This is a genomic window from uncultured Luteimonas sp., assembly GCF_947492465.1.
Lineage (GTDB): Bacteria > Pseudomonadota > Gammaproteobacteria > Xanthomonadales > Xanthomonadaceae > Luteimonas.
Genome location: NZ_CANLNF010000001.1, coordinates 453,589 through 1,142,112 on the forward strand (window position 1 = coordinate 453,589; position 688,524 = coordinate 1,142,112).

The 688,524-nt window shown below is 69.9% G+C and carries 577 protein-coding genes, 11 tRNA genes, 1 other RNA gene, 15 pseudogenes and 2 riboswitches (1 of these 606 only partly in view); of the genes and pseudogenes, 326 read left to right on the forward strand and 278 right to left on the reverse strand.

Going from position 1 to position 688,524, the window contains the following annotated elements; translation table 11 throughout:
• From Q0863_RS02035 to Q0863_RS02070, 8 genes are all read left to right on the forward strand, one after another.
• Positions 1–533, forward strand: the 3' portion of a protein-coding gene (locus Q0863_RS02035; protein WP_298574394.1) for a glycosyltransferase. It extends 124 nt beyond the left edge of the window; the window shows 533 of its 657 coding nt (coding positions 125–657); the start codon falls outside the window, past its left edge; the stop codon is at positions 531–533.
• Between the two features lie 235 nt (positions 534–768).
• On the forward strand, positions 769–1,389 hold the full coding sequence (locus Q0863_RS02040) for a sulfur transferase domain-containing protein (protein ID WP_298574402.1): 621 nt from the start codon (positions 769–771) through the stop codon (positions 1,387–1,389).
• Positions 1,390–1,616: 227 nt separating this feature from the next.
• Positions 1,617–1,892: a YlcI/YnfO family protein gene (locus Q0863_RS02045; RefSeq protein ID WP_298574410.1), complete on the forward strand. Its 276-nt coding sequence runs from the start codon at positions 1,617–1,619 to the stop codon at positions 1,890–1,892.
• Positions 1,889–2,197: a type II toxin-antitoxin system RelE/ParE family toxin gene (locus Q0863_RS02050; RefSeq protein ID WP_298574426.1), complete on the forward strand. Its 309-nt coding sequence runs from the start codon at positions 1,889–1,891 to the stop codon at positions 2,195–2,197. Before Q0863_RS02045 ends, Q0863_RS02050 begins: the two co-directional genes overlap by 4 nt.
• Before the next feature lie 70 nt (positions 2,198–2,267).
• Positions 2,268–4,124 carry a class I SAM-dependent DNA methyltransferase gene (locus Q0863_RS02055; RefSeq protein ID WP_298574433.1) on the forward strand — a complete coding sequence of 619 codons (1,857 nt, stop codon included), beginning with the start codon at positions 2,268–2,270 and terminating at the stop codon, positions 4,122–4,124.
• On the forward strand, positions 4,121–5,458 hold the full coding sequence (locus tag Q0863_RS02060; protein WP_298574440.1) for a restriction endonuclease subunit S: 1,338 nt from the start codon (positions 4,121–4,123) through the stop codon (positions 5,456–5,458). Before Q0863_RS02055 ends, Q0863_RS02060 begins: the two co-directional genes overlap by 4 nt.
• A gap of 30 nt (positions 5,459–5,488) precedes the next feature.
• On the forward strand, positions 5,489–6,223 hold the full coding sequence (locus Q0863_RS02065) for a DUF3800 domain-containing protein (RefSeq protein ID WP_298574448.1): 735 nt from the start codon (positions 5,489–5,491) through the stop codon (positions 6,221–6,223).
• A gap of 196 nt (positions 6,224–6,419) precedes the next feature.
• Entirely contained in the window at positions 6,420–8,951 is a 2,532-nt protein-coding gene (locus tag Q0863_RS02070) for a DUF4268 domain-containing protein (protein ID WP_298574456.1), read from the forward strand.
• A gap of 155 nt (positions 8,952–9,106) precedes the next feature.
• Here Q0863_RS02070 and Q0863_RS02075 read toward each other — a convergent pair whose 3' ends face one another.
• Positions 9,107–9,883, reverse strand: a complete 777-nt coding sequence (locus Q0863_RS02075; protein ID WP_298574463.1) for a hypothetical protein — start codon at positions 9,881–9,883, stop codon at positions 9,107–9,109.
• A gap of 752 nt (positions 9,884–10,635) precedes the next feature.
• Between Q0863_RS02075 and Q0863_RS02080 the strand changes: the two genes are divergently transcribed.
• The 7 genes and pseudogenes from Q0863_RS02080 to Q0863_RS02110 all read left to right on the forward strand — a co-directional run bounded on the left by Q0863_RS02080 (position 10,636) and on the right by Q0863_RS02110 (position 19,264).
• On the forward strand, positions 10,636–11,166 hold the full coding sequence (locus tag Q0863_RS02080) for a MarR family transcriptional regulator (RefSeq protein WP_298574473.1): 531 nt from the start codon (positions 10,636–10,638) through the stop codon (positions 11,164–11,166).
• On the forward strand, positions 11,156–11,839 hold the full coding sequence (locus Q0863_RS02085) for a hypothetical protein (RefSeq protein WP_298574480.1): 684 nt from the start codon (positions 11,156–11,158) through the stop codon (positions 11,837–11,839). The genes Q0863_RS02080 and Q0863_RS02085 overlap by 11 nt, the downstream gene beginning before the upstream one ends.
• Positions 11,836–14,949 (forward strand): DEAD/DEAH box helicase family protein, encoded by a 3,114-nt coding sequence (locus Q0863_RS02090; RefSeq protein WP_298574488.1) that lies wholly within the window; start codon positions 11,836–11,838, stop codon positions 14,947–14,949. The genes Q0863_RS02085 and Q0863_RS02090 overlap by 4 nt, the downstream gene beginning before the upstream one ends.
• A gap of 190 nt (positions 14,950–15,139) precedes the next feature.
• A pseudogene (locus tag Q0863_RS02095) lies at positions 15,140–17,473 on the forward strand (DEAD/DEAH box helicase); the annotation flags it as partial.
• Between the two features lie 239 nt (positions 17,474–17,712).
• Positions 17,713–18,471: pseudogene (locus Q0863_RS02100) on the forward strand (ribonuclease H-like domain-containing protein); the annotation flags it as partial.
• A gap of 210 nt (positions 18,472–18,681) precedes the next feature.
• Positions 18,682–18,966 carry a DUF1778 domain-containing protein gene (locus tag Q0863_RS02105; protein WP_298574501.1) on the forward strand — a complete coding sequence of 95 codons (285 nt, stop codon included), beginning with the start codon at positions 18,682–18,684 and terminating at the stop codon, positions 18,964–18,966.
• A 1-nt stretch (position 18,967) separates the two neighbouring features.
• The gene (locus Q0863_RS02110) at positions 18,968–19,264 is read left to right on the forward strand and encodes a type II toxin-antitoxin system RelE/ParE family toxin (RefSeq protein WP_298574517.1); all 297 of its coding nucleotides are present in this window, start codon (positions 18,968–18,970) and stop codon (positions 19,262–19,264) included.
• A gap of 12 nt (positions 19,265–19,276) precedes the next feature.
• Here the strand turns inward: Q0863_RS02110 and Q0863_RS02115 are convergent, their stop codons facing one another.
• Positions 19,277–20,137, reverse strand: coding sequence for a PhzF family phenazine biosynthesis protein (locus Q0863_RS02115; protein WP_298574525.1), 861 nt, complete (start codon positions 20,135–20,137; stop codon positions 19,277–19,279).
• A 303-nt stretch (positions 20,138–20,440) separates the two neighbouring features.
• On the opposite strand from Q0863_RS02115, the gene betT reads away from it, so the two are divergent.
• Complete coding sequence (betT, locus tag Q0863_RS02120) at positions 20,441–22,447, forward strand: choline BCCT transporter BetT (protein WP_298574532.1); 2,007 nt, start codon at positions 20,441–20,443, stop codon at positions 22,445–22,447.
• A gap of 319 nt (positions 22,448–22,766) precedes the next feature.
• Here betT and Q0863_RS02125 read toward each other — a convergent pair whose 3' ends face one another.
• Both Q0863_RS02125 and Q0863_RS02130 read right to left on the reverse strand, forming a co-directional pair.
• The gene (locus Q0863_RS02125; RefSeq protein WP_298574534.1) at positions 22,767–23,252 is read right to left on the reverse strand and encodes a glutamine cyclotransferase; all 486 of its coding nucleotides are present in this window, start codon (positions 23,250–23,252) and stop codon (positions 22,767–22,769) included.
• 47 nt (positions 23,253–23,299) lie between these two features.
• Positions 23,300–24,520: a helix-turn-helix domain-containing protein gene (locus Q0863_RS02130; RefSeq protein ID WP_298574536.1), complete on the reverse strand. Its 1,221-nt coding sequence runs from the start codon at positions 24,518–24,520 to the stop codon at positions 23,300–23,302.
• Between the two features lie 392 nt (positions 24,521–24,912).
• Here Q0863_RS02130 and Q0863_RS02135 point away from each other — a divergent pair, with 392 nt between their 5' ends.
• Entirely contained in the window at positions 24,913–25,230 is a 318-nt protein-coding gene (locus Q0863_RS02135; RefSeq protein WP_298574538.1) for a hypothetical protein, read from the forward strand.
• A 63-nt stretch (positions 25,231–25,293) separates the two neighbouring features.
• Here the strand turns inward: Q0863_RS02135 and Q0863_RS02140 are convergent, their stop codons facing one another.
• Positions 25,294–25,767: a universal stress protein gene (locus Q0863_RS02140; RefSeq protein WP_298574540.1), complete on the reverse strand. Its 474-nt coding sequence runs from the start codon at positions 25,765–25,767 to the stop codon at positions 25,294–25,296.
• Positions 25,768–26,043: 276 nt separating this feature from the next.
• Here Q0863_RS02140 and Q0863_RS02145 point away from each other — a divergent pair, with 276 nt between their 5' ends.
• Both Q0863_RS02145 and Q0863_RS02150 read left to right on the forward strand, forming a co-directional pair.
• On the forward strand, positions 26,044–27,345 hold the full coding sequence (locus Q0863_RS02145) for a ferredoxin reductase family protein (RefSeq protein ID WP_298574542.1): 1,302 nt from the start codon (positions 26,044–26,046) through the stop codon (positions 27,343–27,345).
• A gap of 121 nt (positions 27,346–27,466) precedes the next feature.
• Positions 27,467–28,018: a DUF2058 domain-containing protein gene (locus Q0863_RS02150; RefSeq protein WP_298574544.1), complete on the forward strand. Its 552-nt coding sequence runs from the start codon at positions 27,467–27,469 to the stop codon at positions 28,016–28,018.
• 6 nt (positions 28,019–28,024) lie between these two features.
• On the opposite strand, the gene Q0863_RS02155 is transcribed toward Q0863_RS02150, so the two are convergent.
• The 3 genes from Q0863_RS02155 to Q0863_RS02165 form a co-directional block, all read right to left on the reverse strand.
• Complete coding sequence (locus Q0863_RS02155) at positions 28,025–29,818, reverse strand: sensor domain-containing diguanylate cyclase (protein WP_298574546.1); 1,794 nt, start codon at positions 29,816–29,818, stop codon at positions 28,025–28,027.
• Positions 29,819–29,900: 82 nt separating this feature from the next.
• Positions 29,901–30,854, reverse strand: a complete 954-nt coding sequence (locus tag Q0863_RS02160) for a cation transporter (RefSeq protein ID WP_298574555.1) — start codon at positions 30,852–30,854, stop codon at positions 29,901–29,903.
• Positions 30,851–31,330, reverse strand: a complete 480-nt coding sequence (locus tag Q0863_RS02165) for an ABC transporter substrate-binding protein (RefSeq protein WP_298574566.1) — start codon at positions 31,328–31,330, stop codon at positions 30,851–30,853. Before Q0863_RS02165 ends, Q0863_RS02160 begins: the two co-directional genes overlap by 4 nt.
• Positions 31,331–31,508: 178 nt before the next feature.
• Between Q0863_RS02165 and Q0863_RS02170 the strand changes: the two genes are divergently transcribed.
• The 4 genes from Q0863_RS02170 to Q0863_RS02185 all read left to right on the forward strand — a co-directional run bounded on the left by Q0863_RS02170 (position 31,509) and on the right by Q0863_RS02185 (position 36,602).
• Positions 31,509–31,817: a hypothetical protein gene (locus tag Q0863_RS02170; RefSeq protein ID WP_298574574.1), complete on the forward strand. Its 309-nt coding sequence runs from the start codon at positions 31,509–31,511 to the stop codon at positions 31,815–31,817.
• A gap of 198 nt (positions 31,818–32,015) precedes the next feature.
• On the forward strand, positions 32,016–33,524 hold the full coding sequence (locus Q0863_RS02175; RefSeq protein WP_298574583.1) for an ATPase domain-containing protein: 1,509 nt from the start codon (positions 32,016–32,018) through the stop codon (positions 33,522–33,524).
• Positions 33,511–35,187, forward strand: a complete 1,677-nt coding sequence (locus Q0863_RS02180) for an ATP-binding protein (protein WP_298574587.1) — start codon at positions 33,511–33,513, stop codon at positions 35,185–35,187. The genes Q0863_RS02175 and Q0863_RS02180 overlap by 14 nt, the downstream gene beginning before the upstream one ends.
• A gap of 65 nt (positions 35,188–35,252) precedes the next feature.
• Positions 35,253–36,602: an MATE family efflux transporter gene (locus tag Q0863_RS02185; RefSeq protein WP_298574596.1), complete on the forward strand. Its 1,350-nt coding sequence runs from the start codon at positions 35,253–35,255 to the stop codon at positions 36,600–36,602.
• Positions 36,603–36,629: 27 nt separating this feature from the next.
• On the opposite strand, the gene Q0863_RS02190 is transcribed toward Q0863_RS02185, so the two are convergent.
• A complete protein-coding gene (locus Q0863_RS02190) occupies positions 36,630–36,821 on the reverse strand; it encodes a hypothetical protein (RefSeq protein ID WP_298574604.1) in 192 nt (63 codons plus the stop codon).
• 152 nt (positions 36,822–36,973) lie between these two features.
• On the opposite strand from Q0863_RS02190, the gene Q0863_RS02195 reads away from it, so the two are divergent.
• Both Q0863_RS02195 and Q0863_RS02200 read left to right on the forward strand, forming a co-directional pair.
• Entirely contained in the window at positions 36,974–37,180 is a 207-nt protein-coding gene (locus tag Q0863_RS02195; protein WP_298574609.1) for a hypothetical protein, read from the forward strand.
• Positions 37,181–37,244: 64 nt separating this feature from the next.
• A complete protein-coding gene (locus Q0863_RS02200; RefSeq protein ID WP_298574611.1) occupies positions 37,245–38,135 on the forward strand; it encodes a DUF72 domain-containing protein in 891 nt (296 codons plus the stop codon).
• A 69-nt stretch (positions 38,136–38,204) separates the two neighbouring features.
• Here the strand turns inward: Q0863_RS02200 and Q0863_RS02205 are convergent, their stop codons facing one another.
• The 3 genes and pseudogenes from Q0863_RS02205 to Q0863_RS02215 form a co-directional block, all read right to left on the reverse strand.
• Positions 38,205–38,570: a response regulator gene (locus Q0863_RS02205; RefSeq protein ID WP_298574613.1), complete on the reverse strand. Its 366-nt coding sequence runs from the start codon at positions 38,568–38,570 to the stop codon at positions 38,205–38,207.
• Positions 38,567–39,406 carry an HWE histidine kinase domain-containing protein gene (locus tag Q0863_RS02210; RefSeq protein ID WP_298575852.1) on the reverse strand — a complete coding sequence of 280 codons (840 nt, stop codon included), beginning with the start codon at positions 39,404–39,406 and terminating at the stop codon, positions 38,567–38,569. Before Q0863_RS02210 ends, Q0863_RS02205 begins: the two co-directional genes overlap by 4 nt.
• Before the next feature lie 129 nt (positions 39,407–39,535).
• A pseudogene (locus Q0863_RS02215) lies at positions 39,536–39,946 on the reverse strand (PAS domain-containing protein); the annotation flags it as partial.
• A 196-nt stretch (positions 39,947–40,142) separates the two neighbouring features.
• Between Q0863_RS02215 and Q0863_RS02220 the strand changes: the two are divergent.
• From Q0863_RS02220 to Q0863_RS02240, 5 genes are all read left to right on the forward strand, one after another.
• Entirely contained in the window at positions 40,143–41,573 is a 1,431-nt protein-coding gene (locus tag Q0863_RS02220; RefSeq protein ID WP_298574615.1) for an MFS transporter, read from the forward strand.
• 71 nt (positions 41,574–41,644) lie between these two features.
• On the forward strand, positions 41,645–41,821 hold the full coding sequence (locus tag Q0863_RS02225; protein WP_298574617.1) for a hypothetical protein: 177 nt from the start codon (positions 41,645–41,647) through the stop codon (positions 41,819–41,821).
• 40 nt (positions 41,822–41,861) lie between these two features.
• On the forward strand, positions 41,862–42,071 hold the full coding sequence (locus tag Q0863_RS02230) for a hypothetical protein (protein ID WP_298574619.1): 210 nt from the start codon (positions 41,862–41,864) through the stop codon (positions 42,069–42,071).
• Between the two features lie 70 nt (positions 42,072–42,141).
• Complete coding sequence (locus Q0863_RS02235) at positions 42,142–42,546, forward strand: host attachment family protein (protein ID WP_298574621.1); 405 nt, start codon at positions 42,142–42,144, stop codon at positions 42,544–42,546.
• Complete coding sequence (locus Q0863_RS02240) at positions 42,543–42,869, forward strand: thioredoxin family protein (protein WP_298574623.1); 327 nt, start codon at positions 42,543–42,545, stop codon at positions 42,867–42,869. The genes Q0863_RS02235 and Q0863_RS02240 overlap by 4 nt, the downstream gene beginning before the upstream one ends.
• 46 nt (positions 42,870–42,915) lie before the next feature.
• On the opposite strand, the gene Q0863_RS02245 is transcribed toward Q0863_RS02240, so the two are convergent.
• The 3 genes from Q0863_RS02245 to Q0863_RS02255 form a co-directional block, all read right to left on the reverse strand.
• Entirely contained in the window at positions 42,916–44,304 is a 1,389-nt protein-coding gene (locus Q0863_RS02245; RefSeq protein WP_298574625.1) for an MBL fold metallo-hydrolase, read from the reverse strand.
• Between the two features lie 14 nt (positions 44,305–44,318).
• Positions 44,319–46,490 (reverse strand): catalase, encoded by a 2,172-nt coding sequence (locus Q0863_RS02250; RefSeq protein ID WP_298574627.1) that lies wholly within the window; start codon positions 46,488–46,490, stop codon positions 44,319–44,321.
• Between the two features lie 142 nt (positions 46,491–46,632).
• Entirely contained in the window at positions 46,633–47,364 is a 732-nt protein-coding gene (locus tag Q0863_RS02255) for a TorF family putative porin (RefSeq protein WP_298574629.1), read from the reverse strand.
• Between the two features lie 141 nt (positions 47,365–47,505).
• Between Q0863_RS02255 and Q0863_RS02260 the strand changes: the two genes are divergently transcribed.
• The 5 genes from Q0863_RS02260 (at position 47,506) to Q0863_RS02280 (ending at position 52,236) form a co-directional block, all read left to right on the forward strand.
• Entirely contained in the window at positions 47,506–48,648 is a 1,143-nt protein-coding gene (locus Q0863_RS02260) for a polyamine ABC transporter substrate-binding protein (protein ID WP_298574631.1), read from the forward strand.
• A gap of 4 nt (positions 48,649–48,652) precedes the next feature.
• Positions 48,653–49,798, forward strand: coding sequence for a polyamine ABC transporter ATP-binding protein (gene potA, locus Q0863_RS02265; RefSeq protein ID WP_298574633.1), 1,146 nt, complete (start codon positions 48,653–48,655; stop codon positions 49,796–49,798).
• A gap of 128 nt (positions 49,799–49,926) precedes the next feature.
• The gene (locus Q0863_RS02270; protein ID WP_298575855.1) at positions 49,927–50,784 is read left to right on the forward strand and encodes an ABC transporter permease subunit; all 858 of its coding nucleotides are present in this window, start codon (positions 49,927–49,929) and stop codon (positions 50,782–50,784) included.
• The gene (locus Q0863_RS02275; protein WP_298574635.1) at positions 50,781–51,590 is read left to right on the forward strand and encodes an ABC transporter permease subunit; all 810 of its coding nucleotides are present in this window, start codon (positions 50,781–50,783) and stop codon (positions 51,588–51,590) included. Before Q0863_RS02270 ends, Q0863_RS02275 begins: the two co-directional genes overlap by 4 nt.
• A gap of 85 nt (positions 51,591–51,675) precedes the next feature.
• Positions 51,676–52,236 carry a cupin domain-containing protein gene (locus Q0863_RS02280; RefSeq protein WP_298574637.1) on the forward strand — a complete coding sequence of 187 codons (561 nt, stop codon included), beginning with the start codon at positions 51,676–51,678 and terminating at the stop codon, positions 52,234–52,236.
• A gap of 71 nt (positions 52,237–52,307) precedes the next feature.
• Here Q0863_RS02280 and Q0863_RS02285 read toward each other — a convergent pair whose 3' ends face one another.
• Entirely contained in the window at positions 52,308–52,736 is a 429-nt protein-coding gene (locus tag Q0863_RS02285; protein ID WP_298574639.1) for a type II toxin-antitoxin system death-on-curing family toxin, read from the reverse strand.
• 8 nt (positions 52,737–52,744) lie between these two features.
• Entirely contained in the window at positions 52,745–52,966 is a 222-nt protein-coding gene (locus tag Q0863_RS02290) for an AbrB/MazE/SpoVT family DNA-binding domain-containing protein (protein ID WP_298574641.1), read from the reverse strand.
• A 131-nt stretch (positions 52,967–53,097) separates the two neighbouring features.
• Here Q0863_RS02290 and lexA point away from each other — a divergent pair, with 131 nt between their 5' ends.
• From lexA to Q0863_RS02315, 5 genes and pseudogenes are all read left to right on the forward strand, one after another.
• A complete protein-coding gene (gene lexA, locus Q0863_RS02295; RefSeq protein WP_298575858.1) occupies positions 53,098–53,694 on the forward strand; it encodes a transcriptional repressor LexA in 597 nt (198 codons plus the stop codon).
• Positions 53,695–53,696: 2 nt separating this feature from the next.
• Positions 53,697–54,293, forward strand: a pseudogene (gene imuA / locus Q0863_RS02300) (translesion DNA synthesis-associated protein ImuA); the annotation flags it as partial.
• Positions 54,294–54,652: 359 nt separating this feature from the next.
• On the forward strand, positions 54,653–56,071 hold the full coding sequence (locus Q0863_RS02305) for a DNA polymerase Y family protein (RefSeq protein ID WP_298574643.1): 1,419 nt from the start codon (positions 54,653–54,655) through the stop codon (positions 56,069–56,071).
• A gap of 496 nt (positions 56,072–56,567) precedes the next feature.
• Positions 56,568–59,831: an error-prone DNA polymerase gene (locus Q0863_RS02310; RefSeq protein WP_298574645.1), complete on the forward strand. Its 3,264-nt coding sequence runs from the start codon at positions 56,568–56,570 to the stop codon at positions 59,829–59,831.
• Positions 59,831–60,427 carry an alpha-ketoglutarate-dependent dioxygenase AlkB gene (locus tag Q0863_RS02315; protein WP_298574647.1) on the forward strand — a complete coding sequence of 199 codons (597 nt, stop codon included), beginning with the start codon at positions 59,831–59,833 and terminating at the stop codon, positions 60,425–60,427. Before Q0863_RS02310 ends, Q0863_RS02315 begins: the two co-directional genes overlap by 1 nt.
• Before the next feature lie 157 nt (positions 60,428–60,584).
• On the opposite strand, the gene Q0863_RS02320 is transcribed toward Q0863_RS02315, so the two are convergent.
• Positions 60,585–61,220 carry a glutathione S-transferase family protein gene (locus Q0863_RS02320; RefSeq protein WP_298574649.1) on the reverse strand — a complete coding sequence of 212 codons (636 nt, stop codon included), beginning with the start codon at positions 61,218–61,220 and terminating at the stop codon, positions 60,585–60,587.
• A 116-nt stretch (positions 61,221–61,336) separates the two neighbouring features.
• Here Q0863_RS02320 and Q0863_RS02325 point away from each other — a divergent pair, with 116 nt between their 5' ends.
• Positions 61,337–62,329 carry a YafY family protein gene (locus Q0863_RS02325; protein ID WP_298574651.1) on the forward strand — a complete coding sequence of 331 codons (993 nt, stop codon included), beginning with the start codon at positions 61,337–61,339 and terminating at the stop codon, positions 62,327–62,329.
• Between the two features lie 9 nt (positions 62,330–62,338).
• Here Q0863_RS02325 and Q0863_RS02330 read toward each other — a convergent pair whose 3' ends face one another.
• Positions 62,339–62,881 carry an NAD(P)H-dependent oxidoreductase gene (locus tag Q0863_RS02330; protein WP_298574653.1) on the reverse strand — a complete coding sequence of 181 codons (543 nt, stop codon included), beginning with the start codon at positions 62,879–62,881 and terminating at the stop codon, positions 62,339–62,341.
• A gap of 165 nt (positions 62,882–63,046) precedes the next feature.
• Here Q0863_RS02330 and Q0863_RS02335 point away from each other — a divergent pair, with 165 nt between their 5' ends.
• Complete coding sequence (locus tag Q0863_RS02335) at positions 63,047–63,412, forward strand: cupin domain-containing protein (RefSeq protein WP_298574655.1); 366 nt, start codon at positions 63,047–63,049, stop codon at positions 63,410–63,412.
• Positions 63,413–63,600: 188 nt separating this feature from the next.
• Entirely contained in the window at positions 63,601–66,573 is a 2,973-nt protein-coding gene (locus Q0863_RS02340; protein ID WP_298574657.1) for an EAL domain-containing protein, read from the forward strand.
• A 274-nt stretch (positions 66,574–66,847) separates the two neighbouring features.
• On the opposite strand, the gene gcvP is transcribed toward Q0863_RS02340, so the two are convergent.
• The gene (gene gcvP, locus Q0863_RS02345) at positions 66,848–69,745 is read right to left on the reverse strand and encodes an aminomethyl-transferring glycine dehydrogenase (RefSeq protein ID WP_298574659.1); all 2,898 of its coding nucleotides are present in this window, start codon (positions 69,743–69,745) and stop codon (positions 66,848–66,850) included.
• A 146-nt stretch (positions 69,746–69,891) separates the two neighbouring features.
• A riboswitch (glycine riboswitch) is annotated at positions 69,892–70,009 on the reverse strand.
• Positions 70,010–70,284: 275 nt separating this feature from the next.
• Between gcvP and Q0863_RS02350 the strand changes: the two genes are divergently transcribed.
• Both Q0863_RS02350 and Q0863_RS02355 read left to right on the forward strand, forming a co-directional pair.
• On the forward strand, positions 70,285–70,971 hold the full coding sequence (locus Q0863_RS02350) for a hypothetical protein (protein ID WP_298574661.1): 687 nt from the start codon (positions 70,285–70,287) through the stop codon (positions 70,969–70,971).
• Positions 70,972–70,984: 13 nt separating this feature from the next.
• Positions 70,985–72,232, forward strand: coding sequence for a multidrug effflux MFS transporter (locus Q0863_RS02355; protein WP_298574663.1), 1,248 nt, complete (start codon positions 70,985–70,987; stop codon positions 72,230–72,232).
• A 142-nt stretch (positions 72,233–72,374) separates the two neighbouring features.
• On the opposite strand, the gene Q0863_RS02360 is transcribed toward Q0863_RS02355, so the two are convergent.
• The 7 genes from Q0863_RS02360 to Q0863_RS02390 all read right to left on the reverse strand — a co-directional run bounded on the left by Q0863_RS02360 (position 72,375) and on the right by Q0863_RS02390 (position 79,124).
• Positions 72,375–73,706, reverse strand: coding sequence for a serine protease (locus Q0863_RS02360; protein ID WP_298574665.1), 1,332 nt, complete (start codon positions 73,704–73,706; stop codon positions 72,375–72,377).
• A gap of 177 nt (positions 73,707–73,883) precedes the next feature.
• Positions 73,884–75,911 (reverse strand): M2 family metallopeptidase, encoded by a 2,028-nt coding sequence (locus Q0863_RS02365; RefSeq protein WP_298574667.1) that lies wholly within the window; start codon positions 75,909–75,911, stop codon positions 73,884–73,886.
• An 80-nt stretch (positions 75,912–75,991) separates the two neighbouring features.
• Positions 75,992–76,498 carry a hypothetical protein gene (locus Q0863_RS02370; protein ID WP_298574669.1) on the reverse strand — a complete coding sequence of 169 codons (507 nt, stop codon included), beginning with the start codon at positions 76,496–76,498 and terminating at the stop codon, positions 75,992–75,994.
• A 163-nt stretch (positions 76,499–76,661) separates the two neighbouring features.
• A complete protein-coding gene (gene minE / locus Q0863_RS02375) occupies positions 76,662–76,925 on the reverse strand; it encodes a cell division topological specificity factor MinE (RefSeq protein ID WP_298574671.1) in 264 nt (87 codons plus the stop codon).
• Between the two features lie 3 nt (positions 76,926–76,928).
• Positions 76,929–77,738, reverse strand: coding sequence for a septum site-determining protein MinD (minD, locus tag Q0863_RS02380; protein ID WP_298574672.1), 810 nt, complete (start codon positions 77,736–77,738; stop codon positions 76,929–76,931).
• Between the two features lie 25 nt (positions 77,739–77,763).
• The gene (minC, locus tag Q0863_RS02385; RefSeq protein WP_298574674.1) at positions 77,764–78,540 is read right to left on the reverse strand and encodes a septum site-determining protein MinC; all 777 of its coding nucleotides are present in this window, start codon (positions 78,538–78,540) and stop codon (positions 77,764–77,766) included.
• The gene (locus Q0863_RS02390) at positions 78,537–79,124 is read right to left on the reverse strand and encodes a GNAT family N-acetyltransferase (protein WP_298574676.1); all 588 of its coding nucleotides are present in this window, start codon (positions 79,122–79,124) and stop codon (positions 78,537–78,539) included. Before Q0863_RS02390 ends, minC begins: the two co-directional genes overlap by 4 nt.
• Positions 79,125–79,301: 177 nt before the next feature.
• Between Q0863_RS02390 and Q0863_RS02395 the strand changes: the two genes are divergently transcribed.
• The 5 genes from Q0863_RS02395 (at position 79,302) to Q0863_RS02415 (ending at position 83,986) form a co-directional block, all read left to right on the forward strand.
• The gene (locus Q0863_RS02395) at positions 79,302–80,543 is read left to right on the forward strand and encodes a sensor histidine kinase (protein ID WP_298574678.1); all 1,242 of its coding nucleotides are present in this window, start codon (positions 79,302–79,304) and stop codon (positions 80,541–80,543) included.
• Positions 80,540–81,181: a response regulator transcription factor gene (locus tag Q0863_RS02400; protein ID WP_298574680.1), complete on the forward strand. Its 642-nt coding sequence runs from the start codon at positions 80,540–80,542 to the stop codon at positions 81,179–81,181. Before Q0863_RS02395 ends, Q0863_RS02400 begins: the two co-directional genes overlap by 4 nt.
• 520 nt (positions 81,182–81,701) lie before the next feature.
• Positions 81,702–82,862: an SRPBCC family protein gene (locus Q0863_RS02405; RefSeq protein WP_298574682.1), complete on the forward strand. Its 1,161-nt coding sequence runs from the start codon at positions 81,702–81,704 to the stop codon at positions 82,860–82,862.
• A gap of 78 nt (positions 82,863–82,940) precedes the next feature.
• On the forward strand, positions 82,941–83,306 hold the full coding sequence (locus Q0863_RS02410) for a DUF423 domain-containing protein (RefSeq protein ID WP_298574684.1): 366 nt from the start codon (positions 82,941–82,943) through the stop codon (positions 83,304–83,306).
• A 5-nt stretch (positions 83,307–83,311) separates the two neighbouring features.
• Positions 83,312–83,986, forward strand: coding sequence for a DNA-3-methyladenine glycosylase (locus Q0863_RS02415; RefSeq protein ID WP_298574686.1), 675 nt, complete (start codon positions 83,312–83,314; stop codon positions 83,984–83,986).
• 13 nt (positions 83,987–83,999) lie between these two features.
• On the opposite strand, the gene Q0863_RS02420 is transcribed toward Q0863_RS02415, so the two are convergent.
• The 6 genes from Q0863_RS02420 to Q0863_RS02445 all read right to left on the reverse strand — a co-directional run bounded on the left by Q0863_RS02420 (position 84,000) and on the right by Q0863_RS02445 (position 86,613).
• Entirely contained in the window at positions 84,000–84,800 is an 801-nt protein-coding gene (locus tag Q0863_RS02420) for a M15 family metallopeptidase (RefSeq protein WP_298574688.1), read from the reverse strand.
• 161 nt (positions 84,801–84,961) lie between these two features.
• Entirely contained in the window at positions 84,962–85,141 is a 180-nt protein-coding gene (locus tag Q0863_RS02425) for a DUF4177 domain-containing protein (protein WP_298574690.1), read from the reverse strand.
• On the reverse strand, positions 85,138–85,326 hold the full coding sequence (locus Q0863_RS02430) for an Arc family DNA binding domain-containing protein (RefSeq protein ID WP_298574692.1): 189 nt from the start codon (positions 85,324–85,326) through the stop codon (positions 85,138–85,140). Before Q0863_RS02430 ends, Q0863_RS02425 begins: the two co-directional genes overlap by 4 nt.
• Positions 85,326–85,604 (reverse strand): hypothetical protein, encoded by a 279-nt coding sequence (locus Q0863_RS02435; protein WP_298574694.1) that lies wholly within the window; start codon positions 85,602–85,604, stop codon positions 85,326–85,328. The genes Q0863_RS02430 and Q0863_RS02435 overlap by 1 nt, the downstream gene beginning before the upstream one ends.
• A 5-nt stretch (positions 85,605–85,609) precedes the next feature.
• Entirely contained in the window at positions 85,610–86,467 is an 858-nt protein-coding gene (locus Q0863_RS02440) for an SPFH domain-containing protein (protein ID WP_298574696.1), read from the reverse strand.
• A gap of 17 nt (positions 86,468–86,484) precedes the next feature.
• Positions 86,485–86,613, reverse strand: a complete 129-nt coding sequence (locus tag Q0863_RS02445; protein ID WP_298574698.1) for a hypothetical protein — start codon at positions 86,611–86,613, stop codon at positions 86,485–86,487.
• 148 nt (positions 86,614–86,761) lie between these two features.
• On the opposite strand from Q0863_RS02445, the gene purT reads away from it, so the two are divergent.
• Both purT and Q0863_RS02455 read left to right on the forward strand, forming a co-directional pair.
• Positions 86,762–87,961, forward strand: a complete 1,200-nt coding sequence (gene purT / locus Q0863_RS02450) for a formate-dependent phosphoribosylglycinamide formyltransferase (protein ID WP_298574700.1) — start codon at positions 86,762–86,764, stop codon at positions 87,959–87,961.
• Between the two features lie 40 nt (positions 87,962–88,001).
• On the forward strand, positions 88,002–88,343 hold the full coding sequence (locus Q0863_RS02455; protein WP_298574702.1) for a hypothetical protein: 342 nt from the start codon (positions 88,002–88,004) through the stop codon (positions 88,341–88,343).
• A gap of 87 nt (positions 88,344–88,430) precedes the next feature.
• On the opposite strand, the gene Q0863_RS02460 is transcribed toward Q0863_RS02455, so the two are convergent.
• Both Q0863_RS02460 and Q0863_RS02465 read right to left on the reverse strand, forming a co-directional pair.
• Complete coding sequence (locus tag Q0863_RS02460) at positions 88,431–89,669, reverse strand: endonuclease/exonuclease/phosphatase family protein (protein ID WP_298574704.1); 1,239 nt, start codon at positions 89,667–89,669, stop codon at positions 88,431–88,433.
• Entirely contained in the window at positions 89,666–90,388 is a 723-nt protein-coding gene (locus Q0863_RS02465; RefSeq protein WP_298574706.1) for an arginyltransferase, read from the reverse strand. The genes Q0863_RS02460 and Q0863_RS02465 overlap by 4 nt, the downstream gene beginning before the upstream one ends.
• A 153-nt stretch (positions 90,389–90,541) precedes the next feature.
• Here Q0863_RS02465 and Q0863_RS02470 point away from each other — a divergent pair, with 153 nt between their 5' ends.
• On the forward strand, positions 90,542–91,204 hold the full coding sequence (locus Q0863_RS02470) for a hypothetical protein (protein ID WP_298574708.1): 663 nt from the start codon (positions 90,542–90,544) through the stop codon (positions 91,202–91,204).
• 199 nt (positions 91,205–91,403) lie between these two features.
• On the opposite strand, the gene Q0863_RS02475 is transcribed toward Q0863_RS02470, so the two are convergent.
• The 4 genes from Q0863_RS02475 to Q0863_RS02490 are packed head-to-tail and all read right to left on the reverse strand — an operon-like array spanning position 91,404 to position 94,973.
• Positions 91,404–92,540 carry an RNA polymerase sigma factor gene (locus Q0863_RS02475; RefSeq protein WP_298574710.1) on the reverse strand — a complete coding sequence of 379 codons (1,137 nt, stop codon included), beginning with the start codon at positions 92,538–92,540 and terminating at the stop codon, positions 91,404–91,406.
• Positions 92,541–92,595: 55 nt separating this feature from the next.
• Positions 92,596–93,414: a hypothetical protein gene (locus tag Q0863_RS02480; protein WP_298574712.1), complete on the reverse strand. Its 819-nt coding sequence runs from the start codon at positions 93,412–93,414 to the stop codon at positions 92,596–92,598.
• A gap of 45 nt (positions 93,415–93,459) precedes the next feature.
• The gene (gene tesB, locus Q0863_RS02485) at positions 93,460–94,359 is read right to left on the reverse strand and encodes an acyl-CoA thioesterase II (RefSeq protein WP_298574715.1); all 900 of its coding nucleotides are present in this window, start codon (positions 94,357–94,359) and stop codon (positions 93,460–93,462) included.
• Positions 94,360–94,403: 44 nt separating this feature from the next.
• Complete coding sequence (locus tag Q0863_RS02490) at positions 94,404–94,973, reverse strand: N-acetylmuramoyl-L-alanine amidase (protein WP_298574717.1); 570 nt, start codon at positions 94,971–94,973, stop codon at positions 94,404–94,406.
• Between the two features lie 22 nt (positions 94,974–94,995).
• Here Q0863_RS02490 and Q0863_RS02495 point away from each other — a divergent pair, with 22 nt between their 5' ends.
• The 6 genes from Q0863_RS02495 to Q0863_RS02520 all read left to right on the forward strand — a co-directional run bounded on the left by Q0863_RS02495 (position 94,996) and on the right by Q0863_RS02520 (position 101,731).
• Positions 94,996–95,496: an MOSC domain-containing protein gene (locus Q0863_RS02495; RefSeq protein WP_298574719.1), complete on the forward strand. Its 501-nt coding sequence runs from the start codon at positions 94,996–94,998 to the stop codon at positions 95,494–95,496.
• Positions 95,481–96,023 carry a hypothetical protein gene (locus Q0863_RS02500; RefSeq protein ID WP_298574721.1) on the forward strand — a complete coding sequence of 181 codons (543 nt, stop codon included), beginning with the start codon at positions 95,481–95,483 and terminating at the stop codon, positions 96,021–96,023. The genes Q0863_RS02495 and Q0863_RS02500 overlap by 16 nt, the downstream gene beginning before the upstream one ends.
• 167 nt (positions 96,024–96,190) lie before the next feature.
• A complete protein-coding gene (locus tag Q0863_RS02505) occupies positions 96,191–97,801 on the forward strand; it encodes an ABC-F family ATP-binding cassette domain-containing protein (protein ID WP_298574723.1) in 1,611 nt (536 codons plus the stop codon).
• 85 nt (positions 97,802–97,886) lie between these two features.
• Complete coding sequence (gene rlmKL / locus Q0863_RS02510) at positions 97,887–100,025, forward strand: bifunctional 23S rRNA (guanine(2069)-N(7))-methyltransferase RlmK/23S rRNA (guanine(2445)-N(2))-methyltransferase RlmL (protein ID WP_298574725.1); 2,139 nt, start codon at positions 97,887–97,889, stop codon at positions 100,023–100,025.
• Positions 100,026–100,145: 120 nt separating this feature from the next.
• Positions 100,146–100,994 (forward strand): pirin family protein, encoded by an 849-nt coding sequence (locus tag Q0863_RS02515; RefSeq protein ID WP_298574727.1) that lies wholly within the window; start codon positions 100,146–100,148, stop codon positions 100,992–100,994.
• 290 nt (positions 100,995–101,284) lie between these two features.
• On the forward strand, positions 101,285–101,731 hold the full coding sequence (locus tag Q0863_RS02520; RefSeq protein WP_298574729.1) for a hypothetical protein: 447 nt from the start codon (positions 101,285–101,287) through the stop codon (positions 101,729–101,731).
• Between the two features lie 68 nt (positions 101,732–101,799).
• Here the strand turns inward: Q0863_RS02520 and Q0863_RS02525 are convergent, their stop codons facing one another.
• From Q0863_RS02525 to rlmJ, 4 genes are all read right to left on the reverse strand, one after another.
• On the reverse strand, positions 101,800–102,249 hold the full coding sequence (locus Q0863_RS02525) for a hypothetical protein (protein ID WP_298574731.1): 450 nt from the start codon (positions 102,247–102,249) through the stop codon (positions 101,800–101,802).
• A 124-nt stretch (positions 102,250–102,373) separates the two neighbouring features.
• Positions 102,374–102,943, reverse strand: a complete 570-nt coding sequence (locus Q0863_RS02530; protein WP_298574733.1) for a phosphoglycerate mutase family protein — start codon at positions 102,941–102,943, stop codon at positions 102,374–102,376.
• Complete coding sequence (gene mfd / locus Q0863_RS02535) at positions 102,940–106,473, reverse strand: transcription-repair coupling factor (RefSeq protein WP_298574735.1); 3,534 nt, start codon at positions 106,471–106,473, stop codon at positions 102,940–102,942. The genes Q0863_RS02530 and mfd overlap by 4 nt, the downstream gene beginning before the upstream one ends.
• Positions 106,474–106,731: 258 nt before the next feature.
• Positions 106,732–107,589 (reverse strand): 23S rRNA (adenine(2030)-N(6))-methyltransferase RlmJ, encoded by an 858-nt coding sequence (gene rlmJ / locus Q0863_RS02540; protein WP_298574737.1) that lies wholly within the window; start codon positions 107,587–107,589, stop codon positions 106,732–106,734.
• Positions 107,590–107,743: 154 nt separating this feature from the next.
• On the opposite strand from rlmJ, the gene creB reads away from it, so the two are divergent.
• From creB to Q0863_RS02565, 5 genes are all read left to right on the forward strand, one after another.
• Positions 107,744–108,427 carry a two-component system response regulator CreB gene (creB, locus tag Q0863_RS02545; RefSeq protein ID WP_298574740.1) on the forward strand — a complete coding sequence of 228 codons (684 nt, stop codon included), beginning with the start codon at positions 107,744–107,746 and terminating at the stop codon, positions 108,425–108,427.
• A 10-nt stretch (positions 108,428–108,437) separates the two neighbouring features.
• Positions 108,438–109,865: a two-component system sensor histidine kinase CreC gene (gene creC / locus Q0863_RS02550; RefSeq protein ID WP_298574742.1), complete on the forward strand. Its 1,428-nt coding sequence runs from the start codon at positions 108,438–108,440 to the stop codon at positions 109,863–109,865.
• A 179-nt stretch (positions 109,866–110,044) separates the two neighbouring features.
• On the forward strand, positions 110,045–111,394 hold the full coding sequence (creD, locus tag Q0863_RS02555; RefSeq protein ID WP_298574744.1) for a cell envelope integrity protein CreD: 1,350 nt from the start codon (positions 110,045–110,047) through the stop codon (positions 111,392–111,394).
• Positions 111,395–111,415: 21 nt separating this feature from the next.
• The gene (locus tag Q0863_RS02560; RefSeq protein WP_298574746.1) at positions 111,416–112,027 is read left to right on the forward strand and encodes a GNAT family N-acetyltransferase; all 612 of its coding nucleotides are present in this window, start codon (positions 111,416–111,418) and stop codon (positions 112,025–112,027) included.
• A complete protein-coding gene (locus tag Q0863_RS02565; RefSeq protein WP_298574748.1) occupies positions 112,024–112,908 on the forward strand; it encodes a carbon-nitrogen hydrolase family protein in 885 nt (294 codons plus the stop codon). The genes Q0863_RS02560 and Q0863_RS02565 overlap by 4 nt, the downstream gene beginning before the upstream one ends.
• Positions 112,909–112,938: 30 nt before the next feature.
• Here Q0863_RS02565 and Q0863_RS02570 read toward each other — a convergent pair whose 3' ends face one another.
• The 7 genes from Q0863_RS02570 to Q0863_RS02600 form a co-directional block, all read right to left on the reverse strand.
• Positions 112,939–113,478, reverse strand: a complete 540-nt coding sequence (locus tag Q0863_RS02570; protein WP_298574749.1) for a phosphatase PAP2 family protein — start codon at positions 113,476–113,478, stop codon at positions 112,939–112,941.
• Positions 113,456–114,604: a glycosyltransferase family 1 protein gene (locus Q0863_RS02575; RefSeq protein ID WP_298574751.1), complete on the reverse strand. Its 1,149-nt coding sequence runs from the start codon at positions 114,602–114,604 to the stop codon at positions 113,456–113,458. Before Q0863_RS02575 ends, Q0863_RS02570 begins: the two co-directional genes overlap by 23 nt.
• Before the next feature lie 234 nt (positions 114,605–114,838).
• Positions 114,839–116,374, reverse strand: coding sequence for an exopolyphosphatase (gene ppx / locus Q0863_RS02580; protein ID WP_298574753.1), 1,536 nt, complete (start codon positions 116,372–116,374; stop codon positions 114,839–114,841).
• Positions 116,374–118,455: a polyphosphate kinase 1 gene (gene ppk1, locus Q0863_RS02585; protein WP_298575861.1), complete on the reverse strand. Its 2,082-nt coding sequence runs from the start codon at positions 118,453–118,455 to the stop codon at positions 116,374–116,376. Before ppk1 ends, ppx begins: the two co-directional genes overlap by 1 nt.
• A gap of 59 nt (positions 118,456–118,514) precedes the next feature.
• Positions 118,515–119,840 carry a phosphate regulon sensor histidine kinase PhoR gene (phoR, locus tag Q0863_RS02590; protein ID WP_298574755.1) on the reverse strand — a complete coding sequence of 442 codons (1,326 nt, stop codon included), beginning with the start codon at positions 119,838–119,840 and terminating at the stop codon, positions 118,515–118,517.
• A 200-nt stretch (positions 119,841–120,040) separates the two neighbouring features.
• Positions 120,041–120,730: a phosphate regulon transcriptional regulator PhoB gene (phoB, locus tag Q0863_RS02595; RefSeq protein ID WP_298574757.1), complete on the reverse strand. Its 690-nt coding sequence runs from the start codon at positions 120,728–120,730 to the stop codon at positions 120,041–120,043.
• Between the two features lie 100 nt (positions 120,731–120,830).
• Positions 120,831–122,486, reverse strand: a complete 1,656-nt coding sequence (locus tag Q0863_RS02600; protein ID WP_298574759.1) for a M48 family metalloprotease — start codon at positions 122,484–122,486, stop codon at positions 120,831–120,833.
• 173 nt (positions 122,487–122,659) lie between these two features.
• Here Q0863_RS02600 and grxC point away from each other — a divergent pair, with 173 nt between their 5' ends.
• The 4 genes from grxC to Q0863_RS02620 all read left to right on the forward strand — a co-directional run bounded on the left by grxC (position 122,660) and on the right by Q0863_RS02620 (position 126,258).
• Complete coding sequence (grxC, locus tag Q0863_RS02605) at positions 122,660–122,944, forward strand: glutaredoxin 3 (RefSeq protein ID WP_298574761.1); 285 nt, start codon at positions 122,660–122,662, stop codon at positions 122,942–122,944.
• A gap of 123 nt (positions 122,945–123,067) precedes the next feature.
• The gene (locus tag Q0863_RS02610; RefSeq protein WP_298574763.1) at positions 123,068–123,457 is read left to right on the forward strand and encodes a carboxymuconolactone decarboxylase family protein; all 390 of its coding nucleotides are present in this window, start codon (positions 123,068–123,070) and stop codon (positions 123,455–123,457) included.
• A gap of 129 nt (positions 123,458–123,586) precedes the next feature.
• The gene (locus tag Q0863_RS02615) at positions 123,587–124,594 is read left to right on the forward strand and encodes an isocitrate dehydrogenase (protein ID WP_298574765.1); all 1,008 of its coding nucleotides are present in this window, start codon (positions 123,587–123,589) and stop codon (positions 124,592–124,594) included.
• Positions 124,595–124,899: 305 nt separating this feature from the next.
• Positions 124,900–126,258, forward strand: a complete 1,359-nt coding sequence (locus tag Q0863_RS02620) for a Na+/H+ antiporter NhaC family protein (protein WP_298574767.1) — start codon at positions 124,900–124,902, stop codon at positions 126,256–126,258.
• Between the two features lie 46 nt (positions 126,259–126,304).
• Here Q0863_RS02620 and Q0863_RS02625 read toward each other — a convergent pair whose 3' ends face one another.
• A complete protein-coding gene (locus tag Q0863_RS02625; protein ID WP_298574769.1) occupies positions 126,305–127,066 on the reverse strand; it encodes a Bax inhibitor-1/YccA family protein in 762 nt (253 codons plus the stop codon).
• Positions 127,067–127,218: 152 nt separating this feature from the next.
• On the opposite strand from Q0863_RS02625, the gene Q0863_RS02630 reads away from it, so the two are divergent.
• The 13 genes from Q0863_RS02630 (at position 127,219) to Q0863_RS02690 (ending at position 137,508) form a co-directional block, all read left to right on the forward strand.
• A tRNA-Pro gene (locus Q0863_RS02630) sits at positions 127,219–127,295 on the forward strand.
• 34 nt (positions 127,296–127,329) lie between these two features.
• A tRNA-Arg gene (locus tag Q0863_RS02635) sits at positions 127,330–127,406 on the forward strand.
• Positions 127,407–127,551: 145 nt separating this feature from the next.
• A tRNA-His gene (locus Q0863_RS02640) sits at positions 127,552–127,628 on the forward strand.
• A gap of 69 nt (positions 127,629–127,697) precedes the next feature.
• Positions 127,698–127,773: transfer RNA gene (locus Q0863_RS02645), tRNA-Lys, on the forward strand.
• A gap of 73 nt (positions 127,774–127,846) precedes the next feature.
• Positions 127,847–127,931 (forward strand) — tRNA-Leu (locus Q0863_RS02650).
• A 352-nt stretch (positions 127,932–128,283) separates the two neighbouring features.
• Positions 128,284–129,588 (forward strand): trigger factor, encoded by a 1,305-nt coding sequence (gene tig / locus Q0863_RS02655; RefSeq protein WP_298574771.1) that lies wholly within the window; start codon positions 128,284–128,286, stop codon positions 129,586–129,588.
• A gap of 88 nt (positions 129,589–129,676) precedes the next feature.
• On the forward strand, positions 129,677–130,306 hold the full coding sequence (gene clpP, locus Q0863_RS02660) for an ATP-dependent Clp endopeptidase proteolytic subunit ClpP (protein WP_298574773.1): 630 nt from the start codon (positions 129,677–129,679) through the stop codon (positions 130,304–130,306).
• A 105-nt stretch (positions 130,307–130,411) separates the two neighbouring features.
• Positions 130,412–131,698: an ATP-dependent Clp protease ATP-binding subunit ClpX gene (gene clpX, locus Q0863_RS02665; protein ID WP_298574775.1), complete on the forward strand. Its 1,287-nt coding sequence runs from the start codon at positions 130,412–130,414 to the stop codon at positions 131,696–131,698.
• 309 nt (positions 131,699–132,007) lie between these two features.
• Entirely contained in the window at positions 132,008–134,446 is a 2,439-nt protein-coding gene (lon, locus tag Q0863_RS02670; protein ID WP_298574777.1) for an endopeptidase La, read from the forward strand.
• 275 nt (positions 134,447–134,721) lie between these two features.
• Positions 134,722–135,000, forward strand: a complete 279-nt coding sequence (locus tag Q0863_RS02675) for an HU family DNA-binding protein (protein ID WP_298574779.1) — start codon at positions 134,722–134,724, stop codon at positions 134,998–135,000.
• 35 nt (positions 135,001–135,035) lie between these two features.
• Positions 135,036–135,110: transfer RNA gene (locus Q0863_RS02680), tRNA-Val, on the forward strand.
• Positions 135,111–135,156: 46 nt separating this feature from the next.
• Positions 135,157–135,233 (forward strand) — tRNA-Asp (locus Q0863_RS02685).
• A gap of 298 nt (positions 135,234–135,531) precedes the next feature.
• Entirely contained in the window at positions 135,532–137,508 is a 1,977-nt protein-coding gene (locus Q0863_RS02690) for a SurA N-terminal domain-containing protein (RefSeq protein ID WP_298574780.1), read from the forward strand.
• 178 nt (positions 137,509–137,686) lie between these two features.
• Here Q0863_RS02690 and Q0863_RS02695 read toward each other — a convergent pair whose 3' ends face one another.
• From Q0863_RS02695 to gloB, 3 genes are read right to left on the reverse strand one after another with little or no spacing between them, the layout of a single operon-like run.
• On the reverse strand, positions 137,687–138,484 hold the full coding sequence (locus tag Q0863_RS02695; protein ID WP_298574782.1) for an enoyl-ACP reductase: 798 nt from the start codon (positions 138,482–138,484) through the stop codon (positions 137,687–137,689).
• A 26-nt stretch (positions 138,485–138,510) separates the two neighbouring features.
• Entirely contained in the window at positions 138,511–139,794 is a 1,284-nt protein-coding gene (locus Q0863_RS02700; protein ID WP_298574784.1) for a lytic transglycosylase domain-containing protein, read from the reverse strand.
• Complete coding sequence (gene gloB, locus Q0863_RS02705) at positions 139,791–140,558, reverse strand: hydroxyacylglutathione hydrolase (protein ID WP_298574786.1); 768 nt, start codon at positions 140,556–140,558, stop codon at positions 139,791–139,793. The genes Q0863_RS02700 and gloB overlap by 4 nt, the downstream gene beginning before the upstream one ends.
• A 38-nt stretch (positions 140,559–140,596) precedes the next feature.
• On the opposite strand from gloB, the gene Q0863_RS02710 reads away from it, so the two are divergent.
• The 3 genes from Q0863_RS02710 to dnaQ are packed head-to-tail and all read left to right on the forward strand — an operon-like array spanning position 140,597 to position 142,538.
• Positions 140,597–141,262, forward strand: coding sequence for a hypothetical protein (locus tag Q0863_RS02710; protein WP_298574788.1), 666 nt, complete (start codon positions 140,597–140,599; stop codon positions 141,260–141,262).
• Positions 141,259–141,738 carry a ribonuclease HI gene (rnhA, locus tag Q0863_RS02715; protein WP_298574790.1) on the forward strand — a complete coding sequence of 160 codons (480 nt, stop codon included), beginning with the start codon at positions 141,259–141,261 and terminating at the stop codon, positions 141,736–141,738. The genes Q0863_RS02710 and rnhA overlap by 4 nt, the downstream gene beginning before the upstream one ends.
• Positions 141,739–141,797: 59 nt before the next feature.
• Entirely contained in the window at positions 141,798–142,538 is a 741-nt protein-coding gene (gene dnaQ / locus Q0863_RS02720) for a DNA polymerase III subunit epsilon (RefSeq protein ID WP_298574792.1), read from the forward strand.
• A gap of 87 nt (positions 142,539–142,625) precedes the next feature.
• Here dnaQ and Q0863_RS02725 read toward each other — a convergent pair whose 3' ends face one another.
• Positions 142,626–143,330, reverse strand: a complete 705-nt coding sequence (locus tag Q0863_RS02725) for a PP2C family serine/threonine-protein phosphatase (RefSeq protein WP_298574794.1) — start codon at positions 143,328–143,330, stop codon at positions 142,626–142,628.
• Between the two features lie 150 nt (positions 143,331–143,480).
• Positions 143,481–145,958 carry a penicillin acylase family protein gene (locus tag Q0863_RS02730; protein WP_298574796.1) on the reverse strand — a complete coding sequence of 826 codons (2,478 nt, stop codon included), beginning with the start codon at positions 145,956–145,958 and terminating at the stop codon, positions 143,481–143,483.
• 123 nt (positions 145,959–146,081) lie between these two features.
• Here Q0863_RS02730 and Q0863_RS02735 point away from each other — a divergent pair, with 123 nt between their 5' ends.
• Together Q0863_RS02735 and bfr are read left to right on the forward strand one after the other, a co-directional pair.
• Positions 146,082–147,935, forward strand: coding sequence for a Na/Pi symporter (locus Q0863_RS02735; protein WP_298574797.1), 1,854 nt, complete (start codon positions 146,082–146,084; stop codon positions 147,933–147,935).
• A 74-nt stretch (positions 147,936–148,009) separates the two neighbouring features.
• Positions 148,010–148,495 (forward strand): bacterioferritin, encoded by a 486-nt coding sequence (gene bfr, locus Q0863_RS02740; RefSeq protein ID WP_298574799.1) that lies wholly within the window; start codon positions 148,010–148,012, stop codon positions 148,493–148,495.
• Positions 148,496–148,519: 24 nt separating this feature from the next.
• Here bfr and Q0863_RS02745 read toward each other — a convergent pair whose 3' ends face one another.
• Both Q0863_RS02745 and parC read right to left on the reverse strand, forming a co-directional pair.
• Positions 148,520–149,179 (reverse strand): thiopurine S-methyltransferase, encoded by a 660-nt coding sequence (locus Q0863_RS02745; RefSeq protein WP_298574801.1) that lies wholly within the window; start codon positions 149,177–149,179, stop codon positions 148,520–148,522.
• A gap of 75 nt (positions 149,180–149,254) precedes the next feature.
• The gene (parC, locus tag Q0863_RS02750; protein WP_298574803.1) at positions 149,255–151,498 is read right to left on the reverse strand and encodes a DNA topoisomerase IV subunit A; all 2,244 of its coding nucleotides are present in this window, start codon (positions 151,496–151,498) and stop codon (positions 149,255–149,257) included.
• A 117-nt stretch (positions 151,499–151,615) separates the two neighbouring features.
• Between parC and cho the strand changes: the two genes are divergently transcribed.
• From cho to xylA, 3 genes are all read left to right on the forward strand, one after another.
• Positions 151,616–152,467 (forward strand): excinuclease Cho, encoded by an 852-nt coding sequence (gene cho, locus Q0863_RS02755; protein ID WP_298574805.1) that lies wholly within the window; start codon positions 151,616–151,618, stop codon positions 152,465–152,467.
• A 361-nt stretch (positions 152,468–152,828) separates the two neighbouring features.
• Positions 152,829–154,325: a xylulokinase gene (gene xylB / locus Q0863_RS02760; protein WP_298574807.1), complete on the forward strand. Its 1,497-nt coding sequence runs from the start codon at positions 152,829–152,831 to the stop codon at positions 154,323–154,325.
• Positions 154,326–154,362: 37 nt separating this feature from the next.
• Positions 154,363–155,694: a xylose isomerase gene (gene xylA, locus Q0863_RS02765; RefSeq protein WP_298574809.1), complete on the forward strand. Its 1,332-nt coding sequence runs from the start codon at positions 154,363–154,365 to the stop codon at positions 155,692–155,694.
• A gap of 99 nt (positions 155,695–155,793) precedes the next feature.
• Here xylA and Q0863_RS02770 read toward each other — a convergent pair whose 3' ends face one another.
• Entirely contained in the window at positions 155,794–156,813 is a 1,020-nt protein-coding gene (locus Q0863_RS02770; protein WP_298575863.1) for a LacI family DNA-binding transcriptional regulator, read from the reverse strand.
• Between the two features lie 242 nt (positions 156,814–157,055).
• Between Q0863_RS02770 and Q0863_RS02775 the strand changes: the two genes are divergently transcribed.
• From Q0863_RS02775 to Q0863_RS02800, 6 genes are all read left to right on the forward strand, one after another.
• Complete coding sequence (locus Q0863_RS02775) at positions 157,056–159,200, forward strand: alpha-glucuronidase family glycosyl hydrolase (protein WP_298575865.1); 2,145 nt, start codon at positions 157,056–157,058, stop codon at positions 159,198–159,200.
• A gap of 32 nt (positions 159,201–159,232) precedes the next feature.
• Positions 159,233–161,200 carry a sialate O-acetylesterase gene (locus tag Q0863_RS02780; RefSeq protein ID WP_298575869.1) on the forward strand — a complete coding sequence of 656 codons (1,968 nt, stop codon included), beginning with the start codon at positions 159,233–159,235 and terminating at the stop codon, positions 161,198–161,200.
• Entirely contained in the window at positions 161,197–162,450 is a 1,254-nt protein-coding gene (manD, locus tag Q0863_RS02785) for a D-mannonate dehydratase ManD (RefSeq protein WP_298574811.1), read from the forward strand. The genes Q0863_RS02780 and manD overlap by 4 nt, the downstream gene beginning before the upstream one ends.
• 89 nt (positions 162,451–162,539) lie before the next feature.
• The gene (locus Q0863_RS02790; RefSeq protein ID WP_298575872.1) at positions 162,540–164,228 is read left to right on the forward strand and encodes a glycoside hydrolase family 43 protein; all 1,689 of its coding nucleotides are present in this window, start codon (positions 162,540–162,542) and stop codon (positions 164,226–164,228) included.
• Between the two features lie 161 nt (positions 164,229–164,389).
• Entirely contained in the window at positions 164,390–166,999 is a 2,610-nt protein-coding gene (locus Q0863_RS02795; RefSeq protein ID WP_298575875.1) for a glycoside hydrolase family 3 protein, read from the forward strand.
• Positions 166,996–168,507 (forward strand): mannitol dehydrogenase family protein, encoded by a 1,512-nt coding sequence (locus tag Q0863_RS02800; protein WP_298574813.1) that lies wholly within the window; start codon positions 166,996–166,998, stop codon positions 168,505–168,507. Before Q0863_RS02795 ends, Q0863_RS02800 begins: the two co-directional genes overlap by 4 nt.
• Here the strand turns inward: Q0863_RS02800 and Q0863_RS02805 are convergent.
• Positions 168,498–169,583: an SMP-30/gluconolactonase/LRE family protein gene (locus Q0863_RS02805; protein ID WP_298574815.1), complete on the reverse strand. Its 1,086-nt coding sequence runs from the start codon at positions 169,581–169,583 to the stop codon at positions 168,498–168,500. The genes Q0863_RS02800 and Q0863_RS02805 overlap by 10 nt on opposite strands.
• A 279-nt stretch (positions 169,584–169,862) precedes the next feature.
• Between Q0863_RS02805 and Q0863_RS02810 the strand changes: the two genes are divergently transcribed.
• The 3 genes from Q0863_RS02810 to Q0863_RS02820 all read left to right on the forward strand — a co-directional run bounded on the left by Q0863_RS02810 (position 169,863) and on the right by Q0863_RS02820 (position 174,167).
• Positions 169,863–170,675: a fumarylacetoacetate hydrolase family protein gene (locus tag Q0863_RS02810; protein ID WP_298574817.1), complete on the forward strand. Its 813-nt coding sequence runs from the start codon at positions 169,863–169,865 to the stop codon at positions 170,673–170,675.
• A gap of 145 nt (positions 170,676–170,820) precedes the next feature.
• Positions 170,821–172,863, forward strand: a complete 2,043-nt coding sequence (locus tag Q0863_RS02815) for a YjhG/YagF family D-xylonate dehydratase (protein ID WP_298574820.1) — start codon at positions 170,821–170,823, stop codon at positions 172,861–172,863.
• On the forward strand, positions 172,860–174,167 hold the full coding sequence (locus Q0863_RS02820) for a gluconate:H+ symporter (RefSeq protein WP_298574822.1): 1,308 nt from the start codon (positions 172,860–172,862) through the stop codon (positions 174,165–174,167). Before Q0863_RS02815 ends, Q0863_RS02820 begins: the two co-directional genes overlap by 4 nt.
• A 45-nt stretch (positions 174,168–174,212) precedes the next feature.
• Here the strand turns inward: Q0863_RS02820 and Q0863_RS02825 are convergent, their stop codons facing one another.
• From Q0863_RS02825 to Q0863_RS02855, 7 genes are all read right to left on the reverse strand, one after another.
• A complete protein-coding gene (locus Q0863_RS02825; protein ID WP_298574824.1) occupies positions 174,213–174,773 on the reverse strand; it encodes a manganese efflux pump MntP family protein in 561 nt (186 codons plus the stop codon).
• A gap of 17 nt (positions 174,774–174,790) precedes the next feature.
• Positions 174,791–174,950, reverse strand: a riboswitch (yybP-ykoY riboswitch).
• Positions 174,951–175,068: 118 nt separating this feature from the next.
• On the reverse strand, positions 175,069–176,661 hold the full coding sequence (locus Q0863_RS02830; RefSeq protein ID WP_298574826.1) for a glycoside hydrolase family 43 protein: 1,593 nt from the start codon (positions 176,659–176,661) through the stop codon (positions 175,069–175,071).
• Positions 176,662–176,695: 34 nt separating this feature from the next.
• Positions 176,696–177,850: an endo-1,4-beta-xylanase gene (locus tag Q0863_RS02835; RefSeq protein WP_298574828.1), complete on the reverse strand. Its 1,155-nt coding sequence runs from the start codon at positions 177,848–177,850 to the stop codon at positions 176,696–176,698.
• An 85-nt stretch (positions 177,851–177,935) separates the two neighbouring features.
• The gene (gene galB / locus Q0863_RS02840; protein WP_298574830.1) at positions 177,936–180,701 is read right to left on the reverse strand and encodes a beta-galactosidase GalB; all 2,766 of its coding nucleotides are present in this window, start codon (positions 180,699–180,701) and stop codon (positions 177,936–177,938) included.
• A gap of 39 nt (positions 180,702–180,740) precedes the next feature.
• On the reverse strand, positions 180,741–182,165 hold the full coding sequence (uxaC, locus tag Q0863_RS02845; RefSeq protein WP_298574832.1) for a glucuronate isomerase: 1,425 nt from the start codon (positions 182,163–182,165) through the stop codon (positions 180,741–180,743).
• 164 nt (positions 182,166–182,329) lie between these two features.
• Positions 182,330–185,203, reverse strand: a complete 2,874-nt coding sequence (locus Q0863_RS02850) for a glycosyl hydrolase 115 family protein (RefSeq protein ID WP_298574834.1) — start codon at positions 185,201–185,203, stop codon at positions 182,330–182,332.
• 68 nt (positions 185,204–185,271) lie between these two features.
• Positions 185,272–186,573 (reverse strand): MFS transporter, encoded by a 1,302-nt coding sequence (locus Q0863_RS02855; protein WP_298574836.1) that lies wholly within the window; start codon positions 186,571–186,573, stop codon positions 185,272–185,274.
• Positions 186,574–186,949: 376 nt separating this feature from the next.
• On the opposite strand from Q0863_RS02855, the gene Q0863_RS02860 reads away from it, so the two are divergent.
• The 4 genes from Q0863_RS02860 to Q0863_RS02875 all read left to right on the forward strand — a co-directional run bounded on the left by Q0863_RS02860 (position 186,950) and on the right by Q0863_RS02875 (position 193,578).
• Positions 186,950–189,865: a TonB-dependent receptor gene (locus tag Q0863_RS02860; protein WP_298574838.1), complete on the forward strand. Its 2,916-nt coding sequence runs from the start codon at positions 186,950–186,952 to the stop codon at positions 189,863–189,865.
• Positions 189,866–190,223: 358 nt separating this feature from the next.
• Complete coding sequence (locus Q0863_RS02865) at positions 190,224–191,702, forward strand: glycoside-pentoside-hexuronide (GPH):cation symporter (protein ID WP_298574840.1); 1,479 nt, start codon at positions 190,224–190,226, stop codon at positions 191,700–191,702.
• Between the two features lie 27 nt (positions 191,703–191,729).
• On the forward strand, positions 191,730–192,749 hold the full coding sequence (locus tag Q0863_RS02870) for a glycoside hydrolase family 43 protein (RefSeq protein ID WP_298574841.1): 1,020 nt from the start codon (positions 191,730–191,732) through the stop codon (positions 192,747–192,749).
• 10 nt (positions 192,750–192,759) lie between these two features.
• The gene (locus Q0863_RS02875; RefSeq protein ID WP_298574843.1) at positions 192,760–193,578 is read left to right on the forward strand and encodes an aldose epimerase; all 819 of its coding nucleotides are present in this window, start codon (positions 192,760–192,762) and stop codon (positions 193,576–193,578) included.
• Positions 193,579–193,704: 126 nt separating this feature from the next.
• On the opposite strand, the gene Q0863_RS02880 is transcribed toward Q0863_RS02875, so the two are convergent.
• Positions 193,705–194,205, reverse strand: coding sequence for a ferritin-like domain-containing protein (locus tag Q0863_RS02880; protein ID WP_298574844.1), 501 nt, complete (start codon positions 194,203–194,205; stop codon positions 193,705–193,707).
• A 274-nt stretch (positions 194,206–194,479) separates the two neighbouring features.
• On the opposite strand from Q0863_RS02880, the gene Q0863_RS02885 reads away from it, so the two are divergent.
• Positions 194,480–195,082, forward strand: a complete 603-nt coding sequence (locus Q0863_RS02885; protein ID WP_298574846.1) for a GIY-YIG nuclease family protein — start codon at positions 194,480–194,482, stop codon at positions 195,080–195,082.
• A 243-nt stretch (positions 195,083–195,325) separates the two neighbouring features.
• On the opposite strand, the gene Q0863_RS02890 is transcribed toward Q0863_RS02885, so the two are convergent.
• Together Q0863_RS02890 and Q0863_RS02895 are read right to left on the reverse strand one after the other, a co-directional pair.
• Positions 195,326–195,880 carry a hypothetical protein gene (locus Q0863_RS02890; protein ID WP_298574848.1) on the reverse strand — a complete coding sequence of 185 codons (555 nt, stop codon included), beginning with the start codon at positions 195,878–195,880 and terminating at the stop codon, positions 195,326–195,328.
• Positions 195,881–196,157: 277 nt separating this feature from the next.
• Positions 196,158–196,242 (reverse strand) — tRNA-Leu (locus tag Q0863_RS02895).
• Between the two features lie 80 nt (positions 196,243–196,322).
• Here Q0863_RS02895 and rnr point away from each other — a divergent pair.
• The 4 genes from rnr (at position 196,323) to sugE (ending at position 200,275) form a co-directional block, all read left to right on the forward strand.
• Positions 196,323–198,719 (forward strand): ribonuclease R, encoded by a 2,397-nt coding sequence (rnr, locus tag Q0863_RS02900; protein WP_298574850.1) that lies wholly within the window; start codon positions 196,323–196,325, stop codon positions 198,717–198,719.
• A gap of 85 nt (positions 198,720–198,804) precedes the next feature.
• Complete coding sequence (gene rlmB, locus Q0863_RS02905) at positions 198,805–199,566, forward strand: 23S rRNA (guanosine(2251)-2'-O)-methyltransferase RlmB (protein ID WP_298574852.1); 762 nt, start codon at positions 198,805–198,807, stop codon at positions 199,564–199,566.
• Positions 199,567–199,585: 19 nt separating this feature from the next.
• Entirely contained in the window at positions 199,586–199,837 is a 252-nt protein-coding gene (locus Q0863_RS02910) for a hypothetical protein (protein ID WP_298574854.1), read from the forward strand.
• A gap of 117 nt (positions 199,838–199,954) precedes the next feature.
• Entirely contained in the window at positions 199,955–200,275 is a 321-nt protein-coding gene (gene sugE / locus Q0863_RS02915; RefSeq protein ID WP_298574856.1) for a quaternary ammonium compound efflux SMR transporter SugE, read from the forward strand.
• Between the two features lie 118 nt (positions 200,276–200,393).
• Here the strand turns inward: sugE and Q0863_RS02920 are convergent, their stop codons facing one another.
• The 10 genes from Q0863_RS02920 to pstS form a co-directional block, all read right to left on the reverse strand.
• Complete coding sequence (locus Q0863_RS02920; RefSeq protein WP_298574858.1) at positions 200,394–201,506, reverse strand: hypothetical protein; 1,113 nt, start codon at positions 201,504–201,506, stop codon at positions 200,394–200,396.
• Positions 201,507–201,594: 88 nt separating this feature from the next.
• Positions 201,595–202,230: a ribonuclease T gene (gene rnt / locus Q0863_RS02925; protein WP_298574860.1), complete on the reverse strand. Its 636-nt coding sequence runs from the start codon at positions 202,228–202,230 to the stop codon at positions 201,595–201,597.
• Positions 202,231–202,478: 248 nt separating this feature from the next.
• Complete coding sequence (locus Q0863_RS02930; protein WP_298574862.1) at positions 202,479–203,249, reverse strand: putative DNA-binding domain-containing protein; 771 nt, start codon at positions 203,247–203,249, stop codon at positions 202,479–202,481.
• Entirely contained in the window at positions 203,242–204,114 is an 873-nt protein-coding gene (locus Q0863_RS02935) for a DUF692 domain-containing protein (protein WP_298574864.1), read from the reverse strand. The genes Q0863_RS02930 and Q0863_RS02935 overlap by 8 nt, the downstream gene beginning before the upstream one ends.
• Positions 204,115–204,132: 18 nt before the next feature.
• Positions 204,133–204,555 carry an EF-hand domain-containing protein gene (locus Q0863_RS02940; RefSeq protein WP_298574866.1) on the reverse strand — a complete coding sequence of 141 codons (423 nt, stop codon included), beginning with the start codon at positions 204,553–204,555 and terminating at the stop codon, positions 204,133–204,135.
• A gap of 257 nt (positions 204,556–204,812) precedes the next feature.
• Positions 204,813–205,517: a phosphate signaling complex protein PhoU gene (gene phoU / locus Q0863_RS02945; protein WP_298574868.1), complete on the reverse strand. Its 705-nt coding sequence runs from the start codon at positions 205,515–205,517 to the stop codon at positions 204,813–204,815.
• A gap of 115 nt (positions 205,518–205,632) precedes the next feature.
• Complete coding sequence (pstB, locus tag Q0863_RS02950; RefSeq protein ID WP_298575878.1) at positions 205,633–206,463, reverse strand: phosphate ABC transporter ATP-binding protein PstB; 831 nt, start codon at positions 206,461–206,463, stop codon at positions 205,633–205,635.
• Between the two features lie 19 nt (positions 206,464–206,482).
• Entirely contained in the window at positions 206,483–207,367 is an 885-nt protein-coding gene (gene pstA / locus Q0863_RS02955) for a phosphate ABC transporter permease PstA (RefSeq protein ID WP_298574870.1), read from the reverse strand.
• Positions 207,367–208,335, reverse strand: coding sequence for a phosphate ABC transporter permease subunit PstC (gene pstC / locus Q0863_RS02960; RefSeq protein ID WP_298574872.1), 969 nt, complete (start codon positions 208,333–208,335; stop codon positions 207,367–207,369). The genes pstA and pstC overlap by 1 nt, the downstream gene beginning before the upstream one ends.
• Positions 208,336–208,486: 151 nt before the next feature.
• Positions 208,487–209,575: a phosphate ABC transporter substrate-binding protein PstS gene (pstS, locus tag Q0863_RS02965; protein WP_298574874.1), complete on the reverse strand. Its 1,089-nt coding sequence runs from the start codon at positions 209,573–209,575 to the stop codon at positions 208,487–208,489.
• Positions 209,576–210,121: 546 nt separating this feature from the next.
• On the opposite strand from pstS, the gene Q0863_RS02970 reads away from it, so the two are divergent.
• Positions 210,122–211,423, forward strand: a complete 1,302-nt coding sequence (locus Q0863_RS02970; RefSeq protein WP_298574876.1) for a porin — start codon at positions 210,122–210,124, stop codon at positions 211,421–211,423.
• Positions 211,424–211,513: 90 nt separating this feature from the next.
• Here the strand turns inward: Q0863_RS02970 and gspN are convergent, their stop codons facing one another.
• The 14 genes from gspN to Q0863_RS03040 form a co-directional block, all read right to left on the reverse strand.
• Positions 211,514–212,212, reverse strand: a complete 699-nt coding sequence (gspN, locus tag Q0863_RS02975) for a type II secretion system protein N (protein WP_298574878.1) — start codon at positions 212,210–212,212, stop codon at positions 211,514–211,516.
• Positions 212,209–212,697, reverse strand: coding sequence for a type II secretion system protein GspM (gene gspM, locus Q0863_RS02980; RefSeq protein WP_298574880.1), 489 nt, complete (start codon positions 212,695–212,697; stop codon positions 212,209–212,211). Before gspM ends, gspN begins: the two co-directional genes overlap by 4 nt.
• Positions 212,694–213,815, reverse strand: a complete 1,122-nt coding sequence (gene gspL, locus Q0863_RS02985) for a type II secretion system protein GspL (RefSeq protein ID WP_298574882.1) — start codon at positions 213,813–213,815, stop codon at positions 212,694–212,696. The genes gspM and gspL overlap by 4 nt, the downstream gene beginning before the upstream one ends.
• Positions 213,812–214,810 carry a type II secretion system minor pseudopilin GspK gene (gspK, locus tag Q0863_RS02990; RefSeq protein ID WP_298574883.1) on the reverse strand — a complete coding sequence of 333 codons (999 nt, stop codon included), beginning with the start codon at positions 214,808–214,810 and terminating at the stop codon, positions 213,812–213,814. Before gspK ends, gspL begins: the two co-directional genes overlap by 4 nt.
• A gap of 20 nt (positions 214,811–214,830) precedes the next feature.
• Complete coding sequence (gspJ, locus tag Q0863_RS02995) at positions 214,831–215,475, reverse strand: type II secretion system minor pseudopilin GspJ (protein ID WP_298574885.1); 645 nt, start codon at positions 215,473–215,475, stop codon at positions 214,831–214,833.
• The gene (gspI, locus tag Q0863_RS03000; RefSeq protein WP_298574887.1) at positions 215,472–215,870 is read right to left on the reverse strand and encodes a type II secretion system minor pseudopilin GspI; all 399 of its coding nucleotides are present in this window, start codon (positions 215,868–215,870) and stop codon (positions 215,472–215,474) included. The genes gspJ and gspI overlap by 4 nt, the downstream gene beginning before the upstream one ends.
• Positions 215,871–215,877: 7 nt before the next feature.
• Positions 215,878–216,330 (reverse strand): GspH/FimT family pseudopilin, encoded by a 453-nt coding sequence (locus Q0863_RS03005; protein WP_298574889.1) that lies wholly within the window; start codon positions 216,328–216,330, stop codon positions 215,878–215,880.
• Between the two features lie 9 nt (positions 216,331–216,339).
• Entirely contained in the window at positions 216,340–216,786 is a 447-nt protein-coding gene (gene gspG / locus Q0863_RS03010) for a type II secretion system major pseudopilin GspG (RefSeq protein ID WP_298574891.1), read from the reverse strand.
• 13 nt (positions 216,787–216,799) lie between these two features.
• On the reverse strand, positions 216,800–218,005 hold the full coding sequence (gene gspF, locus Q0863_RS03015) for a type II secretion system inner membrane protein GspF (protein ID WP_298574893.1): 1,206 nt from the start codon (positions 218,003–218,005) through the stop codon (positions 216,800–216,802).
• A complete protein-coding gene (gspE, locus tag Q0863_RS03020; RefSeq protein WP_298574896.1) occupies positions 217,992–219,479 on the reverse strand; it encodes a type II secretion system ATPase GspE in 1,488 nt (495 codons plus the stop codon). Before gspE ends, gspF begins: the two co-directional genes overlap by 14 nt.
• Positions 219,476–221,512 carry a type II secretion system secretin GspD gene (gspD, locus tag Q0863_RS03025; protein ID WP_345780512.1) on the reverse strand — a complete coding sequence of 679 codons (2,037 nt, stop codon included), beginning with the start codon at positions 221,510–221,512 and terminating at the stop codon, positions 219,476–219,478. Before gspD ends, gspE begins: the two co-directional genes overlap by 4 nt.
• A 35-nt stretch (positions 221,513–221,547) precedes the next feature.
• Positions 221,548–222,375, reverse strand: a complete 828-nt coding sequence (locus Q0863_RS03030; protein WP_298574898.1) for a type II secretion system protein N — start codon at positions 222,373–222,375, stop codon at positions 221,548–221,550.
• A gap of 437 nt (positions 222,376–222,812) precedes the next feature.
• Positions 222,813–225,509, reverse strand: a complete 2,697-nt coding sequence (locus Q0863_RS03035) for a TonB-dependent receptor (protein WP_298574901.1) — start codon at positions 225,507–225,509, stop codon at positions 222,813–222,815.
• Between the two features lie 91 nt (positions 225,510–225,600).
• Positions 225,601–227,067: a hypothetical protein gene (locus Q0863_RS03040; protein ID WP_298574903.1), complete on the reverse strand. Its 1,467-nt coding sequence runs from the start codon at positions 227,065–227,067 to the stop codon at positions 225,601–225,603.
• A 352-nt stretch (positions 227,068–227,419) separates the two neighbouring features.
• Between Q0863_RS03040 and Q0863_RS03045 the strand changes: the two genes are divergently transcribed.
• Positions 227,420–228,181, forward strand: a complete 762-nt coding sequence (locus Q0863_RS03045) for a 2OG-Fe(II) oxygenase (protein ID WP_345780513.1) — start codon at positions 227,420–227,422, stop codon at positions 228,179–228,181.
• Between the two features lie 136 nt (positions 228,182–228,317).
• Entirely contained in the window at positions 228,318–229,007 is a 690-nt protein-coding gene (locus Q0863_RS03050) for a TonB family protein (protein ID WP_298574907.1), read from the forward strand.
• Between the two features lie 486 nt (positions 229,008–229,493).
• Here Q0863_RS03050 and nth read toward each other — a convergent pair whose 3' ends face one another.
• Genes nth through Q0863_RS03065 form a run of 3 tightly spaced genes read right to left on the reverse strand, consistent with a single transcriptional unit; the run spans position 229,494 to position 231,338 of the window.
• Positions 229,494–230,177 (reverse strand): endonuclease III, encoded by a 684-nt coding sequence (gene nth, locus Q0863_RS03055; RefSeq protein ID WP_298574909.1) that lies wholly within the window; start codon positions 230,175–230,177, stop codon positions 229,494–229,496.
• Positions 230,174–230,545, reverse strand: coding sequence for a hypothetical protein (locus tag Q0863_RS03060; protein ID WP_298574911.1), 372 nt, complete (start codon positions 230,543–230,545; stop codon positions 230,174–230,176). The genes nth and Q0863_RS03060 overlap by 4 nt, the downstream gene beginning before the upstream one ends.
• 10 nt (positions 230,546–230,555) lie before the next feature.
• The gene (locus Q0863_RS03065; RefSeq protein WP_298574913.1) at positions 230,556–231,338 is read right to left on the reverse strand and encodes an enoyl-CoA hydratase-related protein; all 783 of its coding nucleotides are present in this window, start codon (positions 231,336–231,338) and stop codon (positions 230,556–230,558) included.
• A 191-nt stretch (positions 231,339–231,529) separates the two neighbouring features.
• Between Q0863_RS03065 and Q0863_RS03070 the strand changes: the two genes are divergently transcribed.
• The 3 genes and pseudogenes from Q0863_RS03070 to Q0863_RS03080 all read left to right on the forward strand — a co-directional run bounded on the left by Q0863_RS03070 (position 231,530) and on the right by Q0863_RS03080 (position 234,059).
• On the forward strand, positions 231,530–232,243 hold the full coding sequence (locus tag Q0863_RS03070) for an FKBP-type peptidyl-prolyl cis-trans isomerase N-terminal domain-containing protein (RefSeq protein ID WP_298574915.1): 714 nt from the start codon (positions 231,530–231,532) through the stop codon (positions 232,241–232,243).
• A 150-nt stretch (positions 232,244–232,393) separates the two neighbouring features.
• Positions 232,394–233,208: pseudogene (locus Q0863_RS03075) on the forward strand (DUF1289 domain-containing protein).
• Positions 233,205–234,059: a sulfurtransferase gene (locus Q0863_RS03080; protein WP_298574916.1), complete on the forward strand. Its 855-nt coding sequence runs from the start codon at positions 233,205–233,207 to the stop codon at positions 234,057–234,059. Before Q0863_RS03075 ends, Q0863_RS03080 begins: the two are co-directional and overlap by 4 nt.
• Before the next feature lie 39 nt (positions 234,060–234,098).
• On the opposite strand, the gene Q0863_RS03085 is transcribed toward Q0863_RS03080, so the two are convergent.
• Positions 234,099–234,845, reverse strand: a complete 747-nt coding sequence (locus Q0863_RS03085; RefSeq protein WP_298574918.1) for an enoyl-CoA hydratase/isomerase family protein — start codon at positions 234,843–234,845, stop codon at positions 234,099–234,101.
• A 39-nt stretch (positions 234,846–234,884) separates the two neighbouring features.
• On the opposite strand from Q0863_RS03085, the gene Q0863_RS03090 reads away from it, so the two are divergent.
• Positions 234,885–235,328 carry a copper chaperone PCu(A)C gene (locus tag Q0863_RS03090; RefSeq protein WP_298574920.1) on the forward strand — a complete coding sequence of 148 codons (444 nt, stop codon included), beginning with the start codon at positions 234,885–234,887 and terminating at the stop codon, positions 235,326–235,328.
• A gap of 488 nt (positions 235,329–235,816) precedes the next feature.
• A complete protein-coding gene (locus Q0863_RS03095) occupies positions 235,817–236,305 on the forward strand; it encodes a helix-turn-helix domain-containing protein (RefSeq protein ID WP_298574922.1) in 489 nt (162 codons plus the stop codon).
• Positions 236,306–236,311: 6 nt separating this feature from the next.
• Here Q0863_RS03095 and Q0863_RS03100 read toward each other — a convergent pair whose 3' ends face one another.
• Both Q0863_RS03100 and uvrA read right to left on the reverse strand, forming a co-directional pair.
• Positions 236,312–236,722: a thioesterase family protein gene (locus tag Q0863_RS03100; protein ID WP_298574924.1), complete on the reverse strand. Its 411-nt coding sequence runs from the start codon at positions 236,720–236,722 to the stop codon at positions 236,312–236,314.
• Between the two features lie 52 nt (positions 236,723–236,774).
• On the reverse strand, positions 236,775–239,681 hold the full coding sequence (gene uvrA / locus Q0863_RS03105; RefSeq protein ID WP_298574926.1) for an excinuclease ABC subunit UvrA: 2,907 nt from the start codon (positions 239,679–239,681) through the stop codon (positions 236,775–236,777).
• Between the two features lie 392 nt (positions 239,682–240,073).
• On the opposite strand from uvrA, the pseudogene Q0863_RS03110 reads away from it, so the two are divergent.
• The 3 genes and pseudogenes from Q0863_RS03110 to Q0863_RS03120 form a co-directional block, all read left to right on the forward strand.
• Positions 240,074–241,051: pseudogene (locus Q0863_RS03110) on the forward strand (OmpA family protein); the annotation flags it as partial.
• Positions 241,052–241,319: 268 nt separating this feature from the next.
• On the forward strand, positions 241,320–242,363 hold the full coding sequence (locus Q0863_RS03115) for an OmpA family protein (protein ID WP_345780502.1): 1,044 nt from the start codon (positions 241,320–241,322) through the stop codon (positions 242,361–242,363).
• 152 nt (positions 242,364–242,515) lie between these two features.
• Positions 242,516–243,001, forward strand: coding sequence for a hypothetical protein (locus Q0863_RS03120; protein ID WP_298574928.1), 486 nt, complete (start codon positions 242,516–242,518; stop codon positions 242,999–243,001).
• Between the two features lie 81 nt (positions 243,002–243,082).
• Here Q0863_RS03120 and kbl read toward each other — a convergent pair whose 3' ends face one another.
• The 3 genes from kbl to tdh all read right to left on the reverse strand — a co-directional run bounded on the left by kbl (position 243,083) and on the right by tdh (position 246,395).
• Positions 243,083–244,276, reverse strand: coding sequence for a glycine C-acetyltransferase (gene kbl / locus Q0863_RS03125; RefSeq protein WP_298574930.1), 1,194 nt, complete (start codon positions 244,274–244,276; stop codon positions 243,083–243,085).
• A 31-nt stretch (positions 244,277–244,307) separates the two neighbouring features.
• Entirely contained in the window at positions 244,308–245,288 is a 981-nt protein-coding gene (locus Q0863_RS03130; RefSeq protein WP_298574931.1) for a hypothetical protein, read from the reverse strand.
• 72 nt (positions 245,289–245,360) lie between these two features.
• Positions 245,361–246,395, reverse strand: coding sequence for an L-threonine 3-dehydrogenase (tdh, locus tag Q0863_RS03135; RefSeq protein WP_298574933.1), 1,035 nt, complete (start codon positions 246,393–246,395; stop codon positions 245,361–245,363).
• Positions 246,396–246,518: 123 nt separating this feature from the next.
• Between tdh and Q0863_RS03140 the strand changes: the two genes are divergently transcribed.
• The 6 genes from Q0863_RS03140 to Q0863_RS03165 all read left to right on the forward strand — a co-directional run bounded on the left by Q0863_RS03140 (position 246,519) and on the right by Q0863_RS03165 (position 254,361).
• A complete protein-coding gene (locus tag Q0863_RS03140; RefSeq protein ID WP_298574935.1) occupies positions 246,519–248,684 on the forward strand; it encodes a S46 family peptidase in 2,166 nt (721 codons plus the stop codon).
• Between the two features lie 108 nt (positions 248,685–248,792).
• Positions 248,793–249,437, forward strand: coding sequence for a histidine phosphatase family protein (locus Q0863_RS03145; RefSeq protein WP_298574937.1), 645 nt, complete (start codon positions 248,793–248,795; stop codon positions 249,435–249,437).
• Positions 249,438–249,618: 181 nt separating this feature from the next.
• Positions 249,619–250,914 carry a bifunctional tetrahydrofolate synthase/dihydrofolate synthase gene (folC, locus tag Q0863_RS03150; protein WP_298574939.1) on the forward strand — a complete coding sequence of 432 codons (1,296 nt, stop codon included), beginning with the start codon at positions 249,619–249,621 and terminating at the stop codon, positions 250,912–250,914.
• A 31-nt stretch (positions 250,915–250,945) separates the two neighbouring features.
• Positions 250,946–252,013, forward strand: coding sequence for an SPOR domain-containing protein (locus tag Q0863_RS03155; RefSeq protein WP_298574941.1), 1,068 nt, complete (start codon positions 250,946–250,948; stop codon positions 252,011–252,013).
• Positions 252,014–252,068: 55 nt separating this feature from the next.
• Entirely contained in the window at positions 252,069–253,541 is a 1,473-nt protein-coding gene (gene purF, locus Q0863_RS03160) for an amidophosphoribosyltransferase (RefSeq protein ID WP_298574944.1), read from the forward strand.
• A gap of 10 nt (positions 253,542–253,551) precedes the next feature.
• A complete protein-coding gene (locus Q0863_RS03165) occupies positions 253,552–254,361 on the forward strand; it encodes a ferritin-like domain-containing protein (RefSeq protein WP_298574946.1) in 810 nt (269 codons plus the stop codon).
• A 5-nt stretch (positions 254,362–254,366) separates the two neighbouring features.
• Here Q0863_RS03165 and lpxH read toward each other — a convergent pair whose 3' ends face one another.
• On the reverse strand, positions 254,367–255,101 hold the full coding sequence (lpxH, locus tag Q0863_RS03170) for a UDP-2,3-diacylglucosamine diphosphatase (RefSeq protein WP_298574948.1): 735 nt from the start codon (positions 255,099–255,101) through the stop codon (positions 254,367–254,369).
• A 103-nt stretch (positions 255,102–255,204) separates the two neighbouring features.
• On the opposite strand from lpxH, the gene gltX reads away from it, so the two are divergent.
• Positions 255,205–256,629, forward strand: a complete 1,425-nt coding sequence (gltX, locus tag Q0863_RS03175) for a glutamate--tRNA ligase (protein WP_298574950.1) — start codon at positions 255,205–255,207, stop codon at positions 256,627–256,629.
• Between the two features lie 31 nt (positions 256,630–256,660).
• Complete coding sequence (locus Q0863_RS03180; protein WP_298574952.1) at positions 256,661–257,173, forward strand: transcriptional repressor; 513 nt, start codon at positions 256,661–256,663, stop codon at positions 257,171–257,173.
• A 53-nt stretch (positions 257,174–257,226) separates the two neighbouring features.
• Here Q0863_RS03180 and Q0863_RS03185 read toward each other — a convergent pair whose 3' ends face one another.
• Both Q0863_RS03185 and Q0863_RS03190 read right to left on the reverse strand, forming a co-directional pair.
• Positions 257,227–257,361, reverse strand: coding sequence for a hypothetical protein (locus Q0863_RS03185; protein ID WP_298574954.1), 135 nt, complete (start codon positions 257,359–257,361; stop codon positions 257,227–257,229).
• A gap of 165 nt (positions 257,362–257,526) precedes the next feature.
• Positions 257,527–259,731 (reverse strand): TonB-dependent receptor, encoded by a 2,205-nt coding sequence (locus tag Q0863_RS03190; protein WP_298574956.1) that lies wholly within the window; start codon positions 259,729–259,731, stop codon positions 257,527–257,529.
• An 80-nt stretch (positions 259,732–259,811) separates the two neighbouring features.
• Here Q0863_RS03190 and Q0863_RS03195 point away from each other — a divergent pair, with 80 nt between their 5' ends.
• Complete coding sequence (locus tag Q0863_RS03195) at positions 259,812–260,222, forward strand: MerC family mercury resistance protein (RefSeq protein ID WP_298574958.1); 411 nt, start codon at positions 259,812–259,814, stop codon at positions 260,220–260,222.
• Positions 260,223–260,329: 107 nt separating this feature from the next.
• Positions 260,330–260,515, forward strand: coding sequence for a 30S ribosomal protein THX (locus Q0863_RS03200; RefSeq protein ID WP_298574960.1), 186 nt, complete (start codon positions 260,330–260,332; stop codon positions 260,513–260,515).
• 126 nt (positions 260,516–260,641) lie between these two features.
• Here Q0863_RS03200 and Q0863_RS03205 read toward each other — a convergent pair whose 3' ends face one another.
• From Q0863_RS03205 to Q0863_RS03215, 3 genes are read right to left on the reverse strand one after another with little or no spacing between them, the layout of a single operon-like run.
• On the reverse strand, positions 260,642–261,850 hold the full coding sequence (locus Q0863_RS03205) for a dipeptidase (protein WP_298574962.1): 1,209 nt from the start codon (positions 261,848–261,850) through the stop codon (positions 260,642–260,644).
• 17 nt (positions 261,851–261,867) lie between these two features.
• Complete coding sequence (gene hutI / locus Q0863_RS03210; protein ID WP_298575880.1) at positions 261,868–263,103, reverse strand: imidazolonepropionase; 1,236 nt, start codon at positions 263,101–263,103, stop codon at positions 261,868–261,870.
• Positions 263,081–263,269 (reverse strand): hypothetical protein, encoded by a 189-nt coding sequence (locus Q0863_RS03215; RefSeq protein ID WP_298574965.1) that lies wholly within the window; start codon positions 263,267–263,269, stop codon positions 263,081–263,083. The genes hutI and Q0863_RS03215 overlap by 23 nt, the downstream gene beginning before the upstream one ends.
• A 68-nt stretch (positions 263,270–263,337) precedes the next feature.
• On the opposite strand from Q0863_RS03215, the gene Q0863_RS03220 reads away from it, so the two are divergent.
• Together Q0863_RS03220 and ubiM are read left to right on the forward strand one after the other, a co-directional pair.
• Positions 263,338–264,585: a formimidoylglutamate deiminase gene (locus tag Q0863_RS03220; protein WP_298574967.1), complete on the forward strand. Its 1,248-nt coding sequence runs from the start codon at positions 263,338–263,340 to the stop codon at positions 264,583–264,585.
• Between the two features lie 115 nt (positions 264,586–264,700).
• Positions 264,701–265,870 (forward strand): 5-demethoxyubiquinol-8 5-hydroxylase UbiM, encoded by a 1,170-nt coding sequence (gene ubiM, locus Q0863_RS03225; protein ID WP_298574969.1) that lies wholly within the window; start codon positions 264,701–264,703, stop codon positions 265,868–265,870.
• Here ubiM and Q0863_RS03230 read toward each other — a convergent pair.
• The 3 genes from Q0863_RS03230 to Q0863_RS03240 form a co-directional block, all read right to left on the reverse strand.
• Positions 265,867–266,406 (reverse strand): methylated-DNA--[protein]-cysteine S-methyltransferase, encoded by a 540-nt coding sequence (locus Q0863_RS03230; protein ID WP_298574971.1) that lies wholly within the window; start codon positions 266,404–266,406, stop codon positions 265,867–265,869. The genes ubiM and Q0863_RS03230 overlap by 4 nt on opposite strands.
• Positions 266,403–267,941, reverse strand: coding sequence for an AlkA N-terminal domain-containing protein (locus Q0863_RS03235; protein ID WP_298574973.1), 1,539 nt, complete (start codon positions 267,939–267,941; stop codon positions 266,403–266,405). Before Q0863_RS03235 ends, Q0863_RS03230 begins: the two co-directional genes overlap by 4 nt.
• Before the next feature lie 153 nt (positions 267,942–268,094).
• Positions 268,095–269,345, reverse strand: a complete 1,251-nt coding sequence (locus Q0863_RS03240; RefSeq protein ID WP_298574975.1) for an ectonucleotide pyrophosphatase/phosphodiesterase — start codon at positions 269,343–269,345, stop codon at positions 268,095–268,097.
• A 171-nt stretch (positions 269,346–269,516) separates the two neighbouring features.
• On the opposite strand from Q0863_RS03240, the gene Q0863_RS03245 reads away from it, so the two are divergent.
• Positions 269,517–269,828, forward strand: coding sequence for a hypothetical protein (locus tag Q0863_RS03245; protein WP_298574977.1), 312 nt, complete (start codon positions 269,517–269,519; stop codon positions 269,826–269,828).
• A 213-nt stretch (positions 269,829–270,041) separates the two neighbouring features.
• Here Q0863_RS03245 and Q0863_RS03250 read toward each other — a convergent pair whose 3' ends face one another.
• On the reverse strand, positions 270,042–270,623 hold the full coding sequence (locus Q0863_RS03250) for a TetR/AcrR family transcriptional regulator (RefSeq protein WP_298574979.1): 582 nt from the start codon (positions 270,621–270,623) through the stop codon (positions 270,042–270,044).
• A gap of 146 nt (positions 270,624–270,769) precedes the next feature.
• Between Q0863_RS03250 and hutU the strand changes: the two genes are divergently transcribed.
• Together hutU and Q0863_RS03260 are read left to right on the forward strand one after the other, a co-directional pair.
• On the forward strand, positions 270,770–272,437 hold the full coding sequence (hutU, locus tag Q0863_RS03255; RefSeq protein WP_298574981.1) for a urocanate hydratase: 1,668 nt from the start codon (positions 270,770–270,772) through the stop codon (positions 272,435–272,437).
• A gap of 128 nt (positions 272,438–272,565) precedes the next feature.
• Entirely contained in the window at positions 272,566–273,078 is a 513-nt protein-coding gene (locus Q0863_RS03260; RefSeq protein WP_298574983.1) for an MgtC/SapB family protein, read from the forward strand.
• 96 nt (positions 273,079–273,174) lie between these two features.
• Here Q0863_RS03260 and Q0863_RS03265 read toward each other — a convergent pair whose 3' ends face one another.
• Both Q0863_RS03265 and Q0863_RS03270 read right to left on the reverse strand, forming a co-directional pair.
• Entirely contained in the window at positions 273,175–274,239 is a 1,065-nt protein-coding gene (locus Q0863_RS03265; protein WP_298574985.1) for a DUF1615 domain-containing protein, read from the reverse strand.
• Positions 274,240–274,458: 219 nt separating this feature from the next.
• Positions 274,459–274,875 carry a DnrO protein gene (locus tag Q0863_RS03270; protein ID WP_298574987.1) on the reverse strand — a complete coding sequence of 139 codons (417 nt, stop codon included), beginning with the start codon at positions 274,873–274,875 and terminating at the stop codon, positions 274,459–274,461.
• A 348-nt stretch (positions 274,876–275,223) separates the two neighbouring features.
• Here Q0863_RS03270 and Q0863_RS03275 point away from each other — a divergent pair, with 348 nt between their 5' ends.
• Entirely contained in the window at positions 275,224–275,508 is a 285-nt protein-coding gene (locus tag Q0863_RS03275) for a hypothetical protein (protein WP_298574989.1), read from the forward strand.
• Positions 275,509–275,539: 31 nt separating this feature from the next.
• Here Q0863_RS03275 and Q0863_RS03280 read toward each other — a convergent pair whose 3' ends face one another.
• Together Q0863_RS03280 and Q0863_RS03285 are read right to left on the reverse strand one after the other, a co-directional pair.
• Complete coding sequence (locus tag Q0863_RS03280; protein WP_298574991.1) at positions 275,540–275,860, reverse strand: hypothetical protein; 321 nt, start codon at positions 275,858–275,860, stop codon at positions 275,540–275,542.
• 150 nt (positions 275,861–276,010) lie between these two features.
• Positions 276,011–276,367 carry a DUF1428 domain-containing protein gene (locus tag Q0863_RS03285; protein ID WP_298574993.1) on the reverse strand — a complete coding sequence of 119 codons (357 nt, stop codon included), beginning with the start codon at positions 276,365–276,367 and terminating at the stop codon, positions 276,011–276,013.
• Positions 276,368–276,625: 258 nt separating this feature from the next.
• Here Q0863_RS03285 and Q0863_RS03290 point away from each other — a divergent pair, with 258 nt between their 5' ends.
• Positions 276,626–277,810 (forward strand): hypothetical protein, encoded by a 1,185-nt coding sequence (locus Q0863_RS03290; protein WP_298574995.1) that lies wholly within the window; start codon positions 276,626–276,628, stop codon positions 277,808–277,810.
• 15 nt (positions 277,811–277,825) lie between these two features.
• On the opposite strand, the gene Q0863_RS03295 is transcribed toward Q0863_RS03290, so the two are convergent.
• The 3 genes from Q0863_RS03295 to Q0863_RS03305 form a co-directional block, all read right to left on the reverse strand.
• Complete coding sequence (locus Q0863_RS03295; RefSeq protein ID WP_345780514.1) at positions 277,826–279,688, reverse strand: ABC transporter ATP-binding protein; 1,863 nt, start codon at positions 279,686–279,688, stop codon at positions 277,826–277,828.
• Positions 279,689–279,809: 121 nt separating this feature from the next.
• Positions 279,810–281,567, reverse strand: a complete 1,758-nt coding sequence (locus Q0863_RS03300) for a DUF2207 domain-containing protein (protein WP_298574998.1) — start codon at positions 281,565–281,567, stop codon at positions 279,810–279,812.
• Complete coding sequence (locus Q0863_RS03305) at positions 281,564–282,121, reverse strand: LemA family protein (RefSeq protein ID WP_298574999.1); 558 nt, start codon at positions 282,119–282,121, stop codon at positions 281,564–281,566. The genes Q0863_RS03300 and Q0863_RS03305 overlap by 4 nt, the downstream gene beginning before the upstream one ends.
• 176 nt (positions 282,122–282,297) lie before the next feature.
• Here Q0863_RS03305 and Q0863_RS03310 point away from each other — a divergent pair, with 176 nt between their 5' ends.
• Positions 282,298–282,816: a DUF4019 domain-containing protein gene (locus Q0863_RS03310; protein ID WP_298575001.1), complete on the forward strand. Its 519-nt coding sequence runs from the start codon at positions 282,298–282,300 to the stop codon at positions 282,814–282,816.
• Between the two features lie 110 nt (positions 282,817–282,926).
• Here the strand turns inward: Q0863_RS03310 and Q0863_RS03315 are convergent, their stop codons facing one another.
• The 5 genes from Q0863_RS03315 to Q0863_RS03335 all read right to left on the reverse strand — a co-directional run bounded on the left by Q0863_RS03315 (position 282,927) and on the right by Q0863_RS03335 (position 286,964).
• Positions 282,927–283,637 carry a hypothetical protein gene (locus tag Q0863_RS03315; RefSeq protein ID WP_298575003.1) on the reverse strand — a complete coding sequence of 237 codons (711 nt, stop codon included), beginning with the start codon at positions 283,635–283,637 and terminating at the stop codon, positions 282,927–282,929.
• A gap of 69 nt (positions 283,638–283,706) precedes the next feature.
• A complete protein-coding gene (locus Q0863_RS03320; RefSeq protein WP_298575005.1) occupies positions 283,707–284,381 on the reverse strand; it encodes a hypothetical protein in 675 nt (224 codons plus the stop codon).
• 14 nt (positions 284,382–284,395) lie between these two features.
• On the reverse strand, positions 284,396–284,917 hold the full coding sequence (locus tag Q0863_RS03325; protein ID WP_298575006.1) for a sigma-70 family RNA polymerase sigma factor: 522 nt from the start codon (positions 284,915–284,917) through the stop codon (positions 284,396–284,398).
• Positions 284,918–285,022: 105 nt separating this feature from the next.
• Positions 285,023–285,964, reverse strand: coding sequence for a DMT family transporter (locus Q0863_RS03330; RefSeq protein ID WP_298575009.1), 942 nt, complete (start codon positions 285,962–285,964; stop codon positions 285,023–285,025).
• Between the two features lie 118 nt (positions 285,965–286,082).
• Positions 286,083–286,964, reverse strand: coding sequence for a LysR substrate-binding domain-containing protein (locus Q0863_RS03335; protein ID WP_298575011.1), 882 nt, complete (start codon positions 286,962–286,964; stop codon positions 286,083–286,085).
• A gap of 101 nt (positions 286,965–287,065) precedes the next feature.
• Here Q0863_RS03335 and Q0863_RS03340 point away from each other — a divergent pair, with 101 nt between their 5' ends.
• The 4 genes from Q0863_RS03340 (at position 287,066) to Q0863_RS03355 (ending at position 290,215) form a co-directional block, all read left to right on the forward strand.
• Complete coding sequence (locus Q0863_RS03340; protein ID WP_298575013.1) at positions 287,066–287,962, forward strand: DMT family transporter; 897 nt, start codon at positions 287,066–287,068, stop codon at positions 287,960–287,962.
• A complete protein-coding gene (locus Q0863_RS03345) occupies positions 287,959–288,450 on the forward strand; it encodes a hypothetical protein (protein ID WP_298575015.1) in 492 nt (163 codons plus the stop codon). Before Q0863_RS03340 ends, Q0863_RS03345 begins: the two co-directional genes overlap by 4 nt.
• Positions 288,339–288,851, forward strand: coding sequence for a cyclase family protein (locus Q0863_RS03350; RefSeq protein WP_298575017.1), 513 nt, complete (start codon positions 288,339–288,341; stop codon positions 288,849–288,851). Before Q0863_RS03345 ends, Q0863_RS03350 begins: the two co-directional genes overlap by 112 nt.
• Before the next feature lie 104 nt (positions 288,852–288,955).
• On the forward strand, positions 288,956–290,215 hold the full coding sequence (locus Q0863_RS03355; protein ID WP_298575019.1) for an amidohydrolase family protein: 1,260 nt from the start codon (positions 288,956–288,958) through the stop codon (positions 290,213–290,215).
• A gap of 59 nt (positions 290,216–290,274) precedes the next feature.
• Here Q0863_RS03355 and Q0863_RS03360 read toward each other — a convergent pair whose 3' ends face one another.
• From Q0863_RS03360 to Q0863_RS03385, 6 genes are all read right to left on the reverse strand, one after another.
• Positions 290,275–291,603, reverse strand: a complete 1,329-nt coding sequence (locus tag Q0863_RS03360; RefSeq protein ID WP_298575021.1) for an MFS transporter — start codon at positions 291,601–291,603, stop codon at positions 290,275–290,277.
• A gap of 11 nt (positions 291,604–291,614) precedes the next feature.
• Positions 291,615–292,598 (reverse strand): aldo/keto reductase, encoded by a 984-nt coding sequence (locus tag Q0863_RS03365; RefSeq protein ID WP_298575023.1) that lies wholly within the window; start codon positions 292,596–292,598, stop codon positions 291,615–291,617.
• Positions 292,599–292,789: 191 nt separating this feature from the next.
• Entirely contained in the window at positions 292,790–293,644 is an 855-nt protein-coding gene (locus tag Q0863_RS03370; protein WP_298575025.1) for a DUF72 domain-containing protein, read from the reverse strand.
• Positions 293,632–294,057: a VOC family protein gene (locus tag Q0863_RS03375; protein WP_298575027.1), complete on the reverse strand. Its 426-nt coding sequence runs from the start codon at positions 294,055–294,057 to the stop codon at positions 293,632–293,634. Before Q0863_RS03375 ends, Q0863_RS03370 begins: the two co-directional genes overlap by 13 nt.
• Positions 294,058–294,129: 72 nt before the next feature.
• The gene (locus tag Q0863_RS03380) at positions 294,130–294,945 is read right to left on the reverse strand and encodes a helix-turn-helix domain-containing protein (protein WP_298575029.1); all 816 of its coding nucleotides are present in this window, start codon (positions 294,943–294,945) and stop codon (positions 294,130–294,132) included.
• A 55-nt stretch (positions 294,946–295,000) separates the two neighbouring features.
• On the reverse strand, positions 295,001–296,815 hold the full coding sequence (locus Q0863_RS03385) for a DUF885 domain-containing protein (protein ID WP_298575031.1): 1,815 nt from the start codon (positions 296,813–296,815) through the stop codon (positions 295,001–295,003).
• A 162-nt stretch (positions 296,816–296,977) separates the two neighbouring features.
• On the opposite strand from Q0863_RS03385, the gene Q0863_RS03390 reads away from it, so the two are divergent.
• The 10 genes from Q0863_RS03390 (at position 296,978) to Q0863_RS03435 (ending at position 310,817) form a co-directional block, all read left to right on the forward strand.
• Positions 296,978–298,612, forward strand: a complete 1,635-nt coding sequence (locus tag Q0863_RS03390) for a TldD/PmbA family protein (protein WP_298575033.1) — start codon at positions 296,978–296,980, stop codon at positions 298,610–298,612.
• A 175-nt stretch (positions 298,613–298,787) separates the two neighbouring features.
• Positions 298,788–300,422: a TldD/PmbA family protein gene (locus Q0863_RS03395; protein WP_298575035.1), complete on the forward strand. Its 1,635-nt coding sequence runs from the start codon at positions 298,788–298,790 to the stop codon at positions 300,420–300,422.
• A gap of 18 nt (positions 300,423–300,440) precedes the next feature.
• Positions 300,441–301,775 (forward strand): TldD/PmbA family protein, encoded by a 1,335-nt coding sequence (locus tag Q0863_RS03400; protein WP_298575038.1) that lies wholly within the window; start codon positions 300,441–300,443, stop codon positions 301,773–301,775.
• 175 nt (positions 301,776–301,950) lie between these two features.
• Positions 301,951–302,640 (forward strand): DUF4159 domain-containing protein, encoded by a 690-nt coding sequence (locus Q0863_RS03405; RefSeq protein WP_298575882.1) that lies wholly within the window; start codon positions 301,951–301,953, stop codon positions 302,638–302,640.
• Positions 302,641–303,237: 597 nt separating this feature from the next.
• A complete protein-coding gene (locus tag Q0863_RS03410; protein WP_298575040.1) occupies positions 303,238–304,233 on the forward strand; it encodes a MoxR family ATPase in 996 nt (331 codons plus the stop codon).
• 14 nt (positions 304,234–304,247) lie between these two features.
• Positions 304,248–305,144: a DUF58 domain-containing protein gene (locus Q0863_RS03415; RefSeq protein WP_298575042.1), complete on the forward strand. Its 897-nt coding sequence runs from the start codon at positions 304,248–304,250 to the stop codon at positions 305,142–305,144.
• Positions 305,141–306,292 carry a BatA domain-containing protein gene (locus Q0863_RS03420; protein ID WP_298575044.1) on the forward strand — a complete coding sequence of 384 codons (1,152 nt, stop codon included), beginning with the start codon at positions 305,141–305,143 and terminating at the stop codon, positions 306,290–306,292. The genes Q0863_RS03415 and Q0863_RS03420 overlap by 4 nt, the downstream gene beginning before the upstream one ends.
• On the forward strand, positions 306,289–308,469 hold the full coding sequence (locus Q0863_RS03425; protein ID WP_298575046.1) for a hypothetical protein: 2,181 nt from the start codon (positions 306,289–306,291) through the stop codon (positions 308,467–308,469). Before Q0863_RS03420 ends, Q0863_RS03425 begins: the two co-directional genes overlap by 4 nt.
• Positions 308,466–310,343 carry a carboxypeptidase regulatory-like domain-containing protein gene (locus Q0863_RS03430; RefSeq protein ID WP_298575048.1) on the forward strand — a complete coding sequence of 626 codons (1,878 nt, stop codon included), beginning with the start codon at positions 308,466–308,468 and terminating at the stop codon, positions 310,341–310,343. The genes Q0863_RS03425 and Q0863_RS03430 overlap by 4 nt, the downstream gene beginning before the upstream one ends.
• A gap of 123 nt (positions 310,344–310,466) precedes the next feature.
• Positions 310,467–310,817, forward strand: a complete 351-nt coding sequence (locus tag Q0863_RS03435) for a GFA family protein (protein ID WP_298575050.1) — start codon at positions 310,467–310,469, stop codon at positions 310,815–310,817.
• An 18-nt stretch (positions 310,818–310,835) separates the two neighbouring features.
• Here Q0863_RS03435 and Q0863_RS03440 read toward each other — a convergent pair whose 3' ends face one another.
• A complete protein-coding gene (locus Q0863_RS03440; RefSeq protein ID WP_298575052.1) occupies positions 310,836–312,254 on the reverse strand; it encodes a protein kinase in 1,419 nt (472 codons plus the stop codon).
• Position 312,255: 1 nt separating this feature from the next.
• Positions 312,256–312,996 carry a metallophosphoesterase gene (locus Q0863_RS03445; protein ID WP_298575054.1) on the reverse strand — a complete coding sequence of 247 codons (741 nt, stop codon included), beginning with the start codon at positions 312,994–312,996 and terminating at the stop codon, positions 312,256–312,258.
• A 284-nt stretch (positions 312,997–313,280) separates the two neighbouring features.
• Between Q0863_RS03445 and Q0863_RS03450 the strand changes: the two genes are divergently transcribed.
• Entirely contained in the window at positions 313,281–314,237 is a 957-nt protein-coding gene (locus tag Q0863_RS03450) for an aldo/keto reductase (RefSeq protein ID WP_298575056.1), read from the forward strand.
• Positions 314,238–314,264: 27 nt separating this feature from the next.
• On the opposite strand, the gene Q0863_RS03455 is transcribed toward Q0863_RS03450, so the two are convergent.
• Both Q0863_RS03455 and Q0863_RS03460 read right to left on the reverse strand, forming a co-directional pair.
• The gene (locus Q0863_RS03455; protein WP_298575057.1) at positions 314,265–314,561 is read right to left on the reverse strand and encodes a hypothetical protein; all 297 of its coding nucleotides are present in this window, start codon (positions 314,559–314,561) and stop codon (positions 314,265–314,267) included.
• 77 nt (positions 314,562–314,638) lie between these two features.
• Complete coding sequence (locus Q0863_RS03460) at positions 314,639–315,568, reverse strand: peptidylprolyl isomerase (protein WP_298575059.1); 930 nt, start codon at positions 315,566–315,568, stop codon at positions 314,639–314,641.
• Between the two features lie 117 nt (positions 315,569–315,685).
• On the opposite strand from Q0863_RS03460, the gene Q0863_RS03465 reads away from it, so the two are divergent.
• The 3 genes from Q0863_RS03465 to Q0863_RS03475 all read left to right on the forward strand — a co-directional run bounded on the left by Q0863_RS03465 (position 315,686) and on the right by Q0863_RS03475 (position 319,349).
• Complete coding sequence (locus Q0863_RS03465) at positions 315,686–316,063, forward strand: PadR family transcriptional regulator (RefSeq protein WP_298575061.1); 378 nt, start codon at positions 315,686–315,688, stop codon at positions 316,061–316,063.
• The gene (locus Q0863_RS03470) at positions 316,060–316,998 is read left to right on the forward strand and encodes a sensor domain-containing protein (RefSeq protein WP_298575063.1); all 939 of its coding nucleotides are present in this window, start codon (positions 316,060–316,062) and stop codon (positions 316,996–316,998) included. Before Q0863_RS03465 ends, Q0863_RS03470 begins: the two co-directional genes overlap by 4 nt.
• Positions 316,999–317,081: 83 nt before the next feature.
• Positions 317,082–319,349: a CocE/NonD family hydrolase gene (locus tag Q0863_RS03475; RefSeq protein WP_298575065.1), complete on the forward strand. Its 2,268-nt coding sequence runs from the start codon at positions 317,082–317,084 to the stop codon at positions 319,347–319,349.
• Between the two features lie 23 nt (positions 319,350–319,372).
• On the opposite strand, the gene phaZ is transcribed toward Q0863_RS03475, so the two are convergent.
• Positions 319,373–320,701: a polyhydroxyalkanoate depolymerase gene (gene phaZ / locus Q0863_RS03480; protein ID WP_298575067.1), complete on the reverse strand. Its 1,329-nt coding sequence runs from the start codon at positions 320,699–320,701 to the stop codon at positions 319,373–319,375.
• A gap of 99 nt (positions 320,702–320,800) precedes the next feature.
• A complete protein-coding gene (locus Q0863_RS03485; protein WP_298575069.1) occupies positions 320,801–321,403 on the reverse strand; it encodes a class I SAM-dependent methyltransferase in 603 nt (200 codons plus the stop codon).
• A gap of 81 nt (positions 321,404–321,484) precedes the next feature.
• Between Q0863_RS03485 and Q0863_RS03490 the strand changes: the two genes are divergently transcribed.
• Complete coding sequence (locus Q0863_RS03490; protein WP_298575071.1) at positions 321,485–321,937, forward strand: CopD family protein; 453 nt, start codon at positions 321,485–321,487, stop codon at positions 321,935–321,937.
• Positions 321,938–321,959: 22 nt separating this feature from the next.
• Here the strand turns inward: Q0863_RS03490 and Q0863_RS03495 are convergent, their stop codons facing one another.
• The gene (locus Q0863_RS03495) at positions 321,960–323,570 is read right to left on the reverse strand and encodes a GGDEF domain-containing protein (protein WP_298575074.1); all 1,611 of its coding nucleotides are present in this window, start codon (positions 323,568–323,570) and stop codon (positions 321,960–321,962) included.
• 120 nt (positions 323,571–323,690) lie between these two features.
• Complete coding sequence (locus Q0863_RS03500) at positions 323,691–325,379, reverse strand: alkaline phosphatase (RefSeq protein WP_298575076.1); 1,689 nt, start codon at positions 325,377–325,379, stop codon at positions 323,691–323,693.
• A gap of 264 nt (positions 325,380–325,643) precedes the next feature.
• Between Q0863_RS03500 and Q0863_RS03505 the strand changes: the two genes are divergently transcribed.
• From Q0863_RS03505 to Q0863_RS03515, 3 genes are all read left to right on the forward strand, one after another.
• A complete protein-coding gene (locus tag Q0863_RS03505; RefSeq protein ID WP_298575078.1) occupies positions 325,644–326,972 on the forward strand; it encodes a dicarboxylate/amino acid:cation symporter in 1,329 nt (442 codons plus the stop codon).
• 91 nt (positions 326,973–327,063) lie between these two features.
• Positions 327,064–328,449 carry a pitrilysin family protein gene (locus Q0863_RS03510; RefSeq protein ID WP_298575080.1) on the forward strand — a complete coding sequence of 462 codons (1,386 nt, stop codon included), beginning with the start codon at positions 327,064–327,066 and terminating at the stop codon, positions 328,447–328,449.
• Positions 328,450–328,459: 10 nt separating this feature from the next.
• The gene (locus Q0863_RS03515; RefSeq protein ID WP_298575082.1) at positions 328,460–329,878 is read left to right on the forward strand and encodes a pitrilysin family protein; all 1,419 of its coding nucleotides are present in this window, start codon (positions 328,460–328,462) and stop codon (positions 329,876–329,878) included.
• Positions 329,879–329,959: 81 nt separating this feature from the next.
• On the opposite strand, the gene Q0863_RS03520 is transcribed toward Q0863_RS03515, so the two are convergent.
• The 5 genes from Q0863_RS03520 to Q0863_RS03540 all read right to left on the reverse strand — a co-directional run bounded on the left by Q0863_RS03520 (position 329,960) and on the right by Q0863_RS03540 (position 333,494).
• On the reverse strand, positions 329,960–330,823 hold the full coding sequence (locus tag Q0863_RS03520; RefSeq protein ID WP_298575084.1) for a bile acid:sodium symporter family protein: 864 nt from the start codon (positions 330,821–330,823) through the stop codon (positions 329,960–329,962).
• Positions 330,824–330,850: 27 nt separating this feature from the next.
• Positions 330,851–331,261: a hypothetical protein gene (locus Q0863_RS03525; RefSeq protein WP_298575086.1), complete on the reverse strand. Its 411-nt coding sequence runs from the start codon at positions 331,259–331,261 to the stop codon at positions 330,851–330,853.
• A gap of 214 nt (positions 331,262–331,475) precedes the next feature.
• A complete protein-coding gene (locus tag Q0863_RS03530) occupies positions 331,476–332,363 on the reverse strand; it encodes a DUF4097 family beta strand repeat-containing protein (RefSeq protein ID WP_298575088.1) in 888 nt (295 codons plus the stop codon).
• A gap of 31 nt (positions 332,364–332,394) precedes the next feature.
• Entirely contained in the window at positions 332,395–332,928 is a 534-nt protein-coding gene (locus tag Q0863_RS03535; protein WP_298575090.1) for a hypothetical protein, read from the reverse strand.
• A complete protein-coding gene (locus Q0863_RS03540; RefSeq protein WP_298575092.1) occupies positions 332,925–333,494 on the reverse strand; it encodes a sigma-70 family RNA polymerase sigma factor in 570 nt (189 codons plus the stop codon). The genes Q0863_RS03535 and Q0863_RS03540 overlap by 4 nt, the downstream gene beginning before the upstream one ends.
• A gap of 544 nt (positions 333,495–334,038) precedes the next feature.
• On the opposite strand from Q0863_RS03540, the gene Q0863_RS03545 reads away from it, so the two are divergent.
• Genes Q0863_RS03545 through Q0863_RS03560 form a run of 4 tightly spaced genes read left to right on the forward strand, consistent with a single transcriptional unit; the run spans position 334,039 to position 337,932 of the window.
• A complete protein-coding gene (locus Q0863_RS03545) occupies positions 334,039–334,869 on the forward strand; it encodes a TIM barrel protein (protein ID WP_298575885.1) in 831 nt (276 codons plus the stop codon).
• Positions 334,870–334,898: 29 nt separating this feature from the next.
• Complete coding sequence (locus tag Q0863_RS03550; protein ID WP_298575094.1) at positions 334,899–336,584, forward strand: GMC family oxidoreductase; 1,686 nt, start codon at positions 334,899–334,901, stop codon at positions 336,582–336,584.
• The gene (locus tag Q0863_RS03555) at positions 336,584–337,159 is read left to right on the forward strand and encodes a gluconate 2-dehydrogenase subunit 3 family protein (protein ID WP_298575096.1); all 576 of its coding nucleotides are present in this window, start codon (positions 336,584–336,586) and stop codon (positions 337,157–337,159) included. Before Q0863_RS03550 ends, Q0863_RS03555 begins: the two co-directional genes overlap by 1 nt.
• Positions 337,160–337,206: 47 nt before the next feature.
• Positions 337,207–337,932: a DUF1080 domain-containing protein gene (locus Q0863_RS03560; RefSeq protein WP_298575888.1), complete on the forward strand. Its 726-nt coding sequence runs from the start codon at positions 337,207–337,209 to the stop codon at positions 337,930–337,932.
• Between the two features lie 80 nt (positions 337,933–338,012).
• Here the strand turns inward: Q0863_RS03560 and Q0863_RS03565 are convergent, their stop codons facing one another.
• The 7 genes and pseudogenes from Q0863_RS03565 to Q0863_RS03595 all read right to left on the reverse strand — a co-directional run bounded on the left by Q0863_RS03565 (position 338,013) and on the right by Q0863_RS03595 (position 345,519).
• Positions 338,013–338,801 carry a gluconate 2-dehydrogenase subunit 3 family protein gene (locus Q0863_RS03565; RefSeq protein ID WP_298575098.1) on the reverse strand — a complete coding sequence of 263 codons (789 nt, stop codon included), beginning with the start codon at positions 338,799–338,801 and terminating at the stop codon, positions 338,013–338,015.
• The gene (locus tag Q0863_RS03570; protein ID WP_298575100.1) at positions 338,801–340,480 is read right to left on the reverse strand and encodes a GMC family oxidoreductase; all 1,680 of its coding nucleotides are present in this window, start codon (positions 340,478–340,480) and stop codon (positions 338,801–338,803) included. The genes Q0863_RS03565 and Q0863_RS03570 overlap by 1 nt, the downstream gene beginning before the upstream one ends.
• The gene (locus Q0863_RS03575; RefSeq protein WP_298575891.1) at positions 340,477–341,067 is read right to left on the reverse strand and encodes a DUF1080 domain-containing protein; all 591 of its coding nucleotides are present in this window, start codon (positions 341,065–341,067) and stop codon (positions 340,477–340,479) included. Before Q0863_RS03575 ends, Q0863_RS03570 begins: the two co-directional genes overlap by 4 nt.
• Positions 341,068–341,109: 42 nt before the next feature.
• A pseudogene (locus tag Q0863_RS03580) lies at positions 341,110–341,952 on the reverse strand (sugar phosphate isomerase/epimerase); the annotation flags it as partial.
• Between the two features lie 112 nt (positions 341,953–342,064).
• On the reverse strand, positions 342,065–343,189 hold the full coding sequence (locus tag Q0863_RS03585) for a Gfo/Idh/MocA family oxidoreductase (protein ID WP_298575102.1): 1,125 nt from the start codon (positions 343,187–343,189) through the stop codon (positions 342,065–342,067).
• A 10-nt stretch (positions 343,190–343,199) separates the two neighbouring features.
• The gene (locus tag Q0863_RS03590; RefSeq protein WP_298575105.1) at positions 343,200–344,423 is read right to left on the reverse strand and encodes an MFS transporter; all 1,224 of its coding nucleotides are present in this window, start codon (positions 344,421–344,423) and stop codon (positions 343,200–343,202) included.
• Positions 344,424–344,466: 43 nt separating this feature from the next.
• Positions 344,467–345,519 (reverse strand): sugar phosphate isomerase/epimerase family protein, encoded by a 1,053-nt coding sequence (locus Q0863_RS03595; RefSeq protein WP_298575107.1) that lies wholly within the window; start codon positions 345,517–345,519, stop codon positions 344,467–344,469.
• 96 nt (positions 345,520–345,615) lie between these two features.
• Here Q0863_RS03595 and Q0863_RS03600 point away from each other — a divergent pair, with 96 nt between their 5' ends.
• From Q0863_RS03600 to Q0863_RS03610, 3 genes are all read left to right on the forward strand, one after another.
• Positions 345,616–346,629: a LacI family DNA-binding transcriptional regulator gene (locus tag Q0863_RS03600; RefSeq protein WP_298575109.1), complete on the forward strand. Its 1,014-nt coding sequence runs from the start codon at positions 345,616–345,618 to the stop codon at positions 346,627–346,629.
• Between the two features lie 207 nt (positions 346,630–346,836).
• The gene (locus Q0863_RS03605) at positions 346,837–348,372 is read left to right on the forward strand and encodes a fumarate hydratase (protein ID WP_298575111.1); all 1,536 of its coding nucleotides are present in this window, start codon (positions 346,837–346,839) and stop codon (positions 348,370–348,372) included.
• Between the two features lie 122 nt (positions 348,373–348,494).
• Entirely contained in the window at positions 348,495–349,130 is a 636-nt protein-coding gene (locus Q0863_RS03610; RefSeq protein WP_298575113.1) for a glutathione S-transferase family protein, read from the forward strand.
• 10 nt (positions 349,131–349,140) lie between these two features.
• On the opposite strand, the gene Q0863_RS03615 is transcribed toward Q0863_RS03610, so the two are convergent.
• The 6 genes from Q0863_RS03615 to Q0863_RS03640 all read right to left on the reverse strand — a co-directional run bounded on the left by Q0863_RS03615 (position 349,141) and on the right by Q0863_RS03640 (position 354,621).
• A complete protein-coding gene (locus Q0863_RS03615) occupies positions 349,141–350,406 on the reverse strand; it encodes a phospholipase D-like domain-containing protein (protein WP_298575115.1) in 1,266 nt (421 codons plus the stop codon).
• An 82-nt stretch (positions 350,407–350,488) separates the two neighbouring features.
• Positions 350,489–351,616, reverse strand: coding sequence for a phospholipase A (locus Q0863_RS03620; RefSeq protein WP_298575117.1), 1,128 nt, complete (start codon positions 351,614–351,616; stop codon positions 350,489–350,491).
• On the reverse strand, positions 351,613–352,812 hold the full coding sequence (locus Q0863_RS03625; protein ID WP_298575119.1) for a mechanosensitive ion channel family protein: 1,200 nt from the start codon (positions 352,810–352,812) through the stop codon (positions 351,613–351,615). The genes Q0863_RS03620 and Q0863_RS03625 overlap by 4 nt, the downstream gene beginning before the upstream one ends.
• A 53-nt stretch (positions 352,813–352,865) precedes the next feature.
• Positions 352,866–353,369, reverse strand: a complete 504-nt coding sequence (locus tag Q0863_RS03630) for a DUF456 domain-containing protein (RefSeq protein WP_298575122.1) — start codon at positions 353,367–353,369, stop codon at positions 352,866–352,868.
• A gap of 153 nt (positions 353,370–353,522) precedes the next feature.
• Entirely contained in the window at positions 353,523–354,002 is a 480-nt protein-coding gene (locus Q0863_RS03635; RefSeq protein ID WP_298575124.1) for a peptidoglycan-associated outer membrane lipoprotein precursor, read from the reverse strand.
• Positions 354,003–354,159: 157 nt separating this feature from the next.
• Positions 354,160–354,621, reverse strand: a complete 462-nt coding sequence (locus Q0863_RS03640; RefSeq protein WP_298575127.1) for a hypothetical protein — start codon at positions 354,619–354,621, stop codon at positions 354,160–354,162.
• Between the two features lie 66 nt (positions 354,622–354,687).
• On the opposite strand from Q0863_RS03640, the gene Q0863_RS03645 reads away from it, so the two are divergent.
• Entirely contained in the window at positions 354,688–355,485 is a 798-nt protein-coding gene (locus tag Q0863_RS03645; RefSeq protein WP_298575129.1) for a tRNA threonylcarbamoyladenosine dehydratase, read from the forward strand.
• Between the two features lie 27 nt (positions 355,486–355,512).
• Here the strand turns inward: Q0863_RS03645 and Q0863_RS03650 are convergent, their stop codons facing one another.
• Positions 355,513–356,307 carry a TatD family hydrolase gene (locus tag Q0863_RS03650; protein ID WP_298575131.1) on the reverse strand — a complete coding sequence of 265 codons (795 nt, stop codon included), beginning with the start codon at positions 356,305–356,307 and terminating at the stop codon, positions 355,513–355,515.
• Positions 356,308–356,331: 24 nt separating this feature from the next.
• Positions 356,332–356,562, reverse strand: coding sequence for a DUF6116 family protein (locus tag Q0863_RS03655; protein ID WP_298575133.1), 231 nt, complete (start codon positions 356,560–356,562; stop codon positions 356,332–356,334).
• Between the two features lie 167 nt (positions 356,563–356,729).
• On the opposite strand from Q0863_RS03655, the gene Q0863_RS03660 reads away from it, so the two are divergent.
• From Q0863_RS03660 to Q0863_RS03680, 5 genes are all read left to right on the forward strand, one after another.
• The gene (locus Q0863_RS03660) at positions 356,730–357,500 is read left to right on the forward strand and encodes a glycine zipper 2TM domain-containing protein (RefSeq protein ID WP_298575135.1); all 771 of its coding nucleotides are present in this window, start codon (positions 356,730–356,732) and stop codon (positions 357,498–357,500) included.
• Between the two features lie 114 nt (positions 357,501–357,614).
• Positions 357,615–358,778, forward strand: a complete 1,164-nt coding sequence (locus tag Q0863_RS03665; protein ID WP_298575136.1) for an acyl-CoA dehydrogenase family protein — start codon at positions 357,615–357,617, stop codon at positions 358,776–358,778.
• Between the two features lie 77 nt (positions 358,779–358,855).
• The gene (locus tag Q0863_RS03670) at positions 358,856–359,392 is read left to right on the forward strand and encodes a GNAT family N-acetyltransferase (RefSeq protein ID WP_298575138.1); all 537 of its coding nucleotides are present in this window, start codon (positions 358,856–358,858) and stop codon (positions 359,390–359,392) included.
• Complete coding sequence (locus tag Q0863_RS03675; protein WP_298575140.1) at positions 359,389–360,030, forward strand: glutathione S-transferase family protein; 642 nt, start codon at positions 359,389–359,391, stop codon at positions 360,028–360,030. Before Q0863_RS03670 ends, Q0863_RS03675 begins: the two co-directional genes overlap by 4 nt.
• A 59-nt stretch (positions 360,031–360,089) precedes the next feature.
• Entirely contained in the window at positions 360,090–362,363 is a 2,274-nt protein-coding gene (locus Q0863_RS03680) for a thiamine pyrophosphate-dependent enzyme (protein ID WP_298575142.1), read from the forward strand.
• Between the two features lie 55 nt (positions 362,364–362,418).
• Here the strand turns inward: Q0863_RS03680 and Q0863_RS03685 are convergent, their stop codons facing one another.
• Entirely contained in the window at positions 362,419–363,228 is an 810-nt protein-coding gene (locus tag Q0863_RS03685) for a folate-binding protein (protein WP_298575144.1), read from the reverse strand.
• 13 nt (positions 363,229–363,241) lie between these two features.
• Here Q0863_RS03685 and Q0863_RS03690 point away from each other — a divergent pair, with 13 nt between their 5' ends.
• The 9 genes from Q0863_RS03690 to lolD all read left to right on the forward strand — a co-directional run bounded on the left by Q0863_RS03690 (position 363,242) and on the right by lolD (position 369,866).
• Positions 363,242–363,499: a DUF1674 domain-containing protein gene (locus tag Q0863_RS03690; RefSeq protein WP_298575145.1), complete on the forward strand. Its 258-nt coding sequence runs from the start codon at positions 363,242–363,244 to the stop codon at positions 363,497–363,499.
• 79 nt (positions 363,500–363,578) lie between these two features.
• Positions 363,579–363,974 carry a succinate dehydrogenase, cytochrome b556 subunit gene (sdhC, locus tag Q0863_RS03695; protein WP_298575147.1) on the forward strand — a complete coding sequence of 132 codons (396 nt, stop codon included), beginning with the start codon at positions 363,579–363,581 and terminating at the stop codon, positions 363,972–363,974.
• On the forward strand, positions 363,971–364,381 hold the full coding sequence (sdhD, locus tag Q0863_RS03700; RefSeq protein ID WP_298575149.1) for a succinate dehydrogenase, hydrophobic membrane anchor protein: 411 nt from the start codon (positions 363,971–363,973) through the stop codon (positions 364,379–364,381). Before sdhC ends, sdhD begins: the two co-directional genes overlap by 4 nt.
• Before the next feature lie 7 nt (positions 364,382–364,388).
• Positions 364,389–366,179: a succinate dehydrogenase flavoprotein subunit gene (sdhA, locus tag Q0863_RS03705; protein WP_298575151.1), complete on the forward strand. Its 1,791-nt coding sequence runs from the start codon at positions 364,389–364,391 to the stop codon at positions 366,177–366,179.
• A 15-nt stretch (positions 366,180–366,194) separates the two neighbouring features.
• A complete protein-coding gene (locus Q0863_RS03710) occupies positions 366,195–366,980 on the forward strand; it encodes a succinate dehydrogenase iron-sulfur subunit (protein WP_298575153.1) in 786 nt (261 codons plus the stop codon).
• A gap of 103 nt (positions 366,981–367,083) precedes the next feature.
• Positions 367,084–367,347, forward strand: coding sequence for a succinate dehydrogenase assembly factor 2 (locus Q0863_RS03715; protein ID WP_298575155.1), 264 nt, complete (start codon positions 367,084–367,086; stop codon positions 367,345–367,347).
• Positions 367,295–367,780, forward strand: a complete 486-nt coding sequence (locus Q0863_RS03720; protein WP_298575158.1) for a hypothetical protein — start codon at positions 367,295–367,297, stop codon at positions 367,778–367,780. The genes Q0863_RS03715 and Q0863_RS03720 overlap by 53 nt, the downstream gene beginning before the upstream one ends.
• 108 nt (positions 367,781–367,888) lie before the next feature.
• The gene (locus Q0863_RS03725; RefSeq protein ID WP_298575160.1) at positions 367,889–369,142 is read left to right on the forward strand and encodes a lipoprotein-releasing ABC transporter permease subunit; all 1,254 of its coding nucleotides are present in this window, start codon (positions 367,889–367,891) and stop codon (positions 369,140–369,142) included.
• Positions 369,135–369,866, forward strand: a complete 732-nt coding sequence (gene lolD / locus Q0863_RS03730) for a lipoprotein-releasing ABC transporter ATP-binding protein LolD (RefSeq protein ID WP_298575162.1) — start codon at positions 369,135–369,137, stop codon at positions 369,864–369,866. The genes Q0863_RS03725 and lolD overlap by 8 nt, the downstream gene beginning before the upstream one ends.
• A gap of 384 nt (positions 369,867–370,250) precedes the next feature.
• On the opposite strand, the gene Q0863_RS03735 is transcribed toward lolD, so the two are convergent.
• The 3 genes and pseudogenes from Q0863_RS03735 to Q0863_RS03745 all read right to left on the reverse strand — a co-directional run bounded on the left by Q0863_RS03735 (position 370,251) and on the right by Q0863_RS03745 (position 373,676).
• Positions 370,251–371,762, reverse strand: coding sequence for a pseudouridine synthase (locus Q0863_RS03735; protein ID WP_298575164.1), 1,512 nt, complete (start codon positions 371,760–371,762; stop codon positions 370,251–370,253).
• Positions 371,763–371,889: 127 nt separating this feature from the next.
• Positions 371,890–372,669: pseudogene (gene scpB, locus Q0863_RS03740) on the reverse strand (SMC-Scp complex subunit ScpB); the annotation flags it as partial.
• Positions 372,670–372,773: 104 nt separating this feature from the next.
• Positions 372,774–373,676, reverse strand: a complete 903-nt coding sequence (locus Q0863_RS03745; protein WP_298575166.1) for a ScpA family protein — start codon at positions 373,674–373,676, stop codon at positions 372,774–372,776.
• 343 nt (positions 373,677–374,019) lie between these two features.
• Between Q0863_RS03745 and Q0863_RS03750 the strand changes: the two genes are divergently transcribed.
• From Q0863_RS03750 to Q0863_RS03795, 10 genes are all read left to right on the forward strand, one after another.
• Positions 374,020–374,331 (forward strand): YciI family protein, encoded by a 312-nt coding sequence (locus tag Q0863_RS03750; RefSeq protein WP_298575168.1) that lies wholly within the window; start codon positions 374,020–374,022, stop codon positions 374,329–374,331.
• An 87-nt stretch (positions 374,332–374,418) separates the two neighbouring features.
• A complete protein-coding gene (bglX, locus tag Q0863_RS03755; RefSeq protein ID WP_298575170.1) occupies positions 374,419–376,701 on the forward strand; it encodes a beta-glucosidase BglX in 2,283 nt (760 codons plus the stop codon).
• A 115-nt stretch (positions 376,702–376,816) separates the two neighbouring features.
• Positions 376,817–377,824 (forward strand): LacI family DNA-binding transcriptional regulator, encoded by a 1,008-nt coding sequence (locus Q0863_RS03760; protein ID WP_298575171.1) that lies wholly within the window; start codon positions 376,817–376,819, stop codon positions 377,822–377,824.
• 112 nt (positions 377,825–377,936) lie between these two features.
• Entirely contained in the window at positions 377,937–380,981 is a 3,045-nt protein-coding gene (locus Q0863_RS03765; RefSeq protein ID WP_298575173.1) for a TonB-dependent receptor, read from the forward strand.
• A 73-nt stretch (positions 380,982–381,054) separates the two neighbouring features.
• A complete protein-coding gene (locus Q0863_RS03770; protein WP_298575175.1) occupies positions 381,055–382,698 on the forward strand; it encodes a glucoamylase family protein in 1,644 nt (547 codons plus the stop codon).
• Positions 382,699–382,785: 87 nt separating this feature from the next.
• Positions 382,786–384,057 carry a sugar ABC transporter substrate-binding protein gene (locus Q0863_RS03775; RefSeq protein ID WP_298575894.1) on the forward strand — a complete coding sequence of 424 codons (1,272 nt, stop codon included), beginning with the start codon at positions 382,786–382,788 and terminating at the stop codon, positions 384,055–384,057.
• 30 nt (positions 384,058–384,087) lie between these two features.
• Entirely contained in the window at positions 384,088–384,966 is an 879-nt protein-coding gene (locus tag Q0863_RS03780; protein WP_298575177.1) for a sugar ABC transporter permease, read from the forward strand.
• The gene (locus tag Q0863_RS03785) at positions 384,963–385,796 is read left to right on the forward strand and encodes a carbohydrate ABC transporter permease (protein WP_298575179.1); all 834 of its coding nucleotides are present in this window, start codon (positions 384,963–384,965) and stop codon (positions 385,794–385,796) included. The genes Q0863_RS03780 and Q0863_RS03785 overlap by 4 nt, the downstream gene beginning before the upstream one ends.
• 181 nt (positions 385,797–385,977) lie before the next feature.
• On the forward strand, positions 385,978–389,127 hold the full coding sequence (locus Q0863_RS03790; RefSeq protein WP_298575897.1) for a discoidin domain-containing protein: 3,150 nt from the start codon (positions 385,978–385,980) through the stop codon (positions 389,125–389,127).
• Between the two features lie 232 nt (positions 389,128–389,359).
• Entirely contained in the window at positions 389,360–390,025 is a 666-nt protein-coding gene (locus Q0863_RS03795; protein WP_298575181.1) for a hypothetical protein, read from the forward strand.
• Between the two features lie 72 nt (positions 390,026–390,097).
• On the opposite strand, the gene Q0863_RS03800 is transcribed toward Q0863_RS03795, so the two are convergent.
• The 6 genes from Q0863_RS03800 to Q0863_RS03825 all read right to left on the reverse strand — a co-directional run bounded on the left by Q0863_RS03800 (position 390,098) and on the right by Q0863_RS03825 (position 397,349).
• Positions 390,098–390,754 carry a bifunctional 4-hydroxy-2-oxoglutarate aldolase/2-dehydro-3-deoxy-phosphogluconate aldolase gene (locus tag Q0863_RS03800; protein WP_298575183.1) on the reverse strand — a complete coding sequence of 219 codons (657 nt, stop codon included), beginning with the start codon at positions 390,752–390,754 and terminating at the stop codon, positions 390,098–390,100.
• 85 nt (positions 390,755–390,839) lie between these two features.
• Positions 390,840–392,756, reverse strand: coding sequence for a phosphogluconate dehydratase (gene edd / locus Q0863_RS03805; RefSeq protein ID WP_298575185.1), 1,917 nt, complete (start codon positions 392,754–392,756; stop codon positions 390,840–390,842).
• Positions 392,757–392,798: 42 nt separating this feature from the next.
• On the reverse strand, positions 392,799–393,545 hold the full coding sequence (gene pgl / locus Q0863_RS03810) for a 6-phosphogluconolactonase (protein WP_298575187.1): 747 nt from the start codon (positions 393,543–393,545) through the stop codon (positions 392,799–392,801).
• Complete coding sequence (glk, locus tag Q0863_RS03815) at positions 393,542–394,546, reverse strand: glucokinase (protein WP_298575189.1); 1,005 nt, start codon at positions 394,544–394,546, stop codon at positions 393,542–393,544. The genes pgl and glk overlap by 4 nt, the downstream gene beginning before the upstream one ends.
• The gene (gene zwf, locus Q0863_RS03820; RefSeq protein WP_298575190.1) at positions 394,543–395,958 is read right to left on the reverse strand and encodes a glucose-6-phosphate dehydrogenase; all 1,416 of its coding nucleotides are present in this window, start codon (positions 395,956–395,958) and stop codon (positions 394,543–394,545) included. Before zwf ends, glk begins: the two co-directional genes overlap by 4 nt.
• Before the next feature lie 17 nt (positions 395,959–395,975).
• Complete coding sequence (locus tag Q0863_RS03825) at positions 395,976–397,349, reverse strand: GH1 family beta-glucosidase (RefSeq protein ID WP_298575192.1); 1,374 nt, start codon at positions 397,347–397,349, stop codon at positions 395,976–395,978.
• A 159-nt stretch (positions 397,350–397,508) separates the two neighbouring features.
• On the opposite strand from Q0863_RS03825, the gene ugpC reads away from it, so the two are divergent.
• From ugpC to pbpC, 13 genes are all read left to right on the forward strand, one after another.
• On the forward strand, positions 397,509–398,600 hold the full coding sequence (gene ugpC, locus Q0863_RS03830) for a sn-glycerol-3-phosphate ABC transporter ATP-binding protein UgpC (protein ID WP_298575194.1): 1,092 nt from the start codon (positions 397,509–397,511) through the stop codon (positions 398,598–398,600).
• 49 nt (positions 398,601–398,649) lie between these two features.
• Complete coding sequence (gene otsB, locus Q0863_RS03835) at positions 398,650–399,393, forward strand: trehalose-phosphatase (RefSeq protein WP_298575196.1); 744 nt, start codon at positions 398,650–398,652, stop codon at positions 399,391–399,393.
• A 14-nt stretch (positions 399,394–399,407) separates the two neighbouring features.
• Entirely contained in the window at positions 399,408–401,186 is a 1,779-nt protein-coding gene (locus Q0863_RS03840; RefSeq protein WP_298575198.1) for a glycoside hydrolase family 15 protein, read from the forward strand.
• On the forward strand, positions 401,183–402,556 hold the full coding sequence (gene otsA, locus Q0863_RS03845; RefSeq protein ID WP_298575200.1) for an alpha,alpha-trehalose-phosphate synthase (UDP-forming): 1,374 nt from the start codon (positions 401,183–401,185) through the stop codon (positions 402,554–402,556). The genes Q0863_RS03840 and otsA overlap by 4 nt, the downstream gene beginning before the upstream one ends.
• A gap of 180 nt (positions 402,557–402,736) precedes the next feature.
• Entirely contained in the window at positions 402,737–406,240 is a 3,504-nt protein-coding gene (smc, locus tag Q0863_RS03850) for a chromosome segregation protein SMC (protein WP_298575202.1), read from the forward strand.
• Positions 406,241–406,268: 28 nt separating this feature from the next.
• Positions 406,269–407,015 carry a cell division protein ZipA gene (gene zipA / locus Q0863_RS03855; RefSeq protein WP_298575204.1) on the forward strand — a complete coding sequence of 249 codons (747 nt, stop codon included), beginning with the start codon at positions 406,269–406,271 and terminating at the stop codon, positions 407,013–407,015.
• Positions 407,016–407,437: 422 nt separating this feature from the next.
• A complete protein-coding gene (ligA, locus tag Q0863_RS03860; RefSeq protein WP_298575206.1) occupies positions 407,438–409,942 on the forward strand; it encodes an NAD-dependent DNA ligase LigA in 2,505 nt (834 codons plus the stop codon).
• Positions 409,939–410,415: a GNAT family N-acetyltransferase gene (locus Q0863_RS03865; RefSeq protein WP_298575208.1), complete on the forward strand. Its 477-nt coding sequence runs from the start codon at positions 409,939–409,941 to the stop codon at positions 410,413–410,415. Before ligA ends, Q0863_RS03865 begins: the two co-directional genes overlap by 4 nt.
• The gene (gene epmA / locus Q0863_RS03870; protein ID WP_298575210.1) at positions 410,412–411,362 is read left to right on the forward strand and encodes an EF-P lysine aminoacylase EpmA; all 951 of its coding nucleotides are present in this window, start codon (positions 410,412–410,414) and stop codon (positions 411,360–411,362) included. The genes Q0863_RS03865 and epmA overlap by 4 nt, the downstream gene beginning before the upstream one ends.
• 34 nt (positions 411,363–411,396) lie before the next feature.
• On the forward strand, positions 411,397–412,467 hold the full coding sequence (gene mtnA, locus Q0863_RS03875; protein WP_298575211.1) for an S-methyl-5-thioribose-1-phosphate isomerase: 1,071 nt from the start codon (positions 411,397–411,399) through the stop codon (positions 412,465–412,467).
• A 349-nt stretch (positions 412,468–412,816) separates the two neighbouring features.
• Positions 412,817–415,408 (forward strand): DNA gyrase subunit A, encoded by a 2,592-nt coding sequence (gene gyrA, locus Q0863_RS03880; RefSeq protein ID WP_298575213.1) that lies wholly within the window; start codon positions 412,817–412,819, stop codon positions 415,406–415,408.
• A gap of 357 nt (positions 415,409–415,765) precedes the next feature.
• Entirely contained in the window at positions 415,766–420,679 is a 4,914-nt protein-coding gene (locus tag Q0863_RS03885; RefSeq protein ID WP_298575214.1) for an alpha-2-macroglobulin, read from the forward strand.
• A 316-nt stretch (positions 420,680–420,995) separates the two neighbouring features.
• Entirely contained in the window at positions 420,996–423,371 is a 2,376-nt protein-coding gene (pbpC, locus tag Q0863_RS03890) for a penicillin-binding protein 1C (protein ID WP_298575215.1), read from the forward strand.
• A 70-nt stretch (positions 423,372–423,441) separates the two neighbouring features.
• On the opposite strand, the gene Q0863_RS03895 is transcribed toward pbpC, so the two are convergent.
• On the reverse strand, positions 423,442–423,924 hold the full coding sequence (locus tag Q0863_RS03895; RefSeq protein ID WP_298575217.1) for a peroxiredoxin: 483 nt from the start codon (positions 423,922–423,924) through the stop codon (positions 423,442–423,444).
• Between the two features lie 138 nt (positions 423,925–424,062).
• Here Q0863_RS03895 and Q0863_RS03900 point away from each other — a divergent pair, with 138 nt between their 5' ends.
• Together Q0863_RS03900 and Q0863_RS03905 are read left to right on the forward strand one after the other, a co-directional pair.
• Positions 424,063–424,521 (forward strand): Hsp20/alpha crystallin family protein, encoded by a 459-nt coding sequence (locus Q0863_RS03900; protein WP_298575219.1) that lies wholly within the window; start codon positions 424,063–424,065, stop codon positions 424,519–424,521.
• Positions 424,522–424,582: 61 nt separating this feature from the next.
• A complete protein-coding gene (locus Q0863_RS03905; protein WP_298575221.1) occupies positions 424,583–425,494 on the forward strand; it encodes a DnaJ C-terminal domain-containing protein in 912 nt (303 codons plus the stop codon).
• Positions 425,495–425,518: 24 nt separating this feature from the next.
• On the opposite strand, the gene pilH is transcribed toward Q0863_RS03905, so the two are convergent.
• The 12 genes from pilH to purB form a co-directional block, all read right to left on the reverse strand.
• Entirely contained in the window at positions 425,519–425,917 is a 399-nt protein-coding gene (pilH, locus tag Q0863_RS03910) for a twitching motility response regulator PilH (protein WP_298575223.1), read from the reverse strand.
• Positions 425,918–425,978: 61 nt separating this feature from the next.
• Entirely contained in the window at positions 425,979–426,974 is a 996-nt protein-coding gene (locus Q0863_RS03915) for a YhdH/YhfP family quinone oxidoreductase (protein WP_298575225.1), read from the reverse strand.
• Between the two features lie 162 nt (positions 426,975–427,136).
• A complete protein-coding gene (locus tag Q0863_RS03920; protein ID WP_298575228.1) occupies positions 427,137–427,730 on the reverse strand; it encodes a TIGR00730 family Rossman fold protein in 594 nt (197 codons plus the stop codon).
• 118 nt (positions 427,731–427,848) lie between these two features.
• On the reverse strand, positions 427,849–429,285 hold the full coding sequence (gene lpdA, locus Q0863_RS03925) for a dihydrolipoyl dehydrogenase (protein ID WP_298575230.1): 1,437 nt from the start codon (positions 429,283–429,285) through the stop codon (positions 427,849–427,851).
• Between the two features lie 134 nt (positions 429,286–429,419).
• The gene (sucB, locus tag Q0863_RS03930; RefSeq protein ID WP_298575232.1) at positions 429,420–430,646 is read right to left on the reverse strand and encodes a dihydrolipoyllysine-residue succinyltransferase; all 1,227 of its coding nucleotides are present in this window, start codon (positions 430,644–430,646) and stop codon (positions 429,420–429,422) included.
• A gap of 37 nt (positions 430,647–430,683) precedes the next feature.
• Positions 430,684–433,515, reverse strand: coding sequence for a 2-oxoglutarate dehydrogenase E1 component (locus Q0863_RS03935; protein WP_298575234.1), 2,832 nt, complete (start codon positions 433,513–433,515; stop codon positions 430,684–430,686).
• 196 nt (positions 433,516–433,711) lie between these two features.
• Entirely contained in the window at positions 433,712–434,623 is a 912-nt protein-coding gene (locus Q0863_RS03940) for a GNAT family N-acetyltransferase (RefSeq protein ID WP_298575236.1), read from the reverse strand.
• Positions 434,620–435,816: a cupin domain-containing protein gene (locus Q0863_RS03945; RefSeq protein ID WP_298575238.1), complete on the reverse strand. Its 1,197-nt coding sequence runs from the start codon at positions 435,814–435,816 to the stop codon at positions 434,620–434,622. Before Q0863_RS03945 ends, Q0863_RS03940 begins: the two co-directional genes overlap by 4 nt.
• Positions 435,813–436,754: a subclass B3 metallo-beta-lactamase gene (bla, locus tag Q0863_RS03950; RefSeq protein ID WP_298575240.1), complete on the reverse strand. Its 942-nt coding sequence runs from the start codon at positions 436,752–436,754 to the stop codon at positions 435,813–435,815. The genes Q0863_RS03945 and bla overlap by 4 nt, the downstream gene beginning before the upstream one ends.
• A complete protein-coding gene (locus Q0863_RS03955) occupies positions 436,751–437,164 on the reverse strand; it encodes a VOC family protein (RefSeq protein ID WP_298575242.1) in 414 nt (137 codons plus the stop codon). The genes bla and Q0863_RS03955 overlap by 4 nt, the downstream gene beginning before the upstream one ends.
• A gap of 21 nt (positions 437,165–437,185) precedes the next feature.
• On the reverse strand, positions 437,186–437,704 hold the full coding sequence (locus tag Q0863_RS03960) for a DUF3060 domain-containing protein (protein WP_298575244.1): 519 nt from the start codon (positions 437,702–437,704) through the stop codon (positions 437,186–437,188).
• Positions 437,705–437,733: 29 nt separating this feature from the next.
• Positions 437,734–439,116 carry an adenylosuccinate lyase gene (purB, locus tag Q0863_RS03965; protein WP_298575246.1) on the reverse strand — a complete coding sequence of 461 codons (1,383 nt, stop codon included), beginning with the start codon at positions 439,114–439,116 and terminating at the stop codon, positions 437,734–437,736.
• Between the two features lie 325 nt (positions 439,117–439,441).
• On the opposite strand from purB, the gene Q0863_RS03970 reads away from it, so the two are divergent.
• Positions 439,442–440,866, forward strand: a complete 1,425-nt coding sequence (locus tag Q0863_RS03970; protein ID WP_298575248.1) for a class II fumarate hydratase — start codon at positions 439,442–439,444, stop codon at positions 440,864–440,866.
• A 104-nt stretch (positions 440,867–440,970) separates the two neighbouring features.
• Here Q0863_RS03970 and Q0863_RS03975 read toward each other — a convergent pair whose 3' ends face one another.
• From Q0863_RS03975 to Q0863_RS04005, 7 genes are all read right to left on the reverse strand, one after another.
• Positions 440,971–441,648: a hypothetical protein gene (locus tag Q0863_RS03975; protein WP_298575250.1), complete on the reverse strand. Its 678-nt coding sequence runs from the start codon at positions 441,646–441,648 to the stop codon at positions 440,971–440,973.
• Positions 441,649–441,673: 25 nt separating this feature from the next.
• Positions 441,674–442,519: a hypothetical protein gene (locus Q0863_RS03980; RefSeq protein WP_298575252.1), complete on the reverse strand. Its 846-nt coding sequence runs from the start codon at positions 442,517–442,519 to the stop codon at positions 441,674–441,676.
• A 67-nt stretch (positions 442,520–442,586) separates the two neighbouring features.
• Positions 442,587–443,336, reverse strand: a complete 750-nt coding sequence (locus Q0863_RS03985) for a hypothetical protein (protein ID WP_298575254.1) — start codon at positions 443,334–443,336, stop codon at positions 442,587–442,589.
• A gap of 442 nt (positions 443,337–443,778) precedes the next feature.
• Positions 443,779–444,843: a hypothetical protein gene (locus Q0863_RS03990; protein WP_298575257.1), complete on the reverse strand. Its 1,065-nt coding sequence runs from the start codon at positions 444,841–444,843 to the stop codon at positions 443,779–443,781.
• Positions 444,840–445,718: an ABC transporter ATP-binding protein gene (locus Q0863_RS03995; protein ID WP_298575259.1), complete on the reverse strand. Its 879-nt coding sequence runs from the start codon at positions 445,716–445,718 to the stop codon at positions 444,840–444,842. The genes Q0863_RS03990 and Q0863_RS03995 overlap by 4 nt, the downstream gene beginning before the upstream one ends.
• Positions 445,715–446,089: a GntR family transcriptional regulator gene (locus tag Q0863_RS04000; protein ID WP_298575261.1), complete on the reverse strand. Its 375-nt coding sequence runs from the start codon at positions 446,087–446,089 to the stop codon at positions 445,715–445,717. The genes Q0863_RS03995 and Q0863_RS04000 overlap by 4 nt, the downstream gene beginning before the upstream one ends.
• A gap of 4 nt (positions 446,090–446,093) precedes the next feature.
• Positions 446,094–446,603, reverse strand: a complete 510-nt coding sequence (locus Q0863_RS04005) for a hypothetical protein (protein ID WP_298575263.1) — start codon at positions 446,601–446,603, stop codon at positions 446,094–446,096.
• A 150-nt stretch (positions 446,604–446,753) separates the two neighbouring features.
• Between Q0863_RS04005 and Q0863_RS04010 the strand changes: the two genes are divergently transcribed.
• The 7 genes from Q0863_RS04010 (at position 446,754) to Q0863_RS04040 (ending at position 452,290) form a co-directional block, all read left to right on the forward strand.
• Positions 446,754–447,302 carry a glutathione peroxidase gene (locus Q0863_RS04010; protein ID WP_298575900.1) on the forward strand — a complete coding sequence of 183 codons (549 nt, stop codon included), beginning with the start codon at positions 446,754–446,756 and terminating at the stop codon, positions 447,300–447,302.
• A 114-nt stretch (positions 447,303–447,416) separates the two neighbouring features.
• Entirely contained in the window at positions 447,417–448,355 is a 939-nt protein-coding gene (locus tag Q0863_RS04015; RefSeq protein WP_298575265.1) for an FKBP-type peptidyl-prolyl cis-trans isomerase, read from the forward strand.
• Positions 448,356–448,415: 60 nt separating this feature from the next.
• Entirely contained in the window at positions 448,416–449,198 is a 783-nt protein-coding gene (locus Q0863_RS04020; protein WP_298575267.1) for an FKBP-type peptidyl-prolyl cis-trans isomerase, read from the forward strand.
• A 33-nt stretch (positions 449,199–449,231) separates the two neighbouring features.
• Positions 449,232–450,578: a UDP-glucose/GDP-mannose dehydrogenase family protein gene (locus tag Q0863_RS04025; protein ID WP_298575269.1), complete on the forward strand. Its 1,347-nt coding sequence runs from the start codon at positions 449,232–449,234 to the stop codon at positions 450,576–450,578.
• 5 nt (positions 450,579–450,583) lie between these two features.
• Positions 450,584–450,799: a SlyX family protein gene (locus Q0863_RS04030; RefSeq protein WP_298575271.1), complete on the forward strand. Its 216-nt coding sequence runs from the start codon at positions 450,584–450,586 to the stop codon at positions 450,797–450,799.
• Between the two features lie 13 nt (positions 450,800–450,812).
• Positions 450,813–451,436, forward strand: coding sequence for a DUF2058 family protein (locus Q0863_RS04035; protein WP_298575273.1), 624 nt, complete (start codon positions 450,813–450,815; stop codon positions 451,434–451,436).
• A gap of 11 nt (positions 451,437–451,447) precedes the next feature.
• Complete coding sequence (locus Q0863_RS04040; RefSeq protein ID WP_298575275.1) at positions 451,448–452,290, forward strand: alpha/beta hydrolase; 843 nt, start codon at positions 451,448–451,450, stop codon at positions 452,288–452,290.
• A 205-nt stretch (positions 452,291–452,495) separates the two neighbouring features.
• On the opposite strand, the pseudogene metH reads toward Q0863_RS04040, so the two are convergent.
• From metH to Q0863_RS04055, 3 genes and pseudogenes are all read right to left on the reverse strand, one after another.
• A pseudogene (metH, locus tag Q0863_RS04045) lies at positions 452,496–455,186 on the reverse strand (methionine synthase); the annotation flags it as partial.
• Between the two features lie 154 nt (positions 455,187–455,340).
• Positions 455,341–456,420 (reverse strand): homocysteine S-methyltransferase family protein, encoded by a 1,080-nt coding sequence (locus Q0863_RS04050; RefSeq protein ID WP_298575277.1) that lies wholly within the window; start codon positions 456,418–456,420, stop codon positions 455,341–455,343.
• A gap of 25 nt (positions 456,421–456,445) precedes the next feature.
• The gene (locus Q0863_RS04055; RefSeq protein ID WP_298575280.1) at positions 456,446–457,375 is read right to left on the reverse strand and encodes a metalloregulator ArsR/SmtB family transcription factor; all 930 of its coding nucleotides are present in this window, start codon (positions 457,373–457,375) and stop codon (positions 456,446–456,448) included.
• 103 nt (positions 457,376–457,478) lie between these two features.
• Between Q0863_RS04055 and Q0863_RS04060 the strand changes: the two genes are divergently transcribed.
• The 4 genes from Q0863_RS04060 (at position 457,479) to Q0863_RS04075 (ending at position 465,894) form a co-directional block, all read left to right on the forward strand.
• Positions 457,479–458,687, forward strand: a complete 1,209-nt coding sequence (locus Q0863_RS04060) for an acyl-CoA dehydrogenase family protein (RefSeq protein ID WP_345780503.1) — start codon at positions 457,479–457,481, stop codon at positions 458,685–458,687.
• 154 nt (positions 458,688–458,841) lie between these two features.
• The gene (locus tag Q0863_RS04065) at positions 458,842–463,821 is read left to right on the forward strand and encodes an NAD-glutamate dehydrogenase domain-containing protein (RefSeq protein ID WP_298575284.1); all 4,980 of its coding nucleotides are present in this window, start codon (positions 458,842–458,844) and stop codon (positions 463,819–463,821) included.
• 216 nt (positions 463,822–464,037) lie between these two features.
• Entirely contained in the window at positions 464,038–464,808 is a 771-nt protein-coding gene (locus Q0863_RS04070) for an NAD kinase (protein WP_298575286.1), read from the forward strand.
• 171 nt (positions 464,809–464,979) lie between these two features.
• Positions 464,980–465,894, forward strand: coding sequence for a 5'-nucleotidase (locus Q0863_RS04075; RefSeq protein ID WP_298575288.1), 915 nt, complete (start codon positions 464,980–464,982; stop codon positions 465,892–465,894).
• Between the two features lie 98 nt (positions 465,895–465,992).
• On the opposite strand, the pseudogene Q0863_RS04080 reads toward Q0863_RS04075, so the two are convergent.
• The 4 genes and pseudogenes from Q0863_RS04080 to Q0863_RS04095 form a co-directional block, all read right to left on the reverse strand.
• Positions 465,993–466,292: pseudogene (locus Q0863_RS04080) on the reverse strand (lipid-A-disaccharide synthase N-terminal domain-containing protein); the annotation flags it as partial.
• A 40-nt stretch (positions 466,293–466,332) separates the two neighbouring features.
• Positions 466,333–467,034, reverse strand: a pseudogene (locus Q0863_RS04085) (glycosyltransferase family 2 protein); the annotation flags it as partial.
• The gene (locus tag Q0863_RS04090; protein ID WP_298575290.1) at positions 467,031–468,812 is read right to left on the reverse strand and encodes a phosphoethanolamine--lipid A transferase; all 1,782 of its coding nucleotides are present in this window, start codon (positions 468,810–468,812) and stop codon (positions 467,031–467,033) included. The pseudogene Q0863_RS04085 and the gene Q0863_RS04090, both read right to left, overlap by 4 nt.
• A 125-nt stretch (positions 468,813–468,937) precedes the next feature.
• Entirely contained in the window at positions 468,938–470,632 is a 1,695-nt protein-coding gene (locus Q0863_RS04095) for a glycosyltransferase family 39 protein (RefSeq protein ID WP_298575293.1), read from the reverse strand.
• Between the two features lie 140 nt (positions 470,633–470,772).
• Here Q0863_RS04095 and Q0863_RS04100 point away from each other — a divergent pair, with 140 nt between their 5' ends.
• The 3 genes from Q0863_RS04100 to Q0863_RS04110 all read left to right on the forward strand — a co-directional run bounded on the left by Q0863_RS04100 (position 470,773) and on the right by Q0863_RS04110 (position 473,960).
• Positions 470,773–471,471 (forward strand): response regulator transcription factor, encoded by a 699-nt coding sequence (locus Q0863_RS04100; protein ID WP_298575296.1) that lies wholly within the window; start codon positions 470,773–470,775, stop codon positions 471,469–471,471.
• Entirely contained in the window at positions 471,461–472,726 is a 1,266-nt protein-coding gene (locus tag Q0863_RS04105) for a HAMP domain-containing sensor histidine kinase (protein WP_298575298.1), read from the forward strand. The genes Q0863_RS04100 and Q0863_RS04105 overlap by 11 nt, the downstream gene beginning before the upstream one ends.
• Before the next feature lie 823 nt (positions 472,727–473,549).
• Complete coding sequence (locus Q0863_RS04110; RefSeq protein WP_280940883.1) at positions 473,550–473,960, forward strand: hemerythrin domain-containing protein; 411 nt, start codon at positions 473,550–473,552, stop codon at positions 473,958–473,960.
• Positions 473,961–474,060: 100 nt separating this feature from the next.
• Here the strand turns inward: Q0863_RS04110 and Q0863_RS04115 are convergent, their stop codons facing one another.
• Entirely contained in the window at positions 474,061–475,119 is a 1,059-nt protein-coding gene (locus tag Q0863_RS04115) for a radical SAM protein (RefSeq protein WP_298575305.1), read from the reverse strand.
• Positions 475,120–475,128: 9 nt separating this feature from the next.
• Positions 475,129–475,482 (reverse strand): hypothetical protein, encoded by a 354-nt coding sequence (locus Q0863_RS04120; protein WP_298575308.1) that lies wholly within the window; start codon positions 475,480–475,482, stop codon positions 475,129–475,131.
• Between the two features lie 424 nt (positions 475,483–475,906).
• Here Q0863_RS04120 and Q0863_RS04125 point away from each other — a divergent pair, with 424 nt between their 5' ends.
• Entirely contained in the window at positions 475,907–477,181 is a 1,275-nt protein-coding gene (locus tag Q0863_RS04125) for an acyltransferase (RefSeq protein ID WP_298575311.1), read from the forward strand.
• 60 nt (positions 477,182–477,241) lie between these two features.
• Here the strand turns inward: Q0863_RS04125 and Q0863_RS04130 are convergent, their stop codons facing one another.
• From Q0863_RS04130 to asnS, 18 genes are all read right to left on the reverse strand, one after another.
• Positions 477,242–477,781: a DUF2939 domain-containing protein gene (locus tag Q0863_RS04130; protein WP_298575314.1), complete on the reverse strand. Its 540-nt coding sequence runs from the start codon at positions 477,779–477,781 to the stop codon at positions 477,242–477,244.
• Positions 477,781–478,467, reverse strand: coding sequence for a DUF2461 domain-containing protein (locus Q0863_RS04135; protein ID WP_298575317.1), 687 nt, complete (start codon positions 478,465–478,467; stop codon positions 477,781–477,783). The genes Q0863_RS04130 and Q0863_RS04135 overlap by 1 nt, the downstream gene beginning before the upstream one ends.
• Positions 478,464–479,909: an exodeoxyribonuclease I gene (gene sbcB, locus Q0863_RS04140; RefSeq protein ID WP_298575320.1), complete on the reverse strand. Its 1,446-nt coding sequence runs from the start codon at positions 479,907–479,909 to the stop codon at positions 478,464–478,466. The genes Q0863_RS04135 and sbcB overlap by 4 nt, the downstream gene beginning before the upstream one ends.
• A gap of 140 nt (positions 479,910–480,049) precedes the next feature.
• Positions 480,050–481,414 (reverse strand): NAD(P)/FAD-dependent oxidoreductase, encoded by a 1,365-nt coding sequence (locus Q0863_RS04145; RefSeq protein WP_298575902.1) that lies wholly within the window; start codon positions 481,412–481,414, stop codon positions 480,050–480,052.
• A gap of 75 nt (positions 481,415–481,489) precedes the next feature.
• Positions 481,490–481,819: a GIY-YIG nuclease family protein gene (locus tag Q0863_RS04150; RefSeq protein ID WP_298575323.1), complete on the reverse strand. Its 330-nt coding sequence runs from the start codon at positions 481,817–481,819 to the stop codon at positions 481,490–481,492.
• A 187-nt stretch (positions 481,820–482,006) separates the two neighbouring features.
• On the reverse strand, positions 482,007–483,293 hold the full coding sequence (gene kynU, locus Q0863_RS04155; RefSeq protein ID WP_298575327.1) for a kynureninase: 1,287 nt from the start codon (positions 483,291–483,293) through the stop codon (positions 482,007–482,009).
• Positions 483,294–483,348: 55 nt separating this feature from the next.
• Positions 483,349–484,374, reverse strand: coding sequence for an amidohydrolase family protein (locus Q0863_RS04160; RefSeq protein ID WP_298575330.1), 1,026 nt, complete (start codon positions 484,372–484,374; stop codon positions 483,349–483,351).
• An 88-nt stretch (positions 484,375–484,462) separates the two neighbouring features.
• Positions 484,463–484,924 (reverse strand): bacteriohemerythrin, encoded by a 462-nt coding sequence (locus Q0863_RS04165; protein WP_298575332.1) that lies wholly within the window; start codon positions 484,922–484,924, stop codon positions 484,463–484,465.
• Between the two features lie 118 nt (positions 484,925–485,042).
• The gene (locus tag Q0863_RS04170; RefSeq protein ID WP_298575335.1) at positions 485,043–485,591 is read right to left on the reverse strand and encodes a 3-hydroxyanthranilate 3,4-dioxygenase; all 549 of its coding nucleotides are present in this window, start codon (positions 485,589–485,591) and stop codon (positions 485,043–485,045) included.
• Positions 485,588–486,025, reverse strand: coding sequence for a RidA family protein (locus Q0863_RS04175; RefSeq protein WP_298575337.1), 438 nt, complete (start codon positions 486,023–486,025; stop codon positions 485,588–485,590). The genes Q0863_RS04170 and Q0863_RS04175 overlap by 4 nt, the downstream gene beginning before the upstream one ends.
• Positions 486,025–486,687, reverse strand: a complete 663-nt coding sequence (gene can, locus Q0863_RS04180; protein ID WP_298575339.1) for a carbonate dehydratase — start codon at positions 486,685–486,687, stop codon at positions 486,025–486,027. Before can ends, Q0863_RS04175 begins: the two co-directional genes overlap by 1 nt.
• 28 nt (positions 486,688–486,715) lie before the next feature.
• A complete protein-coding gene (locus tag Q0863_RS04185; RefSeq protein ID WP_298575342.1) occupies positions 486,716–488,143 on the reverse strand; it encodes an aldehyde dehydrogenase in 1,428 nt (475 codons plus the stop codon).
• 130 nt (positions 488,144–488,273) lie between these two features.
• Complete coding sequence (gene nei / locus Q0863_RS04190; protein ID WP_298575345.1) at positions 488,274–489,086, reverse strand: endonuclease VIII; 813 nt, start codon at positions 489,084–489,086, stop codon at positions 488,274–488,276.
• A gap of 218 nt (positions 489,087–489,304) precedes the next feature.
• Positions 489,305–490,090 carry an SDR family oxidoreductase gene (locus tag Q0863_RS04195; RefSeq protein ID WP_298575348.1) on the reverse strand — a complete coding sequence of 262 codons (786 nt, stop codon included), beginning with the start codon at positions 490,088–490,090 and terminating at the stop codon, positions 489,305–489,307.
• Between the two features lie 12 nt (positions 490,091–490,102).
• Positions 490,103–490,723 (reverse strand): FMN-binding negative transcriptional regulator, encoded by a 621-nt coding sequence (locus Q0863_RS04200; protein ID WP_298575351.1) that lies wholly within the window; start codon positions 490,721–490,723, stop codon positions 490,103–490,105.
• 167 nt (positions 490,724–490,890) lie between these two features.
• The gene (locus Q0863_RS04205) at positions 490,891–491,208 is read right to left on the reverse strand and encodes a hypothetical protein (RefSeq protein WP_298575354.1); all 318 of its coding nucleotides are present in this window, start codon (positions 491,206–491,208) and stop codon (positions 490,891–490,893) included.
• Positions 491,205–491,510, reverse strand: a complete 306-nt coding sequence (locus tag Q0863_RS04210; protein WP_298575357.1) for a hypothetical protein — start codon at positions 491,508–491,510, stop codon at positions 491,205–491,207. The genes Q0863_RS04205 and Q0863_RS04210 overlap by 4 nt, the downstream gene beginning before the upstream one ends.
• On the reverse strand, positions 491,510–492,910 hold the full coding sequence (asnS, locus tag Q0863_RS04215) for an asparagine--tRNA ligase (RefSeq protein ID WP_298575360.1): 1,401 nt from the start codon (positions 492,908–492,910) through the stop codon (positions 491,510–491,512). The genes Q0863_RS04210 and asnS overlap by 1 nt, the downstream gene beginning before the upstream one ends.
• A 104-nt stretch (positions 492,911–493,014) precedes the next feature.
• Between asnS and Q0863_RS04220 the strand changes: the two genes are divergently transcribed.
• The 5 genes from Q0863_RS04220 (at position 493,015) to Q0863_RS04240 (ending at position 496,665) form a co-directional block, all read left to right on the forward strand.
• Positions 493,015–493,356, forward strand: a complete 342-nt coding sequence (locus tag Q0863_RS04220; RefSeq protein ID WP_298575363.1) for an iron-sulfur cluster assembly accessory protein — start codon at positions 493,015–493,017, stop codon at positions 493,354–493,356.
• A gap of 287 nt (positions 493,357–493,643) precedes the next feature.
• Positions 493,644–494,099: a 30S ribosomal protein S6 gene (gene rpsF, locus Q0863_RS04225; protein ID WP_298575365.1), complete on the forward strand. Its 456-nt coding sequence runs from the start codon at positions 493,644–493,646 to the stop codon at positions 494,097–494,099.
• A gap of 11 nt (positions 494,100–494,110) precedes the next feature.
• Positions 494,111–494,341 carry a 30S ribosomal protein S18 gene (gene rpsR / locus Q0863_RS04230; RefSeq protein WP_146385085.1) on the forward strand — a complete coding sequence of 77 codons (231 nt, stop codon included), beginning with the start codon at positions 494,111–494,113 and terminating at the stop codon, positions 494,339–494,341.
• A 106-nt stretch (positions 494,342–494,447) separates the two neighbouring features.
• Positions 494,448–494,900, forward strand: a complete 453-nt coding sequence (rplI, locus tag Q0863_RS04235) for a 50S ribosomal protein L9 (protein WP_298575372.1) — start codon at positions 494,448–494,450, stop codon at positions 494,898–494,900.
• A 352-nt stretch (positions 494,901–495,252) separates the two neighbouring features.
• A complete protein-coding gene (locus Q0863_RS04240; protein WP_298575374.1) occupies positions 495,253–496,665 on the forward strand; it encodes a replicative DNA helicase in 1,413 nt (470 codons plus the stop codon).
• A 16-nt stretch (positions 496,666–496,681) separates the two neighbouring features.
• Here the strand turns inward: Q0863_RS04240 and Q0863_RS04245 are convergent, their stop codons facing one another.
• Both Q0863_RS04245 and Q0863_RS04250 read right to left on the reverse strand, forming a co-directional pair.
• Positions 496,682–497,305: a hypothetical protein gene (locus Q0863_RS04245; RefSeq protein WP_298575377.1), complete on the reverse strand. Its 624-nt coding sequence runs from the start codon at positions 497,303–497,305 to the stop codon at positions 496,682–496,684.
• A 272-nt stretch (positions 497,306–497,577) separates the two neighbouring features.
• A complete protein-coding gene (locus Q0863_RS04250; RefSeq protein ID WP_298575380.1) occupies positions 497,578–498,423 on the reverse strand; it encodes a hypothetical protein in 846 nt (281 codons plus the stop codon).
• Positions 498,424–498,526: 103 nt separating this feature from the next.
• Between Q0863_RS04250 and alr the strand changes: the two genes are divergently transcribed.
• The 3 genes from alr to Q0863_RS04265 all read left to right on the forward strand — a co-directional run bounded on the left by alr (position 498,527) and on the right by Q0863_RS04265 (position 502,025).
• Positions 498,527–499,723 (forward strand): alanine racemase, encoded by a 1,197-nt coding sequence (gene alr, locus Q0863_RS04255; protein WP_298575383.1) that lies wholly within the window; start codon positions 498,527–498,529, stop codon positions 499,721–499,723.
• 25 nt (positions 499,724–499,748) lie between these two features.
• Positions 499,749–501,179 carry a deoxyribodipyrimidine photo-lyase gene (locus Q0863_RS04260; protein ID WP_298575386.1) on the forward strand — a complete coding sequence of 477 codons (1,431 nt, stop codon included), beginning with the start codon at positions 499,749–499,751 and terminating at the stop codon, positions 501,177–501,179.
• A gap of 219 nt (positions 501,180–501,398) precedes the next feature.
• On the forward strand, positions 501,399–502,025 hold the full coding sequence (locus Q0863_RS04265; protein WP_298575905.1) for an OmpA family protein: 627 nt from the start codon (positions 501,399–501,401) through the stop codon (positions 502,023–502,025).
• Positions 502,026–502,179: 154 nt separating this feature from the next.
• On the opposite strand, the gene ssrA is transcribed toward Q0863_RS04265, so the two are convergent.
• Positions 502,180–502,532: a transfer-messenger RNA gene (gene ssrA, locus Q0863_RS04270) on the reverse strand.
• A 122-nt stretch (positions 502,533–502,654) separates the two neighbouring features.
• Here ssrA and Q0863_RS04275 point away from each other — a divergent pair.
• The gene (locus Q0863_RS04275) at positions 502,655–504,865 is read left to right on the forward strand and encodes a CHASE domain-containing protein (RefSeq protein WP_298575388.1); all 2,211 of its coding nucleotides are present in this window, start codon (positions 502,655–502,657) and stop codon (positions 504,863–504,865) included.
• A 156-nt stretch (positions 504,866–505,021) separates the two neighbouring features.
• Here Q0863_RS04275 and smpB read toward each other — a convergent pair whose 3' ends face one another.
• Entirely contained in the window at positions 505,022–505,516 is a 495-nt protein-coding gene (smpB, locus tag Q0863_RS04280; RefSeq protein ID WP_298575391.1) for an SsrA-binding protein SmpB, read from the reverse strand.
• Between the two features lie 38 nt (positions 505,517–505,554).
• Here smpB and Q0863_RS04285 point away from each other — a divergent pair, with 38 nt between their 5' ends.
• Both Q0863_RS04285 and Q0863_RS04290 read left to right on the forward strand, forming a co-directional pair.
• Positions 505,555–505,983, forward strand: a complete 429-nt coding sequence (locus Q0863_RS04285) for a type II toxin-antitoxin system RatA family toxin (protein ID WP_298575394.1) — start codon at positions 505,555–505,557, stop codon at positions 505,981–505,983.
• Positions 505,984–505,985: 2 nt separating this feature from the next.
• Complete coding sequence (locus Q0863_RS04290) at positions 505,986–506,258, forward strand: RnfH family protein (RefSeq protein WP_298575397.1); 273 nt, start codon at positions 505,986–505,988, stop codon at positions 506,256–506,258.
• 117 nt (positions 506,259–506,375) lie between these two features.
• On the opposite strand, the gene bamE is transcribed toward Q0863_RS04290, so the two are convergent.
• Entirely contained in the window at positions 506,376–506,765 is a 390-nt protein-coding gene (gene bamE, locus Q0863_RS04295; protein ID WP_298575908.1) for an outer membrane protein assembly factor BamE, read from the reverse strand.
• 117 nt (positions 506,766–506,882) lie between these two features.
• Here bamE and fur point away from each other — a divergent pair, with 117 nt between their 5' ends.
• Entirely contained in the window at positions 506,883–507,287 is a 405-nt protein-coding gene (gene fur, locus Q0863_RS04300) for a ferric iron uptake transcriptional regulator (protein WP_298575401.1), read from the forward strand.
• Positions 507,288–507,321: 34 nt separating this feature from the next.
• Here fur and Q0863_RS04305 read toward each other — a convergent pair whose 3' ends face one another.
• From Q0863_RS04305 to recN, 4 genes are all read right to left on the reverse strand, one after another.
• Positions 507,322–508,008, reverse strand: a complete 687-nt coding sequence (locus Q0863_RS04305) for a histidine kinase dimerization/phospho-acceptor domain-containing protein (protein ID WP_298575404.1) — start codon at positions 508,006–508,008, stop codon at positions 507,322–507,324.
• Positions 508,005–509,765, reverse strand: a complete 1,761-nt coding sequence (locus Q0863_RS04310) for a response regulator (protein WP_298575407.1) — start codon at positions 509,763–509,765, stop codon at positions 508,005–508,007. Before Q0863_RS04310 ends, Q0863_RS04305 begins: the two co-directional genes overlap by 4 nt.
• Entirely contained in the window at positions 509,750–515,197 is a 5,448-nt protein-coding gene (locus tag Q0863_RS04315; RefSeq protein ID WP_298575410.1) for a HAMP domain-containing protein, read from the reverse strand. Before Q0863_RS04315 ends, Q0863_RS04310 begins: the two co-directional genes overlap by 16 nt.
• Before the next feature lie 227 nt (positions 515,198–515,424).
• Positions 515,425–517,095: a DNA repair protein RecN gene (gene recN, locus Q0863_RS04320; protein WP_298575413.1), complete on the reverse strand. Its 1,671-nt coding sequence runs from the start codon at positions 517,093–517,095 to the stop codon at positions 515,425–515,427.
• Between the two features lie 270 nt (positions 517,096–517,365).
• Here recN and hrcA point away from each other — a divergent pair, with 270 nt between their 5' ends.
• The 29 genes and pseudogenes from hrcA to Q0863_RS04465 all read left to right on the forward strand — a co-directional run.
• On the forward strand, positions 517,366–518,424 hold the full coding sequence (gene hrcA, locus Q0863_RS04325) for a heat-inducible transcriptional repressor HrcA (RefSeq protein WP_298575416.1): 1,059 nt from the start codon (positions 517,366–517,368) through the stop codon (positions 518,422–518,424).
• A 44-nt stretch (positions 518,425–518,468) separates the two neighbouring features.
• The gene (gene grpE, locus Q0863_RS04330; protein ID WP_298575418.1) at positions 518,469–518,975 is read left to right on the forward strand and encodes a nucleotide exchange factor GrpE; all 507 of its coding nucleotides are present in this window, start codon (positions 518,469–518,471) and stop codon (positions 518,973–518,975) included.
• 176 nt (positions 518,976–519,151) lie between these two features.
• Positions 519,152–521,065 carry a molecular chaperone DnaK gene (gene dnaK / locus Q0863_RS04335; RefSeq protein ID WP_298575421.1) on the forward strand — a complete coding sequence of 638 codons (1,914 nt, stop codon included), beginning with the start codon at positions 519,152–519,154 and terminating at the stop codon, positions 521,063–521,065.
• Positions 521,066–521,199: 134 nt separating this feature from the next.
• Positions 521,200–522,330: a molecular chaperone DnaJ gene (dnaJ, locus tag Q0863_RS04340; protein ID WP_298575423.1), complete on the forward strand. Its 1,131-nt coding sequence runs from the start codon at positions 521,200–521,202 to the stop codon at positions 522,328–522,330.
• A gap of 46 nt (positions 522,331–522,376) precedes the next feature.
• Entirely contained in the window at positions 522,377–523,087 is a 711-nt protein-coding gene (gene dapB, locus Q0863_RS04345; RefSeq protein ID WP_298575425.1) for a 4-hydroxy-tetrahydrodipicolinate reductase, read from the forward strand.
• 277 nt (positions 523,088–523,364) lie between these two features.
• A complete protein-coding gene (gene carA, locus Q0863_RS04350; protein WP_298575427.1) occupies positions 523,365–524,501 on the forward strand; it encodes a glutamine-hydrolyzing carbamoyl-phosphate synthase small subunit in 1,137 nt (378 codons plus the stop codon).
• Complete coding sequence (gene carB / locus Q0863_RS04355; RefSeq protein ID WP_298575429.1) at positions 524,501–527,752, forward strand: carbamoyl-phosphate synthase large subunit; 3,252 nt, start codon at positions 524,501–524,503, stop codon at positions 527,750–527,752. Before carA ends, carB begins: the two co-directional genes overlap by 1 nt.
• A gap of 27 nt (positions 527,753–527,779) precedes the next feature.
• Positions 527,780–528,244 (forward strand): transcription elongation factor GreA, encoded by a 465-nt coding sequence (greA, locus tag Q0863_RS04360; protein ID WP_298575912.1) that lies wholly within the window; start codon positions 527,780–527,782, stop codon positions 528,242–528,244.
• A gap of 7 nt (positions 528,245–528,251) precedes the next feature.
• Positions 528,252–529,184, forward strand: a complete 933-nt coding sequence (locus Q0863_RS04365) for a phosphoglycerate mutase (RefSeq protein WP_298575431.1) — start codon at positions 528,252–528,254, stop codon at positions 529,182–529,184.
• Positions 529,184–529,423, forward strand: a pseudogene (locus Q0863_RS04370) (single-stranded-DNA-specific exonuclease RecJ); the annotation flags it as partial. The gene Q0863_RS04365 and the pseudogene Q0863_RS04370, both read left to right, overlap by 1 nt.
• Positions 529,424–529,599: 176 nt before the next feature.
• Entirely contained in the window at positions 529,600–530,847 is a 1,248-nt protein-coding gene (locus Q0863_RS04375) for a site-specific integrase (RefSeq protein WP_298575434.1), read from the forward strand.
• Between the two features lie 172 nt (positions 530,848–531,019).
• The gene (locus Q0863_RS04380; RefSeq protein ID WP_298575437.1) at positions 531,020–532,822 is read left to right on the forward strand and encodes a hypothetical protein; all 1,803 of its coding nucleotides are present in this window, start codon (positions 531,020–531,022) and stop codon (positions 532,820–532,822) included.
• Positions 532,823–532,830: 8 nt separating this feature from the next.
• Positions 532,831–534,984 (forward strand): hypothetical protein, encoded by a 2,154-nt coding sequence (locus Q0863_RS04385; protein ID WP_298575441.1) that lies wholly within the window; start codon positions 532,831–532,833, stop codon positions 534,982–534,984.
• Positions 534,971–535,444 (forward strand): hypothetical protein, encoded by a 474-nt coding sequence (locus Q0863_RS04390; protein ID WP_298575444.1) that lies wholly within the window; start codon positions 534,971–534,973, stop codon positions 535,442–535,444. The genes Q0863_RS04385 and Q0863_RS04390 overlap by 14 nt, the downstream gene beginning before the upstream one ends.
• Positions 535,444–537,210, forward strand: coding sequence for a DHHA1 domain-containing protein (locus Q0863_RS04395; RefSeq protein ID WP_298575446.1), 1,767 nt, complete (start codon positions 535,444–535,446; stop codon positions 537,208–537,210). The genes Q0863_RS04390 and Q0863_RS04395 overlap by 1 nt, the downstream gene beginning before the upstream one ends.
• 12 nt (positions 537,211–537,222) lie before the next feature.
• Complete coding sequence (locus tag Q0863_RS04400) at positions 537,223–537,708, forward strand: hypothetical protein (protein WP_298575449.1); 486 nt, start codon at positions 537,223–537,225, stop codon at positions 537,706–537,708.
• Positions 537,709–538,067: 359 nt separating this feature from the next.
• Positions 538,068–538,763, forward strand: a pseudogene (gene istA, locus Q0863_RS04405) (IS21 family transposase); the annotation flags it as partial.
• An 888-nt stretch (positions 538,764–539,651) separates the two neighbouring features.
• Positions 539,652–540,005: a helix-turn-helix transcriptional regulator gene (locus Q0863_RS04410; protein WP_298575451.1), complete on the forward strand. Its 354-nt coding sequence runs from the start codon at positions 539,652–539,654 to the stop codon at positions 540,003–540,005.
• Between the two features lie 72 nt (positions 540,006–540,077).
• Complete coding sequence (locus Q0863_RS04415) at positions 540,078–540,704, forward strand: HD domain-containing protein (protein WP_298575453.1); 627 nt, start codon at positions 540,078–540,080, stop codon at positions 540,702–540,704.
• Positions 540,701–541,330, forward strand: a complete 630-nt coding sequence (locus tag Q0863_RS04420) for a hypothetical protein (RefSeq protein ID WP_298575455.1) — start codon at positions 540,701–540,703, stop codon at positions 541,328–541,330. Before Q0863_RS04415 ends, Q0863_RS04420 begins: the two co-directional genes overlap by 4 nt.
• Positions 541,331–541,609: 279 nt before the next feature.
• Positions 541,610–543,589: a class I SAM-dependent DNA methyltransferase gene (locus tag Q0863_RS04425; RefSeq protein WP_298575457.1), complete on the forward strand. Its 1,980-nt coding sequence runs from the start codon at positions 541,610–541,612 to the stop codon at positions 543,587–543,589.
• Positions 543,586–545,811: a DUF262 domain-containing protein gene (locus tag Q0863_RS04430; RefSeq protein WP_298575460.1), complete on the forward strand. Its 2,226-nt coding sequence runs from the start codon at positions 543,586–543,588 to the stop codon at positions 545,809–545,811. Before Q0863_RS04425 ends, Q0863_RS04430 begins: the two co-directional genes overlap by 4 nt.
• Positions 545,808–547,217: a restriction endonuclease subunit S gene (locus Q0863_RS04435; protein ID WP_298575463.1), complete on the forward strand. Its 1,410-nt coding sequence runs from the start codon at positions 545,808–545,810 to the stop codon at positions 547,215–547,217. The genes Q0863_RS04430 and Q0863_RS04435 overlap by 4 nt, the downstream gene beginning before the upstream one ends.
• A gap of 22 nt (positions 547,218–547,239) precedes the next feature.
• Positions 547,240–550,260, forward strand: a complete 3,021-nt coding sequence (locus tag Q0863_RS04440; RefSeq protein WP_298575466.1) for a type I restriction endonuclease subunit R — start codon at positions 547,240–547,242, stop codon at positions 550,258–550,260.
• Positions 550,261–550,344: 84 nt separating this feature from the next.
• Positions 550,345–555,300: an AAA domain-containing protein gene (locus Q0863_RS04445; protein WP_298575469.1), complete on the forward strand. Its 4,956-nt coding sequence runs from the start codon at positions 550,345–550,347 to the stop codon at positions 555,298–555,300.
• Positions 555,297–556,811 carry a hypothetical protein gene (locus Q0863_RS04450; RefSeq protein WP_298575471.1) on the forward strand — a complete coding sequence of 505 codons (1,515 nt, stop codon included), beginning with the start codon at positions 555,297–555,299 and terminating at the stop codon, positions 556,809–556,811. The genes Q0863_RS04445 and Q0863_RS04450 overlap by 4 nt, the downstream gene beginning before the upstream one ends.
• A gap of 173 nt (positions 556,812–556,984) precedes the next feature.
• Positions 556,985–557,707, forward strand: a complete 723-nt coding sequence (locus tag Q0863_RS04455) for an enhanced serine sensitivity protein SseB C-terminal domain-containing protein (RefSeq protein WP_298575474.1) — start codon at positions 556,985–556,987, stop codon at positions 557,705–557,707.
• Between the two features lies 1 nt (position 557,708).
• Positions 557,709–558,200 (forward strand): hypothetical protein, encoded by a 492-nt coding sequence (locus tag Q0863_RS04460; protein WP_298575476.1) that lies wholly within the window; start codon positions 557,709–557,711, stop codon positions 558,198–558,200.
• Positions 558,201–558,358: 158 nt separating this feature from the next.
• Positions 558,359–559,837: pseudogene (locus Q0863_RS04465) on the forward strand (DHHA1 domain-containing protein); the annotation flags it as partial.
• Positions 559,838–559,900: 63 nt separating this feature from the next.
• Here Q0863_RS04465 and Q0863_RS04470 read toward each other — a convergent pair.
• Positions 559,901–561,124, reverse strand: a complete 1,224-nt coding sequence (locus Q0863_RS04470) for an acyltransferase family protein (RefSeq protein WP_298575479.1) — start codon at positions 561,122–561,124, stop codon at positions 559,901–559,903.
• Positions 561,125–561,270: 146 nt separating this feature from the next.
• Here Q0863_RS04470 and Q0863_RS04475 point away from each other — a divergent pair, with 146 nt between their 5' ends.
• From Q0863_RS04475 to Q0863_RS04490, 4 genes are all read left to right on the forward strand, one after another.
• The gene (locus Q0863_RS04475) at positions 561,271–562,146 is read left to right on the forward strand and encodes a LytTR family DNA-binding domain-containing protein (protein ID WP_298575481.1); all 876 of its coding nucleotides are present in this window, start codon (positions 561,271–561,273) and stop codon (positions 562,144–562,146) included.
• Positions 562,147–562,231: 85 nt separating this feature from the next.
• A protein-coding gene (gene prfB / locus Q0863_RS04480) for a peptide chain release factor 2 (RefSeq protein WP_298575483.1) occupies positions 562,232–563,360 on the forward strand; the annotation gives its coding sequence in 2 pieces (ribosomal slippage) (positions 562,232–562,306 and positions 562,308–563,360; 1,128 coding nt in all).
• A gap of 73 nt (positions 563,361–563,433) precedes the next feature.
• Entirely contained in the window at positions 563,434–564,966 is a 1,533-nt protein-coding gene (gene lysS / locus Q0863_RS04485; RefSeq protein ID WP_298575485.1) for a lysine--tRNA ligase, read from the forward strand.
• A 173-nt stretch (positions 564,967–565,139) separates the two neighbouring features.
• A complete protein-coding gene (locus Q0863_RS04490) occupies positions 565,140–566,201 on the forward strand; it encodes an HD domain-containing phosphohydrolase (protein WP_298575487.1) in 1,062 nt (353 codons plus the stop codon).
• Positions 566,202–566,354: 153 nt separating this feature from the next.
• Here Q0863_RS04490 and Q0863_RS04495 read toward each other — a convergent pair whose 3' ends face one another.
• Positions 566,355–568,028, reverse strand: a complete 1,674-nt coding sequence (locus tag Q0863_RS04495) for a long-chain fatty acid--CoA ligase (protein ID WP_298575491.1) — start codon at positions 568,026–568,028, stop codon at positions 566,355–566,357.
• A 148-nt stretch (positions 568,029–568,176) separates the two neighbouring features.
• On the opposite strand from Q0863_RS04495, the gene Q0863_RS04500 reads away from it, so the two are divergent.
• Positions 568,177–568,665 (forward strand): nuclear transport factor 2 family protein, encoded by a 489-nt coding sequence (locus tag Q0863_RS04500; RefSeq protein ID WP_298575493.1) that lies wholly within the window; start codon positions 568,177–568,179, stop codon positions 568,663–568,665.
• A gap of 267 nt (positions 568,666–568,932) precedes the next feature.
• Here Q0863_RS04500 and acnA read toward each other — a convergent pair whose 3' ends face one another.
• The gene (acnA, locus tag Q0863_RS04505) at positions 568,933–571,698 is read right to left on the reverse strand and encodes an aconitate hydratase AcnA (protein ID WP_298575495.1); all 2,766 of its coding nucleotides are present in this window, start codon (positions 571,696–571,698) and stop codon (positions 568,933–568,935) included.
• Between the two features lie 167 nt (positions 571,699–571,865).
• Here acnA and Q0863_RS04510 point away from each other — a divergent pair, with 167 nt between their 5' ends.
• The 4 genes from Q0863_RS04510 to Q0863_RS04525 all read left to right on the forward strand — a co-directional run bounded on the left by Q0863_RS04510 (position 571,866) and on the right by Q0863_RS04525 (position 575,558).
• Positions 571,866–572,063 carry an AbrB/MazE/SpoVT family DNA-binding domain-containing protein gene (locus Q0863_RS04510; protein ID WP_298575498.1) on the forward strand — a complete coding sequence of 66 codons (198 nt, stop codon included), beginning with the start codon at positions 571,866–571,868 and terminating at the stop codon, positions 572,061–572,063.
• The gene (locus Q0863_RS04515; protein WP_298575500.1) at positions 572,060–572,458 is read left to right on the forward strand and encodes a type II toxin-antitoxin system VapC family toxin; all 399 of its coding nucleotides are present in this window, start codon (positions 572,060–572,062) and stop codon (positions 572,456–572,458) included. The genes Q0863_RS04510 and Q0863_RS04515 overlap by 4 nt, the downstream gene beginning before the upstream one ends.
• Before the next feature lie 35 nt (positions 572,459–572,493).
• Positions 572,494–575,088, forward strand: a complete 2,595-nt coding sequence (acnB, locus tag Q0863_RS04520; RefSeq protein WP_298575503.1) for a bifunctional aconitate hydratase 2/2-methylisocitrate dehydratase — start codon at positions 572,494–572,496, stop codon at positions 575,086–575,088.
• A 113-nt stretch (positions 575,089–575,201) separates the two neighbouring features.
• Complete coding sequence (locus Q0863_RS04525; RefSeq protein WP_298575506.1) at positions 575,202–575,558, forward strand: DUF3817 domain-containing protein; 357 nt, start codon at positions 575,202–575,204, stop codon at positions 575,556–575,558.
• 209 nt (positions 575,559–575,767) lie between these two features.
• Here Q0863_RS04525 and hflD read toward each other — a convergent pair whose 3' ends face one another.
• The 4 genes from hflD to Q0863_RS04545 are packed head-to-tail and all read right to left on the reverse strand — an operon-like array spanning position 575,768 to position 578,429.
• A complete protein-coding gene (gene hflD, locus Q0863_RS04530; RefSeq protein WP_298575915.1) occupies positions 575,768–576,367 on the reverse strand; it encodes a high frequency lysogenization protein HflD in 600 nt (199 codons plus the stop codon).
• Positions 576,367–577,488, reverse strand: a complete 1,122-nt coding sequence (mnmA, locus tag Q0863_RS04535; RefSeq protein WP_298575508.1) for a tRNA 2-thiouridine(34) synthase MnmA — start codon at positions 577,486–577,488, stop codon at positions 576,367–576,369. Before mnmA ends, hflD begins: the two co-directional genes overlap by 1 nt.
• Positions 577,485–577,949 (reverse strand): NUDIX hydrolase, encoded by a 465-nt coding sequence (locus tag Q0863_RS04540; protein ID WP_298575511.1) that lies wholly within the window; start codon positions 577,947–577,949, stop codon positions 577,485–577,487. Before Q0863_RS04540 ends, mnmA begins: the two co-directional genes overlap by 4 nt.
• A gap of 3 nt (positions 577,950–577,952) precedes the next feature.
• Positions 577,953–578,429, reverse strand: a complete 477-nt coding sequence (locus Q0863_RS04545; protein ID WP_298575514.1) for a hypothetical protein — start codon at positions 578,427–578,429, stop codon at positions 577,953–577,955.
• A gap of 106 nt (positions 578,430–578,535) precedes the next feature.
• Here Q0863_RS04545 and clpS point away from each other — a divergent pair, with 106 nt between their 5' ends.
• Both clpS and clpA read left to right on the forward strand, forming a co-directional pair.
• Entirely contained in the window at positions 578,536–578,853 is a 318-nt protein-coding gene (gene clpS, locus Q0863_RS04550; RefSeq protein ID WP_298575516.1) for an ATP-dependent Clp protease adapter ClpS, read from the forward strand.
• 78 nt (positions 578,854–578,931) lie between these two features.
• A complete protein-coding gene (gene clpA / locus Q0863_RS04555; protein WP_298575518.1) occupies positions 578,932–581,214 on the forward strand; it encodes an ATP-dependent Clp protease ATP-binding subunit ClpA in 2,283 nt (760 codons plus the stop codon).
• 93 nt (positions 581,215–581,307) lie between these two features.
• On the opposite strand, the gene Q0863_RS04560 is transcribed toward clpA, so the two are convergent.
• The 6 genes from Q0863_RS04560 to trxB all read right to left on the reverse strand — a co-directional run bounded on the left by Q0863_RS04560 (position 581,308) and on the right by trxB (position 587,936).
• Entirely contained in the window at positions 581,308–583,164 is a 1,857-nt protein-coding gene (locus Q0863_RS04560) for a DUF885 domain-containing protein (protein WP_298575521.1), read from the reverse strand.
• Positions 583,165–583,316: 152 nt separating this feature from the next.
• Positions 583,317–583,535: a translation initiation factor IF-1 gene (gene infA / locus Q0863_RS04565; protein WP_112926214.1), complete on the reverse strand. Its 219-nt coding sequence runs from the start codon at positions 583,533–583,535 to the stop codon at positions 583,317–583,319.
• A gap of 101 nt (positions 583,536–583,636) precedes the next feature.
• Complete coding sequence (gene aat / locus Q0863_RS04570; RefSeq protein WP_298575531.1) at positions 583,637–584,383, reverse strand: leucyl/phenylalanyl-tRNA--protein transferase; 747 nt, start codon at positions 584,381–584,383, stop codon at positions 583,637–583,639.
• 139 nt (positions 584,384–584,522) lie between these two features.
• Positions 584,523–585,671: a GNAT family N-acetyltransferase gene (locus Q0863_RS04575; protein WP_298575534.1), complete on the reverse strand. Its 1,149-nt coding sequence runs from the start codon at positions 585,669–585,671 to the stop codon at positions 584,523–584,525.
• Positions 585,668–586,933 carry a DUF2254 domain-containing protein gene (locus tag Q0863_RS04580; protein ID WP_298575538.1) on the reverse strand — a complete coding sequence of 422 codons (1,266 nt, stop codon included), beginning with the start codon at positions 586,931–586,933 and terminating at the stop codon, positions 585,668–585,670. Before Q0863_RS04580 ends, Q0863_RS04575 begins: the two co-directional genes overlap by 4 nt.
• Before the next feature lie 43 nt (positions 586,934–586,976).
• Complete coding sequence (gene trxB, locus Q0863_RS04585) at positions 586,977–587,936, reverse strand: thioredoxin-disulfide reductase (protein ID WP_298575541.1); 960 nt, start codon at positions 587,934–587,936, stop codon at positions 586,977–586,979.
• A gap of 197 nt (positions 587,937–588,133) precedes the next feature.
• On the opposite strand from trxB, the gene Q0863_RS04590 reads away from it, so the two are divergent.
• From Q0863_RS04590 to Q0863_RS04690, 20 genes are all read left to right on the forward strand, one after another.
• Entirely contained in the window at positions 588,134–589,201 is a 1,068-nt protein-coding gene (locus tag Q0863_RS04590) for an alanine dehydrogenase (RefSeq protein ID WP_298575544.1), read from the forward strand.
• A gap of 46 nt (positions 589,202–589,247) precedes the next feature.
• Positions 589,248–591,605: a DNA translocase FtsK gene (locus Q0863_RS04595; protein WP_298575919.1), complete on the forward strand. Its 2,358-nt coding sequence runs from the start codon at positions 589,248–589,250 to the stop codon at positions 591,603–591,605.
• A gap of 281 nt (positions 591,606–591,886) precedes the next feature.
• A complete protein-coding gene (gene lolA, locus Q0863_RS04600; RefSeq protein ID WP_298575546.1) occupies positions 591,887–592,513 on the forward strand; it encodes an outer membrane lipoprotein chaperone LolA in 627 nt (208 codons plus the stop codon).
• Positions 592,514–592,568: 55 nt separating this feature from the next.
• Positions 592,569–593,249 carry a hypothetical protein gene (locus Q0863_RS04605; RefSeq protein WP_298575548.1) on the forward strand — a complete coding sequence of 227 codons (681 nt, stop codon included), beginning with the start codon at positions 592,569–592,571 and terminating at the stop codon, positions 593,247–593,249.
• Between the two features lie 485 nt (positions 593,250–593,734).
• Positions 593,735–595,018, forward strand: a complete 1,284-nt coding sequence (locus tag Q0863_RS04610) for a replication-associated recombination protein A (RefSeq protein WP_298575920.1) — start codon at positions 593,735–593,737, stop codon at positions 595,016–595,018.
• Positions 595,019–595,108: 90 nt separating this feature from the next.
• Positions 595,109–596,350 carry an efflux RND transporter periplasmic adaptor subunit gene (locus Q0863_RS04615; protein WP_298575550.1) on the forward strand — a complete coding sequence of 414 codons (1,242 nt, stop codon included), beginning with the start codon at positions 595,109–595,111 and terminating at the stop codon, positions 596,348–596,350.
• Positions 596,351–596,354: 4 nt separating this feature from the next.
• Complete coding sequence (locus Q0863_RS04620; RefSeq protein ID WP_298575553.1) at positions 596,355–597,554, forward strand: ABC transporter permease; 1,200 nt, start codon at positions 596,355–596,357, stop codon at positions 597,552–597,554.
• The gene (locus Q0863_RS04625) at positions 597,547–598,293 is read left to right on the forward strand and encodes an ABC transporter ATP-binding protein (protein ID WP_298575556.1); all 747 of its coding nucleotides are present in this window, start codon (positions 597,547–597,549) and stop codon (positions 598,291–598,293) included. Before Q0863_RS04620 ends, Q0863_RS04625 begins: the two co-directional genes overlap by 8 nt.
• Before the next feature lie 260 nt (positions 598,294–598,553).
• On the forward strand, positions 598,554–599,711 hold the full coding sequence (locus Q0863_RS04630) for an integrase family protein (RefSeq protein WP_298575559.1): 1,158 nt from the start codon (positions 598,554–598,556) through the stop codon (positions 599,709–599,711).
• Positions 599,708–600,052, forward strand: coding sequence for a hypothetical protein (locus Q0863_RS04635; RefSeq protein ID WP_298575562.1), 345 nt, complete (start codon positions 599,708–599,710; stop codon positions 600,050–600,052). The genes Q0863_RS04630 and Q0863_RS04635 overlap by 4 nt, the downstream gene beginning before the upstream one ends.
• Before the next feature lie 90 nt (positions 600,053–600,142).
• The gene (locus Q0863_RS04640) at positions 600,143–600,370 is read left to right on the forward strand and encodes a helix-turn-helix domain-containing protein (protein WP_298575565.1); all 228 of its coding nucleotides are present in this window, start codon (positions 600,143–600,145) and stop codon (positions 600,368–600,370) included.
• Between the two features lies 1 nt (position 600,371).
• Positions 600,372–600,836, forward strand: coding sequence for a hypothetical protein (locus Q0863_RS04645; protein WP_298575568.1), 465 nt, complete (start codon positions 600,372–600,374; stop codon positions 600,834–600,836).
• Entirely contained in the window at positions 600,833–601,126 is a 294-nt protein-coding gene (locus Q0863_RS04650; protein ID WP_298575570.1) for a hypothetical protein, read from the forward strand. The genes Q0863_RS04645 and Q0863_RS04650 overlap by 4 nt, the downstream gene beginning before the upstream one ends.
• Positions 601,111–601,437 (forward strand): hypothetical protein, encoded by a 327-nt coding sequence (locus tag Q0863_RS04655; RefSeq protein WP_298575572.1) that lies wholly within the window; start codon positions 601,111–601,113, stop codon positions 601,435–601,437. Before Q0863_RS04650 ends, Q0863_RS04655 begins: the two co-directional genes overlap by 16 nt.
• Positions 601,430–603,325: an AAA family ATPase gene (locus Q0863_RS04660; protein ID WP_298575575.1), complete on the forward strand. Its 1,896-nt coding sequence runs from the start codon at positions 601,430–601,432 to the stop codon at positions 603,323–603,325. The genes Q0863_RS04655 and Q0863_RS04660 overlap by 8 nt, the downstream gene beginning before the upstream one ends.
• A gap of 238 nt (positions 603,326–603,563) precedes the next feature.
• The gene (locus Q0863_RS04665; RefSeq protein WP_298575578.1) at positions 603,564–604,790 is read left to right on the forward strand and encodes a phage major capsid protein; all 1,227 of its coding nucleotides are present in this window, start codon (positions 603,564–603,566) and stop codon (positions 604,788–604,790) included.
• A complete protein-coding gene (locus Q0863_RS04670) occupies positions 604,790–605,317 on the forward strand; it encodes an HK97 family phage prohead protease (protein ID WP_298575579.1) in 528 nt (175 codons plus the stop codon). The genes Q0863_RS04665 and Q0863_RS04670 overlap by 1 nt, the downstream gene beginning before the upstream one ends.
• On the forward strand, positions 605,314–606,474 hold the full coding sequence (locus Q0863_RS04675; protein WP_298575582.1) for a phage portal protein: 1,161 nt from the start codon (positions 605,314–605,316) through the stop codon (positions 606,472–606,474). The genes Q0863_RS04670 and Q0863_RS04675 overlap by 4 nt, the downstream gene beginning before the upstream one ends.
• 732 nt (positions 606,475–607,206) lie before the next feature.
• The gene (locus Q0863_RS04685; protein ID WP_298575584.1) at positions 607,207–607,665 is read left to right on the forward strand and encodes a hypothetical protein; all 459 of its coding nucleotides are present in this window, start codon (positions 607,207–607,209) and stop codon (positions 607,663–607,665) included.
• Positions 607,662–609,152 carry a terminase TerL endonuclease subunit gene (locus Q0863_RS04690; protein WP_298575587.1) on the forward strand — a complete coding sequence of 497 codons (1,491 nt, stop codon included), beginning with the start codon at positions 607,662–607,664 and terminating at the stop codon, positions 609,150–609,152. Before Q0863_RS04685 ends, Q0863_RS04690 begins: the two co-directional genes overlap by 4 nt.
• Here Q0863_RS04690 and Q0863_RS04695 read toward each other — a convergent pair.
• The 5 genes from Q0863_RS04695 to Q0863_RS04715 all read right to left on the reverse strand — a co-directional run bounded on the left by Q0863_RS04695 (position 609,149) and on the right by Q0863_RS04715 (position 612,307).
• A complete protein-coding gene (locus tag Q0863_RS04695; RefSeq protein WP_298575589.1) occupies positions 609,149–609,775 on the reverse strand; it encodes a hypothetical protein in 627 nt (208 codons plus the stop codon). The genes Q0863_RS04690 and Q0863_RS04695 overlap by 4 nt on opposite strands.
• A gap of 259 nt (positions 609,776–610,034) precedes the next feature.
• Positions 610,035–610,109, reverse strand: a tRNA-Val gene (locus Q0863_RS04700).
• Between the two features lie 201 nt (positions 610,110–610,310).
• Complete coding sequence (locus tag Q0863_RS04705) at positions 610,311–610,937, reverse strand: TetR/AcrR family transcriptional regulator (protein ID WP_298575592.1); 627 nt, start codon at positions 610,935–610,937, stop codon at positions 610,311–610,313.
• A 15-nt stretch (positions 610,938–610,952) separates the two neighbouring features.
• Positions 610,953–611,210: an acyl-CoA-binding protein gene (locus Q0863_RS04710; RefSeq protein WP_298575924.1), complete on the reverse strand. Its 258-nt coding sequence runs from the start codon at positions 611,208–611,210 to the stop codon at positions 610,953–610,955.
• A 101-nt stretch (positions 611,211–611,311) separates the two neighbouring features.
• Positions 611,312–612,307: a restriction endonuclease gene (locus tag Q0863_RS04715; RefSeq protein WP_298575594.1), complete on the reverse strand. Its 996-nt coding sequence runs from the start codon at positions 612,305–612,307 to the stop codon at positions 611,312–611,314.
• Between the two features lie 222 nt (positions 612,308–612,529).
• Between Q0863_RS04715 and Q0863_RS04720 the strand changes: the two genes are divergently transcribed.
• Positions 612,530–613,246 (forward strand): hypothetical protein, encoded by a 717-nt coding sequence (locus tag Q0863_RS04720; protein ID WP_298575596.1) that lies wholly within the window; start codon positions 612,530–612,532, stop codon positions 613,244–613,246.
• A 33-nt stretch (positions 613,247–613,279) separates the two neighbouring features.
• Here the strand turns inward: Q0863_RS04720 and Q0863_RS04725 are convergent, their stop codons facing one another.
• Complete coding sequence (locus Q0863_RS04725; protein ID WP_298575598.1) at positions 613,280–613,570, reverse strand: polyhydroxyalkanoic acid system family protein; 291 nt, start codon at positions 613,568–613,570, stop codon at positions 613,280–613,282.
• A gap of 97 nt (positions 613,571–613,667) precedes the next feature.
• Here Q0863_RS04725 and Q0863_RS04730 point away from each other — a divergent pair, with 97 nt between their 5' ends.
• Positions 613,668–614,465, forward strand: a complete 798-nt coding sequence (locus tag Q0863_RS04730) for an FHA domain-containing protein (RefSeq protein ID WP_298575600.1) — start codon at positions 613,668–613,670, stop codon at positions 614,463–614,465.
• A 48-nt stretch (positions 614,466–614,513) separates the two neighbouring features.
• On the opposite strand, the gene msrQ is transcribed toward Q0863_RS04730, so the two are convergent.
• Complete coding sequence (gene msrQ / locus Q0863_RS04735; RefSeq protein ID WP_298575602.1) at positions 614,514–615,158, reverse strand: protein-methionine-sulfoxide reductase heme-binding subunit MsrQ; 645 nt, start codon at positions 615,156–615,158, stop codon at positions 614,514–614,516.
• Between the two features lie 79 nt (positions 615,159–615,237).
• Positions 615,238–616,203 carry a protein-methionine-sulfoxide reductase catalytic subunit MsrP gene (gene msrP, locus Q0863_RS04740; RefSeq protein ID WP_298575605.1) on the reverse strand — a complete coding sequence of 322 codons (966 nt, stop codon included), beginning with the start codon at positions 616,201–616,203 and terminating at the stop codon, positions 615,238–615,240.
• A 126-nt stretch (positions 616,204–616,329) separates the two neighbouring features.
• On the opposite strand from msrP, the gene serC reads away from it, so the two are divergent.
• The 3 genes from serC (at position 616,330) to aroA (ending at position 620,125) form a co-directional block, all read left to right on the forward strand.
• Positions 616,330–617,427: a phosphoserine transaminase gene (serC, locus tag Q0863_RS04745; RefSeq protein ID WP_298575608.1), complete on the forward strand. Its 1,098-nt coding sequence runs from the start codon at positions 616,330–616,332 to the stop codon at positions 617,425–617,427.
• Positions 617,420–618,697 (forward strand): prephenate dehydratase, encoded by a 1,278-nt coding sequence (gene pheA, locus Q0863_RS04750; RefSeq protein WP_298575611.1) that lies wholly within the window; start codon positions 617,420–617,422, stop codon positions 618,695–618,697. The genes serC and pheA overlap by 8 nt, the downstream gene beginning before the upstream one ends.
• Positions 618,698–618,805: 108 nt before the next feature.
• Positions 618,806–620,125, forward strand: a complete 1,320-nt coding sequence (gene aroA / locus Q0863_RS04755) for a 3-phosphoshikimate 1-carboxyvinyltransferase (RefSeq protein WP_298575613.1) — start codon at positions 618,806–618,808, stop codon at positions 620,123–620,125.
• Between the two features lie 257 nt (positions 620,126–620,382).
• Here the strand turns inward: aroA and Q0863_RS04760 are convergent, their stop codons facing one another.
• Complete coding sequence (locus tag Q0863_RS04760) at positions 620,383–620,934, reverse strand: TonB family protein (RefSeq protein ID WP_298575616.1); 552 nt, start codon at positions 620,932–620,934, stop codon at positions 620,383–620,385.
• Between the two features lie 85 nt (positions 620,935–621,019).
• Positions 621,020–621,655 (reverse strand): energy transducer TonB, encoded by a 636-nt coding sequence (locus Q0863_RS04765; RefSeq protein ID WP_298575619.1) that lies wholly within the window; start codon positions 621,653–621,655, stop codon positions 621,020–621,022.
• A gap of 124 nt (positions 621,656–621,779) precedes the next feature.
• Between Q0863_RS04765 and serS the strand changes: the two genes are divergently transcribed.
• Positions 621,780–623,060 carry a serine--tRNA ligase gene (gene serS, locus Q0863_RS04770; protein WP_298575621.1) on the forward strand — a complete coding sequence of 427 codons (1,281 nt, stop codon included), beginning with the start codon at positions 621,780–621,782 and terminating at the stop codon, positions 623,058–623,060.
• A 57-nt stretch (positions 623,061–623,117) separates the two neighbouring features.
• Here the strand turns inward: serS and Q0863_RS04775 are convergent, their stop codons facing one another.
• The gene (locus Q0863_RS04775; RefSeq protein WP_298575624.1) at positions 623,118–623,696 is read right to left on the reverse strand and encodes an NAD(P)H-dependent oxidoreductase; all 579 of its coding nucleotides are present in this window, start codon (positions 623,694–623,696) and stop codon (positions 623,118–623,120) included.
• Between the two features lie 86 nt (positions 623,697–623,782).
• Between Q0863_RS04775 and Q0863_RS04780 the strand changes: the two genes are divergently transcribed.
• Entirely contained in the window at positions 623,783–624,808 is a 1,026-nt protein-coding gene (locus Q0863_RS04780) for a LysR family transcriptional regulator (protein ID WP_298575926.1), read from the forward strand.
• Between the two features lie 333 nt (positions 624,809–625,141).
• Positions 625,142–625,231: transfer RNA gene (locus Q0863_RS04785), tRNA-Ser, on the forward strand.
• On the opposite strand, the gene Q0863_RS04790 is transcribed toward Q0863_RS04785, so the two are convergent.
• Positions 625,232–625,693, reverse strand: coding sequence for an AAC(3)-I family aminoglycoside N-acetyltransferase (locus Q0863_RS04790; RefSeq protein ID WP_298575627.1), 462 nt, complete (start codon positions 625,691–625,693; stop codon positions 625,232–625,234).
• Between the two features lie 135 nt (positions 625,694–625,828).
• On the opposite strand from Q0863_RS04790, the gene Q0863_RS04795 reads away from it, so the two are divergent.
• Positions 625,829–626,473 carry a response regulator gene (locus Q0863_RS04795; RefSeq protein ID WP_298575631.1) on the forward strand — a complete coding sequence of 215 codons (645 nt, stop codon included), beginning with the start codon at positions 625,829–625,831 and terminating at the stop codon, positions 626,471–626,473.
• A gap of 33 nt (positions 626,474–626,506) precedes the next feature.
• On the opposite strand, the gene Q0863_RS04800 is transcribed toward Q0863_RS04795, so the two are convergent.
• A complete protein-coding gene (locus tag Q0863_RS04800; protein WP_298575633.1) occupies positions 626,507–629,581 on the reverse strand; it encodes an Rne/Rng family ribonuclease in 3,075 nt (1,024 codons plus the stop codon).
• Positions 629,582–630,015: 434 nt separating this feature from the next.
• On the opposite strand from Q0863_RS04800, the gene Q0863_RS04805 reads away from it, so the two are divergent.
• Positions 630,016–630,987, forward strand: a complete 972-nt coding sequence (locus tag Q0863_RS04805; protein ID WP_298575636.1) for an RluA family pseudouridine synthase — start codon at positions 630,016–630,018, stop codon at positions 630,985–630,987.
• Between the two features lie 114 nt (positions 630,988–631,101).
• Positions 631,102–631,683 carry a DUF488 domain-containing protein gene (locus Q0863_RS04810; protein WP_345780504.1) on the forward strand — a complete coding sequence of 194 codons (582 nt, stop codon included), beginning with the start codon at positions 631,102–631,104 and terminating at the stop codon, positions 631,681–631,683.
• Positions 631,684–631,717: 34 nt separating this feature from the next.
• On the opposite strand, the gene Q0863_RS04815 is transcribed toward Q0863_RS04810, so the two are convergent.
• Positions 631,718–632,353 (reverse strand): DNA-3-methyladenine glycosylase, encoded by a 636-nt coding sequence (locus Q0863_RS04815; protein WP_298575928.1) that lies wholly within the window; start codon positions 632,351–632,353, stop codon positions 631,718–631,720.
• Between the two features lie 352 nt (positions 632,354–632,705).
• Here Q0863_RS04815 and Q0863_RS04820 point away from each other — a divergent pair.
• The 3 genes from Q0863_RS04820 (at position 632,706) to cydC (ending at position 636,309) form a co-directional block, all read left to right on the forward strand.
• A tRNA-Pro gene (locus tag Q0863_RS04820) sits at positions 632,706–632,782 on the forward strand.
• Positions 632,783–632,941: 159 nt separating this feature from the next.
• Positions 632,942–634,654 (forward strand): thiol reductant ABC exporter subunit CydD, encoded by a 1,713-nt coding sequence (cydD, locus tag Q0863_RS04825; RefSeq protein WP_298575638.1) that lies wholly within the window; start codon positions 632,942–632,944, stop codon positions 634,652–634,654.
• On the forward strand, positions 634,651–636,309 hold the full coding sequence (gene cydC / locus Q0863_RS04830) for a thiol reductant ABC exporter subunit CydC (protein WP_345780505.1): 1,659 nt from the start codon (positions 634,651–634,653) through the stop codon (positions 636,307–636,309). The genes cydD and cydC overlap by 4 nt, the downstream gene beginning before the upstream one ends.
• A gap of 11 nt (positions 636,310–636,320) precedes the next feature.
• Here the strand turns inward: cydC and Q0863_RS04835 are convergent, their stop codons facing one another.
• Positions 636,321–636,983, reverse strand: coding sequence for a helix-turn-helix domain-containing protein (locus Q0863_RS04835; RefSeq protein ID WP_298575641.1), 663 nt, complete (start codon positions 636,981–636,983; stop codon positions 636,321–636,323).
• A gap of 259 nt (positions 636,984–637,242) precedes the next feature.
• On the opposite strand from Q0863_RS04835, the gene hisS reads away from it, so the two are divergent.
• From hisS to Q0863_RS04850, 3 genes are all read left to right on the forward strand, one after another.
• Entirely contained in the window at positions 637,243–638,625 is a 1,383-nt protein-coding gene (gene hisS, locus Q0863_RS04840) for a histidine--tRNA ligase (protein ID WP_298575644.1), read from the forward strand.
• A gap of 288 nt (positions 638,626–638,913) precedes the next feature.
• Positions 638,914–640,797 carry an aromatic amino acid lyase gene (locus Q0863_RS04845; protein WP_298575647.1) on the forward strand — a complete coding sequence of 628 codons (1,884 nt, stop codon included), beginning with the start codon at positions 638,914–638,916 and terminating at the stop codon, positions 640,795–640,797.
• Complete coding sequence (locus Q0863_RS04850) at positions 640,794–641,159, forward strand: hypothetical protein (protein WP_298575650.1); 366 nt, start codon at positions 640,794–640,796, stop codon at positions 641,157–641,159. Before Q0863_RS04845 ends, Q0863_RS04850 begins: the two co-directional genes overlap by 4 nt.
• 5 nt (positions 641,160–641,164) lie before the next feature.
• Here the strand turns inward: Q0863_RS04850 and Q0863_RS04855 are convergent, their stop codons facing one another.
• Entirely contained in the window at positions 641,165–642,430 is a 1,266-nt protein-coding gene (locus Q0863_RS04855; RefSeq protein WP_298575652.1) for a hypothetical protein, read from the reverse strand.
• A gap of 125 nt (positions 642,431–642,555) precedes the next feature.
• On the opposite strand from Q0863_RS04855, the gene Q0863_RS04860 reads away from it, so the two are divergent.
• Genes Q0863_RS04860 through hisIE form a run of 9 tightly spaced genes read left to right on the forward strand, consistent with a single transcriptional unit; the run spans position 642,556 to position 650,107 of the window.
• Positions 642,556–642,882, forward strand: a complete 327-nt coding sequence (locus Q0863_RS04860; protein ID WP_298575654.1) for a YerC/YecD family TrpR-related protein — start codon at positions 642,556–642,558, stop codon at positions 642,880–642,882.
• Positions 642,883–642,892: 10 nt separating this feature from the next.
• Positions 642,893–643,807, forward strand: coding sequence for an ATP phosphoribosyltransferase (gene hisG / locus Q0863_RS04865; protein WP_298575657.1), 915 nt, complete (start codon positions 642,893–642,895; stop codon positions 643,805–643,807).
• Positions 643,804–645,129 carry a histidinol dehydrogenase gene (gene hisD, locus Q0863_RS04870; protein WP_298575659.1) on the forward strand — a complete coding sequence of 442 codons (1,326 nt, stop codon included), beginning with the start codon at positions 643,804–643,806 and terminating at the stop codon, positions 645,127–645,129. Before hisG ends, hisD begins: the two co-directional genes overlap by 4 nt.
• On the forward strand, positions 645,126–646,268 hold the full coding sequence (gene hisC, locus Q0863_RS04875) for a histidinol-phosphate transaminase (RefSeq protein WP_298575662.1): 1,143 nt from the start codon (positions 645,126–645,128) through the stop codon (positions 646,266–646,268). The genes hisD and hisC overlap by 4 nt, the downstream gene beginning before the upstream one ends.
• Complete coding sequence (gene hisB, locus Q0863_RS04880; RefSeq protein ID WP_298575665.1) at positions 646,268–647,344, forward strand: bifunctional histidinol-phosphatase/imidazoleglycerol-phosphate dehydratase HisB; 1,077 nt, start codon at positions 646,268–646,270, stop codon at positions 647,342–647,344. The genes hisC and hisB overlap by 1 nt, the downstream gene beginning before the upstream one ends.
• Positions 647,345–647,360: 16 nt before the next feature.
• Positions 647,361–647,960 carry an imidazole glycerol phosphate synthase subunit HisH gene (gene hisH, locus Q0863_RS04885; protein ID WP_298575668.1) on the forward strand — a complete coding sequence of 200 codons (600 nt, stop codon included), beginning with the start codon at positions 647,361–647,363 and terminating at the stop codon, positions 647,958–647,960.
• On the forward strand, positions 647,957–648,718 hold the full coding sequence (gene hisA, locus Q0863_RS04890; RefSeq protein WP_298575671.1) for a 1-(5-phosphoribosyl)-5-[(5-phosphoribosylamino)methylideneamino]imidazole-4-carboxamide isomerase: 762 nt from the start codon (positions 647,957–647,959) through the stop codon (positions 648,716–648,718). The genes hisH and hisA overlap by 4 nt, the downstream gene beginning before the upstream one ends.
• Entirely contained in the window at positions 648,718–649,491 is a 774-nt protein-coding gene (gene hisF, locus Q0863_RS04895; RefSeq protein ID WP_298575674.1) for an imidazole glycerol phosphate synthase subunit HisF, read from the forward strand. Before hisA ends, hisF begins: the two co-directional genes overlap by 1 nt.
• Positions 649,484–650,107, forward strand: a complete 624-nt coding sequence (hisIE, locus tag Q0863_RS04900) for a bifunctional phosphoribosyl-AMP cyclohydrolase/phosphoribosyl-ATP diphosphatase HisIE (protein ID WP_298575677.1) — start codon at positions 649,484–649,486, stop codon at positions 650,105–650,107. Before hisF ends, hisIE begins: the two co-directional genes overlap by 8 nt.
• Positions 650,108–650,230: 123 nt before the next feature.
• Here hisIE and Q0863_RS04905 read toward each other — a convergent pair whose 3' ends face one another.
• A complete protein-coding gene (locus Q0863_RS04905) occupies positions 650,231–652,045 on the reverse strand; it encodes a diguanylate cyclase (RefSeq protein WP_298575680.1) in 1,815 nt (604 codons plus the stop codon).
• A 110-nt stretch (positions 652,046–652,155) separates the two neighbouring features.
• Between Q0863_RS04905 and Q0863_RS04910 the strand changes: the two genes are divergently transcribed.
• Entirely contained in the window at positions 652,156–653,706 is a 1,551-nt protein-coding gene (locus tag Q0863_RS04910) for a calcineurin-like phosphoesterase family protein (protein WP_298575683.1), read from the forward strand.
• Between the two features lie 35 nt (positions 653,707–653,741).
• Here Q0863_RS04910 and Q0863_RS04915 read toward each other — a convergent pair whose 3' ends face one another.
• From Q0863_RS04915 to Q0863_RS04940, 6 genes are all read right to left on the reverse strand, one after another.
• Positions 653,742–654,647, reverse strand: a complete 906-nt coding sequence (locus Q0863_RS04915; RefSeq protein WP_298575686.1) for a C13 family peptidase — start codon at positions 654,645–654,647, stop codon at positions 653,742–653,744.
• 5 nt (positions 654,648–654,652) lie between these two features.
• Positions 654,653–655,348: an acireductone synthase gene (gene mtnC / locus Q0863_RS04920; protein WP_298575689.1), complete on the reverse strand. Its 696-nt coding sequence runs from the start codon at positions 655,346–655,348 to the stop codon at positions 654,653–654,655.
• A gap of 103 nt (positions 655,349–655,451) precedes the next feature.
• Positions 655,452–656,006: an acireductone dioxygenase gene (locus tag Q0863_RS04925; protein ID WP_298575693.1), complete on the reverse strand. Its 555-nt coding sequence runs from the start codon at positions 656,004–656,006 to the stop codon at positions 655,452–655,454.
• A 104-nt stretch (positions 656,007–656,110) separates the two neighbouring features.
• Positions 656,111–656,752, reverse strand: a complete 642-nt coding sequence (locus Q0863_RS04930) for a methylthioribulose 1-phosphate dehydratase (RefSeq protein WP_298575696.1) — start codon at positions 656,750–656,752, stop codon at positions 656,111–656,113.
• Between the two features lie 26 nt (positions 656,753–656,778).
• Positions 656,779–658,299, reverse strand: a complete 1,521-nt coding sequence (nhaC, locus tag Q0863_RS04935; protein ID WP_298575699.1) for a Na+/H+ antiporter NhaC — start codon at positions 658,297–658,299, stop codon at positions 656,779–656,781.
• Positions 658,300–658,375: 76 nt separating this feature from the next.
• Positions 658,376–659,881: an amino acid permease gene (locus Q0863_RS04940; RefSeq protein ID WP_298575702.1), complete on the reverse strand. Its 1,506-nt coding sequence runs from the start codon at positions 659,879–659,881 to the stop codon at positions 658,376–658,378.
• Positions 659,882–660,036: 155 nt separating this feature from the next.
• On the opposite strand from Q0863_RS04940, the gene Q0863_RS04945 reads away from it, so the two are divergent.
• Positions 660,037–660,612 (forward strand): NUDIX hydrolase, encoded by a 576-nt coding sequence (locus Q0863_RS04945; protein ID WP_298575704.1) that lies wholly within the window; start codon positions 660,037–660,039, stop codon positions 660,610–660,612.
• Positions 660,613–660,720: 108 nt separating this feature from the next.
• Here the strand turns inward: Q0863_RS04945 and Q0863_RS04950 are convergent, their stop codons facing one another.
• Complete coding sequence (locus Q0863_RS04950) at positions 660,721–661,404, reverse strand: HAD family hydrolase (protein WP_298575707.1); 684 nt, start codon at positions 661,402–661,404, stop codon at positions 660,721–660,723.
• 162 nt (positions 661,405–661,566) lie between these two features.
• Entirely contained in the window at positions 661,567–662,808 is a 1,242-nt protein-coding gene (gene serA, locus Q0863_RS04955) for a phosphoglycerate dehydrogenase (RefSeq protein WP_298575710.1), read from the reverse strand.
• Positions 662,809–663,124: 316 nt separating this feature from the next.
• Here serA and Q0863_RS04960 point away from each other — a divergent pair, with 316 nt between their 5' ends.
• From Q0863_RS04960 to Q0863_RS04970, 3 genes are all read left to right on the forward strand, one after another.
• Positions 663,125–664,510 carry an FAD-binding oxidoreductase gene (locus tag Q0863_RS04960; RefSeq protein ID WP_298575713.1) on the forward strand — a complete coding sequence of 462 codons (1,386 nt, stop codon included), beginning with the start codon at positions 663,125–663,127 and terminating at the stop codon, positions 664,508–664,510.
• Positions 664,511–664,602: 92 nt separating this feature from the next.
• Positions 664,603–664,905, forward strand: a complete 303-nt coding sequence (locus tag Q0863_RS04965; RefSeq protein WP_298575716.1) for a DUF2388 domain-containing protein — start codon at positions 664,603–664,605, stop codon at positions 664,903–664,905.
• Between the two features lie 8 nt (positions 664,906–664,913).
• Positions 664,914–666,746: a DUF4105 domain-containing protein gene (locus Q0863_RS04970; protein WP_298575719.1), complete on the forward strand. Its 1,833-nt coding sequence runs from the start codon at positions 664,914–664,916 to the stop codon at positions 666,744–666,746.
• A gap of 77 nt (positions 666,747–666,823) precedes the next feature.
• Here Q0863_RS04970 and yeiP read toward each other — a convergent pair whose 3' ends face one another.
• The 7 genes from yeiP to Q0863_RS05005 all read right to left on the reverse strand — a co-directional run bounded on the left by yeiP (position 666,824) and on the right by Q0863_RS05005 (position 675,065).
• Positions 666,824–667,390: an elongation factor P-like protein YeiP gene (yeiP, locus tag Q0863_RS04975; RefSeq protein WP_298575722.1), complete on the reverse strand. Its 567-nt coding sequence runs from the start codon at positions 667,388–667,390 to the stop codon at positions 666,824–666,826.
• A gap of 42 nt (positions 667,391–667,432) precedes the next feature.
• Positions 667,433–668,203: an SDR family NAD(P)-dependent oxidoreductase gene (locus Q0863_RS04980; RefSeq protein WP_298575726.1), complete on the reverse strand. Its 771-nt coding sequence runs from the start codon at positions 668,201–668,203 to the stop codon at positions 667,433–667,435.
• Between the two features lie 100 nt (positions 668,204–668,303).
• Positions 668,304–670,889, reverse strand: a complete 2,586-nt coding sequence (locus Q0863_RS04985) for an EAL domain-containing protein (RefSeq protein ID WP_298575729.1) — start codon at positions 670,887–670,889, stop codon at positions 668,304–668,306.
• Positions 670,886–671,779 (reverse strand): hydroxymethylglutaryl-CoA lyase, encoded by an 894-nt coding sequence (locus Q0863_RS04990; RefSeq protein WP_298575732.1) that lies wholly within the window; start codon positions 671,777–671,779, stop codon positions 670,886–670,888. Before Q0863_RS04990 ends, Q0863_RS04985 begins: the two co-directional genes overlap by 4 nt.
• Positions 671,780–671,862: 83 nt before the next feature.
• Positions 671,863–673,863: an acetyl/propionyl/methylcrotonyl-CoA carboxylase subunit alpha gene (locus Q0863_RS04995; RefSeq protein ID WP_298575735.1), complete on the reverse strand. Its 2,001-nt coding sequence runs from the start codon at positions 673,861–673,863 to the stop codon at positions 671,863–671,865.
• Entirely contained in the window at positions 673,863–674,273 is a 411-nt protein-coding gene (locus tag Q0863_RS05000; protein WP_298575738.1) for a VOC family protein, read from the reverse strand. The genes Q0863_RS04995 and Q0863_RS05000 overlap by 1 nt, the downstream gene beginning before the upstream one ends.
• A gap of 3 nt (positions 674,274–674,276) precedes the next feature.
• Positions 674,277–675,065 carry an enoyl-CoA hydratase-related protein gene (locus tag Q0863_RS05005; protein WP_298575740.1) on the reverse strand — a complete coding sequence of 263 codons (789 nt, stop codon included), beginning with the start codon at positions 675,063–675,065 and terminating at the stop codon, positions 674,277–674,279.
• A 193-nt stretch (positions 675,066–675,258) separates the two neighbouring features.
• On the opposite strand from Q0863_RS05005, the gene Q0863_RS05010 reads away from it, so the two are divergent.
• Positions 675,259–677,202, forward strand: a complete 1,944-nt coding sequence (locus tag Q0863_RS05010) for a cytochrome c/FTR1 family iron permease (protein WP_298575743.1) — start codon at positions 675,259–675,261, stop codon at positions 677,200–677,202.
• A gap of 239 nt (positions 677,203–677,441) precedes the next feature.
• Here Q0863_RS05010 and Q0863_RS05015 read toward each other — a convergent pair whose 3' ends face one another.
• The 7 genes and pseudogenes from Q0863_RS05015 to Q0863_RS05045 all read right to left on the reverse strand — a co-directional run bounded on the left by Q0863_RS05015 (position 677,442) and on the right by Q0863_RS05045 (position 683,848).
• Positions 677,442–677,831: a hypothetical protein gene (locus Q0863_RS05015; RefSeq protein WP_298575746.1), complete on the reverse strand. Its 390-nt coding sequence runs from the start codon at positions 677,829–677,831 to the stop codon at positions 677,442–677,444.
• 106 nt (positions 677,832–677,937) lie between these two features.
• Positions 677,938–678,231: pseudogene (locus tag Q0863_RS05020) on the reverse strand (polymer-forming cytoskeletal protein); the annotation flags it as partial.
• A gap of 334 nt (positions 678,232–678,565) precedes the next feature.
• Positions 678,566–679,864, reverse strand: coding sequence for a glycosyl hydrolase family 8 (locus tag Q0863_RS05025; RefSeq protein WP_298575749.1), 1,299 nt, complete (start codon positions 679,862–679,864; stop codon positions 678,566–678,568).
• Between the two features lie 123 nt (positions 679,865–679,987).
• Positions 679,988–681,595, reverse strand: a complete 1,608-nt coding sequence (locus Q0863_RS05030) for a carboxyl transferase domain-containing protein (RefSeq protein WP_298575752.1) — start codon at positions 681,593–681,595, stop codon at positions 679,988–679,990.
• Between the two features lie 126 nt (positions 681,596–681,721).
• Entirely contained in the window at positions 681,722–682,060 is a 339-nt protein-coding gene (locus Q0863_RS05035; protein WP_298575755.1) for a hypothetical protein, read from the reverse strand.
• A gap of 147 nt (positions 682,061–682,207) precedes the next feature.
• Positions 682,208–682,543 (reverse strand): hypothetical protein, encoded by a 336-nt coding sequence (locus Q0863_RS05040; protein WP_298575758.1) that lies wholly within the window; start codon positions 682,541–682,543, stop codon positions 682,208–682,210.
• 132 nt (positions 682,544–682,675) lie between these two features.
• Positions 682,676–683,848, reverse strand: coding sequence for an acetyl-CoA C-acyltransferase (locus Q0863_RS05045; RefSeq protein WP_298575761.1), 1,173 nt, complete (start codon positions 683,846–683,848; stop codon positions 682,676–682,678).
• A 150-nt stretch (positions 683,849–683,998) separates the two neighbouring features.
• On the opposite strand from Q0863_RS05045, the gene Q0863_RS05050 reads away from it, so the two are divergent.
• Positions 683,999–686,833, forward strand: coding sequence for an autotransporter serine protease (locus Q0863_RS05050; protein WP_298575764.1), 2,835 nt, complete (start codon positions 683,999–684,001; stop codon positions 686,831–686,833).
• Positions 686,834–687,050: 217 nt separating this feature from the next.
• On the opposite strand, the gene Q0863_RS05055 is transcribed toward Q0863_RS05050, so the two are convergent.
• Positions 687,051–688,208 carry an isovaleryl-CoA dehydrogenase gene (locus Q0863_RS05055; protein ID WP_298575767.1) on the reverse strand — a complete coding sequence of 386 codons (1,158 nt, stop codon included), beginning with the start codon at positions 688,206–688,208 and terminating at the stop codon, positions 687,051–687,053.
• Between the last annotated feature and the right edge of the window lie 316 nt (positions 688,209–688,524).

A 688,524-nucleotide genomic window follows, 5' to 3' on the forward strand; every position in this document is an offset into this window, starting at 1 on the left:
TGGACAGCTGCAGCGACGCCACCTTCGATGCCTGCGACGCACTGGGCGTGCGCACCCTCGCACTGGAAGCACGCTGCGTGGGCCGCGCCCGCGCCGCCGCGGCCGACCTGCTGCTGCATGAAGGCGCGCGCTGGCTGGCCTCCACCGATGCCGACAGCCGCGTGCCCGTCGACTGGCTCGCCGCGCAGCTCGCCTGCAACGCCGACGCCTTCTGCGGCACCGTGCGCGTCGCCGACTGGCGCGGCTTTGCTCCGCGCGTGCGCGCCGCCTTCCTCGCCGGCGAGCACTACGTCGACGACCATCCGCATGTGCATGGCGCCAATCTCGGCGTCTCGGCCACGGCCTATCGCGCCGCAGGCGGATTCCCCGCACTCACCGCCCACGAAGACCGCGCCCTGCTGGACGCCCTGGAACGCAGCGGCCACACCATCGCCCGCCGCGCCCATCCCGCCGTCATCACCAGCGCCCGCCGCGACGCCCGCGCCCGGCATGGATTCGGGGATTACCTGCTGGGCCTCGAAGCAGCGGCCTGAATCGCGCGCGCACTCGCGCCGTGGCGCGCCTTTGATCACCCGCTCGTGGGACATGCGCCCTTCACCGGTGGAAGGCGGGAGCAGGGGACCAAGCCCCGGAATGCTTCTTCGCGACGCGCCCTCGCTCGCTTCCCCGCGCGCGGGGGCATTGCGCCCTTCACGGATGGAGGCTTGGGGTGAAGGCCCCCGAAGCCCCAATATCCGTCCCACCACCGCCCATCCCGAAGGCGCCGCCATGCGCAGCCCCAACCTCGCCTCCATCCAGGCCGCACTGCTCACGGCCACCCTGATCCTCCTCACCAGCTGCGCGGCCACGCCCGAGACCGCAGACGCCCCGAAGCCCGGCCCCGGCATCGCCGCCGCCCCCGAATCGCCACTCACCCGCTTCCACACCCCCAGCCCCGGCCTCCACACCGGCGGCCGCATCACCGCCGACGACCTGCCCGCCCTGCGCGCCGCCGGCATCACCCGCGTGATCGACCTCACCCGCGACGCCGAAACCCCCGCCTTCGACGAAGCCACCGCCGTCCGCGCCGCCGGCCTGGCCTACGACAACCTCCCCATCAGCGGCGCCACCGATCTCAACCGCCAATCCGTCGCTGCCTTCGACCAGCTGCTGCGCGGCACCCAAGGCCCGACCCTGGTCCACTGCGCCAGCGGCAACCGCGTCGGCGCACTGGCCGCGCTGCGCGCCGCGTGGCTGCAGGGTGCCGATGAGGAAGCGGCCATTGCAGAAGGCCAGCGCTGGGGGCTGCGCAGCCTGGAAGGCGAAGTCCGCACCAGGCTGGCGCGCGAGCGCTGCGTGGCGGCGGCGCAAGGGCAACAGGCAGTCGAAGCCTGCGCAGCAGGCGGCTGAGTCACGCATCACATCATCAGAGCTGGCTGCCCCTCCCTCGATCCGGTCGTGACTGTCCTGCGTTCCAGGACAGAGGACGCGGTGTCACGGCCCTCGACGAAAGGGCAAGATCCCCGCTGCCCAGGTGATGCAGTGCCGCGTTCCAACACGCGCAGTGACCTGGGCTTTACCCGCCAGGCCAGTTCCGCCATCATGCGTTGCAATTGCAACGCATACCCGGAGCCGTCATGAAAAGCGCTTCTCTGCCATCCCTGCGTGTCGACCCGGCGCTGCGTGAAGCCGCCGAGGCCGTGTTGCAGGAGGGCGAAACGCTCTCCAGCTTCGTCGAACAGTCCGTTCGGGCCCAGGTTGAGCAAAGACGCCAACAGGAAGCCTTCATCGCGCGCGGCCTCAGCTCCCGTGACCGCACCCGCGAGCACGGACGGTACGTGGAAGCCGCCGACGTACTCGACGGCCTCGCAAAGCGGCTGCAGAAGGCCCGCAGCAAGACCCGGCCAGCGTGAGCTTCCGCGTCCGCTTCACGGAAGAAGCGCGGGAGGACCTGGACCGGCTCTATGACTGGCTGCTCGACCGCAGCGAAGGGGACTTCGCACTGGCCGAGCGTGCGCTCCAGTCCATCCGCGACGCGGTGACGGTGCTCGAAGTCGCGCCCTTGAGCTGCCGCAAGGCCACGCCAGGCAATCCATTCTTGCGGGAACTGGTCATCGGCTTCGGCGCCAGCGGCTACGTGCTGCTGTTCGAGGTCGAGGACGCCGGGACGGTTACAGTCCTGGCGGCCAGGCACCAGCGCGAAGGCGACTACCATTGATCGACTGCGGCTTCGCGCCGCATGCGACGGCTGCGCGTAAGGCTGTCGCGGCAACAGCAGGGGACAAACATTGAACCAACAGGCTCTTTCCGCCTTCATCTGGTCCGTCGCCGACCTGCTGCGTGGCGACTACAAGCAATCCGAATACGGCAAGGTCATCCTGCCGTTCACCGTGCTGCGCCGCCTGGATTGCGTGCTGGCACCGACCAAGGCCAAGGTGCTGGCCGAGCACGACAAGAAGACCAAGGCCGGCATCAACCCGGACCCGTTCCTCAAGCGCATCGTCGGCAGCGCAGGCTTCTACAACACCAGTCCGCTGGACCTGCCCACCCTGCTCGGCGACCAGGACCACATCCGCCAGAACCTGTACCAGTACGTGCAGGGCTTCTCGCCCGAGGCGCGCGACATCTTCGAGCGCTTCGAGTTCCATACCCAGGTCGAGCGGCTGGCCAAGGCCAACCTGCTGTATCTGGTGACCGAAAAGTTCGCCGGCATCGACCTGCACCCCGACCGCGTGGACAACGCGCAGATGGGGCACGTGTTCGAGGAGCTGATCCGCCGCTTCTCCGAGCTGTCAAACGAGACCGCCGGTGAGCACTTCACCCCGCGCGAGGTGATCCGGCTGATGGTCAACCTCGTGTTCGTCGAAGACGATGCCGAACTCACCCCCGGCAATGCCGTGGTCCGCACCGTGTACGACCCCACGGCCGGCACCGGCGGCATGCTCTCGGTGGCTGCCGAGCACCTGCTGGAACACAACCCGGCCGCGCGCCTCACCCTGTATGGGCAGGAGCTCAACCCCGAGTCCTACGCCATCTGCAAAGCCGACATGCTGATCCGCGGCCAGGACGTGGCCAACATCGCCTTCGGCAATACCCTGAGCGACGACGGCTTTCCCACCCGCAAGTTCGACTACATGCTCTCCAACCCGCCCTTCGGCGTGGAGTGGAAGAAGGTCGAGAAGGCGATCCGCGCCGAGCATGAACAGCAGGGGTTTGCCGGCCGCTTCGGTCCCGGCCTGCCGCGCGTGTCAGACGGCTCCATGCTGTTCCTGCTGCACCTGGTGGCGAAGATGGCGCCAGTGGTGAACGGCCAGGGCGGCAGCCGCTTCGGCATCGTGCTCAACGGCTCGCCGCTGTTCACCGGTGGTGCCGGAAGTGGCGAGAGCGAGATCCGCCGCTACCTGCTGGAGAACGACCTGGTGGAGGCCATCATCGGCCTGCCCACCGACATGTTCTATAACACCGGCATCGCCACGTATGTCTGGATCGTCTCCAACAAGAAGGACGAGGACCGCCGCGGCCACGTGCAGCTGATAGACGCCAGCGGCTTCTGGCGCAAGATGCGCAAGAGCCTGGGCTCCAAGCGCAAGGAGCTGGGCGAGGAGCACATCGCCACCGTCACCCGCCTGTTCGGCGAGTTCACCGAGGCCGAGCTCATCACCGCGCTGGATGCCAAGGGCCAGCCTGTGGGCGAGCCGGTGCTGGTCACCGCCACCGGCGCCGAGCCATTGCCGGTGGCGCCGGAAGGCGGGCGCCTGAAGCGCGTTCCGATCAGCCGTGTTTTCGCCAACGAGGAGTTCGGCTACACCACCATCACCGTCGAGCGCCCGCTGCGCGACGAGGCCGGGAAAGTCATCCTGGGCCAGAAGGGCAAGCAGAAGGGCAGGCCGCAGCCGGACAGCGCCCTGCGCGACACCGAGAACGTGCCGCTGGGGCAGGACATCCAGGCCTACTTCGCGCGCGAGGTGCTGCCGCATGCGCCGGATGCGTGGATCGACGAGGCCAAGACGAAGGTCGGCTACGAGGTCCCGTTCAACCGTCACTTCTACGTGTTCGAGCCGCCGCGTCCGTTGGAGGCGATCGACGCGGAGCTGAAGGAGGTCGCCGCCAACATCATGCGGATGCTGGGGGAGATGGCGGAATGAGTCTGCCGAGGTATCCGGAGTACAAGGACAGTGGGGTGGAATGGCTGGGCGCTATCCCTGGTCACTGGGAAGTGCGCAAGTTCCGACACTCTTTCTCGGAAAGCTCCGAGAAGATTGAGGGTGAAGTTGTCGGTCCGATGCTCTCTGTTTCGGGCTACCGTGGGATCGAAGTCAAGGACTACGACGACGAGAATCGGCGCAGAACAGATCAGGAGCTGCAAGGGTATCGGATCGTTCGCCACGGCCAGCTCGTCGTGAATACGATGTGGCTCAACTATGCAGGCCTCGGGGTGTCGGCGCACGAAGGGCACGTCAGTCCGGCATATCGCGCCTACTGGATCTGTGCAGACCTTGAGCCTCGTTTCGTGCATCACATGATGCGTTGCGGCGAGTTCGTGAAGGGCTACTCGAAGTTTCTGACAGGTGTTCGACCCAATTCGCTGCAGATGAGCCGCGAAGACCTGATGGAATTTCGCTTGGCTGAGCCATCAAGGCCCGAGCAAGTCGCTATCGCCAAATTCCTCGACCGCGAAACCGCCAGGATCGACGCGCTGATCGCCGAGCAGGAAAAGCTGCTGGCGCTGCTGGCCGAGAAGCGCCTGGCCACCATCTCCCACGCCGTCACCCGCGGCCTGGACCCCAACGTCCCGATGAAGGACTCCGGCATCCCGTGGCTGGGCGAGGTGCCGGCGCATTGGGAGGTCATGCAACTTCGAAACATTGCGCGAATCGTACGTGGTGCTTCCCCCCGACCTGCGGGTGATCCGAAATTCTTCGCAAATGACGATGGACAAGGCAGTGTTCCATGGCTCACGGTTGCCGAGATTACGAAGGACGAGTCCTTGTATGTAGACGAAGTCCGTGAGTACCTCACTGCGCTTGGCGCAGAGCACAGTCAGCGTTTTGAGAAGGGAACGGTTGTGTTCAGTAACAGTGGGGCAACTCTCGGTGTACCCAAGATCCTCGGGATTGACTGCTGCGCGAACGACGGCGTCTTGGCATTTCGCGAACTGTCGCCCCACGTTGATCCGGAGTACCTGTACTGCTTTCTCCTCACGACTACCCAGCGGCTCAGAACAGAAATGAAACAAGGTGGCGGTCAGCCGAACTTGAACACCGACATAGTGAAGGGGATTGGCTTCGCTTGCCCGCCGACGGATGAGCAAAGCGAGATCGTTGCGTTTCTCCATGGAAAGTTCAGGCAATTTGAAAGCCTCAAACATGCAGCTGAGCAGAGCGTCGCGTTACTTTCAGAACGCCGCAGCGCCCTGATCTCCGCCGCCGTCACCGGCAAGGTCGACGTGCGTGGGATGGTCGAGGTTGAGGCCATGTGACCCGCGGAAGACACCATGCATGGAGGCGAAATGGCGTTCTCGGACTACGTTGTCTATGTCGATGAAAGCGGTGACCACAGCCTGGACGTGATCAATCCGGACTGGCCGCTGTTCGTGCTTTGCTTCTGCATCTTTCCCGTCGAGGCCTACGCCGCTGCGGTGGCGCCTGCGATCCGGCAGCTGAAGTTCGAGATGTTTGGCCACGACCTGGTGATTCTCCACGAACACGATATCCGCAAGAAGCGCGGCGCGTTTTCCCTGTTCAACCAGCCGGCCCGGGAATCGTTCATGGAGCGATTGACCGACATCATCGCGAACGCCGACATGACCATTGTCGCAGTGGTCGTCGACAAGGTGCGACTGAAGGAGCGCTACCAGACTCCGTTTCATCCCTATCACCTGGCCATGCAATTTGGCCTCGAACGGATCGACCAGTTCCTGAGGTTGCAGGGGCAGGGGGACCGCGAGACCTGCGTCGTATTCGAGGCGCGGGGTGCGAAGGAAGACAGGGAGCTTGAGCTGGAGTTCCGCCGGGTCTGCGACGGAAGCAACCGCGACCGACGTCCCTTGCCGCTCAGGATCCACGTGGCGGACAAGAAGACCAATTCGGAAGGTCTGCAGCTTGCGGACCTGACCGCACGGCCTCTGGGCTTGAGCCTGCTCCGGCCGGATCAGTCGAACCGGGCTGCCGCGATTCTTCGCGACAAACTCTTCCGCGGCGCACGTGACTGCGTGATCGGAAACGGCCTGAAGGTGTTCCCCTGAAAAGCAGAAGGGCCCCCGGGAAGTCCCAGGAGCCCAGCGCCGGTCGGGTGGTCCCAACCCATTTCATGGGCGACCATAAGCGGCATGGCCGGGCCGGTCAAGCAGGCTCTGACGGGCGGTCAGCCTGCGTTGCCGGTCGGACCGGGAGAGCCGCTTTGCGGCGCCTGCACACACGCACACAGGGGAACATGACGCCATGACGCACACCTTGACGGCCAAGGAACAACCGCTGGCCAAGATCTTCAGCGACGAGTACATGTTCTCGATCCCCGCCTACCAGCGGCCCTACTCCTGGGGCGTGGACCAGGCGCAGGAACTGCTTGATGACCTCATCGGCTACATGCGCGTCGGCGGAGCGGGGCTGGAGGATATTCCGCCGTACTTCCTCGGCAGCCTGGTGTTGATCAAATCCGAGGTATCGCCCAAGGCCGAGGTGGTGGATGGGCAGCAGCGATTGACCACCCTGACCCTTCTGCTCGCCTGTATCCGGGCGGTGACGCAGAGCGAGGAGGTCCGGCACGGGATTACTGCGTGCATCTACCAGAAGGGCAATATCGTTGCGGCCACCCGGAACCACTACCGGCTGACGCTGCGCGAGAGGGACATGCAGTTCTTCCGGGATCGGGTGCAGCACGAGGGTGGAATCGAGCAGCTCGTGGCCGGCAAGGAGGCGCTGCCGGACAGCCAGGCGCGGTTGCGCGACAACGCGCGTCATTTCATCGCGGTGCTGCGTGATCTGGATCCGCCCACCCTGGTCCGGCTGGTGCAGTTCATCGTCACGCGATGCTACCTGGTGGCCGTGGCGACGCCGGATCTGGATTCGGCCTACAGGATCTTCGGGGTGATGAACAGTCGCGGGCTGGACCTGACCGCGACGGACATCCTCAAGGCGGAGATCATTGGCGCGGTCAACGAAGCATCCCGCAAGGCATACACGCAGAAGTGGGAAGAACTCGAAGCCGACCTCGGCCGCGACGGGTTCGGCGAGCTCTTCAGCCACATCCGCATGGTGTACCGGAAGGCCAAGCCGCAGGGGACGTTGCTCAAAGAGTTCCGCGAGCACGTGGCACCGACCGATCCCGCGACGTTCGTGGACCAGGTGTTGGCGCCGATGGCGCAGGCCTACCGCGAGATCAGCGACGCGGACCACGCCAGCACGCGGAACGCCGAGGCGATCAACGACGCGCTGCGCTGGCTCAACCGGCTGGAGTTCAAGGACTGGATGCCACCCGCGCTGGCCTTCTTCACCCGTCACAAGGGCGACCCGGATGCCCTGCTGGGGTTCGTGACCGGCCTGGAGCGGCTTGCCTATTCGATGCTGGTGCGCAAGGCGGGGGTCAACGAGCGTATCGAGCGATTCTCGCGCCTGACGGCGGCGGTGGAGGCTGGCGACGATCTGGCGCAGCCCGCTTCGGCGCTGCAGCTGTCGCCGCTGGAGCAGCACGAGATGTACACGATGCTGGACGGTCCGCTGTACCGGACGCACTCGGCGCGCGCGCTGGGCGTGATCCTGCTGCGGCTGGACGCGCTGGCCTCCGATGGCAGTAAGACCATGCAGCATGACCAGGTCACGGTGGAGCACGTGCTCCCGCAGACCCCGCGCGCGGACAGCATCTGGGTGAAATGGATGCCGAGCGAGCAGGAGCGCCAGGGTTGGGTGCACCGACTGGGCAACCTGGCGCTGCTCAATCGCAAGAAGAACAGTAGCGCGAGCAACTACGACTTCGACCGGAAGAAGCACACGTACTTCAGCAAGGGCGGCGCATGTGCGTTCCCGTTGACGACCCAGGTGCTGCAGCAGGCCGAGTGGAACGGGCCGGTACTGCAGGCGCGGCAGGCGTCGCTGCTCAAGCTTGCCGAGGATCACTGGCAACTGGCCGCGCGCGCAGCGGCTGCCAAGCCTGCAGTGACCGCCACCGCGGCGCAGGCGGTGTCGCCCATGTTCGTGCTGGGCGGCCTCAACCACCAGCTCCAGGCGACGGGCCGGCAGGTGGATGGCCAGTTCGTGGTGTTTGCCGGGTCACGCGCGCGGGCGGACTGGGTGGGCGCCGACGGCGGCTACAAGTTCCTGCACCAGGACCTGGTCGACAACGGCACCCTGGCGCCGCCAGTGGGTGAAGCCCGCGAGTTCCTGCGTGATACCTGGTTCAGCAGCCCGAGCGCAGCCGCGGCGGTGGTATGGGGTCGTTCGGCGAACGGGCGCATGAGCTGGCGCGTGCAGGACACCGGGCAGACGTTCGCCGAGTGGGAGGAGGGCGTTCCCGCAGGCGAGTCCGATGAGGACGAGGGCGAAGACGACGCCAGGGAGGACCTGTACCGCCGCTTCTGGGACCAGTTCCTGGCCAAGGCCAATGCGCGTGGCACGCTGTTCCAGCGGCGCACCCGCAGTTCGAACCCCTGGCTCGGCGTCGGCATGGGACGCAACGGTTTCCGTCTGAATGTGGCCATGACCCGGGGCGAGGCGCGGGTGACCTGTCTGATCCATCAGGAGGAGGGGTGTACCGCGTTGTTCGATGTGCTGCATGCCCAGCGCGCAGCGATCGAAGCCGAGTTCGGCGCACCGCTTGATTGGGCGGCGTTGTCGGAGCGGAAGCGTTCGCGGATCCGCGCGACCACCGATGGCGGCTGGCTGGTCCCGGAAGCCGAATGGTCCGAGGTCCAGGGTCGATTGGTCGAGCTGGCGTACCGGTTGAACGACGTGCTGCGACCGCGCATCGAGAGTTTGTAGGTGCAGCGGCTATCCGTCACTGCCGTGGCGACGTTGCTGCGGGACCCGATCCAAGGGCTGGTCAGCACTCGGCTAGCACACGGCTATGCTTGGGTGGCTCCCAATGTGGAACTTCTGCACCGCCCGGAGAGTGAGCCGAGCGTTGGCATTCAAGCTCAACCAAATCCAAGGATCAGCGCCGCCAAAGCTGCCGCCCCAGCAACTAGTTCTGCCTTGTTACGCCCCTCTTTGACGGCCTCAGCTGGCTTGGCGCGTTGCTCTGCGGCAATGGTTTGGGCAGTCCTGACAAAACGCCCTCCTGCCTTCTTGTGTCCGGTGTCGGCTAGCTCGGCGATGGCATTGGCCCCAAGCAGTGCTTGGTGGCCAATCATAGGCATCTCAAATGGCAAGTCGTGGTACGCGCCTGGCTGGATGACGCTGTCCACGCCCAAGTGATAAGCGAGTCCTAGGCTCGTGCCCTTGGCGCCGGACACCGCAGCTTCTTCGAAACGCTCGTGGATCAGTGTCCAGCGAGGGTCATGGCCATCAGGAAGATGACGATGAGCAATTACTACAAAATCGACGAGAGAGTACAGGGTGGTCTCCACCACCGCGCCCGCGAGTATCGAGTGGGTAAAGATGGATCGATGCGCGCCTATGCCAAGGAACGTGATGTCAGAGTCCGGGATGCCGCCATCGCCGTCGAATCCACCTCCTGCCAAGTAGAAGGAAAGACCAACAATCAGCAGGTCTGGGGCGAACTTCTTGGGGTCGTTTTGTAGTTCTCTGATAAGGGGCGGTACCTGTTTCCTGAACTGACGAACGAAGGCCGTCGCCTTTCGCTCTCCGGCCCCCAGTCGCACGTTGACGTGGTCCCCGAAGCGATTCTCCAGAATTGCACGGGTAGCTTCGATAATTTCCCTTCCGGTTCCCTCCACCAGGTCAAGCGCCATTCCTCCGTAGTTTCCCACGCGCCGAGCGAGGACTAAGGCAAAGCGGCCGACAGTCCTACGGGACCATCCGGACGCGTCATCCAAACTCAACCTGTCGAATGCAAACTTGAGCTCGCGGGCAAGTTTGTGCGCATCAGAGGCACTCATTGACCACTTGCCTGCAGATGCTTGGTCCGGCAGGGGACGTACCGGCGTCCTGCGAGGCGCTGAGGGCGAAGTTGGGCGCTGCTTCGGCGTCGACCTCGGAGCCTGCTTTGGCTTTGCCGGAAACTTTGTCCTTTTCGGTTGAGTCGTCAAGGTGCGGCGACCCGCTGCCCCAGTCGGCAGTGGATGCTCTGGAGGTTCTGGTGGTGGGGACGTTCCACCTGCTGTCTTTGCCGTAAACAGACCCCAACCGCGCCCCTCCCTACGCAGTATCGGGGATCGTCCGCCATCCACCACGATAGCCAAGGCTCTCTCCTTGGCTTGTGCAAGGGTCGGAAACTCAGCCACCAAGACCAGCTCAGCCATGGCTCCCCCAAAGGGCTGAAGATGAACCAGCGACTCTTATAACCCACGTTCCGAAACGCAGGGGAGCCTTTGTCAATGGGCAGGTAGTAGACGACCTTGGCGTTGGGGATGGCCGAGTCGTCCGTTGCGATAGCGGGCCGCTTGACGGACTTGAACGATCGGTTGTGTGGCGTCCGGCCTCTTGAAATGACCTGTCGTTGGTGTAAATTCGCAATTCGCGAATTGCGAATGCGAGTAGCGCCATGGAACTCAAGCCTCAGGACATGCTGGTGCTGCTCAAGGCGGTGGCCCATCCGGGCCGGCGCTGGACGTATGCAGCCTTGGCCGAGGCGCTGTCCATGAGCGTGTCCGAGGTCCACGCGAGCGTGAAGCGGTCCACAGCGTCGGGACTGGCGGTGATGCGCGGGCGCGGTGACTGGGCGCCGGTGGTGCCGGCCCTGCTGGAATTCGCGGTGCATGGGGTGCGCTATGTCTGGCCCGCCGCTGCAGGAGCGGTGAAGCGGGGGGTGCCGACGTCCTTCGGAGTCGAACCACTCGCGTCCCGGCTGGCTGCCGCGGCTGGCGAAGCGCCGGTTTGGCCGCATCCGGCTGGCAGTGCCAAAGGGCCCGGACTGGCGCCGATCTACCGCACGGCCCCGGAAGCGGCGCTGGCAGACCCCGCGCTGCATCGCCTGCTGGCCTTGCTGGACGCGCTGCGCACCGGCCGCGCGCGCGAGCGCGCCCTGGCCACGGAGCTGCTGAGGCAGGAACTCGAGGTCGCCGATGCGGCCTGATGATCCCAACCTGCCCAACCTCCGCACCATTGCGGAAGCGCTGGGTGGGCTGCGGGAACGGATGGTCTTTGTCGGCGGTGCGGTGGCGGGGCTGCTGGTCAGTGACCCCTTGGCAGAGACAGTCCGGGCAACGGTGGATGTGGACGCGGTGGTCCGGGCCACGCTGGGTGGCTTCCACCGGATCGAGGAAGACGTTGCGTCGTGCGGGTTCGTGCGGGACATCCATAGCGGCGTGATGTGCCGCTGGGTGCATCGCGAGTCCGGCGTGGTGTTCGACCTGATGCCGGTGGAGCCGGACGTGCTCGGCTTCTCCAACCGGTGGTACGCCTACGCCGTGGACACCGCTGTGCCAGTCGAACTGGCGCCGGGCTTGTGCATCCGCTGCGTGTCGGCGGTGGCGTTCGTGGCGACCAAGCTGGAGGCGTTCGCGGCGCGCGGCGCGGGCGACATCCTCGGCAGCCATGACCTGGAAGACGTGCTCAACATCGTGGACGGCCGCGAAGAACTGGCGGACGAACTGGCCGCCGCACCCGTGGAGGTACGATCGGCCGTGGCATCGGCGTTCGCCGGCCTGCTGCAACACCGGGATTTTGCCAATGCGCTGCCCGGAATGATTGCCGAGCCGGCACGTGCCGGCATCGTGCTGCAGCGACTCAGGGGGATGTCGCAATGAACCTGCACCAGGAACACCACTTCGAGCGCGAGATCTGCGAGCGCCTGGCGGCCAACGGCTGGCTGTACGCGGATGGCGACGCATCCCACTACGATCGCCAGCATGCGCTGTACCTGCCGGACCTGACGGCCTGGCTGCAGGCGACGCAACCCGACAGCTGGGAAGCGCTGACAAAGGCCCACGGTGCGCAGGTGCAGGCGGTGCTGGCGCAGCGCATCCGCAAGAACCTGGATGAGCGCGGCACGCTGGAGGTGCTGCGCCGCGGCGTGGAGATGGTGGGGCTCAAGCGTCCGCTGTCGCTGGTGCAGTTCCGCCCGGCGCTGGCGCTGAACCCGGTGATCGAGCAGCACTACGCCGCCAACCGGCTGCGCGTGGTGCGGCAGGTCAGACACTCGCCCAACCGGCCCAATGACTGCGTCGACCTGGCGCTGTTCGTCAACGGCATCGCGGTGGCGACGGTGGAGCTGAAGTCCGACTTCACACAGTCGGTGGGCGATGCAGTGGACCAGTACCGGTTCGATCGCGATCCGCATCCCAGGGGCGGACTGGCCGAACCGCTGCTGGCGTTTCCCGGTGGGGCGCTGGTGCATTTCGCGGTCAGCCAGGCCGAGGTGATGATGAGCACCCGCCTGGCGGTGACCGATACATTTTTCCTGCCGTTCAACCGGGGCAACGCCGGTGGCGCGGGCAACGCCCCCGATCCGGAAGGCGCAGCAACCCGTTACCTGTGGGAACAGGTGTGGGCGCGCGACAGCTGGCTGGAGATCCTGGGCCGGTACCTGATCGGCAAGCGCGACAACAAAAAGCAGCTGACTGCGGTCATTTTTCCCCGCTACCACCAACTGGATGCGACGCGGAAGCTGGTGGCCGACGTGCGTGCGAACGGACCAGGCCAGCGCTACCTGATCCAGCACTCGGCGGGCTCCGGCAAGACCAACTCGATTGCCTGGTCCGCGCATTTCCTGGCCGACCTGCATGGTGCGGACAACACGAAGATGTTCGACAGCGTGCTGGTGGTGTCCGACCGCACGGTGCTGGACACGCAACTGCAGGAGGCGATCTTCGACTTCGAGCGCACGACCGGCGTGGTGGAGACCATCACCGGCGAGCAGGGCAGCAAGAGCGCGCAGCTGGGCGAGGCGCTGAAAGCGGGCAAGAAGATCATCGTCTGCACCATCCAGACCTTCCCCTTTGCACTGAAGCTGGTGCAGGAACTCGCCGCCACCGAGGGCAAGCGCTTCGCGGTGATCGCCGACGAGGCGCACAGCTCGCAGACCGGGCAGGCGGCGGCGAAGCTCAAGGAGCTGCTGAGCGCGAAGGAGTGGGAGGAGCTGCAGGACGGCGGCGAGATCGACACCGAGACGCTGCTGGCCGCGCAGATGGAGGCCCGCAGTGCACAGTCCGGCCTGACATATGTCGCATTCACCGCCACGCCCAAGGCCAAGACGCTGGAACTTTTCGGCCGGCCCGGGCCGGACGGCCTGCCGCAGCCGTTCCACGTGTACTCGATGCGCCAGGCGATCGAGGAGGGCTTCATCCTCGATGTGCTGAAGAACTACACGCCGTACAGCCTGGCCTTCCGCCTGGCGCACAACGGGCAGGAGTTCGACAACACCGAGGTCGAGCGCAGCACGGCGATGAAGGGGATCATGCAGTGGGTGCGGCTGCATCCCTACAACATCGCGGCCAAGGTGCAGATCGTGGTGGAGCACTACCGCGAGAACGTGCAGCCGCTGCTGGAAGGACGCGCCAAGGCGATGGTGGTGGTCGCGTCCCGGCGCGAAGCGGTGCGCTGGCAGAAGGCGATCCGGGCCTATATCGAGCGGCAGGGATATCCGCTGGACGTGCTGGTGGCGTTCTCTGGCGAGGTGGACGACCCGGAAAGCTTTCCGGAACCGGTCACCGAAGGCAGCGCGCTGCTCAACCCCGGACTCAAGGGACGCGGAATCCGCGAAGCCTTCGTCCGGCCGGAGTACCACCTGCTGCTGGTGGCCAACAAGTTCCAGACCGGGTTTGACCAGCCGCTGCTGTGCGGCATGTACGTCGACAAGAAGCTGGGCGGCATCCAGGCCGTGCAGACGCTGTCGCGCCTCAACCGGGCGCACCCCGGCAAGGACACCACCTATATCCTCGACTTCCAGAACGATACCGACGAGATCCTCCAGGCATTCCGCACCTACTACGAGACAGCGGAGCTGGAAGCGACGACGGATCCGAACCTGGTCCTGGACCTGCGCGCCAAGCTGGACGCCGCCGGCCACTACGACGATTACGAGGTCGAGCGGGTCGCGAAGGTGGAACTGGATCCGCAGGCGAAGCAGTCGCAGCTGGTCACCGCCATCCAGCCAGTGGCGGACCGCCTGCTCAAGCGCTACAAGGCCGCAGCCCAAGCGCTGGCCGTGGCCGAGGCGGCTGGACAAACGCAGGCTGTCGCGGAAGCGAAGGACGCACTCGACGCGCTGGTGCTGTTCAAGGGCGACATGGACGCGTTCAACAGGCTCTATGCCTTCCTGTCGCAGATGTTCGATTACGGCAACACCGATATCGAAAAACGCTTCCTGTTCTACCGCCGCCTGCTACCGCTACTGGAGTTCGGGCGCGAGCGCGACACTGTCGACCTGTCGAAAGTGGTGCTGACGCACCACACCTTGCGCAGCGCGGGCAAGCAGGCGCTTGCCCTCGCCGGGAGTGGAAGTTACGCGCTCCCGCCGATGGACGCCGTGGGCAGCGGCCGGATCCAGGAAAAGGAGCAGGCGTACCTGGCCGAAATTATCGAGCGGGTGAACGGACTGTTTGAGGGACAGATCCGCGACGAGGACCAGCTGCAGTACGTCGATGGCGCACTCAAGGGCAAGCTGCTGCAGAACGACACGCTTGCCAAGCAGGCTGCGGACAATTCGAAAGAGCAGTTCGCGAACTCGCCCGATCTCAACCAGGCGCTTGTCAACGCCATCATCGATGCCCTGGACGTGCACAACACGTTGAGCAGCCAGGCCCTCGCCTCGAATCGCGTACAACAGGGCCTCAAGGACATCCTGCTTGGACCCGGGCAACTGTATGAGCTGCTTCGTTCGGGACGCGGAAGGGGTGGGGCGGCTGCATCCCCGTAGCCCGAGGAAGTCAATCCGGTGGGGTGGCGCACACTTCGTGGCACCACCGCGGTCTGGCCGCCCCAGACTCACCCCGTGAGACTGCCCCCCACAACACTGGCCCGCCCCAACCAGGGCAGGCCCCATGAACGCCATCCTCCATGCCAGGCCGCTGCCGGCGCCCGTCCCGTCCGGCGGGCAGCTGGCGCGCCGCCTGGCCGATCGCTATGCCGACCGGGTCACCGGCCAGTTCACCATCGAGGGCCAGGCGGCCGACCTGCGGCCGCTGCCGCGTGACCTGCCGCCGGCGCTGGCCGAGGCGCTGCAGGCGCGCGGCATCCGCTCGCTGTATTCGCACCAGGCACAGGCCTGGGAGGCGGCGCGGGCGGGGCGGCATGTGGTGGTGGCCACGCCCACGGCGTCGGGCAAGTCGCTGTGCTACACGCTGCCGGTGGTCAGTGCGGCGCTGGAGCAGGGGGCCAAGGCGCTGTACCTGTTCCCGACCAAGGCGCTGGCGCAGGACCAGGTGGCCGAGCTGCTGGAACTCAATGCCGCGGGCCAGCTGGGCTTGCGCGCGGCGACCTTCGATGGCGACACGCCCGGGGACGCGCGCCAGGCGATCCGCCTCAACGGCGACATCGTGGTCAGCAATCCCGACATGCTCCACCAGGCGATCCTGCCGCACCACACCAAGTGGGCGCAGTTCTTCGAGAACCTGCGCTATGTGGTGATCGACGAGGTGCACACCTATCGCGGCGTGTTCGGCTCGCACGTGGCCAACGTGATCCGCCGGCTCAAGCGCGTGTGCGCGTTCTACGGGGTCAAGCCGCAGTTCGTGCTGTGCTCGGCGACGATCGGCAACGCCGCGCAGCACGCCAGCGCGCTGATCGAGGATGCGGTGGAGGCGATCACCGACAGCGGCGCGCCCACCGGCGACAAGCACATCCTGCTGTGGAACCCGCCGGTGGTGAACCCGGACCTGGGGATTCGCGCCTCGGCCCGCTCGCAGGCCAACCGCATCGCGCGCATGGCGATCAAGTCGGGCCTGAAGACGATGGTGTTCTGCCAGTCGCGGCTGATGGTCGAGGTGCTCACCAAGTACCTCAAGGAAGTGTTCGACCACGACCCGCGCAAGCCGCGCCGCATCCGCGCCTACCGCGGCGGCTACCTGCCCACCGAGCGGCGCGAGGTGGAGCGCGAGATGCGCTCGGGCAAGATCGACGGCATCGTCAGCACCTCCGCGCTCGAACTGGGCGTGGATATCGGCAGCCTGGACGTGGTGGTGCTCAACGGCTATCCGGGCTCGATCGCGCAGACCTGGCAGCGCTTCGGCCGCGCGGGCCGGCGCCAGCAGCCCTCGATCGGCGTGCTGGTCGCCAGCAGCCTGCCGCTGGACCAGTACGTGGTGCGCCATCCGGAGTTCTTCGCCAGCGCCACGCCCGAGCAGGCGCGCATCGAGCCCGACCAGCCGCTGATCCTGATGGACCACATCCGCTGCGCGGCCTTCGAGCTGCCGTTCCTGGCAGGCGATGCGTTCGGGCCGGTGGATCCGGGCCCGTGGCTGGACGTACTGGTCGAAAGCGGCGTGCTGCACCAGGAGGGCGAGCGCTGGGAGTGGATCGCCGACAGCTATCCGGCCCAGGCGGTGAACCTGCGCTCGGTGGCCGATGGCAACTTCGTGGTGGTCGACCGCACCAACGGGCGCCAGACCATCATCGCCGAGGTCGACTACTCGGCCGCGGCGCTCACGTTGTACGAGGGCGCGATCCACATGGTGCAGTCCGAGCCCTACCAGGTCGAACGCCTGGACTGGGAGGGGCGCAAGGCCTACGTGCAGCAGACCAACGTCGACTACTACACCGACGCCATCGACTACACCAAGCTCAAAGTCCTCGACGAGGCCGATGGCGCGCTTACCGGGCAGGGCAGTGCCCACCACGGCGAGGTGCACGTGCTGCGGCGCGTGTCGGGCTACAAGAAGATCCGCTTCCACACCCACGAGAACATCGGCTACGGCCCGGTGACCTTGCCCGACCAGGAGCTGCACACCACCGCGTGCTGGTGGCAGCTGCCGCAGCGGGTGCTCGATGCGAACTTCGACAGCCGCCAGGATGCGCTCGATGGCTTCCTGTCCGCGGCCTATGCGCTGCACCTGGTCGCCATGGTCTGCGTGATGGCCGAAGGCCGCGACCTGCAGAAGGCGGTGGGCAGTGGCGATGGCGCGTGGTTCGCCACGGCGGATCAGTCCGGGCGCGGGCAGATCCGCTCGGGCGAGAGCGGCGAGGCGATGGTCGAGGCCGCGCGCGGATTCACGCCCACGCTGTTCCTCTACGACAACTATCCGGGCGGGGTGGGGCTGTCGCTGCCGCTGTTCGAGCGCAGGGAAGATCTGCGCCAGCAGGCGCTGGGCCTGATCCGTTCGTGTCCCTGCGCGCATGGCTGTCCCGCATGCGTGGGGCCGATCCTGGCCAGCAGCGAAGCGGCGGGCAAGTCGGTCAAGGCGGCGGGCATGCAGGTGCTGGAACTGCTGGGAGATCTGGCTTGAGCGTGCTGGCCAAACGCCTGGCGGGATTGCGGCAGCAGGCGGGTGCGGCGGTCCCACCCACAGCGACGCCCGTTGCGCCGCGCGTGTCACCACGCGGCAAGACCACTGACGGATCGTTGGCTCCGCCCGCTGCGCTGCGCGGCAAGCCAGGCGAACAGATGGCATCTGTAGCACTGCATGGGCAGACGACTGCTGAGCAGGCGTCGTTGCCTGCTGCGCTGCGCGGGAAGACCGCCGGCGAGCAGGTCGCGCAGCTGCGCAAACTGCTCGGCCTGCGCCCGCGTGCGCTCGCGCCGGTGCGCAGCTTCGACCGCAGCCTGGAGGGCGACGAGATCGCGCCGGGCCTGCGCTACATCGAGAAGTGGGTCCCGTTCGAGCGCCTGCCCGATCGCCTGGACCTGAGCGCGCTCAATCTCACGGCGTTCGATCACGACGACATCGAAACCCACCGCATCCTCGCCTTCGACACCGAGACCACCGGCCTGGCTGGCGGCACCGGCACGCGCGCCTTCATGATCGGTGCCGGCGACTGGCGCGACGGCGGCCTGCGCATCCGCCAGCTGCTGATGACCACCATGGGCGCCGAGCAGGCGATGCTGCAGGAGTTCACCCGCTGGCTGGAACCGCACACGGTGCTGCTGTCCTACAACGGCAAGTGCTACGACCGCCCGCTGCTGAGCACGCGCTACACCCTGGCGCGCCTGGCCGACCCGGTGCTCGGCCGCGACCACATCGACCTGCTGCATCCCGTGCGCCGCCGCTACCGCGGGGTCTGGGAGAACTGCCGCCTCGCCACCATCGAACGCCAGCTGCTCGGCGTGGTGCGCGAAGACGACCTGCCCGGATCCGAAGCCCCCGCCGCCTGGCTCGACTACCTGCGCGGCGGCAGCGCCGACAAGCTGCGCCGCGTCGGCGACCACAACGCCCAGGATCTGCGCAGCCTCGCCGGCCTGCTGGTGCATTTCCATGCGCAGGCGCAGCTGCCACGGCAGGCCTGAAGTAGTGGCTCGTCCACGCTCCTGGCGACCGCAGCCTGGCCGGCGGATCAAGCGACTGCGGGAGCGCGGGTTCTGCAGGGGCCGGCGCTGATGGCGCTGGGCGGTTGCAATGGACTTCTCCGTGAAACTGGAGAGGCAGGGAGCAAGTTCCCGACTCGTTGTGCCACATATGTGCTACATTTCGGAGGGCGCAGCGCACCGGGAGCCGACATGAGCACCACCACCATCCGCCTGTCCGATGATCTCAAGGCCCGTATTGCCCGCGCGGCGGAAGCAGCCGGCACGACCTCGCACAGTTTCATCCTCGAGGCGATCGCCGAGAAGGCCCAGCGGACCGAGCAGCGCGCCGACTTCCACGACGAAGCGGCGCAGCGCTACGCACGCATCGTGGACACGGGCGAGACGATCGACTGGGATGAGTACCGGGCCTACATGATGGGTCGCATCCAGGGTAAGCCGGGCACGCGGCCCGTGGCACGCAAGCTCGGCAAATAGCGTGGCGGTCATCAAGCTCGCGCCCGAGTTCGCCGAAGATCTGGACCGGATCACCGATTTCCTGCTGGGCCATGAGGCCGCCGATATCGAGGTTCGGTTGGGCGGCATTGCCGATGCCCTCGATGTGCTGCGGTCCAATCCCCTGATCGGCCGCGCAGACGGCGAGACCTTGCGTGAACTGGTCATCGGTCGGGGCAGCCGCGGTTACGTCGTGCTGTACCGGTATGAGGCGCTGGTGGATACGGTGTTCGTGCTGGCGATTCGCGCGCAGCGCGAGGCGGGCTACGCAAGACCCTGATCAGGGCCAGGTCTAACCTGCGCCTGGCGCCGGCATATCCACCGCGTTCCCCGCCACGATGATCCCGCCGCCTGCCGGCACGGTGACCTGCAGCAGGCTGGGCCGACCCATCGTTGCGCCCTGGATGATCTGGAAGCCGCCGGGCACCGGCATCAGGCCGGCATCGCGCAGGTAGCCACCCAGCGCCGCGGCGGCGGCGCCCGTGGCCGGATCCTCGACCACGCCGCCGACGGGAAAGGGATTGCGCGCGTGGAACCGGGTCGGCGATTCGCGCCATACCAGCTGCAGCGTGGTGAGGTCGTGCGCCAGCATCAGCGTCTTCAGGCGCTCGAAGTCGTAGTGCAGCCGTTCGAGTCGCGGGCGACTCGATACCGCGAGGACCAGGTGCCAGGCGCCGGCGTACGCGAGCATGGGCGGCAGCTGCGGGTCGAGTTCTGCCGCGCGCCAGTCGAGTGCGGCGAGGGCTTCGTCGAGCACGGTCGCCGGCACGGCGCGCTGTCGCGTCGGCACCGACTGCAGGCTGGCTTGCCACGCGTCGCCTTCGCGGTCGACCTGGACGCGCACGTCGCCCGCGCGGGTGGCAAGCCGGTAGTTGCCGCTGCCGTACCTGCGTCCCAGCACGACGCCGCCGGCGATCGTGGCGTGCCCGCAGAACGGTACTTCGGCCAGCGGGCTGAAGTAGCGGACCTCCCACGCGTCGCCGGAAGCAGGTGCCAGGAAGGCGGTCTCCGAGTACCCCACCTCGGCGGCGATCCGCTGCATGCGATCGGCGGGCGGCAAGGCATCGCCGAGCCACACGCCGGCTGGATTGCCGCCGCGCGGATCGTCGGTGAACGCGGCCAGGCGATGCAGTTCATGCAAGGTGGTGGTCATGCCATGCGGGCCTGTTGCTGCGGTGGCGCAAGTCTCCGAAGACGCACGCGCCTGCGCAAGCGGATCCTCCGCTCCCCGATCCTTGTGCCAGTCCCGGCGTCGGGGCGGTTCTCCGCTGCGACCAGACGCCTGCGTGTGCGGTCGGCGCGACTGGCGCAATCCGCGGCGCCATACTGGACCGGCATCGCGTCTCCGACACCGGCACCTTCACGCGATGGTCGCGGCGCCGCTTCCAGGTTGGGCAGCGCCCGACGCCGACGTCCTGCATGGACGCAGTCCGCGACCGATCCACTGGAGCCCGACATGGCACAGCCGCGAGTCCCGCCACCCACCCACGACACGACGCCACCGCGACGCTGGGACGCGGCCATCCTCGGCCCGGTGTTCTATCCCACGGCGTTGCTGGTCCTGCTGCTGGTCGCGGCCTCGTTCGTGGCGCCCGAAGCGTCGGCGACCCTGTTTGGCCGCGCCAAGACCTGGGTGGCCGAGGACGCCGGCTGGTTCACCATCCTGGCCGTCGCGGGATTCCTCGTCTTCATCGTGGGGCTTGGCGTCAGCGGCCTGGGGCGGATCCGCCTGGGGCCCGATCACAGCCGTCCCGACTACAGCTACCCCACCTGGTTCGCGATGCTGTTCGCCGCGGGCATGGGCATCGGCCTGATGTTCTTCGGCGTGGCCGAACCGGTCATGCACTTCGCCGATCCGCCGGTGGGCGATCCGGGTACGGTGGCGGCGGCGCGCCAGGCCATGCGCATCACCTTCTTCCACTGGGGCATCCATGCCTGGGCGATCTATGCGGTGGTCGCGCTCTCGCTGGCGTATTTCGCCTACCGGCATGGGCTGCCGCTGCGCATCCGATCCTCGCTCTACCCGCTGATCGGCGACCGCATCCATGGGCCGATCGGGCATGCGGTGGATACCTTCGCGGTGCTCGGCACCATCTTCGGCCTGGCCACTTCCCTGGGCCTGGGCGTGATCCAGATCAATTCCGGCCTGCGCTACCTGTTCGACGCGCCCGTCGGCGTCGGGGTGCAGGTGGGCCTGATCGCGGCGATCACCATGGTGGCCACCGTGTCGGTGTTCACCGGGCTCGACCGGGGCGTGCGCAGGCTCTCGGAGTTCAACATGATCATGGCGGTGGCCCTGCTGGCCTTCGTGCTGGTGATGGGGCCCACCGTGCACCTGCTGCAGGCCTTCGTGCAGAACACCGGCATGTACGTGTCGAACGTCTTCTCGATGACGTTCAACCTGTATGCCTACGAGCCCACCGGCTGGCTGGGCGGCTGGACCTTGTTCTACTGGGGCTGGTGGATCGCGTGGTCGCCGTTCGTGGGCATGTTCATCGCGCGCATCTCGCGCGGGCGGACCGTGCGCGAGTTCGTGGTCGGCGTGCTGCTGGTGCCGCTGGGGTTCACCTTCCTGTGGATGACGATCTACGGCAACAGCGCGCTGTACCAGGTCATGTCCGGGCAATCGCCCGGTCTGGTCGCGGCGGTGAGCGCCGACACTTCCGTGGCCCTGTTCCAGTTCCTGGAGGCGTATCCGTTGCCGCTGCTCACCTCTGCGGTCGCCACCCTGCTGGTGGTGGTCTTCTTCGTGACCTCGGCCGATTCAGGCGCGCTGGTGATCGACATGCTCTCGTCCAGGGGCGAGGAACAGTCGCCGGTGTGGCAGCGCATCTTCTGGGCGCTGATGGTCGGCGCGATCGCGATCGCGCTGCTGATCGCGGGCGGGCTGGAAGCGTTGCAGGCCGGCACGATCGCCAGCGCGTTCCCGTTTACCTTCGTCATGCTGCTGATGGCATGGGGCCTGCTGCGGGCAATGCAGCTGGACGTGGCCAAGCGCCAGACGACCCGCGCCGCGCGGCTGACGCCCCTGGCCGGCGCCGCGGTCGACTGGAAGGCGCGGCTGCGCGGGCTGATGCAGAGCCCGACCCGCGCTGAGGTGCTGCGCTATCTGCAGGGCACGGTGCGCCCCGCGCTCGACGCGGTGGCGGCCGAACTGGGCAGGCAGGGCCTGGAGGTCAAAGTGGACAGCGGCGACGATGGCCGCGCCTGGCTCGAGGTGGGCCATGGGGCGGAAATGGACTTCTTTTACTCGGTGCGCCCGGTGCCGTATGAGCCGGCCGAGTTCATGCTCCAGGATCCGCGCCGCCGTTCCAGCGACGAGGACCGGTTCTTCCGCGCCGAGGTCCACCTGCGCGAAGGCGGACAGGATTACGACGTGATGGGCTGGGGCCGCGACGAGCTGCTGCACGACGTGCTGGACCAGTACGAGCGGCACATCCATTTCCTCAACGTCGTGCGTTGAGTGGCGTGGGGCGGGTCGTCGCGTCTGCGCGCGGCGCAGCGGGCCGGCACGCCCTGCGGGACGGCTGCGCGATCGCGTACCGCGCGCCGGAGCGCCGGGGCGCTGTTGCCCCGCGCCCCTTGCGCCGGGCGCGTCAGCCCATGGCGTGTTGCGGCCGGCGCACGGCACGCACGACCTTGCCCGAGCCGCCGCCGCAATAGAACAGGTCGCCACCGTCGGATTCCAGGCCGCTCACGCCGATGCCGTCGGGCAGGCGCAGGCGTTCGAGTACGGTGCCGTCGCCGGGATCGATGCGGCGCAGTTCGCTCTCGTCGTTCTCTCAGGTGCCGTGCCACAGCGCATCGCCCACCCAGCTGACCCCGGTGACGTAGCGGTCCGAATCCAGGCTGCGCAGGATCTTGCCGGTCTCCGGATCGATCTGGTGGATGCGGCGGCCCTGGTACTCGCCCACCCAGAGGTGGCCGTCGGCCCAGGCCAGGCCCGAGTCGCAGCCTTCCGATGGCGCGGGAATGCTGTGCAGCACGGTGCCGGTGGCAGGGTCGATCTTCTCGATGCGCTTTTCGGCGATCTGGTAGAGGTGGGTGCCGTCGAAGGCGGTGCCGGCGTCGCAGTTGCGTTCGATCGCGCGGGTGGTCTCGCCGGTGTGCGGATCGATGGCGAGCAGGCGCGGGCCGGTCGCGGCCCAGACGTGGCGGCCATCGAAGCTCACGCCGCGCACGGCCTCGGCGCCGTCGAAGGGGCCGTACTCGCGCACGATCTCGGCGGGGCGGGTGGGAGCGGGCGGGGCAGTGGTCCGGATGTCCATGGGAACCTCGTGGGATGCGCGCCGGGACTGGCGCCGTGGATCCGACTCTAGGCAGCCGGCGCCACGACCGGGAGTAACAATGTCGTCGCGAAACCGGCCAGCGGCGGCGCCAGCCAGCGGCGCGCGCGGCCGCGTCCCACCGCGCGCGCGTGGCCGGTCTCGGCCAGCGTGGCGAGTGCGCGCTGCACGCTGCGCGGGCTGGCGTCGAGCGCCAGTGCGAGCGCGGCGGTGGACCAGGCTTCGCCATCGGCCAGCAGGGCGCGCAGCGCGGCCTGTGCGCCGTCGATGGGCGGTTCGAGCACCACCACGCGGCGCGCGTCCTGCGGGTGCAGCACGAATCCGCGGGCGCTGGCCTCGATGGCGGCCCAGGGGGCGAGCAGGGCGCGAAGACGTCCGATTTCCACGCGCAGTCGCGCGCGATGGGTTTCGTCGAACTGTTTCGCGCGGAACGCCGCGGCGATCAGCGCATCGCGGGGCGCCTCGCCCGGCCACGCCGCGGCCAGCGTGCGGACCAGCGCGAACAGCACCGGGCGCGCGGCAAGCGGCAGCCAGGCGCTGCCCACGCGCACGCGCCGGCGGCAGCCATCCAGCACCAGCGCGTTGGAGGCGAACAGTGCTTCGACTTCGTGCAGCTGCAGCGTACGCAGTCCATCGGCCTCGTGCCGGCGTGCCACCGGCTGTTGCAGTTGCGCCTGCAGCGCGGCGACCTCCGCCTGCAGGGCGGGGATGCGCGCGCGTGCAGCGGCGGCCTGCGCCTGCGCCAGGGCCTCGCGCGCCGGCTGCGTGCGCACCGCGCGCAGCGCCAGCTCGGCGGCGGCGAGGTTGGCCACCGCGGCCAGCGCGGCGGGCAGCGCGGTGCCGTCGAGGCGGGCGAGGGCGGCGCGCGCCTCGTCCAGTCGGCCGAGCAGCAGCAGGCGGCGCACGGCCACCACCCGCGCATGCGCGGCATTGGCGTGGTCGCCGCCTTGCTCCAGCGTGGCCGTGGCCCGGACCAGCGACTGCTGCGGGCGGTCGAGTTCGCGCAGGGCCAGCGCGATTTCCGCGTCGGCCACCACGCAACGCGCCTGCGCCAGGCAGTGGCGCGGGCCGAAGCCGCGCGCGGCTTGACCCAGCAGCTCGCGCGCCCGCGCCAGCTCGCCCAGCCGCGCCATCGCGGTGCCGCGCAGGGCCAGTGCCGGCGGATCGTCGCGCAGCGACACGCGCTTGAGCGCGCCGAGCGCATCGCCGGCGGCGAGCGCGCGCGCGGCGGCGGCGATCAGGGCGTCCATGCGGCGAGCCTAGCGCGGCGGCGCCGGGCCAGCCTGCTTCTGCGCCGCGGTGGCGCGCAATGACAGGACGCGGCCACGCAGCGCCACCGCGTGCGGGCAGGCGTCCCCTGGCGCGTCAAATTTCCGCCGTGGGAGCGGTGGTTGCGAAGGGCTTGTCCCCTGCGCCGGCGGCGGGGCCCACGGTTTGTCGTCGTCCCGACCGGCCCGTGGCTCGACATCCTCTCCACATCCCTGCATCCGGAATGAACAAATCCATGAATTCGTTGGGGTTTCACGCATCTGGCCCCACCTCGGCACGTACCTTGCTTCATTCCATGCGCCGACGTATGTCTGCAGCCCCCGGCGGGGTGTGCAGACGGGTCCGGCGCCCCCGAAAGCAGTCTGGAGTTGCCATGTCCCGCCACCACAACCACGCCACCGTGATCGACGGCCCCTGGCAGGCTGCGGCCCCCGCCGCAAAGCCCGTCACCCGCGAGCGCCGCAAGCGCGCGACGCCGGCCGAATCCGATGCCCTGCGTGAAGGTCTGACGCCGGAGCAGCTGGTCACGCTCGAGGCGATGGAAATCTTCCGCTGGCGGCTGGCCTTCGTGCGCCGGCCGCTGTTCCAGGCGCCGATCCCGGTGCTGTTCGACAAGGACGAAACGCGCCACGTCGTGATCCGCGAGGACGGCACGCTCGACGAGCAGCCGACCCTGCGCCTGCGGTCCTGACGCAGCCCCCGGCGCGCCTCCCGCGCCGGGACGATTCAACACGCGCCCGCGGCGCGCCGCGTCTCAGCCGGCGTTCGCCGCCTGCACGTTCCCGGGCCTGCGCACCAGCAGCACCGGCACCGGTGCGATCCGCACCACCTGTTCGGCATCGCTGCCCAGCAGCAGCCGGTCCATGCCGCGGCGGCCGTGCGTGCCCAGCAGCACCAGGTCGCAGTGCGATTCGCCGGCCAGGCGGACGATGGCCTCCGACACGCGTTCGGTGGTGTGCTCCAGCAGGATGGTCTCCACCTCGATGCCCTCGCCGCGCAGCCGCGCGGCCGCCTTGTCGAGGATGGCGCGCCCGGATTCGCGCATGCGCGGCAGCACGTCGTGGACGTAGATCTCGGCTGGCTCGAAGCCGCTGATGTGCCTGAAGGTTTCCAGCACGTGCAGCAGCACCACGCTGGCGCCGGCCAGCCGCGCGAGGCAGGCGGCGTGGTCGAGGGCGAGCTGTGAGGTTTCGGTGCCGTCGAGGGCGACCAGCAGTCGGGAATACATGGGAGCGCTCCTTGGGCCGGAGGTGAGTGGAAGCCGCCTGCCGCAACGCGGCAGCGATGCGGCGTCCTGCGATGACGGCACCTGGCAGAGGCTACGCGTTCTGACGGTGACCGGGCACGACGCCGAGATCCCGCGTGGTGGCCGTGGCCGTCCGTCCAATGGCGCACGTGGACGCGCTGCGACATCTGGTCCACCCCTGCCAGCACTCCGCGGGGGGATACTGCGGGCATGGCTGGTGCGCGACGCCAGCGTTGCCCGCGCACGGAGGAGTCCGGCATGAACAGCGTTCTGCAGTCTGCGTTGGCGCGTCCCCCGCGGCTGGGCGCGGCCACCCTGGTGGGCCTGCTGGTGCTGGCGAGCTTCGCCTCGCTGCTGGCCGGGCTGCCACCGGGCAGCCGCCTGGTGATGGGGTCGCTGGGGCTGGGGTCCGGCGTCACCGCGGTGGCGCTGATGGGCGCAGCGGCGGTGCTGGCCGCACGCTGGCCGTGGGTGGAGTCGCTGTTCGGGGGACTCGACCGCGTCTACGAGGCGCACAAGTGGCTGGGCGTATGGGCGCTGGTGTTCGCCAGCGTGCACCTGGTGCTGCAGAGCGGCCACGAGGGCTGGGAGGTGGCGCCCATCCTGCAGCTGCCGCGCCCGGCGACGCGCATGGTGCGGCAGCTGAGTTTCGTGGCGGTGATGGTGATCGTGCTGCTGGCGCTCAACCGCAGTATTCCGTATCGCGTGTGGCGCTGGTGGCACAAGCTGTCGGGACCGCTGTTCCTCATCGTGGTGCTGCACTGGCTGAGCTTCCGCTCGCCCATCGCGCTGGCCAGCCCGGCGGGGGCATGGCTTGCCACGGTTTCGGCGCTCGCCGTGGTGGCCGCCGCCTACAAGTTGCTGCTGTATCCGGCGCTGGCGCGCCACGCCGAGTACAGGCTCGAATCGGTGTCGTCCAACGACACGGCGGTGTACCTGCAGTTCGTGCCGACGGGCAAGGCGATCCCGTTCGTCGCCGGGCAGTTCGCGTTCGTCGCGTTCAAGCACGATGGCCTGCGCGAGCCGCATCCCTACACCATCGCCAGCGCGGCCGGCGCCGACGGACGCATCGCCTTCATGGTGCGCGCGCTGGGCGACTACACCGCGCGCATGGTGAAACAGGTGCAGCCGGGACTGCTGGCCGACGTGTACGCGCCGTTCGGCCGCTTCCGGCGCAAGCCCGACGGCCGCACCGAGATCTGGATCGCCGGCGGCGTGGGCATCACCCCGTTCCTGGCCTGGCTGCAGGACCCGGTCCATGCGCCGTCCGCCCCCGTCACCCTGTTCGACTTCACCACGCCCGGGCGCGAGCTGCCCGGCGCCATCGACCTGCCGGCGCTGGCGCAGGCGCGCGGGGTGGAACTGATGGAGGTGACGACCGGCCCGGCGACGCCGGCCTTCCGCGAGCGCTTTGCCGCCATCGTGGCGCAGGCCGGCAAGGAGGGGGTGCAGGTCAATGTCTGCGGCCCGAAGGGTCTGCTGGACGCGGTGCGTTCGCTGATGCGCCAACACGGCGTGGACGAGCGCAACCTGCGGCACGAGCTGTTCGCGTTCCGCTGAGCGGGCGCGGCCCGGCGCGGTGGCCTGACAAACGGGCCTCAGCGCCCGCGCCCGTCGTGGAACCGGAGGCAGCCAGGCGCTGCGCCGGTATCATGGCGGCCACGTCGTACGGGAGATCGCCATGGCCAAGGGCAATCCGCTCCAGGAACAGCTGCTCAAGGCCGGCCTGGTCAAGAAATCGAAGGTCTCGCAGGTGGCCCGCGAGCAGCACCAGGCGCGCATCGGCAAGGCGGCGTCCACCGCGGCGGAGATCGAGCGCGAGGCGCAGCGTGCGCGCGAACAGAAGGTCGAGCGCGACCGCGCGCTGGAGGCAGGGCGCAAGGCGCAGGCGCGCCAGCGCGAGCTGCAGGCGCAGGCGCGGCAGATCATCCGCGACAAGCGCGTGCCGCGCAGCGGCGAGAGCGAGTACCGATTCAGCGCCGACGGCGCCATCCGCACCCTGCTGGTGAACGAGGACCTGCGCAGGAAACTGGCCGATGGCGTGCTGGTGATCGCAAATGGCGGCGATGGCTACGAACTGCTGCCGCGGATGGCCGCCGAGCAGGTGCGCGAACGCGACGCGGCGATGATCGTGCTCGACCACGGCCGGGCGTCTGATGCGCCGCAGGAATCCACCAGCGAGGACGACGCGTACTACGCGCAGTTCAAGGTGCCCGACGACCTGGTCTGGTAGCGCGCGTCACCCGGCCGCGGCCATGCGGTAGCGGTTGCGCCCGGCCTTCTTGGCCGCGTACAGCGCGGCATCGGCGCGGGCCAACAGGGTGGGCGCGTCGGTGGGCGCGTCGGTGCAGGCGATGCCAATGCTGGTGCTGGCCAGCAGGCGGTTGCCGGCGGCATCGATGGGCTCAGCCATCGTCGCGACCACCTTGCGCGCGACGGTCTCGGCCCCGCCCGGCGCAACGTCCTCGAGCAGGATCACGAATTCGTCGCCGCCCAGGCGCGCCACCAGGTCGGTGTCGCGCACGCTGTCGCACAGGCGTCGCGCGAAGGCCTGCAATACCGCGTCGCCCACGGCGTGGCCGTAACCGTCGTTGATGCTCTTGAACCTGTCCACGTCCAGGCACAGCACGGCGATCGGCGTGCGGTGGCGCTGCAGCCGCTTGAGCGCCAGTGCCAGCCGTTCCTCGAACTGGCGGCGGTTGGGCAGGTCGGTGAGGGCGTCCACGCGCGACTGGCGCTCGAGTTCGCGGCGGCTTTCGGCCAGCGCCTGCTCGGCGGCCACGCGCTTGTCGATGTTGCGAGCGGTGACCATCAGCTCGGCCCGGTCGCTGCCGTCATCGGCCGGGATCCGGCGCGACACCGCCTCGACCCAGACGTAGTGGCCGTCGCGATGCCGCAGCCGGTAGATGTCGGTGCGCGGCTCGCCGGTGGCGAGCGCCTCCGCGGTGGCCTGGCGCTGCAGGTCGCGGTCTTCGGGATGGACGATGTCCCAGCGCGATCCCAGCATCTGCTCCGGCGGCCAGCCCAGCATCTCGGTGGCGGAGGGTGAGACGTAGACGCGTTGGCCGTCCTCGCGCACGCGCGAGATGGCGTCATGCGAATGGTCGGCGAGCATGCGGTAGCGGCGCTCGCTGTCGCGCAGGCTGGCGGCCAGCCGGTCGCGCTCGGCCAGCACCAGGCAGACCGGGATCGTCATCAGGCAGCCGCCGGCGACGTAGAGCTGCAGCAGGACGATGCGGCCCGCGCGGTCGAGGTGCTCGCTCCACAGCGGGCCATGCCCGAGCGCGGTGGCGATGGCGGCGACCAGCGCCAGCGCGATGACCCCGAGCGCCACGCCGGCGAAGCGGTGGCGCACCGCCACCAGCAGCAGCGGCGGATAGGTGAGGAACAGCACCGAGTAGTGGTTGGCGAACACGCCGATGGCCACGATCACCAGCAGCGCGAGCGTGGACGCCAGGCTCCAGGTGCGGCCGCGCGCGACGAACATGCCCCAGCCTTCGCGATGCGCCACCAGCGTGGCCGTGGCCACCAGGGTCATGCCCACCACGTGGGCGGCGAACCAGGCGCCGAAGGCCCGCACGAAGGGCTGGTCGTTGAGCGCGTGGGCAATGCCGGCGGCCAGCAGGCCGGCCAGGGCGCAGGCGAAGAACGTGGCCGAGGTGGCGATGCTGCCCAGCCGCATCCAGCTGCGCGGGTCGCGGGTGTCCGGCACCAGGTAGCGCACGATGCCGGCCACCAGCAGCGCCTCCAGCAGGTTGACGAAGGCGATCGCCAGCGCGTAGCCGGGAGCATCGCCGGCCAGCATGCGCGACGGCAGTTCGGCCAGGTAGGCGACCAGCACGTAGCCCGGCCAGCTGCTGGTGCGGCGCATCAGCAGCCAGCCGGCCAGCAGGCCGTTGCCCACCCAGATCGCGGCCAGCTCGCCCGGGCCTCGCGCCAGGGTGAGCGACAGCCACGCGTTAATGGCGATCAGCACGGCCAGCACGCTGCGGTCGAACCACAGGGTGCGGGGCAGTCTCAGGCGAATGGGCATGACTCCGCGGCTCCGGTGAGGCCTCCACTGTAGTCCGTGCACGGCAGGCCCACTACCCGCCGGGGGTCGAGACGCGCGGCGCTCAAGGCTGGTCGGACGTGCGGATGGAGACGTCGATCTGGTCCAGGCGCCAGTCCAGCGCCTGCGCGATCGCGCGCACTTCCTCAACCTGCGCGGCGGTGAGCGTGCGGTTGTGCAGCAGCACGATGCCCGACAGGTGGAAGCCCTCCTCGTGCAGGCGCACCGCGCAGCCGTCCATCCACGGCAGCGCCGAGATCTCGGCGCACAGCCGGTCGGGCAGGGGGTCGGGCGCGTCGCGTTCGAGTTCCTGCGGGCGTGCGTCGTGCAGGTCCCGCACCGCGCCGCGCAGGTTGCTGGCGCCGTCGTGCAGGATGCTGCCGGCGATCACCAGCGCGGCCACGGCGTCGGCCCACCACAGGCCGAAGCCGATGCCGGCCACGCCGGCAATGCCGGCGAGGGCGGTCATCCAGTCGGCCTTGCCCATGTCGGCGTCGGTGTGCAGCGGCTTGAGCGACAGCTGCCTGGCCAGCTTCAGCTTCTTGCGCCCGAGGATGATCGGCGGCACGGCGGAGACCGCCAGTGCCGCGATCATCACCCAGCCCTGCCAGATCACGTGGCCGGCGACCACTATCGATCCGACCACCGGGCGGGTGGCGGTGAGCAGGGTGTGCAGGCCGTCGTAGACCAGCGCCAGGCCGACGCCGGCGAGCGCCACCGCCGAGATCAGGAAGTTGATGTCGAAGGCGCGTTCGCGACCGGTGATGTACTCGGCATCCACGCCCTTGCGGCGGAAACGGCTGGCGACGAGGAACGCGATCGCCGGCACCAGGCTCAGCAGGTCCTCGACCAGGGCGGTCTTCATCGCCTGCGAGCCGCCCATCGCCGCGAACATCAGCGCCGAGACCAGCGACATCCACAGCAGGGTCCACCAGCACAGGCGCTCGGCCCGGTGCAGGGCCTGGCGCTGCCGCTCGGGCAGCTCGCGCGGTGGCGGACGCAGGGCGTCGTCGCTCATTGCGCGCCCTCGCGCCCGACCAGGTGGCGGTCGAACGCCAGGTGCCAGGCCGGCTGGCCCGGCGGGAGCGCGACGCGGCGTTCGGGCATCGGCCCGTCCGCGGAGGCGCGCAGCCCGAGCGGACGCGACCAGCCCACCTTCGGCTTCCACGGCGAATCGGGATGGTGGCCCCCGACCACGGCGTGCAGCCGCGCGCGCTCCAGGTCGCCCATCAGCGCGTCGTGGCTGCCCGGCAGCCAGGTGATGCGGTAGCCGTGCGCATCGGCGAAGCGGCGCACCAGGTCGGCCTCCGGTCCGCCGACCGAACCGTCGGCGGCCACCAGCAGCCAGGGCGGATCGTGGCTGGCGCCCACGCGCATGCCCTGCGCCTCGGCCTGGGCGCGCATGTCGTCGGCATCGCGCGGGTATTCGCCGCAGCCGGACAGGGTGAGCAGGGCGGCGAGGGCGCAGGCGGGGGCGATGAACGAGTGGACCATGGCGGCCTTATGGACGCAGTCGGGTGAACGGGCTGTCACCTCGCCCCTGTGTGCGTGCATCCGGGCCGTCGATCGCGCTGCAAGCGCACCCGGTGCGCGTCGCGATCCGCGCAGACGCGCCGCGAACGCCCGGCATGCGATCGTGCCCGGCAGTCCACGCCTTCGCGGGTCGCCGAGCATGCATCTGGTCCAGTTGTTCCTGCCGCTGCGAGACAACGCGGGCCACGCGTTTCCCCGCAGCCACTACGACACGGTCCGCACCGAGCTTACCGACCTGTTCGGCGGCGTCACCGCGTTCGTGCGCGCGCCCGCGGCCGGCGCCTGGCAGGACGAGGACGGCACCGTCCAGCGAGACGAGGTGGTGCTGGTGGAAGTGATGGCGGCGCAGGTCGATCACGGCTGGTGGGCGGCCTATCGGGAGCAGCTGCAGCGCCGTTTCGACCAGGACGAAGTGCTGGTGCGGGCCATGGCGGTGGAACGGCTGTAGGCCGCGCGGGACCCGGGTCGCCTGCGGTTGGCAGTCCGCACCGCGGCGCCGGCACGGTCGCGGACGCAATGCCGCTTTCACGGCGGCCTGTTCATAGTCGTCTGCACAAACCTGTATCGGCGTCCGTTCCCGGCGGCCGCGTGCAGGGTTCCACCCCACCTCCACAGCGGTCCCGCGCGGACCGGAAGGTCAGGAGATATGCCAGTCGATCCAAACGACGGGGACCTGCGGGTTTCCACCGGCAACCCCGGCCTGGACGACATCCTCGGCGGCGGCCTCGACGCCGACCGCATGTACCTGTACGAAGGCCGGCCAGGCGCCGGCAAGACCACGCTCGCACTGCAGTTCCTGCTTGACGGCGCGCGCCGCGGCGAGCGCGTGCTCTACATCACCCTGTCGGAAACCGAACGCGAACTGCAGCTGGTCGCGCGGCGCCATGGCTGGAGCCTGGAAGGCGTGGAGATCGCCGAACTGGTGCCGCCCGAGACCCTGCTCGACCAGAGCCAGGAGATCACCCTGCTGCATCCGGCCGAACTGGAACTGGGCGAGACCACGCGCCTGATCCTGGAGCGCGTGCGGTCTTCCAATCCCAGCCGCCTGGTCATCGACAGCCTGTCGGAGCTGCGCCTGCTGGCGCAGAACCCGCTGCGCTACCGCCGCCAGGTGCTGTCGCTCAAGCAGTTCTTCGCCAGCCGCAACTGCACCGTGGTGCTGCTGGACGACAAGACCTCGCAGCAGAACGACCTGCAGCTGCACTCGATCTCGCATGGCGTGGTGCTGCTCGAGCAGCTGGCCATCGACTACGGCGCCGAGCGCCGGCGGCTGCGCGTGATCAAGATGCGCGGGATCGATTTCCGCGGTGGCTTCCACGACATGAGGATCGTCAGGGGCGGGATCGAGGTGTACCCGAGGCTGGTGGCGTCCGAGCACCACGCCGACTTTTCCGGCGACTTCACCCCCAGCGGCAATGCCGGGCTGGACGCGCTGCTGGGCGGCGGCCTTGAGCGCGGCACCAATGCGCTGCTGATCGGCGCGGCCGGCGTGGGCAAGTCCTCGCTGGCGCTGACCTACACGCTGTCGGCGGCGGACCGCGGCGAGCGCAGCGCGATCTTCGCCTTCGACGAGGGCCGCGGCACCATCGAGGCGCGTTCGAAGGCGCTGGGCCTGGACCTCGCGCCCCGGATCGATGCGGGCATGGTCCTGTTCCAGCAGGTCGACCCGGCCGAGATGTCGCCCGGCGAGTTCGCCGCCATCGTGCGCAGGCGCGTCGAGGACGACGGCGTGCGCATGGTGGTGATCGACAGCCTCAACGGCTACCTCAACGCGATGCCGGACGAGCGCTTCCTGATCCTGCAGATGCACGAGCTGCTCACCTACCTGGCGCAACAGGGCGTGGTGACGATCCTGGTGCTGGCCCAGCACGGCATGGTGGGCGCGATGGAAACGCCGCTGGACATCAGTTACCTCAGCGACGCGGTGGTGATGCTGCGCTACTTCGAACATTCCGGCATGGTGCGGCGGGCGCTGTCGGTGGTGAAGAAGCGCAGCGGCTACCACGAGCAGAGCATCCGCGAGTTCCAGCTCGGCCCGCGCGGCCTGGTGGTCGGACCGCCGTTGACCGAATTCAGTGGCCTGCTGGCCGGAACGCCCGTGTATACCGGCAAGCCGGGACCGCTGCTGCCGGACGCGGCACGTGAGGGGGGCTGAACCGCAGGGCGGGATCGTCCTGATCCTCGCACCCACGGGCCGCGACGCGGGCGCCGCATCCGACCTGCTGCGGCGCGCGGGCATCGGTTCGCGGGTGTGCAGCGACTTCGCCGCCTTCACCGCCAGCCTCGACGAGGCCGACACCGCCTTCGTCGCCGAGGAGGGGCTGATCGGCCAGCGGCTCGACCTGCTGGCCGACTGGGTCCGGCGCCAGCCGCCCTGGTCGGACCTGCCGTTCGTGATGCTCACCAGCCGGCGCGAGCATCCGCGGGTGGCCGCCTGGCGCCAGCAGCAGGTTGAACGGCTCGGCAACGTCGCGCTGCTCGAACGCCCGGTGCAGCCGATCACCCTGGTCAGCGTGCTGCAGTCGGCGCTGCGCGCGCGCAGGCGCCAGCACGAGGTCCGTGCGCTGCTGGAAGCGCGCGAGGCCGCCGCGGCCGACCTCGAGGAGCAGGTGCAGAACCGGACGGTCAGGCTGCGCGAGCTCAACGCGCGACTGCGCGACGAGATCGCCGAGCGCGAGCGGGTGGAGGAATCGCTGCGCCATGCGCAGAAGATGGAGGCGCTGGGCCAGCTGACCGGCGGCGTCGCGCACGATTTCAACAACCTGCTGATGGTGATCAGCGCCGGCGTGGACATGCTGGAACGGCACGACGATCCGGCGCGCCGTAAGCGCTACCTGATCGCGATGCGGCATGCCTCCGAGCGCGGCGCCACGCTCACCCGCCAGCTGCTCACCTTCTCGCGCAGCCACGCGCTGCGTGCCGAGACGGTGTCGCTGCCGCGGCTGATCGGCGCCATGGGCGAACTGCTCGACCGCAGCCTGCGCGGCGACGTCGAGGTGGACGTGCAGCTGGCGCCGGAGCTGTGGCCGGTATTCGTCGACGCCGGCGAGTTCGAGCTGGCGATCCTCAACCTCGCGGTCAACGCGCGCGACGCGATGGACGGCAGCGGCCGCATCACCATCGCCGCCGACAATGTGGTGGATCCGGCCGCCACGGGCGCGCGCGAACTGGTGCGCCTGGTCGTGCGCGACACCGGCTCGGGCATGTCCGACGAGGTCAAGGCGCGCGTGTTCGAACCCTTCTTCACCACCAAGGACGTCGGCAAGGGCTCCGGCCTGGGGCTGGCCCAGGTGTACGGCTTCGCCAAGCAGTCCGGCGGCCAGGTGCTGATCGATTCGGCGGTGGGCGAGGGCACCGCGATCACCCTGCTGCTGCCCCGCTCGCGCCAGGCGCCGGCATCCGAACTGCCGGGTCCGCGGCGGAGCGAGGTGCCGGAGCCGGTACCGGGGCACTGCGTGCTGCTGGTGGAGGACGACGCCGAAGTCGCGACCCTGGTCGAGGAGATGCTGCGCACCATCGGCTACGACGTGGTCCACGCCAGGAGCGCGAAGGCGGCACTGGGCGCGCTGGCCGACGGGCGCAGGATCGACCTGGTGTTCTCCGACGTGATGATGCCCGGCGGCACCAACGGCATCGAGCTGGCCAGGGAAGTGCGGCGGCGCCGTCCAGGGCTGCCAGTGCTGCTCAGCAGCGGTTTCGCCGAATCGGTCGGCAGCGAAGCGCATGCCCTGGGCATCCCGCTGCTGCGCAAGCCCTACGCGATCGAGGAGCTGCGGCTGGCGATGCAGCAGCAGCTGGCGCCGGCGCGCGAGGACTAGGCCGGCGCCGCGTCGCGCCCGGGCGCACGGCGCGCGCGATTGCCGGGCTGCGGCATCATGCCGCGATGCAGACGCCGCTTCCTTCCCTGCCCGCACTTTCGCGCCCGGCCATCGCGCGCATGGCCTGGCCGATCATCCTGGCCAATGCCTCGGTGCCGCTGCTGGGTCTGGTGGATACCGCCGTCATCGGCCATTACGGCAGCACCGCCGGACTCGGCGGCCTCGCGCTGGGCGCGCTGCTGTTCAACTTCATCTACTGGAGCTTCGGCTTCCTGCGCATGGCCACCACCGGCTTCATCGCGCAGGCCGATGGCGCAGGCGACGAGCCCGAGGTGCGCACCACGCTGGCGCGCTCGCTGCTGCTGGGCCTGGGCCTGGGCGTCGGACTGGTGCTGCTGCAGTGGCCGCTGCTGCAAGCCTACTTCGCGGTGATGGATGCCAGCGCGGCGGTGGAAGCCGCGGGCAGCGCGTACTTCGGCGCGCGGATCTGGGGCGCCCCCGCGGCGCTGGCGCTGTATGCGTTCAGCGGCGCCCTGGTCGGGCTGGGCCGGACCCGCACCCTGCTGCTGGTGCAGCTGCTCCTCAACGGCCTCAACGCCGCGCTCGACATGTACTTCGCCGGGGTGCTGGACCTGGGCGTGCGCGGCATCGGCCTGGGCACCGCGGTCGCCGAATGGACCACCTGCGCGGTGGCGGCGCTGGTGCTGTGGCGCATCCTGCGCGCGCGCCATCGCGACGGAGAGCGGTTCGTGCCGGTCGCCCGCCTGCGCGATGCCGCGCGACTGCGCAGGATGATGGCGGCCAACGGCGACATCATGCTGCGCACGCTGTGCCTGCTGGCCGGCTTCGGCTGGTTCGCCAGCCAGGGCGCGCGCTTTGGCGACGTGACGCTCGCGGCCAACCACCTGCTGCTGCAGCTGGTGTCGTTCAGCGCGTTCTTCCTCGACGGCTATGCGTTCGTGGCCGAGGCGCTGGTGGGCGCCGCGGTAGGTGCGCGCGACCTGCCGCGGCTGCGGCGTGCGGTCCGGCTGTCCAGCGAGCTGGCGCTGGTCACCGCCGCGGTCCTGGCACTCTCGATCTGGCTGCTGGGCGGATCCGTGGTGGCGCTGCTGGTGCCGCAGCCGGAGGTGGTCGCGTCCGCGCGTGCGCACCTGCCCTGGGCCGGGCTGTACGTGCTGCTGTCGGTGGCAGCGTTCCAGCTCGACGGGGTGTTCATCGGCGCCACCCGCACGCGCGAGATGCGCAACGCCGCCGTGGCGTCGCTGGCCGCGTTCGGCCTGTGCGCATGGCCGGCCGCGGCGGCCTGGGGCAACCACGGGCTGTGGGCGGCGTTCGTGCTGTTCGTGGTGGCGCGGGCGCTGGCGCTGCTGCCGTACTACCGCGCGCTGCAGCGCTCGCTTGCGGTGGCGGCGTGAGCGCAGCGCGGTGGTGCTGCCGCGACCTCAGTCCTCGAGCGAGGCCTGCAGGGCGGCGGCCAGCGCCGCGTCGCCGCTGACCAGCTCGCTCCAGCGCAGTTCCAGGCCCTTGCGCTTGCCCTTCGGCACCAGCTTCAGCCCGTCCGGGTCGATGGTGAGCGTGTACGGCGCGTCGTCGATCAGGACCTCGCGGCGCAGCGGCTTGTCGAGTGGCGTCATGCGGGTCGCCTCCTGGCGTTGGCGGGACGCCCATCTTCCCATCGGCGTCGTCGCGTCGGCGTTCCGTGCGTCGGACCGCCGGACTGGCGGCGTGCATCGCCCGCTCACGCGCGCGGCGCTAGCCTCGGGCGTCCCGCATGCAGGAGCGCGAGATGACAGCACGCAACGACAGCCAGCCGCGGCACCGCCAGGGCGGCGCGCCTGGCACCGACGATCTGGCGGAAGGCGCGACGCGCAAGCCGCACGCACCCGATCCGCAGGCGGGCCTGGACCGCGAAGTGGGCGACCTGGAGGATCCCGATGCCGAAGACGACGGCGCCTTGCCCGGGCGTGCGGGCGGTGGCCTGGCCGGGGCCTGACGCCGGCAGCATGCGCCGGCCCGGTAGCGGTCTGCATCGCCGCCGCTGAAGGCTCGCGCCGTCGATGGCCAGTGGACGCATCCGCATCGGCATTTCCGGCTGGCGCTACCCGCGCTGGCGTGGCCGTTTCTACCCGAAGGGCCTGGCGCAGCGGCGCGAGCTGGAACACGCCTCGCGCTGCTTCTCCACGGTCGAGCTCAACGGCAGCTTCTACTCGCTGCAGCATCCCGACAGCTACCGTCGCTGGTACGACGAGACGCCGGACGACTTCGTGTTCGCGGTCAAGGGCAGCCGCTACATCACCCACATGCTGCGGCTGCGCGGAGTGGAGCAGGCGCTGGCGACGTTCTACGCGCAGGGCCTGCTGGCGCTGGGGTCGAAGCTGGGGCCGTTCCTGTGGCAGTTCCCGGAACGGATGCGGTTCGACGCGGCCCGCATGGAAGCCTTCATCGAGCTGCTGCCGGCCGATACCGAAGCGGCATCGCGCCTGGCGGGCCGTCGCGACGCCTCGCGACTGAAGGGCCGCGCAGTCCTGACGCCGCGCGAGCACGGACCGCTGCGCCATGCCTTCGAGGTGCGCCACGAGAGCTTCGTCGATCCTCTGTTCGTCGACATGCTGCGCGCGCGCGGCATGGCGCTGGTGGTGGCCGATACCGCGGGCCGCTGGCCGTGGGTGGAGGAGGTGACCGGCGACTTCATGTACCTCCGCCTGCACGGCGACGCCGAACTGTATGTCAGCGGCTATGGCGAGGCGGCACTGGCGGACTGGGCGCGCCGGATCCGCGCATGGCAGCGCGGCGGGCAGCCGCGCGGCGCGCATCGCGCGACGGCTGCCGCGGTGCCGCGCATGCCGCGCGACGTGTACTGCTATTTCGACAACGACGCCAAGGTGCATGCCCCGTTCGACGCACTGGCGCTGGCGCAGCGGCTGGGCGAGGGGCCGGCGGGCGCCTGAGGCACGGCACTGCCCGTCCCGCGCAGCGGCCGACCATGTGTTGGCTACCACCGCAGAACTGCCCCCGGATCAGGGTGACACGGCGCGCCTGGGCGGCAGCTTCGCCAGCGCCGCCTCCAGTTCCTGCCGGCCGTAGGGCTTGGGCACCAGCAGCGCGCTGGCGTGGCGGTCGGGCAGGATGGATTCGCCGTAGCCGGACGCGAACACGAACGGGATGCCGCGGATGGCGAGCGCGTCGGCCACCGGGAAGGAGCGGGCGCCGCCGAGGTTGACGTCGAGGATCGCCAGGTCCGGCTCGTGGGCTTCCAGCGTCCGCAGCGCGGAATCCACCGAGTACGCGGACGCGACCACCTCGTAGCCCAGCTCGGGCAGCATGTCTTCGAGCACCATCACGAGCAGCGATTCGTCTTCGACGAGGAATACCTGGCGCATCATGGCGTGGCCTGCAGTTCGGGGAGGGGTGCTTCGACGCGGCAGCGCACGCCCTCGGGAAGGAAGGCCAGGTCCACCTTGCCGGCCATGTCGTGCTGCAGTCCACGCTGCAGCAGGCGGGTGCCGAACCCGACGCGCGCGGGCGGATGCACGACCGGGCCGCCGGACTCCTGCCAGTCCAGCACCAGACGCGCGCCGTCGCCGTCGCGTTCCAGCCACCAGTGGATGCGGACCCGACCCTGGGGGACGGACAGCGCGCCGTGCCGGGTCGCATTGCTGCACAGTTCGTGCAGCGCCATCGACAGCGCCACCGCGCGCCGGGGGTCCAGGCTCACCGCCGGACCCTGCATGTCCAGCCGCGTGCTGTCCCCGTCGAGGCAGTCGCCCATGGCCAGACGCACGATCTGCGCGAGCGGCGCCCCGGTCCATTTCTCGTGCGTGAGCATGTCGTGGGTGGCCGCCACCGTGCGCAGGCGCGACTCGATCATCGCGACGGCCTGGTCGTGGTCGCTGCAGGTGCGCAGCGTCTGCGACACCATCGACTGCACGATCGCCAGCGTGTTCTTCACCCGGTGGTTGAGCTCGTCGACCATCAGGCGCAGGTGCTCCTCGTGGCGGACGCGCTCGGTGATGTCGGTGGCCGCGCCGAACCATTCGGAGACGCTTCCGTCGCGCGCGTGCACCGGCACCGCGCGCGACTCGATCCAGGTCCATTCGCCGCTGCGCAGCGCCACGCGATGCTGCGACCGGTACGGCGTCAGGGTGTCGCGGGCCCGCTGCATGGCTTCCAGCGCCTGGGTCCGGTCCTCGGGGTGGATGCGTTCGGGCGACCAGCCCATGCGTTGGCCGCGCGGCAGGTCGGTGACGGCGTCCCCGCCCACCAGCTCGAGCTCGCGCCAGTCCGGGCAGAGCCGGAAGATCAGGTCGGAGCTGGCGTTGACGATCGCGCTCAGGCGCTGCTCGCTGCGGCGCAGCGCGTCTTCCTGTTGCTTGCGTTCGGTGACGTCGCGGGTGGTGCCGGCCACCGCTTCGACCTGCCCGTCGGGACCGAAGACGGGAATGAAGATGTAGTCGTAGACGCGCCAGCCCAGCGTGCTGTGATGGAAGGGCACGTCGTTGCGGATCGGGGCACGGGTGGCGACGACACGTTCGATCTCGTCGTCGTGCATCGCGGCGTGCCAGGGTTCGTAACCCAGTTCCAGGCAGGTCCTGCCCTGCGCCTGCTCCCACTCCAGGCCCCACATGGCCAGAAGCGCCGGGTTGGCATAGATGAAGCGGTGCTGCAGGTCGAAGACGTACACCAGGTCCGGGACGGCCGCCAGGATCGTCTCGTACAGGCGCAGCCTTGCATTTGCCTCGATGTGGTCCTGGGGCTCCAGCGGAGTGTCCAAGCGCTCTCCGCGCAGTTGTGCTTCCGCGCAAATCTACGAATCCGGCGTGGGGGTGCCGTGAATGCGGCCGTCGCGGCGGGCTGCGGCGCATCGGCGCAGCGGAATCTGCGCACGCGCGTGCGCTCACGCCGCGCCTCGCCCCCGCAGGGGCACAATGGCCGGCATTTTCCCGCCCCCGCAGCTCTTGTCCCCACAACGCCTGCTCCCGCTGATCATCGCCACCGCCCTGTTCATCGAGAACATGGATTCCACGGCGATTTCCACCTCGCTGCCGCAGATCGCGGCCGACCTGGGCGTGGAGCCGGTGGCGCTGAAGCTGGCGCTGACCACGTACATGCTGGCATTGGCGATCTTCATCCCGGTCAGCGGCTGGGTGGCCGACCGCTTTGGCGCCAAGCCGGTATTCATGGGCGCGATCGGCGTATTCCTGCTCGGTTCGCTCGGCTGCGCGGCGAGCGACGGACTGGGCGAACTGGTCGCGGGCCGCTTCGTGCAGGGCGTGGGCGGGGCGATGATGGTGCCGGTCGGGCGGCTGGTGCTGCTGCGCAGCGTGGAGAAGTCGGAACTGGTGCGCGCGCTCAGCTGGCTCACCGTGCCGGCGATGCTGGGGCCGATGCTGGGCCCGGTGCTCGGCGGAGCGATCACCACCTACGCGCACTGGCGCTTCATCTTCCTGATCAACCTGCCGATGGGCCTGCTCGGGATGTGGCTGGCGTGGCGCCACATCCCCATGCTGCGGCAGCCGGTCGGGCCGCTGGACTGGCGCGGCTTCCTGCTGTCGGCCGGTGGCCTGGCGCTGGCGATGTTCGGCCTGTCGGCGATCGGACGCGGCCTGGTGCCCGGTGTCGCGCTCGCAGGCGCCATGCTCCTGGGAACCGCGCTGCTCGCCGCCTACGTGCGCCATGCCGCTCGCCATCCGCACCCGCTGCTGCGGCTGGACCTGCTGCGCGTCCCGACTTACCGCGCCGGCGTGCTCGGCGGTTCGCTGTTCCGCATCGGCATCGGCGCCACGCCATTCCTGCTGCCGCTGATGCTGCAGCTGGGTTTCGGGCTCGATCCGCTCGAGTCGGGCCTGGTCACCTTCACCTCCACCGCCGGCGCGATGGTGATGAAGGTGGTGGCGCCGCGCATCTTGCGCATCTTCGGCTTCCGCCCGGTGCTGGTCTGGAATGGGCTGCTGGCGTCGCTGCTGCTGTGCGGCTTCGGCCTGTTCCGCGCCGACACGCCCTACGCGCTGATGGTGGGCGTGCTGCTGGCCAGCGGTTTCCTGCGCTCGCTGCAGTTCACCAGCATCAACGCCATCGCCTATGCCGAGATCGACCAGGCGCGCCTGAGCCAGGCCAGCAGCCTGGCCGCGATGGTGCAGCAGCTCTCGCTGGCGCTGGGCGTGACCCTGGGCGGCTTTGCACTGAGCATCGCCGGCCGGCTCACCGGTGCCGGCGACGACGCGCCGATCAACTTCACGTTCGCGTTCCTGACGGTGGGCCTGGTGTCGCTGGTGTCGGTGCTGCAGATGCGCAAGCTCGCGCCGGACGCGGGCGCGGAGATGGCGGGCCGCGCCGAGGCCGGTCGCGAAGTGAGCGAACCCAAGGCCGAGGGCCGGCCGCAGGCCTGAATGCGCGGCTCGCCCTCACGTGTCCTGCATCGGGGCCGGAGCAACGTGTGCCGCACCGCAGGAGCACGCAGATGACGAACAGACCGGACGACAACGGCATCGAACCGGAACCGCTGCCCCCCAGGCAGGAACCGCATCCGGCCAACCCGGAAAAACAGGCGCCCGGGCAGCGGCCGGGTGAGCAGCCGCGACAGGATCCGGGTTCCGGCCCGGATCGCGCACCGGACCGGCGGCCGCGCCAGGACTGAGCCTGGCGATCACGCAACCTCGAGCAATCAGGAGACCGCGATGACCGACAAGCACGACGACAGGCGCGCATCCACGCCCGCGCCGGACCAGCCCGACCGCGAGCCGCGCGCCTATCCGCACGGCAGTGGCGACCGCAACAGCTTCTCGCCGTTCGGCAAGGACCGCATGCCCCGTCACGAAGGCGGCGCGCAGCGGCACGCACCGCCGGATCCCGAAGCCGAAGGCGGACCGGACAAGGACCCGGCGTAAGGCGCGGGTCACGCCGCGTTGATGCGGCCTCGCCGAAGGTGGTGGCCCGATTCCCGATGACGGAGACAGCATGACCCTGGTTCCTTCCAATACCCTGGTGGTCGTTGCCGATGGCACCGGCGCGCGCCTGTTCCGCAACCGCGGCGACGAACGCGCGGTGGCGCTGCACCAGGTGGAACTGCGCGAACTGATGAACATGGACGACGACGGTCCTGCCGGGAGCATGCCCGGCGAGTCGACGGGCCAGCAGATCGACGAGGCCACCTTCGCCAAGCAGCTGGCGCTCGCGCTCAACGACGGCGCGCTCAAGCACCAGTACGAACACCTGGTGCTGGCGGCCGATCCCACCACGCTCGGGCGGATGCGTCCGCTGCTGCACAAGGAAGTGCAGGCGCGCCTGATCGTCGAGGTGCCCAAGACTCTCACCAATGCGCCGCTGGAGGACATCGAGCGCGCGCTGCGGGCGCCGCTTTGAGCTATCGCAACGAATACGAGGTGGTGGAGCCGGCGCGCGCGGACATCGATGCCGCGCCGGACCTGGTGCTGCTCGAGTTCGGCGCGCCGTGGTGCGGACACTGTCGCGCGGCGCAGCCGGCCCTGCGCGGGCTGCTCGAGGGCAGGGAAGGCGTGATCCATCTCAAGATCGAGGACGGGCGCGGCAAGCCACTGGGCCGCGCCTTCGGCGTGAAGCTGTGGCCGACGCTGGTGCTGCTGCGTTCGGGCGAGGAACTCGCGCGGGCGGTGCGTCCCGTCTCGCGGGCGGACCTGGAACCGCTGGAGCGCGTGCTGGAGGACTGAGCCGGTCGCCGGGACCGGCCCGATCCGGCGGACCGCTGCGCGGTCCTCATTCCGCCGTTGTTTCGCCCGATTCCAGCGTCCTGCAGCCGATGGCCTCGCAGGCGGCCATCGAGCCGAACGCGTTCTCCACGTGCGCGATGCCCGCGGCCCGCAGCAGCGATGCGGCCACGATGGCGCGCTGGCCGCTTCCGCAGAAGGTGACGATGGGGCGGTCGCGCGGCAGCTCGCAGATGCGCGCGGGCAGGTGGCCGAGGAAGACGTGCGTGGCACCGCGCAGGCGCTTGTCCCGGTACTCGGTGATCTTGCGCACGTCGAGCAGCAGCGGAGGTTCGGGAGACTGCAGGCGTGCATCGAGATCCGCGGCATGCACCGCATCGATGCTGCCGAACTCGCGGCCGCTGCTCTCCCACTCGCCCAGGCCGCCCTTGAGGTAGCCGGCGACGCGCGTGTAGTCCATGCGCGCCAGGCGTGCCACCGCCTCCCGCGCCGCGTCCGCGTCCTCGGCCACCAGCAGCAGGTCCTCGTCGTAGCCGAGCAGGTAGCCGGCATAGGCCGGAAGCAGCGGCAGCGGCAGCGCCAGGCTGCCCGGTACGTGGGTTCCGGCGAAGGCCTGCGCGCTGCGCAGGTCCACCACGCGCGCGCCACCCTTGCGGCGCGCTTCGAACGCGTCGGGCGGGAGCGGGGCAGGCGGTGGCAGGTGGTGCAGCACCGGTGCGCCGCACTGGTTGAGGCGTTCCATCTGCCGGAAGTAGGGCGGGACGTAGTGGTGTTCGTCCAGCTTGCGACGCACGAAGGCCTCTCGGTCGGCGACCTGCAGCAGCGGGTTGTGCGCGCGCTCGTGTCCCAGCGTGGAGAATTCGCGGTCGGCCATGTTCTCGCCGCACACCGAACCGGCGCCGTGGGCCGGGTAGAGCAGGGCCTGGTCGCCCAGCGGCAGCAGCTTGTCGAACAGCGAGCGGTGCAGCGCCTCGGCCATCTCCCGCTCGCGGCCCTCGATGAGGTCGGTGCGGCCGACATCGCCCACGAACAGCGCATCGCCGGTGAACACCCCCACGGGCGTGTCGCCCTGATTGCCGTCGGTGAGCACCAGCGAGATGCTCTCGGGCGTGTGTCCGGGGGTTTCCAGCACGCGCAGGCGCAGCGCGCCGCATTCGAAGCAGTCGCCTTCGCGTACATCCTCGCCATAGCCGAAGTCCAGCGCATGGCCGTGGTGGATGCTGGCGCCGGTACGCGTGGCCAGTTCCACCGAGCCGATCACGTAATCCTCGTTGCGGTGGGTTTCGAAGATGCGGGTGATGCGCACGCCTTCGCGCGCGCCGATGTCGATGTAGCAGTCGACGTCGCGGCGCGGATCGATGACGACGGCCTCGTCGCCGTCGCCCAGGATGTAGGACAGGTGGGCCAGTCCTTCGGACTTGATCTTGTGCAGGAACATGGACCTGACTCCGGTCAGGCCAGGGTGCGCAGCTTCGGCTCGCGCGACCACTGTCGCGTCCTGGCGGCCGAGACGAACGCGGCGCTGTCGGCGGCATCGACGATCGCGGCATCGCGACCCACGTTGGCGGCCTCCAGGACCGGCGCGGCCCCCGCATCGAAGGCGATGGCCTTCAGGTGCGCCCAGGCGAAGGCGGCGAAGTCCACCGCAGCGGATTCCTTCGCCAGCCTGGCCCCGGCCTCGGCGGCGAGCACGATGGCGACGGCGTCGAAGACCACCGACGGTGCGCCGGCCAGCTGCGCATCGGCCGGCTGCCTGCGGCCGTCGGAGAGCGTCGCACCTCCCAGTCGGGGAGCGACGAGCTTCACGCTGGCGCCCTCGGCAAGGCAGGCCTCCACCAGCGCATCGAGTGCGGCTGCATCGCTGCCCTCGTCGAACAGGATGCCGACGCAACGGCCTTCGAGCGTCTGCTTCATCCGCCCGATGGTCCGCACCTCCGGCGCCGGCGGCATGTCGCGCGCGGGCACCGCGGCCGGCGGCGCTTCGGGCAGCACGTCCAGCCCCAGCCCGTCGGCCACTCTCTGCGCCAGCGAGGCGTCGATGTTGCGCAGCTGGCCGACCATGCGTTCGCGCACCTTCGGCGTTTCCACCTTCGACAGTTCGAACACCAGGGCCGAAGCCAGGTGCGCCTGCTCGGGCGCCTCCAGGCTGCGGAAGAACATGCGCGCCTGGCTGTAGTGGTCGGCGAAGCTCTCCGGGCGCAGGCGCCCCTTGGCGCCGTCGTCGGCGCGCGAGGCGTGGCTGCGGAAACCGGCACGCGCGTCCGCGCGCGGGCTGTCCTCCTGCAGCGAGCTGGGTTCGTAGTTCACCCGCCCCTTCGGGATCTGCATCTGCATGTGGCCGTCGCGCTGGTGGTTGGCGAAGGGGCAGCGCGGCTGGTTGACCGGGATCTGGTGGAAGTTGGGTCCGCCCAGGCGGATCAGCTGGGTGTCGAGGTAGGAAAAGATGCGACCGTGCAGCAGCGGGTCGTTGGAGAAGTCGATGCCGGGGACCAGGTTGGCGGGGCAGAACGCCACCTGTTCGGTCTCGGCGAAGAAGTTGTCCGGCCAGCGGTCGAGCACCATGCGGCCGACGATCCGCACCGGCACCAGCGCTTCGGGGACGATCTTGGTGGGGTCCAGGTGGTCGAAGGGGAACGCCTCGGCTTCCTCCTCGGTGAACAGCTGCACGCCCAGTTCCCATTCCGGGTAGTTGCCCGCCTGGATCGCCTCGAACAGGTCGCGGCGGTGGTAGTCGTTGTCGGCGGCCTGCAGCTTGGCCGCCTCGTCCCACACCGTGGACTGCAGCCCCAGTTTCGGCCGCCAGTGGAACTTGACGAAGGTGCTGGTGCCGTCTTCCGTGAGGAAGCGGAAGCTGTGCACGCCGAAACCCTCCATCATCCGCAGCGAGCGCGGGATGGCGCGGTCGCTCATCGCCCACATCACCATGTGCATGGATTCGGGCGTGAGCGAGATGAAGTCCCAGAACGTGTCGTGGGCGGCGGTGGCCTGCGGGAAGCCGCGGTCGGGTTCGGGCTTGACCGCATGCACCAGGTCGGGGAACTTCATCGCGTCCTGGATGAAGAACACCGGGATGTTGTTGCCGACCAGGTCGTAGTTGCCCTCGTCGGTATAGAACTTGACCGCGAAGCCGCGCGCGTCGCGCGGCGTGTCCACGGAGCCCTTGCTGCCGGCCACGGTGGAGAAGCGCGCGAATACCGGTGTGCGCTTGCCGACTTCGGTGAACAGCCCGGCGCGCGTGTATTGCGCCAGCGAATCGGTGAGCTCGAACCAGCCGTGCGCCGCGGAACCGCGCGCGTGGACGATGCGCTCGGGGATGCGCTCGTGGTCGAAGTGGGTGAGCTTCTCGCGAAGGATGAAATCCTCCAGCAGGGTGGGGCCGCCCGGGCCCTGCCGCAGCGAATTCTGGTTGTCGGCGATCACCACGCCCTGGTTGGTGGTCAGCTGCGGCCGTGGGCCGCCGGCCGGCTGCTGGTACTCGCCACCGTTGCCGCGCGGCGCGTCGGCCTCCGGGTCGCCGTCGGCGCGGCGGCCGACGGTGCCGGGCGCGTTGTCGACGGGTGGGCGGGCGTCGCGTCCGGGCTGGGTGCCGGGCGCCGTGGAGGTGGGGGTGCGGTCGTTGGCCATGCGGGCGGTTCCGTCTCGGGATCCGCCCCATCGTGCAGGCCGCGGCGTGATCGCCGCGCATGGGGCGCCGGGCACCGCCGCAGATGCGTTCCCGGCGCTGGCCGCTCCTGGTCGCCTTCCGCGGAGGCGGAGGCGACCGGCCTCAGAATCCCCAGGTCAGCTGCAGCGCCAGGCGGCCATCGGCCTTGTCCGCGTCGTCGAGGTTCTCGGCCAGCGCTTCGCCGTAGCTGACGGTGTCGGTGTAATGCAGTTCGGCGTCGATCGGGCCGAAGCTGCGGGTCAGTCCCACCAGCCAATCGCCGTAGCTGTCGCCGGCGGCATCGTCCAGGTCGTACCAGCCGGTGGAAAGCTTGAGGCCGAGGCCGCTGTCGCCGAGCGGATACTCGGCCGCGGCGCTGTAGTAGATGCCCTTGTCGCCGAGCTGGAAGATGTCGGGCGAGTAGGCGACGCCGACGGTGTAGTAATCGGCGAACGACAGGGTCGCGGCGAATTCGGTGTAGTCGAGTTCGTAGCCTTCGTTCACGCCCGGGTAGCGGACACGCGTGACCGACAGGTCCAGTTCGGTGCCTTCGCCCAGTTCGCCCGCCCAGCCGGCGTAGAGGTCGATCTCGTGGTCGATTCCGTCGTCGGGGTCGCCGAAGTCCACCGTCGATGCCCATGCGCCGGCGTAGAAGCCGCTGGCGTGCGAGACGGTGACCTCGCCCTGCAGGGCCGGATCGCCGTCGGTCTGGGTGACGCCGCGCCAGACGAAGTCGCTGACGGCGGTCACGCCGCCTTCCACCGACCAGACGCCGTCGTCCGCTGCCTCCTGGGCGAGGGCGAGGCCGGGCGTGGCGGCGAGGGCGAGCAGCAGGCAGCTGGGAGCGAGGCGCATGGGCGTGTCGGGAGGCGTAGGGGGCGCATACGATACACGCGCGCGGCCCACCGTCCCATGCGCGCCCGGGGCGCAGGGCTTACCATGCGCCCCTGCGGCGGGCGCGCCCGCCGGCCCCCAATCCGTACAGGAACCGCCCCGATGCGCCCAGCCCCGATCCGCCTTGCCCCGCTTGCCTGCGCCCTGCTGCTCGCCGCCTGTGGCGGTGGTTCCGGTGACGGCGCTGCGGGTGGCGAGGCCGGCAAGGAGCTCAATGTCTACAACTGGTCCGACTATGTGGCCGAGGACACCATCGAAGGCTTCGAGCAGGCGACCGGGATCAAGGTCAACTACGACGTTTATTCGGAGAACGAGACGCTCGAGACCAAGCTGACCACCGGCAGCTCCGGCTACGACGTGGTGTTTCCGTCGGCGCGCCCGTTCGCCCAGCGCCAGATCGGGGCGGGGCTGTACGCGCCGCTGGACAAGGCCAGGCTGCCGCACTGGAGCCACCTGGACGAGGACGTGCTGGCCGGCCTGACCGACATCGATCCGGACAACGCCCACGTCGTGCCGTACATGTGGGGCACTACCGGCCTGGGCATCAACGTGGACAAGGTGCAGGCCGCGCTGGGTCCGGATGCGCCGCTGGATTCGTGGGCGCTGCTGTTCGATCCGGCCAATGCGGAAAAGCTCGCCTCGTGCGGCATCCACGTGCTCGACGACGACCAGGAGACGTTCGGCGCCGCGCTGATCTGGCTGGGCAGGGATCCCAACGCCGGCGCCGTGGAGGACATCGAGCGGGTGAAGCAGGCCTACGCGGCGATCCGCCCGCACGTGCGCACCTTCAACAACGCCGCCTACAAGGATGCGCTGGCCAACGGCGACGCCTGCCTGGTGATGGGCTATTCGGGCGACATCGGCCAGGCGCGCGACGTCGCTGCCGAAGCGGCCGAAGCCACCGGCCAGCCGGCGCCGGACATCCGCTACGTGATTCCGAAGGAGGGCGCGATCCGCTGGATGGACGTGATCGCGATCCCGAAGGACGCGCCGCACGCCGACAACGCGCACGCCTTCATCGACTACCTGCTGCAGCCCGAGGTGATCGCCAAGGTCACCGACTACGTGGCCTACGCCAACGCCAACAAGGATGCGACCGCGCTGGTCGATGCCGATATCGCCTCCGACCAGGGCGTGTACCCGTCCGCTGAGGTGCGCGCGAAGCTGGTCGATCCGGTGTCGCTGCCCGAGGACGTGCAGCGCCAGCGCGTGCGCGCCTGGACGGCGATCAAGAGCGGACGCTAGACCCGTGGCCGCGCCCGCCCGCGCCACCGCGCCAGTCGAGCCGTGGCGCGACGCCACGGCGCAGCCTTTCGTGCGCATCGAAGAGGTCACCAAGACCTTCGGCAAGTTCTACGCCTGCGACGACATCTCGCTGGATGTCTATCGCGGCGAGTTCTTCGCCCTGCTCGGCGGCTCGGGCTCGGGCAAGAGCACCCTGCTGCGGGTGCTGGCCGGCTTCGAGACGCCCGACAGGGGGCGGGTGCTGATCGACGGCGTGGACGTGACCGCGCTGCCGCCGTACCAGCGGCCGGTCAACATGATGTTCCAGAGCTACGCGCTGTTCCCGCACATGACCGTGGCGCAGAACATCGCCTTCGGCCTCAAGCAGGACCGCCTGCCGGCCGGCGAGATCCGCGACCGCGTGCAGGCGATGCTGGAACTGGTGCAGATGCCGCAGCTGGGCAACCGCAAGCCCGACCAGCTCTCCGGCGGCCAGCGCCAGCGCGCCGCACTGGCCCGCGCACTGGCGCGGCAGCCCAAGCTGCTGCTGCTCGACGAACCGCTGGGCGCGCTCGACAAGCGCCTGCGCGAGCGCACCCAGTTCCAGCTGGTCAACATCCAGGAGCAGGTCGGCACCACCTTCATCATGGTCACCCACGACCAGGAAGAGGCGATGACGATGTCCTCGCGCATCGCGGTGATGGATGCCGGCCGCATCGTGCAGGTGTCCACGCCGGCGGCGCTGTACGAGTTCCCGGCCACGCGCTTCGTGGCCGAGTTCATCGGCGGCATCAACCTGTTCGAGGGTCGCGTGCTCTCGCACGACCCCGACGCGGGCCTGGTGCGCGTGCAGTGCGACAGCCTGGCCGAACCGGTGCTCGCGCGGCACACCGACTTCCTCCCCGAGGGCACCGCGGTGAGCGTGGCGGTGCGGCCGGAGAAGATCGACGTGCACGAGCAGCGCCCGGACGCGGACAACGTGGCGGTGGGCAAGGTGCGCGACATCGCCTACCTCGGCGACGTGTCGATCTACCACGTGCAGACGGAAACCGGCGCGACCCTGCGCGTGCAGGAAACCCACGTCGAACGCAGCTCCGAGCCGCACTACGACTGGGGCGACACGCTGTGGCTGAGCTGGCCGGCCACCGGCGCGGTGGTGCTGGCCTCGTGAGCGCGCAGCGCCCCGACCAGGCCTGGAACTTCTGGGCCGACGTGGTCCGCAACCTGTTCGGCTTCTTCCGCGTGGTGCGCGACGAGTTCCGCACCCGCCGCGGGCGGCTGCTGGTCAAGCTCGTCCCGATGCTGTGGCTGGGCCTGTTCTTCGCCGTGCCGTTCCTGATCGTGGCCCGGATCAGCTTCGCCGAGGCGGTGTTCGGCCAGGTGCCGCCGTACACGCCGCTGCTCGAACAGGCCGGCGACGGCGCGATGTCGCTGCGCGTGCACATCTCGAGTTATGCGCTGCTGCTGCAGGATCCGCTCTACGTGGCGGCCTACCTGCGGTCGCTGCTGTTCGCCGGCGTCTCGACCCTGTTCTGCCTGCTGATCGGCTATCCCATGGCCTACGGCATCGCACGCGCCAGGCCGGTGATGCGGCTGGTGCTGATGATGCTGGTGATCCTGCCGTTCTGGACCAGCTCGCTGCTGCGCACCTACGCGATGATCGGCATCTTCAAGGCGAACGGCTGGCTGTCCACGGCGCTGGTGGCGGTCGGCGTGCTGGATCCGGGCGAGGCGGTGCTGCACAGCAACCTCGCGGTGTACATCGGCATCGTCTACAACTACCTGCCGTTCATGGTGCTGCCGCTGGCGGCGACGCTCATGCGGCTCGACTTCACCCTGCTCGAGGCGGCCGCGGACCTCGGCGCGAAGCCGGTGCATGCGTTCCTGCGCATCACCCTGCCGCTGTCGTTGCCCGGCATCATCGCCGGCTGCCTGCTGGTGTTCATTCCGGCGGTGGGCGAGTTCGTGATCCCCGACCTGCTCGGCGGCCCGGACGCGCTGACCATCGGCCGGGTGCTGTGGACCGAGTTCTTCACCAACCGCGACTGGCCCCTGGCCTCGGCGGTGGCGGTGGCCATGCTGCTGCTGATCGTGATCCCGACCCTGGTGTTCGAGTACATCGAGAACCGGCGCGAACAGCGCGAGGCCGGGGCATGAAGCGGCAGTCGTGGTGGCTGTGGGCGGTGATCGCCGCCGGCTACGCCTTCCTCTACATCCCGATCATCTCGGTGATCGTGTATTCGTTCAGCGCCTCGCGGCTGGCGACGGTGTGGGGCGGGTTCTCTTTGCGCTGGTATGGCGAACTGTTCGGCAACCAGCAGATCCTCGATGCGCTCGGGCGCAGCCTGGTGATCTCGGCCACGGCCGCCACCGCCGCGGTGTTCCTGGGCACGGCCAGCGGCATGGCGCTGTCGCGCTTCGGGCGCTTTCCGGGGCGCGGCGTGCTGAGCCTGATGAACTCCGCGCCGATGGTGATGCCCGACGTGATGCTGGGCCTGTCGTCGCTGCTGCTGTTCGTGTCGCTGCAGCAGATGACCGGCTGGCCGCAGCGCGGCATGACCACGATCATGCTGGCGCACATCACCCTGACCACCTGCTACGTCACCGTGGTGGTGCGCTCCCGCCTGACCTCGCTCGACCGCAGCCTGGAAGAGGCGGCGATGGACCTGGGCGCACGCCCGTGGCGGGTGTTCTTCCTGATCACCCTGCCATTGATCGCGCCGGCCTTGCTGGCCGGCTGGCTGCTGGCCTTCACCCTGTCGCTGGACGACCTGGTGATCGCCAGCTTCACCTCGGGACCGGGCGCGAGCACGCTGCCGATGCTGATCTACTCCAAGGTCAAGCTCGGGGTGACCCCGGAGATCAACGCGCTGGCGACGCTGATCATCAGCGTGGTGGCGGTGGGCGTGGCGGTGGCGGGGGGCGTGATGCACCGGCTGGACGCCAGGCGCAACCGCGGCTGATCGCGGCAGGCCGGAGTGACCGGCGCCGGCGGCGGGAGCCGTTGTGCTGGACAGCGGCGAGCTGCCGCGTCCCCGAGTGCTGCCGATGCCATTCCACGTCCTGCGTGGTGCCTGCCTGGCGGGCCTGCTTTTGACCTGCGTGCCGGTGGTGGCCGCGGAGACCGGGTCGCCTTCGCGGGCAATCGTCGCCACCGAGGTGGGGGAACAGCGCTACGACGCCGGCAGCCTGCGGCTGCTGGTACCGTCGGCCAGCACCGCCGGTGCATATGCGCTGCTCGAGCTGCACGAGCAGGCGCCGTATCGCACGCCCGCGCACGTGCATCCGGAACTGGACGAGAGCTTCTACGTGCTCGAGGGCACGCTGTCGCTGGAGATGGAAGGACGTACGCACGTGCTGCCGGCCGGATCCTATGTGCACATCCCGCGCGGCACGGTGCACGCGCAGGGCAGCGCCGACGAGCAGCCGGTGCGCCTGCTGACGCGGCTGTCGCCGGGCGGATTCGAGCGGTTCTTCCTCGACCGGGTGGAACTGGCGCGCACGGTCGGACGCGGCGATCCCGCCTTCCAGGAGCGGATGATGGAACTCGTGCGGCGCTATCCGCAGTGGCTGGGGCCGCCGCCGGAAGCGTCCGTGCCGGCGAGGTGAGAGAGGGACCGGCGAGGGAAGAGCGAGTCGGCCCCCGCCGGCTTATGCGAATGGATGCATCGCGCCCGGCATCAGGGGCGGCTGCCCGTGCGCGGCTCCTGCACGCGGCTGCCGTGCCGGACGGTGAGGTGCGTGCGCAGCCAGGCGGCGAATTCCGTTTCGCTGATGGAGCCATCGGCCAATCCCAGGTATTGCGGGTAGAGGGCGTGGTCTTCCGCGTCCAGGGAGCCGCCGTTGAGCATCACGAAAACTTCGCATGCCACGGCAGCAGTGCGCTTGTTGCCGTCGACGAACGGATGGTTGCGTGCCAGGCCATGGGCCAGGCTGGCGGCGAGGGCGGCCAGGTCCGGCGGCGGGTCGCCATAGGCCTGCAGCTGTTGCGGGCGGGCGAGGGCGGAATCGAGCAGGCCGTCGTCGCGCACGCCGCTGCCGCCGCCATGTTCGGCGAGCTGGCGATCATGGATGGCCAGAGCCAGCGTCCTGCTGATCCAGATGATCATGGCCGGCGTCACTGCGCCAGCTTGTTGAGCAGGGTGCGGCGCTTGCGCATCACTTCTTCGGCCACCTCCATCTGCGCGGCCAGTTCCGGGTCGAAGGCGGTCAGGCGGATGCCGTCGGGCGTCTCCAGCGCGTAGACCTCGTCGCCCTTGCCCAGGCGCAGGCGGGCGAGCAGGTCCTTGGGCAGGATGATCCCGGCGGAGTTGCCGATGGCGGTGATCCGTAGCTTCATGGCGTGGCCTGGCTGTTATAACGAACGTAATACTGCGCCGCCCGTAGGCAGGCTGGCAAGCGCGGCCGGGCGGTTTTGTCCAGTCTCGCGCGCTGCGCCGGGAAGGTGTACAAATGTACACCATGAGCCCGATCGACACCCTTCCGCCGCAGCGCGCCGCCGTGCTGGCCTTCCTGCGCCAGGAGCTGGCCGCGGGCCGGGCCCCCAGCCTGGCCGAGATCGCCCACGCCTTCGGTTTCGCCTCGCGCAATGCCGCGCAGAAGCACGTGCAGGCGCTGGTGGCCGACGGGCTGCTGGAACTCCAGGCCGGGCGCAAGCGTGGGCTGCGCCTGCCCGGGCGGCCCGACCAGCTGCCGCTGCCGGTGCTGGGCCAGGTGGCGGCGGGCAGCCCGATCGGCGCCGACATCGGCAGCGATGAACTGCTGCTGCTCGACCGCGCGCTGTTTTCCGAGAAACCCGACTACCTGCTGAAGGTGAAGGGCGAATCGATGCGCGACGACGGCATCTTCGACGGCGACCTGGTCGCGGTGAAGCGCGCCAGCGACGCGCGCAACGGCCAGGTGGTGGTGGCGCGCATCGATGGCGAGATCACCATCAAGCGGCTGGAGCGCGGGCGCACGCGCATCCGCCTGCTGCCGCGCAACCCCGAGCACCAGCCGATCGAGGTCGGCCCCGGCCAGGATTTCGCCATCGAAGGCGTGTACTGCGGCCTGGTGCGGCGGAGCTAGGCATGAGCGCCGTGGTTGCCCTCGAGACCCTGCTGGCCGCGCGCACGCTGTGGCATGCCGGCCGCAGCGCGGCGATCGCCAGCGATGGCGAGTCCACCGGGCATGCCGCGCTCGATGCGCTGCTGCCGCAGGGCGGCTGGCCTCGGCGCGCGCTGACCGAACTGTTGCTGCCGGCCGATGGCGTGGGCGAACTGTCGCTGCTGCTGCCGACCCTGGCGCGCTGTACCCAGGACGGGGCGCGGGTGGTGCTGGTGGCGCCGCCGTACCTGCCGTATGCGCCGGCCTGGCAGGCGGCCGGCGTGGACCTGTCGCAGCTGCGCATCGTCGAGGCCTCGCCGCGCGATGCGCTGTGGGCGTTCGAACAATGCCTGCGCAGCGGCGCCTGCGCCGCCGTGCTGGGCTGGCCACAACAGGCCGATGCGCGCGCACTGCGGCGCCTGCAGGTGGCCGCCGACAGCGGCCAGTGCCTGGGCTTCGCCCTGCGCGACCGTCGCCACCTGGCCAATCCCTCGCCTGCGGCGCTGCGCCTGGAAGCGGTGCGCAGCGGGCGCGACATCGCCTGGCAGGTGCGCAAGTGCCGCGGCGGCCCGCTGCCGGCGACGGCGTTCGTGCCCGCGCGTGACGCACGGGGCCTGCAGGGTCCTGCCTCCGCCGCACCCGTCGAATCCGCCGTTTCGATGCCGGCGCAGGCGGCAGGCCTGCGTGGGCTGACGCCACCGGATGCGACGCCGGCAGCGAAGGTGGCGTGCCTGCGCGAGGCGCGCGAAGCGGCCAGAACTGGTGCTGGCCAAGCATCGAGCGCTTCCGCACCGGTGCGGGACACCGGACCGTCCGGAGCACGGGTGGTCCATGGCACGGTGCGTGCGCTGCCGCACATCGACATGCAGCCGCCGCCTGCGCTGCAGCACGAACTCCTGCTCGTTCCGGGCCCAGCGCCGCTTGCGCGTGACTGACCGCGATGCTCTGGGCCTGCGTATTGCTGCCGCAACTGGCGCTGGATGGCGTCCTCCGCCGTTTGCCTGATCCCGGCGCGCCGCTGGCGCTGGTGGAAGGGCCGGCGCAGCTACGCAGCCTGCATGCGGTGAACGCCGCGGCCGCGGACGCCGGCCTGCGTCCGGGCATGCGCCTGACCGCCGCGCATGCGCTGCAGCCGGACGTGGCACTGGTCGAACACGATCCGCAGGCCGAGGCGCGCTGGCAGCGCTTCCTCGCCGCCTGGGCCTATCGCCACAGTTCGCTGGTCAGCGCGCAGTGGCCGGGCTGCATCGTGCTGGAGGTGCGCGGCAGTTTCCGCCTGCTCGGTCCGTGGCCGCGGATCGAGCGGCGCCTGCGCGAGGAACTCGACGCGCTCGGCTTCAGCCATCGCATCGCCCTGGCGCCGACGCCGCGCGCGGCGCATGTCTTCGCCGGCCTGCGCGATGGCCTGGCGCTGATGCACGGCGATGCGATGGCGACCACGCTCGACCGCGTGCCGGTGCGGCGCGCGCGGCTGCCCGGCGACAGCGGCGAGCGGCTGCAGCGCATGGGCGTGCGCGACCTGCGCGCGCTGCGCGCCCTGCCGCGCGATGCGCTGCGCCGGCGCTTCGGGCCCGCGCTGCTGGAGCATCTCGACCGCCTCTACGGCCAGGCCGACGATCCGCTGGCCTGCTACGCGCCACCGGACCATTTCGACGCGCGGGTGGAGCTGGGCTACGAGGTGGAAAGCTACATGGCGCTGCTGTTCCCGCTGCGGCGCCTGATCGGCGACCTGTGCACCTTCCTGTCGATGCGCGATGGCGGCGTGCAACGTTTCGTGCTGCGGCTCGAACACGAGTCGGGGCAGACCGATGTCGAGGTGGGCCTGCTGTCGGCCGAGCGCGATGCGGCGATGCTGTTCGAAGTGACGCGCAGCCGGCTCGAACGCGTGCGCATCGACCGGCCGGTGGTCGGCGTGCGCCTGCTGGCGCGTGAGCTGCCGCCGTTCGCGCCGGCCTCGCGCGACCTGTTCGATACGCGCAACCAGCAGCAGCTGCCCTGGCCACAGCTGCGCGAGCGGCTGCGTGCGCGTCTGGGCGACGAGGCGGTGTATGCGGTGGCTCCGTCGGGCGATCCGCGTCCAGAACGCGCCTGGCGACGGATCCAGGAAGACGCCGCCTGCATCGACGAAGCGCCGATCCGGCCGCCGCGTCCCTGCTGGCTGCTGCCGCGGCCGGTCCCACTGCGCGAACCGCGGCCACGCATCGTCTCCGGCCCCGAACGCCTCGAAAGCGGCTGGTGGGATGGCGCCGACGCCCGCCGCGACTACTACATCATCGAAACCTCGCAGGGCCAGCACGCCTGGGCCTTCGCCCCCACGGGCGAGCAGGGCGGCTGGATGCTGCAGGGCTGGTTCGCATGAGCGCCCTGCGTCTTCCTTACCGGATCGTTCTCCCTGCCCCGCACGCGGGGAAGGAGCACAGAGCGCAGTGCAAAGAGCGCGGAGCAAGGAAGCGCGACTTCCTTGCTCCCTCCCCCGCGTGCGGGGGAGGGTTGGGGAGGGGGCATGCCGGAGCCTCGAACCATACCGGCAACGACGGCATCGGCCGCGGCATCTTGGCGTCCAGTCGTCGCGCCCTCACCGCGCCGTCGGCGCGCCCCCATCCCGGCCTTCCCCCGCACGCGGGGGAAGGAGCAAAAAGGTGCGCGTCGCTTCTCTTCTCCCTCCCGCGCGCGGGGGAAGGAGCACAGAGCGCAGTGCAAAGAGCGCGGAGCAAGGAGGCGCGACTTCCTTTCTCCCTCCCCCGCGTGCGGGGAGGGTTGGGGAGGGGGGGGCATGCCGGAGCCTCGAATCATGACCGGCAACGCCGGCATCGACCGCGACACTCCTCAACGTCCAGCCGTCGCGTCCTCGCACCATGAGTGACCACGACGACATCGCCCCCGACACCCCCGGCGGCCGCCCGCCGCGCGCCTGGCAAACCGCCCAGCGCCTGCGCCTGTCCGGCGCGGCCAACGACGATGCGCCGCTCGAGGATGGCCTGCCGGCCTATGCCGAACTGCACTGCCTGTCCGACTTTTCCTTCCTGCGCGGCGCGGCCAGCGCGGAGGAACTGTTCGAGCGCGCCGTGCACGTGGGCTACGAGGCGCTTGCGATCACCGACGAATGTTCGCTGGCCGGCATCGTGCGGGCGCTGGAAGCCGCGCGCGTCACCGGCATCAAGCTGATCGTCGGCAGCGAGTTCGTCCTCGATTGCGGCCTCAAGTGCGTGCTGCTGGTGGACATGCCGGCCGGCTACACGCGCCTGTGCGAGCTGATCACCACCGCGCGTCGTGCCGTCGAGGGCAAGGGCTATCGGCTCACGCGCCAGGACATCGAACGCCGGCTGTCGGACGTGGATGCCTCGCTGTGCGGCCTGTTCGCGCTGTGGATCCCCGGGCGCGAACCGGACCACGCGCAGGGCCGCTGGCTGCGCGCCGTATTCGCCGAACGCGCGTTCCTGGCGGTGGAGCTGCATCGCGAGCAGGACGACGTGGCGCGCCTGTCGCAGCTGCTCGAACTCGCCAGGGCCTTGCGCATGACGCCCGTCGCCGCCGGCGACGTGCACATGGACGTGCGCCGGCGCCGTGCGCTGCAGGACACCATGACCGCGATCCGCCACAACACGCCCCTGGCCGAGTGCGGCGCGCGGCTGTTCCGCAACGGCGAGCGCCACCTGCGCACGCGTCGCGCGCTGGGCAACATCTACGGCGCGGTCGAGGGCGGGGCGGCGCTGCTGGACAATGCGGTGCAGCTGGCGCGGCGCTGCCGATTCGACCTCGAGCACGACCTGCGCTACGACTATCCGGTCGAACTGGTGCCCGAGGGACACACTCCCGCCACCTGGCTGCGCGAACTCACGTATCGCGGCATGCGCGAACGCTGGCCGGACGGCGCACCCGCGGACGTGGCCGTCCAGATCGAGGACGAACTCGCCCTCATCGCGAAGCTCGGCTACGAGGCCTTCTTCCTCACCGTGGAAGACATCGTCCGCTTCGCGAAGTCGCAGCGAATCCTCTGCCAGGGCCGCGGCTCCTCGGCCAACTCGGCCGTGTGCTTCGCGCTGGGGATCACCGTGGTGAACCCGGCCGAGAGCCGGCTGCTGATGGCCCGCTTCCTGTCGGAGGAGCGCAACGAACCGCCCGACATCGACGTCGATTTCGAGCACGAGCGGCGCGAGGAGGTGCTGCAGTACGTCTATGCCAAGTACGGCCGCCACCGCGCCGCGCTGGCCGCGACCGTGATCCGCTATCGCGGCAAGAGCGCGGTGCGCGACGTGGCCAAGGCCTTCGGCCTGCCGCCGGACCAGATCGCGCTGCTGGCCGAATGCTTCGGCTGGGGCAATGGCGAGACGCCGATGGAGCAGCGCCTGCACGAAGCCGGCTTCGACCCGGACAACCCGCTGGTCGCGCGCGTACTGATGGTGGCGACGCAGCTGCGCGGGCATCCGCGCCACCTCTCCCAGCATGTCGGCGGCTTCGTGATCTGCGATGCGCCGCTGGCCACCGTGGTGCCGGTGGAAAACGCCTCGATGCCCGATCGCACCATCATCCAGTGGGACAAGGACGACCTGGAAACGATGAAGATGCTCAAGGTCGACTGCCTGGCGCTGGGCATGCTGACCTGCATCCGCAAGGCGGTGGAACTGGTGGAGCGCCATCGCGGCCATCATGTCGACCTGGCGCGGCTGGGCAACGACGACGCGTCCACCTACCGGATGATCCAGGCCGCCGACACCGTGGGCGTGTTCCAGATCGAATCGCGTGCGCAGATGAGCATGCTGCCGCGGCTCAAGCCCAGGGAGTACTACGACCTGGTGGTGGAGGTGGCGATCGTGCGCCCAGGCCCGATCCAGGGCGACATGGTGCATCCCTACCTGCGGCGGCGGCAGGGCAGGGAGGCGGTGAGCTATCCCTCCGAAGGGGTGCGCGAGATCCTCGAGAAGACCCTCGGCATCCCGCTGTTCCAGGAGCAGGTGATGGAGCTGGTGATCCACGCCGGCTATTCGCCGAGCGAGGCCGACAACTTGCGTCGCTCGATGGCGGCCTGGCGGCGCGGCGGCGACATGGAGCCGCATCGCGTGCGCATTCGCCAGCTGATGGAGGGCAAGGGCTACGCCACGGAGTTCATCGACCAGATCTTCGACCAGATCAAGGGTTTCGGCTCCTACGGATTCCCGCAGAGCCATGCCGCCTCGTTCGCCAAGCTGGTCTACATCAGCTGCTGGCTCAAGCGCCACGAGCCGGCGGCGTTCGCCTGCGCGCTGCTCAATGCGCAGCCGATGGGCTTCTATTCGCCCAGCGAGATCGTGCAGGACGCGCGCCGCAGCCGCAGCGAACGCGCCAGCGTGGAGGTGCGCCCGGTGGACGTGACCTGCAGCGACCGCGACTGCACGCTCGAGGGTGGGCACGCGCGCCGCGGCGTCGATGATGGCGGCCAGCCCGCGATCCGGCTCGGCCTGCGCCAGGTCGCCGGCCTGTCGGCCACGGCCGCCGATGCCATCGTCGCCGCGCGCGCGCAGCGTCCGTTCTCCGACGTGCGCGACCTGTGCCTGCGCGCGAATCTCGATGCGAAGGCCCGCAGCGCCCTGGCCGAGGCTGGCGCGCTGGCTTCGCTGGCGGGGCATCGGCATGCCGCGCGCTGGGCGGTGGCGGGGGTCGAGCAGCGGCGCCCGCTGCTGCCCGGCAGCCCGGACGAGGACGACATCGTGCTGCCGGCGCCGTCGGCCGGCGAGGACGTGGTGTCGGACTACCGCAGCACCGGGCTGACCCTCGGCGAGCATCCGCTGTCGCTGCTGCGCGAACGCCTGCAGCGCGAACGCCTGCTCGATACGCGGCAGCTGCAGGCGCTGCCGCACGGGCGCGGCGCGCACGTCGCCGGCATCGTCACCCAGCGCCAGCGCCCGGCCACGGCCAAGGGCACGATCTTCGTCACGCTCGAGGACGAGCATGGCATGGTCAACGTGGTGGTCTGGCCGCAGGTGGCGCTGCGCCGGCGCAAGGCCCTGCTCGGCGCGCGACTGCTGGCGGTGCGCGGGCGCTGGGAGCAGGTCGACGGCGTGCGCCACCTGATCGCGCGCGACCTGCGGGACATGACCGCACTGCTCGGCGAGCTGCACACCAGTTCGCGGGATTTCCGCTGATGAGGGCGCTGCGCACCGCATCGCTCGCCGGCGACCTGTTCGCGCCGGCCATGCTGCAGCTGGTGGACGACGCCCAGGGCGGTGCGCGCTACTGGCCGGGCGTGGTCGATCCGGACACGGCCCGGCGCTGGTTCGAGCAGCTGGTGGCGCGCGCCGACTGGCGCCACCTGCGCCGCCCGATGTACGACCGCGTGGTCGACGTGCCGCGCCTGCTCGCCTCGCACGCCGTGGATGCCTTGCCACCGGACCTGCCGCTGGCCGACATGCTGGACTGCGTGCGCCGGCACGTGCCGGCGCCGTTCACCTCGATCGGCATGAACTTCTATCGCGACGGCCACGACAGCGTGGCCATGCACGGCGACAAGCTGCACCTGCTGGGCGAAGGCCATCCGGTGGTGGTGTTCTCGCTGGGCGCGCCGCGGCGCATGCTGATCCGCTCCGTGCGCGACCACGCCGACCGGATCGCCATCGACCTGATGCCCGGCAGCCTGCTGGCGATGAGCCATGCGATGCAGACCACGCATGAGCACGGTGTCCCGAAGGTGCGCGATGCGGAGCCCAGGATCAGCGTGGTGTTCCGGGCCAAGGGGCAGTAGGGGCGCGCTTCTGCCGTCCCTTGCTTCTTGCCGTTGCGTCGCCGTTGCCGTCCGTCCTTGATCTTCGAGCCGTCAAGCGAGCCGGGCGTCGCAGGGTGGGGGGACCGCTCTCCGCCCGTTCCCGGCCGCGGTTCAAGGCTCGCTACCCTTGCGCCGGTCAATCCACCTGCGACTCGCCCATCCACACCTGGCGGAAAGCCGGACGCGCCTGGAACGCCTGCAGCCAGCGCATCACGTTGGCATGGGCGTCCGGCTTCACCCCGCAGTAGGTGCTGTAGGTGACGACGCTCGCCACGATCAGATCGGCCAGCGAGAACGCATCGCCCAGCAGCCACTGCGTGTCCGCCAGTTGCGCGTCGAGGCGGCCGAGTGCGGCATCGAGCCGGGACAGGGCTTCGGCGGCGAGCGGCGGATGGTGCAGGCGTGCATCGGCCTGCGGGCTCTGGGCGAAGTTCAGCACGCTGACCAGTGCGCCGTAGCTGACGTAGGCCCAGGTGCTCCATGACAGCGCGGCCAGCCGGTGCGGCGTTCCGGCGGCCGGCCACAGGCCGCGCTCCACGCCGTGGTGTTCGCCCAGCCACTGCAGGATCGAGAGCGCCTCGAACAGCGGGGTGCCCTCGACCACCAGCGTGGGGACGACACCATGTGGATTGATCGCGAGGTAGGCGGGGGATTTCTGCTGCCCCGAGGACAGGTCGAACAGGACCGTGTCGCATTCGATGCCGAGTTCGGCGATGGCGTGCATCACCGGGGTGGCGCTGGACATGGGGGCGGCGAAGAGTTTGAGGGACATGGGGATCGCTCCTGGCGATGGGACGGAAGGGCGGGCGGTGGCACGAAGCCCGGCCCGATCAGGCTAGCGATCCTTGCGGACAGTTTCGGTCCGCAGGCCGTGGCATCCTGCCGTCCGTGATCAATACCTCCGCCCGCCTGCTGCGCCTGCTGGCCCTGCTGCAGTCCCGTCCGTTCTGGCGCGGACGCGAGCTGGCCGCGCGCATGGAAGTCACCGGGCGCACCGTGCGCCGCGACGTGGACCGCCTGCGCAGCCTGGGCTATCCGGTGGAAGCGAGCGCGGGGACGGCCGGCGGCTACCAGCTGGCGGCGGGCAGCAACCTGCCGCCGCTGCTGCTGGAGGACGACGAAGCGCTGGCGGTGTCGCTGGGCCTGCGCATGGCCACCGCCGGCACGGTGGTGGGCATGGAGGAGTCGGCGCTGCGCGCACTGGCCAAGCTCGAACAGCTGATGCCGGCACGGCTGCGTGCGCGGGTGCGCAACCTGCACGCCGCCGTGCTGCCGCTGGGGTCGGGCGGCCCCGGCGTGCCGCACGACCGGCTGGTGGCGCTGGCCCAAGCCTGCCGCGCGCTGCAGCGCCTGGAGTTCGACTACGATGACCAGTCGGGCCGGGCCAGCGTGCGCGCGGTCGAGCCGCACGCCCTGGTGTCCACCGAGGCGCGCTGGTACCTGCTGGCCTGGGACCTGGGCCGCGGCGACTGGCGCACCTTCCGCGTCGATCGCATCGGCGGCATGCCGCGTGGCGGCGAACGGTTCCTTCCGCGCAAGGTGCCGGGCGGCGATGCGGCCGCGTTCGTGTCGCGCGCGATCTCGGTCCAGCCCTATGCGCTCAAGGCCCGCATCGAACTGCATGCGCCGCTGGCGCGGATGCGCGCACGCATTCCACCCTCGGCCGGGCGGCTGACCCGGCTCGACGAGACACGCTGCGAACTGGAAACGGGCGCGCAGCGGCCGGACATGCTGGCCTATCACCTGGCGATGCTGGACGTGCCCTTTATCGTGATCGAGCCGGTCGAGCTCGAGCAGCACCTGCGCATGCTTTCCACGCGCCTGTCGCAGGCCGCACGCGCTTCCGGCGAAAGGCGGAAGCGGACGTCTCGCGAACGCTGAGGTGCCGGTTCAGGCGTGGCGCCGGACCCAGTCCAGGTAGGCGTCCATCCAGCCCTGCAGGAACTTGCGGCTGCCTTCGGCGATGCCGCCGTTGTCGTCCAGCACGTCGTCGGCCTTGAGGAAGGCTTCGGGCTGGCCGAGCGTGGGCATGTCGAGGTAGGCCAGGATGGTGCGCAGGTGCTGCTGCGCGGCGGCGGTGCCGATCGCGCCGATCGACACGCCGATGATGCCCGCGGGCTTGTCGGGGAACGCGCTGTCGCCGTAGGGGCGCGAGGCGTGGTCCAGCGCATTCTTCAGCACGCCCGGGATGGAGCGGTTGTATTCGGGCGTCACGAACAGCAGCCCATCGGCCTGGCGGATGCCTTCCTTGAGGCGCGTCACCGGCGCGGGTGGGGAATCGTCGTCGTCCTGGTTGTAGAGCGGCAGGTCGTCGATGCGCAGGCGGCGGAACTCGACGTCCGCGGGCGCGAGCCTGGCAAGCGCATCGGCGAGTTTCGCGTTGAACGAATCCTTGCGCAGGCTGCCGACAATCACGGCGATGGTGAGTGACATGGGAACTCCTGTTGGCCGCCTCTGGGACTCACGAGGGTGAGGGCCGCGCGGCCGGACAAAGATGGAGGCTGCGGCGTGAAAACCCTGTCTGGACGCACCCGATCCGTTCGCGGTGCCTTGACGCCGCCCGGGAGAAGGTGGGGGCCGCTCAGGAAGGGGGGTGGCATGCAGTCCAAGTACCTTCGTTTCGGCAAGGGATTCCGTCCGGCGTTCAGCGTGCGCGGCGTGCAGGCGGCGGAAATGGTGATCGCGCCTGGAGACTGCGAGGGCGGCCCCGACAACTTCCACCGCGGCGCCGAGCAGTGGGTCTTCGTGGTGGGTGGCACCGGGCTCGCCATCGTCGACGGCGCGCGTCGCAAGCTGCGCGAAGGCAGCCTGCTGGTGATCGAGCGCGGCGAGCGCCACGAAATCCGCAACACCGGCCGCGTCCCGCTGAAGACGCTGAACTTCTATTCGCCGCCTGCCTACGCGGCCGACGGCACTCCGCTACCGGCTGGCCGGCGGGTGGGACGTGGTCCGGCGCGGCGTTGAGCGAACGTGCAGGCACCGGAGCCATCGCCCGGATGGCGTGGCGCGGTCTGCGACGGGTTCCGGGCGCGGCCGCATTTCCCTTCCGCGAACCGTGACCGTCGCCGACTCCACGCCCCGGGACACGGCTTGCACGTGCTCCGGCCAGTTGGCATGGTGACCGGGCACTAGGGGGGAGCGCGATCGGTCCAATGCCTCGAACGCACCGCACACGGCTGCCCGGACCGGTCAGGAACGTGCTGATCGGCGGGATCGTGGCCGGCCTGCTGGTGATGCTGGGGCTGGCCGTGCTGCTGAAGCAGGACCGCGAAGCCCGGCTCGGCTCCGCGCAGCGCCAGGCGCTGGCGTTGTCGACAGGCGTGGACAGGCTGCTGCGCCAGGAGTTCGGCAGCCTGGAACGGGCCATGTCCGGCGTGGCCGCTGATGCCGGTACCTACCGGGGCGCCGCGCCGGAACAGGCCGGGGCGCTCCTGCGCAGCACCATCCAGGGGGTCGTCGCGCGACGCGCGGAACTGGATTCGCTGGTGCTGGTGGACCGGGACGGCCGTGTGCTGGCGGGTGAGGGGCGGGGCGACGCCACGTTGCGGCAATGGCTCGAAGGCGCGCGGGGCGACGGGCTGGTGGTCGGTCCACTGGAATCGCGCGACGCGGGCTGGTGGCTTCGCGTCGCATGGCCTTTCGACGGGGAGCGCTGGCTGCTGGCCCGACTGCGCACCGCGGCGCTGGAAGGCATGATCCGCGACCTCGACATCGGGGTGGAAGGCAGCGTCGCCGTGCTCGATCGCGGTGGCGTGGTGCTTGCCCGGCAACCGGAACCGGCGAACGGCAGCCATGCGGGCCGGCAGACGCGCCTGCCGCCTTCCCTCGCACAGTCGCAGGGCACCGCGGTGGGAGTGCGCACCAGCCAGATCGACGGCGTCGAGCGGATCACCGCGTTCAGCGCGATGAGTGGCTACGACGTCGTCGTAGTCGCCGGGCTGGGCCTGCGCGAGGCCCTGGCCCCCTGGTACCGCGCCGCCTGGATCGCGGCCGGCTTCGCCCTGCTCTACTGGATCTGCCTGGCGTTCTTCATCCATCGCCTCGTGGCCGGCGAACGCGTGCGCGCGGCCCTGCTGGAGGACCTGGAAGAACAGGCCGAATGGCTCGACCAGGCGCAGCGCGCGTCACGCACCGGGGTGTGGCGGGTGGAGGCCGGCGAGGGGCAGGTCAAGGTCTCGCCGCATACCGCGGCCATGTTCGGGTTCGAACCCAGGGCGGCCACCCTGCCGGTGCAGCCGTTCTTCGATCGCATCCATCCGGCCGAGCGCGACGAGGTGCGGCGCCTGTTCGCGCGCGCGATGTCCAGCGGAGAGCCGTACAGCACCGAATACCGGGTCCTGCCGCGCCCGGATGTCGAGCGCTGGATCCGGGCCAACGGCGGCGTGGCGGAAGACAGCCAGGGCCGCCGCTGGGTGACCGGGACGGTCGCCGATGTCACCGGCGAACACGAGGCGCAGGCCCGCGTCGAGCGGGCCGAAGGACACTTCAGGGCGCTGTTCGAGCGCAATCCGCTGCCGTTCTGGGTCTTCGACACGGAGACCTTGCATTTCCTGGCGGTCAACGATGCGGCGATCGCTTCGTACGGCTACAGCCAGGACGAGTTCCGCTCGATGACGATCCTGGACATCCGCCCCCCATCCGACCGCGACAGGGTGGTCGCGTCGATGGACGCGCGTGGCCGCGATCAGGACATGGACGGCATCTGGACGCACGTCCGGCGTGATGGCAGCCGCCTGGACGTGCGCGTGTTCAGCAGCAGCATCGAGTTCGGTGGACGGCCGGCGCGGCTGGTGCTGGCCGAGGACGTGAGCGATCGCGTGGCGTACGAGCGCCAGCTGGCCTGGCGCGCAGCGCACGACGACCTGACAGGCCTGCTGCGGCTGTCCGCCATCGTCGAATGGATCAACGACAGGCACGCGCCCGGGACGCGCTACGCCGTCGCGTTCGTGCGCTTGCGGGATGTCGAACTGGTGACCTCGACCTTGGGGGCGATGACCGGGGAAGTACTGCTTCGCGAGGTCGCCGCGCGCGTCGCCGCCATCGGACGGAAGTTCGGCGCGGCCGGCTTCTGGCCCGGCGAATCGTTCGTGCTGGTGGCGCTTGACGCATCCCGGGGGCAGGCCATGCTCGACGCCCTGGAAATGGCGTTCGCCGCCCCGGTGCAGACCGAAGGTGGCGCCCACCCGGTCGAAGCCTGCATCGGCGTCGCCGAAGGACCGACGCACGGGGAAACCCCCGAGCAGGTGGTGGGACACGCGGCGCTGGCGGCGCTGCACGCGGCGCGCGAGATGGTGACGGTCATGCCCTACGACGGCACCATGGCCGAACAGGCGTCCGAACACATTGCGATGGCGCGGCGCCTGCGCAATGCGCTGCGCGCGGAAGAGTTCGAGCTGCACTACCAGCCGATCCACCGCCTCTCCGACGGCAAGGTGGTGGCCTTGGAGGCGTTGCTGCGCTGGCGCAGGGATGGCGCGATGGTCCCGCCCGCGGTGTTCATTCCGCTCGCCGAGACCTCCGGACTGATCGTGCCGATCGGGCGCTGGGTGCTCGAGCAGGCCGTGCGCTGCCATGCCCGCCTGGCCGAAAGCGGCTTTGGCGACGTCTCGATCGCCGTCAACGTGTCCGCCATCCAACTGCTCGGGGAGAGCCTTGCCGAGACGGTGATCGAACTCCGGCGCCGGCACCGGCTGCCTGCCGGTGCGCTCCACGTCGAGCTGACCGAGAGCGTGGTGCTGCGCCAGCCACAGCTGGCGCGCGCCCGCATGCTGGAGCTGCGCGAGGCCGGCGTGCCGATCTCGATCGACGACTTCGGCACGGGCTTCTCCAGCATGGCCTACCTGCGGGACCTGCCGCTCGACTACCTCAAGATCGACCGCAGCTTCGTGCAGGACGTGCATGCGGACGAGCGCAAGGCGTCGATCTGCAGGGCCATGATCTCGCTGGCCGCGGGTCTGGGGCTTGACGCGATCGCCGAGGGCGTGGAGCAGCCGGCCGAACGCGACTGGCTGCGCGCCCACGGCTGCGGCCAGGCCCAGGGATACCTGTTCGGGCGTCCCGCGCCTCTGGAGCAGACGCTCCAGGCGCTGGCCGCCGCTGCGCCGCGCCCGGTGCAGGAGGAATGAGCCGGGCCACGCGCGCGCAGGGTGGGCCGTCGACCCGGCCAGGGCGCGAAGGGCTTGCATTGCGCAGCGATTGCCGAACCGTGCCCGGCGATGCCCCGGGACTTATCCACGCCGCTTGTGGACAACGTTGTGGAGGAGCGATTGAACAATCGTCGCCAGCCCGCGTGGCGCCACGGCCGACGACTGTTTGGCCAAAACAGCGCCAATGCCGCAAACGCGAACCGCCCCTTGCGGGGCGGTTGCGTGTGTGCTTGTTGCGGTGGCGAAGAATTGATCAGGCTTCCGCGTCTTCCTCCTTGAACGCGTCCACCGGAATGCACGCGCAGAACACGTTCTTGTCGCCGTGCACGTTGTCCACGCGCGCGACCGGCGGCCAGTATTTCTGCTGGCGCAGGCTCGAAAGCGGGAACGCGGCCAGTTCGCGCGGATAGGCGTGCGTCCACTCGCTCGCCGCGACCACGTCGGCGGTGTGCGGCGCGTTCTTCAGCGGGTTGTCCTCCCGATCGAGCTTGCCTTCCTCGATGGCGCGGATCTCGTCGCGGATCTGGATCATCGCGTCGATGAAGCGGTCGAGTTCGTGCAGCGATTCGCTCTCGGTCGGCTCCACCATCAGCGTGCCGGCCACCGGGAAGCTCAGCGTCGGCGCGTGGAAGCCGAAATCGATCAGGCGCTTGGCCACGTCCTCTGCGGTGACGCCGGTAGCCTTCTCCAGTGGACGCAGGTCGAGGATGCACTCGTGCGCGACAAGGCCGTTGCGACCGGTGTAGAGCGTGCGGTAGTGCGGCGCGAGCCGCTTCGACACGTAGTTCGCGGTGAGCAGCGCGACCTGGGTGGCGCGGCGCAGCCCGCCGGCGCCCATCATCGCGATGTACATCCAGCTGATCGGCAGGATCGAGGCGCTGCCGTGCGCGGCGGCCGACACCATGCCGACCGCGCCGCTCGCGTCCTTGTGCCCGCGCGGCAGGAACGGCGCCAGGTGCGACTTGACCGCGCACGGCCCCACGCCGGGTCCGCCGCCGCCGTGCGGGATGCAGAAGGTCTTGTGCAGGTTGAGGTGGCTCACGTCCGAGCCCCACTTGCCCGGCTTGGCCAGGCCGACCAGCGCATTCATGTTGGCGCCGTCGGTGTACACCTGGCCGCCATGGCGATGGACGGTCTCGCAGATCTCGACCACGTCCTCCTCGAACACGCCATGCGTGGACGGATAGGTCATCATGATCGCCGCCAGGTTGGCCGAATGCTTCTCCGCCTGGGCGCGGATGTCGGCGACGTCGACGTTGCCGTTGGCGTCGCAGCGCGTCACCACCACCTTCATCCCGCACATCTGCGCCGAGGCCGGGTTGGTGCCGTGCGCGGATTCGGGGATCAGGCAGATATTGCGATGGCCTTCGCCACGCGAGGCGTGCCAGGCGCGGATCGCCAGCAGCCCGGCGTACTCGCCCTGTGCGCCGGAGTTGGGCTGGAAGCTGACCGCGTCGTAGCCGGTGATCTCGGCGAGCATCGCCTCCAGCGAGGCGACCAGCTCCTGGTAGCCGCGGGTCTGCGAGGACGGCGCCAGCGGATGGATGTCGGCGAACTCCGGCCAGGTGATCGGGATCATCTCGGCCGTGGCATTGAGCTTCATGGTGCACGAGCCCAGCGGGATCATCGTGCGGTCCATCGCCAGGTCCTTGTCGGCCAGGGCGCGCAGGTAGCGCAGCAACTCGTGCTCGCTGTGGTGGGTGTTGAACACCGGGTGCTGCAGGAACGCCGATTCGCGCAGCAGCGGGGGCGGCAGCGCATCGGCTACCTCGGCATCGAGCGCGTCGATGGCGCTGTCGCCCAGGTCCGCGCCGAAGATCTTCGCCAGCGCCGCCAGGTCGGTGCGGGTGACGGTCTCGTCCAGGCTGATGCCGACGCTGCCGGCGTCGATCTTGCGCAGGTTGATGCGCTGGTGGCTGGCGTAGTTGTGGATCTGCTCGGCATCCACGCCGGTGACGTGCAGCGTGTCGAAGAATCCGTCGCCCACCTGCACGCCGGCCTGGCGCAGTGCGGCGGCCAGGATGGCGGCCTGCCGATGCACGCGGCGCGCGATGCGCACCAGGCCCTCGGGGCCGTGGTAGACGGCATACATCGAAGCCATCACCGCCAGCAGCACCTGCGCGGTGCAGATGTTGCTGGTCGCCTTCTCGCGGCGGATGTGCTGCTCGCGCGTCTGCAGCGTCAGCCGGTAGGCCGGCTTGCCCTGCGCATCGACCGAGACGCCGATCAGGCGACCGGGCATGGAGCGCTTGAACGCGTCGCGGCAGGCCATGAAGCCCGCGTGCGGGCCGCCGAAACCGAACGGCACGCCGAAGCGCTGGGTATTGCCGACCACGATGTCGGCGCCCCATTCGCCCGGCGCCCGGATCAGGGTGAGCGCGAGCAGGTCGCTGGCCACCGCGACCAGGCCGCCGCGCGCGTGCACGGCCTCGGCCAGCGCGGCGTGGTCGGCGATATGGCCGTAGGTGTCGGGATACTGCAGCAGCACGCCGAAACTGTCGGCTTCGGCAGCGCCGGCGGCCGGGCCGACCTGCAGGTCGATGCCGAGGCCGTCGGCGCGCGTGCGCACCACTTCCAGCGTCTGCGGATGCACGTTGTCGGCGACGTAGAACAGGTTGGACTTCGACTTCGCCGAACGCTTGGCCAGGGTCATGGCCTCGGCCGCGGCGGTGGCCTCGTCCAGCAGCGAGGCGTTGGCGATGTCCATGCCGGTGAGGTCGGCGCACATCTGCTGGAAGTTGATCAGCGCTTCCATGCGCCCCTGCGAAATCTCCGCCTGGTAGGGCGTGTAGGCCGTGTACCACGCCGGATTCTCGAGGATGTTGCGCAGGATGACGTTGGGCGTGTGCGTGCCGTAGTAGCCCTGGCCGATGAAGCTGCGGAACACGTCGTTGCGCGCGGCGATCGCGCGGATCCTGGCGAGCGCCTCGACCTCGGTCAGCGAGCCGGGCAGGGCCAGGCCTGGGCTGGAGGCCGGGTCGAGGCGGGCGGTGGGCTTGATGCTGGCCGGGACGATGGCGTCGGTCATCGACTCCAGCGAGTCGTGTCCGACTTCGCGCAGCATGTGCGCGACCTCGGCGTCGTTGGGGCCGATGTGGCGTTCGACGAAGGCGTCGTGGTGTTCGAGTTCGCGCAGGCTGGGCTTGGACATGGCGGTGCACCGGGAAGTGGAGGGCGCCGCTGGAGGGCCGTCGTTCCGGTGGACCGGGTCCGGTCTGCTCCCGCCGCTGGACCGGAAGGGCAAACGCGAAACACGCAGCAGCTTGCGCTGCGATGGCGACGGGCATTCCGTGGCAGTGGTGCCCCTCTGTCCTTTTGCCTGAGAGTTTGGAAGCGCGCGGACGAGGATCGCGTGCTTCGTGCCCCTTCGGCGCCGGTTCCGGCTGGGCCGGTCGGTCTCTCCAGAGTGTTTGCCGCGTCCGGTGGTATCGGGCCTGAGCGATTACGGGCGTTTGCGCCTTCGGCAGCACGGGCATGGACCCTGTGCTTCTCCCACCATTGCCGGGCGATTATAGCGCCGGCGGTGCTCCGCGACCTGCGCGACCGGTCCGCATGCCGGTCCAAGTTGTTAACCTGAACGTCCGTCCCGTCCAGCGCCCATTCGTGAGTTCCCCACCGATCCCGCCCGCGCCCGAATCCGCTGCCGCCGTCCCGCCCGATCGGGTCGCGTCGACGCCGCCCGATGAGGACATGTCGCTCGTCCGCCGCATCCGGCAGGTGTTCCGGCGCGAACCGGTGCTGCTGGTGACCTGCAGCTACCTGTTCATCTCGGTCTACGGCCTGTGGGACAGCTACTGGTTCTACCGCCGCTTCGACATTCCCATCCTGGAGTTCATGCAGAGCAGCGACTACTTCGTGGCGGGCCTGCGCCGGCCCGAGTACCTGTGGCTGCTGGCATGGACGCTGCTGACCTCGTGGCTGGCCCTGATCCCCGAGCGCTGGCGCCAGCGCCATCCCGGGCGCGTGGCCGGGATCGAGCGGCGCTGGTGGGGCCGGGTGCTGCTGCCCCGGCGCAGCGACTGGTGGATGTACATGGGCCTGCACCCGGAAACCGCGGCGGTGCTGACGGCGCTGCTGGCCATGACGGTGGGCCTGTACGCGCTGGGCGATACCAGGGGGCAGCGGATCTACGCCGGCAGCGGCTATGCGGTCTCCGTGCGGCTGTCCGACCAGGCGCAGGCATTGCCGGGCGACTGGCGCATGCTCGGTACCAGCAGCGCCTTCGTGTTCGTCTGGAATCCGGTCGAGAAGCGCGCCGAGGTGCTGCCGATCGATGGCGTCGCCGCGGTCCGCCTGCTCGGGTGGCGCAAGCGCGGTCGAACCGTAGATGCGGCCGCGACGCCTGCAGTGCCTGCAGGGCCGGGACCCGCGCAATGACGCGGCCATGGCCATGAGCGCGAACGGCCCCAACCTGCGCCGACTGGCGCTGCTGCTTGCCGGCCTGGCGATGTTCGGGCCGTTTTCGATCGACACCATCTTCCCGGCGTTCCCGTCGATGGGTGCGGACCTGCGCGCCGACAAGCTGGCGATGCAGCAGACGATCAGCGTGTACCTGGTCGCCTACGCGCTGATGAGCCTGGTGCACGGGCCGCTGTCGGACATGCTGGGGCGCCGGCGGGTGATCCTGGGCGGGCTGGTGGTGTTCGTCGCCGCCTCGGTCGGCTGCGCGCTGGCCGACGACCTGTCCACCTTGCTGGTCTTCCGCGCGATCCAGGGCCTGTCGGCGGGCGTGGGCCTGATCGTGGGCCGGGCGGTGATCCGCGATGTGCTGCACGGCGACGACGCGCAGCGGCTGATGAGCCAGGTGTCGATGATCTTCGGCGTGGCGCCGGCCATCGCACCCGTGGTGGGCGGCTGGCTGCTGGGCTGGGGCCGCTGGCCGCTGATCTTCTGGTTCCTGGTGGCGTTCTCGACGCTGCTGCTGCTGGCGACGTGGCGCTGGCTGCCCGAGACGCTGCCGCCACAGTCGCGTCTGGCGCCGTCGCCGCGGCGGCTGCTGCGCGACTACGCCTGGATCGCGCTCAATCCCAGGTTCCTGCGGCTGGCGCTGGCGGGCGCGCTCAACTTCGCCGCGCTGTTCCTGTACATCGCCTCCGCGCCTGCCTTCGTGCTCGACCTGCTGCGCCTGGACGAGCGCCAGTTCGGCTGGTTCTTCATCCCCATGATCAGCGGCATGATGCTGGGCGCGTTCGTGTCCGGCCGCGCGGCCGGTCGCATCAGCGGCACCCGCCTGGCCAACATCGGTTTCGCGGTCAGCGCCGTGGCGATGCTCGCCAATCTCGCCTACAGCGCGCTGGTGGATGCGCCGAGCGTGCCCTGGGCGGTGCTGCCGATGGTGTTCAACGCCTTCGGCATCGCCCTGGTGTTCCCGATCGTCACCCTGGCCATCCTCGACATGTACCCGCGCCAGCGCGGCTCGGCCTCGTCGCTGCAGGCCTTCGTCGGGCTGGTGCTCAACGCCGTGCTCGCGGGCGTGGTGTCACCGCTGGTGAGTGGGCACGCGCTGCACCTGGCGGCGCTGGCCGCGGCCTTCATGCTGTCCGGCTGGGCGTTCTGGCGCTGGGAGGCCCGCCGCGGCCGTACGCCGCCGGCCTGCCCACCGGCGCCGGAAGCGATGGAGCCGACCGGGCAGCTGTAGCCCCGTGCGGGGTCGAAGAACGGGGCCAGGTTCTCGCCGGCCTGGACGGGCGCGCCCAGCCGCGCGTGCGCGCTGTCGAAGCTCGTACCCGGCGCCTCGCGACATGCCTGCTCGCGAAGCGGTGGCGATGTGCGTCCCCGCCTCAGCGCGGACGCAGTGGCTGCGAGCCGTTGCGGCGGCGCGGGCCGGCGGGCTGCTCGGGGGCGAGGTACTGGCGGATGCTCGGAAAGTCCACGTCGAAGCGCGAGTACCAGTCGACGTTGTCCGCATCCGTCGTGCCGGAGGTGGCGCAGGATGCATCGCCGCCGTACAGCCCGCCGCGGAGGTAGTAGTCGCCGGCCTCCAGGGTGAACAACCCGGAACCGCTGCTGCCGCGTTCGGTGGTGCCCTCCAGCCAGCGCGCGGCATGGTTCGTGGCGTCGCTGCGCGCGGGCAGGTGCTGGCCTGCCGAGACCTTCTTGAGATCGCCGGCCGGATGATGGATGGCCAGCACGCTGATTCCCGAGGGAAGCGCGCTCGCGTCCCAGCCCGCGAACACCGCGCCCGCCGGTGCGGCGTCGCGCAGTCGCAGGAGGGCGCCATCGGTGCCGCCGCCGTCGCTGTCGCTGGAATAGAGGTAATCGGCGCCGCCACTGAGCTGCACGTACTCACCCAGCGAGTTGGTGCTGCAGGCGGTGGATTCGTACTTCCAGTAGGTGTTGAGCGTCGCCGCCAGCGCTGCTGAACTGATGCAGTGGTGCGCCGTATGGAACCAGGGCACCTGGGTCGTATTGTCGGTGTCGTTGAGCAGGGTGCCGGTACACAGGTAGGTGCCGCCGTCCTCCACGAAGGTCAAGCGCGCCACGGCATCCTTGGTCAATGTGTAGCCCTGGCCCAGCGTACCGACCCGGCACACCGCGTTGATGTTGCAGCTGCCCGAGCCGCCGACGTTCTTGAGGATGCGGAAATCGTCGACCGCATTGGTCATCAGGTGGCTCAGGCGCGGCGCGTCCAGCCGGACCCCGGTGGGCGATACGCCGGCCGGCAGCCAGACTTCCACGACCTGGCGCTCGCCCTCGGTGGAGGGCGTCCAGTACAGCCCGTCATCGCCAGCCAGTCCGGCCACCTGCGCGCCGCGGACGACGGCCACGACCTGCGCAGGCCGCGCCGAGCCGGCAAAACGCAGTTCCGCGCGTGGATCGAGCCCCTCGATCCGCAGCCCGGCGCGCACGCCATAAGCCAGTGGCGACACGAACTCGATCCTCGTCACCGAGCTTCCGTCCGCGAGACGGTTCCAGATCGGCGCAGGCAGCATCCCGGCGGCGGTCTCGACGGCGGCCTCGCGGGCGATGCCGATCTGGATCGGCTTGTCGGCGCGCGCGGCATTGTCCTGCTGCAGCCGATGGATGCGTTGTGCCGACAGCTCGCCATAGCGCAGCTGCGTCGCCGGCGCCTCGGCAGCGCGCCAGCCGGCGGCCGACTTGGTCGCCGGCATGCGGCTGGATTCGCTGCCAACCCGGAGGGTGTCGGCGGCCGCGGTCGAAGCGGCTGCGGAAAGGCACAGCAAAAGCATGGTCCTGCGCATGGTGGCGTCCTGTCGTCCCCTGTTCTGCGCGCATCATAAGGCGAGCCGGGGCCCCGGCGCAGGGTGGCCCGGCTCGGCTTGGCGCGCTCAGCCGTTGCCGGGCGGTGGGGTCTGCTGCGGGGCCGGGCTGGCCGCCGTGGCCGGCACCTGCCAGCCGCAGGTCTTGCCTTCGTTCTGCTGCTTCAGCCAGTCCTGCAGCGGCGAGAAGTACTCGAGCACCGCCGAGGCGTCCATCTGTTCAGTGCCGGTCAGCTCCTTCATGGTCTGCTGCCAGGGCTGGCTGTTGCCGCGAGAGAGCATCGCCCAGAACTTGCCGCCGCCGGCCTTGTTGCCGGCGAAGGTGCATTCGTACAGCGGGCCCTGGTGGCCGGCGGCGTCGCACAGCGCCTTGTAGAACTGGAACTGCAGCACGTGCGAGAGGAAATACCGCGTGTACGGCGTGTTGCCCGGCACGTGGTACTTGGCACCGGCGTCGAAGAACTCCTCGCCGCGCGGCGTCACCGGCGCCACGCCCTGGTACTTCGCCTTCAGCTCCCACCAGGCGCTGTTGTAGTTCTCCGGCGTGATCGAGCCATCGAACACGCCCCAGCGCCAGCGGTCGATCATCAGCCCGAACGGCATGAACGCGACCTTGGCCAGCGCCATGCGCATCTGCGCGTTGATCAGCGCCTCCTGGCTCGGCTGCTGCTCGCCGACCAGTCCGATCGACTTGAGGTAGGTCGGCGTCATCGCCAGTTCGATGGTGTCGCCGATGGCTTCGTGGAAGCCGTCGTGCGCGCCGCCCTGGAACAGCGGCGGCAGCTTGTTGTAGGCCAGGTAGTAATAGACGTGGCCCAGCTCGTGGTAGATGGTGAAAAAATCCTCCTCGCTGGGCTTGATGCACATCTTGGTGCGCACGTCCGGCGAATTGCCGTCCTCGCCGCCCATGTTCATGTCCCAGGCGCTGGCGTGGCAGACCACGTCGCGGTCGCGGGGCTTGATGAACTGGGTCTTCTGCCAGTAGCTCTCCGGCAGCGCCGGCATGCCGAGCGAGGTGTAGAACTCTTCCGCCTGGCGGGTCATCTGCTGCGCATGCTCGAGTTGCGCCTTGCGCACCACCTCGACCCGGCTGTCGGTGTCGATCAGCGCGTTCTCGCGCGACAGGCGCTCGTTGAGCAGGGCCTGGTACTGGCGCTGCAGCGCAGCGTTGACGTCGAGGCTGCCGGCCTGCTGGCCGCTGTACGGCGCCAGCACGTCCCACAGGTTGCCCCAGTCCTGCTGCCACATGTTGCCCATCAGGTGCGCAGGCAGCAGCCCGTCCACCGAGCCCTGACCCGGGTACTGCGCGTCCAGGCGGGTGCGCGCATAGCAGTGCAGCTGTTCGTACAGCGGCTTGACCTGGCCCCAGAGGCGGTCGGTCTCGGCCGACAGTTCCACCGGCGACATGTCGTAGCCGGCGCGCCACATCTCGCCGGCGTCGGCGTAGCCGAGCTCGCGCGAGCCTTCGTTCACCAGCTCGACGAAGCGCGTGTAGTCGTCGCGCATCGGCTGGGCGATCGTGTGCCAGCCGCGCCAGGCATCGAGCTGGGCGTCGTAGTCGCGGCTCTTGGCCAGCACCTCTTCCAGTTCGCCCAGCTGGCGGCAATCCTGGCTGTCGCCGGCGGCCTTGCAGTACGTGCCCGAGCCGTACATGCCTTCCATCTTCGTGGCGATGCGGGTCAGTTCGGCCAGCCGCACCGGATCCTTTGGCGCCGGCATCGCGGTGCCCAGCTTCAGCAGCGTGATCGCGCGCGCGGTCTCGGGCGACATCTGCTGGCCCTCGAACTTCCTGGACTGCTCGATCCAGCCGTTGAGCGAGGTCAGGAACTTCTCGTTGGCCTTGGCCGCCAGCAGCTGGCTGTCGTCGTTGATGTAGGTGCTCGAGAGCCACTGCGCCGCGGTCAGCTCGGGGTACATGGCCTTGAGCTCGGCATTGACGCGGGCGACGAAGGCGTCGGCGGTCTCGTCGCCGGAGGCGGCACCGGCAGTGGCGCCCGGTGCGTCCGCGCCTGCGGCTGGCGTGGGTTCGCGCTTGCAGGCGGACAGGGCGAGGCTGGCGCCGATGGCCAGGACGAGCAGGGCGTGGCGATGGTTCACGATGGGATCCGGTGCTGCGCAGGATGCGGTGCCGGCAGGCTAGAGCGCCGCCCGCCGCCGGGCAAGTGCGGACAGCCGGATCAGGGCGCGATCAGGCCGCGCTGCGCGTCGACCAGGCCGCGTTCGCGCAACCAGTCCCACGCCGCATCCGCATCACGCTCGAAATAGGCGCGGGCGCTGCCGAGCCGGAAGGTGTAACCCCAGGCATCCATGTCGGCGAACACCCGGTCGCGGCCGACGCCCGGCAGCGCGTCGCCCAGCAGCACCTGCAGCAGGCAGACCGCGTCCTCTTCCGCGACCGAGTCGGTGGCATCGGTGTGCACGGCCTGGCGGCGTTCCGCGGGCAGCACGATCAGGTGGCAGGCCTCGTGCAGCATCGAGTGCACCGGGGTGTCGGCGCGGACGTACACGTCGCTGCCGATGATCCCGGCTTCGGATTCGCCCCAGTAGCTGCCGGGGATCGAAGCATCATCATCGACCCGGTGCAGCTGCAGGCCGTAGCGTCGCAGCAGCGCGGCCGCGTCGGCGAACGCGATCTCGCGCAACAGCAGTACGGCGTGCGGGGCTGGCGTGTGTGGCTGGTGCATGCGGGAGCAGTCTGCCTGGCCGCCGCGTCGCGCCACCAGGGGCCGGTTCGCACTGCGCCCGTGGATCCGGGAAAACAGCGCGGACGCAGTCGGCGGCTGCTTCCCCCGGCCCCGCGACGGGGACACCGAAGGTCGGTGGCACGCCGGGCCGACGCGTGCGGGATCAGACGGTCGCGGACCGGCCTTCGGGCAGGGCGACGGAGATGTCGAGCACGTCGTGCCCGCCGTCCTTGACCAGGTCGACCTTGACCGCATCCACGTCCACGCTCACGTACTTGCGGATCACCTCCAGCAGTTCGCGCTGCAGCAGCGGCAGGTAGTCCGGGGCGCCGCGGCCGGTGCGCTCCTGCGCGACGATGATGCGCAGGCGGTCCTTGGCGATCGCGGCGGTGTTCTGCTTCGGCTTGAGGAAATCGAACAATCCCATGGCTCAGCTCCCGAAGAGCTTGCTGAAGAAGCCCTTCTTCTCCGCCAGGGTGAAGCGCATCGGCCGGTCTTCGCCGAGCAGGCGGGCAACGGCGTCGTCATAGGCCTGGCCGGCCGAGGATTCGCTGGCCAGGATCACGGGCTCGCCCTTGTTGGACGCGTCGAGCACGTCGTTGGATTCGGGGATCACACCGAGCGTCTTGATGCCCAGCACTTCCTCCACGTCGGCGATGGACAGCATCTCGCCCTTTTCGACGCGCAGCGGGTTGTAGCGGGTCAGCAGCAGATATTCCTGTACGCGCTCGCCGGCCTCGGCCTTGCGGGTCTTGGACGACAGCAGGCCCAGGATGCGGTCGGAGTCGCGCACCGAGGACACTTCCGGGTTGACCACCACCACGGCGCGGTCGGCGAAGTACATCGCCAGGAACGCGCCCTTCTCGATGCCGGCAGGCGAATCGCACAGGATGTAGTCGAAGCCGTCGTCGGACAGGTCCTTGAGCACCTTCTCCACGCCTTCGAGCGTCAGCGCGTCCTTGTCGCGCGTCTGCGAGGCGGCCAGCACGAACAGGTTGTCGAAACGCTTGTCCTTGATCAGCGCCTGCTTGAGCGAGGCCTCGCCCTGGACGACGTTGACGAAGTCGTACACCACGCGGCGCTCGCAGCCCATGATCAGGTCGAGGTTGCGCAGGCCGACGTCGAAGTCGATGACGGCGACCTTCTTGCCGCGACGCGCCAGGCCGTTGGCGAGGCTGGCGCTGCTGGTGGTCTTGCCGACGCCTCCCTTGCCCGAGGTGACCACGATGATTTCTGCCAAAACACGTCTCCTGTGTGTGTCGCCGTCAATCGAGTGCGGCGATCTTGAGTTCTTCGTTGTCGAGCCAGACCTGCACCGCCTTGCCGTGCAGTTCCTTCGGGATATCTTCCAGCACTTTGTAGTGACCGGCCACGGCGACCAGCTCGGCGTGGAAGGCGCGGCAGAAGATCCGCGCCTTCGCGTTGCCCTGGGCGCCGGCCAGCGCACGGCCGCGCAGGGGCCCGTAGATGTGGATGGAGCCATCGGCGATGACTTCGGCGCCGGCCCCGACCTGCGACAGCACGGTCAGGTCGCGGTTCTCGGCGTAGAGCTGCTGGCCGGAACGCACCGGCGCAGTCTGCACCAGGCCGGGCCCCGCGGGATCCTGGCGCGCGGCCGCGGCCGGCGCGGGCGCGCGATGGGCAGGGGCCGGGGGCGGGGCCGGTTCCGCCGCAAGTGCTGTCTCAGCCCCGCCTGCGACGGACTCGTACTGGGCGCGGAACCGTGCCAGGACCGGCAGCCCGATCTCCACCGCCAGCTTCTCGTTGTCGCCGCTGCCCCAGGCCAGCGCGACCGGCAGCACGCCGGCCTCGCGCAGGGCCTCGACCAGGGCGCGCGCGGTGGCGGCGTCGGGCGTGGCGGCCAGCCCGCCGAAATCGACGATGACCGCGGCGCGCGCGAACAGCTTGGGCGCGCGCGCCACGCGGCTGCGCATCTCGTCGGCCAGGCGCGCGATGTCCAGGGTGCGCACGCGCAGGTTGGCGATGCCGACCTGGCCGATCTTCAGTTCGCCGGCCTGTTCGAAATCCATGGCCGCGCTCATGCGGCGGACGACTCGGCCAGGGCCACGCGCGGGCGCAGCAGCCAGGGCTGGTCGGGGAGCTCCTCGGCGTAGGTCTCGCGGACCCACTCGTAGCTGCACATGTCCTTGGCCATCATCGAGGCGCGGATGCCGTTCTCGGGCATCACGTGCTGGCCGATCTCGCGGAACCCGAAGCTGCCGTGGAACAGGCGCACCGGATCGGCGTCGTGCTCCAGGAACACCTCGCAGGTCAGCTGCGGATAGCGCAGTTCGGCATAGCTCTGGGCGTCGGCGTAGAACGCGCGGCCCACGCCGCCGCCGCGACGGCGGCTGGCGACCACGATCCGGTCGATATAGAAGAACCGCTCGCAGTGCGCGCGGAACCAGTGGAAGTTGCTGCTGTCGTGCTCGGCGTCCGAGCCCAGGCCGACGAGGAAGCCGGCCAGCGCACCATCGCGTTCGGCGACGCGGAAGTACTCGGCGGTATCGTGGAACCTGCGGATGCGGGCCGCATCCAGCGGCAGGATCGTCGGGCCAGCGGCATTGTTGAGGGCGAGGATGGAATCCAGCTCGTGCTCGCGCACGTCGCGGATGACGATCGACATTCCTGACTCCAGAAGACTTCGGGTGCTGCCCGGCCGCAGGTCGGCAAACGGCGGACGCGCCTTGCGACGGCCACCGCGGATTATCGCATGGCCTCCGGCCCCGGGGCGAACGCGGACCGCGTCGCCGCATGACTTCCGAGGGGGTCGCGGCGCGTGGATTGCGCCTACCATGGCGGCATGCTGTCCCGCCTCGACCATGCCCGCCTGCTGCGCTATGCCGGCCTGTTCACATGGGCGGTGATGGTGCTGCCGCTGTGGGCGCTGTCGGGGCCGGTGGACGAGGCCGAACCGCTGTCCTCGATCGGCGCCGGCTGGAACGCCTGGTTCGCCTGGGGTCTGTTCGGGTTCAGCTTCGCATGGCTCACCCGGGCCCTCGACGAGCGCCGGGTCACCCTGGCCGACCACGTGCTGCTGGTGGCGATGATCGGCAGCGCGGTGGCGCTGAGCTACTACAGCAACAGCGGCCTGGGCGTGCTGCTGCTGATGGTGGCCGCCTGCGTGCTGCCCTGGCTGCTGCCGCTTCCCATGAGCATCGCCGCGCTGGTGATCAGCGCGCTGCTGGTGGTTCCGGTGTACGTGCGCGCGATCGGCTTCTCGCTGCTCGAGGCGGTGATGCAGTCGGTGCTCTACATGGGTTTCAACTGCTTCGTGTTCGCGACCGGTTACGTCGCCCGCCAGCAGGTGCTGGCGCGCGACGAGCAACGCCGGCTGAACGCCGAGCTGCGCGCCACCCGCGCGCTGCTGGCCGAAAGCGTCCGCGTGAACGAGCGCACCCGCATCTCGCGCGAACTGCACGACCTGCTCGGCCACCACCTGACCGCCCTGAGCCTGAACCTGGAGGTGGCCAACCACCTCGTCAGCGGCCAGGCGCAGGAGCACGTGGGCCAGGCGCATACGCTGGCCAAGCTGCTGCTGAGCGACGTGCGCGAGGCGGTGAGCCGGCTGCGCGACGACGACGCCATCGACATGCGCGCCACCCTGCTGCCGCTGGCCGACAACGTGCCCGGCCTGCGCATCGACCTGGACATGCCGCGGACCTTCCTGGTCGACGATCCCGAGCGCGCGCATGTGCTGCTGCGCTGCACCCAGGAAATCATCACCAATGCCGTGCGCCATGCCGAAGCCAGCCTGCTGCGGCTGCGCTACCGGCTCGATGGCGACGCGGTGCTGCTGGAGGCCCGCGACGACGGCCGCGGTGCCGAAGGCGCGACCGCCGGCAACGGCCTGCTGGGCATGCGCGAACGCCTGGCCGCGCACGGCGGCAGCCTGCAGGTGGAGACTTCGCCCGGCAGCGGCTTCACCGTGCGCCTGCGCCTGCCCATGGACGGCGGCGTGGTGGTCATCGATACCATCCGGCCCGCGGCCATCGCCGCGGACGACGATCCATCCACCCAGATCCGACCCCTGGAGGTCCCATGATCCGCGTCTGCCTGGTCGACGACCAGACCCTTGTAAGGCAGGGCATCCGCTCGCTGCTGGCGCTGGACGGGGGCATCGAGGTGATTGCCGAGGCCGGCGACGGCAAGCAGGCGGTCGAGATGATCCCCGAGGTCAAGCCCGACGTGGTGCTGATGGACATGCGCATGCCGGCGATGTCGGGCTTGGAGGCGCTGCAGGCGCTTTCGCGCGCCGGCCAGCTGCCGCCGACCATCATCCTGACCACCTTCGACGACGATCAGCTGGTGCTGGCCGGGATGAAGGCCGGCGCCAAGGGCTACCTGCTCAAGGACGTGTCGCTGGAGCAGCTGGTCGGCGCGATCCGCACCGTCGCCGGCGGTGGCTCGCTGGTGCAGCCGGCGGTGACCCAGCGCCTGCTCTCGGGCCTGGAGCACATGCGCAACGATTTCGTCAGCCTCGACCGGCCGGACCCGCTGACCGATCGCGAGACCGAGATCCTGCGCCTGATGGCGGGCGGCTTCTCCAACAAGGAGATCGCCAACTCGCTGGGCGTGGCCGAAGGTACGATCAAGAACCACGTGTCGAACATCCTCAGCAAGCTCGGCGTCCGCGACCGCACCCGGGCAGTGCTGAAGGCCTTCGAGCTGCAGCTGGTCTGACCGACAGGCTGATCCGGGCCGGTGCAGCGCACCGGCCGTTCGTCAGCGCGCGCGGCTTGCCGCGCGGGCAGCGCTTCCTCACCCGGCCCGCCGCAGCGCGGCGGGCGTTCGCCGGCAGCACGAGGCGCTGCCTCGTGAACGCTGCCCGCTCACCCTGTCCAAGCTCGGTGTCCGCGACCGCACCTGGGCAGTCCTCAAGGCCTTCGAGCTGCAGCTGGCCTGGGGCACGCCGGGCGGTCCTGCCTTGGGAGGTGGCCCGCGTGACGGTGCAGGGGGCGGCCTCGCCATGGACCGGGCGGAGGCCTGTTGCGCAGGCGGTGCCACGCGGTCGCGCGCTCCTCCGTGAAGATCGCGCGGCCAGCGCCGGACTTCCCGCCTGCCAGCGTGGCGTCGGTTGCGTGGGCAACCGTGGCCCGACCCTCGCGCCGGTCGCATTTTTGACTCGCCGTGCGCGGGAGGTTCTTGATAGGATTGGCCACTTGCGCCTGCCACGGCAGGAATTGGTCCCGGAGAACCCTGAATGACCCGTTTGCTCGAGATCCTGATTTCAACGGCGATCGTCGCCGCGCTGTTCGTGCTCGTCGCTCTGTTCCTCCCGTCGAGCCGCACGATCACCGAAAAGGTCGAGACCAACCGGCGCCAGGCCATCGTGTTCGACACGCTCAACAGCTTCAAGCGCTTCAAGGACTGGAACGCGCTGACCATGCGCGATCCGGCCGCCAAGCTGGAACTGTCGGGTCCCGAGTCGGGCGTCGGCGCGCGCCTGGATTACAGCTCCGAAGCGCGCGCGCTGGGCGAGGGCAGCTGGGAAATCGTCGAGAGCGACGCCGACAGCCGCATCGCCTACCGCATCGAGAACCCGGACCGCGGCGACAACAAGCGCATGGAGTTCACCCTCAAGCCGACCGGCCGTGGTGGACGCAACATCGAGATCACCCAGCGCTACGACGTCGACTACGGCTGGAACCTCCTCGGCCGCTATGCCGGCCTGTACGTGCGGGGCCACGTCGGCGAGGACATGAAGCTCGGCCTGGCCAAGCTGTCGAGCATGCTGGCCGGCGTGCCCAACGTCGACTACCGCGCCGACGGCGTGCGCCTGAGCGACCTGGGCGTGGTCGACCTGCCGGCCGAGAACCTGCTGTCGGTCTCCGCGGGCGCGGTCGAGCGCAACAACGAGAAGATCAAGCAGTCGATGAAGTCCAACAGCGAGTGGATCAAGCGCACCATGGAGGCGAATGATCTGGTGCCGGCCGGCCCGCTGCGCATCGTGTCCACCGAGCTGGGTCGCGAGAACTACACCTTCGACGTGGTCCAGCCGGTGCGCCGCAAGGGCGCGGGTTCCGACGCGCAGGAAGCGGCCGAGGGTGAAGGCGAGGGCGACGAGGCGGAGGCCCAGCCGGTCGCGCAGGCGCCGGCCGTCGACGAGGGCCCGCTGGAGGTCGAGATTCCGGACGGCGCACCGGTCGAGTACATCCGTGCCGAGGCCGGCAAGGCGGCCCGCGGCAACTACGTCGGCTACATGGCCGAGCTTGAGAACGTGCGCAACGCGGTGCGTGCCTGGGCGATGACGCACGGCTACGAGGTCACCGACCGTCCGTACGAGATCTACAAGAACGGCATCGACGAGGCGTTCACCGAGAACGGCGAGTTCGAGGTGTTCTGGAAGCTCAAGCAGCAGTAAGGCACCGGGTTTCATGCCGATGCCCGTCGCGCGCCGCATCCCCGGATGCGGCGCGCTGCGTTTGGGGATCCCGATTCCATGACGACGACCGCCACCTTGACCTCGGCGCGCTGGCTGCGCGCGGCCGGCGCCTTACTGGCCGGGCTCGGCGTGGCGCTGGCGGCCTACGCCTCGCATGGCGCCGGCGAGGATGCGCGCGGCAACCTGCTGACTGCCGCGCTGTTCGCCTTCGGCCATGGCGTCGCGCTTGCTGCGCTGGCCCGGGCCGTGGCGTCGCGACTGTCGCTGGCGGCGCTGGCGATGTTGCTGCTCGGAACCCTGGTGTTCGCCGGAACACTGGTGGCCAGGTCGCTGTGGGGGACGTCCTCGGCACCTGCGCCGTTCGGCGGCATGGTGCTGATGCTGGGATGGCTGCTGTACGCGGCCAGCGCGCTGCGGGACTGAGCGTCATGCCGCGCTACGCCCGGGGGTTCGATACCGCGGCCGCCTGGGACCACCTGCGGCGGCGCGACCGGCGCCTGGGATCGTGGATGAAACGCATCGGCACGATCGCGCCCGAGCCGCGCTGGCGCGCGCGTTTCGATCCGGTCGATGCGCTGGCGCGCGCGATCCTGTTCCAGCAGCTCAGCGGCAAGGCCGCCTCGACCATCGTCGGGCGCGTGGAGGCCGCGATCGGCAGCCGGCGGCTGCATGCGGACACGCTGGGTCGGATCGACGATGCCACGCTTCGCGCCTGCGGCGTGTCGGGCAACAAGGCGTTGGCGCTGCGCGACCTGGCGATGCGCGAGGCGCGGGGCGAGATCCCGACCCTGCGTCAGATGTCGACCATGCACCACGACGAGATCGTCGCGGCGCTGGTGCCTGTGCGCGGCATCGGACGCTGGACGGTGGAGATGATGTTGATGTTCCGGCTCGGCCGCCCGGACGTACTCCCGGTCGACGATCTCGGCATCCGCAAGGGCGTCCAGCGCGTGGACGGACTCGAGGACATGCCGTCGCCGAAGCAGCTGGCCGCGCGCGGCGAGCAGTGGGGTCCCTACCGCACCTATGCGGGCCTGTACCTGTGGCGCATCGCCGACCTGGCGACCGCGGCGGAGGCGCCGACCAACCGCTCGCAGGACTAGCCGGGCCGGCGCGCTATCCGTCGGCCCGCAGGTACCGCCAGTGCCAGGGTTCGTAGACGATGCCGTGCGGATTGCCGCGCGGATAGCTCATCGCGAAGCCGGACGCGCCGGCGTGGCGCTGCAGCCAGTCGAATGCCGGCGTGGCCTCGAACGATTCCTCCGCCGGCGGCTCGCCCGGGGTCCCGATGTCGAGCGCGTCGCCCGAATGGTGTTCGCTGAAGCCCGGCGCCGCGTTGACCTCGAGGATCTGCGCCAGCCCGAGTCCGCGCGCACGCTTGCGCTCGAAGATGCCCAGCTGGTAGTCGTGGCTGCGGTAACCGGAGATCGCCTCGAGCGCCACGCCGTCGCGTCCCGCGGTCTCGCGCATGCGCTGCCAGGCGCGTGCGGCGTCGGCCGACAGCCACAGCGGCCGGCGGTAGCGGTCGAAGCCGGCCAGGGTCAGCGCGACCGGCTCGGCGACCAGTTCCAGGCCGCAGTCGTTCGCATAGGCTTCGGCTTCCAGCCCGAGCGCATCCAGCCGTTCGGCCAGCCGGTGCAGCGGCAGCGTGCCGGCGTCGAGCGCATTGGCGGCGGGCGCGCCGTCGAGCAGGTCGAGCGCCTCGTCCACGCCGGCTTCGCGCGCCAGCCGCGGGACCAGTGGCATCAGCCCTTCGGGCAGGACCGCGGCCAGGTAGCGGCCGTCGCACTTGCGTCGCAGCACCCGGCTGGCGCGCGACAGGATCCGCGCATCGCCGTTGGCGCGCGCGCGCAACAGCCAGGCCGGCCACAGTTCGATCTCGGCGGTGTTGAGCAGGGTGCGGGCAGGGATACGCATCGGCCCAGCTTATCGATGCGCTGGCGGCGTCGCCAGTTCGCGCCACCTGTCCCACTTCGAGACAGCACGACTGGCCCGTCGCGATCGCAGCGGAGGACGTCCGTCGATCCAGGGCGGAACAGCGGATGTGGGGGCGATCGGGCGCGCTGCTCTCGGCCCCGTCACACCGCCTTCTTCATGTACAGGCGCACCGAGTCCACCGCATTGGTGTGGCTGACTGCGACCAGTTCCCAGCCCTGGCGCGCATGCCGGTCGAGTTCTTCCTGGATCTTCTCTGTCAGCTTGCGGTTGAACAGGGTGGTGGTGACTTCAACGACCTTGTGTTCCCAGCGTTGGCTCATGATTGCTCCTCGCGTTCACCCGGTTCCGGCGGCGGGTGCGGCAGCCGCCCGGCCTTGCGCAGCGCATCGCGCAGCACGTATTCGATCTGCGCGTTGAGGCTGCGCAGTTCGTCGTCGGACCACTTCTGCGCGGCCGCCAGTACCTCGGCGCTGATCCGCAGCGGGTAGGCCTTGCGCTCGGCCATCAGCGCCGCCCCCCGCCGCGCAGGTGCAGCAGCATCGAGACCAGCAGTGCGTTGACCGCGATGACCATGAGGACCGCCACCGTGATCGTGTGGCCCCGGTCGCCGCCGGCAAAGTACAGGCCCAGCGCCCCGCAGAACATGGCCAGGGCGATGCCCGCCCAGCGCAGCGCCAGTCCGCGCGCCTTGGGATCGACCGCGGCGGCGCGTGCCTGCCAGGCGGCGATGGCCAGCGCCGGCAGCGCGGTGAGGGCGACCAGCAGGGAGGACAGGGCTTGCACGATGCTCAGTACAGCGAGCCGGTATTGACGATCGGCTGGGTGCTGCGGTCGCCGCACAGCACCACCAGCAGGTTGCTCACCATTGCCGCGCGCCGCTCCTCGTCGAGCTTGACCGTGCCGTTCTTCTCCAGCTCGGCCAGTGCCATCTCCACCATGCCGACGGCGCCGGCGACGATGCGTGTCCGCGCCGCGATCACCGCGTTGGCCTGCTGCCGCTGCAGCATCGCCTGGGCGATCTCGGGGGCGTAGGCGAGGTGGCTGATGCGGGCATCGACCACGTCGACCCCGGCCGCGGTCAGGCGCTCGTCGAGCTGCTCCTTGAGCCGGTCGGAAATCTCGGTGGGATGGCTGCGCAGCGAGATGTCGCCTTCCTCGTGCTGGTCGTAGGGATAGCTGGTGGCCATCGCGCGCAGCGCCGCCTCGGACTGGATGTGCACGAAGCTCTCGTAGTCGTCGACGTTGAACACCGCCTCGGCCGAGTCCACCACGCGCCAGACGATCACCGCGGCGATCTCGATCGGCGAGCCGTCCAGCTCGTTGACCTTGAGCTTGCCGCTTTCGAAGTTGCGCACCCGCAGCGACACCTTCTTCTTGCTGTAGAAGGGACTGTTCCAGCGCAGGCCGCTCTCCTTCGCCGTTCCCACGTACTTGCCGAACAGGCTCAGCACCGCCGCCTGGTTGGGTTCGACCATGTACAGGCCCAGCAGGCAGAGCAGCGCGACCAGGCCCGCGAGCGCTGCGAGGACGAACTGCGCCGGCGCACCGCCCGAATTGAGGGCGATCCATGCGGCCGCGAGCACGGCGGCGAGGAGGGCGAGCAGCATCGGGATGCCGGGCAGCGAACGGATCGGGTTCTCTTTCATGGCGGTCTCCGGAAGACTCAATGACGGACGGGCAGGACGGCGATCCCGGCGAGCAAGGCGCAGGCGGACAGCGCGACGGGCAGCGGCACGGCCCAGCCCGCATGGCGCGGATGGCCGCGTTCGATCAGGCGGACGATGGGCGGCATGCGGCGGCTCCGGCGGATGCGACGTGCTGATTGATATCAATTTGATATCATCATGTCAACGGTGACGCCGAGGGACAAGGCGATCGCGGACCCCGGGCGACCCATGTCCGCTGGCTAGAATGGGCGCCCCTTTCGCCCAGGCCCACCCATGCCCAGCCTCGGTACTCCGCTCACGGCCTCGGCCACCCGTGTCCTGCTGCTGGGGTCAGGTGAACTGGGCAAGGAAGTCGCGATCGAGCTGCAGCGGCTGGGCGTGGAGGTGATCGCCGCCGACCGCTATGCCGACGCGCCGGCGATGCAGGTCGCGCACCGCAGCCATGTGCTGGACATGCTGGATCCGGCCGCGCTGGCGGGCCTGATCGAGCGCGAGCGGCCGGACCTGGTGGTGCCCGAGATCGAGGCCATCCACACGCCGACGCTGGTGGCGCTGGAGCGCGACCGCGGCCAGCGCGTGGTGCCGACCGCGCGCGCGGCCTGGCTGACCATGGATCGCGAAGGCATCCGCCGGCTCGCGGCCGAAACCCTGGGTCTGCCGGCCTCGCCCTACCGCTTCGTCGACAACGAGGCCGAATACCGCGACGCGATCGCCGCGATCGGACTGCCCTGCGTGGTCAAGCCGGTGATGTCGTCCTCGGGCAAGGGCCAGAGCGCGCTGCGCGCCGACGCGGACATCGGCCCCGCGTGGGACTACGCGCAGACCGGCGGACGCACCGGCGCGGGCCGCTGCATCGTCGAGGGTTTCGTCGATTTCGACTACGAGATCACCCTGCTCACCGTGCGCCACGCAGGCGGCACCTCGTTCTGCGCGCCGATCGGCCACCTGCAGAGAGACGGCGACTACCGCGAAAGCTGGCAGCCGCAGCCGATGTCGCCGCGCGCGCTGGAGCGCTCGATGGAAATTGCGCGCGCGATCACCGACGACCTCGGCGGCTGGGGCGTGTTCGGCGTGGAACTGTTCGTGAAGGGCGACGAGGTGTGGTTCAGCGAAGTCTCGCCGCGCCCGCACGACACCGGCCTGGTCACCCTGGTCTCGCAGGACCTGAGCCAGTTCGCGCTGCACGCGCGCGCCATCCTTGGCCTGCCCGTGGGCGCCGGCGATGGCGGCTTCATCGCGCAGCGCGGACCGTCGGCGTCCAGCGCCATGCTGGCGCAGGGCAGCGGAATCCCGGTGTTCGGCAACCTGGAGGCCGCGCTGCACGCGCCGGACACGGCGCTGCGCCTGTTCGGAAAGCCGCGCGTGGAGGGGACGCGCCGGGTCGGCGTGACGCTGGCGCGGGCCGATTCGATCGACGCGGCGCGCTCGGTCGCACGCGACGCGACCGCGGCCATTACCATCGAACTGGCGTAGCGCCTGACCGGCGCGCGCGCCTTCCCCCACTGGAGCAAACATGAAAGGCAGCAACGGCTACGCCGTGTTCTTCTACCCGCAGGCACTGGAAGCCCTGGGCGATGCGATCAAGCCCTACCTGCAGGACAACCCGGGTGGTCCGCACGTTGTCTGTCGCGAGATCGATACCGCTGGCGCCTTCGTCGAGATGACGATGTCGGCGGTGACCGCGGAAGCCGAGGAGGTCACGCTCGACCTGCTGGTGCCCACCAGCATGGTACGCATGATCGTTTCGAGCCAGCAGTCCGGAAGCTTCGGCTTCCGACCGCATCTGCCTGTGGCGCCCGAACCGGCCGACGCGCCGGCGAAGGACGCGGGCGAGGCCGACGCGCCGGCGACCTGAGCCGGCGCTGCCGGGCCAGTCTGGGCCGATCGGGGGCCGTCCTGAGTGCGGTCGCCTCGCGCGGCCGCTGGAACGGAGTCCTGACGCTCAGTCCAGCAGGTCCACCCACACCAGGTGATGGTCGCTGGCCGCGGCGATGTCCTCGTCGGGGTGTCCGGCGGGCGGCCAGAACACGCCCGATCCGGCGAGGCGGAATCCGGCCGAGGGTAGGACGTAGTCCAGGCGCAGGTTGCCCACCCGCGGTCCGAAGCGGCCGGTGTCGTGCGCATGCGCGCCGCGGTGCCCGGCGTTGCCGCCGTCGGTGGCCGCAGCCTGCGCAGCGCCCTGGCTGGCCGGCGGCGCGTGCCGCAGGACGCGCGGGTGCTCGATCAGCGACACGATCGCCGCATGGTCCCCGGCACCGTCGACCGGGTCGTTGTTGAGGTCGCCCAGGATCACGAAGCGCGCGTCCGGATCCAGGCCACCGCAGCGACCCGCGTCGTCGCACAGCCACGCCGCCTGGCCGGCCGCTGGCGTGAGGTACTCGTGCCAGAGCCGGATCTCGTCGTGGTTGCGCAGCACGTTGCGCTTTTCCGGCCCGTCGAAGGCCGGCGGCGTGGGATGCGAGGCCAGCAGGTGCACCACGCCCAGCGGCGTGCGCACCGGCACGTCCCAGTGCGACTTGGACGACAGCCGCAGCCGGCGCCAGACCCCGTCGCTGTGGAACGGACGGCCGGTGGCCGGATCGACCGGCCGGCGCGCGCCGGGCATCGCGCTCCATTCCAGCCGCTGGAAACTGCGTGCCTGCGCCGCATCGATCGGGTACTTCGACAGCAGCAGCATGCCGTACTGGCCCGGGTGCAGGCCGTAGCCCCAGGCATCGTTGCCGCGATCGCGCCCCTCGCCGCCGACGCGGCCGCTATTGTCCAGGTCGAGGCCGCTGGGCACGCCGGTATTGACCGGCGCCAGGTAGCGGTACGGGTACTGCAGCGCATCGCCGCCGCCGGGCTGCGGTTGCTCGAGGTAGCGGCGCTGGAACAGGTCGGCCGCGCGGCCGTCGGCGTCGTGGTCGAACTCGTTGAGCAGGACGATGTCCGGCCGCACCTTCTGCAGCACCGCGGCGATGCGCCGCGCCTGCGCGTTGCCCAGCTCCAGCCGGCGCACGAGTCCGCCCGTGTCCTCGTCGTAGAGCGAAACGTTGTAGCTGGCGACGCGGAGCGGGGCGGGATCGGGCATCGGGGAACCGGACTGCGGCGGGGTACCGTGGACGTTGACGCGCAGGCAGCCAGCCAGCGCCAGCGCGGACAGGACGATCGCGGCCAGCGCGGGAGCGTGGCGGCGACTCATGCCGGCGCGATCGCGTCGAACGGGCGCCACTGCCGCCCGTCGAAGCCTTCCAGCGGGTGGAACCTGCGCTTGTAGTCCATCTTGTCGTGTCCCGCGATCCAGTAGCCGAGGTAGAGGTGGCGGCGCCGCTCGCGCAGCGCCCAGTCGATCTGGCGCAGGATCGCCAGCGTGCCCAGGCCGCGCGCCGCCAGGTCGGGATCATAGAAGGTGTACACGGCCGACATGGCCGTCGCGTCGATGTCGGTCACCGCCACGGCCAGCAGACGTCCGTGCTCGCGCAGCTCCATGAACCGCGTGTTGGCCCAGCTGCCGACCAGGAACTGGTCGAACTCGTGCGCGCCGTGGCCGTCCATGCCGCCGCCGCGATGGCGCGCGGCGAGGTAGCGCTGGTACAGCGCGAGTCCTTCGTCGCTGCGCTGCGCGGGCAGGATGCGTGCCTCGATCGCTGCGTTGCGCGCCAGGCAGCGGCGCTGGCTGCGATCGGGACGGAATTCCTCGACCGGAATCCGGACCGCGACACAGGCGCGGCAACCGACGCAGTGCGGGCGATAGACGATGTCGCCCGAGCGGCGGAACCCCCACTGCAGCGCCTGCGGATAGAACGCGGCCAGGCGCCCGTCGTGGGGATCGAACACCAGGTCGCGCGCCACCCGCTCGGGCCAGTACCCGCAGGCGTGCTCGCCGGTGTGGAACAGCCGGAGGTTGTCGTTCTCGCCCATGGCGCGGGCAGCATACTGCGCCGCCGTCGCAGGCGCCGCGAACCGGCGGGTGTCCGCCAGCTGAACCGGGACGGCGCGGAGTCAACGGCGGGCGCGATCGGGGCGTTGACGGATGCACGGCGGCGCTGGTGCCGCATCCCGAGGAACCCTCCCATGAAGCACAGGATCCTGTTCACCGCGCTGGCGCTTGCCGTTCTGGCCGCCACCGCCACCGCCGCGGAACCGGCGGACACCGCGCAGCGCGGCCCCAAGGCCACGCTCGACGCCAACGGCGACGGCGCGATCGACCGGGCCGAAGCAGCCGCGTTCCCGCGCCTGGCGCAGCGCTTCGACCGCCTCGACCGCAACGGAGACGGCCGCCTCGACGCCAGCGAGCGTCCGCAGCACCGCCACGGCCGCCATGGCGGGAAGGGCGCGCAGCATCGCGGCCAGCGTGGCCACCATGACGCCGCCCGCCTGGATACCGACGGCGACGGCCGCCTGAGCCGGGCCGAAGTCGATGCCGCGGGCACCATGCGCGGACAGCGCACGAACCTCCTGGCCCAGGACTTCGCGCAGATCGACGGCAACAGCGACGGCTACCTCGTCCGCGGCGAGATCCGTGCCTGGCACGAACGCCAGCGCCCGCAGCGCGAAGCGCAGATGCGCAAGCGCTTCGACGAGCGTTTCGCCGCCGCCGACCTCAACGGCGACGGCAAGCTCAGCCGGGTCGAGGTCGAAGAGAAGATGCAGCGGCTGTCGAGCCGGTTCGCCTGGATGGACGACAACCGTGACGGCTTCCTGAGCCGCGACGAGCTGCAGCCGAAGAAGCGCTGATTCCGTTCGCCACATGGTTTCGAGGCCCGCGTCCCTGACGCGGGCCTTTTTTGTTGTCCGCCAGACCGTTGGCCGGCGGTCTGGGTCGTTACCGGTCCGGATTCCTCTCCTCGGCGATGCGCTGCTCCGGCAACCGTGCCCGCCTTCTCCCCCGGACGTGCGGATGCCCTTGTCTGCGGTCAGCCGCGTGGCCGCCGCGTCACGCGAAATGCAGGTGCGCGATGACCAGCGAACCGATCACCACGATGTTGCTCATCAGCACGCCGGTGCGGCCCCAGGTCAGCCTGTACGCCAGCAGCCGCTGGCGCGCGCCGATCGGATCGCGGCGGGCGTCGCGCGCCAGCAGCGGGTTCATCAGTCTTGGCAGGATCACCAGCAACTGCCAGTTCATGGCCAGCAGGGCGACGGCGATGGCGATGAAGGTGTTGCCCGGATCGCGGAAGGCGAGGTGGGTGCCGATGATCGCCGCGATCATCACCAGCGACAGTCCGATGTACCGGCGCGAGAACTGCAGCAGCGCGCCGCGCTCGGCGTCGTCGTCGGCATAGTCGAGCACGATGCTGCGCGCGAACCAGGCCGCGACCAGGCCGCCGAGCAGCCCGCCCGCGGCGGCGCCGGCAAAGCCCAGTGCAAAGCGCGCGAACAGGCTGCCGGCGAGCGACTTGGTGACCATGCCGACGCCAGCGGCGGCGGCGGGCTTGGTGATGCCGAGCGTGGCGGTGACGCCCACGGCGAAGGCGGCCGACGGCGCGCTGCTGCGCGCGAACTCGGCGAAGCGGGTGAGCAGGTCCTCGCGCACGCTCTGGCGCGCGCGCGACAGGCGCTTGCGCACGGCGGCGTCGGACAGGCCGAGCAGCATCGCCACCTGCTTGGAGCTCTGCCCCTCGCGGTAGTAGAGCAGCAGCGCCTCGCGGCTCTCGGCCGGCAGTTCGGAGATCAGGTCGGCGGCCACCGCATCGCGTTCGGCATCGAGCGCCTGCTGCAGCGGGCAGCCTTCGGGGTCGGCGGCGTGCTGGATGGCCAGGTCGGCCGCCTCGCCGTCGAGCATCCGGTTGCGGCGCCCGCGCAGGTGGTCGTGCGCGAGGTTGCGGGTGATCTGCCGCAGCCAGGGCAGGAAGCTGGACGGGTTCTTCAGCCGCGGCAGGTGGTGCCAGGCGGAGAGGAAGGCTTCCTGGGCGATGTCCTCGCTGGTGTGCACGTCGCGGGTGATGGCCAGGGCCACCGCGGTGACCGCGTTCTGGCTGGCCACGATGATGCGCCCGTAGGCGTCGCGGTCGCCGCGCACGGCGGCCGGCAGTTCACGCTTGATCAGCAGGTCGATGGCGTCGTTGGACATGCGGCTTCGTCGGATGGCTTCGTGACGGGACGCGCGCTGGCGGCCGATGTGACCGTCAGAGTGTATCTGGCAACTGCCAGCGGTCGCCTTCGCGACGCACGTCCAGCCGGCGGACCACGGGCGCGGCATCGCCTGCGGCGGTGGCCAGCTCGATCGTGCCGGCGCCCGAGCCGTCGGTGCGGTAGTCCGAGACCGACACGCGCAGCGCCTGGTTGCCGGCCGGGCACGCCGGGGTTGCCACCGCATCCAGGCCAGCCGCAGCGGCCATCGCCAGCGTCGCTGCGTCCGGCTCCTGGCCGTCGATCGACAGGCACAGCGCGGCGCCGGGCGCCCGCGCCTGCACGGCCGCGGCCAGGCTCACGGCCAGCGCCGGCGGGGTGGGGATGCGGTACACGGCATCGGTGGTGCTGATCGCCTGCAGCGAGGGATCCAGCGCCGGAACGGCCTCGCCGGATGTCGCTTGGCGTGGCGCCGGCAGGTCCCAGCCGGGATTGCGGAACTGGTTGAGCCACATCGCCAGCGCCACCGCGGCGACGACGAGCAGGCCGAGCCCGAACCGCGCGCGCCGGTTCGGCGATCCGGAACGCGCGGCATGCCCGGTCGCCGGCAGGAAGCTGGAGGGATTGGCGGGCGTGGCCTCGAGCAGGCCGGCTTCGTGCAGCAGCTGGCGGGCACGCGGCTGGTCGTCCGAGCGCACCACCCACACCGAGGCGCGCGAGGAGACGTCGCCGCTGTCGCGGTAGCTGAAACCGCCGCGGATCGAGCGCCGGTAGCGCTGGCCATCCTCGACCCGCACCTCGATGCCTTCGCCGGCGAGCAGCTTCGCCACCGCCTGCACGTTCTCGATCCGCGCGCTGCTGAAGACCTGGCGCATGTCAGGACACTCGCCCGTGGCGGCGCATCGGCTGCGGCCGCAGCGTCACCTGGCGTCTCCGGTCGCGGCCGGATCGCGGGCGGCCTCGGGCACCACCCGGATCAGCCCTTCCTGCGCGGTGCTGGCCACCAGCCGTCCGTCGCGCGAGAAGATCTGTCCGCGCGCCAGTCCGCGCGACCCCTGCGCGCTGGGGCTGTCGATCGCGTACAACAGCCATTCGTCGGCGCGGAACGGGCGATGGAACCACAGCGCGTGGTCGAGCGAGGCCATCTGCACGTTGGGCTGGTAGTAGCTGATGCCGTGCGGGAACGTGGCGGTGCCGAGCAGGTGGAAGTCCGAGGCGTAGGCCAGCAGCGCACGGTGCAGCTCGGGTCCGTCGCCGACGCGCTCGGACAGCCGGAACCAGACGTGGTTGAACGGCGGCTGGCGCGCGGGTTCCAGGTCGTTGCGCGGATGCACCTGGCGGAACTCGAACGGGCCGGAGCGGTCGAGCCAGCGGCGCACCTTGCTCGGCAGCGTGGCCAGCACCTCGGGCGGCGGCGGCTCGGGCGGACGGATGTCGTCCGGCCCCGGCACTTGCGGCATCGGCGGCTGGTGTTCGGCGCCGCCCTCGGCTTCCTGGAAGGAGGCCGCGCAGAAGAAGATCACCTTGCCGTGCTGGATCGCGGTGACGCGGCGCACCGAAAAGCTGCCGCCATCGCGGGTGCGGTCGACGTGGTAGACGATGGGATGCTCGACGTCGCCGGCGCGCAGGAAGTAGGCGTGCAGCGAATGCGCGGGGCGCGGTTCGGGCATCGTCGCCTGGGCCGCCGACAGCGCCTGTCCCAGCACCTGCCCGCCGAAGACGTAGCGGGTGCCGATGTCGCGGCTCTGGCCGCGGAACAGGTCGTCCTCCAGCCGCTCCAGCGATAGCAGTTCGATCAGTTCGGACACGGTGGAAGTCATGGCGCGGGATTATACGGGCCGCCACCGCGGCGCCGGCGGGGCGGTTACGGGATCCGGCGCAGCCCGCACGCGGCCAGCACCCGCGGCCAGGGAAACAGCGGCCCGGGGTCGCGCTTGCGCGGCACCAGCACGCTCGCATCGTCGCTCGCCGGCACGCGCGCGGTGTCGAGGTCCTCGTGCCCGGCGATGGTGTCGAGCGCGGGCAGGGTGGCGCGCAACCGGGCGAGCAGCGCCAGCAGCGCTTCGAGCTGCGCTTCGGGATAGGGTTCATCCATGGCCTGGTGGCCGGCGTGGAGCCAGTGCGGCCAGCGGCCGCGATTGACCAGTTCGATGCCCACCGAGTCGGCGTTGTGCCCGCGCACGTGGTGGGCGATGCGCGTGGCGGGAACGTACTCGACGATGCGTCCGTCGCGATCGATGTACCAGTGGCCGCTGTTGCCGGTGCCTGCGTCGTAGAGCGCGCGCTCGCCGTACTCGCGTGCAGTGGCGAGGTCGGGCAGTTCGGTGCAGTGGATCACCACCAGCTCCACCGCCTCGAGGGCACGCGATTGCAGGCGGTCGACATAGGGCAGGTGCTGGATGTCGATGCCGGTGTCGCGCGGGAGTGGACGCATCGGCCGATGCTAGCATTGCGCAATGAAACTGCCGCCGCCTGGAACCGAACTGCACCAGCTGATGACGCGGTTCCCGCGTGCAGGTACGGTCGAGTGGATCGGCCTGCGGCCTGCGCGCGACGTGCCCATGCGCGAGGTCGATGCGGCCGCGGCGACCGCCGGCGGCGGGCTGTCGGGCGATCGCTACGGCGGCGGCAGCGGCAAACGCGGCATCACCCTGATCCAGGCCGAACACCTGCCTGCGATCGCGGCGCTGGCGGGGCATGCGGCGATCGCGCCGGCAACCCTGCGGCGCAACCTGGTGGTGTCGGGCATCGCGCTGGCCGCGCTCAGGGGCCAGCGGTTCCGCATCGGCGAGGTGCTGCTGGAAGGCACCGACAGCTGCGATCCGTGTTCGCGGATGGAGGCCGCGCTGGGGCCGGGCGGCTACAACGCCATGCGCGGCATGGGCGGCCTGTGCGCGCGCATCCTCGAAGGCGGCCGCCTGCGCCTGGGCGACCGCGTCGAATGGGTGGACGCGTGAGCCTGCGCGGGCACTGCATCCTCTCGCACGGTTTCGAGAGCGGCCCCGATGCCACCAAGGTCACCGCCCTGGCCGAGGTCGCCGAGCGCCTGGGCTGGAGTCACGAGCGGCCCGACTACACCGACCTGGACGCCAGGCTCGAACTGAGTCGCGTCGGCGACGTGCTGGCGCGCGTGGAGCGCCTGGCCGGGCTTGCCACCGCGGCCGCGGCGCGCGGGCCGCTGGTGCTGGCCGGATCGAGCCTGGGCGCGTGGATCTCGGGCCAGGTCTCGCTGCGCGTGCCGGTACGCGCGCTGTTCCTGATGGCGCCGCCGGTGCGGATGGGCGAGGCGCCGCCGCTGCAGGGCGCCGAGGTGCCGACCAGCATCGTCCACGGCTGGCACGACGAGCTGATCGACGCCGCCGACGTGGTCCGCTGGGCCGGCGCGCGCAGCGCCACCCTGCTGCTGGTCGACGATGGCCACCGGCTCGCGGCCAACGTCGAAACCTCCGCCGACGCCTTCCGCACGCTGCTGTCGCGTCTCTGACCGGCGTCCCGGCCCGGTGCGCGACTCCCGGGCACGCTGCGCTAGCATGCGCGCCTGATCCCGCGAGGAGTTCCACGCCCATGCGCCACTGATTGCCGCCGTCGCCAGACGGCCAGGTTCCCGCCGTCCCCGGACTGCGGGCGTCAGGCATTCCAGTGGAGATGCGCATGGCCGATCCCAGGCTTGCATTGAGCGCGGTGTCGTTCGTCCTGCCCGATGGCAGGACGCTGTTCCCGCCGATCGATTTCGAACTCGACGCCGTGCCGACCGGCCTGGTCGGCGGCAACGGCGTTGGCAAGAGCGTGCTTGCGCGGATCGTCGCCGGCATCCTGGCGCCCACGACCGGGCGTCGCGAAGGCGATGCGCGGGTGCATTACCTGCCGCAGCTGGTGCGGATCGAGCCGGACCAGCGCGTGGCCGGGCTGATGGGCGTCGCGGACCCGCTCGCCGCGCTGGAGCGGATCGAGGCGGGCAGCGCCGATCCGCTGGATTTCGAACGCCTGGGCGATCGCTGGACCCTGCGCGGGCAACTCGCGCAGGCACTGGCGCAGGCAGGCCTGCCGGGCCTGGATCCGTGGCGCCCGGCCGGCACGCTCAGCGGCGGCGAAGCCATGCGCGTGGCGCTGGCAGGCGCGTGGCTGGCGGACGCCGACGTGCTGGTGCTCGACGAGCCGGGCAACCATCTCGACCGGCAACAGCGCACCAGCCTCGTCGAACGGCTGCAGGGCTGGCGCAAGGGCCTGCTGCTGGTCAGCCACGATCGCGACCTGCTCGACGGCATGCAGCGGATCGTCGAGCTCTCGCCGGCGGGCCTGCGCAGCTACGGCGGCAACCACGCCTTCTACGTGCGGCAGCGCGCGGAGGAGCGCGCAGCGGCCATGGCGACGCTGGAGCAGGCGCGCCTGGACCACCAACGCCTGCAGGCGGCGCAACGCGAGCAGCACGAGCGCCAGCAGCGGCGCCAGGCCCGTGGCAACCGCTCGGCGAAGCGGGCCAACCAGGCGCCGATCCTGCTGGGCATGGCCCGGGCGCGCAGCGAGGCGAGCGCTGGACGGCTCGGGGCGCGGCAGGCCGAGGCGCTGGCGCAGTCCGCATCGGCGCAGCACGAGGCCGCGGCGGCAGTCGACGCCGTGCCGCAACTGGCGCTGTGCATGGCAGGCGGGAGCGGTCCGGAACGCATGGTCGTGCGGCTCGAACGGGCGGTGCTGGCGCATGTGCCCGCCACCGCGGCTGGACTGGACCTCGCACTGACCGCGCGCCAGCGGATCGGCGTGGTCGGTCCCAACGGCAGCGGCAAGTCCAGCCTGCTGCGGGTGCTGGCGGGCCGCCAGGCGCCGCTGTCCGGGCGCCGGCTCGCGTATGCCCCGATCGCCTGTTTCGACCAGCAGCTGGACGGCCTCGATCCGCTGCGGTCGACCCTGGACAACCTGCGTCGCGCCAACCCGGTCGCGGCGGAGGCCGACCTGCGCGGCCGGCTGGCCCTGCTGGGGATGGATGCCGACCTGGTGCGGACGCCGTGCGGCCGCCTGAGCGGCGGCGAACGGGTCAGGGCCGCGCTGGCCTGCGTGCTGTATGCGCAGACGCCGCCGTCACTGCTGCTGCTCGACGAACCGGGCAACCATCTGGAGCTGGCTGCGCTGGACACGCTGGAGCGGATGCTCGCGCAGTACCGGGGCGGCCTCGTCCTCGTGTCCCACGACCGGCGCCTGCTCGACGCCGCGGGCCTGAGTCACCGGATCGATGCCGGCGCCGATGCCTGGCATCTCGCACCGTGGTGAGCGCAACGGGTGCGGGATGTGGTGGCCGGGCGCTTGCGGCAAAATGGCGTGGACGGCGACCGCGCCGGTTTCGCAGGCAGTTCCCTTGAAATTCTTTGTTTCGTGCGCCAAAGGCCTCGAGTACCTGCTCGTGGACGAGCTGCTGGCGCTCGGTTGCGCACAGGCCACCGCCACCGTCGCCGGCGCCAATGTCGAGGGCACGCCCGAGGACGCGCAGCGCGCCGTGCTCTGGTCGCGCCTGGCCAGCCGGGTGCTGTGGCCGCTGGCCGATTACGAGTGCGCCGACGAACATGCGCTGTACGCCGGCGCGCGCGCGCTGCCCTGGCAGGAACACCTCGACCCGGGCATGACCCTGGCGGTGGATGCGCACGTGTCGGGGAGCGCGATCACGCACGCGCGCTATGCCGCGCAGCGGCTCAAGGATGCGGTGGTGGATGCGCTGCGCGACGCGACCGGCGCGCGCCCCGACGTGGATGTCGAAGCGCCGGACCTGCGCCTGGGCCTGGTGGTGCGCAAGGGGCGCGCGATCGTCTCGGTCGACCTGGGCGGCGGCCCGATGCATCGACGCGGCTGGCGTCGCGCGCAGGGCGATGCGCCGCTGAAGGAGAACCTGGCCGCGGCGCTGCTGCTGCGTGGCGGCTGGCCGGCGCTGTATGCCGAGGGCGGCGGCCTGCTCGATCCGATGTGCGGCAGCGGCACGCTGCTGATCGAAGGCGCGCTGATGGCGGCCGACGTGGCGCCGGGCCTGCTGCGGCACGGCGAGCGCGCGCCCAGCCGCTGGCGTGGTTTCGATGTCGGGGTGTGGGAGCGGCTGGTCGTCGAGGCCATGGCGCGCGAGCGCGCCGGGCGCGCCTCGCTGCGTCCGGTCTTCGAAGGTCGCGACCTGGACCCGGAGGCGATCGGCAACGCCCGCGAGAACGCCACGGCCGCCGGACTGCGCGATGCGATCCGCTTCGAGGTTGGCGATATCGGGGCGCTGCCTGCGCAGGCCACGCCGCGCGGCCTGGTGGTCTGCAATCCCCCCTACGACGCGCGGCTCGCGGCCGATCCCGGGCTGTATCGCGCGTTGGGCAACGCGCTGGCGCGGGCGGTACCGGACTGGCGCGCCAGCCTGCTGTGCGGCGACCGCGAGCTGGCCTTCGCCAGCGGCCTGCGCGCGAAGAAGAGCTACCAGATGTTCAACGGTGCGCTCGAGTGCACGCTCATCGTCTGCGATCCGGTGCGTCCGCCCGTGCGCGCCCAGGCCGAGCCGCGCGAGCTGTCCGAGGGCGCGCGCATGGTCGCCAACCGGCTGCGCAAGACGCTCAAGGCCTCGAAGACCTGGCGCACGCGCGAAGGCGTGGACTGCTTCCGCGCCTACGACGCCGACATCCCCGAATACGCCGCGGCGATCGATGTCTACACCGAGGCCGACGCGGGCACGCGCTGGCTGCACGTGCAGGAATACGCCGCGCCTGCCGAGATTCCGGATGCGGTGACCCGCAAGCGGTTCGGCGAACTGCTGGCCGGCGCCGCCGATGCGCTGGAGGTGCCGCGCGAGCGCATCGCGGTGAAGACCCGCGCCAAGGGCAAGGGTGGCAGCAAGTACGGCCACTTCGCCCGGCGCGGCGAGTTCCTGTCCGTCCGCGAGGGCCAGGCGCGGCTGCGCGTGAACCTGTTCGACTATCTCGATACCGGCCTGTTCCTCGACCACCGGCCGCTGCGCCTGGAGATCGCCGCCGAGGCGCGCGACAAGCGTTTCCTCAACCTGTTCTGCTACACCGGCGCGGCCACGGTGCAGGCGGCGGTCGGCGCTGCGGCGCAGACCACCAGCGTCGACCTGTCGGCCACCTACCTCGAGTGGCTGGCCGACAACCTGCGCGAGAACGACATCGGCGGCACCCGCCACCGCATCACCCAGGCAGACGCCATGGCCTGGCTGCGCGCCGATCGCGGCGAGTACGACCTGGTGTTCTGCGATCCGCCCACCTTCTCCAACTCCGCGCGTGCCGACGATTTCGACGTGCAGCGCTCGCATGTGGAGCTGCTGCGGCTGGCGGTGGCGCGGCTGTCCTACGGCGGTGTGCTGTATTTCTCCAACAATTTCCGCCGCTTCCGGCTCGACGGCGAGGCCGTGTCCGCGTTCGCCGAGGTCGAGGACGTCAGCCCGGCCACGATCCCGCCGGACTTCGCGCGCAATCCGCGGATCCACCGCACCTGGCGGCTGCGGGCCCGCGGCAGCTGACGGTGTCGCCGAAAGATGTTGGAAGGATGCACAGGTTTTGACATTTATCGTTCTATTGATGCTGGTAATAGTCGCGCGGCGCCGGTGCATAGTGGCCCCAGTCCACAGAGGGCCCGGCCCATGAGCACCATCGATCCCATCCGTTACGCCCGCATCGCCCGCACGATCCGCGGCACGCCCGCGTCCGACGGGGCCGGGGTCAAGCTGACGCGTGTCATCGGCGGCGCCGAGCTGCCGGATCTCGATCCGTTCCTGCTGCTCGACGAGTTCGGCACCGATCGCCCGGAGGACTACCTGGCCGGGTTCCCGAGCCATCCGCACCGCGGCTTCGAGACCGTGACCTACATGCTCGACGGCCGCATGCGGCACAAGGACAACCACGGCAACGAGGGCCTGCTGGTTCCCGGCTCGGTGCAGTGGATGACCGCCGGCCGCGGCCTGGTGCATTCGGAGATGCCCGAGCAGGAGGCCGGCCGCATGCGCGGTTTCCAGCTCTGGGTGAACCTGCCGGCGAAGGAGAAGATGACCGATCCGCGCTACCAGGAATTCCCGCCCGCCGAGTTGCCGGTGGTGACGCCGGCGCCCGGTGTGACGGTGAAGCTGATCGCCGGCGAAGTCGACGGTGTGCGCGGCCCGATCTCGCAGCCGGCGACCGAGCCGCTGTACCTCGACATCGCGCTGGAGGCGGATGCGCAGTGGCTGCATGCCCTGCCTGCCGGCCACAACGCCTTCGAGGGGCAGGTGCTGCTGGGCAGCGACGACGATGCCCGGCCACTGGCGGCGCAGGAGATGGCTGTCCTGGGCGGCGGCGACGTGCTCAGCCTGCGCGCCGGCGCGCAGGGCGCACGCCTGATCCTGGTCGCAGGGCGTCCGCTGCGCGAGCCGGTGGCCCGCCATGGTCCGTTCGTGATGAACACCCGGCAGGAGATCATGCAGGCCTTCGTCGATTACCAGGAAGGCCGCTTCTGACAGGGCGCGCCAGCGTTGCGTCGACATGGAAGCCGGGCATTGCCCGGCTTCTTCGCGATGCGGGTCGCGCCCATCAGCCGGACTGCCGCGATCCCTGCCGTCACCGTGGCCCCGAAAGGGCGATGCGGCGCTGCAGCAGGCGCCTGCGCGAGCCGTGGGTATAGTGGTCCCCGGAAACGGACTTCGCCCCCCAAGGCAGACGGCGCCATCCACGGAGCTGTTGCGGTGCGGCACCTCCCCCATGCAGGACTGTGACCTCGTGGTCCCTTCGCTACATGGAGCTATTTCCGATGAGAACGATGATCCTGCTGTTGGCCGGCCTGCTGTGGTCGGGCCACGCGACCGCGCAGGCGGCCGAAGAGAATTGCCCCGAACTGCCGGCGGGCGCGGCCCTGGGCTGGGAGGTGGTGCATGGACCGGACTTCGTGTTCTGCAAGGCCATCAGCGAGGCCGACGGCAACCAGGCGTTTTCGGTGCTGCTGGGACCCGATCCCGCGTTCCGGCCCGAGCGTGCGCTGCGCGAGGACGGTGGCGTGATCGACGGCCACAAGGTGCGCTGGTATCGCGGTGACGTGGCTACGCGCCGCGACGTGCATGTGCGCGAGACGCTGGTGGAACTGGGGCGAAGCAGCAATGCCCATATCGTGGTGCGCGCCGATTCCGAGGAACTGCTGGCGCGCAACCAGCAACTGGCCGAGGCCATGCGCTTCCGCGCAACCGCGGTCGGCGGCGACTGAGCCGCCCGGGCGCCGAGGCCCGGAAAGGATTGTACGTAGCCGGCGGATGCCGGCTGCGCGACCGCGGGCTAGTGGCTGCCCAGCCTGGTATCGGCGAAGCGCAGGCCTTCGGCCAGGCGCCGGCTCTCGGCCAGCTGCTCTTCGCTGACGGCGCGCAGCACGATGTGGGCGACCAGGTCGTCGTCCAGTTCGATGGCGGTTTCGCGCACGATCGCGTTCGTGGTCGCTACATCGCCGCGATACCAGCGGATTTCGTGGCCGTCGATCGCGCCGCGCTCCTCGCGCAGCGACATGCGCTCGCGCATCGGCGACTCTTCGCGCAGCATCACCGAGAACGCCTGGGCGCCGTCGGCCTGGTGCACGGCGCGGCAGTAGAGGAAATCCCCGCCTTCGGAAACCTCCCACGCCAGCCCGCTGGCCGGCGGCAGCTCCGGGCACGCGCCCGACTGTGCCAGGGCCTGCAGGGGCAGGAGCAGGGCGGCGAACGGAATCCAGCGCTTGATCATCGAGCGGTCCATGCAAGGGGGACGTCCCGACCATGCCACGGCCAGTCCCATGATGCAATGCACCAAAAGTGACGGCCGTCTCCATTTGCATGTGGCCGCCCGGCGGGAGCAGCCGTCTGTCCGGCCGCGGCGGCTGTCAGTAGCGGGCCACTTCCAGGCGCGCATCGCCATGCGCGTCGATGCGCACGGTGCTGATGCGGTCGAATTCGTGCTCGGGCATCGGTTCGACGTCGCAGGCGCAAAGCATGGCGACGAGATCGGGGACGGTATTGCTGTGCCCGGCCACCAGCACCGTGCCCCCGGGGTGCGCTGCCCTGAGCCGCGCGATGAAGCTGGCGGCGGGTTCGCGCGGATCGTAGAGCACCGGCTGCAGCCTCTGCGCCGCCGCCACGGGCGCGACGGTCTGACGGGTGCGGTGCAGGTCGGTGGTGTAGATCGCGACCAGCGGTTCGCCTGCCAGCCGGGTGGCCAGCTTCCGGGCGCGCGCGTGGCCGGCGGCGCTCAGTTCGGGATCAGCGCTGGCGTCCGCCTTTTCCGCATGCCGCACGACCACGAACACGACGCCCCCGGCAGCGGCGCGCTCCGGTGGCGGACTGGCGCAGGCCAGCAGCATGACCACGGCCAGCAGCGCCGGCAGCGCGTGCCGCCACGCGGTACAGCTGCCGCGGGACGGGCCAGGCCTGCGGTGCGCAACATCGGAGTTCATCGGCGTCCTCCGGTTGGCGCGCCGGAAGGCGCGAGCGCCAGCAGCAGGCCGCGCGCGGCCTTGGAGCGCGTGTCGAAGTCGGGCAGGTCCAGGCTGATGCGCAGCTTGTCCGGCCCGTCCATCCGGTAGTGTTTCGGCTGTCCCTGGATCAGGCGGATCACGCCCATCGGGTCGATCGCGGGCTGTTCGGTGAACTGCAGGCGCCCGCCGGCCTCGCCCAGGTCGAGCTTGCGGATGCCCAGCGCGGTGGCCTGCTGCTTGAGTTCGGCAATCGCGAACAGATGCCGGGCCGGATCCGGCAGCAGCCCGAAGCGGTCGATCATCTCCACCTGCAGTTCGCGCAGCGCGTCGGCATCGCGCGCCGAGCTGATGCGCTTGTACAGGGTCAGGCGCGTGTGCACATCGGGCAGGTAATCCTCGGGGATCAGCGCCGGGACGTGCAGTTCCACCTCCGCGCCGCGGTACGCGGGTTCGTCCGCGTCGGGCAGCTTGCCCTGGCGGATGCTGCGCACCGCGCGCTCGAGCAGTTCGGTGTAGAGGCTGAAGCCGACCTCGGCCATCTGCCCACTCTGGTCCTCGCCCAGCAGTTCGCCGGCGCCGCGGATCTCCAGGTCGTGCGTGGCCAGGGTGAAGCCCGCGCCCAGCTCGTCCATCGAGGCGATCGCATCCAGCCGCTTCTGCGCATCGCCGGTGATCGAGCGCGCGTCCGGCACCACCAGGTAGGCGTAGGCGCGGTGGTGGGAGCGGCCGACGCGGCCGCGCAGCTGGTGCAGCTGGGCCAGGCCGAACTTGTCGGCGCGGTTGATGATGATGGTGTTGGCGTTGGGGATGTCGATGCCCGATTCGATGATGGTCGAGCACAGCAGCACGTTGAAGCGCTGCTTGTGGAAGTCGAGCATCACCCGTTCCAGCTCGCGCTCGGGCATCTGGCCGTGGGCGATGCCGATGCGGGCGTCAGGCACCAGCTCCTGCAGCTGGCGCTGCATGCGGCCGATGCTTTCCACGTCGTTGTGCAGGAAGTAGACCTGGCCACCGCGCGCGAGCTCGCGCTGGAAGGCTTCGCGCAGCATCGCATCGTCCCAGGCGTGGACGAAGGTCTGCACCGCCAGGCGGTGCGCCGGCGGGGTGGCGATGATCGACAGGTCGCGCAGCCCGGCCATGGCCATGTTGAGCGTGCGCGGGATCGGCGTGGCGGTGAGCGTGAGCAGGTGCACGTTGGCGCGCAGCGCCTTGAGCGCCTCCTTCTGGCGCACGCCGAAGCGCTGCTCCTCGTCGACGATGACCAGGCCCAGGTCCTTGAACTTCACGTCCTTCTGCAGCAGCCGGTGGGTGCCGACAATGACGTCGAGCGTGCCTTCGGCGATCTTGTCGATCTCGGCCTTGATCTCCTTGCTGCTCTTGAAGCGCGACAGCACCTCCACCTTGAGCGGCCAGTCGGCGAAGCGGTCGCGGAAGTTGCGGTAGTGCTGCTCGGCCAGCAGCGTGGTGGGCACCAGCACCGCGACCTGCTTGCCGGCCGCGGCGGCGACGAAGGCCGCGCGCACCGCGACCTCGGTCTTGCCGAAGCCGACGTCGCCGCAGACCACGCGGTCCATCGGCTGGCTGGAGCCGAGGTCGCCGATCACCGCCTCGATCGCGGCATGCTGGTCGGGCGTCTCCTCGAACGGGAACGCCGCGGCGAAGGGTTCGTACATGGCGCGGTCGACCTGCAGCGCCAATCCGGCGCGGGCCTGGCGCTTGGCCTGGATCTCCAGCAGTTCGGCGGCGACGTCGCGCACCTTCTCCTGCGCCTTGCGCTTGGCGCGGGTCCACTGCTCGCCGCCGAGGTTGTGCAGCGGCGCGGTTTCCGGCGAGGCGCCCGAATAGCGGCTCACCAGGTGCAGCTGCGCGACCGGCACGTACAGGCGATCGCCCTTGGCGTACTCGATGTCGAGGTACTCGCCCGGCTGTCCGCCGGCCTCCAGCGTCACCAGGCCACGGTAGCGGCCCACGCCGTGGTCCTCGTGCACGATCGGCGCGCCTTCGCTCAGCTCGCCCAGGTCGCGGATGATCGCCTCGGGCTCGCGTCCGGCGCGCTTGCGGCGGCGCGGCTGCGCGGCGCGCTCGGGGAACAGCTGGCGCTCGGTGAGGACCGCGATTTGCCCGTCGCCGGCGGCCCCGGGGTCCAGGGCGAAACCGTCCTCGAGCGGCGCCACCGCGATCGCGAACCGCGCGCCGTCGGCGGCGGCCTCGGCGCGGGCGGCCGGATGCGGATGGAACGCGGTGAAGCCCGGCAGCACCGCCGGCTTCAGGTCGGCCGCGTCCAGCATTTCCATCAGCGCCTCGCGGCGGCCCGCCGAGTCGGCGGCCACCAGCACCCGGCCGCCATAGCTGGACAGGAAGTGCTTGAGCGCGGCGCCCGGCTCGCTGTCGCGCAGGGCCAGCGGCAGCGAAGGCGCGGGCTGGTCGCCCAGCGCGGCGGCCTGCGCATGGCGCGGGTGCGAGGCCGGGCACAGTTCGATGCGCTGGCCGGCGTTGAGCCGCTCGCGCAGCGCCTCGGGCGACATCCACAGCTCGGACGGCGGCAGGATCGGACGCTCGATGTCGTGGCGCAGCTGCTCGTAGCGGTCGCCGGCCTGCTTCCAGAAATGGTCGGCCGCTTCCAGCGCGCCCTCGTCGACTAGCGGCAGGAAGCCCGGCGCCAGGTAGTCGAACAGGGTGGCGGTCGCATCGAAGAACAGCGGCAGGTAGTACTCGATGCCGGCCGGCGCGATGCCGGCGCGCAGGTCCTGCATCAGCGCGCTGCGGCGCGCGTCGACGTCGAAACGGTCGCGCAGCGCGTCGAGCGCGGCGCCCAGCGCGTCGGCATCGGTGGGCACTTCGCGGCCGGGCAGCATGCGGACCGCCTCGACCCTGTCGAGCGAGCGCTGCGTTTCCGGATCGAAGGCGCGGATCGTCTCGATGCTGTCGTCCAGCAGCTCGACGCGGTAGGGTTCGGCCGCGCCCATCGGGTAGACGTCGAGCAGCCCGCCGCGAACGGCGAAATCGCCCGGATCGAACACCTGGGGCACGTTGCGGTAGCCGGCGCCGTCGAGACGGCGCTTCTCCGCCTCCAGGTCGAGCGTCTGCCCGACGCGCACGTCGAATGCGCTGCCCACGGCGTAGCGCAGTGGCGGCAGGCGCTGCAGCAGCGTCTGCACCGGCACGATCACGATCGCCTGGCGGCGCAGCGAGGGCAGCCGCAACAGGGTGGACAGGCGCTGCGAGATGATGTCCGGGTGCGGGCTGAAGCGGTCCCAGGGCAGGGTTTCCCAGTCCGGGAACGGCACCACCGGCAGGTCGCCGGCCTCGCCCAGCAGGGTGTGCAGGTCAGATTCGAGCTGGTGCGCGGCCTGGTTGTCGCGCGCGATCAGCAGCAGCGGGGCCGGTTGCGCGCGCGCGGCCCGGGCGGCGTGCCAGGCCAGGGCGCTGCGGCTGGCGGGCACGCGCCACCAGGCGCGGGGCTGGCCGGGGCGCGGCAGGAGGGTGGGGAGATTGTCCTGTGCGGGCATCGAATCTGGATCCGGAAAAGCACGACCGCGCCGGCAACGGCGTTGCCAGCGTACGAAGGCGCGATTTTACCCCGGCTGGCGCGAGCGGCCGGCGTCCGCCAGGCGGCAGGGTCCGCAGGACCGCGAACTGCGGTCCGGGCAGTAGCGACGCCCCGGCAGCGTCGGGGCCTTGGCGTGCGCGGTGCGGAGGAATGGTGGCGGAACCGGCGCAGGCGGCGGCCCTGGCCAGTCAGGATCCTTCTTCGTGTTCCGCGTCGCTCAGGACGCTTCCTGCCGCAGCCACTGCAGCCGATGCGCGCCGCCGGCCGGCGCCAGCGCGTCCTGCAGCGCGGGCAGCAGCCGCTGCAGCGCCTGTTCGAAGCGCCACGGCGGGTTGCACAGGAGCATGCCGCTGCCATTCATGCGCAGCGCCGATTCCTCCGGCCGCACCATCAGTTCGGCCACGAGCACCGACTTGGCGGGCAGGTGCGCCGCGCGACGCAGGAACGGCTGCAGCGTGGCGCGCTGCTTGACCGGATACCACAGCGCGAACACGCCCTGCGGCCAGCGCTGCAGTCCCGAGCGCAGCGCCGACAGGATCGGATCGAACTCCGCGCGCTGCGCCTCGTAGGGCGGATCGACCAGGACCAGGCCGCGGCCGATGCGGCTGTCGCCCGACCTGGGCGGCAGCAGGCCATCGATGGCCGAATAGCCGTCGCGCTGGTGCACGCCCACGCGCGCATCGCCGGCGAAACAGCGGCGTAGTTCGGCCGCTTCGTCCGGCTGCAGCTCGCAGCAGGCGATGCGGTCCTGCTCACGCAGCGCATGCGCGAGCAGCCAGGGCGAACCCGGATAGGCAGCGGCGCCGTGCTGCGCGCGGCAAGCCTCCACCGCCGCGCGGTACGGCGCCAGCGCCGCTGCGGTGCCGCGCGCGAACAGGGCCTCGACGCCGGTGGCGGCTTCGCCGGTGCGACGCGCCTCGCCGGCATCGAGCCGGTACAGGCCGCGTCCGGCGTGGGTATCGAGCGCGAAGCATGCCGCGGGCTTGGCCACCAGCGCTTCGCACAGCGCAAGCAGCACGGTGTGCTTGAGCACGTCGGCGTGGTTGCCGGCGTGGAAGGCGTGGCGATAGTTCATGGCAGGCAGCCGGATGCGGGACCGGACAGCCTAAATGTTTGTCGCTCCGGGCGCAGCGGCAACCGCGCCGGGCGCGCCGGCGGCATGCGCTGGCCGCTGCGCGGCGGACGACAAGTCGCTACGCTTCTCCTGCTTCTCCGCCTAGCGATCCCCCATGCCGCGCATCCTCCTGGTCGAAGACGAAGCCGCCATTGCCGGCACGGTGCTGTATGCCCTGCGCGAGGAGGGCCATGCGGCCACGCACTGCCTGACCGCCGGCGATGCGCTGGAGCAGGCGGCAGCGGAGGCCTTCGACCTGGCGATCCTCGATGTCGGCCTGCCCGACCTGGGCGGCTTCGCGCTGTGCCGCCGGCTGCGCGAGCAGCGCGACCTGCCGGTGATCTTCCTGACCGCGCGCCAGGACGAGGCCGACCGGATCCTGGGCTTCGAGCTGGGCGCCGACGATTACGTGCCCAAGCCGTTCTCCCCGCGCGAACTGGTGGCGCGCGTGCGCGCGGTGCTGCGGCGCGTGCAGCCGACCATGCCCGGCGACGCGGCCGCGCCGCCCGCGGCAGGCTTCGACCACGACGCCGAAGGCATGCGCATCCGCTACCGCGGACGGCTGCTCGATCTGACCCGCTACGAATACGGACTGCTGGCGGCGCTGCTGGCGCGCCCCGGCGCGGTACTCAGTCGCGCCCAGCTGATGGACCGGGTCTGGGGCGATGCGCTCGAGAGCGGCGACCGCACCATCGACACCCACGTCAAGACGCTGCGCGCCAAGCTGCATGCGGTGTCCCCCGACGCCGACCCGATCCGCACCCATCGCGGGCTGGGCTATTCGCTGGCCGTGGACTGAGTTCGCGTCAGTGAAGATCGGCCTGCGCATCCTGCTCGGCTATTTCGTGATCGTCGCGATCGCCGGCTTCCTGCTGATGCGCGTGTTCGTGCAGGAGGTCAAGCCGGGCGTGCGCCAGGCGATGGAGGACACGCTGGCCGATACCGCCAACGTGCTCGCCGAACTGGCCACCGACGACATGCTCGCCGGGCGCATGGCCGACGGCCGTTTTGCCGCGCGCATCGCCAAGCTGCGCGAACGCGAGCTGGGCGCGCGCATCTGGGATTTCGACAAGTCCGGCGTGAGCTATCGCATCACCGTCACCGATGCCGCCGGCATCGTCGTGTTCGACTCGGCCGGACGCGACCTGGGCCGCGACAATTCGCGCTGGAACGATGTCTACCGCACCCTGCGCGGAGAGTACGGCGCGCGTTCCACGCGCAGCGATCCGGCCGACGAGTCGTCCTCGGTGATGCACGTGGCCGCGCCGATCCGCGATGGCGAGCGCGTGATCGGGGTGCTGACCGTATCCAAGCCCAACCGCACGATCGAACCGTTCATCCAGCGCAGCGAACGCATCGTGCGGCGCTGGGGGCTGGTGCTGCTCGGTGCGGCCCTGACCATCGGCCTGTTCGCGGCCTGGTGGCTGTCGCGCCAGCTGGGCGGACTGCAGCGCTATGCGCGCGCCGTGACCGAGGGCGAACGCGCCACGCTGCCGCGCTCGGCCGGGGAGTTCCGCGACCTGGGCCTGGCGCTGGAAACCATGCGCGACCGGCTCGAGGGCAAGCAGTACGTGGAGCACTACGTGCACAGCCTCACCCATGAGCTGAAATCGCCGCTGACCGCGATCCGCGGTGCGGCCGAGCTGCTCGAGCGGCCGCTGCCCGAGGCAGACCGCGCCCACTTCGCCGCCACGATCCGCGAGCAGGGCGAACGCATGACCCGCACCATCGACATGCTGCTGGCGCTTGCGGCGGTCGAACACCGCCAGAGGATCGAGGATCCCGAGCCCGTGGACATGGGCGCGCTGCTGGCCGATGCGCATGCGGATGCGTCCCTGCGCGCCAGCGACGCGGGCGTGGACCTTGCGATTGCGACAGCGGGTGCGCTGCCGCCGCTGCCGGGCGATCGCTTCCTGCTGCGGCAGATGCTCGGCAACCTGCTCGACAACGCCATCGACTTCTCGCCGCGCGGCGGGCGGGTCACCCTGGCCGCGCGCATGGACGGTGCGCGCCTGCGCGTCGAGGTGTCGGACCAGGGGGCGGGCATCCCCGACTATGCGGCCGGCCGGGTGTTCGAGCGCTTCTATTCGCTGCCGCGCCCCGGCAGCGGCGCGCGCAGCAGTGGCCTGGGGCTGGGCTTCGTGCGCGAGGTCGCGTCGCTCCACGGCGGCGAGGCCGACCTGCGCAACGGCCCGGGCGGCGGCGCGATCGCCAGCGTGCTCCTGCCGCTGGGCTGAGGGTTGGCAGGCGCGCATCGGCCGCGTCGTCGCACGGCGCCAGCTGGCCCCGGGTCTCGCGCCCGACCCGGAACAGTCGTGCGCGCCGCGCCGCTTCACCCACGCTTCACCGTCCCGCCATCGTCGCCCCGCATCGGATGCGCATCGTGCCGGCTGTATCCGGACGAGGAGCAAGTGCGATGCGACTGTGGCTGAAGATCCTGATGGTGGCGGGCATGACCCTGGCGATCCTGGTGCCGTTGCTGCTGATCCGCGGCACGATCCAGGAGCGCCAGGCCTATCGGCACGAGGCGGTGCGCGACATCGCGGCCAACTTCGGCGGGCATCAGGTCTTCGGCGGGCCGGTGCTGGTGGTGCCCTACACCGAGACGGTGGAGGCAGAGGTGGTGCAGGACGACGGCGAATCGCGACGCGTGGTGCAGCGCAGGACGGGCAGCTGGACGTTCTTCCCCGAATCGCTGTCGATCGACGGCACGCTGCTGCCGGACACGCGGCGCCGCGGACTGCACGAGGTGCGCGTCTACCAGTGGGACGGTGCGGCCGTGGCCAGGTTCGACGTGCAGCTGCCGCCACCGGAGGACGCGGCGGCCAGCCGCGAGCTCGGGCGGCCCTGGCTGAGCTACGGCATCGCCGACGTGCGCGGGCTGCGCGGCACGCCGCGGCTGCTGGCCGGCGGCGTCGCGATGACCCCGCTGCAGGGCATCGGCCACGCCGATGGTCCCGGCCTGCACGTGCGCCTCGACGCGCCTGGCGACGGCGGCCGCATCGTGCTGGACACGCGCATCGAACTGCAGCTGCGCGGGACCGAGGCCTTCGCGATGATGCCCTACGGGCGCAACAACGACCTGCGCCTGGCCTCGTCCTGGCCGCATCCGAAGTTCGAGGGCGTTTCGCCGCAGCACGACATGGACGGCAGCGGCTTCCGCGCGCGCTGGCAGCTCGCGTCGGTGGCGAGCAACGCGCAGCGCCGTTACCTGCAGCAGCCCTCGCTAGGCCTGTCGGAGGTGGCCGCGGGCCAGGCCTGGGCGCCGCAGCCCGACGCCGTCAGCGTGTCCCTGGTCGATCCGGTCAATCCCTACCTGCAGGCCGAGCGCGCGACCAAGTACGGCCTGCTGTTCGTGCTGCTGACCTTCGTCGGCTTCTTCATGTTCGAACTGCTCAAGCGGCTGCCGATCCATCCGATCCAGTACGCGCTGGTGGGACTGGCAATCGCGATCTTCTTCCTGCTGCTGGTCAGCCTCAGCGAACACGTCGCCTTCGGCCTGGCCTACCTGGGCGCGGCGGTGGCCTGCATCGGGCTGATCGCGTTCTACCTGTCTGCGGTGCTGCGCAGCACCGCGCGCGGACTCGGCTTCGCCGCGATCCTGGCGGCGCTGTACGCGGCGCTCTACGGCCTGCTCGTGTCCGAGGACAACGCGCTGGTGCTCGGCGCCGGCCTGCTGTTCCTGATCCTGTCCGCGATCATGGTGGCCACGCGCAAGGTGGACTGGTACCAGCTCTCGGCGCGCACGGCTGCGGCCCGGGACTGAGGCCGGCGCTAGAATCGGCGGATGCGCGAGGACTCCCCACTCACCATCCGCAGCCTGACCGGCAGCGACGCGCGGCGGCATCTGGACGATGTCGCCGCGCTGCGTATCGAGGTGTTCCGCGACTGGCCCTACCTCTATGCCGGCGATATGGACTACGAACGCGACTACCTCGCCGCCTACGCGGCCTCGCCGCGCAGCGTGTTCGTGCTGGCCTTCGCTGGCGGACGCGTGGTCGGTGCGTCCACCGGACTGCCGCTGGTCGACGATGCGCCGGCGTTCCGCGCGCCGTTCGCGGGCCGCGACCCAGATCCGGCGCAGGTGTTCTATTTCGGCGAATCGGTGCTGCTGCCGGCGTATCGCGGGCAGGGCGCCGGCCACGCATTCTTCGATCATCGCGAGGCGCATGCGCGCAGGCTGGGCGGTTTCGGCTGGACCGCGTTCGCCGCCATCGACCGCGACCCGCGCGATCCCCGGCGTCCCGGCGACCATCGTGGCCACGAGGCACTGTGGCGCGGCCGCGGCTATACGCGCCAGCCCGGGCTTTCGATGCAGCTGGACTGGGCCGAGCCCGGCGTCGGCGAGTGCAGCCACGCACTGACCTTCTGGACGCGGCCGCTGGAGTCGGCGGCATGAAGGTCGCCGCCGCGAAATATGCGATCCAGGCGCCCGCCAGCTTCGATGCGTTCGCGCAACGCCAGCGGCGCCTGCTCGAGGGCGTCGCGGCGCAGGGCGCCGGCATCGCCGTCCTGCCGGAATACCTGTCGCTGGAGCTGGCCTCGACGCTGGCCCCGGACATTGCCGGCGACCTGCACGCCTCGCTGGCGGCGATCCAGCGCTATCGCGAACCGTGGCTGGCGCTGTTCTCGGCGATCGCGCGCGACACCGGCATGATCGTCGCCGCAGGCACGTTCCTGGTCGACTCCGGAACCGGACGCTACCGCAACCGCGCCGACCTGCTGCTGCCCGGCGGCGCCCATGCCTGGCAGGACAAGCTGCAGCTCACCGGCTTCGAGAAGGCGACCGGCCTGATCGATGGCGGCGACGCGCTGAAGGTGTTCGACGTGGGCGGGCTGCGGCTGGGCCTGGCGGTGTGCTACGACATCGAGTTCCCGCTGCCGGTGCGCGCGCAGTACGAGGCTGGCGCGCGGCTGCTGCTGGTGCCCAGCTGCACCGACACCGCGGCCGGCGCGACCCGCGTCCGCGTGGGCTGCCTGGCGCGCGCGCTGGAGAACCGCTGCTTCGTGGCACGGGCGGTGACCGCGGGTGAGGCGCCCTGGAACCCTGCGCTGGACGTGAATACCGGCGAGGCGGCCCTCCATGCGCCGATGGACGCCGGCTGGCCGGCCGATGGCGTGGTTGCAGCCACCGTGGGCGACGCGCAATGGGCAGTGGCCGAACTCGATTTCGCGGCGCTGGAGGATTCGCGCGCACACGCCCAGGTGGCCAACGATCGCGACTGGCGCGGCCAGTCGCTCCCGGGGGTCGCCAGCGCCCGGGTCGAACGACTGGACTGAAGCGCGCAGCGGCAGGCCGTGACGCGCTGCCTACAGCAGCGTGCCGATCCACAGCGAGAGGCTGGCCAGCGCGCCGCCGATGGCGGTGGCGGCGAGTACGTCGCTGGGGTAGTGCAGGCCCAGCACCACGCGCGAGGCGGCCACCGCCATGGTGAACGGCAGGAGCGGCCAGGCCAGCGCCGGATAGTAGGCCAGCGCCACGACGGTGAAGGCCACCGCGTGCAGGGTGTGGCCGGAGGGGAAGCTGAACTCGTCCAGAGGCGCCACCCAGGCATGGATGCGGCAGTCGGCGGCGAACGGGCGCGGCCGCCGCGTCCAGCGCTTGAGGAACTTGTACAGGCTGAGCGCCACCACGCCGGTCGCCGCCAGGTGCGCGCTGGCGGCGAGGCCGTCCAGGCCGTCGGCGAGGATCATCGTCGCCATCAGCAGGTACCAGAACACCCCGTCGCCCAGGCGGCTGACCAGGGCGAAGCCGCTGCGGATCCCGCGCCGCGCGCCGGCGCGGTTGGCGCGCAGGCACCAGCCCGAATCGTTCTGCACCCACCAGCTAGGCTGCGGCGTCGTCGACATGTGTGTGCTCCGGTTCGCGAAGTCCTGCCAGCAGCCGGTCGAAGTCCGCCGCCACCTGCTGTTGCGAGAGCCCAAGCACGGCCTCGCGCGCCGCGAATCCCTGGGCCCGCAGCCGGTCGGGGTCGCGACCCAGGGCCACCGCGGCAGCGAGGAACGCGCCTTCGTCGTCGCAGGGCACAGCGGCGCCATGGATGCCGTCGCGCAGGTGTTCGCGCGCCGCGCCGTAGTCGTAGGCGATGACCGGGACGCCGCTGGCCATTGACTCGAGGGTCACGTTGCCGAAAGTCTCGCTCCGGCTCGGAAACAGGAACAGGTCGGCGCTCGCGAACATGCGCGCCAGCGCCTCGCCGCGCAGCACGCCGGTGAAGGCGCAATCGGGATTCTCGCGCTGCAGGCGCTCGCGCAGCGGCCCGTTGCCCACCATGACCATCCGTGCGTCGGGACGCTGTGCCTGCAGCCGGCGGAATGCGCGCAACGCCAGCGGCAGGTTTTTCTCCGGCGCCAGCCGCCCGACATGGATCACCAGCGGCGCACCGGCCGCGATCCCCAGCGCGGCACGCACCGCGGCGCTGCGGCGGGACGGGTCGAACAGGGCGGTATCGACCGCCCGCGGCAGCCGGCGCACGTGGCGGAAGCCGCTGCTGCGGAGGGTGGTTTCCAGTTCGCGCGTCGGTACCAGGGTCGCATCGGCCCGGTTGTGGAAGCGGCGCATCCACTCCAGTGCGACCGGCTCGAGCCAGGGCATGCGGTAGTCGCGCATGTACTCGTCGAAGCGGGTGTGGAAGCCGGTGGCGATCGGGATCCCGAGCCTGCGGGCGGCGCGCAGGGCGGACCAGCCCAGCGGGCCTTCCGTGGCGATGTAGATCGCGTCGGGTCGAGCGCTGCGCCAGGTGCGGCCCAGCAACCGCGCAGCCGGCAGGCCCGCGCGCAGGCCCGGATAGCGGGGCAGCGCGAAGCCGGGCACGAGCGTCTGTTCCGGATCGGCTGGGCCTGCCTCCTGCTGGCGCGGCCGCACCAGCGAGACCCGGTGGCCGCGCGCCCGCAAGCCGGTGACCAGCGACTGCACGGTCAACGCCACGCCGTTGACCTCGGGCGGGTACGTCTCGGTGACGATGGCGTAGTGCATGCGGCCTCCGCGTTTGGCCCATGCTGCCCCTGGCGGATGAAACCCCGATGGCGGGCGGATGACCGCGCGGTGACGGAGGCGACGCGGGGTGGACGCGGGGTGGGCAGGCCGCTTCGCGCAGCGGATCGGTTCGCAAGCGCGTCACCCCGCGCTCTGGTCGGAGCCGGTGTTCACAGTGCAACCGCCGCTTCGCGCAGGCCTTGCGGTGCGCGTCGATCCGCTGCAGGTGGTGTTTCAGTCTGCCGCGATCTCGAGCTGGAGCCCGAGCGAGGCGATGTCCGCGGGTTCGCTTTCGAGGTCGGCGCGCAGCAGCGGCCGCATCTCCAGCCAGCGGCGATCCATCCGCAGGATGAGCCTGGATCCGGCCACCTCCAGGTCCAGGCGCGGGATCTCGTCGGCATCGCGCGCGCGGTGCAGCAGGGCGGAAATCCGCAGCAGCGCCGCGCTGCGCCGCGCCGAGTCGAGCAGGCGGTCGGGCAGCGCATCGAAGGCGGACTTGGGTACGCGGCGCCGGTGGGTGCGCACCAGCGCGCCGAGGAACTGCTGCTCCTGGCGGGAGAAGCCGGCGATGTCGGAATGCTCGATGACGTAGGCGCCGTGCACCTGGTACTGGCTGTGCGCGATGACCAGGCCCACCTCGTGCAGCCGTGCTGCCCAGGCCAGCATCAGCAGGTCGTCCGAATCGAGTTTCCAGGCGGGGGCGGCCTGTTCGAACAGGCGGATCGCCGTGGTTTCCACGCGCGCGGCCTGGGCCACGTCGATGCCGTAGCGCTGGGTGAGGGCGAGGATCGAGGCCTCGCGCGGGTCGTGTTCGCCGCCGCGGCCCAGCATGTCGTACAGCACGCCTTCGCGCATGGCGGCCTTGCTCACCGCCATGCGGGTCAGCCCAAGCGCGGCGAAGGCCGCTTCCAGGACCACGATGCCGCCGGCGATGATCGGTCGCCGGTCGGCCGACAGGCCGGGCAGGTCGATGTCGTCGATGTGGCCGGCCTGCAGCAGCCGGTCGCGCACCTGCGGCAGTGCCTCGGCGGTGACGGCACCCTTGGTCAGCTTCATCGCGGCGCAGATCTCGCCGATCGCCTTGTTGGTGCCGGACGCCCCGATCGCCTCGTTCCAGCCCAGCGCGCGATAGGTGTTGGCGAACTGCTGGAACTCGGCGCCGACTTCGATCACCGCTTCGCGCCACTTCTTCTTCGACAGCTTGCCGTTGCCGAAGAAGCGGCGTGTTGTCGCGATGCAGCCGACCTGCAGGCTTTCGCGTTCGACCGCCTGGAAGCCGCGGCCGATGATGCATTCGGTCGAACCGCCGCCGATGTCGACCACCAGGCGCAGGCTGCCGGGGCGGGGCCGCTGCGCGTGGGCGACGCCAAGGTAGATCAGGCGCGCCTCCTCGCGGCCGGAGATCACTTCGATGCCGTGGCCGAGCGCGGTCTCGGCCGGGACCAGGAACGATTGCGGCGCGGCCAGCAGGCGCACGGTGTTGGTCGCCAGCGCGCGCACGCGCTGCGGCGGGATTTCGCGGATCCGCTGTCCGAAGCGTGCCAGGCAGGTCAGCGCGCGCTGGCGCACTTCCGCCGACAACGCGCCCTTGCCGTCCAGGCCTTCGGCCAGGCGCACGGTCTCGCGCAGCCGGTCGACGATGCGCAGCTGGCCCAGCGTGTAGGTGGCCACCACCATGTGGAAGCTGTTGGACCCCAGGTCGATCGCGGCCAGCATGTCGCCGTCGCGCAGTGGCGAGGTCAGCGTTCCGGCACGGGCAAGCGCATCCATCATCCGCAGAGTCTGGCCAGCAGGAAGGTTTGCGCCGAATGCGGCAGGGAATCCTCGTCCGGCGCAAGCTTGCGGTAAACGCCGTCCTCGTGCAATTCCCAGGCGTTGAGGTTGTCGGCCAGGTAGTTGTCGAGGGCCTCTTCCTTGACCCGTGCGGCGAGCACTGGATCGAGAATGGGGAAACAGGTCTCCACCCGCCGCAAAAGATTGCGCTCGAGCCAGTCGGCGCTGGAGCACAGCAGGTCGGGCTGGCCGTCGTTGCCGAACCAGTAGACGCGATGGTGTTCGAGAAAGCGGCCGACGATCGAGCGCACGCGGATGTTCTCGGACACCCCGGGGACGCCGGGTCGCAGCGAGCAGGCGCCGCGCACGATCAGGTCGATCGACACGCCCGCCTGCGAGGCCGCGTACAGCGCGCGCATCACCTGCGGCTCGTTGAGCGCGTTCATCTTGGCGATGATCCGCGCCGGGCGGCCGGCGCGCGCATGCGCGGCCTCGCGCTCGATGCGTTCGAGGATGCCCGCGTGCAGCGTGAATGGCGACTGCAGCAGGCGCTTGAGCGAGATCGCCGGCGCCAGGCCGGACAGCTGCTGGAAGATCAGGTGCACGTCGTTGCCGATGTCCGGATCGGCGCTGATCAGGCCGATGTCGGTGTACACGCGGGCCGTGCCGGAATGGTAGTTGCCGGTGCCCAGGTGCACGTAGCGGCGCAGCTTGCGGCCTTCGCGCCTCACCACCAGCAGCATCTTGGCGTGGGTCTTGAAGCCGACCACGCCGTACACCACCTGCACGCCGGCCTCCTGCAGCCGGTCGGCCAGGCCGAGGTTGGCTTCCTCGTCGAAGCGCGCGCGCAGCTCGACCACCACGGTCACGTCCTTGCCGTTGCGCGCGGCCTGGACCAGGTGCTCGACGATCGGCGAGTCGGCCCCGGTGCGGTACAGCGTCTGCTTGATCGCCAGGACGTTGGGGTCCTCGGCCGCCTGCTTGATCAGTTCCAGGACCGGGGAGAACGCATCGAAGGGGTGGTGCAGCAGCACGTCGCCGGTGGCGAGCAGGTCGAACATCGCGTCGCCGTGCTTGAGCGCGCGCGGCTGGAACGGCGGGAACTTCAGGTCCGGCCGCTGCACCAGGTCGTAGACCTGGATCACCCGGTTGAGGTTGACCGGACCGTCGATGCGGTAGACCGCGTTCTCGGGCAGCTCGAAGTTGCGCAGCAGGGTGCGCACGATCGACTGCGGGCAGTTGGCGGCGATCTCCAGCCGCATCGCGCGCAGGTAGCCGCGCCCGCGCAGCTCGTCGCGCAGCGCCAGGGCCAGGTTCTCGACCTCGTCCTCGTCGACGATGAGCTCGGAGTTGCGGGTGACGCGGAACTGGTAGGCGCCCTTGACCTCCATGCCCGGGAACAGTTCGTGCACGAATTCCGACAGCACCGCCGACAGGAACACGAAGTCGTTCTCGCCGCCGGACGCCTTCTCCGGCAGCTGGATGATGCGGGGCAAAGAGCGCGGGGCGCGGACGATGGCGAGGTTGCCGACGCGTCCGAACGCGTCCCGGCCTTTCAGCACCACCACGATGTTGAGCGACTTGTTGAGGATCTTCGGGAACGGATGCGCCGGATCCAGGCCCAGCGGAGAGAGCACCGGCATGATCTCGTCGCGGAAGTATGCGCGCAGCCAGCGGGTCTGGCGCGCGCTCCACTGGCCGCGGCCGATCACGCGCACGCCGTTGTCGGTCAGCGCCGGGCGCAGCACCTCGTTCCAGCACCGGTACTGGGCATCGACCAGTTCGGCGGCACGATCGTGGATGCGCTTGAGCACCGTCGCCGGCGCCAGGCCGTCGGGCGGCGTGGGCACCGTGCCGAAATCCTGGGCGTGGCGCACGGTGGCCGCGCGGATCTCGAAGAACTCGTCGAGGTTGGTGCAGGAGATGCACAGGTAGCGCAGCCGCTCCAGCAGCGGCACGGACTCGTCCAGCGCCTGGGCCAGCACGCGGAAGTTGAAGTCCAGCTGCGACAGCTCGCGGTTGAAGTACAGCGAGGGTTCGTACAGCGGATCGGGGGTCGTCGCGTCCGGCGGCGGCAGCGGCGCGGCTGGAGCGGTCTTGCGTGGCTTGCGCGGCGTCGCCGCCTTGCCGGATCGGTTCACGGAACAGCTCCAGGACAGTCGCCGTCGCGCGGCAGGATGCGGTCGGCGCCGAAATGACAGGAAAACACGCTGCCGCGCCCGACCTCGCTGGCGATCTCCAGCCGCGCCTGGTGCAGGTTGAGCACGTGCTTGACGATGGCCAGGCCCAGGCCGGTGCCGCCCGATTCGCGCGAGCGGCTGGTCGAAACGCGGTAGAAGCGCTCGGTCAGGCGCGGCAGGTGCGCCGGCGGGATGCCGTAGCCGCTGTCGCGCACCGACAGCACCGCGCCGTCGCCGTCGCGGGCGAAATCGATCGCGATGGTGCCGCCGGCCGGGGTGTAGCGCACCGCGTTGCTCACCAGGTTGGAGAACGCGCTGTGCAACTCGCGGGTGGAGCCGTCCAGGTCGACGCCGGCGCTGTCCTCGATGGTCACCAGGTGGCGCCCCTGGCTCAGCGCCATGGCCTCGCGGCGCAGCGTGCCCAGCATCGAGGACATGGCCACCGGCTCGCTTTCCACGCCGTCCTGGGCTTCGAGCCGCGACAGCGTGAGCAGGTCTTCCACCAGCTGCGTCATGCGCTGCGACTGCACCTGCATCTCGCCCAGCATCGGCGCCCATTCGGGGTGCTCCTCGGCATCGAGCATGTCGAGGTAGCCATGCACCACGGTCAGCGGCGTGCGCAGTTCATGGGAGACGTTGGCGACGAAATCGCGGCGCATCTGCTCGAGCCGCATCATCTTGGTCACGTCGCGCGCGACCACCAGCCACAGGTCGTCCGAATACGGGATCAGGCGCAGGGTCAGGCGGATCTCGGGCGCCACCGGCGAGGGCGCGTCGAGCAGCGGTTCGGCATTGCGGCCTGCCGCGAGCCAGTGCGAGATCCGCAGCGGCTGCAGCCGGTCGCCCAGCGGCTGGCCGACGTCGGCCGGGTAGCGCAGCCCGAGCAGGCGCGTGGCGGCGTCGTTGAACCACTGCACGCGCTGGCTGTTGCGTTCCACCACCACCACCGCATCGGGCAGCGCCGCGGCGACCGCGCGATAGGCGCGCAGCATCGCGATCAGGCGGCGCTTGCGCGCGCGCATGCCGTCCTGGTTGGCGCGCAGCTGGCGTTCGAGTTCGTTCCACACGCCGTTGCCGAACACCTCCGGCTGGCGCTGCCGCGCGCCGAGCCGGGCGAGCAGGCGGCGCAGGCGCCAGTAGTGCCACGCCAGCACGCACAGCGCGCCAATCGCGAGCGCCAGTCCGGTCTGGCCCAGCAGCAGTCCGACCACGAGCGCGGCCGCCAGCACCAGGCCGAGCTGGCACAGGGTGCGGATCCACGCGGAACGGGCGCTGGGCGGCATGGGAATCAAGTGGCGGGACGGGCGGATTCGGGTGGGTGGCGTGGAGGCGGGCGCTGGCCCGGGTCAGACCGGGCCGGTGTGGCGGCCCGTCCCCCGCGGCATCACGACCAGGGGCAGGCTGTCGTCGACCATGCCCGTCCGCGCCGCGCGGGACAAGCCCGCCGGGCCCGGCCGCGGCTGTCCCGGCCGGGACGGCCTGCTCACACCGCGGCCGAGAAGCGGTAGCCGGCGCCGCGCACCGTCTGCACCATGCCGTCGAAGCCGGACGGCTCCAGGGTCTTGCGCAGGCGCCGGATGTGCACGTCGACCGTCCGCTCCTCGACATAGACGCTGCCACCCCAGACGTGGTCGAGCAGCTGGGTGCGGCTGTAGACGCGCTCGGGATGGGTCATGAAGAAGTGCAGCAGCCGGTATTCGGTTGGCCCGATGCTGACCGGCTGGTCGTTGGCGAACACGCGGTGCGCGGCGCCGTCGATGCGCAGTCCGCCGACGCTGACGCTGCCGTCCTCGTCGTCCTCGCGCGAGCGGCGCATCACCGCGCGGATCCGCGCCAGCAGTTCGCGCGCCGAGAACGGCTTGACCACGTAGTCGTCGACGCCGGCCTCCAGCCCGCCGACGCGATCGTTCTCCTCGCCGCGGGCGGTGAGCATGATGATCGGCACGTCGCGGGTCAGGGTGTCCTTGCGCCAGCGCCGGGCCAGCTCCAGGCCGCTGGTGCCGGGCAGCATCCAGTCGAGCAGGATCAGGTCCGGCACCCGGTCGGCGATGGCCGATTGCGCCTCGCGCGCGTCGCCGGCGTGGGCCGGCTCGAAATCGCCCTTGCGCAGGGCGAAGGCGACCATTTCGCGGATCGCGGGTTCATCGTCGACGATCAGGATGCGTTTCTGCACGTCCGGTCCTGCCAGGCCAGCCACTGTGGCCGATGCGGGGCATTAGACGACAGTTTTGTGACGCAATGATGACCGCGTACGGCCGCGCCGCAGCACGCGATCAGTGGCGGCGCAGGTCCGGATCGCGCAGGCCCTGGCGGCGCAGTTCCAGCACCACCGGCGTGATCCGGGCGATGCGCGCGTCGATCCGCGCCCGTGCGTAGTAGTCCAGGTCCTCGCGCTTGCGGAGCGTGGTCAGCTGGACCAGCGCCTGCTCCTCGCGGCCGCTGAGGAAGGCCGCCTCGGCCCAGGATTCGCCGGCCCGGACCGGATCGCCGGCGATCTCGCTGGCGCGGGCGAAGGTGCGCTGGAAAGCCGGGTCGTCGCTGCTGGAGTTGAGCAGCGGACGCAGGACCTCCTGGGCCCGGCGCCCTGCCTCGGGCGTGTTGCGCGCCACCAGGACGTCGGCGTAAGTCAGCGCCACCGCCGGGTTGCGCGGCATGCGCTCCAGCAGCCCCTCGAAGCGCCGGTCGGCGGCGGCCGCGCGACCGGCATGGGCCTCGGCTTCGGCCAGCGCCAGGGTGATCCACAGGTCGCCCGGATGGCGGTCCAGCAGCCCGGCCAGGCCGGCCACCGCCTGTTCGCCGCGGCCGGCGCGCAGCTGCGCCACGGCCAGACCGTAGCGCTGCGCATCGTCGAGCGGCGCGGCGCGGGCGATCAGTTCGTACTCGCGCATGGCGGCGTCCGGGGTGTTGGCCGACAGCACCCGCAGGCGCTCGCGCGCCCAGCCGAACTCACGGCTCTCGCCGCTCTCCAGGCCCGCCAGCAGGGTGAGGGTCGAGGGCAGCAGCGGGTTGTCGCTCACGCGCAGGCTGTCGGGCACGGTGGCGCCGTCGATCCGCACCCGTTGCGTGCGCGTGGCGTCGGGCGTGGACACCGAGCCGGTCACGGTGCTCCCGCCCAGCCGCGAGGCGCGGTCCTTGGCCTCGCTGATTCTCGTGGTGGTGACCGGGTGGGTCTTGAGGTAGTCCGGCAGGCGTTCGCGCTCGCCGCCCTGGTTGGTCCGCGAGACCGCCTGCATGCGCTCGAACATGCTGGCCATCGCCTCGGGTTCGTAACCGCCGCGGGCCAGGGTGCGGATGCCGATGCGGTCGGCTTCCGATTCGTTGGAGCGGGTGTAGTTGATCTGGCGCTGCGCCGCCAGGCCCTGGGCGCTGGCGATCGCCGCCATGGCCGCGTCGTCTGAGGAATTGCCGCCGGCAGACTGCGCGATCGCGATCGCGCCGAGCATGGCGAGCAGGATCGGAATGCTGTCGCGCTGGGCGCGCTCGACGCTGCGCAGTACGTGCGCCTGGGTGACGTGGGCGATCTCGTGCCCGAGCACCGCGGCCACCTCGTCTTCCTGTTCGGCCGCCAGCACCAGGCCCGCGTTCATGCCGATGTAGCCGCCCAGCGTGGCGAAGGCGTTGATGCTCCGGTCCTTCATCATGAAGAAGGTGAAGCGCTGCTCGGGATCGTCGCTGACCGCCGCCAGGCGATTGCCGGTGGACTGCAGCCAGGCCTCGGTGAGCGGATCCTCGAGCACGTAGCCGTAGTGGCGCAGCTGCGCGAGCATCATCCGGCCATATTCGGCCTGCTGCACCGGACCGAGCACGCTGCCGGCCGAAGAGCCGATGTCGGGCAGGCGGTTTTCCTGCGCGTGCGCGCCGGCGGCCGCCACCAGGACCAGCAGGGCGGTGGTCAGCAGCGTGCGGAGGCGGGAGTAGCTGGGGCGCATGGCGGTCCGGAGCGGGCGGGGCGAGCGGGCGTCGCCCGCGGCAAGCATGCCGGTGCCACGCGCGCAAGGAGTGAATCCGATGTTAATCGTTTGCAGCGTTCCGCCGGCGGAGGTGGAAATGCGCGGCGGCGGGATCCACCATTCGACCCATCTCCGCGAAACAGGTTCCCGCCATGGCTGACGATTCCGCCCCGGCGACGGCGCAGCCGCCGATCATCATGTACACCAGTGCGATCTGCGGCTACTGCGTGGCCGCCAAGAATTTCCTGCGCAGCCGCGGGCTGGAGTGGCAGGAGGTGCGGATCGACCTGGATCCGGTGGAGCGCGAACGCATGGTGGCGCGCACGCGGCGGACCTCGGTGCCGCAGATCTTCATCGGCGACGTCCATGTGGGCGGCTACGACGACATGATGGCGCTGCACCGCGCCGGCCGGCTCGAGGCGCTGCTCGGCGCCTGAGCAGGCGCCTGCGGCACGTCTTGCCGGTGCCCGCATGCCGCGTCCCGCGCATGGCGCCGGGCGGCGTGCGGCATGTGGTGGCGAGACACTTCCTTCCAGCACGACAAACCAGGAACAGGGCAGATGAGCGAGTCAGACCGGGTCGGCGAATTCACCGCGTTCCGCCAGCGCATGAACGAACGCATCCTGGCCGAACCCAACCAGGTGGTCCGGCGCTTCTTCGCGCTGGATACCCAGACCTACCAGGCCGGCGCGCTGGACGTGAAGACCAAGGAGCTGCTGGGCCTGGTCGCTTCGCTGGTGCTGCGCTGCGACGACTGCATCAGCTACCACGTCGCCCAATGCCACGAGGCGGGGGCGAGCCGGGAGGAGCTGTTCGAGACCTTCTCCGTCGGGCTGGTGGTCGGCGGCAGCATCGTCATTCCGCACCTGCGCAGGGCGGTGGATTTCCTCGACCGGCTCGAGCAGGGCGGGGCGGACGCGCCCACGGCGCACGACCACGCGCCGGCTTGAGACGGCCGATCCGGCCCGCGCGACTTTGGTCGAGTTGGGGGCGGGGCCGGCTTTCGGGCATAATTTCAGATTGAACCAATTTCCACGCTGCGCCTTCCGCGCGGCGTCTTTCGCATGGACATCCCCCACATGACCCAGACAATCACGGTCATCCGCGGCGACGGCATCGGCCCGGAGATCATGGACGCCACCCTGCACGTGCTCGACGCGATGGACGTCGGCCTGCGCTACGAGGAGGCCGACGCCGGCCTGGTGGCGCTCGAGAAGCACGGCGAGCTGCTGCCGCAGGCGACCATGGACTCGATCCGTCGCAACCGCATCGCGCTCAAGAGCCCGTTGACCACGCCGGTGGGCGAGGGCTTCTCCTCGATCAACGTCGAGCTGCGCAAGCGCTTCGACCTGTATGCCAACGTGCGCCCGGCCAAGTCGTTCCCGAACACCAAGTCGCGCTTCCCCACGGGCGTGGACCTGATCACGGTGCGGGAGAACACCGAGGGCGCCTACATCGGCGAGGGCCAGTCGATCACCGAGGACGGCGAAACCGCGACGCTGATGCAGAAGATCACCCGCAAGGGCTCCGAGCGCATCGTCCGTTACGCCTTCGAGCTGGCGCAGAACACCGGCCGCAAGAAGATCACCGTGGTGCACAAGGCCAACATCCTCAAGACCACCTCGGGCCTGTTCCTGAAGGTGGCGCGCGAGGTGGCGGCGCAGTACCCGCAGATCGAATGCAACGAGATGATCGTCGACAACACCTGCATGCAGCTGGTGATGCGGCCGGAGCAGTTCGACATCATCGTGACCACCAACCTGTTCGGAGACATCATCTCCGACCTGTGCGCCGGCCTGGTCGGTGGCCTCGGCCTGGCGCCGGGCGCCAACATCGGCAAGGACGCTGCCATCTTCGAGGCCGTGCACGGCACCGCGCCCGACATCGCCGGCCAGGGCAAGGCCAATCCCTGCGCGCTGCTGCTGGGCGCGGCGCAGATGCTCGACCATCTCGGCAAGCCCGATGATGCGGCCCGCCTGCGCAAGGCCGTGGTCGCCACGCTGGAAGCGCAGGACAACCTGACCCCGGACCTGGGCGGCAGCGGCAACACCATGTCGTTCGCCAGGGCGATCGCCAGCCGGATCTGATCGGCTGTTGCGGGGCTGCGGGTGAAGGGAACGGGACGCCGATGCGTCCCGTTTTTCTTTGTCCGGCCCTGACCCAAGGCCTGAGGTCCGCACGGGCCCGGCCCGATGGCGGGGGCGCGGAGCCCGCGATATGCGTTGGCTGGGCGGCAGGCCGGTCGCGCCGTCGCCCTGTCCGGCACTTGGGGGCGAGTCGTGGGCGCGGTTGCAGGCCGGCGAGTCGCGAGGCCGGATTCAGCGTTCGGCCCGCGGGCCTGACGAACCCGGCCAAAGACCGCACAATCGTCGTTTTCCCACCGGCTGCCGCGATGACGACCCGCCCCAGCGCGCTTGCGCTGACCCCGTTGCTGCTGTTCCTGGCGATCTTTTTCGGCGCGGGCCTGTACTACTCGATCCAGGGCGAGCCGATGGGCTTCTACCAGCTGCGCGCCCCGGTCGCGATCCTGCCGGCGCTGGCGCTCGGCGCGCTGGTCGCGTGGCGACGCGGACTGCCTCCGGGCGCGACGCTGCTGCAGGGGATGGGCGACCCCAACATCGTCCTGATGTGCCTGATCTTCCTGCTCGCCGGCGCCTTCGCCTATGTGTCCAAGGCGATCGGTGCGGTCGATGCGGTGGTGTCGCTGGGCATCGGCGCGCTGCATCCGGCGCTGCTGCTGCCGGGCATGTTCCTGGTCGCCGGCGCGGTGTCGCTGGCGATCGGCACCTCGATGGGCACGATTGCCGCGGTCGTGCCGATCGCGATCGGGGTGGCCGACGCATCGGGCCTGGACCGGGTGCTGGTGACCGGGGCGGTCGTGGGCGGCGCGATGTTCGGCGACAACCTGTCGGTGATTTCCGACACCACCATCGCCGCCACCCGGACCCAGGGCGCGCAGATGCGCGACAAGTTCCGCGAGAACTTCCGGATCGCGCTGCCGGCGGCGCTGGCAACGATGGCGCTGCTGGGCTTTGCCGGCGAGCCGGCGCCGGTGCAGGCGGAGGTCCTGGCGCCGGCGTGGCTCGCGCTGCCCTATGTGCTGGTGCTGGCGCTGGCGCTGGCGGGGCTGGACGTGCTGCTCGTCCTGTCGCTGGGCCTGGCGGTGGCCGGCGCCTTCGGCCTGGTGCTGGTCGAGGACTACGACCTGCCGCAGTACGCCGGCGACATCTGGACCGGCTTCGAGGGCATGGTCGAGATCCTGCTGCTGTCGCTGCTGATCGGCGGCCTGGCCGGACTGATGAAGGCGAGCGGCGGCCTGGCCTGGCTGGCGCAGGCGATCTCGCGCTTCGCCCGCGGCCATCGGGGGCGGCGGACGGGCGAATTCAGCATCGCGGCGCTGGCGACCACGGCCGACGTGTTCACCGCCAACAACACGGTCGCGATCCTGGTCGGCGGCAGCGTCGCGCGCGATATCGCGCAGCAGCACGGCATCAGCCCGCGCCGCGCCGCCAGCGTGCTCGACATCTTCGCCTGCGTGCCGCAGGGGCTGCTGCCCTACGGGGCCCAGCTGCTGCTCGCCGCATCGCTGGCGGCGGTGTCTCCGTTCGCCCTCGCCGCCAGCGTCTGGTACTGCTGGCTGCTGGCGCTGGCGGCCATCGGCTTCATGGCGTGGCCGCGGCGGCCCGACCCGGCGGCCGCGCATCCGACCGGGACCGGCGCGCCGCCAGCGCCGCCGCCGCGCCAGGCATGAAAAAGGCGCCCGCGGGCGCCTTTCCCGATGCGATTGCAGCCGCGCTTCAGTCGCGCGACTGCAGTTTGGCCAGCAGGCGCAGGAACTCGATGTACAGCCACACCAGGGTGACCATCAGTCCGAACGCGCCATACCACTCCATGTACTTCGGCGCGCCCTGCTCGACGCCGCTCTCGATGAAGTCGAAGTCCAGCACCAGGTTCAGCGCCGCGATCACGATCACGAACAGGCTGAAGCCGATGCCGACGATGCCGCTCTCGTGGATCATCGGGATGTCCTTGCCGAACATCCGCAGCACGATGGTGGCCAGGTAGACCAGCGCGATGCCGCCGGTGGCGGCGACCACGCCGAGCTTGAAGTTCTCGGTCGCCCGGATCAGGCCGGTGCGATAGGCGAACAGCAGCGCGAACAGGGTGCCGAAGGTCAGCATCACCGCCTGCATCACGATGCCTTCGTACATGTGGTTGTACAGCGCCGAGATGGCGCCGAGGAAGAAGCCTTCCACCAGCGCGTACAGCGGCGCGGTGACCGGCGACCACTCCTTCTTGAAGGCGGTGACCAGGGCGATCACCAGGCCGCCGATCGCGCCGCCCCAGACGTAGACGCCGAAGCCGGGTGCCGGCGTGCCGTCGGCGCCGAGCGCCTGGTTCCAGGCGAACGCGGCGGTCAGCACCGTGAGCAGCAGCAGGAAGCCGGTCTTGTTGACCGTGCCGTTGAGGCTCATCGTGTCGCCGTCGCGGGACACCACCGCGCCGCTGCCGAGGTCGAGGAAAGTCGATTCTTTGAGTACGGGATTGCCGCTGCGCATGGGTGCGTGTCCGCTGTCTGGAGCCGGCGTTCAGGATACACGGACCGGGCGCGGCGCCGCTGCGTGGTTTGACACTGGCAGGCGCGCTCCGGACAATGTCCGGCTCCTCCGGGCCAGCCCGGCGGAGATCGGTTCGACCGCCCGTCACCGGCCGGGGTATAGCGCAGTCTGGTAGCGCGCCTGCTTTGGGAGCAGGATGTCGGGGGTTCGAATCCCTCTACCCCGACCATCCGTCCTGTCCGGGACAGCTATCATGCGCACAGGCGCCCGTAGCTCAACCGGATAGAGCACCGGCCTTCTAAGCCGGTGGTTGCAGGTTCGAGTCCTGCCGGGCGCGCCACGCAGGACCTGGTCAGGCGAGGGCGGGGAAGGATCGATGCAGGACAGGCGGGGCGGGGGAGGCAGTGAGGGTCGCAGCCTTGTCCGCATCGCGACGGGGAATCCGGGTCGAGCTCGGGTATCCTGTGCAGGTTCCAGTTCCAGTGGTGGCTGTAGCTCAGTTGGTTAGAGTCCTGGATTGTGATTCCAGATGTCGGGGGTTCGAGTCCCCTCAGCCACCCCACTTCAGTTTCATTGCGGCAAGACCATTGCCGTACGGCGCGCATCTGGTACACTGCGCGCCCGCTTTTCGGGGCCGTTAGCTCAGTTGGTAGAGCAGCTGACTCTTAATCAGTAGGTCCAAGGTTCGAATCCTTGACGGCCCACCATTCGACGGATCGCCCGGCTTCGGCCGGGCGTTTTCGTTTGGCGAAGGCGCCGGGCGGGTAAGCTGCGCCCAGCGCGAAAGTGGCGGAATTGGTAGACGCCCTGGATTTAGGTTCCAGTGCCGCAAGGCGTGGGGGTTCGAGTCCCCCCTTTCGCACCAACCCTCGCAAGAGCATCGGCTGCAACGTCAGTTCGCGAGCGTTGGGGAGGGCAGGGCGTTCAGCCTCCGCCAGGCGTTGGCATCGTCGCCCCAAGCGGTCCCGGCAGGACGTCACGTCTGTCCCTCGGTAACGCACCAACCGGATCGAACTCTCGGTCTCCCCGCCCGGAGCGAAAGCGTGAGTCCCCCACGCCCATCCCGTTCCCATCCCCGCCACTGGCGGCCAACCCCCGATTCCGCCAAAATATCCCGTTCCGCCGGCCGTCGCCGGCCTGCCCAGGCAGGTCCGACGCCCCCGGCCCCCATCCGATCCAAACAGCGGCGGCGATGGCCGCGCGGCAGGAGTGAGTCAATGCAAGTGTCGGTCGAAACCCTGGGCAGCCTCGAGCGCCGCCTGACGTTCCGTCTGCCGTCGGAACGGCTGGAAAGCCAGGTCGGTGGTCGCCTGCGCGAAATCGCGCGCACCGCCAGGATCAAGGGCTTCCGCCCGGGCAAGGTGCCGGCGAAAGTGATCGAGCAGCGCTATGGCGAGCAGGTCCGCGCCGAGGTGCTCGACGGCCTGCTGCGCGAGGGCTTCGACGAGGCCGTGCGCAGCAACGAGCTGCGCCTGGCCGGCCAGCCGAAGATCGAACCCAGCCGGGAGACCGCCGAGGGCGAACTGGCCTACGTCGCCACCTTCGAAGTGGTGCCGGACTTCGGCGAGATCGACGTCTCGACGCTGAGCGTCGTGCGCCACACCGCGGAGGTGACCGAAGAGGACATCGACCGCATGATCGAGAACCTGCGCCAGCAGCGCCGCAGCTGGAGCGTGGTCACGCGTCCGGTGCAGGCCGGCGACGCGGTCGAGGTCGAGACCTGGTCGCAGGCGGGCGACGAGCGCCTGCCGGCCGAGGGCGTGGAGCGCGGCGTGACCGTGATCGGCTCCGGCGGCATGTTCAAGGACGTCGAGGATGCGCTGGTCGGCATGGCGGCGGGCGAGGAGAAGACGGTCGAGGTGACGTTCCCGGCCGACTGGCGCGTACCGTCGCAGGCCGGCAAGTCGGCGAGCGTCCACCTCAAGGCGGTGCAGGTTTCCGAACAGCAGCTGCCCGAGGCCGATGCGGCCTTCATCAAGAGCTTCGGCGTGAAGAGCGGACAGCTCGAGCAGTTCCGCGGCGACATCCGCACCAACCTGGAGCGCGAGCTCAAGGGCGCGCTGATGAACCGCCTGCGTCGCGAGGTCGGCGAGCAGCTGGTCGCGGCCTATGCGCAGGTCGAACTGCCGCCGCGGTTGGTCGAGGCCGAAGCGCGCTCGATGCTGGCGCAGCAGGTCGAGCAGGTCCGCCGCAGCGGCCGCGATCCGGGCCAGGTGCCGGCAGATGCGCACGAAGGGTTCATGGACGCCGCGCGCAAGCGCGTGCTGGTCGGCCTGCTGGTCGGCGAGGTGGCGCGCCGCAATACGCTGCGCCTGGATCCCAAGCGCCTGAACGAGCACCTGCGCCTGATCGCCTCCACCTACGAAGAACCGCAGCAGGTCATTGACTTGTACCGCAACGACCCCCAGTTGATGTCGGGACTGCAGAACCGCGTGATGGAAGAGCAGGTGATCGACTGGATCGCCGAGCGCGCCCAGCACACCGAACAGCAGCTTTCGTTCCAGGAAGCCATCACGCCCTGAGCCGGGTTCCGCCGGCCTCCGCGGCCAGGCGAAACTCCCGGGCCGGCGCCCCGCGCCGGTCCACTTCACCGCAAGCGAGAACCGATCCATGAGCAGCTACGAGACCAAGGCACTGAACCTCGTCCCGATGGTGGTCGAACAGACCAGCCGCGGCGAGCGCGCCTACGACATCTACTCGCGGCTGCTGAAGGAGCGGGTGATCTTCCTGGTCGGCGGCATCGACGACTACATGGCGAACGTGATCGTCGCCCAGTTGCTGTTCCTCGAGGCCGAAAACCCCGAGAAGGACATCAACCTGTACATCAATTCGCCCGGCGGCATCGTGACCGCCGGCATGGCGATCTATGACACCATGCAGTTCATCAAGCCCGACGTGAGCACGATCTGCGTCGGCCAGGCCGCCAGCATGGGCGCCCTGCTGCTGGCCTCCGGCGCGGCGGGCAAGCGCTATGCGCTGCCCAATTCGCGGGTGATGATCCACCAGCCGCTGGGCGGCTTCCAGGGCCAGGCCACGGACATCGACATCCACGCCCGCGAGATCCTGTCGATGAAGCAGCGCCTGAACGAGATCCTGGCGCGCCATACCGGCCAGTCGATCGAGACCATCGCCAGCGACACCGAGCGCGACAACTTCAAGAGCGCGGAGGCCGCCCGCGAGTACGGGCTGGTCGACCAGGTGCTCGAGCGGCGTCCGGAAGAGTCGATCCAGCCCGCTTAACTCGTTGATAGAAAACGGAAATGGCATTCCGGTGGCGCGCGCATTGCGCCGCCGGGCGCTGTGCTATTCTCGCCCCGTGACCGCATCAGCAAGACAGATCCATTCATGACCGAAGACCGTCAGGGCCGTACCGGCGACAGCAACAAGATCCTCTACTGCTCCTTCTGCGGAAAGAGCCAGCATGAGGTGCGGAAGCTGATCGCGGGCCCGAGCGTGTACATCTGCGACGAATGCGTCGAGCTGTGCAACGACATCATCCGCGAAGAGCTCGAGGAAAAGGCCCAGTCGGCGCGCAGCTCGCTGCCCAAGCCGAAGGAAATCCTCGAGGTCCTGGACCAGTACGTGATCGGCCAGAACCGGGCCAAGCGCACGCTGGCCGTCGCCGTGTACAACCACTACAAGCGCATCGAGAGCCGCAGCAAGAACGACGAGGTCGAACTGGCCAAGTCCAACATCCTGCTGGTCGGGCCGACCGGCTCGGGCAAGACGCTGCTGGCCGAGACGCTGGCGCGCCTGCTCAACGTGCCGTTCACGATCGCCGACGCCACCACGCTGACCGAAGCCGGCTACGTGGGCGAGGACGTCGAGAACATCATCCAGAAGCTCCTGCAGAAGTGCGACTACGACGTCGAGAAGGCGCAGCAGGGCATCGTCTACATCGACGAGATCGACAAGATCTCGCGCAAGTCCGAGAACCCGTCGATCACCCGCGACGTCTCCGGCGAGGGCGTGCAGCAGGCGCTGCTCAAGCTGATCGAAGGCACCACCGCCAGCGTGCCGCCGCAGGGCGGGCGCAAGCATCCGCAGCAGGAATTCCTGCAGGTGGAGACGAAGAACATCCTGTTCATCGTCGGTGGCGCGTTCGCCGGTCTGGACAAGATCATCCAGCAGCGCAGTACCGAGGCCGGCGGCATCGGTTTCGGCGCCAAGCTCAAGAGCAGCGAACGCAAGACCGACACCGGCAAGGTACTGGCCGACGTCGAGCCCGAGGACCTGATCAAGTTCGGCCTGATCCCCGAGTTCGTCGGCCGCCTGCCGGTGGTCGCGACCCTCGAGGAACTGGACGAGGCGGCGCTGATCAAGATCCTCACCGAACCCAAGAACGCGATCAGCAAGCAGTTCCGCAAGCTGTTCGAGATGGAAGGGGTAGAGCTGGAGTTCCGCCAGGACGCGCTCAGCGCGATCGCGAAGAAGGCGATCAAGCGCAAGACCGGCGCCCGCGGCCTGCGCACCATCGTCGAGTCGGTGCTGCTCGACACCATGTACGAGCTGCCGTCGCTGGAGAACGTGAGCAAGGTGGTGGTCGACGAGTCGGTGATCGAGCACAAGTCCGAGCCTTACCTGATCTACCAGACCCCGCCGGCCGCGCCCAAGGTGGCCTCCGCCGAGTAAGCGTCCCGCCCGGCCAGGCCGGGCGGACCACCGCGACGCGGGCCGGCCGCGTCTGGGTTGCTTCCGGCGCAGCCGGGCAGTCGCGGCGAAAACTGCGCGGGGGCCGCGGCGTTCCGCGCCTGGACCCGCCCTCGCTCCTGACGCACCGCCGCAATCTGCGGCTGCACGGCCTTGTCCCGTCCCAGCGCCCCTGTCGGCGCTCCGCATCGATCCGGTGCGCCCGCGGCGCTTGCATCGCCCCCCGCCGGGCCCCATAAACCCACGGTGGGCGGTCGCGCCGCCCGTCCCGTCGTTTCCTGGAATCCCGCAATGACCGATCGACCCCGTAGCGACTCGCTGGAACTGCCCGTGCTGCCCCTGCGCGACGTGGTGGTGTTCCCGCACATGGTGATCCCGCTGTTCGTCGGCCGGGACAAGTCGATCCGCGCGCTCGACATCGCGATGGAGGGCGACAAGCGGATCCTGCTGGTCGCGCAGAAGTCCGCCGAAACCGACGATCCGGACGGCGACGACCTGCATCCGATCGGCACGCTGGCCCAGGTGTTGCAGCTGCTCAAGCTGCCGGACGGCACCATCAAGGTGCTGGTCGAGGGCGTGTCGCGCGTGCGCGTGTCGCAGGTGCGCGAGGTCGACGGCACGCTGGCGGGCGTGGGCGACGTGATCGAACCGGTCGAGAGCCGAGACGAGCGCGAGGTCGAGGCGATCGCGCGTTCGCTGGTCTCCCTGTTCGAGCAGTACGTCAAGACCAATCGCAAGCTGCCGCCGGAACTGATGCAGACCCTGGCCGGCATCGACGAGCCCGGCCGCCTGGCCGACATCGTCGCCGCGCACCTGGGCGTGCGCCTGGCCGAGAAGCAGCGCCTGCTTGAAAGCGTGGACACGGCCGAACGGCTGGAGCTGCTGGTGGGCCTGGTCGACGGCGAGATCGACGTGCAGCAGATGGAGAAGCGCATCCGCGGCCGGGTGAAGTCGCAGATGGAGAAGTCGCAGCGCGAGTACTACCTCAACGAACAGATGAAGGCGATCCAGAAGGAGCTGGGCGAGATCGACGAGGCGCCCAACGACCTGGAGGAAATCGCCCGCAAGATCGCCCAGGCCGGCATGCCCAAGCCGGTCGAGACCAAGGCGAAGAACGAGTTCAACAAGCTCAAGCAGATGTCGCCGATGTCGGCCGAGGCCGCGGTGGTGCGCAACTACCTGGACTGGCTGCTGGGCGTGCCGTGGAAGAAGCGCAGCAAGGTGCGCAAGGACCTCAAGAGCGCGCAGGAAACCCTCGACGCCGACCATTACGGCCTTGAGAAGGTGAAGGAGCGCATCCTCGAGTACCTCGCCGTGCAGGGGCGCGTGCAGAAGATGAAGGGTCCGATCCTGTGCCTGGTCGGCCCGCCCGGCGTGGGCAAGACCTCGCTCGGCCAGTCCATCGCCAAGGCCACCAACCGCAAGTTCGTGCGCATGGCGCTGGGCGGCGTGCGCGACGAGGCCGAGATCCGCGGCCATCGCCGCACCTACGTCGGTTCGATGCCGGGCCGCATCGTGCAGAACCTCAACAAGGCGGGCACGAAGAATCCGCTGTTCGTGCTCGACGAGATCGACAAGATGTCGATGGACTTCCGCGGCGATCCGTCCTCGGCGCTGCTCGAGGTGCTCGACCCCGAGCAGAACCACACCTTCAACGACCATTACCTGGAGGTCGACCTCGACCTGTCCGAGGTGATGTTCATCGCCACGTCCAACTCGCTCAACATCCCCGGCCCGCTGCTCGACCGCATGGAGGTGATCCGCATCCCGGGTTACACCGAGGAAGAGAAGATCAGCATCGCCACGCGCTACCTCGTGCCCAAGCAGATGAAGGCCAATGGCCTCAAGCCCGAGGAGATCGCCATCGCGACCGACGCGATCCAGGACATCGTGCGCTACTACACGCGCGAGTCCGGCGTGCGCAACCTCGAGCGCGAGATCGCCAAGATCTGCCGCAAGGTGGTCAAGCAGATCGCGCTGGCCGGCCCGAAGAAGGGCAAGGCCAAGGCGGTGAAGGTCGGCGCGGACAACCTCGACAGCTACCTGGGCGTGCGCCGCTTCGACTTCGGCCGTGCCGAGCAGGACAACGAGATCGGCATGGTCACCGGGCTGGCCTGGACCGAGGTCGGCGGCGACCTGCTGCAGATCGAGTCCACCCTGGTTCCGGGCAAGGGCAACCTGATCCTGACCGGCCAGCTCGGCGACGTGATGAAGGAATCGGCCTCGGCTGCGCTGAGCGTGGTGCGTGCGCGTACCGAACGCCTTGGCATCGACGTGGATTTCCTGCAGAAGCAGGACGTGCACGTGCACGTGCCCGATGGCGCCACGCCGAAGGACGGACCGAGCGCCGGCATCGCGATGACGACCGCGCTGGTCTCCACGCTGACCAGGATCCCGGTGCGCGCCGAAGTGGCGATGACCGGCGAGATCACCCTGCGCGGCAAGGTCACCGCGATCGGCGGCCTGAAGGAGAAGCTGCTGGCGGCGCTGCGCGGAGGCATCAGCACGGTGATCATCCCCGAGGAAAACCGCAAGGACCTGGCCGACATCCCGGCCAACGTCACCGACCACATCAACATCGTGCCGGTGAAGTGGATCGACGAGGTGCTCGACCTGGCCCTGGAACGTCCGCTGACGGCGGCAGCCCAGCAGCCGGCCGCGGCGCCTGCACCTGCGCCGGCGGTTCGCCGGCGCAAGGACAAGGCGCCGCGCGCGGACGTCAAGCACTGAGTCCTGGCTGCGCCGCTTCTTCCGGGAGGCGGCGCCGCCGGACGTGCCTGCTCGCGGTCCGAAGGTGGCGACCGGCTTCACGCAGGACTCACGAACTGCAATCGAGCACGATATGGTCCGATCCGGCATCCGCCTGCTGTCGTATTTGGCGGAGCCACCGCGTAAAATGCCGCGGATTCTCAAGCATCCTCATGGCCAGGCGGCGTCGCGGGATTCCCCGTCGACAAACCTGGTCCCCAGCAAGGCGGGCCGCGGTCCGCAATGGAGTGTCCAACATGCCAGTGAACAAGAGTGAATTGATCGACCAGGTCGCCGACAAGGCGGGGCTGTCCAAGGCCGACGCCGGCCGCGCGCTCGACGCGGTGCTCGAAGCGGTGACCGCGGCGCTCAAGCGTGGCGACGCCGTCAACCTGGTCGGCTTCGGTTCCTTCTCGGTCAAGGCCCGGGCTGCGCGCACCGGTCTGAACCCGCGCACCAAGGAGCCGATCGAAATTCCGGCTTCCAACAATCCTGCATTCAAGGCTGGCAAAGCGCTGAAGGATGCAGTAAACTGAGCGGCTCCTGAGTTCCCCAAGTCACCAAGTGCCAAGGGTGCTTAGCTCAGCGGTAGAGCGTCTCCTTTACACGGAGAGGGTCGGGGGTTCGAAACCCTCAGCACCCACCAGGCAAACGGGACGCTGACCGGGGGAAAGGTTTCAAGATCAAAGCGCGGAGCGGTAGTTCAGCTGGTTAGAATGCTGGCCTGTCACGCCGGAGGTCGCGGGTTCGAGTCCCGTCCGCTCCGCCATTCGATACGACGGGCCCTGCAGGAATGCAGGGCCCGTTTTTTTTTGCGCGTGCATTTCGGAGCATCCGTTGCGGTGCGCGGTGGCGGGTACGCCGCACGCGTCGGACAGCAGGGACGCCCGCGCGCCTTTCCATCCGCCCGGCGTTGCCAGAGCAGGGCGAATCCGGGCCGAGGAGCGCTCCACTGGCATCGTCCGGCAGGGTCGGGTGCCCACCCGCCGCGATCTCCGGCGCGGGTACGCTCGCCCACGCCGGCAAGCGGTTAGACTGTGCGGCTACGTCCCGGCTCCGCTTGCCCAATGCTGCAGACTCTCAGAGACAAGATGTCCGGCTGGATCGCGATCGTCATCGTCGCGCTCCTGGCCATTCCGTTCGCGTTCTTCGGCATGGAGCAGTACCTGTTCCAGAGCGGCGCCAACTATGCCGCCAAGGTCGAAGTGCAGCCGTCGTGGTGGCGCAGCGCGCCCGACTGGTGGCTGGTACGTCGGCTGGCCTGGGAATCGGAGGAGGTCAGCCCCGAGGAATTCCGCGAGGCCTTCGAGGCCGAACGCCAGCGCCGCCGCCAGGTCGAGGGCGAAGCCTTCGACGCACGCGCGTTCGAATCGCCCGAGACCAAGCGCGAGGTGCTCGAGGCACTGATCGACCGCAAGGTGCTCCAGCTCGCCGCGGTGCGCGACGGCATGGCGGTCGGCGATTCGCGCGTGCGCGAAGCCATCGAGGGCATCCAGGCGTTCCAGGTCGATGGCCGCTTCGACGAGCAGCGCTACCTGCTGACGCTGCAGTCGCAGGGCTATTCGCCACGCGCTTTCCAGGAGATGGTGCGCGAGGACCTGCAGGCCGGGCTGCTGGCCGGCCAGGTCGCCCGATCCGCGTTCACCACGCCGTCCGAGACCGATCGCGTCATGGCCCTGCTGGGCGAGCGCCGCGACGTGGCCTTCGTCGTGCTGCCTGCGCCCGAGCCGGATACCGGCGCGGTGGCGGCGGCGGAAATCCAGGCCTGGTACGACGCCCATCGCGACGAATACCGCGCGCCGGAACAGGTGACGCTGGAGTACGTGGAACTCGACTCGAGTTCGCTGCCAGCCGCGCCCGAACCCGACGAAGCCACCCTGCGCCAGCGCTACGAGCAGGAGAAGGCGCGTTTCGTCGAACCCGAGCAGCGCCTGGTGTCGCACATCCTGGTGCCGGTGGAAGAGGGTGCGGACGAATCCGCGCAGCAGGCGGCCGAAGCGAAGGCGCGACAGATCGCCGAACAGGCGCGCGCAGCGGGCGCGGACTTCGCCGAGCTGGCGCGCGCCAATCCGGGCGACCCGGGCTCGGCCGCCAACGGTGGCGACCTGGGCTGGGTGCGCCGCGACGGCGGCATGGTCAAACCGTTCGAGGACGCGGTGTTCGCCGCCGAGGCCGGCAGCGTCAGCGATCCGGTCCGCAGCGAGTTCGGTTGGCACGTGATCCAGCTGCGCGAGGTGCGGACCGGACACCAGGTGCCGTTCGAGCAGGTGCGCGAGACGCTGGCGCAGGAACAGGCGCAGGCCGATCGCGAGCGCGCGTTCAACGACCTGGTCGGCGGCTTCGTCGACGAGGTCTACCGCAATCCCACCGAGCTCACCGCGGCGGCGAAGAAGGCCGGCCTGCAGGTGCAGACCGCAGGTCCGATCGCGCGGGGCGAGGGCGAAGGCGTGCTTGCGGTGCCCGCGGTGCAGCGTGCGGCGTTCTCCGAGAGCCTGGTGCAGGACAACACTGCCAGCGATCCGATCGAAGTCGGCCCGGACCGCAGCGTGATCATCCGCGTGACCAAGCACGAACCCGAGCGCGCGCTGGCCGTGGGCGAGGCGCGCGAGCGAATCGTCGCCGCCATCCGCGCGGACCGCGCGTCCAGGCGCGTACAGGCGCAGGCCGAGGCGATGGTGGAGAAGCTGAAGGCCGGCGAGACGCTGCAGTCGCTGGCGGACGCCGCCTCGTTGCAGCTGCGCGACCTGCAGGGCATGCCGCGCGGTACCCCGGTACCGGACGAGGCGGCCGCCGAAGCCTATTTCCGCGCGCCTGCGCCCGAGGAAGGCAAGGTCTCGCCCGGACAGGTGGCGCTGTCCGACGGCAGCGTGGTGGTGTTCGCGATCTCCAAGGTGACCCCGGGCGATGGCTCCGAGGCCAGCGACGCCGAGCGCGACATGTTCGTCCAGCAGATGGCGGCCATGGTCGGCAGCGAAGACGCGCAGACGCTGCAGCGTGCGCTGCGCCGGCAGATGAAGGTGACGGTGGTGGAGTCGAAGCTGTAGGCCCACGCTCCCGGACGCAGAAAAGGCCCGGTTCGACCGGGCCTTTTTTGCTTCCGAAACCCGGGGGACCCGGGCGACCGGGGATCCCGCGCATGACCGGGTGGTCCGGCAATGCGAAGGATCGTCTGGACTCGCGCCGCGTGCGGGCTGTCGTGCCCGGACGCGACCTGGCCCCGCCTTACTCGCTGGCGTCCAGCCCGGTCATGCCGACGATGCTGTAGCCGCCGTCGACGTAGGTGACCTCGCCGGTGATGCCCGAGGCCAGGTCCGAACACAGGAAGGCGGCGGCGTTGCCGACATCCTCGATGGTGACCGTGCGGCGGATGGGGGCATTGGCCTCGACGTGGCCCAGGATCTTGCGGAAGCCGCCGATGCCGGCCGCGGCCAGGGTCTTGATCGGGCCGGCGGAGATCGCGTTGACGCGGATGCCCTCCGGGCCGAGGTTGAGCGCGAGGTAGCGCACGCTGGCTTCCAGCGCCGCCTTGGCCACGCCCATCACGTTGTAGCTGGGCAGGGTGCGCACCGCGCCCAGATAGCTCAGGGTGAGGATCGCACCCTGCCGGCCCTGCATCAGCGGACGCGCGCCCTTGGCCAGCGCCGACAGCGAGTACGCCGAGATGTCGTGCGCCATCGCGAAGTTCTCGCGGGTCAGGCCGTCGAGGAACTCGCCGGCGATCGCTTCGCGTGGCGCGTAGGCGATGGCGTGGACGAGGATGTCGAAGCCGTCGCTCCAGTGCTTGCCGAGATCGTCGAACAGCGCGGCGATCTGCGCATCGTCGGTGACGTCGAGCGGGAACACCGGGCCGCCGCCGAGCTTGCCGGCCGCATCCTCGACGCGGGATTTCAGCTTCTCGTTCTGGTAGGTGAAGGCCAGTTCCGCGCCTTCGCGGTGCATCGCCTCGGCAATGCCGTTGGCGATCGAACGCTGGCTGGCGATGCCGGTGATGAGTGCGCGCTTGCCCTGCAGGAAACCCATGGATGACTCGCGATATGGACCGGCCGCTATTCTGCCATGACCGCTGCGGCCGCCCCGGCGGCCCCGGTGGGATCCAGCGAGAGCACCATGCCCGGGCGCAGCACGCTGCGCGCATCCAGGCCGTTGCGCGCCAGCAGGTCGGCCACGCGCAGCCCATGGCGGCGGGCGATGCTCCACGGCGATTCGCCGCGCGCCACCACATGGGTACGTGCCGGCGCGGGTTCGAGCAGAGCCGATGCGTCGGCCATTGCGTCGGAGATGTCGGTGTCGCTGGCCGGGGCCGGCCTCGAGGCCATCGCCGTCGCCTGCGTGGCCGGCAGCAGGACCCGCGGGTTGCCGCCCGTGCGGGCGATGCGGCCGTGGCCGTGGACGGGATTCAGGCGGCGCAGCAGGACCGGGTCGGCGCCGTGCTCGCGCGCCAGCGCGTCGAGCGAGGCCACCTGCGCGGGGACCGTGGCCGCGGTCAGCACCGGCACCGGCCGGTCCAGCGCCTGCAGCCAGTCCTGGCCGTCGCCAGCCTCGGCGAGAATGCACGACAGCGCCTGCAGCTTGCGCACGTAGGCCTGGGTGATCTGCGGCATCGGCAGGGCGCCCGGGTCGGCGGCGGCCGGACGCTGTCCCGCCTTTCGCAGGGCTCCCAGCACGCGGTATTCGCCAGCGTTGTAGGCCATCACCGCCAGGCGCCAGTCGCCGGCGAACATCCCGTGCAGGGTACGCAGGTAGCGCACCGCGGCCTCGGTCGAATCCACCGGCGAGAGGCGGCCGTCATAGCCTGCGCGCACCGGCACCTTGTGGTTGCGCGCGGTCAGCGCGATGAACTGCCACAAGCCGGCCGGCCCCTGCGGCGAACGCGCGCCGGGCCGGTAGCCGCTTTCCACGAACGGGATCAGCGCGTATTCGGTGGGCAGGTGCACTTCGCGCAGCCGGTCCACCACGTAGCCGAACAGCGGCAGGACGTCGCTGCCCGGAGCGACGAACTGGCCGGGCGCATGGGCGAAGTGGCGCCGCCAGCGGTCGCTGGCATCGGCCGCGCAGGCCTGGTCGGACAGGCCCTCGCGGAACCTGCGGTAGATGTCCAGGCCGCTGCGCGTCCCGGACGGCAGGGCGAGGAGCCCGGCGCCGGGCGGGGTGGACGTCGCGGCCTGGGCGACTGCCGTGTCGGCGGGATCCGTGGAGACCTCGATCCCGGCTGGCGTCCGGGCGATGGCTGGCGCACCTTCAGGCTGCAGCGCCGCGTCGTCCCCCGCGCGCGCCGGGCCAGCCAGCGCGCACAGCAGCGCGAGGCCCCCGGCCAGGGTCCGCGCCCTCATGCGCGGAAGCCGTCCTTCCAGCGCCGCAGCGCGGCGAAGGCGTCTGGCCGGTCGTGCCCCGCGGCCGGTTCGCGCGCGGCCAGCGCGGTGCGCACGGCGGGCGCATCGATCCGCAGGAACGGGTTGCAGGCCAGCTCCTGGGCCAGGGTCGAGGGAACGGTGGGCTGTGCGGCGTGGCGCATGGCGATGGCCTCTTCGTGGCGACGCCGGAGCGCCGCGTTGTCGGGATCGACCACGCGCGCGAAGGCGGCGTTGGCCAGGGTGTATTCGTGCCCGCAGCAGACCAGGGTCGCGGCAGGCAGGGCGGAGAGCCGGTCCATGGCGCCGAGCATCTCGCGGGGCGTACCTTCGAACAGGCGCCCACAGCCGAGGCTGAACAGGGTATCACCGCAGAACAGCAGCCCCTGGCCGTGGAAGGCGACATGGCTGGCCGTATGGCCCGGCACGGCGAGCACGTCGAAGGCCCACGGCCCGGCCTGGAGGCGGTCGCCGTCGCCGACGGGATGGTCGACGATCCCGGCGATGCGCGGGTCCGCGGGGCCGTACACGGGCACCCAGGGCCAGCGCCGACGCAGTTCGGCGACGCCCGCCACGTGGTCGCCATGGTGGTGGGTCAGCAGGATCGCCTCCGGCGCAAGGCTGCCGCCGGCAACCGCCAGGACCGGGCCGGCGTCGCCGGGATCGACCACCAGCCAGCGGCCGTCCGGGGCTGCCAGGTGCCAGATGTAGTTGTCGTCCAGCGCGGGGAGCGCGGTGAGCTTCATCGGCGGGTCGGGGTCCGGCTGCCTTTAGAATGGCGACCATGCCCGCCCAGCTCCCGGTCCGTCAAACGGACGCCACCCCCGTCCACGACTGGTTCCTGACCGATGCCGGCCGCGCCGTGCTCGCCAGCGAGGACGACACGGTCGACCTGGCGCTGTCCGACCGCCCCGGGCTGCCCTGGCTGTGGTGCGGCCCGGTGGCGCGCACCCCCGAAGGTCCGGGCCGCGGCCTCTACCTGGCGGCGCAGGGCGGGGACCGCTGGCAGGGCCGGATCGCCTGCGGGCTGCCCCTGCCGCTGCCCAGCGAGGCCTTCGCCACGGTGGTCCTGCAGCACGTGACGCGGCCGGAAGGGGCCTGCGGCGCCGCCCTGCTGGACGAGGCGGCGCGGCTGCTGGTGAACGGCGGGCGGCTGTGGCTGTTCGTGCTCAACCCGCTGGCGCCGTACCGCTGGCGCTGGCGCGGCTGCGGGATCGGCGCCTCCGAGCCGCTGGCCTGGCGCAGGCGCCTGCGCCGTGCCGGCCTGGTGCCCGACGCGGTGTCGCAGGGCATCGGCCCGAACTGGACCATGCAGGTCTCGCCGGTGCCGCAGCAGGGGCCGGGCCTGCGCGCGGCCTACCTGCTGCGCGCCGAGAAGCGCGCCATCCCGCTGACCCCGGTGCGCTCGCGACGGGTCATGCCGCTCGCGCACGGAGCGCCGGCCGCATGACCGTGGGCATCCATACCGACGGCGCCTGCCTGGGCAATCCCGGCCCCGGCGGCTGGGCGGCGCTGCTGCGCTACGGCGAGAAGGAGCGCGAGGTGGTGGGCGGCGAGCCGCTGACCACCAACAACCGCATGGAGCTGATGGCCGCGATCGCCGCGCTGGAAACGCTCAGCCGCCCATGCGAGGTGGTGCTGCACACCGACTCCCAGTACGTGCGCCAGGGCATCACCCTGTGGATGCCGAACTGGGTCCGGCGCGGCTGGAAGACCTCCGGTGGCGACCCGGTCAAGAACCGCGACCTGTGGGAGCGCCTGCACGAGGCCTGCCGCCGCCACAGCATCGACTGGCGCTGGGTGAAGGGACATTCCGGCGACCCCGACAACGAACGCGTCGACGTGCTGGCGCGCGACGAGGCGATCCGCCAGCGCGCCGCCGGCCAGCTGGCGCCGCTGCGCGAACCCGTGCGCCGCCCCGGCTGAGTTCGACCGCCCGCAACTTCCTTCCGTCCATCCAGTCCAGATCCCGAGCCTGCCTGCACATGCGCCACATCATCCTCGACACCGAAACCACCGGCCTGGAATGGAAGAAGGGCAACCGGGTGGTGGAAATCGGCTGCGTCGAGCTGATCGAACGGCGCCCGACCGGCCGCACGTTCCACAAGTACCTCAACCCCGACCGCGAGTTCGAGATGGGCGCGCAGGAGGTGACGGGACTGACCCTGGAGTTCCTGGCCGACAAGCCGCGCTTCGCTGAGATCGTCGACGAGTTCCTCGCCTTCGTCGATGGCGCGGAACTGGTGATCCATAACGCCGCCTTCGACATGGGCTTCCTGGAATACGAACTGTCGCGGCTGGGCGCGGACTACCGGCCGCTGCGCGAACGGGTCACCGTGCTCGATTCGCTGGAACTGGCGCGGCAGCGTTACCCGGGCCAGCGCAACTCACTCGACGCGCTGTGCCGGCGCCTGGGCGTGGACAACTCGCACCGCCAGCTGCACGGCGCGCTGCTCGACGCCCAGCTGCTGGCCGAAGCCTGGCTGGCGCTCACCTCGGGCCAGGGTGAGATCGGCTTCGCCGCCGCCGAACCGGCGGCCGGGGCGCGGTCGGGCCGCTTCGCGCTGCCCGCGTCGGCCACCGGGCCGCGGCCCTTGATCAAGGTGTCCGCGCAGGAACTCGCGCTGCACGAAGCGCGGGTCGAGGCGATCCGGCGCAAGGCCGGCAGCAGCGTGTGGGACCTGGCGGAGGCGGTCGAACCCGAGGCGATCGCCGCGGTCGGCTGACGTCGGTCGGCCGGCGCATCCCCGGGCGGAACGCGTCCATCGCGGACGCGGCACGTCGACGGCGGACGCACTCGGCGCCCGCGCCGCTCAGTGGCTGCGCACCAGCACCACGGTAACGTTGTCCGAACCGCCGCCGTCGAGCGCGGCCGCGACCAGGCCGTCCACGCATTCCTGCGCGCTGCACTCGGTGTGGCCGAGCACGCGCGAGATGGCGCGGTCGTCCACCTCTTCGGTCAGCCCGTCGCTGCACAGCAGCAGCTGCGAGCCGGGGGCGAGTTCGCCGGACAGGGTTTCGACGTTGAGCGCCTGCGGATCGGTGACCCCCAGCGCCTGGGTGACCACATTGCGATGCGGGTGGCTGCGCGCCTGGTCGATGCTGATCGCGCCCTGGGCGATGAGCTCCTGCACGTAGCTGTGGTCGTGCGAGAGCTGGGCCAGCTTGCCCTCGCGCCACAGGTAGGCGCGGCTGTCGCCTACCCAGGCCACTTCGAAGCGGCGCCCGGTGACGCGGGCGGCGACCACGGTGGTGCCCATCGGCAGGGCGTCGCTGCGCTGGCGCGAGGCGCGGATGATCTCCTCGTCGGCGATGCGGATCGCCTGCTGCAGCGGGGTGCCCTGGCGGGTTTCGCGGACGATCGTCTCGCGCGCCAGCGCGCTGGCGACCTCGCCGTACTCGTGGCCACCCATGCCGTCGGCCACCAGCCACAGCCCCAGCTCGCTGTCGCCGTAGTAGGTGTCCTCGTTCAGTTCCCGCCGCAGGCCGACGTGGGTGAGGTGTCCGAATTCAATCATGCGTTGCGCGTCGGCGGGGCGGACTGGCGGGGGATTGTGCTTGGGAACGGCGAAAGCGGCAGCGGCAGGTCAGCCGCCTTCACATCGCTGGCGGGAACTGGCGGCCGGTACGCTAGCAAGCCGCGGGTGAACGCCCCATGGCGACTGCGCTCAACCCTGCCCGGGCCGCAACTGCAGCGTGTGGGTGGCCGGCCCCGGCAGGAACGGCGTTGGCCGGCCGTGGACCCAGTCGTCGTGCCCCGCGCCCCAGAACGGCGAGAGCGGATGGCCGCTCTGCCCGCCGGGCATGTGCATCAGCCCGGCCTCCTCATGCCCGGGGGCGACTACCATGCGCTGCGAGGCGCCAAAGGCCGGCCCCTGCACCCGCGGCATCATCGCGTCGCCCGGCAGCGGCTCGGCGGGCATGCACAGCAGCCGCCGCCCCAGCGGCAGGGAGCCGGCCAGTGGATGGCAGATCGCGGCGGTATTGCGTTCGCCCCAGCTGCGTTCGTGCAGTGGACCCTGGCGGGCGAGTTCGTCGCGGACCTGCCGGGCGGCGTCCTCGAACAGCGCCTGCCAGGATTCGAACCGCCTGGGCAGCAGGTGCGGCGGCCGCTGCTGCACCAGTGGCCAGGCCACGCCCTCGAACTGGGGAAAGCCCGGTGCCTCGAATTCCTCGCCCATGGCGGCCTTGGCGGGCGCCAGCAGGCCGTCGAGCAGACGCTCGTGCACCGCCAGGCGCCAGGCGCGGACGATGCGGTAGCTGGCCGACTCGACGCTGGCGCGGCCTTCCCAGTGTTCCGCCGCACCGGCCAGCGCGTGCAGCGCCGGCTGCGCGTCGTCGTCCAGCGAGCGCAGCAGTTGCCACCAGCGGGCCATGAGCACGGCGCGGTCGTCGAGCTGGATGGCCAGCAGGTCGGCTTCGGTGAAGCGGTCGCGCGCCTGCAGTGCATCGCGGATCTGCGCGGCGCGGGCGCCGAGCGCGTAGCCGCCGTTGCCGACCCGGGCCAGGTCCTCGCCGCCCAGGGTGCGGGCATTGGCGGTCCACAGCCGGTCGAACGCGGGGGAGGCGGCGAGTGGCGAGGCATCGGTGGCCAGGGACCACGGCGGGCAGGCCGTGGGGCCGCCGGACCCGGCGGCGGGTGCGAGCGGCTGGCTGTCCTCGCCGGTAATCGCCACCGGCGCCGGCGCCGCGGGATCGCAGACGGATGCGCGCGCCGGCAGCGGCCCCAGCAGGCGCCAGGCGATCCGCCCCCGGCGATCGCCGATCACCAGGTTCTGGGTCGGCACGCCGGCGCGGTCGGCCAGCGCGAGCGCCGCGTCCAGATCGGCCGCGCGCGCGAAGTCGGCCAGCGCCAGGTTCACCGAGCCGGGCAGGTGCGCGGTCCAGCGCAGGCTCAGCAGCCGGCCGTCGGGCAGGTCGTGCAGGACCGGTCCCCAGCGCGTTTCCCGCACATCGAGCGCCACCGGTGCGGCGCCGGCGACCCGGATGCGCTCGCGCTGCACCCGCACCGCGGCGCAGGCGGTGGCGTCCTCGCGCAGCACAGTGCCGCCGTCGACACAGGGCGTTTCCAGCGCCCAGTCCAGGTAGTCGCCATAGCTGTTGGTATAGCCCCAGGCCACGTGCCCGTTGCTGCCGACGATCACCGCCGGCAGGCCGGGCAGGGTGACGCCCTGCACGTCGACGCGGCCGCCGGGCGCATCCGCGTCGGGCCAGCGCAGGCGCGCGCGGAACCACAGGTTGGGCGCGCGCAGGCCCAGGTGCATGTCGTCGGCCACGATCGCGCGGCCGTCGCCGGTCAGCGCGCCGGACACGGCGAAATTGTTGCTGCCCGGGCGCAGGTCGGTCGCGTGGCGCGAGGCGCGTGCCGGGCCGTACGGACGGGGCGGGCCCACTGTGGCGACCGCGTCCGCCGCGGCGGTGCCGGGCATCGCCAGAGCACGCAGGTCCACCTCGCTGGCCGGGGGCAGCGCCGCGTCGCCGAAGGCGTCGCCGGCCAGCGGCGCATCCCAGCTGCTGCCCGGATGGGTGAGCAGGGCCAGGAGCGGCGCCGGCAGGTGCGGCCTGAGCTTCCACAGCGCGAGCTCATCGGCGTTCGACGCGTCCTGCAGGTCGAAGTACATGGCGTATCCCGCCAGGGCGGTGTCGGCAGGGCGCCAGGGCTGTGGCTGCTGGCGCAGCAACAGGTACGGCCAGGGGCGCGTACGCAGTGCTGCCAGTCCGGCGTTGACGCCATCGGCATAGGCCTGGAGCTGCGGCATCCGGGTGCCGGCAATGGCGTCCAGATTGGCCTCGACGCGCGCACGCATGCGGTGCACGCGATGGCGGCGGTCGAGATCGAGGGCGACCTCGCCGAACAGCTCCGCCAGTTCCCCCGCGGAGGTGCGCCGCAACAGGTCCATCTCGAAATAGCGCTCCTGCGCGTGCACGTAGCCGAGCGCGCGCAGGGCATCGGCTTCGCTGCGCGCGTCGATGGTGACCACGCCCAGTGCGTCGCGCTGCACGCTGACCGGCGCCGACAGCCCCGCCAGCGCCAGTTCGCCGTCGAGCGTCGGCAGGCTGCCGCGCAGCAGCCACCACGCCAGCCCGGCCAGCAGCAGCGCCAGCGCAAGCGCCAGCAGCCCGATCCGCGTCAGCCATCGCACCATCGTCGTCCGTCCCCCGCGCATGAGCCGCGACTCTAGCGGATCGGGTCGCGCTCGCGCCGCGCACCCGGATAGGCGCGTGGCGGCGGGCGGGGTCTAATGGCGGGCGCCGTCGGGAGGAGTGGAGTGGGTTCGAAACTGCGGGGGATGCTGCTGGCCATCGTCGTGGCGGTGCTGGCCTGGTCGTTCTGGCGCGACGCCGGCTGGCTGCAGCTCTGCGCCGGGCTGGCGATCTTCCTGTTCGGCATGCAGTGCCTGGAGGAAGGCTTGCGCCAGCTGGCCGGGGGCCGCCTCGAGCAGCTGCTCGCGCGCAGCACCGGCACCCCGGCGCGGGGCCTGCTGTTCGGCATCGGCGGGACGGTGGTGCTGCAGTCGAGCACGCTGGTGTCGCTGCTCACCATCGCGTTCATCAGCTCCGGGCTGATCGGACTCGGCGGCGGGCTGGCGATCATCTTCGGCGCGAACCTGGGCGCGACCAGCGGCATCTGGCTGCTGGCGCTGGCCGGGCACGACTTCAGCCTGTCGCCCCTGGCGCTGCCGCTGCTGGTGTTCGGGGTGCTGGCCGGATTCACCGGCCCGCGCGGCCGCGCGGCCGGACGCGTGGTGCTGGGCATCGCGTTCGTGTTCCTGGGCATCGACCAGGTCAAGTCCGGCTTCGCCGCCTTTGGCGGACACCTCGACCTGGCCGCAATGCCGGTCGAGGGCGTCCGCGGGGTACTGCTGTTCGCCCTGGCCGGCTTGGCCGCCACGGTGGTGCTGCAGTCCAGCCACGCGACCCTGATGCTGATCCTGGCTGCGCTGGCGGCCGGCCAGCTCGAGCTGGGGCCGGCGCTGGCGCTGGCCATCGGCTCAAACGTGGGCAGCAGCGTGAGCACCGGCGTGGTCGGCGCGCTCGGCGGCAACCGCAGCGGCCAGCGCCTGGCGCTGGCGCACGTGCTGTTCAATGTCGCGACCGCGCTGCTGGCGCTGGCGCTGCTGTCGCCCCTGACCTGGCTGGTGCTCGCGGCCTCCGGCCTCGCCGGCTTCGGCGCCAATACGCTGCTGCAGCTGGCGCTGTTCCATACCTTGTTCAACGCGATCGGCGTGGCGCTGTTTTGGCCCTGGCAGGGGCGGCTGGCGCACTGGCTGCAGCGTTGGCTGCCCGAGCGCGCCGAACCGGTGCCGGTGGCCGCCAACAGGCCCGCCAGCGACGGCCCGCTCCGCGCCCGCCACCTCAGCGGCCAGGCGCTGGACTCGGCCGACGCCGCGGCCGCGGCGGTGGCGCTGGAACTTCGCCACCTCGGCGCGCTCAGCCTGGAGGTGATCTGCCGCGCGCTCGGCCTGCCGCTCGCCGGCCCGTCGTCGCCGGTGCCGGACGACGCCCGGCTCTCGGAACGACCGCCGGACGACTGCCCCGATGCCGAGGCGCTGTACCGGCAGCGCGTCAAGGGCGTGTACGCCGACCTGCTCGCCTTCATGGGTCGCATCGAGGTGCCGATGGACGAGGAGCACCAGCGCTTCTGGACCCAGGGCCAGATGGCGGCGGCGCAGATGGTCGAGGCGGTGAAGGACGCCAAGCACCTGCAGAAGAACCTGCTGCCGCGCCTGCGCGGCGAGGACGCGCCGCTGCGCCAGGCCTACGTGGCGCTGCGCCGCCACCTGTTCGGACAGATGCGCGCCCTGTACGGCTCCGGCGACGACCCCACGAGGCGGGCACGGACCGCGCGACGCGATGCGCTGGAGGCGCAGGCCGTCCGCTTCGAAACCGGCTTCCGTCACCGGATCCTGGCGATGGTGGGGCACGGCGAGCTGGACGGACTGCAGGCTGCCTCGCTGCTCAACGACCTGGGCTACGTCGAGCGCATCGACCGCAACCTGCGCGGGCTCGTGCTCGCCGAAGAGCCCGGCTCGCTGCGCGCGCTGCGGCGGCTGGCGCGCGCGGCCGGGGCCGCGAAGGGAGGACACGATGTCGCAGGGGAGGTGGCCGAGAATGGGAACTGATCTTGCTCTCATCCCTCATCGTGCGCAGCGCTTGGGCATACTGGCCGGCATTCCTTCCCCCGGAGCCCCGCGCCATGAAAGGCCAGCCTGAAGTCGTCGACTACCTGAAGTTCCTGCTGCGCGGGGAACTGGCCGCGCGCGACCAGTATTTCCTGCATTCGCGCCGCTACGAGGACCTGGGGCTGCACGCGCTCCACGCGCGGATCAACCACGAGATGGAAGAGGAAACCCAGCACGCCGACGCGCTGCTGCGCAGGATCCTGTTCCTGGAAGGCGAGCCGGACATGCGCCCGGATGCGTTCGAGCCCGGGCGCACGGTCGAGGAGATGCTGCGCAAGGATCTGGAACTCGAATACAAGGTGCGCGACCACCTGGCCAAGGGCATCGCGCTGTGCGAACAGCATGGCGACTACGTCAGCCGGCAGATGCTGGTGGCGCAGCTGCAGGACACCGAGGAAGACCACACACGCTGGCTCGAGCAGCAGCTGCGCCTGATCGCGATGGTGGGCCTGCAGAACTACCAGCAGTCGCGCATGGGCGGCGACGCGCCGCATGCGTGAGCGACGGCGGGTCCGGCGGATCCGCTAGGGCCTGCGCGCGACCCGGTACACGGCGGTGGAGAGCGCCGACACGCCCTCGGCCTGGAACGAGGGTTCGTTGGCCAGGATGTCGCGGCGCTCCAGCAGCGCCACGGTCCAGTCCGGATCCAGGCGGGCGTGGACTTCGGCCTCCTCGACCGGGAACGGCGGTCCGGCCTTCTCCGCCTGCGGATACTCGAGCGTGACCAGCAGCCCGCGGCAGCCGCCGGGCAGGCGCCGCCAGGTCGTGGTGGCGTACACCGCGCGCAGCTCCGGCGGCAGCGCGATCAGCGCGGCGCGGTCGTAGACGCCCGCGCAGTCGGCCAGCAGTTCGCCGGGAATGGCGAAGGCATCGCCGGCGACCAGTTCCCAGGGGCCGGCCACGTAGTGGGTGCCGGCCGGGCTGCTGCGGGTTTCCGGCGTGAGCCCGCGCTCCTCGAAGAACTGCGCGATGGCCAGTTCCGACAGTTCGATGCCGAGCACCCGGTGTCCCTGTCCGGCCAGCCAGACCATGTCCAGCGACTTGCCGCACAGCGGCACGAACACCCGGCTGCCGTGCGCGAGTTCGAGCGATGGCCAGTGCCGGACCAGCAGCGGCAGGGGCACGTCGCGGTGGAATCCGATGCGCCGGCTCCGCCAGCGCTCATGCCAGAAATCGGGTTGCATGGTGGCCTCCGTCGTGTGCCGCATCGACACGGGTGGCGACGCGACCGGTCGCGCCGCACCTGCCGCGCACGCCCATCATTCCACGAGCAGCCCGTCGACCTTCTGCCAGCCCCGCGGCAGCAGTCCACCGCGGCTGGCGCGCGCGCCCAGGTAGTCGCCAAGATCCTTGAACGACAGGCTCATCGAGCGCGCGCCGGACTTCACCGACAGGGTGCCGCCCGGCGGCACCACCGCCACCGCGACCACGCGCTCGGTGCCGCGCTTGGCCTTCGGGATCTCGATCAGCTTGTTGCCCTTGCCCTTGTCCAGCTCGGGCAGCTCGGCCACCGGGAACGCCAGCAGATGGCCGGCGCTGGTGACCGCGACGATGCGGTCGGCCTCGACGCTGCCGACCGGCGCGGGCTGCAGCACCAGCGCGCCCTCCGACAGCGACAGCAGGGCCTTGCCGGCCTTGTTGCGTCCGGTCAGGTTCTCGAAGCGGGTGACGAAGCCATAGCCGTGCGAGGACGCCAGCACGAAGCGCTCGTCGTTGCCGGCGCTGGCCAGCGCTACGAACGAGGCGCCCGGGGCCGGCGAGAAGCGTCCGGTGAGCGGCTCGCCGTTGCCGCGCGCCGAGGGCAGCGAGTGCGCCAGGGTCGAGTAGCTGCGCCCGCTGCTGTCGAGGAAGGCCACCTGCTGGCTGGTGCGGCTCTTCACCGCCGCCAGCAGCGCATCGCCATCGCGGTAGGACAGCGCCGCGGCATCGACGTCGTGGCCCTTGGCCGCGCGCACCCAGCCCTTCTGGCTGACCACCACGGTCACCGGCTCGCTGGGCACCAGGTCGGTCTCGTCCAGCGCCTGCGCGGCGCCGCGCGCGACCAACGGCGAGCGGCGCGCGTCGCCGTGCTTCTTCGCGTCGGCCAGCAGTTCGTCCTTGATCAGCTTCTTCAGCTTGCTCTTGCTGTCGAGCGTCGCCTGGATACCGGCGCGTTCCTTCGCCAGTTCGTCCTGCTCGCCGCGGATCTTCATCTCCTCCAGGCGCGCGAGCTGCCGCAACCGGGTTTCGAGGATGTAGTCGGCCTGGTCCTCGGACAACGCGAAGCGCGCGATCAGCGCCGCCTTCGGTTCGTCCTCGGTGCGGATGATGCGGATCACCTCATCGAGGTTGAGGAAGGCGACCAGCAGGCCCTCGAGCAGGTGCAGGCGGCGCTCGACCTTGTCCAACCGATGGTGGAGGCGGCGGGTGACGGTACTGGTGCGGAACGCCAGCCACTCGGTCAGCAGCATGCGCAGGTTCTTCACCTGCGGCCGGCCGTCCAGGCCGATCACGTTGATGTTGACCCGGTAGCTCTTCTCCAGGTCGGTGGTGGCGAACAGGTGGCCCATCAGCTGTTCGGCATCGACCCGGTTCGAACGCGGGATCAGCGCGATGCGCACCGGATTGGCGTGGTCGGACTCGTCGCGGATGTCCTCCAGCCAGGGCAGCTTCTTGGCCCGCATCTGCGCGGCGATCTGTTCGATCACCTTCGACGGCGAGACCTGGTAGGGCAGGGCGGTGACGATGATGTTGGCGCCTTCCCGGGCGAACGTGGCGCGGGCGCGCACACTGCCGGTGCCGGTCTCGTAGATCGCGCGCAGGTCGGCGGCGGGGGTGATGATCTCGGCCGCGGTCGGATAGTCCGGGCCGCGCACGTGCTCGCACAGGTCGGCCACGCTCGCATCGGGGTCGTCGAGCAGGCGCACGCAGGCGCTGACGATCTCGCCCACGTTGTGCGGCGGGACGTCGGTGGCCATGCCCACCGCGATGCCGGTGGTGCCGTTGAGCAGCAGGTGTGGCAGGCGCGCGGGCAGCCAGCTGGGTTCCTCGAGCGTGCCGTCGAAGTTGGGCACCCAGTCGGCAGTGCCGTGGGCGAGTTCGCCCAGCAGCATCTCCGCGATCGGGGTGAGCCGCGATTCGGTGTAGCGCATCGCCGCGAACGACTTGGGATCGTCGGAGGAGCCGAAGTTGCCCTGGCCGTCCACCAGCGGATAGCGGTACGAGAACGGCTGCGCCATCAGCACCATCGCCTCGTAGCAGGCGCTGTCGCCGTGCGGGTGGAACTTGCCGATCACGTCGCCGATCGTGCGCGCGGACTTCTTGGGCTTGGAGGCCGCGCCCAGCCCCAGCTCGCTCATCGCGTAGATGATCCGGCGCTGCACCGGCTTGAGGCCGTCGCCGATGAACGGCAGGGCGCGGTCGAGCACCACGTACATCGAATAGTCGAGGTAGGCGCGCTCGGCGTACTCGCGCAGCGGGATCTGCTCGAAACCGTGGAAGACGGGGCGGACGGACTCGGTCATTTGAAAACTGCGTAGGGGAGCCGGAGAATTCTACCCGCGCAGGGAAGCGCGCCGCGGTCTCGCGGCCTGAGACCGCGCCGGCCGAGCATCCGGCTCCCCGCCCTCCCGTACCTGTCCATGTACGTCCCCCTGCCTGCGCGCCGCACCGAGGCCTCGCACTACGCCTATCCCGAGCACCTGCGCCCGCAGATCGCGCTGCTGCCGCGGGCGCCGGGCGTGTACGTGTTCCTGGGCGAATCCGGCCCGGTGCCGCTGTACATCGGCAAGAGCGTGGACATCCGCCAGCGGGTCATGGAGCACATGCGCACGCCCCGGGAAGCGCGGCTGCTGAGGCAGGCGCGCCGGATCGAGTTCACCCGCACCGCCGGCGACCTGGGCGCGCAGCTGCTGGAGGCGCAGCAGATCAAGCTGCGGCAGCCGGTGCACAACAAGCTGCTGCGGCGGCGGCGCGACCTGTACTCGATCCGGCTGCTGCGCGGGCGGCCGGAAGTGGTGCATTCGGCCAGCCTCCCGTTCGCCTCGGCATCGCGGCTGTACGGCCTGTACGCCAGCCGCCAGGCGGCGCTGCAGGCGCTGCGGGAGCTCGCCGACGAGAACCGGCTGTGCTACGGCCTGCTCGGGATCGAAGGCGTGCAGGCGGGCCGGCCCTGTTTCCGCGCCACCATCGCGCGCTGCGCCGGCGCCTGCGCAGGACACGAGCCGCTGGCCGAGCACGAGGCCCGGCTGGAAGCGGCGCTGCAGGAACGCCAGGTGGCGGCGTGGCCCTATGCCGGCGCGGTGGGCCTGATGGAGGAGGGCGCGGACATGACCCAGATCCACGTCGTCCGCGACTGGCACTACCTGGGCAGCGCGACCACCCGGGCGCAGGCGCGACGACTGGTGGCGGACGTGCCGGGCTTCGACAACGACGGTTACCGGATCCTGTCCGGCCCGGTGCTCGCGGGGCAGTGCCGGATCATGCTGCTCTGACGGCCAGGGAAGCCGTCAGCTGCCGCCGGCTACCCGCCCGCGCGGTAATGGGCGGAACCGGTCGGCTTGGCTCCGACAGCGTTTCGGGATCGGGGAGCCCCGCTGCGTGACCACCGTCACGCGGCGGCCCTGGAAACCGCGCGGTGAGGGGGTTTACGCAACAGAATGTTAACGCTAACTCTCCTGCTGTCCCTTCCGGGACAGCGGGTTGCGCACTGCAGCAAGGCTTTTTCCGTCGGGATGTGTAGAGTTCACCCTCGCCGCCATGCCGGGGATGGGCGTCTGGGCCAATCGGTGCCGGCGCCGGGTTCGGGTTTTCTGCATTCCGGTTGTGGTAGCGCTAACTTTCTGGGGACCTTCGATGGGGCTGTTTGCTGGACTGGATGTGGGCACGCAGAGCGTGAAGCTCGTGGTCTACGACCCCGACTTGCGCCAGATCGTGGCCAATGCCGGCCAGCCGCTGGATCTGGCGGCGGGCGACGACGGCAGCCGCGAGCAGCGCGCGGACTGGTGGGTGGATGCGGTGCGCGCCTGCTTCGCGCGGATCGATCCGGCGCTGCGCGCACGGGTCGCGGCGATCGGCGTGTCGGGCCAGCAGCACGGCTTCGTGCCGCTGGATCGCGGCGGCAACGTGCTGGCGCCCGCCAAGCTCTGGAACGACACCAGCACCACCGCCGAGTGCGACGAGATCATGGACGCTGCCGGCGGCGCGGCGCGCTGCATCGAGCTGGCCGGCAACCCGATCCTGGCCGGCTACACCGCCTCCAAGCTGCCGTGGACGCGCAAGCACCGCTCGCAGGCCTACGCGCGCCTGGCCACGATCCTGCTGCCGCACGACTACATCAACTACTGGCTGACCGGCGAGCTGTGGATGGAGCACGGCGATGCGTCCGGGACCGGCTGGCTCGACGTGCGCACGCGCGAATGGTCGGCCGAGATGCTGGCTGCGACCGATCCCGACCGCGACCTTCGCGCGTGCCTGCCGCCGCTGGTCGGCGCCGACAGCCTGGTCAAGATCCGCCCGGCGCTGGCCGACGAACTGGGCCTGCCGCATGCGGTGCAGGTCTCCGCAGGCGGCGGCGACAACATGATGGCCGCGATCGGTACCGGCAACGTCGTGCCGGGCGTGCTCAGCATGAGCCTGGGCACCTCGGGCACGCTGTTCACCTATGCCGCCGATCCGGTGGTCGACGCGCAGGGCCGCTGGGCCGCGTTCTGCGACTCCACCGGCGGCTGGCTGCCGCTGATCTGCACCATGAACTGCACCGTCGCCACCGAGGCGGTCGCGCGCCTGTGCGGCTTCTCCTCGCGCGACGGCGATGCGCTGCTGGCCGGCACCGTGCCGGGCGCCGACGGGCTGCTGATGCTGCCTTTCCTCAATGGCGAACGCACGCCCGACCTGCCGCACGGCCGCGGCAACCTGTTCGGCATGACCGCCACCAACCTGACGCCGGCCAACCTCTACCGTTCGGCGATGGAAGGCGCGCTCTACAGCCTGATGAACGGCTACGACGGGCTGGTCGATGCGGGCCTGCGCTTCGAGGCGATCCGCCTGACCGGCGGCGGCAGCCAGAGCGCGGTGTGGCGGCAGATGGTGGCCGACATGTTCGGCCTGCCCGTGGACGTGCCCGAGCAGTCCGAGGGCGCGGCCTTCGGCGCCGCCCTGCAGGCGCTGTGGGCGGTCCGCCGCGCAGAGGGCGGCAGCGACAACGAACTCAGCGCGCTCGCCGCCTCGCACGTGCGCCTGGACCCACGCCTGGCCGCGCAGCCGCACGCCGGCGCCACCGCCGCCTACGCCGCGCAGTACCGGCATTTCCTTTCCCACCTCGACGCGATCCGGCTGCTCTACGCCGACTGACCGCCCGATTCCCACCACGTCACGCACGGATACACACATGAGCAAGGCATTCATCGGCGCGAAGGAATACTTCCCCGGCATCGGCACGATCTCCTACGAAGGTCCGGGTTCGGACAACCCGCTCGCGTTCAAGGTCTACGACGCGGAGAAGAAGATCGGCGGCAAGACCATGCGCGAGCACCTGCGCTTCGCGGTCTGCTACTGGCACACCTTCTGCAACGCCGGCGCCGATCCATTCGGCCCGGGCACCCGCCGCTTCCCCTGGGAGAAGGGCGATGCGATGGCCACGGCCGAGGCCAAGGTCGATGCCGCGTTCGAGTTCTTCACCAAGATCGGCGTGCCGTACTGGTGCTTCCACGATGTGGACATGGCGCCGGACGCCGACGACATCGGCACCTACGAGAAGAACCTCAAGCACCTGGTCGGCCTGGCCAAGGAGCGCCAGCAGGCCACCGGCATGAAGCTGCTGTGGGGCACGGCCAACCTGTTCTCGCACCCGCGCTACATGAACGGTGCCTCGACCAACCCCGACTTCAACGTGGTCGCCCGCGCGGCGGTGCAGGTCAAGGCGGTGCTGGATTCGGTGGTCGAACTGGGTGGCGAACACTACGTGTTCTGGGGTGGCCGCGAAGGCTATGCCTCGCTGCACAACACCGACATGAAGCGCGAGCTCGAGCACTTCGCGCGCTTCCTCACCGCTGCCCGCGACTACGGCCGCAGCATCGGCTTCAAGGGCCAGTTCTTCATCGAACCCAAGCCGATGGAGCCGATGAAGCACCAGTACGACTTCGACAGCGCCACCGTTGCCGGCTTCCTCAAGCAGCACGGCCTGGAGAAGGACTTCTCGCTCAACATCGAGGCCAACCATGCCACGCTGTCGGGCCACACCTTCGAGCACGACCTGCAGGTGGCGGCCGACCACGGCCTGCTCGGCAGCATCGACGCCAACCGCGGCAACGCGCAGAACGGCTGGGATACCGACCAGTTCCCGACCGACCTGTACGACACGGTCGGCGCGATGATGGTGGTGCTGCGCCAGGGCGGCCTGGTCGGCGGGCTGAACTTCGACGCCAAGCCGCGCCGCGAGTCCACCGACATGGAGGACCTGTTCATCGCCCACATCGGCGGCATGGACGCGTTCGCGCGCGGCCTGGAAGTGGCGCACGCGCTGCTCAACGACTCGCCCTGGGAAAGCTGGCGCAAGCAGCGCTATGCGAGCTTCGACAGCGGCGCCGGCGCCGACTTCGCCGCCGGCAAGCTGGGCCTGGCCGACCTGGCGGGCCTGGCGGCAAAGCTCGGCGAGCCCGAGCAGATCAGCGGCAAGCAGGAGCGCTACGAGAACCTGCTCAACCAGTACCTGCTGCGCTGAGCGGTCGGGCGGCCGGTCGACATGGGAGCGCATACGCCCCTGCCAGCCGAGCCGCCGCGCCGTCGCCGCGATGTTCCTGCCCGCGCGCGGGCGGGGACATCAGCGTTTGGGCGGTGCCACCGAATCGCGTTCGATCAGTTCGTGCGGCACGACGTGGTCGACGACCGTGCGCGTGCTCTTGTCCTTGCGCCGGATGTTGCGCAGCAGGATGTCGACCGCCGAATCGGCCATCGCCGAGATCGGCTGGCGGATCGTGGTCAGCTCGGGCCAGACCGTGGTCGCGGCCGAGGTGTCGTCGAAGCCGACGATGGACAGGTCGCGCGGGACGTCCAGTCCGCGCCGGTGCGCGACCGATACGGCCGCGGCCGCCATGTCGTCGTTGGCCGCGCAGATCGCGGTGGGCGGCTGCGGATGCGCGAGCAGCTTCTCGGTCGCCTCCAGCCCGGAGCGGTAGGTGAAGAAGCCCGATTCGACCAGGCTCGGATCGAGTTCGATGCCGGCGCCGGCCAGCGCCGCCTGGAAGCCCTCGTAGCGGCGGGTGCTGGCGGTCTGGTTGGGATTGCCCTTGATGTAGCCGATGCGGCGGTGGCCGGCGGCGATCAGGTGGGCGGTGATTTCCCGGCTGGCGCGGTAGTCGTCGATGCGTACGCAGGAAATGTCGTGGTGGAAGCGGCCGGAGGCGATCGCGACCACCGGCACCTCGGCCTCGACGAACTCCGACACCAGCGCCTTGGATTCGCACAGCGGCGGCGGCAGGATCACGCCGGCCACGCGCTTGGCGAGCGCGGCCGCGGCCTGGCGCTGTGCGCTGGGGCCGAGGTTGTCCCAGGTGTCGATCACCAGCTGCGCGGCCGTGCGCGTGGCGCCGCGCAGCGCGCCGGCGAGCAGCTCGCGCAGGTAGGCGTTGCTGGGGTTGGTGTAGATCATCGCCACCCGCGTGTCCTGCGCGGTGGCCAGCGCGCTGGCGGCGAGGTTGGGCGTGTAGCCCAGTTCGCGCACCGCCCGCATCACCCGTTCGCGGGTGGTCTCGCGCACCTTGCCGTGCCCGTTGACCACGCGCGACACCGTCATCGGGGACACCTTGGCGAGCGCGGCGACCTCGTCGAGCGTCACCGCCATGCCCTTGCGGCGCGCGGCTTTCCTTGGCTGTTTCTGCAATTCCTGTCCCCTTGCCGCGCCGCGGCGATATGCCTGTGGCCGGCACGCCACGCACGGCGCAAACCGGCGATCGCCGCCGGGACGCGTACTCCATGACCAACATGAGGGCTGAACGAATGGTACACATCGACAGGCGTCCACGACATCCCGGCGTCATGTCCGCACAGGACAGGACGGTGCGCGGCGGTGGCCGGTTCCTGGCGATGCTGGCCTGCCTGCTGGCCGCGCTGGCGTGCCTGCCGGCCGTGGCCGTGGCCGAGGACGGCTACGAGCTGTGGCTGCGCTACCGCCCGGTCGATGCCGCCCGGGCCGGCGACTACCGCGCGCGGTTCACCCAACTGGTGGCGCCCACCGCCACCGCGACCCAGCGGGCCACCCGCGACGAACTGCTGCGCGGGCTGGAAGGCCTGCTCGGCCATGCCCCGGCGCAGGGGGAGGACCTCGGGCGCGCGGGCGCGCTGCTGGTCGGCACCCCCGGGTCGCTGCCGCAAATCGCGCGCCTGCAGCTTGCGCTCGACGGGCTGGGCGACGAGGGCTACCTGATCCGCAGCACTGAGATCGACGGCCGCGCGGCGACGGTGGTGGCGGCGAACTCCGACACCGGCGCACTGTATGGCGCCTTCCACCTGCTGCGGCTGCTGCAGACCGGGCAGGCGGTGGACGCGCTGGACCTGCGCGAGGCGCCGAAGGTCAAGCTGCGCGTGCTCAACCACTGGGACGATCTGAGCCGGCATGTCGAACGCGGCTACTCGGGGCAGTCGATCTGGGACTGGCACCGCCTGCCGGGCTGGCTGGACCCGCGCTACACCGACTACGCCCGCGCCAATGCCTCGATCGGCATCAACGGTACCGTGCTCAACAACGTCAACGCCAATGCGCAGATCCTGACACCGATGTACCTGGACAAGGTGGCGGCGCTGGCCGGGGTGATGCGCGCCTACGGCATCCGCGTCTACCTGAGCGCGCGCTTCAGCGCGCCGATGGAGATCGGCGGCCTCGAGACCGCCGATCCCAAGGACCCGGCGGTGCAGCGCTGGTGGCGCGCCAAGACCGAGGAGATCTACGCGAAGATCCCGGACTTCGGTGGCTTCCTGGTCAAGGCCAATTCGGAAGGACAGCCCGGTCCGCAGGACTTCGGTCGCACCCACGCCGACGGCGCCAACATGCTCGCCGACGCGGTCGCGCCGCATGGCGGCGTGGTGATGTGGCGTGCCTTCGTCTATTCGGACGAGGAACCCGATGATCGCCACAAGCAGGCCTATACCGAGTTCGTGCCGCACGACGGCGAGTTCCGCGACAACGTGCTGGTCCAGGTCAAGAACGGAGCGATCGACTTCCAGCCGCGCGAACCCTTCCATCCGCTGTTCGGCGCGATGCCGAAGACGCCGCTGATGATGGAGTTCCAGATCACCAAGGAGTACCTCGGTTTTGCCACCCACCTGGCGTACCTGGGGCCGATGTACGAGGAGGTGCTGCGCGCCGACACGCATGCAAGGGGCGAAGGTTCGACCGTGGCGAAGGTGGTCGACGGCTCGCTCGAAGGGCACGCGCTCAGCGGCATCGCCGGCGTGGCCAACATCGGCAGCGACCGCAACTGGAGCGGCTCGCATTTCGACCAGGCCAACTGGTACGCGTTCGGGCGCATGGCCTGGGATCCGGAGGCCGGCGCGCGCCCGATCGCGCAGGACTGGGTGCGGATGACGTTCTCCCGCGATGAGGCCGTCTCAGCGCCCATCGTCGGGATGATGATGGCCTCGCACCAGGCCGTGGTCGATTACATGACGCCGCTGGGCCTGCACCACCTGATGGGCCGCGGCCACCACTACGGCCCGGCGCCCTGGGTGGAGGGCGGGCCGCGCGCGGACTGGACTTCGGTGTACTTCCACCGCGCGACGAAGGACGGGATCGGCTTCGACCGCACCACCGGAGGCAGCGATGCGGTGTCGCAATACGCGCCGCCGGTGGCCGAGGTGTTCAACGATCCGTCGCGCGTGCCCGAGGAGTTCCTGCTCTGGTTCCACCATCGGCCGTGGACCAGTCGCGTCGCCTCGGGGCGCACGCTGTGGGACGAACTGGTGCATCGCTACTCGCGCGGCGTGGCGGAGGTGGAGCGGATGCAGGCGACGTGGGCCGGCCTGGCAGGCCGGGTCGATGCCGAGCGCCACCACCAGGTGGACCGGTTCCTCGCCATCCAGCGCGACGAGGCGCAATGGTGGCGCGATGCCAGCATCGCCTACTTCCAGACCTTCTCGGGCCTGCCGCTGCCGCCGGGCGAGGCGCCGCCCGCACAGTCGCTGGAGTACTACAAGGCGCTCGAGTTCCCGCATGCGCCGGGGGACACGCAGTGAGCCGGGCCTCGGATCGCTCCGCGCGCGGCGCGGTGCTGGGCCTTCTGCTGTCGACGTGCCTGCTGGCGCCGGCCGCCGCGGCAGCGGACGGCGAGCCGCTGCTGCACGCGATGTTCCAGGACCATGCGGTGGTCCAGCGCGACCAGCCGCTGCGGCTCTGGGGGCAGGCCGATCCCGGCACCCAGGTGCGGGTCTCGTTGGCCGGCAAGCGCGCTATCGCGCGTGCGGACGCGGACGGGCACTGGGAGGCGCGGCTGCCAGCGCTGAAGGCGGGTGGACCGCACGTGATGGAAGTCGTGGCGGGCGCGCGCAGCCAGCGCGTGTCGGACGTGCTGGTAGGAGATGTGTGGCTGTGTTCGGGCCAGTCGAACATGGAGCTGCAGGTCTGGCGCGCGCTGGACGCGCGCTCGGAGATTGCCGGCGCCGGCAACGACCGCATCCGCCTGCTGACGGTGCCGCAGGTTTCGGATGTCACGCCGCAGCAGACCTTTTCCGAGGACGTGCGCTGGGAGCCGGTGAATCCGGAATCGGTGCGCGAGTTCTCCGCCGCCTGCTACTTCTTCGCGCGCGAGCTGCAGAAGACGGTCGACGTGCCGATGGGCCTGATCGACGCCTCCTGGGGCGGATCGCGCATCCAGGCCTGGACCAGCGGCGAGGCCCTGCGCACGCTCGAGACCTACAACGGCGAGCTCGACGTGCTCGCGCGCTACGCCGACGACCCGGTCGCGGCCGTGGGCGAGTGGGGCGCGCTGTGGCAGCGCTGGTGGTTGCAGCAGCCGGCCAACGGGGCGGGCGATCGTCCCTGGGAAGGCGGTGCGGCGGGCAACTGGCGCGACGCGCCCGCGCAGCTTGGTGCCTGGGAGCGTTGGGGCGTGCCGGCGCTGGCCGATTTCAACGGCATGGTCTGGTACCGCACGGACGTGCAACTGACCGCGGCGCAGGCGGCGCAGGAAGCCGTGCTGCTGCTCGGTCCGGCCGACGAAATCGACATGACCTGGGTCAACGGCCGTGGCGTCGGCAGCACTTATGGCGCCGGTGCGGGACGCGAGTACGTGCTGCCGCCGGGCCTGTTGCGGGCGGGCGGGAACAGCATCGTGGTGAACGTGCTCGACACGTATCGCGAAGGCGGACTGGCTGGCCCGGCCAGCGCGCATTCGCTGCGCCTGGCCGACGGCAGCAGCGTGCCGCTGGACGGCGGCTGGGAGTACCGCATCGTGCCAGCGGAAGCGGGCACGCCGCCGCGGGCGCCCTGGCAGAGTGCGGCGGGCCTGTCCACGCTCTACAACGGCATGATCGCGCCGATCGGCCGCTACGGCCTGCGCGGCGCGCTGTGGTACCAGGGCGAGTCCAACACCTTCGAGCACGACCGCTACGGCGACCTCCTGCGCGCGCTGCGCAAGGACTGGCGCGCGCGCTTCGGCGAGCGGCTGCCGCTGCTGGTGGCGCAGCTGGCCAACTATGGCGCGGCCCCGATCCGTCCGACCGAGAGCGACTGGGCGGCGCTGCGCGAGGCACAACGTGCGGTTGCCGCGGAAGACGCCTCCACCGGGCTGGTGGTGGCGATCGACATCGGCGACCGCTACGACATCCATCCGACCAACAAGCAGGAGCTTGGACGCCGCTTCGCGCGCGCCGCGCGCCACGTGGTGTACGGCGAAACACTGCCCGCGTCCGGCCCGGTCCCCACGGCCGCCCGTCGCAACGGCGAGTCGGTCGTGGTCGAGTTCGGCGACGTAACCGATGGCCTGGTGGCCTACGGCGCCGACGGCCCGATCGGCTTCGAACTGTGCGGCGCCGATGCAGGCTCCTGCCGCTACGCACGGGCACAGATCCGGACCAACCGCGTCACCTTGGACGCGCCTGCCGCCCACGCGGCCACGCGCGTGCGCTACTGCTGGGCCGACAGCCCGGTCTGCACCCTGTTCGACGGCGCCGGCCTGCCGGCAGGTCCGTTCGAATTGCCCATCACCTCGATGATCGACGACGACCACGCACGATGAACATCAACGCCACAGACACCACCACCCACGGCTCGAAGAACGATCGCGAGATCGTCGACGCCAGGGTCATCGTCACCTGCCCGGGGCGCAATTTCGTCACCCTGAAAATCACCACGCGCTCGGGCGTGTACGGACTGGGCGACGCCACCCTCAACGGCCGCGAGCTGGCCGTGGCCTCGTACCTGTCGGACCACGTGGTGCCCAACCTGGTCGGCCGCGATGCCGGCCGCATCGAGGACATCTGGCAGTTCCTGTATCGCGGTGCCTACTGGCGGCGTGGCCCGGTGACGATGAGTGCGATCGCCGCGGTCGACGTGGCGCTGTGGGACATCCTCGGCAAGATGGCCGGCATGCCGGTGTACCAGCTGCTGGGTGGCCGCTCGCGCGAGGGCGCGCTGGTCTACGGCCACGCCAACGGCCGCGACATCGCCGAAGCTTCCGATGCGGTGGGTCGATTCATCGAACAGGGCTTCCTGGCGGTGCGCGCGCAGTGCGGCGTGCCCGGCGTCAAGAAGGCCTACGGCATCTCCAGCGCCAAGGGGTATGAGCCGGCCGAGAGCGAACTGCCGCTGGAAACCACCTGGAATACACCGCGCTACCTGGACACCGCGCCGAAGCTGTTCGAACAGCTGCGCGCCGACCACGGGCCGGACGTCGAACTGCTGCACGACGTGCACCACCGGCTGACCCCGATCGAGGCGGCGCGACTGGCGAAGTCGCTGGAACCGTACCGGCTGTTCTGGCTGGAGGACGCGACCCCGGCCGAGAACCAGAAATCCTTCGAGCTGATCCGCCAGCATTCGGTCACTGCGCTGGCGGTGGGCGAGGTGTTCAACTCGATCTGGGACTGCAAGCACCTGATCGAGAACCAGCTGATCGACTACATCCGCACCACGATCGTGCACGGCGGCGGCATCAGCCACGTGCGACGCATCGCCGACTTCGCCGCCCTGCACCAGGTGCGCACCGGCTTCCACGGCGCGACCGACCTGTCGCCGGTGACGATGGGCGCCGCGCTGCACTTCGACACATGGGTGCCGAACTTCGGCATCCAGGAATACATGTTCCACACCGAGGAAACCGACGCGGTGTTCCCGCACGACTACGTGCTGCGCAACGGCCGCCTGCACGTGGGCGACACGCCGGGCATCGGCGTGGACATCGACGAGGCTCTGGCGGCGAAGTATCCGTACGCGCCGAAGCAACTGCCGATCGCGCGCTTGGAAGACGGCGCGATGTGGGACTGGTGAAGCACGTTCTTGAAAGGGGAATTAAGATGAGCAACCGCAACACGCGCCGCGTCCGGCTGGGCACCAGCACCCGCGTCCTCGCCGCCGGCATGGCCGCGCTGCTGCTGGCCGCCTGCGGCAACGAGCCCGCGGCCCACGCCGCCGCCGTCGAGGCCTCCGACGCCGCCGCGCCCGTCCACTTCGACTGGTTCGAGTACACCGGGCGCGATGCCGCATTCGAAGCGCCGGTGCCTGAAGGCAGCTTCCGCAACCCGGTGTTGGCCGGCTTCCATTCCGACCCGAGCGTGGTGGCGGCCAACGGCAAGTTCTACCTGGTCGCCTCGACCTTCACCTTCTTCCCCGGCATCCCCGTGTTCGAGAGCGAGGACCTGGTCCACTGGAAGCAGGTGGGCAACGCCATCCATCGCCCGGAACAGCTGGACTTCGACGGACTGGGCGTGTCGCGCGGCGTGTTCGCGCCGGCCATCGAGTACCACGACGGCACCTTCTACGTGGTCAATACCTCGGTCGATGCCGGCGGCAACTTCATCGTCACCGCCACCGATCCGGCGGGGCCGTGGTCGGATCCGATCTGGCTGCCGACCATCGGCGGCATCGATCCGTCGCTGTTCTTCGATGACGACGGCAAGGTCTACATCCTCAACAACGACGAGCCCGCGGTGCCGGTGCGCTACGACGGCCACCGCGCGATCTGGCTGCAGGAGATCGACCTCGCCAACGGCAAGCCGTTCGGTCCGCGCAAGGTGCTGATCGATGGCGGCGTGAAGCCCGAGGACAACCCGATCTGGATCGAAGGCCCGCACATCTACAAGGTCGATGGCTGGTACTACCTCAACAACGCCGAGGGTGGCACCGGCCCGCAGCATTCGCAGGTGATCCTGCGCAGCCGCGACGTCTGGGGTCCCTACCAGCCCTACGAACACAATCCGATCCTGACCCAGCGCGATCTCGATCCCAAGCGGCCGCTGCCGGTCACCAACGCCGGCCATGCCGACCTGGTGCAGGGCCCGGACGGCAGCTGGTGGGCGACTTTCCTGGCCAGCCGCAACTACGGCGTGGACCACTACAACACCGGCCGCGAGGCCTTCCTGCTGCCGGTGACCTGGAAGGATGGCTGGCCGGTGATCCTGCCCGATGGCGAGAAGATTCCGTATGTGCTGCCCGGGCCGTCGTTCATGAAGACGCCAGCGGACCAGGCGCCGATGACCGGCAACTTCACCTGGCGCGACGAGTTCGACACGGTCGAGCTGGGCAAGGGCTGGATGACGCCGCGCGTGCCGAAGACGCAGTGGTACGACGGCAGCTCGCGGCCCGGTTGGCTTGCGATCCGGCCGCTGGCCGAGCGGCTCGATACGCTGGTGAACCCGTCCTTCTACGCGCGCCGCCAGCAGCACCAGGTGTTCGAGGCGAGCACCGCGATGGAACTGCCCGCCGCGGGTGTGGCGGCGGGCCTGGCCGCGTTCCAGGGCGAGACGCACTGGTACTTCCTCGGCGTGCGCCGCAACGGCGATGGCGTCGAGGTGTTCCTGGAGAAGAAGGCAGGCGAGGGTGCGGTCGAAGTGGTGGCGACGCAGGCGGCCGGCGAGGCTGACCTGTTCACGCTGCACATCGAAGGCAACGAGGGCCGCTACGGCTTCGGCTTCGACGCCGGCGACGGCCGTGGCGTGCAGTGGCTGGTGCGCGATGCCGACGGCACGATCCTGAGCACCGACGTGGCCGGCGGCTTCGTCGGCGCGACCATCGGACCGCATGCGCGCATCGAACGCGCGGCGCAATGACACGACCTGGGAGGGACGGCGACATGGGAACACAGCAGGCACACGCCCCGGCACGGCGTACCCATCCGGCGCGACGCGCGCTGGTCCGCGGCTGCGCGATCGCGCTGCTGGCCGCGCTGCCCGCGTTCGGCCTGCAGGCCGATGACGGCGAACGTGCGTGGATGGACACCTCGCGGCCGTTCGAAGAGCGCGCAGCTGCGCTGGTGTCGCAGATGACGCTGGAGGAAAAGGCCGCGCAGATGCAGAACGACTCGCCGGCGATCGAGCGGCTCGGCCTGCCCGAATACGAATGGTGGAACGAGGCCCTGCACGGCGTCGCCCGCGCCGGCGCGGCGACCGTGTTCCCGCAGGCGATCGGCATGGCCGCGACCTTCGACGTGCCGCTGATGGACGAGGTCTCGCGCACCATCAGCGACGAGGCCCGCGCCAAGCACCACGAGTTCTTCCGCAACGGCCAGCACGGCCGCTACCAGGGCCTGACCTTCTGGTCGCCCAACATCAACATCTTCCGCGACCCGCGCTGGGGCCGTGGCCAGGAAACCTACGGCGAGGATCCGTTCCTCACCGCGCGCATGGGCGTGTCGTTCGTGCGCGGCCTGCAGGGCGTCGCCCCCGACGGCGCGCTGCTGCCGGAATCGCAGGGCGGCAGGTACCGCAAGCTCGACGCCACCGCCAAGCACTTCGCGGTGCACAGCGGCCCCGAGGCCGACCGCCACACCTTCGACGTGCATCCCTCGTCGCGCGACCTCTGGGAAACCTACCTGCCGGCCTTCGAGGCACTGGTGAAGGAGGGTGAGGTCAAGGCGGTGATGGGTGCCTACAACCGCGTCTATGGCGAGTCGGCCAGCGGCAGCAAGCTGCTGCTGCGCGACATCCTGCGCGAGCAGTGGGGCTTCGACGGCTACGTGATGTCCGACTGCTGGGCGATCGTCGACATCTGGGAGAACCACAAGATCGTGGCCACGCCCGAGGAGGCGGCTGCGCTGGCGGTGAGGAACGGCACCGAACTCAACTGCGGCAGCACCTATGCCGAACACCTGCCGGTGGCTGTGCGCAAGGGCCTGATCACCGAGGCCGAGCTCGACGATGCGCTGACCCGGCTGATGACCACGCGCATGGAGCTGGGCATGTTCGACCCGGCCGCCAAGGTGCCCTGGGCGCAGACGCCGTACTCGGTCAACCAGGCGCCCGCGCACGATGCGCTGGCGCGGCGCGCGGCGCAGGAGTCGATCGTGCTGCTGAAGAACGAGGGCGTGCTGCCGCTGTCGAAGGACATCCGTCGCCTTGCGGTGATCGGCCCGACCGCGGATGACACCATGGCGCTGCTGGGCAACTACTACGGCACGCCGTCCGATCCGGTGACCGTGCTGCGCGGCATCCGCGAGGCGTTGCCAAATACCGAAGTGGTGTATGCGCGCGGCGCGGACCTTGTCGAAGGACGCGAGGATCCGGCAGCCACGCCGCTGGTCGAGCCGCAGTACCTGCGGCCGGAAGCGGGTTCCAACGAGCGCGGCCTGCGCGGCGAATACTTCCGCAACCCCGACCTGTCCGGCGAGCCGGTGCTGGTGCGCGTCGATGCGCAGATCGGCTTCCGCTGGGACCGTGGCTCGCCCACCGACAACCTGATGGCGCGCGGCGAGGCCGGTCCAGACAACGCCGTGCCCAACGAGAACTTCAGCATCCGCTGGAGCGGGCAGCTGTTGCCGCCGGTGGACGGGCGCTATCGCCTGGAAGCCGGCGCCAACGACGGCTTCCGCCTGTACCTGGACGGCAAGCTCGTGCTCGACCACTGGGAAGACGCCGAGCGCCTGCGCGCGGAAAGCGTCGAGCTCGATCTGGAAGGCGGCCGCGCCTACGACATCCGCCTCGAATACTACGAGCGCGAGCGCGACGCGGGCGTGCGCCTGGCCTGGGACCTGCCCGGCGCGAAGCCTGCGTTCGAAGAAGCGGTCGCAGCCGCGCAGGGCGCCGATGCCGTGGTCTTCGTCGGCGGCCTGACCGGTGACGTCGAAGGCGAGGAGATGAGGGTCGACTATCCCGGCTTCGCCGGCGGCGACCGCACCGACATCCGCCTGCCCGCCACCCAGCAGAAGCTGCTCGAAGCCCTGCACGCGACCGGCAAGCCGGTGGTGCTGGTGCTGACCGCCGGGTCGGCGCTGGGCGTGGACTGGGCCAAGGCCCATCTCCCGGCGATCCTGGTCGCGTGGTACCCGGGCCAGCGCGGCGGCAATGCCGTGGCCGACGTGCTGTTCGGCGACGTCAGCCCGGCCGGGCGCTTGCCGGTGACGTTCTACAGCGCCGATGAAAAGCTGCCCGCGTTCGACGACTACGACATGACCGGCCGCACCTACCGCTACTTCGCCGGCAAGCCGCTGTATCCGTTCGGCCACGGGCTGTCGTACACCACCTTCGATTACCGCGACCTGCGACTGGATCACGACCGGGCCGGCGTCGACGACACGCTCACCGCCACGGTGACCGTGCGCAACAGTGGCCAGCGCGCCAGCGACGAGGTCGTGCAGCTGTACCTGCGGCCGCTTGCGCCGGTGCGCGAGCGTGCGCGGCGCGAGCTGCGTGGATTCCAGCGCGTGCACCTGGCGCCGGGCGAGTCGCGCCAGCTGCGGTTCGAGTTCGTGCCGTCGCGCGACCTGCGCCATTACGACGAGGCCGCCGGCGGCTACGCCGTCGATCCGGGCCGCTACGCGGTGGAGATCGGAGCGTCCAGCGGGGACCTGCGGATCGGCAGCCAGTTCGAGGTGGAAGCACCGTGAATCCCGTGCCCGACGCGCAGTTGCAGGCCGATGCCGGCCGGCTCGACGCGACCACGCTGGCATCGCTGCCGGCGCAGGTGCGGCGCCCGGCCTACGATCGGGCGGCCACGCGCATCGGCGTCGTACATTTTGGCCCGGGCGCCTTCCATCGCGCCCACCAGGCCGTATACCTCGACGATCTGCTGGCCGCCGAGCCGGACTGGGCGATCAGTGCGGTCTCGCTGCACAACCCGGGCGTGCGCGACGCGCTGCAGCCGCAGGATGGCCTGTACACGCTGGCGCTGCTCGGCGAGCGGCCGTCGCTGCGCGTGATCGGCTCGATCCGCGAGGTGCTGTGCGCGCCGCAGCAACGCAAGGCGGTGATGTCGCGCCTGGTCGATCCGCAGGTGCGGCTGGTGACGCTGACCATCACCGAGAAGGGCTACTGCCTCTCGCGCGATGGCATCGATGCCGCGCACCCCGACATCGCCCGCGACCTGGCCTCCCCCGAACAGCCGATCAGCGCCATCGGCTGGCTGGTGGCAGGCCTGCGCGAACGCCGCGAGCGCAGGCTGGCGCCCTATACCGTGCTCAGCTGCGACAACCTCGCCGACAACGGCGGGCGCCTGCGCCGCGCGGTGCTGGACTACGCGCGCCGCATCGATCGCGGCCTAGCGGCCTGGATCGAGGCGGAAGTCGCGTTCCCGCGCTCGATGGTCGATAGCATCACCCCGGCCAGCGACGAGGCGCTGCGCGCGCGCGTGTCCGCCGAACTCGGCGTCGAGGACGCCTGGCCGGTGCAGCGCGAGGCCTACACGCAGTGGGTGGTGGAGGATGATTTCCGCAGCGGCCGGCCTAGGTTCGAGGATGCCGGCGTGGTGATGAGCGGCGACATCGCCGGCTACGACCGCGCCAAGCTGCGCCTGCTCAACGCGCCGCACTCGGCGCTGGCCTACCTGGGCTCGCTGATGCGCATCGAGACTGTCGCCGACGCGATGCGCGAGCCGGCGCTGGCCGGTTTCATCGAACGCCTGATGCGCGAGGACATCGCGCCGACGCTGGCGCTGCCGGCCGGGTTCGATCCGGATTCGTACGTGGCCGCGATCCTGCAGCGCTTCCGCAATCCCGCCATCCGACACCTGCTGGCCCAGATCGCCTGGGATGGCTCGCAGAAGATCCCGGTGCGCCTGCTCGGCACCATTGCCGATGCGCTGTCGGCCGGGCGCCGCATCGACCGGCTATGCCTGCCGGTGGCCGGCTGGCTGCGCTTCGTCGTGCGTCAGGCGCAGGCGGGAGGAGCTTTGGTCGATCCGATGGACGCGCTGCTTTCGGATATCGGCCGCGACGCCACCGGCGATGCGCAGCGCGACGTGGCTGGCTTCCTGCGGATCGAACCGGTGTTCGGTGCGCTGGCGGCCGATGCGCGCTTCGCCGGAGCGCTGCGCGACGCCTACGCCGCGCTCGGGAATGGCGAGCCGGCGACGGTGGCGCATGCGCTCACCGTCGCCGCGGGGGCGCCTCAGTCTTGAAAACCCAGGCCCGCCACCTTCAGCGGCACGCGGGCCAGGAACCTGTGCGAGGTCATGTACAGCGTGCGGCCATCGTCGCCGAAGGCGGCATTGGCGATCGCGCTGCCGGTCTCGATGCGGCCCAGGCGCTTGCCCTGCGCGTCGAACACCAGCACGCCGCCGGGGCCGGTGGCGAAGACCAGGCCATCGGCCGATACGGCCAGTCCGTCCGGCAGACCCTGGCCGCCGTCGCGGGCCAGGTCGGATGCATCGGCGAACTGACGCTTGTCGACGACGTCGCCGGTCGCATCGAGGGTGTAGGCCATCCAGATCGGGCGCTGCTCGTCGGAGTTGGCCACATACAGCGTGTTGCCGTCGGGCGAGAACGCGATGCCGTTGGGGCGGCTGAGCGAATCGTCGAGCAGGTGCACGCTGCCGTCCGCGTCGATGCGGTAAATGCCGTTGACCGGCTGCTCCTTGGCCGGGGACTCGTCGCCGTCCTTCAGCCCGTAGGGCGGGTCGGTGAAGAACACCGTGCCGTCGCCGCGCGCGACCACGTCGTTGGGGCTGTTGAAACGCTTGTCCTCGAAGCTCTCGGCCAGGGTGACGCGGGACTTGTCGGCCGCGTTGAATCGGGCGATCAGGCGGTTGCCCGAATCGGCCAGCAGCACGGCGCCGTCCGCTTCGGTGAACAGGCCATTGGCGCCGCCTTCGCGCAGCGTGTCGAGCGGCGGACCGGCGTAGCCGGAAGGTTCGAGGAAGAGCGACAGCCCGTCGGCCTGCGACCAGCGGTACATGCGGTTTTCCGGCGGATCGTTGAACAGCAGGTAGCCGCCTCCCTCGCGCACCCAGGTGGGGCCTTCGGACCAGGTGAACGTGTCTTCGGTGAGCTTCTCGATGCGCGCGCCGGGATCGACGACCTCGGCGAAGGCCGCGTCATAGCTGGTGAGCTGGCCGACGGTGTCGAATCCGGCGGCTGCAGGCTGCTCGGCGGCTGCGGTATCGCTGGCCGCGTCGGCGCCGCTGTCGCCCACGGCCGTGCAGGCGGCGAGCCCGAGGGTGAGGGCGGCGGTCAGCAGCGAAGGAAGAGGTCGCATCGGCATGTCCTGTCTGGAGGTGTCGGAGGCGGCGCCGGTCCGCATGCGCGGACCGGTCGCCATCGCGTGGCGTGTGCGCCGCAGGCTGCGGGCGCGGGCGGTGTCTGTCGCAGGCCGCTTTCGCATCATAAGCGCAGCATGCCGGCGCGATGCGCCAGGTTGCACACGCAACCTTGGTCGCGCTCGTGTTCGCATGGCGGGCTGGCGTGTCCTCGTCCCATTCCCCGGCACGCGTGATCCCGCGACGCGTCCATCCACTGCCGCACGGAGCCGACACCGATGCATCCATTGCTGACCCGACACGCCACCCCGGACGGCCCGCGCTGGGCGCTCGACGGACGCTACCTGCCGCGCGCGTTCTCGCTCTCGCGCTGGCTGTCGCTTGCACCCGGCGAGGCAGCCGCTGCGCTCGTTCCAGGCGATGGCGCGGCCGACGCCCCGCTGCTCGCGCCGGTCGACGACGCGCAGGAGATCTGGGCGAGCGGCGTGACCTATCTCAGCAGCCGCATGGCGCGCGAGGCCGAGTCGCAGAGCGCGGACGTCTACCAGAAGGTCTATGGCGCCGAGCGTCCGGAGCTGTTCTTCAAGGCCACCGGCTGGCGCGCCTGCGGTCCGGGCGCGCCGATCCGCGTACGCGCGGACAGCAGCTGGAACGTGCCCGAGCCGGAACTGGTGCTGGTGCTGGATACCACCGGACGCATCGTCGGCTACACCACCGGCAACGACGTGTCCTCGCGCAGCATCGAGGGCGAGAACCCGCTGTACCTGCCGCAGGCCAAGGTGTACGACGGCGCCTGCGCGATCGGCCCGGGCATCCGCCTGTGCGATGCGGACGCGCTGCGCGACCTGCCGATCTCGCTGCAGATCCTGCGGGGCGGTACTTCCGTGTTCGCCGGCGACACGCGCACCTCGCAGATCAAACGCGGGCTGGAGGAACTGGCCGCCTGGCTGTTCCGCGAACTGCGCCAGCCGGCGGGCGCGTTGCTGTTTACCGGCACCGGCATCGTGCCCGGCGAGGACTTCAGCCTGCGCAGCGGCGACCTGGTGCGTATCGACATCGACGGCCTGCTACTGGAAAACCCGGTCGGATGATCGCTGGCGGCCCGACCTCCCGTTCTGCTCCCTCCCCCGCCTGCGGAGGAGGACCGGGGTGGGGGCACACCGGAGCATCGCACCCGATCCCACGCGCGCTGCCCGACGCGAACAATCGCCACTGCATCGACCAGAAGGGGTCGCCATGACCACCATTCCCCTCGACGCCATCCTCGGCGACGGCACCGCGCTGCTGAACACCCGCACCAGCGGCGAAGGCCCCACCGGCAGCCTGCCGATCGACGCCGACACGCTGCGAGACGCGCCCAGCGGCCACCTGTTCGGCATGACCCAGAACGCCGGCATGGGCTGGCGCGCGGCGGAGGTGGCGCGCGATCCTTACCTCATCGTCAGCACCCAGGGCGGATTGCGCGCGGAGGACGGCCAGCCGGTCGCGCTCGGCCTGCATACCGGGCACTGGGAGCTCGACCAGATGGTGCGTACCGCGGCGAACACATTCGCCGCCCATGGGGGCCTGCCGTTCTCGGTTGCCTGCTCCGACCCCTGCGACGGCCGCACCCAGGGCACCGTGGGCATGTTCGACAGCCTGCCGTACCGCAACGATGCGGCAGTGGTGATGCGCCGCCTGGTGCGCTCGCTGCCCACGCGGCGCGGCGTGCTGGGCGTGGCCACCTGCGACAAGGGCCTGCCGGCTATGATGCTGGCCCTGGCCGGCTGCGGCGACCTGCCCGGCGTGGTCGTGCCGGGCGGGGTGACGCTGCCGGCGCGCGGCGCCGAGGACACGGCGGTGGTGCAGACCATCGGTGCGCGCTTCGCCCACGGCCTGATCGATCTCGAGCATGCCGCGGCCATGGGCTGCCGCGCCTGCGGTTCGCCCGGCGGCGGCTGCCAGTTCCTCGGGACCGCGGCGACCTCGCAGGTGATCGCCGAGGCGCTCGGCATCGCCCTGCCGCACAGCGCGCTGGCGCCGTCGGGCGAACCGGTCTGGCACGCGATCGCGCATCGCTCCGCGCTCGCGCTGATGCAGCTGGCTGCGCAGGACACGCCGCTGTCCGCGATCCTGTCGAGACAGGCATTCGACAATGCGCTGGTGGTGCATGCCGCGTTCGGCGGCTCGACCAACCTGCTGCTGCACGTACCCGCCATCGCGCACGCGGCCGGCATCGAGCGCCCCACGGTGGACGACTGGATCCGCGCCAACCGCGCCACGCCGCGCCTGGTCGACGCGCTTCCCAACGGGCCGCGCCACCATCCCACGGTGCAGGTGTTCATGGCCGGCGGCGTGCCCGAGGTGATGCTGCACCTGCGCGGCATGGGGCTGTTGCACCTGGACGTGCTGACCGTCAGCGGGCGGACGCTGGGCGACAACCTCGAATGGTGGGAGCACAGCGATGCGCGGCGGATCGCGCGCGAGCGGTTGCGCGAACTGGACGGCATCGATCCGGCGCAGGTGATCATGGGTCCGGACGCGGCGCGCGCGGCGGGCATGTCCAGCGCGCTGGTGTTCCCGCGCGGCAACCTCGCGCCGGACGGGTCGGTGATCAAGGCGACCGCGATCGATGCCTCGGTGGTCGATGCCGACGATGTCTACCGCCACACCGGCCCTGCGCGCGTGTTCGCCAGCGAGCGCGACGCGATCCGCGCGATCAAGTCGAGGGCGGACGACGCGGTGCGCGCCGGCGACATCATCGTGCTGGCCGGCTGCGGCCCCGCGGGGACCGGCATGGAGGAGACCTACCAGCTCACCTCCGCGCTCAAGCACCTGCCCTGGGGCAAACACGTCGCAGTGATCACCGATGCGCGGTTCTCGGGTGTCTCGACCGGCGCCTGCATCGGACACGTCGGTCCCGAGGCGCTGGCCGGCGGTCCGCTCGGCCGCCTGCGCGACGGCGACATCGTGCGCATCGAGATCGACCGCAGGCGGCTCGAAGGCCGGCTCGACTTCCTCGGCGACGATCCCGATGCGCCGCTCGCAGCGGACACGGCGGCGGCGCTGCTGGCCACGCGCGAGCTGCATCCGGCGATCGCCGCGCACCCGCGCCTGCCGGCCGATACCCGCCTGTGGGCGGCGCTGCAGGAAGCGAGCGGCGGCACCTGGGGCGGCTGCGTCTACGACGTCGACGCCATCGTCGAAACGTTGCGCGCGGGTCGCGCCGCAAGGCAGGCGGACACGCGCGCAGGCGCGGCCGAGCTCCAACATCCGACGCCGGGAGGGCGCGCCGAATGACCATGTTCCTGATCATCGCCGTGGCCATCGCGCTGCAGATCTTCCTGACCGCGCGCAAGCTCAGCCCGTTCCTGTCGCTGCTGGTCGTGGCGATCCCGATGGGCCTGGCGCTGGGCATGTCGCCGCAGGAACTGCTCAAGACCATCGACAACGGCGTCGGCAGCACGCTCGCCGGCCTGGCGCTGGTGATCGTGCTGGGCGCCATCCTGGGCAAGGTGCTGGAGGAAAGCGGCGCGGCCGAGAAGATCGCCAACACCCTGATCGCGCGCTTCGGCGAGAAGAAAATCCAGTGGGCGCTGCTGCTGACCGGCTTCCTGGTCGGCATCCCGCTGTACTTCAACGCCGGCTTCATCATCCTGCTGCCGCTGATCTTCTCGCTGGCGCGCAGGACCGGCCTGCCGATCCTGTATCTCGCCATACCCACCGTCGCCTCGCTCAGCACCACCCACTGCTTCCTGCCGCCGCACCCCGGTCCGGTGATCCTGGTCAACGCCTTCGGCGCCGACATGGGACTCACCCTGGTCTACGGCATCCTCATGGCGATTCCGGCGGTCGTGATCGCCGGCCCGTTCCTCGGCCGGCGCATGCAGCACATCAACCCGCCGCTGCTGGACCTGTTCGCTTCCAGCACCGACCACAAGGAACTGCCGGGCACGTGGAGCTCGTTCCTGATCGCGCTCGCGCCGGTGCTGCTGATCGGGGTGTCGGTCTTTGCCGACAGCCTGCTGCCCGAAGGTCCGGTCCGGTCCGCGCTGCTGTTCCTCGGCAATCCCACCGTGGCCCTGCTGCTGTCCACCCTGCTGGCGTTCTGGTGGCTGGGCCATCGCCGCGGCGCGAGCCTGGAGACGCAGACGAAGTGGCTCAATGCCGCGATCGCCGGCATCGCCGTGATCGTGCTGATCATCACCGCCGGCGGTGTGTTCAAGCAGGTGCTGGTCGACAGCGGCGTCGGCGCGCAGATCGCCGCGCTCAGCGAAGCCTGGCAGATGCCCCCGCTGATCTTCGCCTGGCTGGCGACCGCGCTGCTGCGGGTGATGATCGGCTCGGCCACGGTGGCGGTGATCACGGCCGCCGGCATCGTCGGTCCACTGATCGCCACCACCGGCGCCTCGCCCGAGCTGATGGTGCTGGCCGTCGGCGCCGGCAGCGTGTTCGGCTCCCACGTCAACGACTCGGCGTTCTGGATGTTCAAGGAGTTCTTCAACCTGTCCATGAAGCAGACCTTCGCTTCGTGGACGCTGATGGAGACGACGATCTCGATCGTCGGCCTGGGCGGGGTGCTGCTGCTCGACCAGGTGGTCTGAGCGCGGCGACCACAGGACATCGCGTCGCCCGCGCGTGCGCAGCGTCTACGCGAACACGTGTTCGTACACGATGGTGGCGCCGACCAGGATCAGGATCGCGCCGCCGGCGATCTCGGCGCGCCGGCCTACCAACTGCCCGACCGCGCGCCCGGCCATCACGCCGCCGCTGACCATCACGAAGGTGCACAGGCCGATGACGGACGCGACCACGAGGATGTTGACCTCGACGAAGGCCAGGCCGACGCCGACCGCCAGCGCATCGATGCTGGTCGCCAGGCCAGCCAGCGCAAGCGCCCACAGGCCGTGCCGCTGCGGCGTATCGTGCGGCGCATCGGACCGCAGCGCCTTGTGGATCATGTGCAGGCCCAGGCCGGCCAGCAGCGCGAAGGCGATCCAGTGATCCCAGGCCTCGATCAGGTGCGAGGCGCTGGCGCCGAGGAACCAGCCGACCAGCGGCGTCAGGCTCTCGATCACCCCGAACACCAGCCCGGTGCGCAGCGCATCGCGCCAGCGCGGCCTGCGCATCGCGGCGCCCTTGCCGATGGCCGCGGCGAAGGCGTCGGTGGACATGGCCAGGCCGAGCAGCAGGATTGAAAGGGGATGCATGGCAGTACCGGGACGGCGAGGCTTGGGCACAACGGACCGCGCACGCGCCCGACCGCAATGGCGTGCGTGGTCCGCTGGTCTCGCCAACCCTCGGGTCGCGACCGCCACGGCCGATGCAGGCCAAGCATGTTGACGGTCGCGCTTCCGACAACCGGAAGCCGGCTACTCCCCAGATGGGATGGCGGCCGCATACGCGACCGCCTGCGTATTGTACCGGTTGCGGTTCGCGGCAACCGTGCGCGGGGCGCGGGGCCGCGAGAATCCGGGCCGCGCCTTCGCGCTCCGGTCCGGCGGTTCAGCCGGCGGCGGCCGGCCCGGGCAGTTCCCGGTAGTCGAACCAGTCGAAATCCGCGTGCAGCCGGCGTCCCGACAGATCCTGGCAGGCGATGCCGACGAAGTTGCCGGTGAAGCCGCAGGGCAGGGCATGTTCGTCCGACAGGATCGAGGCGTCCTGCTCCCAGGCCACCGCCTGCCAGCGCTCGCCGTCGCGCGAACAGGCAAAGCGGATGCGGTCGTGGTCGATGACCAGCTTCAGGTACACGCGCGCGCAGTCCTCGAACGGGTATTCCTTCTCCACCGGATAGCTGATCTGGCCGCGCTCGCAGCGCATCAGGCCGAGGCAGCGCGTCGAGTGGGCCGCGTGCGTCAGGAACAGGTAGTAGAAGCTGTCGGTGCTGTAGAACGCGACCAGCCCCGCGCTCTGCTGGAAATCCTCCGGCGAGAATTCCAGACAGGTCGTGGCTTCGATGCGAAACGCCTGCTGGCGGCGCGCGACCAGGCTCTGCTCGAAGCGCGACACCAGGCTCTCGCGCCCGTACAGGCGCAGGAAGCCGGGCCGTGCGTCGAGGCTGGCCATCCGCGCATCGACCGGCACGCGCGGCGCCTGCCAGTGCGGGCCCAGCGTGGGCGCGTCGAAGTCGTCGCGCACCGGCGGTTGCGGCCAGGGCTGCGCGGGCAGTTCGGGCCCGTTGAACCCGCCAGCCGGAGCATGGCCGCCGCTGGCCAGGCGCGGCCAGCCGTCGCGCCAGACGATGTCCTGCAGCGCGGTTTCGCGGCCCAGGATCGAGCGCCCGTTGGCCAGCGGCCGGCGGCACAGATGGGCCAGGCTCCAGCTGCCGTCGCGGTGCTGCACGAGCGATCCGTGGCCCGCCGACTGCAGCCGCAGCGCGGGATCGTGCGCGCTGCCGAGCAACGGCCCCAGCGGGTCGGTCTCGTACGGCCCTTCGATGTGGCGCGACCGCGCGACCGTGGCCGCATGCGTGGCGAAGGTGCCGCCCTCGGCCACCAGCAGGTAGTACCAGCCGTCGACGCGGTACAGGTGCGGGCCTTCGACCAGGCCCAGCGCGCTGCCGCGGAAGATGTTGCGGACCGAGCCGACGAGTCGCTGCGCCACCGGATCGTATTCCTGGAGCAGGATGCCGCCGAAGCTGTCGTGGCCGGGGCGATGGTCCCAGACCATGTTGACCAGCCACTTGCGGCCGTCGATATCGTGGAACAGCGAGGGATCGAAGCCGGAGTTGTTGAGGTGCACCGGGTCGGACCAGGGGCCTTCGATCGCCGGCGCGGTCACCAGGAAGTTGCGCACGTCCTTGAAGTCGCCGGCCCAGCCGCGCACGTCGGTGTAGATCAGGTGGAACAGGCCATCAGCGTGGCTCAGCTCCGGCGCCCAGACGCCGCCGGAGTTCGGCCGGCCGCGCAGGTCGAGCTGCGATGGGCGGCTCAGCGGGGGCGCAAGGCTGCGCCAGTGCGCCAGGTCGCGCGAATGCGAGATCGCCACGCCCGGATACCACTCGAAGGTGGAGGTGGCGATGTAGTAGTCGTCGCCGACGCGCAGGATCGAGGGGTCGGGATGGAAGCCTTGCAGAACCGGATTGCGGATGCGGGCCATGGCGCGACGCCTCGGGTAACAGTGGGACCTGCCGTCAGCGCTCGCCCGGCACCGCCAGCACCGCGCCGAGCGCCTGCTTGGGCTGGCCCTGGCGATCGAACAGCAGGGTGTAGTTGGTGCGGTCCGGGATCGGGTAGCCGTTCTTCCACGACATGCCATCCTCCACGCCCCAGACCGCCACGCGATGCAGCTTGTCGCGTCGCGCGTGGAAGATGCGGAACAGCTCGGCATAGCGATCGGCGAGCTGCGCCTGCACGGCGTCGGGCAGGCCGTTGCGATAGGGGTCGAGGAAGGCCTTGAACTCGGGCAGCTGGAACTGCGGATGCATCATGCCCTGGCCGATGATCTGGCCTTCCTTCGTCAGCGGCAGCACGTCGACGTCCAGTTCGGTGACCATCACCTTCACCCCGAGCGCGGCGTAGGCATCGATGGCGGCCTCGATGTGCGCGGTGGACGGGTAGTCGAGGCCCCAGTGGCCCTGGATGCCGACGCCGTCGATGCGGATGCCGGCGGCCTGCAGCATCCGGACCATGCGCACGATGCCGTCCCGCTTTTCGGGGCGCCAGGCGTTGAAGTCGTTGTAGTAGAGCGCCGCGTCGGGCGCGGCCTCGCTGGCGAAGCGGAAGGCGTCGCGCACCAGCGCATCGCCATCGCCGCCGTAGGCGCGGGTCCACAGCGTGTCGCGGTACTGGCCGTCCTCGCCGATCACCTCGTTGACCACGTCCCAGGCGTCGAGCCGTCCGGCATAGCGTCCGGCGACGGTGTGGATGTAGTTGCGCATCCGCTCGCGCATGGTCTCCACGTCGGCCTGTGCGCCATTCCCGTCCTGGAAGAACCAGGCAGGCGTCTGGTTGTGCCAGACCAGGGTGTGGCCGACCATGAACAGGTCGTGGCGTTCGCCGAATTCCACGAACGCATCGGCAGCGTCGAAGTCCCAGCGGTCCGGTTCGGGATGCAGCACCTCGGCCTTCATCACGTTCTCGGCGGTGATGGCGTTGAAATGCAGCGATACCAGCGCCTGCGCGCGCGCGTCGCGGCCGGACACCATGTCCTCGTTCATCGCCGTGCCGACGAGGAACGCGCCGGCGTAGGCGTCCTTGAGCGTGGCCGCTGGCGGCGCCGCGAGCGCGGCCGAACAGGCGAGGCCCAGCGCGAGGGCGGCGAGCGGGACGAAGCGGTGGCGGGTCATGTCGGGCCTCCGGAGGCGATGGTGCGGGCGGGCCCGGCGGGCCGCAATGGTTTCAGTCGAGCAGGATCGCGGGTGCGCCCGCGCGTCACGGCGCATCGTCCGTGACCGTGATGGTGATGGCGGCAGCCTCGAGGCCGTCCGACTCGGCGACCACGCGCGCGCGGCCGGTCTGTCCCGGCAGTCCGCGCACGATCGCCAGCGCCAGTCCGCTGAAGGTGTCGCGTTCGGGCGAGGGGAAGGCGGTGAGGTCGCGCGGATCGCCGTTGTCAGTGGCCACCAGTCCGGCCGGCCCTTCGACCCGGAACCGCACGCGGCTGGTCGCATCGCGGATCGCGCGGCCGTTGGCGTCGAGCACGCGCAGGGTGAGAAAGGACAGGTCGCGTCCATCGTTGCCGATGCGGGCGCGATCGGCTTCGAGCGAGAGCCGTGCGGGCGCGCCGGTGGTCTGTTCGCGGGCCTCGGCCCACGGTTCGCCCTTGCGCCAGACGCGCACCCGCAGCTCGCCGGGCTGGTAGCGCACCTCGTCCCAGCGCAGGCGGTACTCGAGCGGGCCCTTCTTCCTGCGCCCCTGCGACACGCCATTGAGGAACAGTTCGCCTTCGTCGCCGCTGGTGAACACGTGCACCGGCGTCACTTCGCCTTCGCGGCCGGGCCAGTTCCAGTGCGGCAGGATGTGTGCCATCGGCAGGTCCGGACGCCAGCGCGCCTGGTAGAGGTAGTAGCGGTCCTTGGGGAAGCCGGCCAGGTCGATCATGCCGCTGTAGGAGGAGCGCGCGCTGTAGTAGGGCGTCGGTTCGCCGAGGTAGTCGAAGCCGTTCCAGACGAACTCGCCGGCCACGTAGGGATGGCGGTCCAGGGTGGCGAAGACCCGGTCGGCGCTCGAGCCGAAGTCCACCGCGTACAGCTCGTAGGCGCTGACGTGCTGGCGCCCCGAATCGCCGCCGCCGTTGTGGTCGCGCACCGGCGCGCTCTGCCGCGGCGTCACCGGGAACAGGTAGACGCCGCGGCTGCTCAGGGCCGACGCGGTCTCGCTGCCGAAGATCACCTTGTTCGGGAAGGCCTGGCGGAAGGCGGGGTACGAGGGCGGCGTGCGGATCCGCTCGGTGCCCTCGAACTCCGGCTCCTGGCGGATCCCTTCGCCCTGGTAGTTGAGGTTGATCACGTCGAACGCGGCGGGGAAGGGCATGTCGGCCTTGGCCCAGTTCATCGACGCGGTGGCCGGGCGGGTCGGGTCCTCCTCGCGCACGATCTCCACCAGGCGCCGGCCGATCGCCGCGCCGGCCTCGCCGTCGTACTGCTCACCGACCTCGTTGCCCACGCTCCACAGGATGATCGAGGGGTGGTTGCGGTCGCGGCGCAGCATCGCGCGCAGGTCGGCCTCGTGCCACTCCGGGAACAGCAGGTGGAAATCGAGCGGGGTCTTCTTCTTTTCCCAGGAATCGAAGACCTCGTCGATTACCAGGAAGCCCATGCGGTCGGTGAGTTCGAGCAGCTGCGGATCGGGCGGGTTGTGCGCCATGCGGATGGCGTTGGCGCCCATTTCGCGCAGGATCTCCAGCTGGCGCTCGGCGGCGCGGCGGTTGAAGGCGGCGCCCAGCGCGCCGACGTCGTGGTGCTGGTTCACGCCCTGCAGCACGATGTGCTCGCCGTTGACGAAGACGCCGCGATCCGGATCCCACTGCACGTCGCGGATGCCGAAGCGCGTCTCGTAGCGGTCCACCACGCGCCCGTCCTGCCGCAGCGTGGTGACGGCGAGATAGCGATGCGGATGCTGGGTCGGCGGCGGACCCCACAGCCGCGGCGCGTCGATGCGGGTGCCCGATCTCACCCGGGTGCTGCCGCCGGCCACCACGTCCACGCCGATGGCGGGAATCCGCGCGACCGCGTCGCCGATGGGCGCGCCGTCTGCGTCCGCCTCGAAGAATGCGGTCTCGACCTGGACCCGCACCGGGGCGTTGGTCGTGTTGTCGATCTCCACGCGCAGGTGCACGTCGGCGGCCGTCTCCGACACCGCCGGCGTGGTCACGGTCGTGCCCCACTGCGCGACATGCACCGGCGCGGTGCTGGTCAGCCAGACGTCGCGGTAGAGCCCGCCGCCGGGATACCAGCGGGCGGATTCGGGCGGATTGTCGAGCCGGATCGCGAGCTGGTTGCGGCCACCGAAGGCGACATGCGGCGTGAGGTCCACGCGCCAGCTGTTGTAGCCATACGGCCAGCCGCCGACCAGCTGGCCATTGAGCCAGACGGTGGCATGGGACATGGCGCCGTCCAGGTCGAGATGGATGCGGCGTCCCTGCTGCGAGGCCGGGATGTCGAGCGCGCGCCGGTACCAGCCGATGCCCCAGCTCGGCAGCCGGCCCATGCCGCCGTAGGGACCTTCGGCGATGAAGGGGCCGGCGATGGCCCAGTCGTGCGGGAGTGTGACCGGCTGCCAGGCGCTGTCGTTGAAATCGGCGTGCAGGTAGGGCACGTCGCCGATCCGCGGCGGCTCCGCGGGGCGCGCATGGCGGCGCGCCGGATCGGCGATGAAGCGGTTGGCCGTGGGCAGGATCCACGGCTTGAGCACCGGCCGTCCGGCAGCGATGCGCACCGCCTCGTCCGGGCGCGCATCGGCGACCTTGCCGTCCGCGCTCTGCGTGACCTGCGGGCGCACGTCGTAGTCGAGCCGTCCGTCCATGCCGGGCGGGTCGCCACGGTGGAAGCGCCAGCCGCCGTCTAGCCGGATGCGCTCGCGCGGCGCGCTGTCGTTCGTCGTGGCCGAGGCGTGGGTGGGCGCCAGTCCACAGGCCGCTGCGAGCAGAAGCGGCGCGGCTGCGATGGCGGACAGGCGGACGAAGGATCGCAGGCTCATCGGACGGACTTCTCCATGCGCAGGTCGTGCGGACGCCGGCTACAGCCGGTAGGCGGCCTTGGGGAGGCGGTAGGCGAGGTCGATGGCGACTTCCGCCGCCTCGTCCTCGTCCAGGCGGTGTTCGGCGACCAGCCTGGACAGCACCGCGCAGTCGATGCGGCGTGCGACATCGTGCCGCGCCGGGATCGACAGGAACGCGCGCGTGTCGTCGTTGAAGCCCACGGTGTTGTAGAACCCCGCGGTCCCCAGCGTCTGTTCGCGGAAGCGCCACATGCCTTCCGGCGAATCGTGGAACCACCAGGCCGGACCGAGGAACAGGCTGGGGTAGTGCCCCGCCATCGGCGCGAGTTCGCGCGAGTAGGTGCTCTCGTCGAGGGTGAACAGGATGAAGCGGAACTGCGGCTCGTTGCCGAAGCGGTCGAGCAGCGGCTTGAGCGCGCGCACGTATTCGGTGGCGAGTGGCATGTCGGCGCCGATGTTGCGGCCATGGCGTGCGAACAGATGCGGGTTGTGGTTCCGGCAGCAGCCCGGATGCAGCTGCATCACCAGCCCGTCGTCCAGGCTCATCGCCGCCATCTCGGTCAGTACCTGGCCGCGGAACAGCGCCGCATCGGCCGCACTGGCACCGCCCTTGAGGATCCGCGCGAACAGGTGCTCGGCCTCGGCACGCGACAGGTCCGCGGTCTGCGCCGTCTCGTGGCCGTGGTCGGTGGAGGTGGCGCCCATCGTCGCGAAGAACGCGCGCCGGTTGCGGTGCGCGCGCAGGTAGCCGTCCCAGCTGTGCACATCCTCGCCGGTGATCTCGCCGAAACGCTGCAGCGCCCCGGCGAACGCCTCGTGCTCCGGGTCGACCACTTCGTCCGGGCGGTAGGCCGTGACCACGCGGCCGGACCAGCCGCTGTCGCGGATCGCCCGGTGATGGTCGAGCGGGTCCAGCGGCCCTTCGGTGGTGGCGATCAGTTCGATGTTGAATCGCTCGAACAGCGCGCGCGGGCGGAACGCGGGCGTCTGCAGCGCGTCGGTGATGGTGTCGTAGTACAGGTCCGCGGTCTGCGCGCCCAGGCGCACGCGCAGGCCGAACACCTCGTGGAAGACGTGGTTGAGCCACAGCGACGAGGGCGTGCCGCGGAACAGGTGGGCGTGTTCGGCGAACACCCGCCAGGCGGCGCGCGGATCGACCGGTGCGCGGCTGCCGTCCGCGCGCGGAATGCCGAGGGCATCGAGCCCGATGCCCTGGCTGTAGAGCATGCGGAACACGTAGTGGTCGGGCACCAGCAGCAGCTCGGTGGCATTGGCGAAGGGCGCGTTGCCGGCCCACCAGGACGGATCGGTGTGCCCGTGCGGCGAGATGATGGGCAGCCCGCCGACCTCGGCATACAGCCGCCTTGCGATCGCGCGCTGGCTCGCGTCCGATGGAAACAGACGGTCTTCGTGCAGGGACAGCGGGGTGCTCGAGGTGTTCATGGGTCGGTGACGGTGTCCATTGGTGTGCTGTGGGGCCGGCGCATCGTCATGCGCATGGCGGTTGCTTGCGGGCAGGCGACGGCCCGGATCCAGGGCCGCGCCGTTCCTTCGTTCGGCCGCGGGCCAATGCGGTCCATGCGACCGGGGCAGGCAGGCCTCACGTCTCAGCGCCGCCCGCTTTCGACCGGCCCGAGCGTGCCGCGCGGCCGCGGCCGGGTCACCACCTCGACGCGCTCGAATACCAGGCCCGGATCGACCAGCCACAGCCTGAGCGTATTGGCGCCGGCCGCCACGCGGTGGCGCGATGTCGCCACGTGCACGTTGTCGATCACCGCGCGCTCCCAGCTGCGGAAGTCCGGATCGCCCGGCGTCGGGTCCAGGCGCATGGTCACGACCTGCGGCGACTCTTCGCCGATCGACACGCCGTAGCGCAGGCCGCCGCGATTGCGCAGGTCGAGCGTGGGCGCCAGCGCCACCCGGACTTCGACCTCGCCCCCGGCATCCACCACCAGCGGATACTCCAGCCGTGCGCCGTCCCCGCCAGGCGTCAGCGATGCGCCGGTCGCCGGCCACGCGGTCACGCCGGAGCGCGTGCGTCCCAGGTTCGGGATCACCTGCCACTGGCCACCGGCCGGCGCCACCGCGCGCGCATGGTGCGCCGCCTCGATCGCGATCACGCCGTCGCCTTTGACGAAGCCGCGCGCGCCGGGGTGCGCCGGCGGCTTGCGCACCGGCACCTGCACGTATACCTCGGTGCGGTCGGCGCCGCGGATGGCGATCACCGCCTCGTGCTCGCCTTCGGGCAGGCTGTCCCAGTCGACGGCGAGTTCCAGCGGCTGGGCATCCTCGACCTCCGCCTGCGCCGGTGTCACCCGCAGCCAGGGCTGCGACGACTTCGCGGTGAAGCCGACCGGCTGCGCGCCGCGGTTGTACACCACGACCGCGCGCGACGGTGCGCCGACCGGATCGAGCGGCGGCAGGCGCGGCGAATCCGCAGGTTGCGGCCAGCCGCGCGCGTCGCCCTCGACCGCCACGCCGGTCACGCCCCGGCCGGGGACGTCGACCCTCGACAGCGCCGGCATCACGTTGCGTTCGGGCTGCTGCCAGTGGGTGTAGCCGATGCGCACCTGCGACATCATGTGCCGCCACTTGCCGTCGGCCACTTCGTGTTCGTAGCGGCGCTGCAGTCCGGCATCGTGCGCAAACAGGCGCCGGGCCTCGTCCGCCCAGCGGTTGGCCGACGCGCGCCCCTGCGCCGCGTACAGGCGGTTGCGTGCCGCGGCCACGTACAGCCGGTTGAGGTTGGCGCTGGCCAGCACCGGATATTCGACCAGCTGCACCCAGGCATCGCGATGGCTGGCCGCGATGCGCGGCGCCAGCGCCAGGACGCGCTGCTCCAGCGCGTCCCACTCGCCGATGACCCGGTCGGCTTCATCGTCGTGCAGCAGGCTCCAGGTGGCGGCGTCGAGCAGTTCCGGCTTGCGCCGGGCGTTGTACTGCGTATAGCGGGTGAGGATGTCGCCGATCTCCCGTGCATGGGCGGCGCCGAACTGCTCGCGCGCCCAGCTCTCGGGGTAGCGCGCGATCCAGTCCAGGTCGGCGGCCTCGGGGTCCCAGGCCTGGTCGAGGAAGGCGCTGATCGGCAGTTCCATCGGCTTGATGTCGCCGACGTTGACCACCCACACGCGCTCCACGCCATGCGCCCAGGCCAGGCGCATCTGCTCCCATGCGCGCTCGACCTGGGTGGTGTTGAGCCATTTGTAGTTGCGTGGACCGCCGACGTAGTCGAAGTGGTAGTACACGCCGTAGCCACCAGCGCGCCGGGCCAAGGGATCGGGCAGGCGGCGGATGTTGCCCCAGTTGTCGTCGGCGAACAGCAGGGTCACGTCGTCTGGGACGCGCATGCCCTTGTCGTAGTAGTCCTGCACTTCCTTGTACAGCGCCCACACCTGCGGCGTCCGCTCCACCGGCTGGCCGGTGACCTCGCCGATGATGCGGCGCTGGTCGGCCACGATGCGCTCGAGCAGGGCGGTGGCGGTCTCCTCGCTCATCGGTTCGTCGCCGTCGCCGCGCATCCCGAGCGTCACCACCGCCTCGCGACCCTGCAGGCGTTCGATGCCGCCGCGCCAGAACCGCTGCAGCGTGTCGGCGTTCTTCGCGTAGTCCCACGGTCCGCTGCCGTGGCGCGACCATTCGTCGTGCGCGCGCATCATCGGTTCGTGGTGGCTGGTGGCGATCACCACGCCATACTCGTCGGCCAGTTCGGCATTGCGCGGATCGTCGTCGTAGAACGCGCGCGGAAGCCACATCGCCGGCCACAGGTAGTTGGCCTTGTGGCGCAGGATCAGCTGGAACACGCGCTCGTAGAAGCGGTGGTTGGTCCCGCCGAAGGTGGCCTTGCTCCAGTTGCCGAGCGCCGGGTCCTCGTCGTTGATGAAGATGCCGCGATAGCGCACCTTCGGCGCGTCCACGAAGCGGCCGGGCGCGACGTGCAGTTCGGTGCGACGCGGTGGCGGGACGTCGGCCCACCACGTCCAGGGCGAGACGCCGATGCGGCGCGAGAGTTCGTACAAGCCGAAGGCGGTGCCGCGGCGATCGGCCCCGACCACGAGCAGGGCGCGGTCGATGCCCGGTTCCGGGTGCTCGACCACCTGCAGCAGGTAGGCTTCCCAGACGCCCGCTACGCCACCGGTGTCAATGCCCTGCTCACGCACGATGCGATCGATGCGCGCGCTGTGGCCCAGGGTGCCCGCGATGATCGCCTGCTTCGGTGGCGCGCCGGCAGGTGCCTCGGCGCCGCCCACCGCGGCCAGGTCGTCGCGCAGGGCCTTCGCGGCCAGCGCTACCGCGGCGAAATCGTCCTGCTCCACCAGCACCGGCAGCGGCGTGCCGCGCTCGATCAAGGCCAGCGTGCCCTGGCTCCGGGATTCGCACACCGCGGCAGGCGCGCGGCAGTCGCGTGCGGCAATGGCGGCGTCCGGCAGCAGGGCGAACAGGCACAACAGCGGTGCGATCAGGGCGGGGAGGGAGCGTCTCATGCAGGGTCCTCATGTCGGCGCGAGGCGCCGCGTTCACGTTGTCCACGCCCGGGGGCGCGGCGCGACACTCAGGCCGGTGCGTCGGCCCGATCCAGTCGCGCAGGTTCCAGTCGCGGCGCGAGCAGGTGGATCGCCAGCAGTGCCGCCAGGTAGGCGCCACCGGCCATGGTGAACATCGCCGCGTAGCTGCCGGTGCTCTCGCGCAACCAGCCGGCGCCGAGGTTCATGAAGAATCCGCCCATCGCGCCGGCGAAGCCGCCGATGCCGACCACCGACGCGACTGCCGCGCGCGGGAACATGTCCGAGGTCAGGGTGAACAGGTTGGCCGAGAAGCCCTGGTGCGCGGCCGCGGCCAATCCGATCAGCCACACCGCGACCCACTGTCCTTCGACATGCGGTGCGAAGACCACCGGCAGGATGCACAGCGCGCAGATCAGCATTGCGGTCTTGCGCGCGCGGTTTGCGCTCCAGCCGCGCTTCATCAGCGACGAGCTGAACCAGCCGCCGCTGACCGATCCCACGTCGGCCAGCAGGAACACGGTGACCATCGGCAGTCCGATGGTGCGCAGGTCCACGCCGAAGCGGTCGGCCATGAACATCGGGAACCAGAACAGATAGAACCACCAGACCGAGTCGCTGAGGAACTTGCCTGCCGTGAACGCCCAGGTCTGGCGGAACCGCAGCAGTTGCAGCCACGAGGCCCTGACCGGCGGGTCGGGCGGATCGCTGTGGATCAATGCGAGCTCGCCCGGCGACACCTTCGGATGCTCGGCGGGGCGGCGATACACGGGCAGCCAGAACGCGAGCCACACCAGCCCGGCCAGTCCGGTGGCCACGAACGCGGTGCGCCAGCCCCAGGTCAACGCCAGCCACGGCACCAGCAGCGGCGCGACGATCGCGCCGATGTTGGACCCGGCGTTGAAGACACCGGTAGCAAGCGCCCGCTCACGCTTGGGAAACCACTCGGCAACCGTCTTGACCGCGGCGGGGAAGTTGCCCGACTCGCCGAGTCCCAGCGCGAAGCGCGCGATGCTGAAGCCGACTACCGACTTCGCCAACGCGTGCGCTGCTGCCGCGACCGACCACACGGCAAGGTACACGCTGTAGCCCACGCGCGTTCCCACGCGGTCGATGAACCAGCCCGCGACCAGGAAACCGATCGCGTAGGCCAGGGTGAACGATGCGCTGATGACGCCGTAGTCCTGCTCGCTCCATCCGAACTCCGTCGACAGCGTCGGCGCGAGCACGCCCAGCACCGCGCGGTCGACGTAGTTGATCGTGGTGGCGAAGAACAGCAGCGCGCAGATGATCCAGCGATACCTGCTGGCAACCGGCGCGTGCGCGCCGGGGGAAGAGGGGATCGCACTCATGTGGATGCCGGCCTCGCTGCGGTGCGTGCCGCCATCGCGCAGACGTCTGCAGGTTGCATGTCCCTTCCCCGTTGCGATGCTGATAGCGCTATCAGTACCACAGCACGAAAGGGCGGGCCACTGGCATCGTCCGACCGCCGTGCATGCACGCCAACCGCGCAGCAGACGGCGCAATGCATCAGGCGTGGCCCTCTGCAACGTGCCCCGTCGCGATGCTGCGACGCAGCGTGTGCGCGTCAGTTTGATAGCGCTACCATCCGGCCGCCACTCCCACAGGGCGTGTCGTGCAAACGTCCCTGCGGGGGCACGAGGCACAACAGTCCACCGGTGTCACGGCGCAAAGAGCGTCGGCGCCAACAAGCGGGAGGGGAGTTTCGTGCAAGTCAGAATTGCAAGAACAGCGTTGTGCCATGCCCTGGGGCTGGCGTTGGCCGGCATCGCCGGAACCGCCATGGCCCAGGATCCATCGCCTGCCCAGCAGAGTCCCGCGCCGGTGCCTGCCGGCCCCGCGGCCACCGATCTCGACTCCGTGGTGGTAACCGGTTACCGGCAGAGCCTGCAGTACTCGACCGATGCCAAGCGCGAGTCGACCGGCTTCACCGATTCGATCTTCTCCGAGGACATCGGCAAGTTCCCCGATACCAACATCGCCGAGTCGCTGGCCCGTATCCCCGGCATCCAGATTGACCGCGACGTCAACGGCGAAGGCCTGAACGTCGGCATCCGCGGCCTGCCGCAGAGCTTCACCAAGACCATCATCAATGGCGGCGAGGCGGCGACCGCCTCGATCGGCCTCAACCGCGGCAACCAGAACCGCGAGGTCGACCTCAACCTGTTCCCGACCGAGTTCTTCAACAAGCTCACGGTCTACAAGTCGCCGCAGGCCAGCCTGCCCGAGGGCGGCATCTCCGGCGTGGTCGACATGCGCAGCATGCGTCCGTTCGACATCCCGGGCCGCCATTTCAACTACTCCGGCCAGTTCGACTACAACACGATCGGCGAGAAGTTCAATCCGCGCGGCTCGGCGATGTACAGCTGGACCAACGATGAGGGCACGTTCGGCGCCCTGGTCGGTGCGTCGGTCGTGCGCAGCCGCATTTCGGTGCGCGGCTGGGAGTCGGTGGGCTGGATGAACCCGGGCCTGAACTACCAGCAGTGCGGACTGACCCCGCCCGAGGGCGTGGACCCGCTCACCAACCGCCCGGCCGAATGCAATCCCGGCGGCGGCGGCAGCCTGCAGATGCCCAATACGGTGCCGGACAATGCATCCACCCGCGGGGCCGGGATGACACCGGGAGACATCGTGGATGCCGAGTGGCTGCTTGCGCAGAATCCCGGCCTCACCATCGACCAGATCACCGAGGCGCTGTTCCCGCGCCTGGCGCGTCCCGTCGACATGTCCGGCGACCGCGAGCGCGACGCCGTGGTCGCTTCGCTGGAATGGCGTCCCAGCGACCGGATGCACTTCTACGTCGACGCGCTGTACTCGCGCGCCAACTACGAGAACGACCGCATCGACGTGAACCTGGTCGGCCGCACCTTCGGCCCGTCGGGCTTCCTGCCGACCAACATGCAGCTCGATGCCAACAACGTGGTGACCAGCGCCACCCTGGTGAACTCGCAGTTCCTGCTCGAAGCGCGTCCCTACCGCGACGAGGTGCAGTACTGGAACATCAACCCGGGCGCGACCTTCTGGTTCGGCGAAGACGACAGCGTCAAGCTGGACGTGCAGGCCAACTGGAGCCGCAGCTGGTTCTTCCGCGAGTCGCCGACGATCATGCCGACCTCGCCGTTCACCACGGTCGAGTACACCAACAACGGCACGCCGTCGTTCACCGCGGGCGGGCTCGACCTCAACGACCCGAATGCCGGGTGGGGCTGGACGGGCGGGCGCGTCAACCTCAACAACGAAAAGCGCGTGACCGAGGCCGGACGCCTGCGCGCCGACCTGCAGTTCGGCGAGGACGACCGCAACATCAAGGTCGGCGTCTCGCATGACCGGTCGCGCCGGACCATGGTCGCGTTCGACAACAGCGCCGCCTGGCAGGCCAACGTGTTCAACACCGTAGCGCCGGGAGACCTGCCGAACTTCCTGCGGCCCGGGCCCTATGGCTTCGTCACCGTCGACTTCGACGCGTTCATGGACGCCACCGATTACCAGCGCTTCTTCGACGAGGCCCCGGAAGTCGGTACCTCGCAGTCGGTGGGCGCCGCGGCAGGCGGATTCGACGAGAAGAGCATGGCGGCCTACGTCGAGTTCAACGGCGAGGCCGAGGTATGGAACCGCAACCTGCGCTTCAACGGCGGCGTGCGCTACATCGACACCGACCAGGACATCACCGGCCCGGTCGTGCTGGGTGCGACCCGCGTCTGGCAGACGCTGAGCAGCACCTACGACGAATGGCTGCCGTCGTTCAACGTCGCGTGGGACGTGGCCGACAGCTGGGTGGTGCGCATGTCCAGCTCGCGCACCATGACCCGTCCCAACCCCCGCTCGATGCTGCCGGCGACGACATTCTCCGACCCGTCCGCCGAGATCGCCGACCAGGGCAACCCGAACCTGTCGCCCTACCTGTCGACCAATTTCGATCTCGGCCTCGAGTGGTACACGGGCGACGAAGGCATGGTGGCGCTGACCATGTTCAACAAGCGCGTGTCGGGCTACACCTACCAGGGCATCAACGTGCGCCCGTTCCGCGAGCTGGGCATCCCGCTCGATTCGCTGACCGAGAACCAGCTGGCGGCGCTGAACGCCAACGGCGGGCTCGATGCCCCGATCAACGTGCGCCAGCAGGTCAACGCCGACGCCACGCTCGACATCCAGGGCTGGGAACTGATCTGGGTGCAGCCGCTGGACTTCGTGTTCCAGGGGCTGGGCTTCATGGCCAACTACACCGACATCGACCTGGAGCCGACCGGGCAGGAAGCCGACCAGCTGGCCGGCAACCTGTTCGGCATCTCGCCGGTGATGTGGAACGCCACGACGTACTGGGAGAACGACGTCGCCTCGGTGCGCCTGTCCTACAACTGGGTCGAAGGCTCGGCCCAGCGGGCGCGCGGCAACAACGAGGGCGGCCTCAACTACGGCCAGTACTTCGGTGAGGACCGCGGGCAGTTCGACCTGTCGGCGAGCTACACGCTGGCGTCACTGCCGTCCAAGCCGCAGATCACCTTCAACGTGCTGAACATCACCAACGAAGAAACGCGCAACTACATCACCTATCCGAACGTGCCGGGCGAGATCTACCAGCCTGGCCGGACCTTCCTGATCGGCCTGCGCGGAACGTTCTGACCTTTTGTCCGTTTACTCCCCACGACCCTCCCGGCAGCGCGACTGTGCCGGGCGGGTCGTGATTTTTTTCCTGCGCCGAAGTCGCGCAGGGCAAGCAGGGAGTCTGCTGGTACGACCGGCCGGGTGCCGGTCCTGACCGCGCGGCCACGCGTCGCCGTCTTGCCGCATGTGCCTGCGATCTCGATGAGAGGTTGCGGCTACAACCATTTTTCCGTCATTCCGGTTCCGGATCGCGCCATGCCAAAGTTCGAATAGGTATGGAGAACAATCGGCAGTCGCGGGCCGCCAACGCGTCGTCGTCGCGGGTACGATAGCCGCGACCGGCGATCGTCACGCCCATGAGCAGCAGGGGAATTCCTTGAGTACACGCACTGACCGGCTTTCGGTCACCGAGAAGGTCGGCTACAGCCTCGGTGACCTCGCGGCGAACCTCATCTTCCAGACGTTGATGACGTTCCTGGCCTTCTTCTACACCGACATCTACCGCATCCCGGCAGGGACGGCGGCCACCATCATCTTCGTGGTCGGCCTGCTCGGCGCCTTCGTTTTCACCCCGCTGGTGGCGGTGCTGGCCGACCGCACCAACTCGCGCTGGGGCAAGTTCCGGCCGTGGATCCTGTGGACGGCGGTGCCGTTCGGCGTGCTTGCGCTGCTGGCCTTCAGCACGCCCGATTTCGGCATGCAGGGCAAGATCTTCTACGCCGCCGCGACCTACACCCTGCTGGTGCTGGTGTACGCGGCCAACAACCTGCCGTACTCGGCGCTCAGCGGCGTGCTGACCGGGAGCATGGCGGAGCGCAACAGCCTGTCGGCCTACCGCTTCGTCGCGGTGATGGTCGCCCAGCTGGTGGTGCAGTCGCTGCTGCTGCCGCTGGTGTTGATCCTGGGCGACGGCGACCGCGTGCAGGGCTTCCAGAACACCATGCTGCTGTTCGCGGTGGTGGGCACGGTGTTCTTCCTGATCACCTTCTTCACCACGCGCGAACGCGTGCTGCCGACGGCGGGCCAGAAGTCGAGCATCGGCCAGGACGTGGCCGACCTGACGACCAACCGGCCCTGGCTGGTGCTGCTGCTGGTGACGATCCTGGTGTTCACCACGCTGGCGCTCAAGGGCGGTACCTACGTCTACTACTTCCAGTACTACCTCGACGAGGCCGCCATGGCGGCGTTCCTCGAAGGAATCGGCTTCAACGGCTTCATCGCCGGGCTCAATGCGACCCTGACCAGCATGGGCCTGGCCGGGTTCCAGTGGCCGGAGGATGCTTCGACCTCGGCCTTCAGCCTGTTCAACGCCGGCGGCATCATCTTCATGGTCGTGGGCATCGGCTTTTCCAAGAAGCTGGCCGACCGCTTCGGCAAGCGCGACGTCTACGGCATCTTCCTGTTCATCGCCACGCTGTTCATGCTGGCCTTCTACCTGTTCCCGCCGGACCGCATCGCGCTGGTGTTCACCGCGCAGATCCTGCATGGCTTCTTCTACGGCATCACCATCCCGCTGCTGTGGGCGATGGTGGCGGACGTGGCGGACTACTCGGAGTGGAAGAACAACCGCCGCGCCACGGCCATCATCTTCTCCGCGATCCTGTGCGGGCTGAAGGTTGGCCTGGCGGTGGGCGGCGCGCTGGTCGCGGGCCTGCTGGCGCGCTATGGCTACAACGCCGACCTGGCCGTGCAGGCACCGCAGACCGTGGACGGCATCCGCCTGTCGGTCAGCCTGTACTGCTCGATCCCGTTCCTCGCGGCCGCGGCCCTGCTGTTCTTCTATCGCATCGACAAGTCGGCCGAATCGCGTATCGAACGCGAACTGGCAGAACGTCGCGCCGCACAGCCGGCATGAGCCTGCATTACTGAAGGAGACGCCGTCATGGCAGACCAGGAATACACCGACGCCGAACTCAAGGCACTGGCCGACCGGGCGCTCTCGCAGCCGCTGGTCAGCCATATCTACACCGCCGACCCGTCGGCGCATGTGTTCGAGGGCAGGATCTACATCTATCCATCGCACGATATCGAGGTGGGCGCCGCGTTCGACGACGACGGCGGCCACTTCCAGATGCGCGACTACCACGTGCTGCGCCAGGATGCGCCCGACGGTCCCGCCACCGATTGCGGACTGGCGCTGGACGTGAAGGACGTGCCCTGGGCGGACCGCCAGATGTGGGCGCCGGATGCGGCGACGAAGGACGGGAAGTACTACCTCTACTTCCCGGCCAAGCGCCCGGACGGCATCTTCCAGATCGGCGTGGCCGTGGGCGATCGCCCGGAAGGCCCGTTCCGCGCCGAAGCCGAGCCGATCGCCGGCACCTATTCGATCGATCCTGCGGTGTACGCGAACGACGACGGTGCGCACTACCTCTACTTCGGCGGGATCTGGGGCGGCCAACTGCAGAAGTACCGCGACAACGCCTACGACGCGGCCAACGAGGAGCCGGTCGGCGACGTCCCCGCGCTCGGGCCGCGCGTCGCGCGCCTGTCGGCGGACATGAAGCAGCTCGCCGAACCGGCGCGCGAGATCGTGATCCTCGACGAGACCGGGCAGCCGCTGCGTGCCGACGACCACGACCGTCGCTATTTCGAAGGGCCGTGGATGCATCGCCACGGCGGCAGGTACTACCTGTCGTATTCCACCGGCAACACGCATTACCTGTGCTACGCGATCGGCGACAGCCCGTATGGGCCGTTCACCTATGCCGGCCGCATCCTCGAGCCGGTGGTGGGCTGGACCACGCACCATTCGATCCTCGAGGTCGGCGGGCGCTGGTGGTTGTACTACCACGACTCGCTGCTCTCGGGCGGCGTGACCCACCTGCGTTCGGTCAAGGTGACCGAACTCGAACACGACGCCGACGGCCGGATCCGCACGCTGCAGCCCTATGGCCGATGACGGATTGACGATGCCGCCCGGCCCGCTGGTTCCGCTGTCGCCGGGGCCGCTGCTGACGATTGCGGACGGGGCGCTGTCGGTGGACGTCGCGCCGCGGGCCGGCGGGCGCATCGCGCAGATCCGCTGCGACGGGGTCGAACAGCTGGTCGGCCACGGCGAGCACGACAGCGAAGCCGCCATCGCCTGGGGGTGCTACCCGATGGTGCCGTGGTGCGGGCGCGTGCGCGACGGTGGGTTCGAGTTCGAGGGCCGGCGCTACCAGCTGCCGCGCAACCTCGACGGGCACGCCATCCATGGCCTGGGATTCCTGCTGCCCTGGCAGGTGGTCGTGCAGTCCGTGCGCCATGTCGAGATGGAGCTGGCGCTGCCGTCGGACGGACGCTGGCCGTTCGGTGGACTGGCGGCGCAGCGCATCGAGATCGCGGGGCGGCAGCTGACCCTGTCGCTGTCGGTCACCGCGGTCGAGCAGGCCCTCCCGGCGTCGCTGGGATGGCATCCCTGGTTCCGCAAACCCGAGCGCCTGGAGTTCAGGGCCGAGGCAATGTATCCCCGCGACGCCGACGGCATCGCGACACTGCCGGCAGGCGAGGTGCGGCCGGGTCCCTGGGACGACTGCTTCGTGAACCGCCACGACGTGGTCCTGCACCGTGCCGGGCAGCGGCTGGTGGTCTCTTCGGAATGTCGCGACTGGGTCGTCTACGACGGCACCGGCCACGCCACCTGCGTGGAGCCGCAGACCGCACCGCCGGATGCGTTCAACCTGATGCCCGACCTCGCACTGCAGCCGGGGGAAACCCTGGCCATGCAGTGCACGCTGCGCTGGGACTGAGGGCGGTTGCGTCTGGCCGGAAGGCTGCGCTGCGACGTCCGCGATTGCGGGATCCCACAACGGCAAACGCCCCGGCTCCACAGGGCCGGGGCGTTCGCGTGCGACGTGGGGGGTGTCATGCGGGGATCAGGCAGCTTCGCGGGCCGCCCGCTGGTTGCCACCGCCCTCGGCCAGCATGGTGAGCTTCTCGTCGGTCGCCTTCTCTTCCTGAAGCGTTTCCTTGAGCAGGGTGAGCGCCTCCTTGTAGCCGAGCTGTTTGGCCAGCGCGCACAGCGTGCCGTAGGCGGCAATCTCGTAGTGCTCGACCTTCTGTGCGCCGCCGATCAGGGCCGCGTCGCGCAGGGGACCGGCATCGATCGAGTCGATGACTTCCTTGCCTTCCTCGACCAGGCCTTCCATCGCCGCGCACTTGATGCGCTTGAGCTTGATGCCCAGCACCTCGACCACCTGGTCGATGCGTTCGATCTGGCCCTGGGTTTCCTCCAGGTGCAATTCGAACGCGCTGCGCAGTTCGGCCGCGTCGGCGGCCCTGGCCAGGCGCGGCAGCGCCTTGGTCAGCTGCTTTTCCGCGCTGTAGATGTCGGAAAGTTCGTGGATGAAGAGTTCCTCGATGGTCTTGACTGCCATGTACTTGCCCTCGCGGCGGGTTGGGGGAGCGCCGACTCTACGGACGCGCGAACGAAGGGCGAGTGAAAGATCGGGGCGATTCCGTTCACGAAGGCCGAACCCGTCCCGGCCGCCTGGTTCGACACGCGCCGGTGCCCGGGGTGGAACGGAAAGGGTGGGGCGCCCGGGGGGCGACCGCACCTCGTCCCGCGAACGGCCAGGCGCCGGATTTCGCACCCGCTGCGACGGCGCGCGGGCATGCTCGGGCATCGCCGCACCGCTGCCGCCGCCCGCCATGCCGGCCTGCTATCTCTACATCCTCCCGCTGCTGAACGAGGACGTCGCCAAGGTCGGCATTTCGGTCGATCCGCTGGCGCGCGTTCGGGCGTTCGCCACGCGCTATTACGAATGTTTCGACCTGGAGCGCAGCGGCCTGGTCGGCTTCGACAGCGTGGCCGAGGCGCGGCGGCGGGAGACGGCGCTGCACCGCCAGCTGCGCCCGTGGAATGCCGCGCGGCCTCTGACCGTGCCGCTGCGCGCCGGTGGACATACCGAGTGGTATCGCGGCGCGGCCGCGCTGTTGCGCGAGGAGGCCGAGGCCGATCGCGGGCGCGGGCTGGTCGTGCACCAGCCCGCCGGGGACTGGTGGCGCGAGCGGCTGCTGCAGGAGCGGCCGCTCCTGTTCGAATGGGCCGAGCAGTACCTGCTCGAGTTGTCGGCCGAAGCGCTTGCGCAGAGCCCGCTCTGGCAGGGGATGGTGGACGTCCTGGATGCGTGGCCGACCCTGGGCCTGGGCGTGGACGACGCCTTGCCCGAATCCCTCGCGCGATCCTACCGACGGTATCGCGACGCCTGGCGTGCCTCGATTGGCGACGTCGCGTGCGGCGCAGAGGAGTGAAGTTTCCGCGTCGACGCCAATGCGGCATGAACCTGCACGGGGTGCCTACGCAGAATGCGGGTTGTCCCGTCCGGTTCCTGGTCTCGCCCGTCGGGGCGTACAGGTGCGCGCCTGGCACCCGGGAGCACATGCACACCAACGTGCCCTGGCTGCGTGATGGCATCCGACGGCAAGACCGGAAAGGCGAACAGGAGCGCTCGCTAGCGCTCGCTTAAGCACTCCCGCTTTGGTGGATAGAAGCAGCTACTCCGACGGAGAGGCCGAAGGCTCGGCCGGTTGACCGTCCACCCCCACCAGCCGCCAATGGCCCCAGTCGTCCTGCACGTCATGGCCGGTGGTGGTGCGCGCGCCGCGGTCGCCCGCGTAGCGGTACAGCGGATGCCCGTGATAGGTCAGGTGATGGTCTCCGGCCGGCGTCTGCAGCGTGCCGACGGCGGGCTGCTGCAGGCCGGCCCCCGCGACCGGCGCATCGCCGCTGCGCAACATCACCGGTGGCCACACCTGCTGGCACGCGGCATCGCACTTGCTGCCGTCGGTATTGCCGTCGAGGTAATACAGCGCTGCGCCGCTCGCGTCGGCCACGTAGCCCTGTTCGCCGCCTTCGCGCACCAGGGTGGCGGGCGTGCCCGGCGGCGCGTCGATCCGGGCCGGGTCGACGCCTTGCGCCTCGTCCTGGGTCGGGACGGGGGCGCGTGCGGCTTCGCCGCCGGTGGCGCCTCCATCGGGGGGCGTGACGTCCTGCCCGCATGCGACGAGCAGTCCGAGCGCGAGGGCGGAAAGGGCTGGCTTGAGCATCATGCGCGGTCTCCCGGAAAGGTCGTCCACGATGTTGCGCGGCGCGCCGTGACCGCATGATCAAGGGGCGAACCCGGATTGCGCGGCCGCTGGTGCCGGCGGGCAGCGCATCGTCGCGACGGATGAGTGGGGGCGAGCGCCCCGATGTGGCTGTTGGCACCACGCCAACGAAGCGCATGCCAGGCGATGCGGGACCGGCGACGGGAAGCGCCAACAAAAAACCCCGCACATGGCGGGGTTCTTCATTCGGCCGGTCGCGTTGCGCGACGGCCGGACCAACTGGTGCCCAGGAGAGGACTCGAACCTCCACGGTTTTACCCGCTAGTACCTGAAACTAGTGCGTCTACCAATTCCGCCACCTGGGCAGGTGGCCGCGTATGTTGCGGCGCGGCGCGGACAAAGTCAACGGTGTTTTGCACCGGAACGACACGCCGGCCCGTGTACCATGCCGCCGATGGCGAAAACACCAAGCAAGCGCGGCCCTGGCCGCGGTACAGGACGGGGCGACGGCTCCGCATCGGGCCAGGGCCCGCAACGCAAGCGTGGCGCCCGCAGCGCCCAGCCGGGCTGGCTCCCGACGGTCCCTCCGCCGCCCCGGGGAGAAGCGCGATCTGCGGGTGGCCGCTTCGTCGATCCGCACGCCGGACGCGAGGCCGAACGCTATGCCGAGCCGATCGCCAGCCGCGAGGCGATCCTGGCCCTGCTGGGCGAGGCCGAAGGCCCGCTGACCATGGAGGTGCTGGCGCAGCGGCTCGAGCTGACCGCGCCCGACCGTGCCGCCGCCCTGGGCAAGCGCCTGGGGGCGATGGTCCGCGACGGCCAGCTGCTGCAGAACCGCCGCGGCGGCTTCGTGCCGGCCAGTGCGATGGACCTGATCGCCGGCACCATCATCGCCAATCCCGACGGCTTCGGCTTCCTGCGTCCGGACAAGGGCGTGGGCGACGACCTGTTCCTGCCGCCCGCGGAAATGCGCAAGGTCATGCACGGCGACCGCGCGATGGCCAGCGTCACCGGCCTGGACCGCCGCGGCCGTCGCGAGGGCGTGATCGTCGAGGTGCTCGAGCGCCGCCTCAACCGGCTGATCGGGCGCTTCACGGTGGAGTCGGGCATCAGCTTCGTGGTGCCGGACGACCGCCGGATCCAGCGCAACGTGCAGGTGCCGTCCGATGCGCGCCTGGGTGCGCAGCACGGCCAGCTGGTGGTGTGCGAGATCACCACGCCGGCCGACGAGCGCCGCCCGCCCATCGGCAAGGTGCTGGCGGTGCTGGGCGATGCACTCACCCCTTCGCTGGTGGTGGAAGCGGCGATCCACGGCCATGAGCTGCCGCATGAGTTTCCCGCCGCGGTACTGGCCGAGGCCGCCGCGGTGCCGCTGGAGGTGGATGCCAACGCCGCGTCCGGACGCCTGGACCTGCGTGGCCTGCCGCTGGTGACCATCGACGGCGAGGACGCCAAGGACTTCGACGACGCGGTGTACTGCGAACCCAATGCCCGCGGCTTCCGCCTGGTGGTGGCGATCGCCGACGTGTCGAGCTACGTGCGTCCGGGCCAGCCGCTGGACGACGAGGCGCAGCTGCGCGCGACCAGCGTGTACTTCCCCGGTTTCGTGGTGCCGATGCTGCCCGAGACGCTGTCCAACGGGATCTGCTCGCTCAACCCCGACGTCGATCGCCTGTGCTTCGTGTGCGACATGCAGGTCGACCGCGAGGGCGAGGTGGTGCAGTCGGAGTTCCACGAGGCGGTGATGCGCTCGCACGCGCGCCTGACCTATACCCAGGTCTGGCAGGCGGTGGGCGAGGGCGACCCGGAGGCGCGCGAGCAGGTCGGTTCGCTGATGCCCCAGGTCGAGCGGTTGCACCAGCTGTACAAGGTGCTGGCCAAGGCCCGCGCCAGGCGCGGCGCGATCGAGTTCGAGTCGTCGGAAGTGCGCTTCGTGCTCGACAACCGCGGCGAGGTCGTCCAGGCCGGGATGCTCCAGCGCAACGACGCGCACAAGCTGATCGAGGAGTGCATGATCGCCGCCAACGTTGAGGCGGCCAAGTTCCTGCTGCAGGCGGAGATGCCGGCGCCGTACCGCATCCACGACAAGCCGCCGGAATCCAAGTACGCCGACCTGCTCGAGTTCCTCAAGGAGTTCGCGCTGCGGATGCCGGGCTGGGCCCGGCTGCAGCCGAAGGATTTCGCCAGCCTGCTCAAGAAGGTGCGCGACCGCCCGGACGCGACCCTGCTCGAGTCGGTGATCCTGCGCAGCCAGAGCCAGGCGGTGTACTCTCCCGACAACATCGGCCACTTCGGCCTGGCACTGCAGGCGTATGCGCACTTCACGTCGCCGATCCGCCGCTATCCCGACCTGCTGGTGCACCGCGCGATCAAGCACGTGCTCAAGCGCGGGCGCCGCGAAGCCTTCCACAGCCCCAGCCAGATGGCCTCGCTGGCCCTGCAGTGTTCCGAGCGCGAGCGCCGCGCCGACGAGGCCGAACGCGAGGTCGATGAACGCTACCGCGCCGCGTGGATGGAACAGCACGTGGGCGGCGAGTTCGACGGCACCATCAGCGGGGTGACCAGCTTCGGGCTGTTCGTGGAACTCGACCAGTCGAAGGTCAACGGCCTGGTCCACGTGACCCAGCTGCCCAACGACTTCTACCATTTCGACCCGGTGCGCAAGACCCTGACCGGCGAGCGTGCGGGCCGCGAATTCCGGCTCGGCGACCGGGTGCGCATCGTCGTGCTCAAGGCCAGCCTGGAGGAGCGCAAGATTGATTTCCGCCTGGCCGGGGAGCGCGGCGCGCAGCCGCCGCCGCCGCGCGGCCAGCCGGCCAGGCGCCGGAAGCAGAAGTACTGAGCGACGACGGCATCGGGATCCGGGCGCGGGATCCGTACAATCCGCCCCCCGGTCCCGGTTTCCGGCCATTCCAGTCCAGCCCAGCATGTCCAAACAGAACCAGTGGATCGTCGGCATCAATGCGGTCGCTTCGGCGGTCGAGCACGACGCCGAGCACGTGCGCGAGGTGCTCATCGAGGCCGGCGCGAAGAATCCGCGCCTGGCCGAGATCGAATCGGGCGCGCGCCGCCGCGACATCGAGGTGCGCCGCGTGGCCCAGCAGGCGCTGGACGGCGTCGCCGGCGGCGTCCGCCACCAGGGCGTGGCCGCGCGCTATGCGGCCGCGAAGACCTGGGACGAGCACGACCTGTCCGGGCTGGTGGAGCAGGCCGCCGGCCGCGCGCTGCTGCTGGTGCTCGACGGCGTGCAGGATCCGCACAACCTCGGCGCCTGCCTGCGCAGCGCGGCCGCCGCCGGGGTGACCGCGGTGGTCATCCCCAAGGACAAGGCGGTGCAGGTCAACGCCACGGTGCGCAAGACCTCGGCGGGCGCGGCCGACAGCATTCCGGTGGTGCGGGTCACCAACCTGTCGCGCACGCTGGCCGAACTGCAGAAGCTCGGCGTGTGGATCTACGGGCTGGTCGGGGACGCGCAGACCTCCCTGTACGCGCTCGACCTGACCGGCAGCGTGGCGCTGGTGCTGGGCGGCGAGGCGGACGGCCTGCGCCGCCTGACCCGCGAGCACTGCGACGGGCTGGTATCGATTCCCATGCCGGGGCTGGAAACTTCGCCCGGCGTGGAGAGTCTGAACGTGTCGGTGGCCGCTGGCGTCACGCTGTTCGAGGCGGTGCGCCAGCGCAAGGCTTGAACCCACGGGAGGAAGGTCGATGATCGCGGCGCTGGCGTGGCAGGACTGGCTTGGATTCGCCGGCGCGGCGCTGATGCTGCTGGCCCTGTTCCTGCACCTGTTCGCGCCGGGCGATGGCCGCGGCCGGACGCGCGCCGTCCTCGGCCTGCTGGGTGCGTCCGCACTGCTGCCGGCCGCGCTGGCGCGGTTCAATCCGGCGCTGTTCTTCCTGCTGGTGGCCTGGATCCTGCTGAACGCCTATCGCCTGTTCCGCGCGCCGGGCAGACCCTGAGCCACGCGGCCACCGGCCCGGCCTGCGGCCTCAGCGTGCGAAAATGCGCACGCGTGGGGACGACCCCGCGCCTTTGCCTGCTGCGGGGACGACCCCATCGACGATGGAGGTTGCGAGATGCCCTGGATCATCCTGCTGCTGGCCGGCGTGTTCGAGATCGGCTGGGCGATCGGACTCAAGTACACCGAAGGCTTCACCCGCCCGTGGCCGACCCTGGGCACGGTGGCGGCGATGGCGATCAGCCTGGGGCTGCTCGGTGTGGCCATGAAATCGCTGCCGGTCGGCACCGCCTACGCGGTGTGGGTCGGGGTGGGCGCCGTGGGCACGGCGATCCTTGGCATCGTGCTGCTGGGCGAACCGTCCAATCCGGGGCGTCTGGTCAGCTTGGGCCTGATCGTCCTCGGCATCATCGGGCTGAAGCTGGCGTCGCCGGCATAGGCCGGCGAGGCCACACTTTCCGGTAGCTGGCGGGAGTTCGCCAGCCTTGCCGGGTTGTCGCCGGACCTTGCGCGACCCGCGGGGTTCGCGGTGGGAAGCTGCAGGATCCGGCCCTGCCTCAGTCGGTGCTGCCGCGGTGGTCACGCTTGCCCTGGTTGATGCGGTCGCGGGTGCTCACGCTGCCCTGGTTGGCAGGCAGTCGCACCTCGGCCGCGTGCAGGCGCTTGGCACGGCGCGCGGCGCTGTCGGACTGGTAGCCGGGCGCGCCCGGATCGCCGCCTTCGCCGCCGATCTCGGTCCAGGGCTTGGGTTCGCTGTCGCGGGCCTGCTTGGCTTCCAGCAACGCCTGGGTCTGGGCGAGCGCCTGCTCGGGCGTGATGCGGCGCTTGCGCGTGCGGCGGGGCGGTGCGGATGCGCCGTCCGTACGAGTGCGACCCGCGCTGGCCTGGGTCCGGCCGTCGCCATCGCCGCGCTTCGCCGCGCCGTCGGCGGTCTTGCGCGCGCTGCTGGCGCCACCGCGTGCGGTGGCGGGCTTCGTGTCCGGTGTGTGGTCGGTCAGCGCGTCCGCGGTTCTGGCGGGGAACTTCGAGGCCGTCCTGCCGGCGACCCGACTGGCGGACTTCGCCGTGGCGTTTCCGCCGGCGTGCGTCGCGACCCGCGTGGTCGTGGTGGCGTTCGTCGCAGTTTTCGTCGACGCAGTCTTCTTCGTTGCCGACTTCTTCGCGGTCTTCTTCGTCGAAGCCTTCTTCGCAGTGGCGCTCTTCGACCCGGTCTTGTTCGCCGCAGCCTTCCCGGTCGTGGCCCGCTTGGTGCCGCTGGCCGCCGCCTTGCGGGCCGGGGCCTTCGTCGCCTGTTTCGAGGCGCGCCCGGCGCCGGTGGATTTCTTCGCCGCCTTCGCCGCAGACCTGCGCGCCGCGGCGTCGTCCCGCTCGACCTCGCGCAGCCGGGTCTCGAAGCGGTCCAGGATGTCGGCCATCAGATCGGCCTTGTCCTTGCTGCGCTGGTTGGCGGCGCCACTGCTGCCGCGCTTGCTGCCGGTGCTCGACCGGGAGGCCAGCTTCTGCCGGCGGACCAGGTCGCGCGCGCGGTCACGTGCGGCACGGGCGCGGGTGACGCGGGCGGCCAGTGCCCGGCCGTCGAGCTGGCGCAGGCCGTTGATCCGGCTCTCGTCGTAGAGCGCCATCTCCTTCTGGTTGAGCAGCTGGCTGGCCTTGGCGCGGGTGATCGGCATCGTGCGACTCCTCTCGTGCGGACGTGCACGAGTGGATCACAGCCGATGTGCAGTCCAGGTCGAGGGTGGCGCGCGCGGACGCGCCGGCTCAGGCGCGCTGCGGCGAAGGCCAGGCGTTGACGATGGTGCAGAACAGCCTGGCGGTCTGCTGGGCGTCGTAGAGGGCCGAGTGCGCGTCCTCGCTGCTCCAGCCGAAGCCGGCGGCCTGCACCGCCCGCGCCAGCACGGTCTGCCCGTAGGCCACGCCGGCCAGGGTGACCGTGTCGAACACGCTGAAGGGATGGAACGGATTGCGCTTGTGGCCGGTGCGCGCGACCGCCGCATTGAGGAAGTTCAGGTCGAAGTGCGCGTTGTGCCCCACCAGGATCGCGCGCTGGCAGCCGTGCTTGCGTACCGCCGCGCGGACGCCCGCGAACACGTGGTCCAGCGCTTCGCGCTCGGGCTTGGCGAAGCGGAACGGATGGTCGATGTCGATCCCGGTGACTTCCAGCGACTGCGGGTCGATGTCGGTGCCGGGGGCGGGCACGACGTGTGCGCTGGTGGCCTCGCCGAGCACCAGCGCGCCGTGTTCGTCCACGTCCAGTGGGACCGCGGCGATCTCGAGCAGGGCGTGCCGGTTCCAGTCGAAGCCGCCGGTTTCCACGTCCACCACCACGGGCAGGTAGCCGCGGAATCGGCGGGTGAGCAGGCTGACGTTCGCGGCGGGCGCTGTGGCTTGGTCCATGCGCAAAGCCTAGCAGAGCGCGCTGACGTGCCGTGCCTGGCGTGGCTGCGATCCTGCGGGCAACCGCGCGCGTTTGCCCGACATGACGGCGATGGACGGCTGTCATACGCAGCGGCAGCTCGATGTGCGCGATGCAGCGGAACGGTGCAGGCCGGACGCGTCGGCTGGAACCCGATACCGCGTGCGCAGCGATCGCGCAGCGGGTTGGCGCTCGACGCGCCGCGACCGCAACCGCAACCCCAACCGGGTCAGGCCGGACGCGAGCCGCAGATCGTGCCTTCGGCCGCCATCCGTGCAAGCAGGGCCGCGCCCTCGGCGAGCAGGGCGTCGGGGTCGTCGGCCCCGGCTTCGTCCGCCAGCGCCAGCAGGCAGTCGCGGCCGGCCCGGTTGCCTGGGGCCAACAGTTCGAGCAGACGGAACGCGAGCGGCGACAGCACGGCAAAGCGCACCTCGCCGTCGACATCGCGGCGCACCAGCAGCAGGGTCGGCGCGTCGGGCGGTTGCGCCGGCTGGTAGTCGGGGCCGAGCCGATGCACCGGCCAGCGGTAGGCGAGCGCCCAGGCCAGCGGCGAGAGCACCGGTGCGGCGTCGAGCAGCGCGGGGCCGTCGATGTCGCGCTGCTCCGCGCCCGGCGGAACCGCGGCATCGGAGATCTGCAGGGCCAGTTCGACCCATTCGTAGTGCGCGAGCTCCGCCAGCCAAGGCGGCAGGTCCGGATCCGGCGCGTCCTCCAGCCAGCGCACGAACTCGCGACCGATCTCGGTGAACAGCGGCGTGCGGCAGCGGTGGCCGGCGTAGAAGGCGCGGACCAGTCCGTGCCAGCGGTCGTCGGGCAGGGTGGCGCGGATCACCGGGAAGTTGCCGGCCAGCAGCGACTGCAGGTTGTTGTAGAGCAGTCGCCCGTACAGCGCCAGGCGCTCGGCCCGGATGCCCTCGGGTGGCGCGGCGCGCGGGTCGCGCAGATGTCGCGACAGCGCCATCTGCTGCGCGCGCAGCGACGGGGCCACGGCCTCAGCCATGTGCGGGCACTGCGGCGGGCAGGGCGGCGCCGCGCTGGAGCGCGCGGATGGTCGCCACTTCGTCGAGCAGTTCGTCGAACGGCGGGAAGTCGAAGTCGCGCTCGAGCAGGGTCGGCCGCACGCCGTGCAGGCGGTAGGCGTCGGCCAGCAGCGTCCAAACGTCGGGGAGTACCGCCGCGCCGTGGGTGTCGACCTTGAGGTCGGGTGCCTCGTCATGGTGGCCGGCGACGTGGTAGCACACGATCCGCTCCGAGGGCATGCGCGCGAGGAACGTGGCGGCGTCGTAACGGTGGTTGACCGCGTTGACCAGAACGTTGTTGACGTCCAGCAACAGGTCGCAGCCGGCGCGGTCGAGGACCGCATTGATGAACTCCGCCTCGTCCAGCGCCTGCGAGGCGGTGGTGGGCAGGGCGGCGTAGTAGCTCACGTTCTCGATGGCGATCCTGCGCCCCAGGATGTCCTGCGACCGGCAGATGCGCCCGGCGACGTAGTCCACCGCCTCCTCGGTGAACGGCAGCGGCAGCAGGTCGTAGAGCTGGCCGTCGTCGCTGCACCAGCTCAGGTGCTCGCTGTACAGCGGCACGCGATGGCGTTCGAGGAAACGGCCGACCCGCGCGAGGAAGGTCTCGTCCAGCGGCGCGGGACCGCCCAGCGACAGCGACAGCCCATGGCAGGTGAGCGGGTGCCGCTCGGCCAGCGCCTCGAAGGCCGCGCCGAGCCGGCCGCCGACCCCGATCCAGTTTTCCGGCGCGCATTCCAGGAAGTCGAAAGCCGACGGTTCCGCGGCCTGCAGCGCGGACAGCAGTCCACGCCGCAGGCCCAGGCCCGCGCTCCGGTCAGCCAGCGGTTGCGGCGGAAGCGGCATGCCCGGACGGGTGGCAGGTCAGGCCATGCCGCCGCACTTGCCCTCGCCGCACTTGCCTTCCATGTCGGCCTTGCCGGCCGCGGTGTGCGCCTCGTGCTCGGCCTTGTCGACGAAGCCGTCGGCATTGGTGTCCATCGCCACGAAGTCCTCGCCGTCCTCGGGATGCAGGGCCTCGAACTCGGCGCGGGAGACCCGGCCGTCCTTGTCGGTATCGACCCGGTCGATGCCGCACTTGCCCTCGCCGGCCTTGGCGTCGGTCTTGGCCTTGTCGCCGCCGCAGCTGCCCTCGGCCGCCTTGGCGGAGTCGGTGGCCTGCGGCCCGCCGGCCATGTAGCCCTGTGCGAGCGGGGTGATCGCGAAGCTGGAGCCGGACAGCAGCAGGCCGCCGGCGAGGGCGGTGCCGAGGCTGACCAGGGCGGGCTTCTTGCTGGAATGCGTCATGGTGGAGCTCCTCTGGGGACGGATGCGCCCGCCCTGCGACTGGCGGGAGTCGGGAGGGAGGGTCGATCGCGTCGGCCATCGGCGCCATGGTGCAACCGCGTCATGGGTCCCGCGTCCGGCGGCCCGGTCGGCCCCTCTCCGGTCGGGGAGTGTGGGCGCGCCCGCATTAAGCGCGGGTTAGCCGCCGCGCCGGGGGACTGCGCCGGCCGGGCGGGAGGCTGGGCTGGGAACTGGACGGCAGGCGATCCGGCCGCGGCTCAGGTGGCCACGCTGGTCTCGTCGCGCTTCTCGCGCGGCGGAAGGGCGTCGTCGCCGTGGACCAGGAACCAGATGTTCTCGGCGATGTTGGTGGCGTGGTCGCCGACCCGCTCGAGGTTCTTGGCCATGAACAGCAGGTGGGTGCACGGCGTGATCGCGCGCGCATCCTCCATCATGTAGGTCAGCAGTTCGCGGAACAGGCCGGTGTGCAGGCTGTCGACCTCCGCATCCTGCGCACGCACGCGCTGCGCGGCCTCCGCGTCGTTGGCGACGAACGCCGCCAGCACGTCGCGCACCTGTCGGACCACGCGCTGGCCGAGCACGTTGAGGCCCCGCGTATGCGGCAGCGGCGGCGCGGCGTTGAGCGCGGTCGAGCGCTTGGCCACGTTGGCCGCGTAGTCGCCGATGCGTTCGATGTCCGAGGCGATGCGCAGCGCCGACAGGATCTCGCGCAGGTCGCGCGCCATCGGCCCGCGCAGCGCGAGGCGCATGACATCGTGGCTGATTTCCTGCTCCAGCACGTCGATGGCCTCGTCGTTGGCGACGATGCGCGCGGCGGCCTTGTCGTCGCGGCGTTCGACGACGTCCAGCGCCGCCTCCAGCTGCGCCACAGACATCTCGCCCATGCGCAGGATCTCGCCGATCAGCCGCTGGCGCTCTTCGTCGTAGCTGCGGACGATGTGGTCGTGGGGATGGGTGCTCATGGTGGTGTCGGTTCCGGTAGGCGGCCTGGACGCACTCGTCCGTGGCGCAGCAGGGGAGGTTCGGGATCGGCCCGAAGCGGCAGTCCGCGCGGCGGCGCCGCGCAGCCTGCCGGCCTCAGCCGAAGCGCCCGGTGATGTAGTCCTCGGTCTGCTGCTTCGAGGGATTGGAGAAGATCGTCTCGGTTGTGTCGTGCTCGATCAGGTCGCCCAGGTACATGAAGGCGGTGTAGTCGGACACGCGCGCGGCCTGCTGCATGTTGTGGGTGACGATGACGATGGTGTAGTCGAGCTTGAGTTCCTCGATCAGCTGCTCGATGCGGCTGGTCGAGATCGGATCCAGCGCCGAGGTCGGCTCGTCGAGCAGCAGCACGTCGGGGCGCAACGCCACCGCGCGGGCGATGCACAGGCGCTGCTGCTGGCCACCGGACAGGCCCAGCGCGCTCTGGCCCAGCTTGTCCTTGACCTCGTCCCACAGCGCGCCCTGGCGCAGCGCCTGCTCGACGCGCTCGTCGAGCTGCTTCTTCGAGAGCTTCTCATGATGGCGGATGGCGTAGGCGACGTTCTCGTAGATCGTCATCGGGAACGGCACCGGCTTCTGGAACACCATGCCGACCTTGCTGCGCAGGCGGTTCATCGGGTACTTGGGCGAGAGGATGTCCTCGCCGTCGAGCAGGATCTGGCCGCTGGCGCGCAGCTTCGGGTACAGCGAGTAGATGCGGTTGAAGATGCGCAGCAGGGTGGACTTGCCGCAGCCCGAGGGGCCGATCAGCGCGGTCACGCGCTTTTCGGGGATCTCCAGGTCGATGTTCTTGAGCGCATGGAACTTGTCGTAGTGGAAGTCCAGGCCCTTGACCGCGATCTTGGTCGGCATCGGCGCCAGCGCCCCGCGCTGGGGGGCGGCGAGGTGGATGCGCTGCGGGGACGCGGCGGAAGCGAGCTCGTTCATGGACGGGTCCAGGGAAAGGTCAGTCATTGGAGATCCTGTTGCGCAGCAGGAGCGCGCGCGCGGACAGGCTGACCAGCAGCACGAACACGGTCAGCACGAAGGCGCCGGCCCAGGCCAGCTGTTGCCAGGATTCGTAGGGGCTGCCGGCGTACTGGTACATCACCACCGGCACGCTGGCCATCGGCTGCAGCACGTTGGAGTTCCAGTACTGGTTGCCGAAGGCGGTGAACAGCAGCGGCGCGGTTTCGCCGGAGATGCGCGCGAGCGACAGCAGGATGCCGGTGACGATGCCCGCCGACGCGCTGCGGTAGAGCACCTGCACGATCACCTTCCACTGCGGGACGCCCAGCGACAGCGCCGCCTCGCGCATCTGCACGGGCACCAGCTGCAGCATCTCGTCGGTGGTACGCACCACCACCGGCAGCACGATGAAGGCCAGTGCGATGGCGCCGGCCAGGGCCGAGAACCGCCCGCCGGTCTGCATCACCACCAGGGTGTAGACGAACAGGCCGAGCACGATCGACGGCGCCGACAGCAGGATGTCGTTGACGAAGCGCACCACGGTGCCGGTCTTGCGCGCCCTGCCGTACTCCGACAGCCAGGTGCCGGCGGCCACGCCCAGCGGCGTGCCGATGCCGATTGCCAGCGCGCACATCACCGCGCTGCCGAAGAAGGCGTTGAGCAGGCCGCCTTCCTGCATCGGCGGCGGGGTCATCTGGGTGAACAGCGCCCAGTTGATGCCGCCGATGGCCTTGCTGGCCAGGGTCCACAGGATCCAGCCGAGGAAGAACAGGCCGAAGCAGGCGGTGAGGATGCCCAGCGCGATCGCCAGGGCGTTGGTGAGGCGACGCCGGGTGTACAGGCGGTCGGCGACGGCGAGCTCGCGGGCGGTCACGGTGGACATCAGCTGCCCTCCCTGCGCGCCAGCTGCATCAGCATGAAGCGCGCGATCGCCAGCACCACGAAGGTGACCACGAACAGCACGAAGCCAAGCAGCAGCAGGGCGGAGCGGTAGGTCTCGGTGGCTTCGCCGAAGTCGTTGGCGATGAGCGCGGCGATGGTGGTGCCGGGTTCGAGCAGCGAGGCCGACAGGCGCACCGAGTTGCCGACCACGAAGGCCACGGCCATGGTCTCGCCGAGCGCGCGGCCGAGGCCGAGGAAGATGCCGCCGATCACCGCCGAGCGGGTATAGGGCAGGACGATGTCCCAGCTGACTTCCCACTTGGTGGAGCCCAGCGCGTAGGCCGACTCCTTCAGCCGGGTCGGTACGGTGAGGAACACCTCGCGCATCACCGAGGAGATGAACGGGATCACCATGATCGCCAGCACGAAGCCGGCGGTGAGCATGCCGATGCCAAGCGGCGGGCCGCGGAACAGCACGCCGATGCCCGGCAGCGTGCCGAGGTGCTCGTTGAGCCAGGGCGTGACGTGCTCGGTCATCACCGGCACCAGCACGAACAGGCCCCACATGCCGTAGATGATCGAGGGAATGCCGGCCAGCAGCTCGATGGCCGTGCCGACGGGTCCGCGCAGCCAGCGCGGCGCGACCTCGGTGAGGAAAAACGCGATGCCGAAGCTCACCGGCACCGCGATGATCATGGCGATGACCGCGGTGACGATGGTGCCGTAGATCGGCACCAGCGCGCCGTACTTGTTCTCGACCGGATTCCACTCGGCCGAGAAGAAGAAGCTCAATCCCTGCGAAGCCAGTGCGTCGCGCCCGCCCCACAGCATCGACAGCGCGGCGCCGGCCAGCGCCACCAGCACGAACGCCACCGTACCGGCCAGCAGCCATCGGAAGACGCGATCGTTGCGCGCGTCCCGGAGGTCTCGAGCGGTGCCGGCGGAGGCGGGGAGTGCGATGGCGTTCATGTGCATCCGGGAGAAGATGTGTCGTCATGCCCGCGTAGACGGGGCTCCAGGATCCTGGCGGGCCCGGGGAGGGTCGGGGGCCAGGACGCTGGATCCCCGCCTGCGCGAGGACGTTGCGACGTCGGCCGCGCGCGCTGCGCGGCCTGCCGCGTCACTTGAATTCGGACGCCCAGTACGCCTCGATCTGCTGCACCAGTTCCGGCGGCAGCGGCACGTAGTGCAGTTCGGTGGCCTGCGCCTGGCCATGCTCGAAGGCCCACTTGAAGAAGTCGCGTGCGGCCTGGCTGCGCGCGGGATCTTTCGGCTGCTTGTGCATCAGCATGAAGTTGGTGGCGGTGATCGGCCAGGCCTCGGCGCCGGGGGCGTTGGTGATCACCAGGTTGAAATCGGTGGCGCTGGCCCAGTCGGCGGTGGCGGCCGCGGCGGCGAAGGTCTTGTCGTTCGGTTCGACCCAGTTGCCGGCCGCGTTCTGCAGCGACGCGTAGGGCATGTTGTTCTGCAGCGCATAGGCCAGCTCGACGTAGCCGATCGAACCCTTGATCTGCTGCACGTAGGAGGCCACGCCCTCGTTGCCCTTGCCGCCGACGCCGGTCGGCCACTGCAGCGAGGTGCCTTCGCCGACCTTGGTCTTCCAGTCGTCGTTGACCTTGGACAGGTAGTTGGAGAAGTTGAAGGTGGTGCCCGAACCGTCCGAGCGGTGGACGATGCTGATCTTGCCGTCGGGCAGCGGCACGCCCGGGTTGAGCGCGGCGATGGCCGGGTCGTTCCAGGTGGCGATCTTGCCGAGGAAGATGTCGCCCAGCAGCGCACCGGTCAGCTTCAGCTGGCCCGGCTGCAGGCCTTCGACGTTGAGCACCGGCACGACGCCGCCGATGGCCGACGGGAACTGGCCGAGGCCGGCCTCCGCAAGCTCATCGCTCGACAGGGGCTTGTCGCTCGAACCGAAGTCGACGGTGCCGGCCTTGATCTGGGCGATGCCGCCGCCCGAGCCGATCGACTGGTAGTTGACCTTGGCGCCGGTGGCGGCGTTGTAGTCGGCCGACCACTTCGACACCAGCGGATAGATGAAGGACGCGCCGGCGCCGGAGATCTCGGCGCTGATGCGGTCGCCGGCCGCGGCCGGGGCGGATGCGTCGGCGGTGGGCGCCTGGCCGGTGGCCGGGCCCTCCGGCGAACAGGCGGTGGCGAACAGGGCGGTCGAGAGCGCCAGCAGGGTCAGGCGGGCGAGCGGGGTATTCATGCGAGGGCTCCTGGAGCGGGCCAGGACAACACCTGGCGGGATAGCCACATGAAATGATGTTTTTGTTACAGGCGTATGACGAACCCGTCGCCGGTCCCGAAACCGCGGAGCGACCGGGGGTCTCGCGGCAAAAAAAAGCGGGCCAGAGGCCCGCGCAATAGGAAGTCGTCGCCGGGAGGAGAGAGACGCGAGCTTGATCTGGAGCGGCCTGCGGAGCCATCCGCAGCGCCGAAGCCGTCATGCCCGTTGCTGTATTCCAACCCCCTGCCATGACAGCGCCATGCCCCAGGCATGACGATTGCGTGACATCGCGTTCCGGCCGGCTCCGCCCCGTTGCACGGGTTCTCGGGGGACGGCGGGCATGCCCGGCGACCGGCCGACCGCGCTCGACGGCCATATGACAGGACTGTCATCAAACTGACACGGGAAAGTCCCACTCTCGTCGCACGGCCGACTCACAAGCGTGCTTGCGTGCCCCCGCGCGCAGCCCGCGATGCGTTGGCTGCCCCCGCAGTCCCTGCTTCCACGAACCCCGGGAATCCCTCGATGCGCTCTTTGCTCCCCGTCGCCACGCTGGCTTCCGCGCTCGCCATCGCCAGCACCCCTGCTTTGGCGCAGTCCACGCAGGCCCAGGAAATCGCCGAACTCAAGGCCCAGATCGCCGCACTGGCGGCCAGGGTCCAGGAACTCGAAGGCCGGACCGGTCCGCCGCCCGCCGCGGCCGTCGCGCCATCGGCCGATCCGGACCGCAGCCCGTCCGCGCAGCCCGTGGTGACCACCAAGGGTGGCATCAAGGTCGCCTCGGCCGACAAGGCGTTCGAGGCCTCGCTGGGTGGCCGCATCCACTTCGACGCCTACGCCTTCGACCGCGACCAGGCCGGCAGCACCGGCACCACCGAGTTCCGCCGCGCGCGGCTGACCCTGCAGGGCAAGGCCCATGGCTGGGACTACAAGCTCGAGCAGGACTTCGCGGCCGGCAGCAACCTCGACGGCCTGCGCGATGCCTACATCGCCAGGTCCGCGCTGGGCGGCAAGTTCACCATCGGTCACTTCAAGCCCTACCGGTCGATGGAGGAGCTCACCAGCTCCAACGACCTGCTGATGATGGAACGCCCCTTCGCCTCGGCCACGGGGCTGTTCGGCGGCCGCCAGTTCCAGCAGGGCGTCGGCTATCTGCGTGCCGGCGGCAACTACACCGCCGGATTCAGCGCCTTCAACCTGCGCGGTGCCAGCGGCCCGCGCAACGAGGGCATGGGCTATGCCGGGCGCGTCACCTTCGCGCCGGTCAACCGCGACGACAGCACGCTGCACTTCGGCGGCTGGGCCAGCCAGGAAAATGCGAACCAGGGCTCGGCCGACCTGGTCGCCTCCGTCAACTACGCCGGCCGTCGCGGTCCGCCGCAGGCGATCGCGGCGGTCAGCGGCGCCAGCGGCGACGAGGTCACCGCGTACGGGCTGGAGGCGGCCGGGTCGTTCGGCCCGGTGTTCTTCCAGGGCGAGTACGCCAATGCATCGTTCGGCCAGCCGATCGGGCCCGACCAGGACGTGGCCACGTGGTACCTGCAGGGCAGCTGGCACCTCAACGGCGGCCACAAGCCGTACAAGGCCGCGACCGGCGTGTTCGGTTCGGCTCCGGTCGCCGGCAGGGGACTCTGGGAGCTGACCGCGCGCTACGACGCGATCGAGAACAAGGATGTCGCCGGTCTCGACGTGACCAGCTGGCTGCTGGGCGTGAACTATTACGCCAATCCGGCGCTGCGCTTCATGTTCAACTACACCCGCGGCGACAACGGCTTCACTGGCGACGAGACCGGGCAGTACGCCTTGCGTACGCAGTTCGCGTTCTGACGGCGTCGCCGACGCACCTCCGGGCGCGGCCGGCGGTTCGCGGCGCGGGCCTCGCCGCCCGCCGGCATCGTGCAGGCGGCAGGCGCCCGCTCAGTCGCCGAAGCTGCCGGAGTCGACGCGGCTGAAGCCGCCCGGCGCCTGCTGGAAGCCGGCGGCGAGCAGCGACGCGCGCAGCGCGGGATCGTCGCTGCGCGCAAGCGACTGCAGGCGATAGCGTCCGTCGCTGTCGACCTCGAAGCTCGCTTCCACCTGCAAGGCGCCGCTCGCCTGCTCGGGCACGAGGGCGAGCACGCCCTTGCGCCCTGCGCATTCGGGACTCCCCGCGAGGATCACCGCTGGCAGGGCCTCGTCGGCGACGGCCAGTTCCACCCGCACGCGACCGCCGGCTTCGCGGCAGCCTTCGTCGTCGAACAGCAGGCCGGCGTTCTCCAGCGATGCGCGCAGCGACAGTCCTGACGGGGCCGGGAGCGGCACCACCCCGCTGGCGCGTTCGATGCCTCGCAGGCGTCCGCTGTGCAGGAAGAGCGCCGCGTCCTGCCCTTGCAGCCACAGTTGCCGGCGCCCGGCCAGCAGCGGCAGTGGCGACAGTCCCAGTCGCACATCTCCCAGCGGTGCCGACTGCCAGCGGGCCTGCCGCAGGCGTCCGCGCCACAGGTGGCCATCGACGCCGGTGGCGGCAAGTGCGGATGGCAGCGACAGCCGTGGCAGCACCAGTTGCAGGGGCACGAACAGCAGCAGGCCCGAGGCCAGCGCAGCCACGAACCACAGGCCCAGGCGACGCCTGCTCATGGCGCCGCTCCGGCGAAGCCGACCTCGGCGCGCAGCCGGCCATCGACGGGTTCCACCCGCAGCGACGACGGCGCCAGGCCACCGCCTGCCAGTTCGCCCAGCCAGCCGAACAGCGCCGGCGAGGCCACCCGCTCGAAGTCGAGCACGAAGCTGCCATCGGCCGCGGTGCGCTGGCGGCTGGGCGCCAGGCCGGCAACGCGCGCACTGTCCAGCACGTGGCGCTGCAGCGCCTCGCCTCGGGGCGTCGCCCTGAGGCGGCGGCCGGTGCCGGTCGCGAGTGTCGCCGCCTCTGCCCGGGCGGCCTGCAACGTGGCGACCGCGCGGTCGTAGCGTTCGCCGGCGGCGTCGCCAAGGACGCGCAGCGGCCACAGCAGGCCGTACCACCAGGCGAAGGCCGCGAGCATGGCGCCCATCACGGCCAGCATCGCGCGTTCACGTGGCGCCCGGGCGTGCCACCAGGCGAAGAATCGGGGGGCGGGGGTCATGCGTCCGGCTCCAGGGAGATGGCGGTGCGCAGGCCGCCGGGCGCGTCGCGGCTGCCGCCCTCGACCAGTCGCCAGCCCTCGCCGGCGAGGGCGGCGCGCACCGCTTCAAGGTCATCGGCGCCGGGATGGGCGAGGATCGCCCGCAGGCGGTCGCCGCGCTGGTATTCGAGTTCGACCAGGTGCAGCCCGGGCCGCGCAGCGACCGCGGCGAACAGCGCGCCGGTGGCGGCGGCGAAGGCGCGCGGTTCACGTGCGGCCTGCAACCGCTGCTGGAGCGGAGCGGCCTGCTCCGCCTGCGCGGCGCCTGCGACCGGAAGCGCATCCGCGATCACGGCGGCGGCCCGCGCTTCCAGTGCGCGCGCCGCCAGCCCCAGCCGCAGCGCCTGCGCCGCGACCAGCAGCAGCGGCGAGGCCAGCAGCACGATCCCCAGCCACGCCAGCCGTCGCCGGCTGGCCGGCCGCGCGCGTTTGGAATCTGGCAGGAATTCGCCCTGCAACAGGTCGACCACGGGCTGCCGGGCGGCGGCGGCGCAGCGTTCCAGGTCGCCCTCGAGCGGCGCGCGTGGGCGATCTCCGAGCACCTGCGCCGCCAGCGGCGGTTCGGCGACGAAGGCCAGGCCATCGCCGCGCACCAGCCAGCGATCGCTCGCATCGAGTACGTGCACGACGCCGGGGTCGTCGGGAAGCGGCAGCAGCAACTGTTCAGGGACCGCGGCGTCGACCACCAGGCCGAAGGCCGCGGCGCGCTCGAGCCACGCGCGCAAGCAGCCCGCATCGACCGCGGCCACCGTGCGCAGGTGATCCGCACCGGCAGCCGCAGTCGCAGTCGCACCGTCGAGCGCCACGTGCGGCTGCTCGACGCGCGCCAGCCGCGCGGCCAGCAGGGTGCGGGCGGCGGCCTGTGCCTGCGCCGCGCTGTGCGCGGGCAGTTCGAGGCGGTCGATGCGCACCGCCGTGCCCGGCACCACCAGCACGGTGCGCGTCGCGTCTGGACGCGGGGGCGCCGGCGTCCCCGGCGGAAGGACGATGCGTGCCAGCACGCCGCCGTTCCCGTCGAGGTCGAGCAGCGTGGCCGCTGCGGTGTCGTCGGCCGGGAGCAGGAGGATGCGGTGGCTCATTCGTCGTGTGTCCATCGCCGTGCGACCAGGCGCACGTCACCAGTGGAATCGCTGTCCAGCAGCGCGCTCAGGATGACCTCGGCGCCTTCGTATTCGACTTCCGTACGCAGCGCGAAGTAGCGCGTCCGCAGCCGCAACTGCTGCAGCACGTGATCGGGCAGGGGCACGGCAACCGCCCGGGAGAATGCGGCGAGATCGGTCCAGCCGCCGGCAGGCCGGCTCGCGATCACCCGCCGTGCGGCGGCCAGGTCGAACGCGTTGTCGCCGAGCATCGCCAGCATCGGCGCGTCTTCCGGCTCGAGCGTGTTGACGTTGAGCGGCGAGAGCGCGTTGTCCGGCTGCGCGCAGACGTGCGGCCGCAGGCGCGCGTAGGCGGCGGCGTCGTGGCCGGCGATCGCGCGCAGTTCGCTCGCTTCCGCCAGCAACACGCCGGAGGTGCGATAGCCCGGATCGCGACTGGCATATCGGGCATCCTCCGCGCCGTCCGGCGAGGGCAACTGGTCGCTGTCGATCCAGTCGACCAGCGCGCTGGCCATCGCATCGGCCTGCACGGGCGTGAATTCCAGCGCACGCAGGAGCGCCACGTACTGGTGCACGCCTGCCTCCCGCCGCGACCACTGGCCGACGGCGCCCTCGACCACGCTGTTGAGGTTGAAGCAGGCGCTCGCGTCGTCCAGGCGGACGCGCATCACGCCGCCGTCGATCGGGAACACGAACGGGCGGCTGTTCCAGCCACCGTCGAGCGTGGTGCGTCCGTCGCCGCGGTCGAGCTGGCGGATCCGCGCGCGAGCCAGCTCTTCGCTGCCCAGTGCATACCACTGTGCCTGGGTCATGGCCTGCGCGTTGCCGGTGCGACGCAGGCCGAAGCGGATGTCGTCGAGCACGCCGACCAGCAGCACGCTCATCACCGCCACCAGCAGCAGCACGGTCAGCAGCGCGGCGCCGGCCTGCGTCCACAGCGCGCCGCGGGGCGGTCGCGCGCGGGCGATGCGCATGCCGGGAGTGTCTCCGCCGCTCACCGCGTGGCCCCCGGCAGGAGGAAGCGCTGGCGCACGCGACCGATCGCCTCCAGGTCCAGCTCCAGTTCCACGGCTTCCGGCAGCGCCGTTGCGCCGCCCTGCCAGCCGTCGTTCCAGGCACCCCGTTCGAGGTAGGCCACGCGCGCGCGGGTGACGCCGTCGAGCAGCACACGTGCGGGTGGTGGCGTGGCGCCGTCGACCGCTGCGCGCGCGCTGCGCTCCAGGCGGCCGTCGACGATGCGGTATTCGACGTATTCCAGCGATGCGCGCGCGGCGGCCTCGGGGTTCTCGCGGCCGCGGCGCACGAACGCGAACAGCGGCCCGGATTCGCCGGGGCGGCCGCCGACGAATGCGTCGCGACTGCTGCTGCCGTCGGCGCGACGTACCAGGCGTACGGCCGCCTGCGACAGGTCGGTGCGGAGCAGGGCGCGCGCGCGCTGGAACTCGCCCAGCCGCGCCATGCGTTCGCGCAGGATCTGCTGGCTGTCGGCGGCGTAGGCCATCACGGCGACGCCCGCGGCGGCGACCAGGCCGAACAGCGCCAGCGCGACCATGACCTCGAGCAGGGTGAAGCCGCCGCCGTGTGCGTGCGGCGCGGCCGCCCGGCGGTCGAGGCGGGCACGGCGGCGCGCCGGGATCATCGGGGCACGCTCCGGAACAGCGCGACCTCGGCCGCCACGCGCGTTTCCCCCGGCGGCGACACCCGGATGTCCACGCGCAGCAGGGACGGATCGGCGGTGGGGACGACCGCGCGTGTCCAGTGCCACTCGCGGCCTCCTGCTTGCTCGCTGCCGCCGGTGGCGTCGCCGAGCGCATGCACGTCCAGGACCGCGGCTTCGACCGCGATGTTGTCGGCGACGACCGCAGCCAGCATGCGCTCCTCGATCGCCATCGCGGTGCGCGTGCTCTCGCCAGCGAGGTTCAGCAGCCCGAGCACGGCGAGCGCGAACACGGCCAGCGCCACCAGCATCTCGATCAGCGTGAAGCCGGCAGGTCGGCGGCGGGCGCGCCTGCGGACGCCACGGTGCTCGGCCATTCCCCGGTCAGCGCACGGGCGCATCGATCGCCACCCTGCCGCCGCCATCGACCGACACGCGCGCACTGCGCCCCTCGCGCAGCAGCACCAGCGTCGCGGGCTCCGTCGCCCCGGTCGGATCGAAACGGAACGCCAGCCGTGCGTCGCTGCGGGGCAGCCGCGGCCTGGTGCCGGCCTGCCACTCGATGCTGGCGAAGTCGCGGCCGTCCAGCGGCTGCCATCCCTCGAAGCGCCGGCGGGAGAAGCCGTAGCCGGACGCCGTCACCGCGACTTCCACCGTGCGCATCCCCAGGATCGACTCGTCGCGCGCGTGGGCCAGGCGCGCGGCGAAGACTTCCGCTTCCCTCGCCAGCACGTCGTCGCCGGACGGCAGGGTCAGCGCGACCGTGGCGCCGGCCAGGCCGATGACGGCCAGCGCCACCATCAGCTCGACCAGGGTGAATCCGCGCGTGCGGCGCATCGCCGGAGCTCAGCGCCAGTTGCCGATGTCGGCGTCGTCGCCGTCGCCGCCCTCGGCGCCGTCGGCACCGAAGGAGTAGACGTCGAAGCCGCCGCTGCGGCCGGGCTGGCGGTACTGGTAGGCGTTGCCCCACGGATCCTCCGGCAGGCGGCGGATGTAGCCGCCCTTGCGGTAGCGCTCCGGGCGCGCGAGGCCGGACGGCGCCTCGAGGAGTGCGTCGAGACCCTGCGCGGTGGCCGGGTAGGCCAGGTTGTCGAGGCGGTAGGTCTCCAGCGCCTGCTCCAGCACGGCGATGTCGGCGCGGGCCTTCTCGACCATGGCGCGGTCCTGGCTGGGCATGACGTTGATCATCACCACCGTCGACAGCAGGCCGATGATGACGATCGCCACCATCAGCTCGACCAGGGTGAAGCCGGCGGCGTCGCGGCGGGGGAACGAGCGGGGGTTGCGGTGCATGGGCGACTCCGGGTCATCCGGCCACGAGGGCGTTGAACTGCAGGATGGGCAGCAGGATGGCGAGCACGATCACCGCCACCATCGCGCCCAGCACGATGATGATCAGGGGTTCGAGCAGGCTCATCGCCGCGGTGGTGAAGGTGTTGAACTCGCGTTCGAGGTAGTCGGCGGCGCGGTCGAGCATCGGTGCCAGCCGGCCGCTGTCCTCGCCGCTGGTGGCCATATACAGCAGCGTCGGCGGGAAGACCGCAGCGCGCTTCATCGCGCTCGACAGGCTGCCGCCCTCGCGGATCACCCCGACCATCGTCTCCGTGGCCTCGCGCAGGACCGTGTTGCCGACCGTGCGTGCGGTGATCGCCAGGCCTTCGATCAGGGGCAGGCCGCTGTCGGACATCGTGGCCAGGGTGCGTGCCATGCGCGCGGCGTGCACGTCGCGCAGCAGGCGGCCGAGCAGCGGCAATCGCAGCAGTGCCGCGTCGACGCCGCGGCGCACGCCCGGCCGATGCAGCAGGCGCTTGGCGGCGAACGCGGCCGCGGCCAGCAGCGCCAGCACCGGCAGCCACCAGGTCGCCAGCGCCTCGGACACGCCAATGACGATGCGGGTCAGCAGCGGCAGTTCGCGCCCCATCGACTCGAACTGTTCGACCACCTTCGGCACCACGAACATCATCAGGGCGATCACCACCAGCACCGCGGTGCCGGCCAGCGCGGCCGGGTACACCAGCGCGGAGACCAGCTTGGCGCGGACCTGCTGGTCGCGTTCGTGCAGGTCGGCCAGGCGCTCGAGGATCGCCGGCAGCGCGCCGGTGCCTTCGCCGGCCGCCACCATGGCGCGGTACAGCGGCGGGAACGCGCGCGGCTCGCAGGCCATGGCGTCGGACAGGCGGAAGCCCTCGACCAGGCGCGCGTGGATCGCCATCACCACGCGCCGCACCGGCGCGCGCTCGGACTGGCTCCCGATGGTGCGCAGCGCTTCCTCCAGCGGCGCCACCGCCACCAGCGTGGCGAGCTGGCGGGTGAGCAGGGTCAGGTCCTTGGCGCCGAAGCGGCCGCGGCCGCGCGAGGCCTGTCCGGAGCGGGCGGTCGCAGGCTCGACCCTTACCGGCAGCAGCCTGCGGCCCTGCAGCAGGCGTCGCGCGTCCGCCGCGTTGCCGGCATCGAGCACGCCCTCGCGGCTGCGCCCGTGGACATCGAGCGCAGAATACTCAAACGCCGCCATGGTCCTGCAGCTCCTGGCGGGTGATGCGCATGGCTTCCTCGAGCGTGGTCTGCCCGCGCAGCACGGCCGCGCGCGCGGCATCGCCGAGGCGGCCACGGCGCGCGAACGCTGCCTCGGCCAGCGCGTCCTCGTCCGCGCCGGCGCCGATCAGCTGGCGCATCCGCTCGTCCACTTCCAGCGCCTCGTGGATGCCCATGCGGCCGGCATAGCCGGTGTGGTTGCACAGCGCGCAGCCTGTGGCGCGGTACAGCGAGGCGCCCGCGGCGCCCTCGCCGAGCAGCGCGATCGCGGCCGGATCGGCGGCCATCGGCTGGCGGCAACCCGTGCACAGCCGCCGCAGCAGGCGTTGCGCCAGCACCAGGCGCAGGCTCGACGCCAGCAGGAACGGTTCGATGCCCATGTCGCGCAACCTCGTCACCGCGCCGGGGGCGTCGTTGGTGTGCACGGTCGACAGCACCAGGTGGCCGGTGAGGCTGGCCTGGACCGCGATCTGCGCGGTTTCCGGATCGCGTACCTCGCCGACCATCACCACGTCCGGATCCTGGCGCAGGATCGCCCGCAGGCCGGCGGCGAAGCTCATGCCCACGCGCGCGTTGACCTGGGTCTGGCCGACCCCGTCGATGGCGTACTCGACCGGATCCTCGACGGTGAGGATGTTGCGCCGGCCATCGTTGAGCGAGGCCAGCGCGGCGTACAGGGTTGTCGTCTTGCCGGCACCGGTGGGGCCGGTGACCAGGACGATGCCGTTGGGCACCCGCAACGCGCGCCGCAGCGCATCGAGCACGTCCGGCTGCATGCCCAGGGCCTCGAGCGTCAGCGTGCCTTGGTCCTTGTCGAGGATGCGCAGCACCACGCGTTCGCCACCGCGCGCGGGCAGTGTCGACACGCGCACGTCGAGCGCCTTGTTGCCCATCGAGACGCCGATGCGGCCATCCTGCGGCAGCCGCTTCTCGGCGATGTCCAGGCGCGCCATCACCTTGACCCGCGAGACCAGCAGCGGCGCGATGCGTCCGGGAAGGCGCAGCGCCTCGCGCATCACGCCGTCCACGCGCATGCGCACCACCAGCGCCGAATCGAACGGTTCGATGTGGACGTCAGAGGCGCCGATACGCGCGGCTTCCGCGATCAGGCCGTTGATCAGGCGGATGACCGGCGCGTCGTCGCGGGCATCGAGCAGGTCGGCGGTGGCGGGGATGTCGCTGGCCAGCGCGTCGAGATCGCCGGCGAGGTCCAGCTCGCTCGCGCCGCCGGCCAGTGTCGCGTCGGCATAGAGTTCGGACAGGCGACGGTCGAACACCGCGCGCGGCAGCACCTCCACGTCGAGCTCGACGCCGAGGCTGCGCCGCGCCTCCAGCAGCGCGACCGGATCCGCATCCTCGCGCAATCCGACGCGCGCCCGTGCGCCGAGCGCCAGCAGCACCACGCCCTGGTGCCTGGCGAAGGCGTAGGCGAAGGCGGGCAGGGGCGCGCTCATCGTGTCGCGCCGCTGCCGGTCGCTGCCGGCGCGGGGAAGATGGCCTGCGGCACCGTTGGGCTGCCTGCCGGGGCACGCACGGGGGGCGCCGGTGGCGTGGTGCGCAGGTAGCTGCGCACCAGTTCGTCCAGCGCGTTCTCGCGCTCGCCCATCACCGGAAGCTGGCTGCGCATGTAGCCGTAGCGATCGGCGCTCATGGCCTGGGCGTCCGCGGCGCTGCGCACGATGGTGGGACGGATGAACACCATCAGGTTGGTCTTGTCGCGCGATCGCGACCGGTGACGGAACAGGTGGCCGACGATCGGGATGTCGCCGAGCAGCGGCACCTTGGAGACGGTGTTGCGGTCGTTCTGGTCCAGCAGGCCGCCGAGGGCGACGATCTCGCCGTCGTCCACGAGGACCCGGGTCTCGACCTCGCGCTTGTTGAGCACCAGTTCGGCGAAGTCGTCGCTGACCGGCCCGGCGATCGACGACACTTCCTGGCGCAGGGTCAGGGTGATGCCGCCGCCGGCGTTGATCTGCGGCGTCACCTCGAGCTGGATGCCGACGTCCTGGCGCTGGATGGTGCGGAACGGATTGCTGTTGCTGTCGCCGAGCACCTCGCCGGTGGTGGTGGGCACCTCCTGGCCGACCAGGAGCCGCGCTTCCTCGTTGTCCAGGGTCAGGATCGAGGGCGTGGACAGCAGGTTGGACGCCGTGTCGCTGTTCACCGCATCGATGATCAGGCCGAAGGTCGCGTTGTCGTTGCTGCCGGCGATGCCGGCAAGCGCACCGTTGATGCCCAGCAGCGACTGCATCGCCGCGCGGCGGGCGAGCCCCAGCGCGCTGTCCGCGTCGGCCTCTTCGCCATTGCGCCGCTGCTGTTCGGCGTACCAGGCGCCGGCCAGCGGCATGATGCCGGTGCCGGCGCCCGGATGCTGGGTGGCGAGGAAGGGGATGTTGCTGCCTTCCTTGCCTGCGACCAGCAGCTGCGCACCGAGGCGACGCGCGGCGTTGTCGGAGATCTCGACCACGATCGCTTCGACCAGCACCTGTTCGCGCCGGGTGTCGAGCTGGGTGATCACGTCCACCAGCAGGCGCTGGGTCTCGGGATCTGCGTTGATGATCAGCGAGTTCGAGCCGGGATAGCGGACGATGGTCGGCCGCTTGCCGGGCACGGCGGTGATCAGCTGCGCGGCCGCGGCATCGGGGGCGACCGCGCTCGCGGCGACCGTGCCCGCGCCGTCGTCGCCGTCGGGTGACTGCCCGACCAGTTGCTGCAGCACCGGCAGCAGCTGCTCGGCGCTGGCGTGCTGCAGCCGCACCACGCGCACTCCGCCGGTGCGCTCGGCGCGACGGTCGAGTTCGAGGATGGTCTGCACGACGCGCTGCACCGCCGTGGGCGCCCCGCGGACCACGATCGAGTTGCTGCCCTCCACCGGCTGGATCGAGAGCTGGCCGCCGCGGCCTTCGCCGCCACCGAACAGCTGGTTGACGGTGGCCGCGACCTCGCGCGCCGAACTGTTGCGCAGGGTGACCGTGTCGATGCCCGCGGTGTCGCTGTCGATCTGCGACACCAGGCCGCGGATGCGGCGGAGGTTGTCGGCGTAGTCGGCGATCAGCAGCGCGTTGCCCTGTGGCGTCGGCACCACGACGCCACCGCGGCCCACCAGCGGCTTGAGCGTCTCGGCGGCGACGCGCGCGTCGACGCTCGACAGCGGCAGCACCTGGGTCGTGAAGCCGGAGCCGCCGAGGCCGCCGCCGGGCAGCTGCGCGGCAGAGGTGTCGGGCACGACGCGGTAGGCGCCGGGGCCGGCCGGCACGGCCACCAGTGCGTTGGCGCGCAGCACCGCCAGCAGCACGCCCAGCAGCTCGGCCTCGTCCATCGCCACGTCGCGGGTGATGTTGACGCTGCCCTGGACGGACTGGTCGATGATGAAGGTGGTGCCGGTGGCGCGGGCGACGTCCTGGATGAAGGCGCGGATGTCGGCATCGCGCGCCGTCACCCCGGCGCCGGCCTGGGCGAAGGCGAAGGGCGCTGGCTGCAGCAGCAGGGCGAACGCGAGTGCGGCGGAGAGGAATCGCTGGTTCACGGTGTGGTTGCCTGCAGGGTCGCGGTCCGGACCTGGCCGTCGCGCCGGTAGGTGAGGGTGATGGTGGCGGCGCCGGCGAGGCTGTCGCCGAGTTCCGCGTAGCGCTCGGGAGTCAGTTCCTGGCCGTTGACCGACAGCAGCACGTCGCCCGCCTGCAGGCCGGCCTGGCGCAGCACTGCGCCGTCGCCGCGCGGGACCACGGTGTAGCCGGAGACACGGCCACCGGATTCGACCGGCGTCAGCCCGGTCTGGGCAAGCAGGCGGGCCGGATCGATCGGCGCGGTCGCCGTGCCGGACGGAGTTGGCGGTGGCGGGAGATCCGCGCCTTGCGGTGGCGCTGCGACGGAGCGGGTTCCCGGGTTCCCCTGCGCGGGGAAGGAGAGCCGGCTGCGGCGTCCGCCTGCGTTCAGGACCGCGTGATCGGCGTGCACCTCGGCCAGGACCACGCCCGGTGCGACCTCGTCGCCCACGGAATGGGAACGCTGCGGGCCCCCTTCGCCGGCGATGATGGCGCTGCCGCCCGCGCGGTCGGTACGCAGTGCGAACAGGCGCAGGCCGGAGGCATCGGCGGTGGCCGCCATCGTGCCGCTGCCCGGATGGAAGGCATCGATGACGAGACGGTCGGGACGCGATGCGGCCGCACCGGCATCCACGGATGGCGTCGTTCCGAGGGCGACAGGCGGCAACAACAGCCAGGCCAGCCGGGCCGTCTGGAACGCCAGCAGCACCACGATCGCGACTTCCGCGGCGCGGACCAGCGTGTCCGCGCCGCCAAGCCTGGCCAGCACTGCATGCGGATCACGGGGGAAGGGGAATGCGGGCACGTGTCGGGCGTCATGGCGCGGGTGCGGCGCCGTTGCGACAGCATGCGAAAGTTTTGTTGCAGCAGAATTTCAGTTGACACATTTGTGTCGGACTGCTGCAAAGCGGATGCGAATTCCCGCTGCTTTGCGGCGTTACGGTTGTTCGCTTCCCGCCCAGCGAGGTGTCGCACGACGCGTGTTGACGTCAGGGGGCGACCGTAGGGAGGTCGCTCCGTGGCGTGGACGACCGGGGGTTCATCCCTCGACTGCGGACGTCGTAGGCGCGGCAAGGCCGGAGGGCGCTTGCGTGGCCCAGGGATGACCTCGGGCCGGACCTCTTTCCCGGACGGGCGATGCGACACCGGAGTCCCTGTTCGGGGCGAACCCCCGTACGGTGCGCGCAGCTGGCGCAGCTTCCGCCTCCCCCACCCGCTGCGGCGGGAGGGGGAGGCGGTCCCTCAGAACTCGGTCGACAGGCTCACCGAGTAGGACACGCCGGGCTCGTAGCGCCGGATGTGGACCTGCTGGCCGGCGCGTTCCTGGTATTCGTGGAACTCGGTGTCCAGGAGGTTGCGGGCGGCAAAACCGATCGTCACCGGACGCTCGCCGAAGCGCATGGTCTTGCGCAGCACGAAGTCCAGGGTTGCGCCGGGTTCTTCCATGTAGTCCGGCTGTCCCGGACGTCCGCGCGCGGAGACGCGCTCGCTGACGTAGTTGGCGATCAGCGTGGCCTGCAGGCCCTGGCCCTCGTTCTCGACCCCCAGCTGGAGATTGGCGATGTGCTCGGACTGGCCCTGCAGCACGCTGCCGTCGCGCACGAACAGGCGCGCATCCACCGGAGTGGCGAAGCCGTACGGCTGTACCGTGTCGTCGTCGTCCGCGTTCACCTCGGACCGGGTCCAGGTGTAGTTGCTGGCCAGGTACAGACGGTTGCCCGCCCACCAGTCGGCGCCGATGTCGGTGTCGAAGTACTTCTTGAACTCCAGCTCGGCGCCGTAGACCGTGGCCTCGGGTGCGTTGAGGAAGCTCTGGAAGGTGGTGCCGCCGGCGAAATTGACGTTCGATTCGATCGGCTTGTCGATCAGCTTGTAGAACAGTCCCGCGGTGAAGTATTCGCCCGAGCCGAAGAACCATTCGTAGCGCGCGTCGAAGTTGGTCAACTCGCTGTCGACCAGCCACGGGTTGCCGGTGAACAGGCGGTCGCTGTCGGGATCGGTGTACTGCTGCGGCGCCATTTCGCGAAACTGCGGACGTGCGATCGTCTGCGAGGCGCCCAGGCGCAACTGCCGGTTCTCGGCGAGGTTCCAGGTCAGGGTGAGCGCGGGCAGGAAATAGTCGTTGCGCAGCGGTGCAGGACCCGGCTGGCGGACACCGGTGAAGATGTCGTACGGATGCACGGCCTGGGTCGCCTCCTCGTAACGCACGCCCAGCGTGGCACGGAGGTTCGGTCCGATCTCGCCCTCCAGCTGTGCGTAGGCGCCGAGCACCTTGAGCGTGGCGTCGTAAGCCGCAGCGCCGAAGCTGCCCGTGGTCTCGCGCACGCGGAGCAGGTCCTGGCTCAGGTTGTAGTCGGAGAACAGGAAATCAGGACGCTGGTAGCGGTTGTAGAACGGCAGCGGGCCGTCGAGCGCAAGGAACCTGAACTCGCGCGACCATGCGCCGCGGTCGTTGTCCATGTACGAGGCGCCGGTGCTGAGCGTGAGGTCGCGCTCGATGGGCAGGCGCCAGGTGATGTCGACGCCGCCGCTGGCGACCTCGTCCTCGACCGCGCTGAAGCGGGTGTAGTTCTGCACGCGGGAGGCGTCGTGCGACCAGTAGCCGTCGACGTTCTCGTAGCGGATCCCCTTCTCGTAGGGCACGTCACGCGTGGCGCGGGCCACGGCGGCGCGCCACTCGATCTTCAGGTCGTCGTACTCACCGAACGCATGCGAACCGCTGAGCTGGTGGTTGAGCATCTCGCGCTCGAACCATTCGGTGTAGTCGTCGCGCACCCCGAACCCGGCCAGGTTGTCGACGCCGGAACGGCTGCGCGCTTCCTTGATCGTGTCGTGCACGTACAGGGTGTTCAGGCCGATCCGGTGGCGGCCCCACTCGTAGCCGATTCCCAGCAGGGCGTTGGTCCGCGCATTGTTCTGGGTGGAGAGGAACTCGTAGTCCGAGTCGTATTCCAGCACGTCGCCGACGAAGAAGCCCTGCTCCTGGTCGCCGAACTGGGTGCGCCATTCGTTCTCGAAACCGGCGACCGCGATCACGCCCATGCGCGCGTCGTCGCCCATCCCGGCCGAGTAGCCTGCGCTGAAGCCGACGTTGGCGTCCGGATCGATGCTGTTCTTTTCCTGCAGCAGGTTGAGGTTGGCGTTCTGGAAGCTGCGTCCGATCCGGCGGATGTCCTCGCGGCTGAAGTTGCCGAGGTCGACCCGCCGGCCGGTGGCGATGGCATCCTGCAGCTCGCGCGGCATCTTGCGCGTGCCGTCGTCGTAGCCCGACCAGTCGTCTTCGGAGCCGTAGTAGGTCAGGCCCTTCTCGCCGGTGGTCGCACTGTTGCCGCCGCCGCCCACGCTGAGCTTGAAGAACGGCTCGTCGGGGATGGTCAGCGACTGCAGGTCGACGACGCCGCCGCCGAACTCGCCCGGGTACTTCACCGAATAGGTCTTCTGCACGGTCATGCCCTGCAGGACCTCGGCCGGGAACAGGTCCAGCGGCACCACGCGCTGCATCGGTTCCGGACTCGGCAGCGGCGAGCCGTTGAGCAGCGCCGAGGAGTAGCGTTCGCCCAGGCCGCGGACGTAGACGAACTTGTCGCCCACGATGCTCACTCCGGACACGCGCTGCAGCGCCGCAGCCGCGTCGTCGTCGCCGGTGCGCTCGAAGTCCTCGCGGGTGATGAATGAGGCGACCTCCGCCGTCTGCAGCATCGGCTCGGGGATGTACTCGCCGCGCACTTCCACCGCATCGAGCTGCGCCGGCTGGGCGGCGGCCTGCTGGGCGGCAGAGGCGGGCGCGGCCTGCGCGATGGTGGCGTAGACGATGGTCGCCTGCGGCGGGACGCTGGCGTGCCCGCCCGGCGACTCGGGTTGCTGGGCCCACGCGCCTTGGCAGGTGAGGAGGGCGGTGATCGCGACGGACAGGCCGCTGCGTGTCGGATAGCGTGTCATGGTTGGACCTTCGGCTGCGGGGGCGATGCGGGGCTTCATGCAGGAAGGGGCGGCCGCGATGGCCGCCCCCCGTTGCGAGGCGTCAGCCCGCTCAGCAGGGCGTGTCGGCCGACAGGCCGCAGGTCCAGCCCTGCCACCAGGTGTCGGAGGCGTTGCGCACGCCGCCGATGTAGTCCACCTGCTGGAAGAAGCTGTCGACGCCCACGAGACCCTGGAAGGCCGCGACCGCGGTTTCGTTGGCGCCGTTGACGAACACGTTGGCGAGCGTCGAGGTGCCGGTCGAGTTGCCGGTGCCGGCCTCGAAGGCAGCCTGTGCGCGCTGGTCCGCGAACGCGGTCGGGCAGGAGAAGAACACCGAGCCGAACGTGCCGGTGGTGTTTTCGTCGGAGATGCTCAGGCACTGGGTGCCCGCGTCCGTGCCGCCGGCCGTGCGCGTGACCACCGTGTTGTAGAACTCGGCCTGGGTGCCCTGGTTGAGGGTGATCGCGGCGCCGCCGCCGGCGCGGCCGACGTAGGTGAAGTTGGCGACCTTGGGGTTGGAGTACGGCTCGCGGCGGATGGACGACCACTCGTTCATGCGGTCGCCGCCACCGGCGCGCTGGATGACGACACCGAACTGCAGCGCGCCCTCCCAGCCGGTGTCGGTGTCGAGGCTGTCGTCGTCGGCGCCGGTGACCACGATGTAGCGGCCGTTGACCGTGCCACCGAAGAACTCGATGCCGTCGTCGGAGCTGTTGTGCACCTGCACGTACTCGAACAGGGTGCCGTCGCCGACGCCGCCCAGGGTGATGCCGTTGAGTTCGTTGTTGGCGGTGACCTCGAAGCCCGAATGCTTCACCCGCAGGTACTTCACCACGCCGGAGTTGTCGCGTGGCGCGTTGCCGCCGTAGAAGCCGTCGGTACCTTCGATCTGCTCCTGGCACTGCGGGGTGCCGGAGACGGTTTCACCCGGGCAGGCGTTGATCGGCGCGCGGCCGAGCAGCACCAGGCCACCCCACAGGCCGATCGAGTCCTGGCCGGTTTCGCCCTCGATGTCGGCGCGCGCGGTGAGCGTGATCGGGTTGTCGGCCGTGCCTTCGGCGTAGATCTGCGAACCGCGGTTGATGACCAGCAGGTCGGCGCCGGCGGAGCCGTACAGGGTCACGCCCGGCTCGATCGTGAGGATGCCCTGCTGGGCGCCGGCCACCGGCGCATTCGCGTCGCCGCCACGGTCGTCGCCGACGGCGACGCGGCCGCTGATCGCGTAGACCGTGCCGTCGCGCTGCGGGATCACGAAGTTGCCGACCACGCGCTCGGGCAGGCGGCAGGCACGCAGGCTGCCGTCGGCCACGGTGCCGATGTTGGCAAAACCCTCGGGGCAGTCGGCTGCCGGACCGTCGCTCGGCGGCGGCGGGGGCGGCGGCGTGGTCGGCGGCGGCGGAGGAGGCGTGGTGGGCGGCGGCGGGAAGGCGCCTTCGCCAGGCGACGCGACGCGATCGGCGCCGCCACCGCAGGCGGTGAGGGCGAGCACCGCGCCGAACGTCATGAGCAGGGCCTTGGAACTGTGGCGCATGGACATCTGTGGGTCTCCGGAAGGAATGGACTGCAGACGCAGCAGTGGAACCGCGGCCCCAGTTCCGTCGCACGGGACGGCACCGCTGCGTTCCGGTGAATCGGGCGTGAAGATAGGTCCGTTCGGTGACAGCTTTCTTGCAGCCATGCGACGGCTTGTCGCAGACCGTCATGCGCGCGCCGGATTGCAGGTGTGCGACGCGTGTCATCGCGCTGTCATGTTGTGCGGGCCTGCTTGCGCGATGGACGTACAGAAGAGTGATCGGAACGACGATGCGCTGCGGATCGACGCGGCGGCGCTGCAGTGGGTGCTGGGCCAAGTGCAGTCCGGTGCCTCGCCCGGGGACGTCGTGGCCGCGATGGTCGGGCGCGGCTGGGAGGAGGACGATGCGGTCGCCGCACTCGAACAGGCGATGCGCGCCCATCTGGCCGAACACGCCCGCAGCCACGACCTGCCGCCGCCGGAGAAGGTCCCGTGTCCGGTGGAGATGAACGGCCCGTCGCTGATCGACGCCGGCGACCGCCAGGTCGTGGTGCTGGCCAACATGCTGCACCCGCGGGTGGTGGTGTTCGGCAACGTGCTGTCGGAGGAGGAGTGCGACGCGCTGGTCGCCATGGGTCGCGAACGGCTGCGGCCCTCGTCGGTGTTCAATCCCGATAGCGGGGCGGACGAGCCGCACGAGGCGCGCACCAGCCAGGGCACGTTCTTCCGCAGGGGCGAGAACGCGCTATGCGGGCGGATCGAGCAGCGCCTGGCGAGCCTGGTGGACTGGCCGCTGGAAAACGGCGAGGGGCTGCAGCTGCTGCGCTACGGCCCCGGCGCGCAGTACAGGCCGCATTACGACTACTTCGACCCCGGGCGCCCGGGCGCTCACGTCGCGCTGTCGCGCGGCGGTCAGCGCGTGGCGTCGATCGTGATGTACCTCAACACCCCGGCGCGCGGCGGCGCCACGACGTTCCCGGATGCGCGCTTCGAAGTGGCGGCGGTGAAGGGCAATGCGGTGTTCTTCGCCTACGATCGCCCGCACCCGATGACCGCGAGCCTGCACGGCGGCGCGCCGGTGATGGAAGGCGAAAAATGGGTCGCCACCAAGTGGCTCCGGGTCGGCCGACACCTCTAGCGACCGTCTGTCGCCAAAACGCTACCGCTCATCAAGCGCGGCAGCGTTTGTCATCATGGTGTAACCCACTGGGGCTGCGCGCGTAGTGTGATCCCCGCATCGCCTACTGCAGCGCCGTGTGCGCGGGAGACACACCATGCGGACCACCATTGCCCTGATTCTGTCGCTCGCCCTGCCTGTCGCGGCTGCCGCGTCGGGTCCGGCGGAGTCGACCCAGCATGTCTACACCTTCGCCGTCGACCTCGGTGCGGATGGACGCCTGGACCGTCTCGAACCCTATGGCACGGCGTCCGGTACAGCGGGTGACGCGCTGGCGGCCGAGATCCGCGACTGGGTGTTCGCGCCCGACGCCAGCGCGCGCGACGGCGAGAACACGCGGACCTATCTCAGGGTGGTGGTCGACGAACCCGCGCTGGGCGGGCACCGCGTGGTGTCGGCCACCACCGGACCGGCGCTCGCGACGATGACCGCACCGCAGTACCCGATGCGCGACCAGCTCGCCGGCAAGGAGGGCATGGTGGTGCTGAGACTGCAGGTGTCCGCCGACGGCAGCGTGCGCGATGCCGATATCCACGCCGCGACCGGCGGCGTGACCCGCGCGATGGCGGGTGCGGCGGCCACGGCATCGCGCCAGTGGCGGTTCGCGCCCGAGCAGGTCGCCGGCCAGCCGGTCGCTTCCACGCTGCTGTGGCCGGTGTGCTACCTCGGTCCGCAATCGGCACCATCGACCTGCAACTGGACCGGTCCGGACGACCAGCGCTTCTCGAGCAAGACCGTGTTGCCGCTCGATCCCAAGGTCACGGTCTCCTACGCGGCCGCGGACTGAGCCGTCGGCGACGTCCGGCCCGCCTGGCGGGAGGCGGTGCCTGGTCGATGAGGCGCAGGGCCTTGCGATGTGCACGCCCAAGCCTGCAGGCGTCGCGGGTGTCGATGGATGAAGGCCTGGGAAAAACCCGGGCCCTTTTCTCTATCCCGGCTCAAGGGACCCCCGGTCCGCGGCGACCGGTCGGACAATGGGCCTTGGCGGGCGACCGTCCGCGCGGCATGTCAAAGATGCCTGGCGTGCATCCCGGGCCTCCGCCGGTCGCGCATGACCCTGGCATGGCCGCGCGCGGCACGCTGCGTCAAGGTCGGGCTCGGCCTGCGACTATGTGTTGCAGAAGGATCTGAAGCAGGCCACCACGATCATCGCTTCGTTCGCCTGGCCTGCCGCCAACCGCGACGCGCGCGTGCCGCGCAAGCCGCCACCGAGCGCGGAGAAGAATGATCCGCTGGCGGACCGTCCGGGTCCACGCGGACCCGCGAGCCGCCGTCATGCCGGCGGCGTCTTGTCCCTGAAGCGGCACAGGTCGCGGATCACGCAGTGCGGGCAGTCTGGCTTGCGCGCCTTGCAGACATAGCGGCCGTGCAGGATCAGCCAGTGGTGGGCGCCGAGCAGGAATTCCTGCGGCACCACCTTCATCAGTCCATCCTCCACGGCGCGCACGTCCTTGCCCGGCGCCAGGCCGGTGCGGTTGGCGACCCGGAAGATGTGGGTGTCCACGGCGATCGTGCCCTCGCCGAACATGGTGTTGAGCACCACGTTCGCGGTCTTGCGTCCCACGCCCGGCAATGCCTCCAGCGCCTCGCGGGTGCGCGGCACCTCGCCACCGTGCTGGTCGACCAGGATCCGGCACAGCGCCATCACGTTGCGCGCCTTCGCGTTGAACAGGCCGATGGTCGAGATGTGCTTGCGCAATGCTTCCTCACCCAGGTCGAGGATCGCCTGCGGCGTGTTGGCCACCGGATACAGCCGCCGCGTGGCCTTGTTCACGCCCACGTCGGTGGCCTGCGCCGACAGCACCACGGCCACCAGCAGCTCGAACGCGCTGCCGTATTCGAGCTCGGTGGTGGGCTCGGGATCGATCTCGGCCATGCGCGCGAACAGTTCGTGCACCTCGGCCTTCGACAGGCGGCTGCGCACGCGCGTGGTCCTGCGCGCGGCCGGCAGGGTCATGCGCCGCCGGCCCGCGCCCGGGCACGGGCCAGTGCGGCGGCGGCCGCCGGCGGTAGTGCCCGCGGCGTGCCGGCAGGTGCGGCGGTCGCGGGATTGCGCCGGGCCTCGCGCGCCTGCGCGCGCGTCGCCAGGCGCACCTCGCGGGCACGGTAGCGCTCGCGCGCGTCCCAGGCCTGGCGCAGGCGCAGGCGTACGTCCTGGATGAGCGCGCGCGCGACCAGATCCAGCGCGGGATCGTCGCGGAATTCCATCAGCCCGGCGTCGATGGCGGCATCGATGTCGCCGGCCTGCAGCAGGGCGGCCAGGTGCGCACCATCCACGGCAGCAGTGGGCGTACCGGTCGTGGCGGGAGCGGGCGTCGGGTCCATCTGCTCCGGCTCAGCGCCCGCGGAAGTCGGGCTTGCGCTTGTCGAGGAAGGCGGACGTGCCTTCGCGCATGTCGTCGGTGGAGAACACCAGGCCGAACTGCGCCGCTTCGTAGGCCAGGCCTTCCTCGATGCCGCATTCGCCGCCGGTGTTGACGCAGTCCAGGATGCCGCGCAGCGCCAGCGGCGCGGCCGCGGCCAGCTGCGTGGCCAGCGCCATCGTGGCCGCTTCCAGTTCGGCGGCCGGCACCACCCGGTTGACGATGCCCAGCTGCAGGGCGCGCGCGGCATCGACCGGCGCGCCCGCCAGGCACAGCTCCAGGGTCGCGGCGCGGCCGGCCAGGCGCAGCAGGCGCTGGGTGCCGCCGAAGCCCGGGATCAGGCCCAGGTTGATCTCGGGCTGGCCGACCTTGGCCGTCTCGCTCGCGATGCGCAGGTGGCAGCACATCGCCAGCTCCAGCCCACCGCCCAGGGCGAAACCGTTCACCATCGCGATCACCGGCTTGGGCAGGGTCTCCAGCCGCCGCATCATGCGCTGGCCGCGCAGGGCGAAGTCGCGGCCCTGGCTGGGCGTGAGGCCGGACATCTCGGAGATGTCGGCCCCGGCCACGAAGGCCTTCGGGCCCGCTCCGGTCAGCACGACCACGCGCACCGAGGGATCCTCGGCGGCCGCGTCGGCGGCTGCGTGCAGGGCGGCGATGGTCGCCGAATCCAGCGCGTTCAGGCGTTCCGGGCGGTGGAGGGTGATGACGCGGACAGCGCCGCGGTCGTCGATCAGCAGGGGAGAGTCGTTCATCGGGTCCGGCTACGTGAGGACGGCGGGCCGGCAGTGAACTTGTCGGGCCCGGGCGGGTCGGAGGGGAGGCGTCAGTGGCGGTTAAGCCCAGCGGCCGCTATCCTAGCGCGTCCACTGGGGGCGGTTCGACCGCCCCCTGTCGTGTCCGGGCCGGTCCACCGGCCGACCGTATTTTCCTGGAGAGTGACCGAATGAAATTGCGTCTGCTTGCTGCCTCCCTCGCGGCAATCACCCTGGTCTCCGCGGCGGCTTCCGCCCAGGACACCACTTCCGAAAAAGGCAAGCTGAGCTATGCGATCGGTTTCAACACCGGTGTCGAGCTGGCCGAACTGACCGCGCGCGGCGAGGCGGTCGACGTGAACACCGTGATCAAGGCGATCCAGGACGCGTACGCCAAGAAGCAGCCGGCGGTGCCGGTGGATCAGCTCAAGGCTGCGGTCGAGAACATGCAGAAGCGGCAGCAGGCCAAGATGGAGGCCGAGTTCGCCCAGCTGTCCACGCAGAACAAGACCCAGAGCGACGCCTTTCTCGCGCAGAACCGCGCCAAGGCCGGCGTGAAGACCCTGGCCGGCAGCACCGTGCAGTACCGCGTGATCGAGAACGGCAACGGCGCCAAGCCGACCCAGACCAGCGACGTGCAGCTGAACTACAAGGGTTCGCTGCCCGACGGCACCGTGTTCGTCGATACGGCGCAGGCGCCGCAGGGCCAGCAGGCGGGCCCGGTGACGATGAAGGTCAGCCAGATCCCGCTGGCCGGGCTGCGCGAGGCGCTGCTGCAGATGCCCGCTGGCGCACGCTGGGAAGTGGTGCTGCCGGGCGACAAGGCCTACGGCACCGACATGCGTGCCGGCCGCATGGCCAACCAGGCCGTGGTGTTCGACGTCAAGCTGGTCAGCGTCAAGTGATCGAGGGCCGCGCGCCGCGCGGCCGCCGATCCTCCTCCGCCGCGGCGGGGGTTCCCGTCCCGGTCTCCCGCAGGCCGGAGCGGCTCCAGCCACAACGACAGCGCCGGCTTGCAGCCGGCGTTTTCGTTTCTCCATCTACCCGTTCCCGCGATGAGTGCTGACATGCGCGCCATCCCCAGTCCCTGCACCGGCGTCTGCACCCTCGACGGGGAAGGCCTGTGCCTGGGCTGCCACCGCAGCGTCGCCGAGATCACCCGGTGGACCCAGCTCGGAGACGAGGAGCGCCAGCGCCTGATGGAGCAGGAGCTGCCGCGGCGCGAGGCGCAGCGCACGGCGTGAGCACGGAGACGATGCATTTCGACCGGATCGTGCGCGCGCTGCATCCGCTCGATGCGGTGCCGGCGGGTCCGGAATGGAACCTCGCCGAACTCGACGGCCTGCTCGAGGCGATGCCGCCGCTCGACGCCGCCGTGTTGCTCGGCCTGGTGGAGCGCGACGCGGGTCTCCATGTGCTGCTGACGCGCCGCAACGAAGGGCTGCGCCTGCATGCCGGCCAAGTCAGCCTGCCCGGCGGACGCGTCGATCCGGAGGACACCGGTGTGCTCGAGGCCGCACTGCGCGAGGCCGACGAGGAGATCGGCCTGCCGCCCGCGCAGGCCAGGCCGCTGGGCTACCTCGATCCGGTCCGCACCGTCACCGGTTTCCGGGTGGTGCCGCTGATCGCGCGGCTGGACCCGTCCTTTGTCGCGCGCCCCGATCCGGCCGAAGTGGCGGCGGTGTTCGAAGTGCCGCTGGATTTCCTGCTGGCGCGCCAGCACCTGCGCGAACTGTCGATCGAGTTCGCAGGGCGACCACGCCGGGTGCTCGAATATGCGCCCTGGCCCGGCGCGCCCGGGCAGCGCATCTGGGGCGTGACCGCCTCGATCCTGTTCAACCTGCGCCAGCGACTGGAGGCCCTGCGATGACTGCGATCGGATGGAACACGCTGGTGCAGCCAGAGGCGGTGGCTGCGGCGCTGGGCGACGCGCAGGTGGTGCTGGTCGACTGCCGCTTCTCGCTGGCGGATCCCGAGGCGGGCGAGCGCGCATATCGCCAGTCGCATGTTCCCGGCGCGCGCCATGCGCACCTGGACCGGGACCTGTCCGGCCCGCCCGGCCTGGGCCGGGGGCGACATCCCTGGCCGGACGCTGCCGACTTCAGCCGACGGCTGTCGGCGTGGGGCATTACGCCGCGCAGCCGGGTGGTGGCCTATGACGCCGGCGATGGCGCATTCGCGGCGCGCATGTGGTGCCTGCTGCGGATGCTCGGCCACGACGCGGTGGCCGTCCTCGATGGAGGCTGGGCGCGCTGGACCGCGCTCGGCCTGCCGGTGGAGGCCGACCTGCCGTCGCCCGCGCCAGCGCCCTACGAGGCACGGTTCGACGACTCCAGGCTGCTGGACGTCGAGGCGGTGCAGGGGCATCTCGCGCATGGCGGGCTGCTGGTCGATGCGCGGGCGCCGGAACGCTTCCGCGGCGAGGTCGAACCGCTCGACGCCGTGGCCGGCCACGTGCCCGGCGCCATCAACCGTCCCTATGCGGCCAATCTCGAAGACGGCCGCTTCAAGCCGGCCGGGCAGCTCCGGGCCGAGTTCATGGCCCTGCTGGACGGGCGCGCCGCGCACGACCTGGTGGCCATGTGCGGGTCGGGCGTCACCGCCTGCCACCACCTGCTCGCGCTCGAACATGCGGGCCTGCACGGCGCCGGGCTGTTCACCGGCTCGTGGAGCGGCTGGATCGGTGATCCGTCGCGACCGGTCGCCACCGGCGACGCCTGAGCGGCGACCACGTGCCGGCCGCGTGCCGGCGCCGGTCGCCTACTTGCCGAGCTTCGCGAGCAGGGCGCGCAGGGCCGACTGGGTGTCCGGGTCGGTCCAGGACGCGACGAAGCGGTCGAGATCCAGCCATTCCGGCCGCAGCGCCTCGATCACCTCGGCGCGCGCGATCGCACGCGTCGCCAGCATCGGCTTGCGTGGCAGTGCCAGCAGCTGCGCCAGCCAGGCATGCGCGCGCTGCGGCACGTCCGCGATCGGGGCGAGTTCGTCGACCAGGCCGATGGCGAGCGCCTGCTGCGCATCGACCATGGCGCCGGCCACCAGCAGGCGTTCGGCGCGATGCGGCCCGACCACGCGGCGCATCAGGCGCTGGATGCCTTCCGGCGCCACCAGTCCGACCTGGGTTTCGTTGAGGCCGATGCGGTAGTCGCCCGCCGCCATCACCCGGTAGTCGCAGCACAGCGCCAGCACGCAGCCGCCGGCCGGCGCGTGGCCGTCGAGCGCGGCCACCACCGGCACCGGCGACTGCGCCAGCACCCGCGCCGCATCGATGAAGCCCGACCACGCATCGCGCAGCGCGTCGGCCTCCAGGCTCAGCAGGTGCGGCACGTCCAACCCGGCGGAAAAGACGCCCGGGCCTCCGCTCAGCACGATGCCGCGCGCGCCGTCGGCGACGGCGCCAATCACCGCCTCACGCAGCAACCTGCACAGTTCCGGGTTGAGCGCGTTCACCGGCGGCCGCGCCAGGCGCAGTGCGTGGATGCCGTCGTGCTGGCTGTGTTCGATCATCGAGCGGGTCCGTGGGTGGAAGCGGCTATCATAGGGGCCATGCGAATTCCGGCCATCCTGCTGCTGTCCGCGCTGCTGCCTGCGCTGTCCACCACCGCGCGCGCCGACGATTGCGTGCCGCTGGTGGAGGCGGGCTGGGTCCGCCAGCCGCCGATGCCCATGCCGATGATGGCGGGCTTCGCGACGATCCGGAATCCGTGCGCGACCCCGGTGGCCATCGTCTCGGCCAGCAGTCCCGCATTCGGCTCGGTGGAACTGCACGAAACCACGCGGGTCGACGGCGTGAGCCGCATGCGCCACGTCGAATCGCTCGAGGTGCCGGCCGGCGGCAGGGCCACGCTGGCGCCCGGCGGCCTGCACCTGATGCTGATGCAGCCGCGCGCAACGCCCGCCCTGGGCGATTCGGTCGAGATCGAACTGCAACTGGCCGACGGACGCCGCGTGCGCGCCGGCTTCGAGGTGCGCGCGGCCAACGCGCTCTAGGTCACGGCAGCACGGGCGCTCCCCGCCGCGTCGCGTATCGCCTTGTTGCATCGTTGAATCTTCCGCGAAGGGCCGGTCGAGCAGCACCGGTCGCGCTGCAGGCCGCCTGCTGTCCCGCGCGTGTCCGCGACCGTTGCGCGGACAGGCCGGAACACGGCCCGCGCGCGTTGCAGCGATGAAACTTTTCTCGATGAAAAGCGTGCACGGCGCCGCAGGCTGCGTCCGCGTCCGCGAATAACTCCCGGACATTCAGTGGTTTGTCGATCGCCCGCGCGGTTGGCATCGCATTTGCGGGGAAGCAGCAGCGCAAGCGCCAGTCATGACGACGGGCCTTGGCGCAATGCAACCTTGAAGGAGTCTTTCAATGCGCATTCGATACAGCATCCTCACCGCGGCCGTCCTGGTCGTGCTGGGCGCTTCGGGCCAGCTCATGGCCCAGGACCAGAACGAAGGGCCGCTTCCGCGCCGACCTCTACCACCGGCTGCGGGTGATCGAGCTGCGGATGCCGGCGCTGCGCGAGCGCGGCAGCGACATCGCACTGATCGCGCACCACGCGCTGCAGCGGCATGCCGGCGAGGTCCAGTGCCGCCTCAAGGGCTTCAAGGCCTGCGCCCTGCGCGCGATGCAGACCTACGCCTGGCCAGGAAACGTGCGCGAGCTGATCAACCGCGTGCGCGAGGCTATGGTGATGGCCGAAGGCTGCTACATCTCCGCGCGCGACCTGCAGCTGGAGGTCACGGATCCGCTGCAGCCGGCCGGGGTCACGATCGAACTGGCGCGACGCGAAGGCGAGCGCGCGGCGATCGAGCGCGCGCTTGCACGCAACGGCCAGCGCGTCGCCCAGGCCGCCGACGAACTCGGGATCTCGCGCGTGACGCTCTATCGGCTGATGCTGCGCCACGGCCTGCACGAGGCCCGGCCGGAAGCGCAGTGGAACCGCCTGGCGCTGGTGAAGGGCGGCAGGGACGAGGCCTGAGTCGCGTCAACCGCCGGCGACGCGCCGCACCGCCTCCGGCAGCGGCGTGGGCCGGCCGTTCGCGCGATCGATCCAGACCATCACTACGTGCCCGTCGGCATACAGCACGGTGCCGTCCTCGCCGGCGATGCGGTGGCCGAGGGTGATGCTGGTGGTGCCGATGCGGTCGGCGAACAGCTCGACCACCACCCGTGCCGGATACGGGATCGGTACCCGGTAGTTCATCTGCACCGCGGCCAGCAGCGGCGCGAACGTCTCGGTCAGCCAGGCCTCGCCCAGCGAGTCGAACCAGCGGATCCGCGCCTCCTCCAGGTAGGTCATGAAGTTGGAGTTGTTGACGTGGTTGAACGCGTCGAGGTCGCGCCAGCGCAGTTCGATCGGCAGGCGGAACAGGGCGGTGCGGTTGTCCAGGCTCATGCTGCGTGACTCGGGGAACGGACGGGACGCAAATTGGTGGACGGCGACGGGTTCACGCCGCCGACTTGCGGCGTGACGGCTTGGCGTCGCGGCGTGACGGCTCGGCGTCCAGGCCCAGCGTGCGCGCCAGGAAGCGGCCGGTGTGCGAGGCGGGCAGGCGCGCGATCTGCTCGGGCGTGCCCTGGCCGATGATGCTGCCACCGCGGTGCCCGCCCTCGGGGCCGAGGTCGACCACCCAGTCGGCGGTCTTGATCACGTCCAGGTTGTGCTCGATCACCACGACCGTGTTGCCGTCGTCGCGCAACTTGTGCAGCACGGCGAGCAGGTGCTCGATGTCGTGGAAATGCAGTCCGGTGGTCGGTTCGTCGAGGATGTACAAGGTGCGGCCGGTATCGCGCCGCGACAGTTCCTTCGACAGCTTGACCCGCTGCGCCTCGCCGCCCGACAGCGTGGTCGCCGGCTGCCCGAGCTTGATGTAGCTCAGGCCGACGTCGAGCAGCGTCTCGAGCTTGCGGGAGATCGACGGCACCGGCTCGAACAGCGCGAGCGCGTCCTCCACGGTCATTTCCAGCACGTCGTGGATGTTGTAGCCCTTGTAGAGGATCTCCAGCGTCTCGCGGTTGTAGCGCTTGCCGCCGCAGACGTCGCAGGGCACGTAGACGTCGGGGAGGAAGTGCATCTCGACCTTGATCAGGCCATCGCCCTGGCAGGCTTCGCAGCGGCCGCCGCGGACGTTGAAACTGAAGCGACCGGGCGAGTAGCCGCGCGCGCGCGCTTCGGGCACCTGCGCGAACAGCTCGCGCAGCGGCGTGAACAGGCCGGTGTAGGTGGCCGGGTTGCTGCGCGGCGTGCGGCCGATGGGCGACTGGTCGATGTCGACCACCTTGTCGAACAGGTCCAGACCCTGGATCTCGCGGTACGGCGCAGGACTGTGCGAGGCGCCGTTGATCTCGTTGGCGGCCAGCGCATACAGGGTGTCGTTGATCAGGGTCGACTTGCCCGAACCGGAGACGCCGGTGACGGCAGTGAACAGGCCCGAGGGAATCGACAGGTCCACGTCCTTGAGGTTGTTGCCCGAGGCGCCCAGCAGCTTGAGCTGCATCTTCGGGTTGGACTTGTGGCGTGTCTTCGGGATCTCGATCCGGCGCTTGCCGGACAGGTACTGCCCGGTGAGCGAGCGCGGCGCCTTCAGCACGTCCTCGAACGATCCCTGGGCCACGATTTCCCCGCCATGCACGCCGGCGGCAGGGCCGATGTCGACGATGTGGTCGGCCAGCCGGATCGCGTCCTCGTCGTGTTCCACCACGATCACCGTATTGCCGAGGTCGCGCAGGCGGGTGAGGGTACCGAGCAGGCGTTCGTTGTCGCGCTGGTGCAGGCCGATGCTGGGTTCGTCGAGCACGTACATGACCCCGACCAGGCCCGCACCGATCTGCGAGGCCAGCCGGATGCGCTGCGCCTCGCCGCCGGACAGGGTGTCGGCCTTGCGTTCTAGGGTGAGGTAATCCAGGCCGACGTCGACCAGGAAGCCGAGGCGTTCGTTGATTTCCTTGACGATCTTGGCCGCGATCTCGCCGCGCCAGCCGGCCAGCTGCAGGCTGACGAAGAACGCGCGCGCCTCGTCGATTGGCAGCACCACCAGGTCCGACAGCGGGCGATCGGCGACGAAGACGTTGCGCGCGGCACGGTTCAGGCGCGCGCCGCCGCATTCGGTGCAGGCCCGTTCGCTGATGTACTTGGCGAGTTCCTCGCGCACCGCCGCCGATTCGGTCTCGCGGTAGCGGCGCTCGAGGTTGGGTACGATGCCCTCGAACCGGTGCTTGCGCTGGGTGCGGCCACCGGCATCGGTGACGTAGCTGAAGGTGATCGTGGTCGTGCCGCTGCCGAACAGCACCGCTTCCCGCGAGGCCTCCGGCAGGTCCTGCCAGGGCGTATCGACGCTGAAGCCATAGTGCTTGGCCAGCGACTGGATCAGCTGGAAGTAATAGGCGTTGCGACGGTCCCAGCCGCGCACCGCGCCGGCCGCCATCGACAGTTCCGGATGCACCACCACGCGCGCCGGGTCAAAGAACTGCGACACGCCCAGCCCGTCGCAGGTCGGGCAGGCGCCCTGTGGCGAGTTGAACGAGAACAGGCGCGGTTCCAGCTCCGGCAGCGCGTACTCGCAGACCGGGCAGGAGTACTTGGAGGAGAACAGCAGCGGCGCGGCGCCATCCCCGTCCATGGCCTGCACCGAGGCCATGCCCTCGCCGAGCTTGAGCGCGGTCTCGAAGGACTCGGTCAGGCGCTGCCGGAACCCCGCGGCCGATTCCTCGTCGGCGCTGCGCACCTTGAACCGGTCGATCACCGCTTCGATCGTGTGCTTCTGGCGCAGGGCCAGGGGCGGCACGGCATCGATCTCGTGCAGCGCACCGTCCACGCGGACCCGCACGTAGCCCTGCGCGCGCAGTTGCTCGAACACCTGTGCGTGCTCGCCCTTGCGCTCGCGCACCACCGGGGCCAGCAGCATCCAGCGCTGTTCCGGATCCAGCCCGAGCACCTGGTCGACCATCTGGCTGACGGTCTGCGCTTCCAGCGGATAGCCGTGGTCCGGGCAGCGCGGCAGCCCCACGCGCGCGTACAGCAGGCGCAGGTAGTCGTAGATCTCGGTGATGGTGCCCACGGTCGAACGCGGGTTGTGGCTGGTCGACTTCTGCTCGATCGAGATCGCCGGCGAGAGGCCCTCGATGTGGTCCACGTCCGGCTTCTCCATCACGCTGAGGAACTGCCGGGCATAGGCCGACAGCGACTCGACGTAGCGGCGCTGCCCTTCGGCGTAGATGGTGTCGAAGGCCAGCGAGGACTTGCCCGAGCCGGACAGGCCGGTGAACACGATCAGCCGATCGCGCGGCAGGTCGAGGTCGACGTTCTTGAGGTTGTGGGTACGGGCACCGCGAATGCGGATGGTGTCCATCGCCATCGGACAGGGTTTCCGGTTGGGGCTGGGGGAGGGGCAGCCGGGGAGGAACCGGTCAGCCTAGCGAGCCGCGGATATGGGGGCAAATGCGGCGGATGCCAGTTTCATCGGCTTGCGTCTCAGCTTGTGCGACAAAGGGCAGGGCGCCCATGCCATTGAGTACTGCCGACGCGCGTCTGTGCCGGAGGACAGCTGGAAACCCCCGCTTCACGTCAAGACAGCTTGGGCCGGAAAGTTATACGGTTGTTAACATGCCCTTCACGGCGATAAACCTAAGCTGCCGCCGTGCGTTCAGTCTGCAGCCTCGGGACTGGGCAGAACCTGGCACCGGACGTCGCACCAGTGGGACACGGGGTCGCAATTCGATTGGCAAAAGTCCTTTCAAGGAACCGGAAATGACGAAGACGAAACTCCTCACCCTCGCGCTGCTCGGCGGCCTCGGTCTGACCCAGGTCGCGTCCGCGCAGGAATTCGACGACCGCTGGTACCTGACCGGTTCGGTCGGCTTCAACCTCCAGGACGAGGACCGTCGTACGGACGACGCCTATGCGCTGGGCCTGGGCCTGGGCAAGTTCATCAGCCCCGAGTGGTCGGTGGAAGGCGCGCTGAACTACCAGAACCCGTCCTTCGAGCACAACAAGGACCTGCTGTGGAGCCAGTACGGGGTGTCGCTGGACTTCCGTCGCCACTTCATCTCCGAAGAGCGCAACTGGTCGCCGTACGTGCTGTTCGGCCTGGGCTACCAGCGTTCGGAGGAAGAGTACGCGGTGCTGTCGTCGGATTCGCCGCTGCAGCGTGAGGACGGCAACCTGGCCGCCAAGCTGGGCGTGGGCCTGCAGAGCGACTTCAGCCGCCGCGTGGCGGTGCGTGCCGAACTGGCGACCCGCTTCGACTTCGACGATTCGAGCTTCGCGGCCGAGTCGGGGACGGATGGCTCGGGCTATCCGCACCAGCAGGAAGAGAGCTACTTCGGCGACGTGATCGCCTCGGTGGGCGTCGTGATCCCGCTGGGTCCGGAGCCGACCGCGCCGGTGGCCCCGCCGCCGCCGCCGCCGCCGGCCGAAGCTGCCCCGCCGCCGCCGCCGGCCCCGATCACGATCGACCTGAACGGGGTGAACTTCGACTTCGACCGTTCGACGCTGCGTCCTGACGCGGTGCAGATCCTGAACGAGGCGGTGGAGATCCTGAAGCGCTATCCCGACCTGCGCGTGGAAGTGGCTGGCCATACCGACCTGTGCGGTACGGACGCCTACAACCAGAGCCTGTCGGAGCGTCGCGCCCGTGCGGTGTACGACTACATGACCAGCAACGGCATCGACGCCGGCCGCCTGATGGGTCCGACCGGTTACGGCGAGAGCCGTCCGCTGGAGCCGACCGCGCAGACGCTGCCGGGCTGCAAGAGCGAGGTCAACCGCCGCACCGAGCTCAACGTCCAGAACTGACCGGGTCGGCGGCCGCCCTTGACGGGCGGCCGCCGGATTCCGCGAGTTGCTTGTTAAGAATCCGTTCGACGCATGCTATCCTCCGCGGCGCAAGCCAAGGAACAATGGCTTGGGCCGGCCTCTTCGACCGGGGCACGAGCAGGATTCAGATGCGTGAACCCGTTTCATTTTCCCGGACAATCCCCCTAAGGAGTTTTCAATGAAAATCCGCTTGCTGAGCGCCGCCCTCCTGGCGGGCATGGCCGTGACGACCGTCGCGTCCGCGCAGGAATTCGACGACCGCTGGTACCTGACCGGTTCGGTCGGCTTCAACCTCCAGGACGAGGACCGTCGTACGGACGACGCCTATGCGCTGGGCCTGGGCCTGGGCAAGTTCATCAGCCCCGAGTGGTCGGTGGAAGGCGCGCTGAACTACCAGAACCCGTCCTTCGAGCACAACAAGGACCTGCTGTGGAGCCAGTACGGGGTGTCGCTGGACTTCCGTCGCCACTTCATCTCCGAAGAGCGCAACTGGTCGCCGTACGTGCTGTTCGGCCTGGGCTACCAGCGTTCGGAGGAAGAGTACGCGGTGCTGTCGTCGGATTCGCCGCTGCAGCGTGAGGACGGCAACCTGGCCGCCAAGCTGGGCGTGGGCCTGCAGAGCGACTTCAGCCGCCGCGTGGCGGTGCGTGCCGAACTGGCGACCCGCTTCGACTTCGACGATTCGAGCTTCGCGGCCGAGTCGGGGACGGATGGCTCGGGCTATCCGCACCAGCAGGAAGAGAGCTACTTCGGCGACGTGATCGCCTCGGTGGGCGTCGTGATCCCGCTGGGTCCGGAGCCGACCGCGCCGGTGGCCCCGCCGCCGCCGCCGCCGCCGGCCGAAGCTGCCCCGCCGCCGCCGCCGGCCCCGATCACGATCGACCTGAACGGGGTGAACTTCGACTTCGACCGTTCGACGCTGCGTCCTGACGCGGTGCAGATCCTGAACGAGGCGGTGGAGATCCTGAAGCGCTATCCCGACCTGCGCGTGGAAGTGGCTGGCCATACCGACCTGTGCGGTACGGACGCCTACAACCAGAGCCTGTCGGAGCGTCGCGCCCGTGCGGTGTACGACTACATGACCAGCAACGGCATCGACGCCGGCCGCCTGATGGGTCCGACCGGTTACGGCGAGAGCCGTCCGCTGGAGCCGACCGCGCAGACGCTGCCGGGCTGCAAGAGCGAGGTCAATCGCCGCACCGAGCTCAACGTCCAGAACTGATCTGGATTCGAGCAGATGGACCCAGGAAGCCCGGCCTCGTGCCGGGCTTCCTGCGTTGTGGGGCAGAGGTCGGACGCGCGCGAGGCGATCCGCTTGCCTGGCGGTCGTGCGCTGCTACACTCGCGCCCAGATTTTCGAGGCGGAGAGGGACGATGCGTGGATGGGCCGTGTTGCTGTTGTCGCTGGGCGCGATGTCCGCCCACGCTTCCACCCAGTGTCCCAGCGCGAGCGCGCAGCCACTGGCCGTGCGTCCGACCGTGCTGCTGCCTGTGGCGAGCGGATTTGCCAGCGTGAACCCCCAGCTGGGAGCGCAGCGCGGCGTGCTTGCCCCCGATTTCGACGAGTCGCAATCGGTCGACAATGTGCTGTGGCGACTGCGGGTGGAGGGCTGCCAGCAGCTGGCCGCGGCCACGCCGGCCTCGGCGCTGGCCGCGCCGAATCCCGGCACCTATGTCAAGCGTACCGAGCACGACAACACGCCGTACCGGTTCAACATGACCCAGAACGGCAAGCGCATGACCGCCGATGATTTCGACGCCTGGCTGCAGGCCAACGGCTACAGCGCCGGACGGCGCGCGGCTCCCGCGGTCGAAACTCCCGCGGCAGCCGAGGTTCCGGCCGAAGGCCAGGCCCAGTAACGGCAGGCGCCGCCTTCCGGACGGCCGCGGCGCATCCGCAGGCGCCGGTTTCCACGGCGAAAGCGCAACGCGAAGGGCCTGTCAGCCCTTCAGTACGCCCAGTTCATGCCCGATGCGGGTGAATGCGTCGATGGCGCGATCGATGTGCTCGCGCGTGTGCGCGGCCGACATCTGCGTGCGGATCCGCGCCTGCCCCTTGGGCACGACCGGAAAGAAGAACCCGATCGCATAGATGCCTTCCTCGAGCAGCCGTTCGGCGAAGCGCTGCGCCAGCGGCGCGTCGTACAGCATCACCGGGCAGATCGGATGCGTGCCGGGGCGCAGGTCGAAACCGGCCGCGGTCATCCGTTCGCGGAAGTACGCGGTGTTGGCAGCCAGGCGCTCGCGCAGGTCGCCGGCGGCGTCTAGCATCTCGAACGCCCTGGTGCCTGCTGCCACGACATGCGGCGGCAGCGAGTTGGAGAACAGATAGGGGCGCGAGCGCTGGCGCAGCAGTTCGACGACTTCCGCCTTGGCCGTGGTGAACCCGCCCAGTGCGCCGCCCATCGCCTTGCCGAGCGTGCCGGTGATGATGTCGATGCGGTCCAGTACGCCCTTGACCTCGGCGGAGCCGCGTCCGCTCCTGCCCAGGAAGCCGGTGGCGTGGCATTCGTCGATGTGCACCAGGGCGCCGTACTTCGCCGCCAGCGCGGTGATCTCGTCGAGCGGCGCAATGAACCCGTCCATCGAGAACACGCCATCGGTGGTGATCAGCTTGGTGCGGCAGCCGGCGGCATCGGCGGCCTGCAGCTGCCGCTCCAGGTCGGCCATGTCGCAGTTGGCGTAACGGAATCGCTGCGCCTTGCACAGTCGAACGCCATCAATGATGGACGCATGGTTGAGCGCATCGGAGATGATCGCGTCGTGCTCGTCGAGCAGTGGCTCGAACAGGCCGCCATTGGCATCGAAACAGGCCGCGTAGAGGATCGTGTCGTCCTTGCCGAAGAAGTCCGCGATGGTCTTCTCCAGCTGCTTGTGCAGGTCCTGGGTGCCGCAGATGAAGCGCACCGACGCCATGCCGAAGCCGTGCGTGTCCAGCGCCTCCCGGGCGGCCGCGATGATGTCCGGATGGTCCGCCAGCCCCAGGTAGTTGTTGGCGCAGAAGTTCAGCACCGTGCGGCCATCGGCCAGGGTGATTTCCGCCGACTGCGGACTGGTGATGATGCGCTCGGCCTTGAACAGGCCCGCGTCGCGGATCTCGTCGAGGGTGGCGGCGTAGCGGTCGGTCAGGGACATGGCGGTATCCGACGGAATACAGTCCGACAGTCTAGCCGCTAGTCGCAGGGTCTTTCCTCTCCGACATGCGCTGGAGCCATTCGTCCCAACGGGCCTGCAGTAGCGGCAGGGTCGATGGGAGGGAGGATGCTTCCCCGCGTCGTGCGAGCCAGCCCTCGAAATCGACTCCGGCCGCCGTGGCGTCGCTGATGTCGCGCAGAACCCGCACGTCGCCGCTTGCCTCGATCAGGAATGCGGCAAACACAAGCGCCTGTCCGTAGAACATGTCCAGCGTCAGAGCGGTGCGGTCCCCGGGTGACAGTTCCAGCGATGCCACGCCCGAACGGCTGATCTGCCCGTTCCTGCGCATCGTCTGCTGCAGGGCGAGTGCGGGATGCGGCATGGACAGGAACGTGGCGAGCGGCGGAACGCCGTTGGGCGATGAACGCTGCGTCGCGAGGAAACGGGCGCCACGCTGCTGCTGGGATTCGGGCGACTCCATCAGCTCGGCGACGCTCTCGTCCAGCCAGTCGGGCGCCGGACTGCCGTAGGCAGGCGTTTCGCTGGCCGCGCCGGGCCAGAACATGGCGGCGTACATGGCGTGACCGAGCTCGTGGCGGAGGACATCCTCGTGAAGTGCCGGATCGCGCCGGCCGGCACCGGGGCGCCGCCTGGAACTGGGGTCGGGACGCGACCACGGACTCGCGGAGGCGGGTAGCCAGGACAGACCGTATGCCAGTGAATGGGCTGCGGCGAGCGCGGTGGCGGCCTCCGTGGTGTAGGTCCTGCTGAGGACCAGCATCCCCGCCGGCGGCTCTGTTCCGAAGTACAGCGCGAACTGCCCGGCAGCGCTTTCGAGTGCGCGCGACCCCATCTCGGCGTCGCTGCGTGTCCGTCCATAGGCCACGCCATGGGCGCTGGCAATGCATACATCCGCCGGCGGGTCGTCCAGTTTCGGACATTCCGGCGCGGCAGAGGCGGCCGAGGTGGCCGTGAGAAGCGTCAGAATCGACAGGATGCGCGGCAGTTTCATGTTCACCCTCCCTGGTGTCGTCGCATGGATGATCGTCCTGGTCTCGTCGCGGCGTGGCGTCGGCGGCAGGGCTCAATGCCAGTCGAGCACCACCTTGCCCGACTTGCCCGACTCCATCAGGTCGAAGCCCTTCTGGAAGTCGTCGGCCTGCAGCTGGTGGCTGAGCACCTTGCCGAGCGGGAAGCCCGAGAGCACCAGCTGGGTCATCTTGTACCAGGTCTCGTACATCTTGCGGCCGTAGATGCCCTGCACGGTGAGGCCCTTGAAGATGATGCGGTCCCAGTCCACGCCGGCGCCCTTGGGGAGGAGGCCGAGCAGGGCGACCTTGCCGCCGTGGTACATGCAGTCGAGCATGTCGTTGAAGGCGCGCGGATTGCCGCTCATCTCCAGGCCCACGTCGAAGCCTTCCAGGTGCAGGTCGGCCATCACCTCGCGCAGCGAGGCGTTGGCGATGTTGACCACGCGCGTGGCGCCCATGTCCGCGGCGAGCTTGAGGCGGTAGTCGTTGACGTCGGTGACCACGACGTTGCGCGCGCCGATGTGCTTGCAGATGCCGGCGGCCATCACCCCGATCGGGCCGGCGCCGGTGATCAGCACGTCCTCGCCGACCACGTCGAACTCCAGCGCGCAGTGCGCGGCGTTGCCGTAGGGGTCGAAGAACGCGGCCAGTTCGCTCGGGACCTGGTCGGGCACCGGCCACAGGTTGCTGGCGGGCATCACGATGTACTCGGCGAAGGCGCCGTCGCGGTTGACGCCGATGCCCACGGTGTTGGGGCACAGGTGCTGCTTGCCGGCGCGGCAGTTGCGGCAGTGGCCGCAGACGATGTGGCCCTCGGCGGACACGCGCTGGCCGACGGTATAGCCGGAGACGCCTGGACCCAGTTCGGCCACGCGGCCGACGAACTCGTGGCCGATCACCAGGCCCTGGCGGATCGTGCGCTGCGCCCACTCGTCCCACAGGTAGATGTGCAGGTCGGTGCCGCAGATCGCGGTCTTCTCGACCCGGATCAGCACCTCGTTGGACCCCGGTACCGGCACCGGCACCTGCTCCATCCACAGGCCCTTGGTGGTCTCGCGCTTGACCAGCGCCTTCATGGTTGCGGACATCGGGGAAGCCGTCGGGAATGGGCGGCCATTATAGGTTGCAGGGGAAACGGCAGGCGCGAAGGCCGGCCTCCCGGCCGGGAAGGGCGGCTACAATCCGGCAGTCCTTTCAGGTGGAACCGTTGCATGCGCCTCTCCCTGCTGAGCCTCTCCGCCGCGGTCGCCGTTGCCGCCATCCCCGCCGCGCACGCCACCGAGGGCATGTGGGTGCCGCAGCAGCTGCCGGAGATCGCCGGGCCGCTGAAGAAGGCCGGACTGAAGCTCGACCCGGCGCAACTGGCCGACCTGACCGGCGATCCGCTCGGCGCGGTGGTCTCGCTTGGCGGCTGCACCGCGAGTTTCATCTCGCCGCAGGGCCTGGTGGTCACCAACCACCACTGCGCCTATGGCGCGATCCAGCTCAATTCCACGCCCGAGAACAACCTGATGCGCGACGGCTTCAACGCCGCCGCGCCGGCCAACGAGATCACCGCCGGCCCGAATGCGCGCATCTACGTGCTCGACGCGATCACCGACGTCACCGCCCAGGTGCGCGGCGCGATCGAGGCGGCCGCCGATCCGCTCGCCCGCACCCAGGCGCTGGATGCGATCGAGAAGCGGCTGGTCGCCGACTGCGAAGCCGAAGCGGGCTACCGCTGCCGCCTGTACAGCTTTCTCGGCGGCAACGACTACCGCCTGTTCCGCAACCTGGAGATCCGCGACGTGCGCCTGGCCTATGCGCCGCCGGGCAGCATCGGCAACTACGGCGGCGAGGTGGACAACTGGATGTGGCCGCGCCACACCGGCGACTTCGCCTTCTACCGCGCCTACGTCGGTCCGGACGGCAAGCCCGCCGCGCATTCGCCCGACAACGTGCCCTATCAGCCGCGCCACTGGTTGAAGATCGCCGACCGGCCGCTGCGCGAGGGGGACTTCGTGATGGTGGCCGGCTATCCGGGCCGCACCAGCCGCTACGCGCTGGCCGGGGAGTTCGAGGAAACCGAACAGTGGTCGTATCCGACCATCGGCCGCCATTACCGCGCGCTGATCGACCTGGTCGATGCGCGTGGCAAGGCGGATCCGGACATCGAGGTGAAGTACGCCAGCACCGTGCGCGGCTGGGAGAACGTGACCAAGAACTACGAAGGCCAGCTGACCGGCTTCGCGCGCACGCAGGCGGCCGAGACCAAGCGCGCCCAGGAAGCTGCGGTGCTCGAATGGCTGCGCAGTCGCGGCGAAGAGGGCGCCGACGCGCTCGCCGCGCACGAACGCCTGGTCGCGCTCGACCAGGCCGAGCGGGCGACCCGCGAGCGCGACCTGGTGCTGCGCATGTTCAACGGCACCGGGGCGATCTCGGCCGCGACCACCCTCTACCGCCTGGCGATCGAGCGCGACAAGCCCGATGCCGAGCGCGAGCAGGGCTACCAGGACCGCGACCTGCCCACCATCGAGGGCGGCCTGCGGCAGATGGATCGCCGCTACGTGGCGGCGATGGACCGCGAGCTGCAGGCCTACTGGCTGGCCGAGTACGTCAAGCTGCCGGCCGCGCAGCGGATCGAGGCGATCGACAAGTGGCTGGGCGGCAGCGACGGCAAGGCGATCGAGCGCGCGCTCGACCGCCTGGCCCGGACCACCGTGGGCGATACCGCGCGCCGCATGGAATGGCTGCAGGCCGATCGCAAGGCGTTCGAGTCCAGCAAGGATCCGGCGATCCGCTACGCCGTGGCGATCATGCCGACGCTGCTGGAACTCGAGCGCGAGGGCAAGACCCGGGCCGGCGAACGCCTGTCGGCACGCGCCACCTACCTGCAGGCCGTCGCCGAGCATCGCCGCAGCCAGGGCGGATACGTCTATCCCGACGCCAACTCCTCGTTGCGCATCACGTTCGGCAACGTCCGCCCGTACACCAAGCTCGACGGCACCCGCCAGCAGGCATTCACCCGGCTGGAGGAGGTCGCGGCCAAGGCGACCGGCGAGGAGCCGTTCGACGCGCCGCAGGCGCTGCTCGATGCCATCGAGGCCAGGCGTCACGGCGGCCTGGCCGACCGTCGCCTGCGCTCGGTACCGGTCAACTTCCTGTCCGACCTGGACGTGACCGGCGGCAACTCCGGTTCGCCCGTGCTCGATGCGCGCGGCCGGCTGACCGGATTGCTGTTCGACATGAACTGGGAGGCGGTGGTGTCGAACTGGGTGTTCGACGAGGAGATGACCCGCACCATCTCGGTCGACCAGCGCTACATGCGCTGGATCATGCAGGAGGTCTATCCGGCGCCGGCGCTGCTGCAGGAAATGGGCGTGGCGCCCGGGCGATAGTTGCGGCCGGCAAGCATCGGCCAACGGGCGCACCGCATCGCTTAGACTAGGCGGTGCGCCCCGGGGAGTCGCGGGCGTCCCCCGACCCGTACCGGAATCCCCAGCCGCATGAGAATCCTGCTTGCCCGCCACGGCGAGACGCCGTGGAATGCCGAAGGCCGTTACCAGGGACAGGAAGACATCCCCCTGTCGCCGGTAGGAGAAGAACAGGCGCGCCTGCTTGGCGAGCGCCTGCGCGACGTGCGCATCGACAAGGCCGTCAGCTCGCCGCTGACCCGTGCCTACCACACGGCGCAGTTCGCCCTGGGCGAGGCGCGCGCGCCGATGCTGACCACCGAGATGGGCTTCATGGAAATCGCCCACGGCACCTGGGAAGGGCTGCTGGCCAGCGAGATCGGCGCCACCGATCCCGAGCGCCTGCGCGCCTGGCGCGATGCGCCGGACACCGTGCAGATGCCGGGCGGCGAGTCGCTCAAGCAGGTGTTCCGCCGCTCCTGGGAAGCGCTGCAGTGGTCGACCGAGGGCCTCGGCGGCAACGACACCCTGCTGGTGGTCGCGCACGACGCGGTCAACCGCGTGCTGCTGTGCCACGTGCTCGGCATTCCGCTGTCGCGGCTGTGGACGTTCCGCCAGGCGCCGACCACGCTCAACCTGCTCGAGGGCGAGACCCTGGACAGCCTCGAGGTGGTGCGCCTGAACGACTGCTCACACCACACTGCGTTCTTCGGCGAGGCCGTGCACCGGGCCCTGTAGGCAGCCGCTCGCGCGGCCTGCGGCTCGCATGCGCCGCCGAGGGCTGGCGCCCGCAGCCTGTGTCCGCCCGCTCCAGTCCACTTGCCGTCGCCCGCGCAGCGGGCGATCTTCCGTCTCCGCCGTGCGTCGCCGTGGCGGTCGTCCACGTGCCGCGTCCGCGAAGGCAGCTCCCGGTATTCCCATGCGCAACACTCTCCAGGACTGGCTCGGCCACATCGAGCGCCAGCACCCCCAGGCCATCGAGATGGGACTCGAGCGCGTGCGCGAGGTGGCCGCGCGGCTGGCGCTCGGGCGGCCGGCCACCCACGTGGTCACCGTCGGCGGCACCAACGGCAAGGGATCGACGGTCGCCTTCCTCGAGTCGATCGCGCGCGAGGCGGGGCTGCGCGTGGGCGCCTACACCTCGCCGCACCTGCTGGCCTACGGCGAGCGGGTCCGCATCGACGGCGTCGAGGCCGGGGAGGCCGCGCTGGCGGAGGCCTTCGCCGCGGTCGATGCCGCCCGCGGCGCCACGCCGTTGACCTATTTCGAGTTCGGCACCCTGGCGGCCCTGTGGCTGTTCGCGCGCGCCGGGCTGGATCTGGCGATCCTGGAGGTCGGGCTGGGCGGACGGCTCGACGCCACCAACCTGGTCGATGCCGATGTCGCGGTGATCACCACCGTCGACCTGGACCACCAGGACTGGCTGGGCGACGATCGCGAGGCGATCGGCGCCGAGAAGGCCGGCATCGCCCGCGCCTGGAAGCCGCTGGTGCTGGGCGACGACGATCCTCCGGCGAGCGTGCTGCGCCACGCCTACGCGATTGGCGCTTCGGCCCTGCGGATCGGCTGCGATTTCTTCTTCGAGCCGGTCGATGCGACGCGCTGGCGCTGGCGCGAGGTCGGATGCGCGCTGGACCTGCCGATGCCCGCACTGGCCGCGCCCGTGCAGCTGCGCAACGCGGCGGTCGCGATCGCCGCGTTGCGCGCGCTGGAGATCGACCTGCCGGCAACGGCCATCGCCGGCGGCGTCGCCGCGGCGCGGCTGGCCGGGCGGCTGCAGCCCTTCGACCGCGGTGGCGTCGCGGTCTTCGTCGATGTCGGCCACAACCCGCAGGCCGCGCGCGAACTTGCCGCCTGGCTGCGCGCGACGCCTATCAAGGGGCGCACGCACGCGGTCTACGCCGCGCTGGCCGACAAGGACGCGGCCGCCGTGGTGGCTGCGTTCGACGGCCTGGTCGACGCCTGGTGGCTGGGCGGATCGCTGGGCGCAGGCGTGCGAGGGCTGCAGGTCGACCTGCTGGCGCAGCGGCTGGCCGGATGCGCCGCTTGCGTCGCGGGCACGCGGTCCGATCCCGCCGCGGCGCTGTCCGCCGCGCTGCAGGCGGCCGCTCCAGGCGACCGCGTGCTGGTGTTCGGGTCGTTCCATGCGGCGGAGGAAGCGTCGCGGATGTTGCGTGGCCCGGGTTCAGAAGCCGGCGCGCCGCGCGGCGTATAATTCGCGCGCCCCGCCGCTCTTGCCGAACCCGATGGATGCCGGATTGAAACAGCGCCTGATCGGTGCCGCCGTGCTCGTGGCGCTGGCCGTGATCTTCCTCCCGATGCTGGTCAAGGGACCCGCCCCGGACAGCGGCGTGTCCGACCTGTCCATGCGCGTGCCCGACGCGCCGGAAAGCGGCTATCGGACCGTCGACCTGCCGCTGGTCGTGCCGGCCGGCGCGCCCGAGGGCGGCGTGCTGGGGACGCCGGAGCCGCTCGACGACGGCCAGCTGGCCACGGTCGATACCGCCACCGCGCAGCCGCCCGGCGAGCGCCCGGGCGCCGACGCGCTGCCGGCGGACGACATCGTCCAGACCCATCCGGATGCGGCCGAGCTTGCCGAAGACGCCGCGACTCCCGCGCCGGCGCCGGCTGCCGCCGCGACGCCGGTCGAGCCGCCCGCACGCACCGAACCTGCGCCCGCCCGCGCGCAACCGGCGGCGCAACCGCTGCCGCCGACCTCGGCCGGAGGCGACTACGCCGTGCACTTCGGCGCCTTCGGCAGCGAGCGCGACGCGCAGCTGATCGTGCGCCAGCTCTCGCAGGCCGGACTGAAGGCCTACAGCGAACCGTTCACCCTCGACGGTCGTGCGGCGCAGCGCGTCCGGCTGGGGCCGTTCGCCACCCGCGAGGCCGCCGAAGCCACGCGCGTGCGTGCCGCGCAGGTGCGCAACGACGTCACCCCGCGCGTGGTCGCGCTGGATGCGGCACCTTCGCGGCCGGCCGCCACGCCGCCCCGCGCGCCCGCCGGCGAGCGCGTCGCGCAGGCACCGGCGGCAGCGACGCCGGCCCCCGCCGCGCCCGCCGCGCCCGCCGCCAGCGGAGTGGGCTTTGCCGTCCAGGTCGGCGCCTTCAGCAACGCCGCCGAAGCCACGCGCCTGCGCGATCGCCTGCGCGGCATGGGCATCGATGCATTCACCGACACCGTCGCCACCGATCGCGGCCGCCTGACCCGGGTCAAGGCCGGCCCGGTCCCGGGTCGCGACGACGCCGAGCGCCTCAAGGCGCAGGTGAAGTCGAAGGTCGGCATCGACGGCATGGTCCGTCCGCATCCCTGACCGGCGGCCACGGCCACCCGTTCCACTCCCGCAACACGCAACGGAAACCACTGCCATGTGCGGCATCATCGGCATCGTCGCCACCACCGAGGTCGCGACCGCGCTGTACGACGGCCTGACCGTCCTCCAGCACCGCGGCCAGGACGCAGCGGGCATCGCGACCTCCACCGGCACCCAGATGCGCGTGCACAAGGGCAACGGCCTGGTGCGCGACGTGTTCCACCCCAAGGCCATGGCCCTGCTGGAAGGGCGCGTGGGCATCGCCCACTGCCGCTATCCCACCGCCGGCAGCGAAGGCAGCGACGAGGCGCAGCCGTTCTACGTCAACTCGCCCTACGGGATCGCGCTGGCGCACAACGGCAACCTGATCAACACCGACACGCTGCGGCGCGAGGTGTTCGAGCAGGACCGGCGCAACATCAACACCCAGTCCGATTCGGAAGTGCTGCTCAACGTGTTCGCGCACGAGCTCGACCGCAGCCGCACGCTGACGCCGGAGGCTGCGTTCCGCGCCATCGAAGGCGTGAACCGGCGTGCCCGCGGCGGCTACGCCGGCGTGGCCACGGTGCTGGGGCTGGGACTGGTCGCGTTCCGCGATCCGCACGGCATCCGGCCGCTGGTGCTGGGCAAGCGGGAGACCGAGGCCGGCAACGAATACGCGATCGCGTCGGAGTCGGTGGCGCTCGACATCCTCGGCTTCGAGCTGGTCCGCGACGTCGCCCCGGGCGAGGGTGTGGTGGTGACTCCGCGCGGCGAACTGCATACCCGGCAGTGCGCCGAAGAGGTGGCCAGCGCCCCGTGCATCTTCGAGTACGTGTATTTCGCGCGGCCCGACTCGATGATCGAGAACATCTCGGTGCACAAGGCGCGCATGCGCATGGGCACGGTGCTGGGCGAGAAGATCCTGCGCCTGCGGCCGGACCACGACATCGACACGGTGATCCCGATCCCCGACACCTCGCGCGATGCCGCGCTGGAGATCGCCCATGTGCTCGGGGTGAAGTACCGCGAGGGTTTCGTCAAGAACCGTTACGTCGGCCGCACCTTCATCATGCCGGGGCAGGGCGAGCGGGTGAAATCGGTCAAGCGCAAGCTCAACCCGATCAAGCTCGAGTTCCGCAACCGGGTGGTGCTGCTGGTGGACGATTCGATCGTGCGCGGCACCACCTCGCAGCAGATCGTGCAGATGGCCCGCGATGCCGGCGCGCGCAAGGTGTACCTGGCGTCCGCCGCGCCGCCGGTCCGCCATCCCAACATCTACGGCATCGACATGCCCACGCCCGAGGAACTCATCGCGCACGGCCGCAGCGAAGCGGAAATCGAGCGCATGATCGGCTGCGACTGGCTGGTCTACCAGGACCTCGCGGACCTGGAGAAGGCGGTGGCCGGGCCGAAGTTCGAAGGCATGAAGTTCGACAGCTCCTGCTTCAGCGGCGAGTACGCCACCGGCGTGGAGCCGGGCTACTTCGAAGGCCTGCGCCAGCTGCGCTCGGACGACGCCAAGCGGCAACGCCGGCTCGCGCTCTGAGCGGCGCGCGATGCGGACGCTGTTCGACGCCGCGCGCGAGTGCCTCGATGCGGCGGATGTCGACGACAAGATCGCGCTGACCCGGCGCCATGCCGCGTCCTTCGCACGCGGCGAACTCGCCGTGCCGGGGGACGCGGCCGGTCCCGCGCCGATCCGGATGCCGGGCCGTCCGCCGCGCCCGGCGCTGGTGCATCCGCGCGAACTGCCGCGCCGCGGCTTCGGCACGGTGCAGGGCCGCGCCGCGTTCATCCATTCGATCGCGCATATCGAACTCAACGCCGTCGACCTGGCCTGGGATGCGGCCTATCGCTTCCGCGGCCTGCCCGCCGACTACTACGTCGACTGGGTGCGCATCGCCGACGACGAGGCCCGGCATTTCATGATGCTGCGCGAGCGGCTGCGGGCGCTGGGCCACGACTACGGCGATTTCGACGCCCATAACGGCCTGTGGGAGATGTGCGAGAAGACCGCGCACGACGGGCTGGCGCGCATGGCCCTGGTACCACGCGTGCTCGAGGCGCGCGGGCTGGACGTGACCCCGGGCATGATCGTGAAGCTGCGCGGGCTCGACGACGACGCCACCGCCGACGTGCTGGAGGTGATCCTGCGCGAGGAGGTGGCTCACGTCGCCGCGGGCAGCCGCTGGTTCCGCTGGTTCTGCGAACGGCGCGGGATCGCGCCGGAGCCGGAGTTCCGCAGGCTGCTGGCGCAGTACGCACGCGCGGTGCTGCACGGGCCGTTCAACGTCGAGGCGCGCAGCGCCGCGGGCTTCAGTGCCGACGAACTCGAAGCGCTGGTGCAGGCGGCCGGATCCGCCTGATCCGCTCAGGCGAGCCGATCGAGCTCGAAACGGCCGTTGTCCACGCGCAGCACCGAGCCCTGCTCGTACCAGTCGCCGAGCACGATGCGCCGCCGCGCGCGACCGGCCACGTCCAGCGCGTGGATCGCGGGACGGTGGGTGTGGCCGTGGATCAGGGTCTCCACGCCGTAACGGGTGAACAGCTCCTCGACCGCTGCGGGCGCCACGTCGGTGATGGTCTCCATCGTGCCGGCCCGCTTCAGTTCGCCCTGCCGCGCCTGGCTGGCCGTGCGCGCCTGCCGGGCGAAGGCGAGCCGCGCCGGCAGGGGCTGCGAGAGGAAGCGCGCCTGCCACGCGGGATCACGCGTCTGCGCCCGGAACGCCTGGTAGGCGGCGTCGTCGACGCAGAGCTGGTCGCCGTGGCTCAGCAGCACCGCGCTGCCGTCGAGCATGACAACGGCCGGATCGGGCAGGATCGCGAAGCCCGCGCGCGCCGCGTAGCCATCGCCGACCAGGAAATCGCGATTGCCACGCTGGAAGGAGACCGGCACGCCGCGCTCGGACAAAGCCCGCAGTTTCGTCGCCACGAAGGCGCCGGCCTCCGACGGATCGTCGTCGCCCACCCAGGCCTCGAACAGGTCGCCGAGGATGTAGAGCGCAGCCGCCGTGCGGGCTTCCCCGTCGAGGAACTCGCCGAACAGGCGCGTGATGTCGGGTCGTTCCGGGTCGAGATGCAGGTCGGAGATGAAGAGCGTGGCCATGCGGCATTGTAGGGCGACGTCCCGGCCTCCCGTCACGGCCGGGGCGCGGTGGCGCGAGGTGCGCAAGCTACAATGCCCGGCTTCCGCACACGCTCCGCTCGCCATGACCTGCCGCACCCGCTTCGCCCCCAGTCCCACCGGCTACCTGCACATCGGCGGCGCGCGCACCGCGCTGTACTGCTGGCTGGAGTCGCGCCATCGCGGCGGCGAGTTCATCCTGCGCATCGAGGACACCGATCGCGAGCGCAGCACCCAGGGCGCGATCGACGCGATTCTCGAGGCCATGGCCTGGCTGGGCCTGGATTACGACGAAGGCCCGATCTACCAGACCCAGCGCCTGGACCGCTATCGCGAGGTGGCCGAACAGCTGGTGGCGCAGGGCAAGGCCTACTACGCCTACGAGTCGAAGGAAGAGCTCGACGCGATGCGCGAAGCGGCGATGGCGGCCGGCGCCAAGCCGCGCTACAGCGGCGTCTGGCGCGATCGCCGGGAATCGGCCGAATACCATGCCACGCGCCGCGACGATCCCAACCGCGTGATCCGCTTCCGCAACCCGCTCGAGGGCGTGGTCGCGTGGGACGACAAGGTCAAGGGCCGCATCGAGATCGCCAACAGCGAACTCGACGACCTGGTGATCTTCCGCCCCGACGGCTACGCCACCTACAACTTCGCGGTGGTGGTGGACGACATCGACATGCGCATCACCGACGTGGTGCGCGGCGACGACCACGTCAACAACACCCCGCGCCAGATCAACCTGTACCAGGCGCTGGCCGCGCCGGTGCCGGCGTTCTCGCACCTGCCGATGATTCTCGACGAGCACGGCGCCAAGCTGTCCAAGCGCACCGGCGCGGCCGACGTGATGCAGTACCGCGACGCCGGCTACCTGCCGCATGCGCTGCTGAACTACCTGGTGCGGCTGGGCTGGTCGCATGGCGACCAGGAGATCTTCTCGATCGCGCAGATGCAGCGGCTGTTCGAACTCAAGGACGTCAACGCCAAGGCCGCGCGCCTTGATCCGGCCAAGCTGGGCTGGCTCAACCAGCAGTACCTGAAAAACGACGATCCGGCCCAGGTCGCGACGCACCTGCAGTGGCACCTGCGGCAGTGCGGCTTCGACCTGGCCCGTGGCCCGGCGCCAGCCGACATCGTGGTCGCGATGCGCGATCGCGTGCAGACCCTGCGCGAGATGGCCGAGCGCGCCGCGGTGTGGTTCCTGCCGCTGGAGCACTACGACGATGCGGCCGTGGCCAAGCACCTCAAGGCGGGCGCGGACGCGCCCCTGCGCGATGCGCAGGCGCGCATCGCCGCGTTGCCGGCGTGGACGGTCGAGGCCATCGGCGAAGCCCTGCACGCGACTGCCGAGGCCCTGGGCCTGGGCATGGGCAAGGTCGCGCAGCCGCTGCGGGTGGCGATCACCGGCACCCAGGTCAGCCCCGACATCGCGCACACGGTCTACCTGGCCGGACGCGAGGAAGCGTTGCGCCGCATCGAGGCCGCGATCGCGCGGGTCCCGGTCGCCGGTTGAGAACCCGGCGCCGCGACGCCATCATCCGCTCATGGCCAGGCACGACCCCGAGCACGACTGCATCGATCCGCACCACCACGTGCATGACGCGCAGGCGTTCGTGCGCGCGGTCGAACTCGCCTGCCAGGAACGCGGGCTGCGACTGACCCCGATCCGCGCGCGGGTGTTGCGGCTGATCGCCGGCGCCGGCCGCCCGGTCAAGGCCTACGACCTGCTCGACATGGTGCGTTCGGGCGAGGGCGCCGGTGCCGATGCGCCGCCGACGGTGTACCGGGCGCTGGATTTCCTGCTCGCCAACGGCTTCATCCACAAGCTGCAGTCGGTCAATGCCTTCGTCGCCTGCCACCATCCCGACAGCGATCAGCATTCGGTGCCGTTCCTGATCTGCAACCGCTGCCACAACGCCGTGGAACTCGAGGACGCGGACGTCGTCGCCTCGCTCGACGAGCGCGCGCGTGCGCTGGGCTTCGTGCCGCAGGCGCAGACGCTGGAAGTGCACGGACTGTGCGCACAGTGCGCGCAGCTGGACGGCGAGACCGGCTGACGAGGCTTTTTTCCTCGGTGTGCCGACGCCGGATGCGGTGCCGAAGACCGTCGCTATTCGCCCTTGCGCCTGTCGTCGGCCGCTTCGTCGCGCATGCGCCGCCGGATGAACAGGGCCGTGGCCAGGGGCATGCCCAGGATGATCAGTCCGCCGGCGATGGTCAGCCAGCCGACCGGTTCTGTCAGCATTTCCCGCAGTATCGGATGCATCTCCGGATTCCCCGCTGTGTCGAGACGCGGCCAGTCTGCGACGTGGCCGCGCGGCGGGCATTGCGCCGGATCAAGGCATCGTGGGCAGGCGCGGCGGACACTCGATGGTTCCGCCGCGCCTGGTCTCCTTCGCGAGCGCCCGGCTCAGAAGAACAGGCGCACGCCCGCCGCCACGCTGCGGCCCGGCAGCGGGGCCAGGTCCTTGAGGAACGAGGTGTGCGGCCTGGCTTCCTCGTCGAGCAGGTTGGTTCCGTCGACGAACAGCTCCAGCGCCTGGCCGCTGGCGGTGTCGTGGTGCCAGGCCAGGTTGGCGTTGACCAGGGTGTAACCCGGCGTCGCCGTTTCGTGGGCGGCGACGCGATCCTGGCGCGCATGGCGGATCGCGCCGAGTCCCGCGCGCCAGGCGCCGCCCTCCCAGCGCAGTTCGGCGCCGGCGCGCCAGGGCGCGATCCGCGGCAGGTCGCCCGACAGGGGAAGTTCCGCCGTGTAGTGGTGGGCGTGGTCGCCATGCGGCACCGCGAACGCCACTTCCTGCGTGCCCTCGCCGGTGAGGCGGCCGCGCACCACGTCGCCGAATCCGCGCAGGGTCCAGCGGCCGCTGTCGTTGTCGAGCAGGGTCCAGCGCAGGTCGAGTTCGCCGCCGCTGAAGCGTGAGTCGGCCTGGTTCCAGAGGCGGGCGGTGACGCCCCCGTCCTCGATGCCGGTGTCGGCCAGGTAGATGAAGTCGCGGTAGTCCAGCGCGTACAGCGATGCGCCCAGGGTCAGCGGGCCACGGTGCCAGTGCAGACCCAGCTCGACCCGGTTGGCGGTCTCGTGGCGCAGCTGCGGATTGCCGAACTCGTGGCTGCGGGTGGCCACGTGCAGGCCGTTGGAATACAGCTCCTCCGCGGTGGGCGAGCGCTGCGCGCGGTCGAGGCCGAAGGACAGGTGCAGGTCCTCGCCGAAATGCCAGCGCGCCGCGGCCGAGAGGCTGGTGGCGTCGAAATCGCGGGACGGGCCGATCGCCGTCGCCGCGTCCACTTCGATCCGGTTGCGGTCGTGGCGCGCGCCGATCTCCAGGTCCAGCGTGTCGAACGTGCGCCGGCCGATCCAGAACAGGCCGACGTCGCGCGAGCGCGAATCCGGGACGAAGGCTTCGTCGCCGACCGCGCGGAAGTCGCGGCGCGAGCCCTGCAGGCCGAACGCGCCGTCCCATCCGGCCCAGTCGCGGTGCACCAGTTCGGCCCGCAGCTCGGTGCTGTCGTTGTCGAACACCGTGCCGACTACCTGGCCTTCGTATTCGGTGTGCGTGTAGCTGGTGTTTGCCAGTTTCACCCGCAGGGTATCGAACGCGCCCAGCGCGTCCAGGCCGGCGCGCAGTTCGTGGCGGCGCTGGTCCATGACGATGTGGACCGCGTCCTCGTGGCCGTCCTCGTCGCCGTGGTCTTCCTCGCCGTGGTCCTCGTCCTCGTCGCCGTGCCCGTGCTCGTCATGGGCATGGCCGGGCACGCCGTAGCGGCTGTTGTACAGGCTGCTGCCGACGCCGAGGAAACCGCGCTCGCCGATCCAGGACAGGCCGAATGCGGCGCTGTCGGTGCGCATCGCGCTGTTGGCCAGGGTGCCGCCGGCGTCCGCGTCGTGGTCGTCCGCGTCGTGGTCGTCGCCATCATCGTCGTCGTGCGGCGCTTCGATCCCGGCATGGCCGGGGATGTCGTAGTCGCCGGTCTCGCGGTGCAGCGCGTCGACATGGAAGACCAGGTTGCCGGAGGACGAGGTGCCGTCCAGGCGCAGCATGCCGGTGCGTTCGTCGTTGCCGCTGGCCGCGCGCAGTTCGGCGCGGCCCTGCAGCGGCGTCGCGGTCGCCTGCTCGGGGATGCGGCCTTCGACCACGTTGACCGCACCGCCGATCGCGCCGCTGCCGTACAGCAGCGTGGACGGGCCCTTCAGTACCTCCACCTGGTCGGCGAGGAAGGGTTCGATCGACACCGCGTGGTCGACGCTCACGGTGGAGACGTCGCCCGCGGCCAGGCCGTCGCTCAGCACCTGCACGCGCGCGCCGTCCAGTCCGCGGATGATCGGCCGGCCGACGCCGGGACCGAAGTACGAGGACTGCACGCCGGGCAGGCGATTGACCGTCTCGCCCAGGGTGGCGGCGCGGACTTCGTCGAGGCGGCTGCCGGCCAGCACTTCCACCGGCCGGGTCAGCGACTCGGCGGTCTGCGGAAGGGGCGTGGCGCGCACCATGACCTCGTCCAGGTCCTTGATTTCAGCGTGGCGCGGATCGTCCTGGGCGGCGAACGCGGGCAGGGTGCACAGGGCAAGGGCGAGGGCGGAGGCGAGACGCCGGGGGATGGGGGCGGGGGACGACATGGGGCGGGGCTGGTCCGTGGAGTGGTGATGTTATACTATTACGTATCGGCCATCGCCCACCTGTCAACCTCCCGAACGTCATGACCCCACGAGAACGGCACCACCTGCTCGACCGTTTCGGCGCCGCCGGTTCGCTGGCCTGCGCCGCCCACTGCGCGCTGCTGCCCTTGCTGCTCGCGGCCCTGCCGTCGCTGGGCGTCGCGGTCTGGCTGGGCGACAGCCTGGAGTTCGGCTTCGTGGTGTTCGCCAGCCTGCTGGGCGCCTTCAGCCTGGTCTGGGGCTACCGTCGGCATCGCGCGCTGCGCGCGCTGGGGCTGCTGCTGCCGGGCCTGGCCGTGCTGTGGACGGGTGTGCTCTATGCGCCGCTGCACGAGTCGGTGGTGCCTCACGCGGTGGCGATGACCCTCGGCGGCACCCTGGTCGCGGTCGGGCACCTGGTCAACCTGCGCCTCAACCACAGCCACGTGCACGACGCCAGCTGCGCGCACTGAGCGGCGGCGGCATGTGCCGCCAAGCTGCGTGGTAGACTGCGCCCCCTCGCGCGACCGCGCGGCGGCCGGACACCCCGCGCCGATTTTCCAGATTCAGGAGCAACACGATGGGCAAGGGCGACCGCAAGACCGCCAAGGGCAAGCGCTATTCCTCCAGCTACGGCAACGCGCGCCCCAAGGCCGTGGCCAAGGCCACGGGCAGCGCAGCCGCGCCGGTGGCGAAGACCGCGAAGACCGCGACCAAGGCTCCCGCCCGCAAGGCGGTGAAGAAGGTGGTCGCGAAGGGCGAATGAGCCTTTCCGTCGCGTGATCGAAAAAGCCCCGCATCGCGGGGCTTTTTCGTTGTGGGCGTGCCTCGGCGCCTCCTGCACCCGCGCGGATGCGCAGTGCCGGTGCGGCCGTGGACGGCGCGTCCGGGCTCAGTGGCGCTGCGCGCCGGCTTCGACCTCGTGCCAGACCCGCAGCAGGTTGCCGCCGAGGATCTTGCGGATGTCGTCCTCGCCGTATCCGCGCGCCAGCAGGCCCTCGACCAGGTTGGGGAAGTCGGCCACGGAGCGCAGGCCATCGGCCAGTTCGCCGCCGACGCCGTCGAAGTCCGAGCCGATGCCCACATGGTCCACGCCCAGCAGGCGCACGCCGTGGTCGATCTGGTCGAGCACGGCCGACAGCGGCGTCGAGGGCGTCGGGTGCTCGCGATCCCAGTCCGCCTCGAAGCTTGCCGCGTCCTGCGTGGGCTGTCCGGCCGCGGCCAGTTCCGCGTTGCGCGCGTCGAACGCGGCGCGCGCCCGGAACCGCGCCTGCATGTCGGCCGCCGCCTGCGCGTTGACGAAGGCGGTCCCGAACGGCACCTGCACCACGCCGCCGCGCTCGGCGATCGCGCGCGCCAGCGCATCGCTGATGTTGCGTTCGAAGCCCGGGGTGAAGTGCCGGAACGCCGAATGGCTGGCGATCACCGGCACCTTGCTCAACTCGATCGCCTGCGCGGCCGCGGCATCGGACACGTGCGAGACGTCGACCATGATGCCGAGCCGGTTCATCTCCGCGACGACCTCGCGCCCGAACGGACTCAAGCCGCCCAGCGGGCGCTCGAGGCCGTAGGAGGAATCGGCCAGGCGGTTGGAGGCGCTGTGCGCCAGGGTGATGTAGCGGATGCCGCGCTCGAAGAAGCGCTGCAGCTGCGAGAGGTCGTCGCCCAGCGGCGCGCCGTTCTCCATGCCCAGCGGCAGCAGCACGCGTCCGCCGGCGCGCAGCCGTTCCACGTCGGCCGGCGAGGTCAGGATCACGAAGCGGTCGGGATGGCGCTGGACCAGGGCCTCGATCGAATCGATCTGCGCATGCGCCAGCTGCCGGGCGCGTCCCTCGCGGTCTTCGCTCGCGGAGGTGTAGATCGACATGAAGGCGATATCCAGCCCGCCCTGGCGCGCACGCGGCCAGTCGAACTCGCGGTCGGGCGCGTCCTGGCCCAGGTCGGCCCAGGTCTCGGCGAGGATCCCGGGCGCATCGATGTGGGTGTCGACAATGACCGCGTCCTGCGCCAGCGCGGTCGCGCGCGGCGTGGCGGGCTCGGCGGCGAAGGCGGCCGGGCAGGACAGCGCGAGCGCGCAGGCGAGGGTGGTGCGCAGGATCATGCGTGGTCTCCGGAGTGTCAGCAAAGTCGATGTCCGCCCGCGTAGACGGCGCGCGCCAGCGGGCCGCCCAGCCAGTAGCACAGCTCCGCCGGACGGGCGATGTCCCAAAGGATGAAGTCCGCGCGCAGGCCGGCGCACAGCACGCCGCGATCGTCCAGGCCCAGCGCACGCGCGCCGTTGACCGTGGCGCCGCGCAGCGCTTCCTCGGGGGTGAGGCGGAAGTGGGTGCACGCCAGCTGCATGGCCTGGCGCAGCGAAAGCAGGGGCGAGGTGCCGGGATTGCAGTCGGTGGCGACCGCCATCGGCACGCCCTGCGCGCGGAACTCCGCGATGGGCGGCAGCCGGGTCTCGCGCAGCACGTGGAACGCGCCGGGCAGCAGCACCGCGACGGTGCCGGTGCGCGCCATCGCCGCCACGCCGGCGGCCGAGGTGTGCTCGACGTGGTCGGCCGAGAGACCGCCGAATTCCGCGACCAGCGCCGCGCCGCCGCCGTCGCTGAGCTGGTCGGCATGCAGCTTCACCGGCAGGCCGAGCGCGCGCGCCGCTTCGAACACGCGCCGGGTCTGCGCGGCGCTGAAGCCGATGCGCTCGGCGAAGGCGTCGACCGCGTCGACCAGCCCTTCGCCATGCAGGCGCGGCAACCAGTCGCAGACCGCTTCGATATAGTCGTCGGCGCGACCGGCGAACTCGGGCGGCAGCGCGTGCGCGCCGAGGAAGGTGGTGCGCACCTCGACGCCCAGCGACTGGCCGATGCGTCGCGCGACGCGCAGCATCCGGCGCTCGCCGTCCAGGTCCAGGCCGTAGCCGGACTTGATCTCGAGCGTGGTCGCGCCGTCGCCCAGCAGCGCGCGCGCGCGCGGCAGCGACTGCGCCAGCAGCGTGTCCTCGTCGGCGGCGCGCGTGGCGCGCACGGTGGAGACGATGCCGCCACCGCTGCGCGCGATCTCCTCGTAGCTGGCCCCCTGCAGGCGCTGCTCGAATTCGGCGGCGCGGTCGCCGGCGAACACCAGGTGGGTATGGCAATCCACCAGTCCGGGCGTGATCCAGCCGCCGCCAGCCTCGATCACGCAATCGGCCAGCCGTTCCGGCTCGCCCGGCAGCTCGGCGCGGCGGCCGGCGAACACGATCCGGCCCTCGCGCCATCCCAGCGCACCGTCCTCGATCGTCCCGTATCCCGCATCGCCCTGCAGCGTTGCAAGGCTGGCGCCGACCAGGACGCCGTCCCAGGCCTCAGTCACCGCCGCCTCCGCCATCGCCATCGCCGCTCGCTTCATCGCTGCGTGCCGGGCTGCCGCTGGCGGCGCCCGTATCGCGCCGGCTGCGCCTGGCCCCGGGCGTGCGCAGGCGATCGCGTCCCTTGAGCAGCACCAGGACCGCCGCCAGCAGCGCCACGCCGAGAACCGCCAGACTTTCCAGCATCGCACCGCCAGTGAAAGGAACACGCCAGCACGGTAGCCTAACCCACTCCCGCCGCCCGCCGCCCGCCGATGTCCAGCCTGTCCCCGCTGCCGATCCAGTCCGTTGCCGCTGGCTGGCGCCTGCCCGGCATCGCCAACCTGCATTCGCATGCCTTCCAGCGCGCGATGGCGGGGCTGGCGGAGCGTCAGACGCATCCGTCCGATTCGTTCTGGACCTGGCGCGACACCATGTACCGCATGGCCGCGCGCTTCGATCCCGACACGCTGCACGCGGTGGCCACACAGCTGTACGTGGAGATGCTCGAAGCCGGCTACACCACGGTGTGCGAGTTCCACTACCTGCACCACGCGCCGGACGGCAGCGCCTATGCCACGCCCACGGCGATGTCCGATGCGCTGGCCGCGGCGGCGCGCGAGGCCGGGATCCGCCTGACCCTGCTGCCGGTGCTGTACATGACCGGCGGCTTCGACGGGCGCGAGCTCAACCCGCGCCAGCGCCGCTTCGGGCACGACGTCGAGGGTTACCTGCGCCTGTTCCATGCCCTGCATGCGCGTCAGGACGACATGCTGCGTGTGGGCTGCGCGCTGCACAGCCTGCGCGCGGTGCCGGCCGTGGCCATGCGCAGCGTGCTCGATGCGCTGCCGGCGGAGGCCCGCATCCACATCCACATCGCCGAGCAGGTGGGCGAGGTCCAGGACTGCCTGGCGGTGCGCGACTTGCGTCCCGTCGAATGGCTGCTGCGCAACGCCGACCTCGACCCGCGCTGGACCCTGGTGCACGCGACCCACCTCAACGACGGCGAGGTGCAGGGCATCGCGCGTTCCGGCGCGACGGTGGCGATCTGCCCGACCACCGAGGCCAACCTCGGCGATGGACTGTTCCGCCTGCGCGACCATCTCGACGCCGGCGGTGCCTGGGGCATCGGCTCGGACTCGCATATCTCGGTGTCGCCGGTGGAGGAGCTGCGCTGGCTCGAGTACGGCCAGCGGCTGGGCACGCGTCGTCGCAACATCGCCATCGGCCCTGGATCGCCCGGCGTGGGTGCGACCCTGCTGCGGGGCGCGCTGGCCAGCGCGGCGCAGGCCACCGGCTTCGATGGCGTCGACGACAGCCTCGTGCTCGATGCCGATGCGCCGGTGCTCGCCGCCGCCAGCGCCGACGACGTGGCCGAACGCTGGATCTTCAGCGGCAACCGGCCGCTGGTGCGTGAGGTACACGTTGGTGGCCGCCAGCTGGTCGCGGAGGGACGCCATCCGCAGCGCGGGACGATCGCGGCGCGCTACGCGGACGCGCTGCGCAAACTGCTGCGCGACTGAGTCGCGCGGACCGGGCGCATGCCCGGGCGTGCGCGGCGGCGCATGACCTGGATCAATGCAGGGGCGGGCCATGGCGCGGCAGGCTTGCCGGCCTCGCCGCATGGAGCCGGACAGCATGAACGTCGACATCGCCATCGTCGGTGCGGGCCCGGCGGGCCTGTGCTTCGCGCGCTCGCTGGCGGGCAGTGGCCTGTCGGTCGCGATCATCGAGAAGCAGCCGCTGGCGCAGATCGCCGAGCCCGCCTTCGACGGCCGCGAGATCGCGCTCACCCACGCCTCGCGCGCAATCCTCGTCCGACTTGGGCTGTGGGCAGGCTTCGACGCGGACGACGTGTCCGAACTTCGCGACGCCAGGGTGCTCAACGGCGAGGCCGAGACCGGCCTGCGGGTGAGCGCGGACGATGGCCGCAGTCCCCAGCTGGGCTGGCTGGTGCCCAACCACCGCATCCGCAGCGCCGCCTATGCGCTGGTCGCGCAGCAGCCCGGCACGCAGCTGCTCACGGGGCAGGGCGTGACCGCCGCCGCGCGCGAGGGCGACACGGTCGCGCTGACCCTGGAGGACGGGCAGACCATCCGTGCACGCCTGCTGGTGGCGGCCGACAGCCGCTTCTCGCAGGTGCGGCGGATGCTGGGCATCGGCGCGCGTTCCTACGATCACGGCAAGCGCATGCTGGTGGCCCGCGTCGCGATCGAACGGCCGCACCGGCACGTGGCCTGGGAATGGTTCGGCTACGGCCAGACCCTGGCGCTGCTGCCGCTCAACGGCGATCTTGCCTCGGTGGTGCTGACCCTCGCGCCGCAGGACATGGCGAAGGTCGAGGCGATGGACGATGCGGACTTCGGCGCCGACCTGGCGCGGCGCTTCCGCGGCCGGCTGGGCGCCATGCGCCCGATCGGCACGCGCCACGTCTATCCCCTGGTCTCGGTCTTCGCCGACCGCTTCACCGCGCCACGCGCGGCGCTGGTGGGCGACGCGGCAGTGGGCATGCATCCGGTCACCGCGCATGGCTTCAACCTCGGGCTGCAGGGGCAGGACACGCTGGCCAGCGTGGTGCTGCAGGCACATCGGCGCGGCGAGGATATCGGCTCGCCCGCGGTGCTGGCGCGATACGGGCGCCACCACCAGCTGGCCGCCTGGCCGATGTACGCCGCCACCCGCCTGGTCGTGCGCGTGTTCACCGACGATCGCGCGCCGGTGCGCGGCGTGCGCGATGCGATCCTGCGCCTGTCCAACCGCGTGCCGCCGCTGCGCCGCGCGATCGCCGCGCGGCTGACCCAGGCCTAGCCCGGCGCTGCCTGGACCGGCATGGCTGAGGGCTGCGGGAACAGGTCGAACCCGGCAGGCAGCGCGCCCTCGAGCTTGAGCAGGAACTGCTTCGTCGGCAGCCCGCCGCCGAAGCCGGTGAGCGAGCCATCGGCGCCGATCACGCGATGGCAGGGCAGCACGATCGGCAGGGGGTTGCGGCCATTGGCCGCGCCTACCGCGCGCATTGCCGTCGGCCGCCCGACGCGCGCCGCCAGGCCGGCGTAGCTGGTGGTCTGGCCGTAGGGGATCGTCGCCAGCGCCATCCACACCGACTGCTGGAACGGCGTGCCCTGCGGCGCCAGCGGCAGGTCGAACCCGCGCCGGCGGCCGGCGAAATACTCCCCGAGCTGCGCGCGTGCCTGCCGCAGCAGCGGGCTGTCGCCTTCGCGCCAGCCGTCGCCGCGGCGGACCGGGTGGCGGTTGTCGCGGAACTCGATCGCGCGCAGCCCCTGAGCGTCGGCGGCCAGGAACAGGGGGCCGACCGGGCTGTCGATGGTGGTGGTCAGGACGTTCATGCCGCTTTCCTCCGTGCGCCCGTGGCGCGGCTGGTGGTGGCCGCCTGCTGCGCCAGCGCGGCCTCGCGCCAGACGTGGATGACGGCGTAGGCGCGCCAGGGACGCCAGTCCTCGGCGCGCCGCGAAAGGGTCGCCGCGCGCAGGCGCGGGCTGCCGGCCGCGTCGCCGGCCAGGTGCTTCTGCACGACCAGGTCGCCGGCGGGAAAGGCGTCGGGGTGGCCCAGTGCGCGCATCGCGATGTAGTGCGCCGTCCACGGCCCGATGCCGGGCAGGGTGGTCCAGCGTGCGACGAAGTCCTCGAGCGCGTGCCCGGCATCGAAATCGACGCGGCCTTCGACCAGCGCCTGCGCGATCGCGCGCACCGTGGCCGCGCGTGCGGTCGGCAGGCCGATGCCCGACAGGTCGGCGTCGGCCAGCTGCTCCGGACCTGGAAACAGCAGGCGCAGGCCCGCGGTCGCGAGGCCGTCCGGCAGGGGCGTGCCGTGGCGCTGGGCGAGGCGCGCGGTGATGGTGCGCGCCGCGGTGACGCTGACCTGCTGGCCGATCACCGCGCGCACCGCGATCTCGAACCCGTCCCAGCCGCTGGGCAGGCGCAGTCCCGGCCGCGCGTGCAGCAGCGGGTGCAGCTGCACGTCGGTGGAGAGCACGCCGGCGATGGCCTGCGGATCGGCGTCCAGGTCGAACATCCGGCGCACGCGTTCGACCACCGGCAGCAGCCGCGACGGCGGGCAACCGTGCAGTTCGAGCTTCAGCGCATGGCCGTCGCCCCCGCTGCCGCGTGGCCAGGGGCCGACCCGCAGCCAACCCGGCGCCGCGGCGTCGCCCAGCACGCGCCGGTAGGTCGTGGCATCGACCTCCTCCACGCCGGGCAATGCGCGCCCGCGCAGGAAGTCGAGCATGGCCGCGAAATCGTAGGGCGGCCGGTAGTTCAGGCGCAGCGCCAGCACGTCATCCTGCCCCGCGCCGGGACGCTGCCGCAGCGCGCGAGGCGCCAGTCCGTAGGCGTCGCGGAAACAGGTGTTGAAGCGGCGCAGGCTGCCGAAGCCGGCCGCCAGCGCGACCTCGGTGACCGGCAGCGCGGTCTCGGTCAGCAGCTGCTTGGCGAACAGCAGGCGGCGGGTGCCGTGCACGCCGATCGGCGGCGCGCCCAGGCGTGCGGTGAACAGGCGACGCAGCTGGCGTTCGCCCAGGTGCACGCGCTCGGCCAGGGTCGCCAGCGGGGCTTCCGCCAGGAACCCCTCGTCGATCAGCTTGAGCGCGCGCGCCAGCGCGCCGTCGCCGCGGCGCCAGCTGCCGTCGGCAGGCGACAGTTCCGGCCGGCAGCGCAGGCAGGGACGGAAGCCTGCCGCTTCGGCGGCCGCGGCGTTGGCGTAATAGCGCACGTTGCGCGACCTGGCCGGCGGGGCCGGGCAGGTCGGCCGGCAGTAGATCCCGGTGCTGGACACCGCGGTGAAGAACAGGCCGTCGAAGCGGGCATCGCGGCTGAGGCGTGCCTGTTCGCAGATGGCGGGATCGGGCAGGGGGGTACCGGGCATGGGGGCAGTCTAGCGCCGCACCCCGACGCCGACTGGCCGTTTTCGGACATCAATGCGCGACGCCGTCGGCAAGCCGGCAGGTCGCGCCGGCCGCGGCGACGCGGTTCTTCGGGCGGGAGCGCAGGCCGCCCCGGAACACCCTGCGTACGCCCGTTACGGCGCCCGCACCTCGTCGCGCAGTGCCGGCAGCAGCGCATCGATGCTGCCGTCGTGGGCGACGGGCGCGATGCCGACCAGCCGTGCGAGCAGCGGATACACGTCCACGTTGTCGAATGCCGGCAGCACCGCACCGCTGCGGAACGACGGCCCATTGGCGATGAACACCGCGCGCATCTCCGGCGCCGCCGGATCGAAGCCATGCGAGCCGCGCGTGCCGGAGGGACGCCGTGCCAGCCACTCGCGCGGCAGCGCGTCCCAGCCCGTCTCCATCTGGCAGACGATCGGCGGAATCCGCGGGTGCGTGCCGTAGTGCCAGCGCGCGGGCAGCTCGTGCCGGCGGCAGCATGCGTAGCGGTCGTGGCGCCCCAGCAGCTGGCGTTCGGCGGCCGCCTCGCGCCCGGGCAGCGGGCGGAAGCCGACGACCTGGCCAGCCGTCACCATTTCCGCGTCGCCTGGATCGGCCATGTCCTCGATCACGACCACCTGGCCGTCCGCCACCTCGGCCATGCCGTGGTCGGACACGATGACGATGTCGGTGCGCGCGCGGGTGCCGTCGCGTTCGAGCCGGCCCAGCAGGTCGCCGATCGCGGCATCGACCTGGCGCATGGCGGCGCGCAGCTGCGGCGAGCGCGGACCGTGCGCATGCGCGGCCGAATCGGGGTGCTCGAAGTACAGCGTGACCAGGCGCGGCCGCGTGGTGTCGGGTTCGGCCAGCCAGCCGGCGACGGTGTCGACGCGCGTGGCGATCGTCCGCGTCTCGTCGTAGGCATGCCAGCGCCGCGGCCGCACGCCGGCGACCGCCGCCTCGCTCCCCGGCCACGACAGCGTGGCGGTCGGCAGACCGGCCTTCTCCGCCGACACCCACAGCGGCTCGCCGCCCCACCAGCCGGCGTTGCCCACCGCATCGCGATCCTTCAGGGCGAAGCCGCCCAGCGTCTCGTCGCGCATGGTGTTGTGGACGATGCCGTGGTGGTCGGGACGCAGCCCGGTGACGATGGTGTAGTGGTTGGGGAAGGTCAGGGTCGGATAGGACGGTGTCATCCACTGCGCGCGCACGCCGTCGGCGGCCAGGCGGTCGAGGTTCGGCGTATCGCCGCGGCCGAGGAAGCCGGGGTGGACCCCGTCCAGGGACACCAGCAGCACGGTGGTGGGGGCGGTGTCGGCGCGATCCCCTGTCGAGGGCAGGCTGGAGCAGGCCGACAGCAGCAGGAGCAGCGGAAGCAGGAAACAGCGGATGCGGGTCATCCGGCCATTCTAGGAAAGAATGTGACAGCGCGAGGACTTGCCGGCAGCGGTTGCGCACCGCGCCACGCTGACGCCCGTCTGAATCCGCCGCGCGCGTGGCGTTGCATGTGCGCCGCGCTGCCCTATGTTGGTGGGCGGCCGTCCGGCCGGAATCCGCTTTGGAGGTGCCCCATGACCTGTCGCCTGTTGGCCGCGCTGCTCGCCGGCGCCGCGTTCGCCGTCGCCGTTCCCGCCACCGCGCTGGCGCAGGAGGATGAGCCCGAGGAGGCCGCGGCCGCGTCGAAGAAGAAGGGCGATCCCGAGGACCGCTTCTGCATCCGCGAAACCGGCTCGCGCGTAGTGGCCACGCGCAACCGCTCGAAGAAGTCGGAAGAGGAATGCGTCAACGCCGCCGGCCGGGTCTACACCCGCGAGGACATCGAGCGGACCGGTTCGGCCGACGTGCGCGACGCACTGCGCCGCCTGGATCCGTCGATCTTCTGATCGACCCGGCATTTCCGCCACGACACGCCCGGCCTGCGCCGGGCGTTTTCGTTCCAGGCTTCGGTCGCGCCGGCCGCGCAAGGCGGGTAGCGCGAGCAGCAACGCCGGCAGCAGGCACGCCGGGTCCAGCGCGTCGCCCCCATGGGCGGTAGGGCGCGCACGGCAGCCCGGCCACCAGCGCGAGCGGCGAAGACGTTGGGCCAGTGCGTGCGATCAGCACCTGAGTCCGTCGAGCAGCCTTCCCAGCGAGGCCCTGTAGAACGCCTGGAAGCGTCGGTCGTCGTAGCTGAAGCGGCCGGCGCGGTACAGGGCGACCAGCCCGTGCGAATGCGCCCATAGGGTCATCGCGATGTCCCAGGCGTCGCCGCCGCGCAAAGCGCCGGCCTGCTGCGCCTCGATCACCGCGTCGTGCACCACGTTGAACGTCGGCGAGCGGCGCGCGCGGAAGTCCTCGGGAAAGCGCCGCGCATCCTCGCGCGGCACCGAGAAGGCGTGGTCGAACAGATGCGGATGCGCCAGCGCGTAGTCCAGGTAGATCATCTGGATGGCCAGCAGCTGCGCGATGGGATCGCCGCCGGACTTGCGCGCGTCCCAGTGGCGGGCGATCTCGCTGAAGCTGTCCTCGCTGATGCGCTTGAGCAGCGCGTCGCGATTGGGGAAGTGGCGGTAGATCGCCATCGGCGTGACCCCCACCGCGTCGGCCACGCGTCGCATGCTGACCGCTGCCGGGCCTTCGCGTTCGAACAGGGCGCGGGCGGCGGCGAGGATGCGGCGCGCGGTATCGGGGCGGCTCATGTATACAGCGTATACCCGGCGCGACCGATGTCGCGAACCGGCGCCGCGAGGGCCGCGATCGGGCCGGTCGCGCAGCCGCGGACGGTAGCGGCGGGCATGCCCGCGGCGCACACTTCCAGGCTGCGCTCCACACCGGAATTCCCTGCATGAACGACCCCCGTCACGATCCATCCCGCAGCGTCCGCGCGCCCCGTGGAAACAGCCTGAGCTGCCGCAGCTGGCTCACCGAGGCGCCGTTCCGGATGCTGCAGAACAACCTCGACCCGGACGTGGCCGAACGCCCGCAGGACCTGGTGGTCTACGGCGGCATCGGCCGCGCCGCGCGCGACTGGGCCTGCTACGACGCGATCCTCGACACGCTGCGCACGCTGGGCGACGACGAGACCCTGCTGGTGCAGTCGGGCAAGCCGGTGGGCGTGTTCCCCACCCACCCCGACGCGCCGCGCGTGCTGATCGCCAACTCCAACCTGGTGCCGCACTGGGCGACCTGGGAACACTTCAACGAACTCGACCGCAAGGGCCTGATGATGTACGGCCAGATGACGGCCGGCAGCTGGATCTACATCGGCAGCCAGGGCATCGTGCAGGGTACCTACGAGACCTTCGTGGAGATGGGCCGCCAGCACTACGGCGGCAGCCTGCAGGGTCGCTGGATCCTCACCGCGGGCCTGGGCGGCATGGGCGGCGCGCAGCCGCTGGCCGCCTCGCTGGCGGGCGCCTGTTCGCTGACCGTCGAATGCCGGCAGGCGGCCATCGACTTCCGCCTGCGTACGCGCTACGTCGACGAGCAGGCAACCGATATCGACGACGCGCTGGCGCGGATCGCGAAACACACGGCCGCGGGCGAGGCCAGGTCGATCGCGCTGCTCGGCAACGCCGCCGAGATCCTGCCCGAGCTGGCACGGCGCGGGGTGCGTCCGGACTGCGTCACCGACCAGACCAGCGCCCACGACCCGGTGCACGGCTACCTGCCTGCCGGCTGGACTGTGGAACGCTGGCTGGACGCGCAGAAGTCCGAGCCCGACATGGTGCGCGATGCGGCCAAGAAGTCGATGCGCGTGCACGTGGAGGCGATGCTCGCCTTCCACGCGGCCGGCATCCCGACCGTGGACTACGGCAACAACATCCGCCAGATGGCGAAGGACGAAGGCTGCGCCAACGCCTTCGATTTCCCCGGCTTCGTGCCGGCCTACGTGCGTCCGCTGTTCTGCCGCGGCGTGGGGCCGTTCCGCTGGGTGGCCCTGAGTGGCGATCCCGAGGACATCCATCGCACCGATGCCAGGGTCAAGGAGCTGATCCCCGACGATCCGCACCTGCACAACTGGCTGGACATGGCGCGCGAGCGCATCAGCTTTCAAGGCCTGCCCGCGCGCATCTGCTGGGTGGGCCTGGGCCAGCGCCACAAGCTCGGCCTGGCCTTCAACGAGATGGTGCGCAATGGCGAACTGAAGGCGCCGGTGGTGATCGGGCGCGACCATCTGGACAGCGGCAGCGTGGCCTCGCCCAACCGCGAAACCGAAGCCATGGCCGACGGCAGCGACGCGGTCAGCGACTGGCCGCTGCTCAACGCCATGCTCAACATCGCCGGAGGCGCGACCTGGGTGAGCCTGCATCACGGCGGCGGAGTGGGCATGGGCTATTCGCAGCACAGCGGCGTGGTGATCGTCTGCGACGGCACGGTCGAGGCGGACCGCCGCATCGAACGCGTGCTGTGGAACGATCCGGGCACCGGGGTGATGCGCCATGCCGATGCCGGCTACGAGATCGCCAGGCAGTGCGCGCGGGAGCAGGGGCTCAAGCTGCCGATGCAGTGACCGCCGGCCACGCGGGGCGCCCATTCACCGCGACCCCACGCGCCAGGCACTAGCGTGCGGGCCGCAGGCGCGGCTTTCGCAGCGGTTGGCGCGCGCCCGTCCCGATCCACTACCGGAGATTGCTGGCCATGGCCCTGCTCGAAGACATCGGCGATGCGATCGCGCGCGAGCTGGCGCTGCCCGACGTCGACACGCTGACCGTGCTGATGGTGCGCGTGACGGTGGCCGCCGTGCTGGGCGGGCTGGTGGGCTGGGAACGCGAGGCCAAGGGGCGCGCGGCCGGGCTCAAGACCCATATCCTGGTCTCGATCGGGTCGGCGCTGTTCGTCCTGGCGCCGCTGCTGGCGGACATCGATCCGGCCGAGGTGACCCGCGTGATGCAGGGCATCGTCTCGGGCATCGGCTTCCTCGGCGCGGGCGCGATCCTCAAGCTCGACAAGGAAGAGCGGATCGAGGGCCTGACCACCGCCGCCGGCGTGTGGATGACCGCCGCCATCGGCATGGCTGCCGGCATGGGCCAGGAGATGGTGGCGCTGATCACCACCGTGGTGGCGCTGCTGGTCGTCGGCGTGCTGCCGCGGCTGGGCCGCATCCGCCACGGCAACGGCGACGGGCCGCGGCGCGACATGGGCGAAACCTGAGCGTCGCCGTCGTCCGCGTTCGATGGATCGGACCGGGCGCGTGCGACAGTCGCCCAGCCACCGGCGCGCGCGCCTGCGTGGTGCCGCAACGCCCGGCTATCGCTGCAGGCAGTTCCGGTAGCGCGCGTCCACGCGTTCGGCGAACCAGGCGGTGGTGAGTTCGCGGCTGATCTTGGGACTGTCGAGGCGGATCCCCGGCACGAGTGCGCGCGGCAGCGGCGAGCCTTCATGCGCTTCGGCGATGGCGAACACGCCGCGGAACAGATCGGTGTCGTTGAAGTCGAGACGGTCGCCGCGCTCCAGCGCCCGGCGGATCGCGCGTTCGTCCATGCCCAGCTGCGGGGCCAGCGCCCGCACTGCAGCCTCGGTGCGTCCCGGCCGGTCGAGCGGGGCGCCGGGGGCCAGCAGGTCGCCGTCGAGTTCCAGCGGCAGGCCGCTGGCGCGGCTGGCGGCTGCCTGGAATGCGGCGTTGCGGCTGGCATAGCGGCCGGCGTTGTAGTCGGCGAAGCGATGGATCTTGCGCACGTAGGGCGTTTCGTAGCCGAGCAGGTGCGCGATGCCGAAGTACAGTCCGCCGCGCCGGCTGAAGACCTCGTTGCGGATCGAGGCATCGACCGGCCACGGATAGCCGGCCGCGTTGGCCTCGGCAAACGGGATACCCACCTGCATCGCGCCGCCGGTCTGCACCGGATTGCGCCCGGCGAACAGCCGCTCGCCCATCGGCACGCGTCCGATCAGGTCTTCGTAGAGTTCGCTGAGCTCGCGCTCGGTGCGCACGCGGGCCAGGCGCTCGCCGTAGCTGCGGCCATCGCCGGAGGGCAGCTTGAGCGCTGCGTCCACCAGCAGTTTCGGGATGTGCAGCGCCGCGGCACGGCGATCGATCTCGCCGCGGGCGATGCCGGGCAGGCCGGCGACCGGCGGGTCGGCCTTGTAACCCGACTCCTGCTCGATCACCGCCAGCACCGCGCAGATGTTTTCCACGGCCGGTGCGATGCGCTGCGCGGTGAAGGCGACCTGGATGTCGCTTGCCCAGCCGTCGCGGTCCGGCACCGTCGCCGGGATCCGCCGCTGGACGTCGGCGCGCAGCGCATGCGGGTCCGGGGCCGGCGTGGACGGTGCGCGCGTGGCACAGCCGGAGAGTGCAAGCAGCGCGCCCAGCACGCAGCCCCAGCGGGCGGCGGGTAGGTCGCGTGCCGGCGCTGGACGTGCGTGTGGAGGTGCCAGGCGCCTGGCCGATGCTGCGCGACAGGCGCGCGCTTGCGTGGCCGCAGTGGACCGCGGATGCCTCACGCCGATCTCCTGTCAGGGCAGCCGGCATGATGGCGGTGCCCGGGCCGGCCCACAAGCCGGCCCCCGGCAGATGGCCGCAGCGGTTGCGGCTCAGCCGTTCGGGTCGTCGAACAGCGCCTCGTAGTTGCCGACCGCCGCGTGCATGTCGGCAACCGGCGCTGAATCGGCGGGGTTCGCGTGCAGGGCTTGGCTGCCGGCCATGAGCCGCGCCAAGACCGCGTGCAGGGCGACATCCGGCTCGGTTTCGAGCTTGCAGTTGGCGAACATGTATTCGATGGCGGCATCGATATCGGTGGCGCGGGCGACGACGGTGGCCGGGTCCGGATCCGCCTCGACGCCGGCGATGGCGACGCGGACCCGCGACATGCCCTCGATCAGCGGCGCGTCCGGCGTCCAGGGCGTGTGCCCCTCGGGCACCGGGAAGTCCATCCCAGCCTGTCCGTGATGCGGGTCATCGTGTGCATGCGCGTCGTCCGCGGCGTGCGCATCGACCTGCGCGGCCGCCACGCTGTCGGTGCCGGTCGCCGCGGCCGTCGCCTCGCCGTCGCCCGCGCATCCTGATCCAAGGGCAGCCATCGCCAGTGCGAGCGCAAGACCCAGCGGAACCCGTTTCAAGTGCATGACAACACCTCCAGGGCAGTGGGGGAGGGCTCCATCCTGGGACGCCGGGCCGGCCGGCACCCTGACTTGGGTCAAGCGGCGAGGGCGCACGGCGGCGGCAGGGCGAGAGGCCCGGGACGGAGAGGTGTGGACTGCGTCGGCATCCGCATCAGGGCGTGCATCTGTTCACGCGCTGGCCGCGAAACCCGGTCTGTGCTATAATTCCAGCCGTAACCCGTTGTAATTATTCAATTTATGGAGGAAGCAATCAAAAATTACCTGAAGCGTTCATTTCTTTCCCTGATTCCCCGCGGCCATCGTCGTCGCCGACCGTCCCATGCGCGCGCCGCGTTCGCGCCGACGGTAAGCATCACCCGCCTCCAGTCCGGCCTGCCGCAGGCGTTCCCCGCGGCCATCCCCGAAGACGACGGTCACCGCAGCCGCCGCCGCCGCCCGCATGCAGGCTATACCCGCGGCCGCTACCTTGCGCGAACGCTGCCCATGGCCGGCAGCAGCCAGCCGCTGTTCCGCGTCACCTGACCGGCAACTGCGCCGCAGCCCGCAGCGCGTCCTATCCGATTTCCATCGCGGCCAGTATCTGCAGGCGGCCCTGGTAGGCGTCCCAGTCGGCCTGGCTCTTGGTCGGCGCGCTGGCGTCGGCATACAGGTGGATGCGGTCGGTGTCCTGGCTGCGGGCGTGGCTGAGCAGCTCGGCCTGGGTCGGACTGAGGGCGGCGAACCGGACCGCGTGCGGTGCGTAGTCGACGTGGGCCTCGGTGCGCATGCCCAGCGGCTTGTACAGCCGGTTGAGCACGACATGGCCATGCCCCTCCACGCGCTCGATGCAGTACGGCAGGAAGACGCGGCGGAACTCCTCGGTGGCCTGGCCCATGGCATCCCCCTGCAGACGTGTGGCCTGCAGTCTTCCGCAGGAGGCCGCGGCAGGCAACCGGTGCCTGCCGTGGCCGTCCGCCGGGACAGCCCCCCCGACGCAGAGGACACGCCGTGCGGCGGGGCCTGATCCGCATCGCGGACGCGGCGGTCAGCTGCCGAGTTCGAGCAGGCAGTCGAAGCCGCCGAAGATCATGCGCTTGCCGTCGAAGGGCATGGGGTTGGACGGATCCATGCGCGGGTCTTCCATCATCTTCTTCATCCCGGCGTCGCGGGTGGCCTTGTCCGGCCACTCGATCCAGGAAAACACCACCGTCTCGTCGGGGCCTGCCTTCACGGCGCGCGCGAAGTCGGTGACCTTGCCGGCGGGCACGTCGTCGCCCCAGGCCTCGATCACGCGGGTCGCGCCGAATTCGATGAAGCAGGGGTCGAAGCGGCGGGCGTGTTCGAGGAAGGTCTGGCGGTTGGCGGTGGGAACGGCAATCACGAAACCATCGATGTACGGCATGGGACGCTCCTGGCTGGGGCGGCGCTGGCCGCCGGGTGGACGGCGGGCGATCCGCCCGTGTACTGCAGCGACGAAGCGCAGGCGTGGATTTCGACACGCCGCTCACGCAATCGCCATGCGCCGCGCCGTGGTCCACGGGCGCCGTGCGGGTTCATCGGCCGTTGTGGTCGCCGGCGGCCCGCGCCCTACACTGGCACGCCCCCCTGCAGTCGCGCGGCAGTGACGCCCGCCGGCTGTCCCGCCCGCGGACGTGCGTTCATGTGCAAGCGTTTTTCCATCCTCCTGCTGGCCAGCCTGCTGTTGCTCGGCTGCCGTGCGCAGGACGACACCCAGGCCGCGACCGTGGAGGTCGCCAGCCCGGAGGAGGGCGGCGCGGTGAGCACCGCGCCGGTGCAGGTGGACGGCGCCGAACCGCCGCTCGAGGCCGAAGTCTCCGAACCGGTACCCGACGAGCCCGAGGGCGTCGACTGGTCCCCGCTGGAGCTCGCGCCGGGCGTGGCCTCGGTGAGCTGCGAACTGGACTACGTGCGCGAGGGCGACGGTGCGTCCCTGGAGACGTTCGACCAGGCGGCCGTGACCGCCGCGCTGGGCGAGTGCGCCGAGCGCGGCGTGGTCCGGCTGCGCTATTCCGGCAAGATCAACGCCGCGTTCGCCTCGCTGATGCAGCGGGTGACCGAGGTCGCCGACACGCTGGACATCGGCAAGCGGGTCCTCGACATCGATTCGAGCGGCGGCATGGTCGAGGATGCGATCCGCGCCGGCGACCGCATCGCCGAATCGCGCTGGACGGTCTGGGTGCGCGAGGACGCGGTCTGCCACAGCGCCTGCGTGTTCATCCTCGCCGCCGGCGACATGCGCATGGTCAGCGGCCGGATCGGCATCCACCGCATCATCCGCATGAGCTCGACCGCGTCCACCCGCCTGGAACTCAACCGCGAACTGCGCGTGGTCTACGACCGGGTGCGCGACTACCTCGAACGCAACGGCGCCGCGACCGCGGTGGCGGACCTGATGATGGCGGTGCCCAACCGCAACCTGCGCCTGCTGACCGGCGACGAGCTCGCCCTGTACGGACTGGACGGCATCAACCCGGCCCAGGACGACCTCGACCGGCTGCGCCTGATGCGCCAGTGCGGCGAGGACTTCGTTTCCCGTCGCGACGCGTTCGTGCGGGCCTTCGACACCAGCTGCAAGCCCGCCAACGCCGACCTGGAGACGCTCAACGCCTGCGGCCTGGACCTGCGCAAGGACTATGGCTTTCCCGATGCGACCTGCCCGACCGAGAGCCCGCTGTCGGAGTTCGATGCGCTGCTGGTCGCCGACAAGCCCGAGCACATGGGCCGGCGTGCGCTGACGCCGGTGCAGGAAGGCGAGCAGGGCGGCCAGGCCCGCCGCGACGAGCCCGAGCGCGACGACGCCAGCGGCGACGCCGACTGGCGCTGACCGCGCCGCGCCTGCTCAGGCTTCCGTGAGGCCCGTTGCCGGGAGCGTGTCCCCGCTGTCGATGAAGCCGCCGGACTGCCGCGCCCACAGCTGGGCATACAGCCCGCCGGCCGCGACCAGCTCGCCGTGCACGCCCTGTTCGACGATCGCGCCCTGGTCCATGACCACCAGCCGGTCCATGGCGGCGATGGTGGACAGGCGGTGGGCGATGGCGATGACGGTCTTGCCTTCCATCAGCCGGTACAGGTTTTCCTGGATCACCGCCTCGACTTCCGAATCCAGCGCCGAGGTCGCCTCGTCCAGCACCAGGATCGGCGCGTTCTTGAGCAGTACCCGCGCGATCGCGATGCGCTGGCGCTGCCCGCCGGAGAGCTTGACCCCGCGTTCGCCGACGTGGGCGTCGTAGCCGCGCCGGCCCTGGCCGTCGGTCAGTTCGAGGATGAACTCGTGCGCGCGCGCCTGGCGCGCGGCCTCGACCATCTCGTCCTCGCCCGCGTCGGGACGGCCGTACAGGATGTTGTCGCGCACCGACCGGTGCAGCAGCGAGGTGTCCTGGGTCACCACGCCGATCTGCGCACGCAGCGAATCCTGCTGCACGCTGGCGATGTCGGTGCCGTCGACCAGGATGCGCCCGCTCTCGCAGTCGTGGAAGCGCAGCAGCAGGTTGACCAGGGTCGACTTGCCTGCGCCCGAGCGCCCGACCACGCCGATCTTCTCGCCGGGGCGCACGTGAAGGTCGAGATGGTCGATCACCCCGCCGGCCTTGCCGTAGTGGAAGCCGACGCCGTCGAACCGGATGTCGCCGCGCACCCGCGCCAGCGCGGGCGCGCCTGCGGCGTCGTCGACCGTGGGCGGCAGCGAGATCGAGCCGATCCCGTCGTGCACCGTGCCGATGTTCTCGAACAGCGTCGACAGCTCCCACATGATCCACTGCGACATGCCCAGGATGCGCAGCACCAGCGCGACCGTGACCGCGATGGCGCCGGCGCCGACCGCGCCCTGGTGCCACAGCCACAGCCCCAGCACCACGGTGGCGAACAGCAGCGCCATGTTCATCGCGTACAGCAGGCTGTAGACGTGGGTGGCCAGCCGCATCTGCGGATAGACGGTGGTCAGGAAGCCGTCCATCGCCTCGCGCGCATAGGCCTGCTCGCGCCTGGAATGGGAGAACAGCTTGACCGTGGCGATGTTGGTGTAGCTGTCGACGATGCGCCCGGTCATCTCCGAGCGCGCATCGGCCTGGGCGCGCGAGATCTTCTCCATGCGCGGCACGAAATGCAGCATCAGCAGCGCGTAGCCGGCGATCCAGGCGGCGAACGGCAGCATCAGCCGCCAGTCCGAGGCGGCAGCCACGGCCAGGGTGCCGGCGAAGAACACCAGCACGTAGTTGCCGATGTCGAGCAGCTTGACCACCGTCTCGCGCACCGCCAGCGAGGTCTGCATCAGCTTGGTGGCGATGCGCCCGGCGAACTCGTCCTGGAAGTAGCCCATAGACTGGCGCAGCAGGTAACGGTGCACGTTCCAGCGGATCCGCATCGGGAAGTTGCCGAGCAGGGTCTGGTGCTGGACCAGGGCGTTGAGCAGCACCGTCAGCGGCAGCGCCACCAGCACCAGCACGCCCATCCACAGCAGTCGGCGGCCCTCCTCGGCCAGGAAGGTGTCCGGCGTGGTGCTGCCGAGGCGGTCGACCAGGGAGCCGACATAGGCGTACAGCGACAGCTCTGCGACCGCGATGCCGGCCGTGGTGAGCGCCATCAGCAGCAGCCATTTCTCCGTGCCGCGCGTGTAGTGCCGGCAGAAGGCGTACAGCGAGCGCGGAGGCTGCGCCGGGGGATCCGGCGGGAACGGGTCGAGCCGGGATTCGAACCAGCGATACATGGGATGGGGGCGGGCGGGGGAGTCGCGCATTGTCGCCGATCACCGCGGGCACCGCCGCGGGCCACGGGGATGCGCCGCGTCCGCCGCCCGTTGCCGGCCTGGCGATCCCCGCCGCGGCCGCTCAGCGGCCGCCACCTCCACCGCCGCCGCCGCCGCCGCCCGAGAATCCACCGCCGCCGCCCCCGGAGGAGCTGCCCGGCGGCGAGGACGAGGACGCGATCTGTGACGCGAGGCTGCCGCCGATCGCCTTGGTGAAGCTGCCGATGTCGCCGATCGAACCGGTGCCGTTGCTGCCGTGGTACCAGCCGATCGCCGAGGTCGCCGCCGCGGCGGCGGCCGCGCCCACCGCGAGCGTGAACTTCGCGGTCCACGCGTCCTCCACGTCGAGCGCCACCGCATAGGGCAGCAAGGCCTCGAAGCGCGCGGCGTCGAGCGTGGGTTCCGGCCCGTCCGGCGCATCGCCGCCAGGCGCCTGCAGGCGCTGCAGGTCCTGTTTTTCCGCCACTGCGAGGTACCGACGCAGGCCTTCGATGTGGTCGAGCATGCGCCGTCCCTCGCGGGTCGGTGCGCGCACCAGGAAGGCGAAGCTCACCACGACGGCCACCATCGCCAGCATCGGCACCGCGGCGAACAGCAGGCCGCCGCCGGTGGCCCCGCCCAGCACCAGGGCCGCGGCGCAGAACAGCAGCATCAGCAGCAGGGCCACCAGGCCGCTGCCGCCGTTGTTGTGGAACATCGTGCCGCGATAGCGCCGGTCGAGCGCCTTGCGGTGGTCGCTGTTGGCCTTCTGCAGCAGCACGGCGTTGTCCTGGTCCAGTTCCACCGTGGACTGCCGCGCGAACAGCCCCTGCATCAGCGCCGCCGCATCGCCGGCGGGCGCGGCGCCGGTCCGCTCCAGCCGCCAGTGGTCGCTGAGCAGGCCCTTGTCGCGTTCGATCCGCAGCGCGCCGGTTACCGCCAGCGAGAGCACGTCGGCCGAGAAGCAGCGCGTGTCGTAGCCCATGCGGCGGATGAAGCGCAGGCCCGCGGGGCTGATGCCCTCGGGCGGCTGGTAGCGCGCGATCACGGTGCCTGCAGGCGGATCGCGACCCACCTGGTGCCAGCGCAGCGCGCAGTAGCCCGATACCACCAGCAGCCCGAGCAGGGCGACCAGCAGCGCGATGTTGTCCGCCAGCAGCCAGCGCAGCCGCTGCGCGCGCGCGGGCTCGGCGACCACCCCCTTGGGAAAGGTGAGCAGCACGGTCAGTCCCTCGCCGGGCTGCAGCGGCGCGGTCAGCGCCCAGCGGGCCACGCCCGGCGACGGCGTCGAGGCCGCGTGGCCCTGGCCGCGCGCGCCCTGCGCGCCGGTCCAGCCGTCCACGGCCAGGTCGGCTACGGGCACCGGCTGCGGCAGGCGCAGCTCGACCTGGCCCGAATCGATCGCGAACTCCCAGCCGGTGCCGATCGCGTTCCAGTACAGCTCGTCGCGATCCTCGAAGAAGCCGAGCTGGCGGGTGGTGCGGTAGCGCAGGGTGTAGCTGTGCGTGGCCGGCACCGGCAGCAGGTCGTCGTTGCCGGTGTTCACCCGCACGCCGTTGCCGCGGCGCTCGGTGAACCAGGGTTCGGGCCGGCCATCGCGCAGCACCTCGAGCACCTCGAAGCCGACGACCACCCGGTTGCCGTGGCGGTCGCGGTAGCGGGTGGGGAAGTCGCGGTAGATGCCGCGCCGGATCCGCTCGCCCTCGGCGCGCACGCGGATGCGTTCGGTCACCTCCAGGCTGCCGTCGGCTTCGACCGCCACGTCGATGGCGTAGGACTCGATGCGCTCGACCGCCTGCGCCTGCAGCGCGCTGGCGGCCAGCAGGACGAGCGCGCAGGCGCAGCGCAGCAGGGCCCTCACGGCAGCTGCACCCGGACCGGCGCGCGCTGGGCGTCGCCGGCCTCGAAGAACTCCTCGCGGCCGAAGCCGGCCAGGCGCGCGACCAGCAGGTCGGGCACGCGCTGGGTGGCGTCGTTGTAGTCGCGCACCGCGCCGTTGTAGAAGCGCCGCGCGTACTGCAGCTGCTCCTCGACTTCGACCAGGTCGCGCTGCAGCTGCGCGAAATTGCCGCTCGCCTTCAGTTCGGGGTAGGCCTCGCGCAGGGCGAACAGGCGGCCGATCGCCTGTTCCAGCGCGTCCTCGACCTCGGCCAGGCGCGGCCGGCTCGGCCCCGCGAGCGCCTGCGTACGCAGTCCGGTCACGGTGTCCAGCACGGCCCGCTCGTGGCCGGCGTAGGCCTGCACGGCCGCCACCAGCTGCGGGACCAGGTCGTGGCGGCGCATCAGCTGCACGTCGATGTCGGCCCAGGCGGTGCGCACCTGGTTGCGCAGCCGGACCAGGCGGTTGAAGGCCCACACCGCCCAGCCGAGCAGGGCGAGCAGCAGGCACAGCGGCAGCAGCAGGGACAGGCGCATTCGGGCAGGTTCCCGGTCGGGCTGGAAGCGGATGGACTGGACGCGTGCCGGCGGTCCGGTGTGACAAGGGTAACGGAGCGGCGGACGCCCCGCGGGGACGGCCCCGGTGCCGCTGGAACCGGCCGGGCGGTCGCGTACACTCGGGCCCCCGACCTCAACGCAAGGCCTGATCGACCATGAACAGACTGCGCCTGTCTTCCACCCTCGCCGCGCTGATCCTGTGCGGCAGCGCCCTGGCCCAGCAGCCCGCCCCGCAGCCGGCTCCGGCCGCGCAGCCCGCCGCGACGCAGCAGCCGGCCATGGAGCAGCTCACGCCGGAACAGCGCGCCGCGCTGGCCAAGCAGGACGCCGACATGACCCAGGCGGCGCTGCAGGTGCTGCAGCTGGTGGACGGCAACCGCATCGGCGAGGTGTGGGACGGCGCGTCCGCGGCGATGAAGCGGATGGTCCCGCGCGACGAGTTCATCAAGCAGGTCACGATCGACCGCAACCGCCTGGGCGCCGTGGCCTCGCGCGGCACGCCCGAAGTGAGCCGCTCGCTGTTCCGCGCGGGGCAGCAGGTGCCCGAGGGCCTGTACATCAACGTGCGATCGGCGACGACCTTCGCCAGCAACCCGCAGCCGGTGCGCGAGCTGGTGTCGTTCCGCCTCGACGAGGACCGCGTCTGGCGCGTGTCGGGCTACAGCCTGCGCTGATCCCCGGCCGCGCGCGCCTCCCGGCGGATGCGCCGCAGCCCGTTGCCCCGCCGACCCGGCTTGCCGGGCGCGGTCGTGAAGCGCCAGGCGCGGCCTGGCACCGCCGCCCGTCAGGGCAGGGCCGCCGTCGCCGGCAGCACGTCGGAATCCACCAGCACGAAGCGTCCGTCGTCCTGGACCCGGTAGCGCGCGCGGTAGCCGGGACCGGCCATCGCGCCGCGGCCGGTCTCCTCGTGGATGGCGAAGGCCCGCGCGGTTTCGATGTCGTAGTCGCGCCGGTACAGCATGCCCATGGCGCCGACCAGCAGATGGTCGACCAGCGTGCCGTCCCCGCGGCGCGTGCTGAACAGCACGTCCAGGTGCGCGGGTTCGAACGGCGTGCCGATGTCCGCGCGCAGCAGCCAGACGTCGGCGGCGCCGGACGATCCGATCCGGAACAGCCGCAGCTGCCCGGGCTCGAGCGCGTGCAGGTCGAGCGTGCCGCCTTCCTCGTGGTAGGCGAAGACGCGGCCGTAGGCGCGGTCGAACGCGAGCGGCGACTTCAGCGTGCGCGGGCCGAACAGCGACAGCACGCAGCGCGCCACGGCGTCGCTGCCGCGCGGCGCCGCATGCGTGAACGCGAAGCCTTCCCGCAGCGGAAGCTGCAGCGACACCAGGGTGCCTGGCAGGCAGCTGAGCGTGGCCGTGGCGGCCGCCGGCTCGGCGTCCTGCGTGGCGCGGGGCGCCGGGTCGGCGCATGCCGCAAGCAGGCAGGCGGCCAGCAGGCAGGCGGCGCGCGCGACGACGGCAGGGCGCGCGCCCGCGCGGGAAACTCCAGGCATGCGAGGTGCATCGGGCTGTCGGTCCAGCGGCGATGATACGCGCTCGTACCCGCGGCTTCGCCGCTGGACTCAGTCGCGTTCGAAGCTTGCCAGTTCGTCGAGCAGGCGCTGGCCGCGGCGGATGCCGTCGCTGCCGTCGGCGGCGCCGCAGCCGTGCCCGTGCACCTGTGCGTCCGCCTGCGCATCCGCCGGGCGTCGCCGCCGCCACGCCGCCCACGCCCAGGTGCCGAGCAGGCCGGCGATGCCGACGGCAAGGCTGGCCGCGATCCAGGCGGGCGTCCCGGCCGCCGGATCGACTTCGCCAAGCCCGGCGACCGCCAGCACCACCGGCAGCCACATGATCCACCAGGGCAGTCCGCACAGGCTCGCGTTGCAGGCCTGCAGGCGCAGCAGCATCGCCATCTTCTTCTGGATCCGCAGCACCGGCGCGGAATAGTCGATGCTGGCGGCGCAGGCGATCGTCAGCCCCGCCATCACCGCGGTCATCAGGCCGAAGGCATGCACCAGCACGCCGCTGGCGAGCAGGCCGGGGATGTCGGTGTTGCGGGTCCAGCAGGCCACGCCCAGCACGACCAGGCCGATCCCCAGCAGCAGCTGCAGCCCCTGGCCCCACAGCAGCGGACGCAGCTGGCCGCGCACGCGCTCGAGCCGATGCTCGCGCAGCAGCTGCCACTGCAGGTCGTGCTGGCGCTCCAGCTGCCGGCCCAGCGTCTGCCAGGCCTGTCTCAGTTCGTCGAGTTCCATGATCATTGTTCCTGTCATGCGGGATCCGCGCGGCCGTCGTTCGCGGCCCAGTCGCGCAGGCGCTGCTTGAGGCGGCTGATGCGGGAGGTGACGCTGCTTTCGCCCAGGCCCAGGATCTCGGCCATCTCGCGGGTGCTGCGCTCTTCCAGGTACAGCACCAGCAGCGCGCGGTTGAGGGGGTCGAGCGTGTCCATGAAGCGCCACAGCAGGCGCAGGCGCTCGCCGTCCTCGGGGCGGGCGGCGCCTTCGTCGGCGTGCTCGTGCAGGCTCTCGTCCAGCGGCACCGCGTGGCGGCGGCGCAGGGTTTCGCCGCGCAGCCAGGAGATCGCGGTGTTCAGCGCGATCCGGTACATCCAGGTCGAGAACCTGCGCGCCGGGTCGTAGGCGGGCCACGCTCGCCAGAGCTGGGTGGCGATGTCCTGGGCCAGGTCGGCGCGGTCCTCGGCGCCGTAGGCGTAGCTGTTGGCGACCTTCAGCACGATGCCGCGATGCTGCTGCAGCAGCGCGTCGAAGCGGGCGGAAGCGGATGCGGGCATCGACGCGTGGTCCAGGGTCCGGCTGCGGGAAAGTGTGCCTGTCATGGCGGGGTGGTTCGCGGCAGGACGCGGTTTGTCACGCGGCCGGCGCCACCGGTGCCCGCCCTATTCGACGATACCCTTGGCCTCGGAGGTGCCCAGCACCTCGGGATGGTCGATCCGCCGCTGCGGATGCAGCAACGGATGGGCGAACACCGCCGCCAGCAGCACCGCCACCCCGGCATAGAACATCGGCGCCAGTTCGTGCTGCTCGCCGAGCAGCAGCATGGCCAGCACGATCGCGTAGACCGGCTCGAGATTCACCGCCATCTGCGCGGAGAACGCGCTGATGTGGCGCAGCGCGACCAGCGACAGCGCGAACGGGAACAGCGTGCAGGCGCCGGCGAGCAGCAGCAGCCACAGCGCGTCGCCGGGCGAGGGCAGTTCCAGCAGCGGTCCGGCGAATACCGGGAAGAGCAGCGGCATCAGCGGTGCGAGCAGGGTCAGCGCGAGCGTGCCGGCGCCCAGCTCGACGGCGGTCACCGTCAGCGGATCGGCATGATCGACCAGGCGCTTGTTGAGCGAGCCGAACACGGCCACGAACAGTGCCGAGAGGGCGCCGACCATGATCCCCGTGCGCATGTCGGCCGAGACCCCGCCGACCACCAGGGCGACGCCTGGCAGCACCAGCACGCCCAGCGCCAGCTCGCGGATCGAGAAGCGGCGGCGCGCCAGCTTGGGTTCGATCAGGGCGACGAACACCGGCGCCAGCGCCATGCAGGTGGCCGCGACCGACGCGTTGGCGAGCTTGATCGCGCCATAGAAGGTCAGCCAGTGCAGCGCGACCAGCACGCCGATGCCGGCATAGGCCAGCAGCAGCCGCGCCGGCAGCGCGCGCAGGCCGCGCCACACGCGCGGCACCAGCAGCAGTGCCAGCACCACCAGGCCCATCCGCCACCACACCAGCGGCAGCGCCGGCAGCGTGATCAGCTTGCCCAGGATCGCGGTGAAGCCCCACAGCAGCACGCACAGGTGGATCTGCCAGTGGGCCTTGGCGGTGGGGCTCATTGGGGGGGAGGAAAGGCGGACGGGTGGTCAGGATGCCTGCCGCGGATGGAATCGTCACGACCCGTCCCCCGGGCGCGCCGGAGGGCCGTGGTCGATGCCCGCTCCGCAGGGGCCGCGCTCAGTCCACCGGCTGCGCCACCAGCCAGTCGATGACGCGGCGCACCGCCGCCCGCGGCCGCCGGTGCGCGGGGTAGGCGATGTAGTAGGCGTAGCGGCCCGGCATCGGCGCGCCGGGCAGGCGCGCCAGCTGCCCGCTCGCCAGCCAGGGCGCGACGATGCGTTCGCGCGCGAGCGCCGCCCCCAGCCCGAGCGACGCGGCGCGCAGCATGTCGGTGCTGTCGCTGAAGACGAACTGTTCGTCCAGGCGGGTGCTGCGCACGCCGTTGGCCCGGAACCAGTCGTGCCAGCCCTGGTGGCTGAGGTCGGCGACCAGCGGCAGCTGCAGGATGTCCGCGGCCGAGGCGACGCGGTCCAGCCCCGGCAGCGAAGGTGCGGCCACCGGGAACAGCGTCTCGTCCATCAGGTGCTGCGCCGCCAGCCCGGGCCAGCGCCCCGGCCCGTGGCGGATCGCCAGGTCGGGACCGACCTCGTCGAGCCGGGTCAGGGCGATCTCGGTATCCACGCGCAGGCGCAGGTCAGGGTGTTCGCGGGCGAAGGCGGGCAGCTTGGGGATCAGCCAGGTGTAGGCGAACGAATGCAGGGTGGTGATGCGCACCGTGCGCGCGTCGTCGCGGCTGCGCAGGTCCTGCATGGCGCCGTCGAGATCGTGGATCGCCGCACTCGCGACGTCGGCCAGGTGCCGGCCTTCGGCGGTCAGCGAGACGCCGCGCGCATGGCGCTGGAACAGGGCCACCCCCAGCCGGGCCTCGAGCTTGCGCACGTGGTGGCTGACCGCGCTGGAGGTCAGGTGAAGCTCTTCGGCGGCATGCGCGAAATTCTGGTGCCGGGCCGCCGATTCGAATGCCACCAGCGCCGGCAGCAGGTCGGAACGCAGTGTCATGCGAGCCACAAATCCGGTTTGTGCCTTGGCCAAAAAGTATGCGCTTGTGCGTGCGTGGGCGACAAGCACAATGCCCCGCTCCCCACTGCAAGATTGCCGCCATGTCCTGCCAGAACGCGACCGCGGCAACGGCAATGCCCAGCGAGGCCGGATGGCTGACGCCGCTGGAGCTGTGCGTGCTCGGGGCGATCTGGGGCGCGTCGTTCCTGTTCATGCGGGTGGCTGCGCCGGACTTCGGCGCAGCGCCGCTGGTGGAGGTGCGCCTGGCGCTGGGCGCGTTCGTGCTGCTGCCGTTCCTGTGGCGCGCGCGTGGCCAGTTCCCGCTGCGCCTGTGGCCGAAGCTGGCGGTGATCGGTGCGATCAACTCGGCCGTGCCGTTCCTGCTGTTCGCGTGGGCGGCGCAGCGCGCGCCGGCCGGCATCGGCGCGATCGCCAACGCGATGACCGTGCTGTTCACCGCGCTGATGGGCTTCCTGTTCTTCGGCGAGCGCATCGGCACGCGCCGCGCGGTGGCGCTGCTGGCCGGCTTCGCCGGCGTGGTGGTGCTGGCCAGCGGCAAGGTCGCCGGCATGAGCGTCGGTGCGGCGGCGCTGGCCGGTGCGCTGGCCTCGCTGCTGTACGGCCTGGGCATCAACCTGGTGCGCCGGCACCTCACCGGCCTGCCGCCTGCCGCCGTGGCGTCGGCCACGCTCGGGGTCGCGGCGCTGCTGACCCTGCCGCTGGCGCTCGCGACCTGGCCGGCGCAGCCGTTGCCGCTGGCGTCGTGGCTGTCGGCGGCGATGCTGGGCGTGCTGTGCACGGGCATCGCCTTCGTCATGTACTACCGGCTGATCGCGCGCATCGGCGCCAGCCGCGCCTCCACCGTCACCTACCTGGTGCCGCTGTTCGGCGTGGCCTGGGCATGGTGGCTGCTGGACGAGCCCCTGACCTGGACGATGGCCCTGGCCGGCGCCCTGATCCTGGGCAGCGTGGCCTTCAGCCAGGGACGCGCGCGATGACGCACAAGCGCGTGCAGTTCGACTTCGAGCTGGAGTTCACCAATGGCGGCGGGCTGCAGGGCCAGGGCTTCCGGCTCGACATCGACGGCGACGACATCGACGACGCCGCACTGGCCGAGTACATCGTGCGTGACCTGCGGCTGCTGATGGCGGGCCCGGTGCGGATCACGCGCAAGGCGATCATCGCCGAGGCGCACAAGCGCGTGGCGTCGCCCGCGCCACACCTGTGCGGGATCGTCGAGCTGAGCCACGTGGTGCGCGACGGCACGGTGCCTATCCCGGCCTGCCGGCCGCGCGCATCTGCGACTACCTCGGCCGCGAGGCCTCGCGCGCGCACTACGCAGAAGGCACCGAGTTCCCGATCGCGCGCATCGACATGGTCGCCAACACCGGCACCTACGTGGACTGTCCGTTTCACCGCTACGCCGACGGCGCCGACCTGGCGCAGATGCCGGCCTCCGCGTTCGCGGACCTCGACGCGGTGGTGATCGACGCCGACCACCGCTGGCTGCGGGCGATCGATGCCGAACACCTGCGCAGGGTGGAGCTGCGGGGCCGTGCGGTGCTGGTGCGCACCGGCTGGGACGTCCACTGGGAATCGCCCGCCTACGCCGACCACCATCCGTTCCTCACCGAAGCGGCCGCCACCTGGCTGCGCGACTGCGGCGTGGCCCTGGTCGGCATCGACTCGATGAACATCGACGACACCCGCGGCAAGGCGCGGCCGGTGCATACGATCCTGCCCGGCGCGGGCATCCCGATCGTGGAACACCTGTGCAACCTCGCCGCGCTGCCGCGCGAGGGTTTCCGCTTCACCGCGCTGCCGCCGCGGTTTGCCGGCGTCGGCACCTTTCCGGTGCGCGCGCTCGCGACACTGGGCGGGCGCTGATCGGCCGGACGGGTGCGAATCGCTGCAGCCCGGGGCTTCCGGGAGGGGCGCACATCGTGCGAAGGCGCCTAACATCGCACCGTCCGGCCGCCAGGTGCATCGCCGTGCGTGAGGTCTTCCGTGTCGTCTTCCTCCTGGGCCTCGTGCTCGCGGGCATGCAGCCCGCGCACGCGGCCGAACTGGCGGTGACCAACGCGCGGATCGTCGCGGCGCCCGATGCCGAGCCCATCGAGCACGGCACCGTGCTGGTGCGCGACGGCCGCATCGTGGCGGTCGGCAAGACCGCCGCCATCGCCATCCCCGCGAACGCCGAGATTCTCGATGCCGCCGGCGGCACCCTCGTCGCCGGCTTCTGGAACAGCCACGTGCACCTCATGGCGCCGCCGCTCGACCGGGCCAGCGCGCACCCCGGCGACGTGCTGTCGGAGCGCTTGTCGTCCGCGTACCTGCGCTGGGGCTTCACCACGATCTTCGACATCGCCTCGCCACCGGGCAATGCGATCGCGTTGCGCACGCGGATCGCCGCCGGCGAGGTGGAGGGCCCCCACATCCTGACCGTCGACATGCCGTTCTTCCCCAGGGACGGCAAGCCGGTCTACGTGCCCGACGAACTGGGCGGCTGGAACGCGCGGCTGGCGGAAGTGGCGAACCCGGAGGACGCTGCGGCACGGGCGCGGCGGCAGCTGGAGCAGGGTGCCGACGGGCTGAAGCTGTTCGGCGGCGCCATCGTCGGCGGCGAGGTCGGCGTACTGCCGATGGACCTCGACGTGGCCCGCGCGGTGGTCGAGGTGGCGCATGCCGCGGGCAGGCGCGTGTTCGTGCATCCCACCAATGCCGACGGCCTGGCGGTCGCGATCGACAGCGGCGCCGACGTGCTCGCACACACCGCGCCACAGGCCGGGCCGTGGCCGGAGGCGCTGGTGCAGCGCATGGTCGGGGACGACATGGCGCTGGTGCCGACGCTGGCGCTGTTCGAGGTCGAGATGCGCAAGGAGAACGTGCCCGAGGCGATCCTGGCGCAGGCGATCGGCACCACGAAACAGCAGGTCGCCGCGTTCGCCGCGGCTGGCGGTACGGTGCTGTTCGGAACCGACGCGGGCTATGTCGATGCCTACGACACCAGCATCGAGTTGCGACTGATGCACGAGGCGGGAATGGACTGGCGCCGGATCCTCGAGAGCCTGACCACCGCGCCCGCGGCGTATTTCGGACATGCGCAGCGCAAGGGCCGGATCGCGGAAGGGCTCGATGCCGACCTGGTGGTGCTGCACAACGACCCCGCGGACGGCGTGGACGCATTCGCCGATGTCCGCTACACGCTGCGCGGCGGCAGGCTCGTGTACCGGGCGGCGACCGGGGACTGAGCGCGCGCTGGACAATGGCGCCGGACCCTCGCCCCCCGGGTGGACGGGGAGAGCCGTCGTCAGGCTCCGCGGTCCGCGCCGGGCGCCGGCGACGTCGCTCCCGCCTGCTGCGCGCCCCGCTGCTGCGCGCGTCCCAGCCACAGCCCGAGCATCGCCCAGAACAGCGCCAGCGGCACCACCACCGTGACCAGGCCGCCGAGCGCCAGGCCCAGGCGCCCGAGCAGGCCTTCGGTCTGCGCGCCGACCACGTCGCCTGCGCGATACACGAAGGTGTCGATGAAGGCCTTGGCCTTGTACTTGTCCTCGCGGCTGATCACCGTGAACAGCGCTTCGCGCGCCGGACGCGTGAGGCCGCGCTGCACCGCCTTGCTGGTGGCCTCGAGCAGGATCAGCAATGCGAACGACCCGTAGATGGCCAGTCCGACGAAGCCCAGCGCCGTCGCGACCGGCAGCGCGGCCAGCGCGAAGCCCAGGCCGAAGCGTCGGATGATGTGGCCGGTGAGCGTGAGCTGCAGCAGCAGCACCGCGAGCTGGGTCCACATGTCGATATTGCCCAGCAGGCTGGTGCGCGCGTCGAGGTCGCTCTCGGCCGCGGCCACCATCTGCAGGCGGGTGAAGTAGATGAACGTGGCGACGATGGTCATCGTCAGCACGTAGCCGGCGATGCCCATCAGGTAGGGCGAGGAGAACACTGCGCGCAGCCCGGCCCATGCGCTGCCGCCGATGCGCCGTTCCTCGTGTGCGACGGTGGAGGGGACCGCATCGCCGGCGTCGTCCCGGCGATCGGTCCGCACGTGCACCAGTGTCCAGGCCAGGCCGACCCCGAGCAGCAGAAAACCTGCGGCCACCAGCAGCAGGCTCGCGGTGCCCAGCGGCTCGGCCAGCCGCGCCGCCAGCCATGGCCCGAAGATCGCGCCCAGCGTGCCGCCGACCGCGATCAGCGCGAACAGGCGCCTGCCCTGGGCGCTGCTGAAGCGGTCGGCCAGCAGGGCCCAGAACACCATGGTCACGAACAGGTTGAACACGCTGAACCACACGTAGAACACCTGGCCGCTGCGCGCGCCCACCGCGTCGGGCGCGGACAGCAGCAGCGCCCAGAACCCCACCAGGCTCGCCGCGAAGAACACGTAGGTGGCGCTGATGAAGTGCAGCCGCCGCAGCCGCGCCACCAGCCAGCCGAACAGCGGGTTGACGGCCAGCGTCACCACCGCGGTGCCCACGAACAGCCAGCGCACGCTGTCGATGCCGCGCTCCATGCCCAGCGCGTCGCGCGCCGGGCGCAACATCATCAGCGCGGTGAGGATGCAGAAGAAGAACAGCCCGGCGACCAGCACCGGCCCGGTTTCGCCGCGACGCAGGTTGAACAGCTGCTGGAATCCCGCCTTCATCGGGGCGCGGCTCAGGCGAACATCGCGACCAGTTCGGCCTGCTGCGTTTCATCCAGCAGTGGAGCGGTGCCGCCGCCGAGGTTGTCGGCCTGACGCTCCGGCTTGCCGGTCGCCGGAATGACCGCGGTCACCGCCGGATGGCTGATCGTGAACTTCAGGAACATCTGCGCCCATGACGTCACGCCTGCCGCGGCGGCCCAGTCCGGCAGCGCCTTGCCGCGCGTGGCGGTGAACAGCTTGCCGTCGTCGAACGCGCGGTTGACGATCACCGCGATACCCAGCTCCTGCGCCAGCGGGAAGATGGTCTGCGCGGCCTGCGGCGCGTTGACCGAATAGTTGATCTGCACGAAGTCGGGCTTCTCCGCGCGCATCAGCCGCGCGGTTTCGGCATGGCCGCGCTCCAGGTAATGGGTGATGCCGATGTACTTCGCCTTGCCCTGGGCCTTGAGTTCGCGCGCATAGGGCATGGCCTCGGCCATGTTGCGCAGGTTGTGGACCTGCAGCAGCTCGACATGGTCGGTGCGCAGCCGCCGCAGCGAATCGGCCCACTGCGCCTCCAGGGCAGCGCGGCTGTCCGCGGCCAGCTTGGTGGCGAGGAAGCAGCGCTCGCGCCAGCCGCCGCCCGCGAGCAGGGCACCGACCACGTCCTCGGCATTGCTGTAGTTGGGCGAGGTGTCGAGCAGGCGGCCGCCGCCTTCGAAGAACACCTTCATCACGTCCTCGAGTGCCTCGAACTCCGGAGAATCCAGCGGCACCTCGTAGCTGCCGGAGGTGCCGACGCCGATCACCGGAATCGTTTCGCCGGTGGCGGGAATGGCGCGGGCCAGCAGTGCACCGCCGACCGGCACGATGTCGGCGATGGCGCCGGTGGGCTTCTCGTGCGGGCGTGGCGAGGCCGGATCGGGCCTGTCCTGGCTGCAGGCGGCGAGCGGGGCCAGCGCCAGCCCGGTGGCGGCGAGGCTGGCGCTGGCGATGAAGTCGCGGCGACTGGTCATGACGGAACTCCTGGTGATGGGACGGCAGGACGAACGCCTCGATGCGCGGCAGGGTAGGCACAAGTGGCCGGGTGAATCCAGTGACTGAAGTCGCGTCGGGACAGCCGTCCATCGGAGATGACCGCAGCGTCGCGGCTTCACAGGGAGACGGCGTGGCACCTCTCCTGCCCGTGTCGCCTGCACCGGTGTCCTCAGCCCCGGCGCGCGCCCAGCAGCCGCAACAGCTCGATCGCTGCGGCAGGATTGCGCTCCTTCGCCGCCGAGATGAAGAAGATGAACACCTCGCGCTTGTGCGGCTTCGCCCGGGATCGGGTCGGCCCCAGCAGGCTCGGCAGGTCGGCGGGGGTGCCGCCTTGCGCCCAGGTGCGCGCACGTCCGGCCCACGCCTGCAGTTCCGCAGCCGGGTATCCGGATGCGACCTCGGAACGCGAGCGCATCAGGCGCGCATAGATGAAGTCCGCGGTCGCGTCCGCAAAGCTCGGGTGCGCATCCGAATCGGTGAAGACCGTCGCCATGCCATGGCGGCGGGCGAGGGCGACGTACTCCGCGTCGACGAAGGCGTGGTCGCGCACGTCGAGCACATGGCGCATCGGCCTGCCGGACACCTGGCGCGGCAGGGATTCCAGGAAGGCGCCGAATGCCGCGCGATCGATGCGTGTTCCCGCGTCGAACTGCCACACCAGTGCGGCCAGGCGGTCACCCAGTTCGGCGATGCCGCCCACGAAGTCCTCGACCTGCGCGCCGGTCTGGTCCAGCGCGCGCGCCTGGGTGATGCGTTTGGGCGCCTTGGCGGTGAACACGAATCCTGGCGGGGTCTGCTCGCGCCATTTCGCGTACGTGGCTGGCTTCTGCGCCCCGTAGTAGGTGCCGTTGATCTCGATCGCCGACAACTCGCGGCTGGCGTACTCCAGCTCGCGGCGCTGGACCAGGCCCTTGGGATAGAAGTTGTCCCGCCAGGGCGCATAGGTCCAGCCGCCGACGCCGACGCGGATGCCATCGACGGCGGGCACGCCGTCGCCCGGCAGGTCCAGGGTCAGGCTGCCCATGGGTCGTAGCTCCCGAACCACCACAGGTGGCCTTCCGGGTCGCGGCACGAATAGCCGCGACCGCCGTAGTCCTGGTCGGCGATGTCCTGCACGATGGTGGCGCCCGCGGCCTTGGCCCGCGCGTAGTGGGCGTCGCAGTCGGCCACGATCACGCACGGGCTCTGGGTCTCGCGCAGGCCGGTTTCGTCGGGCTGCACGATCTGGCGGCCCCATTCGCTCGTGTTGTCGGCGGAGCCGAGCATGACCATGCCGTTGCCGAAGGTCAGCTGCGCGTGGTGGACGGTGTCGCCGTCGGCATACACCGCGTGCTTCACGAATCCGAACGCCGCGCACAGCCATTCGATGGCGGCGGGCGCGTCGCGGTAGCGCAGGCAGGGAATGATGGTGGCGGTGGTGCTGGCGGCGAGGGACATGGCGTCGGCTCCGGGCGGGTGGTGGCGCCATCGTGCCGTGGCGGTCGCTGCCGGTCTTGTAGATTCCGGCATTCAGGCCAGCGGTGCATGGCGCATCCAGTCGCCATGTTGCGCCAGGTAGGCGGTCGGCGCCATGCCGGCGAAGGCACGGAACTCGTGCGCGAGGTGGGCCTGGTCGTGGAAGCCGCAGTCCACGGCCAGGCCCGCCCAGTCAGGCGCTCGCCGGCGATGCACCTGCGCCACCACGTGGTGGAAGCGCTGCAGCCGCGCATAGCGTTTCGGACCCATGCCCACCTGCTCGCGGAACAGTTCGCCGAAGCGGCGCGGCGACAGCCGGCATTCCGCGGCCAATGCCGGGATCCGTGGTGCCGCGCCGGATGCGGCGTCGAGCCGCCGCAGCGCGTGCGCGACCGCCGGGTGCATGCACGCACCGGTCGCGTCCATCCGCATGCACAGCCAGCGCAGCACGATGCGCAGGCGCGCATCGGCGTCCCTGGCCTCGAGCAGGCGCTGGCGCAGCGCGCCGCCGTCCCGTGCAAGGGCGTCGAGGTCGAGGTGGCGGTTGGCGACGGGATCCATGCGCTCGCGGAAGAACGCGGCCGCCGCGCCGGCGCGGAACACCACGCCGACGGCCGAGGTCTGCTCGGCGGTGTCGATGATAAAGCCACGGAACGCCGGCACGTACAGCGCCGCACCCGCGTTGCGCGTGCAGCGCAGCGCATCGTCGTAGACGCGGGTCTCGTCCTCGGCGAGGTTGAAGACCAGCTGCGCGCATGCCGAAGGCAGCATGCGTTCGAAACGGTGCGCCGGCGCGGGCTGCCGGCAGTCCCAGATCGATTCGACCAGGGACGACAGCGGCGCCGGGGGTCGGATGGACCTGAATTCCATGGCCGCTCCTGCTGTTGCCTCTGCGCGAACCGCGTGGCTAGGCTGGCGCGCCGCGCTACCGGATCGGTTCGCCCAGCAGCAGCTGCCGCGCGAAACGCACCGGCGGCGCGCCCTGGGCGAGGATGCCGTCGTGGTAGGCCTTCATGTCGAACGCCGCGCCGGCCTTCGCCTCGGCCGCCTTGCGCGCGTCGAAGTGCTCCTGCGCGCCGACGAAGTAGGTGGCCAGCTGGGTGGACGAGAGCTGGGCGCGGATCCACTTGCCCTCGGCCTCGCTCTGCTGCTGGAAGGTCTGGCGCACCATCAGGTCCATGGCCTGCTCCTTGGTCCACTGCTCCACGTGCACGCCCTGGTCGAGGATCGCGTTGGCCACCGAGCGCGCGTAGAACTTGAGCTGCATCAGCCGGAACAGCGGATCGCCGTCTAGGTAGCCGGCGTCGGCCAGCACGCGTTCGGTGTACACCGCCCAGCCCTCGGCGAACGGGCCGGAGCGGAACACGGCGCGCAGCGTGGACGGGTGGTTGGCCGAATGCACGCCTTCCAGGTAGTGGCCCGGCATCGCCTCGTGGATCGACAGCACGTGGATCATGTAGTCGTTGTACTCGCGCAGGAACGAGTCCACCTGCCGGTCGCTCCACTCCTCCGGGATCGGCGAGATCGCGTAATAGGTGTCCAGGCCCTTGTCGAGCGGACCGGGCGAATCGCAGTAGGCCACCGCGACGCCGCGCTGGAACTCCGGCATCAGGATGATCTTCACCGGGTCGTCGGGCACGGTGACGATGTCCTGTTCGCGCACGAAGCGCGTGGCCGCCTCCAGCGTCTGGCGGGCGAAATCGACCACCTCGTCGCGGGCCGGGCGCTCGGCGTAGGCGTATTCCATCGCCGCCTCGATCGCGGCCTGCTTCTGCGCCTCGTCCGGCGCCTCGGGCGTCGCCGGCGCGCCGGCCTTGCCGGCCAGCACGTGGCGCGACACCGCGTACATCTCGTCGCGGATCCGCGCCAGCTCGGCTTCGGCGCGCTGGCGGATCTCCTGGCGCGAGAGCGAGGAATTGAGCGAGAACTTCAGCTGCTGGTCGTAGCGTTCGGCGCCGATGCGGAATTCGCCCGTCGCGTTCGGCACCAGGGTGTCGTCCAGCCAGCGCTGGTGCTCCTCCACCGCGCCGCGCAAGGTGGCCACCGCCCGGTCCAGGCGTTCGCGGTCGGCGCCCTGCAGCTGGTCGGCGGCGGGGGTGATGAAGGTGTCGACCAGGGCCAGCACGCCGCGATTCTGCCGGGCGACCGTTTCGGCATGGGTGCGCGGCACGCGCGCCGGGTCGAGGTTCGCGCGCGCCTGCGCGAGCAGGGCCGGGATCTTCTCCATGCGCGCGGTGGCGGATGCCAGGCGCTCGGGCAGCGGCGCGAACTCGCGCGCCATCAGGCCGTAGATGGCGCCGCCCGCCAGGCCGCTGTAGACCTGCGGATCCCAGGCCCAGGGCTGGAAGCTGCGGCTGTTCCACAGCGCCGATTCGAGCTGGTTGCGCAGGATCCTGGCGTCGACCTGGTTCTCGCGCGTGAGCGATGCGAGGTCGATGGCGTCGAGCGCGACGAGCATGCGCGCGTGGAAGTCGTCGGTCTTCGCCCGTCCCGCCGCGGAGAGGTCGTCGAGCTCGCCGTCGAAGCGGTGGTCGCCGATCTGGGTGGCGGCCACGGGCGACAGCGCCATCGCCTCGTCGAGATAGCGGCGCGACAGTTCCGCGAAGGCGGCATCGGCCTGGGACTGTGCGCGGTCGGCCTGCGCCGGGGCGGCCCCTGCATCGGCGGGCGCGGTGGCCTGTCCGCTGCAGGCGGCAAGCGTGACGGCGAGCAGGGCGGCGGCGGGCAGGCAGGTGCGCATGGCGATCGGGCAGGGGGCGGGATGCGCCAGCATAGCCGCAGTCCCTGCGCGATTCGTGCGGCGCACGGTCGCACGGCGAGGCGACCGTGCCGGAAGTCATGCCTGCCTCGCGTGCGCTGCGGACTATGCTGGTGGCGATGTCCCGAGAGTGGAGCGAAGGCGATGCAGCGACGTGGATTCCTGGCCCTCGGCGGCCTTGCCGCAGGCGGGGCGCTGCTGCCGCCGCTGCTGTCGGGGCGCGCGGTGGCCGCGGAGCAGCTGCTCGGGACCATCGACCCGGTGGCCAGGAAGCGCCTGGCGGACGCCGCGCTGCAGGCCGCGACCGATGCCGGCGCCAGCTACTGCGACGTGCGCATCGGCCGCTACCTGCGCCAGTCGCTGATGACGCGCGAGGCGCTGGTGCTCAACGTCGCCAACGAGGAATCGGTGGGCGTGGGCGTGCGCGTGATCGCCGGCGATGCCTGGGGTTTCGCCGCCACCAGCCGGCTCGACCCGGATGCGGTAGCGGCCGCGGCGCGCCAGGCGGTGGCGATCGCCCGCGCCAACGCGCGCATCCAGTCCGCTCCGGTGCGGCTGGCGCCGGCGCCCGGCGTCGGCGAGGTGTCCTGGCGCACGCCGATCGCGAAGAACGGCATGGCGGTGCCGATCCGCGACAAGCTCGACCTGCTGCTGTCGGTCAACGCCGCCGCGCTCGAGGCCGGCGCGAGCTTCGTCAACTCGCGCATGTTCCTGATCAACGAGCAGAAATACTTCGCATCGACCGACGGTTCCTACATCGACCAGGACGTGCACCGGATCTGGGTGCCGTTCACGGTGACCGCGATCGACAAGGCGACGGGCAAGTTCCGCACCCGCGACGGCCTGTCCGCGCCGATGGGGCTGGGCTATGAATACCTCGACGCCGATCCTGCCCAGCGCTTCGAGCTGCCCGGCGGCGTGGTCGCCTACGGCAGGTCCTACGACATGCGCGCCGACGCCATCGCCGCGGCCAGGCAGGCGCGGGACAAGCTCAAGGCGCCCTCGGTCAAGCCCGGCAAGTACGACCTGGTCATCGATCCGAGCAACCTGTTCCTGACCATCCACGAGAACGTGGGCCATCCGCTGGAGCTCGACCGCGTGCTCGGCTACGAGGCCAACTACGCCGGCACCAGCTTCGCCACGCTCGACAAGCGCGGCACGTTCCGCTGGGGCAGCGGGATCGTCAACTTCATCGCCGACAAGACCGAGCCGGGCAGCCTCGGCGCGGTGGGCTATGACGATGAAGGCGTGCAGTGCAAGCGCTGGGACCTGGTGCGCGACGGCGTCCTGGTCGACTACCAGTCGATCCGCGACCAGGCCCACATCCTGGGCAAGGAGCGCTCCGACGGCTGCTGCTATGCCGATTCCTGGTCGAGCGTGCAGTTCCAGCGGATGCCCAACGTCTCGCTGGCGCCGGGCAAGGCGCCGCTCACCGTGCAGGACATGATCGGCGGCGTGGAAAACGGCCTCTACATCCATGGCCGCGGCTCGTACTCGATCGACCAGCAGCGCTACAACGCGCAGTTCGGCGGCCAGCTGTTCTTCGCGATCCGCAACGGCCAGGTGCAGGGGCTGGTGGAGGATGGCGCCTACCAGATACGCACCCCCGAGTTCTGGAACGACTGTTCGGCGATCTGCGACGAACGCGATTTTCGCCTGGGCGGCTCGTTCTTCGACGGCAAGGGCCAGCCGAGCCAGGTGTCGGCGGTCTCGCACGGCTCGGCGACGGCGCGCTTCGACGGACAGAATGTGATCAACACCGCGCGTTCGCTGGGCTAGGCACGCAGCGACGCGGGCTGCGGCGGCCCGGGGACGACGTGCGTCCGCGCGACCGTGCCGAAAGTCATTTGCGCCGGCGCGGCTGCCGCGTCGAGAATCGGGGTTCCCTCCGGCGCGCGACGCGCGATCCGGAGCCGCGGCCCGCCGCCGCGGACACGACAACGGAGATACGGCCTTGCAACGACGCGATTTCCTGGCCCTGGGCGGCCTCGGCATGGGCACCCTGGCGCTGCCCGCATGGCTCGGCAAGGCGATTGCCGCCGAGCAACTGGTCACCACGCTCGATGTCTCGATCAAGAAGCAGCTTGCCGACACGGCGCTGCAGGCCGCGCGCTCGGCTGGCGCCAGCTACTGCGACGTGCGCATCGGCCGTTACCTGCGCCAGTTCGTGATGACGCGCGAGGACAAGGTGCAGAACGTCGTCAACACCGAGTCCACCGGCGTCGGCGTGCGGGTGATCGCCGATGGCGCCTGGGGTTTCGCCGCGACCAACGGCCTGACCACCGAATCGGTCGCCGAGGCGGCGCGCCGTGCCACCGCGATCGCCAAGGCCAACGCACGCGTGCAGGCCGCGCCGGTGCAGCTGGCGCCCGCGCCCGGCTTCGGCGAGGTGGCGTGGAAGACGCCGATCCGGCGCAACGCGATGGAAGTGCCGATCAAGGACAAGGTCGACCTGCTGCTGTCGGTGAACGCCGCGGCGACCAATGCCGGGGCCAGCTTCGTCAATTCCACCCTGTTCCTGGTCAACGAGCAGAAGTACTTCGCCTCCACCGACGGTTCCTACATCGACCAGGACGTGCACCGCATCTGGGCGCCGATGACGGTGACCGCGATCGACAAGGCCAGCGGCAAGTTCCGCACCCGCGAAGGCCTGTCGGCGCCGATGGGCCTGGGCTACGAATACCTCGACGGCGACGCCTCGCAGAAGTTCACCTCGCCCAACGGGGTGGTCAACTACGGCCACTCCTACGACATGCTCGAGGACGCGGTGGCCGCCGCGAAGCAGGCGCAGGAGAAGCTCAAGGCGCCGTCGGTCAAGCCGGGCAAGTACGACCTGGTGCTCGATCCCTCGCATACCTGGCTGACCATCCACGAATCGGTCGGCCATCCGCTCGAGCTCGACCGCGTGCTGGGCTACGAGGCCAACTACGCCGGCACCAGCTTCGCCACGCTCGACAAGCGCGAGTCGAAGTTCCAGTACGGCAGCGACAAGGTCACGATCTTCGCCGACAAGACCCAGCCCGGCAGCCTCGGCGCGGTCGGCTACGACGACGAAGGCGTGAAGTGCAAGCGCTGGGACCTGATCAGGGACGGCATCCTGGTGGACTACCAGACCATCCGCGACCAGGCCCACATCCTCGGCAAGGCCGAATCCGACGGCTGCTGCTACGCCGACTCCTGGTCGAGCGTGCAGTTCCAGCGCATGGCCAACGTCTCGCTGGCGGCCGGCAAGGACAAGCTGTCCGTGGCCGACATGGTCAAGGACGTCGAGAACGGCATCTACATCATCGGCGACGGCTCGTTCTCGATCGATCAGCAGCGCTACAACGCGCAGTTCGGCGGCCAGCTGTTCTACGAGATCAAGGACGGCAAGATCACCGGCATGCTCGAGGACGTGGCCTACCAGATCCGCACGCCTGAATTCTGGAACGCCTGCTCGGCGGTCTGCGACGAAAGCGACTACCGCCTCGGTGGTTCGTTCTTCGACGGCAAGGGCCAGCCCGGGCAGGTCTCGGCGGTCTCGCACGGGTCGAGCACCGCCCGCTTCAACGGCATCAACGTCATCAACACCGCCCGTTCGCTCGGCTGACCGGCACAGGAGAACACCATGAGCATCTTCACCGAAGCCGAAGCCAAGGCCATCCTCGACAAGGTCGTCGCGCTGTCGAAGGCCGATGAATGCACCGCCACGCTCTCGGGCGGCAACAACGGCAACATCCGCTTCGCGCTCAACGACGTGTCCACCAGCGGCATCGTCGACAACGTCGAGCTGGCCGTCTCGGTCGCGTTCGGCAAGCGCGTGGGCACTGCGACCATCAACGAGTTCGACGACGCTTCGCTCGAACGCGTCGTCCGCCGCGCCGAGGACCTCGCGCGACTGGCGCCGGAGAATCCGGAGTTCATGCCCGCCATCGGCAAGCAGGCCTATACCGCGACCAGCACCTACAACGCGGCCACGGCGGCGATCACGCCCGAATACCGCGCCCAGGTGGCGGCCGACTCCATCGCCCCGTGCCGCCCGGCCGGGCTGGTGGCGGCGGGATTCCTGGAAGACAGCCGCTCGTTCACCGCGATCGCCAACAGCAACGGCAACTTCGGCTACCAGACCTCGACCGGCGCCGACTACACCTGCACCGTGCGCACCGAGGATGGCCGCGGCTCGGGCTGGGTGGGGCGCAACGTCACCGACATCTCGCAGCTCGATGCCGGGCGCGATGTCGCCATCGCCATCCGCAAGGCGCGCGAATCGGCCGATGCCAAGGCGCTGGAGCCGGGCAAGTACACCGTGGTGCTGGAGCCGCACGCGGCCGCGGGCCTGATCTCGTTCATGATGTTCTTCTTCGACGCGCGCCAGGCCGACGAGGGCCGCAGCTTCCTCTCGAAGAAGGGCGGCGGCAACAAGCTCGGCGAGCAGGTCTACGACCCGCGCGTGAACATCTGGGCCGACCCGGCCGATCCGAACGCGCCGGTCCTGCCCTGGGACGATGAGGGCATGGCGCGCAAGCGCATGCCGGTGATCGAGAACGGCAAGGTGGCCAACCTGCTGTATTCGCGCTACTGGGCGCAGCAGCAGGGACGCGAGGCGGTGGCCACGCCGGGCAACCTGATCATGTCCGGCGGCACCAAGTCCACCGCCGACCTGGTGCGCGAGACCGAACGCGGCATCCTGGTCACCCGCACCTGGTACATCCGCATGGTCGATCCGCAGACCGTGCTGCTCACCGGCCTGACCCGCGACGGCACGTTCTACATCGAGAACGGGCAGATCAAGCACCCGGTCAAGAACTTCCGCTTCAACGAATCGCCGGTGATCATGCTCAACAACATCGACGAGCTCGGCAAGCCGGTCAGGGTGAGCGGCGACGAGTCGCGCTTCGCGATGATGATCCCGCCGATGCGCCTGCGCGATTTCACCTTCACCTCGCTCTCCGACGCGGTGTGATCCCGCGCCGCAACCGCCTTGCTCCCTCTCCCGCGTGCGGGAGAGGGTTGGGGTGGGGGCAGGCACCGGCCAGGTCCGGTTCGTCCGATCCTCCGCGCCCGCCCCGCCGCTATTGCGTCACCGTCAGGGGGTCGTCCGCATGGGCACAGGCATGAACCGCGCGCAGTTCCTGCGCATGGGCCTGGGCGCCGCCGCCGGCGCCTGGCTGGCGGGCAGGTCCTTTGGCGCGCATGCCGCCGGCGCGGCCAGCTACGACTTCTGGTTCACCCGGCTCAAGTACGACTCCGGCGACTGGGACGTGGACGAGCGCATGCCGTCCAACCTGATCACCTCGCTGATCGACTACACCGGCCTGCGCGTGGATCCCAAGGAACATCAGGTCGAGCTGGCCGACCCGAAGATGCTGTCCGCGCCGTTCTGCTACCTGGCCGGGCACAAGCTGGTCGAGTTCAACCCGGCCGAGCGGCGCAACTTCGAACGCTACGTGCGCAACGGCGGCTTCGTGTTCGTCGACGACTGCAACCACGATATCGACGGCCTGTTCGCCAAGTCGTTCGAGACGCAGATGGCGTCGATCTTCGGCCCGCGCGCGCTGGCGAAGCTGCCCAGGCGGCATCCGCTCTACAGCAGCTTCTTCAGCTTCCCCGACGGGCCGCCGGCGACCAGCTACGAGCTCAACGGCTGGGGCGACGACCTGGTGCACGACTACCTCAAGGGCATCGACATCGACGGCCGCCTGGGCGTGCTCTACAGCAACAAGGACTACGGCTGCGAATGGGACTACGACTGGCGCAACAAGCGCTTCCTGGCCGAGGACAACACGAAGTTCGCGGTCAACATCGTGGTGTATGCGCTGACGGCATGAGCATTGGGCTGTCGATTCTCGGGGCTTCCGGCGGTCACCATGGCCGAGCTGGCACACCGGCGAAAGCCGAGGAGCGCTTTTTCTGGCTCCGCCCCTTCGTGAAGGGTGGCCTGTTGGTGGACGGGGCTGGACGCAGGCTTGCGGACCGAGGCCGTCCCGGTCCGGGGGTTGCTCCCCGGCTCGGTCAGCCCGCTTCGCGGTCCGGCCCGGCGCAGCGCGCCGGGCGTTCACGCGCATGCGCGGCATGCCGCGCAAGCCATGCGCGTTCACCCATGGCTGACTCGCCGCCGCAGCGCATCCATGCGCTGCTATCCGCAACCCCCAGACCGGAACGGCCATCGCCCTCTTCCTATCGTGGTTTCCATCGTCACGAAACCAAACACCACCGGGACCGAATCGCCGAACTATCAGACCCGGTGAGCCGCGCACTGCCGGTTGGGGGTCGCGGCAAGCAAGACATGGATGTTTTGCGCGCGAGTCGGGGCAGGATGCCCCGACCGAGCGAAGAGCGACCCCCAACCGGCAGGGCGTGGCGTCCTTCCGAAACCCGGATCAAGTCTCGGCGGGTTCTTCCATCTGTATGACCAGGATCGCGCCATGACCCCCCTCACCGAATCCGACATCCAGTCCCGCGTCGCGCGCCTGTCCGACCTGCGTGCCGCCATCGGCACCGCGATCGTCGGCCAGCACGACGTCGTCGAGCAGCTGCTCACCGGCCTGCTCGCCGGCGGCCACTGCCTGCTCGAAGGCGTACCGGGCCTGGGCAAGACCCTGCTGGTGCGCACCCTGGGCCAGGCGCTGGAGCTGCAGTTCCGGCGCGTGCAGTTCACCCCCGACCTGATGCCCAGCGACCTGCTTGGCACCGAACTGCTGGAGGAGGACCACGGCACCGGCCATCGCCACTTCCGCTTCCAGCCCGGTCCCGTGTTCACCAACCTGCTGCTCGCCGACGAACTCAACCGGACGCCGCCCAAGACCCAGGCCGCGCTGCTGGAGGCGATGCAGGAACACACGGTCAGCTTCGCCGGCGTGACGCACGCGCTGCCGGCACCGTTCTTCGTGCTGGCCACACAGAACCCGATCGAGCAGGCCGGCACCTATCCGCTGCCGGAGGCGCAACTCGACCGCTTCCTCCTGCACATCGCGCTCGACTACCCCGGCGAGGAGGAGGAGCGCGCGATCATCGCCCAGACCACCTCCAGCCACGTGGCCGAGGTGCCGCGGGTGATGGGCGGCGAGGATGTGCTGGCGCTGCAGGCGCTGGTGCGCCAGGTGCACGTGGGCGAGGACCTGCTGGCGTGGATCACCCGGCTGGTGCGCGCGACCCGGCCGGGCGGAGGCGCGCCGCAGGCGGTGCGCGACTACGTGAAGTGGGGCGCGGGGCCGCGCGCGGGACAGTCGCTGGTGCTGGCCTCGAAGGCGCGCGCGATCCTGCACGGCCGCCTCGCCGCCACGCGCGAGGACGTGCTGGCGCTGGCGGCACCGGTCCTGCGCCACCGGCTGCTGTTGTCGTTCGCGGCCGAGGCCGAAGGCAAGCGCCCGGACGAGGTCATCGCCGCGCTGCTGCGCGACGTGCCGCCCCCGGGCGCCTGAGCAGCGCCAAGCCGATGGGCCACGATCCCGTCACGCCGGGCCTGCGCGCGCAGCTGCGCGGGCTGCGCATCGCCTCGCGCCGCAGCAGCGCGCTGCGCGGCGGTGGCCAGCACCGCAGTCGCGACAAGGGCACGGGCCTGGAGTTCTCGCAGTACCGCGGCTACGAGCCGGGCGACGAGCCGCGCCGCATCGACTGGAAGCTGTACGCGCGCAGCGACCGCTTCTTCGTGCGCGAGGCCGAGCGCGACAGTCCGCTGGCGGTGTGGATCATGCTCGATGCCAGCGCGTCGATGGCGCAGGCCGACGAGGCCCGGCCCGACTGGTCGCGCCTGGACGCGGCGAAGACGCTGGCCGCGTGCATCGCCGAGGTCGCGCTGCGCCAGGGCGATCGCGCCGGGCTGGTGGCCCTGCGCGAGGACGCGCTGGCGCTGGTGCCCGCCGCCGCCGGCAGCCGCCAGCGCGAGCGTCTGCTGTTCGAACTCGAACGTCTCCAGGCCGGCGGCGGCGTGCCCGACGAGGCGCGGCTGCGCCCGGTCTGGGAGCGCATCGCGCCGGACGACCTGGTGGTGGTGCTGGGCGACTTCCTCGACCCGGCCGTGCCGGCGCTGGCGACCCGGCTGGCCGCGGCGCGGCGCGAAGTGCTCGCGATCCAGTTGCTGGCCGTGGCCGAGCGCGATTTCCCTTTCGATGACGGCCGCCGCTTCATCGACCCGGAAACGGGCGAAGCGCTGCCGGGCGATGCCCGCGCGCTGCGCGCGGAATTCCTGGCGAAGTTCGGCGAGGCGCAGCGGGCCCTGCACGCGCGGTTTGCCGAAGCCGGCATCCGCTGCGCCGTGCACGTGCTCGACGAGCCGCTGCTGCAGCCGCTGCGTGCGCTGTTCGCCGCCGGTCCGGGCGGCGGCGACGCATGAACCCGACGCTGCTCATGCCCGCGGCCCTGGCCGCGCTCGCCGCACTGGCGCTGCCGCTGCTGATCCACCTGGCGCGACGGCAGCAGCAGCGGCCGACCATGTTCGCCGCGCTGCGCTGGCTGCGCGCGCGGCCGAAGCCGCGCCGCCGGCTGCGCTTCGACGAGCCCTGGCTGCTGGCGGTGCGCCTGTTGCTGGTCGCGCTGCTGGCGCTGTTGCTGGCCCGGCCCGCGCTGCTGGGCACGGTGGACACCCGGCCGCGCCTGCTGGCGATGCCGGGCGTGGACGCGGAGGCGATCGCCGCCGTGCTCGGCGATCGCGACATCGACGCGCGCTGGCTGGCGCCCGGTTTCCCGACGCTGGACCAGCCGCCGCCGGCCGGCCGCGTTCCCGTCGCGAGCCTGTTGCGCGAGTTCGATGCGGGACTGTCGCCCGGCGCCCCGCTCACCGTACTGGTCCCGGAGCGGCTGGCCGGCGCCGATGCCGGCCGCCTGCGGCTCACGCGCGAGATCGAATGGACCATCGTCGCCGGCGGCTCGAGGCTTGAACCCGCGGCGGATACGGCGCCGACGATGGCGATCCGATACGACGCCGCGCATCGCGAGGGCCTCGCCTACCTGCGGGCCGTGGCCTCGGCGTGGCAGGGCGCGGACGGGTCGCCGGTCGACCTTGCCGACACCGTCGACCTGCCGGCGCCGGACGTCGGACTGCTGGCGTGGTGGCGCGCCGGCCCGCTGCCGGCCGACGTGATGCGGTGGGTGGAGCGGGGCGGACAGCTGCTGCTGCCGGCGGGCGCGGACTGGCCTGGCGCCGCCCAACCGGTCGTGGTCTGGCGCGACGAGACCGGCGCGCCGCTGCTGCAGGCGGCGCCGCAGGGCCGCGGCAGGCTGCTGCAGTTGACGCGCGCGCTGGCGCCGGCCGGGATGCCGCAACTGCTGGATCCCGCGTTCCCGCGCACGTTGCGCGAGCTTGTGCAGCCGCCGCCGGCGCCCACGATGGTGATGGCGGCCGATTACGCGCCGCAACCGGGCGCGCGCGCGGTGGCGCCGGCACCGCAGGACCTGCGGCCGTGGATCGCGCTGGCCATTGCGCTGCTGTTCCTGCTCGAGCGCTGGCTGGCCAGCGCGCGCCGGCGCGGAGCCGCGGCATGAGCGCACGCACCGCGCTCGGCAACCTGCTCGCGCGTACGCGCCGCCGCGCGCTGCTCGACGCGCTGGCGCAGCTGCTGCCGGTGCCGCTGGCGCTCGCCGCGCTGCTGTGGCGCTGGCCCGGCGGCTGGGCCGCAGCGGCGGTGGCGACAGCCGGGCTGGTCGCGGTGATCGCCGTGGCGCTGCGCCGGCGTCGCCATTTCGACCGGAACTGGCTGGTGCAGCAGCTGGACGCGGCGCGAAGCGACCTCGACGACAGCAGCGGCCTGCTGCTCGCGGACGACGCCGCACTGTCGCCACTGCAGCGGCTGCAGCGCGATCGTCTCGAACAGCGGCTGCGCGACCGTCCGGCGCCGGACCTGCGCCCGTCGTGGTCGACGGGCGCGATCGTGCCGGCATGGCTGGCGCTGGCGGCGACGTGCCTGGTCGTGGCGCTGTGGCCCGCCGCCAGGCCGGCCATCGTCGATGCGCCGCCTGCCGCGAGTGCCGCGGCCGCCGTGGAAGCGCCGCAGCTGCTCTCGCAGTCGCTGCAGCTGCAGCCGCCGGCCTATACCGGCGTCGCGTCCAGCACCACGCAGACGCTGGAGGCGGAGGCGCCGGTCGGCAGCACGCTGCGCTGGCGCCTGCGCTACGCGCCGCAGCCTCGCGCTGTCGACCTGGTCTTCCACGACGGTCGCCGCATCGCCCTGCAGCGCGAAGGCGGACATTGGACCGCAGCCCTGGCGCTGCAGGCGTCCACGCTCTACCGCGTCGTGCCGGCAGGCGTCGCGGGCGCGGAAAGCGCGCCGCTGTACCGCCTGGACGCGGTGCCCGACCTGCCGCCACGCGTGCGCGTGCTGGCGCCCGAGCGCGGCCTGACCCTGCTGGCGCCGAGCCAGCGCGACTGGCTGCTGCAGTTCGAGGCGCTGGACGACTACGGCGTGTCGACGCGCGCGCGCCTGCTGCTGACCCGCACCGAGGGCACCGGCGAGAACATCCGCTTCCAGGAGCACGTGCGCGTGCTGCAGGGCCGGGGCGATGCGCGCAGCCGGCGCTTCGAACTGCGCCTGCGCCCCGCCGACTTCGGTCTGCAGCGCGGCGAGGACCTGGTCGCGCGGCTGGAGGTGCTCGACAACCGCGCGCCGCAGCCGCAGCTTGCGCGCAGCGCCAGCGTGATCCTGCGCTGGCCGCCCGAACCGGTGCTCGGCGCGGAAGGCCTCGATGGGCTGGCGCGCCAGGTGCTGCCGGCCTACTTCCGCAGCCAGCGCCAGATCATCATCGACGCCGAGGCCCTGCTGGCGGAGCGGCCGCAGCTGGCGGCGGACGAATTCGAACGGCGCTCGGACCTGATCGGCGTCGACCAGCGCCTGCTGCGCCTGCGCTACGGCCAGTTCCTCGGCGAGGAAAGCGAGGGCGGCCGCGCACCGCCGACCAGCGACTTGCCGACCAGCGATCTGCCCACCAGCGACGCGCCGGCCGCGGACGACGCGCAGGCTCACGACGCGCCGCACGACGACGGACACGACCACGCAGCGGAGGGTGCGGCCCCGGCCGCAGGTTTCGGCAACGTCGGCGACGTGCTGGAGGCGTTCGGCCACACGCACGACATCGCCGAGGCGGCGACCCTGCTCGATCCGCAGACGCGCGAAACCCTGCGCAAGGCGCTGGGGGAGATGTGGCAGTCCGAGCTGCACCTGCGCCAGGCCGCGCCGGGCGAGGCGCTGCCGTATGCCTACCGCGCGCTGGAGCTGATCAAGCAGGTGCAGCAAGCCGAGCGCATCTACCTGCAGCGCGTGGGCACGCAACTGCCGCCGGTGGATGAATCGCGGCGCCTGGGCGGCGACCGCAGCGGCCTGCGCAACCGCGCCCTGCCGGCCCTCGCCGCGGAGGAGGCGGACGCTGCGTTGGCCGCGGCCTGGCAATCGCTCGGCACCACGGGTGTCGACACGCTGCCGGCCACGCTCGACGCCCTGGAACGCTGGACCGGGGCGCAGCGCGATCGCCTCGACGATCCGCTCGCCTGGGTCGCCGCGATCGACGCGCTGCGCCAGGATCCGGGCTGCGCCGACTGTCGTGCCACGCTGCGTGGGCTGGTGTGGAGCGCCCTGCCGCGTCCGGCAGGTGCGTTCGGGCGCCGGACCGACGCCGACGCCGCGGGGCGCTACCTCGATGCGCTGCACGCCGCGCGGGAGGCGCCATGAGCCTCATGGACCCCGGCAGCCTCGTCGCGTTGCTGCTCGCACTGGCGGTCGCGGTCGCCGCGCTGCGGCTGTGGCGTGCCCATCGCGCCGATCCGCGGCGCCCGCGTGCCTGGCGGCTGGCCCTGCTGCTGGTGCTGCAGCCGCTGCTGGCGGGCGGGCTGTACCTGGCCTTGTTCCCGCCGCAGCGGCCCCTCGATCCGGCGACGCTGGTGGTGCTGACCGAAGGCGCTACCAGTGCCGATGCGGTGGGCGTGGAGGGCCGGCTGGTGGCGCTGCCGGAGGCCAGCATCGCTGCTGACGCGCGCGTGCCCGACCTGGCCACCGCGCTGCGCCAGCATCCCGGAACCACCCGCATCCGCGTGCTGGGCGCGGGTCTCGTCGCACGCGACCGCGAGGCGGCGCGTACGGTCCTGGTCGCCTTCGAGCCACCGCCGTTGCCGGCGGGCCTGGTGCGCCTGTCCCTGCCTGCCGGCGTCCACCGTGGCGCGGGCTTCGCGATCGCCGGGCAGGTCGCGGGCGTCGACGGCGGCAGCGTCGCGCTGCACGATCCGGCCGGACGTCGCGTCGATGCCGCCGGCCTCGGCGACGACGGCCGCTTCACCGTGCACGGCGTCGCGCTGGCGGCCGGTGCCGCGCGCTTCGAGCTGCGGGTGCTGGACGCCGAGGGCGCAGCGGTCGGGCAGGTGGCCGCGCCGCTGTGGATCGAAGCGTCCGCGCCGCCGCGCGTGCTGCTGCTGGCGGGCGCCCCCGGCCCCGAAACGCGCGCGCTGCGGCGCTGGCTGGTGGACGCGGGTGCGAAAGTCCAGGCCCGCATCGCGCTCGGCGGCGGCCTGCAGCTGGGTGCCGCGCCGCTGGACGAGGCGGCACTGGCCGAGGCCGACCTGGTGATCGCGGACGCACGCGCCTGGGCCGGGTTGGGCGAGGCCGGCCGCGCCCGCGTGCTGGCCGCGGTGCGGGAGGGCCTGGGCCTGCTGCTGCGCGCCGACACGCCCTTGCCGGAGACGACGCTGCGTGGCCTGCGGAGGCCTAGCTTCGCGATCGCCGGTGGCCGCGGCAGTGCGCCCTGGTCGCTGCCGCCTGCGCGGGTGGATGACGAACAGGCCCTGCGCGCGCGCATGGGCAGCGGCAGCGAGGATGCGCCGTTCGACCTGGAGCAGGCGCAGGCGCCGCCGCCGCGGCTGAGCCGTCGCGGCTGGCGCGTGGATGGCGCCGAAGCGATCGCCTTCGCACCCGGCGGAGACGTGCCGGCCGGCTGGTGGCGTGGCGAAGGGCGCGGCCGGATCGGACTGTGGACGCTGCTCGACAGCTACGTGCTGCCGCTGCACGGGCGCGCGGACCTGTTCGACGACCTGTGGGGTCCGGCGCTCGCCACCCTGGCGCGCGCGCGCCCCGACGTCCTGCCCGTGATCGACGCCGATGCCCGGGTCGGCGAGCGCCTGCGCCTCTGCGGCTGGCCGGAAGGCGCGGTCGTGGAGGCGCCCGATGGCGCGGTGATGCGGCCGGTGGTGGATCCGGCCAGCGGTGCGCGCGACTGCGCCGGGTTCTGGCCGCGGCTCGCGGGCTGGCATCGCCTGCGACTGGGCGATGCCGGGCGCGGTTTCCATGTCGCCGCCGCCGACGCGGACGAGGGCCTGCGCCTGGGCGCATTGCGCGAGGCCACGGTGGCGCTCACTGCCATCGCGCCGGCGACGGACGATGAACGAACAGCCGCTGCGGTGCCGCGCGCACCCGGCCCCGCGTGGCCGTGGTTCCTGGCCTGGCTCGCGCTGGCCGCGCTGGCCTGGTGGCTGGAGCGTTCGCGCCTGGGCCTGGGCGCGACGGGTGGGGCCGGTGCCGATACGGGTGCGCCGGTGGCTGCGGCCAGCGAAGGCTGACCGCACGAGCGGCGTCCGCGCCCCTGGCCCGTGCGATCGCCGGTCATCGGCACGTTGGCGTCGCGGGCGACAGCCGCGGCCGCGCGGGAGTAACCTCGGCGCGAATTCAGGCGGAGGCGTCACATGGCGACATACCAGGGCAGCTGCCACTGCGGCAGGATCGCGTTCGAGCTCGAGGGCGAGATCGGCCAGGTCATCGACTGCAACTGTTCGATGTGCCGCCGGCGCGGCGGCCTGCTGGCCGCGTTCCCGCGCGAGGCGCTGACGCTGAAGACGCCGGAACAGGACCTGTCCACCTACCGCTTCAATCGCGAGGCGATCGCCCACCATTTCTGCGCCAACTGCGGCATCGCGACCTTCAGCGAGGGCAAGGGCCGCGACGGCGTGGCCATGGCGATGGTCAACGTGCGCTGCCTGCCGGAGGTGGAGCTGGGCGGACTCGAGGTGGTCGAAGTGGACGGCGCCAGCTTCTGATCCGGCGCGGGCGCGGCCTCAGGCCTGCGCCGCCGTCCGGGCGCCGCGCACCACGGTGACCGTGCAGTCGGCTTCGGCGACCACGCGCGCCGACACGCTGCCCAGGATCCGGCGCATGCCGGTGACGCCACGCGCGCCCATCAGCACGTGGTCGATGCCGTTGTCGCGCGAGAAACCCACCAGCGCCTCGGCCACGTCGGTCGATTCGAGCACGTGGAAGGTGATGCGGTGGTCTGGCAGCTGCAGCGCCCGTGCCCAGTGGCGCATCGCCACCAGGCGCTTGACGTGGCGGTTGCGGCCGGCCCCGTCGAGGTTGCTGTCCATGCCCACGCGGGCGGTGCGCATCACCGTCACGCAGGCCAGGCGCGCGCCCGGCGAGGTCTGCACGATGCGCTGCACCAGGTCGTTGAGCGAGGCGTCAAGCTCGCGGTCCTGCTGGCGCGTGTCGAGGGCGACCATCACCAGTGGCGCATCGCGCGCCGTGGCCGCGCTGCGCTGTGCGACCGTCGCCGGGTCGCGGCCCAGCGCGTGGAACCAGCGCCGGGCCACCTGCAGTCGACCGTCGCGCCGCGCGCGCCCGGCGCGCTGGGTCAGCGGCACCTGTTCGGGATGGGCCAGGTCGAAGGCCAACTGCGCGGCGCTGGGATGGCGGGCGTCCGGATCGACCTCCAGGCAGCGCAGCACGATTTCCTGGAACCAGCGCGGGATGTCGGGCTGCAGCGCCCGTGGCGGCGCCGGCGCCTGGTAGAGCCGTCTCCGCAGGCCGCGCTGGCTGGTGGGGTTGCCGAAAGGCCGCTGGCCGGTGGCAAGGTGGTAGAGCGCCACGCCCAGCGCGAACAGGTCGCTGCGCGGATCGTCGCGCACGCCCAGCACCTGTTCGGGCGAGATGTAGGGCGCGGTCCCGAGCGGGATCTGGAACTGCTCGGCCAGCAGGTCGGGCAGCTGCGCGTGGTGCGACAGGCCGAAGTCGATCAGCACGATGCGCTCTGCGCCGGTCTGCGCGTCCGCGTGCAGCATCAGGTTGCTGGGCTTGATGTCCAGGTGCACGACGTGCTGCCGGTGCAGGTCCTCGAGCGCGCTCGCCGCCAGGACGCCGAGCGCGGCCACCCGGTCCACGGGCAGCGGGGCGTCGTCGAGCAGCACGCGCAGGGTTTCGCCCGGCACGTGTTCCATCACCAGCCAGGGCTGGTCGCCGTCGTCGCCGCTGGCGACATGGCGTGGGACGTGCGGTCCTGCGAGGGTCGGCATCAGCATCCGCTCGACCTCGAAGCCGACCAGCTTGGCCACGTTCTCGCCATAGCCCAGGTGCGGCAGCTTCATCAGCAGCGCGAACCCCTGCTGCGGATGCGACACCCGCCACAGGGTGGCCATGCCGCCTTCGTGCAGCGGCGCGAGCAGGGTGTAGCCACCGATCACCTTGCCGGGCTGCGGTTTCATCTCATGTCCCTGCCAGCAGCCGCGTGGCAAAGGCGTGCGGCAGGCCCGCCTCGACGATCTTCGCCGCGGCACGTTCGTGGTCGTAGGGCACGCGCAGGAAGGTCAGGCTGCCGTCGCCGGTATCGTGGATGGCGCAGGCGGCCGCCGGATCGCCGTCGCGCGGCTGCCCGCAGGCCCCGGGGATCGCCAGCCAGCGGCGCGTGCCCGGCAGCGGCACCGGGCGGCCCGCGACCGGCTGGAAATGGCCGGCCGGGCCGGGCTGCGCGTAGTACAGCGCGGGGCGATGCTCGTGGCCGCAGAACGTCAGGCGCTGGGCGGTCGCCTCCAGGCTGCGCGTGGCCATGGCGCGGCTGGACACGTAGCCCCATTCCGCCGGCGCCCAGGCATTGGCGTGCACGTACAGGCGATCGTCCTCCTGCACCTGCAGCGGCAGGCTGGCGAGGAAGGCGAGCTGGCCGGGGTCGAGCTGGCGCCGGGTCCAGGCAATGGCTTCGCGGGCCTCGGGCACCATGCCGTCCGACGGCGCGCGGGCGGCGGCCTGGTCGTGGTTCCCGAGCACGGCGACCGCGCCGCCGGCGACATGCTCGCGCACGGTGTCGACCACCCAGGCCGGATCGGCCCCGTAGCCGACGCAGTCGCCGAGGAACACGTAGCGGCTGCAGCCCGCGCGGCCGAGCGCGGCCAGGCAGGCCTCGGTCGCCTCGCGGTTGGCATGCAGGTCGGCGAGCAGGGCGATGCGCATGCGGTGGTGGTCCTCCGCGCATCATGCTAGTGGCTGCCGTCCACAGGCGATATGCGTCCAAAGGGGCAGGGAGCCGGACCGGCTGCGGCAGCGCGCGCGCGGGAGCGGCGCGGGAACCGCGACCGGCGCGCGGGTTTGAACGATCCCCGGTGAGGCGTCAGACTCGGGCCACCTGTCCCGCCCGGTCTGCACGACGCGGCATGGGTTGCGCCCGCGTCCACTGCGTCGCGGCAGGCGACGCGGGCGCGACGGAAGCACGGCACACCCATCCGAGGAGTCCGCCCATGGCCACGCGCCGCGATTGCCTGAAGATCTCCCTTGCCGCCGCGATCGCGGCGGCGTTTCCGCACGGACGCCTGCTGGCCGCCGACGACGGGCCGTTGCTGACGCGCGCCATCCCCTCGACCGGAGAACCGCTGCCGCTGGTCGGCCTGGGCAGTTCGGCGACGTTCTCGCAGGTCGCGCGCGGCGAGGACAGCGACGCGCTGCGCGACGTGCTGCAGGCGCTGGTGGAAGGTGGCGGCACGGTGTTCGATACCGCGCCTTCCTATGGCGCCTCGGAAGAGGTCGCCGGCGAGCTCGCCCGCGCGCTGGGCATCACCGATCGCCTCTTCTGGGCCACCAAGCTCAACGTCGCCGGACGCGGGGACGACGCCAAGGCCGATCCCGCGCAGGCGCGCGAACAGATCGAAACCTCGTTCGCGCGCCTGGGCAAGGCGCGGCTGGACCTGGTGCAGGTGCACAACCTGGCCGACATCCCCACCCACCTGGCGGTCCTGCGCGAACTCAAGGCCGCGGGCCGGGTGCGCTACGTGGGCGTGACCTCGACCAGCAAGCCCGCCTATCCGCGCCTGCTCGAGGTGATGCGCAACGAGGAGATCGATTTCATCGGCGTCGACTACGCCGTCGACAACCGCGACGTGGAAGACACCATCCTGCCGCTGGCGCAGGCGCGCAGGATCGGCGTGCTGGTCTACCTGCCGTTCGGCCGCACCCGGCTGTGGAGCCGGATCGGCGAGCGGCCGCTGCCGGAGTGGGCGGCGGAATTCGACGCGCGTTCCTGGGCGCAGTTCATGCTCAAGTACGTCGCCGCACACCCGGCGGTGACCTGCGTGACCCCGGCCACCAGCAAGGCGCGGCACATGGTCGACAACCTCGGTGCGGCGCGCGGGCGCCTGCCGGACGCGGCGCAGCGCCAGCGCATGGCGGAGTTCATCGACGCGTTGCCGGCGGCCGGCTGACGGCGCCCGCCGGAGGTTGGCCCCGCGCTATTCCTGTTCGTCCGTCTCGATCTCGACGAAGGCGTCCAGGTCGAAGGCGAGCGTCTCGATCGCGTCGCGGACCTTGCGCGCGGTGGCCGGATTGGGGATCTCCACCTCCACCTCGTGCGTTTCGGCGCCGCGCGTATCGTGCAGGCCGGCCGAGCTGGAGTCCGGGTCGTCCATGTGCGGCATCAGGTCGGCCACTTCCTCGACGTGCTCGATCCCCTCCAGGCTCTGCAGCAGGTTCATGATCGCGCGGACGTTGTCTTCGGAGCTGACGATGCGGAGGCGGAGCTGGGCCATCGTGACTTCTCGGGCGGTGGGGGCGAGGGCAGACTAGGCAGGCCCCGGCCAACGCCGCGTGAGGATGCCGCGCCGCTTCAGTGCCCGCCTTCGTCGGGCGTGCGCACCGGGATCGCGATATTGCACAGGTCGATGTGGCCGGCAGGGCGGTGGTAGAAGTCGTCGGTGCGGTTGCGGCGCGACTCGACCAGGGCATCGAAGGTGGGCGTGTCGGTGCGCAGCACCTCGATGCGTTCGCGCCGCGCCTCCGGCAGCTCCGAGGCCAGCGTGATCGCGGCGATCGGCGTGCGCTGCGCCGGATCCTCGTGGAAACCCATCGGCGGCGGGCCGCGGCGGATCGCAGAGAGCAGTTCCATGCCGCGGATCACGCGACCGACCACGGTGATGTTGCGATCGAGCTGGCGCGGCGACTGGCCGGTGACCACGTAGAGTTCGGCACCGATGCTGCTGTCGGGCGCGTTGTTGCGGCCGGCGCCGAGCGCGCCGTAGCAATGCGCCATCCACGCCTGCCCGTCGCTGCCTTCGCGCGCCGCCGGGAAACCTTCGGCGAAGCCGACCTGCGGCGCCCAGCCATCGGGGTCGGGCAGGACATGGAAGTCGAGGCCGCGCGCGCTGCGTTCGAACTCGGCCGGCAGCGCGGTCTTCGCGCTGCCCAGCGGCCTGGCCTTGGCCGGATCGTCGGCGTCGGCGTCGCCGAACTGCACCACGAAGTTGTCGTGCGAGCGGTAGATGCTGGTCCCGTTCCAGAAGCCCTCGGCCGCCAGCGTGCGGATGTTCGCCACGTGGGCGGGCGCGAACGCGGGCGCCAGTTCGATCACCACCCGGCCGGCCTCGAGGTCCATGTACAGCGTGTCCTCCGGGGCCGGGATGCGCCAGTCCGACGGCTGCGAGGCATCGAGGATCTGCTGGGTGGTGAGCGGCCTGGCCGCGCCTTCGGGTTCGGCGGCCACCAGCGGGAGTGCCAGGGCGACGGCAAGGAGTGCGAAAGCGGGGCGGATGCGATGCATGCGCGAATGTCCGGATGGCGATGCAACCGATTGTGGCCGATTCGCGCCCGGCGGGACTAATGGCACATCCGCTATAGCGAACTTCGCAATAGCATTCTCCCATGGGCGGAGAGCGCGATGGGCAACGGTGACGACCAGGGCGAGGTGCAGCTGCGCAAGTTCCAGAAGGAACTGAGCGCCGGCACCGTATCGCTCGCCCTGCTGGCGGTGCTGGCCTCGTCGGGCGAGCCGATGTACGGCTACCAGATCGCCAAGACGCTGGAACGCTTCGGCGAGGGCGTGCTCAGCGGCAAGCAGAGCGCGCTCTATCCGGTACTGCGCAACCTGCAGGCCGCGAACCTGCTGGACAGCTTCGTCGAGCCATCCGACGCCGGCCCGCCCCGGCGCTACTACCGCATCACCGGCGCAGGGCGAAAGGCCCTGCACGACTGGGCCGCCGCGTGGCGCGCGACCCGGGATTCCGTCGACGCCGTCCTGGAGGGACACCGCGAATGAACAGCGAACGCCTGCCGACCACCATTCCCGAATACCTCGAACAGCTGCGGCGTTCGCTGGCGGGCGCGGATCCAGCGCTGGTCCAGGACGCGCTCTACGACGCGGAGGAATACCTGCGTTCGGAGCTGGCCGAAAACCCCGGCCGCAGCGAGGCCGAAGTCATCGCCGCCGTGGCCTCGAGCTATGGCGCGCCCGACGAGGTCGCCGACATCTACCGCGACACCGAGGTCAAGGTGCAGACCGCGCTGCGCGCGCCGCCGCCGCGGCCGCGCCAGTCGGCCCTTGGCCGGTTCTTCGGGGTATTCGCCGATCCGCGCGCCTACGCCTCGCTGTTCTACATGGTGCTGTCGCTGGCGACCGGCATCTTCTACTTCACCTGGGTGGTCACCGGCTTCTCGCTCTCGGTGGGCCTGTCGATCACCATCGTCGGCATCCCGTTGCTGATCCTGTTCTTCGGCTCGGTGCGCGTGCTCTCGCTGGTTGAGGGCCGGATCGTGGAAGTGATGCTGGGCGAACGCATGCCGCGCCGGCCGCTGTACACCATGCGCGGTCGCAGCCTCTGGCAGCGCATCGGCGACATGTTCACCGACCCGCGAACCTGGACCACGCTGCTGTACTTCGTGCTCATGCTGCCGCTGGGAACCTTCTATTTCACCGTGGTGGTGACCCTGCTGGCGCTCTCGCTGGCCTGCATCGCCGCGCCGGTCCTGGTGTGGACCGGCATCGCCGATGCGCACGTCCACATCAGCGGCTGGCAGCTGCTGTCCGTCAGCGGCGACGAAGTCGCCACCTCGCTGCCCGACTGGAGCCTGCCGCTGGCCTTGATTGGCGGAATCGTGCTGCTGTTCGCGACCATGCACATCGCGCGCGGCATCGGCCGGCTGCACGGGCTGTTCGCCAAGCACCTGCTGGTGAAGACGGCACAGCACGCATGAAGCGGCGCCGCGCCGGCGATCCCCGCGTCGGGCAGCGGCCGGACGTGGGCGCAGTGGTGGTACCTCGGTGCAGGGAGCAGGTGATGGCAAGACGGTTCCGGGAGAACGCGTGCGCGCTGGCGTTACTGCTGCTGCTCGCGCCGTGGCTGGCATGGGCGTCCGCGCCCGAGTTCCCCTTTGCCGCGGCGCCTTCGGCCGACGACCAGGCGAACGCCAGGGCCATCGCCGTGCTGTCGCGCGACGTACTCGATGCCGTCGGGCGGAGTGCGGCCGAAGTGCCAGCGGCGGGCATGGCGCACCTGCAGATCGCGGCCGGACAGCCGGCCGAGGCGGCCCGGTCGGTCGCGGCGGTCATGCAGGAACTGGCGGCCGCCGGCGACATCGATCGCGCGAGGCGATGGGTGCCGTACCTGCTGTACCTGCGTGCCGCTGGCCAGGACAGGGACTTCGATGCTGCCTTCGCAGGCGTGTTCGCCGTCTATTTCGATGGACTCGACGATCTGGAAGCGCAGCGCACCGCCTACTGGTTCGTGGCCGATGTGGAGGGCGCGCGCGCCAGCCTGCACGCCGCGCTGGCGGCGCTCGAGGGGCGCGACCGCATCGGGCTGGACGATGCTGTGAACCTGGCACGCAGGCAGGCCTTCTTCGCAACCTACCGCGCCGTGGCGAGCCGGGCGCCCGCCCTGGCAGCCGCCGACGAGGCCGGCCGCTATCTGATCGACGAGGAGGCGCTGATCCATACCCCCACGGGTGCGACCCTCTCGGCGGTGGTCGCCCGCAGCCGCAGGGTGCAGGCGCCGCAGCCGACGGCGATGCTGTTCACCATCTACACAGATCCGACCGCCAATCGCGCCAGCGCGGTGGAAGCCGCGGCGCGGGGCTACGCCGGCGTGGTGGTCGATGCGCGCGGCAAGCGCCTGGGGACCGACGCGATCCGGCCCTACGAAACGGAGGCCGACGATGCCGCGGCCGCGGTGGAATGGGTCGCCCGCCAGCCTTGGAGCGACGGGCGCGTCGGCATGTACGGCGGCAGCTATTCGGGCTTCGCGGCCTGGGCCGCGGCCAAGCGCATGCCCAGGGCGCTGAAGACGATCGTGCCGTACGTGGCGGCGATCCCGGGGCTCGGCCTGCCTATGGAGAACAACGTCTTCCTCAGCGCCAATTACGCTTGGCCGTTCTACGTCGCCAATGATCGCCTGCTCGACACGGCGACCTACCACGACAGCGGGCGCTGGCAGCGGCTGCCTGAAGCCTGGTACGCCAGCGGACGGCCGTACCGCGAGATCGACCGGGTCGACGGCACGCCCAATCCATGGCTGCAGCGCTGGCTGTCGCATCCGGCCTATGACGGGTACTGGCAGGCGATGGTGCCTTACGACCAGGACTTCGCACGGATCGACATTCCGGTCCTCAGCATCACCGGCTACTACGACGACGGGCAGATCTCGGCGCTCCAGTATTTCAAGGAACATCTGCGCCACCGGCCCGACGCGCAGCATTATCTGGTGATCGGCCCTTACGACCATTTCGGCGCGCAGGCGACGTTCAAGCCGAGGTCGCTGCGCGGTTACGACCTGGATCCATCCGCGCAGTTCGACACGCGCGAGTTGACGTTCCAGTGGCTCGACCACGTGCTGCGCGGCGGCGACCGGCCCGCGCTGCTGCGCGACCGGGTCAACTACCATCTGATGGGCGCGGATGCGTGGGGGCATGCACCCTCGCTCGCGGACGCGGCCGAACCGGTCGCGTTCCACCTGACCGACGCGCCCGCGGGCAGGTTCCGGCTGCTGTCACAGACGCCCGCCTCACGGGCGGGCTGGCTGGACAGGCGCGTCGATCTCGCCGACCGCTCGAACGGACACGGTGCCTATTACCCCGATCCGATCGTGCTCGACCGGGTCGATGTCGGCGGCGGCTACGCCTTTGCCAGTGCGCCCTTCCGGGAGCCGACCTCGGTGGTCGGCAGCTTCTCCGGCGCGCTGAAGGTGCGCAGCAACAAGCGCGATTTCGATTTCAGCGTGGTGCTCTACGAGCTGCGGCCGGACGGCAGCGCGATGCAGCTGTCGTATTACGTCGGGCGCGCCAGCCACGCCCGCGACATGACCCGGCGCGAGCTGCTGGTGCCGGGCCAGTGGACGACGCTGCCGTTCGAACGCACCCGGATGACGGGTCGTCGCATGCCGGCAGGCAGCCGCTTGCTGGTGGTGGTGGACGTCCTCAAGGACGCCCACCACCAGGTCAACATGGGCACGGGCAAGGACGTGAGCGATGAATCCGCTGCGGACGCCGGCGAACCGCTGGTGGTGGACTGGCACACGGACAGCGTGATCCGGGTGCCGCTGCGGGACTGAGTGGCGACGGTGCGCGGGCGCGCTCAGCGCGGGGAGGCAGGCTTCGGGCGGGGTGCGGGCTTGCCGGCGCGGCGTTTGCGCTCGGCCGGTGCACGCTTGCCTTCCTCCGCCACATTCGCGGCGATGAAATCGCGCACCTTCGGATAGACCTGTTCGCGCCAGCGGCGGCCGCTGAAGATGCCGTAGTGGCCAGCGCCGGGCACGGTGTAGTGCTCGCGCCGGTTCTCGGGAACCGCGGTGCACAGATCGTGCGCGGCCCGGGTCTGGCCCAGTCCCGAGATGTCGTCGAGTTCGCCCTCGATCGTCATCAGCGCGGTGCCGCTGATCGCACCGGGATCCACACGCTCGCCGCCGACGTCCCACAGCCCGCGCGGCAGCAGGTGTTCCTGGAACACGATGCGGATGGTGTCGAGGTAGTACTCGGACGGCATGTCCAGCACCGCGTTGTACTCGTCGTAGAAGCGGCGGTGCGAGTCGGCGTCGTCGAGGTCGCCCTTGACCAGGTTCTGGTAGAAGTCCCAGTGCGACATGAAGTGGCGTTCGGGATTCATCGCCATGAAGCCGGTGTGCTGCAGGAAGCCCGGGTACACGTGGCGGCCGGCGCCTGGGTAGTTCTGCGGGACCGGATGGATGACGTTGTTCTCGAACCACCACAGCGGCTTGCGCGTCGCGAGGTTGTTGACCGAGGTCGGCGACTGGCGCGCGTCGATCGGGCCGCCCATCATCACCATCGAGCGCGGCAGTTCCTCGCCGCGCGCGGCCATCAGCGAGATCGCCGCCAGCACCGGCACGGTCGGCTGGCACACGCTCATCACGTGCAGGTCCTTCGCGCCGATGAGGCGGATGAAGTCCTGGATGGTGCGCACGTAGTCGTCGAGCGTGAACGGCCCGGCCTCCTTCGGCACCATGCGCGCGTCGACCCAGTCGGTGATGTAGACCTTGTGGTCGCGCAGCATGGTGCGCACGGTGTCGCGCAACAGCGTGGAGTGATGGCCCGACAGCGGCGCCACGATCAGCACCGGCGGCTGCCCGCGCATTTCCGACAGGTTGCCGGCATCGTCGGTGTAGCGCTTGAAGCGCAGCAGGTTGCAGAAGGGGGTGGCGCGGACGGTCTTCTCGACCACCGGATACACCTCGCCTTCCCACTGCAGCGAGTGGATGTCGAAGGCCGGCTTCTCGTAGTCCTTGCCGATGCGGTGGACCAGCTCGTTGGCCGCGGCCACGCGTTCGGCGCCGGGCATGCCCGACAGCCAGCTGCCCGGCGTGGAGAACGCGCGTGCGTTGGCCTCCGCCCAGTAGGTGAGCGGGGTCATCCAGGAGCGGGTGAGTTCGTGGAACTGGTAGAGGAGCATCGGCGTGGCGGGTAGCGGCTGCTGCGTCGCAGCATAACCGATCGACGGGCGGGCCCCGTCAACGCCGTGCGAGGCCTGGCGGACGCCGCCGCCGGCCGTTCAGGCGCCGACCGGCGCGAGTTCCAGGGCGGCTGCGCTGCCGGCCAGCGCCGGCGAGAGCCAGCAGTGGGAGCCGACCTGGCGCAGCCCCAAGGCGGCAAAGCGACGCCGGTAGAATGCGGCCGGGCGGGCCTGGAACTCCTCCTCGTCGCCCTCGGTCTCGTCCTCGCGGCTGAAGCATTCGAGGAACGCCACGCCGCCGCACAGGTCCGCCAGCCCGGGCAGGCCGCGGTCGAGTTCCTTCAGCGGCAGGTAGTGCATCACGTCGCTGCACACCAGCAGGTCGACCGGCGGGCAGGGCCGCAGCGAACCGAAATCGGCGAAGCGCGCCAGGTGCAGGTTGCGGCGCGCGCCATGGCGCGCGACCGCGTACTCGCTGCTGTCGAAGCCGAGGTAGCGCGCGTTCGGACGCAGCCGCAGCAGCGGCGCGCGCCACGCGCCCTCGCCGCAGCCGATGTCGAGCACGCTGCGCAGCGGACGCTCGAGGTGGTACTCGGCGGTGGCGACCGCGAGCGCGACCTTGCGCGCCAGGCGCTGCGCGCCGCCGATGCCGCGGCGGCGGTACCAGGTGTCGAAATAGCGCTGGTCGTAGCGTTTGGGCATGGCGTCGGGCGGCTGGAAGCGGCGGCTACAATAGCGCGCCTCTTCGCCAGCGTCGCCGCGCGACCTCCGACGGAATCCGACATGCACGCCTACCTGTGGATCAAGTCCGCGCATCTGCTGTTCGTGATGGCCTGGGTGGCGGCCGCGTTCTACCTGCCGCGGATCCTGATCAACCTGGTCGAGGCCGGCGACGAGGCCGCGGTGCGTGCGCGCCTGGTACTGATGGGACGGCGCCTGTACCGGTTCGGCCACGTGATGTTCGGGCTGGCGCTGGTGGCGGGCGTGGTGCTGTGGCTGGGGTACCGGGTGCTTCCCGGCTTTCCGACCATGGTCGGCATCGGCACCGGCTGGCTGCATGCCAAGCTGTTGCTGGTGGCGCTGCTGCTGGCGCACTACATCCTCGGCGGACGCTGGCTCAAGCGCGCCGATGGCGTCCGCGCGCTGCCGACCTCGCGCGCGCTGCGCCTGTTCAACGAGGTGCCGGTGTTCCTGCTGCTGGGCGTGATCTGGCTGGTGCTGGCCAAGCCGTTCTGAGAAGCGCTTGTCCCGCGGGCGGTCAGCTGCCCGCGTGGACCCGATCGCGTCCGGCCTGCTTGGCCTGGTACATCGCGCCATCGGCGCGGCGCAGCAGCGAGGCCGGATCCTCGTCGTCTTCGCGCAGGCTGGCCAGGCCGATGCTCGCGGTCACCTGCAGGCCTTCGATGGCGAGCGAATCGCCGGCTTCGCGCACGCGCCGGCGCATCCGCTCCAGTCGCGGGGTCGCCGTGGCCAGGTCCACGCCCGGCATCACCACCAGGAACTCCTCGCCGCCCATTCGCACCACGTCCTCGCGGCCCCGCATCGAGGCGGCCAGCGCGTCGGCCACCGCCACCAGCACGCGGTCGCCCACGTCGTGGCCGTGCCCGTCGTTGATGCGCTTGAACAGGTCGATGTCGACGAAGCCCACCGTCAGCGGCTCGCGGCTCTCGCGCGAGTGCCCGAACAGCTGCTCCAGTCGCGCCAGCCCGCTGCGCCGGTTGGGCAGGCCGGTCAGCGCGTCGGTGGCGGCCAGCACCCGCATCGCGTCGTGCTGGAGGCGCAGGTGGCTGAAGCGGCGGGTCAGGGCGTAGCCCATCGCGATCAGGAACCAGGTCACCGCCAACTGCAGGATCTCGATGCGGTAGGACACCAGCAGCCGGCTGCCGGACAGTTCCGCGGCAATGATCGCCAGGAACGGGGCGATCGACACCACGCCGAGCACGGCACTGCGGTCGCCGCGGCGCAGGGACAGCAGGGTCACGGCCAGCAGGGCGATGCACGCCAGTCCGAAGCCGGTTTCCAGTCCCAGCATCATCCAGCGCAGCGCGGCCAGCGGCAGCGCCGGCACCAGCAACCCGGCCACGAGCGCGGCGCTCACGGTCCAGGCCACCGCCCGCCGCGGCCGGGGCAGCGCGGCAACGATGCCCGACTGCTTCCAGATGCCATGCACCAGCGCGGCGATCGCGAACGCGGTGAATGCGGTCAGCCACCAGGCTTCGCGGTCGGCCACCGGCAGCCAGGGCACGGGATAGCCGCTCAGGCCGCTGAGGACCGCCTGCCCGGCGACCAGCACCACGCAGACGCCTGCGTGCAGCAGGAAGCCGCGGTCGCGCGTGCCGATGAAGCCCATCAGCGCGGACATCGCCAGCGCCAGCCCGATCGCCATGCACGACACCCGCACCAGCAGCCGCATCGTGTCCATCTGCTGCACCGGGCTGGGCGCGCCCAGGACCACGGTGGGCTGCCAGTTGGGCTGCAGCGGGTCGGCCCAGGCCACGCGGATCGGCTCGGTGCTGCCGGCCGCCGGAACCGCCACCAGGCCCACGCTGGCGCGGAAGCGCGAATCGCGGGTCCGCGCATCGTGCATGCGCCCGCAGACTTCGCGGTCCCCGAGCGCGACCATCACCTCGCCGGCGAACACGTTGAACACGTTGATCGCCTGTGGCGTGCCGGACCAGCCGCCGGGCGGCGCCTCGATCCGGTGCTCGCGCAGGCCTGCGCGCATCGGCGCGGAGCAGGCGCGCATCGGTGCCTGCTCGGCCGACGGCGCGCCGGCCAGCAGGAAGCGCGCGGACGCGGGCGCCTGTCCGGCCTGGGACACCGTGGCCAGGCACGCCAGCAGCACGCCCAGCGCGAGACGCCAGCCCAACCTGCCTAACGAATGCACTGCGGACATCTCGACTCGCGCGTGGCCGGGGCCGTCGCCTGCCTGGCGGACGGTAATCCTCGTGGATGGAAGAGCCGCAACCGTGTCCGGTGGTTACGTCTTTCAGCGGGTTCCGGAAGCTGCCCGTTCGGGCAGCTCGACCGGCACGCCGTCGCTGTTGCAGGTGCCCAGCGCGCACAGGCGCGCACGCAGGGACGGGGTGGCCTGCACGATCAGGTGGTGGATCACGTGCTGCTCCAGGGTGCCGCGGAAGGATTCGCTGCCGGGCCCGCGGGCCCAGATGCCGACGTCGTCGCCACCATGGGTCTCCGAGGTTAACGGCACGAGGGCCTCCTGCATGAAGTCCGGATGTGCGGTATCCACGGCTGACAGGTCCGGGCGCCCCTGCGCCGGCTCGAATGAACCCGGACGATGCAGGTGGCGCTTGGGTCCGGCCGGCTGGCGGGCGCTGGCGCCGGCATAGCCCGGGCCATTGGCGTAGACCAGGGTGGTGTAGGGGAGGCCGAGGGCGTCGCGGGCGTACTGGTTGGGGTCGTCGTCCTCGTTCACGCGGCCGCGGACCTTGCCCAGGATGTCGTTGCCACGCCGCGGATAGCCGACGAAGCCCAGCGTGTGGGAATGATCGGCGGTGACCACGATCAGGGTGTCCTCGGCCGAGGTCATCTCCGCCGCGGCGCGCACCGCCCGCGACATGGCCACGGTCTCGTCCAGCGCCCGGTAGGCGTTGCCTTCGTGGTTGGCGTGGTCGATGCGGCCGCTTTCCACCAGCAGCACGTAGCCGTCGCCGTCGCGTGCGAGCCGTTCGATCGCGAAGCGGGTCATCTCCTCGAGGTCGGGCTCGCCCTGCCCGCCGCGATCGCGGTCGTGCTCGTACTGCATGTGGTCGTACTCGAACAGGCCGAGCACGGCGCTGGCGTCCTTCGCCGCGTGCAGCTGCACGCGGTTCCAGACCCAGGTGGCGCCGGGCTGGCGCTGCACCCATTCGGACGCCAGGTCGCGTCCGTCCAGGCGCTGGCCGACCTTGTCGTCGAGCTCCGGATCGCGCACCGACGCCGGCAGGAACTCGCCGCGACCGCCGCCGAGCACCACGCTCGGGCCGCGGCCGGCGGGGAAGTCGAGCAGTTGCTGGGCGATGTCGCGGCAGCCGGCGGCACGCGCCTCGGCGGGCAGGTCGGTGTCGTTCTCCCAGTTGCGGTCGGGTGCGTGCGCGTACACGGCCGCGGGCGTGGCGTGGGTGAGGCGGGCGGTGCTGACGATGCCGGTGGACAGGCCGGCGTCGTCGGCCAGGCGCAACCAGGACACCAACTGCCGGTCGAGGCTGCCGGCGCAGTCGCTGCGCGTGCTCGACGACACGCCGATCGCGCCCATGTGCGATTTCACCCCGGTCGCGATCGCGGTCATGGTGCCGGCCGAGTCGGGGGTCTGCGAATCGGTGTTGTAGGTCTTGGCGAAGGCGGTGTGCGGGAAATGCTCCCAGGACAGCAGGTTTTCCTCGCCCGGGCGGCCGGCGCGCTGGCCTTCCAACACGCGGGCGGCCGCGACCGTGGTCAGGCTCATGCCGTCGCCGAGGAAGACGATGACGTTCTTCGCCCGTCCGGCCATCGCGCCGTTGGCCGCCGCGCGCGCGGCGCCGCTGCGGTACCACCACTGCGCGGTTTCGCCCTCGGGATGGCTGATCGGGGGTACGTCGACCGACACGCCGGCGGGCGCGGCGGCGCGCGGCGGCGTGGCCGCGCAGGCGGCGAGCAGGACGGCGGAGAGGGCGGAGGCGGCGGGCAGCAGGCGGGGCATGGCGTATCCGGCAGGACGGGAAGGAGTACCGGTGGCGCATGGCCGCGTCGTCCCCGGGGCAGGGGACGGACGCGGTTGGGCGCGCATCCGGAAACCGGCCATTATGCCGCCGGCCTGCGACCGGGCCATGACCAGGTGCATTGCGCGGCCAGGCGTCCGCTGTCCCGCGCATCGCGGCGCGGCGTTCCACGCGTCGCGTCGCGCTGCCCGGACGGGTCGGCTAAGGTGGCGGCCTCGCCGTCCGGCGCCCTTGCCGTCTCCCCCATGACCCTCGTCCACGCCTGGCTCAAGATCCCGTTCTGGCAGCGCGTGGCCGCCGGCTTCGTGCTGGGCGTGCTGGCCGGCTGGCTGATGGGTCCGGCCGCGCAGACCTGGTTCGGGCCGCTGGGCACCGTCTACGTCAACCTGATCAAGATGATCGCGATCCCTCTGGTGTTCTTCGCCGTGGTCAGCGCGGTGGGCTCGCTGGCCGGCCAGCGCTCGATCGCCGCGCTGGCCGGGCGCACCTTCGTCTGGTTCGCGATCACCGCCGTGCTGGCGGTGGCGGTGGGGCTGGCGTTCGGGCTGCTGTTCAAGCCCGGGGTCGGGGTGGACGCCAGCAGCCTGCAGGTGGCCGAGAACTACCGCCAGCGCGAGGTGCCCGGTCCGCTCGACGTGCTGTTCAACATCGTGCCCGAGAACCCGTTCCGGGCGCTGGCCGCGCTCGGCGCCGGCAAGACCGACGATGGCCAGAACGTCATCGTGCCGAGCAACTTCACCATCCTGCAGGTGATCTTCTTCGCCGGCCTGCTCGGCTTCGCCCTGGTGAAGCTGGGCGAGAAGACGGCCGGCCTGCGTCCGCTGTTCGACCAGGCGCGCGAGCTGATGATCCAGGTCACGCGCTTCGTGCTCGAGGCCACGCCGCTGGGCACCTTCGGCCTGATCGCGGCGCTGGTGGGCAGCTACGGTTTCGGCCAGTTGTTGCCGCTGGGCAAGTTCGTGATCGCGCTGTATGCGGCCTGCGCCTTCCACATCGTGGTCGTCTACAGCAGCCTGCTGCTGGCGCACGGACTCAATCCGCTCAAGTTCTTCCGCGGCGCCGCCCCGGCGATGCAGATCGGCTTCGTGGCTTCCAGCAGCTTCGCCGCATTGCCGCTCTCGCTGAGTTCGGCCACCCACAACCTGGGCGTGAACAAGGACTACGCCAGCTTCGCGGTGCCGCTGGGTGCGAGCATCAAGATGGACGGCTGCGGTGCGATCTACCCCGCGCTTGGCGCGGTGTTCATCGCCCAGTTCATGGGGCTGGAGCTGTCGACCGGGCAGTACTTCATCATCGCCCTGGCCTCGGTGCTGGGCAGTTTCGGCACGGCCGGCGTGCCGGGTACCGCCGTGATCATGGCCACGGTGGTGATCAGCGCCGCGGGCCTGCCGCTGGAGGCGATCGGCATCCTCTACGCGATCGACCGCGTGCTGGACATGATGCGCACGATGACCAACGTCACCGGCCAGGTGTTGGTGCCGGTGCTGGTGGCGCGGCAGACCGGGCTGCTGGACCGCGAGGTATACGAGCGGGCGTCGAGCAACGTCGGGGTGGAGGAGTCCGCCGGCGCCTGAGCCATGGAGCCCCGGGCATGACGTCCGGCCTCCCCATGCGGGCGGGTGCTCGGGTAGTGTGTGCGCTTCCGCATCGGGGCAGGAGGCACCCATGAAGTCGATCCGCGCAGGAATCACGCTGTCGCTGCTGCTGGCCGCGTGGCCGGCCCTTGCCGCCGACGACGACCGCTGGGAAATCCCGGTGGCCGTCACCACGCTGGACAACGGCCTGACCGTGGTCGTGTCCGAGGACCGCAGCTCGCCGGTAGTCGGGGTGAGCGTGGTCTACGGCATCGGCATGCGCCTGGAGCCGCGCAACCGCACCGGCTTCGCACACCTGTTTGAGCACCTGATGTTCGAGGGCTCGGAGAACGCGCCCGAGGGCGTGTTCGACCGGGTCATCACCGGCGGCGGCGGCCGCAACAACGGCTCCACCCGCCCGGACTTCACCAACTACGTCGAGATCGCGCCGTCCTCGGCAATCGAACCGATCCTGTGGCTCGAGGCCGACCGCATGCGCATGCTCGACTTCAACCCGGCCACGCTGAAGAACCAGCAGGACGTGGTGAAGGAGGAGATCCGGGTCAACGTGCAGAACCAGCCCTACGGCGGTTTCATGTGGCTGGACGTGGGCTTCAACGCCTTCCAGAAGTGGGAGAACAACCACGACGGCTACGGCAGCTTCGAGGATCTCGAATCGGCCACGCTCGAGGACGTCAAGGCCTTCCATCGCGACTACTACGGCCCCAACAACGCGGTGCTGGGCCTGGCCGGCGACATCTCGGCGGAAGAAGGCTTCGCCCTGGCGCGCAAGTACTTCGGCGGCATCGCGGCGCGACCGGTGCCGGCCGGCCCGGACTTCAGCGAGGGCCTGAACACGCAGGAAAAGCGCATCCAGCAGCCCGACAAGCTGGCACAGGTGCCGGCGATCGCCATGTCGTGGAAGATGCCGGGGCGCGGCAGCAAGGACCAGCCGGCGATGTCGGTGCTCGGCGCGCTGCTGGCCAACGGCGATGCCTCGCGCCTGTACCAGGGCCTGGTCAAGGGCCGCGAGCTGGCGCTCAACGTCGACTCGCTGTACGGCCTGACCAGCGAGTGGGAGTACAACGGCCCGACGCTGTTCACCGTGTTCGCGCTGTACAAGCCCACCGCCGATGCCGACGCGGTGGTGGCGGCGGTGGACGAGGAGATCGCCCGCATCGTCGCCGACGGGGTGGACGACGCGACCCTGGCACGGGTCAAGACCCGGCTGCTGGCCGACTGGTACGACGGCATGGAGTCGTTCCTCTCGCGCGCCGACACGCTGGCCAAGCTGCAGCTGCTGTGGGGCGATGCCGCCGTCGCCAACGAGATCCCGGGATGGATCGACGCGGTGACCTCGGCCGACGTGCAGCGCGCGGCCCGGACCTACCTCACCGCCGCCAACCGCACCGTGATCGACCGCGTGCCCGAAGCGATGCTGGCCGCGAAGGACGCGGCCCCGAAGGCCGGGGAATAAGGAGATGACCATGAAGACTTCGATGAACATGCTCGTGCTGGCCGTGTCCCTGGCGCTGTCCGGTGTGGCGCTGGCCGCCCCCGCCGCCGCGGACCTGCCGAAAGACCTGCCCCCCTATGGCGCGGACAAGCCGTTGCCGGTCGCGCAGATCGGGAAGAAGACGCTGGCCAACGGACTGGAGGTGTGGGTGGTGCCGCGCGACGGCATTCCCCGCGTGGATTACGTGCTGGCGGTGCGCGATGCCGGCTATGGCGCGGATGCTGCCGATGCGCAGGGCTTCGCCGGCCTGTTCGCCGGACTGCTGGCGGAAGGCACCGCACAGCGCGATTCCAGGGCGATCGCCGAAACCGCGCAGTCCTATGGCGGCAGCGTCGGCGCCAGCGCCAGCAACGATGGCGTGCTGGTCTACGCCGGCGCGCTGACTCGTCACGCCGCGCCGATGCTGCGCTTGCTGGCCGAGATCGCGCGCAGTCCGTCGTTCCCCGACAACGAGGTGCGGCTGGCCCAGGCCAATGCCCTGCAGGCGCTGAAGGCGGCCGAGGCGCAGCCTGCGTTCAAGGCCAACCGCGCGCTGCTTGCCGCCACCTATGGCGACCACCCCTACGCGCGCACGCAGCAGACCGAAGCCTCGATCACGGCCGTCACCCCCGCCGCGCTGCGCCAGGCACATGCGGCGCGCTTCCATCCCGACCGTGCGCTGCTGGTGGTGACCGGCCGGATCGAACCGGCCGAGGCCTTCGCGCTGGCCGAATCGGCGTTCGGGGACTGGAAGGCGGCCGGTGCCGAAGCCCCTGAAACGCCAGCTGCGCGTCGCGAGGCGGAACCCGCGCGCGTGCTGATCCAGCGCGACGGCAGCGTGCAGGCCACCGTGCGCTTGGGCCGTCCGGCCATTCCCGCCACCGATCCGGACTACGTGCCCGCGATCCTCACCGGCACGGTGCTGGGTGGCGGCTTCAGCAGCCGCGTCAACCAGAACCTGCGCGAGGACAAGGGCTATACCTACGGCGCCAGCGCGGGCTTCTCGCCTTCGCGCAAGGGTGGACGGGTGCAGGCCGGCGCCGACGTACGCAACGAGGTCACCGGCGCCGCGCTCAAGGAATTCTTCGGCGAGTTCGAGCGGCTCGCGAACGAGCCGGTGCCCGAGCAGGAGCTGCTCGACACCAAGCGCTACGTCGCCGGCGGCTACCTGATCAGCAACCAGCTGCAGGGCGCGGTGGCCGCGACCCTGGCGTCGAACTGGCTGGTCGGGCTGCCTTCGGAGTTCCTGGCCAGCTACGTGCCCCGGATCCGCGAGGTGGATGCGGCCCAGGTGCAGGCGATCGCGCGCAAGTACTTCGATCCGGGCGACCAGTCGATCATCGTGGTCGGCGACCGCCAGGCGATCGCCGGACAGCTTGAGCCCTACGGCGAGTTCCGTATCGTCGAGTGAGCGCGCACCGGCGGCTTTCCCCATGGTGCGGGGAAAGCCGCCAATGCGGGAGAGCCGGCCTCGTTTCTAGGTCGGCGCCCTTCAGCGATCCGCGGCGCCACGCGCCGACCACCACGCGAATCCCGCGGCGGTGAAGAACATCAGCAGGCTGTACACCGCTGCCGGGACCGACATGGCGGCGTTGCCCAGCACGCTGAGCGCGATGAAGATCGCCAGGGTGCCGTTGTGGATGCCGATCTCCATGGCGATCGCCACCGCCTGCCTGCGCGGCAGCCGGAGCGCCAGCGGCGCGGCATAGCCCAAGCCCATGCTGGCCAGGTTGAACAGCAGGCAGGCCAGGCCGACCACGGCGAACCAGGCCAGCAGCGTGCTCCAGGCCTGGGCCACGGCCGCGACGATCAGCAGCGCCAGCACCAGCACCGACAGCAGCCGCACCGGCTTTTCCATGCGCATGGCGAAGCCCGGCGCGAAGCGGCGCACCGCCATGCCGATCGCCACCGGCAGCACGATGATCACCGCCACCTCGACGATCTTGCGTACCGGCGGCGGCACGTACTGGCCCGCGCCGAGGAAATACTCGAGCGACAGGTTGAGGATCACCGGCAGGGTGACCAGGCACAGCACGCTGTTGATCGCGGTGAGGGTGATGTTGAGCGCGACGTCGCCATGGGCGAGATGGCTGTAGATATTGGCGGTGGCGCCACCGGGCGAGGCGGCCAGCAGCATCAGCCCCACCGCCAGCTCCGGCGGCAGCCGGAACAGCAGTGCCAGCGCCAGTGCCACCCACGGCAGCACGCCGGTCTGCAGCAGCAGCCCCAGCAGCACCGCGCGCGGATAGCGCGCCACGCGGCGGAAGTCGTCGATGGTCAGGCCCAGGCCGAGGCCGAACATGATCACGCCCAGGGCCAGCGGCAACAGCAGGGTGGTCAGCAGCGAAGCCTGCATCGGTTCGGTTCCTCGACGGGGAGCGGATCAGGCAGGCGGGGTGCGGCGCCCGGCCAGGCGCGCGCCAGCCCATGCCGCCGGCAGCGGCAGCAGCACGCCGAGCGTCGTCATCCACGCCGGGTGGGGCAGCAGGCTGGCGTTGAGCAGCACGCCCGCCACGATCAGCCCGCCGACGGCAAGCGCCGCGCCGACGCGATGACGGCCGCTGGCGCGCGCCGCGACCCAGCCGCCGGTCAGGCTCGCCAGCGTCCAGCCCAGGAGCACCCACAGCTGCTTGCCGGGGCCGGCCGCGGCGACCAGCCGCGCCAGGTCTTCCTCGCTGTCCAGGGCGATGCCGGGCGGCAGCGGGAACAGCGACATGCCCAGGTATTCCAGCAGCAGGATCGTCGCCAGCGCGACGAGCAGGCCCAGCAGTACCGCGAGCGTCGAGCGGACCATGCCTTTATCCCCGGAGTGCGCCGCGACACCCGGCCGCGGCGGATCGCCGGATACTAGCATCGGTCCCGGCGTGCATCGGCGGTGGCCGGCGATGGCGACGGGCTGCGCTGCCGCGGCTGCCGCGGGCTGCGTCAGCGCAGCGGTTCACGGTGCTGGAAGAGGGAATCCACACGGATGCGGGCCGCGGCGATTCTGCCGGCGCGGCCAGCGAAGATCACTCCAGCACCAGCTCCGCGCGTCCGGAGAAGGTCTCCATCCGCACTTCGCCATCGCCGCTGCCGTAAGTGTGCTCGAAGCTCGCGCCCGGTCCATACCGGGGCTTGTCGATGTGCGCACCCGGTGCGCTGAGGCCACCGCTGAAGCTTTCGCCGTGCACCTGCGCCGACAGCGACTTCGGCAGGGTCAGGCGGATGTCGCCGCTCACCGACTCGACGGTGATGCGGCCGCCCGCGGCCAGTCCGCCGACATAGCTGGCGTTGCCCGAGACGCTGCTGGTGTCCAGCCGCCGCGCCGGCTCGCCGCGGGTGTCGATGCGGATGTCGCCCGACACGGTCTCGGCCGCGATCTCGCCGCTGATGCGCCCACGCAGCGCGATGTTGCCGCTGACGCTTTCCAGATCGACCTTGTGGCTGTTGAGGTTGAGCCGCAGGCTGCCGCTGACGCTGCCGATGTCGGCCTGGCGCGGCGCGCCGACCGCCACGATGTCGCCGCTCACGCTTTCGATGTCGAGCGAATCGCCGGCCATGCCCTGGACGTCGATGTCCACGGCCACGCCGTCGATCTCCAGTTCGGCCAGCTGCGGCACGTCGAGGATCAGGGTGGTGGGCTCCGCACGGTTGCTGCCGCGCGGGTAGCGGACCTTGACCTCCAGGTTCCTGCGGTCGCCCTCGATCTGCAGGCGCTCCACGCCATCGCCGAGGCTGCCGGTGATCCTGACTTCGGGCTTGTCCCAGGCTCGCACCTGGATGCGGCCCTTCAGGTTCGACACGTCGATGCTGCCGCGCGGATCCAGCGCGCGGGTTTCGTCGATGGGGGTGGCGGCGAAGGCCGGGGCGATGGCCAGCGCGGACAGCAGCGCAAGGGACAGGGGCAGGGTGTTCATCGAGGTTCTCCTGGAAACGGTTCGGTGGCGGTCAGGCGCTGGCAAGCTGCCGGGTGAGCGCCAGCCGGCGGGCATGGATGTGCTGCAGGCGCTGCAGCAGGAAGACGGCATCGGGGTCCTGCGCCAGCGCATCGCGCACGGCGGCGGCGCTGGCATCGAGTTCGAGCAGGCTGCGGTAGCCGGGCGCGGTGGGGCGCGGTGCCGGCACTTCGCGCAGGGCGCCGTTGTATTCGCGCGTCATGGCATCGGCCACCACGACCAGCGGCGCGGCCTGCGCGGGGGCTGGCCGGTCCGCGAGCGGGGGCGCCTGCGCGGGTTCCGGACTGGACGGCCGCAGCTGCCAGCCCAGGCCCAGGGCGAGTGCAAGGACGGCCGCGGCCGACAGCGCCGGCAGCAGGCGCGGGCGCCGGCGCGGGGCCGGTTCCGCCGCTGCCCGCGGCTGCGATGGCAGACGCGCGGCGATGTCGGGCCACAGCTCGCGCGCCGGCGGCTCGGGCGTGCGCAGCGTGCGCAGCTGCATGCGCAGCGCGGCGGGCAGGTCGTGGTCGTGGCGGGGGTCGTTCATGCGGAATCTCCAAGCCTGGCGCGCAGCAGCCTGCGCGCGCGGTGCAGCTGTGCCTTCGAACTGCCGATCGCCATGTCCAGCGCGTTGGCGATCTCCTCGTGCGTCCAGCCCTCGATGTCGTACAGCACCAGCACGGCGCGCGCCCGGGGCGGGAGGCTGTCGACGGCCTGCTGCAGGTCCATCGACAGGGCGGTGCGGTGCCCGGCGGTGTCACCGCTGCCGATGCCTTCCAGCGCATCCTCGCCGCTGTCGATCGCCGGCCCGCCGCGGCGGCTGCGCAACTCCATCAGCGCGGTGTTCGCCGCCAGGCGGTGCAGCCAGGTGCCGACGGCGCTTTCGAAGCGGAAGCCCGGCAGCGCCTGCCAGGCGCGGACGAAGGCCTCCTGGGTCAGGTCCTCGGCGCGGCTGTGCTGGTGGCCCACCAGGCGCAGGATCACGCCATGGACGCGGCCCGCGTGGCGCTGGTACAGCGCCTCGAACGCGGCCATGTCGCCGCCGGCCGAAGCCCGCGCCAGCGCCTGGTCCACGTCGGTCGCGGCGCCGCTCTCGTCCTGGGATGCACTCATCGTCGCGATCAGCATATCCAGTCCGATGCCGGGACAGGGCGCAGGGTTTAAGGCATGCCGGGCCCGCCGCGACAGGGATCGGTCGCCTGGACGGTCGGCGGGGACGGGACGCCCGCTGGGGGAGGCGGACGCGCCTGCGCTCCCATCCACCCGGCCTTGCCGAGGCAGGTGACCGGGTTTCCAGGTCGCGCCGGGGGGTCTTGCAATCGGGAACGCGATTGCTATCGTGCAATCGATTGCATCCGAGCGGATTCGCGTGTCTGTACCGGTTGGGAGGCCGGTGGAGAATGGGCATCTCGTCGAGCAGGCCGCGCGCGGCCGGCGCACAGGCAGTGCGTGTCCCGGTCACCGTGATTCATGACCCCCTCTGTACGCGCCTGCTCCGGCTGCCGCGCGACGTTTCCTGCGTGCGACTCCGGCAGCGTCTCCATGCCGCCGTGCGGCCGACCGCGGGCGGGCGCATGCCCGGACCGCCGGCCGGGCCGACCCGCGGAGGCCTGACTTGAAGCGCACGATCACCCGGCGCGACGCGCTGCGCGCCACGATGGTGGGCGGACTGGGGCTTGCGGCGGCCGGGCTCGTCCCCGCCAGCGATGTCGCCGCGCAGCCGCTCAAGGCCAACCTGAAGCACTCCGTGGCGCGCTGGACGTTCGGAAAGATGCCGGTCGCCGAGCTGTGCCGGACGGTGAAGCGGATCGGCTTTTCCGCCATCGACCTGGTCGGCCCGGACGACTGGCCCACGCTGCGGGCGCATGGCGTGCACAGCTCGATGTGCAACGGCGCCGAGCTCGGGCTGGAGAAGGGATTTGCCGAATCCCGTTTCCACGACGAACTGGTGGCGCGCTACACCCGCCACATCGACCTGGTGGCCGATGCCGGCTATCGCAACCTGATCTGCTTTTCCGGCAACCGCAACGGCATGGATCCGGCCGAAGGCATGGCCAACTCGGCCGCCGGCCTCAAGCGCATCCTCGGGCATGCGGAAAAGCGCGGCGTCAGGCTGGTGATGGAACTGCTGAACTCGCGCGTCGACCACCCCGATTACCTGTGCGACCGCTCCGCCTGGGGCGTGGCGCTGTGCGAGAAGCTGGGGTCGGAGCACTTCGGCCTGCTCTACGACATCTACCACATGCAGATCATGGAGGGCGACATCATCGCCACCATCCGCCGCGACCATCGCTGGTTCGTGCACTACCACACCGCGGGCGTGCCGGGCCGGCACGAGATCGGCGAGCAGCAGGAGCTCAACTACCCGGCGATCTGCCGCGCCATCCGCGACACCGGCTTCGGCGGATTCATCGCCCAGGAATTCATGCCCTCGGCGCCCGATCCGGTTGCCTCCCTGCGCGAGGCCATCCGCCTCTGCGACGTGTAGACCACGCCAACCCCAGGAAACAGTCATCCATGGCGAACAACCATTACGACGCGATCGTCGTCGGCTCGGGCATCAGCGGTGGCTGGGCGGCCAAGGAGCTGGCCGAGAAGGGACTCAAGGTGCTGATGCTCGAGCGCGGCCGCAACATCGAGCACATCAAGGACTACGTCAACGCGCACAAGGAGGCCTGGGACTACCCGCATCGCAACGTGCCCACCCAGGCGATGAAGCAAGCGCACCCGGTCCTGCGCCGCGACTACCCGCTGTCGGAGAGTACCGACGGGATGTGGGCCGACGAAACCGAGTGTCCGTACACCGAGACCAAACGCTTCGACTGGTTCCGCGGTTACCACGTCGGCGGGCGATCGCTGATGTGGGGGCGGCAGAGCTACCGCTTCTCGCAGCTCGACTTCGAGGCCAACGCGCGCGAGGGCATCGCCGTCGACTGGCCGATCCGCTATGAAGACATCGCGCCCTGGTACGACCACGTGGAGACGTTTGCCGGCATCGCCGGCACCGTAGAGGGTCTGGACGTGCTGCCCGATGGCAAGTTCCTTCCACCGATCCCGCTGAACGTGGTCGAGAAGGACGTGGCCGCACGCATCCGCAAGGCCTTCGGCGGCAGCCGCCACATGATCCACTCGCGCACCGCCAATATCACCGAGCCGCGTCCGGAGCAGGGCCGGGCCAACTGCCAGTACCGCAACAAGTGCATCCTCGGCTGCCCCTATGGCGCCTACTTCTCGACCCAGTCGGCGACCCTGCCGGCGGCGATGCAGACCGGCAACCTCACCCTGCGTCCGTTCTCGATCGTCAAGGAAGTGCTCTACGACAAGGACCGCAAGCGTGCGCGCGGCGTGGAGATCATCGATGCCGAGAACGGACAGACCTACCAGTACACGGCCAAGGTGATCTTCCTCAACGCTTCCGCGTTCAATTCGACCTGGGTGCTGATGAACTCGGCCACCGACGTGTGGGAAGGCGGGCTGGGTTCCTCGTCGGGCGAGCTGGGCCACAACGTCATGGACCACCATTTCGAGGTCGGCGCCCAGGGCATCGTCGACGGCTACGAGGACAGGTACTACTCGGGACGCCGCCCGTGCGGCTTCTACATCCCCCGCTTCCGCAACGTCGGCGATGACAGCCGCGGCTATCTGCGGGGTTTCGGCTACCAGGGCGGGGCAGGCCGGCAGGGCTGGTCGCGGGCCGTGGCCGAACTGGGGATCGGGGCCGGGTTGAAGGAAGCACTGGGCACCCCGGGCGACTGGACCATCGGCATGACCGCCTTCGGCGAGATGCTGCCCTACCACGACAACACCATCCGCCTGGACCGCGGCACGCAGGACAAGTGGGGCCTGCCGGTGCTGGCGATGGACGTGACGATCCGCGACAACGAACGGGCCATGCGCAAGGACATGGCCGCCGATGCCGCCGAGATGCTGGAGGCGGCCGGCGTGCGCGACGTGCAGACCTACGATGGCAAGCCCGTCCCCGGCCGGGCCATCCACGAGATGGGCACCGCGCGCATGGGACGCGACCCGAAGACCTCGGTGCTCAACGCGCACAACCAGGTGTGGGATGCGCCCAACGTGTACGTGACCGACGGCGCCTGCATGACCTCGGCCAGCTGCGTGAATCCCTCGCTGACCTACATGGCGCTGACCGCGCGCGCCGCCGACCATGCGGTGCGCGAACTCAAGGCGGGGAACCTGTGATGGACCGTCGTGGACTGCTGAAGATGATCGCGGGCGCCACTGGCGTGGCGATGGTCGGCGTGCCGGCCTACGTCCTCGTGCGGGCACCCGTCGCGCAGGGCGACGCCGGTTTCACCTCGGAACAGGTGGCGCTGCTCGACGAGATCGCCGAGGCGATCATCCCGCGTACCGACACGCCCGGGGCGAAGGATGCCGAAGTGGGCGCGTTCATGGCGCGCTTCGTCACCGACTGCTACAGCCCCGATGACCAGGCCGCCTTCCGCGCCGGACTGGTGGACCTGGACCAGCGCGCCGGCGGCAGTTTCATGGCCCTGCCGGCGGCGGACCGCCTGCAGCTGCTGACCGGACTGGACCGGCAGGCGGGCGAACAGGCGCGCAATGCCTGGGTGGCCGCCGACGGATCCGGCAGCGGGAGCGGGGTGCACTGGTTCACGATGATCAAGCAGCTGGTGCTCTTCAGCTTCTTCACCTCGAAGGTGGGGGCGACCGAAGTGCTGCGCTACGACCCGGTGCCCGGGGGCTACGACGGTGACCTGCCCTACGAGCCGGGCACGCCGGCATGGGCGACACGATGATGCGCCGCCGCTGTCACTCTTTGCCGCGCCACCGCATGGCCGCACGCATGCTCCTGCTCACCGGTGGCATGTTGACCAGTGCCGCTGCGCTCGCCCACGATCCGTCGGCCGATCCGGAAAAGACCGAAGCCTGGACCCCGGTGCCGGCGGTCGTGGCCACGCCCGTGGGCGCGGCGCCGTCGGACGCGGTGGTGCTGTTCGACGGCAGCAGCCTGGCGGCATGGGAGTCGGAGCAGGGCGGGGAAGCGCCATGGAAGGTGGCCGACGGCGCCGTCACCGTGGTGCCCGGCAGCAAGGGCATCCGCACCCGCCAGCGCTTCTGCGACATCCAGCTGCACATCGAGTGGCGCAGCCCGACGCAGATCCGCGGTGTCGACGGCCAGAACCGCGGCAACAGCGGCGTCTTCCTGCAGGAATTTTACGAACTGCAGGTGCTCGACAGCCACGACAATCCCACCTATCCCAACGGCCAGGCGGCCTCGATCTACAAGCAGGCCATCCCGCTGGTGAACGCCTCGCGCCCGCCGGGCGCCTGGCAGACCTACGACGTCATCTGGAAGGCGCCGCGCTTCTCCGAAGGAGGCGGGTTGCTTGCGCCCGCGCGCATCACCGTGCTGCACAACGGCGTGCTGGTGCAGGACGACACCGTGATCGCCGGCACCACCGAATACCGGGGCCCGCCGAGCTACGCCCCGCACGGCTGCGCCCCGATCTACCTGCAGGACCACGATTCCGAGGTCAGCTTCCGCAACATCTGGGTGCGGGAACTGTAGCAACGCGCGGAGCCCTTCGCCCATGCGCGCGATGTCGCAGGTGCGGTCGCAAGCGCTGCCCGTGTGGCCGGAGAGGACGGTCAGCCCACCGGGTAGGCGAACTCGCCCAGTCCGAGTTCCGCCAGCACCTTGTCCAGATGGCGGTAGGCCTCCGGCGTCGGGCCGGGGTAATCCCCGGCAATGGCCACGTTGCCCAGGTAGCCGATATCCCTCATCCCCTCCGGCGTGCAGAAATAGGCTGCGAGCACCAGGTTGCGCAGCCGGGAGAAGGCTCCGGCAATGCGCTGGAACTGTCGTGGGGTCTGTGCGTTGTCGTAGGCGATGTCATCGACGATCGCCAGCTGCTGCGGCCTGGCCAGCGCCGTGAATGGCCGCGAAAAGCGCAGGGCGGCTTCGTCGTCGAGCCAGGCGAGGGCCGACAGGATGGTCAGCCGGTCGCGCTGCTGGTCGGGGTAGGGCGCACTCACCCATTCGTCGACCACCGTCGGCACCTGCACGGCGGACGCCGACGGCGACTGGCCTTCCGCTGGCACGATGATGTCGGACAGCAATGACAGCAGCGACAGCTGGGCCGGCGTCAGTGTCAGGGGCCAGGGCGTTTCCGGCGGGGTCATCAAGGCCGGATCCTTGCCGTAGCCCCTGGCCGTCACCGGCGGCAGTTCAAGTTCCGGCCAATGCCCGTCCCCTGCGACCACACCGCCGACATCTCCGGTCGACGTCGAATCGCAAGCGGGCAATGCGGGCAACATGGCGCTTGCCGCCAGTGCGGCCAGCAGCTTGAGCGAGTCGCGCCGGCTCAGCTTGTGCGCGTAGGCAGGTGCGTCGCTGTCGGCCGGGACGGCAGTGCCCTGGTCGTCTGGTTTCCGCATCACAGCGTCCCCGCCTCGAGTTGGGTCGCCAGCCAGGCGCTGTTGCGCATCGCCAGCGTCATGATGGTCAGGGTGCAGTTCTTGTGCGGGTTGGAGGCGAACACGCCGCCGTCCATCACGAACAGGTTGGGACAGTCCCAGGTCTGGCCCCACTGGTTGGTCACCGAGTCTTCGGGTGAATCGCCCATCCGGGTGGTGCCGACCTCGTGGATGATCTCGCCGCCCTTCTTGATCGCCTCTTCCGCAGTGGGCAGCTCGCCGACCGTCGCACCCATGGTTTCCAGGATGGCCTTGGCGGTCTTCAGACCGTGCTCGACCTGCTTGAGTTCGTGCTCGGACCATTTCCAATGGAAACGTGGCACCGGGATGCCCCACTTGTCCGTGACGCTCGGGTCGATGTCCATGTAGCAGTTGTCGTTCGGCAGCATCTCGCCACGGAGCGCAAAGTGCACGTAGGCGCCGTAGTGAGCGCGCACCTGCTGTTTCAGCGCGGTGCCATAGCCTTGCAGCTCGCCGCTGACGTACGCCCCGGGTTCGCCGAAGCGCCCGCCGAGTTCGAAGTGGTAGCCGCGCGGGAAATCCAGTTCCCCGTTGGCCTGGGCCTCGTGTCCCCACCAGGGAATGAACAGGTGGTTGGCGGTGTGGCCGTCCTCGTTGTAGCGCGGCCGGTCCATCAGCGCCGGGACCAGCGCCGACAGGCCCGCGCCGGTGGAGTCCATCAGGTTGCGGCCGACCTGGCCGCTGGAATTCGCCAGGCCGTCGGGGTGGCGTTCGCTTTTCGAGTTGAGCAGGATGCGCGCCGACTCGCAGGCGCTGGCGGCCAGGACCACCACCTTCGCGCCAAGCTGCTGTTCGGTGCCGGTCTTCTTGTCGACGTAGGTCACGCCCGTGACCTGGCCGCCTGCATCGGTGGTCACGGTCTTGACCATGGCGTCGGTGATGACCCGCAGGTTGCCGGTGGCCTGCGCCATCGGCAGCAGCGAGGTGGTGGTCTGGAAAGCGGCGCCGATCGAACAGCCGTGGCCGCAGGGCGTGGCGTAGAAGCAGGGCGCACGCTCGTCCAGCGGCCGGGTCAGCACGGCCCGGTGCATCGGCACCGCCGTGATGCCGTGCTTCTTCGCCGCGGCGGCGATCAGCAGTTCCGGAATGCGCGGGACGGGCGGCGGCTGCAGGACCCCGTCCGGGGACGGTGGCATGTCGTCCAGGCCGGTATTGGTGCCGCAGACGCCGATCAGGGCTTCGGTCCTGTCGTACCAGGGGGCGATCTCGTCGTGCTCGAACGGCCAGTCCGCGCCGAGGCCATCGCGGCTTTTTCCCTTGAAATCATGCGCGCTGAAACGCAGCGAATAGCGGCCCCAGTGGTTGGTGCGTCCGCCCAGCATGCGCGACCGCCACCACAGGAACTCGCTGCCTTCGGCGGTGGTGTATGGCTCGTCCGGCACCTGCCAGCCGCCGCCCACGGTGGAATCGTAGAAACCGAAGTCCTTGTCCGGCGTGGAAGCGCCCATCAATGGCGCGTCGACGTTGCGCCGGAACATCGGCGTTTCCGTCCGCGGGTCGTAATGGCGGCCGGCTTCCAGCATCAGCACCTTGTGGCCCTGGCGGGTCAGTTCGTAAGCGGCCATGGCGCCGCCAGCGCCGGAGCCGACGACCAGCACGTGATGGGCGAAATCGTTCATCGCTTCAGTTCTTTGATCTTGAGGTTCTTGAACCACACCACGTCGCCGTGGTCCTGCAGTCCGATATGGCCGCTGCGGTTGGCGGCGAACCCCGCCCAGCCGGCGAACTTGCTGCTGGCCACCAGCCGCTTCCACTCGGCACCGTGGATTTCGACCGAGGCCATCCGCACGCCGTTCTGCCAGATGGTCAGCTGGCCCTGGTCGAGCAGGATGCGCACCCGGTTCCACTCGCCGGCGATCCTGTGCGAGGCCACGGGCGAGGCGATCATGTCGTACAGGGAGCCGGACAGATGGGTGTCCAGCTTGTTGTCGGGATGGCGCTCGTTGTCGAGGATCTGGATTTCCGGCGCGTGCGAGTAGATGTGCTCGCCGGTTTCGTCCGCCAGGATGAAGATGCCGCTGTTGCCGACTTCCGAGATCTTCCAGTCCAGCCTGAGGTCGAAATCCTGGTACTTGGCTCTGGTGAGGATGTCGCCGCCGCCAGCGGCCGTCAGCTTGATCGCGCCATCCTCGATCACCCACTGCTCGTTAAGCCCCTCCTGCTTGAAGGTGCGCCACTGCGACAGGTCCTTGCCGTCGAACAGCAACTGCCAGCCGTCAGCCTGCTCCCCGGCGCTCAGCTGGTTGTCGGCAGCGAGATGTTCGCGAAGGAAGGCCGCGCCCGTCTCCACGACGGCGGCAGCGTCGCGCGGAAGATCGTGCTCGATGATGTACCACTGCACGCCGGCGTCCGCGGCGGCGGGCAGGATCCCATTCCAGTCGAGCACCCCCTTGCCCAGGGCGGTGAAGCCCTGTTCCTCCGTCGCCTCGCCCTCCGGCGCGTTGTCCTTGGCATGCACCGCGTACACGCGCCCGGGGAACCTGCCGAGGAACGCCGCCGGGTCGTGGCCGGCGCGCGCCACCCAAGCCAGGTCCAGCTCGACGGCAAGCGCCGGACCGGCGGCTTCGAACAGCAGCTCGAGCCCCGTCCTGCCGTCGAAGTCGACCAGCTCGAACTCGTGGTTGTGGTAGGCCAGCCGCATGCCCATCGGCTGCAGGCGTGCGGCCAGGGCGCCGAGCTCGCGGCCCAGGGCGCGCCAGCCTTCCGCGTCGGTCGGCCGCTGCTCTTCCTGCAGCCAGGGCACCACCAGCATGGTGTTGCCGATGGCGCGGTGGAACGTCGCCATCTCGTCGAGGTCGCCGCGCAGGTCGGACAGCGCCACGTGGGCGGCGATCGGCTTGATCCCGTACTTGTCCAGCAGCCGTTTCAGCTCCGCGGCGGGGACATTCTGCGTCCCGACCGTCTCAACCGCGCGGACGCCGGCGTCGTGGACGATCTTGAGCTGCTCTTCGAGCGAGCCGGCGTTGCGCAGGGTGTACATCTGCACGGCGATGGGCCTGGCGGCGGCGTCGCCCGGTTGCGCCCAGGCGGGCAGGGCGGTGCAGAGCGCGAGTGCGGCGGCCGCGAGCCTGCGCAGGGTAAGGGTCGTCATGGTGTCCTCCGGGAATCGGGGTGACGGCGGATGGATTCCGCCTCGCGCATGTCGCGCTGCAGGCGAAAGGAACCGGCGCGGCCGGGGACGGGTCCCCGCGCGCCGCGGTAACTCAGGCGATCGGCGTCCATGCGCGCGACCTGGACGAAGCGATGACGCGATCGACGATCAGCGCCGAGCGCAGGCCGTCCTCGAAGGTTGGCAGGCCTTCCGGCCGTTCGCGTGCGATCGCCTGGTAGGTGTCGGCGACGAACGCCTCGAAGCAGTTGGCATAGCCCTGCGCATGGCCGGCGGGAAGCACCGACAACCGCCGCTGCTCGGCGCTGCCGGCGCCCGGTCCGCGCACGAACACTTCCTCGCGCTGGTCCGGATAGCCCATCCACAGCCGCTCGCAGTCTTCCTGGTCGAAGGCCACGCTGGCCTTCGCTCCGTCGATCTCGAACCACAGGCGATTGCGGCGCCCGGCCGAAACCTGGCTGACGGTGACAGTCGCCAGCGTGCCGTTGCCGGTCCTGAACATCGCCGCGGCCACGTCCTCGCTGGACACCGACTGGGTGTCGCCGCCGGCCGCGGGCGTGGTGAAGCTTTTGCCGGTGGCCACGCCGCGCTCGGCGATTACCGTCTCGAACACCGCGCTGACTTCGGCGAAGCGCTCGCCGCCGACCCACTCCACCAGGTCGCACCAGTGCGAGCCGATGTCGGCGAACACGCGCGAGGCGCCGCCCAGCACCGGATCCACGCGCCAGTTGTTGCTGGCCGGATCCAGCAGCCAGTCCTGCAGGTAGCTGCCGTGGATCAGCCGCAGCGGGCCGATGTCGCCTGCGGCGATGCGTGCACGCGCCTCGCGCACCACCGGGTGGTAGCGGTAGACGAAGGGCACGGTCGCCACCTGCCCGGTGGAGGCGGCCAGTGCGGCCAGCGCGCGGGCGTCTTCAAGCGTGGTCGCCAGCGGCTTCTCGCAGACCACGTGCTTTCCCGCTTCCAGCGCCGCCTGCGCCATCGACCGGTGCAGGTGGTTGGGCGTGCACACGTGCACGACCTGCACCTGCGGATCGGCGATCACCTCCTCGATTCCGCCATAGCCCCGGGCCACGCCCCAGGCCTGCGCCACCTCCTGCGCACGCGCAGGCGAGGATGCGGCCACGCCGCGCACGGTGGCGCCGGCCAGCACCGCCGCGCGGCGATGCACCGCGCCGATCATGCCGGTGCCGACGATGGCGACTCCAAGGGTGCTCATCATGCCGGCCTCAGTGCGCGGAAGAAGCGGCGGGCACAGCCGCGCGCCCTTCGCGGAACAGGAACAGGAAGGCCACCAGCACCACGAACGCGACCCCGGCCGGGAACAGCCAGATCCGCTCCCAGTCCGGGCCGGCGTCGGTGGTGTAGTACTCCACGACCGCCCCAGACAGGAAGGTGCCGATCAGCATGCCCACGCCATAGGTGGCCAGGGTGATGAAGCCCTGCGCGCTGCTGCGGAATTTCTGCCCGGCGTGCGCATCGGTGTAGATCTGGCCGGTGACGAAGAAGAAGTCGTAGCAGATGCCGTGCAGCACGATGCCGATCACCAGCAGCGCGAAGCCCGCGTCCGCGTCGCCGAAGGCGAACATCACGTAGCGCAGCACCCACGCGGCCATGCCCACCGCCAGCATGACCTTCACTCCCAGGCGCACGAACAGGAACGGCATGGCCAGCATCAGCAGCACTTCGGACACCTGGCCCAGCGACTGCAGCCCGGCCGCGCGCTGTACGCCCACGTCGTTGAGGAAGGGGTTGGTGAAGTTGTAGTAGAACGACAGCGGGATGCAGATCGCAATCGAGGCCAGGAAGAACACCAGGTAGGCGCGCGACCGCAACAGGTGCAGCGCCGCATCCAGCCCCAGGATCTCGCCCAGCTTCGCACCCTGCTCGCGCGCCAGCGGCGGCGTGTGCGGCAGGGTCAGCGCGTACAGGCCCAGCACCGCGGACGCGATCGCGGCCATCCTGAAGGTCAGGTCCAGGCGCTGGGTCTGCTCCCAGCCCAGCCAGCCGATCAGCACGCCGGCGACGATCCAGCCGACGCTGCCGGCCACGCGCACCGGCGGGAACTGCTTCTCCGGCGACTGCATGTGCCGCATCGCGATGCTGGTCGCCAGCGCCAGGGTCGGCATGAACAGCAGCATGTAGCCGAAGACGAACCCGGAGAACGCGTTGAAGCTGTTGGCCGTCGATGCGCCCCACATCAGCGCCGCGCCGGCCAGATGCAGCAGGGCGAGGATGCGCTGCGCGGCGAAGTAGCGATCGGCGATCAGCCCGACCAGGAACGGCGCGACGATCGCACCGACGGACTGGCTGAGGAAGGCCGTGGCCACCTGGCTTGCGCTGGCTTGCAGCGGCCCATTGACCAGATAGGTGCCGAGGGTCACGAACCACGCGCCCCAGATGAAGAACTGCAGGAACATCATCACGCCGAGGCGCGACATCGTGGCCGTCATTGCATCCCCTCCCAGGGTGGTGCCCGCATCACGCGGTATGGATTCAAAGCCCCAGCATGCCGCGTAGCGCCTTCGGGTCGGCGCCGCCGTCGGCAAAGTCGTCGAACGCGCGTTCCGTCACGCGGATCAGGTGCTCGCGGATGAAGGCCGCGCCCTCGCGCGCGCCCTCCTCCGGATGCTTCAGGCAGCACTCCCACTCCACGACCGCCCAGCCGGGGAAATCGTACTGGGCCAGCTTCGAGAAGATCGCCTTGAAGTCGACCTGGCCGTCGCCGAGCGAGCGGAACCTGCCAGGGCGGTCGATCCAGTCCTGGTAGCCGCCGTACACGCCGCTGCGCGCGTCTGGGCGGTACTCGGCGTCCTTGGCGTGGAACATGCCGATGCGCGCGTGGTAACGGTCGATGAAGCCCAGGTAGTCCATCTGCTGCAGCAGCAGATGGCTGGGGTCGTAGAGGATCTTGGCGCGCGGGTGGTGGTCGACTGCGTCGAGGAAGCGCTCGAAGGTCGCGCCATCGTGCAGGTCCTCGCCTGGGTGGATCTCGTAGCACAGGTCCACGCCGCAGTCGTCGAATAGGTCGAGGATCGGGCGCCAGCGGCGGCCGAGTTCGGCGAAGGCCTCGTCCACCAGGCCGGGCGGGCGCTGCGGCCAGGGATAGAGGTAGGGCCAGGCCAGCGCGCCGGAGAAAGTGGCGTGCGCGGTGAGTCCCAGGCGCTGGCTGGCCTTGGCCGCCAGCTTCAGCTGTTCCACTGCCCAGGCCTGCCGCGCGACCGGGTTGCCACGCCGGTCTTCCGGCGCAAAGCCGTCGAACAGCGCGTCGTAGGCCGGGTGCACGGCCACCAGTTGGCCCTGCAGGTGGGTGGACAGCTCGGTGACCTGGATCCCGTGGCCGGCCAGCATGCCGGCGAGGTCGTCGCAGTAGGCCTGGCTCTCCGCGGCCTGGGCGAGATCGAAGATGTGCGGCGCGCTGGTCGGCACCTGGACCCCGCGATAGCCGAGTCCCGCGGCCCATCCGGCCAGGCTGTCCAGGCGATCGAACGGGGCCTCGTCGCCGATGAACTGGGCCAGGAACAGCGCCGGGCCCTGGAGTGTCCGCATGCCGAACTACCTGATGCAATCGATTGCATCCGATCCTAGCATGCGATGATCGGGGCACGCGTTGTGCACTGCATCGGACGCATCCGGGACGGGGACATGGCCACCATCTACGACATCGCCAGGTACGTCGGCGTCTCGGCAGGCACCGTGTCGCGCGCGCTCTCGCGTCCCGAAAAGGTGCTACCGGACACGCGCCGGCGCATCGAGCAGGCCGCCGCCACGCTGGGCTACGTCCCCAATGCCTCGGCGCGGACGCTCAAGACCCAGCGCAGCGGCAAGATCCTGATCACGGTGCCGGACATCGGCAACCCGTTCTTCGCCCAGATCCTCAAGGGCGCGGAGGAAGCCGCGCAGGCCGCGGGCTACGCGGTCCTGCTCGGCGATACCGAGCACCAGGCCGAGCGCGAGGAGCGCTATGCGCAGATGCTGCCGCGCAACCAGGCCGACGGCCTGATCGTCCTCGGCCATCGGCTGCCGCCGACCGCGCGGGAGATCGTCCGGCAGCTCGGCGCGAAGGCACCGGTGGTCAATGGATGCGAATTCGATCCAACCCTGGGGATTCCCAGCGTCCACATCGACAACGCGGCCGCGGCACGCACGGCGATGGAGCACCTGTACGGACTGGGGCACGCGCGCATTGCCGTGGTCGGCGGTCCGCCCGACAACCCGCTGCATCGCCAGCGCCTGGAAGGCGCCAGGGCGACGGCCCTGGCGCACGGCCGCCTGGAGCTGTTGATGCCGGTGCCGGGGGACTTCTCTGTGGAGTCCGGCCATCTGGCGGCGACGCGGTTCCTGGGCCAGTCGCCCGCGCCGACCGCGGCATTCTGTTTCAGCGACCAGATGGCGCTGGGGGTGCTGGCGGCGTGCAGGGAGCTGGGTATCCGCGTGCCGGAGGCGTTCTCCGTGGTGGGTTTCGACGACCTGGCCTCCTCGCGCTACCTGAGTCCGCCGCTGACGACCATCAGCCAGCCCATGCGGGAGATCGGCGTCCGTGCGGCCCGGCTCCTGCTCGCCATCCTCCGGGCGGAGGACGTGCCTCGCCAGCAGACCCTGGATTTCAGCCTGATGCTGCGCGGGTCGACCGCGCCGCCGCCGCAAAAACGCCCCTGACGCATGGCGCCGGGCGGCGGGCGCCGGGCCGTGCGCGCTGCGATCCCGCCGGGGGCGCCGGGAACAGCGAAGCGGGCAGGACGCGGGTGGGTTGCCCCCCTGCCGCCGGCGGAATACATCGATGCAGCCGTCGACCCTTCGGGAGCGGAACGGAGCGCGCTCCACACCGCTAAAATGGCCGTTTCCCCGCAAGCCGCCGAGCCAGCCGTGACCCTCGCTTCCACCCGCACGATCAAGCAGGACGACCTGATCCAGTCGATCGCCGACGCCCTCCAGTACATCAGCTACTACCACCCGGTCGACTACATCCGGAACCTGTCCGCCGCCTACGAGCGCGAGGAGTCCCCGGCGGCCAAGGACGCGATCGCGCAGATCCTGATCAATTCGCGCATGTGCGCCGAAGGCCATCGCCCGATCTGCCAGGACACCGGCATCGTCACCGTGTTCCTGGAAGTGGGCATGGACGTGCGCTGGGAGGGCTTCACCGGCTCGCTGGAGGACGCGGTGAACGAAGGCGTGCGCCGCGCCTACAACCACCCGGACAACAGGCTGCGTGCATCCGTGCTGGCCGATCCGGCCGGCAAGCGCCAGAACACCAGGGACAACACCCCGGCCGTGGTCAACATGAAGATCGTCGCCGGCAACACGGTGGACGTGATCGTGGCGGCCAAGGGCGGCGGCTCGGAGGCCAAGAGCAAGTTCGCCATGCTTAACCCCTCGGATTCGATCGTCGACTGGGTGCTCCGGACCGTGCCGACCATGGGCGCGGGCTGGTGCCCGCCGGGCATGCTCGGCATCGGCATCGGCGGCACCGCCGAGAAGGCGATGCTGCTGGCCAAGGAAGCGCTGATGGAGCCGATCGACATCCAGGACCTGATCGCGCGCGGGCCGTCCAGCCGCGCCGAGGAACTGCGCCTGGAGCTGTACGAGAAGGTCAACGCGCTCGGCATCGGCGCGCAGGGCCTGGGCGGCCTGACTACCGTGCTCGACATCAAGGTCAAGGACTACCCGACGCACGCGGCCAACCTGCCGGTGGCGATGATCCCCAACTGCGCCGCCACCCGCCACGCGCACTTCACCCTCGACGGCAGTGGGCCGGTGGCGCTGGACCCGCCCTCGCTGGAGGACTGGCCCAAGCTCACCTACAACCCGCAGAACGCGCGCCGCGTCGATCTCGACACGATCACCCCGGAAGACGTCACCACCTTCAAGCCCGGCGAAGTGCTGCTGCTCAACGGGAAGATGCTCACCGGCCGCGACGCCGCGCACAAGCGCATGGTCGACATGCTCGACAGGGGCGAAAAGCTGCCGGTCGATCTCAAGGGCCGCTTCATCTACTACGTCGGCCCGGTCGATCCGGTGCGCGATGAAGTTGTGGGCCCGGCCGGCCCGACCACGGCCACGCGCATGGACAAGTTCACCGAGCAGGTGCTGAGCGAAACGGGCCTGCTGGGCATGATCGGCAAGGCCGAGCGCGGCCCGGTGGCGCTGGAGGCGATCCGCAGGCACCGGTCGGTGTACCTGATGGCGGTCGGCGGCTCGGCCTACCTGGTGTCCAAGGCGATCAAGGCGGCGAAGGTCGTCGGCTTCGCCGACCTCGGGATGGAGGCGATCTACGAGTTCGAGGTCCGCGACATGCCGGTGACGGTGGCGGTCGATGCCACCGGCGAGTCGGTGCACCAGACCGGACCGAAGCAGTGGCAGGCGCGGATCGGCAAGATCCCGATCGTCGAGATCGCCTGACGCAGTCCGCGAAGCCGGCGTCCGCCGGCCTCGCGCATGTGCGGCGGCGTCGGCTGCCGTGGGGTGCCACGGCGGCAGCGGCAGGCGATACTCCGCGTCCCGCCCTGCACAGGTCCGCGCGCATGACTGTCACCCTGTACGGCTCCCGCAGCACCGCCTCGCTGGTCGTGCACTGGCTCCTGATCGAACTCGGCGTCGCGCACGAACTGCGACTGCTCGATTTCGACCAGCGCGAGCACAAGTCCGCCGACTACCTTGCGCTCAATCCGCAGGGCAGGGTGCCGACCCTGGTGATCGATGGCCAGGTGCTGACCGAGTCCGCCGCGATCGCCATGCACCTGGTCGACCTGCACCCGTCGGCGGGTCTCGCGCCGGCGCCCGGCACGCCGGAACGAGCGGCCTACTACCGCTGGATGTTCTTCTGCGCCTACACGCTGATGCCCGCCTACCGGCGCTGGTTCTACCCGCACGAGCCCGCCGGCGAAGACCAGGTCGCCCAGGTGCAGGCGCGGGCCCTGGCCGAGCTGGAGGCGGCGTGGCAGCAGGTGGACGCGCACCTGGCCGCGAACGGCCCCTACCTGCTGGGGGAACAGCGCAGCGCCGCTGACTTCCTGCTCACCATGCTGATGCGCTGGTCGCGCAACCTGCCGCGGCCCAGCGACAGCTGGCCCGCGCTGGCCGCGCATGCGACGCGGATGAAGGCGCTGCCCTCGTTCGCTGAGGTCTACCGCCGCGAAGGCCTGACCGACTGGACCTGAGTGCGACCGCCTAGACCTGGGAGCGCACCGGCCGGACCAGCTTCTCGGCCAGCTTCTGGCGCAGCGGCCGGCGCTGCCACATCGCGTGGTCGTACTGCACGGCCTGCTCGAGGTCGCGCTCGAAGGCCTCGGTCATGCACGCGGCAAAGCCCGGGTCGTAGACGTTGAGGCTGGCCTCGTCGTTGAGCCGGAACGAGCGGATGTCGAAATTGGTCGAACCCACCGACACCAGCTCGCCGTCCACCACCAGCAGCTTCACATGGATCATCGTCGGCCGGTACTCGTGGATCTCCACGCCGCCGGCCAGCAGCTCGCCCCACGACGCCTTGGACGCGTAGCGCACGGCCTCCGAATCGATGTGCCGCCCCGGCAGCAGCACGCGGACGCGGACACCGCGGCCACGGGCCGCGAGCAGGGCCTGGGCGATCAGCGGGTCGGGCACGAAGTAGGCCGCGCACAGGTCGATGCTGGTGCAGGCGGCCGCGATCGCGATCAGGTACATCAGGTGCATGCTCTCGCTGCCGCCCGCCGGCGAGGCGATGAACAGATGCGCGTCCGCGTCGCCGACGTGTTCCAGTGCAGGGAAGTAGTCCTCGCCGTTGAGCAGCTCGCCGGTGGTCTTGATCCAGTTGTCGTTGAAGGCGGCCTGCATCTGTGCCACCACCGGACCCTCCACGCGGAAATGGGTCTCCCGCCAGTGGTCCGGATCCTGCGCGTGGCCGCTCCACTGGTCGGCGATGCCCACGCCCCCGGTGAAACCGATGCGTCCGTCCACCACCAGCAGCTTGCGGTGGGTGCGATTGTTCATGCGGCCGATGTTGTACCAGCGCAGCGGGCGGTAGCGCTCCAGCCGCACGCCCGCGTCCTGCATCAGCTCCAGCAGCTCGTCGTCCATCTTCAGGCTGCCCGCCCAGTCCACCACGAGGTGCACGGAGACCCCGGCCGTGGCGCGCTCGCACAGGGCATCGGCCACCGCGCGTCCGATGTCCCCCGACCAGTAGATGTAGGTTTCCATGGTGATGTTGCGCCGGGCGCCGCGGATGGCCTCGAGCATCGCCGGGAAGATCTCGTCGCCGTTGTGGAAGGCCTGGATGCGGTTGCCTCCGAGGATGCCCGGCCCGAGCAGCACGCCCATCTCGCGCTTGAACTGCGGATCGCACACTCCGTGGCGGTGCTCGACCTTCTTCTCGATCTTCTTCTCGGGCGTGGCGAAGTTCATCGCGAGCGCGGCGGCGGCGATGGTGGCCACGATCGTCAGGGCGATAGTCCAGCTCATGGGCGGTGTTCCCGGGTGGCGTGGATCGGGTTGGGGGGCGTCGCGGCCTGCCTGCGCGACGCCGGCGGGGGCGCGGTCGGGTTCAGTCCGGGCGCGGTGCGAACCATTCCTGCAGCGACACTCCCAGCCCGACGTACGTCGCCTTGTGGTTGTAGTCGATCAGGCTCTCGCCGTAGCCGTGGAAGACCTGCAGGCGGCCGCGCATCGGCAACGACTCGTGGATAGGGAAGCCCCAGTCGAACTGCAGCGCGCCGCGCGACCGGTCGCCGCCGCGCAGCGAATGGCGCGCCATCAGGGAGAACTCGTTGCGCCCGCGCAGGTAGGTCAGGGTCGCGTCGCCGCGGCCGATGTAGTCCTCCATCCCCGGGTTGTCGTCGTCGCTGCCGTCGCTCACCCGGATCCAGGGTCGCAGCATCAGCGCCCAGTTGTCCCGGTCCAGGCCGATGTTGAACATGATCCGGTTCCAGCTGCGCGACATCGGATCGCCGCGGCCGTTGGACTGGTGGTTGATGCCGACCGCCGCCATCCGCCCGTTCCAGCCGCCGATGCTGTAGCCGTTGCGGAACACCAGCAGCACTTCGGGCTCGTAGTTGGTCTCGCGGAAGGGACGCGACTGGTCGCCGTTGTAGACCTGCCAGCGCGAACTCTGGGTATAGCCCATCCAGATATCGCCGTTGTCGCCGAACAGGTTCTCCACGGCCTTGGTCTTGAAGCTGAGCTGGAACTTGGTCTCCAGCGAATCCAGGCCCATCGGCGAGGTCACGGTGTTGTCGGGATTCGCCGACCGCGGCATGTCGTTGACGTCGGAGGTCCAGAACACCGGCATCAGGTAGACCGGTTTGTAGACGCGGAAGTTGAAGATCCCCAGCTTGGAGTCGCGCGCCAGTTCCCAGCGGCTGTCGAGCAGCGATCCGCGCCCGGCGTTGCCCAGCGCCTCGTCGAGCGGATCGTCGTGACGGAACAGCCGGCCCTCGTCCACGGCGGTGGTCGCCGGCGCGGCGTCGAGCGCCTCGCGGGCGCGGGCAGCGGCGATGTCGGCTTCTTCCGGGCCGGTGGCGCGGCGGCCGGCGAGTCCGTCGTAGCAGGCCAGCCGGGCGGCATCGACCAGCAGTGCGGCGCAGCCTTCCAGGGTGGTCGGGGTCTGCGCCAGGCAGGGCGTGGCGGTGAACGCCAGCGCGGCGAGGGTGGCGGGGACGAGGGATCGGGTCATGGCTGGGCCGCGGGAGGTTCGAGGAGGTTGGTGTCGGCCGCGGCCGCTTGTTGCGCGTCCGCCAGCTGGCGATCGATGTCGCGGTTGACCGAGGTGTCGGCGTCGGTGCCGTGGACCGGCTCGGGACGGGCCGCGGAAGGTTCGTCCGCGGACTGGCGTGCGGTGAGGATGTGGTAGGTGGTGCGCGGCGGCTCGATGCCTTCCCGCGCGAACGCGGCCTTGACCAGGCGGATCGACTCGCTGCGCACCTTGCCCAGGTCGCTCTGGCGCTGGTCGACCCAGCCGAAGAACCGCAGCACGATCCCGGCCGCGCCGTACTCGTGCACGGTCCACGACGGTCCCGGATCCTGCAGCAGGCCCTCGACCCGGCAGATCTGTTCCAGCGCCAGCGACTGCGCGGCGCGGATCGACTGGCCCACGTCGATCGGGATGGTGAAGTCGAAGCGGCGATTGGGATTGCGCGTGTAGTTGAGGATGATCGCCTTGAACACCAGGGCGTTGGGCAGGCGCAGTTCGTTGCCGTCGAGCGTCATCAGCACGGTGGTGCGCGAGTGCAGCGCCACCACCTTGCCCTCGTTGCCGTCGACCACCACGTGGTCGCCGGGTGCGAACGGCTGGCGCAGGCTGAGCAGGATGCCCGCGACATAGTTCTCCGCGATGTCCTTGAAGGCGAAGCCGAGCACCAGGCCGACCACGCCCGCCGATCCGAGCACTGCGGTGACCAGCGCGGTGGCATTGAGCAGGTTGAGCGCCACCACCACGCCGAACAGGATGATCACGGTCCGCACCACGTTGCGGATCAGCCCGTTCATGTAGGGGTTGCCGGTGCGCAGCCGCAGCAGGTGCAGGCGCCGCGAGACGAAGCCGGCGAGCCAGGCCGAGAACACGATGATCAGGATCGCCACCGCCAGCAGCGGCAGCCAGGCGATGAACTCGGTCAGGCCTAGCGACAGCTTGTCGAACGCGAATTGGAAACGCCCGCGCAGGTCGGTTTCCGGCGGGGCGGGCACCTGCGCCTCCGCTCCGGACCGATCCTCCGCCGCCGCTGGCGCGGGCGCCGGCTCCGCCGTGGGAGCCGGCGACTGCCCAGCCTGCATCGCGATGGCGGGCGCGGCCGCGGACAGTCCGGCGAGCAGCAGCAGGGACAGCAACAGGAAGGCGAACCTGCGCAAGGTGCGCGACGGCAATGCGGGCATGCGGGCGGGATGTCGGAAAAGCGGCAGTCTAGCCGCGCGCCTGCAAGACCGCGTCAATCGGTCCACCAGGCCAGCGCGAAGATGCCGATCATCGCGAAGGCCAGGGTGAGCTTGAGCACGATGCCGACGAAGATCCCGAACCAGGTGCCGACCCCGACCTTGGTGGCGCGTCCGAGATCCTGGTGGGCGATGCCCCGGCGGTCGACCAGTTCGCCCATTACCGCGCCCACGAACGGACCCGCGAATACGCCCACCAGCCCGAAGAACAGTCCCACCAGCGTTCCCGCCAGTGCGCCGATCACCGCCAGCCGGCTGGCGCCGACGCGCCTTGCGCCCGCGGCCGAGGCCAGGAAGTCCACGCCGATCGAGACCAGGGTGAGGATGGCCAGCACCAGCAGGGTCCATCCGCCGATCTGCTGGAAGTCGCCGGCCCAGGCCGCCAGCAGCATCCCGGCGAAGACCAGCGGCAGCCCGGGGATGGCCGGCAGCACCGTGCCGGCAACGCCGACCAGCACCAGCAGCAGCGCTAGGGCGTAATAGATCGATTGGGTGTCCATGCATGCTCCGGGGTCGGCGGCAGGCGCCGCCCGGGCATTCTGGCAAAAAAGCGGGGCGCTGCCGCAATGGCCGCGCCCCGCATCTCATTCGCGTCGTTCCCGCACGGCTGCGGCACCTCGGGTGCTGCAGCCTCCTACATCAGTAACGCGACCTCAATACAGCCAGGCGCGGCCGTTCTGCACGCGCACGTAGGAACCCTCGCGGATCCCGTCCAGTTCGGCCTGGTGGACCGACGTGGTGCGGCCGTCATCCATGCGCACATGCACGGTATAGCCGCTGCGGTTGCCTTCGACCCGGTTCTGGATGGCGTTGCCGGCAACCGCGCCACCAGCCGCGCCGGCCGCTACGGCGACGTTGCGGCGGCCTTCGCTGTCGGTATTCCTGCGCGCCAGCTCCTTGGCGGCGACGGCGCCCACGATGCCGCCCAGGACCGGGCCGGCGATGTTGGTGCCGCTGTCGCGGGCGGCGGTCTGGATCGAGACCACCGTGCCGCAGTCGTAGCAGCGGCCGGACGGCGGCGCGGGCGAAGTCGATCCGTAGCCGGAGCCGTAGCCGGGCGAGGTACTGGCGCAGCCGGCCAGTGCGAGCGTCGCGATGGTGGCGACACAGGTCATGCGCATGCGGATGTTCATGGAAAGCTCCTCAGCTCTGGGGACGAGCGGCCACGCGTTGCGCGGCACGGTCCGGATACTGGAAGCGACGCGGTGAACACCGCGGCAATGCCTGCGTACCGACGCGCTCGCGCGCCAGCCGGTGCAGTTGCGGTTCAGTCCCGCGCGGGTTGCGCGATCAGCGGAAGTCCTGGTGGCAGGCCTTGCAGGCCTCGCCGATCTTGGCTGCCGCCTGCTGCACGCCTTCGCAGCCGACGGCCGGCGCGGCCAGGGCCGCATCGAGGGTGCCGCGGAACTGCGCCGCGTGCTGCACGAAGCGCTGGTCGTCGCGCAGCTCCGGGAAGGCGCGTTCGAAGTCGTTGCCGAGGCTGCGGAGGGACTGCAGGTGGGGCAGGGTGTCGGTCGGGCTGCAGCGGTTGGCGCTGGCGTTGTCGCGCAGCTGCGCGGTCTGCGCTGCGACCACGTGCATCAGTGCGCCCGGATAGTGGTCGCGCCAGGTCTTGCGCGACTCCAGCGTGCGCAGCAGCATCACCAGCGCCACGATGCCGATGACCAGTCCCAGCAGGAAAACGAAGAGATAGCGCGAAGCGGCGGAGGGCGGCTTGCGTTCCGATCGGGTTCCCGGCGGCGTTGCGGACATGGCGGTGGCGTGGCTTGGCGTGGCCGGCGACGATAGCACGCGGCGCGCCCGTTAGACTTGCCACCCATGGATGACACGGTCTGGAACGAACGTTTTGCCGGCATCGACCGGCTGTACGGCCGCGGCGCGGTCGGTCGCCTGCGCGGCAGGCGCGTGGCGGTGGTCGGCCTGGGTGGCGTCGGCTCGTGGGTGGCCGAGGCGCTGGCGCGCAGCGCGGTCGGCCATCTCGCGCTGATCGACGCCGACGACCTGTGCCTGTCCAACACCAACCGCCAGCTGCCGGCGCTCGCCGGCGGCTATGGACGCAACAAGGCCGAGGCCATGGCCGAGCGCTGCCGGGCGATCAGCCCGGCGATCTCGCTCGACGTGGTGCCGATGTTCGTCACGCCGGGCAACGTCGGCGAACTGCTCGACCAGCGCTTCGACCTGGTCGTGGACGCCTGCGACAGTTTTCGCAGCAAGGTCGAACTGATCGCCTGGTGCCGCCGCCGCAAGTTGCCGGTGATCGCGGTGGGCGCGGCCGGCGGGCGCACCGACCCCACCCAGGTGCGGGTGCGCGACCTCTCCCGCACCGAGCATGACGCGATGCTCGCGCTGATCCGAAAGAAGCTGCGCGCCGAATTCAACTTCCCCAAGAACCGCGATCGCTACTTCGGCGTGCCCGCGATCTATTCGCTGGAGAACGTGAAGTACCCGCAGCCCGACGGCACCGTCTGCGGGTTGCGTCCGGCCGCCGGCCCCGACGCCGCGCTCAAGCTCGACTGCGGCGTGGGCCTGGGCGCGGCGACCCATATCACCGGCGCGTTCGCGTTCGCCGCGGCGGGCAAGGCGCTGGAGATCCTGCTCAAGCCGGCGAAGGGCTGAGCCGGGCGATCCAACCGCGCACGCCGGTCACGGCGCGGGCAGGGCGAACAGTCGTCGGGCGTTGGCCGTGGTGGCCGCGGCGATCTCGGCCGGATCGGCCTCGCGCAGGCGCGCGATCGTGTCCAGTACCGTGACCAGCCGGGCCGGTTCGTTGCGGCCGCCGCGGTTGTCCGAATCGGGCTGGTCGGGCGCATCGGTCTCGAGCAGCAGGTACTCCAGCGGCATGGACGCGGCCAGCCGGCGCAGGCGCCGGGCGCGATCGTAGGTCACCGGTCCGCCCAGACCCACCAGGAATCCGAGTTTCCACAGCTGCCGCGCCTGCTCCTCGCTGCCGGAGAAGCTGTGCACCACGCCGCGCAGCGTATTGGCCTGCCCGGATCCGGCGCCGCCGATCCGCCGCACCGCCGCGATCACCGCATCGACCGCGCGCCGCGCATGCACGATCACCGGCAGGTCGAACTCCCCGGCCAGGCGCAGCTGGCCCTCGAACCAGTGTTGCTGCTGGTCGCGGTCCAGGCCCTCCAGGAAATGGTCCAGGCCGCATTCGCCCACCGCGACCGGGTGTTCGCGTTCCAGCCAGTCGCGCAGGCGCTCCAGGTCGCCGGGGCGGTGCCGGTCGAGGAACACCGGGTGCATGCCGTAGGCCGGGTACAGCCCGGGTGCAGCGCCGCATGCCTCGCGCAGGCCGGGCCAGGCGTCGGCATGGGTGGCCGGTACCACCTGCAGTCGCACGCCGGCCGCCCGCGCGCGCCGCACCACCGCATCGCGGTCGGCGTCGAACTCCCCGGCGTCCAGATGGCAGTGGCTGTCGACCAGCAGCATGGGGTCGCCCGTCCGTCCCGTCGGTCAGCGTCGGCGCGCGTCGCCTTCGATGGGCTGCTCGCGCGGTGCCTTGCGGTGCTTCCAGTTCGCCAGCAGCAGGGTGCCCAGTCCCAGCACGATCTCGTCGATGAAGGGGATGGGATCGAAGGGCCAGAGCACGCTGATCGCGAACGCCGCGGCGGTCATCTTGAACAGCGTGGGATAGCGCAGTCCGCGCGCCCAGTTGAGCAGCGGCAGCAGCAGGGGGTTGGCCATGGCGGTGGCGTCCGGTGAAGTGGCGACGGGATCACGCTATCACGCCGCGCACGCAGCGGAATTCATCGCCTCGTCAGTCTTTACGGAACTTTTCCGGGCGGCGTTCAGCTTGATGGTGCTGCAATCACCCCGCACATGCAGCGGGCGTGGACCCGAAGGAGATCGTCATGAAGAGCAATACCCTCGCCATCGCCCTGGCCGCCCTGCTGGTGGGCGGCGTCGCCATCGGCGCCTACCACAACAGCCAGGATGCGGAACCGGCCGCCGGCGCCGAAGCCGCGGCGGGCGCGCTCGACTATGCCGACGTCATCGGCGTGGCCCCGGTGACCGAGAAGGCCGAGCTGTTCGCCACCGTGATCGGGTCGGAACCGGTGCGCGAGACGACCACGTCGTCCTCGCCGCGCCAGGTCTGCGAGGACGTGGTGGTGCAGGAACGGCTGCCCGAGCGCGACGGCAATGTCGGCGGCACGGTGGCCGGCGCGGTGATCGGTGGCCTGGTCGGCAACCAGGTCGGCGGCGGCAACGGGCGCAAGCTGGCCACGGCCGCGGGCGCGACCGCGGGCGGCATGATCGGCAACCGCGTCGACCGCAACCATGTCGGCGGCCGGGTCGTGGAGCGGGTCGATCGCCAGTGCCGCACGGTCAACGACACCTCCCAGTCCTCGCGCGTGGTGGCCTGGAACGTCACCTATCGCAATCCCGACGGCACCACCGGCACGATGCGCACCGGCGAGGAGCCCGGCGACCGCATCTCGCTGGGGACCGAGGACCGGACCGTCGCCTACGACGTGACCTATCGGTACGACGGCCGCAGCGAGACCATCCGCCTGCAGGAGGATCCGGGCGATCGCCTGCCGGTGATCGATGGCGAGGTCATGGCCCGGGTTGCCACAGCGGGCGGCCCGGACCGCGCGCTGGCGGGCCAGAGCCTGCAGTAGTCGCCTCCACTCGCATCGCGACCCCGACGGGCCGGCACCTTTGCCGGCCCGTTTTCGTTGTGGCCGGGGGCGGGGCGGACCGTACAATATGAAACTTTCCCGCCCGAGCCCGCCATGGCCCTGCATCCCTACGACCTCTACGACGTCCGTTCCCTGCTCAGCGACGAGGAGCGCGCGGTCCAGGACAGCGTTGCCCGGTTCACCGACGAGCGCGTGCTGCCGATCATCGGCGAGTGCTTCGACGAGGGCCGCTTCCCGACCGAGCTGATCCCGGAGATCGCGGGCCTCGGCCTGCTCGGCGCGACGCTGCCGGCCCAGTACGGCGGCGCGGAGCTCAACTACGTCAGCTACGGCCTGATCTGCCAGGAGCTCGAGCGTGGCGACTCGGGCCTGCGCAGCTTCGCCAGCGTGCAGTCCTCGCTGTGCATGTACCCGATCTTCGCCTACGGCACCGAAGAGCAGAAGCAGCGCTGGCTTCCGGACATGGCGGCGGGCAAGGTCATCGGCTGCTTCGGCCTGACCGAGCCGCACGGCGGCTCCGACCCGGCGAACATGAAGACCCACGCGAAGCGCGACGGCGACGACTGGGTGCTCAACGGCTCCAAGATGTGGATCACCAACGGCAACCTGGCCGACATCGCCATCGTCTGGGCGCAGACCGAGGACGGCATCCAGGGTTTCGTGGTCGAGAAGGACTTCGCCGGCTTCAAGGCGCAGCTGGTCAAGCACAAGATGAGCCTGCGCGCGTCGGTGACCAGCGCGCTGTTCCTCGACAACGTGCGCGTGCCGGAGGCCAACCGGCTGCCCAACATCAAGGGGCTCAAGGGTCCGCTCGGTTGCCTCACGCAGGCGCGCTACGGCATCACCTGGGGACCGATCGGTGCGGCCATCGCCTGCCTTGACGAGGCGCTCGGGTACTCCAAGGAACGCATCCTGTTCAACCGCCCGTTGGCGGCGACCCAGAGCGCGCAGATCAAGATGGCCGACTGGGCGCGCCGCATCACCAGCGCGCAGCTGCTGAGCCTGCAGCTCGGCCGCCTCAAGGACGCCGGGAAGATGCAGCCCACCCAGGTCTCGCTGGCCAAGTGGAACAACTGCCGCATGGCCATCGACATCGCGCGCGAGGCACGCGACCTGCTCGGTGGCGCTGGCATCACCACCGAGCACAGCCCGATCCGGCATGCGCTCAACCTGGAATCGGTGATCACCTACGAGGGCACCGAGACGGTGCACCAGCTGGTGGTCGGCCGCGAACTGACCGGCATCAACGCGTTCTGATCATCGATCGCCGCGTCCGCACCGGCGGGAGCGGACTTGCAGGGTGGGGGTGTCGTGCCGTGGCCGATCCCGGTCCAGTGATTGAAACCGCGCGTCTCGTGCTGCGTCCGCCGCAGCTTGGGGATTTCGAGCGCTACGCCGAACTGTTCGCCGACGAGGAGGCGAGCCGCCATATCGGCGGCCAGCTGCCGCGCGGCGCCGCATGGCGGCGTTTCCTGCAGATGCCCGGCGCCTGGGCGCTGCAGGGCTTCGCCATGTTTTCGGTCGTCGAGAAGGCGAGCGGGCAGTGGCTGGGGCAGATGGGGCCCTGGCGGCCCGAGGGCTGGCCGGGCAACGAGATCGGCTACGCCTTCCACCCGCAGGCCTGGGGCCGGGGCTATGCGCTGGAGTCCGCGGTCGCGGCCATCGACTGGGCCTTCGACACGCTGGGCTGGGACGACATCATCCACTGCATCTCGCCGGCCAACCTGGCTTCGAAGAAGGTGGCGCAGCGGCTGGGGTCGACGCTGCTGCGCGAGGGGCGGCTGCTGCCGCCGCCGTCCGACGAAGTCGATGTCGAACTCTGGGGCCAGTCGCGCCCGCAGTGGCGCGAGCACCGGAGACGCCTGGCATGATCACGATCCATGGGTATTCGCCTTCGGGCAACTGCCACAAGCTGCGCCTGCTCCTTGAACAGCTGCAGTTGCCGCACCGGTGGATCGAAACCGACAGCAGCCGCGGCCAGACGCGCACGCCCGAATACCTGGCGCTGAATCCGAACGGCAAGGTGCCGATGCTGGTCCGCGCCGACGGCGGCGTGCTGGTCGAGTCCAACGCGATCCTGCACTACCTCGCCGAGGGCAGCCCGCTGCTGCCGCAGGATCGCTGGACGCGCGCGCAGGCTTTGTCGTGGATGTTCTTCGAGCAGTACAGCCATGAGCCGTACATCGCGGTGGCACGCTTCATCTGCGGCTGGACGCCGATCGATTCGTCGCGCCGGGCGGAGCTGCCCGGACTGCGCGAGCGTGGCCACCGTGCGTTGGTGGTGATGGAGCGGCACCTGGCCAGGCAGCCCTGGTTCACCGGGCAGGACTACGGCGTCGCCGACATCGCGCTGTTCGCCTACACCGGTGTCGCCGGCGACGGCGGCTTCGACCTGGCCCCTTACCCGGCATTGCGCGACTGGCTGGCACGCGTGTGCGCCACCCCCGGCTTCGTGCCGATGCCGCCGCCTGCGCCGGAGCATGCCGCGCTGATTGCGGCGTCGCACTGAATCCGCCTTTCCCCGACCGTCCCGCGGGTCCAGCCGGTCCCGCCCTGCGAAGACACTGCATGTTCACGACCGTTCCCACCCCCATCCCGGCCCGCATGAAGGGCCTCAACCGCGCGGAGATCTGTGACGCGAACTTCCAGGAGTTCGTGCGCGGCTGGAACGGCCGCGCCGATGCGAAGCCCGCCGACGACGAGACCGTCCTCGACGGCAGCGCGCTGGATGCGCGCGGCTTCCGCGAGCTGTTCGAATCGCAGTTGGTCAGCCGCCACCTCGACCTGATGGCGCGGGTGCTGCGGGTGCAGAACAAGGTCTTCTACACCATCGGTTCCAGCGGCCACGAAGGCAATGCGATGGTCGCGCGCCTGACGCGGCATACCGATCCGGCCTTCCTGCACTACCGCAGCGGCGGCTTCATGGCCGAACGCTTCCGCAAGCTGCCCGGCATGGATCCGGTGATGGATTCGGCGCTGTCGTTCGCGGCCTCGAAGGACGACCCGGCCAGCGGCGGCCGCCACAAGGTCTGGGGCAGCAAGCCGCTGTGGGTGCTGCCGCAGACCTCGACCATCGCCTCGCACCTGCCCAAGGCCTTCGGCACCGCGGTGGCGATCGAACAGGCGCGCCGCATCGGCCATGCGCTGCCGATCCCCGGCGACAGCATCGCGATCTGCTCCTTCGGCGATGCCTCCAGCAACCACGCCACCGCGCAGACCGCGTTCAACGCGGCGGCCTGGACCGCCTACCAGAAGCTGCCGGCGCCGGTCCTGTTCGTGTGCGAGGACAACGGCATCGGCATCTCGGTCAAGACGCCGGACGGCTGGATCGCGCGCAACTTCTCGCGTCGCCCGGACCTGGACTACTTCGCCGCCGACGGCCTCGACCTGGCCGGCGGCTACGCCGACGTGCAGCGCGCGGTGGATCACTGCCGGCGCACGCGGCGCCCGACCTTCCTGCACCTGCGCACCACCCGGATCATGGGCCACGCCGGCACCGACTTCGAGATCGAGTGGCGCAGCCTCGAGGAACTGTGCGCGGTGGAAGCGACCGATCCGCTGCTGCGTTCGGCCGCGATCGCGCTCGAATCGGGCCTGATGTCGAAAGACGAGGTGCTGGCGCTGTACGAGGACACGCGGCGCAGGTGTTTCGCCGCGGCCGAAGACGCGGACCGTCGCCCGCGCCTGTCCACGCTGGAAGACGTGATGGCACCGCTGGCGCCGTACACCCCCGATGCGGTGCAGGCCGAGGCCGCGCGCGCCGACCACGCCGAACGCCGGCTGCAGGCCTTCGGCGGCGAGGCGAAGCTGCCCGAGAACCTGCCGCCCAGGCACCTGGCGCCGCAGATCAACGCCGCGCTGCACGACCTGTTCGCCAAGTATCCCGAGGCGTTGCTGTTCGGCGAGGACGTGGCGCAGAAGGGCGGCGTGTACACCGTCACCAAGGGCCTGCAGAAGGCCTTCAGTGCGCGCCGCGTCTTCAACACGCTGCTCGACGAGACCATCATTCTCGGGCTCGCCCAGGGCTACGCCAACATGGGCCTGCTGCCGCTGCCCGAAATCCAGTACCTGGCCTACTTCCACAACGCCGGCGACCAGATCCGCGGCGAGGCGGCGAGCCTGCAGTTCTTCAGCAACGGCCAGTACCGCAACCCGATGGTGATGCGCATCGCCTCGCTGGGCTACCAGCGCGGCTTCGGTGGTCACTTCCACAACGACAACTCGATCACCGCGCTACGCGACATTCCCGGCCTGGTGGTCGGCTGCCCCAGCCGCGGCGACGATGCGGCCACCATGCTGCGCACGCTGGTGGCGCTGGCGAAAGTGGACGGCCGCGTGTGCGCCTTCCTCGAGCCGATCGCGCTGTACATGACCAAGGACCTGTACGAACCCGGCGACGGCGACTGGCTGACGACGTATCCCGCACCCGGCCAGGCGATGGTGCTGGGCGAGGAGCGCGTTTACGACGCCGATGCCCGCGACCTGGTGATCTTCACCTTCGGCAATGGCGTGCCGATGAGCCTGCGCGCCGCGCGCGCGATCGAAGCCGCGCATGGATGGAAGGTGCGCGTGGTCGACCTGCGCTGGCTGGCGCCGCTCAACGATGCGGCGATCGCGCGCCACGCAGGTGAATGCAGCCGCATCCTCGTGGTCGACGAGGGCCGCCGCAGTGCCGGCGTGGGCGAGGGCATCATCACCGCGATCGCCGAAGCGGGTTTCGGCGACAAGCCGCTGCGACGCGTGGTCGGTGCCGACACCTTCACCCCGCTGGCGGGTGCGGCCTTCCTGGTGATTCCTTCCGACGAGGAAATCGTGGCGGCTGCGGACGCGCTGGCCGGCTAGCCACCGCGCGGGGTGGTGCCGTCCCGCGGGCCGGCACCGGATCGTCGTCGCGGCCTCAGCGCGCCAGTCCGTCCAGCAGCTGCAGGCGCCGGCAGGCGACGCCGCCTGCGAGCCAGGGGCCATCGCCGCTCTCCAGCGGCAGTACCGCCAGCGCTTCGTTGCCGGCGACGCTGGCGACCGTGCCGGCGGTGCGGTCGGGCGCCTCTGGACTGAAGACGTCCCCGGTCGGGATCGCGGTTTCGGCGCCCAGCCGGACCAGGCCGCGCTTGGCCTGTCCCAGGAAGTGGGTGCGCGCGACGATTTCCTGGCCGGGATAGCAGCCTTTCTTGACGCTGTAGGCGCGCAGCCGGTCGAGCGAAAGCTGTTGCGGGGTCCACTGTCCGGCCTGTTCCGCATCCAGCCGCGGCAGGCCGTGGGCGAGGTCGCAGGCGCGCCAGCGGGCGGCGGCTCCCGGATCGTCCGGCGCCGCGCCCGTCGTCACGGCCAGGGTGCGCGGCCCGCCGGCGCCACCGAAATCCAGCTGCAGGTCAACCGGTGACGCCGCGCCGGCGAACGCGGAGCCGGCCGCGACCTCGGCTGGCCCGAAGCGGCCGCTGACCGACAGTCCGGTTTCGTGCGCGATGCGCAGCTTGCTGCGGAACACGTAGCGCGACAGCGCCGCCACGAAGCCCTCCGGTTCGGCATCCGCCAGCAGCAGGTGGAGGCTGTCCGCATCGTGACGGAGCAGGGCGAACAGCGCGATCACGCGCCCCTTGGGCGTCAGCCAGCCGTTCCACTGCCAGTGCCCCGGCTGGAGCGCATCGACGTCGCCCATGAACTGGGCCTGCGCGAAACGAGACGCATCCGCGCCATGCAGGCTGATCACGCTCCAGCCTGGGATGGCGAAAAAAGTGCCGGAGGACGTTGTTGGCTTGTCGGACATGGGGCGCGGGCTTAAACTTTCGTTCGTGAAAGGCCACGACATCTTAGGCGAACCAGGCAAGGACGATCCGCCGGCGGCGCAGCGTCCGCTCGCCGAGGAGCCTTCGACCGCCGTGCCGCAGCCGCCTGTGACGTCGGAAATCGACGGCCGCGACGGCCTCGACCCGACCCGGTACGGAGACTGGGAAAAGAACGGCCGCTGCATCGATTTCTGATTCCATGCGGGGCCGAGGCCTGATCGGCCAGCCCGATCCAGCCACGCGGTTCCGCCGCCAGCCAGGAGACCAGCCAGCGATGGCATACCGCAAACGCCCCCTGTCGCCCTTCATGCTGGGGCAGACGTATCGTTTCCAGATCACGTCCCTCATGTCGATCCTCCACCGCATCACCGGCATCTCGCTGGCGCTCGGTGGCATCTCCCTGGTCTGGTGGCTGATGGCGATCGCCATCGGCGGCGACGCCTACGAATTCGCGTCGCGCCAGTGGTCCTCGCCGCTGGGCATGCTGTTCCTGTTCGGCTTCACCCTGGCCCTGGTCTACCACCTGCTCAACGGCATCCGCCACCTGCTGTGGGACGCGGGCTGGGGCTACGAGATTCCCAAGGTGTATGCCTCTGGCATCGCCGTGTTCGTGGTCGGCGTGCTGCTGACCGGACTGATCTGGTTCTTCGGCCTGCGGGGTGCGGCATGAGCGGTGGTGGAGAAACTTCGCGCGCAGCACCGTTCCGCACGCCGCTCAAGCGCGCGCGCGGGCTTGGCGCCGGCAAGTCGGGCACCGACCACTTCTGGATGCAGCGGGTGACCGCGATCGTCCTGGCGCCGCTGGCGATCTGGTTCGTCTGGACCCTGGTCACCCTGGTGGGCGCCGACCTGGAAACCGCACGCGGCATCATCGCGCGGCCCTGGAACACGATCATCTTCGCGGTGTTCCTGGTGTGCATGTTCTGGCACGCCAAGCTTGGCCTGCAGATCGTGATCGAGGACTACGTGCACACGCGTTCGCTCGAGATCACCGCGCACTTCCTCAACAATTTCCTTTGCGGGCTGGGCGCCATCGCCTCGCTGTATGCGATCGCCCGCATCGCCTTCTCCGGCTGAGCCTGCGATGACCTCCGCTTACAAGATCACCGAACACCATTACGACATGATCGTCGTCGGCGCCGGCGGCGCCGGCCTGCGCGCGACCTTCGGGCTTGCGCACAAGGGCCTGAAGACCGCGTGCATCACCAAGGTCTTCCCGACCCGTTCGCACACCGTGGCGGCGCAGGGCGGCATTTCCGCCGCGCTTGGCAACATGGGCGAGGACGACTGGCGCTTCCACTTCTACGACACGATCAAGGGCTCCGACTGGCTGGGCGACCAGGACGCCATCCAGTACATGTGCCGCGAGGCGATCCCCGCGATCATAGAGCTCGAGCACCAGGGCGTGCCGTTCTCGCGCACCGAGGAGGGCAAGATCTACCAGCGCCCGTTCGGCGGCATGACCACGCATTACGGCAAGGGCACCGCGCAGCGCACCTGCGCCGCGGCCGACCGCACCGGCCACGCCATCCTGCACACGCTGTACCAGCAGTCGCTGGCGCACCAGGCCGAGTTCTACATCGAGTACTTCGCGCTCGACCTGATCATGGACGAGGAGGGCGCCTGCAAGGGCGTGCTCGCCATCGACATGGCCGAGGGCACCCTGCACCTGTTCCGCGCCCATGGCGTTGTGCTGGCGACCGGCGGCTACGGCCGCGCCTACTTCTCCGCGACCTCGGCGCACACCTGCACCGGCGACGGCGGCGGCATGGCGCTGCGCGCGGGCCTGGGCCTGCAGGACATGGAGTTCGTGCAGTTCCACCCGACCGGCATCTACGGCGCCGGCTGCCTGATCACCGAGGGCGTGCGCGGCGAGGGCGGCATCCTGCGCAACAGCAATGGCGAGCGCTTCATGGAGCGCTATGCGCCCAATGCCAAGGACCTGGCCTCGCGCGACGTGGTCAGCCGCTCGATGACGATCGAGATCCGCGAGGGTCGTGGCGTCGGCGAGCACAAGGACCACATCCACCTCGACCTGACCCACCTGGACCCAGCCGACATCCACAAGAAGCTGCCCGGCATCGCCGAGAGCGCGAAGATCTTCGCCGGCGTCGACGTGGAGAAGCAGCCGATCCCGGTGATCCCGACCGTCCACTACAACATGGGCGGCATCCCGACCAACTACCACGGCGAAGTGGTGCAGCTGAAGGACGGCAATCCCGACGCGGTCGTCCCCGGCCTGTACGCGATCGGCGAAGCGGCCTGCGTGTCGGTGCACGGTGCCAACCGACTGGGGTCGAACTCGCTGCTCGACCTGGTGGTGTTCGGGCGCGCGGTGGCCAACCGCTGCGCCGAGACGATCAGGCCCAGCCAACCGCACAAGCGCTTGGCCGGCGACGCCACCGACAAGGCGATCTCCAACCTCGACCGCCTGCGCAACGCCAAGGGCGACACGCCGACGGCCGTGATCCGCGACCGCATGCAGCGCTCGATGCAGGCCCATGCCGCGGTGTTCCGTACCCAGGAAACGCTCGAAGAGGGCGTCAGGCAGGTCCGCGACATCCACGCCTCGTTCGCCGACGTCAAGGTCAGCGACCGTTCGCTGGTCTGGAACTCCGACCTGATCGAGACGCTGGAGCTGCAGAACCTGCTGGGCCAGGCGCTGGTGACCATCACCTCGGCCGAGAACCGCAAGGAATCGCGCGGCGCCCACGCCCGCGAGGACTTCCCCGATCGCGACGACCAGACCTGGCACAAGCACACCCTGTGCTGGGCGGACGAGGCCGGCAACACCAGCATCGACTACCGCCCGGTGCACATGTACACGCTCGACGACGAAGTCGAAGTCGTGCCGCCGAAAGCGCGCGTCTACTGATCGGGATCGAACACCATGGCTGAATTCACCCTCCCGAAGAACTCGACGGTCCGCAAGGGACGCCATTTCAAGGCGCCCGACGGCGCCAGGCGCGTGCGCACGTTCAAGGTCTACCGCTGGAACCCGGACGACGGCCAGAACCCGAGCACCGACACCTACGAGGTCGACCTCGACAAGTGCGGGCCGATGGTCCTGGACGCGCTGATCAAGATCAAGAACGAGATCGACCCGACCCTGACCTTCCGCCGCTCCTGCCGCGAGGGCATCTGCGGTTCGTGCGCGATGAACATCGACGGCACGAACACGCTGGCCTGCACCCGCGCCATCGACGACTGCAAGAAGTCCGAGGTTCCGATCTACCCGCTGCCGCACATGAGCGTGGTCAAGGACCTGGTGCCGGACCTGACCCACTTCTACGCCCAGTACGCCTCGATCCAGCCCTGGCTGCGCACCCAGAGCGCGCCGCCGCCGGATCGCGAGCGCCTGCAGTCGCCGGCCGACCGCGACAAGCTCGACGGGCTGTACGAATGCATCCTGTGCGCCTGCTGCAGCACCGCCTGCCCGAGCTACTGGTGGAACGGCGAGCGCTACCTGGGGCCGGCCGTGCTGCTGCAGGCCTATCGCTGGATCGTCGACAGCCGCGACGAGGACACCGGCGCGCGCCTGGACGACCTCGAGGATCCGTTCAAGCTGTATCGCTGCCACACCATCATGAACTGTGCGCGCACCTGTCCCAAGGGCCTGAACCCGGCCAAGGCGATCGGTTCGATCAAGCAGCTGATGCTGGAACGCCACGGCTGATCGCAGGGCGCCGGCAGTCCGGCGCCCCGCTCGTTGCGGCCTGCGTGCCGCCTCGCAGCGATCTGCCGTCGAGAAGTGCCGCGACCCGCGTGTTGATCCACCCATGAACGACGCCGCTTCAGACGCCGCCGAACTCCGTCGCATCCGCTGGCGTTGCCGTCGCGGCATGCGCGAACTCGACCAGCTGTTCGAGCGCTGGGTCGATCGCGAATGGGCGGCAGCTTCCGACGCCGAGCGCGGGGTTTTCCTACGGCTGCTGGACTGCGAAGACGATAGGCTCTGGCACTGGTTCATGGGCCATGAGGCCGCCACCGATGCCGAACTCGACGCGCTCGTCCGCCGCATCGGCGCGCTTCCACCCGGCTGATCGCGCCGCATTCGCCGGGACGGCCCGGATCGCCTGGCGTCCCTCGCGCTGGCTGGCCTGGGCGATGCCGCTGCTGGGGCTGCTCTCGGCCTGCTCGCTGGTGGCTTCGGACCTGCCCGCGCCACTGGCCTGGCCCGGCGCGGTGCTCGCCTGCGGCTACGCCGCCTGGCTGTGGCGGCGCGAACGCGCGCATGTCGAGCAGACCTTCGTGTTCGGCCCCGGCGCCACGCCGCAGGTGGATGGCGAACCGGCCACCGACTTCGTGCTGCAGTGGCGGGGGCCGCTGGCGTTCGCCAGCTGGCGCGACGCAGGCGGGCAGAGACGGCATCGCGCCTGGTGGCCCGACACCCTGCCGGCCGCGGCGCGACGTGAACTGCGACTGGCCGCGCCGGCCACGCAGGCTGCGCGGGGTGGGGCTTCGATGGCACCATAGCGGCCCGTTCCGCGACGAGACACCGCCTCGATGCCGCCGATGCCGCGACTGCTTCGTTCCACCCGGTCCCGGCGTCGCGCCCGCAGCGCGCAGGGACGCTGACCGCGCATGTTCAAACCGGTCCCCGTCGCCATCGGCCTGCGCTACCTGCGCGCCAAGCGCCGCAACGGCTTCATCTCCTTCATCTCCCTGGCCTCGATCCTCGGCATCGCGATCGGGGTGATGGTGCTGATCACCACGCTGGCGGTGATGAGCGGATTCCAGCGCGAGATCAAGGACCGCATGCTCGGCATGGTGGCGCACGCCACCGTCAGTGCCGATGGCGAAGCAATGAGTGGCTGGCCGCATGCGATCGAGATCGCCAAGCGCGACGCACGCATCTCCGGCGCGGCACCCTATATCGATGCGCAGGCCTTGCTGCGCGGTGCGCGCCAGGAGCCCGCGGCGATCCGCGGCGTTTCGCCGCAGGACGAGGCGCAGGTTTCGGATCTGGCCGAGTGGATGGTGCAGGGCACGCTGTCGGACCTGGCGCCGGGCGAGTTCAATATCGTGCTCGGCAAGGAGCTGGCGCAGTGGCTGGGCGCACGCGTGGGCGACAAGGTTGTCGTCACCACCGATTTCCAGGTCACGCCGATGGGCGCGGTGCCGCAGCTCAAGCGCTTCACCGTCAGCGGCATCTTCGAGGCCGGCTACCAGGACTTCGACCGGCGCCTGGCCGTGGTCAACATCCAGGACGCGCAGCGGCTGATGCGCATGGGCGACGGCGTCACCGGCGTGCGCCTGAAGCTGCACGACATGGACCAGGCCTGGAACGTCGCGGCGGACCTGGCGCAGGCGCTTGCAGCCGAGAACCGCAGCTACTACCGGGTCAGCGACTGGAGCATGGAAAACGCCAACATGTTCCGTGCGCTGAAGCTGGAGAAGACCATGATCGGCATCCTGCTGTCGCTGATCATCCTGATGGGCGCCTTCTCCCTGCTCAGTTCGCAGGTGATGCTGGTGACCGACAAGCTGGCCGACATCGCCATCCTGCGCACGCTGGGACTCACGCCGGGCGGGGTGATGCAGGTGTTCGTGGTGCAGGGCACGCTGATCGGCCTGATCGGCACGGTGGCTGGCGTGATTGGCGGACTGGTGCTGACCTTCAACCTCGAGCACATCCTGCGGGCGATCGAACGCAGCTTCGACGTGGTGCTGATGCCCTCGGACGTGTACTACGTCACCGGCCTGCCGATCGACCTGCAGTCCGGCGACGTGGTGGTGATCGCGATGGTGGCGCTGCTGATGGCCTTCCTGGCCACGATCTACCCGGCCTGGCGCGCCGCGCGCACCGCGCCGGCGGAGGCGCTGCGCTATGAGTGAGTCCGATACCGTGGCCGGCGAAGTGCGCGACGACGTCGCCGTGATCCGCGCCGAGCAGTTGGGCAAGACCTACGCCGAGGGCAGGATGCGCACCCCGGTGTTCGACGGGCTGGACTTCCGCGTCGATGCCGGCGAGACGGTCGCCATCCTCGGCGCCTCGGGCGCGGGCAAGAGCACGCTGCTGCACCTGCTGGGCGGGCTCGACACGCCCACGGCAGGCGAGGTCTATGTCGCCGGCCAGAAGATGAGCGCGCTGTCGGACGCCGCGCGCGGCCAGCTGCGCAATCGCGCGCTGGGCTTCGTGTACCAGTTCCACCACCTGCTGCCGGAGTTCACCGCGCTGGAGAACGTGATGTTGCCGGTGCTGCTGGGCGGCACCGCGGCGGCCGACGCCTCGGCGCGTGCGCGCGAGCTGCTGGAAGCGGTGGGGCTGGGACACCGCCTCGAGCACAAGCCCGGCGAGCTGTCGGGCGGCGAACGCCAGCGTGCCGCGGTGGCGCGGGCGCTGGTCAACCGGCCGGCCTGCGTCCTGGGCGACGAACCGACCGGCAACCTGGACGAGCGCACGGCCGCGACCGTGTTCGAACTGATGCTGGAACTCAACCGTGCGCAGCGCACCAGCCTGGCGCTGGTCACCCACGACCGCCGCCTGGCGCGCAAGCTCGACCGCGTGGTCGAGCTGCACGAGGGTCGGCTGCGCGAGGTGGCGCGCGACGCCGTCTGACCGCCGGCTTCGCTGCCGGCATATCGCGCGGCGTTGCGCGACGGGCGGGGCGGGATGCTGTGGTCCGTCTTTGCACCCTCGGCGAGGTGCCGCTCGGGAAACGGGCTTTCTCGGCACCGGATGCGGCCCCCATCCCGACCTTCCCCCGCCATGCGGGGAATGGGAGACACGGGGATGCGTACGCTTCTACGAACCGGACGCAGCGCCAGCTCGACCGCGGCGCTGAGTGGACTTCAGCGCTGGTTTGATCCCGGCTCCGACTCGACTGCGGCCATGACTGGCCGCCAGCGCCGGCTCGATCGCAGCGCTGACTGGACCCCAGCACCGGGTCGACGGCAGCGCCCGGGATCCCCTCTTCGCGAATCGGGAAGAGGGACGGTTGCTTCAGCGATTGCCACCGCGCGGGCCGCGGTTGCCGCCGCCCGGACCACGGCTTCCACCACCGGGGCCACGGCTTCCGCCACCGGGACCGGGACGCGGACCCTTGGGACGGTTGGCGCCGCCGGGACGCGGTCCGCGCGGACGCGCCGCGTTCGGGTTGTGCCCTGGCGAGGCATGGTCGGACGGGAAGCTCATCGCGCCGCCCGGATGGCCATAGGGATGGGCGGCCTGGCCTCGATTGCCCTGGCTTCGGCCGGCACCACCACCGCCCGGGCCGGGGCGCTTCTTGCCGGGGCCCGGCTTGCGCGGGCCACGGCCGTCGGCGTTGCGATGTCCGGCCGGACCGGTATCGACGCCCTCGGGCACGTACCAGGTGCGGAACGCGGCCGGGTTGCCTTCCGGCAGCGGCTTGGGTCCCTTCTGCGTGCGCTGCTTGAACGGCTTCTGCGACTGCTTGGCCGCCTGCTCGCCGCTGACCGTGAGGCCACCGTGCGGCTTCTTGCCGCCGCGCCCGCGACGATCCTCGCGCACATGGTCGAAGCGGCGCAGCTCGCGCCCCTCGTCGGCGGTGTTGTGGCCGTTGACGTAGCCCTGCGGACGGCGGTCGCCGCCCACGTGCACGGTCGACTTGGCGGCCTTGCGCTGGCCGATCACCGGCAGCAGGGTCAGCGCCGGCGGCGGGCCTTCCTCGAGCTTGAGCTCCTTGCGCAACACGTCGACCTGCGCATCGGCCAGTTCCAGCGACTGCCCGCGCAGCAGCGTCTGCGGCAGCGCGACGTTGCCGTAGCGGATGCGCTTGAGCCGGCTGACCTGGCAACCCTGCGATTCCCACAGGCGGCGTACCTCGCGGTTGCGGCCTTCCTTGAGCAGCACCTGGAACCATTCGTTCGAATCGGTGCCGCCGATGCGCTTGATCTCGTCGAACTTGGCCGGGCCGTCCTCCAGCGCCACGCCGCGCGCGAGCCGGTCGACGATCTTCTCCGACACCGTCTCCTCGCCCTCGGGCGCGCGCACCCGGCAGACGTACTCGCGATCGACCTCGTAGGAGGGATGCATCATCGCGTTGGCCAGCTCGCCGTCGGTGGTGAGCAGCAGCAGGCCGGTGGTGTTGATGTCGAGGCGGCCGATCGCGATCCAGCGCGCCCCCTTGAGCGAGGGCAGCGATTCGAAGATCGTCGGGCGGCCTTCGGGATCCTCGCGCGTGGTCACTTCGCCTTCGGGCTTGTTGTACATCAGCACGCGCGCCGGTTCGGTCAGCGCGCTGGCGACGAACTGGCGGCCGTCGATCTCGATGCGGTCGCCGCCCTTGACCGACATGCCGGTCTGGGCGATCTCGCCATTGACCTTCACCAGGCCGTCGGCGATGCGCTGTTCCAGCGCACGGCGAGAGCCGAGGCCGGCCTGCGCCAGCACCTTGTGCAGGCGTTCTTCGAGCCTGGGGGCGTCGGCAACCTTGTCTTCGCTGCGCTTGAGCGACAGCTTGCGGCTGCCGGCGGTGGGGTGTTGCTTACTCATGTCTGCTCCGGGTGCTGTCGCCGTCGTCGGCGAGGGCGTCCTGCTGTTCGGCCGCGGCATCTTCGCCGTCGGGGTGGTGGGGTGTATCGGTATCGTGTTCGTCTTCGTGTCCCTGTTCGCCGGTGTCGTCGGTGGTTGCGTCGGTATCGGCATCCATTTCCGGATCGGCACCGGTCCCGGTAGCGGCGTCTTCTCCGGCCGCTGCGGCGTCGGGCTGCTCCGTCGAGGCATCGGCATCGTCGCCGTCGCCGGCACCGGCCAGGTCGGCATCGTTGGCCGCCGGGTCTGCCTCATCGGCCTCGCCAGCAGTCGTTCCGTCCGCGCCGGCGATCCCGCCGACGGCGCGCTGGCCCTCGAACTCCAACTGCGGTTCCAGTTCGCCGAAGTCCTTGAGTTCGGACAGCGGCGGCAGTTCGTCCAGGCGCTTGAGGCCGAAGTAGTCGAGGAAGGCCTTGGTGGTGCCCAGCAGTTCCGGCCGGCCCGGCATGTCGCGGTGGCCGACCACGCGGATCCACTCGCGCTCTTCCAGCGCCTTGATGATGTTGCTGTTGGTCGCCACGCCGCGCACCTGCTCGATCTCGCCGCGGGTGATCGGCTGGCGGTAGGCGATCAGCGCCAGGGTCTCGAGGGTGGCGCGGGTGTACTTGACGTGCCGTTCGGTCCACAGCCGCGCCACCCAGGGGTGCACGTCGGCCTTGACCTGGTAGCGCCAGCCGGAGGCGACTTCGACCAGTTCCACGCCGCGGTCGGCGCAGTCGGCCTGCAGCGTTTCCAGCGCGGCCTGGAGGCTGCCGTCGGGCGCGGGCTCGTCGAGCGGAAACAGCCCGCCCAGCTGGACGACCGTCAGCGGCTGGCTGGACGCCAGCAGCGCGGCCTCGACGATGCGGTTGATGAGCGATTGATCCATCGGCAGTCGGTTGCGGGTGGTGTAAGTGGGTGGTGCGGGGTGCGGCATGCCGCGGCGGCGGGTGCGCGGCGGCTTGCGCGGATGCGGCCCCATGCCGCGTTGCTCTAGCTTCCCGAACCCTCCGCGGGTTCGTCGTCGAACTCGCTGGAGAACTCCAGCGGCTCGTCCGCGGCCAGGCCGAGGGCGAGCGACTTCACGTAGATCGGCGCCAGCGGCGCTTCCTGCACCACGTCGAGCAGGCGCTCCTTGGCCAGCTCCAGGATCGACAGGAAGGTCACGACCACTCCGAGCCTGCCTTCGGTCGGGTCGAACAGCGCCTCGAAGCGGTGGAAGGCGCCGTCCTCCAGCCGGGTCAGCAGCTCGCCCATGCGCTGGCGAACGCTCAGCGCGTCGCGCCGGATCGCGTGGCTGGTGAGCAGCTCGGCGCGCTTGAGCACGTCGTGCAGCGCCATCAGCATCTCGCGCAGCTCCACCGGCGGGGGGGGCTTGACCAGCGCGCGGTCCGGCACGAAGGCCGAGGCCGGCGAGGTATCGCGCTCCATGCGCGGCAGGGTGTCGATGTCTTCGGCGGCCTGCTTGAAGCGCTCGTACTCCTGCAGCCGGCGTACCAGGTCCGCGCGCGGATCGTCTTCCTCGCCCTCCACGCTGGCCGGGCGCGGCAGCAGCATCCTCGACTTGATCTCGGCCAGGATCGCGGCCATCACCAGGTATTCGGCGGCCAGTTCGAAGCGAAGCTCCTGCATCACGCCGATGTAGTCGACGTACTGGCGGGTGATCTCCGCCACCGGGATGTCGAGGATGTCCAGGTTCTGTCGGCGGATCAGGTACAGCAGGAGGTCGAGCGGACCTTCGAACGCCTCGAGGATCACCTCCAGCGCATCCGGCGGGATGTACAGGTCCTGCGGGATCTGCAGCACGGGCTGGCCATGCACCACCGCCAGCGGCATTTCCTGCTGCTGCGGATGGGCGGGCGCCTGCGCGGCGTTGTCCTGGGCGGGTTGGCTCATTCGAGGTGCGGCCCCTCCGGGCCGTCTTGCGTATCGTGGTGCCAGCGCCGGGAACGGCCAAAGGCTGGGCGTGCGGGCGCGCATCCCCGGCGTGCGCGGGTCCGGAACATCAGCACTGGTCAAAGCATCTTGCGACGGGCCGCCACGCGCGGGCCATGCCGGAAACCGGCAGGAAACCGCGAAGGGGGCGTCGGATCTGGCCGAAGGGCCGCGACTTTGCGTCCTTGAGCGACGTGAGCGGCGTTCGGCTGCGAAACCTGTTCCCTAGGGTAAGCGCAGCGCGTGCAGGCTGTCCAGCGTCGACGGCCGCTAGAATCGACGCTGGTCAGACTGGGGCACGGACATGTGGTACGCGATCGAGGGTCACGACGGCGACGCGGTGCTGGACAGGCGCCTGGCCGCCCGCGAGCGGCACCTGGCGCGACTGCTCGCGCTGCGCGACCAGGGCCGGCTGCTGCTGGCCGGGCCGTGCCCGGCGATCGACGCGGAGGATCCGGGACCCGCCGGCTTCAGCGGCAGCATCGTGATCGCCGAGTTCGAGTCGCTGGACGCCGCGCGCGACTGGGCGCAGGCCGACCCGTACGTGGAAGCCGGGGTGTACGTGCGGGTGGACGTGCGGCCGTTCCGGCCGGTGCTGCCGCAGCCGGCCAGGTAAGCCTGCGGGCAATGCTGCGGCGTGCCATGCGCCGCTTGCTGGAAACGTTTACATTCGGCCGTCCCCCACGTTTCCCGGCCATTCCCGATGACCGAACCGCGCCCCTGGACGACGCCTCCCGCCCCCGTGCTGGCCGGGCTGCTGGCCGCGCTGCTGCTCGCGCCCGCGGCCTGGTCCGCGCCGCCGCCGCCGCGGACCTCGGCCGGCGGCCCGCACGCCGAACGCGCCTTCGTCGATGCGTTGATGGCCCGGATGACGCTGGCCGAGAAGCTGGGCCAGCTCAACCAGCCGCCCGGCGTGGGCAACAACACCGGCCCGGCCGCCATGGCCGGCAGCGAGGACCAGGTGCGCCAGGGGCAGATCGGCTCCTGGCTCGGCACCCGGGGTGCGGAGCTCACCTGCCGGTTGCAGCGCATCGCGGTGGAGGATTCGCGGCTGGGCATCCCGCTGCTGTTCGCCTACGACGTGATCCACGGCATGCGCACCATCTTCCCCGTGCCGCTGGGCGAAGCCTCGAGCTTCGATCCGGAGGAAGTGCGCAATGCCGCGCGGATCGCGGCCGTCGAGGCGACCGCGCACGGCGTGCACTGGACCTACGCGCCGATGGTCGACATCGCCCGCGACCCGCGCTGGGGCCGGATCGTGGAAGGCTCGGGCGAGGATCCCTACCTCGGGTCGGTGCTGGCCGCGGCCCGCGTGCGCGGCTTCCAGGGCGACGACCTGGCCGCGCCCGACACCCTGCTCGCCACCGCCAAGCATTTCGTCGCCTACGGGGCGGCCGAAGGCGGGCGCGACTACGACGTGGCCGACGTTTCCGAACGCACCCTGCACGAGGTCTACCTGCCGCCGTTCAAGGCTGCGGTCGACGCGGGCGCGCAGTCGATCATGGCCAGTTTCAACGAGGTCGCCGGCGTGCCGATGCATGCCCACGGACCCCTGATCCAGGGCCTGCTGCGCGGCGAATGGGGCTGGGACGGCGTCCTGGTGAGCGACTACACCGGGGTGATGGAACTGATGCCGCACGGCGTGGCCGGCACGCGCGAGCAGGCCGGGCGGCTGGCCCTGCACGCCGGCGTGGACGTGGACATGGTCAGCGCCATCTACCTGCAGGACCTGCCGGCCGCGGTCGAGGCCGGGCACGTGCCGCTGGCCGAGGTCGACGCCTCGGTGCGACGGGTGCTCAATGCGAAGTTCCGGCTGGGGCTGTTCGAGGATCCGTATCGCTACTGCAAGGACGGCGCGCGGCAGCAGGCGATGACGCTGACCGACGAACACCGGGCCGCGGCGCGTCGCTCGGCGCAGAAATCCATGGTGCTGCTGGAGAACGAAGGCGACGTGCTGCCGCTGTCGAAGTCGCTGCGGACGCTTGCGGTGATCGGGCCGCTGGCCGACGAGCCCTGGGCGATGCTCGGCAACTGGGTCGGCATCGGCCGCCCGGAAGACGCGGTGACGCCGCTGGCCGCGCTGCGCCAGACCCTCGGCGCGCAGACGAAGCTGATCGTGGCCAAGGGCGCGGCGATCGACGACGACGACAGGTCCGGCTTCGACGCGGCCGGGCGCGCCGCGCGCCAGGCCGACGCGGTGCTGATGTTCCTGGGTGAGCATCCGGAAATGAGCGCCGAGGCCAACAATCGCACCTCGCTCGACCTGCCAGGCGTGCAGGAGCAGCTGGCGCTGGCGGTGGCCGCGACCGGCAAGCCGGTGGTGGCGGTGCTGCTCAACGGCCGGCCGCTGTCGACGGGCGCGCTGCAGGGCAAGGTACCGGCGATCCTGGAAGCCTGGTTCCCGGGCGTGGAGGGCGGCAACGCGCTGGTCGACGTGCTGTTCGGCGACGTGAACCCGTCCGGCAAGCTGCCGGTGACGGTGCCGCGCAACGTCGGCCAGGTGCCGATCTACCACGCCCGCCGCAATACCGGCCGGCCGCCGGCGGAGGACAACCGGTTTTCCAGCAAGTACCTGGACGTGCACTGGACGCCGCTGTACCCGTTCGGCCACGGGCTGAGCTATACGCGCTTCGAGTACGCGCCGCCGCAGCTCGCGAGCGCGCAGGTGTCCGCCGCCGACCCGCGCCAGAGTGTGCGCGTGCGCGTCACCAACGCCGGACCGCGCGCCGGCGCCGAGGTGGTGCAGCTGTACCTGCGCGACGACGTCGCCAGCGTGACGCGTCCCGTGCGCGAGCTGCGCGGATTCCAGCGGGTGGAGCTGCAGCCGGGGGAATCGCGCGAGCTGGAGTTCATGCTGGGGTTCGAGGACCTGTCGCTGTACGACGTGGACATGCGGCGCGTGGTCGAGCCGGGCACGTTCACCGTGTTCGCGGGCGGCAGCTCGGAGGCGGAGCAGTCCGCGCGCTTCGAGGTGGTGGCGCCGTGAGGACACCGGCGCCGCCCCGGCATTCCACCGGTCGCCGAATGCGGCTGGCGACCGGCCGTCCCGCGCGTGGCGGCGCGAGCAGCCGTGCGAAAGCCCTGGAAGGAGCTCGGCTGCGATGAGCGTGACGATCAAGGACGTGGCCCGGCACGCGAACGTGTCGGTGGCGACCGTCTCGCGCGCATTGAACGGCCATCCGAACGTGGCCGAGGACGTGCGCCGGCGCATCCTGGGCGTGGCCGAGCAGTTGCGCTACAGCCCGCACCACGCCGCGCGCAGCCTCAGCAGCCGTCGCACGCAGACCATCGGCGTGGTGCTGCCGGACCTGTACGGCGAATTCTTCTCCGAGCTGATGCGCGGCATCGACCACGTCGCGCGCGAACGTGGCCTGCACCTGCTGGTGTCGAGCTACCACGGCAACCCGCAGGAGCAGGGCGCCGCGCTGCGGACCATGCGCGGACGCGTGGATGGTCTGCTGCTGATGTCGCCGTTCGTGGACGGCGCCGAAGCGCTGGCGGCGGAGCTGCCGCCGATGCCGGTGGTGCTGATGAATCCGGCGCTGGTGCCGGAGGACCGCAGCGCGGTCGGCGTGGACAACCATGGCGGGGCGATGGCGATGATGCGGCACCTGCGTGACGCGGGCCACCAGCGCATCGCCTTCATCGCCGGCCCGGCCGACAACTTCGACGCGAAGGAGCGCCTGCGCGGCTACCGCGACGCGATCGCTGCGACGCCGGGCGCCGAAGCATGGGTGATGCCCGGCGACTTCGACGAGGCTTCGGGACACCGCGCGGGCCAGGCGCTGCTGCAGGCGCAGGCGCGACCGGACGCGGTGTTCGCGGCCAACGACATGATGGCGCTGGGCTGCCTGTTCGCGCTCACCCAGGGCGGCCTGCGCGTCCCCGCCGACATCGCGCTGGCAGGCTTCGACGACATTCCGCTTTCGCGCTACGTACACCCGGCCTTAACGACGATGCGCGTCGAGATCGCCGAGCTCGGGGCGCGCGCCATCCACAAGCTGCTCGATGCGGGACAGGGGGACGCCGCAGCAGCCGGCTCCCGCGAACTGCTGGAGCCGCGACTGGTGGTGCGCCGGTCGAGCCAGGTACCAGGACCCGACGGATGAGGTGGAAGCACGCCAGCACCCGTCCGCTGCTGGAGTTGGAAGCGGATGCGTCGCCCGACGCATCCATCCCCCGTTTCAACGATGAAAGGACCGCCCCGGGAGGGCAACAAGCATGAATCGGAAGTCCCGCTCCGCATCCCACAGGCTGGAACGCAGTCTGCTCAGCTGCGCCCTGGCCGGCTGCATGCTCCTGTCGGCGCCCGTGCTCGCGCAATCCACGGCCGCCACCATCCGCGGCCAGGTAATGGCCGACTCCGCCCCGGCCGCGCAGGCGCAGGTGACCGCGACCAACCTCGCCACCGGCCTCACCCGCAGCGTGCAGACCGGTGCCAACGGCAACTACAACCTCGCCGGCCTGCCGCCGGGCACCTACCGCATCGACGTCAACGCCAACGGCCAGGCGAGTTCCCAGAACGTCACCGTTGCCGTGGGCCAGACCGCCACGCTCGACCTCGGTGTGGGCGGCGTGGCCGAGACCGCGCCGGCGGGCGAGGCGACGGACTTGGATGCTGTGGTGGTGACCGGGACGTCGATGGTGGAGACGAAGACTTCGGAGGTCGCGACCTACGTGTCGCAAAGGCAGATCGAATCGCTGCCCCAGGCGTCGCGGAACTTCCTTGCATTTGCCGATACCGTCCCCGGCATGATCTTTCAGACCGGGGCCGACGGTTCCACCAAATTGCGTGGTGGCGCCCAGAACTCCAACGGCATCAACGTGTTCATCGATGGCGTCGGACAGAAGAACTATGTACTCAAGGGCGGCGTGAGCGGTCAGGATTCCAGCAGCGGCAACCCGTTCCCGCAGCTGGCGATCGGCGAATACAAGGTCATTACCTCCAACTACAAGGCCGAGTACGACCAGATCAGCAGCGCTGCGATCACCGCCGTGACGAAGTCGGGCACCAACGAATTCGAAGGCAGCTTCTTCTGGGACCACACCAGCGAGGACTGGCGCGCGAGGACTTTCCGCGAGGAGATGGAGCAGCGCGACCCCACACCTTCGAGCGAGGAGCAGTACGGCGCCTCCTTCGGTGGTCCGATCATCCAGGACAAGCTGTTCTTCTTCGTGACGTACGAGGCGAAGGATATCGAGCGTCCGCGTGATATCCGCTGGGGCGACAACAATTTCAATCCAAACGACCTCACCCCCGAATTGTTCGGCCTGCTCGGATCGACCTCGCTGCCATTCAAGCAGGACATGTACTTCGGCAAGCTGACCTGGTACGCCAGCGACACGCACATGGTCGAGCTGACCGCCAAGATCCGCAAGGAAGACGAGATCCAGGGCATCGGAGACGGCCCGAATACGGCCAGCTACGGAAGCACCAAGTCCAACGACAGCACCCGCATCGATCTGCGCTGGCAGTGGACCGGGGACACCTGGCTCAACGACCTGCATCTGACATCCGAGGACGACTACTGGAGTCCGCGTCCGATCACCATCGGCCCCGGCCTGCAGATCCGCAACAACCTCTTCAACCAGGGCGATGGCAATACCATCCTCAACGTCGGCGGCGGCGCGGACTACCAGAACAAGGGACAGCAGGGCTACTCGCTGCAGAACGACTTCACCTTCAGCGGACTGGAAGGCCACACCATCAAGATGGGCCTGAAGTACAAGGCCGTGCAGATAGACTCCTTCCAGCAGCAGCCCTATAACGCCCAGTACCGGGTCGATTACTACGAGAACCTGGCCGCGGGGCGCGACACGCTGGCCACCTTCGTCCCCTGGCGGGTCCAGTTCGGCGCGCCACTGCCGGGCATCACCGATCGCAACGTGCGCTCTGACAACAAGCAGGTTGGCATCTACATCCAGGACGATTGGGAGGTCAACGAGCGCCTGACGCTGAACTACGGCATCCGCTACGACTACGAGGAGACGCCGACATACGAGGACTTTGTCACGCCGGCCGGCCTCGCCGCGGCGCTGCGTGCCTGGCCGAACCTGCAGGGCCCGAACGTCGATTTCAACGTGGAGGATTACATCAGCAACGGCAGCAACCGCGATCCGGACAATGACAACTGGGCGCCGCGGCTGGGCTTCTCCTACGACATCAGCGGCGACCAGCGACTCGTGCTCTTCGGCGGCGTAGGACGTTCCTACGATCGCAACCTGTTCGACTACATCGCACTGGAGGAGGCGCGCAACACGTTTCCGGTCTACGACTACTTCTTCGACACGCCCAACCACGATTGCTCGGCGTCGCCGGCCACCTGCCTGACCTGGGACCCCAGTTATTACGACATCGAAAACCTGTACGCGCTCGTCGCGGCGAGCCCCAACCTGGGCGTCGAGGTCAACCTGCTCAACAACGATCTGAAGACGCCGTATTCGGACCAGTTCAGTCTCGGCATCCGCAACAGCTTCGAAGTGTTCGACCACGACTGGAATACGTCCGCCACGTTCGCCCACGTGCGCAGCTACGATGGCATCCTGTTCACCTTGGGCAATCGCTGGCCGGACGGTAGCTTCCGCGATCCCGCGGTTCCGGGTGCTACCTGGGGCGGCCAGCCCTGGGGCCAGCAGATCCCCGGCTATGGCACCTTCATCCGCGTCGACAACGGCATCGAAACCAAGCTCAATTCGCTGCTGCTCTCGATCGACAAACGATTCACGGACGCGTCGCCCTGGGGCGTCACCCTGGCCTATACCTACAGCGACGCCAGCGAGAACCGGCTCAATGCCGCCAACAACGACGAGCACTACCTGTTCGACTATCCAGACCTCGAGGGCCAGCCGTTCCTGACCTCGCTGGGCATCCCCAAGCACCGCCTGGTCGCGACCGGCGTGGCGGATGTGTGGGGCTTCAACCTGTCGGCCAAGCTGACACTGGCCAGTCCGGAGCCGAAGGACGCCACCAACTGCTACGACGCAGCGAGCGGGGCCAACTGCTTCTTCGATCCATTCATCCCCGGCGGCACCATCGGTTTCAAGCAGTTCGACGTCGCCGTCCAGCGGGTGTGGGATACGGGCACGGACCTCAGACTGCGTGTCCGCGCGGACGTATTCAACGTCTTCGACTGGAAGAACTACACCGACTACGAGACCTGGCGCGGGTTCGTGGGCGTGCCCAATCCCAACTACGGCAATCGCAACGGGGTCGGGACGGTCTGGCCTCCGCGCATGTTCAAGATTTCCTTCGGTATCGACTGGTAACGCCCGAAGCCGGTCGCCTCGCGGCGGCCGGCTTTTTCGGTAGAGTCCTGTAATCGATTTCATGAGAGTGCACATGCAGAACCCGCTCGCGTTGCGCCGGCTGCTGGCAATGCTGGTGCTGCCGCTCCTGCTTGCCGCCTGCCAGCGCGAGGCGCCGCAGCCCGAAGAGTCCGAGGTCGCGCCACCCAAGCCGGGGCCCATCCCGCAGGTGGTGCTTCCCGAGCCGGATCCGCGCGCCGAGGAGCCGCCGGGTCCGCCGGAGCTGCCGCCGCTGTTCCGCGACATCGAGCGACGCACGTTCCAGTTCTTCTGGGACACCACCAACGAGGTCAACGGACTCACGCCGGACCGGTTCCCGTCGCGGCCGTTCGCGAGCATCGCCTCGGTCGGCTTCTCGCTCACCGCGTATCCGATCGGCATCGAGAACGGCTGGGTCAGCCGCACCCAGGCGGTGGACCGGACGCTCACCACGCTGCAGTTCCTGGACGGGGCGCGGATGGGGCCGCAGGCCACCGGCCGCAGCGGGTACAAGGGATTCTTCTACCACTTCCTCGACATGCAGGAAGGCGCGCGCTACGACAGCTGGGTGGAGCTGTCGAGCGTGGACACCGGGCTGCTGCTCATGGGCGTGCTGTTCGCGCAGTCCTACTACACCGGCGACGATCCGCGCGAGGTCGAGATCCGCGAGCTCGCCGACAGCATCTACCGCCGCGTGGAATGGCCGTGGCTGCAGCAGCGGCCGCCGCTGATCTCGATGGGCTGGTATCCCGAACGCGGCTTCATCGGCCACGACTGGCGCGGCTACAACGAGGCGATGCTGGTCTACATCCTTGCGCTCGGTTCGCCCACGCATCCGGTCGAGCCGGAAGCCTGGGAGGTGTGGACGCGCACCTACGAGCGCGACTGGGGTGTGTTCCAGGGGCAGGAATACCTGAGTTTCGGCCCGCACTTCGGCCACCAGTACTCGCACGTGTGGATCGACTTCCGCGGGATCCGCGATGAATACATGAAGAACCGCGGCATCGACTACTTCGAGAACAGCCGCCGCGCCACCTATGCGCAGCGCGCGTACGCGATCGAGAATCCGATGGGCTGGGACGACTACGGGCGCAACATCTGGGGCCTGACCGCCAGCGACGGCCCGCAGCGCACCACCCAGCAGTTCAAGGACGAGCAGCGTGAGTTCCGCCACTATAGTGCGCGCGGCGCGGGCCTGTCCGACCAGTTCGACGACGGTACGATCGCGCCGACGGCATCGATCGCCTCGATCGCGTTCGCCCCCGAGATCGTGATTCCGGCCACCGAGGAGCTGTACGAGCGCTACGGCGAGTACCTGTACTCGAGCTACGGCTTCCTCGACGCGGTCAATCCGAGCTTCAAGTACGACGTGCCGCTCAAGACCGGGCGCCTGATCCCCGGACGTGGCTGGGTGGCCAGCGACTACATCGGTATCGACCAGGGGCCGATCCTGACCATGATCGCCAACTACCGCAACGAGTTCGTGTGGAAGGTGATGCGGGAGAACCCCTACATCCGCAAGGGCCTGGAACGCGCGGGGTTCACCGGCGGCTGGCTGGCGCCGCCGGGCGAGCCGACCACGTCGGGCGAGCCGGATCCGGAAGCGGCCGCGGCCAGCGACATCGGCATGGCCCAGTCGCGCGCCCATGACGAGGAGAAGCCGCCGTCCGAACCGAGGGCGTCGGATCCGCCGCAGTAACGGGTCTGACAGAATGCACCCCGGATTCCGGGCCGGCCGCCTGCGCGCGCCGGCCGGTCCTGAAGCGGGCGAACGACAGGGACCTTGATGCGATTGCGTTGGCCAATGCTGCTAGTCGCGCTGCTCGGGCTGCTGATCGCGGCCTGCGCGCGCGACGATGGCGCCACGACCGTGCGCTTCTGGGCCATGGGCCGGGAGGCGGAGGTCGTGGCCGAACTGCTGCGCGATTTCGAGCGCGAGCATCCGGGCATCCGCGTCGAGCTGCAGCAGATTCCATGGACCGCCGCGCACGAGAAGCTCTTGACGGCCTTCGCCGCGGACGGGCTGCCGGATGTCTGCCAGCTGGGCAATACCTGGATCGCCGAGTTCGCCGCGCTCGATACGCTCGAGCCGGTGCAGGCCAGGGTCGATGCCTCGGCGGTCATCGACGAGGACGACTATTTTCCCGGCATCTGGGCCACCAACGTCGTCGATGGCGAGCTGCGCGGCGTGCCCTGGTATGTCGATACGCGCCTGCTGTTCTACCGCAAGGACCTGCTGGCCGAGGCGGGCATCGATGCGCCGCCGCGCACCTGGGCGCAATGGGAACAGGCGATGGCGGCCCTCGACCGGGCCGGACCGCCCGGACGGCATGCGATCCTGCTCCCGGTCAACGAGTTCGAGCCGCCGCTGTCGCTGGCACTGCAGACCGGCGATCCGCTGCTGCGCGAGGACGGCGGACGGGGCAATTTCAGCGGTCCGGGCTTCCGCAAGGCCCTCGCGTTCTACGCCGGCATTTTCGAGCGCGGCTGGGCGCCACCGGTGTCGGAAACCCAGATCTCGAACGTGTGGGACGAATTCTTCCGCGGGTCGTTCGCGTTCTACCTGTCCGGCCCCTGGAACATCCGCGAGTTCCGGCGACGGCAGCCGCCGGAGCTTGCCGGCGCCTGGGGCACGATGCCGCTGCCCGGACCCGATGGCCCCGGTGCGGGGATTGCCGGCGGCACCAGCCTGGTGCTGTTCCGCTCCTCGCGGAACAAGGAGGCGGCGTGGCAACTGGTGGAATTCCTGTCGCGGCCGGAGATCCAGCAGCGCTTCCACGCGCTGATCGGCGACCTGCCGCCGCGCCGCAGCACCTGGGCGCATCCGGCGCTGGCCAACGACGCGCTGGCGCATGCGTTCCGCGACCAGCTCGAACGCGTGCGGCCGACGCCGCAGGTGCTCGAATGGGAGCGCATCGCGCAGGAGATGCGGCTGGCCACCGAGCGCGTGGTGCGCGGGGGACAATCGCAGGACGCTGCGGTACGGGAACTGGACGCGCGCGTGGATGCGATCCTGGAAAAGCGTCGCTGGGTGCGAAAGCAGGAGCAGGGCGGGTGAGGGCGGGCCTCGTGCACCAGGACAGCGGCCATGCGTGCTGACCTCGCCGCCTGGACGTTCGTGGCACCGGCGCTGATCGTGCTCGGGGTGTTCTTCGGGCTACCGGTATTCGCCGCGCTGCTGCTGAGCCTCACCGATTTCGATCTCTACGCGCTGGCCGATCCGGCGCACCTGCGCTTCGTCGCCCTGGGCAACTACCTCGAGCTGCTGCGCACTCCGATGTTCTGGAAGGCGCTGGGCAACACCGTGTACTTCGTGGTGGTCGGCGTGCCGCTGTCGATCTCGGTCTCGCTGGGCGCCGCGCTGCTGCTCAACTCGCCGCTGGCGAGGATGCGCGCGCTGCTGCGTACCGCGCTGTTCGCGCCGGTGGTGACCACGCTGGTCGCGGTGGCGGTGATCTGGCGCTACCTGTTCCACACCAGCTACGGGCTGGTGAACTGGGGGCTGGGGCAGGTGGGCATCGGCCCGGTCGACTGGTTCGGCGATCCACGCTGGGCGATGCCCACGATCATGCTGTTCGCGATCTGGAAGAACTTCGGTTACAACATGGTGATCTTCCTGGCCGGGCTGCAGGCGATCCCGCAGGAGCTGTACGAGGCCGCGCGCATCGACGGCGCCTCGCGCTGGCGCCAGCTGCTGCACATCACCCTGCCGCAGCTGGGGCCGGTGCTGCTGGTGGTGGGCGTGATCACGGTGTCGGGCTACTTCCAGCTGTTCGCCGAACCCTATGTGATGACCCGCGGCGATCCACTGCAGAGCACGGTCAGCGTGCTGTACTACATGTTCGAGGAAGGCTTCAAATGGTGGAACCTCGGACGCGCCTCGGCGGTGGCGTTCCTGCTATTCCTGATCATCCTCGGCGTGACCGCGCTGCTGCTGCGCGCCGGTCGCAGGCGGGGGCTGGTATGAGCCTGGTCGGGCGCTCGCGCGCCGAGGCGCTGCAGGTCAACGCCGCGCTGCTAGCGCTGGCCGCGCTCAGCGTCGCACCACTGCTGTGGATGCTGTCGGTCTCGCTGATGCCGCGCGGCGAAGCCAGCCATTTCCCGCCGCCGTTCCTGCCGTCCACCGCCACCCTCGACAGCTATCGCGAGCTGTTCGCCAGTACCGGCATCGGCCGCAACTTCGCCAACAGCCTGCTGGTTTCGCTCGCGATCACCGCACTATCGCTGCTGCTCAACACCATGGCCGGCTATGCCTTCGCCAAACTGCGCTTCGCCGGGCGCGAGCGGATCTTCCAGCTGCTGCTGGCCGCGCTGGTCGTGCCCGCGCAGGTGGCGATGCTGCCGCTGTTCCTGCTGATGAAGCAGCTGGGGCTGGTCAACAGCTACTGGGGTGTGATCATTCCCGGCATGGCCTCGGTGTTCGGCATCTTCCTGGTGCGGCAGTACGCGCGCAGCATTCCCGACGAGCTGATCGAGGCCGCGCGCATCGATGGCGCGGGCGAGGCGCGGATCTTCTTCCGGATCGTGCTGCCGCTGCTCAAGCCGGTGCTGGTGACGCTGGCCACCTTCACCTTCATGGGCGCGTGGAACGATTTCATGTGGCCGCTGATCGTCCTGACCGACCAGCAGCACTACACCCTGCCGGTTGCGCTGGCCGCGCTGTCGCGCGAGCACATCATGGACGTCGAACTGATGATGGCGGGGGCGGTGGTGACGGTGCTGCCCGTGTTGGCGCTGTTCCTGCTGCTGCAGCGCTACTACATCCAGGGACTGTTGCTGGGGAGCGTCAAGGGGTGACCGGACGCATTGCGGGGCGCGCGGATCGACGTGGAATCTGGACCACCCGCGTGTCCGAAGGCGCGCGACGCCAGAGGCCCTGCGCCTCGGCTACGCTTGCCGGCGGAGGAGCTGGAACATGACTGAAGTGCCACCCGGACCGCGCGCGAAACCGCGCGCCATCGCCCGCGCCGCAACGGCGATGCTGGTCGTGGCCAGCTGGCTCTGTGCGCCGGTGGCGCTGTCGACGAGCTTGGCCCAGGATCCCGCCGCCGTGCCGGAACCGCCGCGGCTGCTCGACGGATTCGAGGATCCCGCGCCCTGGCGCGTCGTGGCCTCGGACCAGGTCAGCGGCAGCCTGCGCGTGGCGGAGGGGCAGCAGGGCCAGGCGCTGTGCCTGGACTACGATTTCAACGGCGTGTCCGGCCACGTGGGGATCCAGCGCGACCTGGCGATGGCGTACCCCGACAACTTCCGCTTCTCGTTCCAGCTGCGCGGCGATTCGCCGGACAACGACCTGCAGTTCAAGCTCGTCGATGCCAGCGGCGACAACGTGTGGTGGGTGAACCGGCCGCACTACAGGTTCCCGCGCCAGTGGACGCCCGTGCAGTACCGCCGCCGGCATGTCGGGAAGGCCTGGGGCCCGGATCCCGACCCGGTGCTGCGCAGCAGTGCCCGGCTCGAGTTCACGATCTACAACAACGCCGGCGGCCGCGGCAGCGTCTGCTTCGACACGCTGTCGTTCGAAGTGCTGCCTGCGCAGGACCAGGGACCGCTGCTGGCGAGCGCCGTCGCCACCGCCGGCGATGCGGCGCTGGCGGTGGACGGCCTGACTGCCACCGCGTGGAGCGCGGACGTGTCCCCGGTACCGCAGCGGCTGGTGCTGGACCTGGGCAGCGTGCGCGAGTTCGGCGGCCTGCGGCTGCGCTGGGAGAGCGGCCGGCATGCCTCGCGCTACCGGATCGCGCTGTCGGACGACGGGCTTGCCTGGCGCGACGTGCGCCGGGTGGAGCAGGGCGACGGTGGCGACGACTGGATCTCGCTGCCCGAATCCGAAGCCCGTTACGTCGCGTTCGACTTCATCGACGGGCCCGGGCGCCGCTACGCGCTTGGCGAAGTGTCCGTGCAGCCGCTGGCCTTCGCCGCGACTCCCAACGACTTCATCGCCGCGATCGCCGCGCAGTCGCGCAAGGGGCTGTACCCGCGCGGCTTCAGCGGTGAGCAGCCCTACTGGACCATCCTCGGCCTGGATGGCGGCCGCCAGCAGGGACTGATCGGCGAGGACGGCGCGATCGAGGTCGCGCGCGGCGGTTTCAGCATCGAACCCTTCGTGCTGGTCGATGGCGCCCTGGCCACCTGGAACGACGTGCGCACGCGGCAATCGCTGCAGGAGCGCTACCTGCCCATCCCGACCGTGCACTGGACGCGCGACGACCTGCAGCTCGACATCACCGCGTTCGCGCACGGCGAACCGGCGAGTTCGCGCCTGGTCGCGCGCTACCGGCTCTCCAACCCAGGCGGGAAGCCGCGCGACTACACGCTGGCGCTGGCGGTACGCCCGTTCCAGGTCAACCCGCCCAGCCAGTTCCTCAATACCCGCGGCGGAGTCAGTCCGATCCGCGCCCTGTCCATCGATGGTGGGACGGTCTCCGTCGAGGGCCGGCCCCGGGTGTTCGCCAAGCAGCTGCCCGCGGCCGCCTTCGCCACCGTATTCGATGCCGGCATGGCGGTCTCGCACCTGGAGGCGCGGCGCCCGCCCGCGTCCAGGAGCGTGATCGACGAAGCCGGGCTGGCGTCGGGCGCGCTGCTGTACCGCATGCGCCTGGCGCCGTGGGAAACGCGGACCATCGACGTGATGGTGCCGATGAGCGGGAACGCCGCGCTGGCGCGCCGCTGGTGGGATGCGGACACGCTGCAGGACGAGACCGCGCAGATGTGGCGGGACAAGCTCGACCGGGTCGCCCTGCGGTTGCCTTCGCAGGGGCAGGCGCTGGCCGACACCTTGCGCACGTCGCTGGCGCACATGCTGGTTTCGCGCTCCGGCCCGCGCCTGCAGCCGGGCACGCGCTCCTATTCGCGCAGCTGGATCCGCGATGGCGCGATGATCTCCGAAGGCCTGCTGCGCATGGGCCGGCCGGAGGTGGTGCGCGAGTACCTGGAGTGGTACGCGCCCTTCCAGTTCGACAGCGGCAAGGTCCCGTGCTGCGTGGACGACCGCGGCAGCGATCCCGTGCCCGAGAACGACAGCCACGGCCAGCTGATCTTCAACATCGCCGAGTACTGGCGCTACACCGGCGACGACGAGTTCCTGGCGCGGATGTGGCCGCACGTCGAGGGCGCCTGGCGCTACATGGAACAGCTGCGCCTGTCCGAACGCACGGCAGCCAACCGCCGCACCAACCGCGCCTTCTACGGGATGATGCCCGCGTCCATCAGCCACGAGGGCTATTCGGCCAAGCCGATGCATTCGTACTGGGACAACTTCTGGGCGCTGCGCGGCTACAAGGATGCGGTGCAGGTCGCCCAGGCGCTGGGGCGCGAGGACGACGCCAGGCGCATGGCCGCGTCGCGCGACCAGTTCCACGGCGACCTGATGGACTCGCTGCGCGCGGCGGCCAGGCAGCACGACATCGGTTTCCTGCCCGGCGCGGCGGAGCTGGGCGACTTCGATCCCACCTCGACCACGATTGCGCTGGCGCCGGGCGGCGAACAGGAACGCCTGCCGCAGGACCTGCTGCACGGCACCTTCGAGCGCTACTGGCGCCACTTCGTCGCGCGCCGCGACGGCACGCTCGAGTGGAAGGACTACACGCCCTATGAATGGCGCAACGTGGGCGCGTTCGTGCGCCTGGGCTGGCGCGAGCGGGCGCAGGAGGCGGTGGACTATTTCTTCGCAGACCGCGCGCCCGAACCCTGGAACCAGTGGGGCGAGGTGGTCTCGCGCACGCCGCGCAAGCCGTTCTTCCTCGGCGACCTGCCGCATGCCTGGGTCGCGTCGGATTTCGTCCGCTCGGCGTTGGACATGTTCGCCTACGCGCGCGAACGCGACGACAGCCTGGTGCTGGCCGCGGGCGTGCCGCGCGACTGGCTGGTGGGCGAAGGGGTTGGCATCGCCGGCCTGCGCACCGCGCACGGCACGCTCGCCTACCGCCTGCGTCGCGATGGCGACGGCCTGCTGCTGGAGGTGGACGATACCGGCCTGCAGCTGCCGGCCGGCGGACTGGTGCTTCCGTGGCCGCTGACGGGCGAACCGGCCGGGTTGACGGTCGAATCCGGCGAGGCGGGGCTCGATGGCGCCGAGCTGCGGGTGACGGCGCTGCCGGCACGCGTGCGCGTCGAGGCGGAGCAGTAGGGAAGCACGCGTGCGTAGGGAGTGGTCGTGCGCAACCCGTCCGCGTCGGATCCGGCGATCCGCTGCCGCGTTGGGACAGGCTCACCGCATCGGTACGGCGTAGCCGGCGCTCGAGATGAGCGACCGGCCCCGGCACGACGGAGTGCGGATGTTCCCGGCGCAGCCCTGCCTCTGACCGTCGCTTCGCGCGCGGCTGTGTAGCCTGACGCCCGACGCCGCCCACCTGCTGCCCATGCCTCCCTCGACCGCGCACCCGTTTCCGCTCTGGCCGCTGCCCGTCGCCATCGCGGTGCTGTTCACGGCCGCGGCGCACCTGGGGCTGTGGCTGTCGATCCGCGATGGCTACGTCCAGGCCTGCATCCCCGTGCTGGAAGGCTGCACCTCGATCAGCCGCGCCGGGCGCCACGGCCTGGCCAACCACGTGTTCCGGCTGCTGGTGCTGCCGTGCGCGCTGCTGGTGGGCGTGCACTGGTGGCTGGTGGCGCGCTGGCTCGGTCGGAGCTGGCGCGACGTAGCCTGGCTGGGCGGCGTCGCCGCGATCGCACTGGCGGTCTATGCCACCTTCCTGGGCAGCGAGGGTGAGGCCTACCGCTTCCTTCGCCGCTACGGCGTGGTGTGCTTCTTCGGATTCGGCTACCTGGCGCAGCTGCGGTTCCTGCGCGGCGCAGGCGAGGACGTGGCGACGCGCGGCATCGTCCGCGCGATGATCGTGGTCAGCGCGATGATGCTGTTGCTGGGCGTGGGCAGCGTCGCGGCCACGGCAATGGTCGACGATGCCTGGCTGAAGGACCGGGTCGAGAACGCGCTGGAATGGCAGCTGGGCTGGCTGCTGGCCGCGTGGTACCTGCTGCACGCGGCGTGGTGGCGCCGGCAGCGGGCGACGCTGCGGCTGCAGTGATCGACATGCTCACGCCGGCCCAGCCGCGCCTTTCCTGAAAGCGTCCGCGAGCGGGACGCCGCATTGCGCCTGCTACGCGCGCGCCTGGGCGATGATCGCTGCCGCCTTCGCGGCGCTGTCGCGCACCTTGTTCCATTCGCCGGCGGCCAGCCAGTCCTTCGGCACCATCCAGGAACCGCCCACGCACAGCACGTTCGGCTGGGCGAGGAACTCGGCCGCGTTGGACTCGCTGATCCCGCCGGTCGGGCACAGCTTCAGTCCGGCAAGCGGACCGGCCAGGCCCTTGAGCATCGCCAGTCCGCCGACCGCGTTGGCCGGGAACAGCTTGCAGCAGCGGAAGCCGTGCGCCATCAGCTGCAGGAACTCGGTAGGCGTGGCGCCGCCCGGCACCGCCGGGATCGGTGCGCGTGCGAGCGCCTCGGCCAGCGGCGCAGGGGTGCCGGGCGTGACCAGGAAATCGGCGCCGGCGTCCACCGACTGGCGGATGTGTTCCCCGGACAGCACGGTGCCCGCGCCGATCACGATGTCGGGCAGGTCCTTCTTCAGCGTCGCCAGCGTCTCGAGTGCCGCGGGCGTGCGCAGGGTCAGCTCCAGCGACGTCAGACCGCCCTCGAGCAGCGCCTCGGCGATGCGGCGGCCCTGGTCGACGCTGTCGACGGTGATGACAGGCAGGATGCCGGCCTCGCGCAGGAGCTGTTCGGCACGGTTCTGGAGCGATTCGATGGTCATGGGCGCGGTCTGGAGGAGGAGAATGGGCGGTCGGGCATCCGCATCTGTGCAGGCGCGGCGGGCGGGTGCCGCGCCGCCTGCGCCATCACGCGTCGCGATGCTCGTGCGGGGCGAGTGCGGCGGCGCGCGGATCGTCGCCCAGCTGGTATTCCTGGTCGTACTCCCACGGCCCGCCATCGCGGGCGGGCGGGCCGCAGGAGATCGACAGCGCACCCTGGTCGGCCGGCGACACCATCGCGCGGTTGAACGCGAACAGGTTGCGGCCGATGTCCCAGGCGCAGTGCGAGGTATCCGGGGCGATCTCGCGCTCGGCCCACTCGCCGGCGTCGACCAGCACCTCGAGCGTGCCGGCCTCGCCGTCCAGGCGCAGCATGTCGCCTTCGCGCAGGCGTGCGATCGGGCCACCGCGCGCGGCTTCGGGGGTGAGGTGGATGGCGGCGGGAATCTTGCCCGACGCGCCCGACAGGCGCCCGTCGGTCACCAGCGCCACGCGCCGGCCCTGGTTTTGCAGCATGCCCAGCAGCGGCGCCAGCGAGTGCAGCTCCGGCATGCCGTTGGCCTTCGGACCCTGGTAGCGGACCACGGCGACGAAGTCGCGCGGCAGCGCACCGGCCGCATGCAGCCGGTTGAGCGCGCGCGGGTCGTCGACGACGACGGCGGGCGCCTCGATGGTGCGGAACTCGGGCTTCACCGCCGAGAGCTTGATCAGCGAGCGGCCGAGGTTGCCGCGCAGCAGGCGCAGCCCGCCCTGGGCCTCGAACGGCGCCGAGGCCGGCCGCACCACGTCCTCGTCGCCGCTCGCCGCCGGCGCGGGGACGAACCCGAGCTGGCCGCCGGCCAGCGTGGGCTCGTCGCACCAGGCGCGCATGCCGCCGGGCAGGATGGTCTCGATGTCGCCGTGCATCAGCCCCGCGTCCAGCAGCTCGCGGAACACGAAGCCGATGCCGCCCGCGGCCTGGAACCGGTTCACGTCGGCCTCGCCATTGGGATACACGCGGGCGAGCAGCGGCACCACCTGCGACAGCGCGTCCAGGTCGTCCCAGGTGAGCAGGATGCCCGCCGCGCGCGCGACCGCCGGCCAGTGGATGGTGTGGTTGGTCGAACCTGCGGTGGCCATCAGCGCCACCACGGCGTTGACGATGGCGCGCTCGTCGATCAGGCGTCCGAGCGGACGATAGTCGTCGCCGAGGCCGGAGATCTCGAGCGCGCGCTCGGTGGCGGCGAGGGTCAGCGCCTCGCGCACCGCGGTTTCCGGATTGGCGAACGAACCCGGCAGCTGCACGCCCATGGCCTCGAGCAACACCTGGTTGGAATTGGCGGTGCCGTAGAAGGTGCAGGTGCCGGGCGAGTGGTAGGACGCCGACTCGGCCTCCAGCAGTTCCTCGCGCGTGGCCTCGCCGGCGGCGTAGCGCTCGCGCACCTCGGCCTTCTTCTTGTTGGGGATGCCGGGCGTCATCGGCCCGGCCGGGATGAACACCGCCGGCAGGTGGCCGAAGGCCAGCGCGCCGATCAGCAGGCCCGGCACGATCTTGTCGCAGATGCCCAGGTGCACGGTGCTGTCGAACATGTCGTGCGACAGCGCGATCGCGGTGCCCTGCGCGATCACGTCGCGCGAGAACAGCGACAGCTCCATGCCGGCGCGGCCCTGGGTGACGCCGTCGCACATCGCCGGCACGCCGCCGGCGACCTGCGCGGTGGCGCCGAGGCGGCTGGCATGGGCGCGGATCAGGCCGGGGTAGGGCTCGTAGGGCTGGTGTGCCGACAGCATGTCGTTGTAGGCGGTGACGATGCCGAGGTTGGGCGAGACGCCGCCGCGCAGCCGCGACTTGTCCGAAGGACCGCAGGCGGCGAAGCCGTGGGCGAGGTTGCCGCAGCTCAGGCGCGAGCGGCTGGGTCCGGCCGCCCGCATCGCCTCGATGCCGGCCAGGTAGGCCGCGCGCGAGGCGCTGCTGCGCTGGCGGATGCGTTCGGTGACGTCGTGCAGTACGGGATGCAGGTTCATGGGCTCAGGGCTGTGCGTGTCTGTGGCGCCGCGACGGCGCGGTCACGGGCACCAGTGGATGTGCAGGGGCGCGCCCGGGGTCAGGAACGCGATGCGCGCGGGGTATTCGAGCGGGTCGTCGCCGCCAAGCACGCGCTCGAGCAGCTTGCGCTTGCTCTCGCCGCGGATCAGCAGCAGCCGGGTGTGCGCTGGCGCCAGGCCGGCGGGCGTCAGGCTGATGCGACGCAGGAACTTGCCCGCACCCGGACAGCCGGTGGCGTCGACCGATACGTAGGGCGTGCGCGACTGCAGCGCGGCCTCGAGGTTCTGCATGCGCGGGAACAGCGACGCGGTATGCCCGTCCTCGCCCATGCCCAGCACGATCACCCCGGGCGGCGACTGGGCGTGCAGGTTGGCGGCGCTCACCGCCTCCTCGATGCTGCGCCCGGGACGGGTGATGCTCTCGAAACGCGCCGCAGCGGCGCGCTCGTGCAGCAGCGATTCGCGGATCAGGCGGGAGTTGCTGTCGGGATCGTCGGGGAGCAGCCAGCGTTCGTCGACCAGGGCCACGTCGACCCGCTCCCAGTCCAGCGGCGCCTTGGCCAGCGCCTGGTAGACCGGCGCCGGCGTGCTGCCGCCGGACAGCAGCAGGCGCGCACGCGGCTTCTCCTGCAGGTCGCGGCCCAGTACCGAGGAAATCGCCACCGCCGCGCCCCAGGTCCACTGGGTGAGCGACTCGTAGGTGTGCATCTGCACGTCCGGCGCCCGCGCGGTGCCGCTGGTGTCTGGACGGGCGTCGTGCGTGCTCATGGCGTCGGCGCCTCCAGCGCTTCACGCCGGGCGATGGCCGCCGCGCCGAGGAGGCCCGCATTGGGATGCAGCACCGCCAGCGACGGCACGCGCGCCATCGCCGGCGAGAACCTGCCCTTGTGCTCGAAGCGCTGGCGGAAGCCGGAGTGCTGCAGGGCGTCGAGCATCTTAGGCACCAGGCCGCCGGTGAGGAACACGCCGTCCCAGGCACCGAGGGTCAGCACCAGATCGCCGGACACGGCACCGAACACCGCGCAGAACACGTCGACCGCGCGCATGCAGCGCGGATCGCCGGCCTGGGCGCGCGCGGTGACGTCGGCCGGCTGCAGCGGACCGGGATCCTCGCCGGCGATCTCGCTGAGCGCGCGATGGATGTTGACCAGGCCCGGTCCGCAGACCAGGCGTTCGTTCGACACGCGCCCGAACTGCGCCGACAGCTGCGCCAGGATCGCAAGTTCCTCCGGCGTCCCGGGCGCGAAGCTGGCGTGCCCGCCCTCGGTCTCGAGCGGGAAATGGCGGCCTTCGCGGATCATCAGCGCGCCTACCCCCAGGCCGGTGCCGGGGCCGAGGATGGCGTAGGTGCGGTGCTGCGGTGCGCGCTCCGGCGACCAGGTGGCGGCGCCGATCGGCACCACGTCGCCGGCCTGCAGCAGCGGGATGGCCATCGCCTGCGCGGCGAAATCGTTGACCAGGCTGACCCGCTCGAATCCCAGCTGCGCCAGCGTGCGCCGACGGCAGATCACCCAGGGGTGGTTGGTGATGCGCGCCTCGTCGCCGTCCACCCGCCCGGCCACCGCGAACACGCCATGGCGGATGCCGGCCTCGGCCTGGCCGGTCTCGACCAGGTAGTGGCGCGCGGTATCGGCCAGCGACGGGAAGTCCGCCACGGCGAAGCGCTGCACGCTGTCGACCAGCAGCGGCGAGTCGGCCTCGGGATCGGCCAGGGCGAAGCGGGCATTGGTGCCGCCGATGTCCGCCAGCAGGATGCGGGTGGCGCTCATCCGCGGCTGCCCGCCTTGCCGACGGTGCGTGGCAGGAAGCCGGCCGCGGCGGCAGGGCCCCAGGAGCCGGCGGGGTAGTCCTGCACCGGCGTGCCGGCCTGCTGCCAGGCGGCGCTGATGCTGTCGATCCAGCGCCACTGCGCCTCGACCTCGTCGTCGCGCACGAACAGGGTCTGGTCGCCCTTGAGCGCGTCGATCATCAGGCGCTCGTAGGCGATGCGGCGCTTGGGCGGCAGCATCGACAGGTCCAGCGACATCGGCATCAGTTCGGTCGCGCCCCATTCGGGCGCGGCCAGCGAACCCATCAGGCCCAGCTCGATGGTTTCCTCGGGCTGCAGGCGCATGCGCAGGCTGTTGGGACGGGCCTGCTCGCGGTCGGGGCGGTCGAACACCCAGTGCGTCACCGGCTTGAAGTTCACCAGCACCTCGGTGGTGCGCGAGGGCATGCGCTTGCCGGTCACCAGCCGGAACGGCACGCCGGCCCAGCGCCAGTTGTCGATCCAGGCGCGCAGGCCGACAAAGGTTTCGACAGCGCTGTCAGCCGTAAAGCCTTTCGCGGCCGCGCCTTCCACCACGCCCGCTGTATAGCGGCCGCGGACGCTGTCGGTGGCGGCCTCGGCGGCGGTCATCGGGCGCAGCGCGCGCAGCACCTTGCGCTTCTCGTCGCGCACGCTGTCGGCATCGAGCGCGGCCGGCGGTTCCATCGCGATCAGCGCCAGCAGCTGCAGCATGTGGTTCTGGACCATGTCGCGCAGCGCGCCGTAGTCGGCGTAATAGCCTTCGCGGCCATCCACGCCCGCGGTCTCGGCGACCAGGATGTCCACCGACTCGATGCAGCGGTTGTCCCACACCGCTTCGAGCAGGGTGTTGCCGAAGCGCAGCGCGAGCAGGTTCTGCACCGGCGCCTTGCCGAGGTAATGGTCGATGCGGAAGATCCGCGACTCGTCCAGCGCCGACTTGAGCGTGGCGTCGATCTCGCGCGCCGAGGCCAGGTCGTGGCCGATCGGCTTCTCCAGCACCAGGCGCGAGGGCGGCTCGAGCAGGCCGGCGGCCTTGAGGCCGAGGCAGGCGGACTCGAACAGGTTCGGCGGCGTGGACAGGTAGCTCACTGCCGGGCGGTCGGCATAGCGCGACAGCGTCGCGGCCATGCCGTCGACGTCGGTGAGGTCGATCGGGTGATAGTGGATCCGCCGGAGCAGGTTCTCGACCGCGCCGTTGTTGCGCGCGTCCCCGGCGATGCGTTCGCGCAGCCAGGCGCGGAAGGCGTCATCGTCGTGCGGGGTGCGGCCGATCGCGACGACGCGGAAGTCCTCCGGCAGCAGCCTGTCGCGCAACAGGTGCATCAGGGAGGGGAACAGGTAGCGTTGAGCCAGGTCGCCAGTGGCGCCGAACAGCAGGAGTGAGTCGTGCATTGACGCCCGCGTTGCCATCAGTAGGGAAGGGGATCGGACAGGCTTCGCCCGTGGCTCCGAATGATGCCAGAGTACCAGCGTGCGCTGTCCTTCGGGGTGCGCTCGAGCGTCCCGTAGTTGACATGGATGATACCGAACCGCTTCGAATAGCCCAGCGACCACTCCAGATTGTCCAGCAGCGACCACGCCATGTAGCCGCGAACGTCCACGCCGGCGGCGATCGCGTCGTGGATCGCGGACAAATGCTTTCGCAGGTAATCAATTCGCAGGGGGTCGCGCACGCGCCCGGCGTCGGCCACCGGCGGGTCGAAGAAGGCCGCGCCGTTCTCGGTGATGTAGACGGGCAGGTCGCCGTAGGTCTGCTTGAACCACAGCAGCAGTTCGGTCAGGCCCTGCGGGAAGACTTCCCAGCCGGTTTCGGTATAGGTGCCCAGCGGCTGGCGCACCACCTGCGTGTTGAGCGGATAGCTGTCGCCGTCGGCGGTGACGCTGCGCGTGTAGTAGTTGATGCCGACGAAATCCAGCGGCTGCCGGATCAGCTGGAAATCCTCGGCGGGAAAGTCCGGCCAGGCCTCGCCGAAGATTTCCTTGAGTTCCGGTGGATACGTTCCGAGCAGGGCCGGGTGCAGGAACTGCTCGTTCATGTACGCATGCGCACGGCGCACCGCGCCCGCGTCCTCCGAGGCATCGCTGGCCGGGTACTTGGGCTCGATGTTCACCACCAGCCCGATCTCGTGCGCGCCCTCTGCGCGATAGGCCTGGACCGCCGCGCCATGCGCGCGCATCAGGTTGTGCGCGGCGATCGGCGCCTCGAAGCGGCTGCGGTGGCCCGGCGCCAGGGCGCCGTGCAGGTAGCCGCCATCGGTGACCACCCAGGGTTCGTTGATCGTCACCCACTTCTTCACCCGTCCGTCGAGGGCGCGGTACAGCGTCGTGCCGTACTCGGCGAACCAGTCGGCGCAATCGCGGTTGAGCCAGCCGCCGCGGTCGTCGAGCGCCGCCGGCAGGTCCCAGTGGTAGAGGGTGAGCAGCGGCTCGATCCCGTTCTCGAGCAGTTCGTCGACCAGGCGCGAATAGAAGTCCAGCCCCGCCTGGTTCACCCGGCCGATCCCCTCTGGCAGGATCCGCGACCACGACACGCTGAAGCGGTAGGCCTGCAGGCCGAGGTCGCGCATCAGCCGCACGTCCTCCTTCCAGCGGTGGTAGTGGTCGCAGGCGACATCGCCGGTGTCGCCGTTGAGGGTCATGCCGGGCGTGTGCGCGAAGCGGGTCCAGATGCTGGGGCCGGCGCCATCGGCCAGCGGCGACCCCTCGATCTGGTGGGCGGCGGTCGCGGCGCCCCAGAGGAAGCCTTCGGGGAAGCGGAAGTCCTTGGCGGGGGAGGAGCTCATCGGCGTGTGGTGTCCTGCGGTAGTGGCCTGTGGGGCGTGAAAACGATTACATTGCGAGAGTAACGCAATCGTCCGAAGTGCAGTGTCGAGGTCGGACGCGTCCGCCGCCACCGCGGTCGCGTGCAGCGCGCGGACGCAACATCCAGCCGGGAGAAGCGAGTGGCGCACGTGCAACTGGACCAGCTGCGAAAGGTGTATCCGGACGGACATGTGGCCGTGGCCGGCGCGAGCTTCGAGGTCGCCGACGGCGAACTGCTGGTGCTGGTTGGTCCGTCGGGTTGCGGCAAGACCACGCTGCTGCGGATGGTGGCCGGGCTGGAGGCGATCACATCGGGCAGCCTGGTGATCGGCGGGCTGCGGGCGAACGACGTCGCGCCCGGCAAGCGCGACATCGCCATGGTGTTCCAGAACTACGCGCTGTACCCGCACATGACCGTGGCCGAGAACCTGGGCTTCGCGCTGAAGCTGCGGCGCCTGCCCGCCGACGCGATCGCGGCGCGGGTGGGCGAGGCGGCGCGGATGCTCGAACTCGACGGCCTGCTGTCGCGGCGCCCTGCGCAACTGTCGGGCGGCCAGCGCCAGCGCGTCGCGCTGGGGCGCGCGCTGGTGCGGCAGCCGCAGGTGTTCCTGCTCGACGAGCCGCTGTCCAACCTGGATGCCCGGCTGCGCGCCGGCATGCGGGTGGAGATCGCGCGCCTGCACCGGCAGCTGGGCGCAACCATGCTCTATGTCACCCACGACCAGGTCGAGGCGATGACGCTCGGCCAGCGCATCGTGGTGATGCAGGACGGACAGGTCCAGCAGATCGACACGCCGAGGGCGCTGTACCGCCGGCCGGCGAACCTGTTCGTGGCCACGTTCCTGGGCAGTCCGGCGATGAACGTGCTGCCCGGCACGCTGCTGCGCGAAGATGGCTGGTGGCTGCTGCTTGGCGACGGCACCCGGTTGCCGCTGCCCGCCGGGGATGAGGGCATCGACCCGGGCCTGGACGGGCAGGGCGTGCAGCTGGGCGTGCGTCCCGAGCACCTGCTGCAGGCTGCCGCGGACGAAGGCTTCGCCGCGGACGTGGACGTGATCGAGCCGGTCGGCAGCGACGTGCACGCGTACCTGCGGCTGGGCGGACATGCGCTGGTCGCGCGCCTGCCGCCCGAGCAGTTGCCGGAGCCGGGCAGCACGCTGCGGCTGCGCATCGCGCCGGCGCAGCTGCATCTGTTCGACCCGGTCGGCGGCGCCGCCTTGACGCGCCGCTGACGGCGTCTTCATGGCGCGAGCGCGCGATCCACGCCATCATGCCGCCATGATGTCCGACGGCCCCCCCACTTTGCCGCCGCCACCACCGCTGTCCGACCGTTGGGCGTTGTTCCTCGACGTCGACGGGACGCTGGTGCCGTTTGCCGACGATCCGGAACAGGTCTATGTCTCGGCCCGGCTGATCGAACGGCTCGGCGTACTCGCGACCGCGATGGACGGCGCGATCGCGCTGGTCAGCGGGCGACGCGTGGAGATGCTCGACCGCCTGTTCGCGCCGCTGCAGCTGGCCGCCGCCGGGCTGCACGGCCTGCAGCGCCGTCGCGCCGGCGAAACGCTGGCGGCCCCGCCGCCGCCGCCCGCGGCGCTGGAGGCCGTGCATCTGCAGGCGCTGGAGCTGGCGGCCGCCTGGCCGGGCGCGCTGGTCGAGGACAAGGGCGAGGCGGTGGCCCTGCACTGGCGCGCCGTGCCCGCGGCGGCCGATGCCCTGCAGGCCTTTGCCGCGCAGGCCGTGCAGCGCCTGCCCGGCTACCACCTGCAGCCCGGCGACAGGGTGGTCGAACTGCGCCCGCGCCACGCCGACAAGGGCATGGCCATCGATGCGTTCCTCGGCGAGGCGCCGTTCCGCGGACGCCAGCCGGTGTTCGTGGGCGACGACCTGACCGACGAGCATGGTTTCCGCGCGGTCAACGCTCATGGCGGGATGGGCGTACTGGTGGGCGATCGCGCCAGCGTCGCGCGCCATCGTCTTCCGGACATCGCCGCGGTCCATGCGTGGCTGGGAGCAGGCGCTTGAACGGAGGAGGACGGATGCAGCAGACGCTCGATCTGGGAGTCATCGGCAATGGCAGCTTCGGCGCGCTGATCGATCGCGAAGCGCGCGTGGTGTGGAGCTGCCTGCCGGCCTTCGACGGCGACCCCGCATTCTGCGCGCTGCTGTCGCCGCGCCAGCACGAGGGCGGCGACCTGGCGGTGGAGCTGGAGGATTTCGAGCGCAGCGAGCAGCACTACGTCACCAACACCGCGCTGCTGCGCACGGTGTTGCACGACCGCCACGGCGGGGCGGTCGAGGTGCTGGACTTCGCCCCGCGCTGGAAGCAGAACGGGCGCATCTACCGGCCGGTCTCTATCATCCGCCGGATCACCCCGCTGGCCGGCAGCCCGCGGGTGCGCGTGCGGGCGCGGCCGCTGGCGGACTGGGGCGCGCGCGTGCCCGAATCGACCTGGGGCAGCAACCACATGCGCTGGCTGCTGCCGGGCTTCACCCTGCGCATGACCACCGACGTGCCGATCCGCTTCCTGCGCGAGCAGACCTGGTTCATGCTCAACGAGCCGGTGCACCAGGTGTTCGCCGCGGACGAGCCGCTGCAGCGCTCGCTGTCGGGCTACGTCGAAGAGGCCATCGGCCGCACCGAAGCCTACTGGCGCGAATGGGTGCGCTACCTGTCCATCCCACTGGACTGGCAGCAGGCGGTGATCCGCAGCGCGATCACGCTCAAGCTGTGCCAGTACGAGGACAGCGGCGCGATCATCGCGGCGATGACCACCTCGATCCCCGAGGCGCCGCACACCACGCGCAACTGGGACTACCGCTACTGCTGGCTGCGCGACGCGGCCTTCGTGGTGCGTGCGCTCAACCGGCTCGGCGCGACGCGCAGCATGGAAGAGTTCCTGCGCTACATCTACAACATCGCCACCCACGACGGCAGCCTGCAGCCGCTGTACGGCATCGACTTCGCCGCCGAACTCGAGGAGGCCGAGGTCGCGAGCCTGGCCGGCTACCGCGGCATGGGCCCGGTACGGCGCGGCAACCTGGCCTGGGTGCAGAAGCAGCACGACGTCTACGGCAGCGTGGTGCTGGCCTCGACCCAGCTGTTCTTCGACCAGCGCCTGGCCCATCCGGGCGACGCGGCCGCGTTCGAACGCCTCGAACCGCTGGGCGAGCGCGCCTGGGCGCTGCACGACCAGCCCGATGCGGGCTTGTGGGAATTCCGCGGTCGCGCCGAGGTGCATACCTACACCGCCGCGATGTGCTGGGCGGCCTGCGACCGGCTGGCCAAGATCGCGACGCTGCTGGGGCTGGAGGCGCGCACCGCGTACTGGCGGGAGAGGGCCGACGCGATCCACGCCCGCGTCATCGACCGCGCCTGGCGACCGGACGCCAACCATTTCAGCGCCTCGTTCGACAGCGATTACCTCGATGCCTCGCTGCTGCTGCTGGCCGACATCGGCTTCCTGGCGCCGGACGATCAGCGTTACGTGGCCACCGTCGATGCCATCGGCCGCGAGCTGCGCCGCGGCGATGCGCTGTTCCGCTACGTCGCGCCGGACGATTTCGGGGAGCCGGAGACCAGCTTCACCATCTGCACCTTCTGGTATATCGACGCGCTGGCCGCGACCGGGCGCGCCGACGAGGCGCGGGCGATGTTCGAGCGGCTGCTGGCGCGCCGCAACCACCTGGGGCTGCTGTCGGAGGACCTGGCCTTCGACGACGGGCAGGCCTGGGGCAACTTCCCGCAGACCTACTCACACGTGGGACTGATCATCGCCGCGATGCGGCTTTCGCGCAGCTGGCAGGAGGCCTCATGAGTCGTCTGGTCGTCGTATCCAACCGCGTGGCGCTGCCGGGGGAGAACCGCGCCGGTGGCCTGGCGGTGGGCCTGGAGGCCGCGCTGGGCACGCGCGGCGGACTCTGGTTCGGCTGGAGTGGCAAGGTGGTGCGCGAGGACAGCGGCCGACTGCACGAGCAGGAGGCCGGCGACGTGCGCTACGTCACCATGGACCTCAACCGCGCCGACCACGACGCCTACTACAACGGCTTCGCCAACCGGACCCTGTGGCCGCTGCTGCATTCGCGCCTGGACCTGGTCGACTATGCCCGCGAGACGCGCGCGGGCTACCGCCGCGTCAACCTCCTGTTCGCCGAGAAGCTTGCCCCCCAGCTGCGCGACGACGACGAGCTGTGGATCCACGACTACCACCTGATCCCGCTCGCGGCGATGCTGCGCGAGCGCGGCGTGCGCTGCCGGATCGGCTTCTTCCTGCACGTGCCGATGCCCTCGGCCGACCTCGTCTCGGCGCTGCCCGAGCACGGCCGCCTGTTCGGCACGTTCTTCGCCTACGACCTGGTCGGCTTCCAGACCGCGCGCGACGCCGATCGCTTCCGCACCTATGCGCGGATCTTCGGCGGCGCCTCGGTCGATGCCAACGGCACGGTGAAGCTGCCCGGCGGCGGCACGGTGGCCGTGGGCGCGTTCCCGATCGGCATCGACGCCAGGCGCATCGCCCAGCAGTCCGCGGCTGCGGTCAACAAGGCCGCGGTGCGCGCGCTGCGCGACAGCCTGAGCGGGCGCAAGCTTGCCATCGGCGTGGACCGGCTGGACTACTCCAAGGGCCTGCCCGAGCGCTTCCGCGCCTTCGGCCGGTTCATCGAACGCCACCCGGGCGAGCGGGGCAAGCTGACCTTCCTGCAGATCGCCCCGGTCTCGCGCGGCGACGTGGCCGAATACCAGCAGCTGCGCGACCAGCTCGAAGGCATCGCCGGCCACATCAACGGCACCCACGCCGCACCCGACTGGACCCCGCTGCGCTACGTCAACCGCAATTTCCCGCATCCCACCCTGACCGGGTTCTACCGCTTGGCCACGGTCGGACTGGTAACGCCGCTGCGCGACGGCATGAACCTGGTGGCCAAGGAGTACGTGGCGGCGCAGGACCCGGACGATCCGGGCGTGCTGGTCCTGTCGATGCTGGCCGGCGCGGCGGCCGAGCTCGATGCGGCCCTGCTGGTGAATCCCTACGACCTGGACGGGGTCGCCGACGCCATTGCCCGCGCCGCCAGCATGCCGCTGGCCGAGCGCCGCGAGCGCTGGGAGTCGATGATGCGGCCGATCACCGGATACGACATCCACACCTGGTGCCGCACCTTCCTGGGCCGCCTGGCCGACGCGGCGGGCTGAGGCCGGCGCCGCCCGCGGACCCGCGACGGGGGAGCGGGCCGGTCGCTATACTCGCGGGTCGGGATGCGATTGGGATCACCTCGATCCCAGTCCATTCAATGACTTGAACGTCATTCCTATTATTCTGCCAGAACCAACAAGGGCCGCGTCCCGCGCGCGGCCAGGGCCTCCGAACGCCGCATGCGCCTGTCCACGATCAAGCTCGCCGGATTCAAATCCTTCGTCGATCCCACCACGCTGCACCTGCCGACCAACATGACCGGGGTGGTGGGTCCGAACGGCTGCGGCAAGTCGAACATCATCGACGCGGTGCGCTGGGTGATGGGCGAGAGCTCGGCCAGCCGCCTGCGCGGCGACTCGCTGACCGACGTGATCTTCGCCGGCTCCACCGCGCGCAAGCCGGTGTCCCAAGCGATGGTCGAACTGGTGTTCGACAACTCCGACCACACCGTCGGCGGCGAGTACGCGGCGTTCAACGAGATCTCGGTCAAGCGCACTGTCAGCCGCGACGGCCAGAGCAGCTACTACCTCAACGGCGCCCGCTGCCGCCGCCGTGACATCACCGACCTGTTCCTGGGCACGGGCCTCGGGCCGCGCAGCTACTCGATCATCGAGCAGGGCATGATCTCGCAGGTGATCGACGCCAAGCCCGAGGAGCTGCGCGTCTACCTGGAAGAAGCGGCCGGCATCTCCAAGTACAAGGAGCGGCGCAAGGAAACCGAGACCCGCATCCGGCACACGCGCGAGAACCTCGACCGCCTCAACGACCTGCGCGAGGAAGTCGGCAAGCAGCTCCAGCACCTGGCCCGCCAGGCGAAGCAGGCCGAGCAGTACACCGCGATCCAGGCAGAACGCAAGATCCGCGACGCGCAGTGGAAGGCGCTGGAGTTCCGTGCGCTGGACGCCCAGCTGCAGGCCCTGCGGCAGGGCCTGTCGCAGGAGGAAACCCGCCTGCAGCAGCTGATCGCCGAACAGCGCGAAGCCGAACGCGAGCTGGAAACCGGCCGCGTGCGCCGCGACGAGGCCAGCACCGCGCTCAGCCGCGTGCAGGCGGCCAACTACGAAGTGGGCGGCACCCTGGCGCGGATCGAACAGCAGATCGCGCACCAGCGCGAGATGGCCGAGCGCCTGCACAAGGCGCGCGAGGAAACCCGCCACGCGCTGGAGGAGATCGGCGCGCACATCAGCGGCGACCAGTCCCGGCTGGAGGAACTGCAGGCGGCGATCGCCGATGCCGAGCCGCAGCTCGAGGCCTTGCGCGAGGACGACGAAGTGCGCCAGGACGCGCTGCGCGCCGCCGAGGAAGCACTGGCCGACTGGCAGCAGCGCTGGGAGTCGCACAACCGGGAGCAGAACGAAGCCTCGCGCGCCGGCGACGTCGAGCGCACCCGGGTGGACTACCTCGACCGCCAGTCGCTGGACGCCGACCTGCGCCGCGAACAGCTGGTCGGCGAGCGTGGCGCGCTCGACCTGGAGGCGCTGTCGGAAGCGTTCGAGGCCATCGCCCTGCGCCATGAGGAGCAGAAGCTCGCGCTGGACGGGCTCAACGAGCAGCTCGAGGTCCGCAAGCAGGCCGCACTGGACCTGCAGGACCAGCAGCGCGCCAGCCAGAACGCGCTGTCGGACGTGCGCAAGCAGGCGCAGGAGGCGCGCGGGCGCCTGTCCTCGCTGGAGACGCTGCAGCACGCCGCGCTGGGCCAGGAGCAGGGCGCCGCGGTCGAGTGGCTGCGCCGCCACGGCCTGGACTCGGCCAGGCGCGTCGGCGAGCAGCTCAGCGTCGAGCCGGGCTGGGAGAACGCGGTCGAAGGGGCGCTGGGACAGCTGATCGAGGGTGTGCTGGTCGAGTCGCCCGAATCGCTGGTCGAGGCGCTGGCCGACCTGGGCGAGGGCCGGCTCGCGCTGGTCGGTTCGCAGGCCGGCGCAGCCGACTTCGCGCCGACCTCGCTGGCGGCGAAGGTGCAGGGCCCGCTGGCCATCCGGCGCATGCTCGCGCGGCTGCACGTGGCCGAGACCCTGGCCGAAGCCGCGGCGCTGCAGGCGACCCTGGATCCGGCGGATTCGGTGATCACCCGCGGCGGCGAGCGCCTGGGCAACGGCTGGGTGCGCGTGGTGCGCTCGGGCGCGGCCAAGCAGGGCGCGCTGCTGCGCGAGCGCGAGATCAAGCAGCTGCGCGCGGCGATCGAACAGCTGCAGGCGCGCGAACACGAGCTGGAGGAAGCGCTGGCCTCGGGCCGGGAGCGCCTGCTGCAGGCCGAACAGCAGCGCGAGGACGCGCAGCGCCAGCTGTACGCCGCCCATCGCAGCGTCTCGGAACTGGCCGGCCAGCTGCAGGGCCAGCAGGGCCGGGTGGACAACGCCCGCGCGCGCATCGAGAAGATCGAGGCCGAACTCGGCCAGCTGGTCGAGACCATCGACGGCAGCGCCGCGCAGGCGCGCGAAGCCCGCTCCAGGCTGGAGGACGCGGTGGCGCGCATGGCCGAACTCGAGGCCGCGCGTGGCGCGCTCGAGGCCGAACGCCGCAGCCTGGTCGAGGCGCGCGATGCCGCCCGCGCCGCCGCCCGCGAAACCCGCGATACCGCGCACGCGCTCGCGCTGACCCTGGAATCGCAGCGTGCCCAGGTCGTGGCCCTGGCCCAGGCGCTGCAGCGCATGGGCGGCCAGCGTGGACAACTGGACGCGCGCCTGGGCGAACTGGCCTCGCAGCTGTCCGAGGGCGACGCCCCGGTGGTCGCGCTGGAGGAACAGCGCCAGGCCGCGCTGGAGCGGCGCGTGATCGCAGAGAAGGAACTGGCGGCGGCGCGCTCGGCGCTGGAGGGCGTGGACAACGACCTGCGCAACTTCGAGCGCACGCGCCACGAGCGCGAGCAGCAGGCCCTGGCCCAGCGCGAGGCGATCGCCCAGCGCCGGCTCGACCAGCAGGCGCTGGACATCAACGCCGGGCAGCTGGCCGCGGCGGTGGCCGAGGCCGGGTTCGCGATGGACGAGACCATCGCCGGCCTGCCGGAGGACGCGACCGCGCCGGCCTGGGAGAAGATGGTCACCGACTTCGACGCGAAGCTGCGCCGGCTCGAACCGGTCAACCTGGCCGCGATCCAGGAGCACGCCGAGGCGGCGCAGCGGAAGGACTACCTGGACGCGCAGGACACCGACCTGACCACCGCACTGGAGACGCTGGAAGAGGCGATCCGCAAGATCGACCGCGAGACCCGCGGCCGCTTCAAGGACACCTTCGACCGGGTCAACTCGGGCGTGCAGGAGATCTACCCGCGCCTGTTCGGCGGCGGCCACGCCTACCTCGAGCTCACCGGCGAAGACCTGCTCGACACCGGCGTGGCGATCATGGCGCGGCCGCCCGGCAAGCGCGTGAGCAGCATTTCGCTGCTGTCGGGCGGCGAAAAGGCGATGACCGCGGTGGCGCTGGTGTTCGCGATCTTCCAGCTCAACCCGGCGCCGTTCTGCCTGCTCGACGAGGTCGACGCGCCGCTGGACGAGGCCAACGTCGGCCGCTTCACCGCGATGGTCTCGGAAATGAGCCAGCAGGTGCAGTTCCTGTTCGTGACCCACAACAAGGCCACCATGGAAGCCGCGCAGCAGCTCAGTGGCGTTACCATGCGCGAGCCCGGCGTCAGCCGGCTGGTGTCCGTCGACCTGGCCGAGGCTGCGCGCCTGGCCGGCGCCGCGTGAGGCCCCGCACCAGCCCCGGAGTACATGCATGACCGAACTGCGCATTGGCATCCTCGTCGCTGGCCTGATCCTGCTGGCCGCCATCTGGTACTTCGGGACCCGGCCGCGCCAGGGACATCGCCAGGGCCGTCGCCTGCCGCGCGAAGAGCAGGCGGCCGACGCGGCCCGCGTGGAGCCCACGCTGGGCGCGCAGATCGAGCGTGAACTGGCCGACGCGCCCGCCGCGGCCGGCGAGGAACTGGTCCAGACCGAGATGGACCTGCTCGACGAGAGCGTCGGCGCGGCCTCGCCCAACAGCGAGCTGGGCAAGCGGGTCAGCGAGGACTTCGACAAGATCATCACGCTGTATGTCGCCGCGCGCGCCGGGCAGGTGCTGCGCGGGCCCGACATCGTGGTCGCCGCCGAGAAGGCCGGCCTGACCTACGGCCACATGAACGTGTTCCACCGGCTGGTCGAGAGCCATCCCGAGCGTGGCCCGATCTTCAGCGTGGCCAACATCCGCAAGCCCGGCAGTTTCGAGATGTCGGGGATCCAGTCGCTGGAAACCCCCGCGATCGCGTTCTTCCTGACCCTGCCTGCGCCGGTGAGCGCGCTCGACGCCTGGGACGCGATGCTCCCGGCCGCGCAGCGCATGTCGGAGCTGCTCGATGGCGTGCTGCTGGACGAATCGCGCAACGCGCTGGGCCGCCAGCGCATCGCCGGCCTGCGCGACGAAATGCGCGCCTGGGACCGCGAGCACGAAGTCCCGCCGGTGACGCGCAGCCCGCGCTGGTGAGTCCTGTCCCCGCCACAACGTTGCCTGACTGACGTCGTGGACTGAAGGGCCCCGCCGCGACCGGCGGGCCTTCTCCGCAAATGTCCCCCGGAATCCGCCCGAAGGCGGATTCCTCCTCCTTGATTTTGCTGCGAAGGCCCACCGCCCGCGGCGGGACTCGGCTGCGGATCGAGAAAGCGCTCTGCGTCCGCGATACCTGCAGAGCGGTGCGTTGCCCTGATTCGGTTGCGGTTGCGGATGGAGGTCGAGAGACAAGGGCGCCGCGCGCCACCGCCAATGACAGCCAAGCGGGCGCTGCGTCCCGGCGGACGCCTGGAGGACATTCGCGGAGGAAGCCGGCCGGCCGCGGTGAGCCCCTTCAGGTCGCCACGTACCAGCGCCCGTGACAGCCAAACCCGGCGCCGCATCCTACAATCCCGCACATGCCTGACCCCGCCGCCACCGCCCGCGTCGCCGAGCTGCGCGCGCGCATCGAAGACGCCAACCACCGCTACTACGTGCTCGACGACCCGTCGATCCCGGACGCCGATTACGACGCGCTGATGCGCGAACTCGAGGCGCTGGAAGCGGCGCATCCCGAGCTCGCCAGCGACGACTCGCCCACGCGCACCGTCGGCATCCGGCCCGACGGCGGTTTTCCCGAAGTCGACCACGCCATCCCGATGCTGTCGCTGGCCAACGCCTTCGAGACCGCGGGCGTGGCCGAGGATGCGGACGACCGCGTGCGCTATGCCGAGGTCGCCGACTTCGAACGCCGCATCGAGCAGAAGCTCGGCGTCGCCGCGCCGGTGTTCTCGGTGGAACCCAAGCTCGACGGCCTGGCGATCAGCCTGCGCTACGAGGATGGCGTGTTCGTGCAGGGCGCCACCCGTGGCGACGGCGCGACCGGCGAGAACGTCACCGCCAACCTGCGCCAGGTGCGCGCGGTGCCGCTGAAGCTGCGCGCCGGCGACGCGCCGCCACCGGCGGTGCTCGAGGTCCGCGGCGAGATCTACATGCCGCGCAAGGCCTTCGAGGCATGGAACGCGGCGGCGCTGGAGCGCAACGAGAAGCTGCTGGCGAACCCGCGCAACGGCGCGGCCGGATCGCTGCGGCAGCTCGATCCGGCGGTGACGCGCCGCCGCCCGCTGGCGTTCTTCGCCTATGCCGTGGGCGAGGTGCGCGGGCTGGAACTGCCCGAGACCCATTCGCAGACCCTGGCCCTGTTGCGCGGGTTCGGTTTCCCGGTTGCGCCGGAGGTCGACACCGCAACCGGGTTCGAGGGCCTGCTGGCGTATTTCCGCCGCATCGGCGCACAGCGCGACGCGCTGCCCTACGACATCGACGGCGTGGTCTACAAGCTCGACGACTACGACCAGCAGCGCGAGATGGGTTTCGTATCGCGCGCGCCGCGCTGGGCGCTGGCGCACAAGTTCCCGGCCCAGGAACAGGCCACCGTGCTGCGCGCGATCGAGGTGCAGGTCGGCCGCACCGGCGCGATCACGCCGGTGGCCCGGCTGGAGCCGGTGCAGGTGGCCGGCGTCACCGTCACCAACGCGACCCTGCACAACGCCGACCAGATCGCGCGCCTGGACGTGCGCGAGGGCGACACGGTGATCGTGCGCCGCGCCGGCGACGTGATTCCCGAGATCGTGCGCGTGATCGAGGAGCGTCGACCGGCCGGTGCCGTGCCGTGGACGATGCCCGGACAGTGCCCGGTGTGCGCATCGGAGCTGGTGCGCGAGGAGGGCGCGGCCGCCTGGCGCTGCAGCGGCGGGCTGTCGTGCCCGGCGCAGCGCAAGGAGGCTGTGCGGCATTTCGCTTCGCGGCGCGCGATGGACATCGAGGGCCTGGGCGACCGCCAGGCCGAGGCGCTGGTGGAGTTCGGCTTCGTGCATTCGCCGGCCGACCTGTATGCGCTCACGGTCGAGGACCTGGTGCGGATGAAGACCGCGCTCGACGCGGCGACCGCTGCCGACCTTTCCACGGCGGTCGCCGACAGCCGCGGCGCGCTTTCGCTCGATATCGCCGGGCAGCAGGCGTTGGGCGATGCGGCGCAGGACTGGAAGCACGCCGCATTCCTGCGCGCGCACCTGTCGGTCGACACCACGGGCAAACTGGCCACGCGCTGGGCGGAGAATCTCGTCGCCGGGATCGAAGCGAGCAAGGCGACCACGCTGCCGCGCTTCCTGTTCGCCCTGGGCATCCCGCACCTGGGCGAAAGCACGGCCAGGTCGCTGGCGCAGTGGCTGGGCTCGCTGGACTTCGTGCGCAGCACCCCGGCCGTGCTGCTGCAGGCGCTGCCGGATATCGGCGCCGAGGTCGCGCGTTCGATCGCCACGTTCTTCGAGCAGCCCGGCAATGCGGCGGTGGTGGACGCGCTGCTCGAGGCCGGCGTCGCCTTCAGCGACGAGGCGGCGCCGTCGGCAGCGCTGCGCGAGCGGCTCGGGCTGGCGCACCTGCTCGGTACGCTGCCGGTCGACAAGCTCGGCGGCAAGAGCGCCGAGCGCCTCGCCGACACCTACGGCACCCTCGATGCGCTGCTGCGTGCCAATGCCAGCGGCTGGGCCGGGGCCGGCGCCTCCGCGGCGGGCGCCGGGAACCTGGCGGCGTATCTCGCCGATCCAGTCGCCTTGGCCGAACTGCGCGCCGCGGACACGGCCATGCGGCGCCTGCTGGAAGCGGCCCCGGCGCGCGTGGTGCGTGCGGCGGGTCCTCTCGACGGGCGGACCGTGGTGCTGACCGGCAGCCTGGCGGCGATGAGCCGCGACGAGGCTGGCGAGAAGCTCGAAGCGCTGGGCGCCAAGGTCGCCGGCAGCGTGTCGAAGAAGACGCACCTGGTGGTGGCCGGCGAGGCCGCCGGCTCCAAGCTGGCCAAGGCGCAGGAGCTGGGCATCGAGATCTGGGACGAGGCGCAGCTGCTCGCGTTCCTGGACACGCACGCGTGAGCGGTGGGGAACACGCGCTGTCGCTGCGGCCGGCTGGGCCCGACGACCTGCCGGCGCTCATGGAGATGTTGCAGCGGTTCTACGCGGAGGATCGCATCCCGCTCGATGCGCCGCGCGTACGCCGCGGCCTCGGCCAGCTGGTGGCCGACGCGTCGCTGGGCGTGGTGCTGTTCGCCGAGGCGCAGGGTGTCCGCGTCGGCTATCTCGTGCTGGGCTGGTGCTTCAGCATCGAGCAGGGCGGCCGCCACGTGCTGCTCGACGAGCTCTACCTCGAGCCGTCGGCACGCGGCCGCGGCCTGGGCGGCGCGCTGCTCGCCGCGGCCTGCGACTGGGCCCGCGACCGGGGTGCCGAAGTCGTGCGGCTGGAAGTGAACCGGCACAACCCGCGCGCGAAGGCGCTGTACCTGCGCTGCGGCTTCCGCGACGACGACCGCGACATCCTCAGCCTCGCGCTGCCGCAGGCCGCGGCGTGAGCCACGACGCCTTGCGCCTGCGCGCGCGGCTCAACCGCCTGGTGCGCGGCTTCTTCGAGGCCCGTGGCGTGCTCGAGGTCGAAACGCCGGTGATGTCGCGCGCCGGCAACACCGAGCCCAACATCGCCTCGTTCACGGTCGAGTTCGGCGGCCGCACCGGGGGCGCGCCGCGCACGCGCTGGCTGCGGACGTCGGCCGAGTTCCCGATGAAGCGGCTGCTGGCCGAGGGCATCGGCGACTGCTACGAGCTGGGACGCGTGTTCCGCGATGGCGAGGCGGGCGGGCGCCACAATCCCGAGTTCACGATGCTCGAGTGGTACCGCGTCGGCTGGACGCTGGCGCCGCTGATCGAGGAGACCGCGGCGCTGGTGCAGGCCGCGCTCGCCCTGGTCGGGCGCGGCGCGACCCTGCGCACCGCATCGTTCCGCGAGGTCTACCAGGAGGCGCTGGGCCTGGATCCGATGAGCGCCCCGCTCGCCGATCTGCAGGCGGCGTTCCGCGGCGACATCGATCCCGAAGGCCTGACCCGCGACGACTGGCTCGACCTGCTGATGACCCACCGCATCCAGCCCGCGTTTCCGGTCGGCCAGCTGCTGGCGATGTACGACTATCCGGCCTCGCAATGCGCGCTGGCCAGGGTGGTGCGCCGCGGCGATGTCGACGTGGCCGAGCGCTTCGAGCTCTACCTCGGGCCGCTGGAACTGGCCAACGGCTACCACGAACTCACCGACGCGGCCGAGCAGCAGGCGCGCTTCGAACGCGACCACGCGGTGCGCGCCGGCCGCGGCCTGGTGCAGCCGCCCATCGATCGCGCCTTGCTGGGGGCGCTCGCCACCGGCATGCCGGAGTGTGCCGGCGTCGCGCTGGGCATCGACCGCCTGCTGATGGCGATGCTGGGCACCGATGCGATCGCCGACGTGCTGGCCTACGACTTCGGGCACGCCTGAAGGGCGTGCGCCGGACACCGCTTAGAATGGCGCGATGACCGAGACCATCGACTACGCCCGCTACGACCGCATCCGCCCGATCCGCTGGACCGGCGAGGCGCTGGAACTGCTCGACCAGCGCAAGCTGCCGTTCGCGGTCGAATACCTGGACTGCCGCAGCAGCGACGAAGTAGCGGCCGCCATCCACTCGCTGGCGGTGCGTGGCGCGCCGGCGATCGGCATTTCGGCCGCCTGGGGGGCTGTACTGGCCGCGCGCGGGATCGGGGTGGACGACGCGGCCGAGGCCGCGTCGCTGCTCGAACCTGCGCTGCAGCGGCTCAACGCCGCGCGTCCCACGGCGGTCAACCTGGCCTGGGCGCTGGCGCGCATGCGCGCGGCGCTGGTGCGCACGCAGGCGGGCGAGGGCATGGACTGGCGCGAGGCGCTGGAGGCCGAGGCGCGCGCGATCGAGACCGAGGATCTCGCGGCCAACCACGCCATGGGCACGCTCGGCGCCTCGCTGATCGCGACGGGGAGCGGCGTGCTCACCCACTGCAACACCGGCTCGCTGGCCACCGCCGGCTTCGGCACCGCGCTGGGCGTGATCCGCGCCGGCGTGGCCGAAGGCAGGATCGGCAAGGTGTTCGCCGGCGAGACCCGCCCCTGGCAGCAGGGCGCGCGCCTGACTGCCTGGGAGCTGATGCAGGACGGCATCCCGGCCACGCTGATCGCCGACTCCGCCGCCGCGCACCTGATGAAGACCGGCGCGGTGCAGTGGGTGATCGTGGGCGCCGACCGGATCTGCGCCAATGGCGATACCGCCAACAAGATCGGCACCTACCAGCTGGCGATCTCCGCGCGCCACCACGGCGCGAAGTTCATGGTGGTGGCGCCGTCCTCCACCGTCGACATGGACACGGCCTCGGGCGATCTGATCGAAATCGAGGAGCGCGACCCGACCGAGCTGTACGGCATCGGCGGCCAGCGCACGGTGGCCGAGGGCGTACCGGCCTGGAATCCGGTGTTCGACGTGACCCCGGCCCCACTGATCGATGCGATCGTGACGGAAAAGGGCGTGGTCGAGCATCCCGACGCCGCATCGATGCGGGCGCTGTTCGGCGCCTGAGCGCCCGGCGCCGACCACGCGCGACCGCCGCGGATCGCTCCTGCGGACCGTAGCCAGCGGGCGGCGTGAACCGCCTGTAGGACGCTGCGCGCGCGGAACCACCCGCCACCGGAAATCCAGTCGCCACCGCTCATGTCGCCGCGTCGTCGACGCAGACGCTTCCGCGTCGCGGCAGGAAGGCCGCAAGTGATTGTTTTTGCGCCGGAATTTGCTGGCAAAAACAGGGCTTTCGTGATAGCATTCCGCGATTGATTCCGGCGTGGCCGAGAGGCCTCGCAGGCACGTTTTTCCGGGTGGTTGCGCCTGCAGCCACGGGGAAGCCCGGCATACACAGGACGCAAGCAACTCGATGACCGATCTCGCGCAGGAAATCATCCCGGTCAACCTCGAAGACGAAATGCGGCGCAGCTACCTGGATTACGCCATGAGCGTGATCGTGGGGCGCGCGCTGCCGGACGTCCGCGACGGCCTGAAGCCGGTGCACCGACGCGTGCTGCACGCGATGAACGAGCTGGGCGCGCACAGCAACAAGCCGTACTACAAGTCGGCGCGCATCGTCGGTGACGTGATCGGTAAATACCATCCGCACGGCGACCAGTCGGTCTACGACACGCTGGTGCGCATGGCGCAGCCGTTCTCGCTGCGCTACATGCTGGTCGACGGACAGGGCAACTTCGGTTCGGTCGACGGCGACTCCGCGGCGGCGATGCGTTACACCGAGGCGCGCATGGCGCGCATCACCCACGAGCTGATGGCGGACATCGACAAGGAAACCGTCGACTTCCAGCCCAACTACGACGAGAAGGAACTCGAGCCGTCGGTGATGCCGACGCGCTTCCCGAACCTGCTGGTGAACGGTTCGGCGGGCATCGCGGTCGGCATGGCCACCAACATCCCGCCGCACAACCTGGACGAGGTGGTCAACGCGCTGATCGCGCTGATCGACAACCCCGAGATCGACATCGACGGCCTGATGGAATACATCCCGGGCCCCGATTTCCCCACCGGTGGCATCATCAACGGCGTCGGCGGCATCCATCTGGCCTACCGCACCGGCCGCGGCCGCGTGCGCATCCGCGCCAGGTGCGACGTGGAAGTGGCCGACAACGGCCGCGAGTCGATCATCGTCACCGAGATTCCCTACCAGGTGAACAAGGCGCGGCTGATCGAGAAGATCGCCGAGCTGGTGAAGGAGAAGAAGCTCGAGGGCATCAGCGAACTGCGCGACGAGTCCGACAAGGACGGCATGCGCATCTACATCGAGATCAAGCGCGGCGACTCGGCCGAGGTGGTGCTCAACAACCTCTACCTGCAGACGCAGATGGAGTCGGTGTTCGGCATCAACATGGTGGCCATCGTGGCCGGCCGGCCACAGCTGCTCAACCTCAAGGAGATCCTCGAGGCCTTCGTGCGCCACCGCCGCGAGGTGGTCACGCGCAGGACGATCTTCGAGCTGCGCAAGGCGCGCGCCCGCGCCCACATCCTCGAAGGCTTGACGGTCGCGCTCGCCAACATCGACGAGATGATCGAGCTGATCAAGACGTCGGAGAATCCGGCGGTCGCCAAGGAGCGCATGCTGGCCCGCGTATGGCAGCCTGGCCTGGTCGGCGCGCTGCTGGAAGCCGCAGGCGCCGAAGCCTCGCGTCCGGAGGACCTGCCCAAGGGCGTGGGCCTGCTGGCCGACGGCTACCAGCTGACCGAGACCCAGGCGCAGCAGATCCTGGAGATGCGCCTGCACCGGCTGACCGGCCTGGAGCAGGAAAAGCTGACCGAGGAATACCGCCTGCTGCTGGAGACCATCCGCGCCCTGATCGAGATCCTTGAGGATCCCGAAGTGCTGCTGGAGGTGATCCGCACCGAGCTGCGCAACGTCAAGGAAGAGTTCGGCGACGCACGCCGCAGCGAGATCCGCGCCAGCGAGGAGGACCTCGACATCCTCGACCTGATCGCGCCCGAGGACGTGGTGGTCACGCTGTCGCATTCGGGCTACGCCAAGCGCCAGCCGGTCACCGCCTACCGCGCGCAGAAGCGCGGCGGCCGCGGACGCAACGCGGCCGCGACCAAGGACGAGGATTTCATCGACCAGCTGTGGCTGGTCAACACCCACGACACGCTGCTGACCTTCACCAGCGCCGGGCGCGTGTTCTGGCTGCCGGTGCACCAGCTGCCCGACGCCGGCCCGAACGCGCGCGGCCGCCCGATCATCAACTGGATCGCGCTGGAGGAAGGCGAGAAGGTGCAGGCGGTGGTGCCGGTGCGCGAATACGAAGCCGACAAGTTCGTGTTCTTCGCCACCCGCCATGGCACGGTGAAGAAGACGCCGCTCACCGAGTTCGCGTTCCGCCTGGCGCGCGGCAAGATCGCGATCAACCTCGACGAGGGCGACGCCCTGGTCAACGCCGAGCTGACCGACGGCAGCCGCGACGTGATGCTGTTCGCCAGCAACGGCAAGGCGGTCCGCTTCGACGAAGCCTCGGTGCGCGCCATGGGCCGCACCGCCACCGGCGTGCGCGGCATCCGCCTGGCCGAGGGCGAGTGCGTGTGCAGCCTGGTGGTGGTGAAGGGCGAGGGCGACATCCTGACCGCCAGCGAGCGCGGTTACGGCAAGCGCACCTCGCTGGACGAGTACCCGAAGAAGGGCCGCGGCACGCAGGGCGTGATCGCCCTGCAGACCACGGCCCGCAACGGCAAGCTGGTCGGCGCGATCCAGCTGTCGGACGAGCACGAGGTGCTGCTGATCTCCGACGGCGGCACCCTGGTGCGCACGCGGGCCTCGGAGATCTCGCAGGTCGGCCGCAATACCCAGGGCGTGACCCTGATCCGGCTTGGCGAGGGCGAAACGCTGCAGGCGATCGAGCGCGTCGACGCCTCGCTCGGGGAGCCGGAGGAAGCGGCTTCGGTGGCTCCCGCAGGCGATGCCGAGGTGCGTCCGGAAGCCTGACGCCCAGGCGCCCCTACGGATGTGGAAAAGCCCGCCGTTGGCGGGCTTTTCCGTTCGTGAGATGGCGAGTCGCGACAACACACTGGCATTGCCATGCAGGCGCGGCGCGCGCAGCGGTAGACGGATACCGGAATGGCCGGGTGCGTCGGCACGGTCGGGACAGCGCGGGTCCGGGCGAGCCCGTTCACGGCGGCAACGAACATCGGGACGGCACGAGGGCAGCCATGACTCGCGGGCGCGGAGCACGCGAGCGCGCCCGAAGCGCGCATCCGGTGCCGCGCGGCGCACCCGAACCTATACTGGCGCCAGCCAGGGGAGCAGACGATGGGCGACGAACCGATGCGGAAGGGGACGTGGATGCGCGCATATGCGGGCGTGGCCATGGCGCTGTTGCTGCTGCTGGCGACGCTGGCCGGCTGCAAGCGCAACGAGTCCGGGCAGCTGCCCGCGGTCAGCGGCGAGGCGATCCAGGCACAGCGCGAGCAGATCGAGGGGTTCGGCCTCGTGCGCGCCTGGCCGGACCAGACCAACGAGGGCCTGGCGATCGCGCTGGAATTCTCGCAGCCGCTGGTGGGCACGCAGGATTTCGACAAGCTGGTCACCTTCGCCGAAACCATCGCCGAGCCCAGCGGCTGGACCCTGGACGAAGCGGGGACCGTGCTGCGCTATCCGCACGTCAAGCCCGACCAGCATTACACGCTGCGCATCTCCAGCGAGCTGACCGCGGCCGACGGCAGCAAGCTCCCGGTCGCGCTGGAGCAGAAGGTCTATACCGGCGAGCTCGAACCGGTGGTCGGTTTCGCCTCGCAGGGCAGCATGCTGCCGGCGAAGGAGTCGCGCGGCCTGCCGGTGGTGTCGGTCAACGTGGCCGAGGTGGACGTCGAGTTCCTGCGCGTGCGCGAGGGTTCGCTGCCGAAGTTCTTCGCCGAGTTCCAGCGCGGCGGACGCCGCGGCAGCTGGGAGCTCGACAACCGCTGGAACGACCGCACACCGATGTCGCAGCTGGCCGAGCCGGTCTACGTCAACCGCTTCGTGCTGGGCGGCGAGCGCAACGAGCGCGTGCTGACCTACCTGCCGCTGCAGGACATCGCCGAACTGCAGCAACCCGGCCTGTATTTCGCGGTGATGAAGCGCACCGGATCGTTCCAGGACGAGTTCGAGACCGCCTACTTCACCGTCAGCGACATGGGCCTGCACGCCCGCGCCTACAAGGACAAGCTGTTCGTGCATACCGCCTCGCTGCACGATGGCGCGGCGATCGGCAGCGCGGAGCTGCGCGTGCTCGATGCGCGGGGGGAGACCGTGTACCGCGCCAGCACCGACGCCAACGGCAATGCCATGGCCGACTACACGATGGACGCGGGCCACGTGCTGGTGGCCAGCCGCGGCAGCGACGTGGCGATGCTGCCATTCAACCAGCCGGCGCTGGACCTGTCCGAATTCGCCGTGTCCGGGCGTGCTGCGAGCTGGTTCGACGTGTTCGCCTGGTCGGGTCGCGATCTCTACCGGCCGGGCGAGACCGTGCGCGTCTCGGCCCTGCTGCGCGACCACGACGGCCGTCCCGTCGCCGCGAAGGATGGCAAGGCGCAGTCGCTGTTCGTGCGGCTGAAGCAGCCCGACGGCAAGCCCTTCTTCGAGACCCGGCTGCAGGCCGGCGCGCTGGGCTACTACAGCTTCGAGAAGGACGTGCCCGCCGACGCACCGACCGGCCGCTGGCAGGTCGAGTTCCGCACCGATCCGTCGAGCCGCGAGGCGGTGCAGGGCATGACCCTGCGCATCGAGGAGTTCCTGCCAGAACGCATGAAGCTCGAACTGGACGCCGCGCCGCTGCTGCGTCCCGGCGAGCCGCTGAAGCTGCAGGCGACCGGCGCCTACCTGTATGGCGCGCCCGCCGCCGGCAACCGCTTCACCGCCAGGCTGGCTGTCGCCGTCGAGCAGCATCCGCTCGAGGGCATGCCCGGCTGGTTCTTCGGCGATCCAACGGTGCAGCTTCCGAAGGAAGCGAAGGACGTGGTCGATGCCAGCCTGGACGCGCAGGGCAGGCTCGCGCTGGACATCGCGCTGCCCGAGGAGATCAAGCCGACCACACCGATCGCGGCCGTGGTGTCCGGCAGCCTGTACGAGAGCGGCGGACGCAGCGTGAACCGCACGCTGCGGCGCGTGCTGTGGCCGGCACAGGCGCTGGTGGGCGTGCGCCCGCTGTTCGACGACGCCGAGGGTGCCGACGCCAACAGCACGCCCGGCTTCGAGCTGCTGCGCGTGGGCAGCGACGGCAAGCCGCGGCCCGCCAGGGGCCTGCAGGTGACCTTGGTGCGCGAGCACCGCGACTACCACTGGCGCCACGACGAGGATGGCGGCTGGGAGTTCGAGTATTCCAGCCGCTTCGAGAACGTGGAGACGCGCAGCATCGACAGCGCCGCGACCGCCAGCCGGCTCGCTTTCCCGGTCGAGTGGGGCGAGTACCGCATCGACGTGCTGGATCCGGAAACGAAGCTGGTCACGCGCTATCCCTTCCGCGCCGGCTGGAGCTGGGGCGATGGCAACCGCGGCCTCGACGCGCGCCCGGACAAGGTCAAGCTTGCACTCGACCGCACGGCCTACCGCGCAGGCGAACGGATGAAGGTGACGGTGACGCCGCCGCATCCGGGCAAGGGCCTGCTGATGGTCGAGAGCGACCGCATGCTGTACGTGCAGGAGATCGAGGCCAAGGCCGGCAGCAGCTTCGAGATCCCGGTGACCGAGGACTGGGAACGCCACGACGTGTACGTGACCGCGCTGGTGTTCCGCGGCGGCAGCGCCGCGAGCCGGATCACGCCCGCGCGCGCGGTGGGCGTGGCGCACGTGCCGATGGACCGGCGCGACCGGCGCATCGCGGTGGGCCTGAAAGTGCCCGCGCGGATCGTTCCGGAAGGCCCGGTGCAGGTGGTGCTGAGCGCGCCGCAGTTGGCCGGCAAGGACGCCTGGGCCACGGTGTCGGCGGTGGACGTGGGCATCCTCAACATCACCCGCTATCCGGTGCCCGACGCGCGCGCGCATTTCTTCGCCCAGCGCCGGCTCGGCGTGGACGCCTGGGACGTGTACGGGCGGGTCATCGAGAGCTTCGAGGGCGGCACGGCGCGGCTGCGCTTCGGCGGCGACATGGCGCTGGCGGCGATGCCGCAGGCGCGCCGGCCCACCGCGCGGGTGCAGACCGTCGACCTGTTCTCCGGCCCGGTCAAGCTCGATGCCGGCGGCAACGCCCGCATCCGCCTGCAGGTGCCGGACTTCAACGGCACCCTGCGCGTGTCGACCCTGGTGTATTCGGCCGACGGCTATGGCAGCCGCGCCGTGGAGACCGTCGCGCGCGCGCCGATCGTGGCCGAGGCGAGCATGCCGCGCGTGCTGGCGCCGGGCGACCGTGCCACCGTCACCCTGGACCTGTCCAACTTCACCGGCAGGGCCGGCCGCTTCGACGTGCGCGTGGACGGGATGGGCCCGCTTGATGTGGGCGAGAGCAGGCGCGAGGTGGAGCTGGCGGTCGACGGCAAGGCCACGCTCAGCTTCCCGCTGTCGGCGACCACCGGCTACGAGGTGGCCAAGGTCCGCGTGCGCGTGGACGGCAACGGCGCCAGGGTCGATCGCCGCTACGACCTTCCGGTGCGCCCGGCCTGGCCGTCGGTGCTGCGTTCGCGCACCGAGGTGCTGGCCTCGCCCGTGCCGGTCACGCTCGACGGATCCGAGGCGCAGGGGCTGATGGCCGGTTCGGTGCTCGCCCAGTTCACGGTCAGCGCGCTGCCGCCGATTCCCTTCGCCAGCGCGATCCGCGGCGCGCTCGACTATCCCTACGGCTGCGCCGAGCAGACCACCAGCAAGGGCTATGCGGCGCTGCAGCTGGACGAGGCGACGGCGGCGATGCTCGGGATCCGCGACGTGGATGCGTCGAAGCGGCGCCAGTACGTGGAAGGCGCGTTCGGGCGGCTGGCCTCGATGCAGGTCCGCTCGGGCCACTTCTCGATGTGGGGCAGCGACGGCGACGTCAATCCGGCGCTCACGCCGTACATCGTCGAGTTCCTGCTCGACGCGCGCGAGGCCGGCTTCAACGTGCCCGAGCAGGTGCTGCAGAAGGCGCTCGAACGCCTCGGCGAGGACCTGCTGTCGGGCGGCGAGCAGTTCTACGGCCACGACCATCGCCCGCACCTGCGGTTCGCCTACAAGGCCCACGCCGGCTACGTGCTGGCGCGGGTCAACCGCGCGCCGCTGGGCACGCTGCGCTCGCTGTACGACAACGATCGCGACGACGCGCTGACCGCGCTCTCGGTCGCGCACCTGGGACTGGCCCTGTCGCTGCAGGGCGACAAGGCGCGTGGCGGGAAGGCCATCGAGCAGGCATTCGATACGCCCGGGGAGCGCCCGCGCTACCTGTGGGACTACGGCAGCCAGCTGCGCGATCGCGCCCTGATGATCGCGCTGACCCACGAGCGCGGCGTGGCCCGCGCCGCATGGGACGCGAAGGCGATCGACCTGGGCCGCGACCTCGATGCGCGCCGCGCCGGCGGCCGGCTGTACCTGAGCACGCAGGAGCAGATCGCGCTGGCGCGGCTGGGCAAGGCGCTGTCCTCGGCGCAGGGCAAGCAGGTTTCCGGCACGCTGACCGAAGGCGGCGTGGGCCAGCCGGTGGCCGCCGCGCGCATCGTCGGACGCAGCTACGACGCGGCGACGCTGGCCAAGGGCGTGCGCTTCGATCCGGCCAGTCCGGAGTCGGGAGGGGCGGGGCCGCTGTTCGTGAGCATCGACGTGGCCGGCGTGCCCGTGTCCGCGCCGGAACCCGACGACAGCCGGGTCCGCGTCCAGCGCACCCTGTTCACCACCGAAGGCAAGCCGTGGACGCCTGCGCCGCTGAAGGAAGGCGAGGCGCTGATCGTGGCGCTGACGCTCACCGCCGACGTGGACATGCGCGACGCGCTGGTGACCGACCTGCTGCCGGCCGGCCTGGAGATCGAGAACTTCAACCTCGGCGACGCGAAGCAGTGGGCGGACGTGGTGGTCAACGGCATCGCGATCAGCGACCGCGCCAGCGCGGCCACGGTGCGCCACGAGGAGTTCCGCGATGACCGCTACGTCGCCGCGCTGGACCTGCGCCGCGGCAACACCGCGCGCGTTTTCTACCTGGTGCGTGCGGTGACCCCCGGCAGCTACACGGTGCCGCCGCCGCTGGTCGAGGACATGTACCGCCCCGACATCCGCGGCGTGGGCCGTGCGGTGCCCGCCACCATCACCGTGGTCCAACCGTGACCGCCATCGCCGCACGCGCTGCATGGGCCGGCGCGGCCAGGCCGTGACGGCGCGACGCCCCGTCTCCGACCGGAGCGGGGCGCCCCGGATGGGCGGTCCCGGCTGGGCCGCGTCGCGAGGCCGTACGTTGCGAAATGGTCTGCAACCCGCCCGGTCGGGCGCTTTGTGGTCGTGATCTTCATGGCTGCGCAAGCCTGCCCGGTCGACACGCGGAACACGCGCACGGCGTGGCCCGGCTGTCATGCGCGTTTCCGGGCATGACGCCGTGGCGGGTCGCGCGCGTTTCCGTCTGAGCCGGGCCACGGATCCGCTGTCCGTGGACCAGGCCGGACCGAAGCGCAGGCGCTGGCGACGCCTGCTGCCGTGGCTACGCTGGGGCAGCGTCGCGCTCCTGCTGTCGCTGCTCGCCCTGGACCTGGCGTTCCCGCCGCGGCTGCCGCAGGGGCGCGACACCAGCACCCTGGTGGTCGCGGCCGACGGCACGCCGCTGCGCGCCTTCGCCGATGCCGAGGGCGTGTGGCGCCATCCCGCCACGCCGGCCACGGTGTCGCCGCTGTACCTGCAGGCGCTGCTCAACTACGAGGATCGCTGGTACCGCTGGCATCCGGGCGTGAATCCGCTGGCATTGCTGCGCGCGGCGGGGCAGTGGCTGGCGGGCGGGCGCATCGTGTCCGGCGGCTCGACCCTGAGCATGCAGGTGGCGCGCATCCTCGCCCCCGACGACGGCCCGTCCACGCGCACGCTGCCCGGCAAGCTGGTGCAGATGCTGCGTGCGCTGCAGCTCGAGGCGCGCCTGGACAAGGACGCGATCCTGTCGCTGTACCTGGAGCGCGCGCCCTTCGGCGGCACCATCGAGGGCCTGGAAGCGGCCAGCTGGGCCTACCTCGGCAAGCCCGCCGCGCGCCTCTCGCATGCCGAAGCCGCCCTGCTGGCGGTGTTGCCGCAGGCCCCCAGCCGGCTGCGCCCGGACCGCAATCCCGACGCTGCCCGCCAGGCGCGCGACAAGGTGCTCGAGCGCATGGTGCGGCTGGGCGTCTGGACGCGCGCCGAGGCCGACGATGCGCGCATCGAGGCGGTGGTCGCGCGCAGCCTGCGCCCGCCGATGTCGGCCGCGCTGCTGGCGCAGCGCCTGCGCGTGGCGCACCCGCGGCAGGCGCGCATCGTCTCCACGCTCGACGCCGACCTGCAGCGCACGCTCGAGGAGCGCGTGGCGGCGTACTTCTCCAGCCTGCCCGAACGCACCTCGGCGGCCCTGCTGGTGATCGACAACGCCTCGCTGGAGGCCCGCGCCTACGTCGGATCGCTGGACCTGCTCGACCGCCGCCGCCTCGGCCACGTGGACATGGTGCAGGCCTGGCGCTCGCCGGGATCCACGCTCAAGCCGTTCCTCTACGGCATGGCGCTGGACGACGGGCTGATCCATTCGGAAAGCCTGCTGGTCGACGCGCCGCAGTCGTTCGGCGGCTACCGGCCGGGCAACTTCGATGCCGCGTTCAACGGTCCGGTCGGCGCGGCCAGTGCGCTGCGGCTGTCGCTCAACGTGCCGGCGGTGGACCTGCTCGACCGGGTCGGTCCCGCACGGTTCGCGGCGCGGCTGGAGAACGCCGGCATCACGCTGCGCTTCCCGCGTGGTGCATCGCCCAACCTGTCGCTGATCCTGGGCGGGACCGGCGCGCGGCTCGAGGACCTGGTCGGCGCGCATGCCGCGCTGCACCGCGGCGGCATCGCCGGGCGCGTGCGCTACACGCCCGCCGACGCGGTGGTGGAACGACGCCTGCTGTCGCCCGGCGCGGCCTGGATCGTGCGCGAGATCCTGCAGTCCAATCCGCGGCCGGGCGAGCGCGACGGCATGTTCGAGGCGTCGCGGCGTCCGCGCGTGTCCTGGAAGACCGGCACCAGCTACGGCTTCCGCGATGCCTGGGCGATCGGCGGCACCCGTCGCCATACGGTCGGCGTCTGGGTCGGGCGTCCGGACGGCACGCCCCTGCCGGGCCAGTACGGTGCGATCACCGCGCTGCCGCTGCTGTTCGAAGTGGTCGACAGCCTGCCGCGTGCGCGCGCCGACGCGGCGCCCCCGCCGATGCCGCCGGACGTGGCGCGGCGCGCGATCTGCTGGCCGCTGGGCACTGCGGCCGAAGCGCAGGACGAGGCGTTGTGCCAGCGCCGCTTCGAGGCCTGGGTGCTCGGCGGGGCGGTGCCGCCGACGTTCGCCGAGCGCGATGCGCGGCTGTGGAGCGCGGGGCTGGAACGTTTCGACGTGGATGCGGCGACCGGCCTGCGCCTGTCCGCCGACTGCGCGCGTCCGCATGCGCGCAGGGCGATGACGGTGGCGCGCTGGCCGGCACTAGCCTCGCCGTGGTTGCCGGCAGGGGTGCGCCGCGCCTCGCGGCCGCCGCCGCTGTCGCCGGACTGCATCGACGATGGCCGCGACCTGGCCGAACTGCGCATCGAGGGCCTGGCCGACGGCGCCTCGCTCGCGCGGCCGCCCGGCAGCCGCGGCGGTATCCGCGTCTCGCTGCGCGCGCTGGGCACCGATGCGACGGTGCAGTGGCTGCTGGACGGGCGCTGGATCGCCACCACGCGCGGCGGCAACGCCTCCCAGTACGGTTTCGAGGACGCCGGACGGCATCGCCTCACCGCGCTGGCCGACACCGGCGCCTGGGCGTCGCTGGAGTTCCGGATCCTGCCGTGAACGGGGCCGGATCGCCGGCCGTCGAAGCGCCCGCCCTGGCGGACGGGCGACGAATCCGCGCCAGCCGGACCTAGGCCGGCAGCTGCGCCAGCATGTGTTCCGCGCTCGAGACCCGGAACTCGCCCGGCGCCTCGACGAACAGCTGCCTGACGATGCCGTCCTCGGCGTACAGCGCGAAGCGCTTGCTGCGTACGCCCATGCCGTAGCCGCTGGCGTCCATCTCCAGGCCAAGCGCGCGGGTGAGGTCGGCGTTGCCGTCCGACAGCATGCGCAGGCCCTTGGGAACCGCCAGCTGCTCGCCCCAGGCCTGCATCACGAACGGATCGTTGACGGCCATGCAGGCCACGGTGATGCCGCGGTCGCGGAACCTGTCGAAATGTTCGATGAATCCGGGCAGGTGCCGTTCGGAGCAGGTCGGGGTGAAGGCGCCGGGTACGGCGAACAGGACGACCTTGCTGTCGTCGAAGAGCGTGGGCGTGTCGATCGCCTGCACGCCATCGTCGATGTACTTGAGGACCACTTCGGGAATGCGGTCGCCGATCTGGATGGTCATGGTGGGGCCTGCCGGGGAGGGATGGATGCGCGGCTATCCTCGCATGGACGGGTGGGCGGGGGCTTGAAAGCGGGGGCCGCGTTCCCAAATTCCGGTCATGGCGGCCTGGCGCCGCCGCAGACTTCCAGGAGACCAGACATGAGCATCGTTCGTTACCGCCAGCGTCCCTCGGAGCTGGCGCTGCAAGACGAGATCAAGCAGGTATTCGACCGCTTCTTCGGCCAGGAGGATACCGACGCCTCGGCCGTGGTCACCGCGCAGTGGGTGCCGCGCGTGGACATCAAGGAAGAGGCCCACCGGTTCGTCATCTATGCCGACCTGCCGGGCATCGATCCGCAGGACATCGAGGTGCAGATGGACAAGGGCATCCTCTCCATCCGCGGCGAACGCCGCAGCGAATCGACCACCGAGACGGAGCGCTTCTCGCGGGTGGAGCGACGCTATGGCAGCTTCCATCGCCGTTTCGCGCTGCCCGACAGCGCCGATCCCGAAGGCGTGGCCGCCAGCGGCAGCAACGGCGTGCTGGAGATCGTGATCCCCAAGCGGCCGGAAACCACGCCGCGCCGGATCCAGGTGGGCGCGCCGGTCGCGCACTGATCGGGTTCCTGCGCCGGTAAACTGCGACGGCCCGTACGCGGGCCGTCGTCGTGGAGCGAGCATGCAGTTCAAGGATTACTACAGCGTCCTGGGCGTGGAGCCCAATGCCGGCGAGGCGGAGATCAAGTCTGCCTACCGCCGGCTCGCGCGCAAATACCATCCCGACGTCAGCAAGGAAGCCGGCGCCGAGGACAAGTTCAAGGCCGTCAACGAGGCCTACGAGGCGTTGCGCGATCCCGCCAGGCGCAAGGCCTACGACCAGCTGCGCGCCGGCGGCTACCGTCCCGGCGACGAAGTGCCGCCGGCGGGCTTCGGACCCGGCGGTCCGGCCGGGTTCGACTACGACGACGTGTTCGCCGGCGGTGGCGCGGGCGGCGGCTTCAGTGATTTCTTCGAAAGCCTGTTCCGTCGCCAGGCCAACGGCGGCGGGCCGCGTGCGCGTGGCCCGGGCGGTCCGGCGGGGCCGGGCATGGGCGATACGCGCGCGCGCCTGGCGGTCTCGCTGGAGACGGTCTATCGCGGCGACAGCGTGCGCATCGGCGTGGATGGCCGCTCCTTCGACGTGCGCGTCCCGGCCGGCGTGCGGCCGGGGCAGGTGATCCGGCTGGCGCGGCAGGGCAGCCTCGGCGGCAACCTGCTGCTGGAAATCGAATACGCCGCCCATCCGCAGTTCGAGGTGGACGGCCGCAACATCATCCACGTGCTGCAGGTGGCGCCGTGGGAAGCGGCGCTGGGCGCCACGGTCAGCGTGCCCACCCTGGGCGGGCGCGTGGAGCTGAAGATCCCCGCCGGGTCCGAAGCCGGCCGCAAGCTGCGCCTGCGCGGGCGCGGCCTGCCGGGCGCAGGCGGCGCGCCTGCGGGCGACCAGCTGGTGGAACTGGAGATCCAGTCGCCTGCGCCGCGCGACGACGAGCAGCGCGAGGCCTACGAGCGCCTGCGCGACGCCTTCGGCGGGGAGTGGCGCCGCAACTGAGCCGATCGGCCCGGTCGCCTGGCGTCAGGCGGCGTCGCCCGCCGGCGGCGGGGCGTCGCCGTGGCCGATGGTCGAGAGGATCGCCTCGGTGAGCTCGGCCTCGCTGAAGGGCTTGGTGAGATAGCCCTGTGCGCCCTGGCGGATGCCCCAGATGCGGTCGGTTTCCTGGTCCTTGGTGGTCACCAGGATCACCGGGATGTGGCCCGTCGCGGCATCGCGCTTGATCGTGCGCGTGGCCTGGAAGCCGTTGAGGTTGGGCATCACCACGTCCATCAGGATCAGGTCGGGCAGATGGTCCCTGGCGGCGCGAACGCCCGCGGCGCCATCCTCGGCGGTGACCGCCTCGTGTCCGAGCTTCTCGACGATGCGACGGATGCCCATCAACTGCGAGGGCGAGTCGTCGACGATGAGGATGCGCGCCATTCGAATTCCCCTTCTGGACAGCGGATTGTAGCGGCGGGACCGGTCCTGCCAACGGCCCGCACTATGGGAATGTGACCAGTGTCCTGCCCACCGAGCCGCCTGCGAGCATGCCAGAGAACACCTCCGGCAGTCCTTCGAGCGTGGTTTCCCGGGTGCAGATCCGGTCGAGATGGCGCGGCTTCCAGTCCGAGGCCAGCAGCTGCCAGACCTCGTCGCGGATGTCGCGGGCAGTGCCCGCCGAGGCGACGCCCAGCAGCGACACGCCGCGGATGATGAAGGGCATCACCGAAGCGGGCAGGTCCGCGCTGGCGGCAAGCCCGGCGCTGGCGACGTTGCCATAGGGCCGCGTCTGCGCCAGCAGACTGGTCAGCATCGCGCCGCCGACATTGTCCAGGCCGCCGCCGAAGCGCACCGACTCCATCGGCCGCGTGGTGGACAGCGCATCGCGGCCGAGCACCTCGCTGGCGCCGATGGCGCGCAGGTAATCCGCCTGGTCGGCTTTGCCGCTGATCGCGTGGACGGTGTAGCCGGCGCGGCTGAAGATGTCCACGGCCAGCGAACCCACGCCGCCGGTCGCGCCGGTGACGGCAAGTGGTCCGAGGTCCGGATGCTGGCGGTTGTCGCGCATGCGCAGCAGCGCCAGCGCGGCGGTGAATCCCGCCGTGCCCAGCACCATGCTTTCGCGCATCGACAGGCCCAGCGGCATCGGCACCGCCCACTTGGCTTCGATCCGTGCGTACTGCGAGTAGCCGCCGTCGCGGGTCTCGCTCAGGCCCGAACCGGTCACCAGCACCTGGTCGCCTTCGCGGAACTTCGGATCGGTGGACGCGACCACGTGCCCGGCCAGGTCGATGCCGCCGACCAGCGGGAAGCGCCGCAGGATCTTGCCCTGGCCGGTGCCGGCGAGCGCGTCCTTGTAGTTCACCGAGGAGAACGCGACCCGCACCACGATCTCGCCGGGCGACAGGTCGTCGAGCGCCACCGCTTCGATGACGCTGCGGTAGCAGTTGTCGTCGCTGTGGATGCGGAAGGCGTTGAAGGTGTCGGGGATGAGCATGCGGCGTCCTGTCGATCCGGCGGGGCCGGAAGGGTGCTCGACAGCGCGAACGCTGCCGAATCCATGGTTCCGCGCATTGTCACAGGATATCGGCCCGCAGGCCACGTCATGCAATCTCAAGTGGTCGCGGAGGCAGAACGCGTCGCCACGCGAGACGGACTCTTACCGCATGGTCTTGCGATGCTTCTCATCCAACCACTTCGTCGCGCTTGCCGGCGAATAGTCCTTCATCCATCCCAGCATCGTCTCGAGGTCGTCGCCGTGCCACAGGTCCGCGCGCTGGGCCGGATGCAGGAAGCGCTCCTCCACCATGCGGTCTATCATGCCGATCAGCGGCTGGAAGAAGCCGTCCACGTCGAGGAAGGCGCAGGGTTTGTTGCCGATGCCCAGCTGGCGCCAGGTCAGCATCTCGAACATCTCGTCGAGCGTGCCGAAGCCGCCGGGCAGGGCGACGAAGCCGTCGGCCAGGTCGAACATGCGCAGCTTGCGCTCGTGCATCGATCCCACCACCTCCAGCCGCGTCACGCCCTTGTGCGCGACTTCCCAATTGACCAGCTGCTCCGGGATCACGCCGACCACTTCGCCGCCGGCCTGCAGTACCGCGTCGGCCACCACGCCCATCAGACCGACATTGCCGCCGCCGTAGACCAGTTGCAGGCCCTCGCGGGCGATGCGGTCGCCCAGCGCCATCGCGCGTTCGGTGTAGACAGGCTTGCTGCCGGCGTTGGAACCGCAGTAGACGCAGATGCTCTTCATGGGACTCGACCGTCGGAAGTGAATGGGAAGCGGAAACGCGGAAGCCGGAAAGCACAACGCCGGACCCGGGTCCGGCGCTGCGTGGGAGCAGGGCGCGCTGTGCGTCTGCTTCGCGGCCTCAGTTGGCCTTGTGGATCGCGCGCTTGTCGACCGCCATGGCGGCATCGTGGATCGCTTCCGACAGGCTCGGGTGCGCGTGGCAGATGCGGGCGAGATCGTCCGCGGAGCCCTTGAACTCCATCGTCAGCACGCCCTCGTGCACCAGCTCGGAGACGTTGGCGCCGACCAGGTGCATGCCGAGCACGCGGTCGGTTTCGGCGTGCGCCAGTACCTTCACGAAGCCGGCGGGTTCGACCATCGCCACGGCGCGGCCGTTGGCGGCGAAGGGGAAGCTGCCCGACTTGTAGGGCACGCCTTCTTCCTTGAGCTGCTGCTCGGTCTTGCCGACCCAGGCCAGCTCGGGCTCGGTGTAGATCACCCAGGGAATGGTGTCGAAGTTGACGTGCCCCGGCAGGCCCGCGATCAGCTCGGCCACCGCGATGCCTTCCTCGAAACCCTTGTGCGCCAGCATCGGGCCGCGCACGCAGTCGCCCACGGCCCAGACGCCGTCGACGCCGGTGTGGCAGTGCTCGTCGACCTCGATCTGGCCGCGCTCGGTCAGCTTCACGCCGCTGCCTTCGGCCAGCAGGCCCTTGGACGCGGCCTTGCGGCCCACGGCGACCAGCAGCTTGTCGACGGTGATGGTCTGCTCGCCGTTCTTGTCGGCGTAGGTGACCTGGACTTCCTTCTTCTTGCCCTTGCCGGTGACTTCGGCCTTGGAGACCTTGGCGCCGAGCTTGATGTCCAGGCCCTGCTTCTTGAACTCGCGCGCGGCGACCTTCGAGACCTCGGCATCGGCCGCAGCCAGGAAATCCGGCAGTGCCTCGAGGATCACGACCTCGGCGCCCAGGCGCTTCCACACGCTGCCCAGCTCAAGCCCGATCACGCCGGCGCCGATCACCGCCAGGCGCTTGGGCACCTCGGTGAAGTCGAGCGCGCCGACGTTGTCGACGATGGCCTCGCCGTCGAACTTCGCGAACGGCAGTTCGATCGAGTCCGAGCCCGCGGCGATGATGACGTTGGTGCCGGTCAGCTCGACCTCGCTGCCGTCGTGCTGCCTGACCTTGACCAGGCGGTCGGCGTGCAGGGTGGCGAAGCCGTAGTAGGCGGCGACCTTGTTGGCCTTGAACAGCTGCGCGATGCCGCCGGTGAACTGCTTCACGATGGCGTCCTTGCGGCCGACCATCTTCTCCACGTCGATCTTCGGGTTGCTGGCGGTGATGCCGTGCTCGCCGAAGATGTGCTGCAGGTTGTGGAACTGGCGCGAGGAATCGAGCAGCGCCTTGGACGGGATGCAGCCCACGCGCAGGCAGGTGCCGCCGAGCGCCGGCTTGCCGTCCTTGCCCAGGGCGGCGTCGATGCAGGCGGTCTTCATGCCCAGCTGGGCGGCACGGATCGCGGCGTGGTAGCCGGCCGGGCCGGCGCCGATGACGACGACGTCGAATTGTTCGGTCATTTCATGCCCTCACAACGGGATTCGTGATTCGGGATTCGGGATTGGGAGAGGCTGGGCGGCTTTGCCGGCTTTCAACAGCCGACTGGCTGGTCATCCCCAATCCCCAATCACGAATCCCGGCATGGTGCTGGGGCCTACAGCCCGAGCACCATGCGTCCTGGATTCTCGAGCTGGTTCTTGATGTCGACCAGGAACAGCACCGCGTCCTTGCCGTCGATGATGCGGTGGTCGTAGGACAGGGCGATGTACATCATCGGCGCCGCCACCACCTGGCCGTTCTCGACGATGGCGCGTTCCTTGATGGCGTGCATGCCCAGGATCGCCGACTGTGGCGGGTTGACGATCGGCGTGGAGAGCAGCGAGCCGAAGGTGCCGCCGTTGGTGATGGTGAAGGTGCCGCCCTGCAGGTCCTCGAGCTTGAGTCCGCCCTCGCGCGCGGCCTTGGCGTAGTCGCCGATGCCCTTCTCGATGTCGGCGAAGGACATGCGCTCGACGTTGCGCAGCACCGGGGTGACCAGGCCGCGGTCGGTGGAGATGGCCACCGAGATGTCGGCATAGCCGTGGTAGACGATGTCTTCGCCGTCGACCGAGGCATTGACCACCGGATAGCGCTGCAGCGCATTGGCCGCGGCCTTGGCGAAGAAGCTCATGAAGCCGAGCTTGACGCCGGTGTCCTTCTGGAACTGCTCGCCGAGTTCCTTGCGCAGCGCCATCACCTTGCCCAGGTTGACCTCGTTGAACGAGGTGAGCATGGCGATCGATTCCTTCGACTGCATCAGGCGCTCGGCGATGCGCTTGCGGATGCGGGTCATCGGCACGCGCTCTTCCGGACGCGCGCCGCCGGAGACACCGGGGGTCTTGCCGGCGGCGTAGTTGACCAGGTCCTCCTTGGTCACCGCGCCGCGGCGGCCCGTGCCCTCGACCTGCGAAGGATCGATGCCCTTGCTCTCGGCGGTGAAGCGCGCGCCGGGGGGCAGGTCGCCGGTCTTGCCGGACGACGCGGGCGCAGGCTTGCCGGAAGCGGGCGCGGCCGCCTCGGCCTTCGCGGCGGCCTTCTTCTCCTGCACTTCCTCGGCGCCGGCGGCGCGCTGCGCGTCCTTGCCGGTATCGGCGGCGGCCGCTGCGCCTTCCTCGATGATCGCCAGCACCTGCTGGCTGGTCACCGTGTCGCCTTCGGCGAACCTGATCTCCTTCAGCACGCCGTCGACGGGCGAGGGAACCTCGAGCACGACCTTGTCGGTCTCCAGGTCGACGAGGTTCTCGTCGCGGCTGACGGCGTCGCCGGCCTTCTTGTGCCAGCCGGCGATGGTGGCGTCGGACACGGATTCGGGAAGGACCGGGACTTTGACTTCGGTGGCCATGGGATGGCGTCCTTGATGCGTTGGATTCGGGGCGGTGTTATTCGGCGACGATCTGGTCGCCGGGCGGATTGACCAGGGCATCGGCGACCAGGCGCAGCTGCTCTTCGACGTGGTCGGCGAAGTGGCCCACCGCCGGTGAAGGCGAGCGGCTGCGGCCGGCGTAGCTCAACGCCTGGCCCTTGGCCAGGCAGGCCTGCAGGTGGTGCTTGATCTGGTACCACGCGCCCTGGTTCTGCGGCTCTTCCTGGCACCAGATCACGTCGCTGGCCTTGGCGTACTTCTTCAGTTCGGCGGCGAGCAGCTCGCGCGGGAACGGGTAGAGCTGCTCGATGCGCAGCAGGGCGACGTCGTCCTGGCCGCGCTTGTGCTGGTCTTCCAGCAGGTCGTAGTAGACCTTGCCCGAGCACAGCACCACGCGCTTGACCTTCTTCGGCTCGGCCGCGGCATCCGGGATCAGGTGCTGGAACCGGCCCTGGGCCAGTTCTTCCAGGGTCGAGACCGCGAGCTTGTGGCGCAGCAGCGACTTGGGGCTCATCACGATCAGCGGCTTGCGCGTGGCCATCTTCATCTGCCGGCGCAGCATGTGGAAGCACTGCGCGGGCGTGGTCGGCACGCAGACCAGCATGTTGTCGAGCGCGCACAGCTGCAGGAAGCGCTCCAGGCGCGCCGAGCTGTGTTCCGGACCCTGGCCTTCGTAGCCGTGCGGCAGCAGCAGGGTCAGGCCGGAAATGCGGCCCCACTTGGCCTCGCCAGACGCGATGAACTGGTCGATCACGACCTGCGCACCGTTGGCGAAGTCGCCGAACTGGCCTTCCCAGATGTCGAGCGTGTTCGGATCGGTGGTGGAGAAGCCGTACTCGAACGCCATCACCGCTTCCTCGCTCAGCAGCGAGTCGATCACCGTCGCCTGCTCCGGGCGGTCGACCAGCTGGCGCAGCGGCATGTAGTAGCTGTCGGTCTTCTGGTCGTGGAGGATGGCGTGGCGGTGGAAGAAGGTGCCGCGGCCGGCGTCCTGGCCTACCAGGCGCAGGCCGTGGCCTTCGGCCAGCAGCGTGGCGTAGGCGAGGTTCTCGGCGAAGCCCCAGTCGCCGGGGATTTCCCCGGCGCTCATCTTCCGCCGGTCCTCGTAGATCTTGGCCACGCGCGGGTGCAGCTGCACGCCTTCGGGAATGGTATTGATCGCCTGCGCCAGCTGGTCGAGCGTGGCGGCCTTGACCCGGGTGTCGACCTCGTCGGCCAGCGTGCCCGACAGGTACTGCGACCAGTCGATGGTCAGCTCGTAGTCCTCGGGCTTGGAGCCTGCCAGTTCGGTGGTGACCTCGCCGGCGTCGAGCTTGCCGCGCAGGCTGTCCATCATCGCCTTGGCTTCGTCGGCCGATACCAGGCCCGCCTCGGCAAGGCGCGTGGCATACAGTTCGCGCGTGGTCGGGTGCTTGCGGATGGTCTGGTACATCAGCGGCTGGGTCGCCGCCGGCTCGTCGGCCTCGTTGTGGCCGTGGCGGCGGTAGCAGACCAGGTCGATGACCACGTCCTTGCGGAACTGCTGGCGGAACTCGTAGGCCAGCTTGGCCACGAACACCACGGCGTCGGGATCGTCGCCGTTCACGTGGAAGATCGGCGCGCCGACCATCTTGGCCACGTCCGTGCAGTACAGGGTGGAGCGGGCGTCTTCCTTGTTGCTGGTGGTGAAGCCGACCTGGTTGTTGACCACCACGTGCACGGTGCCGCCGACGGCGAAGCCGCGCGCCTGCGACATCTGCAGCAGTTCCATCACCACGCCCTGGCCGGCGAAGGCAGCGTCGCCGTGGATCAGGACCGGCACCACCTGGGTGCGCTCCTCGTCGACGCGACGTTCCTGGCGCGAGCGCACGGAACCGGCGACCACAGGGTCGACGATCTCCAGGTGCGAGGGGTTGAAGGCCAGCGCCAGGTGCACCGGGGCACCCGGGGTGGCGATGTCGGCGGAGAAGCCCATGTGGTACTTCACGTCGCCGGCGTGGGCGAGTTCGTTGTGCTCGAACTTGCCCTCGAACTCGTCGAACAGCTTGCGCGGGCTCTTGCCCATGGTATTGACCAGGACATTGAGGCGGCCGCGGTGGGCCATGCCGATCACGATGTCCTTGACCTTCTCCATGCCGGCCTGGCGGATCATGGTGTCCAGCAGCGGGATCAGCGAATCGCCGCCCTCGAGCGAGAAGCGCTTCTGGCCCACGTACTTGGTGTGCAGGTAGCGCTCCAGCCCTTCCGCGGCGGTGAGCCGCTCCAGCACCCGCTGGCGGGTCTCGGCGCTGAGGTTGTAGTCGCCGCCGGCCATCTCCAGGCGCTGGTACAGCCACTGGCGCTGCTGCACCTCGGGGATGTGCATGAACTCGGCGCCGATCGGGCCGGTGTAGGTGGCCTTGAGCCGGGCCAGAAGATCGCGCAGCTTCATGCGCGGCCGGCCGGCGACGCCACCGGTGCTGAACTCGCTGTCCAGGTCGCGCTCGGACAGGTTGTGGAAGTCCAGGCCGAGGTCCGGCGGGTTCATGGGCGGCGCGAGCGCCAGCGGGTCGAGCTTCGCGCCCAGGTGGCCGCGCGAGCGGTAGGCGGTGATCAGGCGCCCGACGTTGCGCTCGCGCTCGTCGCACTCCTGCGTCCCCGCCGGAACCAGGCCGCGCGCGGCCTGTCGGCCGGCCTCGGCCACGGCGGCGATCACCGGGGAATGCGGGACATCACCGGCCTCCCGCCCCTGGAAACCGTCGAACCAGGCTTTCCACTTCGGCCCGACGCTGTCGGGAGAGACGAGGTACTGCTCGTAGAGGTCCTCGATGTAGGCGGCATTGGCGCCAAGCTGGGAGGACTGCGCAAACTGCTTGAGAAGACTGTCCACGTCGGGCGTCTGGACTCTAGTTGGGAAGGCAAATTGCTGATCCGGAAAGATTTTTAGGCTTCCGGAATCGGCTGGATGATGAGCGCGCCATTATAGCCATTGCCCTTGCGGCGTTGCATCATGCTTTGGGCGGAGGGATCGCTGTGTTCCGGCCGTGGACAGGTGCGGCGTGCACCGGCCGACGCCGCCAGACCGCTCAGAGGCCGAGCGCGCGCAGTTCGCTGCAGGGGCGCGCACGTTCCCAGACTTCGTCGAAACCGCCGGTGAGCTGGCGGCTGCGGGCGCGGGCGCCATGCCCGGTCTCGCCGTCGAAACGATGGCCGAGCGGACGGAAGTAGTAGCCGCCGGTGTCGCTGGCGATGAGCGCGGAAGGCCAGCTGCGGTCCACCGGATCCTCGACCTCGCGCATCGCGAACACGCTGGGCAGGCGCTGGGCCAGGCCCAGCAGCGGGGCCTGGGCGCGCTGCACGGCCAGGGCGTCCTGCAGCAGCACGCGGACGACGGGGCCGCCGCCGGCGACGGCGAACCGGCGCAGCGCCTCGAGCACGCGCGGGTGGTCGTACAGGCCCGGATCGAGCGCGCGGCTGTAGATCGACAGCCGCCTGCGGGCATCCGACACGACCGCGACGGTGGCGGCCACGGCGGCCTCGCGGTCCTCCACCGCCAGCGGCCGGTCGAGCCTGCGTTGCATGGCCACGTGGCCGATCCCGGCCTCCACGAACCGTTCGCCGACCGGGGAAAAGCCGTGCCGGCGGTAGAACCCGATGGCCGTCTCCTGCGCATGCAGGTTCACCCGTTCGAGGCCGTCCTCGCGCGCGATGCGCAGCAGCGCATGCAGCAGGGCGCTGCCGACGCCGTACGCGCGCCAGGGCCGCAGCACCGCCATCCGCCCGATGCGCCCTTCCGGACTCAGCCGCGCGGTGCCGACCGGTGCGCCGCTGGCGTCGCGCGCGAGCACATGGCGACAGCGGGGATCGAGGTCGTCGATCTCCAGCTCCGGCGGCACGCCCTGTTCCTGGATGAAGACCGCCTCGCGCACCGCGCGCAGCTGCTCGAGCGCGGCGTCGTACGCCACGGCGACGACCTGGAAGGGGCCGGGCGGGGTCACCCCGGCTCGTCCTGCGACAGCCACTGGTAACAGCCGCCCAGCAGCAGTTCGTGCACTGCATCGCGGCCGGCCGCCGACAGCGATGCGTAGAGCGTGCCGTCGATCCGCTCGCTGCCCGCGATGCGCTGCGCGTCGCGGACCGGCAGGGCCAGGTCGTGCCCGGACACGTACAGGCGCCCGCCGTCGGCGGCACGCCGCCACGCCATGCGCGCATAGGGATGGCGCAACAGCACGGCGTCATCGTGTTCGAGCGACCACTCGATCTCGATGCGCGAGCGCGCCGGCGTGTCGGGCGCGGCGACATCGGCGTTGCGGTACTGGGTGATGAAGCGGCCGAACCAGTCGCCGAGCTTGTCCGGGTCGCGGAAGCGCAGGGTGTTCAGCGCCTCGACCACGCGCTGCATGGCGTCCGCGTCGATCTCGTTGGGATCCTTCGGCGGCACCAGGTCGGCGTCGCCGTAGCGCAGCGCCTCGTCGGCCGCGGCGGCGAGGGTATCGATGTAGTCGCCCATCAGTTCGGCCGCCGACGGTGCGCGCATGCCCACCGAGAAGGTCAGGCAGGGATCCTCGGCCACGCCGTGGTGCGGAACGCCTGGCGGCAGGTAAAGCATGTCGCCCGGGCCGAGCACCCAGTCGTGGCTGGGCGTGAACTCGCGCAGCAGCTTGATCTCGACGTCGTCGCGGAAGCCCAGCGGCGGATTCGGCCCCGCGTCGATCTGCCAGCGGCGGTGGCCCTTGGCCTGCAGCAGGAACACGTCGTACTGGTCGACGTGGGCGCCGACCGAGCCGCCGGTGGCGGCGAAGCTGACCATGATGTCGTCGATGCGCCAGCGCGGGATGAAGCTGAAATGCGCCAGCAGCGCGGCGACGTCGGCGTCCCACTTGTCGACGTCCTGCACCAGCAGGGTCCAGTCGCGTTCGCCCAGCGTCGGGAACAGTTCTTCGGGGAAGGGGCCGGTCTGCACCTGCCAGGCGTCGTCGGCGCGATCGTGGCGGATCAGCCGCGAGAGCGCGAGTTCCTCGCAGGCCAGGCCGGCGAGGTCCTCGGGTTCGATCGGCGAGACGAAACCAGGGAAGGCGCCGCGGATCAGCAGCGGGCGCTTCTGCCAGTAATCGCGCAGGAACTGCGCTGGCGGCATGCCCAGGCACTGGCCCGGCTGGCCCTGGACTTCGGTGGGAGGCGTGCGGCTCATGGCGTGGCTCCGGTGGCGGCTTCGCTGGCCAGGCGCTGCTCGAGGCGGGTGGCGCCGGCTTCGGCGTAGGCGCGGCAGGCGCCCTCGGCGGCAAGCGGGCGGGTCGCGTCGGGACCCAGGCGCGTCCATAGCGCGCTGGCCGACGGATGCGGGGTCACCAGCAGGTCACAGTCCAGCGCGGCGACCCGCGCGAAGCTCTCGCGCAGGCGCGCGACCACGTCGGGATGGTCGCTGAAGCGGTAGCCGTCGGCCGAGACCGCGGTCAGGCTGTCGCCATAGACGATCGTGCGGCAGTCGTCGCCATCGCACGAGCGCCAGCTCCAACTGGTGCCGCCCACGGCGTGGCCGGGGGTGGCGATCGCCTGCAGCTCGATCCCGCCCACGCGCACCACGCCGGCGTCGGCGACGAGCCGCACGTCCGCCACCGGCGCGAACGCGTCGAGCTCGCCGAACTGCGGATCGCTCTCGTAGCTGGCGCCACGCCCGAGCGTGGCCACCGCCGGCTCCCGCGCGTGCACCGGCGCGCCGGTGGCGTCCTGCAGCGCGACCAGCCCGCCGACGTGGTCGAAATGCTCGTGCGAGAACACGATCGCGCGCACGTCCTCCGGGTCGAAGCCCAGCGCGCGGATGTTGTCGATGATCTGCGGGCCGCCCTTGGGCGTGGCGCCGTCGATCAGCACGTGGCCCTGCGGCGAAGTGATCAGCAGCGCCGCGATACCGCAGGTGCCCACGTACCAGGTATTGCCATGCACGCGCAGCGGCGTGGCCGGATCGTCCCAGCCCGACTTGTCGGAGCAGGGCGCGGCTGGAGGCGCGGCGGCGATGGCCGGGGCGGCAGGGGCGGCGGCTGGCGTGGCGCCGGGGTCGTCGGTCCCGCCGTGCGAGCAGGCGGCCAGCAGCAGGCAGGCGGAGAGGAGGGGGGCGGGGCGGAACGTCATGTGGTGATCTCGTCGTAGCCGTTGCCGAGGAACTGGATCAGGCACCAGCCGTGGCCGAAGGGGTCGGCGACCTGCACGATCCGCCCCCAGGGCTCGTCGCGCGCCGCGCCTTCCTGGCGGGCGCCCGCGGCCAGTGCCGTGGCGAGCGCTGCGTCGAGGTCCTCGACCACCACGTCCACGTGCAGCGGCGTCCAGTGCCGCGCATAGGATCTCGGCTGGCCGCCCGCGCCTTTGCTGCCGTCCGGTTTGTGCAGCAGGTAGATCGGCATCGCCGCGCCGAGCAGCTCCAGCGCGCCGTCGCCGAGGCGGCGGCCGGCGCGCAGGCCGAACGCCGCCACATAGAACCGTTCGGCGGCAGTCAGGTCGGGAACATCGATGTTGAGCAGCAGCCGCATCGTCGTGGCATCCATGGGGTCCACTGCCGCAGCCGCCTACAGCAGGCGGTTGCCGGTTCCCGTATCGTCCAGCGCCGGCGCGTTGTCGGGATTGACCGTATTGTCCTTGCCGGAGATCGCGACGGGCCCGAGTTCGCGCGCCAGGATCATGTTGCGATCGCCCTCTAGCGTCAGCGTGCCGGCGTTGGTGAGGTTAAGCGTGTTGTCGTGGCCGGTCACGACCACCTCGCCCACCTGGGCGTTGAGCACGGTGACGTGACTGCCGTCGACGCGGATCGCGGCGGCCCGGTCGACGTTGATTGCGCCCTGGGACCCGGTCACCACGATCTGGCCGCATTCGCCTTCGATCACCAAGTTGAACGCGTCGCGGGTGATGTGCAGATCCTGGCCGGCGCAACTTGCGCCGCTGGCCGGGTCGGTCATGACCGACGCGCCGGCTAGCCGCTGCGGAGCTGGGGTCGTATCGCCTGACCCCTGTGTGGCGGCCGGGGGCGTGGCGTCGCCGCAGGCGGCGAGGGCCAGCATGGAGACGGTCATCAGCTTGCGTAGTGCCATGGTGTCCTGGTTCCTGGTTCCTGAAGGGATCAGACCTGCCGGGCCAGCTCCGCGGCCAGCCCGGTGTAGTCGCCCGGCGCCATGGCCAGCAGCCGCTTGCGGTCGGCCTCGGGCAGGTCCAGCGACTCGATGAACTCGCGCATCGATCCGGCGGTGATGCCCTGGCCGCGGGTCAACGCCTTGAGCTGTTCGTAGGGATTGGGCAGGCCATGCCGGCGCATCACGGTCTGCACGGCCTCGGCCAGCACTTCCCAGGACGCGTCGAGGTCGGCGGCCAGGCGCTCGGGGTTGGCGCCGAGCTTGCCCAGCCCGCGCTGCAGCGCGTCGAAGCCGATCAGCGCGTGGCCGAAGGCCGTGCCGAGCGCGCGCAGCACGGTCGAATCGGTGAGGTCGCGCTGCCAGCGGCTGACCGGCAGCTTGGCCGCGAAATGCTCCAGCAGCGCGTTGGCGATGCCGAAGTTGCCTTCGGCATTCTCGAAGTCGATCGGGTTGACCTTGTGCGGCATGGTCGAGCTGCCCACCTCGCCGGCCACCACCGCCTGCCGGAAATATCCCAGCGAGATGTAGCCCCAGATGTCGCGGCACAGGTCGATCGCGATCGTGCCGATGCGCTTGTGCGCGTCGCACAGCTCGGCGATGTAGTCGTGCGGCTCGATCTGTGTGGTGTAGGCGTTGAATTCCAGGCCCAGCGATTCGACGAAGCCGCGCGCGAAGACGGGCCAGTCCACCTCCGGATAGCTGGCCACGTGCGCGTTGTAGTTGCCGACCGCGCCGTTGATCTTGCCGCAGATCGCGACCGCGGCCAGCTGCTCGCCCTGGCGCTGCAGGCGCGCGACCACGTTGGCGAGCTCCTTGCCGACCGTGGTCGGCGAGGCGCTCTGGCCGTGCGTGCGCGAGAGCATCGGCAGCGTGGCGTGCGCATGGGCGAGTTCGCGCAGCTTCGCGACCAGCGCGTCGAGGCTGGGCAGCAGCACCTCCTGGCGCGCCTGGCCGAGCATCAGGGCGTAGGCCAGGTTGTTGATGTCCTCGCTGGTGCAAGCGAAGTGGACGAATTCCAGCGCCTGCGCCAGCGCCGGCGCCTCCTGCAGCCGCTCCTTGATGAAGTACTCCACGGCCTTGACGTCGTGGTTGGTGGTGCGCTCGATCTGCTTGACGCGCGCGGCGTCCGACGGCGAGAAGTCCTGCCACAGCGCCCGCAGCGTCGACACCTGGGCCTGGTCGAAAGGCTGCAGTTCGGCGATCCCCGGCTCGGCGGCGAGCGCGATCAGCCATTCGATCTCGACCCGAACGCGGGCGTGGATCAGCCCGAATTCGGAAAAGATCGGGCGCAGCGCGCCCACCTTGGCGGCATAGCGGCCGTCGAGCGGCGAGAGGGCGAGCAGGGCGGCGTCTTGCTGGGAGGTGGCGGACATGGAGGCAATGCGCGCGAACGGGACGCGTATTCTAGTGTCCTTCGCCGACTGGGGTGGCGTGGCCACCGACGATCGGGTTTCACCTGCAGCATCGCGAGCATCCCGTTCCGCCAGCCGGCAGCCCGGGGATGCACGGGCAGGCCGCGTTGCCTCCCGCCAATGCAGCACGGCGCCGCGCCAGCGCAGGCCTCGGCCCGCCGCATGGCGGCCATGGTGCGCCCAGCGGCGGCGATGCGTTGCCGCAGGTTGCACAGAGCGCTGGCGTATCCTGCGGCCAGCCAGCCGAGCTGCCGGCAACCACCCCTCTTTGCAAGGAGACAGGTTCATGGCCAAGGCCAGGAAAGGCGGCACCTCGGACGTCGCCGGCTTCCGCGTCGAACGCGACAGCATGGGCGAGCTGCAGGTGCCGGTGGACGCCCTGTGGGGCGCGCAGACGCAGCGCGCGGTGTTGAACTTCCCGGTGTCCGGGCGGCCGATGCCGCGCGGGTTCATCCGTGCGCTGGGCCTGGTCAAGGCCGCCGCGGCCACCGTCAACGGCGGGCTGGACCTGCTGCCGGAAGCCTCGGCCAGCGCGATCCGGCGCGCGGCGCTGGAGGTGGCCCAGGGGCGTCACGACGCGCATTTCCCGGTCGACGTGTACCAGACCGGCTCCGGCACCTCGTCGAACATGAACGCCAACGAGGTGATCGCGACGCTGGCCTCGACCGGCCGCCGCCGGATCCACCCCAACGACCATGTCAACCTCGGGCAGAGCTCGAACGACGTGGTCCCCACGGCAATCCGCGTGTCCGCGCAGCTGGCCGTGGTCGAGGACCTGCTGCCGGCGCTGCGCCACCTGCGCAAGACCATCGACGGGCGCGCGCGCGCGTTCCGCAAGGTGGTCAAGACCGGGCGCACCCACCTGATGGATGCGATGCCGCTGACCTTCGCCCAGGAGTTCGGCGCGTGGTCCTCGCAGCTGTCCTCGGCCGAGGCGCGGATTTCCGATGCGCTGGCGCGGCTGCGGCGGCTGCCGATCGGCGGCACCGCGATCGGCACCGGGATCAACGCGCACCCGAAGTTCGGCGAGCGGATGGCGCGCGAGCTGTCCAGGCTTGCCGGCACCCGGTTCGAGCCGGCCAGGGACCGCTTCGAGGGCATCGCCGCGCAGGACGATGCGGTGGAACTGTCGGGCCAGCTCAACACGCTGGCGGTGGCGCTGATCAAGATCGCCAACGACCTGCGCTGGATGAACTCCGGACCGCTGGGCGGGCTGGGCGAGATCGAGCTGCCGGCGCTGCAGCCGGGCAGTTCGATCATGCCCGGCAAGGTCAATCCGGTGGTGCCGGAGGCCGCCGTGATGGTCTGCGCGCAGGTGATCGGCCACCACACCGCGATCACCGTGGCAGGCCAGACCGGCAACTTCCAGCTCAACGTCGCCCTGCCGCTGATCGCGAGCAACCTGCTCGACTCGATCGGCCTGCTGTCCAACATCGGCCGGCTGCTGGCCGACCAGGCCATTGCCGGGCTGAAGCTGCGCCGCGACAACATCGACGCCGCGCTGGACCGCAATCCGATCCTGGTCACCGCCCTCAACCCGGTGATCGGCTACGAGAAGGCCGCGGCCATCGCCAAGCGCGCCTATCGCGAGAACCGGCCGGTGTTCGACATCGCGCTGGAGGACAGCGGCCTGCCCGCCGCGGATCTGCGGCGCCTGCTGGACCCGGCCGCGCTGACCCGCGGCGGCATCCACGGCACGGCCGGCGGTTGAGCTGTCGCAGGCGGACGCTTCCGGTCCGCGGCATTCGCGGGAGCGCCTCCGCTGCCCCGCGCGGTCGAAACGCGGGGGCAAGGAGAGGTCGAACCCGGTGGGCCCTAGCGCTGCGCGAATTCCTGGTGCACCTGCTCCATGCAATCGTCGATATCGTCCGGCTGCAGCGTGGCATAGGGCCGGAACTGCGGCAGCGCATCGCCCAGCCGCTGCTGCGAGTCGAACACCTCCGGCAGGCGCTGGCAGATCTGCCGCACGCCCGGTTCGACCGTCTCCCGCACCGTCTTCTCGATGCGCCGCTCCAGGCGGCCGGTCATGGCGCCGAACATCAGTCCGAACAGGCCCTGGTCGACCGCGTCCAGCGCGACGTTCGCACTGCGCTCGCCGATATCGATGCCGGCCCTGGCGATGTCGAGGACCTGCCCGCGATAGGCGAGCAGCTCGCGTCGCTGACGGGCATCGATCGCCACCGCCGTGCCGTCGATCAGGAAGTCGCCGGTCGGGGTGATCTCCGCCTTCGGCAGCGTGTCGGCCTCGTCGCCGGAAACGTCCTGTTTGCCGAAACGCAGGCTCTGGCCGAGCTCCAAGTTGTCGGTGTCCAGCCTGGCGCGGGCCAGGGCCAGGTCTGCCTGCACTTCGCGGCGTGCGTCGGCCATGTCGGCGCGGATTTCGTCGTTGATGCTGGCGCCCGGGCGTTCGTGGGCGGCCAGGACGGGCGACAGCAGCAGCGCCGCGATGAGCAGCGACGGCGGCAGGGGACGGCGGAACGGGGTGCTGCGCATGGGGATTGCTCCTGTTGCTGGGATGTCAGCGACGTCGCGGCAGGTCCACCGCGCCACGCACGCCGCTGTGGTCGACGCTGCCGCTTCCGGTCGAAGACACGGTGAGATCGCCGCCGACGCCCTGGGCATGCAGGTCGCCAGAGCCGATCGAGTCGACGCGGACGCTGCCGCCGATGTCCACCAGGTCCGCGTCGCCCGAGCCGATCGAGCCGATGGATACGCCGCCGGTGCTGCGACGCAGGCTGAAGTCGCCCGAGCCGATGCTGCCCACCTCGGCGTCGCCACGCAGCCCGCGCGCCTCGACGTCGCCCGATCCGATCGAAAGCACCTTCAGCGCGCCGGCGTCCTCGATGGCGATGTCGCCGGAACCGACCTTGACCGTGGCGCGGCCCGCGATGCGCTTCAGCTCCACGTCGCCCGAGCCCACGTCGGCACTTGCGGCCGCGGTGCCGGCCAGCCAGGCATCGCCGGAACCGACCTGGAGCTGCACCAGGACATCGTCGGGCACGCCGGCCTCGACGCGCAGGTACGCGTAGCGATTGCCCAGTCCGAACCCGGCCAGCGCGTCGTCGCGGCGCAGGCGCACGATCAGGCGGTCGCCGTCGCGCTCCTGGGTCACGGTGAGCGCGTCGAGCCGGTCGGCATCAGAGGCGCAGGCCTGGCCGGCGAGGGTGCCGATACGGGTGTCCGCCGACGGACCGGCGTCCACGCGCAGTTCGTGCGGGCCGACGTCGAACATCACCGTCTTCGCGCCTGCCAGATCAAGCTCGAGGCTGCGGGGTGCCGAATGCCGGCACTCGCTGGCAACGGCCGGCGCGGCGGCGAGCGCGGAGACCAGGACGATCGGGACGAGCAGGGCGGAACGGATCATGGAAAGTCCTTCGTGTGGGTGCCGGACTGGGATGCGGCAGGCGGGACGAGGGTTTAACCGCGGCCGGTCAATCGACGCGTTCGGCGGCGGCATCGGCTTCGGCCGCCGCGTCGGCTTCGGCCGCGGCGTCGCCTGCGGCCTGTGCCGTCCCGGTGTCGTGGCCGTCGGACTTGCTGCGGCAGTCCTCGATGTCGCTGGCCTCCATGCGCGCATAGGGTTCGAATTCCGGCACGGCCGCCGCCAGCGCCTGCTGCGCCGTGAGCAGTCCGGGCAGCTGGTCGCACAGCTGCATGGCCGAGGCCTCGAGCCTGGCGGCCTCGGCTTCGACGCGTTTTTCCATCTCTTCGGTATCGCCGCGCAGCAGGCTGCCGATGGCGTCGCCGGCCGCGCGCATGCCCAGGTCCGCGCCCTGCACGCCGAGGTCCATGCCGGTCTCGGCCACCGCCAGGATGCCTTGGCGGTAGTCGCGCGCCAGGGCACGGGCCGGGGCGTCCATCGTGATGGGGGTGCCGGCCACGATCAGCTGTCCGTCGGGCGTGATCTCGGCGGAGGGGAGGTCCTTCGCCTCGCGCTGGATGCGGGTGCCGTTGATCCGGATGTCGGTGCTGCCGTCCAGGCTCAGGTTGCCTTCGTGCAGTTCCTGGCGCGCCTTGTCCATGGCCGCGGCGACGGTGCGCCCGAGCGCGGTCTGGGGCGCGGTGCGGGCGCTGGCCTGGTCGCCCGCGTCCGGCGCGGCGGAAGGTGCATCGTCGCGCTGGCAGGCAAGCAGGGGCAGGCTGGCAACGAGTGCGAGCGCGAGTGCGGCGAGGTGCTTCATGACGGTGGCCTCAGGCGAACGGTGTGAGTGCGGGACGGGAGGGGGCTTGGGGGTGACTCGGGGGGCGGCTTCGGATCAACCGGGTCGGGCGTGAGGTTTCGGGGCGACGTGTGGCTTTGGGTGCCTTCCTCGGCGAGACGCCGAGCCTTTCGGCTCCGTCCCGCCAGTCGATTCCATGGCCGGGCTTCGGCCGGTCACGCGACGGTGCTGCCTTAGTACTGCTGCGTTGTGCCATCCATGGCGCGACATCCATCTTTCGGATCCATCCGGCCCGGCCATCCATGGCCGGGCGTTCGGCAGGCCAGGCGGCCGCGATGCTTCGGAGGTTCCTTCGTGCCGTCCATGGCGCAACGCTGCGTCTTCGGATCCATCCGGCCCGGCCATCCATGGCCGGGCGTTCGCCGAGGCGAACTGGCGATAGGCCAGTTCGCAAGCGCTCGGCTCACCCCTCATCCCGCCAGCGGCGGAGGCGGATCGCGGCGAAGATCATCGCGACGCCGGCGACCACGCCGCCCCACAGGTCCAGGCTGGCCAGGTTGCGATACACGCCCATGGGGTTCATCAGGTTGCGCGCGGCGCCCGGGACGTCGAAGTTCACACCCTTCAGGTACTCCAGGTCCATGAAGGTCATGGGGAAGATGCTGGTGAGCGCACGCAGCACGATGTTGCGGAAGAACGGCCAGGTGACGTCTTCGAACACGCCCAGGAACTCCAGCCAGGCCACGAAGATGCCGGCGAACAGCGGGATCATGATCGCCCACAGGAAGGGCTTGCTGCGCGCCCAGGACGAACACAGCAGCAACCAGCCGATGGTCGGCATCGCCCACAGCGCGTACAGCGGGATCGCGGCGATGTACTGCAGCGAGATCAGCGCCGGGCTGGCCGGGCCCCAGAGCAGGGACACCGGATTGCCGCCGTAGAACAACACCACCAGGCTGATCAGCGCCAGGAAGCCGAACATCGTCAGGATCGCGGCGATCGTGGCCAGCAGCGGCGCGACCACCACGGCGCTGACCACCTTCGACAGGACGGTCGAGCTGTCCGACAGCGGCAGCGACTTCCAGAACAGCACGCTGCGGTCCTTGCGCTCGTCGTACAGCGCGCCCAGGCAGTAGAAGAACATCACGAACGCCAGGACGATGAACGGCCATCCCGAGGCCAGCATCAGGGTCAGGTCGAGGCCGTCGCCCAGCCGCGCGAGTTCCTCGTGTCCCAGCTGCGAGGTCAGCATGCCCAGGTCCAGTCCATTGAGCTGGATCTCGCTGTCGCCGAGGGAGATCGTTCCGTCTTCGGGCATGGAGTCGCGCGCGGCGACCATGGCGATCACGATGCCCATGGCCGAGAGCAACAGCGAGATCGCCCCGGCCACCAGCGGCGCCCAGAGGAAACCGCCCTTGTGTTCCCAGAACTCCCGGCGCAGCAGCCAGCCGAAGCGCCGGGCAGGCGAGGCGTGCACGGCGGCGGCCGGACGCGTGCCGGGGGATGCGGTGTGTGCGGCGGCGTTCATGCGTAGGTTCCTTTCATCGTGGCGACGAACAGATCGGCCAGGCCCGGCGTGCGGGTTTCGCCGTAGGGCGCCAGCGCGGTCCGCGATACGCCGTCGAAGAGCATCACGGTCTTGCCGAAGGGCAGGGCACGCTCGTCCACCGGTCCCAGTGCGCGCGCTGGCCCGGCCTGGTCGGCGTTGACCAGCACCTCGACGAAGCGCTCGCCGACGTCCTCCATCGGCGCGTCCAGCACCACCTTGCCGTCGCGGATGAACATCACGTCGGTGAGGATGTGCTCGATCTCCTCGACCTGATGGGTGGTGATGACGATGGTCTTGTGCTCGTCGAAGTAGTCTTCCAGCAACCGCTGGTAGAACTGCTTGCGGTAGAGGATGTCCAGCCCCAGGGTCGGCTCGTCGAGCACTAGCAGGCGCGCGTCGATGGCCATCACCAGAGCCAGGTGCAGCTGCACGATCATGCCCTTGGACATCTCGCGCACGCGCTGTGCCGGCTTGAGCTGGGTATTGGCCAGGAAGCGTTCGCAGCGGGCGCGGTCGAAGCGCGGATGCACGCCGGCGACGAAGTCCACCGCCTCGCGCACCCGCATCCAGCGCGGCAGCACCGCGACGTCGGCGATGAAGCACACGTCGTTCATCAGCTCGTCGCGCTGGTGGCGCGGATCGCGGCCGAGCACGCTCAGCTCGCCCTCGAACGGGACCAGGCCCAGCATTGCCTTGAGCGCAGTGGTCTTGCCGGCGCCGTTGGGGCCGATCAGGCCGACGATGCGGCCGGCATCGATGCGGAAGCTGGCGCCGTCGAGCGCGAGCTTGTTCCTGTAGGCCTTGCGCAGGCCGCGCGCGTTCACCACTTGCAGGTTGTCGGCCACGGCGTTCATCGCGTGTCTCCGGTGGGTGCCTGCGCCGGCATCAGTTCTTCCAGCGCCAGGCCCAGGCGCTGGATGCGCTCGAGCACGAGCGGCCATTCGTCGCGCAGGAAGCGCTCGCGTTCGTTGACCAGCAGTTTCTTCGCAGCTTCTTCCGTGACGTACATGCCAAGACCCCTTCGTTTTTCGACCAGCGCCTCGTCCGCCAGCTCCTGGTAGGCGCGCGAGACGGTGATCGGATTGAGTTGGTATTCCGCGGCCACCTGCCGCACCGAGGGCAGTGCGTCGCCCGGTTTGAGTTCCCCGTCCAGCATCATCGCGATCACGCGTTCCTTCAGCTGGCGGTAGATGGGAGCGCCGTCGCTCCACTGGATATTGGTCATGGCTTCAGCTCCGGACGCCGCGGCCCGTCGCGCGCGAGAACGAGAAATAGGGGACGGCCACCGCGCGGCGGACACTGCCGCGGCGCCTGCGCGGCGCGGCCTCCGCATCGCCGGTGGCGGCCGCAGTGGCAGCGGCGGCCGCGGGCGCGTCCGTCGACAGGATCCCGGAGACGACCGCCTCGGCGGTGGTGGTCGCCACGAATCCGGCGGTCAGGGCGAGCGCGGTGTCCAGCGAAGCGGTCCTGGTGATCTCGTCTTCGAACTGGCGGCTGCGCGCCAGGCTCCGAGCCTGCACGTCGTCGTTCACGCCGTACTCCGCGGCGGGCGCGGCGGAGTCCTGCGCCTGCGGGCGCTCACCGGCCTCCATGGCCTCCCCGGACGGGCCGGCGCTGGCGGCGACAGCGGGGGGCTGCAGGGCGTCGGGCGTGACCGGACGGGCGGCGATCAGGCCCAGCGCGAGCACGGTGCCGGTCACCGAGAAAGCCAGTATCGTGTTGCGGAGCTTGCGGTTCATGATGAACGTCCTGCTCTGGTGGATAGGTGTTGTATTCAACTATAACACCAGAACAGGCGATCGCAAGCCTTTTCGCGCCCGGATCGACCCAACTGAAGTCATGGTGGCGCGCCGCTCCCACTCTCTGCGGCGGAAATCCCAATGAAGACAATGCGTTATGCCATGCTCCTGGCCCTGCTGATGGCCTCGGCGGCGGTTTCGGCCGGCGACCTGCTGGAGCGCAGCTTCCGGCCGCTGACCGGCAAGCAGCCGGTCGACCTGGCCCAGGCCTACGGCGGGCAGGTGCTGTTAATCGTCAACACGGCCAGCAAATGCGGCCTGGCGCCGCAGTTCGAAGGCCTGGAGGCGCTGCACGCGCGCTACAAGGCGCAGGGTTTCGCCGTGCTCGGTTTCCCTTCGGGCGACTTCCGCGACCAGGAATTCGAGGACGAAGACAAGATCCTCGAGTTCTGCACGCTCACCTATGGCGTCAAGTTCCCGATGTTCGAGCCGGTGCACGTGGTCGGAGAGCAGGCCACGCCGCTGTACCGCGAGCTGCTCGAGGCGACCGGCGAAGCGCCGGCCTGGAACTTCCACAAGTACCTGGTGGGACGCGACGGCGAGGTCATCGCATCGTGGGGAAGCCGCGTGCTGCCGGAGGATCCGTCGATCGTCGCGGCCATCGAACGTGCGCTCAAGGCGCCGCGACCGGGCGCATGACCCGCTGAACGCCGTTCGCGTGCCGCAGCGACGGACGATTGCCGGCGCGCGCGCGGCTCGCGACAATAGGCCGCTCGCGCCGCAGCCGTGGCGACTGCTGGAGTCCTGCTACCCATGAACCGTGTGATGCGTGGCCTGGCCGCGCTGGGCCTGTGTGCCTTGCTCGTGTCCGGAACCGCCTGGGCGCTGCAGGCGCAGGCCCCCAAGCCGCTGGCCAGCGAGCGCGAACGGATCAGCTACGTGATCGGCATGGACGTGGGCGAGTCGCTGGTGGCCGCGGGACCCGACATCGATTTCGACAGCTTCGAGCGCGCCGTTGCCCGGGCGCTGGCCGGCGGTGAGCCGCTGATCGGCGAGCAGGAGGCCGTGCGCGTGGGCCAGGCGCTGATGCAGCGCGTGGCCGCGCGCAGTGGCCGCCGGATTCCCGGACTGGCCCCCGGCATGCCGCCGCCGGAGGTCGATCGTGCCAAGGTAGGCCTGCTGACCGGCCTCAACGTCGGCCGCTCGCTGGCCCCGCTGGCCGACTCCATCGATCTTCCGGTGCTGGTGCAGGCCGTGCGTACGGTCACGACGGGCGGGACGCCGCTGCTGAATACCGACCAGGCCTCGCAGGCGCGTGCGGTGCTTGAAGAGCGTTCGCGCGACCGCGCCCGCCAGCAGGCCGAGGCCAACCGCCAGGCCGGTGCGGATTTCCTCGCCCGCAACCGCAGCGCCAAGGGCGTGTTCGCCACCGGCTCGGGCCTGCAGTACAGCGTGCTCAAGTCGGGTTCGGGTGCGCGCCCCAGGCCCGGCGACCGCGTCCGCGTGCACTACCGCGGCACCCTGCTCGACGGCACCGAGTTCGACAGCTCGCTTGCCCGCAACGAGCCGGCCGAGTTCGGCCTGAACCAGGTCATCGCCGGCTGGACCGAGGGCCTGACCCTGATGCCGGTGGGTTCGAAGTACCGGTTCTGGATTCCCGGCGAACTGGCCTACGGCCAACGTGGCAGCCCCCCTTTGATCGGCCCGAACGCCACCCTGGTGTTCGAGGTCGAACTGATCGACATCCTCTGAACGTCGCGGCGTCGCGCCGCCGGCTTCCCCCGCACTCATGTTCCGCATTGGAGTAACCCGATGAAGGTTTCGAAGCGTTCCACCTCCCTGGTCGTGCTCGGCACGACGCTCTCGCTGGCGCTGCTGGCCTGCAAGCCGATCGACAAGGACACCGGCAAGCCGGTCGACGGAGGTGGCAAGGAGTCCACGGCGGCCGCGGCCCCGCTGGGCGGCATGAAGACCGAGCGCGAGCAGGTGAGCTACGTCATCGGCATGCAGATCGGCGAGAGCCTGAAGGGCGCCAAGGACGAGGTCGACCTCGACACGCTGTTCAAGTCCGTGCGCAGCACCATCGACGGCAAGGAGCCGCTGCTGACCCAGGAAGAGGCCATGCAGGTGATGCAGGACTTCAGCATGCGCATGCAGGCCAAGCAGATGGCCGAGTTCCAGGAGTCGGGCAAGCGCAACGCCGAGGAAGGCGGGAAGTTCCTGGCGGAGAACGCGAAGAAGGAGGGCGTGCAGACCACCGAGTCGGGCCTGCAGTACCAGGTGCTGACCGCCGGCGAAGGCGCGCGGCCGTCCGCTGGCGACACGGTGCGGGTGCACTACCGCGGCACCCTGCTCGACGGCGAGGTGTTCGACGATTCCTACGCGCGCGGCGAGCCGGTCGAGTTCGCGCTCGCCCAGGTCGTGCCCGGCTGGCAGGAAGGCCTGCAGCTGATGCCGGTGGGCAGCAAGTACAAGCTGTGGATCCCCGGCAAGCTCGGTTACGGCGAGCAGGGCACGCCCGGCGGCCCGATCGGTCCCAACGCCACCCTGGTGTTCGAAGTCGAACTGCTGGATATCGTCGACACCGCACGCTGATCGCGCGCGGACGCCTGGAAGCGGAGTCATGGGATGCAGGTAGCGATCTTCGGGACCGGCTATGTGGGTCTGGTCAGTGGCACCTGCCTGGCGGAAGTCGGGCACCGGGTGGTCTGCGTCGACATCGACCAGGCCAAGATCGACGGACTCGGGCGCGGCGTGGTGCCGATCTACGAGCCGGGGCTGGAGCCCATGGTCCGGGCCAACCATGCCGCCGGCCGGCTCTCCTTCACCACCGATGCCGCGGCGGCGGTGGCGTCGGCCGAGGTCATCTTCATCGCCGTGGGCACGCCGCCCGACGAGGACGGCAGTGCCGACCTGCAGTACGTGCTCGCGGTGGCGACGACCATCGGCCGCCACCTGCGGGCACCGGCGATCGTGGTGGACAAGTCGACCGTGCCGGTCGGCACCGCCGACCGCGTACGCGCGACGATCGCGGCCGAGCTGGCCGCGCGCGATGCGACGATCGACTTCGACGTGGTCTCCAATCCCGAGTTCCTGAAGGAAGGTGCCGCTGTCGAGGACTGCATGCGTCCCGATCGCATCATCCTGGGCAGCGGCAGCGAGGAGTCAATCGCCAGGCTGCGCCGGCTGTACGCGCCGTTCAATCGCAACCATGACCGCATCGTGGCGATGGACGTGCGTTCGGCCGAGCTGACCAAGTACGCCGCCAACGCGATGCTGGCGGCGAAGATCAGTTTCATGAACGAGATCGCCGGCATCGCCGAGAAGGTCGGCGCGGATGTGGAACTGGTGCGCAAGGGCATCGGATCCGATCCGCGCATCGGCTGGCACTTCATCTATCCCGGCGCGGGCTACGGTGGCTCGTGTTTTCCCAAGGACGTGCAGGCGCTGGCCCGTACCGCCGCGCAGCACGGGCACGAGCCGCTGCTGCTCAATGCGGTCGAGGCGGTGAACGAGCGCCAGAAGGGCCATCTGTTCGAACTGATGCTGCGCCACTACGGCGCGGCCGAGTCGCTGCGCGGCAAGACCGTCGCGCTGTGGGGCCTGGCGTTCAAGCCCGATACCGACGACATGCGCGCCGCGTCGAGCCGGCGCCTGCTGGAGCAGCTGTGGGAGGCCGGCGTGCGCGTGCGCGCCTACGACCCGGAAGCCCGCGAGGAAGCGCACCGCATCTATGGCCAGCGCGACGACCTTGCGCTGTGCAGCAGCGACGGGGACGCGCTGCAGGGCGCCGACGCGCTGGCCGTGGTCACCGAATGGAAGCAGTTCCGCAGCCCCGATTTCGCGGCGCTGCGCCGGTCGCTGCGCGATGCGGTGATCTTCGACGGCCGCAACCTGTACGAGCCGGCCGAGGTCGAGGCGGCGGGCATTGCCTACTGGGGCATCGGCCGCGGCCGCTCCATCGGCCTGGAGTGAAGACGATGTCCGACGCACTCGAACAGCGCGTGGTCGAACTGGAAACGCGGATGGCGTTCCAGGAACAGCTGATTTCGGAACTGAACGATGCGCTCACGCAGATGCGGCTGGAGGCGGTGTCCAGCGCCGAACTGTTGAAGCGCGTGCTCGAAGACCTGAAACTCACGCGTGGGGACGGTCCGGGCGATGCCGCCCTGGAACCGCCGCCGCCGCATTACTGATCCGTCCAACGCCATGAGCGATACGCTGCGCGACCAACTGATGGGCCTGGGCTTCAAGCCTGCGCCGACCCCTGCGCGCGAGCGCAAGCCGGCGCCGCAGCGCGGGCCGCACAAGGGTGCGCCCGGGACCGCGTCGGCAGCGCCGGCGGGGAAATCTCGCAAGCCCGGCCAGCCCGGCAGGCCGGCCAAGCCGGGCCGCCAGCGTACGCGCGAGGACATCGACCTGGCCAAGGCCTACGCGATCCGCGCGCAGAAGGAGAAGGACGAGCGCATCGAGGCCGAGCGCCAGCGCCAGGAGCAGGCGCGGTTGCGGCGCGAGGCGCGTGCGAAGCTGGAGGAATTCCTCAAAGGCCGCGCGCTCAACGATGCCAAGGCCGAGATCGCCCGCCATTTCCCCTATGGCGGCAAGATCAAGCGCGTCTACGTCAACGCCGACCAGCTGCGGGCGCTCAACGCCGGCGAACTGGGCGTGGCGCAACTCAACGGCCGCTACGTGCTGGTGAGTGCGGCCGACCTGGCCGAAGTCGAGTCGATCTTTCCCGCCGCGGTCGCGCTGCGGGTCGATCCCGATGCGCCGGCCGGCGACGATCCGTACGCCGATCCCAAGTTCCAGGTCCCCGACGACCTGGTCTGGTGAGGGGGGCCGCGATGGCGCCGGCAGCGGGCGGCAGCGGCCGCGACCACCTGGTCTTCGCCCACGCCAACGGCTTTCCCGGCCCGGTCTATCGCGAACTGTTCGACGCCTGGAGTCCGCGGTTCCGGGTCTCGGCGATCGAGCGCTTCGGCCATGGCGCCGACTATCCGGTCGGGCCGCGCTGGCCGGGGCTGGCGCGGCAGCTGGTCGATCATGTCCGCACCGAGGTCGCGCCCGGGGACCGGCTGTGGCTGGTCGGGCATTCGCTGGGGGGTTACGTCAGCACCCTGGCGGCTGCGGCGCTGGGTGCCCGCGTCGCCGGAGTGGTGCTGCTCGATTCGCCGCTGATCGACGGTTTCAGTGCGCATCTGGTGCGCTACGGGCGCCAGCTCGGATTCGACCGCTACATGATGCCGATCCAGCAGACACGCAGGCGCCGCCGGGCCTGGCCGGACGTCGAGGCGGTGCACGCGCATTTCGCGGCCCGTGCCTCGTTCGCGCGCTGGGAGCCGCGCACGCTGCAGCACTACGCCGAGCACGGCACGCGGGCGCTGGAGGATGGCAGCCGCGTGCTGGCCTTCGACCGCGAGATCGAACTGGCGATCTACCGCAGCCTGCCGACCATGACGGTGGTGTCGGCCGCGCGCTCGGCGCCCGCGCCGATCGGTTTCATTGGCGGGACCGCGTCGCGCGAGGTGCGCCACGTGGGCCTGCGCGCCACCCGGACGGCCACGGGCGGACGCATCGCCTGGATCGAGGGCAGCCATCTGTTCCCCATGGAGCGTCCGCGGGAAACGGCGGCGGCGGTGCAGTCGATGATTGCCGGCATGGGCGCGCGCCGCGCCGACGCTGCCTGATCCGCCGCAAACCCTTGCGCGACCGTGTGCGGTCGGCGACCGCCACGTCCCCTGTCCGATCCTGTTTCCGTCCCTGCGCGATGATCTTCCGGCGGCGGCTCATTCCGGGTCGTAGTCGAGGTTCGGCACGAGCCGCGCCGCCCGGCGCTCAAGTCGCGTGGGGGGGTGAACGCGTCGCCACGCGCGAGGATCTTCCGGCTGGCATCTACTCGGGGTCGTAGTCGAGATTGGACGCGAGCCACCTCTCCACCTGCGCCAGATCCACACCCTTGCGCTTCGCGTAATCCTGCGCCTGCTCCTTCGACACGCGACCGACGACGAAGTACTGGCTGCGCGGATGGCTGAAGTAGTACCCGGACACGGCCGCGGTGGGCAGCATCGCGAAGCTCTCGGTCAGGGTCATGCCGGCGTTGCCGCTGGCGTCGAGCAGGCGGAACAGGGTCGACTTCTCGCTGTGTTCCGGACAGGCCGGATAACCGGGCGCGGGGCGGATGCCGCGGTACTGCTCGGCGATCAGCGCATCGTTGTCGAGCGTCTCGCCCGGGTCGTAGCCCCAGAATTCCTTGCGCACGCGCTGGTGCAGGCGTTCGGCGAAGGCTTCGGCCAGGCGGTCGGCCAGCGCCTTGAGCAGGATCGCGTTGTAGTCGTCGTGGTCGGCCTGGAAACGTTCCAGGTGCGGCTCGATGCCGATACCCGCGGTGACGGCGAACATGCCGATCCAGTCCTGCAGCCCTGAATCCAGTGGCGCGATGAAATCGGCCAGGCAGAAGTCCGGCCGCTCCACCGGCTTGTCGACCTGCTGGCGCAGGAAGTGCAGCATGGTGTCGCCGCTGTCGTGTCGCATGAGCACGTCGTCGCCCACGCTGTTCGCCGGCCAGATGCCGAACACCGCGCTGGCCGTGAGCCACTTCTCGGCGATGATCCGATCGAGCATCTTGCGCGCGTCGCGATACAGCTCGCTTGCCTGGCGGCCCACGACTTCGTCCTCCAGGATCGCCGGATACTTGCCGGCCAGCTCCCAGGCCTGGAAGAACGGGGTCCAGTCCATGCAGGCGACCAGCTCCTCGAGCGGATAGTCCGCCAGCACGTGCAGACCCGGCTGGCGGGGCGCCGGCGGCACGTAGTCCGCCCAGCCCCCGTCGAACCGCTGCGCGCGCGCCTTGTCGAGCGATACCAGCCGCTTGGCATCGCCGCGGTTGCGGTGCCGCTGCCGGATCTCGGCATAGTCCGATTCGTTGGCGGCCACGAACGGCGTGCGCAGTTCGGGCGAGACCAGCGACTGCGCGACGCCGACCGCGCGTGAGGCGTCCTTCACCCAGATCGTGGGCGATTTGTAGAACGGGTCGATCTTCAGCGCGGTGTGCGCGCGCGAAGTGGTGGCGCCGCCGATCATCAGCGGCACGGTCAGGCCCTGGCGCTGCATCTCGCGCGCGACGTGGCCCATTTCCTCCAGCGACGGCGTGATCAGGCCCGAGACGCCGACCAGATCGGCCTTCTCCGCGATCGCGGCATCGATGATCTTCTGCGCGGGCACCATCACCCCGAGGTCGACCACCTCGAAGTTGTTGCAGGCCAGCACCACGCCGACGATGTTCTTGCCGATGTCGTGCACGTCGCCCTTGACCGTGGCCATGACGATCTTGCCGTTGTTCTTGCCGGTGTCGCCGGTGCGCAGCTTCTCGGCCTCGATGAAGGGCAGCAGGTAGGCGACGGCCTTCTTCATCACGCGCGCGGACTTGACCACCTGCGGCAGGAACATCTTGCCGGCCCCGAACAGGTCGCCGACGATGTTCATGCCGTCCATCAGCGGGCCCTCGATCACGTCCAGCGGGCGCGAGGACAGTTGCCGCGCCTCCTCGGCATCCTGCTCGGCCCAGGCGTCGATGCCGTGCACCAGTGCATGCGCCAGCCGCTCGCGCACCGGCTTCTCGCGCCACGACAGGTCCTCGGTCCTGGCCTTGCCCTTGCTGCCCTTGTACTTCTCGGCCAGCTCCAGCAGGCGCTCGGTGCTGTCCTTGCGACGGTTCAGGACCACGTCCTCCACGCGTTCGCGCAGCTCCGGATCCAGGTCGTCGTAGATCGGCATCCCGCCTGCATTGACGATGCCCATGTCCATGCCGGCCTGGATGGCGTGGTACAGGAACACCGAATGGATCGCCTGGCGCACGGTCTCGTTGCCGCGGAACGAGAACGACACGTTCGACACGCCGCCCGAGACGTGGCAGTGGGGCAGGGTCTGGCGGATGATCCGCGTGGCCTCGATGAAGTCCACCGCGTAGTTGTCGTGCTCCTCGATGCCGGTGGCGATCGCGAAGATGTTCGGGTCGAAGATGATGTCTTCGGGCGGGAACCCGACCTGGTCGACCAGGATGCGGTAGGCGCGGGTGCAGATCTCGACCTTGCGCGCGCAGGTGTCGGCCTGGCCGTCCTCGTCGAAGGCCATCACCACCGCCGCCGCGCCGTAGCGCAGCACCTTGCGCGCCTGCTCGACGAACGCTTCCTCGCCTTCCTTGAGCGAGATCGAGTTGACCACGCTCTTGCCCTGCAGGCATTTCAGCCCGGCCTCGATCACGCTCCACTTGGACGAGTCGACCATCACCGGGATGCGGGCGATGTCGGGCTCGGACATGATCAGGTTGAGGAAGCGGGTCATCGCCGCCTCCGAGTCGATCAGGCCTTCGTCCATGTTCACGTCGAGGATCTGTGCGCCGTTGGCGACCTGCTGGCGCGCGACCTCCACCGCCTCTTCGTAGCGGCCGTCCTTGATCAACTTGCGGAACTGCGCACTGCCGGTGACGTTGGTGCGCTCGCCGACGTTGACGAACAGAAGGTCCGGGGTGATGACCAGCGGCTCGAGGCCGGACAGGCGGGTATGGCGGGCGGTCTCGTTCATCGGAAGGCTTCCTTGGCCGCGGACCGACGCGGATCTACGCGGACGGGGTGGAGCAGGGGCGGCAGGCGGACACTGTCCGTCGCGCGCCTGTTGCGGCCGGCGCTGCGCTGTGGACCGGGCGCGTTCGTGCGGACCCGCCTGATGTCCGGCCGGTCCATCACGCTGCGAGCGCCTCTGCCGCCGCCAGCCTCCGTGGTGGCAGTCCGGCCACGGCGTCGGCGATCGCGCGGATGTGGTCGGGCGTGGTGCCGCAGCAGCCGCCGATCAGGTTCAGCAGCCCGGCCTGGGCGAACTCGCGCAGCACCTCGGCCATCTCCTCCGGCGTCTCGTCGTAGCCGCCGAAGGCGTTGGGCAGGCCGGCGTTGGGATGCGCGCTGACCTGGCAGTCGGCGATCGTGGCCAGGGTCTCCACGTGCGGCCGCAGGTCCTTGGCGCCGAGCGCGCAGTTCAGGCCGACCGACAGCGGGCGGCCGTGCGCGACCGAGGCGTAGAACGCTTCGGCCGTCTGTCCCGAAAGGGTGCGGCCGGAGGCGTCGGTGATGGTGCCGGAGATCATCACCGGCAGCCGTCCGCCGCGGGCGTCGAAGGCTTCCTCGATCGCGTACAGCGCGGCCTTGGCATTGAGCGTGTCGAAGATGGTCTCGACCATCAGGGTGTCGGCGCCGCCGTCGATCAGGCCCTCGATGGCTTCGCGGTAGGTCGCGCGCAGTTCGTCGAAACTGGTGTTGCGGAAGCCCGGGTCGTTGACGTCCGGGCTGATTGACGCCGTGCGGCTGGTGGGGCCGAGCACGCCGATCACGAAGCGCGGGCGCGACGGCGTGCGCGCTTCGATCGCGTCGCAGCACTGCCGGGCGACGCGCGCGCCCTCGCGGTTGAGTTCGTACACCAGGTGCTCGAGATGGTAGTCGGCCTGGCTCACCGAGGTGGCGTTGAAGGTGTTGGTTTCCACCAGGTCGGCGCCCGCTTCCAGGTAGGCGGTGTGGATACCGGCGATGATGTCCGGACGGGTGAGCAGCAACAGGTCGTTGTTGCCCTTGAGGTCGTGGCCGCCACCGGCCGGCGCCTCGCGCGTGGCGTCGAAGCCGTCGGCGAAGCGCTCGCCGCGGTAGTCGGCTTCCTCCAGCCCGTGGCGCTGGATCATCGTGCCCATCGCGCCGTCGATGACCAGGATGCGTTCGCGCAGCGCGGCCTCGAGCAGGGCGACGCGGTCGGGGTGGAGCCAGGGAAGCAGGTGCATGGGGACCTCGTGGGACGGTTGGCGCTCAGGGCTTGCGGGCGATCATCGAGATCACCTCGAAGTGCGGCGGGCGCTTCTCGCGGGTGACGGTCTCGGCATTGAGCAGCTCCAGGCCGGCGCGCGAAACGAAGCGGCGCAGGTCCTTCTCGCTGAAGCCGAGGTTGGCGTGGCCGTAGGCCTGCACCACGTTCTGGTGCTCGTGGCGGGCCAGACTCGACAGCAGCAGGCGGCCGCCGGGACGCAGCACGCGCGCGGCGTCGGCCACGGCCTGCGCGGGCTTGTCGGCATAGGTCAGCGCGTGCATCAGCACCACCAGGTCGAACTGGCCCTCGGCGAAGGGCAGGGCGTGCATGTCGCCCTCCATCACCTCGACGTTGCGGAAGCGGCGCAGGCGTTCGGCGGCCGCGGCGACCACGCGCCGGCTGCTGTCCACGCAGACGTAGCGATGCGCGTGCGGGGCCAGCAGTTCGGCCAGCACGCCGTCGCCCGAGGCGATGTCGAGCACGTCGCCGGTCTCCAGCAGCGGCAGTGCGCTGCGCGCCAGCGCTTCCCAGGTACGGCCGGGCGAGTAGTGGCGCTCCATGTCGCCGGCCACCGAGTCGGCCCAGTTCTGGTCGGCCGCGCGCATCGCCAGCACGCCGGCCACGCGTTCGGCGTCCTGGCGCAGCAGCGGATCGTCGGTGCCGGTGGACAGCGCCTGCCACAGCGCCCGCTGCGGCGGTTCCAGCGATTCGTCGTCGAAACGGTAGTAGGCCGACACGCCGGAACGGCGGTCGCGCACCAGCCCGGCCTCCTTGAGCTTGGCCAGGTGGGTGGACACGCGCGGCTGCGCGAGGCGGGTGATGGCCGACAGTTCGGCCACGGTCAGCTCTTCGCCCTCCAGCAGCGCCAACAGGCGCACGCGGGTGGGATCGGCCAGTACCTTGAGCCGCGCCGACCAGGCGTCGAGATCCATAATATCTCCATATCGCGATATAGAGATATTCTTACGTCAGCGCTGTCGTGCGTCAAGCCGGGCCGGTTGTGCCGTTCGGGGCACCTGGAATGAAGAAAGGCGCATGGGGTTCGCGCCTGCGCCCGGCTACAATGTCGTTTCGCCAGAAACAATAGAGGGTGCCGTGGAGTTCGGGTTCAACGAAGAGCAGCTGATGATCCAGGACGTGGCCCGCCGGATCGCGCAGGAAAAGATCGCGCCCAGCGCGGAGCATCATGACCGCACCGGCGAATTCCCGCTGGACAACATCCGCACCCTCGGCGAGAACGGCCTGATGGGGATCGAGGTGCCGGCCGAGTACGGCGGCGCGGGCATGGACCCGGTGGCCTACGTGCTGGCCATGGTCGAGATCGCCGCGGCCGACGCGGCCCATTCGACCATCATGTCGGTCAACAACTCGCTGTTCTGCAACGGCATCCTGACCCACGGCACGGAAGCGCAGAAGCAGAAGTACGTGCGCGCGATCGCCGAGGGCGCCGAGATCGGCGCCTTCGCGCTGACCGAACCGCAGTCGGGTTCCGACGCCACCGCCATGCGCTGCCGCGCGACCAGGCGCGACGACGGCAGCTACGTGGTCAACGGCAAGAAGAGCTGGATCACCTCCGGTCCGGTGGCGAAGTACATCGTGCTGTTCGCCATGACCGATCCGGACAAGGGCGCGCGCGGCATCACCGCGTTCCTGGTCGACACCGCGCGCGACGGCTTCGGCCGCGGCAAGACCGAACCCAAGCTCGGCATCCGCGCCTCGGCCACCTGCGAGATCGAGTTCGACGACTACGTCGTCCAGCCCGACGAGGTGCTGGGCAAGGAAGGCGAGGGCTTCAAGATCGCCATGGGCGTGCTCGACGCCGGCCGCATCGGCATCGCCTCGCAGGCGATCGGCATCGCCCGCGCCGCCTACGAGGCCACCCTGGCCTACGTGAAGGAGCGCAAGGCCTTCGGTGCGCCGATCGGCACCTTCCAGATGACCCAGGCCAAGATCGCCGACATGAAGTGCAAGCTCGACGCGGCCTGGCTGCTGACTCTGCGCGCGGCCTGGCTGAAGGGGCAGGGGAAAAAGTTCTCGGCCGAAGCGGCCATCGCCAAGCTGACCGCGTCGGAAAACGCGATGTGGATCGCCCACCAGGCCGTGCAGATCCATGGCGGCATGGGCTATTCGAAGGAAATGCCGGTCGAACGCTACTTCCGCGACGCCAAGATCACCGAGATCTACGAAGGCACCAGCGAGATCCAGCGCCTGGTCATCGCGCGCAGCGAAACCGGGTTGCGCTGAGGGCGATCGTGGCCGTTCCCGACCCACGTCCACGCGCCGGCATCGCCGGCGCGGCCGTACCAGACAGTCTTTCCGGCGGGCCCTTCGCGGTGCCCGCCAACCACCCCGGCCCGCGTGAGAACGCGGGCCTTACTCCATCCGGAGCCCGTCCGTCATGACACCCGCAAAACCCGGCAAGACCCCGTCAGGCAAACGTGCAGGCAAGCGGCCCGCACCCGGAGCAGGCGCCGCGCGCCCGCAGGGGCGCCAGGCCGGCGTGCTGGAGCCGATCCTCGATGCGATCCGCAAGCGCACCGGCCGGGCCGGGGGCGAGGACGCCAGCGCCTTCGCCGGCGCCTTCTACCGGCGCATGACCGAGGACGAACTGCCCGTGCACGATGCCGAGGGCTGGGCCGCGCTGGCCGACGACCTGCTGGCCTTCGCGCACCGGCGCAAGCCGGGCACGGCGCTGGTGCGGCTGTTCAACCCGGCCCGCGACAGCCACGGCTGGGAGTCGCCGCGCACGGTGCTGCAGATCGTCAATGACGACATGCCGTTCCTGGTCGACTCGGTGACCATGGCCCTGGCCGACGCCGGCGTAGGCGTGCACGTGCTTGGCCACCCGGTGATCCAGATCGCGCGCGACAAGGCCGGGCGCCTGGTCGGCGTGGGCGAGGGCGAGACCGAGTCGGTGATGCACCTGGAGATCGACCGGCAGACGGCCGAAGGCATGGCGGCGATCGAGGCCACCGTGAACCAGGTGCTGGACGACGTGCGCGCGATCGTCCGGGACTGGGCGGCGATGCGCGAGAAGATGCGGCAGGTCGCGACCGAGCTCGCCGACCGGCAGCTGCCGGTGGACGCGGCCGAGCGCGCCGAGGCGCAGGAGTTCCTGCGCTGGGCGTCGAGCGACCACTTCACCTTCTTCGGCTACCGCGAGTACCAGCTGCGCCGCGAGGGCGGCCAGGAACTGCTGGTACCGGTGGAAGGCAGCGGCCTGGGCCTGCTGCGCGGCACCGGCGACGGCAGGGGCCGCCCGCTGAAGTCGCTGGCCGCGCACAACGTCAATGCCGGCGGCGATGGCGAGGTGCTGGTGCTGACCAAGACCAATGCGCGTTCGACCGTGCACCGGCCCGGCTACATGGACTACATCGGCGTGCTCGGCTTCGACGGTCAGGGACGCGCGGTCTCCGAACAGCGTTTCCTCGGCCTGTACACCTCCGGTGCCTACAACCGCCGCCCCTGGGACATCCCGCTGGTGCGCGAACGCTACGAGCACGTGATGAGCGAGTCCGGCCTCAAGCCGACCGGGCACAGCGGCAAGGCGCTCAAGCACATCCTCGAGACGCTGCCGCGCGACGAGCTGTTCCAGTGCTCGGAGCAGGAGCTCTACCGCCTGGCGACCGGCGTGCTGGGCCTGCAGGAGCGCGTGCGCAGCCGCCTGTTCCTGCGCCGCGACCGCTACGGCCGCTTCTACTCGGTGCTGGTCTACATCCCGCGCGACCGCTTCAGCACCGAAGTGCGGCGCCGCGTCGAGGCGATGCTGCGCCGCGTGCTGCACGCCGACCATGTCGACGCGAACGTGGCGATCGGCGAATCGCCGCTGGCGCAGGTGCACCTGATCGTGCGACCGCGCAGCGGCGAACAGGTCGAGGTCGACCAGGCGCTGCTCGAGCGCGAGCTGGCGGTGATCGTGCGCAACTGGCAGGACGACCTGCGCGACGCGCTGGTCGCGCGCCATGGCGAGGAACAGGGGCTGGCGCTGGCGAACCGCTACGGGCGCGCGCTGCCGGCCGGCTACATCGAAGGCGCCACCCCGGCGATCGCCGCCAACGATGTCGAGCGCCTGGCGGCGCTGGGCACGGGCAGCGACCTGGAACTGAGCCTGCAGGAACTGCCGGCGCCGCTGGCCGGCGAGACCGCCCTGCGCTTCAAGCTGTACCGCAGCGGCGGCGACATCGCGCTGTCGGATGCGCTGCCGATGATGGAGAACCTCGGCCTGCGCGTGATCACCGAGCATCCGTACCGGCTCGATCTCGACGACGCGCCGCTGTACATCCAGGACTTCGAGGTCGAGGCCGGCGCGTCCGGGATCGACGTCGACCAGGTGGGCGCGGATTTCACCGAAGCCTTCGCCCGGCTGTGGCGTGGCGACGCCGAGAACGACGGCCTCAACCGGCTGGTACTGGGTGCCTCGCTGGACTGGCGCCAGGTCGCGCTGCTGCGCGCGTACGCCAAGTACCTGCTGCAGGTCGGCGTGCCGTTCTCGCAGAGCTACGTGGAAGACGCGTTCACGCGCAATCCGCTGATCGCGCGGGTGCTGGTGGAGCTGTTCGAGGCGCGCTTCGACCCGGATGCCGCCGCCGCTGCCGCGGGTGCCGACCGCCTGGCCACGCAGCTGCGCGCGCTCGTGGGCGGCGACGACGCGCTGCGCGCGGTGCTGCAGCCGGTGGTCGATGCACGCAGGCTGGATCGCGACGCCCGCGCCGACGCCGTGCGGCGCGCGCTCAAGGCGTTGCTCGACAACGTGTCCAGCCTCGACGAGGACCGCATCCTGCGCAGCTTCATGGGCGTGATCGATGCGACCCTGCGCACCAGCTACTTCCAGCGCGCGGCCGACGGCCACTACAAGGAGACCATCGCCTTCAAGTTCGACCCGGCCAACGTGCCGGAGCTGCCCAGGCCCAAGCCCTATCGCGAGATCTTCGTGTACGGGCCGCGCGTCGAAGGCACCCACCTGCGCTTCGGCCCGGTGGCGCGCGGCGGCCTGCGCTGGTCGGACCGCCGCGAGGACTTCCGCACCGAGGTGCTGGGCCTGGTCAAGGCGCAGATGGTGAAGAACACGGTGATCGTGCCGGTGGGTTCGAAGGGCGGCTTCATCGTCAAGCGCCCGCCGGCCGGCGGCGACCGCGACGCCCTGTTCGCCGAGGGCGTGGCCTGCTACAGGCTGTTCATCAGCGGCATGCTCGACATCACCGACAACATCGTCGAAGGCGCCATCGTGCCGCCGGTGGACGTGGTACGCCACGACCAGGACGACCCCTACCTGGTCGTCGCCGCCGACAAGGGCACGGCCACGTTCTCCGATACCGCCAACGGCATCGCCCGCGAGTACGGCTTCTGGCTGGACGACGCCTTCGCCTCCGGCGGCTCGGTCGGTTACGACCACAAGGGCATGGGCATCACCGCGCGCGGCGCCTGGGAGTCGGTCAAGCGCCACTTCCGCGCGCTCGGCCACGATTCGCAGGCGCAGGACTTCACCTGCGTGGGCGTCGGCGACATGTCCGGCGACGTGTTCGGCAACGGCATGTTGCTGTCCAGGCACATCCGGCTGGTGGCCGCGTTCGACCACCGCCACGTGTTCATCGACCCGAACCCGGATTCGGCGCGGTCCTACGAGGAGCGCGCGCGCCTGTTCAAGGTGCCGCGCTCGAGCTGGGCGGACTACGACGCCCGACTGATCTCGAAGGGCGGCGGCGTGTATCCGCGCAGCCTCAAGTCGATCGAGATCTCGCCGCAGGCGCGCGAGGCGCTGGGCCTGCCCGAGGGCACCACCTCGATGGCGCCTAACGCGCTCCTGTCGGCGGTGCTCAAGGCGCCGGTCGACCTGCTGTGGAACGGCGGCATCGGCACCTACGTCAAGGGCAGCAGCGAGCAGCACGCCGACGTCGGCGACCGCGCCAACAACGCGATCCGCGTCGATGGCCGCGACCTGCGCTGCAGGGTGGTGGGCGAGGGCGGCAACCTGGGCATGACCCAGCTCGGCCGCATCGAGGCCGCGCGCAACGGCGTGCTGCTCAACACCGACTTCATCGACAACTCCGCCGGCGTGGACACCTCCGATCACGAGGTCAACATCAAGATCCTGCTCAACGCCCAGGTGCGCGACGGCAAGCTGAAGATGGACGCGCGCAACAAGCTGCTGGCCTCGATGACCGACGAGGTCGCGCAGCTGGTGCTGTGGGACAACTACCGCCAGAACCAGGCGCTCAGCCTGATGGAGCGGATGAGCGTCTCGCGCCTCGGCTCCAAGCAGCACTTCATCCGCACGCTCGAACAGCAGGGCCTGCTCGACCGGCAGATCGAGTACCTGCCTTCGGATGCCGAGATCGCCGAACGCAAGAGCCGCGGCGAAGGACTGACCCGTCCGGAGCTGGCGGTGCTGCTGTCGTACTCCAAGCTGGTCGCGTTCGACGAACTGCTGCGCTCGGACGTGCCCGAGGATCCGTACCTGTCCAAGGAGCTGCAGCGCTACTTCCCGAAGCCGCTGCAGAAGAAGTACGCGCAGGCGATGGAGGAGCACCGGCTCAAGCGCGAGATCATCGCCACGGCAGTGACCAACACGATGATCAACCGCATGGGTGCGACTTTCCTGCTGCGCATGCAGGAAGACAGCGGCCGCAGCTATGGCGAGGTCGCCAAGGCCTTCACCATCACCCGCGAGACGCTGGAGGCGCGCGCGCTGTGGCTGGAGATCGATGCGCTCGACGGCAAGGTCGCCGAGTCGGTGCAGATCGACGCGCTGCAGGTGATCTGGAGCCTGCAGCGTTCGTTCACGCGCTGGCTGCTGTCGCGTCCGGGTGCGATCCCCGACATCACCACCGCGGTCGAGCGCTACCACCACGGCTTCCGCGACATCCGCGCCGGCCAGAACATCATCCCCGACTCGATGCGGCCCGAATACGAGGCCAGCCTGGCCGACTGGCTGGGCAAGGGCGTGCCGGCGGGCCTGGCCGGACAGCTGGCCGCGCTGCCGTACCTGGAGCCGTGCCCGGACATCATCGAACTGGCGACCGAGCGCAAGCGCAAGCCGGTGGACGTGGCCAAGCTGCACTTCCGCGTCGGCGAGGCGCTGCGCGTGCCGTGGCTGACGCGCCAGATCGACGCGCTGGAAGTGGACGGCCGCTGGCATGCGGTGGCCCGAGGCGTGCTGCGCGAGGAACTGGCCACGCAGCAGCGCGCGATCGTCGGCCAGGTGCTCGAGGCCCCGGGCAACACCGCCGGGGAGAAGGTGCGCCACTGGCTGGATCGCGACGATCCGGCGCTGCGCTTCACCCTCTCGATGCTGTCCGAGCTCGCCGCGCAGAAGACGGTGGACTATCCGACCGTGTCGGTGGCGGTGCAGCGCCTGTCCCAGCTGGCCCAGCGCAGCTGACGCAGCGCCCGGCCGCCGCGCACGCAGCGGCCGGGCAGGGGCGTGACGGGGGATGGCAGCCGCGGCGCTGCCATCCCGATCCCGGATGACTCGGCCCGCCCGGCGGGCAACTGGAACAATCGACGCAACTTCCATCAGCACACCGGCAGCGGTTGTCCGGCTGCGTCGCCGTGCGCGCAGGGTTATGCTCAACGGCCGACCGCGCAGGAGCCGCCGATGAGCCCGACGCCCCGCATCGCCTTTCTCGCCAGCCAGACCGACGACGCCCGCGCAGCGCAGGAGGTCCTGGCCGCACTGCACGGGCAGTGCGAACCCGACGAGGCCGACGTGCTGTGCGCGCTGGGCGGCGATGGCTTCATGCTGCAGACCCTGCACCGCCACGGCAGCCTCGGCAAACCCGTGTTCGGGATGAAGCTCGGCACGGTCGGCTTCCTGATGAACCAGTTCCGCGAGGACGACCTGCTGGCCCGCATCGCGGCCGCGGAACCGGCGGTGCTGCACCCGCTGGAGATGATCGCGCAGACCGAATCGGGCGCCACCGTCGGCTCGCTGGCCTACAACGAGGTCTCGCTGCTGCGGCAGACCCGGCAGGCGGCGCACCTGTCGATCGAACTCAACGGCAAGCTGCGCCTCGACGAGCTGATCGCCGATGGCGTGATGGTGGCCACCGCCGCCGGCAGTACCGCATACAACTACTCCGCGCACGGTCCGATCCTGCCGCTGGGCGCCAACGTGGTCGCACTGACGCCCATCGCCGCCTTCCGGCCCCGTCGCTGGCGCGGCGCGCTGCTCAAGGCCGATACCGAGGTGCGCTTCCGCGTGCTCGATCCGTACAAGCGCCCGGTCAGCGCCACCGCCGACTCGCACGAGGTGCGCGACGTGGTCGAGGTGACGATCCGCGAATCGCGCGAACGCACGGTACGCCTGCTGTTCGACCCCGAGCACAACCTCGAGGAACGCATCCTCAGCGAGCAGTTCGAGGCCTGACCGGCGCCGCCGCCCTATCCGCAGGCGCGGCGGGCAGGACCTGCCGGCAATGCCATGCCAGGGCGCGGGGCGGGGCGGCGGGCCGCGCCCCGACGTGGCACGGCGATGCCATGCGTCCGCCCCCTGGCCCGGACGCAGGCGCAGCGACGCCCGCCGGGCCATAATCGGCGCATGTCCGGCAAAGAACCCGTCGCAGTCCTCACCATCGCGATCTCCTCGCGCGCCCTGTTCGACCTGGAGGACAGTCACGCGCTGTTCGAGAGCGAGGGGATCGAGCGTTACGCCGATTTCCAGCGCGAACGCGAGGACGATGTGCTCGAACCGGGCATCGCGTTCCCGCTGGTGCGCAAGCTGCTGGCGCTGAACGAATCCGCGCCGCCCGAAGCGCCGCGCGTGGAGGTGATCCTGCTGTCGCGCAACTCCGCCGACACCGGGCTGCGCATCTTCAATTCGATCCAGCACCACAGGCTGTCGATCTCGCGCGCGACCTTCACCTCCGGCGAGCCGACCTGGCCGTACGTGCGGCCCTTCGGCGCGCACCTGTTCCTCTCGGCCAACCCCGACTCGGTGCGCCAGGCACTGGCCAACGGCGTCGCGGCCGCCAGCATCCTGCCCGAGCGACCCAAACCCGGGCGGACGCCCAACGAACAGATCCGCATCGCCTTCGACGGCGACGCGGTGATCTTCGGCGACGAGGGCGAGCGGGTCTCGCGTGAGGGCGGCATTGCCGCCTTCCACGCGCACGAGATCGAACGCGCGCGCGAACCGCTCTCCGGCGGCCCCTTCCGCGCCTTCCTCGCGGCCCTGCACGACCTGCAGGCGGCCTACCCGGCGGGGCAGGCCGCGCCGATCCGTACCGCGCTGGTCACCGCGCGCTCGGCGCCCGCGCACGAGCGCGTGATCCGTACCCTGCGCGACTGGGGCGTGCGCCTGGACGAGGCGCTGTTCCTCGGTGGCCGCGCCAAGGGCCCGTTCCTGGAAGCCTTCGGCGCCGACATCTTCTTCGACGATTCCCTGCACAACATCGACAGCGCCCGCCAGCACGTGCTGGCCGGGCATGTGCCGCACGGCGTCTCCAATCCCTAGCCAGGCGGATGCGGCCCGGCGCGGGACGCCGCCTCGGCCGGGGCCGCCGTCGCCGCCTGCGCGACACCGGCCATGCGCCGGGCACCGTGGCGCGGCCGGCGCAGGTCCAGCCACAGGCTATAGGCGGCGGTGAAGGCGGGGAACAGGTTCTGCAGCACGCCGACCGCATCCTGCTTGCTGGAGAACAGGAAGTAGGACAGCGTCATCGTGCTCCCGGCCAGGCTCATCACCCAGAACGCGCGCGGGATGACGGGCTCGCCGGCCTTATGCGTGGCGACGAACTGCACCAGCCAGCGCAGGGCGAACATGCTCGCCCCGGTCAGGCCGATCAGCTTCCACGGCGTCATGTGCAGGCCGGTCCAGGCCAGCGCCGCGATCTCCTGGTTCATGGTGTCCATCGGCGTCCTCTGGGATGGCGGAGGTGGAAGCGGCATTGCCGCGGCGGATCAGCCACAGCATGCCGAGCAGGTCAGGTACGCCGGCCAGGGCGCGCGAAAGGTTGCCGTACTTCGAACGTCCCGCGGTCCGCGGCCGGTGCCGCACCGGCACGCTGACCGTCCGCCAGCCGGCGCGCTGCATCAGCGCGGGCAGGTAGCGGTGCATGTGGTCGAAGGCCGGCAGGTCGAGGAAGGCCTCGCGCTCGAACAGCTTGATGCCGCAGCCGGTGTCGGGCGTCGCGTCGTGCAGCAGCGCGGTGCGGATCCGGTTGGCCCAGCGCGACGCCCAGCGCTTGCTGCCGCTGTCGCGTCGCTCGACGCGCCAACCGGCGAACAGCTTCACCCCGGCAGATGCGCGCGCGCGCCGCTGGAGCAGCATCGGCAGGTCGGCCGGGTCGTTCTGGCCGTCGCCGTCCAGGGTCGCGATCCAGCCCCCGCGCGCCGCCCTGGCACCGTTCCGGATCGCCGCGCTCTGGCCGAGGCGGCGCGGATGCGACAGCACGCGCAGCGCCGGCACCGCGTGCGACTTGCCGCGCAGCACCTCCAGCGTGTCGTCGCTGGAACAGTCGTCGACGCAGACGATCTCGTAGCGGCCGAGGCCGTCGACCTGGGCGATCTCGTCGATCAGCCGGCCGATGTTGTCGCGTTCGTTGAACACGGGAATCACGATCGACAGTGCGGGGGCAGGATTGGGGGTGCTCACGTTGCGGTTCCCGGGGTGGCGGATGCGGTGGCGGCGGCCGGCCGGCAGTCGGCGAACAGATCGCGGTCGCGGCGGTAGCTGCCGCTGGCCACGTCCAGCGCACCCATCACCGAATGGAACAGGTGGTCGTGGGTGAGCGGTTGCGCCGCGCGGCTGGCGAGGCAGGCGGTGTCGAGGTGCGTGGCCGCGGCGAAGGCGGGCGAGAGCCAGGCGATCATCGGGACGCGCAGCTGCACCTCGGGCGCCACCGGCCAGGGCATCCCGTGCAGGTACAGGCCGTTTTCGCCCAGCGACTCGCCATGGTCGGAGACATAGAGCAGCGCCGCGTCGTAGCGCGACTGCGCCTGCAGCGCATCGATCGCCGACGCGAGCAGGTGGTCGGTGTAGAGCAGGGCGTTGTCGTAGGCGTTGACGATCTGCTCGCGGCTGCAGTCGCCCAGGTCGGCCGAGGCGCAGACCGGCTGGTAACGCCGGAATTCCGGCGGCGCGCGGTCGCTGTAGTTCGGGCCGTGGTTGCCGAGCATGTGCAGGACGACCACGCGGTCGCGCGTGCCGTCGCCCCACCACGCCGCCGGGTCGGCGAACAGGATCCCGTCGCGGCAGCGCAGGCCATCGCAGTAGGCCGGGTCGCGCGCGCTGTCGAGGCGCTCCACCGGCAGGCCATCGCAGACGCCCTTGCAGCCGGACTGGTTGTCGCGCCACAGCACCGAGACCCCGGTGCGCGCAAGCACGTGCAGCAGCGATTCGTGGCTGCGGATCGCGCGGCTGTCGTAGTGCTCGCGGCCCTGGATCGAGAACATGCACGGCAGCGCGACCTCGGTGCTGCTGCCGCAGGCGGTGACGTCGGCGAAATTGACCACCCCGGCCGTGCGCGCCAGCTCCGGCGTGGTCTGCCGGGCATAGCCGGACAAGCCCCAGTTCGCGGCGCGCGCGGTTTCGCCCACCACGATCAGCAGCAGGCGCGGCTTCGCGCCCGCCGTTCGCGGCAGCAGGTGGGCGTCGCCGGCGACCTGGAAGCGGGGGCCGCGCTCTTCATGCTCGGTGGCCAGCTTCAGCGACGAGACCAGCACGTTCGCGGGCGCCACCAGGTAGCGCACCTCGCGGTGGTTGCGGATCAGGGCGCTGAGTTCGCGCGAGGATCCGAACGCGGCAAGGAGCGCCGCCAGGCCGACCGCAGCGACGAAGACCAGCCTACGCGCCACGCCGGGCAGGGCCGGGCTGGGCAGCAGCCGGATCCGCCACAGCACGAGCAGCGCCGGTGCGGTCGACAGCAGCGACAGCAGCAGCCCGCGCGACAGGAATTCGGAGGATTCGCGCAGGTCGGTGTGCAGCACGTTGCCGATCATGTCGGCGTCGATGTGCACGCCGTAGGCCGCCGAGTAATGCGAGGCGAGCGCGGACACGAGCAGCAGCGCGGCGACCACCGGCTTGGCCAGCCATCGCCAGACGAGCGCCGACAGCAGCACGGCATTGGCGGCGAATACCAGGACCGCCAGCGAGGCGATCCAGCCGGCCTGCTGCAGGGGCGCGTCCACCGCCGCGCGCCAGAACGCGCCGTTGTCGAACGCGGCGAAGTACAGGCTGGTGCTGGCGATCAGGGTTTCGCCGTGCAGTCGCGGGCGCAGCCGCGCGATGCTGGCGGGCAGGGCGGACCAGGCCGATGCCGGGGTGGCCGATGCCAGCCCGTGCAGGGCGCAGGCACCGCCGTCCGGCGACACGGCGCCGTGCGCCTGCTGGGTCTGGATGGCCGGCGACCGGCGGGGGTAACGAAGGCGCATGTGCCGTGGAGTGGCCGGTTGCGGAATGCACCCATGCTCGGCGCCGCCACGTCGGAGTGCGGTCGGAATGCTGTCGGAGTCGCGTTAATCGCCTCGCCAGCATCGAGGCGAGGTTGCAGCGCGGTTCAGTCGGCCGCGCGCGGCGCGAAGGGCGGCACGTGGCAGGCCGGGCGCACCGCCGGGGCCGGCACCAGCCACCACACGCGGCGGCTCGACACCCCCAGGCGCTGCGCGCGCGCGCGGTCCACGCAGGGTCCCAGCGCATCTTCCAGCACGAACAGCCAGCGCTGCCCCGGCGCCTGCGCCAGCCACGCGGACGCGTCGCGCCACTGCGCGTCCCACGGGCGGCGGAAGCCGAACTCGACCACGTCGCCCTCGGCCTGCAACAGGTGCTGTTCGCGCCAGCCCAGCAGGCCCAGCTGCGCGTCGGGTCCGATGCGCCGCCCGGCTTCGCGCATGATCGCGCGTCCGGAACTGTCCTCGTCCACCGCCGGCGCCAGGCCCAGGCCATGCACGATCCACAGCGCGGCCATCGCCAGCACGGTCGCCAGTCCGGTGCGGCGCAGGCGCAGGCAGGCGATGCAGGCCGCGACCACGGCGCCCAGTACGGACAGCCACAGGCCGAGCCGGGCGAGCGTGCCCGCATCGAGGTTGCGACGTGCCGCCTGCTCCAGCAGCCAGGCGGGAGGATCGAACCGGGCCTGCAGCCCGATCGCCAGCGCGCCGAAGGCCAGCAGCGCCAGCCAGGCCAGCAGCGCAAGCTGGACGCCGCGACGCCGCAGCAGGCCCGGCAGCAGCGGCGCCGCGGCCACGCACAGTGCCGGCAGCATCGGCAGCACGTAGACATCGCGCTTGCCCGGGCTGGCGCTGAAGAACAGCAGCACCAGCAGGCTCCAGCCCAGCAGCAGCACCCAGCGCGGGTCGAGCCGGCGCACGCGGCGCCACCAGGCCGGCAGCAGCCACGGCAGCAGCAGCGCGCCGGGCAGCCACAGCGTCGCGATCACCTGCAGGTAGTACCAGGCGGGTTTGAGATGGTGCCAGGCGTTGGCATAGCGGGTGCCGGTCTGCGTCCACAGGATCTCCGCGGCATAGGCGTGCAGCGCCGGATCGTCGCGGGTGGCCACGGCCCACAGCAGCGGGCCGAGCCACACGCCGGCGCCGGCCAGGAAGCCGCCCGCGCCCGCCGCTGCGTGCCAGCCCGCGCGCGAGGCCGGCGCAACGCCCGCGATGCGTCCGCGCAGCAGCAGCCACGGCAGGAACACCAGCAGCGGCAGGAAGCCCACGCCCTTGGTCACCGTGCCCAGCCCGGCGGCAAACGTGCCCAGCGCCAGCAACCGCCAGTCGCGCCGCTGCAGCAGGTACTGCAGCAGCGCCCACAGCGAAAGCGTGGTCATGGCCAGCAGCACCATGTCGATCTGCGCGCGCGTGGCCTGCAGCCCGAACTGCACGCAGGCGAACAGCGCCAGCATGGCGTAGCGGCCCGAGGCCGGATTCCACAGGCGCCGTGCCAGGTCGCCGGTCGACCACAGCACCAGCAGCGCCGCGGTCCAGGACGGCAGCAGGAAGGCGCCCCGCCAGTCGCCGGTGAGCTTCTGCGCGCCGGCCAGCAGCCACATGAACAGCGGCGGCTTGTCGGCGTAGAGCTCGCGGCCGCGGTGCGGAAGCAGCCAGTCGCCGGATTCGACCATCTGGCGGGCGGCCAGCACGAAGCGCGGCTCATCGGCCGGCTGCGGGTCGCGCATGCCCGCGCCGGCCAGCAGGGCGCACGCCAGCAGCAGGATCAGGAGCACGAAACCGGGAGAACGCGGGGAGCTGGACATGGCGCGGCGTGGCGGGGTCCCGCGCATGATGCGGACCGGCGGTCGGAGAATTGTCGAAGCCCGCTTCCGACAGCTTTTCGACGCGGGACATGGCAGTCTGCGCCGATCCGGCGCGAGTCCGCGCCTTGGGGAGCAGCCAGGTGCACTTGCTGGTGGTGGAGGACAACCGCAACCTTACGGCCAACCTCTTCGACTATTTCGAGGCGCGTGGCCACGTGCTCGATGCCGCGCCGGACGGCATCACCGGCCTGCACCTGGCCAGTACCCAGCCCTACGACGTGGTCATCCTCGACTGGATGCTGCCGCGCATGGATGGCCCCGAACTGCTGCGCCGCCTGCGTACCGAGCACGGATCCGACGTGCCGGTGATCATGCTCACCGCGCGCGACGAGCTGCCCGACAAGATCCAGGGCTTCCGCGCCGGCGCCGACGACTACCTCACCAAACCCTTCGACCTGCCCGAACTGGAAGTGCGGCTGGAGGCGCTGGTGTCGCGCCGCCAGGGTCGCGCCCGCCACCGCGTGCTGGAGGTGGCCGACCTGCGCCTCGACCTCGATACGCTCGAAGCCACCCGCGCGGGACGCGCGCTGCACCTGTACCCGGCCTGCCGCAAGCTGCTGGAGGTGCTGATGCAGGCCAGCCCGGCGGCGGTCACGCGCCAGCGCCTCGAACAGGCGCTCTGGGGCGACGACCCGCCCGACGGCGACATGCTCCGCTCCCATGTCTACGAACTGCGCCGCAGCGTGGACGGCCCGTTCCCGCAGAAGCTGATCCAGACCCTGCCCAGGACCGGCTACCGCATCGCCGCGCCGTCGGGCGAACAGGCGCATGCCGCGTAGCCGCAGCCTGCAGCGCCGCCTCACCGGTTGGCTGGCGGGCTACGCGCTGCTGCTGGCCGCGGCCGTGTTCGCGCATGGCCTGGCGATCAACGAGCACGCCGAGCGCCTGCTCTGGGATTCGCTGCTGCAGATCGAGCTCGAGCAGCACCTGCGCCACGACCGCGAGCAGCCGGGCTACCGCTGGCGCAACACCGACACGATGCAGCTGTATCGCGACGGCGATGCCGGGCCCGTTCCCGCGCCCCTGCGTGGCCTGTCCCCCGGCATCCATGACGAACTGTGGCTGGCCGGCCGGCAGACGGTGGTGCTGGTGCGCGACGTGGAAGGCGTGCGCCACACCCTGGTCCTGGACATCACCGACCTGGAGGACCGCGAGCAGACGCTCACCCTGGTCATGCTGGGCAGCGCGGTGCTGCTGGTGCTGGTGCTGGTGCTGCTGATGGGCTGGGGCCTGCGCCGCGCCCTGCGGCCGCTGTCCGCGCTGGCCGGCGACATCGGCCGGCTCGCGCCCGACCGACTCGGCCAGCAGGTGCGCCCCAGCGAGGACGCCAGCGCGGAGCTGATGGTGATTTCCGGCGCGCTGAACGACTACCTCGCGCGCCACGACCGCTTCATCGAGCGCGAGCGCGTGTTCATCGACACCGCCAGCCACGAACTGCGCACGCCCACCGCCGTGATCACCGGCGCCATCGAGCTGGCCCTGCAGCAGCCCGGCCTGCCCGACGGCGCCCGCGCGCAGATGCTGCGCGCCCAGCGCACCGCGCGCAGCGTCGAGCAGCTGATCTCGCTGCTGCTGGTGCTGGCCAAGGATCCGGGCCGGCTGGCGCACAGCAGCGACCGGATCGAACTGGACGAGCTGGTGCTGGAGATCATCGACGACCACCGCTACCTGATGCAGGGCAAGCAGCTGGCGATCGACGCCAGCGGCGTGCAGCCCTGCGAAATCCAGGCGCCGATCGCCATCGTCCAGGCCGCCATCGGCAACCTGCTGCGCAACGCCATCGAGAACAGCGACCAGGGCGTGATCCGCGTGGCGCTGTCGCCCAACGCCACCCTGACCATCGAGGACCCGGGCCACGGCATGACGCCCGAGGAGATCGCCCGCATCTACGCCCAGATGGCGCGCACCGCCGGTCGCGACGGCGGCGGCATCGGCCTGGAGCTGCTGGGCCGCATCTGCGAACACCTGGGCTGGGACCTGCGCTTCGAATCCGAACCCGAGCGCGGCACGAAGACGGTGCTGCGGCTGCGCTGAGCCTTTGCGCGCGCTGCACGCCGTCGCGCGTGGAGCGGATGCCGCGAGTGGGGGTGGCTGGCGCGCGACTGTCCGAAGCTTGCGCGCGACCGGTCGGGGCTCGCGTGCAACTGGCAGAGACTCGCGCGCGACCCTAAAAGACTTGCGCACGACCCTCAGAGGCTTGCGCGCGACCCTGAAAGGCTTGCGCGCAATCGAAAAAGGCTTGCGCGCAACCGGAAAAGGCTCGCGTGCAACCGGAAAAGGCTCGCGTGCAACCGGAAAAGGCTCGCGTGCAACCGGAAAAGGCTCGCGCGCGACCGGAAAAGGCTTGCGCGCGACCGGGAAAGGCTTGCGCGCAACCGGAAAAGGCTCGCGCGCAACCGGAAAAGGCTTGCGCGCAACCGGAAAAGGCTTGCGCGCAACCGCAAAAGACTCGCGCGCGACCGGAAAGGGCTCGCGCGCGACCAGCTGGCGCTTGCGCGCAACCGGCAGACGCTTGCGTGCGACCCGTTCTGGCTTGCGCGCGACCGCCTGGCCCTCGCCTGCGCGGGGGTGACATGCGGTGGAAACCCGCCCGTGCGGGGGTGACGGACGGTGGGACCCGCCAGCGCGGGGGTGACGGGCGGTGGGATCCGCCTGCGTGGGGCGACGGGCGGTGGAAACCCGGCCTCCTGATCCGGTCCATCGCGTCCGCGGGTGCACGGCGGCCGGCCGGACTTCGGCCGCGTTGTTCGTCCCGGGTGTCCCCATGTCCGCGCAGCTCAAGCCCCGCGCCGGCCCGCCGTTAACAGGTACGGGCCTGCGCATGCCGGCCCGCATTCCGTTTGCAGTTGGAGCAGTGATGGAGATCGCGCGTTACCACCGGGACCACGACCGGATCCTCGAACAGATCGACGCGCTGCGGGCGCTGTCGCGCGCGGGCGTGCGCGAGAACGCCGAGCGCATCGGCGAGGCGATCGTGAGCACGGCCAGCCACATCAAGTTCCACTTGGCCGCCGAAGAGCAGGTGCTGTACCCGGCGCTGGAGCGCAGCGGCGATGCGCGCGTGGCGGCGATGGCGGGGCGCTACCGCACGGAGATGCAGGGGCTGTCGGAAGACTTCGCCGGCTTCGTGCAGCGCTGGCGCGTGCCGGCCCGGCTGGCGGCGGATCCCGACGGCTTCCGCGCCGACGCCAACACCGTGCTGCGGGCGCTGTTCGAACGCCTGCAGCGCGAGAACACCGAGCTGTACCCGGCCGCCGAACAGGCCTGATCGACTGCGCGTCGCCGCGGCGGCCGTGCGGACGGCCGCCGGGCGCGCATCGTCGCGCGCTTTACCCCGGCGGCGCGAGCGCGCCTCCGGGGCGCCCGGCTCAGGCCGTCAGCGCGGCCGGGATGCGGTGCACGTGGCTGCGGGCGCCTACCACCTCGTGCCAGTTGCTGAGCAGCGGGCCGTCGTCGGCGCCCAGTTCGTCCCAGACCTCCCTGCACAGGCGCCGCAGCCCCGGCAGGCGACAGTCGCGGAAAGACGGCCAGGCCTCGCGCAGCGGCTGCTCGTGCAGGTTGCCGATGCGGTAGCGCCGGTCGAAGCCGTGCGAGAGCGGCACGATGCTGCCGTCGGCCTCCAGCACCAGCAGGCCCAGCGCGTCGGGCGCCGACGTGGCGCGCGCATCGGCGCAGGCGTAGAACAGGCCCGGATGCTCGCGCACGTGCTGGCGATAGACGATGTCCATCTGCAGCTGCATGCGGCAGCCATGCTTGCTGGCGATGGCGATGCCCATCAGGTACACGCGCGCCAGGATGTCCTCGTCCGCGCCGGCATCGGCCAGTTCGCTGCGCGCGCGCCCGCTCATCTCCAGCGGATGCACCTGCAGCAGGCTGGCGCCCTGCGCGGCGGCGTAGTCGGCCACCCAGGGCAGGTGGGTCCAGTCGGTGCGCGTGAGGGTATGGATGAAGCCGAAGGCCAGGCCGGCCGCGCGCACCGCGTGCAGCCCGCGCTCCAGCCGCTCGAACGCACGTGGATGGCCGCGCACGCGGTTGTGCACCTCGGGCGGCCCGTCGAGGCTGATCGCCAGCACGTCCACCAGCCCGGCCAGCCGCGCGAAGCGGGCGTGGTCGGTGAAGAAGCCGTTGGTGGTGACGGTGGTGCGCATGCCCAGCGTCTTCGCGTGGCGCAGCACGGTCTCCAGGCCCGGATACATCAGCGGTTCGCCGCCGGACACCGACACGACGCCGTAGCCCAGCGCGGCCGCGTCCTCGATGGCGCCGCACACCAGCGCCGGGTCCAGCGACAGGCTGGCTGCCGGACCGGAGCTGGAATAGCAGTGCGCGCACGACAGGTTGCATCGCAGCGAAGGATGGATCTGCAGGGTGGCGTTGCCGACGGGGCCGTAGGCCCCGTCGGACGCGGGCAGCATGTTCGGGATGCCCATGCCGATGCCTCAGAACCCGCGCTGCTGCTGCACGGGCGCGCCCAGGTCCACGTCCACGTGGTAGACCTCCGGCCACGGAATGCCCTTCGGGAACAGGCGCAGTCCGGAGACGCGCGAGGTCTTCGGCAGGATCTCCTGCAGCAGGGGGCCGATGGCGTCCAGGCCGATGTCGCCGCTCAGGCGCAGGCCGTCGACGATCGGCGGCTTGCCCAGGGGAAAGCCGCGCAGGTGTTCCAGGCCGCCCTTGTGGATGGAGGCCGCCACCTTCACCAGGTCGGCGAGGTTCTGCTTGTCGAATCCGCCGTAGCGGAGCTGCTCCATCAACGCATCCTCGACCGATGCGTTCTTCTTCGTGTCTTTCATGTGTCCTGCTCCCTCGATGGCCGCGCGGCGCACGCCGGACGGGCATTCCTTCGCCGCCCCCTGGACCCGGCCCTTGTGCGGCCGGATCGACATCGGATGCATGGGAAAGAACGCGGGGGCTTTCGCGGATCGGACAAGGGTGTGGTGGCGGCCGGCGGGGGACGGGAGAAGCCAGATCCTCTCCGGCGTCGCGGACGACGACCGGCTGTGCGCCGGATGCGCAACTCACAGGGCAGTCGGGACCTCAACGACCGAATAGTGGCCGCCTGCGATCGAGGCCTCATCTTCCACCCCTCGCAGGAACGTGGAGTGCGTCAGTGGGGCGTCCTGACCTGGCCTCCCGCCGCGTTAACCCGGTCGGAACTGGCCAAGGGAGGCCGCGTTGGCACAGCGGCCGTCATCGGAAGCCATCGGCGCGACGTCCATGCCGGCCGCATCGCGGGCACCCGGTTGGGGAGAGGGGGCTGAATACCGCGGCAGGATCATCGAGCTGGAGGGGCTGCGCGGCATCGCGATCGTGCTCGTCACGCTCCATCATTTCTGGCCGGACGCCGGCGCGTTCTTCGCGCAGTGGGCGCCGCTGGCGCACCTGGGCTGGATCGGCGTGGACCTGTTCTTCGTGATCAGCGGCTTCCTGATCGGCGGCATCCTGCTCGACACGCGCCACGACGCGCGCTACTTCGGCAACTTCTACGCGCGCCGGGTGCTTCGGATCTTCCCCCTGTACTACCTGCTGGTGCTGTCGCTGTTCGCCGTGGTGCCGATCGGCCAGGCGATCGTGCACCAGCTGCCTTACGGCGACACCGGCTTCGTGCGCGAGTCGGGAAGCCCGCTCTGGTACCTGCTGTTCGCCGGCAACATCCGCGAGTCGATCACCGGTGTCGAGCCGGCCTACATGCTGGCACCGCTGTGGTCGATCTCGATCGAGGAGCAGTTCTACCTGCTGTGCCCGCTGCTGGTCCGCTGGCTCGACCTGTCCGCATTGAAGCGTGTGCTGGCGGCGCTGGTGGTGCTGTCGCCGCTGTTCCGGCTGGCGATGTTCATCCTGTTTCCCGAGAACGAGCGCATCCAGTACCTGTCGACGATCGCGCGGCTGGACAACCTTTCCGTCGGCGTCTGGCTGGCGGTCGTGGCCCGGTCGGGCGCGGCCCTGCCGGCGTGGGCGCTCTCGGTGCTGTTGCCCGTGCTGACCGGGCTGGGGGTCGTGGTCTTCGCGCTGGGCGGCTTCGACCGCACCACGTTCTTCTGCCGCGTCTTCGGCTACAGCTTCCTGGCGATGTACTTCTACGTGGTCGTGGCCTGGGCCCTGCAGTGGCGCGGCCGCCCCGCGTCGGCGCTGCTGCGGATGCGCTGGCTGGTCTACCTCGGCGGCATCTGCTACGGGCTGTACATCCTGCAGCGCCCCTCGGAGGTGGTGCTGGTGAAGGGGCTGGAGCTGCTGTCGCTGGACATCGAGCGCTTCGGCCTGGTGTCGCTGCTGGCCAAGACGCTGTTCGCGGTACTGGTCGCCCACCTGAGTTTCCGCCTGCTGGAAACGCCCATCAACCGGCTGAAGTCGCGTTTCGTGTCCGAGCGGCACCCGATGCTGCACGCGTCCACTGCTCCGGCTCCCGCCCGGGCGCTGCCGCCGTCCGCGCCGGCCGGTACAGGCGCGCAGCCACCGCATCCCCCGCTGGAACCGGACCAGCCCGGACGCTGAACTGCAGTCCGGCGCCGGGCAGCCGTGCCTGCAGCGCCGGCCAGGCGCGTGCCCGACAGGTCAGCCGGGCGGCAGGCGGATGTCCGAGAGTTTCCAGCGCAGCCCGTCGCGGGTCAGGACGAACACGACCGGCGCGCCGTCGTCGGTCTGCACCGTGGCGGTGAAGCGGGACGTCGATTCATAGCGGCGCTGCGCGTTGCGCCACGGGTCGGGGCGCGCCGCCGCGCCTTCCGGGGTGCGCGGCGGCGGCGTGCCGGTGGCGCGATTCCAGACCTTGCGGCCTTCGATCAGGGCACCGATGCCGTAGGGCGTGACCATCAGGTCGACCGCGCCGCCGGCCACCTCGTTGGCGACGGCCGTGCCCAGCGCGCCGAGCCAGCCCGACTGCGCGTCCACGCCGACGCTGCGGGCGATGCGGTCGCCCAGCTGGTCCCGGAGGCTGGCGCGCAGCGGCGGGAAATCGATGTGCCGCGCCAGCGCGGTGGCATTCTCCTCGCGCACCGCCTTGCCGATGGCGTGCATCGCGACGAAGGCGCCCGCGGCCACCCAGGCGAGCAGGGCGGCCAGCAGCGCGACGGCGAGGACGAGCCACTTGCGCATCAGAACTCCAGGTCCAGCGCGGCGCACAGGTAATCCATGAACGGGGCCAGCGCGTGCAGGTCCTTCCGCAACGTGGGCAGCAGGCGCGGTCCGAGCATCACGCTGTCCTCGATCGAGCGCCAGGCGACGAAGTTGCGATGGCGCAGGTCGTCGAGGAATTCGAAGTCGTCGGGGAACCCGCGCGGCGGACGCACCAGCATCTCGTCGCTGTCGAGGTCGAAGCGGCGGCGGAACGTCGGCGCGTGCGCGGCGGCCTTCCAGCCGCCGGGATTGTCGAAGATGAACTGGCGGATCCGGCGCTGCACCGGGGTATCGGGATGCCAGATGCCGCCGCCGAAGAAGCTGCCGCCCGGCTGCAGGTGCAGGTAGAACGAGGGCGCGGGCACTTCCCGGTAGCGCTCGTGGTAGAGCCGGGCGCCCTGCCACTGCTTGTAGGGCGTCTTGTCGTTGGCGTAGCGCGTGTCGCGCTGGATGCGGAACATCGAGCCGCCGACCTTGCGCGAGTCCGAGCGGAAATGCAGGCTCACTTCCGCCAGCGGCGCCTGCAGGTCGTCGAGCAGGCGCTGGAAGGGTTCGCGCACCTGCGTCTCGTAGTCGTCCTTGTGGTCGAGGAACCACGCGCGCTCGTTGTGGCGCGCCAGCGAGCGCAGGAACTTCAGCGACTTGTCGGTGAAATAGGTGGTCATGCCAGGGAAGCGTGCAGGTGTTGGCCCCAGGCCTGGAGCTGGTCGAGCAGGGCGATGCGCGCGGCATCGCCGGCGTGTTCGGCGCGCAGTGTGGCGATGCGTTCGAAATAGGGCGTGAAACCGAGTTCGGACTGGGGGCTGCCGTCGGCCAGGCGCTGCCGGCGGAACTCGTTCCAGCGCAGGCGCTCGGCCGCGTCCAGCGTCTCGGGCCAGTTGCGGGCGCGGTAGCGGAACAGCAGTTCGGGCATGCGCGGGTCGCGGAAGCCGAACGCGCGCGCGCCCAGCTGCGCCGGCGGGGTGGCGCGCACCTCGTTGAACAGGCGCTTGTCGCCGTCCTGCAGGAAGCCGTCGTAGAGCGCGGCATCGGCGTCGGCGGCAGGCTGTTCGCGCTGTTGCGCGTACACGCGGCGCAGCTTTTCCGCCAGCTCGGGCCCGGCTTCGCGCAGGCGCGCGGCGCGGGCCTGCGCGGTGGCCGGATCGATCGCCAGGCGGGCGAAGTCCTCGGGACGCAGGTGGTCCCAGCGCACCACGGCCGGGCAGCGGTTGAGGTGGATTTCCTTGAGCGGGATGCGGGCCTGGCCCTCGGGCAGCTGGTCGGCGCGCAGATAGAGGCGCGCGGCGATGGTCTCGGCGTCGAGCTGCAGCAGGGCTTCGGGATCGGTGTCGAGGTCGAACACGATCACCCGGCTGTCGATGCGCGGATGCCGGGTGATCGGCGCCACCGCCGCCGCGCACAGGCGCGCGGCCGGATAGCGCTGGGACACGTGCAGCACCGGGGTCATCGCCACGGTGTCGAGCAGGGTGGCGACATGGCGCTTGTCGCGCAGGCGCAGCGCGTAGTCCCACAGCCGCGGCTGTGCCTGCCGGAAGCGACGGGCCAGGCCGATCAGCGCGCGCACGTCCGACAGCGCCTCGTGCGCATCGCCGACGCGCACGCCATTGGCGGCGGCCAGGTGTTCGAGCTTGAACGAGGTGCCCTTGCCGTCCTCGCGCTGCGGCCAGCTGATGCCGTCCGGGCGCAGCGCGTGCATCAGGCGCAGCACGTCGAGCAGGTCCCAGCGGCAGTTGCCGCCGCGCCACTCGCGCTCGTAGGGATCGTAGAAATTCCGGTACAGCCCGTAGCGCACGAACTCGTCGTCGAAGCGCAGCGAGTTGTAGCCCAGCGTGCAGGTCTGCGGGCGCGCCATCTCCTCGAAGATGCGGGCGAAGGCCTCGGCTTCCGGCACGCCCTGCGCCAGGGCGCGCTGCGGCGGCAGTCCGGTCACCAGGGTGGCGTCGGGCGAGGGCAGCAGGTCGTCGGCGGGCCGGACCAGGAAATCGATCGGCGCTTCGATCTCGTCGAGGTTCTCGTCGGTGCGGATCGCCGCGAACTGCGCGATGCGGGTGCGGCGCGGATCGGCGCCGAAGGTCTCGAGGTCGTAGAACAGGAAGGAGGCCGGCATGCGCGCATTGTAGGTGCGTGGGCGGTACGGGACACCCCAGGGCACCTGCGCTGCGCAAAGCGGGCCGCCGCCCCGCAATGCCAGCCGTTCCGCGGCCGCGCCGCAGCGGTTCGCGACCCGCGCAGGGCGCCGTGCGTCCGCTAGGGCGTATCGACCAGCGGCTCGAGCCGGGCCATCACCTCCGCATCCAGCGCGGCCCAGTCCACCTGCTCCAGGCCGCCGAGGCCTGCGGTCGCGCGCACCAGGATCGCGCGCTGGATCTCGCTGCGCGCCAGCGCCAGCGAGTAGGGAATGCGCATGAAGGTGACCATGCTGTAGTGCGGGACGAAGCGCCCCGGGTGGCGCTCCTGCAGCTGCAGTTCGAGCGCGCGCTGCAGCCGGTAGTCGTGGTTGTCGACGCGGTCGCGCATCTCCAGGTAGTTCTCCAGCGCCATGTGCTGAATCGCGGCGGCATCGGGCATGCGCTGCGCGGCGAAGGCGGCGTAGGCGGCGGCGATGTCGGGCGCGGACTGCAGGTGGTCGGCCAGCGCGACGCAGTCCTCGAAGGCGCAGTTCATGCCCTGGCCGTGGAAGGGCACCATGGCGTGCGCGGCATCGCCGACCAGCACCGCGCGCGAGTCGAGGCACCAGCGCTCCAGGTACAGCGTGCCCAGGGTGCCGACCGGGTTGCGGTCGTAGTCCTGCTCCAGCATCGGGATCAGCGGCACGGCGTCGGCGAACTGCTGCCCGAACAGCGCCAGGGCCGCGGCGCCGTCGGGCACCGTCTCGAAGCTCGGGTACGGGCCCGCGTGCGGCATGAACAGGGTGACGGTAAAGGTGCGCTCGTCGTTGGGCAGCGCGATGCACATGTAATGTCCGCGCGGCCAGATGTGCAGGGCATTGGCCTCGATCCGGAAGCTGCCGCCGGCGCCCGGGGGAATCTCCAGCTCCTTGTAGCCGTGGTCGAGCCATTCGGTGCGCTCGCCCAGGTCGGCATGGCGCGCCATCTGCGTGCGCAGCGTGGATCCGGCGCCATCGGCGCCGACCAGGGTATGGAAGGGGCGCGTTTCGTCGTGCCCTTCGCCGCACACGCGCATCGTGCACGCATCGAAGTCCACCGATTCCAGGTGGCGGTCGAAGTGCAGGACGGCACCAGCGGCCTCGGCGGCCTCGATCAGCACGAGGTTGAGCTCGCCGCGGCTGATCGACCAGATCACTTCGCTGTCGTCGCGGCCGTAGCGCTGCAGTTCCGGGGCGCCGCCGAGCGGGTGCACCATGCGGCCGCGCATCATCACCGCCTGGCGCATCACGCCCAGGTCGGCGCCCGCCTGCCGCAGCGCGTGCAGGCCGCGCTCGGCAAGCGCGAGGTTGATCGAGCGTCCCCCGGCATAGCCATGCACGCGCGGATCGCCGCGGCGCTCGAACACCTCCACCTGCCAGCCGCGCTGGGCGAGCAGGGTGGCCAGCAGGGTACCGGCCAGGCCGGCGCCGATGATGGTGATGCTGCGATTGCCGGCTGTGTTCATCGACACCCGAGGAGCTCCTTCATTGGTGCCGTTCCGGAACGAAACCACGCGGCAGCTCGACGCACACGACCGCCGTCATCCCCGCGCAGGCGGGGACCCAGCGTCTTCAGCTCCAGCTGCCAGGTGAGGCCACAGGTCGTTCCAGTAGGGATTCGCCTGCTCGACCAGCCGGATCTTCCACGCCCGGTTCCACCGCTTGAGCCGCTTCTCGCGGGTGATCGCCGCCTCCATGGTCGCATGCAGTTCGTACCAGACCAGCCGCGCGATCGCGTGGCGATGGGTGAATCCAGGCACAAGGTGTTCGCGATGCTGCCAGATGCGGCGAACCAGGTCGCTGGTGACGCCGATGTACAGCGTGCCATTGCGGCGGCTGGCGAGGATGTAGGTGGCAGGTTGCCGGTGCATGGGTTTGCCATCCGTGGCAGTGGCGGCGAAAGACGCTGGGTCCCCGCCTGCGCGGGGATGACGGAATCCACCTGTTCGATCCTTCCGTGCCGGTCGATGCGACAAGACGGATCACCAGGCTGACGCGCCGCTGCGAGACGCCGCACGCCTCGGCGGATCCCTGGGGAGGGTGCATCAGCTCGCCCGGTCATCGTGCTGTCCAGTGTTCCACCGCTCGCGCGAAGCGCAGCACGTCGGCGTGGGTGTTGTAGAGCGGGGCGGGCGAGATGCGGATCACGTCGGGTTCGCGCCAGTCGCCGACGATGCCCTGGCTGCCCAGGAACTCGAACAGCGAGCGCCCGGCCTCGCGCCCCTCGAGGCCACGGCCGCGCGTGACCCGCAAAGACAGCTGGCAGCCACGGCGGGCCGGCTCGCGCGGCGTGATCACCTGCAACGTCCCGCCCAGGCGCGCGTCGACCAGGGCTTCCAGGTAGCCGGTGAGCCGTTCGGATTTCGCACGCAGCGCGTCCATGCCGGCCCTGGCGAACAGCTCCAGCGAGGCGCGCAGCGGTGCCAGCCCCAGGATCGGCGGATTGCTCAGCTGCCAGCCGTCGGCGCCGGGGGTGGGAACGAACTCCGGTCCCATGCGGAAGCGCGTGGCCTGTTCGTGGCCCCACCAGCCGGCGAAGCGCGGACGATCGGTGTGGGCGTGTCGTTCGTGCACGAAGCAGCCGGCCACCGCGCCGGGACCCGCGTTCATGTACTTGTAGTGGCACCACACCGCGAAATCCGCGCCGCTGTCGTGCAGCGCCAGCGGCAGGTTGCCCACGGCGTGGGCCAGGTCGAAGCCGGCGACGGCGCCGGCCGCGTGCGCCATGCGGGTGATGGCGGCGAGGTCGAAGGCCTGGCCGGTGCGGTACTGCACGCCGGGCCACAGCACCATGGCCAGTCGCGGGCCATGCATCGCGATCGCGCGTTCGATCGCCTCCATCGAGATCGTGCCGTCGGCTTCGTCCGGCGCGACTTCGATCAGCGACTGCGCGGGCGACAGGCCGTGGAAGCGCAGCTGCGACTCCACCGCGTAGCGGTCGGAGGGAAAGCTGCCGGCCTCGACCAGGATCGCGTTGCGCGCCCCGTCCGGCCGGAAGAAGCTGACCATCATCAGGTGCAGGTTGGCGGTGAGCGAGTTCATCGCCACCACCTCCGAAGGCAGCGCGCCGACGACGGTGGCGAGCGGGTCGCGCACCAGTTCGTGGTAGGGCATCCACTGCGCCTGCCCGGTGAAGTGTCCTTCGACCGCTTCGGTCGCCCACTTCTCCAGCACCTGCTCGACGTGGGCGCGCGCGCCGCGCGGCTGCAGGCCCAGCGAGTTGCCGCAGAAGTAGGCCTGCTCGGCGCCGTCGTGGCGCGGCAGCAGGAACTGGTCGCGCAGGCTGGGCAGCGGATCGGCCTCGTCGAGGCGGCGGGCGTGGTCGTCGGCGTACAGGTCGGTCATGCAGGCATTGTAGGAGGCCGGTGCGACGGATGGCCGCGCAGCGGCCGGGCGCGGATCATGCGAAGCGCGAGGCCGGCAGGCCGAGCCATTCCAGCGCGGTGCCGTGGTAGAGCCGCGCGCGCTCGGGCGCGTCCAGTCCGAGCTGCTCGATGCCCGCGCCCGGTTCCTGTTCGCCGAGCGGGAAGGGGTAGTCGGTGCCCAGCATCACCCGGTCCACGCCGCAGGTCTCGATCAGGTAGCGCAGCGCGCGCGGATCGGCCACCCACGAGTCGAAGTACAGCCGGCGCAGGTAGTCGCGCGGGTTGTGCGGGTTGTCGGTGGCCACCAGGTCCGGCCGCATGTTGAAGCCGTGTTCGATGCGGCCGATGGTGTAGGGGAAGCTGCCGCCGCCGTGGGCCATGCAGATCTTCAGCTTCGGCAGGCGCTCGAGCACGCCGCCGAACACCAGGCAGCAGGCCGCGCGCGACTGCTCCGCGGGCATGCCCACCAGCCACGGCAGCCAGTACTTGGGCATCGTGTCGGTGCCCATCATGTCCCAGGGATGCACCAGGATCGCGGCGCCCAGGTCGGCGGCCGCCTCGAAGAACGGGAACAGCTCGGGCGCGTCGAGGTTCCAGTGGGTGCCGTCCGGGCCGGTCACGTGCGAGCCGATCTGCACGCCCTGCAGGCCCAGCTGGTCCACGCAGCGCTCCAGTTCCTGCACCGCCAGCCGCGGCGACTGCAGCGGCACGGTGCCCAGGCCGGCGTAGTGGCGCGGGTGGTCGCGGCAGGTGCCGGCCATGTGGTCGTTGAGCGCCTGGTGCAGTTCCAGCGCATGCTGCGGGCGTGCCCAGTAACTGAACATCACCGGCACGGTGCTGATCACCTGCACCTGCACGTCGAACCGCGCGAACTCGTCGATGCGCTCGCGCGGATCCCAGGTGCGCGACCAGATCTCGCGGAAGAAGCGGCCATCCTTGTAGATGCGGTGGCGCCCGTCCTCGGTGTGGTGGATCACCGGGAAGCGGGCTTCGCCGTACTTGCGCGCCAGGTCCGGCCAGTCGCGGGGCAGGTAGTGGGCGTGGATGTCGATCCTGAGCATCGCCCGATTGTAGGCACTGGCGACGCGATCGGCGCGCCGCAGTGCGGCACGGCCCCGGGCGCCGCGTGGTCCGGCGCCGGGCTGGGGATCAGCCGAACAGGCGGTGCACGGTGCGCTTGAGCCAGCCGCCGTGCTGGTGCTCGCGGACGAAGACGTTCAGGTGCTGCTTGACCTGGTCCGCATAGGCCTTGTCGTCGTTGCGGATGTGGTTGAACAGCCAGCGCGAGAGCATGCCCTGCAGTTCGCCGACCACGTCCTCGCCGGCCTCGAAGCGCATCCGCATCTCGCCCACGCGGCGGGCGAACACCTCGTGCACGCGCTTGTGCGCCGCGCAGAACGGGTAGCCCGCTTCCTCCATCAGCTCCTCCTCGAAGGCGAAGTGGGAGAGCGTGTAGTCGACCATCTCGTCGATCACCTCGGTGATCGCCGCGCGCGAACCCGACTTCTGCGCCACGTGCAGGTTGTTGATCATCTCGACGATGCGCTGGTGCTGGCTGTCGATGATGTCGATGCCGGTGTTGAGGCTTTCCTGCCAGATGAGCAGTCCCACGATGCGTGTCCCCTGTCGCGTGTGCGTGCGGGGGCCACTGTGCTGCGCGGGCCGCGATGCGGCATTGATCGCGATCAAACCCCTGCGCGCGCCGCTGTGCGCAGGCGCACCGGTCCGGTCAGGTGATGTCGGCCTGCGAGTCGGCCTGCATCTCGTAGCGGGTCGGGCGCGGGTTTAGGTGGCCGCAGGCCGTGCAGGTGCGCAGCCGCTCGCTGCGGTAGAAGGTCTCGAACACGCGGAAGAAGTCCTGCTCGATGTCCTCGAGGTGGAAGAACTCCTCGTAGAGCTTGCCGTTGCAGCGCTCGCAGAACCACATCAGCCCGTCGTCCTCGTGCGGCAGGCGCCTGCGCTCGATGACCAGGCCGATGGAGCCTTCGGCGCGCTGCGGCGAATGCGGCACCCGCGGCGGCAGCAGGAAGGTCTCGCCGGCGCGGATCGGGATGTCGCGCACGCGGCCGTCCTCCTGGATGCGCAGCACCATCTCGCCCTCGAGCTGGTGGAACCATTCGGGGCCTTCCTCGAAGTGGTAGTCGGTGCGCGCATTCGGGCCGCCGACCACCATCACGATGAAGTCGCCGTCGTAGATGCACTTGTTGCCGACCGGCGGCTTGAGCAGGTGGCGGTGGTCGTCGATCCACTTCCGGAAATTCAGTGGCGCGGGGATCATGGCGTGTCTCCCTGGATGGCGGCGACGCATTTGAGTTCGATCGCGATCGGCGTGGGCAGGGCGTCGATGCCCAGCGTGGTGCGGCAGGGCGCGCTGGCCGGATCCGGGAAATGTTCGGCCCAGACCGCGTTGTAGCCGGCGAAATCGGCGGCCATGTCGGTGAGGTAGACCGTCACGTCGATCAGGTCTTCCCAGCGCGCGCCGCTGGCCGCGAGCACGGCGCGCACGTTGGCGAAGACCGCGTGCGTCTGCGCCCTGATGTCGTGCGCCACCAGCCGGCCGGCCTCGTCGGTGACGTTGCCCGGCACCGTGCCGGTGGCCGGGTCGCGCGGGCCGATCCCCGACAGGTACAGCAGGTCGCCGTGGCGGCGCGCGTGTGGATAGCGGCCGACCGGGGCCGGCGCCGCATCCGCCCGGATGCCGGCGCCCGTCATCAGCGGTCCGCCCGGTCGACCTGGATGCGGGCCAGCGCCGGGGCGTACTGGTCGGCCAGTGCGCGTTCGCTGTCCACGTCGAGGCCGAGGTCGTGGACGCGGCCGTCGCGCAGGGTGTAGACCCAGCCGTAGACATGCAGCGTCTGTCCCGACGCCCAGGCGTCGCGCACGATCGTGGTCTGGCAGACGTTGGCCACCTGCTCGAGCACGTTGAGTTCGCACAGGCGGTCGTGGCGCAGGCCGTGCTCGCCGATCTCGGCCAGCACGGACTCGTGGCGGTTGGCCACGTCCTTGACGTGCCGGATCCAGTTGTCGGCCAGTCCGACGCGCTGGCCATCGAGCGCGGCCAGCACGCCGCCGCAGCCGTAGTGGCCGACGACCAGGATGTGCTCGACCTTGAGCACGTCGACCGCGAACTGGATCACCGACAGGCAGTTGAGGTCGGTATGCACCACCACGTTGGCGATGTTGCGGTGGACGAAGACCTCGCCCGGCGCCATGTCGACGATCTGGTTGGCCGGCACGCGCGAATCGGAGCAGCCGATCCACAGGAACTTCGGCGTCTGCAGCTTCGACAGCCGCTGGAAGAAGGTGGGATCCTCGGCCTCGATGCGGGAAGCCCAGGCTTCGTTCTTCTGCAGCAGCTCGTCGAGTCGGCTCATCGGGGGTCCTGTGGCGGAGGTCGCGCCATTATCGCAAAGCGATGCCGATGTTCCTCGGTTCGGTGAAGAAGCGCATCGCCTCCAGGCCACCTTCGTGGCCCAGCCCGGACTGGCCCATGCCGCCGAAGGGCGTGCGCAGGTCGCGCAGCATCCAGCTGTTGATCCAGACGATACCCACGCGCATGGCGGCGGCGAGGCGATGGGCGCGGTCGAGGTCGCGCGTCCACAGCGAAGCGGACAGTCCGTAGTCCACGGCATTGGCCAGGCGCAGCGCATGGGCCTCGTCGTCGAACGCCTGCAGGGTGGCGACCGGGCCGAAGATCTCCCGGCAGTTGCTGTCGGTGTCCGGCCCGAGGCCGTCGATCAGGGTCGGTTCGATGAACCAGCCTGGCCGGTCCAGGGCATGGCCGCCGCAGAGGATGCGGCCCCCTTCCTCGCGCGCCCTCGCGATGGCCGCCCGCACCTTGTCGAACTGCGCCTGCGACACGAGCGGGCCGAACTGCGTGTCCGGATCGACCGGATCGCCGATGCGCAGCGCCCGCGCGCGCTCGACGAAGGCCTCGGTGAACTGCTGCACGATGGCGCGCTCGACCAGGATGCGCGAACCGCACAGGCAGATCTGGCCGCTGTTCTGGAACGCCGAGCGCACCAGGGTGTCGAGGTGGTCCTGCCAGTCGCTGTCGGCAAAGACCACGGTCGCGTTCTTGCCGCCCAGTTCCAGCGACAGCTTCTTGAGCTGCGGCGCGGCCAGGGCGGCGATGTGCCGGCCCACGGCGGTGCTGCCGGTAAAGGAGACCGCGCGCACGTCCGGATGGGCGACCAGGGCCTGGCCGGCCTCCGCGCCGCGTCCGTGGACGATATTGAGCACGCCCGGCGGCAGGCCGATCTCCAAGGCGAGTTCGCCCAGCAGGGTCGCACTCAGCGGCGTCACCTCGGACGGCTTGGCCACCACGGCATTGCCGGCGGCCAGCGCCGGGGCGATCTTCCAGGTGAGCAGGTACAGCGGCAGGTTCCAGGGCGAGATGGTGCCGACCACGCCCAGCGGCAAGCGCAGGGTGTAGTTGAGCCCGGCTTGGCCATGGTGGGATTCGCTGGCGAACTGGGTGGCCGCGTGGGCGAAGAAGCGCAGGTTGGCCACCGCGCGCGGGATCTCGATCTCGCGCGCCAGCGTGACCGGCTTGCCGGCGTCGCGCGATTCGGTCTGGGCGAACAGTTCAGCGCGCGACTCCAGCGCGTCGGCCAGCCGTTCCAGCCAGCGCGCGCGGACATCGTTGGCAAGCGCGGCCCAGCCGGGCGCGGCCGCGGAGGCAGCCTCGACGGCGGCGTCGACGTCGCGCGCATCGCCATCGGCCACCGACGCGAACGGCCGCCCGGAGGCCGGGTCGGCAACGTCCAGCCACTGGCCGGAGGCGGGTTCGCGTGGCGCGCCCCCGATCAGGTGCAGGCAGCGTTTCATCGGGCCAGCTTACTCCGGCGCGGATCGAAGGCGCGTCGCGGATCGAGGCCCGTGCAGCGGCTGCGGGTCGGCTGTGGAGACGCCACGCGCAGATGCGGAGCGATCGGGGTGCCGGACCGTCCTCGCGCGTTCAGCGCTGACAACCGCTGCAGGCGTACATCCGGCGACCGGCGGTGGTAGTGCGCACGATGGCGGCGCCGCAACGCGTGCAGGGCGCGCCCTCGCGGTCGAACACGTGGAAGCGGAAGCCCTCCGGCGTGTCGGTCAGATAGTCGCCGCGCATGCCGCGGGCCGGTTCGATGCCGCGGGTCCGGTAGCTGCGGCGCGGCACCGCCAGCAGGGCCGCGGCCAGCCGCGCGCGCTCCCCGCCGGACAGGTCGGCCGGGCGCCTTCCGGGGGTGATGCCGGCCTCGAACAGCACTTCGGCGCGCAGGTAGTTGCCCATGCCCGCAAGGAACCCCTGGTCGAGCAGCAGTCCGTCCAGCCGCCGCCGCGCGAACGCCGGCTGCCGCAGGCGCGCTTCCACCGTCGCCGCGTCCAGGAAGGGATCGAGGATGTCCGGACCGAGCCTGGACAGGAACGGATGCCGGTGCAGGTCCTCGTCGCGCCACATCGCGATGTCGGAGGCCGAATAGAGCAGGAGTGCGCGTCGGGCGGTCTCCAGCGCCACGCGCAGCGAACGCGCGGTGTCCGGGCGCTCCCCGGCCTGGCAGACCTTCCACACCCCGTAGAGCTGGTTGTGGGTGTAGAGCGTCCAGCCGTGGTCGAAGCGGGTCAGCAGGGCCTTGCCGTGCGGTTCGATGGCCAGGATCCGGCGGCCGCGCAACTCGCGTCCGAAGCGCTCCAGCGCGGGAAACGCGAACCAGGCCGAGACCAGCGGCTGTCCGGCGACGGCCTCGGCGAGGCGGTCTGCGGTACGGCGGATCTCGGGGCCTTCAGGCATGAGGGCGGGGATTGGCGATCCGGCATTGGGGCTCCGAAAGAGCGGAGCGTAGGCACCGCGGCGGTCTCGAATCGCCAATCACCAGTCACGACCCTCGACATCGGCGGCATCTTCCGCCTTCCCGCGAAAGGGGCGATTCGCGACTCGTGATTCGACGGGGCAGGGGGCTGCCCGGCGGCTTCCTCGAATCCCCAATCCCGAATCCCCAATCCCCGCCCTCATATCGACTGCATCCGCCCGCCATCGACCGCGAGGCTGACGCCGTTGACATAGGCCGCGGCCGGGGAGCACAGGAAGGCGATGACGCCGCCGGTTTCCTCGGGCCTGGCCATGCGCCCGGCCGGCACGCTGGCCAGCATCGCCGCCAGCACCTCTTCCCGCGGCTTGCCGCTGGCCGCGCTGCGCTCGCGCAGGATCTGGTCGATGCGGGCGGTGTCGGTGTAGCCGGGCAGGACGTTGTTGACGGTGATGCCGTGCGGCGCCAGTTCGCGCGACAGCGTCTTGGCCCAGCTGGCCACTGCCCCGCGGATCGTGTTGGACACGCCCAGTCCGGCGATCGGCTCGTAGACCGAGGTCGAGACCACGTTGACGACGCGGCCCCAGCCCGCCGCGCGCATCCCCGGCACCAGCGCCTGCACCAAGGCCTGGCCGGCCAGCAGGTGGCGGCCGAAGGCCTCGAGGAAGGCCGGCTCGCCGGCATCCAGCGCCGGTCCGCCAGGCGGCCCGCCCGTGTTGTTGACCAGGATGTGCACGGGCGCGTCGTCGGCGAGCCCGGCGACCGCCGCGCGCAGCGCATCGCGCTCCGACAGGTCGGCAGCCAGCACGCGATGACGCTGCGCGGCGCTGCGCGGCAGGGCGTCGACCACCGCCTGCAGCGCCTGCGGGCGGCGCGAGAGCACGGTGACGTCGGCGCCCAGCAGCGCCAGTTCGTGGGCGGTGGCGCGGCCGATGCCTTCGGAGGCGCCACAGACCAGTGCGTGGCGGCGGCTGAGATCGAGATCCATGGTGCTGTCCTTTCAGTCGATGCGCGCGCGCATCAGCGCGGCGACGGCGTGCGCGCCAGGCGCGCCGAGTCCGGCCAGGGCGCCGGCGACCGCGACCCGGTTGTCGACCGGATGGTTCTGGCTGAGCTTGAACTTGAGCGCGATGCGCTCGGGCTCGAAGCGGAAGCCGACGATGCCGCGCAGCTGCCGGCGGTGGTCCTCGCGGTCGGGTTCGAAGCGCCACGACTGGCCGACGGTGGCCTCGAAACGGTCGCTCATGCGGGCCACCAGGTCGGCCAGCGCCGCCTCGTCCTCGAACGCCTGCAGCGCACCCGACAGGTGCGCCACCGCGTAGTTCCAGGTCGGCACCCGCGCGGCCGGTTCCTTGTCCGGATACCAGCCCGGCGAGACGTAGGCGTGCGGTCCGTGGGCGACCAGCAGCGCGTGGCCGCCATGGCGGGCCTGCGGATTGGGCCGGGCCCAGTGTCCTTCGACCAGGACGCGCTCGCCGTCGCGGCGGTAGAGCACGGGCAGGTGGCTGGCGAAGGGCGCGCCGTCCGCGTCCGTGGTCACCAGGGTGACGAACGGATCGGCCGCCAGCAGCGCGTCGAGTCCGGCGAGGTCGGTTTCGGCAAAGGCGCGGGGCGTGTACATGGCGCGATCTTAGGGCATGGGTCGCGCGCGGTGCCGCGCTACGCGTCGTCAGCGAAGGGGGGCAGGGCAGGAGGCCGCGCGATTCCGGTCGAGGGAAGCGCTTCCGGGCGCCAAGTGCATCACGACGCAGGCACCGGCCGTGGCGCGCGGCGAAGCCGCGCCGGCGCTCAGGCCTTCGCGCCGAGCGACTGCACCATGCGCGGGCGCATCGAGGCCTCGTCTGCGCCGGCGGGCGGCGCGAGTTCGGCGAGCGAGAAGCCGCGCCCCAGCGCATCCTCCTCGTCCAGCCCGTCGAAGGCGACGAAGTCGGCGTCCATCAGCATCGCGCGGGCGGTGTCCTCGCTGTCGTAGACGAGCGTATTGCCGTCGCTGTCGAACACCTCGGCGGTGCCCGCCTCGCGCACGCGCAGCCGCGCCCACACCACGGTGCGGCCCAGCGAGGCCAGCCACCACTGTTCGTCCACGTGCGCCACCTCCGTGCTCATCGCAGCGCCACCGACCACAGCCACAGCAGCACCGACATGCCCAGCGCGCCCAGGATCACGAACGCGGCGACCCGCGCGGGCGTCGCCAGCCCGGTGAACTGCGCATCGGGCACGGAGCGGTAGCGCCCGGCCAGCAGCCAGCGCAGCGCGCCGGGGGCCAGGAACGCGCTTTCGCCGAGCGAGGCGCGCACCTCGGGATGGCGGTCGCGCAGGTGCACCAGCGACAGCGGCCAGAAGATCACGAACGCGGTGATCCCGCCGATGGCGATGCCGACGAAACACAGGGCCAGGAAGAGGATCATCAGTATTCGGCGTTGCCCGGCGCACGCGGGTAGGGGATGGCGTCGCGGATGTTGGACAGCCCGCACACGTACACGATCAGGCGCTCGAAGCCGAGCCCGAAACCGGCGTGCGGCACCGTGCCGTAGCGGCGGAAATCGCGGTACCAGGCGTAGTGCTCGCGGTCCAGGCCGAACTGGTCCATGCGCGCGTCGAGCACGTCCAGGCGCTCCTCGCGCTGGCTGCCGCCGATGATCTCGCCGATGCCCGGCGCCAGCACGTCCATCGCGGCGACGGTCCTGCCGTCGTCGTTCAGGCGCATGTAGAAGGCCTTGATGTGCTCCGGGTAGTTGGTCACCACCACCGGGCGGCCGACGTGCTGTTCGGTCAGCCAGCGCTCGTGCTCGGTCTGCAGGTCCAGGCCCCACTCGACCGGGAAGTCGAACTTCTGCCCGGACTTCTGCAGCAGCGCCACCGCATCGCTGTATTCGATGCGTTCGAACGGCGCGTTGATGAAGGATTCCAGCCGGGTGATCGCGTCCTTCTGCACGCGCTCGGCGATGAAGGCCATGTCGTCGCCGCGTTCGTCGAGCACCGCGCGGAACAGGTACTTGAGGAAGTCCTCGGCGACGCGCGCGTCCTCGGCCAGGTCGGCGAAGGCGATCTCCGGTTCGATCATCCAGAACTCGGCCAGGTGGCGCGTGGTGTGGCTGTTCTCGGCGCGGAAGGTCGGGCCGAAGGTATAGACCTTGCTCATCGCAAGCGCGAACGCCTCGACGTTGAGCTGGCCCGACACCGACAGGAACACTTCCTTGCCGAAGAAGTCGCGCGAGAAATCGACCGCGCCCTTGCCGTCGCGCGGCAGGTTGGCCAGGTCCAGGGTCGAGACGCGGAACATCTGCCCGGCGCCCTCGGCGTCGGAGGTGGTGATGACCGGCGTGTTGATCCAGTAATAGCCGTGCTGGTGGAAGTAGCGATGCGCCGCCTGCGCCAGGCAGTGGCGGATGCGGGTGACCGCACCGAACAGGTTGGTGCGCGGGCGCAGGTGGGCGACCTCGCGCAGGAACTCCAGCGAATGCGCCTTGGGCTGGATCGGATAGGTTTCCGGGTCTTCGACCCAGCCCACGACCTCGATCGACTCGGCCTGGATCTCGAAGCTCTGTCCCTGGCCCTGCGAGGCGACCAGGGTGCCGGTGGCGACCACCGAGCAGCCGGCGGTGAGGCGCTTGACCTCGGATTCGTAGTTGCCCAGCGTTTCGGGCGCCACCACCTGGATCGGCGCGAAGCAGGACCCGTCGCTGACATTGACGAAGCTCAGCCCGGCCTTGGAATCGCGCCGGGTACGCACCCAGCCGCGGACCGTGACTTCGCCGCCGGCGGGAATCCTGCCCGCGAGCGCGTGTTCGACGCTGGAAACCGTCATGCCTTGAATCCTGGGGAGATGGGGCCGATATCGGAACGCACAGTTTACAGCGGCACCGGCCTCCAAAAAGGCCTTCTTCAGCCACCCCGCGCTAGAATCCGGTCATGTCGATCCAGCTCACCCCCGCCGCCCTCGAACGCGTCCGCCAGTTCCTCGCCGCCAGTCCGGATGCACTCGGGCTGCGTTTCGGCGTCAGGAAGACCGGCTGCTCGGGCTGGGGATACGAGGTCGAGCTTGCGCAGGAGTCGCGCGAGGGCGACAGCGTCAGCGAGCAGGACGGCGTGCGCATCTACGTCGACGCCAGCAGCCAGCCGATGGTCGACGGCACCACCATCGACTTCGTGCGCAAGGGCCTGAACCACGAGTTCGTCTTCGCCAATCCGCGCGCGGCGGCCGAGTGCGGCTGCGGCGAGAGCTTCACCACCGACGCCGACCGCGCCGCCTGAGCCGGCGCGCCCGGCGCGGCCGTCCCGCAGTGGAGACGGGTGACAGCCGCGCAAGTCCGACGCGACGCCCTTCACATCGGGCAGGGCGAATCCGGCTTCCGATGGCCAGGGCCTGGCCAGGATCCGCGCGCCGCCCGCGGCCAACTTGCCCGCAAGCCATTGATCCTCCATAATGCGCGGCTCCCTGCGGCCCGCAGCTGCAGGGACCTTGCTCCACCGCGTCCATTCCGGGCGCCGGGAGCTGTCCGGGGCCCGCGAGGGCGCCCGAATACCCGAAAGGACAACCCATGCGTCATTACGAAATCGTGTTCCTGGTCCATCCGGACCAGAGCGAGCAGGTGCCGGCGATGATCGAGCGTTACAAGACGCTGATCGAGAACGGCGAAGGCAAGATCCACCGCCTGGAAGACTGGGGGCGCCGCCAGCTGGCCTACCCGATCAACAACCTGGTCAAGGCCCACTACGTGCTGCTCAACATCGAAGCCGGCCAGGACGTGCTCACCGAGCTCGTCGAGGGCTTCCGCTTCAACGACGCCATCCTGCGCCACCTGGTGATGCGCCGCGACGAAGCCGACACCGAGCAGTCGCTGATCATGAAGAACAAGGACGAGAAGCCGGACCGTCCCGACCGCCCCGAGCGTTCGGATCGTCGCCGCCGCGATGACGACGAGACCACGTCCACCGACGGCGAAGGCAGCAAGGCCGACACGGCCGAGCCGACCGAACCGACCGAAGCCGCCTGAGGAGCACACCCATGTCCAAGTTCTTCCGCCGCCGCAAGTTCTGCAAGTTCACCGCCGAGGGTGTCAAGGAGATCGACTACAAGGATCTCAACACCCTGCGCCAGAACCTCACCGAGAACGGCAAGATCGTGCCGAGCCGCATCACCGGCACCAAGTCGCGCTACCAGCGCCAGCTGGCGCTCGCGGTCAAGCGCGCGCGTTTCCTCGCGCTGATCCCGTACACCGACAACCACAACGTCTGACCGGCCACGCGGGGCGCCCACGGGCGTTTCCGCGACCGGCATCCGTCCGATTCGGACAGCAACCGTTGCGGCGCGCCTGCGCCGCTAACGAATACGGAGCAATGAAATGGAACTGATCCTCCTGCAGCGCGTGACCAACCTCGGCAACCTGGGCGACAAGGTCAGCGTCAAGCCGGGCTACGGCCGCAACTTCCTGGTGCCCCAGGGCAAGGCCGTGCCGGCCACCGCCGCCAACCTGGCCGAGTTCGAGGCGCGCCGCGCCGAGTACGAAGCCAAGGCCAAGTCCATCGCCGACGAGGCCCAGTCGCGCCTGGCCAAGCTCGAGGGCGCCAGCGTCACGATCTACGCCAACGCTTCCACCGAGGGCAAGCTGTACGGCTCGGTCGGCCCGCGCGACATCGCCGAGGCGCTGAGCAAGACGGTGACCGAGGTCGGCAAGTCGGAAGTCGTGCTGGGCGAAGGCCCGCTGCGCAACACCGGCGAGTTCGACGTGGTGATCCACCTGCACGCCGATGCGGAAACCACGGTCAAGGTGATCATCGAGCCGGAAGCGGCCTGATCGCTTCACCGCAGGGCTGGACCATGGACAGGCGCCGCGAGGCGCCTGTCCTGTTTTGGACGTCCGGTTCCTTCCGTCGCTCGGGCGGGTCGCCGTGCATGCCGGCCAGTCGCGGGCTTCGCCCACGCCAGGCACAGGCGCCTGCCGCGCGCTCGGTCGTCGGACGGGGTGCTCTCCAGCGGCCAGGCCGCCGGGGGCGACCGCGGCTCCCTGCCGAAATCGCAGGCGCCGAGACGGCGCCGGCGGATAACCTTCTTATCCACAGCTTGTTCCGTCGCGTACCCACAGCCGCGACCGCTAGGATGACCGGTCGGGAACGTCGCTGCGGCGACGACCCGGTCCGTCGCCAGGAGTGAATCGTCCGATGTCCGCACGCCCCGGCTTCCGCCAGGACAACCGCAGCGAACCCCGCATCGACCAGCTGCGCGTGCCGCCGCAGTCGGTGGAGGCCGAACAGGCGGTGCTCGGCGGCCTGATGCTGGCGCCGGACGCCTACGACCGCGTCGCCGACCTGCTCAACGACAAGGACTTCTACCGCCGCGACCACCAGCTGATCTACCGCGCGATCCGCGAACTGGCGGAGAAGGACAAGCCCTTCGACGCGGTGACCCTGGGCGAGTGGTTCGAATCCAACGGCCTGTCCGAGCAGGTCGCCGGTGGCGCCTACCTGGTCGAGCTGGCGAGCACCACGCCCTCGGCGGCCAACATCAAGGCTTATGCCGAAATCGTGCGCGACAAGGCGGTGCTGCGCCAGCTGATCGAGATCGGCACCGACATCGTCAACGACGGCTTCCAGCCGGACGGCCGCGAGAGCGCCGAGATCCTGGCCAAGGCCGAGCAGCAGGTGTTCGCAATCGCCGAGGCCGGCTCGCGCGGGCGCCAGGATTTCACCCCGATCAACAAGGCCATGGCCGAGGCCTTCGACGTGCTGCAGACGCGGCATGCCAACGGCGGCGGCATCACCGGCCTGCCCACCGGCTACACCGAGTTCGACATGATGACGGCCGGCCTGCAGCCGACCGACCTGATCATCCTGGCCGCGCGCCCGGCCATGGGCAAGACCACCTTCGCGCTCAACATCGCCGAGTACGCGGCGATCAAGACCAAGAAGGCGGTGGCGGTGTTCTCGATGGAAATGTCGGCCAGCCAGCTCGCGCTGCGCCTGATTTCGTCGAACGGACGGATCAACGCCACGCGCCTGCGCACCGGCCAGCTCGAGGACGAGGACTGGAGCCGGGTGACCAGCGCGATCCGGATGATCAAGGAAACCAAGATCTTCATCGACGACACGCCCGGCCTGTCGCCCGACGTGCTGCGCGCGAAGTCGCGCCGGCTCAAGCGCGAGCACGACCTCGGCCTGATCGTGATCGACTACCTGCAGCTGATGGCGGTCCCCGGCAACAGCGAGAACCGCGCCACCGAGATCTCTGAGATCTCGCGCTCGCTCAAGGGCCTGGCCAAGGAACTCAACGTGCCGGTGATCGCGCTGTCGCAGCTCAACCGCTCGCTGGAAACCCGCACCGACAAGCGCCCGGTGATGGCCGACCTGCGCGAGTCGGGCGCCATCGAGCAGGACGCGGACATCATCGTGTTCATCTACCGCGACGATTACTACAACAAGGAAAACTCGCCGGACAAGGGCCTGGCCGAGATCATCATCGGCAAGCAGCGCAGCGGGCCGACCGGGTCGGTGAAGCTCAAGTTCTTCGGCGAGTACACGCGCTTCGACAACCTCGCGCACGATTCGGTGGGCAGCTTCGAGTAGGCGGGGCGGATGGCGCTCAATCCGGTGTCGCACCCGGGACGCGCGCAGGCAGCGCCCCCGTACAGTCCTGCAGGGATTGCATGAGCCCGTCGGCGAAGGACGCCGCGATCTGTCTGACCAGCTCGATCTGGCGGGCGTTGGTGGGGTCGGGGACCGGCGCATGGACCGCCACCTCGTAGCGGTCGGGCCATCGCGAGAACTCGCGGAGTTCCGCGATCGAATGGTGTCGGGTAGCGTCCAGGTCGTGGAATGCGATCGTGATCGGGAATGGATCCAGATCCTGCGGGCCGCGCGCCGCGGCGTTCACCAGGTGCTTGCGCATGACCGGCCCCATGGCCGAGTCCACCACGCTGAACCGGTACAGCGCATCGGAAAGTGCCGCGTCGGCCGCGCGCGCGCCTTCGATCTGCCGGACGTGGTTCTGTTCGCTGGTCAGTCCGGCGGGCATGGTGGAACTGACCACGTACATTTCCAGCCCGGACGCGTATTCGACCCGCGCGAGCGCGGTGCTGTTGCCGTTGAACAATGCGCTGACGCAACGCCTTGCCTCTTCCGGTACCGGAAAACGCAGGCAGTAGACGCCCGGCAGTTCATAGTGGCCGTTCCAACTGCCGGGGGGCGATGTCCAGCGCGGCACCATCGATGAAGCGGGCGCTCGTCTCCGCGGAGGCTGGCGCGTGCGCGCCCAGTCCGAGGGCCAGGCACCACGCGGCGAACCGCCACTGCGCGCATCCTTGCATGATCGCGACCTCTTCCTGAGTTCGGGTCCGAAGCATAGCGGTTGCAGGGCGCTGCGCAAACCCTGGACCCCAAGGTTCGGGTGCGGTGCAGCGTGGCATGGGCAGGCTCGCGCCGAGCGCCATCGCGGGCGACCGATCAAGCTTGCAGGGCGAGTGCGTGACCGGCCGGGGGTCACACCAGGCGGTTGATCACCTTGACCGCGATCGAGCCGCCCGGGATGGCCATCGAGATCGCGTCGGCGCCGATGTCCACCAGCAGGTCGCGGGTCATGGCCGCGCCCAGCTTGTCGCGGAACCACTGGCCGCTCTCGACCACGTCGCCGGTCAACCCGTCCACCTCGACCACGCCGACCTTGCCGGCGGTGGTCCAGGCGTATTCGAAGGCGAACACCGGCCGGTAGTACAGGTGCAGCTTGCCGATCGTGATCGTGTCGTCGCGGATCTCGGTGGCGTCGATCGCCTCCGAAGCCAGTCGTGACAGCGCCATCTGCGTGGCCGCCGCCGAGGACAGCAGCGGCCGCAGCAGGCCGTCGCGGTCCAGCTGGTCCTGCTCGATGGCCCGGTACTTCTCCACGTAGCGCTGCAGCGCGCCGGCGCGCGTGTCGCGCTTCATCCCGTCCTGGAACACGGTGGCCTCGATCCGGCGCAGGCAAGCCTCGCGCACCGGCAGCTCGATCCACGGTTTGCGGTCCGGCGACTGCACCGGAAGCTCCTGGCCAGCGACCAGCAATCGCTGCGCATGCGGGTTGGCGACCGGCACCTGGTAGGTCGCGTCGTGGATGAAGTCGACCTCGCGACGCGCCTCGACGTGCCAGAACGGCTCATAGCGCAGCTCCGACTTGGCCAGCTGCACCGTGTCGGCCTTGGGGCGGTTGAGCGGATTGAGCCGCGCCAGCGTGCCGAACGCGTTGAGCCGGCTCTTGTCGGCCTGCTCCTGGGCGGCGCGCGCCGGATAGACTTCGTCGAACAGTAGCACCCGCGTCGCGGATGCCTCGATGCGGACCGTGCTCTGCTCCATGGTGTCGACTCCCCCGACAACGCGCGCGACGCGAGACCGATGCCCCGGCGACACCGGCGTCGGGGCGGCCCGTCGCGCCACGGGCCGCGGCTATCATGCACGCATGTCCACGCCCACCGCCACGGCCCAGCGGGCGCCCGCCGCGGGGCCGGGCCACCTGCCGTCGCCCGCCGCGAGCGGCAGGCCCAGTCGCATCCTGGTTGACCTGGACGCCCTCGCCGCCAACCTGCGCGCGATCGCGGCGCATGTGCGCGTGCCGGTGATGCCCATCGTCAAGGCCAACGCCTATGGCCACGGCCTGGTGCCGGTGGCCCGCCACCTGCAGGCCAGCGGCGCCGGTAGCTTCGGCGTGGCCTTCGTGGAGGAAGGCATCGCCCTGCGCGAGGCCGGGATCGACGTGCCGATCCTGGTGATGGGCGGGATCTTCGGACCGCAGGTGGCGCAGTTCATCCGCCACGACCTGCAACTCACCGTGTCCTCGCTGTCCAAGCTGCGCCAGGTGGAGGACGCGGCGGCGGCGCTGGGGCGGCGTGCGCGCGTGCACCTGAAGATCGACACGGGCATGGAGCGGATCGGCGTGCACGCCGGATCGGCCGGCGCCTTCATCGAGGCGGCGGTGGGTTCGCGATGGTGCGATGTGGTCGGCGTGTACTCGCACCTGGCCTGCGCCGACGATCCCGCTGCGCCGATGACGATGCAGCAGCTGGAGCGCTTCCTGGAGGCCTGCACGCATTTCGAACGCCTGGACGCGCCGATGCCGGTCCGGCACCTGGCCAACTCGGGCGGGGTGCTGCATTTCCCGGCCACCCACCTGGACATGGTGCGGCCCGGCATCCTGCTCTACGGCGTGCTGCCCGATCCGGCCTCGCGCCCCGTGGTGGCCGTGCGCCCGGCGCTGTCGCTGGTCTCGCAGGTGGTGTACTTCAAGGTGGTGCGTGAAGGCAGCACCGTCGGCTACGGCGCCAGCTGGACCGCGGCCCAGGACACGCGCGTGGTCACGGTGCCGGTCGGCTATGGCGACGGCTGGCCACGTGCGCTGTCCTCGCGCGGCGAGGTGCTGGTGCGCGGGCGCCGGCACCGGCTGGCCGGCCGTGTGTGCATGGACCAGTTCATGGTCGACATCGGCATGCACAGCGCCTGGAACGAGGACGAGGTGGTGCTGGTGGGCGGGCAGGGCGCGGAGGCGATCACGGTGGAAGAAGTGGCTCACACCGCCGGCACGATCCCCTACGAGATTCTGGTGCAGCTCAACGAACGCATCCCGCGCGAATACCGCGGCGGCGCGCACGACGCCGGCTGAGCCCGGCAAGACAGGAACCGCGACGATGGCCAATGCGCTGGTGTGGTTCCGCAACGACCTGCGGCTGGACGACCAGCCTGCGCTGCGCGCCGCGCTGGACGCGGGGCAGGTCCCGGTGTGCGTGTACATCCACGCGCCGGAGGAGGAGGGCGCCTGGCGCCCGGGCGCTGCGTCCAACGCCTGGCGACAGCGTTCGCTGGCCGCGCTCGACGCCAGCCTGCGCACGCGCGGTTCGCGCCTGCGGATCTTCAGCGGTCCCAGCCTGGAACTGCTGGGCACGATCGCGGCAGCCTGCGACGCCGAGGCCGTGTACTGGACGCGGCGCTACGAGCCGGCGATCGAGCGCCGCGACGCGGCGATCAAGCGTGCGCTGCGCGCGCAGGGCCTGCATGCGGAGAGCTTCAACGGCTCGCTGCTGTTCGAGCCCTGGACGCTGGCCACCCGCCAGGGCGGGCCGTACCGCGTGTTCACGCCATTCTGGCGCACGGCGCTGGCCGACTGGCGCACGACCCCGCCCTGGTCCGCGCCCGACGAGCTGCCCGACCTGGAGGGCGATCCGGACGGCATCCGGCTCGAGGTGCTGCGGCTGGCGCCTCCGCGCGGCTGGGACGCCGGCTTCTGGGAGCACTGGACGCCCGGCGAGTCCGGGGCGCGCGAAGCGCTGGAGGTCTTCCTCGACGGCGCGCTGCATGGCTACCGCGAACAGCGCGAGCGGCCCGATCGCGTCGGCAGTTCGCGCCTGTCGCCGCACCTGCATTTCGGCGAGATCGCGCCATGGCGCATCGCCGCCGCACTCGAGGCGCGGCGCAGCGCGGCACTGGACGCCGACATTGAGGCCTTCCTCCGCCAGCTGGGCTGGCGCGAGTTCGCCCATCATCTGCTGCACCACTTCCCGGACAGCCCCGAACACAACTTCGACCGCCGCTTCGACGCCTTCGCCTGGGCCAGGCCGGACCAGCGCCTGCTGGACGCCTGGCGCAGCGGGCGCACCGGCGTGCCGATCGTCGACGCGGGCATGCGCGAGCTGTGGCGCACCGGCTGGATGCACAACCGCGTGCGCATGATCGTGGGCAGCTGGCTGTGCAAGCACATGCGCCAGCACTGGCGCGAGGGCGCGCGCTGGTTCCATGAAACCCTGGTGGACGCGGACCTGGCCAGCAACAGCCTGGGCTGGCAGTGGGTGGCCGGCACCGGCGCGGACGCGGCGCCGTACTTCCGCGTGTTCAACCCGGTGACGCAGGCGCGCAAGTTCGATCCCGATGGCCATTACGTGGCGCGCTGGCTCCCCGAGCTGGCGCCGCTGCCGCTGCCGCTGCGGCATGCGCCCTGGCTCGACGGGGCCCGAGCGAGGCAGTTGGCCCCTGGCTATCTGGCGCGGCCGGTGGTCGACCTGGCCGCCGGGCGGCAGCAGGCGCTGGACGCCTACCGCAACCTGCGCGGGGCGACCAGCGCATAGCCGGCCATGCCGGAGCGTCGGGCCTGATCGACCCGCCATCCGGGTTCCTGAACGGAAGGGTGCCGCGGCGGGTCCGGGTGTGCGTCCCGTCACCGGCCGTTGGCGGAGTGCGTGCTTTGCTGGCGTCCCATTCATGACGCGGGGCACAGCTGCCCGCAGGAGACCGCCACCATGCGCCACAAGACCGCGATCGCCATTTCGGCCGTCCTCGCAGGCTCGATGCTTGCCGGCTGCGCCACCTACACCGGCCAGACCACTGCCCCGGACGATCCCAACCGCACCCGTAACAATGCCCTGATCGGCGCCGGCATCGGCGCGGTCGCCGGCCTGCTCAGCGGCGGCGACGCCACCGAGCGTCGCCAGCGCGCCATGGTTGGTGCCGGCGTCGGTGGCCTGGCCGGCGGCGCTGTGGGCGCCTACCAGGACCGCCAGGAAGCCGAGCTGCGTCGCCAGACCGCCGGCACCGGTATCCAGGTCGACCGCGAGGGCGACACCATCAAGCTCAACCTGCCCGATGGCGTGACCTTCGATTTCAACCGCACCGAGCTCAAGCCGCAGTTCTATCCGGCGCTCAACAACGTGGCCAGCACGCTGCGCGAGTACAACCAGACCATCGTCGAGGTCAGCGGCCACACCGACAACGTCGGTGGCGAGGCGGTGAACCAGCGCATCTCCGAGCAGCGCGCCCAGAACGTGGCCAGCTACCTGATCGGCCAGGGCCTGCAGCGCGAACGCTTCGAGGTCGCCGGCTTCGGCTACCGCTTCCCGGTCGCCGACAACAGCACCGAGCAGGGGCGCGGACTCAACCGCCGCGTCGAGATCCGGATCGTGCCGCTGCAGGGCTGACCGGCGGCAGCAAACGCGGGAGCGGGGCCGCCTGGTGCGGCCCCGTTTGCGTTGGAGCGGGCAGAGGACGGCAGGCCGTGGCGCTTCGAGCACCGCAGAGCGGTGTAACGGGGAGCAAAAAAAAGCCGGAATCCCGAAGGATTCCGGCCGTATATGGTGGAGGTGGCGGGAATTGAACCCGCGTCCGAAGGCACTCCATCCCCAGTACTACATGCTTAGCCCACCGTTGGATCTCGTCCCGGAACAGCACGGTGTGCGAAGCGCATCCCGGGACCAGCCTGTGAGTTCAACCGGGGCAGACAGGCGGCCACCTCGGCTGGATTCCCGTAATAATGACCCTACATCCACGAGTACGGGCACAAGTGGGTTCGGGGCTTACGCCTTAAGCGGCGAGAGCGTAGTTGTCGTCGTTGGCAACTAGAGTTTGCCGCTGGATTAACGAGGAAAGCTGCCCCCTCGGCATGCACCAAGTGATTTCGCGACCCCCGTCGAAGCCAGTGCACCCCCGGGAGCGTCGATCACGCTTGACCGGACCAGTATAGGGGCGGTCCGATCCCGTGCAAGGTGCCCGCGCCGCAGTCGAGCCGGGCGTTCAGGCTTGCCGGTATGCTGTGCGGATGTCGCAGGCCATGCCGGATTCCACCGGATCGACCGCGCGTAGCCGTCCGCGGGTGCGCCGCGGCTACGTGCTGGCGGTGCTCACCCTGATCGGCTCGCTGCTGATCGTCTGGCATTACGCGGGACTGGCCGGCGCGCGCGAGGACGCCGCGCTGCGGACCCGGTTCGTCGCAGACAGCAATGAGATCGCTGCGCAGCTGCGCCAGCGCCTGCTCCACTACGAACTGGCGCTGCGCGGTGGCGTGTCGCTGTACTGGTCGGTGGCGCGGCCCACCCAGCGGCAGTGGCGCGACTACGTCGGCGGCCTCGACATCGAGCACCAGTTCAAGGGGATGATGGGCCTGGGCTACGTGCCCTACCTGCGCCGCGCCGACCTGGAAGCGCTGCAGCTGGCGATGCGCGACGAGGGCCACGGGCTGTTCCAGATCCGGCCGCAGGGTGCGCGCGAGATCTACGGCCCGATCCTGCTGCTCGAACCGCAGACGCTGCCCAACCGGGATGCGAACGGGTTCGACATGTTCTCCGAGGCCCATCGCCACAGGGCGATGGCGGCGGCGCGCGACAGCGGCGAGGTGCAGCTCAGCGCACCCGTGTCGCTGCTGCAGGACGGCGACGACCACCGCGACGGGCTGCTGATGCTCGCGCCGGTATACGCCAACGGCATCCAGCCGGCCAACGTCGCCGCGCGGCGCACGGCGATCTCGGGCTGGGTATACGCGCCGTTCAATGCCCGGTCGTTCGTGGACAGCGCGCTGGAACCGTATCGCAGCGGGCAGGCCATCCGCATCGTCGACCTGGGCGGGGATGTCGACGGCGGGCGTCCGCTCCACCAGGACGCGGCCTTCGTCGAGCGGGCCGATGCCGACGGGCTGGAACACAGCGCCACGTTCGCACTGTACGGCCGGCAGTGGCGCATCGATTTCCAGCCGCGTGCCGCCGCCGATGCCAGGCGCCAGCTCTCCGACCGCGAGGCGGTACTGGGCGGAGGCACGGTGCTGTCGCTGCTGCTGTTCGCGGTGGTGCTGGCGCTGGCCCACACCCAGACGCGCGCCGAACGCCTGGCCGAGACGATGAGCGAATCCTACCGGCGCAGCGAGCAACGCCTGCGCAACGCCATGCTGTATTCGGGCACCGGCATCGCGCTGCTCGACGGCGAAGGCCGCATCGTCGAGGCCAATCCCGCGCTGGCGAGGATCCTGGGCGCGGCGCCCGGCACGCTGCCCGGGACGCGGTTCTCGGCGCAGTTCCTCGACCCCGAGGTCGAAGCCGGGCTGGCCGCCAGCACCGCGTCGCAGGCGACCCTGCAGCTGCGGCGCAGCGACGGCGACATCCGCCTGGTCCAGGTGGTGCTGTCGCCGGTGCCGGGCGACATCGGCAGCGACGTGGCCATGCTGGCGCAGGTGGACGACGCTACCGACCGGCTGCGCGCCGAGCGCGCGGTGCGCCTGCTCAACCGCACGCTCGAGGCCCGCGTGGAACAGCGCACGCACGAACTGACCCTGGCCAACCGCGAGCTGGAATCGTTCGCCTACAGCGTCTCGCACGACCTGCGTGCGCCATTGCGCACCGTCGAGGGTTTCAGCCGCCTGCTCGGCGAGCGCTTCTCCGCCGGCATGGGACCCGAGGCGCTGGACTACCTGTCGCGGGTGCGCAACGCGGCCAACCGCATGGACGCGCTGATCGACGCGCTGCTGAAGATGTCGCGGATCACCCGCGATCCGCTGCGCCATGCCGCGGTCGACATGAGCGCCCTTGCCGCCGAGGTGGTGGCCGAACTGCGCCAGGACGAACCCGGGCGCGAGGTGGAGGTGGAGATCGAGCCGGGCCTGGTGGCCGGCGGCGATCCGGCGCTGTTGCGCAACCTGCTGCAGAACCTGCTGGGCAATGCCTGGAAGTTCACTGCCGGCCGTTCGCCGGCGCGCATCCGCTTCTGCCGGGATACCGAAGCCGGCGCCGCGGCCGATGGCAAGGCCGCTTTCCTGGTGCGCGACAACGGCGCAGGCTTCGAACCGGCCTACGCCTCGAAGCTGTTCCGGCCATTCCAGCGACTGCACGGCGCGGACGAGTACGAAGGACACGGCATCGGGCTGGCCACGGTCAAGCGCATCGTCGAACGGCATGGCGGCAGCATCCGCGCGGAGGGCTGCGTGGGGGAGGGCGCCACCTTCCGCTTCACCCTGCCGGCCGAGGCCGTCGTGCCCGCGGAAACCGTGGGGGAGTGAGCGCGGGCGCCGCGCCGCAGGCATGGTGCCGACAGGCCGCGCTGGGCGCTGCCTGGATGCAGGTGGTGCATCGGCTTGAAGGCGCGACACGGCCGGCACCTGGATTCGCCACGGCCCCCATGCGGCGGCATGCCGCACGCAGCGCGCGAGCCGGGGTCAGGCGTCCTTGTTGTGGGCGCGCATCACCCGCTGGCGATCGCGGTCCCAGTCGCGGTCCTTGGAGGCCTGGCGCTTGTCGTGGCTCTGCTTGCCCTTGGCCAGCGCGATCTCGAGCTTGACCTTGTTGCCCTTCCAGTACATCGCGGTGGGCACGAGGGTGTAGCCGTCGCGCTGCACGCGGCCGATCAGGTTGTCGATCTCGCGCCGGTGCAGCAGCAGCTTGCGGCTGCGCTTGGCGTCGGCGACGACATGGGTCGAGGCCTGGATCAGCGGCGTGATCTGCGCGCCGTACAGGAACAGCTCGCCATCGCGCACCATCGCGTAGCTTTCGCCGATGTTCGCGCGGCCGGCGCGAATCGCCTTGAGCTCCCAGCCCTGCAGCGCCATTCCCGCCTCGAAGCGCTGGTCGAGCTGGTAATCGTGGCGCGCGCGCCGGTTCAGCGCGATGGTCCGGTCGCCGTTTGCCTTATCCTTGCCGCTCTTCTTGCCCATTCCGCCATTGTCCCCGAAGCAGGTCACCCGCGCGAGCCATGCCCACGATCCAACGCAGCGCCCTGGTGGAACATTCAGTCAATCGCATGTTCGAGCTGGTCAACGACATCGCCGCCTACCCGCGCCGCTTCGGTTGGTGCGAGGACGCGCGGATCATCGAGGCCGGCGAGTCGCGGGTGCTGGCGCGGCTGGAACTGGGCATCGGCGGCTTCCGGACCTGGTTCACCACCGAGAACACCCTGTCGCCTCCGCACCACATCGAGATGGAGCTGCGCGACGGCCCGTTCCGGCGCCTGCATGGGCGCTGGCAGTTCCATGCGCTGGACGAGAACGCCAGCAAGGTCTCGCTGTCGCTCGACTTCGAGCCGCAGAGCAGCCTGATGCTGCCGGTGCTCTCGCTGGGCCTGCGCGGCCTGGCCGACCGCATGGTCGACGACTTCGTGCGCGTGGCCGACGCGGAAGCCTGAGCGTGCGGGTGCAGCTGATCCGCGCCTGGACCGGGCGTTTCCAGGCCGAAGACCTGGATCTGCCGCCGGGCGCGACCGTGGCCGACGCGCTCGCGCGCACTGGCCTTCCGCGCGACGGCCTGGCCGGATATGCGGTCCATGGCGAACGGGTCGGCACGGAGACGCCGCTGCGCGAAGGAGACCGGCTGGAACTGCTGGGTCCGCTGCTGGCCGACCCCAAGGACAACCGGCGGCGTCGCGCGCAGGGTCAGGCGGCGCGACGCGATCGGGGCTGAGGCGCACGGCGCTGGGCAGTGGCGCCAATGCGCGCGTCTGGAGGCGAGGCGGGGTGGGGGCGTGCGACCGGATCCAGTCCGGCGCCGCCCGGCAGCCGCCAGACCGGGGCCGACACCTCAGCGGCGGCGCTGGTTGCCCTTTTCCTTGGGCAGGTTGCCGAAGCGGCGCATGCGCTCGGACAGTTCCTTGTCCTGTTCGGCGAAATACTCGCCGTCCCAGCGCGCCAGTGCATCGTTCTCGAACCACAGCGTGAGGTTCTTCACCTCGGTCTGGCCGCGACGGTTGGTGCGTTCGGTGGCGGTGTAGTCCCAGCGCTGATGGTGGAACGGATCGGCGATCGACGGCGTGCCCAGCAGGGTCACGACCTGCTGCTTGTCCATGCCGACCTGCAGCTGTTCGACGGCGGACTTCTCGATCAGGTTGCCCTGGTAGATCGGCTGCTTGTAGAGGATGCCGCAGCCGGCCGTGCCGAGGGCGACCAGGACGACGAACAGGAGGCGTGACATGGGCATGGAGGTGGGGCCTGCGGAGCCGGTCTGTGAAGCCCGCGATGATACACTCCCCGGCGCACCGAGGCCGGCGTCCACACGGCTGGCGCTAAATCGGCTGTGAACGGAGGCTCCATGGAATCGACCGAACTGCGCAAGGCCGGGCTGAAGGTCACGCACCCGCGCATGCGCATCCTGCAACTGCTCGAGCAGAAGAACCCGCGCCAGCACATGACCGCGGAGGACATCTATCGCCAACTGCTGGAGCAGGGCGACGAGATCGGGCTGGCGACCGTGTACAGGGTGCTGACGCAGTTCGAGGCCGCGGGCCTGGTGACCAAGCACAACTTCGAGGGCGGGCACGCCCTGTACGAGCTCGACCGGGGCGACCACCACTACCACATGGTCGACATGAGCAGCGGCCAGATCACCGAATTCGAGAGCCCGGAGATCGTGAGCCTGCTCAACAAGATCGCCAGCGAGAACGACTGCATCCTCGACGAGCACTCGCTGGTGCTCTACGTGCGCCGCAAGCGCTGACCGCGGCCGCGGCGCCGACCCGCCGCGCGCCTGCCTAGCCCGGTTCCGGCGCGAGGCCGGGCGGCGCGGCACAGGGCAGTTCGAGCACGAATTCCAGGGTGTCGGGACCGCTGGCGTGGCCGCGCAGGCTACCGCCGTGCGCGGTCGCGATCGCCCCGGCGATCACCAGCCCGAAGCCGAGCGTGTCGTCCGGCGGGTCCGGGTGCGGCGCCGCCAGCAGCAGCTCGGCCAGGGCATCGGAGGCGCCCGTGCAGGGCAAGGCGCAGCGCATGCGCAGATGCCCGTCCGACGCTTCCAGCCGGGCCTGTACCGCGGCCGCCTGGCCTCGCGCGAGCTGCATGCCGAGCAGGATGCGGAACAGTTGCGCGAGCCGCAGCACGTCGCCCTCGACCTGGAGCCCGCGGACGGCCGCATCCAGCGTGACCCGCGGCGGACAGGCCCGCAGGCTGGCGGTCAGGTCGGCAACCAGCGAGGCGATGTCGACCGCCTCGCAGCGTGCGACCAGGCGCCCGGCTTCGCCCAGGCCGAAGTCGCTGAACTCGCCGATCATGTCGCTCAGGCGCTTGATCTGGCGCTCCAGCACGGCGAGCAGCTCGTCGCGCTGGGCATCGTCGATCGCGGGTTCGCGCAGCAGGTAGACTGCCGTCTGCATCGGCGACAGCGGGCCGCGCAGGTCGTGCGCGACGCGATCGATCCAGGCGTTCGCCAGCGGTTCGCTCACCGCTCCGCGCCCCGTTTGCCGGCGCCCGCGCACAGGCGCCGGATCGCGTCGAGCTGCGGCGGCTTGACCAGGTGTTCGTCGAAACCGGCGTCGCGGGTGCGGTTGCGGTCCTCGGCGTGGCCCCAGCCGGTGACGGCGACGATGGCCAGCGCCCCGGGGCCGTGCCGCGAGCGCAATGCACGGGCGATGTCGTAGCCGCTGCGCCCGGGCATGCCCACGTCGAGGAACACCAGGTCCGGCGCGAAGCGCTCGACTTCGGCCTCGACCTGTTCGGGGTCGTAGAGCTGCACCACCTCGTGCCCGAGCATGCGCACCATCAGCGCCAGGGTGTCGGCGGCGTCGCGGTTGTCGTCGACCACCAGCACGCGGCTCGCGCCGTTGCCCGCGTCGCCGATCGCGTGCTGCGCAGGCGCTGCGGCGGCATCGGTCACGACGGCGCGGCGCCGCGGCAGGCGCACGCGGAACGTGCAGCCATGGCCCAGGCCCGCGCTTTCCACCTCGACCCGGCCGTCGTGCATTTCGGTGATCTTCTGCACCAGGGTCAGGCCGATGCCCAGTCCGCCATGCGAACGCTCGATCGTGGTGTCGACCTGGCGGAACATCTCGAAGATCTCTTGCAGGGAATCGCCAGCCAGGCCGATGCCGTTGTCGTGCACGCTCACCACCACCTCGTCGCGGGCCTCGTCCAGCATCGCCTCCAGTTCGATCCGGCTGCCCGGGTCGGAGTACTTGGCCGCGTTGTTGAGCAGGTTGGCGAACACCTGCGCCAGCCGGGCCTGGTCGGCGCAGAGCACCAGGTCGCTGGCGGGCAGGCGCAGGCTGAAATCGTGCCCGCCGCCGTCCAGCCACGGACGGGCGATCTCCACGGCCGCGTCCAGCACGCCGGCGAGCGCAGCCTCGGAGGGCCGCAGGGTCAGCTTGCCCTGGCTGATACGGGCGATGTCCAGCAGGTCGTCGATCATCCGCACCAGCAGGGCCAGTTGGCGCTCCATGGTGTCCTGCAGCGGGTCGTCGTCGGCCGTCTGCAGGCGACGGATGCTGAGCGCGTTCTGCAGCGGCGCCAGCGGATTGCGCAACTCGTGCGCCAGGGTGGCGAGGAACACGTTCTTGCGCTGGTCGACGCCGCGCAGCCGCTCTTCGGCGCGTGCGCGCTCGGCGACCTCGGTCTGCAGTTCCGCGTTGCGGCTGGCCAGGGCCTCGTTGGCCAGGCGCAGCGATTCGTTCAGTGCCTCGAGCTCGCGCGCCTTCTCGCGCTGCAGCTCCTGGTTGCGCGCGGCGAGGCTGGCATTGAGCAGCTGCAGCTCGCGGCGCTTGCGGTACAGCTCCACCAGCACCTCGACCTTGCTGCGCAGGATCTCGGGAATCACCGGGACCATCACATAGTCCACCGCGCCGAGCTTGTAGCCCTGCAACCGGTCCATGTCCGACAGGTTGACCGCGGTGACGAAGATGATCGGGGTGTTCTCGTGGCGCGGATGGCCGTGGATCAGGCTGGCGGTTTCGAAGCCATCCATGCCGGGCATGTTCACGTCGAGCAGGATCAGCGCGTAGTCGTGCTGCATCAGGCACCGGAGCGCTTCGGGGCCGGACCGGGCCTGCACCAGGCATTCGCCCAGTGGATCGAGGATCGCCTGGTAGGTCAGCAGTCGCGCGGGCTGGTCGTCGACCAGCAGGATCCGCACGGGCGCGGCGACCTGCGCCGAAGCGCTGTCGTCGGACGCCATCCTGGGCACCGCTTCGTTCAGCGATGCAGCCATTGCCGCAGCACCCCCAGCAGTTCGTCGGTCATCACCGGCTTGGCCAGGTAGTCCGAGGCGCCGGCCTCCAGGCATTTCTCGCGATCGCCCTTCATCGCCTTGGCGGTGACCGCGATGATGGGCAGTGCCTGCGATCCAGGCAGCCGGCGGATGGCGCGCATGGTTTCGTAGCCATCCATTCCCGGCATCATGATGTCCATCAGCACGGCGGCGATCGTCTCGTCGCCGGCGACCTTGTCGATCGCCTCCTGGCCGCTGGCGGCCGAGATCACGTGCATGCCGCGCCGCTCCAGTACGCTGGACATCGCGAAGACGTTGCGGATGTCGTCGTCCACCACCAGCACCCGCTTGCCCGCGAGCGACTCGTCGGAGGCGTGCAGGCGCTCGACCATGCGCCGCTTGGCCGGCGGCAGGTGGGCGATCACGCGGTGCAGGAACAGCGCGGTCTCGTCGAGCAGGCGCTCGGGGGATTCGACGTCCTTCACCACCACGCTCTTGGCGGTGTGCCGCAGTCGCGCCGATTCCTCGGCGCTGAGTTCCTTGCCGGTGAACACCACGATCGGCAGGGCGCGCAGGGCGGGTTGCTCCTGGATGCGGTCGAGGAGGTCGAATCCGCTCATGTCCGGCAACCGCAGGTCGATCACCGCGCAGTCGTAGCTCCCGGTCGCGAGTGCGTCCAGCGCGGCCGCGCCCGTGTCGACGGTGTCGATGGCGACGTCGTCGTGGGCGATGAGCAGCTCGATACCCATCCGCTCGCGCGCATCGTCCTCGACCACCAGCAGGCGCTTGATCCGCGGCAGTGCGTAGTCGCGCATCCGCTGCAGCGAGGCGCCGATCTCGGCGCTGGTCGAGGGCTTGGCGAGGAAGGCGAACGCGCCGCGCTCCAGGCTCTGGTGGCGGCCTTCCTCGACCGTGAGGATCTGCACCGGGATATGGCGCGTGGCCGCGTCCTGCTTGAGCCGGGCCAGCAGCGTCCAGCCCAGCATGTCGGGCAGGAAGATGTCCAGGCAGATGGCGGTGGGCGCGCAGGTGTGCACCAGCTGCAGGGCCTCGGCGCCGCTGGTCGCCACCAGCACCCGGAAACCCTGCGCGCGTGCGAGGTCGCGCAGCACGCCGGCGAAGCGGACGTCGTCCTCCACCAGCAGCAGTACCGGTGCATCGTCGGGCACCAGGTCGCGGTCGTCCTCCACCGAGGCCGGCTCGACCCGGGCCTGCTCCGGGGCGGCGCCGGCGGCGGCGTGCGGTGAGGGCAACCGCCGCGCGGCGGTGCGGTCGCCGCCCGCATAGTGCAGCGGCAGGTACAGGGTGAACGTGCTGCCGACGCCGGGTTCGCTGCGCAGCTGCAGTTCGCCGCCGAGCAGCCCCGCGATCTCACGGCTGATCGCGAGCCCGAGGCCGGTGCCGCCGTACTGGCGCGAGGTGCCCGCGTCGGCCTGCTGGAACGCCTCGAAGACGATCCGCTGCTTGTCCGCGGAGATCCCGATACCGCTGTCGCTGACCTCCAGCGCGATCACCGCGCCGGCCTCGCGCAGGCTGGCGTTGTCCGGCGACCATCCGGAGCTGGCGTTGAACGCGCGCATGCGCACGCTGCCCTTCGGGGTGAACTTGAACGCGTTGGAGAGCAGGTTCTTGAGGATCTGCTGCAGCCGCTTGGGGTCGGTGCTGAGCGCCGGCTCCAACCCGGGGTCGAGCTCGATGGTGAACTCCAGATCGCGGCGCTCGGCCTCGTGGCGGAAGGCCCGCATGAGGTTGTCGCGCAGATGGCCGAAGCGGACCGGCTCGATCTCGACGGTGACCGTGCCCGATTCGATCTTGGACAGGTCGAGGATGTCGCTGATCAGGTTGAGCAGGTCGGTGCCGGCGGCGTGGATGGTCTTGGCGAATTCGACCTGGCGACCGCTGAGGTTGGCGTCCGGGTTCTCGGCCAGCTGCTGGCCGAGGATCAGGATCGAGTTGAGCGGCGTGCGCAGCTCGTGCGACATGTTGGCCAGGAACTCGGACTTGTAGCGCGAGGTGAGCGCGAGTTCGGCGGCCTTTTCCTCCAGTTCGTGGCGCGCGTGCTCGATCTGCTGGTTCTTCTGTTCCACCTCGGCCTTCTGCTCGGCCAGCAGCTGCGCCTTGAGCGCGATCTCCTCGTTGGTCTGCTGCAGTTCGTCCTGCTGCGCCTGCAGTTCGACCGCCAGCTGCTGCGATTGCGCCAGCAGGCGCTCGGTGCGCATGGTCGATTCGATGGTGTTGAGCACGATGCCGATGCTGCCCGACAGCTGCTCGAGGAAGATCCGCTGCGACGGGGTGAATCCCGACAGCGAAGCCAGCTCCAGCACCGCCTTGACCTGCCTCTCGAACAGCACCGGCAGCACGATCACCGCGCGCGGCACCGCGCTCAGCAGGCCCGACTGGATCTGCACCGATCCGGGGGGCACGTCGTCGACCAGGATCAGGCGGCCTTCGGCCGCGCATTGCCCGACCAGGCCCTCGCCGAAGGCGAGGGTGCCGGACTGCGGCGTGCCGGACGCATCGGCATAGCGCGCCAGCTGCCGCAGCCGCGCGCGCGGGCTGGCGTCGTCGGCCTCGACCACGTAGATCAGGCCCTGCTGCGCGCCGACCAGCGGCGCGAGTTCGGACAGCAGCATCTGCCCCAGCGTCTGCAGGTCTCGCTGGCCCTGCATCATGCCGCTGAACTTGGCCAGGTTGGTCTTCAGCCAGTCCTGTTCGCTGTTGCTCTCGGTGGTCGCGCGCAGGGTGCCGATCATCAGGTTCATGTTGTCCTTGAGATCGGCGAGTTCGCCGCGGACATCGACCGTGATCGAGCGGGTGAGGTCGCCCTGGGTCACCGCGGTGGCGACCTCGGCGATGGCGCGCACCTGGGTGGTGAGGTTGGCGGCGAGCTGGTTGACGTTGGCGGTGAGGTCCTTCCAGATGCCGGCGGTGCCGGGCACCTTGGCCTGGCCGCCCAGCCGGCCCTCGACGCCGACCTCGCGCGCGACCGTCGTCACCTGGTCGGCGAAGATGGCCAGCGTGTCGGTCATGCCGTTGATGGTGTCGGCCAGTTCGGCGATTTCGCCCTTGGCCTCCACCGTCAGCTTCTGCTGCAGGTCGCCGGTCGCCACCGCGGTCACCACCTTGGCGATGCCGCGCACCTGGGCGGTGAGGTTGGTGGCCATCGAGTTGACGTTGTCGGTCAGGTCCTTCCAGGTGCCGGCCACGCCGGGCACCTGCGCCTGTCCGCCGAGCTTGCCCTCGGTGCCGACCTCGCGCGCCACGCGCGTGACCTCCGCGGCGAAGCCGTTGAGCTGGTCCACCATCGTGTTGAGGGTGTCCTTGAGCTGCGCGATCTCGCCCTGCGCATCGACCGCGATCTTGCGCGACAGGTCGCCCTTGGCCACGGAAGTCGCCACTTCGGCGATGTTGCGCACCTGGGTGGTGAGGTTGGTGGCCATCGAGTTGACGTTGTCGGTCAGGTCCTTCCAGGTGCCGGCCACGCCGGGCACCTGCGCCTGTCCGCCGAGCTTGCCCTCGGTGCCCACCTCGCGCGCCACGCGCGTGACCTCCGCGGCGAAGCCGTTGAGCTGGTCGACCATCGTGTTGATGGTGTTCTTGAGCTGCAGGATCTCGCCCTGCGCATCGACCGCGATCTTGCGCGAGAGGTCGCCGCGCGCCACGGCGGTGGTGACCTCGGCGATGTTGCGCACCTGGGTGGTCAGGTTGGACGCCATCGAGTTGACGTTGTCGGTCAGGTCCTTCCAGGTGCCAGCCACGCCGGGCACCTGCGCCTGCCCACCGAGTTCGCCCTCGGTGCCGACCTCGCGCGCCACGCGGGTGACTTCCGCGGCGAAGCCGTTGAGCTGGTCGACCATCGTGTTGATGGTGTCCTTGAGCTGCAGGATCTCGCCCTGCGCATCCACCGCGATCTTGCGCGACAGGTCGCCCCTGGCCACCGCGGTGGTGACCTCGGCGATGTTGCGCACCTGGCTGGTGAGGTTGGACGCCATCGCGTTGACCGAGTCGGTCAGGTCGGCCCAGGTGCCGTCCACGCCCGGCACCTGCGCCTGCCCGCCGAGCTTGCCCTCGGTGCCGACCTCGCGCGCCACGCGGGTGACTTCGGCGGCGAAGCTGTTGAGCTGGTCCACCATCACGTTGATGGTGTCCTTGAGTTCGGCGATCTCGCCGCGCACGTCCACCGTGATCTTGCGCGACAGGTCGCCGCGCGCCACCGCGGTCGTCACCTCGGCGATGTTGCGCACCTGGCTGGTCAGGTTGGACGCCATCGAGTTGACGTGGTCGGTCAGGTCCTTCCAGGTGCCGGCGACATCGGGCACCTGCGCCTGTCCGCCGAGCTTGCCCTCGGTGCCGACCTCGCGCGCCACGCGGGTGACTTCCGCGGCGAAGCCGTTGAGCTGGTCGACCATCGTGTTGATGGTGTCCTTGAGCTCGGCGATCTCGCCACGCACGTCCACCGTGATCTTGCGCGACAGGTCGCCCTTGGCCACCGCCGTGGTGACCTCGGCGATGTTGCGCACCTGGCTGGTGAGATTGGACGCCATCGCGTTGACCGAGTCGGTCAGGTCCTTCCAGGTGCCGGCCACGCCGGGCACGATGGCCTGTCCGCCGAGCTTGCCTTCGGTACCGACCTCGCGCGCCACCCGCGTGACTTCCGAGGCGAAGCCGCGCAGCTGGTCGACCATCGTGTTGATGGCTTCCTTGAGCTGCAGGATCTCGCCGCGCACGTCCACGGTGATCTTGCGCGAGAGGTCGCCGTTGGCGACCGCGATGGTGACCTCGGAGATGTTGCGTACCTGGGCGGTGAGGTTGGAGGCCATCTGGTTGACCGAGTCGGTCAGCTCTTTCCACACGCCCGACACGCCCGCCACCTGGGCCTGGCCGCCCAGGCGCCCGCCAGTGCCGACCTCGAGCGCCACGCGGGTGACCTCGGAGCTGAACTCGCCCATCTGCTCGATCATGCGGTTGACGATCGTCGCCGAACGCAGGAACTCGCCCTGCAGCGGGCGGCCGTCCGCTTCCAGCGGCACGCTGCGGGTGAGGTCGCCCTTGGCGACGCCTGCGATCGCCTCGGTGATGGTCGCGACCGGGCGCACCAGGTCGTCGACCAGGTCGTTGACCGAGCCTTCCATGTCGCCCCAGCAGCCGTGGCGGTTGGGCAGGCTGATGCGCTGCCGGGTCAGGCCCTCGCGGCCGACCTTCTCGCCGACCCGGGCCAGCTCCAGCGCCAGTTCGCGGTTGCTGCGCACCACGGTGTTGAAGGCGTCGGCGAGCCGGCCTTCCAGACCGTCCCAGTGGCCGGGCAGTTCCACTGTGAAGTCGCCCTGGGCGACGGCCTGCAGCGCGGAGAGCATCATCCGCATCGCATCGTCCGCCCGCGCGGCTGCCTCGACGGACGGGCCGTCGAGTACCTGCATCGTGTGAGTCACCATCCCGCCTTCCCCCTGAGGTGGATCGCCATCGAACCGGCGACGATACGCGCGCGTCGTGTGACGACGCTCACGCGAGCTTCACGCACAACGGCAAGGAGATGGAAGGGAGGCGCGCGCCCCGGGCGGGGGCGCCCCAGGCCGGTCCGGGCGACGGACGTGGCGGGAATTCGCCCCGGTCGCGGCGTGAAGGCGCTTGAGGAGGCGCAGGCTTTGGGCCGGCGGACGATTCAGTCGGCGGTGCTGGCCAGCAGCCGCCTGGCGGCCGCGCGCGCTTCCTTCGACACTTCCACGCCGCCCAGCATCCGCGCCAGCTCTTCCTGCCGCTGGCGGGCGTCGAGCGGGCGCACGGCGGAGCGGGTCTGGCCGTCGAGGTCGGCCTTGCTGACCAGGTAGTGCGCATGCCCCTGCGCAGCCACTTGCGGCAGGTGGGTCACGCACAGGACCTGGCAGCGGGCGCCGAGGGCCCGCAGCTTCTGGCCGACGATCTCGGCGACCGCGCCCCCGATGCCCGAATCGACCTCGTCGAAGACCATGGTCGGCACCGTGTCCGAACCCAGCGCCGCGACCTCGATCGCCAGCGACACCCGCGACAGCTCGCCGCCCGAGGCGACGCGGCGCAGCGGACGGGGCGGCTGGCCGGCGTTGGCGGACACCAGGAATTCAACGCGCTCGCCGCCCTGGGGATCGGGGCGGCCGGCATCGACCGGTTCCAGCGACACTTCGAACACGCCGCCGCCCATGCCCAGCTCGGCGATCAGTGCGGTGGTGGCGCTGGACAGCCGCGCCGCCGCCTCGGCCCGGGCCTGGCCCAGGACATCGGCCGCCTCGCGCCAGCGCGCGGTGGCCTTCGCGATCTCGCCGTCGAGCGAGGCCAGGCGGGTGCCGGCATCGCGCAGCGACTCGAGTTCGGCGGCGAAGCCTGCCTGGCGCCCGGCGAGTTCCTCCGGCGCCACGCGGTGCTTGCGCGAGAGTTCATGCAGGCGCGCCAGGCTCGCGTCCAGCGCCTCGAACTGGGCCGGATCGATGTCCAGCTCGTCGCGCACCCGCTGCAGCAGCAGGGTCGCCTCGTCGAGCTGGATCGCCGCCGAATCGAGCATCGCGTCGACCTCGCCGAGCCGCGGTTCGTGCGCACGCTCGCGCGCCAGTCCGCCGCGCAGCTGCTGCAGGCGCCGCACCAAGGCCGGACCATCATCTCCGGCCAGGCCATCGAGGGCCTCGTCGCAGGCCGCGATCAGGCCGGCCGCGTGGGCCTGGCGGCGGTGGCCGGCGACCAGGGCCTGGATCGCCTCGGGGCGCAGGTCCTCGCGTTCGAGTTCGGCCAGCTGGTGGCCGAGCCAGTCGATCCGTTCGGACACGTCGCCGGTTTTCGACAGCGCGTCACGCTCGCGCAGCAGCGCGCCCCAGGCGGCGGCCGCTTCGCGCACCGCGGCCAGCTGCGGTTCGTGCCGCCCGAAGGCATCGAGCAGGGCGAGCTGGCTGGCCTTCTCGAGCAGCGCCTGGTGTTCGTGCTGGCCGTGGATCTCGACCAGCAGACCGGCCAGCTGGGAGAGCTGGGCGAGGGTGGCCGGCCGGCCGTTGATCCAGGCCCGCGAGCCACCGTCGGCGCGCAGGGTGCGGCGCAGGGTGCAGGCGCTGCCGTCGTCGAACTCCTGCTCGCGCAGCCAGGCCAGCGCCACCGGGACGGCCGACGGATCGAACTCGGCATGCAGTTCGGCACGCTGCGCGCCGTGGCGGACCATGCCCGCGTCGGCGCGCAGGCCGGACAGGAAGCCCAGGGCGTCGACCAGCAGCGACTTGCCCGCGCCGGTTTCGCCGGAAATCACGGTCATGCCCGGACCGAACTCGAGTTCGGATTCGGGGACGACGGCGAAGTCGCGAAGGGTCAGGCGCTTGAGCATGGTCGCGCATTGTAGTGCGCGCGTTCGCAGGAACCGAGACAGCGGTGGCCGGACCGGCAGCCGGCCTGCGGTCGGGGTCCGGGGAGCGTTCCGGTCCCCGGCCGCGGCGTCCCGTTCGCGCTCCCGTGGGCTGTCGGTTGCACGGTCCCCCGACGCACCGGTCTGATGCCGGGGACACCAGTTGCCGGGCCAGACCCGGCGCTGCGGCCTCCGGCGCGGCCTGGACAGGCCGTGCTTGCGGCCCACCGGCCCGGGCGATCTAATCAACCGATGGCCGCAACCCCGCCAGGCAGCAATCTCGACCAGCGCGCACGCCAGCTGCTGCGGACCCTGATCGCCCGCCATATCCGCGATGGCGAGCCGGTCGGCTCGCAGACCCTGGCCCGGCACGCGGGGCTGGATGTCAGCGCGGCCACGATCCGCAACATCCTCGCCGACCTGGAGGAGCAGGGGCTGCTGTCCGCGCCCCACACCTCGGCAGGAAGGATCCCGACCGCGCAGGGCTACCGGGTCTTCGTCGACTCGCTGCTGCAGGTGCAGCCGCTTCCCACCCTGGAGCTGGCGCGGCTGCGCGGCGAATTGTCGGCCGGTGGCGGCACCCAGTCCCTGCTGGGCAGCGCCTCTGAGCTGGTCTCGGCGATGACACACTTCGTCGGCGTGGTCTCGGTGCCGCGCCGCGAGCAGTTCGCCTTCCGCCACATCGACTTCGTGCCGCTCGACGGGCAGCGGGTGATGGCGATCCTGGTGTTCGCCGACCACGACGTGCAGAACCGGATCATCCAGACCCGGCGCCCGTTCGAGGCCTCGGAGCTGGAGCGGGTGGCCAACTATCTCAACGCCAACTTCGCCGGACGCCCGGTGGCCGACATCCGCGCGACCCTGGTGCGAGAACTGCAGGCGGCGCGCGACGAGATGGAGGCGCTGCTGTCGCAGACGGTCGAGCTGGCCGAGCAGGCACTGGCACCCGCCGACAGCGACGACATGGTGCTGGCCGGGCAGACCCGCCTGATCGGCGTGCAGGACCTCTCCGACCTCGACCGGCTGCGCGAGCTGTTCGAGGCATTCGCCCGCAAGCGCGAGATCCTGCAGCTGCTCGAGCGCACCATCCACGCCCCGGGCGTGCGCATCTTCATCGGCGAGGAAACCGGGCTGGCGCCGCTGGAAGGGGTTTCGGTGGTCACCGCGCCGTACGCGGCGGGCGGCAAGGTGCTGGGCGTGCTGGGCGTGATCGGGCCCACCCGGATGGCCTACGACCGGGTCATCCCCGTGGTCCAGGCGACGGCCGACCTGCTCGGCGCCGCCTTGAATCCGGACCTGCCGGCCCCATAGCTGCGGGGCCGGCGGCCTGCGACCGCCTTTTTCCAGCCCAGGACATGACCACGGAACCGATGCAGCACGCCGCGCCCGCGGCCGAAGAACCGAACACCCCGGACGATCGCATCCAGTCGCTCGAAGCCGAACTCGAGCAGCTGCGCGCGCAGTCGCTGGTCGACCGCGCCGACATGGAGAACCAGCGCAAGCGCCTCGAGCGCGACGTGCGCAATGCCTGCCGTTTCGCCAACAAGCAGCTGCTGGGCGACCTGCTGCCGGTCTTCGACAGCCTCGAGGCGGCGCTCAACACCGCCCCGGCCGAAGACCCGCTGCGCGATGGCGTGGTGCTGACCCTGCGCGAGCTGACCCGCGTGTGCGGCAACAACGGCCTGGCCGAAGTGGCCCCTGCGCAGGGCGACGCCTTCGACCCCGAGAAGCACAACGCGATGAGCGCGGTCGAAACCGCCGAAGTCGCGCCCGGCAGCGTGTTCCAGCTGTTCCAGAAGGGCTACGTGCTCAACGACCAGCTGCTGCGCCCGGCGCTGGTGTCGGTCGCCAAGCACGACTGAGGCCTTCGCTCCCCGGCAGGGGAGGCCGGAGCAGATCGGGCCCGCGCGCGCTGCGTCACGCAGGCCGCGAGGCCATCCGGGCAGGGTCCGCCCCTTGAAGGGACAGGCCCCGCCCCCCAGATACGCACCATCGGCGGCCCGCCGCCAGCACACAAGATTCCAGAGGGAAACCCATCATGGCAAAGATCATCGGCATCGACCTGGGCACGACCAACTCGTGCGTGGCGATCATGGACGGCGGCAAGGCCAAGGTCATCGAGAACAGCGAGGGCGACCGCACCACGCCGTCGGTCGTGGCCTACACCAAGGACGGCGAGGTCCTGGTTGGCGCGTCCGCCAAGCGCCAGGCCGTCACCAACCCCAAGAACACCTTCTATGCGGTCAAGCGCCTGATCGGCCGCAAGTTCACCGACGCCGAGGTCAAGAAGGACCTCGACCTGGTGCCGTACGCCATCGTCGCCCATGACAATGGCGACGCCTGGGTGCAGACCAGCGACGGCAAGAAGCTCTCCGCGCAGGAAGTCTCCGCGCGCATCCTGGAGAAGATGAAGAAGACCGCCGAGGATTACCTGGGCGAGAAGGTCACCGAGGCCGTGATCACCGTGCCGGCCTACTTCAACGACTCCCAGCGCCAGGCGACCAAGGACGCCGGCCGCATCGCCGGCCTCGACGTCAAGCGCATCATCAACGAGCCGACCGCGGCTGCCCTGGCCTACGGCCTGGACAAGGCCGGCGGCGACCGCAAGATCGCCGTGTACGACCTGGGCGGCGGTACCTTCGACATGTCGATCATCGAGATCGCGGAAGTCGACGGCGAGAAGCAGTTCGAGGTGCTGGCCACCAACGGCGACACCTTCCTCGGCGGCGAGGACTTCGACAAGCGCGTCATCGACTACCTGGTCGAGGAGTTCCAGAAGGACCAGGGCATCGACCTGCGCAAGGACCCGCTGGCCCTGCAGCGCCTGAAGGACGCGGCCGAGCGCGCCAAGATCGAACTCTCCAGCGCCCAGCAGACCGAGGTCAACCTGCCGTACGTGACGGCCGACGCCTCCGGTCCCAAGCACCTCAACATCAAGCTGACCCGGGCCAAGCTCGAGGCGCTGGTGGACGACCTGGTGCGCAAGACCATCGAGCCGTGTAAGGTCGCGCTCAACGACGCGGGCCTGCGCGCGTCCGACATCAGCGAGGTGATCCTGGTCGGCGGCCAGACCCGCATGCCGAAGGTGCAGCAGGCGGTGGCCGAGTTCTTCGGCAAGGAGCCGCGCAAGGACGTCAACCCCGACGAGGCCGTGGCCATCGGCGCGGCGGTGCAGGGCGGCGTGCTGGCAGGCGACGTCAAGGACGTGCTGCTGCTCGACGTGACCCCGCTGAGCCTGGGCATCGAGACCCTGGGCGGCGTGTTCACCAAGATCATCGAGAAGAACACCACCATCCCGACCAAGGCTTCGCAGACGTTCTCGACCGCCGAGGACAACCAGTCCGCGGTGACCGTGCACGTGCTGCAGGGCGAGCGCGAGCAGGCCCGTTTCAACAAGTCGCTGGCCCGCTTCGACCTGTCGGGCATCGAGCCGGCGCCGCGCGGCATGCCGCAGGTGGAGGTGTCGTTCGACATCGACGCCAACGGCATCGTCCACGTCACCGCCAAGGACAAGAAGACGGGCAAGGAGCAGAAGGTCGAGATCAAGGCCGGCTCGGGCCTGTCGGACGAGGAGATCCAGCGGATGGTGGCCGACGCCGAGGCGCACCGCGAGGACGACCTCAAGTTCCATGAGCTCGTCGGCGCGCGCAACCAGGCCGACGCGCTGGTGCACAGCACCCGCAGCGCGATCAAGGACAACGGCGACAAGGTGCCGGGCGACGTGATCGGCCGGGTCGAGTCTGCGATCGCCGACGTCGAGACCGCGATGAAGGGCGACGACAAGGGCCAGATCGAAAGCCGGACCAAGGCCCTGGAGGAAGCGGCGCAGGCGCTGTTCGCCGCGGTGTCCGCGGCCCAGCAGCCCGGTGACGGCGGCGCAGGCGCGCAGCCCGGCAGCGACGACGTGGTCGATGCCGAGTTCACCGAGGTCAAGGACGAAGAGAAGAAGTAAGCGGGGCACGGAAGGGGAACCGGCCCCCGGCAGGCGCGACGCGCCCGCCGGCCGGTCCGGTTCCCCGTTTCCGCTGCCGTGCCCCGGGTTCCCGTCCCCGCCATCCCGACTCCCGACCCTTTGATCCCGGCTCGATGAAACGCGACTACTACGAAGTCCTGGGCGTTGCCCGCAGCGCCAGCGAAGAAGACCTGAAGAAGGCCTATCGCCGCTGCGCGATGAAGCACCACCCGGACCGCAATCCGGGCGACAAGGCCGCCGAGGCCGCGTTCAAGGAGTGCAAGGAGGCCTACGAAGTGCTGTCGGACGGCGGCAAGCGCCGCATGTACGACCAGCATGGCCACGCCGCGTTCGAGCACGGCATGGGTGGCGGCAACGCCGGGCCCGGTTTCGGCGGCGCCGACATGGGCGACATCTTCGGCGACATCTTCGGCAACATCTTCGGCGGTGGCGCGGCCGGCCGCGGGCCGCGCCGCGGCGCCGACGTGGGCTACGTGATGGAGCTCGACCTCGAGGAGGCGGTGAGCGGGGTCGAGAAGCGGATCGAGATTCCGACCCTGGCCGAGTGCGAGGACTGCGACGGCAGCGGTTCGGCCGATCGCAAGCTCGAGACCTGCGGCACCTGCAACGGCCGCGGACAGGTGCGCTTCCAGCGCGGCATCTTCTCGATGCAGCAGCCGTGCCCGCATTGCCATGGCCGCGGCCAGACCATCGCCAACCCCTGCCAGAGCTGCCACGGCAACGGCCGCATCGAAGACGAGAAGGTGCTGTCGGTGAAGGTGCCGGCGGGCGTGGACAGCGGCGACCGCATCCGCCTGTCGGGCGAGGGCGAGGCCGGTCCGGCCGGCGCGCCGCCGGGCGACCTGTACGTCGAGGTGCGCGTGCGTGCGCACGCGATCTTCGAACGCGACGGCGACGATCTGCACTGCGAGGTGCCGATCCGGTTCTCGCAGGCGGCGCTGGGCGACACCGTGCGCGTGCCGACTTTGGGCGGCGACGCAGAGATCCGCATCCCGGCGGAAACCCAGACCGGCAAGGTCTTCCGCCTGCGCGACAAGGGCGTCAAGTCGGTGCGCAGCCGCGCGCCGGGCGACCTGTACTGCAAGGTGGTGGTGGAGACGCCGGTCAACCTGACCAGCGAGCAGCGCGAGCTGCTCGAACAGTTCGAGGCGACGTTCACCGGCGAGAACGCGCGCCGGCATTCGCCCAAGTCCAGCACCTTCCTCGACGGGGTGAGGGGCTTCTGGGACCGTATGGTCTCCTGACCGCGGCAGGCTTGCCGGCCACCCTGCGCGCGGCTAGCCTGCGTGCATGACCGCCTCGCCGATCCGACTCCTCATCCACGGCGCCTCCGGGCGCATGGGCCAGGCGCTGCTGCGCCTGGCCGGCGACCTGCGCGAGCTGCAGGTGGTGGCCGCGGTCCAGCGCCGCATCGGCCAGCGGGTGGTCGACGGCGTGCCGCATTTCGCCAGCAGCGAACTCGCGGGCGTGCCCGCCTTCGACGCCGCCATCGATTTCAGCCTGCCTGAAGGCTTCGATCCGGTGCTGGCGCTGTGCGTCGCGCGCGGGGCGGCCTTCGTGTCGGGGACGACCGGCATTTCCGACGGCCAGCGCCAGGCGCTGCGCGATGCGTCGGGCACCGTCGCGGTGCTGTGGGCGTCCAACTTCAGCCTGGGCGTGGCGGTCCTCGACGAGCTGGTCGAGCGCGCCGCCGCGGCGCTGCCGGGCTGGGACTGCGACATCGTCGAATCGCACCACAGCCGCAAGCAGGACGCGCCCTCGGGCACCGCGCTATCGCTGGGCGAGGCGGCGGGGCGGGGTGGCGCACAGCCGCGCTACGCGTCGCTGCGCGCCGGCGACATCGTCGGCGAACACCTGGTGCAGTTCGCGGCGGCCGGCGAGCGCATCGAACTGGTTCACCGTGCAACCAATCGCGACATCTTCGCGCGCGGCGCGCTGCACGCGGCGACGCGCCTGGCCGGGCGTGCGCCGGGCCTGTACCGGGTGCGGGACCTGCTGTAGCGCGCGATCACCTGTCGGGCGCCGCGCAGCTCCGGTTTCGCTGCTGCCGGCACGCGGATTCCGCGCCATCCGCGGGACGGCCGTTTTCAGCGGCCCACGGCCGGATCCGCACGCGTTCGCGCGCCGCATTCCGCTCGCGAACCGTTCAGTTCCCGTCGCCTTCCTCTGGCGCGGCAGCCGGCGCACCGGTATCATTCCCGCTCGCCTGATTCCTCACGCCCCGGACCGGTCCGAAGCCGCTCCGGCGGTTTTTTGCAACCTCACGTAGGCGAAGCCAGTGACCCAGACTGCAATCCTCGTCCTCGAAGACGGCACCGTATTCGAGGGCGTTTCCGTGGGCGCGAACGGCCTGTCGGTCGGCGAGGTGGTGTTCAACACCGCCATGACCGGCTACCAGGAAGTGCTCACCGATCCCTCGTACGCGCGCCAGCTGGTGACGCTGACCTATCCGCACATCGGCAATACCGGCTGCACCGACCAGGACGACGAAGCGGCCACGGTCTGGGCCGCCGGGCTGATCGTGCGCGACGTGCCGCGCCGCCCGAGCAGCTGGCGCAGCCAGGTCGCGCTGCCGCAGTGGCTGCAGGAACGCGGCATCGTCGCCATCGCCGGCATCGACACGCGCAAGCTGACCCGCCTGCTGCGCGAACGCGGCGCGCAGAACGGCGCGCTGATGGCCGGCGACATCGACGTCGAGAAGGCGCTGGAGGCCGCGCGCAAGTTCCCCGGCCTCAAGGGCATGGACCTGGCCAAGGTGGTGACGACCGAAGCGCCCTACGCCTGGAACGAGGGAAGCCTCGACCTGGACAGCGGCAGGACCGTGCAGGTGCCGGCGCGCTTGCGCGTGGTCGCCTACGATTTCGGGGTCAAGCGCAACATCCTGCGCATGCTGGCCGAACGCGGCTGCGAGCTGACCGTGGTGCCGGCGCAGACGCCGGCGTCCGAAGTCCTGGCGATGCAGCCCGACGGCGTGTTCCTGTCCAACGGTCCCGGCGATCCGGAGCCGTGCGACTACGCGATCGCGGCGATCCGCGAACTGCTGGCGAAGAAGATGCCCATGTTCGGCATCTGCCTGGGCCACCAGTTGCTGGCGCTGGCCGCGGGCGCGAAGACCATGAAGATGCCCAACGGCCACCACGGCGCCAACCATCCGGTGCAGTCGCTCGACGATGGCCGGGTGATGATCACCTCGCAGAACCACGGCTTCGCGGTCGACGAGTCGAGCCTGCCGGCCAACGTGCGGGTCATCCATCGCTCGCTGTTCGACGGCACCAACCAGGGCATCGAACTGACCGACTCCCCCGCGTTCTCGTTCCAGGGCCATCCGGAAGCCTCGCCCGGCCCGCGGGACGTGTCCCCGCTGTTCGACCGTTTCGTGGCGTCCATGTCGGACACGCACGCAGAGAAGCACTGATGCCAAAGCGCAACGACCTCAAGACCATCCTCATCATCGGCGCCGGCCCGATCGTCATCGGCCAGGCCTGCGAGTTCGACTACTCCGGCGCGCAGGCGTGCAAGGCGCTGCGCGAGGAGGGGTACCGGGTGGTGCTGGTCAACAGCAACCCCGCGACGATCATGACCGACCCGGAGATGGCCGACGCGGTCTACATCGAGCCGATCAACTGGCAGACGGTCGAGAAGATCATCGCCAAGGAAAAACCCGACGCGCTGCTGCCGACCATGGGGGGGCAGACCGCGCTCAACTGCGCGCTGGACCTGGCCGACAACGGCGTGCTCGAGAAGTACGGGGTCGAACTGATCGGCGCAAAGCGCGATGCGATCCGCATGGCCGAGGACCGCGAGCTGTTCCGCGTGGCGATGGGCGAGATCGGCCTGGAGTGCCCGAAGGCCGCGGTCGCGAAGACCTTCGACGAAGCCGTGGAGATCCAGGCCACCGTCGGCTATCCGACCATCATCCGTCCCAGCTTCACCCTCGGCGGCAGCGGCGGCGGCATCGCCTACAACCGCGAGGAGTTCGAGGAGATCGTCAAGCGCGGGCTCGAACTCTCGCCGACCAGCGAGGTGCTGGTCGAGGAATCGGTGCTGGGCTGGAAGGAGTTCGAGATGGAGGTGGTCCGCGACACCGCGGACAACTGCATCATCGTCTGTTCGATCGAGAACCTCGATCCGATGGGCGTGCACACCGGCGATTCGATCACCGTCGCCCCGGCGCAGACGCTGACCGACAAGGAATACCAGCGCCTGCGCGACGCCTCGATCGCGGTGCTGCGCAAGATCGGGGTGGATACCGGCGGCTCCAACGTGCAGTTCGGCATCAACGCGCAGACCGGACGCGTGGTGGTGATCGAGATGAACCCGCGCGTGTCGCGGTCCTCCGCGCTGGCGTCCAAGGCCACCGGCTTCCCGATCGCCAAGGTCGCGGCGAAGCTGGCGGTGGGCTATACCCTCGACGAACTGCGCAACGAGATCACCGGTGGCAAGACCCCGGCCTCGTTCGAGCCGTCGATCGACTACGTGGTCACCAAGATCCCGCGCTTCGCCTTCGAGAAGTTCCCGCAGGCCGATGCGCGCCTGACCACCCAGATGAAGTCGGTGGGCGAGGTGATGGCGATGGGCCGCACCTTCTCCGAATCGATGCAGAAGGCGCTGCGCGGCCTGGAAACCGGCAAGGTCGGCTTCGACCCGACCGGCCTCGACCTGTCCGACGAGACCGACCTGGCCATCCTGCGCCGCGAGGTCAAGGAAGCCGGTCCCGAGCGCCTGTTCTACCTGGCCGATGCGTTCCGCGCCGGGCTGACGGTGGACGAGGTGTTCTCGCTGTCGTTCGTCGATCCCTGGTTCCTCGACCAGATCGAGGACATCGTCGCGGCCGAGAAGGAGGTGGCCGCCGCCGGCATCGACGCCCTCGGCGGCGCGCGCCTGCGCGCGCTCAAGCGCATGGGCTTCTCCGACGCGCGCCTGGCGCAGCTGGTGGGCACCGACGAATCGGCGGTGCGCGCGCTGCGCCGCGCCCACGGCGTGCGCCCGGTGTACAAGCGGGTGGACTCGTGCGCGGCCGAGTTCTCCACGACCACCGCCTACATGTACTCGACCTACGAGGACGAGTGCGAGGCCGATCCGACCGACCGCGAGAAGATCATCGTGCTCGGCGGCGGCCCCAACCGCATCGGCCAGGGCATCGAGTTCGACTACTGCTGCGTGCACGCCGCGCTGGCCCTGCGCGAGGACGGGTACGAGACCATCATGGTCAACTGCAACCCGGAAACCGTGTCCACCGACTACGACACCTCCGACCGCCTGTACTTCGAGCCGCTCACGCTCGAGGACGTGCTGGAGATCGTCGAGCTGGAGAAGCCCAAGGGCGTGATCGTGCAGTACGGCGGCCAGACCCCGCTGAAGCTGGCGCGCGCGCTGGAGGCCAACGGCGTGCCGATCATCGGCACCTCGCCCGAGTCGATCGACCTGGCCGAGGACCGCGAACGCTTCCAGAAGCTGGTCGACCAGCTGGGCCTGAAGCAGCCGCCCAACCGCACCGCCCGCAGCGCCGAGGAGGCGCAGGTGCTGGCGCGCGAGATCGGCTATCCGCTGGTGGTGCGGCCGAGCTACGTGCTCGGCGGCCGCGCGATGGAAGTGGTGCACGCCGATGCCGACCTCGCCCGCTACATGCGCGACGCGGTGAAGGTGTCGAACGACTCGCCGGTCCTGCTCGACCGCTTCCTCGACAACGCCGTGGAAGTGGATATCGACGTGATCGCCGACAAGGACGGCAACGTGCTGATCGGCGGCGTGATGGAGCACATCGAGGAGGCGGGCGTGCATTCGGGCGATTCGTCCTGCTCGCTGCCGCCGTACTCGCTGCCCGCCGACGTGCAGGCCCGCCTGCGCGAGCAGGTGGTGGCCATGGCCAAGGCGCTGAACGTGGTCGGGCTGATGAACACCCAGTTCGCGGTGCAGACCGACGACGACGGCGACCACACCATCTTCCTGCTGGAAGTGAACCCGCGCGCCTCGCGCACGGTGCCGTTCGTGTCGAAGGCCACCGGCCTGCCGCTGGCCAAGATCGCCGCGCGCTGCATGGCCGGCATGACCCTGGCCGAGCAGGGCGCGACCAGGGAGATCGTGCCGGACTACTACTCGGTCAAGGAAGCGATCTTCCCGTTCGCCAAGTTCCAGGGCGTGGATCCGATCCTGGGCCCGGAGATGCGCTCCACCGGCGAGGTGATGGGCGTGGGCCGCAGCTTCGGCGCCGCGTTCGCGCGCGCGCAGGAAGCGGCGGGGATCAAGGCGCCGCCCGCGAGCGGCAAGGCGTTCGTGTCGGTGCGCGATCCGGACAAGAAGCGCGTGCTGCCGGTCGCGCGCGACCTGGTCGAGCGCGGCTACAGCATCGTCGCGACCGCGGGCACCGCCCAGTGGCTGCGCGAGAACGGCATCGAGTGCGAGCAGGTCAACAAGGTGCTCGAGGGCCGTCCGCACATCGTCGACCTGATCAAGAACGGCGAGATCGCCTACATCGTCAACACCACCGAGGGGCGCCAGGCGATCGCGGACTCGTTCTCGATCCGGCGCGAGGCGCTGCAACAGCGCGTGACCTATTCAACCACCGTCGCAGGCGCCAGGGCGTTGCTGCATTCGCTGGATTTCCGTGGCAGCGGCCCAGTGTGGGCGCTGCAGGAACTGCACGACACCCTGCGTCCGGACGCCTGAGGAGCTGATACACACATGCGAGCACCCATGACCATGGCCGGTGCGCAACGACTGCGCGCCGAACTCGATGAACTCAAGTCGGTGAAGCGGCCGGCGGTGATCGCCGCCATCGCCGAGGCGCGGTCCCACGGCGACCTCAAGGAGAACGCCGAGTACCACGCCGCCCGCGAGCAGCAGGGCTTCATCGAAGGACGCATCCAGCAGCTGGAAGGCGAGCTTTCCCATGCCGACGTCATCGACGTGAGCAAGCTCGACGTCGGCGACAGGATCGTGTTCGGCGCGACGGTCACGATCGCCGATGTCGAGACCGACGAGGAAAAGCGCTACCAGATCGTGGGCGACCTGGAAGCGGACATCAAGCTCGGGCTGATCGCGATCTCCTCGCCGGTGGCGCGGGCGATGATCGGCAAGCACGCCGGCGACAGCATCACGATCGAAGCGCCCGCCGGCGCCCGCGAGTACGAGATCGTCGACGTCAGCTACGGCGGCTGAGGCGCCGGTGTCCAGGGCGACCCTGCTGCTGCCCGCGGCGCGCCGGCTCGGCGCGCCATCGGCGGAGGTTGCCGTGGCGCTGGGGCGCGCGGACGTGGCCAGCGGCCTGGACGAAGGCCGGCAGGCGCAGCTGCGCCGCCACGTACGCCTGCTGCCCGACCACTGGCCGGTGGCGGCGCTCACCCGCCAGTTCGACGCGGGGGATGCCGCTGGCGCCATGTGGCTGCGCGCCGATCCCTGCCGCATCCAGCCGGACATCAACGGCGCGCGCCTGCTCGACCATGGCGCGACGCTGGACCTCGATGCCGGGGACGTGGCACAGCTGCTGCCCGCGTTGCGCCCGCTGTTCGGCGATGCCGGCATGCCGATCGATGCGCCGGTGCCGTCGCGCTGGTACCTGCGGCTGGCGCCGTCGACGCGGCTGCCGGCGTTCACCGGACCCGACGAGGCGCTCGGCACGGACCTGTTCGAACACCTGGCCGCGGGCAGCGAAGGGCGCCGCTGGCGCAGCCTGCTCACCGAGGCGCAGGTGGTCCTGCACAACCATCCGTGGAACGCGCGCCGCGCCGCGGCCGGCAAGCGGCCGGTGAACTCGCTGTGGTTCTGGGGCGGCGGCGCGCTGCCCGACCATGTCGCCTCGCCGCATGCGCGCTTCCATGGCGGGGACGAACTGGCCTGTGCGCTCGCCGCGACCGCCGGGATCGACGCACCGCTGCCCGACAGCTACGCGGCGGGGGAAGGCGACACGCTCTTCGACCTCACCACGATGCGCGACCTGCCGACGCTCGACCAGGCCTGGCTGCGGCCGGCGCTGGCTGCGTTGCGCAGCGGCCGGATCGATTCGCTGGTGCTCGATACCGCCGACGGCGCCGTGTTCACGCTCCACCGCCGGCAGCGCTGGCGGTTCTGGCGCCGTCCGCGCGCGGACTTCCAGGCCTGATGTCGCCGCGGATCCGGCGACGGGAGTTCCAGCCGGTCGAAGGCTGGCCCGCGACCATGCCGCCGCTGCTGCGGCGCATCTACGCCGCGCGCGGGATCGGCGACCCGGCGCTGGCGCAGCCCCGGCTCGCGCAACTCCCGCCGCCCGACGACCTGGGCGGGCTGGTGGATGCGGTGCGGCTGCTGGCCGAGGCCATCGCCCGCGACACCCGCATCCTGGTGGTCGGCGACTTCGACTGCGCAATATGAACTATTAAAACCCGCAGTAGATGCCTATTGATGGGGGTTCAATTGACTGAGTTTCAATAATGGTAAAGACCGGAATAGTTGTTCTTGTATCAACTGAAATGATAGTTAAATCAATGATATAACTGTGCTATTCTGTCCATATCAAGCTTTCCGACGAGGCTTGTCTTATGAACAGTGGCATCGCGGTACACATCAGCCGTGATTTCAGCGGATTGAAGGCTGGGCAACCCAGCCTGTTCTGGGAGACGGAACAACGGCTGTTCGAGGAAGCGACGGCGTTTCTTAACGACGAATACTGCCAATCAGGATCCAGATCGTCACCGCGCACATGGAAAAACGTGGCTAGTGCCTTGGCGTTCTGGTTCAACTGGTGCCAAGAAGTCAACGTCGATTGGCGAACCGCATCCCAGGACGACCTGATTGATTTCCGAGATGGCTTATCCACCGCCATCAGTCCTGTGACTGGCAATGAATACAGCAGCGGGACAATCGTTGCTTATATGCAGCCGGTCATTGCGTTCTATGACTACGTCAGGAAGCGCAACGTCTACTTTGGCGACATCTGCGGCGCTGACGTATTGAAGTCCAGATCCGAGTCGGACGATCTGCTTGATGTGGCATCGGACGCCTCGCGCTTGGTGCCATCTCGACGTGCGAAGAAGAACGCGATCCGGCCATTCAAGACCGACGATCTGAGGAGATTTCTTGCTTCGTTAGGGCCCACTGCCACGGACCGGGATGTTGGGGACTTACGGCCATGCCGGGACAGACTCATGGCGGATTGGGGGTGGGCGGTTGGTCTTCGCTTGTCCGAGATCATGACCCTCAACCCCTATCAATTCCTTGTCTTACATCCTGATGCGGAATCCCCCTTTTCCCAGCAATCCATCGAGGTGATTGGCAAGGGCAATGTGGCGCGTAACGTCGCCGTGCCCAACTGGTTGATAGCTGACACGCAGGCCTACATGGAAGGGGAGAGAGCCCGTGTCCTTGAGCTGGGGCGAAAGTCGGGAAGGCAAACGCCCAAAGTTTTGTTTCTGGCGGGGGAGCGTTCGCCAGATCCTGGGTCTTCTTTCACCCCGCGACGTTTCGAGAAGATCGTGGAAAAGGCCTGCATTTCCGCAGGACTGATTCGGCTGAAGCAACGCGTCGATTCTGAATCAGGATTAGCCACACAGGTTTCGGTTGCCAATCACAGTGTGCACGATCTGCGGCACACCTATGCCGTTTACAGCTATTGGATTGAAGTGGGTAATGGGAATTCCGAGCCATGGAAGGTAATCCAGGCGCAACTTGGTCACGAGCGCCTGGAAACAACCATTCGCACCTACCTGAAATTCGTCCAACTTTTCGGTCCTCGTGGTCAACATGACATCCGAACGCTCGCAGGACTGACGAAGGGAAATGGCAAGTAAGCGATCCACTGCGAGTGTTGTTGCCAAGGCCTCGAAGGCTGCAAGGCCTGTGACCGCGCCCCCCGACATTCGGCCGGAATCTAATGCGGCCCTCTCTCAGAATAAGAAGGCCAAGCGCAAAACCGGTGCGGCCGCATCCGTCGCTGCCCAAGCTCGAAAGAAGTCTGGGGAGATGGAAAACGTTGAATCTCTGAATCAGGCCCGCCTGAAGCATACCAAGCTTCATTTCAGCAAGGACCTGCGCGACATTCATGTCGAATTTCCCGGTCCAGGCCGGGAACCGTTTGTCCTAGATATCTCCTTCTTGGGGGAGGCGCCACGCTTGGCCAGGCCACTAGCGGAGGGTTTTCGCATCTATGGCGTTGGCAAGCGACCGAAAACGATCATGGGACGCCGATCCGAACTTCAGGTCGGATTTCTGGCCTTCCTGAGGGAAAAGGAATTCCTCCACATCAGCCTTGAAGAGATTGACCGGTCGCTGTGGAATCAATTCAAGCAGTGGTTGGACACAAAAATTGACTCGAAGAAGGGGGAGGTGATCCATCCGAAGACGAGAACGACGACCTTCGGGGCATTGGTTGCCACGCTGGATGCGTTGAAGTCTGTTCCAAATTTCAGCCGAGTGGCACGAGTTGTCTTTGACGCAAGGCCGAGTGTCACATGGGATAGCGTTGAAACGCGGACCACGCCACGAGAAAGGTTGTCGTTTGAAGCATTGCAGGCGATCGATAATGCTTCCGTTAAGGATATTGAGACGCTCCGCATAAGACTGGAGAAATCTGAGCGGTTGTTGCAGGAAGGGCATGAAAAACTCGCTACAGATAGCTTCGATCTTTTCGATCTTGCTACATGTGCTGCCTACATCGCTCAGAGTTATCCGCAGGGTCTCCCGTCTTTGAGTGTGCTGAAAGATAGCAATCCGGAGTTGTATCGCTACGTCAGCCCAGGCGGCAGTAGGAAAGCTCATGGGATCGTGGCGATCAAGGAAATTCTCTATCCAGATGCCCGCGACCTAGTGCCGATTGTTGTGTTTCTGGCTATCGAGTCCGCTTTGAATCCGTCCACGTTGTTTGAATTGGAGTGGTCAGGTATCGATGCTGGTGAATTGCTCGGTCAGCCGGTGGTTCGACTGGGAGGGCCCAAGTGGCGAGCAGACGAAGACCCGTTGATCCCGATTCCAGCCGCTCGCATTGAACCGGTCCTGGACCTTCTTAAGCGTTTGACGAAGCTGGTACGCCCGACAGTCAGCGATCCGCTGAAGGATAGGTTGTTTCTTTTCAATCGGCTTAACGGTACCAATCCCGCAGGGCGGGGATTTGGTGGGAATGACACGGGACTACACCGTGGAGATTTGTCTTGGCGACGCGGCCTGATTGAGTTCTGCGAGGATCATGGGCTCCCGCCGTTTACCCTCAGCCAGATCAGGGCAACAATCGGCGACGAGATTGCCTTCCGAGAGGGAATCGTGGTGTCCAGCCAGGTCCTTGGGCATCAAGATATTCAGACTACGGACAAACACTATGTCAGCGACGGTACGCGGTGGCGCGAGGCCGAGTATCTCGGGAACGCCATGCTTCTTAGGGATCGCTGGTTTAGGACAGATGGAAAGATAGATCCGCGTCGCCGCCGGCTTACTCCGCGTATGGATCGTGGCGCGGCGACGCCGGGCTTCTATTGCTTTGATCCCTATGATTCGCCCTGGCCGATGCAACGTAAGAGCCGACTGTGCACTGCCTATGGTCGGTGTCCTTCTTGCCCATTGGCAGCAGCTGATATTCACGACGCAGGGGCCGTCGCGTTGTACCTGTCCTTACGCGCGGCAATCTTCGGCGCGCAAGGTCGGATTGCCGGGGAGGCATGGCTCGGGCGGTATAGCCAAGTGCTCGTCGATCTTGACGCGTTGCTGAAGCATGTCCCTCACGACGTCATGGAGTTAGCCCAGCGCTTTCAAGTGAACCTGCCACCAGTGGAGTGACGGCTATGTTGACCGCACAAATCATCCGCACAACTTCGGATGCCCCGTTCCACATGCGCGCTGACGACGATTTCAATGATGTTTTGGTGTCATCGAGGAGTCGATGGCTGGATCCGATCTGGTGGCTGGATAATCCGAGCATCGGCCAGCGACCGTTGGCTGCCAAGGTGACATGGGATATGGAACTGCCAGATGGGCGAAACCTCGTTGATCCGGAACATGCTCAATTGCTTGGATGGCTGCGACGCTTTGTTTGGAGTTTGTTCGTCGATCCCCGGGATAAAGCAAAAGCCTACAAAACTGGGAATGGCTCTCAGCTCACTCAAGGGCTTCGGGTCGTCGTGCCATGGATGGTCGAGCGTGGACAGGTCATGCCGAAAGACATGGACAAGGAATTTGTTGCTGCGTTCATCGATGATCTGCCGTCGATCATTGCTGTGGAGATTGACGACGAAGAGGTAATTAAGGAAGGGGCCGCCTATATGCCCCTAAAAATAATCGACTTGCTCTGGCTGCAGAGGAGTGCACTGGAAGAAGCCGGAATTTCGCCAATGCCGGAACGTCCATGGACGGACGAGAAGGGCGCCAACTCAATTGCCAAGCGGATCATCACCGAGGTGCGGGGATGGATCCGGCCTTTGCCGGACGAAGTGGCCATTCCATTGGTGAACAAGGCTGCGTGGTTTCTGGGAGCGCCTGCCGACGACATCTTGCTTTTGCGTGAGAAGATCGAGGAGGCATATCGCCGCATCGGGACACATCCGAAAGGCACAGGCCAAACGCAGAGCACTCGTCTAAAGCGGATAAACGCCGCTCTGCAGGAACATAAATTCTCTTTTATCGATGGTGAATCCGACGCGTGGCATGACCCCTTAGTCAACTACAAGGCTAAAGGAGGCAGCAAGAATGGTGCGATATTGCGGGTGCGACAACTAGTTTCAGCCGTATGCTCCGCCGCGTGCATCACGATCCAAGCTTCAAGTGGGATGCGGGCAAGTGAGATATGTGCATTGCTTGCGGGAGTCGATCCAAAAACCGGTCTGCCGCATGGGGTCCGAATCGTGGAGACGTCGTCCGGACTCAATGAAGCATTTGTGCTTAGGTCCGAGTTGACAAAGGAAGAAGAGACGCCACGGAATGTGGATTGGCTGCTTGGCATGCGTCCAAAAGGCAGCGACGAAATCCCACTTCCTGTCAGAGCCATGCAGGTCCTCGATAAGTTATTCGTGCATGAGCGCGAGCTTGCCGGAACGGATCGGCTTCTGGTTTCGATCGATGCAGGGAAGTCATTCGCCTGGAAGAAGGCAGGGATAACGCAGTTCAATAGTCTCGCGCTGAATGAACTCGTAAAAAGATTCATTGAGCGATGGGTAGATCTGTCTGACTTGCCGGATGAATCCGCACACCGGATTTCCGAGAATGACCTCGTCCCCTGGCGAGAGTCGAAGGGTCGCATTATCCGGCCGCATCAGTTCCGTAAGACCTATGCGCAGTTCGCGTTGTCGATCGATCCACGTCTGCTGCCGGCCGTCCAGCGCCAGTACCACCACGTGGCCATGGCGATCACTGAAGGCGGCTATTGGGGGCGCAATCGAATCCAGATCGAGCCGATCAACGCGATGGCGTCCCAACTCACGGCCATGCAGATGTACGAAATGGCGACCGGCCGGACAAAGGTCGCCGGGAAGATGGGCTTCCAACTTGATCAAAGAATCGATGAGGTGCGCGAGTTGGTCGAAGGCGCAGGGTTGGAAGTGGGTTGGCGGCGCGTGATGCGCTTCGTTCGGGACAATAGCCTGCATATGTGGTTTTCTCCTCATGGCAACTGCTTCCCGATGAATCCGGAAAGCATGAGCTGCCACAAGGCAGCGGGGACTCGACCCATCGGGCTGTCCATTCCCAACTTCACCACGCGCGAGCCATCGCTCTGTGCGGGGTGTGACTGCTTCATTTTTGACCTGCGCCATGTGGGGTACTGGCAGGATCGGTATATCACCAACACGGTGGCACATAAGCAGGCCGAGGCGCGAGGGCAGGGCGGTATGTTCCGTGTGGCGGCTACACGAGCCGCGGTTGCGAAAAAGTTTCTCGAACGACTTGGCGTAAATACTGGGTCGCTCGACGCTCGCGTGAATCAGGAGCTTACCGATGTCCGGAGCTAAGAAGCGGCCTCCGCGCGCAGTCGTAGAGAAGGATTTCGACGAAGCGATCGACCGGCTCGAAAAGAGCAAGCCCAAGGACCCCGTGTTGAAACGCTTGGCGGCGGAGGGGCGCCTGCAGATCAATTTCTCGACTGTCGCCAAAGAAGCAAAACACTCGCGTACTTTGATCGCCCTCGCCAACTGTCAATATCAAGCACAAAGAGTCCGGGTGATGAAGTTGATGCATCCAGGCGAGGTGGCGGCTCCAAGGACTGCCAGCGAGGTGATCTCTCGCCTTCGGGAAGACAAGGCAGACCTGATGGCAAAACTTCGTGCGGCCTTGGACGGTCAGGCCGCCCACTTCCTGGCCCGCCAGCGGGCCGAGCGTGAAGCGGATCGGTGGCGAAGAGAAGCACAGCGGCGCGAGAAACTATTGAAGGAGCGTGACAAGTTGCATCTGGTCAACAAGGAAAGCGAGTAATGGCGGAAGAGGTTCGAATCAGCGACAGGCCTGTATCTCAAAGCGTTATGCAGGCCGCGATTACTGCTGGCTATACACGCCTCCAGTCACGGATCATTGCAGGCCGTCTGGGTGACGGCGATGCGGGGAAGGTGTCTCTGCTCGTCCGTCCGCAGCTGAGCGCCATCGATGCGCCAGATCGACTTCCCGACATCGGTGTCGCGGCCGACGCCGTCGCGTATGCGGTGATGCAAGGAATACCGCTGATTCTGCTGTCTGACTTCGACTGTGACGGCGCTTCGGGGCATTCGGTCCTGAAGTTCGCGCTGCGCGACTACTTCGGCGTGCCCGAAGACCACATCCACAGCTACATCGGCCACCGGTTGCGAGAGGGTTACGGGGTTTCGGAGAGCGTGACCCAACGCATACTGGAGACGGCGCCTCGTCCTGCAGTCGTAATTACCGCAGACCAAGGCAGTTCGGACCATGCTCGCATCGAGAGGTTGCGGGACCACGGCTTCATGACTGTCGTGACGGATCACCATGGCGTTCCAGTGCAAGGCCCGCCTTCGGCGGCGCTCGCCTGCGTCAATCCCGTTCGAGAGGATTCGACGTTTGCCGATCCCTATATTGCTGGCGTCCATGTGGCGTGGTTGCTCTGTTGCGCAGTTCGTCAGCGACTCATCGATCGGGGCCATCTCCCCGCTGATGCGCCGCGCCTGGGTGGACTGCTCGATCTGGTCGCCCTCGGAACGATGGCTGATTGTGTCGATCTGGCACGCTCGCCGAACAATCGTGCCGTACTGACACGTGGCCTTGCATTGATGAATGCGCCGGATGCGCGTCCTGTGTGGCGTGCGTTGTATCGGGTCTCCCGCTGTTCTGGACCTATCACGGCCGCGACCTTGGGCTTCACCTTCGGGCCAATCATTAATGCTCGCGGCAGGCTCGATTGCGCGCTTGGCGCCGTCGACCTGTTGATGTGCGATGACGAGGAAGAAGCGGAGCGCCTGGCGAGTATCCTGGTAGAGCACAACAACGAGCGCAAACAGGTCCAGTCCCAGATGCTGCGCCGAATCCTTCCAATGGCAGAGCAACAGGCGGTGGATAGATGCACGGCGATCACCGTGTTCGACCCGGAGGGACACCCTGGCGTGCATGGCGTTTGCGCCGCCCGGCTGGTAGAGGCCTATGGACGTCCAGCGGCCTATTTTTCTCCTAAGCAGGGGAGCGACTACATCACCGCCTCGCTACGCACAGTGCCCGGCTTTCATATACGAAACGCGCTTGCACAGATTGCCGAATCACACCCTGACGACCTGATTGCATGGGGCGGCCATGCTGGCGCCGGCGGTGTTACTTTGAAGCGGGAGGGGCTTGAGCGGTTCACGACCGCCTTCAATGCGATTGCCACGCGCGCCTTGACAGCCTGGACCCTCGGACCTCGGGTTCTGACGGATGGGGAGCTCGATCAGATCCCAAGCCTGGAACTGTTCAACGAACTCGCCGTGTTAGAGCCATTCGGTCGGCAGTGGGAGTCGCCAGTCTTCCGAGCCGAAGGTCGAATCCTCACTCTGCGTCCAGTCGGGGACGGAACCCACCTGAAGCTGTTGCTTGGCATCGGCCCAGATAGATTCGACGCAATCTGGTTTGGCGCAGTCCGGGATGGTGTATGTCCGGTCGAAATGGGGCAAGTCGTCCGATTAGCTTTCGAACTGGACGCTAACACCTTCCGAGACGAGACGCGCTTGCAATTGCGCGTCCGACATGCGGTTGCCAGCACATAATGGAGCGTGTCGATGGCCCAGCGATCCATCACTGCTGACTTGCTGGAAGCGCTGGAGCCTTGGTTGGACGCGCAGATGGCGAAGTGGCTCGCGCAACCAGAGGCGACACGTTCTCCCACGCTGCCGGTTACGGTTGAGAACAAGGTCAATGTTCGGGAAATAACGAAAGCATTGGGCTTGGCACAGAGCAAGGAACAGCACTTCTTCAAAAAGTCGGAATTGCGATCAGCGATCAATGCCGCTGCGGAACGGCAGGGGCTGCTCAGCATCGGCAGCCGAGTACAGATGGAAGCCGCCGAACAGGCAGTTGTTGATCGAATGGACCGGATCCAACGGGGCGCGGCGGATCTCAGTCGACAGCTTGCTGAGCGGGAGGCATTGATCGAGCGTCAGAGGGCGGAAATCACAGCCTTGAAGGAGCAACTTCGCTTGCGCAGCGAGACAGGGATGACACTGCGCATTTCTCCGCTTTCAGGTGTGAACGAGGATGACAGCTGAGCAGGGGGGCAATGTCCTGATCTTGTCGATCATCAGGGAGCGCGAGTTCGGGGTGATTGTTTCGGCGCGGATAGAAGGCGATCACCCATCGGCTGGGGAAATGATCCGGATCCGAGCCCTTAACAAGGCGTTGCTGGGGCGTCCTTCACCTGGGGAGACATGGCAGGCTCATGGCGAGATTTCCGATACGCCGTGGGGACGCCAGATGGAGGCGACTAGCGCCAGGCGCGTCATTCCATCTGGCCGGCTCATCTGTGACTTCCTTGCAGCTGTTACCGCCGACGTAAAACTGACCCATCCACGCCGATGTAAAACTGACCCACCCGGGCGAGGATGGCGGCCTTTTGGAGGCCGCCTGGATGTTGACCCAGGAGGAAGCAGTGGAAGTCAGAGTGATGGCCCGTCAGGGCAAGGGGATCCGGGAGATCGCCCGGGAGTTGGGTGTATCGCGCAACACGGTGCGGCGGTACTTGCGTGGCGCCGAGGCGCAGTACACGTCGCGGCCCAAGCGGCCGACCAAGCTCTCGCCGTATGAGGACTACGTTCAAGCGCGCCTGGCCGCGGCACAGCCAGACGTGATCCCGGCAACGGTGCTGTTACGCGAGCTGGCCGAGCAGGGCTATACCGGCGGCATCAGCCAGCTCAAGGCGTTCATGGCGCCACTGCGGCGTGCACCGGCCGACCCCGTGGTGCGCTTTGAGACAGCGCCCGGCGAGCAGATGCAGGCGGACTTCACCATGGTGCGGCGCGGTCGCGACCGGTTGGTCGCGTTCGTCGCCACGCTTGGGTACAGCCGCACGACCTACGTGCGCTTTGGTGATGACGAGAGCTTTCCGGCCTGGGAGGCCGGGCTGGTTGGGGCGTTCGACTACTTTGGCGGCGTGCCGCAGCACGTGCTGTTCGACAACGCCAAGCCGGTGCTGCTGGACCGCGACGCGTACGGTCCCGGCCAGCATCGCTGGAACCCGCAGATGCTGGACCTGGCCGAGCAGTGCACCTTCACGCCGCGCGTTTGCCGACCCTACCGGGCTCGCACCAAGGGCAAGGTGGAGCGGCACTGGCTTAGGGGGTGCCGGCCATCTTCGCACCAGAGAAATCATGCCCAAGAATGGTTTCAGCGCTGGGCCAACCAGTCCAGTAGGCAGCACCTAGCCGGGTTAGCCGATGCACGAACCCCCGTCCCAGTGCGCTTTCTGGCTGTGTGTTGAAGGGAGGAAACGAGCATCCGCTCCAGGCGCCACTCGCGACGGTTGCGGCTCTACGGCGAATTTCTTGGTAGATCGTGTCGCGTAGACCGCTGGCATCTGGCCCATGTTGTAACGCCATGGAGGCACCGCGGCGCACCGCCGCCCATGCGCAATATCGCCACTGAGCTAAGGTCAGGACCACCGAGCTTTCCCGGTATGCAAAGGCAATGTCCTGAGCCCAATCTGCGCAGAATTTGTGCTTGACTAGCTGCTGCTCGAAGAACCGCTCGGATTCAGCTGAGCCCAGTTCCATCCAGAGGCGTAGACGCACGGCAGTCGTGAAATCGTCTCGATCGAGTGACTCGAAGTAGTCGTCCAGGGCATCGATCAATCGCGCTGGCTCATAGACCGTCCACACTAGGCGCCACTGTAGGCCTTCGATCGGGGTTGCTTTGGCTTCTGGGTTGACCTCCCAACGCGTCTCGGGCCAAGGCACTTCGATGATGCTTCGCTCTTGCAGGTATGCCATGACCGCTAGCGTCATCCGCCTAGTCTGGGCTACAGGCATGCGATGTTCTTGGCCCATCAATAGCGCCCAGAGGTAGAGGCACCCTTGCACCCCGAGTTCGTCAACAGAGGATGGGGTGGGCTGCACCATGGAGGTCGGGCTGGACGGTTGTTAGACATCTAAGAATACCTTAGTATCCAAGCGCCGGTCACTTCCGCCATCCTTAAAGCTTCCTTGGGGGGCGGCTGGTGGCGAAAACAACGGCAAAATACCCGGTATTTGCTCTCAGACTGGCCCAGGCGCGGGAGCGCTCCGGCTTGTCTCAGACGCAGCTCGGCGTGCTAGCCGGTCTGGACCCTAGCGTGGCCTCTCCCAGAATCAACCAGTACGAACGTGGCAAGCACGAGCCGCAGCTCAAAACGGCCAAGCGCCTGGCCGATGTGCTCGGTATTCCCCCGGCATTCCTGTATACCGACGACGATCTGCTGGCCGAGTTGCTCTTGCAATGGAACGACCTGACTCTTCGTCAGAAGAAGGACGTGCTCAAGCAGGTCGCGGCCACGAAGACACTGCGCGGCAAGTCCTCGCCAAAGGCGGAATAGCTCGCGTCCTACGCATCGCCGTCGCGCGCGATGAGACTCCGGCGTGAGAGGCTGCCAGCAAGGGAGGGAACAATGCTGACAAGCCGCTTCACAGACGCGATCGACTACGCCCGAATCGCACATGCGACCCAGACCCGAAAGGGCTCCGGGATTCCTTACATCTATCATCTGCTTGGCGTTGCAAGCCTCGTGATCGAGTTCGGGGGCAGCGAGAACCAAGCGATTGCCGCGGTACTGCACGACGTGATCGAGGACTGCGGGGACTCGCATCGTGAGTCTGTCCGAACCCGTTTCGGCGATGAAGTGGCCCACATCGTCGAGGCCTGTACGGACGGTTCGGCCGAGTCGAAGGCCTCGCATCAGGACACGGGGTCCAAGCGCGCCGACTGGGTCCGCCGAAAGCTGAACTACTTGGATCATCTCTCCAAGACGGATCCGGTGGTCCTGCTCGTTTCCGGGTGCGACAAGCTCCACAACGCTCGGGCGATCGCCCAGGACCTGGAGGACCCGAGCGTTGGAGTTCAGGTCTTTGACCGCTTCACCGGAGGGCGCGACGGCACGCTGGGCTACTACCACTCATTGGCGACGATCTTTGCTAGCCACAAAGTTCCAATCGCCAGACAACTCAACGTCGCCGTGGAGCGGATGCACCAGCTCGCTGGCACGGATGAGAGGCTGCCCCTGCAGGACCGGATATGACCGGCCGCAAAGATTTGTGCCCGGTGCTTGTCTTGGCAGGCGAGGGTGGAAGTCTTTCCCTCGTCAAGCAGCAGCTGCCGGACGGCCTGTTTGCCCTGACCACGCAGGAGATCGACTACGGTCTGGAGGACGCGGAGGCTACCGAGGAACCCCTCCTGCAGTGGTGCACGTGGGAGCAGGTGCTCGCCTCGCTTGAGAGCTACCCGTGGCGGAGCCTCACCCCAATCATGATGTCAGCGGGTTGCGCGGACATGCTGCAAGCGGCGTATCGCGGACGGCCGGTTCCAAGTCGTGCCGGAGACCGCTGGGGGCGCCTTTTCGCCCAGTCGACCTCGATTCTCGCCATTGAGCGCAACCTTCATGAGCTGATGCGAACTCGGGCAGACAATTTCATCGATGAGCACGAGGTCGTCCTCCCGGGGCTCACTGCACCAGCCGATGCCACCGACGACCAGGAGTGGTTTCCAATCCCGGGCATGTACGGCGGCTTCTCTTACGGTTGGGCAGGGCAGTCCTCAGAACCAATGCTCGTCGTCGAAAGCTGGAGCAGGGTGGTGGGAGGCTCTGGCCAACGTCATCACATCACGGCCGCCGGTTGCACCCTCGTCGAGGAAGGCTTTGTCTGATCTTGATTGCCACCCGGTCCGCCGTCCTGCCGGGGGTTTCTGAGAGTTCTTCTCACTGCAATTGCCGCGCCGCGTCTCGCCCTGTGAGACACCCCGACCTAGAATGGGGTGCATAGGGGGAGGTTGCGTGCCGTATCGAATGCAAGCCTTTGATTTGCAAGGGGCATTTGGCGTTCTGATGACGCCTGCCTTAGCTTGCACTTACCGATAGCTAGCGCAATCCGGCCGGTCAGGCTGGATGGGGGCGCTCGGCTGTTCTGAACTTTGGACGTAAGAACAATGGATTCCACCCAGCTCAGCTGGATCACCAACTTCATCTGGGGCATCGCTGACGACGTCCTGCGCGACCTGTACGTCCGCGGCAAGTACCGTGACGTCATCCTGCCGATGACGGTCCTGCGGCGTCTGGACGCCGTTCTGGAGGCCTCCAAGCCTGCCGTCCTGCAGATGAAGGCGAACCTGGACAAGGCCGGTATCGCCAACCAGGACGCGGCCCTGCGCCAGGCGGCGGGACAGGCGTTCTACAACACCTCGCCGTTTACCCTGCGCGACCTGCGCAACCGCGCCAGCCAGGCCAAGCTGAAGGCGGACTTCGAGGCCTACCTCGACGGTTTCTCGCCCAACGTCCAGGACATCCTCGACAACTTCGAGTTCCGCAACCAGATCCCCCGGCTGTCCAAGGCCGATGCGCTCGGAACGCTGATCGAGAAGCTGCTGGACCCGGCCATCAACCTCGGCCCTGAGCCCGTGCGCGACGCCGACGGCAATATCCGCCAGCCCGCCCTGGACAACCACGCCATGGGCACCGTGTTCGAGGAACTGGTCCGCCGCTTCAACGAAGAGAACAACGAAGAGGCCGGCGAGCACTGGACCCCGCGCGACGCGGTCAAGCTGATGGCCCGGTTGATCTTCGATCCCGTGGCCGACCAGGTCGAATCCGGCACCTACCTGCTCTACGACGGCGCCTGCGGCACCGGCGGCATGCTGACTGTCGCCGAAGAGACCTTGACCGAGCTGGCGGCTGAGAACGGAAAGCAGGTCTCCGTGCATCTGTACGGCCAGGAGATCAACGCCGAGACCTACGCTATCTGCAAGGCCGATCTGTTGCTGAAGGGCGAGGGCGACGCCGCCGACAACATCGTGGGTGGGCCTGAGCACTCGACGTTGTCGAACGACGCGTTCCCCGCACGCGAGTTCGACTTCATGCTGTCCAACCCGCCTTACGGAAAAAGCTGGAAAAGCGATGCTGAACGCATGGGCGGCAAGGGCGGCATCAAGGACCCCCGTTTCCTGATCGAGCATGCAGAGGACCCCGAGTATTCGCTGCTGACCCGCTCCAGCGACGGGCAGATGCTGTTCATGGCCAACATGCTCAGCAAGATGAAGCAGGGCTCCGCGCTGGGTAGCCGCATCGCCACCGTGCACAACGGCTCCAGCCTGTTCACCGGCGACGCGGGGCAGGGCGAAAGCAACATCCGCCGCTGGATCATCGAGAACGACTGGCTGGAAGCCATCGTCGCCTTGCCGCTCAACATGTTCTACAACACCGGCATCGCCACCTACATATGGGTGATGAGTAACCGCAAGCCCAAGAACCGCAAGGGCAAGGTGCAGCTGATCGATGCCTCGCAGTGGTATCGACCACTGCGCAAGAACCTGGGCAAGAAGAATTGCGAACTGGCCCCCGAGGACACCCAGCTCATTCTCGACACCTTCCTGGGCTTCCAGGAAGGCGAGCAGTCGAAGATCTTCGACAACGCCGCCCTCGGCTACTGGAAGGTCACGGTCGAGCGCCCGTTGCGCTTGGTCGGCATTGACCCAGATCGCGCCTACAAGCCGGCTGAAATCAAGAAGCTCAAGGAAACCGCCGAGCGTGGCGAGTCCGCACCGCCGGTGATCCGCAAGGTGCACAAGAAGGGTGTCAAGGCCGACCCGCTGCGTGGGTTGTTTGCCGCCACTATCGAAGGCAAACCGGCTGTGGTCGAGTACGAGCCGGACACCGACCTGCGCGACACCGAGCAGGTGCCGCTGCTGGAAGAGGGAGGCATTGAGGCCTTCCTCCAGCGCGAAGTGCTGCCCTATGCCGCGGATGCGTGGTACGTGGCGGACAGCATCAAGACGGGCTACGAGGTCAGCTTCACCCGCTATTTCTACAAGCCGGCGCCGCTGCGTACGTTGGATGAGATTCGGGCCGACATCCTATCGCTGGAGCGCGAGAGTGATGGCCTGTTGGCCGACATCGTTGGGAGCGCGGCATGAAGGATGCCCAGAAGCCAGACCATATCGGCTTGAATGCCTTGGTTACCCGACTGAAGGAAGGCCGATTCGTCATTCCTGACTTTCAGCGTGAATTCGAGTGGAAGCCCTGGGACATCGGCGATCTGATGCGCTCGATCTTCCTCGACTACTACATCGGCAGCTTGCTGTTGTGGAAAGGCAAGAAGGAGAACTTCGACGCGCTTTCCTGCGAGCATGTCTACGGGTATGGCGGGGGCGACAGCAACCGCGAGCACATCGTGTTGGACGGGCAGCAGCGGCTGACTGCCATGCACTACGCCTTCATCGCGCCTGACGAGAAGCTACCAGGTCGCAAGAAGCGTTACCTCTATTTCATCCGAGTCGACCGCTTCATGGAGGCAGGGGACGAAGACGCCTTTGTCTACGACTGGACCAAGTACGGCCCCAAATTGCTCGCCAATCCGCAGGCGCAATACGAGCAGCACATGTTTCCGCTGGCCATCGTGGGCAAGGGTGGTTGGGCGCTGCCGGACTGGTTCCGTGAGTACGAAGCCTACTGGTTGGCTCGACGCGATGCGGCCAAGGCTGATGGTGACGACGAGGCAGCGGACAAGGCATCCCGCCACGTTGAAGATGCGAAGGGGTTCGGGGCACAGGTAAAGGACGTCACCGAGCAGTACCAGATCGCCTATATCGAACTGGATAGGGATCTGGAAGTCGAAAAGGTCTGCGACATCTTCACCCAGATCAACAGCCGCGGGGTGAAGCTCGACATTTTCGATCTGATGAACGCACTGCTGAAGCCCAAGGGGCTTCAGCTGAAGAGCCTGTGGCGCAAAGCCAAACCCCGGCTGTCATTTGTCGAAAGCGACAAACTCAACGTCTACATCCTGCAGGTGATGTCGATTCTTCGGCAAACGTACTGTTCGCCAAAGTACCTGTACTACCTGCTGCCAGGGCAGGCCAAGCCCATCCGCGACGCCAGCGGCAGAATCACCCAAGAAGTGCTGATCGCCGATGAGGCGGAGTTTTCGACCCGCTGGAAAGCCGCTGTGGATGCGATGGAGACTAGCATCGCCATGCTCCGGCACCCGCACGAGTTCGGTGTAACGTCGTCGCAGTACCTGCCTTATGTGTCCATCCTGCCGGCTTTCTCTGCGTTGCAGGCCCATGTCACCAACCTGCCCGCCGTACGCCGTTTGGATGCGCAGCGTAAAGTGCGGGATTGGTATTGGGCCAGTGTTTTCACGAGCCGCTACTCCGGGTCTGTCGAATCCACTGCCGCCCGTGATTTCCAAGACCTGCGCCGCTGGATCGATGATGATGGCGACGAGCCCGCGCTGATCGCGGAGTTCAAGCATCACTTCCGCAACCTTGAACTTCGGAAGGAAACTCGACGTGGGTCGTCGATCTACAACGGCATCTTCAACCTGTTGGTACTGCAAGGCGCCAGAGACTGGATGAAGGGTACTGTGCCGGTGGCCGGGGACCTAGACGACCACCACATCGTGCCTCGCGCATGGGTAAAGAAGCACGTCGGCTCACTGGGCGACAGTATCCTCAACCGGACGCCACTTTCCGCCGAAACAAATCGCCATGTCATCAGCGACCGGCTGCCAAACGAGTATCTGCCCGAGCTGATTGCCAACAACGGCGAACAGCAGGTGAGAGACATTCTCGCCTCGCACTTTGTCTCTGACAGGGCATTCGACATTCTGTTGCGCAACCCGTTCACGCCGGAGGACTTCGAGGCCTTCATCGCCGAACGCCAGCGCACGATCCAGGAGGCTATCGAGACGCTGCTGGTCAAGCGCCGCCTGGACTTGCCTGTGGCCCTGCGCGAGTTGGATGAGGGCATAGAGCAAGTCGAATTGCGCCTGCGCGAGACGATTCGTATTGGCCTTTCCGACGATCCTGCACTGGTGCCGGCCAATGTGGCCGACAAGGTGGATGAGCGCTTGCAACGCGCACTCAAGCGCAACGCCGCCATGGATGCAGACCACTACGCCAAGCTGGAAGGACAGCTGGAATACTTCGACCTGCGTGAGCTGCAGGACACATTGGTCAACAAGCCGCTGTGGCCTCGCTTCGAGGCGCGCTTTGGCACTAAGGAAGTGCTCAATACGCGTTTCGGCCAGTTTGCCGAGCTGCGCAACGCTATCCGACATAGCCGTAGCGTCGACGCGGTGGTGCGCAAGGATGGCGAAGCAGCATTGCTTTGGTTTCAGCAGGTGTTGGCATGATCAGTGGCCTCAAGCCCTATGCGGAGATGAGGGAATCCGGGCTGACATGGCTTGGAGATATTCCTGCCCACTGGGACGTGGTTCGTGCGAAGACAGTTCTCCACGCAATCGACTTTCGATCCCAACAGGGAGCCGAGGAGTTGTTAACCGTGTCCTCGGAGCGTGGAGTTGTCCCAAGAAGCACCGCGAATGTCACCATGTTTCAGGCGTCTTCCTATGTCGGCCATAAGCTTTGCTGGCCCGGCGATCTGGTAATCAACAGTCTTTGGGCATGGGGGAGGGGGCTGGGCGTTTCTCAGCATCATGGAATTGTGAGCACCGCCTACGGTGTTTATAGACCGCTTGCCTCGGCTGATCTGGATTCGTCCTATCTGAACTTGCTCGTGCGATCACAGGCTTTTCAGTGGGAGTTACAAGTTCGGTCGAAAGGTATCTGGATTTCCCGTCTGCAGTTGACTGACGAGTCCTTTCTAAACGCGCCACTTCCGATTCCACCGATGGACGAGCAAGCCGCTATCGTGCGGTACCTCGACCATGCCGACCGCCGAATCCGTCGCGCCATCGTAGCTAAGCAGAAGCTGATCCGGCTGCTGGAGGAACAGAAGCGGGCCATCATCCACCGCGCCGTGACCCGTGGCCTTGATCCCGATGTGCGCCTCAAACCGTCTGGGGTTGAGTGGCTGGGAGATGTGCCTGAGCATTGGGACATTTATCGAATCAAGCAAGTGACGCAGATCTTGCGGGGAAAGTTCACACACCGGCCAAGAAACGATCCATCGCTGTACGACGGCCCTTACCCATTTATTCAGACCGGTGAGGTCGCTAGATCGGGGAAGACAATCACGGCGTATCGTCAAACCTTGAATGAGCGCGGACTCGAAGTAAGCAAGATGTTTCCAAAGGGAACGCTTGTCATGACGATTGCCGCAAACATTGGTGAAGTTGCGATTCTTGATTTTGAGGCGTGCTTTCCAGATAGCGTTGTTGGTTTCGTTCCCCGTGACTCGGTGCATCGTGACTATCTCTACTACGTGTTCACTGCGATGAAGCAGGAACTACTTAGAGAAGCGCCAGTGAACACTCAGGGCAATCTCAATGTAGACAGAATCGGCTGTAGAGGAATCGCGCTCCCACCAGTAGAAGTGCAGCAGCTGATTGTGGACTCGATTGAGACGATGGCAATGGAAGTGGATGCAGCTATCGAGAGGTTTAGTCGAGAGATTTCTCTACTTAGGGAGTTCCGTATCAAGCTGACCGCTGATGTTGTCACTGGCAAGCTTGACGTGCGTGATGCTGCCGCAAGTCTCCCGCAGATGATCGAACAAGACGATGGCGAGTTCGATACGGACGAAGATGCAGAAGTAGAGTCACTGGAAGAAGTCGATATCGAGGATCAGGCTGCATAGGCAGGGCGAGATAGGGGGATTGATGGCAACGGATACCACCGAGCGTGGACTGGAAGACCTGATCGTCGGGGCGATGACCGCCACGACGGAGCGGGCCAAGGGCGTCGCCTCGGTGCAGGGCCTGTACGGCAGCGGCGGCTGGATCCTGGGCGACTGGCGCGACTACGAGCGCGAGTACGCGGTCGACCTAAAGCAACTCACGGAATTCCTCACGGCATCGCAACCGGCCGTCGCCGAGGCGGTGCAGCTGACCGAAGACGGTCCGGCTCGGCGCAAGTTCTTGGCGCGTCTGCAAGGCGAGATCACCAAGCGCGGCGTGGTCGATGTGCTTCGCAAGGGGCTGCAGCACGGCGCCCACCACCTCACGCTCTTTCACGCCTCGCCGACGCCCGGCAACCGCAAGGCCGAAGAGCAGTTTGTGCTCAATCGATTCAGCGTCACCCGGCAGGTGCGGTACAGCCGCGAGGCCACGCAGCTGGCGTTGGACATGGCGCTGTTCATCAACGGCTTGCCGGTGGCCACCTTCGAGCTTAAGAACAGCCTGACCAAGCAGACCGTGGCCGACGCGGTGGAGCAGTACAAGAACGATCGCGATCCGCGCGAGCTGCTGTTCCAGTTCGGCCGCTGCCTGGTGCACTTCGCGGTGGATGATGCGCAGGTGCAGTTCTGTACCGAGCTCAAAGGCAAGGCGTCGTGGTTCCTGCCTTTCAACAAGGGCTGGAACGACGGTGCCGGCAACCCACCCAACGATCACGGCCTCAAGACCGACTATCTGTGGAAGCAGGTGCTCACCCGCGGCGGGTTGACGGGCATCGTCGAGAACTATGCGCAGATCGTCGAAGAGAAGGACGAGAAGACGGGACGGATCAAGCGCACCCAGATCTTTCCGCGCTACCACCAGCGTGATGTCGTCATGGCCTTGCTGGCCGATGCACAGGCGCGAGGGGCAGGGCAGCGCTACCTGATCCAGCATTCGGCCGGCAGCGGCAAGTCCAACTCCATAGCCTGGCTGGCCCACCAGCTAGTTGGGTTGCAACAGGAGGCCAAGGATCAGCCAGTGTTCGACTCGGTGATCGTGGTGACCGACCGCCGCATCCTGGACAAGCAGATCCGCGACACCATCAAGCAGTTCGCCCAGGTGAAGGCGACCGTCGGGCATGCCGAGCATTCCGGCGACCTGCGCCAGTTCATCGCCGCCGGCAAGAAGATCATCATCACCACCGTGCAGAAGTTTCCGCACGTGCTGGACGAGATCGGGAGCGAGCACGCAGGGCGCCGCTTCGCCATCCTGATCGACGAGGCGCACTCGGGGCAGGGTGGCCGCACCGCCCTGGCGATGAACCGGGCCCTGGCCGGCAACGACGAGGATGAGGACGAGTCCACCGAGGACCGCATCAACACGTTGATGGAGGCGCGCAAGCTGCTGCCCAACGCCAGCTACTTCGCCTTCACCGCCACGCCCAAGAACAGGACCCTGGAGCTGTTCGGCGTGCCCATGCCGCAGACGGATGGGGCCGTGAAGCACCGGCCTTTCCACAGCTACACCATGAAGCAGGCCACTGAGGAGCGTTTCATCCTTGATGTGCTCAAGAATTACACCCAGGTCAACAGCTACTACAAGCTGATCAAGAAGATCGAGGACGACCCGAAGTTCGACGCCACGCGGGCGAAGAAGAAGCTTCGCCGCTACGTCGAGAGCCACGACCATGCCATCCGTCTCAAGGCGGAGATCATGATCGACCACTTCCATCAGGACGTACTGGCGCGCCAAAAGATCGGCGGGCAGGCGCGGGCGATGGTGGTCACCAGTGGCATCGAGCGGGCGATCCAGTACTACCACGCCATCAGCGAGTACCTGATTGAACGCAAGAGCCCGATCCGCGCCATCGTCGCATTCTCCGGCGAGCACGAATACGGCGGGAAGAAGGTCACCGAGGCTTCCCTCAATGGATTTGCCTCCAGCCTGATCGCGGACCGGATTGCGGAAGACCCGTACCGCCTGCTGGTGGTCGCCGACAAGTTCCTGACCGGTTACGACGAACCGCTCCTGCACACGATGTACGTGGACAAGGGCCTATCCGGAATCAAGGCCGTGCAGACGCTGTCGCGGCTCAACCGGGCGCACCCGAAGAAGAGCGAGGTATTCGTCCTCGACTTCATGAACGACGCCGACACCATCAAGGCCTCATTCGAGCCCTACTACCGCACCACGCTACTGTCTGAGGAGACAGATCCCAACAAGCTGCATGACCTGAAGTCCGTACTCGACGGTTACCAGGTCTATTCACCTGAGCAGGTTGAACGCCTGGTGGACCTGTTCCTGGCCGGCGCGCAGCGCGACAAGCTGGATCCGATCCTCGACGCCTGCGTCGCCACCTACAACGAACTGGACGAAGACGCCCAAGTCGATTTCAAGGGCAAGGCCAAGGCGTTCGTCCGGACGTATGCCTTCCTCTCCGCCATCCTGCCGTACACGCAAGCGGACTGGGAGCGGCTATCCATCGTGCTCAACCTGCTCGTCTCCAAACTCCCAGCGCCGAAGGAGGAAGACCTGTCCCGCGGAATCCTGGAAACCATCGACATGGACAGCTATCGCGTCGAAAAGCAGGCGGCAATGAAGATTGCGCTTGCCGATGCAGACGGCTCACTTGACCCTGTGCCGGATGGCGGCGGCGGCGGCAAGCGCGAGCCTGACCTCGAGTCATTGTCCAACATCCTCAAGACCTTCAATGACCAGTTCGGCAACATCTCCTGGCAAGACGAGGACCGGGTCCGCAAGCTTATTACCGAGGACATTCCGCAGCGAGTTGCCGCGGACACCGCGTATCAGAACGCGCAGGCTAACTCTGGGGCGGCCAATGCACGTATCGAACATGACAAGGCGTTAGGCCGTGTGCTGATCGAACTGATGAAGGACGACACGGAATTGTTCCGGCAGTACAGCGACAACGATAGCTTCAGGAAGTGGCTTGCGGATTCCGTATTTGGCATGACCTATCGCAAAGGATCAGCGCCAGGACACGTGTCCGCATCAGGACGCTAGATTTTGACTCGCTACACGTGAGCAGGATTCGACACTGTGCGGTGAATTGGCGGAATCGGCTGGATCTAAGGGGCGGTTGTAGGCATGAAGATCACTAACGGCGGAAAGGGAATTCACCAACGCGAGATTCCTGGAATAGAGAAGCTCAAGGATCTGCCGGAACACTGGCATGCGTTCACGAATCTCGATCTTGCACTTCCAGGCAAGGGCGCGCGCGAAATTGATCTCATCCTCGTCATTGAGGATCGTTTGCTGCTCGTCGATCTGAAAGATTGGGTCGGCCCGGTTAAGTCACAGGATGGCCACTGGTTCAATAGGAACCGAGATTGCGGGCGTTCCCCGGTTGGAAAAATTGCCGAGAACGTAAGGGAGCTAGCCCCGCTCCTGAAGAAGTTCCTTAGTGAGCAGGAAAAAAAGGAATCGGGGCTGACTCACAGACTATCCGCACCTTGGATTGAGGGAGTCGTTGTCCTGACCCGAGTAACGGATCGAACTGGAATAGCGCCATCGGAGGCAGCGAGGGTCTTCAGCATCGATCCATTCATGCGCATGCTGAGGAATCGCGCGGAACGTGAAGCGCAGCTTAGCGTTTCTCCATCGAAGCACACGGACTATACAAGCCAAGAGTGGATCTCTCGTTTTCGTCGATTCTTCAATACGTCGAGCGGGATTTTCAAGGCTGGCACCCGTCGCTATGGTAGTTACAAGGCCAGTGCGGGTGGTGAGAGCCCAAGCTTTCGCCATAAGGATGGAATCTTTGCCGAGTTCGACGTTGAGGAAGAGGGAATCTCCAGCTCCACAGGCCTACTTCGGCGCTGGGACTTCAGTGCAGCCGAAACGAAGTTTCAAACGGAGGAGGGCAGGGCGTCGATTGCGGGGCGAGAGCGCGCGGTAATAGCCTGGCTTGATGATCGAAATCCTCGCTGTGGTGAGGCAGTTTTTAAACCCAGGGACGAAGACCCGGATCGGGGTGTCAATCATTGGGAGGTTTTCGAACGTCGGCGTCGAATGCGCCGGCTGGAAGAGTTTAGCGTCACGGAACTGCCCAGCCTTACGCCCCGGGAACGCATTGAGCTCGCTCGCCAAGTTCTTTCGCAGATGACGGCAATCCATGATCTGCAAGCCGCTCACTTGGATATCGGGACGCACAGCGTCTGGATGGAACTCCCGACGACGGTAAAGCTGTCGCATTTGATGGCCGCTTCAGTGCCTTCTGTCGAAACTTTGGGGGAATCACGATTCCAGTTCCTTTCTACATCTGCAGCTCCGGAAGACATTCTTGGATTGCGTGCGGAGCCATTGCGCAAGGATGTTTTTCTGCTGGGTTGCATTGTCCATCGGATCTTGTTCGGTGTGTCGCCCACGGGCGAGCCCCCGGAGTGGATCCCCGCCGTCGATCCTGATGGTTCGTACTCAAAGCTGCACCCCTGGTTTGAGCGGTGCTTGGATCTCGATCAGGCACGACGATTCGCGAACGCCACGGCCATGCTGGCAGCGTTCAATGCAGCGGTCGAATTGGTGCCGGACGGAAAGAGAACGCGCGAAGGCCTTGACCGGTTCCGCACTCTTAAGTCCCAACGAGAAGTGTTTCGGGCCTACCCAGAGACTGAACTTCTCCAAGACGACGGCCGAGTGATCGTGTGGCGCTCAGAAGTTGGGGGCGCGAAGCGATTGGTGAAGTTGTGGGCTTCAACGGCCATCGGAGATGTTGCAAAAGAGGGGCCGCGTATCCTGGCGTTCCTGGAACGTGCTCAAGAGCTGTCGGAAGCTCCGATCAACGGCGTGCCAAGAATTGAGAGTGTCCATTGGACTGAGGATGCGATCGTTCTCGTTAGTGAGTATGTTGAAGGTGAAGCTCTTTCAAAGTGGAATCTTGCGACCTCATCCGCTGCGTTCGTTCGTGCCGAGGAGGCTATTGAGTTCTTGGTGCAGTTGTTGGATTTGGTGAGGACTCTTCACGAACGATCTGTCGCACATGGAGATCTAAAGCCGGACAACATCGTAATCACCCGTCGAGAAGGGTCGGTGCCGCAACCAAGCTTCATCGACGTGCTGGACTTCTCGCCAGCTGGTGACGGTGAACGACTTTCCCGTGCCTACGCGCCTCTGGCAGGAGGGGCTTTTGAGCGCGATCGTTTTGCCGTTACGAAGATTGCGGAAGAAGTTCTGGCTCCTTACGGGGCAGAGTTTCCTAGAGCAGCACTGATTGCCAAGGCGATCGACGAATGCCGTCACAGCTCACCGCCAAACGGCACCTTGCTGCCGCTTCGCGAGGCGTTGGAACGCGCTTCTCAGCCTCAGGAGGAATCTGAATCTGATGCCATCTACAGGATCTCCATCATCGGTTCCGCGGTCGGCCCGATGCTTCCGGACGAGGGTATGTATTGGGTCTCCAAGCGCGACTCAACCTATTTCATCAGAGGAATGACGGAGCAGCTCAGCGTTGAACTCGGAGCTGACGGGAGTGTACAGAGGTCCCGACGCCGGGAACTGACGCAGGGCGAGATACAAAGAGCAAAGCGCTTCGAGTTTGCTTCCTTTCCTGGCGCTATCGTTGTGGAGGGAGTTGTCCACGGCATGAGCGCCATAACGGACCTGCTCAGAAGTCTGCCCACCGCCTCCTCAAGCGACCCGTCGCACACCGGGTATTCCTCCAGGACTGAAGTGGGTGAGGAGTCTGGCGAAGCCACGGCGTCGATCGAGAGTGAGCAGGATCGAATCAGTGATTTGATTTCGCGTGAAGAGCGCGCCGCGCCAACGGTCGACGTATCCAATCTCTGGAGGAGATCTGTCGAGATCGAGTCAGAGTTGAAAACAGAAGCTACTGCACTTGGTGACAGTACCTACCGAGCTGCCACCAAAAGGCATGTCGTTCCAATTCAGCTGGTCGTCGGTGGAATTGATTTTGACAACAACGACACAGTATTTGTCGAGCGCGAGGGGGCTGGCGAGCGGTGGACAAGAATTGGGACATTGGACCTGCAGGCCTCGACGACCGATTTTCTTGCCATCTCAAGTTGGCTTGATTCAAGTCGCGGAGCGCTGATTGCGGATGGCAGTCGGCTTAGGTTTCAAAGTAAGTTTGAGAACACAAGCCGCGAACGGCGTGAGGATGCAACGCAAAGAATTCTTCGCGGCGCAGCAGCAGTTTCAAACTTGATTGATGCATTCAGCCCTTCGTCTCGGATGACGCCTAGGCGCATCAATCGCGACCTCGACCTCGACGCAATCGCGACGCGATATGGCTTGAATGATGATCAGACTTCAGCCTTCAGAAGCGTGGTCGAGTGTAGGCCAGTTGCCTTGCTGCAGGGCCCACCAGGAACCGGGAAGACGCGATTCATTGGCGCTCTTGTTCACTACGCACTAACAAGCGGCCTTGCAAGAAATGTACTGCTGGCTAGTCAGTCCCACGAGGCTGTCAATAATGCTGCCGAAGCGGCATTGGGATTGTTTGGTGCTGATCGAGACTCGCTGACATTGATTCGTGTTGGCAATGAGGGGGCTGTGTCAGAAGCTTTGCGGCCCCACCATGTTGCGCGAGCGGAGCGCGCATACAAGGATCGCTTTCTAGCCACAGCGGGGTCGAGATACGCCATAGCTGCCAACGCGCTGGGGGTCGAGGCAGACCTTTGCGGAGCGGTGGTCTATTACGAGGACGTAGTCCGCCCCATTATTGCCAGGGTCGCTGAGTTTGTCCGCAATGATGAAGGCGCGGCGAAGATCAATGCCTTGCTTCGGACAGTCGAAGAGTTGTTCCGTGCCCGTGGTATTGATGTCGTTCTTAAGGAAGACGACCTTGAGGACATTGAAGGCGTAGTAGATGACCGTTACTTTGGTTCCATCTCAGGGGGGAGTAGCAAGAAGGTCGATCAACTGCGAATGGTAGTTGGCCTTGGCAGAGACATCATTGGTTCGGTTTCTACGAGGCAGCGCAGCTTCGAGACATTCTTGGCCGGAACACGGCAAGTTGTTGCTGGTACTTGCGTGGGCTTGGGGCGCGCCACTCTTGGATTGACCAAGACGACGTTTGACCTCGTTGTGGTTGATGAGGCAGCTAGATGTACCCCAAGCGAACTTGCGGTTCCTATCCAGGCGGGCAAGTGGGTTGTTTTGGTAGGCGATCACGCCCAGCTCGAGCCACTTCACCCAGAGGGCGTCGTCGAGACGTTAGCTGATGAACTTGGTGCGCCACTGCATGAGATTCAATGCAGCGATTTCGAGCGTGTCTTTGCCTCTGACTATGGAAGGTCGGCTGGAGCTACGCTAAAGACGCAGTACAGAATGCTCCCACCAATCGGGAGAATTGTATCCAGTGCCTTCTATGACCGGGGGCTGGCCCATGGTCGGACCAAGCCTTTTGAATCTGAGGCGATTTTTCCTCTGGAGCTGGCAAGGCCACTAACATGGATTAACACGGATTCCGCAGGATCAAGTGCCCACCAGAAGAGGAACCAATCGAGGGGGCAGAGTCTTTCCAATCCAGTCGAGGCAGATGCGATTGTCGCACTGTTGCGAAACTGGTCCCAGCATGAGCCACTGATTGAATGGCTAAGAACCCGGTCCGATGGGAGCCATCCAATTGGAATCATTTGCGCCTATGCGGACCAGCGCGATCATGTTTGGAAGCGGCTGCAAGCGGAGAACTTGCCGGACGCGCTTCGCCGGTCAATTAAGGTGGATACCATCGACAGCTACCAGGGCAAAGAGAACTTGATCGTTGTCCTGTCGTTGGTGCGGAATAACTCCGATGGGCCGATGGACGGAGGGGTAAAGACCATTGCGCCTGGCTTTATGGGGCGGAAGAACCGCATCAATGTTGCACTCAGCCGCGCCATGGATAGATTGGTGATTGTCGGCGCCAAATCCAGATGGAGGACCGGCTCACCCATGGGTATGGTCGTAGAGGCGTTTGCCGCTGAGGTTGAATGCGGTGAAGCGGCTGTCATCGACGCATCCGCGCTGATCGAGAGTTCGGCGCAAGCAAAGAAGCCTGGAGGCGTCAAGGCGACAACCAAGAAAGCGAAGGAGCCGACATGAGTCTAGGCAGAAAGATTCTGAAGCTCGGCGGTGGCTCTTCATCCCCTGAGCGCGAGGACGAGGATGTTCCTGTTCAGGTCGGCATGTTCGACTTGTTGCTTCCCAGCAGGCGGTTCAATGTAAAGCACAAGGTCGCCGTTCTGGGTGAAGTGTCGCTTACGACGGAGTTCCTGCTCAGATTGCTTTTCGCTGTCGATGGAATACCTGAGCGCGATGCGGCTTCGTTCTTCGGTTTCAATGAGAACGAAATGGCTTTCGTGGTCAATGAAGCTGAGTCTCCAGCATACATCTTCAGGGAAGGTGGACGGCTATGGTTGACAGACGCTGGCCATGAGCTCTTCAAGGGTGGTGATCGCCCCCAGATATTTGAGGTAGAGAAGAGGTCGGAGCGAGTCGGGTTTGATCTTCTATCTCTATCTCCGGTTGAATGGGCGTTCCTAGGCGGATTTGAAGGCTCACTCCCCGAACTTCCTGTGAGGGATGCTGAGCTCGCAGCGAATGCGTCTCGTCAAGTTCCGGAGTCGTTTCGCCGTTATTACGGAGAGATCGCATCAAAACGAGACAGGGATGTCACAGAGACAGCCAAGCGATCGCTGTACTCGGTTGACGACGTAGTTCCAGGCGATCGCTTTTCTGCGGTCGTGCCAGTCGTGGCGGTATCGAGTACTCGGAGGCCATCCGACCCTCAGCCGACCTTTGATGCTTGGCGTCCTGCTGACGAAGTAGCGAAGCGAGATGCGGTCGTTCATGGAGTTGCTGCCTTCCTGGACAATTTGAAAGTTGTAAACAGATCTGAGGATGCGATCGGACAGCAAGTTCTGTTGGATATTGCGAGCGAGTTTCTCAAGGAGTTCACCACGCGAAACGGCCTCAGTGGTCAGCGCTACCTCAAAGAGGTGGCTTCACGAGCTGGCGAGTTTCGATCCGATCGACAAACCGTGGGCATCATCGGCCCACTGTATCTCCCGGATAATCGGAAGCGGCTAAGTGCCGCGCTTAGCCTCGCCGGGCCGCGCAGCACCGGAAGTGATGCCAGTTTGGTCTGGTCAATTCCGACGCAGGCTGCCTGGGGAGCATCGAGAGCTCTTGAAACACTCCTCGTAGGGATCAGAGGGGAAGCAGTATCTCAACTGGAGGGGACACCGCCTAAGTTGCGTGAAGCGTATGCGGTTACCTGCGGTAAACCACCACGATATCTAGGCAAAGCGTTCGATAAGGTCCTGAGTCGCCCGGACAATGGTGCTTTGCCAGCTTCGTTGGAGATCATGTTGATTCCGCAGCGGGTCGTTGCAGTGTCCGTGCATGTGGTGCTGGGCGATGGCAGAGGCTTCCCAGTGCCTCTTGGGATTATGAGTTTCGACAACAAGGTGGTCCGCCGAGCGCATCACTATCTTGAGGCGCAGTTGCCTTCGCACCTCATGATTCAAGGGGCCAACACCCATTTTGATTTGAGGCGGGTATTGGACTGGCCGGTACTTCCTGAGGCTTCTCCAGCGCATGAACCAAACTGATACCGCGTGTGATCTGTTTGTTCGCCGGAATGTTTCCGCGGAAGGTCGGCGTTTCGCTGAACGGGTTAAAGCCAGACGATATTGCTTCAATGACACGCGTCCTGATCTATACTAAGAGATACTTAGGCTAGACGGTTGGCAATGTGATTTCTGCGGATGAGCTTGCCCGCTTGATGCAGTCGGCTCTGGCTGACAAAGCAGCCGAGCCTGCATTCTTTCGAGCCCTGCTGGATGCGACGGTCTATGCCCACGTACCGCGCCAAAACCCGAGCGGTCGCGTACGGTTCATCCAGTTCACGACGCCAGAAGGCCTTACCGTGCTGCCGTTCTTCAGTGACGAAGTTCAGGCAAAAGCCGCAGCCAAATCCGCGGCTACCGTGGTTGTTCTGATGGGGCACCAACTGTTTGAGTTGACGCGAGGCGCAACACTCATGCTCAATCCAAATACGATCAGCTGCGTCCTGTACCCCGAAGAGATTGCCGCCTTGATCGATCACGATAAGGTGGCAATCGTCGAACGTGTTGATACTGACGGACAGCAACTGGTAACGAGGCTGGCAAGCGAAAGACCGACGTGGTTGATCGATCGGTTGGTGGCACTCTACGCGAGCTTGAGTTGTGTTGAGGCGGCCTATCTGGCTGAGATTGGTACACCAGAAAATCCGCAGCGTGGCCTCTTGATAGCAGTTTCCGTCTCGTCGAAGGACGCCGAGCGGGTCGCCCGAGCGACCACCACTGAGCTACAGGCTCACTGTCAAAGGCTGCAGACCACTGTTGATCTGACGGCCTTTGAGCCCGGCGAACTGCCGGACTGGCTCAAGGAGATAGATATCGAACCATTCTACATACTCACTTTGGGTAGACGGCTCGTTCAAGCCCCGAAGCGGGTGCAATGAGATGAAGTTGTCATTCGAAGTCGCCCGAACCGTCGATCAGGTCGCCTCCGAATTCGTGCACCACATGTTTCCGAGTTTTCGCATGCCATGCTTTCTGGCCTGCCCGGATGATCTCCATGCCCAGGCAGTAATGGCCGCGATCGCTCAGGCCGCAGTGGCCAAGGGAGCGGCCACTGAAGTGATTGAGCTGCGGCCAGCACCTGCGGAGCTTCTCGATGGGGTAACCCAGCGGCTCTGCGGATTCGAAGGCAGGAGGGACCAGAAGCAGGCCCCGCCGGTCCGCGTATTGGCGCTGGAAGGCTTCGATCTACTGGAAGGCCCAGGCAACGATGGGCCAACCTATCCGTTCCGCTCACGGTTCCAGTTCGACGAAGACTTTCGCTGGCTTTTCCTTGGCCGGGACTGGCACAGGCTGCGGCGGCTATTTGGCAGCTATCGTCACCCCCTGTACCACGCGGCGTCAGATATCACCCCTCCTCCGTGGAGGGTGTAAGGCCTCACGGGCTGGTGCCCCCCGGCCCCTCAAACTGGGCTCGAACTGTGTCCACTTCAAGGTGTTCATGAACACAGGGTAGGGTGGTACCTATGCCAAACCCCTGTCCCCAGCCCCAATCTACATACACACGAACAAATCGTGTTCGTATTGACGCCGATGGCGCCACCGCCTGTGCGGTCGGCGTGCGTGGCCTGCGCATGCTGGGCGCGCGCGACGTGGTCCACGCGGTGCCCAACCGGATGCTGCACGGCTACGGCCTGTCGGTCGGACTGGTCGATGAACTGGCCGCGCTGCGCCCCGGGCTGCTGGTGACCGTCGACCACGGCGTCGCCTGCCACGCGGGCGTCGCGGCGGCGAAGGCGCGCGGCTGGCAGGTGCTGGTGACCGACCACCACCTGCCCGGCGAGACGCTGCCGCCGGCCGACGCCATCGTCAATCCCAACCTGCGCGGCGACGCGTTCGCCTGCAAGGCCCTGGCCGGGGTCGGGGTGATCTTCTACGTGCTGCTGGCGCTGCGCGGACGCCTGCGCGACGACGGCGCGTTCGCCGGACGCGAGGTGCCCGACCTGTCGGTGCTGCTCGACCTGGTCGCGGTCGGCACCGTGGCCGACCTGGTGCCGCTGGATGCCAGCAACCGCGCGCTGGCCGCCGCCGGCCTGCGCCGGTTGCGCGCCGGGCGAGGCTGCGCCGGGCTGCAGGCGCTGATCGAGGTGTCCGGTCGCCGTGCGGAAACGCTGACCGCGGCCGACATCGGTTTCGCGGTCGCGCCGCGGCTCAACGCCGCCGGCCGGCTCGAGGACATGTCGCTGGGCATCGAATGCCTGCTCAGCGACGATCCGCGCCAGGCGCGCGAGCTGGCCGAACGCCTGCACCAGATCAATGCCGAACGCCGTGGCGTGCAGCAGCTGATGGTCGACGACGCGGAAGCGGCGCTGGCGAAGCTCGCGCCGACCGATGGCGGATCCGCCCTGGCCGTGTGCCTGTTCGATCCGGACTGGCACGCCGGCGTGGTCGGCCTGGTGGCATCGAAGATGAAGGAGCGCCTGCACCGCCCGGTGATCGCCTTCGCGCCCGCCGAGCCCGGCAGCGGGCAACTGCGCGGCTCGGCGCGCTCGATCCCCGGCCTGCACATCCGCGACGTGCTGGCGGCGGTGGACAGTGCGCATCCGGGCCTGATCGAACGTTTCGGCGGCCACGCCATGGCCGCCGGGATGAGCCTGCGACGCGAGTCCTTCGCCGCCTTCGAAGCCGCGTTCGCGCAGGCCGTGCGCGGCATGCTCGATCCGGCCCTGCTGCAGGCCGAGCTGGTCAGCGATGGCGAACTGCTGCCCGGCGAGTTCGACCGCTTCCACGCCGAGGCGCTCCGCGACGGCGGCCCCTGGGGCCAGGGCTTCGCCGAGCCACTGTTCGATGGCGTGTTCGAAGTGCTGGACTGGAAGACCGTCGGCGAACGCCATCTCAAGCTGCGGCTGCGCGCCGAGGGCGTGCGCGCGCCGCTGGCGGCGATCCATTTCGGCGGCTGGTCGGGCGAGGCCCCGGTGCCGCGCACCCGGCTCGCCTATCGCCTGGCTCCTGACGACTGGCGCGGCGGAGATGCCATCCAGCTCATCGTCGAGCACCGCGAACCGGCATGACCCGTTTGCGGACGCGGCCGCGCCGACACGGGGCACGGCGGCCGGCCAGGGCGGGGCAAAACGTCAGGCGTCCTTTGCCGCAGCCGCGCCCGGAACAGCGAGCTTTGCCGGGCTGGTTCCGTCCCGGTACTTCAGCCCGAACAGCGGGCGCAGCAGCGCCGCGCGCCGGATCAGCTCGTACCCGGCGAACGCCAGTCCGAACGTCAGCGCCACCAGCAGCGGTCCCTCCAGCAGCGGCGGCAGCCGATAGGGCCGCAACTGCCAGGCGAGCACCACGATGATCGTTTGGTGCAGGATGTAGACCGGGAAGATCGCCCGCGACAGGTAGCGCAGCGCGGGGCTGTCGCCGGGGGAGAGGTGGCGGGCGAAGCCGAGGACGGCGACGATCGCGCACCACTGGTCCAGTGCCCAGACCACGCGCATCGACAGGCGCAGCGCCTGCGGCGGCTCCAGTTCGCGGAACACTTCGAAGTACGCCGCGATCGCCAGCCAGCCCAGCAGCCACGCCGCCAGCGCCGGCCAGCGCATCCGTGCGAAGGCATCCCATACCCGCCCCTCGCGCGCGACCAGGAAGCCGAGCAGGAACACCGTGAAATACTGCGCATGGTTGTACCAGTCGTCGACCAGGGCGTGGGTCGATTCGAAGCGGCCGACCAGCAGCAGGCGGGCGAGGGCAAGCAGCAGCGCCGGCCACAGCAGCAGGCCGGGCCCGGACGCCAGCAGTCCACCCAGGCGCCCGCCCGCGCGCTCGAGCATGCGCGGCGCCAGGCGCACCAGCAGCCAGAGCACGACGGTGTAGACCCACAGGTAGGCCACGAACCACAGGTGGTTCCATGTCGGCACGTCGAGGCAGTCGTCGCCGCGGCAGAAGCTGTCGTCCGCGGCCAGGTACCGCGCCCAGAACGCCAGGTAGCCGTCGTGGTAGCCGCCGGGCAGTTTGTCGACCACCTCGTAGTAGGACTGCGGCGGCACCACCACCAGCATGCCGAAGGCCAGCGGCAGCAGCAGCCGCCACGTGCGCGGACCGAGGAAGCGGGGGCGGGTGCCTGACGCCGCCGCCACGGAGCCGACCTTGTCGAGCAGGAACGCGGTGGCCGCGCCGGAGACGAGGAACAGCAGCGACAGGCGCCACGGCGAGCTCAGCATCATGAAGGGTTCGAGCTCGGTACTCGCATGCGGGCTGTCGATGTGCCATTCCCAGGTCACGTAATACATGCCCACGTGGTAGAGCACGAGCAGGGCGAAGGCGAAGACGCGGACCCAGTCGAGGTCGTGGCGGCGTGTCATGGATGCAACCGGAGGGAGGACAGGCGCCGAGGCTGGGCGGCTGGCGGGGGTGCGGCAAGCGCGAAGGGACGGATCGACGGGTCCCGGGGACGGATCGCGGAACCGGGGGACGGGGCACGGCATGCGGCGAGGTAGAATCCAGCCCGATGACGCGCCCGCCCACCGCTTACGAACGTTACGCCCCCTGGCGACGCTGGGTCGAGGTCGGCTTCGTGGGCGCGGTCCTGGCGGCCAACGCGGCCGGCAACAGCATCACTACCTGGATCGAGCTCGAACGCGATGCCGGCAATCCGGCCCAGCCCTGGGAGCCGGTGGTGTGGGAGGTCAGCAGTGCGCTGATGTGGTGCCTGCTGATCCCGCTTGTCGCCCGGCTCGTGGAACGGTTCCCGACCCACTGGCAGAACTGGCACCGTCGCCTGCCGCTGCACCTGGGCGCGAGCATAGCGGTGTCGCTGGCGCACGTGGTGGGCATGGTCGCGCTGCGCACGCTCGCCTACCGCTGGCAGGGCGCCGCCTACGATTTCGGACCCTGGCCGCGCGAGCTGCTCTACGAATACCTCAAGGACGTGCGCAGCTACGTCTGGATCGTGCTCATGGTGGAAGCCTACCGCCTGGTGCTGCGACGGCTGCAGGGCGAGGCCAGCCTGCTCGGGCCTCCCGACGAGGGGCCCGCGGTCGAGCCGGTCGAGCGTCCGGAGCGCTTCCTGGTGCGCAAGCTGGGGCGCGAGTTCCTGGTCGAAGCCGGCGACATCGAATGGCTGCAGGCCTCGGGCAACTACGTCAACCTGCGGGTACGCGGGCACGACTACCCGCTGCGCAGCACCCTTGCCGGGATCATGGACCGCCTCGATCCGGTTCGCTTCGTCCGCATCCACCGCAGCTACGCGGTCAATCTCGACCAGCTGGCCTCGATCGAACCGCTTGAGACGGGCGACGCGCGGGCGCACATGAAGGACGGCAGCGTCCTGCCGGCCAGCCGGCGCCACCGCGGCGAGCTGCGCGGGCGATTCGCCGAGGCCTGAAGGCGTCGCGCCGGGGCTGTGCAGCCTGCAGCGTGGCGGGTGGATTGCTAGAATCGCGGACTGTTTACCCTGCGGTATTCCCCACATGATCGAACTCAATCCCGTGCGCCAGCGCATCGCCGACCTGTCCGGTCGGCTGGATGCGCTGAGGGGGTTTCTTTGACTACGATGCCCGGCGCGAACGGCTCGAGGAAGTAGAGCGCGAGCTCGAGAATCCCGACATCTGGAACGATCCCGATCGCGCCCAGGCGCTGGGACGCGAGCGCTCGCTGCTCGACAAGACGGTCAACGGCATCCGCAACCTCAGCGAAGGCCTGTCCGGGGCCGGCGAGCTGCTGGAGCTGGCCGAGTCGGAGGACGACGAGGACACCGCCCTGGCCGTGGTGGCCGACGTCGATGGCTACCAGAAGGGCGTCGAGCAGCTGGAATTCCAGCGCATGTTCTCCGGCAAGATGGACAGCGCCAACGCGTTCGTCGACATCCAGGCCGGCGCCGGCGGCACCGAGGCGCAGGACTGGGCCGAGATGCTGCTGCGCATGTACCTGCGCTGGTGCGAATCGCGCGGCTGGAAGACCGAGCTGATGGAGGCCAGCGGCGGCGACGTGGCCGGGATCAAGTCCGCCACGCTGCGGGTCGAGGGCGATTTCGCCTATGGCTGGCTCAAGACCGAGACCGGCGTGCACCGGCTGGTGCGCAAGTCGCCGTTCGACTCGGACAACCGCCGCCATACCAGCTTCACCTCGGTGTTCGTGTCGCCCGAAGTCGACGACAACATCGACATCGAGATCAACCCGGCCGACCTCAAGACCGACGTCTACCGCTCCTCCGGCGCCGGCGGCCAGCACGTCAACAAGACCGAGTCGGCCGTGCGCATCACCCACGTGCCGACCGGAATTGTCGTGGCCTGCCAGACCGGTCGCAGCCAGCACCAGAACCGCGACAACGCGATGAAGATGCTGGCCGCCAAGCTCTACGAGCTGGAGATCCAGAAGCGCAACGCCGAGCGCGACGCGGTGGAGGCGACCAAGTCCGACATCGGCTGGGGCAGCCAGATCCGCAACTACGTGCTCGACCAGAGCCGGATCAAGGACCTGCGCACCGGCATCGAGCGCAGCGACACCCAGAAGGTGCTCGACGGCGATCTCGACGAGTTCGTGGAGGCCAGCCTGAAGTCCGGCCTGGAAGTCGGCTCCAAACGCACCGACGCGGTCTGACCGCCCGCCGGCGCCGCTGGCGCCGGCCGTGCGCCCTGCGCTGCATCACCGTTCCATTCCGACCAAGACCGACATGACCGACCCCGCCCAGACCCCGCCCACGCCCGCCGACGAAAACGCACTGATCGCCGAGCGCCGCGCGAAACTGGCGACGCTGCGCGGGCAGGGCGTGGCGTTCCCGAACGATTTCCGGCGCCGCGACGACGCCCAGGACCTGCAGGCGGCCTATGCCGACGCGGACACCTGGACCGGCGAAGCCCTGGAAGCGGAGGGGCGCCGGGTGGCGCTGGCGGGCCGCATGCTGGCCAAGCGCGTCATGGGCAAGGCCGCATTCGCCCAGATCCAGGATGTCAGCGGCCGCATCCAGCTGTTCCTGCAGTCGGCCACGCTGGGCGACACCTATGACGCGTTCAAGGGCTGGGACGTCGGCGACATCGTCGCGGTCGAAGGCACGCTGATGCGCACCCGCACCGGCGAGCTGTCGGTCAAGGCGGAGACCCTGCGCCTGCTGACCAAGTCGCTGCGGCCGCTGCCGGACAAGTGGCACGGCCTGGCCGACGTGGAGCAGCGCTACCGCCAGCGCTACGTCGACCTGGTGGTGACGCCGGAAGCGCGCGAGGTGTTCGTCAGGCGTTCGCGGATCATCGCCGCGATCCGGCGCTGGCTCGACGCGCGCCGCTTCCTCGAAGTGGAGACGCCGATGATGCATTACATCGCCGGCGGCGCCACAGCACGTCCGTTCTGCACGCACCACAACGCCCTCGACCTGGACCTCTACCTGCGCGTCGCGCCGGAGCTCTACCTCAAGCGCCTGGTCGTGGGCGGCTTCGAGCGCGTGTACGAGATCAACCGCAACTTCCGCAACGAGGGCGTCAGTACCCGCCACAATCCCGAGTTCACCATGCTCGAGCTTTACGAGGCCTATGTCGCCTACGACGAGATCATGGACCTCACCGAGGGCCTGATCCGCGACGTGGCGCAGGAGACCCTGGGCACGACCGCGGTCGAATGGGACGGCCACGCCATCGACCTCGGGCCGGCATTCCGCCGCTGGAAGATGGAAGATGCGGTACGCGAACTCAATCCAGGCCTTAGCCAAGCCGACTGCCGCGACCGCGAGGCGCTGGCCCGCCACTGCGCGGCGCTGAAGATCCCGGTCAAGCCTGGCTACGGCTGGGGCAAGCTGCTGCTGGAGATCTTCGAGAAGACGGTCGAACCGGGGCTGGTGCAGCCGACCTTCATCACCCATTACCCGGTCGAGGTCTCGCCCCTGGCGCGCGAGTCCGACAGCGAGCCGGGCATCACCGACCGCTTCGAGCTGTTCATCGGCGGCAAGGAGATCGCCAACGGCTTCTCCGAACTGAACGATCCTGAGGACCAGGCCGCGCGCTTCCGCGCCCAGGTCGAGGCGAAGGACAGCGGCGACGACGAGGCCATGCACTACGACGCCGACTACATCCGGGCGCTGGAAGTGGGCCTGCCGCCGACCGGCGGCCTGGGCGTGGGCATCGACCGGCTGGTGATGCTGCTGACCGGCTCGTCCTCGATCCGCGACGTGCTGCTGTTTCCCTACATGCGGCCGCAGACGGGCAGCCAGGGCGCTTGACGCAGGGGGCGGCGCTCCGACCTGCGTTACCCTGCGTTTGCGTACATACTCTGACGCAGAGTCACAGGACGGAAGGATCCGGCATGGGCACGGGACTTGCTAACAATCCATCCATCGGGCAGCGGTCCGGTCCAGCAGGGCGGGAGCGCATGCCCACGGAGCCAGACGTCCCCATGAACATCGTCATCGTCGACGACCAGACTTCCGCCCGCACCATGCTGCGGCACATCCTCGAGGACATCAGTCCCGAGCTCGACGTGCTCGACTTCGGCGACCCGCAGGCCGCGCTGCGCTGGTGCGAGGAGAACCGCCCGGACCTGCTGCTGCTCGACTACCGCATGCCGGTGATCGACGGCCTGGAATTCGCGCGCCGCTTCCGCAAGCCGCTGCTGCACCGCGACGTTCCGATCGTGCTGGTGACCGTGGTTGGCGACGAACCCATCCGCCAGGCGGCGCTCGACGCCGGCGTCATCGACTTCCTGGTCAAGCCGGTGCGCCCGCGCGAATTGCGCGCCCGCTGCCGCAACCTGCTGCAGCTGCGCCAGCAGTCCGAGTCGATCAAGCAGCGCGCGCTGTCGCTGGAGCAGCGGCTGCTGTCGAGCATGCATGAAGTCGAGGAGCGCGAACGCGAGACGCTCAACCGGCTGGCGCGCGCGATCGAGTACCGGGATTCCGGCACGAGCGCCAACCTGGCGCGCCTGGCCGCGGTGGCTGCGCTAATCGCCGAGCATCTCGGGCTGTTCGAGGACGAGGTGCGGATGATCGAGCTGGCCGCGCCGCTGCACGACATCGGCAAGATCGCCATTCCCGATTCGGTGCTGCTCAAGCCCGGCCCGCTCGACGCGGCGGAAGGCGCGCTGATGCGCGAACATCCGCGCATCGGCCACGACCTGCTGTCCGGCAGCCAGAACCGCTTCATCCAGCTGAGCGCGGTCATCGCGCTGCGCCACCAGGAGCGGTTCGACGGCAGCGGCTATCCCGACGGCCTGGCCGGCGACGAGATCCCGCTGGAGGCGCGCATCGTCGCGGTGGCGGACGTGTTCGACGCGCTGGTGTCGCAGCGGCCGTACAAGCGGGCCTGGAGCATCGACGAGGCGCTGGGCTACATCGGCGACCAGGCCGGCAAGCTGTTCGACCCGGGCTGTGTCGCCGCCCTGCTCAAGGATCGCGAGCGGCTGGAGGCGATCTGCGAGCTGTTCCAGGCAAAGCCCCCCGTGGTCCGGCCGGCGGGCTGAAAGGCGCCGGCCCAGGTCCGTGTCCGCGGCCCGTGTGAGCCTGTCTGGCCACGGCCCGCCTCGAGGGTCGGCTTCCTGCCCGTCGCGACCCGCTGCCGTCCGCGGCACAACCTGTCGTCCAGGGGCAGATTCTGCCCCGGGACGTGCCTGCGGTCAGGCGGTCTCGTCGCGCAAAGCGCGGCGCAGGATCTTGCCCACGTTGGTCTTGGGCAACTCGTCGCGGAACTCCACGATTCGCGGCTGCTTGTAGCCGGTGAGGTTCTGGCGCGCATGCGCCTTGACCTGCTCGGCGGTGAGGGCCGGATCCTTCTTCACGATCACCACCTTGACCGACTCGCCGGAGCGCTCGTCGGGCACGCCGACCGCGGCCACTTCGAGCACGCCGGGCATCATCGCGATGACGTCCTCGATCTCGTTGGGATACACGTTGAAACCCGAGACCAGGATCATGTCCTTCTTGCGGTCGACGATGTAGAAGAAGCCCTGTTCGTCCATCTTCGCCATGTCGCCGGTGTGCAGCCAGCCATCGGCGTCTATCGCCGCGGCGGTGTCCTCGGGACGGTTCCAGTAGCCCTTCATCACCTGCGGGCCGCGGACGCACAGTTCGCCGACCTCGCCGACGGCCAGCATGTTGCCGTCCTCGTCCTTCACGCAGCATTCGGTGGACGGGACCGGCAGGCCGATCGCGCCGTTGTACTCGGCCAGGTTCATCGGATTGATGCAGGCCGCGGGCGAGGTCTCGGTCAGGCCGTAGGCCTCCACCAGGGTCACGCCGGTGACCTTCTTCCAGCGTTCGGCCACCGAACGCTGCACGGCCATGCCGCCGCCCAGGGTGGTGTGCAGCGCAGAGAAGTCGATCTGGTCGAAGCCGGGCGTATTGAGCAGTCCGTTGAAAAGCGTGTTGACGCCGGTGATGGCGGTGAACGGCTCGCGCTTGAGTTCCTTGACGAACCCGGGCATGTCGCGCGGGTTCGTGATCAGGATGTTCTTCGCCCCGAACTTCATGAAGACCAGGCCGTTCGCCGTCAACGCGAAGATGTGGTACAGCGGCAGCGCGGTGACGATCACTTCCTTGCCGGGCGTGACCTCGCCGCCCACCCAGGCCGAAGCCTGCTGCATGTTCGCCACCAGGTTGCGGTGGGTGAGCATCGCGCCCTTGGCCACGCCGGTGGTGCCGCCGGTGTACTGCAGGAAGGCGATGTCGTCGTGGGTGATGGTGATCGCGGGCAACTCGTGGTTGCGCCCCAGCCGCAGCACGTCGCGGAAACGCACCGCGCCCGGGATGTCGAACTCGGGCACCATCTTCTTCACGTTGCGCAGCACGAAGTTGACGATGGCGCCCTTCGGGAAGCCGAGCAGGTCGCCCAGGCCCGTGGTGATGACGTGCTGCACGTCGGTGTGCGGCACCACTTCCTGTACGGTGCTGGCGAAGTTGTCGAGCACCAGGACCACGCTCGTGCCCGAATCCACCAGCTGGTGCTTGAGCTCGCGCGCGGTATACATCGGGTTGACGTTGACCACGGTGAGGCCGGCGCGCAGCACGCCGAAGGTCGCGATCGGGTACTGCAGGCAGTTGGGCATCATGATCGCGACGCGATCGCCCTTCTTGAGCTTCAGCTCGCCGAGCAGGTAGCCTGCGAACTGGCGGCTGAGCTCGTCGATCTGGGCATACGTCAAAGTCTTGCCCATGTTGGTGAACGCGGGACGGTCGCCGTACTGCCGGATGGACTGCTCCAGGACCGCAGGGATCGACTGGAACTCGTCGACATCGATTTCAGCGGGAACACCGGCCGGATACTGCGCAAGCCACGGGCGTTCGATCGTCATGCATTCCCCCTCAACGGACGTTTGGGCCGGCATTCTGGGCGATACCGATCAGTATGGATTGGAGCATAGGGCTTGGACGACTGGCAAGGCGCGCAGACGCGCAGCGCGGGGCGACTGCCGGGACGTCGCGGACCGTACAGTAGCGGGCATGGAAAGCATTGAACGTGGTTGGCATGGCGCGCCCGGCGCGCGGCTGCGCGTGGGTCGCGCGATCGGTGCGTGGCTGGCGATGGTATTGCTGCTGGCGCTGTCCACCTCGTGCGCGCGCGACGACCCCGAGGCTGCGCTGCGCGCGCGGGTGGCCAGTCTGGCCGCCGCCATCGAGGCGCGCGACCCTGCTGCGTTGCAGCAACACCTGGCCGAGGACTTCATCGGCAATGACGGCCTGGACCGCAACGGCGCGCGCAGGCTGGCGATGGGCTTCGCGCTGCGCCATCGCGAGATCGGCCTGACGCTCGGCCCCCTCGACGTGGACATGGCGCCGGCGCACGCCACGGTCCGGAGCAAGGCCATCCTGCGCGGCGGCAGCGGCCGCGCACTGCCCGACAGCGCGCAGGTCTACGACGTCGAATCGGGCTGGCGCCTGGAGGATGGCGAGTGGATGCTGGTGAGCGCAGGCTGGAAGCCGGCCCTCTAGGGCGCTGCGGCGCGGGATCGGGCGGTGGAGCGGCGCCGCGACATTTCACCCCCGCGTCCGAACGCCCTCGCGCTGCGCGCGAGGGCTGGGCTTCCGCCTCGTGTGCCGACGCGGGCTTATTGCCGCGCCGCGAGCTGCCGGAGCACGTAGTGGAGCAGGCCGCCGTGTCGGGTGAGGGCGCGCTGCTGGTGCGGCATGCCGCACAGCGCGGCCGAACGCCCTCGCGCGATGCGCGAGGGCCGGGCTTCCGACCCGTGATGCCGCGGGTCAGCCCTTGCGCGAGGCCAGCTGCCGGAGCACGTAGTGGAGCAGGCCGCCGTGTCGGAAGTACTCCACCTCCTTCGGCGTCAACAGCAGCACATCGACCTCGATGCGCTTCTGCGATCCGTCCGCGCGGGTGGCCACGATGGTCGCCGACTTCGCGCGTCCGTCTTCGAGGCCGACGATGTCGATCACCTCGGTGCCGTCCAGCCCGTGCGTCTGCGCGTTCTCGCCTTCGCGGAACTGCAGCGGCAGCACGCCCATGCCGACCAGGTTGGCCCGGTGAATGCGCTCGAAGCTCTCGGCGACCACCGCCCGGATGCCGAGCAGGTTGGTGCCCTTGGCCGCCCAGTCGCGCGAGGAGCCGGTGCCGTATTCCTTGCCGGCGAACACCACCGTGGGCACGCCCGCGGCGCGGTACTGCATCGCCGCGTCGTAGATCGACATCTTCTCCGGCGAGGCCGTTTCGCCCGGCGCACCGAAGTAAAGCGTGTTGCCGCCTTCCTCGCCGCCGAAGAACAGGTTCTTGATGCGGATGTTGGCGAAGGTGCCGCGCACCATCACATCGTCGTTGCCGCGGCGCGAACCGTAGCTGTTGAAGTCGGCGGGCTGCACCCCGCGCGACTGCAGGAACAGGCCCGCGGGCGAGTCCTTCTTGATCGAACCGGCCGGGGAAATGTGGTCGGTGGTGATCGAGTCTCCGAACATGCCCATGACCCGCGCACCGCGGATGTCGTCGATGTCGCCGACATCCATGGTCATGCCGTCGAAGTAGGGCGGGTTCTTGATGTAGGTGGAGGCCTCGTCCCAGGCGTAGAGGTCGCCATCGGGCGATTCGATCCCGGCCCAGCGGGCGTCGCCCTTGAACACGTCGGCGTAGTTCTGCTTGAACATTTCCGGGCCGACCGTCCTGGCGATGAAGTCGCCGATTTCCTTGTTGCTGGGCCAGATGTCGCGCAGGAACACCGGATTGCCGTCGCGGTCGTGGCCCAGCGGTTCGCGGGTCAGGTCGATGTCGACCGTGCCGGCCAGCGCGTAGGCGACCACCAGCGGCGGCGAGGCGAGGTAGTTCATCTTCACCTCGGCGTGGATGCGGCCCTCGAAGTTGCGGTTGCCCGAGAGCACCGAGGCCACGGCCAGGTCGTTCTCGGCAATGCCGCGGGACACCGCCTGGGGCAGCGGGCCGGAGTTGCCGATGCAGGTGGTGCAGCCGTAGCCGACCACGTGGAAACCCAGCTTCTCCAGATCGTCGAGCACGCCTGCCTTGCGCAGGTAATCGGTGACCACCAGCGAGCCCGGCCCGAGCGAGGTCTTCACCCAGGGTGCCGCCTTGAGTCCCTTGGCGACGGCGTTGCGCGCCAACAGGCCGGCACCGAGCATCACCGCGGGGTTGGAGGTGTTGGTACAGGAGGTGATGGCCGCGATCACCACCGAGCCGTCGCGCAGCTCGTGTTCGCCGTCCTCGAGGCTGATCGTGGAGACCGGCTTGGCGGCCAGGCGTTCTGCCTGCGGCTGGTCGCCCCCTTCCTTCTCGAACCGGCCGACCTGCGGGTCGCGGCCGGCGTCGCGCGCGGCCACCAGCGGGCCGACGTTGTCGCGGAAGTTCTGCTTCACCTCCTCCAGCAGCACGCGGTCCTGCGGGCGCTTCGGACCGGCCAGGGACGGTTTGACTTCGCCCATGTCGAGCTCGAGCACCGACGAGTACGTCGCCGCCGGCTGGCCCGGCTCGTGCCAGAGCCCCTGCGCCCTGGCATAGGCCTCGACCAGCGCGATCTGCTCTTCGCTGCGGCCCGACAGGCGCAGGTAGCGCAGCGCCTCGGCATCGACCGGGAAGATGCCGCAGGTGGCACCGTACTCGGGCGACATGTTGCCGATGGTGGCGCGGTCGGCCAGCGGCAGGTGCTGCAGTCCTTCGCCGAAGAATTCCACGAACTTGCCGACCACCCCGTGCCTGCGCAGCATCTGGGTCACCGTCAGCACCAGGTCGGTGGCGGTCGCGCCTTCGGGCAGCCGCCCGGTCAGGCGGAAACCCACCACCTGCGGGATCAGCATCGACGAGGGCTGGCCGAGCATCGCCGCCTCGGCCTCGATGCCGCCCACGCCCCAGCCCAGCACGCCGATGCCGTTGATCATCGTGGTGTGGCTGTCGGTGCCGAACACCGTATCCGGATAGGCCCAGGTCCTGCCGTCGCGCTCGGCGGTCATCACCACGCGCGCCAGATGCTCCAGGTTGACCTGGTGGACGATGCCTGTGTTGGGCGGCACCACCTTGAAGTTGTCGAACGCCTTCTGCCCCCAGCGCAGGAAACCGTAGCGCTCCTTGTTGCGCTCGAACTCGATCTTGCCGTTGAGGTCGAGCGCGTCGGGCCGGCCGAACACGTCCACCTGCACGGAGTGGTCGATCACCAGTTCGGACGGGATCAGCGGATTGATCTGCTCGGGCCTGCCGCCGAGCCGGACCACCGCATCGCGCATGGCCGCCAGGTCGACCACGCAGGGCACGCCGGTGAAGTCCTGCAGCACCACGCGGGCGGGCATGAAGGCGATCTCGATGTCGGGTTCGGCCTTCGGGTCCCAGTTGGCGACCGCCTCGATGTGCCTGGGGAGCACGGTCACGCCGTCCTCCTGACGGAGCAGGTTCTCCAGCAGGATCTTCATCGAGTACGGCAGACGCGCGATATCGAACCGTTCGCCCAGCTTCGGGAGGCTGGCATAGGTCAGGGACTGGCCGCCGACCTCAAGGGTGGCGTGCGTGGAGAACGTGTCGGCCATGGTGGGACTCCTTTGGCTGTTGGCTGCGGCGTCTGCCGGCGAGTCTACGCGGATCGTTGTTGCCGGCATGCGAGAACCGCCGGGGTCGCGGACAGTATGGGAGCGCAAGTATGGAGTCGAAAGTATGTATAATCCGTCCATACCGTTCCATGCATGGGAGACGCGCGATGGAAGCCACCGTGGCCGAACGCGGCCAGATCACCCTGCCCAAGGCCGTGCGCGATGCGCTGGGACTGACCAAGGGCAGCGTGCTCAAGGTCGAACTCGACGGCAGCCGGATCGTCCTGCGCAAGAGCGTGGACGACGCGATTTCCCGCGTGCGCGGCAAGTTCGCGCTCGATCAGGGCACCAGGAAGGACGGATGATCGCCGTCGACGCGCCGGTGCTGGTGGAACTGCTCGCCGACGGTCCGCGCGCGGATGCGGTCGAGGCCAGCCTGCGCCAGTGCCTGGCCGGCGGACGCGTGGTGCTGTGCGACGTGGCCCTGGCGCAGCTGTGCGCCAGCCTGCGCAACGGCGCCGACGCGCTTGCCGCGCTGGAGGAGATGGGCGTGCATTTCAGCGCGGTCGAGGCCAAGTCCTCGCTGCGCGCGGGCGAGATGGAACGGCGTCACCGGCAGCGCGGTGGAGAGCCGCGCGCCATCGCCGATTTCCTGGTCGGGGCGCACGCGCTGCTGCAGTGCGACGCCCTGGTCACCTTCGACACCGCATTCCACCGCGACTACTTCAAGGGCCTGAAGCTGGTCGTGCCCAAGGCCTGATTTTTTTTCGTGACAGTTTTTCCTGGAGAACCCCGATGTTGGAAGCCTACCGCCACCACGTCGCCGAGCGCGCCGCACTCGGCATCCCGCCGTTGCCGCTGTCCGCGCAGCAGACCGCCGCGGCCATCGAACTGCTCAAGAATCCGCCTGCCGGCGAGGAAGCCTTCCTCGTCGACCTGCTCAGCCACCGCGTCCCGGCGGGTGTGGACGAGGCCGCCAAGGTCAAGGCCTCGTACCTGGCCGCCATCGCCTTCGGCAGCGAGTCGACCCCGCTGATCAGCCGCGAGCGCGCCACCGAGTTGCTCGGCACCATGCTGGGCGGCTACAACGTCGCGCCGCTGGTCCAGCTGCTGGACGACGCCGCGGTCGGCGCGATCGCCGCGGAAGGCCTGAAGAAGACCCTGCTCGTGTTCGACGCCTTCCACGACGTGGAAGAGAAGGCGCGCGGCGGCAACGCCAACGCCCGCGCCGTGCTGCAGAGCTGGGCCGATGCAGAATGGTTCACCTCCAGCCCGGAAGTGCCCGCATCGCTGACCGTCACCGTGTTCAAGGTGCCCGGCGAGACCAATACCGACGACCTGTCGCCGGCACCCGACGCCACCACGCGGCCGGACATCCCCATGCATGCGCTGGCGATGCTCAAGAACAGGCGTCCCGACGCCCCGTTCGTGCCGGAAGAGGACGGCAGGCGCGGCCCGATCCAGGAAATCCTCTCGCTCAAGGACAAGGGCCACCTGGTCGCCTACGTCGGCGACGTGGTCGGCACCGGTTCGAGCCGCAAGTCGGCCACCAACTCGGTGCTGTGGTGGACCGGCGACGACATCCCGTACATCCCCAACAAGCGCGCCGGCGGCGTGTGCCTGGGCAGCAAGATCGCGCCGATCTTCTACAACACGATGGAAGACGCCGGCGCACTGCCGATCGAACTCGACGTCTCGCAGATGCACCACGGCGACGTGGTCGAACTGCGCCCCTACGAGGGCAAGGCGCTCAAGAACGGCGAGGTGATCGCCGAATTCCAGGTCAAGTCCGAGGTGCTGTTCGACGAGGTGCGCGCCGGCGGCCGCATTCCGCTGATCATCGGCCGTGGCCTGACCGCGCGTGCGCGCGAGTCCCTGGGCCTGCCGGTGACCGACCTGTTCCGCCTGCCGCAGCAGCCGGCCGACAGCGGCAAGGGCTACTCGCTGGCGCAGAAGATGGTCGGTCGCGCCTGCGGCCTGCCGGACGGGCAGGGCGTGCGCCCGGGCACCTACTGCGAGCCGAAGATGACGTCGGTGGGTTCGCAGGACACCACCGGCCCGATGACCCGCGACGAGCTCAAGGACCTGGCCTGCCTGGGCTTCTCCGCCGACCTGGTGATGCAGTCGTTCTGCCACACGGCCGCCTATCCCAAGCCGGTCGACGTCAAGACCCACCACACCCTGCCGGAGTTCATCTCCACCCGCGGCGGCATCTCGCTGCGCCCCGGCGACGGCGTGATCCACAGCTGGCTCAACCGCATGCTGCTGCCCGACACGGTCGGCACGGGCGGCGACTCGCACACGCGCTTCCCGGTGGGCATTTCGTTCCCGGCCGGCTCGGGCCTAGTCGCCTTCGCGGCGGCCACCGGCGTGATGCCGCTGGACATGCCCGAGTCGGTGCTGGTGCGCTTCAAGGGGCAGATGCAGCCGGGCGTGACCCTGCGCGACCTGGTCAACGCGATCCCGTACTACGCGATCAAGGCCGGCCTGCTGACGGTCGCCAAGCAGGGCAAGAAGAACATCTTCTCCGGCCGCATCCTCGAGATCGAGGGCCTGCCGGACCTGAAGGTGGAGCAGGCCTTCGAACTGTCCGACGCCTCGGCCGAGCGCTCGGCCGCGGGCTGCACGGTGCGGCTCGACAAGGCGCCGATCATCGAGTACCTCACCAGCAACATCACCCTGCTGAAGTGGATGATCGCCGAGGGTTATGCGGACGCCCGTTCGCTGGCGCGCCGCATCGCGAAGATGGAAGAGTGGCTGGCCAACCCGCAGCTGCTCGAGCCCGATGCCGATGCCGAATACGCCGCGGTGATCGAGATCGACCTGGCCGACGTGCACGAGCCGCTGCTTGCCTGCCCGAACGACCCGGACGATGTGAAGACGCTGTCCGACGTGGCCGGCACGAAGATCGACGAAGTGTTCATCGGGTCGTGCATGACCAACATCGGCCACTTCCGCGCCGCGGCCAAGCTGCTGGAAGGCAAGCGCGATATCCCGACCCGCCTGTGGGTCGCACCGCCCACCAAGATGGATGCCTCCGAACTCACCAAGGAAGGCGTGTACGGCACCTTCGGCACCGCCGGTGCGCGCATGGAGATGCCGGGCTGCTCGCTGTGCATGGGCAACCAGGCGCAGGTGCGTGAGGGCGCGACGGTGTTCTCCACCTCCACGCGCAACTTCCCCAACCGCCTGGGGCGCAACTCCAACGTGTTCCTCGGCTCGGCGGAACTGGCGGCGATCTGCTCGCGACTGGGCAAGATCCCCTCCAGGGAGGAGTACATGGCGGACATCGGCGTGATCAACGAACAGGGCGCCGAGATCTACCGCTACATGAACTTCGACCAGATCGAGGAATACCGCGAGACGGCGGAGGCTGTCCCGGCCGCCTGATCCACGCAGCGGCATCGAGGCGAACGCCCGGCCAGTCCGGGCGTTTGCCTGCCAGCGCCGCGCATGCCGCGTTGCCGTGCCGGCATCCTTCCTTCCCGTCCCTGGTTCCACGCATGCACTCCATCCGACAGCCGGTCTCGACGACCGGCCGCTTCTTCTCGGTCGTGGCACTGATCGAAGCCTTCACCTGGGCCGGCCTGCTGGCCGGGATGTACCTCAAGTACGTCAGCGGCACGACCGACCTCGGCGTCTGGCTGTTCGGCCGCCTGCATGGCGCGGCCTTCCTGCTGTACCTGGCGACGGCGTTCGTGGCGGGCGCCAGGCTGCGCTGGCCGCTGTGGGCGCTGCTGCTGGCGGTGCTGGCGGCGATTCCGCCGCTGGTCACGCTGCCGCTTGAGCTGTGGTTCCGGCGCCGCGGGCTGCTGTCGGCGCCGGCGACGGCCGCGGCCGTGGAGCCGGATCCTCGCTGAAGCCAGGCGCGCACCGTGGCGACCGGCAGTGCCGCCAGCCCCGGCCATGCGCACGCATCCGTGCCGCCGGCCTTGCCCTGCGTCCTCCAGCGGCGCGGATGGCGGAGTCCGCGACACCGGCTGGCGCGAGGCCACCGGGATCCTGCCGCGCACGCGGCTCGGTCGCGCGGCCATCGGCTTTCCCGCGCCGCGGACGGCGCCCGGCCGGCTCAGTCCAGCCAGCCCTCGATCGACTGCTGCAGGGCGCGCTTGCGCAGGAACAGGTCCCAGACGCTGCCGCCGACCTGGCGCCACAGCACCGCCGAACGCAGCGCGGCGAGCAGGATGGCGCGGATCTCGGCCACCACGCCGGCCTGGCCCAGATAGTGCGGATTGCCCTGGACCATGACCTTGGGCCGGAGCTGGCTCACGGTGTCGGCATAAAGGGTGCCCAGCGCCGACAGCACCTGCGGATGGCTGCTGCCCAGTTCCTGCGCCTGCGGGCGAATGGCGAGGATGCCTTCGTGCACGCGGCCGGCCATCTCCTCGTCGGCGACGAAGCGCCGCTCCAGCTGGCTGACCGCCAGGCCGAGCTTGGGCAGCTGCGGGTCGTCGCCCTGGCTGGACAGGAAGTCGCGCAGCAGGAGCAGCCCGGGACGCAGGTTGCGCGCCCCGCCGTAGACCTCCTCGGGCGAGTCGGCATCGATGCGGAATACGCTGTCCAGGCAGGTCGCAAGGATGCTGGCGTCGGCCTGGCCGGTTTCGGCGATGCGGCGCACCTGCCGCAGTGCCTGCGCCAGTCCAGCCAAGGCGAGGACGCGATCGTCCATCATGCCGCGGCCCCGCGCATGCGCTGCTCGAGCGCCGCGTCGGTGGCGGCGATGATCGCACCGCCCAGGCAGGCATCGCCGTCGTAGAGCACCACGGACTGGCCGGGGGTGACCGCACGCTGCGGATTGCGGAAGGCCACCTCGAGGTTGCCGCTGGATTCGTCGATGCTCACCTGGCAGGGTTCCTCCGGTTGCCGGTAACGGGTCTGGGCGGTGCAGTCGAAGCGGCGCGCCGGCGGGCTTCCGCCGATCCAGTGCGCCGGCTCGCTCCACAGCCGCGTCGATCTGAGATAGGGGCTGTCGCTGCCCTGGTCAACCACCAGCACGTTGCGCGCGACATCCTTGCCGACCACGTACCAGGGCGCCGCGTCGAAACCGCGCAGCCCGCCCAGCTGCAGGCCTTCGCGCTGGCCGAGGGTGAAATAGAACACGCCCGGATGGCGGCCGACCACGCGCCCGTCGGGCGTCTGCATCTCGCCCTCGCGCGCGGGCAGGTACTGCGACAGGAAGCTGCGGAAATCGCGCTCGCCGATGAAGCAGATGCCGGTGGAATCCTTCTTGGCCGCGGTCGGCAGGCCGGCCTCGCGCGCCATCGTCCGCACCTCGGTCTTGGCCAGCCCGCCGAGCGGGAACACGGTCGCCGCCAGCTGCTCCTGGCCGAGCTGGTGCAGGAAATAGGTCTGGTCCTTGCCGCGATCGGCCGCGCGCAGCAGCCGCCACTGGCCGCCCCGGCGCGCCACGCCGGCGTAATGGCCGGTGGCGATCTTCTCCGCCCCCAGCTCGCGCGCCGCGTCGAGGAAATGCCGGAACTTGATCTCGCGGTTGCACAGCACGTCCGGGTTCGGCGTACGCCCGGCGGCGTACTCGGCGATGAAGTGCTCGAACACGCCGCTCCAGTACTCGGACGAGAAATCGCGGAAATGGACCGGGATGCCCAGCCGGCCGCAGACCGCGACCGCGTCGCGGCGGTCGTCCTCGGCGCGGCATTCGCCGCTGCCATCATCCGCCCAGTTCTGCATGAACAACCCGGCGATCGGCGTGCCGGCATCGCGCAGTAGCAGCGCGGCGACCGAGGAATCCACGCCGCCGGACATGCCGACGATGACCTGCGGGCCGCTCATTCCAGGTGCTGCACCAGCGACAGCGGATGCCGGCGTCCGGCCAGGTGGTCGGCCACGACCTGCCAGACCAGCGGGCTGCGGTGGCGGGCCGATTCGGCGCGCAGCTCGGATGGCGCCAGCCACAGGGCACGTTCGATGCCCTCGTCCAGCGTCCGCTTCGGATCGTGCCGCAGCGGCTCGGCGGCGAAGGCGAAGCGCAGGTAGTGGCGGCCGGTCTCCGGCGCCTTCCACTGGTAGGCGCCGATGAAGGCGGTCAGGCGCACATCCCAGCCGGTTTCCTCGCGGGTCTCGCGCAGCGCCGCTTCCATCAGGCTTTCGTCCGGCTCCAGGTGGCCGGCCGGCTGGTTGATGACCAGCCGTCCGCCCGCCCGCTCCTCGACGCACAGCAGCCGGCCGCCGTCGACCACGACCGTGGCCACGGTCACGTCCGGTTGCCAGAAGCGGCCTTCGCGATAGCTCATGGCTCAGAGTTCGTCGCGATCGCCACTGAGCTCGATTTCCTTGTCGTCGGCGACCTGGGCCACGACGTCCAGCGCCGCCTCCAGGCCCGCGCCGTCGACGCTGTCGGGCAGCTTGATCACGAAGTACAGCACGTCGCCGGCGACCTCCCAGGCGCCGAGCTTCTGGCTGCGGCTGTCCCCGAGCAGTTCGAGGGCGCGGCGGCCATCGACGCGGTCCTGCTCCAGGCGCGCGGCCGGGGCGAACACCTCGCGGATGCGGAAGCCTGCGATGTCCTCGGTGCCGCCGGAGACGAACGCCAGCTGGGTGCGGCCTTCCTCGCTGTAGTTGTAGATCACCTTGTAGTCGCCGTCCTCGTCGACCGTGTAGGTCACGCCGCGCGCGTCCAGGCGCTTGGCCACCGACGTGTCGGCCCAGGCGGGCAGGGTGGCCAGGACGGCCAGCGCCCCGATGGCCAGCATCAGCGGAATGCGGTGTTTCATTGCGGGTCCCCTCGGTTGGAGCCGGGATTGTCTCGCGCCGGGCAGCGCGGCGTCCATGGCGGGCACCCGGGGCCGTCGCGTCGCGCCGCGTCCGTATAATTGGCCGATGACCCGCAAGCATCCCGAACACGAACACGGCACCGTCGTCGAGAGCGGCAAGCCGGAGCTGGCGCGGCCGCCGCTGTACTCGGTGCTGTTGCTGAACGACGACTACACGCCCATGGACTTCGTGGTCGACGTCCTGGTGCGGTTCTTCGCCATGGACCTGGAAAAGGCCACCCAGGTGATGCTGCATGTCCACACCCGGGGGCGGGGGGTCTGCGGCGTGTTCAGCCGGGAAGTCGCCGAGTCCAAGGTGGCGCAGGTGAACGAATATGCCCGGCTCAACCAGCACCCCTTGCTCTGCACCATGGAAAAGGCCTAAAAGGGGCTCAGGCCGGGGCATGGAAAAGCCGGAAACGCGGCCCCATACAGGCTGCAGTTCCCTGGAGGTTCCCTCCCCATGTTCAGCAAGGATCTCGAGTACAGCATCGGCCAGTGCTACAAGCGCGCCCGCGAGGCGCGCGACGAGTACATGACGGTCGAGCACCTGCTGCTTGCACTGCTCGACAACCCCTCGGCCGAAGCCGTGCTCAAGGCCACCGGCGCGGACTTCGAGCGCCTGCGCGGCGACCTGGAGCAGGCCATCCTGACGTCGGTGTCGAAGCTGCCGGAAGACGACGGCCGCGATACCCAGCCCACGCTGGGCTTCCAGCGCGTGCTGCAGCGGGCCGTCTACCACGTCCAGTCCTCGGGCAAGAAGGAGGTCACCGGCGCCAACGTGCTGGTGGCGATCTTCGGCGAGAAGGATTCGCACGCGGTGTATTTCCTGCACCAGCAGGACGTCACGCGCCTGGACGTCGTCAACTACATGTCGCACGGCATCGCCAAGAGCGGCGGCGAGGCGCCGGAACAGCCGGGCGAGGACGCCGCGGCCCGGGCCGAAGGCGCCGAAGGCGAAACCAAGGGCGACGCGCTGGCCGACTACGCCACCGACCTCAACGCCATGGCCCGCGAGGGCCGGATAGACCCCCTGGTCGGGCGCGCCGAGGAGGTGGAGCGCACCATTCAGGTGCTTTGCCGCCGTCGCAAGAACAACCCGCTGTACGTCGGCGAGGCCGGGGTCGGCAAGACCGCGATCGCCGAAGGCCTGGCGCGCCGCATCGTGCACGGTGAGGTGCCCGAGGTGCTGGCCGACGCGACGATCTATTCGCTCGACCTGGGCGCGTTGGTGGCTGGGACCAAGTACCGCGGCGACTTCGAGAAGCGGCTCAAGGCCGTGCTCTCGGCGATCCGCAAGCACCCCGGCGCGATCCTGTTCATCGACGAGATCCACACCATCATCGGCGCCGGTTCCGCCTCGGGCGGGACGATGGACGCGTCCAATCTGATCAAGCCGGCGCTGGCCTCCGGCGAGCTGCGCTGCATTGGCTCGACCACGTTCCAGGAATACCGCGGCATCTTCGAGAAGGACCGTGCGCTGGCGCGGCGCTTCCAGAAGATCGACATCGTCGAGCCCACCGTGGGCGAGGCCTACGAGATCCTGCGCGGCCTGAAGTCCAAGTACGAGGAACACCACGACGTCCGCTACGAGGACGATGCGCTGCAGGCCGCGGTCGACCTGTCGGTCAAGCACATCGGCGACCGGCTGCTGCCGGACAAGGCGATCGACGTGATCGACGAGGCCGGGGCACGCCAGCGGCTGCTGCCGGCGGACCTGCGCAAGCAGCTGATCGACGTGGAGGAGGTGGAGGCCATCGTCGCCAAGATGGCGCGCATCCCGACCAAGCAGGTCAGCGCGTCCGACAAGGACGTGCTCGAGCACCTGGAGCGCAACCTGAAGATGGTGATCTTCGGGCAGGACCCGGCGATCGAGACCCTGACCTCGGCGATCAAGCTTGCGCGCAGCGGCCTGGCCAACCCGGACAAGCCGATCGGCAACTTCCTGTTCGCCGGCCCCACCGGCGTGGGCAAGACCGAGGTCACCCGCCAGCTGGCGCTGCAGCTGGGCATCGAGCTGGTGCGCTTCGACATGTCCGAGTACATGGAACCGCATTCGGTGTCGCGCCTGATCGGCGCGCCTCCCGGCTACGTCGGCTTCGACCAGGGCGGCCTGCTGACCGAGAAGATCGTCAAGACGCCGCACTGCGTGCTGCTGCTCGACGAAGTGGAGAAGGCGCATCCGGACATCTTCAACATCCTGTTGCAGGTGATGGACCGCGGCGTGCTCACCGACACCAACGGGCGCGAGGCGAACTTCCGCAACGTGATCCTGGTGATGACCACCAACGCCGGCGCGGCGCAGGCCTCGCGTCGTTCGATCGGCTTCACCCGCCAGGACCACAGCACCGACGCGATGGAAGTGATCCGCAAGGGCTTCACCCCGGAGTTCCGCAACCGGCTCGATGCGATCGTGCAGTTCCAGGCGCTGGGCATGGACCACATCCTGCGCGTGGTCGACAAGTTCCTGATCGAGCTGGAAACCCAGCTGCACGAGAAGAACGTGGCGATGACGAGCACGCCGGCGGCGCGCGACTGGCTGGCCGCGCACGGCTTCGATCCGCAGATGGGCGCACGGCCGATGGCGCGGGTGATCCAGGACAAGGTCAAGCGTCCGCTGGCCGACGAGCTGCTGTTCGGCAAGCTCGTCAACGGCGGCCGCGTCGGCATCGACGTCAAGGACGACGAGCTGGTGGTCGAGACCTTCGCCGAGCCGGAGAAGCTGCTCCCGGCCACCGTGGAGTGAACTGAGTACGCGCGACGGAAAAAAGGCGGCCATTGGCCGCCTTTTTTCTGGCTTCCTGTCCGGCCGGGGCGCGCCGGCCGGACGATTCCGGATTCAGGCCTTGCGGCTGGCGATCCACTGGTCGACGCGGCGCTCCAGCAGGTTCAGCGGCAGCGCGCCGCCGCCGAGCACCGCGTCGTGGAAGCCGCGGATGTCGAAACGGTCGCCGAGCTCCGATTCGGCCTTCGCGCGCAGCTCCTGGATGCGGATCATGCCGATCTTGTAAGCCGTCGCCTGGCCGGGCCAGGTGATGTAGCGCTGGATCTCCGAGCGGATCGCGGCTTCGGGCGTGGCGGAGTTGCGGCTGAAGTACTCCACCGCCTGCTGCTCGGTCCAGCCCTTGGCGTGCAGGCCGGTGTCGACCACCAGCCGCACTGCACGCCACAGTTCGGACGCCAGGCGGCCGTACTCGGAGTAGGGGTCGGCGTAGGTCCCCGGCATTTCCCGTGCCAGCCATTCGGCGTACAGGCCCCAGCCTTCGGAATAGGCGGTGGAGCGTGCCTGGGTGCGGAACTCCGGCACGCCGGTGAGCTCCTGCGCGATCGAGATCTGCATGTGGTGGCCGGGCAGCCCCTCGTGGTAGGCGATCACCTCGAGTTCGGGCTTGGGCATCGCGTTCATGTCCGACAGGTGCGCGTAGTAGATGCCCGGCCGCGAACCGTCGGCGGTGCCCGGGAAGTAGTGCTGCGCGGCGCCGGGCTGTTCGCGGAACGGTTCGACGCGCTTGACCACGAGGTCGGCCTTGGGCAGCAGCCCGAAGTACTGTGGCAGCACCTTCTTGATGTTGTCGATGGCGCGCGTCGCATCGTCGATGTAGGCCTGCCGGCCTGCATCCGTGTCCGGATACTTGAACTTTGGATCGGTGGAGATGTGCCTGAAGAAGGCCTGCAGGTCGCCCTCGAAGCCGACCCGCTCCATCAGCGCTTCCATCTCGCCGTGGATCCGTGCGACCTCGTCCAGCCCGATCCTGTGCACGGCCTCCGCGTCGAGATCGGTGGTGGTGTGCATGCGCAGCTGGTGGCGGTAGTAGTCCTTGCCGTCGGGCTGGGTGGTGCCTACGCCGGACGGGTTGTCGATGGCCTCGGCGCGGTCTTCCTCGGCCCAGGCGATCAGCGCGCGGTAGGCCGGCTGGATGTTGGCCAGCAGCGCCTCGCGGGCCTGCGCCTTGAGCGCGGTGGCGCGTCCGCCATCGATGGCGCCGGACTTCACCAGGCCGTCGGCCTTGGCCTGCAGGTCGGCCCACAGGGCAGAATCGGAGCCCTCGTCGAACGGTGCGCCGGTGACCACCGCGCGCGCTTCCTTGAGCACGCCGTCGTAGGCGAAGCGCGGCATGCGGTAGCCGTCGTCGGCGTTGCGCCGGGCCAGCTCCAGCATCTGGCCCATGGCGCGGCGCGCCTCCTTCAGCCGGGAGAGGTAGGCCAGGTAGTCCGCCTCCGTCGCGACCTTGTGGAAATTGATCAGGAAGGTGGGCAGGAACGACTGCGCGCCCTGCATCTGGTTGAACACGTAGACATTGCGGCGGAAGGCGTTGGAGGCCGCAGCGTTGTCGTACTGGAGCTTCCACAGGTCCCAGGACAGCCTGGCCTCGTCGTCGAGCGCATCGCGGTCGAAACGCGCTTCCATCTCCTGGACCGTGGCCTTGCGCCAGGCGAGGCGCTCGTCCTGGGCCTGCTCGGACATGTCGTCGAGCTGGTCGTAGAGTTCCTTGCGGCCGAGGAAGGTCAGGGTGATGGGGCTGAAGCGTAGCTCTTCCTGGTATTTCTGCTCGAACCACGCATTCAGGCGCTGGCTCTCGCTCTGCGCAGCGCTGGCAGCCGCGACCGGCGCTTCCTGTTGCGCAAGGGCGATGGGCGCGGCGAGCGCGAGCGCGACCGACAGGGCGAGGGTGCGGACGAGGGCAGGCCTTTGCATGGTGCATCTCCAGTTGGGGATGCACGGAGCATAGGCGTGCCGGACCGGTCCCGCCATGCGACTGATGGCAGGGGCGATCCGGGTGCGGGTTCTCGCGCCGTGGCGCGGTGCAGGAGGCGGCGCCGATGCGGCGCGACCGGCGGAGTGCCGGCTTACTTCATGCGGTAGGTGATGCGACCCTTGGTCAGGTCGTAGGGAGTCATCTCGACCTTGACCTTGTCGCCGGTCAGGATACGGATGTAGTTCTTGCGCATGCGTCCGGAGATATGCGCAATGATTTCGTGGCCGTTCTCCAACTTCACCCGGAACATGGTGTTCGGGAGGGTCTCGGAGATCGTGCCTTCGAATTCGATGACGTCGTCTTTCGCCATTCGTCCTGTTGCCGGTGGTTGCGGGCGTGCCACTGCCGCGAAAATAAGCGGGGCATTCTGCCACGCGCGCCCATTTCATGCAAAGCGGGCGTCGTCGGGGTTCATCCGCCGAGCCGGCGCAGCGGCAGCATGCCGAAGCCGGTGCTCCAGGACCCGGCCGCGTCCGGCGCGCCGGCCAGTGCGTCGACGGCTTCAAGGAACCGCTCGCGCGGCATGTGCACCGCGCCCAGCGACAGCAGGTGCGGGTTCTCCACCTGGGCGTCGATCAGCGGCCAGCCGCGCCCGTCGAGCCAGTGGGCGAGGGCGGCCAGCGCGGCGGTGGAGCCGCCCGAGGCGGCGCTGAACATGCTCTCGCCGAAGAACATCCGTCCGACCGCGACGCCGTAGATGCCGCCGACCAGCGCCGCGTCCGCGGTTGGGTCGGCGAACACCTCCACGCTGTGCGCGTGGCCGAGCGCGTGCAGGCGCAGGTACGCCGCCTCCATCGCCGGGGTGATCCAGGTGCCGGCCTGTCCTTCCCGCGGGATGCGCGCGCAGCGTTCGACGACGCGCCCGAACGCGGTGTCGGCGCGCGCCACCCAGTCCGAGCGCCGCAGGCTGCGCCGGAAGCGCGAGGACAGGTGCACCGCGTCGGTGCGGAACACCATGCGCGGGTCCGGCGACCACCACAGGATCGGCTGCCCGTCCGAGTACCAGGGGAAGATGCCGTGGCGGTAGGCGTTGAGCAGGCGGGTCGGGGATAGGTCGCCGCCGTAGGCGAGCAGTCCGTCCGGCTGGCGCAGCGCGGTGGCGGCATCGGGGAACGGCGCGGCCGGGTCGTCGGGCAGCCGGGGCAGGGACAGGGTCACGCCCGGATTGTAGGGGCGGTGGACGCGCTCGCGGGTTCGATGCGGTGGGTTCGCGCGGCGTCGCGATGGAGCCTGGGGCCGGCACGGTCGCTTCGGCGTGATCGATGGTCCCCGTGGCGGCGAGCCGGCCGCAGGCGTCTCAGCCGCTCGCGACGGGGCCGGACGGGTGCCGGAACGGGGAGCGCTGCGCCAGCCAGGCCTTGTTGCGACGTACCACGGCGCGTTCCTCCGCGCACCAGGCCGCCAATGCCTCGCGGAAGCTGCCGTCCGCGATCCAGTGGCGGCTGCGCACGTCGACCGGCAGGAAGCCGCGCGCGATCTTGTGTTCGCCCTGGGCACCCGGTTCGAACACCCGCAAGCCCTCGCGCAGGCAGTAATCGATGCCCTGGTAGTAGCAGGTCTCGAAGTGCAGGCCCGGCAGCGCGGCCAGCGCGCCCCAGTAGCGGCCATAGAGCGTGTCGCCGCCGCGCAGGCAGAGCGCACCGGCCACGGTCCCGCCTTCGTGCGTGGCCAGGAACAGCACCAGCCGCTCCGGCATGGCCCGGGCCAGGTGCTGCAGGAACTCCAGGGTCAGCGCCGGCGAGTTGCCGTACTCGGCGAACGTCTGCAGGTAGAAGCGGTGCATGGCGGCCAGGTCCGCCGCGCTGGCTTCGCCGCCGTGCACGACCCGGAACCCGATGCCTGCGCGCGCGACCCGGGCCCGTTCCTGGCGGATGTTCTTGCGGTGCTTGTGGTCCATCGCCGCCAGGTAGTCGTTGAAATCCAGCCAGCCGGCGTCGTTGCGCCAGTGGTACTGGATGTCGGTCCGCGCCAGCCAATCGTCGCCGAAGTCCGCGTCCTCCCCGGCGGCATGGAAGTTGACGTGCGCCGACGACAGTCCCAGGCGCGCGGCTTCCGCCGCCAGCGCATGCGCCAGGGTGGTGCGCAGCGAAGCGTCCGGCGCCAGCAGTCGCGGACCGGTGACCGGCGAATAGGGCACGCCGCACAGCAGCTTGGGGAAGTAGTCGCGCCCGTGCTGCGCATAGGCATGGGCCCAGGCGTGGTCGAAGACGAACTCGCCGTGCGAGTTGTGCTTCAAGTACGCGGGCGCCGCCGCCACCAGCCTGCCGTCGTCCCACAGGGTCAGGTGGTGCGCGGTCCAGCCCCACTCCTGCCGCAGGCAGCCGCGCGATTCGAGTCCTTCCAGGAAGGCGTGCGCGATGAAGGGGTGGTGGCCACCGTGGAGTGCATCCCACTGCTCCGCCGGCACGTCGCACAGGCGTGCCAGCCATCGCGCCACCGGGCTCATGCGCTTTCGGGAAGACGGGGGATGGAGCGGAGCAAGGCGTCGCGGTCGGGCTCGAAGTCGATCGCGGCCAGCCCGCGCGCAAGTGCGTGGCCGGCATGTACGCGGGCGGCTTCCGCGAACGCGGGGTGCCCGCAGGACGCCACCGCGGCCAGCGTCTTCTGCAGGTGGATGCCGATCTCCAGCAAGCCGGCGCCGTCGCGCGCCAGCTGCGGAAAGACGTCCTCGAAGACGTCCGGGACATCCACCGGCGGCACGAATACCCGCGGATGGCGGGGTTCCGTCGGCGCGGACCCGGCGCCGGCCCAGCCGCAGAGCAGCCGCGTCACCGTCACCAGCACATCGATCGCCGTCCCCGGGTCGTTGGTCGCAGTCGACAGGGCGCGCGAACCGATCTCGGCGAGCACCACGAATCCGAACCGGGGATCCTGCTCGAAGCTGCGCTGCGTTCCGAGCGTGAAAGCGGAGCGGACCCCGTCGGCCAGCGCGCGGTCGAAGCCGGGCCCGTCATACCAGGCCAGCGGCCGTCCCGGCGAGGCCAGGCCGCCTGGACGGATCGCCACGTGGACCACGCCGCCCGCCTGCGACGCGAGGACCGACAGCCGTTCCACGTCCACGTGTTCCACATAGCCCACGCCACCTGCCGCGACCGGTTGCGCGCCGGCCTGCACGTCCCGCGCGCCCGGGGCACCTCCCAGCCACGGATCACGCAGGTGCGCCCGTATGGCCTTGGCGGTCGCGTCCTCCACCAGCTGGATGGTGGCGCCGACGCGACCGAAGCTCGACAGCTGGTCGATCCAGCGCAGCAGGGTCAGGGTGATCAGCGCGATCACCAGCACGGTGGCGGCGAACAGCACGACGCGGCCGCCATCGCCGTACAGCCCGGTACTCAGTGCGATCAGCCCGACGACGGAGAACAGGAACGCGCCGATGAACGTCGCCAGCGCGCTCTGCGCGGAACTGTCGGCGATGAGCAGTCGGGTGGCGCGCGGCGTCGCGCCGCTCGAGGCGGACGCGTAGGCCGCCACCATGATCGACAGCGAGAACGTGGTGACCGCCAGCATCGACGAGGCGAGGATGGTCAGCAGGTTGCCGACCGAATCGGCGCCGGCGATGCCGGCGACGCCGTCCGGGATCCACGGCCTGACCAGGGCACCCAGCAGGGCCGCGCCCATCCCGAACAGGGCGTACACCGTGGCCCTGAAACGCATGCGCCGCACCACGCGCCTGAGCGCGAGCCGGAGCTGGGGGAGGGTCGGGGCCATGGGCGAAGGCCAGGCGGCTGGACGATCCGGCGTCGCGCGCCGCTCAGCCGCCCTTGTCCAGGAACCGCTCGGCGTCGAGTGCGGCCATGCAGCCGAAGCCGGCCGAGGTGATCGCCTGGCGGTAGACCTGGTCGGCGACGTCGCCGGCGGCGAACACGCCCTTGACCGAGGTTTCGGTGGCACCGCCGGCCAGGCCCGAGCGGATGTCGAGGTAGCCGTTGTTCATCGCCAGCTGGCCTTCGAACAGCGTGGTGTTGGGCGTATGGCCGATCGCGACGAAGAAGCCGTGCACGTCGATCTCGCGGGTGCTGCCGTCCTGCACCGACTTCAGGCGCATGCCTGTGACGCCCGCGTCGTTGCCCAGCACCTCGTCCACGGTGTGGTGCCACACCGGCTCGATCTTGCCCGCGGCAATCTTGGCGAACAGCTTGTCCTGCATGATTTTCTCGGCGCGCAGCGTGTCGCGGCGATGCACCAGGTAGACCTTGCGGGCGATGTTGGACAGGTACAGCGCTTCCTCGACCGCGGTGTTGCCGCCGCCGACCACGGCCACGTCCTGGTCCTTGTAGAAAAAGCCGTCGCAGGTGGCACAGGCCGACACGCCGCGCCCCTTGAACGCTTCTTCCGATTCGAGCCCGAGGTACTTGGCGGTCGCGCCGGTGGCGATGATCAGCGCGTCGCAGGTGTACTCGCCGCTGTCGCCGACCAGGCGGAACGGCCGCTGCGACAGGTCGGCGGTGTGGATCTGGTCGAACACCACTTCGGTCTCGAAGCGTTCGGCGTGCGCCTGCATGCGCGCCATCAGGTCCGGGCCCAGCAGGCCGTGCGCATCGCCGGGCCAGTTGTCGACCTCGGTGGTAGTCATCAGCTGGCCGCCCATCTGCAGGCCGGTGATGACCACGGGCTTGAGGTTGGCGCGCGCGGCGTAGACGGCGGCAGTCCAGCCGGCGGGGCCGGAGCCGAGGATGATCAGGCGGATGTGCCGGGGCGAAGAAAGTGGCATGTATACTCGCAGTTCATGAGCGCGGCTTGACGGGCCCATAGCTTGGCGGCGGCGCGGCGGCAACACAAGGCGCGCGCGGCTCCGCCGGCGAAGCGCAGCATCCGCGGCGCCGTTCCCGGGCGCGCAGTTCCGCTCCTGGCCCGCGCGATGCGGGTCTTTTCTTGCCGGCAACGGCCATCAGGAACCGGAGCGGACGCATGCGCATCGGAGTACCGAAGGAAACCAAGGCGCTCGAAGGTCGCGTGGCGCTGGTCCCGGCCGCGGCGGGCGACCTGGTGCGGCGCGGGCATGAGGTGTGGATCGAGCGCGGCGCCGGCGTGCTGTCGGGTTTCGCGGACGCCGACTACGAGCGCCTGGGTTCGCGCATCGCGCCCGATGCCGGCGCGCTGTACGAACGCGGCGAACTGATCGTCAAGGTCAAGGAGCCGGTCGAAGGCGACCTCGCGCTGCTGCGCGCGCACCACCTGCTGTTCTGCTACCTGCACCTCGCGCCCGATCCTGTGCTGACCCGTCGCCTGCTGCAGATCGGCCTGACCGGCATCGCCTTCGAGACCGTCGAAACGGACGGGGGCGAACTGCCGCTGCTGGCGCCGATGTCGACGATCGCCGGCAGGATCGCGGTCCAGGTCGGCACGACGCACCTGCACCAGCCGCTGGGCGGCAAGGGCGTCCTGCTTGGCGGGCTGCCGTCGACCCCGCGCGGCAGGGTGGTGGTGTTCGGCGCCGGCCAGGCCGGCGGCGCGGCGGTGACGGCCGCGGCGGCGGGCGGAGCCAACGTGGTCGTGTTCGAAACGCGCCAGGACCGGCGCGAGGCGATGATGCGGGTCGGCCAGAACGTCACCACGCTGCATCCCTACGAGGACGTGGTCGCCCGCGAGGTGGCCTCGGCCGACCTGGTCGTCGGCGCGGTGCTGGTGACCGGCGCGGTCGCCCCGCAAGTGCTCAGCCGCGACCAGGTCCGGGCGATGGAGGATGGCAGCGTGCTCGTCGACATCGCGATCGACCAGGGCGGCTGCTTCGAGACCTCGCGTCCGACCAGCTGGGCGGCGCCCACCTACGTGGAGGAGGGGGTCACCCACTTCTGCGTCACCAACATGCCCGGCGCCGTGCCGCGGACCAGCTCGCAGGCCATCTGCGCGGCGATCCTGCCCTGGGTGGACCGGTTGGCCTCGGGCGGCTGGCGTGAGCACCCCGCGCTGCGGCGGGGCCTCAACGTCGAGGGCGGGCGGCTGGTGCATCCAGCCCTGCAATCGCTGGACCTTTGAATTAAGATCAAGGCATTGGATCGATTTGCTAAGGCAGTGGATGACGGTGGCTCGGGCGATTCCTGAACGCGGCAAGCGCCAGCGCGCGACGGCCAAAGAGGCCACGCCGCCGGATCCTCGCCGCCAGCGCCTGCTGCGCGACATCGCGATGATCCTCATCGCGCCGCTGCTGCTGTACCTGCTGGTGTGCCTGGCCACCCATTCGCCCGAGGACCCGGGCTGGTTCGTCGCCTCAGGCGGCGGCGTGGCCAGCGAACTGCACAACGCCGGCGGCCCGGTCGGCGCGCGCATCGCCGACATCCTGCTCGGCCTGACCGGTTACGTGGCCTACCTGCTGCCGCTGATCCTCGGCGCGATCGCCTGGATCGCGCTGTTCGGCATGGATTCGGACGGGGACGGGCGGGTCGATTTCGGTCCGGCGCTGCGCCTGGTCGGCATCGTCGGCTTCGTGGTTGCCGGGGCCGGGATGCTGTACCTGCGCCTGGGCAACGTCGAAGGCATGCCGCAGGGCGGCGGGGGCATCCTCGGCCGGCTGGTCGGCAATTCGCTCGACCGCGGCTTCGGCGCGCTCGGCGGCAACCTGTTCCTGCTGGCGCTGCTGCTGGTCTCGGTGACGCTGGCGACCGGACTGTCCTGGCTGGCGGTGGCCGACCGCGTCGGCGGCTGGGTGCTGCGGCTGCCCGAACTGCTGCGGCGCGGCCGCAAGCAGGCGGCCGAACGCATCCAGGCCCATGAGCGCCGCGTCGAGCGGGAGGAGACGCGCAAGGTCGACACCGAACTGCGCGCCAGGCGCGAGAAGGTGAAGATCGAGCCGCCGCCCGCGCCCGTGGTGGAGAAGAGCGAGCGCGCCAAGCGCGAGCAGCAGATTCCGCTGTTCCATGTCGCGGATGGCTCCGGCATCCCGCCGCTGGCGCTGCTGGACGATCCCAAGCCGCAGCCCAAGGGCTACGACGAGGACACGCTGGAAACGCTGTCGCGGCAGATCGAGTTCAAGCTCAAGGATTTCCGCATCGACGCGCAGGTGGTGGGCGCCTATCCGGGTCCGGTGATCACCCGCTTCGAGATCGAGCCGGCGCCCGGTATCAAGGTCAGCCAGATCAGCTCGCTGGACAAGGACATCGCGCGCGGCCTCTCCGTGAAGTCGGTGCGCGTGGTCGACGTGATCCCGGGCAAGTCGGTGATCGGGCTGGAAACGCCGAACACCCATCGCGAGATGATCTACCTGAGCGAACTGCTGCGCTCGAAGGAATACGACAAGTCCGCCAGCCCGCTGACCCTGGCGCTGGGCAAGGACATCGCCGGGCGGCCGACCGTGGCCGACCTTGCGCGCATGCCGCACCTGCTGGTGGCCGGCACCACCGGTTCGGGCAAGTCGGTGGCGGTGAACGCCATGGTGCTGAGCCTGCTGTACAAGGCGTCGGCGAAAGAGCTGCGGATGCTGATGATCGACCCGAAGATGCTGGAACTCAGCGTCTACCAGGGCATCCCGCACCTGCTGGCGCCGGTGGTCACCGACATGAAGGAGGCCGCCAACGGCCTGCGCTGGTGCGTGGCCGAGATGGAGCGGCGCTACAAGCTGATGAGCGCGGTCGGGGTGCGCAACCTGGCCGGATTCAACAAGAAGGTCCGCGACGCGCAGGAGGCCGGGCAACCGCTGCTCGATCCGCTGTTCCGCCCCAATCCCGAGTCCAGCGACGTCGCCGAGCCGCTGGAGACGCTGCCGTTCATCGTCATCTTCATCGACGAATTCGCCGACATGATGATGATCGTCGGCAAGAAGGTCGAAGAACTGATCGCGCGGCTGGCGCAGAAGGCGCGCGCGGCGGGCATCCACCTGATCCTGGCCACGCAGCGTCCGTCGGTGGACGTGATCACCGGCCTGATCAAGGCCAACATCCCCACCCGCATCGCGTTCCAGGTCTCGAGCAAGATCGACTCGCGCACGATCCTCGACCAGTCCGGCGCCGAGACCCTGCTGGGCCATGGCGACATGCTGTACCTGCCGCCGGGCACCGCCATGCCCGAGCGCGTGCACGGCGCCTTCGTCTCCGACGAGGAAGTGCACCGCGTGGTCGAGAACCTCAAGCAGAGCGGCGGCGGCCCCGACTACATCGAGGGCGTGCTGGACGAGTCGCAGACCATGTACGACGGCACGACGGTCGGCGCAACCGGACTGCCGGAAGCCGGCGCCGCCTCCGGCGACGAATCCGATCCGCTCTACGACGAGGCGGTGAAGATCGTCACCGAGACGCGCCGTGCCTCGATCTCCGGCGTGCAGCGGCGGCTCAAGATCGGCTACAACCGCGCCGCACGACTGGTCGAGGCGATGGAGGCGGCCGGCGTGGTGTCCGCGCCCGAGCACAACGGCGACCGTGCCGTGCTGGCGCCGCCGCCGCCGAAGTAGGGCGGCGCGGCGATTCCCCGGTTCGTCGTCGCGGGCGCGGCGGCACCGGGACGCACCTTTTCCTGATTGCACGGGACCACGGGCAAAGGCGCGCGCCTTGCTCCCGTCCGCGAAGACGCCTCCGGCGCCACGCCCGTCAACGGCGCAATGGACGGAGCCGTTGTCCCGGAGCGCCCGTCCGCCTTCCACCCCGATTCCCGTTTCCTTGCACTGGATGGGCGAAGTGCTTGTTCAGCTTCCTCTTTGCAGACTTGCGCCACCCATCACGAAGGATGCCTTCCATGATCCGCACACACCGCTGGCTGTTCATCGCACTCGTGGTGCTGGCGGGCGCCGCACATGCTGGCGCGCGCGAGCAGCTCGACAGCTTCACCCGTGGCCTGAAGGGCCTGGATGGCCGGTTCGCCCAGCAGGTCTTCGACGACAACGGCCGCGTGCGCGAGTCGTCCAGCGGGCGTGTCGCGCTGTCCGCGCCGCGCCTGTTCCGCTGGGAGTACGAGAAGCCCTATCCGCAGCTGATCGTGGCAGATGGCCGTACCGTGTGGGTCTACGACCCGGACCTGGAACAGGTCAGCCGGCGTCCGCAGGGCAGCGCAGAGCAGGACAGCCCACTGGCCGCGTTGATCGATCCGGGCCGCCTGGACCGCGACTTCCTGGTCGAGGACGGCGGCGAATCGGACGGCCTGCAGTGGCTGCTGCTCAAGCCGAAGCAGGCTGCCGACGATGCCGCGTTCCAGAGCGCGCGCCTCGGCCTGGACGCTTCGGGCCTGGCGCGGATGGAGATCGTCGACGCACTGGGCCAGCGCACGCAGATCCGCTTCAGCAGCTGGAAGCGCAATCCCGCCTTTGCCGCCGATACGTTCACCTACACGCCGCCGGCCGGCGTGGACGTGGTGGGCGAGGGCTGACCGGACCGGCGTCGAGGACGGGGACGGGAACAGCATGCATGGGCGACCGCCACCGATGATCCGATGCCGCTCCCGCGCGCGACTGCTGCTCGCTGCCGCCTGTCTGGCGACGCTTCCGGCGCTCGCGCAGTCGCCTCCCGCCACGTCGCCGCCCGCGCCGCTGGCGGCACCCGCGCCGCAGCGTCTTGCCACCAGCGGCGACGAAGCCCTGGACAACGCGGTGGCCGCGGTGGTCGTGGCCGCCCTGGCCGAACAGATGAATACGCCGTCGATCGCGGTGGCCATCGAATCGTTCGATGTCGCCATCGCCAGCCTGAGTGACCGCACCGTCAGCGGGCAGGGGCGCATGCGGCTCGGCGACGATGCCGACTGGATCGGGTTCCGGTTCAGCACGCTGTACGACACGACCTTCGCCAGCGCCGGCTATCCGCGGATCCTGATCGGCGGGGTCGCGGCCGGCGAGCGCGAAGTGCCCAATGATTCGATGCTCGTGCGCCAGCTCGAGGAGCGCGTGACGGTCGAACTCGACCGGCAGTTCGGCGACACCTCGGCGCGGCTGCAGCTCGACGACATCAGCACCGTCGAGGGCGGTCGCCGGCTGTTGCGGATCAATGCACGGGGCGTCGCCGATTTTGGCCGCAACGGCAATACACCCGTGCGTATCGAGGCGCTGTACGACCAGGTCGCCAATGCCTGGCAGCGGGTGAACTACGAACTCGGCGTCGCGCCGCGCTGACGCGCTTTCGCCGGCAGGACGCCCGGCGCGGTTGGGCAAAGGTCCGCGCCACGCGCCGTGACGCACAAGCTGGCAGCCCTGGTTGATGCCCTCGGCGGCACCGCTCGCGGATGAAGGCTGCCCGTGCGGTCCCGCCCGCTGCCCTACGCGAGTCCTGCAATGCCGGGCGGGCAGCACAGCCGCAGCATCACCGCGCACAGCGTGAGGCCGGACCGGGGCGGCGGCGCGGCGGTGCCAGGAACTTGCCCGGATACTGGCACTATCCGTAGGACCTTGACCCTGACCCTGGCCGTGGCCGTGGCGGGACAGGCGCATGCCGCGGAAAACAGGCCCGCCGCGCGGTCCCCACGCCCGCCTTGGTATCGTGTCGCCCCCATCGATCCACGGACTTCGCTCGCGTGCCCCGCAAGGCTTCCCCCGGCGCCGGCCCCGCGCCCGACCTGCTCACCGCCGACAACGCCGCCCTGCGCCCGCTGGCCGAGCGCATGCGCCCGCGCACGCTCGACGAGATGGTGGGGCAGCGGCGGCTGGTCTCGCCCGATTCGGCGCTGCGCACGTCGATCGAAGCGGGCGCCGTGCACTCGATGGTCCTGTGGGGCCCGCCCGGCTGCGGCAAGACCACGCTGGCGCTGCTGCTGGCACGCTATGCCGATGCCGACTTCCGCTCGGTGTCCGCGGTGCTGTCGGGCCTGCCGGAGGTGCGCCAGGTGCTGGCCGAGGCTGGCCACCGCTTCGCCGAAGGCCGCCGCACGGTGCTGTTCGTGGACGAGGTGCACCGCTTCAACAAGGCGCAGCAGGACGCGTTCCTGCCGCATATAGAGCGCGGCACCATCGTGTTTGTCGGCGCGACCACCGAAAACCCCTCGTTCGAGCTGAACTCCGCGCTGCTCTCGCGCTGCCGCGTGCACGTGATGGAGGCGGTGTCGGCCGACGACATCCGGCTCGCGCTGCAGCAGGCGCTCGAAGACGCGGAGCGCGGGCTCGGCGGGCGCGGACTGCGGATCGAGGACGCACAGCTGCACCTGATCGCGGTCGCGGCCGACGGCGACGTGCGCCGTGGCCTGACCCTGCTTGAAATCGCGGCCGAACTGGCGGGCGAGGGCGGCACGATCACCGACGCGGTGCTCGAGCAGGTGCTGGCCGATCGCACCCGCCGCTTCGACAAGGGCGGCGAACAGTTCTACGACCAGATTTCGGCGCTGCACAAGTCGGTGCGCAGCTCCAACCCCGATGCCGCGCTGTACTGGCTGGCGCGCATGCTCGACGGCGGCTGCGACCCGATCTACCTCGCACGGCGCATGACCCGCATGGCCGTGGAGGACATCGGCCTGGCCGACCCGCGCGCCCTGCCAATGGCCATCGACGCCTGGAACACCTACGACCGGCTCGGCAGTCCCGAGGGCGAACTCGCGCTCGCGCAGCTGGTGATCTACCTGGCCAGCACCGCCAAGTCCAACGCGGCCTATGTCGCGTTCAAGGCCGCCCGGCGCGACGTGTCCGAATACGGCACGCAGGACGTGCCGATGCACCTGCGCAACGCGCCGACCCGGTTGATGAAGGAGCTGGGCTACGCCAAGGGCTACCAGTACGACCACGACAGCGACGGCGGCGTGGCCCTGGACCAGACCGGCTTCCCCGATGCGATGGGCGAGCGGATCTACTACCGCCCCGTGGAGCGCGGCATGGAGCTCAAGCTCAAGGACAAGCTCGATCGATTGCGTTCGGCGCGCGGCGCCAGCGGACGCAGGCAGGGCGACTCCGGCGCATAGCCGCGGCTGCCTGCCCACGCGCTTCGGGATCGCGGTCGCCCCTTCCCGTCGGTTTGCGGCGAAGATGGGTGTTTTCACGGGAACGCGCTCATGGCGGCAACGACCGGACGCGGCAGGTGGTTCGTTGCGGGGGCGGCCCTGGCCGCGGCGCTGCTGGCCGGCTGGGGCGTGGCGCGGCTGCGCGGCCCGGAACTGCCCGGTTACGAGGTGGCCAGCGGCCCGCTGGTGCAGAACGTGGTGGCCACCGGGCGCGTGGCGGCGCTGTCGCGGGTGCAGGTGGGAGCGGAGATGTCCGGGCTGGTGCTGGAGCGGCGGGTGATGGAAGGCGACCGCGTGGCGCCCGGCGACGTGCTGGTGGTGCTGCGCGCGCGCGACCTGGAGGCGCGCCGCGACGAGGCGCGCGCCGCGCTGGTGGCGCTGCGCGGGACCGAGCGCCCCGATGCCGAGGCGGGATTGCGCCAGGCACGGGCGGACCTTGCGCAGGCCGAGCGCGACCTGGCCCGGCGGCGCGAGTTGGGCGAGCGCCAGCTGGTCTCGCGCGAAAGCGTGGAACAGGCGGCGCAGGGCGTGGTCGCGGCCCGCGCGGCTGCCGACCGGGCGCGGCTGGCGGTCGACGCGCTCGATGGCGGCGCGCGCGAGGCGCAGGCGCGCGAACGGCTGGCCGCGGCCGAGGCCGACCTGGAGCGCGCGGTGATCCGCTCGACCGTCTCGGGCACCGTGCTGGTCCGCGCGGTCGAGCCCGGCGACACGGTCACTCCCGGCCAGGTGCTGCTGGAGATCGCCGGCGACGCGCCCGGCGAGGTGCTGCTGGCGCTGGACGAGAAGAACCTGGACCGGCTGCAGCCCGGCCAGTCCGCGACCTGCATCGCCGATGCGTTCCCGGCCAGGCCCTTCGCCGCCACCGTGCACCACATCGCGCCGGGCGTGGATCCGGCGCGGGGCACGATCGACGTGCGCCTGCGCATCGACCCGGCGGCGGATTTCGTCCGCCAGGACATGACCGTGACCGCGACCATCCTGACCGGCCGCAGCGAACGCGCGCTCGCGGTTCCCAACGATGCCCTGCTCGACGCCGGGCCGGGCGCGCGCCGGGCCGGCGTGCTGCGTGTGCGCGAGGGCCGGGTGCAGCGCGTCGAGGTGCGCCTGGGCCTGCGCGGCCTGGCCATGACCGAAGTGCTCGAAGGCCTGGAGGAGGGCGACCGGGTGCTGGCTGCCGGCGCGCTGGATCCGGAGCGCATGCCCGCCGAAGGCGACCGCGTCCGCATCGTCGCGCAGGCCGCGCCCGAGGCGGGCGACGCGCGCAGCGGCGAACTGCCGGTCCAGTTCGACTGACCCGATGTGGATCGAATCCACCATCGCCATGCGCTTCCTGCGCCAGGGCCGCGCGCAGACGCTGCTGATCCTGGTCGGCATCGCGGTGGGCGTGGCGGTGATCGTGTTCGTCACCGCGCTGATCGCCGGGCTGCAGGAAAACATCATCGACCGCACGCTCGGTACCCAGTCGCACCTGCGCGTGGAGGCGCCGCGCGAGGTCAACCGCATCGCCCCCGTGCCCGCCGGGACAACGCAACTGGTGCTGGAGGATCCGCGCCCGCAGGCGCTGCGCCCGATCGACAACTGGATCGAGGTCCAGGGCGTGCTCGACCGGCTGTCGGGCATCACCGCGGTCTCGCCGCTGGTCTCGGGCCCAGCGTTCGGCCGTCGCGGCGAGGCGGTGGAGTCGGTGGCCCTGGTCGGCGTCGACCTCGCGCGCTACCTGCGCGTGATCCCGCTCGACGAGAACATGGTCGAAGGCCGGCTCGAGGTCGGCTCGGGCAACGCCGTGGTCGGGCGCCAGCTCGCCGAGGACCTCGGCCTGCGCCTGGGCGGCAAGCTGCGCCTGGACACCGGCGGCGGACGCGACGCGGTGGTCAACGTGGCAGGCATCTTCGAACTGGGCGTGCGCGAACTCGACGCGCGCTACGTCTACGTGGACCTCAAGCAGGCGCAGTCGCTGCTGGCGCTGCCGGGCGGGGTGACCGTGATCGACGTGACCGTGGAAGACCTGTTCGCGGCCGACCGCATGGCCGCGCGCGTGCGCGGCCTCACCGGGCTGCAGGCCGAGAGCTGGATGGAAAGCAACGCCCAGCTGATGAACGCGCTCAGTTCGCAGAGCCTGTCCACGCGCATGATCAGCGTCTTCGTGGCGGTCTCGGTGGCGCTCGGCATCGCCAGCGTGCTGGCGGTGAGCGTGGCCCAGCGCACCCGCGAGATCGGCATCCTGCGCGCGATGGGTACGCGCCGCGCGCAGATGCGGCGCGTGTTCCTGGTGCAGGGGGCGGTGCTGGGGCTGGCCGGTTCGGCGATAGGAGCGCTGGCCGGGCTGGGCATGGTCGCGGCGTTCAACGGCTTCGGACCGAAACTGTTCCTCATCCCGCTGCCGCCGGCGCTGGTGCCGGCGGCCATGGCGCTGGCCACCATCGCCGGCATGGGCGCGGCCTACGCGCCGGCCTCGCGTGCGGCGCGCCTGGATCCGGTGGAGGCGATCCGTGGCTGAGACGCGCGAGGTGCTGCGGCTGGAGGGGCTGCGCAAGTCCTACAACGTCGGCAGGCCCAACGAGGTGGAGGTGCTGCATGGCCTCGACCTGCGCCTGGACAGCGCCGATTTCGCGGCGCTGGTCGGTCCCTCGGGCTCGGGCAAGAGCACCCTGCTCAACCTGATCGGTCTGCTCGATTCGCCCACCGACGGCGAACTCTACCTGCGCGGCGAACCGACCCGCGCCATGGACGACGAGGCGCGCACCGCGCTGCGTGGCCGGCACATCGGCTTCGTCTTCCAGTTCCACCACCTGATCACCGCGTTCACCGCGCTGGAGAACGTGCTGATGCCGTGGATGGTGGCCAACGGCAGGCCAGGCCCGGAAATCCTCGAGACCGCGCGCGGACTGCTGGCCGACGTGGGCCTGGAGAAGTTCGCCGACCGACGGCCGGACCAGCTCTCCGGCGGCCAGCAGCAGCGCGTGGCCATCGCCCGGGCGCTGGTAACGAAGCCGGCTCTGCTGCTGGCGGACGAGCCTACCGGCAATCTCGACACGAAGACCGCGGCCGACGTGTTCGGCCTGCTGCGCCGCTTCAACGCACAGTACGGCTGCGCCGTGCTGGTGGTGACCCACGATCCGCGCCTGTCGGAAACCTGCGACCGCACCATCAACCTGGTGGACGGGTGCATCGTCTCGGACGAGCGGCGCGACGTTGCCGACGGCCGACCCGGGCCGGAGCAGCCACAGCCGGTCTGAGCGGAAACGCGGTCTGCGGACACGCAAAACCCGGCGCGGGGCCGGGTTTCGTGCAAGGTGCTGGACCTTGAATCTGGTGGGCGGTGCAGGGTTCGAACCTGCGACCCTCGCCGTGTGAAGGATAAGATGGGGGCTTTTTAGTCAATCGCTTGCGATCTAAGTGTTTGAATTATAAGGCTTGCGTAACATGGCGTTATGTCGCGATATGATGCCATTTGCACTTACCGTGCACTTACGCAATTGCACTTACGAAGGCAAAGATGAAGATCAAGCTCACGACTCGAAGCGTTGAGTCCGTGAAGCCCGCAGCCGCCCCAATCGAGATTCACGACGCGGGACAGCCTGGCCTGGTGCTGCGCGTGCAGCCGTCCGGCCTTCGTTCTTTCATCGTGGTGTGGGGGCGTGGCAAGCGCCGCACGTTGGGACGCTATCCGACGATGACCTTGGACGGTGCCCGGATGGCGGCACGCGCGGTGCTGACGGAAGCTGACACAACCGGGGAACCCGTCAAGCGCGAGAAAGGCACCGTCGCGGATGTTTGCCGTGACTACGTGGACGCGCTGCGCTCCGATGGCCGGGACAACACGGCCAACGATGTCAATCGCCGCTTCGAACGCACGATCTATTCCGACCGCATCGGTTCGCTTCCGTTGGCGAAGCTGTCGGATAAGGAAATACGAAGCTGGCGTGATCGCGTGGAGCGGGGCGACCTTGCGCCCTTGCCGGTGAAGAAAGGCAGGCCGCCGGAGCCTAAGCCGCTGTCGAAGGCGGGCGTTAACCGCATCCGGACGACGCTGGTCGCTGCGCTGAATCATGCAGTGAAGCGTAGGCGCATCCGTCCCGAGCGTGCCATTGAATGGGAGAACGTTGCGCCGTATGAGGCGGCGACCGTGCGCCGTGAACTGTACTTGGACCGCGAGCAGCGGCGCGCGCTACTGGCTAACGCTGGCGACGACTTGCGCGATCTGATGGAGTGTTGCGTCCTGACCGGGTGCCGACCGGGTGACCCGGCGGCAGTGCTGCGCAGCGACTACGACGCGCGACACGGCGCCGTCACGTTCAAGACAAAAGATCATCCGCGCACCATCCCGCTTTCGCCGAGCGCCAAAGCGCTTTTTGATCGCTTGGCGGAAGGAAAGAAGTCGGGGGATCGCCTATTTACCAATGCAGGCAAGACATGGACCCCGCGTGACTGGTCCGGCATGGTCAAGGATGCTGCCGCCGCTGCGAAGCTGCCCGCCGATGTTGTGCTTTACACACTGCGCCATTGCTGGATCACAGACGCAATCACGGGCGGCATGGACCTGCTGACCGTTGCGAAGCTGGCGGGAACGTCACTGGCAATGATAGAAAAACACTATGGGCATCTGGTGCACGGCACAGCCCGCGAAAAGCTGGCAGCGATGGAGTTCCTATGAGCATCGAGAGAGTTCGAACATTACTTGCCGCAGGTTTGAGGCGCGACGCGGAAGAACTTGCGCGCTTACTTGATCCGGTGCCAATTCCGGAGGGTGAACGTTCTGAGATGTGGCGACTGATCGCATCGGATAGGACACCGCAGAAGCGCGGCACACCGAATCACAAGGGCGACCGCCTCGCCACGTTGTCCGACGATCTTAAGATCGCCGAAGCGGTCAAGGCTCTACGTGACTCCGGTGCAACGCTAGAGAACGCCTATGCCGAGGTGGCGCAACGCATATGCAAGTCGGAAGAAACGGCGAAGCGCCTGTATAGGACGTTCTATCCGAAGTCAAGGTAAGCCAATCTGCGATTAGATTGCATGGGCTAGCTGCCAATTGAAAATCATATTGCGTTCCAACCCGCAGCCGCTGCGGTACAGGAGCGCAACATGAGCAGGAAGATTGATCCGCCGCTGACGATTGACGAAATCGCCAGCATCACGAAGCAGGGCCGCCCGTCCATCTATCGGGCTATCGATCTAGGCCACCTGAAAACCTACTTGGTCGGGCGTCGTCGCTTCGCACGTGAGTCAGCCGTGGAAGCGTGGATCGACAAGATGGAAAAACAGTCCGACGCGGGCGCTCCCATCGTCTACCGCCCGCGCGTGGGGGTCTGACATGGCGACGGAACGCGAGTTGATCGCGCGTGCCATCGGCGACGGGCTTCCCGCTGGCATCGCTGCTGCGTGCAGCGAGTTAGTCGCGCGGGCTATCGATGATGACGCGGATGCACTGCTGATAGCTGGCGCTGCGCTCCTAGTGGAGCCTTGGACGCGAGCGGCGCCACCCATTTCGTTTCGGGCAAACATGGCGGGCGCGCTACCGCACCCTGCGGAACTCGCGCGGTTCGTGCAGCGCTATGCCCCGACATCGAAGATCCATAACACCCTGGATAACGTCGTGTCGATCTGGCAGGCGTGCCCCGCTGCTGCGTTGTGCAGGCAGGAAGTGCGGCACGCGGTGCGTACATTGCACACGCACGCGCAGCTGGTGACGGGACTCAAGGGACCAATCGCACGCACGGTTCGACAGGCGGCCTATGCGTCAACCCTTGCGCTACTCAATCCGGAGGATGAGGCGTGATTCTTACCGACGACGATCTTGAAAGTTATATGCGTGCATTCGATCTTCCCGACGAGCGTCGCGCTGTGCTCCAAGCGGTGTTCAACGACGCCAATCACGTCACGGCGAACCATGCGAAATGGACGCCTGATGATGGGACGCCGAGCATCTTCCTTCGTTCTGCTGCGCATTGCCTGGTCATGATGTACCTGTCTCGGCCCGATAAGGGCGCCCAACGCAAGATGGCTACAGCGTTCTGGAATCTGCTGGCACTCAATGGGCAGGGGACGCCGTCATGCAAACTCCACTGACCATTCCCTCGCTGCTGCCGCCTCGCTTCGTCTTGCAGCTGCCCCCGGCGCTAGTGGAACGACTACATCATTTGTGCCGCTTCGACACTCCGGCGCAAACCCATTCGGCCGTATTCGATGCGTGCAACATCATCGAGTCACAGGTAAAGCCCGAACACTTTGGGCAGCCGTTTGTGCACGCTGCCGCTTACTTGCTGGTCTTGGAATTCGCTTACTACCGTAGGGCGCAGACCCGGAAGAAGCCGAAGTGCATGCCGCAGGTACTGAACCTGATTGATCCGTTCCGAAAAGGGTTCGTGCCGTATGACTGAAATCATCTACTCGCGCGGATTCGGTACCAAGGACAATCAGCCCGAGAACCGCAGCGCGCCTGACTTCGCTGCGTTCTGCGATGCCATCCTTCAAGATCGCAGCAAGGCGAAGGGTGAAGCGTGGATCGCTGCCGCGTTCCGCGATGGTCGCCGCAGCAATGCATCGGCCATGCCGCGCCGCTGGCTTCCGATTGATCTTGACTGCATCACGCCCGAGCAGTGCCAGTCGCTGCTATCCAAGCTGCCGGCATACGGTGCACTGGTGCACACAACGGCGTCGCACACGGATACAGCGCCACGCCTGCGGATCATTGTGGAACTGGCGTTCGAAGCTGATGCGTTGTCGGCTAAGGCGACCGTTGCGATGCTGTGTGATCAACTCGGCGTCCCACGTGACCCCGCGTGCGATGCTGCTGCGCAGATTGTTTACACGCCACTGGTAGGCGCCTGGTCGCATCGCTTCACCGGGCAACCCGTGGTCCCGGTGCCGGGCGTGCATCCGGCCACCGTGACCATGCCCGACGTGATCCCCGATGCACACCCGCTCGCGTGCCTACTGGCGGAAATGGACCTTGCCCGTGCGCTGAATGATCTGCGGGTCACCAAGCCGGGCGGTCGAAACAATCTGCTGTCAGCTGTGGCGCATCGTACCGGGGGATACGTAACTGCGGGTCGCCTTTCGCGCGATGACACCACGGCTGCAATGATGGATGCGGTCGCCGCATGGGGCGAGCCTGACAAGTCGCGGGCGACGATTGAGCGGCAGCTGACAGAGGGCGGGAACACTCCATCGGTGCTGCTGGTGCCGGAGGTTGATCGTTCTGTGATCCCCGTGCGGCGGCAACCCTTCAACGACGGTCCACGAATCCGAAACGGCGCGGACCTGATGCAGCGTCACTTTCAGCCCACGACGTGGATCATCGATGGCATCTTGCCTGCGGGCATCACGTTGCTATCGGGCGATCCGAAAGTAGGCAAGTCGTTCCTGTCGCTGCAATTCGCGTTCGCGGTCGCCACGGGCTGCCAGCTGTGGAATGGCCGCAAGGGTGAAGCACGTGGCCGCACTCTGTACCTGGCGCTTGAAGACAATGACAAGCGAATGCAGAAGCGAATCAATGGCGTGAAGCTGGACCGTGGGCAACACAGTGCCGACATGAGCCTGTTCGACTACGCCACTGAATGGGAGCGAGGCGCAGCCGGCGTTGAAGAGATCCGCAACTATCTCCACGCCAACCCGGACTGCCGTCTGATCATCATTGACACCATCGCCGCATGGCGCGATGAGGACCCCGGACGCAAATCAGCATATCAGCACGATTACCAAGTCGGGCAGCTGTTGAAGCCGCTAGGCCGTGAGTTCGACGTTTCAATCTTGCTTGTCACTCACAATCGCAAGCAAAGTTCCGACGATTCCATGCAGAAGATCTCCGGAACCCAAGGGTTGCTTGGATCGGTAGACGGTGCCCTTGTTCTGGAGAAAGGCGCGCGTGGTGCGGAGCATTCGACGCTTGTCGTCAACGGTCGCGACATTGAAGACCCCAGCGAGTTGGCGATCACGCGCACGGCTACGGGCTTCTGGGCGTGTCTCGGCAAAGCGGATGAGGTAGCGCGTAGCAGCGAGTCACAAGCCGTCATGCAGGCGCTGGTGGCGCTTGGCGGCATTGGATCGACAAAAGCCATTCAAGGTGCGATGGAGGAACCGATCAAGCTGGCGACATTGCAGCGTCGTCTTTCACGCATGGCAAGTCGCCGCGAAATTCAGCGCGATCATCACGATCTCTATTCGTTGGCGCAGGGCGGAGGTATTTCAAAGAAGCTGCCAGAGCCACCGGACATTTCGCCGCCCGGTTCAGACGGGGCGGGGGGTGGGGGTCGTCTACTGTCCTAGCTGTCTGAATGTCTGGATGTCCGCAGACATTCAGACACTAAGACACCAAAGACATAGGAGGAGTGTGCGCACTCCCGGTCTGCGGCATCGCAAAAGTTGCGCAATTTTCCGTCAACGATGATCGCACCATCGTTCCCGATAATTTCGCTGCGGAACGCTGGCGGGTCCAGTTGCACCGGGTTGCAACGTGGATACTTTCCCTATCCGGGAACGTTCCCCAAACAACCCGGAGTCTGTTATGCCCAACCTGATCGAAATCCGCGAACGCCGCAGTGCGGCCGTCGCGAAGGCCCGCGCGATCCTCGCCAAGGCCGACAATGAAAAGCGCAACCTGACCGCCGATGAGTCCAAGGACTTCGACGCGATCAAGGCGGAAATTTCCGATCTTGAAGCACAGGAACAGCGCGCACAGTTCCTCGACGATGCCGACCGCCGCAGCACGGGCCGCGTGATCAACGACAGTGGCGACACCTTCGACGCACTGGAACAGCGCGCATCGCTGATCGACGTGCTTCGTGCTGGCCTGGAAGGTCGCAGCCTGACCGGCGCATCGGCCGAAATGCACGCCGAGTTGGAGCGTCGCCACGGTGCCCCGAGTCATGGCGGCATCCTGGTCCCGCTGTCGGCGTTCGAGCGTCGCGACGCGAACACCACCACGACCGCCGCTGACCTGGTGGCCACGGACTACCGCGCGGACCAGTTCATTGGCCCGCTTCGTGCGTCGCTGCTGGTGCGTCAGCTTGGCGTCCGCACGCTGTCCGGCCTGCGTGGCGATGTGGTCATTCCGAAGTACGGCACTGGCGTCTCCACGCAGTGGATCACGGAAGGCGAATCGCTCGACGAATCCGGCATGACCTTTGCCGGTGTGTCGCTCACGCCGCACCACGTCGGGTCGCTCGCGGAAATCTCGCGGCAGGCGATCCAGCAGACCGCGCCGGGGATCCATGACCTGATCCGCGACGACATGTCCTATGCCATCGCTGCCGCCGTGGACGCGGCCATCGTCGCCGGCACCGGGACGGACGGACAGCCTCGCGGCGTCATGTACACCCCGGGCGTGCAGACGGCCGCCATTCCGACCAGCTGGTCGGACGTCCTGGACGTGGAACAGCAGCTGCGGGGCGCCAACGTCACGCCGACGGGATGGTACACCACGACTGCGGTCCAGACGGCGCTGCGCAAGGTCTTGAAGGCTCCGACGGCCGGCAGTGGCTACATCGCTGGTCCCGCCACCATCGGCGACCTGCCGTCCGCATCGTCGAACGCTGCGCCTGCGTCCACGGCCATCCTTGGCGACTGGTCGCAAGTGCTGGTCGGGCAGTGGGGCGCGATCGAAATCGTGACCAACCCTTGGGCGAATCCCGCGTTCGCTCGCGGTGGCGTCTATGTGCGCGCGTTCTCGACCGTGGACGTTGCCGTGCGTCACCCGCAAGCGTTCGTGGTGGCTGCAAACGGGGGTAGCTGATGGATACCACGCTCGAACAACGGTTCGCGCGTGGCGCCAAGGTGGAGGGCCGCGAGTTGGTAGGACTCGCGGCTCCCTTTGGCAGCGAAACGCGGATCGCCGATTTTTCCGAAGTCATCGCCGCCGGTGCGTTCGCCGCATCGCTGTCCAGCGGTCGCGACGTGCTGGCGCTGGCGGACCATGATCCGGCCAAGGTGCTGGGGCGCACGTCCACGGGATCTCTACAGCTGCGCGAGACGGCCGACGGGCTGGAATACCGGCTGACGCTGCCCGACACCACGACGGGCAACGACCTGCGCGCCCTGGCGGCACGTGGTGACCTTGGGGGCGTGTCGTTTGGCTTCCGTGCCATCCGCGAAAGCTGGGAAGGCGAGGTCCGCACGCTGCACGAAGTCGAGTTGCACGAGGTCAGCATCGTGCAGGCATGGCCAGCGTATGCGAAGACCACGGTATCCCTGCGCTCACGACAGACGACCGATGATGACCGCCTGGCTGTCTTGCGCCACTGGTTGGAGACGTGCCGATGAATCTTCTATCCATCTTCCGCCGTGGCGAACGTCGCAACAACGATCCATCATGGTCCGCGCTGGTCAACCGTGGCGCCCTGTCGCAGTCCGGGCAGTTCGTGGACGCCAAGGCGGCCGAGTCAATCTCCGCCGTGTGGGGGTGCATCACCGCACTAAGCGAGTCCACGGCATGCCTGCCGCTGCACGTCTATCAGCGCAACGACGACGGTACACGGGAACGCGCGGACGGCCATCCGCTGGCCGGTGTCCTGCGGCAGCCTAACGACTATCAGTCCGGGCTGGCGTTCCGCGAGGCGATGACGGCGTGCGTTCTCGGCCACGGGAACGCCTATGCGCGCATCGATCGCAACGGCGGTGGCGAACTGTCGGCACTGCACCCGATGAAGCCGGGCAGCGTGACCGTGATCCGATTGGCGTCGGGCCGCTACGTCTATGACCACACGGACGATGACGGCAAGGTGTCGCGGCTGCTGGATCATGAAGTCTTCCACTTGGCCGACCGCACGGAAGCGGGAAGCGTCGTTGGCAAGTCTCGTATCCAGATTGCACGGGAAGAACTCGGCGTCGCGCTTGCGATGCGCGAGCACGGTGCATCGACCTTCCGCCGTGGTGCGTTCCCGTCGGGCGTGATCACTGCACCTGCGGAGCGCAACTTCACGGAAGAACAGATTGCCAAGATTCGCGCCATCTGGCGTGGGCACCACGAGGGCGGACAGAACACCGGCAGTGTTCCCATGCTGTTGTGGGGCCTGGACTTCAAGAGCGTTTCGCCGAATCTGGAAGACCTGCAGTTCATCGCCGGCCAGAAGTTCAGCGTTGAACAGGTGTGCCGCATCTTCCGCGTGCCGCCGACGCTGGTACAGGACTTGTCGCACGGCACGTATACCAACGTGATCGAGTTGGGATCGCAGTTCGTGCGCTACAGCCTGCAACGTTGGCTGTCCATGTGGGAAGCGGAAGTCTCGCGCCAGCTACTCGGCCCCATCGCCCGCAAGCGCTATCACGCGGAACATGCGGTCGAAGGTCTGCTACGTGGTGCACCGGAGGCACGCGCCGCGTTCTATCAGTCCGCCATCGCTGCGGGCTGGATGGATGCGGGGGAAGTGCGGCGCCTGGAGAATCTTCCGCCGCGCGTGGTGACCCATGGCGGATCGTAAGCGACCGTCACGTCCGAGCGGTCGCGATGCTGACCCGCGTCGCACGATCCCGCTCACGTCGCGCCGTTGGCATTACCTGCGGCTCGACGTTCTACAAGATGAACCGTTGTGCCGTCACTGCATGCTGCGCGGTGTGCCCGTGGTCGCGACGGACGTTGACCATATCAGCGGCGATCCATCGGACAACCGTCGCAACAACTTGCAGCCGTTGTGCCACGAGTGTCACAGCAGCAAGACGATGCAGGAACGCAACGGGCGAAAAGCAGTCGTCAAGGGTTGCAACGTCGACGGTATTCCGGTCGATCCATCGCATCCGTGGAATGAAAAATCACGAACGGGTCAACGCCAATAAGACCGCCCCTTCTCCCGTCTTTTATCGCTATGTCCAATATTCAGAACTTTCTATCCATTAGTGCACAGTGAAAGAGCATTTGAGCTGCCTCATGAGTGAAGACGGTCAGTTCCCCGGTTCTTCTGTTCAGGAGGAAGGTTTCATCGCCGTCACTGAAGCGGATCTCGGCATCAGAGAATGTCGCATTCGTAGACTTCTCTAAGAGAGTTACCGTCTTCTCTCTTTCTGAGAGAACGAGTTCGAATGTCCCCATGCCTACACGGCGAAAATTTGAATCTGGGGTGCAAGTCAAAGTTGCATCCTTGGCGCAGGCGGAAAGAAGAACAGCAGCGACTGATACGAACAAGCAGCCTCGTACGAATACCATCCGAGTACCCCCGATGAAGAAAAGGCGAAGCATCCGATCAGATAGTAGCGCAGCAGCGGTCCAAGCAACCGCGAACGCACTTGCGGGCGAACTGCACCCGCCGAAACTGGTGCAACTTCCGGGTGATGCGCGCCAGTTCTGGCCGACAGTGATCGCCATGCGCCCGCGCGACCGGTGGCTTGAACTCGATCTGATCAACGCCGTCGAGTTGTGCCGGATGCTGGCCGATATCGAACGTTTGCGCGCCGTCCTGGCTGACGAAGGTGACTTGGTGCGCGGGAAGCCTCACCCGGCGCACAAGCTACTACAGGAAGCCGGCCGCCGCGCCGTGGCGCTGTCGCGTGTTCTGCATCTGCATCCCGAGGCAACGGAGGGCCGCGCGCGGGATGCGGGGAACACGTTGCGACAGGAGCGCCACGCACGGACAACGATGACCGCCGACGATGATCTGATTCCGGGGCTGCTGCAATGACCCGGGCGGGGAAGATCATCGCCTTTATCGAGCGCTATTGTGTGGTGCCCGAGGGTGCACACGTCGGGCAGCCGTTGAAGCTGGCTGACTTCCAACGCAAGTTCATCCGGGATGTTTATGACAATCCGGCAGGCACCCGGCGGGCGTATCTGTCCATCGCACGCAAGAATGGTAAGTCCGGGCTGATTGGCGCGCTGCTGCTGGCGCACCTGGTCGGGCCGGAAGCGGTGCAGAACTCACAGATCGTGTCGGGCGCCATGTCGCGGGATCAAGCGGCGCTGGTGTTCAACCTCGCATCCAAGATGGTGCAGCTGTCGCCGCGCCTTGTGGAGTTGGTCCGCATCATTCCGTCATCCAAGCGCTTGATCGGACTTCCGCGCAACGTTGAGTTCCGCGCATTGGCAGCGGACGGCAAGACGGCACACGGGCTGTCACCCGTCCTGGCCATCCTTGACGAGGTTGGGCAGATTCGCGGACCGCATAGTGACTTTGTGGACGCGATTACCACGTCGCAGGGCGCGCACGCTTCACCACTGCTGATCGCTATCAGCACGCAAGCTGCATCCGATGCCGATCTGTTCTCCCTGTGGCTTGACGATGCCGCGCGCAGCGACGATCCGCGCATCGTGTCGCACGTCTACAGTGCGCCTGATGATTGCAGCTTGGACGATGAGGATGCGTGGCGCGCCGCGAATCCGGCGCTTGGGCTATTCCGGTCGATGGACGACATGCGGGAGCAAGCAAAGCAAGCCGCGCGGATGCCGAGCGTCGAGAACAGCTTCCGTAACCTGCTGTTGAATCAGCGTGTGAGCGTCCATAGCCCGTTCGTGTCGCCGGGTGTGTGGAGGGAGTGCGGTGGCGAGCCAGTGGCGTTTGTGGGTCCAGTCTATGGCGGGCTCGACCTGTCGGCGCGGACGGACCTTACCGCTTTCGTCCTGTATGACCACGCTGGCAACGTGCGTCCGTACTTCTGGACGCCTGAAATCGGCTTGGCGGACCGGGCAGCCCGCGACCGCGCGCCTTACCTGGAATGGCGCAAGCAAGGGTTCCTGCGCACAACGCCGGGCGCCAGCGTGGACTATGCGCACGTAGCGGCAGAAATCATTGACATCATCGCCGACGTTGACCTGCAGGCAATCGCATTCGACCGCTGGCGTATCGACGTGTTGCGCAAGGAGTTCGACCGGTTGGGCGTGGAATTGCCGCTGGTCGATTGGGGCCAAGGCTTCGCGAGCATGTCGCCAGCGGTCGATAGCTTGGAGGCCGAACTATTGAACGGGCGCATCCGTCACGGGATGCACCCGGTGTTGACCATGTGCGCCGCTAATGCCGTCATGACCAAAGACCCGGCAGGCTCCCGCAAGTTCGACAAGGCAAAGGCAACCGGGCGCATTGACGGGCTGCAGGCGCTGGCGATGGCTGTGGGCGTAGCCGGGAAGACCGCTGACCCGGTGACGATGCCGGATGATCTGGTGTTGATGATCTAGCGCCCTCTTGCGCACAGCTTCTTAATCCAAGTGAAGAGTTTAGGGATATCGACGCCGACCCCGTAGAGGTTCGGCTTAAGTTCCAGCGGATTGGAATCCTTGTCCTTGAGGGCTTTAATGTGCTGCTCGATCTGCATGTCTCGCTTAGACATGTCGCTTAACTTTAGCTCGTAGCGAATGTACCTTTCGCCCTTGTCTACCAGTTCCTGCTCCCAATCCCAAGATACTTCGTCAGGCCGAATGCAGACAAAGTCTCTGTCATTTTGGGGATGGGCGTAGTAGTTGCCTTTGTATGCCGGGCAAAGAACTCTATTTGAGTCGAGAGATCGCTGAACTAGGGAACAGAGACGTACGCCTTCACGCACGAAAATGTAGAAGTCGTACTCTGGATGCACGTACATAAGATGCAAAAGATGGCTTAGATCGTCCTCATCTTGTAGATCGTCATTAGTGAGGATCCAGACCTTCGAGGGGCGAACCTCATCGAACATAAAAAACCGACGTGCGGCAGGTGTCGCCTTTGCTCCTCCGTCGTCTGCTGTCTCTACAGGTTCATTAGACATGGCGCGCCCTTGTTGAATTGGCCAGCGGGACAGCGGCGACCAGCCGCGAGCCTTGATCATATGGCCCAAATGATGATGGGCCGCGGGCTGGAGCAAAAGGAACGCCAAATCCACGCACCGGGGGGTTCGGCCATAGCGGTCTGAGAAGTCAGCCGGAACCCGGAGGCGCGACCACGGCGGCCGACATAGCGCCACCTACCGCACCGCAAGGTAGCCCATCGGTGGGCATTCTTACGGAGGTCTGCACTTACCATGCACTTACGAAAAAGCCGGCACTAGGCCGGCTTGTCGTTTTTCCCTTCGTACTCAAGGGCTTACTTGGTGGGCGGTGCAGGGTTCGAACCTGCGACCCTCGCCGTGTGAAGGCGATGCTCTACCGCTGAGCTAACCGCCCGGTTCCGCGGCCGCCGCTGGACTGGCGGGCCTGACGTCGTGGACCCGGATGGGGCGACGGTGAAACGGGACGCGAATTCTACGGGGCAGGATGGGGGCGGGGCAAGCCTCGGCGCCAACGGCGGCCCCGGCACGCCGCGGATTGCCGGTTCCGGGCGTCGGCGTCGCGCGGTTTGCGCCGGCCGGGCCGTGTCGCCGGCCGTCAATGCCTGTATGCGCGGATCAGCTCGCTCAGGTGCGCGCGCTCGGCGTCGCGCAGGAACGGCGAGAGCAGCATCATGACCTGCACGATGCCTTCGCGGATCGCCGCGCGTTCGTCGCGGTCGCCGCGGATCGCCGCGTAGTTGAGCCAGAACGTGGCCAGCACCAGCAGATTGGTGGCGGCCGCATCCATCTCCGCCGGCGAGGCATGGACCACGCCGGCCTGCGACAGGCCCTGCATCACCACGTGGGCGCGATCGTCGGCGCGCTTGAGGATGCGCGCGAAGCGGATCCGCAGGCGCCGGTTGCGGCTGAGGATCTCCAGCAGGTCGCGATAGAAGAAGCGGTAGTCCCAGATGCACTCGAACACCTTGTGCAGCTGCATCCAGATGTCCTCCAGCCCGGGCAGGCGGCCATCCGGCGGTGTGAGCACCTCGTCCATGCGCGCCTCGTAGCGCGTGAACAGGTGCTCGATGATGTCGTCCTTGTTGCGGAAGTGGTAGTACAGGTTGCCCGGGCTGATCTCCAGCTCGTCGGCGATATGGTTGGTGGTGACCGTCGGTTCGCCGCGCGCGTTGAACATCGCCAGGGCGCAGTCGAGGATACGCTGGCGCGTGTCGCGGGCCATCGGCGGCGTGGACGCTCAGCCCTTGAGGCTGGCGACGAGGTCGATGTACTGCTGCTGCGCAAGTTCGCGCGGCGTGCCCTTGAGCCGGCTCCAGGCCTCGTGCTTGGCGGTGCCGACGAAATCGAAGAAGCCCGGCTTCTCGCCGCTGACGTCGCCTTCCGAACCCTGCTTGTAGAGCGCGTACAGGCGCAGCAGGGTCTCGTTGTCGGGACGCTGTGGCAACAGCTGCACGTCCCTGGCCGCCTGTTCGAACGTCAGCCTGGCGCTCGCCATCTCGCCCATCCGCATCCAACCGGCGGCCATGACACCACGCAGGTCCGGGGTGGTCAACACGGAGGCGGCGCCGTGCCGTGGCGCTGAGCCGGCCATCGCCGTCAGTAGGAGCGGCACTGGCGGAAGCGCACGGTCGCGTTGCTGCCGGGCGGAGGCGTGAGCTGGATGCGCGAGGCGGCAAGCTCGTCGTAACGCTCCACCAGCGGGCAGATGCGCCCGAAGGGATCGTCCTGGATGGCCGAGAGGAAGACCTGCAGGGTCGATTCGCTGGACCAGGCCGCGCGGTCGACGTCGGGCAGGGTGGAGACCGCGGCGGCGATGTCGGCCCGCTGCTGTTCGATGTCCGGTGGCGACGCCGGCTGGGTCGCCGGAGTCGATGGTTCGGCCGGGGGAGCGGGTGCAACGGGCTCGGGTGCTGCTGCGGTCGGCGCAGGCGCAGGTGCCGGTGCCGGTGCAGCGGCTGGCGCGACGACTGCCTGCGGCTGCGAGCGTTGCGGAACCGCCGGTGCAGGTGCCGGCGCGGGCAGGACCAGCCACACCGCCACGCCCGCGAGCAGCGCCAGCAGCCACGACAGCAGCACGCGCTGGCGCGCCGCCTGCGCAGCCCTGGCGCGGATCGCGGCCAGCTGTTCGGTCGGCAGGAAGTCGCGCAGCTGCGGCCACAGCGCCTGGCCGTCGAGCAGTTCGATGCGCTGCAGCGAGGCGACCGGGCGCGCATCCTCGGTGATCCGGCCCTGGGTGACCAGGAAGCCGCCGGCGGCGCCCTTGAGTTCGATCGCCCGCGACAGCTCGTTGACCGTCAACCGGCCGAGCACGAACGCGCTGCCGTGCTTGCACGACAGCAGCCAGCGCTCGCCGTTGCGTTCGAGCACGTAATCGCTGTCGCCGGCGGGGTTTTCCGCATCCACCACGCGGCTGAAGCCGCGCCGCGACAGCGCGTCCAGCACCATGTGGATGAAAGTCCGCCACGACACCCCCGACAGCGCTGCGATGCCCGCCCGCGTCTCGTCTCGACGCAGCTGCACGGTCCGGAAATGGAACGTCGCCACGCCACCGATCAGCAACATCACGCCGATCGCGATCAGCCAGTTGGACATCGTCTACCAGAACTTCGAAACGGGTTGGAAAGGATAGCGGAACCGCCTGTGCAGGCAGCATCCCGGCGGGCCCCACCCTGCTGTTTCGCGCCCGTGGCGCGACGGCCGTCGCAGATGCGCGTCTCCGGCGGCTGCCGGCAGTTCGCTCCGGCCCGCACGGGTCGCGGCGCGTGCGCCGACAGCGCGCTTGCCCTGCGGCCGGGCGACGGCGAGGATCGCGGCATGACGCGTGCGCATCGCGACCGCTTCGACCACCTGCTCGCGCAGCACCAGCGGCTGCACGATCCGCTGCGCGAACCGCGCAACCGGCTGCGCTGGCTCGGCCCGCTGCGGCAATGGCAGGCCGGCCGGCTGGAACGCAGCTTCCGGCACTTCCTGCTCGATCCGCAGCGGGCGCCGGCGACCGCGTTCTTCCTCGGCGAGGTATACGGGGACCGCGATTTCTCCCGCCGCGATGCCGACATCGCCCGCGTCGTCCCGAAGATGCAGCGGCTGCTGCCCGAGCGCTTGCTCACCGCGGTGGGCGATGCGATCGAGCTCGGCGCGCTCACCCACGCGCTGGACCTGGACACCGCCCAGGCGCTGCATGCGCTCGCACCGCGCGGACGCAGGCTCGACGTGCCGCTGTACGGCGAGGCCTACCGGCTTGCCGGCCGGTCCGACGATCGCGCCCGGCAGATCGAACTGATCGGCCGGGTCGGACGCGGACTCGGAGACGCCCTGCAGTCGGGTGGCGTGTCGAAACTGCTGGTGTTCGCGCGCGGGCCGGCGCGCCTGGCGGGGCTGAACCGGCTGCAGGGCTTCCTGGAGCGCGGCCACGCAGCGTTCCGCGCCCTGGACGATCCCGTGCAGTTCGTGGCCGGGATCGAGCGCGACGAACGGCTGGTAGCGGAGCGACTGTTCGCCAGCGACCCGGATCCGTTCAGGTTCGGCGACTGACTCGCCCCGACGCGGAGGTTGGTGCCGCCGCGCTCAGGCGTAGCCGTCGTCCTGGAAACGCTCGGCCAGCACCCTGCGGATCTCCGCCTCGATCGGTCCCTTCAGCGCCGACAGCAGGAACCCCAGGGTCGCGGTGACGTGCAGCTGGCGCGGCTCCAGCGCGATCCGCCCGTCCACGCCGCTGCGCGAGAAATGCAGGGTGTCGCCCCGCCAGTCGCAGGCGACGTCGAAGCGCTCGGAGAGTTTCTGCGCCACCTGCTCGACCGCCTGGCGGGCCTGGTCGATCGGCAAGGAGTGTGCGTGGCGGATATCGATGCCGGACATGCGGGGCGGTGCCTGGTGGGGAGGGAGGTCATTCTGCGACGGGACGGCGAGCGCGGCCAAGCGTCGGTGCGATACGCGCGTGCTAGATTGCCGCGCCATGGAATCCGTCAGATTGCGAATCGCCAGCCAGCCGCGCGACGACCGTCCGCTGTCCGTCGGCGTGCACGGCATCGCGCGCACCGGGCCGGGCCGTATCGAAGTGGTGGAAGGCGGTGGCGACTGTCCGCTGCGGCTGTGCGTGGACCGTCGCGGCGTGTGGCTGAACGTGGAGGACGGCGCCCCCGGCGTGCACGTGAACGGCCGCCAGGTGCAGCGCATGGCGATGCTGCGCGCCGGCGATGCGATCTACGTCGACGGTGTCGAGCTGGGCCTGGTGTCGGCACAGCCTGCGCAACTGCCGGGCCCTGTCGCGGGAGACGGCGCGGCCGAGGAAATGCCCAACCTGCGCGTGGTGTTGCGCGGGGTCGGCGGCCGCTTCCACGGACGCTGCTTCACCCTGGAGCGGCCGCGCCTGGTGGGCCGCCATCCGGACGCGGACATCCGCATCGACGATCCCGCGTTCGCCGATCGCCACGCGCGCCTGGAACTGGCGGGCGAACAGGTGGTGCTGCGCGACCTGGGTTCGGCCGAGGGCAGCCTGGTGAACGGCGAAGCGGTGCGCGACGCGCTGCTCGAACCCGGCGACCAGATCGTCTTCGACGGCCACCACCGCTTCGTGGTCGAGGCGCCCCGGCGCCGGCCGCGGACGGCGGACGAGGCCGCGGCGGATGCCAATGCCCCACCCGTGTCGGCGCCGGCCGGGCAGGGCCAGGCCACGCGGCTGCCCTGGCTGCTGCTGGCCGCGGCGGGCCTGGCCTCGCTGCTGGCGGCGCTGCTGCTGTTCGGCTCCGGCTGAGGCGGCGCCGATTCCTTCGCGACCGGCGCGCGGCAGCGGCATGCGGGCCTAGCGTCGCGGCGCTGCCGCTAAGGGTGCGATCCTGCGCGTCATCCGCTTCCAGATCCGCCAGCCCAGCAGTAGCGCGAGGATCGCCGCATACAGCAGCGGTTCGCGGTAGTCGGACTTGACGATCCACCAGAAGTGCAGCACCGCCAGCGCCGCGATCGCGTACACCAGGCGATGCAGCTGGCCCCAGCGACGCCCCAGCCTGCGCATCCAGCCGCGGGTGGAGGTGATCGCCAGCGGCACCAGCAACAGCCACGCGGCGAAGCCGACGGTGATGTAGGGGCGCTTGGCGATCTCCTCGAACACCAGCGCCCACCAGCCGCGCAGGTCGAGTGCCAGGTAGGCCGCCAGGTGCAGGCTGGCATAGGCGAAGGCGTACAGGCCCAGCATGCGCCGGAACCGCAGCAGCACCGTCTGTCCGCTGAGCTGGCGCAGCGGCGTGACCGCGAGCGTGAGCAGCAGCAGGCGCAGCGCCCACAGGCCCAGTTCGTGTTCGATCGCGGCCACCGGATCCGGGCCGAGCGCGTCGATGTCGACCTCGCTCCAGACCTGCCAGAAGCGCAGTGCCAGCAGCGCCAGCGGCGCCAGCGCCAGCGCGTGCACCGCGGCCTTGGCCAGCAGCAGCGGACGGGAAGCCTCGGCCATACGGCGGTCCCCGGACCGGTTCAGGGGCGAGGCCCGGTATCGAAGCGGCGGGCCATGTCCGTGAGGCGCCGCAGCGGATTCAGTACCACTTCTTCAGGTCCATGCCCGCGTACAGCGCAGCCACGTGGTCGCCGTAGCCGTTGAACATGCGCGTCTCGATGCGGTCGGCGAACAGGCGGTTGCCGGTGCCGGCGATGCGACGCTCGGTCTTCTGGCTCCAGCGCGGATGGTCGACCGCCGGATTGACGTTGCTGTAAAAGCCATACTCGCGAGGCTGCAGGCGGTTCCATGCGGTGGGTGGCATGCGCTCGGTGAAGCGGATCTCCACGATCGACTTGATGCTCTTGAATCCGTACTTCCACGGCACCACGAGCCGCAGCGGCGCGCCGTTCTGCTGCGGCAGCGGCTTGCCGTAGAGGCCGGTGGCCAGGAACGCGAGCGGATGCATGGCCTCGTCGATGCGCAGGCCTTCGCGATAGGGCCAGTCGATGGAGCGGAAGCGCACGCTCGGCATCTGCACCGGATCGGCGAGCGTGGTGAAGGCCACGTACTTCGCCTTCGAGGTCGGTTCGAACCGCTTCAGCACCGCGGCCAGCGGCACGCCCAGCCAGGGAATCACCATTGACCAGCCCTCGACGCAGCGCAGGCGGTAGATGCGTTCCTCGGGAGAGAGGCCCTTGAGCAGGTCCTCGAACGACGGGTTGCCCGGCCTTGCGCACTCGCCGGATACCGCGACATTCCATGGCGAGGTGCGCAGGGTCTTCTCCGCGCGCGAAGGATCGGACTTGTCGGTGCCGAACTCGTAGAAGTTGTTGTAGCTGGTGATGTCCTCGTAGCGCGTCTGCGCTTCGTCGGTGCGGAAACCCGAGCGCGCCTGCGCGGGCGTGACCACCGCGGTCGACGGCGGCGCTTCGGCTTCGGCGCAACCGGCCAGAGGCAGCAGCGACGCGCCGGCGAAGGCGCCCAGCAGGCGGCGCCGTGCGTGATAAACGGTTTCATCGGTAACGTCGGAAGCGGGGATCGCGAGCACGCTGCGCAGGGACATGGAATGGTTTCCTCCGGAAGCGTGGCTTGGACGCCGCCAGGCGCGAAAAGTTGCGCGCGAACGGCGGGAATCGCTGTTGCGCTGCGGCATACTAGGCCTCTCCATCCCACCGGTCCGTGAAGCACGATGGCGCGCGCATACAATTTCAGTCCAGGTCCGGCCATGCTGCCCGAGTCCGTGCTGCGCCAGGCGCAGGCGGACATGCTCGAGTGGGGCGACGCGCGTGCATCGATCGTCGAGATGAGCCATCGCGGCCCCGAGTTCCTGCAGGTGGCGCGCCAGGCCGAGGCCGACCTGCGCACGCTGCTCTGCATTCCGGACGACTACGCGGTGCTGTTTCCGGCAGGCGGCGCGACCACGCAGCAGGCGTTGATCGCGCTCAACTTCGCCGATGCCGGGCAGCGCGTGGACTACGTGATCAGCGGCCACTGGGGTCGCACCGCACTCAAGCAGGTGGTGTCGGCGGACGTCAACATCGCCGCCAGTGGCGAGGCCGGCGGCTTCCGCGCGATTCCCGCGCGCGAGAGCTGGCGCCTGTCGGACGACGCCGCCTACGTGCACATCACCGCCAACGAAACCATCCACGGCGTCGAGTTCCGGCCGTCCTGGGGACAGGTGCCGCCGGACACCGGCAAGGTGCCGCTGTTCGCCGACTTCAGCTCGAGCATCGCGTCCGAGCCGATCGACGTGTCGAAGTACGGCCTGATCTATGCCGGTGCGCAGAAGAACCTCGGCCCGGTCGGGATCAGCGTGGTGATCGTGCGCCGCGACCTGCTCGAACGCGCCGGCCAGCCGCGCGCGGACATCTTCGACTACCGCTCGCAGCTCAAGGGCGAGTCGATGCTCAACACGCCGCCCACCTGGAACTGGTACCTGCTGGGCCTGACCGTGCGCTGGATGCTGGACGAGGGCGGCACCGCCGAGTTCGACCGGCGCAGCGACGCCAAGGCGGGCCTGCTCTACCAGGCGATCGACGGCTCGGGCGGCTTCTACCGCAACGACGTCGAGGCGAGCGTGCGCTCGCGCATGAACGTGCCGTTCTTCCTGGCCGATGCGGCGCTCGACGGCGCGTTCCTCGATGGCGCACGCGAGGCCGGCCTGATCGGCCTCAAGGGCCACCGCGTGCTGGGCGGCATGCGCGCATCGCTCTACAACCCGATGCCGGTGGCGGGCGTGCAGGCACTGGTCGATTACATGCGGGAGTTCCAGAAGCGTCATGGCTGAACGCAGCAAGCGGTCGCGGGCGAAACCCGCGACGAACAGGAAGGGCGCGAAGGACCCCGGCGCCGCAGCCAAGGCCAGGCAGCCGAAGGCGCCGAACGCCGGACGCAAGGCGGCGGCAGCGTCGCCTGCTGCGCCCAAGCCCGCTGCGGTCGAGGCCTCGACGCGCAGCCGCAGCGAGTTCGCGAGGCAGGCCACGCCGGACCTGGCCGCCGTGCGCACCCAGATCGACGGCATCGATCGCGAGATCCAGGCGTTGATCGCCGAGCGCGCGCTGTGGGCGCATCAGGTCGGCAAGGCCAAGGGCAAGCTGGCCGCGGCCATCGACTACTACCGTCCCGAGCGCGAGGCGCAGGTGCTGCGGCGCGTGGTCGACCGCAACGACGGCCCGCTGTCGGACGAGGTGCTGGTGCGCCTGTTCCGCGAGATCATGTCGGCCTGCCTGGCCCAGCAGGAGCCGCTGAAGATCGGCTACCTCGGCCCGGAAGGCACGTTCTCGCAGCAGGCGGTTCACAAGCACTTCGGCCATTCGGCCAAGGGCCTGCCGCTGGTCAGCATCGAGGAGGTGTTCGACGAGGTCGCCGCGGGCAACGCCGATTTCGGCGTGGTGCCGGTGGAGAACTCCGGGCAGGGCACGATCCAGTCCACGCTCGACATGTTCCTGACCTCGCCGCTGAAGATCTGCGGCGAGGTCGAGCTGCGCGTGCACCAGTACCTGCTGTCGCGCACCGGCCACATCGAGGACGTCGAGCGGGTGTACTCGCACGGCATGTCGCTGGCGCAGTGCAAGAACTGGTTGCGCCAGAACCTGCCGCACACGCACAAGGAGGCGGTGTCGAGCAACGCCGAGGCGGTGCGCCGCGCCAAGCTGTCCGACGATGCGGCGGCGATCGCCGGCGAGAACGCCGCGCACGTGTACGGCATGAAAGTGGTCGCCGGTCCGATCGAGGACCGCAGCGACAACACCACGCGCTTCCTGGTGATCGGGCGCGCGCTGTTCCCGCCGTCGGGCAACGACCGCACCTCGCTGATGGTGTCGATCCGCGACCAGCCCGGCGCGCTGTACCGGATCCTGGAGCCGCTCGCGCGGCGCAACATCAGCATGAACCGCATCGAATCGCGGCCGGCGCACGGGGCGGTCTGGCAGTACGCCTTCTTCATCGACGTGCAGGGCCACGTGGACGAGTCGCCGCTGAAGGACGCGCTGTCGGAAATCGACGATTTCGCGGGCGACGTGCGCGTGCTCGGTTCGTATCCGCTCGCGGTGCCCTGACCGGTTGCAGTGTCGTCGCCGGGTTGCCGGCGGCGGACGGGCCTGCGCGCGCCACGCCGGCGCGCAGGGCCCGCGGACATCTTTGAACGCCTTGCGTGGGGAGACGCGATGAACAGCGGTACGGACATGGAGTGGATTGCATCGAAGGGCGCGCCGCTGCACGGCGAACTCGCGGTGCCGGGCGACAAGTCGGTCTCGCACCGCGCGATCATGCTGGCGTCGCTGGCCGACGGCACTTCGCGCATCGACGGCTTCCTCGAAGGCGAGGATGCGCGCGCGACGGAAACGATCTTCCGCCGCATGGGCGTGCGCATCGAGACGCCGCAGGCCGGCAGCCGCGTCGTCCACGGCGTGGGCATCGACGGCCTGCACGCACCGGACGGTCCGCTCGACTGCGGCAACGCCGGCACCGGCATGCGCCTGCTCGCCGGGCTGCTCGCCGGCCAGGCGTTCGACACTACCCTGGTCGGCGATGCCTCGCTGTCGAAGCGGCCGATGCGCCGCGTCACCGTGCCGCTGGCGCGGATGGGCGCACGCATCGACACCGGCGAGGGCGGGGTGCCGCCGCTGCGCATCCATGGCGGCAGCGCGCTGCACGGCATCGACATCGATACCGAGGTGGCGAGCGCGCAGGTCAAGTCCGCGCTGCTGCTGGCCGGGCTGTACGCCCGCGGCGCAACGACCGTGCGCGAGCCGCACCCGACCCGCGACTACACCGAGCGCATGCTGCAGGCGCTGGGCTGGCCGATCGAGTTCTCGCCCGGCTACGCGCGCCTCGAGGGCGGCCACCGCCTGCGCGCGCGCGACATCGTGGTGCCCGCGGACTTCTCGTCGGCGGCGTTCTTCCTCGTCGCCGCCAGCCTGGTGCCGGGTTCGGAACTGCGCCTGCGGCGCGTCGGCGTCAATCCACGCCGCACCGGCCTGCTGCACGTGCTGCGGCTGATGGGCGCCGACATCGTCGAGCATCCCGCGGGCGAGCAGGGCGGCGAGCCGGTCAGCGACCTGGTCGTGCGCCATGCGCCGCTGCGCGGCATCGAAGTGCCCGAGGAACACGTCGCCGACATGATCGACGAGTTCCCGGTGCTGTTCGTGGCCGCCGCCTGTGCCCGGGGCACTACGGTGGTGCGCGGCGCGGCCGAGTTGCGGGTCAAGGAATCGGACCGCATCGCCACCATGGCCGCGGGCCTGCGCACGCTCGGTGCGTCCATCGACGAGCGCCCGGACGGCGCGGTCATCCAGGGCGATGCGCGCCTGGGCGGCGGCGCCGTGCAGAGCCATGGCGACCACCGCATCGCGATGTCGTTCGCGGTCGCCGCGCAGCTGGCGCAGGGCGAGGTGCGGATCGGCGACGTGGCGAACGTGGCGACGTCCTTCCCGGGTTTCGACACGCTGGCCGTGGGCGCCGGATTCGGATTGCGCGCGGGGTAAGGGCGCGGCCGACGGGTCGCGCGTGGGCCGCGCCTTCTACGCGATTCCCGCGGTGATGCAGGCCTGACCTGTGAGACGGCAGCCGGTCCGGTGCGCGGCCGCCAAGGCGGGTCGGTCGCATTGCAGTCGCTGGAATGAGCGCGGACCCGCCACGAGGTCGAGTCCGCGGCGTCGCGTCGACAACCCTCGGGTCGTCTACGCAGGCCCATCATCCGTGCAGCGTCCGCCACGCCGTGGCGGCGATGCCCACAGGCCGGTTACTGCCGTTCGACCCTGAAGTCGACCGGCACCTGCACGGTCGACGCCACGGCCTTGCCGTTGCGCGTGGCCGGCTGGAAGGTCCAGTCGCGCACCGCACGCTCGGCGGCGCGATCCAGCTCGCGCGATCCGCTGCGGTCGGCGACCTGTACGTCGGTCGGCTTGCCGTCGGCGCCGACCTCCACGCGCAGCACCACGGTGCCTTCTTCGCCGGCGCGCAGCGCGGCAGGCGGATATGCCGGCTGTTGCGGATCGATCGGCTGGGCCGCGCGCTCGGTCGGCGCCGCAGGCGGCGGCACGCGCTCCGGTGCCGGTTCGCGCTCGGCAGGCGCGGTGGACACCGGCGACTGCGAGGGCACCGGCGTGGTCTCGCCGATCGGTGGCGGTGCGTGTTCCGGCGTGTCGTCGCGCCCGATGAAGTACCAGGCCGCCGCGATGATCGCCAGCAGCACCAGGATCCACAGCAGGGAGCCGCCACGCCGCGGCTGCATGCGGTCGTCCACGGGCGGCGGGGGCGGGGTGGCGCGGTCTTGCGTCATCGGGTCGGACATGGCCGGGTTCCTGTCGGAGGACCCGGGCAACGTTCCACGGACCGCGTGCAGGCGGCGTCGCGCCGCCGTCAACGGCCCGTGAGGCTCAGCGCGGCAGGTCGAAGCGGATGCTCTGCCGCACCGTGCCGGGGACGGCCACGCCGTCGCGCAGGGCGGGTTCGAAGCGCCACTGCCGGACGGCGCGCACCGCGGCGCGATCCAGCGAGCGGTTGCGGCTGCCGCTGAGCACGCTGACCTCGCCCGGCCGGCCGTCGGCGCGCACCTCGATCTGCAGCAGCACCTCGCCGGAGACGCCGGCTCGCAGCGCGGCCCTCGGGTACTCGGGCTGCGTCGAGGACAGCAGTCGCGGCTCGCGCGTGCCGGCATCGGCCGACAGCGACTGGTCGGGCTGCGCTGGCTGCACCGCAGTTTCGGCCGGGGGCGCGCCGTGCTGGTCGATCCTTGGCGCCCGGCCATCGGCGGGCGCGTCGGTGTCCATGCCGCTGGCCGTCGTTTCCCCGGCCGGCAACGGCGCCGGCAGCGGCTCGAAGACCTGGCCGGGCGTCCCGGCTCCGGCGTCGCCCTGCGCACGGTAGAACTCGAATTCGTCGCGTTTGCCGGACAGCACCAGCGCGAACAGCAGCAATCCCGCCAGCACCGCCCCGATGACCAGCCACCAGGCGCGGCCCGCGGGCAGGAAACGGGCGATGCCACGGGAAGCGGGTGGGGAAGGCGGGGACATGTGCGGGAGCGGCCTGTGTTTTGCCCGATTCTGGCACAGCCCGCCGCGCGCGCCGAGCCGGCTGCGGCGGCATGCGGGCATCTCGGCGATAATCCGCGTTCTTTCCGCGCAGTTGCCCGCTCCCATGCTCGATCCGATCCTGCTCCGCCAGCATCTTCCAGACACCGCCGTCCGCCTGCGCGAGACCCGCGGCTTCGAGCTTCCGGTCGAGCGCCTGCAGGCGCTGGAGGCCGAGCGCAAGCAGATCCAGGTGCGGACCCAGGAACTGCAGAACCTGCGCAACACGCGCAGCAAGGCGATCGGCCAGGCCAAGGCCAAGGGCGAAGACGTGGCGCCCCTGCTGGCCGAGGTGGCCGGACTGGGCGACGAACTGAAGGCCAGCGAAGGGCGCCTGGATGCGATCCGCGCCGAACTCGATGCGATCGCGCTGGGCCTTCCCAACCTGCCGGATGCCTCGGTCCCGGTCGGTGCGGACGAAGCACAGAACGTCGAGCAGCAGCGCTGGGGCACGCCGCGCGAGTTCGATTTCGAGGTCCGCGACCACGTCGAACTCGGCAGCCGTCACGGCTGGCTCGACGGCGACACGGCGGCCAGGCTGTCGGGCGCGCGCTTCACCGTGCTGCGCGGCCAGCTGGCGCGCCTGCACCGCGCGCTCGCACAGTTCATGCTCGACCTGCACAGCGGCGAGCACGGCTACGAAGAAACCAACGTGCCGGTCATCGTCAACGCCGACAGCCTGCTGGGCACCGGCCAGCTGCCCAAGTTCGAGGAGGACATGTTCGCCACCGAACTGGGCGGCCACCGCCGCTACCTGGTGTCGACGGCGGAAATCCCGCTTACCAACACCGTGCGCGACGAGATCCTCGACCCGGCCCGCCTGCCGCTGCGCATGACCGCGCATTCGCTGTGCTTCCGCTCGGAGGCCGGCAGCGGCGGCCGCGACGTGCGCGGCATGATCCGCCAGCACCAGTTCGAGAAGGTGGAGCTGGTCTCGATCACGCGTCCCGAGGACAGCGATGCGGAACTCGAGCGCATGACCCGCGCCGCCGAGACCGTGCTCGAGCGCCTGGGCCTGCCGTACCGGCGCATGCTGCTGTGTTCGGGCGACATGGGGTTCGCCGCGCGCAAGACTTACGACCTGGAGGTCTGGCTGCCTTCGCAGCAGACCTATCGCGAGATCTCGTCGTGCTCGAACTGCGGGGATTTCCAGGCCCGGCGGATGCAGGCGCGCTGGCGCAACCCCGACAGCGGCAAGCCCGAAGCCGTGCATACGCTCAATGGCTCCGGCACGGCGGTCGGGCGCGCCCTGATCGCGGTGATGGAGAACTTCCAGCAGGCCGACGGCTCGATCACGGTGCCCGAGGCGCTGCGCCCGTACATGGGTGGCGCCGAACGCATCGCGTGAGTCCCGGGGCGGCGGTCGGGCCGGAGCCCGGCTGCCTCCGCCCCGCGTGGACGGGCTTCAGGCCGCGCGACGCGACGGTTCCGGCAGCGCGGCCAGCGCGTTCGCGATCGACGCCTCGCGGTGCTGCGGCGACAGCCCTACCGAATCGGCGCGCACCGCTTCGATCTCGGTGATGCCGAGGAAGCCCAGGACCTGGCGCAGGTAGGGCTCGACGAAGTCGGTGGGCTGCCCCTGGTGCGGGCCGCCCGCGGCCAGGGCCAGGATCACCCGCTTGCCGCCGGCCAGGCCCACCGGCCCGGATTCGGTGTAGCGGAAGGTGCGCCCGGCCACCGCGATCCGGTCGATCCAGGCCTTGAGCGAGGAGGGCAGGCCGAAGTTGTACATCGGCGCGCCGATCACCACCACGTCCGCGGCCAGGAACTGCTCCAGCACCGTCGCGCCGCGTGCGGCCGCGATGTCGTCGCGGCCGGAGAGGATCGCGCCGGACAGGTGCGGCAGCGGGTTCTGCTCGAGGTCGCGGACCTGCACGTCCAGGCCGCGCACCTCGGCCTGCCAACGTGCGACGATGGCGGCGGTCAGCTGACGGGTCACCGAGCTTTCGCCCAGCACGCTTGAATCGATCTGCAGCAGTTTCATGTCGCGTCCTCGTTGTCGTAATGACAGGAGGGCAGCTTATTTCGTTGCATTAGTGGGATAAATGCAGTTGAATACTACGCATTGTTCTGAATACGGAGGTTCCGGTGCAGGATCTCAATGATCTGTACTACTTCGCCATGGTGGTCGAGCACGGCGGTTTCGCAGCTGCCGAACGTGCCCTGGGCATCCCGAAATCGCGCCTGAGCCGCCGTATCAGCCAGCTTGAGAACAATCTGGGCGTGCGCCTGCTGCAGCGTTCCACCCGGCGTTTCGCCGTCACCGACGTCGGCCAGAGCGTGCACCGGCACGCGCAGTCGATGCTTGCCGAGGCCACCGCCGCGCGCGAGGTCGTCGACCGGCTCAGCGCGGAGCCGCGCGGCGTGGTGAAGGCGAGCGTGCCGGTGGGCGTGGCGCAGCAGCTGATGCCCAAGCTGCTGCCCGAGTTCCTGGCGCGCTATCCGGAAGTGCGCGTGCAGCTGCACGTGAGCAACCGCCGCGTGGACGTGATCAACGAAGGTTTCGACGTGGCGATCCGCGTGCGTACGCGCTTCGACGACGACGGCAGCCTGGTGATGCGCAGCTTCGGCCAGATCCAGGAACTGCTGGTGGCCAGCCCGAAATACCTCGACCGCGCAGGGCGTCCCTCCTCGCCGGAGGAGCTCGCCGAGCACACCACCATGACCATGGGCGAGGACGAGGGCCGCCAGCGCTGGGAACTGCAGGGCCGCGATGGCGAAGTGCGCCGGGTCGAACTCAAGGCGCGCGTGTCGGGCTTCGATTTCCCGATGCTGATGGCGCTGGCCAAGCAGGGCCTGGGCATCACCATGCTGCCCGAAACCATGTGCGCCGAAGCCGTGCGCAGTGGCGAGCTCGAGGTGGTGCTGCCCGACTGGCGCCTGCCGCAGGGCGTGGCCCACGCCGTGTTCGCCTCGCGCCGCGGCATGCTGCCGGCGGTGCGGGTGTTCATCGATTTCCTGGCCGAGAAGCTGCCGCCGCTGATCGAGGAATCCAGCCTCAACTGCCGCAACTGCAGCAAGACCGAGGGAACGGCGGCCGCCGCCGCGCCGCGCCGCGCGGGTGCCGACATGGGCGCGCATGCGACAATGCGCTAGCTCGGTGCTGCGCCATGCGTGAGGCATCGACGGCGCTCAATCGAAGATGGGCGCCCGCCGATAATCCGGAGAGATGGCCGAGCGGTTCAAGGCAGCGGTCTTGACCCGCAGGCCGAAGGCCGGAGGGAACAGCGGCGCAGCCGCTGGTCAAACCAGCGAAGACGGCGCGCCAGCGCCGTGGCAGGGTAGCCGTATACATCGGAGAGATGGCCGAGCGGTTCAAGGCAGCGGTCTTGACCCGCAGGCCGAAGGCCGGAGGGAACAGCGGCGCAGCCGCTGGTCAAACCGGCGAAGACGGCGCGCCAGCGCCGTGGCAGGGTAGCCGTACACATCGGAGAGATGGCCGAGCGGTTTAAGGCACCGGTCTTGAAAACCGGCGAAGGGTCAAACCTTCCGTGGGTTCGAATCCCACTCTCTCCGCCATCACCGCACCGCGATATCGAAATGGCACACGTCCTCGCGCGTGCCAAGCTTCGTGTACAACGCCATCGCCGGCGCATCCGGCGGATCGGCCTGCACGTAGATCACCCAGGCGCCACGTTCGCGCGCGATCATGCGCAGCGCTTCGATGAGTGCGGTGGCGATGCCGCGGCGACGGTGCTTCCCGTCCACCGCGAGATCATAGATATACAGCTCGCTGCGCGCCTGCTCGAACTTGTGCAGCTCGTAGGCGGCGAGGCCCCCGACGACCTGTCCCTGTTCCAGGGCGGCCAGGGCGATGAACTGCGTACCAGACAGCAGCTTCCGCAGGTAATCGTCGCCCGGTTGCGCGGCCGTATAGGTATCCACGTCATCGAAGGCGTGGCCGAACATCGCGAGCATGGCGCGCATCGTGTCGAGGTCGTCGGCGGTGAGGCGCTGGATCGGGGTTTCGCGGGTCGTCATGGGGTCTGCTCCGTGCGGCATGCGCAGCCGCGCCGTGGTTCCAGCTGCCCCGCCGATACGGGCGGCGGCTTGCACCTGCGCGGCGCATGGCGCTAGCCTCGCGGGACCAGGGGAAGGGTGCAAGGGGAAACAGGGATGACGATCCGGGTGTTCATGGTCGATGACCATGCGCTGGTCCGCGCAGGGATGCGCATGATTCTTTCAGGCGAAACCGACATCGAAGTCGTCGGGGAGGCCGACTGCGGCGAAAGCGCGCTGCCGCTGATCCGCCAGCTCAAGCCCGACGTGGTGCTGTGCGATCTGCACCTGCCCGGCGTGAGCGGGCTGGAGGTCACCGAGCGCCTGGTCAAGGGCCGGCACGCGAAGGTGATCGTGGTGTCGGTGCTCGAAGACGGGCCGATGCCGCGCAAGCTGATCGAGGCCGGTGCCTCGGGCTATGTCGGCAAGGGCGGCGATTCGGCGGAGCTCGTGCGCGCGGTGCGCGACGTGGCGTGCGGCAAGCGCTTCCTCGCCAACGGGATCGCGCAGAAGCTGGCGCTGTCGGGGCTGGGCGGTGGCGCCACGCCGTTCGACGAACTGTCGCCGCGCGAACTGGAGATCGCGATGCTGCTGGTGCAGGGCCTGCGCCAGGAGGAGATCGCACGCCGGCTCAATCTCAGCCCGAAGACGATCAACACGCACAAGTCGCGGCTGTTCGCGAAGCTGGGCATCGAGGACAACATCGCGCTGGCGAGGCTCGCCAGCCAGTACGGACTGGTCGATCCCTCGCAGGTGATCTAGCACCTGCGAGGGAAGACCGTGCGCCGGGATGGATCAGGCGCTGCGGCTCTTGCCGTCTTCGTCGTTGCCGTCCTCCTGCGCCGTGGCTTCGTCGACCGCTTCGGCGGCAGCTTCGGCTGGCGAGGTCGTCTCGACCTGGGCCGGCGACGCCGGGGCGGGCGCATCGAACAGGCCCGGCGCACGCGCATCGGCCGCGGGCGCCTGCTCGACGGCGATCGCCGCGGCCTGCGCGGGTTCGGCCGCGACCGGTGTCGGCTGTTCGACGACCGCGGAAGCGGCGATCGCCTCAGGGCCGGCTTCAACCTCGGCAGCAGCGACCGGGGCGTCCACTTCGCGCGTCGCGACGGGGGCCGCCTCCGCGACGGCGGCGGCGACCTGCGGATCGACGGTCGCCACCACGTCCGAAGCCTCGGCTTCCGGCGCGGCCGGCGGCGTGTCGACCGCAGCGGTGGCCGGTGCGGGCTCGTTTGCCGTGGCCACCGGAGCGGACCGCGATTGCGCCGGCTTGTCCGTGGACACGACGTCCGCCGGGGCGGCCGGAGCGACTTCCGCGGTCGCAAGGACCGGTGCGGCCTGGACGGACTCGGCGGCAGGTGCGGCCGGGGTCGCGGGCGTCGACGCGGACTGCGCCGGCGCGCCGGGCTCGTCGAACTCGAACTCGGGCTGGGCGCGCCGTGCCATCTGCTGGGCAGGCGCTTCGCCTTCGTCGTCGCCATCGTCGCCGTCCTGGCCGAGGTCGTCGTTCAGGCTGTCGGCAAGGCCGGTGGCTTCGCCCGCACCGCGACGGCGGCGGCGTCCACCGCGACGTCCACGGCGACGGCGGCCGGTCCCTTCCTCGCCGGCGGCTGCGGCGTTCTCATCGTTCGCCTCGGCGCTGCCGGGATTGGCCGTGGCATCGGCCGGCTCGCCCGCCGGTGCCGGCGTCGCGACCATGCTGGTCGCCACCTCGGACTCGGGCGCGATGTCCGACCCGGTCCTGGGCTCCTGCGCAACGGCGCCGGCGATGGACGCGGCCACCGGCTTCAGCGGTGCTTCCGGCTGGGCCTGGGTCGCGGGTTCGACGGTATCGGCGGCCTTGGCCTGCTGTGCACGGGGCTGCTTGGGCTTCTTCTTCTGCGATTGCGCCTGCGCCTGCGGCTGGCCGGACTGCGCCTGTTGCCTGGGCTGCTGCTGGTCGCGCGCGGCCTGGGCCTGGCGCGGTTCCTTCGGCTGCGACGGGGCCTGCTGGCCGTTGCCGTCGCGACGCCCGGGCTTGCCCTGGCGCTGGTCGCGCCGGCCGCGCTCACCGCGCTCGCCACGTTCGCGGTTGCCGCGTTCGTTGCGCTCGCCACGCTGGGTGGACTGCGCCGGGCGGGCGGCCGGTTCCGTTGCCGCGGCGGGTTCGCCGGCGAACACGCGGCGGAACCAGCCCAGCACGCCACCGGCCGCGACCGGCGCGGGCGAAGGAGCGGGTGCAGGCGCCGGCGCCGGAGCGGGCACCGGTTCCGGCTGCGGCTCGCGCACGGGCGCGGGCTGCGAAGGACGCACGTTGGTCACTGCCGGCGGCGGGATGTTGAGGTTGTTCTTGTTCAACGAGATCGTCGCGACCCGGCGCGGGGTGCCGCGCTGGTAGCTGGGACGCGCGCTTTCCTCGCCCAGCTCGTTCTCGCGCAGGCGCGTGACCTCGTAGTGCGGCGTATGCAGCTGTTCGTCGGCCACGATCACGATCGGCGCCTTGTGGCGCTTCTCGATCTCGGCCAGCGCGCCGCGCTTCTCGTTGAGCAGGAAGTTGGCGATCTCCACCGGCGCCTGCACCAGCACCTGGCCGGTGTTGTCCTTCATCGCGTGCTCTTCGGCGACGCGGATGATCGACAGGCTCAGCGATTCCACGCTGCGCATGCGGCCGTGGCCCTCGCAGCGCGGGCAGACGATCTGGCTGGACTCGCCCAGGCTCGCACGCAGGCGCTGGCGGCTCATCTCCAGCAGGCCGAACTTGGAGATGCGGCCCAGCTGCACGCGCGCGCGGTCGTACTTGAGCGCGTTCTGCAGCTTGCCCTCGACCTCGCGCTGGTGCTTGCTCGAATCCATGTCGATGAAGTCGATCACCACCAGGCCGCCCAGGTCGCGCAGCCGCATCTGGCGCGCGACCTCCTCGGCCGCCTCCAGGTTGGTGTTGAACGCCGTGGTCTCGATGTCCGCGCCCTTGGTGGCGCGCGCGGAGTTGACGTCGATCGCGGTCAGCGCCTCGGTCTGGTCGATCACCAGCGCGCCGCCGGAGGGCAGGCGCACGGTGCGCTCGTAGGCGCTCTCGATCTGCGACTCGATCTGGTAGCGGTTGAACAGCGGAACGTCGTCGGTGTAGTGCTTGAGCTTGCGCAGGTTGTGCGGCATCACCTGCTCGACGAACTCCTTCGCCTCCTGGTACATCTCGGGCGTGTCGACCAGGATCTCGCCGATGTCGGCGCGCATGTAGTCGCGCAGCGCGCGGGTGATCAGCCGCGATTCCTGGTAGATCAGGAACGGCGAGGGCTTGCTCAGCGCGGCCTCGGCGATCGCGCGCCAGATGCTGAGCAGGTAGTCCAGGTCCCACTGCAGTTCTTCGGCGTCGCGGCCGACGCCGGCGGTGCGGATGATCACCCCCATCTCGTCGGGGATCTCCAGCGCGTCCATCGCCTTCTTCAGCTCGGCGCGGTCGTCGCCCTCGATCCGGCGCGAGACGCCGCCGGCGGTGGGCGAGTTGGGCATCAGCACCATGTAGCGGCCGGCCAGCGAGATGAACGTGGTCAGGGCAGCGCCCTTGTTGCCGCGCTCTTCCTTGTCGACCTGGACCACGACTTCCTGGCCTTCGCGCAGGAGTTCCTTGATGTTGCCGGAGCGGTGGTCGGCGCCGGCCTGGAAGTAGTCGCGGGAGATTTCCTTCAGCGGCAGGAAGCCGTGGCGGTCGGCGCCGTATTCGACGAAGGCCGCCTCGAGGGACGGTTCGAGCCGGGTGATGCGGCCCTTGTAGATGTTGGACTTCTTCTGTTCGCGGGACGGCTGTTCGATGTCGATGTCGTACAGGGACTGGCCGTCGACGATCGCCACGCGCAGTTCTTCGGCCTGCGTGGCGTTGATGAGCATTCGCTTCATGGTTTGCGTTTCCTCGCGCTTGCCGCTGCACCGCGCTCTCGACGAGCGTGGACAGGCGCGCGGAACGCCGGGGCGTTTCGCCTGGAGCTTCGGTTGGCCGCCAGCCGCGCAAGCGCAGCGGCGATCCCGGGTTTCCAGCGCTACGACACCACGGCGGACCGCGGGAGCGCTTCAATACAAGAGTGTTACGGGGCCGGCGGCTGCTTCGCGAAGGCCTTTCGGGCCGGCGCTTGCGCCGCGCGGGACATGTTCAGCACCGCTGCCTTGGCATCGGGCGATGTCTGGGACTGCCGTCCAGCCGCTAACATGGCCGCCCCGAGGGCGGTGGCCGCGTGCTGGCACGGACCTCGCGGAAGGCGGGCTTTCGACCCGTGATCTTCCAGCGAAATCAGCACCTTATCTCGCCCGCCGAGTGTAACAGATAAAGCCCGAGAATGAATGACACCCGGTTACCCCCCAGCGGCGGCGTCCGTACCGTCGCGATCGATGGCGAGCGCGCTGGCCAGCGGCTCGACAATTTCCTGCTGTCCCAGCTCAAGGGCGCGCCCAAGTCGCTGGTCTACAAGATCGTGCGCAGCGGCCAGGTCCGGGTGAACGGGGGCAGGGCCAAGCCCGAGACCCGGCTCGAGGCCGGCGACCAGGTGCGGATTCCGCCGGTGCGTCTCACCGAGCCGGGAGACAAGGGCGCGCCCGCGAAGGGGCTGCTCGAGGCGATGGCGGCCAGCATCGTGTTCGAGGACGGCCGCCTGCTGGCGATCAGCAAGCCCTCGGGCGTGGCCAGCCACGGCGGCAGCGGGATCGGCTTCGGCGTGATCGAGACCCTGCGGGCGCTGCGGCCGGGGCAGGAGCTGGAGTTGGTGCACCGGCTGGACCGCGACACCTCGGGACTGATGGTCATCGCCAAGAAGCGCTCGGCGCTGCGCGAGCTGCAGGCGCTGCTGCGCGAGGACCCGGCGCTCCAGGCCAAGGGCATCACCAAGCGCTACCTGGCGCTGCTGGCCGGCCGGATGCCCGACGGGGTGATGAGCGTCGACGCGCCGCTGCACGTAGGCCTGCGCCAGGGCGGCGAGCGCCACGTGCAGGTCAATCCCGCCGGCAAGGCCTCGCTCAGCCACTTCCGCGTGCTGGAGCGGCGCGGTGGGCACTCCTACTGCGAGGTGCGGATCGAAACCGGCCGGACCCACCAGATCCGCGTGCATGCCCAGCACATCGGCCATCCGGTCGCGGGCGACGACAAGTATGGCGACGCCGAGGTCAACCGACGCCTGCGCGAGCAGCTGGGGCTGCGTCGACTGTTCCTGCACGCCGCATCGCTGGAGTTCGCGCTCGAGGGCGGGCAGGCGCCGTACGTGCTCAATGCGCCGCTGGCGCCGGAGCTGGTCGAAGTGCTGGACCGGCTCGGCTGACCGGCACGGGCGGCCCGCGTCGCTGGGCGGGGAGGCCATCGCGGGCTGGCGCCGGACGACCACATGCCGACCACACGCGTCCCGGTGTAATGGCCGTCCCCAGCGAGCGGTCCCATGCCCGGTTCTTCCAAGACCCCATCGTCGCTATCGCATCCGGCCGTCCAGTGCGTCTGGACGATCGGGCACTCGACCCGGTCCTGGGAGGAATTTCTGGAGTTGCTGGCGACCCGGAAGATCGAGGCGATCGCCGATGTACGGCGGTTCCCGGGTTCGCGCCGCTATCCCTGGTTCGCCAGCGAGGCCATGGCCGAACAGCTGCCGGAGGCCGGCCTGGACTACCGCTGGCTGCCGCAGCTGGGCGGGCGGCGCAAGGCGCTCGCCGGTTCGGCCAACGGCGCCTGGCGCAATGCGGCCTTCCAGGGTTACGCCGACCATCTGGCCAGCGCCGAGTTCGCCGAAGGCCTGGCGTTGGCGCTGGAGCTGGCGGCGCGCAGGCGCACGGCGCTGATGTGCGCCGAGGCGGTCTGGTGGCGCTGCCATCGCCGCCTGATTTCCGACCTGCTGGTGCATCGCGGGATCGCGGTCGAGCACATCCTCGACGCCAGGCATGTCCAGCAGCACGAACTGAATCCATCGGCCGTGGCCAGCGGCGACCTGCTGGTGTATCCACCGGCGCAGGCGGGCCTGTTTCCTTAACTGCGGGCGGTCGGCCCACGCGTCGCGGCGCCGCTCAGCTGCCCTTCGCCGGATGCTTGCGCGGACGCACCGAGACGTGGACGTGGCCGGGGACGTGCCAGCGCCAGGGAAACTCCACCGCGCGGCTGATCCCGATGCGCGGACCGACGACGGGAACCTCCGGCGGCGGCATGCCATCGCTGACGATGGCGATCCCGCGGTCGCCGCTCACCAGGTCGGCGCCGTCCTGCTCGCGGGTGATGCCGAAGGCCTGCGACAGCTTGCCGGGGCCGCTGGCCAGGTCGCGGTCGCGCCGCGCGGCGGGACGCAGCCGGCGCATGAGCTCCGCCCCCTGCAGCGGTTCGGCCGCGCGCAGCAACACGCCCAGGCCTTCGCCGACCTCGCCGCAGACCGCGTTGCTGCCCCAGTGCATGCCGTAGGTGAAGTACACATACAGATGGCCCGGCTCGCCGAACATGGTGGCGTTGCGGGCGGTCATGCCGCGGAAAGAATGCGCGGCCGGGTCCTCGCTGCCGGCATAGGCCTCGACCTCGACGATGCGCGCGGCGCGGCCGTCGTCCCGCACCAGGATCTTGTTCAGCAGCTCCGGCGCCACCGTCGCCGGGTGGCGGCGATAGAAGTCGCGCGGAAGCGTGGTCCAGTGCGCGTGCAGGGGAAGACCCGTGTCCAGTTCCGGCTCCGTGCGGTGCGGCGGTCGCCCGCTTTGCGCGGCATGATGCCGCAGCCGACGCAAGCGCCTGTCAACGCCCGCGCGTGGACGGGCTGCCTGGCGCTGCGGTGCGTGGCACGGACCTGTGCTTGCAGCCGGCCGCTTGAATGCAGCATGTCGGTGGGGCGGATCGGCCAGCGTCGGCGGACCTGCGAGGCGATGACTCTCGGCGATGCGCGGGTCGGGCCGAAGCAGCCAGCGCACGTCCGCGGACAGCGGCCTGTGCCGCCACCGGGAGGGGGGCGAATGACGGCTTCGCATCAACCCCTTGCCTGCCGGGTATCGGGATCACTAGAATATGCGGCTCGGCTGTCGGGGTGTAGCTCAGTCTGGTAGAGCGCTACGTTCGGGACGTAGAGGTCGCAGGTTCGAATCCTGTCTCCCCGACCAATCGATTCAATCATTTGGGCCACCCGTACGGGTGGCCTTTCTGTTTCCGGGATTCTGTCATCGCATGGCGTGCCACCGTGCCTGGTCGCTGACGGTTTGGATCGCGCCGCGTCCATGCGGCGGTCGCCATACTGCGCATCGGGTCGATTGCGAGACGCGATGAACGCTTCCCTTGCCCCGCCGGTGCCCGGCGAACGCAAGCGCCGTGCGGACCGGCTGGATGCGCAGCTGGCGCCCGTGCGCGCCACGCATCGCAGGGCTTTGGCCTGCACCGTGCTCGGCGGCTGGCTGCTGCTGCCGCAGGCCTGGGCCATCGCGACGATTGCGCAGGCGGTGTTCGTCGACGGCATCGCGCCGGAGACGCTGGGCGTGCCGTTCCTGGTGCTGCTGCTGGCGATGCTGGCGCGCGCCGTGCTGGCCAGGATCGCGCAGGGCGCGGCGGCCACCGCGACCGAAGCGGTCAAGGACCGGCTGCGCGTGCAGCTGGCGCGCCACGCGCTCGCGCGCGGGCCGCTGTGGCTGCGCACCCGCCGCAAGGGCACGCTGGTGGAGCTGTCGATGGCGCAGGTCGACGCGCTCGACGGCTACTACGCCGGCTATCTGCCGGCGCGCGCGGAAGTGATGTGGGTGCCCGCGGCGCTGCTGATCGCGGTGTTCGCCGCCGACTGGGTGGCCGGCCTGCTGCTGCTGTTCACCGCGCCACTGGTGCCGCTGTTCCAGATGCTGGTCGGCTGGGGTGCGGAAGCGGCCGGACGAAGCCAGCTGCAGGCACTGGCACGGGCCGGGGCGCACTTCGGCGACCGCCTGCGTGGCCTGGACCTGGTGCGGGTGCATGGCCGCGGCGCGGAAGAACTGCAGGAGGCCACGGCAGCGGCCGACGAAGTCCGCGACCGCAGCATGCGGGTGCTGCGCATCGCTTTCCTGTCGTCGGCGGTGCTGGAGTTCTTCGCCTCGGTGAGCGTCGCGATCGTGGCGCTCTGGTTCGGCTTCCGCTACCTGGGGCTGCTGGGATTCGGCCCGGCGCTCCCGGCAGACCTGCTGTACACCGGCCTGTTCTGCCTGCTGCTGGCGCCGGAATACTTCGCACCCTTGCGACGACTGGCGGCGCACTACCACGACCGCGCGAACGCGCTGGCGGCGGCCGCGCTGGTGGAGGAGACGCTGGACGGGCTTCCCGACGCATCCTCGCCGCCCGTTGCCGCCGTCCGCAGCGCGCCGGTGGCGGACGGCGGGATCGTGGCGGCCGACCTGGCGCTGCGACATCGCGATGCCGACGCGCCGGTGCTGGCCGGCCTGTCCTTCGCGCTGGCGCGCGGCGAACGGCTGGCGCTGGTCGGGCCGAGTGGCGCAGGCAAGAGCAGCCTGCTCGAAGCGCTGGTGGGCTGGATACCGGCCGCCGAGGGCCGGCTGCAGCTGCCGGCAGGCGCGCGGATCGCGCTCGCCGGTCAGCGGCCGTGGATCTTCCGCGGCACGCTGGCGGACAACATCCGGCTCGGCGATCCCGATGCCGACGACGCGGCCGTGCAGGCCGCGGCCGAGGCTGCGCAGGTGGCGCAATTCGCCAGGCGCCTGCCGCAGGGGCTGGAGACGCAGGTGGGCGAACGCGGTGTCGGCCTGTCCGGCGGCGAAGCGCGCCGGGTGGCGCTGGCGCGGACCCTGCTGCGCCAGCCGGACGTGCTGCTGCTTGACGAGCCCACCGCCTTCCTCGATCCGGCTACCGAGGCGGCGCTGCTGGCCGCGCTTGAGGCATTCGCCCGGGGCCGGACGGTCGTGGTCGCGACGCACAGTCCCGCAGTCATGGCCTGGGCCGGCCGCGTGCTGCGATTGCCTAACGGCGACCTTCAAGCCTTTCCCGGCGGAGGACGTCCGTGAACCGCGCGCGCATGCGGCAGGTCCTGTCCCGGCACGGACTGGCGGGCCTGGCGACGGTGGCGCTGCTGCTGGCGACGCTGCTGGCCGGGATCGGCCTGCTGGGCCTGTCCGGCGGATTCCTGACCGGCGCGGCGCTGACCTTCGGCGTGGTCGCCGGCTTCAACCTGTTCCTGCCTTCGGCCGGCATCCGCGCGCTCACCCTGGCGAGGATCGCGTGCCGCTACGGCGAGAAGGTGGTTGGCCACGAGACGACGCTGCGCATCGCGCGCGACCTGCGGGTGTGGCTGTTCGAACGGATGCTGGCGCTGTCGCCAGGCCAGTTGTCGCAGTTGCGCACCGGCGACCTGCTCGCGCGCCTGCTGGGTGATATCGATGCGGTCGACGGCCTGCTGGTGCGGGCGATCGGGCCGCTGCTGGCGTTGGCGCTGGCCATCCTGGCGCTGGCCGGGTTCGCGCTCGCGCTCGATCCGCTGCTGGGTGCCTGGATCGCGCTGGCGGCGACGGCCAGCGCCGCGGCGGTCTGGTGGCGCGCGGCGCGCGGACAGCAGGAACAGGAGCATGCGCTGGCGCAGGAGCGCGCCGCGCTGCGCGCCAGCCTGCACGAGCTTTACGACGGCGCCGCCGACCTTGCCGCGATGGACGCCACCGCACGCTGGCTGGGCAAGCTTCCGGAGCAGGGCGCGCGGCTCGCGCAGCGCGAGCGCCGCCGGCGCCTGCGCCTGGCCGATGCCAGCGCGCTGCACGGCGTGACGACCGCGATCGCGTGGAGCGGACTGTTCTGGCTGGCCTGCACGGCGGTGATCGACGGCCGTCTTGCGCCGGCCCAGGCTGCCGGCCTGGCGTTCGCGGCGTTGGCGCTGTCCGAAGCGCTGCCCGGCATGGCCCTGGCCTGGCAGGCGCTGCAGGCCGCGCGCGCGTCGATGCAACGGATCGAATCGCTGGCCAGCCAGCCACCGGCCGTGGTCGATCCGCGCCGGCCGCGCGTGCTGCCGGCGCGCGGCGCGCTGGAGTTCGATGCAGTCGAGTTCGCGTGGCCGGGCGGTCGCCGCGTGCTCGATGGCGCGGCGCTGCGCCTGGCGCCGGGCGAGCGCATCGCGATCCGCGGCGACAGCGGCATCGGCAAGAGCAGCCTGGCCGCGCTGGCGCTGCGGCTGGCCGATCCGCTGGGCGGCGCGGTGCGCTGGGGCGGGGTCGACCTGCGCGAATCCGCGCAGGCCGACTGGCACGTGCACCTGGCCTGGCTGCCGCAGGAAGCGCCGGTATTCGCGGGCAGCCTGGCGCAGAACCTGCGCCTGGGATGCACCGATGCCGGCGACGCCGAGCTCTACCGGGCCCTGGCCGGCGTGCGACTGGAGCAGTGGGCACGGGCCGCGGGCGGGCTGGACGCCTGGATCGGCGAGGGCGGGGCCACGGTGTCGGCCGGACAGGCGCGCCGCATCGCGCTGGCGCGCGCGCTGCTGCGGCGGGCGCCGCTGCTGGTGCTCGACGAACCCACCGAGGGTCTCGACCAGGACACCGCCGAGGCGGTGATGCGGGCCTTGCCGGAGCTGTGCGCGGATCGCAGCGTGCTGCTGCTCAGCCACGCGCCGCTGCCACCGGGCGCGGTGCATCGCGAACTGCTGTTGTGCGACGCGCGGCTGCAGCCGCTGGCCTGACCCGCGCCGGGTCAGTGCAGGACGGTGGCCAGCTCCGCCAGCGCGGCGTGGTCGAGGATCTCGACGTGTTGCGGGTCGGGCAGGGCGATCACCCCCTGCTCGCGCAGGCGGGTGAAGCTGCGGCTGACGGTTTCCACGGTCAGGCCGAGGTGGTCGGCGATGTCGCCGCGGCCCATCGGCAGGGCCATGGTCGGTTCGTCGTCGCGGATTCCCATCTGCCTGCGCAGGCGCAGCAGGAAGCTGGCCAGTCGCTCCATCGGCGCCAGCCGCGCCAGCAGCAGCATCGAATCGTGGGCATCGTCGAGTTCGCGGCAGGCGCGTTCGAGCAGGGTGTGCTCGAAGGCCGGGAAGCGTCGGCGCAGGTCGCGCAGCACTTCCAGGTCGAAGACGCAGACGCGGCTGGGAATCACCGCCTCGATGCTGTGCCGGTGCACGGTCACGTCGGACAGTCCGATGAACGATCCGGGCATGGCGAAGCCGACTACCTGGCGACGCGCGTCCGGCAGCGTGCGGACCAGGCGCAGCATGCCGCCGGTCACGCTGTAGACGTGGCGGCAGGGCTGGCCGCTGCGCGCCAGCTCGGCATTGGCCTGCAGCGTCAGCGAAGCGGCGTACCGCTCCAGCGAATCGACCTCGGGGCGCGGCAGCGAGGCGCAGACGGCGAGATCGCGCACGGTGCAACGGGCACAGTCGAGCGGGAGGACGGTGCGTGTCTGGTGCGGGCGGCAGCGGGCGGCGGCGGAGTTGGGCATGCGGGATCGGCTCGCGGTTCGCGTCATGATACCGGTGTAAACGGCCGCAGCCGTGGAAACTTTGTCCTGGCGTGCCGGGCGGGGCGAAGGCACGGTCTCCGGCGCCACGGCCGGTGGACAGCGCGGCAAGGCCGGGGCGCGCAGGTAGAATGGGCGTCTTTCTCCGGCCCATTCGACAGGCATGATCAAGCCCAGAACCCCGCCCGGCGTCATGGAACTGCTGCCGCGCGACCAGATCGCGTTCCAGCGCATGCTCGACACGATCCGGCGCATCTTCGAGGGCTTCGGCTTCCTGCCGATCGAAACCCCGGTGTTCGAGCTGTCGGACGTGCTGCTGACCAAGTCCGGCGGCGAAACCGAGCGCCAGGTCTATTTCGCCCAGTCCACCGGCGCGCTGGAGAAGGCGTCCGAGGGCCTGCCGGAGCTGGCCCTGCGCTTCGACCTGACCGTGCCGCTGGCGCGCTATGTCGCCGAGCACGAGCACGAGCTGGCGTTCCCGTTCCGCCGCTACCAGATGCAGCGCGTGTACCGCGGCGAGCGCGCCCAGCGCGGCCGCTTCCGCGAGTTCTACCAGTGCGACATCGACGTGATCGGCAAGGATGCGCTGTCCACGCGCCACGACGCCGAGATCCCGGCGGTGATCAGCGCGGTGTTCGAAGCGCTGGACATCGGCGATTTCACCATCCAGTTCAACCACCGCAAGCTGCTGCGCGGCTATTTCGAAGGGCAGGGCATCGCCGACGACGCGCAGGTGCCGGTGCTGCGCGAGATCGACAAGCTCGACAAGCGCGGCGAGGACGCGGTGCGGGCCACGCTGGCCGGCGAAGGCTTCGGCCTGGCCACGGACGTGATCGACCGGCTGATGGCGTTCTCGCGCGTGCGTTCGACCGGTCACGACGATGCGCTGGCGAAGCTCGACGCGCTGGGCAACGGCACGCCGCTGTTCGAGGAAGGCCGCGACGAGCTGCGCGAGGTGCTGCACCGGCTCAAGGCGCTGGGCGTGGCCGAGTCGCGCTACGCGATCAACCTGTCGATCGCGCGCGGCCTGGATTACTACACCGGCATCGTCTACGAGACCACGCTCGATGCGAACCCGGGCATCGGTTCGATCTGCTCGGGTGGCCGCTACGACAACCTGGCCAGCCACTACACGAAGTCGAAGCTGCCCGGCGTGGGCATCTCGATCGGCCTGACGCGGCTGTTCTGGCAGCTGCGCGAGGCCGGCCTGGTGCAGACCGCTGACAGTTCTGTCGACGTGCTGGTCACGCTGTTCGACGACGCCGGACTCGACCACGCGCTCGGCCTGTCGCAGCAGCTGCGCGCGGCCGGGCTCAACGTCGAGACCCAGCTCGAGCCGCGCAAGCTCGGCAAGCAGATGCAGTACGCCGACCGCGCCGGGATCCGCTTCGTGGTGATCCGCGGCGAGGACGAGGCGGCCAAGGGCGTGGTGTCGGTGAAGGATCTGCGCCGCGGTGAACAGTTCGAGGTGGCCGACGGCGACCTGGCGCGCACCCTGCTGGTGGAGCGCGAGCAGTGGCGGGCGCTGGGCAGGGGCGCGGGCTGATCCCACGCCGGTGGCGGCCTCCTCCGGCGCGCCGTCGCCCGGACCGGCAGGCGGCCGTCCCGGATCCTGCGCGCGGCCGCGTGTCATCCGGGAAATGGGGGCGAGCCAGGCGTGCGTGCGCGCAGTCGGCCACACCCTCCCGGCCCGGGGCGGGACGGCAGCCGGAATGGCGCCGCACGCGGGCGAACCGAAAACGCATGGCGCCGGCACGCAGGTGCGGCGGCGGCCAGCAGCAACCGCGCCCGGATCCGCACGGCGGCCGGCGCCAATGACAAGGGTGGAACCACGATGAAACCAGTCCTCCTCGACGGCAGCTCGCTCACCCGCGACCAGCTGGTGATGGTCGCCAACGGCGCCCAGGTCGCGCTCGACCCCGGCGCCTTGCGCCACGTGGCGCGCGCGGCCGATTTCCTGGCCGAACAGGTGCGGCGGCAGGAACCGATCTACGGCGTCTCCACCGGTTTCGGCAGCAACGCCGACAAGCTGCTGGGCGCCCATCCGCTGCGCGACGAACTGCCCGGCGCCAGGAAGTCCGGGCGCTCGCTGCACGAGGAACTGCAGCACAACCTGATCGTCACCCACGCCGTCTGCGTCGGCGAGCCGCTGGCCGCCGACGTGGTGCGGGCGATGTTGTGCATCCGCATCAACACCCTGCTCAAGGGCCATTCGGGCATCCGCGTGCGCACCCTGGAGGCGCTGGCGGCGCTGCTCAATGCCGGCATCGTGCCGGTGGTGCCGGCGCTGGGATCGGTCGGCGCCTCGGGCGACCTGGCGCCGCTGTCGCACCTGGCGATCGTGCTGCTCGGCGGTGGCGAGGCCTGGTTCGACGGCCGGCGCATGCCTGGCGCGCAGGCGCTGGAAGCGGCGGGCCTGGCGCCGGTCTCGCTGTCGTACAAGGAAGGCCTGGCGCTCAACAACGGCACCGCGCAGATGCTCGCCACCGGCGCGCTGGCGCTGCACCGGCTCGAGCGCCTGCTCGACACCGCCGACCTGGCCGCGGCGATGACCATCGACGCCTTCGCCGGACGCCTGGGCGCCTTCGCCGAAGAGGTGCACGCGCTGCGCCCGCATCCCGGACAGGTGCACAGCGCCTCACGGCTGCGCGAACTGCTGGACGGTTCGACCCTGGCCGACATTCCCTACCACCTGGTGCCCAGGTTCCACACCTGGCTGCCCTCGAGCTGGGAGACGGGCGAGGCGCGCGCGCTCGGCTTCGACATCGGCTGGGACTGGGTGCCCAGCGACCAGCGCCACGGCCGCGAGAAGTTCTATGCCCGCTTCAAGCCGTTCCGCGGCGGCAAGAAGCACCAGCCGCAGGACAGCTACTCGCTGCGCTGCGTTCCGCAGGTGCATGGCGCGGTGCGCGACGCGGTGGCGCACGCCCGGCGCGTGTTCGACATCGAACTCAACGCGGTCACCGACAACCCGCTGGTGTTCCCCGATCGCGACGCCGAGCACGTCGAGCAGCAGGTGATCTCCGCCGGCCACTTCCACGGCATGCCGCTGGCGCTGGCGATGGCCGCGGTCAAGGCCGCGATCCCGGTGCTGGCCTCGATCAGCGAGCGCCGCCTCAACAAGCTCGTCGATCCCGCCACCAGCGACGGCCTGCCGGCCTTCCTGATCGGCAACGAGGACGGCACCGAATCGGGCTACATGATCGTGCAGTACACCGCCGCGGCGATCGTCAACGACCTGGCCACGCGCGCGCATCCGGCCAGCGTGTACTCGGTGCCGACCAGCGCTAACGCTGAGGACCACGTGTCGATGGGCACCAACGAGGCGCGCCACGTGCTGTCGATGGTCGACGACCTGGGCAAGGTACTGGGACTGGAGCTGTACACCGCGGCGCAGGCGCTGGACCTGCGCCTGGACATGATCAACGCCGCGCGCGACCTGGCCCGGCGCAGCGACGCGGCCGGCTTCGCCCGCAAGATCCGCGGCGTGGACGAGGACTCGCCGCTGCACGCGACCTTCCTGGCCGAGGTCGAGGCCCTGCGCGGCGAGCTGGCGGCGGCTGAGCCGTTCCACCCGGGCAGGGCGGTGGGCCTGGCCCACGCGGAAATTCGCAGGCGCATCGCCTTCCTCGACCGCGACCGCGCCCTCGACGGGGAAGTCGCGGCGGCGGTGCAGCTGGTGGCCGACGGCAGCCTGCTCGCGGCACTGAACGCATGAACCTGCCGCTGCCCGCCGGCTGGACCGGCGTGCTGCTCGCCGCTCTGATCGCGTTCGCGATCGGCGTCGCCAGCCTGCTGTTCTGGCGCTGGCTGGCGCGCCGGTCCGGCTGGACCGAGGCCCACGCGATCGGCTGGGCCTGCGTTACGTCGGTGGCGATCGCCGCCGGCATCGATACCTGGCACCTGTTCTACCTCGGCGTGGTCACCCTCGAATCGCCGCTGTACGCACGCATCGCGCTGGCGAAGATCCACGACGCGGACTACGTGGGCACCCGCGCCTTCCTCGAATGGGTAGGGGCGCTGGCCGGCGTGGTCATGGCCTGGGTCGTGTTCGCGCGACCGGAGCCGCGCGCGGATTGATCCGGTCAGGGCGATGCGGCATCCAGCAGTCCCGCGCGCCGCAGCATCGCCACCAGCGCCCCACGCTGGGAGGCAGCGCCACCGGGCCAGCCGGTCACGGTCTCCAGGATGCGCCCATCGCGCAGCAGGTGGAACTGTGGCATCGGCCAATCCCCGGGCATCGGCCATGCGTCGCGATCGGCGACCATCAGCGCCGGTGCCCGCGGGAACCGGCGGTTCCATTGGCGGACCGCATCGATATCTTCTTCGCCGGGCGGCAGCATCAGCCAGGCGGCATGTTCGGCGAACGCCGGTCCAAGCAGTGGATCGTCGGCGATGTCTGCCGCGGCATCGACGGAAAAATGACAGCCGGCTGTCACCAGGATCCGCGTCCCGGACAGATCGAGCGGTTCGGCGGTCAGGCGGCTGCCATCCGCCGACATGCGCCAGACGGCGTGCGCCGGCGCACTCCCCGCCGGCCGGGGCGCGATGAATTCCGGCAACGGCGAGAGCGCGGCCGGATGGCGATCGGTCAGGCGTCTGGCGTCGGCGAAACGCTGCGAAGCCAGCAGGACGTTGCGCAATGTGCGCAGATGACTGTCGGAGGGTGGGTCGGGCGACCGCTGCCGGCTCTCGGCAAAGACCGCTTCCAGGGCCTCGACGTGCCGTGATTGCAGCGTGAGCAGTGCGACCTGGTCGGCCGCATTCCAGAGCATCGCCAGGTGGCGATCGTCGATGTTCCGCAACGCCTGCGCGGCATAGGCGTCCGCCAGCAACGCATCGAAGCGTTCGCCCACGCGCGCGGCGAAGGCGGCGTGGGAGGCGTCGTGGCGTTCGTGCATGCTGCGGTAGAAGTCGTTGTAGCGGCGTTCGAGTGGAGAGATCCCGTCCGTCGCCGGCGGCATGCCCGCCGATCGCGCCTGTGGCGCACGGCTGCGCGGTGCATGCCGGGCGACGGCGTCCCCGAACAGCCGGAGGATGGCGTCGATCTGTGGCTGCGGCAGTTCGTCGGCGAGGATGTCCGGATCGAAGCTGCCCAAACCACGGCTTCCCCAGTGCAGGCTCAGCAGGAAGCGCTCGCGGGCGCCTGCCGGCAACGCGTCGAACGGGGTCGGGCGTCCGGCTTGGTCGCGGAGCCAGGCATCGAGTTCCGGCCCGGAGTCGAGCGGCAGGCGCCAATCCGCCGGTGCTTCGGCATCCGCCCGCGGCGAAGCGGCCGACGGCACGGCGCAGGGCGCGCACAGCAGGGCGGCGCAGAGCAGCAGCAAGCGCGGAGGCGGGGTTCGGTCCATGTCCCTGGCCTTGGCGGATCGACGATCGCGTCGTCGGGCCGCTCATCTTAAGGCTGCGTGGGCGGTACTGCCCCCCGGCACGCGTGCCTTGACTAATGTAATAACGTGCTATTACATTAGCCGGCATGAAGCAGCGCCTCGAACCCCTGCCGGACTCCGATGCCGACGCCTCCTTCCGGGCGCTGGCCAAGGCGCTGGCGGGCCTGGAGCGGGTCGACGAAGTGGCGGCGTTCCTGCGCGACCTGTGCACGCCGGCCGAGATCGAGGCCATGGCCGACCGCTGGCGCGTGGTGCCGCTGCTGCTGCAGGGCCTGCCGTATCGCGAGATCCACGAACGCACCCTGGTCAGCGTGACCACGATCGGACGGGTCGCGCGCACGCTCGAACACGGCGCTGGCGGCTATGCGGCCGCGGTGAAGCGCCAGTACCCCCGGCTCGCGCCGGGCCACTGAGGAATCCAAGATGAGCCCCACGGCCGTCCCCGCGGCGCGCGATCGCCTGCGCATCGCCATCCAGAAATCCGGACGCCTGAGCGATCCGGCACGGGCGCTGCTCGCCTCCTGCGGCCTGTCCTGGCGCGAGAGCCGCGACAAGCTGTTCTGCTACGGCGAGACCGCACCGGTCGACCTGCTGCTGGTCCGCGACGACGACATTCCCGGCCTGCTGGCCGATGGCGTCTGCGACTACGGCATCGTCGGCCGCAACGTGCTGGAGGAGCAGGGCGCCGAGCGCGCCGCGGCCGGCAAGCCGCAGGTGTCGAAGGAGATCCTGCCGCTGGGTTTCGGCGGCTGCCGGCTGGACATCGCGGTGCCCGACGCCTGGGACTGGCAGGGTGCGCAGCAGCTGCAGGGCAGGCGCATCGCCACCAGCTATCCGGGCCTGCTGGGCAAGTGGCTGGCGGAGCAGGGGGTCGAGGCCGGCATCGTGATGCTGTCGGGTTCGGTCGAGATCGCGCCGCGGCTGGGGCAGGCGGACGTGATCTGCGACCTGGTGTCCAGCGGCGCCACGCTGGCGGCCAACCAGCTCAAGCCGGTGCAGACGATCATGCGCAGCGAGGCGGTGCTGGCCGGACCGGTGCAGCCGTTCTCCGACATCCGCGGCGAGCTGGCGCAAATGCTGCTGCGCCGGCTCGATGGCGTGCTGCGGCTCAAGGACAGTCGCCTGCTGATGTTCCAGGCGCAGCGCGAGGAGGTGCCGGCGCTGCTGGAACTGCTGCCCGATGCCGAACAGCCCACGCTGCTGCAGGTCGACGGCGCCGACACGCTCGCGCTGCAGGCGCTGTGCCACGGCGCGATGACCTGGCAGCGGATGGAGGACCTGAAGCGCGCCGGCGCACGCGGACTGATGGTGCTGCCGGTCGAGAGGATGCTGGCATGAACGCCACGCTGGCCCAGCGGCTGGACTGGACCGCGCTGGATGACGCGGCGCGCGCCCGGGCGCTGCAGCGCCCGGTACAGGCGGTCGCGGCGCAGACGCGGGCCTCGGTCGGCGCCCTGATCGAGGACGTGCGCGGGCGCGGCGATGCGGCGCTGCGCGAGATCAGCCTGCGGTTCGACGGCGTCGCGCCCGCATCGTTCGAGGTGGGTGCGGAAGAGTTCGCCGCGGCCGAGGCCGCGGTGTCGCCGCAGCTGAAGGCGGCGATGCAGGAGGCGGCCGCACGGATCGAACGTTTCCATCGCGCCGGCATGGTCCAGGCCTATGCGGTGGAGACCGCGCCGGGCGTGATCTGCGAACGCATGGTGCGCGCGATCGCGCGGGTCGGGCTTTACGTGCCGGCCGGCAGCGCGCCGCTGCCGTCCACCGCGCTGATGCTGGGCGTGCCGGCGCAGCTGGCCGGGTGCCGCGAGGTGGTGCTGTGCACGCCGCCACGCCGGGACGGCAGCGCCGATCCGGCCGTGCTCGTCGCCGCGCGCATGACCGGCGTGCACCGGGTGTTCAAGCTCGGTGGTGCGCAGGCGATCGCCGCCATGGCCCTGGGGACGCAAAGCGTGCCCCGCTGCGCCAAGCTGTTCGGCCCGGGCAACAGCTTCGTCACCGAGGCCAAGCAGCAGGTCGCGCAGGCGGGCGCCGCCGCGATCGACATGCCCGCCGGTCCGTCCGAAGTGCTGGTGATCGCCGACGAAGGCGCGGATGCGGCTTTCGTCGCCGCGGACCTGCTGTCGCAGGCCGAACACGGCCCGGATTCGCAGGTGCTGCTGATCAGCGACAGCGCTGCGCTGCTCGGTCGCGTCGAGCGCGAACTGGAGACCCAGCTCGCGCGACTGCCGCGCGCGGACATCGCGCGCCAGGCGCTGGCGCAGTCGCGGCTGGTCCGCGTCGACGCGCTGGAGCAGGCCTTCGAGATCAGCAACGCCTACGCGCCAGAGCACCTGATCCTCGCGCTGCGCGAGCCGCGCGCGTGGCTGGACCGGGTGCAGGCAGCCGGCTCGGTGTTCCTCGGCGACCACACGCCCGAGGCGCTGGGCGACTACTGCAGCGGCACCAACCACGTGCTGCCGACCAATGGTGCGGCGCATGCCAGCAGCGGCGTGTCGGTGGCCAGCTTCCAGAATTTCGTCAGCGTGCAGGCCGCCACCGCGGCAGGGATCGCCGCCATCGGCCCCTGCGCCGTCACCCTGGCCGAGGCCGAAGGGCTGGAAGCGCACGCCAATGCGGTGCGACTGCGCCTGGCCGCAGGGTCGGCCCCGGAGGCGGCATGAACGCGACGGCGCCAGGCATCCTGTCGCTGGTGCGCGAGGACCTGCGCGACTTCGCCGGTTACAGCTCGGCCCGGTCCGCCCGTCTCGATGGCGAGATCTGGCTCAACGCCAACGAGTCGGCCTGGGCCAACATCGCCGACCCGGACGCGGCCTGCCGTCGCTATCCCGATCCGCAACCGGCGGCGCTATGCGAGGCGCTGGCCGGGCTGTATGGCGTGCAGCCGGCGCAGCTGGTGGTCGGACGCGGCAGCGACGAGGCCATCGACCTGCTGGTGCGCGCCACCTGTCATCCCGGCCGCGACGCCGTGCTCGTCACGCCACCCGTCTTTGGCATGTACGCGGTCAGCGCCCGGCTGCAGGGCGCGCCGCTGGTCGAGGTCTCGCTGCGCGACGATGCGCGCGCCGGGCTGGTGCCGGATTTCGCCGCGATCGAACGCGAAGCCCCGGCGCGCGCCGCGAAACTGGTGTTCCTGTGCTCGCCCTCCAACCCCGGCGGCGCCGCGATCGCGCTGGACGACATCGCCAGGCTCGCGCGGCGGCTTGCGGGACGTGCGCTGGTGGTCGTCGACGAGGCCTACGGCGAGTTCTCCGATCTCGCCTCGGCCACGACCCTGCTCAACGCGCTGCCCAACCTGGTGGTGCTGCGCACGCTGTCGAAGGCGCATGCGCTAGCGGCCGCGCGCATTGGCGTGGCCATCGCCGCGCCGGAGCTGATCGCGGTGCTGCGCCGCTGCCAGGCGCCGTATCCGGTGCCCGGACCGGTCGCCCGCATCGGCATCCAGGCGCTGTCGCCAGCGGCGCGCGAGGCGACCGCCGCGCGCATCGCACAGGTCCGCAGCGAGCGCGAACGCCTGCGTGGCGCGCTGACCGGCCTGGCCGGCGTGCGCCGCGTCTATCCATCGCAGGCCAACTTCCTGCTGGTGCGCTTCGACGACGCCGGCGCCGCGTTCGACGCGCTGCTGGAGGCCGGCATCGTGGTGCGCGACCAGCGCGGCGCCGCCGCGCTCCACGATGCCTTGCGCATCACCATCGGGACCCCCGAGCAGAACGACCGCGTGATCGAGGTCCTGTCGGGCCTCGGTTCGCACGCCGGCCGTGGCGCGACAGCCCCGGCCGGCACAATGGAAGGAACCGGCTGATGGCCACCAGAATCCTGTTCGTCGATCGCGACGGCACCCTGATCGAGGAGCCGGCGGACTTCCAGATCGACGCCTATTCCAAGTTGCGCTTCGTCCGCGACGTGATCCCGGCGATGCTCCGGCTGCGCGATGCCGGCTTCGAGTTCGTGATCGTCAGCAACCAGGACGGCCTGGGCAGCGAAGGCTATCCGCGCGAGAACTTCGACGGCCCCAACGACCTGATGCTGCAGGTGTTCGAAAGCCAGGGCATCGTATTCCGCGAGGTGCTGGTCGACAGCAGCTGGCCAGCCGACAACGCGCCCACGCGCAAGCCGGGCCTGGGCCTGGTGCAGCACTACCTGCGCGACCGCGGCATCGACCTGGATCGTTCGGCAATGGTGGGCGACCGCGAGACCGACCTGCAGTTCGCCCGCAACCTCGGCATCCGCGGCTTCCAGCTGCGCACCGCGCAGTTCGGCGGCGACTGGGACTGGCCAGCGATCGCGCATGAACTGGCCGACGCGCCGCGCCGCGCGCGCGTGCAGCGCGACACGAAGGAAACCCGGATCAGCGTCGAGCTCGACCTCGACCGCAGCGCCGATGCCGACGTCGCTACCGGGCTGCCGTTCTTCGACCACATGCTCGACCAGATCGGCAAGCACGGCGGCATCGCGCTCAAGGTGCGTGCCGAAGGCGACCTGCACATCGACGAGCACCACACCGTCGAGGACACCGGCATCGCCCTGGGCCAGGCGCTGCGCGAGGCGCTCGGCGACAAGCGCGGGATCGCGCGCTACGGCTTCACCCTGCCGATGGACGAGACCCTGGCCAGCGCCGCGCTCGATTTCGGCGGCCGGCCCTACCTGGTGTTCGAGGGCACGTTCAGGCGCGAGCGTGTGGGCGACCTGCCGACCGAACTGGTGCAGCACTTCTTCCGTTCGGTCTGCGACGCGGCCGCGCTCAACCTCAACCTGAAGGTCGAAGGCGAGAACGACCACCACAAGGTCGAAGCGCTGTTCAAGGCCTTCGCGCGCGCCCTGCGCATGGCGGTACGGCGCGAGGGCGCCGACCTCCCGAGTACCAAGGGCGTGCTGTGATGCGCGGCGTGCGGTCATGAAGGTCGTCCTGGTCGATGCCGGCGGCGCCAACCTGGGGTCGGTGCGCTGCGCGCTGCAGCGCCTCGGCGTGGAGCCCGAACTGAGCGCGGATGCCGCGACGATCCGCGACGCCGACCGCGTCGTCCTGCCGGGCGTCTCGACCGCCGCGACCGTCATGGGGCGCCTGCGCGAGCTCGGCCTGGTCGAGACCCTGCGCGGGTTGCGGCAACCGCTGCTGGGCGTCTGCGTCGGCATGCAACTGCTGTTCGACCATTCCGAGGAGGACGACACGCCCTGTCTCGGCCTGTTGGCCGGGCAGGTGCGCCGAATTCCGGGAAGCCCGGGGATCCGCGTGCCGCACATGGGCTGGAACCGCCTGCAGCTGCACCGCGCCGATCCGCTGCTGGACGGCTTCGCCGAGGGCGAGTACGCCTATTTCGTGCACAGCTTCGCGGCCGACCAGGGCGCCGACTGCATCGCCAGCACCCACCACGGGCAGCCGTTCGCCGCGATCGTGCGTCGCGGCAACATCATGGGCGCCCAGTTCCATCCCGAACGTTCGGCCGTCGCCGGGGCGCGGCTGCTGCACAACTTCCTGAGCCTGGAGCCGGCATGAGCAGCTTCACCCTGTATCCCGCGATCGACGTGCGCCACGGCCGGATCGTGCGCCTCGCCCAGGGCGACTACGCGCAGGAAACCCGCTATGGCGACGACCCGCTCGCGCTGGCGCAGGCCTATGCGGAGCAGGGGGCGCGCTGGCTGCACCTGGTCGACCTGGACGCCGCGCGGGCCGGAGGCTACACCCTGCTCGAACTGGTGCGCGGGATCGTCGACAGCACCGGCCTGCAGGTGCAGACCGGGGGCGGCGTGCGTTCGCGCGAGGACGTGCAGCGCATCCTCGACGCCGGCGCCGCGCGCGTGGTGATCGGCTCGCTGGCGGTGCGCGAAGCCGATGCGGTCTGCGACTGGATCGCCGAGTTCGGCAGCGACCGCATCACGGTGGCCCTGGACACGCGGCAGGATCGCGAAGGCACCTGGCGCCTGCCGGTGCACGGCTGGACCGAAACTGCGGCAGGCACCCTGCAGGAGATGGCCCGGCGCTACGCCGAGCGCGGGCTGGCGCACCTGCTGTGCACCGACATCACCCGCGACGGCATGATGACCGGCCCTAATCTTTCGCTGTACCAGCTGCTGGCCGCGGAGGTCCCGGCGCTGTCGCTGCAGGCGTCCGGCGGCGTGCGCGACCTGGCGGACGTGGTCGCGGCCAGGGCGCGCGGCTGTGCCGGCATCGTGCTGGGCAGGTCGCTGCTCGAAGGCCGGCTGCAGCTTCCGCAGGCGCTGGCGCAGGCCGAAGCGGCGATGGAGCCGGGCTGATGCTGGCACGACGCCTGATCCCCTGCCTGGACGTGCGCGACGGACGCGTGGTCAAGGGCGTGCGCTTCCGCGACCACGTCGACATGGGCGACATCGTCGAACTGGCGCTGCGCTATCGCGACGAAGGCGCCGACGAACTGGTGTTCTACGACATCAGCGCCACGCCGCAGGGGCGCTCGGTGGATCGCGGCTGGGTCGAGCGCGTGTCCTCGCACATCGACATCCCGTTCTGCGTCGCCGGCGGCATCCGCGACGTGGACACCGCGCGCGCGGTGCTGCACGCCGGTGCCGACAAGATCTCGATCAATTCGCCGGCGCTGGAGCGGCCGGCGCTGATCTCCGAACTGGCCGCCGCCTTCGGCGTGCAGTGCGTGGTGGTGGGCATCGACTCGATCCGCGAGGCGGACGGCGAGTGGCGGGTGCGCACGCACACGGGCGATCCCGACCGGATGCGCGCGCCTTCGGTGCGCACGCTCGACTGGCTGGTGGAGGCGCAGCGGCTGGGTGCCGGCGAGATCGTGCTCAACTGCATGGACAGCGACGGCGTGCGCAGCGGCTACGACCTGGTCCAGCTGCGTGCCGCACGGGCGCTGTGCGGGGTGCCGCTGGTGGCTTCCGGTGGCGCCGGCGAACCGGCGCATTTCGAGGCCGCCTTCCGCGATGCCGACGTGGATGGCGCGCTGGCCGCCAGCGTGTTCCACAGCGGACAGGTCCGGATCCCGGCGCTGAAGTCGTTCCTGCGCGAACGTGGAGTGGAGGTGCGCAATGGTTGAACCCGATTCCGCCCGCACGGTGGGGGTCCCGGGGACCCTCGACTGGGACAAGGGCGACGGCCTGCTGCCGGCGATCGTGCAGGACGCGGCCACGCTACGGGTGCTGATGCTGGGCTACATGGACCGGGCCGCGCTGGAGGCCACCGTCGCCACGCGGCGGGTCACCTTCTTCAGCCGCAGCAAGGGCCGGCTCTGGACCAAGGGCGAATCGTCCGGCCACTGGCTCGACCTGGTCTCGCTGGACGTGGATTGCGACGGCGACACGCTGCTGCTGCTCGCCCACCCGCAGGGGCCGACCTGCCACCTGCAGCGCGAGAGCTGCTTTCCCGATGCGCCGGGCAGCCTGCTGGCCGAGCTGTCGGCGCTGGTCGAACGCCGGCGCGGGGAGATGCCCGAGGGCAGCTACACCACCCGGCTGTTCGAGGGCGGCACCCGCCGCATCGCGCAGAAGGTCGGCGAGGAAGGCGTGGAGACCGCGCTCGCCGCGGTGGCCGAGGACGACGACGCGCTGCTGGGCGAAGCGGCCGACCTGATCTTCCACCTGCTGGTCCTGCTGCGTGCGCGCGGACTCGGGCTGGCGGACGTGGAGGCGAAGCTGGCGACGCGGCGGCGCTGACGCGGCACGTGCGGGCGGCGTGATCCGCGGCGCTGCCCGGTCGCGCGACATTGGATCGCGCGACCTCCGGGAGGGCAGGCCGCCAGCGCATCGCGCCTGCACCGGCCACGGGTGATTGGCGGCCTACGCGGCGCTGATCGACGTCCTGACGCAGTCGCGGCCGTTGGCCTTGGCCGCGTACAGCGCCTTGTCGGCCGTCGCCAGCGCATCGTCGATGTCGTCCGCGGCATCGGGCGCGACCGTGTGCACGCCGATGCTCGCCGACATCCTGACGTGGACGCCATGCGCCTCGCAGCGCTCGTCGACCAGCGAGCGCCGCAGATCCTCGGCCACGGCGACCGCGCCGCGCAGGTCGTGGTTGGGCAGCACCACCACGAATTCCTCGCCGCCGAAGCGAGCCAGCAGCGCCTCGTGGGGACGCAGCGTGCGTCCGATGCAGCGCGCGGCCCAGCGCAGGCATTCGTCGCCGACCAGGTGGCCATGGCGGTCGTTGATCGACTTGAAGTGGTCGAGGTCGACCATCAGCAGCGACAGCGGCCGCCGCGATTCGCGGCACTGGGCCAGCATGCGGTCGAAGCCTTCGTGGAAGTAGCTGCGGTTGAACAGGCCGGTGAGGCCGTCGCGGCGGCTGGAGTCCTGCAGCTTCGTGTGCGCGTCCTTGAGCTGCACCAGCGCCTGCTGCAACTCCTGCGTGCGCCGCGCCACGTTGCGCTCCAGCTGGCGATTGGCCTCGTTGGTGATGCGCTGGTTCTCGTGGCGCAGCTGCGCGTAGCGGTAGCCCAGCGCGACCGACAGCAGCAGCATCTCCAGCGCCGAGCCGATCTGCACGCCGTACTCGGTGGCGAAGTTCTTGGGCAGCGCGCCGAACGCGAGCAGGGTGAAGATCGCCGTGCCCAGCAGGAACATCGACCAGGCCAGCAGCAGCAGCCGCGCCGGGGTGTAGCCGCGACGCAGCACGTGCAGCGTGGTGAGCACGATCCAGACCACGCCCACCAGCACCGCGCGCGAGGCGATCGGCGTCGAGATGCGGTACGGCAGCCACACCGAGGCCACGCCGAAGACCACGAAGAACCCGATCAGCCCGATCGTCACCACGTTCAGACGTGGCGAGCGTTGCGGCAGCTCCAGGAAGGTGCGCGCGAACTGCAGCATCGCGATCAGCGCCAGGCAGATCGAGATCGGCACCATGTGGTCGGACATCCACGGCGAGGCCGGCCACAGGTATTCGAAGCCCAGCCCATTGAGCGTGAACAGCACCAGGCCGAATGCGGTGATGTGGCACAGGTACCAGAAGTAGCTGCCGTCGCGCAGCGAGATCCACAGCACCAGGTTGTAGAAGAACAGCGCGAGCAGGATGCCGTAGTACAGGCCGATGGCCAGCTGGGCGTCGCGCGAGACTTCGGTGAACGCGGCGGGCGTATACAGCTGCAGCGGCACCTGCATCGAACTCTCGCTCTGCACGCGCAGCAGCAGTTCGACCGGCTGGCCGACGGGCAGTTCGACCAGCACGTTGGGGTGGCGGTAGCGGACGCTGCGCGCCGAGAACGGCACGTGGTCGCCGCCGACGTGGTGGATGGTGCGTCCGTCCGGATAGCGCAGGTGGATGTCCAGCCGGTCGCTGAGCGGATATTCCTGCACCAGCAGCCAGCGCTGCTCGTCAGGATTGCGGTTGACGATGGTGGCGTGGAACCAGAACGCGCCGCTCTGGAAACCGAATGCGTCCTTGCCGCCGGGCAACGGCGCGAATTCGCCGGCCGGCACGCGTCGCCATGCGTCCTCGGCACGGTCGGAACCGGTGGTGTCGTGGCGGTAGGCCAGCGAAGGCGAGAGCGCGGCGCGCTCGGTCGTGGGCGCCAGTTCCAGGATCGGCCCGGCGAAGGCCGACAGGCTCAGGCCCAGCGTCGCGAGGGCCAGCAGCCATGCCAGACCCATCCTCATCGCGCATCCGTCGTGGAATCCAAGGCGTTCCATCCGTCGTCCAGTTGGCACACAGGGCAAACGCTGACGAACGGCATAATGGGACAAATCCACCAGAGAAGGGAGGCCGCGTGGCCCATCGGCACCATGTCCGGACACTGCTGCTGCTCGCCGCGACCGCGCTTGCGCCCGCCTGGGCCTGCGATCGCGGCGTGGTGTTCGAGGACGTGGACGGCGATGGCAGTCGCGGCGCCGGCGAACCCGCGCTGCCAGGGGTGCGCGTGTCCGATGGCGCGGAAATCGTTTCCAGCGGCCGCGACGGGCGTTGGCAACTGGCTGGCCGCAAGGACGCCCCGGTGTTCGTCATCAAGCCCGCCGGATACGCGGTGGCCAATGGCGCCGACGGGCTGCCAAGGTTCTGGCGCGGTCCGGACGAGGCGGATTGCGACTTCGGCCTGCAGCGGCAGGCGGCGGCGGACGGGCTGAAGGTGATCGTCAGCAGCGATCCGCAGGCGGGCACGGCGCGCGAAACCGGCTACTACGCGCGGATCGCCGAGCGCGCCTTCGCGCCGCACCGTGACGCGGCCCTGGGCTTGACCCTCGGCGACGTGGCCAACGACGACCTGGCGCTGTATCCGGCGCTGGTCGCGGCCACCGTGGCCGCCGGCGTTCCCTGGCTGCACGCGGCCGGCAACCACGACCTGGATGCCGACGCGGTCGACGACGCCTCCTCGCTGGCGACCTTCCGCCGGGTCTTCGGGCCGGACAGCTTCGCCTGGGAGGAGCGCCAGGCCGCGTTCGTCGTGCTCGACAACGTGGTGGCGCAGCCCCGCCAGCGTCCCGCCTATGTCGGCGGCCTGCGCGCGGAGCAGTTCGCTTTCCTGGAGCATTACCTGGCAGCGCTGGACCACAGCCGCCTGCTGGTGGTGGCCGCGCACATCCCATGGTTCGACACCGCGGCGCCCGGCCAGAGTCCGACGTTGCGGATCGAGGACCGCGAGCGGCTGTTCGCGCTGCTGCGGCCGTTTCCGAACGTCCTGCTGCTCAGCGGCCACCGCCACGCGCAACGCCAGGTCTTCCACGACGCGCGCACGGGCTGGCACGGCCCGGCGCCGCTGCACGAGTACAACGTCGGCGCGATGAGCGGGTCGTACTGGTCGGGCGTGGCGGCAGCCGACGGCATGCCCGATGCGACCATGGCCGACGGCACGCCGCGCGGGTTCGCCACGCTGCAGGTCGACGCCGACGGCGACTATCGGCTTGCCTGGCATCCGACCTCGCTGTCGGGCGACGATCCGGCCCTCACCGATGCCATGGCGCTGCACGCACCGAAGCTGCTGCGTCGAGGCGCCTATCCGGCCTGGGGCGTGTACGCCAACGTATACCTCGGGCATGCGCGCACGCGGGTGGAGTACCGCGTGGACGGCGGCGAATGGCAGGCGATGCGGTACGCGCCCGGGCCGGATCCGCGCCTGCTGGTGGAGAACGTGCGCGACGACCTGGCCGACGGCCTGCGCGCGTTCGACCGTTCGCCCGAAGCCGAGCCGTCGCCCCACCTGTGGCGGGGCGCGCTGCCGACACGGCTGGCCGCGGGCGACCACGACGTCGAGGTGCGGTCCTTCGACGACCATGGCGGCGAGCATCGCGCCCGGATCAGCTACCGGTTGGTCGAGTTCGAATAGCGGCACGCCCGGGCCGATGCCGGGCGCGGCGCCGCCTACTGCGGATGCGGATAGGGCAGGGGCGGGCCGGGCACCAGGGTCGCTTCCCAGACCTGCAGGCGCGCGAGGATGTCCGCGCCGATCGAGATCTGCGGATGGGAGGGGTCGACGTCTTCCGTCTTTTCGCGCCGTTCGACCTGCCGCCTGGCGTACTCGAACGCGGCCACCAGGCCGCTGTCGCGGTTGAGGCCTTCGACGAGCAGCGCGTGGCCGAACCAGGTCGCGCTGCCGGTGTCGCCGCAGCCGAAGGACGGGCGGTCGAAGCGGGCGGCAGTGATCAGCAGGGTGTCGGGACCCGCCAGACCGGGAATGAAGCCGCCCGAATAGCAGGACGACACGATCAGCAGCCGGTGGCGGATGCCGGAGGCATCGAGCGCTTCACGCAGGGCGTCCGGCCGCAACACGGTGTCCACGTGTCCGTCCAGGTACACGGTCAGGGCGTGGCCCGGGCTGCCGTGGGAGGTAACGAACAACAGCAGCAGGTCTTCGTCCGGATCCATCAGCTTGCCGATGCCCGCCAGCGCATGCGCCAGGTTTTCCACCGTGGCCAGCGGCCGCGGGTCGGCGCCGAGGCTGCCGGGATGGTTCACCAGCGCGAGCGCCCGGCCACCGGCGCCGTAGCGGACCGTGGCCAGCTGTTCGAAGTAGAGCGCCTCGTTGCGGAACACGTGTTCGTCGCCGTCGCCGGCGAAGGCGAGGGCGTACAGGTCGGGTTGCCCGGCGACGGGCGGCGGCATCTGCCGCAGGCGCGATTCGATCAGGGCGCGGTCGCGCACCGCGACGGCGGATTCGGTGGCAGGCTTGGCGATGTCGGCGGCGGCCACCGGCGCCAGCAGGCCGGCGCAGGCGAGCAGGGCGGCGGCCATCGATACGCGGAACGCGCGGCGGCGGATCCGTCGCATCGCACTCACCCCGGCAGCTGGATGTCGTCGAAAGCGGCGACGCGGGCGTGGCCGCCGGCCGCCTCGCCGATACGCGGCTGCGGGTAGTCCTGCGGCCGGTCGACCAGGATGGTGCCGAGTCCGGCGTCGCGCGCGGCATCGAGTTCCGCGATCACGTCGGACAGGAACACGATTCCGCCGGGCGCCACGTCCAGCGCCTGCGCGATGTGCGCGTAGCTGGCCGCCTCGCGCTTGCCGCCGACCGCGGTGTCGAACCAGCCCGAGAACAGGCCGGTGAGGTCGCCGGCATCGGTATGCGCGAACAGCAGCTTCTGCGCGGGCACCGAGCCGGAGGAATACACGGCCAGACGATGGCCGGCGGCGTGCCACCGGCGCAGCGCCCGCGCCGCATCCGGATACACCGGCGCGGTGAAGTCGGCGCTGGCGTAGCCGGCCTCCCAGACCATGCCCTGCAGCGCCTTGAGCGCGGTGTGCTTGCGGTCCTCGTCGATCCAGCCCTGCAGGGTTTCGACGATCATCGCGTCCTGGCACATGCCGCCGTTCTCCAGCGCCACCTGGTCGAGCCAGCGGCGCACCTCCGGCTCCTGGCCATGCTCGCGAACGAAGCGCGGCAGCTCGCGCCGGGCATAGGGGAACAGCACGTCCTTGACGAAGGAGATGCTGCTGGTGGTGCCTTCGATGTCGGTGAGGATGGTGGTCATGCTGTCTGCCATGGATCGGGCGGAGCCACGGGATCGGACGCTCGGGCGGATGCGGCGTGCGCTCCAGCCGGGAACGCGTCGCCCGGCCCGGGAGCGCGTGGGCTCAGCCGGCGTCCTTCCCGTAACGCGGGAACTTCCGCGCGATGTCGGTGCCGGTGAAGTGGCCGATCCAGCCGTCGGGCTGCTGGAAGAAGCGGATCGCGACGAAGCGCGGCTCGGGTCCCATGTCGAACCAGTGGGTGGTGCCGTCGGGCACCGCGATCAGGTCGTCCTTGACGCACTCGATCTCGTACACCCTGTCCTCGACGTGCAGGGTGAACAGGCCCGAGCCGTCGACGAAGAAGCGCACCTCGTCTTCCTTGTGGTAGTGCTCGTCGAGGAACTTGCCGCGCAGTTCGTCCTTGTTCGGATTGTCGGGGGCGATGCTGATCACGTCGACCGTGGTAAAGCCGCGCTCGGCCGAGATGCGGTCGATGTCGGCCCGGTAGGCGGCCAGCACCTGTTCTGGCGAGGCGCCCGCCGAGACCGGCTGGCTGGCCTGCCAGCGCTCGAAGTGCACGCCGATCCTGGCCAGTTCGCGCGCGATCTCGTCGCCGTCGTGGCTGGTGAATTCAGGCGTGCCGGGGTTGCTGTCGGAGAAGATGCGCAGTCGGCTCATGGCGGCGGCTCGCGGGTCGGGAGGGGGAAGGCTAGCAGGGACGCGGCAGGCACAGGGTCACGGCCGCGCAACGCAGGCGTCGCGCGCCTGCAACGCCGGCGCGATCAGTGCCGCGCGCCGAGCCGGCGCAGGTCCAGCTCGCAACCGAACAGGAACTCGAACGCTTCCAGGTGGCGGCGCGCCTCGGCCATGTCGCGGCCCCAGGCGTAGAGGCCATGGCCATCGATCAGGTAACCCCACATCGGGCCGCGGTCGAGCAGGGCATCGACCTGGGCGGCCAGGGTGGGCATGTGCTGGCTGTTGGGCAGTACCGGCACATCGATCGCGGTTTCGTGGGTCTCGTTGCCGTGGAAGGCCTTGAGCAGCTCGTAGCCTTCCAGGCGCACGTGCCCGGCGCCGGCGAACAGGCGCGAGGCCACGGTCTGGTTGCGCGAATGCGTGTGCAGGATGCAGCCGACCTCGCCGAAGCGACGGTACAGCTGCGTGTGCAGCAGGGTCTCGGCCGAGGGACGATGCCCGCTGCCGACGGCTGCGCCGTCGAAGTCCACCACCATGATGTCGTCGGGGGTCAGGCGCCCCTTGTCGCGACCGGACACGGTGATCGCCGCGTGGCGGTCGTCCAGCCGCGAGGAGAAGTTGCTGCTGGTGGCCGGGGTCCAGCCCAGCTGCGACAGCTCGCGCACGTTGTCGATGATCTCGCCGGCCAGGATGCGCAGGCGCTGGCTGTCGTAGGGGGCATGGCTCATGGGCCGATTCTAGGCGATCCGGCGCATCAGGGCTTGACGGGGTCCGGGCCGGATGCCTGGCCGGGCAATGTCGGCGCGGCAGCGGCCGGCGGCTGCGCACCGTTCTCCAGCGGCAGGATCCGGAAGCCCACCAGGGCCGCCACGAACGCCAGCCCGAAGTTGGCCAGGTTGAAGAACACGAAGGGCAGGTAGTCGAGGGTGGCCACGCCGAGGGTGGCGGCCATGAACGCCGCGCAGGTGTTCCAGGGCACCAGCGGCGAGGTGATCGTGCCGCCGTCCTCGAGCGCGCGCGACAGGTTGAGCGGCGACAGGCCGCGGCGCGCGTACTCGGACTGGTACAGCTTGCCCGGCAGCACCAGCGACATGTACTGGTCGGCGGTGACCACGTTGGTGCCGAACGCGGTGACCAGGGTGGACACGATCAGCGCGCGCGCGGAACCCGCCGCCGAGAGCACGTCGCGCACCATCCGCGCCAGCAGCCCGGTGCGCTCCATCACCGCACCGAAGCACATCGCACAGATCACCAGCCACACGGTGTTGAGCATGTTGGACATGCCGCCGCCGCTGAGCAGTTCGTCCACCACCGCATTGCCGGTGTTTGCCTGGAAGCCGTTGAACAGCGCGGTCCAGGCGCCGGCAAGCAGGGCCAGCGGCCGCGACAGCTCCGCGTTGGCGGCCAGGGCGACGACGTTGTCCGGCTGGAACATGACCGCGAACACCGAGCCCACCAGCGCGCCGATCATGATCGTCGGATACGCGGGGAAGCGCAGGAAGGCCAGCGCGAACACCAGGAACATCGGCAGCAGCAGGTACCAGGCCGGATTGAACTGCGACTCCAGCACCGCCGACAGCGCGGCCGCGGACGCGGTATCGGCGCCCGCGGTGTTGCCGCCGAGGCCGGCCACGGTGAACATCACCAGCGCGATGACCAGCGCGGGCAGGGTGGTCCACATCATGTTGCGGATGTGGCTGAACAGTTCAGCGCCGCTTACCGCGGGCGCCAGGATGGTGGTGTCCGACAGTGGCGAGAGCTTGTCGCCGAAGTAGGCGCCCGAGATCACCGCGCCCGCGGTCATGGGCAGCGACATCTCCATGCCCTGGCCGATGCCCACCAGCGCCACGCCCATGGTGCCGGCCGTGGTCCACGAACTGCCGATCACCAGCGAGGTGATCGCGCAGATCAGGCAGGCGGCGGGATAGAAGTAGCTCGGGTGCAGCAGCTTCATGCCGTACACGATCAGGGTGGGCACGGTGCCGCTGAGCAGCCAGCTGCCGATCAGCGCGCCCACCGCCAGCAGGATCAGGATCGCGCCCACCGACAGGGACACGCCGTGCACCAGCGCCTCCTCGATCTCCTTCCAGCGCATGCCGTTGCGCAGCCCGACCAGCGCGGCCACGCCGCTGGCCAGCAGCAGCGCGATCTGGCTGGCGCCGTAGACCGCGTCGTCGGCGAACAGCACGATGCCCAGCACCAGCAGCACGACCAGGAACAGCAATGGCGTCAGCGCCTGCAGCATGCTGGGCGCGCGGGTGGAGGATGCGGTCATGGTTCGCTCTGCGATGCGTGCGTTGCGGAAGCGGGCAGGCACGCCGGACGGCCGGCGCGCCTGCCGCCGGTCGTCGTCAGGCAGCGCGCCCGGTGGCGGTGCGGTTGAGCTTGCTGTTGCGGTAGCCGTAGCCGAAATAGATCAGCTGGCCCAGCAGGGTCCACAGCACGAAGATCAGCCAGTGCTCCATGAACGACTGCAGGAACAGGAACAGGCAGGCGACCACGCCCAGCGGACAGACCAGCCAGAACAGCGGCACCCGGAACGGACGGTCCAGGTCCGGCCGCGTGTAGCGCAGCACCAGCACGCCCAGGCACACCGTGGCGAACGCGATCAGGGTGCCCATGGACACCAGCTCGCCCAGCACGCTCAGCGGCATGAAGCCGGCCAGCAGGCAGGCGGCCACGCCGACCACGATGGTGCCCACGTGCGGGGTCTGGAACCTGCGGTGCACGCGTCCGAACATGGCCGGCAGCAGCCCGTCGCGCGACATCGAGTAGAAGATGCGCGGCTGCGCCATGAGCATCACCAGGATCACCGAGGACAGGCCGGCGATCGCGCCGACTTCCACCGCGGTCTTGAGCCACGCCAGGTTGGCCTCGGGGTTGGCGCGCATCGCCAGTTCGATCGCGGTCGCCACCGGCTTGGCGGTGTCGAGTTCGCGGTACGGCGCCATGCCCACCAGCACCGCGCACACCGCGATGTAGATCAGGGTGCAGGCCACCAGCGAGCCGAGGATGCCGATGGGCATGTCGCGCTGCGGGTTCTTGGCCTCGCCGGCGGCGGTGGAGACCGCGTCGAAGCCGATGTAGGCGAAGAACACGATGGTGGCCGCACGGAACACGCCTTCCATGCCGAACTGTCCGGGTCCTTCGTTGGCCGGGATGAAGGGCGTCCAGTTGGCGGGGTCGATGTACATCACGCCGAAGCCGAGGAAGGCCGCGATCACCGCGACCTTGATGGCCACCACCACCGCGTTGGCCTTCGCCGACTGGGTGATGCCGACGTAGCACAGCCCGCTGACCGCGGCGACGATCAGGATCGCCGGCAGGTTGACCAGCCCTTCGGTGCGCACGAACTCGCCGTTGGCCCAGGTGATCGGCGCCGATGCGAGTTCCGCGGGGAAGGGCAGGCCCAGGGTGCCGGTGAGGAAGCTCACCAGGTAGCCCGACCAGCCCACCGCCACCGTCGAGGACGCGAACAGGTACTCGAGCACCAGGCACCAGCCGATGAACCAGGCCACGTACTCGCCCAGGGTGGCGTAGGAATAGGAGTAGGCGCTGCCCGACACCGGCATCATCGCCGAGAACTCCGCGTAGCACAGGCCCGCGAACGCGCAGGCCAGGCCGGCGAGCACGAAGCTGAGCATGATCGCGGGCCCGGCGTGGTTGGCCGCGGCCTGGCCGGTCAGCACGAAGATGCCTGCGCCGATCACGGCGCCGATGCCGAGCAGGATGAGGTGGCGTGCGGTTAGCGTCCGCCTGAGCGTCGCCTCTCCCTGCAGGGAGCCTTCGACCGGTTCGCCGGCATCCACGTGCGGCGCCGGCTCGACCGGCTTGACCCTGAACAGACTCTTCGACATCGGTGTTCCCTGAAGATGGACTTGGGGTGCCGCTGGGGGTCGGCCGCGGAATCGTTACCGCTGCTACCTTGCCAAACGCCGATCCGGGGCACAAGCACGCCAGGGATGCGCGAGAATGGCCGGTCCATGACCTATGACACTGGAGACGCCCGGTCTTGATCGAAGTACAGGCACACACCGGCGCGCTGGCCGCCGCCTTCGAAGACTACGGTCGGCGTTTCCCCGAGCAGGCGGCAGCGGCAGCGGACTTCGCCGCGCTGCTGTCGGATCCGCGGGACCCCTTCCTGCGCGAGCGCCTGGACGGGCACTTCACCGCCTCGGCCTGGCTGGTCGACCGCTCGCGCACGCGCGTGCTGCTGACCCATCACCGCAAGCTGGGCATCTGGGTGCAGCTGGGCGGCCACGCCGACGGCGACAGCGACCTGCGCGCCGTCGCCCTGCGCGAGGCGGAGGAGGAATCGGGTCTGGCCGGGCTGCGCGTGGCGCCCGACATGTTCGACCTGGACCGGCACTGGATCCCGGAACGCAAGGGCGTGTGCGGCCACTGGCACTACGATGTGCGCTACGTGGTGCACGCGGGCGACAGCGAAGCGTTCGTGGTCAGCGAGGAGTCGCACGCGCTGGCATGGCGCGACATCGCCGCGATCGCTGACGATTCCGGTGCGGACGCCTCGCTGCGCAGGATGGCCCGGCGATGGCTGTCGTCGGGGAAGGGCGACGAAGCAGGTTAGATATTTCCAGCGCTGCGGGCAGTCGACGCTGCGCACCCGCTGCCGCCTCGCCGCCAGCAGAAGCCATCCGACGTCCGGGCCGCTGCGCCTCCTGCGGAAGGCAACCCCTCAGCGTCGCGCCGCCACCTCATCGACATGCCGCAGTAGGTCGGCCGGATCCTCGTACACGCGGAATGCGCCCGAGCGCTCGAGTTCCTCGAGGCCGTATCCACCCGAGAGCAGGCCGACGCCGAGCGCGCGGGCACGCTGCGCGGCCAGCATGTCCCAGATGCTGTCACCGATCACCAGCGAATGGCCGATGTCCACGCCCAGCCGGTCGGCCGCGGCCAGGAACAGGTCCGGATCGGGCTTGGCGTAGCGCACCTGGTCGCGGGTGACCACCGGCACCTGGCCGGGATCCACGCCGAGCGCGGCGATATTGGGCGCCGCGGTCTCCATGCGTCCGCTGGTGGCGATCGCCCAGGGAATGCCCTCGGCGCTGAGGAAGGCGAGCAGTTCGCGCGCGCCGGGCAATGGCCGGATCGCGCCGGCCTCGGCCTGGCGGTTGTAGGCCTCGGCATGCCAGGCGCGCAGGCGCTCGAGGCGTTCCGGGGTGATGTCGAGGCCGGTCTCGCGCAGCAGGATGTTGGTGAACAGGCCGCCGCTCATGCCGATCTTGCGATGGATGCGCCAGACCGACAGGTCCACGCCCTCGCGGTCGAGCGCCTCCTTCCAGGCCAGCACGTGCTGGTAGACGCTGTCGACGAGGGTGCCGTCGAGGTCGAACAGGAAGGCGGTGGACGTGCGTGGCATGGGCGGCTCCTCGTTGTGGGCGTGCGGGCGCGTCGCTCGCGAGCATGTCTGCCTGGGCTGTCGTGAAGGCGCTTGCGAACCCTCATCACTGCGGATGCGTGCGCGCTCCTCGCAACGCCGGCCGGCAGCATATTCGCCGACCGCCGCCGGCGGCCGGATGGATCAGTACAGCACCCGCGTGCGCAGCGTCCCCTCGATCTCGTTGAGCGCCGCGCGCAGGCGCGCGGTGATCTGCGGGGTCGAGGCGATGTCGATCACCACGTAGCCGACCTTGGCGTCGGTGCGCAGGAACTGGCCGTCGATGTTGACGCCCTCGCGCGAGAACAGCTCGTTGATGCGCGAGAGTACGCCGGGGACGTTGCGATGGATGTGCAGGATGCGGTGGCTGCCGGCGTGCTCGGGCAGGGTGACCTCGGGGAAGTTGACCGCCGAGAGCGTGCTGCCGTTGTCGCTGTAGCGCACCAGCTTGGCCGCGACCTCGGTACCGATGTTGTCCTGCGCCTCCAACGTGCTGCCGCCCACGTGCGGGGTCAGGATCACGTTGTCGAACTTCGTCAGCGGCGACTCGAACGCCTCGCCGTTGCCCTTGGGTTCGACCGGGAACACGTCCACGGCCGCGCCGCCGACATGGCCGGACTCCAGTGCCGCGGCCAGGGCGTCGATATCGACCACGGTGCCGCGCGAGGCGTTGATCAGGTGGGCGCCGGGCTTCATCCGCGCGATCTGCGCCGCGCCGAACATCATCTGCGTCGCCGGGGTTTCCGGCACGTGCAGGGTCACGATGTCCGAGCGCGACAGCAGGTCGTCCAGGCCGGCCGCGGCGCGCGCATTGCCCAGCGAGAGCTTGGCCTCGATGTCGTGGAAGATCACGTGCATGCCCAGGGACTCGGCCAGAACGCCGACCTGGGTGCCGATGTGGCCATAGCCGATGATGCCCAGCGTCTTGCCGCGCACCTCGTGGCTGCCCAGGGCGGACTTGCTCCAGCCGCCGCGATGGCATTCGGCGTTCTTCTGCGGCACGCCGCGCATCAGCATGATCGCCTCGGCCAGCACCAGCTCGGCCACGCTGCGGGTGTTGGAATAGGGCGCGTTGAACACCGGGATGCCGGCCAGTTCGGCCGCATCCAGGTCGACCTGGTTGGTGCCGATGCAGAAGCAGCCGATGGTGATCAGCTTGCGTGCCTCCGCCAGCACGTCCGCGGTGAGCTGGGTCCGCGAGCGGATGCCGACGATATGCGCGCTGGCGATCTTCTCCTTCAGGTCGGCGCCGGCCAGCGACTTGGCCAGCACTTCCACCTGGTCGTAGCCGGCGGCCCGGAACACCTCGACCGCGCTCTGGCTGATGCCTTCGAACAGGACGACGCGGATGTCCTGCTTCGGGAACGAGGTCTTCAAGGGCGTCATGCGCGTATGCATCCGGCTGGAGGGAAGCCCTGCATTATTCCAGATGCAGGCGCGCGATTCCGCACTGCAGCAAGGCTTTTTGCCGCGCTGCGCAGAACAGCGGGCATGGCGTGGCGGAACACTGCGCTGCGGAATTTCGTTGCGCGAGAAACGACCCGCGGTCGCGCGCGCGAAGCCGGTGCAGGCGACTTGCCCGATGCGCGGCAGCGGCCTGCGTCCAGCCGCCACTCGGGCCATCACTACTGGATGGAATCGCGCTGGACGCGTCCGGTCCCGGCTGGCACGCTTGCCGTCCCCTTGCCGCCGCCTTGCCACGATGACCGATCCGCGCCTCGCCGCGCTCGAGCAGACGCTGCCCGACCTGCGCCTGCTTACCGACGCCGCCGACCTGGAGCACTACGGCCGCGACTGGACCCGGCGCTGGACGCCGGCGCCGCTGGCGATCGCGTTGCCGACGACGGTGGAGCAGGTGCAAGCGATCGTCCGCTGGGCGCGCGAGGCGGGCGTGGGCCTGGTGCCGTCGGGCGGACGCACCGGGCTGTCCGGGGGGGCGGTCGCGGCCAACGGCGAGCTGGTGCTGAGCCTGGAACGGATGAACCGTGCGCTGGCCTTCGATCCCATCGACCGTTGCCTGACCGTGCAGGCGGGCATGGCGCTGGAGGCGGTGCACAACGCCGCGCGCGAACACGGCCTGGAGTATCCGGTCGATTTCGCCTCGCGCGGCTCGTGCACCATCGGCGGCAACATCGCCACCAACGCCGGCGGCATCCGCGTGATCCGCTACGGCAACACCCGCGAGTGGGTGGCCGGGCTGAAGGTGGTGGACGGACGCGGCGAAGTGATCGAGGTCGGGCGCGGGCTGGTCAAGAACTCCAGCGGCTACGACCTGCGGCACCTGATGGTGGCGTCCGAAGGCACCCTGGGCATCATCGTCGAGGCCACGCTGCGCCTGACCGACCCGCCGCCGCCGACCAGCGTGATGCTGCTGGCGCTGCCGGATTTCGGCGCGCTGATGCAGGTGTTCGCCGCGCTGCGCGCGCGGCTGCAGCTGGAGGCCTTCGAGTTCTTCACCGATCGCGCCCTGCACCACGTGCTGGCGCATGGCGCGCACAAGCCGTTCGAGGACAGCCATCCCTATTACGTGGTGGTCGAGTTCGCCGCGGGCGAGGCCGGCGAAGCGGCGGTGATGGCGGCCTTCGAGCACTGCGTCGGCGAAGGCTGGGTGCTGGACGGCGTGATCAGCCAGAGCCAGGCGCAGGCCGCGCAGCTATGGCGCCTGCGCGAGGGCATCACCGAAAGCCTGGCGCCGTACGTGCCGTACAAGAACGACGTTTCGGTGCGCGTGTCGGCCATGCCCGCGTTCCTGGCCGAGACCCAGGCGCTGCTGGCGCGCGAGTATCCGCAGTTCGAGGTGGTCTGGTTCGGCCATATCGGCGACGGCAACCTGCACATCAACGTGCTCAAGCCGGCCGACATGGCGCAGGCGGACTTCGTGTCCGAGTGCGAGCGGGTGACGAAGCTGCTGGCCGAGGCGCTGCAGCGGCACGGGGGCAGCATCTCGGCCGAGCACGGCATCGGCCTGGTCAAGAAACCCTACCTGTCCTCGACCCGCAGCGCGGCCGAGATCGAGCTGATGCGCGGCATCCGCCGCGTGCTCGACCCGGATGGCCTGATGAATCCCGGCAAGCTGTTCGATCCCTGACCCGGCCAGGCGGCGCGATAGTGTGCGCCGCATTCAGCCGTCCCGGCCGGCGAGCGGATAAGCTGTCGGCCCCTGCATTCCGGACCTGTTCGATGAAAGCTGCCGCCACCGCCTTCGTGCTGATCGCCTGCACCAGCCTGGCCGCCCACGCCGGCAGCTTCGCCGGCACCACCGGCGGCGCGGCATCGGCCGGCAGCTCGGCGTCCTCGGGCAGCACCTCCGGCGACGACAAGCTGGTGCTGGCTGCGCGCGAAGATGCGGCTCTGTTCGTGGCCAGCGATGGCGCGATCCGCGGCGTCCGCCTGGAAGCGGCGCTGCGCCAGCTGCGCGAATCCGACGCCGCCGCGCGCACGGCCAGCGACCTGCGGCTGGCGCAGGCGATCCTCGCGCGCTGACCGGCGTCGTGGGCGCCGCCGGGCGCGTCTGCCTGCTGGCGCTGCTGCTGGCGGTCGCAGCGCCGCTGCCGGCGGCGCTGCGCATCGAAATCGAAGCCGAAGGCCTGACCGACGCCGAACAGCGGCAGTCGCATGCGCTGGTCGCGCATGCGCAGGCGCTGCTGCCGGACGCGTTCGCACGCGAACTGGACACTGCGGTGGCGCTGCGCTGGCGCGACGATCTGCCGCAGGCAGTGCACGGCCGCGCGCGCGCAGGACGCATCGGCCTTCGGCGCGACCTGCTGCAGCGCTGGGTGCGACGCGACATGGCCGTGGGCGATGCCGATCCCGACGCGCGCGCCGCGCTTGCCGCGCTGCTGCACGAGCTGGCGCACGTGCATGATCGTTCCGCGCGTGGAGGGCTGTCGCGCGACCCGCGCCTGCTCGACCTGGCCGGCTGGCCGGTACAGCCGCTGCGGCTGGGCCTGCGCGTGCCGCGCAACGATTTCCGCGACCGCACGCCCGACGCCTACGAACTCGCGTCGCCGGCGGAATTCGTGGCGGTGAACTTCGAGCATTTCCTGCTCGATCCTGGCTATGCCTGCGCGCGCCCCGCGCTGCATCGCCACTTCGTCGCGCGGTTCGGGCCGCCGCCCGCCTTGCCCGGTGCCGTGAATTGTCCGGCCGGATTGCCTTTCGTCGCGGCGGGCGAGGACGACGCCATGCTGCAGGCGCTGGACCTCGACCCGGCGCGGGTGCACGCGGTCGACTACCTGTTCGCCGAGGCCAGCGACCGGCCGATGAGCCGCTGGGGCCACGCCATGCTGCGGCTGGTGGTGTGCGCGCCGGGCCGGACGCCGGGACCGGACTGCCGCCTCGACCTGCAGCACCACGTGGTGCTGTCGTTCCGCGCCTTCGTCGACGACGTGCAGGTGTCCAGCTGGCGCGGCCTGACCGGCGCGTACCCGGCGCGGCTGTTCGTGCTGCCGCTCGGGCAGGTGGTGGACGAGTACACGCGCGTGGAGCTGCGTGGCCTGCAGTCGATCCCGCTGCGCCTGGACGAGGCCGGGATCCGGGGCCTGCTCGAGCGCGCGGCGCGCGTGCACTGGAGCTACGACGGCCGCTACCGCTTCGTCGGCAACAACTGCGCGGTGGAGACCTGGAAGCTGCTCAACGATGGCGTGCCTCGTCTGGCGCAGGCGCGGCTGCGCAGCATCACCCCCACCGGGCTGCGGCGCAGGCTGGTGCGCGCGGGAATCGCCGATGCCTCGGTGCTGGCTGACGCCCCGCGTGCGCTGCGCGAGGGTTACCGGTTCGCATCGCTGGGTGAGCACTTCGACGCGATGTTCGCGATCGCCGGCGCGGAGCTTCGCCTGCCTGCGAGGGACGCCGCCGACTGGTTAGCGCTCGATCCCGCGCTGCGCGCGCCGTGGCTCGAGCGCGCCGGGCTGCGCGCCTCGGCGGCCCTGCTGGTGCTGGAACAGGCGGCGCTGCGCCGCGAGCAGGCCAGCGCCCGCGAGGCGCTGAAGCAGCGCTTCCTGCGCGATGGGGGCGTGGATGCAGGCCTCGTCGGCGAGGCGCTGCGCCGGATGTTGGCCGATGGCGCCTGGGCCGGACGGCCGGCCCAGCTGCTGGACGGGTCCGGCTACGGCATCCCCCAGCCGACGGAACGCGCCGGGCTGGCCGATGCGGTGGCGCGGGACGACGCGCGCCTGCGCTCGCTGCGCAATGCGGTGCACGGACAGGTGCAGGCCTGGCTGCCGGCGGCGCAGGCCGCGCGGCTGGAACAGACCGAAGCGAACCTCGCGCGGATCGGCGAGCGCCTGCGCGCGATGCCGGAGGGCGGGGACGGATCGTCCTGAGTCCGCGACGCCAGGGCCAGGCAGGCGCCGCCCCGGCCCGCCCCCACTGGGGGAGAGGGCGCGGGGTACGAAGCGCTTCAGTCGGCGCGGCCGCCGAATTCGCCGGTGGCCGTGTTCACCAGCACGCGTTCGCCGTTGACGATGTACTCGGGCACCATGATCTCGATGCCGGTGTTGAGCGTGGCCGGCTTCGGACGCTTGGTGGCGGTGCCGCCCTTGAGTTCGGGCGGCGTGTCGACCACTTCCAGGGTCACGTGCTGCGGCAGCTGCAGCGCCACCGGCTGTTCGTCGATGATCTGCACGTAGCAGCCCTGCAGGCCGTCGGTGATGTAGCCGGCGTCGTCGCCGACCACGTCGGCATCCAGGGTGTAGGGCGTGTAGTCCTCGTCGTCGAGGAACACGAAGGCCTCGCCGTCCTTGTAGGAGAACGTGGCCTGCCGGCGCAGCAGCTCCACTTCGGTCAGGTTGTCCTCGGCATCGAAGCCGACGTCGGCCTTGTTGCCGCCGGGCACGCTGTACATGATGAAGCGGAAGCGCACGTTGCCGCCGCGACCCTGCGGCGAGCTGCGCTCGATGTCGCGCACCTGGTACACGGTGCCGTTGTGTTCGACCACGTTTCCTTTCTTGACGTCGTAGGCTTTCATAGGGCGAGTCTGGGTTGGGAATGGAGGGCGGGAAGTGGGCGCCTACTTCGGCGCCAGGCGCACGGCGCCGTCCAGGCGGATGGTTTCGCCGTTGAGGTAGCGGTTGCCGACGATGTAGTGGACCAGGTCGGCGAACTCCTCCGGACGGCCGAGGCGGGAGGGGAAGGGGATCGAGGACGAAAGCGACTTCTGCACCTCTTCCGGCATCCCGTCGACCATCGGCGTCCAGAAGATGCCGGGCGCGACGGTATTGACGCGGATCCCGAAGCGGGCGAGTTCGCGCGCCATCGGCAGGGTCATGCCGACCACGCCGCCCTTGGAGGCCGAATAGGCGGCCTGTCCGATCTGGCCTTCGTACGCGGCGACGCTGGCGGTGTTGACGATCACGCCCCGCTCGCCGTCCTCGCCCGCGTCGTTGTGCTGCATCAGCGCCGCCGCGGCCTTGGCCACGTTGAAGCTGCCCACCAGGTTGACCATCACCGTGGTCTGGAACAGCGACAGCGGCATCGGCGCCTCGCGCCCCAGCACGCGCCCGGCGCCGATGATGCCGGCGCAGTTCACCGCCACGTTGAGCCCGCCCATCGCGTCGGCGGCCGCCTGCATGTTCGCCGCCACGCCATCTTCACTGGTGACGTCGGTGCGAAGGTAGCGCGCGCGGCCCTCGCCGAGTTCGCCAAGCGCGGCGGCGGCCTTGTCGTCGTTGACGTCGAACAGCGTCACCTGGCCGCCGTCGGCGACGATGCGCCGGGCCACGGCCAGGCCGAGTCCGGACACGCCACCGGTGACGACGGCGCGGATGGAGGAAGACTGCATGGGGAATCCCTATTGCGAAAGACGCGATTTTAGCGTGCCCGCGGTGCGGGCCGCTGGCAGGCGCCCGGAAGGCCTGCAGCTGCCACTGGCGTGGTGACCGTTACCGCGGCGGCGTGCCGGGATCCTGGATCCCGCTGCGCAGCCGGCGCGCGAACTCGTCCGGCGGCAGGCCCGGGGCGAACAGGAATCCCTGGCCGACCGGCACGCCCAGGTCCAGCATGAAGCGGCGCTGCGCCTCGGACTCGATGCCCTCGGCCACCAGGCCCAGGCCCAGGCTGCGGGCGATGCCGGCGACCGCCTGGCACACCGCGACGTCGGAATGATTGTCCGGCACGCCCTCGACGAACAGCTGGCTCAGCTTGAGGCCGTGGATCGGCAGCCGTCGCAGGTAGTTGAGCGCGCTGTAGCCTTCGCCGAAGTCGTCGATGGTCAGGATCACGCCCAGTTCGCGCAGGGCGGCGAAGGTGCGCAGGGTGTCGGGCGCGTCCTCGATCAGCACGCGCTCGGTGAACTCCAGTTCCAGCGCCGAGCCGGGCAGGCCGTGCTCGTCCAGCGCATGGCGGATGGTGTCGGCCAGGTCCTCGACCAGGAACTGGCGATAGGAGACGTTGACCGCCACTCGGATGATGCCCAGGCCCGCATCGCGCCACTCGGCGGCCTGGCGGCAGGCCTCGCGCAGCACCCAGCGGCCGATGCGCACGATGTCGCCGGTGTTCTCGGCGTGGCCGATGAAATGGTCCGGCCGCATCTCGCCCAGCTGGTGGTTCTGCCAGCGGATCAGCGCCTCGGCCGCGATGGTGGAACCGCGGAGCAGGTCCACCTGCGGCTGGTAGACCAGGCGGAACTCGTCGTTGTCCGCGGCGCGCCGCAGGTGCGTTTCCATGCGCAGACGGTCCTGCTGCGACTGCGCCAGTTCCGGGGTGAACGCCTGGCGGCCGTTGCGGATCCGGCGCTTGCTGTCGTACATCGCCGCATCGGCGTTCTGGATCAGGGTCTGCGGCCGGTCGCCATCGCGCGGCGCGCGCGCGATGCCGATACTGGCGGTGATGGCGAACTCTTCCTTGTCGAAGCGGAAGCTCTCGCCGAAGGCGTCGAGCACGGCGTCGGCGATGCGCTCCGGCCGTGCGTCGTCGTCGCCGGTGTTGCAGATGACCAGGAACTCGTCGCCGCCGAAACGCGCGATCAGGCCCTCGGTGCCCGCGGCGCGGCTGATGCGGCGCGCCGCGGCGGCCAGCAGCTCGTCGCCGGCGCCATGCCCCAGCACGTCATTGACCACCTTGAACCGGTCCAGGTCGATGTACAGCACCGCGAGTGGCCCGTGCATCGAATCGCGCATGCGCGTCTCCAGCTCGTGCAGCATCGCGTCGCGGTTGAGCAGTCCGGTGAGCGGGTCGGTGCGCGCGCGGATGCGCAGCGTTTCCTGTTCCTGCTTGCGTTCGGTGATGTCCTGCAGGGTGCCGGTGATGCTGGTGCCTTCGCTGCGGTTGATCTCGGCCTCGCCGATGATCCGCAGCCACAGCGGGCTGCCGTCGGCGCGCGTGGCCTCCACCTCCAGGTCGATCGGCCCCTTGCCGTCGATGGCCTGGCGCAGCGCCCTGTCCATGCGCACGCAGTCGGCCTCGACCAGCGCGGCGAGCAGGTCGCCGATCGAACGCACCTCGCGCCCGGCGCCGAGGATGCGCAGTGCTTCCTCGGTCATGTACAGGGCATCTCGGTCGACTTCCCATTCCCAGCCGCCGATATGCGCCAGCGACTGCGCGCGGTCGAACAGCGCGCTGTCGCGCTTGAGCTCGGTGACGTCGCTGAAGAACGACAGCACCTGCAGCGGACTGCGGCCGCCCGGCGCGAACAGCGGCACGCTGCTGATCGACAGCCAGCGCAGGCGCCGTTCGGGGCGGTGGTAGAGACCGAGCACCTGGCTGCCGGTGGCCTCGCCGGTGCGCAGGGTCAGCGTGGGCGGCAGGTCGGCCAGGTCGAGCGGCCGGCCGCCTTCGTCCACCACCGCCCAGTCGGCGGGTTGCAGGTAGGACTGCAGGTCGTGGTGCTCGTCCGCGCCGAGGATCCGCATCGCCGCGGCGTTGGCCTGCAGCAGCTGGCCGGCGGCGTCGAACACCACCACGCCCTTGTCGATCACTTCCAGCAGCTGGCCGTAGCGCAGTTCGGCCATCTGCCGCGCGCTCAGGTCGCGCGCCACCGCCACCACGCAGCGGCGGCCGTCGTGCACGAAGCCGGCCGAGTGCACCTCGACCGGGAAGCGGGTGCCGTCGCCGCGCTTGTTGGTGACCTCGATGACGTAGGTCTCGCCGCGGTGGATGGTCTCCAGCACCGGGCGCATGTGGTCCTTGGGCAGGTCCGGGTTGAGGACCTCGATCGGCTGGCCGACGATCTCCTCGCGCGGCCGGCGGTAGGCGGCCATGCCGGCGCGGTTGAGGTCGAGCACGATGCCGGCCTCGTCGAGGATGCTGACCGGATCGGGGACCGCGTCGAACAGGGCGTGGTAGCGCAGGTGGGCGCCCTGCGCATCGGCGCTGGCCGCCTGCAGGGCGATCCGCGCGCGTTCGAACAGGGTACGGGCGTCGTCCGGCAGCGTCGGGTCGCGGCTGGCCTCGTGCAGCGCGTCGAGGATGCCGGCGTCCTCATCGCCGACCGGCGCCGTCTCCTCGTCGGGCGACGGCTGCGCGTTCATGAGGCCGCCAGCGCCCGGCCGGCCTTGCTGCCGGTCTCGCGGCCGAGGATCCCGGCCAGCCAGCGGCCGGTCGCGGCGAGTGCGGCCAGGTCGATGCCGGTCTCGATGCCCATGCCCTGCAGCATATACACCACGTCCTCGCTGGCGACATTGCCGCTCGCGCCCTTTGCGTAGGGGCAGCCGCCGGCGCCGGACACCGCGCTGTCCACGACGGCCACGCCTTCCTCCAGGCAGGCTAGGATATTGGCCAGCGCCTGGCCCCAGGTGTCGTGGAAATGCACGGCCAGGGCGCCCATCGGCAGCTCCTGCGCGACCGCGCGCAGCATCGCCCGCGCCTTGCCGGGCGTGCCCACGCCGATGGTGTCGCCCAGTGAGATCTCGTAGCAGCCCATGGCGTGCAGGGCCGACGCCACGCGCACCACGTCGGCCAGCGGCACTTCGCCCTGGTAGGGGCAGCCCAGCACGGTGGACACGTACCCGCGCACCCTGATGCCGTCGTCCTTCGCACGGTCGAGCACGGGCGCGAAGCGCTGCAGCGACTCCTCGATGCCGGTGCCGATGTTGGCGCGGGTGAAGGCGGCGGACGCGGCGGTGAACACCGCCACCTCGCGCGCGCCCGCCGCAAGGGCGCGTTCGTAGCCCTGCAGGTTCGGCACCAGGACCGGATAGGACACGCCAGGCCGCCGGTCGATGCCGGCGAAGACCTCGGCGGCGTCGGCCAACTGCGGGACCCACTTCGGGCTGACGAAACTGGTGGCCTCGATGGTCTGCAGGCCGGTGGCGGAGAGGCGGTCGATCAGTTCGATCTTGGCCGCCGCCGGCACCGGCGTCTTCTCGTTCTGCAGGCCATCGCGCGGGCCCACCTCGACGATGCGGACCGACGCGTTCATGGCTGCGGGCTCCGGCACCTGGGCGCAGGGCAGGCCGCGGACGGGCGCCTGCGCCCTGGGCGTCACGCCGGCCGCCGTGCTCCTCACTCCAGGGGCTCCAGCACCACGAGCACGCTGTCGGCCTCGACGAACTCGCCGGCGGCGGCACGCAGTTCGGCCACCACGCCGGCGCGCGGCGCCTTCAGTGCCAGCTCCATCTTCATCGCCTCGAGCACCGCGAGCTCCTGTCCTGCCTCCACGCGATCGCCCGCGGCGACGCGCAATGCCACCACGCGCCCCGGCATCGGCGCACGCAGCCGGTCGTCGCCCCCCTCCTGGGCGCCCGCTTCGTGGCGGTACACCGCCAGCGACTGCAGCGACAACCGCTGCGCACCGTCGTGCACCTCGATCCTGCCCGGGCGCAGCGAGACGCGGAAGCGCCGCCCCTGGCCATCCAAACGCAGCGAGAGGCTCCCGTCGGCCAGGCGCGCGCCTTCGACCGTGGTGGACTGGCCGTCGCGCAGGATGCGGTAGCGGCCGCCGTCGCCCTGGGCCAGCAGTTCGATGCGCTCGCCGCGATGCTGGAACGCCAGCGGCCGCTGGCTGGCATGGCCGAGCCGCCAGCCGTCGGCCAGCGCCCAGGGCGAGCCGGGATCGGCGGACGCGGCGGCGGCGGCGCGCTGGTCGCGCTCCTGCTCCAGCAGGGTGGCGGTGGCCGCCGCCAGCAGCAGGTCGCTGCCGGCTTCGGGCGCGCGGGTGAACTCGCCGAGATGGCGGTCGAGATAGCCGGTGTCGATGCGTCCCTCGACGATCGCCGGATGCCGCGCCAGCGCCTCGAGGAAGGCGATGTTCGACTTCGGACCCTCGATCACGCACTGGGCCAGCGCCTCGCGCAGGCGGGCGAGGGCGCCCGGCCGGTCGCGGTCGTGGACGATGAGCTTGGCGATCATCGGGTCGTAGAAGATCGACACCGTATCGCCCTCGACCACCCCCGAATCGATGCGCACATGCGCCGACGCCGCGGGCAGTTCGAGCCGCTCCAGCCGTCCCGAGCCGGGCAGGAAGCCGGCCTCCGGATCCTCGGCGTACAGGCGCACCTCGATCGCGTGCCCCTGTTGCGGTACCTGCGCCTGGTCCAACGGCAGCGGCTCGCCGGCGGCCACGCGCAGCTGCCACTCCACCAGGTCCAGGCCGGTGGTCATTTCGGTGACCGGATGCTCGACCTGCAGGCGGGTGTTGATTTCCATGAAGTAGAAATCGCCGGCCGGATCGACGATGAACTCGACGGTCCCGGCGTTGGCGTAGTCGATCGCGCGCGCGGCCAGCACCGCGGCCTCGCCCATCGCCGCGCGCAGCCGCGGGGTGAGGAAGGGCGAGGGCGATTCCTCGAGCACCTTCTGGTAGCGGCGCTGGGCCGAGCACTCGCGCTCGTTGAGGTGGATGACCTGGCCGTGGCGGTCGCCGAACACCTGGATTTCGATGTGGCGCGGCGATTCGATGTAGCGCTCCAGCAGCACGCGGTCCCGGCCGAAGGCGTTGGCGGCCTCGCGCTGGCAGCTTTCCAGCGACGGCAGGAATTCCGCGGCCGAACGCACCACGCGCATGCCCTTGCCGCCGCCGCCGTGCGCGGCCTTGATCATCAGCGGAAAGCCGATGCGCGCGGCTTCGCGCGCGAGCAGCTCCGGCGACTGGTCCTCGCCGGTGTAGCCGGGCACCACCGGCACGCCGGCGGCCTGCATCAGCTGCTTGGCGCCGGCCTTGCTGCCCATCTTGCGCATCGAGGCGGCGCCAGGGCCGATGAAGGCGAGCCCGCCGGCCTCGGCCGCGTCGGCGAACTCCGCGTTCTCGCTCAGGAATCCGTAGCCCGGGTGGATCGCCTGCGCACCGGCGCGAACGGCCACCTCGACGATCGCATCGCCGCGCAGGTAGCTGTCGGCCGGGCGCGGCCCGCCGATCGGATACGCCTCGTCGGCCAGGCGGACATGCTGGGCGTCGGCGTCGGCCTCCGAAAACACCGCGACCGTGCGGATGCCGAGCCGGCGCGCGGTCCGGATGACGCGGCAGGCGATTTCGCCGCGGTTGGCGATCAGGATCGTCTGGAACATCAGCGGGTGGCGTCCTCGGAAAGGTGGCAGACGGCCTCGATGTTGTGGCCGTCCGGGTCGATCACGAATGCGCCGTAGTAGTCGGCGTGATAGTGCGGTCGCAGGCCGGGCGCGCCATTGGCGCGGCCTCCGGCGGCGAGCGCGGCGGCGTGGAACGCATCCACGGCGGCGCGGCTGGCGGCCGAGAAGGCGATGTGCGCGCCGCTGCCCGACGTCGCGCCGCCGGTTCCCGTGCCGATCCAGAAATGCGGACGCTGCGGCGGACCGAAGCCGCAACCCTGGTAACTGCCGCCGGTCTCGGCCGAGGTCACTTCCATCGCCACGCCGTAGCCCAGCGGCGCCAGGGCGCGTTCGTAGAACGCGCGGCTGCGCGCATGGTCGGCCACGCGCAGGCCAAGGTGGTCGAGCATGGCTCAGCCCTCCTGCGCCCAGAGGGGCGCGCGCTTGTCGAGGAACGCCCCCAGGCCTTCCTGGCCCTCGTCGGAGACGCGCAGCGCGGCGATCAGCGCGGCATTGGAATGGTCGAGCCGGTCGCGGTCCGGTTGCAGGGCGACATCGCGCACCAGCCGCTTGGCCGTGGCCGACGCGATCGGTCCGGCCTTGAGCAGCAGCGCGACCTGGCGCTCCACGGCGCCGTCGAGCGCATCGGCTTCCACGACCTCATGCAGCAGGCCCATCCGCAACGCCTGCGCGGCGTCGAAGGTTTCGCCGGTGGCGAACCAGCGCCGCGCCTGGCGTGGACCGATCGCGGCCACCACGTAGGGCGAGATCACGGCGGGCAGCAGGCCGAGCCGGCTCTCGGTCAGGCCAAACTTCGCGCCGGGCACGCCGATGGCGATGTCGCAGCACGCGACCAGGCCCACCCCGCCGCCGAAGGCCGCGCCGTGCACGCGCGCGAGGGTGGGCTTCGGCAGTTCGTCCAGGGTGCGCATCAGGCGGGCGAGGGCGAGCGCGTCCTCGCGGTTCTCAGCTTCGCCGGCGGCGGCCATGCCGCGCATCCAGTTGAGGTCGGCGCCGGCCGAGAACGAGGCGCCGTCGCCCTCGAGCACCACCACGCGGACGGCCGCGTCGCCGGCTGCCGCGTCGAGCGCTTCGGTCAGGCGTGCGACCAGCGCGGCATCGAAGGCGTTGTGCAGCTCGGGCCGCTCCAGGCGCAGCCGCAGCACGGCGCCAGTGTGGTGGATCGACAGCGGTTGCGGCATGGCGCGAGGGTCCTGGACGCGGGATCCGCATGATAGCCGCGAGCCGCAAGCCGGTCCGCGCCCCGGCGGCGCGCGATGCCGGCGCCGTCGATCCACCCCGACGCGACCGCGGATCACGGGCGGCACCGCAACGGACCGTCGCCAACGCCCCCACATGCGCTAAACTGGATGAGACACATTCTCATATGCGCCCATGTCCCCACGTCGCCTGCTGGCAACGCTGCTGCTCAGCGTTGTCCTGATCTGCACCTGTGTTTCCGCTTCCGCCTCCGAAGGCAGCGTCGCCACCACCTGGCGGCTGCTCGACTACATCGCGGTGGACTATCGCGAGGCGGTGGCCGGCGGCGAAGTGGTCAACGCGCTCGAATACGACGAGATGCTGGAGTTCTCGGCGACCGCCGCCGCGGCGATCGACGCGCTGCCGGCCACGCCGCAGGCCGCGCAGCTGCAGCGCGATGCCGCCGCACTGCGGCAGGCCATCGAGGACAAGGCCGAGCCGGAGCGCATCGCGCTGCAGGCGCGTGGCCTGGCCTCGCTGCTGGTGCAGGCCCACCCGATCCCGCTGATGCCGGCCAGTCCGCCGCATTACGCGCGCGGCGAGGCGCTGTACGCGCAACTGTGCGCGAGCTGCCACGGCGCCGCCGGGGCTGGCGACGGCCCGGCCAGCGCCGGCCTGGATCCGCCGCCGATCGATTTCACCGATCGCGCGCGCGCCGACGAGCGCAGCGTGTTCGCGCTCTACCAGGTCATCGAACAGGGCCTGGAAGGCACCTCGATGGCCAGCTATCGGGGGCTGCCCAGCGAGGATCTCTGGGCGCTGGCCACCTACAGCGGCGCGATCGCGTATCCCGCCTCGCTGGCGGAGGTGGGCCGGGCGCGCCTGGAGGCCGATCCGGCGCTGCGCGCGAAGCTCGACTTCGAGCGCTACGTCAGCGCCACGCCCGCGCAGCTCGGCGCGGAACTGGGCTCGGCCGACGCCGCAGCGGAGATCGTGGCCTACCTGCGCCGGCATCCTGAAGCGTCGCAGGCGCAGGCGCAGGATCCCGGATCGGCGCTGGCGGTGTCGCGCAGCCTGCTGCGCGAAGCGATGTCGGCCCATGGCGCAGGCGATGCGAAGCGCGCCCGCGACCTCGCCCTGTCGGCCTACCTGGACGGCTTCGAGCCGGTCGAACCGCTGCTCGCGGCCCGCGACAAGCCGCTGATGGTGAAGATCGAGGCGGCCATGGCGAGGCTGCGTTCCGGCCTCGCCAGCGGCACCGATGCGGTCGCGCTGCAGGACCAGGTCGACGAACTCGACGGCCTGTTCGCGCAGGCCGAGCAGGTGCTGGGACAGGACCGCACATCGGCCACCGCCAGCTTCGTGGCGGCCTTCACCATCCTGCTGCGCGAGGGCCTCGAAGCACTGCTGATCGTCATCGCCGTGATCGCGCTGCTGCGCAAGGCCAGCCGCACCGAGATGCTGCCCTGGGTCCACGGTGGCTGGCTGTCCGCGCTGGCGGCCGGCGTGGTGACCTGGGCACTGGCCACCTGGGTGATCACCATCAGCGGCGCGAGCCGGGAGCTGTCGGAAGGCTTCGGTTCGCTGCTCGCCGCCATGGTGCTGGTCTGGGTGGGCCTGTGGATGCACGCCAAGAGCCATGCGCAGGCCTGGCAGCGCTACGTGCGCGACCGGCTCGGCCATGCGCTGGGCAAGTCCTCGGGCCTGTTCCTGCTGGGCCTGGTGTTCGTGGTCGTGTACCGCGAGGTGTTCGAGACCATCCTGTTCTTCGCCGCGATCTGGAACCAGGGCAGCAAGGGCGCCGTCGTTGCCGGTGGCGCGACGGCTGCGCTGGCGCTGGTGGCGATCGGCTGGGCGATGATGCGCTACAGCCGGACCCTGCCGATCGGCCAGTTCTTCCGCTACAGCTCGCTGCTGATCGCGGTACTGGCTGTGGTGCTGATGGGCAAGGCGGTGTCGGCGCTGCAGGAAGCGGGCTACGTCCCGGTCAGCTGGCTCGAAGCCTGGCCGCGGGTGGAGCTGCTGGGCCTGTATCCGACCCTGGAAGGCATCGCGGCGCAGGCGGTGGTGGCGCTGGTGCTCGTGGCGGGATTCGCCTGGTCCAGCCGCTCGGCGCGCAGCGCAGCCGTCGCGAGCTGAGCCGGCGGCCGGGTCGCTGCCGCGCCGGTCCGGCGCGGAGGCGCCTCGTGCACGGAAGTGCGGGCGTGAGGAGTGCGCAGGGCGGCTGACAGGTCGTGGCCGTGCGTGCACCTGGAGGTCGGCAACGCCCGGTCGTGTCGACCGGGCCTGCCGTGCATGACTGCGCCGATGCGCGCCCGGTGGCGGTGTCCGGCTGGCGCGCGGCGCGCCCTGGGGCCGGTGAACCGGCGCCCGCGACCTCAGTGCCGCAGGCCGCGTTTGGCCGGCTTCGCGGGCTTGCGCATGTCGTTGGTCGGGGTGACCTCCACCGACAGGTGGAAGGTGCGTTCCTCGCCCGCAAGCATCGCGCCCACGCCCACCACGTGGCGGGTGACTTCGGTGCCCTCGTCGTCGCGCACGCTCAGCACCACCGAATATTCCCAGGCCCCGCCCTCGGCGGGGTGCCGGATCATGCCCTCGACCTGCAGGGCCGTGGTGCTCGAGGGGACCGCGCCGGGCCCGGTGCGCGGGGTATCGAAGCGCAGGTAGTGCTTGCACGAGGGACAGATGCTCGCGCTTTCGAGGATCGTGGTCTTGCAGTGCGGGCAGGTGCGCGTGGCACCTGCCATACCCGGCTTCGGGGCGGCCACGGGCTCAGGTGGCCAGTTCGCGCGTCTCCGCGTTCTCGCCCTTGGCCTTATCCTTGCGCGGCGCCGACGACGCGGAATCGGTGTTGTCCCAGCCGCATTCGACGTGGCCGCGGATCCTGGAACCGGCCGCGACGGTCAGCGAGCCGGCCTTGATGTCGCCGGTCAGCACGGCCGAGTCGAGCAGCTCGACCTTGGAGGCCGAATCGATGTTGCCGTCCAGCTCGCCAGCCACCACCACCTGCTTGGCCTTGACGCCGCCGTTGAGCTTGGCGCCGTTCTCGATGCGCAGGTTGCCCTGCACGCTGACATCGCCCTTGAAGCGGCCGGCGATGCGGACATGGCCGCTGCCTTCGATCTTGCCCTCGATGGTCAGGTCGGCGGCGATCAGCGATTCCTTGGCGACCGGCTCGGCCGGCGCGGTCGGCGCGGTCGCGCGCGGCGGGCCGACCTGGGTGGGGTTGAAGTCCGCGACTGCCGTGGCCTCGCGCGGCGGCGTCGCCGGCGGCGCATCGGGCGCGAAGGACGGGGTGTCCTTGCGGGCGTTGGCGTTGCTCTGGGGGAAAATAGCCATGTCGCGGGTTCCTCGGGCTGGGCAGGGACCGTCCGGCTGGCGCCGCCGGACGGCGGATGGGGGCCTTGGAGCCTAGCATGTCGACATGGCCTTCACGCTGTGACGCCGCTCACCAAATCCGTTCTCCGGCAGGCACTTGCCGCATCTTGTTGAGTTCCGTCGTTCAGCGCGCTGCGGTCTCCCGCGGCCACCAGGCACGGTATTGCCCGGCGAGGTGGAGCATCGCCATGAGCTGCAGCACCCCGTCGTAGTAGCGGTACTGGCCGGTGGGCACCGGCTCCTCCCACAGGGCGCGCACGAACTCCAGCCGGCGCGGGTGGTCGGCCGCCAGCGCCGCGGTCGCGTTCATTGCCACCAGGCCGGCGGTGCGTCCGCCACCGAGCGGCTGGCCGTCGAGCGTGTACAGGCTGACGTGCCGGTCCAGGCCCTGCTGGTGGAAGAAGGCCTGCAGGCGGTTGGACAGCGCCACCTGGCGCGGATCGGCACGCCACCACGACCAGTCCATCGACCAGTTCATCGCGCTGCGCCAGGCGTCGTAGCGGAAGTCGGCCGACTCCGGCCGCCACGACGCGGCCCAGGGGCTGCCGTCGAAGTTGCCGTAGTCGGGCGTCAGCGCGGTGAGCGGATGCGCCGCCGCCACGAAGTAGTCGCGGCTCACGCGCGCGGCCTCGGCCCAGAACGCGCGGTCCGCCTCGGGCCCGACCCGCGCCCAGACCTCGTAGAAGGCGGGCAGGTGGTAGGAGGCGTCGGTATGCGCGGCGTTCACCACGTCCGGGGTGAAGCGCACCATCCTCGCGTCGCGGTCGAACAGGTTCACCGCGGTCATCGTGCCGCGATTGGTCGGGCCGGTGATCGCCTCGCGGTGCAGGACGTCGCCAAGGAGCCGGTCGGCCTGCGCGCGGTAGTCGTAGATGCCGTCGCCATCGCCCCAGCGCGCCGAGGCGAAGTAAAGCGCGGTGATGAAGTACTCCTCGCCGTCGGGCGCGGGCATCTCGTCTATCGCGGTGCCGTCGGTCTTCACCGACCAGGCGAAGTAGCCGTGGGCCGGATGCGCCGGATCGGCGTGGTAGGTGTGGGTCTTCGCCCAGTTCCAGATCGCGTCGAACTCGCGTTTCCGGTCGAGCTGCACCGCGATCATCATCCCGTAGGACATGCCTTCCGAGCGCACGTCGTCGCTGTTGACGTCGAGGATGTAGGCGAGCGGGCCATTGGCGTTGCGGCCGGCGTCGTAGTAGATGGCCTCGTCGTCCGGATCGCCGTGGAACAGCTGCTGGTAGGCCGCTTCGATCCTGGCATCGATCTCGGCCTGGGCGTAGCCCGCTTCGGCGAAGAGGTTCGGGTAGCGGCCGGTGGTGGCGGCGCCGACCGGGGCGGGCGTCGATGCGCCAGGGCCACCGGCATCGGCCTGCGGGCTGGACGTGCCTGCACAGGCGGACAACAGCAGGCAGAGCGGAAACAGCACGCGCGCATGCTGGGCGCGATTGGGCGAAAGGCGCATTCGTCGGGCGTCGGTCGGTGGGACCGGCAAGGTAGCAGATGGCATTGCGGCGGCCACGGGCGCGATGCCAGCGATGCCGCCACGCACCTACATCCGGAACACCCCGAACTTCGCCGGTTCGATCGGCGCGTTGAGCGAGGCCGAGATTCCCAGGCCCAGCACGCGCCGGGTATCGGCCGGGTCGATGATGCCGTCGTCCCACAGCCGGGCGGTGGCGTACCACGGGCTGCCCTGGCGTTCGTACTGCTCGCGGATCGGCGCCTTGAACGCGTCTTCCTCGTCCGCGCTCCACTGCCCGCCGCGCGCCTCGATGCCGTCGCGGCGCACCGTCGCCAGCACGCTGGCCGCCTGCTCGCCGCCCATCACGCTGATGCGCGCGTTCGGCCACATCCACAGGAAGCGCGCGCCATAGGCGCGGCCGCACATGGCGTAGTTGCCGGCGCCGAAGCTGCCGCCGATCACCACGGTGAACTTGGGCACCGACGAGCACGCCACCGCGGTCACCATCTTCGCGCCGTCGCGGGCGATGCCGGCGTTCTCGTACTTGCGGCCGACCATGAAGCCGGTGATGTTCTGCAGGAACACCAGCGGGATGCCGCGCTGGTTGCACAGTTCGATGAAGTGCGCGCCCTTGAGCGCGCTCTCGCCGAACAGGATGCCGTTGTTGGCGATGATGCCGACCGGGTAGCCGTGCAGGTGGGCGAATCCGGTCACCAGGGTCTTGCCGTAGCGCGCCTTGAACTCATCCAGCTCGCTGCCGTCGGTGATGCGCGCGATCACTTCGCGGATATCGAAGGGCCGGCGCGTGTCCTTCGGCACGATGCCGTACAGCTCCTCGGCCGCGTACAGCGGCTCGCGCGCCTCGCGCACGGCCACCGGCAGCGTCTTGCGCCGGTTGAGGTGGCCGACGATCGATCGCGCGATCTCCAGCGCATGGCGGTCGTCCTCGGCGAAATGGTCTGCCACGCCCGACACCGCGGTGTGCACGTCGGCGCCACCGAGGGTCTCGGCGTCGACCACCTCGCCGGTGGCGGCCTTCACCAGCGGCGGGCCGCCGAGGAAGATCGTGCCCTGTTCCTTGACGATGACGCTCTCGTCGCACATCGCCGGCACGTAGGCGCCGCCAGCGGTGCAGCTGCCCATCACCACCGCGATCTGCGGGATGTTCTCCGCGCTCAGCCGGGCCTGGTTGTAGAAGATGCGGCCGAAGTGTTCGCGATCGGGGAACACCTCGTCCTGCAGCGGCAGGAAGGCGCCGCCCGAATCGACCAGGTAGACGCAGGGCAGCCGGTTCTCTCGCGCGACTTCCTGCGCGCGCAGGTGTTTCTTCACCGTCATCGGGAAGTAGGTGCCGCCCTTGACCGTGGCGTCGTTGGCCACGACCACCACTTCTTGGCCCATCACCCGGCCGATGCCGCAGACCATGCCCGCGGCGGGCGCGGCGCCGTCGTACATCTCCTCGGCGGCCAGCGGCGCGATCTCGAGGAAGGGCGAGCCCGGATCGAGCAGGGCGGTGATGCGGTCGCGGGCGAGCAGCTTGCCGCGCTCGGTATGGCGATGGCGCGCCTGCTCACCGCCACCCTCGGCGGCCCGCGCAAGCCTGCGCTCGAGTTCCTCGACCAGGGCGCGGTGGTAGGCGGCGTTGTCGAGGAAGTCCTGGGAGCGCGGGTCGAGGTGCGAGGTCAGTGCCGGCATGGTGCGAGGTCTGCGTTGGGTAGCGCAGAGGATACGTGACCCCGCCGCGCGACGCGGGCGCCAGTCCCGCCGCAAAAGGAAAGGCCCGCGCGTGGCGGGCCTTTCCGGTGACGCATGCAGCGTGGATCAGTTGCGCGCGGCTTCTTCGGCCTCGGCAGCGGCATCCTTCACCGCGCCGGCGGCGTCGGCGGCGGCTTCGCGGCTGGCGGCAGCCGCGTCGTCGGCGGCGGCTTCGACGTTGGCGGCGGCCTCTTCGGTCGCGGCCTCGGCTTCGGCAGCGGCTTCCTGGGTCGCGTCGGCGACGTTGGCAGCGGCCTGCTCGGTGGCGGCAGCGGCTTCGGCAGCGGCCTGCTCGGCGGCGGCGGCGTTGGCGGCCGCATCTTCCTTGGCGCCTTCAGCGGTGTTCTGGCAGGCGGCGAGGGCCAGCACGCTGGCGGCAGCAATGGCGAGAAGCTTGATGTTCAAGGGGTTGTCTCCGGATACGGTGGTTGGATGTGTCGCCGGCCCGGGGCTCCCCACAGGCCGCGACGCAATTGTGCAGAACAGAATGTTAAAAAAAGAAAAGCCGCCGGACAGGCCGGCGGCTTCCTTGACTGCCTTGCGGCGTCGGACTTACGGGGTCGCTTCCTGGGCAGCGTCCTCGGCGTCCTTGGCAACGTCTTCCGCAGCCTCGGCCGTGTCGGCAGCCGCGTCGGCGGCTTCGGACGTCGTGGCGGCGGCAGCGTCGGCAGCGGCGTCGGCAGCAGCGTCGGCAGCGGCAGCGGCGTCGTCGGCGGCAGCCTGGGCGGTGTCGGCGGCGGCAGTGCCCTCGGCCTCGACAGCAGCGGTGGCGGCGTCGGCAGCGGCGTCAGCGGCGTCGGCAGCGGCGTTCTCGGCCTGCTGCTGGTTGCTGCAGGCGGCCAGGGCGAAGCCCAGAGCCAGCGTGAGCAGAGCCTTGTTGATGGTCATATCCGTTCTTCCTCGTCTGAAGTTTGGCAACGCGCAAAGGTGCGCGCCATAACAATGATGACAAGCCCGTGACCGCTGTCAAGCGGTGACGGGCGGAAATTCCGTCAAGGCGACGTTAACCGTTCACCCGGCTCAGAGCAGCTCGACCGCAACCGCGGTCGCCTCGCCGCCGCCGATGCACAGCGACGCCACGCCGCGCTTGCCGCCACGTGCCTTCAGCGCATAGAGCAGGGTCACCAGCAGGCGTGCGCCGCTGGCGCCGATGGGGTGGCCCAGGGCGGTGGCGCCGCCGTTGACGTTGAGCTTGTCGTGCGAGATGCCGAGCTCGCGGATCGGCGCCATGGCCACCACCGAGAACGCCTCGTTGACCTCGAACAGGTCGACGTCGTCGACCGACCAGCCGACCTTGTCGAGCAGGTTGCGGATCGCGCTCACCGGGGCGGTGGTGAACCACTCCGGCTCCTGCGAGAAGGTGGCGTGGCCGACGATGCGTGCAATCGGTTCCAGCCCCAGCCTTGCCGCGTTTTCGGCACTGGTGAGCACGGTTGCCGCCGCGCCGTCGGAGATGCTCGACGAACTCGCCGCGGTCACCGTGCCGTCCTTGCGGAACGCGCCACGCAGGGTCGGGATCTTGGCGATGTCGGACTTGCCCGGCTGCTCGTCGGTGTCGACCTCGACCTCGCCCTTGCGGGTGGCGACCTTGACCGGAACGATCTCGTCCTTGAACGCGCCCGAGGCGATCGCGCCCTGCGCGCGCTTGACCGACTCGATGGTGAAGGCGTCCTGCTCCTCGCGGGTGAAGCCGTACTTGTCGGCGGTGGCTTCGGCGAACACGCCCATCGACTGGCCGTCGTAGGGATTGGTCAGTCCGTCCCAGGCCATGTGGTCGACGAGCTTGGCGTCGCCGTAGCGCAGGCCCGGGCGCGCGGACACCATGTGCGGCGCGTTGGTCATCGACTCCATGCCGCCGGCGACGACCACGGTCGCCGAACCGGCCTTGATCAGGTCGTGGCCCAGCATCACCGCCTTCATGCCCGAGCCGCAGACCTTGTTGATCGTGGTGCAGCCGGTGCCCTTGGGCAGGCCCGCCGCGAGCGCGGCCTGGCGCGCGGGCGCCTGGCCGAGGTTGGCCGGCAGCACGCAGCCCATGATCACTTCGGACACGTCCTCGCCCTTGATGCCGGCCTGTTCGACCGCGCCACGGATGGCGGTGGCGCCCAGGGTCGGCGTCGGCACGCCGGTGAACTGGCCGAGCATGGAACCGATGGCGGTGCGCTTGGCACCGACGATGACGACGTCGCTCATGGGAGACTCCGGACCGCGTGGGGAAGACCCCGATTATCGCTCCCGCCGGAGCGGAGCGGCAAACGGACGCTGGTCGGCTGGCGTGGCACCGCAAATGGCGCTATAGAGGCGCGGGGCGCCTCGCCGCGCGATCGATCAGGGATGGAGACGATGGAACACCGGAACGCGCGGAAGCGGTCGGTCCTGGCCGCGGCCGTCATGGCGGCCTGCATGCTGTCGGCCTGCGGCGGAGGCGGAGGCGGCACCCGTCCCAGCCCGCCGCCGCTGGCGCCACCGCCGACCACACCGCCGGAGCCGCCACCGCCGACGGTCCAGGATCCGGACCCGGCCTACAGCCAGCACCTGGCCTGGACCGGCGCCGACTCTGCGCACGAGCTGGGCCTGACCGGTGCCGGCATCCGCATCGGCATCGTCGACAGCGGCGTCAATCGCGACCATCCGGCGATGCGCGACGATCGCGTGGTCGCCAACCTGACCTACATCGACGCGCGCACCAACAACCTGCAGGTCGACGACGTGGTCGGGCACGGCACCGCGGTCGCGCAGATCGCCGCGGGAATGCCGTTCGGCCGCTGGCCCGGCGGCATCGCGCCGGGCGCGGAGATCGTCTCGGCGCGCATCATCAACGACGAGCCGCCGGAGGACGACGGCACCGGCCAGGGCAATGAGGTCAATGGCGCGCTGGGCCTGGCGCCGATCCACGACGACCTGATCGATCGCGGCGTGCAGGTAATGAACAATTCCTGGGGCGGCCTGTACTGGACCAACCCGTCCGCGACCGCAGCGATCGCGGACGAGTACCGGCCCTTCATCGTCGAGCACGGCGGGCTGGTGGTGTTCTCGGCCGGCAATTCCGGTTTCGACGATCCGTCCGACACCGCGGCCCTGCCGAGCCAGCCGGGCACCGGCGACACCCGGCCCGCCGCCGACCTGGAGCGCGGCTGGCTGGCGGTGGCCGCGCTGTCGACCGGCGACAGCGCGCAGCTGGCCGGGTATTCCAACGCATGCGGCCTGGCGATGCGCTACTGCCTGGCGGCACCGGGCACGGTGGTCGTCACCGGCACCAACGATGCGCCCGACGCGCCCACCTACTACCAGTGGCAGGGCACCTCGTTCGCGGCGCCGATCGTGTCGGGCGCGGCGGCGCTGGTGTGGGAGGCCTTTCCCTATTTCGACAACGACCTGGTGCGGCAGACGCTGCTCGGCACCGCGACCGATCTCGGCGCGGCGGGCGTCGACCCGGTGTTCGGCTATGGCGCGCTCGACATCGCCGCGGCGGTGCAGGGTCCGGGCCGGTTCGACTGGGGCGATATCGTGGCCGACTTCGACGGCATCACCTCGGTGTGGAGCAACGGCATCGATGGCGATGGCGGCCTGGTCAAGCGCGGCGACGGCCGACTGGTGCTGGCCAACCTGCCCAACAGCGACTATCGCGGCGACACCCGCGTGGAGGCCGGCACCCTGGTGGTCGACGGGCACCTGACCAGTACCCATGTGCGGGTCGGGCCGCAGGGCACGCTCACCGGGCAGGGCGCGGTGTGGCAGGCGATCAGCAACGCCGGCACCGTGGCCATCGATGCGGACAACCGGCTGCTGGCCGCCGGCGACTACACCCAGGCGGCCACGGGCACGCTGTCGGTGCAGGTCGGCGCCTCGCTGATGGTGCATGGGGTGGCGACGCTCGAGGGCGGCACCCTGCACGTCTCGGGCGTTGCGCCCGGTTACGTCACCAGCGCCACCGAGCCGGTGCTGACCGCACTCGACGGACTGAGCGGCGAGTTCGACGCGCTGACCCATGCCTCGAGCCTGTTCCTGGACGCCGAGCTGGCCTACGACTACACCGGCTACGTGGTGAACCTGGAGATCGAACGACTCGACGTGGCCGCGGCGGCGAAGCGGCTGGCTGGCGTGTCGCAGGCGGGGCTGGCGGCGGCGCAACGGCTGGAAACGGCCTTCGACCGCATCGACGGCGCGCGCAGCGCCGGCCGCGAGGCCGCGGATGCGGAGTTCCTGCAGGTCGCCGGTGCGTTCCAGGCGCTTTCGGACGAAGCGCGCGCCCGGGCCGCGCTCGACAGCCTGTCGGGCGAGTCGCATTCGCTCGCGACCAGCCTCAGCTTCGACGCCATCGACATGGGCCGGCGTGCGCTGTCCACGCGCCTGGGCGAACTCCAGGCGGGGGATGCGCACGCCGGGGCCTGGTCGCGCTCGCTGGGGCAGGGCGGCAGCAGCGGCATCGCCGGCGGCGGCACCCGGCTCGATGGCTGGACGATCGGCCAGGACCGGCGATCGGGCGAATTCGTCTCGGGCTTCGCGTTCGGCGAAACCCGGGCCCAGGACTGGCTGGGCGGCAACCGCGACCGCAGCCGCGACCGGCAGACCCATGCCGGCGTCTACCTGGGCAGGATGTCGGCCGATGGCTATGTCGCCGCGCACCTGGCCAGCGGACGCTTCGACCGCGGCATCGAGCGCCGGCTGTTCGCCGGCGACGATGCGCGGCCCGGCGTATTCGCCGCCTACTCGGGCCGCTACGGCAGCCTGGAACTGGAGGCCGGCCGCCACCGGCAGCTGGGCAACTGGCGGCTCACGCCCTACCTGGGCGCGGGCCACGCAAGGATGCGCAACGACGGCTTCGCCGAATGGGGCAGCGGCTTCGGGCTGACCGCCGCGGCCGCCACGCTCACCCGCACCCAGGCCGTCGCCGGCCTGCGCGCCAGCCGCGACTGGCGCGGTGCGCGGCTGCATGCCTGGTCGGAGTGGCAGCAGACGCTGCGCGCCGAGGGCTTCGACGTGCAGGCCAGCTTCACCGGCATCGACAGCTGGTCGCCGCTGCCGATGGCGGATGCGGCGAAGTCCGGCGGACTGTTCGGCTTCGGCCTGGAGACCTGGCTGGGACGCAACGCGCGCCTGTCGCTGGACTTCGACCAGCGCTTCGGCCCGCGCGGCCACGAACGCATGGGTTCGCTGCGGTACGTGCTGGGGTTCTGAGCGCGCGCCGCGGGCGCTTCTCGCGTCTCCCGCCTGGCGTGCATCGATGCGGCCTGGAGAGGTTGGCTCCGGCGGGCCTCTACCCGGCCCGTCCGGCCCGGCGCAGCGCGCCGTACATTCGGATGGTCGGCGCGGCGGTGCCGCGCAAGCCAGCCCTCCCTCACTCCCGCGAACGCGGAGGAGGAGTGAGGTGAGGGATGCGAAATCGGCGCTGGCGTCAGTGGTTGCCGGCAAACAGCTCGCGGCCGATCAGCATGCGCCGGATCTCGTTGGTGCCGGCGCCGATCGCATAGAGCTTCGCGTCGCGCAGGATGCGGCCGGTGGCGTACTCGTTGATGTAGCCGTTGCCGCCCAGCGCCTGGATCGCCTCCAGCGCCACCTGCACCGCGGCTTCCGAGGCATGCAGCAGGCAGCTGGCGGCATCGATGCGCGAGCGGTGGCCGGCGTCGTAGTCGCGCGCCACCTGGTAGGCGAACGCGCGCGATGACTGCAGCGCGGTGTACATGTCGGCGATCTTGGCCTGCATGATGCCGAAGGTGCCGATCGCCTGGCCGAACTGGCGACGCTCGCGGGTGTAGGGCAGGGCGATGTCGAGCGCTGCCTGCATCAGGCCCAGCGGCCCGCCGGTCAGCACCAGGCGCTCGGTGTTGAGCCCGCTCATCAGCACCTTGACGCCGTTGTTGACCTCGCCCAGCACGTTCCCGTCGGGAATCTCGCAGTTCTCGAACACCAGCTCGCAGGTGTTGGACCCGCGCATGCCGAGCTTGTCGAGCTTCTGCGCGGTCGAGAACCCCTTCATGCCCTTCTCGACGATGAAGGCGGTCATGCACTTGCTGCCCAGCTCGCGGCTGGCGGTGCGCATGTAGACCACCAGCACGTCGGCCTCGGGGCCGTTGGTGATCCACATCTTGTTGCCGTTGGCGATCCAGGTGTCGCCCTTGAGCTCGGCGCGGCAGGACATCGACCCGACCACGTCCGAGCCGGCCCCCGGCTCGCTCATCGCGAGCGCACCCTTCCACTCGCCGCTGCACAGCTTCGGCAGGTACTTCTCCCGCTGCGTCTGGTTGCCGTTGGTGTAGAGGTTGGACACGCACAGGTTGGAATGCGCGCCATAGCTCAGACCGACCGAGCCGGAGGCGCGCGAGACTTCCTCCATCGCCACCAGATGGGCGAGATAGCCCATCTCGCTGCCGCCAAACTCGCCCGGCACCGTCATGCCCAGCAGGCCAAGCTCGCCGAGCTTGGGCCACAGCTCCTGCGGGAAGGCATTGTCCTCGTCGATCGACGCGGCGCGCGGCGCAATCTCGGCCTCGGCAAACCGGCGCACGGCCTCGCGCAGGGTGTCGATGTCCTCGCCGAGCGGGAAAGTCCGCATGCCTAGCTCCCTGTGAATTGGTTTCACATGCTACAACGACTGCGCGTCGCTGTTGCTGCGGAGGGGCGGCAGGCGGTCGTGCCGAAGGGCGCCCCGGCCGCGGCTTCGACGCGACAGCGCCGTCGCGCTGTCAGCCGGCCACCCGGAAGTGGGAGCGCGCTTGCGCGCGAAAGGCTTCGCGACCAAGGTCGCTCCCACAGCGAAGTCCAGGCGGCGGCGCCGGGGCGCGACTGCCTGCGCGCCGTCAGCCGGCGACCCGGAAGTGGGAGCGCGCTTGCGCGCGAAAGGCTTCGCGACCAAGGTCGCTCCCACAGCG

What these genes read in the sequence shown, in the direction of transcription:
- Q0863_RS02040 (WP_298574402.1), top strand. Translation starts at nt 769, where the DNA reads ATGCGCAGCCCCAACCTCGCCTCCATCCAGGCCGCACTGCTCACGGCC.
- Q0863_RS02045 (WP_298574410.1), top strand. Translation starts at nt 1,617, where the DNA reads ATGAAAAGCGCTTCTCTGCCATCCCTGCGTGTCGACCCGGCGCTGCGT.
- Q0863_RS02060 (WP_298574440.1), top strand. Translation starts at nt 4,121, where the DNA reads ATGAGTCTGCCGAGGTATCCGGAGTACAAGGACAGTGGGGTGGAATGG.
- Q0863_RS02065 (WP_298574448.1), top strand. Translation starts at nt 5,489, where the DNA reads ATGGCGTTCTCGGACTACGTTGTCTATGTCGATGAAAGCGGTGACCAC.
- Q0863_RS02070 (WP_298574456.1), top strand. Translation starts at nt 6,420, where the DNA reads ATGACGCACACCTTGACGGCCAAGGAACAACCGCTGGCCAAGATCTTC.
- Q0863_RS02075 (WP_298574463.1), bottom strand. Translation starts at nt 9,883, where the DNA reads ATGGCGCTTGACCTGGTGGAGGGAACCGGAAGGGAAATTATCGAAGCT.
- Q0863_RS02080 (WP_298574473.1), top strand. Translation starts at nt 10,636, where the DNA reads ATGGAACTCAAGCCTCAGGACATGCTGGTGCTGCTCAAGGCGGTGGCC.
- Q0863_RS02085 (WP_298574480.1), top strand. Translation starts at nt 11,156, where the DNA reads ATGCGGCCTGATGATCCCAACCTGCCCAACCTCCGCACCATTGCGGAA.
- Q0863_RS02090 (WP_298574488.1), top strand. Translation starts at nt 11,836, where the DNA reads ATGAACCTGCACCAGGAACACCACTTCGAGCGCGAGATCTGCGAGCGC.
- Q0863_RS02105 (WP_298574501.1), top strand. Translation starts at nt 18,682, where the DNA reads ATGAGCACCACCACCATCCGCCTGTCCGATGATCTCAAGGCCCGTATT.
- Q0863_RS02115 (WP_298574525.1), bottom strand. Translation starts at nt 20,137, where the DNA reads ATGACCACCACCTTGCATGAACTGCATCGCCTGGCCGCGTTCACCGAC.
- betT (WP_298574532.1), top strand. Translation starts at nt 20,441, where the DNA reads ATGGCACAGCCGCGAGTCCCGCCACCCACCCACGACACGACGCCACCG.
- Q0863_RS02125 (WP_298574534.1), bottom strand. Translation starts at nt 23,252, where the DNA reads ATGGACATCCGGACCACTGCCCCGCCCGCTCCCACCCGCCCCGCCGAG.
- Q0863_RS02130 (WP_298574536.1), bottom strand. Translation starts at nt 24,520, where the DNA reads ATGGACGCCCTGATCGCCGCCGCCGCGCGCGCGCTCGCCGCCGGCGAT.
- Q0863_RS02135 (WP_298574538.1), top strand. Translation starts at nt 24,913, where the DNA reads ATGTCCCGCCACCACAACCACGCCACCGTGATCGACGGCCCCTGGCAG.
- Q0863_RS02140 (WP_298574540.1), bottom strand. Translation starts at nt 25,767, where the DNA reads ATGTATTCCCGACTGCTGGTCGCCCTCGACGGCACCGAAACCTCACAG.
- Q0863_RS02145 (WP_298574542.1), top strand. Translation starts at nt 26,044, where the DNA reads ATGAACAGCGTTCTGCAGTCTGCGTTGGCGCGTCCCCCGCGGCTGGGC.
- Q0863_RS02150 (WP_298574544.1), top strand. Translation starts at nt 27,467, where the DNA reads ATGGCCAAGGGCAATCCGCTCCAGGAACAGCTGCTCAAGGCCGGCCTG.
- Q0863_RS02155 (WP_298574546.1), bottom strand. Translation starts at nt 29,818, where the DNA reads ATGCCCATTCGCCTGAGACTGCCCCGCACCCTGTGGTTCGACCGCAGC.
- Q0863_RS02160 (WP_298574555.1), bottom strand. Translation starts at nt 30,854, where the DNA reads ATGAGCGACGACGCCCTGCGTCCGCCACCGCGCGAGCTGCCCGAGCGG.
- Q0863_RS02165 (WP_298574566.1), bottom strand. Translation starts at nt 31,330, where the DNA reads ATGGTCCACTCGTTCATCGCCCCCGCCTGCGCCCTCGCCGCCCTGCTC.
- Q0863_RS02170 (WP_298574574.1), top strand. Translation starts at nt 31,509, where the DNA reads ATGCATCTGGTCCAGTTGTTCCTGCCGCTGCGAGACAACGCGGGCCAC.
- Q0863_RS02175 (WP_298574583.1), top strand. Translation starts at nt 32,016, where the DNA reads ATGCCAGTCGATCCAAACGACGGGGACCTGCGGGTTTCCACCGGCAAC.
- Q0863_RS02185 (WP_298574596.1), top strand. Translation starts at nt 35,253, where the DNA reads ATGCAGACGCCGCTTCCTTCCCTGCCCGCACTTTCGCGCCCGGCCATC.
- Q0863_RS02190 (WP_298574604.1), bottom strand. Translation starts at nt 36,821, where the DNA reads ATGACGCCACTCGACAAGCCGCTGCGCCGCGAGGTCCTGATCGACGAC.
- Q0863_RS02195 (WP_298574609.1), top strand. Translation starts at nt 36,974, where the DNA reads ATGACAGCACGCAACGACAGCCAGCCGCGGCACCGCCAGGGCGGCGCG.
- Q0863_RS02200 (WP_298574611.1), top strand. Translation starts at nt 37,245, where the DNA reads ATGGCCAGTGGACGCATCCGCATCGGCATTTCCGGCTGGCGCTACCCG.
- Q0863_RS02205 (WP_298574613.1), bottom strand. Translation starts at nt 38,570, where the DNA reads ATGATGCGCCAGGTATTCCTCGTCGAAGACGAATCGCTGCTCGTGATG.
- Q0863_RS02210 (WP_298575852.1), bottom strand. Translation starts at nt 39,406, where the DNA reads ATGGGCTGGTCGCCCGAACGCATCCACCCCGAGGACCGGACCCAGGCG.
- Q0863_RS02225 (WP_298574617.1), top strand. Translation starts at nt 41,645, where the DNA reads ATGACGAACAGACCGGACGACAACGGCATCGAACCGGAACCGCTGCCC.
- Q0863_RS02230 (WP_298574619.1), top strand. Translation starts at nt 41,862, where the DNA reads ATGACCGACAAGCACGACGACAGGCGCGCATCCACGCCCGCGCCGGAC.
- Q0863_RS02235 (WP_298574621.1), top strand. Translation starts at nt 42,142, where the DNA reads ATGACCCTGGTTCCTTCCAATACCCTGGTGGTCGTTGCCGATGGCACC.
- Q0863_RS02245 (WP_298574625.1), bottom strand. Translation starts at nt 44,304, where the DNA reads ATGTTCCTGCACAAGATCAAGTCCGAAGGACTGGCCCACCTGTCCTAC.
- Q0863_RS02250 (WP_298574627.1), bottom strand. Translation starts at nt 46,490, where the DNA reads ATGGCCAACGACCGCACCCCCACCTCCACGGCGCCCGGCACCCAGCCC.
- Q0863_RS02255 (WP_298574629.1), bottom strand. Translation starts at nt 47,364, where the DNA reads ATGCGCCTCGCTCCCAGCTGCCTGCTGCTCGCCCTCGCCGCCACGCCC.
- Q0863_RS02260 (WP_298574631.1), top strand. Translation starts at nt 47,506, where the DNA reads ATGCGCCCAGCCCCGATCCGCCTTGCCCCGCTTGCCTGCGCCCTGCTG.
- Q0863_RS02270 (WP_298575855.1), top strand. Translation starts at nt 49,927, where the DNA reads ATGCTGTGGCTGGGCCTGTTCTTCGCCGTGCCGTTCCTGATCGTGGCC.
- Q0863_RS02275 (WP_298574635.1), top strand. Translation starts at nt 50,781, where the DNA reads ATGAAGCGGCAGTCGTGGTGGCTGTGGGCGGTGATCGCCGCCGGCTAC.
- Q0863_RS02280 (WP_298574637.1), top strand. Translation starts at nt 51,676, where the DNA reads ATGCCATTCCACGTCCTGCGTGGTGCCTGCCTGGCGGGCCTGCTTTTG.
- Q0863_RS02285 (WP_298574639.1), bottom strand. Translation starts at nt 52,736, where the DNA reads ATGATCATCTGGATCAGCAGGACGCTGGCTCTGGCCATCCATGATCGC.
- Q0863_RS02290 (WP_298574641.1), bottom strand. Translation starts at nt 52,966, where the DNA reads ATGAAGCTACGGATCACCGCCATCGGCAACTCCGCCGGGATCATCCTG.
- Q0863_RS02305 (WP_298574643.1), top strand. Translation starts at nt 54,653, where the DNA reads ATGCTCTGGGCCTGCGTATTGCTGCCGCAACTGGCGCTGGATGGCGTC.
- Q0863_RS02310 (WP_298574645.1), top strand. Translation starts at nt 56,568, where the DNA reads ATGAGTGACCACGACGACATCGCCCCCGACACCCCCGGCGGCCGCCCG.
- Q0863_RS02315 (WP_298574647.1), top strand. Translation starts at nt 59,831, where the DNA reads ATGAGGGCGCTGCGCACCGCATCGCTCGCCGGCGACCTGTTCGCGCCG.
- Q0863_RS02320 (WP_298574649.1), bottom strand. Translation starts at nt 61,220, where the DNA reads ATGTCCCTCAAACTCTTCGCCGCCCCCATGTCCAGCGCCACCCCGGTG.
- Q0863_RS02330 (WP_298574653.1), bottom strand. Translation starts at nt 62,881, where the DNA reads ATGTCACTCACCATCGCCGTGATTGTCGGCAGCCTGCGCAAGGATTCG.
- Q0863_RS02335 (WP_298574655.1), top strand. Translation starts at nt 63,047, where the DNA reads ATGCAGTCCAAGTACCTTCGTTTCGGCAAGGGATTCCGTCCGGCGTTC.
- Q0863_RS02340 (WP_298574657.1), top strand. Translation starts at nt 63,601, where the DNA reads ATGCCTCGAACGCACCGCACACGGCTGCCCGGACCGGTCAGGAACGTG.
- gcvP (WP_298574659.1), bottom strand. Translation starts at nt 69,745, where the DNA reads ATGTCCAAGCCCAGCCTGCGCGAACTCGAACACCACGACGCCTTCGTC.
- Q0863_RS02350 (WP_298574661.1), top strand. Translation starts at nt 70,285, where the DNA reads ATGTCGCTCGTCCGCCGCATCCGGCAGGTGTTCCGGCGCGAACCGGTG.
- Q0863_RS02355 (WP_298574663.1), top strand. Translation starts at nt 70,985, where the DNA reads ATGAGCGCGAACGGCCCCAACCTGCGCCGACTGGCGCTGCTGCTTGCC.
- Q0863_RS02360 (WP_298574665.1), bottom strand. Translation starts at nt 73,706, where the DNA reads ATGCCGGCGACCAAGTCGGCCGCCGGCTGGCGCGCTGCCGAGGCGCCG.
- Q0863_RS02370 (WP_298574669.1), bottom strand. Translation starts at nt 76,498, where the DNA reads ATGCACCAGCCACACACGCCAGCCCCGCACGCCGTACTGCTGTTGCGC.
- minE (WP_298574671.1), bottom strand. Translation starts at nt 76,925, where the DNA reads ATGGGATTGTTCGATTTCCTCAAGCCGAAGCAGAACACCGCCGCGATC.
- minC (WP_298574674.1), bottom strand. Translation starts at nt 78,540, where the DNA reads ATGAGCGCGGCCATGGATTTCGAACAGGCCGGCGAACTGAAGATCGGC.
- Q0863_RS02390 (WP_298574676.1), bottom strand. Translation starts at nt 79,124, where the DNA reads ATGTCGATCGTCATCCGCGACGTGCGCGAGCACGAGCTGGATTCCATC.
- Q0863_RS02395 (WP_298574678.1), top strand. Translation starts at nt 79,302, where the DNA reads ATGCTGTCCCGCCTCGACCATGCCCGCCTGCTGCGCTATGCCGGCCTG.
- Q0863_RS02400 (WP_298574680.1), top strand. Translation starts at nt 80,540, where the DNA reads ATGATCCGCGTCTGCCTGGTCGACGACCAGACCCTTGTAAGGCAGGGC.
- Q0863_RS02405 (WP_298574682.1), top strand. Translation starts at nt 81,702, where the DNA reads ATGACCCGTTTGCTCGAGATCCTGATTTCAACGGCGATCGTCGCCGCG.
- Q0863_RS02410 (WP_298574684.1), top strand. Translation starts at nt 82,941, where the DNA reads ATGACGACGACCGCCACCTTGACCTCGGCGCGCTGGCTGCGCGCGGCC.
- Q0863_RS02415 (WP_298574686.1), top strand. Translation starts at nt 83,312, where the DNA reads ATGCCGCGCTACGCCCGGGGGTTCGATACCGCGGCCGCCTGGGACCAC.
- Q0863_RS02420 (WP_298574688.1), bottom strand. Translation starts at nt 84,800, where the DNA reads ATGCGTATCCCTGCCCGCACCCTGCTCAACACCGCCGAGATCGAACTG.
- Q0863_RS02425 (WP_298574690.1), bottom strand. Translation starts at nt 85,141, where the DNA reads ATGAGCCAACGCTGGGAACACAAGGTCGTTGAAGTCACCACCACCCTG.
- Q0863_RS02430 (WP_298574692.1), bottom strand. Translation starts at nt 85,326, where the DNA reads ATGGCCGAGCGCAAGGCCTACCCGCTGCGGATCAGCGCCGAGGTACTG.
- Q0863_RS02440 (WP_298574696.1), bottom strand. Translation starts at nt 86,467, where the DNA reads ATGAAAGAGAACCCGATCCGTTCGCTGCCCGGCATCCCGATGCTGCTC.
- Q0863_RS02445 (WP_298574698.1), bottom strand. Translation starts at nt 86,613, where the DNA reads ATGCCGCCCATCGTCCGCCTGATCGAACGCGGCCATCCGCGCCATGCG.
- purT (WP_298574700.1), top strand. Translation starts at nt 86,762, where the DNA reads ATGCCCAGCCTCGGTACTCCGCTCACGGCCTCGGCCACCCGTGTCCTG.
- Q0863_RS02455 (WP_298574702.1), top strand. Translation starts at nt 88,002, where the DNA reads ATGAAAGGCAGCAACGGCTACGCCGTGTTCTTCTACCCGCAGGCACTG.
- Q0863_RS02460 (WP_298574704.1), bottom strand. Translation starts at nt 89,669, where the DNA reads ATGAGTCGCCGCCACGCTCCCGCGCTGGCCGCGATCGTCCTGTCCGCG.
- Q0863_RS02465 (WP_298574706.1), bottom strand. Translation starts at nt 90,388, where the DNA reads ATGGGCGAGAACGACAACCTCCGGCTGTTCCACACCGGCGAGCACGCC.
- Q0863_RS02470 (WP_298574708.1), top strand. Translation starts at nt 90,542, where the DNA reads ATGAAGCACAGGATCCTGTTCACCGCGCTGGCGCTTGCCGTTCTGGCC.
- Q0863_RS02475 (WP_298574710.1), bottom strand. Translation starts at nt 92,540, where the DNA reads ATGTCCAACGACGCCATCGACCTGCTGATCAAGCGTGAACTGCCGGCC.
- Q0863_RS02480 (WP_298574712.1), bottom strand. Translation starts at nt 93,414, where the DNA reads ATGCGCCAGGTCTTCAGCAGCGCGCGGATCGAGAACGTGCAGGCGGTG.
- tesB (WP_298574715.1), bottom strand. Translation starts at nt 94,359, where the DNA reads ATGACTTCCACCGTGTCCGAACTGATCGAACTGCTATCGCTGGAGCGG.
- Q0863_RS02490 (WP_298574717.1), bottom strand. Translation starts at nt 94,973, where the DNA reads ATGCGTCCACTCCCGCGCGACACCGGCATCGACATCCAGCACCTGCCC.
- Q0863_RS02495 (WP_298574719.1), top strand. Translation starts at nt 94,996, where the DNA reads ATGAAACTGCCGCCGCCTGGAACCGAACTGCACCAGCTGATGACGCGG.
- Q0863_RS02500 (WP_298574721.1), top strand. Translation starts at nt 95,481, where the DNA reads ATGGGTGGACGCGTGAGCCTGCGCGGGCACTGCATCCTCTCGCACGGT.
- Q0863_RS02505 (WP_298574723.1), top strand. Translation starts at nt 96,191, where the DNA reads ATGGCCGATCCCAGGCTTGCATTGAGCGCGGTGTCGTTCGTCCTGCCC.
- Q0863_RS02515 (WP_298574727.1), top strand. Translation starts at nt 100,146, where the DNA reads ATGAGCACCATCGATCCCATCCGTTACGCCCGCATCGCCCGCACGATC.
- Q0863_RS02520 (WP_298574729.1), top strand. Translation starts at nt 101,285, where the DNA reads ATGAGAACGATGATCCTGCTGTTGGCCGGCCTGCTGTGGTCGGGCCAC.
- Q0863_RS02525 (WP_298574731.1), bottom strand. Translation starts at nt 102,249, where the DNA reads ATGGACCGCTCGATGATCAAGCGCTGGATTCCGTTCGCCGCCCTGCTC.
- Q0863_RS02530 (WP_298574733.1), bottom strand. Translation starts at nt 102,943, where the DNA reads ATGAACTCCGATGTTGCGCACCGCAGGCCTGGCCCGTCCCGCGGCAGC.
- mfd (WP_298574735.1), bottom strand. Translation starts at nt 106,473, where the DNA reads ATGCCCGCACAGGACAATCTCCCCACCCTCCTGCCGCGCCCCGGCCAG.
- rlmJ (WP_298574737.1), bottom strand. Translation starts at nt 107,589, where the DNA reads ATGAACTATCGCCACGCCTTCCACGCCGGCAACCACGCCGACGTGCTC.
- creB (WP_298574740.1), top strand. Translation starts at nt 107,744, where the DNA reads ATGCCGCGCATCCTCCTGGTCGAAGACGAAGCCGCCATTGCCGGCACG.
- creD (WP_298574744.1), top strand. Translation starts at nt 110,045, where the DNA reads ATGCGACTGTGGCTGAAGATCCTGATGGTGGCGGGCATGACCCTGGCG.
- Q0863_RS02560 (WP_298574746.1), top strand. Translation starts at nt 111,416, where the DNA reads ATGCGCGAGGACTCCCCACTCACCATCCGCAGCCTGACCGGCAGCGAC.
- Q0863_RS02565 (WP_298574748.1), top strand. Translation starts at nt 112,024, where the DNA reads ATGAAGGTCGCCGCCGCGAAATATGCGATCCAGGCGCCCGCCAGCTTC.
- Q0863_RS02570 (WP_298574749.1), bottom strand. Translation starts at nt 113,478, where the DNA reads ATGTCGACGACGCCGCAGCCTAGCTGGTGGGTGCAGAACGATTCGGGC.
- Q0863_RS02575 (WP_298574751.1), bottom strand. Translation starts at nt 114,604, where the DNA reads ATGCACTACGCCATCGTCACCGAGACGTACCCGCCCGAGGTCAACGGC.
- ppx (WP_298574753.1), bottom strand. Translation starts at nt 116,374, where the DNA reads ATGGATGCGCTTGCCCGTGCCGGAACGCTGACCTCGCCACTGCGCGAC.
- phoR (WP_298574755.1), bottom strand. Translation starts at nt 119,840, where the DNA reads ATGCCGCCCAGCGCCCGTTCCGCGTGGATCCGCACCCTGTGCCAGCTC.
- Q0863_RS02600 (WP_298574759.1), bottom strand. Translation starts at nt 122,486, where the DNA reads ATGCGCCCCAGCTACTCCCGCCTCCGCACGCTGCTGACCACCGCCCTG.
- grxC (WP_298574761.1), top strand. Translation starts at nt 122,660, where the DNA reads ATGGCTGACGATTCCGCCCCGGCGACGGCGCAGCCGCCGATCATCATG.
- Q0863_RS02610 (WP_298574763.1), top strand. Translation starts at nt 123,068, where the DNA reads ATGAGCGAGTCAGACCGGGTCGGCGAATTCACCGCGTTCCGCCAGCGC.
- Q0863_RS02615 (WP_298574765.1), top strand. Translation starts at nt 123,587, where the DNA reads ATGACCCAGACAATCACGGTCATCCGCGGCGACGGCATCGGCCCGGAG.
- Q0863_RS02620 (WP_298574767.1), top strand. Translation starts at nt 124,900, where the DNA reads ATGACGACCCGCCCCAGCGCGCTTGCGCTGACCCCGTTGCTGCTGTTC.
- Q0863_RS02625 (WP_298574769.1), bottom strand. Translation starts at nt 127,066, where the DNA reads ATGCGCAGCGGCAATCCCGTACTCAAAGAATCGACTTTCCTCGACCTC.
- tig (WP_298574771.1), top strand. Translation starts at nt 128,284, where the DNA reads ATGCAAGTGTCGGTCGAAACCCTGGGCAGCCTCGAGCGCCGCCTGACG.
- clpP (WP_298574773.1), top strand. Translation starts at nt 129,677, where the DNA reads ATGAGCAGCTACGAGACCAAGGCACTGAACCTCGTCCCGATGGTGGTC.
- clpX (WP_298574775.1), top strand. Translation starts at nt 130,412, where the DNA reads ATGACCGAAGACCGTCAGGGCCGTACCGGCGACAGCAACAAGATCCTC.
- lon (WP_298574777.1), top strand. Translation starts at nt 132,008, where the DNA reads ATGACCGATCGACCCCGTAGCGACTCGCTGGAACTGCCCGTGCTGCCC.
- Q0863_RS02675 (WP_298574779.1), top strand. Translation starts at nt 134,722, where the DNA reads ATGCCAGTGAACAAGAGTGAATTGATCGACCAGGTCGCCGACAAGGCG.
- Q0863_RS02690 (WP_298574780.1), top strand. Translation starts at nt 135,532, where the DNA reads ATGCTGCAGACTCTCAGAGACAAGATGTCCGGCTGGATCGCGATCGTC.
- Q0863_RS02695 (WP_298574782.1), bottom strand. Translation starts at nt 138,484, where the DNA reads ATGGGTTTCCTGCAGGGCAAGCGCGCACTCATCACCGGCATCGCCAGC.
- Q0863_RS02700 (WP_298574784.1), bottom strand. Translation starts at nt 139,794, where the DNA reads ATGAGGGCGCGGACCCTGGCCGGGGGCCTCGCGCTGCTGTGCGCGCTG.
- gloB (WP_298574786.1), bottom strand. Translation starts at nt 140,558, where the DNA reads ATGAAGCTCACCGCGCTCCCCGCGCTGGACGACAACTACATCTGGCAC.
- Q0863_RS02710 (WP_298574788.1), top strand. Translation starts at nt 140,597, where the DNA reads ATGCCCGCCCAGCTCCCGGTCCGTCAAACGGACGCCACCCCCGTCCAC.
- rnhA (WP_298574790.1), top strand. Translation starts at nt 141,259, where the DNA reads ATGACCGTGGGCATCCATACCGACGGCGCCTGCCTGGGCAATCCCGGC.
- dnaQ (WP_298574792.1), top strand. Translation starts at nt 141,798, where the DNA reads ATGCGCCACATCATCCTCGACACCGAAACCACCGGCCTGGAATGGAAG.
- Q0863_RS02725 (WP_298574794.1), bottom strand. Translation starts at nt 143,330, where the DNA reads ATGATTGAATTCGGACACCTCACCCACGTCGGCCTGCGGCGGGAACTG.
- Q0863_RS02730 (WP_298574796.1), bottom strand. Translation starts at nt 145,958, where the DNA reads ATGGTGCGATGGCTGACGCGGATCGGGCTGCTGGCGCTTGCGCTGGCG.
- bfr (WP_298574799.1), top strand. Translation starts at nt 148,010, where the DNA reads ATGAAAGGCCAGCCTGAAGTCGTCGACTACCTGAAGTTCCTGCTGCGC.
- Q0863_RS02745 (WP_298574801.1), bottom strand. Translation starts at nt 149,179, where the DNA reads ATGCAACCCGATTTCTGGCATGAGCGCTGGCGGAGCCGGCGCATCGGA.
- parC (WP_298574803.1), bottom strand. Translation starts at nt 151,498, where the DNA reads ATGACCGAGTCCGTCCGCCCCGTCTTCCACGGTTTCGAGCAGATCCCG.
- cho (WP_298574805.1), top strand. Translation starts at nt 151,616, where the DNA reads ATGTACGTCCCCCTGCCTGCGCGCCGCACCGAGGCCTCGCACTACGCC.
- xylB (WP_298574807.1), top strand. Translation starts at nt 152,829, where the DNA reads ATGGGGCTGTTTGCTGGACTGGATGTGGGCACGCAGAGCGTGAAGCTC.
- xylA (WP_298574809.1), top strand. Translation starts at nt 154,363, where the DNA reads ATGAGCAAGGCATTCATCGGCGCGAAGGAATACTTCCCCGGCATCGGC.
- Q0863_RS02770 (WP_298575863.1), bottom strand. Translation starts at nt 156,813, where the DNA reads ATGGCGGTGACGCTCGACGAGGTCGCCGCGCTCGCCAAGGTGTCCCCG.
- Q0863_RS02775 (WP_298575865.1), top strand. Translation starts at nt 157,056, where the DNA reads ATGCTGGCCTGCCTGCTGGCCGCGCTGGCGTGCCTGCCGGCCGTGGCC.
- manD (WP_298574811.1), top strand. Translation starts at nt 161,197, where the DNA reads ATGAACATCAACGCCACAGACACCACCACCCACGGCTCGAAGAACGAT.
- Q0863_RS02790 (WP_298575872.1), top strand. Translation starts at nt 162,540, where the DNA reads ATGGCCGCGCTGCTGCTGGCCGCCTGCGGCAACGAGCCCGCGGCCCAC.
- Q0863_RS02795 (WP_298575875.1), top strand. Translation starts at nt 164,390, where the DNA reads ATGGACACCTCGCGGCCGTTCGAAGAGCGCGCAGCTGCGCTGGTGTCG.
- Q0863_RS02805 (WP_298574815.1), bottom strand. Translation starts at nt 169,583, where the DNA reads ATGCGACCTCTTCCTTCGCTGCTGACCGCCGCCCTCACCCTCGGGCTC.
- Q0863_RS02810 (WP_298574817.1), top strand. Translation starts at nt 169,863, where the DNA reads ATGCATCCATTGCTGACCCGACACGCCACCCCGGACGGCCCGCGCTGG.
- Q0863_RS02815 (WP_298574820.1), top strand. Translation starts at nt 170,821, where the DNA reads ATGACCACCATTCCCCTCGACGCCATCCTCGGCGACGGCACCGCGCTG.
- Q0863_RS02820 (WP_298574822.1), top strand. Translation starts at nt 172,860, where the DNA reads ATGACCATGTTCCTGATCATCGCCGTGGCCATCGCGCTGCAGATCTTC.
- Q0863_RS02825 (WP_298574824.1), bottom strand. Translation starts at nt 174,773, where the DNA reads ATGCATCCCCTTTCAATCCTGCTGCTCGGCCTGGCCATGTCCACCGAC.
- Q0863_RS02830 (WP_298574826.1), bottom strand. Translation starts at nt 176,661, where the DNA reads ATGGCCCGCATCCGCAATCCGGTTCTGCAAGGCTTCCATCCCGACCCC.
- Q0863_RS02835 (WP_298574828.1), bottom strand. Translation starts at nt 177,850, where the DNA reads ATGACCCGCCACCGCTTCGTCCCGCTCGCCGCCCTCGCGCTGGGCCTC.
- galB (WP_298574830.1), bottom strand. Translation starts at nt 180,701, where the DNA reads ATGAGCCTGCGATCCTTCGTCCGCCTGTCCGCCATCGCAGCCGCGCCG.
- uxaC (WP_298574832.1), bottom strand. Translation starts at nt 182,165, where the DNA reads ATGAACACCTCGAGCACCCCGCTGTCCCTGCACGAAGACCGTCTGTTT.
- Q0863_RS02850 (WP_298574834.1), bottom strand. Translation starts at nt 185,203, where the DNA reads ATGAGACGCTCCCTCCCCGCCCTGATCGCACCGCTGTTGTGCCTGTTC.
- Q0863_RS02855 (WP_298574836.1), bottom strand. Translation starts at nt 186,573, where the DNA reads ATGAGTGCGATCCCCTCTTCCCCCGGCGCGCACGCGCCGGTTGCCAGC.
- Q0863_RS02870 (WP_298574841.1), top strand. Translation starts at nt 191,730, where the DNA reads ATGGCAGACCAGGAATACACCGACGCCGAACTCAAGGCACTGGCCGAC.
- Q0863_RS02875 (WP_298574843.1), top strand. Translation starts at nt 192,760, where the DNA reads ATGCCGCCCGGCCCGCTGGTTCCGCTGTCGCCGGGGCCGCTGCTGACG.
- Q0863_RS02880 (WP_298574844.1), bottom strand. Translation starts at nt 194,205, where the DNA reads ATGGCAGTCAAGACCATCGAGGAACTCTTCATCCACGAACTTTCCGAC.
- Q0863_RS02885 (WP_298574846.1), top strand. Translation starts at nt 194,480, where the DNA reads ATGCCGGCCTGCTATCTCTACATCCTCCCGCTGCTGAACGAGGACGTC.
- Q0863_RS02890 (WP_298574848.1), bottom strand. Translation starts at nt 195,880, where the DNA reads ATGATGCTCAAGCCAGCCCTTTCCGCCCTCGCGCTCGGACTGCTCGTC.
- rnr (WP_298574850.1), top strand. Translation starts at nt 196,323, where the DNA reads ATGCCGCCGATGGCGAAAACACCAAGCAAGCGCGGCCCTGGCCGCGGT.
- rlmB (WP_298574852.1), top strand. Translation starts at nt 198,805, where the DNA reads ATGTCCAAACAGAACCAGTGGATCGTCGGCATCAATGCGGTCGCTTCG.
- Q0863_RS02910 (WP_298574854.1), top strand. Translation starts at nt 199,586, where the DNA reads ATGATCGCGGCGCTGGCGTGGCAGGACTGGCTTGGATTCGCCGGCGCG.
- sugE (WP_298574856.1), top strand. Translation starts at nt 199,955, where the DNA reads ATGCCCTGGATCATCCTGCTGCTGGCCGGCGTGTTCGAGATCGGCTGG.
- Q0863_RS02920 (WP_298574858.1), bottom strand. Translation starts at nt 201,506, where the DNA reads ATGCCGATCACCCGCGCCAAGGCCAGCCAGCTGCTCAACCAGAAGGAG.
- rnt (WP_298574860.1), bottom strand. Translation starts at nt 202,230, where the DNA reads ATGGACCAAGCCACAGCGCCCGCCGCGAACGTCAGCCTGCTCACCCGC.
- Q0863_RS02930 (WP_298574862.1), bottom strand. Translation starts at nt 203,249, where the DNA reads ATGGCTGAGGCCGTGGCCCCGTCGCTGCGCGCGCAGCAGATGGCGCTG.
- Q0863_RS02935 (WP_298574864.1), bottom strand. Translation starts at nt 204,114, where the DNA reads ATGCCGCTTCCGCCGCAACCGCTGGCTGACCGGAGCGCGGGCCTGGGC.
- Q0863_RS02940 (WP_298574866.1), bottom strand. Translation starts at nt 204,555, where the DNA reads ATGACGCATTCCAGCAAGAAGCCCGCCCTGGTCAGCCTCGGCACCGCC.
- phoU (WP_298574868.1), bottom strand. Translation starts at nt 205,517, where the DNA reads ATGAGCACCCATCCCCACGACCACATCGTCCGCAGCTACGACGAAGAG.
- pstB (WP_298575878.1), bottom strand. Translation starts at nt 206,463, where the DNA reads ATGAACGAGCTCGCTTCCGCCGCGTCCCCGCAGCGCATCCACCTCGCC.
- pstA (WP_298574870.1), bottom strand. Translation starts at nt 207,367, where the DNA reads ATGTCCACCGTGACCGCCCGCGAGCTCGCCGTCGCCGACCGCCTGTAC.
- pstC (WP_298574872.1), bottom strand. Translation starts at nt 208,335, where the DNA reads ATGAACGCCATCGCACTCCCCGCCTCCGCCGGCACCGCTCGAGACCTC.
- pstS (WP_298574874.1), bottom strand. Translation starts at nt 209,575, where the DNA reads ATGAATACCCCGCTCGCCCGCCTGACCCTGCTGGCGCTCTCGACCGCC.
- Q0863_RS02970 (WP_298574876.1), top strand. Translation starts at nt 210,122, where the DNA reads ATGCGCTCTTTGCTCCCCGTCGCCACGCTGGCTTCCGCGCTCGCCATC.
- gspN (WP_298574878.1), bottom strand. Translation starts at nt 212,212, where the DNA reads ATGAGCAGGCGTCGCCTGGGCCTGTGGTTCGTGGCTGCGCTGGCCTCG.
- gspM (WP_298574880.1), bottom strand. Translation starts at nt 212,697, where the DNA reads ATGACCCCCGCCCCCCGATTCTTCGCCTGGTGGCACGCCCGGGCGCCA.
- gspL (WP_298574882.1), bottom strand. Translation starts at nt 213,815, where the DNA reads ATGAGCCACCGCATCCTCCTGCTCCCGGCCGACGACACCGCAGCGGCC.
- gspK (WP_298574883.1), bottom strand. Translation starts at nt 214,810, where the DNA reads ATGCGCATCGCCCGCGCGCGACCGCCCCGCGGCGCGCTGTGGACGCAG.
- gspJ (WP_298574885.1), bottom strand. Translation starts at nt 215,475, where the DNA reads ATGATCCCGGCGCGCCGCCGTGCCCGCCTCGACCGCCGGGCGGCCGCG.
- gspI (WP_298574887.1), bottom strand. Translation starts at nt 215,870, where the DNA reads ATGGCCGAGCACCGTGGCGTCCGCAGGCGCGCCCGCCGCCGACCTGCC.
- Q0863_RS03005 (WP_298574889.1), bottom strand. Translation starts at nt 216,330, where the DNA reads ATGCGCCGCACGCGCGGATTCACCCTGGTCGAGCTGATGGTGGCGCTG.
- gspG (WP_298574891.1), bottom strand. Translation starts at nt 216,786, where the DNA reads ATGCACCGCAACCCCCGCTCGTTCCCCCGCCGCGACGCCGCCGGCTTC.
- gspF (WP_298574893.1), bottom strand. Translation starts at nt 218,005, where the DNA reads ATGGCGGCGTTTGAGTATTCTGCGCTCGATGTCCACGGGCGCAGCCGC.
- gspE (WP_298574896.1), bottom strand. Translation starts at nt 219,479, where the DNA reads ATGAGCGCGCCCCTGCCCGCCTTCGCCTACGCCTTCGCCAGGCACCAG.
- Q0863_RS03035 (WP_298574901.1), bottom strand. Translation starts at nt 225,509, where the DNA reads ATGACACGCTATCCGACACGCAGCGGCCTGTCCGTCGCGATCACCGCC.
- Q0863_RS03040 (WP_298574903.1), bottom strand. Translation starts at nt 227,067, where the DNA reads ATGTCCATGCGCCACAGTTCCAAGGCCCTGCTCATGACGTTCGGCGCG.
- Q0863_RS03045 (WP_345780513.1), top strand. Translation starts at nt 227,420, where the DNA reads ATGGTCGGGCGCGGCTGGGAGGAGGACGATGCGGTCGCCGCACTCGAA.
- Q0863_RS03050 (WP_298574907.1), top strand. Translation starts at nt 228,318, where the DNA reads ATGCGGACCACCATTGCCCTGATTCTGTCGCTCGCCCTGCCTGTCGCG.
- nth (WP_298574909.1), bottom strand. Translation starts at nt 230,177, where the DNA reads ATGACCCTGCCGGCCGCGCGCAGGACCACGCGCGTGCGCAGCCGCCTG.
- Q0863_RS03060 (WP_298574911.1), bottom strand. Translation starts at nt 230,545, where the DNA reads ATGGACCCGACGCCCGCTCCCGCCACGACCGGTACGCCCACTGCTGCC.
- Q0863_RS03065 (WP_298574913.1), bottom strand. Translation starts at nt 231,338, where the DNA reads ATGAACGACTCTCCCCTGCTGATCGACGACCGCGGCGCTGTCCGCGTC.
- Q0863_RS03070 (WP_298574915.1), top strand. Translation starts at nt 231,530, where the DNA reads ATGAAATTGCGTCTGCTTGCTGCCTCCCTCGCGGCAATCACCCTGGTC.
- Q0863_RS03080 (WP_298574916.1), top strand. Translation starts at nt 233,205, where the DNA reads ATGACTGCGATCGGATGGAACACGCTGGTGCAGCCAGAGGCGGTGGCT.
- Q0863_RS03085 (WP_298574918.1), bottom strand. Translation starts at nt 234,845, where the DNA reads ATGATCGAACACAGCCAGCACGACGGCATCCACGCACTGCGCCTGGCG.
- Q0863_RS03090 (WP_298574920.1), top strand. Translation starts at nt 234,885, where the DNA reads ATGCGAATTCCGGCCATCCTGCTGCTGTCCGCGCTGCTGCCTGCGCTG.
- Q0863_RS03100 (WP_298574924.1), bottom strand. Translation starts at nt 236,722, where the DNA reads ATGAGCCTGGACAACCGCACCGCCCTGTTCCGCCTGCCGATCGAACTG.
- uvrA (WP_298574926.1), bottom strand. Translation starts at nt 239,681, where the DNA reads ATGGCGATGGACACCATCCGCATTCGCGGTGCCCGTACCCACAACCTC.
- Q0863_RS03115 (WP_345780502.1), top strand. Translation starts at nt 241,320, where the DNA reads ATGAAAATCCGCTTGCTGAGCGCCGCCCTCCTGGCGGGCATGGCCGTG.
- Q0863_RS03120 (WP_298574928.1), top strand. Translation starts at nt 242,516, where the DNA reads ATGCGTGGATGGGCCGTGTTGCTGTTGTCGCTGGGCGCGATGTCCGCC.
- kbl (WP_298574930.1), bottom strand. Translation starts at nt 244,276, where the DNA reads ATGTCCCTGACCGACCGCTACGCCGCCACCCTCGACGAGATCCGCGAC.
- Q0863_RS03130 (WP_298574931.1), bottom strand. Translation starts at nt 245,288, where the DNA reads ATGAAACTGCCGCGCATCCTGTCGATTCTGACGCTTCTCACGGCCACC.
- tdh (WP_298574933.1), bottom strand. Translation starts at nt 246,395, where the DNA reads ATGTCCGCAACCATGAAGGCGCTGGTCAAGCGCGAGACCACCAAGGGC.
- Q0863_RS03140 (WP_298574935.1), top strand. Translation starts at nt 246,519, where the DNA reads ATGCGCCTCTCCCTGCTGAGCCTCTCCGCCGCGGTCGCCGTTGCCGCC.
- Q0863_RS03145 (WP_298574937.1), top strand. Translation starts at nt 248,793, where the DNA reads ATGAGAATCCTGCTTGCCCGCCACGGCGAGACGCCGTGGAATGCCGAA.
- folC (WP_298574939.1), top strand. Translation starts at nt 249,619, where the DNA reads ATGCGCAACACTCTCCAGGACTGGCTCGGCCACATCGAGCGCCAGCAC.
- Q0863_RS03155 (WP_298574941.1), top strand. Translation starts at nt 250,946, where the DNA reads ATGGATGCCGGATTGAAACAGCGCCTGATCGGTGCCGCCGTGCTCGTG.
- purF (WP_298574944.1), top strand. Translation starts at nt 252,069, where the DNA reads ATGTGCGGCATCATCGGCATCGTCGCCACCACCGAGGTCGCGACCGCG.
- Q0863_RS03165 (WP_298574946.1), top strand. Translation starts at nt 253,552, where the DNA reads ATGCGGACGCTGTTCGACGCCGCGCGCGAGTGCCTCGATGCGGCGGAT.
- lpxH (WP_298574948.1), bottom strand. Translation starts at nt 255,101, where the DNA reads ATGGCCACGCTCTTCATCTCCGACCTGCATCTCGACCCGGAACGACCC.
- gltX (WP_298574950.1), top strand. Translation starts at nt 255,205, where the DNA reads ATGACCTGCCGCACCCGCTTCGCCCCCAGTCCCACCGGCTACCTGCAC.
- Q0863_RS03180 (WP_298574952.1), top strand. Translation starts at nt 256,661, where the DNA reads ATGGCCAGGCACGACCCCGAGCACGACTGCATCGATCCGCACCACCAC.
- Q0863_RS03185 (WP_298574954.1), bottom strand. Translation starts at nt 257,361, where the DNA reads ATGCTGACAGAACCGGTCGGCTGGCTGACCATCGCCGGCGGACTGATC.
- Q0863_RS03190 (WP_298574956.1), bottom strand. Translation starts at nt 259,731, where the DNA reads ATGTCGTCCCCCGCCCCCATCCCCCGGCGTCTCGCCTCCGCCCTCGCC.
- Q0863_RS03195 (WP_298574958.1), top strand. Translation starts at nt 259,812, where the DNA reads ATGACCCCACGAGAACGGCACCACCTGCTCGACCGTTTCGGCGCCGCC.
- Q0863_RS03200 (WP_298574960.1), top strand. Translation starts at nt 260,330, where the DNA reads ATGGGCAAGGGCGACCGCAAGACCGCCAAGGGCAAGCGCTATTCCTCC.
- Q0863_RS03205 (WP_298574962.1), bottom strand. Translation starts at nt 261,850, where the DNA reads ATGATCCTGCGCACCACCCTCGCCTGCGCGCTCGCGCTGTCCTGCCCG.
- hutI (WP_298575880.1), bottom strand. Translation starts at nt 263,103, where the DNA reads ATGGCGGAGGCGGCGGTGACTGAGGCCTGGGACGGCGTCCTGGTCGGC.
- Q0863_RS03215 (WP_298574965.1), bottom strand. Translation starts at nt 263,269, where the DNA reads ATGCTGGAAAGTCTGGCGGTTCTCGGCGTGGCGCTGCTGGCGGCGGTC.
- Q0863_RS03220 (WP_298574967.1), top strand. Translation starts at nt 263,338, where the DNA reads ATGTCCAGCCTGTCCCCGCTGCCGATCCAGTCCGTTGCCGCTGGCTGG.
- ubiM (WP_298574969.1), top strand. Translation starts at nt 264,701, where the DNA reads ATGAACGTCGACATCGCCATCGTCGGTGCGGGCCCGGCGGGCCTGTGC.
- Q0863_RS03230 (WP_298574971.1), bottom strand. Translation starts at nt 266,406, where the DNA reads ATGAACGTCCTGACCACCACCATCGACAGCCCGGTCGGCCCCCTGTTC.
- Q0863_RS03235 (WP_298574973.1), bottom strand. Translation starts at nt 267,941, where the DNA reads ATGCCCGGTACCCCCCTGCCCGATCCCGCCATCTGCGAACAGGCACGC.
- Q0863_RS03240 (WP_298574975.1), bottom strand. Translation starts at nt 269,345, where the DNA reads ATGACCCGCATCCGCTGTTTCCTGCTTCCGCTGCTCCTGCTGCTGTCG.
- Q0863_RS03245 (WP_298574977.1), top strand. Translation starts at nt 269,517, where the DNA reads ATGACCTGTCGCCTGTTGGCCGCGCTGCTCGCCGGCGCCGCGTTCGCC.
- Q0863_RS03250 (WP_298574979.1), bottom strand. Translation starts at nt 270,623, where the DNA reads ATGAGCCGCCCCGATACCGCGCGCCGCATCCTCGCCGCCGCCCGCGCC.
- hutU (WP_298574981.1), top strand. Translation starts at nt 270,770, where the DNA reads ATGAACGACCCCCGTCACGATCCATCCCGCAGCGTCCGCGCGCCCCGT.
- Q0863_RS03260 (WP_298574983.1), top strand. Translation starts at nt 272,566, where the DNA reads ATGGCCCTGCTCGAAGACATCGGCGATGCGATCGCGCGCGAGCTGGCG.
- Q0863_RS03275 (WP_298574989.1), top strand. Translation starts at nt 275,224, where the DNA reads ATGGAGGAAGCAATCAAAAATTACCTGAAGCGTTCATTTCTTTCCCTG.
- Q0863_RS03280 (WP_298574991.1), bottom strand. Translation starts at nt 275,860, where the DNA reads ATGGGCCAGGCCACCGAGGAGTTCCGCCGCGTCTTCCTGCCGTACTGC.
- Q0863_RS03285 (WP_298574993.1), bottom strand. Translation starts at nt 276,367, where the DNA reads ATGCCGTACATCGATGGTTTCGTGATTGCCGTTCCCACCGCCAACCGC.
- Q0863_RS03290 (WP_298574995.1), top strand. Translation starts at nt 276,626, where the DNA reads ATGTGCAAGCGTTTTTCCATCCTCCTGCTGGCCAGCCTGCTGTTGCTC.
- Q0863_RS03295 (WP_345780514.1), bottom strand. Translation starts at nt 279,688, where the DNA reads ATGTATCGCTGGTTCGAATCCCGGCTCGACCCGTTCCCGCCGGATCCC.
- Q0863_RS03305 (WP_298574999.1), bottom strand. Translation starts at nt 282,121, where the DNA reads ATGCGCCTGTCCCTGCTGCTGCCGCTGTGCCTGCTGCTCGCCCTGCTC.
- Q0863_RS03310 (WP_298575001.1), top strand. Translation starts at nt 282,298, where the DNA reads ATGAACAGACTGCGCCTGTCTTCCACCCTCGCCGCGCTGATCCTGTGC.
- Q0863_RS03315 (WP_298575003.1), bottom strand. Translation starts at nt 283,637, where the DNA reads ATGCCTGGAGTTTCCCGCGCGGGCGCGCGCCCTGCCGTCGTCGCGCGC.
- Q0863_RS03320 (WP_298575005.1), bottom strand. Translation starts at nt 284,381, where the DNA reads ATGGAACTCGACGAACTGAGACAGGCCTGGCAGACGCTGGGCCGGCAG.
- Q0863_RS03325 (WP_298575006.1), bottom strand. Translation starts at nt 284,917, where the DNA reads ATGCCCGCATCCGCTTCCGCCCGCTTCGACGCGCTGCTGCAGCAGCAT.
- Q0863_RS03330 (WP_298575009.1), bottom strand. Translation starts at nt 285,964, where the DNA reads ATGAGCCCCACCGCCAAGGCCCACTGGCAGATCCACCTGTGCGTGCTG.
- Q0863_RS03335 (WP_298575011.1), bottom strand. Translation starts at nt 286,964, where the DNA reads ATGACACTGCGTTCCGACCTGCTGCCGGCGCTGGTGGCATTCGAATCG.
- Q0863_RS03340 (WP_298575013.1), top strand. Translation starts at nt 287,066, where the DNA reads ATGTCCTGCCAGAACGCGACCGCGGCAACGGCAATGCCCAGCGAGGCC.
- Q0863_RS03345 (WP_298575015.1), top strand. Translation starts at nt 287,959, where the DNA reads ATGACGCACAAGCGCGTGCAGTTCGACTTCGAGCTGGAGTTCACCAAT.
- Q0863_RS03350 (WP_298575017.1), top strand. Translation starts at nt 288,339, where the DNA reads ATGGTCGCCAACACCGGCACCTACGTGGACTGTCCGTTTCACCGCTAC.
- Q0863_RS03360 (WP_298575021.1), bottom strand. Translation starts at nt 291,603, where the DNA reads ATGAAGGCGGGATTCCAGCAGCTGTTCAACCTGCGTCGCGGCGAAACC.
- Q0863_RS03365 (WP_298575023.1), bottom strand. Translation starts at nt 292,598, where the DNA reads ATGACCAGTCGCCGCGACTTCATCGCCAGCGCCAGCCTCGCCGCCACC.
- Q0863_RS03370 (WP_298575025.1), bottom strand. Translation starts at nt 293,644, where the DNA reads ATGGGCAGCCTGACCCTGGACCTGCCGGGCGACGGCGTGCCCGCCGTC.
- Q0863_RS03375 (WP_298575027.1), bottom strand. Translation starts at nt 294,057, where the DNA reads ATGTCCCTCGCCGCCAGCACCACCGCCACCATCATTCCCTGCCTGCGC.
- Q0863_RS03380 (WP_298575029.1), bottom strand. Translation starts at nt 294,945, where the DNA reads ATGGAATTCAGGTCCATCCGACCCCCGGCGCCGCTGTCGTCCCTGGTC.
- Q0863_RS03385 (WP_298575031.1), bottom strand. Translation starts at nt 296,815, where the DNA reads ATGCGCACCTGCCTGCCCGCCGCCGCCCTGCTCGCCGTCACGCTTGCC.
- Q0863_RS03390 (WP_298575033.1), top strand. Translation starts at nt 296,978, where the DNA reads ATGCAGCGACGTGGATTCCTGGCCCTCGGCGGCCTTGCCGCAGGCGGG.
- Q0863_RS03400 (WP_298575038.1), top strand. Translation starts at nt 300,441, where the DNA reads ATGAGCATCTTCACCGAAGCCGAAGCCAAGGCCATCCTCGACAAGGTC.
- Q0863_RS03405 (WP_298575882.1), top strand. Translation starts at nt 301,951, where the DNA reads ATGGGCCTGGGCGCCGCCGCCGGCGCCTGGCTGGCGGGCAGGTCCTTT.
- Q0863_RS03410 (WP_298575040.1), top strand. Translation starts at nt 303,238, where the DNA reads ATGACCCCCCTCACCGAATCCGACATCCAGTCCCGCGTCGCGCGCCTG.
- Q0863_RS03415 (WP_298575042.1), top strand. Translation starts at nt 304,248, where the DNA reads ATGGGCCACGATCCCGTCACGCCGGGCCTGCGCGCGCAGCTGCGCGGG.
- Q0863_RS03420 (WP_298575044.1), top strand. Translation starts at nt 305,141, where the DNA reads ATGAACCCGACGCTGCTCATGCCCGCGGCCCTGGCCGCGCTCGCCGCA.
- Q0863_RS03425 (WP_298575046.1), top strand. Translation starts at nt 306,289, where the DNA reads ATGAGCGCACGCACCGCGCTCGGCAACCTGCTCGCGCGTACGCGCCGC.
- Q0863_RS03430 (WP_298575048.1), top strand. Translation starts at nt 308,466, where the DNA reads ATGAGCCTCATGGACCCCGGCAGCCTCGTCGCGTTGCTGCTCGCACTG.
- Q0863_RS03435 (WP_298575050.1), top strand. Translation starts at nt 310,467, where the DNA reads ATGGCGACATACCAGGGCAGCTGCCACTGCGGCAGGATCGCGTTCGAG.
- Q0863_RS03440 (WP_298575052.1), bottom strand. Translation starts at nt 312,254, where the DNA reads ATGAAACCGCAGCCCGGCAAGGTGATCGGTGGCTACACCCTGCTCGCG.
- Q0863_RS03445 (WP_298575054.1), bottom strand. Translation starts at nt 312,996, where the DNA reads ATGCGCATCGCCCTGCTCGCCGACCTGCATGCCAACCGCGAGGCGACC.
- Q0863_RS03450 (WP_298575056.1), top strand. Translation starts at nt 313,281, where the DNA reads ATGGCCACGCGCCGCGATTGCCTGAAGATCTCCCTTGCCGCCGCGATC.
- Q0863_RS03455 (WP_298575057.1), bottom strand. Translation starts at nt 314,561, where the DNA reads ATGGCCCAGCTCCGCCTCCGCATCGTCAGCTCCGAAGACAACGTCCGC.
- Q0863_RS03460 (WP_298575059.1), bottom strand. Translation starts at nt 315,568, where the DNA reads ATGCATCGCATCCGCCCCGCTTTCGCACTCCTTGCCGTCGCCCTGGCA.
- Q0863_RS03465 (WP_298575061.1), top strand. Translation starts at nt 315,686, where the DNA reads ATGGGCAACGGTGACGACCAGGGCGAGGTGCAGCTGCGCAAGTTCCAG.
- Q0863_RS03470 (WP_298575063.1), top strand. Translation starts at nt 316,060, where the DNA reads ATGAACAGCGAACGCCTGCCGACCACCATTCCCGAATACCTCGAACAG.
- Q0863_RS03475 (WP_298575065.1), top strand. Translation starts at nt 317,082, where the DNA reads ATGGCAAGACGGTTCCGGGAGAACGCGTGCGCGCTGGCGTTACTGCTG.
- phaZ (WP_298575067.1), bottom strand. Translation starts at nt 320,701, where the DNA reads ATGCTCCTCTACCAGTTCCACGAACTCACCCGCTCCTGGATGACCCCG.
- Q0863_RS03485 (WP_298575069.1), bottom strand. Translation starts at nt 321,403, where the DNA reads ATGCCCAAACGCTACGACCAGCGCTATTTCGACACCTGGTACCGCCGC.
- Q0863_RS03490 (WP_298575071.1), top strand. Translation starts at nt 321,485, where the DNA reads ATGCACGCCTACCTGTGGATCAAGTCCGCGCATCTGCTGTTCGTGATG.
- Q0863_RS03500 (WP_298575076.1), bottom strand. Translation starts at nt 325,379, where the DNA reads ATGCCCCGCCTGCTGCCCGCCGCCTCCGCCCTCTCCGCCGTCCTGCTC.
- Q0863_RS03505 (WP_298575078.1), top strand. Translation starts at nt 325,644, where the DNA reads ATGACCCTCGTCCACGCCTGGCTCAAGATCCCGTTCTGGCAGCGCGTG.
- Q0863_RS03510 (WP_298575080.1), top strand. Translation starts at nt 327,064, where the DNA reads ATGAAGTCGATCCGCGCAGGAATCACGCTGTCGCTGCTGCTGGCCGCG.
- Q0863_RS03515 (WP_298575082.1), top strand. Translation starts at nt 328,460, where the DNA reads ATGAAGACTTCGATGAACATGCTCGTGCTGGCCGTGTCCCTGGCGCTG.
- Q0863_RS03520 (WP_298575084.1), bottom strand. Translation starts at nt 330,823, where the DNA reads ATGCAGGCTTCGCTGCTGACCACCCTGCTGTTGCCGCTGGCCCTGGGC.
- Q0863_RS03525 (WP_298575086.1), bottom strand. Translation starts at nt 331,261, where the DNA reads ATGGTCCGCTCGACGCTCGCGGTACTGCTGGGCCTGCTCGTCGCGCTG.
- Q0863_RS03530 (WP_298575088.1), bottom strand. Translation starts at nt 332,363, where the DNA reads ATGAACACCCTGCCCCTGTCCCTTGCGCTGCTGTCCGCGCTGGCCATC.
- Q0863_RS03535 (WP_298575090.1), bottom strand. Translation starts at nt 332,928, where the DNA reads ATGAACGACCCCCGCCACGACCACGACCTGCCCGCCGCGCTGCGCATG.
- Q0863_RS03540 (WP_298575092.1), bottom strand. Translation starts at nt 333,494, where the DNA reads ATGAGTGCATCCCAGGACGAGAGCGGCGCCGCGACCGACGTGGACCAG.
- Q0863_RS03545 (WP_298575885.1), top strand. Translation starts at nt 334,039, where the DNA reads ATGGTGGGCGGACTGGGGCTTGCGGCGGCCGGGCTCGTCCCCGCCAGC.
- Q0863_RS03550 (WP_298575094.1), top strand. Translation starts at nt 334,899, where the DNA reads ATGGCGAACAACCATTACGACGCGATCGTCGTCGGCTCGGGCATCAGC.
- Q0863_RS03555 (WP_298575096.1), top strand. Translation starts at nt 336,584, where the DNA reads ATGGACCGTCGTGGACTGCTGAAGATGATCGCGGGCGCCACTGGCGTG.
- Q0863_RS03560 (WP_298575888.1), top strand. Translation starts at nt 337,207, where the DNA reads ATGCTCCTGCTCACCGGTGGCATGTTGACCAGTGCCGCTGCGCTCGCC.
- Q0863_RS03565 (WP_298575098.1), bottom strand. Translation starts at nt 338,801, where the DNA reads ATGCGGAAACCAGACGACCAGGGCACTGCCGTCCCGGCCGACAGCGAC.
- Q0863_RS03570 (WP_298575100.1), bottom strand. Translation starts at nt 340,480, where the DNA reads ATGAACGATTTCGCCCATCACGTGCTGGTCGTCGGCTCCGGCGCTGGC.
- Q0863_RS03585 (WP_298575102.1), bottom strand. Translation starts at nt 343,189, where the DNA reads ATGAGCACCCTTGGAGTCGCCATCGTCGGCACCGGCATGATCGGCGCG.
- Q0863_RS03590 (WP_298575105.1), bottom strand. Translation starts at nt 344,423, where the DNA reads ATGACGGCCACGATGTCGCGCCTCGGCGTGATGATGTTCCTGCAGTTC.
- Q0863_RS03595 (WP_298575107.1), bottom strand. Translation starts at nt 345,519, where the DNA reads ATGCGGACACTCCAGGGCCCGGCGCTGTTCCTGGCCCAGTTCATCGGC.
- Q0863_RS03600 (WP_298575109.1), top strand. Translation starts at nt 345,616, where the DNA reads ATGGCCACCATCTACGACATCGCCAGGTACGTCGGCGTCTCGGCAGGC.
- Q0863_RS03610 (WP_298575113.1), top strand. Translation starts at nt 348,495, where the DNA reads ATGACTGTCACCCTGTACGGCTCCCGCAGCACCGCCTCGCTGGTCGTG.
- Q0863_RS03615 (WP_298575115.1), bottom strand. Translation starts at nt 350,406, where the DNA reads ATGAGCTGGACTATCGCCCTGACGATCGTGGCCACCATCGCCGCCGCC.
- Q0863_RS03620 (WP_298575117.1), bottom strand. Translation starts at nt 351,616, where the DNA reads ATGACCCGATCCCTCGTCCCCGCCACCCTCGCCGCGCTGGCGTTCACC.
- Q0863_RS03625 (WP_298575119.1), bottom strand. Translation starts at nt 352,812, where the DNA reads ATGCCCGCATTGCCGTCGCGCACCTTGCGCAGGTTCGCCTTCCTGTTG.
- Q0863_RS03630 (WP_298575122.1), bottom strand. Translation starts at nt 353,369, where the DNA reads ATGGACACCCAATCGATCTATTACGCCCTAGCGCTGCTGCTGGTGCTG.
- Q0863_RS03635 (WP_298575124.1), bottom strand. Translation starts at nt 354,002, where the DNA reads ATGAACATCCGCATGCGCATGACCTGTGTCGCCACCATCGCGACGCTC.
- Q0863_RS03640 (WP_298575127.1), bottom strand. Translation starts at nt 354,621, where the DNA reads ATGTCCGCAACGCCGCCGGGAACCCGATCGGAACGCAAGCCGCCCTCC.
- Q0863_RS03645 (WP_298575129.1), top strand. Translation starts at nt 354,688, where the DNA reads ATGGATGACACGGTCTGGAACGAACGTTTTGCCGGCATCGACCGGCTG.
- Q0863_RS03650 (WP_298575131.1), bottom strand. Translation starts at nt 356,307, where the DNA reads ATGCTGCTGGTCGACAGCCACTGCCATCTGGACGCCGGGGAGTTCGAC.
- Q0863_RS03655 (WP_298575133.1), bottom strand. Translation starts at nt 356,562, where the DNA reads ATGGCCAACCCCCTGCTGCTGCCGCTGCTCAACTGGGCGCGCGGACTG.
- Q0863_RS03660 (WP_298575135.1), top strand. Translation starts at nt 356,730, where the DNA reads ATGAAGAGCAATACCCTCGCCATCGCCCTGGCCGCCCTGCTGGTGGGC.
- Q0863_RS03665 (WP_298575136.1), top strand. Translation starts at nt 357,615, where the DNA reads ATGGCCCTGCATCCCTACGACCTCTACGACGTCCGTTCCCTGCTCAGC.
- Q0863_RS03675 (WP_298575140.1), top strand. Translation starts at nt 359,389, where the DNA reads ATGATCACGATCCATGGGTATTCGCCTTCGGGCAACTGCCACAAGCTG.
- Q0863_RS03680 (WP_298575142.1), top strand. Translation starts at nt 360,090, where the DNA reads ATGTTCACGACCGTTCCCACCCCCATCCCGGCCCGCATGAAGGGCCTC.
- Q0863_RS03690 (WP_298575145.1), top strand. Translation starts at nt 363,242, where the DNA reads ATGGCGAAAAAAGTGCCGGAGGACGTTGTTGGCTTGTCGGACATGGGG.
- sdhC (WP_298575147.1), top strand. Translation starts at nt 363,579, where the DNA reads ATGGCATACCGCAAACGCCCCCTGTCGCCCTTCATGCTGGGGCAGACG.
- sdhD (WP_298575149.1), top strand. Translation starts at nt 363,971, where the DNA reads ATGAGCGGTGGTGGAGAAACTTCGCGCGCAGCACCGTTCCGCACGCCG.
- sdhA (WP_298575151.1), top strand. Translation starts at nt 364,389, where the DNA reads ATGACCTCCGCTTACAAGATCACCGAACACCATTACGACATGATCGTC.
- Q0863_RS03710 (WP_298575153.1), top strand. Translation starts at nt 366,195, where the DNA reads ATGGCTGAATTCACCCTCCCGAAGAACTCGACGGTCCGCAAGGGACGC.
- Q0863_RS03715 (WP_298575155.1), top strand. Translation starts at nt 367,084, where the DNA reads ATGAACGACGCCGCTTCAGACGCCGCCGAACTCCGTCGCATCCGCTGG.
- Q0863_RS03720 (WP_298575158.1), top strand. Translation starts at nt 367,295, where the DNA reads ATGCCGAACTCGACGCGCTCGTCCGCCGCATCGGCGCGCTTCCACCCG.
- Q0863_RS03725 (WP_298575160.1), top strand. Translation starts at nt 367,889, where the DNA reads ATGTTCAAACCGGTCCCCGTCGCCATCGGCCTGCGCTACCTGCGCGCC.
- lolD (WP_298575162.1), top strand. Translation starts at nt 369,135, where the DNA reads ATGAGTGAGTCCGATACCGTGGCCGGCGAAGTGCGCGACGACGTCGCC.
- Q0863_RS03735 (WP_298575164.1), bottom strand. Translation starts at nt 371,762, where the DNA reads ATGAGTAAGCAACACCCCACCGCCGGCAGCCGCAAGCTGTCGCTCAAG.
- Q0863_RS03745 (WP_298575166.1), bottom strand. Translation starts at nt 373,676, where the DNA reads ATGAGCCAACCCGCCCAGGACAACGCCGCGCAGGCGCCCGCCCATCCG.
- Q0863_RS03750 (WP_298575168.1), top strand. Translation starts at nt 374,020, where the DNA reads ATGTGGTACGCGATCGAGGGTCACGACGGCGACGCGGTGCTGGACAGG.
- bglX (WP_298575170.1), top strand. Translation starts at nt 374,419, where the DNA reads ATGACCGAACCGCGCCCCTGGACGACGCCTCCCGCCCCCGTGCTGGCC.
- Q0863_RS03760 (WP_298575171.1), top strand. Translation starts at nt 376,817, where the DNA reads ATGAGCGTGACGATCAAGGACGTGGCCCGGCACGCGAACGTGTCGGTG.
- Q0863_RS03765 (WP_298575173.1), top strand. Translation starts at nt 377,937, where the DNA reads ATGAATCGGAAGTCCCGCTCCGCATCCCACAGGCTGGAACGCAGTCTG.
- Q0863_RS03770 (WP_298575175.1), top strand. Translation starts at nt 381,055, where the DNA reads ATGCAGAACCCGCTCGCGTTGCGCCGGCTGCTGGCAATGCTGGTGCTG.
- Q0863_RS03775 (WP_298575894.1), top strand. Translation starts at nt 382,786, where the DNA reads ATGCGATTGCGTTGGCCAATGCTGCTAGTCGCGCTGCTCGGGCTGCTG.
- Q0863_RS03780 (WP_298575177.1), top strand. Translation starts at nt 384,088, where the DNA reads ATGCGTGCTGACCTCGCCGCCTGGACGTTCGTGGCACCGGCGCTGATC.
- Q0863_RS03785 (WP_298575179.1), top strand. Translation starts at nt 384,963, where the DNA reads ATGAGCCTGGTCGGGCGCTCGCGCGCCGAGGCGCTGCAGGTCAACGCC.
- Q0863_RS03790 (WP_298575897.1), top strand. Translation starts at nt 385,978, where the DNA reads ATGCTGGTCGTGGCCAGCTGGCTCTGTGCGCCGGTGGCGCTGTCGACG.
- Q0863_RS03795 (WP_298575181.1), top strand. Translation starts at nt 389,360, where the DNA reads ATGCCTCCCTCGACCGCGCACCCGTTTCCGCTCTGGCCGCTGCCCGTC.
- Q0863_RS03800 (WP_298575183.1), bottom strand. Translation starts at nt 390,754, where the DNA reads ATGACCATCGAATCGCTCCAGAACCGTGCCGAACAGCTCCTGCGCGAG.
- edd (WP_298575185.1), bottom strand. Translation starts at nt 392,756, where the DNA reads ATGAACCTGCATCCCGTACTGCACGACGTCACCGAACGCATCCGCCAG.
- pgl (WP_298575187.1), bottom strand. Translation starts at nt 393,545, where the DNA reads ATGAGCACGCACGACGCCCGTCCAGACACCAGCGGCACCGCGCGGGCG.
- glk (WP_298575189.1), bottom strand. Translation starts at nt 394,546, where the DNA reads ATGAGCGCCACCCGCATCCTGCTGGCGGACATCGGCGGCACCAATGCC.
- zwf (WP_298575190.1), bottom strand. Translation starts at nt 395,958, where the DNA reads ATGCACGACTCACTCCTGCTGTTCGGCGCCACTGGCGACCTGGCTCAA.
- Q0863_RS03825 (WP_298575192.1), bottom strand. Translation starts at nt 397,349, where the DNA reads ATGAGCTCCTCCCCCGCCAAGGACTTCCGCTTCCCCGAAGGCTTCCTC.
- otsB (WP_298575196.1), top strand. Translation starts at nt 398,650, where the DNA reads ATGTCCGACGGCCCCCCCACTTTGCCGCCGCCACCACCGCTGTCCGAC.
- Q0863_RS03840 (WP_298575198.1), top strand. Translation starts at nt 399,408, where the DNA reads ATGCAGCAGACGCTCGATCTGGGAGTCATCGGCAATGGCAGCTTCGGC.
- otsA (WP_298575200.1), top strand. Translation starts at nt 401,183, where the DNA reads ATGAGTCGTCTGGTCGTCGTATCCAACCGCGTGGCGCTGCCGGGGGAG.
- smc (WP_298575202.1), top strand. Translation starts at nt 402,737, where the DNA reads ATGCGCCTGTCCACGATCAAGCTCGCCGGATTCAAATCCTTCGTCGAT.
- zipA (WP_298575204.1), top strand. Translation starts at nt 406,269, where the DNA reads ATGACCGAACTGCGCATTGGCATCCTCGTCGCTGGCCTGATCCTGCTG.
- ligA (WP_298575206.1), top strand. Translation starts at nt 407,438, where the DNA reads ATGCCTGACCCCGCCGCCACCGCCCGCGTCGCCGAGCTGCGCGCGCGC.
- mtnA (WP_298575211.1), top strand. Translation starts at nt 411,397, where the DNA reads ATGACCGAGACCATCGACTACGCCCGCTACGACCGCATCCGCCCGATC.
- gyrA (WP_298575213.1), top strand. Translation starts at nt 412,817, where the DNA reads ATGACCGATCTCGCGCAGGAAATCATCCCGGTCAACCTCGAAGACGAA.
- Q0863_RS03885 (WP_298575214.1), top strand. Translation starts at nt 415,766, where the DNA reads ATGCGCGCATATGCGGGCGTGGCCATGGCGCTGTTGCTGCTGCTGGCG.
- Q0863_RS03895 (WP_298575217.1), bottom strand. Translation starts at nt 423,924, where the DNA reads ATGACCATCCAGATCGGCGACCGCATTCCCGAAGTGGTCCTCAAGTAC.
- Q0863_RS03900 (WP_298575219.1), top strand. Translation starts at nt 424,063, where the DNA reads ATGAGCATCGTTCGTTACCGCCAGCGTCCCTCGGAGCTGGCGCTGCAA.
- Q0863_RS03905 (WP_298575221.1), top strand. Translation starts at nt 424,583, where the DNA reads ATGCAGTTCAAGGATTACTACAGCGTCCTGGGCGTGGAGCCCAATGCC.
- pilH (WP_298575223.1), bottom strand. Translation starts at nt 425,917, where the DNA reads ATGGCGCGCATCCTCATCGTCGACGACTCGCCCTCGCAGTTGATGGGC.
- Q0863_RS03915 (WP_298575225.1), bottom strand. Translation starts at nt 426,974, where the DNA reads ATGCTCATCCCCGACACCTTCAACGCCTTCCGCATCCACAGCGACGAC.
- Q0863_RS03920 (WP_298575228.1), bottom strand. Translation starts at nt 427,730, where the DNA reads ATGAAGAGCATCTGCGTCTACTGCGGTTCCAACGCCGGCAGCAAGCCT.
- lpdA (WP_298575230.1), bottom strand. Translation starts at nt 429,285, where the DNA reads ATGACCGAACAATTCGACGTCGTCGTCATCGGCGCCGGCCCGGCCGGC.
- sucB (WP_298575232.1), bottom strand. Translation starts at nt 430,646, where the DNA reads ATGGCCACCGAAGTCAAAGTCCCGGTCCTTCCCGAATCCGTGTCCGAC.
- Q0863_RS03945 (WP_298575238.1), bottom strand. Translation starts at nt 435,816, where the DNA reads ATGAGCCGCACGCCTCCCACCGAAGTCCAGGGCCAGCCGGGCCAGTGC.
- bla (WP_298575240.1), bottom strand. Translation starts at nt 436,754, where the DNA reads ATGACGTTCCGCCCCGCCCCCCTCCTCTCCGCCTGCCTGCTGCTGGCC.
- Q0863_RS03955 (WP_298575242.1), bottom strand. Translation starts at nt 437,164, where the DNA reads ATGGATGCCACGACGATGCGGCTGCTGCTCAACATCGATGTTCCCGAC.
- Q0863_RS03960 (WP_298575244.1), bottom strand. Translation starts at nt 437,704, where the DNA reads ATGGCACTACGCAAGCTGATGACCGTCTCCATGCTGGCCCTCGCCGCC.
- purB (WP_298575246.1), bottom strand. Translation starts at nt 439,116, where the DNA reads ATGTCCGCCACCTCCCAGCAAGACGCCGCCCTGCTCGCCCTCTCGCCG.
- Q0863_RS03970 (WP_298575248.1), top strand. Translation starts at nt 439,442, where the DNA reads ATGGCCAAGGCCAGGAAAGGCGGCACCTCGGACGTCGCCGGCTTCCGC.
- Q0863_RS03975 (WP_298575250.1), bottom strand. Translation starts at nt 441,648, where the DNA reads ATGCGCAGCACCCCGTTCCGCCGTCCCCTGCCGCCGTCGCTGCTCATC.
- Q0863_RS03980 (WP_298575252.1), bottom strand. Translation starts at nt 442,519, where the DNA reads ATGATCCGTTCCGCCCTGCTCGTCCCGATCGTCCTGGTCTCCGCGCTC.
- Q0863_RS03985 (WP_298575254.1), bottom strand. Translation starts at nt 443,336, where the DNA reads ATGAAGCACCTCGCCGCACTCGCGCTCGCACTCGTTGCCAGCCTGCCC.
- Q0863_RS03990 (WP_298575257.1), bottom strand. Translation starts at nt 444,843, where the DNA reads ATGAACGCCGCCGCACACACCGCATCCCCCGGCACGCGTCCGGCCGCC.
- Q0863_RS03995 (WP_298575259.1), bottom strand. Translation starts at nt 445,718, where the DNA reads ATGAACGCCGTGGCCGACAACCTGCAAGTGGTGAACGCGCGCGGCCTG.
- Q0863_RS04000 (WP_298575261.1), bottom strand. Translation starts at nt 446,089, where the DNA reads ATGACCAATATCCAGTGGAGCGACGGCGCTCCCATCTACCGCCAGCTG.
- Q0863_RS04005 (WP_298575263.1), bottom strand. Translation starts at nt 446,603, where the DNA reads ATGAACCGCAAGCTCCGCAACACGATACTGGCTTTCTCGGTGACCGGC.
- Q0863_RS04010 (WP_298575900.1), top strand. Translation starts at nt 446,754, where the DNA reads ATGCGTTATGCCATGCTCCTGGCCCTGCTGATGGCCTCGGCGGCGGTT.
- Q0863_RS04015 (WP_298575265.1), top strand. Translation starts at nt 447,417, where the DNA reads ATGAACCGTGTGATGCGTGGCCTGGCCGCGCTGGGCCTGTGTGCCTTG.
- Q0863_RS04020 (WP_298575267.1), top strand. Translation starts at nt 448,416, where the DNA reads ATGAAGGTTTCGAAGCGTTCCACCTCCCTGGTCGTGCTCGGCACGACG.
- Q0863_RS04025 (WP_298575269.1), top strand. Translation starts at nt 449,232, where the DNA reads ATGCAGGTAGCGATCTTCGGGACCGGCTATGTGGGTCTGGTCAGTGGC.
- Q0863_RS04030 (WP_298575271.1), top strand. Translation starts at nt 450,584, where the DNA reads ATGTCCGACGCACTCGAACAGCGCGTGGTCGAACTGGAAACGCGGATG.
- Q0863_RS04035 (WP_298575273.1), top strand. Translation starts at nt 450,813, where the DNA reads ATGAGCGATACGCTGCGCGACCAACTGATGGGCCTGGGCTTCAAGCCT.
- Q0863_RS04040 (WP_298575275.1), top strand. Translation starts at nt 451,448, where the DNA reads ATGGCGCCGGCAGCGGGCGGCAGCGGCCGCGACCACCTGGTCTTCGCC.
- Q0863_RS04050 (WP_298575277.1), bottom strand. Translation starts at nt 456,420, where the DNA reads ATGCACCTGCTTCCCTGGCTCCACCCCGACCGCGTCGCCCTGCTCGAG.
- Q0863_RS04055 (WP_298575280.1), bottom strand. Translation starts at nt 457,375, where the DNA reads ATGGATCTCGACGCCTGGTCGGCGCGGCTCAAGGTACTGGCCGATCCC.
- Q0863_RS04060 (WP_345780503.1), top strand. Translation starts at nt 457,479, where the DNA reads ATGGGGTTCGCGCCTGCGCCCGGCTACAATGTCGTTTCGCCAGAAACA.
- Q0863_RS04065 (WP_298575284.1), top strand. Translation starts at nt 458,842, where the DNA reads ATGACACCCGCAAAACCCGGCAAGACCCCGTCAGGCAAACGTGCAGGC.
- Q0863_RS04070 (WP_298575286.1), top strand. Translation starts at nt 464,038, where the DNA reads ATGAGCCCGACGCCCCGCATCGCCTTTCTCGCCAGCCAGACCGACGAC.
- Q0863_RS04075 (WP_298575288.1), top strand. Translation starts at nt 464,980, where the DNA reads ATGTCCGGCAAAGAACCCGTCGCAGTCCTCACCATCGCGATCTCCTCG.
- Q0863_RS04090 (WP_298575290.1), bottom strand. Translation starts at nt 468,812, where the DNA reads ATGCGCCTTCGTTACCCCCGCCGGTCGCCGGCCATCCAGACCCAGCAG.
- Q0863_RS04095 (WP_298575293.1), bottom strand. Translation starts at nt 470,632, where the DNA reads ATGTCCAGCTCCCCGCGTTCTCCCGGTTTCGTGCTCCTGATCCTGCTG.
- Q0863_RS04105 (WP_298575298.1), top strand. Translation starts at nt 471,461, where the DNA reads ATGCCGCGTAGCCGCAGCCTGCAGCGCCGCCTCACCGGTTGGCTGGCG.
- Q0863_RS04110 (WP_280940883.1), top strand. Translation starts at nt 473,550, where the DNA reads ATGGAGATCGCGCGTTACCACCGGGACCACGACCGGATCCTCGAACAG.
- Q0863_RS04115 (WP_298575305.1), bottom strand. Translation starts at nt 475,119, where the DNA reads ATGGGCATCCCGAACATGCTGCCCGCGTCCGACGGGGCCTACGGCCCC.
- Q0863_RS04120 (WP_298575308.1), bottom strand. Translation starts at nt 475,482, where the DNA reads ATGAAAGACACGAAGAAGAACGCATCGGTCGAGGATGCGTTGATGGAG.
- Q0863_RS04125 (WP_298575311.1), top strand. Translation starts at nt 475,907, where the DNA reads ATGCCGGCCGCATCGCGGGCACCCGGTTGGGGAGAGGGGGCTGAATAC.
- Q0863_RS04130 (WP_298575314.1), bottom strand. Translation starts at nt 477,781, where the DNA reads ATGCGCAAGTGGCTCGTCCTCGCCGTCGCGCTGCTGGCCGCCCTGCTC.
- Q0863_RS04135 (WP_298575317.1), bottom strand. Translation starts at nt 478,467, where the DNA reads ATGACCACCTATTTCACCGACAAGTCGCTGAAGTTCCTGCGCTCGCTG.
- sbcB (WP_298575320.1), bottom strand. Translation starts at nt 479,909, where the DNA reads ATGCCGGCCTCCTTCCTGTTCTACGACCTCGAGACCTTCGGCGCCGAT.
- Q0863_RS04145 (WP_298575902.1), bottom strand. Translation starts at nt 481,414, where the DNA reads ATGAACACAGCCGGCAATCGCAGCATCACCATCATCGGCGCCGGCCTG.
- Q0863_RS04150 (WP_298575323.1), bottom strand. Translation starts at nt 481,819, where the DNA reads ATGCACCGGCAACCTGCCACCTACATCCTCGCCAGCCGCCGCAATGGC.
- kynU (WP_298575327.1), bottom strand. Translation starts at nt 483,293, where the DNA reads ATGACCGACCTGTACGCCGACGACCACGCCCGCCGCCTCGACGAGGCC.
- Q0863_RS04160 (WP_298575330.1), bottom strand. Translation starts at nt 484,374, where the DNA reads ATGCTCAGGATCGACATCCACGCCCACTACCTGCCCCGCGACTGGCCG.
- Q0863_RS04170 (WP_298575335.1), bottom strand. Translation starts at nt 485,591, where the DNA reads ATGATCCCCGCGCCACTGAATTTCCGGAAGTGGATCGACGACCACCGC.
- Q0863_RS04175 (WP_298575337.1), bottom strand. Translation starts at nt 486,025, where the DNA reads ATGACGGGCGCCGGCATCCGGGCGGATGCGGCGCCGGCCCCGGTCGGC.
- can (WP_298575339.1), bottom strand. Translation starts at nt 486,687, where the DNA reads ATGAGCCGACTCGACGAGCTGCTGCAGAAGAACGAAGCCTGGGCTTCC.
- Q0863_RS04185 (WP_298575342.1), bottom strand. Translation starts at nt 488,143, where the DNA reads ATGAAACGCTGCCTGCACCTGATCGGGGGCGCGCCACGCGAACCCGCC.
- nei (WP_298575345.1), bottom strand. Translation starts at nt 489,086, where the DNA reads ATGCCTGAAGGCCCCGAGATCCGCCGTACCGCAGACCGCCTCGCCGAG.
- Q0863_RS04195 (WP_298575348.1), bottom strand. Translation starts at nt 490,090, where the DNA reads ATGGATCTCGATCTCAGCCGCCGCCACGCACTGGTCTGTGGCGCCTCC.
- Q0863_RS04200 (WP_298575351.1), bottom strand. Translation starts at nt 490,723, where the DNA reads ATGTACACGCCCCGCGCCTTTGCCGAAACCGACCTCGCCGGACTCGAC.
- Q0863_RS04205 (WP_298575354.1), bottom strand. Translation starts at nt 491,208, where the DNA reads ATGAGCACGGAGGTGGCGCACGTGGACGAACAGTGGTGGCTGGCCTCG.
- Q0863_RS04210 (WP_298575357.1), bottom strand. Translation starts at nt 491,510, where the DNA reads ATGATCCTCTTCCTGGCCCTGTGTTTCGTCGGCATCGCCATCGGCGGG.
- asnS (WP_298575360.1), bottom strand. Translation starts at nt 492,910, where the DNA reads ATGACGGTTTCCAGCGTCGAACACGCGCTCGCGGGCAGGATTCCCGCC.
- Q0863_RS04220 (WP_298575363.1), top strand. Translation starts at nt 493,015, where the DNA reads ATGTCGATCCAGCTCACCCCCGCCGCCCTCGAACGCGTCCGCCAGTTC.
- rpsF (WP_298575365.1), top strand. Translation starts at nt 493,644, where the DNA reads ATGCGTCATTACGAAATCGTGTTCCTGGTCCATCCGGACCAGAGCGAG.
- rpsR (WP_146385085.1), top strand. Translation starts at nt 494,111, where the DNA reads ATGTCCAAGTTCTTCCGCCGCCGCAAGTTCTGCAAGTTCACCGCCGAG.
- rplI (WP_298575372.1), top strand. Translation starts at nt 494,448, where the DNA reads ATGGAACTGATCCTCCTGCAGCGCGTGACCAACCTCGGCAACCTGGGC.
- Q0863_RS04245 (WP_298575377.1), bottom strand. Translation starts at nt 497,305, where the DNA reads ATGGTGCCGCGCTGGACATCGCCCCCCGGCAGTTGGAACGGCCACTAT.
- Q0863_RS04250 (WP_298575380.1), bottom strand. Translation starts at nt 498,423, where the DNA reads ATGGAGCAGAGCACGGTCCGCATCGAGGCATCCGCGACGCGGGTGCTA.
- alr (WP_298575383.1), top strand. Translation starts at nt 498,527, where the DNA reads ATGTCCACGCCCACCGCCACGGCCCAGCGGGCGCCCGCCGCGGGGCCG.
- Q0863_RS04260 (WP_298575386.1), top strand. Translation starts at nt 499,749, where the DNA reads ATGGCCAATGCGCTGGTGTGGTTCCGCAACGACCTGCGGCTGGACGAC.
- Q0863_RS04265 (WP_298575905.1), top strand. Translation starts at nt 501,399, where the DNA reads ATGCTTGCCGGCTGCGCCACCTACACCGGCCAGACCACTGCCCCGGAC.
- Q0863_RS04275 (WP_298575388.1), top strand. Translation starts at nt 502,655, where the DNA reads ATGCCGGATTCCACCGGATCGACCGCGCGTAGCCGTCCGCGGGTGCGC.
- smpB (WP_298575391.1), bottom strand. Translation starts at nt 505,516, where the DNA reads ATGGGCAAGAAGAGCGGCAAGGATAAGGCAAACGGCGACCGGACCATC.
- Q0863_RS04285 (WP_298575394.1), top strand. Translation starts at nt 505,555, where the DNA reads ATGCCCACGATCCAACGCAGCGCCCTGGTGGAACATTCAGTCAATCGC.
- bamE (WP_298575908.1), bottom strand. Translation starts at nt 506,765, where the DNA reads ATGTCACGCCTCCTGTTCGTCGTCCTGGTCGCCCTCGGCACGGCCGGC.
- fur (WP_298575401.1), top strand. Translation starts at nt 506,883, where the DNA reads ATGGAATCGACCGAACTGCGCAAGGCCGGGCTGAAGGTCACGCACCCG.
- Q0863_RS04310 (WP_298575407.1), bottom strand. Translation starts at nt 509,765, where the DNA reads ATGGCTGCATCGCTGAACGAAGCGGTGCCCAGGATGGCGTCCGACGAC.
- Q0863_RS04315 (WP_298575410.1), bottom strand. Translation starts at nt 515,197, where the DNA reads ATGGTGACTCACACGATGCAGGTACTCGACGGCCCGTCCGTCGAGGCA.
- recN (WP_298575413.1), bottom strand. Translation starts at nt 517,095, where the DNA reads ATGCTCAAGCGCCTGACCCTTCGCGACTTCGCCGTCGTCCCCGAATCC.
- hrcA (WP_298575416.1), top strand. Translation starts at nt 517,366, where the DNA reads ATGGCCGCAACCCCGCCAGGCAGCAATCTCGACCAGCGCGCACGCCAG.
- grpE (WP_298575418.1), top strand. Translation starts at nt 518,469, where the DNA reads ATGACCACGGAACCGATGCAGCACGCCGCGCCCGCGGCCGAAGAACCG.
- dnaK (WP_298575421.1), top strand. Translation starts at nt 519,152, where the DNA reads ATGGCAAAGATCATCGGCATCGACCTGGGCACGACCAACTCGTGCGTG.
- dnaJ (WP_298575423.1), top strand. Translation starts at nt 521,200, where the DNA reads ATGAAACGCGACTACTACGAAGTCCTGGGCGTTGCCCGCAGCGCCAGC.
- dapB (WP_298575425.1), top strand. Translation starts at nt 522,377, where the DNA reads ATGACCGCCTCGCCGATCCGACTCCTCATCCACGGCGCCTCCGGGCGC.
- carB (WP_298575429.1), top strand. Translation starts at nt 524,501, where the DNA reads ATGCCAAAGCGCAACGACCTCAAGACCATCCTCATCATCGGCGCCGGC.
- greA (WP_298575912.1), top strand. Translation starts at nt 527,780, where the DNA reads ATGACCATGGCCGGTGCGCAACGACTGCGCGCCGAACTCGATGAACTC.
- Q0863_RS04375 (WP_298575434.1), top strand. Translation starts at nt 529,600, where the DNA reads ATGAACAGTGGCATCGCGGTACACATCAGCCGTGATTTCAGCGGATTG.
- Q0863_RS04380 (WP_298575437.1), top strand. Translation starts at nt 531,020, where the DNA reads ATGGAAAACGTTGAATCTCTGAATCAGGCCCGCCTGAAGCATACCAAG.
- Q0863_RS04390 (WP_298575444.1), top strand. Translation starts at nt 534,971, where the DNA reads ATGTCCGGAGCTAAGAAGCGGCCTCCGCGCGCAGTCGTAGAGAAGGAT.
- Q0863_RS04395 (WP_298575446.1), top strand. Translation starts at nt 535,444, where the DNA reads ATGGCGGAAGAGGTTCGAATCAGCGACAGGCCTGTATCTCAAAGCGTT.
- Q0863_RS04400 (WP_298575449.1), top strand. Translation starts at nt 537,223, where the DNA reads ATGGCCCAGCGATCCATCACTGCTGACTTGCTGGAAGCGCTGGAGCCT.
- Q0863_RS04415 (WP_298575453.1), top strand. Translation starts at nt 540,078, where the DNA reads ATGCTGACAAGCCGCTTCACAGACGCGATCGACTACGCCCGAATCGCA.
- Q0863_RS04420 (WP_298575455.1), top strand. Translation starts at nt 540,701, where the DNA reads ATGACCGGCCGCAAAGATTTGTGCCCGGTGCTTGTCTTGGCAGGCGAG.
- Q0863_RS04425 (WP_298575457.1), top strand. Translation starts at nt 541,610, where the DNA reads ATGGATTCCACCCAGCTCAGCTGGATCACCAACTTCATCTGGGGCATC.
- Q0863_RS04430 (WP_298575460.1), top strand. Translation starts at nt 543,586, where the DNA reads ATGAAGGATGCCCAGAAGCCAGACCATATCGGCTTGAATGCCTTGGTT.
- Q0863_RS04435 (WP_298575463.1), top strand. Translation starts at nt 545,808, where the DNA reads ATGATCAGTGGCCTCAAGCCCTATGCGGAGATGAGGGAATCCGGGCTG.
- Q0863_RS04440 (WP_298575466.1), top strand. Translation starts at nt 547,240, where the DNA reads ATGGCAACGGATACCACCGAGCGTGGACTGGAAGACCTGATCGTCGGG.
- Q0863_RS04445 (WP_298575469.1), top strand. Translation starts at nt 550,345, where the DNA reads ATGAAGATCACTAACGGCGGAAAGGGAATTCACCAACGCGAGATTCCT.
- Q0863_RS04450 (WP_298575471.1), top strand. Translation starts at nt 555,297, where the DNA reads ATGAGTCTAGGCAGAAAGATTCTGAAGCTCGGCGGTGGCTCTTCATCC.
- Q0863_RS04455 (WP_298575474.1), top strand. Translation starts at nt 556,985, where the DNA reads ATGCAGTCGGCTCTGGCTGACAAAGCAGCCGAGCCTGCATTCTTTCGA.
- Q0863_RS04460 (WP_298575476.1), top strand. Translation starts at nt 557,709, where the DNA reads ATGAAGTTGTCATTCGAAGTCGCCCGAACCGTCGATCAGGTCGCCTCC.
- Q0863_RS04470 (WP_298575479.1), bottom strand. Translation starts at nt 561,124, where the DNA reads ATGACACGCCGCCACGACCTCGACTGGGTCCGCGTCTTCGCCTTCGCC.
- Q0863_RS04475 (WP_298575481.1), top strand. Translation starts at nt 561,271, where the DNA reads ATGACGCGCCCGCCCACCGCTTACGAACGTTACGCCCCCTGGCGACGC.
- lysS (WP_298575485.1), top strand. Translation starts at nt 563,434, where the DNA reads ATGACCGACCCCGCCCAGACCCCGCCCACGCCCGCCGACGAAAACGCA.
- Q0863_RS04490 (WP_298575487.1), top strand. Translation starts at nt 565,140, where the DNA reads ATGAACATCGTCATCGTCGACGACCAGACTTCCGCCCGCACCATGCTG.
- Q0863_RS04495 (WP_298575491.1), bottom strand. Translation starts at nt 568,028, where the DNA reads ATGACGATCGAACGCCCGTGGCTTGCGCAGTATCCGGCCGGTGTTCCC.
- Q0863_RS04500 (WP_298575493.1), top strand. Translation starts at nt 568,177, where the DNA reads ATGGAAAGCATTGAACGTGGTTGGCATGGCGCGCCCGGCGCGCGGCTG.
- acnA (WP_298575495.1), bottom strand. Translation starts at nt 571,698, where the DNA reads ATGGCCGACACGTTCTCCACGCACGCCACCCTTGAGGTCGGCGGCCAG.
- Q0863_RS04510 (WP_298575498.1), top strand. Translation starts at nt 571,866, where the DNA reads ATGGAAGCCACCGTGGCCGAACGCGGCCAGATCACCCTGCCCAAGGCC.
- Q0863_RS04515 (WP_298575500.1), top strand. Translation starts at nt 572,060, where the DNA reads ATGATCGCCGTCGACGCGCCGGTGCTGGTGGAACTGCTCGCCGACGGT.
- acnB (WP_298575503.1), top strand. Translation starts at nt 572,494, where the DNA reads ATGTTGGAAGCCTACCGCCACCACGTCGCCGAGCGCGCCGCACTCGGC.
- Q0863_RS04525 (WP_298575506.1), top strand. Translation starts at nt 575,202, where the DNA reads ATGCACTCCATCCGACAGCCGGTCTCGACGACCGGCCGCTTCTTCTCG.
- hflD (WP_298575915.1), bottom strand. Translation starts at nt 576,367, where the DNA reads ATGGACGATCGCGTCCTCGCCTTGGCTGGACTGGCGCAGGCACTGCGG.
- mnmA (WP_298575508.1), bottom strand. Translation starts at nt 577,488, where the DNA reads ATGAGCGGCCCGCAGGTCATCGTCGGCATGTCCGGCGGCGTGGATTCC.
- Q0863_RS04540 (WP_298575511.1), bottom strand. Translation starts at nt 577,949, where the DNA reads ATGAGCTATCGCGAAGGCCGCTTCTGGCAACCGGACGTGACCGTGGCC.
- Q0863_RS04545 (WP_298575514.1), bottom strand. Translation starts at nt 578,429, where the DNA reads ATGAAACACCGCATTCCGCTGATGCTGGCCATCGGGGCGCTGGCCGTC.
- clpS (WP_298575516.1), top strand. Translation starts at nt 578,536, where the DNA reads ATGACCCGCAAGCATCCCGAACACGAACACGGCACCGTCGTCGAGAGC.
- clpA (WP_298575518.1), top strand. Translation starts at nt 578,932, where the DNA reads ATGTTCAGCAAGGATCTCGAGTACAGCATCGGCCAGTGCTACAAGCGC.
- Q0863_RS04560 (WP_298575521.1), bottom strand. Translation starts at nt 583,164, where the DNA reads ATGCAAAGGCCTGCCCTCGTCCGCACCCTCGCCCTGTCGGTCGCGCTC.
- infA (WP_112926214.1), bottom strand. Translation starts at nt 583,535, where the DNA reads ATGGCGAAAGACGACGTCATCGAATTCGAAGGCACGATCTCCGAGACC.
- Q0863_RS04575 (WP_298575534.1), bottom strand. Translation starts at nt 585,671, where the DNA reads ATGAGCCCGGTGGCGCGATGGCTGGCACGCCTGTGCGACGTGCCGGCG.
- Q0863_RS04580 (WP_298575538.1), bottom strand. Translation starts at nt 586,933, where the DNA reads ATGGCCCCGACCCTCCCCCAGCTCCGGCTCGCGCTCAGGCGCGTGGTG.
- trxB (WP_298575541.1), bottom strand. Translation starts at nt 587,936, where the DNA reads ATGCCACTTTCTTCGCCCCGGCACATCCGCCTGATCATCCTCGGCTCC.
- Q0863_RS04590 (WP_298575544.1), top strand. Translation starts at nt 588,134, where the DNA reads ATGCGCATCGGAGTACCGAAGGAAACCAAGGCGCTCGAAGGTCGCGTG.
- lolA (WP_298575546.1), top strand. Translation starts at nt 591,887, where the DNA reads ATGATCCGCACACACCGCTGGCTGTTCATCGCACTCGTGGTGCTGGCG.
- Q0863_RS04605 (WP_298575548.1), top strand. Translation starts at nt 592,569, where the DNA reads ATGATCCGATGCCGCTCCCGCGCGCGACTGCTGCTCGCTGCCGCCTGT.
- Q0863_RS04610 (WP_298575920.1), top strand. Translation starts at nt 593,735, where the DNA reads ATGCGCCCGCGCACGCTCGACGAGATGGTGGGGCAGCGGCGGCTGGTC.
- Q0863_RS04615 (WP_298575550.1), top strand. Translation starts at nt 595,109, where the DNA reads ATGGCGGCAACGACCGGACGCGGCAGGTGGTTCGTTGCGGGGGCGGCC.
- Q0863_RS04620 (WP_298575553.1), top strand. Translation starts at nt 596,355, where the DNA reads ATGTGGATCGAATCCACCATCGCCATGCGCTTCCTGCGCCAGGGCCGC.
- Q0863_RS04630 (WP_298575559.1), top strand. Translation starts at nt 598,554, where the DNA reads ATGAAGATCAAGCTCACGACTCGAAGCGTTGAGTCCGTGAAGCCCGCA.
- Q0863_RS04635 (WP_298575562.1), top strand. Translation starts at nt 599,708, where the DNA reads ATGAGCATCGAGAGAGTTCGAACATTACTTGCCGCAGGTTTGAGGCGC.
- Q0863_RS04640 (WP_298575565.1), top strand. Translation starts at nt 600,143, where the DNA reads ATGAGCAGGAAGATTGATCCGCCGCTGACGATTGACGAAATCGCCAGC.
- Q0863_RS04645 (WP_298575568.1), top strand. Translation starts at nt 600,372, where the DNA reads ATGGCGACGGAACGCGAGTTGATCGCGCGTGCCATCGGCGACGGGCTT.
- Q0863_RS04655 (WP_298575572.1), top strand. Translation starts at nt 601,111, where the DNA reads ATGCAAACTCCACTGACCATTCCCTCGCTGCTGCCGCCTCGCTTCGTC.
- Q0863_RS04660 (WP_298575575.1), top strand. Translation starts at nt 601,430, where the DNA reads ATGACTGAAATCATCTACTCGCGCGGATTCGGTACCAAGGACAATCAG.
- Q0863_RS04665 (WP_298575578.1), top strand. Translation starts at nt 603,564, where the DNA reads ATGCCCAACCTGATCGAAATCCGCGAACGCCGCAGTGCGGCCGTCGCG.
- Q0863_RS04670 (WP_298575579.1), top strand. Translation starts at nt 604,790, where the DNA reads ATGGATACCACGCTCGAACAACGGTTCGCGCGTGGCGCCAAGGTGGAG.
- Q0863_RS04675 (WP_298575582.1), top strand. Translation starts at nt 605,314, where the DNA reads ATGAATCTTCTATCCATCTTCCGCCGTGGCGAACGTCGCAACAACGAT.
- Q0863_RS04685 (WP_298575584.1), top strand. Translation starts at nt 607,207, where the DNA reads ATGAAGAAAAGGCGAAGCATCCGATCAGATAGTAGCGCAGCAGCGGTC.
- Q0863_RS04690 (WP_298575587.1), top strand. Translation starts at nt 607,662, where the DNA reads ATGACCCGGGCGGGGAAGATCATCGCCTTTATCGAGCGCTATTGTGTG.
- Q0863_RS04695 (WP_298575589.1), bottom strand. Translation starts at nt 609,775, where the DNA reads ATGATCAAGGCTCGCGGCTGGTCGCCGCTGTCCCGCTGGCCAATTCAA.
- Q0863_RS04705 (WP_298575592.1), bottom strand. Translation starts at nt 610,937, where the DNA reads ATGGCCCGCGACACGCGCCAGCGTATCCTCGACTGCGCCCTGGCGATG.
- Q0863_RS04710 (WP_298575924.1), bottom strand. Translation starts at nt 611,210, where the DNA reads ATGGCGAGCGCCAGGCTGACGTTCGAACAGGCGGCCAGGGACGTGCAG.
- Q0863_RS04715 (WP_298575594.1), bottom strand. Translation starts at nt 612,307, where the DNA reads ATGTCCAACTGGCTGATCGCGATCGGCGTGATGTTGCTGATCGGTGGC.
- Q0863_RS04720 (WP_298575596.1), top strand. Translation starts at nt 612,530, where the DNA reads ATGACGCGTGCGCATCGCGACCGCTTCGACCACCTGCTCGCGCAGCAC.
- Q0863_RS04725 (WP_298575598.1), bottom strand. Translation starts at nt 613,570, where the DNA reads ATGTCCGGCATCGATATCCGCCACGCACACTCCTTGCCGATCGACCAG.
- Q0863_RS04730 (WP_298575600.1), top strand. Translation starts at nt 613,668, where the DNA reads ATGGAATCCGTCAGATTGCGAATCGCCAGCCAGCCGCGCGACGACCGT.
- msrQ (WP_298575602.1), bottom strand. Translation starts at nt 615,158, where the DNA reads ATGGCCGAGGCTTCCCGTCCGCTGCTGCTGGCCAAGGCCGCGGTGCAC.
- msrP (WP_298575605.1), bottom strand. Translation starts at nt 616,203, where the DNA reads ATGTCCCTGCGCAGCGTGCTCGCGATCCCCGCTTCCGACGTTACCGAT.
- serC (WP_298575608.1), top strand. Translation starts at nt 616,330, where the DNA reads ATGGCGCGCGCATACAATTTCAGTCCAGGTCCGGCCATGCTGCCCGAG.
- pheA (WP_298575611.1), top strand. Translation starts at nt 617,420, where the DNA reads ATGGCTGAACGCAGCAAGCGGTCGCGGGCGAAACCCGCGACGAACAGG.
- aroA (WP_298575613.1), top strand. Translation starts at nt 618,806, where the DNA reads ATGAACAGCGGTACGGACATGGAGTGGATTGCATCGAAGGGCGCGCCG.
- Q0863_RS04760 (WP_298575616.1), bottom strand. Translation starts at nt 620,934, where the DNA reads ATGTCCGACCCGATGACGCAAGACCGCGCCACCCCGCCCCCGCCGCCC.
- Q0863_RS04765 (WP_298575619.1), bottom strand. Translation starts at nt 621,655, where the DNA reads ATGTCCCCGCCTTCCCCACCCGCTTCCCGTGGCATCGCCCGTTTCCTG.
- serS (WP_298575621.1), top strand. Translation starts at nt 621,780, where the DNA reads ATGCTCGATCCGATCCTGCTCCGCCAGCATCTTCCAGACACCGCCGTC.
- Q0863_RS04775 (WP_298575624.1), bottom strand. Translation starts at nt 623,696, where the DNA reads ATGAAACTGCTGCAGATCGATTCAAGCGTGCTGGGCGAAAGCTCGGTG.
- Q0863_RS04790 (WP_298575627.1), bottom strand. Translation starts at nt 625,693, where the DNA reads ATGACGACCCGCGAAACCCCGATCCAGCGCCTCACCGCCGACGACCTC.
- Q0863_RS04795 (WP_298575631.1), top strand. Translation starts at nt 625,829, where the DNA reads ATGACGATCCGGGTGTTCATGGTCGATGACCATGCGCTGGTCCGCGCA.
- Q0863_RS04800 (WP_298575633.1), bottom strand. Translation starts at nt 629,581, where the DNA reads ATGAAGCGAATGCTCATCAACGCCACGCAGGCCGAAGAACTGCGCGTG.
- Q0863_RS04805 (WP_298575636.1), top strand. Translation starts at nt 630,016, where the DNA reads ATGAATGACACCCGGTTACCCCCCAGCGGCGGCGTCCGTACCGTCGCG.
- Q0863_RS04810 (WP_345780504.1), top strand. Translation starts at nt 631,102, where the DNA reads ATGCCCGGTTCTTCCAAGACCCCATCGTCGCTATCGCATCCGGCCGTC.
- cydD (WP_298575638.1), top strand. Translation starts at nt 632,942, where the DNA reads ATGAACGCTTCCCTTGCCCCGCCGGTGCCCGGCGAACGCAAGCGCCGT.
- hisS (WP_298575644.1), top strand. Translation starts at nt 637,243, where the DNA reads ATGATCAAGCCCAGAACCCCGCCCGGCGTCATGGAACTGCTGCCGCGC.
- Q0863_RS04845 (WP_298575647.1), top strand. Translation starts at nt 638,914, where the DNA reads ATGAAACCAGTCCTCCTCGACGGCAGCTCGCTCACCCGCGACCAGCTG.
- Q0863_RS04850 (WP_298575650.1), top strand. Translation starts at nt 640,794, where the DNA reads ATGAACCTGCCGCTGCCCGCCGGCTGGACCGGCGTGCTGCTCGCCGCT.
- Q0863_RS04855 (WP_298575652.1), bottom strand. Translation starts at nt 642,430, where the DNA reads ATGGACCGAACCCCGCCTCCGCGCTTGCTGCTGCTCTGCGCCGCCCTG.
- Q0863_RS04860 (WP_298575654.1), top strand. Translation starts at nt 642,556, where the DNA reads ATGAAGCAGCGCCTCGAACCCCTGCCGGACTCCGATGCCGACGCCTCC.
- hisG (WP_298575657.1), top strand. Translation starts at nt 642,893, where the DNA reads ATGAGCCCCACGGCCGTCCCCGCGGCGCGCGATCGCCTGCGCATCGCC.
- hisD (WP_298575659.1), top strand. Translation starts at nt 643,804, where the DNA reads ATGAACGCCACGCTGGCCCAGCGGCTGGACTGGACCGCGCTGGATGAC.
- hisC (WP_298575662.1), top strand. Translation starts at nt 645,126, where the DNA reads ATGAACGCGACGGCGCCAGGCATCCTGTCGCTGGTGCGCGAGGACCTG.
- hisB (WP_298575665.1), top strand. Translation starts at nt 646,268, where the DNA reads ATGGCCACCAGAATCCTGTTCGTCGATCGCGACGGCACCCTGATCGAG.
- hisH (WP_298575668.1), top strand. Translation starts at nt 647,361, where the DNA reads ATGAAGGTCGTCCTGGTCGATGCCGGCGGCGCCAACCTGGGGTCGGTG.
- hisA (WP_298575671.1), top strand. Translation starts at nt 647,957, where the DNA reads ATGAGCAGCTTCACCCTGTATCCCGCGATCGACGTGCGCCACGGCCGG.
- hisF (WP_298575674.1), top strand. Translation starts at nt 648,718, where the DNA reads ATGCTGGCACGACGCCTGATCCCCTGCCTGGACGTGCGCGACGGACGC.
- hisIE (WP_298575677.1), top strand. Translation starts at nt 649,484, where the DNA reads ATGGTTGAACCCGATTCCGCCCGCACGGTGGGGGTCCCGGGGACCCTC.
- Q0863_RS04905 (WP_298575680.1), bottom strand. Translation starts at nt 652,045, where the DNA reads ATGAGGATGGGTCTGGCATGGCTGCTGGCCCTCGCGACGCTGGGCCTG.
- Q0863_RS04915 (WP_298575686.1), bottom strand. Translation starts at nt 654,647, where the DNA reads ATGCGACGGATCCGCCGCCGCGCGTTCCGCGTATCGATGGCCGCCGCC.
- mtnC (WP_298575689.1), bottom strand. Translation starts at nt 655,348, where the DNA reads ATGACCACCATCCTCACCGACATCGAAGGCACCACCAGCAGCATCTCC.
- Q0863_RS04925 (WP_298575693.1), bottom strand. Translation starts at nt 656,006, where the DNA reads ATGAGCCGACTGCGCATCTTCTCCGACAGCAACCCCGGCACGCCTGAA.
- Q0863_RS04930 (WP_298575696.1), bottom strand. Translation starts at nt 656,752, where the DNA reads ATGAGCCATGCCCCCTACGACAGCCAGCGCCTGCGCATCCTGGCCGGC.
- nhaC (WP_298575699.1), bottom strand. Translation starts at nt 658,299, where the DNA reads ATGACCGCATCCTCCACCCGCGCGCCCAGCATGCTGCAGGCGCTGACG.
- Q0863_RS04940 (WP_298575702.1), bottom strand. Translation starts at nt 659,881, where the DNA reads ATGTCGAAGAGTCTGTTCAGGGTCAAGCCGGTCGAGCCGGCGCCGCAC.
- Q0863_RS04950 (WP_298575707.1), bottom strand. Translation starts at nt 661,404, where the DNA reads ATGCCACGCACGTCCACCGCCTTCCTGTTCGACCTCGACGGCACCCTC.
- serA (WP_298575710.1), bottom strand. Translation starts at nt 662,808, where the DNA reads ATGACGCCCTTGAAGACCTCGTTCCCGAAGCAGGACATCCGCGTCGTC.
- Q0863_RS04960 (WP_298575713.1), top strand. Translation starts at nt 663,125, where the DNA reads ATGACCGATCCGCGCCTCGCCGCGCTCGAGCAGACGCTGCCCGACCTG.
- Q0863_RS04965 (WP_298575716.1), top strand. Translation starts at nt 664,603, where the DNA reads ATGAAAGCTGCCGCCACCGCCTTCGTGCTGATCGCCTGCACCAGCCTG.
- yeiP (WP_298575722.1), bottom strand. Translation starts at nt 667,390, where the DNA reads ATGAAAGCCTACGACGTCAAGAAAGGAAACGTGGTCGAACACAACGGC.
- Q0863_RS04980 (WP_298575726.1), bottom strand. Translation starts at nt 668,203, where the DNA reads ATGCAGTCTTCCTCCATCCGCGCCGTCGTCACCGGTGGCGTGTCCGGA.
- Q0863_RS04985 (WP_298575729.1), bottom strand. Translation starts at nt 670,889, where the DNA reads ATGAACGCGCAGCCGTCGCCCGACGAGGAGACGGCGCCGGTCGGCGAT.
- Q0863_RS04990 (WP_298575732.1), bottom strand. Translation starts at nt 671,779, where the DNA reads ATGAACGCGTCGGTCCGCATCGTCGAGGTGGGCCCGCGCGATGGCCTG.
- Q0863_RS04995 (WP_298575735.1), bottom strand. Translation starts at nt 673,863, where the DNA reads ATGTTCCAGACGATCCTGATCGCCAACCGCGGCGAAATCGCCTGCCGC.
- Q0863_RS05000 (WP_298575738.1), bottom strand. Translation starts at nt 674,273, where the DNA reads ATGCTCGACCACCTTGGCCTGCGCGTGGCCGACCATGCGCGCAGCCGC.
- Q0863_RS05005 (WP_298575740.1), bottom strand. Translation starts at nt 675,065, where the DNA reads ATGCCGCAACCGCTGTCGATCCACCACACTGGCGCCGTGCTGCGGCTG.
- Q0863_RS05010 (WP_298575743.1), top strand. Translation starts at nt 675,259, where the DNA reads ATGTCCCCACGTCGCCTGCTGGCAACGCTGCTGCTCAGCGTTGTCCTG.
- Q0863_RS05030 (WP_298575752.1), bottom strand. Translation starts at nt 681,595, where the DNA reads ATGCCGGCACTGACCTCGCACCTCGACCCGCGCTCCCAGGACTTCCTC.
- Q0863_RS05040 (WP_298575758.1), bottom strand. Translation starts at nt 682,543, where the DNA reads ATGACCATCAACAAGGCTCTGCTCACGCTGGCTCTGGGCTTCGCCCTG.
- Q0863_RS05045 (WP_298575761.1), bottom strand. Translation starts at nt 683,848, where the DNA reads ATGAGCGACGTCGTCATCGTCGGTGCCAAGCGCACCGCCATCGGTTCC.
- Q0863_RS05050 (WP_298575764.1), top strand. Translation starts at nt 683,999, where the DNA reads ATGGAACACCGGAACGCGCGGAAGCGGTCGGTCCTGGCCGCGGCCGTC.
- Q0863_RS05055 (WP_298575767.1), bottom strand. Translation starts at nt 688,208, where the DNA reads ATGCGGACTTTCCCGCTCGGCGAGGACATCGACACCCTGCGCGAGGCC.